Below are 922,746 nucleotides of genomic sequence, written 5' to 3' on the forward strand. Positions count from 1 at the left end.
GAGCATGCCGCAGGCGGCGCACGTGAAACAGCGTTCGCCGCGCGTGCGCTGCATGGGCGTGGCGCACACGCCGCAATGGCGGTGCGTGCGCGCCCACTCGGCCAGCTGCACGGCGCGGCTGGCCAGGCCCAGGAAGGCGTCGTCGACGGCATTGAACAGGGTGCGCATGCCGTGCCAGGCCAGGCCGGCGCCGGCGGGCAATTCCTCGTCGGCCCAGACCGTCTGGCAATAGCGGCCTTGCCACAAGCCCACGGGCTGGGCGCGGCCGAGGTCGATATCGAGCGCTGCCACCTCGGCGGCAGTGGGCAGGGCCAGCTCGGGCGTACGCAACAACAGACGCCCGCGGTGAAAGACAAAGGTCAGCGTCTGGTCTGCGGCCGGGGCCGGTTCGGGCGCATCGATCAGGGGGACAAAGGCATCGGGAGTCTGCAGCATGCTCGGTGGAATTTGTAAAGGTTGCTCATCATACTCCCGCTGCCGGACGCTTGCGCGCATAGCAGCGCCGCAGCGGCAAAGCAAGCATTCATCCGCCATGGCCGGTTTTTTTTTGCGTCAAGCCCAATCCGTTGCGTAAACGATACTGATAACGATTCTCATTTACGAAATAGCGCCCAGTTATTACAATACCGCCTACTCCGTCTCCATCGCCAGCCACTTGCCCGCGTGCCCAAGCACAGCGGCGCAGAGCCAGCCAGGAACCACTACCCTGACCTTTTCGAAAGAGCAAGATGGCAATCAAGAGCCGCAAACACGCACCTACCCGTTTCAACCAGCACATCGGCGCCGCCCTGGCCGTGATGCTGCTGCCCGTCGCCGCCCAGGCGGCAGACCCGGCCGGCCAAAGCGCCCCGGCATCGCAGCAAACCCTGAACGAAATCAAGGTCGTGGGCTCCAAGGAAAATGATTTCAAGGCCGAAAAAGCCTCGTCGCCGAAATACACGGAAGACCTGGTCAACACGGCGCAAACCATCGTCGTGATCAAGAAGGAATTGATCGAGCAGCAAGGCGCGCTGACCCTGACGGATGCGCTGCGCAACACGCCCGGCGTCGGCACCTTCTTCCTCGGCGAGAACGGCAACACGAACACGGGCGACGCCGTCTACATGCGCGGCTTCGATGCCTCGGGCAGCATCTATGTCGATGGCGTGCGCGACGTGGGTTCCATCTCGCGCGACGTCTTCAACATCGAACAGATCGACGTGTTGAAGGGCCCGGCGGGCACGGACAGCGGCCGCGGTTCGCCGACCGGTTCGATCAACCTGGTCAGCAAGACGGCCACCATGGAAAACAAATTCAATTCCCTGCTGACGGCGGGCAGCGGCAAGCAGAAACGCGCCACGGCCGACTGGAACCGCATCATCGACGCCGATTCCGGCACGGCCTTCCGTCTGAACCTGATGACGCAGGACAGCGGCAACCCGGCGCGCGACGAAGTCAAGAACAAGCGCTGGGCCTTCGCGCCCACCGTCACCTTCGGCATCGGCAAACCGACGCGCATCACGGCCAGCTACCTGCACGTGGATCAAAACAACGTGCCCGACGGCTTTGTGCCGACCATCGGCTTGCCAGGCTACTCGACGCCGGACACCATCACGCCGACGAACAAGGTGATCCGTACCTTCCTGAACGGCGCCGCCAAGGTCGATCCGAAGAATTTCTACGGTTCCACCGCGGATCACGACAAGGTCAAGGCCGACATGGGCACCTTGCGCATCGACCATGATTTCTCGCCGACCGTGCAGTTCCAGAACACCACGCGCTACGGCAAGACCAAACAGGATTACCTGCTGACGGCCTTCATGGGCAGCACCGCCAACCTGAAGACGCCGGTCGCCACTGATCCGTCGACCTGGACCCTGGCGCGCTCGCTGCGCACCGTGAAGGACCAGGAAAACACGATTCTGACCAACCAGACCGTGGTCAGCGCGCAATTCGACACGGGCGTGCTGAAACACTCGATGGTGGCCGGCGCCGAATTCACCAGCGAAAAACAGACCAACTACAGCTATGTGCCTGCCAGCCTGGGTACCATGCCGGACGCCAATCTGTACCATCCAAATCCGCGCGACCCCGTCACCGGCTACCAGCCCGTGCGCAACGGCGCGTTCACCGAAGGCGAAGTCAACACGCAAAGCCTGTATGTGTTCGACACCGTCAAGTTCGGCGACAAGTGGATCTTCAACGGCGGCGTGCGCTTCGACCATTTCAACACCACGTATGACGCCGTCACCCTGCAAACGGCCGTGACCGCACCGGCAGTACAGCCATTGCCAGTGGGCACGCCGATTCCTACCCACTTGACCCTGAGCGACACCTTGGCCAACGGCAAGATTTCGGCCATGTACAAGCCGACGCCGGACAGCAGCGTGTATGCCTTGCTGGCCACGTCGAAAGCGCCACCCGGCGTCAACTTCGCCCTGAGCACGGGCGCCAGCAGCGCGCAAAACCCGAAATATGACCCGCAGGAAACCATTACCAAGGAAATCGGCACCAAGTGGGACTTCCTGAAGCAAAAGCTGTCGCTGTCGGCCGCCGTCTACCAGACCACCGTCAAGAATGAAGTGGAACAAGATCCTGTGATCCCGACCATTTATTACCAGACAGGCAAGAAGCGCGTGGAAGGCATCGAAATCGGCGTGGTGGGCGAGATCATGCCGAACTGGCTCGTCAGCGCAGGCTACACCCGCATGAACACCAAGGTCGAGTCGGGCAAGGTCGTCACGGCCAGCGGCGTCAACAACCTCAGCTACACGCCTAAACAGGCGTTTACGGGCTGGACCTCGTACACCCTGCCCTTCGGCCTGAAGATCGGTGGCGGCGCGCGTTACGTGGGTGAAATGCTGCGCGGCACCGATGGCGCCGTCGGCACGCCGGCCCGCGTGGATGCCTACTGGGTCTTCGACGCCATGGCAACCTACACCGTCAACAAGAACCTCGACCTGCAGCTGAACGCCTACAACCTGGCCGACAAGACCTATGTGGCGGCCATCAACAAGTCCGGCTTCCGCTACACCCCGAGCCAGCCACGTTCGTTCAGCCTGACGGCCAATATCAAGTTCTGACGTCAATAGAACACGACTGCGCCACATCAAGCCCCTCTTCGGAGGGGCTTTTTTATTGTCCTGATAATCTTGCCTTTTTGGCGTACCGCCACCGTGCCGCGACCAGCGTATGAAAAGTCATACAGCGATGGCCCGCCGCGTCCAATATTTCGCGCAAGCAGGCCAAATTGCGACATCCTGACAACAAAAAAAGCTTCCTTAAATCAACAACTTAAGAAGTTATGCGCCAAATGCCGATTTCAGGCATATCCTTTGCTATGTACAGGTTTTGCTGCAAATAATCGCTGGCACGCAAGGGCTTGTTTTTGAGAAATATTGACTCCAAGCTTGAGTTGCTCGCAATCAATAATCCGCTCACAGCGGCGCTTCATTTGGAGGAGTCAAAATGAAAAAGAAACGGCCATTAACCCTGTACATCCTGATTGCCATGGTCCTCGGCATTATTGTCGGCTATGGATGCAATACCGCCTTCCCTGATGCCAAGCTCAGCGCTCAGATCGCTGGCAATATTTCCATCGTCACCGACGTTTTCCTGCGCCTGATCAAAATGATCATTGCGCTGCTCGTATTCTCCACCCTGACGGTCGGCATCGCCCACATGGGCGACGGCAAGACGGCGGGCCGCATCGGCCTGAAAGCCATGTGCTGGTTCGTCGTTGCCTCGCTCGTGTCGCTGGCGCTGGGCATGGTGCTGTCGAACCTGATGCAGCTGGGAACCAACCTGGGCTTGCCATTGCCGGACGTCCACGCTTCGACGAATTTGAAAACGGCCGCCTTCACCTTGAAAGATTTCTTCACGCACCTGGTGCCGAAGTCGCCGATCGAGGCCATGGCCAACAATGAAATCCTGCAAGTACTGGTGTTCTCGATCTTCTTCGGCGGCGCACTGGCCGGCCTGGGCGAATCGGGCAAGACCCTGACGGCCGTCGTCGACCAGCTGGCGCAAGTCATGCTGCGCATCACCGGCACCATCATGAACTTGGCCCCACTGGCCGTGTTCGCCGCAATGGCTTCCGTCATCACCACGCACGGCCTGGGCGTGCTGGTCACGTTTGCCAAGTTCATGGGCGGCTTCTACCTGGGCCTGCTGTGCCTGTGGGCACTGCTGATCGGCGCCGGCTTCGTCGTCATCGGCCCGCGCGTCTTCAAACTGGTTGGCCTGATCCGTGAACCATTCCTGCTGGCATTCTCGACGGCCAGCTCGGAAGCGGCCTATCCAAAACTGCTGACGGCGCTCGACCAGTTCGGCGTGGACCGCAAGATTTCCAGCTTCGTGTTGCCGATGGGCTACTCCTTCAACCTCGATGGCTCGATGATGTACTGCACCTTCGCCGTGCTGTTCATCGCGCAAGCCTACGGTATCGACCTGTCGATCGGCACGCAGATCACCATGCTGCTGCTGCTGATGCTGACCTCGAAAGGCATGGCCGGCGTGCCGCGCGCCTCGCTGGTGGTGATTGCCGCGACCCTGAACCAGTTCAATATTCCAGAAGCGGGCTTGCTGCTGCTGATGGGCGTCGACCAATTCCTCGACATGGGCCGTTCGGCCACCAACGCGGTTGGCAATGCCGTCGCCACGGCCGTCGTCGCCAAGTGGGAAGGTGGCCTGGCCACCGAGGAAGAAGCAGCCGCAGCCAACGCGGCCAGCCAGAACACGGAAAGCCATTGGGGCGAAGCGGATCACGCTAGCAAAGCCTGATAGCGCCATGGCCCGCCACAAGCGGGCTATTTATTTGTTGTCCATGTTGAGTAACAAGCAGTCAGGTAGTGCGATCAGTAGTCATTCCAACCTATTAGAGAGATTTTCATGAAAAAAGTCCTGTTTACCCTGCTGACCCTCGGCGCAGCCTCCACCGGCGCCCTGGCCCAATCGAACGTGACCATGTATGGCGTGGCGGACGCCGGCCTGGTGTTCGACAAGGATGCGGCTGGAGACCGCCTGAACCGCGTCGCTTCCGGCGTCGCCTCGGGCTCGCGCATCGGCTTCAAAGGCAAGGAAGACCTGGGCGGCGGCCTGGCCGCCACCTTCGTGCTGGAAAGCGGTTTCAATATCGACACCGGCACCTCGGGCCAGGGCGGCCGGCTGTTCGGCCGCCAGGCGTATGTGGGCCTGACCGGCAGCGCCGGCGCCCTCACCCTGGGCCGCCAATATACGCCGTACTACCTGGCCCTGCGCGACGTGGCCGATCCGTTTGTCATCGGCCTGGCCGGCACGGCATCGAACATTATGGCGACGAATTACCGCGTCGATAATATGGTGCAATACAGCTCGCCGACCTATAGCCACCTGTCGGCCGACCTGGCGTATGGTTTTGGCGAAGTGGCCGGCGACAATGCGAAAAACCGCAGCATGGGCGGCGCCGTGCATTACATCGATGGCCCGCTGAACGTGACCCTGACGCATCACCACCAGGAAAATGCGCTGGCGACCCAGCAAAGCCGCAACACCTTGCTGGCCACGCGCTACGACTTTGGCGTAGTACAAGGTAACTTCGGCTACGCCGACAACCGCGCCCTCGACGACAGCAAGAGCAACGATATCCTCGTTGGCTTCAGCGCACCGTTCGGCGCCACCAAGCTGGTCGCGTCGTACATCCGTCACAACGACAAGAGCAACGCCAACCGTGACGCCCAGCAGTGGGCCATTGGCGCCTTCTATGCGCTGTCCAAGCGCAGCGACCTGTACACAGGTTACGGCCACATCAGCAACAAGAACGGCGCGACCTACAAGGTTGGCAATGCCACCGACGATGGCACCGGCACCAGCGGTTTCAACTTGGGTATGCGCCACACGTTCTAAGGACGTCGAGCTGTCCGTAAAATAGAAGTGTGGGCCGCCGGATGCATATCCGGCGGCTTTTTTATTTCCGCGATTACTTAAATGCGATACTGTGGGTTCTTGCAAGTTGGCAGCTGATTTTATGAATAGCAGTAGTAAACCCTCCCTTTCCTGGCGCCAGCGCCTGTCGCAACGGTCGGGCCGCGAAACGCTGGCCTGGGGCGTGGTGCTGGCCGCCTGCCTGGCCACCGTCTGGCTCGTGTATTTCTGGACCGAACGCATCGCCATCGGCAAGCTGCAGGCCAGTGGCGCGCAGCGCCTGGAGGTGTATGTCAGCAGTCTTGAAAATGCGCTGGAGAAATACGACTTCCTGCCCAAGACCCTGGAGCTGAACCGCGACGTGATCCGCCTGCTGCAGCACCCGGAAGATCCGGTGCTGGTCGATACGGTCAACCATTACCTCGAGCAGATGAATGCCCAGGCGAAATCGTCGACCATTTTCATCAGCAACCTCGACGGCAACACGCGGGCCGCCAGCAACTGGCAACAGCCCGATAGTTTTATTGGCGACAATATCTCGTTCCGCCCCTACGCCCAGGATGCGCTGCGCGGCACGCCGGGCCGCTTCTATGGCGTGGGCACGACGCGCCTGGAACCCGGTTACTTCTTTGCCCACGGCATCTACCAGAATGGCCACATGCTGGGCCTGGCAACGGTGAAGGTGAATCTGGAAACCCTGGAAAAACGCTGGGTGCAAGGCGCCGACAAGGTGATGCTGGCCGACGAGCACGGCGTGATCTTCCTCAGCTCCATGGCGGACTGGAAGTACAAGACCCTGGCGCCGCTGTCGCCCGCCATCGTCGAGGAACTCAACCGCACGCGCCAGTACTATTCGAAGCAGCTCGCTGCCATCCCCTTCGTTTCCGACCGCCAGCTGGGCAATGGCGCGCGCGTGATCAGCGTGCGCGAGCATGAACATGCCGATGCCCCGCCGAAGACCAGCTCGAGCGTCATGACGCAGATCAAGCTCAAATCGCCGCAAGGCTGGACTTTTATTTACCTGTCCGACCTGGCGCAAGCCAAGGCCAGCGCGCGCGCGGCGGCCGCCTTCTCTTGCGTGCTGCTGGGCTTTTTCATGCTGCTGTTCTTTTACCTGCGCCAGCGCCGCGCGGCCGTGGCGCAAAAATTGCGCGCCCGCGAAGATCTGCAGCACGCCTACGACAACCTGGAAGCCATGGTCGAGGAACGCACGTCGGAACTGAACGCGATGACGCAAAGCCTGAGCCAGGAAATCGAGGTGCGCAGCAAGGCCGAGCAAAAGCTGCACATCACGCAAAACGAACTTTTTCAGGCCGGCAAGATGGCCGTGCTGGGGCAAATGTCGGCCAGCATCACGCATGAACTGAACCAGCCACTGACGGCGCTGCGCACCATGTCCGACAATGCCGTCATCCTGCTCGAGCGGGGGCGGCTCGACGATGCACGGCGCAACCTGGCGAAGATATCGCAAATTGCGGCCAGGATGGGGACCATTACGGGACAATTGAAGATTTTTGCGCGCAAATCGACAACCAGCCTGACCTCCGTCTCGATTCCCACGGCGATCAGCAACGCCCTGTTCCTCGTCGAACGGCGGCTGCAGGTGGAAAATGTGCGTTTTACCCTGCAATTGCCGCCCGAAGACATCTTCGCCATGTGCGAAAGCAACCGCCTCGAGCAGGTGCTGGTGAACCTGTACGCCAATGCGCTCGATGCCATGAACGGCAGCGACGTGCGCAGCCTGCGCGTGTCCGTCGAATCCACGCCCGGGCACGTGCTGATCCACGTGGCCGACACGGGCCCGGGCCTGTCGACGGAAGTGTATGAACACCTGTTCGAACCGTTCTTCACGACCAAACCGCAAGGCCTGGGACTGGGCCTGGGCTTGGCCATTTCCGAACAGATCACGCGCCAGTTCGGCGGCGTGCTGCGCGCCGAGAACGCCCCCGGCGGCGGCGCCATCTTCACCATCGAACTACAGATAGCAACGCAGGAGGAAAAACATGTTTGACGGCTTGAAGGTCTTGCTGGTCGAAGACGACCCCACCGTACGCGAAGGCAGCGAGCAGGCATTGCAGCTGGCCGGCCTGGATGTGCTGGCCTTCCACTCGGCCGAGCTGGCCTATAAACTGCTGACGCCGGATTTCCCCGGCATCGTCGTCAGCGACGTGCGCCTGCCCGGCATGAGCGGCCTGGAATTGCTGCAAGCGGTCAAGACGCTCGATGCCAACCTGCCCGTGATCCTCGTCACGGGCCACGGCGACATCACCATGGCCGTGCACGCCATGCGCACGGGCGCCTACGATTTCATCGAAAAGCCGTATTCGTCCGACCAGCTGGTCGACGTCATCCTGCGCGCGCTGGAAACCCGGCGCCTGACCCTGGAAGTGCACAGCCTGCGCCGCCAGCTCGAGGACGGCGGCGGCATCGAAGCGCGTTTATTGGGCAATTCCGTGGCGATGCGCGACATACGGCGCCTGATACTCGACGTAGCAGACGAACCGGCCGATGTGCTGATCTATGGCGACACGGGCACGGGCAAGGAAATGGTGGCCCGCTGCCTGCACGACTTCAGCCACCGCCGCAAGCACAACTTTGTCGCCGTCAACTGCGGCGCGATTCCCGAAAGCATATTCGAGAGCGAAGTCTTTGGCCACGAACCGGGCGCGTTTACGGGCGCGGCCAAGCGGCAGGTGGGCAAGATCGAACACGCGGACCAGGGCACTTTCTTCCTCGACGAAATCGAATCGCTGCCCCTGTCGCTGCAAGTGAAATTGCTGCGCGTGCTGCAGGAACGCTATATCGAACGGCTCGGCTCGAACGTGCCCACGCCCGTCGACGTGCGCGTCATCGCGGCGGCCAAGCTGGACCTGGAAGACTTGTCGCAGCAGCAAAAGTTCCGCAGCGACCTGTACTACCGATTGAATTTGATCGTGCTGCACCTGCCGCCGCTGCGCGAACGGCGCGAAGACATCCCCATCCTCTTCGAGCACTTCGTGCTGGCCGCCGCCGCCCGCTACAACCGCGCCGCGCCCGTCGTTTCCAGCGCGCAGATGCGCAACCTGATGGCCCACTCCTGGCCCGGCAATGTACGCGAACTGCGCAATATCGCCGACCGCTTCGTGCTGGGCATCGCCGGGGGCGCCTCGAGCTTGCTGGCGGCCGGACTGGCCAGTCCATTGTCGTTGGCGGAACAGGTCAACGGCTTCGAACGTTCGTTGATCGAGCAGGAACTGCGCGCATATGCGGGCAACGTCAGCGAAGTGAGCGCGGTGCTCGGCTTGCCGAAACAGACCTTGTATCACAAGATGCAAAAGTACAACCTGGTGGCGGAAGAGTTCAGGTAGGCACGCCGACCCGGCCCGTGCGCAAGGGCACGACCCAGTCGGGCCGGCCGCTGGCCAGCGCCAGCCGGGCCGCCTTTTCCCAGTCATATTTCACCGCGTGCAACTGCGCCGTCCAGCTGCCATCGGCTCCCTGTTCGGCAATCGCATAGCGCGCGTGCGGCGTGCCGTTTTCCATCACGTGCGGATAACCATGGTCGTCGTCGTAGGCTTGCAAGCCCACGCTGCCCGGGTTGACGATCAGCCGGCCATCGGCTAGGCGCACCTGGCGCGGCATGTGCGTATGGCCGCACAGTATCAAGGCCGCGTCGGCCCCGCCGGCACGTTCCGCCACTTCCCGCAGCGTGGCGGCACGGCTGCCTTGCGGCGTGACGCTGTCGAGAAAATACACGAGGTCGCTGCTGGGCGTGCCATGCACGAGCAGCACGTCATGCCGCAGGCGCAAGGTGGCGGGCAGCGCATCTATCCACGCGAGTTGCTCCGGCAACAGTTGCGCGCGCGCATAGGCGTCGGACACGCCCATGCGGGCCGGATCGCCCAGCAGCTGGCGCTCGTGGTTGCCGCGGATGGTGGGCAGATTGATACCCATCAGGCGCGCCGCCGTGGCGCGCGGCTGCAGATGGCCCGAGACGATATCGCCGAGGTTGACGGTCACGTCCACGCCACGCCGGGCGATGTCGGCCAGCACGGCGTCAAGCGCGTCCAGGTTGCCGTGGATATCGGATATGGCAGCGATTCTCATGCGATGTCTCCTGTTCTTGCGCGCCATTCTGCGCGCCTCCCCTGTTGCAGGCAATACCGCGCACCAGCAATGACATGCGGTAGGACAAATCCGACGGTAATTTGCGCCGTGCGGCTACGTGATCTAAATGTAACAGTTGCTACCATTTCCTCATTGCATTAGACCTGTCGGCCGCCCTAGCGTCGCGGCCCACCCATTACTTTTCAGAGGAGTAGTTCCATGTTTGTCACGCCCGTCCCCGCCCGCCTTTCCCCACTCCGTTTGCAGCCTCTCGCCTTGCGCGGCGCCCTGATGCTGGGCGTGCTGGGCATTGCCACGGCGGCGGCCACGGCGCGGGCCGAGCCATCGCCCACCCTGGACCGTGTCAGCATCTCGGTGGGGGCGTTTTCCGCCGATCCGCGCATCAATATCGGCGCCGACACGCAGTTTGGCCGCATCGACGCGCCCGAATCGAAGCCAAGCCACACCACGATTCCCCGCGTCAAGGCGGACTTGCTGATCGGCGACCGCCATGGCCTGGCGTTCGACTACTACCGCTATGATAAATCCTACACGCCCACCTTGACGGGCGAAACCATCATCAATGGCCAGCCCGTGACGGGCACAGCCACGGCGAATGCCGACCTGAAACTGGACCTGGCCAAGCTGGCCTATAAATGGTGGCTGGGCAGCGGCAACGACACTTTCGGCATCGGCCTGGGCGCCGCCTACTACCATGCCAACCTGAATGGCACGGCGACCGGCATCGTCAATGGCGAAACGGCCACGGCGCGCGATTCCATCAGCGAGCACGCCTTTGCTCCGCTGCTGGAAGTGGGCTGGCGCCACGCCTTCACACCGGACTTGCGCATGTATGCGGAAGCGTCGGGCATCAAGAAAAACGGCGGGCGCATCAATGGACACATCTACGGTGGCAATATCGGCGTGGAATGGTTCCCGTTCAAGAACATCGGTTTCGTGGCCGATTACGGCATCTCGAAAATCAAGCTGCACCGCGACAGCGAACGTGATGCCGACCTGAACATTCGTCTGACGGGACCGTCGGCATATGTGAAAGTACGCTTCTAAACCAGCTCAGGCCGCCGGTTTCAGCAACGTCAGCTGGAACTGCGGCAAGTCCGGATCGTCGTACGCCTCGACCCTGGCAAACGGCAGGCGCGCAAATGCCTGCCGCCAGAACGCGCAGGCAGCGGCATCGGCGCGGAACGTCGCCACCATCCACGTCTGCTCGCTGCCCAGCAGCACGCGGCGCACCACTTCCAGCGCCAGCCCCCGACGCCGGTATTTGCGCAAGATGAAAAAGTCGCTGAACTCCTGCACCGGCAGCTTGCCGGCCATGCCAGGCTCCGTAATGAAAAATCCCGCCAGCGCGCCATCGACCTCGATCCAGGCGGCCGTATGCCCGGGCGCATGCACGTACTCGGCCAGCCCGGCATCGCATACATCGTAACGGCCATCGGCCAGCACGTCCTCCCCGCTCCAGGCGGCATTGTCGTAGCAATACAGCTGGAACAGCTGCGCCAGCGCCCCTTCTTCGCCCGGGGCTACGGCGCGCAATGTCATGTTCTGTGCTACCGGCATGGTCCGCCTTTCCGCCACCTGGCGTTGCTGAGATGGCGAGTGTAGCACCACGTCGCTCATCCCTTCCCGTACGGTTCAGGCCAGCAAGTACATCTGCCGCAATGCGCATCCCACCTGCACCACACAAAACAACATGGCAACGAGCAATAGCCCCAGATGGATTTTTAAAATCAGAGCGGATGCATGGAAAGAAGCGCAATCTGTACCAGAGGTGGCACAGCGGTACAGGCAAAACGCTCGATATCGGCATGCGCGACTAAACAAGGGAGCTGCCCACACGGTCGATACGGCCCGCATAACAGCCCCGCTTGGCATTGTGGACGTGAATATAACTGACGTCCGCATCGGCGAATAATCGCGCAATGACGGCTTCCATGGCGCTGCCATCGACCACCTCGGCATCGAGCATCATGCCGTCGGCGGCATAGGCGCGCAGCGACAATAGACGCAGCCGCATCGATTCCGGCACCTCGTTGACGGCATCGTAGGCTTGCGTGGCGCCCTCGCGGACAAAAATGGCATGGCAAGCCCGGTAAGGCGTCATGGCGGGCTGGCAGACATGATTCAATAGCAGCACGGTCTCGCCCAGTTCGGCCTCCGCCAGCGTTATACGGTCAGGAAATCCAGGTTTTTGGTCGACCACATGGCGCCGCATGCCGAGCGCCATCAATTCGGCATCGGACAGGGAAAAAAAGGGAATAAAAGGTTCGGGCGACAAACCCGTAATGTGAAAATCCATGCTGTTCTCCGGTGTCGTCAAAACCACCATCAGACCAGCATCGGGACAGCGCCGCCATCCGCTTCTTGCTGTGGAATGTGACCATGCCCCCGGATCGCCCACTACCGCCCGCGCGCATAAAAAAGCCTGCTTCACGGATGAAGCAGGCTCTTTATCGGCAGTAGCTGGCGACAGGCGTCAGAACGGCGTGCTTAGAACGGGATGTCGTCATCCATATCCGAGAAGTTCGGTGCTGGCTTCGGTGCCGGGCGTGGTGCTGGCGCCGGGGCTGGGCGCGGAGCCGGTGCCTGGCGCGGGGCCGGGGCTTCGTAGCCACCGCCGCCACCGTAGCTGTCATCGCCACCGCCGGCGTCGCCGCCCATGCCGGAACGGCCGCCCAGCATTTGCATCTGTTCCGCGATGATGTCGGTTGCGTACTTCTCGACGCCGTCCTTGTCCGTGTATTTACGGGTTTGCAGACGGCCTTCGACGTAGACGGACGAGCCTTTTTTCAGGTATTGGCCGACGATTTCCGCCAGGCGGCCGAAGAACGAGATACGGTGCCACTCTGTCAATTCTTTTTGTTCGCCCGTGTTGCGGTCCTTCGATTTGTACGAAGTGGCCACGGCGATGTTGGCGATCGCGTCGCCGCTAGGCATGTAGCGGATTTCCGGGTCACGGCCCAGATTGCCGACGATGATGACTTTGTTGACTGATGCCATGAATAACTCCTGATGAACTGCAGCGGGAGCCGGTGTCCCGCGCGTTAGTTTAGTGTACTAAACGAGGATTATAAGCGACCACGCGGCGCAAAGCACCCGCTTTCTAACGGACGCCAGCTACCGTGCGGCAGCACGTTTTTTTCACAGCAAGAGAAAACAAGAAACTTGAATACTGGTATTATATACAGTGTTTAAACGTCTGCACGCATCTGTATCAAACTTTGTCGGGGCACGTTCGCCTGGCGGCGCAATCCGCCCATGGACGCCTCAGGCATGCAGAGCAAAACCCGGCTATAGTTACAGGTTGACCCGTTGTGGCCTCTCATCCGCACCCTGGCCCGATGCGCCGGCCGCACCACTCACTGAAAGCAAGGCAATCACATGGAACAGATCCGCATTCGCGGCGCTCGCACGCATAACCTCAAGAATATCAATCTCGATTTGCCGCGCAATAAGCTGATCGTGATTACCGGCTTGTCCGGCTCCGGCAAGTCGTCGCTGGCCTTCGACACCTTGTACGCGGAAGGCCAGCGCCGCTACGTCGAATCGCTGTCGGCCTACGCGCGCCAGTTCCTGCAACTGATGGAAAAGCCCGACGTCGACCTGATCGAAGGTTTATCGCCCGCCATCTCCATCGAACAGAAGGCAACGTCGCACAACCCCCGTTCCACAGTCGGCACCGTGACGGAAATCCACGATTATCTGCGCCTGCTGTATGCGCGCGTGGGCACGCCCTACTGCCCCGACCATCCGGAAAACGCGCTGGCTGCCCAGTCCGTGTCGCAAATGGTCGACGCCGTGCTGGCCATGCCGGAAGACACCAAGCTGATGATACTGGCGCCCGTCGTCGCCAACCGCAAGGGCGAACACGTGGACTTGTTCGAGCAGATGCAGGCGCAGGGCTTCGTGCGCTTCCGCGTGCAGAGCGGCACGCATGCGGCCAAAATCTACGAAGTCGATGACCTCCCGAAATTAAAAAAGACGGAAAAACACACAATCGACGTCGTCATCGATCGGGTGAAGGTGAACCAGGACATCAAGCAGCGCCTGGCGGAAAGTTTCGAGACGGCTTTGCGCCTGGCCGATGGCCGCGCCATTGCCTACGAAATGGATACCGCCCAGGAGCATGTGTACTCCAACAAATTCGCCTGCAATGTGTGCGGCTATTCCCTGCAGGAACTGGAACCGCGTCTGTTCTCGTTCAACAACCCCATGGGCGCCTGCCCGGAATGCGACGGCCTGGGCCACATTGAATTCTTTGACCCGAAACGCATCGTCGCGTTCCCCAACCTGTCGCTGGCTTCGGGCGCCGTCAAAGGCTGGGACCGCCGCAACCAGTTTTATTTCCAGATGCTGACGAACCTGGCCGCCTTCTATGAATTCGACCTGGACATGCCGTTCGAGCAGCTGGACTTGAATTCACAGCAAGCCGTGCTGTACGGTTCCGGCAAGCAAGTGATTCCGTTCAGCTATGTGAACGAACGGGGCCGCACCGTCATCAAGGAACACACGTTCGAAGGCGTGGTCAACAATCTGCAGCGCCGCTACCGCGAGACGGACTCGATGGCCGTCAAGGAAGAATTGGCCAAGTTCATCAATGAAAAATGCTGCCCTTCATGCGATGGCGCGCGCCTGCGCGTGGAAGCGCGCTTCGTCAAGGTCGGCACGGGCAAGCAGCAGCGCGCCATTTATGAAGTGGCGGAAAAACCGCTGCGCGAAACCCTGGAATTCTTTGAAAAGCTGAAACTGACGGGCGCCAAGAAAGAGATCGCCGACAGGGTTGTGAAAGAAATCATTTCGCGCCTGAAATTCCTCAACAACGTGGGCCTCGACTACCTATCGCTGGACCGCAGCGCCGACACGCTCTCCGGCGGCGAAGCACAGCGCATCCGCCTCGCATCGCAAATCGGCTCCGGTTTGACGGGCGTCATGTACGTGCTCGATGAACCGTCGATCGGCTTGCACCAGCGCGATAATGACCGCCTGATCGAAACCTTGAAACACTTGCGCGACATCGGTAACAGCGTGCTGGTGGTCGAGCATGACGAAGACGCCATCCGCACGGCCGACTACATCGTCGACATGGGCATCGGCGCGGGCGTGCACGGCGGCGAGATCATCGCCGAAGGCACCCTGCCCGACATTTTAAAAAACAAGAAATCGCTGACGGCGCAGTACCTGAACGGCAAGCTGAAAATCGCCGTGCCGGCCAAGCGCCACGCCAGCAATCCGGAAAAGCAGCTGGTCATTACTGGCGCGACGGGCAACAACTTGAAAAAAGTGTCGCTGAGCTTGCCGGTGGGCTTGATGACGTGCGTGACGGGCGTGTCCGGCTCGGGCAAGTCGTCGCTCGTCAACGATACCTTGTACCCTGCCCTGTCGCGCCATCTGTATGGTTCGCAGACGGAACCGGCGCCGCACGACTCGATCAGCGGCCTGGAGCACTTCGACAAGGTCATTTCCGTCGACCAGGCGCCGATCGGCCGCACGCCGCGCTCGAATCCCGCGACCTACACGGGCTTGTTCACGCCGATCCGCGATTTGTTCTCCACCGTGCCGACGGCCAAGGAACGCGGCTACAGCGCGGGCCGCTTCTCGTTCAACGTGAAGGGCGGACGCTGCGAAGCGTGCCAGGGCGATGGCGTGATCAAGGTCGAGATGCACTTCTTGCCCGACGTCTATGTGCCGTGCGACGTGTGCCACGGCAAGCGCTACAACCGCGAAACCCTGGAAGTGCAATACAAGGGCAAGAACATCACGGAAGTGCTGGGCATGACGGTGGAAGAGGCACATGAATTCTTCAAGCCCGTGCCCTTGATCGCGCGCAAGCTGCAAACCCTGCTCGACGTGGGCCTCGGCTACATCAAGCTGGGGCAAAGCGCCACGACCTTGTCCGGCGGCGAGGCGCAGCGCGTGAAATTGTCGCTGGAATTGTCCAAGCGCGACACGGGCCGCACCCTGTACATCCTCGATGAACCGACGACGGGCTTGCATTTCCACGACATCGATTTGTTATTAAAAGTCATCCACCGCCTGCGCGACCAGGGCAACACCCTCGTCATCATCGAGCACAACCTGGACGTCATCAAGACGGCCGACTGGATCGTCGACCTGGGTCCGGAAGGTGGCGCCGGCGGCGGCCAGATCATCGCCACGGGCACGCCGGAAGACGTGTCACTGAACCCGGCCAGCGTGACGGGTAAATACCTGGGGCCGCTGCTCAAGCAATAAGGACGGCAGCGCAATAAAAAACGGCGCGGATTGCTCATGCAATCCGCGCCGTTTCTCTTTTGATAGCACCCCAGTCATTGCCGGCGTGTCATTTATCGCACGCCAGTCTTTGCCGGCGCGTTTCTCCCCCACTACAACTCTCAACACCTGACAAGCTACTGCGCTAGTCAGGTGCCGCTTTACGCTAACTTAGTTACGCACTCAGCCGCTTTTCCAGCGCAGCCTTGTTATCTGCCAATTCTTGCGGCAGATGATACGCGAGTTTTTCAAACAACTGCGTATGCAATTTCAATTCTTCCACCCACGCGGCCTTGTCGATCGAGGTGATGGTGTCGAACTGTTGCTGCGTGAATGGCAAGCCATCCCAGTTCAGGTCGCCATACTGCGGCGTCGTGCCGAACAGGTTTTCCACGCCGCCCGCCTTGCCTTCTATGCGGTCCAGCATCCATTTCAGCACGCGCATATTGTCGCCAAAGCCAGGCCAGACGAACTTGCCCGCCTCGTCCGTACGGAACCAGTTGACGCAATAGATCTTCGGCAGGGCAGCCGGGTTGACCTTGCCCACCTTGACGCCCATGTCCAGCCAATGCTGGAAGTAATCGCTCATGTTATAGCCGATAAACGGCAACATGGCAAATGGATCGCGGCGCACGACGCCCATCTGGCCCACGGCCGCAGCCGTCGTTTCCGAGCCCATGGTGGCGGCCATGTACACACCTTCGACCCAGTTGCGCGCTTCCGTGACCAATGGCACGGTGGTCGAGCGGCGGCCGCCGAAGATGAAGGCCGAGATCGGCACGCCGGCCGGATCGTCCCAGGCCGAGTCGATCACGGGGTTTTGCGTTGCCGCAACAGTAAAGCGCGCGTTCGGGTGCGCGGCCTTGGTACCGGACGCCGGCGTCCAGTCCTTGCCTTGCCAGTCGATCAGGTGGCTAGGTGCTTCCTTGGTCAAGCCTTCCCACCACACGTCGCCGTCGTCCGTCAGCGCCACGTTGGTGAAAATCGTGTTGTCGCGCATGGACGCCATGCAGTTGTAATTGGTTTTTTCGTTCGTGCCCGGCGCCACGCCGAAGTAGCCCGCTTCCGGGTTGATCGCATACAGGCGGCCATCGGCGCCAGGCTTGATCCAGGCGATATCGTCGCCGATGGTGGTCACTTTCCAGCCATTAAAACTTGCCGGCGGGATCAGCATGGCGAAGTTGGTCTTGCCGCAAGCCGATGGGAACGCTGCCGCGACATAATGCTTCTTGCCTTCCGGCGATTCCACGCCGAGGATCAGCATGTGTTCGGCCAGCCAGCCCGGATTGTTGTCGGCAGCTTGCGCCTCCTGGTAGCCCATGTTCGAGGCGATGCGCAGGGCGAAGCACTTCTTGCCCAGCAAGGCGTTGCCGCCGTAGCCCGAACCGAAAGACCAGATTTCGCGTGTTTCCGGGAAATGCACGATGTACTTGGTGCTGTTGCACGGCCATTTCACGTCGGCCTGGCCGGCGGCCAGCGGGGCGCCCACGCTGTGCACGCACGGCACGAACTCGCCATCGGTACCGAGCACGTCGTACACGGCACGGCCCATGCGGGTCATGATCTTCATGTTGACGGCGACATACGGCGAATCGGACAGTTCCACGCCGATGTGCGCGATTGGCGAACCCAGCGGGCCCATCGAGAATGGCACGACGTACATGGTGCGGCCACGCATGCAGCCATCGAACAGGCCGTTCAGGGTGTGACGCATTTCGCCAGGTTCGGTCCAGTTATTCGTCGGGCCGGCCGCTTCTTTCGTTGCCGAGCAGATATATGTGCGGTCTTCGACGCGGGCCACGTCGCTCGGGTCCGAGCAGGCCAGGTAGGAATTCGGGCGCTTTTCCGCATTCAGTTTTTTCATGGTGCCGCTGGCAACCATTTCAGCGCACAGGCGCTCGTACTCTTCTTGCGAGCCATCGCACCAGTAGATGCGGTCCGGCTTGGTCAGCGCGGCAATGTCGGCCACCCAGTTGATCAGTTTCTGTTGTTTAATATAAGCTGGGACGTTGAGTGCGGCGACGCCACCCATGACGGGCTGATTCATATTACCTCCAATACCAATAAAAGAAATTCTGGTCATTCCGCAAGACAGGCAGCATCGTTGAGAGGTGGCTGCGGCTCACTGCGGGCGGCGTGCTCACGCGGGCAGGGCTCTGGTGTCGTTTACCTGGATCATGCACCCAGGCTGCGGGAACAGTTTGCGCTATCACTATAATCAGGAAGCTTCAAAAGTGCCGGCGATTGTACACCCGCCAAACGGCTATTCTCGCAAAAATGTAGGAGAATAGCCTGACTAATGTAGTAGGCTATTCAGCATTTCCCGTATCCTGTTATTTCCCTACCAAATCCTTACTAAAATCGGCCATCCACCATGAAAATTGCCATACTCGATGATTACCAGGATGCCGTGCGCGGCCTCGATTGTTTCCAGTTGCTCGATGGCCACGAGGTCAAAGTGTTCAGCAATACAACACGAGGCCTGGGCCAGCTGGCGATCCGCCTGGCGCCGTTCGACGCGCTGGTGCTGATCCGCGAACGCAGCAGTTTCAACCGGGCATTGCTGTCGAAACTGCCGAACCTGAAACTGATTTCGCAAACGGGCAAGGTCAGCGGGCACATCGACGTGGCTGCCGCCACCGAGCTGGGCATCGCCATCGCGGAAGGCATCGGTTCGCCCACGGCGCCGGCCGAACTGACGTGGGCGCTGATCATGGCAGCGCAGCGCAAGATCGTGCCGTACGCGCAACATTTACAGGAAGGGCTGTGGCAGACGTCGTCGCTGGAGCCACAGCGCAATACGCTGGGCACCGTATTGAAAGGGCGCACCCTGGCGATCTGGGGCTATGGCAAGATCGGTCAATTGATCGCCGGCTATGGCCGCGCCTTCGGCATGACCATCCTCGTGTGGGGCAGCGAAGCGAGCCGCGCGGCGGCCGTGGCGGCCGGCGATACGGCGGCGGCATCGCGTGCAGCCTTCTTCGAGCAGGCCGACGTGCTGAGCTTGCACTTGCGCCTGTCCGACAAGACGCGCGGCCTGGTAACGGCAGAGGACCTGGCGCGCATGAAGCCGACGTCCCTGTTCGTCAACACCAGCCGCGCCGAGCTGGTCGCCGAGGGCGCGCTGGAAGCGGCGTTGCCGCTGGGACGCCCGGGCGCCGCGGCGCTGGACGTGTTTGCGGATGAACCCTTGCCGCCAGGTTCGCCGCTCTTGCAGCTGCCGAACGTGCTGGCCACGCCGCACCTGGGCTACGTCGAGCGTGACAGCTATGAACTGTATTTCCGCTACGCCTTGCAAAACATCGTCGATTTTGAACGTGGCCAATGCACGCGCCTGCTCAACCCCGAGGTGTTGACGCATGCGCGGCAAAGCCCTCAGGAGCGCTGAAATCCCTTGATGAGATCGGGCTCGCCCGTGATGCGGATGGCGGGCGCCGGCAGCGCGTGCCGGCCGCGCCACAGGCCGGCCCAGCCGGGCGGCCAGGCGATATCCGGCCCGCTGTACGGCGCCACGCCGGCGCGCACGGCCACCACCGGCACGGGCGGCATGTCTTGCAAGGGTTCGCCTGCGGTGCGCTGCATGTCCAGGCTGTACATGTAGTGGGGTAATAAAGCGTCGCAGACGCGGCCAAACCACTCCGTGTGGTCGTCGTCGCGTCCCAGCGCCTGCGCCAGCCCCTGCGGGTCGAACCGGGCCAGCGCATCGATCAACTCGCCGGTGGAGGCGCCGGGCGTATCGCCCCAGCCCATCACGGGGTTGACGTTGTAATCGGCGCCCGAGCCATACCAGCCTTCGCGCCAGGGCCGCTGCATCCAGTCGCGCGGCCCTGTAAACAAATGCCAGCGCCAGTGCAGGCCGGAAGGCTTGGGCCAGGAATACAGATACAGCTTTTGATAGCCGGCCTGGTGCAGCTCGCGCACCATGGCCATCAGGCGCGCGTGCGGCATGCGGTCCGGCGGCGCGCGGCGAAACAGGATTGCTTCGCCATCGGCGAACTGCACGTCGTCCGTCGACAGGTTCAAATCCAGGGTCCGCGCCTCGCTGCCGAATCGGGCGGCGATCCAGCCCGTCAGCAAATTGACGGACGTGATCACCCCGTAGCCGCGGTGGCGGTGAAAAATGACGGTGCCGGGAGCGAGCGCTTTCATACGGAGTCGGGGGTGGCAGGCAAACAAAGAAACCAGTGTACTCACAGATGACCAAATTTTCCAGATGCGGCGCCATTCACGCAAGGGCGCCAATCCACGATATCATGCGCGTCATTCTCCACTGACATCGTGACCACATCATGACTTTGCGCATACTCGCCACTGGCGGCACTTTCGACAAACACTACAACGAATTGAACGGTACCCTGGGCTTTTCCGACAGTCATTTGCCGGCAGCGATTGCCCGCGCGCGCATGACGGCGCCCGTGGCACTGGAGCAATTACCCCTGCTGGACTCGCTCGACATGCAGGATGCGGACCGCCAGCGCGTGCTGGCCTCGTGCCGCGCGGCGCAGGAGAAAGCCATCGTCATCATCCACGGCACCGACACCATGCGCGAAACGGCGCAAGTGCTGGGCGCGGCGAACCTGCAGCAAACGGTGATTTTGACGGGCGCCATGATTCCCTACGAAATCGACAACTCCGACGCCCTGTTCAACCTGGGCTTTGCCTGCGGCGTGGCACAAACCTTGCCGGCAGGCGTGTACGTGGCCATGAATGGCCAGATCTTCGCCTGGGACAATGTGCAAAAGAACCGCGCCGCCGGCGTATTCCAGCCCTTGTAAGCCGATGGCCCGACAGGGCAAAAAAACAGACCGGCACACGGCCTGACCGACACTCTGTCACAATTCGACCAGCCCGCTTTTAGCGGGCTTTTTTACATATTTTCACCTGGCATAAATTCTGCAATTCCTTAGTTTTCATCAAATTATTGCAGGCAGAACATCAAATTGCCAATACAATAATTTAATGTTGTATAAAAACGCCATTGATCATTTTTTAAAACAACGATATTTATAAATATAAACTTTATATTTAACATTTAAATCAAATATTCTTCAGTATCTCGAATTTATTGCCAAATCCGACACGGTTAACCTGCATTTTTTCTTGCTGAGACGACATAATGTTCGCCTCGACAAGTTAAAAGTGCATTTATAACAATATTGCGCTAAGTAGTCTTCCACTTCCCACCGACGTGGTTCCGCCTACCGTACACGCCTCCGCTGGCCATCTACCCGATGGCTTGAGCGGTGCTCGTGTACTGCTTGTCGTTATTAAAACTACTACGGAGTAATTGTTACAATGGCATTTAAAGAAAAAATCGGCGTACGCAGCGTGCGCCTGGCCCTGACCGTTCTGGCAGGTAGCGTCTTGTTCTCCGGCCAATCCATGGCGGACGAAGCAATCCAAAAAGTTGAAATTACCGGTTCGAGCATCAAGCGTATCGCCGTCGAAGGCGCATTGCCTGTGCAGCGCCTGTCGCAAGAAGCGATCGCCAAATCGGGCGCCACGTCGGTTGCCGACCTGATCCAGGCCCTGCCAGCCATGCAAGGCTTCACCATCGGCGCAGTTGCTGCCGGTTCTGATTCGGGCGGCAATACCAGTGCATCGCTGCACGGTATCGGCGAGTCCTACACCCTGGTGTTGTTGAACGGCCGCCGCATCGCGCCACAAGGTTCCGGCACCACGGTCAACCTGAACGCCATCCCGATGAGCGCCGTTGAGCGCGTCGAAATCCTGACCGACGGCGCTTCGGCCCTGTACGGCTCGGACGCCATCGCCGGCGTACTGAACTTCATCCTGAAGAAAAACCAGCAAGGCGCCACCCTGGAAGCCACCTATGGCGGCCCGGAAGACAAGGGCGGCAACGCCTGGAATACCAGCGTCACCTACGGTTTCGGCGACCTGGACGAAGACCGTTTCAACGTGCTGCTGTCCTACCGCCACGACGAGCAGTCGAAACTGGTAGCGACCGATCGCAAATTCGCCGATACCTCGTTCGTGAAATTCAACCGCGGCGGCAAGAACTACATCTGGGACCGCACCAGCACATCGGCTTCGCCAGCAGGCGCCACTGTTGCCTACAAAACGAAGAACAGCGCATCGACTTCCTTCACGCCTTACTTGCGGCAAAACGGAAATTGCCCTGACGACTCCTTCGTCACGACCGGCAATGCACGCGCTTGCGGCTTCGACACGGGTTCCACCGTGGAAATCGTGCCGCAATCGAAACGCGACAGCCTGTTTTCCAAAGCAACGTACAAGCTCAATGACAGCCTAAACGCGTTCGCCGAACTGGCCTACTCGCGCTACGACCTGACGGCGCGTATCGCCGCCAACCCGATCCCCATCTCGATCGCGCAAACGGTAAAAAACCCTAAAACCAACGTTGACGAGCTGGTGTTCAATAATCCAGCTGCCTACGCGACATACGTGCAACCTTACCTGACGCCAGCGCAACAGGCTGATATCAAATCGGTCACGGCCAACTACCGCAGCACCGACTTCGGTTTGCGTGCAAGCCAGACCGTTACCCAAACCAAGCACATGGTGGTTGGCGTGGAAGGCGAACTGGGCGCGTGGAACTTCGAAAGCGGCCTGACCTGGTCGCAAAACTCGATCGACGAGCGTTACACCGGCGGCTACGCGACAAATCAGGGCTTCAATGCGATCCTGGCCAATCCGGATTTCGATGCGTTCGCGTTGGGCCAAAAGCCATCCGTGCAAGCGCAAGTCGCCGGCGCGCAGTTCGTCGGCTCCGTGCGTACCGCATCGACCACGATGCGCGGCATCGACACGCACGGTTCGCGTGAATTGTTCTCCTTGCCAGGCGGCAAGGCCAGCCTGGGTATCGGCGGCGACTACCGCACCTACCGCTATGAGCAGTCGCCAGGCGCCACCGGTGACGACATCTACAGCTTCAACACGAAAGCTGCCTACGACATGAGCCGCGACACCTACGGCGCGTTTGTCGAGTTGCTGGCACCGTTGACCAAGTCATTCGAAATGACCGTCGGTGGCCGTTACGATGCCGTCAAGGCGATCGATGACAAACTGAACAGCAAAACTGTCGGTAAAAAAGACAGCGCCAATACCTACAAGGTATCGGCACGCTGGCAGCCGGTACAAACCGTGCTGATCCGCGGCTCCTACGGCACGGGCTTCAAGGCGCCAAGCATGCTGGACATCGCTCAGCCACTGGTCAATGCTGGCTTTACCGCCAAGAAATTTACCTGCCCATATCCAGGTACCGAGTTCTGCCGCGGCGAACCAATTCAATACAACGCCGTATCGGAAGGCAATCCAGAACTGCAATCGGAAAAATCGAAACAGTTCACCCTGGGCTTCCGTGTTGAGCCTAGCTCTGCCTTCTCGTTCGGCGCCGACCTGTGGGATGTGAAACTGCGCAATGCCGTCTCGGAAATCACCGAAGATCAGGCATTTGCCGATCCGGTCAAGTATGCGACGAGCTTCGATTACTACAAGGAGCCATCGACCGGCAATACCTACTACGCGTTCAAGAAACTGTCGGTCAACGTCGGCAAGAAGGAATACCGTGGTATCGACTGGGATCTGTCGGCCAACCACAAGTTCTCCTTCGGCAAGCTGACCGCCCAATTGAGCGGTACGCACATGTTGCACGCGAACTACACCAAGGCGGGCAGCAACAACGTGTTCACCAGCAACATGAACTTCTTCGGCGACACCAACGAAGTCACGTTCCGCAACCTGATGAAGCTGACGACGACCCTGGATACGGGCCGCCTGAGCAACACGGTCACGGTCAACTACCGTAACGGCTACACCGATGCGGCAGCAAGCGTATACAACGAGGACACCAAAACCAAAATAGACGATTTCCGCCTGCAAGTACCGTCGTACACGACGTTCGACTGGCAAGCACGTTTCGCCTTTGACAAGCAAACCACGATCCGCGCAGGCATCAAAAACCTGTTCGACCGTGCGCCACCGCTGTCGCTGCGCGCTTCGTCGGGCCACCAGGTTGGTTTCGACCCACGCTACGCCGATCCAATGATGCGTTCGTTCTACATCACCGGCAACTACAAGTTCTAATGTGACGTTTTGAATTAGCTTGTCCGAAAGCGCCTTGCACTTCACCGTGCAAGGCGCTTTTTTTTATGCCGAAACATATTACGCAGACGAAAAAAAGGAGCCGCAGCTCCTTTTTTGTACCGGCATGACTGCTGTTACGCCGTCGCTTCGCCACCCAATGCTACCACCACGTCGGCCATCAGCTTGGAGAGCTCGCCCGTCATCAGCATCACGTCGCCGTCGAAACGCTCTTCGTCGTTCTTCGTGCTCGATTCCGTTTCCTTGATCACGTCCAGCGGCTTGACGCTCTTGATGGCCAGGGACTCCGTCAGCACGAACGAGATCTTGTCGTTCCACGTCATGGCCAGGCGCGTGCACTGCTTGCCGGCCGCGATGTGGCGGCGCACGTCGTCCGCTTCCAAGGTGTGGCGCACATAGCGCACGGTGGCCTTGCTTTCACCCGTGGCGCGCAATTCCGTATCCATGTCGACCGTGAAGCCGGCCGGCGCATCGTCGGCCTGCAGCCATTCCGTCATCACCGCCACGGGCGAGCGCTGCACGCGCAGGCTTTCCAGCGGCAGTTTGTCGACGGCTTTCAACAGCAGCTTGATGACTTCATCGGCTTTCGCCGGGCTGGCGGCATCGACCACCAGCCAGCCATTGACGGGGTCGATCCACGTCCAGACGTTGCTGCGGATGCTGAAGGCGCGCGGCAGCAGTTCGTCGGCCACGCGTTCCTTCAATTCCTTCATGGCCTTCTTGCCTGGGGCAAAGCCTTGCGCTTCTTCCATCTCGGCAGCGCGGGCCTTGGCCACCTGATTGATGACGGTCGCTGGCAGCAGTTTCTTTTCCGTGCCCAGCAGGATCAGCATCTGCTTGTTGACCACGTGGACCAGGCCGCCGTTCGGGCGTGGCGTATCCCAGCCCTGGCGCATCAGATCCATGCTGGTCGCCGGCGTAAATTTGTTCGAGGACAGCGCCTCTTCCAGTTGTTCTGGCGTGTAAGCCCACGGTGCGGGCAGGCGGTAAATCTGAAGATTCTTGAACCACATAGTTTTTGTCTTCCGTTTGTTTCAGTAGTGCCAGGGGAACGCCATTCTACACTTTCAACACGGAAATGCCGTCAAAAGCGCGGACTGGCGCGGTGTTGTTGCTGCGTGGGGAATGCCGCTACAGGGCGGGAAACAGCTCCGCCTGGGCCGGCGCCTGCCGCGTCACGAGGGCAGGGTCGGACAAGGTGGAGATGCGCACGCCCAGCAGGCGGATTTTTTTGTCAAATGGCACGCGCCGCAAGCAATCGCGGCTGGCGCGCAGGATGGCGGCGGCATCCGCCGTGGCACTGGGCAAGGTGACGTCGCGCGTGACGGTGCTGAAATCCTCGAAACGCAGCTTGATGCCCACCGTGCGCCCCGCCAGCGATTGTTTGTCGAGGTCGCCCGCCACGCGCGTGCACAGGCTTTCCAGCTTTTCCGACAGGGTGGCGCGGTCGCGCACCACCTGCAAGTCGCGCTCGAACGTCGTTTCACGACTGACGGACTTGGTTTCCCGGCTCGTCTGCACGGGCCGGTCATCGATGCCCAGCGCCGCCTGGCGCAGCCAGCCCGTGTACAGGTCGCCGAACTGCGTGCGCAGCATGGCCATGTCGGCCCGGGCCAGCTCGCCGATGGTGATGATGCCCAGTGCTTCCAGCTTGGCCGTCGCCTTGGGGCCGATGCCGTTGATCTTTTTCGCCGGCAAGGGCCACACGCGCGTGGCGACATCCTCCGGGTGCAGGATGGTCAGGCCGTCCGGTTTTTCCAGGTCGGAACAGATTTTCGCCAGCAATTTGTTGGGCGCCAGGCCGATCGAGCACGACAGGCCCGTGGCCTCAAACACGGCCGCCTTCAGGCGGGCCGCCATGGCCGGCGCCTGCTCGCCGTATTCCGTCAGGTCGACATAGATTTCATCGATACCCACGTTCTGGATGATGGGACACAGCTGGGCCACGGCCTGCTTGAAGCGGGCCGAATAGTCGCGGTAAGCTTCAAAATCGGCCGGCAACAGGATGCTGTCGGGCGCCAGCTTGGCCGCCTTCATGATGCCCATGGCGGAAAAGACGCCGAACACGCGCGCCGCATAGGTCGACGTGGTGACGACGCCGCGCCCCACGTAGTCGCGCATGCGCGCAAACTGCCGCGTGCCGTCTTCCTGCAGCACGGGCTGCTGCAAGCGCCCGCCGCCGATGACGACGGCTTCGCCGCGCAATTCCGGATATTTCAACAATTCCACGGAGGCAAAGAAGGCGTCCATGTCCAGGTGGGCTATCCAGCGGCGCGGTTCGGAGGGTACGGGGGCAGATGCGGTCAAGGACACCTCGCGGCGAAATACTGTAGTTATATACAGTATCGCTGGAAATGCCCGTGGATGCAAGCTGAAACGCACGCGCACGGCGGTTGCTTTTCTCAATAGCAAGATTACAATCCTGACACAACTATTCAAAGGAGTCGCCTTGTCCATCACCCATCACGCTGCGCGCCGCCGGTCCGCCTGGTTATCCATCCTGCCGGCCCTGCTGCTGTCCACGCTGGCGCCATCCGCGCTGGCCGCTGACGCCGCCACCATGTCGGCCCCCGTTGCCGCCAAGACGGCCTGGCAGGAAACGCGCCACGGCACCGTCGTCACGGACGACTACCGCTGGCTGCAAAAGAAAACCGATCCTGCCGTGATCGACTACCTGAATGCGGAAAACGCCTACACGGCCGCCGTCACGGCACCGATCCAGCCGCTGGCCGACAAGGTGTTTGCGGAGGTCAAGGGGCGCATGCAGGAAGTGGACTTGTCCGTGCCTGCGCGCCAGGGCAATTTCTACTATTACACGCGCATGGAAGCGGGCAAGCAATACCCGATTCACTGCCGCCGTCCCGTCGGCGCCAACGGCGCCTACGATGCGCAGGCGCTTGAGGAAATCCTGCTGGACCAGAATCAATTGGCCGAAGGCCACAAATTCTTTGCCGTGCGCGCATTTGCCATCAGCCCGAATGAACAACTGCTGGCCTACACCACCGACACGACGGGTTTCCGCCAGTACGAGCTGCACGTCAAGGATTTGAAGACAGGCAAGCTGCTCACGGACACCATGCCGCGCGTGACCTCGCTGGCGTGGGCGGCCAACAACGCCACCCTGATGCTGGCGCAGGAAGACGCCACCACCAAGCGCTCGGACCGCGTGTTCCGCCTGGCCCTGGGCGGCGCGCCGCAACAGGTTTACCACGAACCGGTGGAACAGTTCGCCATCCACGTGGACCGTACGCACGACAAGCAGTTCTTCGTGCTCACCTCGGGCAGCACGGATACGAGCGAAGTGCTGCTGCTGCCAACGAGCAAGCCGCAAGGCAGTTTCCAGAGCGTGCTGAAACGCGAAAAAGGCCACCGCTACATCGTCGAGCACCGCGACGGCCAGTTGTATATCGTCACCAATAAAGATGCGAAGAATTTCCGTGTCGTCAGCGCGCCGGTGACCGCCCCGCAGCCGAAGCACTGGAAGAGCGTCGTGCCGCATAACAAGGATGCCGTGATCCAGTCCATCGACGTCTTCCAGGGCTACCTGGTGGTGATGGAAAAGGCGCGCGCCCTGAACCGCGCGCGCATCTACGATTTCGCGCATAAAAACTGGAAGACGGTGCAGTTCGACGACCCTGTCTACCTGGCAACATCCGTCGGCACGCCGGAGTTTTCCGCCACGCAATTTCGCATGTCCTACCAGTCGCCCGTCACGCCGCCCACCGTCATCGACGTGGCGATGCAAGACGGCAAGCGCACGGTGCTGAAGCAACAGGAAATCGTCGGCGGCTTCGACGGCAGCCGCTACACGACGCAGCGCCTGTGGGTGACGGCGCGCGATGGCGTGCAAGTGCCGCTGTGGCTCGTCTACAAGAAAGGCGTGAAGCTCGACGGCTCGGCGCCGCTGCTGCTGTACTCGTATGGCTCGTATGGCATCTCGACGGAAGCCACTTTTTCCATCAGCCGCATCAGCCTGCTGGAACGGGGCGTCATCTATGCGCAGGCGCATATCCGCGGCGGCACGGACATGGGCGAAGCGTGGCATGAAGACGGCATGCTGATGAAGAAGAAAAACACCTTCAATGACTTCATCGACAGCGCCGACTACCTGGTGCGCGAAAAATGGACGAGTCCGAACCGCCTGATCATCCAGGGCGGCAGCGCCGGCGGCTTGCTGATGGGCGCCGTCGTCAACATGCGTCCCGAGCTGTTCCACGCCGTGCACGCGGCCGTACCGTTTGTCGACGTGATGAACACCATGATGGACGCCAGCCTGCCGCTGACGACGGGCGAGTACCTGGAATGGGGCGACCCGAACCAGAAGGCGGCCTACGACTACATGCTCAGCTACTCGCCATACGACAACATTGCGCGCAAGAATTACCCGGCCATGCTGGTGACGACGGGCCTGAACGACAGCCAGGTCATGTACTGGGAACCGGCGAAATACGTGGCCAAGCTGCGCGCGTATAAAACGGACGGCAATCCCCTGCTGCTGAAAACGAATATGGGTGCCGGCCACGGCGGCGCTTCGGGCCGCTATAACGCCATCGCCGAGAACGCATTCAATATGGCATGGATGCTGTCGCAGTGGAATATCACGGAATAATGTGAAAAAAGCGCTTGCACAAGGATTTTACCCGTCCTATAATAGCGCCTCTTCCAGACGTGGTGACAAACGTCGGGATGGTTTTCTGAGACAAGCATTGGGTGCTTAGCTCAGTTGGTAGAGCGGCGCCCTTACAAGGCGTAGGTCGGGAGTTCGAGCCTCTCAGCACCCACCAAATCAGAAAACTATCCAGTGCTTCATGGATCAGCAATACAGATCATACGAGCTTGGAGTGGTAGTTCAGTTGGTTAGAATACCGGCCTGTCACGTCGGGGGTCGCGGGTTCGAGTCCCGTCCGCTCCGCCAATAAAAGAAAAGCCCTTTGGTTCTCTGAACCGAAGGGCTTTTCCCATTTCAGAACAAGAAAACACATCAACACTCCCTACCGTGAACATTTTTGCGCTTTTCAGCAAAAAAACTGCCGTTCGCCCTCAAGAATAGTTGCACAAGCACGAAAGCGCCCCCTATAATAGTGCCTCTTCCAGACGTGGTGACAAACGTCAGGATAGTTTTCTGGGTATGCGGGTGCTTAGCTCAGTTGGTAGAGCGGCGCCCTTACAAGGCGTAGGTCGGGAGTTCGAGCCTCTCAGCACCCACCACCAATACAGAAAATTATCCAGTGCTTCATGGATCAGCAACACAGATCATACGAGCTTGGAGTGGTAGTTCAGTTGGTTAGAATACCGGCCTGTCACGTCGGGGGTCGCGGGTTCGAGTCCCGTCCGCTCCGCCAATAAAAGAAAAGCCCTTTGGTTCTCTGAACCGAAGGGCTTTTCCCATTGTGGGGTCAGACCCACAACACCGCTAACACAGAGTGTTACGCCAACGCTCATGGGGGTCTGACCCCAGCTGTTAGAATCAGCGCTACCCCGACTCCGCTCCTGCCTGATGCGCCTGCCCCGCAGCCTTTCCCCCTATCTTGCCCTGCGCTTGCGCCTGGCCCATCATGCTTTGCTGCAATTTGCCGCCAGCCTGGCCAGTTCCATGGAAATTCTCGTGTTCCTGGCCGGCCCCGTCTTGCTGGGCTTGCTCAGCGTCATCGCCCTGCCCGGTTTTCTCGCCGTCACCCTGCCCTGGCCCGCCGCGCTTGGCCTGCTGGGTGCGCAAGTGCTGCTCACGTGCCTGCCCGCCTGGCTGCTGCGCAAGCGATTGTTGCCCGCCAACATAGCCGCCTGGCTGCGCCAGCTGCCCTTGCCGCCGCGCCTGCGCTGGCAAGCCGATATCGCCGTGGCCGGCCTGCTGATGCTGCCGCTGGGCGTCGCCTATGCCGTCTCGGCCAGCATCTGGCTGGTGCAGTCGCCGCCCTGGTTGCGCCCGGTCGCCGCGCCCGGCATGGCCGCCACCGTCGCCGTCTGGCTGCTGGCCTGGCTGCTGACGACGCTCATCGTGGCGCAGCGCCTGCGCCCGCCGCAGCCCGCACAAAAGGCGCGCCCGCCAACGATGACGGCATACGTGCCGCAACGGCCCCGCTGCGCTACCCTGTTCCTGTGGCGCCAGCTGTTCTGGCTGCCGTTCTGGCGCAACGAGAATGTGATCGGCCTGCAGCAAAGCCTGCTGCTGGCCACGGCTGGCGCCAGCATGCTGGGCTGGCTGCTGCGCACGCCCCTCGTGCCCGCACCGCTGCTCGGTTTGCTGGCCAGCGCCAGCCTCATCATTTTGACGGACCGGGGCGACAAGGCCGTGCGCGAGCAGATCGCCGTGCTGCGCCCTACGCTGAACGCCTGGCCCGTCGCCAGCACGGCCTTGACGCGCCTCGCTTGCGCGGCCAGCCTGCTGCCACCGTTTGCCGTGCTGCTGGCAGGCGCGGTCTTGTTGTACTGCATCGATCCCGCTGCCTTGCAGCAGCGCGTGACCCGGGTCTACGCCATCGCGGCCAGCCTGGCCCTGCTGGCCATCGTCGGCCTGCCCCGCCTGACGGCGCGCGGGCGCGTCGCCCTCGTCGTTTTCTCCATCCTTGCCTTGAGCGCCATCGGAAGCGAATTATGGAATTGAATGCCACCTCTCCCGTGCTGCACGTCGAGCACCTCGATTTTCACTTCCCCACGCACAGCGTCTTCCAAAGTTTTAGCCAGCAATTCGGTCCCGGCGTCACCTGGCTGCGCGGCGCGAACGGGGCCGGCAAGACGACCCTGCTGAAGCTGGCGGGCGGCGCCCTGCTGCCCGCGCGCGGCGCCATCCGCCTCGATGACGTCGACAGCGGCTTCATGCCGCTGGCCTACCGCGCGCAAGCGTTCTATTGCGGCGGCGATGCGCCCGCCCTGCCCTGGCTGCAAGTGCACGAGTTTCTCGACCTGCACCTGGCCCTGTATCCGGGCAGCAACGAGTCCCTGCTGAACGACGAGCTGAGCGCGTTTTCCTTGCTGCAGACCTTGCAGCAAAGCATCACCGCGCTCTCGCTGGGCCAGCACAAAAAGCTGCAACTGGCGCTGGCCCTGGCCTTGCCCGTGCGCCTGCTGCTGATCGATGAGCCGTTCAACGGCCTCGACGCGGCCGCCATGGCGCATCTGCGCGCGCGCCTGTCCGAGCCATCCCGCCTGGCGCGCCAGTGCATCGTGCTGACCAGCCATTTGGCACCGGACGTGCCGCTGGCGGCGACAGTGCAATTGTGAAATAGGCCTTTGCAGATCAGACAAGAAACGCTTAGGATGCCGTGTTGCAAAAACCGGCGATCCCGGTGCAGCCACAACGACAACACGGCGCGGCTACTCGCTGCGCCTGGCTTATTCTTGGAGATGACTATGTTGAACACCCACCGCAGCGCCCTGGCGATACTGTGCGCCACCCTCGCCACCTCGGCCATCGCAGCTGGGCCCACGGGCACGGCCGCCGACTATGGCAGCAGCGCCTCGCACGCCGCCGCCCAGCGCAGCATCGAGCTGCAGCCCGACACCCGCCACATCAACGTCACGCGCGGCGAAACCGTCACCATCGCGCGCGCCGGCCAGCGTTTTACGTGGCACGTGCAAACTTTTAACCATCAAACGACATTCGCCCTGGCCGAGATCGCGCCGAAGGACATGGCCGTCGATGGCGTGCAAGTGTATGTGGCCGCCAATCCCCTGTACGCGGGCAGTTGAGTTTCTTCTACACGTAAAAAAACCGGAGCAGCCTCGCGGCCGCTCCGGTTTTTTTTCGGCGTGCAGATTTACGCCGTCAATGCTTCTTTTGCCGCCGATTCATCAACCACTTCCTCGTCGTCCGAGCGGATCAGGTGGTCAAAGGCGGACAGGGCTGCCTTGGCGCCTTCGCCGGTGGCGATGATGATCTGCTTGTACGGCACCGTGGTGACGTCGCCGGCCGCAAACACGCCGGGGATCGAGGTCTGGCCGCGGGCATCCACTTCGATTTCGCCGTGGCGCGACAGCGCTACCGTGCCTTTGAGCCATTCCGTGTTCGGCACCAGGCCGATTTGCACGAAGACGCCTTCCAGCTCGACCTTTTTCGACTCGCCGCTGACGCGGTCCGTGTAGGAGAGGCCATTGACGATCTTGCCGTCGCCGTGGATCTCGGTCGTTTGCGCCGAGGTGATCACGGTCACGTTGGGCAAGCTGTGCAGCTTGCGTTGCAACACCGCATCGGCACGCAGTTCCGCGCCGAACTCGATCAGGGTCACGTGTTTCACGAGGCCGGCCAGGTCGATCGCCGCTTCCACGCCCGAGTTGCCGCCGCCGATCACGGCCACGCGCTTGCCCTTGAACAGCGGGCCATCGCAGTGCGGGCAGTAGGCGACACCGTGGTTGCGGTATTCCTTCTCGCCCGGCACGTTGATTTCGCGCCAGCGGGCGCCGGTGGCCAGGATGACGGTCTTGGCTTTCAGCACGGCGCCATTGGCCGTTTCAATCTGCACCAATCTGCCCGGCGTCAGTTTCGCGGCGCGCTGGGTGTTCATGATGTCGACTTCGTATTCCTTGACGTGCTGTTCCAGCGCCACGGCGAACTTCGGACCATCGGTTTCCTTGACGGAAATAAAGTTCTCGATGGCGAGGGTGTCGAGCACCTGGCCGCCGAAACGCTCGGCCAGCACACCCGTCTTGATGCCTTTGCGGGCCGCGTAGATGGCCGCTGCCGCGCCGGCAGGACCGCCGCCGACGATCAGTACGTCAAACACATCTTTCTTGTTCAACGCTGCCGCCTGGCGGGCGCCGGCGTTGGTGTCGAGCTTGGCGAGGATTTCCTCGACATTCGTGCGTCCCTGGCCAAAGTGTTCGCCATTGAGGAACATCATCGGCACGGCCATGATTTGCCGCTCTTCCACTTCTTGCGGGAACACGCCGCCATCGATGGTGGTGACCTTGATGCGCGGGTTGATCACCGCCATGGCATTCAAGGCTTGCACCACTTCCGGGCAGTTATGGCAGGAGAGCGAAATAAACGTTTCAAATTCGTAGTCGCCGTCGAGGTTGCGGATCTGCTCGATCACGGCCTCGTCGAACTTGATGGTGTGGCCGCCCACTTGCAGCAGCGCCAGCACCAGGGAGGTAAATTCGTGGCCCAGCGGTACGCCGGCGAAACGCACGCCGATGTCCGAGCCTGCACGGTTGATGCTGAACGACGGGGCCCGTACGCCAGCGTCAAGGCGCTCGACCAGCGTGATCTTGTCGCTCAACAGGACTATCTCCTGGAGCAATTCCTTCATCTCGCGGGCTTTTGCGCTGTCATCGAGAGAAGCGACCAGCTCAAGCGGATACACCACTTTTTCCAGGTAGGATTTCAGTTGGGTTTTGAGGGTTGCATCTAACATGATTTTTTCTTCCTTTACAAATATTTAGGCGAATGCCGGGCCGGACGCCCGGTCCGGCATCGCGGTAACTACTTGTTTGCTACGTGTTGCATCGAGACTTAGATCTTGCCGACCAGGTCCAGCGATGGGGTCAGGGTTGCTGCGCCTTCCGTCCATTTGGCTGGGCAAACTTCGCCTGGGTGAGCGGCAACGTATTGGGCTGCCTTAACTTTGCGCAACAGTTCCGATGCGTCACGGCCGATACCGTTGTCATGCACTTCCAGCACTTTGATGAAGCCGTCCGGATTGATGACGAAGGTACCGCGCAGTGCCATGCCTTCTTCTTCGATCATGACTTCGAAATTGCGCGACAGGGCGCCGGTTGGGTCGCCGATCAGTGCGTATTGCACTTTCTTGATGGCGTCCGAGGTGTCGTGCCATGCTTTGTGCGCGAAGTGCGAGTCGGTCGAGATGCCGTAGACATCGACGCCCAGCTTCTGGAATTCAGCGTGGTGATCGGCCAGATCTTCCAGTTCGGTTGGGCAAACGAAGGTGAAGTCGGCTGGGTAGAAGACGAATACCGACCACTTGCCTTTCAGCGACGCTTCCGTCAGGTCGACGAATTTGCCATTGTGGTATGCGGTTGCCTTGAATGGTTTAACTTGGGTATTGATCAGCGACATTTCATTTCCTCTCGTGTGGTGAATCAGTAAGACTCTAGTGTAAGGGGTTTTAACCCATATGCAAAATTGATTGTCACAATAGTTTCAATTGGTTTTAGCTATCATGACATGATGAGAACTCCATGATAGGCAGTTCCCACGCGATTGGATAGCGGCGGCAGTGGATACCCCTGCCGCCACCAGGCATTTAGTTCTTCAGTTCTTCCGGTACCTTGCCGCCGTTTTCCGCCAGCTTGATCATCACCTGGCGGTGCAGCCAGATATTCATGCTGGCCGAATCGTTGGTGTCGCCCGTGAAATGCAGTTCTTGCGCCAGTTCCTTGCGCGCGGCCAGGCTGCTGTCGAGTTGAAGCAGTTTCATCAGGTCGACGATGGACGTGCGCCAATTGAGTTTTTCCGCGTTCTTGCTGGCCAGGTCGACCAGCACCACTTCCACGTCCACCACGGGCGCGGCAGCCGCTGGTGCAGGCGCTGCCGCTGGTGCGGCCGCTGGCGCATCGGTAGCGGCCGCCGGCGTGGCTGCCGGGGCGGCGTCGGACGAATGGTGGAAGATTTTATTGTAGATGTTGCTGAAAATGCCCATGAGGTCACCTCGAGTTGAGTGAATGGAAGAAGTTTGCCTGCGCACCCGGTGTAGGTACCGGTGACAGCAAAGCCGGGCGCAGGCGCCAGCCCATCGAGTATAAGCCCGTTCACGCCGGAAGCCCTGTCCCGCAGGCTTGCGTCAGATCTGGTGGCAGGCCAAGGCTGTTTCAAGGGTGCAAGGGCTGCCGGGCGCGCAGCAGCGCGTCGAACGCGTCGATGACCAGCGGCGGGGCAAACAGCTCGCCTTGCGCAAAATCGCAGCCGGTCTCCAGCAGCAGCGCGCGCTGTTCTTGCGTCTCCACGCCTTCGGCAATGACCTGCAAGCCCAACTTGTGCGCCATGGTGACGACGGCTTCGCACAGCGCCAGTTCGCTGGCGCCGGGGACCAGCTTGCGCACCAGCACGCCGTCGAGCTTCAGGTAATCGACGCCGCACTGCTGCAGCTGCGTCAGCGAGGCATGGCCGCTGCCGAAGTCGTCGAGGGCGATCTGCAGGCCCGCCTCGCGCAGGTGCTGCAGACGCGGCGCCATGCTATTGCCATTGGGTAAAAGCACATCTTCGCGCATGTCGAGCACAATGGCCGAGGCCGGCACATCGAGCGCCATCAGCTGGCGCAGCCAGGTGCCGGGCGCCTCCACTTCGCGCTGCAGCTCCAGCGACGACTGGTTCAGGCACAGTTGCAGCCCCGGCAAGCCGATGGCGTGACCTTGCGCGCGCCAGTCCAGCAGTTGCGCGGCCGCCGTGCGCAGCACCCAGTCGCCGATCTCCACGATTAGGCCGCTGCTTTCGGCCAGCGCCAGGAAATCCGGCGGGCATACCACACCCCGCTGCGGATGCTGCCAGCGCAGCAAGGCTTCCGCTTTGACAAGTTTGCCGCTGTGCAACTCGACGATGGGCTGGTAATACAGCCGCATCTGCTGTTCGCGCAGGGCCGTGCGCAAGTCCGCCGCCAGGCGCATGCGGTTGACGGCCGCCACCTGCATGGCGGGCGTGAAGTAGCTGTAGCGGTTGCGCCCCGCCCCTTTCGACACATACATGGCCTGGTCCGCCTGCTTGAGCAAGTCCTCGATATTGTCCGCATCATCGGGATACAGGGTGATGCCGATCGAGGCCGAGACGAAGGCCTGCTCCTGCCCCAGCACGAATGGCGCCAGCAAGCCGTCGAGTATCTGCCGCGCGATGCGGTCGACTTGCTGCAAATCATCGAGGTCGGACAGGATCACCGTGAATTCATCGCCGCCCAGGCGCGCCACCGTGTCCGTCTCGCGCACGCCTACGCGGATGCGCCGCGCCGCTTCGATCAGCAAGATGTCGCCCTGGTGGTGGCCCAGGGTGTCGTTGACTTCCTTGAAGTGGTCGAGATCGATGAACAGGATGGCCACGCGGCTCGCATCGCGCCGTCCCTGGGCCAGCGCCAGGCGCAGGCGCTCGTGGAACATGCGGCGGTTCGGCAATTGCGTCAGGGTATCGAAGTTGGCTTGCTGCCAGATCAGCGCTTCCGTTTGCCGCTTGTCCGTCACGTCTTCCAGCATGCACAGGTGGTGCGGGCCGCCATGGCGCGCCGTGGCGATGGCCGTCACCGAGGCATCGACCCACACGACGCCGCCATCGGGACGCACGATGCGCTTGGCGTGGCGGAAACCCTGCATGCGCTGCGCCAGCAGCTGCGCCATGTGCGCCTGCTCGCCGGCCACGTCGTCGGGATGGCTGATCTCCATCCAGCTCGACCGCTTCATCTGCTCCAGGGTGCGCCCGGCGATGGCCAGGTAGCGCGGATTAATATCGAGAAACTGCCCGCTCACGGTATCGATCAGGGCGATGCCCATGGGCGCTTCCTCGAACATGGTGCGAAAGCGCAATTCGCCTTGCCGGATGGTTTCCTCCGTGCGGCGGCGCTCGCGCGCCAGATTGCTGAAGTGGAACGCCGCCGACACGGCCAACAGGCTGCCCGCCACGCCCAGCGACAGGTATAGCCAGCCCAGGTCGGCGCCGGGCACGGGGCGGTACAAAAAACCCTGGTAGGCGCGGCTGGCCGTGGCCTTGGGCGGCAGCACGCCCATGGCCGCATAGGTGTCGGCGATGTGCTGCCAGCGCTGCGGATTCATGTAGCCGGGCTCCACCAGCACGGGCTGCAGCAGCAATTCCATCTGCTGCGCCTCGTACAGCAGATGGGCGCGGTCGTGGCGCTGGCTGTACTTGGCGTGTATCAGTCGCGCCATTTCCTCGCGGTGCGCCATCGCGTATTGCCAGCCGCGCAGGCTGGCGGCGCGGAACGCTTTCACGCGCTCGGGATGGCGGCGCAGTTCCTGTTCGCTGGTAAACAGGTTGTCGCCGTAGAAATCGATGCCGGCCGTGCGCGGCGTGAATTGATAGTAGGGAAAGCCCGCCCGGTCCAGGTAGTCCGGTTCGTTGGTGGAATACGCGGCAATGGCATCGACCTTGCCGTCGATAAAATCCTCGAGGCGGTAGCTGGGCGGCAAGTGGCGCATCTGCTGCGGCGCGACACCCATTTTTCCCAGGAACAGCGACACTTCATCGGAAGCGGCCGCCACATTGACGGCCGCGCCGATCATCACGGGCGCCCCCACCAGCTTGCGCACGTCGGGCGCGCCGCCATGCTGGCGCATCAGCAGCACGCTGGGCGAATGCTGGAATACCACGGCCAGCACCACCACGGGTTTGCCCGCCAGGCGGCTGAGCAACAAGGTGCTGTTGCCCACGCCATACTGGGCCTGGCCCGCCAGCACGGCCGCCTCGGCAGGGGGCACGCCGCTGCCTTCGACCAGTTTCACTTCCAGCCCCGCCTCGCGGTAATAGCCTTGCTCGATGGCAGCGTAATAGCCGGCGAACTGGAACTGATGCGTGAAATTGAGGTGCAGGGAGACGGTTTCCAGCGCCCGGGCGGGCGTGGCCAGGCACAGCAGCAGAATGAAACAGCAGCGGAAAGCGTCGTGTGCTTGCATCGGCATGGCGTGACACCGCAGGAAGCTGCCGCATTGGCAGGGGTAAGGCTATTGTAGCCGCCCCTTTTGCCAATAGATAATTATTTCTGCCGGAGCAATAGCGTTGATGTTTTTGGCAAACAACCGCGCCATTGCTTGCGTTAGAACACGACGCCGGCCACCAGAATGATGTTGGCATACGGGCTGCACTCGCCCGTGCGCACGATGGCGCGCGCGCCCTTGCTCAATTGCTTGAACTCCTCGTGCGTCACCTGGCGCGCATCGGGCAAGGCCAGGGCCGCCACCTGGGCCGCCATGGCCGGATTATGCTGGGGCAATTCGCTGGCGAGCAAATGGTATTCCACCTGCATTTCGCTGAGCACGGTATTCACGGTATCGATGAAACCGGGAATGCCGCGCGTCAGGGCCAGGTCGATCAGGGGCACGCCCGGCTGCGACGGCAAGCCCGCGTCGCCGATGACGAGCATGTCGCCATGGCCGAGCGAGGCGATCAGTTGCGACAGTGCGATATTGAGCAGCGGTGATTTTTTCATGGGTTCAGAACAGCTCGTGCAAGTGGGGGATCGACGTTTGCGCGCCGGGCTTGGTGACGCTCCAGGCGGCCGCGCGCTGGCCTTGGCCGATCGCTTCCGCCTCGTCCATGCCGGACGCCAGGCCCGCCACAAAACCGCCGATAAAGGTGTCGCCGGCGGCCGTCGTGTCGACGGCTTTTACCGCTTCGGCCGGGAACGTGTAATCGCCGCCATACAGGGCCGCGTGCACGCCCTTGGAACCCAAGGTGATGATGACGTTGTCGCTGCCCAGCTTTTGCAGCGCGGCGGCCAGCGCCTTGACGTCCGCGCCTTCCGGGCTGACGCCGGCCAGCATGGCCGCTTCGATTTCATTCGGAATCAGGTAGTCGACCAGTTCCAGCACGCCTTCCGGCAAGCTGGCGGCCGGAGCCGGGTTCAGCACGACGGTCTTGCCCAGCGAACGGGCCAATTTGATCGCGTGCACGACGGTCGCCATCGGCGTTTCCAGCTGCAGCACGACGATGTCGGCCTGTTCGATCAGCGCCTTCGCCGCGTCGATGTGCGCGGGGCTGAGCAGATCGTTGGCGCCGCCGGCGATCACGATGCTGTTCTGGCCGTTGTCATCGACAAGGATGGAAGCGATGCCGGACGCGACGCCAGGCAAGGTGGTGATGTGGCTGTCGATGATGCCGTCGCCGACCAGCGCGGAGCGCAACGTCGCGCCAAACGCATCGTCGCCCACGCAGCCGACCATGGCCACTTGCTGGGCGCCCGCCACTTTGCCGCTCAGACGCGCGCAGGCCACGGCCTGGTTGGCGCCCTTGCCGCCAGGAATGGTTCTAAACGCGCCGCCCGTCAGGGTTTCGCCGGGAAGGGGCATGCGCGGCACGCGCAAGACCAGGTCCATATTGATGCTGCCGATAACCACGATCATGATGTCATTCCCATCAGTTCAGTTGCAGGTAAAGAAGTAGGTACAGAAGAAGGCACTGCGACGGCGGCACTGGAACCGCGCACGTGCAGCTCGGGCGCGATGCTGCGCTGCTGGCGCGGCAAGGCGGGGTCCGCGATGCGGGCCAGCAGGCAGGCGGCCGTGATGTGGCCCAGCTCGCGCGTATTTTGCGCCACGCTGGTCAAGGCCGGGTGCACGAAGCTGGCCAGGTCGATATCGTCGAAGCCGACGACGGCCAGGTCCACGGGCACGGCAATGCCCCGCTCGGCGGCGGCGCGCAGGGCGCCAAAGGCCATCAAGTCATTGCAGCAGAACAAGGCGTCGGGGCGTTGGCCTGGCGGCAGCGCCAGCAGATCCAGCGCGGCCGCATAGCCGCCCGCGCTCGTGAAATCGCCATGGCGGCACAGCGCATCGTCCATGACCACGCCCGCGTCCGCCATGGCATCGCGCGCGCCGGCTATGCGCTCGTTGGAAATGCTCACTTCGCGCGGACCGGCGATGCAGGCGAGACGCCGGCGTCCCAGGCCCAGCAAATGGCGCGCGGCCAAGGCACCGCCAGCGCGGTTGTCGACGGCCACGGCATCGATGGACAGGTCGCTGGGCGCGCGGTCGAGCAGCACGGCCGGCACCTTCATCTTGCGCAGCAATTCGCCATCGCTGTCGGCCAGCGCGGACAGAATCAAGCCGTCGCAGCGCTTGGTCAGCAGCACATTTAAATAGTCGCGCTGCTTGACGGGGTCGTCATCGGAATTGCACAGGATCACGCTGTAGCCGGCCGCGTAGCAGCTGTCCTCGATGCCGCGCGCTACTTCCGAAAAATACGGGTTCGTATTGTTGGGGATGATGAGGCCGATGGTGCCCGTGCTGCGGCTGCGCAAGGAACGCGCCAAGGCGCTGGGCACGTAATGCAATTGTTCCACGGCCGCCAGCACGGCGCGGCGCGCCTCGTCGCTGACTGGGCGGGTATTATTGAGGACGTGCGATACGGTGGTAAACGACACCCCCGCCGCCTGCGCCACTTGTTTGATGGTTGCCATGGGCCAGTATTATGAACGCTCGCCGCGACGGCGGTAGGTGTCGAGCACCACGGCCGCGACGATCACCAGGCCCGTGACGATGCGTTTCACGGGTTCGGACACGCCCACTTGCGCCAGGCCCGCTTCCAGCACGGAAATAATCAACACGCCGATAAAGGTGCTGATGACGGAGCCGCGTCCGCCCATCAGGCTCGTGCCGCCGATCACGACGGCGGCGATCACTTGCAATTCCATGCCCACGCCGCCGTTCGGGTCGGCCGCTTCCAGGCGCGACACCTGGAACAGCGCGCCCACGCCGGCGAGCAAACCCATCAAGGCAAACACCAGCACTTTCGACGGTTTCGTGTTGATGCCGGACAAACGCACGGCTTCTTCATTCGTGCCGATGCCGATCCAGTGGCGTCCCAGCACCGTGCGCGTGAGCACCAGATGACCGACGACAACGATGGCGATCGAGGCGATGAAAGCGGGCGACAGGCCGAAGGCGATCGGCGAGCTGATGCCGTCAACGGCGCTGCCGATGTATTCCGTGCGCGAGTTCGTCACCTGATACGCCATGCCGCGCGCCATTTCCAGCACGCCCAGGGACACGATGAACGAGGGAATGCGCCAGCCGACGGAAATCAAGCCCGTGGTGGCGCCGCACAGGGCGGCGACGAACATGCCCAGCAGGGCTGCGCTCCACACGGGCCAGCCCCAGTGCACGACGGCCAAGGACAGCACGGAGGCGGCCAGCGCCATCACGGAGCCGACCGACAAATCGATGCCGCCGATGATCAGCACGAAGGTCATGCCGACAGCCATCACGACCAGGGTCGGGATGTTGTTCGACAGGGTGCTCAAGGTGGCCAAGGTAAAGAAGTTTTCGCTGGCGAACGAGAACAGCACGCACATGGCCAGCAGGGCGCCGATCAGGCCCGCATAGTTTTTCAGGTCGGCCAGGCTGCGCTGCAGATACGAAGGAGAGGAATTGGTGGTCATGGGAATCTTTCCGGCGGATCAGGCCGCAGCTGGAGTGGAAGTGGGGGTCAAATAGCCGGAGAAGGCGGCCGACAGCAGCGCGTCCTGGCTCCAGGCGCCGCGCTCGAAGGTCTCGACGATGCTGCCGGCGCTCATGACGGCGATGCGGTCGCAGATCAGCATCAGTTCGCGCAAGTCGCTCGAGACGATGACGAGGCCCTTGCCCTGGCGCGCCTGTTCGGCCAGCACCTGATAAATATCAAACTTGGCGCCGATATCGATGCCACGCGTGGGCTCGTCGAACAGCATCACGGGGCAGTCGCGGTACAGCCAGCGGGCGATCACCACCTTTTGCTGGTTGCCGCCGGACAGTTCCGCCACCGTTTGCGCGCTGTTGCGCGAGCGGATGCCCAGGCGCTCGATGTAATCGTCAGCCACCGACGCTTCGGACGCATCGTTGAGCCAGCCTGCGCCGCTGACGGTGTCGAGCGAGGCGAGGGTCGTATTGACGGCGATGGACTGGCGCAACAACAAGCCTTGTCCCTTGCGGTCTTCCGTGATCATGGCGATGCCCGCTTTCACCGCTGCCTGCGGCGAGGCCAGGGCGGCCGGCGTTTCGCTGTCGCCAAGGAACACGTCACCGGCGTCGGCACGGTCGGCGCCGAAGATCAGGCGCAGCAATTCCGTGCGGCCCGAGCCGATCAGGCCGGCGATGCCGAGGATTTCACCGGCGCGCAAGTCGAACGAGGTCGGGTTGACGACCTTGCCGCGCGCCAGTCCCCGCACGCGCAGCAGCGGCGCGCCTATGGTGCGCCCGCTCAAGTCCACCGCATCGTCGGCCGAACGGCCCACCATCAGGCTGACCAGGTCGGCGGCGGAGTGGCCCGCGATATCGTCGTCGCACACGAGCTGGCCGTCGCGCAGCACGACGATGCGGTCGGCCACGCGCTTGAGTTCTTCCAGGCGGTGGGAAATATAGATGATGCACACGCCTTCGGCTTTCAGGCGTTCAATTTGCAGGAACAGCAACTCCACTTCGCGGTGCGTCAGCATGGCCGTCGGCTCGTCGAGCACCAGCAGGCGGCAGGCGCCAATCAGATTGCGCGCGATTTCGATCATTTGCTGGTGGCCGATGCCCAGTTCGCCCACGAGGGTCCACGGGTCGAGTCCGCCCAGGCCCACTTTTTCCATCTGTTCGCGCGCGTCGCGCTCGAGACGGGCGCGGTCGATGAAGCCGAAACGCTGCGGCAGGTTTTTCAGGTACAGGTTTTCCGCGATCGACAGGGTAGGAATCAGATTGAGTTCCTGCATTACCATGCGGATGCCCAGCGCTTCGGCCGCGCCGCGCGAGGCGGGCTGGTAAGGCTTGCCGTCGAGCAGCATCGTGCCCGTGGTGGCTTGCTCCAGGCCGCAGATGATCTTCGACAAGGTGCTCTTGCCAGCACCATTTTCACCCGTCAGCGCCATGACCTGGCCAGGGGCGAAGCGCAGGCCCACGCCGCCCAGCACGGGGCCGACATAGGACTTGCCGATGTTATCCAGGGTCAATAGAGGGGGGGCGGCTGATGGCGCCGGGGGGATGTCGGTAGGCATGATAAAACTCCGCGGAAAAAGACGGCGGGGCCGGCGCCAGCAATGTTGCTATGGCGCTGGCCCCGGCGGGATCAAACGATCAGGACTTGGCGCCCTTGGCAACCAGTTCGACCTTGGTTTCGATGACGCCACCCAGATCGGCCTGTTTCTTCTTCTGCGCCAGCGCTTTGAGCACGGTGTCGATGCCGAACACGGCTTGCTGCGAACCGAACTGGTCGGCGGTAGCCAGCACGCGGCCATCGGCCAGCATCGGCTTGATGGCGTTGATGTTGTCGTAACCGACGACGAGCACTTTGCCCGTCTTGCCGGCCGCCTTGATGGCCGACACGGCGCCGATGGCCATGTTGTCGTTACCGCACAGCAAAGCCTTGATGTTCGGGTTGGCGTTCAGCATGGCGGCCGCCACCGTGTTGGCAGGGGCGATTTCCCACTGGCCCGACTGCACGCTGACAACCTTGGCGCCGGCCGCGTTCATGGCGTCCTGGAAGCCCAGGGTGCGCTGCTGCGCGTTGTAGGTCGTCGACACGCCTTCGATGATGCCGACCGGGTCACCCTTCTTGATCTGCTTGGCCAGGAAGTCGCCGACCACCTTGGCGCCCTTGCGGTTGTCCGGGCCGACGAACGGCACGGTGATGCCCTTCTCTTTCAGGGCGCCTTCGTCGAGCTTGTTGTCGATATTGACGACGATGATGCCCGCGTCGATGGCTTTTTTCAGCACCGGCACCAGCGCTTTCGAATCGGCCGGGGCGATCACCAGCGCGTTGACGCGCGAGACGATCATTTGCTCGACCAGCTTGATCTGGCTCGACGTATCCGTCTCATCCTTGATGCCGTTCGACAGCAGGTCGTACTTGGCGGCATTGGCCTTCTGATGCGCCTTGGCGCCATTTTCCATGGTCAGGAAAAATTCATTGGCGAGCGACTTCATCACCAGCGCCACCTTCGGTTTGGCAGGTGTCTGCGCCATCGCCGGTACGGCGGGCAAGGCACACACCAGGACAGCGGCGGCAATCATTTTCAGGCGAATACGGGATGTCATGAGCGTCTCCAGAGTTGTTGGTCAAGCACGTGTGGATCATGCTTTTATGGAATTTTACGATGCGCAAACGTTTGCGCGAAGCGAATAGTGCCTCAATGCCCTATTCCAGTGCAAGCAAAACTGTATGTGCGGTGCAGCAAAAAGGCGGCGCCCAGAGGGAAAGGGGCAGGCCGATGCGATCAGCCTGCCGAGGGGAAATGCGCGGAAGTCAGGCGTTTGTTGCGGGACGGGCGCTGGCCCACTGCACGGCCAGCACGCTGGCCAGCACCAGCAGCAAGCCCAGCATCGACCAGCCCGTCATGGCCTGGCCCAGCAAGGCCCAGCCCAGCACGACGGCCATCAGGGGGCTGAGCAGCCCCAGCGAGGAAACGGCCACGGGCGACAGCCTGGCGATGCCGCGAAACCACAGCGCATATGCCAGCAGGGCGCCGGCCAGGCACAGGTAGGCGTAGGCCAGGACTTGCTGCCAGGACAGCGCCGGCAAGGGCGCATCGGCCAGCCAGGCGACGGGCGCCAGCATCAGGCCGCCCAGCAGCAATTGCCAGCCCGTCAGCGCCAGCACGGGCAAGTCCGGCTTCCAGCGCCGCGTCAGATAGGTACCGGCCGCCATGCAGGCCGTGCCGCCCAGCGCGGCGGCAATGCCGATCGGTTCCCACACCGTACGCGGCGACAACAGCAACACGGCCATACCCGCCACGCCCAGCACGCTGGCCCCCAAGGCCAGGCGGGCCGGACGGCGCCCTTCCACGCCCCAGGCCAGGCCCATCACCAGCAGCGGCTGGATGGCGCCCACCACGGCCGCCAAGCCGCCGGGCAAGCGGTAGGCCGCGACGAACAGCAGGGCCTGGAACACGCCGATATTCAACGCCGACAGGATCAGCACGCGGCCCCAGTCGCGCCGCGCGGGCAAGCGACGCATCACAAGCAGCAACAGCAAGCCGGCCGGCAGTACGCGGATCAGGGCCGCCGTGAACGGCCGCTCCGGCGGCAGCAGTTCGGACGTGACGATATACGTGGAACCCCAGATCAGGGGCGCCAGCGCCGTGAGCACGATATCGCCCCAGGCGGGGCGGACAGGAGAGGCAGGCATGGACTATCTCGACATCAAGATAAAAAGCCAGTGTGGGCGCGAACTATCTTGATGTCAAGATAAATTGACGTTGGGTCGCCGCCAGACGGGCGTAAAAAAGCCCGGCATGGCCGGGCTCCGGGATGATGCGAGACAGCAAGCTGCGCCGTCTGGAGAAGGGGCTAGTCGCGCACCCGCTGCAGGACCGCGATCCGCAAGCCGCCAAGCATGAGCGTGGCCGTATTGTTGCTGTTGCTCAGACTGACCTGCATGGGCATGCCGCCCCGCTCTTCCGAGAGGATCGTCACGACATTGCCCTCGGCGGTAAACGTGGCCTTGCTTGCCTTGCCATGTTCATCGATCATGCTATCCCGCGTAAATTCCAGGACTTCGCCCGCCGAGGTCTTCCATTTGCCCACCAGCGGATGAGCGCCAAAGCGGAACAGGCTTTTCAGCTTGTCCAGCATGCCCGCTCCTTGCGCGCCGGACGCGTTGCGCATGGCGCCCGCCATGGCCATGGCGGCCTCGTGCATTTGCGCGCGGTCGGTGACTTGCCATTGCTTGTCGACCAGCGCCAGCGGCAGTTGCACTTCCAGGTCGCCATGTGGCAAACGCTGCAGGATCAGCGCACGGTCCGGCGATTTGGCGAGCCATGCCGCTTCATCGGTCAGCGCCAGCTTGGCTGTCGCCATCGCCACCTGCTGACCGCCCATGTCGCGCACCTGCTCGTAGCCGCTGACACTGGCCACTTTCACGCCCTTGGCCACGCACAGCTTGTCGCCGCGCAAGGCGGCCTTGCCCGGTGCGGCCAGCGCGTAGACAAATTGCGATTGCGCGATCCAGCCACCGCTGCTTTGCTCGACGGGAGCGTTGTACAGGCCGCCACGCACGAGGATATCGAGCCATTGCCGAGTGGAACTGTCATACGACGCCACGCGGATTTCTTCCTTCTGGTACGGCAAGTTGGACAAGCACAGCAGCTTGTCGCGCGCCGCCTCGTCGGCCGCCAGGTGGGCATCGATGGCGCGGCTGAAACTGCCGGCCGAGGCCGCCTCGGGCGCCAGCAACCACGCCAGTGCACCACCGGCCACGATGACCACCGCCAGCACGCCGCCGGCGATCATGACGTGGCGCCGCTGCACGCCGGCGCCCGCCGGCTTGGCGGGCGCGGCGGGTGCCGGTGCCGGTGAAGGCGACGACGCGGCGTTGACGGCCTTGCCGCACTCGTCGCAGAAACGCGCGTCCGGCGTGTGGGCGGTGCCGCACTGTTTACAGAATTGCGCCATGGTCTGCCTTACTTGAGTTTATGCGCGCATTCGCCGCAGAACACGTCATCGGACGCGACCGGTGCCTTGCAGCTTGGGCAGTGCAGGCTGTCAACGGGCGCGGCAGCCGGCGTGGCCGGTGCGGCGGGAGCAGCCGCCTGCTCGGCCAGGGCGCGCGCGCGTTCACGCGCTTCCTCGGCTTTTTTCTTGACCGTGGCCAGGCCGTCGTTCAGGCTCGCTTCCGAGGCGCTGAAATCGACGTTGCGCGTGGCGTTCAGGTAAATGATGCACACACCCTTGGTGAAGATCAGGCCCGGTACCACGGCCGCGGCCGCCATCAGCAAGCCGCCCCCCAGACCGGCTGCGATGATGTAGCCGGAACCGCCATTCAATCCCGAAGCCAGGGAATACATGTTCATCTGGCCGCCCAGGCCCAGGATGCCGGCCGACATGCCGCTCGTCAGCGACACGCCGGTACCGACCACGCCAAAGATCAGCAGCGCCACAAACGTCGTGATCAGGAACAGCAGTACTTCCAGCAAGATCACGGACACCAGCTTGGTGCGCACGATCAGGTTCAGGCGGGCAATGATCTGGAACACGGTGGCGCCCGACCAGGCGGCAGGGCCGGCCAGCGGCAGCATCACGTAGAACAGGGCAAACACCAGCACGCCCAGCACGATGGCCGACAGCGGGAAGACGACCGTGTACAGCACGGGGCCGAGCACGGGAATCTTGCAGACGAACAAGATGATGGCGATGGCGATCATGGCCGCCAGCACGATCAGAAATTCCAGGAACACGACCGCGATCAGGCGATGGCTCGTGTACAGCGAGACGAGCACGGCATTGACCAGGCTCATGCCTGGCTGGCCTTGCGCATCGCGCATCAGCAGGATGCCCACGGCGTTGGAGCCGTAAAACATCACGAGGAAGGCCATCAGGCCGCCCAGGAAGCCCAGCAGCACGCTGCTCATGCTGCCGGCAAGCATCGTCAACAGGCCGCCGACGAGCACGGCGCCGATGAAGGTCAGGGCCAGCAGGGCAATCGCGCGGAAGTTCTTGATGGCGTCGGTCGCTTCGATCAGCGAGCCGAGCGCGGAGGAAAAGGGAAGAGGTTTAGTTGCTTCTGTGGAAATGGTCATGTGTGGCCTGGAAGGGTCAATCGGGGAAAAGGGCAGCCTGCCTGGCCGCCCCGGGATATGGATGGGTTAGTAGGCGCGGGCCAGTTGCAGCTCGCTCGCGGGCGCCAGGCGCTGGACGATCTGCAGCTTGACGTCCTGGCCACCGACGCGCTTGCTATTCAGGTACAGGGCCGTGCGTACCGGGTAAATGCCTTGCGGCACGCCTTCCGGCATGGGAATCGAGAAGCCGCCCTTGTAGGCGCCGCTGCCGTTGTTGCTGCTGACCACCTTGCGCACGGTTTTGATCAACTCGCCATTGGGCTTGTACAGGCTCAACTCTTCTTCGACCAGCGGGTTCGGATCGCGCGTGCCGGCCGCCACTTCGATATACGAATTGGTCTGCGCCTTCTGGCCAGGACGCACGGATGATGGCGTAAAGCCCGTCTCGTATTTCACCAGGGTCGATTGCTCGGGCAGCTTGCCCTTGTTCGCCACCTTGTAGTCGGTCTGCACTTGCTGCGCCGTCTTGACTTGCTGGCTTTGATAATTGAGGGCCACGCAGGCGAGCGCGCCCAGGCTGGCGCCCAGTGCCGCGCCGCGCACGGTGTTGGTGCCACCGCCCAGCAAGCCGCCCACGACGGCGCCGATGCCGGCCAGCATGGCCGTATTGCATTCGCCGCTGGCCGCTTCCGTGCCTGCGGCGGTGGTGTTGCCGGTGGCGCCAGGGCCGCCCGGCGCGGCGCAGCCGGCCAGCATCGAGGACACGACCAGCAGCGCCACCATGGGCTTGGCAATTTGTTTCAAGTTTTTCACGTTATTCTCCGGAAAGATCAAAATAGGAATGGGAGGCAAGCGGCGCCGCTTACTCGATCTGGATTTGCGACAGCGCCTTGTCTTGCGCTTCTTTCGCCTTGCGCTTGATATCGAGCGCATGGCGGTTGCCCGCATCCATGCGCAACACGGCATTCGCGTTGGCAATGGCACAGTCGTATTTGCGCTGGCTCATGCAGTGGCTCGCTTCGGACAGGCTGTCCGTGATCACGCTTTCCAGGCCGCTGGACTGTTTGACAGGCGCCGGCGGCGGTGTCGCCTTGACGGGCTTGGCCGGCTTTTCCGCGACGGGGGCCGGTGCTGGGGCCGGCGCTGGCTCGGGAGCAGCGACAGGAGCCGGTGCAGGCTCGGCTGCGGCCGCAGCGGGCTCGGGCGCCGTGGCGCCATCGAGCGCCGGGTCGCTGATGGCCAGCGGCTGCTCGGCGGCAGGTGCAGGGTCCGCCTGCGCTGGCAAGGCTGGAACAGCTTCCGGCACCGCGGCAGCCGGCTTGCCTGACATGAAATAGTAAGCGCCCGCACCGCCCAGCAGCACCACCGCTGCGACGGCGGCGGCGATCAGTTTCGTGCGCTTGGCAGCTGGTGGACTGTCCGCGGGCACGTCGGCGGCGAGAACAGCTTCGGGCGCTGGCTCGGGTGCAGCTTCGGGCACCGGATCGGCACGGCGCTTTTCCAGCACGGGCGGCGGCGGCGCGACCGGTTCCGGCACTGGCGCCGGGGCGGGCTCGACGGCGGGCTCAACGGCGGACTCAATCACGGCTTCAAGCACAGGTTCAATCACCCCCGCAATCGCTGGCGCAATGACGGGCTCCGGCAGCGGCGGCGGCACGGGCGCGGCAACGGGCGCCACGGCAAAGCTGAACGCGCACTTGGGGCAGAACTTGGCGTCCGGCTTGCAGTCATGGCCGCACTGGCCACAGGATTTGCCTGGCACCGGGGCGGCGGCAGGCGCAACGGCAAACGTGGTGCCGCAGGAAGAACAGAATTTGGCACCCGGTTTATTCTCGGCCTGGCAGGAAAGGCATTTCAATTGGCATCTCTTTTCATATCAACGCTGGAAGTCGCGTACGCTGGCGCTTGCCAGAATGGCAGCTTTGTTGCCGTACGGCTAAATATCCAAGGAGTATATTTTCAAACACCAAGTTGCCACAAGGGAAAATTGCCTTTTGCTCTATTCAATTTTTAAATATTGGTAAAAATCCTGCCGCGCCCGCATTTTGTGCCCCATCCTGGTGCGCAGATAACAAAAAACCCGGCAACGCTGTACGCGTTGCCGGGTTTCAGTCAATGCCCGAGGGGGAAGAACCGCTTACTTGCGTCCGCCCCGCGCCGGCGCCCCATGGCCGCCCTTGGCTGGCGGCTTGCCGCCACGCCCCATCGGCACGGCGGCCGGCTTGGCCTTGGTTTTGATGGTCGACAAGATCGATGGGCGCACTTTCGACTCGACGGCCGTCGCCTTCGGCGCGGCAGCCGTGCCGCCCAGGGCGATGCGGTTCTTGCCCGGCGTCACCTTGAACTTGTCCGGCGTGCCGGCGCCATGCGTCTGGCGGCTGCGTTCGCCTGCGGCCAGGCCGCCCGATTCCGACGACGTCCAGGCGGGTATCAAATGCTTGTCGCCATTGCCGATCAAGTCGCCACGGCCCATGTTGACCAGCGCTTCGCGCAGGATAGGCCAGTTGGCCGGGTCCTGGTAGCGCAGGAAAGCCTTGTGCGTGCGGCGGATCTTGCCGCTGCGGGCCGTTTCCACCACTTCCGAGTCCGCCGTGACCTTGCGCAAAGGATTCTTGCGCGTGTGATACATCGTCGTGGCCATGGCCATCGGCGTGGGCATGAAGGTTTGCACCTGGTCCAGCTTGAAATTGTTTTTCTTCAGCCACAGGGCCAGGTTCAGCATGTCCACGTCCGTCGTGCCCGGATGGGCGGCGATGAAGTACGGGATCAGATACTGCTTCTTGCCCGCTTCCAAGGAGAAACGGTCGAACATTTCCTTGAATTCGTCATACGCGCCGATGCCGGGCTTCATCATCTTCGACAAGGTGCCCTCTTCCGTGTGCTCAGGGGCAATCTTCAGCAAGCCGCCGACGTGGTGCGTGACCAGTTCCTTCACGTACTCGGGCGAACGCACGGCCAGGTCATAGCGCAGACCCGAGCTGATCAAGACTTTCTTGATGCCAGGAATGGCGCGCGCCTTGCGGTACAGGGAAATGAGCTTGCTGTGGTCGGTGCCCAGGTTCACGCAGATGGATGGGTAGACGCACGACAGGCGGCGGCACGACACTTCGATCTCTTTTTCCTTGCACGCCAGGCGGTACATATTCGCCGTCGGGCCGCCCATATCGGAAATGGTGCCCGTAAAACCTTTGGTTTTATCGCGGATATGCTCGATTTCGCGCAGGATCGACGGTTCCGAACGGCTCTGGATGATGCGGCCTTCATGCTCGGTAATCGAGCAGAAAGTACAGCCGCCGAAGCAGCCGCGCATGATGTTGACGGAAAAGCGGATCATTTCCCAGGCCGGGATATGCGCCTTGCCATAGCTCGGGTGTGGGGCGCGCGCGTAATTCATGTCGTACACGCCATCCATCTCGTCCATGGCCAGCGGCAGCGGCGGCGGGTTGAGCCACACGTCGCGTTCGCCGTGCGCCTGCACCATGGCGCGCGCATTGCCGGGATTCGATTCCAGGTGGAACACGCGCGACGCATGCGCGTACATGACGGGGTCATCCTTGACGACGTCGTACGATGGCAGGCGCACGACCGTCTTGTCGTGCTTTTCCTTGGCCATGGCCAGGCGCTCTTCGCGGCTCATGATGCGGATAGGCTTGATGACTTCGGCCGATTTCGATGCATTTTCCGTGGCGCAGGCGGTCTTGTCTTCCTGCACCATCTCGTAGGGGCTGTAGTGCGGATCGATCTTGCCGGGCACGTCGACGCGGGTGGAATTGTGCACGCCCCAGTCGTCGCCGGGCAGCCAGCCGGACGGCACCATGAAGGCCGTGCCGCGCAGGTTGCGGATATCCTTGATCGATTCGCCGGCGGCCAGACGGTGCGTCAGGTCGACCAGCGCCCGCTCGGCATTGCCGAAGATCAGCAAATCGGCCTTGGAATCGGGCAAAACGGAACGGCGGACCTTGTCCGACCAGTAATCGTAATGGGCGATGCGGCGCAACGATGCTTCGATACTGCCGATGACGATGGGCACGTCGGGATACGCTTCGCGCGCGCGCTGGGCGTACACGGTGACGGCGCGATCCGGGCGCTTGTTCGGTTCGGCATTCGCCGTGTAGGCGTCGTCGGAGCGGATCTTGCGGTCGGCCGTGTACTGGTTGACCATGGAATCCATGTTGCCGGCGGTAATGCCGTAGTACAAACGCGGCTTGCCGAGGATGCGGAACGCGTCGGCCGACAGCCAGTCCGGCTGGCTGATGATGCCAACGCGGTAACCTTGCGCTTCAAGCAGGCGGCCGACGAGGGCCATGCCGAAACTCGGATGGTCGATGTAGGCGTCGCCCGTGACGAGGATGACGTCGCACTGGTCCCAGCCCAGCGCGTCCATCTCGGCACGCGACATCGGCAGGAAAGGCGCCACGGCAGCGCGGGCAGACCGCTTGGGAACGGTCGCAAATAAATTGGTAGGGGAGCTCATAGGGTACGGATTGTACCGGAATTGGCCATTTCCAACCTGACGGCCTGCTTTTTACTGTTGGATTTCAGTACAAAAAACGTTTATTTTTCAAACACTTGGGGAAATGTGGCCCTTGGGGTCAGACCCTTCAGGGGTCTGACCCCAGCTTTTCCCCGGCTTACATCAGATCCCCATATTCGCCAGAATCTCACCAAGTTCCCGCAGCGCCGGCTCCAGTTTCGGATGCTTGACCGCAAACTTGGCCGACAATTCCTGGCTGCGCTCGGCCAGTCCGTAGGTGGTCGACTCTTCTTCCTGTTCCTGCGCGGCGCGCTTTTCCAGCAGCTGCTGAATATCGCCATTGAGCTGTTGCAGCAAACCATGCGTTTCTTCATCCACAGGATCGCCAGATGCGATGGTCGATTGCAGCTGTTGCAACGATTCCTTGAGTTTGCTATCCATGTTTTTTCCTGTCAGTCGGTAAATTGTGTGTCCAGGAACAATTGTTCCACCTTGCTTCTGGCCCACGGGGTCTTGCGCAAAAACTTCAGGCTCGACTTAATGCTGGGATCGCTGATGAAGCAATTGATATCGATGTGCTTGGCCAGGCCATCCCAACCGTAATGGGCTTGCAGGCGCGTCACAATCGCTTCCAGGGTAATGCCATTCAAATCTTGCTGACTCATAAACTCTTTCGACTGCCTTCTTGTTTACATCTTACTCAATTCTACGCCACCGGCACGGAAAGCTTGCGTGCGCCAGGTCAACGCAACGCAAGCTTCTGATGAGGACGGTCTTACTTGGCGTTCAAGCCGCGGCGTTCCAGCAATGGTTCCACGGTGGCATCACGGCCGCGGAAGTCACGGAACAGTTGCAGCGCATCGACGCTGCCGCCGCGCGACAATAACTTGCTGCGGAACCAGTCGCCATTCTTGCGCGTCAGGCCGCCGTTTTCCTTGAACCAGTTGACCGATTCCGCATCCAGCTTTTCCGACCACAGGTAGGCGTAATACGCGGCCGAGTAGCCGCCCGAGAAGCTGTGCGAGAAATACGTGGTGCGGTAGCGCGGCGGCACGGGCGCGTAATCGACGCCCGCGTCTTTCAGCGATGCCGCTTCAAAGGCCAGCACGTCGGTCGGGATCTGGCTTGGCGCCAGCTGGTGCCAGCGCTGGTCCAGCAGGGCCGCCGACAGGTATTCCGTCGTCATGAAACCCTGGTTGAATTTCTTCGCCGCCGTCACCTTGTCGAGCAATTCCTGCGGCATGGCCGCGCCGCTCTGATAGTGCTTGGCATAGTTTTGCAGCACTTCCGGCCAGACGGCCCACATTTCATTGACTTGCGATGGATACTCGACGAAGTCGCTCGGCACGCTGGTGCCGGCAAAGCGCGGGTACTTCACGTTCGAAAACATGCCGTGCAGCGCATGGCCGAATTCATGGAACATGGTCGTCACTTCATCGAACGTCAGCAAGGTCGGCTGGCCGGCCGGCGGCTTCGGAATGTTCAGCTGGTTGGCCACGACCGGATGCGTGCCCATCAGCATTGACTGCGACACGTATTCATTCATCCACGCGCCGCCATGCTTGTTGCCGCGCGCATAGAAATCGGCGATGAACAGGGCCAGCGGCTTGCCGTTGGCGTCCGTCACGTCGTAGACGCGCACGTCCGGGTTGTACACCGGTAGATCAGTACGCTGCTTGAAGCTGATGCCGTACAGTTTATTGGCGGCAAAGAAGACGCCGTTGTTCAGCACGCTGTTCAATTCCAGGTACGGTTTCAGCTCGTTTTCATCGAAATTGAACCGTTGCTTGCGCAGCTTGTCCGTGTAGATGGCCCAGTCGGCCGCCGCCACCTGGAAACCGCCTTTTTCCGCATCGACCACTTGTTGCAGGTCGGCCGCTTCGCGGCGCGCGTTGGCGACGGCTGGTTTCGCCAGTTCCGACAGCAGGGTGTTGACGGCCGTCGTCGTCTTGGCCGTCTGGTCCTCCAGCGAATACGCGGCGTAGTTGGCGTAACCGAGCAAGGTGGCCCGTTCGGCGCGCAGTTTCGCCAGTTTCAATACGATGGCGCGGTTGTCGAACTCGCCGCCCTGGCTGCCCCGGTTCAGCGACGCATCCATCAGGCGCTGGCGTGTCTTACGATCCGTCAATACGGCCAGCGGCGGCTGGCCGCTGGTGTTCACCAGAGCAATGACAAACTTGCCCGTCAGGCCGCGTTCCTTGGCGGCGGCGGCGGCCGTGTCGATATCGCTGTCCGTCATGCCGGCCAGTTCGGCACGGGTGTCGACGACGATGCTCTTGGCATTCGTTTCCTTCAGCACGTTTTGCGCGAAGGCCGTTTCCAGGCCCGCCTGTTCGGCGTTGTAGGCTTTCAATTTTTCCTTGTCCGCATCGGACAGCTTGGCGCCGGCGCGCACGAAATCCGTGTGATAGCGTTCCAGCAGGCGCAAGGATTCGGCATCGAGGCCCAGCTTGTCGCGCTTGGCGTACAGGGTGTCGATGCGGGTAAACAGCTTCGGATTCAAGGTGATCGCATCGCCATGCGCGGCCAGTTTCGGCGACACGTCCACTTCCACCGCTTCCAGCACGGCATTGGTATTGGTCGACGTCATGTTGCTGAAGATGCTCTGCACGCGGTGCAGCAACTGCCCCGTACGCTCGAGCGCCACGATGGTGTTCTCGAAGGTCGGCGCCTGGCGGTTGTTGGCAATGGCGTTGACTTCGGCCAGCTGGCGTTTCATGCCTTCGGCAAACGCCGGCGCGTAGTGTTCGTCCTTGATCAGGCCGAACTGCGGCATCTGGAATGGCAGCGGACTGGCTTTCAGCAAGGGGTTCTGGGCGCTGACGGCGGCGGCAGGCGCGGATTTTGCGGTGGCGGCAGCCATGGCGGATGGGGCGGCGTGGGCCAGCATGACGCTGGCGGCGATGACGAGCAGTTGTGGACGGATCATGACATCTTTCTGAAAGCGCGGGGAAGAGCCGCGATCGCGTCGCGGGCCAGTGGCAGATCATAGCAGCCTGTCACACAGGCGTCATCCAACATGGGCGATCCTGTGGTGCATCACGCCAAATGCCCGGTTTACCACGGTTTGCAATCGAAATCTCCAAATAAAAATGGCCGCCAATTGCTTGGCGGCCTTTTTCATTGACCCGGCTTTCACACCGGAATCATCCGACTTGCTTGCCGGTTTATTTGCCGTTCAGGCCACGGCGTTCCAGCAGCGGTTCGATCTTCGCATCGCGGCCGCGGAAGTTGCGGTAGATGTCGAGCGCATCGGCGCTGCCGCCGCGCGACAGCAGTTTATTGCGGAACCAGTCGCCGTTCTTGCGCGTCAGGCCACCGTTTTCCTTGAACCATTCGACCGTATCGGCATCGAGCTTTTCCGACCACAGATACGCGTAGTAGCCGGCCGAGTAGCCGCCCGCGAACGCGTGCGAGAAATACGTGGTGCGGTAGCGCGGCGGCGCCGGGGCGAAATCGACGCCCGCATCCGTCAAGGCGGCTTTTTCAAAGGCCAGCACGTCGGTGGGGATTTGCGCCGGGGTCAGCTGGTGCCAGCGCTGGTCCAGCAGGGCCGACGCCAGGTATTCCGTGGTTTTGTAGCCCTGGTTGAAATTGTCGGCCGCCGTCACTTTCGCCAGCAGCTCGGCGGGAATCGCCGCGCCCGTCTGATAGTGCTTGGCATAGTTTTGCAGCACTTCCGGCCACAGCGCCCACATTTCATTGACTTGCGACGGGTATTCGACGAAGTCGCGCGGCACGCTGGTGCCGGCGAAGCGCGGATATTTCACGTTCGAAAACATGCCGTGCAGCGCATGGCCGAATTCGTGGAACATGGTGTTGACTTCGTCAAACGTCATCAGGGTCGGCTGGCCCGCTTCCGGCTTTGGAATGTTCAGGTTATTCGCGATCACCGGCTTGCGGCCCAGCAAGGTCGACTGGCCCACATAGGCATTCGCCCAGGCGCCGCCGCGCTTGTTGCTGCGCGCGTAAGGGTCGAGGGTGAAGATGGCCAGCTGCGTGCCGTCTTCATTGAAGACGTCGTACACCAGCATGTCGGCGTTGTAGACGGGCAAATCGGTGCGCTGCTTGAAGGTCAAGCCGTACAGCTTGCCGGCGGCAAAGAACACGCCCTTGGTCAGCACGCTGTGCATTTCAAAGTACGGTTTCAATTGCGTTTCATCGAAGTTGTAGCGTTCGGCGCGCACCTTGTCGCTATAGAAGGCCCAGTCGGCGGCGCCCACCTTGAAGCCGCCTTTGCCTGCATCAATGACCTTCTGGATATCGTCCGCTTCACGGCGCGCATTGACGACGGCCGGCTTCGCCAGCTCGCCCAGCAGGGCGTTCACGGCGGTGGTGTCGTGCGCCGTCTGGTCTTCCAGCGAATACGCCGCATAGTTCGGGTAACCCATCAGCGCGGCACGTTCGGCGCGCAGTTTCGCCAGTTCCAGCACTTCCTGGGTGTTGTCGAACTCGCCGCCACGGCTGCCGCGCGCTTGCGAGGCGGCCATGATGCGTTCGCGCAAGGCGCGGTTGGTCAGCAGCGACAGCGGCGCCTGGCCCGTCGTGTTGACGAGGGCGATCACGTATTTGCCGTCCAGGCCGCGTTTCTTGGCCAGGCCGGCGGTCACTTCGATGGCGGCGGGCGACAGGCCGTCCAGTTCTTCGCGCGTGTCGACGACGACGGCCGAAGCGTTCAATTCTTTCAAGACGTTCTGGGCGAACTTGGTCGACAGGGCAGCGAGCTGGCCGTTGTAGGCGCGCAGTTTTTCCTTGTCCGCCGCCGACAGCTTGGCGCCGGCGCGCACGAAGTCCGTGTGGTAGCGTTCCAGCAGGCGTTTCGATTCGGCATCCAGACCCAGCTTGTCGCGCTTGGCGTACAGGGTGTCGATGCGCTTGAAGAGTTTGTCGTTGAGCATGACCGCGTCGCTGTGGGCCGCCATTTTCGGTGCCAGTTCGCGTTCCAGGCCCTGGATCGTGTCATTCGTATTCGAGCCGGACATCACGGAAAACACAGTGCGCACGCGGCCCAGCAACTGGCCCGAGCGTTCCATGGCGACGATGGTGTTGTCGAACGTGGCCGGCTTCTTGTTGTTCGCAATCGCACTGATTTCCGCCAGGTTGGCGGCCATGCCTGCCGCAAAGGCGGGCGCGTAGTCGGCGTCCTGCACCTTGTCGAACGGCGGATAGTTGAACGGCAGGCTGCTCGCTTGCGCAAACGGGTTCGAGGCGGGCAAGGCTGCCGCCGCGGTAGCGGTGGCGGCAAAAGCGGCGGCGGCAGGCGCCAGCACCAGGCTGGCGGCGATGACGAGCATAGTTGGACGGGTCATGTCTTCTTTCAAGAAACGCAAGAGAGCCGCGATTGTGTCGCGGGCCAGCCTGAAATAATAACAGTCTGAAACACTTGCGTCACCAGCAACTACCGATGGTATCGCGCCAGGCGGTGATGAACGGTTTTCATGCCTTGCGCATGAAAATGTCTTTTAATAGTGCGGCGGACGCTCGTTGACCAGCCCGCCATTGGCCTGCTGCGCCCCGTCGCGCACGTGTTCGCCCAACTTGTGCAGCATCGCCTCGAGCTGGTCGATGCGCTTGCCCTGCTGGTACACCATCTGGTTCAGCGACTCGACCAGGTCTTCCTGCTGCGCCAGCTTGATTTCGATATCGACGAAACGTACTTCCATCTGTTCTGCATTGTCCATGGTGCTCTCGGTGATTCCTGACTGAAAGGGAGCATTTTAACGCGTGCCTTCACACAGACCGCATCGTGCCGGTAGACAACGATGCGGAGCGTGACCAGGTTCTATTTCGCGGATAGGTCGGCAGGCAGGCCACGCAGCGCCAGGGCAGCCGCCATACTGGACAGGCCCAACAGGTAAAACACCACCATGGCCAATAACACGGTGCCATACAAAACCACCTGCATGGCGCTGGCGCTCCCCGTAGACGCCCAGCACACCGCAGCGACCGCTATCATGCCGGCAAAGACCGCGATGATACGTGTGAGCGTGGCTTGCGCATAACGCCAGAGATTGTCAAAGTCATTGTAGGCAAACCGCGCCAGCCTACCCTTGCATTTGATGGCCATCACGCTAAGCAGCAGCATGGCCAGGACTGTGAGCAAGACCGGATAGCCGAAGCCGGACAACAGCTGGAACGCCAGGGCGGGCCAGCGCGAGTCGCCGCGCCACCAGCCCAAACCGGCGACGGCACTGCTCAAGGTGAACAGTAGCGCGGGACGGGTCAGCGAAGACAAGGTCAGCGGAGCTTCAAATGGATGGGTCATGGCAGTCTCAAAAAAGTGGAAGATACTCCGTATAGCACCGCCGTACCATTTGCGGGCAAAACGGTGGTGGCAGCACCCGCCGCCGGCACGCGACACTAGCCTTTCGGCGCGGCCAGCAAGGCCTTCATGCGCGCCAGACGCTCTTTTGGCGAAATCACTTCCGCCTCCGTCGGCACGGCGTCGCCCACGTCGAGTTCCATTTCCTTGATGAAGCGCGACGGGTCGCAATGGACTTGCTCGCCGGCCCGCTTGCGTTTCTTGCACCAGGTGATGTGCAAGGTGCGCTGGGCCCGCGTGATGCCCACGTACATCAAGCGCCGCTCTTCCTGGATGCGCGCGGCGATGGTTTCGGCCGGCGCATCGGCGTCGCCCTTGTGCGGCAAGATGCCCTCTTCCACGCCCACCAGAAACACGTGCGGAAACTCCAGGCCTTTCGACGCGTGCAGGGTCGACATGCGCACGGCGTCCTGCTCCTCGTCCTTGCCCTCGAGCATCGTCATCAGGGCCACCATCTGCGTCAGTTCCAGCACGTTCTTTTCTTCGCCGTCGCGGTCCTTGCCGCCCCGGCCCCGTTCCTTGAGCCAGTTGACGAATTCCAGCACGTTCTGCCACTTGCTTTGCGCTTGGCGTTCCTCGAAGGCATCGTACAGATACGATTCGTAGTGGATTTCCTTCATCATGTCATCGAGCACTTCGGCCGCGTTGTCGCCGCTGCCGGCCGCGCCCGGACGGCTGGCGCGCGATTCCAGGTCGTTGATGAAGTTGCAGAAGTCGCGCAACGGCCCCAGTTGGCGGTCCGTCAGCTTGGCCTCGATACCGCCCTTGAAGACGGCCTGGAACAGCGAGCACTGCCACTGCCCCGAGAACGCGCCCAGCACTTCCAGGGTCGACTGGCCCACGCCACGGCGCGGCGTCGTCACGGCGCGAATGAAGGCCGGATCGTCGTCTTCGTTGGCCAGCAAGCGCAGGTAGCTGATGATGTCCTTGATCTCGGCCTTGTCGAAGAAGCTCTGGCCGCCGGAAATCGTGTACGGGATACGTTCCTTGCGCAAGCACTGCTCGATGATGCGCGCCTGGTGGTTGCCCCGGTACAAAATCGCATAATCGGAAAATTTGTTCTTGCGTTCAAAATGGTCGGCCGAAATCATGATGGCGACCTGCTCCGCCTCCTGCTCGTCCGTCTGCATGCCCAGCACCTTGATCGGCTCGCCCAGGCCGTGCTCGGACCACAGCGACTTTTCAAACAGTTTCGGGTTGTTGCCGATGACGGCATTGGCCGCGTTCAACACGCGCATGGTGGAGCGGTAATTCTGCTCGAGCTTGATCACGCGCAGATCGGGAAAATCCGTCTCCAGGGTCTTCAGGTTTTCCACGGTGGCGCCGCGCCACGCGTAAATGGCCTGGTCGTCGTCGCCCACGGCCGTAAACATCGGCTTCTTGCCGATGCCCGTCACCATCAGTTTCACCAGTTCGTACTGGCAAGTATTCGTGTCCTGGTATTCATCGACGAGCAGATAGCGCAGGCGGCGCTGCCACTTGTCGCGCACGGCGCCGTTGTTGCGGAACAGTTCCACGGGCAGGCGGATCAAATCGTCGAAATCGACGGCCTGGTAGGCGGAGAGCGTTGCCACATAGCTGCGGTAGATGCGCGCCGCGTTCGCCTCGTCCTCATCCTTGGCTTGCGCCAGGGCCATGTCCGGATCGATCAGGCCATTTTTCCACAAAGACATGGCATTCTGGATGCCACGAATGATTTGTTTATCGGTGGTAATGGCGAGGTCTTGCACAAGCGAAAAACAGTCGTCGCTGTCCATGATGGAAAAGCGGTCCTTGAGCCCCACGCCATTGGCTTCTTGGCGCAGGATTTTCACGCCCAGCGAGTGGAAGGTCGACACCGTCAACTGCTTGGCCTGGCGCGGCTGTTTCAGCAGCTTGGCGATGCGTTCCTGCATTTCCAGCGCCGCCTTGTTGGTAAAGGTCAGGGCGGCGATGGTGCGCGGATCGTAGCCCCGGTCTTCGATCAGATGGGCGATCTTTTGCGTGATCACGCGCGTCTTGCCCGAGCCGGCGCCCGCCAGCACGAGGCAAGGGCCGTCGAGGTAGGTAACCGCTTCGCTTTGGGGCGCATTCAGACCGAACTGTGGTGCTTTGGACATCAGGGTATTTCCGCAGGGAACAGCGGCCCATTGTACCAGCGTCGCGCAGGCTATTTGCATGGCGGGCCCTGCCTGAAAAACAGGCAATGGCATTGATATATCGCCATCTGACGCCATCTTGGGCCATGCAATGCGTGCGGCACGGCCACGCCTGGAGTACCATTCCGCCTATATCGCCCGTGCGCGCCCACTTACCGAATGGCAGTCCCATGAAATTTGAACACCTGATTGAAATCAACGATCCCTTGAACCCGCTGATCGACACCTTGACCCTGGAGCAAGTGTGGCGCGGCCTCGTCTTGCGCGCAGAGTCGCCCAAGCTGTTCGTGCCGCACCTCGATGAATGCCATATCAGCGAGCGCAGCGACACCGGTTTCGCGCGCAGCCTGCGCTACGGCGAACTGGTCATCAACGACAAAGTGGTGCTGGTGCCGCAACTGCAGGTGCGCTATGAAGTGCCGGCGCAACAGGATATCAGCGCCTCTTCGCTGGTGATGACCATCGAAATGCCCGACGAAGCGAGCCTGTGGGTACGTTTCCAGTACGACGACGGCCACGACGCGGCCACCGACGAGGCCAACGCCCTGTACGACGACTTCCGCCGTTCCGCCTACCAGGAATCCGATATCGACACGGTGCGCGTCATGCGCGAGCTGGCGCTCGAGGGACGGCTGGATGCAGGCTTGCTGAACTAAATCAAACTCTGGCGCTGCTGCCCCACAGCTGGTCGGGGCGAAACTGCAGTCCCGCCTGCTCGGCGCTGAGCACTTCGCGAATCGCATGCAAGTCCACGCGCGTATCGCGCCGCAGCGGCACGTCCAGGCGCGCGCCGCGGGGGCCGATCAGCGATTGCACGTGGGGCGTGGCCGCATTCAAGCCCTTGCGCGTGACGACGCCGATTTCTCCATTGAGCAGTTTGACGAAGGTGCCGACCGGGTAGATGCCCAGTTCGCGCACCAGCAGGGACGCCAGCGGCGCATCGAGCGAGGCTTTTTCCGCCGACAGCATTTCGCGCAGGGCCACGTTCGGCAACAAGGGCTGGCGGTAGCTGCGCGCCGAAACCCTGGCGCAATAGCGGTCGGCCAGCATGATCAGGCGGGCGCCAACGCCGATCTGCTCGCCCGTGATACCCAGCGGATAGCCGCTGCCATCGATATTTTCATGGTGCTGCAGCACGGCTTGCAGCCAGACGGCGTCCGTCACGCCGGCCGCGCGCAGCAAGTCGACACCGGCTTGCGGATGGGCACGCAAATAGACGCGCTCCTGCGCGTCCAGCGGCCCCGCCTTGTGCTGGAAATGGGCATGGCGTTCCAGCATGCCCACGTTCATGCTCAGCGCGGCCAGCAGCACGCTGCGGATCAGGCCATCGTCGAGCTTCAGGGCGCGCGCCAGCAAGGCCGTGATGACGGCCGTGTCGACGCTGTGGCGCACGGCAAAGTCGCCCGCCCCCTGGTTGTGCAGGATGCAGGCCAGCGCCACGTCGGCGTCGAGGGCGACGGCCTCTTCCACCAGCTGCGCCAGCGGCGCCAGTTGTGCCTGCGCCACCATTTGTCCGGCGGCGATGGCCGGCAAGACGAGGGCCAGGCCAGCCGTGACGAGATTGAGCATGCGCAGGGCCGACGGCGCTTCCGTGGCCGTGCGCGGCACGTCGGCGCTGGTATCGGCGATGACGCCGCGCGCCAGCAGCAATGCGATCTGGTTCTCGCTGCTGATGACATGGCCCAGCCTGGCCAGCAAGCTGCCCGTTTCGCCGTGCACGTCCCAGGGCAGGGCCACGCCCAGGGCGAGTTCTCCCGCGTAAATGCGCCGAATCTTCACATCGTCTCCGTCATCGCTAGCCGCTCCCCCTTTTACCATTGCGGCATGGGTGGCGTGCATCAATTGAAATGTTTTTTGCTTTTAATCAATATTCCAATGTGACAGCGATGATCGCGCAATCATGTGAGCTTGTCTACAAAATGATGTAAATCATAAAGTTGCATTCAGGGACCGGGCGTGCAATCGGCGCAGCCGGGCGCGTGTTCCGGGTCTGTTTCCAGGTGCAGCGCCAGTTCGCGCAAGGCCGTGCGCACGCCTTCCTCGATGACGGGGTGGTAAAACGGCATGTCGAGCATGGCCGGCACCGTCAGCTGCGCCTGGCATGCCCAGGCCAGCAAGTGGCCCAGGTGTTCCGCCCGCGGGCCGATCAGCTCGGCGCCAAGAAAGCGCTTGCTGCCAAATTCCGCATACACGCGCAGCAAGCCCTGGTTTTGCAGCATGACACGGCTGCGGCCCTGGTTGCCGAACGACACGGCGCCAACGGCGAAGCGGCCCACGTGGCTCACGCACAATTGCTGGTACGTGGCGCCCACGGTGGCGATCTGCGGCTCCGTGAAGGCGATCGTCAACGGCGTGCGGCGCAAGCCCGGCTTGACGTCGGGAAAGCGCGCCGCGTTCTCGCCGGCGATGCGCCCCTCGTCGGCCGCCTCGGGCAGCAGCGGTAGTTCGTTGTCGGCATCGCCGGCGATGAAGATGGCGCTCTTGCCGCACTGCATGGTGTGCCGGTCATGCAGCGGAATGCCATGGCGGTCGAGCTCGATTTGCGCCGTTTCCAGGCCGATCTTGTCCACGTTCGGCGCACGGCCGATGGCGGCCAGCACATACTCGAACTGCTCGGTTTTTTCCACGCCGGCGTCGTCGCGACTGGTCAGCAGGATGCCGCTGCCGTTAGGCGTTTTTGCCATGTGCGCGACCTTGGTCATGAAACGGATATCGAGTTCGCGCGCCAGCACGGCGTCCGCCTCGCGCAGCACCAGCGGGTCCGTCAGTTGCGCCACCTTGTTGCCGCGCGCAAACAGGGTCACGCGCACGCCCAAGCGTGCCAGCGCCTGGCCCAGCTCCAGCCCGATGACGCCGCTGCCGATCACGGCCACGGAGCCGGGCAAATCCGTCCAGTCGAACACGGCGTCGCTGGTGATGAGGCGCTCGCCCGCCGCCTGCCACTCGGGCGGCACGATGGGCGTGGACCCGGTGGCGATGACCACGCTGGCGGCCTCGACGATCGTATGCTCATCGACCTGCAATTTGCCGGGAGAAATAAAACGCGCATGGCCGCGCAGCTTTTCTTCCTCGGGGATGGCGTTGACGCCGTCGAGCACGAAGCCGACAAAACGGTCGCGCTCGCTGCGCACCCGGGCCATCACTTGCCGGCCGTCGATGCGCACGGGACCCGGATACACGCCAAAGCCGGGCGCGGCAGCCACGGCATGGGCCGCTTCGGCCGCCGCGATCAGGAGTTTGCTGGGCATGCAGCCGACTCTGGCGCAGGTCGTGCCGTACGGCCCGCTTTCGATCATCAGCACGCGCTTGCCCTGCATGCGCGCCGCCCTGTGCGCCGTCATGCCGGCCGTGCCGCCGCCGATCACGGCCACATCCACTTGTATCGTCTTCATCATGCTGTCCATCCCACCGAGGTTTGCTCACAGCGTTCGATGTTACCCGTTTGCCGAAAATAAGGTTTTACTTTGCTGCAATATATGCATTAGTATAACTAATCATTTTCAAAATTTATAAGCTGAGCTAATGGGATCACTCGATTATCGCGCGCTGGCCGTGCTGGACGCCGTGGCCAGCCATGGCAGTTTCGACAAGGCCGCCCTGGCGCTGGGCATCACCCAGTCGGCCGTCTCGCAGCGCATCAAGGCGCTGGAAGACGCCAGCGGGCGGTTGCTGATCATCCGTGGCCAGCCAGCCGTGCCGACGGGACTGGGCCAGCGCCTGATCGTGCATCACCGTAACGTCAAGCTGATGGAAGCGTCGCTCGACATCGACCTGGGCAACAGCGTCAGCATGCCGGAAATCGCCATCGCCATCGATGCCGACAGCCTGGCCACGTGGTTCCCCGACACCTTGCCGGCCCTGCTGGCGCCGCCGCGCTGCCAGCTCGACGTGCGCCTGGCCGACAGCGACAGCGCCTTGCAGATGGTGCGCGACGGTTCCGTGTTTGGCTGCGTGGCGGCCGAATCCGGCGTGGCCATCGACGCGGCGGCCGCCACCAGCGTCACGCCGCTGGGCGCGATGCGTTATGTCTGCGTGGCAACACCCGTGTTCGCGGGCCACTGGTTCGGCGATGGTTTTATTGCCGAGGCGGTGCAACTGGCGCCCGCCGTCGTGGGCCAGCACGGCTTGCTGGCGCGTTTCCTCGCTGAACAATTGAACATGCGTGAACCATTCCCCCACCACACCTTGCCGGTGGAAGCGGCGCGCCGCAGCTGCGTCCTGGATGGCCTCGCCTACGGCCTGATGCCGCAGCGCCTGGCCGCGCCAGCGCTGGCGACGGACAGACTGGTCGATCTGATGCCGGGCAGCACCCTGGACGTGCCGCTGAGCTGGCATGCGTGGGCCTTGGACACGCCATTTACCAAGCTGCTGTCCGAGCAGGTCGTCCGGGCCGGACGCGCTTATCTGGATTAAATATCGAGCGGGTCCACTTCCAGCGACCATTTCACGCGCGTCTTCATGGCGCGCAATTCAGTGAGCCATTCTTTTAAAAACGCCTGCAGCGCGGGCCGCGAGGGCGATTCCAGCAGCAGCTGGGCGCGGTCCACGTTGTAGACGCGCGTCATGCTCATGGGAATCGGGTCATTGATGGTCACCTGCGGGTGTTCCATGCACTCTTTCGCCGCCTGCAGGAATTCGATGGCCGTGGCCAGCTCGGGCGCTTCGGCGCGCAGCAGGGCCTGGAACAGGTAGGGCGGCAGCGCCGCCTGCGCCCGCTCTTCCAGCAAGGTGGTGGCGAAATGGTCGTAATCGTGGTTGACGACGGCGTCGTACAGCGGATGGCGCGCATAGCGCGTCTGGATCAGCACTTCACTGACGCTGCCCCCTTCCGTCTGCGCGGCGCGGCCGGCGCGGCCCGCCACCTGCATCAGCTGGGCGAACAGCCGTTCGCTGGCCCGGTAATCCTGCGAAAACAGGGCCGTATCCGGATTCAAAATGCCGACCAGGGTCAGCTTTTTGAAATCGTGGCCCTTGGCCACCATCTGCGTGCCGATCAGAATATCGACTTCGCCCCGGTGCACGGTGTCGAATGCTTCCTGCGCGCTGCCCTTCTTGCGCGTGGAATCGGCGTCGATGCGCAAGATGCGCGCTTCAGGAAACAATTGCTGCAAGCCCTCTTCCACGCGCTGCGTACCGCGTCCCAGCGGCTGCAAGTCGACGTTGCCGCACGTGGGACAATGGCGGGGGATGCGCAATTCCAGGCTGCAATGGTGGCAACGCAAGCGGTGTTCGGGCTTGTGCAGCACCATAAACGAGGTGCAGCGCGTGCAATTGCTGATCCAGCCGCACGATTCGCAGCAGATCACCGGCGAATAGCCGCGCCGGTTCAGGAACAGCAGCGATTGCTCACCGCGCTCCATGCGCAGTTTCAGTGCGGCTACCAGATGCGAAGTCAGGCCATCTTTCGGCTTGTCGCGCTCCATGTCCAGGATCTTGACGCGCGGTAACACCGCATTCCTGACGGCCCGCTCGCGCAATTCCAGCTTGCGGTAGCGCCCCGTCTGTGCATGGTGCCAGCTTTCCAGCGAGGGCGTGGCCGAACCGAGCACGATGGGGATCTGCAATTGCCAGGCGCGCCATACGGCCAGGTCGCGCGCGGAATAGCGCAAGCCTTCCTGCTGCTTGTAGGAAGGGTCGTGCTCCTCGTCGATGACGATCAGTTTGAGTTTCGGCAAGGACGCCAGGATAGCCAGCCGCGTGCCAAGCACGATGCGCGCCTGGCCCTGGTGAGCGGCCAGCCAGTGCAGCATGCGCTCGCCCTCGGACAGGCTGCTGTGCAAAGTCGCCAGCATGACGCCCGGAAAGCGCGCACGGATATTGCCTTCCAGCTGGGGCGTGAGGTTGATCTCCGGCACCAGAATGAGGATTTGTGCATCGTCCTCGCGCGCCAGCACCTGGGCGCAGGCTTGCAGATACACTTCCGTCTTGCCGCTGCCCGTCACCCCGTACAGCAGGGTCGGCTTGAAACCTTGCGCGCCGCCGATGGCGTCCGCCGCTTCCTGCTGGGCGGCATTCAGGGCCGGCATGTTCAGCGGCGTGCCGTCGTGCGCGTCGGCCAGCTTGCCCAGCTTCTTGATGGCGCGGTCGAGCGCCACGGTGGTGAGCACGCGCAAGTTCTTCGGCAAACCCGGCAGCGCCACTTCACCGAGCGGACGCTGGTAGTAATCGGCGGCAAAGGCGGCCAGCGCCAGCCACTGTTCCGACAGGGGCGCCAGCTGGCTGCGTACGGCCAGCACGTCCTTCAATTTCGCGACGGGCACGTCGGTGCTGTCGGACACGCCGACGATCAGCCCCATCACTTCACGCCGGCCAAATGGCACCAGCGCCAGCTGCCCCACTTGCGGCAATGGCGCGGCAGCGTCCGCACCGGCATCGGCCGCCGCGTTCCAGCGGTAGTCGAACAGGGCGTTCAAGGGCGTGTCGAGCGCGATTTTCAGGATGCACGACGTCAAAATGCACTGCGACATGGAGGGTGGGCCTATCTCAATAAAAAAGCGCGCCGTACGGTAGAGGACGCTGCGGGATGTCAGGCATCGAGCCAGCGGGCCATGATACTTGTTTCGCCCGTCAAACGCCTAACGGCGGACAGGACAGCGTGCCATCGTGCCTGAAGAAAATTCTGTGGATAACTTTGTGGACAAAGCAAAATTAACTTTCACAAAAATGTGGACAGAAAATTTTGATCGCCGTCAAGAGCGGCACGCAAGAAAAATTAACGCATTAAAATCAATGACTTAAAAATTGATGCCCGGGAAGCCATAAATCCACAGGGCATTTCCGCCGCTGTGCATAACTGAACCATTTGTAATGTATTTATACAGAAATCAGCACCGTTTTGATGCATCCGCTCCGGGAAAACACAGGAGGCATGAAGCAAAGTTGACAATTGCCGGGCAAGCGTTCGGTTTTAGCTGTCGAGCGGCGAAACATTGTTCAATTATCATGCACTGCAACATGCACTTCAGGTGAAACTTGAACATCGGCGCTAAGTATCGGTTAACAAAATACTTTTCAATTTTATCCACAGAATCTGTTGATAACTTTGTGGACAATGAAGGAATAAGGCAAGCGAACGAAAGAATAACCTTATCAAATGCAATAAAGTCCGCCGAACAATGGATTTTTTATCTCTTAATAATCAAGTACTTGCAAAGCCTTCCCGGGCATGGCTTGTATACTGCCTCTTATTTCCGCAGCAAAAAAAATTGTGCATAAGTCGGTATTTTTTGCTAAGGGGCAGCAAAGAAAAAGGCAGGCTTCCGCTGGAAAGCCTGCCTTGGGCGCCTTGGCGCCGGGGAAAACGGGAACTTACTGGCCGTTGCGCATGGCGCGGCTCATGCTGTGCACGGCTTCCACCATGGCTGCCACGGATTCCGGCGGCGTGAACTGGGAAATGCCGTGGCCAAGGTTGAACACGTGGCCCGCGCCTGCCGACGGCGCGCCAAAGGCGTTGAGCACTTTTGCCACTTCGGCGCGGATCTGCTCGGGGCTGGCGAACAGGATGGCCGGGTCGAGATTGCCCTGCAAGCCCACTTTATGACCGACCAGCTGGCGCGCACGCGTCAGGTTGACGGTCCAGTCCAGGCCCACGGCATCGGCGCCGATGTCGGCGATCTGCTCGATCCACTGGCCGCCGCCCTTGGTAAACACGATGGCGGGAATCTTCACGCCATCCTTGTCGCGTTTCAGCTGCGCCACCACTTGCTGCATGTAGGCCAGCGAAAATTCCTGGTAGGCGCCATCGGCCAGCGCACCGCCCCAGGAATCGAAAATCATCACGGCTTGCGCGCCGGCATCGATTTGCGCATTCAGGTATTGCGCCACGGACGTGGCGTTGATGGCCAGGATGTGGTGCATCAGGTCCGGGCGGTTGTACAGCATCTTCTTGATGGTGTGGAACTCTTTCGAACCGCCGCCTTCCACCATATAGCACGCCAGGGTCCACGGGCTGCCGGAAAAACCGATCAGCGGCACGCGGCCATTCAATTCCGTGCGAATTTGCGTGACGGCCTTGAAAACGTAGTCGAGCGATTCCAGGTCCGGCACTTGCAGCGCCTTCACGTCCTGTTCCGTGCGCAGCGGGCGCTCGAACTTCGGACCTTCGCCATCGGCGAAGTACAAGCCCAGGCCCATGGCGTCCGGCACCGTCAGGATGTCGGAAAACAGAATCGCCGCGTCGAGCGGGAAACGCTCGAGGGGCTGCAAGGTCACTTCCGTCGCGTAATCGGGATTCTTTGCCAGGCCCAGGAAGGAGCCGGCCCGCTCGCGCGTGGCGCGGTATTCGGGCAGGTAGCGGCCCGCCTGGCGCATCAGCCAGACAGGGGTATGCTCGGTCGGCTGGCGCAGCAGGGCGCGCAGGAAATTGTCATTCTGGAGCGGAGCAAATTGTGGCATGGAAGGCAATCAATAGCTGGGAGAAGCGGTATTATCGCATCCAATCGCCGCCAAATCATTGATTCCGGTGCCGCTTTGCAGCATTTGCCGCGCGGCGCGCCGCTTTCGTTGTGCCTGCCCTTCCATTATGATGATGAACGCCGCCGCGCGCCCTGACCCTGCCTGGCGGCCCTTGATCCCCCTCACTACACGGAGCCCGCATGACCTCGACCGCATCCAGCATCCCTTATGGCGTTTGGCCATCGCCGATCAGCGCAGCCATCGTCGCCGCCGGCGCCTCGCCGCTGACGCAGTTGGCCCTGGGGGGGGCGGATGGCGCCGACGTGTACTGGCTGGCCGGACGCGCCAGCGAGGCGGGCCGCAATACCCTGCTGCGCCAGCGCGGCGCGCGTGTCGATGAACTGACGCCGGCACCGTTCAATGTGCGCACCCGCGTGCATGAATATGGCGGCGGCGCGTATGCCGTGGCCGGCGATACCGTGTATTTCTCGCATTTCGCCGACAATTGCCTGTACCGCGTCGCCGGCGGCGGCGCGCCTGAAGCGTTCACCACGGGCGGCAACACGCGCCATGCGGACTTCGTTGTCGATGCGGCCCGTTCCCGCCTGATCGCCGTACGCGAACAGCATCCGGCGGCAGGTCACGCCCATCCGGAAAACAGCCTGGCCGCCGTCGGCTTCGACGGGCGCGAAACCGTGCTGGCGCGCGGCCACGATTTTTATGCGGCGCCGCGTTTGTCGCCGGACGGCAGCCAGCTGGCCTGGATCAGCTGGGACCACCCGCGCCTGCCGTGGCAAGGCACGGAACTGTGGCTGGCCGACGTGCAGGCGGACGGCAGCCTCGGCTCGCCACGCCTGATCGCCGGCGGCGCGCGCGAGTCGATTTGCCAGCCGGAATGGTCGCCGAACGGCTTGCTGCACTTCGTTTCCGACAGCAGCGGCTGGTGGAATCTGTACCGCCTGCACGGCGCCGACATCGAGGCGCTGTGCCCGATGGAAGCGGAATTTGCCACGCCGCACTGGACCTTCGGCGGCAGCATGTACGGTTTTCTGTCCGACGACGAAATCGTCTGCACGTATATCCAGGCCGGCGTCAGCTACCTGGCGCAATTGAACGTGGCGGCGGCCAAGCTCGAGCCGATACCGCATCCGTACCAGGAAATCCGCGAACTGCGCGTGGGCCCCGGCTTCGTCGCGCTCTTGGGCGGCAGCCCGACCATCGCGCTGGAACTGGCGCGCATCGATTTGGCGAACCATGAGCTGGAAGTGCTGGCCCAGTCGATCGCACAATTGCCCGCGCTCGATTATTTGTCCGTACCGCGCAGCTTGAGTTTCCCTAGTAGCAATGGCCGCACGGCCTACGCCTTCTTTTATGCGCCCACCAATGGCGACGTGCAGGCGCCGGCGGGTACTCTGCCGCCCGTCATCGTCATCAGCCATGGCGGCCCCACCAGCATGGCCAGCAATACCCTGAAACTGGCGACGCAGTACTGGACCAGCCGCGGCATCGGCGTGCTCGACGTCAACTATGGCGGCAGCAGCGGCTTCGGCCGCGAATACCGCGACGCGCTGCGCGGGCAATGGGGCATCGTCGACGTGGAAGACTGCATCGCCGGCGCGCGCTACCTGGCCGCCAACGGCCTGGCCGATCCGGAACGCCTGATCATCCGCGGCGGCAGCGCGGGCGGCCTGACGACCCTGTGCGCATTGACGTTCCACGACGTCTTCAAGGCCGGCGCCAGCTACTATGGCGTATCCGACCTGAAGGGCCTGGATGACGATTCGCACAAGTTCGAATCGCGCTACACCGATTACCTGATCGCTTCGCAGCCGCAAGCCGAGGCGCTGTACCGCGAGCGCTCGCCCATCCACCACACGGATAAACTGTCGCGCCCGATGATTTTCTTCCAGGGCCTGGACGACAAGGTCGTGCCGCCGCAGCAGTCGCAGCTGATGGTCGACGCCCTGCAGGCGCGCGGCGTGCCCGTCGCGTACGTGCCGCTCGAAGGCGAGGGACACGGCTTCCGCAAGGCGGAAAACATCGTGCGCACCCTGGATGCGGAATTGTATTTCTACCAGCGCGTGTTCGGCCTGCCCGTGGCGGCCGGCGAGCCGCCCGTGCATATCGATAATCTGCCCGCATGAGTGAAGACCATTTGCTGGACGAGTTCGCCGCACTGGAGCAGCACGAACAGATGATCCTGGCCTTGCTGGCCATCACGGGCGAACCGGTCGGCAAGCACGCCGTGTATGAACACTTGCAGCGGGCCAATGTCGTCGAACCGGACGGCACGCCGTTTTCCCTGCTGGTCGTGACGAACATGCTGCAGCGGCTGACGCGTCTGGCGCTGGCCAGCGAGGTGGTGGGACGCGGCTTTGCCTGCGAAGCGAAGCTGCGCTGGCCCGCCATGCGCGCGGCCATCGAGCACCTGGTGTTTCGCGACCTGTGCCAGGCCATCGAGCTGATCAATCCCGTGCGCCGCAACTGGGATGGCTATGTGGAATTGCGCAGCTACCGGCAAGGCGTGGCGCGCCTGCGCATCGCCCTGTTGCGCAACGACGAGGTACGTCACGTGGCCGCCATCCTGGCCGCCTGCATGGCCTGCTATGAAGCGCAGCAACTGCATCCGCTGATCGAAATTTTCGGCCGCCCGTTCGAGCCGGAAATGCTGTCCTTCGTCATGCCGCAATTGCAGGATGACATACTCGCCGTGCTGCTGGGCAACGCCCCGCGCGAACCGGCCACGGCGCACGCCATCCGCACCTACGCGCGCGCCCACCATGCGCGCCAGACGGCCGCCGGCGACCATATCGGCGCCGCCCTGCCGCTGGCCTTGGCCGAAGATGCCCTGCTGTGCGGCGAACTCGACGCGGCCGCCCGCTACCTGGCGGGCCAGCAGGGGCCGCAGGCGCTGTTTGTCGACAGCAGCATCGCCCTGTTGCGCGGCGAACATGCGCACGCCGTGGCGGGCTTCGAAACGGCCTTGAAAGGGCTGCGCAAGGAGGCGGGCAAGCGCAAGCTGTGCTTCACGGGCATCGGCGGCCATTTGTACGTGCTGGCGCTATTGCGCGGCAACGATGCCAAGCTGCTGAAAAACGCGGAAACCTATCTCGATATCGCGCTGCACGCGCAGCCGAACCACGACAGCATCGTCTACCAGCAACTCAACACCTTGCGCCTCGTGCGCGCCGGCGTGCAGCAGGCGGAAAGCATTTCCACCCGCAGCTGGGAAACGGGACTGCAGCCGCAATTGTTCCAGGCCCTGCTGTACTACTGGCTGGCCCTGCCGCAACTGGCCGAACGCAAGGACCAGTTGCGAGCGCTGGTGCAGCAGGCGGACGCGGCCGGCTACGATCTGATCGCGGCCCAGGCGGCCGGCTTGCTGGGCTTGATGGGCGAACCGCAGCAGGAACGCTACGCCACGGCCAAGCGGGCGCAGCATGGATTGACGGACATGGCGCCGTGGTTCGAGCGCCAGGAATCGTGGCAGCGCCAGCTGAGCGCGCTCATCAACCTGCAGCAGAACGCGCCCGCCGAAGCGCTGGGCGGGGTGTCGCGCCTCGTGTGGCTGGTGGCGTTCGACCCGCGCTTTGGCCTGACGGCCGTGGAAGTGCGCGAACAGAAACGCGACGCGCGCGGCGGCTGGAGCAAGGGCCGCGCCATGGGTCTCAAACGCCTGGCCGAGGAAGCGGGCGGCATCGATTTCCTCACGCCGCAAGACGCCCGCGCGGCCGGCAGCATCGCCCCTTTCAAACAATATTATTCGTCGGCGCCGCGCTATGAAGTCGAGCTGGACAAGGCTGCCGTCTTGCTCGTCGGCCACCCGCTCGTGTTCTGGCTCGACAACCCCGACACGCGCGTGGAACTGATCGCCGGCGCGCCCGAACTCCTGATCAAGTCGCACGAGGGGCAGCTGTGGCTGGGCATGCAGCCGCCACTGCCCGACAGCGGCAGCCATGTCGTGGTGCAGCGCGAGACGCCGACGCGCCTGCGCGTCGTGCACATCCTCGACGAGCACCGGCGCATCGGCGCCATCGTGGGCCTGGGCCTGTCCGTGCCCCTGCATGCCGAGAAACAGGTGATGCAGGCGATCGGCGCCATCTCGTCCATGGTCACCGTGCAATCGGACATCGGCGGCGGTGGCGGCGACGCGGAAGCGATCACGGCCGACCATCGCCTGCACGTGCACCTGCTGCCCTACCAGCAGGGCCTGAAAATGCAGATCCTGGTGCGCCCGTTGCTCGACAACGGCGCCTATTACGCGCCGGGCAGCGGCGCCGAAAGCGTGTTTGCCGACATGGCGGGCCGGGCCGTGCAGGCGCGGCGCGACCTGAACGCGGAACGCGAAGCGCAGCGCCAGCTCATTGGTAAATGCCTGGTGCTGGAAGAGGCGGAAGAAGAGCATGGCGAGTGGCTGCTGGGCCAGCCTGCGCTGGGCTTGCAACTGCTGGTGGAATTGCAGGCGCTCGACCCCGCTGGCATCGTGCTGGCCTGGCCCGAAGGCGAAACCATGCGCGTGTCGAAACGCATCGACAGCGGCCAGATGCGCTTGAACATCAAGAGCGAAAAGGACTGGTTTGCGGCCAGCGGCGAAGTGCAGATCGATGAAGACAAGGTGATGGATTTGCGCGCCCTGCTCGACTTGATGCAGAACAATAAAAGCCGCTTCGTGGCCTTGGGCGACAACCAGTTCCTGGCCCTCAGCGACGAGCTGCACCGGCGCCTGTCGGAACTGGCCGCGTATGGCGAGGCGCATGCCGACGGCGTGCACATCCACCCGCTGGCCGCCTTCGCGCTGGAAGAGCTGGCCAACGATGCGGGCGGCGTGAAGGCCGATAAATTGTGGCGCGAACACTTGCTGCGCCTGCGCGCCCTCGACGACTATCAACCGCAGCTGCCCAGCACCCTGCAGGCGGACCTGCGCGACTACCAGCTGGCCGGCTACGAATGGCTGGCGCGCCTGGCGCACTGGGGCGTGGGCGCCTGCCTGGCCGACGACATGGGACTCGGCAAGACCTTACAGGCGCTGGCCCTGATCCTGGCGCGCGCGCCGAACGGCCCCACCCTGGTGGTCGCCCCCACGTCCGTGTGCATGAACTGGATCAGCGAAGCGCAGCGCTTCGCGCCCACCTTGAACATCAAACTGTTCGGCAGCGGCGACCGCGCCGACATGCTGGACACATTGCAGCCCTTCGACGTGGTGGTAGCCAGCTATGGCTTGCTGCAGCAGGAAGCGGCCATGTTTGCCGGCGTGCGCTGGCATACGATCGTGCTCGACGAAGCGCAGGCGATCAAGAATGGCGCGACCAAACGCTCGCAAGCCGTGATGGCCCTGCAAGGCGATTTCCGCATGGTGGCCAGCGGCACGCCGCTGGAAAACCACCTGGGCGAACTGTGGAACCTGTTCCGCTTCATCAACCCCGGTTTGCTGGGCACCCTGGACCAGTTCAACCTGCGCTTCGCCGGTCCCATCGAAAAGGACCAGGATAAACGAGCGGCGGCCGGCGCGCGCCTGCGCTTGCGCCGCCTGATCGCGCCTTTCATCCTGCGCCGGACCAAGACGCAAGTGCTGTCGGAATTGCCGTCGCGTACGGAAATCGTGCTGGAAGTGGAATTGTCGCCGCAGGAAACGGCGCTGTACGAATCGTTGCGCCGCGAAGCGCTGGAAAAGCTGGCCATGGTGGAAGGGCCGGCATCCAAGAAAGCCATCCAGATCCTGGCCGAAATCATGAAGCTGCGCCGCGCCTGCTGCAATCCGCAACTGGTGGCGCCGGAACTGGGCCTGGCCAGCAGCAAGCTGGCGGCCTTCGCCCAATTGCTGTCGGGCTTGCTGGAAAACCGCCACAAGGTACTCGTCTTCAGCCAGTTCGTCGACCATCTGACCCTGATCCGCCAGCACCTGGAGCAGCATGGCGTGCGCTACCAGTATCTCGACGGCAGCACGCCGATGCAGGAGCGCAAGCGCCGCGTCGATGCCTTCCAGGCGGGCGACGGCGACGTTTTCCTGATCAGCCTGAAGGCGGGCGGCATGGGCATCAATTTGACGGCGGCCGATTACGTGATCCACATGGACCCGTGGTGGAACCCGGCCGTGGAAGACCAGGCCTCGGACCGCGCCCACCGCATGGGGCAATTGCGTCCCGTCACCATCTACCGCCTGGTGGCCAAGCACACGATCGAGGAAGGCATCGTCGAATTGCACCAGCACAAGCGCGACCTGGCCGACAGTCTGCTGGAAGGCAGCGACGCGGCCGCGCGCATGTCGGCCCATGACATGCTGGCCATGCTGCAGGACGGGTTGAAGCCATGAGCTTGAAAAAATGCACGGGCAAGCCGCGTTCCATGCGATGATCGTTTTTCCCTGTTTTGATGCCACGCCATGACCGACTACATCGCCACCAGCGCCGGCCAGCGCGCCACCTTTTTGTGCGGCAAATCCTGGACCGCCTACGTCAGCACTTTCATGATTGCCGTGCTGCTGTTCTTTGCCGCACTGCCGCTGGCCTTCAAGTACAACACGCGCGCCGCCTTCGTCGTGCTGCTCGGCTCGGCCCTGATCGTCGGCTACCGCCTGCTGACGATACGCAGCTACCAGCTGTACATTGATGAGGCGGGCGTGTGGCTGGCCTCCGGCATCTTGCCGTGGAAAAAGAAACTGACGGGCGTCAAATGGCGCGACATGGATGAAGCCGTCTATGAAACAAACTTCTGGAGCTGGCTGTTCCAGTCCTATACGGTGCGCGTCAGCCAGCGCTATACGCAAGACATCGAAATCCACGCCACCGGCATGGCGCGCGGCAAGGATGCCGTGGCGGCCATCAATGCGCGCCACCAGGAACTGCTGCACGGCAGCGCCATCATCGTCTAGCGCCGCAGGGGCAATTAGTGCTAACCTTTGGGCCGCCCAGGCAAGCAAGGCCAACCTTTCAATAGTTGTTTGTTAGCCATATTATCAGTTTATTATTTTCTGATAATAACAAACAACAAAATATTCAAGAGATAAACTATGCTGATAAAAAATAAAGTTGCGCTCGCCGCATTGATGATGGCTTTTACCCTGACACCGGCCAGCGCCGCCAAGAAGCCGCAGAAAAGCGGCAAGACCGGCACCAGCAGCAGCAAGAAGAAAACCGTCGCCAAGAAAGCGGCCGTCGTCACGGCTGCCACGGCAGCCACGGTCGCTGCCGTCGCCAGCGAGAACAGCAGCGACCGTTCCATGAATAACCTGAGCGGCCAGTTCCTCACGGCCCTGTGGCGCCTGGACCCGGAAAGCGCGATTTCCGTCGGCAAGTACGATGGCGCCGCCAACCTGAGCATTCCCGACGCGGCCAGCCGCCAGAAGCAACTGGCCTTCATCGAAGAATGGCTGGGCAAGTTCGGCAAGCTCAATGCCGGCAAAATGTCGGACAAGCAACGTACCGACCTGGCCTTGCTGACGAATAAACTGCAATCGGACCGCTGGTATCTGACCACCTTCCGCGAATTCGAATGGAATCCCGCCCAGTACAACGTGGCCGGCTCCATCGACTTCATCCTGAACACGGAATACGCGGCCCAGCCGCAGCGCCTGCGCACCTTGCTCAAGCGCATCGCCACCGTGCCGCAATACTACGCGGCCGCGCGCGCCAGCATCGTCAACCCCACGCGCGAACACACGCAGCTGGCCATCGCCCAGAGCGCCGGCGTGCTCAGCGTGCTTGACGACCTGAACAAGACGGCACAGGGCTCCATCCTGACGCCGACGGAAAAGCAGCTGTACAACGCGCGCATCGCCGCCGCCCGCACGGCCGTGCAAGGCTATGCGGCCTGGCTGACGGAGCAGGATGCGGCGCTGGCGCAGAACGGCAATGCGCGCTCCTTCCGCATCGGCAAGGATTTGTATGAGCAGAAATTTGCCTACGATATCCAGGCCAGCGTGAGCGCCGAGCAGATGTACCAGAAGGCCCTGGCCGCGCGCGAAAAGCTGCTCGAGCACATGGATAGCCTGTCCGACGAGCTGTGGGTGAAAACCATGGGCAGCACGGCCAAGCCGGCGGACCGCACGGCGAAGATCGGCATGGTGATCGACAAGCTGTCGAGCAACCACGTGGCGGCCGCCGATTTCGTGCCGGAAATCCGCCGCCAGATCCCGGAACTGCAGGAATGGGTGAGCAGCCACAACCTGCTGACGATGGACCCGAAAAAGCCGCTCGTCGTGCGTGAAACTCCCGCTTACCAGCGCGGCGTGGCCGGCGCCAGCATCGAGGCGCCCGGCCCCTACCGCCCGCAGGACCGCACCTATTACAACGTGACGCCGCTCGATGGCGAAACGCCGGAACAGGCGGAAAGCAGCTTGCGCGAATACAACCACTGGATCTTGCAGATCCTGAATATCCACGAAGCCATTCCCGGCCACTACACGCAGCTCGTGTATGCGAACAAATCGCCATCCTTGGTCAAATCGATCTTCGGCAACGGCGCCATGATCGAAGGCTGGGCCGTGTATGGCGAGCGCATGATGCTCGAATCGGGCTATGGCAACAACGCGCCGGAAATGTGGCTGATGTATTCGAAGTGGAATTTGCGCAGCGTCACCAACACCATCCTCGACTACAGCGTGCACGTGCTGGGCATGACGGAAGCGCAAGCGCTCGACCTGCTGACGCGCCAGGCCTTCCAGACCCAGCGTGAAGCGAAGGAAAAATGGCGCCGCGTGCAGCTGAGCTCGGTGCAACTGACCAGCTATTTCAGCGGCTACAGCGAAATCATGGATTTGCGCGAACAGCGCAAGCAAGCGCTGGGCAACAAATTCGTGCTGAAGGATTTCCATGAGCAATTCCTCAGCTACGGCAGCGCACCCGTGAAAGTCATCAAGGAACTGATGAATTAACTCGTACGCATCCTCTGCTTGCAAAGGGCGCCGCGGCGCCCTTTTTGCATGCGTTTGCGCCGCCGCAAACCAGCGGCGTGCCTGTCCATTAAGCTGACGGGAAGGCAGGCGCCACAGCACTCCTCACTGGCAATTGCCGATTTTCCTGCTAGGCTGGATATCAGGAGCGTCCATGCATATGCCCATCCAGTTCGACACCCTCGATTACGCCAAGCGCCTTGCCTCGGCCGGCGTGCCCACGCAGCAGGCAGAGGCCCATGCCACGGCCTTGGGCGACGTGCTGGGCTCGGCTGTCGTCGTACATGGCGAACTGGCGGCGCTGGAGCGCAATCTGCTGGGGGAAATCAAGCTGGTGTCGCACAACATCGATACCAAGGTCGGCGCCCTGGAATTGAAGATCGATGCGCTGGAGCTCAGGCTCGATACCCGGATCGATGCGCTGGACCTGAAACTCGATACGAGGATAGATGCGCTGGAGCACAAATTCGATACCAAATTAGATGCCTTGGAACACACATTCGACGCCCGCCTGGAACGTCTGGACTTGCGCCATGGCGCGGACATGAAACACGTCTATTGGATGATGAGCACCCTGATCCTGCTCAACCTGGGCATCCTCAGCAAACTGATGCTGCAGTAAGTACTACCAACTTTCCTGCTAATAAAAAAGCCGCTGCTCCCGAGGAAGTCAGCGGCTTTCGTTTGCGAATATAACAGGCCGTCTAGGACGCTTCTTCCGGCGCCTGGGTGGCCTTGACGAAGATGGGCGCCACCAGCAGGCCCAGCTCGAACAGCAAACACATCGGGATGGCCAGCGAGAACTGGCTGACGACGTCCGGCGGCGTGACGATGGCGGCAATGACGAAAGCGCCGACGATGACGTAGGGACGCACCTCCTTGAGTTTCGCGATGGAAACCAGGCCCATGCGCACGAGGATGACCACCACCACGGGCACTTCGAAGGTGGCACCAAAGGCCAGGCACATCGACATGACGAAATCGAGGTAGTTTTCGATATCGGGCGTGACGGCGATCGACGACGGCGAAAAGTCGCTGATGAAGTGGAAGACGCGGCCAAACACGAAGAAATAACAGAAGGCCACGCCAGCCATGAACAGCAGGGAAGACGAGATGACGAGCGGCGCGATCAAGCGCTTTTCATGCGTGTACAGGCCGGGCGCGATGAACGCCCACATCTGGTACAGCACCCACGGCAAGGCGACGATGAAGGCGATGACCAGGGTCACTTTCATCGGCACGAGGAACGGTGAAATCACGCCGGTGGCGATCATTTTCGAGCCGGCCGGCAGCGAGGCGATCATTGGGGCAGCGATGAAATCGTAGATATGCGAAGGGCCGGGCCAGTAAAACAGGATGGCGCAGACGACGGCGATGCCGATCGAGGCCTTGACCAGGCGGTTGCGCAGCTCGACCAGATGCGAGATAAAAGTTTCTTCCACCGGGGATTTGCTACTCATGAGTAAAAGGAGGAGGAACTGGCGCGCGGACGGAAGCGCGCCACGCGGGCCGCCGCCGACTGCACGTGCAGCTTGCCGCCGTGGCGCTGCTTGTACCAGCCAGGGATGGCGGAATTGCGCACCAGCTTCTTGCGGCGGAATTCGCGCGCCTTGCGGGCCAGGTCATCGTTGGTGGCGCGCAGCATGGCTTCATGTTCGTCGTGATGCCCGTCATACGCACTGGCATCGCCGCGCCAGGCGTTTTCCACTTCGGCCAGGTTGCCGGAGATCGAATTTTCCACGCCATGCATGGATTTCTCCACGCTTTGCTTGACGGAATGGGCCGCATCCTGCACTTCCTTCTGCAGGTTTTTCAGCTCTTCCAGTTCAATTTCGCGCGTGACTTCGGACTTCACCTGGTTCAGATAGCGTTGCGCGCGGCCATACAGGGTACCGGCCATGCGCGCCACTCTCGGCAACTTTTCAGGGCCGATGACTATCAACGCAACGACGCCGATGATGGCGATTTTAGAGAGACCGAGATCGATCATAAGCGGACAAGGGCTGTTACCGGACGAGGCAAGCGCCCCGCCACGCTATCAGAACTTGCTTTTCTCTTTCGTCTCGACGTCGATGGTGCTTTTGTCGGCCACTTGCGATGGCGCAGCAGGAGGGGTATTGGCTGCCGGGGCGTCATCTTCGCCCTTGACGCCATCCTTGAAGCCTTTGACGGCCTTGCCGATATCACCGCCGATATTGCCCAGTTTCTTGGTGCCGAAGACCAGCATCACAATGACCAGAACGATCAGCCAGTGCCAAATACTCAATGAACCCATCACATTCTCCTTGCGGGACGGTGCCCGAATAGCGTCAACCAATGCCGGTAGTATACACGCGAACCCGGCGCACGGCGAAATCAGTGCTGGCCGCGCCAGGGGCGGGGACCGCCGTACACGTGCATGTGCAGGTGATACACTTCCTGCCCCCCGTTCGGGCCGCTGTTGATCATGGTCTTGAAGCCGCCGGCAGGCGCGCCATCGGCGTCATAGCTGACGGCGCAGCCGAACTCGGCAGCGAGTTTCGGCGCCAGGCGCAGCAGCTTGCCCAGCACTTCCGTATGGCTGTCGTCGCAGTCGGACAGGCTGGCCACGTGGCGCTTCGGAATCAAGAGCAGGTGCACGGGGGCGGCCGGGTTGATGTCCTTGAAGGCCAGCAAGTCCTCGTCTTCATACACGATGGTCGAGGGAATTTGTTTTGCAGCAATTTTGCAGAAAATACAGTTATCCACGCACGCTCCAATAGGTCAGTGTTTGTCTGTTTCGCCGACGTCGCGCAGTTCATCCTTGCGGGCCGCCTTTTCCTCGAGGCCGGACAAGCCTTCGCGGCGCGCCAGCTCGTCAAGCACCTGCTGCGGCGTCAGGTCGAACTGCGCCAGCATCACCAGACTGTGAAACCACAGGTCGGCGCACTCGTACAGGACCTTCGACGGGTCGTTGTCGCGGCGCGCATCCTTGGCCGCCATCACGGTTTCCGTCGCTTCCTCGCCGATTTTTTTCAAAATCGCATCATCGCCCTTGGCAAACAGGCGCGCGACATACGAGGTGGCGGGGTCGCCGCCGTTGGCCAGCTTGCGCGATTCGATCACGGCGGCCAGGCGTTTTAAAGTTTCGCTCATTTGCTCTTGCTTTCCGCGTAAATCGTCTCCGGGTCTTTCAGGACGGGGTCGGTGATTTGCCATTCGCCCGTTTTTTCATCGCCTTCGAACTTCTGGAAGAAGCAGGAATGGCGGCCCGTATGGCAGGCGATGCCGCCGGCTTGCTCGATTTTCAGCAAGACCACGTCTTCGTCGCAATCGAGGCGGATTTCCAGCACCTTTTGCGTGTGGCCCGACTCCTCGCCCTTGTGCCACAGTTTCTTGCGCGAACGACTCCAGTACACGGCTTCGCCCAGCTCCACCGTGCGCGCCAGCGCGTCGCGGTTCATCCAGGCGAACATCAGCACGTCATTGCTGCCCGCTTCCTGCGCGATCACGGGCACGAGGCCGTGCTCGTCCCATTTGACCTTTTTCAGCCACTTGGCATTGCTTGCTACGATGGTTCCGTTTTGCATGTTCTTCTATCCTGCTGATTTTACGCGAGGCGCATGGGGATGCCCTGCTGCGCCATGAAACGCTTGGCTTCCTGCACCGTGTGCTGGCCATAGTGGAAGATGCTGGCGGCCAGCACGGCATCCGCGCGGCCCACCTTGATGCCATCGACCAGGTCCTGCAAGCCGCCCACACCGCCCGAGGCGATCACGGGAATGCTGACGGCGTCAGACACGCCGCGCGTCAGGCCCAGGTCGAAGCCGACTTTGGTGCCATCGCGGTCCATGCTGGTGAGCAAGATCTCTCCGGCGCCCAGGCTTTCCATTTTACGCGCCCATTCGAACGCGTCCAGGCCAGTGGCGGTGCGCCCGCCATGGGTAAACACTTCCCACTTGCCGGGCGACACTTGCTTGGCGTCGATGGCGACGACGATGCATTGCGAGCCGTGCTTTTGCGATGCCTCGTACACCAGCTGGGGATTCGTCACGGCCGAGGTGTTGATGCTGACCTTGTCGGCACCCGCGTTGAGCAGCCGGCGCACGTCTTCCACCACGCGCACGCCGCCGCCCACGGTCAGCGGAATGAACACTTGCGACGCGACGGCTTCGATGATGTCGAAGATCAGGCCGCGGTTGTCGCTGGAAGCGGTAATGTCGAGGAAAGTGATTTCATCGGCGCCCTGCTCGTCATAGCGGCGGGCGATTTCCACCGGGTCGCCGGCGTCGCGCAATTCCGTGAAATTGACGCCTTTGACGACGCGGCCATTGGTCACGTCGAGGCAGGGGATGATACGTTTTGCAAGCATGATGGTATCCAGATTGTCGCCAGGCCGGGCGTGCGCAGGCACGCTCCCGGCCGGGCAGGCTTAAACGGCGGCGTCGGTCAGTTCGTCGGCGCGTTCCTGCGCCTGCGCCAGGTCGATCGTGCCTTCATAGATGGAACGACCGCAGATCACGCCTTCGATGCCTTCGGCCTGGACCGCGCACAACGCTTCCACGTCGCCGATGTTGTGCAGGCCGCCCGAGGCGATGACGGGGATCTTGACGGCTTGCGCCAGCTTGACGGTGGCGTCGATATTGATGCCGCCCATCATGCCGTCGCGGCCGATGTCCGTGTAGATGATCGATTCGACGCCGTAGGCTTCGAATTTTTTCGCCAGGTCGATCACTTCGTGGCCCGACATCTTGCTCCAGCCATCCGTTGCCACCTTGCCATCCTTGGCATCGAGGCCGACGATGATGTGGCCCGGGAAGGCGCTGCAGGCATCGTGCAGGAAGCCGGGGCTTTTCACGGCCGCCGTGCCGATGATGATGTAGGTGATGCCGGCGTCGAGGTAGCGCTCGATGGTGTCGAGGTCGCGGATGCCGCCGCCCAGCTGCACGGGGATTTCCTCGATGTCGTTTTCCACGGCAAAGTCCTGCACGGCCTTCAGGATGGCTTTCACGGCGCCTTCGTTCTTCGGCTTGCCGGCAAAAGCGCCGTTCAGGTCGACCAGGTGCAGCCGGCGCGCGCCTTGCATCAGCCAATGGCGGGCCATGTCGGCCGGGTCTTCGGAAAATACGGTGGCAAGTTCCATATCGCCTTGTTTCAGGCGTACGCAGTGACCGTCTTTCAGGTCGATGGCGGGAATGAGCAGCATGGTCAGTGTGGTTTAAAAGTGAGTGAGAAGCGAAAAAAAGCCGGAGAGCTAACGTTAAGGTTGCCAGTGAACGAAGTTCTTGTACAGCTGCAGGCCAGCGGCAGCACTTTTTTCAGGGTGGAACTGTGTCGCGAAAATATTATCACGGGCGACGGCGCAAGCGAACGGCGCGCCATAGACAGTCTCGCCCACCGTGTGCAACGCCTCTTGAGGTTGAGCAAAATAGCTGTGCACAAAGTAAAAATAGGCGTTGTCGGCAATGCCATCCCACATGACATGGGACGCCGTTTGTCGCACTTGGTTCCAGCCCATTTGCGGCACCTTGAAGCGCGAGCCGTCTTCCTGCACCTGGCCGTCGAGCTGGAAGCGCACGACTTTGCCTGGCAACAAGCCCAGACCGGCCGCGTCGCCCTCTTCGCTGCCGTCGAACAGCATTTGCTCGCCGATGCACACGCCCAGCACGGGTTTGCTGTCGGCGGCGCGCAGCAGCGCTTCGAGCACGCCCGATTCGCGCAGGCTGCGCATGCAGTCGGGCATGGCGCCCTGGCCCGGCAAGACGATGCGGTCGGCGCTGTCGATGTCGGCGGCTACGCCGGAAATGCGCACGTCGGCTTCGGGCGCCACGGCACGCAAGGCCTGCGCCACCGAGCGCAAATTGCCCATGCCGTAATCCACCACCACAATTTTATTCATGTTTAATCTCGGAATCTACAGTGATCCGCAGGCGCTTACAGGCTGCCCTTGGTCGATGGAATGATGCCGGCCGCGCGCTCGTCGAGCTCGGCAGCCATGCGCAGCGCGCGGCCAAAGGCCTTGAACACGGTTTCGCATTGATGGTGGGCATTCGTGCCGCGCAGATTGTCGATATGCAAGGTCACGCCCGCATGGTTGACGAAGCCGCGGAAAAATTCCAGGGTCAGATCGACGTCGAAGCCGGCGATCATGGCGCGCGTAAACGGGATGTGGTATTCGATGCCCGGGCGGCCCGAGAAATCGAGCACCACGCGCGACAGCGCCTCGTCCAGCGGCACGTACGCATGGCCGTAGCGGCGGATGCCCTTCTTGTCGCCGATGGCCTTGGCCACCGCCATGCCCAGCGTGATGCCCACGTCTTCCACCGTATGGTGGTTGTCGATATGCACGTCGCCCGTCGCTTCGATATCGAGATCGATCAAGCCGTGGCGGGCGATCTGGTCCAGCATATGGTCGAGGAAGGGCACGCCAGTGTTCAGCTTTTGCTGGCCGGTGCCATCGAGGTTGAGGGCGACGCGAACTTGCGTCTCATTGGTGTTGCGCGTGATTTCTGCGGTGCGGTTCATGGGAGGCTCTGGCGATAGGCTAAACGAGGGATGCCTTGAAGGCATCGTAAAAAAGGGAATTTTCTTCCGGGGTGCTGACGCTGATGCGCAGGCAATTGGCCAGCGCAGCATGCATTTTACTCATATTTTTAATTAAAACCCGGCGGGCAAGCAGTTTTGCGCAAACATCGTCGGAATCAGCCACACGAATCAAAAGAAAATTTGCCTTCGAGGGAAACACGGTTACGCCCGGCAGTTCCGCCAGGCGCCGCGCCAGGTCGTCGCGCGCGCTGTTGAGCAGGTCCGCCTGCGCATTGAGCACATCGAGGTGCTCGAGCGCGAATTCGGCCGCCGCCTGCGTCAGCACGTTCACGTTATACGGCGGGCGCACTTTCTCGAATTGCGCCAGCAGGGCCGGCGCAGCCGACATGTAGCCGAGGCGGATGCCGGCCAGGCCCAGTTTCGACACGGTGCGCATCACCACCAGGTTCTCGAACTCGGGCAGGCGGCCCATGAAACTGTGCTGCGCGAACGGCTCGTACGCTTCGTCGACGACGGCGATGCCCGTGTCGCCCAGCGCCGCGAGGATGCGCTCGATGTCGGCGCTGGCAAACAGGTTGCCCGTCGGGTTGTTCGGGTACGCGAGGTAGACCAGCGCCGGGCGGTGCTCTTCGATGGCCGCCAGCATGGCCGGCATGTTCAGGCTGAAGTCGGCCTGCAGGGGCACGCCGACGAAATCCATGCCGGCAAACTGCGCCGAGCGCGCATACATGACGAAGGCGGGCACGGGCGCCAGCAGCACGGCGCGCTTGCCCGGCGCCTGCGTGGCGCAGGCCATGGCCAGGATGGAAATCAGTTCATCGGAGCCGTTGCCCAGCATGACGTCGTAACCGGCCGGCACGCCGAGCTTGGCGCAGATCGCCGCCTGCAGGCTGGCGTAGGACGGCGGGTAGCGGTTCAGCGCCACGCCGGCCAGGCGCGCGCCCAGTTCCTCGCGCAGATGCGGCGGCAGCGGATACGGGTTTTCCATCGCATCGAGTTTGATGTAACCGCTGGCATCGGCTACCTGGTAGCTTTTGACGGCCCGCACATCGGACCGCACGGTGTTGCTGATTAACTGATCGAGGAAAGACATGCTGCAAACACTCCTGATGGAATTAAATGGATACGTCTTCCGGCACGGCGGCGCTGCGCGCCTTGCGGGCCGGCGCTTTTTTCGCGGCGGGCGGTTTCTTCACGGCGGCCGGCTTTTTCGCTGCCGCCGGTTTTTTCGCCGCCGCCCTGGCGGGCTTGGTCGCGGCCAATGTGGCCGGTTCGGCCAGCTCCTGCGTCAATGCCGCCAGGCGCTGTTCGATGATGGCGCAATAGTCGGGGTTCAATTCGAAGCCGACGAAATCGCGCCCGCAGCGCTTGGCGGCCAGCGCCGTGGTGCCGCTGCCCATGAACAGGTCGAGCACCACGCCACCGGGCGGGCACGACGCCTTGACCATGCGCTCGATGATTTCGAGCGGCTTTTGCGTCGGGTGGTCGGCCCGTTCCGGGTGTTCCTTGTGCAGGCGCGATACGCTCCACAAGTCTTTCGGGTTGTAACCCACTTCCAGCCATTTGGCGCCGATGAAGATCGAGCGCGAACGGGCTTTCTTGGTGGCCGCGTCGTAGGCGATGCGCACCGCGTCAAGGTCGAAGTAGTAATCCTTGCGCTTGACGAAGAAGCCGATGGTGTCATGCACCGATGAAAAGCTGCGCACGCTGCCGCCCATGGACGGCACGCGGCGGTCCCAGATGATTTCGTTCATCATCGCCATGCGCTGCTTCAGCATGACGAAGATCTCCGGCGAATAACGCCAGGTGAGAAAGATATACAGGCTGCCGTTGGCTTTGAGCTTGGGCAGCGCCGCATCGATCCACTGTTCCGTCCAGCGCAGGTAGTCTGCCACCGACTGCTGGTCCGAGGCATTGCCGTAATCCTTGCCCAGGTTGTACGGCGGATCCGTCAGGATCAGGTCCACCGAGCCATCGGGAATGCGCGCCAGCCCCGCCAGCGCATCTTCGCAATAGACCCGGTTGACCCAGTCAGGGCGATCCGCCAACTTCGTCATGGCTGCGGCTTCAGGCGCAGTTCGGCGCTGCGCGCGTGCGCCTGCAAGCCTTCGCCATACGCCAGCGTGGCGGCGACACGGCCCAGGGTTTGCGCGCCCGCTTCACTGACGTGAATGATGGACGAGCGCTTCTGGAAGTCGTACACGCCCAGCGGCGACGAAAAGCGCGCCGTGCGCGACGTCGGCAGCACGTGATTGGGGCCGCAGCAATAGTCGCCCAGCGATTCGGACGAGAAGCGGCCCAGGAACATGGCGCCCGCGTGGCGGATCTGCTCGGCCCACTGCTGCGGGTTTTCCGCCGAGATTTCCAGGTGTTCGGCCGCGATGGCATTGGCGATCTCGCACGCCTCTTCCATGCTGCGCACCTTGATCAGGGCGCCGCGGTCGGCCAGCGAGGTGCTGATGGTGGCCTGGCGCGGCATCGTCGGCAGCAGCTTGGCGATGCTCTCTTCGACTTTCGCGATGTAATCGGCGTCAGGACACAGCAGAATCGCCTGCGCCAGTTCGTCGTGCTCGGCCTGCGAAAACAGGTCCATGGCGACCCAGTCCGGGTCCGTCGTGCCGTCGCACAGCACGAGGATTTCGGAAGGCCCCGCGATCATGTCGATCCCGACGATGCCGAATACGCGGCGCTTGGCGGCGGCCACGTAGGCGTTGCCGGGGCCGACGATTTTATCCACGGCGGCAATCGTCTGCGTGCCATACGCCAGTGCGCCGACGGCTTGCGCGCCGCCGATGGTGATCACGCGCGTCACGCCCGCGATCGCGGCGGCGGCCAGCACCATCTGGTTTTTCACGCCATCGGGCGTCGGCACCACCATGATGATCTCGCTCACGCCCGCCACGTGCGCGGGAATGGCGTTCATCAGCACGGACGACGGATACGCGGCCTTGCCGCCCGGGACGTAGATGCCGACCCGGTCCAGCGGCGTGATCTTCTGGCCCAGCACCGTGCCATCGGGTTCGGTGTAGGTGAAGCCGCGCAGTTCCTCGCGCTGGCGTTCGTGGAAGGCGCGGATGCGCTGGGCGGCGATCTGCAGCGCTTCGCGCTGGGCCGACGGCAAGCCGTTCAGGGCAGCCTGCAATTCGGCCTGCGAAATATCGAAGGCCGCCATTTCCGCCGCGCCACCATGCGGGATGCGGTCGAAACGGTTGGTGTATTCCAGCACGGCGGCGTCGCCGCGCGTTTTCACATCGGCCAGGATTTTTGCGACCGACGTTTCAATCGCCGCATCGGTCCCCTCCTCGAACGCCAGCAGCGTATCGAGCGATTGTTGGAAACCATCCTGGCTTGAATCGAGCTTGCGTATCTGTATCGGCATAATCGGCTTTCTGCTACTGAATAAGTCTAGGCTTGCGAGGCGGTTTGCGAGGCGCGTTCAAACGCCTCGATGATCGGCTGCAAGCGCTCGCGCTTGAGTTTTAACGCCGCCTGGTTCACCACCAGGCGCGACGAAATTTCCATGATGTGCTCGACCTCGACGAGGTTGTTCGCACGCAGGGTGCTGCCCGTGCTGACCAGGTCGACGATGGCGTCGGACAAACCGACCAAAGGCGCCAGCTCCATCGATCCATACAGCTTGATCAGGTCGACGTGCACGCCCTTGGCGGCGAAGTGCTCGCGCGCCGTGTGCACGAACTTGGTGGCCACGCGCAATCGCGCACCCTGGTGCACGGCTTTTTCGTAGTCAAAACCGGCCTGCACCGCCACCGACATGCGGCAAGCGGCGATATTCAGGTCGATCGGCTGGTACAGGCCTTCGCCGCCGTGTTCGAGCAGGACATCCTTGCCCGCCACGCCGAAATCGGCCGCGCCGTACTGCACGTAGGTCGGCACGTCGCTGGCGCGCACGATGATGACGCGCACGTTCGGATCGTTGGTGGCCAAAATCAGCTTGCGCGAGGTCTCCGGGTTTTCCAGCACACGGATGCCGGCCGCTTCCAGCAGCGGCATGGTGTCCTCAAAAATGCGGCCTTTCGACAGCGCCAGAATCAGCTGGGAGCTGTCACCGTTGTTCGATCCGTTCATGCTCGTTCCTTGTTATTTGATGCGTACGATATTGGCGCCGACGGCGGACAGCTTCACTTCCATGCGGTCATAGCCGCGGTCGAGGTGATAGATGCGGTCGATCAGCGTTTCGCCATCAGCGGCCAGGGCCGCGATCACCAGCGACGCCGACGCGCGCAGGTCGGTCGCCATCACGGGTGCGCCGCGCAGCTGCTTGACGCCGGCGATGATGGCCGTGTTGCCCTCGATGGTGATGTCGGCGCCCAGGCGGTTCATTTCCTGCACGTGCATGAAGCGGTTCTCGAAGATTGTCTCGGTGACGCGGCTGGCGCCATTGGCGATGGTGTTTACGGCCATGAACTGCGCCTGCATGTCGGTCGGGAAGCCCGGGTATTCCGTCGTGCGGAAGCTGACGGGGTTCGGGCGGGCCGACATCTCGGCGCGAATCCAGTCGGCGCCGAAGGTCATCGTCAGGCCCATGGCGCGCAGCTTGTCGAGCGCCGCGTCGAGGATGTCGGTGCGCACGTTGCGCAGGGTGATGTCGCCGCCCGTGGCCGCCACGGCGCACAGGAAGGTACCCGTCTCGATACGGTCGGGTATCACCGCATGCGAGGCGCCGTGCAGGGCGTCCACGCCCTGGATCACCAGGCGGCTGGTGCCGATGCCGTCGATCTTCGCGCCCATGGCCACCAGCAGGTGGGCCAGGTCCGTTACTTCCGGTTCGCAGGCGGCGTTTTCCAGGATGGTTTCGCCTTCGGCCAGGGTCGCTGCCATCAGCAGATTCTCGGTGCCGGTGACGGTGATCATGTCGGTGACGATGCGCGCGCCTTTCAGCTTGGCGCACTTGGCGTAGATGTAGCCCGCCTCGATGCGGATCTCGGCGCCCAAGGCTTCCAGACCCTTGATGTGCTGGTCGACGGGGCGCGAACCGATGGCGCAGCCGCCCGGCAGCGACACCTTGGCTTCGCCGAAGCGCGCCAGCATGGGGCCGAGCACGAGGATCGAGGCGCGCATGGTTTTCACCAGTTCATACGGCGCTTCCAGGGTGTCGATGGCGCTGCCGTTGAGCACCACGCGGTCGCCGTCCTGCCGCACTTTCAGGCCAGTCTGGCCCAGCAGTTTCAACATCGTGGCCACGTCGTGCAGATGCGGCACGTTGGTCAGGTTCAGGTCGCCCGCGGTCAGGAGACCCGCGCACAGGATGGGCAAGGCGGCGTTTTTCGCGCCGGAGATGGCGATGTCGCCGTTCAGGCGGTTGCCGCCGTTGATGAGGAGCTTGTCCATGTGCTTATCCTTGGAATTCTTCAGGTGTCAGGGTTTTCATCGACAGCGCGTGGATTTCCTCGCGCATGCGGTCGCCCAGCGCCGCGTAGACGATCTGGTGGCGGGCAATCAGACGCTTGCCGGCAAACGCGGGCGAGACGATCACGGCCTGGAAGTGCTGGCCATCGCCCTCCACTTCGAGGTGCGTGCATTCGAGGCCGGCCGACAGATAGCCGTGGATCAGTTCTGGAGTGGTGGTCACGATAAGTCCTTGATATTGAATAATGTAGTGATGTGAGGTGCCGCAGTTAGTGGCGCAATCTGTAACCGCTTTTCAGCAGGCGGATCGACGCCAGCGCCAGGATCACGAGGAAGCCGGCGACGATGGAAAGACTGAGCCACGGGCTGACGTCGGACACGCCGAAGAAGCCGTAGCGGAAGCCGTCGATCATGTAGAAGAAGGGGTTCAGATGCGATACCGTCTGCCAGAAGGCGGGGAGCGAATGGATCGAGTAGAACACGCCCGACAGGAAGGTGGCAGGCATGATCAGGAAGTTCTGGAAGGCGGCCAGCTGGTCGAATTTCTCGGCCCAGATGCCGGCGATCAGGCCCATGGTGCCCAGCATGGCGGCGCCGAGAAACGCGAAGATCACGATCCACAGCGGCGCGACGAACGACAAATTAGCGAACCAGCACGTGATGGCGAACACGCCAAAGCCCACGGCCAGACCGCGCGCGACGGAAGCGAGCACGTACGCCGAGAAGATTTCCCAGTGCGACAGGGGCGTCAGCAGCACGAACACCAGGTTGCCCGTGATCTTGGACTGGATCAGCGAGGACGAGGAATTGGCGAACGCGTTTTGCAGCACGCTCATCATCACCAGGCCGGGAATCAGAAAGGCCGTGTAGCTGACGCCGGGACTCGGCTCGACGCGGCCATCGAGTACATGGCCGAACACCAGCAGGTACAGCATCGACGTGAGCACGGGCGCGGCCACGGTTTGCGTCGCCACTTTCCAGAAGCGCAGCGTCTCTTTGTAGACGAGGGTGCGAAATCCTGTCGAAATCATACGGTACCTTTATCCATGATCTGCAAGAAGATATCTTCCAGGTCGGCTTGTTGCAATTGCATTTCATCGATCTCGACGCCCGCTACGCGCAGGCGCGCGAGGATTTTCTCGACTTCGCTGTATTCGTTGACGCGCAGGCTGAACTTGTTCGGCGCCTGCTGTTCTTCCGCATGCAGCACCAGGTGCCGCAGGTCGTCCGGCAGGCTGCCGTTTTTGAGGTGCAGCTGCAGCTGCGAGCCGGCGATGCGGCGGATCAGGGCCGACATGGTGTCGAGCGCCACCACCTTGCCGGTTTTCAGCATGGCCACGCGCTGGCACATGGCTTGCGCCTCTTCCAGGTAGTGGGTGGTCAGCACGACCGTGTGGCCGCCTTCGCGGTTCAGGCGCGAGATGAACTTCCACAAGGTCTGGCGCAGTTCCACGTCGACGCCGGCCGTCGGCTCATCGAGCACGATGACGGGTGGCTTGTGCACCAGCGCCTGTGCCACGAGCACGCGGCGCTTCATGCCGCCGGACAGCGCGCGCATATTCGTGTCGGCCTTGCCGGTCAGGTCGAGGTTTTCCATGACCTCGTCGATCCACTTGTCGTTGTTCGGCAGGCCAAAGTAGCCTGACTGCAGGCGCAGGGTTTCGCGCACGGTGAAGAACGGGTCGAACACCAGTTCCTGCGGCACCACGCCCAGGTTGCGGCGCGCGTTGCGGAAGTCCTTGACCACGTCGTGGCCGTGGATCTTGACGGTGCCCGCGTCAGGGCGGATCAGGCCGGCGATGATGGAAATGAGGGTGGTCTTGCCGGCGCCATTCGGGCCGAGCAGGCCGAAAAACTCGCCTTCCTCGATGGCCAGCGACACGCCGCCCAGCGCCTTGAGCGATTTATAGCTCTTTTCTACATTCGTAATTTGAATTGCGGTCATGTGCTTGTTTCAAGTGTAATGCGTCTGGTGTGATGCGCCAGTTGCCGCAGACATGGAGGCCGGCAGGCTGGTGCAGGGCGCCCCTTCCGCAGAGGGTGGCGCAACAGTCAATTATAGTTGGAAACTTCGTGGAACACTTGGAGATCAATCCGGCGGCGCTGCTGGCCTGCCGGCTTGAAAGCTACTGCTGATGCGGGGAGTGGGACAGGATCAATGATGATGCAGGTCGGACGGGCTGCGTTCGGCGAGGCCGCCGGCGCTGGCGCAGTCGTCGTCCGTCAAGGTGCTCGACACGAGCGAGCAGACGCCATACAGCTTGGTCAGGTTTTTCAGGTTGTTCGGCAGATTTTTCAGCTCCAGCACGGCGCCGGCATCCTGCGCGGCGCGCTGCCACGTCAGCATGACGGAAACGGCGGCCGAATCGACGGCCTTGACGTTGCGCAAGTCAAACTTCGTCTGACCCGAGCGGATGGCGTCCAGACCCTGCTCCAATGCCGAAGTGGCATTGTGCACGGTCAGGGAAGTCAGGGACTGCAAGGTGTCGAGAGAGTCGGGCATGGCGTCGGGCTGCGCTGGTCTGGAGCTGGGTCAGGAGCTATATGATAGCCGATTATTTGGCTTTGGCAGCGGGACGGCTGGCCAGGGCCTTGTTTTTTGCCTGCAAGGTCTTGATCAGGCCATCGATGCCGCCCTTGCTGATCTCGCTAGCAAAGCTGCTTTTGTACGTTTCCACCAGCCACGCGCCCAGCACGTTGATGTCATAGATCTTCCAGCCAGCTGGGGTTTTCGCCACGCGGTAGTTCAGGGGCACGGGTTCGCCGCGCGCCACGTTCACCTGCGAGCGCACTTCCACTTCCGTGTCGGCCGGGTCGGCGCGCAGCGGCTTGAATTCCACGGTTTCATTCTTGATCTGTGACAGGGCGCCCGAATACGTGTAGATCAGCAAGGTGCGAAATTCCGCAGCCAGCTGCTTTTGCTGGTCCGGCGTGGCGTCACGCCAGTAGCGGCCGGCGGCCAGGGCCGTCATGCGCTGGAAATCCACGTACGGCAAGATTTTGCTTTCCACCAATTCAGTGACGCGCTTGATATCGCCAGCCTGGATGGCCTTGTCGTTCTTGGCCGTGTCGATCACGTCCTGGCTGATGCGTTTGACCAGGACGTCCGGCGCTTCCACGGCGGGAGCGGCCTGGGCGGCGGTGGCAAAAGCGATGGTGGCCATCGCCAGCAGTTGTTTCATCAATTTCATGGTTCTACCTTTCATGGTGTTGCTGTGCACCGGCTGGCGTTGATCGCAGCCGTGGTGTTCTTGCGTCCAGTTTACTCCTGAGGCCTGGCCTCGGAAGCAACGGTATTGCTACCAGATGTTACGAGGTCCGCCGGCGCCACCACGGCGGCGGCCGTTGCCGCAGGCGCGTCATTGGCCGGCTGCGGTTTTGCCTCGTACTCCGGCTCGTAATCGCTGGTGTCGTTTTTTGGCACTTTGCGGTCGCGGCGGTCCGTATCGCCATCGAATACCTTGCTTTCGCGCGCCTGCAGGAAGCCATCGCGGATGAATTCATAGCGGTCCAGCGCGGCCGCTTCCATCAGGTTGGTCGCGTCGAGCAGCGCGGCGCGTTTGTCGACCACGCGCGTCACCGTGCCGATATTGCGCACATTGACGGGATCCTTGTAGCGCCATGGATCGCCCGTGATGTCGAGCGGCAGGGCCACCGTGTCGCGCACGGTCGATGGGCCCAGCAGCGGCAGCATCACGTACGGACCGGGCTGGACGCCATACCAGCCCAGGGTCTGGCCAAAGTCTTCGTTATGCTTGGGAATGCCGGCCTGCGAAGCGATGTCGATCAGGCCAAGAAGTCCGAAGGTCGAGTTCATGCTGACGCGCACGACGTCTTGCAAGCCCGCTTCGCCCTTGCCTTGCAGCAAGTTGTTCACGGCGCTCCACACATCGGCCAGGTTGCCGAAGAAGTTGCCCACGCCCGTTTGCACGAACGATGGCGTCACCGTCTTGTAGGCCGTGGCGACCGGCTTCAAGGCCACCTGGTCGACGGTATCGTTGAACTTGAACATGGCGCGGTTATACCCTTCCAGCGGGTCGCGCGGATTGGTGCCGGTGGCGCAAGCGCTCACGCTGGCGGCGATGGCCAGGGCCAGGCCGATACGCGCCAGGCTGCCTTGGGATTGTTTGGTCGACTCGCTCATTTGCTGTCCTTTCCTTCCGCTGCCTTGCTGTAGATGAACTGATTGATCAGGTCTTCCAGCACTGTGGCCGATTGAGTACGGGCGATCTTGTCGCCCTCTGCCAGGTTCGCCAGATCGCCGCCTGCTTCCAGACCGATATATTGCTCACCCAGCAAACCGGCCGTCAAAATCTTGGCCGAGCTGTCTTTCGGAAATTTGTAGCCATCTTCGATGTCCAGTTTCACCAGCGCCTGGTAGGTCTTGTCGTCAAATCGGATCTCCGCCACGCGCCCCACCACCACGCCCGCGCCCTTGACGGGCGCCTGCGGCTTGAGGCCGCCAATATTGTCGAACTTGGCACTAATGGTATACGTCTTGCTGAAAGACAGCGAGCTCATATTGCCGGCCTTGAGCGCCAGAAACATCAATGCCGCCACACCCAGCAAGACGAACAAGCCGACCCAGACATCCAAAGATTTACGTTGCATAAACAATCCTAAATAATTTTTACTTGCTGCCGCCTGCGCAACATCTTGCCCAGGCCCGCTGTTTGTAGCTGATCGGCAATTACTTGCTAAACATCAAAGCCGTCATCATGAAATCGAGCCACCACACCATCAACGACGAAATCACCACCGTGCGCGTGGTAGCGCCGGACACATCTTCCGGCGTCGGCTGTGCCTGGTAACCCTGGAACAGCGCGATGAAGGTCACCGCGATACCGAACACCAGGCTCTTGATGGTGCCATTGCCCACTTCTTTCCAGACATCGACGCCGCCTTGCATCTGCGACCAGAACGAGCCTTCATCGACGCCGATCAGCACCACGCCGACCAGGTAGCTGCCGATAATGCCGACCGCCGTGAAGATCGCGCCCAGAATCGGCATGGCGATCACGCCGGCCCAGAAACGGGGCGCCAGCACGCGCTGGATCGGGTTGACGGCCATCATTTCCATGGCCGACAGTTGCTCGCCCGCCTTCATCAGGCCGATTTCCGCCGTCAGCGACGTGCCGGCACGGCCGGCGAACAGCAGCGCCGTCACGACGGGGCCCAGTTCACGCGTCAACGACAGCGCCACCAGCAAGCCCAGCGACTGCTCGGCGCCATACGTGGTCAAGGTGTAATAGCCTTGCAAACCCAGCACCATGCCGACGAACAGGCCGGAAACGGCCGTAATCACCAGCGAGCGGTTACCGATAAAAAACAGTTGCTCAATCACCAGGCGCGGACGGCGCCACAGGCCGCCCGACGAGGCGATGATGATGAAAAACGAACGCACGGCAAAGCCGAGGTCTTGTACCGAACGACGCAACCACGCTCCGATCGACGCCAGGAAACGCGCGATCATCGGCCGCCCCCCGCCTGCAGACCCAGGTCGTCGGCCAGAGACTTGCCCGGATAATGGAAGGGCACGGGCCCATCGGCCTCGGCATTGACGAACTGCTTGACGTAGGGATGCGTCGACACGGCCATCTCGGCCGGCGTGCCGTGCGCCACGATCTTGCCCGATGACAGAAAATAGACGTAATCAGCGATGGCGAAACACTCCTTCACATCGTGCGATACCAGGATAGACGTGGAGCCCAGCGCATCGTTCAAATTGCGGATCAAATTGGCCGTCACGCCCATGGAAATCGGGTCCAGGCCGGCGAACGGCTCGTCGTACATGATCAGTTCGGGATCGAGCGCGATGGCGCGCGCCAGCGCGACGCGGCGGCCCATGCCGCCCGAGATCTCGGCCGGCTTCAATTGCGCCGCATTGCGCAGTCCCACGGCGTGCAGCTTCATCAGCACCAGGGTACGGATCAGCTCTTCATTCAAGTCCGTGTGTTCGCGCAGGGGGAAGGCCACGTTTTCGAAGGCCGTCAAATCCGTAAACAGCGCGCCGTGCTGGAACAGCATGCCCATCTTGCGGCGCAGCTGGTATAACTCGTCGGTCTCGAGCGTATGGACGATCTGGCCGTCCACGTTCACGGAGCCGGAACTGGGACGCAGCTGCCCGCCGATCAGGCGCAGTACGGTCGTCTTGCCACTGCCGGAGCCACCCATGACGGCCACAACTTTTCCACGTGGGAAATCCATTTGAAGGCCCGATAAAATCGAACGTTCTCCATAGGCAAAGTGTAAATCACGGATCTCAACAAGATTTGGCACGACGAAGCTCACTATTTTAATGGCGTATTGTAGTGCAGAAACGCCAACCTCTGCTGAGACACCCCTGCTTACAGCCCGGGACAGGGGAAGAATACAACACTAATGAATCGAAAGTCAGATATTGTAGTGGAAATTCGGCCGCCGCATCGCGTCCCAGCCCGATGACATTCGCGGCTGTTGACTTGACCAGTAAAATAACAAAAGCCACGTCGCGATCCGCGCCGTGGCTCTGTCAAAAAACGAACAATTGCTCGTTTTTTAACGTGGCAGCAGGGAGGCACCCATCAGGAACTCATCGACGGCGCGCGCGCACTGGCGCCCTTCGCGGATGGCCCACACGACCAGCGACTGGCCGCGGCGCATGTCGCCTGCCGCAAACACCTTGGCCACCGACGTCTGGTAGCAGCCGGCACCATCCGTTGTTGCCTTGACATTGCCGCGCGCATCCGTATCGACGCCGAACGCTTCCAGCACTTGTTGCACAGGTGAAACAAAACCCATGGCCAGGAAGACCAGATCGGCCTTCATCTCGAATTCCGAGTTCGGCACTTCGCTCATCTTGCCGTCTTTCCATTCGACACGGCAGGCGATCAGCTTTTCCACCTTGCCGCCCTTGCCTTCGAAACGCTTGGTGGCCACGGCCCAGTCGCGCTCGCAGCCTTCCTCGTGCGAGGACGAGGTGCGCAGCTTGGTCGGCCAGTACGGCCAGACAAGCGGCTTGTTTTCCTGTTCCGGCGGCTGCGGCATCAGTTCGAACTGGGCCACCGAGGCGGCGCCATGGCGGTTCGAGGTGCCCACGCAGTCGGAACCCGTGTCGCCGCCGCCGATCACCACCACGTGCTTGCCCGTGGCCTTGATCTGGTCCTTGAGCTTGTCGCCCGCGTTGACCTTGTTTTGCAGCGGCAGGAAATCCATGGCGAAGTGCACGCCTTTCAGCTCGCGGCCCGGCACGGGCAAGTCGCGCGGCTGCTCGGCGCCGCCGGCCATGATGACGGCGTCAAATTCTTTTTCCAGGTCTTCCGGGAAAATGGTTTCCTTGGCCCAGTTATTCACATGGGCAGGGAAATCCTTGCCGACCAGCACGCTGGTGCGGAACACGACGCCTTCGGCTTCCATCTGTTTGACGCGCAGGTCGATGTGCGACTTTTCCATCTTGAAGTCGGGGATGCCGTAACGCAACAAGCCACCGACCCGGTCGCTCTTTTCAAACACGGTGACGGCATGGCCGGCGCGCGCCAGCTGCTGCGCCGCCGCCAGGCCGGCGGGGCCGGAACCGACGATGGCTACTTTCTTGCCCGTACTGAAACCCGCCGGCTGCGGCGTGACCCAGCCGTGCTCCCAGCCCATGTCGATGATTTTATGCTCGATCGACTTGATGCCGACCGGGTCTTCATGGATGCCCAGGGTGCAGGCCGACTCGCACGGCGCCGGGCAGATGCGGCCCGTAAATTCCGGGAAGTTATTTGTCGAATGCAAGACGTCGAGCGCTTCGCGGTAGTTACCGCGGTACACGAGGTCATTCCAGTCAGGAATGATGTTGTTCACGGGGCAGCCCGTGGTGCAGAAGGGAATGCCGCAATCCATGCAGCGCGCGCCCTGCACGGTCGCTTGCGCATCCGACAGGTGCAGCACGAATTCCTTGTAGTTCTTCAGGCGCGCGGCAGGCTCCAGATAGTGTTCGTCCTGGCGCTTGAATTCCATGAAGCCGGTAATTTTACCCACGATAGTTCCTTTGTATTTGGCTGGCGGGGAGCGGCCTGGCCGCTCCCGTATCATTTAGCTTGGCTGGCTCAGGCGGCGACGGCTTGGACTTCCATGGCGGCGTCGGCTGCCATTTCAATCAGCGCGCGCTTGTATTCGTTCGGGAAGACCTTCACGAACTTGCCGCGCGCCACGGCCCAGTCGTCGAGCAAGACGCGGGCGCGGGTGCTGCCCGTATGCTTGAAGTGACGCTCGATCAGGCGCTTGAGGATGACCTCGTCCGCTTCCGGCACGCCATCGCGGTGCTGCGTATGCCAGGCATCGCGGTCAACGTGCTGTTCCGCTGCCGACACGACCTTGTCCAGGCTGACCATGGCCGTGTTGCACTTGCTGGCAAAGTCGCCGGCCGGGTCATACACATAGGCGATGCCGCCCGACATGCCGGCCGCGAAGTTGCGTCCCGTGTTGCCCAGCACCACCACCGTGCCGCCCGTCATGTATTCGCAGCCATGGTCGCCCAGGCCCTCGACCACCGTGGTGGCGCCCGAGTTGCGCACGGCAAAGCGTTCGCCAGCCACGCCATTGAAGAAGGCTTCACCGGCGATGGCGCCGTACAACACCGTGTTGCCGATGATGATGTTGTCCACGGCCCAGCCGCGGAACTCGGTATTGGGCCGCACGATGATGCGTCCGCCCGACAAGCCCTTGCCCACGTAATCGTTGCCCTCGCCCACCAGGTCGATCGTGATGCCGTGCGCCAGGAAGGCGCAGGCCGACTGCCCCGCCGTGCCTTGCAGCTGGATGTGGATGGTGTCGTCCGGCAAGCCGGCATGGCCATATTTCTTCGCCACTTCGCCTGACAGCATGGTACCCACCGTGCGGTTCAGGTTGCGTACGGGCGAGATGAAGGAGACGCGCTCGCCCTTTTCCAGCGCCGCGCGCGCTTGCGCGATCAGCTTGTGGTCGAGCGCTTTCTCCAGCGCATGGTCCTGGAACTCCACATGGCGGCAGGCTTGGCCATCCGGTGTTTCCGGCTTGTGGAAGATGGCCGAGAAGTCCAGGCCCTGCGCCTTCCAGTGCGAAATCGCCTTCGATTTATCGAGCAGGTCGACACGGCCGATCAGCTCGTCATACGTGCGGATGCCCAGCTGCGCCATCAATTGACGGGCTTCTTCGGCCACGAAGAAGAAGTAATTGACGACATACTCGGGTTTGCCCGAGAACTTGGCGCGCAGCACCGGATCTTGCGTGGCCACGCCCACCGGGCACGTATTCAGATGGCATTTGCGCATCATGATGCAGCCTTCGACCACCAGCGGCGCCGTGGCGAAACCGATCTCGTCGGCGCCCAGCAGGGCGGCGATGACTACGTCGCGGCCCGTCTTCATCTGGCCGTCGGCCTGCACGCGGATGCGGCTGCGCAAGCCGTTCAAGACCAGGGTTTGTTGCGTTTCAGCCAGGCCCAGCTCCCACGGCGTGCCCGCATGTTTCACGGACGACAGTGGCGACGCGCCCGTGCCGCCGTCGTGGCCGGCAACGACCACGTGGTCGGCTTTCGCCTTGGTGACGCCGGCGGCGACCGTGCCGATACCCACTTCCGACACCAGTTTCACGGAAATCGAGGCGCGCGGATTGGCATTTTTCAAGTCATGGATCAGCTGCGCCAGGTCTTCGATGGAATAAATGTCATGGTGCGGCGGCGGCGAAATCAGGCCCACGCCCGGCACGGAAAAGCGCAGGCTGGCGATGTATTCCGACACCTTATGGCCTGGCAACTGGCCGCCTTCGCCCGGTTTCGCGCCTTGCGCCATCTTGATCTGGATCTGGTCGGCCGAGTTCAGGTAGGCGGCCGTGACGCCGAAACGTCCCGATGCCACCTGCTTGATGCGCGAACGCATGGAATCGCCTTCCTGCAGCGGAATGTCGACGACGATCTGCTCGGCGCCCACGACGGAGGCCATGGTGTCGCCCTGGCGGATCGGGATGCCCTTCAATTCCTGCGTGTAGCGGTTCGGATCTTCGCCGCCCTCGCCCGTGTTCGACTTGCCGCCGATGCGGTTCATGGCGACCGCAAGCGTCGCGTGCGCTTCCGTGCTGATGGAACCGAGCGACATGGCGCCCGTGGCGAAACGCTTGACGATTTCCTTGGCCGGTTCCACTTCATCGAGCGGGATCGCCTTGGTCGGATCGAGCTTGAACTCGAACAGGCCGCGCAGGGTCAGGTGGCGACGGCTCTGGTCATTGATGATTTGCGCGTACTCTTTATAGCTGGAGAAATTGTTGCTGCGCGTGGAATGCTGCAGTTTCGCAATCGCATCCGGTGTCCACATATGGTCTTCACCACGCACGCGGAATGCGTATTCGCCGCCCGCATCGAGCTTGTCCACCAGCACAGGATCGTTGCCGAAAGCCAGTGCATGCAGGCGCAGCGCTTCTTCCGCCACTTCAAACACGCCGATGCCTTCCACGTTCGAAGCCGTGCCCTTGAAGTATTTGTCGACCAGCGATTTGTTCAGGCCGATGGCTTCGAAGATTTGCGCGCCGCAGTAGGACATGTAGGTCGAAATACCCATCTTCGACATGACCTTCATCAAGCCCTTGCCGACAGCCTTGGTGTAGTTATAGATGGCTTTGTCGCCCGACAGGTCGCCCGGCAAGCCGTGCGCCATCTCGGCCAGGGTTTCCATGGCCAGGTACGGGTGGACGGCTTCCGCACCATAGCCAGCGAGCAAGGCGAAGTGATGCGTTTCGCGGGCCGAGCCCGTTTCCACGACGAGACCGGTGGAGGCGCGCAAGCCCTTGCTCACCAGGTGCTGGTGCACGGTGGACGTGGCCAAGAGCGCAGGGATCGCCACCTGGTCGGCGCAAATGGCACGGTCCGAGACGATCAGGATGTTGTGGCCGGATTTCACAGCGTCGACGGCTTCCGCGCACAGCGAGGCCAGGCAGGCTTCCACACCTTCCTTGCCCCAGGCCAGCGGGTAGCAGATATCCAGTTCATACGACTTGAACTTGCCACCCGTGTGGGCGCTGATGTTGCGCAGACGGGCCATGTCGTCAAAGCCCAGCACGGGCTGCGCCACTTCCAGGCGCATCGGCGGGTTGACGTTGTTGGTATCCAGCAAGTTCGGTTTCGGGCCGATGAAGGACACGAGCGACATCACCATCGCTTCGCGGATCGGGTCGATCGGCGGGTTCGTCACTTGCGCGAACAGCTGCTTGAAGTAGTTATACAGCGGCTTCAATTTGTTCGACATGACGGCCAGCGGCGAGTCATTGCCCATCGAGCCCGTCGCCTCTTCGCCGGCCACGGCCATCGGCGCCATGAGGAATTTCAAGTCTTCCTGCGTGTAGCCGAATGCCTGCTGGCGGTCCAGCAGCGACGGCTGGGCTTTTTCGCCCTGCGCGCGGTCCAGCTTTGCTTGGCCTTCGGCCAGCTTGATCTCGTCGAGCTTGATGCGCACGGAATTGATCCACGCTTTATACGGCTTGGCGTTGGCGTAGGTGTTTTTCAATTCCTGGTCGTCGATGATGCGGCCCGCTTCCAGGTCGATCAGGAACATTTTGCCAGGCTGCAAGCGCCATTTCTGGATGATTTTCGATTCCGGAATCGGCAGCACGCCCGATTCCGACGCCATCACCACCAGGTCGTCGTCCGTGACGATATAACGCGCCGGACGCAAGCCATTGCGGTCCAGGGTGCCGCCGATATGGCGGCCATCCGTAAACGCCATGGCGGCGGGGCCGTCCCACGGTTCCATCATGGCCGCGTGGTATTCATAGAAGGCGCGGCGGTTGTCATCCATGGTCGTGTGGTTTTCCCACGCTTCCGGAATCATCATCATCATCGCCTGGGCGATCGGATAGCCTGCCATCAACAGCAGTTCCAGCGCATTGTCGAAGCAGGCCGTGTCGGACTGGCCTTCATAGATCAGCGGAAAGAGTTTCTGCAGGTCGTCGCCCAGCACGGCCGACTTCATGACGCCTTCGCGCGCGCGCATCCAGTTGAAGTTGCCTTTGACCGTGTTGATCTCGCCGTTGTGCGCGATCAAACGGTAGGGGTGGGCCAGCGGCCATTCAGGGAAGGTATTCGTCGAGAAACGCTGGTGGACGAGGGCCAGGGCCGAGATGCAGCGCGCATCCTGCAAGTCCTTGTAGTACACGCCGACTTGGTCGGCCAGCAGCAAGCCCTTGTACACAATAGTACGGGCCGACATCGACGGCACGAAGAATTCCTTGCCGTGCAGCAGCTTCAAGGCCTGGATGGCGTGGCCCGACGATTTGCGGATCACATACAGTTTGCGCTCGAGCGCGTCGGTGACCATGATGTCCGGGCCGCGGCCGATGAAAATCTGGCGGATGACGGGTTCCTTGGCGCGCACGGTGGGCGACATCGGCATGTCCGTATCGATGGGCACGTTGCGCCAGCCCAGCACGACTTGTCCCTCGATGCGCACAGCGCGTTCGATTTCCTGTTCGCAGGCGATGCGCGATGCGTGTTCCTTCGGCAGGAAGACCATGCCCACGCCGTATTCGCCAGGCGGCGGCAGTTCCACGCCCTGCTTGGCCATTTCTTCGCGGTAGTACTGGTCGGGAATCTGAATCAGGATGCCGGCGCCATCGCCCATCAGCGCATCGGCGCCCACGGCGCCCCGATGATCGAGGTTTTTCAGTATCAGCAAACCCTGTTCGACGATCGAATGGGTCTTGTTGCCCTTGATATGGGCGACGAAACCGACGCCGCAGGCATCGTGTTCATTGGCTGGGTCGTACAGGCCTTGCGCTTTCATGGGCTTCTCCGCTGCATATGACTATCGAAAAACTAGAGTAGTGCAACGCAACAAAAAACTCAACTACAACAATTAGGGTCGGAGTCGAATTAAATTCGATTCTGTCGCGCTAAAAATTTAATAGGGACATAGTCGAGGCCATTTCAATAAAACGTCAGAAAGGACTCATTTTTTGTTTTAAATACGAATGCTTTTTAATTAGCGTCCGCGGCGGCCGCGATTTTGCGGGGACGGCCCCGCTTGGCAGGCAGCACTTGCCGCTGCATTTTCTGCTCCAGCGCCTGCTTGAACGGCTCGGAACCCAGCGGCCAGCCCTTCAATACAGCCTCTTCCACCACTTTCACCTGGCTGCTGCCCAGGCCTTGCTCGAACAGGCGCAGATAGGCCGCCTCGCGGTCGAACGGCGTGTTGCCCAGCGCCCAGTACAGCGCGTGGTCGGTGATGACGGGGTCGGGTCGCACACCGGCATGGTGGGCATAGCTGGACCACGCATGGTCGAGCGCCTGGACTGCCACGCCCGTTTGCACAGGCACACATTCGAGGTAGCGGCAGCATGTGAGGAAGAAATTGTCGGGGTCGATGACGGAAGTTTTGTAGCGTCCCTGCCACAATGCCCCTTCGCGGCCGTATTTTTGGTTGAAATACGGCACGTAATAGCGTCCCAGCCACTGCATCAGCTGCCCCAGGCCGGTCGCATCGCTGGGCGTGGCCAACAAATGTAGCTGATCAGGCAATAAAACGTAGGCGTGGATGGCCACCTTGAACATTTTCGCCCCCGTTTTCAGCCACGAGAGAAATTGCGTATAGTCGGCCGCATCCTGGAACACGGGCTGGCGGTTGCTGCCGCGCTGTATCACGTAATGGGGCAGTGCTGGAATGATGAGACGGGGCAAACGGGCCATGGCAAGAGTCGGCAAATAAAGGCTAAGGCCTTGATTTTACACACTTGTGCGCGCAAGACGCGACTCTGACCCTGTTTTATTTGACATACTGAAAAAAACGGCTGGCTCTGTCCCTTTTATTGCACCGGCCCCTTGCGAGCGGCGCGATACGGCAAATCAGGACAGATTAAAACTGGCCGACAGGCTGTAGCCCTCGCCATAGGCGCTGCGCAGCGGCAAGTCCTGGCCCAAGCCCGTCTTGGCTTTCTTGCGCAGGCGGTAGACGAGCATGTCGACCCGGCGGCCCGCATCGGGATCTTCGCCGCCCATGCCGGCCACGATGACGTCGCGCGGCACGGGGCGGGTGTTGATGGTGAGCAGGTGGAGGAAGTTGAATTCCTTTTCCGTCAGGGCGATGACGGCGCCCATCAGCTCAAGTTGGCGAGCGCTTACCTTCAAGGTCCACTTGCCCGGCTCGGGCACCGGATCTTGCGGACCGACGCGGCGGTCGAGCGCCTCGATATGGGCGGCCAGTTCGGGGAATTTGATCGGCTTGGTCAGATAGTGGTCGGCACCGAGGCGCAAGCCCAGAATGCGGCTGTCGAAGGCGACGCGCCCCGTCAGCACCAGTACGCCGATTTGCGGATACAGCTGGCGCATGCGGGGGATGACGTTGAAGCCATCCTCGTCGGGCAAGCCCAGGTCCAGCACGACCACGCCAACATTGCCATGGCTCAACGCCGTCCACATCCCGCCAGCGGAGCTGGTGATATGAACTTCGTGTTCGAGCTCAACGAGAAACTCCGCCATGTCTTCGGCGTAGTCCAGATTGTCTTCGACGATCAGTATTTTCGTCATTGCAACGCCATTCTTCCGTTAGTGAGCTACCGTGGGCAAACCATGCCATTCACTTCTGCACCATGATGGACGGCACAATAGGTTTACGTCAAGGAATTATCACGGTTGCCTTCAGCGGAAGCAAGACTTTTCCTGATCTAGACAGGAAGCGGCAGCCAAATCCGGAAAACGGCCCCACCTTCGGGCAGATTATGCCCCTGCAAACTCCCGCCATGGACGTCGACCACGGCGCGCGCCATGTACAGGCCCAGGCCTGCGCCCGGATGCCTCGCATGGCTTCCACGGCTGCCCTTTTCGAACATATGCGCCAGTTCTTCTTCCCGCAAGCCGTGGCCCGCATCGCGCACGCACAGCGCCACGCCGCCTTCGGGTACCAGCCTGGCCGACAAGCCAATGGGGCTGCCGGGCGGGCTGAACTTGACTGCGTTATCTAACAAGATTTTCAGGCACAGAGCCATGCCGGGCACGTCGCAACGCAGCTTGGCTGGCAAGTCCTCGTCGAGTTCCAGCTGCACCGGGTGGCTGGCGGGCACGGTGGCGGCCGCCTGCTGCAGCAAGGCCAGCGGCGCGATGCCGTCAGCGGCCCGCTCGCGGCCGATGGCCGCCATGCGTTCGGGCGACAGATAATCGTCGATCATGGACAACAAGCGGTCGACGGCCGTCTGGATTTTCACGTAGCGCTTGCGCGTGGCCTCGTCGGCATCTTTCGATGTCGAGACGAGGCGCTGGATGGCGCCATCGATGGTGGCCAGCGGCGTGCGGAATTCATGCGACAGCATCGAGGCGAAGCGCTTCTGCTCCTTTTCCCGTTCCGCTTCCTGCGCCTGGGCCGCGCTGACGTCGCGCACCGTGCCCGCCAAGGTCACGCCCCGCCCGGCCGCCGCGGGCACGATGGTCGAGCTGATTTCCAGCGCCAGCAGATGGCCGTCCGCGTGCGGCAGTTCCACTTCGCGCAGCAGGCTCAAGCGGCTGGTGTCGCCATCGCGCCAGCGTTGCAAGCGGGCCGGCACGTCGGCCGCCAGGCGCGCCGCATGCGCGCGCAAGGCAGCCGCGTCATGGCCCGTCAGGCGCTGCGCGGCGGGGCTGATGTAGAGCAATTCGAGGGTGGTGGCGTCGAGCAGGAAAGCCGCGTCGCGGCCGTGCTCGGCCAGCAGGCGGAACTGCGCTTCGCCCGCCCGCGCGCGCAGCAGGGCACGGCGCAACTGGACGAAACGCAGCGCCATGAGGATGGCGCCGGCAAGCAGCAGAAGGAAAATAGGCAGCATGCGTTATACCTGGCGAGAAAGAATCGCCAAGTATAAGCGTGCGGCAGCGTTAATCTTCCAGCGGGGCGAAAATCTGCTGCAAGTCTTCCTGCGTCAGGGCCATCTTCTGCGATTCGCCTTCGGCCAGGATCGATTGCGCCAATTCCGATTTCTTTTGCTGCAGCAGCTGGATTTTTTCTTCCAGCGTGCCCTTCGCGATCAGCTTGTAGACGAACACGGGCTTGTCCTGGCCGATGCGCCAGGCGCGGTCCGTGGCCTGGTTTTCCGCCGCCGGATTCCACCACGGATCGTAGTGGATGACCGTGTCGGCCGCCGTCAGGTTCAGACCCACGCCGCCCGCTTTCAGGCTGATCAGGAAGATCGGCACGGCGCCCTGCTGGAAGGCGGCCACTTGCGCGCCCCGGTCCTTCGTTTCGCCCGTCAGCAGCGCGTACGGGATGTCGCGCGATTCGAGTTCTTCCTCGATCAATTCCAGCATGCTGGTAAATTGCGAGAACACGAGGATCTTGCGCCCTTCGTCGAGCAAGTCTTCCACCATCTGCATCAGGTCGAGCAGCTTGGCCGAGCCGGCCGATTGCTTTTTCGCCGGCAAGGATTTGACGAGACGCGGGTCGCAGCAGACTTGCCGCAATTTCAGCAGCGCTTCGAGGATGACGATCTGGCTGCGCGCCACGCCCTTCTTGTCGATTTCCTCGCGTACCTTTTGATCCATCGCCAGACGCACGGTTTCATACAGGTCGCGCTGCGGGCCCGTCAATTCCACCTTGCGCACCATTTCCGTCTTCGGCGGCAGTTCCTTGGCCACATTGTCCTTCGTGCGGCGCAGCAGGAAAGGCTTGATGCGGCGGTTCAGCAGCATGCGACGCAGCGGGTCGTCCTGGCGTTCGATCGGATGGCGGAACTGGGTGTTGAAGGTCTTCTCGTCGCCCAGCAAGCCCGGCAGCAGGAAGTGGAATTGCGACCACAATTCGCCCAAATGATTTTCCAGCGGCGTGCCGGACAAACACAGGCGGTGGCGCGCGCGCAGCAGGCCCGCGCTTTGCGCCGCCTTGCTGCGCGTATTCTTGATGTAGTGCGATTCGTCGAGGATGACCAGGTGGAAATCATGCTCGCGCAAGGTTTCCTCGTCGCGCGGCAACAGGGCGTAGGTCGTCAGCACCAGGTCGCACTGATCGATCTGGTCGAATTGCTGGGCGCGGTCCTTGCCTTGCAGCAGCAGCACTTTCAGGGAAGGCGCGAACTTGGCCGCCTCGTCCTGCCAGTTGCCCATCAGACTCGTCGGTGCAATCACCAGCGCCGGATGCGTGAGACGGCCCGCTTCCTTTTCCACCAGGATATGCGCCAGAGTTTGCACGGTTTTACCCAGGCCCATGTCATCGGCCAGGATGCCCGCCAGGTCATGGTCGCGCAGGAATTGCATCCACGCCAGGCCATCGGCCTGATAGTCGCGCAGTGTCGCCTGCAAGCCGGCTGGCGCCGCCACTTTTTGCACGGAACCGAACTGGCTCAGCTTGCGGCCCATGGCGCGCAGCTGCTCGCCGCCCGTCCATTCCATCTCCAGGCCCCGTGCCAGCTCTTCCAGGCGCGCCGCATCCAGGGTCGACATGCGCACGGCATGTTTGATCTTGTCGCTGAAATACAGTTCGCCCAGGGTGTTCAGGATGGGGCGCACACGTCCCCACGGCAGCGCCACGCGCGTGCCGTCCGGCAAGGTTGCCAGCATCTGGTCATCGTCCGCATGCGCTTCGATGACTTTCGGATTGAAATCGTTGGGGGCGTTGCGGATCAGCTGCACCAGCACGGGCAAGAGCGGCACGCGCTCGTGGTTGACGACGATGCCCAGTTCCAGTTCGAACCAGGCGTTGCCGCTGTCCGGGTCCTGGTCGTCGATTTCCGCGTACCAGTCGCCCACGTCGCTCACGTCGTAGCGGTACTTGGCCGTCTTTTCCACGATCCAGCCCTGCTCCAGCAAGGCGTCGATGCCGGACTCGGCAAAACGCAGCCATTCCGCCTGGGACGGCAGTTGCAAGGCGCCCTTCAAGCCGCTCAAGGGGGCAGAGCCCGGTTTCTTGAATTGCAGCTCGGCCAGGGTGGCCAGGGCGCGCGCTTCGTCGACCGTGTTTCTCTGGATGATTTCCGTCACGTCGCCCACTTGCCGCACCACGCGCTGCGACGGATCGAACGAGACGCGCTCGCCATCGTAGTCGTAGGACAGCACGGCGAAATCGCTCCAGCGCTGGATGCTGCCATCGGCCAGCATGGCGCTATCGAGCAGCAAGACCGGTTGCGCCGGCACGTCCTTGCGCAAACGCTGCGGCAACGGCTGCGGCAGCGGCATCAAGTGCTGCAAGCCTTGCGCCAGCAACAGTTGCGACACGCGCACCTTGTCGTTCGCGTTCAGGGGCGGCGCCTGCGCCACCAGCGCCTGCAAGTCGGCCAGGGAAATGTCGGAGCCGCCCTGGTTCAGTTCCAGCACGCCGCACGACAGATTGTCGATGTACCACGGCGGGTCGGTGGGCAGCATGTAGTCGATCTGGTCGGCGCCATGGTGCTTCGCGCCTTCCGGCGGGTCCACTTGCCAGCCCAGGCGCATGGTCTTGCCCTCGTCGCGCCAGAACAGGCGCGCGGGACGCACGGGACCTTCCTTCAACGGATACACGAGGCCATTGCCGACGTCGGCCCAGGAATTGGCCCACAACAATTTATCCTGCTCGGCCAGCATTTTCAGCAGGGCCGCGCCCACCTTGCCCTTGGGCTCCGTGGCGCTGCCCGTCTGCGAATTCTGCCCGCTGCGCATGGCCACGAAGAAACGCACGAGGTCTTCATCGGCCGGCGTCAAAAACGTGGGCGGCGCCGACAGCAGCGAGAAGATTTCGCTGATGGGCGACGCCGCGGCCACGTCGCCGTTCGGCCGCAGCCGCGCCTTGTACAGGCACAGGGCCACGTGGCGGCCGCCGCTGGTGGGCGCCAGCACGTAGATCAATCGATGCGCGTTGAGTTTCGGATCGGGCTCGGCAATCGTCAGCACGGCCTTCGGATGGGCGGCTGCCTCCACCCGCTGCAGCCAGGTGGCGACGGCATACGGCAAAGGCGCTCCCGGCGCGCTGGCCGGGGCAACTGGGGTTTCACTGGTTTCGTCGCGGGTAAAATCCATGGGGCGCATTTTTGTGTAAAGGTCGTATCCAAATCGGCAACAGGCAATATTATCCGCCATACAGGCGTTGCTGGCTTGATTCACACACGCTCTTTGAGCAGTTTTAATGCGCGATGCCTAAAAAATAAGTATTTAATACGACACTTGGGACCCGCTGGCGGCAAAAAAGGCCCGTCCAGGGCCTTTTTTAGCGCCGCTGGACGATTTATCAGGCCGGCACGGTGTCTTCTTCTGCCACGCTGGCGGCCTCGACTACCGGTGCTGTGCTCGTATCGGCTGGCGTAAAGTTGCGCAAAAACAAGAAGAACTGGCCCATCATCTGCGTCCACAGTTGCAGATTGATATTCAGGTACTCCGTGCTGACGCCACCGGCGACCAGCACATCCATTTCCAGCACGACGAAATCGCCATGCTGGGCCACGCGGGCGAAACGCTTGCTGCGGTGCCATTCGGCCAGCAAGCCGGCCGGCAAGTCGCCGCCCTGCACGCGCAGCGGGCAGCTCAGGGTCAGATCCGCGTACTGGCCAGGCGCCGCTTCATTACCCCACAGCACCTGGAATCCGATGCCATGGCTGGCACTGTGCAGGCGCACGACGCCATCGTGTTCGATGCTGGTCACGGCGCAGCCAGCCGCCTTGATGGCGTCGGCCGTTTGTTCCGCGTTCAGGGTGGTCAGCAAGTTGGTATTCGTGTTTTCCATCGTCATTCCATTCATTTCAAGAAAAATTATTGGGGGGCCGGCGTTTCTGTTTGACGCGCATCAAAGCGGCCCTGATACAGCTGGTCGCCATACTGCTGCGCGATTTGCTCGAGTTTCACCCGGCTTTGCGCGGCAAACGGCTGGCGCGCCTTCATGACGTCCAGCACATCGAGGCCCTCATACGCTTGCAGGATGTCCTGTCCGACCGCATACAGCTGGGCATTCTTGCTTTCGCAGCGCGCCAGGGCGCCCCGCTGGGCCGTCACTTCGCCGTCCAGGCGTGCACGCTCCGCTTCCAGCCGCTTGCCCGTGGCAGTCAATTGCTCGCTGGCCTGGCGGTACTGCGCCAGGCTGGCGGCCGCCTCTTGCGCGGCGGCGGCGCTGCGCTGTTGCTGCTCGCCCAGTTTTTCCCGCTGCGCGCGCTCTTGCGCCAGTTGCGACTGGCTGCGCGCCAGCTCCTTTTTCAAGCCGTCGCTGGCGGGCGCGGCGGCAGCGGGCGCCGCCTTGGCCACAGGCACGCCCTTGGCTTTGAGCACTTCCAGCTCGCCGCGCGTCTGCTGCAATTGCGCCGTCACGTTACGCAACTCGGCCCGCAAGCGCTCTTCCATGCTTTGCCCCTTCTGTCCCTGCGCCTGGGCCGTGCCGGCGGCCAGCAAGCTCAGCAACAGCAAAGGCAGGCGCATTTTGTTGGATATCAACATCGTGGCTCCTTAGAAACGCGCGTTCAATTCGATTTGCAGGGTGTCGATCGACAGCGCCGAACCGAACACTTCGCGGCTCGACGTCCAGCGGCCGTTCAGCCACGTATTCTTGTCGAGTGCATACGCGCCGCCCAGGTAGTAGCCGCGCGCATTCGTGCCGCCCAGGTGGAAAGTGGAATCGTTGTAGGCGTCAGGCAAGGCGTCCGGTTCGATACGCTTATAGCCAAGCAAGACGTTCCAGTCGCCGCGCGCGGCCGGGCTGGCCTTGCCCAGGGTCGCCTGCAACATGTAGGCATTGCCGCCGCTCTTGAAATCGGCTTGCGAGACGCCACCCGTGCCGCCGAAATTGTTCATGATGCCGCCCTTGGCGCGCGCCCACATTGCGTTCTTGTCGTAAGCCATGTTGCGCACATAGTCGCCTTCGATGCGCAAGTCCGTGCCACCCGCGACCCTGCTATCCCAGCGCGCATTCAGGTTGGCCAGGCGGAATTTCGAGGCCAGGCCCACGAATTGCGGCTGCGGCGTATTGGCCGGGTCCAGCGGGTTCAAGGCGATATTGCGCAGCAACATCAGGCTATTACCCTTTTGCATGCTCGATGGACGCGACCAGTCCGTGCTGCAGCCATCGGCGCCCGCGTACAGCGCGCACGGCTGCGAGTATTCTCCGCTGATGTTGCGGAAGTTGTAGTAGGCCAAGGCGCCGCGCAATTGATGGTCGCTATTGATCTTCCACGAGGCGCCCATTTGCGCGCCCAGCAGCCATTTGTTTTCGCTCGACATTTTTGCCTGGCTGCGGCTAGGCGCATTGTCGGACGAATACTCGAGCGGAATCAGGCCCAGGGTACCGAAGACGGTGACGTCCTTGCTCTCGCCCACCGGTTGCTGCACCTTGGCGGCGATGCCGTCGAAATTGAGTTCGCTGGAAAACAGTTCGTCGCCAGACACGAATGGATTGTCGAAGCGGCCCGCCGTCAGTTTCAGCCAGGAAGCGGGCTGGTACGACAGCCAGGCCTGGTCCAGCCAGATGTTTTTCTTGCCCAGGCCGCCACCGAGGGTTTGCGTGGTGGACACCGGGCTGTCGTCGTTGCCGCTGGCCAGGCGGATGCCTGCTTGCGTGGTCTCGGAAATGTCGGCCAGGATACCCAGGCGGGCACGCGCGCGCAGCAAGTGCTTGCGGTCTTCGCGCGTGTTCAGCAACGCCGGCAGGGCCAGGTTGGTGTTCGAATTGACGTCGTAGCCGCTGCCGCTGTTGAGCGAGCGCCAGTCGATCTCGATATTGCTGTTGGCCATGTCGTAATAGCGCGATTCGTAGCGCGCGCGCACATCGCCTTCCAGGCGGATGCGCTTGGTCCAGGCCGGCGTTTCATTCGGCGCCGCCCAGCCGCCCGCTTTTGCCTCGGCCATGACCTGGCCCTTGATCTCGTCGCGGATCTGTTCGCGCACGGTTTGCGAAATATACGGCACACGCACGTCGCCCGGCTGCACCTGCGCCAGGGCGGCCGGCGCCGCAGCCGGACGGGCTTGCACCGCGGCCAGCGCTTCGCTCTGCGCCTGCGCCAGCAGCGCTTCGCCGGCATCCTTGTTCAGTGCGCCGCTCTGGATCAGGCCGCGGATCAGTTTGACCATGGTGCTGTCGGCCGGTGCGGCAGCCTGGGCTTGCACCGTGCCTGCCGCCACGCTCAGGGCCAGGGCGGCCAGCGCCAGCGGGAGGCGGCGCGCACGCTGTGGGGAAGAAAATAAGGAATTCATCGCTTCTTTCGGTAAATGAGGAATTAGTTCATGCGCTTACGGGCGCCGACCTTTAATGGAAACGCGGGCCGGGAAACGCAGGGACGCCGGCGGCCGTTCATCGGCGCGGAAATCGCGCACCATGGCCAGCACTTGCTCATCCGTCTGCGCATTGCCCGTGCCTTGCACCAGCTGCACTTTCGTCGTCTTGCCTTCCGCATCGAGCCACAGGTCGACGCGGATGTCGGCAAAGGCCAGCTGGCGCGTGCGCGGGTCGCGGGCGAACGCCAGTTGCAGCGCATTGGCCACATAGCGGCCATACGATGCCGCGCCGAGGCCGCCGCCACCGCCGCCGCCCGTCATGCCGCCGCCACGCCCGGCCTGGATGCCGAAGGCGTCGCTGCCAGCCTGCGCCGCGCCATCGATCGTGACGGGGTCGCCCTTGTCCGGCGACGGGCTTTCCGGCGCGTCATCCATGGGCTTGTCGGCCGGCGTCGGTTCCGGCTCCGACACTTCCGGCACCACCTTGTCCGGTGTCGGTTCCGGCAGTTTTTCCGGTTCCGGCGGTGGTGGTGGCGGCGGTGGCAGCATCAGCATCGGCGGCGCCGCCACTTCGCGCTTGGTGGCGGCCGTGTCCGACAGCAAATACCAGACCAGCGCGGCCAGCGCAGCGGCCAGCAGCACGCCGCCGGCCACGCCGCCCCAGCGGCGCCACCACTGCGCCGCGCCCGACGATTCCGGGCCGGCCATCTTCATCATGTCGTCACGCTTCACCTTGTGCTCCTCATGCCGGCTTGCCGGTCACCAGGCCCACCTGGTTCAGGTCGATGCGGCGCAGCAAATCGAGCACTTCGACCACTTTCGCGTACTGCACGGCGGCATCGCCGCGCACGATCACGGGGAAGTCGGGCGTGAGCGCTTTTTCCGTGCGCAAGCGCTCTTCCAGCTCGGGCAGGGTGACGGGATAGGCATCGAGGAAGACCTGGCCCGCGTTGTCGATGGTGATGGCCTTGGTCTTCGGTTTTTCCAGCGCCATGGCCGAGCTGGCCTTGGGCAGGTTGACCTTGATGCCGGGAATGCTGGCGTTGCTGGTCAAAATGAAGATCACCAGCACCACCAGCAGCACGTCGACGAAGGGCGTGATGTTGATGCCGCCGCTACGCTTGCGGGGGGTAAACTTGGCGGAGGTGGCCATGGTTATGCGCCCCTCACGCCTGCTGCAGCACGGGACGCATCTGGCGTCCGTCGCCCTGCTCTTCCGCCAGTCGCGTGGCGAATTCGTCGACGAAGACGGCCATGTCGGCAACGATGGCGTCCGAACGCGAGGACAGCCAGTTGTAGCCGAACAGGGCGGGAATGGCCACGCCCAGGCCGGCGGCCGTACACAGCAGCGCTGCCGCCATGCCCGGCGCCACCGAATTGATGTCCACGGCGCCGGCCATGGCCGCCACGACGAACACCAGCATGATGCCGATCACGGTGCCGAACAGGCCGACGTAGGGCGCGCCTTCGATGGTGGTCGACAGCCAGATCATGCGTTTGGACATGCGTTCGCTTTCGCGCACCATCACGCCATCCATGGCGGCGCGGATGGCGCCGATGGTCGCGTTCGAGACGGCGTTCAAGTCGTAGCCGCGGTCGTGGCGGCGGCGCATCTCGTCGATGGCCACGTCATACAGACGCCACAGCGAGGAATCCATCTTCACGGTTGTGTTCAGCTTGCCGCTGCGTGCCAGCTGGTCCAGCGGCGCGCCCGCGCCTTCGTGGAATGCTTGCATGAATTGCGCATTGGCGCGCGCAATGGCGCCATAGCTGCGGCCCTTGCCGATCATGATGATCCACGACAGGACCATCATCAGGCCCAGCACGCCGACGACGATCCACGCGTCGAGCGGCATGGCGGCGATGATGAAGCCGAAATGGCTTTTGCCCGCCTGCTGTTCATCGGCGCCAAACACGGCCAGCCGCGATTCGGAGCCTTGCGAGACGGCGTCGGCCAGCAGCAGCGCGTCGGGACGGGCCGTGCGCGACAGGCGCAGCTCGTCGATGGCGCCCGTGAAGTTGGCCAGGGTGGCGGCGCCGGCAGCGACCGGCGGCGCATCGGCACCCACCGAGGCGGCCGTCGTAAAGGCTGGCAAGGCGGTGGCCAGCGACACGGCCGGACGGCCGCCCACGTACAGGGCGACGTTGTTCTTGTCGGCCTTGACGGCCAGGTGCGACCATTGCCCGGCCTGGATAGGCTGGCCCGGCTTGCTGCGCTGGCCATTGACCTGCACGAAGGGCACGCCCTGGTCCACGCCGATCAGCAATTCATTGGCGCCGTCGCGGCGCGCATACAGCACTTGCTGGGCGCCCAGGCTGTCCGGGCGCACCCAGGCGGAAAACGTGAACGGCGCGCCGGCGGCCAGCGCCAGCGATGGCGAGGCGGGCAGCATCAGCGGCGTGCTGCCCAGGCGGGCGCCGGCGCCGATGACGGAACCGTCGAGCGATGGCACGGCCGTCTGGGCATGGTTGCCGTAGGCGGTGCTGTCGCGCGAAGGCACGCCAGGCTCGGTGAAGTGATACACAAGGCTGTAGTCGGGATCGAAAGTACGCTGGCCATTGCCGGAAGCGGGCGCTTTCGGATTGCCGTAGTACATCCACAGCTGCTGCGGCGTACCGGCCGTCAGTGCCGGCACGTCGACCCAGATCAGGGCGATGCCCAGCAGCGGATTGAATTGCTCGATCTGGTGGTTCAGCACCGTTTTATCGTCGCCCGCCACGAAACGCAGGTCGGCGCCATTGTCGCTGACGCCTTCGAAATTGAAATTACCTGAATGCAAGCGCAGCAGCACGGGAATGCGGCCGGGATCGCCGCCCACGGCGCCCGCCTTCGGGCCGGCGTCGACGGTGACGGGTTTGCGGTAAGCCCAGTCGGGCTGCCACCAGGCATGCGCCAGGCCGGGAACGAGCGTGCCCAGGATCGTGAGCAGGAAAAAAAGACGTTGCATGACAGTGATTCTCCGAAGAAAAGTCTAAAAAAGTGCGGTGCTGGTGAGCTGGCCCGTCAGTAGCTGGCCGACAGGTTGAAATTGATGTGGCGCACGTGCTTGTGCGTGCGCGGGCCATCGCGCAGCGGGTAGGCGAAATCGATGCGGCCATTCAGGTAGCGCAGGAACTGGAAGCTGCTGCCCACGCCCACCGAAGCCAGGCCGAACAGGTCTTTCTGTTCCGGCAGCGGGTCGCGCAGGCGCAGGCGCGCGCCATCGGCAAAGGCGAACAGACGCCAGTTTTCCAGACGGCTGAAATACGTCAGCTGGGGCGTGCGCCACTCGACGGTGCCCGAGACGCCGTAGTCGCCCGTCGCTTCGGCCGACAGGTAGCCGCGCACGGAATTGGCGCCGCCGGCGGCCATCTGTTCGCCCGACACGAGCGCCGCGTCGGCCAGCTGGCCCGACATGCGACCATGCAGCTGCGCGCCGCTGCCCAGGGTGTAAGTGGCGTTGGCGTCGCCCTTCAGGACGAGGAAGCTGGGCGAGGCCTTGTAGCGCTTGTCGTCGTAGGCCGCGCTATTGCTGCCGTAGCCGAACGAGGCGCGCGTGCCGGCCACCAGCGACAGGCCCAGGCCATACGTCGTCGCCTCCGTCTGCGCAAAGCCGTTGTAGGCCACGCTCAGGGGCACGTATTTCAAGGGCACGCGGGTGCCGCTGCCGTTCAACTGCAGCGCTTCCTGGTTATCCTTGAAATCGATGCCGGCGCTAAAGCTGTGCCACCAGATGCCGCTGTTGGGCACCGTGTAATTGAGCTTCATGCCCAGCGCGTGCCCCTTGCCCAGCACGCTGGTGCCGCCCGTGCTGGCCACGTTGCTGTTCGACTGGTAGCCGGTCGCTTCCACGCTCCAGCCCTGCGTGCCGATCGGCGCCACGTACGAGGCGGACCACACCTTGGTCTGGTTCAGGTCGCCCGGCGTGCCGAAAAAGCTGATGGTGGCGCTATGCCCCATCTGCCACAGGTTGTCGTGGCCGACCGACACGCTCGTGCGCAATTTTTTCGTATCGGCGCTGTAATCGTTGTTCAAGCCCACGCTGGCGCGCCACGGGCTGCTGTCTTCCACTTTCAAATCCACGTCCATGGTGCCGGGCAGGCTGCCCTGCTTGACCAAGGGCATCACCTGGCGCTTGAGCCCCCGGTTCAAGGCCGTCAATTCCACCTGCGCCTGCGTAAAGTCCGGTACCTTGCCTTCCGTCAGGGCCGGCACTTGCTGGCGCACGTCGAGCGGCGAGTTGTATTGCGCACCGACCACGCGCAAGCGTCCCACCTTCGTTTCGCTCACCTGCAGCACCACCACGCCCTGCTCCACCTGCTGCTCGGGCAAGTCCACGTAGACGGACTGGTAGCCGCGCGCCTGATAGGCAGCGACGAGGGCGTCGCGCGCCCCTTCCACGTCCTTCAGGGTACGGCCCGGTCCCAGGAAGGGCGTGACCGCCTCTTCGATGGCGCGCGCATCGAGCACGGTATTGCCGCGCACCAGGTATTCCTCGATCGTCAGCTGCCGTTCCGGCGCGGCGACGGGAGCGGCGGCCGGCACCGCGTCCTGCGCGCGCGCCATGCCGGGCAGCGCCAGCATGGCCAGGCACAGCATCGTCAAGGCCCTTGCAGGCGCCGCTGGCGGCACGCCCCTGCCCTTGGTTGTCATTTCACGCATCTTCCATTCACCTTAAAATCAAACGGTTGCCCTGTGTTGCGGCGCTGGGCCGGCGTTTTTTTTGTTGCTAATGCTGATCTACTGATGCCTAGACAGCCGCCGCGCGCGACGACTGCCGAATGTCATCAAATGTTCATAAAACTCCGCTCAAGGCTGCAAACCGCGCCGCTCGTTCGGCGTGAGCGCCTGCAGCTGCGGCGCCGTCAACGGTCCCGCACCCAGCACCTGCACCACGCCGGCCGGCTGGTAGCTGGACGCCTGCGGCTCGCCGCCCTGGTGCTTGCCGGCACCGGCTTCGTCCGACTGCTCGTTGCCAAAGCCCAGCACCTTCACCGTGAACAGCGAAGGCAGCGCCTGGCGCGTGGCGGCCCGTTCCCGCTGCAGCACGTCTTGCGCCGCCGTGACGGCTTGCGTGGCGGCCGCGCTGGCATTGCTGAGCGCACCCACGTTCACGCTGGCGACCACGGGCAGGCCCGCCGACTTGCCCTGCACCTGGACGTTTTCCGCATTGATCACCTGCAAGGCCGCCAGGTTGACGTTGCCCGAGACGCGGATGCCCGCCTCGCCCGCGTCGATGCTGCCCAGCGGGGCGATCAGGTCGATGTCGCCGGGCGGCACCTCCGGGATCGGGTTCAGGGTGGCGATGCCGGCGCCCGTGGCCGGCGTGCTCGGCGACAGGCTGACGAGGCCGATGCTGTCGTAGGTACGGCGCTGCGGCGTGTAGACGACGGTGGACTTGGTGCCGCGGCCCGCATTGATGTCGCCCGTGGCCGACCAGGCCAGGATGTTGCCGCCGAAGGTGGTGAAGATGCGGCTCTGGCCCAGCAGGATGCTGTCCTTCGCGTACATCTGGATCTCGCCCGCGCCCTGCGTCAGCACGCCCGAACCTTCGCCCGGCGCATAGCCGCCATCGACGCCGATCAGCGCCCGTCCGCCCGGCACCGTGATGCCGATATCGCCGCCGACATCCGTGTGGATGCCCGCGTCGTTGACGATCACGTGCGGCACGTTGACCGTCGGACGGCCCGCCTCGGCCCACTCCTGCGGGCTCAGGTAGCGCACGCCCGCGACCGGCCGCTTGGTGTACACGCCCTCGTAGTCGTTGAGCGTGTACAGCGCGCTGCTGAACATCGTCAGGTCGCCCTTGTACTCGATCTTCTGGCCCGCCTTGTCCTGCGCCGGGAACAGGGTGGCGATGGCTTCGCGGCCGCGCAGGTAGCTGCCGCGGCGCATGCCGTCCGGATCGTTGTACTCGCGCCCGGCCGCCTTCAGTTCGGCAAAGTAGACATTGCTCAGGTAGACCTGCTGCTGTTCCTTCGGCAGGGCGGCAAAGAAGCTGCGCGCATCGGTGGTCGGGTCGTAGCGGATGCCCAGGCCGCTGTCGCCGCCAAAGCGCGTCGTCAGCCAGTTCACCAGGTGCAGGTGGCTGACCTGCGCATACTCGCGCGCCAGGTCGCGCCGCACGGCGCCCGATGCCTGGCCGGCCTTTTCCAGTTCCGCCTGCTTCGTGCCGAGGAAGGCGGACGCGCCCGCCTCGTCGCCGCTGTAGGCGAACTGGCCGCGCAGCCAGTCGGCCAAGGTCAGCTTGCCGCCGTAGACGTACACGGCGCTGCCGGCCTGGTCGGCCAGCGGCTTGGCCGGATCGGCCAGCTTGGCCGGGTCCATGTAGCGCGCCGCGAAAGCCGCATAGTCGGGACCATTGCGGCCCACGCCGGCCGCCACGCTGATGCCGGCGCCATTGCCGCGCTCGCCGGGGCCCGTGTTGACGATGGAGCCGATGCTGCGCAGTTCCGCCTTGTCGGCCATGTACAGGTCGCGCCCGGCGCTCACGTTCAGCTGGCCCGGTCCCGCCACATAGAAGGTGCTGTAGCGGATGTCGCGCCCGGCGCTGACGACGGAAACGTCGTCAGCATTGCGGTGCACGAACAGATTGCCGCGCGCGGACGAGACGCCGGAGACGACCGGCTTGTCCGGAAAATCGGGCCGGCCGACAAAGCCCTGGCTGGTCCATCCGGCCGCGCCTTCCGGCACGCCTTCGACGCTGCCGAGCGGCGTGCCGGAATTGACGATGTCGCGTCCAGCCCGCACGGCCACGGCGCCGCCGCCTTCGTACCACACGCCCAGCGGGCCCGTTTCGCCCTTCAGTGTTCCCCGGTACACGATGCCACCCGTGCGCAAGCCGACGATGTCGCCGCTGTTGGCATAGAAATGCGCGGGCTGCTGACCCACCGGCACGTAATCCGACACCGTCGGCGCCGTCATGCTGAACAGCGGATACAGTTGCTGCGAGGCATCGCTTGCGCCATTCGACGACGAACCGAACCATTTCAGCGCGCCGGGCGCCAGCCCGTTGGCGCTGACGTTATGCAAGGGCAGCAGGCCGAACCAGACCGGGTCCAGGGCGCCGACGAAGCCCGGGTTGAATGGACTTGGCAACAGGCGCGGATCGGCGCCCGATGCGGTGATCGGATAGCCGGCCGCATGGATGGAGTCGGCCGCCAGCATTTCCAGCTGGCCCGTGCGCGTCTTGACAAATTGCGGCGCCACCGGCGACGGCGCCAGGATCACGCCGTTTTGCGGCATGTCGACCTTGCCGCCCTCGCCCAGCCTGCCCAGGCTGGCATTGCCGTAATACAGGCTGCCGCTGGCGGCCACGGCGCGCAACACGGATGGCATGACGAAACGTGCATCCGTTGGCGCGTGGTTATCGCCCATGTCCGATTGTATCCAGGCGGACGTCGGCGTCAGATTGCCGCCCGCGCTGAACAGGTCGATGGCGGTGGCCGGCGTCCACAGCGAGAACCAGCTCCAGCCCTCGCCCTGGCGCTCGACGCCCTGGTAGTTGAACGGCGAACCATTGCCCAACTGCTTGACGCGGCCCGCATCGGCCGTACCGCCCAGCACCAGGTCGCCGCGCGCATCGATGCGCACGCCGCTGTCGCCCGGCACGAGGATGGGCCCGCCGCTGGCAATGGCCGTGCCCGCCGCATAGGTTTCATACGGCCGCGATTCCTTCGGATCGGCGCGGTCGAAGCGCAGTTCGACGCCGCCCACGGCGCCCGCCTCCATGCGCAGCGCGCCGCGCAGATTGGTGAAGGTGCTGTTGAGTGTCGGATACTGGCGCTCGAAGCGCGTGTCGGCATTCGGGGCATCGCTGTTCGCATCGAAGCTGCGCACCTCGGCGACAGGGTTGAGCCCGCCGCCGATGCGGATATCGAGGTCGCCACCGCCCGTCAGCAGCAGCTTGCCGTCCGGCGTCACCCTGCCCGTGCTGCCCACGGCCACGTTCAGGCCCTGGCTGCGCGGCGCGAACACGCCGCCCGGATCGGCGCGCGAGGTCAGCATGCCGGCGTTGCCGCCCGCCTGCAGCAGCACATTGCCGCCGCCGAGGGTGCCGATGCCCGTAAAGCCCGACACGACCGGCAGACCCGCAAACAGGTCGCCGCCTTCGGGACGCGCGACATAGGTGCCGAAATTGATCCACCATGCCGTCGGCACGCCCGCCCCCGTGCTGCCGCTGCCCTGGCGCCACAACCAGGCGCCGATGTCGCTGGTATCCTGCTGCGCGCTCAGGGTGCCGATGGCATCCTCGCGGCGCTGCAGGGCGGTGCCTACGGTGTCGCCCTTGACGTCGCCCTGGGCGCGCAGCAGCAGGTTGCCGCCGTGCTCGGGATACCAGGCGCGGTACAGGCTCTCGCTGCCGCCATCGACGAAACGCGTCAACTTGTCGTCGCCCAGCGCGCCGAGCAGCTTGCCCTTGGCGTTCAGGCCGCGCGGCAGGTTGAACAGATCCTTGCCATCGACCAGCGGCGAGGCCGACTGCGTGCCCGCCGTGTAGACGCCATACAGCGAACGCATGTCGAAATCGCCGGCGGCGAGCAAATCGAGGTCGCCCATGCCCGTGCGCAGCACGCTGAACAGAAGCTGGCGCGCCGGCTCATCCTTGGTCACCTCCTCAGGCGGCGTGCCATCGGCAATCTTGATCACCCAGTTGGAATAGTTTTCCAGCAGGGCTGCCTCGCCGCCCCAGTCAGCAAGATTGACCTCGCCTTCCGGCAGGCCCGCCGCGATGCCTTCTTCGCTGTAGATATATTTGCCCGGTAACCCCGTGCCCGGCTTGACCGACGTCCGTTCTTCCATGCCGTAATGCGTATCGGCCAGCATCAGATGGGCGTCCTTCGCATGCGGCCGCAGCGCGCGTGTATCGGCGGCGGCCGTATCGGCGCCGCCCACCAGGCGCAGCGACCACGCTTGCGAACCCTGGGCCAGCATGGGCGCCAGCGCCAGGTTGCGGCCCTGCTTGCCCGCGCCGTCCTCGGCGCGCAGCGCCACCACCGTCGCGTCGCCAGGCAGCTTGACCAGCGTGCCGGCCGGCAGCACGCTGCCCTTGTCCAGCGCCAGCGCCGCCGCCAGCACCACGCCGTTGACGGGATTGACGCTATCGCCCGTGTCCCGCGGCTTGCCTTCCGGGAAAGGCAAAGCCACATTCGCCGGCCACAGCATGGCCGCCACGCTGGCCGCGCCGGGCAGACGCAGGCCGGGATCGAGCTGCATGCCGCTCGACAAGGCCAGCGCCTTCGGCAAGACCGTGCCGGCCGCGTACAGCACCTTGCCGTCGGCATCGCGCACGGCGCCGCCCAGCACACTACCGGCAGGCAAGTTCAACTCCGCCGTCAAGGTGGCGCGCGCCGCCAGCAAGGTGCCGCCGCGCAGCTGCATGGCTTTCATCGGCACGGCGAAATTGACGCTCGTTCCCGATTGGAAATACGTGTCTTCGGCCAGGGTCACGAGGCCCGCTTGCGGTACGACGACGTCGCCGCCCCACGGCAAGCGGCCCTTCACCAGTTGCCAGCCCTTGTCGTCCGGCGTGACGGGCAAGGTGCGGGTATCGAAGCCATCCGTGATACTGCCAAAGACGCTGAGCTTGCCACCGGCGCGCACGACCAGCGCGCCCGCCTCGCCCGAGCCGTACACGCCGCTCAGGCGCGCCAGCGGATTGACGCCATCGTAGCGGTGGCCGGACAGGTCGATGTCGCCATCGATGTGCAAGTCGCCGCCCGGCGTGGCGCTGACGATCTCGACGCCAGGGCGCAGGTGGAAAGCGTTGGCGTCGCCGCGCAAGCCGCGCAATTTGTTGTTCATCAAGTTGCCGTTGGCCAGCGCGTGGGCCATGAAGAGCTGGCTGTCCCCGTGTTTCTCGTCCAGATAGGCCTGGTTGATGCCCTGGTAGCTGCGGCCGTCCGCATCCTTGCCGGTACCGGCCGGGGCATCCTTGTATTGCCAGAAAGCGTTGACGTTGATGGTGCGCGCGCCGGCGACGTTCAGCGCGCCAGCCGCATCGATATCGACATCGTCGCCCGTGGCGCCACCGAGGCGCCGCGCGTTCAGGTCGATGCTGCCGTAGTTGCCGCCCTTGTCTCCGCTGCGCAAGTCGAACCGCGCGCCATTTTCCAGGCTCAGGCGTCCACTAGGCGCGGCCAGTTCGATGACGGCGCGGTTCGGCGCCTCGATCGCTTGCCCGTAGCTGTCCGTGCGCAGCACCGTGCCATGCGCGTCGAGCACGGCGCCCGATTGGATGGTGACGCCATCGCGCCCGGCCAGACGGATGCTGCCCACCTGCTCGCCGCTGGCGTCGATGCGGCCACTCACGCTCAAGCTGCCGCCATCGACGGAGACGCTCACTTCGCGCGCCTTGACCTCGTCGCCGATGGTCAGATCGCCCTGCTTGAGCTGGAAGCTGCGGCTGCCGAACACCTTGCCCGTATTCAGGCGCTGGTTCAGGCCGGCGAAGTCGCCGATCTGCTGGGCGCGCACCTCCACGCCGCCGGCCGCGTACGGCACCAGGGTGCCGCCTGCGTCATAATGGCCGCTGGCGCCGCCCAGCAAGCTGCCGCGCAAGTCGGCCGTGCCCGCCGCGTCGCCCGTGGCGATCACGCTCAGCTTGCCGGCGCGGTTATTCACGGCCGACAGGTCGATCACGGAAGCGCCCGCCTGGCGCACGTCGCCTGCGCGGCTGTCGAGGATCACGTCGCCGCCCCAGCTGTACTTGCTGGTGTCGTAGAAATCGATCTTGCGGCCCGCCAGGTCCAGCTTGGCCTTGTCGCCCAACAATACATCGCGCTCGGCCGACAGGGTCAGCTTTCCGCTTGGTAGAACCATGGATGTATCCACGCTGACACTATTGCCGTTCAGCGCCACTTCGGCGCCCAAGGCGCCGGCCAGCGCCGCGTTCGTCGGTGTGGCGGGGGTAGCGCCGGCCGGCGCGCTCACCTTGAGGTCGCCGCCCGCCGTGATGCGGTTGACGGAACCGGCCGCGCCCGTCAGCAGCGGCGTGTTGATCAGCAGATCGCCGCCGCTGTAGCGGTAGCCATTGGTGGCCGTGTCCCACGCGCTTTGCGACTGGTAGACGGACAGGCTGCCCTTGTTGTTGGCGGTCAGCTGCTCGCTGGCATTGAGCGCCACCTGGCCGAAGCCCAGTATCAAACGGTCGAGGTTGTGGATGGTGTCGGGACGGCTGTCCGGCGTGAAGCCGAACTCGATGCGCTTGGCGTCGATCTGCAAGCGGCCGCTGCCCGTGCCGGGGCCGTTGGCAACGACGGCGCCGGGCGCATTCGTCGCGCCCTGCCACACGAGGGTGTCCGTGTGGATGCGCGCCAGCGCGTCCGTGCCGCCATAGCCGTAGATGGCGGGCGTGTTGAGCACCAGGCGCGACAGCGACGACTTGCCCGTCGCCGCATCGATGGTCGACAGCTGCGACGAGTCATAGAAATTGAAGGAATTACGCGCCGTCAAGCCCAGGCTTTCCAGTGCCGGTGCGCCCGTGCTGGTATCGCCGCGCAGCAGGCGGTCGAGCACGTCCTGGTTCAGCGCCAGGCCGTCCGGCAAGGCGCCGCGGGCGCTGGCATCGGCCAGCGAGGCTGCGCTGCCGATATTGATCGAACCCATCCCCAGCACCAGATTGCGCGTGCCGTAGCGCACGTTGTCGCGCAGGGTGAATGCGCGCTCCGTCACGGCGGCGATGGTGCCCTCCGAATACAGCGAGGTGGTGCCCGCGCAGGCGCCGCCCGCCTTGGCGCACGTGCCGATGTCGATGATGCCGGGGCCACCCGAATCGGACGGCGTGCGCACGGCTGGCAGCATGTCCAGCCAGCCGTTCGAGACGGCCAGCACGCTGCCCATCGGCTGGTACACAAAGCCGTCGCGCGAATCCCAGGCCGCCTTGCCGCGGCCCAGCGTATTGATGCCGGAACCTTGCTCGAGGAAGATGCCGTCGTCGGTTTTCGTGGTCACCAGGAACACTTCGGCCGCCTTCAGCACGGCGCCCTCGCGCAGCACGATGCCGCCCGCCGATTCGTTGATGGCGGCGATATTGGCGCGCTGATTGGTACCCGTGGCGAAATCGCTGTAGGTGACGCGCGGCAAGCCGCCGATGCCCAGGCGCTGGGCGCCGAAGGCGTTGATCTGCGAAGCGTGCACGGAGACGCCATCGAAGTCCGCCTGCGCTGCCGTACCGTCGGCCAGTACTTGATAGCGGGTCGCCGCATGGTTGCCCGAGCCCAGCAGCAGGGAGCCGCCGAAGCCGCCCTCGGCCGGCGCGTACAGGGCGCTGCCATCCATCATCAATGGCGTGTGGTTATTCTCGATGCTGTGCAGCGACGGGGCGATCAGCTGCACCCGCACGCCCTTGGCGTCGCGTTCCAGCGTGGCGCGCGGCACGCCGTCGCGCGTGGCTTGCGCCACGGCAAAGGCGGCATAGCCCGTTTCATTGTATTGCGAGTAGGTACGCAGCACGTCGGCCGGCGTCAGGATGGCCTGGCTCGGCACGGCGTCGCGGATGGCCGTGCCGGCGATGCCCGTCTGCGCCGCCGTCGCATACGAACCATTGCGCATGGCCACCGTGCCGCCCGCCTCGACGGCGCCGGCCAGACCATTCAGTTCCACGCGGAAGGCGCCCGGCAGCAAGGCGAAATTCGATGGCAGCAGGGTATAGGTGCCGGCCGCCAGGCCGGGCACGCCCGCGGCTATGGTGATCTGGCGTCCCACGGCCGGCTTGCCCGCGCCCTGCTCGGCCGCCAACGGCGCCACGTCCGGCTGCACGCCGGGAATGATGGCGTACACGGGGTTGGTATTCAGGCCGGGCAAGGTAAAACCGCCATTCGGCTTCATCTGCACCAGCGGATTGAGGCGCGCGTCCGTGGAGCCGCCCCGTCCGGCCAGGAAGGCCGCGCCCGTCAGGGTACCGCCGCCCGACAGGTCGAGCACGGCGCCGGCTTGCACGTCGACGGCGGCGCCGACCAAGGCGATCTCGGGACCGTTGCCCACGCCCTTGAACACGACGTCGTTGCCGTCATACAGATAGCTGAGGCCATCGAGCGTGCCGCCGTACGGCATCGTCAAGCCTTTCGCGCTGACGGACGTCAGGCTGCCCGGCAGCAAATTGACATGGCCCGTATTGGCTTCAAAGCCTTCCGCGCCCAGGGTGATCTGGCCCAGCGGCGCGCGCAGCACGCCGTGCTGGTTGATGGTGGGAGCAATCAGGCTCAAGCTGCCGAACACGGAAAACGGCTGGTTCGGCGTGGCGCTGCCGGCGCTGCGCCCGATATTGAGCGTGCGCAAGGGATCGAGCGTGACGCGGATATTGCCGTATTCATCGACCCGGCTGCTCTGGCCCACCGTGACCATGCCGCTGTCGCCCGTGGCCGGGTAGATTTGCGCGGCGACCAGGGTGGCATTGCCCGGCTGGTACAGGGCGGCGTTGTTCGACATGCGCAAGTCGCCGCGGCTGTTCAGGGTCAGCTGTTCGAAGGCATCGCGTTCGACGGCCAGCGGCGTGCCGCCATTCTGCACGATCTCGCCGCGTGTGCCCATGTTGACCTCGCCCGCGAGGTCGAGCATGCCCGCATCGATCTGCAGCAGGGAACCATCGGCCACCAGCGGCACGCCCAGCATGCCGCGCCCCTTGCCCGAGTTTTTCGAGCCTTTCACGGCATTGGGCACGATGTAATTGTCTTTCTGCGCGCGCGCAGCCGTTCCCAGGCGCACATATGGCGCCGCCAGGTGTACCTGGCTGGCAAGGCTTGGCAATTTATCCTGGCCTTCCCCATCCAGCTGTGGCAGCGGCTGTTGCTGCTGCGCCAGACCCAGCGAACTGGCGCTCAGGCGCAGGCTCTGGCCCAGCGCCAGGTTGACGTCACCATCGACGCTGAGCATGCCGTTCACATGCATGGCCAGGTTATCGAAGCCGCCGGCCTTCACGCGGTCGGCGCCCAGGCGCGCACTGCCGTAGCGCAAAGCCTCATCCTGCTGGCCGGCGCGCAAACCGGCCGGCAGGACGCTGTCGCCCTGCACTTGCGCCAGCACGAATTCGCGCGGCACCCGCACCGCATTGTCGACGCCATCGTCTTCCAGCGTCAGGCGGTTCACCTGGCCGTAATTGGGCGTGTCGAGCGCCATCGCCAGGGTGCCGCCGGCCACCGCGCGCAGCGTGCCATCGGCAAAAATGCCGTTGTACGAACTGAGCGAAATCAAACCGCCGCTGCCGGCCACGTTGACGGCGCCCTGGTTCGGCAAGTCCAGCGTGGCTTGCGCGCCGCTGGCATCGAGCAGCGCGCCCGGGCGCACGACGACAAAAGCGTCGGCCGCGTCGACGCTGGCCGCATCGGCCTTGTAGCGGGCGCCGATCTCGATGCTGCCGCCCTTGTCGGCGCGGCCATAACGGCCACCGCGCATGTCGGTGGCGACGGTGGCGCGGCCGGCCACGTCAAGCACCGCGTGTTCGCCGATCCAGATCGACGTGGCTTGTCCCTTGCCGTTCGGCACATCGGCATCGCTGCCCGTGCCCAAGGTGCCGGGCAGCACGGCGATCTTGCCGCCCCAGGCATCGAGGCGGCCATCGATGCTGACCTGGCCATTGCTCGTCATGCTGATCTGGCGGCCCGGATCGACCGTGACGACGGCGCCTTGCGCCACCGCCAGTGCGCCCTTCACGTACGGGCTGCCGGCCGTCAGCGTCAGGTCGGCGCCGGCGCGCTGCGTCAAGCGGCCCTTGCGCGCATCTTCCTGGTACAGCTCCGGCGTCCACACTTCCAGCGCGGCAGCCGGATCGGTACCACTCGCCACCGCGTGGCCGGTGGCGGGATTGAAGCGCAGCACGGGCATCTTCACATCGATATGCGCATCCTTGACCACCACGACGCCGTCGCGGCCCGTGACGGCGTAGTCGGCAAAGCCGCTCTGGAACAGGCTGGCGTCCAGCGACAGCATGGGCTGCACGGCAACGTCGCGCCCCAGCATGGTGCCGGTCGGCAGCAGCACGCCGCGCGGCGCGCGCACGTCATCGGCGGCGATGCTGCCGGCCGCATACTGCGTCGTTACCGGCACGATGGGCAAGCCATTCGGAAAAGCCGCCGCCGAAACCTCAAAGCCCGTAGCGAGGCCATTGATGGCCGTCACCACGCTGCCGGCCGGCGCGATGGAGCCGCTCCAGACATACGTCGTGCCGTTGATGAAGAAGCTCGCGCCCGGCGGCACCAGCAAATCACTCCCCAGCACCAACGGTTTCTGCGTTGACACGTCCACCGTCACGGGCATGCTCAAGGTCTGGCCCGGCTTGATCACGCTGGTGCTGAGCGCGAAATCGAAGGGAATCTTCTCGCCCTTGGCAATCAAAAACTCATCGGCCAGGCGCAGGCCGACGGGGGCGCTGCTTCCTCCTGGCAGCACGTCGCCGTCCTGCAGCTTGCCGCCGATGCTGACGGCCGTGCCGCTGTCGATCATCAGGCGTCCGCCGCCCTTCACGCCGTGGCCGCGCAACTCGCCGTCAAGCTTGAGCACGGCGCCCGTCGGCGTTTTTTCGCGCGGCAAGTCGACGGCCAGGGCGATGTCGCCGCCGCGCCCACCCTGCAGGCTGCCATTGCTCATCAAAGCAGCGCCCGACGAAACGTCGATCACGCTGCCGCCGGCCAGCTCGATGCCGCCCGAACTCTTCAACGTGACCTTGCCGCCATTCACGTACGGCAGGCCGGCGACCGCGCCCGGGTCCAGTTCCAGGTTGCTCCACAGACCGCGCGCATCGAGACGCACGCCGGGCGCCACGCGCACGCCTGCCGGGCTCGTGGCGCGCCCTTCCGGCGACACGGGCCCATCGATCCACACGGCGCCCATGTTCGCCTGGTAGCGCGAGACCATATTGCCGACGGCGATGCTGCCGCTGCGCGCGCTCACGTTCGCCTTGATAGCCACGTCGGTGGCGTGCAGGGCGATGTCGCCGCCATCGGCCACGCGCACGTCGGCGTTGACGTCGAGCTTGTCGTAGGCATAGATATTCAGGGCGCCCAGCTCCAGGCCGTTGAGCCAGTCCGCATCGAGCTGCAGGGTCTTGGCGCGCGCGGCCGGCAAAGCTGCACTGAGCAGCTGGCCATCGGCGACGGACGCCACCTTGCCGATCTCGACGTTTTCCAGCACGGCTTGCGGGCTGTCGCGCAACTGGCCCGCCTTCGGGTCGAAGACGGGCGTCATTTTGCCGACGATCAATTGACCGGCGCGCGCGGCCGAGGTCTGCGCCTGCTTGTAGCCATCGACGCCGTCGTCGCGCTTGCGCTGCTGGCGCTCGCCCTGGAACACGGACGTGTCGACATCGCCTTCCAGCACGGCGGCGCCCGTGGAGACGACCAGGCGGCCCGCATCGCGGCCCACCGTGTAGCCGTTTTCCAGGCGCTCGCGCGGACCGATCAAGGCATTCGCATGGGTTTCCGTCGTGTTCGCGCCCCAGCGCGCATGCGTGCTTTCATAACCGCGGTACAAGCCCGTGTACAGATTGTCGCCGGGGGCAGTGCTCAGCTTGTACATCGCGCCATCGGCGCCTTTCAGCCACGTCTGCTTGACCATGCCCGTCTGCACGTCCAGCGAACCGCCGGCGATGTTGATGCGCGAACCGGCCTGCGTCACCACTTCGCCGCCGCCAAAGCCGACGGTGCCGCCCTGGGCCGCCCATTCGCCGATGCCGTGGCCGCTGGTGTTCAGGTAGCCGCTCACTTCCAGCAGGCCGCCGGCCGTGTACCAGCGGTCCGTGGCGTAGCCGTTGGTGCCGGCCGGCACCAGCACCAAGTCGCGGCGGTCGACCCACACGTCGCTGTTGTTCAGGTATTTGGCGTCGCGGCTGCCCGGCGCGTCGCGCTGTTCGTTGCCCTGCACGTTGATCAGCACATTGTTGCTGCTCATGTCGACCTTCACGCCGACGGCGCCAGACACATCGATGGCGGCGTCGCGCGCCACGTGGCTGCGGCGGGCCGCATCGGCCAGCACCTGGCCGCCCGTGGCCAAGGTCAGCGAATCGCCTTCGAACTCGATGTTGCCGGCGGAGACGATGCGCACCAGCGACTGGTCGCGCCGGTCCTGCGGCGTGTCCGTGCCCTTGCCCGTGTCTTTCAGCAAGGTGTCGCGCTGCACGTCGAGCGCCGTGGCGCCGTTGTCGTCGATGACAATGGCGCTGACGCTGCCGCGCGCCAGGGTGACGGCGGCGTTCTCGCCCGCCGCCGCCAGGTGGATCGTGCCGCGGCCATCGACGGTCGTGCTCGACAACAGCACGCCATCTTGGCGCACGCTGTTGCCGCTGAGCGTGATGTCGCCCGTGGCCGCCTGGATCAGGCCGTTATTCACGACGCTGCCGGCTCCGCTGTCGGCCACGCGAAGCATCTCGACTTCATTGCCGCGCGTGCTCGAATACGGGTTCTTGTCCGTGCCCATGCCCTGGCGCACGGCGATGGCGTCGCCGGCCGCCAAGGTGGTCTGGCCATTCGGCGTGGTGATGGCGCCCGCATTCTCGACGGCGCGGCCGGCCAGCAGCACATAGCCGCCGCCTTCCGTCACCGTCTGCGGCTTGCGCGTGTCGATGCGCGCGCCGGCGGCGACGACGACGTCCGCCTCGGCCGCCGCATGCGTAAAGGTATTCTGGCCCAGCAGCAAATCGTTCGCGAAGGTCGGCACGGCGCCCGTGCCCTGCGTCTTGCCGTACAAGCCGCTCTTGAACTGGCTGTCGCTCATGCCCATGGCGGCGGCGGCCAGGTTGCGCGTATCGACCTGGCTGCTGCCCGCAAACACGATGCCGTTGCGGTTGACGATCATCACCGTGCCGTCGGCCTTGATCTGGCCCTGGATCTGGCTGGGGCGCGCCAGCGGATCGTTGACGCGGTTCAACACGGACCAGTGCGATTTCTGGTCGAACTGCAAGGTGGTGTTCTTGCCGACATTAAAACTTTCCCAGTTCAAAATCGCCTTGTCGTCCGTCTGCGCGACCTTCACGACGGTCTTGCCGTCGGCCTGGGTTTGCACGGGAGCCTGGGCGTTGAGCCAGCCCGCCGTCAGGCTGTTGCTGTCGACCTGCAAGCCGCCCTTGACGAGGCCGTCGGGCGCGCCGCCGGCCGCCAGCGCCGCCTGGCGCGCGGCCGCCTGCACCGCCTGTTCGGCGGCGATGCCGCGCGCGGTCAGCAACAAGTTGTTCAGCGATTGCTGCAGCTTGCCTTCGGCCTTTTGCTGCTGCAGCAAAGGGTTGTTCAGCGAGGTGGCCGGCTGGCCATTCGGCAAGCGTCCCGTAGCGGTGGCCGTGCCCTGCTGCGCTCCCTTGCCCGCAAACCAGGCGCCGCTGAACGGCTGCTGCGCCTGCGCGCCGCCTGCCTGCAGCAGCATGGCGATGGCCAGCGCCAGCGGTTTCAAGCGCACCGGGCGCCCGTTGTGGCTGCCCGCCATGGAGGAGGAGGATGCGTGTTTCGTGACCGACTTGCTTCGCTGCATGGCGACATTCCCTTTTCATGTTCCGTTGCTGACCGATATCGCGAAGGGCAAGCGGCACGCACGGGGGCGGGCGGCAAGCACTGATTCGCGGCTTCCAGCAGCATTGACAGGGAACAAGGTCCGGGACTGCAAAAGGTCATGAAAATGTCATAATTGGCTGAGCACCCCGGCGCGCCAAGGCGGGGCTCAGCCGAACAGCACGATGCCGCCCGGCAAACGCGTCACGCGCGCGCCATACGCGTCCTGGATCAGGGCGATCACGTCATCGAGGCGGTCGAGCGAAAAGCTCGCTTGCACGCGCGCGTGTTTCAAGGCGTCGCCATTGAGGATCAGCTTGCCGGGGCGGTAGCGGTTCACTTCATCCACCACCTCGGCCAAAGTGCTTTGCTTGAAGACCAGCAGGCGCTGGCGCCACGCGCTGACGTCGCTTTTCGCCACCGCGCGGGCGATGCCGAAATGCTCGGGCCGGTAGCGCAGCTGCTGGCCGGCCGCCAGTTCCGCATCGTTGCCGGCCTGCGCCACGCGCAAGCGGCCCGCCAGGCACGTCACGCACACTTCCTGGCCAAACAGGCGGATATTGAAACGCGCGTTGCCGGCCGACACCGTGCCGTCGCCCGCCTGCACGCGCACGCTTGCCGCGCCGCGCAAGCCAGCCTGGAATTCCGCTTCGCCGGCCAGCAGCACCAGCGACGCGGCGCCGTCCTGCACGGGCGCCGCGTCGAGCCGCGTCTGCGTATTCATCTGCACCAGCACGCCGCCATCGAGCGCCACTTCGCGCTGCTCGCCCGTGCCCGTGGCGTAGTCGGCGGCAAGCCCGGCCACAGCCGGCCACAGGTCCGTCGGCGGGCGCAGCACCAGCAAGCCCAGCGAGGCGGCGACGGCGACACCAAGCCAGGCGCGCCGCGCCACGTTGACAGGCGCCTGCGCCCGCTTGACGGCGCGCGCGGCCGGCGCCATGGCGTCCCACACGGCGCGCGCTTCGGCAAAGGCCGTCGCATGCCTGCGGCTGCGCGCGCACCAGTGGCGAAACACTTGCGCGTCGCGCTCGCTGACCTGGCCCGAGGCCAGACGCACGACCCACGCCTGCGCTTCCTTCTGGATGACACCCATATCGTCTTCCGCTTGTTCAGTCATGATGTTTAGACGTTTTTCCCGCGCCGGGACCGAAGCGCTGGATGAAATCGCGTCCCATGCGTTCGCAGCAATGTTCGAGTCCCGCGCGCAATTCCTTCTCCACGGTGCGGGCGGAAATGCCGAAGCGCTCGGCGATGTCGCGGTGCGGCAACTGGTCGACGCGGGCGGCGATGACGATGGCGCGCCGGCGTTTCGGCAACTCCTGCAAAGCCCGTTCCAGTTCCTCGAGTTCGGCGCGCGCGCTGAAGGTGCGGGCCGGGTCGGCCAGCTCATCGGCCATCTCGTACAGGTCGTCGATATCGGGCAGGCTGAGCAGACGCGCATTGTCGCGGCGTTGATCTTCCGCAATGTTGATGGCGATGCGCATCAGGTAGGCGGACGGGTAGCTGATCGCCTCGGGCGCCGTCATCTTTTCCACTCTTAAATAGGTTTCATGCAGCGCGTCATTGGCCAGGTCTTCCGAGCCCAGGCGGCGCTGCAGGTGGCGGCGAAACTGTCCGTAGCGTTCCAGGAACAGCTTGCGCAGGGTGGTTTTGAGCAATTCCGACATGGTCAGGGCGCCCCGGCCACGAGGTAGGGCGCGCAATCGGCGCCTGGGTCGGGCCGCGGCGTCAGTAAAATCGTCAGCGGCTGCGGCAAGCCGGCCGGCGGCGCGCCATCCATCAGCAGGCTGCGCAGGCGCTGCAGCACGGCGCGGTCGCGCTGTTCCACGCCGCTCGGCACGAGCACGTGCACGTCGCGCACCTTGCCCCGTTCGTCAAGCCACAACTGGAAGGCCAGGCGGTAGCGGCCGAAAGCGTCCGGATGCAAGCGGCACAGGGCGCGCGTGAGCGAGCGCTGCAGGACCGCCGCATAGCCTTGCAATGGTGCGCTGGCGGGAGCGGCTTCGGCCGGCACGGGCGGCGCCACAGGTGCATCGGCCAGCGCCAGCAAGGTAAACGCATTGCTGCCGCTGAAACGGGCGCCCAGCTGGGTTCCGACCAGCAAACGCTGCAACGCTTCGGCCGGCGTGTAGTCGCCGCGCACGGGCGCAGCCACTCTGCCGGCCGCCAGCTGGCTGCTGACGAGCACGGAATACCCGGTCACTTCGCCAAACGCCACCAGGGCCGCATCGAGCGGCTGGGCGGGCAAGTCGAAATGCATGCCCGCGTGCGCGCTGGCGTCAGCGCCGTCCGCACTGGCGGCCGGCCGCACGAATGTCATCAAGGTCATGAATGTCATCAGCAAGCAGGCGGACAGGGCATTGCCCGTTGCGGCGTGGCGGTGGCTTAGTGTCATTTTCCAGGGGAATCAACGAGAACCTGCGCATGAAGTGTCTTGTCTGCAATGTTGTCTGCAGAATGGCAAGATGGTAGCTTCATAAAATGACAACTGCATGACATGGCGCCAGCCCGCATTCCGGCCCGTGTCATCGCCGCGACACATGCCCCTGCTATGCTGGACGCTGATTCCACCGCTCCGGGAGCCGCCATGGCACGCCTGTTCTTGACTGTTTTACTTGCCTGCGCCGCCCTGCCCGCGCAGGCGGACGAGCACACCGTCGTCGTGCAAGCTCCCGCGCCGGAGAAGGGCTGCGTGGAGGTGGAAGTGCATGGCCAGCGCGCGCAATCGATATCTTGCTTGAGCGAAAAATTATTGCCAAATGGCAACACCATGAACCGGCAGCCGCCCGCCCTGTCCGGCGCGGAGGCGGTCATGCAACGCCCGTCGAACCAGCTGGGACTGTACAACCGCGCCGCCCTCGAACACCGCATGGGCAATGCCTTTGGCAAATCCGTCACGCCGCAGCGCCCGAGCACGCCGCCGCCCGCCAGCCCGCTGCTGCCGCCGCGCTGACCTTGTTGTCAACGCACAGTCCATTTGCGCTGTCAAGATTGCGCAATCGCGCCGATTGCGTATCATTCCAGGCTTGATCGCTCTGGAAACAACCATGCTGCCCACTATCGAACAACGCCTTGCCCTTGAACTTGCCGCCAAACCGGTGCAGGTTGCCGCCGCCATCGAACTGCTCGACGAAGGCGCCACCGTGCCCTTCATCGCCCGTTACCGCAAGGAAGCGACCGGCGGCCTCGACGATATCCAGCTGCGCCTGCTCGAAGAGCGCCTGCGCTATCTGCGCGAGCTGGAAGAGCGGCGCGCCGCCATCGTGGCGTCGATCACGGAACAGAACAAGATGACGCCCGAGCTGCTCGACGCCGTCATGCACGCGGAAGACAAGACGCGCCTGGAAGACTTGTATCTGCCGTACAAGCAAAAGCGCCGCACGAAGGCGCAGATCGCCATTGAAGCGGGCCTGATGCCGCTGGCCGACGGCTTGCTGGACAATCCGGAATTGACGCCGGAAACGGAAGCGGGCAAGTTTCTGCGCGACGCGTTTACTAGCGCCGACGGCAACAACCCGGGCGTGGCGGACACCAAGGCGGCCCTCGACGGCGCGCGCCAGATCCTGATGGAACGTTTCGCCGAAGACGCGACCCTGCTGCAAACCTTGCGCGAATACGTGCAGGAACACGGCATCGTCGAATCGAAAGTGGTGGAAGGCAAGCAGGACGAAGGCGAAAAATTCGCCGATTATTTCGATTACTCGGAAACCATTTCGACCGTCCCCTCGCACCGCGCGCTGGCCCTGCTGCGCGGCCGTCGCGAAGGCATCCTCGACGTCACCCTGCGCCTGGATACGGAAGCGGAAAAACCGAAATGGGATGCGCCGCACAACCCGTGCGAAGGCCGCATCGCCGCCCGCTTCGGCATCAAGCAACAAGGCCGCCCGGCCGACAAATGGCTGGCGGACACGGCACGCTGGACCTGGCGCGTGAAAAGCTTCATGCACCTGGAAACGGAACTGATGGGCGCGCTGCGCGAACGCTCCGAACTCGACGCGATCAACGTCTTCGCCACCAATCTGAAGGCGCTGCTGCTGGCCGCGCCGGCCGGCCAGCGCGCCACCATGGGCCTCGATCCCGGCTTGCGCACGGGCGTCAAGGTCGCCGTCGTCGATGCCACCGGTAAAGTCGTCGACACGGCCGTGATCTACCCGCACCAGCCGAAGAACGACTGGGACGGCTCGCTGCATACCTTGGGCCGCCTGGCCGCCAAGCACAATGTGTCGCTCATTTCCATTGGCAACGGCACGGCCTCGCGCGAGACGGACAAGTTGGCGCAGGACTTGATCAAGCAGCATCCGGAAGCGAAGATGACGAAGATCGTCGTCTCGGAAGCGGGCGCGTCGGTGTATTCGGCGTCCGAATTCGCGTCGAAAGAATTGCCGGACATGGATGTGTCGCTGCGCGGCGCCGTGTCGATCGCGCGCCGCCTGCAAGACCCGCTGGCCGAACTGGTGAAAATTGACCCGAAATCGATCGGCGTGGGCCAGTACCAGCACGACGTGAGCCAAAGCCAGCTGGCCCGCTCGCTCGATGCCGTCGTGGAAGATTGCGTGAATGCCGTCGGCGTGGACGTCAATACGGCGTCGGCTCCCCTGCTGGCGCGCGTGTCCGGCCTGTCGGCCAGCGTGGCGCAAAGCATCGTCACCTACCGCGACATGAAAGGCGCGTTCACTTCGCGCGCGGCCTTGAAAGCCGTGCCGCGCCTGGGCGATAAAACGTATGAGCAGGCAGCCGGCTTTTTGCGCGTGATGGGCGGCGAGAATCCGCTGGACGCCTCGGCCGTTCACCCGGAATCGTACCCGCTGGTGGAAAAGATCCTGGCGGACATCAAGAAGGACATCAAGGCCGTCATCGGTGAAACCGCCTTGCTGAAAACCTTGAGCCCGGCAAAGTATGCGGATGAAACGTTTGGCGTGCCGACCATTTCCGACATCCTGAAGGAACTGGAAAAGCCGGGCCGCGACCCGCGTCCGGAATTTACGACGGCCACCTTCAAGGAAGGCGTGGAAGAAATCCGCGACTTGCGCCCGGACATGATTTTAGAAGGCGTGGTCACCAACGTGGCCGCCTTTGGCGCCTTTGTCGACATCGGCGTGCACCAGGATGGCCTCGTGCACATTTCCGCCCTGTCGAACACGTTCGTGAAAGATCCGCACACGGTGGTGAAGGCTGGCCAGGTCGTGCGCGTGAAAGTGCTGGAAGTCGACGAGAAGCGCAAGCGCATCGCGCTGACCATGCGTTTGACGGACAGCGCGCCGCAGGCGGGCAGCAAGCCCGAGCAGCGTGGCGACCGCAACGACCGCCGCAGCATGGCGCAGCACCAGTCGCAGTCGCGCAACGCGCCGGAACCAGCGGGCAGCATGGCCGCCGCGTTCGCCAAGCTGCGGGGCTAAGTCCGTGGCCGCCAGGCATGATTTCGTCATCCTGGCGGTGGACGCCGCCAGCGCGGAGGCGCAGCTGCTGCTCGATGCATTGTCGGACGCGCTGCTGCGCATCAATGGCGACAGTGGCCGCTCTTCCTTCGATGTCGAAGCGGCAACGCCGCGCGGCGGCTTTTACCTGGCCCGCGATACGGCTGGAGAACTGCTGGGCTGCGCCGCCCTGCGCCCGCTAGGAGAAGCGGACAGCGCCGTAGGCGAACTCAAGCGCATGTATGCGCGCCCGGGTTCGGCTGGCGTGGGCGCGGCCCTGCTGGCCCATGTGGAGTCGCAGGCGCGCCGGCATGGCTACCAGGCCCTGCACCTGTCCACCCGCGTGATAAATACCCGCGCCGTGGCGTTTTATGCCAAACACGGCTATGCCCCCGTCATTGCCTGGGGCAAATACGTGGGCGCGGCACAATCGACCTGCCTGGGCAAGACCTTATAAGCGTCAACGTGGCTGACTTGCCCGATTTATGACTTGAGCGCATACCCGTGCCGGCGTTTTCTTATAAAATGACGGCATCTATTTATTTACCCCATCAGAGGCAGCTATGAGCGACGTACAAACCTGGATCAAAGAAACCGTGACGAACACGCCAGTCGTGCTGTTCATGAAGGGCACGGCCCAGTTCCCGCAGTGCGGCTTTTCCGGCCGCGCCATCCAGATCCTGAAAGCGTGCGGCGTGGAAAACATCGCAACCGTCAACGTGCTGGATGACCCGGAAGTTCGCCAGGGCATCAAGGATTACTCGAACTGGCCGACCATTCCACAGCTGTATGTCAAAGGCGAGTTCATCGGTGGTTCCGATATCATGAATGAAATGTTTGAATCGGGCGAACTGAAGTCCCTGCTGGATGCCTGATAGCCAAACGCAGCGGCCGCGCCGTATCGTCGTGGCCATCACGGGCGCCACGGGCGCCGTGTATGGCTTGCGGCTGCTGCAATTGCTGGGCGCCATCCCCGGCGTCGAGACGCATCTGGTCTTGTCGGATGCGGCCGTACTGACCCTGCACCAGGAAACGGGCGTGGGGCGCAAGGACATCGAAGCGCAGGCGCACGTGGTGCACAAGCTGCGCGACATCGGCGCCTCTATCGCCAGCGGCTCGTTTCAATCGGATGGCATGGTCGTCGCACCGTGCTCGATGAAGACCCTGGCGGCCGTGGCCCATGGCTTGTCCGATAATTTGATCACGCGGGCCGCCGACGTGGTGCTCAAGGAACGCCGCCGCCTGATTTTGATGGTGCGCGAAACGCCGTTCAACCTGGCGCACCTGCGCAATATGACGGCCGTGACGGAAATGGGCGGCATCATCTTCCCGCCCTTGCCGAGCTTTTATCACCACCCGCAAAGCATTGCGGAGATGGTCGACCATACGGTGGCGCGCGTCATCGACCTGCTCGGCATCGAGCACGGCCTGGCACCGCGGTGGAATGGTCTCAAGTCTGCAAGCGACACCCCTATCCTCTAATTGGCGTCACGATGTAACTCTGGCGTCACGATGCCTGACAAAAGCGTAGCGAGCGGAAGGAAGAGGTGGTCGAGAAGCGCAACCGTGCTCTAGCACGGTGAGCATCGCAGACCGCCTATGCCGACGCGCAGTAGCTTTGGTCAGGCATCCCTCACCTCTTGTCGAATTGATGGGCACTTGCCTGCTTCAAATCCCTGGCTTCTTCAACCATCCTGCGGTGGGCGATCCGTTTGCGCATCACTTCCGCATGTTGCGCGGCAGTCATGGGGGGCACGGTCATCAAGTCCTTCAGCTGCGCGGTATTGCTGTAGTTACTTTTCATAAGACGGCTCAAATGCTCGGCTCCGTAGTGGATGAACTGGCTGCTTCTGATGTGATTATGCGCTGGTATTGGCCGCTGCGCCGCTGCGTACGGGATTATTGTCAAATAATTCCGCTGCAGCGCAACATGCGAGGTCTTATTGTGCGGCAAAATCATGTCTCCAGTATGACCTTGCGCAAATAAAAGGACAGGGAAAGCAGCGCCAGCAAAAAGCGGACGGTGCCGGCCGGGGATGGCCTGAATGCTTACTTTTGGTAGTTGACGCGCACCAGCATGCGAATAAATTCTCGCGCGATTTGACGATGATGTTCATCTAATCTTTGCAAATCGGCAATTAATTTCACATCGGCGGACTCAAAACGCGACAAAGCGCTGCCCGCTTCACCATTCGGCGTGGCGCTTTCCGGGCCGCCAAAACGCAACCATTCCGCCGGAACGCCCAACCATTGGGCAATCATGCGCAATTTCTCTTGCGTCGGAATTGCTTCACCTACTAACCATTTCCTAGCTGCATGCACGGTAATCGGGCGCCCGTCGAAACGGATATTGAATTCCCGGGCCAGTCTGGTCGGGCTGTCTGGAGAGTAATGGGCGTTTTTGAGAGCCAACTGAAGTCGCTGGCTGAAGCTTTCGCGTTCGTTAGAAGAATTCATAGGTGTACTATTTCATGTTGTAACATGAAAGTCAGTTTCTTGAATGACCATACAGAATGTTACATTTGAAAAGAGCATCAATTAACAATTAACACTCCAGCCGGGCTTTTCAGGTCAAAAAGTGGGCCGAATTTTCTCTTGCGATTCTGCGTGGCTTCGGGTCAAATTCGCGGCTAGCCTTGATTTTCGCACTGCAGCACGATTCAAAGCCTCGGTTTGGCATTACAACGTACGGTATCGGATAATGCCCTCCTCTACCGATATACGCAATGCTCATGCCATACAATTTCTTGTAGACAAAGTTTTCAGAAGGGCCATTTTGTTTTCAATATAGAAACGGCATGAACAACGTGTTCAGAGTAAAACGTTGTTTTTCGACCGTAGCTGCTGAAAAGAATCTGCGCAAAAAAATTTTACTGCCATCGCAGCGAAAAGAATGTCGCCGTTATGCCAGGAAAGCTCTTTTTGGTGTCATCTTGGCCACCAACTCTCGATCTTAAGCGGGTTTGCGCAAGAAGAATCAATTTATTTTCAGTAATTGTTGCCTGATTCGCCAAATTCTGCCGGTCATGCCTTCTTTTTTCTTTGTTGCAGCACGGGCGGGGCAGGCTACAATAGTATTGACGTTGACGTAAACGGCACTTTGCCCCCCACAGCCTCGCAGCACCCATCCAGCGACCGACCACCCATGCAACCGACACCGCCCGCACCCACGACGACCTATACCATCACCGAACTGGCGCGGGAGTTCGACATCACGGCGCGCGCCATCCGTTTCTATGAAGACCAGGGTTTGCTCAGCCCGAAACGCGAAGGCGCTGGCGGACGCAGCCGTGTCTACACGCCGCGCGACCGCACCCGTTTGAAACTGACCCTGCGCGGCAAGCGCCTGGGCCTGGCGTTATCGGAGATCAAGAGCCTGGTGGACATGTACGAGTCGCCAAAGGATACGCGTGCGCAGATGGACCGCTTCCTGGGCGTGCTGGCGCAGCACCGGCAGACGCTGGAGCAGCAGCGCATCGATATCGAAATGGCGCTGGCGGAAATCAGTTCGCACGAAGAAGCGTGCGCGCGCATGCTGGCGGACTTGAACCTTGATGAGGCGCAAACAAACTAAAGGCGCAGGCAGCGGACAGCTGCCGCGCACAGCGCTTTACGTTTACGTAAACGTCACAACTGAGTATCATAGCTTCACTGACCCGGCATCCATGACCGCCACACTTATAACGACGACGAGGACGACATGCTCCATCTCCCAGGCTTGACCTTTGACCACGGCGACGACATCGCCTCTTTGCGCGAAGCGATCCAACAATTTGCCGCCGCCGAAATCGCGCCGCGCGCGGCTGAAATCGACCGCACGGACCAGTTCCCCATGGACCTGTGGCGCAAGATGGGCGACATGGGCTTGCTCGGCATCACCGTCAGCGAAGAATACGGCGGCGCCGGCATGGGTTACCTGGCGCACATCATCGCCATGGAAGAGATCTCGCGCGCCTCGGCCTCCGTCGGCCTCTCCTACGGCGCCCACTCGAACCTGTGCGTGAACCAGATCAAGCGCAACGGCACGGCCGAGCAAAAAGCCAAATACCTGCCGAAACTGATCACGGGCGAGCACATCGGCGCTCTGGCCATGTCGGAACCAAATGCAGGCTCGGACGTCGTCAGCATGAAGCTGCGCGCCGACTTCAAGGGCGACCGCTGGGTCTTGAACGGCACCAAGATGTGGATCACCAACGGCCCCGATGCGGACGTGCTGGTGGTGTATGCGAAAAACGACCTGGAAGCGGGTCCGCGCGGCATGACGGCTTTCCTGATCGAAAAGAATTTCAAGGGCTTTTCCATCGCGCAAAAGCTCGACAAGCTGGGCATGCGCGGCTCGCACACGGGCGAACTGGTGTTCCAGGATTGCGAAGTGCCGGCCGAAAACGTGCTGGGCGGCCTGGGCAAGGGCGTCAACGTGCTGATGTCGGGCCTCGATTTCGAACGCACCGTGCTGTCCGGCGGACCGCTGGGCATCATGCAGGCCTGCATGGACCTCGTCGTGCCCTACGTACATGACCGCAAGCAATTCGGCCAGCCCATCGGCGAATTCCAGTTGATGCAAGGCAAACTGGCCGATATGTATTCGACCATGATGGCATGCAAGGCCTATGTCTATGCCGTGGGCCAGGCCTGCGACCGCGCCACCACGCCGGAAGCCGTGCGTCAGTTGCGCAAGGATGCGGCCGGCGCCATTCTGTATAGTGCGGAGAAGGCGACCTGGATGGCGGGCGAAGCGATCCAGGCCCTGGGCGGCAATGGCTACATCAACGAGTATCCGGCCGGCCGCCTGTGGCGCGATGCCAAGCTGTACGAGATCGGCGCCGGGACCAGCGAAATCCGCCGCATGCTGATAGGCCGCGAACTGTTTGCGGAAACCAAGTAAGCACGGGCGCGCGATTATCGACTGGGTGATGAGCTTTCAATGCGAGCACAGATATGACGCACATTGCCTTCCCCAAATTGCTCTCTTCCCAGATTGCATTCGATATCGCGCGCACCATCCGCGACGGCTTTGACAAGCATTACCGTTTGTTCCGCGCCACCAGCCAGCAAGCCAAGCAGTATTTCGAGCAAGGCGCCTGGGCCGCGGCGCAAACGGCGGCCCGCGAACGCATCGACTTTTATGACAAGCGCGTGCAGGAATGCGTGCAAATGCTCGAAGATGAGTATGAAGAGTCGGAGTTGAGCGACGAAGTGTGGCGCGAACTGAAGCTGCACTACATCGGTATGCTGACGGAACACAAGCAGCCGGAACTGGCGGAAACCTTCTTCAATTCCGTCTGCTGCAACATCCTGCACCGCACGTATTTCAATAACGACTATATTTTCGTGCGTCCCGTCGTGTCCACGGAATACATCGAAACGCAAGACCCCATCCCCACCTACCGCGTGTATTACCCCGGCAAGGATGGCTTGCGCCATACCCTGCAAGGCATGGTGACGGACTTCCAGCTCGGTTGCGCCTTTGCCAACCTCGAGCGCGACGTGGCCCAGGTGGAAGCGCGCCTGCGGCAGCTGTTCGGCAGCGAGCGGATCGAACCTAACCACCAGATCCAGGTCTTGACCAGCTTGTTTTACCGCAACAAGGGCGCCTACCTGGTCGGCAAGGGCATCAACGGCAACCGCGAATATCCATTCGTCGTGCCCATCCTGCACAACCGCCACGGCAAGCTGGTGCTCGACACGGTGCTGTTCGAGCACCAGCAGATCGCCGTGCTGTTTTCGTTTACGCGCGCGTATTTCCTGGTCGATATGGAAGTGCCGTCGGCCTATGTGCAATTTCTCCGAAGTTTGCTGCCGCGCAAACCGCGCAGCGAAATCTATACGATATTGGGCCTGCAAAAACAGGGCAAGACCTTGTTTTACCGCGATTACCTGCAGCATCTGAAACACTCGTCGGACCACTTTGAAAGCGCGCCCGGCATCCGCGGCCTGGTCATGCTGGTGTTTGCCCTGCCCTCGTTTCCCTATGTTTTCAAGGTGATCAAGGATTTTTTCCCGCTGCCCAAGGAAACCACGCGCGCACAAGTCCAGCAAAAGTATTTGCTGGTGAAACACCACGACCGGGTGGGCCGCATGGCCGACACGCTCGAGTATTCCAACGTGGCCTTTCCCCGCGCCCGTTTTGCCGAGGAATTGCTGGCCGAACTGAAGCAGTTCGCCCCCTCGCTGATCGAAGAAGACGGGGAGCAGATCATCATCCGCCACCTGTACATCGAACGGCGCATGGTGCCGCTGAACATGTGGCTGAGCAATGCCGAGAAGGAAGGCCGCGACGACCTGGTCGAACACGCCATCGTCGAGTACGGCAACGCCATCAAGGAATTGGTGGCGGCGAATATTTTCCCGGGCGACATGCTGTATAAAAACTTTGGCGTGACCCGTCATCAGCGCGTCGTTTTTTACGATTACGATGAAATCGAGTACATCACCGATTGCCAGTTCCGCGTCATTCCCGAGGCGCGCACGGAGGAGGAAGAAATGTCGGCCGAACCTTGGTATCCCATCGGCAAGCACGATGTGTTTCCCGAACAATTCGGCACCTTCCTGCTAGGCAATCCCCGCATCCGCCGCCATTTCATGCAGCACCATGCCGACCTGCTGACGGCGCAATACTGGCAGGCGCGCAAGCAGCGCATCGAAGACGGCCATATCGAGGACGTCTTCCCCTATCCGCAGCACCTGCGTTTTTGTATGCAGTCACCCTCCCCACCCTTAACCGGAGATCCAACATGAATGATCCAGTCGTAATCGTCGGTGCCGCGCGCACCCCCATGGGCGCCTTCCAGGGCGACTTTGCCAACGTCACCGCCAGCGACCTGGGCGCCGTGGCCATCCGCGCCGCCGTCGAACGGGCCGGCGTGGCGCCGGACGCCGTTGAACATGTGTATTTCGGCAATTGCCTGATGGCTGGCCAGGGCCAGGCGCCCGCGCGCCAAGCCTTGCGCAAGGCGGGCTTGCCCGATTCCACGGGCGCCGTGACCCTGTCGAAAATGTGCGGCTCGGCCATGCAAACGACCATGTTCGCGCATGACACCTTGCTCGCAGGCAGCGCCGAGGTGGTGGTGGCGGGCGGCATGGAATCGATGACCAACGCCCCCTATCTGGTGCCGAAGGCGCGCGGCGGCTACCGCATCGGCCACGGCATGATCTATGACCACATGATGATGGATGGCCTGGAAGACGCCTACAGCCGCGATGAAAAGGGCAATGCCCGCTCGATGGGCACGTTTGCCGAAGAGTGCGCCAGCCAGTACCACTTCACGCGAGAAGCGCAGGACGCGTTTGCCATCGAATCCGTGAAGCGCGCGCAAGCGGCCACCAAGGATGGCAGTTTTGAGTGGGAAATCGCGCCCGTCACCGTTTCCGGCCGCGGCGGCGACACCGTCGTCAGCATCGATGAAGGCCCGCAAAAAGCCCGCCTGGAAAAAATCCCGACCTTGAAGGCGGCGTTCAAGAAGGATGGCACGATCACGGCCGCTTCGTCCTCGTCCATCAACGACGGCGCGGCGGCGCTCGTGCTGATGCGCGAATCGACGGCGAAAAAGCTCGGCTGCACCGTCATCGCGAAAATCCACGGCCACGCCACGCACGCGCAGGCGCCCAACGAATTCACGACCGCCCCCATCGGCGCCGTCAAAAAGCTGTACGCCAAGACGGGCTGGAGCAGCGGGAATGTGGACTTGTTCGAGATCAATGAAGCGTTCGCGGCCGTGCCGATGGCCGCCATGCACGACCTCGATATTCCACACAGCAAGATCAACATCCACGGCGGCGCGTGCGCGCTGGGCCACCCGATCGGCGCCTCGGGTGCGCGCATCATCGTCACCCTGCTGGGCGCCTTGAAAAAGACGGGCGGCAAGCGCGGCGTGGCAGCCCTGTGCATCGGCGGCGGCGAAGCGACGGCAATGGCGATCGAACTGGTATAAGCTCTTCCTGAGCACGGGCGCGCACCGCAGTTCACGGTGCGCGCTTTCATTTTATTTTCAGGGAGAAAAGATATGCCTACCGCATTGATCATCGGCGCCTCGCGCGGCATCGGCCACGAAATCGTCCGTCAATACCGCCACGATGGCTGGCGCGTCATCGCCACGGCCCGTACCGCCGACGCTTGCGACGCCCTCCGGCAACTGGGCGCCGAAGCGCACCAGCTCGACGTGACGGACGTGGAAGGCTGTGCCGGCCTGGGCTGGAAGCTCGACGATGAAAAGCTCGACGTGGCCATCCTCAACGCGGGTGTGTATGGCCCGCGCCACGACGGTTTCCCCGCGCAAGCCGATTTCGACCTCGTCATGCACACGAACGTGCTGGCGGCCATGCGCTTGCTGCCGATCCTGGCGCCGCTGGCGGCGAATGCAAAAGGCAAGCTGGCCGTGCTGTCCTCGCACATGGGTTCCCTCAGCGAACGCGGCAACCCCAGCGGTTCGCTGTACCGCGCCAGCAAGGCCGCCCTGAATTCCGTGCTGATCGACACGTCCCTCGTGTACGGCCCGCAAGGCGTCAGCTGCGTCGCCTTCCACCCGGGCTGGGTACGCACGGACATGGGCGGCGCCGGCGCCGATATTTCGCCCGAGGAAAGCGCTGCCGGCATCCGCGCCACCCTGGCCAGCCTGCCGGCCACGGACAAGGCCGTGTTCCGCAACTACGACGGCAAGCCCATAGGCTGGTAATGCCAGCTCACCTATAAAAACAAACGAGACGACGTCCCATGATACTCAATGAAGAACAATCGATGATCCAGGAAGCGCTGCGCAGTTTTTCGCGCGAGCGCCTGGCGCCCAACGCTGCCCGCTGGGACAAGGAACATCATTTCCCGAAAGAAGAATTGCAGGAATTGGCCGCGCTGGGCGCCTTTGGCGTGGCCGTGCCGGAAGCGCTCGGTGGCGCCGGCCTCGACTACGTGTCGCTGGCCCTGGTGCTGGAAGAAATCGCCGCCGGCGATGGCGGCACGTCGACCATCATTTCCGTCAACAATTGCCCCGTGTGCAGCATCGCCATGATGTATGCAAACGACGCGCAAAAGGAACAATGGCTGCGCCCGCTGGCACAAGGCACGATGCTCGGTGCGTTTTGCCTGACGGAACCACACACGGGCAGCGACGCCTCGGCCCTGCGCACGACGGCCACCCGCGATGGCAATGAGTATGTCATCAACGGCACCAAGCAATTCATTACCAGCGGCAAATATGCGGATGTGGCCATCGTCATGGCCGTGACCGACAAGGCGGCCGGCAAGCGCGGCATCAGCGCCTTCTGGGTGCCGACGAATACGCCGGGCTACATCGTGGCGGGCCTGGAACAGAAGATGGGCCAGCACTCGTCGGACACGGCGCAAATCCTGTTCGACAACTGCCGCATCCCTGCAGAAAACATGATTGGCGAAGAAGGGCAAGGCTACAAGATCGCCCTGTCCGGCCTGGAAGGCGGACGCATCGGCATCGCCTCGCAAGCCGTCGGCATGGCGCGCGCCGCGTATGAAGCGGCCTTGAGCTATGCGCGCGAGCGCGAGAGTTTCGGCAAGCCCATCTATGAACACCAGGCTGTGCAGTTCCGCCTGGCCGACATGGCCACGCAGATCGAAGCGGCGCGCCAGCTGATCCGCCACGCGGCGGCCATGAAGGATGCGGGCCTGCCCTGCCTGAAGGAAGCGGCGATGGCCAAGCTGTTTGCGTCGGAAATGGCGGAAAAAGTGTGCTCGGACGCCATCCAGGTGCACGGCGGCTATGGCTATGTGTCCGACTTCCCCGTCGAGCGCATCTACCGCGACGTGCGCGTGTGCCAGATTTATGAGGGAACCAGCGATATTCAGAAGATTTTGATTGCGCGGGCCCTATAAACCCCAAGGCAGATGCTGGGGTCGTACCCTGCAGGGTACGACCCCGGGGTTACGCCGTTGGGTTTTCAATAGACGAAAAAAAAGCCCGCTAGCGCGGGCTTCGTTCCAATGTATTACCAATGCTTTAATCGTGTCATGGACGCCAGTGCTATCTGCAAAGTGCCTCCTGATTTTCGGACTCCCATGCTATCTGCATGGTGACCCCAAGTGTAAATCGACCATCGTATCCGGAATTACAAAATCCATTTCTTCGCACTGTCACGCCATCGACATTACACCTGTCGGTCGCCGCGCTGAAACTGGATGGTGAGATGATTTGCTGCCAAATCTCAATCACTGAACCGAGTATAGCACAGCTTTTTGTGCAGTGCAATAATGAATTGAAGCCATACCTTAAATCAAGTCCTTAGGGCCAGCGGCTTGTCCTCTTCGCCGCCACGGGCCACTCTTTCGTATTCGGATATCACTTGCGCGCCCAGCAGCAGCAAGGTGGCGCCGATTTCCAGGCTGAACATGACGACGATGGCCGTCGTCATCGAGCCGTAGACAATGTTCACCTGCGACAAGGTGGAAAAATACCAGACCAGCACGTGTCGCGCGATTTCCCACAACAGGGCCGCCGTCACGCCGCCGATCAACGCATGCGTGATCGATAATCGCCCCACCGGCATGACCAGGTAGATCGAGCTGAGCACGAGGATTTCGCCCGCCAGCCCCAGCAAGTACAGCAGCACGCCCGATACCCCCTCCAGGCCCCAGTCGTGGCGCAAGAAACGCACGCTTTCCTCCCCCATCACTTGCAAGCTGCCGGCCACGAGGGTGATCAGCAAGATGCCCACGCCCAGACACAGGATGTAGCAGTACGGCAGCACGGCGGAAATGAGAAAATGGCGGCGGCGGATGGCGACGCGGTGGATGAAGATCACACTCATCGCGTTTTCCAGCACGGTAAACGCCAAGGAACTGAAAAACAGCATGGTCAGCAGCAGCAGCCAGCCGATCACGCCCCGGTTGTTGAGGAAATGCGCCACTTCCGCCACGATGGCTTTCGATTGCCCGGGCACCAGCCACTCCAGGTAATGGCCTATGGTTTGCAGCAATTCGTCCTGCGCGATCACATGCGACAGGGCCACCACCACCAGCATCAGCAGGGGCACGATGGAGAGCAGCGAGTAATACGCGACGGCGCCCGCCAGCAGCAAGCCCTGATTGGCGCGGAAACCCTTCAGCACCTGCAGCGTGAAGGCCAGCGGGTGGCTGAGAATGTAGGTACTGGCGTGGCGGTTGATCATGTCGGGTGCGGTGAAGAAGGCGGCGCGGCCTCGTGCCACGCCTGCATTCACACTAACATACTGACAATCGCCCCGCTGCACCGTACGCTAGCAGACGGCCGGCTCCAATAAGGTCAAGGTTTGCCGGTCCGCATCGAGAGTGGCGAGGATGCCCATCGGTATCGTGAACTGGTGGCGGATGTGGCCAAACGAGTAGCCGCTGACGGCCGGCACGCGCAAGGGCTGCAAATGCTGGTCCACGGTATCGTTCAAGGTCAGCGCGGTGTCGCCCTCGGCCGCCTCGCAATGCTCGAAGATGCCCAGCATCAAGGCCGCCGCCTTGTTGAACCCCACGGACAGGTCGAGCTGGCACAGCATGCGGTCGATGCGGTACGGCACTTCGTTGATTTCTTCGAGGAACAAAATATGCTCGCGGAAATCGGCAGCATACGGCGTGCCGGCCAGCGCGCTGACCATGCACAGATTGCCACCCGTCAGGCGCCCCGTCGCCTGGCCGCCATGCACGGTGCGGATGGCGAAGTTCGGCTGCGTCTGCGCGCGGCGGTGGTTGTCTTGCGCCATCGGGATCGTGTACTGCTCTTGCGGCGTCATCAGCACGTTTTGCAGCTGCGTCACCGTGTAGTCGGAAAACGTGGACGAGGCCACGGGGCCGTGGAAGGTCACCAGGCCCGTCTGACCGAGGATGGCCAGGTGCAGGGCAGTGATGTCGGAATAGCCGATCAGCACTTTCGGGTTCGCGCGGATCAAGGCGTAATCGAGTAGCGCCAGCAGCGAAATGCAGCCGGAACCGCCCCGTATCGCCCACACGGCCTTGACGTCCGGGTCGCGGAACGCGGCGTGCAAGTCGTCCAGGCGCTGCTGCACCGTGCCCGCATAGTTGCCGTGCACGGCGCGGATGTTGGCGCCCAGGCTGGCGCGCAAGCCCAGCGATTCGATATTGCGCACAGCCTTGGCGATGGCGTCTTCATCCGTAAAACCGCCCGGTGCGATGATGGCGACCAGGTCGCCCTGGCGCAAACGCGCCGGCTTGATCAATGCGTGTTGCTGCTGCATGCGTTTGCCCTTCCCTTGCGCGGCCGCAGCCAACACCGGTGTGCCTGCCGCCCCCACAGTGGCGGCCAGCAAGCCGCCGAAGCGGCGCCGGCTGAGATTGGTCTGACTGGACATGCGGCCCTTTCCTGGAATAAAAACGGCGACGCCAGGCGCCGCCGCACGAGGTTAGCACGCCAGCGGGATCGCCGCCGGCATGGCTGCCTTACATGAACTTGTACTTCAGCTGGAACGACAGCGAACGGCCGCGCGGGTCGGCCACGCGCGGGTCCCAGCCGGCGCCCACCACTTCATCCACGTTGTGCGCGGTGAATGGCGGATCGCGGTCGAACAGGTTCTGGATACCCACGGTAATCGTCGTATTTTTGAAGCCCGTGTACGTGCCCGACAGGTTATACGTGGTGTAGCTGGACACGTCCGGCTTGAAGCCCGGCGGCGGCGCACCCTTGCCGCCATTGGGCACTTGGTCCTTGTAGCCCGACGAAAAACTCTGGACCAGCAAGCCGCTCCAGTCGCCGCGCGACACGCCGAAGCTGGCATTGTGTTTCCAGCGCAGGTACAGATCGCGCGTATAAAACTTGCCGACCAGTTCCTGGTATTCCTGGCCCTGGTATTCCGCAAACTTGAAGCTGTCCATATACGTGCCGTCCAGGGTCGCCGTCCATTTCGCGTCCCGGATCTTGCCTTCGCCGCGCAAGCCCACGTCGAGGCCACGCACGCGGCTGCCTGCCGCATTGATCCAGCCCGCCTGCACGTACTCGATGGTGCCGTCCGGATTGCGGTGGATGTACTGGTTCAGCGCCTGGTAGTTGGCCAGCACGATTTGCGGCGTGCGGTTCAGGATGCGGTCCTTGGTATTGATGGCCCAGTAATCGAACGAGGCAGAATAGCCCTTGAATGGCTCGATGACAAAACCGACGCTGCCCTGCTTTGACGTTTCCGGTTTCAAATTCGTGTTGCCGCCCGTCTTGTAGTCGAGGCGGTCGATGGCGCAGTATTCGGGCACGCCCGGATGCTTGGCGCAACCTTCCTGGTCGACAACACCATTCGGCAATTCCTGGCTCAGCGAACCGGAATACAGCTGCTGGAAGCTTGGCGCGAGGAAGCCCTTGCTGGCCGAACCACGGAACAGCAGGAAGTCGGTCGGCTGGTAGCGGAAGGCCACTTTCGGATTCGTCGTCGCACCCACCAGGCTGTAATCGTCGCGGCGGATGGCCAGCTGCATTTCCAGGTCCTTCGTGACCGGCACCAGCAATTCGGCATACACGGCCTTGACGGTACGGCTGGCATCTTTTAATGCGGCATTGCCTGGCGCCAGCAGGATCTGGATGGCGTCGACGTCTTGCCCGAAGCTGTAACCTTCGCGGCGCAAGTCAAAACCGGCCGCCATGGCCAGCGCACCGGCCGGCAACTGGAACAGCTCGCCCGAAACGGAACCGTCGATCTGCGTCAGGGTCGTCTTGCCATGCTGGAAGTCGCCACGGAACTTGGTCGATTCGATCAATTGCTTGGCCGCTTCCGTCTGGCTCTGGCCGGCGCCCACCCATGGATTGATGATGCCGCTGGCCAATGCCGCGTACAGCTTGTCCGTGTAGGAATAGCCATCCGTCAGCTTGGTCTTGGTGCTGCTTTCGGCGCGCGAAATGCCGGCCTTGTAATCCCACTTGCCAAAGTTACCTTCAAAGCCCACCAGCACGCGGGCATTGTCTGTCGTGTTTTCCTGCGTGCGGTTGCCCACGTCATTGGCGCGCCACTTGTAGGAAATCGGCTTGGTCTTGTCGAACGAGGGGATGTAGGCCGACAGGTCCTGGTAATACGCGCCACCCACAGGGTACAGATTCTTGTTGGCAACGGTCGCCTGCACCTGCATCGGCGTCAAAATGGCCGTGGCCTTGGTGCGCGAACCGAGCACTTCGACAAACATGCGGTGGTCGGGCGCCAGCTGGAACGTACCGCGCGACAACAGATTGGCCCGTTCAACGGGGAATTGCAGCACATAGTCGGCGCCATAGTCGTAGGCGCAGGAATGCGTGGTGCGCAGCGGCGACGTCACGTCTTTCCACAGTGCCGTCTGGTATTGCGACATACCGGCGATGCTGTCGCACTTGCCCTGGAAACTCAGCGGATTGGCTTGCAGGTATTTGTTCGGATCGCCAGGCAGCTGGAACGAGGTGCCCAGCGCCGTTCCGGTACCCGCCATCTGGTTGGCAAACGGCGTGCCCGTCGTATCGGGCGACAATCCGCGGCCCGGCTGGAAACCGTTGACGAAGGAGCGGTCGCTGCCGTTGAGGCGCTGCGCCTTGTCGACGGTCAGGCTGGCCATGATGTTGTAGCGGTCGCTTTCCAGCGAACCCGTACCGGCCAGGAGCGAGGCGCGCCGGGTGGCGCCACCACCGGCCTGCGTGTCGTTGGTGGAGACGGATGCTTCCACGCCGCTGTAATTGGTTTTCAGAATGAAATTGATCACGCCGCCGATGGCGTCCGTGCCGTAGATGGCCGAGGCGCCATCCTTGAGAATTTCCACGCGCGAAATCGCGCCCAGCGGGATCGAGTTCAAGTCGACCGACTTGCCGCTGGCGCCGTGCGTGGCGATGCGGCGGCCATTCAACAGCACCAGGGTGCTCGACGGGCCCAGGCCGCGCAGCGAGGCGAACGAGGCGCCGCCGCTGACCCTGTCGGCATCGGCGCCAAACACGTTATTGCCCGAAGTCATGTTATCGGCGCCCGTGCCATTCGCCGACAGGGTGCGCACCAGTTGCTCGGTCGTCGTGATGCCCTGTTTTTCGATCTGGTCAAAGGTGATGACTTGCACCGGCAGCGCGCCTTCCTTGGCCACCCGCTTGATACTGCTGCCCGTCACTTCGACCCGTTGCATTGCTGGCGGCGCCGCTTCCTGTGCGACGACCGGCCCCACCACCCCCATCAATGCCACCAACTGCGCTAGCTTTTTCAATTTCACAGGTCTTCTCCTTGTTGGGCAATCGAAACTTGAGTCATCAAGTCAGGCTGTATAGATATGTCGCAACGTCTGTCTCGCAGTACATTTTTTTATGACAATTGCGCATGACTTTATTTGTTTTCATTTTCAGAGTAGCGCGATGCATCCGCGGCCAGCCAATGAAAAATGCTTTCCTAACCATAACTTTTTGGAATGAATGCCCTTTTCAGTGACATGGTCACTTGTCTGCGGGGCTACCCTTGGCTTTATCCACGTCCAGATAGCGCCAGGACGTGAATTCCACGGGGTGGCGCCTGTAGTTTTTTAGCCACGGTTGTTGCAGGTCGGCAGAGATGGGATGCGTCAGCAGCACCCACGGCGTGTAGGCGTGGATCAGCTGAAACAGGTCGAAGTACAGACTGCGTCGGCGCGGCGTATCGGATAGCAGGCGCGCCTCCTCATAGCGTTTATTGTAATCGGGCAAGTTGAAGCGGGCATAGTTGGCGCGGCCACTGTTGGGACCGTACAACAATTGCATAAAGTTATCGCCATCGGGGAAGTCGGCGATCCAGTTGGTCTCGAACATCTGCACCTTGCCCAGGCGCGAGGCCTTGATGATTTCCGTCTTCTTGTCGCTTTTAAACTCCACGCGCACGCCGATGGCGTTCAGGTTGCGGCGCCACAATTCATCGCGCAAACGCCCCACCGTGCTCGGCTCCGTATGCATGGTGAGCAGCAAAGGTGTGCCGTCCGGCTGGGTGCGGAAACCATCTGGCCCCGTCTTGTAGCCGAAGCGGTCCAGCAGGGCGCGCGCCAGGGCCGGATCGTAGCCGACGGGGCTGCGGTAATTCTTGTCGTAACCGAGCACATTCGGCGGCAGCGGCGACTGCGCCGGCAAGGCCAAGCCCTTTTTTAGCAGCGCGATATCTTCGCGGCTGTTGTAGCTGAGGGCGATGGCGCGCCGCAGGGCCAGCTTGTCCTTGCTCGTGCCGCCCAGCACGGGGTCGTCCATATTCATCCACATGTAATACGTCTGCAGCACGGGAAAGCGTGTCAGCTGCATGCCCTTGGCGGCCAAGGCAGGTTTCAGCGCGCCATTGACCAGCACCATGTCCGTCATCGATTCGGGCACTTGCTCCAGGTAATCGAACTCACCTTTCAGGAAACCCAGCATGCGCGATTGATATTCCTCGACGATGCGTACCTCGATGCGCTCGACCAGCGGCAATTGCTTGCCTTCCAGCCCAGTGGCGATGGCGCGCGCGTCGACCGGCAAGGCGGCCAGCGCCTTGGCATCCGTATGGAACACGGTGGGGCGGAAAGTCGGGTTGGCCTGCAGCACGATCTTGTCGCTGCGTTTCCATTCCTTCACCAGGAACGGCCCCGTGCCCACGGGGTGATTACCGATCTGCCCCGGCGCCGGGTACGCTTCGGCCACTTCGCGCGCCACCACGGCGGTCGCCGGCATGGCCAGGTAAAACAGGAAGTTCGGGTCGACGCCATTGAGGCGGATGCGCAAGGTGTATTTGTCCAGCGCCTGCAGGCCGGCGATCGGCGTGTCATAGCTGAACTTTGTTTTCAGGGCCGCATCGCCCACCAGCTTGTCTTCCAGCAAGAACAGCCACGGCGACTTCAGGCTGGGGTCATACAGCCGCGTCAGGCTGTACACATAATCCTGCGCCGTCACTTCGCGCGGCTTGCCCTTGAAGGCGGGATCGGGCGTAAAGAAAATACCGGGCTGCAAGTGAAAGATATACGTGCGCCCGCCATCTTCCACGGTTGGCATCGCGCGCGCCGTATTGCCCTGCAGTTGCACCGGGCGGGCCAGGTAGTCATAGCGCAGCAAGGGATCGAAAATGTTTTCCATCAAATTCAGGCTGGCCAGGTCGGACGCCACGGCCGGGTCCAGGCCCGTCTCGCTGGTGCTGAGGAACAGGTGCAAGGTCTTGTTCGCGCGGGCATCGGCGGCGGCATGGGCCGGTACGGTAAAAAGCGTCAGCAGGGCCAGGCTGGCGGCGCAGGCGGTTTTGCGTAAAAACATCATCAATAATCCAGTGCAGACAAGGTAAGGAACAGCGGCAAGCGGCAGGCATCCCCCACACTACGCGGGCACGCTGCGGGGCGCCAATGAAAACAGGCTGCCAGCTTATAACTTTTTGGCATGCGATTGCTGCATTCTTTCATCAACTCGTATCGGGCTGCCCCTATACTTTGTTTGCAGACATTTTTCACACCCGACACACAAAACTGATCGCATATGGCACTTAATTACATCTGGTCCGGCTTTTTCCTCGTAGGCTTCCTGGCCGCAGTGCTGCAGTGGCTGTTTCTCGGTGATACCGATATCTTCAAGCGCATCATCGACGGCACGTTCGAGACGGCGCGCATGGGCGTGATGGACATTGCCCTGCCGCTGGCGGGCGTGATGACCTTGTGGCTCGGCATCATGAACATCGGCGAAAAGGCGGGCATCGTCGGCTGGCTGGCCAAAGTCATCGCACCGTTCTTTTCGCGCATCTTCCCGGAAATTCCCAAGGACCATCCTGCCACCGGCCACATGGTGATGAATTTCTCGGCCAACCTGCTGGGCCTGGACAATGCGGCCACGCCGTTCGGCTTGAAGGCCATGGAAAGCCTGCAGACCTTGAACCCGAACAAGGAAGAGGCGACAAATGCGCAGATCATGTTTCTGGTGCTGCACACCTCGGGCCTGACCCTGATTCCGCTGGCCATCATGGCGCAGCGCTCCATCCTCGGCGCCGCCGACCCGTCCGACATCTTTATTCCCTGCATGATCGCCACCTATGTGGCCACCATGGTCGGCATCATCACGGTGTCCATCAAGCAGCGCATCAACTTGCTCAACCGTGTCGTGCTGGGCTGGATGGGCGGCATGACGAGCGCCATCGTCGCCATGATCTGGTACTTCACGCAATACCTGACGAAACAGGAAATCGAGCTGGTCTCGAAAGTGGTCAGCAACCTGGTCTTGATCAGCGTGATCGCCATATTTATTATTGGCGCGTTGCGCAAGAAAGTGAACGTGTACGACGCCTTCATCGAGGGCGCCAAAGGCGGCATCCAGACGTCGATCACCGTGATTCCCTACCTGGTCGGCATGCTGGTGGCCATCAGCGTCATCCGCAACGCCGGCGTATTCAATTTCCTGATGAGCGGCATGAACTGGTTCTTCGCCAACCTGGGCATCAATACGGATTTCGTGCCCGCCCTGCCGACGGCCATGATGAAGCCGCTCAGCGGCTCCGGCTCGAAAGCCATGATGATTGACGCCATGAATACCTACGGCGTCGACTCCTTCGTCGGCCGCCTGGCTTGCGTCTTCCAGGGCTCGGCCGACACTACCTTCTATATTGTGGCCCTGTACTTCGGCTCGGTGGGCATCCGCAAGACGCGCTATGCCATCACGGCCGGCCTGATCGCGGATCTGGCTGGCGTGATTACCGCCGTCTTCGTTGCCTACGTCTTTTTCCATTGAGGAGCACCATGTTACGTCCTGTCCTGATGGCTGCGCTGTTGGCGGGCCTTGGCCTGTCGACTGCCCACGCGCAATTGCCCGAATCCGTCAGCCTGCTGCTGCGCAGCGCAAATATCCCCGAAGACGCCATGGGCGCCATCGTCTTGCGCGGCAACACCACGGTGCTGTCGCATGGGGCCGAGCGCAGCATGCAGCCGGCCTCCACCATGAAGCTCGTGACGACGGCCGTGGGCCTGGAGCAGCTTGGGCCCATCTTTCGCGGCCGCACGGAGTTGCGCACCAGCGCCGACGTCATCAATGGCGTACTGAAGGGCGACTTGATCCTGCGCGGCGGTGCCGATACGGATTTCAATGCGGACGTGCTGGAGCACATGCTGCAAACCTTGCGCACGCAAGGCATCGTGAAAATCAAGGGCGATTTGATCCTCGACCGCCAGCTGTTCCAGCCGGCCCGGCCCGATATCGGTGCGCCGCCCTTCGACGAATCGGCCGAATTCCGCTACAACGTCATCCCCGATGCCTTGCTGCTGAACACCAATCTGCTCGATATCAATATGAACTCGACGGAGCGGCAATTGAGCATCCTGATGCAGCCGGCGCTCGAGAACGTCAGCATCACGAGCGACATGAAACTCATCAAGGGCAGTTGCGCCAGATGGGAAGACGGCTGGCGCCCGCCCGAATACCGGCGCGATGCGAGCGGCAAGCTGCAAGTAATCCTGCACGGCACCTTCCCGCAAAATTGCAGCAAGGCCACCAGCATCAATGTGCTCGACCGCAACGATTACGCGGACCGCTTGTTCCGTGCGACCTGGAAACGCCTGGGCGGCACGATCACAGGCACGGTGCGCGAAGCGCCGGCAACCGGCTTGCCGCCAACGGCCGAACCGGTCGGCACGCGCATGCTGGCCGACCATGTGGCCCGTGCCTTGCCAGAAGTGCTGCGCGATATCAACAAGACCTCCGACAACACCCTGGCCCGCACCCTGTTCCTGAGCCTGGGCAGCCTGCAAAGCGATGGCTGGCTGGGTAGCCGTCCCGTCGCCATGGCGGCGCCGGAAGACACGGCCACGCGTGCGCGGCAAGTGATCCAGGAATGGTTCCAGCGGCACAATATCAATACCCAGGGCATGCTGGTCGACAACGGTTCAGGCTTGTCGCGCACGGGACGCATTGCGCCTGCGCAAATGGCCGGTGTCTTGCAAGCGATGCAGCAAAGCCCGTGGGCGCCCGAGTTCCAGTCCAGCCTGCCCATCGTCGCGCTCGACGGCACCATGCGCAAGCGCCTGCTGAACAGCCCGGCCGCCGCGCGAGCCCGCATCAAGACGGGAACGTTGAAGAATGTGGTGGCCATCGCCGGCTATGTCCCCGACGCCAACAACCAGCTGTGCGTGGTGGTCGCCATGATCAATAGCGACCTGGTGGGCAACGGTAACGGCCGCGCCGCCGTCGATTCCTTGATCGAGTGGGTCGCCAAAAGCGGCGCGACGCCGGTAGTGGCCGGCCAATAAAGGGAAGTAGTGATAGAAAGGCAGCGCGCAGCGCTGCCTTTTTTTCGTTTGTCACTTGGCTGCCAACTTGTCGGATTACGCTACGCTAATCCGACCTACCGGACTTTACATGACCGTAGGTCGGCTTAGCGCTGCGCGCGTAAGCCGACACCACCACCGGCGCCCGACAAAACCACCAGACGAAAAAAAACCCGCCAATTGCTTGACGGGTTTTTCTCTACTGCGAATAACAAGCCTGACGATAACCTACTTTCACACTGGTTGCAGCACTATCATCGGCGCAAAGTTGTTTCACGGTCCTGTTCGGGATGGGAAGGGGTGGGACCAACTTGCTATGGTCATCAGGCATAACTTGTACTGACGCTTGTTCTCTGTTGAGCAACAAGGCCATGAATCTGGAAGAAGCAAAGATTGGGGTAATGACTGGTAGTATCAACAAACTCACAACGTTGTACCGTCTTATCCTCTGTACCTGCTAAGGTTATAGGGACAAGCCGTACGGGCAATTAGTACTGGTTAGCTTAATGCATTACTGCACTTCCACACCCAGCCTATCAACGTCCTGGTCTCGAACGACCCTTCAAAGAGCTCAAGGCTCTGGGAAATCTCATCTCAAGGCAAGTTTCCCGCTTAGATGCTTTCAGCGGTTATCTCTTCCGAACTTAGCTACCCGGCAATGCCACTGGCGTGACAACCGGTACACCAGAGGTTCGTCCACTCCGGTCCTCTCGTACTAGGAGCAGCCCCCTTCAAATTTCCAACGCCCACGGCAGATAGGGACCAAACTGTCTCACGACGTTTTAAACCCAGCTCACGTACCACTTTAAATGGCGAACAGCCATACCCTTGGGACCGGCTACAGCCCCAGGATGTGATGAGCCGACATCGAGGTGCCAAACTCCCCCGTCGATATGAACTCTTGGGAGGAATCAGCCTGTTATCCCCAGAGTACCTTTTATCCGTTGAGCGATGGCCCTTCCATACAGAACCACCGGATCACTATGTCCTACTTTCGTACCTGCTCGACTTGTCAGTCTCGCAGTTAAGCACGCTTATGCCATTGCACTATCAACACGATGTCCGACCGTATCTAGCGTACCTTCGAACTCCTCCGTTACACTTTAGGAGGAGACCGCCCCAGTCAAACTGCCTACCATGCACTGTCCCCGATCCGGATAACGGACCAAGGTTAGAACCTCAAACAAACCAGGGTGGTATTTCAAGGTTGGCTCCACGAGAACTAGCGTCCCCGCTTCAAAGCCTCCCACCTATCCTACACAGATTGGTTCAAAGTCCAATGCAAAGCTACAGTAAAGGTTCATGGGGTCTTTCCGTCTAGCCGCGGGTAGATTGCATCATCACAAACATTTCAACTTCGCTGAGTCTCGGGAGGAGACAGTGTGGCCATCGTTACGCCATTCGTGCAGGTCGGAACTTACCCGACAAGGAATTTCGCTACCTTAGGACCGTTATAGTTACGGCCGCCGTTTACTGGGACTTCAATCAAGAGCTTGCACCCCATCATTTAATCTTCCAGCACCGGGCAGGCGTCACACCCTATACGTCCACTTTCGTGTTTGCAGAGTGCTGTGTTTTTATTAAACAGTCGCAGCCACCAGTTTATTGCAACCCTTTCACCCTCATGGAGTAAACCAATCAAGCTACCGGGGCGTACCTTTTCCCGAAGTTACGGTACCAATTTGCCGAGTTCCTTCTCCCGAGTTCTCTCAAGCGCCTTAGAATACTCATCTCGCCCACCTGTGTCGGTTTGCGGTACGGTCTCGTATGACTGAAGCTTAGAGGCTTTTCTTGGAACCACTTCCGATTGCTTCGTGAATAAATTCACTCGTCCCATCCCCTTGAATTGCGCGCCCGGATTTGCCTAAGCGCCTTCTATGAGACAGAAACTGACTATTCCAACAGTCAGACAACCTTCCGCGATCCGTCCCCCCATCGCATCATACGACGGTGCAGGAATATTAACCTGCTTCCCATCAGCTACGCATCTCTGCCTCGCCTTAGGGGCCGACTCACCCTGCTCCGATGAACGTTGAACAGGAAACCTTGGGCTTACGGCGTGGAGGCTTTTCACCCCCATTATCGCTACTCATGTCAGCATTCGCACTTCTGATACCTCCAGCATCCTTTACAAGACACCTTCGCAGGCTTACAGAACGCTCTCCTACCATATCCAATAAAGGATATCCGCAGCTTCGGTGACTGGCTTAGCCCCGTTACATCTTCCGCGCAGGACGACTCGATCAGTGAGCTATTACGCTTTCTTTAAATGATGGCTGCTTCTAAGCCAACATCCTGACTGTTTTAGCCTTCCCACTTCGTTTTCCACTTAGCCAATCTTTGGGACCTTAGCTGGCGGTCTGGGTTGTTTCCCTCTTGACGCCGGACGTTAGCACCCGACGTCTGTCTCCCAAGCTCGCACTCATCGGTATTCGGAGTTTGCAATGGTTTGGTAAGTCGCAATGACCCCCTAGCCATAACAGTGCTCTACCCCCGATGGTGATACTTGAGGCACTACCTAAATAGTTTTCGGAGAGAACCAGCTATTTCCAAGTTTGTTTAGCCTTTCACCCCTACCCACAGCTCATCCCCTAATTTTTCAACATTAGTGGGTTCGGACCTCCAGGGCGTGTTACCGCACCTTCATCCTGGCCATGAGTAGATCACTTGGTTTCGGGTCTACACCCAGCGACTGATCGCCCTATTCGGACTCGATTTCTCTACGGCTTCCCTATTCGGTTAACCTTGCCACTGAATGTAAGTCGCTGACCCATTATACAAAAGGTACGCAGTCACGGAACAAGTCCGCTCCTACTGTTTGTATGCACACGGTTTCAGGATCTATTTCACTCCCCTTCCGGGGTTCTTTTCGCCTTTCCCTCACGGTACTGGTTCACTATCGGTCGATTACGAGTATTTAGCCTTGGAGGATGGTCCCCCCATATTCAGACAGGATGTCACGTGTCCCGCCCTACTTGTCGTACGCTTAGTACCACCGGTCCGATTTCACATACGGGGCTATCACCCACTATGGCTCCTATTTCCAGAGGATTCTGTTATCGGTCCGACTATCACGTACAGGCTCTTCCCATTTCGCTCGCCGCTACTTTGGGAATCTCGGTTGATTTCTTTTCCTGCAGCTACTTAGATGTTTCAGTTCGCCGCGTTCGCCTTGCAACCCTATGTATTCAGGTTGCAATACCCTAAAAGGGTGGGTTGCCCCATTCGGAAATCTGCGGATCAAAGTGTGTTTGCTCACTCCCCGCAGCTTATCGCAAGCTACTACGTCCTTCATCGCCTGTAATCGCCAAGGCATCCACCATGTGCACTTATTCGCTTGTCCCTATAACGTTAGCCTCTGAAGACCGAAGTCATCAAAGAGCGCTACAGGGATAAGAAAGTACAACGTTGTTGCTTGTTTGTTGATACATACAATCATTACCCATCAAGTCGCCTCATGCATTGCTGCACGCATAGACTTGATCAATAAATAATCTTTACTTCTTCCAGATTGTTAAAGAACGAAACAGCTTTGATCGCTAAAAGATCAAACCTAAACCTGAGTCACTGACCGGCTTACGTTTGCACTTTCGAGTAAAACTTTGGTGGAGGATGACGGGATCGAACCGACGACCCCCTGCTTGCAAAGCAGGTGCTCTCCCAGCTGAGCTAATCCCCCTGGGTAATGACTGGTAGGGCTGGTTGGACTCGAACCAACGACCCCCGCGTTATCAACACGGTGCTCTAACCAGCTGAGCTACAGCCCCAACGCGGAACTACTACGACTACTGTTTCTTCTTAATTAAACAGCCGATAAGTGTGAACATTTGATGCGTGAATCATTACTGATTCGTGCAAACTCTAGAAAGGAGGTGATCCAGCCGCACCTTCCGATACGGCTACCTTGTTACGACTTCACCCCAGTCACGAATCCTACCGTGGTAAGCGCCCTCCTTACGGTTAAGCTACCTACTTCTGGTAAAACCCGCTCCCATGGTGTGACGGGCGGTGTGTACAAGACCCGGGAACGTATTCACCGCGACATGCTGATCCGCGATTACTAGCGATTCCAACTTCATGCAGTCGAGTTGCAGACTACAATCCGGACTACGATACACTTTCTGCGATTAGCTCCCCCTCGCGGGTTGGCGGCGCTCTGTATGTACCATTGTATGACGTGTGAAGCCCTACCCATAAGGGCCATGAGGACTTGACGTCATCCCCACCTTCCTCCGGTTTGTCACCGGCAGTCTCATTAGAGTGCCCTTTCGTAGCAACTAATGACAAGGGTTGCGCTCGTTGCGGGACTTAACCCAACATCTCACGACACGAGCTGACGACAGCCATGCAGCACCTGTGTACTGGTTCTCTTTCGAGCACTCCCCAATCTCTCGGGGATTCCAGCCATGTCAAGGGTAGGTAAGGTTTTTCGCGTTGCATCGAATTAATCCACATCATCCACCGCTTGTGCGGGTCCCCGTCAATTCCTTTGAGTTTTAATCTTGCGACCGTACTCCCCAGGCGGTCTACTTCACGCGTTAGCTGCGTTACCAAGTCAATTAAGACCCGACAACTAGTAGACATCGTTTAGGGCGTGGACTACCAGGGTATCTAATCCTGTTTGCTCCCCACGCTTTCGTGCATGAGCGTCAATCTTGACCCAGGGGGCTGCCTTCGCCATCGGTGTTCCTCCACATATCTACGCATTTCACTGCTACACGTGGAATTCTACCCCCCTCTGCCAGATTCTAGCCTTGCAGTCTCCAATGCAATTCCCAGGTTGAGCCCGGGGATTTCACATCAGACTTACAAAACCGCCTGCGCACGCTTTACGCCCAGTAATTCCGATTAACGCTTGCACCCTACGTATTACCGCGGCTGCTGGCACGTAGTTAGCCGGTGCTTATTCTTCAGGTACCGTCATTAGCAAAAGATATTAGCTCTCACCGTTTCTTCCCTGACAAAAGAGCTTTACAACCCGAAGGCCTTCTTCACTCACGCGGCATTGCTGGATCAGGCTTTCGCCCATTGTCCAAAATTCCCCACTGCTGCCTCCCGTAGGAGTCTGGACCGTGTCTCAGTTCCAGTGTGGCTGGTCGTCCTCTCAGACCAGCTACTGATCGATGCCTTGGTAGGCTTTTACCCTACCAACTAGCTAATCAGATATCGGCCGCTCCACGAGCATGAGGTCTTGCGATCCCCCACTTTCATCCTTAGATCGTATGCGGTATTAGCGTAACTTTCGCTACGTTATCCCCCACTCCAGGGTACGTTCCGATATATTACTCACCCGTTCGCCACTCGCCACCAGAGCAAGCTCCGTGCTGCCGTTCGACTTGCATGTGTAAGGCATGCCGCCAGCGTTCAATCTGAGCCAGGATCAAACTCTTCAGTTTAATCTCTGTTACTTTGCCGTTTTACCGGCATGGTCGAACTATTTAACTAGTTCAAACCCCTCGCATTGCGAGGTGTTTGCTCACTCAAAAAACTGACAGGCTACTTCCGAAGAAGTATCCTATTTCATTATTTCTTGTGAACATTTGATATTTTAAGTATTACGACAATCCGAAGATCATCGCTGCACTACATCAAATGCCCACACTTATCGACTGTTAATTGTTAAAGAACTGTATTCGGTACTGCTTTCGCGCTATCGACAAAGCGTTGTGTTTGTCAGCTGCGAAGAAGGAAGAGTATGAAGCATTTCGCTAAATCCGTCAACTCCTTCTTTTACGACTCATCGCCGTTTCCGGTGATCCTCAAGTGCCGCATTGACTGCGTCTCATTGGGGAGGCGAACTATAGCAAAGCCCCGCCAGTCTTGGCAAGGGCTTTCATTCGCCATCCATGTTTTTGTTCAGGCAGCCAGCAGAGCTTTGACCAGGTCTTTCTTGTCGACGGACTCCGTGGCATCGACATGCAGCGCTTTGAGCACATGGTCGAGATGATGCAACATGATGTCGACTGCAGCGTCGGCATTGCCTGCCTTGGCCGCCTCGATGAACAGCGCATGCTCATCCGATGAACAACTGGCGTCTTCGCTGGACTGCTGGTGCATGGCGATCAGCGAGGTCCGCGCCGTCAGTTTGCGCAAGATTTCCTTCAACACCAGATTACCAACGATATCGGCCAGCAAGGTGTGAAAGTCACCCAGCAACCTGGCGCGCAGCGGCAGATCGTTTTGTGCCAGGGCCTGGCGTTCCAGCGCAAGGTGGGCATCGATGCGGCGATAATCATCGGCCTTGGCGATGGTCACGAAATCACGCGCCAGGCCGGCCTCAAGCGTGCGGCGCACGGCAAAGATTTCGCGCGCCTCGCGTTCACTGAGCTTGCACACACAAGCGCCCTTTTCCGGAACGATCTCGATGAGCTCATCCTTCGACAGCATCAGCAAGGCCGCACGGATCTTGGTACGACTGACCGAATACACGCGGGCCAGGGCCTCTTCCTTGAGCTTGGTGCCAGAGGGCAAGCGGCGTTCGATAATCGCCGCCGCAATATCCGCGGCGATCTCCTCGGACGAGTTGGTAACAGCTGGTGTGGTGGGGTCAAGCATGCGGGATCTGGCGTTGGCAAAGACGATCAGGAAACCGAACTGATGAAACTGGCCAGTTCAGGCGTCGACGGTGCGGCAAACAGCGTCTTCGGATCACCTTGCTCATGGATTTTCCCCTGGTGCATGAACACCAGCTGGTCCCCCACCTCGCGTGCGAAGCGCATTTCATGCGTGACCATGATCAAGGTCATGCCATCCTCGGCCAGCTTGCGCACCACGGCCAGCACTTCGTTTACCAGTTCCGGATCGAGTGCCGAGGTAATTTCATCGCACAACAGTATTTTCGGCTGCATCGCCAGCGCCCGGGCAATTGCCACACGCTGCTGCTGGCCGCCCGACAGCTGGTCTGGAAACGCGTCAAAGCGATCGGCAAGGCCGACTTTTGCCAGCGCATCGCGCGCCAGCGCCTCTGCTTGCTGCTTGCCGATTTTTTTGACCACGGTCGGCGCCAGCATCACATTCTGTCCGGCCGTCAGATGCGGGTACAGATTGAACTGCTGGAACACCATGCCGACTTTCAGGCGCAACTGGCGCAAATCGGTCTGGCCGACGGTGACCCTCACGCCATCGACGTCGAGCGAGCCTTCGTCGAAACTTTCCAGTCCATTGATCGAGCGCAGCAAGGTACTCTTGCCCGAACCGCTGCGTCCGATCACTGCCGTCACTTGCCCTTCCTTGACGCGCAAGTCGATGCCCTTGAGAACGTGGTGCGCACCAAAGCGCTTGTGCAAACCATTGATGCTAACGAGAGACATTGATTTTCCTTTCCAGGCGGCGGGCATACAGCGAAAGCGGGAAACACAAGCAAAAATACATCAGGGCGATCAGGCCATACACGGTGAAGGGCGCAAACGTGGCGTTGCTGATCATCGAGCCGGCCTTGGTCAGCTCGACAAAACCAATAATGGACGTGACCGCCGTCGCTTTCACGACCTGCACGGAAAAACCGACTGTCGGTGCAACGGCGATGCGCAGCGCCTGCGGCAAGATCACATGGCGCATCTGCTCCATATACGTCATTGCCGTGCTGGCAGACGCTTCCCACTGGCCACGGGGAATCGCCTCGACGCAACCGCGCCAGATTTCCGCCAGGTAGGCGCTGGTAAACAAGGTCAGGGCCACGCTGGCGGCAATCCAGGGCGACACTTGCATGCCGCTCAGCGACAGGCCAAAGAACAGCAGGAACAATTGCATCAGCAGCGGCGTGCCCTGGAACAACTCGATGTACATGACGGCAAACCGGCGCAGCAGCCGCGCGCTCGAGGTGCGCATCATCAGGATCGCGATGCCAACCAGGCCGCCACAAACAAAGGCGATCAAGGACAGCAATACCGTCCAGCGCCCCGCCAGCAGCAAGTTGCGAATGATGTCCCACAGCGAAAAATCGCTCATGTCGCTCTCCTCGCCAGTACGTAGCGGCCAAACAGATCCAACGCGCGGCGCACGCCGACCGCCAGCAAAAAGTACATGATGGTGACGACGAAATACACTTCGAAGGAGCGGAAGTTACGCGAGGTAATGAAGCCGGCGCCAAAAGTCAGCTCTTCGGCCGAAATTTGCGAACATACGGACGATCCCAGCATCACGATCACGATCTGGCTCGACAAGGCTGGCCACATCTTGAGCAAGGCCTGGCGCAGAATCACGCAGCGAAAAATCTGGAAGCGCGACATCGCCAGCGCCGACGCGGCCTCGATATGGCCTTTCGGCACAGACTCCACGCCAGCGCGGATGATCTCGGTGCTATAGGCGCCCAGGTTGAGCACCATCGCAATCGTTGCCGCCTGCCACTCGCTCAAATGAATGCCGAGGCTGGGCAAGCCGAAGAAGACAAAGAACAGCTGCACAATGAACGGCGTGTTGCGGATCAGCTCCACATACACGGTGTAGACCGGGAACAGCACGGGCAGTTTCCAGGCGCGCGAAATGGCGCCAAGAATACCGATGGCAACCCCGAGCACGGTGCCAACGAGTGTCAGGCGCAAGGTACCGATTACGCCGTTGTACAGATACTCGCGGTATTCCCAAATACTGCTGAAATCAAAAGTGTATGCCATCGCGCGCTTGACCGCTTACAGCAGGGCTGTGACAGGGCGCGTTGTTTTCATCCATTTCTGGGCGATGGTATTGAGGCTGCCGTCTTCTTTCGACTTGGCCAGGATGGCATTGATTTGCGCCAGCAACTTCGGTTCGCTTTTATTGATGCCGACGTAGCAGGGAGAATTCTTGATAAAGAATTTAAATTCGAGTTTTTTGGCAGGCTGTTTTTCGACAATGGCGCCAGCCACCACGTTGCCAGTGGCAATCAAGGGCACCTGGCCGGACAGGAAAGCGGAAATGGTCGCATTATTATCTTCAAAACGCTTGATGGTGGTATTGGCCGGCGCAATCTTGCTCAGCTCAAGATCTTCCACGGCGCCGCGGGTGACGCCCACGGTTTTCCCTGCCAGTTGTTCCGCCTTGCCAATCGCCTGATCTGCGGTCCCGAACACGCCGCTGAAGAATGGCGCATACGCTGCGCTGAAATCGATGACTTTTTCACGCTCCGGGTTTTTACCGAGACTGGAAATGACCAGGTCGACTTTTTTGGTATTGAGGTAAGGAATGCGATTGGCGCTGGTCACGGGCACCAGTTCCAGCTTGACCCCCAGGCCTTTGGCCAGCAGTGCGGCCACGTCAATGTCGTAGCCAACGGGTTTCATGTCAGGGCCGACCGATCCGAAAGGCGGGAAATCCTGGGGCACGGCCACGCGCAAGACCTTGGCTTTGAGAATATCGTCGAGCGCCTCGGCATGGGTCAGCGGCGCGGCAAGTGCGGTGGCGGACAAGATCAGCGACAACAGGATCGAGCGACGGTTCATGGACAACTCCTCAAGGTGGGATGGAGCGTGCTATCCCGTGATGAACAGCGCGCCATAATCCTTGAGCAGTTTCCGTGCCTGCATACAAAGCCTGCATACGATCTGCAAAGCCCCTATTTCTGCATGATTTTTGAGCAGTGCCTGACTTTCTGCACCACAGCATGCACGAATCGGGTGCGCCGAGACAAATTGCCAGACGTAAAAAAACCCCAACCGGATCACCGGAAGGGGTTTTTTCGAATAACAAGCCTGACGATAACCTACTTTCACACTGGTTGCAGCACTATCATCGGCGCAAAGTTGTTTCACGGTCCTGTTCGGGATGGGAAGGGGTGGGACCAACTTGCTATGGTCATCAGGCATAACTTGTACTGGCATTTGTCCTCGATGGAGCGACAAAGCCTGAATCGGGAAGAAGCAAAGATTGGGGTAATGACTGGTAGTATCAACACACACGCAACGTTGTACCGTCTTATCCTCTGTACCTGCTAAGGTTATAGGGACAAGCCGTACGGGCAATTAGTACTGGTTAGCTTAATGCATTACTGCACTTCCACACCCAGCCTATCAACGTCCTGGTCTCGAACGACCCTTCAAAGAGCTCAAGGCTCTGGGAAATCTCATCTCAAGGCAAGTTTCCCGCTTAGATGCTTTCAGCGGTTATCTCTTCCGAACTTAGCTACCCGGCAATGCCACTGGCGTGACAACCGGTACACCAGAGGTTCGTCCACTCCGGTCCTCTCGTACTAGGAGCAGCCCCCTTCAAATTTCCAACGCCCACGGCAGATAGGGACCAAACTGTCTCACGACGTTTTAAACCCAGCTCACGTACCACTTTAAATGGCGAACAGCCATACCCTTGGGACCGGCTACAGCCCCAGGATGTGATGAGCCGACATCGAGGTGCCAAACTCCCCCGTCGATATGAACTCTTGGGAGGAATCAGCCTGTTATCCCCAGAGTACCTTTTATCCGTTGAGCGATGGCCCTTCCATACAGAACCACCGGATCACTATGTCCTACTTTCGTACCTGCTCGACTTGTCAGTCTCGCAGTTAAGCACGCTTATGCCATTGCACTATCAACACGATGTCCGACCGTATCTAGCGTACCTTCGAACTCCTCCGTTACACTTTAGGAGGAGACCGCCCCAGTCAAACTGCCTACCATGCACTGTCCCCGATCCGGATAACGGACCAAGGTTAGAACCTCAAACAAACCAGGGTGGTATTTCAAGGTTGGCTCCACGAGAACTAGCGTCCCCGCTTCAAAGCCTCCCACCTATCCTACACAGATTGGTTCAAAGTCCAATGCAAAGCTACAGTAAAGGTTCATGGGGTCTTTCCGTCTAGCCGCGGGTAGATTGCATCATCACAAACATTTCAACTTCGCTGAGTCTCGGGAGGAGACAGTGTGGCCATCGTTACGCCATTCGTGCAGGTCGGAACTTACCCGACAAGGAATTTCGCTACCTTAGGACCGTTATAGTTACGGCCGCCGTTTACTGGGACTTCAATCAAGAGCTTGCACCCCATCATTTAATCTTCCAGCACCGGGCAGGCGTCACACCCTATACGTCCACTTTCGTGTTTGCAGAGTGCTGTGTTTTTATTAAACAGTCGCAGCCACCAGTTTATTGCAACCCTTTCACCCTCATGGAGTAAACCAATCAAGCTACCGGGGCGTACCTTTTCCCGAAGTTACGGTACCAATTTGCCGAGTTCCTTCTCCCGAGTTCTCTCAAGCGCCTTAGAATACTCATCTCGCCCACCTGTGTCGGTTTGCGGTACGGTCTCGTATGACTGAAGCTTAGAGGCTTTTCTTGGAACCACTTCCGATTGCTTCGTGAACAAGTTCACTCGTCCCATCCCCTTGAATTCCGCGCCCGGATTTGCCTAAGCGCCTTCTATGAGACAGAAACTGACTATTCCAACAGTCAGACAACCTTCCGCGATCCGTCCCCCCATCGCATCATACGACGGTGCAGGAATATTAACCTGCTTCCCATCAGCTACGCATCTCTGCCTCGCCTTAGGGGCCGACTCACCCTGCTCCGATGAACGTTGAACAGGAAACCTTGGGCTTACGGCGTGGAGGCTTTTCACCCCCATTATCGCTACTCATGTCAGCATTCGCACTTCTGATACCTCCAGCATCCTTTACAAGACACCTTCGCAGGCTTACAGAACGCTCTCCTACCATATCCAATAAAGGATATCCGCAGCTTCGGTGACTGGCTTAGCCCCGTTACATCTTCCGCGCAGGACGACTCGATCAGTGAGCTATTACGCTTTCTTTAAATGATGGCTGCTTCTAAGCCAACATCCTGACTGTTTTAGCCTTCCCACTTCGTTTTCCACTTAGCCAATCTTTGGGACCTTAGCTGGCGGTCTGGGTTGTTTCCCTCTTGACGCCGGACGTTAGCACCCGACGTCTGTCTCCCAAGCTCGCACTCATCGGTATTCGGAGTTTGCAATGGTTTGGTAAGTCGCAATGACCCCCTAGCCATAACAGTGCTCTACCCCCGATGGTGATACTTGAGGCACTACCTAAATAGTTTTCGGAGAGAACCAGCTATTTCCAAGTTTGTTTAGCCTTTCACCCCTACCCACAGCTCATCCCCTAATTTTTCAACATTAGTGGGTTCGGACCTCCAGGGCGTGTTACCGCACCTTCATCCTGGCCATGAGTAGATCACTTGGTTTCGGGTCTACACCCAGCGACTGATCGCCCTATTCGGACTCGATTTCTCTACGGCTTCCCTATTCGGTTAACCTTGCCACTGAATGTAAGTCGCTGACCCATTATACAAAAGGTACGCAGTCACGGAACAAGTCCGCTCCTACTGTTTGTATGCACACGGTTTCAGGATCTATTTCACTCCCCTTCCGGGGTTCTTTTCGCCTTTCCCTCACGGTACTGGTTCACTATCGGTCGATTACGAGTATTTAGCCTTGGAGGATGGTCCCCCCATATTCAGACAGGATGTCACGTGTCCCGCCCTACTTGTCGTACGCTTAGTACCACCGGTCCGATTTCACATACGGGGCTATCACCCACTATGGCTCCTATTTCCAGAGGATTCTGTTATCGGTCCGACTATCACGTACAGGCTCTTCCCATTTCGCTCGCCGCTACTTTGGGAATCTCGGTTGATTTCTTTTCCTGCAGCTACTTAGATGTTTCAGTTCGCCGCGTTCGCCTTGCAACCCTATGTATTCAGGTTGCAATACCCTAAAAGGGTGGGTTGCCCCATTCGGAAATCTGCGGATCAAAGTGTGTTTGCTCACTCCCCGCAGCTTATCGCAAGCTACTACGTCCTTCATCGCCTGTAATCGCCAAGGCATCCACCATGTGCACTTATTCGCTTGTCCCTATAACGTTAGCCTCTGAAGACCGAAGTCATCAAAGAGCGCTACAGGGATAAGAAAGTACAACGTTGTTGCTTGTTTGTTGATACATACAATCATTACCCATCAAGTCGCCTCATGCATTGCTGCACGCATAGACTTGATCAATAAATAATCTTTACTTCTTCCAGATTGTTAAAGAACGAAACAGCTTTGATCGCTAAAAGATCAAACCTAAACCTGAGTCACTGACCGGCTTACGTTTGCACTTTCGAGTAAAACTTTGGTGGAGGATGACGGGATCGAACCGACGACCCCCTGCTTGCAAAGCAGGTGCTCTCCCAGCTGAGCTAATCCCCCTGGGTAATGACTGGTAGGGCTGGTTGGACTCGAACCAACGACCCCCGCGTTATCAACACGGTGCTCTAACCAGCTGAGCTACAGCCCCAACGCGGAACTACTACGACTACTGTTTCTTCTTAATTAAACAGCCGATAAGTGTGAACATTTGATGCGTGAATCATTACTGATTCGTGCAAACTCTAGAAAGGAGGTGATCCAGCCGCACCTTCCGATACGGCTACCTTGTTACGACTTCACCCCAGTCACGAATCCTACCGTGGTAAGCGCCCTCCTTACGGTTAAGCTACCTACTTCTGGTAAAACCCGCTCCCATGGTGTGACGGGCGGTGTGTACAAGACCCGGGAACGTATTCACCGCGACATGCTGATCCGCGATTACTAGCGATTCCAACTTCATGCAGTCGAGTTGCAGACTACAATCCGGACTACGATACACTTTCTGCGATTAGCTCCCCCTCGCGGGTTGGCGGCGCTCTGTATGTACCATTGTATGACGTGTGAAGCCCTACCCATAAGGGCCATGAGGACTTGACGTCATCCCCACCTTCCTCCGGTTTGTCACCGGCAGTCTCATTAGAGTGCCCTTTCGTAGCAACTAATGACAAGGGTTGCGCTCGTTGCGGGACTTAACCCAACATCTCACGACACGAGCTGACGACAGCCATGCAGCACCTGTGTACTGGTTCTCTTTCGAGCACTCCCCAATCTCTCGGGGATTCCAGCCATGTCAAGGGTAGGTAAGGTTTTTCGCGTTGCATCGAATTAATCCACATCATCCACCGCTTGTGCGGGTCCCCGTCAATTCCTTTGAGTTTTAATCTTGCGACCGTACTCCCCAGGCGGTCTACTTCACGCGTTAGCTGCGTTACCAAGTCAATTAAGACCCGACAACTAGTAGACATCGTTTAGGGCGTGGACTACCAGGGTATCTAATCCTGTTTGCTCCCCACGCTTTCGTGCATGAGCGTCAATCTTGACCCAGGGGGCTGCCTTCGCCATCGGTGTTCCTCCACATATCTACGCATTTCACTGCTACACGTGGAATTCTACCCCCCTCTGCCAGATTCTAGCCTTGCAGTCTCCAATGCAATTCCCAGGTTGAGCCCGGGGATTTCACATCAGACTTACAAAACCGCCTGCGCACGCTTTACGCCCAGTAATTCCGATTAACGCTTGCACCCTACGTATTACCGCGGCTGCTGGCACGTAGTTAGCCGGTGCTTATTCTTCAGGTACCGTCATTAGCAAAAGATATTAGCTCTCACCGTTTCTTCCCTGACAAAAGAGCTTTACAACCCGAAGGCCTTCTTCACTCACGCGGCATTGCTGGATCAGGCTTTCGCCCATTGTCCAAAATTCCCCACTGCTGCCTCCCGTAGGAGTCTGGACCGTGTCTCAGTTCCAGTGTGGCTGGTCGTCCTCTCAGACCAGCTACTGATCGATGCCTTGGTAGGCTTTTACCCTACCAACTAGCTAATCAGATATCGGCCGCTCCACGAGCATGAGGTCTTGCGATCCCCCACTTTCATCCTTAGATCGTATGCGGTATTAGCGTAACTTTCGCTACGTTATCCCCCACTCCAGGGTACGTTCCGATATATTACTCACCCGTTCGCCACTCGCCACCAGAGCAAGCTCCGTGCTGCCGTTCGACTTGCATGTGTAAGGCATGCCGCCAGCGTTCAATCTGAGCCAGGATCAAACTCTTCAGTTTAATCTCTGTTACTTTGCCGTTTTACCGGCACCGTCATTGCTGACGGGTCGCTCACTCAAAAAACTGACAGGCCACTACTTTCGTAGCGCCTATTTCATTATTTCTTGTGAACATTTGATATTTTAAGTTTTACAGCGATCCGAAGATCACTGCTGCACTTACATCAAATGCCCACACTTATCGACTGTTAATTGTTAAAGAACTGTATTCGGTTACTGCTTTCGCGCTATCGACAAAGCGTTGTGTTTGTCAGCTGCGAAGAAGGAAGAGTATGAAGCAATTTGCTACGTCCGTCAACTCCTTCTTTTTTACTACCCAGCCCCTGAAGGCTGTTCCTTTTGTGTCGCAAACTAGTGCGTCTCATTGGGGAGGCGAACTATAGCAAAGCGCCCCGGGAGTAGCAAGGCTTTTCCCGGGTATTTGCGGCCAACTGCTACAATTTCGCCCCCTCAGCGCAAATTCGCGCCCCACCATAGAAGATTCACCATGAAACAACAAGCTCAAGGATCAGGCCTGACCCTGAAACGGGCTGGCTTTACCACTGGCTTCGGCGTCCTCGCCGCCACCCTCGGTTCCGCAGTCGGTCTCGGCAACATCTGGAAGTTCCCCTATCTGACAGGCGCCAATGGCGGCGCCGGCTTCCTGCTCATCTATCTGCTCGCTACCTTATTAGTGGGACTGCCCGTGATGATCGCGGAAATCACCTTGGGACGCCGGGCCAAGGTCAATCCCATTTCGACCATGGAACAGCTGGCACCGAAGGGCAAGCCCTGGTGGCTGGTCGGCTTCATCGGCATGGTGGCCGCCTTCCTGATCGTCGCGTTCTATTCGGAAGTGGTGGGCTGGGTGTTCGCCTATATCGCCAAGGCCATCGATGGCTCCATTCTCAGCAGCGACAAACTGGTGACGGAAGCGGCCTTCGCTTCGCTGATCGCCAATCCCCTCCAATCGCTGTTGTGGCAATGGGGCGTGCTGCTGTTTATCGGCGGCATATTGATGCTGGGCGTAACCAAGGGCATCGAGGCGATCGCCAAGAAACTCATGCCGCTGCTGTTCCTGTTACTCCTGCTGCTCTGCGCGGTCAGCCTGTCGCTCGATAAAGCGGGCGAAGGCCTGGCATTCCTGTTCCGTCCCGATTTTTCCAAGCTGACGGCTTCCGTCGTGCTGACAGCCATGGGCCTGGCCTTCTTTAAATTGTCCGTCGGCATGGGCACGATGATGACCTACGGCAGCTATTTCCGCGATGACCAGAATATCCCCGTCACGACCTTGCGCGTGATGGCGGCCGACCTCGGTGTATCGATGCTGGCGGGCATTGCCATCTTTCCCGCCGTGTTCACGTTCGGCTTCGCGCCCAGCGCGGGACCATCGCTGGTGTTCATCACCATTCCCGCCGTGTTTTCGCAGATTCCCATGGGACAAGTGCTGATGGTGGTGTTCTTTATCCTCGCCGCCGTGGCCGCCACAGGGGCGATGCTGTCGCTGATGGAAGTGCCCGTGGTGATTTTCCATGAACGCTTCGGCTGGACCCGCACCAAGGCCACCATCGTGACCATGCTGCTGCTGGCCGTGCTCGGTTCCGTATGCGCGCTGAGCAACAGCACCCTGGCGGACTTCAAGCTGTTTGATTTGAATATGTTTGATCTGTTCGACTTCGTCTCGTCGAATATCTTCCTGCCCGTGGGCGGCATTGCGATTGCCTTGTTTACCGGCTGGGCCTGGGGCAAAGACCATTTCATCGATGCGATCAGCAATCATGGCCAGTTGCAAAATAGAAAGCTGGCGCATGTGCTGCTGTTCCTGCTGCGCTTTGTCTCGCCCGTCTTGATCCTGATCGTCATGCTGAAAGGCCTGAAAGTCTTCTAGTCAGAGAACCCGGGTGTAGGTCTGGCGCACCAGCACCCGGTCACCGCAATCGAAATGCCACCATTCGCTGTTGATGCCAAAGAAGCCCGCCTGGAACATCGCCTCGCGCAAAAGGCGGCGATTGTCCACTTGCTGCTCCGTAATTTCTCCCCTTTCCAGCATCACCAGTTCCAGTGCCGGATGCGAGCGCTCACTCAAGTCGTCAAAACCGGTACCCATATCCAGTTCCTGCCCGTCCGGCCCGACGATGGTGATGTCGAGCGCCATGCCGAACGAGTGAATCGAGCCGCGCGACGGTTCCGCAATATAGCCGAGCAACTCCGTTCCCTGCAGCGCATCCCATAGTTGCTGCTGCACCCGCTGCGGGCGCAGGGCGTCGAGCACCAGCAAATGATGATTGGGCCGCCGCTCGGCCAGCCACGCCACGGCTTTCTCCAGCGCCACTGCCGCATCGCGGTGCAGCCAGGCGCAATCGATGGGGCTGTATAAGTCGCGGCCGACGAAATTGTCGGGCGTGGCATAGCGCAAGTCGATGGCAATGCCGGCGATGCTGCTCAGGTGGCGAAATTGCGGATCGCTGCCGACCGCTTCCAATTGCAAACTTGCAACAGACATCAGACTCCTCTTTCCAGGCAATTGCGCGCCGCTACGCCGATGCTGTCGGCCAGGCGCCGCGCGCCATGCGACAGCGGCGAGTGGCTCGCCGTCAATAAATACAGTTGGATCGGTATCGTCGGCGCCCAAGGACGGCGCTGCAGCCGCTCGGGCGAGCCGGACGCGGCCGTAAACGGGTCGACGACGGCCATGCCGGCGCCCGCTTCCACCAGCGAGCGGGCGATTTGATAGGTCTGCACCACGGTAGAAAACACGGGGTGGATATCCTGCGCCTCGCAAGCGGCGATCACCAGTTCACCCAGCGGATCATTATCCGTATGGCCGATCAGCTCGCCATTCAGGCCATGCGCCGTCAATGGTGTGCCGCAATCGGCCGCGCGCCAGGTGCCGGCTGGCGCGATGACCGTCATGACGCCCTGCGCGATCGGTTCGGCCACGATGCCTGGATGGCGCGGGTCTTGCAGCGACACGGCCAGGTCCGCTTCACCGAGGCGCAGGGTATTGACGATCTCGCCCGTGTGGTGGGTAGCCAGCTGGCAACGCGTGTGGGGAAAGTCGCGCCGCCACTCCGTCATGGCGAACGGCAAGACGCTGATGGCAATCGTCGGCGTGGAGACCAGGCGGATGGTTTCCACCGCATGGCCCTTCAGGCTGGCCGCCAGGCGGCGGATACCCAATAAATCGCGGTTGAGCTTTTCTGTCTCGACAAACAAACGGTGCGCCTCGGGTTTCGGGTACAGCTTGCCCCGCACGCGCTCGAACAGCGGCATGCCCAGTTGCAGCTCGCAATGCTGCAAGACCTTGGTCACGGCCGGTTGCGAGATATGCAGCACTTGCGCGGCGCCGCTGATGGTGCCAACTTGCATGATGGCGTGAAATACTTCGATATGACGCAGCCGCATGAGCTATTCCTTTACCTTGCCGTGGCCGCCTGGGCCGTCAACGTTCAGCATATAAGAAAAAGTCATGGGCTGGAACGGCTATGCTATTTTGCAACAACAGCCGGGGCCGGCGTCGTCAGCACTTCCAGCAGGGCCGCCGTTTCGCCGTCGGGCGTGCCGTCAAACAAGGTGTTGCGGTATTTCATCTGGAAGGCGATCAGCACATTGCGCGTCGCTTCGTCGAAAACGCCCGTATTCGGCGTCGCATAACCGTGCTGGGCCAGCTTTTTCTGGAACCAGACGGCGTCCGGTACTTGCTGCTCAAAAATGATTCGCTGCGCGGCAACGCGGTTCGCATCGGGCCAAACGATCAGGCCCGCATCGGCCAGCTGGCGCCATGGGAACAGCGGGCCCGGGTCCTGCTTGCGCTGCGGGGCGATTTCGTTATGGCCGAGGATATTTTCCGGCGCGATGTTGTAGCGGGCCTGGATATCTTTCAGCAGTGGAATCAGCTCATCGATCTGCGCCTGGGGAAACGGATACCAGAGGCGGCCTTCCGGCGTGTCCTTGTAGCCGGGGTTGACGATCTCGATGCCGATCGAGCTGACATTCAACTGTGTATAAGTCTTCCAGTTACTCACGCCCGCGTGGTTGGCCTGGCGCGATTCGTCGACCAGCACGTAAAACTTCGGCTTGTCCGTGTCCGTCAGCAAATAATGGCTGCTCACTACTTGTTCCGTCAGGATCTTGATCGAGCGTGGCAGGTCGCTGACCGTGTAATGGATGACGATGAATTTGACGCGCGGGCTCTGACTGCGTGCATTCAAACTGTGGTCGAGGTGCGGCGCGGGCGTGGTACAGGCGGAAAGCAGGGCCACCAGCAGGGCGAGGGCGATTTTTTTCATGAAAGATCCATGTTCGGGTTAATAAAATGTTCAGTGTTGGCCTGTTTCCTGACCGCCGTCTTGACGGCTATCCTGGCCGCCGCGTCATGTGGACGGGCAACTTTCTGTTCCATCGTCAACGATACAGGCAAAGCGGCGCGCATGGCTGACGCGATGGCCGGGTGCAATTGCGCCGCGCGGCCCGCCAGCACCACGGGACGCGGACCATGGCGCGATACCAATGCCAGGGCCAGACGGGCCAGTTCCTGTCCCGCGCGCTGCAAGATGTCCAGCGCCAGCGGGTCGGCATCGGCACTGGCGGCCACGGCCAGCGCCAGCCGGCCGATGGCGCCCCGGTCCTGGCCATACATGAAGGCGCGCGACAGCGACCAGTCACTGCCGCCCAGTTGCGCAAACACGGCCTCGGCCATGGGCGAGGCTTGCCAGCTGCCGGGCGCCTCGTCTTCGCGGCGCCAGATGTGGCGCAAGGCTTCGCGCGCGATCCAGTAGCCGCCGCCGCCATCGTCGAGCAGCACGCCGCGCCCGCCTGCGCGGTGAAAGCCGCCATCCGTGTCGATCCAGGCGGCAATCGAGCCCGTGCCAGCGTAGACCAGGTAACCTTCGCCTGGTTCAAAACTGTCGCGATAGGCGATATCGATATCGTTGCCCAAGCGGACGTCGCCGGCGTCCAGCGCCAGCAAGTCGGCCAGCATGTGCGCCAGCGTCACATCGTCGCCGCCAAAGCCCGTCAAGCCCGCCACCACGGCGCGCGGCTGGCCGATGGCCAGCACAGCCCGAGACAGTTTCGCAAACGTGGCGTGCACGGCTGCGCGGCCCGCATCGCTGCTCATTTGCAAGGCAGACAAGCCTTCCACGGCACCGTCCGCCACAATGGCGCCATCCGCGCCGGCCAAAGCCCAGCGTGTTTGCGTGCCGCCCGCGTCGATGCCCAGCCCGAGCACGGCAGTGTCAGTATTGATTGCAGGGAAGGAAATCATGGCATGAGTGTAAAGCCAAGCGGAGCTTGCAGGCATGAAAGCTTGCGCATGTTTCATGCCTGCAGGTTATGGATTGCCGGTAAACCGGCAAAATTACTTGGTGGCGACCGTAAACGGTGCGCGCACGGTAACGCGGGGGCTTTCATTGCCGAGGCGGTCCACGGCGCTGACCACCACCGCATTGACTTTACCAATGGCATCGTCGACCAGGGTCAGCTCGCCTTGCACGCCCGTAACCACGGTAAAACGCCAGTCTTCGCCGTAGCGGGCCCAGACGGCGTATTGCGCCACGGGCTTGCCGCCGCCCGCCGTCAATTTGAGGTTCAGGCTGCTGGAATCGCGGCGCAACGCCAGCACGGGCGTACCGGGCGCTTCCTTGCCCAGCCACGGCGTGGCGGGAACCAGGGCAGGGCTTTGATACACGGCCGCCTTGAGTTGCTCGCTGACACCCTTGCGATTCTGCATCAGGGGCACCATGCTGAAATGCACTTGTCCATTCGCGCCGGGACGCGTGCGCGTCACTTCGATCTGCTTGATGATCTCTTGCGGCGTGAAGGACTTGGCGGAATTGTCGATGCGGCTCGTATATAAACCCGGCCACACGTGGCGGCCATACGGATTTTGCGCCAGCCAGTAGTCGAGCAGCACGCCAAACGCTTGCGGCGCCTGCGCCACGGGCCAGTACAGCTGCGGCGACAGGTAATCGAGCCAGCCCTTGGCCAGCCACAGTTCCGCGTCCGCATACAATTTATCGTACTGGCTGAAGCCGACGATGCCGGCAGGGCGGCGGTCCGGGCGGCCGATGCCGAACGGGCTGATGCCGAAGCGCACCCAGCTCTTTTCGCGGTGGATGCCTGTATACAAAGCCTCGATCAGCTGGTTGACGTTCTGGCGGCGCCAGGAAGCGCGGTCCAGCTGGCCACCGGCCAGCAGATATTGCTGCCAGGAAGGCTCATCGGGAAACGGCAATTCGCGCTTGGCGCCGCCATTGCCCGCGTCCAGCGCGGCTGTTTCGGCCCCCGCACCGGCGCCGGGCGCGTCGATCGGGTACGGGTAAAAGTAATCGTCGATGTGCACGCCATCGATATCGTAGCGGCGCACCACGTCCAGCACCACGTCCGTCGTGTGCTTGGAGGCGGCGGCGTCGCCCGGGTCCATCCACAGGTAGCGGCCGTATTGTTTGACGGACGCCGGATTGGTGGACGCGAAACTGTCGCGCGCCAGCGGCGACTTGGCCGTCGCGTGACGGGCCCGGTAGGGGTTGAACCAGGCATGCAATTCCAGGCCGCGCGCATGCGCTTGTGCCACCCAGAAAGCCAGCGGGTCATACATCGGTAATGGCGGCTGGCCTTGCTTGCCGGTCAGGTATTCCGACCACGGCTCCAGTTGCGATGGGTAAATCGTGTCGGCGCTGGGCCGCACTTGCAGCACAATCGCATTCAGATTCAAGGACTTGGCACGGTCGAGGATGGCCAGCGCTTCCGCTTGCTGCTTGGCGACAGGCAAATTGCTGCGGCTGGGCCAGTCGATATTGGCGACCGTCGAGACCCAGGCGGCGCGGAATTCGCGCGGCGCCGGCGGCGGCACTTCGCCCGTGATGTGCTGCACGGGCGGCACGGCAGGCAAACCCGCTTCGCCCGGTGTCACTGTCGATGGCAGCTTGGTGCTGGTACAGCTGCTGAGCAATGTGGCGGTGGCCAGCGCGGCCAATACGCCGGCGCTGGCGCCCAGGCGTTTTTTGAAAGTAGACAACAAAACAATTCCTTGCAGTGGTGGAGCGCAGGTCTATCGGTGCGGGCATTTTACTGTGCGCCCGCCATCCATGCGGGCGCACGCTTCAAAAGAATCAGGCCTCGGCCTTCTTGCCGAATTCGGGATCGATCTTGACTAGCGCAGCCATGATGAAAGCAGGAATGGTGGCGATGCAGACCCAGATGAAGAAATGCTGGTAACCGAGCATTTGCTGTATCCAGCCGCTGGCCATGCCCGGCAACATCATGCCCAGGGCCATGAAACCCGTGCAGATGGCGTAATGGGCCGTTTTATGCGCGCCATCGGAGACCATGATCATGTACAACATGTAGGAGGCGAAACCGAAGCCATAGCCAAATTGCTCCAGCGCAATGCCACCGGCGATCACATAGATGCTGCTGGGCAAGGCGCTGGCCAGGTAGACGAAGACCAGGTCGGGCAAGTGGACGGACAGCACCATGATCCACAGGCAGCGTTTCAAGCCGAAGCGGGAAATGATGAATCCGCCCAGCAAGCCACCGAGGGTGAGGGCGATCACGCCGATGGTGCCGTAGACGAGGCCCACCTGTTCCGTGCTGAGGCCCAGGCCGCCCTTGGCGACCGGATCGAGCAGGAAGGGCGCGGCCAATTTGAGCAGTTGCGCTTCGCCGAGACGGAACAGCAGCAAGAAGCCCAAGATGACGAAAATATCCTTCTTCTTGAAAAAAGAAGCAAAGGTGGCGACGAATTCTTGCAGCGGAGAAACGCCGGCGCCCTGGATGCTGGGGCGGTCGTCCTTCGGTTTCGGCAAGACAAAATAGTGGTACAGGAAGAGGGTGATGAACAGGCCCGCCAGGATGGCGAACACGACGGACCAGGCCAGCTGCACATTGCCCGTCGCATGCGTCAAATAGCCGGCCAGATACACGAGGCCGCCTTGGCCGGCGATCATGGCCAGGCGATAGAAAGTGCTGCGCACGCCGACGAAGGCTGCCTGCTGATGCTCTTCCAGGCCCAGCATATAAAAGCCGTCGGCGGCAATGTCATGCGTGGCGGAACTGAAGGCCATCAGCCAGAAAATGGCCAGGCTGATCTGGAAAAAGTGCGGCAAGGACGTCGTCAGGGCCACCAGCGCCAGCGCGGCGCCGATCACCAGCTGCAAGCCGACGATCCAGAAACGCTTGGTGCGGTACATATCGATGAAGGGCGACCACAGGGGCTTGATCACCCACGGCAAGTACAGCCAACTGGTATACAGGGCGATATCGGTATTGCTGAAACCGTAGTTCTTGTACATGATCACGGACAAGGTCATGACCACTACATAGGGGATGCCCTGGCCGAAATACAGGGAAGGGATCCACAGCCACGGCTTATTTGACGGCTTATTCGCGCGCGCCGAAGCGATTTGTTTCACAAGCTCCATACATCCTTCTTTGTCTCCCAGACAGAAGAATGCCGCGCCATCGGATCACGCCGCCAGTGCCGCCCGCACACTGCCGTCCGCGCCGGCCAACAATGCCTGTGCCTGGTTTGTGTTGATTTTTTTGATCAAGGCAACAATCGCCACCTTGACGTGATAGTGGCATTGCTCCAGCACGGTCCTGGCCTGCGCCTCGCTGGCGCCGGTGGCATGCATGGTCAGACGCACCGCCCGCCAGATCAGCTTGGCGTTGGTCGGCTTCAAGTCTACCATCAAGTTTCCGTAAGTCTTGTGCAAACCCACCATCAGGGCGCTGGAAATCGTGTTCAGGGTGATTTTTTGCGCCGTGCCCGCTTTCAAGCGCGTGCTGCCGGAAATGACTTCCGTGCCCGTGTCGAGCACGATGCCGCATTGCGCCTCGTGCGCCACGGGGGCATCCACATTGTTGGCGATGCCTATCGTCAAGGCACCCGCCTGGCGCGCGGCCAGCAAGGCGCCCAGCACATATGGCGTGGCGCCAGAAGCGGCCAGCAGGATCACGACATCATTTGTTTGCGGCTGCAAGGCCAGTAAATCCGCCTCGCCTTGCTGCAAATCGTCTTCCGCGCCTTCCACAGCCGTAAACATGGCGCCCGTTCCGCCGGCCAGGATGGCGACGGCCCGTTCAGGGGGCCAGGAAAACGTGGGATGCAATTCAACGCTGTCGAGTACGCCCAGGCGGCCCGACGTGCCCGCGCCCACATACAGCAGCCGTCCGCCGGCCGCGATGCGGGGCAGGGCGGCCGTGATGGCGGCAGCGATGTCGGGCGACGCCAGCCGCACGGCCTCGACGGCCCAGAACTGGTCATCGACCAGCGCCGCCACCAGTTGCTCCACCGGATACAGGTCCAGATCCGGATGCCGCCGGCTCGGGGTTTCAGTTTTCAACATGATTTCAGAACATGGTTGAAGGTGAAACCAGTTTAATACCAACGAGCAAGATCAGCCATGAAAGGTTGGCGGGCGGGCATAACGGGCGTTTATGGCTGGCGCAGGAACCTGGTGTACCACTTGTACTTCGATACGCTCCCGTTTGTGTCTATACTTGGCTTCGACGCCAATATCAACGACATCCCCATGATCGCTCGCCAATTGCTGTTCCTGTTTAGCGCCCTTGGCGCCATCAACGGCATTTTCCTGGCCGTCTATTTTTTCAGCCGCCGGCCTCGCTGCCTCGCCGACTGCATGCTCGGGGCATTGCTGCTGGCCGTCGGGGTGCGCACCGCCAAATCCGCCTTTCTCTACTTTAACCCGGCGATCGCCATCGAATTCCGCCAGCTGGGCCTGTCGGCCTGCCTGCTGATCGGTCCCTTGACCTATCTCTATGCGCGCGCTTTCCTGGCCGGGCTCGGGCAACAACCTGCCGGACAACAATGGCGCTGGCATCTGGGCTTGTCCTTCCTGCTCATTGGCATTGGCGTTGCCTTTCCGTATTCCGCCTATCGTCCCGTGTGGGACCGTTCGAGCCATGCCATTCATGTGTTCTGGCTAGGCTATCTGCTGGCGACCGCCAGGCTGCTCTGGCAAACCCGCCGTGCATGGTGGAACGACGGACAGCGGATGGCGACCAGCAGCGTGCTCCTCTTGAGCGTCTTCGCAGGCAGCAGTGTCATGCTGGCGGCGTACGCAAGCACGCCGTTCACGTCCTATATCGTCGGCGCCTTGTCGTTCACCTTCTCGCTGCACGTCGCGGTCATGGTCTTTCTGCTGAGAAAAGAAACCTCGACGCCTGCCGAGCCGAAGCCGAAGTACCAGCATAACCGCCTGGCGCACGACGATGCGCTTGCCGTGCTCACTGCCCTGGAACAACAGATGACCGGGCAAAAATCCTATCTGAACCCGAACCTGACCCTGGCCCAACTGGCCAAGCGGGCGGGACGCACGCAGGCGCAGATATCGCAGGTACTCAATGACAAGCTGAGCAAGAGTTTCAACACCTACGTCAACGAATACCGTATCGCCGAAGCGAAACAGGTGTTGATGGGCGAACCGCAACTGAACATGGATCTCGTTGCCGAGCGCTGCGGCTTCAATTCCAGTTCCACCTTCTACTCGACCTTCAAGAAAGTGGCTGGGCAGACGCCCGCCAGCTTCCGCGCCCAATCCAGCCAGGCCATCAGGGCCGTTTCCGCGTAAAACCACTCCGGAATCGCCATTCCGGAGTCTGACATCCTGTTTGGCGACATCCATTCCCCTGCATTTGGCTAAATTATCGACCACCAGCGACCTGAAATGGTCGTTGCTCCGATAAACGACATTCTTCATGCAGGGTAAAACCATGATCCAGTTTTTAGTGCGAACGTTACTCGCCTGTTGCTTTTTTTGCTTCACCGCTGTCGGCACCGCCGCCACCGCGGACCAGGACGAACATGCCATTCGGGAAACCGTGCGCTTGTATCTGCATGGCACCAGTTTCAACGTGCAGGACGAGATCAAGCAGGCCTTCGATGCCAACGCCCGCCTTTACCTGGACGGTAAAGACGATGCGCAATGGCAGTTGAGCGGTCCCGAATACGCCAAACTCTTTTCCGATGAGAAAAAAGGGCAATTCAATGGACGCCACGGGCGGCTGATCAAGGTGGAGGTGAGCGGCAAGGTAGCCACCGCCAAGGCCGATATCCACATTCCCCAGCAAGGGATCCGCTATGTGGATGTCTTTCTGTTGAAAAAGATCGCCGGCAACTGGAAGATCGTCAGCAAGTCGGCCCATCGCGAGCCAGCAGCTGCGCGTCAGGCACGCAAGGTGCTGCTGGTCGTGTCGAACGTGCATCAATATCCTGGTACAAAAATCAACGCCGGCAATAATTTTCCGGAGCTGGCCTATACCTATGATGCCTTTCGCAAAGCAGGGTACGCGGTCGACTTCGTCAGTCCCGAGGGCGGCGCCGTTCCCCTGGAAATGATCGTCACGTCGGACGAGCTGCTCAAGAAGCATCTGTACGACAGTGACTTCATGTGGGCACTGGCCCATACCAGGCCCGTGGCCGAGGTCAGGGCGGACGAGTATGCGGGCATGGCTTTCGTCGGCGGCGGCGCGGCCATCGTCGGCGTCCCGGACAACAAGCCGCTGCAGAACATCGCCTTGCGTATCTACGAACAACAGGGCGGGGTGATCGCGGCCATCTGCCATGGCACCGAGGGCATCAAGAACCTGAAGCTCAGCGACGGCACTTTCCTCATCCAGGGCAAGGTGCTTACCTCGTTCCCCGATGCGTTTCTCAACAGGGAATCGCCGATCTACAAGGCCTATCCCTTTTCGGCGGAAGGCAGCATCAAGGGCCATGGCGGCATATTCAGGCACGGCGCCAACGGCAAGAGCCACGTCGAGGTCGATGGCCGGCTGGTGACCGGCATGAGCTGGGAGTCGTCCGTCGGCGTGGCGGAATCCATGATCCGCCTGATCGAGCAGTAGTTTTATGGCGCGCGGCGCATTTCCGCCACGAAATCGTAATGGTCGCTGCGGCAATACGAATGCGTGAGTTCCACCGCTTCGCCCGTCTCCAGGTAGGCGATGCGCGTGATGAACAGCACGGCCTGGCCATCGGGGATGCCCAGTTGCTTGGCCAGCACGTCCGTCGCATTCATGGCGCGGATGTGCTGCAAGGCGCGCACGGGGGCCTTCTTGATGCTGCTCAAGTATTCATACAGCGAGTCGCCCATGGCGTCCGGGTCAGGCACCACGCTGAACGGCAGCACGCTCACTTCATACGCCATCACCACGTCGTCGGCCAGGCGCAAACGCTCGAGGCGCGCCACTTTCGTGTTCTGCGCCAGGCCCAGGCTCAGCTGTTCATCGCTGCTGGCGATAACGACTTCACGCTTGAGCCAGCGCGAGCCGGGGCGGTAGCCGCGCTGCTGCAGCTGCTCGGAAAAGCTCGACAGGTTCGACAGCGGCTGTTCGATGCGCGGGGCAATATAGTTGCCCGAACCACGGCGGCGCACGACGAGGCCTTGCTCGACGAGCTGGTCGATGGCCTTGCGGGCGGTCACGCGCGATACGTCGAGCAGTTCGGACAGGGTACGTTCAGATGGCAGGGCCTGGTCTACCTGGTAGCGGCCGTTGCGTACGTCATCGCTCAGCTTGCGGGCGATCTGCATATATAAAGGCGAATTGTCATTTAAATCGACCTTGAGTTCTACGCTGGTCTGGCTCATACAGTTCTCCTTGTCCTCCTAGTGTAATAGCGATGGCGCTTGTGCGTAGCCCGTCCACCCATGAATAAATGGAAAATGACCATAAATAACGGTTATACACTTAAAAAAACAATGTTTTACCGTACGTATAGCTTTGCATTATAGATAAATATGCAATTTTCATTGGCGTCGTGAAGCATCCCGCCCTATGCTGGCGATGCCTCCACTACGCCGTGAAACAGGGAAACATGCACAATAAAATGACGGGTTTGCTGGGCTTGCTGCTGCTGGGCACGACCTGGAGCGCACTGGCCGCCCCGCCCGGTGGCGGCAACGACCAGCAGCGCGCGCTCGACGCCGCGCTATCGACCATCGTTGATGACCCGCTCCACCCGCTGGCCAGCCTGTCCGTGCTGGCCATACGCCACGGTAAGGTGTCGTATGAGCAACAATTTGGCTACCGGCACATTGGCGCCACGCCAGCGGACAGCTTGCCCGTGACGCCGGCCACCCTGTTCCGCACCGCCTCCGTTTCGAAGATGATGACCACACTGGGGTTGATGCGGCTGGTCGAGCAGGGCAAGCTGAGCCTGGACCAGGACGTGGGCATCTACCTGGGCTTTTCCCTGCGCAACCCGCATTTCCCCCAGCAAGCGTTGACCTTGCGCAGCCTGCTCAGCCACACCTCCTCGCTACGCGACGCGGGCGGTTACGCATGGGGCCCTGAGCACAGCCTGCGCGACGTGTTTACGGCCGGCGGCGACAGCATGTGGGACAAGCAAACGGCGCCGGGCCGCTATTTTACGTATGCCAACCTGAACTGGGGCGTGATCGGCACCGTGATGGAAAAAGTCACGGGCGAGCGCTTCGACCTGCTGATGCGGCGCTTGCTGCTCGATCCCCTCGACGTGCGCGGCGGCTATCACCCGGCCGCATTTTCGGCGGAAGACGTGGCGAACACGGCCACCCTGTACCGCAAGCGCACCCTGGACACGGAAACCTGGCAGCCGCAAGGGCCGTGGATCGCCCAGGCCGACGATTTTTACCAACGTCCACCGACTGCCCTGGCCAACTATGTGATCGGCAGCAACGCCACCGTCTTCAGCCCCACGGGCGGCTTGCGCATTTCCGCTGCGGAACTGGGCAAGGTCATGCAGATGCTGCTCGACGGCGGCCGCTACCAACATCAGCAGCTATTGCAGCCGGCCAGCATCGCGCTGATGTTTGGCCGGCAATGGCAGCTGGCGCCCGATGCCAGCAATGGCGACAGCGAGCGGGGCCTGTACCGCGCCTGGGGCCTGGGCAACCAGCAGTTCGATGCGGTGGCGGGGCAGGGCAACCGTCTGGTCGAGGGCGCCAGCTTCACGGCCGTGGGCCACCTGGGTGACGCGTATGGCCTCGTCTCCGCCTTCGTGCTCGATTTCAAGAACAGGAACGGCATGGTGATGCTGGTGGGCGGCACGGGCAGCGACCCCGAACAGTACCCTGGCACGTATTCCGCCATGGGGCGCAGCGGGGAATTGATACTCACCGCGCTATACCGTGGTGCGATTGCCAACAATCCATCCTTGCATTGAAATGGTGCATTCCTGAAAGTTATGGCTGCACCATGATGTTTCATTGGCTGCGTTGGCGGCCAGCCTCTAAGCTCTTTCCGAATGCTCCCGCACCATGGGAGCGCAACGCAGCGAGGCTACATGCAGCAACAAGTCATCATCATCGGCGGCGGCGTCGTCGGTCTGACATCGGCCTGGTGGCTGGCCGAGGCCGGCTACAAGGTCACCTTACTGGAACGCAATGAACAAGTGGCGATCGCCGCCAGCTACCGCAATGGCGGCCAGCTCAGCTATCGCTATGTGGCGCCCTTGGCGGACGCGGGCGTGCCCTTCAAGGCCCTGCAATGGCTGCTGCAGAAAGACGGTCCGCTGCGTTTCCGTCCCGAGGCCGACTGGCGCCAGTGGCGCTGGCTGGCCAGTTTCCTGCGCAATTGCAACAGCGCCAGCAATGCCCGCACGACGGCCAAGCTGCTGCAACTGGGAGAGTGGAGCCGCGCCGGCATGGCCCAGCTGGAATTGACGGTGCCGCCCGAAGCGTATGCCCGGCGCGATGCGGGCAAGCTCATCGTCTACCGCTCGCCCGCCATCTTTCAGCGCGCCGTGGCGCGGCCCGAATCGGAAGAGGCACGCATCGTCCTGTCGCCGCAGGAAGCCGTACAGCGCGAACCGGCGCTGGCGGCCTTGCAGGGTTCCCTGGCAGGCGGCATTTTTACGCAGGGCGAAGCGGTGGCCGATTGCCACGCCTTTTGCCTGGCGCTGGAAGCGCGCCTGTTGCAGCATCCGAATTGTTCGCTCTTGTTAAAAGGCGAGGCGCGCCGTCTCGTCACGCACAAGGGCAGGATCACGGGCGTCGACACCAGCCTGGGCCTGTTGCAAGCGGATCACTATGTGCTGGCGGCCGGCATCCAGAGCCGCGACCTGGCCGCCACGGCGGGCATCTACCTGCCCCTGTACCCGCTGAAGGGCTACAGCCTGACGGCGCCCATCCGCGCCCAGCACCGGGCGCCCGAGATCAGCATCACGGATTTCGAACGCAAGGTGCTGTATGCGCGCATCGGTGGCGACCTGCGCGTGGCCGCCATGGTCGACATGGTGGGCGCCGACAACAGCATAGCCTGGGGCCGCATCGCCGGCCTGACGCGGCTGGCCCGCGAAGCCATGCCGCACGGCGCCGACTACGACCAGGCCACGGCCTGGGCCGGCCTGCGCCCCGCCACGCCGAACAGCGCGCCGCTGGTGGGCGCCAGCAAAGTTGGCAATCTGTGGCTGAACGTGGGCCATGGCCCGCTGGGCTTTACCTTCGCCGCCGGCACGGCGCGCATCCTGGCCGACCTGATGGCTGGCAAGGCGCCGCCGTTCGCGCTGGACTTCCTCGCGCCTCAAAAATAGGCGAACCGGCGGCTGCGGCGACCGGCGCCGCCGTTATGGCGGATAATTGCGGAACTTTTCAGTTCCCCTATTTGCCAGCGCATGCCCACACTCTCGACATCTGCCGCCTGCCCCTGTGGCGGCGCCTCCTACGCCAGCTGCTGCGGCCCGTATATCGCAGGCGAGGCCTTGCCGCCGACGGCCGAAACCCTGATGCGTTCGCGCTACACGGCGTTCACCCTGCGCGACGAGTCGTATCTGCTTGCCACCTGGCATGCCAGCACCCGTCCCACCGATGCTTTATTTGCCGAAGAAGAAAAAGTCCATTGGCTGGGACTTGAGGTAAAATCTGCTTTACGTTTACGTCAACGTAAAGCAACATCAGCAGATCAAGCCGAAGAGATACACCGTGACAGCGTCGAATTCGTGGCCCGCTACAAGGTCAACGGCCGCGCGCACCGCCTGCATGAAGTGAGCCGCTTCGTGCGTGAAGCTGGTGACGGTGGCATGCGCTGGTTTTATCTCGACGGCAGTTTTCCCGAATAGCGCGACCCGAGAGACCGGGCGATAATAAAAAGGAACCGCAATGCCGCACATCGAAAGCAAACTCAATCCGCGCAGTGAAGATTTCAAGGCCAATGCCGCGGCCATGCAAGCCATCGTCGACGATTTGCGTGACAAGGTGGAAAAGATCGCGGCCGGCGGCGGCGAAGCGGCTGCCGCCAAGCACCTGGCGCGCGGCAAGCTGCTGCCGCGCGACCGTGTGCAGATGCTGCTCGATCCCGGCACGCCCTTCCTCGAGTTTTCCCAGATGGCGGCCTACGCCATGTACCAGGACGCCAAGGGCGTCGATGCGGCGCCCGCCGCCGGCATCATCACCGGCATCGGCCGGGTCTCGGGCCAGGAATGCGTCATCGTCTGCAACGACGCCACCGTCAAGGGCGGCACGTATTATCCGATGACGGTGAAAAAACATTTGCGCGCCCAGGAAATCGCCGACCAGAACAACCTGCCGTGCATCTACCTGGTCGACTCGGGCGGCGCCAACCTGCCGAACCAGGACGACGTCTTCCCCGACCGCGACCATTTCGGGCGCATCTTCTACAACCAGGCGAATCTGTCGGCCAAGGGCATTCCGCAAATCGCCGTCGTGATGGGTTCTTGCACGGCCGGCGGCGCCTACGTGCCGGCCATGAGCGACGAATCGATCATCGTCAAGGAGCAAGGCACGATTTTCCTCGGCGGCCCGCCGCTGGTGAAAGCGGCGACAGGCGAAGTGGTGACGGCCGAAGACCTGGGCGGCGGCGACGTGCACACGCGCTTGTCCGGCGTGGTCGACCACCTGGCGCAGAACGATCTGCATGCGCTGTCGCTGGCGCGCACCATCGTCTCGAACCTGAACCGTAAAAAACCGCAGCAGATGGACTTGCGCGCATCGGTCGAACCGAAATACCCGACGCAGGAACTGTATGGCGTGATCCCCGTCGATACGCGCAAACCGTTCGACGTGCGCGAAGTGATCGCGCGCATCGTCGACGGCAGCGATTTCGACGAATTCAAGGCCCGCTACGGCACCACCCTGATCTGCGGCTTTGCGCACATCTATGGCGTCAAGGTGGGCATCATCGCCAACAACGGCATCCTGTTCTCCGAATCGGCGCTGAAAGGCACGCACTTCATTGAATTGTGCTGCCAGCGCAAGATCCCGCTCGTGTTTTTGCAAAATATCACGGGCTTCATGGTGGGCCGCAAATACGAAAACGAAGGCATCGCCCGCAATGGCGCCAAGATGGTCACGGCCGTCGCCACGGCCGCCGTGCCGAAATTCACGGTGATCATCGGCGGCAGCTTCGGCGCCGGCAATTACGGCATGTGCGGCCGCGCCTTTTCTCCCCGCTTCATGTGGATGTGGCCCAATGCGCGCATCTCCGTCATGGGCGGCGACCAGGCCGCTTCCGTGCTGGCGACCGTCAAGCGCGACGGCATCGAGGGCAAGGGCGGCGCATGGAGCGCGGACGAGGAAGCGGCTTTCAAGCAGCCGATCAAGGATCAATACGAACACCAGGGCCACCCCTACTACGCCACCGCGCGCCTGTGGGACGATGGCGTGATCGACCCGGCCGACACCCGCATGGTGCTGGGCCTGGGCCTGTCGGCGGCGCTCAACGCCGAAATCCCGGACACGAAGTTCGGCGTATTCCGCATGTAAGGGGGAGAAGACCATGGAATTTGAAACCTTAAAGCTGGTCATCGAGGGCAATGTCGCCACCGTGACCCTGAACCGCCCCGACGTGCGCAATGCCTTCAACGAGACGACGATCGCCGAACTGGCGCGCGCCTTCGAGGGCCTGGGACGCAGCGACATGGTGCGCGCCATCGTGCTGGCGGCGAATGGCGCGGCCTTCTGCGCCGGTGCGGACCTGAACTGGATGAAGAAGATGGCAGGCTACACGCATGCCGAAAATCAGGCCGACGCGCTGCAGCTGGCGCAGATGCTGCGCACGATTTACCTGTGTCCCAAGCCCGTCGTGGCGAAGATCCAGGGCGACTGTTATGCGGGCGGCATGGGCCTCGTCGCCGCATGCGATATCATTCTGGCTGCGGAAGACGTGCATTTCTGCCTGAGCGAGGTGCGCCTGGGACTGATCCCGGCCACTATTTCACCGTATGTCATCAAGGCCATGGGCGAAAACGCGGCACGCCGCTATTTCCTGACCGCGGAGCGATTCTCCGCCCAGGAAGCGCTACGCATCGGCTTTGCCCACGAGGTAGTCGCAGCGAACGCACTGGACGCGAAAACCTTTGACGTGCTCAAGGCGTTGACGGGCAACAGCCCGCACGCCGTGGCGCAAGCGAAAACGCTGGTGCGCGAGATCGTCGGCCAGCCGGTCGATGACGCGCTGCTGGCGGATACCGCCGAGCGCATCGCGCAGATCCGCGCCTCGGAGCAGGGACGCGAAGGCGTGCAGTCCTTCCTCGACAAGCGCAAGCCGAGTTGGCTCATGGGTTAGCGCATGGTCTAAGAAATATCATTGGAGCAGTTTTGAAAGCAGAAAAACAATCGGGCTGGGTCGAACGCAGTCTGCGCAGCGTGTGGCATCCGTGCACGCAAATGCAGCATCACGAGACTGTACCGCTCATCCCCGTCAGCCATGGCCGCGGCGCCTGGCTGTACGACCACGAAGGCCGACGCTACCTGGACGCCATCAGCTCCTGGTGGGTGAACCTGTTCGGCCATGCGAATCCGCGCATCAATGCGGAACTCAAGGACCAGCTGGACCGCCTGGAACACGCCATGCTGGCCGGCTTCACGCATGAACCGGTGATCGAGCTGTCGGAAAAACTCTCCGCATTAACCGGCGGCGTGCTCGGTCACAGCTTTTACGCGTCCGACGGGGCATCGGCCGTGGAAATCGCTCTGAAGATGAGTTTTCACGCCTGGCGCAACAGCGGCAAGAGCGAGAAACAGGAATTCGTCTGCCTGAAGGGCAGCTACCACGGCGAAACCATCGGCGCCCTGGCCGTCACGGACGTGGCCCTGTTCAAGGATGCCTACGGCCCCCTGCTGCGCGCCACGCAGACGGTGATGTCGCCCGACTTCCGCCAGGCAGCCGAGGGCGAGACCGCCGAGGACGTGGCGCGCCGCGCGGCCGCCGAAGTCGAGCAGCTGTTCCAGCAAAAAGCGGACAAGATCGCCGCCATCATCATCGAGCCGCTGGTGCAGTGCGCCACCGGCATGGCCATGCACGATCCGCTGTATTTGTCCCTGGTGCGCGCCTTGTGCGACCGCTATCAAGTCCATTTGATACTCGATGAAATCGCCGTCGGCTGCGGCCGCACGGGCACCTTCTTTGCGTGCGAGCAGGCCGGCATCTGGCCCGATTTCGTCTGCCTGTCGAAGGGCATCAGCGGCGGCTATCTGCCTTTATCTCTGGTGATGACGCGCGAAGACATCTACCAGGCGTTCTACAGCACCGACGTGCGCCGCGGCTTTTTGCATTCGCATTCGTACACGGGCAACCCGCTGGCCTGCCGCGCGGCGCTGGCCACCCTGTCAATTTTCGAGGAAGACGATGTGCTGGTGGCCAACCGCGTGCGCGCCGAAAAAATCACGCGCGCCCTGGCACCGCTGGCGCAGCACGAGCGCGTAAAACACTTCCGCCAGCAGGGCATGATCTGGGCCTTCGATGCGGTGGACGCGGCACCCGATTTTTCGCGCCGCTTCTTCAGCACGGCGCTGGAACACGAACTGTTGATGCGCCCCATCGGCTCCACCGTCTACCTGATGCCGCCGTACATCCTCGACGACGAGGAAATCGCGGGACTGGGCCAGCAGACCCTGGCCGTCTTCAATCATGTGATCGGAGCCTGAGATGGAACTGATCGCGCGATTACAACAGCAGCTGCAAGGGCTGGAAGAGCGTAGCCTGATCCGCCGCCGCCGCACCGTCGACACGCCGTGCGCGCCGCGCCTGACGGTCGATGGCCGCGAGATGCTGGCCTTTTGCAGCAACGACTACCTGGGCCTGGCCGCGCATCCGCGCATCGTCGCCGCGCTGAAAGAGGGCGCCGACCTGTATGGCGCCGGCAGCGGCGCTTCGCACCTGATCAGTGGTCACAGCCGCGCGCACGCACAGCTGGAAGAACGGCTGGCCGCTTTCGTGGGCGCCAACCTGGAAAACGCCCGCGCCCTGTATTTTTGCACCGGCTACATGGCCAACCTGGCCGTGCTGACGGCCCTGTCGGCGGGCGATGCGGATACCGAGATTTTTTCGGAAGCGCTGAACCACTCCTCGCTGATCGACGGCACGCGCCTGGCCCGCGTCAAGACGCGCGTGTATCCGCATGCCGACCTCGATGCCCTGGCGATCCTGCTGGCGGCCAGCACGGCACAGACGAAAATCGTCGTCACCGACAGCGTCTTCAGCATGGATGGCGACCTGGCGCCGCTGCCCGCGCTGCTGGCCCTGTGCGAACGATATGGCGCCTGGCTGGTGGTCGACGACGCGCACGGCTTCGGCGCGCTGGGAGCCGATGGCCGCGGCGCGCTCGAACACTTCGACCTGCATTCGCCCTACCTCGTATATGTGGGCACGCTGGGAAAATCGGCTGGCGTGGGTGGCGCTTTTGTGTGCGCGCACGAAGCCGTGATCGACACCCTGATCCAGAAGGCGCGCCCCTACATCTTCACGACGGCGGCCCCGCCCGCGCTCGCGCATGCACTGCTGGCCAGCCTGGATATCATCGCCGGGGAAGAAGGAAAACAACGCCGGGCTCACCTGGCCGCGCTGGTGGCGCAATGGAACGAGGGCTTGCAGCTGCGGCGCTGGCAAGCCTTGCCATCGGTGACCGCCATCCAGCCCGTCATCATCGGCGAGAATGCGGACATGCTGGCCGTCGCCGCCCAACTGTACGAACAGGGACTGTGGGTCGGCGCCATCCGCCCGCCCACCGTGCCGGCCGGGTCGGCGCGCCTGCGCGTGACCCTGTCGGCCGGCCACACGGCGCAGGAAGTGGCGCAATTGATCAACGCAGTTAACACCCTGGAAAGGACACGCCATGAGCCTTGATGATCCTATCGTGGCGGACGTGCTGGCGGACCTGGCGCCGGCCGTGCAAACGGCGCCGGCAACCACCGGCCTGCCATCGCGCTTTGCCTGTTTCGTCACCGGCACCGACACGGAAATCGGCAAGACCCTGACCTCGTCGGCCCTGCTGCACGCGCTGGTCGCGCGCGGCGTGCGCGCCTGCGGCATGAAGCCAGTGGCCGCCGGCGCCGAAATGCGCGACGGCGAACTGCATAATGAAGACGCCGACAGCCTGATCGCCGCCGGCAACGTCACCATGCTGCGCAGCCTGACGACGCCCTATATGCTGAAGGAACCGGCTGCGCCGCACATCGCCGCCGCGCTCGAAGGCGTGAGCATTGAGTCCGTGCCGATCCTGGCCGCCTACCTGGAAATCGCCGCCGCCTCGGACGCCGTCGTGGTCGAAGGCGTGGGCGGTTTCCGCGTGCCGCTGTCCAGCGATTTCGATTCGGCCGACCTGGCGCAGCAACTCGATCTGCCCGTGATCCTCGTCGTCGGCATGCGTCTGGGCTGCATCAGCCAGGCCTTGCTGACAGTGGAAGCCGTCGAAGCGCGCGGCTTGACGGTGATCGGCTGGGTCGCCAACACCCTGGAAGTGGAAATGCGCTTCCTCGACGAAAATATCGATGCGCTGATCGAGCGCATCCCGGCGCCGCTGCTGGGCAGGGTGCCGCGCCTGGCGCAGCCGAGCGCGGAAGCGGCGGCCGCGTATCTCGATTTCACCGGCTTGCCCAACTGGCCGGCGCAACAGTCGAACACTTAAACCAAACAATTAATCGTATCCAAAAATAGAAGCGAAGGAATCACCATGTCCGTAGTCCAAGAAGCAGCAAAAACCGTCGAACTGCACCGTCCGACAGCGCGCATCACCCTGCCCGAAGCGGCCACCTGGCCCATCGATGATGTGCTGGCCCTGTTCGACCTGCCATTCAATGACCTAATGTTCCAGGCCCAGCAAACGCACCGCGCCAACTTCCCCGACGGCGACGTGGAACTGGCGACCCTGTTGTCGATCAAGACGGGCGGCTGCGAGGAAGATTGCGGCTACTGCCCGCAGGCGGCCCGCTACGACACGGGCGTGGAAGCGAAAAAAATTCTCGACATCGACACGGTGCTCGACGCGGCCCGCCAGGCGAAAGCCAATGGCGCCACGCGCTTCTGCATGGGCGCCGCCTGGCGCGGCCCGAAAGACCGCGACATGGACAAGGTCGAAGAGATGGTCAGCAAAGTCAAAGCGCTGGGCCTGGAAACCTGCGCCACCCTGGGCATGCTGGAAGAGGGACAAGCGGACCGCCTGAAAAACGCGGGCCTGGACTTCTACAACCACAACCTCGATACGGCGCCCGAGTTCTACGACAACGTCATCTCGACGCGCGAATACCAGGACCGCCTGGACACCCTGGGCCGCGTGCGTGAAGCGGGCTTGAAGGTGTGCTGCGGCGGCATCGTCGGCATGGGCGAGACGCGCCTGCAACGCGCGGGCCTGATCGCCCAGCTGGCCAATTTGAATCCATATCCGGAATCGGTGCCCGTCAACCACCTGGTGCAGGTGGAAGGCACGCCCTTGTTTGGCCTGGAAGCGCTGGACCCGTTCGAATTCGTGCGCACGATCGCCGTGGCCCGCATCACCATGCCGAAAGCGCGCGTACGCTTGTCGGCCGGCCGCCGCCAGATGGGCGAAGCCGTGCAGGCGATGTGCTTCCTGGCTGGCGCCAATTCCATCTTCTACGGCGACAAGCTGCTCACCACCGACAACCCGGAAGCGGAAGACGACCGCGTCTTGCTCGGCAAACTGGGCTTGCAGACGCGCGGCGCCATGCTCGAATCGGTGCAGAAAGAAAAGTGCGGCTGCTGATGACAGCCTTGTCGGGTTACGCCGTGCCGGCTAACCCGACCTACGATATCCAGCCTCACCATGCGTAGGTCGGTTTAGCGCGTAGCGCGTAAACCGACAAACCAGCAGACAAGGTCCGCCAAGAGACAGCTGCCCCTTTTTGAGAGAATAGAGAGAGACCATGTTCACTAAAATCCTGATCGCCAACCGCGGCGAAATCGCTTGCCGTGTCGCCGCTACCGCGCGCCGCATGGGCATCCAGACCGTCGCCGTGTATTCGGAAGCGGACGCCAACGCCAAGCACGTCGCCGTCTGCGACGAAGCCGTCTTGATCGGCCCCGCGCCGGCCAAGGAAAGCTATCTGTGCGGCGACAAGATCATCGCCGTGGCGCTGGCGACAGGGGCGCAGGCGATCCATCCCGGCTATGGCTTTTTGTCCGAGAACGCCGACTTCGCCGACGCCTGCCACGCTGCGGGCCTGGTCTTCATCGGCCCGCCGGCATCGGCCATGCGCGCCATGGGCTCGAAATCGGCGGCCAAGTCGCTGATGGAAAAAGCCAACGTCCCCCTGGTGCCCGGCTACCACGGCGAGGAACAGGATGCTGACTTTTTGCACGGCCAAGCCGACAAGATCGGCTACCCCGTGCTGCTGAAGGCGTCGGCCGGCGGCGGCGGCAAGGGCATGAGAGTCATCGAGCATTCCGATGATTTCAAGGCCGCGCTGGCCTCGTGCAAGCGCGAAGCGATCAGCTCTTTCGGCGACGACAAGGTGCTGGCCGAAAAATACCTGTCGCGCCCGCGGCATATCGAAATCCAGGTGTTTGCCGATACCTTGGGCAACTGCATCTACCTGTTCGAGCGCGATTGCTCGGTGCAGCGCCGTCACCAAAAGGTGCTGGAAGAAGCGCCGGCGCCTGGCATGCCAGCCGAACGCCGCGCGGCCATGGGCGAAGCGGCCGTCGCCGCCGCCAAGGCCGTCGGCTATGTCGGTGCGGGCACGGTGGAATTCATCGCCAACCAGGATGGCTCGTTCTACTTCATGGAGATGAACACGCGCCTGCAGGTCGAACACCCGGTGACGGAAATGATCACCGGCACGGACCTCGTGGAATGGCAGCTGCGCGTCGCCTTTGGCGAGCCGCTGCCGAAAAAACAGAATGAACTGGCCATCCACGGCCACGCCATCGAAGCGCGCATCTACGCGGAAAATCCGGAGAAGGGTTTCCTGCCATCGATCGGCACCCTGCGCCACATGCAGTCGCCATCGGCCGTCACGTTCGAACTCGGTGGCACGGTGGTGCCGGCCGCCGTGCGCATCGATTCGGGCGTGCGCGAAGGCGATGCGATCTCGCCATTCTACGACCCGATGATCGCCAAGCTGATCGTCTGGGGCGCGAACCGCCGCGAGGCGCTGGCGCGCATGGCGCAGGCGCTGTCCGACTACCAGATCGTCGGCCTGGCCAGCAATATCGCCTTCTTGAAACGCCTCGTCGAAGGCCAGGCATTTGCCAGCGCGGACCTCGATACGGGCCTCATCGAGCGCAATCAGGCGTCGCTGTTCCCCGCCTTGCAGGCGGCGCCCGACACGGCCCTGGCGCTGGCGTCCGTCGCCCTGCTGCTGGAAGAAAAAGCGGCGGCCGAAACGCAATCGGCCAACCGCGCCGACCCGTGGGGCAATGCCCTGGGCTGGCGTTTGAACAGCACGCTGGGACGCAGCCTGTCGTTTGCCGATGAATTCGCATTGGCCAGCGACAGCAAGGCCTACGCGGCGCGCATTGCCTACAAGACGGATGGCTGGCTGTTCAACGGCCAGCCGCTCTCCCTGACGGCGCACACAGGCAACGAGCTGCATATCAAGCTCGGTGAGCGTGCCGTGCACGGCACCGTGCTGCGCGACGGCGAACAGTTCCACGTATTTACCAACGGCTTGCACTACACCTTGCACTACAACGACCCGATGGCGCATGCGGGCGAAGTGGAAGCGGAGGGCGGGCGTCTGACGGCGCCGATGCCGGGCAAGGTCGTCGCCGTGCTGGTGAACAAGGGCCAGGACGTCAAGAAGGGCGAGCCTCTGGTCATCATGGAAGCGATGAAGATGGAGCACACGATCGCCGCGCCGCACGACGGCCTGGTGGAAGACGTGCTGTATGCGGTCGGCGACCAGGTGGCCGATGGCGCGCCGCTGCTGGCCTTCAAGGCCGCCGCATAAAGGTAAGCACATGCGCATCCTGTTACAACGTTCGGACGGCAAGGAAGCGGCGTGGATCAGCGACTTGCGCGACTTGCTGCCCGAGGCAGAAATCCACTTCTGGCGCGAAGGCGAAGCGGTTGAACCATGCGACTACGCCGTCGTGTGGCAGCCGCCCGCCGCCATGCTGCCCGAGCTGGCGAACGTCAAGGCCATCTTCAACACGGGCGCCGGCGTCGACGCGCTGCTGAAATTTGGCGACGCGCTGCCGGCCCACGTGCCGCTGATCCGTCTCGATGACGCGGGCATGGGCGTGCAGATGGCCGAATATGTAAGCCATGCCGTGCTGCGCCACTTCCGCCGTTTCGACGATTACGAGGCGCAGGGCCGCGCAGGCATCTGGCAGCCGCTGCCTGCGTTCGACAAGGCGGACTTTCCCGTCGGCGTGCTGGGCATGGGCGTGCTGGGCACGCGCGTGCTCGAGGCGCTGGCGCAGTTCGAGTTCCCGCTGCGTGGATGGAGCCGCAGTCCAAAACATGCCGATGGCGTGGCGTGTTTTGCGGGCGACGAAGGACTCGAAGCGTTTTTGCGCGGCACGCGCGTGCTCGTGTGCATGCTGCCGCTCACGCCGGAGACGCACAACCTGCTCGACCGCGCGCGCCTGTCGATGCTGCTGCCGGGCGCCTACGTCATCAACGTGGCGCGCGGCGCGCATATCGCCGAACCGGATCTGCTGACCCTGATCCGCTCCGGCCATATCGCCGGCGCGACACTTGACGTGTTCCGCAACGAGCCGCTGCCACAGCAGCACCCGTTCTGGCAAGAACCCCGCATCACCATCACGCCGCATATTTCGGCCGCCACCCTGCGCCGCGAAAGCGTGGCGCAGATCGCCGCAAAGATGCGCCGCCTGCAAGCCGGAGACTCCGTCGCCGGCATCGTCAACCGTTTGCAAGGATATTGAGATGAACCCTACTACCAGTTTGCCCAAGCAGGTCAAGATCGTCGAAGTGGGACCGCGCGACGGCCTGCAAAACGAGAAGGAAACCATCAGCGCCGCCGTCAAGATCGAGCTGGTCGACCGCCTGACGCAGGCCGGCTTCGCCAATATCGAGGCGGCGTCCTTCGTCTCGCCGAAATGGGTGCCGCAGATGGCCACCAGCGCGGAAGTGATGGAAAAAATCGCGCGCCGCGCCGGCACCATCTATTCCGCGCTGACGCCGAACATGCAGGGCTTTGATGCGGCGCTGGCGGCGAAGGCCGATGAAGTGGTGATCTTCGGTTCCGCGTCGGAGGCGTTCTCGCAAAAGAACATCAACTGCTCGATCGCCGAATCGATCGCCCGCTTCGAAGGCGTGGCGAAGGCGGCCAAGGAACACGGCCTGCGCCTGCGCGGCAGCATCAGCTGCGCCTTCGGCTGCCCCTACCAGGGAGACGTGCCGCTGGACGCCGTGGCCGACGTGGTGGGCCGCATGCGCGACCTCGGTTGCGACGAGATCGACATCGCCGACACCATCGGCGTGGCCACGCCGCGCAAGACGCAGGCGGTGATGGAGCGCGCGATTGCCGCCTTCCACGTGGGCGGCCTGTCCGGCCACTTCCACGATACCTATGGCCAGGCGCTGGCAAATATCTACGCCAGCCTGGAAACGGGCATCGCGATCTATCACTCGTCCGTCTCCGGCCTGGGCGGCTGCCCGTACGCCAAGGGCGCCACCGGCAACGTGGCCACCGAGGAAGTGCTGTACATGATGCAAGGGCTGGGCATCGCCACCGGCATCGACCTGGACCTGGTGGTGGACGCGGGGCAGTTCATCTCGCAGCAGCTGGGGCGCAAGGGATCGAGCCGCGCCGGCAACGCCATTGCGGCGAAGCGCGCCGCTGTGTAGGTCGGATTAGCGTGGCGACGCCACGCGTAATCCGACAATATTGTTGGCATTGCGGTGTTGTCGGGTTACGCGCTTTGCGCTAACCCGACCTACCCCGACCGACCCCGACGTACGTGAACCGTACGGACGAAAAAAAACCCAAGAGCCGAAACTCTTGGGTTTTTTTCTACAAATTTGGTCGGAGTACAAGGATTCGAACCTTGGACCCCCTGGTCCCAAACCAGGTGCGCTACCGGGCTGCGCCACACTCCGAAGACCAAGATAATACAGGCCGTATCGACTTCGGTCAAGGGTCAGGTGAAACTCTGTGTAAATTATTTACGCGCGGCACTCGAATGCATGTATTTTTCAAAACGATTGAAGTATGCGACACTGGCTTGGCAAGTTTTCCCGATCAGACATGAAGGCGACGACGGCAATGGAATTCAGGATGGAAAGAAGCGGCGGTGGCCGGCCCGCGCCGAGCCGCCGCGGCATCGTGCTGGGCATCGCCGTGTCCTTGCTGCTGCATGGCGCCTTGATCACTCTGTGGCGCCATGTGCAGCCGGCAGCGCCACCGGACACGGTCCCGCGCGTGGAGTCGATCGCCGTATGGATACGTCCACTGGCCGCCAAGCCGCCCCCGCCGCCCGTCGAAGTCGTCAAGCCGAAGCGCGAACCCAAGCCCATCAGCAAGCCGACACGCGCTACGGCCCGGGAAACGCCGGCGGCAGCCACGGCGCCGACATCGAGCCCGCAAGCCATCACGGTCGTCCCGGCGTCACCGGCCACGCCGGCGGCCAGTCCCGATACCCTCACGCAAGAGACGCCGAAATTCGACATGGAAGCGGCCAGGAGGACGGCGCGCAAGATGGCCGGCGAGCGCGACCCGTCCAAGGTAGGCACGGCCGTGGGGCAAATCCCAGACAAGCCGCTGCAAACGGAAACCCAGCTGGCGCGCGACATCGCGCAGGGCAAGCGCGGCGATTGCCGCACCGCCTACTCAGGCGCAGGCCTGCTGGCGCCCGTATTGATGTTGCTGGACAAGAAGGATAGCGGCTGCAAGTGGTGATAGTTTAACAACACACCCATCAGGGGCAGGCCGCTATCAAATTATTCCTGCCCCTTCAACTGCAAGGCCCGCTCATACAACGCATTCTTCTTGCGTCCCGTGATTTGCGCCGTCAGATTCGCTGCCTGCTTGACGCTGCATTCGGCCAGCAGGATATTGAGGATGCGCTCCGCTTCCACGTCTTCCGCGTCCTGCGCTTCCGTGGCGCCTTCCAGCAGGACGACGAATTCTCCCTTTTCGCGGTGCGCGTCGGCGCGTATCCAGCTTTCCGCCTCGGACAGGGGGCAGCGGTGGATTTCCTCGAACAGTTTCGTCAGCTCGCGCGCGAACACCACCTGGCGCGTCGGTTCGAACGCTTCCGCCAGGGCCGTGGCGCAATCGAGGATGCGGTGCGGCGCTTCATAAAACACCATCGTGGCCGTCACGCCGCGCAGGCTGTGCAGCATGTTTTCGCGCTGCTTGGCTTTTGCCGGCAGGAAGCCGACAAAGTAGAACTGGTCATTCAACAGGCCGCTGGCGGAAATGGCGGTAATCGCCGCCGACGGGCCGGGCAGGGGCAGCACGCGCAGGCCGGCCGCGCGCACGGCGTCGACGATGCGCGCGCCGGGGTCGGACACGGCGGGCGTACCGGCGTCGGAAACGAGGGCGATGCGTTCGCCGGCGTGCAGGCGGGCGATCAGGGTTTGCGCCACTTCGCGCTCGTTATGTTGATGCGCCGCAATCAATGGCTTGTTCAAGCCAAAGCGCGTCAGCAGGTGCGCCGTGTTGCGCGTATCTTCACAGGCGACGGCGTCGGCAAGGCTCAGCAAGTGCAGCGCGCGCAGGCTGATATCGGTCACATTACCGATGGGCGTGGCCACTATATACAATGTTGCGATAGGATAGACCTGGTGCGCCGCCTCTGTCATGATGGGCAGGCTGGCGATGGAACTGATTTCTTGTACGGTCATTTTGGAGGTTAAATGCTTGCTAATAGTGTGAAGTTACTGCTTGTTTGTGCCGCGACCGGCATGCTGAGCGCTTGCAGCACGCCTTGCGACGCGCCCGGGCAATTGTGCGCGCCTATTGAATCTAACACAAGGGCGCTGCCGCCACCGAAGCCGCTGCCACCGCCCGTGCCGCCCAAGCCGCCCGCGCCCGAACCGGTGACGTTTGCCGTGGCCGTGCCCGATATTACCGCCTACGACGGCAACGGCGCCCCGTTGGCACCCATCGATACCAAGCCGGCCACCGGCACGCCGCAGGACATGCCGGCCGCCACGGCGCCGGCGCCGTCCGACGGCAATGTCCATCACATCGGCCTGCTGCTGCCGCTGCGCTCCGCTTCCCTGGGACCGGCCGCCGAATTGCTGCGCGCCGGCTTCATGGCCGCGTACGAGCGCGACCGCAGCGGCTTTGAAGTGACGGTGATCGACACGGGCGACGGCAGTACGGACGTGCTGAACAAGTTTGCCCAAGCGCAGGAGGAACAGGACATCGTCGTCGGTCCTTTGTCGCGCTCGGCCGTGACGGCCGTGGCGAACAGCAACCTGGTGCGCAAGCCGACGATCGCCCTGAACCACCCGGACAACCGCGGCGAAGCGCGCCTGCCGGCCAAGCTGCTGGTGATGGGCCTGTCGATCGAAGCGGAAGCGCGCCAGGTCGCCGCCTGGGCCGCCAGCGAACAGCCTGGCGCCAGCGCGCTGATCCTGTCGGCCAGTTCGCCCTCGCAGCGCCGCATCAGCGCCGCCTTCAAGCAGGAATGGCTGCGCCAGGGAGGCAAGATCGAGACGATGGACTTGACGGCCACGAATGGCTACCTGAGCGATGCGGAACTGGTGCAGCTGCGCGCGCGCCTGGCCGCCACGCCGCCGGGCCTGCTGTTTGCCGCGCTCGACGCCGACCAGGCACGCCAGCTGCGCGTGGCCATCGGCAGCGATCTGCCCCTGTATGGCACTTCGTCCTTGAATCCCGGCGCCGGACGCGGCGCCAGCGGTCCCGAACTCGACGGCGCGCGCCTGCTGGACTTGCCATGGCAAGTGCAGCGCGACCATCCGCAAGTGATGGTGTATCCGCAGCCGCCGCAACCGGCCGATGCCCGCCTGACGGGCGACATGGAACGCCTGTACGCGCTGGGCATCGATGCCTTCCGCGTGGCGCGCGAAGTGGCGCTGCGGCCGAACGCGCCGTTCACGCTCGATGGCGTGACGGGCCGCCTGGCCGTGCGCTTCGACGATGATCAAAGCGTGTTCGAACGCACGGAACAGGCCGCCACCTATCAGCAGGGCGTGCTGGGCACCTGGCCACCGGCCGCGCCGGCGCCTGTCTCTGTGCCGCCGGCCCAATAAGGACATGCCATGCCACCCCTGCCTTTCCAGAATAAACAGGCACGGGGACGGCAAGGGGAGGACGATGCGCTCGCGTATCTGCTGCTGCAAGGCCTGGTGCTGCTGGAACGCAATTATCTGTGCAAGGGGGGCGAGCTGGACCTGATCATGCGCGATGGCGCTTCGGTCGTCTTCGTCGAAGTGCGGCTACGCAGCAGTGCAGCCTTCGGCGGCGCCCTGGCCAGCATCACGCCAGCCAAGCAGCGGCGCATGACGGTGGCGGCGCAAACCTGGCTGCTGGGGCAGAAAACCATGCCGCCGTGCCGCTTCGACGCGCTGGCCATCGATGGCGGACGCATCAGCTGGCTGAAGAACATTCTCGATATGTAAGCATTTTTAACAGTGCTTGTCCGCCATGCCGCGCGCCTGCACTATAATCGGCAGACTATGAATAATCAACGCATCCTCTCGCACTTCCACGAAAGTGCCGAACTCAAGATCCAGGCCGCCACCGTACTGGCGCAACCCATTGCGCAGGCGATCGACCTGATGTTTTATGCATTGTCGAACGGCAACAAGATCCTCGCCTGCGGCAACGGCGGTTCCGCCGCCGACTGCCAGCATTTCGCGGCCGAGCTGGTCGGGCGCTTCGAACGCGAGCGCTTTCCGCTGCCGGCCCTGGCGCTGACGACGGATACGTCGATCCTGACGGCCGTGGCCAACGACTACAGTTACCGCGACATCTTCTCGAAGCAGGTGCAGGCTTTCGGCCAGGCTGGCGACATCCTGCTGGCCATCTCCACGTCGGGCAATTCGGCCAACGTGATGGCCGCCGTGGAAGCGGCGCTCGAGCGCGAAATGCGCGTCGTGGCGCTGACGGGCAAGGACGGCGGCGCCATCGGCAAGATGCTGACGGACGCCGACGTGCATATCTGCGTGCCGGCCGAGCGCACGGCGCGCATCCAGGAAGTCCACCTGACCACCATACATTGCATCTGCGACGGCATCGATGTCGCCCTATTCGGAGGAGACGTGAATGACTAAATTCGGTACTGGCCCAGGCTGGAAACGCGTACAACGCCCATTGGCCACCGCACTGCTGTGCGGCGCCATGCTCACTTCGCTCACCGGCTGCATCGAATTGATGGTCGGCGGCGCGGTGATGGGCGGCGTCGCCGCGGCGGACCGCCGCACCCTGGGCGCCCAGACCGAAGACAAGTCGATCGCCCTGAAAGGCGAATCGCGCATCCCCTCCGTCGTCGGCGACGTGGGACACGTGAACGTCACCAGCTTCAACCGCCGCGTCCTGCTGACGGGCGAAGTGCGCGACGAGGCGATGAAAAATGCCGTCGAGCGCGAAGTGCGCAATATCGAAGGCGTGGAATCGGTGGCCAATGAATTGATCATCGCCGGTCCGGCCAGCTACACCTCGCGCTCGAACGACGCGCTGATCACCACCAAGGTCAAGGCCAGCCTGGTCGACATGAAAACCATCTCGGCCGCCTCGTTCAAGGTCGTCACGGAAAACGCCACCGTCTTCCTGATGGGCCGGGTCACCCAGCGCGAAGGCACGGTCGCGGCCGACGTGGCGCGCGGCGTGGGCGGCGTGCAGAAAGTGGTCAAGCTGTTCGACTACATTTCGGAAGCGGAACTGAAGCAATTGCAACCCGATCCGCCGCAGCAGCAGCGCACGACGAGCACCGTCAGCGACACGGTGCAGCAATAAGCGCCTCCTCCGTTTGACCTACGGCTTTGATGCGGCGATACGGATATAATGGCCGCATCGTCGCGCTTTTCAAGTGAAAACCATGTCAACTTCGCCATCCGCAAGCAAGTCCTGGATCAAGCCAGCCCTCGTCGCCGTCCTCGTGGCGGGCGTGGCGGCGGCCGGCTATCTGTCGCTCAATGACAAGCAAAGCGCGCCGGACGTCACCTTCCACGGCATCCATGGCGAAAAGATTTCCTCGGCGAGCCTGCGCGGCAAGGTCGTGATGGTCAATTTCTGGGCCACCTCGTGCACCACCTGCGTGGCGGAAATGCCGGACATGGTCGACACCTACAACAAGTACAAGGGGCAGGGCCTGGAATTCGTGGCCGTGGCCATGAAATACGATCCGGCCAACTACGTGCTGAACTTTGCCGAAACGCGCCAGCTGCCGTTCAAGGTGGCGCTCGACGTCACGGGCGAGGCGGCCAAGGCCTACGGCGACGTGGCCCTCACGCCCACCACCTTCGTGCTCGACAAGCAGGGCAAGATCCTGAAACGCTACGTGGGCAAGCCGGAATTCGCCGAACTGCACAAGCTGCTCGAAACGGCCATCGCAGGATAACGCCGCACAAAACCTTGTTGCCAAGTGTTATCAACCTGTTATAACCTTCCCAGGCGTGATCCCACTCACCTTGTGAAGGCCAGCCGTGCCCCTAGCCGCCCAATCGCTCGACCCGCAGCAACTGAAAACCTGGCTGCTCGCCACCGGCAACAAGGACGCCACCGCGTTCCGCCAGCTCTATCACTCCACCTCATCGAAACTGTTTGGCTTCGCGCTGCGTATATTGCATAAGCAAGAGCTCGCTGAAGAAGCCTTGCAAGAGGGTTTCGTCGCCATCTGGAACAACGCCGCCACGTATCAAAGCCATCTGGCGGCGCCGATGACCTGGATGGCCACCATCGTGCGCAACAAGGCGTTCGATGTGCTGCGGCGCAGCGACGATACCGTGGAAATCGATGCCGAACAGTTTGATAGCGAAGTCATGAATGCACTCCGAGACCCCCAGGCCACGCCGATCGAGTCACTGCAGCTGAGCGGTGACGCCAAGGCGCTGGCGTTTTGCATGTCCGCCCTGGAAGGGCTGCACCGGCAGGTGGTCGCCCTGGCGTTCTATCATGACCTGTCGCACAGCGAAGTGGCGCAGCAGATGTCGCTGCCGATCGGCACCGTGAAGACCTGGATACGCCGCAGCCTGGAACGGCTGCGCACGTGTCTGGCGAAACGGGAGGCATCATGAATATCCGCGGCAATGACGTGCTGCGCCAGAAACTGGCGTCCGAATACGTGCTGGGCACGCTGAAAGGGGGCGCGCGGCGGCGTTTCGAAGGCTGGCTGCACAACGACGCCGACTTGCGCAATATCACGGCCGAATGGCGCCAGCGCCTGGAACCGATGGCGGAATTCGCCACGCCCGTGGCGCCGCCCAAGCGCGTGTGGCAGCAGATCGAACAGCGCTTGCACCTGGCGCCGCAAGGCGGCTGGTCGTGGTTGCGCGATTCGCTGTCGTTCTGGCGTGGTCTGGGCATGGCCTCGAGCGCCATCGCCGCCTTGCTGGTCATCGTCGTGGCCACCCGCGTGATGGACGCGCCGCAGATCAGCTATGTCGCCAGCCTGACGGACGAGAAAGCGCAAACGGCCCTGTTGCTGACGGCCGACAGCCGCCACGGCGCGCTCGAGGTGCGCATGGTGGGCAACGCACCCGTGCCGAGCGACAAGGATCTGGAACTGTGGGCCGTGCCAAAGAGCGGCAACCCGCGCTCCCTGGGTTTATTGGCCGACAAGGGCAATGTAAAACTGGCCTTGTCCCAGCGCGCCATCGGCAACGACGTGGCCCTGCTGGCCGTCACACTGGAGCCGAAAGGCGGTTCGCCGAATCCGAATGGACCGACGGGGCCGATTTTGTATAAAGGTAACTGGGTGAAAATCTAGCGAACCCAAAAGCAAGGGCTGGGGTCGTACCCTGCAGGGTACGACCCCGGATTTTGCCCTTGGGTTATTTAGGATACAGAATCATCTGCGTACAGCGGAACAAGGCTATCGTCTTGCCCGTGTCCTTGCTTTTCACCACGGCATCCCACACTTGCGTGTTGCGGCCCTTGTGCTCGACTTTGGCCGTGCAGGTGAGCGTGCCTTCGCGGGCCGTGCCCAGGTGGTTCGATTTGAGTTCGATGGTCGTAAAATTGCTCGCGCCCTCGGGCAGGTTGACGATGCAGCCATAGCCGGAAGCCGTGTCGGCCAGGGTCACCACGCTGCCCGCGTGCAGGTAGCCGTTCGGCGCCAGCAAATGCGGCAGCACGGGCAATTCCGCCGTCAGCTGGCCGTCGCCCACTTCCGTGATGACGATGCCCAGGTGGCCGGGCAGGCGGCCCGTGCCGCGTTCATTCAACATTGCTACGGTGATGTCGGGATTGCTCATGCTGGTCCTTGTGCGGGTGAGTCCGTGATACGCCGGAAAATACTATGATGATAGCAACTTTCCCCGCATCGGTCTGACGGCCGCTTATTTCCGGCCGCGCCGCCGTTTCCACCACACCAATGTCCCCGTCAGCAGGAACAGCAGCGGCATCAGGCCGAAGGCGGTAATAAAACCGCGCCCGGCCACGCCAAACGCCTGGCCCGAATGCAGGGGGAATTGCCAGCCCAGGAAGACGTCGCCGGCCGGTGCCCGCAAGGGATCGCGTATGCGCAGGGGCAAGCCGCTGCGCGCGTCCAGCGTGATGCGCGTGGCACCGTCGCCCTGGGCGATTTCGCCGGGCTGGCGCACGCGCACGTCGTAGGGCTGGTCTTTTTTCGCCGGCAGCACGATGCGCGACACGCGTGCCTGCGGATACAGCTGCTGCGCGGCGGCCATGGCCTGGCCCGCATCGAGCAGGTCGCCGTCCTGCCGCAGATTTTTCAGCTTGGCCTTGTCCGGCGCCGTCGACACGAGTTCCACCAGCGGCACGACCAATTGCGGCAAATTGAAATAAATGCCGGAAAAGGCGAGCACGGCCAGTACGGGCGCGGCAAAAAAGCCGGCCGCCTTGTGAAACGTGTAATTGAAGCGGGGCCAGGAACCGCCATGCGACACCGTCAGCGCGCGCTTGACCGCCGTCCACTGCAGGCGCGGCCACCACAGATAGATGCCGCTCAAGGCCATCAGCAGCAGCATTACGCCCGAGATGCCCGTGATGGTCTTGCCTACTTCGCCCGACAATAAATAGCGGTGCAGATGAAACATGCCCGACATCAGCAGCGGGCGCGTGAGGCCGAAACGCCCCCAGTCGCGCTCGCCTTTGACTTGCAGGGTGTAGGGGTCGACCATCACCTGGCGCACGATGGCCTGGCTGAAGGGGGACGGCTTGTCCGCCTGGCGGTACGAGGCCACGTACACGTCGCGCGCATCGGCGGGCGGATTGAGCTGGGCCGGCTTACCGTAGGCGGGGTCGGCCGCAAGCCCATCGACCACCGCTTGCACCGTGCGCGGCGTCACCTGGAACACCTGGCCGGGCGCGGGCGTACTCGCCTGGAGCAGGGTCGGATTCAGATACGCGTCGAGCTCCGGCATCCAGGCGATGGCCGATCCCGTCAAGCCCAGCAGGACGAACAGGGCGCCGAACCACAGGCCCGCATACAGGTGCAGTTTGCTGATCAACCACTTGCTCGGGCGTTTGGACATGGGAGGCGACTCGGGAATTTTGGGCTGCAGAACGATAGCATGAAAGCCCCGCAGTGAAAATCATGCGCAGGCAGGAAACGGCAAACGCAACAACATGCTCATGAGAACATTGAAATCAGGTAAAAACGAGCGTTTCGGCACCATCATCGAGCGCATCGGCATCGCCAGTCAATGTTGCACGACATACACTTTCGCCTATACTTCATCGAAAGGAAAACCATGACCACCTCCCGTTTGCTCGCCGTCACGCTGGGTCTCGCTCTGCACCTGGGCGCCCACGCCGCCGATTTCACAGTCACCAGCAGCGACATCGCACCGGGCCAGACCCTGGCGCCGGCGCAAGTATTCCAGGGCTTCGGCTGCACGGGCGGCAACCTGTCGCCGCAATTGTCATGGCAGGGCGCGCCGGCCGGCACCAAAAGCTACGCCGTCACCCTATACGACCCGGACGCGCCCACGGGCAGCGGCTGGTGGCACTGGAGCGTGTTCAATGTGCCCGCCAGCACCACGTCCTTGCCGGGCGCCGCAACGGCCAGCACCCTGCCTGCGGGCGCCATACAAGGGCGCAACGATTACGGCGACAGCAGCTACGGCGGCGCCTGCCCGCCACCGGGCGACAAGGCGCACCGTTACCAGATCACCGTGTGGGCGCTGAAAACGGACAAGTTGCCGCTGGACCGGCACGCCAGCGGCGCCATGCTCGGCTACATGCTCAACGCCAACGCGCTGGGCAAGGCCCAACTGACGGGACTGTATGGCAGATGAGATGGAAGCGGTCGCCCTGAGCGAACTGCGCATCGCCCATGGCACCATCGAGGCGCGCCGCGCGCAAACCCTGCGCCGCGTGCCCGTCTTCCAGAGCGCCCTGTGCCGCGTGCGACAGGGAACGAAGCTGCTGGAATGGGGCGCTCGCCAGGCGCGCGCCGGCACGCACGACGTGGTGCTGATGCCGGCGGGACAGGAATTGGGCGTGGCCAACCTGCCCGACGCGCAAGGCTACCGGGCCGAAGTGCTGAGTTTTTCACCGGCCCTGATCGCCCGTTTTCGCGCGCGCCATGGCGGCCTCGTCGATGCCCAGCTGCGCCATGCGGCCACGGCCAGCCTGTGCGTGCCGCTCGATGCCCACGCGGCGCATGCCTGGGACCAGTTGATGGCCAGCCTGGCGAGTGGCGCACCGCCCGCACTGCTGGCGCACCAGGCGGAAGGCTTGCTGCTGGCCCTGGCCCTGGGCGGCCATTGCGGCCCGCTGCTGCTGGACCGCCGCGATCCGCTGGCCGCGCGCGTGCAGCAAGTGCTGCTGCTGGACCCGGCCGCCGACTGGAGTGTTGCCAAGGTGGCGTCGAAACTCCATGTGGGCGCGTCCACCCTGCGCCGCCAGCTGGCCCTGGAACAGCGCCACTTCCGCGCCATCCTCGAAGATGTACGGCTGGGACTGGCCTTGCAGGAATTGCAATCTGGCATCTTACCCATCAGCGACATCGCGGCCGCCTGCGGCTACGCCTCGCCCTCGCGCTTCGCGGCCCGTTTCCGCCAGCACTACGGCCTGTCGCCACGCGAACTGCGCGCTACCCTGTAATGTTCGTCCAGCGCAATTGAATTGCAACAAGCGCTGACAGCGGGGCGATTTTCTTGCTACTATGCGCCCATGTCTTCCCGCCAGCCCACCCGCAAGCTTGCTCATCACGGTGCCGCCGCCTTCGCGCGCACGCCGTGGCAGTTGTGCGTGGCACTGTTCAGTGCGCTGGCCCTCGTGTTCCTGCTGTCGACGGCCGCCTCGCACCTGCACAAAACCACCCTCGACGCGGAAGAGTGCGCGCTGTGCGCCACGGTCATCGACAAGGTGGCCGACATCGCCGTGCCGCCGGCCATCGCCGAGCCGCCCGCCCAGTTACTGCCGTACCGCTTGCTGGCCATCGCGCCCGCCCCCCTGGCGCCCGTCGCCGCCCTCATCCTGCCGCCCGTGCGCGGCCCGCCTGCCGCCTCACTGTAGTTCCCACGCTGTTTTTCCTTTTTTTCAGGCTGCCCCTAGTCGCGCGTTCATGCGCGCCGGGCCGCCTGGCGTTGACTATTTTGAGGCTTACCATGCAATACACTCCCCGCCTGAGCGCGCTGTCGCTCGCCCTTGCCAGCCTGTTTACGAGTTCCGCGCATGCCGCCGAAGCCACCGCAGCGGCAGATGCCGCACCACAAGAGATGCAAAAGGTCGAAGTCACGTCCGCCCACCTGAAAAGCGCCCGCATCGAGCTGTCGCCAAAAGTCGGCACCACCATCTACAGCATCGACAGCCACATGGTCGACATGCTGGGCCAGGGCGACAACACGCCATTCAATGAAGTGCTGCTGCGTTTGCCGGGCGTATCGCAGGACTCGAAGGGTTCCGGTGCCCTGCACGTGCGCGACGACCATGCCAACGTGCAATACCGCATCAATGGCGTGCAACTGCCGGAAAGCATCACCGGCTTTGGCCAATCGATCGACACGCGATTGATCGACAAGACGGATTTCATGACGGGCGCCTTGCCGGCCCAGTTCGGCCTGCGCACGGCAGGCATCGTCGATATTGAAACGAAGGAGGGTGGCATGACGCCAGGCGGGCGCATCGGCATCATGGTCGGCAGCCACGACCACGTGGAGCCGAGTGCCGAATTTTTCGGCAGCGTGGGCAAGTTCAATTACTACCTGTCCGGCAGCTACCTCGGTAATTCCCTGGGCGTGGAAAACCCGCAAGACACGCGCAGCGCCCTGCACGACAAGACGCGCCAGAACAAATCGTTCGGCAGCTTGTCGTATTTCCTCGATGACAACACGCGCCTGGGTGCCATGTTCGGCACGTATAACGGCCGCTTCCAGATCCCGAACAACCCGAACCAGGCGCCCGCCTTCTCGCTGGCTGGCCACAGCGATGCGCAGGCGGGCACGTCCACGTTACCGTCGTCGCAGCTCAATGAAAACCAGCGCGAGGTGAACCGCTTCCTCGTGCTGTCGCTGCAAAAAAGCCTGGGCGACGTCAATTACCAGGTGTCGGCTTTCCACCAGTATTCGGAGCTGCACTTCACGCCCGACTCCATCGGCGACCTGATCTACAACGGCGTGGCCTCGGACTCGCGCCGCGCGAACAGCGCCTCCGGTGCCCAGTTCGACATCAGCTACAAATGGCACCAGGACCACACCGTGCGCGCCGGCCTGGCCTATACGCGCCAGAAGACGACGAGCGACAACACGGTGGCCGTCTTCCCCGCCATGGACGGCGCGCAAACGTCCACCACGCCCATCTCGATACTCGACAACAGCGGCAAGACGGGCACCCTGGCCAGTTTTTACCTGCAGGATGAATGGCACATCAGCAAGCCCCTGACCCTGAACTATGGCGCCCGCTTCGACAAGGTCTCGGCCTACACGAGCGAACAGCAATGGAGCCCGCGCGTCAATCTGGCCTACCAGATCGCGCCGGGCACGGCCCTGCACGCCGGCTATTCGCGCTACTTCACGCCGCCGCCGCAGGAACTGGCGGCCCAGGGCAGCATCGACCTGTACGCGAACACGACGAATGCGCCGGAAATCGGCCAGTCCGACAACGTCAAGGCCGAGCGCACGCATTACTACGACGTGGGCATCAGCCACCAGGTGAATGCGAAACTGACCGTGACGGCCGATGTGTACTACAAAAAGATCAACAACCTGCTCGACGAAGGCCAGTTCGGCCAGGCATTGATTTTGACGCCATTCAACTATGCGGACGGCTACGCCAAGGGCCTGGAGTTATCCGCCATCTACAGCGAGAAAAACTGGGGCCTGTTCCTCAACGCCAGCACGCAAAAGGCGCAGGGCCGCAACATCAATTCGGGCCAGGCCCTGTTTGGCGCCGATGAGTTGAACTACATCAGCAAGCACTATGTCTACCTCGATCATGACCAGAAATACACCTTGTCGGGCGGCGGCCATTATCACTTTGGCGATTCGCAAGTGAGCGCTGACTTCCTCTACGGCAGCGGCCTGCGCATGACCCCGGACGGCGGCGCGCCCAATTCCGGCCATCTGCCGAGCTACTTCACCGTCAACACGGCGCTCACGCACACGTGGAAGCACACGCCGGTCGGCAGAATCGAGGGGCGATTGGCCCTGATCAACCTGTTCGACAAATCATATCTGCTGCGCGACGGTTCCGGCGTGGGCGTGGGGGCGCCGCAGTACGGCGCCCGCCGCAGCATCTACGCCGGCCTGTCCACCAGTTTTTAACACCTGACAGTACCTACTGCGCGGCGTGGGGCGCGGCCTCCGATGCTCACTGTGCTAAAGCACAGCTGCGCTTCTCGGCCACGCCGCACATCCGCTCGCTACGGTTCTGTCCAGGTGTTGTAAGTCGCGCGAAGACAGCGGCAGGGAGCAACGCCTGCCGCTGTCGGTTGCCGTGCCGTATCTGATTTAGGCCCAGGCGATGGGCGCCTGGCCATGCGCCTGCAAATAGGCGTTGGCCTGGCTGAACGGCTTGCTGCCAAAGAAACCTTTGCTGGCCGACAAGGGGGATGGATGCGGCGCCGCCAGCACCAGGTGCTTGCCGGGATCGATCAGGGTGCGCTTGGCTTGCGCATAGCCGCCCCACAGGATGAACACGAGATTGTTGCGCTCGGCGGACAGGTGGCGGATGGCGCTGTCCGTCAGTTTTTCCCAGCCCTTGCCCGCATGCAAACCGGCCGCGCCCGCGCGCACCGTCAGCACGCTGTTGAGCAGGAACACGCCTTGTTCGGCCCAGTCCGACAAATCCGTGCGCGTGCGCGCCACGCCCAGGTCACTCTGCAATTCCTTGAAGATATTTTGCAAGCTCGGCTGCGGCGGCGTGCCTTCGGGAATCGAAAAACACAGGCCCATGGCCGCGCCCGGCGTGTGATACGGGTCCTGCCCCAGGATCACGACCTTGACTTGCTCGAACGGCGTCAGGTCGAACGCGCGGAAGATGGTTTTACCCGGCGGAAAACACGGCCCCGCCGCATACTCTTGCTTCACGAAAGCGGCCAGGCGTTCCCAGTAGGGCTGGGCAAACTCGCCTTCCAGCCGCGCCTTCCACGATGCGTCGATGCGTACGTCCATGCGTCACCTCGTAGCTTATCCGTCAACCATGCTTTTTCAGCATGCCAGTATAGGACGCTCAGCCGCATGAGGTGGGCACGATACGAACAGGCAAAAAAAAGCCGCCCGGCTTTGCAGCGGGCGGCTTGATGCGGCACAAGTGGCTTAGAAATTCAGCGCCGATTCCACGCCGGCGCTGTGCGCCTGTTCATCCGCGTGGTAGGAGCTGCGCACCATGGCGCCCACGGCGGCGTGGGTGAAGCCCATCTTGTACGCTTCCTCTTCGAACATTTTAAAGACGTCCGGGTGCACGTAGCGGCGCACGGGCAGGTGGCTGTTCGATGGCGCCAGGTACTGGCCGATGGTCAGCATGTCGATGTCGTGCTCGCGCATGTCGCGCATGACTTGCAGGATTTCCTCGTCCGTCTCGCCCAGGCCCACCATGATGCCGGACTTGGTTTTCACGTCCGGGTACATGGCCTTGAAGTCTTTCAGCAGCTTCAGCGAGTGCATGTAATCGGAACCGGGACGCGCTTCCTTGTACAGGCGCGGCGCCGTTTCCAGGTTGTGGTTCATGACGTCAGGCAAGCCATCCTTGAACAACAGCAACGCTTTTTCCAGGCGGCCACGGAAGTCGGGCACCAGCACTTCGATGCGGGTGTTCGGCGACAGGGCGCGCGTTTGCTGGATGCACTCGACGAAATGGCCGGCGCCGCCGTCGCGCAAGTCATCGCGGTCGACGGAGGTGATGACGACGTAGTTCAGGCGCAGCTTGGCGATGGTTTTCGACAGATTCGACGGTTCGTCCTTGTCCAGCGGGTCCGGGCGGCCGTGGCCGACGTCGCAGAACGGGCAGCGGCGCGTGCACTTGTCGCCCATGATCATGAAGGTGGCCGTGCCCTTGCCGAAGCATTCGCCGATGTTCGGGCAGCTGGCTTCCTCGCACACCGTGACGAGTTTGTTTTCGCGCAGGATGTCCTTGATTTCATAGAAACGGGTCGATGCCGACGCGGCCTTGACGCGGATCCAGTCCGGCTTTTTCAGGCGCTCGATCTGCTCGATCGGGACGATCTTGATCGGGATGCGCGACGTCTTGCTGGCGCCTTTTTGCTTTTCGCTCGGGTTGTAGGCGGGAGCGGCGGGTGCGGTGCTGGAAATGGTCTCAGAAGTCATGGCTGCGAGCCCTTGACGGGCATGTTGGTTTGTTTGCTCAGGCATCCGCTGCCTGAGGCGCGCCTGCGGCGCTGTTTACTTCGCTTACATCGAGTAATACGGTCAATTCATGGGCCAGGGCCCGCTGCACGTCGGCCAGCGGCGCCAACACGCCCATGCTGCGCATGTCCACCGTCTTCAGGCCGGAATAGCCGCAAGGGTTAATCCAGGAAAACGGCGCCAGGTCCATCGCCACGTTGAGCGATACGCCATGGTAGGTGCAGCCGTTGCCGCGCACTTTCAAGCCCAGCGCGGCGATCTTCGCACCCTTGCTTGGCCCGCCGGCGATATAGATGCCAGGCGCGCCATCGATGCGCTCGCCAGCGAGATTATACGCCGCCAGCACGTTGATGATGGCTTGCTCGATTTTATGCACGAACTGGCGCGCGTACAGCTTGCCGCCCGGCTTGTTGCGGCGCAAGTCCATCAGCAGGTAAATCACCACCTGGCCGGGGCCGTGGAACGTCACTTCGCCGCCCCGGTCCGTCTGCACCACGGGCACGTTTTCGGCGCCGGCCAGCAGATGGCCGCGGTCGGCCGCCAGGCCCAACGTAAATACGGGCGGATGCTCGACGATCCACAGTTCGTCGCGCGTGTCCGTCGTGCGCGCATCGGTAAAGGCGCGCATGGCGGCAAAGGTGGGCTCGTAATCGACGCGGCCCAGCTCGCGGATCAGCGCCTTTTCGGTGCGGGTGGTGGTCATGACGGATTCGGTAATCAGCTGCCGGCGCCCTGCGGACGCTGCGGCGAAGCCGTGATTATAAGCCAGGCGGCCGTTTCATTCCGGGGCGGACTCTGGCAACAGCAGCAACCTGCCCAATTTTTGTGCAGCATGGCGTACCTGGGCCAGGCTCAAGGCCGTGTAGCCGAGCAGCACGGCCGGCGCCAGCCTGGCGCTGTGGCAAAAGTCGCCGAGCGGCTGCAGCGCCAGCCCGTCCTGCGCCGCGCGCGCGCAAAACGCCCGCTCGTCGCTGTCCGGCGGCAGCCACAGCACGCAATGGAAACCCGCCTGCTGTCCCGTGACCGTGTAGCGCCCGGGGGCGGTCTGCTCGAGGCAGGCCAGCAACAGGTCGCGCCGCTCCTTGTAGGCCAGGCGCGCCTGGCGCAAATGGCGCACGAAGGCGCCTTCCTCCATCCAGGCGGCCAGCGCCAGCTGTTCCGTCACGCCTACGGAGCGGCCCGTCAATTGCACGATGCCCAGCAACTGCGGGCGCAAGGCAGGCGGCAGCACCATGAAGCCCACGCGCAGGCCCGCAAACAGAGTCTTGTTGAAACTGCCACAGTAAATCACGCGCTGGTACTGGTCCAGCGCCTTCAGGGCCGCCAGCGGGGCGCTGTGGTAATTGAATTCGCTGTCGTAATCGTCTTCCACCACCCAGGCGCCGTGGTCGTTCGCCCATTCCAATAACGCCAGGCGGCGCGTGACGGACATGGTCACGCCCAGCGGCGACTGGTGCGCCGGCGTCACATACGCGAGGCAGGCATCCGCGTGTCCGGCCAGCGCGGCGCAATCGATGCCCTCGGCGTCGACGGCAATGTCCACCGGCACGGCGCCGGCCAGAGCGAACAGGGCGCGCGCGGCCGGGTAGCCAGGTTCTTCCAGGCAGACTTTTTCGCCATCGCGCACGATGCCGCGCGCCAGCAAGTCGATCGCGTGACGGATGCCGGTCGTGACGATGATGTCTTGCGGGTCACAGCGGATGCCGCGGTACTTGGCGAGGAAATCGGCGATCTGCTGGCGCAGCTGGAGCAGGCCGGCCGGATCGGCGCTGCACAGCTGCTCCGGCGTGGCGGCGGCCAGCGCCCGCGTGGCGCACTTGGACCAGGCGGCCATGGGAAACAGGCTGGCGTCGGCGCGCCGCGCAACAAACGGCAAGCCGTCGCGCACGCCCGTGTCCGAAGCGGGCAGGGGCACGGCGGCCGGTACGGCCGGGGCGGCATCGGCAAAGCCTGCCATCAAAAAACGTTCCGGCACGACGGCGCACACGCGCGTGCCGGAACCGGGTACGCGCGTCACGTACGCTTCCGCATGCAGACGGTCGAACACGGTTTCGATGGTGCCGCGCGACAATTCCCACCGTTCGGCCAGGGTGCGGCTGGACGGCAAGCGGCTGCCCGCCGGCAGCATCTTCGTCAGGATGGCCGAGCGCAGCGCTTCATACGCGCCATCCTGCTTGTTGACGCCCGCCTTGTCGAGCCAGCTGGTCGGGCGAGGCAAGTCCAGGGTGTGCGGTGATTTTCCTCGCGGCATGATAATCGTCCAAGTGGTCCAATGAGTTTTCTGATGACTGGCACTTCGCATTACACCACAACCATCCTATTCTCACCGTTCCGGTGCGTCTGTCATCTCTTGCATACCAAAAAACATGAATCAACGAACAACACCTCCCCTGTGGGCCTGGGGCGGCATCGTGCTGCTGCTGGTCTGCCTGTCGCGCATCAGCATCGACATCTATTTGCCTTCGCTGCCGGCCATGGCCGACGCCCTGCATGCCAGCGATGCCCAGTTGCAACTGACCCTGAGCCTGTTCATGGCCGGCTCGGCCGCCTCGATGCTCGCTTGCGGGCCGCTGGCCGACCGCTACGGACGCCGCCCCGTGCTGCTGGCCGGCACGGGCATTTTTGTGCTCGCCAGCATCGTCTGCACCGTGACCAGCGACGTGTACGTGCTCATCGGTGCGCGCGTGCTGCAGGCGTTCGGCGGCTGCAGCGGCACCATCATCGGCCGGGTCATGGTACGCGACCGCTTCGATCCCGCCACGCAGGCGCGCATGCTGGGGAAAATCTCGATGGCGATGGGCTTGTCGCCGATCGTGGCACCGCTGGCGGGCAGCGTGCTCGATGCGGCATTCGGCTGGCGCGCCGTGTTTGGCGTGCTGTGCGCACTGGGCGCGCTGTCGCTGGGGCTGATCGCCGCGTATGTGCCGGAAACCAGGCCGGCCAGCGTCGTGCCACAGGGCAATACCCTCGCGCTGTACCGCCGCCTGCTGGGCGACAGGTATTTCCTGCGCTATGCGCTGGCCATCGGCTGCGTGTATTGCACATATTTCCCCTTCATTGCGGAATCGTCCGTGCTGTTGCAAAGGGGTATGCATCTGTCGCCGCACGCATATGCGCTGGTATTCGCGCTGACGGTCAGCGGCTATATCGCGGGATCGAGCCTGTTTCGCGCCCTGGGACCGCGCCTGGGCGCCGATTACATGCTGGGCGTGGCGGTGCTGGTCAATGTGGCGGGCGCGGCCAGCCTGTTGCTGGCGGGGACGTTGGCGCCGCGGCACGTGGCCTCGCTGGTGGCGCCCATGTTGCTGGTGATGGTGTCGGTGGGCACGGCCATTCCCGCCTGCCAGCTGGCCGTGCTGCAGCCGTATGGCGCCCAGGCGGGCAGCGCCTCGGGCCTGTTCTTCTTCGTGCAGATGCTCATCACGGCCGTGTGCGGCGCCGTCATCGCCGCCATCACGGACGGCAGCGAAAAGCCGCTGCTGTGGGTGACGGCGGCGGCCAGCGCGGCCTTTGCCCTCGTGTGGGGGCTGACTAAGCCGGTTGCGGCGACGGCACCTGCGCCAGCCACTGCCGCACGGCAGGGCGCTGCCACTGGGCCAGCGCATAGTCGCGCAGGACAGGCGGCACGGGCTCGCCGCTCTTGATCAAACGCAACAGCATCAGGGCCAGGTCCGTGTCGGCGATGCTCCAGGCGCCAGCCAGGTAGTCACCGTGCACCAGCTCGCCCGCGATATGCAACAGCTTGGCGGCCGCGGCCTGCGCCGCCGGCGACAGCGGCGCATGGTCCGCGCGGGGCGGATGGAACACGACGGTGGAATCGCGCTCGTTGCGCAGCGCCAGCAGGTCGCTGCGCAGCCACGCCTGCACTTGCCTCGCCCGCGCCCGCTGCCGCACGTCGCGTGGCAGCACGGAAGGATGGTCAGGCACGGCAAAGACGTCGTCGAGGTAGTCGGCGATGGCGTTCGATTCCGTCAGGACAAAGCCGTCATGCTCGATGGCGGGCACGCGCTGCGTCAGGCTGACGTTGCTGAACGGCGGCCGGCGCGCCGCGCCCGCGTCCAGGTCGACGTCCTGCACGGTGAAGGGAAGCCGCTTTTCGCTCAGGGCGACAAAGGCGGACAGGGCATACGGGCTGATGCGGTTGCGGTCGACATACAAAACGAGGGACATGGCGGGCTTCCTGTGGATAAGTGAACAGGATTCATCATAAAGCGCCGTGCACTGCCATCAAAACGAGTTATATTCAGCGTTCTGGTTACTTCTATTCACATCAAACGCCATGTCCCGACTGCCCAATTTTTCAGCATTGCGCGCCTTCGAGGCGGCCGCCCGCCATGGCAATTTTTCGCGCGCGGCCGAGGATCTGCACCTGACGCACGGCGCCATCAGCCACCAGGTGCGCAAGCTGGAAGAAGAGCTGGGCGTGCTGCTGTTCCAGCGCAACGGCCGCCATGTGACGGTCACGCCGCAGGGGCGGCAATTTGCGCTGGTGCTGGGCAAGGCTTTCACGGAGATCGCCACGGCGGCGCAAGCGCTGCGGCCGGCGCCCGCCAATACGCGGCTGACGATCACGGCGATTCCCTCGTTTGCGGCGCGCTGGCTGGCGCCGCGCCTCGGGCATTTCATCGAACGCCATCCCGGCATCGAAGTGGTGCTGCAAACGAGCGGCGCCTTGCAGGACCTGGAAAGCGAAGGCATCGACGTGGGCATCCGCTTTGGCCGCGGCCATTATCCGGGCCTGCTGGTGCAGCCGCTGATGGGCGACGTGTATTACCCCGTCTGCAGTCCCCATTACCGGGGCGGCAACTTGCCGGCCACGCCGGGCGAACTGGCGCAGGCGACCTTGCTGCGCTCGCTCGAACCGTGGCGGCCATGGCTGGCGGCGGCCGGCTTGCCGCTGGCCGAGCCCGTGGGCGGCGTACTGTACGAGGATTTGTCGATGCTGATACGCTCGGCCATCGATGGCGACGGCGTGGCGCTGGTGCGCCATGTGGTGGCGCTGCAGGAGGTGGCGGCGGGGCGGCTGGTGCGCCTGTTCGATATGGCCGTGCCCTGCGCCGACGCGTATTACCTGGTCAGCCCGCCCGCCGCGGCGCAGCGCGAGCCAGTGCGGGCCTTCCGTACCTGGCTGGGCGAAGAAATTGCCGCCTTCCAGGCACGCGAAGCGCCCACCTTGCTTACATGACGATCTTCACCATCGGGTGGCCCGACAGCGCCGTGTACAGGGCGTCGAGCTGCTCGCGGCTGATGGCGCGCACGGTGACGGTCAGGCCCGTGTAGTTGCCCTTGCCCGATGGACGCTCTTCCATGCGGCCCGCGTGGAAGGTCGGATCGTGGCTGATGACCAGTTCCAGCATGGTCGGGGCGAAGTCGACATGCGTCGGGCCCATGATCTTGATGGGAAAGTCGCTCGGATATTCGATCAGCGATTCGCTGGGAGGAATAATGTGTTCGGTGGGAGGCGTCGTTTGCATGGGAAATCCAATCAGTGCAGGTCAGAACAGGCAACGCTTATCGCGCGGCGGCTGCATAAAAGCGTATTGTAGCCAACTTTGAGGGCGGGCGCGCCCGCCGCCATGGCGCAGACGGCAAGGCAAAAAAAAGCCAGCTGGGTAAGCTGGCGGAAAACTATTTCGTTGAGACAAAATAGCCGGAAAAGTCGCTGCTGTGACTTGGAGGAAAAGCAGTAGTCGTACTGTAGCCAAACGACGGCCGCCTTACCTCCGGTATGTGACGAACTGCGCATTTTGCGGCGTGAACGCCGATACGGCGCGACAGACGGCACGCCCGTCAGCGCTCCACTTCCTGCATCCGGCCGTTGCGGCCGGGATTGCCGCGCTCATGGTTGCGCTCCCGGGGCGGATTGGGGCGCTCGGCACTGCGCGCTTCCTGGGGCGGCCGTGCGGCAGGGGCCGCAGGGGCCGGTGGAGGCGGCGGCGCGGGGCGCGGCACGGCCACGGGCGGCGAAGCAGGCAAGGATGGCGGCGGCGCCGTCTGCAACGCTTCGCGGCGGGGGCCACGCTCGGCGCGGTGCCAGTCGGCGCGGGGTCGCTCCTCGCCATGCCACCCGGGGTGACCCACATGATCTTGCACGGGCGGCAAGGCCGGCATGGCCGGCATCCGGGGCTGTGCCGGCACCGGCGGCTGTTGCGGCTGGGCCGGCACGGGCGGCCGGTTCGGCTGCATGGGACGGGGCGCCATGTGCGTCTGGCCATCGTCCGTCTGCAAGCGGCCGGGACGGTTGACCCAGTCGCGCCGGGGCTCCCTCGGCTCGGCGGGACGCTGCCAGTTGCCGGCCGGCGCAGGGGCCGTGCTCAAGGGCAAACTTTGCATGATGGGTGGCGGCATGGTGGTGCGGTTACGGCGCGGCACGTCGACCGTGCGCGCGCCGCCAAAACGCTCGCCGGGCAGCATCGTCATGCCTTCGCGCCGTTCGCGCTCGCCCGCCACGGGGCGGCGCCCTTCGGCCACGCGGTTGATGCGGCGTTCATACTCGGCGCTGGCGCGGTAGCCGGGCACGTAGCGCTCGTGCGGCGACAGGGGGAACCAGCCGACACCCGGGTGCTGGCCATGCTGCTGCCAGTGGTTGCCGCCGACCCAGCCCACCAGGGCCGGCGCCCAGGGCACGCGGCCACGTTCGCGTCCCGGCGCCCAGCCCCAGCGGTGGCCCAGCAGCACCCAGCGGCCGTAGTGCGAGGGGGCATAACCCCACGGCGCATTGTCGACCCAGGTCCAGCCCCACGGCGCGATCCACGTCCAGCGCCCGTCGCTGTACGGCGCCCAGCCGGCCGGCACGGCGCTGGGCAGCCACAAGGGGCCGTATTCCGCGTGGTCCTGCCAGGCGCCATAGCGGTCCAGCTCTTCATAGCCGGTGGTATCGTCCGTGACATAGCGCAAGGCCGGCGCGGCGGCGGGCAAGGCTTCGGGCCAGTTGTCGAAGGCGATCCGCTGCAAGGCGCCCGTGCGCAATTCCTCGTCCGTCAGCTCGGCACGCTTGCCAGCGCGCAAGGTGACGCTGCCCGTCGCGCCATCCACGTCGGCCGCGCCGTCGAGCACGCTGACGACGCTGGTGCCGGGCTGGTGCCCCGCCTCGATGCGCACCCAGCCCGGCTGCGTCAGGATCACGCGGGCCTGGGCGGTGGTCAGCTCGAAGCCGCGCAGCGCGTCGGGATTGCGCACGCGCACGCTGACCGTGCCATAGCTGAGGTGCAATTTGAAACTGTCGTCATCGAGCTCGCTCACTTCCAGCTCGGAATCGCCATCGAGACGCACGGCCGCCGCACCCACGCGAAACTCCGCCAGCGCGCCGCGCATGGTGCTCAAGCGGTTATCCGTCGTGACGGGCCAGTTCAGCAGGGCGTTTTGCGCGTCGCCGTCGCCGGCGCGCACCAGCACCTGTCCTTCGACGGTGGAAATACGGCCCACGCGGGCGGGCGGATCCTCGGCCAGCGCCAGCGAGCACGCCGACGACAACAGCACGGCGCACACGGCGTTCAGAAAGGGGAAAGACAGGGTCGGACGCATGGCAGCGCTCCAGGCAGGACTTACAATGACGACATGTATCGATTACATCCGCTTCAGGCGGGCATCGCAAGCGGGCTTACAAATGTTTGCATCTTGACTTCGGTCAGGATGCCGCCTGGCCGCCGCGCTTGACGAAGAACAGGGCCGCGCCGACAGCCATCAGCAAGCCGCCAAAGAAGCGGTTCTGCTTTTTCACGGCCTTGGCGTCGCGGAAAAAGCGCTGCATCGACGAGGCGAGGAAGGCATAGCTGTGCATGACGATCTGGTCGATCGTGCACATGGTGACGGCCAGGATCAGCAGTTGCGGCAGCAGGGGCGCAGTCGGGCTGATGAATTGCGGCAACACCGCCACCATGAAGATGATGCCTTTCGGATTCGTCACGTTCGTCAAAAAGCCCGTCAGCACGCGCCGGCGCCAGGACGGCACGACGGCGTCGGCGTGCAGGTCGCCGGCCACCGCTACCTTGGCGCGCCACTGCGACAGGCCCAGGTAGATCAGGTACAGGGCGCCCACCGTCTTGACGATATTGAACGCCACTTCGGAGGCCAGCAGCAGGGAACCCACCCCGGCGCCCGCGATGCCCAGCACCACCAGCAAGCCCAGTTGCAGGCCGAGAATCGTGGCGCTGGCCTTTTTCACCCCGTACGACAGGCCGTGCGACATCGACAGCACGGCGCCCGAGCCGGGCGAGACGGCGATGATGGAGGCGGCGATGACAAAGGTGATCCAGGTGGCGAATGGCATGCGGTTTCCCAAAAAATGGTAATGAAGAGCAATTTTACCCCGGTCAGTGCGGCCCTGCCGGCCATCCCTGGGGTAAGATCGCGGTCGTGTCTTACCGACCTCACTCCTTGCCGTACAACCAAGAATAACATCATGAAAAACAACACTTTCCTCGCTCCACGATTCCCTGCCACCGCCATGGGAGCGCGCTGAGATGGCCGGCTCCAGCCTGCTGGCCCTGCTCGACGACATCGCCAGCATTCTCGACGACGTTTCCCTGATGACCAAGGTGGCCGCCAAGAAGACGGCCGGCGTGCTCGGTGACGACCTGGCCCTGAACGCGCAGCAAGTGGCCGGCGTGCGCGCCGAGCGCGAACTGCCGGTCGTCTGGGCCGTCGCCGTCGGTTCGCTGAAGAACAAGGCCATCCTCGTGCCCGCAGCGCTGGCCATCAGCGCGTTTGCGCCGTGGGCCATCACGCCGCTCCTGATGGTGGGCGGCGCCTACCTGTGCTTCGAAGGCTTCGAGAAGATCGCGCACAAATACCTGCACCCGGACGACAGCCACAAGGCCGAGCTGGCCCAGGCGCTGCGCGACCCGCAGGTCGACCTCGTCGCCCTGGAAAAGGACAAGATCAAGGGCGCCATCCGCACCGATTTCATTTTGTCGGCGGAAATCATCGTCATCGCGCTGGGCACGGTGGCTGCGGCCACCTTCGCCGAGCAGGTGGCCGTCGTCGTCGGCATCGCCATCATCATGACGGTGGGCGTGTACGGCCTGGTGGCGGGCATCGTCAAGCTCGACGACGCGGGCTTTTACCTGGCGGCGCGCAAGGGCGCGGGCGCGCTGATGGACGGCGTGCGCGGCTTTGGCCGCATGCTCGTCTCGGCGGCGCCGAAACTGATGAAATTTCTGTCCGTCGTGGGTACCCTGGCCATGTTCATGGTGGGCGGCGGCATTCTGACGCACGGCTGGCCGTGGGCCAGCGGCATGCTGCACCACGCGGAAGAAGCCGTCGGCAGCGTGGCCGGCATCGGCCCCGTGCTGGCAGCCGTCACGCCCAGCCTGATCAACGCGGTGGCCGGCGTCATCGCCGGGGGCCTGGTGCTGGCCGGTGTCACGGCCGTGTCGGCTTTGTTGCGCATGGTCAAGCCAGCCAAATAAACTTTCTGGTCTGATGGGGCGGCAGGCGCATCCGTGCCTGCCGCCCCGGCCATGCCGCGGCGCCAGCCCGTCCATGGAGACCCTATGCAGACTTCCCCCATCCAACGTCCCAGCAGCGCCTTCATCGGCGCCTCCTGGGCGGCCCTGCTGATCGGCGCCATCACCTACCTGTCCGGCCTGTGGAACGCCAGCATGGCGCTCAACGAGAAGGGCTATTACTTCACCATCCTCATGTACGGCCTGTTCGCCGCCATCTCGCTGCAAAAATCCGTGCGCGACCGCGCCGAAGGCATCGCCGTGACGGGCATTTATTTTGGCCTGTGCTGGATTTCCGTGCTGCTGGCCTTGCTGCTGCTGACGGTCGGCCTGTGGAACGCCACCCTGCAGAACAGCGAAAAGGGTTTCTACGCCATGGCATTCCTGCTCAGCCTGTTTGCCGCCGTGGCCGTGCAAAAGAATGTGCGCGACGTGGCGCGCGCCTCGGCCGCGACGCCTGCCGAAGTACCGGGAACCTAAATCGCGCCAGCGCGTCTAGCTGTATATCCACATGAGGGGGCGGCGATGAGCGACCAGCAAAAACGTTTGCAGATGGCACTGGATGCGGCGCACATGGCGATCTGGGATTCGCGCATCGTCGATGGCCAGATCATCGACGGCACGGTCAGCTGGTCGGCCAACGGCGCGGCCCTGCTGGGCCTGGAAGAGCGGCCGCTGACGCAGCCGTTCCGTGCCTTTCTCGGCTTCGTCCACGTCGATGACCAGAGCAAGGTACTCGAGGTGATGCAGGAAGCCGTGCGCCAGCACGACGGCTATGAATTGCAGTACCGCGTCGTCTGGCCCGACGGCAGCGAACGCTGGCTGGCGGCCAAGGCGCAAGTGTTCACGAATGCCGACGGTCTCCCCGACCGCACCCTGGGCATCATCTGGGATATCACCGAGCACACCTTGCGCGATCTGATGATCGCCGAAAGCAAGGAGCTGGCGGAAGTGACGCTCAGCTCCATCGGCGACGGCGTGATCACCACCGATCCGCAAGGCAAGACACGCTACCTGAACCGGGTGGCCGAGCAATTGACGGGCTGGAGCAACGAACTGGCCCAGGGTCTCGACATCTGGCAAACCCTGAACCTCATCGATGAACACACGGGCGAGCCGCTCGAACACGTGGCCATCAAGTGTCTGCGCCAGCGCCAGGCCATCGGCATTTCCACGCATGCGCAGCTGGTCACGCGCGACGGGCGGCGCATTGCCGTCGAGGAGTCGGCCGCGCCCATCTGGTCGCACGACGGAAACATCCTCGGCGCCGTCGTCGTGTTCCGCGACGTCAGCCACGAGCGCAAGCTGAGCCAGCAACTGTCGTGGCACGCCACGCACGACACCCTGACGGGCCTGATCAACCGGCGCGAATTCGAACACCTGGTGGCCGGCGCCCTGCACACGGCCAAGGAAGAGGGCCACGTGCATGCGCTGCTGTACCTGGACCTGGACCAGTTCAAGGTCATCAACGACACCTGCGGCCACGGCGCAGGCGACGTGCTGCTGCAACTGCTGGCGAAAATGCTGCAGGCGCAAATGCGCGACAGCGACATCCTGGCGCGCCTCGGTGGCGACGAACTGGGCGTGCTGCTGCCGCATTGCCCGCTCGATCACGCGCGCGTGATCGGCGAACAGCTGCGCCAGTCCATCCGCGATTTCCGCTTCGCCTGGGATAGCCGCAACTTCGAGCTGGGCGTGAGCATCGGCATGGTGGAAATCAGCCAGGACAGCAAGTCCATGAGCGAGCTGCTGAGCGCGGCCGACCAGGCCTGCTACCTGGCCAAGGAGCAGGGCCGCAACCGCATCCATGTCTACCAGGAGTCCGACGTCATGCTGGCGCAGCGGCATGGCGAAATGCTGTGGATTTCGCGTCTGAACGAAGCGTTCGCCCACGATTATTTCCGCTTGTACGCCATGCCCATCGTGCACCTGCACGACGGCCCGGAACACCACGACGAAGTGCTGATCCGCATCCGCAACAGCAAGGGCGACCTGATCTTGCCGGGCGCCTTCATCCCGGCCGCCGAACGCTACGACATGATGCTGTCCATCGACCGCTGGGTCATCCGCGCCGTCTGCGCGCATATCGAGAGCGTGCGCGACAGCCTGCCGCCGATGGAAGCGATGGCGGAAAGCCGGCGCCGCGCCCCAGCCCTGTATTCCGTCAACCTGTCGGGCATGTCGCTGGCCGACGCGGGCTTGCACGACTACATCACCGAACAGTTCGTGCAATTTGCCGTTGCGCCCGAGCAAATCTGCTTTGAAATCACGGAAACGGCCGTCATCGCCAACCTGCCCAAGGCGCAAGTATTCATGCGCCAGCTCAAGGCCATGGGTTGTCGCTTCTCGCTCGACGACTTCGGCAGCGGCTTTTCCTCGTTCGGCTACCTGAAGGCGCTACCCGTCGACTATCTGAAGATCGACGGCGTCTTCGTGCGCGACATCGCCAGCAACGCCATCAACCGCGCCATGGTCAAGGCCATCAATGAAGTGGGCCACGTGATGGGCTTGAAAACGGTGGCCGAATACGTGGAAGACGATGCCACCCTGGCCGTCATCCGCGAGCTGGGCATCGACTACGCGCAAGGCTACGCCGTGGGCAGTTTGCGGCCGCTGACGGCGGGCGTGGATTAGCCGCCGCTGGCAACCAGTAGCGTTACAACAATGCCGCATTGCTATCGCTAAATGCGTACAAGCACGACCAATCTGGAGGATTTTGATCTACATCAATAAATTTGCGCAGGCGACTCCTTACACTGATCTCCATTCTTGCAATCGTGCAAGTCTTACTCACCAATTAGCTATTCAACTGATCAGGAAGCCGCGACCATGCGACAAAATTTGCCAGTGACTAACCGTGAAGTCCTCGTCCTGGACGACCAGGCCATCGTGTCGAAAACGGATATGAACGGCAATATCGTGTATGTGAATCCGTACTTCAGCCAGGTCAGCGGCTTCAGCGAGGCCGAGCTGCTCGGTTCGCCCCAGAACATCGTGCGCCACCCGGACATGCCGGCCGAAGCGTTCGCCGACCTGTGGGCCTCGGTCCAGGCCGGCACACCGTGGACGGGCCTGGTCAAGAACCGCTGCAAGAACGGCGATTTCTACTGGGTGCGCGCCAACGTCACGCCGATCCGCGAAGCGGGCAAGACCATCGGCTACATGTCCGTGCGCGTGAAAGCGGACAAGGACCAGGTAAAAGCGGCCGAGGAAGCCTACGCGGCCATCCGCAACAAGGAAGGCGGCAACATCGTCATCAAGCACGGCCAGATCGTGCGCCCGGGCCTGGCGCACCTGCTGCACAACCTGACGCACATGTCGCTCAACCTGCGCATCTGGGCCGCCACCTCCATCGTCAACTGCTTGCAGCTGCTGGTGTGCGTCATCAGCCTGTTCGCCAGCGGCGGCAAGATCACCAATTACGCCATCTTCGGCGCCACCCTGTTCGGCTTCCTGATCAACGTTTTCCTCTGGTACACCTTGCGCATGTCCGTGCTCAAGCCGCTGGGCAAGGCCCTGAACGGCGCGCGGGCCATTGCCGCCGGCGACCTGTCGGGCAGTTTCGAAACGGACAGCACGGATGAAATGGGGCAATTGCTGCGCGCGCTGCAACAGATGAACAGCAACCTGATCGCCACCATCCGCGACGTGCGCATCAACGTGGAAACCATGGCCGTGGCCACCAAGCAGATCGCCGTCGGCAATATGGACCTCTCGGGCCGCACGGAATCGCAGGCGGCCAGCCTGGAAGAGACGGCTTCGAGCATCGAGGAATTCTCGTCGACCGTGAAACAGAACGCGGACAATTCCGTGCAGGCGAACGAGCTGGCCGTGGCCGCCTCGAAAGTGGCCGTGCAGGGCGGCGAGATCGTCTCCGAAGTGATCACCACCATGGACGACATCAACACCTCGTCGAAGAAAATCGTCGACATCATCGGCCTGATCGAAGGCATCGCCTTCCAGACCAACATCCTGGCCCTGAACGCGGCCGTGGAAGCGGCGCGCGCCGGCGAGCAGGGCAGGGGCTTTGCCGTCGTGGCGGGCGAAGTGCGCAACCTGGCGCAGCGCTCGTCCGTGGCGGCCAAGGACATCAAGCAACTGATTGAAATTTCCGTCGGCAAGGTGGGCGCCGGCATGCTGCAGGTGAACCGCGCCGGCGCCACCATGGAGCAGGTGGTCAGCTCCGTCAAGCAGGTGACGGCCATCATGCAGGAAATCTCGATCGCCTCGCGCGAACAGAGCATCGGCGTCGACCAGGTCAACCAGGCCATCGCCCACATGGACCAGGTGACGCAGCAGAACGCGGCCCTGGTAGAAGAAGCCGCCGCGGCGGCCACCCGCCTGGCGGAAGAAGCTGCCAGCCTGTCGCAAGCCGTGAGCCTGTTCAATTTCGGCAAGATGCCGCCACCGCGCCGCGTCGCCATGCCCGGCGGCAAGGGCGGCGCCGCGAACGCCGGCAAGCCCACCGCCCTGAAACGCCTGGCCGCCTAAACCTTTCAAGACTTCATACACATCATGCCTACACTACTCAGCAGTGCTTCCGCCGAACTGGATGCGGTCGTCGAATTCGACCCGGTCATCATCGGCAAGATGAGCCAGTCCGGCCCGCGCTACACGTCCTATCCGACCGCCGACCGTTTCAACGGGGAATTTGGCTACGGCAATTTCCTCGAAGCGCTGGCCGCCCTGCGCATGCGCGGCGGCCGCCGTCCGCTGTCGCTGTACGTGCACGTGCCGTTCTGCGACACCCTGTGCTACTACTGCGCCTGCAACAAGATCATCACGAAAGACCGCAGCAAGGCCGCCACCTATCTCAGCTATCTGAAGCAGGAAATCGCCATGCAGGGCAAGCTGTTTGCCGGCATGAACCAGATCGAGCAATTGCACTTCGGCGGCGGCACGCCCACTTACCTGAGCGAAAAGCAGATGGACGAACTGATGGCGCATCTGCGCCAGCATTTCGAGTTCGCGTCCGATGAAGACGGTGAGTATTCGATCGAGATCGACCCGCGCACAGTGTCGCGCGAACGCGTGTTTTCCCTGCGCGCCCAAGGTTTCAACCGCATCAGCCTGGGCGTGCAGGATTTCGACGCCGACGTGCAAAAAGCCGTCAACCGCATCCAGCCGGAAGCGGAAACGGTGGCCATCATGCAGGCGGCGCGCGACGCCGGTTTCCGCTCGATCAGCATCGACCTGATCTACGGCTTGCCGAAGCAAAACCTGGAAACGATGACGGAAACGCTGCGCAAGGTGATCAACGCCAGCCCGGACCGCATCGCCCTGTACCACTACGCGCACATGCCGCACCTGTTCAAGCCGCAGCGCCGCATCCTCGACGCCGACATGCCCGACAGCGCCACCAAGCTGGCCATGCTGGGCCTGTGCATCGCGCGCCTGACGGCCGCCGGCTACGTCTACATCGGCATGGACCATTTCGCCAAGCCGACGGACGACCTGGCCGTGGCGCAGCGCCAGGGCCGTTTGCACCGCAACTTCCAGGGCTATTCCACGCGCGCGGAAGCGGACCTGATCGCCTGCGGCGTGTCGGCCATCAGTTCTGTCGGCGCCGTCTACAGCCAGAATGAAAAGACGCTCGACGCGTACTACGAAAAGCTCGACGAAGGCGTGCTGCCGATCGCGCGCGGCATCAAGCTCGACACGGACGATTTGCTGCGCCGTATCATCATCCAGATGCTGATGTGCAATTTCGAATTGTCGATCGCCAGCATCGAGCAGGCGCATCCCGTGAAATTCCGTAGCTACTTCGCCAGCGAGCTGGAAAAGCTGCGCGAACTGGCGCGCGACGGCTTGCTCGTCATCGAGGAAGACTGGTTGACGGTCACGCCGAAAGGACGCTTGCTGATCCGCAATATCTGCATGGTCTTCGACCGCTACCTGACCATGGCGCGCGCCAATGCCGCGCCGGACGCGGTGCAGCCGCTGCGCTACTCGAAAACGGTGTAGCGCCACGCGATGAACGCCCTCAGCCTCGTGCCCATGTTCCTCGTCGGCCTGGCCGGCAGCGTGCACTGCATCGGCATGTGCGGCGGCATCGTGGGCGCGTTGTCGCTGGGCGCAGGCGCACCGGCGGCGCCTGCCCGCCCGGTGATCGCCATCGCCGTGGCACGGCCCGCGCTGCGGACAAGCCTGCAATCGAACGTGCTGCGCGTGCTGGCCTACAACGGCGGGCGCATAGTCAGCTACATGCTGGCCGGCGCCCTGGCGGGCAGCCTGGCGGGCGCGGGCATGCTGCACCTGGCTTCCCTGCAAGTGGCCGGCTACTGGCTGGCCAACCTGATGCTCGTCGCTTTGGGCCTGTACCTGATGGATGCCTGGCGCGGCCTGGCCCATCTGGAAGCGGCCGGCAACGTCGTCTGGCGCCGCGTGCGCCCCCTGCTGAAACCGTTGATGCCGATGGATACGCCGTTCAAGGCGCTGGCCGTGGGCGGGTTGTGGGGCTGGGTGCCGTGCGGCATGGTCTACAGCGCGCTGCTGACGGCCATGATGCAAGGTTCGGCCCTGAACGGCGCGGCCACGATGGCCGCCTTCGGCCTGGGCACCCTGCCCACTTTGCTGGGCATGGGTTTGCTGGGCACGCGGCTGCGCGCGCAGATGCAGCGCCGTCCCGTGCGCATCGCCAGCGGCTTGCTGGTGCTGGGCTTTGGCTTGCTGGGCCTGCTGCGCGCCGTCAATGGCGTCTCGCTGGGCTGGCTCGACGCCCTGTGCGTCACGGGCCATCCATGAAAAGACGCTTGAAAACAAACCTATGAATGCTGTTTTACAACCATCCGCCTGCTTCCATTGCGGCTTGCCCGTGCCAAGCGGTTCCAGCTGGAACGTCACCATCGACGACGTGCCGCGCGCCATGTGCTGTCCCGGCTGCGAAGCGGTGGCGCAAACCATCGTCGACATCGGCCAGAGCGCCTACTACCGCGACCGCGACGAATATGCCGTCAATGCGGCCGATGCGACCATGGTGCCGCCCGAACTGCGCCTGTACAGCAATGACGATGCGCAATTCGCGCGCGACGCCAGCAGCTGCGAAGCGACCCTGTCCGTCGAAGGCATCCGCTGCGCCGCCTGCGTCTGGCTGATCGAGCGCCAGCTGACGCGCCTGCCCGGCGTGCAGGCGGCCAGCCTGAACGTCGCCACGGAGCGCCTGTACGTGCGCTGGAGCCGCGCGCAATGCGAACCGGGCGACATTCTGCAAGCCGTGCGGCAAGTCGGCTACACCGCCTATCCGTATGACGCCGTGCGCCATGGCGAACGCCTGCAAAAAGCCAGCAAGACCCTGGGCCGCCAGCTGTTCGTGGCCGGCCTGTCGATGATGCAGGTGATGATGTACGTGGCGCCCGCCTACCTGGCCGCCGAGGATGGCACCCTGGACGACAATATGGCCAGCCTGATGCGCTGGGCCAGTTTGCTGCTGACCCTGCCTGCCATCTGTTACTCCGCCATGCCCTTCTTCCAGGGCGCCTGGGCCAGCCTGCGCGCGCGCACCCTGGGCATGGACGTACCCGTCGCGCTGGGCATCCTGGCGGCCTTCTTCGGTAGCGTGGTGGCGACCTTCACGGGCCGCGGCGAGGTGTATTACGACTCGGCCACGATGTTCATCTTCCTGCTGCTGTGCAGCCGCTATTTCGAGCTGCAGGCGCGCCGCAAGGCCGCTTCCGCGCTGGAACGGCTGCAGCACGCCTTGCCCGCGTCCGCGTCCTTGATGGCGGGCTTCCCCGACAGCCGCGCCACCACCCTGGTGCCGGCCGGCAGCCTGGCCGTGGGCGACGTCATTCTCGTCAAGCCGGGCGAAGCGATCGCCGCCGACAGCGTCATCATCGAGGGTACGAGCGCGCTCGATTTGTCCTTGCTGACGGGCGAGAGCGCGGCACAGCGCCGCAAAACGGGCGAGCGCGTGCCAGGCGGGGCCATCAACGCCAGCGCGGCGATCATCCTGCGCGTGCTGAAGCCGGCGCGCGAAAGCACGCTTTCCGATTTATTGAAACTGATCGAGCGGGCCGGCAGCGGCAAGCCGCAGATCGCGCAATGGGCCGACAAGGTGGCCGCCTGGTTCGTCCTGGGCCTGCTGCTGTTCGCCGTCGCCGTGTTCGCCTTCTGGATCTGGCACGACGCGTCGCAGGCCTGGCCCGTGGCCATCGCCGTGCTGGTTGTCTCTTGCCCGTGCGCGCTGTCGCTGGCCACGCCGACGGCGCTGGCGGCCGCCACCGACAGCCTGCTGCGGCGCGGCGTGCTGATCGTCCAGCCGCACGTGCTGGAAACCCTGCACCGCGCCACCCACATCGTCTTCGACAAGACGGGCACCCTGACGCTGGGCCGGCCCGTGCTGAAGCAGATCGAGGGCCTGGACGGCATGACGGAAGACGACTGCCTGCAGGTGGCCGCCGCGCTGGAAGCGGGCAGCGCCCATCCGCTGGCGCAGGCGATCCTGGCCGCCGCGGGAGAAACGCCGCGCACGCATGCGGAACAGCTGCAGGAAGTGCAGGGCCAGGGCCTCGAAGGCATCGTCGGCGGCGTGCGCTATCGCCTGGGCAATGCGGCCTTCGTTGCCGCCATCGCCGGTCCGCCGTTGGGCGACACGGCCGTCGGCATGCAGGGCATGACGCCGCTGTACCTGGGCACGCAGGGGCGCTGGCTGACGCGCTTTTTACTCAGCGACGCGCTGCGCCCGGAAGCGCGCGACGTGGTCGCGTATTTCCAGCGGCGCGGCAAGCAGGTCGTGCTGCTCAGCGGCGACCAGGAAGCGCTGACGCAAAGCGTGGCGACGGAACTGGGCATCAACACGGCCTGCGGCGAATGCCTGCCCGATGAAAAGCTCGATTTCGTGCAGCAATTGCAGGCGACGGGCGCCGTCGTGGCGATGGTGGGCGACGGCATCAACGACGCGGCCGTGCTGAGCGGCGCCGACGTTTCCTTCGCCATGGGTTCCGGCGCCGCCCTGGCGCAGGCCCATGCGGACACGGTACTGCTCTCAAACCAACTGGTATCCGTGCTCGACACGGCCAAGACGGCCGCGCGCAGCATGCGCATCATCCGCGAAAACCTGGGCTGGGCCACCCTGTACAATCTGACGGCCATCCCGGCCGCCGCGCTGGGTTTCTTGAACCCCTGGCTGTCCGGCGTCGGCATGGCTGCCAGCTCGGCCGTCGTCATCGCCAACGCCCTGCGCCTGCGGAAAGCCTGAACATGGAAGCACTGTATCTCCTTATCCCCTTGAGCGTCGTGGTCGTCTTCATCGCCCTGTGGGTGTATTTCACGGCCTCGGACGGCGGCCAGTTCGACGACCTCGTCGGACCGGGCCTGCGCGTGCTGCAGGACGACGATACGACAACGACGCCGGCGCCCGGCGAACCGCATCCCTGAGCTCCCGGCCCGGCCGGCGCCTGCCCCGCAATCCGCCCGGATTGCAGGGATCTTGTATGGCTTTTTTGAGCGGAATTTGACCGAAATACCGCTTTATTTCGATGCCAGTTCGCTACGCTTATTTCATCCGGGGAATTTTGATCCACATCAAAGTTTTTTCGCGGTCAAACACTTACTCTCTGGCCACCATCATAAATAGTAATTCCAGGGAGAGTCTTTGTGGATCAATCGCTGAACTATAACTACAAGATCGTGAAGCAATTCGCGGTCGCTACTGTGGTATGGGGCATCATCGGCATGCTGGTTGGCGTTATCATCGCCGCTCAGCTGGCCTGGCCTGCCCTGAACCTCGACATACCATGGCTGACATACGGACGCTTGCGTCCGCTGCACACGAATGCGGTGATTTTCGCCTTCGGCATCTGCGGCTTGTTCGCCACCTCGTACTACGTCGTGCAACGCACCTGCCAGGTGCGGCTGTTTTCCGACAAGCTGGCCGCCTTCACCTTCTGGGGCTGGCAAGCCGTGATCCTGTGCGCCGTCGTCACCCTGCCCATGGGCATGACGCGCGGCAAGGAATACGCGGAACTGGAATGGCCTATCGCCATCCTCATCGCCGTCGTCTGGATCGCCTACGCCATCGTGTTCTTCGGTACCTTGATCAAGCGCAAGGTCAAGCACATCTACGTGGCCAACTGGTTCTTCGGCGCCTATATCCTGGCCGTCACGATTCTGCACGTGGTCAATGGCGCCGTCATGCCAGCCTCGTTCACCAAGTCGTATTCCGCCTATGCGGGCGTGCAGGACGCCATGATCCAGTGGTGGTACGGCCATAACGCGGTGGGTTTCATCCTGACCGCCGGCTACCTGGGCATGGTCTACTACTTCATCCCGAAACAGGCCGAGCGCCCCGTGTACTCGTACCGTCTGTCGATCGTCCACTTCTGGGCGCTGATCTTCACCTACATGTGGGCGGGTCCGCATCACCTGCACTACACGGCATTGCCTGACTGGACGCAATCGATCGGCATGGTCTTCTCGCTGGTCCTGCTGGCACCAAGCTGGGGCGGCATGATCAACGGCATCATGACCCTGTCGGGCGCCTGGCACAAGCTGCGCACCGATCCGATCCTGAAATTCATGATCGTCTCGCTGTCGTTCTACGGCATCGCCACCTTCGAAGGTCCGATGATGTCGATCAAGACCATCAACTCGCTGTCGCACTACACCGACTGGACCGTTGCCCACGTGCATGCGGGCGCCCTGGGCTGGGTGGGCTTCATCACCATGGGTTCGATCTACTACCTGCTGCCGCGCCTGGCTGGCCGCACGCAGATGCACAGCACGCGCCTGGTCGACGTGCACTTCTGGGTGGCCACCATCGGCATCGTGCTGTACATCGCCGCCATGTGGATCGCCGGCGTGATGCAGGGCCTGATGTGGCGCGCGGTCAATCCGGACGGCACCCTGACCTACACCTTTGTCGAGAGCGTGAAAGCAACGTATCCGTACTACGTGGTGCGCGTGGCCGGTGGCCTGCTGTACCTGTCGGGTATGTGCATCATGGGCTACAACACCTGGATGACCCTGCGCGGCAGCAAACTCCCCGTCGCCCGCATTCCGGAACTGAACGCGGCGCACGCCTGATAGGAGCAAAAGCAAATGAAATTTTCACATGCATGGATTGAGAAAAACCCCTGGCTGCTGATCGCCCTGGTCACGGTGGTGATCAGCATCGGCGGCGCCGTCGAGATCGTCCCCCTGTTCTTCCAGAAGAGCACGACGGAGCCGGTCGCCGGCCTGAAGCCGTATTCGCCGCTGCGCCTGGCGGGCCGCGACATCTACGTGCGCGAAGGCTGCTACAACTGCCACTCGCAGATGGTGCGTCCGCTGCGCGCGGAAACGGAACGCTATGGCCACTATTCGGTCGCCGGCGAGTTCGTCTACGACCGTCCGTTCCAGTGGGGTTCCAAGCGCACGGGCCCCGACCTGGCCCGCGTGGGCGCCCGCTACAGCGATGAATGGCACCGCACGCACTTGAACAACCCGCGCGACGTGGTGCCCGAGTCGAACATGCCGGCCTATCCATGGCTGGCGAAGACCAAACTGGTGCCCGACGAGATCATGCCGAAGATGCGCGCCCTGAAACGCCTGGGCCAGCCGTACAGCGATGAAGAGATCGCCGCCGGCCCCGCACAGCTGCAGGACAAGACGGAAGAAGACGCCCTGGTCGCCTATCTGCAAGGCCTCGGTACATTAATCAAAACAAGGAATTAGCATGGCAATCGAAAACCTGTTTGACAGCGCCAGCAGCGTCATGACGGTGGTTTCCTTTATGACGTTCGTGGGCATCCTGTGGTGGACTTTCAGCCGCAGCAATGGCGACTTCGACGCGGCGGCACGCCTGCCGTTCGCCGACGAGGCGCTCGACTATCCGGCCGATGCCGCGCCGGCACAAGGGGAGCGCAACCATGGCTGACTTTACCAACGGCTTCTGGAATATCTACATCGTCGTGCTGTCCCTGCTGGGCATCATCGGCTGCGGCGTGCTGCTGTACTCGCAGTCGAAAGTGAAAGTGGCCGCCGGCGCCCCCGCCGACGGCACCACGGGCCACGTCTGGGACGAGGACTTGAAGGAACTCAATACGCCGATGCCGCGCTGGTGGATGTGGCTGTTCTACATCACCATCGTCTTCGCGCTGGCTTACCTGTTCCTGTATCCGGGCCTGGGCACCTATGCCGGCAGCCTGGGCTGGAAATCGACGGGCCAGTACGAGGAAGAACTGAAGAAGGCGGAAGCCGACTACGGTCCTTTGTTCAACAAGTACCTGAGCCAGGACATCAAGACGGTGGCGGCCGATCCGCAGGCACTGGCCATCGGCCAGCGTCTGTTCCTGACCTACTGCGCGCAATGCCACGGTTCGGATGCGCGCGGCAACAAGGGCTTCCCCAACCTGACGGACAAGGACTGGCTGTATGGCGGCGAACCCGACATCATCAAGACCACCATCCTGCACGGCCGCAATGGCCAGATGCCGCCGATGGGCGCCGCCCTGGGCTCCGAAGCGGATGTCGAGAACGTGGCCCATTATGTGCTGAGCCTGTCCGGTTCCACCTCGGACCCCGTCAAGTCCGTGCTGGGCAAGGCCAAGTTCGGCGCCTGCATGGCCTGTCACGGCGCCGATGCGAAGGGCAACCAGATGCTGGGCGCACCGAACCTGACGGACAAGACCTGGCTGTACGGCGGCAGCGCCGATACCATCATGGAAACCGTACGCAAGGGACGCAACAACACCATGCCGGCCTTCAGCGATTTCCTCGGCGAATCCAAGGTACACGTGCTGTCGGCGTATGTCTGGAGCCTGTCGAATTCCCCGACGCCCGTGAAATGATGTAATGGAACCTCAAGTCATCAAGATGTATGCGGCCCGCGAGCAGATCTACCCTCGCGAGGCCAAAGGACGCTACGCTACCTGGCGATGGGTATGCGTATGGCTTACCCAGCTGGCGTTCTACGGCTTGCCGTGGTTGACCTGGAACGGCAGGCAAGCCCTGCTGTTCGACTTGACCACGCGCAAGTTCTACATTTTCGGCGTCGTGCTGTGGCCCCAGGATTTCATCTATCTGGCGGCCCTGCTGATCATCTGTGCGTATTTGTTGTTCCTCGTCACGGCCATTGCCGGGCGGGTGTGGTGCGGGTTTTCTTGCCCGCAAACGGTATACACGGAAATCTTTCTGTGGGTCGAACGCCGCATCGAGGGCACGCGCAGCGCGCGCATGGCCCTCGACAGGCAGGGCCCGTCCGTGCGCAAGGCCTTCAAGAAGACGGCCAAGCACCTGGTATGGGGCGCCATCGCCCTGTGGACGGGCTTTACCTTTGTCGGCTACTTCACGCCGATCAAGGAACTGGCGCGCGAGGTGACCACCCTCAATTTCGGTCCCTGGGAATGGTTCTGGGTCTTGTTCTACAGCCTGGCAACTTACGGCAACGCGGGCTGGCTGCGCGAACAGGTGTGCAAATACATGTGCCCCTACGCGCGCTTCCAGAGCGCCATGTTCGACCAGGACACCCTGATCATCACCTACGATGCCAAGCGCGGCGAACCACGCGGCGCCATGAGCAAGAAGGCCGGCAACAACGACAAGCTGGGCGACTGCATCGATTGCACCCTGTGCGTGCAGGTGTGTCCGACCGGCATCGATATCCGCAACGGCCTGCAGTATGAATGCATCGGCTGCGCCGCCTGTGTCGATGCCTGCAACAGCGTGATGGACAAGGTCGAGCGGCCGCGTGGCCTGATACGCTACAGCACCGACCATGCGATGGAAAACAACTTCAATTCGAAGCAGATCCGCCAGCGCGCCATGCGCCCGCGCGTGCTGATCTACACGTCCATCCTGGCCCTGATCATCATCGCCGTATGTACCTCGCTGGCCCTGCGCACGCCCCTGAAAATGGACGTGATCCGCGACCGCGGTTCGATGGGACGCGAAGTGGAAGACGGCATGATCGAAAACGTCTACCGCCTGCAGATCATGAACACGTCCGAGCAAAGCCAGCATTTCAAGATCAGCGCTTCCGGCTTGCCGGGCCTGACCTTGCTGACGCGCGAAGAAGTGACCTTGCAGCCGACGGAAACGCTGGGCTGGCCGATCCGCCTGCGCGTGCCGCACGGCGTGGGCGAGAAGGGCTCGAACAAGATTGCGATCGAATTGCAATCGCTGGACGACCCGTCGCTGCACGTGCGCGAAAGCGCGGTCTTCATCGTGCCGCGGTGATGTTGATTCGGGGTCGGCCCCTCTGGGTCCGACCCCGGTATTTCGCCGTAGGGGTAGCATTCAACATGCGGTAGGTTTACTGTATTTTCAACCCAGAAGCAAAAGCTGGGGTCAGACCCAAAGGGTCTGCCCCCAAGGAGAACAAAATGTCCGACAGTCTGAAACTGCAAGCCCCCGTTGCCCCGTGGTACAAGCACCGCTGGCCATGGCTGCTGATGATCGGCCCCGGCCTGTCCGTGGTCGTCGGCAGCTTCATGGGCTATATCGCGTTTACGCAGCCCGACGCGCTGGTGGTGGGCGATTATTACAAGCAAGGCAAGGCGATCAACCAGGATTTGAAGCGCGACACGATCGCCAGCGACCTGGCCATGGATACGAGCCTGTCATACGACGTGGCGCAGGCGCGCCTGAGCGGTTCCGTGCACAGCTTCGGCAAGGCCTATCAGGCTCCTTTGCTGCTGCACCTGGCGCATGCGACCCTGCCGGAAAAGGATATCAAGCTGCTGGTGCAGCCCGATGCGGCCGGCAATTTCTCGGTCGCCCTGCCGATGCTCGAACGCAGCCGCTGGCAGGTGCTGGTGGAAAACGACAAGCGCGAGTGGCGCCTGTCCGGCATATGGACCTGGCCCGTGCAACGCAGCATCGCGCTGCGCGCGGATGAAGAGCTATAAAGCTTATTTACAGACGTCCGTGCCTGCCGTAATGGCTTTCAGCTTGGCAGGCTGCAAGATCTCGATCTCGCGGTTCGACACGCGCAGCCAGCCTTCCTTCTTGAATTTCGACAATAAACGGCTGACGCTCTCGATGGTCAGGCCCAGGTAGTTGCCGATTTCCTCGCGCGACATGCGCAGCTGGAAATTGCTGCCCGAATAGCCGCGCGCCTCGTAGCGCGACGCCAGGTTGACGATGAAGGCGGCAAAACGCTGCGTCGCCTGCATATTGCCAAGCAACAGCATGACACTTTGCTCGCGCGTGATTTCCTGGCTCATCATGCGGTGGAAATGACGCAGCAGGGTCGGCATATTGCCCAGCAATTGTTCCAGGCTGGAAAACGGGATTTCACACACTTCGCTGTCTTCCAGCGCCACCGCATTACAGTGGTGGCGGTCGGCGCTGATGGCGTCCATGCCCAGCAGTTCGCCGGCCATCTGGAAACCCGTCACCTGCTCTTCGCCACCGGGATTGATCTGATAGGTCTTGAAGTGTCCCAGGCGGATCGCGTACAGGTTCTGGAACGAGTCGCCGATGCGGAACAGCGAGGCGCCGCGCACGATCTTGCGGCGGCGGCCGATGATCTGGTCCAGCCTGTCCATGTCGCCCACATCGAGGCCCATCGGCAGGCACAATTGATGCATGCTGCAGGTCGAGCATCGCGCACGCAACGCTTCCACGGTTACTGTGGGCAAGGTTGGAGTGAGTAGCGCTTCAGTCATGTCGGTACCTTTTAGAAAATGCAACAACAAGTTTACTGCATACAGGGTTGCCGTGTGCCAATTTCACGGTAATTTCGGCGAATAAACGACGTCCAGCCTTTAATTATATGGCAACATCGTCACAAGCCCATGCGAGGAGGGGCATTTGCGCGGTGCCGCTTGCCAAGTTGATGTATTGATAGGAAAATTCCTAACAGCATTATCTGCCGCCTGTGCCGCCCGGTACTGAAAAGGAAATCATGAAGCCTCTCGGCATCAAAGCAAAAGTCGCGCTGGCCACCAGCCTGACCTCGATCGCCATGATCGCGCTGGTCACCATGATCCAGGTGCGGCACATGCGCGACGACTTCACGCGAGTACTGCTGAGCCAGCAGTCTTCCCTGATCAGCCGCACCGCAGCCGAGCTCGACGACAAACTGGGCATGCTGCTGCAGATCGTCACCCTGACGGCCAGGCAGCAGCCGCCGGAATTGATCGCCCAGCCGGCCCAATTACGCGAATACTATTCGCGCCGCTCGATGCTGGTGCTGTTCGACGACGTGCTGGTGCTCGATGCGCAGGGCGCTGTCGTGGCCGACATGCCGGAAGTGGCGGGGCGCGCCGGCATCAACGTCGCCGAACGCGAGTATTTCCAGACCGTCCTGCGCACGCGCCAGCCCATGATCACGGAACCCATGCTGGGCAAGTCGAGCGGCATGCCCATCGTGCAGATGGTGGCGCCCGTGCTGGCCGCCGATGGCCAGGTGGCCGGCGTGGTGATCGGCGTGCTGCGCCTGTACAAGGACAATCTGCTGGGACGTCTGCGCACGGAAAAGATCGGCAAGAGCGGCTATTACTTCATCCTCACGCGCGGCGCCGTGCCGCGCTACGTGCTGTACCCCGATACCAGCCGCTTGTTGCAGCCGCGCCAACCGAACGCCAACCCGACCACCACCCAGCTATTGAAGGAAGATGGCGAAGGCAGCATGGTCAGCACCAACAGCCGCGGCGTCACGGCCGTCAACAGCTTCAAGCGCCTGAAATCGGTGAACTGGCTGCTGGCCGCCTCGCTGCCCGTCGACGACGCCTTCGAACCGTTCGACGGCGTGCTGTACCGGCTGGTGCTGTGGAGCATCCTCGCCTCGCTGCTGGCCGCTGCCGTTCTGGGCTGGGTCACCGTGCGCCTGCTGTCGCCGCTGGTGCGTTTGCGCGACACCTTGCTGGCCCTGCGCACCAGCGGCAGCCGTTTCACCCCCGTGCCGGTGCGGCAGCGCGACGAGATCGGCGAACTGACGGAAGCGTTCAACGGCCTGATGAGCGAACGCGACCGCCTGCAGCAGGAACTCGAATCGCGCGCGGCCGAGCTGGAGCAGGAGCGCGACCGGGCCGAGGCGGCCAACCGCGCGAAGAGCGATTTCGTGGCCAACATGAGCCATGAAATCCGCACGCCCCTCAATGCCGTGCTGGGCATGGTGTATTTGCTGGGCAATACCAAGCTCGATACGGAACAGCGCAAGTATCTGACCATGGTGCGCGTGGCGGGCCAGTCGCTGCTGGGCATCCTCAATGACGTGCTCGACTATTCGAAGATCGAGGCGCGCCGCATGGAATTGTCGCCCGTCGAATTCGACCTCGACGAAGTCATGAATACCCTGGCCACGACGATGACGATGAACGCGGGCGAAAAGGAGCTGGAACTGGCCATCGCCGTCGAGCCCGACGTGCCGCGGCGCCTCGTGGGCGACGCCCAGCGCCTGCAGCAGATTCTCGTCAACCTGGCCGGCAACGCCATCAAATTTACCGAGAACGGCGAAGTGGTGGTGGCCGTCAGCCTGGCCGAAAGCGAAAACGGCCGCGCCTGGCTGCGCTTCGAAGTGCGCGACACGGGCATCGGCATGACGGAATTGCAGCAACAGCAGCTGTTTGCCGCGTTTTCGCAGGGCGACCAGAGCATCACGCGGCGCTTCGGCGGCACGGGCCTGGGCCTGGCCATCAGCAAGCAGCTGATCCACATGATGGGCGGCGACATCGCCGTCGCCAGCAGCGAAGGCAAGGGCAGCCGCTTCTGGTTCAGCGTGCCCTTCGAGATGCTGGCGCAACCGGCCGAAACGCGGCGCACGCCGGCGCTGGGACAGCTGCGCCTGCTGGTGGCCGACGACAACCGCACCACGCGCGAACTGATCGTGAAACTGATCGAGGCGTGGGGCTGGCTGGCCGACGAAGTGGACTCCGGCTTTGCCGCCATCGAACTGTACCGCGAGCGCCTGGCGCAGCAGCAACCGTACGACGTCGTGCTGGCCGACTGGCACATGCCCGTCATGGACGGCCTGGCCACGGCCAAGGCCATCCGCCAGGCGGCCAGCGGCCAGCGCCAGCCCATCGTGGTGATGGTCAACGCCTTCGCCCGCAATCACCTCGAGGAAATCTCCAGCGCGGCCGAGGCCGACGTCGTGCTGATGAAACCGATCACGGGATCGAGCCTGTTCGACGCCCTGCACCAGGCGCTGATCACGAAGAACGACGGCGGCGAGCAGCGCATCCTGCACCAGCCGCTGGGCACGGAACTGGCCGGCGTGCATTTCCTGCTGGTGGAAGACAATCATTTGAACCAGGCCGTGGCGCGCGGCATCCTCGAACACATGGGCGCCACCCTGGACGTGGTGGGCGACGGCTTGCAGGCCGTGGAGCGGCTGCGCACGGAAGCGCTGCGCTACGACATCGTGCTGATGGACATGCAGATGCCCGTCATGGACGGCTTCAGCGCCACCCACATCATCCGCACGGAACTGCGCTTGAGCCTGCCCGTGATCGCCATGACGGCCGGCGTGCTGGCGTCCGAACGCGAGCGCTGCATGACGGCCGGCATCAGCGATTTCATCGCCAAGCCCGTCGTGGTGGAAGAGATGATGGAAGTCATCCTGCGCCACCTGCCCAAGCGCCCGCCGGTGCAGGCGGCCGAGCCGGCGCGCGTCGCCGATGAGGAAGTGTTTTCCATGGCGCCGCTGATGCGCGTGATGGGACGCGACGCGAAGGGACGCGGCGTGCTGCGGCGCATGGTCGAAGACGCGCTGAACAAGGGCATGACGCCCGTGCGCGACGCTGAAGCGGCGTTGCAGTCGGGCCGCCACAGCGACGTGGCGCGCATCCTGCACAGCGTGCGCGGCTCCGTGGGCACCCTGGGCACGAAACGCCTGATCCGCGCCGCGTTCGCCACCGAGGAAGCCATCGATGCGGGGCGCCTGGACGAGGTGCCGGCGCTGCTGGCGCACGCGGCGCAGGAACTGGAACTGGCGCTGGCGGCGGCGGCGGATTGGTTGTCGAGGCTGAAGGATTAAAAGGGTAGGTCGGATTAGCGCCACGCGCGTAATCCGACAGGACGCGGCAACAATGTTGTCGGATTACGCTGCGCTAATCCGACCTACGCACTTATGCGGGCACACCGAGTATCACGCTGGACGCTTTAAATATCGCCGTCACGCTGCTGCCGATGACGATACCCAGGTCGGTGCAGCTCTGGTTGGTGATGATGGCGGCAATCGTGCCGCCGCGCGGCAAGTCCAGCACCACTTCCGTGTTGACGGCGCCCGTCTGCACGCGCGTGACCGTGCCGGCCAGCTGGTTGCGCGCGGAAAAGCGCGCGCCTTCGCTGTCGGTCACGAGGATGATGGACGAGGCCTTGATCAGCGCAAACGCTTCCGCGCCCGGCACCAGGCCCAGGCTTGCGCTGCTGCCCTGGGTGACGATGGCCACGATGTGCTGGCCACCGGGCAACTCCAGGGTGACTTCGTCGTTGACGGCGCCCTGTTTCAGTTCAACCACCTTGCCCAGGAATTGATTGCGTGCCGTCGTTTTCATGGCCATTCTCCGTATGAGTAAAAGATCGTCGGCGATGCCTTCGGCCTGGCTGCCCAGCTGGCGCAGGTAGCGTGCATGCTCGCGCTCGATGATGCGGAAATTGTCGACCAGCTGGCGCCCCCGCTGCGTCAGCCGCGTGCCGCCGCCGCCCTTGCCGCCCGTCAGGCGCTCGACCAGCGGTTCGCCGGCCAGGTTGTTCATCGCGTCGATGGCGTCCCAGGCCGCCTTGTAGCTCATCTTCACAAGCTTGGCCGCCTGCGTGATGGAGCCGCATTCGGCGATGGCGCCCAGCAACTCCACCCTGCCGGCGCCACCGAGGTTTTCTCCGCCCACCGTCATCCATACCGAGCCTTCCAGGCCGATTTCCGCTGCCGCTGATTTATCCAATGCGTTCCCCCAATGCCATGTGGTCTTCCCTGTTATCGATCTGTCCGTCGCGCAAGTACAGCACGTGTTCGCCCAGGATGCGCGCATCTTCCGGATCGTGCGTGATCAGGATCATGGGCACGTCCAGGCGCTGCTGCCACTGGCTCAATTCCAGCCGCATTTTGACACGCAGGGCCGGATCGAGGGCGGCAAACGGCTCGTCGAGCAGCAGCGCGCTCGGTTCGGCCACGAGCGCCCTCGCCAGCGCCACCCGCTGGCGCTGGCCTCCGGACAACTCGTCGGGGAACTGGTGCGCCAGTTCCTGCAAGTGGAAGGCATCGAGCCAATGCTCGACCTTCTGCAATTTTTCGCGCGCACGCGGATTGAACCAGCCGCGGCTCAGGCCAAAGCCCACGTTCTGGCGCACCGTCAGGTGCGGGAACAGCGCGTAATCCTGGAACAGGTAGGCGACGTTGCGCTGCTGCGGCGGCAGGTTGATGCCGGCGGCCGAGTCGAACAGGGTGCGGCCATTCAGGCGGATATGGCCTTCGTCCGGCGTGAAGAGACCGGCAATGGCTTTCAGGGTCATGCTCTTGCCGGCGCCGGACGGGCCATACATGGCGATGCGCTGGCTGCTGGACGTGCATTGCACCTGCAGGTCGAAGCGGCGTTTGCCGGAGCGCAAGGTGGCGCGGAGGTCGAGGTCGAGTTGCATGGGCGTCATCCTCAGCGTCATTTATGCGCGACGCGCCCGGGCGCCAGGCGGCCAGCCGACAGCAGCACCACGATGCAGACCAGGGAGGTGATCAGCACCAGCGTATTGGCCACGTCGTCCTGGCCCGCCTGCACGGCTTCGTACACGGCCACCGACAGGGTCTGCGTCTTGCCGGGGATGCTGCCGGCCACCATCAGGGTGGCGCCGAATTCGCCCAGCGCGCGCACGAATCCCAGCAGCACGCCGGCCAGGATGCCGCGCCAGGCCAGCGGTAACGTGACGCGAAAGAAAATCGCCATTTCGGAAATGCCCAGCACGCGGGCCGCCTGCTCGAGCTGGCCGTCGACGGCCTCGAAGGCGGCGCGCGCCGGCTTGAAGACGAGGGGAAAGGCGACCACGGTGGAAGCGATCACGGCGCCCTGCCACGTAAAAATCAGGTTGATGCCGAAGTTGTCCTGCAACCAGATGCCCAGGGTGCCGCGCCGGCCCAGCAGCACCAGCAGGTAATAGCCGAGCACGGTCGGCGGCATCACCATCGGCAGGGTCAACAGGGCGTCGAGCAACTCTCGCCCGGGAAAACGCGTGCGCGCCAGCAGATAGCCCGTGCCGATGCCGAGCAACAAATTGAGCGCCGTGGCCCATGCCGCCACTTTGAGCGACAGGGCCAGCGCGGTCCAGGCGATATCCATGTGCAGTCGTTTGCCTTATGGCTTCTTGAAACCGTACTTGGCGAGGATGGCTTGCGCCGACGCCGTCTGCAGGTAGCTGACGAAGCGCTTCGCTTCGGCCGCGTTGCCGCTGCCCTTGATGGTGGCGATCGGGTACAGCACGGGCGAGGCCAAAGGCACCTCCAGCACCACGTTTACCTTGTCTTTCATGATGGCCGCGTCCGTGGCGTAGACAAAGCCCGCATCGACTTCGCCGCGCGCCACATAGTCGAGCGACTGGCGCACGTTCTGCGTGCCGATGGCCTTCGCTTGCACGGCGTCCCACAGCTTGGCCTTCTTCAGCGCGCCTTCCGAGTAACGGCCGACGGGCACGCTGGCCGGATTGGCGATTGCCACGCGGGTCACGTCCTTGTGCGTCAGGTCGCTCAAGCTCTTGATGCCCAGCTTGCTGTCGTGCGGCACGATCAGCACCAGGCTGTTGCCGACGAAGTCCATGCGGTCGGCCGGCAGCACCAGGCCCTGCTTTTGCGCCGCATCCATGGTTTCCTGGTCGGCTGAGGCAAACACGTCCACGGGCGCGCCCTTGACGATCTGCTGCAGCAGCACGCCCGAGGCGGCGAAGTTCAGGGACACCTTGCTGCCCGGATACTGCGCCTCATAGCCCTGCGCCGCCTCCTTGAACGCATTCGTCAGGCTGGCTGCGGCCGACACGACCACTTCGCCGGCAAGGGCGGACGAGGCGGCGGTGGCAAAGAGGGCGGCGCCGAGCAGTGTGGCGAGGGAGGTGAGGCGCATGATCGTATCCTTGATGAGAAGAGAACCAGGCTCGTAATATACACCGATATATAGCGTTCTGCCATTGCGTGGGTCAAGACTATGCCAATGGCATTGACAGATGCGGATAGTCGGACTATTTTTAAAAATAGAAGAATATCAACTACTTTCCAGGGTTAAACGATGGGATACGCAGCGGTACTGCTTGGCCCCTTGATACTGCTGGCGGTCATTCTTCTGGCATTGGCCATCGAGAGGCGCCATCCCCTGGAACAGCAGCCCGCTGGCGCGTCGCGCTTCAATCTGGCGTATATGATCATCTATGCCGCCAGTGGCGCGATGCTTGCCCCGCTCACGGCCATCGTCACGGTACGGCTGGTCAATGCGGCCGGCGGCGGGCTCATCGATCTCGACGCTTCAGGCTGGATGCTGGTACCGGCATTCGTCGTGTATGCGCTCTCCATGGATTTTCTGGAATACGTCTTTCATCGGGTGCAACATCGCGTGCCCGCCATGTGGGCCATGCATTCCTTCCATCACAGCGATGCGGCCATGAATGCCAGCACAACGACCAGGCATTATTGGGCCGAAGCGGGCATCAAGGCGCTCAGTATCTACCTGCTTGCCGGTATCTTGTTCAAGACCAACTTGGCGATATTGGGAATGTACGGGGTTCTGGGCCTGTATCACGTTTTCCCGCACATGAATGTCCGGGCCGGCTTTGGCCCTTGCTGGATGTTGTTCAATTCACCGCAGTACCATCGCATTCATCACTCTGCGCAAGCGGAACATTTCGACCGTAATTTCGCAGGGCTGTTCCCCGTCTTCGACTGGCTATTCGGCACCCACCATATTCCCCGCGCGGGAGAATATCCCCCCACGGGTCTGGACACGGGCAAGGCGCCGGCAAGCTTGCTCGACACGCTGACGTGGCCAGTGCGCAAGTAAGGCCAGCCTCCCTAGGCGCGCGCCACGGCCTCCTCGTCGCGCCGCGCATAGCGTTGCGCGATCACGGCGCAAATCATCAGCTGAATCTGGTGGAACAGCATCAGCGGCAAGATCACCATGCCCAGCGAACGCGTGGAAAACAGTACCTTGGCCATCGGCACGCCGCTGGCCAGGCTTTTCTTCGAGGCGCAAAAGACGATGGCGATTTCATCTTCCTTGTTGAACCCCAGGCGGCGGCTGACAAAGGTCGAGATGCCCAGCACCAGCGCCAGCAGCAGCAGACTGATCAGGCCCAGCGCCACCAGCGTTTCCACCGAGATCGTATGCCACAGGCCTTCGCTGACGGCTTCGCTGAAGGCCGTGTAGACCACCAGCAAGATCGAACCCTGGTCAACGTATTTCAGGGTGGCTTTGTGGCGGTCGACCCAGCGGCCGATCCAGCGGCGCAGGAACTGGCCGGCCAAAAACGGCAGCAGCAGCTGCATGACGATGGACAGCACGGCGTCCACGGACGACTTGCTTTCCGCGCCCTTGGCCACCAGCAGGCCGACGAGGATGGGGGCGAGGAAAATGCCGATGAAGTTCGAGGCCGAGGCGCTGCAGATGGCGGCCGGCACGTTGCCGCGCGCCATGGCCGTCATGGCGATCGAGGACTGCACGGTAGACGGCAGCGCGCACAGGAACAAGATGCCCATGTACAGGTCGGGCGTGAGGAAGGTCAGCGCCAGCGGGCGCAAGGCCAGGCCCAGCAGCGGAAACAGGACAAAAGTGCTGGCCAGCACCAGCAAGTGCAAGCGCCAGTGCATGGCGCCGGCCACCACGGCTTCGCGCGACAGCTTGGCGCCGTGCAGGAAGAACAGGGCGCCGATGGCGACCGTGGTGATGTTGCCGAAGACCACGGCCGTCTGGCCCGTGCAGGGCAGGAAAGTGGCCAGCGCCACGGTGACGAGCAGGGCGATGGTGAAATTATCGGGTTTCAGATTGCGCAGCAGGGCAGCGGGAGAAAAAGAAGACATGCGGTAGCCTGGTAACGGCGCAGCCTTGCAACAGAACGCTGTGCCGGGGATGACAAACGGCGCCGGGAGCGGCGCCAGTGCCAGCCATTCTACCTGCTTCCAGGCAGCTTGCCTGGAAGCAGCAATGCTCCTCTTGCGACCGCGCCTTACACGATGCCGCTGCTGCTGGCTCCTGCCCTCGGTGGCCGCGCCACGCCGCGCTGCTCCCGATAGCCGCTGCCGCGGTAGCAAACGACGGGATCGATGGCGGCGCCCGAGCGCTGGCGCGCCATGGCCAGGATGGCGCTGACATCGGTGCGGAACGCCTGCTTCAGCGTCTGCGCCGAGGCGTGCACGTCGTTGGCTTCCTGGTGGTGGCGCAGGGCGGCGCGGTCGACCAGCGCGGACTGAATGAAGGCGCGCTGCACCTCGACTGCGCTGCTCATCAGGCTTTCGATGGGGTCCGTCACGTTGTGCGACTGGTCCAGCATGTAAGCGGGATGGAAGGCGGCGCCGTCGCGCGCGGCCGCATCGGCCAGCTCATTGAATACAAGGAACAGCTGGAACGGGTTGATGCTGCCCGAATCGAGGTCGTCGTCGCCGTATTTGCTGTCGTTGAAATGGAAGCCGCCCAGTTTGCCGAACTGCGCCAGGCGCGCGACGATCATTTCGATGTTCGTGTTCGGCGCATGGTGGCCCAGGTCGACCAGGCATTTGGCCTTCGGTCCCAGCGCGCTGGCGCAGGCAAAGCTGGTGCCCCAGTCGGCGATCGTGGTGGCATAGAACGCGGGCTCGAACAGCTTGTGTTCGATAAAGATGTTCCAGTCGGCGGGCAGGGCGCCGTAGATGTCGCGCATGCTGTCGAGATAACGCTCCAGCGCGCCGCGCAGGTTGTGCTGGCCGGGAAAGTTGGCGCCATCGCCCACCCACACCGTCAGCGCCTTCGAACCCAAGGCACGCCCCAGTTCGATGCATTCGATGTTGTGCTCGATGGCTTGCGCACGCACGGCCGCGCTGTGCGACGTCAGGCTGCCGTATTTGTACGACTGCGCCTGTCCGGCCTGGTCCTGGAAAGTGTTCGAATTGACGGCGTCGAAGCCCAGGCCGTGGCTCGCGGCGATGTCGCGCAGGGCCGCCGTGTCGCTGACCTTGTCCCACGGAAAATGCAGCGAGACGGCGGGCGTGGCGCGCGTCAATTGATGGATCACGGCGCAGTCTTCCAGTTTTTCAAATACATTGCGCGGTTCGCCCAGGCCGGGGAAGCGGGCAAAGCGCGTGCCGCCCGTGCCTGCGCCCCAGCTGGGCACGGCCACGGCAAACGTCTGCGCCAGCGCCGTCAATTGCTCGATGTCCTGGCCGCGCCGTTCCAGCACGCCGCCCAGGGCCGCATAGTCGGCCTCCAGGTTGGCTTGCAGCTTGGCATTGTGGTCGGCCACGCGGCCGCTATCGATCATGGTATGCATCTTGTCTCCTTGCGCGCAGCGGCGCCATGGCCGGCTGCGTCGTTTTTTAGATTAACGTGTAAATGCGGCCGCGTTGCCCGCGTCGACATTGATGATATTGCCCGTGCTCTTGGCGGCCTTGTCGCTGGAGAGGAAATATACGGCTTCGGCGATGTCTTCCGGCAGCACGCTGCGTTTGAGCATGCTGCGCTGGCGATAGAATTCCTCGATATCGTCCGTATCGATCTTGTTCGAGGCGGCCCGCTCTTCCTTCCACTTGCCGTCCCAGATGCGCGAACCGCGAATGACGGCATCGGGATTGACGACGTTGACGCGGATGCCGTGCGGCGCGCCTTCGAGCGCGATGCAGCGGGCCAGATGGATTTCCGCCGCCTTGGCGGTGCAATAGGCCGAGGCGCCGGCCGATGCCACCAGACCGTTCTTGCTGGCGACAAACACCATGCTGCCACCGAGCTTTTGCTGCTGCATGATGCGGAAAGCGGCGCGGCTGACGAGGAAATAGCCGGTCACCAGGATGGACTGGTTGCGTTCCCACATGGCCAGGGTCGTCTCTTCCAGCGGCGCCGACGAGGCGATGCCCGCGTTCGAGACCAGCAGGTCGATGCCGCCAAAGCGCAGCGCGGCCGCGTTCAGGATGGCCTCGACGTCGTCTTCGGCCGTGATGTTTGCGCGCACCGTGGCGATATTGTCGCGGCCCGCCACCTTCAGCAGATTCTGCTCCGCCGCTTCCAGCGCGGCGCCATCGATATCGGTGAGCATCACGCACGCGCCTTCCTGCAGCAGCTGGCGCGCGACGGCCTGGCCGATACCGCCGCCGCCGCCCGTCACCAGCGCGATGCGTCCGGCCAGGCTCTTGGGTTTCGGCATGCGCTGCAGCTTGGCTTCTTCCAGCAGCCAGTATTCGATATCGAACGCTTCCTGTTCCGGCAAGCCCACATAGGTGTCGACGCCATTGGCGCCGCGCATCACGTTGATGGCGTTGACGTAGAACTCGCCGGCGATGCGCGCCGTGGCCTTGTCCTTGGCGAACGACAGCATGCCCACGCCGGGGATCAGATAAATGATGGGGTTGGCGTCGCGCACGGCGGGGCTGTTGTCGCGCTTGCAGCGTGTGTAATAGGCGAGGTAGTCAGCGCGGTAGGCGGCCAGCGCCTCGTCGAGGCCCGCCACCAGCTTGTCGAAGTCGGGGCTGGCCGGATCGAAGTCGATGACGAAGGGACGGATTTTCGTGCGCAGGAAGTGGTCGGGACACGAGGTACCGAGCGCGGCCAGCGGCAGCAGGTCGGCGCTGCAGACGAATTCGAGCACGTTGGCGCTGTCGTCGAAGTGGCCAAGCTTGTACTCGTCCTGGCTGATCTTGCCGCGCAGCAGCGGCATCAAGCGCTGTGCCAGGGCCGCGCGCTCGCGCGCCGGCAAGGGTGCGGACTTGGCGCCGCCGAACGCCGGCTGCGTCGTGTTGGCCGCCAGCCAGTCTTCCGCGCGCTTGATGATAGCCAAGGTGGTTTCATAGCAGGACTTGGCCGTGTCGCCCCACGTAAACAAGCCGTGGCCTTCGAGGATGATGCCCTTCAAATGCGGCTGGGCCTGCGACAGCGCTTCAAGTTTCAGGCCCAGGTCGTAGCCGGGACGCTGCCACGGCAGCCAGCCCAGTTCGCCCTCGAAGATCTTTTGCGTGAGCGCACGGCTATTGGCGCAGGCGGCAATGGCGATCACGGCGTCCGGGTGCATGTGGTCGACGTGCTTGCGGGCGATGTAGGCGTGCAGGGGCGTGTCGATGCTGGCCGCGCGCGGATTCAGGTTGAAGGTGCAATGGGGCAGGTAGGCGACCATTTCATCTTCCAGCGCCAGGCCGCGGTAGCGGCCTTTGAGGGCGCGCAGCTTGTCCATGTACAGGGTGGAAAAGCCGTCGAGCTTGATGCTGCCCAGGTCGCCGCCGGAGCCTTTCACCCACAGCACGTCGACTTGCTCGCCCGTCAGGTGATCCGTCATGGCGATCTTGGCCGAGGTATTGCCGCCGCCAAAATTGGTAATGCGCATGTCCGAACCGAGCAGGTTGGAACGGTACAGCAGAAGCTCCGGTTCGCTCAAGGTCGCGGCGTGCGCATCGTCCCATAGCGAGGCCATTGGCGCAGGTGGTGTGGTGTCCATCGTGGCGGTCATACAGTGTCTCCATTCTTGGTTGTGCGTGCGGATTGCCATGGCCGCATCTGTGTGCGGGACGCCATGACGGCAACGCCCAGTAGAAGCCAGCGGCCTGATCATGTCAATCAACAAGCAATCAAAAACGTGAGGGAAACGCAAATAATCATCATGTTGATCGGAACTCCAATCACGCATTTGCGCGCTCGCGAAATAATCACCATGTTGATTGATTGAATGTTGACATGCACTGCTCAACTGCTTAGGCTGGCTCACCGATAAAGAAGTCGTCCCCGGGCAGCTGGTACGGGAGAGGACTCAAAAAGGAGACAACGTGGTTAATCACAAACGCCGCAAAGGGCTGTTGAAGTTACTCGCCGAGCATGGCGTGGCAAGCGTCGACCAATTGGTCGGCTGGCTCAATTCGTCGCCGGCAACGGTGCGGCGCGACATCGCGTGGCTGGCCGAACGCAGCCTGCTGGTGCGCACGCGTGGCGGCGCCGAAAGCCTGCCGCAGAAGAAACAGCGCACGTTTGCCCTGTCGGGCGACACCTTCCATAACAATATCGACCGCTGCGCCGCGCAAAAACGGGCGATCGCCCGGCATGCCTGCGGCCTGTGCAGCGATGGCGACACCATCATCATCAATGGCGGTACCACCACCTACCGCATGGTGGAATTCCTCGTCGACAAACGGCTGAAAATCCTCACCAATTCCTTTCTCATGGCCGAGCAATTATTGCGCAGCAGCGAGAATGAAATCATCCTGCCCGGCGGCAAGGTGTACCGCGAGCAAAACGTCATCCTGAGCCCCTTCGACAACGACATCAGCCAGCACCATTACGCCGGCAAGATGTTCATGGGCATCTACGGCTTGTCGATGCTGGGCTTGATGGAAGCCGATCCCTTGCTGATCCAGGCGGAAAAACGCCTGATCAGCCAGGCCGAAGAGCTGATCGTGCTGGCCGACAGTTCCAAGTTCGCCCGCAAGGCAGGCCTGATCCTGTGCGGCCTGAACCGCGTGTCCTGCGTCATCACGGACACCGGCGCATCGGATGCGGCCGTGCAGATGCTGGAGCAGTCGGGCGTCAAGGTCGTGGCCGTGGCGCCCGAGGCGCTGGCGGTAGCGGCGGCCATGCCGCTGTCGCCAGCGGAACACGAGTGGCAAGAGCAATAGGCAAGTCAGTGGCAAAAGCAGAGGGTTGGAGACATGGTGTCTACCGCCCCGGCAGCAACAATAAAAAAGGAGACGTGGCATGAAACTGAACAAGATGATGGTGACGGCATTGAGCATGTGCATGATCGGCTGCCTGGCCAGCAGCGCCCAGGCGGCGGAAAAAATGAAGATCGCCATGGTCGTCAAGAGCCTGGGCAACGGCTTTTTCGACGCCGCCCACGAAGGCGCGAACGAGGCGGCCAAGCAGCTGGGCGACGTGGAAATCATTTACACGGGCCCCACCACGGCAACGGCGGAAGGGCAGATCGAAATCATCAGCTCGCTGATCAGCCAGAAGGTCAATGCCATCGTCATTTCCGCCAACGACGCCAATGCGTTGGTGCCGATCACCAGGAAAGCCATGCAGCGCGGCATCAAGGTCATCTCGTTCGACAGCGGCCTGGCCAAGGACGGGCGTTTGATGCAATTGAATCCGTCCAGCCCCGCGCTGATCGGCCAGAAGCAGATTGAAATGGCGGCCGACGCCATCGGCGGCGCGGGCGACATCGCCATCCTGTCGGCCACGGCGCAGGCGACGAACCAAAACATCTGGATCGGCGAAATGAAAAAGACGCTGGCCCAGCCTGCGTACGCCAAGATCAAGCTGGTGGCCACCGTGTATGGCGACGACCAGTCCGACAAGAGCTACCGCGAAGCCATCGGCTTGTTGCGCAGCAACCCGAACCTGAAAGCCATCATCGCGCCAACCACGGTGGGCATCAATGCGGCCGGCAAGGCCGTGGCCGATGAAAAGCTCGTCGGTAAAGTGTATGTGACGGGCCTGGGCTTGCCGTCGGAAATGGCTGGCCACGTGAAGAGCGGCGCCGTGAAAAGCTTTGCCATCTGGAACCCGATCGACCTCGGCTACGCGGCCACGTATGCCGCCCATCAATATGTCACCGGCAAGGCCGGCAGCAAGCCCGGCGACACCATCGCCGTGGGCCGCATGGGCAAGCTGACCCTCGACGCCAGCGGCGAAGCGGCGCTGGCGCCACCGTTCACCTACAACAAGGATAACGTCGACAAGTTCTCGAAAATATTCTGATTTGTTTGTGTACCGATGGCCGTAATCCGACGTCACCGGTAAAGCCAACCATGTTGTCGGGTTACGCGCTTGCGCTAACCCGACCTGCGAATATCTCTCAAGTGTGAATGGCTATGTCACAGAATCCCCCTATTTCCGTGCCGGCGGAGGCGCCGGTGCTGCGCCTGTCCGGCATCTGCAAGCATTTCGCCGGCGTTGTCGCGCTGCACGACGTCGGCCTCTGCGTGCGCGCCGGTGAAGTCATGGCGCTGATCGGCGAAAACGGCGCCGGCAAGTCGACCCTGGTCAAGACGTTGACGGGCATCTATCAACCGGACGCGGGCAGCATGCAGCTGGGCGGCGAAACCGTCTCTTTTTCCAGCCCACAAGATGCGATGGATGCCGGCATTACCGCCGTGCACCAGGAAACCATGATGTTCGAAGAACTCACGGTGGCCGAGAATATCTATATCGGACGCCAGCCGCAAACGGGCTTTCCCGCGCGCATAGATTGGCCGCGCATGGCGGCCGAGGCGGAGAAAATCTTCGCGCGCCTGGAAGTGCAGCTGCCCGTCTTGGCCAAGGTCAAGGAACTGAGCGTGGCACAGCGCCACTTCGTGGAAATCGCCCGCGCCCTGTCGCAGGAAGCGCGCGTGGTGATCATGGATGAACCGACGGCATCCCTGTCGCAGCGCGAAATCCACGAGTTGTACCGCATCATCGCCCAGCTGCGCGCGGCGGGCACGGCGGTGATTTTCATTTCGCACAAATTCGATGAAATCTTTACCGTCGCCGATACCTACACGGTGCTGCGCGACGGCCATTTCGTCGCCGCCGGCGCGCTGGCCGACATCACGGAAGCGCAGCTGGTGTCGCTGATGGTCGGACGCACCATCGAGCAAGTGTTTCCCAAGGTGGACGTGCCGCTCGGCCCCACCGTGCTGGAAGTGGCGCAACTGTGCCACCCGACGGAATTTCATGACGTCAGTTTCTCCGTGCGGCAAGGCGAAATCGTCGGCTTCTACGGCCTCGTGGGCGCCGGCCGCTCGGAAGTGATGCAGGCGCTGTTCGGCCTCACGCCAGGCGTGAACGGCAGCATTGCCATTGGCGGGCAGCAAGTGGCCATCGGCTGCGCCAGCGACGCCATCGGCCACGGCATTGCCTACGTGCCGGAAGATCGCCAGCACCAGGGCGCGCACCTGTCGATGTCCATCGTGCAAAACATCACCTTGCCGATTCTGGACAGCATCGGCTTTTTCCTGCGGCCACGGCGTTCCCAGGAAACGGCCATCGCGCGCCACCTGAGCGAGCAGCTGGAATTAAAGGCCAGCCACTTTACGCAGATGGTGTCGGAACTGTCGGGCGGCAACCAGCAAAAAGTCGTGCTGGCCAAGTGGCTGGCCACCAAGCCCCGCGTGATCATTCTCGATGAGCCCACCAAGGGCATCGATATCGGCTCGAAGGCGGCCGTGCACCGCTTCATCAGCGAGCTCGTCACGCAAGGCCTGTCCGTGATCCTCGTCTCGTCCGAGCTGCCCGAAGTGCTGGGCATGGCGGACCGCATCGTCGTCATGCACCAGGGCCATATCCACCGCGTCTTTGCACGCGCCCAGGCGACGCCTGAAAACGTCGTCGCCGCCGCGTCCGGCAGCGGCCATCCGCACGAGGAGCTCGCATGCGCTATCTGAAACAACGCGAAGTCCAACTGGCCCTGCTGATCGTGCTGCTGGTGCTGCTGGTGGGCCTGCGTTCGCCCGTCTTCCTGACCCTGGGCAGCCTGTCCAGCCTGCTTACCGACAGCACCTTGCTGATCATGCTGGCGCTGACGCAAATGTTCGTCATCATCACGCGCGGCATCGACCTGTCCGTGGCGTCCAACCTGGCCCTGTCGGGCATGCTGTCGGCCCTGCTGGCCGTGCACCATCCGCAGTTGCCGCTGGCGCTGGTGATCCTGGCGGCGCTGGGCATCGGCCTGCTGCTGGGGCTGCTCAACGGCTACCTGATCGGCTACCTGGACTTGCCGCCCATCGTCGTGACTCTGGGCACCATGAGCGTGTACCGGGGCCTCGTATTCGTGCTGTCGGGCGGCGCCTGGGTGTCCTCGCACCAGATGCCGGCCGCCTTCATCGATTTCCCATTGACACGGCTGCTGGGCGTGACCCACCTCGTGTGGATCGCCGCCGCCGCCATCGTGCTGACCTGCTACCTGGCCCGCTACACGCGCTTCGGGCGCGACCTGTATGCGATCGGCAACCAGCCGCAGGCGGCCCGCTATGTCGGCATCGCCACGGCGCGGCGCCTGCTGTGGACGTATGGACTGTCGGGCCTGATGGCCGGCCTGTGCGGCTATCTGTGGGTGGCGCGCTATGCCGTCGCGTATTCGGAAATCGCCTACGGCTTTGAATTTACCGTGATCGCCGCCTGCGTGATCGGCGGCATCAGCATCGCCGGCGGCGCCGGCACGGTGGGCGGCGCGGTGCTCGGCTCGCTGTTCCTGGCCGTCATCAACAACGCCTTGCCCATCGTCAAAGTCTCGCCGTTCTGGCAAAGCGCGCTGACGGGCATCGTGATCCTCACGGCCGTGCTGCTCAATGCGCGCGGCAACAAGAACACGGGCCGCCAGATCCTGCCGCTGGCGCGGCTCACCCCTACGACCCACAGGAGCGCCACGTGAACGCCACTGTCCCCACCTTGCACGGCAGCACGCCGGAGACGGCGCCCGTGCGCTCGCGCTACACCATCCTCGACCGCAAGGCGCACCGTCTGGGCCAGTATCTTGCCCACTGGGAAGCGTTATTGGCGCTGCTGCTGGTCGCCGTCTTCGCCGCCAACAGCGTGCTGCTGCCGCATTTCCTCGACGCCTACAACCTGGCCGACAGCACTTTCAATTTCAGCGAGAAAGCGCTGATCGCGCTGCCGATGGCCTTGCTGATCATTTGCCGCGAAATCGACATTTCCGTCTCCGGCATCCTGGCCCTGTCGTCCGTGGCCATGGGCCTGGCGCACCACGCGGGTTTGCCGCCGGCAAGCCTGCTGTTTGTCGCGCTGGCCACCGGCGCCGCCTGCGGCTGCCTGAATGGCGTGCTGGTGACGCGCTTCGCCCTGCCATCGATCGTCGTGACGATCGGCACCGTGGCCCTGTTCCGCGGCCTGGCCAGCGTGATCCTGGGCGACCAGGCCTACACGGGCTATCCGCAACTGCTGATCGACTGGGGGCAAGGCTATTTCTTCGACATCGTGCCGCGCCCCTTCGTCATCCTGCTGGTCTTCACCGCCCTGTTCGCCGTGCTGCTGCATGCCACCAGCTGGGGCAGGCGCATCTACGCCATCGGCTGCAATCCTGGCGCGGCGCGCTTTTCCGGCGTGGCCGTGGACCGCTACCGCTTCGCCCTGTTCATGGCCACCGGCGCCATGGCGGGCCTGGCCGCCTGGCTGCTGACGGGACGCATCGGCAGCACGCGCCCGAACATCGCCATGGGCTGGGAACTCGAAGTGATCACCATGGTCATCCTGGGCGGCGTGAGCATCGCCGGCGGCAAGGGCAGCATCGGCGGCGTGCTGCTGGCCGTGCTGTTGCTGGGCATGGTGACGTATGGCCTGGCGCTGCTGAATATTCCCGGCGTCATCATGACCATCGTCGTCGGCATCTTGCTGCTGATCACGATTGCGCTGCCGCGCCTGCTGAACCGCAAACACACACGAAAATAAACCATGCAACAGATCGCTTTCAAGATGCAGCTGAAACCCGGCCATGCCGCCGAATATCAACGCCGCCACGACGCCATCTGGCCCGAGCTGGCCAGCCTGCTGCAGGAGTCCGGCGTGCGCGACTACAGCATCTTTCTCGATGAGGAGACGGGCGCGCTGTTCGCCGTGCTGCGCCGGGTGGACGGCCACGCGATGGAGGTGCTGCCGCAACATCCCGTGATGCGCCGCTGGTGGGCGCATATGGCCGACCTGATGGAAACGCAGGCCGATGCCTCGCCCGTCGCCGTGCCCTTGCTCCCCGTGTTCCATCTCGCATAAGGACCACCGTGACCATCGACGCCACCGTAGTACTCGATATCGGCAAGACCAATGCCAAGCTGACCTTGCTGGACGCCACGGGCGCCATCCTGGCCGAGCAGCGCCGCCCGAACCGCATCATTCAAACAGGACCGTACCCGCACCACGATACGGAAGGGCTGTGGGACTGGCTGCAAACGGGCCTGGCCGCCTTTTCTCGCCTGGCGCACGTCACCGCCATCGTGCCCGTCACGCATGGCGCCACGGCGGCGCTGGTCGACGCTGACGGCCTGGTGCTGCCCATCCTCGACTATGAATCGACCTTGCCGCAGGCACTGGCGGCAGAGTATGCCAGCTTGCGGCCGGCCTTTGCCGACAGCCTGTCGCCGCAATTGCCCTGTGGCCTGAACCTGGGCTTGCAACTGTTCTGGCTCGCCAAAACCTACCCGCAAGAATTTGCCCGCGCACGCCATATCCTGACCTATCCGCAATACTGGGCCTGGCGGCTATCGGGCGTGGCCGCCAGCGAAGTGACCTCGCTCGGTTGCCATACGGATTTGTGGCAGCCGCAGCAAGGGGCCTATTCGTCGCTGGTGGAGACGATGGCTTGGGCGCCGTTGTTTCCCCCGTTGCATGCGGCATGGACGGCGTTGGGACCCGTGCTGCCGCAGTGGCGCGAAAGCAATGGCTTGCTGCCCGATTGCCAGGTGCTGTGCGGCATCCACGACAGCAATGCCTCGCTGCTGCGCTACCTGGATGCGCAAGAGCAAGCCCAGCCGCGCACGGTCTTGTCGACCGGCACCTGGGTGATCGCCGCCGCCTTGGGCGCCCCCCTCGACCGGCTCGATGAAACGGCCGACATGCTGGCCAATGTGCATGCGCTGGGCCAGCCCGTGGCCTGCATGCGCTTCATGGGCGGGCGCGAATTTGCCGTGCTGGCGGGCAGCGCGCCGCAAGTGTGCGGCATCGATGATATCGCCCGCCTGGTCAGCCAGGGTACGCTGGCGCTGCCCTGCTTTGCCGAGTCCGGCGGCCCCTTCGTCGGACAGGCGGGGCGCATTGCCGGACCGGCGCCACGTACGGCCCAGGAACGCTATGCGCTGGCCACCCTGTATTGCGCGCTGATGAGCGATTATTGCCTCGATGCCCTTGGCGCCCAGGGACCCGTGACGGTGGAAGGCAGCTTCACGGACAACCCGCATTTCGCCCCCTTGCTGGCGGCCTTGCGGCCAGGCCAGGAGGTTGCCGTCTCGCAGGATGCCAGCGGCACCACCTGCGGCGGCTGGATGCTGCACCGCTGGGGCGAAGTACCGGCGATGGCGGCGACGGTGCTGCCCATGATGGAAGTGGAAGGTTTGAACGCGTACCGGGCGCAATGGAGGGCGATTTGCAGGTCGGATTAGGTCCGCAGGACCGTCATCCGACAACGCCACCAGCGCCGGCCAACAATGTTGTCGGGTAAAACTGTGCGGGCAAAAAAAATGCCCTGTCCGCAGACAGGGCAACCCGGAGTAAAGTACAGCGCGAGCGGGATTAACCGGCGGCTTTGACTTTCAGCTCGTTCTTGATTTCTTTCACGCCGCTCACGGAAGCGACGATCTGCACGACGCGGTCACCCGCTTCGGCGCTCGGTACCTCGCCCGACAGGACGACGACACCTTGCTGGGTTGCTACCTTGACTGGCAGGGCGGCGGCTTGCGCATCAGCGCTCAGGGCGGCCTTGGCCGAGGAAGTGATGGTTTCATCAGGGACGGCTGCGGCAGCGTTGGCGGCCACGACGGTGTCAGCAGGAGCTTGTGCTTTTGGTGCGGAGTCAGCGGCATGCGAAGCGGTGATCGAGGCGCCCGACAGTACGATAGCGGCAACCAGGGTATTGAACAGTTTCGATGTTTGCATGGTAGTTCCTCTCAATGAAGTTAAAAGCTTCTTACTTGGATAAAGCAACACTTTGAAGCGTCACACCTACCCATACAGCAAGCGCCGTGCCAGCTTTTAAATTCCATTCAAAATCAACGACTTAGCTTTACACTCGATTTTTTCAGCCCGTTTCCCGGCGATCTGGCCCGAAAAACGGGGCTTTTTGTCGCCTGGCAGCGACAGCTTGTGGCAGGAACGTCAATGTTCCACACCAAGCCACTGATTTATAACGCTTTATTTTTGTCGCTATTCAGCGACAGGGTCGCCATCGCCCCGAAACAGGGCCGGCGTCAGCTCGTATTTCTGCAATAAACGGTAGAACTCCGTGCGGTTGCGGTCGGCCAGGCGGGCCGCGTCGGCCACGTTGCCGTCCGTCAGGCGCAGCAGCTGAATCAGGTAGTCGCGCTCGAAGCGCTGCTTGGCTTCGTTGTAGCTGAGCGCTTCCAGGGACGGCACGCGCAGGGCGCGCTGCACCAGGCTCAAGGGCACCAGCGGCGCCGTGGCCAGCGCGCACACTTGCTCGACGACATTGACCAGCTGGCGCACATTGCCGGGCCATGGCGCGGCCACCAGCGCCGTCAAGGCGTCGGGCGCAAAACCGTTCAGCGGTTTTTGATACTTGGCCGCCAGCTTCTGCAGGAAATGGTTGGCCAGCAGGGCGATATCTTCGCGGCGCTCGGCCAGCGGCGGCAGGGTCAAGGTCACGACGTTGAGGCGGTAATACAGGTCTTCGCGGAATTGCCCCTCGGTCATCGCCACGTCGAGGTCGCGGTGCGTGGCCGACAACAGGCGCACGTCCACCGGACGCGTCTGGTCGGCGCCGACGGGGCGCACGGCACGCTCCTGCAGCACGCGCAGCAGTTTCACCTGCAGCGGCAAGGGCATGTCGCCGATCTCATCCAAAAACAGGGTGCCGCCATCGGCCGCCTGGAACAAGCCTTCGCGGTTGCCGACGGCGCCCGTAAACGATCCCTTCACGTGACCGAACAGTTCCGATTCCAGCAGCTGCTCGGGAATGGCGCCGCAGTTGACGGCGATAAACGGCGCCTTGGCGCGGCGGCTGGCGTTGTGCAGCGCGCGCGCCAGCAATTCCTTGCCCGTTCCGCTGGGGCCGCGGATCAAGATGCTGGCGTCGGACCCCGCCACCAGCTTGGCTTCGGCCAGCAGCTCGGCCATCTGCGAACTGCGGCTGATCAGCTCGGCACGCCAGCTCTCGTCGCCGGACGCTTGCGCCGGCATGACGGTGGACAAGTTGATGGCATACGCCACTTTTTCCATCAAGAGCTTGCCGTCGAACGGTTTCGTCAGGTAGGCAAACGCGCCGCGCGCCGTCGCGTCGACGGCGTCGGGAATCGTGCCGTGCGCCGTCAAGAGAATCACGGGCAGGGCCGCATGCTGGCGGCGGATTTCATCGAACAGGGCCAGGCCGTCGCGGCCCGGCAATTGCACGTCGGTAATGACCAGGGCCGGCAATTCCACGGCCAGGCGCGCCAGCGCCGCTTCCGCGCTGCCCACGGCCGTCACGCGATAGTTGCCCGCCTTCAAGCGGATGGTCAGCAAACGCAGCAGGTCTGGATCGTCGTCGACCAATAAAATGTGGGGGTGTTCGCTCATTTCGGCGCTCCCGCGGCAGGGCGCACGGACAGGCTGCGCTCGATGTTTTTCAGCGCTTCGAGTTTTTCATTGAGCAAGTCGTTGCGGCGCTGGGCGTCGCGCAGCTGCGTGTTGAGCTTGTCGATGCTCTCTTCCTGGCGGCGCAGTTCCGCATACTGGCTGCCCAGCAATTGGGCCAGCGGCGCCAGCAGTTGCGCATCCTTGCCCGTGGCCGTAGCCAGCGGTTCCAACAGCGCCTGCGCGCGGGCCAGGTCGCCGGACCCGCGCAAGGCCGCTTGCAGCATGGCGCGGCGTATCGTGTTCTGCGGCGCATGGTCCGCTTTCGCCAGGTCCAGCTGCGCTTTCGCCAGCTCCGACGGCGTCATCAGGCGCAAGGCGCTTTGATACGCAAGCAGTTCGGTGAGCTGGGGATCGGCCACCACCAGCACGCGCGGCGGCGTTTGCACCAGCACGGGCGTCTGGATGGGGGGCTTGGCGGCACAAGCGACCAACAGCAGCGCGCAGGCGGCCATGGCGGCCAGGGAAATTCTCGTCATCATAAGGGCAGTTCTATCCGAAAATGCGCGCCGGCGGGGCGCGGTAAAAGAGTGACGCTGCCATCGTGGGCGGCGATATATTCGCGCACGATGGACAGGCCGATGCCATTGCCGTTGCGCGCGCCGGCCGCCTGGCGCACTCCCTGGTAAAACGGTTCAAAAATACGCGCGGCATCCTCGGGCGCCACGCCGGCGCCCTCGTCGATGCAGTCGATGCGCACGCGGCCGCCTTCGCAAGACAAGCTAAAGCGCACGGTGCCGCCTTCCGGGCTGAAGCGCACGGCATTCGACAGCAAATTCGCCAGCGCCGTCGCCAGCTTGTCGCGGTCGGCCTGCACGATCAGGGACTCGCCCAGCACCTCGACCGTCAAACGGCGCGCCAGCCATTGCAGGCGCTGCCCGGCCACCACATCTTGCAGCAAGACGAGCAAGTCGACCTTGCTGTGCGCCAGATGCTGGGCGTCAAAAGCGGCGGTATTGTAGCGCAGCAAGTCCTCGATCTGGGTTTGCAAGGACGCCGTGTTTTGCTGCAGGATGCCGGCGATTTCGCGCTGGCTGTCGCTGAGCTTGCCGGCCACCTCGTCTTCCAGCAAGGCCACGCCTTCGCGCAGGGCCGCCAGCGGGGTCTTCAGCTCATGCGAAATGTGGCGCAGAAAACGTTCCTTGTCGGCATCGAGGTCGGCCAGGCGCTGGCGCAGCCAGTCCAGCTGCTGGCCCAGGCGGCGCGTGTCGGCCGGGCCGCCGACAACGATGGGCTGATCGTAGCGCTTGTCACCGAGGCGCTCGATGGCCGTCTTGATGCGGCGCAGCGGGCGCGACAACAGAAAGCCGAAGCAGGTGGCCAGCACGGCCGCCAGCAGCACGGCGCCGCCCACCAGCACGCCCAGCAGGCGGCGCTGGCGTTCCAGCTCGGCCAGCAGGGCGTCGTTGCGGCTGCCGATTTCCGTCTTGCTTTCACGCGCCAGGCTGTCATTGATTTGCGCCATGCGGGCGAACGCGCGGTACACGACGGCGTGACCATCGCGCTTGCGGCGCTTGCCCGCCTGTAAGACTTCCCACGCCGATTGCGCCTGCACCGTCCATTCGTCGGCCAGCTGGGGAGCGAACTCGGGCGTGGCGCGGTTCAGCACTTGCAGCGCCGCCGCCGCTTCGTCGCGGGCCGCCGCGAAACGCTCGCGGAACACGGGATCATCGAGCACGAGAAACTGGCGCGCGCTGCGCTCCATGGCCAGGGTGCGCTCGGACAGGCGCTGCGACTGTTCCGTCAGGGTAATCGCCTGCGCCGCCGTCTCGCGCCCCAGCCGCGCCAGATGTTCCAGGGTCAGCAGGGCTTGCACGGAGGTGGCCGTCAAAATGCCCGTCGTCAAAATGAAGGCGGCAAATAACAGTTGGCGAAAGGAAAGTCGAGACAAGGTAGGCGCCTTCGGTTCAGTCTGGAGAGAGTAAAAGGCGCATGGTACGCTAAGCCTTCATCGCGGGGCGCCAGCTGTCAAAAATGGCCAACCTGACAACATTGTTGCTTTTGCGTCCCACAAGCAAGCCTCGGCGGCGGCGCGCAGATACTCCTAGTACAATAGGGAAAAACTTCATACAGGCATCAAAGTGGCCCCGGCCCTGGCATTACGCCGCTTTGCCCCCACATGTGATGCAGCCCCACCGACACTCCGAATCACCTACCGCAGAGATCCCATACCGCATGAGCACATTTGAAAAAGTCAGCAGCAACTTCATTCCAGTCTTGCAGGCAACCATCGAGCAATATGTCGAGCCAGCAACGGGCATGCGCCATATCCACATGCATACCGAGCAGGCTGAGATGGTGTTCCTGGTGGCCTTTCCCACTGTGCCCGAAGTAAGCGACGGGCGCGCCCACATCCTGGAACACCTGGCCTTGTGCGGCTCGTCGCGCTACCCGGTGCGCGACCCGTTCTTCTCGATGCTGCGCCGCTCGACGGCCACGTTCATGAATGCGATGACCTATCCGGACCGCACCGTGTACCCGTTCGCCAGCACCGACCGCAAGGATTTCTTCAACTTGCTCGACGTCTACCTCGACGCGGCCTTCTTCCCGAACCTCGATTACCTGAACTTCCGCCAGGAAGGCTGGCGCCATGCATTCGAAGGCGACAAGCTCGTGTACCAGGGCATCGTCTTCAATGAAATGAAGGGCGCTTTCAACAGCCCCATGCGCGCGCTCGACAGCGGCATCGCCAGCGCCTTGCTCAAGGGCACGACGTATGAAGTGGAATCGGGTGGCGATCCGCTCGACATCCCCGAACTGACGCATGACATGCTGAAAGAATTCCACGCCAGCCACTATCATCCTTCGCAAGCCGTGATCATGACGTCCGGCAATATCGAAGCGTCGGCCGTGCAGGAGCAAGTGGCGCAGCGCGTGCTGTCCAAGCTCAGCGGCTTCAGCCCGCGCCGCCTGCCGCAACTGGCGCCCGCGTGGACGGCGCCGCAGGAAAACGTGGTAAAAATTCCGTCGCAGGAAGCGCGCGACGATGAATTCGGCCTGCAATTCGCCTGGCTGATGGGCGAGTCGAGCGACCCCATCGCCTACTACCACGCGCATCTGCTGTCGCACGGCTTGCTCGGTGAATCGTCGGCGCCCGTCATGCGCGCCATGGAATCGGCCGGCTATGGCCGCCCATCGGACATGAATGGCCGCGATGCGGGCATCCGCCAGATGGTGTTCCACATCGGCATGGAAGGGTTGACCCAGGAACAGATCGCCGATGCGCACCAGCGCATCTGGACGGCACTGGAAGAAACGGCGCAAGAAGGCATCCCGGCCGCCGTGCTGCACGCGGCCTTGCGCGACATCAAGTACAGCCAGCGCGAGATCAGCAGCGGCCGCATGCCTTACGGCCTGGGCCGCTTGCTGCACGCCTTGCCGCTGGCCATGTACGATGGCAACGTCATGGATGCCTTCGACAATGCGGCGATTCTGGAAACCCTGGAACAGCAAATCGAGGACCCGGAATTCTTCAAGCGGCTGGTGCGCGAACTGATCGCCAACCCGACCCGTTTGACGACGCACGTGGTGCCCGACAGCGCCTACTTCACGGACCGCGCCGCCCAGGAAGACGCCAAGCTGGCGGCCCTGCAGGCGAAGCTGACGGATGCCGAGCGCGAGCACATCGTCGCCGAGTCCGCCGCACTGGAAGCGCATCAGCAACTGCCATCGAATTCCGAAGTCTTGCCGCGCATCCGCCCTGGCGACGTCAGCGCCTTGCCGCGCCCGGCCCTGCCGATTCCGGCCGCCGTCGACGGCGCCGTGGCGTTCAGCATCGCCTCGAACGGCATCAGCTATGCCAACGTGCTGTACGACGTGTCGGGCTTGCCGGAAGCGTCGTGGCCATGGCTGCGTCTGTACACGGACCTGGCGCCGGAACTGGGCGTGGGCGACATGTCGTTCGACGACGCCAGCGCCTGGCGCCAGAGCATGGTGCCCTCGTTCCACATCGGCCTGGAAGCCATTCCTCGCCCGCAACAGGCGATGCGCGTGGAACTGTCGTTCTCGGCCAGCGGTTTGCGCGAAGAACACGCGGCGATTGCCGCCGTGCTGTCGGCCTGGATCGCCAAGCCCCGCTTCGATGAAGAAGATCGCCTGGCCTTCCTGATCGAAAGCCTGGTGCAAGACAAACTCTCCAGCCTGGCCGAGTCCGGCAACCGCTACGCCATGCTGGCCTCGGCAGCACCGCTGTCGCCCACGCGCCGCTTCGACGACATCGTCGGCGGCCCGGCCGCTTTGCCGTTCTACCGCCGTTTGCAGCAGCTGAGCAAGACGTCGGCAGGCTTGCAGGAAATCGCACGCGAACTCGACACCCTGCACGCGCACATCATCGCCCAGCAGCCGACCGTGCTGTGCGCGGGCCTGGAGCAGGATGGCATCACCCTGGCCCGTTTGCTGGAATTGCCGGTAGCCAGCACAGATTCTGTTGCACCGGCGGAAACCATCGCTCCCGCAGCTTTGCCGCTGGCCAACACGGCCCTGCATGCGACAAGCCAGATCAACCATTGCTTCGTTTCCTGGGCCGTGCCGGGCGTGCACAATCCGGACGCTGCGGCCCTGGCGGTCGCCGCCGAGCTGATGACCAATCAGGTACTGCATACGGCCCTGCGCGAAAAAGGCGGCGCGTATGGCGGCAGCGCCAGCTACGCGGCCGGCGCCGGCACGTTCACCCTGAGTTCCTACCGCGATCCGCGCCTGGCCGGCACGTTTGCCGATTTCGGCACGACGCTCGATCAAATCCTCGACGGCGATTTCTCGCAGGAGCAAGTGGAAGAAGCCATCATCTGCGTCATCAAGGGCCTCGACAAGCCGCATTCGCCGTACGCGGAAGCGCTGACGGCGTGGAACATGCAGCAGCGCGGCACGACGGAAGCCGTGCGCCAGCAGTTCCGCACCGGCGTCTTGAATTGCACCCTGGCGCAGATCAAGATGGTGACGCGCACATGGCTGAAAAACGGCCAGCCGAGCCGAGCCGCGTTTGCAGGCAATACGACGCAAGATCTGGCCGGGCTGGAAGTGGTGGATTTGCTGGCGCTGGCTTCTTAAGCTGGGCAGGCGGATCGTGTCGGATTACGCGGCGTACCGCCGCTAATCCGACCTTGTATTATTCCCTTCATGCCGTTCGTGATATTGCGAACGGTATCGACCGCTGTCAAAATCTTGGTAGGCATATCAAGACCGGGTAACTGGATGCCGTATCCGCCCTTAGGCTCCGAGCCAGTTTCGTAGATCTCGCACCAGTTACCCATCCTCAATGTCAAGATCGGACAGTATCTTTGGCACCGGCATGCCGGTTAGCCCGCATTCACAAGGTAGATCGCAAGAGGAGCACAGCATGTTTAATCTGGGAATCGACGTTGCCAAGGCAAAGCTCGACTGCGCGCTGCGCCTGCCCAATGGCAAGCATCGTAACAAGGTAGTAGACAACAATGACAAAGGATACGCCGAGCTGCACGCATGGCTACTCAAGCATGAGGCCGGCAGCCCGCGTGTGTGTATGGAAGCGACCGGCACCTACTGGGAAAGGGTGGCCGAATATCTGGCGGGACGGGGCATGCTGGTCAGTGTCATCAATCCGGCGCAGATCAAGGCCTTCGGCGCTTCGCGCCTGGTGCGCACGAAAACGGACAAAGTCGACGCGCAGCTGATCGCCGACTTCGCCCATGAACGCCAGCCCGAGCCATGGCTGGCGCCGTCGCCGGCCGAACAGGCACTGCGCGCCATGGTACTGCGCCTGGAAGCCTTGCAAGCCATGCGCCAGCAGGAAAGCAATCGGCTCGATGTGGCGCGTGCAGCGGTACGCCAGGGCATCGTCGATCACATCACCTGGCTCGATGGCCAGATCAAGGAACTGATCCGAGCCATCAGACGGCATATCGATGACGACCCGGATTTGCGCGGCAAGCGTGAGCTGCTCGACACCATTCCTGGCCTCGGAGAGCGGACGATTCCGGTGCTGCTGTCCTACTATGCCAATCCCGAGCGCTTCGACAGCGCCAAGCAAGCCGTGGCGTTTGCGGGACTCGACCCGCGCCAGCACGAGTCTGGTTCCAGCGTACGTGGCAAGCCACGCATGTCGAAGGTCGGCCACAGCTTCCTGCGCAAAGCGCTGTACATGCCCGCCATGGTGACCGTGTACCGGACAGCCTGGGGCAAGCGCTTTGGTCAGCGCCTGCGTGCTGCTGGCAAGGCAAAGAAACTGATCATCGGCGCCATGATGCGCAAGCTGGTGCACGTGGCATTCGGCGTGCTCAGGTCGGGAAAAATATTTGATCCGACCTTGCACGCCGCTTGACGGGGATAACAGTATCTACGCTACGGATCGGGTAGGTCGGATTAGCGTGGCGTAGCCGCGCGTAATCCGACACCACCACGGGCCAACAATGTTGTCGGATTACGTGCGGCCCTGCCGCACTAATCCGACCTACGATGCTATTGGGGGACAGAATTAGGTTCCATATACATTAATTCCCACTGATGCCCATCCGGATCCTGGAAACTGTGTCCATACATGAAGCCGTAATCCATCGGCTCCTTGTAGATGCTGCCGCCCGCCTGGACGGCCTTCGCCACCAGCGCATCGACTTCGCCGCGGCTCTCGGCCGACAGGCACACGAGCACTTCCGTCGCCACGGTGGTGTCGCACAGCTGCTTGGGCGTAAATTGCTTGAACTTGTCGTGCGTCAACAGCATGACAAAAATGTCGTCGGTGACGATCATGCACGTCGCCGTTTCATCCGTGAAATGGGCATTGAAACTGAAGCCCAGCGCCGTGAAAAACGCCACGGAGCGTTCCAGCGACTGGACGGGCAGATTGACAAAGATTTTGCGGGCCATCATGTCTCCTTGTGGGTCGTATGAGTAGGTGCTGCCCGCCGATTCTACACCGGCTATTCAGCCCTTCGCGCGCGCCACGGTCTTCGGCGCGTAGCCGAAATAGCGGCTGAAGGCGGCGCTGAAATTGGCCGGGTGGCGATAGCCCGTTTGCCAGCCCGCCTGCGCCACCTGGCAACCATTTTCCAGCAATAACTTTGCCCGCTGCATGCGCAGCGCCAGCAGGGTGCGCTGCGGGCTGTCGTTGTAGCGGTAGCGCCATCCCTGCTTGAGCTTGAACAAGCTCAAGCCCACCTGCGCGCACAAGTAATCGAGCGTGAGTTCCTGCGCCATCTGTTCCTGCATCAGCGCATGCACGCGTTCCAGTTTGACGATATCGGCCTCGGACCAGCGCGGCACGGCAGAGGGCGCCGGCCGCAGTGCCCGCAATTGCTCCGCAAGCAGGCTGAGTACGCCGATATGCACGGCCAGCGGGTCCGTCGCGCGCAGCAGCGCGCGCGCGTGCAGGGCGGAGGCGGCCGTCGTGGCCGCATGCGCCAGCTGGCGCGCGCCGCCGTTGGGCAACAGGTAAGCCAGGCCCTCCGGCCAGTAGCGCGCCAGCGCCTCTTCCCCGACCAGCACGCGCAATTGCGCCGCCCGTTGATTCGCCTCGAAACGGCGCTCGCCGCTCGTGTGGCGAAACGCCGTCACCGTCGTATGGCCGCCCTGGAAACGCAGTTGTTCGCCATCGCGCGTGACGTAGCCGGACGCGCCTTCCAGGCCGATGGTGATCACCATGCCGCCCGCGTCGTCATGCTTCGATTGCTCGACGATCGCCAGGCGCGGACGGTAATCGGAATGCACGAGCAGCAAGCCCTGGTCGACCTGGCGCTGCTCGGCGCGGCACTCTTTCAACCCCGGGTCCAGCTGGCGCCGTGTCCAGCCTGCCGCTTCCCAGTTCTGTCCCATCATCGCTCCCCCTGTTTTCCCGCGCGCCGACACGCATACGAAATGCGCCGTGCCGCATACAAATGCAAATGATAATTATTCTCATTGTTGCATAAAATAGGCATCCATGCCCATCACGCCGAAAGGAAGCGCCATGCCAATACCTTCGCAACACGCCTTGCAACCCGACCGTTACCTGGCCATCGCGCCCTTCCAGGCGGACGGGCTGGCCGCCGCCCTGGAACTGGGTATTTTCGATGCGCTGGCCACGCCGCATACGCCGGCGCAACTGGCCGCAGCCCTGTCGCTGCATGCGCCGCATACGGCCATGCTGCTGGAACTGCTCTGGAGCATGCAGATGCTGGAACGCGACGGGACCGATGACGGCATGCGGCGCTACCGCTGCACGGCCACTACCTTGCAGTATTTCTGCCGCAACTCTGTTGCCTTTTGCGGCGACGCCTGGCTGTCCCGGCTGCATGCGCTGGCGCCCGCGCAAGTAGCGATTGAACGCGCCTAACAATTACCATTTAGTAATTATGTTTTTTATAGCAAAAATGGGAGCAAATGCGCTAAGCTGTGCCGGCATTGATCGATGTCATCCGCAGCACTCCGCTGCCTCCACAGGGAATCCATCATGAGTCTGAATATCGCAGGGAAAGTCGTCGTCATCACCGGTGCCAGCAGCGGCCTGGGCGAAGCCACCGCGCGCCATCTGGCGGCGCTGGGCGCTTCCGTCGTGCTCGGCGCGCGCCGCATGGACTTGCTCACTACCATTGCCGAGGAAATCACGGCCGCCGGCGGTCAGGCCGCCATCGCCCAGACCGATGTCACCCAGGCGGGCGACCTGACGCGGTTGGTTGACACGGCCCTGGCCGTGTTCGGCAAGGTCGACGTGCTGATCAACAATGCGGGGCTGATGGCCATCGCACCGATGAGCGCCTTGAAGGTCGACGAGTGGAACAACATGATCGATATCAACATCAAGGGCGTACTCAACGGCATCGCCGCCGTGCTGCCGCATTTCCTGGCGCAAAACAGCGGCCACTTCATCAATATTTCGTCGGTGGCGGGACAAAAAGTCTTCAGCCCGGGCGGCACCGTCTACAGCGGCACCAAGTTTGCCGTCAGCGCCATTTCGGAAGGCTTGCGCCATGAGCTGGCGGCCAGCGGCGGCGCCATCCGCACGACGGTCATTGCGCCGGGCGCCGTGGACACGCCATTGAGCGAGGGCAGCAGCCATGCCGAGAGCGCCAAGGCCGTCAAGGAGTTCTACCAGATTGCCATTCCCGCCGCCTCGGTGGCGCGCGCCATCGCGTATGCGATCGAGCAGCCGGCCGACGTGGATATCAACGAGATCGTGCTGCGCCCGACGGCGCAGGCGTTTTAAGCCGCATCGTGTTGCAGCGACTCGATGATCAGGTCCGCCAGCCGCTCGACGGGCGGCCTGCTCACCGGTGACGCACGCAACAGTTCCAGCGACAGCGGGGGCAGGGCGGGCAAGCCAGCCGCCACGTGATCGAGCACGCACACGGAAGACGGCAAGCCCAGGCCCGTGCGCACCGTCACGCCCAGCCCTGCCGCGGCGGCTGCCCACAGGCCGGCCAGGCTGGGACTGGTAAACGCCGTGCGCCAGGCGATGCCGGCCCGGTCCAGCGCCTGCGTGGCGCAGCGCTGGAACAGGCATTCGCGGTCGAACGCAATGAGCGGCAAAGGCTCGCCCGATTCGGGCCGCCAGGCCAGGCTCGACGAGGCGATCCAGCGCATGGCCGGTTCGGCGATATGCTGGCGCTGCTGCGGCGGATACTCGGCCACGTCGGCGATGCCCGCGCCGCCCCACAGCAGGGCCAGGTCCAGCTGGCCCATGACCAGGCCTTCCATCAAGGCCGTGTTGCGCGCCACGTGCGCCTCGATGCGCACTTTCGGATGCGCGCGCGCAAAGCGTCCCAGCACGTCCGGCAGCAAGGCTTCGCCGAAATCCTCTTGCAGACCCAGCCTGATCCAGCCTTCCAGTTCCGCGCCCCGCAAGGCGACGGCCGCCTCGTCGTTGAGTTCCAGCAGGCGGCGCGCATAGCCGAGCAAGACTTCGCCGGCCGGCGTCAGCGCCAGGCCCCGTCCATCCTTGCGAAACAGGGGCATGCCCGCCTGCTCCTCGAGTTTTTTCAGCTGCGCGCTGACGGCCGAGGTGGAGCGGCCCACCTTGTCCGCCGCGCGGGCAAAGCTGCCCAGCTCGATGCCAGCCACATAGCTGCGCAGGAAGGCGATGTCGAAATTAAGCAAGCTCATGGCATCAATACAATCGTCCTGTTTTATGGGATGGTTTAACGTAAATTATCTGATATTCAGAATGATCGTACTGCGCAACACTGTCAGGGTCAACCACTTACTTTCCTTGCCATGAGCACCAATTGCCAAGCTGTTCCTGTTCCTGCCTCCGCCACCGTGCCTGCGGGCGACGCTCACCGCTGGAAAGTGCTGGCCGTCGGCGTGGCGGCCAATGCCAGCTTTTCCGCCGCCGCCAACGGCATGCCCACCACGGCCATCTGGCTGCGCAGCGGCTATCACCTGAGCAATACGGACCTGGGGGTGGCGCTGGGTGCCATGGGCCTGGGCGTGGCCTTGAGCGAATTGCCATGGGGTATGGCCACCGACCGCTGGGGCGACCGCCCCGTGCTGCTGACCGGCTTGCTGGGCACCATGCTGGCACTATTGACCTTGCTGCTGTGGATCACGCCGGCTGACGGTTCCGTGCCGCCGTTGTGGGCGCTGGCGGCCGGGCTGGCCCTGGTCGGCGTGCTGGGCGGCAGCGTGAATGGCGCCAGCGGCCGCGCCGTGATGCGCTGGTTCGGCGCCGGCGAACGGGGTTTCGCCATGAGCATCCGCCAGACGGCCGTGCCGCTGGGCGGCGGCCTCGGCGCCCTCATCCTGCCCAGCCTGGCCTCGCGCCATGGCTTCATGCCCGTGTTTGGCGCCCTGGCCCTCGTATGCGGCCTGTCGGCGTTTTTTACGTGGCGCTGGATGCATGAGCCCGATTTTTCTGCCGAGGCCGCCACAGGCCCGCAAAACGCGCCCAAAGGCCCATTGAAAGACCAGGCAACGTTGCCCCTGAAGAATCGCAAAGTCTGGCGCATGGTGGCCGCCATCGGCTTGCTGTGCGTGCCCCAGTTTGCCGTGCTCAGCTTTGCCACCGTGTTCCTGCACGATGACGGCCACCTGGGCCTGGCGGGCATCACGTCCGTGATGGTGGTCCTGCAGGGGGGCGCCATGGTGATGCGCATCTGGAGCGGGCGCTACACGGACCGCCACGCGAACCGGCCCGCCTGGCTGCGCGGCGCGGCCCTGGTGGCGCTGGCCACATTCGTGCTGCTGGGCATGGCCGCCGCAGGCGATGCGCCGGGCTGGGTCTTGATGAGTGCCGTGGTGGTGGCCGGCATCGCCGTGTCCGCCTGGCATGGCGTGGCCTACACGGAACTGGCCACGGAAGCGGGCGCCGCCAACGCGGGCACGGCCTTGGGCATGGCGAACACGGCCGTGTACGTGGGCCTGTTCCTCACGCCGATTGCCATCCCACATTTGCTGGCGGCCAGCAACTGGCCCGTCGTGTGGTGGCTGGCGGGGCTGGTGGCGCTGCTGGCCCGCCCGCTGTTTCCGAAAGCCTAGGGCAGCGCCCTGATCCGGTACACGCAGCGCATGGCGTTGGCCAGCACGTGCTGCTCGCGCACGATGCTGGCGTTCGGTCCCACCACTTCCTGGAACAGCTGCAATTCCGAGCGGCAAAAACCCTGGCAGGTGCGCGCGGCGGCGCAGATGGGGCAGTGGTCTTCGATCAGCAGCCAGTCGTCGCCGTCTTCTTCCACGCGCGCCATATAGCCCTCTTCATCGCGCACGGCCGCCAGTTGCCGCAGTCGCGTGGGCAAGTCCGGCGCCGAGCACGCCTGCGCATACGCGCCGCGGCTTTCCTCTTCGCGCTGCGTGATGAGTTTATCCAGGCCCGCCTCGCCGAACAGCTGGCGCACGGAACCGATCAGCTTGATCGTCAGCTGCGCATGCGTGTCGGGAAAGCGCGCATTGCCCGCTTCCGTCAAGACCCAGTTCTGGCGCGGCCGGCCCGCGCCCGCCTGCGCTTCCTGGCGTCCCTCGATCAAGCCCGCCGCCACCAGCTTTTGCACTTGCTGGCGCGCCGCCTCGCCCGTCATGTCCAGGGTCTTGGCCAGGGTCGCCGTGGAGACGGGTCCCTTGGTCTTGATGAAATACAGGATGCGCTCCGTCGTTTGCGGCACCTCGCTATTATCCAAACGTTTACTTGTGTAATTCATTTCACTCAACTATCATGGGGCCAGTTAACCAACTAATTGCTTGCATAATAGGCCGGTAGCTCCCCGCTGTCGAGGAGTTTCCACGTCCGCGTGCCGGCAAGACACTTTTTGGACGGGAATCCCATGCAGCTGCAGCACTCGATCTGGCTGTTTCACGCCATCCTCGCTACCGGCCTGGCCATCTGGCTGACCTTGGCCGCCATCAACAACATGCACGCCTTCCACGGCGCCGTCTGGGCCATCGGCAACACCATGCGCATGGACCCGCTGCGCCAGGACCCGACCATCCAGACACCGCTGCTGCGCCGCGCGCTCACGTCCTTGCGCTTACACCGGCTGGCGCTGGGCGTGGTGCTGGCCTTGCAATTGCTGGCCGCCATCGCCGCCTGGACGGGCGTGGCGCTGTTTGCCGGCGACGGCCTGACCGCTGCCTTGCCCTGGCTGAACCTGGCCTTGTGCGCCATGGCCGCCTTTTTGCTGCTGATGCACCTGGGCGGCCTGTGGTTCGGCTACTGGATCGCGCAGGAAGGCTTGCAGACGACGCACCTGGTGCTGCTGCTGTGGACCCTGGCGCTGTTTTTCACCTTCAACGCGCAGCGGACCTGACCAGCCTTCGCTGCGCCTCTTCTTCCCAGTTGTAAAGGACTTCATCATGCATACGAAACTCGTCGGCGCCTCCGCGCTGGCCATCACCCTGGCCGTCGCGGGCGCCGCGCTCTATCCGCGTGCCGACTCGCATGCGGCCGATGCCGCCGCCTACCCCGCCACCAAGGTGGCGCTCGTGCCCGTCGTGCTGGGCACGCAGGAACGCTACTTTGCCGGCGTAGGCGAACTGGAAGCGGCGCGCCAGGTGCAGGTGGCGGCCGAAACGGGCGGGCGCATCACGCAGATCCGCTTCGCATCGGGGCAAAGCGTGGCGGCCGGCGCCGTGCTGGTGCAGCTCAATGATGCGCCGGAACAGGCGGCCCTGCTGCGCCAGCGCGCGCAGCTGAAAAACGCGGAAAGCAGCCACGCCCGCACGGCGCAGATGGTGAAGGAAAAGGCGGCCACGCAGGAGCAGCTCGATAGTGCCCTGGCCGCGCGCGATGCGGCCTTGGGCGACGTGCGCCAGACGCAGGCGCTGATCGCGCAAAAGACCATCCGCGCGCCGTTCGCCGGACAACTGGGCATCCGCAAGGTCCACGCGGGCCAGTACCTGAACGCGGCCGACACGGTGGCCAGCCTGATCGACACGCAGTCGCTGATGGTGAACTTCGCCCTCGATGAACAGAGCAGCGCGAAGCTGGCGCCGGGACAGGCCGTGCAAGTGCTGGTGGACGCCTATCCCGGCGACGTCTTCACGGCCAAAATCAACGCCATCGACCCGCTGATCTCTCGTTCGCGCATGGTGCAGGTGCAGGCGGCGCTGACCAATCCGCGCGGCGCGCTCAAAGCGGGCATGTACGCGAATGTGCGCGTGGCGCGCGAAGCGGGCCGGCAGCTGACGGTGCCGGAAACGGCAGTGACCTACAGCGCATATGGCGACACGGTCTTCGTCGCGCAGCAGGAAGGAAAACAGCCGCTCACCGTCAAGCGCGTGGGCGTGAAACTGGGCGAGCGGGCAGGGGGCCGGGTGGCCATTCTTGACGGCTTGCGCGAAGGCCAGCGCGTGGTCGCTTCGGGCCAGCTGAAACTGGCCGATGGCATGGCCGTGCAAGCGGTCGCCAATACCTTGGACGAAGTAAAACGCGCCGCGCCCAAAGCCGGCTCGTAAAGGAAAGACATCACCATGAAATTTACCGATTTATTCGTACGCCGCCCCGTGCTGGCGCTGGTGATCAGCACATTGATTTTGATGCTGGGCGTGGTCGCCCTCCTGCAGCTGCCGATCCGCCAGTATCCGATGCTCGAATCGTCCACCATCACCGTCAAAACCACGTATCCGGGCGCCTCGGCGGAACTGATGCAGGGCTTTGTCACCCAGCCGATCGCGCAAGCCGTGTCGTCAGTGGAAGGCATCGATTACCTGACGTCGTCGTCGGTGCAGGGCAGCAGCACGGTCACCGTGCGCATGGAACTGAACCGCGATTCCACGCAAGCGTTGACGGAAGTGATGGCCAAGGTCAACCAGGTGCGCTACAAGCTGCCCGAAGGCGCCTTTGATCCCGTCATCGAGCGCTCGGCCGGCGATTCCTCGGCCGTCGCCTATGTCGGCTTTGCCAGCGAGAGCGTGTCCGCGCCCGCGCTGACGGATTATCTGGCGCGCGTCGTGCAACCGATGTTCGCCACCATCGACGGCGTGGCCAAAGTCGACGTGTATGGCGGCCAGCAGCTGGCCATGCGCCTGTGGATAGACCCGGCGAAACTGGCCGCGCGCGGATTGACGGCGGCCGACGTGGCAGATGCCGTGCGGCGCAATAACTACCAGGCGGCGCCCGGCAAAGTGAAGGGACAATTCGTCGTGTCTAATATCAGCGTCAACACGGATCTGACCAGCGTGGAGCAGTTCCGCGACATGGTCATACGCAAGGGCGGCGATGACAGCGCGTCGCTCGTGCGTCTGAAAGACGTGGGCACGGTGGAACTGGGCGCGGCCGCCACGGAGACGAGCGGCATCATGGACGGCGTGCCGGCCGTGTACCTGGGCCTGTCGCCCACCCCTGGCGGCAACCCGCTGGTGATCGTCGACGGCATCAGGAAGCTGCTGCCCGAAATCCAGAAAACCCTGCCGCCGGGCGTGAAAGTCGAACTGGCGTTCGAGACGGCGCGCTTCATCCAGTCGTCCATCGACGAGGTGGCGCATACCCTGCTCGAAGCGCTGCTGATCGTCGTCATCGTCATCTACCTGTGCATGGGTTCCTTGCGCTCGGTGCTGATACCCGTCGTGACGATCCCGTTGTCGATGCTGGGCGCGGCGGCGCTGATGCTGGCCTTCGGCTTCAGCATCAATTTATTGACCTTGCTGGCGATGGTGCTGGCCGTGGGCCTGGTGGTCGATGACGCCATCGTCGTGGTGGAAAACGTGCATAGGCATATCGAGGAAGGCAAGACGCCCGTGGCGGCCGCCCTCGTCGGTGCGCGCGAAGTGGCCGGCCCCGTGATCGCCATGACGATCACGCTGGCCGCCGTGTATGCGCCGATCGGCATGATGGGGGGACTCACGGGCGCGCTGTTCAAGGAATTCGCGCTGACCCTGGCCGGCGCCGTGGTGGTCTCGGGCGTGGTGGCCTTGACCCTGTCGCCCGTGATGAGCTCCTTGCTGCTGCAGCCCAAACAATCGGAAGGGCGCATGGCGCGCGCCGCCGAGCATTTCTTCGAGGGCTTGACCAGCCGCTATGCGCGCCTGCTGGACCGCTCCTTGCACCACCGCTGGCTCAGTGCCGGTTTCGCCGCGCTGGTGATGGTCAGTCTGCCGTTTTTGTACCTGCTGCCGCAGCGCGAACTGGCGCCGGCGGAAGACCAGGCCAGCGTGCTGACGGCGATCAAGGCGCCGCAGCACGCCAACCTCGATTACGTCGAGCGCTTTTCCTACAAGCTCGATGCCATCTACAAGAATATCCCTGAAACGGACTCGCGCTGGATCATCAACGGCGGCGAAGGGCCGGCATCGAGCATCGGCGGCATCAACCTGACGCCGTGGGCCGAACGGGCGCGCAATGCGGCCGTCATCCAGGCCGAATTGCAGCATGCCGTGGGCGACGTGGAAGGCACGAGCATCTTCGCCTTCCAGCTGGCGCCCTTGCCCGGATCGAGCGGCGGCTTGCCCGTGCAGATGGTCTTGCGCAGCGCGCAGGATTACGCCACCCTGTTTCACACCATGGAAGACGTCAAGCAGCGTGCGCGCGCAAGCGGCCTGTTTGCCGTCGTCGACAGCGACCTCGATTACAACAACCCGGTGGTCAAAGTGCGCGTGGACCGTTCCAAGGCGAACAGCCTGGGCATCCGCATGCAGGATATCGGCGAATCGCTGGCCGTGCTGGTGGGCGAAAATTATCTGAACCGCTTCGGCATGGATGGCCGCGCCTATGACGTCATCGCGCAAAGCCCGCGCGAGCAGCGCTTGACGGCGCAAGCCCTGACGCAGCAGTACGTGCGCGCCGACGATGGCAGCCTGCTGCCCCTGTCCGCCGTCGTGTCGGTGACGGAACAGATCGAGCCGAACATGCTGACCCAGTTCAACCAGCAAAACGCGGCCACCTTCCAGGGCGTGCCCGCGCCGGGCGTGACCCTCGGCGACGCCGTCGCCTTCCTCGATGGCGTGGCGAAAACCCTGCCGCCGGGCTTCAGCTACGACTGGCAATCGGACGCGCGCCAGTTCGCCACGGAAGGCAATGCGCTGCTGCTGGCCTTCCTCGCGGCCGTCGTCGTCATCTACCTGGTGCTGGCGGCGCAGTATGAAAGCCTGACGGACCCGCTGATCATTCTGATCACCGTGCCGCTGTCGATCTGCGGCGCGCTGATTCCGCTGGCCCTCGGCTACGCCACCGTCAACATCTATACGCAGATCGGCCTCGTGACCCTGATCGGCTTGATCAGCAAGCACGGCATCCTGATGGTGGAATTTGCCAACGAATTGCAGGTGCATGAACAGCTCGACCGCATCACGGCCATCCGCAAGGCGGCGCAGATCCGCTTGCGCCCGATTTTGATGACGACGGCGGCCATGGTGGTGGGCCTGGTGCCGCTGCTGTTCGCCTCGGGCGCGGGCGCCAACAGCCGTTTCGGCCTCGGTGTGGTAATCGTCTCGGGCATGTTGATCGGCACCTTCTTTACCCTGTTCGTGCTGCCCACCGTGTACACCTTTCTGGCGCGCCGCCACACGGCCGACCATGCCACGCCGCGTGCGCGCGATTTGTCGCAGGCGCTGAAGGAATCCCCATGAAAAATTACCGCTATCTAGCCTCCCTTTTTGCTGCCCTTTTCCCCGTGCTGGCCGGCTGCGCCGTCAGCCCCGCCTACGTCACGCCGGGCACGCCCGACATCGCCCTGGCCAGCCCGCAGCAAGCGCAATTCGCACCCGGCGCGAGCGCCGTCAGCGAGGCCGCCTGGTGGACGTTTTTCGACGATGCGCGCCTGTCGCGGCTGATCGCCAGCGCGCTCGAACACAACCTCGATATCGCCCAGGCGCAGGCGAACCTGCTGGCCGCGCGTGCCGTCTTCGACGAACGCCGCCTCGATGAACTGCCCACCGTCACAGGACAGGCGGGCTGGCGGCGCACCGTGCAGCAAGACACGCCCGACAGCCGCGCCGCCAGCGCCAGCACGCGCGTGGGTTTCGACGCGCAATGGGAGATCGACCTGTTCGGCCGCCTCGCGCATATCAGCCGCTCGGCACAGGCGCGCGCCGACGCGGCGCAGGCCGATTTGCGGCAGGTGCGGCTGACGATTGCCGCCGAGGTGGCGCGCAATTACTACGAGGCGCTGGGCTACCAGCAAAACCTGGCGCTGACGCAGGCGCAGGTGCACAGCTGGCGCGATACGGTGGCATTGGTCGACGCGCGCATCCGCGCCGGCAGCGGCTTGCCGGAAGAGCGCCACAACGCGCTGGCCAACCTGGCGCGCAGCGAGGCGATGCTGCCGCCCTTGCAGGCGGGCTTGCGCCAGGCGCAGTACCGGCTCGACGTGTTGAGCGGACAAGCGCCAGGAGCCATCGCGCTGGCCACCACACCCCGGCAACAGGCGCCGCTGGCGGGCCAGCTGCCGCTCGGCGACGTGAACCGCCTGATCAAGCAGCGTCCCGACGTGGTGCGCGCCGAACGCTTGCTGGCCGCCTCCAGCGAAGACGTGGGGGCCGCCACGGCCGACCTGTATCCGCGCCTGAGCCTGGGCGGCTTCCTGGGCTTTTTCGCGCTGCGCGGCAGCGGCGTGTTCGACGGCGGCGCGCGCGCCTTCGAGGTGGCGCCATCGGTCAGCTATCCGGCCTTCCGCCTGGGCAGCGTCAAGGCACGCTTGCGCGGCACGCAGGCCGAGGCGCAAGGCGCGCTGGCGCGCTATGCGCAGGCCTTGTTAATCGCGCAGGAAGACGTGGAAAACGCCGTCACGCAACTGGCGGAAAACCAGACGCGATTGGCGTCATTATTGCAGTCGGCGCGCCACGGCAACGCGGCCCTCGGCATCGCCAGCACGCGCTATCACGGCGGTTCCGGCAGCTACCAGGCCGTGCTGGAAAACCAACGGGCCTTGTACGATATCCGGCGCGAAGCGCTGCTGGCGGAAACGGCGTCCTACATCGATGCGATTGCCCTGTACAAGGCGCTGGGATGGGGGCAAACTATGTAGTATTTTCGATCAAAAGGAGAGACGATGTTCACGCAAGGCAGCTGGCTCAATGCACCGGAAAACTGGTCCGCCGACGGCGCGCAATTGCGCGTGACAACGGACGCCAACACGGATTTCTGGCGCAAGACTTCGTATGGTTTTATCCGCGACAGCGGCCACTTTTTCGGCACCGAAGTCGATGGCGATTTCACGGCGCAGCTGCATGTGTCGGCGCAGTACGCAGCGCTGTACGACCAGGCCGGCATGATGGTGCGCATCGATGCGGAAAACTGGATCAAGTGCGGTGTCGAATTTTCCGACGGCCAGCTCTTATTGAGCACCGTGCTGACGGCCGATACATCCGACTGGGCCGTCAGCATCGCGCCCGCCATGCCGGACGGTTTCTGGCTGCGCGTGACGGTGGAGCAGGGCGCGATCCGCGTGCAGTATTCGACGGATGGCAAGCTGTGCCCGCTGCTGCGCCTGGCGCCGTTTCCCGTGGCATCGCGCTACCTCGTCGGCCCCATGTGCTGCACGCCGGAACGGGCCGGACTTGAAGTCGTGTTTTCGCAGTTTTCCACCGGACCGGCGCTGCAAAAGGATTTGCACGATCTCACTTAGAACGCCACTGCGCCTTGCTTAGCTGAGCGCCGTATCGAGCACCATCATCAGGAGAAAACCGAACACCAGCGCGATACTGGCAAAACCACCATTACCGCTGCGCTGCGCCTCGGGAATGGCGTCGTGCACGATGACGAACAGCATGGCGCCGGCGGCCGCCGCCAGGCCCCACGGCAGCAGGACGGACGAGAGGCCGATCACGGCCAGCCCCGCCAGCGCCGCCACCGGTTCGACCAGTCCCGAAATGGCGCCCATGGCCACCGACAGACGCCGGCCATAGCCCACGCTGCGCAGCGCCAGCGCCACCACCATGCCTTCGGGCACGTCCTGGATGGCAATGCCGGCCGCCAGCGCATTGGCCTTGTCCAGGTCGATGCCCGCATAGCCGACGCCGATCGCCAATCCCTCGGGCAGGTTGTGCAAGGTAATGGCGAAGACAAAAATCCACGCCCGTTTCAAACTGCTGGCCGCGGCGGCATCGGGCGCGCCGGGCGGCACGCGCGCACGCACGGCCAGGTTGAGCGCGATGATCAGCACCACGCCCGCCGCCATGGCCAGCGCCACCAGCAGGCTGGCCGCCAGCGGCGTGGCCGCATGCAGGCGCGCCGCACCCAAGGCCGGCAACACGAGGGAAAACGCCGTCGCCGCCAGCATCACGCCGGCGCCGAAGCCAAGAAATGCATCGTAGCTGCGCTGCGAAAATGTGTGCGACAGCAGCACCGGCACGGTCCCGAGTGCCGTGGCACCGGCCGCCATGCCGCCACCGATCAGGGCCGGCGCCAGATGGGCATGGCGCAGCGCCAGCTGGGCCGTCAGTGCGTACAGCAAGCACAGCGCGCCGCCGCCGCACAGGGCAAAGCCCACTGCATGGGGCCAGGACCAGTGTCTGGCCAGGGCCTGCAGCGCGCGCGGCGTGTTCACGCTGGTGGTGCCCGGCCAGCCGCGCTACAAGGGCATGGACGAGGTGCCGCCATCGCGCCCGTTCGGCCGCATGCCCAGTTCCGCGCCCGTCAGGGGGTCGGCGTCCGGATTCGATGCCGTGCGCGCGGCCATCTGCCGCACCGTCGCCAGTTCGTCCTGCGGCAGCTTCACTTCCGCCTCGCCCGTGCCGCCATCGACGGCCATCTGCTGGCGCGGGTCGGAAATGTACTGCCACTTGCCGCCCTGGTTCCACGGCCCTCGCTCCTCGCCCGGCCCCTGCGACATGTTGAAGTACACGTCCGCATACTGCGGGTCGCCCGGCAGTTTGCCCGGCGGGAAGTTGGGCTCGATCGAATACAGGGCTTTTTCAAACGACTTCTGGTGCGCCACTTCACGCGTCATCAGGAAGCCCAGCGCTTCCTTCACGCCCGGGTCGTCCGTCAGGTTGATCAGGCGCTCGTAGACGATCTTGGCGCGCGCCTCGGCGGCGATATTCGAGCGCAGGTCCGCCGTCGGTTCGCCGATGGTGTCGATGTAGGCGGCCGTCCACGGCACGCCGGCCGAATTGACCAGCGGGGCGCCACCGCCGTACAGCACCTGCGTCACGTGGCTGTCGTTGCCCGCGCCCGTGATATTGCGGTACAGCTCAGCCGCCTGGTCGACGCCCTCGGCCAGCCGCCCCTTGGCGCCCTTGTTGAGCATGACGACGATGTTGCCGATCACTTCCAGGTGGCTCAGTTCTTCCGTGGCGATATCGAACAGCATGTCCTTGCGGCCCGGATCGTCCTCGGACAAGGCTTGCGTGAAATAGCGGCAGGCGGCGGCCAGCTCGCCCTGCGGGCCGCCGAATTGTTCCAGCATCAGGTTGGCCAGCCCGGGATTGGGCTGCTCCACCCTGACCGTGTATTGCAGTCGCTTGTTGTGTGCAAACATGGTGCTCTCCTCGTTCACAGCACGCCGGCCTACTCGTGCTGATTCAGTGATCTGTGGATGTCCTTCGACTCGTTGCGGCCCGGCCGGTCGTCGGCCAGCTTGCCCGCTTCGCTCTGCGGCCGCTGCGCTGCGCCCTTGACGTGGGCGTTGTCGTCAGTTTGCGTCAGGGTGGCCAGGTTTTCCTGCTCCACCGGATCAGGCCCGCCCTGCGGCGTAATGACGTCATTGGCCCAGTGGCCGCTGTTAGCATTGCCGCTGGCCAGCTTGCCGCCGCCCTGGTTGGCATATGCATCGCCCTTCGACTTATAGGCGTCGGTCTTGTCCATGCGCGTGTTGCGGCCCTGGTCGGCGGGGTGCTGCGGGGTATTGCCGTGTTCGTCCTGCATGCGTTTCTCCTCGGTTGGTGGATGAAGACCCATGCTACTGGCGCGCGACCGCCGGCAAGATAGGAGCGCGGCGTGACGTCATGTAGGAAAGCGTCGCGTGCATCAGCGCCGCCGCAGCCACAGCGCGCCGGCGGCCAGGCCGACGCCGAAGGCGCCGTAGACGAGCAGCAGCGAGGGGCGCGACAGGCGCATCTCGTAGCCGGGCTGCAAACGGTGCGGCGTCAGCTGGTAATCCGTGAAGCAGGCCACGGCCGTGGCGCCGGCCGCCGCCGCGACGGTGGACGCCACGCGGCGCCGGTCGAGGATGCGCGCCGCATAGCGCTCGAACAGCACGCCCCAGAACATGGCGCTGCAATGGTGGATGACGTAGCCGACCAGGGTGTGCCTGAGCGAGGCCTCGTCGCGGCGCGCCGCCTGGTCGCCCCACAGCCAGTGGCTGACGGCATTCACGGCGGCGAACACGCTGCCCGTTTCGCGCCGCCCACACAGGGCCAGGGCGGCGGCGGACAAAAGGGAGGCAAGGCTGCCCGACAGGGCGCCATGACGCAGAGAGGGGGGTAGGGCGGGCATGGTTTTTCTCCAGTGGTGTAATCGCACAGTGAACTGAAACGCAAAAGACCTATCCAATCCCGACAAGAGGAGGCATGCATGCGCATACTGCTGACGGGAGCGAGCGGTTTCATCGGAACGCATGTTTCGACCGCGCTGCTGGCCGAAGGTTTCCAGCTCACGTGCACGACGCGCCGCGCGCCGTCCCACGCCCGCATCGGCGATGCGCCGCGCGTGCGCCTGATCGAGGCCGATTTTGCGCGCGACACGGCCAAGGCCGCGTGGCTGCCGCGCCTGGCCGGCATCGACGTCGTCATCAACTGCGTCGGCATCATCGCCGAGCATGGCGCGCAGACGTTCGCGGCCCTGCACACGCAGGCGCCGCGCGCCCTGTTCGCCGCCTGCGCCGAGAGCGAGGTGCAGCTGGTGATACAACTGTCGGCCCTGGGCGCGGACGATGGCGCCGTCTCGCCCTACCACCTGAGCAAGAAGGCGGCCGACGATTTTCTCGCCAGCCTGCCGCTGCGCGCCGTCATCGTGCAGCCGTCGCTCGTGTATGGCGACGACGGCGGGAGCGCGCGCCTGTTCCGCATGCTGGCCAGCCTGCCCGTGTATCCCCGCTTCGGCCGCGCGCCGCAGCTGGTGCAGCCCGTGCACGTGAACGACCTGACCGATGTCATCGTCGCGCTGGTGCGCGGCGCGGGTGCGCTGGGCGGCCAGAAGACGCGCCGCGTGCCCGTCGTGGGGCCGCAGGCGCTGCCGTTTACGGCCTACCTGGCGGCGTTGCGCGCGGCCATGGGGCTGGGACGGCTGCGCGCCGTGCCGCTGCCCAGGTGGCTGATGCCGCCCGTGCTGCTGCTGGCCAGGCTGCTGGGCTTTGCCATGCCGGACCGCGCCACCCTGGGCATGCTCGAACGGGGCAATACCGCCGATGCGGGGCTCACGCGGCGCCTGCTGGGGCGCGCGCCGCGTCCCGTGGCGCAGTTCATCAGCGACGCGCGCGGCGCGGCCGTGCGCGCCCGGCTGGACTGGCTGCTGCCCGTGCTGCGCCTGTCGATGGCCATCGTGTGGATCGCCACGGCCATCGTCTCGGCCGGCATCTATCCAGTCGAAGACAGCTATCGCCTGCTCGAACGCAGCGGCGTGCCGCCAGATTGGGCGCCGCCGCTGCTGGCCGGCGCCTGCCTGTTCGACCTGCTGCTGGGCATGGCCACCCTGGCGCTGCGTCCGCCGTGGCGGCGCTGGCTATGGCCGCTGCAAGCCGCACTCATCGTGTTCTATACCGTCTGGATCGCCGTATTCCTGCCGGAATTCCTGTGGCATCCGTATGGCCCCCTGACGAAAAACCTGCCCATGCTGGCGGCCCTGTGGCTGCTGTACCAACTGGAGGAAACACAATGGAATACCTGATCGTCAAATGGCTGCACATCGTCTCGTCGACCCTGCTGTTCGGCACCGGCATCGGCTCGGCCTTCTACCTGCTGTTCGCGAGCCTGAGCCGCGACGTGCGCGCCATCGCCGTCGTCAGCCGCCACGTGGTGCGCGCCGACTGGCTGTTTACGACCACGACGGTGGTGTTCCAGCCGCTGAGCGGCTTTTACCTGGCCCACCTGGCCGGTTATCCCTTGAGCAGCCGCTGGATCGTCTGGTCCGTGGTGCTGTACCTGGTGGCGGGCGCCTGCTGGCTGCCCGTCGTGTGGCTGCAGATGCGCCTGCGCGACATGGCGCAAACGAGCGCGCGCGACGGCGTCGCCTTGCCGGCGCTGTACTGGCGCTATCTGCGCATCTGGACGGCGCTGGGCGTGCCCGCCTTCTTCGCCCTCATCGTCGTGTTTTACCTGATGACGGCCAAGCCGGCCTGAGCGCGCCGGCGCCTCTCAGTGTTTGCGGCCCTGCTTCTTGCCGCCGCCGGCACCCTTGCCGGAACCGGCCTTGGTATGGCTGGCCGCATCCTTGCCGCGCTTGCCAACGTCATTGTCGGTGCCGCTTTTGTCTTCCAGGGGGGCGGCCGATTGGCGGTTTTGGCCGGCCCGCGATTTTTGCTTGGGCATGACGCGCTCCTGATGAACGAGGGGACCTTGTCAGCCTAGCCGGCATGGCGCCATTGTCCATCGGCGCGCCAGCCGCCACGCTGTAGGATCAAGCCGCCCGCGCGGCCCACGTTTCATGCAGGTGGCGCCACAGCAAGGCGCCATCGGGCGTTTTCTCATACACGACGGTGGACCAGCGCTCGGTGTCTTCCGCGCCCGGCAGCGACTGGAATTCGCGGTAGGAGACGGTGGCGCCGGTGGCGCTTTCCTGGATCAATTGCAAGTCCGTGATGCGCATGGCGAGGCCCGGGCGGCTACCGCCGGCGCCCTGGAAAAACCCGGTCAATCCGGCATGGTCGAGCCGCATCCCGCCCGGCGCCACCATCGTAAAGTCGGGCGAAAAACGCGCCAGCAATTGCGCGCAGTTTTCCGCTGCCGCCTCGCCGGAAAGCCACTCGCGGATCAGCACATGCGTGGATAGAACGTCGTCAAAATACGGATTCGTGGCAGTCATTTTTTTGCTACTCCATGGTGATGTAAAAGGTCGAGAACGGCGCGGTTGTCGATGCGCAGGCACAGTGCCAAAGGCAGCAGGCACGCGCTAGCCGCCAGCGCAAAGCACCAGTGGAACACCTGCGCCGCGCGCAGATGCTGGGCGGGGTCGTCCAGCGATGCGATGCCCTGGGCCGCCAGCAAGCCATTGAGCAGTACGCTGAGCAGCGCGACACCGAGGCAAAAGCCCAGCTGGCGGTTGATATTCCACACGGCGCTGGCCTGGCTCAACTGCGCGTCCTGTGTGCGCAAGAAGGCCGTGCTTTGCGCCGTGCTGCTGCACAAGCCGCCGCCAAAGCCCATCACGGCATACGCGCCGGCAAGCCAGAACAGCTGGTCGGCCGCATTCACGCACAGCAGCATCAGCATGCCCGCCGCCTGCAGCAGGGCGCCAGCGATGAACAGCGGCTGCGGACCCACGCGGCGGTAGCTTTTGCCGGTCAGTGAAATGGCCGCAAACGAGGCCAGCGCCCACGGCAGCATCAGCGCGCCCGCCGTCGACGCCGACATGCCCAGCACGCCCTGCAGGTACAGCATGGCCAGCAGGCTCACGCCCATGAAGACGCCCGGCACCAGCAGATACATCAGCATGGCGATGCGCAGCAGCGGCTCACTGGCCAGGCGCAGGTTGAGCAGCGGCGTCGATTTGCGCAGGGCGCCGCGCACGTAGCCCCAGGCGCAGGCGGCGCCCAGCGCCAGCACGCCAGCGCCGGCCAGCAGCTCGTCCGGCGTGCCCAGCATGGTCAAGCCCAGCAACAGCAGCAAAATCGCCGTGCTGCCGGCCAGCAGGCCGCTCACGTCGAGACGGGGAACGGCCCCGCGCGGCGGGTCGGGACGCAGCCAGCAGGCGGCCAGCAGCAGCGCCAGCGCGGCAAACGGCACGTTCAAATAAAAGATCCAGCGCCACGACAGGCTGTCGACGATAACGCCGCCCAGCGCGGGCGACAGGGCCGGCGCCAGCAAGCCCACCAGCATGATGACGGACGACAGGCCGGGGCGCTCGGCAGGCTGGTACAGCTGGTAGGTCATGCTTTGCCCCAGCGGAATGAGCAAGCCGCCGCCCAGGCCCTGCACGCAGCGCCAGGCGATCAGCGCCTCGATCGACGGCGCCAGGCCGGCGCCGATGCTGGCGCATAAAAAAGTTAGCAACGATGCCATGAACACGGTTTTGCTGCCATAATAGGCAGCCAGCCAGGCGCTGGCCGGGATGACGATGGTCAGGCCGAGGATGTAGGCGGTGCTGATCCAGGCCAGCTGCGCCACCGAAGCGTGCAGGGCATGGCCGATGTCGGGGTAGGCGACGCTGGTGATGAACATGTTGATCAGGTCGACGAAAAACCCCAGCAGATAGATGGCCGCGACTTTTTTGCGATAGTCCATGGTGCTCCGAATGGCAAACGGCCAGCTTAAGCTTGCATCGCCATTTGCGTAACGGGCCAGCCCCGATTACACTGTCAAAGAAATTTTGACAAATCTCGAAACCCGCATGTTTACTCATCCTTACCATGATCAGTCTTGACCGCCTGGGTATTTTCATCGCCATCGTCGACGCCGGTTCGCTGACGGCGGCCGCCGCCGTGCTGGGCCAGAGCAAGGCCGTCGTCAGCTTTAATTTGAAACAGCTGGAAGCGGAGCTGGGCGTGTCGCTGCTCACGCGCAGCACGCGCAGCCTGGCGCTGACCGACGTGGGGCGACGCTTTTATGAAGACTGCCAGCGCGTGCTCAGCGAAGCGCAGGGCGCCATCGAAACGGCGCGCCAGGGCCACCAGGGCTTGCGCGGCACCCTGCGCCTGACCACCACCGTCGAATACGGCAGCCGCACGGTGATTCCCGCGCTGATCGCCTTTGCCGCCGCCCACCCGCAGCTGCAGATCCAGCACTCGTCGTCATCCTCGCATGAAGACCTGATCTCGGGCCGCTACGACCTGGCCATCCGCATGGGTTCCCTCAACGATTCGAGCTACCGCGCCGCGCTGATCGAACCGTACGCGATCTGGCCCGTCGCCTCGCCCGCCTACCTGGCCAGCCTGCCTGCCAAGGGCGTCGCCAGCCTGGACGACTTGCAGCGCGCGCGCTGGCTGGCGCACAGCCGCCTGGCCGCGCCCTTGCGCTGGGACGTGCAGACACAAGACGGCCCCGCCGCCTTCACGGCGCAGGACGACGCGGCCATCCATTCCGACTCCGCCTCGGCCCTGCTGGGCTTTGCCCTGGGCGGCTGCGGCGTGGCCTTGCTGCCGCAATGGCAGGTGGAGGCGGAAGTGCGCGCGGGACGCCTGCGCCGCCTGCTGCCCGACGTCGTCTTCCCGCAGCAGGGCGTGTATGCCGTGTATCCGAACACCCAGCATATCGCGGAAAAAGTGCGCGCCTTTATCGATTTTTTGCGCGCCTTCGTGGGCACGCCGGAATGAGATTTCACGTCCTCAATATTTGACAAGGACAATGGTTTCCAAAGGGCAAACGAGCGCCCTTTTCGATTTGCACGGCCTACACTGACAGGACGTTGTTCACCGATTGGAGACCATCATGGCACATACATTGGCAGCAGTTTTCGCCGTGCGCGATATGGCCGAGCGCGCCCGGCACGACCTGATCACGGCAGGCTTTCCCGGCGCCAGCATCCGCCTGCACGATGCGGGCACCGACGATACTTCCGCCACGGAAAACATCCGCCGCGACGACAGCGACGGCCTGCTCGACAGCGTCAAGCATTTCTTCACCGACCTGTTCGGCAGCCACGCCGACCGCCACATCTATGCGGAAGCCGTGCGGCGCGGGCATGTCGTGCTGACCCTGGAAGAGGCCAGCGACGCCGATATCCAGCGCGCCACCGACATCGTCGAACGCTACGCGCCGCTCGACATCGATGCGCATGCCGAGCACTGGCGCGCCGGCGGCTGGCAAGGCGCGCCGCAAGACGCCAGCGCCATGCGCCAGGGCGCCAGCATGCAGTCGGATACGTCATCGCAGCAGGGCAGCATGAACGAGGCGCCAGGGTCGCAGCAATTTGCCAGCGACATGGCCCCGCCGCCGTCCGGCGCGGGCGCCAACGTGCGCCGCTATCCCAGCGCCGACAACCTGCCCGGCACCAGCTACGACGACGAGCAGTACTACCGCAGCCACTGGAGCACCACCTATGTCGCCACGGGCGCGCGTTTCGAGGACTACGATCCCGCCTACCGCTATGGCCATTCGATGGCGAATAGCGACAGCTACCGGGGCCGCCCGTGGGACGAAGTGGAAGCGGACCTGCGTTCCACGTGGGAGCACACGTATCCGCAATCGGCATGGGACAACTTCAAGGCGGCCATCAAACATGGCTGGGAACGCGTGACGTCCTGACGCGCGAAGAGGGGGAGTGCTCCCTCTCAGCGCCCCTCGTGCGTGAGCTTGAGGAAGTGGTTCAGGATGTGGAAGTGGTCTTCGAAGAATTGCTCTTCCATGGCCGGCAGCGCGGCCACGGGCACCCATTGCGCCAGCGCCGCATCGTCGGCCGCCGTCACGGCCGGCAGCTGGCGCGTCTTCAAGTCAAAGTAATGCGCATGCGTGATGGTGCGCCCGCGCTGGCTGCGGTCCGGGTGGTCGAATACGGCCACGCCGACCAGCGCCTCGACGAGGGTGGGCGCCAGCACGCCCAGCTGGGTTTCTTCCGCCAGCTCGCGCAAGGCGCCCTGCAGCAGGCGTTCGCGCGGTTCCAGGAAGCCGCCCGGCAGCGCCCACAAACCCTTGCCCGGATAGCCGCCGCGGCGCACGAGCAGCACGTGGCCGCCCGTCTGCACCAGCGCGTCGACGGTGGTGAAGATGGGCGGATACGGCGCCATCCGCCAGCGCGCTTTATAGGCTTCGATGGCGCGGTATTCCTGCACCAGCGGCGCGTACCACGGCAACAAGGTCCACGCTTTTACATACTGGCCGATGGCCGCCGGCAGCAGCTGGGCCACGGCGCTCAGCGACACGTCCACGTCTTCCGCCTCGAACAGCACGTTGCGAATCGCCGTCGCACCGATGGGCGCGCCCGCATCGATCTCGAGGTTGAATAACTGCCAGTGCGGGAAGTGGTGCAGGTAGTAACTGGTGGCGTCCTTGAAGCAGGCCACCAGCATCACACGCTGCGCCTTCGGCACGGCGCCCGCCACGGCGCGCCGCACGGCGTCGGCCCACAGGCCGTCATCGTAGTAATCGCGCACGGCCACGTAATGCACGCGCGCGCGCTGCGCCTCGGGTAAGGTCGCGGCAATCATGGCGGCCCGTTCCTGCCACGTAAACGGGTTCTTCGGACTGCGCGCATGGAAGGCCGAGCCGAGCACCACCACCACTTGCGCGGCCGTCGTCAGGGCCTTTTGCAGCAAGCCCGCATGGCCATTGTGAAAAGGCTGGAAGCGGCCGATCAGGATGGCCGCGTCGGCAGGATAGGATGGGGTCATGCGTCGTCTCCGGTGGGGTAGTGGGCGGCGATCGGCAATTGACGGCCGCTGCCAAAGGCGCGCGAACGCACGCGGATGATGGGCGCCGCCTGGCGCCGTTTGTATTCGTTGCGGGCGACCATGCCGAGGATGCGCGTCACCAGAATCCGTCCCTCATCCGTCTCGCGCAGCTGGTCGACCAGGGTCAACGCCTGCGCGCTTTCGGCCGCCGGCAAACGGCGTCCCTCGATATGCCATTTGAGGACTTCATCGAGCACGGGATACGGCGGCAAACTATCCGTGTCGCGCTGGCCCGGCGCCAGTTCCGCCGACGGCGGTTTATCGAGCACGGCGACGGGGATCAGTTCGCGCCCAGCGCTGGCGTTGACGTGGCGCGACAGGGCGAACACCTCGGTTTTATACAGGTCGCCGATCAAGCCCAGGCCCCCATTCGTATCGCCGTACAGGGTGCAGTAGCCAACCGAGATTTCGCTCTTGTTGCCGGTGGTGAGCAGCAGGGCGCCGAACGCGTTCGAGTATTCCATCAGGATCGTGCCGCGCACGCGCGCCTGCAGGTTTTCCAGCGGCAGTCCCTGCAGCTTGCCATCGAAGGCCTGGGCGTAGCCGGTTTCATATTGCGCCACGATGTCGCGGATCGGATGCGTGTAGAGGGCGATGCCCAGGTTGGCGCACAGGGCGACGGAATCGGTGACGGAGCCGGCGCTGGAAAACACGGATGGCATGGTGATGCCCACGACGTTGTCGGCGCCCAGCGCTTCGACGGCCAGGGCCAGGGTCAGCGCCGAATCGATGCCGCCCGAGCAGCCGACGACGACTTGCGTAAAGCGGCAGCGGCGCGCGTAGTCGCGCAAACCGAGCACGATCTGGCGCCGCGCAAATTCCACGGCGGGGATGCCGTCCGGGTCGGGCACGGGAAACGCGGCACCGTCGGTACGCGTAAAACGGCCGTCGGCAAAGCGCAGCAATGGAAAATCCTCGACGAAGCGGGCCGCTTCAAATGCCACGCCGTCGGTCGGTGACATGGCGAACGAGGCGCCGTCGAACACGAGCTGGTCCTGGCCGCCCACCTGGTTGACGAACAGCAGGGGCAGATTGACGCGCTTGCAGGCGGCGCCAAACACGGCGTGGCGCTGCGCGCGCTTGCCGATGTCGGACGGGCTGGCGTTGATGCTGACGATCAGGTCGGGCCGCGCCGCGTGCAGGGCGTCGAAGGGGTTGACGGCGTAGGCGCGGCCGTCGTCATTCCAGCCATCCTCGCAAATCATGAAGCCGACCTTGCAGCCGGCGATAGTCAAGGTGCAGGCGCCGGCCGGACCCGGTTCGAAATGGCGGCCTTCGTCGAAGATGCCGTAGGTGGGCAGCAGCTGCTTGTAGTATTCGGCCACGATGCGCCCGTCGCGCATCGCCAGCAAGGCGTTGTACAGGGGCTTGCCGACACCGGAGTTCGGCCGCGCCGTGCCGATGACGGTAACCAGTTGCGGCCAGCGCGTGGACGCCTGCAACACGGTATCGAGCGCCTGCTGCATGCCGCGCAGGAAGGCGGCGTCTTCGAACAGGTCGCCCGGGTAATACGCGCACAGCGACAGTTCGGGACAGACGAGCAGATCGGCGCCTTCCTCGCTGGCGCGCTGCATGCGCGCGACGATGGCGGCGACATTGGCGTCGAAGTCGCCCACGGTGGGATTCATCTGGGCGAGGGCGATGGTCAGCATGGTGATCCTTCAATCGGTTGCGCTTGAAACCACTATCCTGCCTGAAAAGTTTTCCGAGCGTACTGATGCAATCGTGCAAGCCTGCCGCTGCGGGTACTACAAAGTCTTGAGCCAGGCCCGCAAGCGCGTGCGCGCGTTCGCATATGGCGACGCCGTGTTGAACTGGATCATGCGTCCCATCGTGTAATGCGTGTACCAGGACTGGCCATACAATTGCGCGTCATCATGGCTTTCGACCAGCGCCAGCAACTGGTTTTTCGCCTGTTCCAGGCGCTGCAGCAAGTCGTCCATGCCCAGTTCAGCATAGTCGGCATAGAAGCGCTGCGCCAGTTTTCCCAGAGCGTTCCACGTGAAACCTTCGGCGGGAAAGGCAATGTCCTCGATGCGTTTGCCATCGCGCAGCTGCGCGTGCCAGTGCAAAACCAGCTCATTCCAGCCGACCAGATAGGCGAGCAGATCGCACACGCTCATGCGTGTGCCCGCCACTTGTCCTTCCAGCACGGGCTCCCGCGCCAGCGCCGGCGGCACGCGCGCCAGCTCCTGCGCCAGTTTCGCATACGTGCTGTTGATGGCGTCGAGCAGTTCCTGCTTGCTGTTGGGGACCGCCATCACGCCGCCTTGACGACAGGCAAGCCGGCCGCCTGCCAGTCGTCGTAGCCGCTGCCCAGACGGCGCGCCTGCAAGCCGTGCTGGCGCAGGGCCGCCACGGCCTGCACGGACAGCACGCAATACGGACCGCGGCAGTAGGCGGCGATCTCTGCGTTCGCGGGCAATTCGCCGAGGCGGCGCTGCAAGTCATCAAACGGAATATTGAGCGCACCGGGCAAGTGGCCGGCGGCAAATTCCTGCGCGGGCCGCACGTCGAGCACGGTGATGCTGGCTTCGCGCATGCGCTCCTGCAGCTCGTCGCCCGTGATCGCCTCCACGTGATCGCCCCGGCCCAGCGCCTGCAACTCGCTGCGCTGATGCTGCGCATACACGTCCAGCGCGGCCAGCAATTGCACGATGGGGCCGCTGCCGAGCCGGTACAGCACGCGCTTGCCGTCGCGCCGCGCCTGCACGAAACCGGCGCGCCGCAACTGCTGCAAATGCTGGGACGTGTTGGCCACGGACAGGCCCGTCAACTCCACCAGCTGCTCCACCGCGTACTCGCCATGCACGATCTGCTCGAGCAGGCGCAAACGCGGCGCGCTGCCTAAAACATGGGCAAAGCCGGCAGAACCGGTGAGGAATTCAATATCGGCATTTTTCATTGACACGATGCTAGCACCCTTATAACATTCAATCAATCAATTGAATGTTAGGGGCGGCAATGCAGATACTTTGGCTCGATGCGCTGGCGATCGGCGTGGGCGCGACGGCGGTGATGGATGTGTGGGCAGTGGCCTTGAAACGCTTCTGGTGCATCCCCTCGCTGAACTTTGCGATGGTGGGGCGCTGGCTCGGCCATCTGCCGCGCGGTACCTTCAGCCACGTCAACATCGCCCAGGCGGCGCCCGTACGCGATGAAGCCATCCTGGGCTGGACGGCCCATTACCTGATCGGCGTGCTGTTTGCGGCCGTGCTGCTGGCGCTGGTGGGACAGGAGTGGGTGCAAGGGCCGACGTTCGCGCCGGCCCTGCTGGCGGGTGTGTTGAGCGTGGCCGCGCCATTTTGCATCTTGCAGCCGGGCATGGGTGCCGGCCTGGCCGCCAGCAAGACGCCGCACCCAAACGCCGCGCGCCTGCGCAGCCTGATGGCGCACACGGCGTTCGGCATCGGCCTGTACCTGGCGGCCCTGCTGTGGTCGACCGTGCGCTGACTTGCCGACTAGCTCGTCAGCGGCGGCACGGGGGCGGGCGCCGGTGCAACGGCTGACATGGCCGGCGCCTCGGGCTGCGCCGGCACAGTGCTCAGCACCATCGTGCTGGGCTTGGCGATGGCAATGTGCGCCTCGTCCAGGCGCTTGAGCAGTTCGAACAGCAGCGCGCTGCGGATGCCCGACGTCAGGCGCGGCGACGAGGCAAAGCCGGTGGCGTTGAACAACAACAGGCCATTGTCGATACCGTCGAGCTGCACATTCGGCGCCGGCGTGTCGAGCACGTCGGGATTGTCGACAAAGACGGACAGGATCAGCGCGCGCGCCGCCTGCGCATCCGTGCCCAGCGGCAGCGGCAGCTTGACCTGCACCAGGCCCAGCGGATTGGCCAGGGTCACGTTGCGTACCGTCTTGGTGATGAATTCCGAGTTCGGCACGATCACCGTCGAACGGTCGCCCAGCTGAATTTCCGTGGCGCGCACATTGATGCGGCGAATGTCGCCTTCCACGCCGCCCAACGACACCCAGTCGCCCACCTTGACGGGACGCTCGGCCAGCAGGATCAGGCCGGACACGAAGTTCTGCACCACGGCCTGCAAGCCAAAACCGATACCCACCGACAAGGCCGACGCCACCCACGCGATGCGTTCGAGGCCGATGCCGGCCGCCGACAGCGCCAGCGCCACGGCCAGCACGCCGCCGATGTAGCCGAACAGGGTGATGAACGACACTTGCATACCCGTATCGAGATTGGTAGTCGGCAAATAACTGTTTTGCAGCCAGCGCTTGAACAGGCCCAGCGCGATAAAGCCGACGACCAGCACCAGCAGCGCCTGGATCATGGCGGCCGGGCGGATCGCTACCTCGCCGATGGCCAGGCCATCCTGCAGCTTGCCGATCCGCTGGAACAGCTCGCCAGGCCCTTCGCCGAACGGCGCCAAGAGCAGCATCAGGGCCAGCAGCACGACGATGGCGCGGCCGATGCCCGACAGCAGCACGGCCGCCTGGTCACGCGCCTTGGGCGTGGCCAGCACGGGATGGGCCGCGTCCGGCGGTGGCGGCGTCGAGGCCAGCAACATGCAGATATCGTCGACCAGCACCGTCAGCAGATACGTGCTGCACAGCACGACGATGACCCAGGCGATTTGCTTGGCAATAAAACTGCCGAACGCCACATAGCCGACCAGCAAGCTGATGACGCTCGACGCCAGCGCCAGCCACAGCAGCACCGTGACGCAGCGCAGCCACAGTGGCGTCACCAGGGTGGCGGGATCGGCCTCGCGCAACTGGCGCCAGCAGCGCTCGGCCCGCATCAGGCCATAGGCGATGGTCGTGCTCATCACGAGCGCGACGATGCAATTGACGGCCACGGCCGTCGACAGGCCCGCATTGATGACGATGGTGACCCGTTCCGTCGCCCACACGAGCACGACGATGAAGGAAAACATCGATGGAAAATTGCGCATGCGATGCGCCAGCGCATCGGGCAGGGGCAGCAAACGCCACGACACGCGGCGCGGCGACAGCAGTGCGTGACCGAGTCCCGCCGTAAAACCGGCAAAACAGATGATGCCGATCAGGCTGCTGAGGAAAGTCGACGTCTTTTCGGACAGGCCGCCCTCCCAGCGCAGGCCCATGGCCAGCAATTCCGCCACCAGGCCCGGCGTGGCCAGCGCCAGCACGAGCACGGCCAGCGCATGCAGGGAGCGGCGCAAGCGGCCATGCGGCACGCGCGTGGACGTGACCAACAGCAAATAGCGCGACGTCCAGATGCTGGCGCCGATCACGGCCACGATACCGGCCAGCAAGCCGCCCCAGGCCGACCACGGCGTGGCGCTTGCCGCATTCGCCAACTCTTGCTCCAGCGCCCTCAGGCGCTGCAGGTTCTGCGGCAATTCGCCATGCAGCTGCTTCCAGAACGAGCCGGCGAGTATCGAGGCCGTACGCTCGCCCAGGCGCGCCTGCAACTGCGCGCGGCGCGCCGTCGACACCTGTTCCGACGCCTGCGTCGCTTCCACGGCCAGCAAGCGCGCCAACTTCACCTGCGCATCGAGCGCGCTGCTGGTGCGGTCGAGCTGGCTGCGCTGCGCCGCCACGTCAGGGGCGTCTTTGGTCCCCGCCGCCGGCTTGCCCAGCTCGGCCAGCCGCGCCTGCACGCTGGCGAGCGTGGGCGCGAGCGCCTCGGCCACCTTGTCCGCCTCGGCGCTGGCCGCCAGCGCATCGGCGCGCATCTGCGACAGGGTCGCATCATCGAGGTCGGCGTCGCCATCGAGCGCCTTCTGGATGGTGGTAATCTGCTTGCGCAAGCCATCGAGACGCTGGTCGGCCGTGGCCGCATCGTCGACGGGCTGCGACCAGGCCGGTGGCGCAGATAGCGAGCAGGCCAGCAACAGGGTCAACAGCAGCGGCAGCAGCCAGCCGCGCCAAGGCTGGCGCGCGGAAAAGAAATGGGGGGTACGGAATGAAATCATGCGGTCCTATCGGCCAGGTCAATACGGGTGAAAGCAAGACGGCATCGCGCCGGCAGGCGCAGCGGCCGGCGGCGGGGCGATGGGTGTTACGGGAGTTGCTGAACTGTACGGCAAACAGCGACAGCCTAGCGCACTCCTGCGATAGATGGCGGAAATTTTCGTGCGGCAAGAAGATGGAGGATTTTGATGAACATAAAATTGAATTTAATGTCATTAAATTTAATTTTATGTTCACCTATATGAAGCGATAGCAAACATATTCTTGCAGTTAAGGACTAGAATATAAAGAATATGTTCACTTCCATGTTCACTTCCTTATCATGACAAAACGTGCCCGCCCGGAAGATGCCATGCCGACGCTCGTCAACGAGCGGCTCAGGATATGGGGCCAGTGCGTGCGCAAGCAGCGGGTGCAGCAAAACATCACGGCACGCGACCTGTGCGCACGCCTCGACATTTCGCACCCCACCCTGCAGCGCATGGAAAGGGGCGAGGCGTCCGTCAACGTGGGCCTGTTCCTGGCCGCCTTCCACGTGCTCGGCATTCTTGCCATCACGGCGCCGGAACCCGACGCGGCGCTGTGGCAAATGGACAGCGCCAACATCCGCAGCCGCCCCACCGTGAACGAGGGCGACGATGGCTATTTCTAGCCGCCCTTTGTTTGTCTATCTGCAGCGGCCCGACAACGGCGAATGGGTCGTGGCCGGCCGCCATGCGTTCGATGCGCGCACCGGCATCGGCAGCTTTCTGTACGCGCCCAGCTATGTCGATGCAGGCTTGTCCTGGGCCATCGATCCCGTCAATCTGCCCTTTATTCCCGGCATGGAACACCTGGCGCGCCGCTATGACGGCCTGCATGACGTGCTGCGCGACGCCAGTCCGGATTCCTGGGGACAGATGCTGATACGCCGCGAACACCAGCTGAGCGAAAAAGCCACGGCGATCCAGTTCTTGCGCCTGTCGGGCAACGGCGACCGCTGGGGTGCGCTGGCCGTGGGGGACACGCCCAAACCGAACATTGCGCAACTGGCCAGCCCCAGACTGCACCACCTGGATGCGCTGGTGCAGGAAGTGCTTGCGATTGCTGAAAGCCGGCCAGCCGTCCATGCGCCCCTGCGCAAACGCCTGTTCGCCACCCCCAGCATGGGCGGCGCGCGCCCCAAGGCAACGGTGCGGGACGGCGAAGACTATTGGCTGGTGAAACCGGGATTGATGACCGATACGGTCGACCTGGCGCTGCTGGAACACGCGACGATGCAATGGGGCAGGGCGGCCGGCCTGCGTTTCGCCGACACGCGCCACCATGCATTGACGGCCGAACGCAGCGTGGCGCGCATCTTGCGCTACGACCGGCGCGGCGCGCGGCGCATCATGACGGCCAGCGCCGCATCGCTGCTGCAAGTGCAATATCCGCCGGTGGAAGCGGCCGACAGCGATGGCGCCAGCTATCCCCGCCTGGCGGAAGAACTGCGGCGCATCGGCGCGCCGCCGGAAGACGGCATCGAACTGTTCGGCCGCATGGTCTTCAATGGCGTCGTCGGCAACAACGACGACCATCCGCGCAACCACGCCGTGCTGTTCGACCTGGACGAACAACGCTGGCGCCTCTCGCCCGCCTTCGATGTCGTGCCGGATACGGAAGACGACCCGCAAGCGCTGGTCATGCAAGTGAGCGCCGGCCGCCGCGACATCACGCGCGACGCCATGCTGCGCGATGTGACCCGTTTCGGCTTCTCCACGCGACAGCAGGCGGAAGATTATATCGATGCCCTGCTGGCGCGCATCGACAAAGCTTTTGCGCAGGTGGCGCCGCTGCTGAACGCAGCCTTGCGGGCACGGATGGCGGAGCGCTTGCGGACGATGCTGCTGCGCCTGGCTTAGGCGCAGGCGTAACTTCACCAGTCGGCTAGGAAAGCTCTCCCCGGATGATTTCCGCGCCGGCACTGAGCGCATTCAGCTTGCCTCTTGCCACCCGGCGAGCCAGGGGCGCCATGCCGCAGTTGGTGCTCGGGTAGAGCTTGTCGGCATCGACAAAGCGCAGCGCTTTGCGCAGGGTGTTGGCCACTTCCTCCGGCGTTTCAATGGTGTTACTGGCCACGTCGATGGCGCCGACCATCACTTTTTTGCCACGAATGAGTTCAATCAGGTCGATGGGCACACGCGAGTTGTGGCATTCGAGCGAAATGATGTCGATATTCGATTTCTGCAGCTTCGGGAAAGACTCTTCATATTGGCGCCACTCGGAGCCCAGCGTATTTTTCCAGTCCGTATTGGCCTTGATGCCGTAGCCATAGCAAATATGCACGGCCGTTTCGCACTTGAGTCCTTCGATCGCCCTTTCCAAGGTGGCAATCCCCCAATCATTGACCTCGTCAAAGAAGACATTGAATGCGGGTTCGTCAAACTGGATGATGTCGACGCCGGCCGCCTCCAATTCCCTCGCTTCCTGGTTGAGGATCTTGGCAAATTCCCAGGCCAGTTTTTCACGGCTCTTGTAATGGCTGTCATACAGCGTATCGATCATCGTCATCGGACCTGGCAGCGCCCATTTGATCGGCTGCGTGGTTTGCTGGCGTAAAAATTTGGCGTCGTCCACAAACACCGGCTTAGTGCGGCTCACGGCGCCAACCACCGTCGGCACGCTCGCATCGTAGCGGTCACGGATCCTGACGGTTTCGCGTTTGTCGAAATCCACGCCGCTCAGATGCTCGATAAACGTGGTGACGAAATGCTGGCGGGTTTGCTCGCCATCGCTGACGATATCGATGCCCGCCTGCTGCTGTTCCTGCAGCGACAACAGCAAGGCATCCTGTTTGCCCTCGATCAATTCCTCGTCCTGCAATTTCCACGGCGACCACAGTTTTTCAGGCTGCGCCAGCCAGGAAGGTTTGGGCAAGCTGCCGGCAGTGGAAGTAGGCAATAATTTTTTCATGATGAATGCTTTCGTTTATTTTTTAATCAGCGCGCGTAGTTCGCAGACCATTGTTCAAGAATATTCTTGTAGGGCTTGATGAAGTGCTCTTCCGTATATTTGCCCTGCTTGACAGCCAGCTGGCTGCGCTCTTCCCGGTCATAGACAATTTGCGTCAACGAGTAATCCTGATTCTTCAGGCTGGGCTGATACAACTTCCCTGCCGCGGAATTGGCGTTGTAAATTTCGGGCCGGTAGATCTTTTGGAACGTTTCCATCGTGCTGATGGTGCCGATCAGCTCAAGATTGCTGTAGTCGGCCAGCAGGTCGCCGATAAAGTAGAAAGCCAGCGGCGCGGAGCTGTTCGGCGGCATGAAATAGCGCACCTGCATCCCCATTTTTTCGAAATATTCATCCGTCGACGAGAACTCATTTTGCTGGTACTCGACACCCAGGATGGGATGCTGGTTTTCCGTGCGTTGATAGGTCTTGCTGCTCGAGGCGCTGATGCAGATCACCGGCGGCTTGCTGAAGTGCGCTTTATAGGTGTCTGACCTGACAAAGTGCTTGAACAGCTTGCCATGGAAATCGCCGAAATTGTCCGGCGTGCCAAACGTGGATTTATTATTGTTGTGCTCTGGCAGCAGCACGCTGAAGTCGTAATCGCGCACGTAGGACGAGAAGTTATTCCCGGCGATGCCATCGATGCGCGCATTGGTTTTTTTATCCAGGATATTCGGCTTCAATATCTCGATCAAGGGAATATTGTCGCCTTCGGCATCGATATTCAACGCGACGGAAATGATTTCAAGCTCGACGGAATAGCGGTCTGCCTTCGGGTTGTCCCAATGCGCCAGGCTGTTGAAGCGGCTGTCGATCATCTTCAAGGTATTGCGCAAATTCTCCTGGCGACGCTCTCCCCTGGCCAGATTGGCAAAGTTGGTCGTCAAGCGCGTGTTGTCCGATGGGTGATAGTTTTCATCGAAGATAATGCTCTTGATGCTGAATACAAAATCTTTGCTCATGGTGATCTGTCCTGATGTCTGCGAAAAGGTGAATATGTTGATTGACCGTAGTAATGCGTATCAGGCCGCGACCAGCTCTGCAGCGGTGGCGGATCTCGCATGGCGCGTCAAGCCGATCAAGGGCAATGCCCGTTGCACCGCCAAGGTGGCGCGCTGGAGCAGGGCCTCATCCTGCAGGCGGTAGTCGGTAAAGTCCTTGTCGGTCGCGTAGACGCCCAGCGGCAATGTGCGTGCCTGGAAAAAGCTGAACAGCGGCCGCAACTGGTGGTCGATCATCAGGGCATGGCGCTCGCTGCCGCCGGTAGCCGCCAGCAAGACGGGCTTGTCGATCAAGGCGTCCTGGTCAATGAAGTCGAAGAAGTGCTTGAACAGACCCGTGTACGCGCCACGGAAGACCGGTGTCGCCACCACCAGGATGTCCGCTTGCTCGACCGCCGCCAATTCCCGCTCCACCGTCTCGGGCAGGTGGGAGCGCCAGGTTGCGCCGGCCAGCTGCGGCGCGAGCTGCCCCAGTTCGACCAGGCGTTGTTCGCACAGCACTTCCTCGGCGATCAGGTCCATCAGGTGCTCGGCCAGGGCGGCAGCCTTGGAAGGGCGTTGCAGCCCGCCGGAAACGGCGACTAAGCGAAGTGGACGTGTCATGTTTGCTTTCATAGGGAGTGATGCGCGAGGGCTAAGAATGCCAACAGCAAGAGGACGGATGATAACGGGGGGAATCGATGAAGTATAATGGTCTTATTTCATACATCCATGAATATGGCTCATTTCAATGCTTGAACGCATCCACCTCAGCATCGTCCAGCAAGTCGAGAAACAAGGGTCGTTGACGGCCGCCGCAGGCGTGCTGAACCTGACCCAGTCGGCCTTGAGCCACAGCATGAAGAAGCTGGAGCAGCAACTGGGCACCGACGTCTGGCTGCGCGAAGGGCGCAACCTGCGCCTGACGCAGGCCGGCCAGTACTTGCTGGCGGTGGCGAACCGGGTGCTGCCGCAACTGGATCTGGCCGAAGAACGCCTGGGCCAGTTCGCGCAGGGCGAGCGCGGCGCGCTGCGCATCGGCATGGAATGCCATCCTTGCTACCAGTGGCTGCTCAAGGTAGTGTCGCCCTATCTGGCCGCATGGCCCGACGTGGATGTGGACGTTAAGCAGAAGTTCCAGTTCGGCGGGATCGGCGCGCTCTTCGGCTACGAGATCGACTTGCTGGTCACGCCCGACCCGCTGTACAAGCCGGGGCTGACATTCGAACCCGTGTTCGACTACGAGCAGGTGCTCGTCGTGGCCAAGGGCCATGCCCTGGCGTCGGCAGCCTATGTGAAGCCGCAGCAGCTGACGCAGGAAGTGCTGATCAGCTACCCCGTCGACATCGAGCGCCTGGACATCTACAACCAGTTCCTGCTGCCGGCCGGTGTCACGCCCAAGCGCCACAAAGCCATCGAAACCACGGACATCATGCTGCAGATGGTGGCCAGCGGCCGCGGCGTAGCCGCCCTGCCGCGGTGGCTGGTCGAGGAATACGCGGCCAAGATGGACGTGGTGCCTGTGCGGCTGGGCCCGCGCGGCATCGCCAAGCAGATCTTCCTGGGGGCACGCGAGACGGACACCGCCATCGACTATGTGCGCGCCTTCATCGCACTGGCGCGCCAGCCTGCCATCGCTCATGCGCAGTGAAGCTATGGTCAATCCCGCTCAGCCCTGGCCCGCCAGCGACATCACGCACGCCTATTCCCTGGAAGCCAGTACGAAGGACATTGCTGCTTTGAGCGCGGCGGCGCCGCGGATATTGTCCGGGTCCACCATTGCCATTCCCTACCTGCCACGCGAGAACGACGACGCTCGGCTTGCCGCGGCGCGGGCCGTGCGCAGGCTGGGCTTTGAGCCCATGCCGCACTTGTCTGCGCGCCGTATCGCTTCGCTCGCCGGATTCGAGTCCTTCGTGCAGCGCGCGGCCGCTGAAGCGGGCGTCGAGCGCTGCTTCGTCATCGCTGGCGATCCACACACACCGATGGGGCCGTTTGCCGACAGTGCCGCGCTGATCGACACAGGCGTTTTCGAGCGCGCGGGCATGCAAGTGATCGGCGTGGGTGGCCACCCGGAAGGCCATCCGGTCATGAGCAAGGCTGAACAGTGGGAGGTGCTTGAACGCAAGTGCCATAGCATTGAAATGCGCGGCATGGCGCCATTGATCGTCACGCAATTCGCCTTTGATGCCGACATCGTGTTGACGTGGCTGGAAGCGCTGCGCGCGCGCGGCATCAACCATCCCGTGCGCGTGGGCGTGCCGGGTCCCGCGAGCATCGCCGTGCTGGCGCGCTATGCCGCACTGTGCGGCGTGGGCGCATGCGCATCGATGTGGTCCAAGTACGGTGTCTCGATCGGCAAGCTGTTCGGCACAGCGGGGCCGGATCTGTTTGTCGAGCGCCTGGCCACGGGACTGACAGCAGCGCATGGCAAGGTCAGCCTGCATTTCTTTCCATTTGGCGGCATCGCACAGTCGGTGAAGTGGATAGAACAGTACCGTACACGCACCGACCCGGGCCCTTGAGCATCCTGTGCGACGACCGCCTCTCTGGTGACATTGCGCCACCAGAGAAAAGCACAATCCGCCCTGCTTATTCCACCGTCACCGACTTGGCCAGATTGCGTGGCTTGTCCACATCCGTGCCGCGCGCCAGCGCCGTGTGATACGCCAGCAATTGCAGCGCGACCACGTGCAGGATCGGTGACAAATCGCCATAGTGCTCGGGCAGGCGGATGACGTGCAGGCCTTCGCCGGAGCTGATGCGCGAATCCACGTCGGCGAAAACGTACAGCTGGCCGCCGCGGGCGCGCACTTCCTGCATGTTCGATTTGAGCTTTTCGATCAGGGCGTCGTTTGGCGCGATGGTGACGACCGGCATTTCATTCGTCACCAGGGCCAGCGGGCCGTGCTTCAGCTCGCCGGCTGGATACGCTTCCGCGTGGATGTACGAGATTTCCTTCAGTTTCAAGGCGCCTTCCAGGGCGATCGGATAGTGCATGCCGCGGCCCAGGAAGAGGGCGTTTTCCTTGCGCGCGAATTCTTCGGACCAGGCGATGATTTGCGGTTCCAGCGCCAGCACGGACGCGATGGCGACGGGCAAGTGGCGCATGGCTTTCAGGTGCGCCGCTTCTTGCTCTTCGGACAGGTGACCATTGACTTGCGCCAGGCACAGGGTCAGCAGGAACAAGCCGGCCAGCTGCGTCGTGAAGGCCTTGGTGGATGCCACGCCCACTTCCACGCCGGCGCGCGTGATGTAGGCCAGCGCGCATTCGCGCACCATGGCGCTGGTGGCCACGTTGCAGATGGTCAAGGTGTGCAGCATGCCCAGGCTGCGCGCATGTTTCAAGGCAGCCAGGGTGTCGGCCGTTTCGCCGCTTTGCGAAATGGTGACGACCAGCGTGTTCGGGTGCGGCACGCTGTCGCGGTAGCGGTATTCGCTGGCCACTTCCACGCTGACGGGCACCTTGGCGATCGACTCGATCCAGTATTTCGCCGTCATGCCCGCATACGAGCTGGTGCCGCAGGCCAGGATCAGCACGCGGTCGATCTGCTTGAAGATTTTATAGGCGTCGTCGCCGAACAGTTCCGGCATGATGCCCGTCACGCCTTCCAAGGTGTCGCCGATGGCGCGCGGCTGTTCGAAGATTTCCTTCTGCATGTAGTGGCGGTACGGGCCCAGCTCGGCCGCGCCAGTGTGCGCGTGCACGGTTTTCACTTCGCGCTCGACAGGCTTGCCATCGACGTCGACGATCCAGCAGCGCGACAGTTGCAGGTCGACCACGTCGCCTTCTTCCAAGTAGATGATCTGGTCCGTCGTGCCGGCCAGCGCCATGGCGTCGGACGCGACAAAGTTTTCACCATTGCCCAGGCCGACGATCAGGGGCGAACCCTGGCGCGCGGCGACCACGCGATGCGGCTCGTCGCGGCAGAACACGGCGATCGCATACGCGCCGTCCAGGCGTTTGACAGCTTGCTGCACGGTCTCGAACAGGTCGCCGTTATACATGTGCTCGACCAGATGGGCGATCACTTCCGTGTCCGTCTGGCTCTGGAAGACGTAACCCAAGGCCGTCAGTTCGGCGCGCAGTTCGTCATGGTTTTCGATGATGCCGTTATGCACCAGCGCCACGCGGGCGTTCTCTTCCGTTGGAGAAAAGTGCGGGTGGGCATTGAAGGAGACAGGGGCGCCATGCGTGGCCCAGCGCGTGTGGGCGATGCCCGTGAAACCGCTCAAGCCTTCTTCGCCGATCTGCTTTTCCAGCTCGGCCACACGCGAGGTGGAGCGCGAACGCTGCAAGCGGCCGTCCGCATGCAGGGCGATGCCGCAGGAATCGTAGCCGCGGTATTCCAGGCGCTTCAAGCCTTCGACCAGGATGGGAGTGATATTACGTTGCGCTACCGCGCCGACGATGCCGCACATGGAAACCTCTGTCTAAAATTTAATCAATGCACGCATGCTAATGCAGAGTGCGTGAAATATGCTTTCTAAATCTATCTATTTTTGACTGAATATTTCACGTCTATTTTGCGATGAAATATTATTTCATTTAAACTCGATATATTCTCCAATTCATCAATACCATGAGCGAAGACAACATTACCTTGGACGAAATCGATCGTCGCATCCTGAACGCCTTGCAAATTGATGCATCGCAAACCAACAGTGAACTGGCGCAAGCGGTGCACGTCTCGGCGCCCACGTGCTTGCGGCGGGTCAAGCATTTACGCGAAAGCGGCGTCATCGAACGCCAAGTGGCCATCGTCGCGCCGCAACTGGTGGGCGCGCGCCTGACGGCCATCGTGGAAATCACGCTCGACGTACAGGCGACGGAGCGCATGGCGGAGTTCGAACAACTCGTGGCGGACGAACCCGCCGTGCTGCAATGCTACCGCGTCTCGCCCGGACCCGATTTCGTGCTGATGGTGCAGGTGGCCGACATGCCCGCCTACCATGCACTGGCGCATCGCCTGTTCGCCGCGCACGCGAATGTGCGCAACGTGAAAAGCTATTTTTCCACGTTTCGCAGCAAATTCGAAACGCGCATCGCGGTGTGAAGCAAGCGGACAGAACATTTATCCCTGCTTATCCTCACTTTTCTGCATGCTTATACACAAGTTTATCCACAGTATAAAAATCACGGATTTTCACGGCTGCCACATCTGGCCTCGCAGGAGGCCTCTGAATAAATGCACATCGGCTGCCGGGCAAAACTTATCCCGACTTATCCATCGTTTGCCCACGCTTTAATCACAGGCTTTTGCACAGCTTTACCCACAGCCAGCATTGAAGAATAACTCTTGAATATCCTTACAATACAATGACTTATAAGTTATTCATCACTTATCCGTAGATTGCACACAAGCTTATCCACAGTCCAGGCAAGCAAAAAGTCGGCGATGCTTTTCAGTCTGCCCAGATTGGCTTGTACGCTGGAACGGTAAGCTGGGCCAGAAAACTTATCCCGTCTTTTCCACAGGTTCTTTACCGTTTATACGCAGCTTATACCGGGCTTATCCATCGCTTGTCCGCATGCTTGTTCACATGTTTATCCACACTCGACAATAGGGAGAAAATACGGGATGGGAAAAATGGCGCGACTTATCCCGGGTTGCCAGCCAATGCTCCACAGGATTATCCACAGGCATAAAAAAACGCCGCCAGCCCGGACAGGCTGACGGCGTCATGCGTACCGAGGGCGGTGCGCTTATTTCTTGATTTTCACGGGACGCGTCCAGCCGTCAATCGTCACTTGCCGCGCGCGGGAGACGGTCAGCTTGCCGGCCGGCGCATCTTTCGACAAGGTCGTGCCGGCGCCCAAGGTGGCGCCCTTGCCGACGGTGACGGGCGCGATCAGCTGGCTGTCGCTGCCAATGAAAGCATCGTCCTCAATCACCGTGCGGAACTTGTTCACGCCATCGTAGTTGCAGGTAATCGTGCCGGCGCCGATGTTGACCTTGGAGCCGATGGTGGCATCGCCGATGTAGGCCAGGTGATTGGCCTTGCTGTGCGCGGCGATCTGGCTGTTTTTCACTTCGACGAAGTTACCGATGTGCACGTCTTCCGCCAGGACCGTGCCCGGGCGCAGGCGCGCATACGGGCCGATGATGGAGGCGGCGCCGACGATGGCGTCCTCGATATGGCAGAAGGGCTTGATGTGCGCGCCGGCCGCCACCGTGGCGTTGATGAAGACGTTGTTGGCGCCCACGCGCACGCCGTCGCCCAGTTCGACTCTGCCTTCGAACACGCAGCCGACGTCGATGGTGACATCGCGGCCGCAAATGAGTTCGCCGCGCACGTCGATGCGGGCTGGATCAAACAGGGTCACGCCCCGCTCGAGCAGCGCTTGCGCGATATTGTTCTGGTGGATGCGTTCCAGCTGGGCCAGCTGCACCTTGCTGTTGACGCCCGCCACTTCCCACACGGCGCTTGGATGCGCCGAGGTGACGGCCACGCCATCGGTGACGGCCTGGGCGACGATATCGGTCAGATAGTATTCCCCTTGCGCATTGTCATTCGACAAGGCCGACAGCCACTGCTTCAGGGCCACGGTGGGCGCGACCATGATGCCGCTGTTGATTTCCTTGATGGCGCGCTCTGCTGGCGTGGCATCCTTTTCCTCGACGATGCGCACGATGGCGCCGTGCTCGCGCACGATGCGGCCCAGGCCGAAGGGATCGTCCTGTTCCACGGTCAGGATGGCCAGTTTATCGTTGCCGGCCGCCTGCACCAGCTGCTGCAGGGAGGCGGCGCTGGTCAGCGGCACGTCGCCGTAGAGGATCAGGGTCGGCACATTGTCGTCCAGCAAAGGCAGCGCTTGTTGCACGGCGTGGCCAGTGCCCAGCTGCTGCGCCTGCTCAGCGGCGTCGATCTGCACGGCATGGTTCACTTTATAGCCGTCGAGCAACTTCAGCACCGCTGCGCCCCCATGCCCGTAAATCACGCATAATCGGGACGGCGCCAGGCTACGCGCCGTGTCGATGACGTGCGACAACAGCGGCTTGCCCGCCAACGGGTGCAATACCTTGGGCAGTGCCGACTGCATGCGTTTGCCCATACCGGCAGCGAGAATGACAACGTTCATAGACTGTAGTTTTTATAAGTTAAGAATATGAAAAATTTTAACACGCAGGCCCCGTTCTCCAGTCGCTTTCGTTACGCCGTGCTGGCCATGCTTTTCATTATCGTGGCCGGCTGCAGCGGCTTGCGCCTGGCCTACAACAATGGCGATACCGTGCTGTACTGGTGGCTGAACGCGTATGTCGACCTGGACCGCGACCAGAAGGGCTGGGTGCGCGAAGATATCGACAAGCTGTTCGACTGGCACCGCAAGACGCAATTGAAGGATTACGTGGAAATCCTGCGCACGGGCCAGAAGCAGTTGCAAGGCAATATCACGCAGGCGGACCTGATGATGGATTACGCCGAGATCAAGCAGCGCACCCAGGCACTGCTGCTGAAGGCGGCGCCCGAGCTGGCCGATCTGGCCCGTTCGCTCAAGCCCGAGCAGATCGCGCAGATGGAAAAGAAGTTCAAGTCGAACAATGATGATTACCGCAAGAAATACCTGAGCGGCGATCAGGAGAAGCGCCAGAAACTGCGCTACAAGAAAGCCATGGAACAATTCGAATTGTGGTTCGGCAGCTTCAGCAGCGAGCAGGAAGCCATCATCCGCAAGGCGTCGGACGCGCGTCCGCTGAACAATGAGATCTGGCTCGATGAGCGCATGCGGCGCCAGCAGAATGTGTTGAACCTGGTCAAGAAGGTCCACCAGGAAAAACTCGGCAAGGACGCCACCATAAGCTTGATCACGACCCTGATCAAGGACAGTTTCGAGCGCCTCGAACATTCGGAGCGCAAGGCTTTCTTCGATGCCTACGAAAGCAGCACGGCACAGATGGTCTTGACGGTGATCAAGATCGCCACGCCGGCGCAAAAGGCCCACGCCGTCAAGCGCATGCAGGGCTGGATCGACGATTTCAATTCCCTGGCCACGCAAGCCAAATAGCGGGGCAGCGCCAGCAGGGGGGAGGGGGCCATATGCTATAGTGGCCGCCACCGAATTGAAGAAATCCCCATGCAAAAGAAGATTAAAAAACCCGCCAAAGTCCCCGTCCACCACGCGCCGCCACCGAACCAGGTGCGCATCATCGGCGGCCAGTGGAAGCGCTCCGTGCTGCCTGTTTTACAGGCACTGGGCTTGCGCCCGACACCGGACCGCGTGCGCGAAACCGTATTTAACTGGATCAATCACTTGCGCGACGGCGACTGGGCCAACGCCCAGGTGCTGGACCTGTTCGCCGGCAGCGGCGCACTGGGTTTTGAAGCGGCCAGCCGCGGCGCCGCGTCCGTCACCATGGTCGACACGCACACGCCCGTGATCCGCCAGCTGGAAGAGAACAAGACGAAATTGCGCGCCGACAACGTGCAACTGCTGCGCGGCGACGCCCTGCTGACGGCGCAAGGCCTGGCGGCGCGCGGCCAGCGTTTCGACCTGATCTTCCTCGATCCACCCTACCAGCAGGATTTCCTGGCGAAAGTGTTGCCGCTGTGCGCCAACCTGCTCAAGGAAGGCGGCATCGTGTACGCGGAATCAGGCTTGCCGCTGGTCTTCGATGAAAACAGTGCGCTGGAAAAGCCGGAATGGCTGGCGCCGTGGGAAGTCATCCGCGCCGACAAGGCGGGCACCGTTTATTATCATTTGCTAACTTACAACAAAGTGCCGGCAACTGCCTGAATCTGCCTATAAATGAGGCAAAAACGCTCCCTGGCCCGAGGCGCAGCACCAATTTCAGGCATAATGCGCGTCTATATTGGTGCATCGTCAGGGAGCCGCAATGGTTGTAGCCGTTTATCCAGGAACATTCGATCCGCTCACGCGTGGTCATGAAGATTTGGTGCGCCGCGCATCGGGTCTGTTTGACAAGCTGATCGTCGGTGTGGCCGACAGCAAGAACAAGCAACCGTTTTTCTCGCTCGACGAACGCCTGGAAATCGCCAACGAAGTGCTTGGCCACTACCCGAACGTGCAAGTGGAAAGCTTTTCCGGCTTGCTCAAGGATTTCGTGCGCAAGCATGAAGCGCGGGTCATCGTGCGCGGCTTGCGCGCCGTCTCCGACTTCGAATACGAATTCCAGATGGCGGGCATGAACCGCTACCTGCTGCCCGATGTCGAAACCATGTTCCTGACGCCGTCCGACCAGTACCAGTTCATTTCGGGCACCATCGTGCGCGAAATCGCGGCGCTGGGCGGCGACGTGTCCAAGTTTGTCTTCCCCTCGGTGAACCGCTGGCTGCAAAACAAGATTGCCGCCAACGCTGCCTCATCGCAATAAGTAAGAGTGAAATCATGGCATTACTGATCACCGACGAATGCATCAATTGCGACATTTGCGAGCCCGAGTGTCCGAATGACGCGATCTACATGGGCGCGGAAATCTACGAAATCGATCCCAACAAGTGCACCGAATGCGTGGGTCACTTTGACGAGCCGCAATGCCAGCAAGTGTGCCCCGTCAGCTGCATCCCCTTCAATCCTGCCTGGCGCGAAAGCCCGGAGCAATTGATGGCCAAGTACGAACGCCTGCAGGCTGAACTGCCCGCCAAGCCTTAAGCTTTTCTCCCGCACCACTTCTGCGTGGCGCCAGCTTCTGCCAACTGTTCTACACTGTGTGCTGACTTATCCACAGCCCATGGTTTCCACGGAGGTAGAAGATGCAAATACGCACATCCCGTTTCGGCCGTTCCCTCGCAGCCGCCTGCCTGTGCGCCTGCCTGGCACAAGCAGCGCTGGCCGTCGAGGTGGGCGGCGTCAAGCTGGACGACACGGTGCAGCTGGCCAGCCGCGAGCTGAAACTCAACGGCGCCGGTGTACGCTACAAGGTCATCTTCAAGGTCTACACGATCGCGCTATACCTGCCGGAAAAGAAAACCCAGCTGGCCGACATCCTGCCCCTGCCAGGACCGCGCCGCCTGGAAATCGTCATGCTGCGCGACATCACTTCCGACGAATTGGGACAAGCCTTCATGCAAGGCTTGAAGCGCATCTCCGACCAGGCCGACCGCACGCGCCTGCTGAGCCAGACGATGCAGTTCGGCGCCATGTTCGAAATGGTGCCCGGCCTGAAAAAGGGCGACATTCTCACCGTGGACTGGTTGCCGGAAGAGGGCACGTTGTGCAAGCTGAACGGCAAGCAGGTGGGCGACATGGTGCCGGACCTGGCCTTTTACAATGCGCTGCTGAAAATCTGGATCGGCGCCCATCCGGCCGACACCCTGTTGCGCGCGCATTTGCTGGGTGACATGGCCTGAAGCACAACGCGGGCGTAAAAAAAGCCGGCGCATGCCGGCTTGTCTTTCTGCAACAGCGAGCTTATGCGCGTGTCGACAGGGCGCGCAATTCGGCGGCGTTGCTTGGCGACACGCCATCCATCTTGCCCAAGGTGCGTTTCAAGGCTTGCGCTTCACGCATCTGCTGGCGCGCCAAACGCTCTTCACGGCTCAGCTTGGGACGCACCACCAGCATCATGGCGCGCGCGATGCCCACCAGCAAAGGCTTGAACAGCAGGGCAAACGCGCCCACGGCGACGATCACCAGCACGAGTTGCAGGGCGTTCAGCAGGGAAATCTCCAGCACGGGTGCGGATACTGCGTACAGGGCGGAGGCGAAGGTAGACATAGTGTTCCAGTGCATTATAGAATTTGCCAGTACTATAGTGCAGTGCAACATATAAATCTAATTCCATTTCTTGATACCAATTATATGAATCGTGAATGGAAAACTGTAATATTTTTTAACGAGTGAAAATATTCGTGCCCGGCGCGGTTTACACTCCTAAGTAATCAATTTTAAGTAATCAATTCAACTTTTATCTTGGGCTTTCCATGAGTTTTCTGACGCTGGATCTGAACTTGCTGCGTGTTTTCGACGCCGTCATGACGGAACAAAACCTGACGCGCGCAGCCGGCCACCTGGCGATGACGCAGCCGGCGGTATCAAACGCCATCAAACGCCTGCGCGAGAGCCTCGGTGACGAATTGCTGATCCGCACGGCGTACGGCGTGAAACCCACGCCCCGCGCCGAAGCACTATGGCCATCCGTGCGCTCGGCCCTGGCCAGCCTGGAAGCGGCCGTCACGCCGGAAACCTTCGACGTGTCGAAAACGCACGCCACCTTCCGCATGGCGATGGCCGATGCGACGGCCGCCTTCTGGCTGCCCTCGCTGATGCGTTCGATCGAACGGGAAGCGCCCGGCGTCAACGTGCGCATGATGCCGCTGACCACGCGCGAACCGCGGCCCATGCTGCTGCGCGGCGACATCGACCTGGCCGTGGGCTTCTTTCCCGGCGTGGCGGCGCAATTGTCCAGCGAAACGGGTTCGCCCATCCGCCACGAGCGCCTGTATTCCGGCAAGTATGTGTGCGTGATGCGGCGCGGCCATCCGCTGGCCGACAAGGAATTGACCCTGGATAACTACTGCGCTGCGAACCATTTATTGGTGAGCTTTTCCGGCCGTGCGCATGGCTTGATTGACGAAGCGCTGTCGCAGATCCACCGTGAACGGCGCATCTTGCTGACGGTCAACCAGTTCTTCACGGCAGGCCGAGTGGTCGCCAATTCCGACCTGATCACGGTCTTGCCGCGCCATTTGATCGCCTCGACGGGCATGACGGAGTCCCTGCTGTACAAGGATTTGCCGCTGACCTTGCCGGCCGTCCACCTGGACATGCTGTGGCACGAGCGCGACGCCCGCAGCCCCGCCCACAAATGGCTGCGTAATCATCTGGAAAGCATGAACACGCCCACTTTACGGACGGCCACGGCGGCCGGCGGCGGCGTGGCGCCCAAGCCCCATATCGAATAAGCGTCGCCTGCAGAAGAAAAAACGCCTGATGATCTCTCATCAGGCGTTTTGCTATGTGTGACTGCTGGAGCGGTAACCGATCCGAAAGCCGCCCCAGTGCTTGCCCTCGACGTGGATGGGCACGGACAAATCGTGCATGACCTCGCCCGTGTCGCGTTTATACGTCTGCAACAGGAAGGCCTTGGTGTTGCTGCCGCAGCGCTTGCCCGTGCGGTCGCTGAAGATGCGCTTGGTGCGGTTATTGACCATATCGGTGGCGTAGTCGCCCGTCAGCGGCTGCGAAAACTTCTTGTTATGCGTTGGGAAATAGCCATTGTTGTCGACGGCGCCCGCATACGCCAAATGGGGCAGGGCGGCCAGCACGCCTTCCTGCAGGTCGGGCAGCACCTTGTCCGTAAACGCGTCGAACTTCGTGTTGTGCTTGGGCGGATTCGTGTTCGGAATGGGCCGGTAATGGCGGTCGAACAGGGCTTCGCGCGTGATGCGGCCCGACGCGATCGCTTGTTCGAACAATTTTCCCACGTCGCGCGCGGCGCGCTGGGCCGCCTCGCGGATCTCGTCGTGCGGCGTCGCCACGCTCGATTCGCCGAGGGCGCCGGCGATCACTTCGGCCCGCTCGGCCAGGGCCATGGCCGACTGCGTGGCGCGCGGCAATTCGGCATTGGTCGACAGCATGCTGTCGCGGATTTGCAGGATGGCGTCGGCGATCACTTGGGTCGTATCGACGTGTTCGCGCGAGGCTTGGGCGATTTGCCCGATCTCGTCTTCCGATTCGCCCGACGATTGCTCGATATGGCTCAGTGAGGCATGTACGCTTTCCACATTGCGCGCCGCTTCCGTGACGCCGGCCGCCAGCGAACTCATGCCCCGCGCGGCCTTTTCCGACTGTTCATTGATTTCGCGCACCATCACGCTGATTTCATCGGAAGCCTCCTTGGTGCGCTGCGCCAATTGCCGCACTTCACCGGCCACGACGGCAAAACCGCGGCCGTGTTCGCCGGCACGGGCCGCTTCAATGGCGGCGTTCAGCGCCAGCAAGTTGGTACGCGCGGAAATATCGGAAATGGCTTCCGTAAAGCCCGTGATGCGTTTGGATTTTTCCTGCAGGCTCAGCATGGTGCTGGACGCGCCTTGCGCCTCCTCGCGGGCATGATTGATGCGGCGCAAGCCCTGGTCCACTTCGGCGCGCGCCGCCACGCTTTCCACGCGCACGCCGGCCGCCACCTTGGCGGCCCGCTCCGCATTGGCGGCGATCTTTTCCGTCATTGCGGCATTTTGTACGGAACTGTCGGCAATGTCGCTGGCCGTGCGCACGTCGAGTTCCACCTTCTGTTTGACGGAATCGACAAAATACGAGGTTTCCGCCGCGCCGATCATGATGGCGTCGATGGCATTGCCCACCGTGTCGGCGAACTGGTGCAAACCCGGTTCGCCGCGTGGACGGCCGGCAAACGCCAGCAGCGCGGCGCCGATGGCGGCGGCCACGCAGGCAATCAAATAAGGATGGTCGCCGCCCGACAGCAGCAACAGATAAGCCAGGCAACAGGCCACGGCCATCGCCAGGATCGTGAATACAAAGAAACGCACCAGCTGATGCTGCAACTGCTTCATTTGTCCCCCGCTGCGCGAACCCGTCACGTCCCGGGAGGGACGTGCTGTGGCCGTATGCGGGTGGGCACGATTGCCCACCTTGCACCCTGAACACAACGTCTGCGCGTGTTTTCAGGCCGGCTACCGGATAGCAGAATTGTAGTTCTACCCTACAACATTTGTTCCGATAGCTCAATCAGAAAAACGGGGCCGCTACACCAGGGTCACTTAATTGGCAATTTGGTGGTGTTTTTGACCTCTTCCATGACAGCATAAGTGTGGGTTTCCCGCACACCTTTCTGCAGCAAGGTCTTGCCCAGGAATTCGCGGTAGGCGGCCATATCCTTGACGCGCGCCTTGACCAGGTAATCGAAACCGCCGGCAACCATATGACATTCCAGTACCTCTGGAATGATTTGTACGCTATGCTTGAAGGCGTCGAACACTTCCGGTGTCGTGCGATCGAGCACCACTTCGATGAACACCAGCAACGATACGTCGAGCAGCTGCGGGTTCAACTGGGCCGTATAGCCCATGATGTAACCGGATTCGTGCAACTTGCGCACGCGCTCCAGACAGGCCGCCGGCGACAGGTTCACGCGCGCGGCCAGCTCCACATTGCTGATGCGTCCATCGCTCTGCAATTCCATCAAGATTTTCTTACTGATCTTGTCCAGCATTACCATCACCCCCAAATTAATATTATTTGGTTAAATTGTCGCATCAAAAACTATCTATTGCTAGTCCCCTGTATTACCAGAATTAATCCATAAGAATCCCCTTTACAATCGAATCATCTTAACGTCCGACTTTCTGTATTTTTTTGCACCAAAAAAGAGCAAGAATTACGGCAGTTTTCGTCCCCATTTTCCTTGTAAAGAGCACTTATGCACCCTGCAGGCCCCTCGGCTTTTACCCCGATTCCTTTTGCTGCGTTCCAGGCAGAAATCCTGCCCGAAGCGACTCCACAACGCGCCGCCATCACCGCCGCCTATAGGCGCGACGAGGTTTCCGCGGTGCAGTGGCTGTTGCAACAAGTGCGCCCCAGCAGCACCGAAACGACGGCCGAAGGACAAGCGCTGGCGCACCGCCTGGTCTCGAACGTGCGCCAAAAACGCACACGCGCGTCCGGCGTCGATGCACTGATGCACGAGTTCTCACTATCGTCGGAAGAGGGTGTTGCATTAATGTGTCTGGCTGAAGCGCTGTTGCGTATACCCGACAGTCAGACGGCCGACCGTTTGATCGCCGACAAAATCAGCAAGGGCGACTGGAAGAAACACCTGGGCGAATCGCCATCGCTGTTCGTCAACGCGGCCACCTGGGGCTTGCTGATTACGGGCAAACTGGTCAGTACCAGCAGCGAATCGGGCCTCGGTTCGGCCATGACCAAGCTCATCGCCAAAGGCGGCGAACCGCTGATCCGCAAGGGCGTCGACCTGGCCATGCGCATGCTGGGCAACCAGTTTGTTACAGGTCAAACCATCGAAGAAGCGTTGAAAAACAGCCGCGAGAATGAAACGCGCGGCTACCGTTACTCGTACGACATGCTGGGCGAGGCGGCCCTGACGCAGCAGGACGCGGCCAACTACTACGCCTCGTACGAAACGGCGATCCACGCGATCGGCAAGGCATCGAACGGCCGCGGCATCCGCAACGGTCCCGGCATTTCCGTGAAACTGTCGGCCCTGCACGCGCGCTACAGCCGCGCCCAGCGCACCCGCGTCATGGAAGAATTGCTGCCGAAAGTCAAAGCGCTGCTGTTGCTGGCCAAACAGTACAACATCGGCTTCAACATCGATGCGGAAGAAACGGACCGCCTGGAACTGTCGCTCGATTTGATGGAAGCATTGGCCTTTGATGCGGATCTGGCCGGCTTCGACGGCATCGGCTACGTGGTGCAGGCGTATCAAAAACGCTGCCCGTTCGCCATCGATTTCCTGATCGACCTGGCGCACCGCAGCGGCCGCAAGTTCATGGTGCGCCTGGTCAAGGGCGCGTATTGGGATGCGGAAATCAAACGCGCCCAAGTCGATGGCCAGGAAGGCTATCCCGTCTACACGCGCAAGGTCTACACGGACGTCTCTTACCTCGTGTGCGCGCAAAAACTGCTGGCAGCGAGCAGCCTGATCTATCCACAATTTGCCACGCACAACGCGCAAACCCTGTCGACCATTTATACCTGGGCGAAACGCGACGGCATCACCGATTACGAATTCCAGTGCCTGCACGGCATGGGCGAGACCCTGTACGACCAGGTCGTCGGTCCTGACAAACTGAATAAGCCGTGCCGCATCTACGCGCCCGTCGGCTCGCATGAAACCCTGCTGGCCTACCTGGTGCGCCGCCTGCTGGAAAACGGCGCCAACTCGTCGTTCGTCAATCAGATCGTCGACGAAAGCGTGGCCATCGATAGCCTGATCCGCGATCCACTCGAGCAGGCGCGCCTGCAGGGCGGCTTGCCGCACCCGTCGATTCCGCTGCCGCTGGACATGTTTGGCAGCGAACGCAAGAACTCGGCCGGCCTGGACCTGTCGAATGAAGACACCTTGCGCACCCTGGCCACGGGCCTGGCGCAGCAGCAGACCTGGCAGGCGGCGCCGCTGATCGATGGCGCCGTCAGCCTGAATACGCCCATGCAAATCATCCACAATCCGGCCCAGCACGACGATGTCGTGGGCAAGGTCATGGAAGCGGGCCCGGCCGACGTGGAAACGGCGCTGGCCAGCGCCAGCGCGTATGCCATGGATTGGCAAACCACGGAACCGTCGGTCCGCGCGCAAGCCTTGCAGCGCGCCGCCGACCTGTTCGAGGAACACCACATCGAGCTGATGGCCCTGGCCGTGCGCGAAGCGGGCAAGTCCCTGCCGAACGCGATCGCGGAAATCCGCGAAGCCGTCGACTTCCTGCGCTACTACGCGGCGCAGGTGGAACACGCGCCAAATACCCTGGCGCTCGGTCCCGTCACCTGCATCAGCCCGTGGAACTTCCCGCTGGCCATCTTTACGGGCCAGCTGGCCGCCGCCCTGGCAGCAGGCAACGTGGTACTGGCCAAGCCTGCCGAGCAGACGCCGCTGATCGCCCACCGCGCCGTGCAATTGCTGCACATGGCGGGCGTGCCGCGCGGTGCGCTGCAATTTTTGCCCGGCAGCGGAGAAGTCGTTGGCGCCGGCCTGTGCAATGACGCGCGCGTCAGAGGCGTGATTTTCACGGGCTCGACGGAAGTGGCGCAATTGATCAACCGCAACCTGGCCGCGCGCGCCGTGGCTGAGGGCATCGATATTCCCCTGATCGCCGAAACGGGTGGCCAGAATGCCCTGATCGTCGATTCGTCCGCCTTGCCGGAGCAAGTGGTGCAGGACGTGATGTCGTCCGCTTTCGACAGCGCCGGCCAGCGCTGCTCGGCCTTGCGCGTGCTGTTCCTGCAAGCGGAAATCGCCGACAAGACCATCCACATGCTCAAGGGCGCCATGCAGGAATTGCGCGTGGGTAATCCTGACCGCCTGGCCACCGATATCGGTCCCGTCATCGATGCGGAAGCGCAAGGTAACTTGCTAGCCCACATCAACAAGATGAAGACCGTGGCCCTCGACCATTATTCGCTCGATTTGCCGACCGTCAAAGGCACGTTTGTCGCCCCGACCGTGCTGGAAATCAAGTCGCTGGAACAATTGACGCAGGAAGTCTTCGGCCCCGTGCTGCACGTGATCCGCTACAAGCGCTCCGAACTGCCGCAACTGGTGCAATCGATCAACGACAGCGGTTACGGTCTGACTCTGGGCATCCATACGCGCATCGATGAAACCATAGCTTTCATCACCAAGCGCGCGCATGTGGGCAATATTTATGTGAACCGCAACATCGTTGGCGCCGTTGTCGGCGTGCAGCCGTTCGGCGGCGAAGGCAAATCCGGAACCGGCCCCAAGGCGGGCGGCCCCCTGTACCTGAAGCGCCTGCAGCGCAATGCGCCGGCCGGCGCGCAGCACCAGCGCCAGGCGCCGCCAGCGCTCGACGCGCTGACCGTGTGGGCAAAGATGCATGGCCACGACAAGGTAGAGCAACTGGCGCAGGAATACGCGCGCACGACCTTGCTGGGCAGCACCACCGTCTTGCCAGGCCCGACCGGCGAACGCAATACCCTGAGCTTTGCCTCGCGCGGCACGATTTTGTGCGCAGCGGCGACCTCGGGAACGCTGATGAACCAGCTGGCGGCCGTCCTGGCCACCGGTAACCAGGCCCTCGTGCTGGCGCAGGCACCGGATCTGATCCCGGGCGACTTGCCGGCCGCGCTGAAGGACCGCATCCAGATCATTACGAGTCTGGAGTCGGTCAAGCATGATTTCCAGATCGCCATGATCGAGCCTGGCCTCGATGTGCAGCTCAAACCGCTGCTGGCGGCACGGGACGGGGCCTTGGTGGCCACGATTGCGACCACGCAGGACGGGGCCATCCCCCTGTGGCGTCTGGTTGCTGAGCGGGCGCTGTGCGTGAATACGACGGCGGCAGGCGGTAACGCGAGTTTAATGATGCTCAGTGTCTAACATTTAAGCAGGCAGTCAACGTAAAAGGGCAGAACCAGTGGTTCTGCCCTTTTTTATACACGCTGGCTGAAAAATCAGCCAGCCAGGCGCTGGCACAATTGCTGGATCACCGTCAACGCGTACGGCGAGGCGACGGTTTGCACGAAGCGCATGAAGTCGACGGCCGCCTCTTCGTTGGCATTGTCGGAAATGGTGCGCATGACCGTAAACGGCACGCCCAGTTCAAAACACACTTGCGCCACGGCAGCGCCTTCCATTTCGACGGCCAGCAGGTCGGGGATATCAACTTTCAGCTGGTGCAGATGCGCGGCGCTGTTGATGAACTGGTCGCCGCTGGCGATCAGGCCGCGGTGCACTCGCGCATGCTGCAAGCCAAATGCCGCGATATCTGCCGCCTTGAGCACGCTCGACACATCGTCACGCAGGAAATCTTCCGCGGCGCCAGCCAGCTGCGTGCTCAGTTCCAGGTCCGTGGCAAAGCGCTGCAAGCCCGTCAGAGGCACTTCGAAGCGGGGAAACAGGGGGCGCGCGTCCATATCGTGCTGCAACAGCGCTTCGGCCACGACGATATCGCCGACTTTCACGCGCTTATCCCCACTGCCGGCTACGCCGGTGAAGACGATGTGGGTAACTCCGTACTTTTCCACAAGGATAGAAGCTGTCATGGCAGCGGCAACCTTGCCCAGACGCGACAGGACGCACACAGCGTCGATATTCCACAGGGTTCCCAGGGTGTAGTCGCGCATGCCGTGCGAACGCCTCTGGGGGCCCTGCATGGCTTCTACCAGCCCTTGCTGTTCTTCGTGCAAGGCACTGATGATGCCTAAACGCATTTTTTTGTGTGAATTCATGCTGTTTTTACAGGTTTTTTGAATTGCAAAACGGTTTACACGGTGAAAACAGCCGTTTCGACGACTTTTCCACCGTTCGCGTTTGTCTCTGTGTTTTAAATAAAGATGTATACATAAAAATAGTAGTGATAGTAAACGGCCATTTTTTTGTGGATAAGTCGGTATACCATCGAAAAATCATCGACTTAGCCCACAAAAAAGTAGGCGCACAAGCATTGTATCTACGGAGGACTTGTTTGGGATAAAAATTGGGCTGTGGACAAAGATCGACTTTTCCCACATCTCATCCTGTGGATATGCAGGCACTTATCCACACCGCGAAGCAAAAATCATGGCTTTTCTTGCTGTAGTGGCATGTTTGACGTGTTTCGTCAGCATGGGATCTTGTCTGGCAATGAACGTTGAGCGACCACGAGCACTGTTCTTTCACGGAGGCTGGCATCGAGGTGATTCCTGGAAGACGGTTTGGCAGTGGGTCGCGATGTCGCCGTTGGGCTTTTTTTTTGACGCTTTTTGCATGCTTTTTGGAAATATCCCCGGACTGTCGCTTTTTTTGTCGGTTTACAATAGATCTATATATAAAAATAGTAGTAATAGTAAACGGGTTTTTTTCTGTGGATAAGTCGCTTTTTTTCAACAGGATCAACTGTTTACGCGCAAAATAAAGCGTGCATAATCGCTGTATCACGCGAGGAGCAAAATTGTATAAAATGCGGACCTGTGCAAAAGTTCGTGTTTACGCACAAGTCATCCTGTGGATATCAAGTGACTTATCCACAATCGTTTCAAATTCCCCTTTTTTCGACATCGAACCGCCTGCTGGCACTGTGCCTGCTCAGGTCTGTTGACGTTTCCATTTTGCAAAACGGTTTGGCAGTGCTGTGTGCGTGATGTTGGCCGCGCCGGTTTTCGTCGCGCAGTTGTTGGCGCGATTTTTTTTGTCGGCCAAAGCCGCTGCCCGGGTTTTTTTTGAAGACAGGCTTGCGAACGTTCTTCAAGGCGTATGGCAGGCATAGCGCGCGTTGTCGGGTTTACCTTAACAAGTTCGTATACAAGAATAGTAATAGTAGTTAACGGACACATCTTCTGTGGATAAGTGCCGATTTATCCTTGTAAACAATCGCTTGGCGTACGGATAAGCGCTGAGTAAGCGTTGTATCTGCCTGGGATGGTTTCTGGACAAAAAAAAGCCGCCGAAAAAAATTTTCGTTTACGCACATATCGTACCTGTGGATATCCATATGGTTATCCACAGTCCGCAAGCCCCTGGCTTGATGCTTTTTTTACCTTGCCGTGACGCTTGTTCGTATCCCAGGCAACGATTAATGTCGCCCTGGCACGGCACTGGTGGTAATCTCAAGGCGGCTCAGCAGCCATGCATGCATGAAAAAAGACAGACTCTGGTAGCGGAGCGCGGTGGGGAGACACGCCGCGCGACAGCTTGATGGCATACCGAAAGGAGCTTCATTGGAATCGGCAGGCGAATACGACTACATCATCGTGGGCGGCGGCACGGCAGGTTGCGTGCTGGCCAACCGGCTCACACGCGACAAGGATGCCAACGTTTTGCTCGTGGAAGCGGGCGGCAAGGACGACTACGTGTGGATCCACATCCCCGTCGGCTACTTGCATTGCATCGGCAACCCCCGCACGGACTGGCTGTATTCCACGCAGGCGGACGCGGGACTGGGCGGGCGCAGCCTGATCTATCCGCGCGGCAAAGTGCTCGGCGGCAGCTCTTCCATCAACGGCATGATCTATATGCGGGGCCAGGCCGGCGATTACGACCACTGGGCCGACTTGACGGACGACGCTTCCTGGCGCTGGGACAAGGTCTTGCCGCTGTTTAAGCAAAGCGAGGATTATTACGGCGGCGCGTCGGAAAACCATGGCGTGGGCGGCGAGTGGCGCGTGGAAAAACAGCGGCTGTCGTGGGATATCCTGAACGCGTTTCGCGATGCGGCGCAGCAAGTCGGCATCCCGAAAACCAGCGATTTCAACGGTGGCGACAATAGCGGCAGCGCGTATTTCGACGTCAACCAGCGCCGCGGCATCCGCTGGAATACCTCGAAGGCGTTCTTGAAACCGGCGTCGCGCCGCCCGAACCTGACCATCATGACGGGCTGCCACGTGGAACGTCTGTTGATTGAGACTTCGGAGTCGGGGCCCCGTTGCACGGGCATCGTGTTTACGGGCGGCGGCACGCAGTGGCAGGCGACGGCCAGGCGGGAAACCTTGCTGACGGCGGGCGCCATCGGTTCGCCCCAATTGCTGCAATTGTCGGGCATCGGCCCGGCCGCCTTGCTGCAGCAGCATGGCATTGTGCCCGTGTTGGACTCCGCTGACGTGGGCGGCAATTTGCAGGATCATTTGCAGCTGCGCATGGTCTTTAAAGTGCAGGGCGTGAAAACCTTGAACATCATGGCGGGCAATATGCTGGGCAAGATGCAGATCGGCTTGCAATATGCGCTGTTCCAGAGCGGACCCATGTCGATGGCGCCGTCGCAGCTGGGGGCGTTCGCCAAGTCCGATCCACTGCAAGCCACGCCGAACCTGCAATACCACGTGCAACCCTTGTCCTTGGACAAATTCGGCGAACCCTTGCATGCGTTTCCCGCGTTTACGGCCAGCGTGTGCAATCTGCGTCCCACCTCGCGCGGCCATGTGCACATCGCATCGGCCGACAGCTATGCGGCGCCGCACATCGTGCCCAATTACCTGAGTACGGAGCAGGACCGCAGCGTGGCGGCCGACGCCTTGCGCCTGACGCGGGCCATTGCCGCCGCGCCGGCCCTGAAAAAATTCGCGCCGCAGGAATACAAACCCGGCGTGCAATTCCAGAGCCAGGAAGAACTGGCGCAGGCGGCCAGCCAGATCGGCACCACCATTTTTCATCCCGTGGGCACTTGCCGCATGGGCCTGGCCAGCGATGCCTCTAGCGTGGTCGACAGCACCTTGCGCGTGATCGGCGTGGCAGGCTTGCGCGTCGTTGACGCGTCGATCATGCCGTACATTACTTCTGGTAACACGAACTCGCCCACCGTGATGATCGCGGAAAAAGCGGCGCAAATGATACACGCGGCCTGGAAATAGCGGGGCAAGCATGGGAGTTTGCGCCATTCGGGCTGGCGAAAAATCCCCGTAGTTATACTGTATTGTGCGTTAAATTTAAGTTGTGTATTATAAAAATGACTAAGTAGTACAAAAAGTACAACTAGGAGACACGATGTCAAACGTAATCTTGGAAACAAGAAATTTGACCAAGGAATTCAAGGGTTTCACCGCTGTGAGCGAGGTGAACCTGAAGGTAGAGCGCGGCCATATCCACGCCTTGATCGGTCCTAACGGCGCCGGCAAGACCACGTGTTTTAACTTGCTCACCAAATTCCTGGTCCCTACTTCCGGACAGATCCTGTTCAATGGGAAAGATATCACGGCCGCCAAACCGGCCCAGATCGCGCGCATGGGCGTGATCCGTTCCTTCCAGATTTCCGCCGTCTTCCCCCATTTATCCGTGCTGCAAAATGTGCGCATCGGCTTGCAGCGCCAGCTCGGTACCTCGTTCCACTTCTGGCAAAGCGAACGGGCATTGAACCAGCTCAACGACCGCGCCATGGCCTTGCTGGCCGAAGTCGACCTGACGGAGTTTGCCGACACGATTACGGTCGATATGCCCTACGGGCGCAAGCGGGCGCTGGAAATTGCCACCACCCTGGCGATGGAACCGGAAATGATGCTGCTCGACGAACCGACGCAAGGCATGGGCCACGAAGACGTGCACCGCGTGACGGAACTGATCAAAAAAGTGTCGGCCGGCCGCACCATTTTGATGGTGGAACACAATATGAGCGTGGTCTCTGGCATCTGCGACAAAATTTCCGTTCTGCAGCGCGGCGCCATGCTGGCCGAAGGCAGTTATGCGGAAGTGTCGCGCAATCCGCAAGTGATGGAAGCGTACATGGGCACCACCCACGCGGAACTGGAAGGGGCGCATTGATGGCGACACAAGTGAATGGCGGCGCACCCGCGCTGGAAATTACACAGCTGCACACCTGGTATGGCGAATCGCACATCCTGCACGACGTGAACCTGAAAGTGCAGCAGGGCGAAGTGGTGACTTTGCTGGGCCGCAACGGCGCCGGCCGCACCACCACCCTGCGCGCCATCATGGGGCTGACGGGCGCGCGCACGGGTTCCATCAAAGTCAATGGCGCCGAAGCGATAGGTTTGGCCACGCACAAAATCGCCCACCTGGGCATCGGGTATTGTCCCGAAGAGCGCGGCATTTTTTCCTCGCTGTCGACGGAGGAAAACCTGCTGCTGCCGCCGACCCTGGCCAGCGGCGAGAAGGGCATGTCGGTGGAGGAAATCTACGCCATGTTCCCGAACTTGCAGGAACGCCGGCACAGCCAGGGCACGCGCCTGTCGGGCGGGGAACAGCAGATGCTGGCCGTGGCGCGCATTCTGCGCACGGGCGCGCGCCTGCTGCTGCTCGATGAAATATCCGAAGGCCTGGCGCCCGTCATCGTGCAAGGGCTGGCGCGCATGATCACCACCCTGAAAGCGAAGGGCTACACCATTGTCATGGTGGAACAGAATTTCCGGTTTGCCGCGCCGCTGGCGGACCGGTTTTATGTGATGGAGCACGGTCAGATCGTCGAGACTTTTGCTGCATCCGAACTGGAGGCCAAGATGCCGGTATTGACCGAGCTGCTTGGCGTGTAGTCCCCATGTAGTAAGCGTCCATCGTCAGCAATCGACTGAATAGCAAACAATAATCCCAACGGAGACACTATGAAACGTAACGCTATCGCCATTGCCACCGCCACTCTTTGCGCATTGGGCTTGTCCGCTGCCGCGCACGCCCAGGTATCGGGCGACACCATCAAGATCGGTTTTATTTCCGACATGTCGGGCGTGTATTCCGACGTCGACGGCCTCGGCGGCGCGGAAGCCATCAAGATGGCGATCGCCGATGCCGGCGTGGTACTGGCCGGCAAAAAGGTGGAATTCATTTCCGCCGACCATCAAAACAAGGCCGACATCGCCGCTTCGAAGGCGCGCGAATGGTTCGACCAGCAGGGCGTCGACATGCTGATCGGCGGCACCAATTCCGGCGCCAGCCTGGCCATGGCCAAGGTCGCGGCGGAAAAGAAAAAAATCTTCATCGCCATCGGCGCCGGCTCCTCGCGCCTGACGAATGAAGAGTGCACGCCGTACACCGTGCATTACGCCTACGACACGGTGGCATTGGCGCGCGGCACGGGCGGCACCATCGTCAAGCAGGGCGGCAAGAACTGGTATTTCATGACGGCCGACTACGCGTTTGGCCATTCGCTGGAAAAAGACACGGCCGAGGTCGTCAAGGCGGCCGGCGGCAAGGTACTGGGCAGCGTCAAGCATCCGCTGGGCGCCTCGGATTTCTCGTCCTTCCTGTTGCAGGCGCAAGCTGCCAAGCCGCAAATTCTGGGCCTGGCCAATGCCGGCGGCGACGCCATCAACAGCATCAAGGCGGCCAACGAGTTCGGCTTGACGAAATCGATGAAACTGGCCGGTTTGTTGATCTTCATCAACGACATCCATTCGCTGGGCCTGAACCTGACGCAAGGCATGTACCTGACGGATGGCTGGTACTGGGACTTGAATCCTGAAACGCGCGCCTGGTCGAAACGCTATTTCGCCAAGATGAAGAAGGAACCGTCGATGCTGCAGGCGGCTGACTATTCGGCCGCGGCGAACTACCTGAAAGCCGTCAAGGCGATCGGTACGGATGACACCGAGAAGGTCATGGCCTACCTGAAAAAGACCAAGATCAACGACATGTTTACCCAGAATGGCGAAGTGCGTCCCGATGGCCGCATGGTGCACGATATGTACCTGATGGAAGTGAAGAAACCGTCCGAGTCGAAGTACCCATGGGATTACTACAAGGTGGTCGCCACCGTGCCCGGTGCGCAAGCGTATGTGACCAAGGCCGAATCGAAGTGTTCGCTGTGGAAGTAACGCTGTAGCAATCCCTGCGGATTGCCCGCCTGCGCGCGGGTGGTCTGTCCTGCGCGCCATCAGCCCGGCGCGCAGGGTGCGCCTTGCGCCGCCGCCTCCGTTGGCGGTGGCGCGTTTCCCTTGATACCACACCGCTACCCGGCGGTGCTTTTTATACTGTGATGCCATGGAAATTTTCGGCGTTCCATTACCAGCAATGATGAGCCAGCTGCTGCTGGGTCTCGTCAACGGCTCGTTCTATGCCATGTTGTCCCTCGGTCTGGCCGTCATCTTCGGCTTGCTCAACGTTATTAATTTCTCGCACGGCGCCATGTACATGATGGGCGCCTTCCTGGCCTGGATGGGTCTCAGCTATTTCGACATCAGTTACTGGGCCATGCTGGTCATCGCCCCGATTCTCGTCGGCCTGGTCGGCATCCTGATCGAAAAGACCATGCTGCGCTGGCTGTATAAACTCGACCACCTGTACGGCTTGCTGCTGACCTTCGGCATCACCCTGATCATGGAAGGCGTGTTCCGCTCCTTCTATGGCGTCTCGGGACAGCCGTATGCCGTGCCCGAAGCGCTGGCCGGCGCGACGGACCTCGGTTTCATGATCCTGCCGAACTACCGCGCCTGGGTCGTGATCGTGTCGCTCACCGTCTGCCTGGCCACCTGGTTCGTCATCGAAAAAACCAAGTTGGGCGCCTACCTGCGGGCCGGCACGGAAAACCCGAAACTGGTGGAAGCGTTCGGCATCAACGTGCCGCTGATGGTCACCCTGACGTTCGGCTTCGGCGTGGCCCTGGCCGGTTTCGCTGGCGTGCTGGCCGCGCCCATCATCCAGGTCTCGCCGCTGATGGGCTCGAACCTGATCATCGTCGTGTTTGCCGTGGTGGTGATCGGCGGCATGGGTTCCATCATGGGCTCCATCCTGACGGGCCTGGGCCTGGGCGTGATCGAGGGCCTGACCCGCGTGTTCTACCCGGAAGGCTCGGCCACCGTGGTGTTCGTGGTGATGGTCATCGTGCTGCTGCTGCGTCCCGCCGGCCTGTTCGGCAAAGAAAAGTAATCCTCATCAGTCATGTATTGGAGCTACCACGATGAATAAGAATGTAGGCTACGCCATTGCCTTGCTGCTGGCGTTGGCGGCCCCGTTTTACGGCTATCCCGTCTTCCTGATGAAGTTGCTGTGCTTTGCCCTGTTTGCCTGCGCGTTCAACTTGCTGATCGGCTATACGGGCTTGCTGTCGTTCGGCCATGCGGCCTTCTTTGGCGGCGCCGGCTATGTCACCGGCTATGCGCTGCGCACCTGGGGCTGGCCGACGGAACTGGGCTTGCTGGCCGGCGTCGTCACGGGCGCCTTGCTGGGCCTCGTGATCGGCGGGCTGGCGATCCGCCGCCAGGGCATCTACTTTACGATGATCACCCTGGCGCTGGCGCAGATGGTGTACTTCCTGGCCTTGCGCCTGCCCTTTACGGGCGGCGAGGATGGCTTGCAGGGTGTTCCACGTGGAACCTTGCTGGGTACGATAGACCTGGGCAATGACACCGTCCTGTACTACGTCGTGCTGGCCATCTTCATCGCCGGCTTCGCCCTGATCGTGCGCACCATCCACTCGCCGTTCGGCCAAGTGCTCAAGGCGATCAAGGAAAACGAACCGCGCGCCATCTCGCTCGGCTACGACGTCAACAAGTACAAGCTGATGGCCATCGTGCTGTCCGCTTCTCTGGCCGCACTGGCTGGCGCCACCAAGACGCTGGTGCTGGGCTTTGAAACCCTCACCGATGTGTATTGGGGCATGTCGGGCCTGGTCGTGCTGATGACCCTGGTGGGCGGCATGGGGACCTTGGCCGGCCCCATCCTTGGCGCCGTGCTGATCATCGCGCTGGAAAACAAGCTGGGCGACGTCGGCACCTATCTGGCCACGCACACGGGCATCGAGTGGTTCGGCACCCTGGGCGAGTCGGTGGGCATGGTCACGGGCGTGATCTTCGTCATCTGCGTGCTGCTGTTCCGGCGCGGCATCGTCGGCGAAGCCATCGCGCGCTTCGGTGGCAGGGCTGCCAAAGCCGCTGTCTGATTTTCAAGCAACGCCGGACGGATCGTCCGGCGTTTTTCATTGTGCGTCCACTGTTACTTCAACGGAGAGTACCACCATGCAAATGACGATCACGCGCGCGGGGAGCAGTCTGTGCACCTTGCTGGCATTGGCAGCCTGCGGCAGCAACCATGCGCCGGAAGAACTGAACCAGATGCCCGGCTATCTGGGTACCATCACGCGCGCCGACTACGACGGCAAGACGAACGATCTGCTGACGGCCGGCCTGGGCAAGACGGGGCTGGCCGGCGCCGCGCCCGCGTATGCAAACGCGGAGCAGCCGACGCCGCTCGAACTGCGCCGCAACGCCATCTATGCCAATTACCGCGCCGTGCTCGACATTGCCGCCAACAGCGGCTACGGCACCTTGTACGGACCGAACGTGGATGCGTCCGGGAACGTGGGCACGGGCGAGGGCCTCGTCGCGGGCAGCGAATACATCGCCTATGCCGACGATGGCACGGGCAAGAAGAACGTCACCCTGATGGTGCAGGTGCCGGCCAGCTTCGACCCCGACCGCGCATGCATCGTCACGGGCACGTCGAGCGGCTCGCGCGGCATCTACGGCGCCATCGGCAGCTCGGGTGAATGGGGCCTCAAAAAGGGTTGCGCCGTGGCGTATGCGGACAAGGGTTCCGGCACGGGCCTGTACGTGTTCGAGGACGACAGCGTCAACCTGCAAAATGGCGTGCGTGCGGGCAGGGTAGCCGCCGGTAAAAACGCCATTTTCGCGCCGGACCTGAGCGACGCCGAGCGGCTGGCCTGGGCGGGCAGCAATCCGAACCGCATTGCTTTCAAGCATGCGCACTCGCAGCAAAATCCCGAGAAGGACTGGGGCAAGGTCACCTTGCAGGCCGTCGAGATGGCGTATTACGTGTTGAACGAGCGCTACGGCGTGCTGGCCCGCGACGGCAGTTCGCGCGTCGTGCGGCTGACGCCGAAGAACACCATCACGATCGCTTCGAGCATTTCCAATGGCGCCGGCTCGGCCTTGCTGGCGGCGGAACAGGATAGCAAGGGCTTGATCAGCGGCGTGGCGGCCAGCGAGCCGCAAATCCAGCCGGCGGCGTCGGGCGCCTACACCGTGCGCCAGGGCGGGGCGGTGGTGGCCAATCCCGGCCGTGCGCTGTTCGACTACGCCACCTATGCGGCCCTGTATCAGCCGTGCATCGCTTCCGTGGCAGGCAATGCGGGACGCTGCACGGCGCTGGTGGCCAAGGGCTTGTTGAACGGCGCCGACCTGGCCGCGCAGCAGGCGGACGCGAAGCAGCGCTTGCGCGCGTATGGCTGGTTGCCCGACTCCGATCCCTTGCAGGCGGCGCACGCGGGCACGAACATCCTCGTGGCCGTCACCTATGCGTATGCCTACGGAAAATTTTCCGTGACCGATAAAGTGTGCGGTTTCACGTTTGCGCAGACGGATGCCGGCGGCAATCCGATCGCGTTTACCTCGACGCAGAAGGCGGCCAGCTTTGCCGCGCAGAACGGTATCCTCGGCAATGTCGTGTACGAGAACAGCGTGGGTGGCGCCAAGGTCTACACGGCCGGCGTGTCGCCGTCGAGCAGCCTGGCGGACCAGTCGCTCGACGGCTTCCTGTGTTTGCGCAGCCTGGCGACGGGACGCGACACCGTCAGCGGCGCCAACTTGCAGGGGACATTGGCGGCGCAAAGCGTGCGCGTGCGGGCAGGCGTGGCCGAGGTCGCGGCCAGCGGCAAACTGAACGGCAAGCCGGCCATCATCCTGCACGGGCGCAGCGACACCCTGATTCCCGTCAATCACGCTTCGCGCGCCTATCTGGGCCTGAACGCCGCCGTGGAAGGGAACAGCCAGTTGCGCTATATCGAGGTGACGAACGCCAACCACTTCGATTCCTTCAGCAACGCCTTGCCGACCTTGATCGTGCCGCTGCACGTGTACCTGAACCGGGCGCTGGACGCCATGTATGCGCACTTGAATGCCAAGCAAGCCTTGCCGCCATCGCAAGTGGTGCGCACGGTGACGCGCGCCGATGCTTCGACCCTGATCACGAACGTCAATGTGCCGGCGATCGCCACGGCGCCCGCGCCCGGCAATGTCATCAGCGTGACGGGCACTGTCGTCGATATTCCCAACTAGGCTGTCTTGCCTGTGGATGCTGCGGCCACGTTTTACGTGGCCGTTTTTATTCCCAGGCCGACTCGGCGATGCAGCCCAGTCCCTGGAACACGGGCCTGGAAAACCAGTAGCCTTGCATCAGCGAGATGCCGCAGCTGGCAAGAAAGTCGCGCTCGGCGCTTGTCTCGATGCCTTCGGCCAGCACGCGGATACCGAGTTCATGGCACAGGCTGGCGATGGCCCGCACGATGGCCTGGCGCGGCGTGTGCGTATCGATGCCGCGCACCAGGTCCATGTCGATCTTGATGATGTCGGGCTGGTATTCGGCCAGCAAGTTCAAACCCGCATAGCCGGCGCCGAAATCATCGATGGCCGTCTGGAAACCGAAGCGCCGGTAGGCGCGGAAGATTTCGACCAGGTGGGGCCGGTCTTGCACCCGTTCGCCTTCCGTCACTTCAAAGATGATTTTATCGGTGGGGAAGTGATGCAGCCTGGCCGCTTCCAGGGTGCTGCGGATGCACACTTCGGGACGGTAGACGGCGTTGGGCAGGAAGTTGATCGATAGAAAGCCCTGCATGCCCAGCCTGGCGGCGCCGGCCACGGCCTTGACGCGGCAAGCCTGGTCGAAGCGGTAGCGGTTGTCGTCGTTGACTTGCGCCAGCACGCTGGCCGCGCTTTCGCCGTTGGGGCCGCGCACCAGCGCCTCGTGCGCATAGATGCTGCGGGTGGCCAGGTCGACAATGGGCTGATAGGCATACTCGAAGGCAAACGGCAACGGCGCGCTGTCGTGGCAGCCGGCACAGGCACCGTGCGGAAAGTGGGTGCTGTCAGGATGGATGGGGATGTCGGGAGGCGTCATGGCGGCAGTGTAGCAGGGTGGGGTGGCGGACTCCGTCTGCTGGCTCACAGTGCGGCCGCATAGATGGCGCGCGCATCGCTGCGCGTGACGGGACGGGGATTGTTTCCCAGCAAGCGCGTCTGCAGCATGGCTTCGTCGGCCAGCCGGTCCAGGTCGCTGGCCACGATACCCACTTCGCGCAAGGTGCGCGCGATGCCGGTGGCCACGGCAATCTCCTGCATAGCCTCGATCAGGGCCATGGCCCGCGCTTCCTCGCTGCCCGCGATGCCGGGCTGCAGGATGGTCGCCAGTTGCGCATACAGGGGCGCCGCATGGGACAGATTAAAACGCAGTACGTGCGGCAGCACCAGCGCATTCGACAAGCCGTGTGGCACGTGGAACAGTCCACCGATGGGATAGGCGAGCGCGTGCACGGCGGCCACGGGCGCGTTGGCAAAGGCCTGGCCGGCCAGCATGGCGCCCAGCAGCATGGCTTGGCGCGCCGACACGTTGGCGCCATCGCGGCAGGCCGTGACCAGGTTGCTCGACAGCAGCGACAACGCCTGCGTGGCCAGCATGTCGGACAAGGGATTTTTCAGCAGGCGGCTGGTGTACGCTTCGATCGCATGCACCATGGCGTCGATGCCCGTGGCGGCCGTCACGGCGGGAGGCAAGCCCAGGGTCAGGCTGGCGTCGAGGATGGCCAGGTCCGCATACAGTTGCGGCGCGACCACGCCCATCTTGTTGGTGGCGCCCGTGGTGACGATGGCGATGTGCGTCACCTCCGAGCCCGTGCCGGCCGTGGTCGGCAATTGCACGAGGGGCAGGCGCTGACCGTGGACGTTGCCGATGCCATACAGTTGCGCCAGTTCCTGGTGGCCTGGCGCCAGCACGGCGATCAGTTTGGCCACGTCCAGCGAGCTGCCACCACCGAGGCCGATCACCAGTTCCACGTGAAACATCTGCGCCTGGGCCACGCCGGTCAGCACGACGGCTTCGGGCGGATCGGCTTGCACGTCGGAAAAGACGTGGACCTCGATGCCGGCAGCCTGCAAGCTGTGCAAGGGAGCATCGGCCAGGCCCGTGCGTAAAAAACCCGCGTCGGTGACGAGCAGGGCGCGGCGGACGGTGGGGAAGTGGTGGGCGATGTGCGTGCCCAGTTGGGCGGCGGCGCCCGGTTCGACGATCAGATGCGGCACGGTGCGGAACTGGAAGGCGGACATGCGTACTCCTGACGAGAAGGACAGAAGCCAAGCTTACTCCGCTTTCCAGCCCCGCGCCTGTTTCACGTGAAACCAGATGCGTCGCTTACTCCCAGTCCAGCGCGCCTTTTTTCCACTCATAGACGAGTCCGATTGTCAGCACGGCGAGAAAGCCCATGACGGCCCAGAAACCGGGCAAGCCCAGTGCATGGACATTGGCCGCCCACGGCATCAGAAAGATGACTTCAATATCGAACAGGATGAACAGGATGGCGACCAGATAGAAGCGGACGTCGAACTTCATGCGCGCGTCGCCAAATGCTTCGAAGCCGCATTCGTACGGCGACAGTTTTTGTGGGTCCGGTTTGTGCGGCCCGAGCGCGCGGCCCAGCAGCATGGGCACGATGCCGACGAGGATGCCGATCAGAATGAACAGGAGAACGGGAAAATAGTTTTCGAGGAGCATGGGGATTCCTCTCAGTGGCTGGACGACAGTTTCATCAGCACGATGCCGCACACGATGAGGACGGCGGCGCACACGCGCAGGGTGTTGACTTGCTCGCCCAGAAAAACGATGCCGACGATAAAGGCGCCGACGGCGCCGATGCCGGTCCAGATCGTGTAGGCCGTGCCCAAGGGCAGGGTGCGCATGGCCAGTGACAGCAAGCCGAAGCTGGCGATCATCATGACGATGGTAATGACGGAGGGAGTAAGTTTGGTGAAACCCTCGGAGAGTTTCATCGAGTATGCCCACACGACTTCAAGCATGCCGGCAATGAGTAATAGTATCCAGGCCATGGCGGCTCCATATACAGAGCGGGCCGTCCCGGTGTGTTCCCATGATGGGGGAGGCCGTCCTCCTGGATGATCGTCACGATGGCCACAGGCGTGGCCACGGATGCGGACGATGCGGCAATTGTAGCAAACATTGCAGGACGCCGCAGCCCCGTCGCGGGCGCTTTGCTGGCACTGCTGCGTGTTCCACGTGAAACAAAAATCGTCGTTGACTGGCCCATGCTGAGTAAAAATTAAGCAAAAATTGGCCCGTGGAAGGTTGCGCTTGCAAAAAGACTCTATAATCGGAGCTCTCTTCCCGCATTTTTACTTGCACTGTTACCTATTTATCATGTTATTTCCTACAGAATTCGACGTCATCGTTGTCGGCGGTGGTCACGCCGGCACCGAGGCGGCCCTCGCTTCCGCCCGCATGGGGCAGAAGACGCTATTGCTCACGCATAATATTGAGACGCTGGGCCAGATGTCGTGCAACCCCTCCATCGGTGGCATCGGCAAGGGCCACCTGGTCAAGGAAGTCGATGCCATGGGCGGCGCGATGGCGATTGCCACCGACGAGTCCGGCATCCAGTTTCGCATCCTGAACTCCTCGAAAGGCCCGGCAGTCCGCGCCACGCGCGCCCAGGCCGACCGTATTTTGTACAAGGCCGCCATCCGCACGCGCCTGGAAAACCAGCCGAATCTGTGGCTGTTCCAGCAAGCCGTCGATGATTTGATCGTCGAAGGCGACCGCGTGGTTGGCGCCGTAACGCAGATCGGCTTGAAGTTTCTTGCGCGCGCCGTCGTGCTGACGGCCGGTACCTTCCTCGACGGCAAGATCCATGTCGGCCTGAACAATTACTCGGCTGGCCGCGCCGGCGACCCTCCCGCCATCTCGCTGTCGGCCCGATTGAAAGAGCTGAAGCTGCCGCAAGGCCGCTTGAAAACGGGCACGCCGCCGCGCATCGATGGCCGCACGATCGACTTTTCCGTCATGCAGGAACAACCGGGCGACCTCGATCCCGTGCCTGTATTCTCCGTGATGGGCAACACGGCCATGCACCCGCGCCAGGTGCCGTGCTGGGTCACGCACACGAATAGCCAGACGCATGACATCATCCGTGCCGGCCTGGACCGCAGCCCCATGTACACGGGCGTCATCGAAGGCGTGGGCCCCCGTTATTGCCCCTCCATCGAAGACAAGATCCACCGTTTCTCGGGCAAGGAATCGCACCAGATCTTCCTCGAGCCGGAAGGCTTGACGACGCACGAGTTCTATCCGAACGGCATCTCCACGAGCTTGCCATTCGACGTGCAGATCGCGCTGGTGCAGTCGATGAAGGGCATGGAAAACGCCCACATCCTGCGCCCTGGCTACGCCATCGAATACGATTATTTCGACCCGCGCGGCTTGAAAGCCTCGCTGGAAACGAAGGCCGTCGCAGGCCTGTTCTTCGCCGGCCAGATCAACGGCACCACGGGCTACGAAGAAGCGGCCGCGCAAGGCATGCTGGCGGGCCTGAATGCGGCCTTGCTGACGCAGGACAAGGAAGCCTGGGTACCGGGCCGCTCCGAGGCCTATCTGGGCGTGCTGGTCGACGATCTGATCACCCAGGGCGTGCAGGAACCGTACCGCATGTTCACCAGCCGCGCCGAGTACCGCTTGAGCCTGCGCGAAGACAATGCCGACATGCGCCTGACGGAAATCGGCCGCGCTCTGGGCTGCGTGGGCGACGCCCAGTGGCAAGCGTTCGAGACCAAGCGTGAAGCGGTGGCGCTGGAACTCGAGCGCCTGCGTTCCACGTGGGTCAACCCGCGCATCCTGGCGGCCGCCGAATCGGAACGCATCGTTGGCCAGGCCATCGAGCGCGAATACTCGCTGGCGGACTTGCTGCGCCGCCCGAACGTCGCCTACGACACCCTGATGAGCATGACGGGCATCGAAGGCCAGCCCCTGGCCGGTCCCGGCGTGGAGGATGCGGCCGTGCGCGAACAGGTGGAAATCCAGCTCAAATACGCGGGCTACATCGAGCGCCAGAGCAAGGAAATCGAGCGTCACGAACACTATGAAAACCTGGCCTTGCCCGAAGGTTTCAACTACCTCGATATCGGCGCACTGTCGGTCGAAGTACGGCAAAAACTCGACAAGCAGCGCCCGGAAACCCTGGGCCAGGCATCGCGCATTTCCGGCGTGACACCGGCGGCGATTTCGCTGCTGCTGGTGCACCTGAAAAAGCGCGGTTTTGGCGCCGCGCACACCACCACTTTAAAGGACGAGGTTGTTGAATGAAGCAGTTTGACCGGGCCGCACTGGCCCCCATTTTGAATGAAGGCATCGCCGCGCTGGGGCTCGATCTGAGCGCGGATCAGACGGAAAAACTGCTCGATTACCTGGCCTTGCTGGCCAAATGGAATAGCGTGTACAACCTGACGTCGGTGCGCGATCCGATGCAGATGCTGACCCTACACGTGCTCGATTCGCTGGCCGCCGTGCCGGCGTTCGCGCAGGCGAAAAACGTGCTCGACGTGGGCGCCGGCGGCGGCTTGCCGGGCATGGTCCTGGCCATCGCGCGGCCCGACGTGAAGGTGTCGATGATCGACACCGTGCATAAAAAGACGGCTTTTTTGACGCAAGTGAAGGCTGAACTGGGCTTGAGCAACGTCACCGTGTACACGAAACGGGTGGAACAGCTGGAAGTGCAGCAGAAATTCGACGTGATCACCTCGCGCGCCTTTGCCGACCTGTCCGACTTCGTCAACTGGTCGAACCATGTGCTGGCCGAGGGCGGGCAATATATCGCCTTGAAAGGGGTGGCGCCGCCAGACGAGAGAGAGCGACTGCCGGCAGACTGGAAAGTGACGGAATTACGCGCAATTCAGGTACCAGGGCTAAATGCAGAGCGTCATCTGGTCTTTATAGCAAGAATTTAAAAGCCGAAAAATTAAACGGTATAAATGAAATAAACAGTTTATACGGTATAAATTATATAAACCGTATAAACGATTTATATCGTATAAATGAAATAAACAGTATAAATCGTTTCGGCATGATGCCGGGGCGCATGATGAAGTTTGCATCTCTTTACAACTAGAAGATACATGGCCAAAATTTTTTGTGTAGCAAATCAAAAGGGTGGTGTTGGTAAAACCACAACAAGCGTCAACCTCTCCGCCGGTCTGGCCAAGTTGAACCAGCGCGTGCTGCTGGTCGACCTCGACCCGCAGGGCAATGCGACCATGGGCGCCGGCATCAACAAGGCCGGCCTGAAGGCATCGACCTATGAAGTCATGCTGGGCGAGTCCGATGTCAAAACGGCACGCCAGCGTTCGGAAGCGGGGCGCTTCGATGTCTTGCCGTCGAACCGCGAGCTGGCCGGCGCGGAAGTGGAGATGGTCGAGCTGGACAACCGCGAACGCCGCCTCAAGGATGCGCTGGCCGAAGTGGATGGCGAATACGACTTCATCCTGGTAGATTGCCCACCGGCATTATCGATGCTGACCCTGAACGGCCTGTGCGCCGCGCATGGCGTGATCATCCCGATGCAGTGCGAGTACTACGCGCTGGAAGGCTTGTCCGACCTGGTCAACACCATCAAGAAGGTGCATGCCAATCTGAACCCGGACTTGAAGATCATCGGCTTGCTGCGCGTGATGTTCGACCCGCGCATGACATTATCGCAACAAGTGTCGGCGCAGCTGGAACAGCACTTCGGCGACAAGGTGTTCAATACCATCATCCCGCGCAATGTGCGCCTGGCCGAAGCGCCGTCGTACGGCTTGCCCGGCGTGACCTTCGACCCGAGTTCGAAAGGCGCCCAGGCGTATATCGCTTTCGGCGCCGAGATGGTCGAACGCATCAAACATATGTAAACAGCAGTATCGGGGTCGGACCCTTTGGGTCTGACCCCGGCTTTAGCGGTTGGGCTGAAAAACTGCCAACCCCAAGAAAAATACTGGGGTCGGACCCGGAGGGTCTGACCCCTTAGTTAATTAGGACAGCATGGCTACGAAAAAATTAAAAGGACTGGGTCGCGGACTCGACGCCCTGTTGGGCGGCGGCGGTGGCGACTTCGCCAGTCCGGACACGAATCAACCGTCGAACTTGCCCGTGTCACAAATGCAAGCGGGCAAATACCAGCCGCGCACGCGCATGGACGAGGGGGCCTTGAATGAACTGGCCGCCTCGATCAAGGCGCAAGGGCTGATGCAGCCGATCCTGGTGCGCCCGATCGGGCAAGACACCTTGAGCGGACTTGTCAAATATGAAATCATCGCCGGCGAACGCCGTTTCCGCGCTTCGCAACTGGCCGGCCTGACGGAAGTGCCGGTGCTGGTGCGCGACGTCGACGACCTGGCCGCCGCGGCCATGGCGCTGATCGAGAACATCCAGCGCGAAGACCTGAACCCGCTGGAAGAAGCGCAGGGCATCCATCGCCTGATCGCCGACTTCAGTTTTACGCATGAGCAAGCGGCCACTGCGCTGGGACGCTCGCGCAGCGCCGTGTCGAACCTGTTGCGTTTGATGAACCTGGCAGCTCCCGTGCAAACCATGCTGATGGCCGGCGATATCGACATGGGCCACGCGCGCGCGCTGCTGGCCGTCGATGCGGCCAGCCAGATTACCCTGGCGAACCAGGTCGTGGCCAAGCGCCTGTCCGTGCGCGAAACGGAAAAGCTCGTCACCCGCACGCTCGAGGAAGCGGCCAACCCGGTCGAACCGCGGCAAAAGGAAAAGTCCGGCGACATCGCGCGCCTGGAAGAAGAGCTGTCCGATGCGCTGGCCACGCCCGTGGTGTTCAAGATGGGCAACAAGGGCCGTGGTCAATTGGTGATCGATTTTGCCGATCTTGACGTATTGGATGGTTTGTTGACCCGCTTGCGTGGTTAAATAGCAAGCTGCAAAGGCAGGGGCCATGCGGGTGTGGACAACCGGGCCATGCTTTCCGGATGCACCACGTGATTCCTTGATAACATGGCTGGGAGCGGCCAGACAAGCGGCTTTGCCATATAGTGGTGCAAATGGCGGCGAATAGTCGGTAAAGCGTCAGTTTCACGCAGCAATTGCCCTGCTGCGGTGCAGCAACGTTTGACTCTATAGATCAAAGCCAACTATAATCCCGTGTCTTTGCGTGTGTAGATTTTTCTGGGAACTTGGCAATTGAGTGATTCACAACAAAGTATTGCCAAGCCAGTCTACAAAGTAGTTGCCTTGCAGCTAGCAATCGCTATCAGTTTTGCCACGATCACCCTGTTTTTCGGTGGCAGTGTGAAAGGCTGGTCCGCCGCATACGGCGGCGCTATCGCAGTCATCGGTAGCCTGGTGTATGCCCTGTTGGTAGTTCGCGGTTCTAGCGACGCCAATAAGGCATTCCGGGCGCATTTGCGCGCAGAAGTGGTGAAAATATTTATCACAGCGGTGCTGTTTATATTGGCACTGGTGTTGTTTCAGTCGGCCGCCTGGTTATGGCTGATCTTGGGTTTCGCGGTGGCAACCTTAGCATACTGGTTTTCATTGCTCGCTGTTTAATCATTGGTTTTGGGGCCTGTTGAGCTCTGAAACGACAAATCTAAATTCATTATGACCACAGAACACGCTATCGAAGCGGGCCATGCTGCCCCGGCCAACGCCACAGAATACATCAGTCACCATCTGGCCCACCTGAGAAGTGCCGACGGCATGATCAATCTGGATACGTTCTGGATTTCGGCCATTCTGGGCTTTGTTTTCCTGGCTGTTTTCTATATGGCGTCGCGCCGCGCGACGGCTGGTGTCCCTGGCAAGTTGCAAAACTTCGTCGAAATGGTCATGGAAATCGTCAATGACACTATTAATGGGGCCTTCCACGCGAAAAGCAAGGTCATCGCGCCGCTGGCCATCACTATTTTTGTGTGGGTCTGGTTGCTGAACGCGATGGACTTCCTGCCGGTTGACCTGTTGCCGAAGATTCTGAGCTGGTTTGGCGTGCATAAACTGCGCGCCGTGCCGACCGCCGACGTCAACCATACCTTCGCCATGTCGCTGTCGGTCGTGCTGTGCGTGATCGCCTTCTCGATCAAGGCCAAGGGCCTGGGCGGCTGGATCAAGGAACTGTTCACGGCACCGTTCCATGCGAGCGGCCTGATCGGCACGATCGCCCTGGCACCTGTCAATTTCCTGCTGCAAATGGTTGAGCTGGTTGCAAAACTGATCTCCCTGTCGCTGCGACTGTTCGGCAATATGTATGCCGGCGAACTGATTTTCATCTTGATCGCGTTGTTGCCTTGGTGGGCACAGTGGGCGTTGGGTGGTCCATGGGCAATTTTCCATATCTTGATTGTAACTTTGCAAGCTTTTGTGTTTATGGCGTTGACGGTTGTGTATCTGAGCCTCGCGGTTGAGAAACATTAATCATTAACTTTATATTTTGTTTTTTTAGTATCTTTCGTTTTTAAATTTAGGAGAATTTTATGCAAGCTCTGATCGCACAAGTACAAAGCATGACCGTTCTGGCAGCAGCAATCATCATCGGCCTGGCCGCAATCGGCACCGCTCTGGGCTTCGCTATCTTGGGTGGCAAATTCCTGGAAGCTTCGGCACGTCAACCAGAACTGATGCCACAACTGCAAACCAAACTGTTCGTTATCGCTGGTCTGCTGGATGCTATCTCGATGATCGGCGTTGGTGTTGCTCTGCTGTACACGTTCGCTAACCCGTTCCTGTCCGCTCTGACGGCTGTTGCTCAGTAATTCGCTCCAACCCTAGGAGAAACTTTTAGTTAGGAGCAAAGGTATGGACATCAATATGTCGCTCATCGGCCAGATGATCACCTTCGCGGTGTTGGTCTGGTTCTCGATGAAGTTCGTATTTCCAGCGCTGAACAACGCGCTGGATGAGCGTGCCAAACGAATCGCGGATGGATTGGCTGCGGCCGATCAAGGTCAGGCTTCGATGGCAGTCGCTGAAAAGCGTGCGCAAGAGGCATTGAACAGTGCACGTGAAGAAGCGTCGCAACGCGTTGCTGACGCTGAAAAGCGCGCGCAGCTGGTTGCTGAAGAGATCAAGCAAAATGCACAAGCTGAAGCTGCGCGTATCATTGCGCAAGCCCAGTCGGACGCCGAACAGCAACTGTCGAAAGCACGCGAACAATTGCGCGCTCAGGTGGCTGACCTGGCTGTCAAGGGTGCCGAGCAGATCTTGAAGCGTGAAGTAAACCCAACGGCTCACGCCGAAATGTTGCAGCGTCTTGCTGTCGAGCTGTAATCATGGCAGAACTCGCAACCGTCGCCCGTCCCTACGCGGAAGCTTTGTTCCGCGTAGCCCAAGCTGGTAAGGAGTCAAGCAACCTCGCGGCGTGGTCCGAACTGGTGTCCGAACTGGCACAGATCGGTAGCCACCCCGAGGTACAGGCGTACGCGCGCAATCCGAAAGTTTCGGAAAGCGACGTCGCCGCCACCATCCTGTCGTTGTTGAAATCGCCGCTCAATGAGGAAGTGAAAAACTTCGTCACGATGTTGATCGAAAATGGCCGCATCAGCCTGCTGCCGGAAATCGGCGCGCAATTCCATGCCTTGAAAAATGGCCTGGAAGGTGCGGCTGACGCCGAGATCACGAGCGCTTTCGATCTGAGCGAAGGCCAAACGGCCGAGCTGGTCGCAACGCTGGAAAAGAAATTCAGTCGTAAGCTCAACCCTGCCGTCACAGTGGATCCATCGCTGCTCGGCGGCGTGCGCGTGGTCGTTGGCGACCAGGTGCTCGATACCTCGGTGCGCGCCAAGTTGCAGCAACTGCACGCTGCACTGGTGTCGTAAGACACGCGCTTCGGCAGGCCAGCTTAGACAGACCCTTACCCCTCGCGCAAGCTGAGAGAAACACTTTTAGGAGTTAGTATGCAACTCAACCCATCTGAAATCAGCGAGTTGATCAAGAGCCGGATCCAAGGTCTTGACGGCGGCGCTGAAGTGCGTAATCAAGGCACGGTTATTTCCGTCGCCGACGGTATCTGCCGCATCCACGGTTTGTCGGACGTGATGCAAGGCGAGATGCTGGAATTCCCAGGCAACACGTTTGGCCTGGCAATGAATCTGGAACGCGACTCCGTCGGTTCCGTGATTCTGGGTGCCTACGAGCACATCTCCGAAGGCGACACGGTGAAATGCACCGGCCGCATTCTGGAAGTGCCAGTCGGTCCTGAGCTGCTTGGCCGCGTTGTCAACGCGCTGGGCCAGCCGATCGACGGCAAAGGCGCCATCGAAACCAAACTGACGGCCGCGATTGAAAAAATCGCCCCGGGCGTGATCGCCCGTGAATCCGTTTCGCAACCGATGCAAACCGGCCTGAAGTCGATCGATGCGATGGTTCCAGTTGGCCGCGGCCAGCGCGAACTGATCATCGGCGACCGTCAAACCGGCAAGTCGGCTGTGGCGATTGATGCGATCATCAATCAAAAAGGCCAGGGCATGAAATGTATCTACGTCGCGATTGGCCAAAAAGCCTCGTCGATCAAGAACATCGTGCGCTCGCTGGAACAGCACGGCGCGATGGAATACACCATCGTCGTCGCCGCGTCCGCTTCGGAATCGGCCGCCATGCAATACATCTCGCCGTACTCCGGTTGCGCCATGGGCGAATACTTCCGTGACCGCGGTGAAGATGCACTGATCGTCTACGATGATCTGTCCAAACAAGCTGTTGCATACCGTCAAATCTCGCTGCTGCTGCGCCGTCCACCAGGTCGCGAAGCGTACCCAGGCGACGTGTTCTACCTGCACAGCCGCCTGCTGGAACGCGCAGCACGCGTGAACGCCGACTACGTCGAGAAGTTCACCGACGGCGCCGTCAAAGGCAAGACCGGTTCCCTGACGGCACTGCCGATCATTGAAACGCAAGCTGGCGACGTGTCCGCATTCGTTCCAACCAACGTGATTTCGATTACCGACGGTCAGATCTTCCTGGAAACCTCGCTGTTCAACGCCGGTATCCGTCCTGCAATTAACGCCGGTATTTCCGTATCGCGCGTCGGTGGCGCCGCCCAGACCAAGGTCATCAAAAACCTGTCCGGCGGTATCCGTACCGACTTGGCGCAGTACCGTGAACTGGCCGCGTTTGCGCAGTTCGCTTCGGACCTCGATGAGTCGACCCGCAAGCAGCTGGACCGTGGTGCCCGCGTAACGGAATTGCTCAAGCAAGCCCAATACTCGCCACTGTCGATCTCGCTGATGGCCGTATCGCTGTTCTCGGTGAACAAAGGCTTCATGGACGACGTGCCAGTCAAGCAAGTGCTGTCGTTCGAAGCTGGTGTCCACGCTTACATGAAGACCAAGCAAGCTGCTCTGCTGGCCAAGATCGAAGAAACCAAGCAACTCGACAAAGACAGCGAAGCAACTCTGTCGGCGGCCATTGCTGATTTCAAGAAATCCGGCGCATATTAAGCGGCCAGGCGGCGCCCACCTCGAGTGAGGCGCCGCCCTACGCGCAGAAGGAGTAAGGACTCATGGCATCAAGCAAAGAGATACGAGGCAAGATCAAGAGCGTAGAGAATACGAAGAAGATCACCAAGGCGATGGAAATGGTCGCCGCGTCCAAAATGCGCAAGGCGCAAGACCGGATGCGGGCCGCCCGTCCCTACAGTGACAAGATTCGGAATATCGCCGCCAATCTGGCGACCGCCAATCCGGAATACACGCACCCGTTCCTGGCAGCTGCCCAGGGTACGCAAGCGAAGGCAGTGGGTTTCATCGTTGTCACGACCGACAAGGGTCTGTGCGGCGGCATGAACACCAACATCCTGCGCCAGGTGACGTCGAAGTCGCGCGAGCTGGAAGCAGCTGGCAACCGGGTTGAAGCAGTTGCCATCGGTAACAAGGGTTTGGGTTTTTTGAATCGCATCGGCGTCAAGATCGTCGCCTCTGCCATTCAAACTGGTGATACGCCCCACCTGGACAAATTGATCGGACCTGTCAAGGTCATGCTCGAAGAGTTCCAGGCTGGCAAGCTCGACGCAGTGTACCTGTGCTACACCAAATTCATCAACACGATGAAGCAGGAACCAGTGGTCGAACAGTTGCTGCCATTGACGGCCGACAAGATGGTCGTCGACAAGAGCGCTCACTCGTGGGATTACATCTACGAGCCGGATGCACAAAGCATCATCGACGAATTGCTGGAGCGCTATGTAGAAGCGCTGGTGTACCAGGCAGTCGCGGAGAATCTGGCGTCCGAGCAATCGGCACGGATGGTCGCGATGAAAGCTGCAAGCGACAACGCGGGTAGTGTGATCGGCGAATTGAAGCTGATCTACAACAAGACCCGCCAAGCTGCGATTACCAAAGAACTCTCCGAAATCGTCGCCGGTGCGGCTGCGGTTTAAACGAATTTAACTATATTGAAGGAACGAACATGGCTGATGGCAAAATCGTTCAGTGTATCGGCGCTGTGGTGGACGTTGAGTTTCCCCGCAACGCGATGCCTAAGGTATTTGATGCCTTGAAGATGGCAGGCTCGGAACTGACCCTGGAAGTACAACAGCAGTTGGGCGACGGCATTGTCCGTACCATTGCACTCGGTTCGTCCGATGGCCTGCGTCGCGGCATGATGATCCAGAACACCGGCAAACCTATCATGGTGCCAGTCGGTAAAGCAACCCTGGGTCGCATCATGGACGTGCTGGGCAACCCGATCGACGAATGCGGCCCCGTGTCGCACGAGCAGATCGCGTCGATCCACCGCACCGCTCCTGCATACGACGAACTGTCGCCATCGCAAGAACTGCTGGAAACCGGCATCAAGGTGATCGACTTGGTTTGCCCGTTTGCAAAAGGCGGTAAAGTGGGTCTGTTCGGCGGCGCTGGCGTAGGCAAGACCGTGAACATGATGGAACTGATTAACAACATCGCCAAAGCGCACAGCGGCGTGTCCGTGTTCGCCGGTGTTGGTGAGCGTACTCGTGAAGGTAACGACTTCTACCACGAGATGGCTGACGCGAAAGTGGTCGATCTGGAAAATCCGGAGAACTCCAAAGTCGCGATGGTCTACGGTCAGATGAATGAACCGCCAGGTAACCGTCTGCGCGTTGCGCTGACCGGCCTGACGATCGCTGAATCGTTCCGTGATGAAGGCAAGGACGTTCTGTTCTTCGTCGACAACATCTACCGCTTTACCCTGGCTGGTACCGAAGTATCGGCACTGCTGGGTCGTATGCCGTCGGCTGTGGGTTACCAACCGACCCTGGCTGAAGAAATGGGCCGTCTGCAAGAGCGTATTACGTCGACCAAGACCGGTTCGATCACCTCGATCCAGGCCGTCTACGTTCCAGCCGATGATTACACCGATCCGTCGCCTGCTACCACGTTTGCTCACTTGGATTCGACCGTTGCGCTGTCGCGTGACATCGCTTCCCTGGGTATCTACCCAGCCGTGGACCCACTGGATTCGACCTCGCGTCAGCTGGATCCGTTGATCGTTGGTCAAGAGCACTATGACACCGCGCGTGCCGTGCAAACGACCCTGCAACGCTACAAGGAATTGCGCGACATTATCGCGATTCTGGGTATGGACGAGCTGGCACCGGAAGACAAACTGCTGGTCGCCCGCGCACGTAAGATGCAGCGTTTCCTGTCGCAGCCTTTCCACGTCGCTGAAGTCTTTACCGGCGCGCCTGGTAAATACGTTTCGCTCAAAGACACGATCAAGGGCTTCAAAATGATCGCTTCGGGCGAACTCGATCACCTGCCGGAACAAGCGTTCTACATGGTCGGCACGATCGAAGAAGCAATCGAAAAAGCCAAGAAACTTAACTAAGTTAAGTCTGGGCCTAACCCCGCCCCTCAGAAGGCGGGGTTCTTCAACCCGATAGGACACACATGGCACACACAATTCACGTTGACGTGGTTTCCGCTGAAGAACTGATTTTTTCAGGTGAAGCAGAATTCGTCGCGTTGCCGGGTGAACAGGGCGAGCTGGGTATCTACCCACGCCACACGCCTTTGATTACCCGCATCCGTCCGGGCGCGGTCCGCATCAAGGTAGTCGGCCAGGCAGAAGAAGAGTTCGTCTTCGTCGCCGGCGGCCTGCTGGAAGTGCAACCGGATACCGTGACCGTCCTGGCCGATACCGCGATCCGCGGTCACGACCTCGACGAAGCGAAAGCGCTGGAAGCGAAGAAGTTGGCGGAAGAAAATATCCACAACAAGGATTCGGGCATCGACTACGCGCAAGCGCAAGCCGAGCTGGCCAGCGCGATTGCGCAGCTGGCAGCGATCCAGAAGCTGCGCAAGCTGTAATCAGCGAACCAGCATCAAGAAAGGCAGCCCTCGGGCTGCCTTTTTTTCAGCAAAACGTATTTCAGTAAAAATTAGCGGCGCTTGTCCTTGCCCCTTTCCAGTCCCGCCTTCAATATCGTCTTCCACTTGGCGCGCGCGGCGATGCGCTCGAGCGGCGTTTCCTCGCCGCGCCGCGCATCGCGCAGCAGCTTGTGATAATTGCGCAGGCGGTCCCCATCGACGGCGCCACGCACGGCGCAACCAGGTTCGCTCGCATGCCGGCAATCGCGGAACTGGCACGCCGCCGCCAGCGCCGCGATATCGTCAAAGGTAGCGGCCAAGGTTTGCGCATCGGCATCGGCCTGCCAACTGCGCAGCCCCGGCGTGTCGATGATGCACGCACCGCTGGCGCACAGGTGCAGCGAGCGGGCCGTCGTCGTGTGGCGGCCGCGTCCGTCGCCATGGCGCACGCCCTTGGTTGCCTGCTCCGTCGCGCATAAAGTATTGGTCAGGCTGGACTTGCCGGCGCCCGATGAACCGAGCAGCACCAGGGTCTGGCCGGCGTCCAGCCACGGTTCCAGGATGGCCACGTCATACGCATGGCGCGTATCGATGGCAAACAGCGGCACGTGGGGCGGCAGGCGCTGTCTGAGCTGCGCCAGCTTGCCCGGCACGTCGTCGGCCACGTCGGCCTTGCTCAGCACGACCACGGGCGCCACTTGCGCCGCCAGCACGATGGCCAGATAGCGTTCCAGCCGGCGCGGATTAAAATCGTCGTCCAGTCCCATCACCAGCAGGGCCGTATAGACATTGCTGGCAAGCAGTTGGCGCCGGCCGTCATTGCCGCGCCGCGCGATCTGCGTGACTGGGGATAAGTGCGCCGTTATCCACAGCATGGCGTGACCGTCGGCGTCGGCGGCGACCCAGTCGCCCACCGTGAGGATGGTGTCGCGTTCCTGCAGCTCGTGCAGCAGGCGCGGCAGGATCTGCGCTGGCTGTTCCAGGAGGCCATCGTGCACGATGATGCTGTCGCGGTGCACGGCGCAAACGCGCATCAGCTGCGCGGTTGGGGAAGAGATGTCGAGCTGGGTGGCTGCGCTGGCGATGGCCTGCTGCAGCCCGATAAGGCGTAGTTGCGCAAAATCGAATGCGATCATGGTAGCGTGATTCCGTATTCTGTCGTCCGCGTGCGGACGTGTCGCCTGCGCGTGCAGGCACCGCCAGTCGTTATGACTGGCACGAGAGAGGCGGGAAGTCGGCTACGCGATCAGCGTATGGGAACTGCGGGCTAAAAACCTTAGCGGGGAAAAACGGTGATCAGGCAGCCGACAGCACGGCAGTATCCGAATGGCGCATGTTGTCTACTCCTGTTGTGTGATGGAAAACACCAGTGTGCCAGCGGTCTGCGCCGCCGTCAACGGGATGTGTGGCTCAGCTGCACATGCCGTAAGCCTGGCGCTCGGGGAAATAGCGGTAGGTAAACGTGCGCACCGGATAGCGCTTGCCGCCGACGAGCATGTCGGGCATCGACAGATCGAAGCGCTGCGGCAGCTGGCGCGGCAGTTGCAAACGCAGGCGCCATTGCGTTTCCTTGCTGTTGCCGACGGCGGAAAACATGATGGGCAGCTGCTCGATGACGTCGACGATCTCCGCCTTCTGGTTCATGCCGCGCTGGTAAATGGTCAGCACCTTGGCCTCGGCGAAGGGCGGCTTTTTCGGTTCTTCCAGCAGGAAGGACAGGCGCGTAAAACTGGCTTGCGTACCGACGGGCAAGGTAAAGATCAGCGCCAGTTCCGTGCCGCCTTCTTTTAAGGTGACGGGCGGCGTGGCGTAGATGCTGATACCGCGCGGCAGCTCGAAGCGCGAGCCCTCCGTCCACGTCTTGCACTCGGGCGTGGTGGCCTGGTACAGGCTGGGCGCCGTGTAGTCATCGCAGGCGGAAACCAGCAGCAGCAGGGGCAGGGCAAGTAGGGCGGAACGGCGCATGGGAGTCACGGTTGGGATATGAGCCGACAGTGTAAGCGATCCCTACGCGATCCACCAGCGGCGCTAGGAATGCCCGGGCGGCGCGCGCCGCACGGACTGCAGCTGGCAATGCGCGGCCTGCAGCGCATCCTTGAGGATGTCGAGCGCCAGCTGCGGCCGCGCCGCGCCGCACATGAAGATGTCGACGGCGGCAAAGCCGCATTCCGGCCACGTGTGGATGGAAATGTGCGATTCGGCCAGCAGCAGCACGCCCGTGATGCCCTGGCCCGGGCCAAAGCTGTGGAAATGGCCGTGCAGCACTTGCGCGCCGGCCGCGATGGCGGCGTCGCGTAGCAGGCGCTCGAGCGCGGCGCCGTCGCGCAGGCGTTCCGGCGCGATGCCCGACAAATCGGCCAGCAGATGGATGCCCAGGGGCAGATGCGGTGTGGACGCCATGCCTATTTGTGGCTGCCGCCGCTGGAGCCGCCGCCATAGCTGCCGCCGCCGCCGCCCGTGCGCGAACTCCAGCTGCTGCCGCCGCTGCTGCCGCTGCCGGCCACCTTGAACATGCGCACCCAGTTGGCGGCCGTGACGGAAAACGTCACCATCAGGGCATAGATCACGTATTTACTCATCGGGGATTCTTTGCATTCTTGTCGAGAAAAGCGGCGGGCAGGAACAGCGCCAGGCAGCCCAGCACACTCCACATCAAGGTGCTGGAGAACGAGACGAACATGGGGATCGCATTGAGGACCAGCACGATGACCATGAAGACCTTGGCGATGCCGCGGTGACTGAGTTCGATATTGTGCACCTGGTCGCCGCCGCGAAAGGCGGCGCCGAACCAGGCGCTCATCTGGTCATAGGCGACGGGCACGGAGCGCGACCAGGTCATTTCCTCACCCGTGATCTCGGCTGCCAGCTTGGTCTGTCCCTGCTCGAATTCATGCACGTGCGTGCTGTCGCCGACGGCCACCTTCCAGTTGAAGGCGCCCGCCGCATACACGACTTGCGAGCCGTAGTCATACAGCTTGCGGTAGGTGGCGCCATCGAGCGTGCAGGTATCGGCGTCCAGCGACGCCCAGCTGGGCCAGTTCGGCAGCACGTTCGAGCGCGACCAGCCATCGTCCGTCTCCACCAGCCAGAAGAAGCCGGCGCGCGCGCCGTACAGCAGGTATTCGTTCCACTCGCTGCCTTCGTCGTCGGCGCGGCGCATCATGCCGATCACCGTGAAGTTCACATTGCTGATCTTTGCGCTGGCGCCCAGCTCCAGGGAGATGTCGGCGTTCTCGTGCACCTGCTTGCCGATGGCCAGCACCTGCGCTTCCGGGCCGCTGGCGTCGAGCTGCGCGTGGCAGGCGGGGCACACGAGCTGCGCCGCCGCGCCAGGCACGTACTTGATGCCGCTGCCGCAGGAGGGGCAGTCGAGCGCATCGAGCTTGCCGCGGTACTTGCCGGCGCTCTTGGCGATCGCATCGTCGTCGCGCAGCAGCTGGCACTTCAAACTGTCCAGGGTGACGGCCACGCCCTGGTAGACGACCGGTTGCGGGCCATCCGTGTAATCGAGCGTGACAAAGCTGGCGTAGTTGCGCAAGTCCGCCACCTGGATGCGCCAGCCGGCGCCCACCTTGAACGGCAGTTCTCCCTGCCCGGCGATGCATTCGGCGCTGCGGATCTCGGCCGCCGTGTACGGCTCGCCGCAAATCGTGTAGCGCCTGCCCGGCACCAGCTCGCCAAAGGCGGGCAGGGCGTCCTGCGTCTTGCGTTCGCGCGTCAGGGTGTACAGGCCGGACGAGTCGCCCAGCCAGGCGGTGCTCGTGTCGTCGAACAGCAGATACCACTCGTTCCACGTGCCGGCGCTGTAGCGCTGCTGGATGCGCCCGACGACGGTGAAGTGCACGCCATCGTGCACGCCGGCCGTGCCGATCTGGATCGGCGTATAGTCTTCCAGGACGGCCGACATCTTGCCCAGGTCCCTGACGGAATCGGCGTCCTTGAGGATGGTGCTGTGGCAGTACTCGCACACGGCGAGCACGGAAGCGTGCGAGCGGAAATGGACTTCCGCGCCGCAGCTGGGACAGGAAACAGTTTGCATGCAGTCGCGCTTAGCCGATCAGTTTTTTCAGCAGTTCAGCCTTGGCGCCGTCGTAGTCGGCCGGCGAGATGAGACCCTTGTCCAGCAGGCCCTTGAGCTTTTCCAGGCGTGCCTCGATCGGTTCTTCCGCGGGGGCAGGCGGCGGCGCCGGTGCCGGCTGCTGCAGCGCGCCGCCCATGCTTTGCGCCATCACCTGGCCGATCGACAGTCCGGCGCCCAGTCCCGCACCGATGCCGGCCATGCCGCCTTCGTTTTGCGCCGCCAGCGGGATCGCGTTGGCCACCTGGAATTTCGTGTAGCCGCTCATCTTGTCGGCGCCCAGGCCGCCCTTCATGCCGGCCGAGATGCGTTCGTCGAGCGCCGCCTGCAATTCCTCTGGCAGGCTGATGCTGGCCACGTTGAATTCATCGAGGCCCACGCCGTAGCGGGAAAACGCCTGCGCCAGGCCATCCTTGACTTCCTGCGCCATCAGCGCCTGGTTGGCCGCCATGTCGAGGAAGGGGACATTCGCGCCGCCCAGCGAGCTGGCCATGCTCGACATCAGAATGCCGCGCAACTGGTCTTCCACCTCGTCGCGCGTATAGATTTCGCGCGTGCCGCTGATCTCGGTGAAGAAGGTGCGGGCGTCGGCGATGCGGTACGAGTACATGCCGAAGGCGCGCACGCGGATCATGTCGAAATCCTTGTCGCGGATGGTGATCGGCTGCGGCGTGCCCCACTTGCGGCCAGTCTGCACGCGGGTGCTGAAGTAATACACGTCCGACTTGAAGGGCGAGTCGAACAGCTTGTCCCAGTTTTTCAGGTTGGTCAGCAGCGGCAGGGTTTGCGTCGTCAGCTTGTGCGTGCCGGGACCGAAGACGTCGGCGATCTTGCCTTCATTGACGAAGACGGCGACCTGCGATTCGCGCACGTTGAGGATGGCGCCGTTCTGGATCTCGAAATCCTGCATGGGAAAACGCCAGGCCAGCACGCCTTCCGTCTCTTCGTTCCACTGCAGTACGTCGATAAACTGCTTCTTGATAAAGCTGCCGAGGCTCATGATGGATGTCCTTGAAAAAGATAAAGCGGTGTCAGGAAATGCAGGCGGCGTTGATGGCGCCGATCGACAGCGAGATGGTGCCCAGCAGGCCGCCGAAAGCGCTGTTGTTCGATTCGATCTGGTCCTTCGACATGCGCAGCAAGCGCGTGGTCACCACATAGACGAGCAGCTGCACCACCATGGCGCCGAAGGCCCAGGCGAAGAATTGCTGGTAGCCGGCCGTGTGCATCAGGGACGAGGCGATGGTAGCGGAAAAGCCCAGCAGCGCGCCGCTCAGCGACAGGGCCGCCGCGTGGTTGCCCTGGCGGATCAGCAGCACTTCGTTATATGGCGTGACGCGCGTGTAGATGATAAAAAAGGCAATCAGCAGCGCGGCGGCCAGTATAAGATGGATCAGATAGTTTAGGATGTCGGGCACGGCATTCCTCGCAATGAGCATTTGATAACGTCAACGCATATTAGAACAAAAAAAGTCCAATGAACAAAAAGATTCTGATTTTGTCCGTCTTCGTGGTCGCCTCCTGCGGCCTCGCGTATGAACTGATCGCCGGCGCCATGTCTAGCTATCTGCTCGGCGACTCCATCCTGCAGTTTTCCACCATCATCGGCTGCTACCTGTTTGCCATGGGTGTGGGCGCTCACTTTTCAAAGTATGTAAAGGACGACGACGTGCTCTCGCGCTTCGTCGACATCGAGCTGGCCGTGGGCCTGATCGGCGGCCTGTCGGCCGCCATCCTGTTCATGACGTTTTCGTGGATGGCCGCGCCATTTCGCACCTTATTGTATGTGATGGTGTTCCTGATCGGCGCACTGGTCGGCATGGAAGTGCCGCTGGTGATGCGCGCCCTGAACTCGCGCCAGACGGAATTTTCCGAGCTGGTCAGCCGCGTGCTGACCTTCGATTACCTGGGCGCGCTGGCCGTCTCCCTGCTGTTCCCGCTGGTGCTGTCGCCGTACCTGGGCCTGGTGCGCACGGGCTTTCTGTTCGGCATGCTCAACGTGGGCGTGGGCCTGTGGACGATCTGGGTATTCCGCGCGGAGCTGAAGAACCTCACGGGGCGTTTGCTGCGCGCCTGCGCCGTGATGCTGCTGCTGATCGCCGGCTTTGCCATGTCGGACCGCATGGTGGCCTGGGGAGAACACGGCCTGTTCGGCGACGAGATCGTCTATTCCACCACCACGCCCTACCAGCGCCTGGTGATTACGCGCTGGAAGGACGATACGCGGCTGTACATCAACGGCAATTTGCAGTTTTCTTCGCGCGACGAGTACCGCTATCACGAAGCGCTCGTGCACCCCGTGCTCGAGGCCTTGCCGTGGGCGCGCCGCGTGCTGGTGCTGGGTGGCGGCGATGGCCTGGCGCTGCGCGAAATCCTCCGTTATCCACAGATCGAACACGTCACCGTGGTCGACCTCGACCCGGCCATTACGGCCGCGTTCACCACGCGCCCGGAACTGGCAAAGCTGAATAAGGGCTCGTTCTCGGACAAGCGCGTCACCGTCGTCAATGCCGATGCGGCCGTCTGGCTGCGCAACAGCGGCGACATGTTCGACGCGGCCATCGTCGACTTCCCCGATCCCTCCAGCTTCGCGCTCGGCAAACTGTACTCGGTGCCGTTCTACGACCTGGTGAAAAAGCACCTGGCCGCCAAGGGCCTGATGGTGGTGCAATCGACGTCGCCGTTCTTTGCCCCGCACGCCTACTGGACCATCAATTCGACCCTGCGCGAAGTGGGCATGCGCACCTGGCCCTACCACGCCTACGTACCCTCGTTCGGCGAATGGGGTTTTATTCTCGCTTCGCCCCAGCTCGACTACACACCGCCGACGAAATACCGCCTGCCGATGCGCTACCTGAATGCGGACACCACGCGCGAGATGTTCATCTTCCCGCCCGACATGCAGCCGCTGCCGATGGCGCCGAATCGCCTGAATACCCAGTCGCTCGTGCATGAATTCGAGCAGGACTGGCGCCAGGTGATCCGCTGATGCAGCGCCGCTCTTTCATGCTGTGGGCCGCCGGCGGCACCGCGGCGGCGGCCGTGGGCATCGGCAGCATCGCCGCGTATCTGCGCTGGCAGGAAATCACGCCGAAGGTGCTGTACCCGGGCCGCAGCGAGGGGCATTTTTTGCGCAAGCTGCTGCGCGAGCGCACGGCGCTGCCGGCGCCTTCGGCAACCGTCACGACGGACGTGGCCATCCTCGGCTCGGGTATCGCCGGCCTGACGGCCGCCTGGCGCCTGAACAAGCTGGGGCACAAGGATTTCCTCATGATCGATGGCCCGCAGCCGTATGGCAACGCGGCCGGCGGGCAGTTCGGCGACCTGGCTTATCCCACGGGTGGCCACTACCTGCCGCTGCCGTCGCCCGAATCGACCCATGTGCGCGAAATCCTGTTCGACCTGGGGATCATCGAGCGCGATCCGCAGGCGGAAAAACCATACTACGACGAGCGCTACATCCTGCACGCGCCGGAAGAGCGCTTGCTGTTCAACGGCCACTGGCAGGATGGCTTCATTCCCACCGAAGGCGTGCCGCCTGCGGAACTGGCGCAGCACGAGCGCTTCTTTGCCGAGGTGCGGCGTTTGCGCCAGGCGCATGGCAACGACGGCAAGCGTGTCTTCGTTTTTCCCACCCTGGAATCGTCGCAAGACCCGGCCTGGCAGGCGCTCGACACCATCACGTTAAAACAGTGGATGGAGCGTGAAGGCTATACCTCGCCCACCCTGCACTGGTATCTGAATTACTGCTGCCGCGACGACTACGGCACGCGCTACGACCAGGTCTCGGCCTGGGCCGGCCTGCATTACTATTGCAGCCGCTGGGGACAGGCGGCGAACGCGGGCAACGGCGCCTGGCTGACCTGGCCGGGCGGCATGCAGCCGGTGGCCACGGCGATGGAGCAGGCGTCGGGCGTGCGGCGCAAGAGCGGCACGGTGGTCTCCGTGCGGACGACGGAGCAGGGCGTCGAAGCGCTGTGCCTGGAACTGGTCGATGGCCAGCCGCGCACCTACCTGGTCAAGGCGCGCAAGGCCATCTGCGCCATGCCGCTGTATGTCGCGGCGCGCGTGGTGGAGAATATCGCCAGCTATGGCTTTGATGCGAAGCGCGATACGCCCGCGTATGCGCCGTGGATGGTGGCCAATTTCCTGCTTAAACGCTTTCCCGACGAATTGCCGCACGCGCCCCTGTGCTGGGACAACGTCGTGTACCAGGAACCGGGCCTGGGCTATGTCGTCTCGACCCACCAGGACATCCGCGTGCGCCCGCCCGAGAAAACCGTCTTCAGCGCCTACGTGGCCCTGTCCGACCGCACGCCGCAGCAAGCGCGCAAATGGCTTGACACAGCCACGCCCGAAGAATTGCTGGCGCTGGCCAGCGTCGATTTGAAGACGGCGTACGGGCGCGATTTCGCCCGCTGCGTCGAGCGCGTCGACATCACCGTGCGAGGCCACGCCATGGCCGCACCGTTACCGGGATTTCGCAGCAATGCGGGACTCAAAGCCTTGCGCGAGCACGACGGCGCGATTCTGTTCGCGCATGCCGATCTGTCGGGCTTTTCCGTATTTGAAGAGGCCGCGTGGTGGGGCGACAGGGCGGCGCGCCTGGCGATCACATAAATGAAAAAGGCCGGCGCAAGCGCCGGCCAGAGCCCCCTAAGGCTCGAACCTGTACTTCCTTGTTCTTCTCATTTATTTTTATTAATGACGTCGATGAAGACGGCCGCCAGCAGCACCAGGCCCTTGATCACTTGCTGATAGTCGATGCCGATGCCCATGATGGACATGCCGTTGTTCATCACGCCCATGATGAAGGCGCCGATGACGGCTCCCATCACCTTGCCCACGCCGCCCGACGCCGAGGCGCCGCCGATGAAGCAGGCGGCGATCACGTCCAGCTCGAAACCCGTACCGGCCTTCGGCGTGGCCGTGTTCAGGCGCGCCGCGAAGATCAGGCCGGCCAGCGCGGCCAGCATGCCCATGTTGACGAAGGTGTAGAAGCTGACCCGTTCCGTCTTGATGCCGGACAGCCGCGCCGCCTTCTCGTTGCCGCCCACGGCATACACGCGGCGGCCCAGCACGGTGCGGTTGGTAATGAAGGTGTAGGCGACGATGAGCAGCGACATCACGGCCAGCACGTTGGGGAAGCCGCGGTACGACGCCAGCAGATAGCTGAAATACACCATCACGGCGGCGAAGACCGCGTTTTTCAGCAGGAAGAAGGCGCGCGGCTCGTTTTCCATGCCGTGCTTCAGTTGCTTGGCGCGGCTGCGCAGCGAGGTGAAGATCAGCGCCGCGGCGGCGATCACGCCCAACAGCAGCGAAAAGCCGCGCAGGTTTTCGCCGCCGAACGGGTCGGGCAGGAAGCCCGAGCTGAGCATCTGGAAGCCTTCAGGGAAGGGGCCGACCGACTGGCCTGCCAGCAGCGCCAGGGTCAGGCCCTTGAAGACCAGCATGCCGGCCAGGGTGACGATGAAGGACGGGATTTTGAAGAAGGCGACGAAATAGCCTTGCGCGCCGCCGATGACGGCGCCGGCCAGCAGGCAGAGGATGCTGGCGGCGACAAAATTCATGTTGTAGTTGACGATCAGGACGGCCGCCAGCGCGCCGACGAAGCCGACCACCGAGCCGACGGACAAATCGATATGGCCGGCCACGATCACCATCAGCATGCCCAGCGCCATGATGACGATGTAGCTGTTTTGCAGCACCAGGTTGGTCAGGTTCAGCGGCTGCATCAGGGTGCCGTCGGTCATGTACTGGAAAAAGCCCATGATGACGATCAGCGAGAGCAGCATGCCGTAGTCGCGCATATTGTTCTTCAAAAAGCCGGCATAGCTTTTCGCTTGCGGCGCGGCCGCTGGCGCTGCTGCTGCCGGCGCGCCTGCTGTCAGTTTATTGTCCATTGTTTTCTCCGTGTGTAACGATCGCGCGCATGATTCGCTCCTGCGATGCTTCTGCCGCGCTCAGTTCTGCCGCGAAGCGGCCTTCGTTCATGACATAGATCCGGTCGCACATGCCCAGCAATTCCGGCATTTCCGACGAGATCATGATGATGCATTTGCCTTCGGCGGCCAGGTCGCTGATGATGCTGTAGATCTCGTATTTGGCGCCCACGTCGATGCCGCGGCTCGGTTCATCGAGGATCAGCACGTCGGGGCGCGAAAACAGCCACTTCGCCAGCACCACTTTCTGCTGGTTGCCGCCCGACAGATTGACCACCTTCTGCGCCACGCTCGAGCAGCGGGTCTTGAGCTTGCGGCGGAAATCCTCGGCCACGCTGAATTCACGCTGCTCGTCGATTACCATGTGCCTGGAAATCGCATCGAGGTTGGCCAGGCTGGTGTTCTTCTGGATGTCTTCCTCGAGGATCAGGCCCAGGCCCTTGCGGTCTTCCGTCACGTACGCGAGGCCATGGGCGATCGCCTTGCCGATGGTGCTGACGTCGATCTCCTGGCCATTCTTGAGTACCGTGCCGCTGATGCGCTGGCCGTAGGCGCGGCCGAAAATGCTCATCGCCAGTTCCGTGCGTCCGGAGCCCATCAAACCGGCGATGCCGATGATCTCTCCCTTTTTGGCATGCATGTTGATGCCCTTGATGACGGGGCGGTCGGCATGCTCGGGATGGAAGACGCGCCAGTCGCGCACTTCGAAAATGGTCTCGCCGATGGTGGGCGTGCGCGGCGGATAGCGGTCGGCCATTTCGCGTCCGACCATTTTTTCGATGATGCGGTCTTCGCTGACGGGTTCCACGCGGCAGTCGAAACTGTCGACCGTGTTCCCGTCGCGCAGCACCGTGATGGCATCGGCGACTCTTGAAATTTCATTGAGCTTGTGCGAAATCAGGATCGAAGCGATGCCCTGCGCTTTCAGGCCCAGCAGCAGGTCGAGCAGGGCCGCGCTGTCGCTTTCGTTCAAGCTGGCCGTCGGCTCGTCGAGGATCAGCAGCTTGACGTCCTTGCACAGCGCCTTGGCGATCTCGATCAGCTGCTGCTTGCCCACGCCCAGGTTGGTGATCAGGGTGTCCGGGGACTCTTTCAGGCCGACTTTGTGCAGCAGTTCGCGCGTCTTGCTTTGCGCGTATTCCCAGTCGATGACGCCCATGCTGGACGGTTCGTTGCCGAGAAAGATATTCTCGGCGATCGACAGCTGGGGCACGAGTGCCAGTTCCTGGTGGATGATGATGATGCCGATTTCTTCGCTGTCCTTGATGCCGCGGAAGTGCCGCGTCTGGCCCAGGTAATCGATGTCGCCCGTATAGCTGCCATGGCCGTAGACGCCGCTGAGCACTTTCATCAGGGTCGATTTGCCGGCGCCGTTTTCGCCCACGATGGCGTGGATCTCGCCGCTGCGTACCCGCAGGTTGACATTGTCGAGCGCAACGACGCCCGGGAATGTTTTGCGTATCCCGCGCATTTCCAGGATAGTGTTCGTCATATAACCTCTCTGGCACGGCCGCGCTGGTCGGCATCGGTCGTGCGGCAGTCTTGTTCTTGATCGTGCGTGAAGCGAAAGGCCCGGTAGCGCCGGGCCTTCAGTACCGTGGATGCTTATTTCACTTGCGCTTCCGTGTAGTAGCCGCTGCCGGTGACGAGCACCTGCTTCCAGTTCGCCTTGTCGACGGTGACCGGTTTCAACAGGTAGGACGGCACGACTTTCACGCCGTTGTTATAGGTCTTGGTATCGTTGACGGTCGGCGTCTTGCCGCTCATCATCGCGTCGACCATGTTGGCCGTGACCTTGGCCAGTTCGCGCGTGTCCTTGAACACGGTCGATGCCTGTTCGCCGCGGATGATCGATTTCACCGACGGGATTTCCGCATCCTGGCCCGTCACGACGGGGAACGGCTGCTTCGGCGTGCCGTAGCCGACGCCCTTGAGCGAGGACAGGATGCCGATGCTCAAGCCGTCATATGGCGACAGCACGGCGTCGACGCGCGCATTGCCGTAGTAGGCGCTGAGCAGGTTGTCCATGCGGGCTTGCGCCACGGCGCCATCCCAGCGCAGGGTGGCGACCTTTTCCATGCCCATCTGCTTCGAGCGCACCACCAGCTTGCCGCTGTCGATGTAGGGTTTCAGCACCGACAGCGCGCCGTTGTAGAAGAAGTGCGCATTGTTGTCGTCGGCCGAGCCGCCGAACAGTTCGATATTGAACGGGCCTTTGCCTTCTTTCAGCTTCAGCGCCGATTCGATATAGCCCGCCTGCAGTACGCCGACCTGGAAGTTGTCGAAGGTGGCGTAGTAATCGATGTTCTTCGTGCCGCGGATCAGACGGTCATACGAAATGACCTTGATGCCCTTGTCGGCCGCCTTTTGCAGCACGTTCGACAAGGTGGTGCCGTCGATGGCGGCGATCACCAGCACCTTGGCGCCCTTGGTGATCATGTTTTCCACCTGCGCCAGCTGGTTCGGGATATCGTCGTCGGCAAACTGCAAGTCCGTCTTGTAGCCGCGCTCCTTGAATACCTTGACCATGTTGTCGCCGTCGGCGATCCAGCGCATGGACGATTTGGTTGGCATCGAGATGCCGATCGCGCCCTTGTCTGCGGCGCTTGCCACGGGCATTACCGCCATGCCGGAGATGGCCAGCGCCAGGCTCGCGGTCAGCATTTTCATTGTTGTTTTCATTTCAGGTCTCCACCGTCTTCGATAGTTGAATGTGCCAGGGCCGTCGTCCAGTGGGCGGGCTCCGTGCGAATGGCCGATTGCAGGCCACGGCTGATACTAGTTTGTCCATCCATCCCTCACCAATCACTTTTTTCGCATTGGTGATATCCAAAACGATATCGATGGGTCAATTGATGCAATGCGCCATGGCGCGCCTTGCCGCCTGCGCACAGAGCGGAAACGGGGGCCCGGCGGCGGCTTTTTTTGGTGCGCTGCAATACCAATAATCATCATTCAATTTGGTGATTTTCGTAATTGCGGCGATACAGGGCGGCGCGCAGAATCGGTCCGAACTTGAAGACCCGCCATCCCGTCACGATCTTTTGAAAGCTTGCCATGCAGCCGATTTCCCCCACTTCCCTGTTGCCCGCCGACCTGGCGCAGGCCCTTCTTGTCGGCCGCATCTGGCGTGACGGCCCCTGCGTCGTCGCCGTGCGCGGCGGCGAAGTGGTCGACATCACGCAGACGGTAGCGACGGTGGCCGAGCTGTTCGAGCGCAGCGATGCGCTCGAGATCGTCCGCCATGCGCCCGGCATTGCGCTCGGCCCCGTGCAAACGCTGCTGGAGCAGGCGCTGGCCGCGCCGGCCGGCGAGCCGCTGCTGCTGGCGCCGTGCGACCTGCAGGCCGTCAAGGCCTGCGGCGTGACTTTCGCCGTCAGCCTGCTCGAACGGGTGATCGAGGAACAGGCGGGTGGCGACGCGGCGCGCGCGGCCAGCCTGCGCACCGCCCTGCAAATGACCCTGGGCGGCGACTTGTCGGCATTGAAGCCGGGCTCGGACGCGGCGCAGCGCCTGAAACAGCAGTTGCAGCAGCGCGGCGCCTGGTCGCAATACATGGAAGTGGGCATCGGCCCCGATGCGGAAGTGTTTACCAAGGCGCAGCCGATGTCGTCGGTGGGCTGCGGCGCGCAAGTGGGCTTGTTGCCATCGTCCGCCTGGAACAACCCGGAGCCCGAGATCGTCCTGGCCGTCAACAGCCGCGGCGAAGTGCTGGGGGCGACCCTGGGCAACGACGTCAACCTGCGCGACATCGAAGGGCGCAGCGCCCTCTTGCTGGGCAAGGCCAAGGACAACAACGGCTCCTGCGCCATCGGCCCCTTCATCCGCCTGTTCGACGAGCACTTCACGCTCGACACCGTGCGCGAGGCGGAAGTGTCGCTGCTGATCGAAGGCGCGGACGACGATTTCGTGCTCGAAGGCGCCAGCTTCATGCGTGAAATCAGCCGCGACCCGCTCGACCTGGTGCGCCAGACTGCCGGCCAGTACCACCAGTATCCGGACGGCTTCATGCTGTTCCTGGGGACCATGTTCTCGCCCGTGAAGGACCGCGGCGCGCAGGGCGGCGGTTTTACGCACCACCTGGGCGACAGGGTGACGATTGCCAGCGCCGCGCTGGGCGCGCTGGTCAACGAAGTACAGCGCTGCGATGCGATTGCCCCCTGGACGTTCGGCGTGCGCGCGCTGTACCAGAACCTGGCGCAACGCGGCTTGCTTTGATCCGATTATTTTAAAAAGAGAGACACCATGCAGCATGCAACTTACCCTAGCCTGGCCGGCAAGCGCGTCGTCATCACGGGCGGCGGCACCGGCATCGGCGTAGCCATCGTCGAGGCGTTCGCGCGCCAGGGCGCCCACGTCACCTTTCTCGACATCGCCCGCGAGGCGTCGCTGGCGCTGCAGGACAAGCTGGCCCACCTGCCGCAGCCGCCCGTTTTCCGCTATTGCGACCTGACGGACCTGGCCGCCCTGGCCGCCACCTTCGCCGAGATCGCACACAGCGCGGGCGCCACGGATATCCTCATCAACAATGCGGCCAATGACGACCGCCACGAACTGCAGGACGTCACGCCCGCCTACTGGGACGAGCGCATGGCCGTCAACCTGCGCCACCAGTATTTCTGCGCCCAGGCCGTGGCGCCCGCCATGCGCGCCAAGGGCAGCGGCGTGATCCTCAACCTGGGGTCGATTTCCTGGCACCTGGCGCAAGCGCGCCTGTCGATCTACATGACGGCCAAAGCCGGCATCGAGGGCCTGACCCGCGGCCTGGCGCGCGACCTGGGCGTCGACGGCATCCGCGTCAACTGCATCATTCCCGGCGCCGTGCGCACGCCGCGCCAGGAAAAACTGTGGCATACGCCGGAAGCGGAAGCCGTAATCCTGCAGGGCCAATGCCTGCAGCTGCGCGTGGAGCCGGAAGACGTGGCGGCGCTGGCGCTGTTCCTCGCGTCGGACAACGCGGCCAAGTGCGCGGGACGCGAATACTACGTCGACGCAGGCTGGTACGGCGCATGAGCACCGCAGGCAACCGCCAGGCGCGGCGCTTCCGTTCGCAGGACTGGTTCGACAATCCCGACCACATCGACATGACGGCGCTGTACCTCGAGCGCTTCATGAACTATGGCATCACGGCCGAGGAACTGCGTTCGGGCCGGCCCATCATCGGCATTGCGCAAAGCGGCAGCGACATCAGTCCCTGCAACCGCATCCACCTGGAGCTGGCGCAGCGCGTGCGCGACGGCATCCGCGACGCGGGCGGCATCCCGATGGAATTCCCGCTGCACCCGATTTTTGAAAATTGCCGCCGTCCCACGGCCGCGCTGGACCGCAACCTCGCGTATCTGGGCCTGGTGGAAATCCTGCATGGCTACCCGATCGACGCCGTGGTGCTGACGACGGGCTGCGACAAGACGACGCCGGCGCAATTGATGGCCGCCGCCACGGTGGACATTCCCGCCATCGTGCTGTCGGGCGGCCCCATGCTCGACGGCTGGATGGACGGCGAACTGGTGGGTTCCGGCGCGGCCATCTGGAAGGGCCGCCGCCAGCTGTCCGCCGGCTTGATCGACAATGACAAATTCCTGCAGATCGCCGCCGCCTCCGCGCCGTCGGCCGGTCATTGCAACACCATGGGCACGGCATCGACCATGAATGCGCTGGCGGAAGCCTTGGGCATGTCGCTGACGGGCTGCTCGGCGATTCCCGCGCCATACCGCGAACGGGGCCAGATCGCCTATGAAACGGGACGCCGCATCGTCGCCATGGCGCATGACGACGTGCGCCCGTCGAGCATTCTCACGCGCGAGGCGTTTTTGGACGCCATCATCGTCAACGCGGCCATCGGCGGCTCGACCAACGCCCAGCCGCACCTGATGGCCATGGCGCGCCATGCGGGCGTGGAATTGCATTCGAGCGACTGGATGGAACACGGCTACGACGTGCCGCTGCTGTTGAACATGCAGCCGGCCGGGAAGTATTTGGGCGAGCGCTTCCACCGCGCCGGTGGCGTGCCGGCCGTCATGTGGGAGCTGCAGCAGGCGGGCTTGCTGCATGCGGACCGGTTGACGGTCACGGGCCAGAGCATGGCGGCGAACCTGGCCGGACGCGAAAGTACTGATCGCGAGATGATCCGCCCGTTTGCCGCTCCGCTGAAGGAAAAGGCCGGTTTCATGGCCTTGCAGGGCAACCTGTTCGACTTCGCCATCATGAAGACCAGCGTGATTTCGCCCGCTTTCCGCGAGCGCTACCTGTCGCGTCCCGGCAGCGAAGGCGTGTTCGAGGCGCGCGCCATCGTCTTTGACGGTTCTGCCGACTACCACGCGCGCATCAACGACCCGGCGCTCAACATCGACGACAGCTGCATGCTGGTCATGCGCGGCGCAGGTCCCGTGGGCTGGCCCGGTTCGGCCGAAGTGGTCAACATGCAGCCGCCCGACGCCTTGCTCAAAGCCGGCATTCTGAACCTGCCGACCCTGGGCGACGGGCGCCAGTCGGGCACCTCGGACAGCCCGTCGATCCTGAACGCGTCGCCGGAAAGCGCCGTGGGCGGCGGCCTGGCGCTGTTGCGCACGGGCGACATCATCCGCGTGGACTTGAACGGGGGCCAGTGCGACATGCTGGTCGATGCTGGCGAACTGGCGCGCCGCGCGCAGGAGCTGCCGCCGCCCGTCAACGACAGCGCCACGCCGTGGCAGGAAATCTACCGCGCCAGCGTGGGCCAGCTGGAAACGGGCGCCTGCATGGAGTTGGCCCTGAAATACCGTGCCGTGGGCCAGACCCTGCCGCGCCATAACCATTAGCAGGCAGATAGGTGTAGGCCGGCTTAGCGCTCCGCGCGCAAGCCGACAACACCAGCATCACCAGATTTTCAGCAGTACCCGCAGTTAAAAAACGTTGTTAATAAAATCCACAAGGAGACACACAATGAACAAGATCATCAGTGCAGCCATCATGACCGCCATGCTGGCATTGAGCAGCAGCGCCGCCCTGGCCGATGCGAAAAACCCGAAAATCGGCTTCTCCATCGACGATTTGCGCGTGGAACGCTGGACGCGCGACCGCGACTTCTTCATCGCCGCCGCCGAAAAGCAGGGTGCCAAGGTCTTCGTGCAGTCGGCCGACGCCAGCGAGCAGCGCCAGATTTCGCAGATCGAAAACCTGATCTCGCGCGGCGTGGACGTGCTGGTGATCGTGCCGTTCAACGCGACGGTGCTCAATAACACCGTCAAGGAAGCGAAAAAGGCCGGCATCAAGGTGCTGTCGTATGACCGCCTGATCCTGAACGCCGATATCGACGCGTATATCTCGTTCGACAACGAGAAAGTGGGCGAGATGCAGGCCGAAGGCGTGACCAAGCTGCAACCGAAGGGCAATTACTACCTGCTGGGCGGCTCGCCGACCGACAACAACGCCAAGATGCTGCGCGAAGGCCAGATGAAGGTATTGAAACCGTTCATCGACAAGGGCGACATCAAGATCGTCGGCCAGCAATGGGTGAAGGACTGGAGCGCCACCGAAGCGCTGTCCATCGTGGAAAACGCGCTGACGGCCAACGGCAACAAGATCGACGCCATCGTCGCCTCGAACGACGGCACGGCCGGCGGCGCCATCCAGGCTTTGGCTGCGCAAAAACTGGCCGGCAAGGTGCCGGTCTCGGGCCAGGACGCCGATCTGGCGGCCGTGAAACGCGTCATCGCCGGCACGCAATCGATGACCGTCTACAAACCGTTGAAAACCATCGCATCGGAAGCGGCCAAGCTGGCCGTGCAACTGGCGCGCAATGAAAAGCCGGCCTACAACTCCAGCTATGAAAACGGCCTGAAAAAGGTCAGCACGGTGCTGCTGAAGCCAACGCCGCTGACCAAGGCGAATGTGAACATTCTCGTTGATGACGGTTTTTATACCAAGGCGCAGCTGGGTAATTGATCACCCGCTTGATGTCGGCTTGCGCGCTGCGCGCTAAGCCGACCTACGATTGCCCGCATCGGCCGGTATCCGACAATCGCCGGCTCCGGAAACGCCGGTGATGGTGTCGGCCGTCCGCATCGGCTGTAGGTCGGATTAGCGGCGCCATGGGCGTCGCGTAATCCGACATTTCCCCCGTATCCGCAACGAGAGTGAGCATGTCCGACTATCTGCTTGAAATGAAAGGCATCGTCAAACAGTTTGGCGGTGTCCGCGCGCTTGACGGCATCGACCTGCAGGTGCGGGCCGGCGAGTGCATCGGCCTGTGCGGCGAGAATGGCGCCGGCAAGTCGACCCTGATGAAGGTGCTGTCCGGCGTGTACCCGCACGGCACCTGGGATGGCGAGATCCTGTGGGAGGGCCAGCCCCTGCGCGCGCAATCGATCCGCGACACGGAAGACGCGGGCATCATCATCATTCACCAGGAGCTGATGCTGGTGCCGCAGCTGTCCGTGGCCGAGAATATCTTCATGGGCCGCGAGCTGACCCTGCCCGGCGGGCGCATGCATTACGCGGCCATGTACAAGCGCGCCGACGAACTGCTGCGCGAACTGAAAATTCCCGAACTGAACGTGGCGCAGCCCGTGATGAATTACGGCGGCGGCCACCAGCAGCTGGTGGAAATCGCCAAGGCGCTCAACAAGAATGCGCGCCTGCTGATCCTCGACGAGCCGTCGTCGTCGCTGACGGCGTCGGAAATCGCCGTGCTGCTCGATATCCTGCGCGCGCTGAAAGCCAAGGGCGTCACCTGCATCTACATTTCGCACAAGCTCGATGAAGTGGCGGCCATCTGCGACACCATCGTCGTCATCCGCGACGGCAAGCATATCGCCACCACGCCGATGGCGCAGATGAACGTCGAGCGCATCATCGCGCAGATGGTGGGCCGCGAAATGAGCCAGCTGTATCCGCAGCGCGTGCAGCCGGCGGCCATCGGCGAAGTGCTGTTCGAGGCGCGCCACGTGACCTGCATCGACGCCGACAACCCGCAGCGCAAGCGGGTCGACGATGTGTCGTTCACCCTGCGCAAGGGCGAGATCCTCGGCATCGCCGGCCTGGTGGGGGCGGGGCGCACGGAGCTCGTCTCGGCCCTGTTCGGCGCCTACCAGGGGCCGTGCCAGGCCGAAGTGTGGCTCGATGGCCGCCGCATCGATACGGGCTCGCCGCAAAAGGCCATTGCCATGGGCCTGGCCATGGTGCCGGAAGACCGCAAGCACCACGGCATCGTGCCCGACCTCGACGTGGGGCAGAACATCACGCTGGCCGTGCTGGAGGAATTCGCGCGCGCCACGCGCATCGATGGCGAGGCGGAATTGACGGCCGTGCGCGGCGAGATCGCCCAGCTGGAACTGAAGGCGGCCAGCCCGTCACTGCCCATCACGAGCCTGTCGGGCGGCAACCAGCAAAAGGCCGTGCTGGCCAAGATGCTGCTGACGCGCCCGCGCGTGCTGATCCTCGACGAGCCCACGCGCGGCGTCGACGTGGGCGCCAAATATGAAATTTACAAACTGATGCTGGCGCTGGCCGACCGTGGCGTGGCCATCATCATGGTCTCGTCGGAACTGGCCGAAGTGCTGGGCGTGTCCGACCGCGTTCTGGTGATGGGCGAAGGCCGCCTGCGCGGCGACTTTATCAACGATGGCCTGAGCCAGGAAACCGTGCTGGCGGCCGCGCTCGACCAGCGCCCGGCACCCGCCGCCAACACCGCAAACAAGGAACCCGCAGCATGAAACCGCACAGTATCAAACAGCTGTTCACCCAATACAAGATGCTGGCCCTCCTGATCGCCGTGGCGCTGATCTGGGCCTTCTTTTCGTGGAAGACGGAGGGCAGTTTCCTCACGCCGCGCAACCTGTCGAACCTGCTGCGCCAGATGTCCGTCACCGGCATCCTCGCCTGCGGCATGGTGCTGGTGATTATCGCCGGCGAGATCGACCTGTCGATCGGCTCCCTGCTGGGGCTGCTCGGCGGCATCGCCGCCGTGCTGGACGTCACGCAGCACTGGCCGCTGGCGCTGAACCTGGCGGCCGTACTCGGCTGCGGCCTGGTGATCGGCCTCTTGAATGGCTACCTGACTGCCTACCGGGGTATCCCCTCCTTTATCGTGGGCCTGGGCGGCATGCTCGCGTATCGTGGCGTCCTGCTGGGCATCACGGGCGGCATCACGATCGCACCCGTCTCCGAGCCGATGGTTTACCTGGGGCAGGGCTATCTGCCCGCAGTGCCCGGCATCGTGCTGGGCATCGGCCTGTTCCTGCTGGCCGCCTTTTTGACGTGGCGCGCGCGCGCCAGCCGCGCGCAGCATGGCTTGCCGCAGACGGCGCCCTGGGCCGACGGCTTGCGCCTGGCCGTCATCGGCGCCGTGCTGTATGCCTTCGTGCAAACCCTGAACGGCTATGAAGGCATCCCGCTGCCCGTGCTGTTGCTGCTGGCCTTGCTGGGACTGTTCAGCTACATCACGAGCCAGACCGTGTTCGGCCGGCGCATCTACGCCGTCGGCAGCAATATGGAAGCGACGCGCCTGTCCGGCATCAACGTGAAAGCCGTCAAGTTGTGGATCTTCGGCATCATGGGCCTGATGTGTGCGCTGGCGGGCCTGATCAATACGGGCCGCCTGGCCGCCGGTTCGCCCTCGGCCGGCACCTTCAGCGAACTCGATGCGATTGCCGCCTGCTTCATCGGCGGCACCTCGATGCGCGGCGGCTCGGGCACCGTGTACGGCGCCCTGATCGGCGCGCTGGTCATGGCCAGCCTCGATAACGGCATGTCCATGCTGGACGTGGACACCTACTGGCAGATGATCGTGAAAGGCAGTATCCTCACTTTGGCCGTGTGGGTCGATGTCAGCACGCGAGCAGGGCGTCGTTAGCCGTGAAACGATCTGGCACGGGAGGAGACACCATGAAGATGCCGACCGCGCACCGGATCGCGCTGCTGTTTAACGGGAACAAGATCTACGACCGCGACATCATCGCGGGCATCGCCGCCTACCTGAACACGACGCGCGTGTCGTGGGACCTGTTCCTGGAAGAGGATTTTCGCTGCCGCCTGCCCGGCATCGAACGCTGGCAGGGCGACGGCATCATCGCCGATTTCGACGATCCCGCCGTCTGCGAAGCACTGGCCCATAGCCGCCTGCCCGTGGTGGCCGTGGGCGGCTCGTATGCGCGCGCCGAGGATTACCCGGCCGGCATCCCGTATGTGGCGACCGATAATTTCAAGATCGTCAAGCTGGCCTATGAACACCTGGTGGAAGCGGGCCTGACGCGTTTCGCCTGTTTCAGCCTGCCCGAGGCCGACGTCAACCGCTGGGCGCAGGAGCGCGAAACGGCGTTTTGCGCCCTGATGGAGCGCGACCACATGCGCGCCGACGTGTACCGGGGCGTCGCCACCAGCGCGCCCTCGTGGGACGAGGCGGTGGAGCAGCAGATCGCCTGGCTCAACAGCCTGGAAAAACCCGTCGGCATCATCGCCGTCAGTGACGCGCGCGCGCGCCAGCTGCTGCAAGCGTGCATGCATGCGGGGATCGCCGTGCCGGAGCAAGTGGCCCTGATCGGCATCGACAACGACCCGCTGGCGCGCATGCTCACGCGCATTCCCTTGAGTTCCGTAATCCAGGGCACGGAGGAAATGGGCCGCACGGCCGCGCATCTGCTGCACCAGATGTTGAATGGCGCGCGCCTGTCCGGCACGCGCATCCTCGTGCCGCCGGCCGGCCTGAACGTGCTCGCTTCCACGCGCCACCAGCCTTTCCAGCATCCGCAGGTGATGCAGGCGCGCCATTTCATCCGCCAGTACGCTTGCCAGGGCATCAAGACGGAGCAGGTGGCCGATTACGTGGGCGTGTCGCGCTCCTCGCTCGAGGCGCACTTCCGCCACGAGCTGGGGCGCAGCGTGCACGACGAAATCCTGCATTTCAAGCTCGATGCGGCCAAGACCCTGCTGGCGCGGGGGCCCGGGCAGGTGGCCGAGGTGGCCGTGCGTTGCGGCTTTACCACGGTGCAATACATGCATGCCGTCTTCAAGCGCGAACTCGGTTGCACGCCGCGCGAATTCCAGCAGCGCAGCCGGCCGCCGCCTGCCCCCGGGCAGGCGCCATGATGCATCTGCTGCGCAACGCGCGCGGCATGCGCGTGGCCATCGACGCGCACGATGCCAGCGTGCGGGCCTGGTGGGCGCCCGACCGCTATGGCCGCCTGGCCGACGTGCTGGGCGCGGCGCCCCCTGCAGCGCGTGCGTCCACGGCCTGGCAGTGCGCGCCGCCGGACGACGGCCACTTGCTGCTGCACTTGGCGCACGACGGCCTGTCCGTGCGCCTGGCCTACCGGCTTGACGAGGATGGCAGCTTGCACCTCGACTGTGATGCCACGGCCGAGACGGTTTCCCGTTTTGCGCTGGCCGCGCCCCTGTTCAATCTGCAGGGCCGCCGTGCCGCCGTGGGCGATCATGTGCTGCGCCTGGCCGCCGACCGCTACTGGCCTGGCGGCCATTCTTGCAGCGCTCCGCTCGACGTGGCGGGCAGCGCGTTTGATTTTCGCCAGCCGGCGCCGCTCGCTACACGCCTGGCCTGGCCCGCGCTCGTGCACTTGCCGGGCTTCCGGCATGACTTTTACTGGACGGGCAGCGGCCAGCTGCGCGAGGCGGCGCGGGTTGCCGACCCCGCTTCGGGCCGGGTCCTGCGTTTTTCCAGCACCCAGGACAGTTGCCGTTTGTATTCCGATGCGCGCTGTTTTTCCCTGCTGGCGCAGGGCGTGCAATTGCAGCCGGGACAGGTGAGGCGCTTCAGCCTTGCCTACCGTTTGGGCGTGCAGGATATTGACGCATTTGACATATCCGAACCGGTATCAATGATGTCAAATAAGTGATTGGTCAGATATGCGGGGCAGTTCTACCATGGGGTAGTTTTTCCCTCATTCATTTTTGTCCTGACCGACGCTGCGAACCTGCCCATGAACATACTCACCATCGATGCCGGCACCACCAATACGCGTACCTTGCTGTGGCGCGCAGGCGCCGTCGTCGCCCAGGCGCAGCTGGAAACGGGCGTGCGCAATACCGCCATCGATGGCCATAACGGCGCGCTGAAACAGGCGCTGCGCGACACCATCGCCAGCGTGCTGGCCAGCGCGGGGCTCGCGCCATCCGACGTGGACCTGGCAGTGGCCTCGGGCATGATCACTTCGCCCATGGGCGTGCGGGAAGTGCCGCACTTGCCGGCGCCCGCCGGCCTGGCCCAGCTGGCGCAAGGCATGCAGGCGGTGGACTTGCCCGACGTGCTGGCGCAGCCCCTGTGGCTGATTCCCGGCGTGCGCAACCAGCATGGCGCCGTCGGCCTGCACAACGTCGAGGCGATGGACATGATGCGCGGCGAAGAGACGGAAGTCGTCGCACTGCTCGAGCGCCTGCAGTTGCGGGGCGCGGCGACCCTGATCATGCCCGGCTCGCATACCAAATTGATCAGCGTGGACGAGCAGCGCCGCATCCTCGGCTGCAGCACCACCATCGCGGGCGAATTGCTGCAGGCGATCACGCAGCACACCCTGATCAAGCAATCGGTCGATGGCGGTTTTGCGCAAACCCTGGTGCCGAAAATGCTGCTGGCCGGCGCGGCCGCGGCGCAAAAAACGGGACTGGCGCGCGCCTGCTTCAGCGTGCGCACCCTGGGCCAGTTCAGCGCCATCGAATGCAATGAGCGGGCCAATTTCCTGATGGGCGCCGTCCTTAGCGGCGACCTGCTGGCGCTGCGCAACAGCACGGCCATCCAGATGCGGCCCGATAGCCCGCTCGTCATTACCGGCAAGCCCATGCTGCGCCAGGCGCTCGGGCTGCTGATCGAAGAACACGGATTTTTTTATGGCAAGCGCATCATCGTCGACGACCAGCAGCAAGACTATCTGGCCGGTCACGGTGCGCTGCTGATCGCCGCCGCGCGCGGCTTGATTTCCCCGCAGGAGACAGTATGAGCAGCAACAAGAACAAGCGTCCCTTGCGTTCGCAATCGTGGTTTGGTGGCGACGACAAGGACAGTTTTATACACCGCAGCTGGATGAAGAACCAGGGCTATCCCAGCGACGCCTTCGATGGCCGCCCCGTCATCGGCATCTGCAATACCTGGTCCGAACTGACGCCCTGCAATGGCCATTTCCGCGACCTGGCCGAGATGGTCAAGCGCGGCGTGCTCGAGGCGGGCGGCTTTCCCGTCGAATTCCCCGTCATGTCGCTGGGCGAGACGAATCTGCGCCCGACGGCCATGCTGTTCCGTAACCTGGCCAGCATGGATGTCGAGGAATCGATACGCGCCAACCCGATCGACGGCGTGGTGCTGCTGACGGGCTGCGACAAGACCACGCCAGCCCTGCTGATGGGCGCGGCCAGCGTGGACTTGCCCACCATCGTGCTGTCGGGTGGCCCCATGCTGAACGGGAATTACCGTGGCAAGCCGATCGGTTCGGGCACGGACGTGTGGAAATTTTCCGAAGACGTGCGCGCCGGGCGCATGACGTCAGCCGAATTCAAGCAGGCCGAATCGTGCATGTCGCGTTCGGCCGGCCACTGCATGACCATGGGCACGGCCTCGACCATGGCCAGCATGGTCGAAGCGCTGGGCGTGACCCTGCCCGGCAACGCGGCCATTCCCGCCGTCGATGCGCGCCGCAAGCTGCAGGCGCAGCTGACGGGGCGGCGCATCGTCGACATGGTGCATGAAGACCTGAAACTGTCGCAGATCCTCACGCGCGAAGCGTTTGAAAACGCCATCATGGTCAACGGCGCCATCGGCGGCTCGACCAATGCCGTGATCCATCTGCTGGCCATTGCCGGGCGCATCGGCGTGGACATGCGCCTGGGCGACTGGGACCGCCTGGGCCGCGACATTCCCTGCCTGCTGAACCTGATGCCGTCGGGCCAGTACCTGATGGAAGATTTTTACTACGCGGGCGGCCTGCCCGTGATCATCCGCGACCTGCTGGGCAAATTGCATGGCGAGGCGCTCACCGTCACGGGCGCCACCATGGCCGTCAACGTGGCCGAAGCGGAAAATTTCAATCCCGAGGTGATCACGCCGCTGGCGCAGCCATTCAAGGACGAGGGCGGCATCGCCGTCCTGCATGGCAACCTGGCCCCGCGCGGCGCCGTCATCAAGCCCTCGGCCGCCTCGCCCGAGCTGATGCAGCACCGTGGCCGCGCCGTTGTCTTCAACAGCATCGAGCACTATAAAAAGCGCGTCGACGATCCCGCCCTCGATATCGACGCCAGCTGCGTGATGGTGCTGCAAAATTGCGGCCCGCAGGGCTATCCGGGCATGGCCGAAGTGGGCAATATGGGACTGCCGAAAAAACTGCTGGAGCAGGGCGTGCGCGACATGGTGCGCATCTCGGACGCGCGCATGAGCGGCACGGCCTACGGCACGGTGGTGCTGCACGTGGCGCCGGAAGCGGCCGTGGGCGGGCCGCTGGCCCTGGTGCGCGATGGCGACATGATCGAACTGGACGTGGCGGGACGCCGCTTGCACCTGGACGTCGACGAGGCCGAGCTGGCGCGCCGGCGTGCCGAGTGGAGCGCGCCGCCGCCGGCCATGAAGGGCGGTTATCAGGCCATGTACATCAAGCACGTGACGCAGGCCGACGAAGGCGCGGATCTGGACTTCCTCGTCGGTTGCCGGGGTTCGGCCGTTCCGCGCGAGTCTCATTGAAGGGAAGGAAAAAAATGATGGGGACACAGGCGCAATTACTGGTCGATGCGCAGAATTTCCTGGGCGAGGGCGTGCGCTGGTGCGAACGCAGCGGCCGCGTCTTCTGGACGAATATCGAAGGCTGCCAGCTGCATGCGCTGGTGCTGGCCACGGGCGAGCGCCAGAGCTGGGCCATGCCCGAGCGCCTGGCCTGCTTTGCGCTGACGGATAGCGACGACGTGCTGCTGCTGGGCCTGGCCTCGGGCCTGGCCTGGTTTGACGCGCGCAGCGGGGCCGTCACGCGCTTGCACACGGTGGAGGCGGACTTGCCCATGACGCGCCTGAACGATGGCCGCTGCGACCGCCAGGGACGCTTTGTCTTCGGCACGCTCGATGAGCGCCCGTGCCGCGATGCCATCGGCAGCTTTTACCGCCTCAACCTGGACTTGAGCCTGGAGCGCTTGCCGCTGCCGCAGATCGCCATCTCGAACAGCATCTGCTTCAGCGTCGATGGCACGGCCATGTATTTCTGCGACTCGATGAAAAAGGCCATCTACCGCTGGGACGATTACCTGGGGGGCGACGCCAGCCGGGTGCGCGTGTTTGCCGTGCTCGACCCGGGACCGGGCGCCGCCGATGGCGCCATCATCGATGCGGATGACCACCTGTGGAGCGCGCAGTGGGGCGCGGGCAGGGTCTTGCGCTTTGCGCCGGACGGCAGCGTCGAGCGCAAGGTCAGCCTGCCCGTCTCGCAGCCCAGCTGCGTGAGTTTGGGCGGCCCGCACTACGACGAATTGTTCGTCACGACGGCGCAGGAAAGCTTGAGCCCGGCCCAGCTGGCGGACGAGCCGCTCGCCGGCGGATTGTTTCATGCGCGCCAGGTGGGCGTGCGCGGTTTGCCGGAAGTGCGCTTTGGCGCCCTGCCGGCCTGACAGGAGAGAGCATATGCAAAAACACGTGGTTTTCAATGGCATCCTCGAACGGGGCATGGTCGGCATCGTGCGCGCCGATACGCCCGATGCGGCGCTGCGGATCGCCGAGGCGTGCATCGCCGGCGGCATCACGGCGCTGGAAGTGGCATTCACCACGCCCGATACCCTGGGCGTGCTGCGCACCTTGCGCGAACGTCATGGCCCTGACGTGCTGCTGGGCGCGGGCACCGTGCTCGATACGGAGACGGCGCGCGCCGCCATCCTGGCTGGCGCCCAGTTCATCATTTCGCCCAGCGTCAACGTGGACACCATCGCGCTGTGCCAGCGCTACCAGGTGCTGTCCATGCCGGGCGCGATGACGCCGACGGAAATCGTCACGGCCCTGCAGGCGGGCGCCGACATCGTCAAGGTCTTCCCCGCCGAGATGTTCGGCCCCGCCTACATCAAGGCCCTGCGCGCGCCCCTGCCGCAAGCGCCATTGATGCCGACGGGCGGCGTGACGGTGGAGAATCTCAATGAATGGTTTGCCAGCGGCGCCGTGGCCGTGGGAATCGGCAGCAGCCTCAGTGGCCCGGGCGCCACGGGTGATTACGGGGCCGTGACGGCGCGCGCACAGGCTTTCGTGGCGAAGATGGCGGCCGTGCGTTCTCAGTAACGTCCTGCTGAGAAAACCGTAGCGAGCGGATGTGAGTTGTGGCTGAGAAGCGGAGCTGTGCGAAGCACGGGGCCGCCAAGGCAGTGAGCATCGGAGGCCGCAAATCGCGCCGCGCAGTAGGTTTTTTCTGCTACGCTAGGCGGGCAATGTCGCACGCCTCATAGACCAGAATATGTCCAACATCGCCCGCATCCTGCAAGACAGCCGCATCATCGCCATCGTCGGCATGTCCGACAAGCCCGAACGCGCCAGCCATGAAGTGGCCGACTACCTGCTGCGCCATGGCTACCGCGTCTTGCCCGTCAATCCGGCCCTGGCCGGGCGCGACGTGCTGGGGCAGCGCGCCTACGCCAATCTGACGGAGGCGGCCGCTGCCGTCGCGCCGGCGCGCATCGACATCGTCGACTGCTTCCGCAAATCCGCAGACATCGTGCCCATCGCCGAGGAGGCCATCGCCGTCAAGGCCGGCTGCCTGTGGCTGCAGCTCGAGGTCGTCAATGAGCAGGCGGCACAGCTGGCGCGGGCCGCAGGGCTGGACGTGGTGATGGATCACTGCACAAAAATCGAGCACCGCAAGCTGGCGGTGGCGGCATGAAGGCGCGCACGCAATTTCGCGCCGGCAAGGACTTCGAGCTGAACGAGGATTTCGCCGGCAAGCGTCTGCTGGGCGCGGCCACCAAGGCGGCGAACAAGAAGCTGACGCCAGCCCAATGCAAGGCCATGGACCGCGAGGAAACCGTGGCCCTGACGGCGCAGATCGCCGAGTGCCAGAGCATGCTGTACGCGCAGCACAAAAAGAAGGTGCTGCTGGTCCTGCAGGGCATGGATACGTCGGGCAAGGATGGCACGGTCAAGGCCATCTTCAGCAACATCAACCCGATGGGCATCCGCGCCATCGCGTTCAAGGGGCCGACCGACATCGAACTGGCGCACGATTATTTGTGGCGCGTGCACCAGCACGTGCCCGTGAAGGGCGAGATCGCCATCTTCAACCGCAGCCATTACGAAGATGTGCTGATCACGCGCGTGCAGGACATGATCGACAAGGCCGAATGCCAGCGCCGCTACGCGCAGATCCGCGATTTCGAACGCATGCTGAGCGAAACGGGCACCGTCATCCTGAAAATCTTCCTCCATATCTCGAAGGACGAGCAGCGGGGACGGTTGCAGGAGCGGCTTGACGATCCCGACCGCCAGTGGAAGTTCGACCCCAACGATATCGCCCAGCGCAAGAAGTGGGATGGCTACCAGCGCGCCTATGAAACGGCGATCCGCGAGACGGATGCCGACCACGCGCCGTGGTATGTGGTGCCATCGAACTCCAAGACCCAGCGCAACCTGGTGGTCGCCTCCCTGCTGCTGGAAACCCTGCAGGGCATGAAGCTGGAATACCCGGCGCCGGACCCGAAACTGTCGTCTTTCAAGGTCGAGTAAATCCGTTCCGTGCCTGCGGAATCGGCCGCGCTGTGGCATAGTATCCCTCGTCGATAATTCAAACCAGACCGGAGATCCATATGCTGCAGTTGAAAGATCCTACCTTGTTGCGTCACCAGGCTTACGTGAATGGAGCCTGGGTCGATGCCGATGGTGGCCAGACGATTAACGTGAACAATCCCGCCACGGGCGAGCATATCGGCACCGTGCCCCTGATGGGCGCAGCCGAGACGCGCCGCGCCATCGAGGCGGCCAATGCCGCCTGGCCCGCCTGGCGCAAGAAGACGGCCAAGGAGCGCGCGGCCGTGCTGCGCCGCTGGCATGACTTGATCCTGGAAAACGCCGACGACCTGGCGCTGATCATGACCACCGAGCAGGGCAAGCCCCTGCCGGAAGCGAAGGGCGAAGTGCAGTTCGGCGCTTCGTTCATCGAGTGGTTCGCCGAAGAAGGCAAGCGGGTGGCGGGCGAGACCCTGCAGTCGCCATGGCCTGACCGCCGCCTCGTCGTCACCAAGGAGCCGATCGGCGTATGCGCCGCCATCACGCCATGGAATTTCCCCGCCGCCATGATCACCCGCAAGGTCGGCCCGGCCCTGGCCGCCGGCTGCCCGATGGTATTGAAACCGGCGGAAGCGACACCGTTTTCCGCGCTGGCGCTGGCCGTGCTGGCCGAGCGCGCGGGCGTGCCTGCGGGCGTGTTCAGCATCGTCACGGGTGCGCCGAAAGACATCGGCGGCGAAATGACGTCGAACCCCATCGTGCGCAAGCTGACGTTTACGGGCTCGACCCAGGTGGGCCGCCTGCTGGCGGAACAGTGCGCGCCGACGATCAAGAAACTGTCGCTGGAACTGGGCGGCAATGCGCCGTTCATCGTCTTCGACGACGCCGACCTGGATGCGGCAGTGGAAGGCGCCATCGCCTCGAAATACCGCAACGCGGGCCAGACCTGCGTCTGCGCCAACCGCCTGTATGTGCAGGACAGCGTGTATGACGCGTTTGCCGACAAGCTGGTGGCGGCAGTGGCCAAGCTGAAGGTGGGCAATGGCATCGAGGCCGGTGTCACGCAAGGCCCGCTGATCGACGCCAAGGCCGTGGCCAAGGTGGAAGAACACGTGGCCGACGCGCTGGGCAAGGGCGGCCGCCTGCTCGCTGGCGGCAAGCGCCATGCGCTGGGCAACGGCTTCTTCGAGCCGACCATCATCGCCGACGTGACGAACGACATGCGCGTGGCCACCGAGGAAACCTTCGGCCCGCTGGCACCGCTGTTCCGCTTCAAGACGGACGATGAAGTGATCGCCCTGGCGAACAACACGGAATTCGGCCTGGCCGCCTACTTCTATTCGCGCGACATCGGCCGCATCTGGCGTGTGGCCGAAGGCCTGGAAACGGGCATGGTCGGCGTGAACACGGGCCTGATCTCGAACGAGATCGCCCCCTTCGGCGGGGTCAAGCAATCGGGCCTGGGCCGTGAAGGGTCGACCTACGGTATCGAAGATTACTTGGTCATCAAGTACATCTGCATGGGCGGGATCTAGAATGCTTGATTAAATCTACTGCGCGGCGCGCTTTCCGGCCTGCGATGCTCGCTGCCTCGGCGGCCCCGTACTCAGTACAGCTGCGCTTCTTAGCCAGAAATCGTTGCCGCTCGCTACGATTTTCTCAAGCATCCGTTACGTCCGTTATCGATGGCTGTTGCGAGCCGATCCTAACCGGTCCAGCATGCCCTTGACCGCTTCCATCTGCGTGCCGCTCTTGCGGTAGAAATCCGGATCGATCGGATTGATGCTGGTGTAGCCCCAGAAATCCCAGCAGCCTTTCGGGTTGTACGGGTAGACGGGGCTCGGTTCGGCCTGCGGATACAGCACGATGATCTTGTTGGCGTCCGCCACCTGGTTGTAGCCGGTGCTCGTATAGAAACGGTCGCCGATGGCCTGCGTCGTTTGCAGGCAGCCGTGGAACACCACGTGCACGCGGCAGCTCTCGCTGTCGCAGGCTTTCGGAATGTAGGCGTAACCCGTATTGCTCATGCTCGAGTACGAATTCTGGATGAAGCTGCGCTGGTTGAAGGCGATCAGCTTGCCCGTCAGGGTGGTCGCCGACGGTTGCAGGTCCGGGTACAGGTGCTGCAGGATGTCGCGCGCCTGCACGTAGTCGCAATCGTTGATGAACGGCGATTCCGTCACGGCGCAAGGCTTGTCGGCATTGCTGTCGGTGAGGATGGCGTGGCCCGCGCCCAGCGTGTCGACGAAGCGGATCTGCGCCGCCGGCGTGCCCGCCAGTTGATAGAATTTTCCCACCTGTTCCACCACCGGCCGCGTCACGGTCTGGTCTTTCGTTCCGCTGAACAGATACACGCGCTGGCGCTTCAGATTGGCCGTGTCGTCGATGAGATGGTCGCGCGCAAAATCGTTCGCCGCGCGCAGCAATTCGCTGGCGACGGGCGGCGCCACCTGCGCGCTGCCGGGATTCATGCAAGTGCTCAAGGCATTCGTCAGGTAGGGAATGTAGGGGAAGCGGCCCGGCTGGCCCGAGCAGAAATACGGGCCGCCCGCGATGATGCCGGCGCCGGCCACCGTGGCCGAGTAGGCGACGGCAAACTGCGCCGCCATGAAGCCGCCCGAGGACAGGCCGGATACCGTGGTCTGGCGCAGGTCCGCCTGGTAGCCGGGCAGGGCGGGGGCGTCTTTGGTCGCGGCGGGCTTGGCGGCTTTGGCGGCCGTGGCGGCGTGCGCGCCTGGCGCCAGGATGAACAGGCTGGCGGCCAGGAGGGCGGTGGTTAGTGTGGTCAGGTGCGCGGTCAGGTGCGGGAAGGGCATGGCGGCTCCACAGGGCAAGGGCAGGAAGGCCGAGCATAGGTAAAAAAACTGTGCGCTGGGCAAGTACTGCACCGTCGTTGATGTCGCTCAAGCAATTGTCATTGTTGTCCGTCTTGTACGCGCGCGCGGCGTTTGACATAGAATGGTTTTTTTCCGTTCAACCATGGTGCCCTTCATGTCCAAGACCCTTGCCCAGCTGTTTGCACTGACCACCCTTGCCGCCGGCGCCGGCCTGGCCATGCCGGCCCATGCGGCCGACGCTGCCCCTGCTGCTGCTGCTGCTGCTGCTGCTGCTGCCGCTGCCGCTGCCGCTGCCGCTGCCGCGCCAGCCGCTTGCCCCGCCATCCTCAAGCAGACCTTCAACCGCCTGCAGGATGAAGCGCCGCAAAACCTGTGCCAGTATGCGGGCAAGGTCGTGCTGGTGGTGAATACGGCCAGCTATTGCGGTTTTACCAATCAGTATGAAGGACTCGAGGCGCTGTACGCCAAGTACGGCAGCAAGGGCCTGGTGGTGCTGGGCTTCCCGTCGAACGATTTCGGCAAGCAGGAGCCCGGTAACAGCAAGGAAATCGCCGATTTCTGCTACAACACCTATGGCGTGAAGTTCCCCATGTTCTCCAAATCGGTCGTTTCCGGCCCTGCGCCGAATCCGCTGTACGTGGACCTGATCAAACAGACGGGCAAGACCCCGGCCTGGAATTTCCATAAATACCTGATCGACCGCCACGGCAAAGTGGTGGAAAGCTTCCCCAGCAAGGTGACGCCGGACGACAAGAAACTCGTTGGCGCGGTGGAAAAAGCGCTGGCGCTGTAAGGCGCGCAGAGACACAAGCAGGCTTGATCGCCTGCTTTTTTTTTAATGCCGCGCTTGTCGTCTTGCCATCATTGTCCTAAGCTGGTTGTTCGCGTTTGTCACAACAAAGGAGAACATCATGGCGTATGTCGATGGATTTGTCGTGCCCGTACCGAAAGCCAAGCTCGATGCCTACCTGGCCATGTCGCGCAGTTGCGGCGCCGTGTGGCGAGAGTACGGCGCGCTGGAATTTCGCGAATGCGTGGGCGACGATGTCAAGCCGGGCAAGCTGACTTCGTTCCCGCAAGCGGTGGACTTGCAGGATGGCGAAGTGGTGGTGTTTTCATGGATCGTGTATGAGTCGCGCGCCAAGCGCGATGAAATCAACGACAAGGTCATGAAAGACCCGCGCCTGGCCGAGATGATGGACCCGGCCAAGCTGCCGTTCGATGGCAAGCGGATGATCTATGGCGGCTATGAAATGCAGGTGGATATCTAGCGGCTGAAACAGTCCATGGCGGCGTTGCAGTGCCTCGTCGTGCGTTCGCACTGCCTTCGGCAATGCGCCTTGCCCTGAACGGTTTCAGGCGCTAGCGATAATCTGTGCCGGCATCGCCCCGCGCAGCGCATTGCACACGATGATCGCTTCGGCCCGCGCCAGCATGGCGCGCGTGATGACGGTTTCCTGCGCATTCCAGGCGGGATCGGCCAGCATGGCCGCGCGTTGCACGCCGGGTAGCAGGCCGCAGGACAGGGGCGGCGTATGCCAGCGGCCGTCCAGCTGCACGAAGACATTGCTGCGCCCGCCCTCCGTCAGCTCGCCCCGTTCGTTAAAGAACAGCATGTCGAAGCCGCCTTGTGCCTCGGCCGCGCGCCAGGCCGCGTCATAGCGCGCGCGCACGCTGCTCTTGTGGCGCAGGAACAGGTCGCCGGCAGTCGTTGTGTCGGGCGCCAGCATGACGTTGACCGTCTCCGGCAAGGCGGTGAGAACGCCGCTTTGCACCGTGAACCGGCCGTCGTGGCGCAGCGCCAGACGCAGTCGGAAAGGGACATCGTCGGGGCGCGCCGTGCAAGCCGCCTGCAGCGCGGCGCGGGCAGCGTCGGCATCCCAGCTAAAACCGAAGTAGGCGCAGGAGGCGGCCAGGCGCGCCAGGTGGCGCTCCTGCTGGCGGCAACCGTCGGCACGGCTCGCGTGCAGGGTTTCGAACAGTTCGAATTCATTCGTGAGGCCCGTGAGGAAGCGGGCCTTGAGCTGGCATTCCGCAAATTCTTCCTGCGGGTCGCTGTCGAGCACGATGCCGGCGCCCACGCCCATTTCGCCGCGCCGGATGCCGCCAGGGCCAGCCGGCTGCAAGGCCAGGGTGCGGATCGGCACGGACATGCAAAAGTCGCCGACGGCCTGACTGGAAGATGGCGGATCGAACCAGCCGATGGCGCCCGTGTAGATGCCGCGTGGCGCCGGTTCCAGTTCGGCGATGATTTCCATGGTGCGGCGTTTCGGTGCGCCCGTGATCGAGCCGCACGGATACAAGGCCGCGAAGATGTCGGCCAGGCTGGCGTCGTCGCGCAGGCGCGCCTGTACGGTGGACGTCATTTGCAGCACGCTGCTGTAGCGCGTCACCTCGAACAGTGCGGGCACCTTGACGGAACCCGTGGCGGCGATGCGGCCGATGTCGTTGCGCAGCAGGTCGACGATCATCAGGTTTTCCGCGCGGTTTTTTGGGTCGTTGGCCAGGGCGGTGGCGCGGCGCGCGTTTTCTGACGTTTGATCCGCAGGGGCGGCCGGCGCCGTGCCTTTCATGGGACGCGCCGTCAGCTCGCCTTGCGCATGGCGCACGAACAGCTCCGGCGACAGCGACAGCAGGGCGCCGCCATCGGGCAGCATCACCAGCGCACCATACGGCACGGGCTGGCGCGCGCGCAGCCGCGCATACAGGGCCAGGGGCGAGCCGAAGGCGTCGAAGCGCAAACGATACGTGTAGTTGACCTGGTAGGTGTCGCCGGCCACGATGTAGTCGTGGATGCGGTGCAGCGCGCGCGTAAATTCGGCCTGGTCGACATTGGCTTCGATGCCGGCCACGCCGGCAGGCGCGGCGTCCGTGTCGACGCGCGCGTCCAGCCACTGCGCCACCTCGTCCTGCGACAGCTGCGTGCAATGCTCGAAGACGAGCACCTGCGCCAGCGGCGGCGCGTCAGGCCTGGCCGCGCGCGGCGGCATGGCCAGCAAGTGGGCGCCCAGTTCGTAGCTGCACACGCTGACGGCGTGCTGGCCGCGCTGCAAGGCCTCTTGCAGCCCTTCCAGCAGGGCCGGCCACTGTTGCCCCTCGCTGCATCGCAAGACCGCCGCCAGGCCCGTGTACAGGCGCGAACCGGCGCCCGGGGTGCTGGCGTCGTCGAGCAGGGCGAAACAGTCGGTATGCATGGGGACAGCCGCGGCGGTGACTTACCCCAGCAGCATGGCGATTTGCAGCGCCGCTTCCTGGGATGGATTGATCTTGAAGCCGCTCTTGGCGTAGCGGTGCCAGCGCCCGATGACGAAGCTGACGATCAGGGTGGCGCGCGCCGCCACTTCGCTTTCCTTGCCATGGCCTTCGGCGGCGGCCACGCGCAAGGCCTGCTTGAGCGCCAGTTCCACGCGGTCGTAGAACTGGTTCATGCGCATTTGCAGGCGCTCGTCCTCATTGACCAGCGCGTCGCCGATCAGCACGCGCGTCATGCCAGGATTGCTGATGGCGAAATTGAGCAGCATGCCGATGATGTCGCGCGTCTGCGTCATGCCGTCGCTGTGTTTTTCCGCGATCTGGTTGATCAGGCCGAAGACGCTCGACTCGATGAATTCGATCAGCCCTTCGAACATTTGCGCCTTGCTGGCGAAATGGCGGTACAGGGCCGCTTCCGATACGGTCAGTCTGGCCGCCAGTGCGGCGGTGGTGATCTTTTCGCCTTTCGGCTGCTCCAGCATTGCGGCGAGGGCCTGAAGAATTTGTAGCCTGCGTTGGCCCGGCGGTGTGCTTGCCATATTTTCTCTTGTCGTTAAAAAAAATGCTGCCTTGATGGGGAGGTCCGTCACCGCCGCTAGCGGTGCGGCTTCCAGTGTCAACCGGAAGCCCAGGAATCCCCTTCAACGCAGACGGTGAAGGCGGCGTGCCAAATGCCGGACAGATTTTACTTTGACATCGACGTAAGCGGGGCGATTTAACGCCTTGGGCAACTTCGCCACGCCGATCGGATCGGCCATTTTCAGGTATTGCGTGATCCAGGCCGTGCGCAGACCCAGTTTTTTCGCACCCTTGAGGTTGGCCAGGGTGTCTTCCACCAGGATGCAGCGGCCGGGGCGAATCTGGTGCTTGCGCATCAGTTTGCGCAGCATCAGGGTCGAAGGCTTGGGCCGCAACTGGCGGTGCACGTGCATGGCCTCGATGGAGACGTGGTGTGAAAAATGCTGGCGCAAGCCCAGGTGGCGCATCACGTCGCTCGAATAGCGCAGCGGCGCGTTGGTGAGTAAAATTTTACGGCCAGGCAGGCGTTTGAGTAAAGCCCCCAGCCCCCGCTCGGCGCGTATCATGGCGCGCAAATCGTCGAAGGCATGCGTCTCGTGCAGAAAATGCGCGGCCTGCACCTGATGGTGCTTGACCATGCCCAGCAAGGTGGCGCCATAGCGGCGCCAGTAGGCCGCGCGCGCCGCATTGACGATGGCGTCGTCGGCCGGCGTCACGCCGTCGCCCAGTACGCGGGCAATATAGGTATTCATATTGGCCTTGATGGTGGGGAAGATGGCGTGCGAGGCATTGTGCAGCGTGTTGTCGAGGTCAAACAGCCAGACCGGCGACGAGCGGTTAAGATGGGACACAGGCACAGGAGTCTTTGCTAGCGAGAGAAGATGAACAATTCAACAATCAGGAAAACCATGCGACGCCAGATTATAGTGATGTTTTGCGGATTATTCTTGCTGCCGTTGCAGTCGGCCTTGGCGGAAGCGCCGGCCGTGGCGCAAAACCGGGGCGCGCTGTTCAAGGTGCAGGACGCCAGCCACACCCTGTATCTGTTCGGTACCATCCACGTCGGCGCACCCGACTTTTATCCGCTCGAGCCGACCGTGACGCGGGCATTGGACGGCGCTGGCGCGCTGGCGCTGGAGATCGATCCCGGCGCCGATCCGCGCAAGGCCGTCAGCGCCGTGCTGAAATACGGCATGGAGGCGCCGGGCAGCAAAGTGCCTGTCGACTGCCGCCAGACCCTGGCCCCGCGCCTGGCGCCGCTGTTGCAAAAATACGGCATCGCGCCCGAAGCGGTGGCGCCGATGAAGCCGTGGATGCTGGCCAGCGTGCTGGCCATCGGCGAATTTTCCACGCTTGGCTACCGCTCGGACCTGGCGGTGGACAATTACCTGTCGCAGCAAGCCAAGGCGCGCAAGATCCCCGTGGTGGAACTCGAGTCGATGGAAGGCCAGATGGCGCTGTTCGGCGCCATGTCGCCGGTCGACCAGTGCCGCTTCCTGGAAGACGGCGTTGCCTCGATCGAGGACCAGGAACAAAGCCAGGAAGCGCGCGAGATCGCCAACGCCTGGCGCAACGCCGACGCAGCCGCCTTCGACAAGCTGGCGGCGAAGGCGGCCACAGACCCCTCGTTCGCCGCGCAGTTCGTGCAAAAGGTGTTGCTGGACGGCCGCAACCCGGCCCTGGCCGACGGCATCGCCAAGTTGCTTGCGCGCGAAAAGTCCAGCCTGGCCGCCATCGGCGTGCTGCATCTGGTGGGCGACAAGAGCGTGCCGGATTTACTGCGTAAACGCGGATTGAAGGTCGAGCGGGTGTATTGAGTTTTGACGACAGAAGGCAGAAGAGATAGCGCTAGCTCAGCCGCGCAAGACACGCGGCAGAGCAGATGGAAAAGTGTTCAGGGCAAGACGGACTGACGAAGACAGTACGAATGTACGGCGAGGAAGGACAACGCCGCCATGGACAGTTTTTCAGCTGCGGGGAAAGGATACTGGTGCCCTTGACGTGGATCGAACACGTGGCCTCTCCCTTACCAAGGGAGTGCTCTACCACTGAGCTACAAGGGCATAAAAAATCGGCGCTGGGTGAATTGCGCCGAATTATTTTTTAGTGCGAACGGATCATAGTACCAAAAGCCTGCTCGGTCAACACTTCCAGCAATAATGAGTGTTCGATGCGGCCGTCGATGATGTGCACCGTGTTCACGCCGGACTTGGCGGCATCGAGCGCGGACGAGATCTTCGGCAGCATGCCGCCCGAGATCGTGCCATCGGCGAACATCTCGTCGATTTCACGCGCCGACAGGTCGGTCACTAGGTTGCCCTGCTTGTCCTGGACGCCGGCGATGTTGGTCATCATGATCAGCTTTTCCGCTTTCAGGATTTCCGCGATCTTGCCCGCCACGACGTCGGCGTTGATGTTGTAGGCCTGGCCGTCCTGGCCGAAACCGATCGGCGAGATGATGGGGATGAAGGCGTCGTCCTGCAGCGCCTTGACGACGGCCGGGTTGATCGCGTCGATCTCGCCGACGAAGCCGATGTCGAGGAATTCGCCCGGATGTTCGCGGTCCGGCATCTGCATCTTGCGCGCGCGGATCAAGCCGCCATCCTTGCCCGTCAGACCCACGGCCTGGCCGCCGTAATGGTTGATCAGCATGACGATATCCTGCTGCACTTCGCCGCCCAGCACCCACTCCACCACTTCCATGGTTTCTTCATCGGTGATGCGCATGCCTTGCACGAAGGTGCCTTGCTTGCCGATTTTTTTCAGCGCGTTGTCGATCTGCGGTCCGCCGCCGTGCACGACGACGGGGTTCATGCCGACCAGCTTGAGCAGGATGACGTCGCGCGCGAAGCCGTGCTTCAGGCGTTCGTCCGTCATGGCGTTGCCACCGTATTTGATGACGATGGTCTTGCCGTGGAAATTGCGGATGTAGGGGAGGGCCTCGGCCAGAATCTGCGCCTTGATTTGCGGCGACACCGCCGTCAAGTCGTCATTCATGTCCAGGTTCAAGTTAGCTAGTTGATTCATGGCGAGTCCGGAAAATAGATTTGTGCGATTTTACAGGGAAGAAGAAAATCTTGGAGGCATTATAGGGCGATCTTGTTGTATTTTCCCTGATGATCCTATAGTCTGGCCCGATATGTCCCCCAGCCAGCCCTTTTACTGCCCGTTACATCTGCGTCGCCTCCCGGCGCGGCATGACACACACTTGCCAATTCAAACACAGCCATGAGCCAGTGCAGCCTGTGCGGCGCCACCTTCCAGTGCGGCCAGCTTGACCCGGACGCCAACGAACCGTGCTGGTGCCTGGCCCTGCCGCCCGCCGTTCCCTTGCCCGGCGGCGCTGCCGCGGGCTGCTGGTGCCCCGCCTGCCTGCAAACGCATATCGCTACCTTGACGCCGCCTGCAAAAGTCCCGACAGCAGCCAAATAAGCGCATCGGCACGCTTTTTCCTTTGCAAAAGACCTTGCATTTTGTAGGGGAATACGGTCAGACTTCGACTTTCAAGAATTTCTTATAGGAAAGTTATGCGCTTCAGGGATATCAGTATCGGCGTGCGCATCAATGCCGGTTATGCCATGTTGATCGTGCTGATGCTGGTCGTCATCGTGCTGTCCGGCAGCCGCATCTATGCCATCCGTGCCGAGACCGACGATATCCTGCAGCGCGACTGGGTCGCCGCCAAGGCCACCAGCAAGATCCACGGGCTGGCGCGCGAGGCGGCCACGCGCATCGGCAACCTGCCGAACCAGCACGAGCTGGCGCTACGCCAGGCGAACCAGGCGCGCCTGGAAGCGATCAAGCAAGGCATCGATGAGCAGGTGCGCATCCTCGACGGTCTCGATGCGCGGCCCGAGGAGCGGCGCCTGCTGGAACAGATGCACCTGGCACGCGCCGATTACTATGTGTCGCTCAAGGCGATGTTCGAACTGGTCGAACACGGCGAGCATGCCCGCGCCGAGCAGGCCATGCAGACGCAGACCTTGCCGGTGCTGGAAAAAGTGCTGCTGTACGTGGGCCAGCTCGATGACCTGCAGCAGCGGCAGATCCGCGACAGCGCGGCCAGGATACGCAACGACATCGATACCTCGCTGCTGCTGATGGGCGGCATCGGCCTGGCGGCCTTGCTGACAGGTCTCGCCTTTGCGTGGTCGGCGCGCTCGATCACGCGGCCGCTGGGCGAGGCGGTGGCGATCGCCACGCGCGTGGCCAATGGCGACCTCAGTTCCGTCATCGAAGTGACGTCGCGCGACGAGACGGGCGAACTGCTGCAGGCGCTCAAGGACATGAGCACCAGCCTGGCCGTCGAGCAGGACCTGCGCCACGCCGTCGAAGTGGCAGAAGATGCGACCAAGATGAAGTCGGACTTCCTGGCCAATATGTCGCACGAGATCCGTACGCCGATGAACGGCATCATCGGCATGACCCACCTGGCGCTGCAGACGGAACTGACGTCGACCCAGCGCAACTACCTGGAAAAGGTGGAATCGGCGTCGAAGAACCTGCTGGCCATCATCGACGACATCCTCGATTTCTCGAAGATCGAGGCGGGCAAGATGGCTTTTGAAAAAGTCGATTTCTTCCTCGAGGACGTGCTGGCGCAGATCGCCGACCTGTCCGTGATGCGGGCGCAGGACAAGGGACTCGAACTGCTGTTCGACGTCGCCCCCGACGTGCCGAACGCCCTGCAGGGCGATCCGCTGCGCCTGGGCCAGGTGCTGATCAACCTGACCAACAACGCCATCAAATTTACGGACAAGGGCGAGATCGTCGTTACCATCCGCCTGCAGCAGCTGGAGGAGCATGCGGCCGTCTTGCGCGTGGACGTGCGCGACACGGGCATCGGCCTCACGCCGCCCCAGCGCAGCAAATTGTTCCAGGCCTTTACCCAGGCCGACACGTCCACCACGCGCCACCATGGCGGCACGGGCCTGGGACTGACCATCAGCAAGCGGCTGGTGGAAATGATGGAAGGCGAGATCGACCTGGTCAGCGAAGCGGGCGTGGGCAGCACCTTTTTCTTCACGGCCCGCTTTGGCCTGGCCGCCGTGCCGCGCGATACTTTGCTATTGCCACAGCAATTCCATGGCCTGCGCGTGCTGGTGGTCGACGACAACCCCAGCGCGCGTGAAATCTTCGTCAGCATGCTCACGGCGCTGGGCTTCGAGGCGCGTGCCGTGTTCGGCGGCGTGCAGGCCATCGGCGCCGTGGCGCAGGCGCGCGCCGAGGGGCGGCCGTACGGGCTGGTGCTGATGGACTGGAAAATGCCGGGCATGAACGGCCTCGATACCCTGGCCGGCATCCGCGCCGATGCCGCCGGCATCGATGCGACGCCGGCCTGCATCATGGTCACGGCCTTCCATCGCGAAGCGCTGCTGGAGGCGGCGCGCCAGCGCGACTTGCCGCTCGACGGCGTATTGAACAAGCCGATCAGCGCCTCGACCCTGCTCGACCAGATTGCGTTCGTGTTTGGCGGCGTGACGGGGCAGAGCCGCAAGACGCAGCGCCAGAGCAGCTACCGCGACGACGAGCGCGCCTTGCGCGGCGCCTGGCTGCTGCTGGTCGAGGACAATGAAGTCAACCAGGAAGTGGCGCAGCATATCCTCAACGACGCCGGCATCCGCGTCGACATCGCGGGCAATGGCGCCATCGCGCTGGCGAAGATCGCGGAAAACGCCTATGACGGCGTGCTGATGGATTGCCAGATGCCGGTGATGGATGGCTACCAGGCGACGCGCAAGCTGCGCCAGGATCCCCGTTATTCGAACTTGCCCGTGATCGCCATGACGGCCAACGCCATGGTGGGCGACAAGGAAAAATGCCTGGACGCCGGCATGAACGATTTCATCGCCAAGCCGATCGACGTGGCGCAGCTGTTCGGCACCCTGGCGCGCTGGATCGCGCCGGCCACGCCGCAGGAAATGGCGGCGGTGGTGGCGCAGCCGGAAGCGGAGCTGCCCGTGATCGCCGGCCTGAAAATGGCGGAGGCCATGCGCCGCGTGGGCGGCAATGCCGCTTTGATGCGAAAATTGCTGGACCGCTTCGTGGAAACCCAGTTCGACGCCATGCAGCGCATCGTTGCCGCCATCGAGAACAACCAGCTGGAAACGGCGATCCGCGAAGCGCATACCCTGAAAGGCCTGGCCGGCAATATCGGCGCCGGCGGCCTGGCCGACAGCGCCGCGCGGGTCGAGCACTTGCTCAGCCTGGGCTCGCACGACGGCTTGCCGCAGGCGCTGGCCGCCTGCACCCTGGCGCTCGACGAGCTGGTGCCGAAGATCGTGCTGGCCATGCAGTCGCGCGGCCATGCGGCCGAGGCGGGCGGCGCGGCGCTGGCGCACGTGGCGCCGGTGGACCGGGCGCGCCTGGAAGCGGGCTTGCGCGAACTGTCGCAGCTGCTGCAGCAGGACGATGCGCAGGCCGTCAGGCACCTCGACGGCATCGGCCCCGTGCTGGTCGCGGCGGGGCAGGCGGAACATGCGCGCCAGTTGAAGCGCATGCTGGGACAATACGATTTCGAAGGTGCGCTGGCGCAGCTGGGCGAAGTGGCCGATGCGCTGGAGCTGACACTGTGAGAAGGATAATGATGCAGAACGAAGGACGGGCATGAGAGCGCCGGCAAGCAAGCCAACCATCCTGGTGGTCGACGACACGCCAGACAATATCGACCTGCTGCGCGCGGTGCTGGAAGACGATTACCGCACCAAGATCGCCGTCAATGGCGAGCGCGCCCTGAAGATCGCCGCCGGCAGCGACCAGCCCGATCTGATCCTGCTCGACATCATGATGCCGGGCATGAGCGGCTACGACGTGTGCCGCGCGCTGAAGGCCGATCCCGCCACGGCCGGCATCCCCGTGATTTTCGTCACCGCCATGAGCGAAGTGGCGGACGAGCAGCTGGGCCTGGCCCTGGGCGCCGTCGACTACATCACCAAGCCGATCTCGGCGCCCATCGTGCTGGCGCGCATCAGGACGCAGCTGGCGATGAAGCAGATGCAGGATTTCCTGCGCGACCAGAACCAGTACCTGGAAACGGAAGTGGAGCGCCGCGTGCAGGAAGTGGCGGCGCTGCAGGACGTCACCATCCACGCCATGGCCTCGCTGGCCGAGACGCGCGACAGCGAGACGGGCAACCATATCCGCCGCACCTCGCACTACCTGAAGGCGCTGGCCGAGAAGGTGCGCGACTTGCCGCGTTTCCGCGATTTTTTGACGGACAAGAATATCGAACTGCTGTTCAAGACGGCGCCGCTGCACGACATCGGCAAGGTGGGCATCCCCGACCATATCCTGCTCAAGCCGGGACGTTTCGAGCCGCACGAAATGGCCATCATGAAGACGCACACTACCCTGGGGCGCGACGCCATCCTGGCGGCCGAGCACGAGCTGGGCATCGAAGTCGATTTCCTCAAATACGCGAAAGAGATCGCCTACAGCCACCACGAGAAATGGGATGGCAGCGGCTACCCGCAAGGCCTGGCCGGCGAAGACATCCCGATTTCGGCCCGCCTGATGGCGCTGGCCGACGTGTACGATGCCCTGATCAGCCGGCGCATCTACAAGCAGGGCATGGACCATGCGCAAGCCGTGCGGATCATCGTCGAGGGACGCGGCTCGCACTTCGACGCCGAGATCGTCGATGCCTTTTTGCAGATACAGGACCAGTTCATCGCCATCTCCCACCGCTATGCGGACGGCGTGTGCGAGATCGCCGACAAGCAGCGGCAAATCGCGCCCTACACCGACAACGTCAGCTGACGGTCTTGAAGAAGCGCAGCATCTCGCGGCTGGCGTCCGGGCCTTTTCCATCCGTATAGCTGCCGCTGTCGCTGCCGCCGGACCACGCGTGGCCCGCGCCGTGGATGACCCAGTACTCTCCGAGCGGCGAGCCGTCGGCCTGGCTGTGCGTGGTGCGCGTGTAGCGGTGGCCATTGGGCACGCTGCCGTCGATGGATGCGGCTTTGGCCGCCTTGCCGCCCGCCTGGCTGCGCACGCCCTGGGCGATCAGTTCATCGCCATTGCGCAGGTTGACGGTGGTGTCGCGGTCGCCGTGGAAAACGATGATGGGCACGCCGCCGGCCGGCGCCTTGCGCTGGGCATTGGGCATGGCGCCGCCCTTCATGGCCGCCAGCGCGGACGGCAAGTCCTGCGCCGAGGCGAAAGGCAAGCCCGAATGCACGCCGACGGCGGCAAACAAATCCGGGTACAAGGTGCCGACGATGACGGCCATGGCGCCGCCCGCCGACAGGCCGGCGACGAACACTTCGCGTTCATTCACAGGATATTCGTCGATCACTTGCTGGGCGATGCCGGCGATCAGCGAAGGTTCGCCCTGGTCGCGTTGCTGGTCGATGGCATTGAACCAGTTCCAGCAGCGCGAACTGTTGGCGCCCTGCGTCTGCGCCGGGTAGACGACAAAACATTCCTTTTCTTCGGCCAGCGCATTCATCTGCGTGCCGGCCGCGAAATCGTCGGGATTTTGCGTACAGCCGTGCAGCATCACGATCAGCGGCATGGCCTGGCCGTGGTAGCTGCTGGGGATGTACAACTTGTACGAACGCGTGCCCGCATGGTTGCGGTACACGCCGTCGATGAATTGGGCACCGGCCGGCACATCGACCGGCGTGGCGGCCGGCGCGTTGAAACCGGGCGGGTGGAAATTCGGCAGCTCGAAGCTGGGCATGTCGAAGCTGTGCTGGCCCAGGCCGGCCGGCACGCCCAGGCGCGCCATGAAATCCTGCGCGAAGTCCTGCGCCGCCTGTGCGGGCGTGGGCGGTACCGATGCCGCTTCCGGCTGCTCGGCTCGGGCTTGCGCAGGTGGCGGCGCAGGTGGCGGATTAATGTCGCGCATCGGCTGCGGTGGCGGCGTTTGCGTGGCGGCCGCTTGCGGCGCCAGGCCGGCGGCGGACAGCGCCTGCTGGATCGCTTCGGTGGCGGCGGCGGGACCGCTGCCCATCAGGTTGCGGGTTGCGGCGCGCATCTGCGCCAGCATGTTGAGAGGTAGTTTCATGACCATCCTTAACGGTGCAGCGTATCGGCCGGGTCATCGCCGCGAACCAATACGCTAGTGAATTCGCCCTGCGAGCGCCGTCTTGACGACGGTGCTGGCGTGCAGGGCACCTAATACGAAGATCGACTCGATGGTGGCCAGTGCCAGTTCCACGGAGACGTCGCTGGCGATGCTGGCCAGTCCCAGCACCTGTATCTGCAGGCGCTGGCCGGCTGCCTGGATCGCTTCCAGATCGGCGCGCGAGTAATGCTGCATGCCCAATACCAGGCTTTTGCGGGCGACGGTTTGTTTCACCACGTCGGCGTGGGTACCCAGCTGGTTGCGTATGGCCGTACGGATCAGATCCGTGCGGTTGGAATAAAATCCCTCCTGGACCAGCAGATCGATCTGCCCCAGGTCGATCAAGCCGAGGTTGATCGTGATTTTCTCGGATTCCCCAATTTTGGGCTTGCTGTCTTGCTTGGCCATAAGTCTCCAGAACTCCATGTGGCATCCATTTGCCATCTGTATGGATGGTAGTATAGTTGTGTAGTATCTCAAGTCAAGCAGGATCTGGCCTGATCCGGCTGTAGGACGGCCACCCGCAGAGTGAAAACCGGGCATAAAATAAATATGCGACAGATAACTCTTTGACCATGTTTCGCGCTAAAAAATGTAGCGATAGAAACATTGCATGGCCATGCCATCGCCTCGCCGGCGCCGTTTCGCGGCATAATGAAAGCCTTCACGTTTACCGATGCCGCTCCATGATGGTCGCTCCCCCACCTCCGCCAGCCGTTCCGCTTCCCTTGCCGTCGCCGGTACCGTCGCCCTGCGTCAGCCTGTGCAAGATGAACCGCAATAGCGGCTTGTGCGAAGGCTGCTTGCGCACGCTCGACGAGATCATCGCCTGGAGCAAGGCCGACGACGATTTCAAGCGCGCCGTGTGGGCCGAATTGCCAGGACGCGAATCCCTGCTCGACTTCGAGCCCGACTACTGAGGAAGCCCATGCCGCGATCGCCAGCGCTGTTCCCCGATGCCATGCAGGTGTTCGAACGCGGCTGGCTGTCGTCGAATAACATCCTGTTCCAGAGCCGGGACGAGACGGCGCTGATCGACAGCGGCTATGTCACGCACGCGCCGCAAACCCTGGCCCTGCTGCGCCATAGCCTGGCCGGGCGTCCCCTGGACCGTCTGTTCAATACGCACCTGCATTCCGACCATTGCGGCGGCAACGCGCTGCTGCAAGAGGAATACGGCTGCCATACGGCCATTCCCGTGTCGGAAGCGGACAAGGTGCGCGCGTGGGATGTCGACGCCCTGAGTTTTCAGGCCACGGGCCAGCAATGCCCGCGCTTCGGTTTTGACGCCACCGTCTCGCCAGGCGACACGTTGACCTTGGCCGGCATGGGCTGGCAAGCGCTGGGCGCACCGGGCCACGATCCGCACTCCTTGATTTTTTACTGCGCCGGCGAGGGCATCCTGATCTCCGCCGACGCCCTGTGGGAAAACGGCTTTGGCGTGATCTTCCCCGAACTCGATGGCGGCTCCGGTTTTGCCGAGGCGCGCGCCACCCTGGACCTGATCGCCGGCCTGGACGTGCGCGTGGTGATCCCCGGCCACGGGCGGCCATTCACGGATGCCGCCGGCGCCCTGCAGCGCGCCTATTCTCGCCTCGATTACCTGTCGTCCGACCCCGTGCGCAATGCGCAGAACGCCGTGAAAGTGCTGCTGAAATTCCTGCTGCTGGAACGCCAGCGCATCGCCCTCGCCGACATACCGGCCCTGCTGCGCGGCATGCCCGTCTTTGAAGAGGCGAACCGGCGCTTTCTACGCCAGGAAGCGGCCGCGCTGGCCGAGTGGGCCGTTTCCCAGTTGATGCGGGCCACGGCGGCACGGGTTGAGGGTGAGTACTTGCTTAACGAGGCTTGAAACGCCGGCGCGATAAATTCAGCACGATCGTACTTTTTCTGAACTATAATCAAGCTCAGTGTGGTTCTCATCCCGATCAACTTTCCAGCGAGTCCGCCATGGCATTGCCTGTTGCGTTGCAAAACCTCTCCTTACCCGTTATCGCTTCGCCGATGTTCATCGCCAGCGGCCCGGCCCTCGTCGCGGCGCAGTGCAAGGCCGGCATCGTCGGTTCCTTCCCGGCCCTGAACGCGCGTCCCGCCGAATTGCTCGACACTTGGCTCACGGAGCTGCAGGCCGAACTGGCCGCCTTCCAGGCCGCCAATCCGGACAAGAAAGTGGGACCGATCGCCGTCAACCAGATCGTGCACCAGTCGAACGACCGCCTCGCGCACGACGTGGAAGTGTGCGTGAAACACCAGATCCCCATCATTATTTCCTCGCTGCGCGCGCCGCCCAAGGAAATGCTCGATGCCATCCATGGCTATGGCGGTATCGTGCTGCATGACGTGATCTCGATCCGCCACGCGAAAAAGGCGCTGGAAGCCGGTGTCGATGGCTTGATCCTGGTGGCCAGTGGCGCCGGCGGCCACGCGGGCACCCTGTCGCCGTTCGCCCTGGTGGGCGAGGTGCGCAAATTCTTCGACGGCCCGCTGGCGCTGTCGGGCTCCATCGCCACGGGCGACGCCGTGCTGGCCGCGCAAGCGATGGGCGCCGACTTTGCCTATATCGGCTCGCGCTGGCTGGCGACCAAGGAATCGAACGTCAGCGACGGCTACCGCGACGCCATCGTCGATTCCAGCGCGGCCGACATCGTCTACACGAACCTGTTTACTGGCGTGCACGGCAATTACCTGAAAAAATCGATTGTAGCGGCGGGACTCGATCCGGAAGCCTTGCCCGAAGCGGACAAGAGCGCGATGAATTTCGGCTCCGGCAGCGCCAAGGCCTGGCGCGACATCTGGGGCGCGGGCCAGGGTGTGGGCTTGATGGACGACGTGCCGAGCGTGGAAGAAATGGTGGCGCGCCTGAAAGCCGAATACGATGCGGCGCGCGCGCGGTTGAAGCTGTAATCGTTGTTGCGATGGTGGTGGTGTCGGATTACGCGGCGTGCCGCCGCTAATCCGACCTACGACCTATGATGACGGTGTCGGATTACGCCACCGGGCACTGGTAGGTCGGATTAGCGCGCAGCGCGTAATCCGACAACACCACAATCACTCCTGCTTCAAATCTTCAGGCTTGATGGCCCACAGCCCCGGCAGGTTTCGCCAGTAGCCATACGCATCCATGCCGAAGCCGACGACGAAGCGGTTCGGGATCACCAGGCCGACGATGTCGGCTTGTACGGGCTTCTTCTTGCCGATGGCCTTGTCGGCGAACACGGCCAGGATGACTTCCGAAGCGCCCATGTCCAGCAAGCGCTGCTTGACGTGCGCCAGGGTTTCGCCTTCGTCGAGAATATCGTCGAGCACGATGACGGTGCGGCCCGCCACGTTCGAGCGGGGGATGACTTTCCACACCACTTCGCCACCCTTGTCGTCGTCGCCGTAGCGGCTCACGTGGATGTAGTCGAATTCGAGCGGGAAGCTCAGTTGCGGCAGCAGGCTGCCCGTAAATACGACGGCGCCGCCCATCACGCCCAGCACCAGCGGGAATTCTTTCGAATCCTCGGCGTTGAAGCGCGTGTTGAGCACATCGGCCATGCGCGTGATCGACGCCTGCACGGCGTCTTGGTCGAACAGCAGTTCCGCGTTCTTGATCAGGTCACGGGCACGATTGTGATGAAATTCTTGCATGGACTCTTGCATGGCGATGAATGGGGCTGATGATGAATGCGGGTATTATCCCGCAAATCGGCCTTATTTGTAATCGCGCATGTCGTCGATTATTTTTCCATCCTGCGCCAGGCTGCCCACGGCCACCAGCAGCACCTCGCCGCGCAGCTTGGTCAGTTCGCGGATCGAGCCGATGATGGCCTCGGTGCCGCTGGCGTCAAGAGGATTATCGACTTCGCAATGCAAAGTCATTTCGTCATTGGCCATGCGGCCCGATACCACCAGCCGCGCCTTTTTGATCTGCGGGTGGCGGCGCGCGATTTCATGCACCTGCGACGGATGCACGAACATGGCGCGCACCTTGGTGGTTTGATCGGCGCGCCCCATCCAGCCCTTGATGCGCGTATTCGTGCGCCCGCACGGCGACTCCGGCGCGTCCATCAGCACGGCCGACAGGTCGCCCGTGGCGAAGCGGATCAGCGGATAGTCGGCATTGAAGACGGTGACGACGACTTCGCCTACTTCGCCCGGCGCGACGGGAATGCCGCTGCCCGGGTGGACGATCTCGAGCAGCACGTTTTCATCGACCACCATGCCGGGATTGAGTTTGCCATTGCTGGCCGTCTCATAGGCGATGCTGCCGATATCGGCCGAGGCATAGGTCTGGAACACGTGCGGCACGCCGTTTGCGGCAAACCAGCTGCGCAGGGATTCAGGCAAGGCTTCGGCACCCATCACGGCCTTGGTGACGCTGCTGATGTCGGCGCCCATTTCGCGCGCCTTCTCGATGATCAGTTTCAGGAACGACGGCGTGCCGATATACGTGTCCGGCTTCAGGTCGACCATCGCCTGCACCTGCATTTCCGTCTGGCCGATGCCGGCCGGGATGACGGTGCAGCCCAGGCGCGCGGCGCCCCCTTCGACCATGAAGGCGGCCGGCGTGAAGTGATACGAAAAGCAGTTCTGCAGCAAGCCGCCGGCGCGCACGCCGGCAGCGTACATGGGCCGCGCGAAGCGCCACCAGTCGGGTCCGCGCCCTTCCGGGTCGAAGATGGGGCCGGGCGAGACGAACACGCGCGACAGGGCGTTTTTCGGCGTCGTGTTCAAGCCGCCGAACGGCAGCGCGCCGTGCTGCAATTGCTTGAGGTCGGACTTGCGCGTCACGGGCAGTTGCGCCAGCGCGGCGCGGCTGGTGATGTCGGCCGCGTTGACGCCATCGAGGATGCGGGCCCAGCCCGGCGCCTGCTGCGCGCGCGCGATCAGCTGCGGCAGGCCGGCCATCAATTCGCGTTCGCGCGCTTCGGGGGCGCGTGCTTCCAGACTGTCGAGCGTATCGGTCATGTTGCTGATTCTCCAATGTCACGTTGCATTTTTTTCGTCAGCCCCGCAACAATCAGGCTGTATGAGCGGTGCAGCAGGGCGGCCATTTCATCGTCGTCGAGGGCGTCGGGGCTGGCGACGAGCACCCATCTGGCCCGCGCCAGGTAGGGTGCAGGGCGAAAGCCGGGGCGATCCGTCAATTCCAGGAAGCGCTCCGCATCGACCTTGAAGCTCATGCCGCGCGTGCTGTGCGCTTCCGCGCCGCACAGGGCGAACATCTTGCCGCCGACGCAAAACGCCAGCACGTTGCTCCACTTGATGTCTTCGGTCGCGCCGGGAAAGCCGCGGCACACTTGCTTCGCCCGTTCCAGGTCCATGACGGCAGCTCCGATATCAGGCCAGCCAGCGCTTGCGGCGGCGGTAGAACTTCATGTCGCGGAAGCTCTTGCGTCCGGCGCCCGACACGCCCAGGTAAAACTCCTTGACGTCTTCGTTGCTGGCCAGTTCCTGGGCTTGCCCTTCCATCACGACTCTGCCGTTTTCCAGGATGTAGCCGAAGTCGGCGTAGCGCAGGGCCACGTTGGTGTTCTGCTCGGCCAGCAGGAAAGAGACGTTTTCCTTGTGGTTCAAATCCTTGACGATGCCGAAGATCTCTTCGACGATCTGCGGCGCGATGCCCATCGAGGGCTCGTCCAGTAAAATCATCGACGGCTTGGCCATCAGCGCGCGGCCGATGGCGCACATCTGCTGTTCGCCGCCCGAGGTATAGCCGGCCTGGCTGCTGCGCCGCGTTTTCAGGCGCGGGAAGTAGTGGTAGACCTTGTCCAGCGCGTCCTTCAATTCGCCGCGCGACAGGCTGCGCGTGTAGGCGCCCGTCAAGAGGTTTTCCTCGATGGTCAGGTGGCCGAAGCAGTGGCGCCCTTCCATCACTTGCGACAGGCCCCGCTTGACCAGTTCATTCGGCGTCAATTGATCCACGCGCTCGCCCTTGAACTGGACTTCGCCCTTGGTGACGTCGCCGCGTTCACCGCGCAGCAGGGTCGAGATGGTTTTCAGGGTGGTCGACTTGCCGGCGCCGTTGGCGCCCAGCAGGGCCACGATCTTGCCCTGCGGGACTTGCAGCGACACGCCTTTCAAGACCAGGATCACGTGGTCGTAGATGACTTCGATGTTGTTGACCGACAGGTAGGGCGGCGCGGTGTCCGGTGTTTGCGTGGCAGTGGGTGTCATGGCTGCTTCGTTTTCATGTGATGTTGGTGCTTGTCGGATTACGCTACGCTAATCCGACCTACGTGGATGCGGCGTAGGTCGGATTAGGCCGCAGGCCGTAATCCGACACCACCCCGAAAGCCGCTTACTTCATGCACGCCGGCGTGATCTTTTTCTCTTCGGCGTACTTGCCCGACGATTCCTCGACCAGCTTGCGCACCAGAGCCTTGTCGCCGACGATCCACTTCGGCGTGATGGCGGTCCATTTCTTGCCATCCCACTGCTGCACCTTCACGGCGCCCGAGCCTTCATGGTCGTCGCAGCTGGTTTTCACGGTCGGGAACATGCCCAGCGCGCCGACGGCCTTCTGGCGCGCATCGTCGACGTTCAGGTTTTCCAGGCCCCAGCGCATCTGCTCGCCCGTGATCGGTTTGCCCTTGCCGAATTTTTCCTGCGCCACGCGGATCGCTTCCACCCACAGGATGCCGGCCGTCACGCCGCGCATGTGGTAGACGGAGCCGATGCGCGACTGGTCGGACAGGTTGCCCTTGCCGGCCGCGTAGAGCTTCTTGCGGATGTCGTCGAGCACGGGGTAGTTGCCTGGCGTGTTGAACGTCATCGCCGTGTAGCCCTTGGCCGCGTCGCCCGATGGAATGGTGTCTTCCTCGGAACCGGCCCACCAGACGCCCAGCATCTTGTCGCGCGGGAAGCCATTGCGCTGCGCCGTCTTGATCGCAACGGAGTTCATGACGCCCCAGCCCCACAGGATCACGTGGTCCGGCTTGGCCTGGCGGATCTGCAGCCATTGCGACTGCTGTTCGCTGCCTGGCGGCGCGACGGGGATCTTGATCAGTTCAAAGCCGTACTGTTTCGACAGCGCTTCGAGTACGGGCAGCGGCTCCTTGCCGAAGGCCGAATCGTGGTACAGGTGGACGATTTTTTTGCCTTTCAGCTTGTCCATGCCGCCATCCTTGTCGCCCAGGTACTTGATCATGGCGGCGGCCTGGCTCCAGTAGCTGGAGATCAGCGGATACACATACGGGAAGACCTTGCCGTTGGCGGCGTCCGAGCGGCCGTAGCCGATCATGGTCATGGGGATCTTGTCTTGCGCCACGCGGTCGAGGATGCCGTAGGCGACGCCCGTGGACAGGGTTTCGACCAGGGTGGCGCCGCCCTGCTTGGTTTTCAGGCGTTCATAGCATTCCACGCCGCGCGACGGGTTGTATTCGGTTTCGCATTCTTCCCAGCTGATTTTCACGCCATTGACGCCGCCGGCCTGGTTGACCAGGTTGAAGTAATCGATGATGCCGCCGTAGAAACCGGAGCCGCCGGCCGCGTACGGACCCACGCGGTAGGACGGCAGGGCGATATATTGTTCCTTGTCCTGCGCTTGCGCGCTGCCGGCCATGGTGAGTGCGGCACTGGCGATGGCGGCGGCCAGCATGAGCGATTTGATGTGTTTCATTGTGTGTCTCCTCTTGTTTTATTTGGTATTCAAGTGAACCGACATCGACTGCAAAAACTTAGTGGGGGAAGGGCCAGAGTCTCAGCTTTTCCTTCGCGATCTGCCACAGCCTGGCCAGGCCGTGCGGCTCGACGATCAGGAAGAAGATGATCAGCGCGCCGAACACCATCAGTTCCAGGTTCGAGGCCACGCTGGTCGGCAATGCCAGGCCATGCGCGATGGTGTTCAGGAAGACGGGCAGCAGCACGATGAAGGCCGCGCCGAGGAAGGAACCGAGAATCGAACCGACGCCGCCGATGATGATCATGAACAGGATGCGGAAGGACAGGTCCAGGTTGTACGCTTCCGGTTCCACCGTGCCCAGGTAGGCATATGCATACAGGGCGCCGGCCACGCCGCAGTAGAAGGAGCTGACGGCAAACGCCAGCAGCTTGGTGCGCATCAGCCTGAAGCCGATCACTTCGGCCGCCATGTCCATGTCGCGCACGGCCATCCACGAGCGCCCCACGTTGGAGCGGATCATGTTCTTGGCCAGCAGCGCCATGCCGGCGACGATGGCCAGCACCAGCAGGTATTTGCTTTGCGGCGTGTCGAACTGGTAGCCGAGGATGGTCATCTTCTGCACCGTGATCACGCCCGAGGAGCTGTAGTTGGTCAGATACGGAATCTTGGTCAGGCACCAGACGACGAAGAACTGCGTCGCCAGGGTGGAGGCGGCCAGGTAAAAGCCGCGGATGCGCAAGGAGGGCAGGCCGAAGGCGATGCCCACCATGGCCGCGCACAGGCCGCCCAGGATGAAGGACACGAGCAGCGGCAAGCCAGGCAGGCGGGCCATGAAGTTATACGAGGCAAAGGCGCCCACGGCCATGAAGGCGGCCGTGCCCAGCGACAGCTGGCCCGCGTAACCGGTCAGGATGTTCAGGCCCAGCGCCGCCAGCGCGAAGATCAGGAAGGGGATCAGGATCGCCGACAGCATGTAGGGCGAGGCGACATACGGCAGGAGGAAGACGGCGACGAGCAGCGTGGCCGTCAGCGCCAGGCGGTCTTGCCGGATCGGGAAAATCTGGTTGTCAGCCTGGTAGCTGGTCTTGAATTGTCCTGCTTCACGGTAAATCATGGCGTGTCCTTTACTGGCTGTTGGGGTGTTTGTCGGATTACGCCTTCGGCTAATCCGACCTACGATGCGCTTTGGGCCTTATATTCGCCGGATGATCTTCTCGCCGAACAGGCCTTCCGGACGCACCAGCAGGAACAGCAGGGCCAGCACATACGGGAACCAGCCTTCGATGCCGCCACCCACCATGGGGCCGAGGTAGACCTCCGCCAGTTTTTCCGACGCGCCGATGATCAGGCCACCGACGATGGCGCCGGGCACCGATGTAAAGCCGCCCAGGATCAGCACCGGCAGCGCTTTCAAGGCGATGAAGGTGAGGGCGAATTGCACGCCGTTGCGCGCCCCCCACAGCAGGCCGGCCACCATCGCGACCAGGCCCGCCACGCCCCACACCACGGCCCAGATGCGCTGCAGCGGAATGCCGACCGCCAGCGCCGCCTGATGGTCGTCGGCGACGGCGCGCAGGGCGCGGCCCACCTTGGTTTTCGAGAACAGCAAGGCCAGGCAGATCACCAGCAAGGCGCAGATGCCGGCCGCCATCAGGTCGAACTGCGAGATGTTGATGTCGAAGCGGTCCATCAGGAACTGCATCGGTACGTCTTCGATGGGCAGGTCCAGCTTGTGCACCTGCGAGCCCCACATCAGCTGCGCCAGGCCTTCGATGAAAAAGGTCAGGCCGATGGTGGCCATGAACAGCGTGATTTCCGGCTGGTTGACGAGGGACCGCAAGACCACCCTTTCAATCGCCATGCCCAGGACGATCATGGTGAGCATCGTCAGCGGAATGGCCAGCCACAGCGACAGGCCGAACTTGTCCATGATGCCGACGCAGGTGAGGGCGGCGAAAAACACCATCGCTCCCTGCGCAAAATTGAACACGCCCGAGGCCTTGTAGATCAGCACGAAGCCGATCGCCACCAGCGCATACATGACGCCCGACAGCAGGCCGCCGATCAGCACTTCAAAGAAAAAATTGATATTCATTGTTATCCCTGGTCTGGTGCTAGTGGGCTACACCCAAGTACGCGTTGATGACATCCTGGTTGCTGCGCACCTCGTCGGGCGTGCCGTCGCCGATCTTCTTGCCGTAGTCGAGCACCACCACGCGGTCGGAGATATCCATCACCACGCCCATGTCGTGCTCGATCAGCACGATGGTCGTGCCCAGCTGGTCGTTGACGTCGAGGATGAAGCGGCACATGTCCTGCTTTTCTTCCACGTTCATGCCGGCCATCGGTTCGTCCAGCAGCAGGATTTCCGGTTCTGCCACCAGCGCGCGGCCCAGTTCCACCCGCTTTTGCAGGCCGTAGGGCAAACGTCCCACGGGCGTCTTGCGGATGGCCTGGATTTCCAGGAAGTCGATGATCTCTTCTGCTTTCTTGCGGTGTTCGATTTCCTCGCGCCGCGCCGGCCCCCAGTACAGGGCTTGCAGCAGGAAATTCGACTTCATCTTGAGGTTACGCCCCGTCATGATGTTATCTAACACCGTCATGCCCTTGAACAGGGCGATGTTCTGGAAGGTGCGGGCGATGCCGGACTTGGCGGCCGCATAGCAATCCATGCCGCGCCGGTGCTCGCCCCGGTAGATGATTTCGCCCTGCTGCGGGCGGTACACGCCATTGATCACGTTGAGCATCGAGCTTTTGCCCGCGCCGTTCGGGCCGATGATGGCGCGGATTTCATGCTGCTTCACGTCGAACGAGATGTCGGTCAGCGCTTTCACGCCGCCGAACGACAGCGAGATGTTCTTCAGGTCGAGGATCACGGGGCCCGTCTTGCGGGCCGTGCCGAAATGGGCGTCGGGTTCGTTCATTTGCATCGTGCTGTGCTCCATCATGCGGCCAGGCCCTGGGGCCGGTACGTTTTGCTGTCCCAGATCTGCAGGTCGGCGCTGGTCGAACCGGTGCGGCCATCCTCGAATTTCACCTGGGTCTCGATGTATTGCGTTGCCTTGCCTTCATACAGGGCGGAGATCAGCACCGCGTATTTTTCGGCGATGAATTTGCGGCGCACCTTGCGCGTGCGCGTCAGCTCGTCGTCGTCCGGATCGAGTTCCTTGTGCAGCACGAGGAAGCGGTGCACCTGCGTGCGGTCCATCAGCGGATCGGCCGCCAGTTCCGCGTTGACTTGCTCGATGCAGTCGCGGATCAGGCCATAGGTCTCGGCGCGCGCCGCCAGGTCCGTGTAGCCGGAGTAGGCGATGCCGCGCCGCTCTGACCAGTTGCCCACCGCTTCGATGTCGATGTTGATGAAGGCGCACACATGGTCGCGCGCATGGCCGAAGGCCACCACTTCCTTGATGAAGGGGAAGAACTTGAGCTTGTTTTCAATGTAGTTGGGGGCGAACATGGCGCCGCAATTCATCTTGCCCACGTCGGCCGCGCGGTCGATGATCTTCAGATGGCCTTCGCTGTCGAACACGCCCGCGTCGCCCGTATGGAAGTAGCCGTGGTCGTCGATCACTTCGGCCGTGGCGTCGGGGCGCTTGAAGTAGCCGCTCATGGTGGCGGGCGACCTGACCAGCACTTCGCCATTGGCCGCCAGCTTGACTTCCACGCCCGGCGCCGGCAATCCCACGCTGTCGAACTTGATATTGCCGTCCGGTTGCAGACACACATAGGCGCAGGTTTCGGTCGAGCCGTACAGCTGCTTGAGGTTGACGCCGATGGAGCGGTAGAAGCGGAACAGGTCGGGGCCGATGGCGGCGCCGGCCGTGTAGGCGACGCGCACGCGCGACAGTCCCAGCACGTTTTTCAGCGGGCCGTAGACGAGCAGTTCGCCCAGCTTGTAGCTGATGCGGTCCGCCAGCGAGACGGGCTTGCCGTCGAGGATCTGCGCGCCGCAGCGCTTGGCCACGTCCATGAAATGGCTGAACATGTGGCGCTTGATGCTGCTCGCGTCTTCCATGCGTATCATCACGCTGGTGAGCATGTTCTCGAACACGCGCGGCGGCGCGAAGTAGCAGGTGGGGCCGATTTCGCGCATGTCGATCATCACCGTGTCGCCCGATTCGGGGCAGTTGACGGTGAAACCTGCCACCATGGCTTGCGCCAGCGAGAACAGGCAGTCGCCCACCCACGCCATGGGCAGGTAGGACAGGATGTCTTCATTGTCGGTGAGCTTGTCGAAGGCGACGCCGCCTTCGCCGGCCGCCAGCAGCGCCGCGTGGCTCTGGCACACGCCCTTCGGTTTGCCCGTGGTCCCCGAGGTGTACAGCATGACGGCGGAATCCTGGGCCTTGCCCTGTTCCACGGCAGCGTCGAAAAAGCCCGGATGCTCGCGGTCGTAGGTGCGGCCCAGCGCCTGCAGGCCCGCGAAGGAAATCAGCTCCGGCTGGCGGTAGTGCCGCATGCCCCGTTCATCGTCGTAGGCGATGTGGGCGATGTGCGGATACAGGGCCTTGAGTTCGAGCAGCTTGTCGACCTGCTCCTGGTCTTCGACGATGGCGTAATGGACTTCCGCGTCCTGCAGCACGTAGGCCATGTCGGCGGCCGGCGCATCCTGGTACAGCGGCACGGGCACGCCGCCCAGGCTTTGCGCGGCCAGCATGGCCCAGTACAGGCGGGGACGGTTGTCGCCGATGATGGCCAGATTCATGCCGCGCTGGAAGCCGATGGCGGCCAGGCCGCAGGCCAGCGCGCGCACCTCGTCGTTGACCTGGGACCAGGTCCAGGTTTGCCAGATGCCCAGGTGTTTTTCACGAAAGGCGGGCTTGTCGGATCGTACTGTCCCGTGTTGCAATAAGCGCCGCGGAAAAGTCGGCATTGCTGCTGTGGTATTCGTTTGCACCAGTGTCTCCCTGTTGCTTGTCTCAGGCCCCACCTCGTTGGATGGCGCTCCGTGTTTTTTATGTGTAAGGCGTTTGTGCAATGATAGTAGCTTGCGTTAGTTTGCCAAGTTGTCTTTTCGGGGACATTTACCCACTTTTCGATGGTGCATCGCACAATGACCTACCCTGATATCACCCTCAAGGATGCCGTGCGCGCGGCCCACTGGGCGCAACTGCTCGACCCCGTGCAAATGGCCCGGGTCGAGGCCGATGTGTTCGAGACTTTCGTGCCGAAAGGCGGCTTTGTCTGCCGCAAGGGCGAGCCGGTGGACTACTGGATTGGCGTCATCAGCGGCATGGTCAAGATGAATAATTTTTCCGCTTCCGGCAAGGCCATGACGTTTACGGGCTTGTCACCGGGCAGCTGGTTTGGCGAAGGGTCGCTGCTCAAGCGCGAGATACGCAAATACGACACCATCGCCGTGCGCGATACGCGCGTGGCGCGCCTGCCCGCCGCCACCTTCCACTGGCTGCTGGAAACGAGCCTGCCATTCACGCGCTTCCTGCTGATGCAGCTCAACGAGCGCCTGGGCCAGTTCATCGGCATGATGGAAAACGAACGCCTGCTCGACCTGAACACGCGCGTGGCGCGCTGCCTGGCCTCGATGTTCCACTCGCACCTGTACCCGAGCGTGGACACCCTGGTGCAGCTGTCGCAGGAAGAAATCGGCCTGCTGTCCGGTTCCTCGCGCCAGCGCGCCAACCAGGCCTTGCAGGTGCTGGAAAAAAAGGGTTTGTTGCGCCTCGATTACGGCGGCATCCGCGTGCTGGACCTGGAAGGCTTGCGCCGCTACGAGGCCGATGACGGCGAATGAGGCTGCGCTGCCGGAACGCTCTGCAAGTGCCCGGCTAATCGCGGTATCATAGGCACTTCCCAGCACCGCACTTTTTCGCCGCCATGCAGACATCCGTTCAGAGTCACCCCGCCTCCCGTTTATCGCAACTGCGCGCCGCCATGCGCGCGCAGCAGATCGATGCGCTGATCGTGCCATCGGCCGACCCGCATTTGTCCGAGTACCTGCCGGCCCGCTGGCAGGGCCGCGAATGGCTGTCGGGCTTTACGGGTTCCGTCGGCACCCTGGTCGTCACGCAGGATGTTGCCGGCGTGTGGACCGATGGCCGCTACTGGGAGCAGGCGGAAGACGAACTGGCCGGCAGCGGCATCGTCCTGAAAAAAATCCCGTCCGGCGCCAGCGTGCTGTATATCGACTGGCTGGGCGAGACCATGCGGCCGGGGCAGACGGTAGCCGTCGACGGCGCCGTGCTGGGCCTGGCCAATGCGCGATTGCTGCAGCAGGCGCTGGGCGCGCAAGTGACCCTGCGCACGGACACCGACGTGCTGCAAGCCGTGTGGCCCGATCGCCCGGCCATGCCGGCCGCGCCCGTGGTTGAACATGCGGCCGCGTATCCATCGCTGTCGCGCACGCAGAAGCTGGCGGCCCTGCGCGCCGGCATGGCGGCGCACGGCGCCAGCCACCACGTCATTTCCACGCTCGACGATATCGCCTACCTGTTCAACCTGCGCGGCGCCGACGTCAATTACAACCCCGTTTTCCTCGCCCATGCGCTGGTGGGACCGGAGCGCGCCACCCTGTTCGTCGCCGACGGCAAGGTAGCCTCCGCCCTGCGCGCCACCCTGGAGAGCGAGGGCGTGGACGTGGCCGCATACGACCGCACGGCGGCCGCGCTGGCCGCCTTGCCGGCCGATGCCAGCTTGCTGCTGGACCCGCGCCGCATCACCTTTGGCACGCGCCAGGCCGTGGCCGACGGCGTGCGCGTGGTGGAAGCCATCAATCCCACCACGCTTGCCAAGTCGCGCAAGACGGACAGCGAAGCGGCGCACGTGCGCGCCGCCATGGAACAGGACGGCGCCGCCCTGTGCGAGTTTTTCAGCTGGCTGGATGCCACCCTGGCCGACCCGCAGCGCGCGCCGCTGACGGAAATCGGCGTCGACGAACACCTGACGGCCGCGCGCGCCCGCCGCGCCGGTTTTGTCAGCCCCAGTTTCGGCACCATCGCCGGCTTCAATGCGCATGGCGCCATCATGCATTACCACGCGCACGCGGATACGGCGGCGACCATCGAAGGCGATGGCTTGCTGCTGATCGACTCGGGCGGCCAGTATTGGGGCGGCACGACGGACATCACGCGCGTCGTTCCCGTCGGCACGATCACGGCCGGGCACAAGCGCGATTTCACCCTCGTCTTGCGCAGCATGATGGCCCTGTCGCGCGCGCAGTTCCCGCGCGGCGTGAAGTCGCCCATGCTGGACTCCATCGCCCGCGCGCCGCTGTGGGCCGAAGGCATCGACTTTGGCCACGGCACGGGCCACGGCGTGGGCTTTTTCCTCAACGTCCATGAAGGACCGCAATCGATTTCCCAGTCCGCCATGCCGGAGCCGCAGACGGCCATGGAGCCGGGCATGATCACCTCCATCGAACCGGGCATTTATCGTCCCGGCCAGTGGGGCATCCGCATCGAGAACCTGGTACTCAACGTTCCTGCGGAAACGACGCAGTTCGGCGAATTCCTGCGCTTCGAGACCCTGACCTTGTGCCCGATCGACACGCGCTGCGTCGAGCGCTCGCTGTTGCGCGACGACGAGGCGGCCTGGCTCAACGACTATCACGCCACCGTGCGCGCGCGCCTCGCGCCGCTGTTGTCCGGCGATGCGCTGGCGTGGCTGGAACAGCGCACGGGAGCCATCTGATGCGCTCGACCCGCGCCACGTCCGCCATCGAGCGGCTCAAGGAACGCACCGGCAACCGCCTCTACACGATGGCGCGCACGGGCGATGAACTGTTTTTCCTGACCGAAGGCCCCGGCTTGCCGCCTCTGTGCCCGCCGCTGGAACTCGATGCCTTTGTCGCCTTTGTCAATGGCCTGGGACCGCAAAAGGCGCGCCGCGTCAGCAAGCTTGACGTGGCGTTTGAAAAGCAGCTGACGAAAAAGCCCTAAATGCCGACCATCGACTTCCTGCGCGCCTACTGGTCGCCGGCCGAGCTGGCGACGAATGGCGTGATCCTGCTGAACCTGCTGGGCGCGCTCTTGCTGGGCTTGCTGGTGGGTTACGAGCGTTCGTATCACGGGCGCGCGGCGGGCATGCGCACCTACAGCCTCGTCTGCATGGCCTCGGCCGCGCTGACGGTACTGGGCGGTTACCCGGAATTCTGGTACGGCGGCCATGGCGCCATCGTCGGCAGCGACCCCACGCGCGTGATCCAGGGCATCGTCACGGGCGTGGGTTTTCTCGGCGCCGGCGTCATCATGCGCGAGGGTTTCAATATCAGCGGCCTGACGACGGCCGCCTCGATCTGGGCCTCGTCCGTGATCGGCATCATGGTCGGCATCGGCTTTTATCTGTCGGCCATGGGCCTGGCTTTCCTGTGCGCGATGGCGATGATTTTTCTGTCAAAATTGGAGAACTGGCTGCCGTCGCGCCACGCGGTGGCCATCACCATGCGCTTCAAGCAGGGCTTTATTCCGCGCGAAGATGCGCTGCGGCGCATGGCTGCCAAGCGCGGCTACGACATCGCCGGCGGCTCGCTGACCATCGGCAGCAACGACGGCATGCAGGAATGGCGCTTTGTCGCCATCGCGCATGGCAAGAACACGGGCGCCAGCCTGTCGGCCATGTCGGCCGAACTGGCCGCCTTCGAAGGCATCGCCGGCTTCCAGCTGTCGCATGCCCGCAATTGATACGGATGCCGAGAGGATGGACATGGATGCACAGGCGCAAGCGGTACTCGACTTCTGGTTTTTGCCGCCGGATCACCCTGGCCATGGCCAGTCGCGCATGGAATGGTTCCGCAAGGATGACGCTTTCGACGCGCAGATACGCGCGCGTTTCGGCGCGCTGATCGATGCCGCCATCGACGGCGGCTTGCGCGCATGGGATGCGACGCCGCACGGCGCGCTGGCGCGCCTCGTCGTGCTCGACCAGTTTACGCGCAATGTGTATCGGGGCACGCCGCGCGCCTTTGCCGGCGACGCTCAGGCGCTGGCGCTGGCCCTCGCCTTGACGCAAGCGGGGCAGGACCGCCAGCTGCCACCGATGCTGCGCGCTTTTGCCTACCTGCCGTTCGAACACGCGGAAGACCTGGCCATGCAGGCGCGCGCCGTCGAGCTGTTCCAGCTGCTGTCGCAGGCGCAGCCCGGCTTTGACGGCATGCTCGACTACGCCGAGCGCCACCAGGAAGTGATCGCCCGCTTTGGCCGCTTCCCGCACCGCAACGCCATCCTCGGCCGCACTTCCACGCCGCAAGAGCTGGAATTCCTGCGCCAGCCGGGATCGAGCTTTTAGAAAATCATCATGAACGTCACACTCAATATCATCGGCGCCGGCCACGTGGGCCGCGTGCTGGGCCGTTTGTTTGCGCAAACCGAGGGGGCGCATGGTGGAAAAATCCTGGTGCAGGATGTGCTGACACGGTCGATGGCCTCGGCGCAAGCGGCCGTCGCTTTCATCGGCGCCGGCACGCCCGTCGACAGCTATGCGGCCTTGCGCCACGCCGACGTCACCATGCTGGCCGTCTCGGACGACCAGATCGGCCCGGCCTGCGCGGCCCTGGTGGCCGAAGGGCGCCAGGCGGGCGCCATCGTGTTCCACTGCAGCGGCGCGCTGGCCTCGAACGTGCTGCTGGCCGCCACGCAGGCGGGCGCCTTTGTCGCCAGCGCGCATCCGATCCGCAGCTTTGCCGACCCCGCACAAGTGGCCGCCACCTTCGACGGCACGTTTTGCGGCGTGGAAGGCGATCCGCTGGCGCTGGCCTTTTTGACGCCGGCCTTGATCGCCATCGGCGCGCGCCCCGTGCCCATCGATCCGGCCGCCAAGACCCTGTATCACGCTGCCGCCGTCTTCGCCAGCAATTACCTGGTGACGGTGCTCGACGCGGCCCTGCGCGCCTACCAGGCGGCCGGCATTCCCGAGCCGGTGGCGCGCGAACTGGCCCAGCCCCTGGTGACGGAAGCGGTGGCCAATGTATTCCGCCTGGGCGCCGCGCCCGCGCTCTCCGGCCCCATCGCGCGGGGCGACTCGGCCACCGTGCAACGCCAGCAGCAGGCGGTGCAGCAATGGGATGCCGCCACGGGCGAGTTGTACCGGGCGCTGGTGGCGCCCACGCAGGAGCTGGCCCGGCGCAAGCGCGGCGGGTGACTCAGGCGGCGTGCACGCCGTTGCGGCCGTGATGCTTGGCTTGATACAGCGCGCTGTCGGCGCGTGAAAAGAAGGCCGATTCGCTTTCCTCTGACCGGTATTCGGCCACACCCAGGCTGATCGTCACCGGTACGCGCGGCGCGGGCAGGCCGAAATCGTGGCCTTCGATGGCGGCGCGCAGGTTTTCCGCCACTTCCATCGCTTGGGCCAGGCTGCAGTTATTCAGCAGTACCAGATATTCCTCGCCGCCCCAGCGCGTGATGACGTCGCTTTCGCGCACGGTGGCGCGCGCCACGTCGGCCACGCCACGGATGACCTTGTCTCCCCACAGGTGGCCGTGCGTATCGTTGACGCGCTTGAAGAAGTCGATGTCGAACAGGATGGCCGACATCGGTTGCTCGTTGCGTCTGGACAGGAGCATGGCGCGCTGGAACAGCAATTCCAGCGATTGGCGGTTCAATAGCCCCGTCAGCGCATCCGTCGAGGCGATGCGCTCGATGCGGCGCTGGTAGCGGTTTACCGTCAGCAGGGTCAAGCCCAGGACCAGCACGGTCACGCCAAAGCTGATGGCCAGGTTGAAGATGAACACGCGCTGCAGCGACTGCACTTCGTCGCTGACGTTCTGCTCGACCACCAGGTACCAGCCCAGTTCGGGAATGAAGCGCGAGTTGACGAGGATTTGCGCGCTGCCCAGCTGGTACGACAGATGCGTTGGCTGGCTCTCGTGGTTGATGATTTTATCGGCAATGGCGTTCACGCCGGGCAGGCTGCGGATATTGCCGTGCCCGTTGCGCATGGTCTTGCCCGTCAACACCAGGGTGCCGGCGGCATCGACAAAATAGATGTTGCGGTGGAAGCGCGCCTGGTAGCGGTCGATGATGTGGTTCATGGTGGCCAGGGTCAGGCCAATGCCGGTGGCGCCGATGAACTGGCCGTCGTAGTCATAGACGCGGTGGTTGATGAAGATGGTCATGCTGTCGCGGTTGGCCATGTCCACGTCGACATTTGTTTCATAGTCGGTCTTGTCCATGGCCCGCACGCGGTAGTACCAGATGTCGCGCGTTTCCTGCGGGCTGACGGATTTCAAGGTGCCTTCCGCGTAATAATATTTGCTGCTCTTGTCCGAGACGAGAAAGCTGGTGATGGCGCCGTACTTCTTCTTCACCTCGGCCAGGTAGCGCACGATCTGTTCCGGCTTGTTTTCGCCCGCCAGTATCCAGTCGCGCACGAAGGTGTCATGCGCCATCAGCGACGAGATGAACACGGGGCGCAGCATGTCCTTCTGGATTTCCGAGTAAATATTGTCGCCCGTCAGGGGCAGGGTCTGGTCGGCGATGCCGTGCTCGATGGCTTTGCGCGAAGCCAGGTAACTGGCCAGGCTGGTGGCCATGAAGCCCGCGCCCAGGATCAGGGTGAGAAGAATGAGCAGGCGGTATTTGATCGACAGAAGACGCATGGAGACGGGGAATGGCCGGCGGGAAGGCTATCGTGACGCAAGCCAAAAGTATGCAGCAGGGCGGATATTAGCGCAATGATAACTGGCTTTATTGATAATTTACGCTGGCGAACACGACAAGATAACCACGACTTACCAAATAAAAGTGCCGATTTGTCGACAAAGATTCCAATTAGCAATAAGATTTGACGAGGGGAATCATTGCGCACCGCCCCTGTCTTGTTGCCCGTTTTCGGCACGGGACATTACGCGCAGGGAGTGTTGCATGTTATTTTTAAAGAGTACGTCCGTCAGCAAGGCCCCCGGTATTTACGAGGTCGACATCGCCGCCAAACCACCGGGCAAGACCTTCGGCATTTTTCTTGCCACCGATCCCGACCACCCGCCACTGGCCTTGCTGGGGCAATTGAAGGCGCTTGGATTCGAGAACACCTATAGTTCGCCCTACCTGCACAAGGATGGGGGCAAAGTGCTGGACCTGCATTTCCAGAAGGATGGCACGGACATCTTCAAGGGCTGGAAGACCGAGGAGTGCACGCAGAACGTGGCGGCCATCACGGCCTTGTTCGAGGAGCATGGCATTACCATCGCTCCACGCGTCATGTCGATGGCCGAAGCCTACGCTTAATCTGCCTCAACCGCTTCAACCCGCCTCGACGCCGATGTGATACAGCGCCCACGGGCAGCTGGAAAAACGTTCGGCCAGGGGCATGGCCGCCACGGCCGCGATGCGGTCCGCATCGTGGATCGCCCAGAGCGGTCCCAGGCCGCCCAGCGCCATCGCCTGGCCATCCAGGTGGGTGGCGACAATGAAACGCTGTGTGCGCGCCTGCGCCATGGTCAGCGCCGCCGCGTAGCCATCGACGGCGCGCAGCAACAGCCGCACGGCATCTTCCTCGGGCGCGCCCGCCGCCTTCAATACATCGACCAGCAATGGCCCGCGCAGGGCATGGACCTTGCCGTCGTATTCCAGGGTGGGGTGGATGGTGCGTGCCGGCAAATTCGCCAGCGCCGCAAAGTCGAAAGCCCGCGCCCGTTCAAAACTGATCTTTTGCTTGTGCATCATCTGGTCGCGCACGGCGTCGAAGGGACCCCGGTTGGGCTTGTCGATGCTGCCCGTGACGGTCAGCAGTGCCGGCCCGCGCAAGCCTGTGGGCGCCGCGCGGCCTATGGCGGGCAGGGCGGTGGCGGCCATGGCGGCGGCAAGAAACTGGCGTTTATGCATGCATTTCTCCTGGTGACTGAAAATCGATAATGTTCTTAAGTCTATCTTAAGTTCGCTCAACGGTGCGCATTTTACGGTTATTGTCAGTTTGCAATGTCGACTTACATCTTGTCACAGTTCTTACGGAATGATGAAAGACGTAGCTTTTTTCGGCTGTTATTGTGTCTTCATCGCACTTCGCTGAACTGCGAATCCAGGCACCATTCACTAATTGAGAGAGAGAACATGATGAAGAAGAAAATCCTGTTTGCAATGATCGCTTCCGTTACCGCACTGACCGGCATGAGCGCAGCACACGCCGAAGGCGCCTATGTGGGTGCTGGCGTCACGGGCAACCGTTATAACTTCGATATTCCTGGCGCCACCAGCGCCGACAATCACAGCGGCTACAAGGCTGGCGCCAAGATCTTCGCCGGTTACGATTTCGACAAAACCTGGGCAATCGAAGGTGGCTATGCCGATTTCGGCAGCAAGGATTACAGCTATGTCACGGGTGCAGGCAACGGTTCCGTGAAAAGCGATTCGCATGGCTACTACCTGGCCGGCAAGGCCACCATGCCTGTGAGCGATAAAGTCGGCGTGTTCGGCAAGCTCGGCGTGGCCAAGGTCAAGAACAGCCTGAGCGGCACGGGCCTGTCGACCGGCATCAGCGGCAACGACAAGACGGGCGTGTACGCTTCCGTCGGCGCCCAGTACGCGATCAACGAGAAAGTCTCGCTGACGGCGGAAGTGGAACACTTCGGCAAGAGCGCCGACCAGGGCCGCAAGGCTACGGGCCTCGCTCTGGGCGCACGCTACAACTTCTAAGTCACCGGAAGTTTGCTGAAAAAAAAGGCAGTTACCGCGAGGTAACTGCCTTTTTGCATGGCCGGACCGAAATTACGTGGTCAGCGGCTTGTAGCGGATACGTTTTGGCTTCGCGCCTTCTTCACCCAGGCGTTTCTTCTTGTCGGCTTCGTACTCTTGATAGTTGCCGTCGAAGAAGGTGACTTGCGAATTGCCTTCGAAGGCCAGGATGTGCGTGGCGATACGGTCGAGGAACCAGCGGTCATGGGAAATGACCATGACGCTGCCGGCAAATTCCAGCAGGGCGTCTTCCAGCGCGCGCAAGGTTTCCACATCCAGATCGTTCGACGGTTCATCGAGCAGCAGGACGTTGCCGCCCATCAGCAGAGTTTTTGCCAGGTGCAGACGGCCGCGTTCACCGCCGGACAGGTTGCCCACTTGCTTTTGCTGGTCCGAGCCCTTGAAGTTGAAGCGGCCCAGGTAGGCGCGCGACGGCATTTCGAAGCGGCCGACCGTCAGCATGTCGGCGCCGCCGGACACGTCTTCGAACACGGATTTGTTGTCAGCGAGACTATCACGGTTCTGGTCGACGATGGACACGCGCGCCGTCTGGCCGATGGCCACTTCGCCGCTGTCCGGCGTTTCCTTGCCGGTGATCATCTTGAACAGGGTCGACTTGCCAGCGCCGTTGGGACCGATGATGCCGACGATGGCGCCTGGCGGCACGGTAAAACTCAGGTTGTCGATCAGAAAACGGTCGCCGAACGCTTTCGACACGTTCTTGAACTCGATGACTTCATTGCCCAGGCGCTCTGCCACGGGAATGAAGATCTCCTGCGTCTCGTTGCGCTTCTGGTATTCGTGCTCGGACAGTTCGTTGAAGCGGGCCAGGCGGGCTTTCGACTTGGCCTGGCGCGCTTTCGGGTTCTGGCGCGACCATTCCAATTCCTTCTGCAGCGCTTTCTGGCGCGCCGATTCCGTCGCTTCTTCCTGCTTCAAACGGGCTTGCTTCTGGTCCAGCCAGGTCGAGTAGTTGCCCTTCCATGGAATGCCGTGGCCGCGGTCCAGCTCCAGGATCCACTCTGCCGCGTTGTCGAGGAAGTAGCGGTCATGGGTGATGGCCACGACGGTGCCGGGGAAGCGCAGCAGGAATTGTTCCAGCCAGTCGACCGATTCCGCATCCAGATGGTTGGTCGGCTCGTCGAGCAGCAGCATGTCGGGCTTGGACAGCAGCAGCTTGCACAGCGCCACGCGGCGCTTTTCACCGCCGGACAGCACGCCGATGGTGGCGTCCCATGGCGGCAGGCGCAGCGCGTCGGCGGCCATTTCCAGCTGCAGATTCAGATTGCCGCCGTCGGAAGTCGAGATGATCGCTTCCAGGCGTGCCTGTTCCGTGGCCAGGGCGTCGAAATCGGCGTCTTCCTCGGCATAGGCGGCGTACACGGCTTCCAGCTTGGCTTGCGCTTCAAACACTTCGCCCAGGCCGGATTCCACTTCCTGGCGCACGGTTTTTGCCGGATCGAGCTGCGGTTCCTGCGGCAGGTAGCCGATGTTCAGGCCCGGCATCGGCACGGCTTCGCCCTGGATGTCGGTGTCGATGCCTGCCATGATTTTCAGCAGGGTCGATTTGCCGGAGCCGTTCAGGCCCAGCACGCCGATCTTCGCGCCTGGGAAGAAGGAGAGGGAAATATCTTTCAGAATCTGGCGCTTGGGCGGGACGATTTTGCCCACGCGATTCATGGTGTAGACGTAATTTGCCATTAGAAATCTCGGGTGATATACAAAGACGGACAGGATACGGTAAACGCCCGCTTCCGGCCAGCGCTGTGCGCTGCCGGAACGGGCCGGTCAGGCGGCCAGACGCGCGCGGCGGCTGCTCCACAGGCCCTCGGCCGCATACAGGCCCAGCGCCGTCCAGATGACGAGGAAGCCCAGCATGCGCTCGGGCGTGAACGATTCGTGGAAGACCCATACGCCGATCAGGAGCTGGCCCGTGGGCGCGATGTATTGCAACAGTCCCAGCACGGCCAGCGGCAGGCGGCGCGCGCCAGCGGCGAACAGCAGCAGGGGAATGGCCGTGATGGGGCCGGACGCCAGCAGCAGCGCGCGCGTGGCGGTGGAGTCGGTATTGACGAAGCCGCTCTGGCCATGCCAGGCCAGCCACAGCATGTAGGCCAGCGCCAGGGGAAAAAGAATCAATGTTTCAAACGACAAGCCTTCCAGCGCGCCCAGCGCGGCCGTCTTGCGCAGCAGGCCATAGCCGCCGAAGGTGGCCGCCAGCAGCAGGGCGATCCACGGTATCTGCCCCGCCTGCCAGGTGAGCCAGGCCACGCCGCAGCCGGCCAGGCCGATGGCCAGCCACTGCAGGCGGCGCAAGCGCTCGTGCAGCAGCAAAAAGCCCAGCATGACATTGATCAGGGGCGTAATGAAGTAGCCGAGGCTGGCGTCGACCACGTGGCCGTTGTTGACGGCCCAGATATAGATGAACCAGTTGGCGGACAGCAAAAACGCGCTGGCCACGAAGCTGGCCACCACTTTCGGCTGGCTGCGCAAGGCGCCCAGCCAGCTCCACTGGCGGCGCACGGTCAGCACGATACCGAGGAACAATAGCGACCAGACCATGCGGTTGGCCAGGATTTCCTGCGGCGCGATGGCGTCGATGGCATGGAAATACAGGGGGAACAGGCCCCAGCACAGGAAGGCGAGGGAGGCGTAGAGCATGCCTGGATTCATGATGGGGGCACTGGAGAGTAGACAGTCTGTCATTATCGCTGAAAACACACGGGGCTGCCCGGCGCCGCTGGCGAGGCGTAGAATGGCAACAAATCAACGGCCGCCCGTTCGCGCAAGCGGGCGCGGCGGCATAAAACAACGACCTTGGGGCAGCCCGGAACCATGCAAAAATACTCTTGCTATTTGCTAATACCTATCATATTGTGCGATGCAACAAAACAAAAACGGGTGCAATCTTGACGTCGGAACATAAAAAAAGCAGCCTGGTCGGCTTGACGCTGGCTGCCGTCGGCATCGTCTATGGCGATATCGGCACCAGTCCGCTGTACACCCTGAAAACGGTCTTCGACCCGACCCATGGCCTGTCCGTCACGCATAACAACCTGCTGGGCATCGTCTCGCTGATCTTCTGGGGCCTGACCCTGATCGTCTCGCTCAAGTACGTGACCCTGGTGCTGCGCGCCGACAACCGCGGCGAGGGCGGCATCATGGCCCTGATGGCGCTGGTGCTGTCGTCCGTCAGCAAGTCGTCGCGCTGGCACGTGCCGCTGATGGTGATCGGCGTCTTCGGCGCCACCCTGTTCTACGGCGACAGCGTGATCACGCCGGCCATTTCCGTGCTGTCGGCCATCGAAGGCCTGGAAGTGGCCACGCCCGCCTTCAGCCCGTACGTGGTGTGGCTGACGATCGCCGTGCTGGTGGGCCTGTATTCCGTGCAGTCGCACGGCACGGCCGGCATCGGCCGCTTCTTCGCTCCCATCATGCTGATCTGGTTTGTCGCGCTGGCCTGCATGGGCGTGGTCAACATCATCAAGTCGCCGGCCATCCTGGCCGCCGTCAACCCGCTGCATGCGGTGGCTTTCTTGCTGGAAAATGGCCGCATCGCCTTCCTGTCGCTGGGCGCCGTGGTGCTGGCGCTGACGGGCGCCGAGGCGCTGTACGCCGACATGGGCCACTTCGGCAAGAAGCCGATCCGCATGGCCTGGTTTCTGATCGCCTTCCCCGCGCTGGCATTGAATTACCTGGGCCAGGGCGGCCTGCTGCTCGCGCACCCTGAAGCCATTTCCAATCCCTTCTACCAGCAGCTGGGCGCCTGGAGCGTGTATCCGCTGGTGATCCTGTCGACCATGGCCACCGTGATCGCTTCGCAGGCAACCATTTCCGGCACCTTCTCGATGACCAAGCAAGCCATCGCGCTGGGCTTTTTGCCGCGCATGCGCGTGCGCCACACGTCGGAAAGCGAAATCGGCCAGATTTACATCCCGGCCGTCAACTGGCTGCAACTGGCCGTGGTGCTGCTGGCCGTAGTCGGCTTCGGCTCCTCGGAAAAGCTGGCCGCCGCCTACGGCATCGCCGTCACGGCCACCATGCTGGCCACCACCATCCTGACCTTCTTCGTCATCCGCTACCGCTGGAAGATGAATTTGCTGCTGTGCTGGGCCGCCACGGGTTTCTTCCTGATCATCGACGTCAACCTGTTCTCGGCCAGCGCCCTGAAACTGTTCCACGGCGGCTGGTTCCCGCTGCTGCTGGGCGCCATCCTGTTCATCGTCATGCTGACCTGGAAGCGGGGCCGCCAGCTGGTGTTCGAGAACCTGGAAAAGCATGCGATCCCGCTCGACGATTTCCTCTCGTCGCTGTTCATCGCCCCGCCGCTGCGCGTGCCCGGCACGGCCATTTTCCTGCGCGGCGAAACGGATGGCGTGCCGCATGCGCTGCTGCATAACTTGCTGCACAACAAGGTGTTGCATGAAAGAGTCATTTTCCTTACCGTTTTCATGCATGAAGAACCGTGGGTGGCGCCGTCCGAGCGCGTGCGCGTGGTGGACCTGGGCCACCAGTGCTACCAGGTCAATGTGCATTACGGCTTCAAGGATGAGCCGGACATTCCCGATGCGCTGGCGCAATGCGCGCAGCAGGGACTGGATTTCGAGATGATGGAAACATCGTTCTTCATCGCGCGCCAGACCATCATTTCGACGCCGGGCGCCGGCATGATGCCGTGGCGCGAGCACCTGTTCGTCACCATGTCGCGCAACGCGCGCACGGCGGCCGACTACTATCAGATCCCGAGCAACCGGGTGATCGAACTGGGTACGCAGGTGGAAATCTAGACGTGGCAGTGCGGCGGAATGGTTGTTGTGACAATGTTGTATTGTTGCGCAATCTTCCGCCGTGCTTACGTCTGCTTACAAATTGGCCGCGCGACTCCTGTTAAACTGCTGCTCGCACCGGCCCGCACCGTACGGGCTGAGCCACACACCAATATTTAAAGGGAAACCATGAAATCGGTATTTCAAATGATCGCCACCCTCGCTTGCGCCGTGGCCCTGACCGCCTGCGGTGCTGCTGCCAACACCGAGAAGCCGGTCGTGCTCGACCCGAATACGCAAGTGAAAGAACTGACCATTACCGATACGGTGGTCGGCACCGGCACGGCAGCGGCGGCGGGCGACACCCTGCTGGTGACCTACACGGGCTGGCTGTATGACGCGAGCAAACCGGGCAACAAGGGCACGCAGTTCGATGCGAGCCCGGCCGGCTCCGGTTTTACTTTCCCGCTGGGTATCGGCCGTGTCATCCTGGGCTGGGACCGCGGCCTGGTCGGCATGCAGGTCGGCGGCACGCGCACCCTGGCCATTCCGTATGACCTGGGCTACGGCAAGGCAGGCAGCGCGCCGAAGATTCCCGGCTACGCCGGCTTGCTGTTCGAGATCAAGCTGGTGAGCGTGACGAAAAAGTAAGCACGCGCAAGGCAGCGGACAAAGGGCGATTCCACGGAATCGCCCTTTTTGCTTGGGCGGCCCCTTTACGCCTCGGGCGGGGCCAGTTCCTGGAAGTAATAGGTGGCGCCGCCCAGGTTGGCAGGCGCGTCATATTGCAGCACTTGCGTGCGGCGCAGCGCCACCGGTGTGCTGAAGGCGGGACCGTCGTAGACGAAGGTGTGGAATTCGCCGTTTTCGCCGCAGGCGTCGACGCCGGGCGGCAGGTCGGCCAGGAAGGCGGCATCGAATTCGCGCCCGCAAAATGTCCGTGGCAAGTGCTGGCCATTGATGCACACGACGATGGCCTTGAAGCCGGCGGCGAGAAATTCGTCGACCAGCGCGCGGCGGTCCCCGCCCCACAGGGGCAGGTGGGCCGTCAGGCCGGCCGCGGCGCAGACTTTTTCTTCCCAGTCGCGGTGCGGCTGCAGGTCGATGTCGCCAAACAGCGCATGATCGATGCCCTCGGCCTTGGCCGCGCGCAGCATGGCGATGAATTGCTCTTCATAGCTGGCCCAGCTGGCGTGATAGCGCTGCAGGCGCGCGCCCAGGCTGGCCGCCTGCGCCGCGAGCAGCTCGGGCGGCACGCCGTGCGAGCGCGACTTGCGGCCATCTTCATCCATGGCCGTGATCAGCAGCGGCACGTCCATGCCCGCGTTGCGTGCGCGCCACAGGGCCAGGCAGGAATCCTTGCCGCCGCTCCAGGAAATCAGGGCCGTCGTCATGCCGCAGCTTCCGGCGCCACCGCGCGCAGCATGTCGACGTGCTGTATGCCGTCTTCGTCGTACGGCGCGCTGACGGTGACAAAGCCGAACGACTGGTAGAAGCGCTCCAGGTAGTGCTGCGCGCCGATGCGGATGGCGTGGCCAGGATGCCGGCGTTCGGCACGCGCGATACCTTCCGTTAATAGCTGCTTGCCGGCGCCCGTGGTGCGCGCCTCGGGCGCCGTCAGCACGCGGCCCAGCGACATTTCCACATACTTGGCGCCCGGTGCCAGCACGCGCAGGTAGGCGGACAGACGGCGCTGGCCATCGACCGTTTGCCAGCCCAGCAAATGCATGGCTTGCTGGTCATGGCCGTCCAGGTCCGGGTAAATGCACTGCTGTTCGATGACGAACACGCGCTGGCGCAAGGCCAGCACCTGGTACAAATCGTGGGGGCCGAGTTCGTCGAACGTGTTCCATTGCCAGCTGATCATGGGTCATCCTTGATTGAGAGTGGCGTGATTTTACCGGCTTCACGCGGCCGGCGTGGGATAGCGCTGCGCATACCACTGCTTCAGGTGCTCGATGCAGCGCGTCACGCGGGGCGCCACCAGCTGGCGCGACGGATAGATGGCGAACAGCGCCAGGCTGGGCCGCTCGATGTCCGGAAACAGCTCGACCAGGGCGCCGCTGGCCAGTTCCTCGCGGCAGACAAAGGTGGGCAGGATGCCGATGCCCAGGCCGCGCAGGATCAGGCTGCGCATGAACAGGGTGTTGTTCGTGCGGACCCAGTTCGGTACTTCGATGTCGCTGTGCGGCCCCGCATGGCGCAGCGGCCAGCGGCTGCCGAACAGCGCGTGGCTGTAGATGAAGCAGCGCTGGCGCGTCAAGTCCGTGGCTTCCCGCAGGGGACCGTGGCGTTCCAGGTAGGCGGGCGCGCAGCAGATGTGCAGGCGGTAGTCGTGGATGTGGCGCGCCACGTAGCTCGAATCGTTGAGTGCGGTGGTGACGCGAAATCCCAGGTCGTAGTTGGCGGCCGCCAGGTCGACGTATTCATCCTTCAGGTCGACGTCCAGGCGCAGCGCGGGCCAGTCGGCCATGAAATCGGCCAGGCCTTCGGCCAGCTCGCCCACGCCCAAGGTCAGCGGCGCGTTGATGCGCAGGCGGCCCGTCACGTGCGCCGCCCTATGTGCCACCATGTCTTCCGCCTGCGCCAGCTCGTCGAGCAGCTTGCGGCAGTGCTCGAGGTAGGCGGCGCCCGTTTCCGTCAGGGCCAGCTGGCGCGTGGTGCGCGTCATCAGTCGCCCGCCCAGCTCCTGCTCCAGCTGGCCGACGCGCCGGCTCACATATGACGCCGACAGGTCCAGTTCATCGGCGGCGCGGCGAAAGCTGCCCAGCTCGGCCACGCGGCGAAACAGCTGCATTGCCTGCAATTTATCCATTTCATTCCTATTCGGCGCTTCTATTCGGTCTTATTCTGCATCAGTGCTGTGCATTATTCATCATTTTTCTCGATTTTGATTCGGAATATGCTGGTGACCTCTCTACAGAAAGGCGACACCATGAAAAAATTATTGATCAGCAGCCTGTTGCTCGCTGCCTTTTCCACCGCCCAGGCGGCCGAGGTCCTCGTCGTGCTGTCGGACGCCAATCACCTCGAGCTGCGCGACGGCAAGGTCTTCCCGACGGGTTTTTATCTGAATGAATTGATGCAGCCCGTGAAAAAGCTGCTCGACGCGGGCCACATGGTGACGTTCGCCACGCCGCAGGGCCAGGCGCCCACCCTGGATGCCAGCTCGGATACGGATGCCTATTTTGGCGGCGACGCGGCCGCGCACGCGGCGCACAAGGCGCTGCTGGACCAACTGGCGCTGACGGTGCCGGGCCGCTCGCCCGTGATCAGCCTGAAGCGCGTGGAACAGATCGGTTATGGCCACTACGCGGCCGTGCTGGTGCCGGGCGGCCACGCGCCGATGCAGGATCTGTTGAAGGATGCCGGCCTGGGCGCCTTGCTGCGCCAGTTCCATGCGGATGGCAAGCCGACGGCGCTGCTGTGCCATGGCCCCATCGCCCTGCTGTCGGCCTTGCCGCAGGCGACAGCGTTTGCGGCCGCGCTGGAAGCGGGACGCACGCCGCCCAAGCCGGCGGGCTGGATCTACAGCGGCTACCGCATGACGGTGATCAGCAATCAGGAAGAACTGGCGGCGCAAGGCGCGCTGAAGGGCGGGACGATGAAGTTCTATCCGCAGTCGGGCTTGCAGGCGGCCGGCGCGCAGTATGTGCAGAACCAGACGCCGTGGACCAGCAACGTGGTGGTCGACCGCGAACTGATCACGGGACAGAATCCCGCCTCGGCGCCGGCCCTGGCGGACAGGCTGCTGCAGGCGCTGCGCTAAAGCAAACATCCCCGGCGGCGCCAGGGCGCATCCGGGGAGGTAGAGTGCATGCAGCGGGGATTAGACGATCGTCAGGGTGACGTCGATGTTGCCGCGCGTGGCGTTCGAGTACGGGCAGACGATGTGGGCGGCGGCGACCAGCGCTTCGGCGGCGGCGCGGTCCATGCCTGGCAGCGAGATTTTCAGTTCCACTTCGATGCCGAAGCCCGTTTCGATGGCGCCGATGCCGACGTTGCCTTCGATGGACAGGTCCGCTGGCAGGGCGATCTTGTCGCGGCCGCCAACGAATTTCATGGCGCCGATGAAGCAGGCCGAGTAGCCGGCGGCGAACAGCTGTTCCGGATTGGTGCCGACGGCGCCATTGCCGCCCAGTTCTTTTGGCGTGGTCAGCTTGACGTCCAGCACATTGTCGGACGACACGGCACGGCCTTCGCGGCCTCCGGTGGCGGTGGCTTGAGCGCGGTACAGGACTTGTTTGATCGACATGATGGTTTCCTTTAGGTAGATAAATAGGTGGCTACTAAATAGTGTGCTACTTGCTTCATGGGCTGTCGCCCCAGGATCTCCGTCTGCAGAAGCACTTGCCGGCGTCCATGTACACAATATATATCGCGCACTATTTAATTGCAAGCGATTTTATTTCGGGCGGCGCGGATTGATGCTTTATTTTGCAGCCTTTGTCGCCACTACGGGCCTTCCATCGCATAATGGCCACCGCCGCGCGCACCGATGGTTATGCTTGGCCCACTTCACACCCCAAGGAAAAATCATGACTAGCCTCTTCTTTATCCTGCGCATCACCTTGGCCACGATGGTCACGTACATCATCGCCACGGCGATCCTGGTGGAGAATTTCCTGCGCCATATCTTCGGGCATACGGAAGGCTTCTTTGTCATCGTCGGCGCGCTGCTGGCCAGCGCCGTCATCACGAATGCGTTTTCGCACGTGCGGCGCGTGCGCCTGATCGCCGGCGCCGTCAATGCCGGCACCCTATCGAGCCGTCAGCGGCGCCAGATCGAGATTCCGTTCGAGGCGGGCGAGGCGTTCGACATGATCGACGCGGCCATCCGCGAATTGCCGGGCAGCGAAGTAGTCGAAAGCGCGCGTGACAGCCTGCAGGTGCAGGCTAGAGTGCGCCGTGCCGCGCCGTACACGCACACGGGCTTGCCCCGCATGCGCGTGCTCGGTTTCCTCGAGCCGCGGCCGAACCAGATCCTCGCCACCGTCACGCCGAATGGCGAGGCGGGCAGCGTGACCCTGATCTGCGAGCCGGCGCGCAATGCCTGGACCGACTGGTTCCTCGTCGACCATGGCAGCAACCTGGAAAACGCGGAAGCGGTGACGCGGGCGATGACGCGCCGCGTGGCGCAGCGCCGGCGCGGCGAGCAGGCCGAGGCGCGCCAGACGGTGACGGAAAAGGAACTCACGGTGGCCAAACTGAGCCTGCTGCATGCGCAGGTCGAGCCGCACTTCCTGTACAACACCCTGGCCAGCGCGCAGCTGCTCACGCGCAGCGACCCCGTGCGCGCCGACGAGATGCTGGGCAACCTGATTTTGTACCTGCGTCACTCGCTGCCGCGCACGGAGCAAGCCATGTCGACCCTGGGCACGGAACTGGAACGGGCGCGCGCCTATCTCGATATTTTGAAAATCCGCATGGGCGGGCGTTTGAACCTGCAGATCGAAGTGCCGCAATACCTGCGCCAGGTGGAACTGCCGCCGATGATGCTGCAAACCCTGGTGGAAAACGCCATCAAGCATGGCCTGGAGCCGAAAAGCGGCGGCGGCACCATCTGGATCATGGCGCGCAGCGGCGACGGCACGGTGATCGTCACGGTGGCCGACGACGGCAAGGGCTTCAGCGACGATGGCGCCGGCACGGGCATCGGCCTGCGCAATGTGCGCGAACGCCTGCGCCTGACCTACGGCAATGCCGCCGCGTTTGCCATTGTCGCCAATTTCCCCGATGGCGTGACAGCCACCATCACGGTACCGGACAGCACGGCGCAAGGAGTATCGTATGCATCAGCCTGAGATGACTTGCGTCATCGCCGAAGATGAAACCCTGCTGCGCGATGCGCTCGTGGCCCTGCTGGCCGAAGAGTGGCCCTACTTGCGCATCGTCGCCGCCTGCGACGACGGCGGCACGGCGCTCGAGGCCATCGCCACGCACAAGCCCGACGTCGCCTTCCTCGACATCCGCATGCCGGGCCTGACGGGGCTGGAAGTGGCGGCCGGCGCGCTCGAAGCGAGTCCCGCCACGCAGGTGGTGTTCGTCACGGCCTACGACCAGTACGCGATCGATGCCTTCGACAAGGGCGCCGTCGATTATGTATTGAAACCGATCGCCCGCGAGCGCCTGCAAGCGACCTTGCAGCGCGTGCGGGCGCGGGCCGGCAAGGCCCGGGCGGGCGATGGCGCGCTGGCCGGCCTGCTGCAGCAATTGAGCAGTGCTTTGCCGGCCGCCGCCAAGTCGCCGCCGCTGGTGTGGCTGACGGCCAGCAGCGGCAAGGATACGCGGCTGATCATGGTGGAAGACATCGCCTATTTTCAATCCGACACCAAGTACACGGCCGTCATGACGGCGGACGGCGAGGCGCTGCTGCGCAAGCCGATCCGCGAACTGCTCGACGTGCTCGACCCGGCCATCTTCAAGCAGATCCACCGCTCCACCATCGTCAACATGAAGATGGTGGCGTCCGTGACGCGCGACGAGGTGGGACGCGGTGTCTTGCGCCTGAAGACGCGGCCGGAAACCCTGGCCGTGAGCCAGCCGTTTATGAGTTTGTTCCGGAATATGTAGCGCTGCTAAAGCCGGGGTCAGACCCTCAACACTGCTAACGCCAGGCTCACCGTCAACGTGGACGGGGGGCTGACCCCAGAATTATTCCGCCGTCTCGAAGCCTTCCAGCACATTGACGACATTGATGCCGATTTCCTTCACCGCATAGCCGCCTTCGAGGATGAAGGCGGTGGGCAAATTCAAATGTGCGAGGCGCTCGCCCACGCGCAGGTAGTCGCCGCTTTGCAGGGCGAAGTGCGACAGCGGGTCGCCGGCGAAGGTGTCGACACCGAGCGAGACCACCAGCGCGTCGGGTGCGTACATATTGATGCGCAGGCAGGCCGTTTCCAGCGCCGCGAACCAGCTGGCCGTGGTGCTGCCGGCCGGCAGCGGCAGGTTGACGTTGTAGCCGAGTCCCGCGCCGCTGCCCGTTTCATCCGCATGGCCCAGGTAAAACGGATATTCATTGCGCGGGTCGGCGTGGATCGAGGCGAACAGCACGTCATCGCGCTGGTAAAAGATGCTTTGCGTGCCGTTGCCGTGGTGGTAATCGATATCGAGGATGGCGACCTTGCGGGCGCCGTCGTCGAGCAGATGCTGCGCGGCCAGGGCCGCGTTGTTCAGAAAACAGTAGCCGCCAAAGAAATCGCTGCCCGCGTGGTGGCCGGGCGGGCGCGTCAGGGCAAACGTGGCCCGTTCACCCAGGCGCAGCGCGTGGGCCGCGTTGACGGCGCAGTCGGCGCCCGTCTTGGCCGCCGTCCACGTGCCGGCCGTCAGCGGCGTGCCGTTGTCCATCGAGTACAGGCCCAGCTTGGCCGTGAAGTCGTCCGGTTCGATATCGCTGCGCAGGGTGCGCACGGGCCACACGGAGGGCAGCGCGTCCTTGCCCGCATTATCCGGATCGAGCGCCAGCCAGTCGTGCCAGGCGTGGCGCAGGAAATGCAGGTAGCGGGGCGTGTGGATGCGCTCCAATGACGTCAGCGGCACGCCGTGCGGCGTGACGATGCGGCCCAGGTTGCGCCGCCCCAGCTCGGCCACCACCATGTCGGCCCGCTCGGGCGTTTCGAAGCAGGGCACCATGGTCCCGCGAAACATCTCGAAGCGGCCCCGGTGCTGGCCGTGCAATTCATTGTAGAAGGTCAGCATGGGGCGCCAGGCGGAAAGTCGGGCAGGATCAGGTGTGCGAGCACAGGGTGCTGGCGCGGTAGGCGGCGACGAAATCGTCGAAGCTGCCGGCTGGCGCCGCTTCCATGGCGCGCTGCTCGGCCAGCGAGCTGGCGGCCATCGCGTCGAAATACGCGCTTTGCTCGGGTGTGGGCGGATGCGCGCGGAAAAACGCCGCATGGCGTTCGCTTTGCCGCAGGCCGAAGGCGGCAAACGAGCCGCCGTTGGCGCGCAGCTCGGCCAATACCTTTGCCGACGGCGTCGCGTCCGGGTTGGCCAGTTTGACGGCTTGGGCCGCCAGGCTGTCCGCGTGCTGCGTGCCGCCATGGCGAGAGTCGAGCAGGGCTGCCACGGGGGCGATGCGCGCGAGCAGTTCCTCGCCCCACGCCTGCAAGCCGATGTCTTCGCCATCGCGGCGCAGGGTTAGGCCCGGCTTGCGGCCTTCCTTGACGGTGCGCGCGAAATTGTTCGTGTAGCAGGCGCTTTGCTCGGCCGAGATGGGACCGCTGTCGTCGAGCGCGCAGAACAGCAAAAATGCGTCGAGGAAGCGGCCCGTTTCCAGGCTGATGCCGACCGGTTCGAACGGGTCGACGTCCATGCAGCGCACTTCGATGTATTGCACGCCGCGCAGGCACAGGGCTTGTATCGGACGCTCGCCCGTGCGGATCACGCGCTTCGGGCGGATGGTCGAATAGTATTCATTTTCGATCTGCAGCACGTTGGTGGACAATTGTATCCACTCGCCATCCTTCTTCGTGCCCAGCGCCGCATACGGCGGATACGGGTCGTTGACGGCGTGCGTGAGCGCGTTGACGTAATCTTCCAGGCTGTTTTCGTGCGGGCGCAGGCCCGACTGGGCGTCGTTCTGGTAGCCGAGGTCGCTCATGCGCAGGCTGGTGGCGTAAGGCAGGAACAGCGTGTCGTCGGACAAGGTGTCGAGCTTGTGCGCGCGGCCGCGCAGGAAACCGGCGGACAGGGCCGGCGAAGCGCCAAACAGGTACATCAAGAGCCAGCTGTAGCGGCGGAAATTGCGGATCGTCGCCAGATAGCTTTCCGACTGCACGTCTTTCGGCGTGGCTGCCGCCTGCGTGGCGCTGGCGCTGGTGTCCGGATTGCTGGCCAACACTTGCCACAACCGCTCGTCGAGCGAATAGTTGTAATGGATGCCGGCGATGCATTGCATGGCTTTGCCATAGCGCAAGGCCAGGCCGCGCCGGTAGACGTGCTTGAGCATGCCCATGTTCGAGCTGCCGTAGTTGGCGATCTCGATGTCCGCTTCGGGCGGCAGCTGGCACGGCATCGACTGGCTCCACAGCAACTCGTCGCCGAGGCGGCTGTAGGCGTGGCGGTGCACGGTGTCGAGCTTGTCGAGCGTGACGCCGATGTCGGCTTCGGCCGGCGTGATGAATTCGAGCAGCGCTTCGGCGTAGTCGGTGGTGATTTCAGGGTGCGTCAGCGCCGAGCCCAGGGCGGCGGGATGGGGCGTGGAAGCCAGATGGCCGGCGTGGTCGACGCGCAGGGTTTCACGCTCGATGCCGCGCAAGCCGCCCAGCAGCGCGCGGTTGGCATCTTCGGTCAGCAATGCCAGGCGGCGAGTCAACAGGTTGGGCAATTTGAGCTTCCTTTCTTGTGCAGCATATAAATAATTTGTGCTGAGATTAACCGAATTTTGGCAAATGCGTCGGCGCCGGCCCAAAAAACGCCGCGTCGCCAGCGTCCGCCCCGAGCAACGGGGACGGCGCTTCGGTCAGGAATTCGCTTGATAGTTTAACAAACTGCGGGGGGATCTGGCGCGCTGCCGGGTCAAGCTTTGCGCACGTGGCGGCCGTTAGCCCAGGCGGGCGCCGCTGACCCGTTCGATGCCGGCCAGGTCGCGCCAGCTTTGCACTTTGTTGTAGCCGGCGTCGGCCAGCAAGGCGCGCACGGATGCCGCCTGGTCGTAGCCGTGCTCCATCAGCAGCCAGGCGCCTGAGGCCAGGTGGCGCGCGGCGCCGGAAACGATGGTGCGCAGGGCCGACAAGCCGTCCGCGTGGTCGGTCAGCGCGCCCGCCGGTTCGAAGCGCAGATCGCCTTCGGCCAGGTGGCGGTCGCCGCTGGCGATGTAGGGGGGATTCGAGACGATCAGGTCGAACTTTTCCGTGCCCAGCGCTTCGAACCAGTCGCTGGCCATGAAGGTGATGTTGACGCCGTTGGCGCTGGCGTTGCGGCGCGCCACGGCCAGCGCCGCGCTGCTCACGTCCAGGGCCGTGACGACGGCGTCGGGCCGCGTGTGCGCGAGCGCAACGGCGATGGCGCCGCTGCCCGTGCCCATGTCGAGCACCCGTCCGCCCGGTGGCAGGCGCTCGAGCGCCAGTTCCACCAGCACTTCCGTGTCGGGGCGGGGGATCAGCACGGCGTCGTTCACTTCGAACGGCAGGCCGAAAAATTCGCGCTGGCCGACGATGTAGGCGACCGGTTCGCCCTGCAGGCGACGCGCCAGCAAGCCCGACAGGCGTTCGGCTTCATCGGCAGTGAGCACACGCTCCGATTGCGTGATCAGGCTCACGCGCGACAGGCCCAGCGCGTGGCCCAGCAGGATGCGGTTATCGAGCGGATCGAGCAGCGGACGGATTTGCAGGGCGCCGACAGTGCTGCCGGCGGGAATCAAGATTTCTGGCATGGTGCTTTCAATTATTTCTGACGGCGCAGCAAGGTCCACAGCATGGCGATGGCGATGATGGCGAACCAGGCGAATGCCCATTGCGGGATCGACAGGCCGAAAAACGGTTCGCCGGCACTTTCGCAGGCGCCGTACGATTCAAACATGAAGGGCATGAGTTGGGCCGTGAAGACCTTGTTCAGCGCCGTTTCCACCGGGTCGATGCCGCACGAGAAGCCGGGGTTGGCCAGCACGTACAAATGCTTGGCGCCCACGCCCAGGCCGCCCAAGGCCGCCAGCAAGCCGACGCCCGCGCCGATCTTTGGACGGTGGGCTGCCGCGCCAGCCAGGCAGGCGATGCCGATGGCGAGGAACAGGTAGCGCTGGATCACGCACAGCGGGCACGGCGCCATGTTCATGGCATGCTGCAAATACATGGCCACACCCAGCATCAGGAAACACAGGGCGGCGATCGACAGGAGGACGGTGCGTGAATTTTTCATGGGCGACACGGTGAGGTGGATGGAATCGAGCAGGTCATTTTCGCACAAGGCTAGATTTTTATTGCTTAGCCGCTACTTAAAGCTGTCGGCTTACGCGCTGCGCGCCAAGCCGGCCTACAACTGCGGGGTGGTCGGCGTAGGTCGGCTTAGCGCAGCGTAAGTCGACGCAATGGCGTCAGCGTTTAGTCACCGAGCGCCGCTAAAAGCTCAGCCTGGTGCTCCGCCGCCAGCGCATTCGTCAACTCCGTCAAATCCCCATCCATGATGAAGTCGAGCTTGTACAAGGTCAGATTGATGCGGTGGTCCGTCAGGCGACCTTGCGGGAAATTGTAAGTGCGGATGCGCTCGCTGCGGTCGCCCGAACCGATCAGGCTCTTGCGCGTGGCCGCTTCCTTTGACTGCTGTTCGCGCAGCTGCACGTCCTTGATGCGCGCGGCCAGCACTTTCATCGCCTGCGCCTTGTTCTTGTGCTGGCTGCGGTCATCCTGGCATTCGACCACGATGCCGGTCGGCAAGTGGGTGATGCGCACGGCGGAATCCGTCTTGTTGATGTGCTGGCCACCGGCGCCCGAGGCGCGGTAGGTATCGATGCGCAGGTCGGCCGGATTGATGTTGACGTCTTCGACCTCGTCCGCTTCCGGCATCACGGCCACCGTGCAGGCCGAGGTATGGATGCGCCCTTGCGTTTCCGTGGCCGGCACGCGCTGCACGCGGTGGCCGCCCGATTCGAATTTCAGCTTCGAATACGCGCCATTGCCCACCACGCGCACGATCACTTCGCGGTAGCCGCCCAGGTCGGAATCGGACGAGGACACGAGTTCCACCTGCCAGCGGTTGCGCTCGGCAAAGCGCGTGTACATGCGCAGCAGGTCGCCGGCGAACAGGGCCGATTCGTCGCCGCCCGTGCCGGCGCGAATTTCCAGGAAGATGTTGCGCTCGTCATTGACGTCCTTCGGCAACAGCATGGTCTGCAGTTCGCGTTCCAGCCGCGTCATGGTGGCTTTCGCCGCCTCGATTTCTTCCTGGGCGAATTCCTTCATGTCCGGGTCGCCCAGCATCTCTTGCGCCGTGGCGATGTCGTTGCCCGCTTCCTGGTAGGAACGGTACAGGGCCACGAGCGGGCCCAGTTCGGCGTGCTCGCGCGTCATCTTGCGGTAGCTGTCCATGTTCGACGTGGCGTCCGGGTGCATCAGCAGTTCGTCGAGTTCGACCAGGCGGTTCGCCAGTTGATCGAGTTTGGCCAGCATGGATGGTTTCATAGCGATTCGCGGTAAAAGAGTGTGGGGATGAAGCAGGCCCGGCAGGCGGGCAGGGGGCGGCCGCGCGGGCGGCCAGCGGGCTGCGCTAACGGCGGGGGCGGAACAGTTTTGGCAGCAGGGTGACCAGCTGCTTGCGCTCGTCGCCTTGCGCATGGTGCAGCGCCTGCTGCGGGCCGTGCAGGAACTTGGCCGTCAAGCCTTTCGACAGCGCTTCGAGGACGGCGTCGATGTCGGCGCCCTTGGCCAGCATCTTGCGTGCCCGTTCCACTTCCATCAGGCGCAACGATTCGCTGTTTTCATGCAAATGCTGGATGACGGGCACCATGGCGCGGTCGTCGACCCAGCTCATGAACGATTGCACGCGCGTCTCGATGATGGATTCGGCTTGCGCCACGGCCGCTTGCCGGCTTTCCAGGCCCGTCTGCACGACCTTGCCCAGGTCGTCGACTGTGTACAGGAAGACGTCGTTCAAACGGCCCACTTCGGCCTCGATGTCGCGCGGTACGGCCAGGTCGACCATGAACATGGGCTTGTGGCGGCGTGCCTTGATGGCGCGCTCGACCAGGCCCAGGCCCAGCAGCGGCAACGATGACGCCGTGCACGAGATGACGATGTCGAACTGGTGCAGCTGCTCCGGCAAGTCGGCCAGGCGGATGGCCTTGCCGTTGAAGCGGTGCGCCAGTTCCTCGCCCCGCTCCATGGTGCGGTTGGCAATGGTGATGCTTTTCGGGTTTTGCGCCGCAAAGTGCGTGGCGCACAATTCAATCATTTCGCCGGCGCCGATGAACAGCACGTTCTGCTCGGCAATCTTGTCGAAGATGCGCTGCGACAGGCGCACGGCGGCCGCCGCCATGGACACGCTGTGGGCGCCGATTTCCGTGCTGCTGCGCACTTCCTTGGCGACGGAAAAGCTGCGCTGGAACAACTGGTGCAGATACGTGCCCAGGCCGCCCGCCTCGTCGGCCGTGCGGATCGCGTCCTTGATCTGCCCCAGGATCTGCGTTTCGCCCAGCACCATCGAGTCGAGCCCGGAGGCGACGCGGAAGGTGTGGCGCACGGCATCGTGCTGCGGCAGCATATATAAGTGCGGGCGCAGCTCGCTGTAATTGAGCTGGTGGTAGTCGGCCAGGAAATGCGCGCCCGCGTCGAGCGGATTGGGCACGTGGCTGGCCGCATACAGCTCGGTGCGGTTGCACGTCGACAGGATGGCCGCTTCGTCGTTGTCGCGCAAGTCGATGCGCTGGAACCAGGTGCGCGCCGCCATCACCGCCGAACCCAAGTGCTCAGGCGCAAACGCCAGCTGTTCGCGGAGCGACACTGGGGCGGTGGTATGGTTGAGGCCGACGGCGAGCAGTTGCATTTCAGGGCAGTTGGGATGACTTATGCCGACATTATAACGCTTTGTGCCCGCGCTTTGAGCAGGTCAGCCTTTTTGCCGCCGTTCAGCCGCCCAGTTTTTCCAGGCGATAACCGTAGCTGTAGACGGGCACGAGCCTGTAGCCGTGTTCCGGTTTCAGCTGCAACTTGTTGCGCACGCGCGAGACGTGGGTATCCATGGTGCGCGAGGGCAGGGCTGTGTCGCGCTGCCACACGGCTTCGTGGATGTAGGCACGCGACAGGGGCCGCCCCAGGTTGCGGAAAAACAGCAGCGCCAGGGCGAATTCCTTGTGCGTCACGTCCAGCACTTCGCCATCGCGCAGCAGGCGGCCGGGGCGGGTTTCAAATGTGTAATGACCGAATTGCAAGTACTCGGCGCCATTCTGGGCAGGATAGGCCACGCGCAGCAGCGCCTGGGTGCGCAAGGTCAGTTCGCTGCGCCGCAGGGGCTTGATCATGTAGTCGTCGGCGCCGGCCGTCATGCCCGCCACCACATCGTCTTCGCCGGAACTGTTGGTCATAAACAACACGGGCGCCTTCGGCGCCAGTTTTTCGCGGGCACGGCGCAAGACTTCCGCACCGTCCAGATCGCTCACATGCCAGTCGAGGATGAGCATGTCGCAACTGTCCTTGCGCAGTTGCCCCAGCATTTCCTTACCACTCTGAAACTCGTGGCAAGCGTGGCCGGCGGCGGTGAGCACCTGGCAGATCAGTTCTGCCTGGCTATGGTCGCTATCGAGTACGGCAATTCGCATAATTGGCTGGAGTGTGTAGCAACAAACAGACGGTCTGCTCTGCTTATCGTAATGTTAAGGAATGCTCAAGTGAAATATAACAGAGATTGCAACTGTGTCCAGTGAAATCGGAGGGCAGAGCCTTTACGTTACACTTGTTCATCTACCCCTACCAGTGGAGAAGCGGCCATGTCAGACAAGAGCACTACCGATTGGACATTGATACCGGCCAGTCGTGCGGAAATCGAGCAAGTGCGCGAGCGTTGCCGGCGCCTGGTGCAGCGGCGCGCCATGATGTCGGCGGGCGCCTCGGCCATTCCCATTCCCGGCGTCGACCTGATGTCCGACGTGGGCCTGTTTTCCATGCTGATCAACGATATCAACCACGAATTCGGCCTCACGCCCGAGCAGATCGAGCGCCTGAATCCGCAGTTCAAGATGATGGCCTACCGCGCGGCGGTGGGCATGGGGGGCATGCTGGTAGGAAAGCTGGTGTCGCGCGAACTGATACTCCACCTGCTCAAGCGCAGTGGGGTCAAGATAGCCACCAAGCAGGTGGCGCGCTTCGTGCCGTTTGCCGGCCAGGCGGTGGCGGCAGCCATCGGCTACGCCGTTTTCCGCCAGATCGGCAACCAGCACGTGAACGCCTGCGCCGCGGTGGCGCAGGAATTGCTCACAGTGAGGCCGGATTAACTATTACGCGTCCGGCAGCACCACGTTGACGTCGAGCACCTCCAGGTTGCCCTGGCGGTCCAGCGAAATCTTGATGTCGTCGGCATTGACCTTGGTGTACTTGGAAATGACGGCGATCAATTCCTTGTGCAGGGCGGGCAGGAAGTCCGGACCATCGCGTCCGCTGCGTTCGCGGGCGATGATGATCTGCAGGCGTTCCTTGGCCGCGGTGGCCGTCTTCGGCTTGGGGGGGAAGAGGAAAGAAAGCAAGGCCATATCACTTCGCCCCAAAAATGCGCTGGAGTAATCCAGGCTTTTCATAGTTGGTAAAGCGCAGCTCGACTTCTTCGCCGAGGAAACGCGAGACCACGTCTTCATAGGCTTGCGCCACGTCCGTGCCCGTGAAATGGATGGCCGGGTTGCCCTGGTTCGAGGCGGCTAGCACTTGCTCCGATTCCGGAATGATGCCCACCAGCGGGATGCGCAGGATTTCCTGCACGTCCTGGTAGGACAGCATTTCATCCGATTCCACGCGTTTCGGCGAGTAGCGGGTAATCAAGAGATGTTCCTTGACCGGCTCGCCGCCCGTCTGCGCGCGGCGCGACTTGGCTTGCAGGATGCCGAGGATGCGGTCCGAATCGCGCACCGACGACACTTCCGGGTTGGTGACGATGATGGCTTCGTCGGCGAACGTCAGCGCCATCAGCGCGCCATGCTCGATGCCGGCCGGCGAATCGCAGATGATGAACTCGAAACCCATGTTGATCAGGTCGTTCAACACGCGTTCCACGCCTTCTTCCGACAAGGCATCCTTGTCGCGCGTCTGCGACGCGGGCAGGATGAACAGGTTGTCGCAGTGCTTGTCCTTGATCAGGGCCTGGTTCAGGGTGGCCTCTTTATTGATCACATTGATCAGGTCGTAGACGACGCGGCGCTCGCAACCCATGATCAGGTCGAGGTTACGCAGGCCCACGTCGAAGTCGAGCACGGCTGTCTTGTGACCGCGCATGGCCAGGCCAGTGGAAAAACTGGCGCTAGAGGTCGTCTTGCCGACACCGCCCTTGCCGGACGTCACAACAATAATTCTTGCCACAAATAATCCTTTTCAGATATCTCTTGAATTGTGCAGCTTAAGAGCGGTTCACGGGAGTGACCGGATTGACAGAGTGTATATCGATTCTGTCTCCAGCCAAACGAATTTGCGCGGGTCCGCGCGCCATTTCTGCGGGGAAACCATCCTCGAACGTGCGGTACACGCCGGCGATCGAGACCAGTTCCGGTTCCATGGCCAGCGCGAAGATGCGCGCCTGGGGATTGCCCGAGGCGCCGGCCAGCGCGCGGCCGTACAGCGAGGAATACACGTGGATGCTGCCATCGGCGATGATTTCGGCGCCATTGTTGACGACAGCGGTAATGATCAGGTCGCAGCCGCGCGCGTAAATGCGCTGGCCGGCCCGCACGGGCGTGTCGATCACCATCACCTGGGCGTCGGCGCCGGCCTGGGCCGCCGCCGTGGGCGTATCCTTGGGGCCATCCTTGGGCGGCGCATCGTCGCGCGTCTTGCCGCTGTCGAGGCTCAAGCCCTGGGCCAGGATGGCGTCATGCATGTCGGCCGGCGCATTGCGCACGGCCACGGCATTCAAACGGTATTTTTTCAGCAGGGCGACCAAAGCGGCCCAGTCGATGGGCACGCTGCCGGGCGGCAAGGCTGCCACGTCCAGCACGGCCAGGTCGTCCTCGAAAAAGTCGGCCACGCCTCCCGTCATGTCGCGCAAGGCGGCATCGAGGGCCTGCGTATCGGCGCTATGCATGATGGCGGAGACAGCAACGACGGTGGAAATCTTGATTTCGATAGGCTTCTGCGACGGGCTTTTGGACATAAACATTTATCAAAGTGAAACTGCGGCAGGCCAGATGTTCCGTACGGCAACAATGGGAGCAGTAAATTTCTTGCATTCTACTGCAAAAAAATCGGCGTCAGGGGCCTGGCGCATGCTATTCCGCAGGGCAACACCTACTTCATGTCAAAAAAAACGGGCGGCGCCCCGAACGCAGCCGAGAATGCGCCCTGACGGCGCTGTTCCAGGATCAAGCGGCGCGCATCTGCTGCGCCGTCTCCGCCCTAAAGTACTTGTGATAACATTAATAATGGAACAAATGCAGCTTATCTGGTGGGTGGAAGTCCTCGCAAGAAATCATCGCCTGAAATGGAGGGTTTGCCTTCCGCAGGCACAACAATAAAAATGCATGGCTTTGCAAGATGAAAAAGAATATTTTCGGGTTCTTATTTGTTTTAGTTTTAATGACTCTACTTTTATTCGAAGAGAAATATAGAGCGCCATCGACGAAAAATTTATATCTTTCGCTCAAAATACAGGGAACGTCACTGCAAAAATATATTGTTGACTGTGGAAGCGCAAGTGGTGGGGTGATTGCGGAGACGTGCCTGCTAAGTGAAGAACCAGATGTCGGAGAAATCGACGAGGCGTTAAAAAATACCCAATGGACGGATTTTTCGGATAACCGGGATGCCCTGTCTTCTTACCGGGGATGGTGCAAGGAGCATGCCCGAATATATATCGGCCAAGGAAAAAAAGGCTGGCAAATCACATACTTATTTGACATGGCTTTTCAATGTCCTGGCTGAGGCCGGTATAAGAACAGTCTTTTCATGTGAGAAAGCGGGAATGGCGGCAGCACCGCAGTCGCCTCCGCTTCCCCATGGCGCTATGGGCGCAGCAGACAGGACGGTAGTGTTGCGCTTATCCGGCACGCATCTGCCGCGCCGCCGCGACCATATTCTTTAACGCCGCTTCCGTTTCCACCCAGCCCCGCGTCTTGAGGCCGCAGTCGGGGTTGACCCATAAATGGGCCGGCGGAATCACGGCGCTGGCTTTTTGCAGCAATGTCACCATGTCGACGGTCGAGGGGATGCGCGGCGAGTGGATGTCGTACACGCCGGGGCCGATTTCGTTCGGATACCGGAACTGCCCAAAGCCCGTCAGCAACTCCATGCCGGAGCGGCTCGTCTCTATCGTGATGACGTCCGCGTCCATGGCGGCGATCTGCGGCAGGATGTCGTTGAACTCCGCATAACACATGTGCGTATGGATCTGCGTCGCGTCATGGACCACGGACGCGGCGATGCGGAAGGCGCGCGTGGCCCAGTCCAGGTAAGTATTCCATTGGCCGCGGCGCAGCGGCAAGCCTTCGCGGATGGCCGGCTCGTCGATCTGGATGATGCCGATGCCGGCCGTTTCCAGGTCTGCCACTTCGTCGCGGATGGCCAGGGCCAGCTGCAGTGTCGTTGTGGCGCGCGGCTGGTCGTCGCGCACGAACGACCATTGCAAGATGGTCACCGGCCCCGTCAGCATACCCTTCATCGGTTTGTTCGTCAGGCTTTGCGCATGGACCGTCCATTTGACGGTCATGGCGGCCGGGCGTTGCACGTCGCCGTAGATGATGGGCGGCTTGACGCAGCGCGAGCCGTACGATTGCACCCAGCCGTGGCGCGTGAAGATAAAACCGTCGAGCTGTTCTCCGAAGTATTCGACCATGTCGTTGCGTTCCGCTTCGCCATGGACGAGCACGTCCAGGCCCAGCGCTTCCTGGCGGCGCACGGCGTGGGCGATTTCGGCGCGCATCTGCCGTTCGTAGTCGGCGATGGCCAGTTCGCCCCGTTTATGGCTGGCGCGCGCGGCGCGGATGGCCGTCGTCTGCGGGAAGGAGCCGATGGTCGTCGTGGGGAAATCGGGCAGCTGGAAACGCGCGCGCTGCACGGCCTGGCGCAGCGGGAAGCTGGAATCGCGGCGGTCCACGGTGGGCGTCAGCGCCTGCAGGCGCTGCGCCACTTGCGGCCGGTGCACGCGGGCGCTGGCGCGGCGGCCGGCGATGGCCAGGCGAGACGCGGCCAATGCGGCCAGCGCTGTGTCATCAGGATGGCCTGCCAGCGCGTCCTTGAGCAGCGCAATTTCCGTCAGTTTTTCCGTGGCAAACGCCAGCCAGGTCCGGATTTCACCGTCGAGTTCCGTTTCCGCTTCCAGGCTGAACGGCACGTGCAGCAGCGAACACGACGGCGCCAGCCACAGCTGGCCGTTGCGCTTGGCCGCCAGCGGCTGCAGTACGGCCAGGGCCGCGTCAAGGTCGGTGCGCCAGATATTGCGGCCATCGACGATGCCGATCGACAAGGTTTTATGTGCGGGCAACCAGTCCGCCACGCCGGTCAATTCATGCGGCGCGCGGATGCCGTCCACGTGCAGGCCGGCCACGGGCAGGCGGCACGTCAGGCTGAGGTTTTCTTCCAGCGGCGAGAAATACGTGGCCAGCAGGATGTTCACGCCTACCTGGTTCAGCTGCCAGTAGGCGCTCTCGAAAGCGCTGCGCCACGCGCCGGGCAAGTCCAGGCCCAGGATCGGTTCGTCGACCTGCACCCACGTCACGCCTTGCTGCTTGAGGCGGTCGAGCAGGGCGCCGTACACGGGCAGCAATTGTTCCAGCAGGGCCAGGCGGTCGAAGCCTGGTGTCTTTTCCTTGCCCAGCCAGAGGAAGGTGAGGGGGCCGATCAGGGCCGCCTTGACCTGGTGGCCCAGCGCCTGCGCCTCGGCCACTTCCGCCAGCAGGCGCTCGCAAGCGAGGGAAAACTGGGTCTGCGGCGACAATTCGGGCACCAGATAATGGTAATTGGTGTCAAACCACTTGGTCATTTCCAGCGCGTGCTGACCGGCCTCGTGTTCCGCGTGACCGTGGCAGCAGCCCGCGTGCTCCGCGTGCGTTTCCTCACCGCGCGCCATCGTGAAATAGCGCGACAGGGGCGATTGCTCCGGCGTGAAGTTGAAACGGGACGGTTCGCAGCCGAGCAGCTGGATATGGCTGGCGACCTGGTCATAAAAGGCGAAGTCGCCCACGGTGACGTAGTCGAGTCCGGCATCGCGTTGCAGCGCCCAGTGGCGTGCGCGCAATTGCCGGCCCGTCGCTTCCAGGGCCGCCTCGGACAGCTCGCCGCGCCAGTGGCTTTCCAGCGCCAATTTCAGTTCGCGCGCGGCGCCGATACGGGGAAAGCCAAGGATGTGGGTACGAATGGTCATGATGTCATCGAGATTTAATGTGAATGCGCTAGAGTGTGCGGCAACTTGGTCTATAATCAAAACGAAACATTTTGACGAATAACATGAAAATAATTCACGTACATCATTCCCTTTCCCGATGCTAGAAATTCGCCACCTGCGCACCTTGAGTGCCCTGCGTTCGTCCGGCAGCCTGGTGCGCGCCGCGCAGCTGCTCAACCTGACCCAGTCGGCCCTGTCGCACCAGATCCGTTTGCTCGAAGAGCGCTACAAGGCGCCCCTGTTCGAGCGCAAGTCGATGCCGATCGCGTTTACGGCCACGGGCAGCCGGCTGCTGGAGCTGGCCGACAAGCTGTTGCCCGAGATCGAACTGGCCGAGCGCGACGTGGCGCGCCTGTCGCAGGGCGACCAAGGGCAGTTGCGCGTGGCGCTCGAATGTCATACCTGTTTCGACTGGCTCATGCCCGTGATGGATGCGTTCCGCCAGCGCTGGCCGGAAGTGGAGATCGATCTTGTCTCCGGCTTTCATAGCGAACCGGCGGACTTGCTGCGTTCGGGCGAGGCGGATCTCGTGATCGGCTCGCCGTATGGCCCCGATTTCACCGTATTCTCCCTGTTCCGCTTTGAAATGCTGGTGGTGATGGCGCAGAAACACCGTCTGCAGGCGCAGCGCCGGCTCATGGCGGCCGACTTTGCGGGCGAGACCCTGATCACTTATCCCGTGCCGGAAGAGCGCATCGACCTGATCCGCGAAGTGCTCAAGCCCGCCGGCATCCAGTTTGAGCGCCGCACGGCCGAATTGACGGTGGCCGTGCTGCAGCTGGTGGCGAGCCGGCGCGGCATCGCCGCTTTGCCGAACTGGGCCATCAAGAATTACGTCGATTACGATTATGTGGTGGCGCGCCCGGTGGGCGAGCACGGCCTGTGGAGCGATTTGTACGTGTCCGTGCCCGAGCATCTGCAGGACAAGGCGTACGTGCGCGATTTCGTCAGCGTGATACGCGAGCAGTGCGCGGCCTCGCTCGACGGTATCAAGTTGTTGTCCTGATCAACGTTGAGTTGGAAACAAACCAACAGGAAAGCTTGATAAATATCAAGGTTCAGCAATGAACCACCGCTTACAGTTGAGTACTGTGCGGCGCAACATGGCGCTGCCTACTCTTTGGGGAGGAACGACATGTTTTCATTTTCCGAACAATGGGCACTGGCCGGCAAGGCCGTGATGGAAGCGCAATTGATCAGCGCACAAGCGTATGCTCAGGCCGCCGTCGACAGCGGCGCCAGCGTGCTGGACTTGCAACTCGACGCGGCCCGCACGGCGCTGGCCGCCGCTACGGTGGCGGGCAATCAGCTGCTGTCCGTGAAGGACCCGCAAGCGCTGCTGCAACTGTCGCGCACGCAGTCGCAACTGGCCATCGAACGCATCGGTGCATATGGCCGCCAGGCAAAGGATGTTGCTCAAGAAACCCAGGAGAAATTCGACACTGTGACAAAGGGTGAGTTTGCTGCATCGCGTCAAAAATTTGGCGAGCTGTTGCAAGTGGTAAAGCAAACCCCCGTGCCCCTGATTATTCCCTTCAATAATTTTCTAAAAACCACTTTCGGCGGCGCCGATGAAGGGTATGATAAAAATAAAAACACGCGCCCTGCTCGCCAGGCGTAAGCGTGTTGCGGCCCGGCAGCGGCTATCCGCCGCGCCAGGCTGCCCGCCAGTACCGCAAGCAGGCTGTCATCGCCGCCGCCTGCGGTGCGGCGCTGGAACTGCGGCGCATGCCGCGCTAGAATGAAACGCAGCTTGCTGTGTCTTCCCGGATTCTCATTGGATTCTATTAACACCTTGACCTTGGCCCTCGTGGCCTGCATATCGGAGAAATAAATGGATGATGTCGTAATCGTGGCCGCTGGCCGTACCGCAGTCGGCAAATTCGGTGGCAGCCTGGCCAAGATTCCTGCGTCCGAACTGGGTGCGCATGTAATCAAGGGCTTGCTGGCACAAACCGGCATCGACCCGAACCTGATCGGCGAAGCGATCCTGGGCCAGGTGCTGACGGCCGCCGTCGGCCAGAACGCCGCGCGCCAGGCCGTCATCAAGGCTGGCCTGCCGAGCAGCATTCCCGCTTTCACCATCAATAAAGTCTGCGGCAGCGGCCTGAAGGCCACGCACCTGGCGGCGCAAGCGATCAAGTGCGGCGACGCCAACATCATCATCGCCGGCGGCCAGGAAAACATGAGCGCTTCGCCGCACGCGATGAACGGCTCGCGCGACGGTTTCCGCATGGGCGACTTCAAGATGATCGATACCATGATCGTCGACGGCCTGTGGGACGTGTACAACCAGTACCACATGGGCATCACGGCGGAAAACGTCGCCAAGAAATACGAAGTGACGCGCGCCGAGCAGGATGAATTCGCGCTGCAGTCGCAACTGAAGGCCGAAGCGGCGCAAAAAGCGGGCAAGTTCAAGGATGAAATCCTGCCGCTGGAAATCGCCAACAAAAAAGGCACCGTCGTCTTCGACAGCGACGAATACATCAAGCCCGGTTCGACCCTGGAATCGCTGTCCGGCCTGCGCCCCGCGTTCGCCAAGGACGGTACTGTTACCGCCGGCAATGCATCGGGCCTGAACGACGGCGCCGCCGCCGTCATCATGATGTCCGCTTCGCAAGCGAAAGAACTGGGCTTGAAGCCGCTGGCACGCATCAAGGCCTACGCTTCGTCGGGCCTGGACCCGGCCGTCATGGGCATGGGCCCCGTCTCCGCATCGCGTCTGTGCTTGAAAAAAGCCGGCTGGACGCATGAAGAGCTGGACCTGATGGAAATTAACGAAGCGTTTGCCGCGCAAGCGATTGCCGTCAACAAGGAAATGGGCTGGGATACCAGCAAGATCAACGTGAACGGCGGCGCGATCGCCATCGGCCACCCGATCGGCGCGTCCGGCGCGCGCATCCTGGTCACCCTGATCCACGAAATGATACGCCGCGACGCCAAGAAAGGTTTGGCAGCACTGTGCATCGGCGGCGGCATGGGTGTAGCTCTCGCAATCGAGCGCGATTAAGTAGCTGGCACCGCACCCAAGCTACTGCGCGGCGCGCTTTGCGGCCTGCGATGCTCACCGTGCTAGAGCACGGTTGCGCTTCTTAGCCACAAATCATCGCCGCTCGCTACGCTTGGCTGCGATGCGGTACGCCGCCGTCATGTAGCGGTTTTGGACTGCTATAAATAAATAATTAACTTTTTAGCAATAGAACGACACTGAGGGGATGAAAATGGCAAGAGTTGCATTGGTAACTGGTGGCATGGGCGGTCTGGGCGAAGCGGTGTGTTTCAAGCTGGCGGCCCTCGGCTATCGCGTGGTGACCACATATTCCCCAGGCAATCCGAAGGTCGCTGACTGGCTGGCGACGACGAAGGACATGGGTTACGACTTCAAGGCCTATCCTTGCGACGTGGCCGACTACGATTCGGCGGCTGCCTGCGTGGCGGCCGTGGAAAAGGACATCGGTCCCGTCGACGTGCTGGTGAATAATGCCGGCATCACGCGCGACATGACGTTCAAGAAGATGGACAAGCCGAACTGGGATGCCGTGATGAGCACCAACCTCGATTCCGTGTTCAACATGACCAAGCCCGTCTGCGATGGCATGGTGGAACGCGGCTGGGGCCGTATCATCAATATCTCGTCCGTGAACGGCCAGAAGGGCGCTTTCGGCCAGACCAACTATTCGGCCGCGAAAGCCGGCATGCATGGTTTCACCAAGTCGCTGGCGCTGGAAGTGGCGCGCAAGAACGTCACCGTCAACACCATCTCGCCAGGCTACATCGGCACCAAGATGGTCATGGCGATCCCACAGGAAGTGCTCGACAGCAAAATCATCCCGCAAATTCCGATGGCGCGCCTGGGCAAGCCGGAAGAAGTGGCCGGCCTGGTGGCCTACCTGGCTTCCGACGAAGCGGCGTTCGTCACGGGCGCCAACATCTCCATCAACGGCGGCCAGCACATGTCGTAATCGTTGTTGAGGTAAAACAAAAAAGACAGCTGCGGCTGTCTTTTTTTATGCTTGCCAGCAAAACAAGGGGATGGCCGGATTTGCCTTAGAATCAGCATTTCTCCACTACATCATCTCCATGATCCTCGTTCCCGCCTTGCGCCGCGCCAGCGTGGCCGCCATCCTTTTCCTGGGCGCCGGCGCGGCCCAGGCCAGCGTCGCGTTCCACGTCACGGTCACGACCGAGCGCGTCAACCAGCCCGGCGTGAAAACCAGCCTGCCCGCGCACACTACGCAGGAAAGCGATGTCGTGCTGGGCGAACATTACCTGAGCGTGCGCGATGGCAAGGCCTTGGCCGTGCTGGACTTTGCCACGCGCCGCCGCTACGTGATCGATACGGCGGCGTCCACCTACGACACGTATTCGCTGTTCGACGTGGCGGGTTTTCGCCGCATCGAGATAGAGCACCGTCAGGGTATGGCCGGCGCGCTCAAGGCTGGCGGCTTGCAAGCCCACGTCACGCCGCCCGTGTATGAAGAGCAAGCGTTGTCCGTGCCGGCGGCAAGGCGGCGCAATGCGCTCGTGCCCCAGATACTCGATGGCGCCGTGCTGTGGTCGCTCGATGAGCAGCCCCTGCTGCGCCTGGGCATTGCCGGCAGCCCCGTCAGTAACGACGATGCGACGGCGTTTGCCCAGTATTTGCGCTACACCTGGGGCGGCCATCCGCTGGTGCTGAAGATGCTGGCCGACGGCAAGCGCATTCCCGCCGCATTCACCTTGCACTACGAGGAGGTGGGCGGCAAGGTCGCGCGCCATTTCCGCATCAGCGCCATGACGGCGGGGGCGCCCGCCACGTATACCCTGGCCGCCTACCGGCCACGCCCGCTGGGGGCCGATGCACCGCCGCTCGAAAGCGTGCTGGCGCAGGCGGCGTCGCTGCCACCGCCGGGACCGCAGGTGCATCCGGCGCTGCGGGCCGAAGCGGAAAAGCTCTTTGCCGAAGAAAAGCCCTTCGAAGCTTTCTTGACCATGCTGGAAGACCATTTTTCCACGGGCGCGCTGGTCGAAAAACTCTCGCCGGAGCAACGGCAGGCCATGCAGGAATGCCAGCCCATCCATGACTTGACGCGGGGATTGCTGGCCAAGGACAAGGAGGGCATCGCGGCCGCGCTGGCCGGCGTGCAGGAATTGAGGAAGCAAATGGGGGCGGATCAGGCCGTATTGGCGCTGTTCGAGGGGAATTTGCGCGCCAAGCTGGGGCAATGGCCGCAAGCGACGGCCTTGTATCTGCAAGTGCTGCAGGCAAAGCCGCAGATGGCGGCCGTATACCAGGATCTGGGCGACGCCTTGTTGGCGCAGTTCGATGCGCCGAACGCCTGGCGCACCTGGGATGCGGGCCGGGCCATGGCGCCGTCGCTGCGGCAATTTCGCAAGGTCAACGATCGTGAGCGCGGCTTGTTGAACGACTACCCCGCCTTCTTTGCCGACGCTAAAGCAGGTCAGCCCAGCACCAGCCGCCCGGCCAGCAAGACGAATACGGTGGGCAGCACGAACTTGCCGTAAGGCGAGGGTTTGCCGCGCAGGCGGCGCGCCAGGCGCGCGGCCAGCACGGCGTACAGGGCGTCGAACAGCAGGCCCATCAGCACCAGGACGGCGCCCAGGCGCAGGTATTGCATGCCGACCTGCTCGCTGCCGGCGACGAATTGCGGCAGGAACATGCTGCAAAACAGCAGTGCCTTCGGATTGAGCAGATTCGTCAGGAAGCCGCGCACCAGGCTGGCGCGGGCGCCATGCGCCGTGGCGGGGGCGGTTTCTTCCTGCGCCGTTTTGCTCGACAGGGCCGACTGCAGCAGGCGCAGCGCCAGGTACAGCAGGTAGGCGGCGCCGGCCCATTTGACCCACTGCAAGGCTTGCGGATGCGTCACCATCAGCGCCGCCAGGCCCGCGCCAGACAGCGCCACGTGGACGGCGCGCGCGCCGGCGATGCCCACGGCCGTCACCAGCGCCGTGGCCACGCCGCGCGCGGCGCCCGTCGCCAGCACCAGCGCCATGTCGGGGCCCGGTAATAAAAACGCGCCGGCCAGTGCCAGCAGGTACATCAGGAAGGTAGAATCGGACATGGGCCAGTCGAAAAGAAAAGCGGGAGCATGCGCACGGTGCAGCCTGCTCGCCGGGTCCCATTATGTTCCCGCTGCGATGAAATGTGCTTGCTTTTCCTTCCCTGCATGCCCTAGTATTCGGGTAGATTCCACTCGTATAAAAACAAAAATTAGATGAAAATTTCAGAAGTTAGCCTCGACGCCACCGATTTGCAGATACTCAGGCTGTTGCAGGATGAAGGAAGGCTGTCGAATGCGCGCCTGGCCGAGCGCTTGAAACTCAGTGAAACCCCCGTCTGGCGCCGCTTGCGCCGCCTGGAAGACGAAGGTTTTATCACGGGCTACCAGGCTTTGCTCAACCGTAAGAAGCTGGGCATCGGCCTCGTCGCGTTCGTGCGGGTCGTGTTTGCCAACCACGGCGGCGAGCAGCCGTCGCAGTTCGAGCAGGCCATCGCGACGATTCCAGAAATTTTGTCGTGCCACAACGTGGCGGGCGAAGCCGATTATTTCCTGCAAGTGGTGGCGCGCGACCTGGAAGCGTATGGCGAATTCGTCTCGACCGTGCTGCGCCGCCTGCCTGGCGTGGCGGAAATCCAGTCCAGCCTGTCGATGCGTGAAATCAAGTCGTCGAACCGCCTGCCTTTGCTGCTGGCCTGAGGCACCGGGCGCGCACTATAATTGGAACAGTTGCCAGGACTCGCGCCTGGCGCCCTGATCGCCATTCCAAGGACCGCCATGCCCGATTCCCTGACACCTTTGTTTCCCGTCCTGTCGCCGAACCGGCACGGCATGCTGGCGGTCGATGACATCCACACCATTTACTGGGAAGAGTGCGGCAACCCCGACGGCATCCCCGTGCTGTTCCTGCATGGCGGCCCCGGCGCGGGCCTGTCGCCGCAGCACCGCCGCTTCTTCGATCCGCAGCGCTACCGCGTGATCCTGTTCGACCAGCGCGGCGCCGGCAAGTCCACGCCGCTGGGCGAATGGCGCAACAACACGACGCAGCTGCTGATCGAAGACATCGAACGCCTGCGCGCCCAGTTCGGCATTGCCCAATGGCTGGTGTTTGGCGGCTCCTGGGGCTCGACCCTGGCGCTGGCGTATGGCCAGGCGCATCCCGCGGCTTGCCTCGGTTTCGTGCTGCGCGGCATTTTCCTGTGCACGCAGGCGGAAATCGACTGGTTCATCGAAGGCGTGCGCTGGTTCTATCCGGAACTGTACGCGGAATTCGCCGCGCCGATTCCGCCGGAAGAACGGGGCGACTTGCTGGCGGCCTACGTGCAACGCATCCTCAGCAGCGATCCCGCCGTGTACTGGCCGGCCGCGCGTGCCTGGAGCCGCTTCGAAGGCCGCCGCGTCTACCTGATGCCGCAGCCCGAGGACGTGCCGAACGATGCGCTGGACCTGGGCGTGGGCCGGCTCGAATCGCATTACATGGCCAATCTCGGTTTCTTCGAGGAAGACCAGCTGATCCGCAACATGGGACGCATCGCGCATTTGCCGGCGGTCATCGTGCAGGGCCGTTACGACGCCATCTGCCCGCCGCTGTCGGCTTACCGGCTGCAGCAGGCCTGGCCCGGCGCGCAGCTGGAAATGATACCGGATGCGGGCCATGGCGCGCTCGAGCACGGCATCGCTTCGGCGCTGGTGCGCGCCACCGAGCGCTTCGTGCCGGGACGCGGCTTCGCATGACCATGCGACACGCCGGTTGGCAAAGCGGCCAGCCGGCGTGCGCCACCTGCTACACTATGGCCTGTGCTGGCGCCACGGTCGGGCGCCGGTGTGAACCCACGACTTTTTATCCATGAACATACAGATCGGCGACATCGGCCATATCATCCAGCTGGCGATTGCGCCGGTTTTCCTGTTGACCGGTATTGGCACCATGCTGGTGGTGCTGACCAACCGCCTGGGCCGCATCATCGACCGCACGCGCGTGCTGGAAGACCGGCTCGATATCGGCTACAACGATTTCTATATGGATGAGCTAGATACCCTGTATCGGCGTACCCATCTGATCAATTACTCGATTTCGCTGAGCACGGCGTGCGGTTTCTTCGTCTGCGTCATCATCGCCATGCTGTTTTTGGGCGATATTCTGAACCTGACCCTGGACAAATACATCGCGGCCTTCTTTGTGCTGGCCGTGCTTTGCCTGATCGGCTGTTTTATTTATTTACTGCGCGAAATTTACCTGGCCGCGACGGCCCAGCGCATCCGGCGCCATATCCGCCCGCCACGTTAAGCGGCGCGCCGGTTCACCCTACTATTGAAGAACGAGTCCAGCATGCACGATTACAAACGTCCCCCCACCCTGCACCGCTACGGCCAGCGCAGCGAACTCGAGCAGGCGCTGAGCCTGGGCCAGTTCCGCCTGACCCCTGCGGGCAATTGTCTGACCCTGAGTTTTTCGCAAGTGTGGGACAAGCAATTGTTCGACCTGTTCGCCCCGGCCGACGCTTGCCTGATCATCCACAATACGGAAGAATTCGGCGAACGCCTGCACCGCGCCGTACAGCGCACCTTGCCCAGCTGGGCAGGCATCGATGGCCTGGTCGAATATGGCCAGCGCGCGGCCCTGGGCGCCGCCTTCACCAAGACGCGCGCCGAGGCCGTTGAGCAGGAATGGCTGTTCGCCTGGCGTTCGATGCAGCCGCAAGCCAGCCTGAACCCCGTTACGGTCAAATTGGGCAGCCTGGAAAACTTCGCGGAAATCCGCGACCGCGATACCTATCTGGCGTAATTCAGCCTGACTTTTCCATGTGCTGGCTGTCGATGCGGGCCAGCACGGCCGCCATCATGCGCTCGATATCGCCGCGTATCATGGTCGTGCCCAGCATGCCGGGCACATAGAAGCCCGGCATCAGCCGGCTGGAAAAGACGATGCGCGTGCCGCCCGTCTCGGGCACGGGATACAGATTCCAGCGCGATTCATAATGCCGCATGTCGCCGGAGATCAGGGCGATGTCGATGGACGTGAACGGCGTTTCCGTGGCCCGCACCACCAGGTGGATGGCGTGGTTCATGAACAGGAAGCGCGCCATACCCTGCTGCTCGATGATGACTTCATTGCCGTTGCGCGACAGCACGCGGCAGGAACTGAGGTCGGGCACGAATTCATTCATGCGCTCGTAGGTGGTCAGGGTCTTCCACACGGACGCCGACGGCGCCTGCACGCTGGCGCTGGCATCGACTTCATACATGCGCTGCCCGTCGACCTCGATGCGCTTGACCTCGACCTTGAGCTTGTCCAGGCGTATCGCCTGCGCCAGCGCGGTAGCGGGGACGGCGCACAGCATCAGCAGGCAAAGGAAGAATCGCGTCATGCACCTAGCCTACGGGAAAGTACCGGCCGGCACAAGCCGTAAGCGTCGCCGGCCGCTGCGCCGGGCGATTTAGAACTCCCGGTCTAGAGAAAGTCGCTGCGGCGATCGGCAATGCTTGCTACCGTACGGCCTGCAACCACTACTACCGGACCGATCACCATGACTGCCTATCCCCATCTGCTGGCCCCGCTCGACCTGGGTTTTACCACCTTGCGCAACCGAGTCATCATGGGGTCCATGCACACGGGCCTGGAAGACCGCTTTTATCATTATGGCAAGCTCGCCGCGTTTTACCGCGAACGGGCGCGCGGCGGCGTGGGGCTGATCGTCACGGGCGGCATTTCGCCGAACCGCCAGGGCTGGCTGCTGCCGTTCGGCGGGACCTTGAATTTCCTCGGCGACGTGCCCAACCACCGCAAGGTGACGCGCGCCGTGCACGAGGAGGGCGGCAAGATCGTCATGCAGATCCTGCATGCGGGCCGCTATGGCTATCAGCCGTTCGTCGTCTCGGCGTCGGCAAAAAAGTCGCCGATTTCCCCGTTCCGTCCCCGTCCCTTGAGCGAACGCGGCATCGAACGCACGATCTGCGACTACGTGCGCTGCGCGCGCCTGGCGCAAAAGGCGGGATACGACGGCATCGAAGTGATGGGCAGCGAGGGCTATCTGTTGAACCAGTTCCTGTGTGCGCGCACGAATCTGCGCCAGGACCGCTGGGGCGGCAGCATCGAGAACCGCATGCGCCTGCCCGTGGACATCGTGCGCCGCATCCGCGCCGCCGTCGGCCCCAACTTCATCATCATGTACCGCCATTCCCTGCTCGACCTGGTCGAGGGCGGCAATACCTGGGATGACGTGGTGGCGGTGGCCAAGGCCCTGGAGCAGGCGGGCGTGACGATTTTGAATACCGGCTTCGGCTGGCATGAGGCGCGGGTGCCCACCATCGTCACCTCGGTGCCGCGCGCGGCCTTCGCTTCCGTGGCGGGCCGGCTGCGCCGCGAAGTGACGATCCCCGTGGTGGCCTCGAACCGCATCAACATGCCGCATGAGGCCAACGCCATCCTCGAGCGGGGCGACTGCGACCTCGTGTCGATGGCGCGCCCCTTCCTGGCCGATCCTGACTTTGTCGCCAAGGCCGCCTCGGGCCGCGCCGACGAGATCAACACCTGCATCGGCTGCAACCAGGCCTGCCTTGATCACACGTTTGCCAACAAGCGCGCCAGCTGCCTCGTCAATCCGCGCGCCTGCCATGAAACGGAACTCGTGTACGCGAAAAAGGCCGTGCCGCGCCGTGTGGCCGTCGTCGGCGCCGGGCCGGCCGGACTGTCTGCCGCCTGCGTGGCCGCCGAATGCGGACATCACGTGACCCTGTTCGACAGCAGCGACAGCGTGGGAGGCCAGTTCAAGGTAGCCATGCAAATTCCCGGCAAGGAAGAATTCACGGAAACCATCCGCTACTTTAGCCGTCGGCTGGCGCTGCTGGACGTCAGGCTGCGCCTGGGCCAGCGCGTCACGCGCGAGCAATTGCTGGCCGGCGGCTATGACGACGTCATCGTCGCCACCGGCATCAAGGTGCGCCTGCCGGCCATTCCCGGCATCGATCACCCGAAAGTGCTGTCCTACCTTGATGTGCTGCAAAGCAAGAAGCCCGTGGGCGCGCGCGTGGCCATCATCGGCGCGGGCGGCATCGGCTTCGACGTGGGAGAGTATTTGCTGCACGACCCGGCGCATCCGCTGCCGCAACCCGTGGCGACCTGGGCGGGCGAGTGGGGCGTGGACCTGAACGCGGCGACCGGCGGCGGCCTGGTGCCGCCCGCGGCACCGCATCCCGTGCGGCAAATCTTCCTGTTGCAGCGCAAGACGTCGAAAGTGGGCGCCGGACTGGGCAAGACGTCGGGCTGGGTGCACCGGGCGGCCTTGGCGAGAAACGGCGTGGCCATGCTGGCCGGCGTGGCGTATGACAAGATCGACGAACAGGGCTTGCACATCACCGTGGGCGGCGAGCAGCGCCTGCTGGTGGTGGACAACGTGGTCATCTGCGCGGGCCAGGACAGCTTGACGGAACTCATGCCGCCCGTCGACAAGGATGGCAAGCCCTTGCAGGCTGGCGGCCCCCGTTTCCACAAGATCGGCGGCGCCGCGCTGGCGGCGGAACTCGATGCCAAGCGGGCGATACGCGAAGGGGCGGAGCTGGCGGCGAGTTTATAACCCGGAAAAAAAACTGGGGTCGGACCCTCAGGATCCGACCCCGGCACTTGCATGGGCTAGAGGTTCGGCATCAAAGAACCTTAATGGCCATGCCCCTTCTTCGCTGTCTCAAAACTTTGCAGCACGTGCTCGGCCATGCCATTGGCCAGCTCGTGCTCGCCTATGAAGACCTTGCCCGCGTTTTCCGCGCGCAGCAATTCCGCCTCTTCTTCGCTGTGCGTGCGCACCACCGTCAGGATGGCGGGGTTCAGCGCGCGCGCCGTCTCGATCATGGCGCGCACGTGGAAGGTGTCCGGCGTGGCGATGACGAGCATGGTGGCATGCGTGATGTGCGCCTGGATCAGCACGGCCGGTTCGCCTGCATTGCCGGCCACGGCTGGAATGCCCTGCTTGCGCAGCTGGTCGACGATTTCGCGGTTTTCCTCTGCCACGACGAAGTGGATGCCCCGCTCCATCAGGGCGGCGGCGATGCGCCGGCCCACGCGGCCATAGCCGACGAGGACGATCTGGCCCGACAGTTTTTCCTGCGGCACCGTCATCGGCAGCTCGGCCAGCGGATCCGTCGTGCGTTCGAACTTGCGAGCGAAATCGCTGTTGCCGATCACGCGCAGCAGCGGCTTGGCCATGCTGAAGACGAGCGGGTTGAGGGCGATCGACAGGATGGCGCCGGCCAGGATCAGGCTTTGGCCTTCCTGCGGCATCAGGCCCAGGGACAGGCCCAGCGCGGCCAGGATGAACGAGAACTCGCCGATCTGCGCCAGGCTGGCCGAGACGATGATGGCCGTCTTCGGCGGATAGCGCAGCGCCATCACGAGCAGGAAGGCGGCGATCGACTTGCCGAAGATAATGATGGCGCACACGGCCAGCACTTGCAAAGGCTTGTCGATGAGGATGTTCGGCTCGAACAGCATGCCGACGGAAACGAAGAACAGCACGGCGAACGCATCGCGCAGGGGCAGGGATTCTTCCGCGGCGCGGTGACTGAGTTCGGACTCGCGCAGCACCATGCCGGCGAAGAAGGCGCCCAGCGCGAACGACACGCCGAACAGCTTGGTGGAAGCGTAGGCGATGCCGACGGCGGCGGCGATCACGCACAGGGTGAACAGCTCGCGCGAACCGGTGCGCGCCACTTGCCACAGTATCCACGGGAACAGCTTGCGGCCGACGACCAGCATGAAGAGAATGAAGCCGGCCACTTGCCCCAGGGTCATGGCCAGGGTTTGCCACAGGCTGACGGCTTCGGCGCCAGGGGCGACCTTGCCGCCCAGCGCGCCGGCAAACGCCGGCAGCAGCACGAGGACCAGCACGGTGACGAGGTCTTCCACTACCAGCCAGCCGACGGCGATGCGGCCATTGAGGGAATCGAGGATGCCCCGTTCTTCCAGCGCGCGCAGCAGCACCACGGTACTGGCCACGGACAGGGCCAGGCCGAAGATCAGCCCGCCACCGAGGGTCCAGCCCCACCAGTGGGCCAGGCCCATGCCCATCGCCGTGGCGACGCCGATCTGCAGGATGGCGCCGGGCAGCGCGATCTTGCGCACGTCCCATAAATCTTCGATGGAAAAGTGCAGGCCGACACCGAACATCATCAGCATCACCCCGATTTCCGCCAATTGTCCCGCTATTTCCGCATCCGCCACGAAACCGGGCGTGGCCGGTCCGATGATGATGCCGGCGGCCAGATAGCCGACCAGTGCCGGCAGTTTCAGACGCGCGGCAATGAAGCCGAAGATGAGGCCGAACCCGAGGGCGGCGGCGATGGTGGTGATCAGGCTGATGTCATGGGGCATGCGTGTGGGGTTCCTTATGGAGGATGTGCGGATGGAAAAGATGTTGCTCAGCGGCTAAGTATAAACGCATCAAAGCCGCTGCCGGAAAATTTCCTGCGGCTTTATCGCAAAAAACCAGTGCTATATCTTCGTCCAGGTGGCCGCGAACGCATGCCTATCCACCCCGAACATCGCCTAATTCAAGGAATCAAGCGATGTTACACCCATGCGCTCAGACCTTGCGCACGACCACGCAGCCGATGGAATAGCCGGCGCCGAACGAGCAGATGACGCCGGTGCTGCCCGCCGCCATGTCATCCTGATATTTATGGAAGGCGATGATGGAACCGGCCGACGAGGTGTTGGCGTAGGTGTCGAGGATCACGGGCGCTTCGTTCTCTTGTGCGTCGCGGCCCAGGATCAGGCGCGCGATCAGCAAGTTCATGTTCAGGTTGGCCTGGTGCAGCCAGTAGCGGGAGACTTGCGCCACTTCCACGCCGGCCTTGGCCAGGGTCGCCTTGATCATCTCGGCGGCCATCGGGCACACTTCCTTGAAGACCTTGCGGCCTTGCTGGCGGAACAGTTTATCGGCCTGGCCCACGCCTGACTCGTCAAAACGGTTGAGGAAGCCGAAATTGTTGCGGATGGCATTCGAGAAGCGCGTTTTGAGTTCCGTGCCGATGATCTCGAACTGGTGCCGGGACACGGCCGTGTCTTTCGCTTCGACGATGATGGCGGTGCAGGCGTCGCCGAAAATGAAATGGCTGTCGCGGTCGCGCCAGTTCAGGTGGCCGCTGGTGATTTCGGGATTCAAGACCAGCACGGCGCGCGCCTGGCCGCTTTGCACGGCGGCCACGGCTTGCTGGATGCCGAAGGTGGCCGACGAGCACGCCACGTTCATGTCAAAACCATAACCATCGATGCCCAGCGCATCCTGCACTTCCACGGCCATGGCCGGGTAGGCGCGTTGCATGTTGCTGCAGGCCACCAGCACCATGTCGATGTCGGCCGACGTGCGGCCGGCGCGGGCCAGCGCGTCGCGCGCGGCGGCGACCGCCATTTCCGCCTGCAGGGACAGTTCGTCATCGCCCCGTTCCGGGATGCGCGAGACCATGCGCGCCGGGTCGAGGATGCCTTCCTTTTCCATCACGAAGCGCGACTTGATGCCGGACGCCTTTTCGATGAAGGCCACGCTCGACAGGTCCAGCGCCGTCACCGTGCCCGCGGCGATCGCGTCGGCGTTGTCGGCATTGAACTTTTCCGCGTAGGCATTGAAGCAGGTGACCAGTTCTTCGTTGGAGATCGAAAATGGCGGCGTGTACAGTCCGGTACCGCTGATGACGACTTGTTTCATGGTTAAACTTTCAAATTTGACAATCGACGTGGCGCCGATAAGTGAAGCAAATTTTACACAAACGTGCTCGACTGTAGAGAGTTTCGTGTTGCGGGGCAGGGCGATGTGTGGCGGAAGATTGATTTTTGTCGCGTGGAGCGGTGCTGGGGGTATTGCGTGTGATGGGGTCAGACCCGCCGGGTCTGACCCCAAACTGCTTACTTCTTCTGTTCTTTCTTGACGTCGGCCTGCACCACCACCGGTTCGGCCTTGGCCAGTTGCACCGGCAAGCCCTTCAGGTGATTGAGCGCCTGGTGCAATTGGAAATCGTCCTTGCTGCCAAATTCCAGCGGCTTGCGGGTCTTTTCCAGGGCGATGATGCGCAATTGCTCTTCCATCTCGTCGTTGACGGGGGCCGCTTTGGCGCTTTCTTGGTCGCGGTCGTTGCTCAGGTGCTTGGTCAGGTCCGCTTCGCGGATGCGCAAGCCGTTCAAGCCGTCGCCGTCCGCATTTTCATCGACCAGCAGGTCGGGCACGATGCCCTTGGCCTGGATCGAGCGGCCGTTCGGCGTGTAGTAGCGGGCCGTCGTCAGCTTGACGGCCGTGTCGGCCGTCAATTGACGGATGGTTTGCACGGAACCCTTGCCGAAGGTTTGCGTGCCGATGATGGTGGCGCGCTTGTAATCCTGCAGGGCGCCGGCGACGATTTCCGAGGCCGAGGCCGAACCCGTGTTGACGAGCACTACCAGCGGTACTTTCTTGATGGCGGGCGGCAATTTCGCCAGCGCGTCGCCTTCCGAGCGGAAGTTATAGTATTCGGCGCGGCCATAAAATACCTGTTTCGAGTCCGGTAATTGGCCGTTGGTCGAGACGATGGGCGCGTCCTTCGGCAGGAAGGCGGCCGAGACGCCGATGGCGCCCTGCAGCACGCCGCCCGGATCGTTGCGCAGGTCCAGCACCATGCCCTTGATGTTCGGATCCTGTTGATATAGCGCCGTGATCTGCGCGGCCATGTCGTCGACGGTCGGTTCCTGGAATTGCGACACGCGCAGCCAGGCGTAGCCCGGCTCGACCATCTTCGCCTTCACGCTTTTTTGATGGATTTCCTCGCGCGTGATGGTGAAGGCCAGTGGCTGCGGTTCATCCTTGCGGGCAATGGTCAGCGACACCTTGGTGCCCGGTTCACCGCGCATGCGCTTGACGTTATCGTCGAGGCTGACGCCCTTCACGGGCTGGCCGTCGAGGCGGGTGATCAAGTCGCCGGCCTTGATGCCGGCGCGGTAGGCGGGCGAATCCTCGATGGGCGAGACGATCTTGATGTAGCCGTCTTCGCTGAGGCCGATTTCAATGCCCAGGCCGACGAACTTGCCTTCGGAGCCTTCGCGCAGCTCGGCGTAGGCTTTCTTGTCCAGGTAGGCGGAATGGGGGTCGAGCGAGGCGACCATGCCGGAAATGGCGTCTTCCAGCAGTTTCTTGTCTTCCACCGGCTCGACGTAATCGGACTTGATCAGGCCAAACACGTCGGCCAGCTGGCGCAGCTCTTCCAGCGGCAGGGGCGGTTCGACGGTCTTTTGCGCCATGGCGGAAAATTGCAGCGACACGGCGACGCCGGCCACCACGCCCAGGCCGATCAAGCCAGTATTTTTGAGTTTGCCCATCTTTGCACCTTTGCAGCTAGCGTGTCTTGCACAAGCGCCAGTCCCCGTGGAGCGGCGCTTTGTTGAAAGTATAGACCTGAATCTCTGCCGGCGTGGGCCGGCCGTGGAAAAAGCGTGCCTGGAGCCAGTCTACGCGCGAAAACGGGGCTGCCAGCTTGCCATATGTTGCGGTTTTGTATGCGATGTATAGTGAGTCTTGAGGGGAGTAAGCATTTGTAAGAGTCGAAAAAAAGCGTGTGCGGCGGCCCTATAGTGGATTCGCATTCTCGACCCGAAGTGGTTTTGCCTGCGTCCGCGGACGCAGGCTTTTTTTTATCCGGAGCCCCCATGATCTCGCTGACCTTTTCCAACGCCGTGCGCCGTCTCGGCCTGGCCTTGCTGCTGGGCACAACCGCCTTGACCGCCTCGGCCGTGCCGATTGCCGAGATGCGCCTGGAAGACTTGTTGCCGATGGCGCCCGATTTCAAGGCGGAATTGAAACTCAATGCGAATCAAAGCACCTTGTGGCAACAGGTGGAAGGGAAATCCCGCCAACTCTTGCGCGAACGTAAGGCGCGCCGCGAACGCTTGCAAGCAGGCGTGACGCAGGGCTTGCAGGTGCCCCGGCTGGAGCTGCGCGACTTGCTCGCCGGCCTGGACACGGAAAGCTCGCTGAGCCTGGCCGAAGAAAAGCAGCTGCGCGAATGGTGGCTGAGCGTCAACGATGCCCTGGACGAGAACCAGCGCCAGATGGTGACCCAGTTCATCGCCGGCCAGATGGCGCGCGTGATGGACGCCGCCATGCCCCGCAGCGAATCGCGTGGCGTTCCCGGTGGCGAGCACGGTGGCCGCAAGGGCGGCAAGGGCGGAATGGGGGGCGTGACTATGGGCAGTGGAGGCGCCGGCATGACGATACCGGACAACTAAGGGCAAGCAAGGAGGCAGTCCCGGGGGGCAAGGATGGTCAAATGGCATGCTCGCGTGCTACATTCCTGCAGCGCCTGGCGCGGCAGGCTATCCGCCCTAAGCCATCCGCCCGGTCTTTTTGACATGCCCCATAAGGACAATCCGTGAATCGCTATCTCTTGAGCAGTCTGACCCTGACCCTGTTGGCTGCGTTTGCCCATGCCGCCGAACCCGTATCCGCCGTTGCCGCTCCGACCGTGGCCCCAAGTGTCGCACCTGCCGCACCTGCCGCCGCTGGCGTCGTTTCCGGCATCGATGTGCAGTACATTGACCCTGCCGTGCGCGTGCAGGACGATTTCTTTACCCATTTGAACGGCAAGTGGCTGGCCACGGCCGAGATTCCCGCCGACAAGTCGAGCTGGGGTTCATTCGCCAAGCTGCGCGACGATACGACGCCGCAATTGCGCGGCATCATCGTCGCTACGCAGCAGGACAAAACCAAGAAAGCCGGTTCCGAAGCGCAGAAAATCGCCGACCTGTACGCGAGCTACATGGATGAAGCCAAGCTCGAAGCGCTGGGCACGAAGCCGCTGGCCGGCGAACTGAACCGTATCCGCTCGCTGCGCGACAAGAAGGGCGTGCCGGCCCTGATCGCCCACCTGAGCCAGACGGGCGTGTCGACCCCGTACGCCGTCTACGTGGGCCAGGATGCGCGCGCCTCGACGAAATATGCGGCTTACGTGAGTCAAAGCGGCCTGGGCATGCCCGACCGCGACTATTACCTGGAAGCCAAGCAGGCTGGCGTGAAGGAAAAATACCAGGCGCACGTGGAAAAAATGCTGGCCATGGCTGGCGACAAGAACGCCGCCGCGCGCGCCAAGGCTGTCGTTGCGCTGGAAACGGCCCTGGCTGAAGTGCAATGGACCAAGGTCGAGAACCGCGACCCCGTCAAACGCTACAACAAGACCGACATCAATCAACTCAACGACCTGACCCCGGGCTACGACCTGAAGTCGGGCCTGGCTGCCCTCGGTATCGCCAACAAGGTCGATTACGTCATCGTCAACCAGCCAAGCTACCTGGCCGGCTACAACAAGGTGCTCGCGTCCGCCGACCTGGACACCGTGAAAGCGTATTTCGAATGGCAGTTGCTGCGCAGCTATGCCAGCTACCTGTCGAAAAACTTCGTCGATGAAAGCTTTGCCTTCTACGGCACGGTACTGAGCGGCGTGAAGGAAAACCAGCCGCGCTGGAAGCGTGGCGTGGGCGCCGTCGAAGGCGTGCTGGGCGAAGCCGTCGGCAAACTGTATGTCGCGCAATATTTCCCGGCAGAGCGCAAGGCGCACATGCAGGAACTGGTGAAAAACGTGCTGGCCGCCTACAAGGACAGCATCGACACCTTGGACTGGATGAGCCCGGAGACCAAGAAGGAAGCGCAAGCTAAGCTGGCCAAGTTCACGCCGAAGATCGCATATCCGAACAAATGGCGCGATTACACGAAGCTGCAAATCGTCCAGGGTGATCTGGTGGGCAACATGATGCGCGCCGCCAACTTCGGCTCCGCCCGTCAGGTGGCCAAGCTGGGCAAACCGATCGACCGCGAAGAGTGGGGCATGACGCCGCAAACGGTGAACGCCTATTACAGCTCGACGATGAATGAAATCGTCTTCCCGGCGTCCATCCTGCAGCCGCCGTTCTTTGACGCCAACGCGGACGACGCCGTCAACTATGGCGCCATCGGCGCCGTCATCGGCCATGAAATCAGCCACGGCTTCGACGACAAGGGCAGCCAGTCCGATGGCGACGGCAACCTGCGCGACTGGTGGACCCCGGCCGACCGCAAGAACTTCGCGGCCAAGGCCGACGCGCTGACCAGGCAATATGACGGCTACAGCCCATTGCCGGGCTACCACGTCAACGGCGCGCTGACCCTGGGCGAGAACATCGCCGACAACTCGGGCGTGGCGATCGCCTATAAAGCCTATAAAATCTCGCTGGGCGGCAAGCCGGCGCCCGTGCTCGATGGCTTGACGGGCGACCAGCGCTTCTACATGGGCTTTGGCCAGGTGTGGCGCAGCAAGATGCGCGAAGCGCAGCAGATCGTGCAGATCAAGACCGATCCCCATTCGCCGGGCCAGTACCGCGCCAATGGCACTATGGTCAACCAGCCTGGCTTCTATGAAGCGTTTGGCGTGAAACCGGGCGACAAGATGTATGTTGCTCCGGAAAACCGCGTGATCATCTGGTAAACGTCATCCGACACACCGATGGCGCTCACAATGTTGTCGGCCTACGCCCTCTGGGCTAAGCCGACCTACGCCATGTAAACGTTATCTTGTCACAACAAAAAAGACCACGTGCGTGGTCTTTTTTGCATTCTGGCCAAAGTTCTTTCTGTCATTTCAGCCGGTATGCTACAGTCAAAAACCGGGCCAGAAGCCCTGGGCCTTCTGACCCTTATATTCCACACAATACAATATAGAGGACAACCGTGAATCGTTATTTGTTAAGTGCATTGACCCTGAGTTTGCTGGCCGGCGTGTCCGGCATGGCTGGTGCCGCTGATAGCGCCAAGAAAGCCGCCGCCGCTCCCTCCACGGCCGTCGCCGCCGCGGCGCTGACGTCCGGCATCGCCGTCGAATACGTCGACCCTGCCGTGCGCGCGCAGGACGATCTGTTCCAGCACCTGAATGGCAAATGGCTGGCGGAAACCGTGATTCCTGCCGACAAGTCGAGCTGGGGCAGCTTTGCCAAGCTGGCCGACGATACGCAAACGCAGCTGCGCGGCATCGTCGAAGGCGCTGCCGCCGACAAGGCCCGCGCCGCTGGTTCGAATGCCCAGAAGATCGGTGATTTTTATAACAGCTTCATGGACGAAGCCAAGCTGGAAAGCCTGGGCCTGACCCCCTTGAATGCGGAGCTGGCGAAGATCGCCGCGCTGCAGGACAAGGCGGAATTGCCGGCCGTGATCGCCCACTTCAGCAAGCTGGGCGTGACTTCGCCTTACGACTTCGGCATCCACCAGGACGCCAAGGACTCCACCAAATACGTGGCCGACATCGTGCAAAGCGGCCTGGGCTTGCCTGACCGCGATTACTACCTGGAAGAAGGCAAGGCCGATACGCGCGCCAAATACCTGGCCCACGTGGAAAAAATGCTGAGCCTGGCTGGCGACGCGAACGCTGCCGCCAATGCCAAGGCCATCCTGGCGCTGGAAACGGAACTGGCCAAGGCGCAATGGAGCAATGTGCAGAACCGCGACCCCGTCAAAACCTACAACAAGGTGGAACTGGCGAAACTGGCTGCCGTGGCGCCAGGTTACGACTGGGCCCGCTACCTGACGGACACGGGCATCGCCGGCAAGGTCAATTATGTGATCGTCAGCCAGCCCAGCTACCTGAAAGGCTTTGCCGAGATCGCCAACAAGACGCCACTGGAAACGTGGAAAGCATATTTCCAGTGGCACTTGCTGCACGCCAACGCCGGTTACCTGCCGAAAGCGTATGTCGATGAAAACTTCGCGTTTTATGGCACCACCCTGACGGGCGTGACGGAAATGCGTCCGCGCTGGAAACGCGGCGTGGGCGCCGTCGAAGGCGCGCTGGGCGAAGCCGTGGGCCAGCTGTACGTCGAGCAATATTTCCCGGCCGAGCGCAAGGTGCGCATGGAAGCGCTGGTGAAAAACCTGATGACGGCCTACAAGCAAAGCATCGACAAGCTCGACTGGATGAGTCCTGTCACCAAGAAACAGGCGCAAATCAAGCTGGCCAAATTCACCACCAAGATCGGTTATCCGAACAAATGGCGCGACTACTCGGGCCTGGAAGTGAAGCCGGACGACCTGGTCGGTAACATCCAGCGTTCGCACTTGCTGAACTACAACCGCGAGCTGAACAAGCTGGGCCAGCCGATCGACCGCGACGAGTGGGGCATGACGCCGCAGACCGTGAACGCTTATTACAATCCTGAGCTGAACGAAATCGTCTTCCCGGCCGCCATCCTGCAAGCGCCGTTCTTCGACGCCAACGCGGACGACGCCGTCAATTATGGCGCCATCGGCGCCGTCATCGGCCATGAAATCAGCCACGGCTTTGACGACCAGGGCGCCCAGTACGACGGCGACGGCAATCTGCGCGACTGGTGGACCAAGGCCGACCATAAAAACTTCGCCAAGAAAACCAAGCAGCTGGTGGCGCAGTACAACGGCTTCAGCCCCGTGAAGGGCCACTTCGTCAACGGCGAACTGACCCTGGGCGAGAACATCGCCGACAATTCCGGCGTGGCGATCGCGTACAAAGCATACAAATTGTCGCTCAATGGCAAGAAAGCCCCCGTCATCGACGGTTTCACGGGCGAGCAGCGCTTCTACGCGGGCTTTGCCCAAGTCTGGCGCATGAAGATGCGTGAAGCGCAGCAACTGGTCTTGCTGAAAACGGACCCGCATTCGCCAGGCCAGTTCCGCGCCAACGGCACCATGCGCAACCAGCCCGGCTTCTATCAGGCCTTCGACGTGAAACCGGGCGACAAGATGTATCTGCCACCGAAAGACCGCGTCATCATGTGGTAACACCAGTGCTGACGCGCTAGTATCGAGCCGCCCCGCTATCAAGCCGGGCGGCTTTTTCATGTCCGTCGCGAACGTCGCATAGGTCGGATTGGCGGCACGCGTAATCCGACAAATCGCTCGCTTATGCGCAGGCGAAAAAAAACCGCCCATCCGGGCGGTTCCTGGTTCAGCGCGCTGGCTGAATTATTTGGCAGGCTCGGCTGCAGGAGCAGCGCCATCGGCGGCAGCGGCCGGTGCCGGCACTTCCGGTTCCTTGAACTTGCCGCCCGACGCATTGGCCATGTAGACGACGGCGCGCGCCACTTCCACATCGTCGAGGTCGGGATTGCCGCCCTTGGCCGGCATCGCGCGCAAGCCTTCGACGGCGTGTTTCAGGACCGTATCGTAGCCTTGGGCCAGGCGGGCCGACCAGCTGCCCGCGTCGCCAAATTTCGGTGCACCGGCCACGCCGGCGCCATGGCAAGCCACGCAGGTGGCCGTGTAGACGGCTTCGCCGCTTTGCAGCACTTTCGGACCGCTGGCATCCTTGAAGGTAAAGCCGGCGTTGGCAACTGGACTCAAGCGCTCGGCAATGGCTTCCGGCGACTGGCTGTCCGTACCGGCGCCCGTCAGTTTTTGCGACGTGACGAACTGCACCAGCAGGATGATGCCGATGACGGTGATGAGGAAGAAGCCAGCTACGGCGGCAAGCAATTGTTTAGGCGTTTTGATCGCTGATTGTTGTTCGTTATGTGCGTCGCTCATGATGTCCTTAGTCCAGATTTGAAACTGATGGCCGTGTAAGGTAGCATTTTTACATGCTTGGATGTAAACCTTTATGAAACCCACAATTATAGGCACAAAAATTGAGCAGTGACATGCAATTGCCAGCGATACGACAGTTTCCGTAGACGTAGGTAAAGAAAAACGGTATCCTTCGCATCACTTCAGAAATTCCCCCTACGCGGCTGTAGCTCAGTGGATAGAGTATTGGCCTCCGAAGCCAAGGGTCGTGGGTTCGATCCCCGCCAGCCGCACCAAGATTCTCAATAGACTTCCACTGTTATTGCGGATTTCGCGTTGTTTATCTTCATTTGATTATCTCAATTCAATTCCACGCAAGCGATACGTAAGCATTTTTCAAACGAACAGTCTTACCTATACCAATGCTTGTTGAGCAGAAGCATGCCTGTGTAGACGCCTAGTCCCCCAGTCATTCTTGTTATACGCCCTAATGTTTATGGCACGGTGTAATGTGTTTCCTCAAATCCTGCGGTGTGCATCCGAATCTCATCGCCAGATGCAAATTGGATGCCTTCAAGGTAGCCAATTTCTAACTTTGCTCCTGGGGCTATCTGTATTGACTTCCTGGAGACGGCTTTTGTGGTTGGATTAAGTGTTCCCATCACAACCGACAGTTGCAAGGCTGACGTGTTCGTGAATATAGCGACAAGTCCACGGCCCATCGCGGAACGTCGCATCTCGATACGCACTGGGAGGACGGGGAGGCGCGATTTTTCTTGGTCGAGCGCCATTTGCGCGGACTCGGCTTTAGATTTCTCCGCTTCGACATTTTCTCTTTCCACTGCAAGAGCCTGTTCCTTACTATTCACTTCCGACGATAGCTGAGCTGACTTCGCAGCTAAGGTCTGAGCATCGGTACGGGAAGAATTGAGGTCTGACTTCAATTCCGCCGAGCGTGCGACTTCCTTCGCAATCTCCAACTGCAAAGCAGCGACGGTGATTTTCTGCGCTTCAAGGTCGCGAGTCGCTTGGTAGTACAGGGCTGCAAGAATGATAGAAGCGATGGCTAGCGCAGCCAAGACGCCCCACAATACGACAGAAGTTCGCTGGGCTGTTGGTGATGACTCAGAATGCATAGATTCTTTCGGGAGGTGAGGGGGACCAAAGCTAGTGTAACGGTTGGTACTTGGAGTGTCCAATTGACAATATAGAGGTATGCGGGTCATTGACTTGGCGCATGTGTCACTTTTCCCCCATTTGGTTGAGATTGCCGTGTCAAGAAATCCTGGGCGCCGCATTGCCACGCGATGCTGCCGGCATCTCCCCTCCGCTTCAACAATCCCAGCAAAACCTGCGCTGCCGCCTTTGAAAAGGCAGGATGCTGGCCTTTAGTCAACATCCCATCCGTCAATGTCATCCGGTCAGCGCCTTGCGCGCTGGCCTGCCCCGCTTTTCATGCTGTACGCCAACGCTGCCACTTTTTTGTGCAGTCACTTCTGGGGAACATCCCTGACGCCCCTGCCGTTGTCTGTTTGCAACCTCCAAAGTCCCTCAGCCGCTGATATCAATATTGATATCGAAACAGTGGAAAAATTGATTGGAGAGATTATCGCCCAGCCCCTAAGATAAACGCCGAGCATGCGAACGACATGCAAGCGATACAAAAAATATCAATACAATATCTGGAGATTCATGATGCGCAATGCCACCGGCCCGCTCGCGGCCACTTCCCCTCGTCCATTCATTTTGAAGGCAGCCGTTGCGGCACTGGCCGGTATCGGTCTGCTGAGCACGGCTTCGGTGTGGGCGCAGGATGCGGTGGTGGCCGATGCCGGTGCCGAGCCGGCGGCGGAAGTGTCCGTCGTGACCGTCAGCGGCGTGCGCCGTTCGGCGCAAAATTCGCAGCAGATCAAGATGCGCTCGGACCAGGTCATCGACTCCATCGTGGCCGACGACATCGGAAAATTCCCTGACAACAACGTGGCCGAAACCCTGGCGCGCATTTCCGGCATCCAGATCCGCCGCGATTCGGGCGAAGCGAGCGCCGTCATGATCCGCGGCTTGCGCGATGTCACGACCCTGCTCAACGGCCGCGAACTGTTCACCACCACCGGCCGCTACGTCAACCTGGCCGACATTCCCGCCACCATGCTGCAGCGCGTTGACGTCTATAAGTCGCAGGGCGCGGACCAGGTCGAGGGCGGCGTGGCCGGCATCATCGACGTGCGCACCAACCGCCCGTTCGATTTCAAGGACTTCACGGCCAGCGTGAATACGCGCGCCGTCTACAGCGACAAATCCAAGGCCACCGACCCGAACATCAGCGGCATGGTGGCTAACCGCTGGAAAACGGGCATCGGCGAAGTGGGCGCGCTGCTGGGCTTGTCGCAGCAGCAGCACCGTTATCACGAGGAACGCGCTTTCAGTACCGCGCCCGTGGATAAAAGCTTCCTGTCGCCCGGTTTGACGGGGCCGGACCAGGTGGGCTTGCTGCCAATCAAGGGCGACCGCCGCCGCACGACGGCCAATGCCGTGCTGCAATGGCGCCCGAACGCCGACGTCGAACTGTACGCGGAAGGCATGGCCACGCGCTTCCTGCTCGATGCCGAGTCCGATTACTTTGTCGGCTTGCCATGGTGGGGCACGCCTGTTTCGGCCACCAAAATTCCCGGCACCGACCAGCTGCAAACGCTCACGTCCACCAACGTCAACACCATCATGTCGACGCAGGCGAACAAGAACCAGACGAAGACGCATCAATTTGCCGTGGGCGGCTTGTGGGATATCAATCCTGAATGGCGTTTCACGTCGGAAGTGGCCAGCACCCGGAGCACGTATGACTGGCGCAACCCGATCCTCGATGCCATCACCGTCGTGCCGAATGCCCGTATCAATACCAATCAGAACGGCACCTTGCACGTGGACTACACGGGCAGCGATTTGCAAGACCCGTCGAATTACTATCTGAAGGGCTTTTTCGACCGCTACGGCCGTGACCAGGGCAGCTCGAACGACGTGCGTGCCGACCTGGCGTACACGCCGAGCGCGGGCGGCATCTTCAAGGAAATCAGCGTCGGCCTGCGCGGCGTCAAGCGCGAAGCCGAATCGATCAAGAGTTTCGAGGGCAATGCGGAAGCACCGGACGTGTCCGGCGCCGCGTTCCCGTTCAGCCGCCAGAGCGTGACGTCGATTCCCGGTTTGAATTGCCTGTCGGAACCGATGTCCAGCGGCGGCCCCGACTATGGCTTGAAGCAGTGGTACACGCCATGCGCCAATTTCCTGCTCAATAACACGGGCACCATCCGCCAAGCCGTCACGGGCAGCGGCGCGGCGCGCGCCATGGACCCGGGCTCGTTCTTCAAGGATACGGAAAAAACGTACTCGATCTATACCAAGGCCAAGGTCGCCTTCAAGCTGGGCGCCTACCCCGTCGACGGCACCCTGGGCGTGCGCGTCGTGCGTACCGAACAAAGCTTGCAAGGCAACAGTTCGCAAGATGGCGTCTACACGCCCGTCATCAGCGACACGGCCAGCACCGACGTGCTGCCGAGCGTGGCCCTGAAAATCAAGCTGCGCTCGGACCTGGTCGGCCGCTTCGCTGCGGGCCGCACCATCAGCCGCCCGGGCTTTTCCCAGCTGAACCCGGGCGTGGCCCTCGTCAACTCGACGGAAACGGTGAAGGCCACGGGCGCCGGCGGCAATCCGAATTTGAAACCAGTCACGGGCGACAATGTCGATGCCGCGCTGGAATGGTATTTCGCGCCAGCCGGTTCCGTCACGGCCACCGTCTTCCACCACAAGTTCGACGGCTATATCCAGCAACGTATTTCCAGCGAAACCATCGCCGGCAAGACCTATGACGTGGACCGCCCGTACAACACGGCCGCCGGCAAGCTGCAAGGCCTGGAAATTGGCTACCAGCAGTTTTATGACGGCTTGCCTGGCCTGTTGAGCGGCCTGGGCTTGCAAGCGAACGGCACCTACATGAGCGGCACCACGGACGACGAGACGGGCAGCCATGCCATCACGGGCGTGTCGCGCTATGCCTACAACCTGGTCGTGCTGTACGAAAAAGACGCGTGGTCGGGCCGCCTGGCCTACAACTGGCGCTCGAAATTCATCGACAGCTACAACCAGGGCGGCCCCGGCCTGGACTTGAAAGTGGCGCCGACGGCCCAGCTCGACGGTTCGCTGTCGTACAAGATCAACGACCAGTTCACCGTGACTCTCGATGGGAATAACTTGCTCGACACCAAGTTCAAGGATTATTGGAACACTGCGGGCGTGTATCCGCGCGATACGCGCCGTTATGACCGGACAGTCGGTTTATCTCTGCGCTGGAAAATGTAACTTGGTCGCACAGTAAAAAATCAAGGGCGTTGCCATGGTTTCGGCCGGCAACGCCCCTGTCAGTTGAGCAGTCACGCACGATTCATCATAAAAAGAATGGACGGAAAGCATGGAGACGCAAAAATTATCTACCGTTGAAAAGGTCGGCTTCGGCGCCGGCGACATGGCGCTCAATGTCGTCATCTCGTCGATGATGTTGATCATCACCTTTTTCTATACCGATATCTATGGCTTGAAAACCACCGACCTGGCGCTGCTGTTCGTGGCCGTGAAAGTCATCGGCGCCATCGCCGACCTGGTCATGGGCCAGATCACCGACCGCTACAGCTTTGCTTCGGGACGTTACCGCCCATACCTGCTGTGGCTGGCCGTGCCGTATGGCGTCAGCGTCTTTTTTGTCTTCAGCACGCCCGAGTGGCAATATGACGCCAAGCTGATCTGGGCATATTCGACGTATATCCTGATGACCATCATGACGGCCGGCGTGGGCATCCCGTATATCTCCTTGATCAGCGGCCTGACGAGCGACCCGCAGGATCGCCTGTCGGCCAACGGCTACCGCCTGTTCTTCGCCAAGATCGGCGCCTTCATGGTGACCATCGTCGTGCCGATCCTGTCGCAGCGCTGGGGCGGCGGCAACCCGGCCGTCGGCTACCAGGCGGCCATGGCCGTGATGGCCGTCATGGGCGTGGCCCTGTTCCTGTTCTGCTATTTCTCCACCACCGAGCGTGTCGTGCACGTGGTGGAAAAGCAGTCGTTGCTCGCGCAATTGAAAGTGCTGCTGCAAAACGACCAGTGGCTGGTGCTGTGCGGCGTGTGCGTCACGGGCACCATCGGCTACGTGGTGCGCGGCTCCGTCGCCATTTATTACGCGAAATACTATCTGGGTGGCAGCACGGAAACCGTGGCCGCCTTCCTCACGACGGGCGTGGTGGCCGCCATCCTGGCCATGATCGCCTCGACCTGGATCACCAAGTTCTATTGCAAGGTAAAACTGTTCCGCTATACGCAGATCGGCGTCGCCCTGATCAGCCTGGCGATCTATTTCTTTGTAAAGCCGAGCGATACCGTGCTGGCCTTCGCCCTGTATTTCCTGCTGTCCTTTGTCGTGGACTTGCACGCGCCCGTGTTCTGGTCGGCCATCGCGGAAACCATCGATTATGGTCAAGTGAAAACGGGCAAGCGCGTCTCCGGCTTCGCCTTTGGCGGCATTTCCGTGTGCCAGAAGGCGGGCATGGCGGTGGCGGGCGGCCTGGTCGGCGTGCTGCTCGCGTATTTTGACTACCAACCCAACCATGAGCAAACGCAATTCGCCCTGAACGGCATCGCCCTGATGCTGTCGATCATCCCCGGCTTCTTCCACTTGCTGATGGGCTTGCTGATGTTCAAGTACCGCATCAGCGATGACTATTACCGTGGCGTCAAGGTAGAGATGCACAAGCGCGGTTTTGTCGCCGCGTAAGAATAACTGAATGGAGCAAGCAACATGGCAGACATCTTGAAACCGCTGATCGAACAGCGCGCCGACCCGCATATCTACCGCCACAGCGACGGCTATTATTACTTTACGGCCTCCGTGCCCCAGTACGATCGCATCGAACTGCGCCGCGCCGACAGCATCGCCGGCCTGGCCGGCGCGCAAACGGTCGACGTGTGGCACAAGCCGGAAACAGGGCCGTACAGCGAGCTGGTATGGGCGCCCGAGCTGCACTTCAACCAGGGTGCGTGGTATGTGTATTTCGCCGCCGCGCCGAGCCGCGAGATCAAACATAAGTTGTTCCAGCACCGCATGTACGCGATCCGCAACACGAACGCCAATCCGCTTGAGGGCGAATGGGAATTCATGGGCCAGATCGACACGGGCATCGACACCTTCTGCCTGGACGCCACCACGTTCGAGCACGACGGCGTGCTGTACTACCTGTGGGCGCAGAAAGATGTCGCCATCGAGGGCAATTCGAACCTGTACATCGCGCCGATGGCCACGCCGTGGCAGCTGGCCGGGCCGCCCGTGATGCTGAGCAAACCGGAATTCGACTGGGAAATCCGCGGCTTCTGGGTCAACGAGGGGCCGTCCGTGCTGAAGCGCAACGGCAAGATTTTCATCAGCTATTCGGCCAGCGCCACCGATGAAAACTATGCGATGGGCTTGCTGTGGGCCGATGATACGTCCGACCTGCTCGATCCGTTCTCGTGGAGCAAGTCGCCCGAGCCCGTGTTTGCCACCTGCTACGAGCATGGCATCTACGGTCCCGGCCACAACAGCTTCACGACGGCCGCCGATGGCGACGGTGTGTTGCTGGTGTACCATGCCCGCACCTACACGGAAATTGTCGGCGACCCGCTGTGGAACCCGGACCGCCATACCTTTGTCAAACCGCTGCGCTGGGATGCGCAGGGCATGCCCGTGTTTGGCCGTTCATCGACCCTGTAAACCCTGGACCCGACGCCATGACCCCAGTTGATTCTGTTTCAGTGACGCAAGCGCCATTCGGCGTCTTGCCAGACGGCGACCACGTCAGTGTCTTTACCCTGACGAACCGCCACGGCATGCAAGTCAAGGTGCTCGACTTTGGCGCCATCATCAGTGAAATCCACGTGCCGGACCGCAATGGCAGTTTTGCCGACGTGGTACTGGGATTCGAGCGCATCGAACCGTATCTGCACAACAGCGCCTTCCTGGGCGCCTTGATCGGGCGCTTCGGCAACCGCATCGCCGGGGGACGTTTCAGTCTGGATGGCAAGGATTACCAGCTGGCCGTCAACAATGCACCGAATCATTTGCATGGCGGCAACCAGGGTTTTCACCAGGTCATGTGGCAAGCCGAGCCGTTCACGAAAGACGACGCCGTCGGCGTCACCTTCACGCGCAGCAGCCCGGATGGGGAAGATGGCTATCCGGGCAAGCTCGACGTTACCGTCGTGTACGAACTGGACAACGACAATGCGCTGCACCTGCGCTACCATGCCGTGACGGACCAGGCCACACCGATCAACTTGACCAACCACAGCTATTTTAATCTGGCGGGGCAGGGCAATATCCTCGGTCATGAGCTGTCCATCAACGCAGACCGCTACTTGCCCGTCGACGCGGGGTCGATACCCACGGGTGAACTGGCGGACGTTGCCGGCACGCCCTTCGACTTGCGCCAGGCCACCGTCATCGGCAACAGCATCGACCTGCCGCATGAGCAGATCCGCATCGGCCGCGGCTACGATCACAATTTCGTGCTGAATCAAAAAACAGGTCAGGGGCTGAACTTGGCAGCCACCGTGCGCGATCCGCAATCGGGCCGGGTGATGCAGGTGTACACGCAGGAGCCGGGCATTCAGTTCTATTCCGGCAATTTCCTCGACAGCAGCCAATACGGCAAGCTGCGCGCCATCAGCTATCGCAGCGCGCTATGCCTGGAAACCCAGCATTTCCCGGATTCGCCGAACCAGCCTCACTTCCCCGGCACCATCTTGCGCCCGGGTGAAGAATACCGGACGGAAACTGTGTACCGCTTTTCCACCGAGTAAGCACCGCAGCCAAAACAGCCCACGCCCTGCCGCCACGCGCCCGCAGGGCGTTTTCATTGGTGCCGATGGATATCGTTTTCGATATCGGAACGCATTAAAAATTGATTGGAAAGGCATGGCAGGATTCTTTAGTATTCCAACATCGCTGCCCGGGCCGACCACCTTAGATCCGGCATGGCACAACCAGGAGAATGGCATGTCTGAGACAAAAAAGAAGGTAGCCCTGCGCTCGGCCGAGTGGTTCGGCTCGCAGGACAAGAACGGCTTCATGTACCGCAGCTGGATGAAAAACCAGGGCATACCTGACCACGAATTTCACGGCAAGCCCATCATCGGCATCTGCAATACCTGGTCCGAACTGACCCCTTGCAACGCGCATTTCCGCCAGCTGGCCGAACACGTCAAGCGCGGCATCCTTGAAGCGGGCGGTTTTCCAGTTGAATTCCCCGTGTTTTCGAATGGCGAATCGAATTTGCGCCCGACCGCCATGCTGACGCGCAACCTGGCGTCGATGGACGTGGAAGAATCGATTCGCGGCAACCCGATGGACGCCGTCGTGCTGCTGGTCGGCTGCGACAAGACGACACCGGCATTGCTGATGGGCGCGGCCAGCGTCGACATTCCCACCATCGTCGTCAGCGGCGGCCCCATGCTGAACGGCAAGCTCAATGGCAAGGACATCGGTTCCGGCACGGCCGTATGGCAGTTGCACGAGCAGATGAAGGCCGGTTCCATCACTCTGCACCAGTTCATGTCGGCCGAATCGGGCATGTCGCGCTCGGCCGGTACCTGCAACACCATGGGCACGGCCTCGACGATGGCCAGCATGGCCGAAGCGCTGGGCACGTCCCTGCCGCACAACGCGGCCATTCCTGCCGTCGATTCGCGCCGCTACGTGCTGGCGCACATGTCGGGCATCCGCATCGTCGAAATGGTGCACGAAGATCTGCGCCTGTCGAAAGTGCTGACGCGCGAAGCATTTGAAAACGCTATCAAGGTCAACGCCGCCATCGGCGGTTCGACCAATGCCGTGATCCACCTGAAAGCGATTGCCGGGCGCATCGGCGTGCCTTTGGAGCTGGAAGACTGGACCAAGGTAGGCCGCGGCACGCCGACCATCGTCGACTTGCTGCCGTCGGGGCGTTTCCTGATGGAAGAGTTTTATTATGCGGGCGGCTTGCCGGCCGTCATCCGCCGCCTGGGCGAGGGCGATCTGCTGCCGCACAAGAATGCGCTGACCGTCAACGGCAAGTCGCTGTGGGACAACTGCGTCGAAGCGCCGATCTACAACGATGAAGTGGTGCGCACCTTGGACAACCCTTTGCTGGCCGATGGCGGCATCTGCGTGTTGCGCGGCAACCTGGCGCCACGCGGCGCCGTGCTGAAACCGTCGGCCGCCTCGCCGCACCTGATGCAACACCGTGGCAAGGCCGTTGTGTTCGAGGATTTTGAACATTACAAGGCGCGCATCGTTGATCCGGATCTGGATGTCGACGCGAACTCCGTGCTGGTCATGAAGAACTGCGGCCCGAAAGGCTATCCTGGCATGGCGGAAGTGGGCAACATGGGCTTGCCGCCGAAACTGCTGGCGCAAGGCATCACCGACATGGTGCGCATCTCGGATGCGCGCATGAGCGGCACGGCCTACGGCACCGTCGTCTTGCACGTGGCGCCGGAAGCGATGGCGGGCGGTCCGCTGGGCATCGTCAGGGATGGCGACATGATCGCCCTCGACTGCCACAACGGCAGCCTGAACATCGACATCAGCGCTGCGGAAATCGCCGAGCGCCTGGCGGCCCGCGAACTGGGCAGCGCGCCCGGGCCGAAGAGCGGTTACCAGCAGCTGTACATCGATCACGTGTTGCAGGCCGATGAAGGCTGCGATTTCGACTTCCTGGTCGGCAATCGCGGTTCCGCCGTGCCGCGCCACTCACACTAAGCGGAGAATCCCATGCTGTTGCTGCAATTTACGAATGAACACGGCGGCCGCCTCGTCGGCCTGCTGCAAGACGACGTCATCCGCGTCATCGAAGGCTACAACACGACGTATGCGCTGGCGCAAGACGCCATCCGCAAAAAGGTGAGTCTGACGGACCTGGTCAACGCCACGGTCGGCAACACCACGCATTCCTATGCGGCCGTGGCTGCCAGCGGTCGCCTGCTGGCGCCGCTCGACCACGCCGACGAGGCGCACTGCTACGTGACGGGCACGGGCCTGACCCACCTGGGCAGCGCCGGTGCGCGCGACGCCATGCACAAGAAGATCGGCGGCGATGCGGAGTCCCTGAGCGACTCCATGAAAATGTTCCGCCTGGGCGTGGAAGGCGGCAAGCCGGCCGACGGCACGGCCGGCGCCCAGCCCGAATGGTTCTATAAAGGCGACGGCTCCATCATGCGCCCAAGCGGCCAGCCGCTGCGCATGCCGGACTTTGCCCTCGATGGCGGCGAAGAGCCGGAAATCGCCGGCCTGTACGTGATCGGCGACGACGGCCAGCCCTACCGGGTCGGCTACGCCATCGGCAATGAATTCTCCGACCACGTGACGGAACGCCAGAACTATCTGTACCTGGCCCACTCGAAACTGCGCGCCTGCAGCGTGGGCCCGGCCCTGCTGGTGGGCGAATTGCCCGCGCATATCGCCGGCGCCTCGCGCGTGCTCGACGCGGCTGGCAATGTGCGCTGGGAAAAAGCGTTCGTCAGCGGCGAAGAGAATATGTCGCACACGATTGCCAACCTGGAACACCATCACTTCAAGTATCCGCTGTTCAAGCGCCCTGGCGACGTGCACGTGCATTTCTTTGGCACGGCCACCTTGAGCTTTGCCGATGGCGTGAGCGTGGCGCCGGGCGAAACCTTTGAAATCGAAGCGCCGGCCTTTGGCCCTGCCTTGCGCAACCGCCTCGACGTCTTCCCAACCGAATTTGCGAAAGTGAGCACATTATGAGTTTCAATATCACCGGTGATGCATTGATCGGCGGCGTCGCCGTCAAGGGTAATGGCGGCTCCTTCGAAGCGTGGGACCCGGCCGCGCGCGCCCACATCGCGCCCGCCTTCCACATGGTGGACGTCGCACAAATCGACGCGGCGTGTCGTCTGGCGCAGGCCGCGTTCGACCCGTTCCGCGCCACCAGCGATGCGCAACGCGCCGATTTTCTGGACACCATCGCCGCGCAAATCCTCGAGCTGGGCGACGACCTGATCGTGCGCGCCATGACGGAAAGCGGCTTGCCGCGCGCGCGCCTGGAAGGCGAACGCGGCCGCACGGTGGGGCAATTGAAACTGTTCGCCGGCTTGCTGCGCGAGGGTTCGTGGACCGATGCGCGCATCGATTCGGCTTTGCCGGAACGCACGCCGCCGCGTCCTGACTTGCGCTTGCGCATGATCGGCCTGGGCCCCGTCGCCGTGTTTGCGGCCAGTAATTTCCCGCTGGCCTTCTCGGTGGCTGGCGGCGATACGGCCTCGGCCCTGGCAGCCGGCTGCCCTGTCGTGCTGAAAGCCCACTCGGCCCATCCGGGTACGTCGGAACTGGTGGCGCGCGCCATCGTGAAAGCGATTACCCTGTGCAAGCTGCCGGCCGGCGTGTTCGCCTTGCTGACGGGCACGGGCAATGGCATCGGCCAGACCCTGGTGGCGCATCCCGCCATCCAGGCCGTCGGCTTTACGGGTTCGCGTTCGGGCGGCATCGCCCTGATGAAGGTGGCGGCGGAACGTCCACAGCCGATCCCCGTGTATGCGGAAATGAGCAGCATCAACCCCGTCTTCGTGCTGCCGCAAGCGCTGGCCACCCGTGGCGCGGCGATCGCCAGCGGCTTTGCCGCCTCGCTGACCATGGGCGTGGGCCAGTTCTGCACCAATCCCGGCCTCGTGCTGGGCCTGGAAGGCCCCGACTTTACGGCGTTTGCCGCCGCTGCCGCCGAAGCGCTGGCGCCGGCGCCGGCCGCCACCATGTTGACGGCTGGTATAGCCAGCAGCTATGCCAAGGGCGTGGCCGCCCTGGCGCAGCACGCCGACGTGACGTCGCTGGTGCAAAACACGGGCGAGGTAGGCAAGGGCGCCGCCGCCCTGTTCGTCACCTCGGGCGAAGCGTTTTTGGCCAAGCACGACTTGCGCGACGAAGTCTTCGGCCCGGCTTCCCTGCTGGTCGCTTGCCGCGACATCGAGCAATTGCTGGCGATCACGGAAAGCCTGGAAGGCCAGCTGACGGCCACCCTGCAAATCGATGCCGGCGACGTGGCAGATGCGCGCCGCCTGCTGCCCGTGCTGGAACGCCGCGTGGGCCGCATCCTGGCCAACGGTTTCCCGACGGGCGTGGAAGTGTCGACGGCCATGGTGCACGGCGGCCCGTTCCCGGCCACGTCGGACGGCCGCAGCACGTCGGTCGGCACGGCAGCCATCAACCGTTTCTTGCGTCCCGTGTCGTACCAGAACCTGCCGCAGGACTTGCTGCCGGAGTCGCTGCGCGACGATAATCCGCTGGGCATCTGGCGCCGTCACGATGGCGTGCTGGGCAAACTTTAATCATAAAAAATAAAAATACACAGCGGAGACAAGATGAAGCAATTGGCGAAATATGGCAGCTTGCAGGGCAAGCGCGTGTTCATCACGGGTGGCGGCAGCGGCATCGGCGAATCCCTGGTGGCGGAATTTGCCGCCCAGGGCGCGGTGGTGGCGTTTGTCGATATCGCCGTGGAAGCGAGCGAGGCCCTGTGCCGCCGCCTGGCTGAAGCGGGCCTGACGGCGCCGTTGTTCCGCCATTGCGACATCACGGATATTCCATCGTTGCAAGCCGTCATGGCCGAACTGGCCGACAAGCTGGGCGACTTCGATATCCTCGTCAACAATGCCGCCAACGACCAGCGCCACCAGGCGCAGGACGTCACCCTGGAATACTGGAACGAGCGCATTGCGATCAATCAGCGTCCCATGTTCTTCACCTGCCAGGCCGTCTTCGAGGGCATGAAGCGCAAGGGCGGCGGTTCCATCATCAACGTCAGCTCGATTTCCTGGCACATGAAGTCGGGCGGCTACCCTGTGTACGCCACCACCAAGGCGGCCGTCGTGGGTCTCACGCGGGGCCTGGCGCGCGATTATGGCGCCCACAATATCCGCGTCAATACCGTCACGCCCGGCTGGGTCATGACGCAGCGCCAGATCGACCTGTGGGTCGACGACGCGGCGGAAGTGGAAATCAAGAAAAGCCAATGCTTGCCAAGCAAGCTGATGCCACAGGACATCGCCGCCATGGTGCTGTTCCTTGCTTCCGATGACGGCGCGATGTGCTCCAGTCAGGAGTTCATCGTGGATGCCGGCTGGGTCTAAGCCTTAGCGCATCGTTCAATCCGCGCCGGTGCTGACCGGCCCTCCAATCTTGAAACACCCTCTTGCCGCCCCAACCCCGCGGCAGGAGAGGCATCGCCATTCCATCGCCGGGTTGATCCCGGCCCTTGCTTTTCACTAAAAAACAGGAGACAGCATGAAATTCATCCATACCAGCATCGTGGCCCTCAGCCTGGCCATAGCCGGCGGCAGCGCTTTTGCCGCGCCCGTCAAGGTCACCATCGACGTGGCCAAGCCCGGTGCCGTGATCAACAAGAACGTGTACGGCCAGTTCGCCGAACATCTGGGTACCGGTATCTATGAAGGCATGTGGGTGGGGCCGGAGTCTTCCATTCCTAACACCAAAGGCTGGCGCAACGACGTGCTGGGTGCGCTGAAACAGTTGCACGTGCCCCTGGTGCGCTGGCCGGGCGGCTGTTTTGCCGATGAATACCACTGGAAGGACGGCATCGGCGCGCGTGACAAGCGCCCGACCAAGGTCAACACCAACTGGGGCGGCGTGGAAGAATCGAACGCCGTCGGCACGCATGAATTCTTCGACCTGGCCGAGCTGCTGGGCGCGCAGACCTACATCAACGGCAATCTCGGTTCCGGCACGCCGCAGGAAATGTCCGAATGGCTCGAATACATGACGTCGGACAGCAAATCGACCCTGGCTGAGCTGCGCCGCAAGAATGGCCGCGCCCAGCCGTATAAAGTCGATTACTTTGGCATCGGCAATGAAGCCTGGGGTTGCGGCGGCAATATGCGCCCGCAGTACTATGCCGACCTGTACAAGCACTATCACAGCTTCATGAAGACGCCGGAAAGCGCGCGCCCGAAATTCATCGCCAGCGGCGGCAATGACGACGACATCAGCTGGTCCGGTACCCTGAGCCGCGAAATCAGGCCGAACATGATGGACGCCATCAGTTTCCACTACTACACGGTGCCGACCGGCGTCTGGGAAAAGAAGGGCGCCGCCACGGGCTTTGGCGAAAATGAGTGGATTTCCACCCTGACCCGTACCCTGCGCATCGATAGCTTGATCAAGAACAATATCGCCGCCATCGACAAGAACGACCCCTCGAAAAAGACGGGCTTGTACGTCGATGAATGGGGCACCTGGTACGACGTGGAGCCGGGCACCAATACGGGCTTTTTGTTCCAGCAAAACAGCTTGCGCGATGCGCTCGTCGCCGCCTTGAACTTCAATATTTTCCACGCCCACGCGGACCGCGTGCGCATGACGAATATCGCCCAAATGGTCAACGTGCTGCAGGCGATGATCATCACGGACAAGGACAAATATTTCCTCACGCCTACGTATCATGCGTTTGAAATGTACGTGCCGTTCCAGGATGCCACTTCGCTGCCGGTCGCCATCCAGGGCAATGGCAAGTACAGCCTGGGCAAGGTCAGCATTCCGGAAGTGAGCGCCTCGGCCGCGCGCGGCAAGGATGGCAAGGTGTATCTGTCGCTGGTCAACACGAACCCGCACAAGGCCGTCGACGTGAACGTGGCGCTGGCCGGCAAGCAAGTGGCCAGCGTGACGGGCCGCGTGCTGACCGCCGGCAAGATGGATGCCGTCAACAGCTTTGCGCAACCGCAAGCCGTGCAACCGGTGGCGTTTAATGCCAAGGCGCAAGGCGGCAAGCTGACCGTGTCGGTGCCAGCCAAGGCCGTCGTGGTGGTGGCCGTCGACTAAGCTGTCGCTCACCTGTCATTCATCAGGCCGGCCCGCATGACGGGCCGGCTGACCATTTTGGAGAAGACGATGCACATATTGACACGCGGCATGGCCGCCATCCTGAGCACCCTGGCGATCATGGCCGCCGCGCACGCGGCCCAGGTCAGCGTGCACGACCCCGTGATGGCCAAGGAAGGCGACACGTATTATTTGTACAGCACGGGTCCCGGCATTACCTTTTACAGTTCGAAAAATATGCTCGACTGGCAGCCGGAAGGGCGCGTCTTCGCCGGCCAGCCTACGTGGGCCAAGACGGCCGCGCCATCATTTGACGACCATATCTGGGCGCCCGACGTGCAATTCCACGACGGAAAATATTATCTGTACTACTCCGTGTCCGGCTTCGGCAAGAACACGTCCGGCATCGGCGTGACCGTCAACACGACCTTGAATCCCCGTTCGCCCGACTACCGCTGGGTCGACCAGGGCATGCTGCTGCAATCGGTGCCCGAGCGCGACGAGTGGAACGCCATCGATTCGAACATCATCACCGATGCCAAGGGCACGCCGTGGATGTCGTTCGGCTCGTTCTGGAATGGCATCAAGCTGGTGAAACTCAACAAAGACTGGACCCGCATTGCGGAACCGCAAGAGTGGCACTCGCTGGCCCGACGCGTACCCCTGCCGCCACGCGCAGGCGAATTCAAGCCCGCGCCCGAGGAAATCGAGGCACCCTTCATCTTCCGGCGCGGCAACGACTACTTCCTCTTCGTTTCCTGGGGCCTGTGCTGCCAGAAAGAAAAAAGCACCTATCACCTGGCCGTGGGACGCTCAAAAAGCGTGACGGGACCCTACCTGGACAAGGAGGGCCGCGACATGGCGCAGGGCGGCGGCACGGTGCTGCTGAAAGGCGACAAGGATTGGCAAGGCCTCGGCCACAACAGTGCCTATACGTTTGACGGCAAGGATTACCTGGTGCTGCACGCCTATGAAACGGCGGACAATTATTTGCAGAAGCTCAAGATCCTGCCCATGACGTGGGACCAGGATGGCTGGCCGCAAGTCGACGCGCGCGACTTGAACCGCTATCACAGCCGCGAATTGCCGGCCGCCAAACGGTAAGCAGGGAAGGGGATGGGCGGCAGGTGATACGCAAATCGGTATCGCAAGCGAAAAAGAATTGATTGGATGGCTATGTTGCTTTCTCCTACCATGGGTTCATAAAAAACCGCCCATCCGGCATCCGGCTGTGATGGTATTCCAAAAAAAACTGGAGACAAGAATGACATTGACACGCCGAACCCTCCTCGCCAGCGCCATGTTGCTGGCACTGTCCGCAACCTCTTCCGCCTTCGCCGCCAAGCCCCTCGTCATGGGCTTTTCGCAGGTAGGCGCCGAAAGCGAATGGCGCACCGCCAATACCGTCTCCATCAAGGATGCGGCCAAGAAAGATGGCGTCACCCTGAAATTTGCCGACGCGCAGCAAAAGCAGGAAAACCAGGTCAAGGCGCTGCGCTCGTTCATCGCGCAAAAAGTCGACGTGATCGCCTTCTCGCCCGTCGTTGAGTCCGGCTGGGATACGGTCTTGCGCGAAGCCAAGGCCGCCAAGATTCCCGTCATCCTGACGGACCGCGCCGTCAACGTGGCCGACAAATCGCTGTACGTGACCTTCATCGGTTCCGATTTCGTGGAAGAGGGCCGCCGCGCCGGCCAATGGCTGCTGGACTATGCCAAGAAAACCCCGGACGCCACCCTGAACATCGTCGAGCTGCAAGGCACGGTCGGCTCCGCGCCGGCCATCGACCGCAAGGAAGGCTTCCAGGAAGTCATCGGCAAGAATCCGAAGCTGAAGATCATCCGTTCGCAAACGGGCGACTTTACGCGCGCCAAGGGCAAGGAAGTGATGGAAGCGTTCCTGAAGGCCGAGGGCAAGAAGATCAACGTGCTGTACGCGCACAATGACGACATGGCCATCGGCGCCATCCAGGCCATCGAAGAAGCGGGCATGAAACCGGGCAAGGACATCATCATCATCTCGATCGATGGCGTCAAAGGCGCGTTCGAGGCCATGATCGCCGGCAAGCTGAACGTCACTGTGGAATGCAGCCCGCTGCTGGGCCCGCAACTGATGTCGATCGCCCGCGACGTGGTGGCCGGCAAGCCCGTGCCAGCGCGCATCACGACGGTGGAAGGCGTGTTCCCTGCCGAGGTGGCCGCCAAGGAATTCCCGAACCGTAAGTACTAAGCTTGCCGCATGATGAATACGCAAGCGCAACACAACGCCGCGCCAGCTCCCTTGCTGGAGTTGCGCGGCATCAGCAAGTCCTTTCCCGGCGTCAAAGCCCTCAGCGACGTTGCCCTGCGCCTGTATCCGGGTGAAGTGCACACCCTGATGGGACAGAATGGCGCCGGGAAATCGACGCTGATCAAGGTGCTGACGGGCGTCTACACGCCCGACAGCGGCCAGATTCTGCTCGATGGCAAGCCCATCGCCCCCGCGTCCACGTCGGACGCCCAGGGATTGGGCATCAGCACCGTGTACCAGGAAGTTAATCTGTGCCCGAACCTGTCGGTAGCGGAAAACATCTTTATCGGCCGCTATCCGCGCCGCTTCGGCGCCATCGATTGGCGTTCCATGCAGCAACAGGCGCGTGCCTTGCTGCAGCAATTGCAGATCGATATCGATGTCACCGCGCAATTGTCCAGCTTTCCGCTGGCCATCCAGCAAATGGTGGCCATTTCGCGCGCGCTGAATATTTCGGCCCGCGTGCTGATCCTCGACGAACCCACGTCCAGCCTGGACGAAGCGGAAGTCAATCTGCTGTTTTCCGTGCTGCGCCGCCTGCGCGAGCAGGGCATGGCGATTCTGTTTGTCACTCACTTCCTCGACCAGACCTACGCCATTTCCGACCGCATCACCGTCATGCGCAATGGCGAGCGCGAGGGAGAATACGCGTGCAGCGAGCTGTCGCGCCTGGCACTGGTCAATAAAATGATCGGCGTGGCGGCCGACACCCAGCCGCAAGAACTGGAACTGGCGCAAGAAGCGGGCGCCGCCAGTTTCGGGCCGAATGTGCTCGAAGCGCAGGGACTGGGCCGCAAAGGCGCCTTGCTGCCCATGGATTTCCACATCCGCCAGGGTGAATTGCTGGGCCTGGCCGGCTTGCTCGGTTCGGGCCGCACGGAACTGGCGCGTTTGCTGTTCGGCGCCGACAAGGCCGATTCCGGCAGCATCGTCATGCAGGACAAGATACGCCAGTTCAACGTGCCGCGCGACGCGATCGCCCGGGATATCGGCTTTTGCTCGGAAGACCGCAAGCACGAGGGGGCGATCCTGTCGCTGTCCGTGCGCGAAAACATCATCCTGGCCTTGCAGGCCCGCACGGGCTTGCTGCGCGCGATTCCCTTCAAACGCCAGCAGGCGCTGGCCGACGAGTACGTCAAGGCGCTCGGCATCAAGACGGCCAGCATCGAAACGCCGATCGGCAGCCTGTCGGGCGGCAATCAGCAGAAAGCCTTGCTGGCGCGCTGGCTGGTGACGTCGCCCGCCATGCTGATTCTCGATGAACCGACGCGCGGCATCGACGTGCGCGCCAAGCAGGAAATCATGAGTTATGTGAGCAAGCTGTGCCGCAAGGGCATGGCCATCCTGTTCATCTCGTCGGAGTTGCCGGAAGTGCTGCGCTGCAGCGACCGTATCCTGGTCATGCGCGACCGCAAGGCTTGCGGCGACTATGCGCGCGGCGAGCTCGACGACAGTTCCGTGCTGCAAGTGATCGCCGGAGACGCCACATGAGTTTATCCACGCCATCGAGCGCGCCACTGGCGCGTCCGGCTTCCACTACGGGTACGTCCGCCTTGCATACCGTTCTGCATCATCCCCTGAGCCGGCCACTGGCCGCGCTGTTGCTGCTGTTGCTGGTGGCCTTCTTTGCCATCCCCGGCTTTTTCCACCTGGAAGTGCGCGACGGCCATCTGTACGGCAGCGTGATCGACATCGTCAACCGCGCCGCGCCACTGATGCTGGCCGCGCTGGGCATGACCCTCGTCATCGCCACGCGCGGTATCGACATTTCCGTGGGCGCCGTCGTGGCCCTGTCCGGCACCGTGGCCGCCATGCTGATCGGCGGCACCATGGTGATGGACAACGGCGTGCCGACCTACGTGAGCAACATCCCCATGGGCTGGGCCCTGGCGGCCGCCCTGGGCGCGGCCCTGCTGTGCGGCGCCTGGAATGGCGTGCTGGTGGCGGGACTCGGCTTGCAGCCCATCGTCGCGACCCTGATCCTGATGGTGGCGGGACGTGGCCTGGCGCAATTGCTGACGGATGGGCAGATCGTCACCGTCTATTATCAGCCGTTCTTTTTCATCGGCAGCGGTTACCTGTTCGGCTTGCCGTTTTCCCTGTTCCTCGTCGCTGCCGTGTTCATCATCACGGCCGTGCTGATGCGCAAGACGGCCCTGGGCCTGTTCATCCAGGCCGTCGGCATCAACCCCGTCGCCGCGCGCCTGGCCGGCATCAAGACGGCGACCTTGATCTTTTTCGTCTACGTCTTTTGCGCCGCCTGCGCGGGCCTGTCGGGCCTGATGATCAGCTCGAACATCAAGAGCGCCGACGCCAATAACGCGGGCCTGATGCTGGAACTCGACGCCATCCTGGCCGTGACCCTGGGCGGCACTTCGCTGGCCGGCGGCAAGTTCAGCTTAGTTGGCAGCATGATAGGCGCGCTCATCATCCAGACCCTGACCTACACGATCTATTCGCTGGGCGTGCCGCCGGAAGTGAACATGGTCGTCAAGTCGGTCGTCGTCTTCCTCGTCTGCCTGTCGCAATCGTCGGAATTCAAGCAATTGCTGCATCGGAGAAAAGCATGAAGGGCTTGCTGCACACCCCGTATTTCACCTCGCTCGTCACGGTCTTGCTGCTGGTGGTGATGCTGGGCCTCGGTGGCGCCGCCTATCCGGGCCTGCTGTCGACGCAAGTGATCTTTAACCTGTTGATCGATAACGCCTTTTTGCTGGTGATCGCCGTCGGCATGACCTTCGTCATCGTCTCCGGCGGCATCGATTTGTCCGTCGGGTCCGTGCTGGCCCTGTCGACCATGATCGCCGCCTGGCTGCTGAACGTGGCGCACTGGCCGCCGCTCCTGGTGATCGTCACCGTGCTGGCGCTGGGCACCGTCTTTGGCGCCGGCATGGGCGCGCTGATCCATTACTTCAAGTTGCAGCCCTTCATCGTCACCCTGGCCGGCATGTTTCTGGCGCGCGGGCTGTGCTATCTGATCAGCATCAACTCGATTACCATCGATGATCCGCTATTCGTCGCCATGTCGCAGACGCAATTGCAATTTCTCGGCGGCTTCGTTTCGCCCGGTGTCGTGATTGCCGTGATCACGTTGCTCTTGGCCATCTGGCTGGCGCACGCCACGCCGTTCGGCCGCGCCGTGTATGCGATCGGCGGCAATGAGCAGTCGGCCCTGATGATGGGCTTGCCTGTGGGCCGCACCAAGGTCTTCATTTATGCCTTCAGCGGCTTTTGCGCCTCCCTGGGTGGCGTGCTATTTTCGTTCTACATGCTGTCCGGCTATGGCTTGCATGCGCAAGGCACGGAACTGGACGCGATTGCCGCCGTCGTCATCGGCGGCACCCTGCTCAGCGGCGGCTATGGCTACGTGGCGGGCGCTTTGTCCGGCGTGCTGGTGCTGGGCACCATCCAGACCCTGATCGCCTTCGACGGCACGCTCAGCTCGTGGTGGACCAAGATCGTCATCGGCGGCTTGCTGTTCGTCTTTTGCGTCGTGCAAAGACTGATGGCCATGGGCCAGAAAAATACCAATCGGAGTTAATAGCATGTTTCAAAAGAATAAACTTGCCGCAGCCACCGGCATGGCGGTAGCGCTCGCCTGCGCCTCATTCGGTGCACACGCAGCCAACCCCATCGTGAAAAACATCTACACGGGCGACCCGGCCGCGCTGGTCGACAATGGCAGGGTCTACCTGTACGTGGGCCACGATGAAGCGAGCGCCTCGGATACGGATTACCGCATGCACGAGTGGCGCGTGTATTCCTCATGCGACATGGCGAACTGGACGGATCACGGCTCGCCCGTGCGCTTTTCCACCTTCGCGTGGGCCGGCAAGGATGCGTGGGCCGGCGACATCGTCAAGCGCGGCAGCAAGTATTATTTTTACTCCACAGTCGACCATAAAACCATCCCCGGCAAGGCCATCGGCGTGGCCGTGTCCGACAGCCCGACGGGCCCCTTCGTCGACGCGCGCGGCAGCGCCCTGATCACGAACGACATGACGAAACAGACGGCGATTCCCTGGGACGATATCGACCCGGCCGTCTTCATCGATACGGATGGTCAGGCCTACATTTACTGGGGCAACACGGTGTTGAAATACGCCAAGCTCAAGTCCAATATGACGGAGCTGGACGGCCCGATCCTGACCTTCGGCATGGATGCGTTCACGGAGGCGGCCTATATGCACAAGCATGGAGGCAGCTATTATTTGTCCTACTCGCGCAATTTCCCCGAGGAAACGGCGTATTCGACGGGGCCGACGCCGACGGGTCCGTGGCATTTCCGCGGCACCATCATGGACAAGAATGCCGTCGTGAAAACCATTCACCAGGCCATCATCGAGTTCAATGGCAAGTCGTATATTTTCTATCACAACGACAAGTTGCCCGGCGGCGGAGAATACCGGCGTTCCGTGGCCGTGGAAGAGCTGAAATACAAGCCGGACGGCAGCATCGAATTCATCCGGCAGACGGCTGGCCCGGCCGCCAACCCGAGCGCCGCCTGCAAGCCATTGTGAACGCTTGCTGACCACACAAAAAGGAGACACGGCGATATCTATAATATCGATATTGAGTTAAAACCGATATCGATCATGATATGATTTATTCATGGATACCCTCAACCCCAACTGGTTCTTGCGAGCCCGCCTGAAGACGCGGCAATTGCTGCTGTTGATCGCCCTTGACGAGCAGCGCAACATCCATCGCGCGGCGGAAGAATTGCACATGACGCAACCGGCCGCGTCCAAGCAAATCAAGGATCTGGAAGAGATGCTCGACGTGCGCCTGTTTGACAGGCTGCCGCGCGGCATGGAGCCGACGATCTTCGGCGAGACGATGATACGCCACGCGCGCATGGCCCTGACGAGCCTGTCCTTGGCGCATGACGACATCGTTGCCCTGAAGTCGGGCTTGACGGGCCAGGTGGAAGTGGGCGTCATCATGACGCCGGCCATGGCCTTGCTGCCGCGCGCGATTGCCCGCATCAAGCAGCAGGCGCCCTTGATGCGCATCGGCGTGCACCTGGAGCACAGCAATACCCTGATGGACATGCTGCAGCACGGCACGCTGGACTTCATGATCGGGCGCATCCTGGAAAAGGAAAGCAGCGCGGGCCTCATCTACGAGGAATTGACGGAAGAGCCGGCCAGCGCCGTGGCGCGCAATGGCCATCCGCTGCTGTCGCGCAAGAATCTGCAATTGAAGGATTTGGCGGCCCAGCCGTGGATCTTGCCGCCGCAAGGCAGCATCCTGCGCCACCGCTTCGACATGATGTTCCGCCGCGCGGGCCAGGAACCGCCCGTCGACGTCGTCGACACGACCGCCTTGCTCTTGATCACATCCTTGCTGCAACAGACGGACTCGCTGCACGTGATGCCGACGGAAGTGGCGCACTACTATGAATCGTTGAACGTGCTGAGCATCTTGCCCATCGAATTGCCGTGCAAGATGGATGCGTTCGGCATCATCCGCCAGCAGGATCATTTGCTGTCGCCGGGGGCGGATATGCTGCTCAAGGCGGTGCGGGCGACGGCGGCGGATATGTATTGAGTGCTGTGCTGGTGTTGTCGGATTACGCGCTTGCGCGCTCATCCGACCTACGCCTACGCCACATGGTAGATACTGTTATCCCCGTCAAGCGGCGTGCAAGGTCGGATCAAATATTTTTCCCGACCTGAGCACGCCGAATGCCACGTGCACCAGCTTGCGCATCATGGCGCCGATGATCAGTTTCTTTGCCTTGCCAGCAGCACGCAGGCGCTGACCAAAGCGCTTGCCCCAGGCTGTCCGGTACACGGTCACCATGGCGGGCATGTACAGCGCTTTGCGCAGGAAGCTGTGGCCGACCTTCGACATGCGTGGCTTGCCACGTACGCTGGAACCAGACTCGTGCTGGCGCGGGTCGAGTCCCGCAAACGCCACGGCTTGCTTGGCGCTGTCGAAGCGCTCGGGATTGGCATAGTAGGACAGCAGCACCGGAATCGTCCGCTCTCCGAGGCCAGGAATGGTGTCGAGCAGCTCACGCTTGCCGCGCAAATCCGGGTCGTCATCGATATGCCGTCTGATGGCTCGGATCAGTTCCTTGATCTGGCCATCGAGCCAGGTGATGTGATCGACGATGCCCTGGCGTACCGCTGCACGCGCCACATCGAGCCGATTGCTTTCCTGCTGGCGCATGGCTTGCAAGGCTTCCAGGCGCAGTACCATGGCGCGCAGTGCCTGTTCGGCCGGCGACGGCGCCAGCCATGGCTCGGGCTGGCGTTCATGGGCGAAGTCGGCGATCAGCTGCGCGTCGACTTTGTCCGTTTTCGTGCGCACCAGGCGCGAAGCGCCGAAGGCCTTGATCTGCGCCGGATTGATGACACTGACCAGCATGCCCCGTCCCGCCAGATATTCGGCCACCCTTTCCCAGTAGGTGCCGGTCGCTTCCATACACACACGCGGGCTGCCGGCCTCATGCTTGAGTAGCCATGCGTGCAGCTCGGCGTATCCTTTGTCATTGTTGTCTACTACCTTGTTACGATGCTTGCCATTGGGCAGGCGCAGCGCGCAGTCGAGCTTTGCCTTGGCAACGTCGATTCCCAGATTAAACATGCTGTGCTCCTCTTGCGATCTACCTTGTGAATGCGGGCTAACCGGCATGCCGGTGCCAAAGATACTGTCCGATCTTGACATTGAGGATGGGTAACTGGTGCGAGATCTACGAAACTGGCTCGGAGCCTAAGGGCGGATACGGCATCCAGTTACCCGGTCTTGATATGCCTACCAAGATTTTGACAGCGGTCGATACCGTTCGCAATATCACGAACGGCATGAAGGGAATAATACAAGGTCGGATTAGCGGCACGCGTAATCCGACAATTGCCCCTTACACTCGATCCGGCACCTCAAAGAAAAACAGCTGCACCAGCCGCCCATTCTCCGGCGTGTCGCCAAACACATTGCTGATCGAGTGGAAATAGTGGCCCTTGTACACGATCAGGCGGTTGTGGCGCATCGGTACTTCCAGCAGGGCTTGCCAACTGTCGCGCTGTTCCTGCAAGTCGTTGAATTTCTGCACTTTGCTGTTCGGCAGCCAGCGTTTCTGGAAATCCTTGAAGCTGGCGTAGCCGCCCGCTTTCACGTCCGCTTCGGGTAATCGCCGGTACCAGCCGCTGGGCTGGTGGCGCCAGAAGGTGGTGCCGCCCTGACACTGCTCGGGCGGGTTCAGGTATAGCACGCCCGCATAGAAATTGAAATTATTGCCCGTCTCGTTGTCCACGTGGATATCGGTGCGCGCCATGGCGTCCGCATAGCTGAGGCGGTAGGAACCATTGTCGGGTGAAATGAAACGGATGGGGCGGCCCAGCGCCGTGGCGATGCGCTCCATGATGGCCTGGCTGGGCTGGCCCGCCGTCTGGCTGCCCGGATAATTCTGTCCCGCATAGCGCTGCTGCTCGAACGGCAGGGCCAGCGCCTGCGCGCGCCAGGCGGCGGGGTCGGGCAGGAAATCGTCGAGGATGTGCAAATCGGTTTCGCGCAGGAAATCGTGCAAGCTTGCCGGCACGTCGGGCGCCGTCAGCCGTTCCGTATTCTCCGTGCCGGGGCTGGCAAAGCCGATGCGGCACGTGTGCGCCAGCGCCGGATGCAGTGCCAGGCCTTGCGCGTAGCGTTCCAGCGCCAGTTCCTGCTGTCCCGTGCGGTAATACAGCTCGGCCAGTCCCTGCAGGGTTTGCCAACGCTGCGGGCGCAGGGCGTGGGCACGTTCCAGCTCGGCGATGGTCTCCATCAGCCGCTGTTTTCCCATCAGCAATTCCGCATGGCTGATGGCGAAATCATGCTCGTGCGGCGCCAGCCGCGCCGCCGTGGCGTAGCTGGCCAGCGCCGCGTCGCTGTCCGTACCGCGCAGCACGTTACCGAGGTTGTAATGGAACAGGGCGTTGTCTGGCTGCTGCTTGAGCGACAGTTTCAGCAAGCCCAGGCCGATGGCGCCCTGGCCCAGCTCCAGCATGGCCAGGCCCTGGAAATGCTGCGCTTCGGCCAGGGCCGGATTCAGCTTATAAGCGGCCTGGTAGGCGTTGATCGCCTCGATCAGCTTGCCCTGCTGCTGCAGCCCTTGCCCGTTTGCCAGATGTTGTTCCGCCAGTGTCTGTTCGCCCATATGTCCCGATCCCGATCCCGATGCAATGTGGCGAACAGTGTAACCGAGCCCGTTCTACCGTGCCTGGTTGACGGGAATTTCTTCCCCGTTCAGCTTGATCGCCACCTTGACGATCTGCGCCTTGACCTGGTTGCTGGCCAAGTCCGCTTCCTGGGCGTAGGCATACACGACGATGGCGAAGTCCTTGTAGCCGCTGCGCGCCGCCTCGATCTTGCGGGCCGCCTCCTGGTCCACTTTCAGCAAGGAATAACCGTCGCCATTCGTGAAGGCCAGCTTGTAGTCGCCGTTGTCGTACATGTAGTAATACGTGCCCGCGTCGGCGAACTTGGCGGGGAAGGCGGCCTTGTCCATGGCGTACGGCGACAGCGCACCCTGGCCATTGATCTGGTAGCGCAGGTAGCGCCTGGTTTTCGCTTCATTGACCTTGGCGTCGATCTGCGGTTTCAATGCGTCGAGCACTTCCTGCTTGCGGAAGGCATCGTTGCTGCCCGCATATTCGCGCGAGATGCGCTGCGCCACGGCCGCGTAGTCGGGCGGCACACCGGACAGGGCGAGGTAGCTGTACATCAACTGGTGGCCGCTCGTGATGTCGACATAGCTGGACGCTGGCGTGGCAGCGTCCGCTTGCGGCAGGCTGGCGGCGGCCGCCTTCACTTGGGCTTTCGCGGCCAGGTCGGCGACATTCGCGGCGACGGGGGCGGAGGCGGCCGGTGTGGTGTTCTCGGTCTTGCCGCAGGCGGACAGGATCACGGCGATGGCGAGCAGGGTAGGGAGATTACGTTGCATGATATTTCCTTTAGTAAATGTGTAAGAGGTGGCTTAGCCGATGGTTTTACGTTTGTATTCGCCGACGCCGTAAGCGGCCAGGACGATGGAAGACGCCAGCACCAGGTAAAAACCGATGCCAAACGAGAGGCCTTGCCACACTTGCCCCAGCATTTCGCTGGCCATCTGCTCGGCCATGCGGGCCGCGCGGGTGCCCATGATGCCGCCCATGGCGTTGCCCGCGTCGCTGACGGCGCCCTTGATCTTGATGAACAGCAAGCTGCTGTGGATGACGATGAACAGCAGCGGGGCGCACTTGCCCAGCGCCGCTTTCGGGTGGCGGCTAAGCATGGTGGCGCAGCATCCGGCAATGGCCAGCAGGAAGAAAAATTGTGCGGACGTAAAACCTCCGCCGCCATCGCGGGCAAAGCTTTCCAGGCTGTCTGCGGACAAGCCCAGCAATTGCCAATAGGTGCGCGAGACGGAAGCGAACAGACGGATGCCGATGGTGTTGAAGATAAAGGCCCCGGCGATCAAAACGCCCAGGCTGGCCAGCATCTTGATGCCCAGGGCGGACACGGCCTGGCCCCACAGTTGCTGGCTTTTTTCGCGCGCCAGTTTCGCCGCGCCGGCCATTTCTTCCTGCGCCAGCTGCTGTGTCGCCACGGCGCTGACGGTGGCGAGGCTGCCGGCCTCATCGAAGCGCACGTCGACGACGGCGTTGATGGCGGGTGCCACGTCCGAGCGCCAGTGCGTGGCCACGTCGAAAGCATGTTGAATGCCGGCCACGCTGACGGAACCCTGTCCGCTCGGTTGGTAGGCGAGGATGCGGCCACGCTGGCCGGTGGTGGTGAATGGTTGCATGAGATTTCCCTGGTCACTGTCATGCTCTATTGCATGTACCCACGGATAACGGGGGCAGTTCAGGGAAATCTAAAATTATTTTGAATTATTTTTTGGCGGCTGCATCATGTCCTTGGCGGCGCCCTGGTAATCCTTCATCAAGCCCATGAAAGCGTCCTGCAAATGCCGGGCCGCATCCTGCGGAGGCGCGCCCGTGCGCCGGGCCAGGTCGAATTTATACGCATGGGCGGGGCTGTAGCCAGCTTGCGAGGCCGCGTCCAGCAGTGCGCCCGCGCGTTTCAGCGAAGCGGGATCGCCCTTGACCATCAGCAATTCCGCCAGATAGGTCTGGGCAATCGGAAAGTCTTTCGCGGCCGCTTTTTCCAGCCACTGCATGCCCGCCTTCGGCTGTTTTATTCCAGCGTCGCCGCCGCCGATGCCATAGCCGAGGGCCGTCAGCGCCACCAGATCGCCGCCCCGTGCGCGCTTTTCCAGCTGCTGGCGGGGAAATGGACGGGCCGCGATCTGCATGCGGATTTCATAGTTGATGTCTTGCAGCACATTGCCCGGCCATACCTTGGCGCCGGCTACGGCTGGCTTCTCCACCGTTGGCGCAGGCGCGCGCACGCCACCTTGTCCACCGGCCAGCACGCCTGGCGTTGCCTGGCTGACGCCCTTGCCGCTGCCCATGTTCAGCACCAGGCGCGCCGACGTTTCGCCGAACGACACGCGGGGCTTTTGCACGTCGTGCGTCATGGCGGCAACCCTGGCCGCCACTTGCGAAAACACATCGCTCATCGGCAAACCCGGAGCATCGAGCGCATCGAGCAGGGCGCTCGTGTAGGGGCTGTTGCGTGAATCGGGCGACCAGAAATCGCGCGCCAGGGCGCCGGGACCGGCCGAATAGGCGATCACCACGCCGCGTGGCGCTTGCGTGTCGGCAAAGCCGTGGCTGGCCGCGTTGCCGCCGCCGGCAATCGCCACGGCGCCGCCGCGCGTATATTCCTGGCGGCAGGCGTCGAGGATCAGCACGGCGCCGCGCGCGCCCGTGCGCTGCAAGTCGCCGGCCAGGCTGGAAACGGACACGCCCTGCGCGGCGATGGCGGCCGCACTGAGCGCATTCATGTTCGCGCCCAGCGGCAGCACATAGTTCGCCTCGCCCGCCTGCGCGCCGTGGCCCGCGTAAAACACGAGGGCGATATCGGCGCCGCGCGCCTGTGTGGAAAACTCGGCCGACGCCTTTTGCAGCTGTTGCGCATTGATGTCCGTGCGCAACAGCACTTCAAAGCCCAGGCGGCGCAGGCGCTCGGCCATGGCGCGCGCATCGTTCACGGGATTCAACAGAGGCTGCGGATAGGCCGCGTTGCCGATCACGAGGGCGATGCGCTTGCCGGGGCCGCTGGCGGCTTGCGTGGCGTTGCTGTTCAGCAAAAACAAGGTGGTCAACAACAGGAGGAATAAGCGGCGCATCGGTGTCTGGTGGAATTGTCGTTGGAGTAACAAAAGTTAGCGATTTTTACTCTGATATGAGAAAATTGCTTAAATGCATTTTACCTTACTGACAAGTTTCTCTTGTCTGGCCAGCGCACGGCGTGCATCGTCGCCGGCCAGTGGCGCGTGCCGCCCAACACACGATCGGACCGGCTTTGCAATCGGAACAATTTGAACGGATTCATGCTTTCTGGACCCGCCGCCAGCAACTGACACAAGGCGAACTGGGCGAATTTTACCAGCGCGTCATCGCTGCGCTGACCCCATGCCGTCCGCGCGAGGCGGCGTCGCTGGGCGACTCGCTGGCCGACTTGCGCCACCAGTTCTTCATTGAAAAAGTCCTGCACGGTGACAGCGACGCGGTCCCCCACCACGTCGGTGCCTTGTTCCTGTACTTCAAGCGCTTCATCATCGACCAGTTGCGCAAGCAGCGCGATGACGAAGATACCGATGCGCAAGAAGGCTGCGACTTGCGCGCGCCCGATGCGTATGCGGAACCGCTGCGCGACTACCAGCTCACGCCGCAGCATGTGCGCGACGCGGCCGACGTGTTCATCACCACCTTGCCGCACGATTTGATCTTGCTGCTGCGCCATTGCGGCTGCGGCGGCATGCCCGTCAAGGAACTGGCCGAGCAGATCGCTTCCGCGCATTACCACGGCGGAAAATTGGGCCTGGTGCACAGGCAGAAGGGTGATCCCGCCAGCGCGGGCCGCCAGATCGTCGAGCCGGCCCACCGCGCCACCTTGCTGGGTAGCTGGGTCTTGAACCTGCTCAAGCTGCGCGTCGGGGACGCCTTGGCCGCGCGCGATATGCAGGCGGCGCAAATAGTTTTGGATATCTTGTGCGTGGCCGCGTTATCCCTGCACATGGACCCTGTGTCCCCCCACCCGAACCCTAATGAAAGGCCATCGGCATGACTGCATTGACGCCCTCGCTGGCCATCGTTGCCGCGCGCCTGCCGTCGCCCCCGTCTTCCGCCGAATTGCTGGACGCGGACGTGGCCGGCGATACGCCCGACTGGCGCGGCATCGCCGTGCCGGAACACCTGCTGCAGCGTTTCGAGCGCCGCAGCGACGCCGCGCCGCTGGCCGGGCGGCCCATCGCCGGTGGACAGATTCACCTGCTGGCGCGCCGTCCCGGCTTTGGCGCCGTGCTGCTCGACGCCTGGGACAGCACGCGGCAGCGCTGGCGCGGCTGGCTCGTCACGCCGGACACGGCGTATGCGGACGCCTGCGGCCTCGTGGTCGAGGAGCGCGACGCGCCGGCCGATCCGCGCGCGGGCCTGGTGCTATGCGACATGCCCGTGACCCTGGCCGTGACGGATCTGGGTGCCTGCCTGGGCGTGTTCAGCCAGGAGCGCCTGCAGGCGGCACGCTGGCTGGAGCTGCATGGCCGCGCGAATGCCGCCACGGCCGCGCCCGGCGTGATCGCCCGCGTGGCCTTGCCCGGCGGCGACTATGCGCTGACGGGCACGCCCTTGTCGAGCGAGCTGGGCAAGGATGGCCGCGTGGCCTACCGGCAACTGCTGCGCCAGGGGCTGCAGCAGTTGCAGATCGCTTCGGCCGATGCCGCCGCGCCTCAGGTGACGGCGCCGGTGCGGGCGGCCAATGCCAATCGCTGGCTGAAGATCGTCACGGCCGTGGCCGCCAGCGTGATGGTGGTGCAATCGGCGTGGCTGTTCCTGCCGAAAGAGAGCGCCGTCGTCGGCAATGGGGAATTCCGCAGCGGCGGCAGCGGCGTCGAGACGGGCGTGCGCACGCGCGTGCTGTTCCGCGCCGAGGCAACGGAGGCGGAAATCCGCACCTGGCTGCAGCGCGAGCAGCTGGAAATCGTCGCGGGACCGGACACCCTGGGCGCCTTCACCGTGCTGTCGCGTAACCGCCAGAAAGTCTTGCCGCCGCCAGGCCCGGGCAATCCGCTGGCCGTCATCAATCCCTGACCCAGAAATAAGAGAAAGTTATCGAGCATGACAACGTATAAGAATTTTGCATCCGCGCACTGGCGCACATTGATCGCCGGCGTGGCCGCCGGCGTCCTGTTGACGGGCTGTGCCATGACGCCGAATGGCCGTGGCGGCGTGTTGATGGGCCTCGATACGGCCGAGCTGTTCGGCACGCCGATTTCCACCTTCCGCCTGCGCGACGGCACGGAAGGGACCTTGCGCAAGGACCCGCAGGGCAAGTATTCGATCAAGCTGTCGCAGGCCTTTCGCGTCGTGCCGCTGGCCAATGCCATCACGGCCCGCGTGGCGCGCGTGGAAAACGTGGGCGAACGCACGGTGGTGATCGTCGAAACGCAGGAGCGCGGCTGCGCCTACCGCTATGAAGTGCTGGCTTTCCAGGGCACGGACGTGCTGCAGTGGACGGTCGGCAATTGCAAGGACCGCCCCCGCGTGGACGTGGCGGCCGATGGAAAATCGCTGAATATCGATTTCCCCAACTACAACCGCCTGTCGCGCATGATCTACACGGACAACCGCCTGCTCAACGCCAGCGTGGCCGTGCCGCCGGGCGTCGATACGCGCGCCCAGCCGTTTGCCGACGACGCCTTGCGCGGCACGGGTCCTGCCATCGCCACTATGCCGGCTGGCAACGACAGCGGCCGCGTGATCCCGGCGCCGCCGGCCCCGACATCGGCTCCGGCGCCTGCCGCCACGCCGAAAACGGGCAGCCGCGCCAGCGCCAGGCCGCGCCGCCAGGACACTGCGGCCAAGGCGGCAACGCCCGCCGCCATCAGCCTGCCCGCGCCGCGTGCCGCAGCGGCCGCTCCGGCGGCGCCGATGATCTTCCAGGCCGAAGAGATCAAGCCCGTCGTCATCGATTTGAGGAAATAAGATGGCCGCGAGCTTGCGCAGTCTGCAGATCCGGCAGACCTTGATCCTGATCGTCCTGACGATCATTTACCTGTGCTTCGAGCTGGGCTTCAATGCCCGCCTGCTCGACGTGGTGGGCGGCGACGTCAAGCCGCAGGACGTGGAAGGCGTGGAATTCTATGGCCGCAGCCTGTCGGGCATCGCCGCCGCGCTGGTGGTGCTGCAACTGATGTGGCGCCGCCGCCTGAAGAACAATGGCAGCGGCCCCAGCTGGAAAAAGATCCTCTTTTGCTGCGTCGCCACGGCGGCGGTCGTGTTCGGCATTCTGAAAACCACGGTCACGGTGCTGGTCGAAACGCGCGATGCGCAATTTCGCCGCCTGGCCTTCAACACGACCCTGATGCAGCGCTCGCTGGTGGGCGGCAGCCTGCAATTGCAGGGCCTGGTTGATGATGCCACCCTGTTTGCCAAGCCCGAAGGCAAGGCTTTTCTTGCGCTGTTTCCTTTCCTGGCCGTCTCGGTGGGCCACCTCGATGAGCGCATGGAGCCGGCCAAGGAGCAGTTGATCAATTTCAACGTGCGCAAGATCGCCGGTGGCGCTGCCGGTTACTATAAAAAATACCAGCAGGCGATTGACGAAGTGCGCGACAAGTGGAAACTGTATTCGGGCATCATTCCCGACGACGATGCGGGCTTGCGCCAGCAGCAGGAAACGGCGTGGAACGATTACCGGCAAAGCCTGTCGCGCCATGGCTGGCAACCGCATTCCGTGCCGGCGCGGCGCAAGGCGGCCGTCGTCAACAATGTGCGCAAGAAAGTGCCCGTATCGGCCAACTGGCACCCGGCCGACCAGTTATCGTTCCGCCTGGCCGTCAAGCGCCGCTATGCGTCGGAAGCGGCCAGCAAGGGCTTGCACATCAAGGGCGACCGCATTCCGCCCGGCTTGTCCTTTGCCGCCTTTGTGGCGCGCCCCGGCATCCAGGCTGTGCTGCGCGACGGGCCGGACGGCGGCGACGGCAGCGAAGCGAGCAAGGGTTTGCGTTTGCCCAAGGGCGCCGTGGTGCAGGATGCGTATGCGAGTCCGGCCGAGTTCAGCCGTCTGTTCGACCAGTTCGCCGCGCGCCAGACGGCGGAAAAGCTCGTGGAATACCGCGCCAGCCGCAACGACTTCGAAGTGGGCGGCAAGTACTTTGAAGAGGGCAAGGAAGCGGCGCGCGCGGCCATCGTGCCGCCCGTCGCCCTGTTTTTCTCCTTGCTGGGCGCCATCGGCCACTTCTCGAAACTGCTGTACCTGATCGCCACGGTGGGCTTGCTGGTGCTGGCGGCACGGCGCGGCGAGCAGGCGGGCGCCGATGGCCAGCTGAGCCGCCGTTCCGCCTGGATCGCCACGGGCGTGCTGGCCAGCGCCTTCCTGGGAATCTGGGGCATCTTTACTCTCTCGGACAATAATGTCACGAAGAGCGAGCTGTTCCGCCAGATGCTGGACTGGAACCGCCAGGCAGCCGATGACAGCACGCGCTGGCAAATCGCCGGCAAGGGCTTGCTGGCCAATATCACGCACGTCGTGGCGGTGGGGCAGGGTTACAGCTATCCCGTCAACGAAGCGATCCGCACCAACGTTTTGCAGGGAATTGAATATGGTTATCACCCAGAAAAAAAATAAGGCGGCCGCACTGGCCTTGCTGCTCAGCTTGGCCAGCACGGCCGTGCATGCGGACTGCTTGGGCATGAAGGTGCACGCCCACCGTGGCGCCGGCAATGCGCCGGAAAACTCGCTGAGCGCGCTGCGTAACACGTATTTCGGCACCTGGGACGGCGTCGAGACGGACTTGCAGCTGCTCGGCGACGGCAACTGGGTCGTCCACCACGACCTGCTGACGGGCAGGGTCGTCGACACGGGCTCGCCCCGCACCGTGAAGCAGTTGACGGCCGACGACTGGCGCGCCGCCAGCATGAAGAACCGTGGCGTGGCCACGCCGGAAACGCCGCCTTTTGTGACCGATATCGCCGACCTGGCCACGGCCTTTCCGGCTAAAACCCTGAACGCGGAAATCAAGGATGTCGTGTCGTCGTGCGCGCCGATCGCCACCCTGGTGGGGCAGTTGCGCGCGAACATCAAGCACGGCAACTGGTTCTTGACGTCGGGCGTGCCGAACAACCTCGCTTGCGCGCGCCGCGCCGATCCGCAGGGTTATCTGGGCCTGCTCGTGTTTGACGCGCGCAATGCGCAGGCGGCCGGTGCCAACCGGATCAGCCGCTACATCGCGAAAAACGCCCGCCCGCCCAAGCTGGACAAGCCGTGGCTGCAGCGCGTGCAGCAGCAGATCGGCATGCCCACGGGCGTGCACGTCGATGCGCGCAGCCTGGACGCCAATCCGAATTTGCTCAGCGATGCGGCCAGCCTGAGCATGCCCGTCTTCGTCTATGCCGTCGATGGCGACTCGGCCCTGGCCGCGTCCTTGCTGCGTGCCCAGCAGCGCAACCACAGGTTGCCCAGCGGCGTCATTCTTGATGGCGATCCCGAGACGTTTTGTGCGATGATGAAAAATTAATGGAAGGCGGTCTTGATGTTTATTGCACCGCTTTTTAAAAAAATAGCCAGATATTCTGTGGTTTATTCTCGGCAAATCACGGAACGTCGGAATTTACAACAAACGTAATAAGTTGGAAAAAATACTTTTGATTGCTTGATGAAAAATAAGTTACAATTTATGCTATTTCCATGAGGCAATAGGGGTTGGTTTGTGTGGTCGAAATCTAAGATATCTGCAGTTCTGTCATTTCAGCTGATTTTTTTCTTGCTTGCGATCCCAGCTTATGCAGCTGATATAGCGGTAGCCGGATTTGCATTTTCCGGTGATTCCGCCACGGCCGGCGTTCGTTTCCCATATTCCCATCAAGTATATATGCGTCTGCGTGCCGAGAATTCGGGCCAGAACCTTTCGCGTATTATTCACGACCGTAGTGGCAAAGTGGTCAATCCCGCCTTCAGCCTGTTGCCGCCATCCTCTCTCGTTAATCTCAAAAAAAGTGATCAGGCATTGATTACAGTACTGGTGCTGACCGGTGAAACGGTGTTGACGGAGAATTTTGGTAGTTATTACAAAACCTTTGTCAATTTGCGTGGCGATGCCCTGATATTCGATTACAAGAGCAAGACCGTGGTGCGCAGCTATCCCGTCAATGCCGCCCTGTTTGATGCCACGCCGGACGCACCCGATGCGGCACGTATTCGCGGATTCATCGAACAGTTATTGTTGAAGGAAGAGGGCAAGGGCTTGGTGACGCAATATCTGGATCGCCTGTCGCACGCGACCTTGCCGACCCCAGGCCAGCGCACGATCCAGATCCGGCGTGCCAAGGTGGCACCTGAAGCGCTGGCGGTCATGCCAGAGGTACTTCGCACTCAGCCACAACTCATGGAAAGCATGGTGGTCGATGCTTTTGCTTCGGTGCTGTCCGCCAAGGCAGGCGTACCGCTACTGCCCACCAAGGCGGGTGATGCCTTGGGACGCATGTCTCTGCGGCTCGAGAATGGTGATGACGTCGATTTGCGCGTGGGGGAGGGTGATTATGTTTTTGATATCACTCTGAATAAGTTCGCCAAGATTAAAGCGGCGGAAACGGCTGTCGCTATATCGTATGTTTACGGTGCATATGCGCACGTTCAGTTTTCCGAACCGTTGCTCAATTCAGATTTTCTGAATACTGACTTGAAAAATGGCGAAACAGCAATTGTTCCTGCCGGCCGCATCGGTTCCGATGATTTTGCGGCCTATCAGGATGCCTTGCGTGGTCTGTTTTTAAAGTTGACCGCCGCATTTGAAGGTGGCGACATGAAATGGATACAGACCGCGGCAGGAGCCAAGGATATTGGAAAACAACTCGAGGCAACTCGGGTGATATTAAAGGCGAGTAAATAGATGAAAAAATTAATGTTGTTTTGCCTGGGCTTGTTTTTGGTCGGCCCATGCTTTTCCCAGGTTATTCAGATAAAAGGCGCGGCGACGGTGAAATATGCGGCCATGCTGACGGATGCTGACAAGGAAATGGCTTATCAGAAGGCGCAAATGGCGGCGATAGAACGTTATTTCGCTGAAAGCGGCGAAGCGGAATCGGAAAATTTTGAAGCGATCCAGGGGAAAATTGAAGCCAATCTGGATAAATTCTTGCTCAGTACTGTTGTCCTGAATGAGCAGGATCAGACCAGCCTGCGCAAATATTCCGTGGCAGTGCGTGCGGAACTCAATGTGGCGAAACTGAGAAATACCCTGAAAGGCGCCAGTGCCACTGGTCGGGTATCGAACGGGGAAAAATCGCAGATGGTGTATGTCTTTGTCGGCCGCGAAGTGGCCAGCGTCAAGGCATTTGATGAACGTGTCGTCAAGCGTGCCGAGTTGACCCTTGACGGCAGCGCGAAAACGACCGGCAGCGTGAACGGCCGCGAAGGCGAATCGCTGAGCGGCGGCGCCGTCGCCACCAGTGCCACCGTGCGCCGGAATGAAAACGTTGCCCTCAAGCAGACTATCAAGGTCGAAACGGGTGGCAGCACCGTACGCAAGGCTGATGAAACCGATTACCGCGTGTTTTCGCTGGCCAATCAGAAGACGGCCGTGACGAGCGTGTTTTCGCAAGCAGGGTATCTGGTCGCCGATCCTGACTTCGTACTCGGTGACAAGGACATTCCGTCAGTGAATAAAGATTTCTCCAAAGGTAATGATTTGGCACCCGCGACCATGCGTTCCATCGTTGCCGCCTTGCGCAAAGCGAATGTGCCTCTGCTGGCATTGGCCACTTTTGACGTCAATCCTGCCGCGACCGATGAAGCGACCGGCTTGCAGCGCGTCGTGGTATCGGTCACCGGCCGTGTACTCGATTTGCGTGGCGCATTGCCGCGTGAAGTGGCGGCCGTGCCACCGGTGCAGTATTTTGGCCTTGGTGCGGACAATGCGACAGCCCAGACCAAAGCTTTGAAGGACGCATCTGCACTGGCGGCCAAGGAAATTATCAGCCGCTTGAGCGCTGCTGGCGTGTATTGACATACCGGTGCGGGCGGCAGGTCGAACGCCCGCATCTTCCATTTCCTCGACTGTTTCCCATTCTTCTTATAAAAAGGCAAGTCATGAAGCATATCCGTATTTCCGCATTGTTGGGTGCGACCCTGTTGGCAGTTTCGAGCCTGGCATCGGCTCAATTCGGTGGCCTGTCCGGTGCGCTGGGCGGCGGCAAGGGAGTTACAGCCGAGCAGATCGTCAAGAAATATGTCGGCGGTACGCAAAGCGTCATGAAAGCCGATGCCACCATGCTGGCCGCGTTTGGTTTGAAGGAACAGTCGGACAAGGCCGCCTTGGAAGCGCAGAACCTGACCGAGGGCGCCACCAAGGATAGCCTCCAAGGTGCGAGCAAGATGCAAAGCGAAAACAGCAAACTGCTGGAAGAACAAATGAAGGGCAAGAAAGTAGCCATGGATGATGCGAGCAAGCAGCGCTTCACGGAAGGACTGATTGATCTGTCGAAAGGCGTGATCCAGTACGTCGGCATGAGCAAGGATGTCGGCAGCTTCAAGCCATCGGTCACCGCACTGGGCGCGTCGGCCAATTCGGCCCTGTTTATCGCGCAAAACCTGCCGTCGTCGATCAAGGCCGTCGGCAGCACCTTGAAAGTGGCGATTGATTTTGCCAAGAACAATAATATTCCGCTGCCAAAAGAAGCCAGCGACGCGACGGCATTGCTGTAAGTCAAGAACGGGATAGGAAAGATAGCAGGGCGACTGGTTCGCCCTTTTTTTTGGACAATGGAATTGCCTATGAAGATCACAATGAAATCCGGTATGCCGGCCATACTGCTGAGTATCGCCCTGGGCTTGGCTGGCTGCGGCGAGAAAGCTGCGCAGCCGTCTGTTGCGTCAAGCGCGCCTAAGCTGACGCAGACACCTGACGTCGGACAGGTTGAGCAAGTCATTACAACGGCAACCGGCAGCGGCATTTCGCCCGGTGCCGCGCTCAATGACGCGCTCAAGCTGGCCATCATGCAAGTCAATGGTGCCGCGGTGCAAGCCAATTCAAGCAATGCGAGTATGTTTGAGCAAGTGACGGCAACGCTCGATGTCGATTCGACGGCCGGTTCGGGGAGCGCCAGTATGAAAGCGACCATGCAGGGCCAGGCATTTGCCGAGCAGATCATCAGTCAATCGAAGGGCGTGGTGTCCTCGTTCAAGGTGGTTGACGTGGCATCGCCGTTTTCCAAAGGCGGTCTTTACAAGGTGGAGATCGAAGCGCGCATTGCCAAATTCAAGGCGCCAGCCGATAGTGGCAAGATTAAGATCGTCGTGGCGCCGCTGCGCAGCGAGCAAGTCAGCTTCAACATTGGCGGACGCGCGGTGCCGGCGCAGGAAGTACTGGCGCCGATCCGCCAGCAGATCATTGACGCCTTGTCGCAAACGGGCCGCTTTACCGTGCTAGATCGCCAGTTTGAGGGCGAGTTGCAGGATGAATTGAATATGATTACCTCGGGTAATTCCCCGAGTACCGACCTTGCCAAGCTGGGACAGGCGCTGAGCGCGGATCTGGTGTGGGTTGGCGTGGTCAATGAATTCGCTTACCAGCGTCATGCACGCAAGCTGCAGACCTCGGACCGCGAACTGGTGTCCTATGCCGGTGCCTGGTCGGTCTCGCAACGCATGATCAATCTGGCTACGCGACAGATCCTGCAATCGACCACCCTGCGTGGTGAGCCGCCAGCGATTGCCGCCACGACCCTGGGCAGTAACTTCAATGAGAGCCAGACGCTGAAGAACATGCAGGCCGCGATCGTCAAACAGGCTACCGAGGCTATCCTGCTGCGCACTTTTCCCATTTCCATCGTTGAGCGCGATGGCGACAACGTTGTGTTGAGCCAGGGTGGTAACGCCGTGGTGGAAAACGGCCGCTATCGTGTGTATCAGCAAGGCAAGGAGATCAAGGATCCGCAAACCGGCCAGTCACTGGGCAATATGGAAAAACTGTGCTGCGAGGTCCGTATCGAGCGCGTGGCGCCGAACTTGTCGTATGGCGTCCTGGAAAACGTCAAAATCAAACTCGATGGCATCGCCGCAGGCGCGCTGCAGGTGCGGGAAGCGGCACCGGTAGAGAAGGCCATCGTCAAGACTGAGCCTGTAGTGGCGCCAGTGAAAACCGAAGTGAAACGCAGTACATCCGCCGCTGCCGCCAAAAATGCCACTGCGGTTGGTGGCGACAAGGACTGGTAAGTCCCTACGGCCCAGCGGATCCAGGCAAGTTACCCCTGATCTATGTCGTTGGGTCATGGCTTGGGTACCGAGCAGATATTGTCGGTGCCCATTTCTCCCCTGATAAGCCATTTTGCCCCGCAGCACTGACGCTCCAGCCCCGAAAATATGTATTGATGGTGGCCAGCACAGGGCCTTTTTTTGCGCATCGCAGCATCGATAATGTTTGCATCGCGCGGCGCGCTGGCTTATAAATGTAATCGATTACATTTGCTTGAAAAGCGCCATGCCTGCAACCCTTCCTTCTCCTTTGCCGACAGAAACCGTCTCCATCAGCGCCGTCGCCGCGCATGCGGGCGTGTCGGTGGCCACCGTCTCGCGCGTGATGAACGAGCAGGCGGGCGTGCGGGCGCCCACGCGCGACAAGGTACTGGCGTCGGTTGCCGCGCTCGGCTACCGCATGAACCACCTGGCGCGCAGCCTGCGCACGGCCGAGAGCCGCATGCTCTTGACCATGGTGCCCGACGTGGGCAACCCCTTCTATGCGCAGATCGTGCGCGGCATCGATACGGTGGCGCGCGAACACGGTTACTTCGTGCTGCTGTGCGATACGGGCGCCGATGCCGGCCGCGAGCGCTCGTATTTCGACTTGCTGCGCATGCACCGCGCCGACGGCGCCATCTGCCTTGACCCGGACACGGTGCAACATGCCTTGTCGCATGAATCCGTCAGCCTGCCATGGGTGGCCTGCTGCGAATTCGACCCCGCCGTGGCCGTGCCCTATGTCGGCATCGACAACCACCGGGCCGCCTCGGACGCCGTCGCGCATCTGCTGGCGCGCGGCCACACGCGCATCGGGTTGATCAACTCCGATGAACGCTATCTGTACGCGCGGCAACGCCAGCAAGGCTATCTGGATACCCTGGCGGCGGCCGGCCTGCCCGTGCAGCCGCAGTGGGTGCACACGGTGCAAAGCCTCGATTACGAAGCGGGCACGGCTGCTACCCTGAAGATGATGGCGCAGCCCGACGCACCGACGGCCATCTTTGCCGTGTCCGACACCCTGGCCATTGGCGTCTTGAGCGCGCTGCGCCAGCTGAACAAACGCGTGCCCGAAGACGTGGCCGTCATCGGTTTCGACGATATCGCCATCGCCGCGCAGATCGACCCCGGCTTGACCACGATCGCCCAGCCGATGCGCGAGCTGGGCGAGACGGCGGCGCGATTATTGCTGCAACGCCTGGCGGACCCGGCGGCCCAAGTGCCGGGCGTGCTGCTGCAACACCAATTAATTCTGCGAGGGAGTGCATAGTGAGCGTTGCCGTCGGTTTCGAGGGGGTCTGCAAGGATTTCGGCCCCGTGCGCGTCTTGCATGGCGTCAGTTTTACCTTGTCGCCGGGGCGCGTGTATGGCTTGCTGGGTGAAAATGGCGCCGGCAAGTCGACCCTGATGAAAATCCTCGCCGGCTACGAAGGCGTGAGCGAAGGCCAGCTGCTGATCGATGGCCAGCCCCAGCGTTTCATGAATTCGCGCGCGGCGGAGTCCGCCGGCATCGTGCTGATCCACCAGGAATTCAACCTGGCCGAACACCTGACGGTGGCGCAGAACATGTTCCTCGGCCACGAAAAGACGCGCGGCTGGCTGCTGGACGAGGCCGCCATGCGCGAGGAAGCGTCGCGCTATCTGAAACAGGTGGGCCTGGACGTGTCGCCCGACACGAAGATCCGCGACCTCATCGTCGCCGAGAAGCAGCTGGTGGAAATCGCCAAGGCCCTGTCGCGCCGCGCCCGCTTTTTGATCATGGATGAGCCGACCGCCACCCTGACGTCGTCGGAAACCCAGCGTCTGTTTGCCGTCATGGCCCAGCTGAAAGCGGACGGCGTTACCATCCTCTACATTTCCCACAAGCTCGATGAAGTGGAGCGCAACACGGACGAGGTCATCGTCATGCGCGACGGGCGTTTCGTCACGCGCGAGCCGACGTCCAGCCTCACGCGCCAGCAGATGGCGAACCTGATGGTGGGACGCGAATTGTCGGACATGTTCCCGGTCAAGGTGGCGCTGGCGAAAGACGCTCCTGTGTTGCTGAAAGTGGAGGGCTTGTGCGTGCCCGGCTGGGCCAAGGAGCTGTCGTTCGAGGTGCGCGCCGGCGAAGTGCTGGGCTTTGCGGGCCTGGTGGGCGCGGGGCGCACGGAATCGTTCGAGGCCTTGTTGGGCTTGCGTCCGCGCAGCGCGGGCACGATCGAACTCAATGGCCGGCCGGTGGATATCCGTACCCCCAAGCAAGCCATGCAGCACGGCATGACCTATCTGAGCGAAGACCGCAAGGGCAAGGGCTTGCACGTCAACCTGGGCTTGCGCGAAAACCTCACGATGATGACGATGGAGCGCTATGCGCGGCCCTGGCTCGATGTGGCAGGGGAAAAGGCGGCGCTGGCCAAGGCCGTCGAGGATTTCAATATTCGCACGGGCGACCTGGACAGCCGCGCGCGCATGCTGTCCGGCGGCAACCAGCAAAAGCTGGCGCTGGCGAAATACCTGCATTCGGACCCGCGTGTCGTCGTGCTCGATGAACCGAGCCGCGGCGTGGACGTGGGCGCCAAGCGCGACATTTACTTTTTGATCCACCGCCTGGCCGCCGAAGGGCGCGCCGTGATCGTGATTTCATCCGAACTGATCGAATTGATTGGCCTGTGCCACCGGGTCGCCGTGATGCGCGCCGGCACCTTGCAAGCCACCCTGTCTGCTGACCACCTGACCGAAGAGGAGTTGATTGCCCATGCAACCGGCACGCACTGATACGAGCGTATCCCCCCTGGCCCAATTTGGCGCGCGCATCAAGGGCTTTGGCCCCGTGTTGGGCCTGTTATCTCTGTGCATCGCGGGCACCTTGCTCAACGGCGACTTCGCCACCCTCGACAACCTGATGAACGTGCTCACGCGCACGGCTTTCATCGGTATCATCGCCGTCGGCATGACTTTCGTGATTATCTCGGGCGGCATCGATTTATCGGTCGGCTCCATGGCGGCCCTGATCGCCGGCTGCATGATCTATTTCATGAATGCGCTGGCGCAAGGCGCGGGCGGCGACCTGGCGCCGATCACCATGCTGGTGCTGGGCATCGCCATGGCCCTCGTCCTGGGCGCCGGTTTTGGCCTGATGCATGGCTTGTTGATCAGCAAGGGCAATATCGAACCGTTCATCGTGACCCTGGGCACGCTGGGCATCTTCCGCGCCGTACTCACCTACTTGGCCGATGGCGGCGCGCTGACCCTGGACGCCACCCTGTCCGAGCTGTACAGCCCCGTCTACTACACGAGCGTGCTGGGCGCGCCGATACCGATCTGGATCTTTTTATTCGTCGCCGCGGCCGGCGCCATCATCCTCAACCGCACGACGTTTGGCCGTCACGTGCAGGCGATTGGTTCCAACGAACAAGTGGCGCGCTATGCGGCCATCAATGTCGATAGAGTCAAGATCGCCACCTACATGCTCTTGGGCGTGTGCGTGGGCATCGCCACGGTGCTGTACGTGCCGCGCCTGGGCTCGGCTACGCCGACGACGGGCTTGCTGTGGGAACTCGAAGCCATTGCCGCCGTCGTCGTGGGCGGCACGGCGCTGAAAGGAGGAGAAGGGCGCATCGTCGGCACCGTGATCGGCGCCATCCTCTTGTCCGTGATCAGCAATATCCTGAATTTGACCAGCATCATCAGTGTCTACCTGAATGCCGCAGTGCAAGGCGTGGTGATCATCGCCGTCGCCTTCCTGCAGCGAGGCCGCAAATAAAAACACAGCGGCGTTCTGAAAGGGCAGCCAACGGGCGCCCACAACCTTGGAGGAGAGCAGCATGAAGAGCTTTATACGGGTAGCAGGGATGGCAGTGCTGGTGATGCAGGCGTGGGCGATGGGGCCGGCGCAGGCGGCCGAGAAATTGGTGGTGGGCGTGGCCATCCCCACGGCCACGCACAGCTTTACTTCCGGCATCGTCTGGTGGGCGAACCAGGCCAAGGCGGAACTGGAAAAAGCCCATCCGGGCGTGAAAATCATCGTCAAGACGGCCGCCACGGCGCCCGAGCAGGCGAACCAGTTGCAGGACATGTTGACGGTCAACAAGATCAACACCCTGGTGATCTTCCCCATCGAATCGGCCTCGCTGACGCAGCCCGTGGCGCAAGTGAAAAACAAGGGCGTCTACGTCACCGTGGTCGACCGTGGCTTGACGAACACGCAGTCGCAGGATGCCTACATCGCCGGCGACAACACGGCCTTCGGCAAGCTGCCGGCCGAATACCTGGCGAAAAGCCTGAATGGCAAGGGCAATATCGTCGTGCTGCGCGGCATGCCGACCACCCTGGACAACGAGCGCTACGATGCCTTCAGTGCCGTGATGAAGGGCCATCCCGACATCAAGGTGCTGGACGCCAAGTATGGCAACTGGAACCGCGACGACGCGTTCAAGGTCATGCAGGATTACCTGACGCGCTTCAAGCAGATCGACGCCGTCTGGGCCGCCGATGACGACATGGCCATCGGCGTACAGAAAGCCATCGCGCAAGCGAAGCGCACGGACATCAAGCAAGTGTTCGGCGGCGCGGGCGCGAAGGGCGCCGTGAAAAAGATCATGGACGGTTCCGACCCGCTGATCGTGGCCGACGTGTCGTACTCGCCCAAGTTCATGTACGACGCCATCAAGCTGACGACGGAAGCGCGCCTGAAAGGTGATAAATTGCCAGCCAATACGATCATCCCCTCGGTGCTGATCACGCGCGAGAACGCCAAGCAGTTCTACTTTCCGAACTCGCCTTTTTAACGACACCCCAAAACAAGGGCTGGGGTCGTACCCTCAGGGTACGACCCCGGGTTTCGGTTTGGGTTAACAGGACATAGACATGAAAACCATCCAGGGCCCGGCCATTTTCCTGGCCCAGTTTCTCGGCGACGAGCCGCCGTTCGACTCGCTCGAGCACCTGGCGCAATGGGCGGCCGGCCTCGGTTACAAGGGCTTGCAGCTGCCCACGGCGCCGCGCCTGTTCGACCTGGAACAGGCGGCGGCCAGCCAGCAGTACTGCGACGACGTGGTCGCCCTGCTGGCACGCCACGGCTTGCAGGTGACGGAATTGTCGACGCATTTGCAGGGCCAGCTGATCGCCGTGCATCCCGCCTATGACGCGCTGTTCGACGGCTTTGCTCCGGAACACGTGCGTGGCGATCCGGCTGCGCGCACGGCCTGGGCCACGCAGCAACTGCTGTGGGCGGCTACCGCTTCGCAGCGCCTGGGCCTCAAGGCGCATGTGACGTTTTCCGGCGCGCTGGCCTGGCCGTATCTGTACCCGTGGCCGCAGCGCCCGGCCGGCCTGGTGGAGACGGCGTTCGCGGAACTGGCAAAGCGCTGGCTGCCCATCCTCGACGCCTTCGATGCCGCTGGCGTGGACGTCTGCTATGAACTGCATCCGGGCGAGGACTTGCACGACGGCGTGACCTTCGAGCGCTTTCTGGCCGCCGTCAACGACCACCCGCGCGCGTCGATTCTGTATGACCCCAGCCACTTCGTGCTGCAGCAGCTCGATTACCTGGCATTCATCGACATCTATCACGCGCGCATCAAGGCCTTCCATGTCAAGGATGCGGAATTCAGGCCGAACGGGCGCCAGGGCGCGTATGGCGGCTATGCTGACTGGCAAGACCGCGCCGGGCGCTTCCGTTCGCTGGGCGACGGGCAGATCGATTTCAAGGCGATCTTTTCGAAGATGGCGCAGTACGACTTTCCCGGCTGGGCCGTGCTGGAATGGGAATGCTGCCTGAAGCATCCCGAGGACGGGGCGGCCGAAGGGGCGCGTTTCATTCGCGAACACATCATCCACGTGGCCGAACGCGCGTTCGACGATTTCGCCGGCAGCGCGGTGGATCAACATCAGATCAATCATTTGCTCGGCTTGAGCTAAGGAAACGACATGCAGCGACGCTTACGGCTGGGCATGGTAGGGGGCGGGCAGGGCGCATTCATCGGCGCCGTGCACCGCATCGCGGCGCGCATCGACGACCAGTACGAACTGGTGGCCGGTGCCCTGTCGTCCGACCCGCAGCGCGCGCGCGACAGCGGCGCCGCGCTGCATCTGTCGCCGGAGCGCTGCTACAGCGATTACCGCGCCATGGCGCAGGCGGAGGCCGCCAGGGCGGACGGCATCGAGGCCGTGGCCATCGTCACGCCGAATCACTTGCATGCGCCCGTCGCCACGGCGTTCATGGAAGCGGGCATCCACGTGATCTGCGACAAGCCGCTGGGCATCTCTCTGGCGGAGGGGCAGGCGCTGGCGGCGCTGGCGCAACGCAAAAATTTGCTGTTTGCGCTCACGCATACCTACAGCGGCTACCCGCTGCTGCGCCATGCGAAAGCCATGGTCGAGGCGGGCGAGATTGGAGAGCTGCGCCTCGTGCAAGTCGAGTATTCGCAGGACTGGCTGGCCGATGCCATCGCGGCTGGCGGCATGAGCGAAGGCAACTGGCATAACGATCCGCACAAGGCCGGTCCCGGCGGCACCCTGCTTGACGTGGGGCTGCACGCGTATCACCTGGCGCAGTTCGTCAGCGGATTGACGCCGCAATCCGTGCTGGCGGAACTGTCGACGTTTGTACCGAACCGTACCCTGGACGACCACGTGCAGGTGATGTTGCGCTACGCGAATGGGGCCAAGGGAACCTTGTGGGCCAGCCAGGTGGCGACCGGTTGCGAAAACACGGTGCGCCTGCGCCTGTTCGGCAGCAAGGCGCAGCTCGATTTCGACCAGGAACAGCCGAATGAACTGTGGTGTACGCCGCAGGGCGGCAACCGCCAGCTGTTGCGCCCGGGGCGCGTCGACAGCGCGGCCGCGCGCCACGCCACGCGCGTGCCGGCCGGCCATCCGGAAGGCTATCTGGAAGCGTTCGCCCAGCTGTATCTGGATGCGGCCCTGGCCATCCGCGCCCTGCAAGCGGGCTTGCCCGTGCCCAGGGAAGCGAGCTGGCTGCCGACGGTCACCGATGGCGTGGCGGGCCTGGCCTTTGCCGAAGCCGTGCTGCGCAGCCATGCGGCGGGCGCGAGCTGGACGGCGCTGGCGGACTGTTAAACTGGGCGCATGAGCGCGCCCCTGACCACCTTTACCATCACCATCGTCCCGCAAGGCTGGCAATTCCCGGCCGAAGCGGGTACGACCATCCTGGCCGCCGCCGAGCTGGCCGGCATCCGCCTGCTCAGTTCCTGCCGCAATGGCACTTGCCGCACGTGCCTCTGTCACATGCCAGAGGGAAAAGTGCGCTACACGGTGGACTGGCCCGGCATCAGCCCCGATGAACGGCTCGACGGCTATATCCTGCCTTGCGTGGCCGTGGCCGAAAGCGATCTCACCGTGCAGGCGCGGGCCGTGCGCACGGGCACCTGATTCACGTTGGCTTGCCGCCCTTGAGACGCTGCAGCAGCGCATCCACGCTGTCGCTCACGGGTAAACCGTGGCGGCGCAGCAGTTGCACGTGCAAGACGAGGTTTTCCAGCACCAGCTTGGCCGCCACGGCCAGCAAGGCCAGGTTGCGGTCTTCCGGCGTAAAACTTTCCATGGCGTCGGCCATCTCGCACAGGTGGTTGGCGATCAGGCCGCGCAATTCCTGCTCGTTGAAGGGCAGGTCGGCAAAATCGATGGGGTCGGCCACTTCCACTTCCTGCATCAGCACCGCTAATTCTTCCGGGGTAATCGTCATGCCTGGCCTCCTTGTGTGCTTGCCTGTATTTTAGGACATACGCCATTGTATCGTCCGCGAATCGGACTAGAATGAGCACCAGGTCGATGATGTCGAAGGGCAGCATGGCGCACTTGCATTTTACCCAACAGCTGGCACGTTTCCTCGACGTCCCCACGGTGGACGTGGCCGCGCCACGGCTGCGCGCCGCCCTCGATGCCGCGTTCGTCCAGCATCCGCGCCTGCGCGGCTACGTGCTCGACGAGCAGGGCGCGTTGCGCGCCAACGTCGTGATCTTCATCGACGGGGTGCGCTGCAGCGAGCGGCGCGCACTGGACGACGCCTTGCTGCCCGACAGTCAGGTGTATATCTTGCAGGCACTTTCTGGAGGTTAAGCATGGGACAAGGCATGGCGCAACGCGCGTATCTCGGCACCCGCAAGGGGCTGTTCCAGTTCGACGTCGATGCGGCCGGCGCCTGGCAGCTGGCGCTGGTGCAGTTTGCCGGCGATCCCGTCTCCATGCTGCTGCACGATGGCCGCGACGGCGCCTTGTACGCGGCCCTGAACCTGGGTCACTTCGGCGCCAAGCTGCACCGCCTTGACGCGGGCGCCAGCGCGTGGCAGGAAGTTGCCGTGCCCGCCTATCCCGCCAAGCCGGAAGGCAGCACGGATACCGTCGACTGGACCTTGCGGCAGATATGGTCGCTGGCGGCCGCTGGCGCGGACCAGCCCGGCGTGCTGTGGGCGGGGACTTTGCCTGGCGGCCTGTTCCGTTCCAACGACCGCGGCGAGAGCTGGCAGCTGGTGGAGTCCTTGTGGAACGTGCCGCAGCGGGCGCAGTGGTTTGGCGGCGGCTACGACGTGCCTGGCATCCACAGCATCTGCGTCGACCCGCGCGACAGCAACAAAGTGCTGGTCGGCGTGTCCTGCGGCGGCGTGTGGCAAACGCTCGATGGCGGCGCCAGCTGGGCCTTGAGCGCGACGGGCATGCGCGCCGACTACATGCCGCCCGAGCTCGATGAAAACGAAGCCGTGCAAGACCCGCACCGCATCGTGCGCAGCGCCGGCACGCCGGACGCGCTGTGGTGCCAGCACCATAACGGCATCTGGCGTTCGGACGATGCCGGCTGGCACTGGCAGGAAGTGACGACTGCGCCGCTGTCGCATTTCGGCTTTGCCGTGGCCGTGCATCCGCGCGATGGCGATACGGCCTGGTTCGTGCCGGCGCAGGCGGACGTGCTGCGCATCCCGCAGGATGGCGCGCTGGCCGTCACGCGCACGCGCGATGGCGGGAAGACGTTCGAGGTGTTGCGCGCGGGCTTGCCGCAGCAGTATTGCTATGACCTCGTCTACCGCCACGGGCTGGCGCTGGCCGACGATGGGCGCAGTTTATTGATGGCGTCGACGACGGGCGGCGCCTGGTATTCCGGCGACGAGGGCGAACACTGGCAGACGCTGTCCGCCCATTTGCCGCCCGTTTATACCGTCTGTTTTGCCACGCCGTAGTAGCACAGGAAGATATCGACGGCCAGTTCCGTCACTTCGCGCCGGCGCGCCGGGCCCAGCAGAGGCTCGCCCAGGGTGATCTGCGGCCAGAAGGCAAAGGTCTTCAGCGGCGCCATCAGCAAATGCCCCACTTCCAGGGTCTCGCCCGCCTTGATGCGCCCGTCTTGCTGCGCCGCGCGGATCCAGATATTCAAGCCCGTTTCCTTCTCATTCAGGCGCGCCACCATGGCTTGCGCGCGCTCGGGCGAGTGGATGGTTTCGCCAAAGATCACGCGTGCCAGGTCGATGAAGGCCGGATCGCACAGCAATTCCATTTTCTGCTCGACCAGGGCCAGCACTTGCGGCCGCAGCGGCTGGTCGGCAACATAGGGCACGGCTGGCTGGGCCACGCTGCTTTCCCACATGCGCTGCAGGATTTCCGCGAACAACTCATCCTTGCTGGGGAAATGGTTGTACACGGTGCGCTTGGAAACGGCGGCCGTGGCAGCGATCCTGTCCATGCTGGTCGCATCAAAACCGTGGTCGCGAAACTCGGCGATGGCGGCATCGACGATGGCTACGCGCTTGCGGTCGGTGAGGCGTTGCAGAGAGACCATGGCGAAAACTCCTTTCAAAACAATATTTTACACCTCCTGGTTTACTTTGCTTGAAACAGGAACTACACTGTGTAGTGTAATTTAATCCTTGTTAATTCCTTGCCGGACCACATATGCACTTGCACCGAGCCGCACGTCGTTTCTTCTTTCTGGGAGTCCTGATCATCATGAGTTCTTGCACCTTGCGCGCCGCGCCTGCCGCGCCCGCTGAATCCCCACAACGCCACGAAGGCAAGTTCCGCAATCCCGTGGAAATGTACAAGCTGGGCACGGCGGCCACGCTCAAATTGCTGTGGACGTTTGTCTTTGACAAGCCGGACAGCACGGTGCCGGCCGCTGCCGTGCCCGTGCAAGCCTTGACCCGGGCGCAGCTGCTGGCCGCGCCCGACAACAGCCTGTTTCGCCTCGGCCATTCGACCCTGCTGCTGAAACTGAACAATGAATTCTTCCTCACCGACCCCGTGTTTTCGGAACGGGCCTCGCCGGTGCAGTGGGCGGGACCGAAGCGTTTCCACCAGCCGCCCATCAGCATTGCCGACTTGCCGCCGATCAAGGCCATCATCCTGTCGCACAACCATTACGACCACCTCGACTATGCCGCCGTGCTGCAACTGGCCGCCAAGACGGAACATTTCGTCGCGCCGCTGGGCGTGGGCGATACCCTCGTCGAATGGGGCGTACCGAAGGAAAAGGTGCAGCAATTCGACTGGTGGCAAGGCACGACGATTGCCGGCGTGAAACTCGTCGCCACGCCGTCGCAGCATTTCTCGGGGCGCGGCCTGCTTGACGGCAATCAAACCTTGTGGGCCTCGTGGGTCATCGATGCGCCCCAGGTGCGCGTGTTTTTCAGCGGCGACTCCGGCTATTTCGGCGGTTTCAAGCAGATCGGTGACAAGTACGGCCCCTTCGACGTGACCATGATCGAGACGGGCGCCTACGACAAGCTGTGGCCAGACGTGCACATGCAGCCCGAGGAAACCCTGCAAGCCCACCTGGACTTGCGCGGAAAGTGGCTCATGCCCGTGCACAACGGCACGTTTGACCTGGGTCTGCACGCCTGGCACGAACCGTTCGACCGCATCACGGGGCTGGCGGCCAAGCAGGGCGTGAACCTGGCCACGCCGCAGATGGGCGAAGCGGTCGACCTGGCGCAGCCGAAAAAAGGCGAAAAATGGTGGCTGGCGATGCTGGAAGAAGAGATGGCGCGGTAACGCTGGCTCAGGCCGTCACGTCGATCAGGCGTCCCAGGGTCTGGCCATAGCCGTTCAGCTGGGGCGTGCTTTTCGGTGCGGCCGGGGCCGCTTGTTGCGGCACGGCCACCTTGATCGCCTGGTCCAGCTGCGGCGCCTTGATGGCGGCCGGGGCATCGGCCTGCGCTTGCTGGCTGCTGCGTTGCGTCTGGCTCAGCGATTCCTGTTCCCGCGCCAGCAACTGGCGGCTTTGCGCCAGCTGTTCGCTGTCGCGCTGCACCTGGTTCTGGCCTTGTTCGACCCTGCGCTGCGCCGTGGCCAGCGAGGCTTGCAAGTTTTTGACGGACGTTAGCGATACCACATTGTTCACCTTTGAAAGTATGTCCAGGCGTACAGGGAAGGGGGAAGGCCCAGGCCATGTGCCGCACCAGACGCAACATGCCTGGCGGTAACCTTTACCTGAATCAAGAGTAGGACAAATTCTCGCACAGTTCCAGTCATTATGTTTTCTTGATAAGGCTATCGCGCGCGCCCTATGTTGCCGAAGCGGCATGCCGAAGGTGAGCAAGTGATTGTCGAAGTGAGCACATGCTGTCGCCTGAGAGCATTGTTTCTCTGCCATCGGTGACGCCGTGCTGTAGAGAGGCACAAGTGCTCACATTTAAAACGTTGCTTTTTAGATAGTCAATGTATTGTTGTTTTTATACCATGTCTGTGCCCGCTAATGCGCGGCCTGTTTGGCGCTCTCGGCTATAATGGACGGTCAGAGTTGGTTTCTTTTGCCACACAGACAGGTAGTTAACATGAATCTCAAGAGCCTCGCAATTGCCCTCGGCATGTCGAAAACGACAGTCAGCAGGGCGTTGAACGGCTATCCGGAAGTCAATTCCCGCACCCGTGAAATCGTCCTGGCCGCCGCCAAGAAAGTCGGCTACCGGCCCAATCCGCTCGCGCGCAGCCTGGCCGTCGGCCGCACCAATGTGCTCGGCATGATCTATCCGCTGCTGCCCAGCGACCTGGGCGACAGCGTCTTTCTTTCCGTGGTCAATGGCATGTCCGACGCCGTCGAAGCGTCGAAGATGAGCTTGATCATCGCTCCCGTGTCGCCGCAGAACGAACAGCCTTCGTATGAAAACATGGTGCGCGGACGCCAGGTCGATGGCCTGGTGGTGGGCCGCACCAAGGTGGTCGACGAGCGCATCGCCTACCTGACGAAAGTGGGTTTTCCCTTTGTGGCGAATGGCCGCACGCGCATCAATGCGCCGTATGCCTATTTTGACTACGACAACGACACGGGCATCGACCTGGCCGTGTCTTTCCTGGCGGCGCACGGCCACCAGCGCATCGCCTTGCTGAGCGCGCCGCTGGATCTGCATTTTGCGTATGAGCGCAAGGAAAGCTTTATCCGCTGTATGGCGCAAGCGGGCTTGCCGGTCGATCCCGCCTATCTGCTCGACAATACCTTTGATCGCCGCAGCGGCTACCAGGCGATGCAGCAATTGCTCGCCTGCTCGCCCCGTCCCACGGCCGTCATCGTCGACAACCATCTGTCCGGCGTGGGCGTGGTGCGCGCGCTGATGGATGCCGGCATCGAGATCGGCAAGGAAATCTCCGTCATCGTCTGGGGCAATGTGGAAGACACCCTGATCGGCATCAACGTCACCACCATCGACCAGCCCGACCTGCGCCGCGCCGGCGCCAAGATGGTCGAAATGCTGCAGTCCCTGCTGGCCGGCTCGCCGCCGGAACGGCTGCAGGAAATCTGGCAACCGGTGCTGTTGCCGGGAGCGACGGTGGGGCGCTGCCCTGAATAAAAAAAACGCAGAGCCGAGGCTCTGCGTTGTCTTTTATGCCGCGTGCTTGCTGCCATCCGCGAGCACCGCCAGCAATCTGGCCTTATCCTTGCGATACGTGTCGACTGCCGCTTCCTTGACGTGGCCGAAGCCGCGGATTTTCTCGGGCAGCGATGCCAGTTCCACGCAGGTCGCCAGCTTGTCCGCCGTCAGGTTGACCAGCAGGCCGGCCAGCAGTTCGCGGTATTCGACGATCAGCGCGCGTTCCATCTTGCGCTCGGCCGTGTAGCCGAAGAGGTCGAAGGTGCCGCCCCGCAGTCCTTTGGCTTTCGCCAGCAGCTTGAAGGCACGCCACATCCAGGAGCCGAACTCCGCTTTCACGAGGTGGCCCTTGGCATCTTTCTTGGCGAACAGCGGCGGCGCCAAGTTGAATTTGACGGAGAAGTTGCCCTCGAATTGCTGCTGCAATTGCTCGACGAAACGGCCATCCGTGTACAGGCGCGCCACTTCGTATTCATCCTTGTAGGCCAGCAATTTGAAGTAGCTCTTGGCGACAGCCATCGACAGTTTCTGGCCCAGTCCCAGGGTGTTTTCGCGGTCGCGCACCTGTCTCACCAAGGTCGCATAGCCATCCGCATACGCGGCGTTCTGGTAGGCCGTGAGGAACTCCACGCGCTTCTTGAGCACGCTGTCGAGGCTTTGCGGCATTTGCACGATGATCGCTTGCGACGGCGTGGCGATTTGCGTCACCTTGCGTACGTCGACGGCGGCACGGCGGCCCCACAGGAAACTTTTCTTGTTCGATTCGATGCCCACGCCATTCAATTCGATGGCGCGCAGCAGGGCCGCTTCCGTCAGCGGGATACGGCCCTTTTGCCAGGCGTAGCCGAGCATGAACAGGTTGGCGGCAATCGAGTCGCCCATCAGCGCGGTGGCCAGTTTTGTGGCGTCGATAAAGTCGGCCGCGTCGGCGCCGCCGACGGATTCCTCGATCAGCTGGCGCACTTCGGCCGCCGGATATTGCCAGTCCGCATTCTGTGCAAACGTGCCCGGCGGTTGTTCGTGCAGGTTGACGACGGCCAGGCTGCGGCCCGGACGCATTTTCGACACGGCATCTTGCGCCCCGGCCGTCAGCATGTCGCAGCCCAGGATCAGGTCCGCTTCGCCCGTGGCGATGCGCTGGGCGCGGATGTGCGCGGGAGATTTGGCGATTTTCACGTGCGAAGTGACGGAACCGTTTTTTTGCGACATGCCCGTCATGTCCAGCACGGACGCGCCCTTGCCTTCCAGGTGCGCCGCCATGCCCATCAGGGCGCCGACGGTGATGACGCCCGTGCCGCCGATGCCGTTGATCAGGATGTTGTACGGCGCGTCGCAAGCGGGCAGGACGGGTTCCGGCAGGGGGCCGAAATTGTCCGTCTCGCCTGCTTTGCTCGCGCCCGTCTTGGTCTTCTTCAGGCTGCCGCCCTCGACGGTGACGAAGCTGGGGCAGAAACCCTTGGCGCACGAGTAATCCTTGTTGCACGAGGATTGGTCGATGGTGCGCTTGCGGCCAAATTCCGTTTCTTTCGGCAAGATCGACACGCAGTTCGATTGCACGCCGCAGTCGCCGCAGCCTTCGCAGACGGCGTCGTTGATGACCATGCGTTTGGCTATGTCCGGATACTCGCCTTTCTTGCGGCGCCGGCGTTTCTCGGCCGCGCAGGTCTGGTCGTAGATCAGCACGGACACGCCCGGTACTTCGCGCAATTCGCGCTGCACGGCATCCATGTCCTTGCGGTCGTGCAAGGTCAGGTGGGCGGGCAGGTTGCTGCGGTCGCTATAGCGCGATAAATCTTCCGTCACCAGCGCGATGCGGGCGATGCCTTCGGCCGCCACCTGTTGCGCCATCATCGGGACGGTGATGAGGCCGTCCACGGGCTGGCCGCCCGTCATGGCGACGGCATCGTTGTAGAGGATTTTATAAGTGATGTTGACCTTGGCCGCCTGCGCGGCGCGGATGGCCAGATAGCCGGAATGAAAGTAGGTGCCGTCGCCCAGGTTCTGGAACACGTGCGGCAGCTCGGAAAACGCGGCTTGCCCGATCCACGGCGCGCCTTCGCCGCCCATGTGCGTGGTCAGCTTGTTCATTTCCGGGTAGATCGACGTTGCCATCACGTGGCAGCCGATGCCGGCCAGCGCCAGGCTGCCGTCCGGCACCTTGGTCGACGTGTTGTGCGGGCAGCCGGAGCAGTAAAAGGCGGGACGGAACGGCGTGTTTACGGCTTTCTTCAAGACCGCATCCTTGGCGTCGAGGAAACTTAATCTCGCCTTGATCAGGTCGCACGTGACGGGATCGGAAATCAGGCGCGCGATGCGGCTGGCGATGACCCGCGCCACTTGCGAGACGGAAAAATCCGCCTTCGAGGTCAGCAGCCATTCGCCGCGCGGCGCCACCCATTCGCCTTTTTCGTCGAATTTGCCGATCACGCGCGGGCGCACGTCGTCGCGCCAGTTGTACAGCTGCTCTTTTAACTGGTATTCGACGATCTGGCGTTTTTCTTCGACAACGAGGATTTCATCGAGGCCTTGCGCGAACTCGCGCACGCTGTCCGGTTCCAGCGGCCACGGCATGGCGACCTTGAACAGCCGCATGCCGACGTCGGCCGCCATTTGCTCGTCGATGCCCAGCTCTTCCAGCGCCTCGAGCACGTCCTGGTAGGACTTGCCGGACGCGATGATGCCCAGCTTGGCGTTCGGGCTGTCGATGGTGGTGTGGTTGAGCTTGTTTTCGCGCGCGTAAGCGAGGGCTGCATAGATCTTGTAATCCTGCATCAGCGCTTCCTGGTTGCGCGCCTGCTGGCCCAGCGGGATGCTCGACAGGCGCGCGTTCAGGCCGCCTTCGGGCATCTGGAAATCCTGCGGAATTTTTACTTCCACGCGGAACGGGTCGGCATCGATGGAGGCCGACGATTCGACCGTGTCGGCCAGGGCCTTGAAGGCCACCGTGCAGCCGGAAAAGCGCGACATGGCCCAGCCGTGGATGCCCAGGTCCAGGTATTCCTGCACATTGCATGGATACAGGACGGGGATCATCGAGGCGGAGAACAAATGATCAGACTGGTGCGGCAGGGTCGATGAATACGCGCCGTGATCGTCGCCGGCCACCAGCAGCACGCCGCCCAGCTTGGCCGTTCCCGCATGGTTCATGTGCTTGAAGACATCGCCGCAGCGGTCCACGCCAGGGCCCTTGCCGTACCACATGGCAAATACGCCGTCGTACTTGGCCGGGCCGATCAGGTCGACCTGCTGCGAACCCCAGACGGCGGTCGCGGCCAGGTCTTCGTTGACGCCGGGCACGAACTGCACGTGGTGCGCTTCCAGCTGTTTCTTGGCTTTCCACAGGTTTTCATCGAGGCCGCCCAGGGGCGAGCCGCGGTAGCCGGAAATGAAGCCGGCCGTGTTCAATCCTGCGGCCTGGTCGCGCAGGCGCTGCATCATCGGCAGGCGCACGAGGGCCTGGGTGCCGGACAGGAAGATGGCGCCGGTGGTGGCCGTGTATTTGTCGTCGAGGCTGACGGTGGTCAAACGGGAAGGCTCAAGAGGGGTAGATGGCGCGGCACCGGCGTTTCTAGCGAACGCTGCGGAGCCGTTTTCCGTGGTCACGGACATGGCTGTCTCCAAAAGGGTGTTTCAGATGACGGCTGTACAAGGAACGCGCCCGGTAAGGCGCGCGCTGTGCAGACGGGATGGCCGCGTGTGGGCGGCACATAACTATTTTAAATTTAAAATAGTTAATGTGGTCAGTGTAGAACGAGCGGGGAAGAGGGGCAAATATGGTTTGCCGATGGGGGTATAAGAAATACTTATGCCATGGGCGAGAGCACGTGCGCGCCCACCCAGCGCCCGCTGCCGCACAGCTCGGCGGCCACTTGCAGCACCAGATTTTTCACGGCGTTGCCTGCGTTCGTCAGGGGAATGTTTTTCGAGGCGCACAGGGCCACCGTGCGCGACAGGACGGGGCTGTGGATGGCGTAGCTGCGCATGGCGCCGCTGTCGAGTTCGGCCAGCAGCGGCGCGGCGGGCAGGATGGTGGCACCCATGCCGGCCAGGATGGCCGATTTCAGGATAGCGATCGAGTTGATTTCGATCACGTTCGCCGTCTCGAGGCCCAGTTCGCGGGCGCGGCTGTCGATGCGCGGGCGCACGCCATGCTGCAGGCCCGGCAAGATCAGCGTGGCGCTCAATGCTTGCGGGAACGACAGCGCCGAGCCCGTGGGCGCGAACGGCGAATCGCTGCGGCAGATGAAACGCATCTCTTCTTCCACCAGGGGACAGCAGGCAAACGGCGTCAGCTGGCCATCGTCGAACAGCACGGCCAGGTTGATGCGGCCCGATTTCAGTTGTTCATTGAGGTTGCCCGTGATTTCTTCCGTCAGTTGCAAGGTGATTTCGGGGTAGCGTTCGCGCGCGGCCAGCAGCAGGGGCAGGGCCAGCGCGCCCGATATGCTGTGCGGCAATCCCAGGGTGACATTGCCGGATGGCCGCGTGGCGCTTTGCGTGACGGCCGAGCGGGCGTCGGCCACCTGTTTCAAAATCGCTTGCGCATGTTCGTAAAACACCTTGCCCGCGTCCGTGCTGAGCACGCCCTGGGCCGAGCGGTGCAGCAGCTGCACGCCCAGTTCCTCTTCCAGCTGGCGCAGCTGCTGCGTCAGGGCCGGCTGCGCCACGTGCAGGATCAGGGCCGCGCGCGACAGCGAGCCGTGGTCGACGATGGCAACAAAGTAGCGTAATTGGCGCAGTTCCATGGGTCCCAAGAGCGGTGCGTTGAGCGGAAAAAACAGGGTGTTGCGCCGCAGCGCCGAACGCGGCCAGCAGAATAACAATTTTGTTATACTCATTCTAGCGCCTTCGGTGCTCCAGCCGCGTATTTGTGGGATGACAGCATGCTCAAGAAAGTTGATTCGTCTCAATTAAAAGTGGGCATGTACATTCATGACCTCAGCTGCGACTGGATGACGCATCCATTCGTGCGCAACCGTTTCCTGTTGCGCAGCGACGATGAAATCCGCAAGATCATGCAGGCCGGCATCCACGACGTGGTGATCGACAGCGGCAAGGGCCTCGACGTGCAGGACGCGCCCACCGTGGCGCAGGCCCAGGCTGACACGGAACGCGAGCTGGTGCAGATCGCCGCGGCGCCGCAAGTGGTCACGCGCGTGTCGCTGGGCATGGAACTGGCGCGCGCCACGCAGGTGCGGCGTCAGGCGGCGAGCCTGGTGCGCACGGTGATGGCCGACGTGCGCCTGGGCAAGGCTGTCGAGCTCGACCGCGTGCAGCACACGGTGCAGGATATTACCGAATCGATCCTGCGCAATCCCGGCGCCCTCGTCGGCTTGTTGCGCATCAAGAGCAAGGATGACTACACCTTTTTGCATTCCGTCAGCGTGTGCGCGCTGCTGGTGGCGTTTTGCCGCTCGCGCGGCATCGATGCGGCCACCACGCACCAGGCCGGCCTCGGCGGCTTGCTGCACGATACGGGCAAGGCCCTGGTGCCCGACAGCGTGCTGAACAAGCCAGGCCCCCTGAGTTCGGAAGAATTTGCCCAGATCAAGCGCCATCCGCGCGACGGCTATGACATCCTGCGCCAGTCGCCCGAAGTGGGAGCGATTCCCCTCGACATCACCTTGCACCACCACGAACGGCGCGACGGCAGCGGCTACCCGGACCAGCTGGCCGGCGACGCCATCAGCGAACTGGCGCAGATGGCGGCCATTGTCGACGTGTATGACGCGCTGACGTCGGACCGCAGCTATCACAAGGGCATTCCCGCCGCCGAAGCCTTGCGCAAGATCTATGAATGGAGCAAATTCCACTTCAACCCCGTGTTCGCGCAGGACTTCATGCGCTGCGTGGGTATCTATCCGGTAGGCACCATGGTGATGCTGGAATCGGGCCGCCTGGCCGTCGTCATCGAGGCGCACGAAAGCAATCTGCTGGCGCCCAAAGTGAATGTGTTTTTCAGTACGAAGAGCAAGACCTACATCAAGCCGGAAACGGTCGATTTGTCGCGCGGCTTCGGCTTTGGCGGCGCCGACAAGATCGTCGGCCATGAGTCGGCCGCCAAGTGGCAGGTCGATCCCATGCGTTTTTTATCGCTGGCGGATGCCTGAATGGTGTGCGCCTTTGACAAAGAGCGCCTGAAAACCGTTCAGGGCAAGGCGCTGGCGCGAAGACAGTACGACTAGTACGGCGAGCGCCTGCAACGCCGCCATGGACGTTTTCTCAGGTGATCAGAAAAATTCCGCCGTATCGTTCGAGGTAATAGTCGTTAACAAGCCCTTGGCGACGAGTTCGTCGTAGTGGCACGCCAGGTTGCGGCCATGGCTCTTGGCGTAATACAGGGCCTGGTCGGCGCGGCCGAGGATGATGACGGGCGCCTCGTAGGCGTTGATGCTGACGAAGCCCACGCTGACGGTCACTCTGCCCACTTGCGGGAAGTCGTGCGCCTCGACGTTGGTGCGGAAGCGGTCGATGATTTTCTGCGCATTTTCCAGGGTGATCGAGCGCAGCAGCACGACGAATTCCTCGCCGCCGAAGCGGAAGATGCGGTCTTGCGAGCGGAACGACGATTGCAGCTGGTTGGCGATCAGGATCAGCACCTCATCGCCGTACAGGTGGCCAAACTTATCGTTGACCAGTTTGAAATGATCGACGTCGATCACGGCCAGCCATTGGCGTTCCGTGTCCGTGTGGTGGCGCCGTTCTTCATCGACGGGACGCGGCCTTTCCGCTTCCGGTTCGCCGCGGCTGTGCAGGATTTTCGCCAGCTGGTCGTCGAAGGTCTTGCGGTTCAACAAGCCGGTAAGCGAATCGCGTTCGCTGTAGTCGAGCAGGTTCTGGAAATTGCGGTACACGCTGACGATGCCGCCGATCACCTGGATCGTGGCGCCCGTGTAGGGCGTGGGATTGGTGATTTCCAGGCAGGTGGTGACCTGGTCGCCGATCCAGATGGGCAGCCACAGCAGGTGGCGGCCGTCCGCGCACAGGGTGTCGGCGCTCGCTTCATGGCGCTTGATGCAGGCGGCCAGTGCCGGGTAGTCGGACAGCGGTTCACCCGGCAGGGTAGGATCGCTATGCTCTTCCATGCGGGCCACGCTGCCCGCCACGATGATGGCCCGCGACCGCACGAACACCTGGCCACGCACGGTGGTCAGGGCCAGCACACGGGTCTGCGACGCGGCAGCGAGTTCCTGGACGGCCGAGATCACGGAGATGTCGAGCATCGTGTGGTCGCGATGCCCGGTCATGTCCACCATGTGTTTCAGTAGGGAATCCATTGTCGATCTCTGGAAAGTGGTCACACAAGTGTCGTCATACCAGCATTGCATCAAGCAAGAGCATGTTCGCGTCCGTCTACAAGAAGCCAAGATTTATTTGGTGGCATGACGCTCTGTACCGCCGGGCGAGAGGCCTTTCCAAAGAAGAGCTAAGCAGGATAATGTCTTTTTGCCTAATAGGCAATTAACGTATGCAATATTTCATGTAAATACATGAGATTCATGCACTACATTGCAAAAAACTTGCCCTGACGCAGGCTTTCAATCCTGATCGCAACATTTGTTTGCGTCAGCCGCCATTTCACCAAGGTTTGATAATTTCCATGTGGAAACTTGTGGCGCGTCAATTTGCCAAAACGTGGACGCTTTATAGTCAATGTAATGGCGCAGAAATTTACGGCAGGAAACATATTAGCAGGAAAGGGCAATGTTTCACACCCGATTGCGCCAGGGACTTGTGATTCACTTTTGGGAGCTTGTCATGCATACCTTCCTGTCGGCAGTACAGCAGTTTGTCAAGGATGAGGATGGCATTACGGCAATCGAATACGGCCTGATTGCGGCCTTGATGGCTACCGCCATCACGGCCGGTTTCTTGCTGATCAAGACCAACTTGCTGGCCGTCCTCACCGATATTTCGTCGAACCTGGTGTTGACGCCCTAAGCGGGTGCCCGCCATCGGCCGGCCGGTGGCGGGTTTTTTTCGGGAGGTGTGCCATGCCTGCAACTGCCTTGTGCGACCTGCTGTTGCTGTGCTTCGTGACGGGGGCCGCCGTCAGTGATTTGATCCGCCGCAAGATTCCGAATGGTCTGGTGTTGTCCGGCATTCTCGCCGCCCTGGCCTTGCACCTGTGGCTGTGGCCGCAAAGCGTGCTGCCGTCGTGGCTGGGCGGCATGGCCACGGGTTTCTTCCTGTTTCTACCGTTGTACGCGCTGCGCGGCATGGCCGCCGGCGACGTCAAATTGATCGCCATGGTGGGCGCCTTTGCCGGTCCCTGGCCCGTGCTGCAGATCTGTTTCGCCACGTTTGTCCTGGGCGGCGTGATGGCCGTGCTGATGATCACCTGGCAGGGCAAGTGGCGCGCCTGCCTGGCCAATCTGCGCCAGTTGCTGTGGCCGATGATCGCGCGCATGGCCGGCATTTCCCTGGCGCCCAACGCGCTCGGCAGCGGCGCCAGCGTGGGCAATATGCCGTATGGACTGGCCATTGCCCTGGGCTGTCTGGTGGTGCAAGGGCGGCAGTATTTCTGATTGGCATTTATTGCTCTGAATCAATGGACGCCAGTGTCCGCTCGCTAGAATGAATTTTGTTGAATGCCCTCTTAACCGGCTTGGAGACGCAGCATGACCGAGGTCGACTATTCCATGAGCACCGACAGCACGCCGCGCCCCGCCGACGCGAACCTGATGCCGCCCTTGCCGCCGCAGCCGAAGAGCTTGCGTGAAACGGGGCTCGAGCGCTCGCTGGTGGTCGAATTGATCGCCAAGCTGATGTTTGTCGGCGGCAAGACGCACCTGTCCGCGCTGACGACGCGCCTGCGCCTGTCGATCAACGTCTTGCGCGAAGTGCTCGATTTCATGGTGACGGAGCAGATGGCCGAAGTGGCCTGGCGCGGCGAATCCGATATCGATGTGCAATACCAGCTGACGGGTGCTGGCAAGCAGCGCGCCGGCGCCTTCCTCGAGCGTTGCGCCTACGTCGGCGCCGCGCCCGTCACCCTGGACGCCTACCGCGCCATGGTGGCGCGCCAGTCGTGGCTGGCGCAGGAACAGCGCGTCGGCAGCGACGACCTGGCCGCCGTGCTCGGTGGCGCCCACGCGGGTCCCGGCATGCTCGACGTGGTCGGCGCGGCCCTGCATTCGGGACGCTCGCTGCTGCTGTACGGTCCGCCCGGCAGCGGCAAGTCGACCCTGGCGCTGCAACTGGGGCAATTGCTGCACGGTCTCGTCGCCGTGCCGCACGCCATCGTCGTCGGCCACGACATCATCCAGCTGTACGATCCGGCCCAGCACCTGCCGCCTGCGCCGCAGCACGTCAGCCATGCGCGCCAGGCGCTGGAACGGCGCAGCACGGATATCCGCTGGGTGCTGTGCCAGCGTCCCGTGATCCACGTGGGCGCCGAGCTCGATGCCGGCATGCTGGAGCTGCGCCATGACGCCAGCGGCGGCTGCTACCAGGCGCCGCCCCATGTGCGGGCGAATAACGGCATGCTGATCATCGACGACCTGGGCCGCCAGCGCCTGGGTGCGCAAGAACTGCTGACGCGGCTGATGCAGCCGCTGGCGCGCGGCAGCGACCAGCTGGCCTTGCCCGGCGGCGTGCAGATCAGCGTGCCGTTCGACAATGCCCTCGTGCTGGCCACGAACGTGCCGCCGGGCGAGCTGTTTGACGCCGCCTTGCTGCGTCGCATCGGCTACAAGGTGCGGGTGGGGCCGCTGGCCGAGAACGCCTATCGCGCGCTGTTCCGCCAGCAATGCCGGCTGGCCGGCATGAGCATCGATGAGCTGGCCATGAATCATTTGCTGCAGCTGCATGGCGCGCAGGGACGGCCCTTGCTGGCCAGCTATCCGCAGGAATTGCTGGCGCGCATAGGCGACTTCGCCGGCTTTGCCGGCTGCGAAGCGCGCCTGACGGTGGCCGCCCTGGAGCAGGCCTGGAGCAGCCTGTTTGCCAGCTGCGACATGCCGTCCGCCAGCCTGTGCGAGCGTATCGCATGAAAAACCGGCGCGCCCTCATGATGATGGCCCTGGCTGTGGTGCTGGGTCTGCTGGCCGTGCTGCTGGCCTCGCACTGGCTGCTGCGCCAGACGCCGGCCGGCAAGGGCAAGATCGTCGTTGCCTCCACCGATGTCAACCTGGGCCAGCGCCTGACGCCCGAGATGCTGCGCCTGGCCGAGTGGCCGGCGGAAAGCTTGCCGCAAGGCGCGCTGCAAGACCCGGCAAAACTGGCGGGACGGGTGCTGAAAACCAGCGTGCTGCGCGGCGAACCGCTGAGCGAAGCGAAGCTGGCGCCGGCCGGCACCCTGGGCGGCTTGTCGGCCCTGATCACGGAAGGGCGGCGCGCCATCACCGTGCGCGTCAACGACGTGATCGGCGTGGCCGGCTTCGCCTTGCCGGGCAACTATGTCGACATCATCGTCAGTACCCAGCACGATGCCGGCGACCGTGCGTTTCCGCAAAGCCGCAATATTTCCAAGATCGTGCTCGAACGCATCCTCGTGCTGGCCGTGGCGCAGGAAGTGGGACGCGACGAGACCAAGCCGCGCGTGGTCAACGCCGTGACCCTGGAAGTGACGCCGGAACAGGCGGAAAACCTGGACCTGGCGCGCAGCGTGGGCAGCCTGTCGCTGGTGCTGCGCAACCAGGTCGACCCGCAGCCCGGGGTGACGGCGGGCGCCACCAAGCTGACCCTGCTGGGCGGGCCGCACGAAGCCGAGCCCGCTACCGCGCCTGCCGCCGCACCCGTGCTGGCCGCCGCGCCGCGTCCGGTGCGTGTGGCGAAGGCGCCGCCGGAACCAAAGCGCCAGTGCAGCGCCGTCATCGATGGGACGCGCCAGTCGCGCGAATGTTTTTAGCTCAACCATGGACACGCTCATGAACCGCGCTCTGCTGACACTGTGCTGCCTGCTGTTGCCGCTTGCCGGCGCGGCAGCCGATCCTGGCCCCCGCTGCGGCGGCGAAGCGGCGACACCGGGCAACTTGCAGCTGCAAGTGGGTAAGTCGAGCATGCTGCGCCTGCCCGAGGCCGTGCTGGCCCGCAGCGTCGGCAATCCCGCCATGCTGCAAGCCATGCTGGTGGCGCCCGACACCTTATATGTGGTCGGCGTCGACGTGGGCAGCACGAACATGATCATCCAGGGACGCAGCGGCGTGTGCAGCGTGGTGAACGTCAGCGTCAGCATGGATCCGTCCGGCCTGCAAACGACCCTGGCGGCCCTGATGCCGGAAGAAAAAGCCATTCGCGTGACGGCCGTGGCCGATACCCTGGTGCTGTCGGGCACGGTACAGGATGCGGGCGCCGTGCTGCGCGCCGCCGAACTGGCCCACGCCTATTTGCGCCGCGCAACTGTACCGCTGGCGCTGCCCAAGCCTGCCGATGGCGCCGCCATGCCGCTTGTTGCCACGGCGCCCGCTGGCGGCGCGAACAGCCGCATCATCAATATGCTCGACGTCAGCGCGCCGCAGCAGGTGATGCTGGCCGTGCAGATCGCCGAAGTATCGAAGTCGCTGCTGGAGCGGCTGGAAGTGGGCGCCACCCTGCGTTTTGCTTCCGGCAGCTGGGCCACCACCTTGCTGTCGAATTTCCTGAGCGGCACGGCCAATGGCTTGCTCGACGTGCGCAAGTCGAATGGCCAGCAGCTGACCATCGAGGCGCAGAAGCAGGATGGCCTGGTGCGCATCCTGGCCGAGCCGACGGTGATGGCGATCAGTGGGCAGGAGGGCAGTTTTCTGGCCGGCGGCAAGATTTTCATTCCCGTCGGCCAGGACAACAACAAGATCACCCTGGAAGAGCGCGAGTATGGCGTCGGCCTGCGTTTTACGCCCACCGTGCTGTCGGGCGGGCGCATCAATCTGAAGGTGGCGCCGGAAGTGTCGGAACTGTCGCGCGAAGGCGTCGGCATTTCCGCCGCCGGCGTCAGCGGACGCTCGATTTTGCCCGTAATTACCACGCGGCGCGCCTCGACCACGGTGCAGCTGTACGACGGCCAGAGCTATGCCATCGGCGGCTTGATCAAGAACAACCAGGTAAGCAACATCACGGGCGTGCCCTGGCTCAGCGAACTGCCGATTCTCGGCGCGCTGTTTCGCAGCACGGACTTCCAGCATGACCGCACGGAATTGTTGTTCGTCATTACTGCGCACCTCGTGAAACCCTTGCCGGCCGATGCCGCACTGCCGACGGCGCAACTGGCGCCGCCCTCGCGCACGGACTTGATGTTGCGCGGCAAGATGGAAGGCAGTTTGCCGCTGGCGCCGCCGTCCGTGCCGCCACCGCGCGCGGCCAACGGCTTCGAGTTGAAATGAGATGGGGAGATACGCCATGCCGAACTCGTTCCTGACATCGCTGCGGCGCCTGGCCGCCCTGGTCCTTGCCCTGCAAATGGCCGCCTGCGCGCACAGCAGCACGCCGCAGCTGGACCCGCGCTTCGGCGACGCCGTGCGCCTGGCCATGGCGCAGCAGGTCCGTTACCCGGCCAGCGCGGGCAATCGCCAGCTTGCCGACGGGCTGGACGGGCCCAGCGCGCACGCCGTCATGCAGCGCTACCGTGCCTCGTTCGTCGAACCGAACGGCCAGGCGCCGCAGCCGGTGCAATTCATGCTGGGAGGCGGCAATGGCAAATAGACGCCAGGGCCAGCGTCAGCGCGGGGCGATGCTGATCGCCTTTTCCATCCTGCTCATCCTGGTGCTGGGTTTTATCGGCCTGGCGCTCGACGTGGGCCAGGTCATCGGCCGCAAGACGGAATTGCAGAACCTGGCCGACAACGCGGCGCTGGCGGCGGCCGCGGAACTGGTGGGCACGCCCGAAGGGCTGGACAGCGCCGTGACGAAGGCCAAGAGCAGCGCGGCCGACAAGAGCGCGTGGCGCCGCCGCATGCAAGGCGCCATCCTGTCGGACGCCAGCATCCGTTTCGCCAGCGCGCCAGATGCGCCCGCCAGTGCCTGGCATGCGGCGGGCGCCGTGCCCGATCCCGCCACGGCCCTGTTCGTGCGCGTCGATACGCAGGCCAATACACCGTCGCTGGGGCGGGTGACGACGGCGTTCCTGGGCGCCTGGTCGCCGGCGCTGCGCACCCTGGACACGGGCGCGCGCGCCGTGGCGGGGCGTACCAGCCTGAACCTGACACCGCTGGCCATCTGCGCGCTGTCTGCCAGCGCGGCCAGCCCGCGCACGAATGCGGCGCTGCTGCCGGCCGTCGAGTTGCTGGAATATGGCTTTCGCCGTGGCGTGGCGTACAACTTGTTGAAGCTCAATCCGAACGGCCCGGCGGCCGAACATTTCGTGCTCAATCCACTGGGCCCGCCGGGCGTGGTGGGACCGTCGCAGCAGGTCGGCGAATCGAGCGTGCTGCCGTTTGTGTGCAGCGGCACGGTGCTGTATCCGCGCATCGGCAGCGCCCAGGTGCACGTGCACCGGCCCTTTCCCGCCACCTTGTGGCCGGCTTTCAACGCGCGCTTCAACCAGCATGCGGGCAGCGGCTGCCATACGATCACGGCGCCGCCCGACACGAATATCCGCGCCTATCCGAATACGGCCACGAACTGGTGGATGACGAACACGCCCGACGCGCCGAGCGCCCTGAGCACAGGCAATCCGCTGCTGTCCGTGGCCGATCCGGAAGCGAACGCGACGCCGCCCGCGGTTGGCGGTTATGGCCCGTTGTGGTCGTTTGCCAAGGCGGCCAAATACAGCAGCGTGAAGCCGGCCGGCGGCTATTTGCCGTTCGCCACCAGCGACTGGCCCAAGCTGTATCCGGCCAGCCCTGCCGCGCCGGCCGCCAAGTCCGGCTATCCGGCCACGCCGCCATACCAGACGCTGGCGTACCAGACGGCGCCGACCGGCAACACGGGCGTGGCGCAGCGGCGCCTGCTGCATATTCCCCTGCTGGCTTGTCCGCTGCCGGCCGGCAGCGACGTGCTGGCGCAGGTCCGCGGTATCGGCCGCTTCTTCATGACGGCGCCGGCCAGCAATGGCGTGCTGAGCGCCGAATTTGACGGCCTGGTGGCCGAGGGCGCGCTGGTGGGCCCCGCGGAGCTGCTGCAATGAGGCCGGCCTGCCGCGCGCCACGCCGCCAGGAGGGTGTCGCCGCCATCGAGCTGGCGCTCATCATGCTGTTTTTCATGGGCCTGTTGCCTTTCGTGCTGCTGTTCGGCCGCGCGCTGCTGGCGTACACGGCCCTGCAGAAAAGCGCGCACGATGCGGCGCGCTACCTGGCGACCATGCCGCTGCCGCAGATGGTCAATGCCGATGCGGCGGAGCAGGGCGCCGTGTTTGCCCGGCAGATGGTGCGCCAGGCGATGCTGGAATCCTGGCCAGGCATGAGCAGCAGCAAGGTCGTCGTGGAATGCGTGTATGCCGACGATGCCTATAACTGCGGCAATTCTGCGACGGCGCCGCTGCAGGTGCGCATCAAGTTGTCCGTGGAGATGCCTGTCGATATCTTGCCCGAGCTGACGCGCAAGTGGCTGCCGCAACTGGCGCCGATCTCGCTGCGTGCCAATGCGACATTGCGCTATGTTCATTAATCCGCACCCCCGGCGGCAGCGGCAGGACGGCGTATTCGCTGTCGAGTTCGCCATGCTGGCGCTGCTGTTCTTTCTGTTCCTGTTTGCCCTGCTGGAAGTGGCGCGCGCCGTGTATTTATGGAATATGGTGCATGAAATCACGCGGCGTGCCGCGCGCGGTGCGGCCGTTGCCGATTTCAGCAACGCAAGTGCGCTGCAGGACGTGCGCACGCACGCCGTGCTGCGGGCCGCGCCGGGCGTGCTGCCGCTCGGCGGCGGCATCAGCGACGCGTATGTGCGCATCGATTATCTGTCGCAGGCCGGCGGCGCCGCGCTGGCGGCCGTTCCGGTGACGGTGATGCCCGGTTGCCCGCAGCGTAACCGCATCAATTGTCTGGACGATCCGCACGGCGCCAGCTGCATCCGTTTCGTGCGCGCACGCCTGTGCGTGCCCGGCGATGGCGGGCGCTGCGAGAGCGTGCCGTACAGGCCCATCCTGCCGCTGCTGGGGATGATGTTCCCGTCCGGCGCAAGCGCCGTGCGCCTGCCCAGCGGCGCCACCATGGCGGTGGCCGAGTCGCTGGGGTATCCGGACAATCCCGGCTTTTGTCCTTGAGCGCCACTTGGCGGCGCAGCCGAATGTGTAGACCTGAAAGAAGCGAGGAAGTGCGATGAAAGCCTTGATGATTAGCCGTGACGCCAGCTTGCACGATGAAATTGCCGCACAGGGGGCGGCCCGCATGCCCGTGCTGCGCCTGCTGGAACGGCGCAGCGGCCTGCGCGACGCCGTCGAGCGCATGCTGCCCGAAGCGCCGGAACTGGTGATCGTCGACGCCAGCGGCATCGATGCCGATGAAGCCGACCTGCTGGAACGGCTGGCGCGCCAGTATCCGCTGGCGGTCCTGATGCTGCTCACGCGCGGCCAGCAGCAGGATGTCCTGATACGCGCCATGCGCGCCGGCATGCGCGAAGTGCTGCAGCTGCCGCTGGTGCACAAGGCCTTTCACGAGGCGATGGACAGGGTCGATATCCAGGCGGGCGTGACGCAGATGCGCGATGGCAAAGTGCTCGCCTTCATCTCGTGCAAGGGCGGCAGCGGCGCCACTTTTTTGTCGACGAATTTTTCCTACGCGCTGGCCAGCCTGGCCGGCTGCAAGGTGCTGCTGATCGACCTGCACGGCCAGTTCGGCGACGCCACCTTATATGTCTCGGACCAGAAGCCGGCCATGACCCTGTCCGACATCTGCGCCCAGATCGCGCGCATGGATGGCGCCTTCCTCGCTTCGTGCCTGGTGCACGTGACGCCGAACTTCGGCGTGCTGGCGGCGGCCGACGACCCGTCGCACAAGGTCGACATGCAGCCCGAGCACATGGACCGCATCCTGGCCGTGGCGCGCCAGCATTACGACTACATCGTGCTCGACGTGGGACGCCAGATCGATGCGCTGTCGCTGCGCGCGCTCGACAACGCCGACGCCATCTATCCGGTGCTGCAGCTGGCCTTGCCCGACATCCGCGACGGGCGCCGCCTGCTTGATATTTTCCGCTCGCTCGGCTATCCGGGCGAACGCCTGCGCCTGATCGTCAACCGCTATGAGAAGGGCGGGCGGTTGCGCCTGGCGGACCTGGAGCAGGCGCTGGGCGCGGAAGTGGTGCATACGGTGCCCAACGATTACATCGCCGCCACCGATTCCGTCAACCAGGGCATTCCGCTGCTGCAGCTGTCGCGCACCAGCGCCGTGGCGCGCAGCCTGGCCGAACTGGTGGAACTGGTGACGGCGCGCCGCGTGACGGAAAGCCGCGGCCTGTTCGACCGCTTGTTCAGCCGCAGCGAGGCTTGACGCGGTCGCCGATGAACGATGTCAAGGCTCCCGCCGGGAGCCATCATGGGAGCCGAGATGACTTTACGCGAACGCCTGGCGGCAAATGAAACGGCGCGTCCCGCCAGCAATGGACAAGGCGCGCTGGCGCTGCACGCCTACCAGGAACTGAAAAAGACCATGCACCAGACGATACTCGACCGTATCGACCTGGAACGCTTGAAACGCCTGACGGCCGAGCAGTTCAAGCACGAGCTGGCGCTGCTGGTGCAGCGCGTGATCGAGGAAGAACGCATCGTGCTGAACCAGCACGAGCGCCACAGCCTGGTGCTCGACATCCAGCACGAGATGCTGGGCTTTGGCCCGCTCGAACCCTTGCTGGCCGACGCCAGCGTGTCCGACATCCTCGTCAATACCTGCGACAAGGTGTACGTGGAGCGGGGCGGGCGGCTGCAGCTGACGGACGTGACCTTCCACGACAATGCGCACCTGATGAAGATCATCGAAAAGATCGTCTCGCGCGTGGGGCGGCGCGTCGATGAATCGAGCCCGATGGTCGACGCGCGCCTGCCCGATGGTTCGCGCGTGAACGCCATCATTCCGCCGCTGGCCGTCGATGGCCCCATTTTATCGATCCGGCGCTTCGCCGTGCAGCCTTTGACGATCGCCAATCTGCTCGACTACAAGAGCCTGACGCCGCCCATGGTGCAGGTGCTGCAGGCGCTGGGCCAGGCCAAGGTCAACATCCTGATCTCGGGCGGCACGGGCAGCGGCAAGACGACCCTGCTCAACGTGCTGTCCGGCTTCATTCCCGGCAGCGAGCGCATCGTCACCATCGAGGATGCGGCCGAACTGGCGCTGCGCCAGCCGCACGTGGTACGCCTGGAAACGCGCCCGCCCAACATCGAGGGCAAGGGCGAAGTGAGCCAGCGCGCGCTGGTGCGCAATGCGCTGCGCATGCGGCCCGACCGCATCATCCTGGGCGAGGTGCGCGGCGCCGAGGCGCTCGACATGCTGCAGGCGATGAACACGGGCCATGAAGGTTCGCTGGCGACCATTCACTCGAACACGGCGCGCGACGCGCTGGCGCGGCTGGAAAATATGGTCGGCATGGCCAACGTGAACCTGACGCCGCGCGCCACGCGCCAGCAGATCTGTTCGGCCGTGACGGTGGTGATGCAAGTGTCGCGCCTGACGGACGGCGCGCGCAAGCTGGTCAGCCTGCAGGAAGTGACGGGCATGGAAGGCGACATCATCGCCATGCATGAAATCTTCCGCTTCGAGCAGACGGGCGTCGATGCCGATGGCAAGGTGCAGGGCCACTTCTGCGCCACGGGCGTGCGGCCCCGTTTCACGGAGCGCTTGCGCATGTTCGGCGCGCCCGTGCCCGATACGGTCTTCGATCCCGACCGCATCTACGAGTAAAAACGAGGGAGGAATCATGGACCTGGTCTTCTATGGCTTTGCCGTGCTGCTGTTCGCCGCCTGCATCCTGATGGTGGAAGGCGTCTGGCTGTGGTGGTCGGGCACGCATGGCAGCGCGGCGCGGCGCATCAACCGGCGCCTGCGGCTGATGGCGGCGCGCGGCGAAGGGGGCGGCGAACGGGTCTCCATCCTCAAGCAGCGTCGCTATGCGCGTTCGCCCGGCCTGGAACGCTGGCTGCGGCGCTTGCCGCAGGCCGCAAAGCTCGACCAGCTGCTGCTGCAATCGGGCTTGTCCTGGTCGGTGGCGCAATTCCTGGGCGGCACGGGCGTCTTGCTGCTGGCGGCCTTGCTGCTGTTGGCGGCCTGGTCGATGCCCTTGCCCGGCGCCTTGCTGCTGCTGTCCTGCGCCGCGAGCGCGCCGTGTTTGTGCGTGCTGCGCGCGCGCGCGGCGCGGCTGAAAAAGATCGAGGCGCAACTGCCGGAAGCGGCCGATTTCCTGGCCCGCGCGCTGCGCGCCGGGCACTCGTTTTCGAACGTGCTGCAGATGGTGGGCGATGAACTCAATGAGCCGATCAGCGGCGAATTCAAGATGGCGCATGAAGAGATCAATTACGGCGTGCCGATGAACGAGGCGCTGCAAAACCTGGCCGCGCGCATACCGCTGACGGACTTGCGCTACCTCGTCATCGCCGTGCTGGTGCAGCGCGAATCGGGCGGCAACCTGGCCGAGGTGCTGGTCAGCATCGCGCGCATCATCCGCGCCCGGTTAAAACTGCTGGGGCAAGTGCGCGTGCTGTCGGCCGAGGGTCGCATGTCGGCCTGGGTGCTGGGGCTGATGCCTGTGGTGATGATCGGCGTCATGGCGCTGGTCAACCCGCAATACATCAGCCTGCTGTGGACCGATCCCAGCGGCATTAAACTGCTGTGGTACGCGGCCGGCATGGTGGCGCTGGGTGTAGTGTGGATGCGCAACGTCATCCGTATCCGGATATAAAACAGGAGGTGGCATGAGCGGCGCACAACTGCTGTTTCTGTTGATCGTCTTCGCCGTGGTGGTGGCGCTGGCCCTGCTGGCGTGGCTGATCTTCTTTCCCGGCGCCTTGCGCCAGCGCCTGTTCGGTTCCATGACGCCGGCCGCCAGCGATGTGGTGGTGGAAAACGGCTGGGTGGAGCGCGTGGCGCGCGTGGCGCAGCCGTTCAGCAAGCTGTCGCTGCCTGAAGAGGGCTGGGAACGCTCGCCGCTGCGCACGCGCTTCATGAACGCGGGCTGGCGCCAAGCCAGCGCACCGGCCCTGTACTTCGCGGCGAAAACCGTGCTGGCCCTGCTGTTTCCCACCGTCCTGGGCCTGTATGCGGCCAGCGCCATGGCGGCGCAGTTGCGCAGCGTGCTGCTGTTGCTGCTGTGCGTCAGCGCCACCGTCGGCTATTACCTGCCCAATCTGGTGCTGGCCAGCACGGCCAAGCGGCGCCAGCGCGACATCTTTGAAAACATCCCCGACGCGCTCGATTTGCTGACCGTGTGCGTGGAAGCGGGCCTGAGCCTGGAGCGCGCGCTGGTGAAGGTGTCGGGCGAAATCCATATCAAGAGCGTGGTGCTGGCGCAGGAATTGCAGCTGGTGCTGATGGAAATGCGCGCCGGCTTTTCCAAGGAAAAGGCGCTGCGCAACCTGGCCCTGCGCAGCGGCGTGGAAGACGTCGACACCTTGGTCGCCATGCTGATTCAATCGGAGCGCTTCGGTACCAGCATGGGCGATTCGCTGCGCGTGCATTCGGAAAACCTGCGCGGCAAGCGCAGCCTGCTTGCAGAAGAGGCAGCAGCGAAGATCGCCCTGAAACTGCTGTTCCCGCTGATCTTTTGCGTCTTTCCCACCCTGATGCTGGTGCTCATGGGGCCGGCCGTGATCGAAGTCTATCGCGTGCTCGTGCCGGCCATGGCCAGCCGCTGAAAGGAGCTACCATGCGCTTGATGATTTCCCGCCTGGCCGCCGCCTGCGCCTGCCTGGGCCTGGCCGCCTGTACCACGCAACTGGCCCACGCGCCGTTGCCAGCGTGGCCCGACGCCGATGCCGCCTATGCGGCGGGGCGCCAGCATTTCGAGCGGGGCGATTTGCCGGCGGCGCAAGCGGCCTATGAACAAGCCTTGCGCGCCGCACCGCGCCACGTGAACGCGCGCAACGGTCTGGCCGTGCTGCATGCGCAGCGGGGCGACCACGACGCGGCGATCGTCCATTGGCTGGCCTTGACGCAGGAGGCGGGCACGCCGCAGCCACGGCAGGCCTACCTGTTCAGCAATCTCGGTCATGCCTATTATTTAAGCGGGCGCGATGCGCAGGCGTTGACTGCGCTGGAACAGGCCTGTCTGCTCGACCCGCTCAATGCGCTGGCCTGGCGGCATCTGGCGCAGGTGCTGGAACGGCTGGGGCAGCACGCGCGCGCCGCCGTCATGCGGCGCCAGGCGAGCAGCTTGCAGGAACACGATGTGCGGCGCGACATGGCGTTATTGCACGGCGAGCAGTCGCCACAGCCCGTGCCGGCGGAGGCGCAGACACGGGATGTGCCCGCCATGGCGCGCGTGGAGATCACGCAGAGCGATGGCCTGGCCCGCCTGCGCCGCGTGCCGCCGGCCATCGTGCGCAGCGTGCCCGCTGCCGCGTCGCAATCTGTGGCGCTTGCACCGGCAGCCAGCGTGCCGCATCCGCGCCTGGAAATCGTGAATGGCAACGGCGTGCCCGGTCTGGCCGCCGCGCTGGCGCGCAGCCTGGCCGGTGCGCCCGTGCAGGTGGTGCGCCTGGCCAATGAAACCCGCTTCCAGGTGGCGCGCACGCGCGTCGAATACCGGCCCGCGCAAGAACAGGCGGCGCGCCAGCTGGCCCGCCAGCTGGGTGCTCAAGTACAGACCCAGGCCGCCGACTGCCCTGCCAGCGAACTGCGCCTGGTATTGGGGCGCGACCTCACCGATCCCGCCATGCTGCACCGCTATTATCTGCAGCAATTGCAGATGGCGCGCCGGGCGCTGGCACGGCTCGGTTAACACGTTTTGAGCGGCACAAAAAAAACGCGGCGCCTTGACGGGCGCCGCGTTTTTTTCAAGCTGCTGATTATGTCGGCTGCCGGCGGCGCGTAAAGGCCAGGGCCGCCAATCCCGTGCCCAGCAGGAACAGGGTGCCTGGCTCCGGTACCTGCAGGGGGTCGATGACGACGATATCGGTGCGCGTGGACTTCGAAAAGTTCATGGTGTAGCTGCCGGCGGGCAGGGCGAAATTCGACGTCAGCGAAAACATCGCAAAGCCATTCGTGAAGGTGCGCCCCGTGGCCGGGTCGTTGGTACCGGCCGTCATGTTCAGGCTGAAGGGATCGAGGCTGCCGACCGTATGGTTGCCGTTGATGTCGCTGCCATTGCTGGCGTCGCCATCGGGCGCGAACTGGAAGATCACGCCATCGGCGTTCGCGCGCGACAGGCAGCCCACGGGACTGGAAGTATTGCACGAGATATTGAAGATATCCATGATCGACACGTTCGACTTGTCGCCCATCGTCGTCACGCTGGTGCGCAGGTCGCGCCGCGCCATGAAGTTGAAGGTGATGAAGCCGGCGCTCGACAGGGTCAGGTTGACGGAGCCGGTGAGCGTGTCACCCGCCGTGGCCGTGGCGGCACCGACCGTGTCGCGCTGTGCTTCCGCAACGGCGCGCACGGTGGAGCCGGCGGCCGTGAGCATATTGCCGAAGGCATGCGCGTCGCCGCGGGCGAACTCCAGGGTGGAGCTGGGGCTGGGTGCGTAATTATTTTGCGGCAAGCCGCTGCAGCCGCCGCCCGAACATACTTGCAGCACGTCGGCGTTGGCGGCCGGGCCCGTATTGACGGCGCGCGGATTGACGGCCACGCCACCCTCGAAGAAGGCGCTGTCGCTGGCATTGCGGTTGGCGCCGGCCAGCGACAGCGCGCCGGCGCTGGTGGTGATGCGGAAAGTGTTCAACTCGTTGACGGCCAGGCCGTACGCGCCGGCCTGCGCCTGGCCGCTGGCAAGCAAGCTTGCCGCCGCCAGTGCGCCCAGCCAGCCCAAGGTCTTGCTTCGTGTGTGATCGATGTTCATCGCAGCCTCTTATCGTAGTCAGTCTCGGAAAATCCGGGGGATGAAAAATCCAGAATGACCTGCCTGGATTCATCTCGTAGACAGTGATAAGCAGCTTGCGTGCCACACAAAAAAATCACATGGAATCAAGTACTTGTGCAAAGCGGACTGAGCCGGTTGAAGCAAAGTGTAAGAAAGGCCGACGGCGCCTGGCGGGTGGTGCCGGCGCCGGCGTCACTGCGCGCTAGGGACCGCCGCGCCCGCCGACGGCGCCATACACCTGGCCAGTGGCGTAACTCGATTCCGGCGATGCCAGCAACACATACACGGCCGCCAGTTCCGCCGGCTGCCCCGGGCGTCCCATGGGCGTGTCCTGGCCGAACGCGGGAATCTTGTCCGGTGATTGCCCTCCCGTCACCTGCAATGCCGTCCAGAAGGGGCCGGGCGCGACGGCATTGACGCGGATGTTCTGCTTCGCCAACTGCTTGGCCAGCCCTTTGGTAAAGATCATGATCGCGCCCTTGGTGGCGGCGTAATCGATGATGTTCTCGCCGGGATCGTAGGCATTCACGGAGGCGGTATTGATGATGCTGGCGCCGGCTGGCAGCAGGGGCACGGCCGCTTTCGTGATCCAGAACATGGCGTAGACATTGGTCTTGAAGGTGTCGTCAAACTGCGCCGTGCTGATGTCGAGGATGGAGTCGCGCGAGAATTGCCGTCCCGCATTGTTGACCAGAATATCCAGGCCACCCAGCTGGCGGGCCGCTTCGCTGACCAGGCGCTGGCAAAACGCCTCGCTTTTGATGTCGCCAGGGATGGCCACGGCCTTGCGCCCCGCCGCGCGGATCAGCTGCAGCACTTCCTGCGCATCGGGCTCTTCGGCCGGCAGGTAGTTGATGGCCACGTCGGCGCCTTCGCGCGCAAAGGCGATGGCCGCCGCCCGCCCGATGCCGGAATCGCCGCCCGTGATCAAGGCCTTGCGCCCCAGCAGGCGCCCCGATCCCTTGTAACTGGTTTCGCCATGGTCGGGCCGGGGCTGCATGCGGCTGGCCAGGCCCGGCCACGGCTGCTGCTGGACGGGAAAAGGCGGGCGCGGATAGCCGGGTGCCAGCGGCCTGGGTCCGGCGGGCACCGGCGCCTCCGCCGGCTGTGCCGCCGTGGGCACGGCGAAGGCGGCCAGTGCGCCGCCGGCCATGCCTTCGACAAAGCTGCGGCGTGACTTGCTGAGTTTGGGATCATCCATGGCAGGACCTTTCAAGGGCGCGGCAATTGGCAGGTTCAGGTACCGCGGTGATAGCCGAGGTGGCCACCCGAATTGCGCGCGCAGCCGCAACCGATGCGCGCCACTTCCTCGTCTTCCGTCAATTTCCAGTTGGTAATCGTCGTGTGCTGCCAGTCGATGTCGCTTTTCTTGACAGGCTTTACCGTCAGGGTGCGTGCTTCCGCATCCGTGTACTCCATCAATTCCTCGTCGTCGGCGATGTCGAAATGGCGGTGGATCAGGGAAATGCCAAAGCGATCGAGCGCGCCATAACGTTGCAGCACGTCGCGCAGTTCGCGAAAGCAGGCGAGGTCGTCGGGCAGCAGCGGATTGACGGCGGAAATATCGGCGACGGGCTGCCATTGCATGGCTTGGATGTTCAGGCTGTGCATGATAGGCTCCTGTGCCCCATGATGACAGGTCCAGGCTGCCAGAGGGGCACTGGCAGCCTGTCGAAACGTCCATCGTGGCCGCAAAGCCGATGCGGCGTTTGCGCCAGATCAAAGGTGCGGCACATCGCCTCTCGCCGATAAGTGCCCGGTAAAATAGGCCATGGCAAACAAAACCCCCACCTTCCCCGGCGCGCGCACGGGCCGCGGCCAGGTCCTGGCCGTCCTGCTGTCGAACCGCGACCAGTCCGGCGCCGAACCGCTGCAGGGTCGCGTCTCGCTGGCCGCCATCGTCAAGGCGCTGAAACGCAAATACCACTGGCCGATCGAAACGCACAGCTTCCCCGCCAACACGCAGGACGGCCGCGCCAGCTGGGCGACCGTCTACAGCTTGCCGGAAAAGGTCATAGAGACCGCGCTGGACAACGGCGGCCGGGAGTGGCTGGAGAGCCGGGGAGTACCTGGGCGGCGGTGAACGCGCCGCCCGCCTTGCTCGGTCCCTTTATTCGAGCCGGAAGCCGACCTTGAGCGTGACCTGGAAATGCGCCACCTTGCCATCGACGATATGGCCGCGCGACTCCGTCACTTCATACCAGTCCATATGCTTGACCGTCAGCGCCGCCTTGGCAATGGCATCGCGTATCGCCTGATCGCTGCTCTCGGTCGAAGTTCCCACCAGTTCGATCAGCTTGTAAGTGTGTGCGGACATGATATTTCCCCAGGTAGGCAAGCCAGACATCGGGAGCCTGCTTTGCGCAAGCACGTGCTCATCTTGCGCCTAAACGTGCAGATAGTCATTGCGCGGTGCAGCAATGCGCTACGTCAGTGGTTTGCTTCGACGGCGATGGGTTGCAATGGTTGCGGTAGTGTCCCGCAGGCCGAGGAAAAGAAAAAAGGGCTACCAGCCGAAGCGGGTAACCCTTTGATTTTCCTGCTGAATTCTGGTGCCGACTGCCGGTTTCGAACTGGCCACCTGATGATTACAAATCACGCTCTGGACATCACTTAACCTGACTTTGTATTACAAATCAAGAACTTGCAGTGATTGACCTAACAGTATCGCCTTGTTGATCTAACAGTGTCGTTGACGGTTTGTTGACACTAGCTGTCTTGCGAGCGCGATGTTTTGCGCTTGCTATTCGAAGCGCCATGACACGGCCCCAATCGACAGCATATCGCTTCAAGACATCCTGGCGTGCAGTACGGTACTTCGCATCGATCTGTTCTGCTTCCGACAACCGGCCCACAAGGCTCGCTAACAACTTTTCTCGTATTTGGCCACCGACAGAACACTCTAGTGCCTCGGCGTATTGACGAATTTTCTGACACCTGGCATGCGGTAGGATAAGGCGCCCTTCCGTCACAATCAGCCCTGTGACCATTGCTGGTACGGCGTGATAAGTCTTGATTTTGTGATATCCGTAGCCGTTCTTATGAATTTCCATCGCAATTCTGGTTAGCAAGGCTCGTGTTGCGTTAGGACCAGAAATCGTAACATCATCGACATATAACGTGAATGTACAATCCGCCTCTATACAAAGTTTCTCAATACGGTCAAATAAATCGCGATTTGCTAAAAATGAAAGAATGGGGCTAATGCAACTTCCGGTAGGGAGATGTACGCCATGCTTTTTGGTTCGAACAGTACACAGCTTGGCAAGAATGGTCGCGAGGTCAGGCGAGCATTTCAACGTATTGGCAAAAAAATTGTGGACGTAACAAAATCGTACTGAGGGAAAAAACTTCTTAATATCGATCTTAAGAATATTCTGATTGCCAATGTGCTTCTCGGCATTAGTCTTATATGACCTTTTTTTTGTGGCCGAGTGAATATAATCCCTTGGCACAACTCGTGAAAAAAGGCTCAATAGCCGCTTGTGGACAGGAATTAGCGTACCTACAGGTTCCGTAATAAATCGCCCTGTCTCACAGTGAACAAAAATCCTATAATTGGATGTTAACTTTGCAAGTTCCGTAACTCCCAAAGTAACTAAGTCGACCTGTAATAGTTCCGCTAACTTGCGTTTGCTTGACAGTTTGTAAAGTGGAGATTGTTCAAGCTCGTATTGCTTTGGCTTCCTTGGACTTGGCTTCATCAGTATCTGCAATCCATTCAAGTACTTTTAACATTTTTTTCGAAATGAAAGCCCGTGCTTTGCTAGCGCTTTGAGTCCCGTCCAGAGTTTCCGAAAAAACAACAAGAGACGAAAGCGGAACACCAAATACTTGTGAGTACCTATGCAATATTTCTAAGCTTGGTTCTTTCTTTCCGGATTCTAGTTCTGACAAATAAGATGTAGAAATAGAGAGCTTTCCAGCAAGATTTGTTTGTGTGAGATTATGATACTGGCGTATGACCTTAAGCGCATTACTGATCATTATATGAACTCCTCAAAAATGGAAGGGTGCTCGGCTTAGAACAAATCAATGAAGAAAGAGAGTACATCCTTTCCCCACGACTCCACTTTTGCAAACACTTCAGGCACATGCACCTGAAGGAAGCGCCAAGTCGCAGGCCGTAAAAGAATAAATCGTAAGACTGCCTTAGCAATCTTGACGAGAACCCCTCTAGTTTTCGGCGCCGGAGCGGAATCAGAAGATTTGTGTTTACCTTGCGTTGGTCGTTTTGTAGTTCGTAATTGCATAAATTTTCCTTTGAAAAACACTGATCAGGAATTGATCAGTGCCGGGCCTAAGCCCGCCCTCGCTCTTTCAAAGGACAGAGAAAACGACCAAACTCCCCTTCACCCATTAGTGACTGGTTGCGCACCCTCGCGCAACCAGGTATGCACAGTCGTCGTCGAGCGTGACGCGTCCCGACGTGGAGACCGAAGCATGGTTTTGGCAAGCAAAAAGCAAGCCGCGAGCTAGCGCTCAACACTACTTTCGAGGATTCTCTGTTTTCCAAACTACGGATGAACTCTACCAAGAAACCTGAGAAGGTGCAAGAATTATTTCGCTGGTAGCGAATATTTTTCGCAAAATTTGATTGTTATTTTGATTACTTATTCTTGGATTTACCTGTGCTCGTCGAGCATCGTTGATGGCAGGGATGGCAGGCTATATCACCTTGAAGCGAAGTAGGGCCGTCATGGACAGCGAATTGTGACGAGCTTATGGCATCCAATACAAAGTCGACATGGAAGGAAGGCTGATATACCTAAAGGGTCAGTTTGGGTGGGCCGTCAGGATACTGTTGGGCAAACTTGTCAGCTTCATCGGTGAACCAATAGAATAAAGACCAATGCTCTCTAGCCGGATTGATGCCGTTAACAAAATTTTTGCCGTAACGGGCGCATCGTGCGTAGTAGCCAAACATGTTCATTGCCACATCTTTATTGATCTGTTCAGAGCATACCAGTAAGGCTATTTCCTCAATAAATGCCAAAAACTTACGTTTAGCGTCCCACATTTCTTCCTTGGCGAGTTCAGTCTTATCAGCATCTAGTAAACACAGCACAGAATACAGAATCTCGTCATCGAATAGGCGTCGATGTTGGTTTAGAAAGAACTCTGTCCGTTTTAGCTTTGCGCTAGTTTCTTTGTCATGCTGGTCTTTCGAACGTTGCTCGTTCAGACGCTTCAATTCATGATAAATCTTATAGAGACCAAACACGCCAAAGAGTACCGCCGCTACTACTCCAAGTGCTTGCCAATAGACTGCCCACTCGGCCATTGTCCGACAAGAGCCGCTGAATGGAACACAATAGAGTTGGGCTGCCACTGGGGTTAAGACTGGCATGGTTAAGTAGCTTTCAAAATGTCATGAACAATGTACCTCTTCACGACACCTTGCGCACTGACTACCTTCGAGACCTTAAAGTGTAATTTCCCTGCTTCGCCATCAACTTTTGAGCGCATTGAGTCAATTGCGAGACCTTTTAGTCGAGACTCTTCAGAGTCGGCGAACCTAAAAGAAATAATTCTATTATCGTTATCTGAGTACAATCGGCCAAGGTCGCTGATCACACTGTAGCGTGTTACGTTGCCGAGAATGTAGCCAGTTTCCACTTGCTCTTCGCGCGTCGTAACATAGTCCAAACTCGTTGCGTCAAGCTTAAGTACATCACCTACTCTAGGGCGGCTTAAGTACATCACCATGCTTCGATCACGAGCAATCGATTTATGAAGTCCCTGCATTGCGGTCTCTAGCGCATCACCCATTTCAAAAACAAAATCTTCGTCTTTTTGCTTGATTTTTTTAACAAACGATGTTGTTGGATCGTATTCTTGGCCTGCCGCAATCGCCCAACACCAAGTAAGGTAATCCCAAAAATTGTTAGCTATGACACTATGGCCGATTTTTACTACGGTCTTTGCATCGAAAACCACATCGATTCTTTCCTCAAAGCAGCCTTTTATTGAGGAGTGAAGAAATGAGTGCGACCCATGTGCAGCTTGTGCTTGCTTTCGAATATGCTCATCATTGGCAAAAGCATGAGTAACAATGTTGATGGACCTCGCCAAACCGTTGATGAACCCAGCAGCATCATAGATGTCAATTTTCCCTTCATCAGCGATTCCACCTTCGATGCGAATCAACGCACTGATATCTTTTTCTGCCACATTTTCCTCACAGATAGCCATGCTCATGGATAACCTATTGTTCGATGCAGAGTCGGAAGCAATAGGTTTAAATTTGATAATTTTTCTCCAGTGTAATGTGCATTGCATCACATTGTCTATTGATGGAGGAATTTTTGAGACTTGCACGCTCATGTGGCGCGTGTGTGAAAACACGAACCTTTATGACATCCGAGCCAAAAAATAGCATCGACAATAGAAAATTCTTGGAAAATTGCGTTTTTAACAGGGTTTCTATCGTTAATGAACGAAAAAATTGGTGGTTCAAGGGAATCTGGTGACACTCGTGTTTTCACACACGCGACGGTGGTTCGCTCAAATATATTGCAGCAGCTTGCCTCCCGTGAGCATTTGTTCGCACTCGTCTTCCGGCACGGGACGGCTGAAACAGTAGCCCTGTATTTTCAAAAATTATAGCGAAGCTGCAAATTTAGCAACGAGCAGCGAATGGCTGACAGTACGAACGGATGGTATCGTCGCTGGCCGGGACGGCCGGCCAAGACGCTCCTACATACTCCCGTGATGCAGAAGGGTTCCGCTTCGCTCCAGTCCTAGCGGGCCTCAAATCGCCCTTCTTCGGGAATACAACGACCAAAACGGCCGTCAGGTTCCGGTTCAACAAGGTGTGTGTGAAAACACGTGTAGCGACTAGTATCCTTGGCCCGAATACGCACCAGCTGATCGGCACTAGTAGGGAACATGTTGAGTTTCGTTGACGTGGTATCTATTATCGTTCTTGAACTGGCGTGCCGACGATTGAGGGTGATTGCTGCAAAAACTCAATTAAATCGATCTCTCCTCTAATGAAACGCTGTGCTTGTTCCATGCAAACTACACTAGGAGTCATTCCTTCTAGGCCCACGGAAGCACGTGCGAACGCCACTGCCCGTCTCCGACGCTCACGCTCTTCGTGTGAAATACTATTCATTTTAAGAAAACTCCTATTTCCCTGTTACCAGTATCAGTCGTAAGATCGATGTCAATATATTGTTCTTCCTGGCGTACTAAACGCCATTCTTGCAGACTTCGTGTTTTCACACACGCGATTGTAATTGGCTGCAACCCAACACAAAAATTCTTGGTAATACCAAGAAAATTCTCATGTAGATATGCATGCACGCTAGTTGTTGGTCCGGGCAGATAACACTAGGACGAGTTCTGTTTGAGTGCTGTTATTAGATGTGACCGCCCACGATGAAGGGAGGAATGGAAGCCCCGAGGAGGTGTCCGAAGACTGGCTGTCGTTCAGGCCACCGAGTAACAGCACCTCACCATCGGATACCGTAATCGTCGTTTTCACTTGGCGTTTAATCAGCGTAGGCGACCCGCTTACCCCGGTCGACGTTGCCTTGAAGCTGCTGATCTGGCCGTCAATGGCGATCTTGACCTTGCCACTGCCGAGCACCTTGGCTACGACATCTACTATCACGCCCGAAGGACGATAGACGACGTTTTGCACTGGGTTGCCAACATTGTCCTTGCCGGTGCTTGATACCGTCGGCGTCTCGTCACCGAAGGTGATATTCATTGGCTCATAGTCGTCCCCAGACACGCGGCTATTCGATACCTGTTTAAAGCGGCCGTCAGTCTTCAGAGCATCGATCACCAACTCGAAATTGGCGTTCTTGATACTGACGGCCGAGCCAGAATTCACACTACCGAGCGCAACCCCCAACTTGGCACCTAAGACGTTTGCGAGCAGAGAAATGCCACGGCCACTCGTATCGTTGCGTGACACCTCGATCCAGGACGCCGATACGGTTAATCCCTTGGGTGTAGTGTCGGCGGTATCGAGCAGGACGTGCAGTTTTTCGAGCGTCGCTTTCGAGCCAGTTAATACCAGATGTGGGCCAGCCCGGACAGCAGATCGAGGGCCAAACGCCGCGTTGGCGATAGCCACCATGAAATCTGCATCTCGGTTCTGCGGTGTGAAGACGACTGATTCGTCGTCGTCCTTGCGGCTGGCGGCGGCATGATCAACTGCTAGCGGATCGGAGGGATGGGTAGCAGAATTGCCCTCTGACGCACTGGGACGGTCCGTAGTCGATGTGAATGAACCGAGGCTATTCGGTGGCGGACCTTGTGGCTCGTTCACGGCTGCTTGACGGTTCAACGAAAGGTAGTAGATACCTCCTTTGAGCGTCGTGGCGATCCCTTCGCGCAGCAGCAAATCCTCAACGAAGCGGGGCAGCTCGGCGGCGTCGATGTTCTTTACTTTGATCGTAATTCGTTTGTCGATTCCGATAACGTCGGGGGATACCACGAAGTCCCGGTGCATGATCGCCTTAAACATAGCTTCGCCGAACGCCATCAGCGGCGTCGCATCGAAGCTCAATGAAACCGGAGCCGGGGCAGGTGCGGCAAACGCCAAGACAGGGGCGAGGATCAGGGCCGACAGAAAGCGTCTCATTGTGCGCCTCCTCTGACCCATAGGCCTGTTTCGATTTCGGCCTCCCAGCCACTGGCGCCCGACTTGAAGCGCAGCGGCGAGACAACACGGCCGTCGGATAGAACCACGCTCACCGAACCAGAGTTAGTGAGGAAGCCCTTGCCGGTAACAGTCTCAGAGAACTTGATCGGCTTGGCAGCATTAGCTACAGCGGGAGGCGGAGTGAAAAACATCGGTCCGAGAACATGGGAGCCGACGCCTCCGAGTACGAGACCGAACATCAGAGCGATTGCGAGAAACTTAGTCATGTGCTTGTGTGGTGGTTTTGGAGGAATTGGACGAGCGGTGAGCAGCTCATAGTCCTGGGGAATTCGTACAGGGCCGACGAAGCCAGGACGTATGCCTGTGCGGGCCTGCAAGTGCCAACTAGGAAGCAAGCAGTGGATAGCGTGGGGGTAGCTGTCGGAGAATACCTGCGTCGTGTTGTACGCCCGGTTTAGGTCATCGCCCCTGAAGTGCCAGCGGTCGGCGACGACCCCTTCCGGGGAGCAGCCGAGGCGGACCACGCCGATGTGCATGCGGGGCAGTGAGCCATCGCTGAAGCCTGCGGTGACCAGCTTGAAAGCAGCTGAGACGAACGGTACTTTCATCCGGTCGAGACGGCTCATACGCACCACGTACTCGAACAGGCTGTCGCGCAATTGCTTGTCAATCTGGCTGATGTTCTGGCAGATGAAGTACACATCCCATCCGTATTTACGCGCATGAATCGCCCATTCCAGCAGTTCCTTGCGTCCGCCAGCTTGAAAGTCCCGTGTATTGAGCCAGGACGCGCATTCGTCGAGGAAAAGTGCTCCGTTATACGATTCATCGAAACCAGGAAGCAGCCGCGGAGCAGGCGGCGTGTACTCAAACCCTTTAGCTGTGTGCTTTACGAGTGGCTCGAAGTCGATAAAGCGGTTGCCTGAACCGATGGCATATAGGTCCGCCGATGTGGGCTTGTCCGGCACCCGAATGACGGTCTGCCTCGACTGCCCCGGCATCATGTGCTCCATGAAAATGTCGCAGTTGGTGGCCACCCGCTTACCAGTGCGGAGGTAGTCGCGCAACAGCTTCATTGCACCTTTGCCTTTGCCCGATCCGAGCTTACCGGTGATTGCATAGACCGCCATATCACACCAGTTTGTCGAGGATGGTCTTCTTGTACGTGTAGAGCGCGCAGGCGGCCCACACGCTGCAATACACGCTGGCGAGCGTATACGTGACCGGATTGAAGCCCAGCGACAGGCCGACGGCAAACATCGGATGCGACTGGCTGATCGACTGGATCACCGGGCCGCAGACAACGTTTGCACATACCTGACCCGCAGCCCACAGTGCAGCGACCATCGCGGTCAGGGTGGTGACGGCCCAAACGCGCATGCCGATTTTCGAGGTGTTCTCGAAGCCGAAATATCCAATGAGAGTTGCCCACATGATGAAGCTCCTAGTTGACGGCCAGTGCGGCCCGGATTTGCTGGACGCAGCCCAGCAGACAGAAGAAAGCCAGTACGCCGTTGATGAACGTCTGGAAGGTGTTGAACGATGAGCAGACATCCATCATCACAGCCCCGTTGCCGTTGGGGCTGTCAATCATGGGATTGACGCACGCGGTGGTCGGTATCTTCGGTATGAACGACCAGTAAAAGCGATTCGATGCGATGCTTGCCTGCGACTGCGAATAGGTGTTCCATGCGGCGATGTTGTCCGTCCACGACTTGGTCTGATCGGTGGTGACTTGATCTGCAGGGGTAGTGATCTGGCAGCGTGGTTGCGATGTGCCACCGCATGCTGTGCTGGCAGTCTGAGCATTGGCCGGTGCTGTCAGTGCAGCGCACGCGGCTGCCAAGGTCAACAGGCGGTCGATAAGCCGTTTCATAATCAGTCCCGGATGGCAGATTGAATTTGGTGAACGCAGCCGTAGACACACATCACGGCTAACACGGCGTTGATAAAGAAGGACAGTCGGTCGAACCAGACGCAGATATCCATATCCACTGTTACATGGCCTATAGGGCTTTTCAACGAAGGATTTTTGCAAGATGCAGTGGGAATTGACGGGATAAACGACCAGTCGAACATGCTCGAATTGATGCCATCCATCTTGCCCTTCATGTCCGTGTCAGCGGCACGGTTGGCCACCTGGGTCTCGTTTGACTTGATCGATGTAGCATTGTCACCTGGCTCGGTGACAGCGCACATTCCTTGGCCGGGACCGCCGCAGCCCAAGCCGTTGTCTGGCTTCGGTGGCGGTGTGATGTTCACGTGGACGATGACATAGCCCCCCGTACCGGGATCGTACACGCCTGTGTCCAGGCCAGTCTTGCTGCCATCCGATTTCGTAATGTTGATGTCGAAACCGTTACCGGCGTTGGCGCCGACCTCCACCGACTGCGAGCCGTCGGCCGCCGAGATTGCTAGCTTTGTGGTATCCGTCAGCCCGTCGCAGGCCGTATTCGCCTTGTCTATATTAAAGCCCTTGGTGGCCGGGTCGAACAGGATTTCGCAGGTGGTGTCCGCCGGTTTCTTGACCTTGGTGGCATCGGTCAGGCTGCACTGATAGTTACCCCCAGCGTCCTTGCCGCTACCCTCGTACCCCGCGTCGCAGGTGAGCGTCACGTTGGAGGCTTGGTCGTATAGATAAGCGACACTGACATACTTGAAATACTCCCCCATGCAGCATTCAATAACCGCTGTATTGATGAATTTTCCACCGTTGTACTTCATGAGGGCTTGCTCCGAGGCGCGAACCTGCATGGTGCAATCAGGACCGGGACCGGGGGTTGAGGGGCAGACCGTGGCAAGTGCAATAAAGGGAATGGCTTTGGGCTGGGCCGGTGCCTTCTGAGGAATCACCTCAATGCCGGTTATAACGCCACCGTGCGACACAGAGCCGTTGTACTGCGCGATCTGAACGGCTGGATCAACGCCGGCAGCACCGATGTTCGTCTCTCTCGGTGCCTGCGTAAGAACTCCGATGTCGCCGGGACCAACCGGCACGCCGGGTATTCCTTGCGCAGCCGGTGGCGGACCTTTACCAGAGGCCGCTATGGTCTGTTTTGGCGTCACGTCGCGCTTACCGGCAGCGGGGTCGTTAAACTTCTTGGGATCGGGATTTTCGCGCTTACTATCCGGCTTAAGGCTTACCGTGATGGCAGGCTTAGGCTGAGCTGTGGACGGGATGGGGGTCTTTGAAGTGCAGGGGGCGTTGAGGGCGAACTTGTTGCAATCCCACCAGAGGATCGCGCTAATAATGCCAGCCTGACCGGCGACCAGGTCGCCAATGAGGATGGAGCCACCCGTCAGTTCGAGCAGCCAAGCCGCGATAATGGGGACAATCGCCTTCGAGTCGCGCACGGGAGCGAAAACGAGCGCGAGAGCCACAATCGAGACCGCAAATTTTTTTTTGTACGAAGTCATAGGACCGCCATGAAAAACGGCCAGGGTATTAAAACGCTGGCCGAGAGTGGAACCGGGAAGGTGGATTAGCCGGCTTTGCTGAACGCTTTCTTCATCATCTTGATGCCCCAGAAGCCGCCAGCTACCAACACCGCGACGGCAAACGCAGCAGTGATGTAGGTTTGCGCTTGGGTGGACAGCGCGGTGATGGCATCAACGCCTGGGTCGCCAGCGGCGAAGGCTGCACCGGTAGCCGCCATTGCGGAAGTAGCGACCAGGGCTTTTTTGATAATTGCTTTCATATGTATCTTTCTGAAAAATGCCGTTGATAAAACCCCGGTTTGGCGATGCCGGGGAGTACTGCAAAATTTTTTCTCGACCGCTTACCTATTCCAAAGCCTCAATAGCCTGTCGGGCAATACGCCGAATCGCGCCGCCTGCATAGCCGAGTCCGAAAGCGCTGAGGCAGTAGCCAATTACCTGATAGATGCTCATTTGTGATCCACAATTCGATGGATGATGTATTTGATGAGATAAACCACTGCCACAAACAGCCCGGTCAGAAACAGGATTGGGCCTAGCGACTTAAGTAAAGCAATCATCGTTGGCCCCCCGCGATCCATCCGAGAGCGAAGAGCACCGCGACAGCAATGCAGATCACTAGTTCTGGAGTTACTGCATCCATGCACTTACCTCCTATTGCAGGACTTCGGTGACAAAGTAGCCTTCATGGCAATTCAATGCAGCTGTGTCAGTAGCCTCAGCAAAACCATCAAATCGTCCGGCTTCATGCGCCCAAGGGGTAAAGCCCACATCCCCTTCGCAAGGCATTAAAAACAATGCAGATTCCTTGTCCTGGACGATGAACTTGACTTCCAGCCTATGCGGCCACATTTTTGACACCCTGGCCGGAAGGCTTTGCAGGCTCAATCGGCTTCAAAGCATGAATGATGGTCTTTTGCGTTTTCCCGTTCGTGACAATCTCCATGTCGGCGATGGCCATGAACGGAAGTGCATCGGCAAGGTGTTTGTATTTCTGGTATTCGTCGGCCTTACCCAGCCCGTATTCGGCGCACGCGGTGCCCATGGCGGTGTCTTTGCTCGTGTCCAGCTCGGTCTCGACATACACCTTGGTGCTGTCAAATTCTGTGCCGTTATCCATCTTGCCTTTGGAGAACTTCATGCCTGTTACTTTGATAGTTGAGCTAAATTTCATTGGATACCCTTACGTTTTTCATGGCCTACGCAAAACCGTGTTCCCCATTGAGGCCGAAAGATGGGACGGTGTTAATAAAATGAAAAAATGATGGGACATACGGAGGCGGCTCGACGTGAACGGGAGCTGGTCCGGTATCTGCAAAACTGAGGAACGGTTTGAGCCGCTTTGGAAAAGCGTTTTCGTCTTCATTGGTGATCAGATCGAGCGTTTCCTTGTCGCCAAACAACGCGCGAAAGACACGGATATATTTGCCGTACTGGCGCTTCGTTACAGCGATAGAGTCATCCACGGTGATGTGCTGGGCACGTGCCTTCACTTCCATCCGGGCGGGAGTTTCGACAGTGGCGAACTTTGCCAAGCACGGATAGGCACCGACAAAAAAGGAGCTTGGATCAAGCAATACATCTGGACGAATAATCGTGTTCGTACTTTTAAATTCAATCTCGCAACGGCACCACAGCGACAACTTGTCTCCCTCTTTTTTGCCCTTCTCATAAAAGCGGCAATACTTGCTGGAGCTCCTCTGTCCAATGGTCAAAGTGCGACCCTTGCCACTTGGACGATCCCAATTTCCAACCTTTTGAATTTCAGGCGGACGACCGCCTTTCTTGAAGCTAAAGCAGGAATCCCACCATTGCTGATATGCCCAATCTACGGATAAGTACGCGCCGGCCAGATCATCATGGGCTAAGTCGATGCGTGAAATTGTTGGCCTGATTGCTGTTTTAGAAAGAAAGTCATACAGGCGTTTTTCCCAACCAGCCACTGCGTTCAAGCACCCCTGACCAGTCAGCGTAATAAGCATTGTCGAGCGCTGACCACCGAAACAGACGAAGCCCATATCGTCTCCAAGCACCCATGAGTCACGGTAAAAATTCATGCCCTTACCGCGATTGGACGTTATCCCAAAGCCGAAGATTTTTTCCAGTTGCCGGCTGGCTTCAACGATGATTTGGTCATCAGTGATCAGGTGTTCGCGCGCAGTTCTGAACCAGGTATCTTCCAATACCGAAAAATTGATCCAGTCGATCACGCAGGTTTGAGCAGCTGATGGACGACGAACCATCACCGACTTGATTTTTCCGCTATCGGTCATCACCAGTTCGACTTCACCCAAGTCTTCATCACAGATGCTCGACCAAGTTTCAGATTCGGCGCTTTCTAAGTTTTCCCCCATGTTATTAATGGGGGGGCATTCGCTTGCGCTTACATGCGCTATTTGCGGCACTAACTCCGTTTTTTGGACCGTCGAGACGACTCGCACCGGCAGCGCTGGCGCGCTGTCGGCACGGTCGCCATCGCCGGCAGGCGACTTGCCTAAGCCATACAACTTGGCTTTCAGCGTGCGCGCCGAAGACCGCCCGGTTGCGACGAAATATGCGTCAGTAGTTTTGGCTGTAGGCTTCATGAGGCTTTTGTACTCGTTAGGTTCCGCCGCGCCCTGCGCAGCTCTTTGAAATTGCAAATGCAAAAACGCTTTAAGAATGAAAAACGTGCGCCCCTGGCGCATTGGAGCTGGATCAAAGTGCAAACTCGCGACGGCCCAGTTCACGCTGAAGTGCAATTACGTTGATGAGGCGGCGACGGCCAAGCGTTACCGTTGGCAGCATCCCCCGGTTCAGATGGCCAAGTACCACCCCAGGAGGCAGGCCTACAGCTTCTGCAAATTTCTCCAAAGTCATCAACCCTACTGGCGCAGTGAACTGAGCAGGATTGGCCACTTGGCTGACAGCATCAATTTCTTGTACCCTACTTAACATGTGTACTCCGTGCACGTTGCTGTGTATATTTGACCGATTCACGGCAATATAAACACACAAATACACTATGTCAATCATTTTTAGTTTGATGTTGTGTATTTTTGTTACGATACGAGATATATTTAACTGAGGATGAGCCAATGGATACGATTCAAGAACGACTCAAAGCTGTGATTGAGCGGACGACTGATGAGAGAGGCCGTTTCGCTGAACTGGAAAAACTGACGCAGATTTCTGCAAATAGCTGGAAGAGTTTTTGGCATGGGCGACAGCGGCCGACTTGCGACATGATCGCGGCCGTGTGTACGCGCTGGCCAAAATTCGCTTTCTGGCTCTCGACTGGCATTACTGACGCGAAGCATGGTCATGTAGATAGTGAGGGGGCGGCGAGCTTTCCTGAAAGAAGGCGTGCGCGCCGAAAAGCTGCGGAAGGGTATTGGGAGATGGCCACGATAATGCTGGCTTGGCAGCAACGTGTGATGGAAAGTAAGGAGAGTGCTGACGAGGATGTTGAATATGGGATTTCGCATGCGCAAAAAATCCAACTTCTCGAGCTGGAGATCGGACGCAACGCTGAGCAACACGCGCTTGCCGGAGTGGAGGATGCCGAGCTTGTCGCGGAGCTGGTGAAACTTAAAACACCGTCATATCTCGACGATAGCGAGTAGTAAAAATATGACCATCAAAAAATCAGAGGCCGGCTGGCTTGTTGATATTCAGCCTGGTGGACGTGGCCACAAGCGTATTCGAAAGACGTTGCCTACGAAGGCTGAGGCTTTACAGTTCGAGGCTTGGGCGAAGACGCAGGTTGTACAGAATGACGGTTGGATAAAGCCCAAGAAAAACGTTACCAAATTGTCGGAGCTTATCGAGCTATGGCAGTCGCATCATGGCGTCCAGTTACGCCACACGCGTACTTATGGAACGCTGCTTCGAGTTTGTGAGGCGCTTGGCAATCCAATTGCCGAGCATCTGAAATCCGAGCATTTCGCCGCGTATCGTTCGGCGCGGCTAGCTGAAGGGGTAACAGCCAATACAATCAATCGGGAGCATGCATACCTGCGCGCAGTGTTCAACGAGCTGATCCGTCTGGGATTCTGGACAGAGAATAATCCCTTGGCGAGACTTCGCCAGTTTAAGATCGCGGAGCGCGAGCTGTCTTATTTAAACGACGATGAGATTCGTGCACTGTTGACCGCGCTGGAGGCTCGCAAGGATCGAGATGCGCTTCTGATTACGAAACTTTGCCTGGCATCGGCAGCACGTTGGAACGAAGGCGAATCGCTGCGTATCTCTCAGCTCCACAGCGGAATGATTCATTTCACTCAAACAAAGACGGACAAGAACAGATCGGTTCCCATCGACGATGCGCTTGCCGACGAGATTAGGGAATTTCACAAGGTTGGGAGTAGGGATGCGTCCGGCAGAATATTCAAAAGCTCGGTTGGCGCCTTCCGGATGGCCATAAAGGAATCGGGCGTTGAGCTGCTATCCGGCCAGCTCACACACGTTTTGCGGCATACGTTCGCGAGCCACTTCATGATGAATGGCGGGAACATTCTGACCCTGCAAAAAGTTCTGGGTCACTCCAGTCTGCAAACCACTATGATTTATGCCCACCTCAGCCCTGGGCATCTTCAAGAAGCCAAGATGTTGAACCCGTTGACGCGGTTGACAGTTGGTTGACACTTGACCAAAAGAAAAGGGCTTACATCTCTGTAAGCCCTTGATATTCTTGGTGCCGACTGCCGGTTTCGAACTGGCCACCTGATGATTACAAATCAACTGCTCTACCAAATGAGCTAAGTCGGCAAAAACTGCGCGTTGCGAATTATACGCTATTTAATGCGTGTCAGGGTCGGGCGGCCGCCTTTTTTTGGTGGCTCGTCGTCGCCTGGCGTGGCGTTGTCGCGTTGTTCGGGGGAGCTGGCCGGCACGGACGACAGGGTCGGGGCGCTGGCGGTCGGGGCGAGCACTGGCGGCGGGACGTCGGCGGAGGCGGGGCTGTCCGTCGGTTGCGCGTCGGGGTCATCGTTGCCCAGCACGGGCTCGAAGGCCATGCCCTGGCCGTTTTCGTTGGCGTAGATGGCCATCACATTATCGACCGGCACGTAGATTTCGCGCGAGACGCCGCCGAAGCGGGCGTGGAAGCGGATGGCGTCGTTGTCCATCTTCAGGCCGCTGGTGGCGCCGAAGCTGATGTTGAGCACGATTTCGCCCTTTTTCACGTATTCCATCGGTACCGTGGTGCGCGAATCGACTTTGACCGCGAGGTAAGGCGTGTAGCCGCTGTCGGTGCACCACTCGTAGATGGCGCGCAGCATATAAGGTTTGGTTGAGATTTCAGACATGGTAGGCACTGTGAGGCGGGAGCGCCCCCGCAAGGCGGGCGCACCGGTATTTCAAAAGACTTGGCTCGCGCAAAAAACGGCTTTAACACGTGGCCCAAGATGTCCCGGCAAGCGTGGCTTGCCGGGAATATCTTAACGACGCATGACCTTCTCCGATGGCGTCAGCGCTTCGATATACGCTGGACGCGAGAAGATGCGTTCGGCGTATTTCATCAGCGGTGCAGCCGTCTTCGACAGTTCGATGCCGTAGTGGTCCAGGCGCCACAGCAGCGGCGCGACAGCCACGTCGAGCATCGAGAATTCGTCGCCCAGCATGTACTTGTTTTTCAGGAACAGCGGCGCCAGGGTCGTCAGGCGGTCGCGGATTTCCGCGCGTGCCTTGTCGTGGGCCTTGTCGTTGCTCTTGGCGCGTTCACTTTCCAGCACGTGCACGTGCACGAACAGTTCTTTTTCGAAATTGAACAGCATCAGGCGCGCGCGGGCACGCATCAGCGGATCGGCCGGCATCAGTTGCGGATGCGGGAAGCGCTCATCGATGTACTCGTTGATGATGTTCGATTCATACAGGATCAGTTCGCGTTCGACCAGGATAGGCACCTGGCCGTACGGGTTCATGGTCGAAATGTCTTCCGGTTTGTTGAACAGGTCGACGTCGCGCACTTCGAAGTCCATGCCTTTTTCAAACAGAACCAGGCGGCAGCGTTGCGAAAATGGGCAGGTTGTACCCGAATAGAGAACCATCATTTTTTATAGTTCCTTAGAAACAAAGGGGGTGAAGCCGCGAACGGCTCACCCCAGGTCGCTTGTCCACTCATGCGGACAACGCAGAAACAGGCATAAACCGGCCTAAGGCCGGCGCCTCACTTATTTGACTTCCTTCCAGAACGACGCGTTAAGGCGCCATGCCAGCAGAGCGAAGACCGACAGGAACAGCAGCACCCAGACGCCCAGGCGCTTGCGTGTCTGCTGTGCCGGTTCGGCCATCCACTCCATGTAGCCGACCAGGTCGGCTACCGCATTGTCATACTCGATCTTGTTCAACGTACCTGGCTTGACCTGCTCGAAGCCGGTAAATTTGTGGATCTTCTTGCCAGCTTCGTGCGGATCATTCTCTTCCACGAACTTGGCAGTCTGGACACCTTGCAATTCCCATAATACATGCGGCATGGCAACATTCGGCACGACCATGTTGTTCCAGCCGGTCGGACGAGTGTCGTCTTTATAGAACGTACGCAGGTAAGTATACAGGTAGTCGCCGCCTGTGCCAGCGGAAGATGATTTCGCGCGCGAAATTACCGACAAATCGGGCGGTACGACGCCAAAGAAGGCCTTGGCGTCCTGCGCTGCCAGGCTAGTCGTCATCAGGTCGCCGACTTTATCACCCGAGAACAACAGATTCTGCTTGATCTGGTCTTCCGTCAAGCCCAGGTCGCGCAGGCGGTTGTAGCGCATCGACACGGCGGCGTGGCAATTCAAGCAATAGTTGACGAACAATTTGGCGCCATGCTGCAGCGCTGCCATGTTGGTCTGGCGGTCGGGCGCCTTGTCGAGCGGAAAGCCGCCTTCGCTGGCGAGAGCCATGGCGGGCACGAGTGCCAGGATGGCGAGCAGTTTTTTTGCAATCTTCATATGATGTATGTCCTTTGAGCGTGGCGTGAGAGCGGCTTAGTGCGGGTGGAACGTCACACGCGACGGCACGGTCTTGAACTTGCCCATGGCACTCCACCATGGCATCAGCAGGAAGAAGCTGAAGTAAATCAGGGTGCACACTTGCGACACGATGGTCTTGGTATCCGTTGGCGCCTGGGTGCCGAGGTAGCCCAGCACCAGGAACGACAGGCCGAAGATGGCATAGATGTATTTGTGCCAGGTCGGACGGTAGCGGATCGATTTCACTGGCGAATGGTCGAGCCATGGCAGGAAGGCCAGGATCACGACGGAACCGCCGAAGAACACCACGCCCCAGAATTTCGCGTCCAGCACCTGCGGCAGCATGCCGATGATGGCGACGATGGCGATGCCGGCGATGGCCGACTTGATGGTCGTCGACAGGCGCGACTTGAGCCAGATGAACACGACATAGGCGGCCACGGCACCCATCAGCACGTACATGAAGTCGGCCGTGGTGGCGCGCAGCACCGAGTAGAACGGCGTGAAGTACCAGGTTGGCGCGATGTGCAGCGGGGTCTTCAGCGAATCGCCCGGCAGGAAGTTGTTGTATTCCAGGAAATAACCGCCCATTTCCGGCGCAAAGAACACGACGGCGCTGAAAATGACGAGGAAGATCGATACGCCGAACAGGTCATGCACGGTGTAGTACGGGTGCGAAGGAATCGAATCGACCGGGTGGCCATCGGCGCCCAGGTTTTCCTTCACTTCGATGCCGTCCGGATTGCTCGAGCCGACTTCATGCAGGGCGATCAGGTGCGCTGCAACCAGACCCAGCAGGACCAGCGGGATGGCGATCACGTGGAAGGCGAAGAAGCGGTTCAGGGTCGCGTCGGAGACGACGTAGTCGCCGCGGATCCACAGCGACAGGTCTGGGCCGATGAAGGGAATCGCGCCAAACAGGTTGACGATCACTTGTGCGCCCCAGTACGACATCTGGCCCCATGGCAGCAGGTAGCCGAAGAACGCTTCGGCCATCAGGCACAGGAAGATGGCGAAACCGAACAGCCAGATCAGTTCACGTGGCTTGCGGTACGAGCCGTACAGCAGGCCGCGCGTCATGTGCAGGTAGACGATGATGAAGAAGGCCGAGGCGCCCGTCGAGTGCATGTAGCGCACCAGCCAGCCCCACGGTACTTCGCGCATGATGTACTCGACGGAATTGAAGGCCAGGGCCGCATCCGGTTTGTAGTGCATGGTCAGGAAGATGCCGGTGACGATCTGCAGCACCAGTACCAGCATGGCCAGCGAGCCGAAGATGTACCAGAAATTGAAGTTTTTCGGGGCGTAGTACTTGCCCCATTGGTCGTTCCACAGCTTGGTCAGGGGAAAGCGGTCATCGACCCAGCCCAGCGCTTTTTCGGCGACGGGGGCGTCTGCCGGGAATTTCGTCTCTTTGAAAGCAGCCATGATCAAGCCTCGCCTTTCTCGTCTTTACCTATCAGCAATTTGGTGTCGCTCAGATACATATGACGCGGCACTTGCAGGTTGTCCGGCGCCGGCTTGTTCTTGAACACGCGGCCTGCCATGTCGAAGGTGGAGCCGTGGCAAGGGCACAGGAAGCCGCCTTCCCAGTCATCGGGTAGCGACGGTTGCGGGCCGGGGGCAAATTTCGAGGAAGGGGAGCAGCCCAGGTGGGTGCAGATGCCGACGGCGACGAGAATTTCAGGCTTGATCGAGCGTGCCTCGTTCATGCAGTACGGTGGCGTGAATTCGGCGGGGTTGCGTTGGGAATTGGCATCGGCGACTTTGCCATCGGTCTTTTTCAGGGACGCGATCATTTCCGGCGTGCGCTTCAGGATCCAGACCGGCTTGCCGCGCCATTCGACGGTGCGCATTTCGCCGGGTTGCAAGGTGGTGATGTCTACTTCGACCGGCGCGCCAGCCGCTTTCGCGCGCTCCGACGGCTGGAAGGTGCTTACCAAGGCTCCCGCGGTTGCCAATCCAACTACACTGCCCGCCGCGCACGTGGCGACGAGCAAGCCGCGACGGCCTGAATCGACCTGCTTTTCGTTACTCATGCAAACCCCAATCAGTCAAAATGCGAATCTTTATTATGAGTGGCAGCCGCGAAAAACCCGTCGCCGAAGCTCTATCCCTCTGATTGCCGCGATCCGCATCTTTGTACGGTAACGTGGCAACATCCCTGCGGAACTTCGGCCAATGGCGCAGCCCGTGCCAGTTTCTTGTTGATTATCCGGAAGTGAAAAAGCCACTTCTGGCAACCGCAAATTATAAGTGAAGCAAACAACGAATAAAACAAAAACGTTGCTTGTACCATAATTTATATACTTTTGCAGGAGGTGGCTAGTTCTTTCGAACTAGATGCGCATGGCTGTACCGGAATTGGTCCTGCCAACAACCACAAGTTGGTGTCCTCGGGAATCAATAGTATGATCGGCATGTTTTTTATACATATCCGAAGGAGAAATTCATGGCAATGATGCAAGAATTTAAAGAATTTGCAATGAAGGGTAACGTCGTCGATCTGGCGGTCGGTGTCATTATCGGTGGCGCCTTCGGCAAGATTGTCGATTCCCTGGTGCAAGACGTGATCATGCCGCCCATCGGCCGCATTTTCGGCGGCCTCGATTTCGCCAATTACTACCTGCCCTTGAACGGGCAAGCCACGACGCTGACCCTGGTCGAAGCGAAAAAGGCGGGCGCCGTACTGGCCTACGGTAACTTCCTCACCATTTTGCTCAACTTCATCATTTTGGCTTTCATCATCTTCCAGATGGTACGCCTGATGAACAAGGCACGCCGTAGCGAACCTGTCGCGCCGGCACCGGCACCGGCGACGCCGGAAGACATCGTCCTGCTGCGTGAAATCCGCGACTCCCTGCAGCAGAACGCACGCAACGGCGGCGATCTGGCAAAATAAGCCGTTCCGGCACCGGCCGGCTGACCTGGGCAGAGAACTGTATGCGACGATTCTGGTTGTTGTTTGCGCAAACCGTGACCATCGCGTTGGCGCTGTATTTTGTGTACGGCGCGCTGCGCCCGGCCAGCCGGGTACAGCAACTGGGCTCTCCCGCCAAGCCGGTGCCCGTGGTGGAAACGGCGTCAAGCAGCCTGGCGCCCGGTTCCTACCGCGACGCGGCGGCGCGCGCCATGCCCGCCGTCGTCAACATCCTCACCCTGCAAGTGCCCAAGCGTGGCGCCCATCCGCTGGCGCGCGATCCCTTCTTCAAACGTTTCTTCGGCGACCGCGATCCGGACGACGGGGATGACGACGACTTGAAAAACAGTCTCGGCTCCGGTGTCATCGTCAGCCATGAAGGCTATGTGCTGACCAACAACCACGTGGTCGAAGGCGCCGACGAAATCGAAGTGGTGCTCACCGATGGCCGCAAGGCACCGGCCAAGGTGGTGGGCCTGGACCCGGAAACGGACCTGGCCGTCATCAAGATCGACCTCGACAAGCTGCCCGTCATCGTGCTGGGCCAGTCGGAACTGGCGCGCGTGGGCGACGTGGTGCTGGCCATCGGCAACCCCTTCGGCGTGGGCCAGACGGTGACCATGGGCATCATCTCCGCCCTGGGCCGCAACAACCTGCACATCAACAGCTTTGAAAACTTCATCCAGACGGATGCGGCCATCAACTTCGGCAACTCGGGCGGCGCCCTGGTCGATACGCGCGGCAATCTGATCGGCATCAATACGGCGATCTACTCGCAAAGCGGCGGCTCCGTCGGCATCGGCTTCGCCATTCCCGTCTCGACGGCCAAGACGGTGATGGAAGCCATCATCAAGGATGGCCACGTGGTGCGCGGCTGGATCGGCGTGGAGACGCAGGACATCACGCCCGAGCTGGCGCAAAGCTTCAACTTGCAGCGCACCAGCGGCGCCATCATCGCCGGCGTCGTGCGCAACGGCCCGGCCGACAAGGCGGGCATCGTGCCCGGCGACATCCTGCTGACGGTGCAAGGCAAGCCCGTGGGCGACACGACGGAAATGCTGAACCTGATCGCCCAACTGCCGCCCGGCGAAAAAGCTAAAATGACGGTGCTGCGCAAGAATCGCGAAGCGGCACTCGACGTGATGGTGGGCAAGCGCCCCATCCCGAAAGAGCTTTCCAAATAGTTGCTGATCGGAATTTGACACATGCATGTGCGTGATTTGACCCAATTTTTACGTGAACTGAGCGACAACAACAACCGTCCCTGGTTTGTGATGAACAAGCCCCGCTACGACATCCTGCGCGAAGAATTTCTCGCCCTGGTCACGAGCCTGATCGGTGAACTGGGCAAGTTCGACCCGGCCGTGAAATACTGCAATCCGAAGAAGGCGATGTTCCGCATCAACCGCGACGTGCGCTTTGCCCATGATAAAAGCCCGTATAAGACGCGTTTTTCGGCCGCCATCGCGCCGAACGACATGCGCCGTCCCAGCAAGGCGGGCGGTCCCACGTATTATCTGCAGATCGATGGCCAGGGCAACTTGCTGTTTGGCGCCGGCGAATACATGCCGCCGCCGGGCCGCCTGAAGGCGCTGCGCGAGCACATGGTCAACGATGCGCCAGGTTTTTCCAAAGTGCTGAAAAATAAGCGCTTGAAGGCCCGCTTCGGCACCATCCAGAACGAGGGCAAGCTGCAGCGCCCGCCCAAGGGTTTCGAGGCGGACGCCGAACATATCGAATTCATCAAGCTGAAAAGCTTTTTCGTCTGGACCGAAGTGCCGCTGCCCGTCAACGAGCCCGAGAAACTGTTGCCGACCCTGGCGGAAGGCTTGAAGGATGCGTGGCCGCTGGTCGAGTGGATGCGCGGCGCGAAAGAGCCGGAGGAAGTTGCCGAGTAATTGCCGAAGGAGCAGATGATGGCACTGGAGCACGCAAGTTCAGGACAGGTGATCGAGGTGCTGCGCAGGGACGGCGACGACCTGTCGCAGTTTTCCGCCATCGCGCTGGCCAAGACGGATGAGCTGGAATTGATCCGCATGTGCATGCCCAAGGGCAAGACCATGCCCGAGCATCATGTGCTCGGCGAGATCACCTTGCTGTGCCTGCAAGGCCAGGTGGCGGTGGAGGCGCATGGCGGCGTGCACCTGCTGGGGCCGGGGCAGATGCTGTACCTGCTCGGCGGCCAGGCGCACGCCCTGGAAGCGCGCGAAGACAGTCTGGTGCTGCTGACGATCTTGATGGCCAAGGCGGGGCGCTAGGTTTCCCTGGCGGGTCACACGTCGCCTTGGTCGCCTTAAGCCGCCTCGGCGCGCGGATCGCGCGACAGCAACTGCTGCACCATCACGTGCGGCAAATCCCCATCGAACAGCACGCCGGCCACCGCGTTGGTGATCGGCATGTCGACGCCCATGCGGCTCGCCAGTTCGCGCACGGCCTTGGCGCAGGGCACGCCTTCGGCCACGTGACCGAGTTCGGCCACGATGGTGTCGAGCGCCTTGCCTTGCGCCAGGCCCAGGCCGACCCTGCGGTTGCGCGACAGGTCGCCCGTGCACGTCAAAATCAGATCGCCCATGCCCGTCAGACCCATGAACGTTTCCGTCTGGCCACCGAGGGCCGTGCCCAGGCGCGTGATTTCCGCCAGGCCGCGCGTGATCAGCGCGGCGCGCGCATTCAGGCCCAGGCCCAGGCCGTCGGCCACGCCCGTGGCGATGGCCAGCACGTTCTTGACGGCGCCGCCCACTTCCACGCCCACCAGGTCGTCGCTCGCATACACGCGGATGGTGCCGCCATGCAAGGCCGAGACGACCTTGGCGCGCAAGGCGGGGCAGTGCGAGGCGATGGTCAGCGCGCACGGCAAGCCGCGCGCCACTTCCTGCGCGAACGAAGGGCCGGACAGGGCGCCGCCGGGGATCTTGTCACCAAGCACTTCCTGCACGATTTGGTGCGGCAGCATGCCCGTGCCGCCTTCAAAACCCTTGCAGAGCCACACGAGGTTGCCGATGGCCTTGTCTTTCAGCTGATGCAGCATGGGCCGCAAGCCCGCCACGGGGCAGGCGGCGATCAGGAGGCCCTGTTCGCCAGCGGCGTGCGCGACGGCGGCGTCGAAATCGGCACCGATGCGCAGTTGCGGCGGCAAAGGGAAGCCCGGCAAATAACTGTTTTCGCCGCTGGCGGCCATGGCGGCCATGGCCTCGCCGTTGCGGCCCCACAGCAGCACGTCGTGGCGGCCGGCCAGGGCCATGGCCACGGCCGTGCCCCAGGCGCCGGCGCCCAGGATGGTGATCTTGCGGGCGGCGGGAATGCTATCGGGAGTGACTTCGGGAGAAACTTGCATGCAACCTCAACGGGGCAGGGGGAAGGGACGCGGTGCTTACAGGCCCCACACTTCGCTGGTCTTGACGTAGCCGCTCTGGCCATCCTTGTGGCGCACCTTGACCCAGCCGGAGCTCGGCTGTTCGCTCATTTCCAGCAGCACGCCCTTGTCGACGAGGATGATGGGCGAGGCGGTGTCGTCGGGGCTGGCGCGAACCTTGAGGTTCGCGGCGCGCGCCACGACGTTGCGCTTGGCCGACAGACCCTTGGCTTCCGTCCAGGCCATTTCGCCGCTGGCGTCGCGTACCTTGACCCATTCGCCGTAGCTGAGCACGACTTCCAGCGGCATGCCGCGTGGCGCCACGTACAGTTTGCCGCCCTTGGCGGACGGCGCGTCGTACAGGATCACGGGGGCGGCGCCCACCGTTTTGAAATCGACGGCGTGGCTGGCGGCGGTCGCCAGCAGCAGCACGGCGCCGGCCATCCAGCGGAACTTGCTCAAGAGCGCACTTTTCAACATGATATTTTTGAACCTTAACGAAACACGGCGGCCAGGCCGCCGTGTCAGGCCAGCCTTGACGGCCAGCGGGGTCTTGCAAAAGCTTAGTGCGTTTCGCTGGCTGCTGGTGCTGCTGCAGCGGCGTCAGCAATAGCTTGCAGACGTTGTTGGTAGAACACTTCGAAGTTGATCTCGGCCAGGTGCACTGGCGGGAAGCCGGCACGGGTGATCACGTCGGCGATGTTGGCGCGCAGGTAAGGGTAGATGATGTTCGGGCAGCCGATTCCCAGCAGCGGATCGAGTTGATCGGCAGGAATGTTGCGTGCTTCGAAGATACCGGCTTGCTTGCCTTCAACCAGGAATGCAACTTTGTCGCCCACTTTGGCGGTGACGGTGATGGTCACGGTGGCTTCGAAAATGCCATCGGCCAGAGGCGCAGCGCCCACGTCCAGAGCCACTTCGATCGCTGGTGCTTCTTGTTCCAGGAAAATAGCTGGGGAATTTGGTTGTTCCAGCGACATGTCTTTCAGGTAGACGCGTTGGATTTGGAAGACTGGTTGCAGATTTTCGTCAGACATGGAACGCTTTCGTTGTAAGGGACAAGAACGGCACACCGTTCAAATATGGTGCTTGCGGTATTCAAAACCGCGCCGGGTAGGCGCGGCCAGATCAGGTGCGAGGGCAATTGTATCAAAACAATACGACAAAAAACCAAGCAATTTCTCGAACCCGCTTTATATCAGGCTGCCGTGCCGTTTAACAAGGGGTCGAGCTTGCCAGCTTGATCGAGCGCATACAAATCGTCGAATCCGCCCACGTGGGTGTCGCCCACATAGATTTGCGGGACCGTGCGGCGGCCCGTGCGTTCCATCATCTTGATGCGCTCTTCCGGGTCGAGGTCGACGCGGATCTTTTGCACGGCGACGCCCTTCGATTCCAACAGGCGCTCGGCGCGCACGCAATACGGGCACACTGCGGTGCTATAAACAATAACGGGTACGGTCATGATCATTCCTTCAGTTAAAAACACCGAACCAAACCTACTGCGCGTCGTGATTTGCGGTCTGCGATGCTCACTGTGCCTTCGCACAGTTGCGCTTCTCAACCACAACTCCCATCCGCTCGCTACGGTTTTGTCGGGTGTTGCAATACGGACTTATTTGGCCAGCGACAAGGTTTTCAATGGCAAACCTTGCTTTTTCCATTCGTCGAGGCCGCCTTCCAGGCTCGTTGCCTCAGCGAAACCGGCGTTTGTCAGCAGGCCGACGGCGGTTGCCGAACGCGAACCTTTCTGGCAAACCACTACAATGGGGCGCGTTTTGAATTTTTCCAGCTCGCCCAGGCGTTTTGCCAGTTCCGGCAGCGGAATATTTTTTGCTTCAGGCAAGTGGCCCGTGGCGAATTCTTCCGCGCTGCGCACGTCGACGATGATGGTCTTGCCACGGTTGATCAGTTGCGTGACTTCCAGCACGGTCGCGCGCTTGCCGCGCATCGACAGCAGTGGCCAGAGGAGGGCGCCGCCGGAAATAATGACGATGGCAAACAGAAAAATGTGGTCGATAATGAATTTCACGTAGGGTCCAATGGTTTAAGTCAATCCGCGCATTATAAAATAGAAGCTGGACGAGGTCTTTTTACGTTTTGCTTTTTTGATTTGAACCCCTTGAGAAGATAGAACTATGTACAAAATCGTTTTCATGCGTCACGGCGAGTCCACCTGGAACCTCGATAACCGCTTCACCGGCTGGACCGACGTCGATCTGACGGAAAAGGGCGTCAACGAAGCCAAGGCCGCCGGCCAGATCCTCAAGCAGGAAGGTTTTACGTTCGACGTGGCCTACACTTCCGTCCTGAAGCGCGCCATCCGCACCCTGTGGCTGGCGCTCGACGAGATGGACATGATGTATTTACCTATCAAGAACGACTGGCGCCTGAACGAGCGCCACTACGGCGCCCTGCAAGGCCTGGACAAGGGCGAGACGGCCGCCAAGTATGGCGACGAGCAAGTATTGGTGTGGCGCCGCAGCTACGACACGCCGCCGCCGCCGCTGGCGGAAGACGACGACCGCGCCTCGTTCAACGATCCGCGCTACGCCGGCTTGCCGAAAGCGGCCATCCCGCTGACCGAATGCCTGAAAGATACCGTGGCGCGCGTGATGCCGGCCTGGGATGAAGAAATCGCCCCGGCCATCCGCGCTGGCAAGAAGATCATCATTTCAGCCCACGGCAACAGCCTGCGCGCGCTGATCAAGATGCTCGACGGCATCAGCGACAGCGACATCGTCGGCCTGAACATCCCGAACGGCCAGCCGCTCGTGTATGAACTGGACGCCGACCTGAAACCGATCCGTCATTACTACCTGGGCGACCCGGCAGCGATTGCGGCAGCCCAGGCTGCCGTGGCGAACCAAGGGAAGGCCAAGTAACTTGTCGTCTTTCTTCCGCGGCACAGCCATCGCCCCCTCTGCTGAACGACCCCTGCCGGCGTGGCGCGCCGGTGCCATGCTGTGCCTGGCGCTGCTGCTTTCCAGCGGTGCCGCGCAGGGCGCCAAGCCCACCGAACGCAGCAAGCAGAAGGCGGCCGCGGAAGCACAACGTGCTGGATTGCAACAAAAACTGACGGCGCTCAAGCGCGACATCAGCCTGACGGAAAGCGCCAAGGATGACGCGGCCGATACCCTGGCCGAGTCGGAAGAAGCCATTTCCAACGCCAACCGCGCCTTGCGCGACCTGGCGCGGGAGCAAAGCGAGACGGGCGTGAAACTCAATGCGCTGGGGCAAGAGCACCAGCAGTTGACGGCTACCGTCGAGAAACAAAAGACGCAGCTGTCGAAGTTGCTGCGTGAACAATATGTCGCCGGCAACGAAGACCGCATCAAGCTGCTCTTGTCGGGAGATAACCCCAACCGCATCAACCGCGACCTGCAATTGATGGCGTATGTGTCGCAGGCGCAGGCACGCCTGCTGGAAGCCTTGCGCGCCAACTTGCTGGCCGTGGAGAAAAACCAGGCGGACGTGCAAAACGCCAAGGATGAACTGGAAGAAATCGCGCAGGAAGAGCGCGACCAGAAAGCCCTGCTGGTGCAGGAGAAGGCGCGCCGCGCCGCCTTGCTGACGAGCTTGTCGCAACGCCTGGTGGCGCAGCGCAAGGAAGTGGGCAATGTCGAGCGCGACGAACAGCGCATGGGCAACCTGGTCGACAAGCTGGCGAAACTGATCGAAGAGCAGGCCGCCGCCGCCGCGGCCGAAAAGAAACGCCAGCAATTGCTGGCCGAGCAACGGGCCGCCGCGAAAGCGGCTGCTGACGCCAAGGCCGCGGCGGAAAAACGCGAACGCTTGCTGGCCGCGCGCGCCAAGGCGCAGGCGGAACGGGAGCGCATTGCCAAAGAGCAGCAGAATAAATCGGGCAAGATCAAGCCGCAAACGCCTGTGCCGCCCGTCAAGCTCGATCCTATCGACGACGACGAGCCGCCGCAAGTGGCCAAGGTGACACCGAAACCCGAACCGAAGCCGGAACCGGAGCCGGAACGCCCGAGCCTGGGCCCGGCCGCGCCGGCCGGCGCCTTTGCCAGCCTGAAAGGGCAGCTGCGCGCGCCCGTGGCCGGCAAGATCGCCGCCCGCTTTGGCAGCAAGCGCGGTGACGGCCCCAGCTGGAAGGGCGTGTTCATCCGCACGGGCGAGGGCAGCGAGATCCACGCCATCGCCGGCGGCCGTGTCGTGTTTTCCGACTGGCTGCGCGGTTTCGGCAATTTGATCATCGTCGACCATGGCGGCCAGTACATGAGTATTTATGGCAATAACCAATCCTTGCTGAAACGGGTGGGCGACGCCGTCAAGGGCGGCGAGACCATCGCCAGCGCGGGCAACAGCGGCGGCAACGAGGAATCAGGGCTATACTTTGAATTGCGTCATCAGGGCCGCGCCTTCGATCCAGCCACCTGGGTGAAGTTTTAAGTTCCCACCATTGCTGCGGCAGCGAATTTGTAGATTGCGAAGAATACATGGGTATCAAAGTCAAAAGTATCGGCCTGATCGGTCTGGGCGTACTGGCCGGCATCGGCATGTCGCTGCAGTTCCCGGCCGTGGCGCAGAAGATCACGAATGCCCCGCTGCCGCTCGACGAGCTGCGCCAGCTGTCCGACGTCTTTGGCCTGATCAAGTCCGATTACGTCGAGAAGGTGGAAGACAAGAAACTCTTGACGGAAGCCATTTCCGGCATGGTGTCGTCGCTGGACCCGCACTCCGTCTACCTCGATAAAAATGCCTTCAAGGAAATGCGCGAAAGCGTGCAGGGCAAGTTCGTCGGCATCGGCATCGAAGTGAGCATGGAAGACGGCTACGTGAAAGTCGTCTCGCCCATCGAGGATAGCCCGGCCGCCAAGGCCGGCATCCTGGCGGGCGACCTGATCACCCGCCTCGACAACATCCCGCTGAAAGGCTTGCAGCTGGAAGAAGTCATCAAGAAGATGCGCGGCCAGCCGGGCAGCAAGCTGGTGCTGACGATGTCGCGCAAGGGCGAAAGCAAGCCGCTGGTCTTCCCCATCGTGCGCGAGGAAATCCGCGTGCAAAGCGTGAAGGCCAAGATGGTCGCGCCCGGCTATGCCTGGCTGCGCATCGCCCAGTTCCAGGAACCGACCGTCGATGACATGGTCAAAAAGATCAACGCGCTGTATGCGCAAGACCCCAAGCTCAAGGGCCTGGTGCTGGATTTGCGCAACGATCCCGGTGGCGTCGTGCCGGGCGCCATCGGCGTGGCCACGGCTTTCCTTCCGGGTAACTCCGTGATCGTCTCGACCAAGGGCCAGTTGCCCGAGTCGAAACAGGTGTTTTATGGCCGTCGCGAATTCTATGCGCCGCCGGGCGCCAAGGCCGACCCGCTGGCCAAGCTGCCGGCCGCGCTGAAAACCGTGCCGCTGGTGGTACTGGTCAATGCCGGTTCCGCGTCCGCCTCGGAAATCGTCGCCGGCGCCTTGCAGGATTACCAGCGCGCCACCGTCATCGGCACGCAGACCTTCGGCAAGGGTTCCGTGCAAACCTTGCGCCAGATCACGGCCGACACGGCCGTCAAGCTGACGACGGCCCGCTACTACACGCCGAAAGGCCGGGCCATCCAGGCGCGCGGCATCGTGCCCGACTTGCTGGTCGATGAAACGGCCGAAGGCGATGGCTGGAACAGCCTGCGCATCCGCGAGGCGGACCTGGAAAAGCACTTGAGCAGCAACGACGGCAAGCCGGAAGCGGCCAAGCCGACGATGGAAGGCATGCAGGATCAATTGGAAGAAGAGCAGCGCCTGATCGCCACGGCGAAAAAGCGCAAGCCGCTCGAATACGGGGCCAAGGACGATTTCCAGCTGCAACAAGCCTTGAACCATTTCCAGGGCTTGCCGGTGCAGCTGGCCAAGGTGGACGCCAAGGTCGACAAGATCGGCGCCAAGCCGGAAATCGCTTCCGACATCAAGGCCGATGACAAGAAGATTCCTGTGCGGAAGCCTTGATGCTTAACCCAATGCAAGTGCCGGGGTCGGACCCTGAGGGTCCGACCCCAGGGTGTGATCTGGGTTTGCAGTAGACGTAAAACCATGAACGACAATCAACTGCTGCGCTACTCGCGCCACATCCTGCTTGATCAGATCGGCATCGAAGGCCAGCAAGCCTTGCTCGATGCGCACGTGCTGGTGATCGGCGCGGGCGGGCTCGGCTCGCCAGCGGCCATGTACCTGGCCGCCAGCGGCGTCGGCAAGCTGACCCTCGTCGATGACGACACGGTCGATCTCACCAATCTGCAGCGCCAGATCGCCCACACGACGGCCCGCGTGGGTCAGCCGAAAGTGCTGTCGGCGCGCGAAACCCTGACCGGTATCAATCCCGAGATTGAAATAGTGGCCTTGCAGGAGCGCCTCGACGACGCGCGCCTGGCCGAACTGGTCTTGTCCGCCACGGTGGTGCTCGACTGCACCGACAACTTCGCCACGCGCCACGCCGTCAACCGCGCCTGCGTGGCGCACAGGGTGCCGCTGGTGTCGGGCGCCGTGATTCGTTTCGACGGGCAAGTGAGCGTGTTCGACCCGCGCACGGGCACGCAACCGTGCTATTCCTGCCTGTTTCCGCAGGAGCAGCAGTTCACGGACGAGGCCTGCTCGACCATGGGCGTGTTCGCGCCGCTGGTCGGCGTGGTCGGCGCCATGCAGGCGGCCGAAGCGCTGAAACTGATCATGGGTGCGGGCGAATCGCTGGCCGGGCGGCTGCTGCTGCTCGACGGCTTGCACATGGAATGGAACAGCATGCGCGTCGCGCGCGACCCCGGCTGCGCCGTTTGCGGCAAAGTGGTCTTGCCGGGCTGACAGCCCCCCGTACAAATTTTTCCCTATATGACAGGCTTTGTCATATTTCCGCTTTATACTCTGCTCTCATTACTCACCTTCTTCTCTCTTTCTTATGCAAAACGCAGCAAACCATCCGACACGCCAGCGCCGCGCGCGCGGCTTCACTTTGATCGAAATCATGGTCGTGGTGGTGATCATGGGCATCCTCGCGTCGCTGGTGGTGCCCAAGCTGATCGCCCGCACGGGCGAGTCGAAAGTGGCGGCGGCGAAAGTCGACATCGCCACCGTGATGCAAGCGTTGAAACTGTATCGCCTGGATAACCAGCGCTACCCGACCACCGAGCAGGGCTTGCAGGCGCTGATCGAAAAACCGACCACGGGACCGGCCGCGAATGGCTGGAAAGCGGGCGGCTACCTGGAAAAGATGCCGAAGGACCCATGGGGCAACCCGTACCAGTTCCTGTCGCCGGGCGTGAAGGGTGAAGTCGATATCATCTCGCTGGGCGCCGACGGCCAGCCTGGCGGTAGCGGCGACGACGCCGATATCGGTTCCTGGGAACTGTAAGTTTTCCATTGCATGCCTGCCATGAGCACCGGTCGCGCACTGCCCCGGCCACGCGCCAGCGGCTTCACGCTGATCGAATTGCTGGTGGTGATGGTCATCATCGGCGTCACCCTGGGCCTGGTCTCGCTGAACGCCATGCCGAATGGCCAGCAAGCGCTGCAGAAGGAAGCCGAGCGCATCGCGCTGCTGCTGCAGCTGGCGCGCGATGAAGCCATCGTGCGCAGCCGGCAGGTGGCGTTCGAGGCGGACGAAAATCAATACCGTTTCCTGGTCCTCAATGAAAAGCTGTGGCAACCCGTGACGCAGGACGATTTGCTGCGCGAGCGGGCGTTTGCCAACACGCCCATGCTGCTCAGCGTGCAGCCATCGAACAGCGTGGCCCAGCCGCTGCGCATCGTCTTCGGCCGCGAACCGGTCGACAAGCCTTTCGTGCTGACCCTGGCCAGCGGCGAGCGCAGCGTGGCCATCCGCGCCGACGGCATCGGCCACTTCACGGTCGAGCAATGATGCGGTTCTCATTGCGCCGCCATCAGCGCGGCTTCACTTTGCTGGAAGTCCTGGTCGCCCTCGTCATCGTCGGCACGGCCCTGGGCGCCTCCCTGCGCGCCGTGGGCAGCCTGACGCAAAACAGCGACGGCTTGCGCAGCGCCATGATGGCCACCTGGTCGGCGGAAAACCACCTGGTGCGATTGCGCCTGGCCAAGACCTTCCCGCAGACGGGCAAGCGCACGGTCGACTGCCCGCAGGGCGACTTGAAACTGATCTGTGAAGAGGAAGTGGTGGCCACGCCGAATCCCCGCATCCGGCAAGTGCGCGTGAACGTGTACGACGCGCAATATCCGGCCCGGCGCATCGTGCGCCTGGTGTTATTGGCGTTCAACGACTGATGGCGCGCCGCACTGTCCCTGCCGGCGGTTTCACCCTGATCGAGCTGCTCGTGGCGATCGGCATCCTGGCCATGGTCGCCGTGCTGGGCTGGCGTGGCCTGGACAGCATCATGCGTTCGCGCGAAGTGCTGACCAGCCAGCTGGAGCAGGCGCGCGGCATGCAGCTGGCGTTTGCCCAGATGCAGAGCGATTGCGACCACCTGGCCGGCGCCGGCCTGAATACCAGCCTGCTCAATGGCCGCACCAACCTGACGGCCGAGACCGACCGTTTGACCCTGGTGCGCCTGGCCGCGTCGGAACAGGAGCCGCAGCAGTTGCAAGTGGTCACTTACCGCCTGCGCGGCGGCGTGCTGACGCGGCGCGAGTCGAACGGCACGCGCGACCTGGCCGTGCTCGACACGCTGTGGCAGGCGGCGCGCGACGATACCGATACCTCGAGCGCCGACGTGACCCTGATGCGCGGCGTCGACAGCATGGTCATGCGCGGCTGGAGCAATGGCGCCTGGAACGTGCTGACGGCGGGCGCCACCATCTCCACGCAAGTGCCGGGCCTGGAAGTGACCCTGCAGATGCCGGGCCAGGACGCGGGCTTGTCCAAAGTCTTTTTGCTGGGGCCGGGATGAAGCGTCTTTCCTCTCCCGTCCGCCAGCGCGGCGTGGCCGTCATCACGGCCTTGCTGCTGACGGCGTTGGCGATTACCGTCGTTGCCAGCCTGTTCTGGCAGCAGCAGGTGCAGGTGCGCTCGATGGAAAACCAGCGTTTGCGCCTGCAGACGCAGTGGGCCATGCGCGGCATGGTCGACTTCGCCCGCTTCTGGCTGCGCCAGGACAATGTCATGCTGACGGCGCTTGACGGCGTCTGGGCCACGCCCATCGAGGAAGCGCGGCTTGACGATTATGTGGACCGCGAAAAGGTCGACACGGAAAAATTCGACGCCACCGTGTCGGGCCGCGCGCTCGATGCGCAGGCGCGGTTTAACATTACCAACCTGGCCACCGCCACGGGCATCGTCAGCCAGCCCTATGTGCAGGCCTACCAGCGGCTGCTGTCCAACTTGCAGCTCGATAGTTCTTTGGCGCAGGCGACGGCTGACGCCGTGCTGCGCGCGCGGCCGAAACCACGCGCCGCCGACAGCGGCGCCGACGGCAAGACGCCCGCCGCCAAGCCCGCCACGGGCGGCAGCAGCGAACCGGTGGCGTTCACGCAGGTCGAGGATTTGCTGGCCGTCCCCGGCTATACGCCGCAGATGATCGAGAAACTGCGCGACTTCATCATCGTGCTGCCGAAAACGACCGCGGTGAACGTGAATACGGCGCCGGCCGAGGTGCTGTCGGCCGTGACCGACATGTCCGTGTCCGAGGCCAGCGCCCTGACCTTGAGCAACCCGCGTAAAAAGTTTGTCGATAGGCTAAATTTCCAGAATAATATCAACGGCAAGAAACCGATCGACGGCGTGGAGATCGATGTGAAAAGTCAGTACTTCCTCACCGTGATCCGCGTGCGCCTGGACCGCGCCGCGCTCGATGCGCAGGCACTGGTGTGGCGCGAGCCGAATCCGCAGCGCACCACCAGCCTGGTCTGGTTGCGGGAAAATTAACAGCTGAAAGCGAGTCACTTTGACAATATTGTATATCCGTCACCCAGCCAAGGCATCCACCGACAGCGCGCCTGCCTGCTCCTTCGTGCTGGCCGGCGACGGCGGCGCCCTGTTGCAGCAGGGCAGCGCGCCGCTGGGTAGCCTGGGCCAGCTGATCGCCGGCGCGAAGCAGGTGGTGCTGCTGCTGGCGGCGGCCGACGTGACCCTGCTGCGCCTGAAAACCCCGCCGCTGGCCGGCGCCCGCTTGCGTGCGGCCCTGCCGGGCCTGGTGGAAGAACACATTTTGGGCGACGCCCAGGATTGCCTGCTGGCCGCCGGCGCGCCTGATGCAAACGGCATGCGCACGGTGGCCGTGGCGCAGCGTGCTTGGGCCGAGGTCCTCGTGAAAGCCTTGCTGGCGCAGGGCGCGCGCAAGGTCGTCTTGCTGCCATCGCAGCTGTGCCTGCCCTTGCAGCCGGGCAGCGTGACGGCCGCCCTGCAGGCTAGCGGCGATGGCCTGGAACTGGCCTTGCGCCAGGCGCCGCAAGAGGGCCTGGGCCTCGTGCTGCCGCCCCAGCCGCAGCAGGCGCTGCTGACGACGCGCGCGTTTGCCGGCGATGTGCCGCTGACGGTCTACGTGGCGCAGGCCGAGCTGGCGCAATATCAACAGCTGGCTGCCGGCATGGATGGCGTGACGGTCGAGCCCGACCATTGGGCGCACTGGATCGCCGGCGCCAAGGGCGCTGGGCTGGACCTGGCCGGTGCCCTGGGCACGGCGACGGGATCGGCCACCGAATGGCGCCGCTGGCGCTGGCCGCTGCGCCTGGCGTTGCTGGCCGTGGTCGTCAACCTGGCCGGCATGAATATCGAATGGATGCGCCTGAAGCGCGAAGCGGCCACCGTGCGTACCTCGATGCAGCAAACCTTCAAGGCCGCGTATCCGAACGAAGCGCCCGTGTATGGCCTGGAAGCGGAACAGATGCGGCGCAATATCACTGCCGCCCGCCTGCAAAGCGGGCAGGCCAGCATGGATGATTTCACGAGCATGAGCGCGGCCCTGGGCGAGGCGCTGGGCGGCCTGGCCGGGCGCGGCGTGGTGGCCTCGCTGGAATACCGCGAGCGCAGCCTGATCGTCAAGCTGAAACCTGACATGGTCGACGCCAGCGCCCAGGCGCAGGTGCGCGACGGCCTGGCCGCGCGCAAGCTGACCTTGAATGAAACGGCGCCGGGCGTGTGGAAGATCACGCCGGCCACGGGAGCAAAAGCATGAGTGCAGCAGTCAACAAGGCACGCGCCGCGCTGGCGGGACAACAGCAAAATGTGCAGGCCTTCTGGGCCGAGCGCACGCCACAGGAACGCAAGCTCTTGACCATCGGCGGCGTCGTGGCGGGGCTGGCCCTCGTCTACGCCGTCTTCTTCGAGCCTGCCTGGACGGGCCGCATCGCCTTGCAAAAGAGCTTGCCCGAGCTGCGCCAGAACGCGGCCCAGCTGCAGGCGCTGGCCCGTGAAGCGGGCGAGCTGGCGCGCCAGGCGCCCGTGCAGGTGGCCCCCATGAGCCGTGACAGCCTCGACGCCTCGCTGAAAGCGCGCGGCCTGGCGCCGCAATCGCTGTCGCTGACGGGGGAATATGCGCGCGTGCAGCTGAACGGCGTGCCGTTCGCCAGCGTCATGCTGTGGCTGGACGGCTTGCGCCGCGAAGGCCGCGTGGCCGTGCAGGAAGCGAAGATCACGGCGCAGGGCAAGGCGGGGCTGGTCGACGCCAGCCTGACCCTGCACCAGAGCCCTGGCGCGGCACGATGATGCGCCTGCTTGGCTGGCTGCTGGCCATCATCGTCAGCGTGTGCGTCACCCTGCTGGTGTTTTTCCCGGCCGGCTGGGTGGCCAGTATCGTGGAAAAACAGACGGGCGGACGTTTGACCTTGGGCGACGCGCAAGGTACCCTGTGGCGCGGCTCGGCCTTTATCGGCGGAGCATCCAGCGCGAATGGCGCCGTGACGCCGCTGCTGCCGGGGCGTTTCAGCTGGCGCATTTCGCCCTCGGTGCTGTGGGGATCGGCGGACGTGGAACTGCAAAACCCGCAGGCCCTGTCGCAGCCGGTGAACCTGCGCGGCTCGTGGTCGCACTGGCAAGTGAGCCCGGCGGCCCTGCTGCTGCCGGCCGATGGCCTCGGCGGCTTGGGCGCGCCTTTGAATACCGTGGCGCCGACGGGCAGCATGCGCCTGTCGTGGAGCACCCTGGAGCTGGCCCTGGAGAAGCAGCAGTTTTCCGCCGTTGGCCGCACCACCTTGCAGATGACGGACATGGCGTCGCGCCTGTCGTCCCTGCGTCCGCTGGGCAGCTACGAGCTCGATTTCGATTGGCAGGGGCAGCAGGCGACGTTGACACTGCGCTCCATCAAGGGACCGCTGCTGCTCGATGGCAGCGGCAGCCTGCAACAGGGGCGCATGCAGTTTTCCGGCCAGGCCCAGGCCGCAGCAGGATATGAAGAGACCTTGGCGAGTTTGTTGAATTTGCTGGGACAGCGCCGTAGCAATAGCGAAAAAAACATCATCGCCTTAGAGTTCAGACAATGAAAAAACCATCCGTGAGTCCCATTACCTCCTCCTTCTCGCTGCGCCGCCTGTCGGCCGCCGCCTTGCTGTGCTGTTCCGTGGCCGGCATGCCGGCGCCCGTCTGGGCCGCGCCCGGCGATGAAGCGGCGCTCAATTTCGTCGGCGCCGACATCGAATCGGTGATCAAGGCGGTGGGCCATTACACCAACATCAATTTCGTCATCGACCCGCGCGTCAAGGGCACGATCACCCTGGTGTCGGAAAAGTCGATCAGCAAGACGCAGGCCTTCGGGCTGCTGGCCTCGGCCTTGCGCCTGCAGGGCTATGCGGTGGTCTCCGGCGACGGCTATGCGAAAGTGGTGCCGGAGGCGGACGCCAAGCTGCAATCCGTGCCGACCCAGGTGGGCAATGGCAGCAGCCAGGTGAAGGGCGACCAGATCGCCACCCAGGTGTTTTACCTGAACTACGAATCGTCGGCCAACCTGCTGGCCGTGCTGCGGCCCTTGATTTCGCCGAACAACACGATCAACGCCAACCCGGGCAACAACTCGCTGGTGATCACCGATTATGCGGATAACCTCAAGCGCCTGGCGAAGATCATCGCCGCGCTCGACGTGCCCGCGTCGACGGACCTGGACGTGATCCCCGTGCGCTATGCCATCGCTTCCGACCTGGCCTCGATGGTGAACAAGTTGATGGAAGGCGGGAATGCGGGCGGCGCCGCAGGGGCCGATGCGGGCAAGGTGTCCGTGCTGGCCGACCCGCGCACCAATTCGCTGGTGCTGCGCGCGCCATCGGCGGCGCGCGCCAATTTGGCCAAGTCGCTGATCTCGAAGCTGGACCAGCCCACCACGCAACTGGGCAACGTGCACGTGGTGTACCTGAAAAATGCGGACGCCACCAAGCTGGCGCAGACCCTGCGCTCGGTCGTGACGTCGGACGGCACGGCCGCGTCGGCGCAGCAGGGCACGAGCAACCTCGCCACGAACAACCAGATCAGCCAGAATAACAGCGGCATGAACAGCACTGGCCTGGGCGGCAATACGCAAAGCGGCACCACGGGCGGCGCGTCGCTGAACAACGGGCCGCAACAGCTGTCGTCGGGCGGCGCGGCCGGTTTCATCCAGGCCGATGCATCGACGAATACCCTGATCCTGACCTGCAACGAAGCCGTCTACCGCAACCTGCGCGCCGTGATCGACCAGCTCGACGTGCGCCGCGCCCAGGTCTACATCGAGGCGCTGATCGTCGAAGTGACGTCGGCCAAGGCCTCGGAATTCGGCGTGCAGTGGCTGGGCCTTTCCGGCGACAGCACCAGCAACTATCGCGTGGGCGCGCTGCAGTCGTTCGCTTCGGGCACCAGCAACAACATCGCCGCCATCGCCACGGGCGGCGGCAAGGTCTTGCCGACGGGCGGCCTGACGGTCGGCATCTTCAAGCAGATCAACGGCGCGCTGGGCCTGGGCGCCGTGGCGCATGCGCTGGAATCGGACGGCAACGCCAACATTCTGTCGACGCCGAACCTGATCACCCTGGACAATGAACTGGCGACCATCAAGGTGGGCCAGAACGTGCCTATCCTGACGGGCCAGTACACGAGCACGGCCGGTACCAACACGAACCCGTTTCAGACCATCGACCGCAAGGAAGTGGGCCTGACCCTGAAGGTGCGTCCGCAGATTTCCGAAGGCGGCACCATCAAGCTGGGCATCTATCACGAGACGTCGAGCGTGGACAAATCCACGGCGTCGGCCGTCAGCGGCATCACCATCAACAACCGCGTCATCGAAAACAATGTGCTGGCCGACGATGGCCAGATCATCGTGCTCGGCGGCCTGATCGAGGACAGCACGGGCGACAACGCGGAAAAAGTGCGCGGCCTGGGCGACATCCCCCTGATCGGCAACCTGTTCAAGTACCAGACGCGCGAGCGCAAGAAAACCAATCTGATGATCTTCCTGCGCCCCGTCATCGTGCGCAACAAGGAGCAGAGCGGCAGCCTAGCGGCCGACCGCTACGACTACATGCGTTCGGCCGAGACGGCCGCCGTGCCGGCCACGGGCAACCTGATGCTGAAAGACCTGGGCACGCCGGTGCTGCCGGCCCTGCAGGATGGCCAGCCGGTGGGCGGCAGCATGGTGACGCGTCCCGTGCCGCCGGCGCCGACGCCGCCGCCAGGCGCGCCGGCCAACGCGGCCACGCCGCCGCAGTCGATGCTGCAGCAATACCAGCAGCAGCAACAGCCACAGAAGTGATCGGGTCGCCATGAGTAATCTGCTTCCCTACGCCTACGCGCGCGATTTCGGTCTGCTGGCTCGGCCCGGCGCCATCGACGGCGCCCCCGTCGAAGTGCTGGTGGCCGCATCGACGGCGCCGGCGGCGATTGCCGAAGTGTCGCGCCGTTTCGGCCAGATCCAGCTGACGGTCTTGCCGCGCGGCGAACTCGATGCGGCCATCGCCGGCGCCTATGCGGGCGGTGGCGGCGACGCCTCGCAGATGGCCGATGAATTCGACGCCGACCTCGATCTGACCAAGCTGCTGCAGGACGTGCCGGCCATCGAGGACTTGCTCGAATCGTCCGACGACGCGCCCGTCATCCGCATGATCAACGCGCTGCTCACGCAGGCGCTGCGCGAAGGCGCGTCCGATATCCACATCGAGCCGTTCGAGCAGACGTCCGTCGTGCGCTTTCGCATCGACGGCAGCCTGCGCGACGTCGTGCGCCCCCGCAAGGCCATCCACGGTTCGCTGATTTCGCGTATCAAGATCATGGCGCAGCTCGACATCGCCGAGAAACGCTTGCCGCAGGACGGCCGCATTACCCTGCGCGTGGGCGGCAAACCCGTCGACGTGCGCGTCTCGACCCTGCCCACGGGGCATGGCGAACGGGCCGTATTGCGTTTGCTGGACAAGGAAGCGGGCCGCCTCGACCTGCAGCACCTGGGCATGAGCGCGCCCATGCTGGCGCAGTTCGATGGCCTGATCACGCAGCCGCACGGCATCGTGCTCGTCACGGGCCCCACCGGTTCTGGCAAGACGACCACCTTGTACGCGGCGCTGTCGATGCTCAACGCCACGACCACGAACATCCTGACGGTGGAAGACCCGATCGAGTACGACCTGGCCGGCGTGGGCCAGACGCAAGTCAATCCGCGCATCGACATGACGTTTGCCAAGGCGCTGCGAGCGATTCTGCGGCAGGATCCGGACGTGATCATGATCGGCGAGATCCGCGACCTGGAAACGGCGCAGATCGCCGTGCAGGCGTCTCTGACGGGCCACCTGGTGCTGGCGACCCTGCACACGAACGACGCATCGGCGGCAGTCACGCGCTTGCTCGACATGGGCATCGAACCGTTCCTGCTGTCGTCGTCCCTGCTCGGCGTGCTGGCGCAGCGCCTGGTGCGCAAATTGTGCGGTTCCTGCAAGACCTTCGATGGCCAGTACTGGCAGGCCGTCGGCTGCGAGCATTGCGGCCAGACGGGCTACCAGGGCCGCGTGGGCGTGTACGAGCTGCTGCGCACGACGGAGCAGATCCGCGCGCAGATCCACAACCGCGCGTCGGAAGCGGAAGTGCGCACGGTGGCTCTGCAGGACGGCATGCTGAGCATGCGCGACGACGGCGAACGCTGGCTGCGCGACGGCACCACCACGCAGGCTGAATTGCTGCGCGTGACCAAAGACTAGGCCCGCCACCATGCCCGCATTCCGCTATGAAGCCGTCGACGCGCAAGGCGTCACCCGCAAGGGCGTGCTCAATGCCGACAGTCCCCGTTCCGCGCGCGCCGAGCTGCGCGTGCAAGGCCTGGTGCCGCTGGCCGTCGAACTGATCGCCGCGCAGGTGGACGCCGCCGGCGTGACCAAACGGCGCGGCTTCGGCGAGCGCCTGTCGAGCACCGAACTGGCCCTGTTTACGCGCCAGCTGGCCAGCTTGCTCGAAGCGGGCCTGCCGCTGGAGCAGGCGTTTTCCGCGCTGCTGGAACAGGCCGAGCGGCCATATCTGCGCGACCTGATCGCCTCGATCCGCTCGGAAGTGATCGGCGGCGCCGCGTTTTCCGACGTGCTGGCGCGCCATCCGCGCGACTTCGCCGAAATTTACCGCGCCTTGGTGGCGTCGGGCGAGCAGATCGGCCATCTGTCGCGCGTGCTCTCGCGCCTGGCCGACTATATCGAACGGCGCAATGCGCTGGTGCAGAAGGTCAAGCTGGCGTTTACCTATCCGGCCATCGTCACGGTGGTGGCGTTTTCCATCGTGATTTTCCTGCTCACCTACGTGGTGCCGCAGATCGTCTCCGTGTTCGCCAATACCAAGCAGAAGCTGCCCATGCTCACCGTGATCATGCTGGCGTTGTCGGACTTCGTGCGCAACTATGGCCTCATCGTGGCCGTGATCCTGGCCGGCGCCTGGTTCGCCTGGCGCCGCGCGCTGCAGCAGCCGGCCCTGAAGCGGCGTTGGCATACCTGGCTGCTGACGGCGCCCTTGTACGGCAAATTCGAACGCAGCCTGAATACGGCGCGCTTTGCCAGCACCCTGGCCATTACCACGGGGTCCGGCGTGCCGATTTTGCGCGCGCTCGACACGAGCCGCGATACGCTCACCAACGTGGCGATGCAGGAACTGGTGACTGACGCCAGCGGCGCCGTGCGCGAAGGCGTCAGCCTGGCGCGCGCGCTGTCGGCGCAAAAGCATTTTCCGCCCATGCTGATCCACATGATACGCGCGGGCGAAATCACGGGCGAGCTGCCGGCCATGCTGGAACGCGCGGCCAGCGCGCAGGAGCAGGACCTGGAACGCCGCACGCTCACCATCGCCGGCCTGCTGGAGCCGGCCCTGATCCTGGCCATGGGCGTGGTGGTGCTGCTGATCGTGCTGGCCGTGCTGATGCCGATTATCGAAATCAATCAGCTCGTCAGATAAGAAACCCAAGGAAGCCATGAAGCGTTTGCCTCAATTTACAAGTTTGCTCGCCGTCGTGGCGCTGTCCGTGTCGCTGGCCTACTGGGCCATGCAGCTGTTCAAGGCGCAGCAGCGCCCCATCAATCCACCCGCCGTACCGGTGGTGCAGGATGCCAGCGTGGAGGCGGGCGCCTCGCTGTTCGGCGGCCAGGTCAGCGTGGCCACGGCCAGCAACTACCAGCTCAAGGGCGTGGTCGCCGCCGGCAATGGCCGCGGCAGCGTGGCCATCATCTCGACCGATGGCAAGCCGTCCGTGGCCTTGCCGGAAGGCGCCGAGGTGGTGCCTGGCGTGACGGTGCTGGAAGTGCATGCGCGCCACGTGCTGCTGCGCGATGGCGGCGTGAGCAAGCGCATCGACCTGGTGGCCGACGACAAGGCGCTGGCCTTGCCGGGGCCCGTGTCCGCCACCCCCACGCCAGCGCCGGCCCCGGCGCCGGCAACGAACCTGGTACCGCCGCCGCTGCCGATGGAGCAGCAGCGTCCGGCGACCGTGATGCCGGCGCCGCCGCAGGTGACCACCACCAGCACGCCGCCGTCGAATTAACGCTCATTAACGCTGATTAACGCCGTTCTTATCGTATTTTGCCGATGGCGCCATGCCGTCATCGCGACAGGAGTCTTCATGTTCTCGATCCGTGCCGTCCTGGCGGGCTGCGTGGCGGCGCTGTGCGTCTTGCCGCAAGCCGCCGCAGCCGCCGACGCTCCCGCCGTCACGCCTTCCCTCGTTTCTACCGTTGCCGTCCCCGCGCCCGTGCCGGCGCGCCCCCGCATCGCCCTCGTCCTGTCGGGTGGCGGCGCGCGCGGCCTCGCGCATATCGGCGTATTGAAAGTGCTGCAGGAGTTGCACGTGCCCATCGACATGGTGGTCGGCACCAGCATGGGCGGCGTGGTGGGCGGCGCGTATGCGGCCGGCGCTTCCGTGGCGGACCTGGAAAAGATGGCGCGCGAGACCAACTGGGCGCGCGTGGTGGCCGACCGTCCGCCGCGCGACGAGCTGACGTTCCGCCGCCGCGAGGAAGATTTATTGCTGCCGTCGCGCATCGAGTTCGGCACCAGCCGCAACGGCATTTCCACGCCGCCGGCGGCGGCCAGCAATGCGGCGCTGGAAACGGCCTTGAACCGCCTGCTGCCGGCCGGTATGCGCGACCGTCCCGCCAGCCAGTTGCCCCTGCCTTTCCGTTCGGTGGCGTCGGACCTGGTCAACGGCGAACTGGTGGAGCTGGTCGATACGCCCCTGTTCCTGTCGATGCGCGCCTCGCTGGCCGTGCCCGGCGTGTTCGCCCCCGTGCGCGTGAACAACCGCCTGGTGGTCGACGGGGGGCTGGTGCGCAACCTGCCCGTCGACATGGCACGCGCCATGGGTGCCGACATCATCATCGCCGTTAACGTGGGCACGCCGCTGGCGCCGGAAAAAGAGCTGGGCAGCGCCATCGGCGTGGCGCAGCAGATGCTGCAAATTCTCACGGAGCAGAACGTGCAGCGCTCGCTCAAGGAGCTGCAGCCGCAGGATATCCTGGTGGCGCCGGACCTGACGGGTGTCAGTTTCCTCGACTTTGAAAACTATGCGCGCGCCATGCGCGCCGGCGAACAGGCGGCGCAGGCGCTGGCCGCCCGCCTGGCGCCGCTGGCCCTGCCGCCGGAACAGTATGCGGCGCGCGAGCAGCTGCGCCTGGCGGCGCCGGCTCTGCTGGACGTGGCCCTGCCGCTCACGCGCCTGGCCGTCGAGAGCGAAGGCGCGATCAACCCGCGCATCCTGCAGGCGCAATCGGGCCTGGTGGAAGGGCAGTCGGTCAGCCAGGAGGATGTGCTCAAGGCGGCTGCAAAACTGTATGGCCGCGGCGACGTGGCGCGCGTGGAGACGGAAGTGGTCGATGCGGGCGACCAGCGCACGGTGAACATCAAGGCGGTCGAAGCGCCATGGGCCAGCAACCGCCTGCGCGTGGGCCTGGAACTGGCCAGCGATTTCAGGGACAGCAATAATTTCGCCCTGAAGCTGCTGCATGCGCGCTCGAACCTGAACAGCTGGGGCGGCGAGTTGCGCAGCACGGCGCAGATCGGTAATGCGCGCGGCTATGGCCTGCAGTTCTGGCAGCCGCTGGGGGCCGGCAACCCGTGGTATATCGCGCCGCAGCTGCAATACACATCGTCGGCGATAGATTTGTTCGACAATGGCCGGCGCAGCGCCCGCCTGGCATATAACGGCCAGACAGCCGCACTGGTGCTGGGACGCCAGTTCGGTAACTGGGGCGATCTGCAGTTCGGCGTCGCGCGTACGGAACTCAAGGGCAAGCTGGCGATTCCGGCCGATCCTACGCAGCCGGAGTCGCGCGCGCTGGGCAGCACGCAGTTCGTGCGGTTCCGTGCCGATACGCTCGATTCGCCGGGTTTTCCCACGCGTGGCGTGCTGCTTGAGGCCACCTGGGCGCGCGATACGACCACGGGCTCGGGCGAGGCGGCCTTGGGCCAATCCTCGATCACGGGCTTGAAGGCTTTTAACCACGGCAACTGGGCCGGTCACGTGTATGGCGAATGGGCGCGCTCGCAGCGTGACGAAGCGCCGCTCAACCTCGGTGGTTTCCTGCGCTTGTCCGGCACGGAATTTGAATCGGTGAGAGGACGCAGTATCGCCTTCGCGCGCTTCGTGATGGCGCGCCGCATCGGTTCCCTGCCCAGCACCCTGGGTGGCGTCGTGCGGGCTGGCTTTTCGCTGGAGATGGGCGGCGGCTTCGACCAGAGCGAGCGCTGGAAAAGCAGCAAATTCACTCAGGCGAGCAGCGCCTTTGTCTCCGTCGACACGCGCTTCGGTCCCGTGTATGTGGCGGCGGGCGCGACCAAGGGAGGCGAGAGCACCCTTTATCTGTTCCTGGGACCGGTCTGGTAGGACGCCGCCGGGGCGGTGGACGCCGTGCTGCGGCGCAGGGCCGTGAAGGCGGCAAATTCCCATGAGCGAAAGCCCAGCAGCAGGGTAAAACCATCGCGCTCGGCGGGGGCCAGGCGCCGGTCGTTCTGGTGCAGGCGCGCCAGTTCCTCGGCCAGCTGGCGGATCTTCTGCACCAGTTCCTGCGCGCTCGACAGCGACAGGCGCGCCGGGATGCACATCAGGGTTTCGCCGGCGCCATCGAAATGCCCGCTGAAATAATCGGCCACCACGTGTTCGCGGAAGTATTGCTGCACCGGGCCGTCGGCCAGCCAGTGGAAGGCGTTCGAGACGCGCAGGCTGTAGCGGTTCAGCGGCTTGAGTTCGATCAAGCCCAGGCGGTCCAGTTCGGCCAGGCAGCCGATGCATTCGGCCTGCGTCAGCGCATACGTTTCCACCACCTGCTCCAGGCTCCAGTGACCGAGGCAGCAGATGGCCACCAGCAGCAGGCGCGGATGCGCGACCAGCGACTTTTCCTGCACCAGGGTGAGCGTGTCGGCATGCGGCGTGATGTCGGCGGCGCCGCGCAGCACGTCTTCCATGGCGATGCCCGATGCCTTGCAGATCAGGGCCAGGCGGGACAGTGACATGTCGTGCTGGCCAAACATGCGCTTGACGCTCGATTCGCTCATGCCGATGCGTTCGGCCAGCACTTTATAGGTGATGCCGGCGGCGCGCAGTTGCGTGCGCAGCACGCGCAATACCAGTTCAGGTGAACTCACGAGATATCCTTTTTTACAAGTTTGGTAGCGGGTAACGGTACCGAATGTAGCCGTTAATGGCACTTTGCACAAGGTGATAGTACTTTTCCACAAAAGCGATGACACTCCCGCTTGTGGCCCGCACAGCGCGCTACAACCAGGCAATCCATTCACTTGTAGAGGTTATCCATGTTCCCATCTTTCCGTTTCTCCGCAGCGTTGCTGGCGCTGGCCGCCATCGCTCCCTTGCACGCCGTCGCAGCCGAGCCTGCACCAGGTCCCTTCTATGCGGGCGCCAGCTATGGCTTTCGCGCCAGCACCGGTCTCGATTGCACCACCGGCCAAAGCAATTGCGACAAAAGCAGCAAGCGCAACGGCAAGGCCTACGTGGGTTACAGTTTCGACGCGCTGCCGTTTCAGGGCGGCGTGGCCGTGCCTTCGATTGAGCTGGTGGGGTACATGGGCGGCGAGGTCAAGTCCGGCTTCGACACGGACGCGGGCAAGCGCGCTGGCCGCGGCAAGTTCACGGGCCTCGGCATGCAAGGCGTGCTCGGCTACAAGCTCGACGCATTTACCCTGAGCGGTCGCGCCGGCGCAGCCTATACGCGGGGCAAGGTCGATTATCTGGATGGCGGTTCGGACAGGAAGGACAAGATCGGCCTGACCTACGGCATCGGCGCGGCGTATGCGCTGAACAATAACTGGTCGCTGCACCTCGACTGGGACCGCGTGCCAGTCAAGTACAACAGCAAGCAAACGACCAAGGTCGACATGTTTTCGCTGGGCGCGTCCTACCATTTCTGAGGGATGATGCCGCGGCACAGAGTGGCCTGATGGCGGACGCCCCAGAACGGGGTGTCCGCGGGCGGCCAAAAATGACCATGGCGGCGTTGCATGTCCTCGCCGTATTATTCATACTGTCTTCGTCCATGCGCCTTGCCATGGACATTTTGAGATCAGTCTTTGACGTCCACTTTCAACAGCAGTTTCGCCAGCAGGCGTTTTTCCTGCTGGCGCTGGCCCGACACGGTTTTCACGTGCGCCCCGGCGGCGCGCTGCAGGGCGGCGGTGGCGACCGGATTGCGCGGTTTTTGCGAGGGCTCGACGCGGAACTGCATTTTCTGCCGCGTCGCCAAGGCCTTGTTTGCCATCGCTTTCCCCCTTCCTTCTTACAGCACGTAGCGCGACAGGTCCTCGTTGACCGACAGCGCTTCCAGGCGTTCATTGACGTAGGCCGCATCGATCACCAGCAGGTTTTCCGTGCTGCTGCTGCCTTCGCTGGCCGTAAACGACACTTCTTCCAGCAGTTTTTCCATCACCGTGTGCAGGCGGCGCGCGCCGATGTTTTCCGTGCGCTCGTTGACCGAATAGGCGATTTCCGCCAGGCGCGTGATGCCTTCCGGCGCGAATTGCAGTTTCAGGTTTTCCGTCGCCAGCAAGGCTTCGTACTGCATCGTCAGGCAGGCGTCGGTGCTCGTCAAGATACGCTCGAAGTCCGCAATCGACAGCGATTCCAGCTCCACGCGGATGGGGAAGCGCCCCTGCAGTTCCGGGATCAGGTCCGACGGCTTCGACAGGTGGAACGCGCCCGAGGCGATGAACAGGATGTGGTCCGTGCGTATCATGCCGTACTTGGTGTTGACGGTCGTGCCTTCGACCAGCGGCAGCAGGTCGCGCTGCACGCCGGCGCGCGAAACGTCGGCGCCGCCCGATTCCGAGCGCGAGGCGATCTTGTCGATCTCGTCCAGGAAGACGATGCCGTTCTGCTCGACGTTCTGGATGGCCTTCTGTTTCAGCTCATCTTCGTTGAGCAGCTTGGCCGCTTCTTCCTCGACCAGCAGTTTCAAGGCTTCGCGGATCTTGACCTTGCGCGCCTTCTTGCGCTGCCCGCCCACGCCCGAGAACATGGACTTGATCTGCTCCGTCATTTCTTCCATGCCCGGCGGCGCCATGATTTCCATCTGCGGGCCAGCCTCGGCCAGCTCGATCTCGATTTCCTTGTCATCGAGCTCGCCCTGGCGCAATCGCTTGCGGAAGGTCTGGCGCGTGCTGTCGCCGCTGCCCGTGTCCACGGCCGCCGCCGTATTCGGCGTGAAGCCGAAGTCGCGCGCCGGCGGCACGAGGATGTCGATGACGCGGTCTTCGGCCGCATCTTCGGCGCGAGCGCGCACTTTCTTCATTTCCAGCGCGCGCGTCTGCTTGATGCCGATGTCGATCAGGTCGCGGATGATGGTGTCGACGTCGCGGCCCACATAACCGACTTCCGTGAATTTGGTTGCTTCGATCTTGATGAACGGCGCCTCGGCCAGCTTGGCCAGGCGGCGCGCGATTTCCGTCTTGCCGACGCCCGTGGGGCCGATCATGAGGATATTTTTTGGCGTGATTTCATGGCGCAGGGGCTCGGCCACCTGCTGGCGGCGCCAGCGGTTGCGCAGGGCGATGGCGACGGCGCGCTTGGCCTTGGCCTGGCCCACCACGTGCTTGTCGAGTTCGGTAACGATTTCCGACGGGGTCATGTTCATGATCATAGTTGGCTTTCTGTATTCTGTGCTCGGGGACGCTTAGTCCAAGGTCTCGATGATGTGCGACATGTTCGTGTAGATGCAGAGTTCCGCGGCGATGGTCAGCGATTTCTTGACCACGTCGGCCGGCGACAAATCCGTGTTTTCCTGCAGCGCCTTGGCGGCGGACTGGGCGTAGGTGCCGCCCGAGCCGATGGCGCCGATGCCGTCTTCCGGTTCCAGCACGTCGCCATTGCCCGTGATGACGAGGGTCGACTCGCTGTCGGCCACCAGCAGCATCGCTTCCAGGCGGCGCAGCACGCGGTCGGTGCGCCAGTCCTTGGCCAGTTCGACGGAGGCGCGCAGCAGATTGCCCTGGTGTTTTTCCAGCTTGCCTTCAAAGCGGTCGAGCAAGGTAAAAGCGTCGGCGGTGCCGCCGGCAAAGCCGACCAGGACTTTGCCCTGATACAACTTACGCACTTTGCGGGCCGTGCCCTTCATGACGATGTTGCCGAGCGTTACCTGGCCGTCGCCGCCCAGGGCGACTTGCTTGCCGCGCCGGACGCAGAGGATGGTGGTGCCGTGAAATTGTTCCATAGTGACCTCAAAAGATTCGTGCGTATGCGTGCAAGAGCATGCGATTGCGCGCCCATGCTTCAAAAGTGGGGATGGAAAAGGCAATTGCAAGCGGCACTTGCCGCTGCCGTGCCTGCTTCAGTGTAGTCGGCGCGGGACGAAAAAAAAGCACGCAACCGAAGGTTGTGTGCTTTTTTATCGCCATCGCGCAGCCGCCGAAGCGGCCACGCAAGGGGAGGGCGATCAGTCGCCGTACAGCTTTTGCTTCAGTTCGCGCCGTTGCTGGGCTTCCAGCGACAGGGTGGCGGTAGGACGGGCGATCAGGCGCGGGATGCCGATAGGCTCGCCCGTTTCTTCGCACCAGCCATAGTCGCCGGCGTCGATGCTGGCGATCGATTGCTGCACTTTCTTCAGCAATTTGCGCTCGCGGTCGCGCGTGCGCAGTTCCAGCGCATGCTCTTCCTCGATGGTGGCGCGGTCGGCAGGGTCCGGTACGAGTACGGTTTCACGCAAGTGTTCCGTGGTTTCGCCGGCGTTTTTCAGCAGGTCTTTTTCGAGCTGCTGCAGGCGCGCCTTGAAGAATGCCAGTTGTGCCGGATTCATGTAGTCATCTTCGCTCATGGCGCGAATTTGCTCTTCGCTGATGAGAGGGATGTCTTGGTTGGCGGCCGGGGTCGATTTATTAGTTTTGGTCATAACTTCGCTTACCTTCGATACGACAGAGTTTTCAAATTGATCAGTTGATGCGGCGATACCGAGCAACTGTACAGGTTCCGCTTGGCATTGCTGTCCCGCTGTACTGCGTGCGACCTTGGCTTGCCGGCGTAAGTCAGGATTGCCGGCCGGCCATGGTGCCATGTTGATAACTTTTTACCGCTCTATGCCAGTCGCGCTATGCGCGCGTCAACGGGCGTGTTGGGTGGATCGGTTGCATGCCTGGCATGCGGCCAGCGGCAGTTTGCCAGCATTTCATGACAGGCGAACGACATGGGCCGTTTTCGTCGCTGATTTTGGCACGCTTTGCTTTATATTGCCATCCCGATTTGTTGACTAGCCGATCAGAGACGGCGACTTGTTGGTTTATACCAGCAAGATGGGTGTCGGACAGCGGGAAAGCGTGCTTAACTTTCCCTTTTGTTTCTGCTTTGCAACGGGTACTTTGCAGAACCCGGCTAGTTTATACCAAACATTGTTCGAGTCCGCGAATAAAAATGTCTTTTGGTAGATTTTTGCCAATAAAGACCATTTTGCTGCCGCGCACTTCGTTTTCGCCCCATTTGGCGCCCAAGTCGCTGCCCATCAGCTGGTGCACGCCCTGGAATACCACCTTGCGCTCGGCGCCCTGCATCAGCAGCACGCCCTTGTAGCGCAGCATGCGCGGACCATACACTTGCACCAGGCCGCCGAGGAACTCGTCGAGCTTGGCGCTGTCGAACGGTTGCGTGCTCTTGAAAACAAAGGCGGCGATATCGTCGCTGTGCTGCGCATGGTGGTGGTCGGCATGGCCGCAATCGGTGGCGCAGGCTTCAGTGTGCTTGTGCTCGTGCTTGTGCTCATGTGCGTGCTCATGTGCATGGTCATGATCGTGGACGTGCGCCGTTTCCGTGGCCAGGAAATCCGGGTCCAGTTCCAGCTTTTCGTTCAGGTTGAAGCCGCGGATGTCGAGTACTTCAGCCAGCGGGGCGCGGCCGAAATCGACCTTGGCGATCGGTGCGCGGGGATTGATGCGCTTCAGGCGGCGCGTCAGGACGGCCACGTCTTCTTCACTGACGAGGTCGGTTTTCGACAGCAGCAGCTTGTCGGCAAAGCCCACTTGCCGCTGGGCTTCTTCGTATTCATCAAGTTGCTTCATCGCATGGCGGGCGTCGACCACCGTGAGGATGGCGTCGAGCATGTAGTGGCTGCCCACTTCCTCGTCGACAAAGAAGGTTTGCGCCACGGGGCCGGGATTGGCCAGGCCCGTCGTTTCGATGACGACGCGGTCGAACGCCAGCAGGCCGGCGTCGCGCTTGCGCGCCAGTTCCGTCAAGCCCACGATCAGGTCGCCGCGCACGGTACAGCAGATGCAGCCGTTGTTCATTTCGATGATGTGCTCGTTGCTATCTTGCACCAGGATTTCATTGTCGATGTTTTCCTGGCCAAACTCGTTTTCGATCACGGCGATGCGCATGCCATGGTCTTCCTGCAGTATGCGGTTGAGCAAGGTGGTTTTGCCGGCGCCCAGGAAACCGGTGAGGATGGTGGTTGGAATCAGTGCCATGAAGGAGCCTATGCTGTAATCGGTGGTGCCGCCGCGCAAGCGGACGAATCCGGACGATTATGCCGGAATTTTGCAAAAGCTTGCAAATGCGCGCCGATCCGCTTGATATGGATCAGGCTAGCCCAGGGGCGCGGCTATCTACTTGACCTTGGCGCGCGGGTGGGCCTGGTCGTAGACGTGCGCCAGGTGCTGGAAATCGAGCGCCGTGTAGACCTGGGTCGAGGTGATGCTGGAATGGCCCAGCATTTCCTGCACGGCGCGCAAGTCGCCCGACGACTGCAGCACGTGCGAAGCGAACGAGTGGCGCAGCACGTGCGGGTGCACATTCGCGGGAATCTCGGCGGCCAGACCATGCGCCTTCAGGCGCAGCTGCAGCACGCGGGGCGAGATGCGTGTGCCACGCGTGCTTAAAAACAAGGCAGCGCTGCCATCGGCCGCCGGCGGGCGCACGGCCAGCCAGGCAGTCAGGGCCACGAGGGCCGCCTTGCCGACCGGCACCTTGCGCATCTTGTTGCCCTTGCCCGTGACGATGACTTCGAAGCTGGCCATGTCGAGCCATCCCAGCGAGGCGGGCTGGCCGCCATCGGCCTTGCAGTAATGGGTGTCCAGGCTGGTCAGTTCGGAGACGCGCAAGCCGCTCGAATACAGCAGCTCGAACATGGCGCGGTTGCACAGTTGCTCGGGCTCGGCGGCGCTTTGCTGGTGTTGCGCGGGCGCCACGAGGCGCACGGCATCGTCCACAGACAGGGCTTTGGGTAAGGTTTTGGCCCGCTTGGGCGCGCGGATGCCGTCGACGGGATTGGCGTCGAGCTGGGTCTCGCCGCTGAGCCAGTTGAAAAAGCCCCGCCACGACGACAGCTTGCGGGCGATCGAGCGCGGGTCGAGTCCACCGGCGTGCAGCTTGGCCGTGTAGCGGCGTACTTCGTTGTGCGCCAGCGCCGTCCATGGCGTGTTGCCGCTCAGTTCCAGCAAGGCGCGCAGGTCGCGCCCGTAGGCGTTCAGCGTATGCGGCGACAGCTTGCGCTGCGTGGCCAGCTGCGCCAGGTAGGCGTCGAGCCACTCGGCCTTGCCGCGCGCGTCACCCACGGCGTTCTCAGGCTGGCGAGCCGGCGCGCAGCGCGGCCAGGGCGGCGCTGGCCGTGGCGCCGATATGCACGAGGAAGTCCGTTCCCATGCTCGACGTAAAGCGTTCGCTGTCGGGCGAGCCGAGCACCAGCAAGCCGAAGGTGCCCGTGGTGTTCGGGGCGCGCAGGGCGATCATGACGGTCGATTCGATTTTATCCGCCTGCAACCAGTGCACGGCTTCGAAATCGCGGTTGCTGCCGCAATACGGCGTTTGCAGGCTGTTGGCGAACATGCGCACGTCGGCCGTGACATCTTCCGTGAACCAGCCGTCGGCGTGTTCCGGCAGCACTTGCCACAGCCGCAGGCTGACGTAGGGCACGTCGAAATTGCTTTGCAGCGCGTCGACCAGCACGCGCGGCATGTCCGCATCGTTGCGCACTTGCAGCATGGCCTGGTTCCAGCCGTGGAATTTGCTGGCGATATCGCCATTTTCCTCGGCCACGCGGCTCAGCTTGGACATGCGCAGTTCCAGCGCCTTGTACTTGTCGCGCATCACTTCCATCTGCCGCTCCTGCAGCGAGATGGTGCGTCCCGTCAGCGGGCTGCTCAGCTTGACCTCGCCGAGCAGGGCGGTATGCTCTTCGAAGAAATTCGGATGCTCGCTCAGGTACTGGGCGACGGTGCTGGAATCGAGTGTGGCGGTCATTGAGAATATCTGTCAGTGAAAGTTGAACGCTTCATTCTAACCGAGAGTACGGCGGCATAGGCGCAAAGGGCGAGGCGCCCGTGCATTTTCCGTGTGCCCATGAAAAAAGCGGCATGGTTGCCCATGCCGCTTTGCCTTCCTTGCTCAGCAATCACCCGCAGAGGGTGATTGCGGGGCATTAGAAGTTGTGATGTAAGCCCAGGCCGATGTAGGTCCGCGAAACATCTGCCTTGCGGTTCGAAATGTCCGCGTACAGGTAGGTGCGCTTCGACAGGTTGTAGTCGTAGCCCAGCGATGCCTGCTTGGTTTTGGTCACGCCGTCTGGCGTTTTTTGACCGTAGCCAGCGCGGATTTTGCCCGGGCCGACGTCGTAGTTGGCGCCGACCAGCCATGCTTTGGTGTCCGTATTGACGAGCTTGAAGTTGCTGTCATCCTGATGCTGGTACGACGCCATCAGTTTCAGTTCCGTGATCGGATTGAACGATGCGGCAACCGACCACAGCTTGGCTTCCAGCGCATTGCGCTCGTAGGCGGCCATGGCGGCGAATTGTGTGCTGTTGTACGTGGCCGAAACCGAGTACGGGTTCACTTCTGGCACGGCATTGAGCGGTACGGCGCGGTTGGCTGCTGTGGCAGTGATGGCGGCGTTGCCATTGGCTTCCTTGGCGGCGACGGTGGCATTGATCTGGAAGCCGCTAAATACTGGCGAGTTGTAGAACACGGCGTTCGAGAAGCGGTTACGCGAGTTGCCTGGTGCACTCAGCGGATCGCTGGTGTAGGCAGCCACCGTGATGTCGGTCTGGAAGCCGGCGGTCGTCGGCATGCCCGACCATGGTTCGAACGCAGTGCTCGCTTCCTGGAAAGCGGTCAGGCCACGGCCCAGACGCACGGTACCGAAGTCGCCTTGCAGACCGACGCGGCTTTGACCCTGGAACAGCGGACGGGAGTTGCTTTCCAGCGTACCCGTGTCGGATTCATAGCGAATTTCCAGTTGGAAAATGGCTTTCAAGCCATTGCCCAGATCTTCCGTACCCTTGAAACCCAGCTTGTTGTTGTCGCGTTTCGTCACGACAGTGCTCGAACCGGTCGTTTTGCCCAGGCCCGCATCGATCGTGCCGTAGATTTGGACGGACGACTGCGCTTGTGCGGTTGCGGCAAAGGCGCCGAAGAGTGCGAGGGCAACGAGTGATTTTTTCATGTCTTATTCCCTATTAAAAAGTGAGTTCCGTCCGAGATCCGAGCAGATTGAAATGCGCCAACTGCCGCGTTTCGATGAATGAACCTTAATTCGTCGGCGCGCAAGTCGTGTGGGATTGGTCAAATATGCGTGAAAAGATTGGTGAAAAGCGGCATAACTGCATGCCCCTGTTGTATTTTTGTAACGCGCGGTTTCTGTCGCTCCTGCGCCGATGAGCAACGTTCTCCCATCGCCACGCTCGCGGCGCCTTGCCATATTGACGTGTCCAGGCCACGACATTGTTGCGTTGAATCAAGTTCTTAAGCCGGCTTTGGCGGATTTATGACACAAGGACGTTACACTAAGGGACGGCCTGCATCGATGGGCCTGGAGACGGCTCACCATTATTAGAATCATTGACTCAATATCGAGAATCGATGGCAAATCGCGAAACATTAGGATTGATCAAGGGCGCACGTGCTGGCGATGTCGCTTGCCAGCTGGCGTTGGGACGGGTGTATCTGTTTGGGCAGGGTGTGCCGCAAAGCTTGCCGACCGCCTTGCACTGGCTGGCGCGGGCGGCCCAGGAGGATAGCGAGGAAGCGTGTTTGCTGATAGGCATGCACGTGCCTTTCGAAGTGGCGCAACCGGCGGCCAAGGCGCTGATTCCCTATTACGCGCAGGCCTTCGATACCGGCCTCGTGCAGGCAGGGCTGGTGCTGGCGCAACTGGTGCTGGCCAATGCCGCCAGCAGCAGTGAAGCCTTGCGCGCCAAGGCGCGCGTGGCGCTGGACGCCGCCGTGCGCGCCGGCTTGCCCGATGCGCAATGGTTGCTCTCCATGCACGAAGGATCGCTTGCAGCGTCCGGGCCGGACAAGGGCCTTGCTGTCGAGCCCGTTTTCGATGGCGACGCGCCGCTGCACGCCTGGCTGGAGCAGGCTTGGAACCAGGGCAATCATGCGGGCTTTTTGTCGCAAGGCCTGCCGCTGGCGCGTGAGTTGCTTCAGCGCCAGGCGGCGGCTGGCGCGCGCACGATCGCCCTCGACGCGCAGCAGGTGCTGTTGCTGTCGCGTTGCGCCCAGGCATTGGCGCCCGGCGGCGATGCGGAAGGCTGGCAGTGCTGCGAACTGGCCGCGCATGGTGGCGACCGCACGGCGCAGCTGGAGCTGGGGCTCGGCTATGCGCGCATGGATGCGCACGGCCAGCGCCAGGCCACGCGCAATGGCGCGGCCAATTTCAAGCGTGCCGTGCGCTGGCTGACGCAGGCGGGCGAGCAGGGACTGGCTGAAGCCTGGTTCGTGCTGTCGCGTATCTATACAAAACCGGAATTTTCCCAGCGCAATGTGGTGGAAGCCCATTTCTGCCTGGAGCGTGCCGCCGACCTGGGGCATGGCCCGGCCCAGCTCGAGTGCGGCATGCATGCGTGGCGTAACCGCCGCGACGGCGTCAACAACGATGTGCGGGCCGCGTACTGGCTGCTGCAGGCGCAGGCGCAAGGCAGCCGTGAAGCGGAAGCGGCGCTGGCGAAAATCGCGCCGCGAGGCGAGCCCGGCGACTGGGGCCAGGGTGCCGCCATGCACGCGGATGGGCATTTGCGCCAGCTGAGTCAGAGCCACCCTCTGCTGGCGGCGCGCCTGGAACTGGCGCGCTGCTTTCATCTGTCGCGTGCCGAGGCGCTGCTGCTCGACATCCATGCGGCCGACCAAGGGCATTGTTTGCTGATCGATATCAGCGCCACGCATGGACGCGGCAAGCGGCGCCTCGTGCTGATCCGCACGGCGCTGGAGCGTCAGTTGCTCGACCAGGTGGTGCGCCTGTTCGAGCGCGTCGATTGCGGCATCGATGGTCCGGAAGGCAATTACCGGCAGCGCCTGTACCGCCTGAAGTGCTATCTGGCCGAGCTCGATGCCGCGCAGGAACAGCAGTTCCTGGCGGCATGATGCAGCGTTGATTACAGCTCGATCGTGCCTTCGAACACGGTCACGGCCGGGCCCGTCATCAGGACGGGGTGGCCGGGGCCCTGCCAGGCGATCGACAGCTCGCCGCCGCGCGCGCTGATGTGCACCGGGGAATCGAGCAAGCCGCGACGGATGCCGGCCACGGCGGCCGCGCAGGCGCCCGTGCCGCACGCCAGGGTTTCGCCCGCGCCCCGTTCGAACACGCGCAGTTTCACGTGCTGGCGGTTGACGACCTGCATGTAGCCGGCGTTGACCCGGCGTGGGAAACGCGGATGGTGCTCGATCAGCGGGCCCGATCGTTCCAGGTCTTGCGCGTCGACATCGTCGACCACTTGCACGGCGTGCGGATTGCCCATCGACACGACGGACACCAGCACGGGAGCCGCGTGGCCCGGCAGTGCCAGGTCCAGCGGCCACAACAGATCGGTGCCTTGCTCCACACCGGCGAGGCCCGCCGCATCGAACGGCACCAGCGCCGGCTCGAGCACGGGCGCGCCCATGTCGACCGTGATGCTGCCGTCGAGTTCCAGGCGCGGCGCGATGACGCCGGCCATGGTTTCCACGCGGATGCTCGCCTTGCTTGACAATCCTTTTTCGCTGACGAACTTGACGAAGGCGCGCGCGCCGTTGCCACATTGCTCGACTTCGCCGCCATCGTTGTTATAGATGCGGTAGCGGAAGTCGCAGCCGGGCAGGCGCGGTTTTTCCACCACGAGGATCTGGTCGGCGCCGATGCCGAAACGGCGGTCGGCCAAACGCTGCCACTGGGCCGGCGTGAAATCGATATTCTGGTTGATGGCGTCGATGACGATGAAGTCATTGCCGGCGCCATGCATTTTCGTAAAGTGGAGTTTCATGTTCTGCCGTATCACTGGTGCTGGTTATAGAACGACGCTTCGCCTTCCGGACGCGTCTTGAAGCGTTTATGGGTCCAGAAATACTCGGCCGGCGCTTCGCGCACGCGCTCCTCGATGAACTCGTTCATGCGGCGCGTGGCGGCCGTGATGTCGTCGCCCGGATAATCGTCCCACGCCGGATAGTATGTCACTTGCCAGCCCTGGTAGTTGGGCAGGAAGGTGGCGATGACGGGAATCACCTGCGCCTTGGCGGCCAGCGCCAGGCGCGCCGTGGCCGTCAGGGTGGCGGCGGGCACGCCGAAGAAGGGCACGAATTCCGCATCCTTCTCGCCGAAATCCATGTCCGGCAGCATGAAGTACGGCAAGCCGTCGCGCAGCGCGCGCAAAATCGTCTTGATGCCGTCCTGGCGCGTAAACAGCTTGGGCGGCTTGAAGCGGGAACGGCCGTTGCGCAAGGCCTGGTCGAAGGCGGCATTCTTTTGCTGCACGTACATCGACGAAGCGGAAATTTCCATGGCCGTGGCGGCGCCCGCCACGTCGAGGCAGACGAAATGCGGACACAGCAAAATCGTGGGCTTGGCCGCGATCTGCTGGCCCGGGAAGGCCGGCACTTTTTTGATCAGGCGGTTCAGGCGCGCTTCCGACGACCACCACAGGATGCTGCGCTCCCACACGCTGCGTGAATACGCCTGGAAATGCTGGCGCGCCAGCGCCACGCGCTGGGCTTCCGTCAGTTCCGGCATGCACAGGCGCAGATTCGTCAGGGCGATTCTGCGCCGCGTGGGCATGGCGATGAACAGCACGCTGCCGACGGCCACGCCGAAGCGGCCGAGGATGGGTAAGGGCAGCCAGTGCAGCAGCCACATGAAGGCGATCAGCAGTCTCATGCCGGCTCCTTGGCGGCATCGGCGCCGGCGGATGTCGGCGGCGGTGCGCCGCGCGGCACTTTATAGCGGTTGTAGCTCCACAAATATTGCGCGGGGCTGCGCGCGATCAATTGCTCCATGGCCGCATTGATGGTGCGCGCCTGCTCGGCCGAAGTGCTGTCGAGCGACTCGGTAAACGGCACGAAATGCACGACGTAGCCGCGCCCGCCAGGCAGGCGTTCCGCGTAGGTGATGATGACTTCGGCGCCGCCCATCTGCGCCAGCTTGGCGGGCAGGGTCATGGTGTAGGCGGGACGGCCGAAGAAATCGGCCCACACGCCTTCACCCTCTTGCGGCACCTGGTCGGGCAGCAGGCCGATCGGTTGTCCCTTTTTCAGGCATTTGGCAAAGATGCGCACGCCCGACATGTTCGCTGGCGCCAGCATCAGGTTTTCGCGCGCGCGCGCTCCTTCGATCAGCGGTTTGAGGGCGGCGCGCTTGGGCGGGCGGTACATCACGGTGAGCGGCGTGCGCAGCGCGATCTGCTGGGCGACGATTTCAAAGCAGCCCAGGTGCGGTGTCAGGAAGACAATACCGCGGCCATGCTGCAGCGCTTTTTCCACCAGTTCCCAGTTTTCCACCGTTGCATGGCGCGCCACGCGCTCGGCCGGCGCGCACCAGATGAAGGGCAACTCCAGCACGCTCTTGCCCGCTTCGGCCACGGCCGTGTGCAAGTGTTGCGAAAACCCCGCACCTTGCATGTTCTCGCGCATGCGGCGGCGGTAGGACGGCGAAATGGCGTAAATCACCCAGCCGAGCACAGCGCCCAGGCCATGCAGGACGGGCAGGGGAAAGATCGATAAGAAGCGGAAAATTGGGACTAACATGTATAAGCGGTTTCCAGGAATGGCGTGTTGCCGTGCCAAAATTTTTTAAGAAGCGTAAAATACCACGTATGCAGTAACCGCTGAGTTAATAGACAACTTGCGATGCGGAATATAAATCTCGCTAAAGCGTCGCAGGCAAAATCCTCTTTACTGCGACAGAACATTCACATAGTAAACAGGAGCTTGCAATGTCAAACGACTATCTCTTCACTTCCGAATCCGTTTCGGAAGGCCATCCCGACAAGGTTGCCGATCAAATTTCCGACGCCATCCTTGACGCCATCCTGACCCAGGATCCAGCCGCCCGCGTGGCTGCCGAAACCCTGTGCAACACGGGTCTGGTGGTGCTGGCTGGCGAGATTACCACCCACGCCAATGTGGATTATATTCAAGTTGCGCGCGAAACCATCAAACGCATCGGCTACGACAACACGGAATACGGCATCGACTACAAGGGTTGCGCCGTGCTGGTGGCCTACGACAAGCAGTCGCCGGACATCGCGCAAGGCGTCGATGAAGGTGCGGGTATTGACCTGGATCAAGGCGCTGGCGACCAGGGCCTGATGTTCGGCTACGCTTGCGATGAAACGGCCGAGCTGATGCCTGCCGCCATCCACTACGCGCACCGCCTGGTCGAGCGCCAGTCGCAGCTGCGCAAGGATGGCCGTTTGCCATGGCTGCGTCCGGATGCGAAATCGCAAGTGACCCTGCGCTACGTCGATGGCCGCCCCGTCGGCGTGCACACGGTCGTGCTGTCGACCCAGCATGCGCCGGAAATCTCGCATTCGCAGATCGAAGAAGCCGTCATCGAAGAAATCATCAAGCCCATCCTGCCGCGCGAATGGCTGACCGAGACCAAATTCCTCGTCAACCCGACGGGCCGTTTCGTCATCGGCGGTCCGCAAGGCGATTGCGGCTTGACCGGCCGCAAGATCATCGTCGACACCTACGGCGGCGCAGCCCCGCACGGCGGCGGCGCGTTCTCGGGCAAGGACCCGTCGAAAGTCGACCGTTCGGCAGCCTATGCGGCCCGTTACGTGGCGAAAAACATCGTCGCGGCCGGTCTGGCGCGCCAATGCCAGGTGCAGGTCAGCTACGCCATCGGCGTGGCCAAGCCGATCAACATCACCGTCTACACGGAAGGCACGGGCGTGATTCCGGATACGGAAATCGCCAAGCTGGTGCTGGCGCACTTCGACTTGCGTCCAAAAGGCATCGTGCAAATGCTCGACCTGCTGCGCCCGATCTACCAGAAGAGCGCCGCCTACGGTCATTTCGGCCGCGAAGAGCCGGAATTCACGTGGGAGCGTACGGACAAGGTCGCCCTGCTGCGCGACGCCGCCGGCCTGAAGTAATCTAGTTCGACTTGCAAGAAAAGCGCCCCGGCCTGCTGGCTGCGGGCGCTTTTTTTATGTGTTGTTACATGGCAATGTATGGCGAACAAGCTGGCGCACCGGCCTTGACAATGTTAAAATCCCCCGTCCGAGGAGCGTTGCGACGAAGAAATTCGCCAGGCTCGGAATATCCTGCAACCGCGCTCACGTACCTTTTTCAACTGAAAGGAGGGCGTGATGAACGCCGTACTCAAATCGCAACACGACTACACCATCGCCGATATCACCTTGGCCGCATGGGGCGACAAAGAAATCAAGATTGCTGAAACGGAAATGCCTGGCCTGATGGCCATCCGCGAAGAATTCGCGGCAGCGCAGCCTCTGAAAGGCGCGCGCATCACCGGTTCCATCCACATGACCATCCAGACCGCCGTGCTGATCCAGACCCTGGAAGCACTGGGCGCGCAAGTGCGTTGGGCATCGTGCAACATTTACTCGACGCAAGACCACGCCGCCGCCGCCATCGCTGCGGCCGGTACGCCTGTGTTCGCCGTCAAGGGCGAGTCCTTGGACGACTACTGGGAATACACGCACCGCATCTTCGAATGGCCGAACGTGGACGGCAAGGCTGTCTACTCGAACATGATCCTCGACGATGGCGGCGACGCTACCCTGCTGCTGCACCTGGGCGTGCGCGCGGAAACCGACCTGTCGGTGCTGGCCAATCCGGGTTCGGACGAAGAAATCTGCCTGTTCAATTCGATCAAGAAACACTTGCTGGCCGATCCGACCTGGTATTCGAAGCGTCTGCCGGAAATCCTGGGCGTGACCGAAGAAACGACGACCGGCGTGCACCGTCTGTATCAGATGCACAAGGAAGGCAAGCTGGCTTTCCCTGCGATCAACGTGAACGATTCCGTCACGAAATCGAAGTTCGACAACCTGTATGGCTGCCGCGAATCCTTGGTCGACGGCATCAAGCGCGCCACCGACGTGATGATCGCCGGCAAAGTGGCCGTCATCGCCGGTTACGGTGATGTCGGCAAGGGTTCGGCCCAAGCCATGCGCGCCCTGTCGGCGCAAGTGTGGGTGACGGAAGTCGATCCGATCTGCGCACTGCAGGCGGCGATGGAAGGCTACCGCGTGGTGACCATGGATTACGCCTGCGAACACGGCGACATCTTTGTCACTTGCACGGGCAACTATCACATCCTCACGCACGATCACCTGACGCGCATGAAAGACCAGGCCATCGTCTGCAACATTGGTCACTTCGACAATGAAATCGACGTCGCTTCGCTGAAGCAATACGAGTGGGAAAACATCAAGCCGCAAGTCGACCACATCATCTTCCCGTCGGGCCGCCGCATCATCCTGCTGGCCGAAGGCCGCCTGGTCAACCTCGGTTGCGGCACGGGCCACCCGTCGTACGTGATGAGCTCGTCGTTCGCCAACCAGACGATCGCCCAGATCGAACTGTACGCAAACACGGCCAACTACCCGGTCGGCGTGTACACCCTGCCTAAACACCTGGACGAAAAAGTCGCCCGTTTGCAACTCAAAAAGTTGAATGCGCAGCTGACGGAACTGACGCAAGAGCAAGCCGACTACATCGGCGTGCGCACGGAAGGTCCATACAAGCCAGAGCACTACCGCTATTAAGATGGTTGCCTCATGAACCTACTGCGCGGCGCGGGGCGCAGCCGGCGATGCTCGCTGTACCTTCGTACAGCTGCGCTTCTCGGCCACGCCGCGCATCCGCTCGCTACGGTTCCTGAGGCAACAAGACTGATCGGTATATCTTTTGTGCCGGCTATTGCCGGCCTGACTTTCTTTGACAGGCTAGAGAAATGCGCTTGCTACTGATTTGGTTTATCAATGCGGCAGCCCTGTTTGCCGTCCCCTACCTGATGCATTCGGTGACGATGAGCAGCGGCTGGACCGCGCTGCTGGCCGCTGCCGTGCTGGGGCTGGTCAATGCGCTGATCCGTCCTTTGCTGATCTTGCTGACCCTGCCCGTGACGTTCTTGTCGCTGGGCCTGTTCATTCTGATCATCAACGGCTTCATGTTCTGGCTGGTGGCGCAAATAATCGATGGTTTCCATGTCGCCAGTTTCTGGTCGGCCGTGGGTGGTGCATTGCTGTACAGCGTCATTTCCTGGGCCCTGTCGACCTTACTTTTGAGTAATGACGATGGAAAAGCATAATTTCAGTATTGAGTTTTTCCCGCCGAAAACCCCGGAAGGGGCGGAAAAGCTGCGCGCCACGCGTGTCAAGTTGTCTGAGTTGCATCCAAAGTATTTCTCGGTGACCTTTGGCGCCGGCGGCACCACGCAGCAGGGTACCCTGGACACCGTACGCGAGATCCTGGCGGCCGGCGAACAGGCCGCACCGCATCTGTCTTGCGTCGGCGGTTCGCGCGAATCGATCCGCGCCGTGCTGGCCGACTTCAAGGCGGCCGGCGTGCAGCGTATCGTGGCTTTGCGCGGCGATTTGCCCAGCGGCTATGGCGCTTCGGGCGAGTTCCGTTACGCCAACGAGCTGGTGGAATTCATCCGCGCCGAGACGGGCGACCATTTCCATATCGAAGTGGCCGCCTATCCGGAAGTGCACCCGCAAGCCCGTTCGCCGCAGGACGACCTGAATGCGTTCGCGCGCAAGGTGCAGGCTGGCGCGAATGCCGCCATCACCCAGTACTTCTACAATGCCGACGCGTATTTCCAGTTTGTCGAGCAGACGCAGAAGATGGGCATCAACGTGCCCATCGTGGCCGGCATCATGCCGATCACGAACTACACGCAGCTGATGCGCTTTTCGGACATGTGCGGCGCGGAAATTCCACGCTGGGTGCGTCTGAAACTGGCCAGCTTCGGCGACGACAGCGCATCCATCAAGGCCTTCGGCCTCGACGTGGTGACGGGCTTGTGCGAACGCCTGCTGGAAGGCGGCGCGCCAGGTTTGCATTTCTATAGCATGAACCAGGCGGCCGCCACGACGGCCCTGTGGCAGCGCCTGGTGAAATAAACCGTCCTGACTCGTCAGTACAGATCGCCCTCGGTCACGACGTGATCGAGGGCGATGTCGTATTCGCCATTGGGAAAGCTGGCCGCCAGGCAGGCGTAGGCGATCCCGAGCGTGCGCGGACGCGGCGTGGCAGCCAGGGTACGGTCGTAATACCCGCCGCCATAGCCGAGCCGGAAGCGTTCCTCATTGAATCCCAGGCAGGGCACGAGCAGGGTGGCGGGCGCCGGACGCAGGCGCAAACGGGCCGGCACGGCCACGCCCATGCCATCCTTGACCATGGGCTCGCCCGGCGTCCAGGCGGAAAAGGCCAGCGGCGCATGCTTTTCCAGCACCACGGGCAGGCTTAATTGCACGCCGCGCGCGGCCAGTTGGGCATAGGCATCGTGCAAGTCCGGCTCGCCATGCAGGGGCCAGTACACGCCCAGTTCCTTGACGTTTTCCTGCGCGCACCAGTCCAGCAGGCGCTGCGCGATGGCCGCATCCCACCCCGCGCGCGTGGCGTCGGGCAGGGCGCGCCGGGCCGCCAGCAGGGCTTTGCGCAAGCCGGCTTTTTCCTGTGGCGCAATGGGTGGCCGTGTAGCCGGATCGCATGTTATTCTAGGGTCGCTATTCATATCACCATCAAGTTAAGATTGAGAGTCGTACATTGATTTCCCCACTGAAATGGATTGCCGGCACGATGCTGTGTGTTGCATCGGCCTTGTCTCCTCTGGCCGCCCTGGCCCAGGTTTCCACCACCATATCCCCAGCCGCTCCCGACACGCGCAGCGAGGACGATGCCTTCCTGCTGCTGCGCGACGCCGCGCGCAAGGATGACGTCGAAAAAGCCGACTTTTATGCGGGGCGCCTGACGAATTACCAGATTCCATCATATGTTGACTATTATCGGCTGAAACCGCGCATCAAACTGCTGACCGAGGCGCAATTTCGCGATTACCTGAACCGCTACAAGGGCAGCGCCATCGCCGACCGTTTCCGCAACGACTGGCTGCTGGAACTGGGCCGCAAGCGCGACTGGGTCGTGTTTGATGAGCAATATCCGCAATTCGCCCTCGACGACGATACCCAGCTCAAGTGCTACGCGCTGATGTCGCGCGCGGCCAAGGGCCAGAACGTGGCCGCCGAGGCGCGCAACCTGCTGGTGTCGCCGCCCGGCTATGGCGAAGCGTGTGGCAGCCTGATCGCGACATTGGCGCAAAACGGCCAGTTCGACACGAACGACCTGTGGGCGCAGATCCGCCTGGCGGGCCAGACCAACGCCACGGGCCCGGCGCGCCGCATCGCGCTGCTGCTGGGCGCCTCCGACGCGAAGATGGCGCAAGCGATCGACTTGCCGGCGCTGGTGCTGGCCAAGGGCGCGGGCGCCAGCCGTGCCGACCACGAGATGTATCTGGTGGCCGTTGGCCGCATGGCGAAAAGCACCTTGAAACTGGGCGTCGTCGCCTTGCAAAAGGCCAGTGCGCAGCTGACGGCGCAGGAACAGGCCATCGGCTGGGCCAGCCTGGCGCTGCAAGCGTCGTATGCGCTGGCGCCGGAAGCGTTCGAATATTGGCAAAAGACTAATGGTGCGCCGCTGACCCTGGAACAGATGCAATGGAAGGCGCGTATCGCCTTGCGCGAAGGTAACTGGCCTGTGGTGAAGTCCAGCATCCAGGCCATGCCGGCCTCCCTGCGCACCGATCCTACCTGGGTGTACTGGCTGGCGCGCGCGCAGCAGGCGGAAACGCCGGGCCGTCCGAACGCGCAGGCGGACGCCCTGTACCGCACGATCAGCGATCAATCGAATTTCTATGGTTTGCTGGCCAATGAAGAACTGGGCAACCACCTGGTGCTGCCGCCGCCGGGCCAGCCCATCACGCCGGCGGAAATCGCCGCCATGGCCGCCAATCCGGGTCTGCAGCGGGCCTTGAAATTTTTTAACATGCGCTTGCGCTTCGAAGGCACGCGCGAATGGAACTGGGAATTGCGTTCGATGACGGACCGCCAGCATCTGGCGGCCGCGGAATTTGCGCGCCAGAACAATGTGCTCGACCGCATGGTCAACACCTCGGACCGCACGCGCCTGGAAGTGGACTATACGCAGCGCTACCCGACGCCGCACGACGACGTCATGCACCCGGCCACGCAAACCCTGGGTCTCGACAAAGCCTGGGTGTATGGCCTGATCCGCCAGGAATCGCGCTTCATCATGGATGCCCAGTCGCACGTGGGCGCGTCCGGCCTGATGCAGGTGATGCCGTCGACGGCCCGTTATGTCGCCAAGAAGATCGGCCTCACCGATTTCGTCACGGAAACCTTAAGCGACGTGCGCACCAACGTCTTGCTGGGCACGAACTACCTGAACATGGTGCTTGGCGGCCTTGACGGTTCGCAAGTGCTGGCCAGCGCCGCCTACAACGCGGGACCGGGGCGCTTGCGCATCTGGCGCGCCACCATGACCCGTCCGCTGGAAGGCGCCGTCTTCGCTGAAACGATTCCATATACGGAAACGCGCGGCTACGTGAAAAACGTGATGGCCAACGCCACGTATTACGCGGCCCTGTTCGAGAAGAGCCCGCAGTCGCTGAAGGCGCGCCTGGGTACCGTGGGACCGAAAAACAGCGCTGTTTCTGCCGATTTGCCATCATCCAACTAAAGCTACCCGACCATGCAAACGACCATCCTTGATCCCAGCCTGACGCAAACCCTGGCCGCCGCCCGCGAGCCGGGCCTGACCCTCATCATTGGCAACAAGAATTACTCGTCGTGGTCGATGCGTCCATGGGTGGCCATGACGGCCTTCGGTATCCCGTTCCAGGAAGTGCGCGTGCTGCTCGACCAGGGCGACACGGCCACCAAAATTGCCGCGTATTCGGCCAGCGGCCGCGTGCCCGTGCTGCTGGCGGGCGAGATCACGATCTGGGACAGCCTGGCCATCTGCGAATACCTGGCCGAGCAGTTTCCCGATAAGCACATGTGGCCGCAAGACGTGGCCGCGCGCGCCATGGCGCGCTGTGTCTGCGCGGAAATGCATTCCGGTTTCACGGGCTTGCGCACGGACATGTCGATGAACATCAAGGCGAAATTGCCGGGCCGGGGCCGCACGGCCGCCGCGCAGGCCGACATCGGCCGCATCAGCGAAATCTGGGAAGAGTGTTTATCGCGCTTTGGCCACCACCAGTTCCTGTTTGGCGACTTTTCCATCGCCGACGCGTATTTCGCCCCCGTCGTCATGCGTTTCCGCACCTATGGCGTGAGCCTGGCGCCGGCGCTGAACGCGTATTGCGAGCGCGTGCAGGCGCACCCGGCCGTCGCCCGCTGGATCGCGGAAGCGCTGGCGGAAACGGAAACGGCGCCCAAGCACGACGCGGAACTGCCTGACTAAGAAAAGAGTGTTATGAAGATATACACGGTCGGTGGCGCGGTGCGCGACCAACTGCTGGGCCTGCCCGTGAAAGACCACGACCACGTCGTCGTCGGCGCCACGCCGGAAGACATGCTGCGCCGGGGCTTCCGGCCCGTCGGCAAGGATTTCCCCGTCTTCCTGCACCCGAAGACGCAGGAAGAGTACGCGCTGGCCCGCACGGAGCGCAAGACGGCCCCCGGCTACCGGGGCTTTGTCTTCCACACGGCGCCCGACGTCACCCTCGAAGAAGACCTGGTGCGCCGCGATCTGACCATCAACGCCATCGCGCAAGCCGAGGACGGCAGCCTGACGGACCCGTTCGGCGGCATCGAGGATATCCGGAACAAAATCTTCCGCCACGTTTCCGACGCGTTCGGCGAAGACCCCGTGCGCATCCTGCGCCTGGCCCGCTTTGCCGCCCGCTTCGATACTTTTACGGTGGCGCCCGCCACCATGGCCCTCATGCGTCAAATGGTGCTGGACGGCGAAGTCGACGCCCTGGTGGCCGAGCGCGTGTGGCAGGAAGTGGCCAAGGGGCTGATGGAGGCGCGTCCGTCGCGCATGCTGACGGTGCTGCAGGAATGCGGCGCGCTGGAACGCATCCTGCCGGAACTGACAGTCAACGAACATTTGCTGCAGGTGATCGATCATGCCGCCAGTGCCGGTCATGACCTGTGCGTGCGCTTTGCCGTGCTGATGCTGGCCGTGCCGCTTGGGCAGATCAACGCGCTCAGCGAGCGCCTGCGCGTGCCCAACGATTGCCGCGAGCTGGCCGTGATGGCGGCGCGCGAGCAGGTCGCCGTTGCCGGTGCGCTGGCCTTGAGCGCCGAGGAACTGGTGCGCTTGTGCGAACGCTGCGACGGACTGCGCAAGCCGCAGCGCTTCGTGCAGATGCTGGACGCCATCGCCTGCGACGTGCATGCCCAGGATACTGCGTTCCCGCAGTCGGCCTGGCTGCAAGCGATGCTGGCCGCCGTGCGCGGCGTCGATGCGGGCGCGCTGGCACAAGCTTGCGCACACGAACCGAAGCGCATTCCCGAGCTCATCCACGTGGCGCGGGTCGAGGCCGTCACGAATGCGATCAGCGGCACGGAGCTGCCATGACCCTGCCCAAATTATTCCAGAACCCGTTTCGCCGCTGGCTCAGCCGTAGCGGCGGGCGCCCGACCGTGCTCGTCAAGCAATTGCATGAGCGCGACCGGCGCCGCATGATGAAGCACTTCCTGTCGCTCGAGAAAAGCGACCGCCTGCTGCGCTTCGGCAGCGCCTTGCCCGATGAGCTCGTCGCCCAGTACGTGCACAAGATGGATTTTTCGCGCGACATGGTCTACGGCGTCTATAACAGCCTGTTCAAGCTGGTGGGCGTGGGGCATCTGGCGTTCGCGCCGAAGGACAAGTCGCCGGCGAAAAGCGTCGTGACGGACAAGGAGCAGGTGGCCGAGTTTGGCGTATCCGTGTCGAAATCCATGCGCGGCATGGGCGTGGGCTCGAAATTGTTCGAGCGGGCGGCAATTCACTGCCGTAACAACGACGTCGATACCCTGTACATGCATTGCTTGTCGTCCAACAAGACGATGATGCATATCGCCAAGAAGGCGGGCATGGAAATCCAGCGCGACTATGGCGAAGCCGATGCTTATTTGAAATTGTTGCCGCCGAATCCGGGCAGCATGCTGCAGGAAGCCGTGCAGGAGCAGTTCGCCATGTTCGACTACACGTTCAAGGCGAATGCGCGCGCCGCCAGCAAGTTGTTCGAGCGCTTGCCGGGCCGCAAGAAGAAGCCCGGGCCGCCGTCACCGCCGTCACAATAAGGGCAGGGCCGTCGTATCCTTGATGCGCTGCAAGGCAAAGCTCGATTTCACGTCCAGCACGGCCGGGTGGCGCAGCAGGGTCGCCATCATGAAGCGTGAAAAGTGCTCCATGTCTTCCACGTGCACGCGCAGCAGATAATCCATCTCGCCCGTCATCGCATAACAGGCCACCACTTCCGGCCATTGCGCCACCGCCACGGCGAAGTCGGCGCGCGGCGACGTGTTCGTCACCAGATTCGGCGCCAGTACTCTTGCCGTGCTGTGGGCATGGGCGGTGGCGTCGCTGTGCTTTTCCAGCCGCACGTTGACGTAGGCGAGCAAGCCCAGGCCGATCTTTTCCGGGTCCAGCAGGGCCACGTACTGGCGGATCACGCCCGCTTCTTCCAGCCGTTTGACGCGGCGCAAGCATGGCGACGGCGACAGGCTGACCTGCTCGGCCACGTCCTGATTCGACAGGCGGCCATCGGCCTGCAGGACGGAGAGGATCTTGCGATCCGTTTTATCCAGCGTAATTTTGCTCATGCTTCCTCCGGTGGTTCGTGTTTCACGCAATATTATTGCGCAAATCATGATTGTTCGGGAGATCTTTGGCATTTAATGCCCGTGACCCGCGCCTATACTGTGCGCTACTTCTTGGAGGAGACATCATGCAATTTCAGCCTTGGGATAACCCGATGGGTACCGATGGTTTCGAGTTCGTCGAGTATGCAGCACCAGACCCAAAAGCATTGGGCAAGCTGTTCGAGAACATGGGATTCACGGCCATCGCGCGCCACCGCCACAAGGATGTGACCCTGTACCGTCAGGGCGACATCAATTTCATCATCAATGCCGAACAAGATTCGTTCGCGCAGCGTTTTGCCCGCCATCACGGCCCGTCCGTGTGCGCCATCGCCATCCGTGTCGATGACGCCGCCTTCGTCTACCGCCGCGCGCTGGAACTGGGCGCCTGGGGTTTCGACAATAAAACGGGCCCGATGGAGCTGAACATTCCCGCCATCAAGGGCGTGGGCGATTCCTTGCTGTACTTCGTCGACCGCTGGCGCGGCAAGGGCGCCGACAAGCCGGACGCGGCCGCACCCGGCGGCATCGGCGACATCAGCATCTATGACGTCGATTTCGTCGCCATTCCCGGCGCCGTCGCCAACCCCGTTGGCCATGGCCTGACCTATATCGACCACCTGACGCACAATGTGCACCGTGGCCGCATGAAGGAATGGGCAAGCTTCTATGAAAACCTGTTCAACTTCCGCGAAGTGCGCTACTTCGACATCGAAGGCAAGCTGACGGGCCTCAAGTCGAAGGCCATGACTTCGCCGTGCGGCAAGATCCGCATCCCGATCAATGAATCGTCGGACGACAAGTCGCAGATCGCCGAATACCTGGACCAGTACCATGGCGAAGGCATCCAGCACATCGCCCTGGGCACGGACAATATCTACGCGTCCGTGCAAGGCATGCGCGATACGGGTATCGATTTCCAGGATACGATTGAAACCTACTATGAGCTGGTCAACCGCCGCCTGCCGAACCATGGCGAGCAACTGGAAGAACTGCGCCGCTTGCGCATCCTGATCGATGGCCACAGCACGGAAAACGAACGCGAACTGCTGCTGCAAATCTTCACGCAGACGGTAATCGGCCCGATCTTCTTCGAGATCATCCAGCGCAAGGGCGACCAGGGCTTCGGCGAAGGCAATTTCCGCGCCCTGTTCGAGTCGATCGAGCTGGACCAGATCAAGCGCGGCGTGCTGAAAGATACGAACGCGGCGTAAGCTGGTGGTGTTTGTCGGCTTACGCCGTTCCGGCTAAGCCGACCTACGGCTGGGGCCAGTAATGTAGGTCGGGTTAGCCAGGATGGCGTAAGCCGACATGCCCGCAAAAAGAAGCACTAAAAAGCAGCAAAAAGCACAAACACGGGAGTGCAGTGCAGCAAAGAACTGCGCGCCTTCCTGTGGTAGTCTACGACAAACAAGTCATTTTTCCGCACCGGCATTGCTCACAAAGCGCGGCCGGTACGTGTGAGTTCAACCGACTTTGCACGCGTAGCACAGAGAATAATGGAGACAAGTAATGAATGCAGCTATCAAGGGCTCGAGTCTTGAGCCGGGCGCGCACGCGTCCGAGATTTCCCTGAACGACAAATACACGCTCGAGCGTGGCCGCGCCTTCATGACGGGCACGCAAGCGCTGATCCGCCTGCCCATGCTGCAGCGCGAGCGCGACCTGAAGGCTGGCCTGAATACGGCCGGCTACATCACCGGCTACCGCGGTTCGCCTGTGACGTCCGTCGACATGACGGCGATCAAGGCAAAAAAATATCTCGATGAACACCATGTCAAATTCCATCCGGGCCTGAACGAAGACCTGGCCGCCACGGCCGTCTGGGGCACGCAGCAAACGAACTTGTTCGAAGACGCGAAATACGACGGCGTGTTCGGCATGTGGTACGGCAAGGGCCCCGGCGTCGACCGCTGCGGCGATGTGTTCAAGCACGCCAATAACGCCGGTTCCGCCAAGCACGGCGGCGTGCTGGTGCTGGCCGGCGACGACCATGCGGCCAAATCGTCGTCCACGGCGCACCAGTCCGACCATATCCTGAACGCCTGCGGCATTCCCGTGCTGTATCCGTCGTCGGTGCAGGAATACATCGACTACGGCTTGCATGCGTGGGCCATGAGCCGCTACACGGGCCTGTGGGTGTCGATGAAATGCGTGACCGACATCATCGAGTCGGGCGCCGCCGTCGACTTCGACCCGGACCGCGTGCAGATCACCTTGCCGACCGACTTCGAGATGCCGGCCGGTGGCTTGAACATCCGCTGGCCCGACACGGTGCTGGAACAAGAAGTACGCATGAACAGCTACAAATGGTATGCGGCGCTGGCCTATGCGCGTGCCAACAAGCTCAATAAAATCATCTGGGATAGCCCGAAGGCGCGCATCGGCATCATCACGGCCGGCAAATCGTACCTGGACACGCGCCAGGCGCTGGCCGACCTGGGCATCGACGAGCAGACGGCGTCCGACATCGGCATCCGCCTGTACAAGATCGGCATGACCTGGCCGCTGGAAGCGGACGGCGTGCATGAATTTGCCAAGGGCCTCGACGAAATCCTCGTGGTGGAAGAAAAGCGCCAGATCCTCGAATACGCGCTGAAGGAAGAACTGTACAACCTGAAGGATGGCGAGCGTCCGCGCGTGGTCGGCAAGTTCGACGACACGGGCGAATGGAGCAACCAGAAGGGCACCGGCCACGGCGACTGGCTGCTGCCGGCCACGTACGAGCTGAACCCGGCCATGATCGCGCGCGCCATTGCCAGCCGCATTTCGCGCTACTACGCGGGCCACCCCGTCGAGCAGCGCGTGAAGGAACGCATCGCCTACCTGGAAGCGAAGGAAAACGTCCTCAAGGCCATCAGCGTGAAGCCCGATCCGCAGAAAGACCGCACGCCGTTCTTCTGCTCCGGCTGCCCGCACAACAGTTCCACCAAAGTGCCGGAAGGCTCGCGCGCGCTGGCCGGCATCGGCTGCCACTACATGGTGCTCTGGATGGACCGCGAAACGTCGACGTTTACCCACATGGGCGCCGAAGGCGTCACCTGGGTGGGGCAGGCGCCGTTCACGAATGAAAAGCACGTGTTTACCAACCTGGGCGACGGCACGTATTTCCACTCGGGCATCCTGGCCATCCGCGCGGCCGTCTCGGCCAAGGTGAACATCACTTATAAAATCCTGTTCAACGATGCGGTGGCCATGACGGGCGGCCAGGAATTCGACGGTCCGCTATCGCCAGCCATTATCTCTCGCCAGATCGCCGCCGAAGGCGTCGGTCCCATCATCGTCGTCACCGACGAACCGGAAAAATACCCGGACGATTACGCCTGGGCGGAGGGCGTCACCGTGCGCCACCGTTCGGAACTGATGGACGTGCAGCGCGAACTGCGCGACATGCCGGGCGTGTCGGCCATGATCTACGACCAGACCTGCGCCTCGGAAAAACGCCGCCGCCGGAAACGCAATGAATACCCGGACCCGGCCAAGCGCGCCGTCATCAACGAAGCCGTCTGCGAAGGCTGCGGCGACTGCTCCGTGCAATCGAACTGCCTGTCGGTGGAACCGCTGGAAACGGAACTGGGACGCAAGCGCCAGATCAACCAGTCGTCCTGCAACAAGGATTTTTCGTGCACGACGGGTTTCTGCCCCAGTTTCGTGACGGTGGAAGGCGGCGGCTTGAAAAAGCCGAAAAAGGCTGCTGCCGCCGACAAGGATGCGCCAGCCGCGCCAGCCTTGCCGACGCCGCAGATTCCTTCGACGGCGGAGCCGTTCGGCATTTTAGTGACCGGCATCGGCGGCACGGGTGTCGTCACCGTCGGCCAGATCCTGGCCATGGCGGCCCACGTGGAAGGCAAGGGCTGTTCCGTGCTGGACATGAGCGGCCTGGCGCAAAAGGGCGGCCCCGTGATGTCGCACGTGCGCCTGGCGGACCGCCAGGAAGATATCCACTCGACGCGCGTCGGCACGGGTGCGGCCGATCTCGTGATCGGCTGCGACCTGATCGTCACGGCCAGCCGCGACGCCCTCTCGCGCATGGGAGAAGGCCGCAGCTGGGCCATGATCAACTCGACCAGCTCGTCGACGGCGGCCTTCGTGAAAAACCCGGACTGGCAATTCCCAGGGGCTTCCGCGCGCATGGAAATCGAAAAGGCCTGCGGCAGCGACCACGTGGACTTCATCGACGCGGGCCAGATCGCCACGGCGCTGATGGGCGACTCGATCGCGACGAACATGTTCATGCTCGGCTACGCCTGGCAAAAGGGCAGAGTGCCGCTGTCGGAAGCTGCCATCATGAAGGCCATCGACTTGAACAACGTCTCGGTGGCGTTCAACAAGGCGGCCTTCAACTGGGGCCGCGCCGGTGCGCATGACGCGGCCAGCCTGGTACGCATGACCACTCCCGCCAAGGTAGTGGAATTCAAGCGCATCGACACGCTCGACGACATCATCGAAAAACGGGTGGCCCTGCTGACGGCTTACCAGGACCGCGCGTATGCGCAGCAGTACATCGATTTCGTCGGCCAGGTGCGCGCCGCCGAAAGCGCCCTGAATGGCCCGCACCTGCGCCTGACGGAAGCCGTGGCCCGCTACTTCTACAAGCTGATGGCCTACAAGGACGAGTACGAAGTGGCGCGCCTGTACACGGACGGCGCCTTCCAGGCGAAGATCGCGTCCATGTTCGAAGGCGACATCAAGCTCAAGTTCCACCTGGCGCCGCCCATCATGGCGAAAACGGATGCCCAGGGCCATCTGATCAAGAAGGAATACGGCCCGTGGATGCTGAAGGCGTTCGGCGTGCTGGCCAAGTTCAAGGGCTTGCGCGGCACCGCGTTTGACGTGTTCGGCCATACGGCCGAGCGCAAGATGGAGCGCGCGCTGATTCTTGAGTACCGCGCGACGGTGGGCGGCTTGCTGCCAAAACTGACGACGGCCAAGCTGGCGCAAGCCGTGGCCATCGCCAGCATCCCGGAAGACATCCGCGGCTATGGCCACGTGAAGGAGCGGCATTTGAAGGCGGCGAAAGAGAAGGAAGCGAGTCTGCTGATCGCCTTCAACGCGCCGACGCCGCTGCCGCCCCTCGTGGCGGCGCCCGTGGCGGCCACCGTGGCGTGATGGGCTGAACTCCACGCTGTAGCAATGGCGCCTGCGGGCGCCATTTTTTTGTGTCAGAGAAAACAACGCTTGCCTGCAAAACGCATTATAATTTTTCGATAATTTCTTTATGGAAAGTTTCTCATGCATTCCCTGCGCCTTTGTTCCCTCGCCGTTCCCCTCGTCTTGATGTTGAGTGCCTGCGGTGGCGGCGGCAGCAGCGACAGCGCGCCCGTCGTGACGCCCGTGACGCCAACCGGGCCGACCGGACCCACGACGCTGGTCGCTTCGTCCACGGTCGCGAACCGTTGCGAGGCGCCGCGCAGCGGCAGCAGCATCGACAAGCCGGGTACCCTGCTCGATGAGCAGACGTGGGTGCGCAGCTGGGTCGATGAAACGTATCTGTGGTACCGCGAAGTGCCGACCACCTACCTGCCGCAAAGCTTTGCCACGGCCAAGGCGTATTTCGATGTGCTCAAAACAACGGCCACGACGGCGTCCGGCAAGCCGAAGGACCAGTTTCATTTCACCTACACGACGGCCGAATGGGAAGCCTCGCTCAATGGCGTGGAGCTGGGCTACGGCATGCTGCTGGCGCTGACGCGCACCACGCCGCCGCGCAAGGCCGTGGTCACGATCGTCGAGCCGGGCTCGCCGGCGGCACTGGCGGGCTTGCGGCGCGGCGACGAGCTGCAAGCGGTCGATGGCGTCGATTTCGTCAATGCCCCTGACGCTGCCAGCGTGAATATCATCAACGATGGCTTGTTCCCGCAAGCGCAAGGCACGCACACGCTGGCGTTCAGCCGCAACGGGACACCCATCTCCGTGCGCCTGCAGGCGGTGGAAGTGAACACCAGCGCCGTGCAAAACGAGCGCATCATCGACACGCCCACGGGCAAGGTGGGCTACCTGACCTTCAACACGCACAACAATGTGGCCGAACGCCAGCTGGTCGAGACCATGCGCCGCTTCCAGGCGGCCGGCATCAGCGATCTGGTGCTCGACGTGCGCTACAACGGCGGCGGCTACCTCGACGTCGCCAGCGAGCTCGCCTACATGATTGCTGGTCCGCAAATTACTGCCGGCAAGACCTTCGAGCAGGTGCTGGCCAATGACAAGACGCGGCCGGAAGCGCCCGTGCCATTCCATGCGCAAAGCCAGGGCTTTGCCGGGCCGAATCCCCTGCCCAAGGGGACGCTGTTGCCCTCGCTGGGCCTCAAGCGCGTGACTTTGCTGACCACGGGTAATACCTGCTCGGCCAGCGAAGCCATCATCAACGGCTTGCGCGGCGTGGACGTGCAGGTCAACCTGATCGGCGGCACGACGTGCGGCAAGCCCTATGGTTTCTATCCCACGCCGAACTGCGGCACCACGTATTTCGCCGTGCAGTTCCAGGGCGTCAATGCCAAGGGCTACGGCGACTTTGCCGATGGCATGGCGCCGACCTGCGACGTGACGGACGATTACCAGCACCAGCTGGGCGATCCGGCCGAAGGCAAGCTGGCCGCGGCGCTGCGCTACCGCAGCAGCGGCAGCTGCGCGCCCGCGACGGGGGCGATCAGGCTGTTGAGTTCGATGGAGAGTCCGGCCGACACGGCCGCGCGGCTGCTGCGCCCGGCCTACAAGGAAATTGCCATCATTCATCCGTAAAGCGCATGCTTCTGCCATGGGCCTGTCCATGCCCATGGCGTTTTCCTGCTCAAAAATCTTTCTATATAACAATTTTGGTATATAGAAAGATGAATCCATTCGTTCTGTAATTGCTGGCATCTTGATATCTTTCGCCTTCTCCCTAACCTTGAGAAGCGCAAAGATGCCTATACAATTCAAGTTACCACCGCTCACCATAGCCGTACTGGCCATCCTGGGCGGTTCCGCATGGCAGGCGCACGCGCAAACGCAAGCGCCCGCAGCGGATCAGCAGCCGGCGGCCACCCCGCCAGCCGTCGTGGTCACCGGTTCGCGGATTCCCCGCGCCAGCCTGGAGGGACCGTCGCCCGTGACCATCCTGACCGGCGATGAAATCACCAAGCAAGGCTACAAGAATGTCTATGATGCCCTGAGCAACCAAGTGCAGAACAGCGGTTTTACGCAAGGCGAAGACTTTGGCAACACGTTTACGCCATCGGCCAATACCATCAGCCTGCGCGGCCTGGGCCCGAACCACACCTTGATCCTGTTGAACGGCCGCCGCCTGGCCGACTTCCCCGTCGCCTATGAAGGCACGGTGAACTTCACCAACCTGGCGAATATCCCGTCGAGCATCGTCGACCGCATCGAAATTCTCAACGGCGGCGCTTCGGCCATCTATGGCTCCGACGCGATCGCCGGCGTGATCAACGTCATCCTGAAAAAACAGACGGAAGGCTTTGACGTCAACGTCAAGGCGGGCACCACCACGCGTGGTGGTGGCGGCAACCAGCGCGTGCAACTGACGGGCGGCGGCAATTTCGACAAGCTGCATACCCTGTTCAGCGTGGAACTGAGCCAGCGCGATCCGCTGTCGAGCCTGGAGCGTAACTTCATGTCCACCCGTTCGGGTACGCCGACGAACATCGCCTCGCGCCGCGCGGTGCAGGCGGGCACCTCCGGCACCTACGTGGACCTGGGTGACACTTGCAGCCAGTTCGGCGACCTGTTCGGCGGCAGCGTCGTCAAATACCAGGCGAAGAACGGCAGCTATTGCGCCAGCCCGAAAGTGGGCCCGACCTACTGGACCACGCAAACGAAGAACCGCAGCCAGAATGTGTTTGGCAGCGCCAATTACGAGCTGTCGCCGGAAACGACCCTGTTCGCCGACTTCCTGATCGGCAAGAACTCGACAGAGAACAATACGCGTGGCCCGACGTGGACGTCGTCGTCGACGGGCAGCAGCTATTTCAAGAACCAGAACACGGGCAAGTACGAGGCATGGACGCGCTATATCTCGCCCGAGGAAATGGGCGGCGTATCGCGCTACAACCGCAAGTGGGACGACCTGGCCACGGCCATCTCGCTGGGCGCCAAGGGCCGCATTCCCGGCACGTCGTCGTGGCAGTATGAAGCGAACTACAACGCGTCGCTGTACAAGAGCGAAAGCCATACGCCGCGCGCGCTGGCCAATATCGACAGCTTCTTCCTGGGCCCGAAACTGGGCGCGGACGCGAGTGGCGTACCCATTTATGCACCGGACCCCGCGCGCCTGTCGCGCCGCTTGAGCGCCGCCGAGTTCGACAGCATCACGGGCAATTCGGACAGCGACGACAAGGCCTGGACGAATACCCTGAGCCTGGCCACCAACGGCGACCTGTTCCAGCTGCCGGCCGGCGTGGCGAAGATCGCCACCATCGCCGAGGCGGGTAAGCAGGGCTTCAGCAACGTGCCCGATGCGCGCCTGAACGACGGTTATTTCAACGTCGCCACCAGGTCCGACGTCACGGCCGGCACGCGCACGCGCTACGCGCTGGGCGCCGAGATCAACCTGCCGCTGCACGAGAAGCTGACCGGTACCCTGGCCGGCCGTTATGACCGCTATAACTTTGCCGGCCGCAGCGATGGCAAGTTCACCTACAACGGCGGCCTGGAACTGCGTCCGACGCGCGAACTGCTGTTCCGCGCCAATTACGCCACCAGCTTCCGCGCGCCGGACATGAACTACATCTACAAGGCGCGCGGCACGGGCTACTATTCGAGCACCACCGACTACTACCGCTGCGGCGTCGCCGGACAGGCCATCGAGGACTGCGACTACGCGAACAAATCGCCGGGCGCCGACTATGTGCAGAACGGCAGCAAGGATCTGCAGTCGGAGAAGGGCAAGTCGTTCGGCGTGGGCGCCGTCTGGTCGCCAAGTTCCAATTTCGACGTTTCCGTTGATTACTGGAACATCAAGATCGACGACCTGGTGACCAACCTGAGCGCCGACAAGATATTGCGCGACGAAGCCGATTGCCGTCTGGGCAAGACCGACATCAACTCGCCGACCTGCGTCGACACCCTGAACCGCGTGGAACGCTTTGCGGCCAATGCGCTGAACCGTGCCGGCGAAATCAAGACCATTACGGTCAACCCGATCAACGCGGCCAAGAAAAGCACCAGCGGCGTCGATGTCAGCCTGAAATATCTGCTGCGCACGACGGACTACGGCCGCTTCGCCTTCAAGGCCAACTACGCCAAGGTGCTGAGCAAGAAATCGCAGCAGTTCGCGGGCGACGAAGAGATCGACGAGCTGAAGGACCTGAGCAGCACGGACTGGCCCGACAAGCTGAACCTGAGCGTCAACTGGAGCGCAGGCGACTGGTCGAATACCCTGCTGGTGACCCGTTACGGCAAGATCCCGAACGCTGCCGGCACGGCCTACCTGACGCCGACGGCCCTGGCCAACATCAGTACCGTGTACCGCATCAACGACCGCGCCACCCTGTCGCTGATCATCAACAACGTCCTCGATACGGTCAAGCGCGACAACAGCGGTGGCTGGCCGTACTACCCGGTCGGTAATTACAGCCCGCAAGGCCGCCAGGGCTGGGTCGAATTTAACTACCATTTCGGCTCGTAATTCACGTTTGCCGAAGCACAGCCGGGACAGCCAACGCTGTCCCGGCTTTTTTATTTTCCGGTGCGGTTTTACGCGCGCCACCGCCCTATAATTGCCCGCTTGTTCTCTCTCGATGGAGTTTGACCCATGCTACGCCACGCCCTGCTGTCCGCCACCTTGTTGTCCACCATTGCCTTGCCTGCGTACGCCGCCTCGCCGTTGAGCACGGTGGCCGAACGCTCCGGCTTTTTGCAGACGGGCCGTTATGCGGAAGTGGAAGCCTTGTGCCGCCAGTTCCAATCGCGCTATCCGAAGCAGGTGCGCTGCGTGGAATTCGGCCGTACGCCGGAAAACCGTCCCATGCTGGCGCTGGCCGTGTCCAATACGGGTGCCCTGACGCCGGCCGAAGCGGCGCGCCGCAAGCTGCCCGTGCTGCTGATACAGGGCGGCATCCATGCGGGCGAAATCGATGGCAAGGATGCGGGCTTCCTCGCGCTGCGCGAAGTATTGGAGGGCAAGGCGGCGCCCGGTGCGCTCGACAAGCAGGTGCTGCTGTTCGTGCCCGTGTTTAACGTCGACGGCCACGAACGCTTCGGCCAGTGGAACCGTCCGAACCAGCGCGGTCCCGTAGAAATGGGCTGGCGCAGCACGGCGCAAAACTACAATCTGAACCGTGAATACATGAAGGCCGATACGCCCGAGATGCAGCACATGCTGGCGCTGGTGAACGCCTGGGATCCGCTGGCCTATGTCGACCTGCACGTCACCGATGGCGCCCAGTTCGAACCCGATATCTCGATCCAGGTTGAACCCGTGCATGCGGGCGACGCGGCCTTGCGCGTGGCTGGCACGGCGCTGCGCGATCAGGTCCTGGCCGACCTGGCCAAGCAGGGTTCGGACCCGAAGCCGTTCTATATTTCGTTTGCCGAGAACGACAATCCGCAATCGGGCTTCGTCGATTCGGCGCCGAATCCGCGCTTCTCGCACGGCTATTTCCAGCTGCGCAACCGCTTCGGCATGCTGGTGGAAACCCATTCGTGGAAAGACTATCCGACCCGCGTGCGCATCACGCGCAACACCATCGTCTCGCTGCTGTCGCAGGTGGCGCAGCATGGCGCCCAGTGGCGGCAAACGGCGCTCGAGGCGGACGCGCGCGCCGCGCAGCTGGCCGGCACCACCTTGCCGCTCACGTATAAAACGACGGACAAGAGCCGCATGATCGCGTTTCGCGGCTATGCCTACACGCGCACGCCGTCCGAGGTGTCGGGCGCGCTGATGACGCGCTACGACGAAACCACCCCACAGATCTGGAACGTACCCCTGCGCGACGAGATCGTGCCCGACCTGCAGCAGGCCGCGCCCAAGGCCGGCTACCTGGTGCCGGCCGCGCAGGCGCAGATGGTGGCGGCCAAGCTGCGCCAGCATGGCGTGTCCTACCAGGTATTAGCTACCGCGCCGGGCAGGCTGCCGGTCGAAACCTTCCGCGCCACGGCCGTGAAATTCGGCGCGCAGTCGTTCGAGGGACGCCAGACGGCGGCCGTGCAGGGCGAGTGGCAGAAAGAGGAGCGCGTGGTCGCTGCGGGCGCGCTGTACGTGCCCATCAACCAGGCCAAGGCGCGCCTCGTCGTGGCCCTGCTCGAGCCGCGCGCGCCCGATTCCCTGCTGGCCTGGGGCAGTTTCAATACGGCCTTCGAGCGCAAGGAGTACATGGAAGAATACGTGGCCGAAGACGTGGCGCGCGCACAGCTGGCGGCCGACCCGGCGCTGGCGGCGCAGTTCCACGAAAAGCTGGCCAGCGATCCCGCGTTCGCCAGAGACCCGGCCGCGCGCCTGGAATTCTTCGCCCGCCGCCACGCTTCCTGGGATGAGCGCCTGAACCTGTATCCGGTGCTGCGCACGGATGTCGCGCCGGTACTGAAGTAAGACAAGCCGCGCGGCCTTGTGCATTTGTAAAGTGCGCGGTGCGGCACAATGATATTGTGCCAGCTTCCCCAACCCGGCTTCCATTGGAGCACCAGCGCATGCCGCAGCAAACACCGAAAAAAATTCTCCTCCTGAGCGTCTCGGCCGGCGCCGGCCACATGCGCGCGGCGCAAGCCATCGAGGCGCATGCGGCGCGCGATGACGGCGCAGGTCCTGCGGCGCTGGCCCTGCATCTCGACGTGATGGATTTTGTGACGCCCGCCTTCCGCAAGCTGTACACGGATTTTTATATCAAGCTGGTCAACAAGGCGCCCGCGCTGTGGGGCTATCTGTACCATGCCACCCATGACGCGCCCAAGGATAGCTCGATGCAGCGATTGCGCCGCGGCGTCGAGCGCCTCAACACGCGCGCGCTGATGACGCGGATCGCCGCCTTCCAGCCGGACGCCATCATCTGCACGCATTTCCTGCCGGCCGAACTGCTGTCGCGCGCACTGCGCCAGCGGCAATTGGCTTGCCCCGTGTGGGTGCAGGTCACCGATTTCGACCTGCATCGCATGTGGGTGCACGAACACATGCAAGGCTATTTCGCCGCCACCGACGAAGTGGCATTCCGCATGCGCCACGAAGGCATCCCCGCCGAGCGTATCCACGTGACGGGCATTCCCATCATGCCCGCGTTCGCGCAAGCGCCCGGACGCGTGCAAAGCGCGCAGGCGTTTGGCCTCGACCCGCGGCGCACGACGATCTTGCTGATGGGCGGCGGAGCGGGCCTGGGCAGCCTCGAGACGGTGGCCGCGCGCCTGCTGGCGCTGCCAGGCGACTTCCAGCTGATCGTGCTGGCGGGGAAAAACGCCGCCGCGCTGGCGGCGCTGCAGGCGCTGGCCGGCCAGTATCCGGGCCGCCTGCTGGCGCAAGGCTTTACCGGCGAAGTCGAGCGCCTGATGGCGTGCGCCGATCTGGTGATCACCAAGCCCGGTGGCCTGACCACGTCCGAATGCCTGGCCCTGGGCTTGCCGATGATCGTCAACTCGCCGATACCCGGCCAGGAAGAGCGCAATGCCGACTACCTGCTGGAGCAGGGCGTGGCCCTGAAGGCATTCGATGCCGTCACCCTGGAATACCGCGTGCGCCTGTTGCTCGATCATCCCGGGCAGTTGCAAGCCATGCGCGCCAAGGCGCTGGCCCTGGGCCGCCCACGCGCCGCCCTGGACGTACTGGGACAGGTGCTGCGCACTGGTGCCGTTCTTCGTTAACAAGGAAGCCATGATGCTGCATGAAGTACTTTTGATTCTTGCCCTGGGGCTGGCCGCCGCGCCAGCCGGCGCGCAGACGGCGGCAACGCCGGAACGCCACGCGGACTGGGCCACGCCGCTGCCGCAGGTGTCGAACCTGCACCAGGTCACCCCCCTCCTGTACCGCAGCGCCAGGCTCGATAGTCGCGACGTGGCCCAGCTGCAGGCGCTGGGCGTGAAGACGGTGATCAGCCTGCGCTCCTTCCATTCCGACACGCAGGTACTCGAAGGCAGCGGCATCCGCGCCGTGCGCATCCCCATCAATACCTGGGCCATCCGCGACAAGCACGTGATCGACACCATGCGCAGCATCCGCGCGGCAGAGCAGCAGGGACCCGTGCTGCTGCATTGCCTGCACGGCGCCGATCGCACGGGCATGATGGCCGCCATGTACCGCATGCTGTACCAGGGCTGGCCGCGCGAGAAGGCGATCGACGAACTGAAAAATGGCGGATACGGCTATCACGCCGTGTGGAAAAATATCGAAAGCTACCTCAAACGCGTAAATGTCGACGAGATACGTGCGCGCATCGACGCTCCGCAGACCTGATCCCCGCTGGCGCGCCACTTCAGGCATGATTGCGATTCCAATCACGTTTTTCCGGAATCCGCATGGAACACCACAGCTTTCTCATCAACATACTGTTTTACCTGGTCGCCGCCATCATCATGGTGCCGCTGGCCAAGCGCCTGGGCATGGGCGCCGTGCTGGGCTACCTGGTGGCCGGCGTCGTCATCGGACCGTGGGGCCTGGGCCTGATCAAGAATGTCGAGGTGATCCTCAGCTTTTCCGAATTCGGCGTGGTGCTGCTGCTGTTCCTGATCGGCCTGGAGCTCGAACCGAAGCGATTGTGGCTGCTGCGCCGGCCCATCTTCGGCTGGGGCGGGGCGCAGGTGGGCGTCGTCAGCGCGGGACTGTGCGCCGTGGCCATGGCCTTCGGCGTGGACTGGCGCACGGCGCTGGTGGGGGCGCTGGGGCTGTCGCTGTCGTCGACGGCCATCGTGCTGGCCACCCTGGGTGAACGAAAATTGATGAGCACGCCGGCCGGTTCCGCCGGCTTTTCGATTCTGCTGTTCCAGGATATCGCCGCCATTCCCATGATCGCGCTGGTGCCGCTGCTGGGCGGCCTCGTCACGCACAGCGGCGAGCCGGGCTGGCTGCGCGTAGCCAAGCTGGCCGCCGTGCTGGCGGCGCTGGTGATCGGCGGGCGTTTCCTCGTGAACCCCATCCTGCGTTTCATCGCCAGGACGGATTTGCGCGAAATCTTCACGGCCTTCGCCCTGCTGCTGGTGATCGCCATCTGCGTGCTGATGGAATCGGTGGGCCTGTCGATGGCGCTGGGTACCTTCATGGCGGGCGTGCTGCTGGCCGATTCCGAATACCGGCATGAGCTGATCAGCGATCTGGAACCGTTCAAGGGCCTGTTATTGGGCCTGTTCTTCATCGCCGTGGGCATGTCCGTCGATTTCGGCGTGCTGCGCGCCCAGCCCTTGCTGATCCTGGCCCTGGTGGCGGGGCTGCTGGTGGTGAAAATCGCCTTGCTGTACCTGCTGTCGAAGTTCGTCGACATTCCCCGCGGCCAGCAGCTGTTCTTTGCGCTGCTGCTGTCGCAGGGCGGCGAATTCGCCTTCGTCGTGTTTGCCGCCGCCGAGGCCGCGCACGTGTTTGCGCCGGAGACGGCCGCGCTGCTCGTCGTGGTGGTGACCCTGTCGATGGTGGCCACGCCCTTGCTGCTGCTGGCGCATGACAAATTTGTCGCGCCGCGCCTGCAAGGCGAAAAGAAGCGCCGTCCCGACGATCATATCGAGGCGCAGGACAATCCCATCGTCATCGCCGGCTTCGGCCGTTTCGGCCAGATCATCGGCCGCCTGCTGGCGGCCAACAAGATCGGCGTGACGGTGCTCGACCACGACCCGGACCAGATCGAGCTGCTGCGCAAGTTCGGTTTTAAAGTGTTTTATGGCGACGCCACGCGCGTGGATTTATTGGTGGCGGCCGGCATCGAAAAGGCGAAGGCGCTGGTGATCGCCATCGACAACGTGGACGACAGCCTGGCGCTGGTCGACGCCGTGCGCCTGCGCCTGCCCGAACTGACGATACTGGCGCGCGCGCGCAACGTCACGCATTACTATGAACTGATGAAGCGGGGCGTGACCCTGATCGAGCGCGAGACGTTTGCGGCGGCCCTGCTGCTGGGCGAACAGACCTTGCAGCAGGTGGGCTTCAGCGCGGAGCGGGCGCAGCGCGCGGCCGGCATCTTTGGCCGGCATAACCTGAAGACCTTGCTGGAAGTGGCGCCGCACTTCCAGGACCAGCAAAAAGTCATGTCCCTCACGCGCCAGGCGCGCGAGGAGCTGGAAGACATGTTCGAGAGCGATGCGGCGGCGTTTGCGGCGGCGGAAGTGGAAAACGGTAGGTCGGATTAGCGGTGAATCCGCGTAATCCGACACCTTGTTGGCGTTATTGGTGGTGTCGGCTTACGCGCTTTGCGCTAAGCCGACCTACGGTTGGCCTCAGCTTTATTTACCCCGGCGACTCTCAATCGCCTCGATCTGGTCCATGATGCCGTTCATGCGGGCTACCAGCGCCTGGTACGGTTTCGGCGAGGCCAGGTCGACGCCGGCCGCCTTCACGAGATCGTACGGGTAGGCCGAGCCGCCCGCACCGAGCATCTTCAGGTAGGCGGCCAGCGCGCCCGGTTCCTTGTCGAGGATGCGCTGCGCGAAATCCTGCGCCGCCGCGATCGAGGTGGCGTACTGGAACACATAAAAGCCGTGATAGAAATGCGGCACGTAGGCCCATTCCAGCGCGTAGGCGGGATCGATGGTCATGACGCCTTGCGCTTCGCCGTGGTAGCGCTTGAGGATGCCGGCATAGATGGCCGTGATCTCTTCGCCCGTCAGCGATTCTCCCTGGTCCACCTTGCCGTGGATGGCCGCCTCGAATTCGGCGAACATGGCCTGGCGGAAGAAGGTGCCGCGCAGGTTTTCCAGCGCCGCGCCCAGGTACAGCAGGCGTTCGTCGTCATCCTTGGCCTGCTTCAGGCGCGCGTCGAGCAGCAGCGCCTCGTTCGTCGTCGAGGCGATTTCCGCGACGAAGATGCTGTATGGCGCATAGATCGACGGCTGCGCCTTGTTGGCCAGCACCGAGTGCATGGCGTGGCCCCATTCGTGCGTCAGGGTGCTGACGGCTTCGTAATTGTCCGTGTAATTGAGCAGCACGAACGGATGCACGTCGTACGCGTCGCCATTCATGTAGGCGCCCGCCACCTTGCGCGGGCGCGGATACACATCCATCCAGCGCGCGTCCACCGCGGCGCTCAATGTCTTGACGTAGTCGGGGCCCAGCGGCGCGGCGGAGTCGAGCATCATCTGCTTGCCTTCGGCCAGCGGAAACGTGCGATCGCTTTTGAGCAGCGGCGCATAGATGTCGTAGTAGGCCAGGTCCTTGACGCCCAGCATGCGCGCGCGCAGCTTGAAGTAGCGGTGCAGGGTGGGCAGGTTGGCGTTGGTCTGGGCGATCAGGGTCTGGTAGACGGCCGGCGGCAAATGGTCGGCGTCGAGCGCGGCGCTTTGCGAGTCGGGATAGCGGCGCACTTTTGCATACGCGGCGTCCGTCTTCAGCTGGCCGTACAGGGTTTCGCCGAACGTGCGTTCATATTCCTTCCACTTGCCGAAGAAGGCGTCGAATACCAGCTTGCGGTCCGCGCGATTGTCGTCGTCGCGGTACTTGGTATAGGCCGCCTGGTCGAGGCGTACTTCCTTGCCGTCCGATAATTTGACTGTTGGCCACGGGATTTCCGCATTGGCCAGGGTGCGGTAGACGCTGGCGGCCGAGCCAGCCGCCAGGCCGAACTGCGCCACCAGCTGTTCGCCGGCCGCGTCGAGCGTATGCGGCGCGCTGCGCAGCATGTTACTCAGTTGAAAGCGGTACAGTTGCAAGCCCTTGTCCTTCGCCAGCATGGCGTCGATGCGCCTGCTGCCCAGGGCGAGGATTTCGGGCTGCAGAAAGGTCGTCGCCTGGGCGAAGTCGTTGCCCAGCAGGGCGGCGCGCTGGTTCAGCTGGTTGCCCTTGCTGTCGCCCGTATCCTGGTCGTAATACTGCGCCGCATAGGTGGTCAGCGTGTTGACGCGCTTGCGCGCATCGGCGTACAGGTCCAGGCAGCCTTTCAGGCGGGTGCCCAATTGCCCCTTGCAGGCGCCCAGTTGCTGCAGCTGGGCCGCCAGCTTTTTCGCGTCGGCGTCAAACGCGGCGTCGTTTTGATACAGCGCCGTCAAATCCCAGCGGTCGGGCTGGCGGTCGGTGGGCGCAGGGGCGGCAGAGGCGGTGGCAAGGCTGAAGACCAGCAGGGAGAACAGCAGGGGGCGCTTGAGCGCGGATGGCGTCATGGTTCATTCCAGTGAGGTTGTCGGAAGAATGCGTGCTGACCGCCGGGCAGGAATGCGCGCGTGACACATCGCGTACCGGCAGAGCTGACTACGGTACATCAAATGGACGCTGGGGGAAAGAGAGGGATGCCGCCACCTGGGCGGTGGCGGCGAAACAACAGGAGCTTGCAACAGGAGGATTACAGCGGCTGCAGCGGAATCGTGCCGAACGTGGTCGGCGTCGAGCATGGCTCTTCGTCGAAGGCGATGTCGCCCATGGGGTTGGCCACGCCATCGGCCTTCAAGTCCTTGAAGCCGAACAGTTTCGGGTCCATCAAATGCGACGGCGCCACGTTCGACAGGGCCGAGAAGATGCTTTCCACGCGGCCGGGGAATTTCTTGTCCCATTCGCGCATCAGGCCCTTGATCTGCTTGCGCTGCAGGTTTTCCTGCGAACCGCACAGGTCGCACGGGATGATGGGGAAGCCCTTCACTTCCGCATAGCGCTGCGTGTCCTCTTCCTTCACGTAGGCCATCGGACGGATGACGATGTGCTTGCCGTCGTCCGATTGCAGCTTGGCCGGCATGCCTTTCAGTTTGCCGCCGAAGAACATATTCAGGAAGAACGTTTCCAGGATGTCGTCGCGGTGGTGGCCCAGGGCGATCTTGTTGGCGCCCAGCTCGTCGGCCACGCGGTACAGGATGCCGCGGCGCAGGCGCGAGCACAGCGAACACGTCGTCTTGCCTTCCGGGATCAAACGCTTGACGATGCTGTAGGTATCCTGGTTTTCGATGTGGAAAGCCACGCCCAATTCCGTCAGGTAGGCGGGCAGGATTTCCGGCGGGAAGTTCGGCTGCTTCTGGTCCAGGTTGACGGCGACGATATCGAAGTGAATCGGCGCGCGTTCGCGCAAGGTCATCAAAATGTCCAGCAGCGCATAGCTATCCTTGCCGCCCGACAGGCACACCATCACCTTGTCGCCGTCTTCGATCATGTTGAAGTCGCCGATGGCCTGGCCCACCAGGCGGCACAGGCGCTTGTGCAGCTTGTTGTTTTCCAGGGCGATCTTTTCCGCCTTCTTGCGCGCCAGTTTCTGCGCTTCCACGTTGGCCGGAATTTCCACGGCGGTTTCCATGACTGCGGTATCGTTCATATTGCTCATACTTCATCCTTGATCTTGAATACTTCCACGCCCACGCCTTCGCAGTCGGGATACACGTCCGGTTTCATCGACGACACGCGCGCGGCGCGCACGCGCGGGTGCGCCAGCATGGCGGCGAGCACGTCGTCGACGAGGCTTTCCTGCAGCTGCACATGGCCTAGGGCCATGCGCCTGGCGATGGTTTCGCGCATGAAGTCGTAGTCGACCACCTCTTCCAGCTGGTCATCCTTCGGCGTCGACAGGGCCAGGGGAATGTACAGGTCGACGTTGATGAGGACGCGCTGCTCGCCCTTTTTCTCGAAGTCGTAGACACCGATGTTGATGAGGACTTCGTAATTGCGCAGGAACAGCCGGCGGCAATCGGCCAGGCGAGGGTGGGACAGGGCGGACGACATAGTTTTACCTTTTAGGGGATGCTGGAATGCTGGTTGTTTGGTGTGGCTGCTGATTATTTGGTCAAAAACATGACGTCGCGCGGCAAACCGATCAGATGCTGGCCGCCATCGACCAGCAGGGTCGTGCCCGTCAGCGCGCGCGCGCCGGCCACGTAACAGACGCTGTCGGCCACATCCTCGGGCGTGCTGGAGCGGCCCAGCGGCGTGTTTTCATGCGCCTTGGCAAAGTTCGCTTCCGTCTGCTCGCCGGAAACCATGGTGATGCCGGGGGCGATGCCCACCACGCGCACTTTCGGCGCCAGCGCCTGGGCCAGCATGGTGGTCGCCGACAGCAGCGCCGCCTTGGACAGGGTGTACGACAAAAAATCAGGATTGAGATTGTACAGTTTTTGATCCAGCAAGTTGATGACCACGGCCTGGCCGCCTGCCGGGGTGGCCTGGTACAGCGCTTGCGCCAGCAGGATGGGGGCGGCCAGGTTGGCGTGCATGTGGGCGTCGAGCGCGGCGACGGAAAAATCGCCGGCATTGTCGTATGCAAACAACGATGCGTTGTTGACGACACAAGTCACTGGCCCCAGCGCCGCCTGCACCTGCGGCAGCAACTGGCGCACGGCCGCTTCCTGCGCCAGGTCGCAGGGGAACGCTTGCGCGCGGCGGCCCAGCGCCGTGATTTCCGCCACCAGGCTCTGCGCTTCCTCGCGCGAGTCGCGGTAATGGACGGCGATATCCCAGCCGTCGCGCGCCAGGCCCAGCGCGATGGCGCGGCCGATGCGGCGCGCCGCGCCCGTGACGAGGGCGACGCGGGGAGTGCTGTCGAATGGCGTTGTCGTTGCTTCTGTCATGTCTTTGCTATGGTTGAGATATTCGGTGGACGCCACACTGGCGGCATGCGCCGCCGATTCGCTACAATGCGGGAATGTCTCTTCCCGCACCCGATAGCGACGCGCTGGCCGCGTCCCATGCCTTGCAGCACCAGATTGCCGCCGAAATCGCGCGCAATGACGGCGCCATTCCCTTTGTCCGCTTCATGGAGCTGGCGCTGTATGCGCCTGACCTCGGCTATTACAGCGGCGGCGCCGCCAAGCTGGGCAAAGATGGCGATTTTACAACCGCGCCGGAGATTTCGCCCCTGTTCGGCGCCACCCTGGCCCATGTGGCAGCCGCTATTATGGCGCAAACGGCCCCGCGCATCCTCGAATTCGGCGCCGGCACGGGCAAGCTGGCCTTCGATATCCTGACGGAAGCGGCGCAGGCCGGCATCGCGATCGAACAGTATGCGATCGTCGAATTGTCCGGCGAATTGCGCGCGCGCCAGGAGCGGGCGCTGGCCGCCTTCCCGCAGGTGGTGTGGCTCGACGGTTTTCCCGACAGTTTCGACGGCGCCGTGTTCGGCAATGAAGTGCTCGACGCCATGCCCGTCAACCTGATCAGCAAGACGCCGGCCGGCTGGTGCGAACTCGACGTCAGTATTGCCGACGGCCAGTTCGTGTTCATCGAGCGCCCGGCCGGCGCCGACGTGGCCGCGCAGATCGCCGCCCAGGTGCCCGGCGCGGACGACTTGCCGGTCGGCTATGTCAGCGAAATTCATGGCGTCGCCTGCGGCTTCATGCGCTCGCTGGCGCAGATGCTGACCAATGGCCAGGGCGGCGCGGCCGTGCTGTTCGATTACGGTTTTCCGGCGCACGAGTATTACCTGGACTTGCGCGCCACGGGCACCCTGATGTGCCATTACCGCCATCACGCCCACGCGGAACCGTTTTATCTGCCCGGCTTGCAGGACATCACGGCCCATGTGGATTTTACGGCCATGGCGGTGGCGGCGCAGGATGCGGGCCTCGACGTGCTCGCCTATATGAACCAGGCGTCCTTCCTGCTGGGTTCCGGTATCGGCGACCTGCTGCTGCGCACCGATCCGCAGCAGGTCAAGACTTACCTGCCGCAGGCCAGCGCCGTGCAAAAGCTGGTGTCGCCGGCCGAGATGGGGGAATTGTTCAAGGTGCTGGTGGTGGGGCATCAGGTGGCGTTGCCGCAAGCGCTGTTGTCGAGTGACCGCAGTCACCGCCTGTAAGCGCCGGCAATATCAAGGCAGGGCAGTTCCGCCCTGCAATTTCCTGTCCGCCGGTGGTTATTATCTTGTCATATCGTATATGATGACCGACACAGCACGGTTCCATCCTGCAAGAACCCGTCGCCGCGCACCGATTTCAAGATAGAACGATGGGAAAGATACATACACACTATGACAACCTGAAAGTGGCGCGCCTGGCGCCGCAGGAAGTCATACGTGCCGCGTACAAAGCCCTCAGCCAGAAATACCATCCAGACAAGAATCCCGGCGACGAAAAGGCGGCCCGCATCATGGCCATCCTCAACAGCGCCTACGGCACCTTGTCCGACCCGCAACGCCGCAAGGAGCACGACGAGTGGATCGCCGCCGAGGAATGGGAAATCGAATGGCTGGAAAGCACCCACCAGGAAGAAGGCAAGAGCCGCGATGGCCGCGCGAAAGGTCATGCCCAGCCGCATGAGCACACGTGGGCGCAGGATGTGCCGCCGCCGAAGGGCAAGCCGCGGCGCGGCATGCAGCCCATCTGGCGCAACTGGCGCTGGTGGCTGAGTCTGCTTGTCTGCCTGCTGCTGGGCTGGCTGGGCGCCTTGCTGATGCTCGATACCTCGCAGCCCATGCCTGCCGCGCTGGCCTCGGCCTGGAGCGGCCTGGCCCGCGATGGCGCTGCTCCCCCTGCGCCGGAGGCCGCGCCGGCGCCATCGAAAGGCGAGGCCGTGGCAGTCGATAGCTGGGCCGTGGGCAAGCCGTATGCGGCCGAACCCGCGCAAGCGAAGGCACCCGAGATCCGCGTGCTGGCTGTGGCGCAGCTGAGCCTGAAAGCGAGCCGGCCCGCCTGCGATGGCGTGGGCCAGGCCGATTCGGCGGCGCTGGTGGCGCCGAATGGCGAGCCATGGCCAGCGCGGTCCGGTTATGTCGATGGCTTCCCGATCGGTAACAAGGGCGATGAACTGGTGTTGACCATCGATAACAGCGGCAATGCCGCGCCCGTCTTCGTCAAGCTGTATGACCAGGAGCGGCGCTCGAATGTGCGCTACCTGTACATCCTGGCCAATGACAAGCTGACGGTGGAACAGCTCAGCGCGGGCAAATACGAAGTGCGCTACCAGGCCGTCGGGCCTGGCCAGGACAATTGCGGCGGCAACACGCGCAGCGGCGCCTCGATACCGGCGCCAGCGCCCGCCGCGGGAGAGGGCGGTACGCAGAATCCTGTTGTAAGCAGCATCTAATCTGATTATGCTTGATATGCGTCAACGCAGCGTCCACATCGAACTTATCCCTTAGGAGTATTCATGACCGACCTCAAAGCCGATGCAGATGATAACTGGCTGCTCGACGAAGATGAGCCGGTGGCCAGTCCCTCCGGGCTGGCCGCGCCCGACCAGCGCCTGTGGCGTGTCCTGATCGTCGATGACGACGTCGATGTGCATGCGGTCACGCGGCTGGCGTTGCGCAATGTCAGTTTCAAGGGCCGCGAACTGGAACTGTTTTCCGCCTACAGCGGCCGCGAAGGGTACGAGATCCTGCGCGACACGCCCGATATCGCGCTGGTGCTGCTCGACGTGGTGATGGAAACGGATGACGCCGGCCTGATCCTCGCCAAGCGCATTCGCGCCGACCTGAACAACTCCATCGTCCGCGTCGTGCTGCGCACGGGCCAGCCGGGCCAGGCGCCCGAGCAGCGCGTCATCATCGAATACGACATCAACGATTACAAGGCGAAGACGGAGCTGACGACGCAAAAGCTGTTTACGACCGTCATTTCGGCCCTGCGCGCCTACGAGAGCCTGATGATGCTCGAGCGCAGCCGCATCGGCCTGGGCAAGATCCTCGCCGGCGCCACCAATCTGTACCAGATTCATTCCCTGCGCGAATTCGCTTCCGGCGTGCTCAACCAGGTCAGCGCCATCCTCGACGTGGGCGCCGATGGCGTGCTGTGCTTGATGCAGGGCGGCGCCGGGCGGCCCGAGGTGGTGGCGGCCACGGGCACGTATGCCGTGCTGGCCGAGTCCGAAGCGATGCCGGCCGATCACGCGCTCACGCCCACCATCGACAAGGCCTTCGCGGAAAAGCGCAGCCAGTTCGAGCATCCGGCCAACGTGCTGTTCATCCATACGGAAGGCAACCGCGAACTGGCCATCTCCGTCACGCCGCCGTGGCCGCTGGCGCAGATCCAGCGCGACTTGCTGGAAGTGTTTTGCCAGCGCATCGCCGCCGCCTTCGACAACCTGTACATGTTCGGCCAGCTGCGCAAGGCGCAGGAAGCGACCGTCGTGGCGCTGGCCGACCTGGCCGAGTTCCGCGACAGCGACACGGGCGGCCACGTGCGGCGCGTGCAGCAATTGTCCGACGCCATCGCCCAGCGCATGCAGCAGCGCGGCGCGTATGCCGACGAGCTCAGCCCGCAGCTGCTCGACATGATCGGCCTGGCCAGCATCCTGCATGACGTGGGCAAGGTGGCCACGCCGGACGCCGTGCTATTGAAACCGGGCAGGCATACGGACGAGGAACGCACGCAGATGCAGCTGCACGCCAGCGTCGGGCGCACCATCCTCGAGCGGGCCGCCAACATGGTCGACGGCGTCAGCTACCTGACGTACGGCGCGCAGATTGCCGGCGGCCACCACGAACACTTCGATGGCGCCGGCTATCCGAACGGCCTGAAGGGGCGCGACATTCCCGTGGCCGCGCGCATCGTGGCCGTGGTCGACGTCTTCGATGCCTTGCTGCACGAGCGGCCCTACAAGGAGCCGTGGCCGTATCCGCAGGTGCGCGAATACATCGAACAGCGCAGCGGCAGCCAGTTCGATCCGGAAGTGGTGGCGGCGCTGCTGGACCTGATCGACAACGAGCCGCAACTGTGGCATCCGGAGCACGCCACCGCTTGAGCCGCAACCGCGTTGGCGCTTTTCGGCACGCCGCCATTCCCTTGCGCGCGGCGCCGTCATATACTCGGCAGCCTCATGCTGGCCGGCGCCACGCACCAGTGTGGCGCGCCGCGGAGTTTTCGGACATTACGACATGAAAGAACTCAAGGGCCTCAGCGCACTGATCATCGAACCGCATCCGGGCATGCGCGCCAGCCTGCACAATATGCTCAACCTGTGCGGCCTGGCGAAGATCGACGACGCGGCCAGCTCGGGCCAGGCGATCCGCATGCTGGGCAGCAAATCGTATGATCTGATCCTGTGCGAATACGACCTCGACGGCGGGCAGGATGGCCAGCAGATGCTGGAAGACTTGCGCCACCACAAATTGATGCACGCTTCGACCATGTTTTTCATGGTCACGGGCGAAGGCAGCTTCGCCAAGGTGGTCAGCGCCGTCGAGCTGTTGCCCACCGATTACATCCTCAAGCCATTCACTGCTGACAACATGCTCGAGCGCATCGGCCGCGCGCTCGACAAGCGCAATGCCTTCGTACCCGTGTATGCACTGATCGACGTGGGCAATGAACGCGCGGCGATCGCCGCCTGCGCCGAGGGCGCCAGCCTGTATCCGCGCTACGCCACGGATTTCCTGCGCTTGCGCGCGGAACTGCATCTGCTGCTGGGCGAGGCGACCGACGCCGAGCCGATCTACGCGGCCTTGTACGAGAGCAAGTCCATCGGCTGGGCGCGCCTGGGACAGGCCAAGACACAGTTCCTGCTGGGCGAGTACGAAGCGGCGCAGGGCATGCTGGAAGGGCTGCTGGACAACAACAAGCGTTTTCTCGATGCGTATGACTGGCTGGCGCGCACGCATCTGGCGCAAGGTAAACCGGAACTGGCACAGGCCGCCCTGAGCGAAGCGGTGGCCCTGTCGCCGCACGCCGTGCGCCGCTTGCGCCGCCTGGGCGAGGCGGCCCTGGCGGCCGATGATATCGACATGGCGGAAAAAGCCCTGAAGCTGGTGGTCAGCAAGGCCAAGTATTCGGAATTCCGCGATCCGGAAGACCATGTGCGCCTGGTGCAGACCCTGGTGCGCAAGGGTGACCCGCTGCAGGCGGGCGCCGTGATCCGCGATCTCGACAAGTCGATGGGCGGGCAAAAGAATGCGGAACTGTGCAGCGCCCTGTGCAGCGCCATGCTGCATGCGCAGACGGGCAACGAGGAGCGTCTGCAGCAATCGTTGGACGCGGCCCTGGCCGCCAACCGCCACAGCGTGGGCGGCTCGAACATGCTGAAAACCGAGCTGGCGCGCCACTGCCTGGCGCACGGCCGCGAAGATGGCGCGGCCGAGGTGATGCGCGAAGTCATGCGCAACGCGCCCGACAGCGCCGCCATGACGCGCGCCATGGCCGTGTTCGAACAGGCGGGACGCGAAGAGCTGGCCAAGGCGCTGGCGCGGCAAAGCCGCCAGGAAGTGGCCGATATGGTGGCGGCCGGCGCCGCCCGGGCGGGCGAGGGCGATTTCCGCGGCGCCGTCGATCTGATGGGCGAGGCCGTCACGCGCCTGCCCGACAATCCGCAAGTGGTCTTCAATGCGGCCGTTGCCGTGCTGAAATGCCTGGAGCACGAGGGCTGGGATGAGCGCATGGGGCAGCAGGCGCTGACGTTTATCGCCGGTGTGCGCCGCCTGGACCCGCGCAACCCCAAATTGCCGGTGCTGTCGGGCCTGCATCAGCAGTTGTTGCGTAAATATAAGCCCTTGGGCAACACCTGGATGCATCCGCCTGACGCACGGTGAACGGGAGAAAACGGGGCGAATGACGGGAAAATGCGGCTTGCGGGCAGGGAAGATAAAAAAAATGCGAAAAAAGCCGACTTTTTCGCGCCAACCCTTGCACATTCTCAAATCGGGAGCTTATAATCACGCCCCGAAGCAGCCAACTTCTTCTTTATACGCAAATGCAGCAGTCAGGCATCAGTAAATAAGGTTGACAGTTGTGAGTAGATGCTTCATACTCTGCGGTTCCCGCGGAGGGGTGGCCGAGTGGTTAAAGGCGACAGACTGTAAATCTGTTCTCTATGAGTACGCTGGTTCGAATCCAGCCCCCTCCACCAAGTTTTTGCAAGGAAAACTGGGTAGTAGCAAAAAGCAAGTGAAGAAAAGTGAACGATACCTCGCGGGTGTAGCTCAATGGTAGAGCAGAAGCCTTCCAAGCTTACGACGAGGGTTCGATTCCCTTCACCCGCTCCAGTTTCCGTTCAGATGCTTGATGCATCGCATGCAACAAATTACAGCCCTTGTAGCTCAGTGGTAGAGCACTCCCTTGGTAAGGGAGAGGCCACGTGTTCGATCCACGTCAAGGGCACCAGAATTCGCAGCAGGCAGCACAGAAGCAATTCAAACCAGACCGTCGGGCGTGTGCCTGAGCAATCTAATCAAATCATTAGGAGTTCAAAATGGCAAAAGGTAAATTCGAACGGACCAAGCCGCACGTCAACGTCGGCACCATCGGCCACGTCGACCACGGTAAAACCACGCTGACCGCTGCAATCGCAACGGTTCTGTCGAAGAAATTCGGCGGCGAAGCTAAAGCATACGACCAGATCGATGCGGCTCCAGAAGAAAAAGCGCGCGGTATCACGATCAACACCGCCCACGTCGAGTACGAAACGGAAACGCGTCACTACGCGCACGTTGACTGCCCAGGCCACGCCGACTACATCAAAAACATGATTACCGGTGCGGCGCAGATGGACGGCGCGATCCTGGTGTGCTCCGCAGCTGACGGCCCAATGCCACAGACCCGCGAACACATCCTGCTGGCCCGCCAAGTTGGCGTTCCATACATCATCGTGTTCCTGAACAAGTGCGACCTGGTCGACGACGCAGAGCTGCTGGAACTGGTTGAAATGGAAGTGCGCGAGCTGTTGTCGAAGTACGAATTCCCAGGCGACGACCTGCCTATCATCAAAGGTTCGGCACGTATGGCGCTGGAAGGCAAAGAAGGCGAAATGGGCGTTGACGCAGTGCTGCGTCTGGCCGATGCGCTGGATGCCTACATCCCAACGCCAGAGCGCGCTGTTGACGGTGCGTTCCTGATGCCAGTGGAAGACGTGTTCTCGATCTCGGGTCGCGGTACCGTTGTGACCGGTCGTATCGAGCGCGGCATCATCAAAGTCGGCGAAGAGATCGAAATCGTCGGCATCACCGATACCGTCAAAACGACTTGCACCGGCGTGGAAATGTTCCGCAAACTGCTGGACCAAGGTCAAGCAGGCGACAACGTTGGTCTGCTGCTGCGCGGCACCAAGCGTGAAGACGTGCAACGTGGTCAAGTTCTGGCCAAGCCAGGCTCGATCAAGCCGCACGCCCACTTCACCGGCGAGATCTATGTTCTGTCGAAAGACGAAGGCGGCCGTCATACGCCATTCTTCAACAACTATCGTCCACAGTTCTACTTCCGTACGACGGACGTGACCGGTTCGATCGAGTTGCCAGCAGACAAAGAAATGGTCATGCCAGGCGATAACGTGTCGATCACCGTCAAGCTGATCAACCCGATCGCGATGGAAGAAGGTCTGCGCTTCGCTATCCGTGAAGGCGGCCGTACCGTCGGCGCCGGCGTGGTTGCAAAAATCCTCGCATAAGGAAATGTTATGCTTCCACCCGGGGCGTCCTGGGTGGTAGAATAGCACTCCTCGAAAGTTTTACGTAGGGACGTAGCTCAATTGGCAGAGCGTCGGTCTCCAAAACCGAAGGTTGGGGGTTCGATGCCCTCCGTCCCTGCCACCGTCAAGGTGCAGGGCACCGAAAGTAGAAAAATGTCAAATCAATCCGTGCAAACCGTTAGCACGTCGAGTGACAAGATAAAAGTCGCGCTGGCAATAGTGGCTGCGATTGCAGGAGTAGTCGGGTTTTATTACCTGGCAGGCCAACCAGCTCTGGTGCGTGCAAGCGCGCTTGTGGCTGGTTTGGTTATTGCTGTTGCGCTCTTGTATGTCTCGACGACCGGCCGTGAATTTCTCAATTTCGCCAAAGAAGCAGTGCGCGAAACCAAGAAAGTCGTTTGGCCGACCCGCAAAGAAGCCACGCAGATCACTGCGATCGTGTTTGCCTTTGTGCTGGTCATGGCGATTTTCCTGTGGGGTACGGATAAATTGCTCGAGTTTTTGTTGTATGACGTAATTCTTGGTTGGAAAAAATAATGAGCGAAAATGTGCATGATGAAGCGGCGGACGAATCCGTTCCGGGCGACGCTCCGGCAGCGGATACTGGTGCAGCGCTGAGCGTGCCAGTGAGCAGCAAGCGCTGGTATGTCGTGCATGCTTATTCCGGCATGGAAAAAAGCGTCATGCGCGCACTGACCGAGCGCATTGAGCGCGCGGGCATGCAAGACCAGTTCGGCCAGATCCTCGTGCCGATCGAAGAAGTGGTTGAAGTCAAGAATGGTGTGAAGTCGGTCACCGAACGTCGTTTCTATCCTGGCTATGTGCTGGTTGAAATGGAAATGACGGACGAGAGCTGGCACTTGGTCAAGAACACCAGCAAGGTTACCGGTTTCATCGGTGGCAAATCGAACAAGCCGACGCCGATCTCCGCGCGCGAAATCGATGCCATCATGCGCCAGATGCAGGAAGGTGTTGAAAAGCCCCGTCCGAAGACCTTGTACGAAGTGGGCGAGCAAGTCCGCATCAAGGATGGTCCGTTCACCGATTTCAACGGCAATGTCGAAGAAGTCAATTACGAGAAATCCAAAGTGCGCGTTTCTGTCACCATCTTCGGCCGCGCTACTCCGGTAGAGCTCGAATTCGGCCAGGTCGAAAAAGTTTAAATCTGTATCAAGCGCCACCAGGAGCGTCCCGGTTTTATCAGGGAAATCCGGTCAGAGGAGCCCCGCCAGGGTAGGATCGGCGGGGCGCTACTACTCAATCCAAGATAGGAGCCATCATGGCAAAGAAAATCATTGGTTTTATCAAGCTGCAAGTGCCAGCTGGTAAAGCAAACCCATCCCCACCAATCGGTCCAGCTCTGGGTCAACGTGGTCTGAACATCATGGAATTCTGCAAGGCCTTCAATGCACAGACCCAAGGTCTGGAGCCAGGCATGCCGATTCCAGTCGTGATCACCGCGTTTGCGGACAAGTCCTTCACGTTCGTGATGAAGACGCCTCCAGCAACCTACCTGATCAAAAAAGCTGCTGCGATCACCAAAGGTTCGCCGAAGCCACATACCGACAAAGTCGGTACGCTGACCCGCGCACAAGCTGAAGAAATCGCTAAATTGAAAACCCCTGATCTGACCGCTGCCGACATGGATGCTGCTGTGCGCACCATCGCTGGTTCCGCTCGTTCGATTGGTATCACGGTGGAAGGTGTTGTATAATGGCTAAGTTATCCAAACGTATCAAGGCTTTGAAAGCCAAAGTCGACCGTACCAAAGTGTACGCTTTCGACAACGCTGTCGCTCTGATCAAAGAGTGCGCAACGGCCAAGTTCAATGAATCGATCGACGTATCGGTACAACTGGGCGTAGATCCTAAGAAATCCGACCAAGTGGTGCGCGGCTCCGTCGTGCTGCCAGCTGGTACCGGCAAAACCGTGCGCGTGGCAGTCTTCGCGTCGGGCGAAAAAGCGGAAGCGGCTAAAGCTGCTGGCGCCGACATCGTTGGTATGGAAGACCTGGCCGAGCAGATCAAAGCCGGCGACATGCCTTTCGACATCGTTATCGCTTCGCCAGATACCATGCGTATCGTTGGTACCCTGGGTCAGATCCTGGGCCCACGCGGCATGATGCCTAACCCGAAAGTTGGCACTGTTACTCCTGACGTCGCTACCGCCGTGAAAAACGCGAAAGCCGGTCAAGTTCAGTACCGTACCGACAAATCCGGTATCATCCACGCTACCATCGGCCGTAAATCGTTCGCTGACGCAGATCTGAAGTCGAATCTGGTCGCACTGATCGACGCACTGAACAAAGCCAAGCCAGCATCGAGCAAAGGCGTGTACCTGCGCAAAGTTTCGCTGTCGTCGACCATGGGCGCTGGCGTCCGTGTTGACCAGGCTAGCCTGGCAGCTTAAGTAACAGAATCAAGTCCTGTAGCGCCTTCGGGCGCTGCGGGCGCATCTTTGGGCTGTCTGCCCGGTGTTCGCACCAGGCAGGCAGACAATCAAAGACCGTTGGGCCGACTGCGATCGCACATGCAGAAGGTTAATAGGCTGGCCGGCAACGGCCAGTGCCCAACGCAGATGGTGTACCCGAACAAGTTTTGTAGTCCTCATGCTGCGTGAATCCATCCGCTCAGTTTAGTACTTCTTGACTTCGGACGCCGTGTTCGAACCGATGCAAGGCGCTCAACCACTCGGTTGTGATTGCCGAACATCATTTAAGGAGGTTGACCGTGAGTCTCAATCTGAATGACAAAAAGGCCGTCGTCGCCGAAGTTTCCGCACAAGTAGCAAATGCGCAAACGATCGTCGTGGCCGAATATCGTGGCATCCAGGTTGGTCACTTGACGCAACTGCGTGCTAAAGCGCGTGCCCAAGGCGTGTACCTGCGTGTGTTGAAAAACACTCTGGCTCGTCGCTCCGTTGAAGGTACCGCATTCGCCAGCCTGGCAGATGCCATGACCGGCCCGTTGATCTACTCGATCTCGGCCGATGCCGTTGCAGCAGCTAAAGTCATCGCTGACTTCGCTAAAACCAACGACAAACTGGTCATCAAAGCAGGTAACTACGCAGGCAAGCCGCTGGATACAGCTGCTGTCACCGCGTTGGCGAGCATTCCTAGCCGTGAAGTCCTCATTTCGCAGTTGTTGGGCGTTATGCTGGCTCCGGTTTCGGGCTTTGCACGTGGTCTGGCTGCCCTGGCAGCGAAAAAAGGCGAAGGCGCCGAAGCTCCTGCAGAAGCAGCAGCAGAAGAAGCCCCAGCAGCCGCTTAATTGCGCGCGCTTTTTTCTCTCAGTACCAATCTGATGTAACTAACGTAATAAATTTAGGAGTTTCAAAATGGCAATTAGCAAAGACGATATCCTGGAAGCAGTTAGCGCCATGTCCGTAATGGACCTGAACGACCTGGTTAAAGCATTCGAAGAAAAATTCGGCGTGTCCGCAGCAGCAATGGCTTCGGCCGGTCCTGCAGCAGGCCCAGCAGCAGCTGCTGAAGAGCAAACCGAGTTCAACGTTGTTCTGGACACCTTCGGCGCAAACAAAGTTGGCGTCATTAAAGCAGTTCGCGAAATCACCGGCCTGGGCTTGAAAGAAGCTAAAGACCTGGTCGATGGCGCACCAAAAACTGTGAAAGAAGCAGTGTCGAAAGCTGACGCTGAAGCTGCAGTGAAGAAACTGGTTGAAGCCGGCGCAACCGCTTCGATGAAGTAATATCTGTACCGGCGGCAGTTAGCGCCCGAGTCAAAGTCTGAGGTTTCCCCTCGCAAGGGGGGAAATCCGACTTTGGCTCCTTTGTCGTCTGCATCGTATTTGTCACGTAGTTGTAGCAGCAGTTTTTATTCGATTCAAGCCGGAAAGCAGAGCCTTGAGGTTTCGTCTGTGTCACACGCAGCGGTGCAAACGAACACTTGCAAAACCTGAATTTTCTATCCTTTCTGTCACTCACGGAGTGTCCATGCACTACTCATTTACTGAGAAGAAACGCATTCGCAAATCATTCGCGAAGCGCGCCAACGTTCACCACGTTCCGTTCCTGCTGGCGACCCAGCTCGAGTCTTATCATAGCTTCTTGCAAGAGGACATAGCACCGTCCGGCCGCAAGAATGATGGCCTGCAGTCGGCTTTCACCTCGATTTTCCCTATCGTTTCGCACAATGGTTTTGCGCGTCTCGAATTCTTGTCGTACGTTCTGGGCGATCCTGCCTTCGACGTCAAAGAATGTCAACAACGTGGCCTGACGTTCGCGTCGCCGCTGCGCGCGAAAGTGCGTCTGGTGATCCTGGACAAGGAATCGCCAACCAAGCCCGTCGTCAAAGAGATGAAGGAACAGGAAGTCTACATGGGCGAATTGCCGCTCATGACGACCACCGGTTCGTTCGTGATCAACGGCACGGAGCGCGTTATCGTTTCCCAGTTGCACCGTTCGCCTGGCGTGTTCTTCGAGCACGACCGCGGCAAGACCCACTCGTCCGGTAAGCTGCTGTTCTCCGCGCGTATCATTCCTTACCGCGGTTCGTGGCTGGACTTCGAGTTCGATCCGAAAGACATCCTGTTCTTCCGCGTCGACCGCCGCCGCAAGATGCCGGTAACGATCCTGCTCAAAGCCATCGGCATGTCGCACGAGCAAATCCTGGCCAATTTCTTCGTCTTCGACAATTTCAACCTGCGCTCCGAAGGCGCGGAGATGGAATTCGTCGCCGAGCGTCTGCGCGGCGAAGTGGCGCGTTTCGACATCGTCGACAAGTCGGGCAAGACCCTGGTGCTGAAAGACAAGCGTATCAACGCGAAACACGTGCGTGATATCGAAGCTGCCGGCATCAAGCACATTTCCGTACCGGAAGACTACCTGCTGGGCCGCGTATTGGCGAAGAATATCGTCGATGGCGACACCGGTGAAGTCGTCGCTTCCGCGAACGATGAGCTGACCGAAGATCTGCTGGGTCGCTTGCGCGACGCCAACATTTCCGAAATCCAGACCTTGTACACGAACGACCTGGATCAGGGCGCCTACATCTCGCAAACCCTGCGTATCGACGACACCGCCGACCAGATGGCTGCGAAAGTGGCGATCTACCGCATGATGCGTCCAGGCGAACCGCCAACGGAAGACTCCGTTGAAGCGCTGTTCAACGGCCTGTTCTACAACTCGGACCGCTACGACCTGTCGGCCGTGGGCCGCATGAAGTTCAACCGCCGCATCGGCCGCGATGAACTGACGGGCGCCATGACCCTGTCGAACGAAGACGTGCTGGCCGTGATCAAGATCCTGGTGGAACTGCGCAATGGCCGCGGCGAAGTCGACGATATCGATCACCTGGGTAACCGTCGCGTACGTTGCGTGGGCGAACTGGCCGAGAATCAATTCCGCGCCGGCCTGGTGCGCGTTGAGCGCGCCGTCAAGGAACGCCTCGGCCAAGCCGAAGCGGACAACCTGATGCCGCACGACCTGATCAACTCGAAGCCGATTTCGGCCGCGATTCGCGAGTTCTTCGGTTCGTCCCAGCTGTCGCAGTTTATGGACCAAACCAATCCTCTGTCGGAAATTACCCACAAGCGCCGCGTATCGGCTCTGGGACCCGGCGGTCTGACACGCGAACGCGCCGGCTTTGAAGTGCGCGACGTGCATCCGACCCACTACGGCCGCGTCTGCCCGATCGAGACACCGGAAGGTCCGAACATTGGTCTGATCAACTCGCTGGCGTTGTATGCCCGCCTGAATGAATACGGCTTCCTGGAAACCCCGTACCGCAAGGTCGAAGGCTCCAAGATTACCGATCAGATCGACTACCTGTCCGCCATCGAAGAAGGCCGCTACATCATCGCTCAGGCGAATGCGACCATCAACGACGAAGGCATGCTGTCCGATGAACTGGTCTCGGCCCGTGAAGCCGGCGAAACCATCCTGGTATCCCCAGAGCGCATCCAATACATGGACGTGGCGCCGGGCCAGATCGTTTCCGTCGCTGCCTCGCTGATTCCGTTCCTCGAACACGATGATGCGAACCGTGCATTGATGGGCGCCAACATGCAACGCCAGGCTGTGCCTTGCTTGCGTCCGGAAAAAGCGCTGGTCGGTACCGGTATCGAACGCACCGTTGCGGTCGACTCGGGCACCACCGTGCAAGCGCTGCGTGGCGGTATCGTCGATTACATCGATGCGGGCCGTGTCGTGATTCGCGTCAACGATGACGAAGCGACCGCTGGTGAAGTGGGCGTCGACATCTACAACCTGATCAAGTACACCCGTTCGAACCAGAACACCAACATCAACCAGCGTCCTATCGTGCAAGTGGGCGACCGTGTTGCCAAGCGCGACGTGATCGCCGACGGCGCATCGACCGACCTGGGTGAATTGGCGCTGGGCCAGAACATGACCGTGGCCTTCATGCCATGGAATGGTCTGAACTTCGAAGATTCGATCCTGATCTCGGAAAACGTCGTCAAGGACGACCGCTACACCTCGATTCACATCGAAGAGTTGTCGGTGGTGGCCCGTGACACGAAACTGGGTGCGGAAGAAATTACGCGCGACATCTCGAACCTGGCTGAAAATCAGCTGGCACGTCTGGATGAATCCGGTATCGTCTACATCGGCGCTGAAGTGCAAGCCGGCGACACCCTGGTCGGTAAAGTGACGCCTAAAGGCGAAACCCAGCTGACCCCGGAAGAGAAGCTGCTGCGCGCGATCTTCGGCGAAAAAGCCTCGGACGTGAAAGATACGTCGCTGCGCGTGCCTTCGGGCATGATCGGTACCGTGATCGACGTGCAAGTCTTCACCCGTGAAGGCATCGTGCGCGACAAACGTGCCCAGCAAATTATCGATGACGAACTGAAACGTTTCCGTCTGGATTTGAACGACCAGATGCGTATCGTTGAAGGCGATGCCTTCCAGCGTCTGGAAAAAATGCTGATCGGCAAAGTTGTCAACGGCGGCCCTAAAAAGCTGGCCAAAGGCGCCAAGATCACCAAGGAATACCTGGCCGATCTGGACAAATACCACTGGTTCGACATCCGCCCTGCGGACGACGATGCGGCGGTAGCGCTGGAAGCGATCAAGGAATCGATCAACGAGAAGCGTCACCAGTTCGATCTGGCCTTCGAAGAGAAGCGCAAGAAACTGACGCAAGGCGATGAGCTGCAACCAGGCGTGCAAAAAATGGTCAAGGTGTACCTGGCCGTGAAACGCCGCCTGCAGTCGGGCGACAAGATGGCAGGTCGCCACGGTAACAAGGGTGTGGTTTCCCGTATTGTTCCTGTGGAAGACATGCCATACATGGCCGACGGCACGCCAGCCGACGTTGTGCTGAACCCGCTGGGCGTTCCTTCGCGGATGAACGTTGGTCAGATTCTCGAGACTCACCTGGGCTGGGCTGCCAAGGGTCTGGGTATCCGCATCGGCGAAATGCTGAAGGCGCAAACCAAGGTCGAGCAAGTGCGCAAGTACCTGACGACGATCTACAACGACAACGGCCGTGCCGAAGACTTGAACGACTTCGACGACGAAGAGATCATGAAGCTGGCGGAAAACCTGAAAAAAGGTGTTCCATTCGCCACGCCAGTGTTCGACGGCGCCAATGAAGCCGAGATCCGCCGCATGCTGGACCTGGCGTATCCGGACGACATCGCCAAGAACCTGGGCATGACCGCGTCGAAAAACCAGGTGACCATGTATGACGGTCGCACCGGTGAAGCGTTCGAGCGCAAGGTTACTGTCGGCGTCATGCACATGCTGAAACTGCATCACTTGGTCGATGACAAGATGCATGCGCGTTCGACCGGTCCTTACTCGCTGGTGACGCAACAGCCACTGGGCGGTAAAGCCCAGTTCGGTGGTCAGCGTTTCGGTGAGATGGAAGTCTGGGCACTGGAAGCGTATGGCGCGTCGTATGTCTTGCAAGAGATGTTGACCGTCAAGTCCGATGACGTGAATGGCCGTACCAAAGTGTACGAGAACCTCGTCAAGGGCGATCACGTGATCGACGCCGGCATGCCGGAATCGTTCAACGTGCTGGTCAAGGAAATCCGTTCGCTGGGTATCGATATCGACCTCGAACGCAACTAAAAGACAGCCATCTGTCATTTGGTGTGAGTAGTACAAAGCCCGGCTGGGAAACCACGCCGGGCAATGTAGTCTCAGGAATATAGAAATTTAATCACCTCTGGAGTGATACATGAAAGCACTGCTCGATCTATTCAAGCAAGTACAGACCAACGAGACCTTCGATGCAATCAAGATCGGTCTCGCTTCGCCTGAGAAAATCCGTTCGTGGTCCTACGGCGAAGTCAAAAAGCCGGAAACCATCAACTACCGTACCTTCAAGCCTGAGCGCGACGGCCTGTTCTGCGCCAAGATCTTTGGCCCGATCAAGGATTACGAATGCCTGTGCGGCAAGTACAAGCGCCTGAAACACCGCGGCGTGATCTGCGAAAAGTGCGGCGTCGAAGTCACCCTGGCCAAAGTGCGCCGCGAGCGCATGGGCCACATCGAGCTGGCCTCGCCGACCGCGCACATCTGGTTCCTGAAGTCCTTGCCGTCGCGTCTGGGCATGGTCCTGGACATGACCCTGCGGGACATCGAACGCGTGCTGTACTTTGAAGCATACGTCGTGACCGATCCAGGCATGACCCCGCTGAAAAAGTGCCAGATCATGTCGGAAGACGACTACGCCGCCAAGTACGAAGAGTACGGCGACGACTTCACCGCCTTCATGGGCGCCGAAGGTATCCGTGAACTGCTGCGCTCGATCGACATCCACCGCGATGCCGAAACCCTGCGCGTGGAACTGAAGGAATCGAAATCCGAAGCCAAGATCAAGAAATACGCGAAGCGCCTGAAAGTGCTGGAAGCGTTCCAACGTTCGGGCATCAAGCCTGACTGGATGATCATGGAAGTGCTGCCAGTGCTGCCGCCGGAACTGCGTCCGCTGGTACCGCTGGATGGCGGCCGTTTCGCGACCTCGGATCTGAACGATCTGTATCGCCGCGTCATCAACCGTAACAACCGTCTGAAACGCCTGATGGAGCTGCGCGCTCCAGAGATCATCACGCGCAACGAAAAGCGCATGCTGCAAGAAGCGGTCGATTCGCTGCTGGACAACGGCCGTCGCGGCAAAGCGATGACCGGCGCCAACAAGCGTCCGCTGAAATCGCTGGCAGAGATGATCAAGGGCAAGGGCGGCCGTTTCCGTCAAAACTTGCTGGGCAAACGCGTCGATTACTCCGGTCGTTCGGTCATCGTCGTGGGCCCGCAATTGAAACTGCATCAGTGCGGCTTGCCGAAACTGATGGCGCTGGAACTGTTCAAGCCATTCATTTTCAATAAACTGGAACTGATGGGTCTGGCTACCACGATCAAGGCCGCCAAAAAGCTGGTCGAGATCCAGGAGCCGGTCGTGTGGGACATCCTGGAAGACGTGATCCGTGAACATCCGATCATGTTGAACCGCGCACCTACGCTGCACCGTCTGGGTATTCAGGCGTTCGAGCCAGTCCTGATTGAAGGCAAGGCCATCCAACTGCACCCGCTCGTCTGCGCCGCATTCAACGCCGACTTTGACGGTGACCAAATGGCGGTCCACGTTCCTCTGTCGATCGAAGCGCAGATGGAAGCACGCACCCTGATGCTGGCATCGAACAACATCCTGTTCCCATCGAACGGCGAACCGTCGATCGTGCCGTCGCAGGATATCGTGCTCGGTCTGTACTACGCGACCCGCGAAGCGATCAATGCGAAGAACGAAGGGATGATGTTCCCTGACGTGTCGGAAGTGATCCGCGCCTACGACAACAAGGAAGTCGAACTGACGACCCGCGTCACCGTGCGTATTACCGAATACCCGAAAAACGCCGAAACGGGCGAATTCGAGAAGACGGTTACCCGCTACGAAACGACGATCGGCCGTGCGATCCTGTCGGAAATTCTGCCGAAAGGCCTGCCGTTCTCCGTCTTGAACCGCGCGCTGAAAAAGAAAGAAATTTCCAAGCTGATCAACACGTCGTTCCGCAAGTGCGGCCTGCGCGCCACCGTGGTGTTCGCAGACAAACTGATGCAATCGGGTTTCCGCCTGGCGACACGCGCCGGTATCTCGATCTGCGTCGACGACATGCTGGTACCGCCTCAAAAAGTCACCTTGATCGCGACGGCCGAATCGGAAGTCAAGCAGATCGAACAGCAATACGCTTCGGGTCTCGTGACCGCCGGCGAGCGTTACAACAAGGTCGTCGATATCTGGGGCAAGACCTCCGATGAAGTCGGCAAGGCCATGATGGACCAGCTGAAAGTCGAAGACGTGATCCGCCGCGACGGTACGCAGTCGACGCAAGAATCGTTCAACGCCATTTACATGATGGCCGACTCCGGTGCGCGTGGTTCCGCAGCCCAGATTCGCCAGTTGGCCGGTATGCGTGGTCTGATGGCCAAACCGGATGGTTCGATTATCGAAACGCCGATTACCGCGAACTTCCGCGAAGGTCTGAACGTTTTGCAGTACTTCATTTCGACCCACGGCGCTCGTAAAGGTCTGGCCGATACGGCGCTGAAAACGGCAAACTCGGGTTACCTGACCCGTCGTCTGGTCGACGTGACGCAAGACTTGGTGGTGATCGAGGACGATTGCGGCACCATGAACGGTACCGTCATGAAGGCCCTGGTTGAAGGTGGTGAAGTCATCGAACCGTTGCGCGACCGTATCCTCGGCCGCGTGGTGGTGCATGACGTCGTCAATCCTGAAACCCAGGAAACCCTGTATGACGCCGGCACCCTGATGGACGAAGACATGGTCGAAGAGATCGAGCGTCTGTCCATCGATGAAGTCAAGGTTCGTACGCCACTGACTTGCGACACGCGCTTCGGCCTGTGCGCCAAGTGCTATGGCCGCGACCTGGGCCGCGGCATGCTGGTCAACGCCGGCGAAGCCGTCGGTGTGGTGGCAGCGCAGTCGATTGGTGAGCCTGGTACCCAGCTGACCATGCGTACGTTCCACATTGGTGGTGCGGCATCGCGTGCGGCAGTGGCATCGTCGGTGGAAGCGAAATCGAACGGCACCATCCGCTTCACGGCAACCATGCGTTACGTGACGAACGGCAAGGGCGCGCAAATCGTCATTTCCCGTTCCGGCGAAGTGCTGATCACCGACGACCATGGCCGTGAGCGTGAGCGTCATAAAGTACCGTACGGCGCGACCCTGATCGTCAAGGACGGCATGGTCATCAAGGCCGGTACGGCCCTGGCAACGTGGGATCCGCTGACCCGTCCGATCATTACCGAATACGCCGGTCAAGTGCGTTTCGAGAACGTCGAAGAAGGCGTCACCGTAGCCCGTCAGGTCGACGAAGTGACCGGTCTGTCCACCCTGGTGGCGATCGATGCGAAACGTCGCGGTTCGCTGACCAAGACCCTGCGTCCGCAAGTCAAGCTGATCAACGACGCGAACGAAGAAGTCAAGATCGCCGGCACCGAACACTCGGTGGCGATCGGCTTCCAGGTCGGCGCGCTGATCATGGTCAAGGACGGTCAACAGGTATCGGTGGGTGAAGTGCTGGCACGTATCCCGACCGAATCGCAAAAAACGCGCGATATTACCGGTGGTCTGCCACGCGTTGCGGAACTGTTCGAAGCCCGTTCCCCGAAAGATGCCGGTATGCTGGCGGAAGTCACGGGTACGGTTGCGTTCGGTAAAGAAACCAAGGGCAAGCAGCGTCTGGAAATCACGGACATGGACGGCAACAAGCACGAGTTCCTGATTACCAAGGACAAGCAAGTGCTGGTGCATGACGGCCAAGTCGTGAACAAGGGCGAGATGATCGTGGACGGCCCGGCCGATCCGCAAGACATCCTGCGCCTGCTGGGTATCGAAGCGCTGGCACGTTACATCGTTGACGAAGTGCAAGACGTGTACCGTCTGCAAGGCGTGAAGATCAATGACAAGCACATCGAAGTGATCGTGCGTCAGATGCTGCGCCGTGTTCAGATCGTCAATGCCGGCGACACCAACTACATCGTTGGCGAGCAGGTAGAGCGTTCGGAACTGCTGGACGAGAACGATCGCGTGACGTCGGAGAACAAGATCCCTGCGACCTACGAGAACGTCTTGCTGGGTATTACCAAGGCTTCGCTGTCGACCGATTCGTTCATCTCGGCCGCATCGTTCCAGGAAACCACCCGCGTGCTGACCGAAGCGGCGATCATGGGCAAGCGCGATGGTCTGCGCGGCCTGAAAGAGAACGTCATCGTCGGCCGCCTGATTCCTGGCGGTACGGGCCTGGCCTTCCACCGCGCACGCAAAGAGAAAGAAGCGTGGGAAGTGGAAGAGCGTCAAGCACTGCTGCTGGCCGAGAAAGCCTCGATGGCTGGCGAAGCTGCCGAAGCGCTGCAGGACATCGAAACTCAGCAACACCACGGCGACGAAGCGTAATCTGCGCTGCTAGCTGACAAGAACGGCACCTTCGGGTGCCGTTTTTTTATGTACAAGTGGAAGCTGCACAGGAAATGAAAGCACTGTCGAACCTCGCTGCCGGCCGATAAAGCCACCCTGGCCGGTGAAGCCACCGAAGTTTTGCTGGCTATCGAAGCCCGGCGACACCACGGCTACGAAGCGTAATCTGCGCTGCCAGCTGACAAGAACGGCACCTTCGGGTGCCGTTTTTTTATGTACAAGTGGAAGCTGCACAGGAAATGAAAGCACTGTCGAACCTCGCTGCCGGTCGATAAAACCACCCTGGCCGGTGAAGCCACCGAAGTTTTGCTGGCTATCGAAGCCCGGCGACACCACGGCGACGAAGCGTAATCTGCGCTGCCAGCTGACAAGAACGGCACCTTCGGGTGCCGTTTTTTTATGTACAAGTGGAAGCTGCACAGGAAATGAAAGCACTGTCGAACCTCGCTGCCGGCCGATAAAACCTCCCTGGCCGGTGAAGCCACCGAAGTTTTGCTGGCTATCGAGACCCGGCAACACCACGGCGACGAAGCGTAATCTGCGCTGCTAGCTGACAAGAACGGCACCTTCGGGTGCCGTTTTTTTATGCCTGCGTGCATTAACTCGTGCATCCATAAAAACAGCCTGAAATGCGGAAGTACCTGACGGCTCATTTATATCCGCCAGTATTACTATCGTCAATTGTTATTGATATGATGCATTGAAAAGAAACGTGAGCATCCGATGTCGCTTATTCATGCGTGGTATGTTTTATTGACAGTATGCGTCAATGGAGCGCAAGTCGGATATTAAAAATCTAGCTGAGCCACGCTGTTATTAATGGCTGAGATTGCGAATCAAATTGATCTATCCACATTCATCCCGGTTGCTTAATACATCAAATATCGCCGAGTTACTCTTAAGTCGAGCATGCTTGAATTGATGGGCTAAACCAGGCTGATGCTGATGCCGGCCGAGATTTCTACCCGACGTACCGAGGAATCTGAAGTGAGCGCTCACAAGGATGGCGGATTGCCAGCTAGCCGCCACTGTGCCAGTGTGCCTTGCCGCGCAAGGGCCCGCCCAATTGCTGGCAACTGCGCATGACAGCGTTGTTGCGGCGTCACGCCCTATTGCCTGCGCCACGCCAGTTTCCAGTTCATTCATGCTAAGATTTGGCGCATGATTGCCCAAGCCCTGTTTACTCCAGCCCAGCAAAAACTGCTGGGTTTGCTCTTTGTCCGCGTGAATGAAGGCTTTCATTTGAACGAGATCATGCGCCTGACGGGATTGGGCAGCGCGTCGGCGCAGCGGGAACTGCGTCGGCTGCATGACTCTGGCCTGATCACTTCCGAGCGTATCGGCAACGTGCGGCGCTTCTGGCCCAACAAGGAAAGCCTCGTGTATCCCGAGTTGAGCGGACTGGTGCAGAAAACCTTTGGCATCGTCGGCGTGCTCAGCATGACCCTGGCGCCCTTGCGTGATCAGCTCCACCTGGCCTTCGTGTCTGGCGCCACGGCGAAGGGGCAGGACATGCCTGGCAGCGCCATCGATTTGCTGCTGGTGGGCGAAGAAGCCAATTATGGTGATTTGTTGACCGGATTGGCCCCGGCCGAGCGAACCTTAAGGCGTAAAATCAATCCCAACCTATATACGCTGGCCGATTATCGCCGGCGACTGCGTGAAGGCCAGCCATTTCTGCTGCAGGTATTACAGCAGCCGAAGCTGTTTGTTATTGGCGATGAAGCGCTATTGCAGGCGCTGACATTGCCGGATTCTCCAATGCAGACGAATGACATGCCATCTGTATTCTAAAGCCGGGCCTGGAAAACAATTTCTGCTATAAAGTGAAATTGTTTGCTGGAATAATATCTGAGGCGGATAGATCGTATGATGAACAAATTGCAGGCTTTTGGTTTGATTGTTTCCCAGGCGGTGCGCGGCGAATTAACGTTTCCCACGAGTGTTAATTCCGCATTGCAATTGCAATTGGCCCTGGCGGAACCGGACTGCCATATCGACCATGCCATCAAGCTGGTCCTGGCCGAACCCTTGCTGGCGGCGCGCACGGTCGCGTTGGCCAACTCGGCCGTGTACAGCCGCGGCGAGGCGGCGCCCGTGACCAGCGTGCGCGCCGCCGTCATGCGCATGGGCTACCGCAATCTGTACGCACTGGTGGCGGCCATGGTGGTACGCCAGTTCGGCAGCAAGATCATCGACCCCGTCCTGCGCCAGAAGGCGACCCAGCTGTGGGAGCACACTGCCCACGTGGCGGCGCTGGCGCACGTGCTTGCCCGCCGCGTCACGCACGTCGATGCCGACACGGCGCTGTTCGCCGGCATCGTGCATGAGGTGGGCGGTTTTTACCTGTTGTCGCGTGCCGACGAATTTCCTGGTTTGCTCGACGACGATGCGGATCACTGGATGGAGTCCGCTGAAGAAATCATTTCCCGCGAAGTCATGAAGAAACTCTTGATCCCGCTGGCAGTGAGCGAAGCCATCGAAGGCTTGCGCGATGGCTTGCTGTCGATCCCGCCTGATTCCCTGCTCGATACCTTATTGTTGGCGAAGCAACTGTCGCCCGTGTCCTCACCTTTGCAGGTGACGTACGTGGAAATGCTCACCCCTTCCGATTCCGTCATCGATTTCATCATCGACAACGACACCTTGCAAAGCATCCTGGCCGAGTCAAACGAGGAAGTGCGCTCGATGAGCGCCGCGCTGCTCGTCTGAGATAAGCACTGCCCGTCGGGCAGGGCGGCGAGGTTTGCCTGTCAGCGCCGCTCAGGGGCCGGGATGCAGCACCACCTTGATGCATTGCTCCTGTTTCTTCTGGAAGATATCGTAGCCGTGCGGCGCTTCATCCAGGCGCAGGTGGTGGGAAATGATGGCACCTGGGTCGAGTTCGCCCTGCTGGATGCGTTCCAGCAGCGGCTGCATGTAGCGCTGCACGTGTGTCTGCCCCGTCTTGATGGTCAATGAACGGTTCATGATGGAGCCAAACGGAATCTTGTCGCTGAAGCCGCCATACACCCCCGGCACCGAGACGACACCGCCGTTGCGGCACGCCATCAAGGCTTCGCGCAGGGCCGTGGGCCGGTCCGACTCCAGTTTCATCGTCTGCTTGAGGCGGTCATAGATATAGCTGACGCCGGAGCCGTGGGCCTCCATGCCGACGGCATCGATGCAGGCATCGGGGCCCCGTCCTCCCGTCATTTCCCGCAGAGCATCGGGTACGTCCACGGCATCGAAATGCAGGGTTTCCGCGCCGGACAGTTCGCGCGCCATGCGCAGGCGTTCCGGGTAATGGTCGATGGCGATGACGCGCTCGGCGCCGAGCAGGAAGGCGCTCTGGATGGCGAACTGCCCCACGGGGCCGCAACCCCACACGGCCACCACCTGGCCCGGCGCGATGCCGCAGGCTTCGGCCGCCATGTAGCCGGTCGGCAGTATGTCCGAGAGAAACAGGACCTGTTCATCCTTGAGCTCGTCCGGCACCTTGATGGGACCGACGTCGGCAAACGGCACGCGCACATATTCGGCCTGGCCGCCCGCATAGCCGCCCGTCAGGTGGGAATAGCCAAAGATGCCCGCGCCCGAATGGCCCCACATTTTTTCTGCCATGTAGGCGTTGGGATTGGAATTCTCGCACACCGAGTACAGCTGTTGTTCGCAAAAGAAGCAGCGTCCGCAGGCAATGGGAAACGGCACCACCACCCTGTCTCCCACCTTGAGTTTGCGCACCGCGGAGCCCGTTTCCACCACTTCGCCCATGAACTCATGGCCGAGGATATCGCCTTGCTCCATGCTGGGCACGACGCCATTGTAGAGGTGCAGGTCGGAGCCGCAGATGGCCGTGGAACTGACTTTGATGATGGCGTCGCCGGGATTGAGGATGGCGGGATCAGGTACCTGTTCGACCCGTACGTCGCGCTTGCCATGCCAGCAATTGGCTTTCATGACACACCTCCGTTTGATTGCGGTCGAGGGGCAGGCGCCGTGCCGCTGGCCTTGTGCAGCAGGCGCGTCTTGAAGCTGCGCTTGCCCGATGGCTGGCCCTCGGTGGTGCTGACCTCGCCCGTTTCCATCCACTGCTTGAAGCGGCGCAAGGTGGTCTCGATCTTGTAGGCGGGGGCCTGGCTGAACAGGCCAGCCACGGCCGTGCCCACCTTGCCGGCCGGCGCCTGCATGTGCAGTTGCATCGTCACCACGGTGCCGCGCCCACCGGGGGCGGGCGACAGTTCCAGCGCCCCCGTTTCCGCATGGTTTTCCGCCGCGCGCCAGCGCATGCCCTGGCCCGGGCGTTCGTCTGTCAGTTCGCCTATCCACTCGCCTTCGACGCTGTTCCAGCGCGAGCGCCGCGCATCGATCACCTGCACCGATTGCAAGCCCGGCATGAAGCGGGGCAGGTTTTCCAGGTCGCGCCAGGCGCGGTAGCAATCGTCGGCGGAACGGTTGACGATGACGCTCTTTTGCAGCGCCAGTCCCTCTTCGCCGGGCGCGGGCAATTCGCTCAGCTTGCGCGGCGCCAGTTGTGCGCTGGCGATATAGTCGATGGCCGTCATGCCTGCCACGACGGCGGCCGTTGCCGCCAGGCGCGTGCGCGCATGGCGCCGGCTGGCCATGGCCGCGCCCAGCAGCGACAGGTCCATGGCGTCGCCGGCGATGCGCGACCAGCGCCATGCCGGCCGGGTTTCTCCCCGCAGCAAGCCTACGCCGCACGCCATTTCGCGCAGGCCGATGGCGCGTATCCAGAAAGGCGAAACGCCGCGCAAGCCGCTGGCCCGCGCCAGGCCGCGCGGCGCCACCAGCTGGGCCAGGCCCAGGCAGATGCTGAGCCAGCCAAGTGCCGTGATCAGGGCATGGTTGCCGCGCGGGGTATCGTCGGGAATACGCCGCCGCGACCGCATATCGGCCTCGCCGCGCGCGCTCGTGTAATGAAGAATGGCGTCGTGCCCATTCCCGGACGAAGCGGATGTTTCCGCTGGTAGTTCTGACTGCTGCTGCCATGTTGACGGACGCGCCGTAGCGCCATCGCTGATGTCTTCGCTTTGCATGCTGCCTCCCTTCAGTGTATGGGAATTAGGCAGCATGGTCTGGCACGCGTTCCGGCAGGCGTGCACGAGATACGCTGGATCTGCGCCAGATCAAGCATCGGCGCGAAAAAAAACGGCAGCCCGGACTGGCGCTGCCGCAGTTGCGGAGGGGTTTAATTTACTTCTGCTGCGCGATCCACCGGTCGACCTTGGCTTCCAGCAGTTTCAGGGGCAGGGTGCCGTCGCCGAGCACCACTTCGTGGAACTTCGGCAGGCTGAACTTGTCGCCGAGCGCCTGCTGCGCGCGCTGGCGCAGTTCGACGATTTTCAGCGCGCCGATCTTGTAGCCCAGGGCCTGGCCAGGCCACGCCATGTAGCGTTCCGTCTCGCTCCTCGCCACGGCGTCATAGCCGAGCGTGTCGCGCATGTATTTGATCGTCTGCTCGCGCGTCCAGCCCTTGGTGTGCAAGCCAGTGTCGACCACCAGGCGCACGGCGCGCAGCATCTCGTCGTTCAAGTGGCCGAAATACTGGGCCGGGTCCTCGAACAGGCCCATTTCCTTCCCCAGGGTTTCCGCATACAGGGCCCAGCCTTCCGTGAAGGCATTGTTGCCGCCGAAGCGGCGGAAGTTCGGCAAGTCCATCTCTTGCACCAGCGCCAGGTGGAAATGGTGGCCGGGCTTGCCTTCGTGCAGGAACAGGGTGGTCATGCCCGTGTCGCCATACAGTTTCGGATCCGTGACGACGGACCAGAACACGCCGGGGCGCGAGCCGTCGGCGGCCGGTGCCGTGTAGTGGTCGGCGGCCGTGTCGCGGCTCAGTTCAGGTTCCAGGCGCAAGTCCAGCGGCGCTTTCGGCACCAGGGTGAACAGGGCGGGCAATTTGCTGTCCAGCAGCACGTTCAGTTTGCGGTAGACGTCGAGCACTTCCTGTTCCGTCTTGAACGGGCGGTATTTCGCCTGTTCCGACACCCACACGGGCAAGCCGGCGGCCGGGCCGTTGTAGCCCATCTTCGGACCCACGATCGCGTATTGTTCCTGGATGCGCGCCACTTCCTTCAAGCCGATGGCGTGGATCTGCTCCGGTTTCAGATCCGTCGTGGTGCTGCTGGCCACGCGTGCCTGGTACCAGGCCGCGCCATCGGGCAGGGCGCTCCAGCCGCTGCTGGTGCGGCCGGCCGGCAGGTAGTCGCGTTCCATGAAGGTGGACAGGCGCTGCAGCGCAGGCATCAGCTTGGCTTCGATGATGACGGTGTAGGTTTGCGTCAGGCGCGCCTTGTCCGCCTCGGAAAAGCTGGCCGGCAAGTTCTTGATGGGCGTGTAATAGACGCTGTCCTGCGGCGTGGCGCTGACGAGTTTCTTGAATTGCGGCAGCGCCGACTCCGTCAGCGCCTTCGGCAGCACGATGCCTTTTTGCATGCCGACTTTCATGTTGGCGATGGCCTGGTCTATCCAGCCCGGCAACTGGCCGATACGGCTCAGGTAAGCGTCATACTCCTTGACCGTCGTCAAAGGCTGCGATGCCTCGCCGCCCGCATAATTGGCCAGGGTGACGGGCATGCTGTCCATCTGGTTCAAAGGCAACAGGTATTCGGGGAAGCGCTCGAAACTGAGCGCCGTCGCCAGTTCATAGTCGAGAATGTCGTAGTTGATCTGGTCCTGGTGCGACAGCTGTGCACGGGCAATCCCGCGCAGGGTCTTCTGGTACTGGTGGTACAGGGCGAACTGTTTTGCGCGCGCGGCGGGCACGATGGCTGAACCGAGCTGGTCGTCAAAACGGTTGTCGCCGCTCTCGGTGGCATTGATCGGCTCGAAACGGGCCAGCGCATCGTAATATTTGTCGGCCAGCACTTGCAGCTGCTGCTTTGCTTTCGGCGCGCTGACGGCCACGCTTTTGGCCGCGGGCTGGGCCGCTTGCGTCATGGGCGCGTAGGCGAGCAACAGGGAGATGGTCAGGGTGCCGAGGGTGCCGGCGGCAAAACGATGCTTCATGCGCGATGTCCTTTGTAAGGAGGGTATGAACGGAGGCGTAGCGGGGTCGGGGTGGCCGGTCGCGATGGAGCAGCCGGGGCGTAAGCATACGCCATTGCCCAGTGCGTTTGGATAAATTGTGCGGGAGGAATGTTGCTATTTTGCCGTAGGCCGCAGGGCTGCTTTCATGCCTTGCCAGTGGCTGCTGGTCAAGGGAAGGCAGGCAGGGCAGGGCGTGGCGGCGATCAGGCTGCGGATCTGCTGCGCGCGTGCCGCCGTTTGCGGGTGTGAAGAAATCCAGTCCGGCACCTTGGCCTCGTTCTTGTCATCGAGCTGCTGGAAAAAGCGCAGCATGCCATCGGGACGGATGTGCGCGCGCTGCAAGGCGAGCAAACCGAGGCGGTCCGCCTCTTCCTCCATGTCGCGGCTGAAATACAAAGTGCCGGCCTGGTGCGCCAGCATGGCGGCCACGGCGCTGATGTCGCCGATGGTCACGCCCACGAGGGCGCCCCAGCCCAGGCTGCTGATCATTTGCCGCAGCGAATGGCGCTGCTCCACATGCTGCACTTCATGCGCAAGTACGCCGGCCAGCTCGCCCGGGTCGGCTGCCTGGCGCAGCAAGCCCGTATGCACGACGATAATGCCGCCCGGCATGGCGAATGCGTTGACCGTGTCGTCGTTCTTGACGAGCCAGCGGTACTCGTAGCGCGAAGCGGCCGTCAGCTTGCGGCCGATCTCCTGCACCGTTTGCTGGGCCACGCCGTTTTCGCTGATGCCGCCCTGCGCGCGCACTTGCGCCAGGGCCAGTTCGCCCAGCTGTTTTTCCGTCGACAGGGGAATCCATCCCGCCAGCGCGCCGATGGCATTGCCGCCTTGCCACCACAGCAGGCTGGCTGCGACGACGGCCGCGCCCGTCAAACCTGCCAGCCAGCCCGACACTTGCCGCCGGTTGCGCTGGCGCTCGCCCCACAGGCGCTGCAGTTGCGGCTGCAGCGCGGCCGGCGCTTCGCGCAAGACGATGGCGATGTCGCTAGCCGTCAGCGGTTTCAGCGAGGCTTGCCGTCCTTGTGCGTCGAGCCAGTTCAGGAACAGTTCCGGGCCATCGACGCCACCTACGCTGACGACCAGCTGCGCCACGTCGACAGCATGGCCGGGCGCATCGATGGCCAGCTGGCTGCCGAAAAAATGAGCGCTGACGGGCGTGCCGGCGGAGCCGCCGTCGGGCACTGTCAACAGTGCCTGGAATGGCGTCATGCGGCGGCCTCGGCAAAGCGGCTTTCGTACAGGGCCGCCATCAGGTCGGACTGGCTGATGATGCCGGCCAGACGCTCTTCATCGTCGAGGATGGGAATATGGTGATAGCCGGCGTCGGCCATCAGGGGGACCAGATCAATGATGGGCGTGCCCAGGCGGGCCGTGTGCGGCGATGGCGTCATCAGCTGACCCACCACTTCCGGCTTGTCGCTGTGGGACAGGCCGCTGCGTTGCAGCAAGCCGCGCAGGCGCTGGCGCATGCCCTGGTAATCGTCGAGGCCGCCGTGGCGCAGGAAATCCGTCTGCGTGATGATGCCGATGACGCGGCGCGCCCGGTTCAGCACGGGCAGGGCGCCCACCTGGTGTTCGCGCATGGTGCGCCAGGCCACGTCGAGCGGGGTGCCGAATTCCACGCTGAGCACGTCTTTCGACATGATGTCGGCGCAGGTGACGACGCCGAAGCGGCGCTGGTAGGCGCGCATTTCCGTTTGCAGGAAGATCGCTTGCAAATCGTCGCGGCTGATATCGAGCACTTCGCTGTGCTGGCGCAGCACTGCGTCGAGATCGTCCGGCGAAAAGCCCAGGCGGTTGCTGGGCACGTCATCCTTGGTATCGTGCGGATGCGGCGCGACCAGTTGCTGGATGTGCGGGTAGCGGCGTCCCGTCAGGTTGTTGTACAGCACGGCGCAAGCGACCAGCACGGCGGAATTGAACAGCACGGTGATGAAGACGAATTCAAAGCCGGCCGCGTGCACGCTGGCACCGCCGACGACGGTGGTGAGCGCCACGGCGCCGCCCGGCGGATGCAGGCAGCGCAGGGCAAACATGGCGCCGATGGCCAGGCAGGCGGCCAGCGCCGCCACGCCCACGCTGGGACCCAGCCATTTCACGCACGCCATGCCCATCAGGCCGGACACCACGTTGCCGCCCACCACGGACCACGGTTGGGCCAGCGGACTGGCCGGCAGGCAGAACAGCAGTACGGCCGAGGCGCCCATGGGGGCGATCAGGTAGACGCTGGCGCTGTCGGGGGCCAGCAGGAAATGGCAAATCAGGCCCGTCAGCAGCAAGCCGCAGATGGCGCCCGCGCAGGCGCGCAATTGTTCGCGGCGGCTGCCGTTGTTCGGTTGCGGCAGCCAGCGTGCCAGGAAAGAAGTCGTCATGGAGGAGGGCGCGTTCGGGTCGCGTTGCTCAGTGTCAGCCCGATATTATCCCATGCGTTCTATTTCGCTGCCTGCGGGCATCAATCTTCGGCACAGACCGCTTGCAAGTTCCTGGCGGCCGCGACGGTGGCAGGCTCTCCTTTGGTGTTGCTTATACGTTTTCCGCATAAGCACAGTGCAATTAAATGGTGGATATTTCCCACAAGCAGGCATATTCTAGACAATCACACTAGCTGGCAGCTGTTCAGCTGGTCCCCATGATTGATCTCAGGAGCCCGCATGCGTCTTTCTCTTTTCCTTGCCAGCCTGCTGCTTGCCGGCACCGCCGTGGCCGCCGCGCCGACACCGGCCAACCCCGTCGCCACGCCGCACTTGCCGTACAACGCGGCGGCCGACGCCAAGGCCGACGTGGCCCGCGCGCTGGCCGAAGCCAAGGCGGCGCACGTGCCCGTCTTGCTGATCTTTGGAGCCAACTGGTGCGAGGATTGCCGCGCGCTCGACAAGGCATTGAAGGAAGGCAAGAACGCGGAGTTGATGCAACAGCAGTTCAAGGTCGTCAAGGTCGACGTGGGTAACTTCGACCATAACCTCGACGTGGCGCAAGCCTATGGCAATCCGCTCAAGAAAGGCATACCGGCTGCCGTGCTCGTATCGAGCGACAACAACCAGGTGCTGTATGCCACCAAGGGCGGCGAACTGGCGAATGCCCGCCGCATGAGCGAGAGCGGCATCTACGATTTTTTCAAGCAAGCGGCCAGCGTGAAAGCGCCGGCGATTTAAGCGTTTTCACCCCCCCTTAAACCCCTTTAAAACTCTTCCCACGCATCGCTGGCTGGCGCTGCCGGGCGCGATGGCGTGGGCAGCGCCGGCTTGTGCGCCGGCTGCCGGGGCTGCGCCGCCTGCCCGGCCTCTTCCAGCTTGAACACGCTGACCACCTGTGCCAGCCGGGCCGCCTGATCCTGCAACGATTGGGCTGCCGCCGCCGCTTCTTCCACCAGCGCTGCGTTTTGCTGGGTGGCGTCATCCATTTGCGTCACGGTGGCGTTGACTTGCGCGATGCCCTGGCTTTGCTCCTGGCTGGCCGAGGCGATTTCTCCCATCAGGTCGGCCACTCGCTGCACGGAAACGACGATGTCCTGCATGGTGGCGCCGGCCGAGTCGACCAGCTTGCTGCCCGCTTCCACCTTGCTGCCCGAGTCGACGATCAAGTCCTTGATTTCCTTGGCCGCCTGGCTTGACCGCTGCGCCAGGTTGCGCACCTCGGTGGCCACCACGGCAAAGCCGCGGCCCTGTTCGCCCGCGCGGGCCGCCTCGACGGCGGCGTTCAGGGCGAGGATATTGGTTTGAAAGGCAATACCGTCGATCACGCCGATAATATCCGCGATCTTGCGTGAACTGTCTGTAATTGCGCCCATCGTCTGCACCACTTGTCCCACCACTTCTCCGCCCTTGAGGGCGTGGCTCGAGGCCGACACCACTAGCTGATTGGCCTGGCGCGCGTTGTCCGCGTTCTGTTTCACGGTCGACGTCAGTTCTTCCATGGCCGCCGCCGTCTCTTCCAGGCTCGACGCCTGGGCTTCCGTACGCGCCGACAAGTCCAGGTTGCCCGATGCAATCTGGCTCGATGCGCTGGCAATGGACCCGGTACTGTCGCGAACTTCGCGTATCGTCACGTTCAGCGATGCGACGAAGCGGTTGAAGGCGGCCGCCAGCGCGCCGACCTCGTCTTCCGATTCGACGGGCATACGGCGGCTCAGGTCGCCATTGCCGCTGGCGATTTCGCTGAGCATGTCGGCCGCCCGCGCGACGGGAGCGGCGATGGCGCGGCTGATGACATAGATGATGAGCAAGGCGATGCCGCCGCCGACGAGGCCGGCGACCAGGGCGGCGATCAGGGCCGAGCGCGTGACATTGCCCAGCACTTCCGCTTCCGGCACTTCGGCCATCACGTACAAATTCAATTCCGGCACGAAGGAGGCGGCGACGAACTGGCGTCCCGCAGGCGCATCGTAGATGGCATACGCGTATTTTTTGCCAGTGAGCAGACTCTGGCTCAGGGTATCGCTAAAGCCCGGCAGATCCTTGAGTGCATGCTTGCCGTCGGCCAAGGACGTGTCGCGGTGCACCAGCAGCATGCCGTTGGCGCGCGCCAGGTAGACATGGCCCGTCTGGCCGATCTTGTAGCTGCGGATGGTGTCGGCCAGCGCATTGATGGACAGGCCCAGGCCGGCCGCGATCTGCTTGCCGCCCGCCGTCTGGCCGCGCGCATTCAAGTACAGCATCAGGTCGCTGGAGTTTTGCGCCTTGTCGATGTCGAGCGTGTAGGCCTTGTCGCCGGCCAGCAAGCCATAAAACCACTGGTCTGCCGCCTGGTTCTTGTCCAGGGTGCGCAACAAGCCTTCCGTGGTGAAATATTTGCCCGTGCTGGCCGAGGCCCAGTTGATCGAGGCCGCCTTGTTCTTTTCCTTGACCACGCTGGCATAGCGCTGGAAGGTGGCGATGCCGCTGTCGGGCAAGCCCGCGTCTTCCCAGTCTTGCAGGTAGACATCGTTGGCCATGGTCTGCACGACGGACAGGGGCTGGCTGATCTGGCGCAGCACGTCGTTGCGGATCTCGCCCACTTGCGCTGGCAACTCCTGGCTGACGACGCGCTCGCGCACGTAATCGCTGCTCATGCGCACGCTGAGGAAAGACGAGATCGCCATGAAGAGCAGCAGGCACAAGCCCATGCTGAACAGGAGTTTTTTCTGGATGGAGAGGCGGCGGAGCAGAGACATGGAAGACCTTGGAGGATGGCCTGCAGAATGAGCAGAAAAGCGCGCAGGCGAGCAGACAGTATACCGGCCGCACTGCGCCTTCCATCGCACCATTGCTGCTTTTCGTTCATTGATGTTGCAATGCAGCAACTTGCTTTTGCTTCAGGCAGGCAAGCCGTGGGCGATCAATTCCAGCGGCAATTCCGTGCTGCACTTGATTTGTTCCATGGAAAAGGCGGACGACACGCCCGTCAATTGCACGGCTTTGATGAGCTTTTTATAGAAGGTGTCATACCCCTTGATGTCGGTGGTGACGACTTTCAGCAGGTAATCGATGTCGCCGCTCATGCGGTGAAATTCCTGTACCTCGGGCAAGACGATGACGGCGGCGGCAAAGCGGCGCAGCCATTTTTCATCGTGCTGGCCCGTGCGCACGCTGACGAAGACGGTCACGGGCAGTCCCACTTTTTGCCGGTTCACGATGGCCACGCGGCTCTCGATATAGCCGTCTTCCTCCAGGCGCTTGACCCGCTTCCAGCACGGCGTGCTGGACAGGCCGATCTTCTCGCTGAGGGCGGCGATCGACAGGGTGCCGTCCTGCTGCAGGGCGGCCAGGATGGCGCAGTCGAATTTGTCGAGTGCGGTGTTCGGTGAATTCATTTTCACTATTCCAGTTTTTATGGCATGAACATGCTGCATGGTACAGCGTTTGCAGCATTTTTTGGCATATCTTCACGGGAGCAGGCCGGTAGACTATCCATATGTCCCAGCCGTTTGCGTTGCTCCTTTTTAGCAGCGCCCTTTTTATAGAATACTCAGACTGCCATCATGAAAGAAATCTACCTCGACAGCAATGCCACCACCTGCGTGCTGCCCGCCGCCGTCGCCGCCGCCAAGCGGGCGATGGAGCAGGGCTATGGCAACCCCAGCAGCACCCACGCGACGGGATTGCAGGCCAAGGCCATGATGGATGGCGTGCGCCAGCGCGCCTCCCGCTTGCTGGGCGTGGGCGACGGCCGCCTGATGTTCAACAGCGGCGCCACCGAAGGCATCCAGACGGCCGTCTTGTCCGCCCTGTGCGCGCTGCGCGAACGGCGCGATGCGGGCAAGCGCATCGGCAGCCTGCTGCTGTATGGCGCGACCGAGCACAAGGCCGTGCCGGAAAGCCTGGCACACTGGAACCGTTTGCTTGGCCTGAACCTGGAAGTGCGCAAGCTGCCCGTCGATGCGCAGGGGCGCCACGATCTGCAGGCGCTCGGTGCGCTGATCGGCGACGTGGCCATGCTGTGTACGATGGCGGCGAACAATGAAACGGGCGTCGTCAGCGATTTGTCCGGCATCGCGCAACTGCTGCAGGAGCGGGGTGCAGACGCTTACTGGATGGTCGATTGCGTGCAGGCGCTGGGCAAGCTGAAACTGAACCTGGCCGCCACGCGCATCGATTACGCGCCGTTTTCCGGCCACAAGCTGTATGCGCCCAAGGGTATCGGCATGCTGTACGTGCGTGCCGGCGCGCCCTTTACGCCCCTGATGATGGGCGGCGGCCAGGAAACGGGCTTGCGCTCGGGTACGGAAAACATGGCTGGCATCGCCGCCCTGGGCGCCGTGCTGGGCGCGCTCGACGATGGCAAGACCTTCCGCAGCCACGCCGACCTGGCCGCGTTCCGCGAGCAGCTGGTGGCCAGCCTGGAACGCGCTTTCCCCGGCATCGTGTTTAATATGCCGTTCGACTTGTCCTTGCCGACGACGCTCAATTTTTCCGTGCCGGGTTTGTCGTCGAAAGAGTTGCTCGACCTGTTCGACGCGGCGCGCGTACGCGTCAGTTCGGGCAGCGCCTGTTCCGCCGCCAAGGCCCTTCCCAGCTACGTGCTGGAAGCGATGCACGTGCCGCAATGGCGTGCCAGCTCGGCCATCCGTCTGTCGTTCGGCCCCCTGACCGACGCGGCGACCATTGCGGCCGCCTGCGCGCGCATCGAGCGCTGCGGCGAAGCGCTGCGCAGCAGCTGTTTGCTGCCGTCGGCGCTGGCGCCATCGCCGCAGGACGGCGCGCAGGACGGCGTAGTCCAGTTGAGCGTCGATGGCCAGTGCACCTGGCTGCTCAGCGACCTTGCCAGCGCCAGTTGCGTCGTCATCGATCCCGTCGCCGCGCTCGTGCCGCGCCTGGCCGCCTTCATCCGCTGCCAGCACCTGGCCTTGCGCGCTATCGTGCACACGGCGGCGCCAGCCGACCATGGCGTGGCGCGCCTGGCCTTGCTGCAGGAGCTCGGGATGGAGCAAGTCGGCCACGTCGATATCGACGGCGAGCTGGCTTTGGGCCAGCAGCGCTTGCGCCGCATCGAGTGTGGCGAAACCCATGTGTACCTGCTGGAGCAGCGCTTCGCCTTCATCGGTAATCTGGCGTCCGAGGCGCTGACACCTTTGCTGGAGGCGGCGCTGCTGACGCCGGATACCGTGCTGTGCGCGTCAGGCGACGATGGCAGCATTTGCGGCACCGTGCGCACCGTGCAGGACGGTAGCGTGCCGGTCGCCGAACTGCAGCTCGATGCGGCCGCCTTGCCCGCCTTCCTGCGCCAGCACCCCGACGCCATCCTCGTCGACGTGCGCGAAGCGTATGAACACGCGGCCTGCGCCGGCACGGTGTTCGAGGGCTGCGAAGTGCGCAGCGTACCGCTGAGCCGTCTGGCAGGGCAAGTGGCCGCGTGGCTGCAACAGCCGCAGCGTCCGCTGGTGTTTTTCTGCCGCAGCGGCAACCGCAGCGCGCGCGCCAGCGCTTGCCTGCGCCGCCTCGGCCACGGCGCGGCATGGCAGCTGAACGGCGGCATGGCGATGGCGGAAGCGACGCGCCACCCGCTGGCCATCGCGGCCTGAACCGCCTGAACTTTCTTTCTTGAAGTATTGCACCGTGCCATCCTCGGCACGGTGCCCGTCACGCATTTTCTTGCATTCATTTCCTGACGGCATTTTTCTGCCGCTCAACAGGCTAATTTCTTTGCCGAAACGTCCCTAAAACGTGATGTATGTACGCTAGCGCACGGTCTTGCGCAGATGGCGCACCTACGATGAAGTTCAGAAAATCTCCCTATACCCTGAGATTCGTCGCAACGCTCCGGCGCTTCGCTTTCCGTCTTCGCCAGTGTCCGATCGTGTTCTTCCAGACTGGGCCAGCGTGACGGTGGCCGCTGGCTGTGTGCGCGCACCTAGCGAGGCCCAAGTTGAAAGAGTACACAGCAGTTGTCACGCAGCAGATCAAGGAACAGATTTCCAAAGTCAAAGAAATCTTCCGCGACCATTCCCTTGCACCGGACACCTTCGACGCCGCGCGCGACGATGCCTTGCCCCTGCGTTCCGAATTATTCAGCGCCATGCAGATGGCCGCTCACGGCAAGCACGTGGCCGCCGGCCATGCGGTGGGCAAGCATCACGGCCGCGACCGCCTGCTGGCACGCCTGGCCGACAATGCGGCCCTGATCACGGCCACCGTCAACGAGCTGACGGCGACCGTCAAAAGCGGACGCCAGGTCACGCCCGCCTCGGAATGGCTGCTCGATAATTTCTACCTGATCGAAGAGCAGATCCGCACCACGCGGCGCCATTTGCCGAAGAACTACAGCAAGGAGCTGCCGCGCTTGACGTCAGGCCCCGACGCCGGCTGCCCGCGCGTCTATAAAATCGCGCTGGAAATCATCTCGCACGGCGACGGCCGGGTCGACCTGGAAAACCTGTGTCACTTCGTCGAGGCTTACCAGGACGTGGCCACGCTCACGCTCGGTGAACTGTGGGCCGTGCCCATCATGCTGCGCCTGGCCCTGATCGAGAACCTGCGCCGCGTGGCCGTGCGCGTGGCCGACGACCGCATGCAGCGCGACCTGGCCAATACCTGGGCCGACCAGATGACGGAGATCGCCGAGCGCAATCCCAGCGGCTTGATCCTGCTCGTGGCCGACATGGCCCGCTCGAACCCGCCGATGACCAGCGCCTTCGTGGCCGAATTGTCGCGCCGCCTGCAGGGGCAAAGTTCCTCGCTGACCCTGGCCTTGTCGTGGCTGACGCACAAGCTGGCCGAGTCGGGCCTCACCATCGAGCAGCAGATCCAGTCCGAGATCGGGCAGCAGGCGGCCGACCAGCTGTCGATCGCCAACAGCATTGGCAGCCTGCGTTTTCTCGGCACCATGGATTGGCAGGAATTCGTCGAAACGATGAGCGTGGTCGAGCAGACCTTGCGCCTGGACCCGGCCGGCACCTATGGCTTGATGGATTTCGCCACGCGCGACAGCTACCGCCACGCCATCGAACGCATCGCCAAGCGCAGCGGGCGCAGCGAAGTGGACGTGGCCGAGATGGTGGTGCAGCTGGCGCACACGCACGGTAACGGCAATGACGCGCGCCGCAGCCATATCGGCTTTTACCTCGTGGGGCGCGGCGTGCTGGTGCTGGAAAAGCAGGCCGGCGCCAAGCTGCCCTTCGTCGAGGCGCTGCAGCATACGGCGCGCGCCGCGCCGCTGGCCGTGTACCTGGGCGCCATCTGCTTCCTGAGCCTGGCGACGAGCGCCTTGCTGCTCGAGCGCGCCGTGCGCCACGGCGTGCAGGGCTGGCCACTGGCGGCGCTGGGCGTGCTGGCGCTGTTGGGCAGCAGCCAGCTGGCCGTGGCCGTGGTGAACTGGCTGGCGACCCTGATGACGTCGCCGCACCCGCTGCCGCGCATGGATTACCAGGCCGGCATTCCGTCGGACGCGCGCGGTATCGTTGTCGTGCCGACCCTGATCTACAGCCAGCAGAACGTGGCGGCCCTGTGCGAGGCGCTGGAAGTGCGGTATCTCGCCAACCGCGACCCGAACCTGCGTTTCTGCCTGCTGACGGACTTCGTCGACGCGGAGACGCAAACGATGCCGGGCGACGAAGCCCTGCTGCGCCAGGCGCAGGAGACCATCCGCGCCCTGAACGAGAAGTACCGCGTGGAAGGCGTCGAATTCAAGGACAACGGCGACCCGGCCGATCCCGAGGAACTGGGCCACGTGGGACCGTTCCTGTTGCTGCACCGTCCCCGCCTGTGGAATTCGCAGCAAAATGCATGGATGGGGCAGGAGCGCAAGCGCGGCAAATTGTCCGACCTGCACGCGTTCCTGCGCGGCGGCGCGCGCGACAGATTCTCGCTGGTGGAAGGCGAGTTGCGCGGCTTGCGCACGATCAAATACGTGATCACGCTCGACACCGATACGCAGCTGCCGCGCGACGCGGCGCGCGAATTCATCGCCACCATGATGCACCCGCTGAACCGTCCCGTGCTCGACGCGGCGGGCACGCGCGTGGTGGCCGGCTACGGCATCCTGCAGCCGCGCGTGGCCGTGGCGCTGCCCAGTGCGAACGCGTCGCGCTACGAGCTGCTGTGCGGCGGCGAACCGGGCATCGACCCGTACACGCGCACCGTCTCCGACCTGTACCAGGACGTGTTTTATGAAGGCTCGTTCATCGGCAAGGGCATCTATGACCTCGACATGTTCGAGCGCGTGCTGGGCCAGCGCCTGCCCGACAATAAAATCCTCAGTCACGATCTGCTGGAAGGCTGTTATCTGCGCGCGGGCCTCTTGAGCGACTCGCAGCTGTACGAGGAATATCCGGCCCGCTACGACGCCGACGTGAGCCGCCGCCAGCGCTGGATCCGTGGCGACTGGCAGTTGATCGGCTGGCTGCTGGGCCGTGTGCCGGGCCGCGCCGGCAAACGCGAGCGCAATCCATTGTCGATGCTGTCGCGCTGGAAGCTGTTCGACAATCTGCGCCGCAGCGTCGTCGCGCCCGCCACCACCGTGTCGCTGCTGCTGGTGTGGGGCTTCCTGCCGCACGTGGCCTTCTGGAGCGCGGCCGTGCTGGCCATCATCTTCCTGCCGCCCGTCTTTTCGGCCCTGTACGATTTGCTGCGCAAGCCGCGCGATACCCTGTGGCGCCAGCACCTGGCCGCGTTCGAGCGGCGCTGCGGCGTGCAGTTTTCGCATGCCATGCTGACCCTCGTCTTCCTGCCGTACGAAGCGTGGATCAGTCTCGATGCCATCGTCCGCACCCTGTGGCGCCTGGGCGTGTCGCACAAGCACTTGCTCGACTGGCGCGCCTCGAACCTGCACGTATCGTCAGGTTCGCAGGCCGACAGCTGGCGCGCCATGTGGTGCTCGCCCGCGCTGGCGCTGGCCACTTTCGGCGCCTTGCTCCACTGGCGTCCGGCCGCCTTGCCCGCCGCCGCCGTGGTGCTGTTGCTGTGGCTGGCCGCACCCGCCATCGCCTGGTGGATCAGCCGTCCGATCGAGCGGGCCGTGGCGCGCCTGTCGGCCGAGCAGGGACGTTTTTTGCATGGCGTGGCGCGCAAGACCTGGGCGTATTTCGACACCTTCGTCGGACCGGACGACCACTGGCTGCCGCCCGATAACATGCAGGAACACCCGAACCTGGTGGTGGCGCACCGCACCTCGCCGACGAATATCGGCCTGGCGCTGCTGGCCAACCTGACGGCCTACGATTTCGGCTACATCACCCTGGGGCAGCTGATCGAACGCAGCCGCGCCACACTGCAGACCATGGGGGAGCTGGAACGCTTCCAGGGCCATTTCTATAACTGGTACGACACGCAGACCCTGAAGGCGCTGCAGCCCATGTACATCTCGACGGTCGACAGCGGCAACCTGGCCGGCCATCTGCTGACCTTGCAGCCGGGACTGGTCGAGCTGTATGACGCCCCGATCATCGGCGCGCAAGTGGTGCAGGGCATCCGCACGACGGCGCAGGTGCTGCAGGAATTCATCGCCGCCGAAGGCGAGGGCAAGGCCATGCGCGACGGCATGACCCTGCTGCAGGCGCAGGCGGCACCGGCCAGCCTGGACGAATGGCATGCTTATCTCTCCGCCGCGAATGGCGCGGCCGATGCGCTGCTGTCGCTCACCCTGCAAAGCGAGGATGGCGAGCTGTCCATGTGGGCGGGCGCGCTGGCGCGCCAGTGCCGCGCGGCGCTGGCCGAGCTGCTGCAACTGGCGCCGTGGGCGGCGCAGGCGGGTGTCGATGCGGCGCTGATGCGCGTGCCGACCCTGCGCGAACTGGCCAACCTGGAAGCGCCGCAAGGCACGCCTTCCGAACTGCTCGCCTTGCTGGCGCAGGGCCGCGAACAGGCGGGCCGCCACATGCGCGACATTGCTCACGCGGCGGGCCAGGCGCGCGATTTCGCACAGATCGAATACGGCTTCCTGTACAACCCGTCGACGAAACTGCTGGCCATCGGCTACAACGTCAGCGAACGGCGTCTGGACCCCAGCTACTACGATTTGCTCGCTTCCGAAGTGCGCCTGGCCAGCTTCATCGCCATCGCCCAGGGCCAGCTGCCGCAGGAGCACTGGTTCGCCCTGGGCCGCCAGCTGTGCATGGTGGCCGGCCAGCCCGTGCTGCTGTCCTGGAGCGGCTCGATGTTCGAGTACCTGATGCCGCTCCTGGTGATGCCGAACTACCCGAACACCTTGCTCGACCAGACCTACCACTCCGTCATCGAGGCGCAGATCGATTACGGGCGCCAGCGCGACGTGCCATGGGGAATTTCCGAGTCCGGCTACAACACGGTCGACGCCAGTTTGAACTACCAATACCGTGCCTTCGGCGTGCCGGGGCTGGGCTTGAAGCGGGGCCTGGCCGACGACCTGGTGGTGGCGCCGTACGCCAGCATGATGGGCCTGATGGTGCAGCCGGAAGCGTCGTGCCAGAACCTGCAGCGCATGCAGGCGGCCGGCTACATGGGCCGCTACGGCTTTTTTGAAGCCATCGATTTCACCACGGCGCGACTGCCGCGCGGGCAGGGCAGCGCCGTCATCCGCTCCTTCATGGTGCACCACCAGGGCATGGGCTTTCTGGCCCTCAGCTATTTGCTGCACGACCGTCCGATGCAGCGCCGTTTCGAGTCCGATCCGCTGCTGCAATCGGCCTTGCTGGTGCTGCAGGAACGCACGCCGCAGGCAGGCGCGTTTTACTCGAACACGGCCGAACTGGCGGTGCTGCGCAGCGGCGCGCCCGAGCAGGCCATGCCGATGCGCATCCTCACGCAAGCCAACAGCGCCGTGCCGGAAACGCAGCTGCTGTCGAACGGCCGCTACCACGTCATGGTGAGCAATGCGGGGGGCAGCTACAGCCGCTGGAAAGACCTGTCCGTGACGCGCTGGCGCGAAGACAGCACGCGCGATAACTGGGGCAATTTCTGCTATCTGCGCGACCTTGACGACGGCGCCGTCTGGTCCACCATGTACCAGCCGACCCTGGCCGAACCGAAGAAGTACGAAGTGATTTTTTCCGAGGGACGGGCCGAGTTCCGCCGCGCCGACCATGGCCTGGAACTGTACACGGAAATCGTCGTCTCGCCCGAGGATGACATCGAGATGCGCCGCACGCGCATCAGCAATAATTCGAACCGCCAGCGGCGCATCGAGATCACCAGCTTTGCCGAAGTGGTGATGGCGCCGGCGGCGGCCGATGCGGCCCATCCCGCGTTCAGCAAGCTGTTCGTGCAGACGGAAATCCTCGCGCATGAAAAGGCGATTTTGTGTACGCGCCGGCCCCGCTCGAAAGAGGAGCAGATGCCCTGGCTGCTGCATGTGATGACCGTGCACGATATCGAGCGCTATGAAGTGTCGTTCGAGACGGACCGCGCGCGCTTCATCGGCCGCGGCAATACGCCGCAGCTGCCGCAGGCGCTGCAGGACGATGGCCCGTTGAGTGGCGGCCACGGTTCCGTGCTCGACCCCATCGTGGCCATCCGCTACGTCATCACGCTCGAACCCGACCAGGCCGTCACGGTCGACAGCGTGACCGGCATGGCCGAACAGCGCGAGGCGGCCCTGCACCTGATCGACAAATACCAGGACCGCCATCTGGCCGACCGCGTGTTCGAACTGGCCTGGACGCACAGCCAGGTGGTGCTGCGCCAATTGAATGCCAGCGAAGCCGATGCGCAGCTGTATGCGCGCCTGGCCAACGCCGTGATCTATCCGAATGCGGCCTTGCGCGCGGAAGCCAGCATCCTGATCAAGAACCAGCGCGGCCAGTCCGGCCTGTGGGCATATGCCATTTCCGGCGACTTGCCCATCGTGCTGCTGCAGATACGCGACGCGGCCAATATCGAGCTGGCGCGCCAGATGGTGCAGGCGCATGCCTATTGGCGCCTGAAGGGGCTGATCGTCGACTTGGTGATCTGGTACGAAGAGCAGTCGGGCTACCGCCAGCTGCTGCACGACCAGATCATGGGCCTGATCGCCTCGGGCATCGATGCGCAGGCGATCGACCGCCCGGGCGGCATCTTCGTGCGCCTGGCCGAGCAGATCGCCAACGAAGACCGCATTTTGCTGCAATCGGTGGCGCGCGCCATCATCAGCGACCTGCGCGGCACCCTGGCCGAGCAGGTCAAGCGCCCGCCGAGTCCCGTGCTGCGCATGCCGCCGCTGCTGCAGGACCCTGCCCGCGAACAGGGCGGCGTGCCGCACCGGGCGCCGGCGCGCGAGCTGATCTTGGAAAATGGCCTCGGTGGCTTTACGCCCGACGGGCGTGAATACGTGATTACCACGGCAGAAGGCAAGCAGACGCCGGCGCCCTGGTCCAACGTGCTGGCCAATGCGCAATTCGGCACGGTGGTGTCGGAAGCGGGCCAGGCGTATACGTGGAGCGAGAATGCGCATGAATTCCGCCTCACGCCGTGGCAGAACGATCCTGTCTCGGACCTGTCCGGCGAAGCGTTCTATGTGCGCGACGAGCAAAGCGGGCAGTTCTGGTCGCCCACTTCGCTGCCAGCGCGCGGCAGCGGCGACTACGTGACGCGCCACGGTTTCGGCTATAGTATTTTTGAGCACAGCGAGGCGGGCATCGCCACGGAATTGTGCACCTACGTGGCGCTGGACGCGGCAGTCAAATACTCGGTGATCAAGGTGCGCAACGACAGCGGCGTGCCGCGCCGCCTGTCCGTCACAGGCTACGTGGAATGGGTGATGGCCGACCTGCGCGCCAAGTCCGGCATGCACGTGAACACCGAGGTCGACACGATCAGCGGCGCCCTGTTTGCGCGCAATAACTACAACACGGAATTTTCGGGCCGCGTCGGCTTTTTCAATACGGACGCCAGCATCCGTTCCATCACCTGCGACCGTAATGAATTCATCGGTCGCAATGGCAGCCTGGCGCAGCCGGCGGCGCTGCGCCGCGTGCGCCTGTCGGGCAAGGCGGGCACGGGACTGGACCAGTGCGCCGCCATCCAGGTGCCGTTCGAGCTGCAGCCGGGGCAGGAGCGCGACATTGTCTTCATCCTCGGCGTGGGCGGGCGCCGCAATGCCGACGCCAGCACCATGGTGCAGCGCCATGCGGGCAAGGAAGCGGCCCGCGCCACGCTCGACGCCGTGCGCGCGCACTGGGAAAATACCCTGGGCGCCGTGCGCATCGAGACGCCCGACCCGTCGCTCGACGTCATCGCCAACGGCTGGCTGATGTACCAGACCATCGCCTGCCGCCTGTGGGCGCGCAGCGGCTATTACCAGTCGGGCGGCGCCTACGGTTTCCGCGACCAGCTGCAAGACGCGATGGCGATGATACACACGGCGCCGCAGCTGCTGCGCAAGCATCTGCTGCTGTGCGCGGCGCACCAGTTTGTCGAAGGCGACGTGCAGCACTGGTGGCATCCGCCGTCGGACCGGGGCGTGCGCACGCACTGCTCCGACGATTACCTGTGGCTGCCGCTGGCCGCCTGCCGCTACGTGATCGCCACGGGCGACGTCAATGTGCTGTCGGAAGTGGCGCCCTTCATCGAGGGCCGCGCCGTCAAGCCGGAAGAGGATTCGTATTACGACTTGCCCGTGCGCTCGGGCGAATCGGCGGACCTGTACGAGCACTGCGTGCGCGCCATCCGCCATGGCCTGCGCCTGGGCGTGCACGGCTTGCCGCTGATCGGGTCCTGCGACTGGAATGACGGCATGGACAAGGTGGGCGAGCATGGCAAGGGCGAGAGCGTGTGGCTGGCCTTCTTCCTGTATGAAGTGCTGCAGCGCTTTGCCGAAGTGGCCATGCTGCGCGGCGACGCCGCGTTCGCCCAGTTCTGCCGCGACGAAGCCGTGAAACTGGCCGCCAACGTCGAGGAGCATGCGTGGGACGGCGAATGGTACCGGCGCGCGTATTTCGACGACGGCACGCCATTGGGTTCGCACACGAACGAGGAATGCCAGATCGATTCGATTTCGCAAAGCTGGGGCGTGCTGTCGGGCGCCGCCAACAAGGAGCGGGTCGTCGGCGCCATGCGCCAGGTCGATGCGCGCCTGGTGCGCCGCGATTCGGGCGTGATCCAGCTGCTCGATCCGCCGTTCGACAAGGCCGACCTCAATCCCGGCTACATCCGCGGCTATGTGCCGGGCGTGCGCGAGAACGGCGGCCAGTACACGCATGCGGCCATCTGGACGGCGATGGCGTTTGCCCGCATGGGCGACGGCGAAAAGGCGTGGGAATTGCTGCGCATGATCAGTCCCGTGCGCCATGGCGCCGACGCGCAGGCGGTGGCGCGCTACAAGGTGGAACCGTATGTGGTGACGGCCGACGTGTATGCGGTGGCGCCGCACGTGGGACGCGGCGGCTGGAGCTGGTACACGGGGTCGTCGGGCTGGCTGTATCGGCTGATCGTCGAATCCCTGCTCGGTTTGACGCGCGAAGCGAACGTGCTGCGCGTGACGCCCACCATGCCGGCCGAGTGGCGCGGCTTCAAGCTGCATTACCGTTTCGGCGCCAGCAGTTACGCCATCACGGTGGAGCAGGCGCAGGGGCGGCCTGCGGGACTGTCGCTCGATGGCGTGGCGCAGGGCGGCAACAGCATCACCCTGCGCGACGAGGGCCGCGAGTATGCGGTGCTATTGCTGGTTTAGTCTTGCCCACGTACTTGCCACGCATCGTGTTCGGGCCGACGCCGGCCGGCCAGCAGGATCAGGCCGGCGCCGAACAGCAGCAGGTCGCGCGTGCGTACTTCGGGCGCGGACTGCATTGCCGTCTGCTGGTGATAGTTCAAGGGTGCCGCCGTGGCGGCAACAGGCTGGCTTGCGCAAGCGGCCAGGCACAGCGCCGCCACTTTTCCATTTAACTGCATAGATTCCTCAAGAAAGCGCGCCGGCCGTTCGGGATCGGCGCGCCGGTATTCATGTCGACGACATTGTAATTATGAACATGAATATTGTAAATGAGAAATTATCCATGGCTGTGTCAAAATCCCAGTGCCGCGCCCGCACCGAGCAGGGTGGCCACGCCCAGCACGGCAAAGACCAGCGCCGCGATGCCGTGCACGAGGCGCAGCGACACGCGGTTGGCGATCCTGTCGCCCAGGTAGACGGCCGGCACGTTGGCCAGCATCATGCCGAACGTGGTGCCCAGCACGACCGAAACAATATCGTGGTAGCGCGCCGCCAGCGCCACGGTCGCCACCTGCGTCTTGTCGCCCATTTCCGCCATGAAGAAGGCGATCAGGGTGGTCAGGAAGACGCCGTATTTGGCCAGCTTCGTCTCGTCTTCATCGAGCTTGTCGGGGATCAGGGTCCAGGCGGCCATGGCGAGGAACGACACGCCCAGCACCCAGCGCAGCACGTCGGGTCCCAGCATGCTGGTGATCCAGGCGCCGACGGCGGCGGCAAACGCGTGATTGGCGATGGTGGCGACGAAAATGGCCAGCACGATGGGTAGCGGTTTGCGGAATTTGGCAGCCAGCAGAAAGGCCAGGAGTTGGGTTTTGTCGCCGATTTCAGCGAGACCGACGATGCCGGTGGAGATGAGGAATGCTTCCATGGGATTGCGAGAGGTACGTGGGCCGGACGAATTAACCAATGATCCACGGGCGACTCCGGCCCATGCGGCCGCCCTGGATCAATGGTCTCGTCAAGTCTTGCAACCACCTGCACCATGGCCTGCGGGCCAATCATGTTGATACAGGTTCCCGCGGCAGGACCGCAGGACGACTACTCCCCAATGTTCGAGGCGCATCATACGCCAATGCCCGCGCCGGCGCCAGTGCCGCCGGCGCGCGGCGCGGCCATGCGTGTGGGACTTCGACAACAATGACCGGTTTGCAAACAGACTCGACTTAGAATGCAGTTCTGTCCACGACTCCCAGATGGAATGCGCCATGCCGGTCCTTGTCCGCTTGCTTGCCTTGTGTTTGACCTTGTTTTCCCCCTTGTCCGCCCTGTGCGCCGCCGCGCCCTTCGACGACAAGTTCCGCCAGCTGGAAGAACTGCTGCCCACGCCGAACAGCTACCGCACGGCGTCCGGCGCGCCGGGCCACGCCTACTGGCAGCAGCGCGCCGACTACGTGATCCGCGCCACGCTCGATGAGGAACGGCGCGCCATCACGGCCAGCGAACAGATCACCTATCACAACCGCTCGCCCGACAGCCTCGCGTATCTGTGGCTGCAGCTGGACCAGAACGGCTTGCGCCAGGATGCCGACCAGCGCCGCGTACTGAGCGCGCCCTCGCGCCAGGCCTGGCTGAGTAACAGCGAGGACGAAGCGCTGAAATTCGAGGACTTGCGCGCCATCCATGCGGGCCGCGAATTCGACGGCGGCTTCAAGCTCACCGCCGTGAAAGCGGCCAGCGGCAAGCCGCTGCCGCATGTGGTCAACCAGACCATGTTGCGCATCGACCTGCCGGTGGCGCTGGCGCCCGGCCAGAGCATCACGTTCAGCATCGACTGGTCGTATCGGATCAATGACCAGAAGGTGCTCGTCGAGCGCTCCGGCTATGAGTATTTTGAGGACGACAAGAACACGATCTTCCAGATCGCGCAGTGGTTCCCGCGCATGGCCGCGTATTACGACGCCGTCGGCTGGCAGCACAAGCAATTCCTCGGTTCCGGCGAGTTCACCCTGGAGTTTGGCGACTACGAACTGTATCTGACGGTGCCGTCCGATCACGTGGTGGCCGCCACCGGGGAACTGCAAAATCCCGCCGCCGTGCTGAGCGCGGCGCAGCGCGAGCGCCTGGCGCGGGCAAAAAACAGCAATACGCCGCTGCTGGTGATTACGCCGCAGGAAGCGCTGGCGGCGGAAAAGGGCAAGCCGGCCGGCACGAAAACCTGGCACTTCAAGGCCGCCAATGTGCGCGACGTGGCGTGGGCGTCGAGCCGCAAGTTCATCTGGGATGCGCAGGGCCTCGACAGCGGCGGCAAGCGCGTGATGGCCATGTCGTATTACCCGAACGAGGGCAACCCGCTGTGGCAGCAGTACAGCACGCGCGCCGTCGTGCACGCGATCGAGCAGTACAACAAATACAGTTTCGACTATCCCTATCCGAACGCGATTTCCGTCAACGGCGCCGTGGGCGGCATGGAGTATCCGATGATTGCGTTCAATGGCGGGCGCCCCGTGAAGGACAAGAAGACGGGCGAGCGCACGTACTCGAAGACGACGAAATACGACCTGATCGGCGTGATCATCCACGAAGTGGGGCATAACTATTTTCCCATGGTCGTCAACTCGGACGAGCGCCAGTGGACGTGGATGGACGAGGGCTTGAATTCCTTCCTGCAGTACCTGGCCGAGCAGGCGTGGGAAGAGCATTTCCCGTCCTGGAATGGCGAGCCGCGCAAGATCGTCGACTACATGCGCAGCCAGAACCAGGTACCCATCATGACCAATTCCGAGTCCTTGCTGCAGTTCACGGCGAACGCCTACGACAAGCCGGCCACGGCCCTCAACATCCTGCGCGAGACCATCCTCGGGCGCGAACTGTTCGACTTCGCCTTCAAGCAGTACGCCGTGCGCTGGAAGTTCAAGCGCCCGACGCCGGCCGACTTTTTCCGCACCATGGAAGACGCTTCCGGCACGGACCTGGACTGGTTCTGGCGCGGCTGGTTCTATACCACCGATGCGGTCGACATCAGCATCGACGGCATCAGCGAATATGGCGTGAGCACGAAGAATCCCGAAGTCGAGAAAGCGTGGAAGAAGGCGCAGAAGGCGGCGCAGCCGATATCGATCTCGGACCAGCGCAACAAGGCGCTGCCGAAGAAGGTTGACATCGATCCCGCGCTGAAGGATTTCTACAACCAGCATGATGAATTCACGGTCACCAACAAGGACCGCAACAGCTATTCGGAAGAGCAGGAAGCGCTGGAACCGTGGGAGAGGAAGCTGCTGGAACAGCGCAACATGGGCAAGCATCTGTACCTGGTCGATTTTTCGAATCTCGGCGGCCTGGTGATGCCTTTGATCCTGGAAATCGAACTGAAAAGCGGCAAGAAGATCATCGAGCGCGTGCCGGCCGAAGTGTGGCGCTATGCGCCGCACAAGATCAGCAAGGTGATCGTCACGGACGAACCGATGGTGGGCCTGGTGCAAGACCCGTACTGGGAGACGGCCGACATCGACACCAGCAACAATAGCTGGCCGAGAAAAATCACGCCATCGCGCCTCGAGCTGTTCAAGCTCGATCGCGACAAGAACAACCTGATGAAGGATTTTAATACGCCGCTCAAGGCGCCCGAGGCAAAGCCGGAAGCCAAGGCCGAGACGAAATAGGGAAACAGCGCCGGCCGGTCCGGCGCTTTTTTCTGCCGGCCTGCGCCGGAAGTGCTATTCTGCGCGACGCCCCGGCGTACACGGACCGGGGCTTTCGCAAATCATTCAAAAGACGACCATGCAAACTTTGACCTTCCTGCGCGCGCTGGGCTGTGCGCTACTTTGCCAGCTAACCCTGGCCGCGCACGCCGACCCCCTCAGCTATGCGCGCTACGACCAGGTGCGCACGCGCGACCTGCAGCTGGACCTGAAAGCGGACTTCAAGCAAAAGACCCTGTCGGGCTATGCCGAGCTGTCCTTGAACTGGATCGATCCGGCGGCGCGCACCCTGGTGCTCGACACGCGCGATTTGTCGATCGCGAAGGTGCAGGTACAGGACAAGCGCGGCGCCTGGCAGATGGCGCCGTACCAGCTGGACAAGGCCGATCCGGAAAAGGGCCAGGCGCTGCGCATCACCACCACGGGCCAGCCGGGCAAGGTGCGCGTCTACTATCACACGGCGCCGAACGCCATCGCGCTGCAGTGGCTCACGCCGCAGCAGACCATGTCGGGCAAGCTGCCTTTCATGTTCAGCCAGTCGCAAAGCATCAACGCCCGCTCGTGGGTGCCGTCGCAGGATACGCCGGCCGTGCGTTTTACGTATAGCGCGCGCATCGATGCGCCGGCGGGCATGCGCGTCGTCATGAGCGCCGAGAACGACGAAAAGGCGACGGGCAAGGGCGGCTGGAAATTCAGGATGCCGCAGCCGATTCCATCGTATTTGCTGGCCATTGCCATCGGCGAACTGGAAGTGCGCAAGCTCGGTCCCCGCTCCGCCGTGTATGCGGAACCGCCACGCATCAAGGCCGCCGAATACGAGCTGGCCGACACGGAAAAGATGATACAGGCCGCCGAAGCGCTGTACGGCCCGTATGGCTGGGGACGCTACGACATGATCGTGCTGCCGCCATCGTTCCCTTACGGCGGCATGGAAAACCCGCGCCTGACCTTCCTCACGCCGACCATGATCGCGGGCGACCGCAGCCTGGTCGACCTGATCGCGCATGAACTGGCCCACTCGTGGTCGGGCAACCTGGTCACCAACGCCTCGTGGAAGCACATGTGGCTCAACGAGGGCTTCACCACCTACGTCACCACGCGCATCGTCGAGCAGCTGTATGGCAGTGACGTGGCGCAGATGGGCGTGCAGGTCGACCAGGAAGAACTGGCCGCCTCGATCCGCGAACTGCCTGCCGCGAAAACGGCGCTGATCACGCGCGATGCGGACGCCAACCCGGCCGAAACGTACACGGACGACGGCATCATCTACCCGAAAGGCGCCTGGTTCCTGGCCACCATGGAGCGCCGTGCCGGCCGCGCCGTATTCGATCCTTTCCTGCGCGGCTGGTTCGACCAGCACGCGTTCCAGAGCGTGACGACGGAGCAGTTCGTCGCCTATCTGCGCAAGAACCTGCTGGCGCAGCATCCGGACGTGATGCCCGAAGCGGAGCTCGATGAGTGGCTGTATGGCACCGGCGTGCCGGCCAGCGCGCAGCGCGTCGTCTCGCCGCGCCTGGCGCTGCTCGACCAGCACCGCGACGCCTGGTTGAAAGGCACATTGCCGACGAAAGACCTGGGCATGGACAAGTGGATCGCCATCGAATCGATGCACTTCCTGAACGACATCAACAACAAGGCCAGCGCGGCGCAATTGCGTGAGCTGGACCAGGCCTACGGCGTGGGCAAGAGCGGCAACAATGAAGTGGCGTACCGCTTCTACCTGGCCTCCGTGAACGCCGGTTACGACGTGCAGCAGCCCTTGCAGACGTTCCTCATGAGCGTGGGCCGCCAGAAGTTCGTCGTGCCCCTCTACAGCGCCTTGATGAAGACGCCGCAGGGCCATGCCTGGGCCAAGGACGTGTATGCGCAGGCGCGCGAACGCTACCACCCGGTGACGCAGGAAAGCGTCGACAAATTGATGGCCGCGCAAGCGCATTGAACCTTCTTTGGACATCCTGACCATGCATACCATGAACCGTCTTTCCACCGCCATCGTGCTGGCGTTTTCCGGCATCGCCGTGCCGGCGCTGGCTGTTGACGCGGCCCCCGTCGTTGCCGCCGCTTTGGCCCCCGCGCCGGCCTTCGATCTCGAGCGCGACGTCGCCACCGCCCTGAAAGTGTTCGACGTGCCCGGCATGGCGATCGCCATCGTCAAGGATGGCAAGGTCATCACCGCCAGGGGTTTCGGCGTGCGCAAGCTGGGCGAACCGGCCGCCGTCGATGCGAAGACCGTCTTCGAGGTGGCATCGAACTCGAAAGGCTTCACGGCCGCCGCGCTGGCCATGCTGGTCGACGAGGGCAAGCTGGCCTGGGACGATCCCGTCACCAAGCACCTGCCCGGCTTCCAGATGCACGATTCCTACGTGACGGGCGCCATGACCATCCGCGATTTGCTGACGCACCGCAGTGGCCTGGGCCTGGGCGCGGGCGACTTGCTGTGGTGGCCGACGACGACCTTCAGCACCGACGAGATCATCGAGAAGCTGCGCTACATCCGTCCGGCCACGAGTTTTCGCAACAGCTATGCCTACGATAACCTGCTGTACATCGTGGCCGGCAAGATCATCGCCGACAAGGCGGGAAAAAGCTGGGGCGAGGCCATGCATGAGCGCATCCTGGCGCCGCTGGGCATGACGGGCACCACCACCAGCCTGGCGGAGAACGCGGGCAATCCCGACGTCGCCAATGCGCACAGCAAGATCGACGGCAAGATCGCCGCCGTCAAGTCGATGCCCGTGCCGAACGCCGTGGGCGCCGTCGGCATCAACACGAACGCGGAAGATATCGCCAAGTGGATGATGGTGCTGCTCGACGGCGGCAAGATCGCCGGCGTGAAGGACAAGGATGGCAAGGACGCGCGCCTGTTCAGCGAAAAGCAGGGCCGCGAAATGTGGGCGGCGCAAACGCCGATCAGGATCCCCGAGCCGAAACCGGCATTGGCCGCGACCAAACCGAACTTCAGCGCGTATGGCCTGGGTTTCCAGCTGCGCGACTACAAGGGCATGAAGGTGGCCATGCACGGCGGCGCGCTGCAGGGCTTTTATTCGCGCGTGGTGATGGTGCCGGAAGCGAAGCTGGGCGTGGCCATCCTCACCAATGCGGAAAATGGCGGTTCGATGACGGCACTGCAATGGCGCATCCTCGACCATTACCTGCAGGCGGCGCCGTCGGACTGGCTGGCGCTGGTGGCCAAGGTGGAGCAGGACCAGCATGCCGAGGAAGTGAAAAAGCAGGGCAAGGCGTCGAGCGCGCGCGCGGCCAGATCGCAGCCGTCGCTGCCGCTGGCGGCGTACGACGGCGAGTACGAGGATGCCTGGTACGGCAAGGTCATCATCAAGCCGGAAGGGAAAAAACATATCCTCAGCTTCACGCGCACACCGGACCTGACGGGCGAGCTGGAACACTGGCAGCACGACACCTTCATCGTGCGCTGGAAAGAGCGCAACTTCAACGCCGACGCCTACGTGACGTTCTCGCTCAATCCCGATGGCAGCATCGATCGGGTAAAGATGGCGCCCGTGTCGGCCGAGACGGATTTCAGCTACGACTTTCAGGACCTGAACCTGGTGCCGCTGAAACCGAAGGAAGCGAAGAAATAAGATGATAGGTCGGGTTAGCGCGCAGCGCGTAACCCGAGACGCTCACTTTATGGTTTGACGAACTTGAGTGTCATGCGGTCGCTCTCGCCGATGGCCGTGTACTTGGCCCGCTCCACATCCTTGTTGGCGTAGGTGGGCGGCAGCGCCCAGACGCCGCCCTGGTGGTCGGCCGTGTCTTTCGGATTGGCGTTGATCTCCGACTTGGCCGCCAGTTTGAAACCCGCGCCTTCGGCCAGCTTGATCACATACGCTTCGTGCATGTAGCCGCTGCTGGCCGTGGCGTCCTGCGCCTTGCTCGCCGGCAGGCGGTGCTCGACGACGCCGAATACGCCGCCCGGCTTCAGGCTGTCATAGACTTCCTTGAACAGGGTTTGCATGCCCGCTTCGCCGATCGGTATCCAGTTGTGGATATTGCGGAAGGTGAGCACCATGTCGGCCGTGCCCTTGGGCGCGATGCGGTAGGTGGTGGGTGGCGCGAAGGCGCCGATGTCCACCTTGCCGAAGGCGGCTGGATTGGCGTCGAGCTTTTGCTGGAAGCGCGCCGCGCCACGGCGCGCGCCTTCGCTGCTTGACTGCGGGTCGTTGCCGGCCGCGATCAGCTTGCCGTTGTCGCGCAGGTAGGGCGCCAGGATCTCCGTGTACCAGCCGCCGCCGGGCGCCAGTTCCACCACCGTCATGTTCGGCTTGATGCCGAAGAACGTCAGCGTTTCATACGGGTGGCGGGCGCCGTCGCGCAGCGCGTTGGCCGGCGTGCGCGCGCTGCCGGCGATGGCCGCTTTCAGGGCCGCGTCGCCCGTGTCGGCGGCCAGTGCCGCGCCGCTGCCGCCACAGGCCAGCATGACCGTCAGGGCCGCAGCCAGGGATACTCGCTTCATCATCATTTGCTCCATGCGTGATTGGATCGGTTGGTGAATTGGTGGCGATCGCCATCAACGCCGATCATCGGTCAAGCACGCTGGCCGGTCAAGCGGATTCCGTCCCCCATGCGGCGGCATACGCGGGCATGTCGCAGGTGTTGAGCGCATCGGCGACGGCCGCGCCACGGCCGTGCGTGAACGGCAATTCGCCCGTCCAGACGGCATGCGCCATGTCGCCCGCATCGTCGAGCGGGCCGCCCTTGCGCTGCTTGACGGCGTATTCGTCGAGCGCGATGCGCAGCACGGTGGTGGCCGCGTATTCCTTGGCGCTGCCGCCGCGCACGTGCGCCAGGCGTCCCGGCATCAGCTTTTCCATCAGCGCGTCCATGGCCGCGTGCTGCTGGTCGATGTCGCTCACTTTTTCAAACCGCCCGTACACCATCGCCGAACGGTAGTTCATCGTGTGGTTGAAGGCGGAGCGCGCCAGTACCAGGCCGTCGAGATGGGTGACCGTCACGCACACGTCGCTGTCTTGCAAGAGTTTGAGCATGCGGCTGCCGTTCGAGCCGTGGATATACAAGTGGCCATCGATGCGCCAGCAGGCGGTCGGGATGCAATGGCTGCCCTTGTCGTCGTGGAAGGCGATATGGCACAGGTAGGCGGCATCGAGGATGGCGTGCAAGGTGGTTTGCTCGTAGCTGGCCAGTTCGGCGACGCGGCGCACGCGGGTACGGGGGCTGGGTGGCAGGGCGGTAGCGGTCATGGCGGAAGTCCCGTTGGTTGAAGAGGAAGGCCGCACTATAATCGGCATCTGGCCCTGAAAAAAGATCCAGAAGTGAGAAATAATGTAGAGCCACAGTTGAGGGAGGCACATGGATTTTGCTTTGCTGCTGAACGCATTCGAGCGCACGCACCGCGAGCGGGGCTGGCCGCGCCAGCGCCTGCTGCATGAATGCCTGCGCGCGGCGATCCGCGGCGGCCAGCTGGCGCCCGGCACGCGCCTGGCCGCCACGCGCGTGCTGGCGGCCGAACTGGGACTGGCGCGCAATACCGTGCTGTACGCCTACGAGCAATTGGCCAGCGAAGGGTTTGTCTTGCCGGACCGGCGCGGCACCGTCGTCGCCGGCAGCGTGGGCGTGCCGACCGCCCCGCCAGTGAGCGCAGCCCAGGATGGCTTGTCGCGCCGCGCCCGGCGTTTGCGCGGCGTGGCGGGACAGGATGCCAGCGCGGCGGTGGTGTTTCCCGCCGACGCCATGGGCGCGTTCGCGCCAGGCGTGCCGGCGCTCGACGAATTCCCGCTGGCGCAGTGGCGGCGCATGCTGGACCGCGCGTGGCGCGCGTTGACGCCGCGCCAGCTCAATTACGGCGACCCTGCCGGCGAGCCGCAGCTGCGCATGGCCATCGCCGAGCATTTGCGCGCCGCGCGCGGCGTCGTCTGCGATGCGGGCCAGGTGTTCATCACGGACGGCACGCAGAGCAGCCTCGATGTGTGCCTGCGCGCCTTTGCCGACCAGGGAGATACCTTGTGGATCGAGCATCCCGGCTATGGCGGCGCGCTGGCGGCGGGCCGTGGCGCCGGCTTGCAGGTGACGGGTATCGCCGTCGACATGGATGGCATCGCGCCGACGGACGACGACTGGCGCGTGACGCCGCCGCGCCTGATCTACACGACGCCGTCGCACCAGTATCCGACGGGCAGCGTGCTCAGTCCCGCGCGCCGCATGGCGCTGCTCGAACGCGCGCGTGCGGCTGGCGCCCTGATCATCGAAGACGATTACGACAGCGAATTTCGCCATGGCGGCCCGCCGCTGGCGGCCATGCAGGGACTGGTGGCCGACGCGCCCATCGTATATCTGGGCACCTTCAGCAAGACCATGTTTCCCGCCTTGCGCCTGGCTTTTATCGTCGTGCCGGCCGCGCTGGCAGGGGCCTTCGCGCAGATGCAGGCGCAGGGCGCCGCGCGCGGACGCGTGGCCGAACAGCTGGCGCTGGCCGAGTTCCTGCGCAGCGGCCTGTTTGCGCGCCACGTGCGCCGCATGCGCCGCCTGTACCGCCAGCGGCGCGACGCCTTGAGCGAGGCACTGCAGCGCCATGCGTGTGCGGGCGCGGCCATCCATGGCGGCACGGCCGGCATGCACCTGGCGCTGCGCTTTCACGATACGGCATGGGATGACCTGGCGCTGAGCCGCCGTGCCGCGCAGGACGGCATCGTGGCGCTGGCGCTGTCCGCGCATGGCACGGGAGAAGGGCCGGGTTGGAACGGTTTCCTGCTCGGTTATGCGCAGGTGCCGGCCGAGAACATGGATGGCCTGGCGCGCCGCCTGGGTGGGCTGCTGCCAGCGTGAGATTCCGACTTTACTGCTGATCCAGCATCCACTGCTTCAAGCCGTTGACCCAGTTCTTGGCAGGCAGGTTGAATTGCTTCTTGATGGTGGCGGCGCGCTCGTACAGCTCGCTGAAGTCGAGCGAGGGCGATTTTTTGAACGCCAGCACGACGATGTTTTCATCTTCCACTTCCGGCACCCACACGACGGCATCGAAGACCAGTTCCATCGCCTGCAAATTCTTGTCGTAGTTGGGGAAGTCGCCGAAGACATTCGTGCACATGATGCCGTCGTCCGTCAGACAGTCGAAGCAGGCCTGGTAGAACTCGGGCGTGTCGAGCACGGGTCCGCGCGCGTCTTCGTCGTACAGGTCCACTTGCAGCGCGTCAACGGTGCCATGGTTGGCCGGGTCGAGCACGAAGTCGAGCGCATTCATTTCGCGTACGTCGAGGCGTGCGTCGTTCGGCGGCAGCGCGAACTGGGCGCCGCAGATGGCGATCACGTTCGGATTGAGTTCGATGGCCGTGACCGTGGCGTCGGGGAAGCGGCGGTAGCTGAACTTGGTCAGCGCGGCGCTGCCCAGGCCCAGCTGCACGATGCGTTTGGGCTGCGTCTTGAACAGCATCCACATCATCATCATCTGCACGTATTCGAGCTCGATGGCGTCGGGTTTGTCCAGACGCATGGCGCCCTGCACCCACTTGGTCCCCAGGTGCAGGTAGCGGATGCCGCGGTGTTCGGTGGTGGTGGCGGGCGGGTGGCCCGGGTGGCTGAAAGCGGTATGGCTGGTGGAGGTAAAGTCGGTCGTCATGGCGTCAGTTTAGCAGCCGCCAAAGAAAAAGACGCCGTGGCGTCTTTGGGGGGGGAGCGCTCAAGATTGTTTGCGGCGCCGCGCCAGGAAGCCGAGTATGCCCAGGCCGGCCAGCAGCATGCCATAGGTTTCCGGTTCAGGAACGGGAGCCAGGTTCAGGTTGAAGACGCCGCCATAGCTGCCGCCCTTGGTGTTGCCGATGACGGTGAGGACCAGCGGGCCATTGAACAGGAGGTTCGTAGGCGCCAGGACTTCGCCCTGGGCATAGCCAAAGACGGTGGGGCCGCCAAAGCCGGTCAGTCCTATGCCGTTCAGGTCGGCACTGGTGAAGTGGATGGAGGAGCTGTCCGTGCCCGTGACGGACAGGTTGGCCAGGAAGGCTTGCGCGGTGGAACCGAAGGTCGCGTTGGGTGTGAACGTGAAGGTATCGGTGAAGTCGCCGAGCGGACTGGGCACCGCGCTGAAGCCGCTGGTCCACAGATTGCCCGTGGTATTGACGAGGTTGACCGTGTAGGCGGTGGCGCTGGCGCTGCCGATGGAAGCAGCGCTCAGGACCGCCGCTGCGATGAGTGATTTTAGTTTCATGTTGATCCCCGCGAAAAGACGATTGATGTTTCAAAAAAACCGTACCGCGCTGATAAATTATCGCTGAGACATCACGTTGTCAATTAGTTATTTCAATAGCATTATACAAACTCAAATAGCTTATTTCTAATACACGGGCATGGGATGCTTGAGATTGCCGTATTGGCAATTCAATTATCAATATTTTACTCAAAAATCGTTCGAGATTTTGTGGTCTAAAAATCGTTATACGAGGAACTAATTTCTGTCCAGCAAAGGCAGAATCAAGGTCACCGCCAGGCCGCCGCCCTCGCGGTTGGCCAGGGTGATGCGCCCGCCATGGGCTTCGGCGATTTCGCGCGCCAGGGCCAGGCCCAGCCCCGTGCCGCTGCGTTTGGTGGAGTAAAACGGCACCAGTGCGTTTTCCAGCACGGCGCTGCTCATGCCCGGACCGCGGTCGCGCACTTCGATGCGCAGCTGGCCATGCGCCTGGCTGACGTGCAGGCCGATATGCTCTTCCCTCGAGCCTGATTCCAGCGCATTCTTGAGCAGGTTCAGCAGTGCTTGCTGCATTTGCGCCGCATCGAACAAGGCCGCCTGCGCGGGTGGCGGGCCGTCGAGCGTGAAGGCCGCCTGCGAGGCGAGGCTGTCGAGGAAGGGGGGCCATTCGCATGGCGCCAGGCGCGGCGCGGGCAGCTTGGCAAAGCGCGCATAGCCGAGGATGAAGCTTTCCAGGTGGCGCGTGCGCTCCTCGATGGTGGCGAGGATTTGCGGCAGGCGTTCCGTCTGGCCGCGGCGCACCAGCTCGGCGCCGGAGTGTGCCAGCGAGGCCAGTGGCGCCAGCGAGTTGTTGAGTTCATGGCTGATGACGCGGATGACTTTTTTCCAGGTCTGCACTTCCTGGCGCCGCAGTTCCAGGGTCAGCTGGCGCAACAGCAGCAGTTCGTGCTTGCGTCCGTTCAGGCTGAAGCTGCGCCGCGCCAGGTGATAGACCTCTTCCTGTTCCCCTTCGCCGCTGGTAAACAGGCCGTCGTTGCGGCGCGCCAGCGCTTCGGCCAGTGCCGGCGCCGCCTCGCGCACGATGTCGGCCAGGTGGCGTCCTTCGAGTCGGCGGCCGTGATGCAGCAGCTGGCGCGCGGCCAGGTTGGCATAGACGATGGCGCTGCCCTCGGCCACCAGCAGCATGGCCACCGGCGTGTTCTGCACCATGGTGTCGAGCAGCAGTTCGCGCTGCACCAGGTCCAGGCGCTGCTTGCGCAGCACGTCGCCCAGCGCATTGTGGGCCGCCACCAGGTCGGCCAGTTCATCGTTCTGCGGCCAGCGCAAGCTGAAGCCGAAGTCGCCGTCCTGGTAGCTGGCGACCGTGCCGCTCAAGGCGCGAAACAGCGACAGCATCGATTGCAGTTGCGCGCGGATGGTAATGACGGCCACCGGCAGCACGCACAGCAGGGTGCCCGCCAGTACCAGCAGCGGCTGGCCTGGCAAAAAATGCGCGAGCAGCAGGGCGATGACGATGCCCAGCACGAGCAAGGTGACGATCAGCGCCGTCCAGCGCGTGAGCAGGGAGAGGCGCATGGGACGCAATGCCATCAGCCGCGCGCGATGCCCAGGCGCTCCATGCGCCGGTACAGCGCCTGGCGCGACAGCCCCAGTTCCTGCGCCGCCTGCGCCACCACGCCGTGTGCGCGCGCAAGAGCGGCCGTGACGCTGTCGCGGTCCGGTTCCGTCGCGGCGCCATCTTGCGGTGCGCGCGGCGACGCTACGCCGGCCAGCGGCAAGCCCGTTTCCTGCGCGCCGATCACGGGACCGGGCGTCAGCAGGCTGGCGCGCTGCATGACGTTTTTCAGTTCGCGCACATTGCCCGGCCAGCCGTGCGCCAGCAAGGTCGCCTGCGCCTGCGCGTCCAGCGTCTTTTCGCCGCCCAGGAAATACCGCGCCAGTACCAGGATGTCCAGCAGGCGCTGGGCCAGCGGCGGCAATCGCAGTTCGATCACGTTCAGGCGGTAGAACAGGTCTTCGCGAAACGTGCCGGCCTTGATCATCGCCGGCAGGTCGGCGTTGCTGGCGCTGATGACGCGCACTTTCACTTGCCGCTCGCGGTTCGAGCCGAGGCGCTCGAAGCGTCCCGTTTCCAGCACGCGCAGCAGTTTCATTTGTCCGGCCAGCGGCAGGTTGCCGATCTCGTCGAGGAACAGGGTGCCGCCGTCGGCTGCGTCGAACTTGCCGTCGCGCGCGCGCGTGATGCCCGTATAGGCGCCCGCTTCCGCGCCGAACAGTTCCGCCTCGATCAGCTCCACAGGAACGGCGCCGCAATTGAGCACGACGAAAGGACCGCCGGCGACCTGGGAATTGGCTTGCACGATGGCGGCGATGCGTTCCTTGCCGCTGCCGTTCGGCCCCGAGATGAGCACGGGCACGTCGGCGCGCGCCACCTGGCACGCCAGGTGCACGACTCGTTCCGTGGCCGGGTCTTGCCATACCATGCCGCGCAGGTCGAAGTCGTGTTCCAGGGCGTGGCGCTGGCGCTGCTCGGCCACCACGCGCTGGCGCAGCGCGCGGTTGGCCTGTCCCAGCTCCAGCAGGTTCTGCACGCTGGCGATCAGGCGCCGGTCATCCCATGGCTTGGCCAGGTAGTCGGCCGCGCCGGACTTGATCAGGTCGACGGCCGCGTCGAGCTGGGTCCATGCCGTCAGCAGGATCACGGGCAGGTCCGGGTAGCGCGCACGGATCGCATGAAATAGTGCGCCGCCTTCCTCGCCCGACGTGGTGTCGGCCGTGAAGTTCATGTCCTGCACCACCAGGTCGATGGCGTGGCGTTCGAGCAGCTGCAAGCCCTCCTCGGGCGAGGCGGCGCGCACGGCGTCGATCTCGTGCAGCGAGAACAGCACGTCGAGCGCGATGGCCACGGCGGCATTGTCGTCAATAATCAGTACGGTAGGCATGCGCGCAGCATATCACTGAGGTGCCGGCTCAGGTACTGCGGGTGGCAGTGGCCGGCGAAATGCTGGCCGCGCGCCAGGCCGGGCCGTACACCGCGCCCACGCCCAGCAGCCAGAATACGAGCGCGCCAGCCAGCAGATAGACGGGTGGCAGGCGCGCCATTTCCAGCTGGCTTACCAGCAGCTGGTTCAAGCCCAGGGCCAGCAGCACGCCGCACGCCACGCCAACGCTGGTGATCATGAAATTCTCCGTCAAAAAATAGCGCAGGATGTCGATGCGGCGGGCGCCCAGTGCGCGCCGCACGCCGATCTGCTTCCTGCGTTGCGCCACCCACAGGCTGGCGATGCCGACGATGCCGCTGGCCGTCACCAGCAGCAGCAGGGTCGACACGGCGATCAGCATCCATGACAGGCCCTGATCGGCCCGGTAGCGCGCCTTGCGATGCTGTTCCAGGGTGTCGGTGGTGACCAGCAGCCGGTCCGTGCTGGCAGTGCGGATGGCCTGTTGCGCCTCCTGCATCAGACGGTCACGCTGGCCCGGTTCGGCTCGCACGGCGTATATCAGCAGGCCGCGCCCGCCCGTCAGGCGCGCCGGCAGCAGCGACGAATACTCGCCGCGCGGCTTGGTCTGCGCGCTCTGGGTCTGCAGCCGCTCGACGATGCCCACCACGCGCAGTTCCGGGTCGTCCGAGCCGGTGCCCTGGTACAAGGTCTTGCCGACAAAGCTGGTCTCGCCGGGCCAGATTTTCTGCGCCGCCGCCCGTGTCAGTATCAGAACCTTGGGCGAGCTCTCGTCGACGTCTTCGTTGATTTCGGGCGCTTCGTCGGACCGGAAATCGCGTCCTTCGACCAATTGCAAGCCATACGTTTTGATCAGCGAATCGGGACTGACATAGGTGGATACTTCGGCGCTGGCCGCAGCCTGGTCGCGCTTGGCGGACATGCTGGTGAAGTGGCCAGAGCGCGACAGCACCGCCTGTGACGTTTGCGCCACCGACATCACGCCTGGCAGCGCGCGCAGCAGTGCCGCCTGGCGCTTCTGCTCGGCCAGCTGGCGCTCATGGCTGCCTCGGTTGAGGTTCTGGATATTGACGTAAAAAACGTCGTTTTCAGCGGCCACGCCGCTGGGACGCGCGGCGACGGCCTGGCGCACGTTGACGATATGCAGGGCGTTGGCCAGGATGGCCAGGCTGATCGCGACCTGCACGGCCACCAGGACGGCGCCGGTTTTGCTGCGCATCAGCGCCGACAGGATGGGACGGATTTCCATGCTGGACCTCATGTTGGGTAAAGGATGTTCATTGGGACTTGAGCTGGATGGCCGGCGTCACCTGGCAGGCGCGCCAGGTCGGCAGCAAGCCTGCCAGCAGGGCCGCCAGCACCGACATGGCAAACGTCAGCAGCAGCATCGGTACGTCCATGTGCGCGACGGTGCCCAGATCTTCCGACTGCTTGCTGACCACGGCCAGCGCGCCGAACGCCAGCAGCAGGCCCAGCACGCCGCCAGCGAGGCCGATGACGCCCGTCTCGATCAGGAACTGGCGGAAGATGTCGCGCCGCGTGGCGCCCAGCGCACGGCGGATGCCCACCTCGCTGGCGCGCACGGAAAACTTCGCCAGCAGCAGGCCGATGGTGTTGACCAGGCATAGCAGCAGGAAACCGAAGGCCAGCCAGGCCGCCAGCTTGTTGTCGTTGTCGACTACCTGCAAAAAGCTCATCCATTCGTTCAGGTCGTACAGGCGGTTCGGCGCGTTGCGCTTCATGCGCCCCAGCTTGCGCTGCTCGCCCGCATAGGCGTCCAGGTACTGCTGCAACTGGCCGCGTTCGCCGCTGCTGGCCATTTCGAACCAGAACTGCAGCCAGGTGCAGCCCGAGGCGAGCCTGCCCTGGTAGCCGGGTGCGTTATTGTCGCCGTTGCAGCTCATGCCGCCGTCGTGCTCGGTTTCGTGGCGGATCGCGCTGGCAAATGGAATGAAGAATTCGTCCTCCGGACCGAACGCCCCCTTGCTGCCGATAATGTGATGGGCGCGCGGCACCACGTCCCAGGTCGCCAGCACGCCCGTCACCATGTAGGGCCGGCCCAGCACCGTGACGCGCTGGCCGACCGGGTTGTTCGTGCCCACCAGTTTTTCAGCCAGCGCGCGGCTGAGCACGATCACGTCCGCGCCGCTGGCGTCATCGGCTTCGCTCCATGGCTGGCCGTACAGAAAGGGGGCTTCGAACATGCTGAAAAAGTCGCGCGTGGGCGCCATGCCCTGGGCCTGGAAGGAACCGATATCCTTGCGCGCCGGTTCGACTGGCCCTGCCACGCCATACATGACGGTGCGGCGCACGCCCACCTTGCTGGCCATGAAATTGCGCGCATCGATGTAGCTCATCTGGCTTTGCGCGAAGCCGGGCTTTTCGCCGGGGACATAGCCCTTGACGGGCAGGATGTCGATCATCGGCACGAACAGGCGGTCGCTCTTGTGCGGCAGCGGATCGCCCGACATGGCGTGCAGGATGGTGACGGTGGACACGCTGGCGGCCACGCCGACGGCCAGGGTCAGTACCATCAGCGCCGTCAGGGCGCGGTTGCGGCGCAGGCTGCGCAGACCCAAGGTGAAATAGTAGCGGAACATGTGCTCTCCTTACGCTGTCGCGGCGTGCTGCGGCCTGGCCGACAGCGAGGCGCGGTGCTGCACCAGGTCCGACACCTGGCCGTCGATGATGTGCACATTGCGCTGGCTGCGCAGCGCCAGTTCCGGATCGTGCGTGACCATCAGGATGGTGGTGCCTTGCGCATTGATTTCTTCCAGCAGTTCCATCACGCCGCGCGCCATCTGCGTATCGAGGTTGCCCGTCGGTTCATCGGCCAGCAGCAGCTTGGGCGAGCCGGCCAGCGCGCGCGCGATCGCCACGCGCTGCTGCTGGCCACCCGACAATTCGGCCGGATAATGCTTCATGCGCGATGCCAGGCCGACCTTGGCCAGCGCTTCCTCGATGCGCTCCTTGCGCTCGGCGCGGTTGAAGCCCCGGTAGCGCAGCGGCACGTCGACGTTGTCGAACAGCGACAGGTCGGGAATCAGATTAAAACCCTGAAAGATGAAGCCCAGTTTTTCATTGCGCAGGCGCGAGCGGGCATTGTCGTCCATGCCCCTGACGTTGACGCCGTCGAGGATGTATTCGCCATCCGTGAATTCCTCGAGCAGGCCGGCGATGTTCAGGAAGCTCGTCTTGCCCGAGCCGGACGGCCCCGTGACGGTGACGAATTCACCTTGTTGCACGTGGATGTCGAAGCCGCGCAGCGCGTGGGTTTCGATCATGTGGGTACGGTAGACTTTGCTCAGGTTTTGCATGCGCAGCATGGAGGGCCTCTCAGGATATAAGTTGAATGATGTGTCAGTTGAGCGAGACGCGGGCGGCGTTCTCGAAGTTTTCCGTGCCGGCGACGACCACCTTGTCGCCCAGCTTCAGGCCGTCGAGGATTTCCACGGCCGACACGCTGGTCGCGCCCAGCTTGATCGGCGTGCGCATCGCCACGCCATCGCGCACGACGTAGGCGAAACGGCCGCCTTCGGCCTCGACGAAGGAGCCGCGCGCCAGCATCAGCACATTCGGTTTTTCATCGATCAGCAGGCGTGCCGCCACGCGCTGGTTCTGGCGCAGGCCGGCCGGCTGCGCGCCATCGAAACGCACGCGCGCCAGCACCTGGTTTTTCACCACTTCCGGCGACAGCGCCGACAATTTTCCGGTTGCCTTGACGGCGCCCGTTTCGATCTCGGCGCGCATGCCCAGGCCCATGTCGGCCACGTACGTTTCCGGCACCTCGAGCTCGACTTCCAGCTGCGACAGGTCGACCAGGGTCATCAGGGCCGTATTGGCTTGCACCACGCTGCGGTTGGCCACCGACAGGGTGCCGATGAAGCCGCTGACGGGCGCGCGCACGGTCAGCTCGTCGACCCGGCGCTGGGCATTGTCGCGGACGAGGCGCTGGCGTTCCAGTTCGCTGACCTTGGTCTTGAGCGCCAGGGTCACGTCTTCGCTTTCCAGGCCCGCCGCCTGGGAGGCGTGCTTGCTGCGGATATCGGCCGAATTCAAGGCATCCTTGGCCTTCTGGTAATCGATCTTGGCGATGATGCCCACCTGCGCCACGCTTTCATAGCGCTCCAGGGTGCGCTGCGCGGACAGGCGCTCGATCTCGGCCGTATCGGCTTCGCGCCGCGCCAGCAGTTTCTGCTTCTTGGCCAGGATCTGCTGGCGCGCCACTTCCGCCTCCAGCTGCTGCACGCTCGATTGTTCGCGCTTGAGCGCGTCGGACAGGTCCGGCGACTCCAGCACGGCCAGGATGTCGCCCTTTTTCACCGTGTCGCCCGCCTTCGCTTTCAGCGTGACGGTGGCCACGGTGGTCGAATATAGGGTGGGGCTGATGGCGGCAACGATGCGGCCAGTGACGGCCGCGTCGCGTATCAGGGTGCCGCGCGTGACCTCGGCGATGCGCAGGCGGCTGCCGTTGACGGAATGTTCGCTGTTGCGCCAGCCGGCAACGACAGCGATGGCGCCGCCAATGATGACGACGGCGCCAGCGAGCAGCAGGGCACGTCGCTTGTGGCGCTGGCCCGGTGGGGCGGACAGTACGGCGTCTTGGGAAGAGGTATCGCGGATCATGGTCAGGTCTCGTGAAGGATGCTTTTTCCAATGCACGATCCATGCCAGTGATTAAGTCATTGATTTGAATGGAGAAAAATTCTGACGTCCGGCTGTCCGCCGTGTCCGCGCCGTCCAGCGTGTCCGGCGGCACAGCATGCACTTGATAAATTGGCAATCGCCTGCATCTGCTGTGGCGTTCCCTTCATTGACTCCTCCACAGGCGCCATGCATCCGTTCATCCAGCAACTTTTCCCTGCCCGCGCCTTTGCTCCGGCACTCGATTATCCTTTCGCCCGCAGCGACGTGGCGATGCTGCAGCGGCTGACGGGCGAGGCGCCATCGCTCGATGGCCAGACCTGGGACGAGCTGCTGCTCGACCAGTATGCGGCGCAGCTGGCGCGCGAGACCAGCATCGTCGGCCAGCAGGAGCTGCACCGGCGCCTGAGCGGTGGCCAGGCCGATCCGGCCTCCATTGCGCGCGTCCAGCAGTTGCTGGATGACCCGGCCCAGGCGGCCGGCCTGCAGCGTGCCTGCCTGCCCTTGCGCCAGGCCGATACGGAAGTGAGCGAGACCCTGTTCGGCGCGGCGCTGCCGCCGGCACCATGGTGGCGCGCCTGGCTATGGCTGGTGCCGCTGGCCTTGGTGCTGGCCATCGCCGCCACTTGGCTGGTGGGCTGGCCAGCGCTGTTTGGCGTGCTGGCCGCCTGTGCCGCACTGATGGCTGTGCAGGTGCGTTTTTACGAAAGTGCGAAGGCGTGGGAGCGCACGCTCGACACCTTGCGCTATCTGCTGAAAACCCGTACCGCGCTGGCGCGGCTCGATGTGCCGGCAGTCTTGCCATTGGCTGCCGGCAGCGCGCAGGCGCCCAGGCTGACGCGCGCCATCGAACGCTCGCTGCTGCATTACGTGCCCTTCCTCGATACGGTACTGGTCGAATATGGCGACTGGCTCCTGCTGAAAAACGTTCAGCGTTATTTCCGCACGCGCCAACTGGTGCGGCAGCAGTTGCCCTTCCTGCGCGACAGTTTTACCCAGGTAGCGCAACTGGAGGCGGACCTGGCGCTGGCGCGGCACCTGCGTGCGGTGCCCGTGTTTTGCTGGGCGGGCGCCGCGTCGCCACGTGCGCTGGCCTTGCAGGGCATGCGGCATCCCTTGCTGGAAAACGCCGCGCCGCTGTCGTTCGGCGTGCGGGGCAAGGGCGGTTTCATCTCCGGCCAGAACGGTATCGGCAAGAGCACCTTGCTGCGATGTATAGGCTTGAACCTGGTCTGCGCGCGTGCCTTCGGCTTTTGTTATGCGCATGGCGCCGATGTGCCTCGCCTGGCCGTATATGCGAGCATGCAGAATGAAGATTCGCTCGATGGCGGCGAAAGTTTATATATTGCCGAACTGCGGCGCGCGCGTGAATTGCTGGCGCTGGCCGAGGAGGGCGCGCCGGCCCTGTTCCTGATCGACGAAATCTTCCGTGGCACGAATCACCTCGAATCGGTGGCGGCGGCGGCCGCCGTGCTGCACAGCCTGGCCGCGCAGCACCTGGTGATCGTTTCCTCGCACAACCTGGTGCTGGGGCCGCTGCTGGAAGACTGCCTGGCGCCGTGGTGCGTGCGCCGCGATGAGGCGGGCGTGCTATTGCTGGCGCCCGGCGTGCTGCAGGCAACGAATGGCATCGCCCTGCTGGCGCAGCGCGGTTTTGACGCCGGTATCGCGGACAAGGCGGGACGCGTCTTCGACTGGCTCAGCACGCACATGGCGCAGCCGGCCGATTGCACGGGAGTGCTGGAACGGGCGTGATGAGCGCTCTTATTTGTCCTGCTTTTCCGGCGTGCTCTTGTCGATCACTTCGCGGCAGTCGCCGCGGATGATGGCGTTGTCGTAGTTGGTCCAGCCGTAGCTGTCAACGTAGCGCTTGTGCTGCTTGAAGCGGGGGCTGGCGATGCTCCATTCGGGCTGTTCGCCGGCGAAGCGGATGTCGCCCAGGTCGAGCAGCGTATGGAACATGTTTTCCGTCGACAGGCGCGCCTTTTGATGGCGCTGCAGCTGCGTCACCTTGTCCGGATAGTGCTGCTTGAATTGCGGCGAATACCACACGAAGGCGGGCACGTGGAATTCGAACTGCGTGTTGTGGCCATGGAAGGCCAGGCGGCAGGTGCCGTCGTACAGGGTCTGGCCATGGTCGGCCACGTAGACGAGCGAGCTGCGCAGGGCGGTGCGCTGGCCGTCGTCCTTCAGCAGGCCGATCACGTTCGACAGGAACCAGTCCGTATACAGGATGGAGCTGTCGTAGCTGTTATTGAGCTGCGGCTTGATGGCCGTATCCGTGTAGACGGGCTTGTCGACGCCGAACAGCGACGGCTGCCACTTGTCGAACGATTTCGGATAGCGCTGGCTGTAGTTCCAGTGGCTGCCCAGGGTGTGCAGCACGATGAGTTTTTTCGGCGCCGGGTCGGCCAGCGCGTTCTTGAACGGATCGAACAGGATCTGGTCGAAGTTCGAACTGTTGGTAAAGCCGCCCAGGTTCAGGAATTGCACCACGTCCGCTTCCTTGGCAAACACGGACACGGGCGTGTCGAACTGGCCGAACGAGATCTGGTTCGACAGCCAGTAAGTCTTGAAGCCCGCTTCCTTGTAGGCGGTGAGGAAGGATTTTTCCGAGAAGCCGTCCTTGAGGCTTTGCGTGGCCGGCTTGCGCGAGATGATCACGGGCACGGACAGGCGCGTGGCGGAAACGGCCGTGATGACGTCGGCCAGCGGCACGAGGTTGCTTTCCTGTTTCAGCAGGGGATTGGTGTCGCGTTCGTAGCCGTTCAGGCTCCAGCGGTCGTAGCGCGACGATTCGCCGATCACCATGACCACCACTTCCGGGTTGGTATCGGGCTGTTGCTGGTGCGCGCCGAAACGGAAGCGGCTGCTTTTTTGTCCCAGCTCGGCCAGGTACCGACGCTCCTTGTAGAAATCGAAACCGCGCGCGGCCAGGCCGAAGGGCCAGGAATTGCTGATGGTGTCGAAGGCGTAGGGCAGGCGCGCCCAGTGGGGCAGGCTGGGCCAGCCCAGGCCCGTTTCGTCGGCGCCGGCGATGCTGGCGTTTTCCGGTTTGCTGCTTTCCTCGTCTTCCTCGGCCGTTTCGTCGTCGGCCGAGCTGACGTCGCCGAAGCCGGAGGCGCCCGCCTTGCCGCTGGCCGCCGGCACGCTGGCCTTGGCGGATGCGGGGGCGCTGTGCACGACCTTGGCGTTGAAACCGAATTCGTAGCCATACCACCAGAAGCCGCCCAGCAGGATCAGCAGCAAGAAGGCGGCCGGGCGTGTCTTGCCGCGCCAGTCGAGGTCGCGCGTGCGCGCGGCCGCAAACCAGCTGGCGGCGCACCAGGCGATCACGCCCAGCATGACGGCGCCCATCAGCCACACTTTTTGCCCGAGGAATTCCATCGCTTCCTTGGGGCTGGTTTCGAAGATGATGCCCAGGTGGTGCGTGGAAATGCCCTGGCCGTAGAAGATGAACAGGTAGATTTCCGTCGGCAGGGCGAGGAAGGCGGGCACCAGCAGCCAGTGGAAGTAGGCGGGGCGCTTGAACACGCTCCAGACGGCCAGCCAGGCCAGCAGTTCGAACGTGAGCATCTGCCAGGGATGCTCGAGCGCACGCCCCAGCAGTGCGGGGATGAAGGGCACGGCCGTCAGCAAGGCATACGTCAGGAGCAGGAACAGATTGGCGGGGCGAAGCAAGGAGCGCATAAAGGAAGGCAGCGAAAAATGTTCGCTATTATCAATCCTTTTGTTGCCTTGCGGTCGTACAAGAATGCGCGCATCCGATGCTTGGCCGCAGGGAAAGAATGCCAAATCATCAAGTGCCGCGCGGTGCCGGCGTTCGCGCGCTGCGGCTAAAGATTAGTCAAAATGCCACAAAAGTGCCGCTCTTTTGCCTTTTTTTATAGCAAAAAGCGGTAAACTGATTGACCCCCTGTAACACAAGGTCTAAACTAGCGAGTTCTCGATTTTATTCTGCTCATCGTTTACGTATTGCTTGGCATTTCATGGCCGCTCCTCATCGAGTGGCTGCGGGCGCCTCCGGTGCGCAGTAGATGGAAGCGGGACGAGGTTTTAGTCGCCGGGCATCTTGCCCGGGTTATTAATCGTAGTTTTTTGTTGGATTTATAACGATGCCAACCATCAATCAATTGATTCGCAATCCACGCGTCGCCTTGACCGTGAAGAGCAAATCGCCGGCGCTGGAAAACAGCCCGCAAAAACGTGGCGTCTGCACACGTGTTTACACCACGACTCCAAAGAAGCCTAACTCGGCTCTGCGTAAAGTCGCTAAAGTTCGCCTGACCAATGGTTTCGAAGTCATTTCGTACATTGGCGGTGAAGGCCATAACCTGCAAGAGCATAGTGTTGTGCTGTTGCGCGGCGGCCGCGTCAAGGATTTGCCGGGTGTGCGTTACCACATGGTTCGCGGTGCCCTGGATACCCAAGGCGTCAAAGACCGTAAGCAATCGCGTTCGAAGTACGGTACCAAGCGCGCTAAAGCTGGCAAGAAGTAATAAGTTGTACGCAGCAAACCCAAGTTTCGCTCAGTGGCAACTAGCTAAGTGAATGTAGTCGACCGCATCTGGTCGAGTAAGTGGAGGACTATGATGGTCGTCCGCGAGTGTGCGAAGAACGCGCGCTCAACTGAAGATTGAAAGGAATTGATATGCCACGTCGTCGTGAAGTACCCAAGCGCGAAATTTTGCCAGATCCAAAATTCGGCAACACTGATGTCGCTAAATTTGTAAACGTGCTGATGCTGTCCGGTAAGAAATCGGTTGCAGAAAACATCATCTACGGTGCTTTCGAGCACATCGCAGCAAAATCGGGCAAAGATCCGCTCGAAGTTTTTGCTACCGCAATCAACAACGCCAAGCCGCTGGTTGAGGTGAAATCCCGTCGCGTCGGTGGTGCAAACTACCAGGTGCCGGTCGAAGTTCGCCCAGTCCGTCGTATGGCTCTGTCCATGCGTTGGTTGCGTGAAGCTGCTAACAAGCGCAGCGAAAAATCGATGCCACAACGCCTCGGCGGTGAGCTGATGGAAGCGGCTGAAAGCCGCGGCGGCGCGATGAAAAAACGCGACGAAGTCCATCGTATGGCTGAAGCGAACAAAGCGTTCTCGCATTTCCGCTTCTAATATAAAGCCAGCTACCGCAAGGCGGCTGTCAAGCATCTGTTGTTCGAGGCCGGGCTCATTTTTGCAAAAAAATGCTGCTCGGTTTTGTCCATTCATTTAGGATTAATTATGGCCCGCAAGACCCCCATTGAGCGCTACCGCAATATCGGTATTTCCGCTCACATCGATGCAGGTAAGACGACCACGACCGAGCGCGTCCTGTTCTACACAGGCGTGAACCACAAGCTGGGCGAAGTCCATGATGGCGCTGCCACCACCGACTGGATGGCACAAGAGCAAGAGCGCGGTATCACGATTACCTCGGCTGCTGTTACGTGCTTCTGGAAAGGCATGGCAAACAACTTCCCAGCTCACCACATCAACATCATCGACACCCCAGGCCACGTTGACTTCACGATTGAAGTGGAACGTTCGATGCGCGTGCTGGATGGCGCTTGCATGGTTTACTGTGCAGTCGGCGGCGTGCAGCCACAATCGGAAACGGTATGGCGTCAGGCTAACAAGTACAAAGTGCCACGTCTGGCCTTCGTGAACAAGATGGACCGTACCGGCGCCAACTTCTTCAAGGTTTACGATCAGATGCGTTCGCGTCTGAAAGCCAACCCGGTGCCTATTCAGATGCCTATCGGCGCTGAAGACGTCTTCACCGGCGTGATCGATCTGGTCAAGATGAAAGCGGTTATCTGGGACGACGCTTCGCAAGGCATGAAGTTCGAATACGAAGACATTCCTGCACACCTGGCCGCTGATGCTGCCAAGTGGCGCGAGAACATGGTTGAAGCCGCTGCTGAAGCGTCGGAAGACCTGATGAACAAGTACCTGGAAGAAGGCGACCTGTCGGAAGCCGAGATCAAGGCTGCCCTGCGTCAGCGTACGATCGCCAGCGAAATCGTTCCAATGTTGTGCGGTACCGCCTTTAAAAACAAGGGCGTACAGGCCATGCTGGACGCGGTCATCGAGTACCTGCCATCGCCACTGGACATTCCGCCAGTCCCAGGTCTGGACGAAGATGAACAGCCAGTCGAGCGTAAAGCTGACGACAACGAGAAATTCTCGGCGCTGGCATTCAAGATCGCAACCGATCCGTTCGTCGGTCAGCTGTGCTTCATCCGTTGCTACTCGGGTACCCTGAATTCGGGCGACTCGGTGTTGAACTCCGTGAAGCAGAAGAAAGAGCGTATCGGCCGTATCGTGCAGATGCAAGCGAACGAACGCGAAGAAATCAAGGAAATGCGCGCTGGCGACATCGCCGCTGTCGTGGGTCTGAAAGACACCACCACCGGCGATACGCTTTGCGACGACAAGGCAAGCGTGGTTCTGGAGCGCATGGTCTTCCCTGAGCCAGTGATTTCGCAAGCGGTTGAGCCAAAAACCAAGGCCGACCAGGAAAAAATGGGCCTGGCGCTGAACCGTCTGGCTGCAGAAGATCCATCGTTCCGCGTGCGTACCGATGAAGAGTCGGGCCAGACCATCATCGCCGGTATGGGCGAGTTGCATCTGGACATCATCGTTGACCGCATGAAGCGCGAATTCAACGTTGAAGCCACCGTCGGCAAGCCACAAGTGGCTTACCGCGAAACGATCCGTAAAGTGTGCGAAGAGTCGGAAGGCAAATTCGTCAAGCAATCGGGTGGTCGTGGTCAATACGGTCACGTGGTTCTGAAGATCGAGCCGCAAGAACCGGGCAAGGGCTTCGAATTCGTTGACGCGATCAAGGGCGGTACCGTTCCTCGCGAATACATCCCTGCAGTTGAAAAAGGTGTGCGCGACACGCTGACTTCGGGCGTGATGGCTGGCTACCCAGTCGTTGACGTAAAAGTCACGCTGTTCTTCGGTTCGTACCATGATGTTGACTCGAACGAAAATGCATTCCGCATGGCCGCTTCGATGGCATTCAAAGATGGCTGCCGCAAAGCATCGCCAGTCATCCTGGAGCCGATGATGGCCGTGGAAGTGGAAACGCCGGAAGACTACGCCGGTACCGTGATGGGCGATCTGTCGTCGCGTCGCGGCATGGTGCAAGGTATGGATGAAATTGCTGGCGGTGGCGGCAAGATCATCAAGGCCGAAGTGCCTCTGTCGGAAATGTTCGGTTACGCTACGTCGTTGCGTTCGTCGACCCAAGGTCGTGCGACTTACACGATGGAATTCAAGCACTATGCTGAAGCACCTAAGCATGTGACTGAAGCAATCGTAAGCTCGAAAGCTAAGTAATAGAAGTTCCGGGCCGGCTTTCACGAGAATGCCGGTCCCTACATTTAAATCATTGTTCTAAGGAAGAATAAAATGGCAAAAGGTAAATTCGAACGGACCAAGCCGCACGTCAACGTCGGCACCATCGGCCACGTCGACCACGGTAAAACCACGCTGACCGCTGCAATCGCAACGGTTCTGTCGAAGAAATTCGGCGGCGAAGCTAAAGCATACGACCAGATCGATGCGGCTCCAGAAGAAAAAGCGCGCGGTATCACGATCAACACCGCCCACGTCGAGTACGAAACGGAAACGCGTCACTACGCGCACGTTGACTGCCCAGGCCACGCCGACTACATCAAAAACATGATTACCGGTGCGGCGCAGATGGACGGCGCGATCCTGGTGTGCTCCGCAGCTGACGGCCCAATGCCACAGACCCGCGAACACATCCTGCTGGCCCGCCAAGTTGGCGTTCCATACATCATCGTGTTCCTGAACAAGTGCGACCTGGTCGACGACGCAGAGCTGCTGGAACTGGTTGAAATGGAAGTGCGCGAGCTGTTGTCGAAGTACGAATTCCCAGGCGACGACCTGCCTATCATCAAAGGTTCGGCACGTATGGCGCTGGAAGGCAAAGAAGGCGAAATGGGCGTTGACGCAGTGCTGCGTCTGGCCGATGCGCTGGATGCTTACATCCCAACGCCAGAGCGCGCTGTTGACGGTGCGTTCCTGATGCCAGTGGAAGACGTGTTCTCGATCTCGGGTCGCGGTACCGTTGTGACCGGTCGTATCGAGCGCGGCATCATCAAAGTCGGCGAAGAGATCGAAATCGTCGGTATCACCGATACCGTCAAAACGACTTGCACCGGCGTGGAAATGTTCCGCAAACTGCTGGACCAAGGTCAAGCTGGCGACAACGTTGGTCTGCTGCTGCGCGGCACCAAGCGTGAAGACGTGCAACGTGGTCAAGTTCTGGCCAAGCCAGGCTCGATCAAGCCGCATGCACACTTCACCGGCGAGATCTATGTTCTGTCGAAAGACGAAGGCGGCCGTCATACGCCATTCTTCAACAACTATCGTCCACAGTTCTACTTCCGTACGACGGACGTGACCGGTTCGATCGAGTTGCCAGCAGACAAAGAAATGGTCATGCCAGGCGATAACGTGTCGATCACCGTCAAGCTGATCAACCCGATCGCGATGGAAGAAGGTCTGCGCTTCGCTATCCGCGAAGGCGGCCGTACCGTCGGCGCTGGTGTTGTTGCAAAAATCCTGGCTTAATTCTTAAGCCCGCATAAAAGAAGACGCGTCGTCGCCCGGCGCCCTTCTTTTTATTCAACTGCCGGGGTTGGCAAGCATTTTGGTGCTATCATGTCGACCCTGACAGTTGTTGCGTCAGAAATTCCCGTATGACCTCATTGCCGTGCAAACCGCGCGGTTCGTTCTTTTAAGGAAATATCATGTCGGCACCAAACCAAAAAATCCGTATCCGCCTGAAGGCTTTCGATTACAAACTGATCGACCAGTCCGCTCTGGAAATCGTTGAAACCGCGAAGCGCACCGGCGCTGTCGTCAAAGGCCCAGTACCACTGCCTACCCGTATTCAACGTTTCGACGTGCTGCGTTCCCCGCACGTCAACAAAACTTCGCGCGATCAGTTCGAGATCCGTACGCACCAACGCCTGATGGACATCGTTGACCCAACGGACAAAACCGTTGACGCGCTGATGAAGCTGGACCTGCCAGCTGGTGTTGATGTTGAAATCAAACTGCAATAATCGTATTTAAGGCTGGCGGGGTGTCCCGCTGCCTGATGATGGGGCCGGGCCTGCTCACGATCGTGAGTGCGCCCGGCCCCATTGCTATTGGTGGCGCCCAACCTTGGCGGCAACGGCGCACCTCTGCAAAATCGCTTTACAGTGCCGCGGCCGGCCGATAAAGTTGCTGCATGCTTAACGCCCTCGATACCCATCTGTTAAATGCCACTCCCCGTGAGCGCCTGCGCGGCTGGCCGCGCTTCCTGACCGAATTCCTGTATTTCGGCATCAAGGAGGCGAGGTCGTGCCTGTTCGTGGGCCTGTTTTTCGCCGCCGTGTTCCTGGTGCCGCGCGCCGGCCTGTTCGGCCTGCCGCGCTATGACGTGCTGCTGCTGGCGGCGCTGGCGATCCAGGGCGCGATGGTCTGGAGCGGGCTGGAAACGTGGGATGAATTGAAAGCCATCTGCCTGTTTCACCTGGTTGGCTTCGCGCTGGAAGTGTTCAAGGTATCGGGAGCTATCCAGTCGTGGAGCTATCCCGACTTCGCCTACACCAAGGTGTTCGGCGTGCCCCTGTTTTCCGGCTTCATGTATGCGGCCGTCGGCAGCTACATCATCCAGACCTGGCGCCTGCTCGACATGCGGATACGCCACCATCCGCCGTACTGGATGGCGGTGCTGATCGCGCTGCTGATCTACGCCAACTTCTTCACCCATCACTACATCGGCGACTACCGCTGGTACCTGGCCGCGTGCGCGCTGGGCTTGTATGCGCGCACCACCGTCGTGTTCCGCCCGCTTGACCGCGACCGCAGCATGCCCTTGCTGCTCGGTTTCGTGCTGGTCGGCTTCTTCATCTGGCTGGCCGAAAACATCAGCACCTTCTGGGGCGTGTGGCGCTACCCGAACCAGCTTGGCGCGTGGTCGGCCGTGCACGTCAGCAAATGGAGTTCATGGTCGCTGCTGGTGGTGATGACGTTCACCATCGTGGCCCACCTCAAGCATATCAAGGCCAGCATCCACGTCGCCCGGCATTAGCCGGGCGCCGGGACGATGTATTACAAGCTTGCCGCCACCACCTCGAAGCGGTTGCCGAGCGCCGCTTGCGGGCCGCCTTGCAAGTGCTTGGCGTACTGGCGCAGCACTTCCGCCGAATAGGTGCGCGAGGCGGGCGACAGCTTCGGCAGCAGCGGCAGCACTTTTTCCAGGTATTCCGTGCCTTCCTGCCACTTGCCTTGCGCGGCCAGTGCCGACGCCAGTTCCACCATGCGGCGGCCGACGCGCGCATCGCTGCGCGGCTGCGCCGCTTCTTCCGTGGCCAGCGCTTGCCGGTACAGCTGCTCGGCTTCCGCATTCTTGCCCTGCAAGCGCTTGATGCGGCCCAGGTTGTACTGGCGCTGCGAGAGGATGTCCGCGCTGGCCCCGGCCTGCTCGGCGCTGCGCAGCGCCTGTACGCAAGCCAGTTCCGCTTCGCCAAACTGGCCTTTGAGTTCGGCCGCGTTGCAGGCATCGTGCTGTTCATTGGAGGTGGTGAGCGTCGCTGGCGCCGCGCAGGCGGCCAGCAGGCTGACGGCGCATAGCAGGCTGATGGTATGGGTCTTCATAGTCTCCTCGGACGGGTGTCAAACACGGTGTATCGGTGGAGTCATGCCGTAATAAATATACTATAAGTTTTTTTGAGCGGGTGGCTTTTTGCCAGCCCGCACAATTGACGTTGCTTGCGTGCTTCAGGGATACTCCGGGCTTGTCCATTAATGCGTGCCGCCGCCATGTCCAAGACTGTCCTGATCGTGGAAGATGAACAGGCGATTGCCGACAGCATCGCCTATGCCTTGCGCACGGACGGCTTTACGCCGCGCCATGTGATGCTGGGCGAGCAAGCGCTGGACGCGCTGCGTCCCATCCCCGGCGAAGCCGCGCCGATGCCCGTTCTCGTGGTGCTCGACGTGGGCTTGCCCGATATGAGCGGGCTGGAAGTGTGCCGCCGGCTGCGCCAGTTTTCCGAGATTCCGGTGATCTTCCTGACGGCCCGCAGCGACGAGATCGACCGTATCGTCGGCCTGGAAATCGGCGCCGACGATTACGTCACCAAGCCGTTTTCGCCGCGCGAACTGGTGGCGCGCATCCGCGTCATCCTGCGCCGCGCGGGTGTCGCTCAGGCGCCGCGCGAGACTGGCATGACGATAGCCGCACCCGTCGCTCCGGCCGCGCCGGCGCGCTTTGAATTGCGCGCGCTGGAAGCCAAGGTACTGTTCCACGGCCGGCCGCTGGACCTGACCCGCTATGAATACCTGTTGCTGAAAACCCTGCTCGAGCATCCGGGCCACGTGCTGTCGCGCGCGCAGCTGATGGAGCGCGTGTGGAGCGGCGCGCCCGACACGCTCGAGCGCACCGTCGACGCGCACGTCAAGTCGCTGCGCGCCAAGCTGCGCGCCGTCGATGCGCAGGCCGACCCCATCCACACCCACCGTGGCCTCGGCTACAGCCTGGCTGGCGCATGAAGATCGGCCTGCGCATCCTGCTCGGCTATTTCCTCGTCGTCGGCCTGGCCGCATGGTTCCTGCTGAACGTCTTCATGGAGCAGGTCAAGCCGGGCGTGCGCTCGACCCTGGAAGATACCCTCGTCGATACCTCGCAGCTGCTGGCCAGCCTGGTGGCGCCCGACGTGAAGGCGGGCACGCTGGCGCAGTCGCCCGTGGCCGAACGCATGCAGGATTACGCGCGCCATGGCGTGGACGTCAATATCAATGGCGTGCGCAAGCGCACGCTCGATTACCGCATCACCATCACGGACCGGCGCGGCATCGTGCTGTTCGATTCCAGCGGGCGCGACGTGGGGCGCGACTATTCGCGCTGGAATGATGTGTACCTGACCCTGCAGGGCAAGTATGGCGCGCGCAGCACGCGCAGCCGGCCGGACGACGAGATGTCGACGGTGATGCACGTGGCCGCGCCGATTCGCGACGGCAACGAGGTGATCGGCGTGCTGACGGTGGCCAAGCCGAATGCCAGCGTGCAGGCGTTTGTCGAGCGCAGCCAGCGCAAGATATTGCAGCGCGGCGCCATCCTGTTGCTGCTGTCGCTGCTGATCGGCCTGGCGTTCGCCTGGTGGCTGCACCAGGCGCTGGGCAAGCTGATGGACTATATCGGCGACGTGGAAGCGGGGCGCAAGGTGGCGCTGCCGGCGCTGGGCACGAACGAGATCGGTACGCTGGGCAGGGCGCTGGAGGCGATGCGTACGCGCCTCGAGGGCAAGGAATACGTGGAGCAGCTGATGCACACCCTGGCGCACGAATTGAAAAGCCCGATCGCCGCCATCCAGGCTTCGGCCGAGCTGCTGCAGGAAGACATGCCGCCGGCCGAGCGCCGCCGGTTCCTTGCCAGCATCCTGGAGCAGAACGCGCGCCAGCGGCAGCTGATCGACAAGCTGCTGGCTTTGGTCCGCGTGGAAAAGCAGCAGCGCCTGGATCACCCCGAGCGCATCGCGCTGGGACCCCTGCTGGCGCAAGTGGCACAGGATGGGGCCGCCACCCTGGCGGCGCGCGGCGTGCGTCTGCAGGTGCAGGCGGAAGAGGCGAGCGTGGCGGGTGACCCTCTGCTGCTGCGTCAGGCGCTGGGCAATTTGCTCGACAACGCTGCCGGCTTTGCGCCGCCCGGCAGCTGCATCGACCTGACGGCGCGGCGCCAGGGCAGTCAGGTGGAAATTGCCGTGCGCGACCGCGGCGCGGGCATCCCCGCGTATGCGCAGGAACGCGTCTTCGAGCGCTTTTATTCCCTGCCGCGCCCGAGCGCCGGCAAGAGCACGGGCCTGGGCTTGCCCTTCGTGCGCGAGGTGGCCTCGCTGCATGGCGGCACGGTCGAAGTGCTCAACCATGCGGAGGGCGGCGCTTGCGCGCGCCTGTGCCTGCCACTAGCCTAGCGCACTTTATTCTCCCGCTTCACACAGACTGCATCGTCAGCGCACACAGCTTTTTTACACTGGCCGCCTTACTTCAAGGATGCGCCATGCAAAAAACTCTGTTAGTCAAAGCGTTGATCGTGTTCGGCCTGATGCTGCTGATCGGCCTGCCTTTGCTGATGATTCAGGAAACGATCAAGGAGCGGATGGAATTCCGCCAGGAAGCCGTCAACAGCATCGCCGCCGATTCGGTGCGCGAACAAACCATCATCGGCCCCATCCTCGTGATTCCCTACACGGAACAGTACGAAGAGCGCGTGGAAGTGGCCAAGGGTGATGACAAGGAAGTGAAAGCGCCCGTACGCACGGAGTTGCTGCGCCGCACGGTGCAGCGCCGCTTTCTCGTCTACCCGAACAACCTGCTGGTCAACGGCAGCATCGACGCGGACCGCCGCTACCGCGGCATTCACCAGGTGCTGGTCTACAGCGGCCAGCATGCGTTCCAGGGCGATTTCACGGTGCCGGCCGGCAGCCAGCTGCCGCGCAAGTCGCCGGACTCGCGCGTGACCCTGGGCGCGCCTTTCGTCGCCCTGTCCATCGAGGACGTGCGCGGCATCCGCAATATCCCGAAAATCGACTGGGGCGGCCAGAAGATCGAGTTCGAGCAGGGCACCGACCTGTTTGCCTTCCGCAGCGGCCTTCACGCGCCGCTGGGTGCCATGGCGCTGGCGCAAGCACAACAGGTGAAATTCAGCTTTGACCTGGGTCTCGACGGCATCGAACGCCAGCATTTCGTGCCGGTGGCGAAAAACAGCCAGATCAGCATCAAGTCGAACTGGCCCCATCCGCAGTTTGGCGGCCGCTTCCTGCCGTCGCCGAAACACCGCCAGATCAACGCCGACGGCTTTCAGGTCGAGTGGAGCATCTCCTCGCTGGCCACGAATGCGCAAACGCAGTTGAGCACGATCGAGGGCGAGTTCAAGGTGCCCGACAGCGCGCCGCTGGGCCAGGTGGACCGCTTCAGCGTGGGCTTCATCGAGCCGGTGAATGTGTATTCGCAGTCGGACCGGGCCACCAAATATGGCTTGCTGTTCGTGGCGCTGACCTTTGCCGCCTTCTTCATCTTTGAAATCCTGAAAAGCCTGCCGATCCACCCGGTGCAGTATCTGCTGGTGGGTCTGTCGCTGGTGATCTTCTTCCTGCTGCTGGTGGGCCTGGCCGAGCACATCGCCTTCCTCACCGCCTACCTGGTCGCCAGCGCCGCCTGTATCGTGCTGACCAGCTTTTACCTGGTGCACGTGCTGCACAACGCCTGGCGCGGCATCGGCTTCGGCGTGGCGCTGACGATGCTGTATGGCGCCCTGTACGGCTTGCTCAATTCTGAAAACAATGCGCTGGTGATGGGCAGCATCCTGCTGTTTGCCGTGCTGGCCGCCATCATGGTGGCGACGCGCAAGGTGGACTGGTATCAGATTGGCAAAGGAGCGCCGCAGGAATAGGAGCGGCCCGGGCGCCATGCGCCGTAACGCTTGCAGCCAGCCCGGACGGTGATCTGTCCGGGCTGGCTTTTTGTTTGGCGGCGGCATTAATTGGTAGTTGGTTGGTATTGTTTACGGTATTCTATTGGCATTGCTTTTTAAGTAATGGCGGGCGCCGCGGCGCCTGCCCGGGGCGGTGCGAGGATGGCGTGTCGTCCTGGTTGTTCTTCCATCTGATAAACGGAGATGAAATATGATCAAGAAGTCGATGGCTTTCCTGTTTGCGCTGGGCCTGAGCGCCTCGTATGCGTTTGCCGCTGGCGATGTCACGCAGTGCTATAGCGAGTGCGGGCAAAAAGTGGCCAATTGCCGGGCGCACCTCGGCGGCAGCCCCATCTGCGAAGATCTGTACCAGCATTGCCTGATCAACTGCCAGCAATAAGCTTTTCCGGGCGCCAGGCCCGGGAAGTGCAGGACAGGGCGCGCAAGCCATTGCGCGCTCTGTGTGTTTCTGCCATTGCCCGCCAGGGCGCATGGCGCCGTGCTTTGCGCCCGTCAAGTTGGCTTGCGGCGGCATTTTTCCGGCGCGCCGACAACTCCCGCAGGGGCGTCGCGCAACACTTTGACATACCTCGTGTTAACTTGTTGCGTCAAGGGTTTTTGTGCTATATACTAGCCGGCTTCGGTATGGATTCGTCTTTTTTGAGTCCTACGTTACTTTGTAGTTAAACAAGCCCCGCCCAATCGCAGGTGGGAATGGAGAAAAAATGAGCCTAGGCCTTCTCGGTCGCAAGGTTGGTATGATGCGCATTTTCACGGATGAAGGGGATTCGATTCCTGTCACCGTGTTGGACGTATCGAACAACCGTGTTGCGCAAATCAAAACCCCTGAAACAGATGGTTACTCCGCTGTTCAGGTCGCATTCGGTCAACGTCGCGCTTCCCGCGTGACCAAAGCTGTTGCTGGTCATCACGCTAAAGCTGGTGTTGAAGCCGGTACTCTGTTGAAAGAGTTCCGTGTCGACGCTGCCAAAGCCGCTGAACTGAAAGCTGGCGATGTTGTCGCTGCTTCCCTGTTCGAAGTCGGTCAAAAGATCGACGTGCAAGGCGTTACCATCGGTAAAGGCTATGCAGGCGTTATCAAACGTTACCACTTCGCTTCTGGCCGTGCAACGCACGGTAACTCGCGTTCGCATAACGTTCCAGGTTCCATCGGTATGGCACAAGATCCAGGTCGCGTTTTCCCTGGTAAGCGCATGACCGGTCATCTGGGTGACGTTAACCGTACGATCCAGAACCTCGTGATCGCCCGTATCGATGCCGACCGTCAGCTGTTGCTGGTCAAAGGCGCGATTCCAGGTGCGAAAAATGGCCAGGTAGTTGTCTCGCCAGCCATCAAAACCAAAGCCAAGAAGGGAGCTTAAACGATGGAACTCAAGCTTCTGAATGCGCAAGGTCAAGCCGCCTCGAACGTTGCTGCAGCCGATACGATTTTCGGCCGTGACTACAATGAAGCGCTGATCCACCAAGTCGTCATCGCTTATCAAGCGAATGCACGTAGTGGTAACCGCAAGCAAAAAGACCGTGAAGAAGTTCACCACACGACGAAAAAGCCATGGCGCCAAAAAGGTACCGGCCGCGCTCGTGCTGGTATGTCGTCGTCGCCACTGTGGCGCGGCGGTGGTCGGATTTTCCCGAACTCGCCTGACGAAAACTTCACCCACAAAGTGAACAAAAAAATGTATCGCGCAGGTATCTGCTCGATCCTGTCGCAGCTGGCTCGCGAAGAGCGCCTGATCGTCATCGACGATCTGACGATCGACGCGCCAAAAACCAAGCTGCTGTCGCAAAAATTGAACGGCCTGGGCTTTGATTCGGTTCTGATCATCACCGACGTTCTGAACGAAAACCTGGAACTGGCATCGCGCAACCTGCCTAACGTACTCGTCGTTGAGCCACGTCACGCTGACCCGATGTCCCTGGTGTTCTACAAGAAGATCCTGGTCACCAAAGCTGCATTGGCCAAGATTGAGGAGATGCTGGCATGAGCGCGATTTTGAAACATAGCGAAGAACGCTTGATGAAGGTGCTGTTGGCGCCCGTGATTTCCGAAAAGGCCACCATGGTCGCGGAAAAGAACGAGCAAATTGTATTCCGCGTACTGCCGGATGCAACCAAGCCTGAAATCAAGGCAGCGGTCGAACTGCTGTTCAAGGTTGAAGTTCTGTCCGTGCAAACTGCAAACCGCGAAGGTAAGCAAAAGCGCACCGGCAAGTTCAACGGTCGTCGTAACCATACCAAGCGTGCTTTCGTGTGCCTGAAGCCTGGCCAGGAAATCAACTTCTCCGAGGAGGCTGCATAATGGCACTCGTTAAGATGAAACCAACCTCGCCAGGCCGTCGCGGCATGGTGAAGGTGGTGAATGCCGACCTGTACAAGGGTCGTCCATTCGCTGCTCTGGTTGAAAAGAAATCCAAGACCGCTGGTCGTAACAACAACGGTCACATCACCACCCGTCATATCGGTGGTGGTCACAAGCAACACTACCGCCTGATCGACTTCAAGCGCACCAAAGATGGTATTCCAGCGAAAGTGGAACGTATCGAATACGATCCAAACCGCACCGCGAATATCGCTCTGCTGTGCTACGCCGACGGCGAACGTCACTACATCATCGCAACCAAAGGCATGGCCGTTGGCGACAGCGTGATGAACGGTTCGGAAGCACCGATCAAATCGGGTAACTGCTTGCCAATCCGTAACATCCCAGTCGGTACCGTGATGCATTGCGTTGAAATGCTGCCAGGTAAAGGTGCCCAAATGGCACGTACCGCCGGCGCTGGCGTTGTGCTGATGGCCCGTGAAGGTACCTACGCTCAAGTGCGTCTGCGCTCGGGTGAAGTACGTCGCGTGCACATCGAGTGCCGTGCAACCGTTGGTGAAGTCGGCAATGCCGAGCACAGCCTGCGTAAAATCGGTAAAGCTGGTGCGATGCGCTGGCGCGGTGTTCGTCCTACCGTTCGCGGTGTGGTCATGAACCCGGTCGATCACCCGCACGGTGGTGGTGAAGGTAAAACAGCAGCTGGTCGTCATCCAGTTTCGCCTTGGGGCCAACAGACTAAGGGTAAGAAGACACGCAGCAACAAGCGTACTACTTCCATGATCGTCTCGCGCCGCGGCAAGAAATAAGGGGTAGCACATGACACGTTCATTGAAAAAAGGGCCGTTCTGTGACGCCCACCTGGTGAAAAAAGTTGAAGCTGCGCAAGCTGCCAAAGACAAAAAGCCAATCAAAACCTGGTCGCGTCGTTCGACAATCATGCCTGACTTTATCGGCCTGACGATCGCGGTTCATAACGGCAAGCTGCACGTGCCGGTTTATGTTTCCGAAAACATGGTTGGTCACAAGCTCGGCGAATTCGCACTGACCCGTACGTTCAAGGGCCATGCAGCTGACAAAAAGGCTAAGAAATAATGGAAACTAAAGCTATCCTCAAAGGTGTGCGCCTGTCGGACCAAAAGGGCCGCCTGGTTGCTGACCTGATCCGTGGCAAGAAAGTTGACGCTGCACTCAACATCTTGCAATTCAGCCCGAAAAAAGGTGCTGCGATCATCAAACGCGTTCTGGAATCCGCTATTGCGAATGCCGAGCACAATGATGGCGCGGACATCGACGAATTGTTCGTGAAAACGATCTACGTCGAAAAGGGCCCCGTCCTGAAGCGCTTCACCGCGCGTGCAAAAGGCCGTGGCGACCGTATTTCGAAACAATCCTGTCACGTTTACGTGACTGTCGGTAACTAAGGAGCCACGATGGGTCAGAAAATTCATCCAACCGGTTTCCGTCTGGCGGTCACCCGTAACTGGGCTTCGCGCTGGTATGCAGGCAACGGTAATTTCGCTGCCATGCTGAACGAAGACTTGAAAGCACGTGCTTACCTGAAAAAGAAACTGAAGAACGCTTCCGTTGGCCGCATCGTTATCGAGCGCCCAGCCAAGAACGCGCGCTTCACGATCTACAGCTCGCGCCCAGGCGTGGTCATTGGTAAAAAAGGCGAAGACATCGAAGTACTGAAGTCCGCTTTGACCAAGATCATGGGCGTGCCTGTTCACGTGAACATCGAAGAAATTCGCAAGCCGGAAATCGACTCGCAACTGATCGCCGATTCGATCTCGCAGCAGCTGGAAAAACGGATCATGTTCCGCCGCGCCATGAAGCGTGCAATGCAAAATGCAATGCGCCTGGGTGCTCTCGGTATCAAGATCATGTCGTCCGGCCGTCTGAACGGTATCGAAATCGCACGTAAAGAATGGTACCGCGAAGGCCGCGTGCCTCTGCATACCCTGCGCGCAGATATCGACTACGGTACCAGCGAAGCGTCGACCACCTACGGCATCATCGGTGTCAAGGTGTGGGTATACAAAGGTGACCGCGCGCCTAACGGCGATGCACCAGTCATCGATACCCCAGCTGACGAGAAGAAAAGCCGCGGCCCACGCCGTGACGATGGCAAGCCAGCTGGCCGTCCACGTCCAGCCGGTGCCGGTGCGAAACCATCCACAGCACCAGGTGCACGTGTGCGTACCGCCGCTAAACCGGCCGCCGCAGCAGCACCAGCTGAGAAAGCAGGAGAATAATCATGCTGCAACCAGCACGCAGAAAGTATCGTAAAGAGCAGAAAGGCCGTAATACCGGTATTTCGCACAGCCGCGGCACCGCCGTGTCGTTTGGCGAATTCGGTCTGAAGGCAGTTGCGCGCGGTCGTATCACTGCGCGTCAAATTGAAGCGGCGCGTCGTGCAATGACGCGTCACATCAAGCGCGGTGGCCGTATCTGGATCCGTATTTTCCCGGACAAACCGATTTCGAACAAACCGGCTGAAGTCCGTATGGGTAACGGTAAAGGTAATCCTGAGTACTACGTCGCTGAAATTCAGCCAGGCAAAGTACTGTACGAAATGGATGGCGTTGATGAAGCGCTGGCACGGGAAGCATTCCGTCTTGCCGCCGCTAAACTGCCACTGGCTACGACGTTTGTCGTGCGCCAAGTCGGCCAATAATTGGAGTTGTATATGAAAGCATCTGAACTCCGCGGCAAGGACCAGCCAGCTCTGCAAAAAGAGCTGAATGACCTGTTGAAGGCACAGTTCGGCCTGCGTATGCAAATCGCTACGCAGCAGCTGAGCAACACTTCGCAGCTCAAGAAGGTACGCCGCGATATCGCGCGTGTGAAGACGGTAATGAATCTGAAGGAAGCCAAATGAACGAACCAGTGAAACAGTCGCTCAAGCGCACGCTGATCGGTAAAGTGGTTTCGGACAAGATGGACAAGACCGTTACCGTTCTGATCGAGCGCCACGTAAAACATCCTTTGTATGGCAAGATCATCATGCGTTCGAACAAGTATCACGCGCATGACGAGACCAACCAAGTCAAGGCCGGTGACACGGTCGAGATCCAGGAAGGTCGCCCGATCTCCAAAACGAAGGCATGGACGGTGACACGTGTGGTTCAAGCCGCACCAACCGTTTAAATAAAAACCACCGTTTCGGCGGTGGGTTTTAATTAGTACTTGCAGGCCCGCAAATTGTATGTAATACTTGCGGGCTTCGTTCATGTAACGCCGCAAAGTGTCTGGCCACAGACAGTAGCATTCGCGGTCAGTTGATGTATGAAGGTCATGCACCCAAACAGTGAAGCCCAGCAGGGCGGCTCTGGCGGGACCAAGACTGACCGTGGGTCTACATTGTGTGGATTCTTCGGCTTAAGTTGGGAAAGAGAATACTATGATTCAAACTGAAAGCCGGCTCGAAGTGGCTGACAATACCGGTGCCAAAGAAGTAATGTGCATCAAGGTATTGGGCGGCTCCAAGCGCCGTTATGCTGGCATTGGCGATGTGATCAAGGTAACCGTTAAGGTTGCTGCGCCACGTGGCCGTGTCAAAAAAGGTGAAATTTATAACGCCGTGGTTGTGCGCACCGCTAAAGGTGTTCGCCGCCAAGACGGTTCCCTGGTGAAGTTCGACGGCAACGCCGCCGTTCTGTTGAACGCCAAGCTGGAACCGATCGGTACCCGTATTTTTGGACCTGTCACGCGCGAACTGCGCACTGAGAAGTTCATGAAAATCGTGTCCCTGGCACCGGAAGTCCTGTAAGGAGTCGTAATGGATAAGATTCGTAAAAACGACGAAGTCATCGTTCTGACCGGGAAAGACAAGGGCAAACGTGGTGTGGTACAGCAGCGTATCGATGCTGAACATATCGTGGTTGACGGCATTAACATCGCTAAAAAAGCGACTAAGCCAAACCCGATGACTGGCGTAACTGGTGGTATCGTCGATAAGACCATGCCAATTCACGTGTCCAACGTTGCATTGTTCAATGCAGCGACTGGCAAGGCAGATCGCGTGGGTTTCAAAGAAGTGGACGGCAAGAAAGTTCGCATCTTTAAATCCTCCGGCGAAGTAGTGAAGGCTTAAGAAATCATGGCACGTCTCCAAGAATTCTATAAAGAAAAAGTCGTTGCCGACCTGACCAGCAAGTTTGGTTACAAGTCGGTAATGGAAGTTCCACGCCTGACCAAGATCACCCTGAACATGGGTGTTGGTGAGGCTATCGCGGATAAAAAAGTTCTCGAGCACGCAGTTGCTGACTTGACCAAGATCGCCGGCCAGAAGCCAGTGACCACCAAGTCCCGCAAAGCGATCGCAGGCTTCAAAATCCGTGAAGGTTACCCGATCGGTACGATGGTCACCCTGCGCGGCGCTCGCATGTACGAGTTCCTGGATCGCTTCATTACCGTGGCTCTGCCGCGCGTACGCGATTTCCGTGGTGTGAACGGCCGTGCATTTGATGGTCGTGGCAACTACAACATCGGTGTCAAGGAACAGATCATTTTCCCTGAAATCGAATACGACAAGATTGACGCGTTGCGCGGTATGAATATCAGCATCACGACAACCGCTAAGACCGATGACGAAGCCAAAGCTTTGCTCGCCGCCTTTAAATTCCCTTTCAGGAACTGATCATGGCCAAACTGTCACTGATTAATCGTGAGATCAAGCGTGCTGACCTGGTGGCGAAATTCGCCCCTAAGCGCGAAGCTCTCAAGGCCATCGTCGATGACCAATCGAAATCGGAAGAAGAGCGCTACGAAGCTCGCCTGAAACTGCAGGCGCTGCCACGTAACTCGAACCCGACGCGTCAACGTAACCGTTGCGCCATCACTGGTCGTCCGCGCGGCACATTCCGTAAATTCGGTCTGGGTCGTATCAAGCTCCGTGAATTCGCCATGCGTGGTGAAATTCCGGGTATGACAAAAGCAAGCTGGTAATAGGAGAATATGCAATGAGTATGAGCGATCCTATCGCCGATATGCTGACCCGCATTCGCAATGCACAAGGCGTGCAAAAGACGACCGTGGCCATGCCATCGTCGAAAGTCAAAATTGCGATTGCCAGCGTCCTGAAGGACGAGGGTTACATTGAAGATTTCGCTGTTGCCGAAGCTGGTGGCAAGGCGGAACTGAAAATCGGTTTGAAGTATTATGTTGGCCGTCCCGTCATTGAGCGCTTGGAGCGCGTGTCCCGTCCGGGTCTGCGCGTCTACAAGGGTAAAGACGAGATCCCTGTTGTGATGAATGGCTTGGGTGTGGCGATCGTGTCGACTCCGCAAGGCGTCATGACTGACCGCAAAGCACGCGCTACCGGTGTCGGCGGCGAAGTTATTTGCTACGTGGCTTAAGGAGTTACACATGTCTCGAGTAGCTAAAATGCCTATCGTAGTGCCAGCTGGCGCCGAAGTCGCCATCTCCGCACAAGCGATCACCGTAAAAGGCCCGCTGGGCGTACTTTCCCAGGCCCTCACCGGCCAGGTCAAAGTGGAAAACAATGCAGGAACCCTGAGTTTCGACGTGGCGAACGACAGCCGCGAAGCCAATGCCATGTCCGGCACGCTGCGCGCACTGGTCAACAACATGGTTGTTGGCGTCACCAAGGGTTTCGAGAAAAAGCTGAACCTGGTAGGCGTGGGTTACAAGGCGCAAGCTCAAGGCGACAAGTTGAATCTGTCCCTGGGTTTCTCGCACCCTGTAGTGCATGACATGCCAGCTGGCGTTACCTGCGCAACACCAACCCCGACCGAGATCCTGATCAAAGGTATCGACCGTCAACAGGTTGGCCAGGTAGCCGCTGAAGTTCGTGCTTACCGCTCCCCTGAGCCGTATAAAGGCAAGGGCGTTCGCTATGCGGACGAAGTGGTTAAGCTTAAAGAAACCAAGAAGAAGTAATTAGGGGCTGACGATGGATAAGAAAGAATCACGGCTTCGCCGCGGACGCCAAACCCGCATCAAGATTGCGGAATTGAAAGTAAATCGCTTGTCGGTGCACCGCACCAACCTGCACATTTACGCCAACCTGATCAGCCCGGACGCTAAAGTCCTGGTTTCGGCCTCGACGGCTGAAGCGGAAGTTCGCGCTGAACTGGCAGGCCAATCCGGCAAAGGCGGCAATGCCGCTGCTGCAGCCTTGATCGGCAAGCGCGTCGCTGAAAAAGCGTTGAAAGCAGGGATTACCGAAGTTGCGTTTGACCGCTCCGGTTTCCGTTACCACGGCCGTGTGAAAGCGTTGGCAGAAGCCGCACGCGAAGCCGGTCTGAAGTTCTAAGGATCAATCATGGCAAAAATGCAAGCAAAAATGCAAAGCGACAAGCCGGATGATGGCATGCGCGAAAAAATGATCGCGATCAACCGCGTGACCAAAGTGGTCAAGGGTGGTCGTATCATGGGTTTCGCCGCGCTGACCGTAGTTGGTGATGGCGATGGCCGCGTCGGCATGGGCAAGGGCAAATCGAAAGAAGTGCCAGTTGGCGTGCAGAAGGCAATGGAAGAAGCCCGTCGCAACCTGATCAAAGTACCGCTCAAAAACGGTACCTTGCATCACACGGTTGTTGGTCGTCACGGCGCCTCCAAGGTCCTGATGAACCCAGCTAAGCCTGGTACTGGCGTTATCGCTGGTGGCGCAATGCGCGCTATCTTCGAAGTGATGGGCGTGACGGACGTGGTGGCGAAATCCACCGGTTCGAACAACCCGTACAACCTGGTACGCGCTACGCTGGACGGCCTGTCGAAAATGAGCACTGCTTCCGATATCGCTGCCAAGCGCGGCAAGTCGGTCGAAGACATTCTGGCTTAAGGTGGACAAAATGACAAACACAGTCAAAGTGCAATTGGTCAAGGGCTTGATCGGTACGCGCGAATCGCATCGCGCTACCGTGCGCGGTCTGGGTCTGCGTCGTGTAAATTCGGTTTCCGAATTGCAAGACACCCCATCCGTACGCGGCATGATCAATAAAGTATCGTATCTCGTTAAAGTTGTCGGGTAAGCCTTCGGGCTTACACGAACGGAGCAAATCATGGAATTGAATACTATTGCACCAGCCGAAGGCGCTAAGCACTACAAGCGTCGCGTCGGCCGCGGTATCGGCTCCGGCCTGGGTAAAACCTCGGGTCGTGGTCACAAAGGTCAGAAATCGCGTTCGGGCGGCTTTCATAAAGTCGGTTTCGAAGGCGGTCAGATGCCTCTGCAACGCCGTCTGCCTAAGCGCGGTTTCAAATCGATGCACGCCACCTTCAAAGCTGAAGTGCGCCTGTCCGATCTGAACAACCTGGCTGTTGGCGATGTCGACATTCTGGTCTTGAAGCAAGCTGGCGTTCTGGGCGTGTTGGCCCGTGACGTGCGCGTGATCTTGTCCGGCGAAATCACCAAAGCGGTGAATTTGAAGGGCTTGAAAGTGTCCGCTGGCGCGAAAGCCGCCATCGAAGCAGCCGGCGGCTCGGTAGCCTGAGTTGACCGCTAACAGCTTGATCGGAGCGAAAATTGGCGACTAATCCACAACTTGCTAAAAGTGCAGCGGCCGGTTTCCCTTGGGGACGGCTCTGGTTTTTGCTTGGCGCATTGGTGGTTTATCGTATCGGTGCTCACGTCCCGGTTCCCGGGATTGACCCGACACAATTAGCCTCGCTGTTCAAGGAGCACGAAGGCGGCGTCCTGGGCATGTTCAACATGTTCTCGGGCGGTGCCTTGTCTCGTTTTACAGTGTTTGCGCTGGGTATCATGCCTTATATCTCGGCCTCGATCATCATGCAATTGCTGTCGATCGTGTCACCGCAGATGGAAGCGTTGAAAAAAGAAGGCGAAGCAGGTCGTCGCAAGATCACCCAGTACACCCGGTATTTCACGGTTGCCCTGGCACTGTTCCAAGCGTTAGGCATTGCAGTCGCACTGGAGTCGCAAGCTGGTCTGGTGTTGGAGCCTGGTCTTGCATTCCGCTTCGTGACGGTCGTCACTTTGTTGACCGGAACAATGTTTTTGATGTGGTTGGGTGAGCAAATTACCGAGCGTGGCTTGGGGAATGGCATCTCGATCATCATTTTTGCCGGGATTGCAGCAGGTCTGCCGTCGGCGTTGGGTGGCTTGTTCACTCAGGTGTCGAATGGTTCGATCGGCAGCTTCAGCGCGATTTTCATCGTGATCCTGGTAGCACTGGTAACGTACTTCGTTGTATTCGTCGAACGTGGTCAGCGCAAAATATTGGTCAACTACGCGAAGCGCCAGGTAGGCAACAAGATTTATGGCGGTCAAACCAGCCATTTGCCGTTGAAGCTGAACATGGCCGGCGTGATCCCGCCGATCTTTGCTTCTTCGATCATCTTGTTCCCGGCCACTATCGTGGACTGGTTTTCAAAGGGCGCCGACAACGCTAACCCTGCGGTGCGGTTCTTGAAAGATTTGGCAGCATCGATGGGGCCTGGTGAGCCTATCCATGCGCTGTTGTACGCAGTGGCGATCGTGTTTTTCTGTTTCTTCTATACAGCGCTGGTCTTTAACAGCAAGGAAACAGCGGATAACTTGAAGAAAAGCGGTGCGTTCATTCCCGGGATTCGTCCAGGCGAGCAGACAGCCCGTTACATCGACAAGATCCTGACACGCTTGACACTTGCCGGCGCAGTCTACATCACCCTGGTGTGTTTATTGCCGGAATTTATGCAAGCCCAGTGGAAAGTACCATTCTATTTCGGCGGTACTTCTTTATTGATTATTGTAGTTGTCACCATGGATTTCATGGCGCAAGTACAGAACTACGTGATGTCGCAGCAATATGATTCGCTGCTGCGCAAAGCAAATTTCAAGGGCGGAATTCCGACGCGTTAAGCGCGGTAAACATACCGAATGGCAAAAGACGACGTCATACAGATGCAGGGCGAGATTCTTGAGAATCTCCCAAATGCAACATTTCGAGTGAAGCTGGAGAACGGACACGTGGTGCTCGGGCATATTTCAGGTAAAATGCGGATGAATTATATTCGCATTCTCCCTGGAGACAAGGTGACGGTGGAGTTGACGCCGTACGACCTGAGCCGAGCCCGCATTGTGTTCCGTACCAAGTAACACACTGAATCAAACCAAAGAAGCGAAAGAAAGAGCCCAAAAATGAAAGTTCTCGCATCAGTCAAGCGGATCTGCCGCAACTGCAAGATCATCAAGCGCAAAGGCGTAGTCCGCGTTATCTGCGTGGAACCACGTCACAAGCAGCGTCAAGGTTAATCGAGGAATAACAAATGGCACGTATTGCAGGGGTTAATATCCCAAATCATCAGCATACCGTTATCGGCCTGACGGCCATCTACGGTGTGGGCCGTCCACGCGCAGAGAAAATCTGTGCATCGACCGGTGTAGCAACCAACAAAAAGATCAAAGATCTGGATGACAGCGAACTGGAAAAACTGCGCGATGAAGTAGGTAAATTCATCGTCGAAGGCGATCTGCGTCGTGAACTGTCCATGAACATCAAGCGTTTGATGGATCTGGGTTGCTACCGCGGCATGCGTCATCGTAAGGGTCTGCCTTGCCGTGGCCAGCGTACGCGTACGAACGCACGTACCCGCAAGGGACCGCGTAAAGCCGCTCAATCGCTGAAAAAATAATCCGCTAGGGAATAATTATGGCTAAGTCGCAAAATAACGCCGCATCAGCACGCGTGCGTAAAAAAGTTAAAAAGAACGTCGCTGAAGGCATCGCACATGTCCACGCATCGTTCAATAACACCATCATTACCATCACCGATCGTCAAGGCAATGCCTTGTCGTGGGCTACCTCCGGCGGTGCAGGCTTCAAGGGTTCGCGTAAATCGACCCCGTTCGCAGCGCAGGTCGCCGCGGAAGCCGCTGGTAAAGTGGCTGTTGAGTGTGGCGTCAAGAACCTGGAAGTACGTATCAAGGGCCCAGGTCCTGGTCGTGAATCCGCCGTTCGCGCGCTGAACAACCTGGGCATCAAGATCACCGAGATCCAGGACGTGACGCCGGTACCGCACAACGGTTGCCGTCCACCGAAACGTCGTCGTATCTAAGATAGTGTTGCAGAGGGCGCTTCGGCGCCAGCTGCTTTGCTGTCTGTTGTAACTCAGTACAGTTGTGTGAAAACGCTGGAGCAGGGAGCCGGAAACGGTTATACTGCCCGGCTGTTCTTGCCTGTCAAATTTGATTTGACGGGTTTTTCGTTTTCAGCCACCGTCTGATTGAAACCAAATCAGACTAGCGCCTAACCGCATCAGTGTGTTTGATCATGCATGTGGCTGGGGCGTTATCATTTAAAAAAAGGAAGTATCGTGGCACGTTATATCGGACCTAAAGCAAAACTTTCCCGCCGTGAAGGTACAGACCTGTTCCTGAAGAGCGCACGTCGCTCGCTGGACAGCAAGTGCAAACTGGACGTCAAGCCAGGCCAGCACGGTGTCAAATCCGGCGCCCGCACCTCGGACTACGGTAACCAACTGCGCGAAAAGCAAAAAGTCAAGCGCATGTACGGCGTGCTGGAACGTCAATTCCGCCGCTACTTCGCTGAAGCAGACCGTCGTAAAGGCAACACCGGCGAAACGCTGTTGAAGTTGCTGGAAACGCGTCTGGACAACGTTTGCTACCGCATGGGCTTTGGCTCGACCCGCGCTGAAGCGCGTCAATTGGTCAGCCACAAAGCGTTCACCGTGAACGGTATCGTTGTGAACATCGCTTCGTACTCGGTCAAAGTTGGCGACATCATCGCTGTTCGTGAAAAATCGAAAAAGCAAGTGCGTATCGTTGAAGCACTGTCGCTGGCCGAACAAGTTGGCATGCCTAGCTGGGTTTCGGTTGATGCCAAGAAAATGGAAGGTACTTTCAAGTCCCTGCCAGAGCGTAACGAAATCGCTAACGACGTCAACGAATCGCTGATCGTCGAGCTGTACTCGCGTTAATAGCAGTTCAAGAGGGGCGCTTGCAAAATGAGCGCAGCAAGGCATGGCGACGAAGACAGTGCATGTGCACGGCTAGGAGTCATAACGTAGCTGCGGTCGTTTTTAAGCGTTCCGCCCGCCCGCTCAGCTGAGTGGGCGTTTTATTAATGCCATCAGCCTTATCGGTGTAATGAGCCGAGGGTATTGAAAAGGACATTTCATGCAAAACAGTTTGTTGAAGCCACGTATTATCGATGTTGAAGCTCTCGGTGCAGGTCACGCCAAGGTCGTGATGGAACCGTTCGAGCGCGGCTATGGCCACACATTGGGTAACGCGTTGCGCCGCGTTCTGCTGTCGTCGATGGTAGGCTACGCGCCGACCGAAGTGACGATCGCTGGCGTCGTCCACGAATATTCCTCCCTCGATGGCGTGCAAGAAGACGTCGTCGATCTGTTGCTGAACTTGAAGGGTGTGGTTTTCAAAGTCCACAACCGCGATTCGGTAACGCTGACCCTGAAAAAAGAAGGCGAAGGCGCGATCCTGGCCTCCGACATCGACCTGCCGCACGACGTCGAACTGATCAATCCTGACCACGTGATCGCCCACCTGACCGCCGGTGGCAAGCTGGACATGCAGATCAAGGTTGAAAAAGGCCGCGGCTACGTTCCTGGTAACGTGCGTCGCCTGTCGGAAGACACGAACAAGACCATCGGCCGCATCATTCTGGATGCGTCGTTCTCGCCAGTGCGCCGTGTATCGTACTTCGTTGAATCGGCCCGCGTCGAACAGCGTACCGACCTGGACAAGCTGATCATCAACATCGAAACCAACGGCGTGATCTCGCCGGAAGAAGCGATCCGCCAGTCGGCCCGCGTCCTGGTGGACCAGTTGAATGTGTTCGCCGCCCTGGAAGGCACGGAAGCCGCCGCCGAGGCGCCATCGCGCGCTCCGCTGGTCGATCCTATCCTGTTGCGTCCAGTCGACGACCTGGAGTTGACCGTGCGTTCGGCGAACTGCCTGAAAGCGGAAAACATCTACTACATCGGCGACCTGATCCAACGTTCGGAAAACGAACTGCTGAAAACGCCAAATCTGGGCCGCAAGTCCCTGAACGAAATCAAGGAAGTGCTGGCATCGCGCGGCTTGACCTTGGGCATGAAGCTGGAAAACTGGCCGCCTGCAGGCCTGGAAAAGTAATTCGAAGTTGTAGCAAACTGCCTGGGACAGGTGTCCCAGGCTTTTATTTTTGAAGTACCAAACCGGTCCGCGATGAAACCCTGGTTTCATTGATCGAAGAACTGGATTTAAACTCACTACCGAAAGGATTTACCATGCGTCACGGTCACGGCCTCCGTAAACTGAATCGTACCTCGTCCCACCGTCTGGCAATGCTGCGCAACATGACAGTATCGCTGCTGCGTCACGAAGCGATCAAAACCACCCTGCCAAAAGCAAAAGAACTGCGCCGCGTTGTCGAGCCAATTCTGACCCTGGGCAAAACCGACTCCCTGGCAAACAAGCGTCTGGCCTTCAACCGCCTGCGCGACCGTGAAATGGTCGTCAAGCTGTTCGCTGAACTGGGCCCGCGTTTCGCCAACCGTAACGGTGGTTATGTGCGTATCCTGAAAATGGGTTTCCGCGTCGGCGATAACGCTCCTATGGCGTTCGTTGAACTGATGGATCGTCCAGATACGACCGAAGCAGTTGAAGTTGCTGGCGAGTAATCCCAGTAATTGCATCTGAAAAAGCCAGGCCTAGCCTGGCTTTTTTGTTTTCTGCTGCAGCTATCCTTGCTGCGGTGTACTATTCTTCTTTCGCGCCGGCCCGGCACAAGCGCTGCCTGCTCCGCGCGTCCTCTGTCGAATGGTCGAAAAGGTAGTTCATGTCCCGTTTCCCCTCCAGCGCCACCGCGCGCGCCGCTCCCTTGCATCAACTGCTGCTCTGGTTTACCACCTGTCTGCTGCTGGCGATGGCCGTCTTTGGCGCCAGTCATGCCCGTGCCGACGATGAATTCCTCGATCCCGAGCTGGCCTTCAAGTTTTCCGCCCGCATGCAGGACCCGTCCACCATCGCCGTCACCTACGTGATCGCCGATGGCTACTATATGTACCACGAGCGCTTCAAGTTCGAGGCCGTGGGCGCCAGGCTGGGTACGCCCGTGTATCCAGCCGGCAAGGTCAAGTTCGACGAGACTTTCCAGAAGAACGTGGAAACCTTCCGCAAGACCCTCACCATCACGATACCCGTGGAAGCGGCCGGCGCGTTCACCCTGAAGGCGACGGGCCAGGGCTGCTCCGACAAGGGCCTGTGCTATGCGCCGCAGGACGCGACGGCGCAGCTGGTGGGCGGTGGCGGCGGCCAAAGCAAGGCGCCCGGCGCCGGCCTGCCGTCGAAATTCGCCTTGCCGGCAGCGCCCGCAGTCGACACGGCGGCCGTCAACGGTCCGCAGGCACAGGCGTCGCCCGGCGTGTCCGTGATGAGCATTCCCCAGGCCGACATCACCAGCACGCCCGAGCCGGTAGCGGCGGCCCCCGTGGCGGCCAGCGCCGCGCCCGCGCAAAGCGAAATGGGCAAGATCGAAGCGGCCCTGAAGGGCGGCAAGCTGCTCGTCATCGTGCCCCTGTTCATGCTGCTGGGCCTGGGCCTGGCATTTACGCCGTGCGTGCTGCCCATGGTGCCGATTTTGTCGTCGATCATCATCGGCGATGGCGCCAAGGTCAGCCGCTCGCGCGGCTTGCTGCTTTCGCTGACGTACGCGCTGGGCATGGCCATCGTGTATACGGTGCTGGGCGTGGCGGCCGGCCTGGCGGGCGAAGGCCTGGCGGCCCAGCTGCAAAACCCGTGGGTGCTCGGTTTCTTTGCCTTGCTGATGGCGGGCCTGGCCCTGTCGATGTTCGGTTTTTATGAGTTGCAAGTGCCGGCTTTCCTGCAAGGCAAGCTGACGTCCGTGTCGAACCAGCAAGCGTCGGGCCGCCTGGCGGGCGTGTTCGTCATGGGCGCCATTTCCGCCCTGATCGTGGGGCCATGCGTGGCCGCGCCGCTGGCCGGCGCCTTGCTGTACATCAGCCAGACGCGCGACGTCGTCATCGGCGGCAGCGCCCTGTTTGCGATGGCCGTGGGCATGAGCGTGCCTCTGCTGCTGGTGGGCGTGTCGGCCGGCACCTTGCTGCCCCGCGCCGGCGCGTGGATGGATGCCGTCAAGCGCTTCTTTGGCGTGCTGCAGCTGGGCGTGGCCTGGTGGCTGGTCTCGCCAGTGCTACCGGGCGCGGTGCAGATGCTGGGCTGGATGGTGCTGTTCGTCGGCTACGGCATGTATCTGCTGGTAGGCAAGAGCAGTGCGAAAAACGCCTGGGTCGCCAGGGCCTTCGGCCTCGTCTTCGCCGTGCTGGGCGTGCTGCAACTGGTCGGCGTGGCCAGCGGTGGCCGCGACCCGCTGGCGCCGCTGGCGCACCTGGGTGGTGGCCAAGTGCATGCGCAGCCGTTTACGCGGGTAAAAACCGTGGCGCAGCTCGATGCGGCGCTGGCCCAGTTGAACGGCAAGCCGGCCTTGCTGGACTTTTATGCGGACTGGTGCGTGTCCTGCATCGAGATGGAAAAACTGACCTTCGTCGACCCCGCCGTGCGCGAGAAGATGGGACAGGCCGTGCTGCTGCAGGTGGACGTGACGGCCAATGATGCGGACGACAAGGCCATGCTGAAACGTTTTCAGCTATTCGGCCCGCCGGGCATCATCATGTTCAACCCGCAAGGGCAGGAAATCGCCCAGTCGCGCGTGATCGGCTTCCAGAACGCGCAAACCTTCCTGACCTCGTTGCGCAAGCTCGACGAGTAGGACGGTAGGCCGGGTAGGTCGGGTTAGCCCGCCAGGGCGTAAGCCGACACCACCGCACCCGTCAACAAGGTTGTCGGATTGCGCGGCGTTCCGCCGCCAATCCGACCTACGCTCAGCCTGCTTTATGGTGGCCACCGCGATGGCCGCCATGCTTGCCGCCAGGCACGCTGTCGTCAAACACCTTCTTTTGCTCCGGCGTCAGCACGGCATAAAAAGTCTTCAGCGAGGCCAATCGGCTTTCCTGGTCGGCGATGCGTTCCTTCGACATGGCGATCCACTGTTCCATGCGTTCCGGCGCGGACAGCTTGGCCATCGCTTCATGCCTGGCTTTCCAGTCGCCCATCGGTTTTTTCGGTGCGTTGGCGGCCGTGAACGCGGCCCAGGCCGGTTCCTGGGCGGCCGTCAGCTTCAGCTTGTCGTGCAGGCGGGCCTGGTATTTGGCCATGCGTTCGGCAGGGTTGCCGCCGCGGTGGCCTTCATGTTGCATTCTGGCGCTGGCGGCAGGCGCGCTGGCGGCCGCTTCCTGGGCGTGGACGGTCAGCGATGCCGCACCCATGCCGAGTACGCTCATGGCGATGATCAAATTCTTGCGCAAGGTTGTCATTGAGGCGTTCATCTGGATTCCTTTGTAAAAGTGAGGGATGTACATGTTGCTGCACATGAAGCCATGTTGGACTCTCCATGTTTCCCCGAAGTGTCCGCTGCCAGACAGTTTGTATCGATATGTTTCTTCGCGTCTTCTATATACAAGACGATACAAATGCGCTGTGCAAGGCCTGGGGAAGTGGGGATAATTCGTACCATGGAACCTACTTCTACAATTCTCATCGTCGACGACGACCGCGATATCCGCAGCTTGTTGGCGGATTACCTGGAAACGAACGCCTACCGTACCCTGGGCGCGGCGGACGGCACGGCCATGTGGAAAATCCTCGATGAAACGCGGCCCGATCTGATCGTGCTCGACTTGAACCTGCCGGGCGACGACGGCCTGACCCTGTGCCGCAAGCTGCGCGCGCAATCGACGGTGCCGGTGATCATGTTGACGGCGCGCAATGAGCCGCTGGACCGCATCCTGGGCCTGGAAATGGGCGCCGACGATTATTTGCCGAAACCGTTCGAACCCCGTGAATTGCTGGCGCGCATACGCAGCGTGCTGCGCCGCAGCCATGCGATGCCGTCGAACGTGCCGTCGGACAAGGCGCAGCAGATCCGCTTTTCCGGCTGGACGCTGGACTTGACGGCACGCCATTTGCTCAATCCCAGCGGCCTCGTGATCATGCTGTCGGGCGCGGAATTCCGCCTGCTGCGCGTCTTCCTCGAGCACCCGAACCGCGTGCTCAACCGCGACCAGCTGCTGAACCTGACGCAGGGGCGCGACGCCGATCCGTTCGACCGCTCGATCGATATCCAGATCAGCCGCCTGCGGCAAAAGCTCGGTGAAGACGCGCGCTTGCCGCAAATCATCAAGACCGTGCGCAACGGCGGCTACGTGCTGGCCGGCCAGGTCAATGTGGAGCCGCACGCGTGAAGGCCTTCCTGGGCTCGATGACGGGCCGGGTCTTCATGTTTTTGCTGATCGGCATCGTCGCTTCGGCCGCGCTGACGCAGTGGCTGGCCGTGGGTGAACGCCAGCGCGCGATCGAACAGTACCGCGACTACCACGCCGTCGAGCGGGCCGAGCAGCTGGTGATGGCGGCCGACGTGGTGCCGCTGGCCTCGCGCGCCGCCTACCTGAAAGTGGCCAACAAGGGCAGCGTGCGCCTGGAATTGCGTCCCGACGTCGAACATGTTCCGGGCAAGCCGACGGAGTTTTCCACCGCCCTGCAAGCGAAACTGGGCGAAGGCTTCAAGGTCAGTGCGCTGGCCGAACGTCCGGCCGCCTGCATCGAGCCGCGCAAGTCACCGGGCATGTTTTCCGCCAAGCCATGGGGTGGCACTTGCGAAAACCTCGATGTGCGCATGCAGGACGGTCACGTGCTGCGCCTGATGGTCTTGCCGCCGCGCCAGCAGCCGCCGTTCAACGAACATAACGACTGGATGACCCTGCTGCCTTTCCTGATCAGCATCGCCATCCTCGCCTATCTGGTCACGCGCATGACCATGCGCCCGCTCAAGCAGCTGGCGCAGGCGGCGAAAGACCTGGGCAACGACATCAACCATCCGCCGCTGACCTTGTCGGGCGCCAGCGAAATCCGCCAGGCCAGCGCCGCCTTCAACGCCATGCAGGCGCGCATCCGCCAGCACATTTCCCAGCGTACACAAATGCTGGCCGCTATCACGCACGACTTGCAGACGCCGCTGACGCGTTTGCGCCTGCGCCTGGAAAAGGTGGCCGATACGGAATTGTATGACCGCCTGGTGGGCGATTTGTCGGCCATGCAAAGCATGGTCAAGGAAGGGCTGGACCTGGCCCGCTCGATGGACAGCACGGAAGCGATGCAGGCGCTCGACCTCGATTCCCTGCTCGACAGTGTCTGTTCCGACGCAGCTGATGCCGGCCAGAAAGTGACCCTCAGTGGACAGGCGGGCATGGCCTTGATGGCGCGTCCGATCGCCATGCGGCGCTGCCTGGTGAACCTGATCGACAATGCCGTCAAATATGGCCAGTATGCGCAGGTGAATGTCGAGCGCATCGCCGGCGCGGCACGCATCCGTATCCGCGACGGCGGCCCCGGTATTGCGCCCGATCAGCTGGCCAAGGTGTTCGAACCGTTTTACCGCATCGAGACCTCGCGTTCGCGCGAATCGGGCGGCACGGGCCTGGGCCTGACCATCGCACGCAACATCGCCGAGCAGCATGGCGCCACGGTCTTGCTGGCCAATCACGTCGACGGTGGACTGGAAGTCACCCTCATCGTGCCAGAGTATTACGCAGGAAAGTAAGCATTTCCATGCGACAATATTGCGCGTTAAGCCCTCTGGTAACCACTTTCAACCTGCAGCCTTGCGCTGCGACAGCGTGACAGAATAATGAAAAAGACTAGCCTGGCAATCCTGGTGGGTGCGGCCCTGTGTATCGGTGGCGGCATCTGGTATTTCAATCATCAGCCGGGTGACGCGGCCAAAGGCAAGGGCGGCAAGAATGGGGCGCAGGCGCCGACGACTGTCAGCGTGGTGGCGCCCGTGCGCCAGGATGTGCCGATGGTGCTGCAAGCCAATGGTAGCGTGATGCCGATCAGCAGCGTCGACTTGCACCCGCAGACGACGAGCACGATTACCAAGGTACACATCCGCGAAGGCCAGTTCGTCAAGCAAGGCGAGCTGATGTTCACGCTGGACGCGCGCAGCGAACACGCGAATGTCGACAAGGCGCAGGCGCAGGTCTTGCGCGACCGCGCTTCGGTGGCTGACCTCGAGCGCCAGCTCAAGCGCAGCCAGGATTTGCTGAGCAAGAATTTTATTGCCCAGGGTGCCGTCGACACCCTGCAAAGCCAGCTCGACGCGGCACGCGCCTTGCTGGCTGCCGACCAGGCCGCCTTGCGCGCCGCCCAGGTCGACTCCAGCTACACCGTCCTGCGCGCCCCACAGGGGGGGCGGGTGGGCGCCATCAATGTGTACGCGGGCAGCCTGGTGCAGCCGGCCACGTCGCTGACCAGCATCACCCAGCTCGACCCGATCGACGTGTCCTTCACCTTGCCGGAAAGCAGCCTGTCGGGCTTGCTGGCGGCGCAAAAGGCGGGCGAAGTGGCGGTCAAGGCGCTGCTGTCGGACGCGGGCGGCAAGCAGATGGAGGGCAAACTCAGCTTCATCGACAATGCCGTCGATCCCGCCACGGGCGTGATCAAGGTCAAGGCGCGTTTCAACAATGGCGCAACCGATTTGTGGCCCGGCCAGTATGTGAATACGCAGCTGACGGTGCGCACGCTCAAGGATGCGCTCGTCATTCCGCAAAACGCCATCATCACCAATACCACGGGCGTCTTCGTGTATTCGATGGAGCCTGATAACACGGCCAAGGTGCGCAAGATTGCCCGCGTGTATGCGTTCGGTCCGAATGCCGTCGTGACCGGCTTGAATGGCGATGAACAAGTCATCGTCGATGGCAAGCAGAACCTGCGTCCGGGCGGCAAGGTGCGCCTGGCGGAAAAACACAAGGCTGCCGATGGCGCCGCCGCACCGCAGGGCAAGCCAGCATGAACCTGTCCGAACTGAGCATCCGCCGCCCCGTCATGGTGGTGCTGCTGTCCCTCTCCATCATCCTCGCCGGCGTGCTGGCGTATGGCCACATTCCCGTGGCCGCCTTGCCAAGCTACAACACGCCCGTCATCAACGTCAGCGCCGACCTGGCCGGCGCCAGCCCCGATACCATGGCGTCGTCCGTTGCCTTGCCGCTGGAAAAGCAATTTTCCACCATCGCCGGCCTGAGCCTGATCACGTCCACGAGTACCCTGGGCAATACCTCGCTGACCCTGGAGTTTGACGCCAGCATCAATGTCAACGAGGCCGCCGTCGACGTGCAGGCGGCCCTGCTGCGCGCGCAGCGCCAGTTGCCGACGGAAATGACGGACTTGCCTTCCTACCGCAAGGTCAATCCGGCCGACGCGCCCGTGCTGTTCATCCAGATGACGTCGCCATCGCTGAACTTGTCGGACCTGAACGATTATGCGGAAAACCTGATCGCGCCCAGCCTGTCGACCTTGCCTGGCGTGGCCCAGGTCAGCGTGAATGGCCAGAAACGCTTTGCCGTGCGCGTGCGCGCCCGTGCCGACCTGATGAACGCGCGCAACCTGACGATGGACGAGCTGGCCACGGCGCTGCGCGCTTCGAACACGAATTCGCCGCTGGGCATCCTCGACGGACCCAGCCAGACCCTGACCATCCAGGGCAACCCGCAAATGATGAAGGCGGCCGATTTTGCCGAACTCATCGTCGCCACGCGCAATGGCCAGCCCGTGCGGCTGAAGGAAGTGGCCGAAGTGGAAGACAGTTTCCAGTCGACCAAGACGGCCGGCAGTTTCAATGGCGAGCGCTCGATCACCTTGCTGGTGCAGCGCCAGCCGGATGCGAACACGGTGCAGGTGGTCGATGCCGTGCGCAAACTCTTGCCCGGTTTCAAGGCGCAACTGCCTGCCTCCATCCAGATCAGCCTGGTCAACGACCGGTCCGTCTCGATCCGCGAAGCCATCCACGACGTCAACCTGACCCTGGCCCTGACGGTGATCCTCGTGGTGCTGGTGATCTTCCTCTTCCTGCACCGCGCGGCGGCCACCTTCATTCCGGCCGTCACCATGCCGATCTCGCTGCTGGGCGCGCTGGCCCTGCTGTACTGGCTCGGCTACAGCCTCGACAACGTTTCCCTGCTGGGCATTACGCTGGCCGTGGGCCTGGTGGTCGACGATGCCATCGTGGTGCTGGAAAACATCGTGCGCCATATCGAGATGGGCAAGAAACCGATCCAGGCGGCCCTCGTGGGCGCCAAGGAGATGGGTTTCACCATCATCTCGATTTCCGTCTCGCTGGTGGCCGTGTTCATCCCCATCTTCTTCATGCCGGGCGTGATCGGTTTGCTTTTCCACGAGTTTGCCGTCGTCGTCTCGCTGTCCATCCTCGTGTCGGCCATCGTGTCGCTGACCCTGGTACCGATGCTGGCCAGCCGCTTCCTGCCGGCCGACTCGCGCGAGCACAATGACAACGACCCCACGCATGGCGAAAAGTCCTTCATCGGCCGCCACTTCGAAGCGGGTTTCACGAAATTGCGCAACGGTTACGTGCATCTGCTCGACAAGGCCCTGGCGCACCGCAACGTGGTGCTGTTCATTGCCGTGTGCACTTTTGCGCTGACGGTGCTGCTGTACGCGACCATTCCGAAAGGTTTCTTTCCCGAGGAAGACCTGGGCCAGATCCAGGTGAATACGGAAGCGTCGGAAGATATCTCTTCAGCCGCACTGCAGGACTTGCAAGGCCGCGTGGCGGCCGTGCTCAAGGCGGACCCCAGCGTGCAGGATGTGACGTCGTTCGTCGGCGGCGGCAACACGGGCCGCATGTTCATGGTCTTGAAACCGCGCAGCGAACGGCCGAAAATGCCCGTGGTCCTGGAAAACCTGCGCCGCGCGACGAGCGCCGTGCCGGGCATGGCCGTCTATTTCCGTCCCGTGCAAAACTTGCAGTTGGGCGGGCGCCAGAGCAAGAGCCGCTACCAGTACACCCTGCAAAGCGTCAGTCCCGACGCCTTGAATGACTGGGCGGAAAAGTTTATTGCGGGCATGCGCGCCGATCCCGCCTTCCGCGACGTCACCAGCGATTCGCAGATCAAGGGCTTGCAGGCTTCCCTGCGGATCGACCGCGACAAGGCCAACCTGCTGGGCGTGCAAATGTCCGATATCCGCACGGCCCTGTACAGCGCCTTTGGCGAGCGGCAAGTGTCGACCATCTATTCGTCGGCCGCCAGCTATTACGTGATCCTGGAAGCGGCCACGGCGGACCGCCAGTATGACGATGCGCTCACGCGCGTGTCCGTGCGCAGCAAGTCGGGCGAGCTGGTCAAGCTGTCGAGCATCGCCTACGTGGAACGCACGATAGGCCCCACCTCCGTCAATCACCAGGGGCAGTTGCAAGCCGTCACGATCGCCTTCAACCTGGCGCCGGACGTTCCGCTGGGCGTGGCCACGGGCAAGATCGACGTGATGGGCAAGGACATGAGCTTGCCGGCGTCCATCATCACGCGCTATGGCGGCGATGCGGCCGTGTTCCAGGATTCGCAATCGAGCCAGATCATCCTCATCATCGCCGCGCTGGCCGTGATCTATGTGCTGCTCGGCGTGCTGTACGAAAGCTACATCCATCCGCTGACCATCCTGGCCGGCTTGCCGTCGGCGGCCGTGGGCGCGCTGTTGACCTTGCGCCTGTTCGGCATGGATCTGACCATGATCGCCATCATCGGTATCCTGATGTTGATCGGCATCGTCAAGAAAAACGCCATCATGATGATCGACTTTGCCCTGCATGCGCAGCGCAATGAAGGCATGAGCCCGCCCGAAGCCATCCGCCAGGCGTGCATCCTGCGTTTCCGCCCCATCATGATGACGTCGGCGGCGGCCCTGATGGGGGCCTTGCCCATCGCCCTGGGCCTCGGTGCGGGCGCCGAGCTGCGCCAGCCGCTGGGCCTGGCCGTGGTCGGCGGATTGCTGTTTTCGCAAGTAATTACCCTGTTCATCACCCCAGTCATCTATCTGTTCCTGGACAAGTACAGCGGCACGGGACCTGTGACGGACGAGCAACTGGTGGCGCTCGACAACAAGGCTTGAGCGCTTGCGTGAGCTGTGCCCCGTGACCGGCGCCCCTTTCCTGAGTGAATGGGGCGCCGGTTTTGTATGGGCAGTGATACATACGGTAACAACCGTCAAGGGACGGCTCGGGTACTCTGGTCAGCGCTGCAAGGAATGCCGCTATCCTGTACGCTTCGGGTTGGAAATGCCGAGGAAGTGTTCCCAAAAGCAAGGGACTCTGGCACTATGGCTGCCCTGTAATGTTATTTCTTCGCTACACAGAAAGCACGATTCATTTTGCATGACACGACCCATTTGTTGGCTGCCGATTCCGATGTTTGCCCCACCTGCGGGCAAGTGATCCAGCCACCACCGGCCTACGGGTCCAGGACCAGCACCACGCGCAAGGTTGCGCTCGGCGTGTCCGTGTTGCTGCACGTGCTGCTGGCCGCGTACGTCCTGTTGCGCAGCGACAAGATCGAAAAGATCCCGCCGCCGAAGAAGGAAAGCGCGATGGTCTACATCGCGCCGCTGAAGGACAAGCCGCAACCGAAGCCGCAACCGAAACCCACGCCCAAGCCGAAGGACACGAAAGTGGCCAAGGTGAAACCGCCGCCGGCACCGAGCAAGCGCGTGGTGACAAAAGACGTGCCGCGCGACAAGCCGAAACTGGAAACCTACACGCCGCCGCTGGTGTCGAAAGTGCCGTTGCCACCGCCGCCCGCCGAAGACATGAGCTCGATGATCGAGCAGCGGCGCAAGCAGCGCGAGGCGCAAAATCCCACGCCGCCGGCCGAGGAAAGCGAAAACGACCGCGCCATGCGTGTGGCCAAGGCGAATATCGCCGGTGCCCAGGGGCGCAATTCCGGTAGCGATCGCGAGGATTCGGGGGGCGTGTTTTCCATCGTCAACCAGACTTCGTTCAGCGCGGAAGTCAAGTTCAAGGGCTGGAATGGCAACTTCAAGCGCAACTGGCTGAAGCAGGAAAAAGTGGAGCTGGGCAATGAGCCCGATATCGAGACGGCCATCATCAAGAAGATGATCCAGCTGATCCGTGCCGAAAAACCGGGCGACTTCGTGTGGGAATCGCGGCGCCTGGGGCGCAACGTCAACCTCAGCGCCAGGGTGGAGGACACGGCCGAGCTGACCGCCTTCCTGCGCCAGGAATTCTTTTCGGAAAAGCGGCCAGGGCCGGGACGGCGCTAGGCGCTCGCTGCAATAAAAAAGGCTGCACCGTGCGAACGGGCAGCCTTTTTTACGCAGCGTTGATCTCGATCAAGCCGGTTTGTCGGTACCCGCTTCCGGCTCGACGTCGTCTTCCATCTCGATCAGTTCGACCATCTGGGCCGCGCCGTCTTCGCTGATGCCGGCCAGTTCCATGATCTTGTCGTTGGCTTCGTCGATGCCGACGCGCTTCAGGGCCGAGAACAGTTGCACGGTGAACGGGAAGCCGACGCCGTCTTCATCCACGTAGCTGTCGAGCTTGGCTTTTGCCTGGCGCAGTGCGTTGACGGACTCATTGCGGTTCAGCTTATCGACTTTCGTCAGGATGCAGTGGATCGGTTTGCCTGTGGGAGCGAACCATTCCAGCATCTGGATGTCCAGGTCGGTGAAGGGGCGGCGCGAATCCATGATCAGGATCAAGCCGGCCAATTGCTCGCGGCGCTGCACGTAGTCGCCCAGCAGGCGCTGCCAGTGCAATTTGGCCGAGCCCGATACTTCCGCGTAGCCGTAGCCCGGCAAGTCGACCAGCAGGCATTCGATCTCTTCGACGATAGTGGCATCCTTGCGGTGCTGCGCCACGTGGGCGCCGCCGATGGAGAAGTAGTTGATGTGCTGGGTACGGCCAGGTGTCTTGGAGGCGAACGCCAAGCCTTTCTGATTACACAAGATGTTGATGGCGGTCGATTTACCGGCATTGGAGCGGCCGGCAAAGGCGATTTCCGGCACCGTGGTATCGGGCAGGTCACGCAATTGGTTGACGGTCGTAAAGAAGCGGGCTTGCCAGAGTTTTGACATGGGAGTAGTAAAGCAACAAAAGGGAGCGATAAGGGAGCGATAACGCCAAGAAGCTATTGTACAATAAGGGGTTGTTTATTGTTGCCGGCGTAGCAGCGATGCGGCTTGCGGCCCTGAAAATAAAGCAAAAATCCCCAGGGCGCGGCAATGTCCACCACTAATTTCTCACTGTCTCAGGGTGCCTGAATGAATCGTGCGTTTTCACCGTTGTTCAAATCCATGCTGCTCGCTTTGCTGGCTGTATCGGCAACTGCCTCCGCGGTCGAAGCACCACAACCGGCCGCCAAGGCCGACGCTGCCAAGGGCGCTACCCTGTACGCCGATGGCGATGCGGCGCGCGGTCTGCCTGCCTGCGTATCCTGCCATGGCGCGGCCGGCAATTCGACCATCACGGTCAATCCGAAGCTGGCTGGCCAGCACGAAAGCTATATCTACAAGCAACTGGTCGACTTCACGACGCCGGAGCGCAACCAGCCCGTCATGACGACCTACGCGAAGATGCTCAGCGACGCCGACAAGAAGAATATCGCCGCCTACCTGGGGGCGCAGGTCTCCAAGCCGGGTGCCGCGAAAAACAAGAATACCATCGACCTGGGCAAGAAAATCTACCGTGGTGGCATTGCTTCCAAGCAAGTTGCCGCCTGCGCCAGCTGTCATGGCGCGACGGGCAATGGCATTCCCGTCCAGTATCCGCGCATCGCCGGCCAGCACCAGGATTACACGGTGGCCCAGCTGACGATGTTCCGCAGCACCAAGGCCGATGCCCGCAAGAACAGTGCGCAAATGCACACCATCGCCGCCCGCATGTCGGATGACGAGATTGCCGCCGTGGCCGATTACATCGCCGGCCTGAAGTAAGTTTTCATAGTGGCAAGAGATTGCCAGACGCATCAGTGCGCATGAAGAAGGGCGGCCGTCTCGACAGGCCGCCCTTTTTTATGGCCAGGGCCAAACAGGAGTATGCTGCCGCCTTGCGCGGAGAAACACTCTGCTCCATGCCTACATTTTCTTGAAGATTGCATATCCCGTATGAGTATCCACGTATGAGCACTGGCACGACCGGAATCGAGTTAAAAACCCAACGCCGCAGCCTGGCTGAATTTGTCGAGCTGGTCTCGTCGATGCGCTTTGCCATCAGCCTGCTGACCCTGATCGCCATCGCTTCCATCATCGGCACCGTGCTCAAGCAGAACGAGCCCATGCCCAATTATGTGAACCAGTTCGGGCCGTTCTGGTTTGCCGTCTTTGACAAGCTGAGCCTGTACTCCGTGTATTCGGCCTGGTGGTTCCTCGTGATCATGGGTTTCCTCGTCGCCTCGACCTCGCTGTGCATCGTGCGCAATGCGCCGAAAATGCTCAAGGACATGCGCAGCTGGCGCGAAACTGTGCGCGAGCAATCCTTGCGCAATTTCCACCACAAGACGGAATGGCAGGCGCCGCTGCCGCGCGCCGTGCTGGCGCAGCAGATGGTGATGCGCCTGAAGGACGCCGGCTACCAGGCCAAGGTGGTCGAGAAGGACAATGCCACCCTGGTGGCCGCCAAGCGGGGCGCGGCCAATAAGTGGGGCTATATCTTTGCCCACGGCGCCATCGTCATCATCTGCGTGGGCGGCTTGCTCGATTCGGAAATGCCGATCCGCGTACAACAGTGGCTCTTTGGCAAGACGCCATTTGCGGGCAGCGGCGTGATCGCCGACATTCCCGCCCAGCACCGTTTGAGCCTGTCGAACCCTACTTTCCGCGGCAATACCATGATCCCGGAAGGCTCGTCGAGCAACACGGCCATCATTCCCCAGGCCGATGGCGTGCTGATCCAGGATTTGCCCATCACCATCCTGCTGAAAAAATTCCACATCGATTTCTACAGCACGGGCATGCCCAAGCTGTTCGCCAGCGATGTCGTCATTACCGATCATGAAACAGGGAAAAGTTTCCCAGCGACGATCAAAGTCAACCAGCCGTTGCTCTACAAGGGCCTGGCCCTGTACCAGTCCAGCTTTGAAGATGGCGGCAGCAAACTCAAGTTGACTGGCTACCCGATGGCGGGCAAGACGACGAAACGCTTCGATATCGGCGGCGAAGTGGGCGGCAGCACGCCGCTAGAGCGCAGCGATGGCAATTCCTACACGGTGGAATGGTCGGGTTTCCGTCCGTTTAACGTGGAAAACCTCAGCGCGGGCCAGGACGTGCGCGCCGTCAGCAAGGCGGAAAGTTTCAACGATAAATTTGCCGTTGGCCTCGATAAACGCCTCGGTTCGGCCGCAAAGAACGCGCATAACAAGGATCTCAAGAATGTCGGTCCTTCGGTGCAATACAAATTGCGCGACAAGACGGGCCAGGCGCGCGAATACCAGAACTACATGCAGCCCGTCACGGTCGACGGCGCCACGGTGTTCCTGGCCGGCATGCGCATCAACCCCAGCGACCCGTTCAGCTATCTGCGCATTCCCGCCGATGACAATTACAGCGTGAACGAATGGATGCGCTTGCGTGCCGCGCTGCAAGATCCCGCACTGCGCCAGCAGGCGGCCGCCCGCTATGCGGCGCGCGCCATGCCGCAGGCGGGCGCGGAAGCCTTGCGCGGCCAGTTGCAGGAGTCGGCGGCGAAAAGCCTGGGCATCTTTGCCGGCAATGGACAAGAGGGCGGTTTCCTCGCCATTTCGCGTTTCTTGGAGAAAATTCCTGCCGCCGAGCAAGAAAAAGCGGCCGATATCTTCATGAAAATCCTCAACGGCAGCCTGTGGGACTTGTGGCAGGCGGCACGCGCCCAGGATGGCTTGAAAGCCATCGAGGCCGATGACAAGCATGGCCGCTTTCTGCAACTGGCCACGAATGCGCTGTCCGACAGCTTCTTCTATGGCGCGCCCGTGTACCTGCAGCTCGATGACTTCACGGAAATCAAGGCGTCCGTGCTGCAGGTGACGCGTTCGCCGGGCAAGAGCGTGGTCTACCTCGGTTGCCTGTTCCTCGTGATCGGCGTATTTTCCATGTTCTATATCCGCGAGCGCCGCCTGTGGGTTTGGATCAAGGATGGCGAGGGGGCGAGCGAGGCCTTGATGGCCATGAGCACGCAGCGCAAGACGCTGGATTTTGAAAAAGAATTTGAGACTTTGAAGGCAAAGCTGCCGCAATCGGCGTAAGCTGCGCTGAGTTGGATTGGCTGAGTTTCGGGGCGCTGCAGCGCCGCCGGGAATGGAGAAAATGATGGAATTGGCAAACAAGCAAATATATACGCAGGAACCAGGATTTTTCAAGCGCCTGAGCCTGATCGATTGGCTGTACGGCGCCGGCTTGCTGGCCGCTTCCCTGTTCGGCCTGATGCGCTTTGGCGCCTTCATGGATATCTATGAAAAAGCCATTCTGCTGGCCGCGGCGCCCACGTTCGCGTGGCTGGGCTGGCACTGGAAGCCCGTGCGCTGGCTGCTCCCGCTGGCCGCCGTGCTGTCGCTGTTCGCCATCGAGCTGTACAGCGGCCACCTGGACATGGCGAACCAGAAATTTTTCCTGAAATACATGTTGTCGAGCCAGTCCGCCATCCTGTGGATGGGCACCTTGTTCGTGCTGTCGACCCTGTTCTACTGGATCGGCCTCGTGGCGCGCTCGGAATTCGGTTCGTCCGTCGGCTCCCTGTTGTGCTGGGCCGGCGTCGTGCTGGGCCTGACTGGCATGCTGGTACGCTGGTACGAGTCTTACCTGATCGGCGCCGACGTTGGCCATATTCCCGTGTCGAACCTGTATGAAGTGTTCATCCTGTTTTCCCTGATCACGGCCATGTTCTACCTGTATTACGAGCAGCGTTACGCGACGCGCCAGCTGGGCGCCTTCGTCATGCTGGTCATCTCGGCGGCCGTCGTGTTCCTGATGTGGTACACGGTCACGCGCGACGCGGCCGAAATCCAGCCGCTGGTGCCGGCCCTGCAAAGCTGGTGGATGAAGATCCACGTGCCAGCCAACTTCATCGGTTACGGCACGTTCGCCCTGTCGGCCATGGTGGCGGCCGCCTACCTGCTCAAGTCAAGCGGCTACCTGGTCGACCGTTTGCCGTCGCTGGAAGTGCTTGACGACGTCATGTACAAGGCCATTTCCGTGGGCTTTGCTTTCTTCACGGTAGCGACCATCCTGGGCGCCCTGTGGGCGGCTGAAGCGTGGGGCGGCTATTGGTCGTGGGATCCGAAAGAGACGTGGGCGCTGATCGTCTGGCTCAACTATGCAGCCTGGCTGCACATGCGCCTGATGACGGGCTTGCGCGGCCGCGTCGCCTCGTGGTGGGCGCTGGTGGGCTTGCTGGTGACGACGTTCGCCTTCCTCGGCGTGAATATGTTCCTTTCAGGCCTGCATTCTTACGGCAAACTTTAATGACAGAAGCGTCATGAACGGCCCGGAAAAACTGGTGTAAGGTATATCCAATCACCTTTTTCCGGAGCCGCCATGTTGATCAAGCGCAGTCCCAACGGCATCGAGTTGCCGTTTTCTTCCGAAATCACGCCGCGCGCCGTATTCGAATCGCGCCGCAGCTTCATCAGGCAAGTGGCGCTGGGGTCGATCTCCGGCGCGGCCTTGCTGGAAATGGCCAGCCGCGAAGCGTTCGCGCAAGGCACCAATCCCAAGCTGGCAGCCAAGCTCAATCCCGCCTATTCCGCGCTGGACAAGCAGACGGCGTATAAAGACGCCACCAGCTACAACAATTTCTACGAATTCGGCACGGACAAGAGCGACCCGGCGCAAAACGCGGGCACCCTGCGCACGCGGCCGTGGACGGTCAACATCGAAGGCGAAGTGAAAAAGCCGATGACCCTGGACCTCGACGCGCTGCTGAAGCTGGCGCCGCTGGAAGAGCGCGTCTACCGCTTGCGCTGCGTGGAAGGCTGGTCGATGGTCATCCCGTGGGTCGGTTATTCCTTCTCGGAAATCATCAAGAAGGTCGAGCCGACGGGCAATGCCAAGTACGTGGAATTCATCACCCTGGCCGACAAGAAGCAGATGCCGGGCGTGGGCAGCCGCGTGTTGCAGTGGCCCTATACGGAAGGCTTGCGCATCGATGAGGCGAACCATCCGCTGGCGCTGCTGACCCTGGGCATGTATGGCGAAACCTTGCCTAACCAGAACGGCGCGCCCGTGCGCATGGTCTTGCCGTGGAAATACGGTTTCAAGTCAGCCAAATCCATCGTCAAGATCCGTTTCGTCAAGGAACAGCCGCGTACCTCGTGGAACCTGTCGGCGCCGTCCGAATATGGTTTTTACTCGAACGTGAACCCGAACGTCGACCATCCGCGCTGGTCGCAAGCTTCCGAGCGGCGCATCGGCGAAGACGGTTTTCTGGCGCGCAAGCGCAAGACCCTGATGTTCAATGGCTACAACGATGTCGCATCCTTGTACGCGGGCATGGATCTGAAGAAGTTCTTTTAAGGAAAGACCATGGTCCTCAATCCCACAGCCAGGCAGTTGTCGCTGCTGAAAAGCCTGATCTTCTTGCTGGCGCTGCTGCCGTTCGCACGCATGGTCTGGCTGACGTACACGGGGCAACTGGTGGAGCCGCTGGAATTCATCACGCGCGGCACGGGCGACTGGACCCTGTATTTCCTGTGCATCAGCCTGGCGGTCACGCCCTTGCGGCGACTCACTCAGTGGAATTGGCTGATCAAGCTGCGACGCATGCTGGGCCTGTTCGCGTTTTTCTACGCGGCGCTGCACTTCACGACCTTTTTATGGTTCGATCACTTTTTCGATGTGCAGGAAATGTGGAAGGATGTGCTCAAGCGGCCGTTCATCACGGTGGGCTTTATCGCTTTCGTGCTGCTGATTCCGCTGGCCGTGACGAGCACGAACGGCATGGTAAAACGCCTGGGCGGCAAGCGCTGGCAATGGCTGCACCGGCTGATCTACATCATCGCGCCGCTGGGCATCTTGCACTTCTGGTGGATGAAGGCGGGCAAGAATAATTTTGCGCAACCGATCCTGTTCGGCAGCATCGTCGCGCTATTGCTGCTAATACGCGTTTATTTCGCCTGGAGCAAGCGCGAGAAAAGCGCCAGGGCGGCCAAGGCTGCCACCCCGGTACGCTCGACTTAGGTTGCCGGCACGATCACCGGTGGCGGCGGCACGGGCGCCGGTTCGACGGGGCCTTTGGCTGGCGCGCCCTTGGCCGCTGGCGGCTTGGGCAGGTACAAAGGACCGGGCTGGCCGCAGCCGGCCAGGATGCTAGAAACCACAATGGCGGTGCCGATATAAAACGCTGAGGATGACTTCACGATTAGAATCACGGTTTGATTAAGATCTTTGGAGTGTAGCATGAGCGAATCGGAATTCCTGGCCCTGGCCGAAGCCACCCTGACCCAGATCGAGGCGGCGCTGGACCGGCTGAACGATGAAGACGTGCTCGACGTCGAATGCAGCCGCAGCGGCAATGTGCTGGAAATCGAATTCATCGATAACGGCACGAAAATCATCGTCAACAGCCAAGCCCCCATGCGCGAAATGTGGGTGGCCGCCCGTTCCGGCGGTTTCCATTACAAGCGCGTGGACGACGAATGGCGCAACACACGCGACGGCTCGGAACTGTTTGCGGCCCTGTCGGCCATGGCCAGCGAGCAGGCGGGCGCGACTGTGGTGTTGAAATAATCCTGTCAGCCGCATGCAATAAAAAAGGGCAGCCCGCATGGGCTGCCCTTTTTTATTGCTGAAACGTAGGTCGGATTAGCGCGCGAGCGCGTAATCCGACAACATTGTTAGCGCCGGGGTGGTGTCGGATTACGCGGCTTCGCCGCTAATCCGAGCTACCCGATCCCCGAAATTGCCGTCAGAACAGCTCGTTCTTCACGGCTTCTTTCGCCTTTTCTTCCTCCGGTGTGCCGCGCGCCGCGCCTTCCAGGCTGCCTACGCCCGTGCCCGGTGGATTTTCAGCATAGTAATACTCGTCGCCGACGTGGATCAGGCCTTCCGGCACGGCACGTTCCTCGACGGGGATGCTCTTCAATGCTTTCGCCATGTAGTTGATCCAGATCGGCAAGGCCAGGCCGCCGCCCGTTTCCCGGTTGCCCAGGTTGCGCGGCTGGTCGTAGCCGATCCAGGCGATGCCGACCAATTTGGCTTGGTAGCCCGCGAACCACGCATCGATGGAATCGTTGGTCGTGCCCGTCTTGCCGGCCAGGTCAGGGCGCTTCAAGGCCATGGCCTTGTTCGCCGTGCCGAAGCGCACGACGTCGTTGAGCATGCTGTTCATCATGAAAGCGTTGCGCTCGTCGATGACCCGGTTGGCTTCCTCGCCCGCCAGGTCCGGCTTGGCTTGCGACAAGACGTTGCCATCGCTATCGGTCACCTTGGCGATCAGGTACGGGTTGATCTTGTAGCCGCCATTGGCGAACACGGCATACGCACCCGCCATCTGCAGCGGCGTCACGTTGCCGGCGCCCAGGGCCAGGGTCAGGTACGGTGGATTCTTGTCCGCGTCAAAGCCGAAGCGTGTCGCGTATTCCTGGCCATATTTGGCGCCGATCTTGTGCAGGATGCGGATGGAAATCATGTTCTTCGATTTCATCAAGCCCTTGCGCATGGTCATCGGACCGTCGTATTTGCTGTCGTAGTTCTTCGGTTCCCACGCCTGGCCGCCCGTCTGGCCCGCGTCGAACGAGATGGGCGCATCGTTGATGATGGTGGCCGGCGACAGGCCCCGTTCCAGCGAAGCGGAATAGATGAAGGGCTTGAAGGCGGAACCGGGCTGGCGCCACGCCTGCGTGACGTGGTTGAACTTGTTGCGGTTGTAATCGAAGCCGCCCACCATGGCGCGGATGGCGCCGTCGGTCGTGCTGGCCGAGACGAACGCCGATTGCACTTCCGGCATCTGCGTGAGGACCCACGCGTTGCCTTCTTGCATGACGCGGATGACGGCGCCGCGCTTGATGCGGCGGTTCGGCGCCGCTTTTTCCGACAGCCAGGCCGCGCCGAAGGTCAGGGCGGGACCCGTGATCGTGATTTCCTCGCCGGCCGAGGTGACGGCCTGGATGGACTTGGGCGATGCCTGCAGCACCATGGCGGCGATGATGTCGTCGCTGTCCGGATGGTCGGCCAGTTCCGTCTCGATCGCATCGTCCGCTTCAGCCTTGGTTTTCGGAATCTCGATATACGCTTCCGGACCGCGGTAGCCGTGGCGTTTCTCGTAATCCATCACGCCCTTGCGCAAGGCGATGTAGGCGGCGTCCTGGTCGGCCTTGGTGATGGTCGTGTAGACGTTCAGGCCGCGCGTATAGGTGTCTTCCTTGAATTGCTCGTAGACGAGCTGGCGCGCCATTTCCGACACGTATTCCGCGTGCACGCCAAAGGCGCTGCTGTCGGTTTTCACTTTCAGCTCTTCATTTTTTGCTTCTTCGTATTGCGCCGGCGTGATGTAGCCCAGTTGCGCCATGCGCTGCAGGATGTATTGCTGGCGCATGCGCGCGCGTTTCGGATTGACGACGGGGTTGTAGGCTGACGGCGCTTTCGGCAAGCCGGCCAGCATGGCCGCTTCGGCCACGGTGAGGTCCTGGATATTCTTGCCAAAATAGATTTGCGCGGCCGAGGCGAAGCCGTAGGCGCGCTGACCCAGATAGATCTGGTTCATATAGACTTCGAGAATCTGGTCCTTGCTGAGGTTTTTCTCGATCTTCCAGGCCAGCAAGACTTCATACGCCTTGCGTTTCAAGGTCTGTTCGCTGGACAGGAAGAAATTGCGCGCCACCTGCTGCGTGATGGTCGAGGCGCCTTGCTTGGCGCCGCCCGTCAGGTTGTGCAGGGCCGCGCGCGTGATGCCCAGGTAATCGACGCCGCCATGTTCATAGAAGCGGTCATCTTCGATGGCCAGCACGGCTTTTTTCATGACATCGGGAATATCCTTGATGTGCACCATGTTGCGTCGCTCTTCGCCGAACTCGCCGATCAGCACGCTGTCGGAGGTGAAAATCCGCAGCGGCATTTTCGGCTTGTAATCGGTCAGGGTATCGAGCGCCGGCAGGTTCGGATACGCCATGGCCAGGCCGAATACCACCAGCAGCACGCCGACGACGCCCAGGCCCAGGAACGATACCAGGGCCATCAGCAGAAAGCGTTTGGGTTTGCTGCCCTTCTGGGGCGGTTTCGAGCCAGCGTTGCCGGCGGAGGATGAAGATGTCATGCGTGTCATGTCTTTCAGTAAATTTATGCCGGTCAATTATAAGCGAGCTTGCCGGGGTGGCAGCGCGCCGTGGCGCTTGCCGGGGAAGAGTGTCGAAACTTGCCGTTACTCTATATAAGCGTGTATTGGCCCGCTGGCAACCAGGATTTGGTAACAATTATTCTGTGCCAGATCACGGCCTCGCCAGATAGGCGCCACGCGCCGCAGACACCAGCGTGAAATCCGTTTACAAGCCGGCGCCGCCGGGACTAGGCTTTCTGGTGACAGGTCCCCCTTCCACGCTGACGTTTCTCTATGAAAAACATGTCTATCAGCAGTTTTCTTGGCACCGGCTTGCTGGGCGTTGACATGGCGGACGATGCCGTGCGCGTGGTCGAGTTGATACGGAGGCGGGGCAAACTGTCGTGCCGGCATTGCGGCAGCGCCGCGCTGCCCGCAGGCGTGATGCTTGAAGGCAATATCGAAGATATGCAGAGCCTGGCCGATGTCGTGCGCCAGGTTCATCGCGACAGTGGCAGCGGCTGCACCCGCGTGGCGCTGGCCATGCCGGCCACGGCCCTCATCACGCATGCGATCCGCCTGCCCGCCGGATTGCCGGAGGAACAGCTGGAAATCCTCGTGGAGCTGGAAGCGGCGCAATACATGCCGTTTGCGCTGGAAGACGCCAGCCTCGATTTTGTCATGCTCGGCCCCGCGCCGCCGCTTGCAGGCCAGACAGGCAGCGAGATCGACGTGCTGCTGGTGGCGGCGCGGCGCGCCAGCGTGCAGCGCCGTCTCGATGCGGCCAGGGCGGCCGGGCTGACGCCTGTTGTCATGGATAGCGAGGCGCTGGCCTTGCAGGCGGCGCTCGCGCAGAGCGGCTGGCAAGCCTTGCCCGACGGCGGCCTGAGCTACCAATTGGCCTGGGGCCTGGCCTTGCACCGGTACGCCCGATGAAGGCCGTGGCGGAAGTGCGGCGCATCAACCTTTTGCCCTATCGCCAGGCGGCACGCCGCAGGCATATTGAGCTGCTGCTGTGGCAACTGGCCGGCGGGGCGCTATTGGGATTGCTGCTGGCCCTGGCGTCGGGCGCCTGGCTGCAACGGCAGCTCGACGCGCAACTGCGCCGCCAGGAAGGCTGGCGTAATGCCATGCAGCACGTCAATGTCGTCCTCGCCTCTGGCAAGCGGGTGCGGGGCGAGACGGCGGCGCTGCTGCTGCGCCAGCAGGCCATTGCTAGTTTGCAAGAGCAACGCAACGCCTGGGTACGCATGCTGGCGCTGCTGGCCCGCGCGACGCCGGCCGGCGTGGCCTTGCACAGTGTGCGCCAGGAAACGGCAATGGTGCGCCTGCAAGGGCAGGCCGTGTCGCAGGACAAGGTCGCGGCATTGCTGCTGGCGCTCGAGCAGGCCGCACCCTGGTCCCGTCCGGAGGTGCTGGAAGTGCGCGGCGCGGCCGATGGCGCCGTGGAATGGACGATACGGCTGGCCTTGGCACCCGCTGGGCAATCTTAGTCGTGGAGGTTGATCATGCTGAGCTTGAAAACCGCGTCGCTGTGGCCGCTCCCGGCGCGCCTCGCTTGCGCCGCCCTGGCCGGCATGCTGGCGGCCGCGTTGCTGCACGTCGTGTGGCTGGCTGGATTGATGGCTGCCGTGCAGCTGGCGCAAGGCGAGGAGGCCCGTCTGCGTGCCGATTATCTGGTGGCGCAGGCCAGGGCGAGCCAGTTGCCCCAGTGGCGCGCGCAGCAGCGCCAGGCGGGCGCCGAGCTGGCCCTGCTGGAACAGCAACTGCCCGACCAGCAAGCGATGGCGGCACTGTTGACGGACATTAACGCCGCAGGCCAGTCGCGCGGCCTGCAATTTTCACTGTTCAAGCCAGGCGCGGCCCGGCCGCAAGTGCCGTACGTCGCCTTGCCGATCACCATACAGTTGCGCGGCGGCTATCACGCCATGGGCGCGCTGCTGGCGGACCTGGCGCGCCTGCCGCGCATCGTCACCGTGCATGCACTGGCCCTGACCCTCGGCAAGGACCGCTTGCTGACCCTCGATGCCGTGCTGCAAGCGTATCGCTTGCCCGAAGCGGGGGAGCTGGCGGCGCAAGCGGCATTGGCGCCCAAGGCGGGCGCGCCCGCAGTGACACCAATTTGGCGTCCGCTTGCCGCTGTCGCGCCGTATCCCTACGAGGCCGTCGCCCTGGCCGATCCATTTAATGCCTTGCCGCCAGCGCCTGCGCCCGGTCCGCGGGGAAGCGTGGCGGGGCCCGACCCGCGCCGCATGCGCGAAGCGCTGGAAAGCGTGGCCTTGCCTGCCATCAGCATGGTCGGCAGCGTGCAGCAGGACGGGCGCCTGAGCGCATTGTTGCTGGCGGGCCAGCGCGTGTACCGGGTGGCGGTGGGGCAGTACTTGGGGCAAGACCACGGTGTGGTGACGGACATCAGTGAACAGGCAGTGCAGTATCGCGAACTGTTGCGCGAGGCGGATGGTCCCTGGCGCGAGCGGCGCGGCAGCCTGGCCTTGCAGGTGGCGGGGGCGAGTCCGAAGACCAGCCTGCCCGAGGCGGCGCCATGAGGCCGCGCCGCATGCTTTTGGCCGCCATGCTGTGCCTGCACGCCAGCGGCCTGGCCCAGGAAGCCGTGGTGAACGTGACGGCGCCACGGCTGTATGCGGGCGACAAAATCTCCGTCGATTTCCAGAACGTGGGCGTGCGTGCGGCCCTGCACATCTTGGCCGACGCATCGGGGCAAAACATCATCGCCAGCGACAGCGTGGCGGGCAATGTCACCGTGCGCCTGCGCGACTTGCCGTGGGACCAGGCGCTCGACGTGCTGCTGCAGGCCAAGGGCCTGGACATGCGGCGCAACGGCAGCGTGCTGTGGATCGCGCCGCGCGAAGAAATCCTCGCGCGCGAAAAGCTGGAGCTGGAACAGCGCGCGCAGATCGCGGAACTGGAACCGTTACAGTCTGCCATCTTCCAGCTCAATTACCAGAAGGCCGAAGCGTTTCGCACCGTGTTCGGCCTCGATGCGGGGGAAGGGCGCAGCCGGCTGCTGTCGCGCCGTGGCAGCGTGCTGATCGAGCCGCGCACGAATCAACTGTTCATCACCGACGTGCCGGCGCGCCTGGAACAGATCCGCCAGCTGATCGCCAGGACGGATATTCCAACGCGCCAAGTGATGATCGAGGCGCGCATCGTCGAGGCGAACGACAGCTTCAGCCGCAATCTGGGCGCGCGCCTGGGTTTTACGGACCAGCGCCTGGCGGCAGGCCAGCAGCCCGGTTTTTCCCTGGGCGGCAGCGGACGCCGCGCGGCCGTCGGCGGCAGTTACCAAGGCGTGGGCGAGGCGACGGGGCAAGCCGTGGCCGGCAGCGGCGCCTTCGTGCCGAACACGCAATTCGTCAACTTGCCGGCCGCCAGCATCAATGGCCTGCAGCCGGCCAGCTTCGCCCTGAGCCTGTTTTCGGCGGCCGCCAACCGTTTCCTGAACCTGGAATTGTCCGCGCTGGAAGCCGATGGCAGGGGCAAGATCATTTCCAGCCCCCGCGTGGTGACGGCCGACAAGGTGCTGGCACTGATCGAGCAGGGCATCGAGCTGCCCTACCAGGTGGCCACCAGCAGCGGCGCCACGTCGATCACGTTTCGCAAGGCGAATCTGCGCCTGGAAGTGACGCCGCAGATCACGCCGGACGGCAACGTGGTGCTGGAAGTGGACGTCAACAAGGATAGCGTGGGCCAGGAAACCCGTTCCGGTTTCGCCATCGACACCAAGCACGTGCGCACGCAAGTGATGGTGGAAGATGGCGGCACGGTGGTGCTGGGTGGCATTTATCAGCAATCCGAACGGGGCACGGATAGCAAGGTTCCTCTACTTGGCGACATCCCCGTGCTCGGTGTTTTTTTCCGCAGCACGGGCCGCAGTCAAGAAAAAACGGAACTGATGGTGTTTATTACGCCGAAAATAGTGGCAGATCGGCCAGCAACACGTTAATGTCACATCTTTACGTTTAAGTAACAATGCACACGAAAGCGGACTGATGGCGACTATGCGGAATGTATCTTGGGGCAACACTTATTGGAGCCGGGTATCGAATTGGCTGGTCTTGCTGGCGCTGGGCGCCTTGCTGGCCGCGTGTGGCGGCGGTGGCGGCGACCCGACCCTGGGTGTCAAGGATGGCGCGAATGCAGGCGTCGGCAGCGTGGTACTGGTTGCTGGCGCAACAACGATTGTGGCATCGGGCGCGGACGGCACGGAAGTCGTGCTGACGGCAGTGGTGAAAAATGCCGGCAATAATGCCATGACAGGCCAGACGGTGACCTTCACCGCCAGTTCCGGCACCATCAGCAATACCAACCGCGTGACGGACGCGAATGGCACGGTGACGGAAAAACTCAGCGTGAAAGGCGATGCGAGCTTGCGCGACATCACCATCAAGGCCAGCAGCGGCGGCGTCGAATCGGCCCCCGTGGTGGTGAAAGTGGTGCCCGTCACCTCCGGCATTGCCAGCTTGCTGCTGACGTCTTCCGGTGGCACCCTGGCGTCGTCGGGTGGTACCGCCGTCAACGTGATCGCCTTTGTCAAAGACGCCAACAATGCCGTCGTGCCCAATGCCAGCGTGACATTCAGCGCCGATTCGGGTGCGCTGGGCGCCACGAGCGTCACGACCAATACACAGGGCCAGGCGCTGGTCAGCCTGAATACGGGCGGCGACGCCAGCTTGCGCACGATCAAGGTGACGGCCAGCGCAGGCGCGCAGACGGCCAGCACGGACATTGGCGTCAGCGGCACCCGGCTGGTCATCAGTGCCTTTTCGACGGTGAACCTCAAGACGAACACCGACATGGTGGTCAAGCTGGTCGATTCGAGCGGCAATCCCCTCGTTGGCAAGCCGGTGACCTTCAGCGCCCGCAGCAATGCCATCACGGTCAAGGGCGGCGGCACCAGTCCCGCGCTGACCGATAACAACGGCCAACTGGTGTTGAGCTACAACGCCCAGGCGGGCAGCAGCGACAGCATCAGCGTCAAGGCGCAGGGTGACAGCGTCGTGTTGCCAATCGCAATAAATGCATCGAATTTCACAATCAATGCCGTATCGGGTGGCAATGTGGCGTTGGCTACCTTGAACACGAACACCTGCTATGCGGTGACGGTCCATAGCGATGTGGCTGGCGTGCCACAAACGGGCAATGTGCGTTTCAGTACGTCGCGCGGCGCCATTTACCAGGATGCCGCTTGCGGCACGCCATTGCAGGCGCCGCTGGCGCTGGTGGGCGGCAATGCCATTGCCTACGTACAAGCCAGCGGCGCCGGCCCGACCGCCCTCACGGCGAAGTACGAAGACAGCGGCGTCTCGGTGCAGTCGGAAGTGGAGTTCGTTGCGCCATTGACGGCCCAGGCCGCGATCAGCCTGCAAGCCGACCCGGCCGTCATCGGTGCCAATACGGCCGGCAGCACCGCGCAGCGCAGCGCCTTGCGCGCCATCGTGCGCGATGGCACGGCGGAAAACAATCTGGTCAAGAATGCACAGGTGAGCTTCTCGATCCAGGCCGACGCCAGCAATGGCTCCCTGAGTTCGCCTTCGCTGGTCGCCACCGACAGCGATGGCGTGGCCACGGTCAGCTACATCGCGGGACAGGGCACCACCGGTGTCGATGGTGTCGTTGTCAAAGCGCAACTGCAGGGTGTGTCGAGCAATGCGGCCACGGTCAAGCTGACGGTGACGAAAAAATCGCTGTTCATCAGTGCCGGCAGCGGCAATACGCTCGACGCCACCGACAGCAGCACCTACCGCAAGACGTATAGCGTGTTTGTGACGGATGCCGCCGGCAATCCCGTACCTGACGTGATCATCACGGCCGCGGCCTGGCCCCGCTATTATTACAAGGGTTATCTGCAGTATTCCCCGGCTGCCGAGTCGTGGATAGCCGTGAGGACGGCGAATGCCTGTGACAATGAGGACAGGGATCGCAGCGGCACCTTTAATCTGAACAACGACTTCAACCATAATGGCCGTCTCGACCCCGGCATTCCGCTCAATTTGTCGACCGGCGGCAAGACCGACAGCTCGGGAACGGCGATCATCACCCTGACTTATCCGCGCGACAGGGCCAACTGGCTGGACGTCGAATTGACGATTCGTGGCAACAGTTCCGGGACGGAGGCAACTTATGTCGGTTACACTTTGCTTCCGGGGCTGGCCACGGACTTTAACCGCGTGGGTGTTTCACCTCCAGGCATCATTAGTCCGTATGGGCAAGCCACTGATTGTCGCAATCCAAATTAACTGTCGCAGCACATGCAAAATCTGTTTTTAGTAGGCCTCATGGGCGCAGGCAAAACCACGATCGGGCGCATCCTGGCCCGCAAGCTGGGCCTGCGCTTTGTCGATTCCGACCACGAAATCGAGGCGCGCACGGGAGCGACCATCCCGTGGATCTTCGAAATCGAGGGGGAGGCCAGCTTTCGCCGGCGCGAGGCCGAGGTCATCCGCGACCTGAGCGCCCAGGAAGGCATCGTCATGGCCACGGGCGGCGGCGCCATCCTCAATGCCGACAGCCGCGCCTACCTGAAGGAGCGGGGCACGGTCGTGTATCTGCGCGCCAGCGTCAGCAACATCCTCGCGCGCACCAGCCACGACAAGAACCGCCCCCTGCTGCAGACGGCCGACCCGCGCAGGAAGCTCGAAGAGCTGACGGCGCAGCGCGAGCCCCATTACATGGAAGTGGCCGACATTGTGATCGACACGGGCCGTCCTAACGTACAATCGATGGTCCAGACCATCCTGATGCAGCTGGCCAGCCTCGAATGCGAGGCTTCGCCCAACTGCGTCATTCATGCAGAGCCTTCGATGAACGAGCAATCCAAAATGTTGTTGAGCGTAGACCTCGACGAACGCAGTTATCCGATCGCCATCGGTCCTGGCCTCTTGGCCGACGCCGACGCGCTGCTGCGCCATATCAGCGGCCACAAGGTGGCCATCGTCACCAATACCACCGTCGCGCCGCTGTACCTGGGCCGCCTGCAGGCGGCGCTGGCCAGCGATGGCCGCGAAGTGATCAGCATCGTCCTGCCGGACGGTGAGGAATACAAAAACTGGGCCAGCCTGATGCAGATCTTCGACGCGCTGCTGGCCAACAAATGCGACCGCAAGACCACCCTGGTGGCGCTGGGCGGCGGCGTGATCGGCGACCTGACCGGTTATGCGGCCGCGAGCTACATGCGCGGCATCGGCTTCGTGCAGGTGCCGACCACCCTGCTGGCGCAGGTCGATTCCTCCGTCGGCGGCAAGACGGGCATCAACCACCCGCTGGGCAAGAACATGATCGGCGCCTTCTACCAGCCGCGCGCCGTGATCGCCGACACCTCGACCCTGGAAACCCTGCCGGCGCGCGAGCTGTCGGCCGGCCTGGCCGAAGTGATCAAGCATGGCGCCATCATCGATGCGGCTTTCTTCGACTGGATCGAGGCGAACATGGCCAAGCTGATGGCGCGCGACAAGGGCGCCCTCGCGTATGCGATCGCCCGCTCGTGCGAAATCAAGGCCGACGTGGTGCGCCAGGACGAGCGCGAAGGCGGCTTGCGCGCCATCCTGAATTTCGGCCACACCTTCGGCCATGCCATCGAGGCGGGCCTGGGCTACGGTCACTGGCTGCATGGCGAAGCCGTCGGCTGCGGCATGGTCATGGCGGCCGACCTGTCGTGCCGCATGGGTTATATCGACCAGGCAGCCGTCGAGCGCGTGCGCAAGCTCGTCGCCGCCGCCGGCCTGCCCGTCAAGGCGCCGGACCTCGGTGTCGACCGCTGGCTGGAATTGATGGAGGTCGACAAGAAGAACGAGGGCGGCGCCATCAAGTTCATCCTCTTGCAACCGCTGGGCAGCCCGAACATCACGTCCGCGCCCCACGAACTGGTGCTGGCCACCCTGGCCGCCGGAGTGCAATAACATGCTGCCGGAAGACTTCCTTGCCCCCTATGCGGCCCATTCGGCACAGGGCCAGGGACGTCGCTTTGCCGAGGCGCCGCACGCCTCGCGCAGCCAGTTCCAGCGCGACCGCGACCGCATCATTCACTCCTCGGCCTTCCGCCGCCTCGAATACAAGACCCAGGTTTTCCTCAACCACGAAGGAGACCTGTTCCGCACGCGCCTGACGCACAGCCTGGAAGTGGCGCAAGTGGGGCGTTCGATTGCGCGCAACCTGCGCCTGAACGAAGACCTGGTCGAAGCCATCGCGCTCGCGCACGACCTGGGCCACACGCCGTTCGGCCACGTGGGCCAGGACGTGCTCAATGAATGCATGCAGGAGCACGGCGGCTTCGAGCACAATCTGCAAAGCCTGCGCGTGGTTGACACGCTGGAAGAGCACTACGGCGCCTTCGATGGCTTGAACCTGATGTTCGAGACGCGCGAAGGCATCCTGAAACACTGCTCGCTGACGCATGCGCGCGAACTCGGTCCCGTTGCCCAGCGCTTCATCGATCGCACGCAACCGACCCTGGAAGCGCAGCTGACCAATCTGGCCGATGAAATCGCCTACAACAGCCACGATATCGACGACGGCCTGCGTTCCGGCCTGATCACCATCGCCCAGCTGGAAGAGGTGGAATTCTTCGGCCGCCTGTGGCGCGACGTGCAGCAGGCGTTCCCGGGCCTGTCGGGCCGGCGCGCCATCTATGAAACGCTGCGCCGCCTGATCACGGCCCTGGCCGACGATCTGATCGTCACCTCGACCGGCCTGATTGCCGATGCCGCGCCGCGTGATGTGAACGAAGTGCGCGCCAGTGCCCCGCTGATCCGTTTTTCGGACGCCATGCGCAAGGACGCGACGGAGCTGAAACGCTTCTTGCGGGCGAACCTGTATCGTCACTACCAGGTCAACCGCATGCGCGTGAAAGCGAGCCGCATCGTGCGCGAACTGTACGACAGCTTCATGGCCGAGCCGGCCCTGCTACCGCCCGACTACCAGCTCAAGGATGGCGACGTCACGCAGCAGGCGCGCAAGATCGCCGACTACATCGCCGGCATGACGGACCGCTACGCGATCCGCGAGCACCGCCGGTTGTATTCGCTCGACGAGCTGTAACGGTCACTGCGGGCACCGATCTACCCCTTGGGATGAATTGTCAACGTAGGTCGGATTAGGCCGCAGGCCGTAATCCGACAACATTGTTGGCGCGGCCCCATTACTCCGCATTGCCGATCCTGTCAATCGGCATGATCATCTAGGTCCCCACCTGATCACCCCAATACCCCCGCGGCACCTTCTTTTCTATCATGGCAGCAAGTCAACAAGGGCTTGCCGCCCATCGTCAAGGAGAGTGTCATGATTGAATCGCGCCGCAGTTTCTTGCGCGCCTTGCCAGCCGTAACCATCGGGGCGGCCATCGCGCCGCTGCCCAGCAAGGCGGCCACCAAGGGCGAAGGCGGCCAGCGCTGGGCGATGGTGGTCGACGTGCAGAAGTGCATCGGCTGCCAGGCTTGCACGGTCTCCTGCATCATGGAAAACGCCGTGCCGGAAAACAGCTTCCGCACCGTCGTCTCCACCTATGAAGTCAAGGAAGAGAACCGCTGCGGCACCTACATGCTGCCGCGCCTGTGCAACCACTGCGCCAATCCGCCCTGTATTCCCGTCTGTCCCGTGGGCGCCACCTTCCAGCGCAAGGATGGCGTCGTCGTCGTCGATGGCGACCGCTGCGTGGGCTGCGCCTACTGCGTGCAGGCGTGTCCGTACGACGCGCGCTTCATCAACCACGAAACGGGCAAGGCCGACAAATGCACGTTCTGCGCACACCGCGTCGACGAAGGCTTGCTGCCGGCCTGCGTGGAAACCTGCGTGGGCGGCGCGCGCATCTTCGGCGACCTCAATGATCGGGAAAGCCTGGTCCATCAGCTGCTGACCGAGAACAAGGTGAAGGTGCTCAAACCCGAGCAGGGCACCCAGCCCCATGTGTTCTACCTGGGACTGGACACGCGCTTCGCCGGCCACGTCGAGGGCGAAGCGACTCTTTGGCAACCGAGCAAACACGGGAAATAAACCATGGACAGCCACATCACCGAAATTGTCAACGTCACGCGCGAAGCGGCATGGCTGCCGTGGGCGGTGCAGTATTTTTTCCTCATCGGCCTCAGTTACGGCAGCTTCATGCTGACCCTGCCGTACTTCGTTTTCGGCCGCAAGGCGTATGAACGCCTGGGGCGCATCGCGCTGCTGGCGTCGCTCGTGTGCGGCATGACCGCGCCCGTGGCGCTGCTGGCCGACTTGCACGGGCCGGGCCGCTTCTACCACTTCTACATTTACTTCCAGCCGCAGTCGTGGATGTCGTGGGGCTCGTTCTTCATTCCCCTCTACCTGGGCTGTCTGATGCTGTACGCGTGGCTGGCGCTGCGCGTGGACTTCGCCACGCGGGGACAGGGCCAGGACCGCCTGGCCTTTGCCTATCGCCTGCTGGGGCGCGGCGGCGCCGCATCGCGCAAGGCCATCGTCAGCGCCGCCGCCTTCACCTTGCTGGCCGCCTTCGTTGTGGGCCTGTACACGGGCATGGAAGTGATGGTGGTGCGCGCTCGTCCCCTGTGGTTTACGCCCTTCCTGCCGGCGCAATTTGCGGCCACGGCCTTTGTCGGCGCGGTGGGCCTGGCGTTGCTGTTCAACCGTTTCCTGCCTGGCCGCGACCAGGCCCTGGAAGTGTCCTTGAACCGCGCGCTGGCCCTGTCGCTGGCGCTGGTGCTGGCCCTGGGCGGCGGCTGGCTGTTCGTCAGCCTGTCCGGCGTGAGCGCCAGCCACAGCATGGCGTTCACCCAGGTGGCCGGCATGCCGCAATGGCAGTTCACGGCCGTCTGGGCCGTGCTGTCGGCCATCGTGCCGATGGCGCTGGCCATCTGGCGTCCGGCCACGAGTGGCCTGGTCAACGGCCTGATCGCGCTGCATAGCGCCTGGATGATGCGCTGGACGATATTCATCGGCGGCCAGACGATCCCGAAAACGGGCGCGGGCCTGTATGACTACCACCTGCCGATGGGGAACGACGGCTTGATGGGGATTATCGGCACGGCCGGCCTGTGGATCGCGCTGCTGTTGCTGATGCTGGAATTTTTGCCATGGGCCGGACGCGTCGTCGCTGCACGCAACCGTTCCGCCATGGCCACGCACTGAGGAGTCAAAAATGAACGATCAAACACACAATGGCGTCCCCGAAGACGACAATGAAAAACGCCGCAAGCTGCTGCGCTATGGCGCCATCGGCGGTGGCCTGGCCGCGTTTGCCGCCAGCTTTTCCACCACGGCCGGCCGCATGGTCGACCACGCGCTGGGCAAAGACAAGCCTGTGCAGAAACTGCACGGCAATTCGCTGCCGCCCGAGTTTTCCGTCGACACGGCCACGGGCAAGCTGACGGTCAATCCGGACCAGCAAGTGAGCTACACCATGTGCATGGGCTGCACCACGTTTTGCGGCGTGCGCGTGCGCCTCGATAAAAAAAGCGGCAAGGTCTTGCGCGTGGCGGGCAATCCGTACAGCCCCCTGTCGGCCGATCCGGCGCTGCCATACCAGACCTCGATACGCGACAGCTTCGTCTCCCTGTCGCGCTTCCAGGAAAAGGGCTTGAAGGGCCGCTCGACGGCTTGCGGCCGCGGCAACGGCGTGCTGGAACAGATGGAGTCGCCGTTCCGCGTGCTGGCGCCCATGAAGCGCGTGGGCCCGCGCGGCGGCGGCCAGTGGGAGCCGATCGCTTTCGATCAACTGGTCAAGGAAGTGACGGAAGGCGGCGACCTGTTCGGCGAAGGCCACGTGCAGGGCTTGCGCGCCTTGCGCGAGCTGGAAAAACCGATCGATCCGGCGCAGCCGGAACTGGGCCCGCAAGTCAATCAGGTGGGCCTGATGTGCAGCACCGACGATGGCCGCCTGGCGTTCGGCACGCGTTTTTTCAAGCAGTCGTACGGCAGTCTGAACCTGGTCAACCACGGCTCGTATTGCGGCGGCGCCTATCGCAGCGGTTCGGGCGCCATGTTCGGCGACATGAAGAAAATGCCGCACGCGAAAGTGGACCTGGAAAACACGGAGTTCTGCATTTTCGTCGGCACGGCGCCGGGCAATGCGGGCAACCCGTTCAAGCGCCAGGGCACCCTGATCGCCAAGGCCCGCTCGGGCAAGCGCGAATTCAGCTACGTCGTCGTCGATCCCGTGCTGACGAACGCGGACAGCCTGGCCGCGGGCGACCGCAGCCGCTGGGTGCCGATCAAGCCGGGCACGGACGGCGCGCTGGCCATGGCCATGATACGCTGGATCATCGAGCACGAACGCTATGACCGCAACTTCCTCGTGCAGCCGAACCTGAAGGTGGCGGAAGCTGCGGGCGAGGCCGCCTGGTGCAACGCCACGCATCTGATCATCAACGAAAAGGGCCATCCGCGCGATGGCCGCTACCTGCGCGCATCCGATATCGGCGCGGTGGAACTGGCGGAAGAAGAGCGCTACAAGGATGGCGACGCCTTCTGTGTGATCGACGCCGCCACGCAAGCGATCGTGCCGCACAATGCGGCCAAGGGCGAGGCGCGCCTGTTCTTCGATGGCCCGCTCGACGTGGCCGGCGCGCCGCTGCACCTGAAGACGGCGATGACGATGCTCAACGAGGAAGCGCAGCGCCACAGCATGGAGGAATACGCAAGCGCCTGCGGCATCGGGCTCGACATCATCGAAGGCCTGGCGCAGGAACTGACCAGTCACGGCAAGCGCGCCGCCGTCAATGCGCACGGCGGCATGATGTCGGGCGCGGGATTTTATAACGCGTACGCGCTGGTCATGCTCAATACCCTGATCGGCAATTTGAACCGCAAGGGCGGTACCCTCGTCAATGGCGGCAGCTTCAAGGATGCGGGACCCGGTCCGCGCTACAACCTCGAGAGTTTCGACGGCGAGATCAAGGCGGCCGGCATGCCGATCGGACGCAATGTGCCGTATGAAAAAACCTCGGAATTCAAGCTGAAGAAAGAAGCGGGCAAGGCCTATCCGGCCAGGGCGCCGTGGTATCCGAACGCGCCCGCGCTGGCCACCGAATGGCTGACCAGCGCCATGAACGGCTACCCGTACACCTTGAAGGCGCTGATACTGTGGAGCTGCAATCCCGTGTACGGCATCACGGGATTGCGCGCGCAGATCGGCAAGGAACTGGCCGATCCGAAGAAGATACCCCTGATCGTCGCCATCGACCCCTTCATCAATGAAAGCTCGGCCTTTGCCGATTATCTGCTGCCCGATACCTTGCTGTATGAAAGCTGGGGCTGGGCCGGCGCCTGGGGCGGCATGCCCGTCAAAATGAGCACGGCGCGCTGGCCCGTGGTCGAGCCGCGCGTGCAAAAAACGCCGGACGGCCAGACCATCTGCATGGAATCGTTCTTCATCGCGCTGGCCAAAACGATGGACTTGCCCGGCTTTGGCCCGGAAGCCCTGCAAGACATGGATGGCCAGCGCTTCCCCCTGCAGCGAGTGGAAGACTGGTATCTGCGCGGCGGCGCCAACATCGCGTGGCAGGGAAAAACGTCCGTGCCTGACGCCAGCGACGACGACATCGAGCTGTCCGGCGTGGCGCGCATCCGCCCCGAACTGGAACGCACCTTGAAGCCGGAAGAGTGGCGCAAGGTGGCCTTCATGCTGGCGCGGGGAGGGCGCTACCAGAGCTATGGCGAGATGTTCGGCCTGCGCCTGCCGCCGCCCGCGAACCCCAAGGCGCCGGCAGCTCCCGCACCGGTGGCCGATGAAACGCCATATCCGCAGGACTGGTCCACGCACCGTTATTTAAAACCCATGATGCTGTACAACGAGGGCCTGGGCGTGAGCAAGAACAGCTTGAGCGGCAAGCGTTTTCCCGGTACGCCCGCGTGGAGAGTGGCGGCGTTTGCCGACGGTACGCCCGTACGTAAAACCTATCCGGCCAGCGAATGGCCGTTCGAACTGATCAGTTTTAAATCGGCGCTGCAAAACTCGTACAGCATCGGCGCGCGGCGCTTGCGCGGCATCCATCCGGACAACCCCGTCGCCGTGCACCCCGACGATGCGGCCCGCTTGAAGCTGAAAAATGGCGACGTGATTTACCTGGAAACGCCGGGCGGCAAGGCCAGGGCGACGGTGATGCTGCGCCACGGCGTGCAGCGCGGCGTGATCGCCGTCGAGCACGGTTTCGGCCACAAGGAGCACGGTGCGCGCGCCCACCGCATCGGCAAGCTGCGCCAGCCCGACGAACCGGCCATCGGCGCGGGCATCAACCTGAACGACCTGGGGCTGACGGACCCGAGCCGCGGCGACAAGAACGTGTTTGTCGATCCCGTCTCGGGCACGTCGGTGCGGCAGGGACTGCCGGCGCGGATCGTGCGGACTTAGATTTGTCCACTAGTTGGTAGGTCGGATTAGCGTAGCGTAATCCGACAGACAGCCTAAATCGCCCCACCCGCCATCAGCAGCCGGGCCACCTCGGCTGCCGAATGCAGGCCCAGTTTTTCCATCGTGTTATGGCGGTGCACCTGCACCGTCTTGTCGCTGATGCCCAGTTCGCGGGCGATGACTTTCGACGCTTTGCCTTCGGCCATCAAGAGCGCCACTTCGCGTTCGCGCGCCGTCAATGTCGCCAATGCTGCCTGTGCCGTATTTGTGCTGGCGGCGCTGCGGCCCTCTTCCACGCTGCGGGCCACGGCGCGCGAGACGGCGTCCAGCAGCACCTGGTCCTTGCACGGCTTTTCCAGAAAGTCGCAGGCGCCCGCCTTCATCGTTTGCACGGCCATGGCCAGGTCGCCGTGACCGCTGAGAAAAATCACGGGCAGCGCAATCGCGTGGCGCGCCAGCTCCTGCTGCAGTTCCAGTCCGCTCATCAAGGGCATGCGCACGTCGAGCAACAAACAGCCCGGGGCATGGCCGTCGTAGCGCTGCAGGAAATTGCGCGCCGATTCAAACGTCTGCACTTGCCAGCCGGCCGAATCGAACAGATAGGCCAGCGAGCGGCGCATGGCGGCATCGTCGTCGACGACAAAGATGATCGCATCGCTTTCATTCATGGTGTTTCCTTGTTTGCTTCCATGCCGCTATCTTCGGGCAGGCGGAACCAGACCGTCAAGCCAGGCGCATCGGCGTTGGCGTGCGCCGACAGGCTGCCGCCGAACGATTCGATGATGCTTTTGCTGAGCGACATGCCCAGGCCCAGGCCTTCGGCCTTGGTGGTAAAGAACGGTTCGAACAATCGCGCCATCTGCGCTGCCGGCAGGCCGCATCCTGCATCGCGCACGGCCACCGTGCAGGCGCCGTTTTCGCGGTGCAGCAGCACGCCGATCGGCTGCTGCGGATTGCCGTTTTCCACCTGCGCATCGAGCGAATTTTTCAGCAGATTGAGCAGCACCTGCTGCACTTGCTGCGGGTCGGCCAGCACGCGCGGCGCAAACCTGGCGCCGTCGTGGTTCCAGCTGATATGGGCGTGTGGGTGGGCCGCGCGGAACAGCGATACGGCTTGCTCCACGGCGCCGGCCAGGGCGAAGGCCGTGCTGTGCGCGGGGCGCTTTTGCGCCATCGCGCGGATGTGGCGGATGATGGCGCCTGCGCGCTCGCTTTGCGTGGCGATTTCCTGCGCGCCGTCGAGCAGCGGCGCCGCGTCGAGGCGGCCCGCCGTGATGCGGCGCGCCATGCCGCGCGCGAAATTGCCGATGGCCGCCAGCGGCTGGTTCAATTCGTGCGCGATGGCGCTGGCCATCTCGCCCAGGATGGCCAGGCGCGCCGTGTGGTCGAGCGTGGCCTGGCGCTGGCGCGCCTGTTCTTCCAGCGCGCGCTGCTGGTGCTGGGCCGCGCGCAATTGCTCCGTGCGCCGGCTGACCAGGTATTCCACGCGCACCGTATGCACGGCCCAGGCGACCAGCAGGGACAGCACCAGCAGCATCCAGCCCCAGTTGCGGCGCAGCGCCGTCTCGAACGTCAGCTTGTCCAGATAGGCGTAGGGACCGATGCGCAGGTCGCGGAACAATTCATCGACGATCTGGTAATCGCTGGGCACCGTCCAGCTGTAGCCTTCGCTGGTGCGCGGCATGGCCAGCAGGGCTTGCGCCACTTTTTTCGCCAGCGCGGGCGGCGTCTGGCGCAGTGCCACGAAGGGCCAGTCCGGATACAGCCGCGACGAACTGGCGCAGCGAAAGCCGGGAATCGGGCGCGTGGTGATCACGCGCAGTTCCTCGGCGCGCACTTCGCCGCGCGCCACCATCTGTTCGAGCAGGCAAGTGCGCACGATGCCCGCATCCATGCGTCCGGCCCGTACGGCGTCGACGATCTGCTGCGAGGGAAAACCGCTGTAGCGCAGGCTGGCAAAATCGTGCGCGGGATCGACACCCGCTTCGCGCAGTTCGCGCGCGGCGATCTGGTAGCCGCCAAAGGCGTCGGGCGCCACGGCCATCACATTCTTGCCCGCCAGGTCGGCCAGGTCATGCAAGGGCGACGCGCTGCGCACGACGATGGCCGAACCGATGGCCTGGCGCGGCGAGTCCGTCCACGGCGATTCCAGGGTGGCGATGCGGCTGGCGCCGTCGCTGTGTTCGAGCGCCACGTAATGACCGCTGCTGGTGATGGCGAAGGTGATCGTTTGCGACTGCACGGCGCGCGTCAGGCCCGCCTGGTCGTAGTCGGCCAGGATGAAACGGATGCCGGGTATGCTGGCCTGCAGGTGGCGCGTCACGTAAGACCAGTCCTGCTGCACGGCGTCGCCGCCCTTGTAGGCCAGCACGCCAATGCGGACCTCTGGCAGTGCGTCATCCGCTTGCGCGCCGTGCAGACACAGCGCCGCCAGCGCGAACAGTAAAAAACGCACTAGAACATGCTGCGCTGTGCCGAACGCGCATCGCCGAACAGGTCCAGCAGCAGTTTCTTGATCGGTGCGGGCAGTGGCGCATCCGCGATTTTCGCGCCGTCGTACCAGACGTGCGTCGCTTCCCCGGCCAGTGCCAGACGGCGCGCCAGCGTGATGCGGCAGGGGACGATGTGCAGCTTGTAGTGAGTGAAGACGTGCGCGATGGGCAGCAGCCGTTCCTGCGATTCGATCTCGCCGAACGGCGCCACGGCGCGCGCCAGCGCATCCTGGTCGATGGCACGGGGAGAGTCTGCATCGGCCAGCACGTGGCCATCGAGTTCGGGCAGGGACAGCAAGCCGCCCCAGATGCCCGAGCCGGGACGCTGTTCCAGCAGCACCTGGCCATCGTCGATGATGACGAGCATGACGGCGTGTTTTTCCGGGCTGGTTTTCTTCGGTTTGCGCACAGGCAGATCCTTGGTGCGGCCGGTGGCGTAGGCCACGCAGCGCGGCTGCAAGGGGCAGCGGCCGCAATCGGGGCTGCTGCGCGTGCACAGGGTGGCGCCGAAGTCCATCAGGCCCTGCGTGTAGGCTTCGATGCCGGTTTCCGGCAGCAGTGCTTCGGCGCGGCGCCACATGGCTTCCTCGATCCGTTTTTCGCCGGGATAGGCATCGATGCCGAAGGTGCGCGCGAATACGCGCTTGACGTTGCCGTCCATGATGGCCGCGCGCGTGCCGCTGGAAAACGCTGAGATGGCGGCCGCCGTCGAACGGCCGATGCCGGGCAGCTCGGCCAGCAGGGCCGGATCGCTGGGGAACACGCCGTCGTATTCGGCTACCACGCGCTGCGCGCACTTGTGCAGGTTGCGCGCCCGCGTGTAGTAACCGAGGCCGCTCCACTGCGCCATCACGTCTTCCACCGGGGCTGCCGCCAGATCGCGCAGGGTGGGGAAGCGTTCGAGAAAGCGCGCGTAGTAGCCGAGTACGGCCGTGACCTGCGTTTGCTGCAGCATGATTTCGGACAGCCAGATCAGGTAGGCGTCGCGCGTGTTTTGCCATGGCAGCGCGTGGCGGCCGTGCTGCTTTTGCCAGGCGATGACGGTGGCGGAAAAAGTCGGGTCGACGTAATCTTCAGGAGGTGCCGCGCCCGTGGCGGGCGAGAGCGGATGCAGCAAACGTTTCATGCAGGGTTCCAGTGTTCTGTTGTCTATGTTGCGCTGGCCGCGCGCAAGGTGGCCAGCAATTGCGCCAGCCGCGCCTTGTCGCGTTCGAGCGCCGCCAGGCTGGCCTCGAAGCCGGCGATTTTCTGTTCCAGGCTGCCCGTGGCGTCGTGGATGCGCTGGATCGAGGCAAAGCGCAGTTTCAGCTGTTCCTTGTACTCGACGATCTGCGCTTCGAGCGGCGCCATGATGACTTTCAGCCAGGCGCTGGCGTCGTCGTTGGCGTTGGTGAAACTGCGGCGCACGCGCGAGGCGATAGTGTCGAAGAATTTTTCCATCAGCACGACGCGGCTGGTGGTGAGCAGGGTCGCCGTGCCGAACTGCTTATGGTAGACGGCTTCGATGTCGGCGATCTCCTGGCGGTAGCGGGCCAGCGAGAACGGCATCGGCAAGGCCAGCGCCAGGCCGTGTTCCGAGGCGAATTTGCGGTACATCACGTTCATCATTTCCGTGATCTCGGCCGTCTTGCCTTCCGAGCGGTCCAGGTTGCTGGCGATGCGCTCGAAATACTGGCGCACGGCTTCGCGCAGGCCCGTGAAGAAGCGGCTGCGCTGCATGGCGGCGCGCACGCCATCGATATCGTCGCGCACGATGTCCATGCCCAGGCTTGTGTACAGCTCCGTGGACAGACGGGTAAACACGGCGCGCGTCGCCTGCAGCTTGAACAGGCTGCTGTCGAATTCCTTCTTCTCGATATCGACGCGGCGCATCATGTGCGCGATCACGCTCTGGTTCTTGCCGCGCAGGCTGTGCAGCTCATGCAGCTGCTCGGCGATGCCGCGCGCGCGGGCCGCCGCCTGCACCTGCTGCGCCGCTTCGATGGCGTCCAAGTCGAACGCCAGCTGGCGCCGGATGATCTCCTTGCGCGCCGGGATCAGCTCCTCGAACAGGGCCGTTTCCAGCGCCTGCAGGCGGCTCTTTTCCAGCAGCGCCGCATCGTCGTTGATCTTGCCCACCAGGGCCTTTTGCGCCGAGACGGGAAACACCTGGCCCGCATCCAGCGTCAACAGATGCGCGACGCTGGCCTGCTGGCGTTCGATCGCTTGCGCCACCTCGGCATCGCCGCGCAATTCGTCCCACATGCTGTCGATCTTGTTGAGCACCACCAGGCGCCCCGCGCCGGCGCCGATGTGGTTGCGCCATACCTCGATATCGCTGCGCGTGACGCCCGTGTCGGCCGCCAGGATGAACAGCACCGCGTGCGCATTCGGGATCAGGTTCAGGGTCAGTTCCGGTTCCGTGCCGATGGCGTTCAGACCCGGCGTGTCGAGGATGACCAGGCCCTGTTTCAGCAGCGGATGGGGGAAGTTGATGATGGCGTGGCGCCACATGGAGATTTCCACCTGGCCGTCCTCGTCCAGCATGGCGTGGGCGTCCGCGTCGCCAGCGTCGTACAGGCCGTAGCGCGCCGCTTCCTCGACGCTGACTTTTTTCGTCAGGCTGACCTGGCGGATCGCTTCCTGCATGTCGCCGCCCGCTTCGATGTTCAGGGGCAGGACGGTCCAGGCGGCGGGCAGGTCGCGGTAGTCGCTGGTTGACAGGTTCTGCGCGCGCGTCTCGATGGGCAGCAGCCGGATCGAGGGCGGGCAGGCCGCGTCGTACAGCAGCTCGGTGGGGCACATGGTGGTGCGGCCCGCGCCCGAAGGCAGGATGCGCTGGCCGTAGCCGGCAAAGAAGATGGCGTTGATCAGCTCGGATTTGCCGCGCGAAAATTCCGCCACGAAGGCAACGGATAAACGGTCGTCGAGCAGGCGGGAGCCACAGCGCGCCAGGCGCAGCGCGGACGCGCCGTCAACCAGGCCCGCCGCGCTGGCGGCTTGCCGGTATGCCTGCAAGGCGGCCTGCACGTCCTGCCGCCATGCGCTGTATTGTTCCAAATCTCTGACCATCAGGTCCCCTTTACTTTTGACAGTTCACGCAGTAGAACGTGGAACGCTGTCCCTGCACGATCTGGCGGATAGGCGCGCCGCAGACGCGGCATGGCTTGCCCGCGCGGTTGTACGTGAAATACGTCTGCTGGAAGTAGCCGGACTGGCCGTTCACGCCGATGAAGTCGCGCAAGGTGCTGCCGCCTTGCACGATGGCTTCGGCCAGCACGTCGCGGATCGCTTGCGCCAGTTTTTCGTAGCGGGCCAGGCCGATGCGCCGGGCCGGCGTCTTCGGGTTGATCCCCGCGCGGAACAGGCTTTCGGAACAATAGATATTGCCCACGCCGACGACGATGTCGCCCGCCATCAGCACCTGCTTGATATTGGTGCCCTTGTTGCGCGTTTTTTCGAACAGCAGCTGGCCCGTGAAGCCGCCTTCCAGCGGTTCCGTGCCCAGGCCGCGCAGCAGCGCGTGGCCGTCGAGCGGACCGTCGGCCTCGTCGTGCCACAGCACGGCGCCGAAGCGGCGCGGGTCCGTCATGCGCAGCACCTGGCTGCCCCCTTGCGCGTCTTCCACGACGAGGTCGAAATGGTCGTGCTTCTGCGCTTCCGTCCCCGTTGGCAGCACGCGCAAATGGCCCGACATGCCCAGGTGGATGATCAGGGTGCCGTGGCGGAAGTGGATCAGCAGGTATTTGCCGCGGCGCCCCGTCAGGCCGATGGTTTGCCCCGATAATTGGTCGCCCAGGGCAGGGGGGAAGGGCCAGCGCAGGCCGTCGCGGCGCAGCACGACGGAGCGCACGGCGCGCCCTTCGAGGTGGGGCGCGACACCGCGCCGTGTGACTTCGACTTCTGGCAATTCTGGCATAGGGCTCGAATGGTTGAAAACCGGGTAAAAAACAGGCGGCTTGCTGGCCGAGGGCAGGCCCGGGCAAGTGACGCCGCCACGATGTATATATTTCGTTACATACGTGAAGTACGCGATAGCCGCGTTGGGCGTAGAATCAAACTTTGCCGTTTAGCCAGGATCAGCCTTTGAAAAACGCTTTCGCCATTGTAACCTTGTCCGCCCTGATGGCCACGCATGCCATGGCACAGACGCCTGTCGCCCCTGTCGAGGGGGCGGCCAGCCCCGCTGCGGCCGCGTCCGCAGCGCCGCAGGAAGAGGGCGTCGAGTCCAAGGCAGACGGCTTGCCCAAGGTCGAGTTGAGCAGCGACCTGCTGTACAAGCTGACCAAGGCAGAAATGGAATTCAAGAGCGGCCAGTGGCAAGGGCCTTACGTGACGATGATGGTGGCGGCGCAGCAGACGCGTGATCCCCGCCTGGCGCGCCGCGCGTCCGAAATGGCGCTGGCCGCCAAGCAGGGACCCGAAGCGCTGGCGGCCATCCGCCTGTGGCGCGAACTGGCGCCCGAATCGGACGAGGCAACGCAATTCTTCCTCGGCTTTGTCGTGTTGACGGACAAGATCGAGGAAGCGGAGCCGATCTTCGCCGAACGCCTGGCCAATGCGCCACCGGGTGCGCGTGGCGTGGCCCTGTTCCAGATGCAGCAGATTTTGTCGCGCTCGAATGACAAGCTGTATGCGTATTCGATGGTGACGCGCCTGGTGGAGCCTTACCTCGACATGTTCGAAGCGCACCTGGTGCTGGCGCAGGGCGCCTTGTCGATCGGCGAGCGTGAGCGCGCCATCCGTGAGGCGAACAAGGCGCTGGCCATCAAGCCGAACTCGGAACTGGCCGCGCTGACCCTGGCGCAGGTGACGGGCGAACCCGAGGCGGCAAACAAGGTGCTGGCCGCTTTCCTGCAAAAGAACCCGGACGCCGTCGAGGTGCGCGGCGCGTATGCGCGCCTGCTGGTCGAGCAGAAGCAGCTGGAGCCGGCGCGCGAGCAGTTCCTGCTGCTGCTGAAAAGCCAGCCCGATAACGTGGGCGGCCTGTATGCGCTCGGCATCGTGGCGCTGCAGCTGGAAGACACCAAGGGCGCCGAGCAGTACTTCAAGCGCTTCCTGGCCGTGCTGGAGAAAAATCCCGGCGACACGCGCGATCCGTTCAAGGCCCTGATGATACTGTCGCAGATCGCCGAGACGCGCGGCGACACGGCGGGCGCCATCGCCTGGCTGGACAAGGTCGACAACAGCGCGTCGGCCGGCTATGTCGAGGCGCGCTTGCGCCGCGCCCAGCTGATCGCCCGCGGCGGCAATCTCGATGCGGCACGCAAGGCGCTGACGGAAATTGAAACGGACGATCCGGCCAGCCAGGCGCAGGTACTGCTGGTCGACGCGCAATTCCTGCGCGATGCCGGCTACGTGCAAAGCGCGTACACGGTGCTGGAAAACGCCTTGCTGCGCTTCCCCGACAATCCGGAACTGCTGTACGACTACGCCTTGCTGGCCGAGCGCCTGGACAAATTCGAGCTGATGGAAGCGAGCCTGCGCCGCGTGATGGCGCTGGCGCCGGACAATCAGCACGCGTACAACGCGCTCGGTTATTCGCTGGCCGAGCGGGGCCTGCGCCTGGAGGAAGCCCATGCGCTGATCGAGAAAGCCTTGCAGATGGCGCCGGGCGACCCCTTCATCATGGACAGCATGGGCTGGGTGCAATTCCGCATGGGTAACCTGGCCGCGGCGGAAAACGCGCTGCGCCGCGCCTATGCCGTGCGCAGCGATCCGGAAATCGCCGTCCACCTGGGCGAAGTGCTGTGGCAGAAGGGCGACAAGGCCGAAGCGCAAAAGCTGTGGCGCGAAGCGCAAGGCAAGGACCCGAAAAACGATGCGCTGAAAAGTACCCTGGCGCGCTTGAATGTCAGTTTGTGATTATTGACCCCAAGGACAAATGCCGGGGTCAGACCTTCGGAGTCTGACCTCGGGTTTTGCACTTGGGGTGGACTCAAAAAATTTCCCATGTCAAAAAACCTCTTTGCTCTCACCGCCCTTTGCCTGTCCCTCTCGGCCTGCTCGACCCTGACCTCCCCCTTTTCGTCCGGCGCCGCGCCATCGGCTGCGGCCGTCGCCCCCTACCGCGAGCAGGTCGAACTGACGGGCCGCCTGAACGTCGTGTACCAGAAGGATGACAAGCCGGAATCGGCCACCGTCAATTTCAACTGGCAGCAGACGGCGCAGCGCACGGACGTGACCTTGTATTCGCCCGTCGGCAGCACCCTGGCGACGATCGCCGTCACGCCGCAGCAGGCCGTGCTGACGCAAAGCGGCAAGGCGCCGCGCAGCGCGCCCGATGTCGATACATTGAGCGCGCAGATGCTGGGCTGGTCCTTGCCCGTGTCGGGCTTGCGCGACTGGCTGCAGGGCTATGCCGTGGGCGCCGATGGCAAGCGCTTCGCCGCTTCGCCGGCCAACGACAGCGTGACGACGAAAGACGGCTGGCGCCTGCGCTATGTGTCGTGGCAAGAAGTAGGGCAAAATGCGTCCGACAATACACCGGGCGCCTTGCCCCAACCGCGGCGTATCGATGCCGAACGCAATGCCAGCGCGCAGGCCGATGCCGTGTCGCTGCGCATCGTGCTCGATCCCGCCCCATCCGCTCAAGCACAATGACGTTGACGACCCTGAATAACTGCCCCGCGCCGGCCAAGCTGAACCTCTTTTTGCACGTCAACGGCCGCCGCGCCGACGGCTACCATCTGCTGCAGACGGTGTTCCAGTTGCTCGACCATGGCGACACCCTGCACTTCGCGTTGCGCGACGATACGCTGATCCGCCGCGTGACGGCGCTCGCTGGCGTGCCGCAGGAGCAGGACCTGATCATCCGCGCCGCCAGGCTGCTGCAGGCCGAAGTGCTGCGCCGCACGGGCGCCTTGCCGCGCGGCGTCGATATCGCCATCGACAAGGTGTTGCCGATGGGCGGCGGGCTGGGCGGAGGGTCGTCCGACGCGGCCACGGCCTTGATGGCCTTGAACCGCCTGTGGCAGGCCGGTTTGACGCGCGAGGAATTGATGGCGCTGGGCTTGCCGCTGGGCGCCGATATCCCGTTTTTCATCTTTGGCGAGAATGCCTTTGCCGAAGGCGTGGGCGAGGCCCTGCAGCCCGTCGCCACGCCCGAATGCTGGTATGTGGTGATCGAGCCTGGCGTGCAAGTGCCGACCGCCGCAATTTTTTGTGCGGAAGGCTTGACGAGAAATACCGAACCCGTCACAATAGCGGACTTTTCCAGGCACCTCGCAGAAGAAAACGATGCGGGCGGGTTTGGTAAGAATGATTTACAGCAAGTAGCATGCAGTCTTTTCAAGCCGGTAGCAGATGCGGTAGAATGGCTGGGTGCTTACGGTGAGGCCAGGATGACTGGCTCCGGTGCTTGTGTGTTTGGTGCGTTTGGCAGTCAGGAAGAAGCGGATGCGGTGCTCAGCAATGTGCCATCAGTCTGGATCGCCTGGAAGGCAAAAGCGCTGAGCCGCCACCCGATGCTCACCATGTTGTAGAGAGCAAAAAAAGATTTTGCTTAGCGTCAAATAGTCGGTATAATACTGGCCAACATGACGGCAAGCAGTCAGTAACGTAGGGGAATCGCCAAGCTGGTTAAGGCACTGGATTTTGATTCCAGCATGCGAAGGTTCGAATCCTTCTTCCCCTGCCACCCTTTCACCGTAGTCTGTCGATGCGAAGTTGGCGTCCAGTGCGGGAAAAAGCAGATGTGTCGCCACGCGGCATATTCTAAACAATGACTGACCGGGCCTATGCCCGGTTAGTGCTTTTCAAGACTTCTATATCACCTCTTGGGACTCCCATGGCTTACGAAAACCTGATGGTTTTTACCGGCAACGCGAATCCAGCGTTGGCAGAGGGGGTCGCAAAAAACCTCGGCATCCCTCTCGGTAAAGCAAACGTTTCGAAATTCTCCGACGGCGAAGTAATGGTCGAGATTAACGAAAACGTACGCGGCAAGGATGTTTTTGTTTTGCAATCCACCTGTGCTCCAACCAACGACAGCCTGATGGAAATCATGCTGATGGTTGATGCCTTGAAACGTGCTTCCGCCGGCCGCATCACCGCCGCCATTCCTTACTTCGGCTACGCCCGCCAAGACCGTCGTCCACGCTCCGCGCGTGTGGCGATTTCGGCCAAGGTGGTGGCGAACATGCTGGAAGAAGCCGGTGTCGAGCGCGTCCTGATCATGGACTTGCACGCCGACCAGATTCAAGGTTTCTTCGATATCCCAGTCGACAATATTTACGCTTCGCCAATTTTGCTGGGCGACCTGCAAAAGAAAAACTACCAGGATCTGCTGGTGGTGTCGCCGGACGTCGGCGGTGTGGTACGTGCGCGTGCCCTGGCAAAACGCCTGGGCTGCGACCTGGCCATCATCGACAAGCGTCGTCCAAAAGCGAACGTGTCCGAAGTGATGAACATCATCGGTGAAGTCGAAGGTCGCAACTGCGTGATCATGGATGACATGGTCGACACGGCAGGCACCCTGACCAAGGCTGCCGAAGTGCTCAAAGAGCGTGGCGCGAAAAAGGTCGTGGCGTATTGCACGCACGCGGTGCTGTCGGGCCCGGCGATCGACCGTATTTCGGCTTCGCCACTCGACGAGCTGGTCGTGACCGACACGATTCCCCTGTCCGAAGCGGCCCTGGCCTGCGGCAAGATCCGTCAATTGACGTGCGCGCCGCTGCTGGCCGAGACGTTCAAACGCATCATCAAGGGTGACTCCGTCATCTCGCTGTTCATCGACTGATTCGATCAGCAGTAACAGACGTAATGCCTGCGGCGCGACCGGCTTTTTGCCTGTTGCGCCGCAGTGTTTTAATTTTCGGGGTGTTTTTGCACCCCATTTTCGAGGATTCCTGGTCGCGGGAATCTTCATAACACAAGGCGCAAGCCTTGTTCTTCTTGGAGTATCACATGAAAGTTATCGCATTCAAACGCGAATTGCAAGGTTCCGGAGCGAGCCGCCGCCTGCGCATTTCCGGCCAAACCCCTGGTATCGTTTACGGCGGCGCTGAAGCCCCGGTACTGATCTCGCTGGATCACAACGCCCTGTACCACGCGTTGAAAAAAGAAGTGTTCCACTCGTCGATCCTGGATCTGGAAATCGACGGCGTTTCCCAGCAAGTTCTGCTGCGCGACTTCCAAGTCCACGCATACAAACAACTGGTTCTGCACGCTGACTTCCAGCGCGTTGACGCATCGCAGCCTGTCCACGTGAAAGTTGCCCTGCACTTCACGAACGCTGACGTTTCCCCAGCAGTCAAACTGCACGGCGCGACCATCAGCCACGTTGCCAACGAAATCGAAGTCGCTTGCCTGCCAGGTCAGCTGCCAGAATTCATCAACGTTGACCTGTCGAACATCGACGTTGGTCACTCGCTGCACGTAGGCGACCTGGTCCTGCCAGCTGGCGTGACCGCTGTCACCCACGGCGCCAACCTGACCATCGCTACCGCTTCGGTACCGGCTGGCCACGTTGCTGCTGAAGCCGCTGCTGCTGAAGTTGTTGCTGACAAGAAGTAATTTTGCCGCCGCAGCAATGCGGTAGTCGCAAGGAAAAACCCGCCAGGTTCGCCGCGCGGGTTTTTTTCTGCCTGTTTTCACCGATAATGCTTTCTTTTACATTGCAGACACAGCCATGCCCATACGCCTGATCGTCGGCCTCGGCAATCCGGGACCCGAATACGAACAAACCCGCCACAATGCCGGCTTCTGGCTGGTGGACAATCTTGCCAATAGCTTGCCCGGCACGCGTTTGCAGCGCGACTCACGCTATAACGCCATGCTGGCGAAAACGTCGATAGGCGGCAAGGAAGTCTGGCTGCTCGAACCGCTGACCTTCATGAACCGCTCGGGCCAGTCCGTGGGCGCGCTGGCGCGCTTCTTCAAGATCGCCGCCGATGAAGTGCTCGTCGTGCACGACGAACTCGACCTGATGCCCGGCATCGCGCGCCTGAAAAAGGGCGGCTCGGCCGGCGGCCACAATGGCTTGAAAGACATCACGGCCGCGCTGGGCACGCAGGATTACTGGCGCTTGCGCCTGGGCATCGGCCACCCGCGCACCCTGAGCCTGCAGCAGCAGGTGGCCGACTTCGTGCTGCACCGCCCGCGCCGCGAAGACCAGGAACTGATCGAGCAAGCGATCGAAAAATCCTTGCAGGTGATGCCGCAGATCGTCGAAGGCAAGTTCGAGGCGGCGACCATGAAACTGCATACGGCCTGAGAACAGGGCCTGATGGCGTCACGATGCGGCTGTTTTGGCGCCATTTGCCCATCATCGGGCTTTTGAAGCGCGCGGGACACGGGTACAATTGACCCCTTGAAACGCAGCACACGCACTATCCCCGGAAAAGGGCGAACCATCGCCCGTTTTCCCTAACAGCACGGCAAGCACGCCGATAGACGGCGCCATGTGCTTTGATTATTAAAGGTTTTCCATGAGTCTCCAATGCGGTATCGTCGGCTTGCCGAACGTCGGCAAGTCCACCCTGTTCAATGCACTGACGAAAGCCGGCATCCCGGCTGAAAACTATCCGTTCTGCACCATCGAGCCGAACGTCGGCGTCGTCGAAGTGCCGGATCCGCGCATGGATGCGCTGGCCGCCATCGTCAAGCCGGAACGCATGGTCAACGCCATCGTGGAATTCGTCGACATCGCCGGCCTGGTGGCAGGCGCATCGAAGGGCGAGGGCCTGGGCAACCAGTTCCTGTCGCACATTCGCGAAACGGACGCCATCGTCAACGTCGTGCGCTGCTTCGAAGATGACAACGTCATCCACGTGGCCGGCAAGATCAACCCGCTCGACGATATCGAAGTCATCCAGACCGAACTGGCGCTGGCCGACATGGGCACCGTCGAAAAAGCCATCCACCGCGAAAACAAGAAAGCCCGCTCGGGCGACAAGGACGCGGCCAAGCTGCTGGCCATCATGGAACGCATGATGCCTTACCTGAACGACGCCAAACCCGTGCGCGCGATGGGCCTGGATGCCGACGAAATGGAACTGATCAAGCCGCTGTGCCTGATCACGGCCAAGCCGGCCATGTTCGTGGCCAACGTGTCCGATTCGGGCTTCACGGACAACCCGCTGCTGGACCAGCTGACGGCCTATGCGCAATCGCAAAACGCCCCCATCGTCGCCATCTGCGCCGCGCTGGAAGCGGAAATCGCCGACCTGGACGACGCCGACAAGGGTGCTTTCCTGGCCGACATGGGCATGGAAGAGCCAGGCCTGGACCGCTTGATCCGCGCCGGCTACAAGCTGCTGGGCCTGCAAACCTACTTCACGGCAGGCGTGAAGGAAGTGCGCGCGTGGACCGTTCCCGTGGGCGCCACGGCGCCGCAAGCGGCCGGCGTGATCCACACCGACTTCGAACGCGGCTTCATCCGCGCGCAAACCATCGCCTATGACGACTTCATCGCCTACAAGGGCGAAGCGGGCGCCAAGGAAGCGGGCAAGATGCGCGCCGAGGGCAAGGAATACGTGGTCAAGGATGGCGACGTGCTGAACTTCCTGTTCAACGTCTAACCCCGACGCGCTCCCGTATGGCGCCACCGAGAACCCTGCAAGTCATTGATTTGCAGGGTTTTTTATTGCCCGCATGGCCAGCATGTCTGCGCTGGGGCGATTCTCTAGTCTTCACGGCCCCGCGCCAGGCTCTCCGAGCGTCGCCACGTCCACATCAGCCCGATGCCGGCCGAGGTGCCGCTGTTCTGGCGCAGCAGGGGGCTGGCGCGGTTGGCGGCACCCGTGTAGTTGTCGTAGCGTACAAAGGCAAAGGCGCGCCAGTCCCGTTGTAGCCGGTACGAAGCACCGAGGCTCAGCCGTGTGAGCATCAGCCCGCTTTTTGCCGCATACGCGGGGCGCTGAGCGGTGGCAAACGCGGGGTCCACGCCATATAAGTAATCGTTGATGGCGGCATTGCCCAGCATGGCGCCCAGGCTGGCGTCGACATGCCAGGCCTGCTGTTCGCCTTGCAGCGCGTAGACGAGGCGCGGCTCGAACGTGGCGCCCTGGCGTCGCAGGCCGCCGCGCGCTTCGATGACGGCGCGCAAGGGCAGTTCCAGCCCCAGGCGGCTGTGCTGCGTGGGTTCGGCCAGCTTGATTTTCAGGCGCGGGCCAAATTCCACCAGGGTGCCCAGGTCCGGCATGCCGCGCCGGGCCGGCACGTCGCTGGAGCGGGCCGGCAAGGACAGGGCAAAACCGATATCGAAGTCGAGGCGCTCCGTGTCGAACAGGCGCGCGCCCACGCCGGAGCGGTCGGCGCGCAAGACTTTGCCGCGATAAATCAGATAGGGCAGGGCCAGGCTGCGCGTCGAGCGTTCGCTGGCGCCCGGATAGGCGGGCGTGACGGCCGTGCCGCCAAACACGCCCGCTTCCCATAATGGCAGCGGTGCTTCGGCGGCGCGGGCCGGCGCCATGGCGAAGCAGAAGGCCGATGCCGCCAGCAATGCGCGCGCGGCGTTCATCGGGGCACGGCGCAAGGTTTGCCGGCGAGCAGCGAGTCCAGCGCCTTGTCGCTGAGGGCGCTCGATTGGCCGCTTTTCTTTGCCAGCGCGATGGCGCTGCGGAAATGAAAGGCGGCCGCGTCGTCGCGGCAGGCGGCGCTGGCGGCCCGTCCCGCCTCGTGGTGCAGCCGCGCCTGCCAAGCGGGATCGCCATGGCCCAGTTCGACATTATCGGCGGCGTCCGCGTAGTTGCGCATGGCTTGCGTCCAGTCGCCCTGGCTGGCCGCTTCCCGCGCGAACTGCTCCTGTTGCGCCGCCGTGCGCAGTTCGATTTGCGTGGCGCAGGCGCCCAGCGCCATCAGGACGAACGGCAGGACGAGGCGAGACCGGATGTGCAGGAGTGTGGACATGGCGCCACTGTAGCGTATGGGAAGGGGCGCACGTTTGCGCAGAACGCGCGAATCGGGGCTTTTTTGTAGCACTGATGACATATAATTTGCACACGACTTTGTTATCTTTGACACATCACCGAACAGGAGCACCATGTTTTCACGTAAATTTCATTCTTGTGCACAGCTGATGCTGGCTACCTTGCTGATGGGTTTTGTCGCAGCCTCCCCTGCGCGCGCGCAACAGGCGGCTGTCAAGTTGCCGAACGTGGTGATCCTGGCAACAGGCGGCACCATCGCCGGCAGCGGCGCCGACAGCACGACCACCGTCGGCTACACCTCGGCCACCGTCGGCGTCGAGCGCCTGATCGCGGCCGTGCCGGAACTGAAGAAAGTGGCAAACGTAAAAGGCGAGCAAGTATTCCAGATCGCCAGTGAAAGCATGGGCAACAGCCACTGGCTGACCCTGGCCAAGCGCATCAACGTGCTGCTGGCCTCGAACGACGTCGACGGCGTGGTCGTCACGCACGGCACGGACACCATCGAAGAAACGGCGTATTTCCTGAACCTGACCGTGAAAAGCCACAAGCCGGTCGTCGTGGTGGGCGCCATGCGTCCATCAACGGCCATCTCGGCTGACGGTCCGATCAACCTGTACAACGCCGTGTTGCTGGCCGGTAGCAAGGAAGCCGTGGGCAAGGGCGTGCTGGTCGCCTTGAACGACCAGATCAACGCCGCGCGTGAAGTGAGCAAAACCAACACTTCGACGACCGACACCTTCAAGTCGCCGGAACTGGGCATGCTCGGTTACATCCAGGGCAGCAAGCCTTACTTCTACCGCCAGTCGACGCGCAAGCACACCCTGGAAACGGAATTTGACATCAGCAAGCTCGATGCCCTGCCGCAAGTGGACATCGTCTATGGCTACGCCAACATGAACCGTGTCGGCATGGACGCCTTCATCGCCGCTGGCGCCAAGGGCATCATCCACGCTGGCGTGGGCGATGGCAGCGTGGCCGCGCAAATGAAGCCGGCCCTGGTGGAAGCGCGCCAGAAGGGCGTGCTGATCGTGCGTTCGAGCCGCGTCGGCCAAGGTATCGTGGCGCGCAATGGCGAAGCGAACGACGATGAACTCGACAGCGTCGTCTCCGACACCCTGAACCCGCAAAAAGCCCGCATCCTGCTGATGCTGGCCCTGACCAAAACGAACAGCACGCAAGAAATCCAGCGTATTTTCTACACGTATTGATCCTTGCCGCGCCAGGCCAGCCTCATCGGCTGGGCCTGGCTGATTTACGCTTGCCCGCTTTGCTGCCATACTTCGCCTCTGAATAACTTCCTGACAGAAGCAGCAACACTGTCTCCGGTTCATGGCCATCCTGTCCGACATCATTCTGTATCCCATCAAATCGTGCGCCGGCATCCATTTGCGCGAGGCGGTCCTGACGCGTTCAGGGCTGATGAGCGAACACGTGTTCGACCGCGAATGGATGGTGGTCGATGAGCAGGGCCGCTTCCTGACCCAGCGCGAATATCCGCGCATGGCGCTGATCGTGCCGTCCATCAAGGCTACCACCCTGGAATTGCGCGCGCCGGGCATGCTGCGCCTGGAAATCGAGCTGGGCTTGCCGCATCCGCAACTGGCGCCCATGCTCGAGGTGCAGGTGTGGGACGATAGCGTGCGCGCCTACGATTGCGACGACGTCACGGCCACCTGGTTTTCCAATGCCATCGGCGTGCCGTGCCGCCTGGCGCGCTTTCACCCGGACGTGGTGCGCGCCACCAGCACCACATGGACCAATGGCGTGGCTGCCGAGACCATGTTTGCCGATGGTTATCCGGTGCTGATCGCGGGCAATGCCTCGCTCGATGACGTGAATGACAAGCTGCGCGCGGCTGGCCGGGAGGCATTGCCGATGAACCGTTTCCGCCCCAACCTCGTCATCGGCGATATTGGCGCCTTCGAGGAAGACTACGCCGACTTCCTGCAATTCGGCGCGACCACCTTGAAACCCGTCAAGCCGTGCTCGCGCTGCCCGATCCCGTCGGTGGACCAGGCCACGGGCGTGCCAGGCCCGGACCCGCTCGACGTCATGCATGGCTATCGCGCCAAGCCCGAGCTCGACGGCGCCATCTGCTTCGGCATGAACGCCATCGTCACCGAAGGCGGCGATGAGCGTATCGTGGTGGGGCAGGACATCGGTTTCGAACTGGCATTTTAAGCATGGCGCCCGCATACAAGGGTTTAAGGTTTCTATGAATCAAGCAATACCGCCGGACCCGCGCATTGCCAGCCTCGAAGCCGAAAACCAGGCCCTGCGCGCGCGCATGGCCTATCTGCTGGAACAGGTCGAGCGCAACCACGACATCATGTGCCGCCACCAGGCGTTCGACCTGGAAATCGTCAGCGCGTCCACGTTTCCCGAGTTGATCGGCACCATCTTCCGCACCTTGCCCGTGATTTCCGACCTCGACGGCGTGACCTTGAGCCTGCTCGACGAAGATGACGATATCTTGCTGGTGATGGAAAAGCTGGGCGTCGATTTCAGCGCCTTCCCGCAATTGCTGTTCGTGCATGCCGTGGCCGAGCTGGGCTTTGCCGCACCACAGCCCGTGGCCGAAGGCGAAGCAGCCTTGCCGCCGCTGCCGCTGCTGGGACAGTTTGACGCGGCCGTGCATGGCCCCCGCTTTCCCGGCATCGATGCGCTGCGCAGCGTGGCGCTGGTGCCCTTGCTGCGCAACAAGCGCCTGATCGGCAGCCTGAACCTGGCCAGCAGCGACGTGACGCGCTTTACGCCTGCGCTGGGCACGGACTTCATCAAGCACATGGCGTCCATCATCGCCATTTGCCTGGAAAACGTGATCAGCAATGAAATGCTCAAATACATCGGCCTGACCGATTCCCTGACGGGCGTCTACAACCGCCGCTATATCGACCGCCGGCTGCTGGAAGAAATCGCCCGCGCGCGGCGCCAGAATTATTGCATCTCATGCATGTATATCGACATCGACCATTTTAAATTGGTCAATGACACGCATGGCCACCAGGGCGGCGATGAGGTGCTGCGCGAAGTGGCCACGCGCATCCGCACGGAATTGCGCCGCTCCGATGCGCTGGGCCGTTTCGGCGGCGAGGAATTCGTCGTGCTGCTGATCGATGCCAGCCTCGACAGCGCAACCTTCGTTGCCGAGCGCATCCGCGCCAGCATTGCCGGCACCATGTTCGACTTGCCTGGCAGCGCGCAGGCGTGGGTCAGCGTGTCGATCGGCGTGGCCAGCCTGGAAGCGGACGCTGCCCTGCTACCGATCGAAACGGTGGCGCAGCAACTGGTGGCGCACGCGGACCAGGCCCTGTACCAGGCCAAGGCGGCCGGGCGCAACAAGGTCGTCAGCTGGCAGGCGCAGCGCAGTTAATTATTTTAAAAGTAAAGTTTCCGCTTTTGCCACGGCGTCGGCCGTGCCGCGCAGCACCACCACGTCGCCGCTGGCCAGCTGCGTTTCGGGCGTGACTTCGAGGCGGCCGCGGCCGCGGCGGATCGCCGTCACAAACGCGCCGCAGCCGGCCACGTCGATCGCACTCAAGGGCAAGTCCACGCAATGCGCGCCGTCGCTGACGGTGACCGTATGCAGGCGCTCCAGCTCGGCATCGTCGCCCGCATCGCTGGTGCCATGGAAATAACCGCGCAAGGAGGCATAGCGTTCCTCGCGCGCCGCCTGCACCCGGTGCACGACGCGGCGCAGGGGCACGCCCATCATGATCAGCGCGTGTGAAGCGAGCATCAGGCTGCCTTCCATCAATTCCGGCACCACTTCGGCCGCGCCCGCCTTTTTGAGTTGGTCGAGGTCGCTATCATCGTGGCTGCGCACGATGACGGGCAAGGTCGGCGCCATTTCATTGAGCAAATGCAATAACCGCAGCGCCGACGGCGTGTTGGCATACGTGATGACCACGGCGCTGGCCCGGTAGATGCCGGCCGCCACCAGGCTTTCGCGCCGGCCCGCGTCGCCATACGAGACGTTGGCGCCGGCCAGCTGCGCTTCCTGCACCCGTTCCGGGTCCAGGTCCAGCGCGTGGTATTCGATCTTTTCTTCCGCCAGCAGGGTGGCCAGGCTTTGCCCGCTGCGCCCGAAGCCGGCGATCAGCACGTGTTTCTGCGACGCCATGGTGCGCGTGGCAATCTTCGTCAGCGCCAGCGATTGCATCATCCAGTCGTTGGCCGCCAGTTTCATGACGATGGCGTCGGACTTGGCGATGAGGAAGGGCGCCACCAGCATCGACAGCACCATCGAGGCCAGCACCACCTGCACGACGAACGGGTCCATCAGCTTGATGCCGCCAGCCAGGTTCAGCAGCACGAAGCCGAACTCGCCCGCCTGCGCCAGCCCCAGACCCGTGCGCAGGGCCACGCCGTTGCTGGACCCGAACAGCCGGGCCAGCCCCGCGATCAGGGCAAATTTCAGCAGCACGGGGCCGCACAGCAGGAGCAGCACGAGCCACCAGTTCTCAAAGACGACGCGGATATTGAGCAGCATGCCGACGGTGATGAAGAACAGGCCCAGCAGCACGTCGCGGAACGGTTTGATGTCCTCTTCCACCTGGTGCTTGAATTCCGTCTCGGAAATGAGCATGCCGGCAACAAATGCGCCCAGGGCCAGCGACAGCCCGGCCCGCTCCGTGATCCACGCCGCGCCCAGGGTAATCAAGAGCAGGTTGAGCATGAACAATTCTTGCGAGCGGCGCTTGGCAACGATGGTCAGCCAGCCGCGCACCATCTTCTGGCCGATGAACAGCAGCAAGATCAGCACGACCAGGGCCTTGCCGCCGGCCCAGGCCAGGGTTTCGGCCAGGTTGTCCGAATCGCGCGTGAGGGCGGGAATCAGGATCAGCAGGGGCACGACGGCCAAGTCCTGGAACAGCAAGATGCCGATGATCTTGCGGCCGTGCTCGCTTTCGAGTTCCAGCCGTTCCGTGAGCATTTTCGACACGATGGCCGTCGACGACATGGCCAGCGCGCCACCCAGGGCGAACGCGGCTTGCCAGCTCAGGTGGACGTAGGCGGACAGGTAGCGTCCGACGAACCAGCCGAAGACGACGGTGGCGATGATGGTGGTGACCACCTGCGCCATGCCAAGGCCGAAGACGATGCGCCGCATGGCGAGGAACTTGGGCAGGGAAAATTCGAGTCCGATGGAAAACATCAGAAAGACGACGCCGAACTCGGCCAAGGTATGGCTGGCCTCGTTTTCGGCCGCCAGGCCCAGCGCGTGGGGGCCGATGACGATGCCAACGGCCAGGTAGCCCAGCATGGGCGGCAAATGCAACATTCTGAAAGCGACCACGCCCAGCACGGCGCTGCCGAGTAACATCAGGGTCAGTTCAAGCGAGGAAAACATGGGTTGCCCGGTGCGGTCAATGGAAATCGTTGTTTGTTGTGACTGGCAAGTTTTTTGCTTTCCTAATTCGTTTATACTTTGGGCATGAGTGTAACCCATGAAAAAACAATGCTGAAAGCTTTTGATCGAATTGACATGCAAGCGACGACCGAGCGCGCCGTTGCGCTAGCCCGCACCACCTTGCAGATCGAGTCCGACGCCATCGTTGCGCTGCACGCGCGCCTGGCCACGGACGACAGCGTGGGCCGCGCCGTGGCGCTGTTGCTCCAATGCAAAGGAAGAGTCGTCGTCTCCGGCATCGGCAAGTCCGGCCATATCGCGCGCAAGATTGCCGCCACCCTCGCGTCCACCGGTACGCCGGCCCTGTTCGTGCATCCGGCCGAAGCGGCCCATGGCGACCTGGGCATGGTCACCTCGGACGATGCTTTTATTGCCATATCGTACTCGGGCGAATCGTCCGAGCTGATGGCCATCATGCCCGTCGTCAAGCGCATGGGCGGCGTACTGATTTCCATGACGGGCAAGCCGAATTCCAGCCTGGCCCAGCTGGCCGACGTGCACCTGGATATTTCTGTTGAAAAAGAAGCCTGTCCGCTGAACCTGGCGCCGACGGCCAGCACTACCGTCACCCTGGCCCTGGGCGACGCCATCGCCGTGGCCTTGCTCGACTTGCGCGGCTTCAAGGAAGAAGATTTTGCCCGCTCGCACCCGGGCGGCGCCCTGGGCCGCCGCCTGCTCACGCACGTGCATGACGTCATGCGCAGCGGCGAACGCGTACCCAAGGTGCCCGTTGAGGCATCCCTGCTGCAGGCGCTGGAAGAAATGACGAAGAAGGGCATGGGCATGACGGCCATCGTCGATGCCGACAACCGTCCCGTGGGCGTGTTTACGGATGGCGACTTGCGCCGCATGTTCGAGCGCGTGCAGGACTTCACGCAAGTGGCGATCCGCGACGTCATGCATGCGCAGCCGCGCAGCATCGCGCCCGAACGCCTGGCCGTCGATGCCGTGGCCGTGATGGAGCAGTTCCGCATCAACCAGATGCTCGTCGTCGATGCCGACGGCAAGCTGGTGGGCGCGCTGCATATCCATGACCTGACGCAAGCGAAGGTGATCTGATGGACAGCGTGGCGGACAACCTGGCACGCGCGGCCAAGGTCAAACTGATGATCTTTGACGTCGATGGCGTGCTCACCGACGGCAGCCTGCATTTCGGCCCCGATGGCGAGATGATGAAAACGTTTAATGTGTATGATGGCCTGGGCATCAAGCTGCTGCAGGAATCGGGCGTGCAGACGGCCATCATCAGCGCGCGCCGCTCGGCCATCACGGCGCGCCGCGCGCAGGACCTGGGCATTACCCACGTGCACCAGGGCGGTCACGACAAGCTGACGCCGTTTCGTGAACTGCTGGCGCTTACGGGCTTGACGGAAGAGCAATGCGGCTATATCGGCGACGACGTCATCGATGCGCCCATCCTGAAACGCGTGGGCTTTGCCGTCAGCGTGCCGGGCGGGCGTCCGGAAGCGCAGGGCCTGGCGCACCATGTGACGCAGGCCGGCGGCGGCCGTGGCGCCGTGCGCGAGATCTGCGAATTCCTGCTGCGCGCGCAGGACAACTATACGCGCGTCATGGCGCCGTTCCTGGAGTGAGGCGCGCCGCCTCGCCAGTGACATTTGAAAGAGTAAAGTCCTATGCGTAAGCCAGGAGGCGCCCATCGCTGGCGCATCATTTTCACCGTGCTGGGCGCGGTTGTCGTCGCGCTGGGCAGCTTTTGGCTGCTCGAAGTGATGAACAAGAATGGCCAGGATGCCATGCCCAGCAAGCACTTGGATGAGCCCGACTATTTCATCACCAATTTCAGCCTGGTGCGCATGGACTTGACGGGTAAGCCCAGCTATATCGTGTCGGGCACCAAGCTCACGCATTATCCTGCCGACGATTCGTCCGACATCGACCAGCCCTTCGTGCGCAAGCTCACGCCGGGCATGCCGCCGTTGAACATGAACGCGGAACTGGCGCACATCGACCAGGACAATACCCGGCTGCAACTGCACCGCAATGTCGTGATCGACCGCGTGGCCAGTCCGAAGGCGCAGAACCTGACGATCAAGACGGAAGCGCTGACGGTGTTTCCGGACGAGGAAAGAATGGAAACGGACGTGCCTGTCGATATCCTGACGGGCACCTCGCGCCTCAATGGCATCGGCATGAAAGCCAATAACGCCACCGGCGAGGTGGAAGTGCAGAATGCGCTGCGCATGGTCCTCCCGCCGAAACCGCGCCCGGCCGCGGCGGCAAAATGACAGAATGAAACAAGGAAACCATACTATGAAGAACATCTTGCTGTTGACCGTATTTTCTCTGGGCATCATGGGCGCGGCGCATGCCGAGAAGGCCGATTCCGAGAAGGAAGCCGTCATCACGGCGCGTAGCGGCCACGTCGATGACGTCAAGCAGATCCGCACCCTGACGGGCGACGTCGTGCTGGTCAAGGGCACCCTGACCATGAAGGCGGGCCGGGCCCTGATCACGGAAGACCCGCAAGGCTACCAGTTCATCACCTTCTGGGCCGATCCCGGCAAGCTGGCCACCTTCCGCCAGAAGCGCGATGGCGCGGGCGACCTGTGGATCGAAGGCGAAGCGGAGCGCGTGGAATACGACAACAAGACGGAAGTGGTGAAACTGTTTTCCAAGGCCAAGGTAACGCGCCTGGAAGGCACGAAAGTGACCGACGTGGCCAACGGCGCGTTCATCTCGTATGACAGCCGCAAGGAAGTATTCCAGATGGAAAATACCAACAGCGGCACCAGCACGCCCGATGGCGGCAGCGTGCGCATGGTGATCCAGCCGAAGACCAAGGCGCCGGCGGCGGAGAAAGCGCCGGCCACGCCTGCGCCAGGAACGAAATAATGGACAATACTCGTTGCGGCAGCACCCTGATCGTTCGCGGTCTGCAAAAAACCTATGGCAAGCGGCAAGTCGTGCATGATGTTTCGCTGCAAGTCGAATGCGGTGAAGTGGTGGGGTTGCTGGGCCCGAACGGCGCCGGCAAGACTACCTCGTTCTACATGATCGTCGGCCTGGTGCCGTCGGACGGCGGCAGCATCGACATCAGCGGCGTGGACATTTCCAGCCTGCCGATCCATCGCCGCGCGCAGATGGGCCTGTCCTATCTGCCGCAGGAAGCGTCCGTGTTCCGCAAGCTGACGGTGGAAGACAATATCCGCGCCGTGCTGGAAATCCAGACCGTCGAAGGCCGCCCCCTGAAGAAGGCCGAGATCGAGGAACGTCTGGATAAATTGCTGGCCGACTTGCAGATTGAAAAGTTGCGCGAGAACCAGGCCTTGTCCCTGTCGGGCGGCGAGCGCCGCCGCGTGGAAATCGCCCGCGCGCTGGCCACCGATCCCCGTTTCGTGCTGCTTGACGAGCCGTTCGCCGGTGTCGATCCGATCGCCGTGATCGAGATCCAGCGCATCGTGCGCTTCTTGAAGGAGCGCAATATCGGCGTGCTCATCACCGATCATAATGTGCGCGAGACGCTGGGTATTTGCGACCGTGCCTACATCATCAACCAGGGCTCGGTGCTGGCGTCGGGACGCCCCGACGACATCATCGCGAACGAGTCGGTACGCCGGGTCTATCTGGGCGAACACTTCCGTATGTGAGCCAATGAAACAATCATTGCAGCTGCGCACCTCGCAGCACCTGGCACTGACGCCGCAGTTGCAGCAATCGATACGCCTGTTGCAATTGTCTACCCTGGAATTGCACCAGGAACTAGAGCAACTGCTGACGGACAATCCCCTGCTCGAACGGCTCGACGATCCGCTCGACCGTTCGCTGCGCCTGCTGTCCGATGGCGCCTTGAGTTCGACGGCCGCGCCGGCCGAAGCGCCGCCCCAGCCGCCAGGCCAGGAGGCGCCCGCGGCGCCGGCTGAAGCGGAAACCTTTGACGGCGAGGCGGGCGAGGGCCCGGCCGCCGTGGATGGCGGCGACAGCGACTGGAGCGAGGCGAGCCGGGGCAAGGCGCCCGACGACGAAGATTCCCGTCCGCAACTGGAAGCCCATCACTGCACCCTGCGCGAACACCTGATGGAGCAGATGCGCGTGACGGTGCTCGAATTGCGCGACCGCGCGCTGGTCGAGCTGATCATCGACGCGCTCGACGACAATGGCTACCTGGAAGAGTCGCTCGACGACATCCTGGCGCGCCTGCCGGAAGAGCTGGAAATCGACGCGGACGAGATGCGCACGGCCCTGGCGCTGCTGCAAAGTTTCGATCCGCCCGGCGTGGGCGCGCGCAATGCGTCCGAATGTCTGGCCCTGCAGATCAAGCGCTTGCCGCAGGTTGCCATGGTGACGCGGCGCATGGCCCTCGTCATCGTGGAAAAGCACCTGGCCTGGTTTGCCCAGCGTGATTTCAACAAGCTGAAAAAAGCCCTCGATTGCGACGATGAAGACTTGCGCGAAGCGCAGACGGTGATTCGCCAATGCAACCCGCATCCGGGTGCCGTGTTCGCCTCTGACGTGTCCGATTACGTGGTGCCCGACGTCGTCGTCAAGCGCGCGCGCAATGGCTGGCAAGTGACCCTGAACAACGACGTCATGCCGCGCCTGCGCGTGAACGCCATGTACGCCAACCTGCTCAAGCAGGGCAAGGGCGAAGGTGCCATGGGCGCACAGTTGCAGGAAGCCAAGTGGCTGATCAAGAATATGCGCCAGCGCTTCGACACCATCCTGCGCGTGGCACAGGCGATAGTAGAAAGACAAAAGAACTTTTTCTCGCATGGGGCCGTTGCCATGCGCCCCCTTGTGCTCCGTGAAATAGCTGATACACTGGGTTTACACGAGAGTACTATCTCGCGGGTAACAACTCAAAAGTACATGCTGACCCCGCACGGCATGTTCGAGTTGAAATATTTCTTTGGTAGCCACGTCGCCACCGAAGCGGGGGGCGAAGCGTCATCGACGGCGATACGGGCATTGATCGTGCAACTGACAGGAGCAGAAGACCCTAAAAATCCTTTATCCGACAGTAAGATTGCGGACATGCTGGGGGAACAAGGCATGGTGATTGCGCGACGTACTGTTGCCAAATACCGGGAAGCATTAAAAATTCCGCCAGTGAGCCTGCGTAAGTGTTTGTAAGTTTTTTTCGGTTCCTCTGCGGGCCGGATACGATGGACCGCACGAACCCGATCATCTTTAGGAGTGTGTATGAATCTCACCATCAGCGGACATCATCTCGAAGTGACACCAGCCATCCGTGAATACGTACAAACGAAGCTGGAGCGCGTGAAACGTCATTTCGATCAAGTCATCGATATCGCCGTGATTCTGACCGTGGATAACCTCAAAGAGAAAGAAAAACGTCAAAAGGCCGAAGTCAACCTGCGTCTGAGTGGCAAGACCGTCTATGTGGAAAGCCTGGCGCAAGACTTGTACGCCGCAATCGATGCCCTGATCGACAAGCTCGATAGGCAAGTGATGAAATACAAAACCAAAGTGCAAGGGCACGGTAAAGAGGCGATCAAGCATCTGCCAGACAGCTCGGAAGAAGAATTCGCCCCCGCCTAAGCGGCCTGCGACTTTCAACCGGTTGTGATCAACTAAGGGCGCACATTGCGCCCTTTTTTGCGCCCAGCGGAACGCAATGTTCCCCGCGCAGGCGCTAGAATGTTTGCACTTTCACTTCTTTCCTGCCTGCCATGAGCGACTTCGTCCAGACTGCCATCCGCAACCGCACGGGCCACATCGTGCTCGACCGTCCGAAAGCCTTGAATTCCCTGTCGCTGGACATGGTGCGCGCCCTGAGCGCGGCCCTGCTGGTCTGGCGCGATGATCCCCAGGTGGACGCCGTCGTGATCCGCTCCAGCAGCGAGAAGGGCCTGTGCGCCGGCGGCGACATCCGTTTCTTTTACGATGCGGGCCTGGCCACGCCGCAAGGCGGCAGTGCCTTGCTGGAAGATTTCTTTACGGAAGAATACGCTTTGAATCATTTGATTCATTTCTATCCGAAACCGTATATTGCCGTGATGGATGGCGTGGTGATGGGCGGGGGCATGGGCGTGGCGCAAGCTAGCCCCGGCAACTGCCTGCGCATCGTCACGGGCCGCACGCGCATGGCCATGCCGGAAGTCAATATCGGCCTGTTTCCGGACGTGGGCGGCAGCTATTTCCTGTCCCGCCTGGCTGGACAGCTGGGTCTGTACCTGGGCTTGACGGGCTTGACGATCAACGCGGCCGACGCCCTGTACACGGGCCTGGCCGATGTCTACCTGCCCGAAGCGCAGGTGGGGGCCCTGCTGGACCTGTTCGAATCGACGCCGGGCGAGGCCTTGCCGGTGGCGATCAAGGCCCTGGCGGCGCCGTTCCAGGCCAAGGCGGGCGTTTCGTCCCTGGCCACGGCGCGCGCGGCGCTGGATCGCCATTTCAGCGCTGGCTCCGTGGCAGCCATCATGGCCTCGCTGGCGCAGGACGACGGTGCGTTCGCCAGCAAGGCCTTGGCGGCCATGCGCCTGCGCTCGCCCCTGATGATGTCCGTGACGTTGGAATTGCTGCAGCGGGGCGCCCACCTGGGCGTGGCCGATTGCCTGCGCATGGAACGCACGGTGGTGCGCCACAATTTCGAACATGGCGAAGTGCTCGAGGGCGTGCGCGCGCTGGTGGTCGACAAGGATAATGCGCCGCGCTGGAATCCATCAAGCCTGGACGAGGTCGACGCGGCCATGGTGGCGCGCTTCTTCGCTCCCGTCTGGCCGGCGCAAGCGCATCCGCTGCGCCACCTGAATTAAACTAGGCGCGTTCGCGGTGGCGCAAGACGACGCGTTCGTTGGGCCCGAAGTATTGCGCCAGCCGTTCCGCCATGTACACGGAGCGGTGCTGGCCGCCCGTGCAGCCCAGGGCCACCGTCAGGTAGCTGCGGTTGTCGGACTTGAATGATGGCAACCATTTCTCGATGAAGGCGCGTATGTCGGCCAGCAATTCCAGCGCGCTCGGCTGCGCGTCGAGGAAGGCGATCACGGGCGCGTCGCGTCCGTCGAGGGGGCGCAGGGCCAGGTCGTAATAGGGGTTCGGCAAGGCCCGCACATCGAAGACGAAGTCGGCGTCCAGCGGCACGCCCAGCTTGAAGGCGAACGATTCGAAGAACAGGGTCAGCGGTGCACGCTCGGAGGCGACGATATCCTTGATCCAGGCGCGCAGCTTGTTGGCGCTCAGCTCCGACGTGTCGATCACGTGGCCCAGCTGTTCGATGGCCGACAGGCGCTCGCGTTCTTCCGAGATGCATTCGATCAGGGTGCGGCGGCTGGCCGGATTCTGGTTCGGACGCAGTTCGTGCGACAGCGGATGGCTGCGCCGCGTTTCCGAGAAGCGCGCCACCAGCGAATGCGTGGTAGCCGTCAAGAACATGACCTTGACGTCGTGCCCCTGGTCGCGCAGCAGGGCCACATTGTGCGGCAGGCTGACGAGCGACTCGGCGCTGCGCGCATCGACGGCGACGGCCAGTTGCGGTGTGCCTTCGTCGAGCAGGGTTTGCACCAGGCTGGGCAGCAAGGCCGGTGGCAGGTTGTCGACACAATAGTAGCCGGCATCTTCCAGCACATTGAGCGCGACGGATTTACCGGAGCCGGATATTCCGGTGATAAGGACGATATGCATAGCCCGATCATACAATAAAGACCGGTGCTCTGCTCCCAAGGCAATTATCTTTACAAACTATTGCAATTTCATATGTGTATTTCGTAGGTCGGCTTAGCGCAAAGCGGTGCAGCAGGGAATTCACGCAGCATGGCTGCGTGCCTGCGTAACGGTCCTCGCTTGCAAGCGAGGGCTCCTGCTGACACCCGCTAACAATGTCGTCGGATTACGCGGGGCCTTGCCCCGCTAGTCCGACCTACGTTGCTAATCCCCGCTCATGGCGAGTCGTTGGTGCAGCCGGGAATTCACGCAGCACGGCTGCATGCTTGCGTAACGGTTCGCCCTTGCAAGGGCGAACTCCTTGGCAACATTAATCGCCACTCATGGCGAGTCGTTGGTGCAGCAGGGAATTCACGCAGCGCTGCTGCGTGCCTGCGTAACGGTTCGCCCTTGCAAGGGCGAACTCCTTGGCAACATTAATCGCCACTCATGGCGAGTCGTTGGTGCAGCAGGGAATTCACGCAGCACGGCTGCGTGCCTGCGTAACGGTTCGCCCTTGCAAGGGCGAACTCCTTGGCAACATTAATCGCCACTCATGGCGAGTCGTTGCCGTTCCATGAACTCCTGCAAGGTATCGATGCCGCGCAGTTGCAGAATGGTATTGCGCACGGCCGCTTCCAGCAGCACGGCGATGTTGCGGCCGGCGGCGACGGGGATGACGACCTTGCGCACGGGCAGGCCCAGCACGTCTTCCGTGGGGAACAGGAAAGGCAGGCGCTCGACTTCCTCTTCCAGCGCGTTGCGGCGCACGAGGTGCACGATCAGTTTCAGGCGCATCTTGCGGCGCACGGCCGTTTCGCCAAAGATGGCCTTGATGTCGAGCAAGCCCAGGCCCCGTACTTCCAGCAGGTTCTGCAGCAGGGGCGGGCAGCGGCCTTCGATCATGTTCGGTGCGATGCGCGAGAATTCGACGGCGTCGTCGGCCACCAGGCCGTGGCTGCGCGAAATCAGCTCCAGCCCCAGTTCGCTCTTGCCCAGGCCCGAGTCGCCCGTGATCAGCACGCCTACGCCCAGCACGTCCATGAACACGCCATGCATGATGATGCGTTGCGCCAGTTTTTTCGACAGGTAGACGCGCAGGAAGTCGATCACTTGCGCGGCCGGCAGCGGAGTGGAGAACAGGGGAATGTTTTGCTCGTCGCAGATGGCGAGGATGTCGGGCGGCGTTTCCAGCCCTTGCGCGATGATCAGCGCGGGCGGGCCGCCGGCGATCAGTTCGCCGATCACGTGGGTGCGCGTGTTGACCTTCAGGCGCTGGTAGTAATTGATTTCCTGGTGGCCAAAGACCTGGATGCGGCCCGGATGGATCAGGTTCAAGTGGCCCACCTGGTCGGCGGCCGACGAGACGTCGCCCGAGATCAGGCGTTCGCCGCCGGGGAAGCCGGCGAACCAGCCCAGTTGCAGACTTTCACGATTATCGTCGTACAGGCGTTGTATCGTCAGTGGCGTTTGCAACATGGCGGTCTTCTTCAGGAGTGGAGGAATACCTGAAGTTTAACCTGCCGCTTGCAGACTGGGTTGCCAATTGACGATGCGCGAATGCACGGATTTCGGTTCCGGATCCGTGGCCAGCGCCGTGCGGAAGGCGTCATCGGAAAACATTTCGGCGATTTCCGACAGGATTTCCAGATGTTGCTGAGTGACATGATCGGGAATCAGCAGGAAAAACAACAGATTGACGGGCTTGCCATCGGGCGACTCGAAGGGAATCGGTTCGGCCAGGCGCACGAAGGCGCCCAGCGGCGATTTCAGGGTTTTGCTGCCCTTGACTCTGCCATGCGGCACGGCCACGCCATGGCCCAGACCGGTCGAGCCCAGGCGTTCGCGGGCAAACAGATTGTCCGAAACGGTAGAGCGGGCGATGCCGTAATTGTTTTCGAAGATCAGGCCGGCTTGCTCGAAGGCGCGCTTTTTACTGGAGACTTCCAGGTCCAGCAGGACGTTTTCGAGGGATAATATTTTGCTAAGATTAGTCATGACACTCAATGAAATGGTGCAATGCGCAGAGGGCTTGCGAGCCGAATTATAGGCCTGTTTCGGCGGCCTGTAACGCCAATTCTCAACAGTATACGCCCGCTGCGGGCGCAGTAGGCGCTACAGCCCACGTGGCCATCATTTTAGCAAAAAAATAACATCGGCGTGTATCGGCTATTTCTTGATTAAAAACACGCGGTGCGCCGGTTTTTCCGCCGCCGAATGCTGATTTTCCGATTTTTCAGCGTCTTTGACATGCACTGCGGCACTACGACAACGTTGTTTTAAAACACAGCCAACATTCCTGCTGGCATGGTTTTGCGGTGTTGCTCGGTTGTTACTGTCGCGCGTTGCGCAGATTGCCCGGCATCGTACCCGTGCTGTAGTTGCTGCGCCACGGATTGATATCGAGGCCGCCGCGGCGCGTATAGCGCGCATACACGGACAGTTTTTGCGGCTTGCACTGACGCAAGATATCGACAAAGATGCGCTCCACGCATTGCTCGTGGAATTCATTGTGCTCGCGGAAACCGATCAGGTAGCGCAACAGGCTTTCCTGGTCGATCTGCGGCCCCGCATACTCGATCTGCACGCTGCCCCAGTCGGGCTGGCCCGTCACCAGGCAATTCGACTTGAGCAAGTGCGAGACGAGTTTTTCTTCCACGGGCGCTTCATCCAGGGCAGCTTTCAGCAGCAGCGGCGAGGGCGTGTATTGCGTGATTTCCAGGTCCAGGCGGTCCAGCAGCACACCATCGAATTCGCCCATTTTCAGCTTGCCGAAATCGTCCTGCAAGGTCAGTTCGACTTGCACGGGGGCGCCGAAACCGTTCGACAAATCCTGCTTGAGCAGGGCCAGCAGCGCTTCGGGGCTGTCCAGTTTGGTCTGGTTGAACGAGTTCAGGTACAGCTTGAACGATTTCGATTCGATGATGTTCGGCGAATCGGCGGGCGCACTGACCTTGGCGATGGCCACCTGCGGCTTGCCGCGCTGGTTCAGCCACGACAGTTCATACGCATTCCAGATGTCAAGGCCGAAGAAGGGCAAGGTGCCGCGCAGTTCCAGCTCGTCGCGCTTGCCCTGGCGCGGAATCGGAAACAGCAATTCCGGCGCGTAATCGGTGCGGTAGGCGGAGCTTTTGCCCAGGGGGGATTGTTCGGCGAGGTCGTTGGTGGTGGTCATGGTCGTGTGGCTACAAATTCTGTGAAGGGTGAATGGTAGCTTATTTCAACCCAACGGCAAGGACCGGGGTCAGACCCGGCGGGGGAATGCGCCCCGGTGGGACGCATTCCGATCGTGAAGCGACTGACCTGTTATTACCCCAGGAATAATTTGTACACAGGATTGCTGCTCTCATCCCAATAGCGGTACCCCAAGGTATCGAGGAAGCGGGCGAATTCTCCCATCTCATCGGGCGGCACTTGCAGGCCGATCAGGATGCGGCCCACGTCGCCGCCCTGGCTGCGGTAGTGGCACAGGGAAATATTCCAGTTCGGCGCCATGCTGTCGAGAAAGCGCATCAGCGCGCCCGGGCGCTCGGGGAATTCGAAGCGGTACAGCAGCTCGTCCTGGGCCAGGCGGCTCTTGCCGCCCACCAGGTGGCGGATGTGCGACTTGGCCAGCTCGTCGTGGGTCAGGTCCAGGGTCTTGAATTCGTGTTCCTCGAAGGTCTTCGCCAGCACGCTCGATTCATGCCGGTCTGCAATCTGGATGCCGACGAACACGTGCGCGGCTTTTTCATCGCTGATGCGGTAATTAAATTCCGTCACGTTGCGCGCGCCGATGAGCGAGCAGAAGCGCTTGAAGCTGCCCCGCTGTTCGCGCATGGTGACGGCAAACACGGCTTCGCGGAATTCGCCCAGTTCAGCCCGTTCCGCCACGAAGCGCAAGCGGTCGAAATTCATGTTCGCGCCGCTGGCGATGGTGACCAGGGTTTCGTTGTTGACGGGGTGCTTGGTCAGGCTGGCCCGTTCCACATAGGCCTTGGCGCCGGCGATGGCCAGCGCGCCGGACGGTTCCAGGATGGAGCGTGTATCCGTAAACACATCCTTGATGGCGGCGCAGATGGCGTCCGTGTCGACGGTGATGATTTCATCGACATACGCCTGCACGAGGCGGAAGGTTTCCTCGCCGGCCAGGCGCACGGCCGTGCCGTCGGCAAACAGGCCCACGTCGTTCAGGGTCACGCGTTCGCCGGCCTTGAGCGAGCGGGCCATGGCGTTCGAATCGACGCTTTGCACGCCGATGATCTTGATGTCAGGGCGAATCTGTTTCACATAGGCGGCAATGCCGGCGATCAAGCCGCCGCCGCCGATGGGGGCGAAGATGGCGTGGATGGGGCCGGCGTGCTGGCGCAGGATTTCCATGCCGATCGTGCCCTGGCCAGCGATCACGTCCGGGTCGTCGAACGGGTGCACGAAGGTCAGCTTCTGTTCCTTTTCCAGGGTCAGCGCATGGTTGTAGGCATCCGTGTACGACTCGCCGTGCAGCACCACTTCCACGTTCACGCCGCCGCGTCCCTTGACCGCCTCGACCTTTACTAGCGGCGTGGTGGTCGGCATGACGATGACGGCACGGCACCCCATGCGCGCGGCCGACAGGGCCACGCCCTGAGCGTGGTTGCCGGCCGAGGCGCAAATCACGCCGCGCTTGCGTTCCGCTTCGCTCAGTTTGGACATCTTGTTGTAGGCGCCCCGAATCTTGAAGCTGAACACGCTTTGCATGTCTTCGCGCTTGAAGTAAATCTGGTTGTTCAGGCGCTGCGACAGGGCAGGGGCCAGTTCCAGCGGCGTTTCGGTGGCGACGTCATAGACGCGGGCGGTCAGGATTTTCTTGAGGTAGTCGATGTTCATAGTCTGCAAGCAAGTGATTCTGGGCCAGAAAGGGTCTGGAGCGTGTCTGTCGATAGCGGCGGCGCGGCGGCGGATAGCCTGGCGACAATAATGCTCTGTGGAACTGCGGGCGGGTATGCCTTTGCCTGCCGGCGCGGATTGTGCGGCGCCCAGGCTGCTCTTCATTATAATGGAGAGCCTTACCTCATCGTGTAGTGTTCCATGATCGAATCCGCAATCGCCTGGCTGCTGCAGCTGATCGCAGCACCGGAAGTCGGGCTGACATCGGTCTTTCTGATCAGCTTTATTTCCGCCACCTTGTTGCCGCTCGGCTCGGAGCCGGCCGTATTTGCCGTCATCAAGGCCAATCCCGCGCTGTTCTGGGCCGCCATCGGCGTCGCCACCCTGGGCAATACCTTGGGCGGCATCGTCGACTACTGGATGGGCTACCGGGCCAAGCAGGCGTTCGCCAAGGAGCGCGACACGCGCTGGTTCCGCTGGCTGGCCCGCTACGGCGCCAAGACCATGCTGCTGGCCTGGCTGCCCATCGTGGGCGACCCGCTGTGTACCCTGGCGGGCTGGCTCAAGCTGCCGTTCTGGCCCAGCGTCGCCTACATGGCCGTCGGCAAGTGCGCGCGCTACCTGACCATGACGGGCTTGCTGCTGTACGTGCCCGATGGCGTATGGCACCGGATCGGCCAGATGCTGGCCTAAATGGGGCTGCCTGCAACGCCAGTTTGCCCCATTTTTGGGCAGATCGATAGTTTGTAGTAGAGCTCAATTATTGGCATTTTTGCGTCAAAAAATCATGAAAACTGGTTTTTTGTTCATGTAAAGGAAAGCTTTTCCGTATTTGCTATGGCAGTCGATGAGGTGCTTAAACCTTGGGCGGCATAAGGCTGTTCCCGCATGGTGCGGCGCAATAAGATAAAATGTACCTTTAGGGTCCAGTCTACATCGTCACCACACTCCATGAACGCTCCCGCACAAATCCAAGCTTTACTGGCAGAAACGCCGAATGGTCCCGCAGCAAGCCGCCTGCGCGAAATCCCGTATAACTACACGTCGTTTTCCGATCGCGAGATCGTCATACGCCTGTTGGGGGAGGACTCCTGGCGCCTGCTCGACGAGTTGCGCGGCGCCCGCCAGACGGGCCGTTCGGCCCGCATGCTGTACGAGGTGCTGGGCGATATCTGGGTCGTGCGCCGCAATCCCTACCTGCAGGACGACTTGCTCGACAATCCGAAGCGCCGCCAGGGCTTGATCGATGCCTTGCATCACCGCCTGGCCGAAGTCGACAAGCGCCGCCTGTCCATCGATGCGGCCGGCGGCGACGCGCTGGCGGCCGGCGAAGCGCCAGAAGTGGCCAAGGCGCGCAGCGCCAACGTGGAGCTGCTGCTGAAAGCGGCCAGCAAGGCCGTGGCCGACTTTGGCGACGAATTCCGCAAGACCTACGACTTGCGCAAGCGCACGGTCAAGGTGCTGGGCCGCTACACGGAAAAACACAATGTGCGCTTCGACGGCATGACGCGCGTGTCGCACGTGACGGACGCCACCGACTGGCGCGTGGAATACCCGTTCGTCGTGCTCACGCCCGACACGGAAGAGGAAATGGCCGGCCTCGTCAAAGGCTGCATCGAGCTGGGGCTGACCATCATCCCGCGCGGCGGCGGCACCGGCTACACGGGCGGCGCGATTCCCCTGACGCCGATGTCGGCCGTCATCAACACGGAAAAACTCATCACCCTGGGTGCCGTGGAAATGACGGTCTTGCCGGGCCTCACGCACGAATACGCGACGATCAATTCGGGCGCGGGCGTGATCACGAATAAAGTGTCGGAAGCGGCCGAGAAGGCCGGTTTCGTGTTTGCCGTCGATCCGACGTCCGCCCATGCTTCGTGCATCGGCGGCAACGTCGCCATGAATGCGGGCGGCAAGAAGGCCGTGCTGTGGGGCACTGCGCTGGACAACCTGGCTTCGTGGCGCATGGTCGACCCGAACGGCGACTGGCTCGACGTCACGCGTCTCGACCATAACCTGGGCAAGATCCACGATATCGCCTTGGCACGCTTCCAGCTGGAATGGCGTCACCCGAGCACGCGCGACGCGACAAAACCGAACGCGCCGTTCAAGACGGAAATTTTGGAAATTCCTGGCCGCAAGTTCCGCAAGGAAGGCCTGGGCAAGGACGTGACCGATAAATTCCTCGCCGGCTTGCCGGGTATCCAGAAAGAAGGCTGCGACGGCCTGATCACGTCGGCGCGCTGGATTTTGCACAAGATGCCGAAGTTCGCCCGCACCGTCTGCCTGGAATTCTTTGGCCAGGCGCGCGACGCGATCCCGTCGATCGTGGAAATCAAGGATTACCTGGACGGCTTGCCGGCCAAGGGCGAGCAATACACGAGCATCCGCCTGGCGGGCCTGGAGCATCTGGACGAGCGCTACCTGCGCGCCGTCGGCTACGCCACGAAGTCGAAGCGGGGCGTGCTGCCGAAGATGGCCCTGTTTGGCGACATTGTCGGCGACGATGAAAATGCCGTCGCGCAAGCGGCGTCGGAAGTCGTGCGCATCGCCAACACCCGCGTGGGCGAAGGTTTTGTCGCCGTCAGCCCGGAAGCGCGCAAAAAGTTCTGGTTAGATCGTGCCCGCACGGCGGCGATCGCCAAGCACACGAATGCGTTCAAGATCAATGAAGACGTGGTGATTCCCCTGAACCGCATGGGCGAATACACGGATGGCATCGAGCGCATCAATATCGAGCTGTCGATCAAGAACAAGCTGCAACTGGCCGACGCCCTGAGCGAATTCTTTGGCAAGGGTAATTTGCCAGTAGGCAAGAGCGATGATGCGTCCGACGACCGTGTCGACGATGCGGAAATGCTGGGCGACCGTGCCGAGCAGGCGCAGCAGTTGCTGGCGCAAGTCACGGCGCGCTGGACCTATCTGCTGGCCCAGCTCGATCGTCCGCTGGCGGACGTGAAGGGCGAATTGGCCGAACTGGGCCTGGAGCGCTTGCTGCCCGTCTTCGATGCACGCCTGGAAACGCAGCCGGCCGCCACCCTGTTCGACGTGGTGCAGGACCGCACCGTGCGCATCACGTGGAAGCAGGAAATCCGCGCCCAGCTGCGCCAGATCTTCAATGGCGCCGCCTTCAAGCTGATCCTCGACGAAGCGACCGCGATTCACGCGCGCATCCTGCGTAGCCGCGTGTTCGTCGCGCTGCACATGCACGCGGGCGACGGCAACGTGCACACGAACTTGCCCGTCAACTCGGACAATTACGAAATGCTGCAAGACGCCCACGAAGCCGTGGGCCGCATCATGATTTTGGCCCGCTCGCTGAACGGCGTCATTTCCGGCGAGCACGGTATCGGCATTACCAAGCTGGAATTTTTGACGGAAGAAGAGATTGGCGACTTCCGCAGTTACAAGCAGCGCATCGATCCGGAAGGCCGTTTCAACAAGGGCAAACTGCTGAACCTGCCAGGCATGGGTGCCGACTTGCGCAATGCCTACACGCCGTCGTTCGGCCTGATGGGCCATGAATCCTTGATCATGCAGCAAAGCGATATCGGCGCCATCGCGGACAGCGTCAAGGATTGCTTGCGTTGCGGCAAGTGCAAACCCGTGTGCTCGACCCACGTGCCGCGTGCCAACTTGCTGTATTCGCCACGCGACAAGATCTTGGCGACCTCGTCCCTGATCGAAGCCTTCCTGTACGAAGAACAGACGCGCCGCGGTATCTCCATCAAGCATTGGGAAGAGTTCGAGGACGTGGCTGACCACTGCACGGTCTGCCATAAATGCGTGACGCCTTGCCCAGTGAACATCGATTTCGGCGACGTGTCGATGAACATGCGCAACTTGCTGCGCAAGATGGACAAGAAGAGCTTCAATCCGGGCACCAAGGCCACGATGATGTTCCTCAACGCCACCGATCCCGTGACCATCAACGCCACGCGCCAGGTCATGATCGGCTGGGGTTACAAGGCGCAGCGCCTGGGTCACGACTTGCTGAAGAAATTTGCCAAGAAGCAGACCAAGGCGCCGCCGCCATCGACGGGCAAGCCGCCCGTCAAGGCGCAGGTGATCCACTTCATCAACAAGAAAATGCCGGGCAACCTGCCGAAGAAATCGGCGCGCGCGCTGCTCGACATCGAAGACGACAAGGTCATCCCGATCATCCGCAATCCGAAGACGACGACGGCCGATACGGAAGCCGTGTTCTACTTCCCCGGTTGCGGTTCGGAACGTTTGTTCTCGCAAGTGGGCCTGGCCACGCAAGCGATGCTGTGGGAAGTGGGCGTGCAGACGGTCTTGCCGCCGGGCTACCTGTGCTGCGGTTATCCGCAACGCGGTGCTGGCGAGTTCGACAAGGCCGAGAAGATGATGACGGACAACCGCGTCCTGTTCCATCGGATGGCCAACACGCTCAATTACCTGGACATCAAGACGGTGCTCGTCTCGTGCGGCACCTGTTACGACCAGCTGGCAACGTACCAGTTCGAGAAGATTTTCCCCGGCTGCCGCATCATGGATATCCATGAGTATCTGCTGGAAAAACAGGTGAAGCTGGAAGGCGTCAACGGCACGCGCTATATGTACCACGAGCCATGCCACAATCCGATGAAGCTGCAGGAATCGGGCAAGACCATCAATTCCCTGATCAGCACGGTAGACAACGTGAAGATCGAGAAGAATGACCGTTGCTGCGGTGAATCGGGTTCGCTGGCCGTCACGCGTCCCGACATTTCCACGCAAGTGCGTTTCCGCAAGGAAGAAGAGATGGTCAAGGGCGCCGACAAGCTGCGCGGCGACGGTTTCACGGGTGACGTGAAAATCCTCACCAGCTGCCCATCGTGCCTGCAAGGCCTCTCGCGCTACAATGACGATTCGGGCACGACGGCCGACTACATCGTCGTCGAGATCGCGAAACACTTGCTGGGAGAGAACTGGATGCCGGATTACGTGAAACGCGCCAATGACGGCGGCATTGAACGGGTGCTGGTGTAATGTCCACGAATTGCGATCTGTGTCAGTTGCTGGACGGCTACGCCAACAAGCAGGGTCTGGAGACCTTGCTGTGGCGCAGCGAGCGCCTGTCCGTCGTGGCCGTCGATGACGCCGCCTATCCCGGCTTTTGCCGCGTGATCTGGAACAAGCACGTCAAGGAAATGACGGATTTGACGCCGGGCGAGCGCAACTACGTCATGGAAGTCGTGTGGCAAGTCGAGCTGGCCGTGCGTGAAGTGATGCAGCCGGAAAAGGTCAACGTGGCCAGTTTCGGCAACATGACGCCGCACGTGCACTGGCACGTGATTCCCCGCTACCGCGACGACGCGCATTTCCCGAACCCCAGCTGGGCCGTGGTCCAGCGCGAGACGGCGCCCGAGGTGCTGGCCGCGCGCCGCGCCCTGCTGCCGGCTCTGCGCGACGCCATCATTCAACGTTTATCCGCATAAAGTATCGTCATGACTGAAAAAGCAGCAACACCGCAACCGACCGGCTTGACCGTGCACAACCAGTCGCGCGTGCTCGACGTGGCTTTCGACGATGGCAGCGAATTTGCGCTGCCGTTCGAATACCTGCGCGTGTACTCGCCGTCGGCCGAAGTGCAGGGCCATGGCAAGGGCCAGGAAACCTTGCAACTGGGCAAACGTCTGGTCGGCATCACGGGCATCGAGCCGGTCGGCAACTACGCCGTGCAGCCCACCTTCAGCGATGGCCACAATTCCGGCCTCTACACCTGGGCCTATCTGTACAAGCTGGGCGCCGAGCAAGCGACTCTGTGGCAGGATTACCTGGACCGCCTGGCGGCAGCCGGCTACCCGGGCGACAGCGGCCGCGACGCCAAGGCGGACATGACGGTCAAGCAGTCGTCCGGCGGCCATGTGCACGGACCGAGCTGCGGGCATAAGCATTAAGCTGAAAAAATAATGCGGTAAGCTTGTCGGATTGCCGCATATCCATTCGTCGTATGAATGCCCGCGCTTGCGGGCATTTTTCTTTTGGAGAAGAGACTATGGAATACCTGATCCTGATCTATGCCGACGAGGCGCGCTATGCCGCCATGGAAGACGGGCAGATGGCCAGCCTGATGGCCGACTTTGCCAGCTATACGCAGGCGCTGGAGGCGGCCGGCGTGTTGCGCGGCGGGGCCGAGCTGGCGCCCGTGGCCAGCGCCACCAGCGTGCGGGTGCGCAATGGCAAGCCCGTCATCACGGATGGGCCGTTCGCGGAAACCAAGGAGCAGTTGGGCGGCTACTATCTGCTAGCCTGCGCCAACCTGGACGAGGCGCTGGCTTGGGCCGGGCGTTGCCCGGTGGCCTCCTTGGGCACCATCGAAGTGCGGCCCGTGACGGCTTGACGATGGCCGGCGACGCCATTGCGGCCGTCGAGCACGTCTTTCGCCAGGAAAGGGGCAGGGTGCTGGCCGGCCTGATGCGGCGTTTCGGCGACCTGGGCCTGGCGGAAGATGTGTTACAGGAAGCGTGCCGCAAGGCGCTGGAACTGTGGCCGCGCACGGGCATCCCCGATAATCCCGCCGCCTGGCTCAGTTCCGTGGCGCGCAATGCGGGCCTCGATCACGTGCGCCGGGCGGGCAAGAGCGTCGGCGAGGCCGAGGCCGTGTTCTCCGGCCTGCCTGCTCCCGTGATTGAAGAAGCGCAGGCCATCGTGGACGATCGCCTGCGCCTGCTGTTCATCTGCTGCCATCCCGCGCTGGCGCCCGAGGCGCAGGTGGCGCTGGCCCTGCGCACCCTGTGTGGCCTGTCTACGGGCGAGATCGCGCGCGCTTTCGGCGTGGCGGAAACGGCCCTGTCGCAGCGGCTGTTGCGCGCCAGGCGCAAGATCGCCGAAGCGCGCATCCCCTTCGAGTTGCCACCGGAGCAAGACTGGCCGCAACGGCTGGCGCAAGTGCTGCACGTGATTTACCTGGTGTTCAGCGAAGGCTATTGCGCCAGCGGCGGCGAGACCCTGCTGCGCGCCGACTTGTGCGCGGAAGCGCTGCGCCTGGGGCGGTTGCTGGACAGCCTGCAGCCGGGTCAGCCGGAAGTGCAGGGGCTATTGGCCCTGATGTTGCTGCAGGCGTCGCGCGGCCCGGCCCGTTTGTCGCCCGAGGGGCATTTGCTGACCCTGGAAGAGCAGGACCGCGGCCTGTGGCAGGGCGACCTGATTGCCGAGGGACTGGCCGTGCTGGAGCTGGCCTTGCCGGCGCGCGCGCCAGGGCCATATCAGCTGCAGGCAGCGATTGCCGCCTTGCACGCCAAAGCGCCCGTGGCCGGGCAGACGGACTGGCGCCAGATCAGCGCCCTGTACGGCGCCTTGTTGCGTCACAAGCCGGAACCGTTGATTTTGCTCAACGCCGTCATCGCCTGCGCCATGGCGCATGGGGCCGCACACGGCCTGGCGTGGCTCGATCGCCTGGAAGCCGTGCCCAGCCTGGCGCAATCGCATTATCTGCATGCGGCCCAGGCCGACTTGCTGCGCCGCCAGGGCGACCGGCAGGGGGCGCTGGCCGCGTATGCCCAGGCGGCCATGCAGGCTTCGAATGCAGTGGAAAGGCAATACCTTCTCCGGCGTCACGGGGAAATGCGCCTGCCGCTTGTATAATGCTCCCAAGTTCAAACAGACTGCCTACCATGACCAATACGACCCATTTCGGATACAAAACAGTTGCAGAAGACGACAAAGTGCGCGAAGTCGCCAAGGTGTTCCATTCCGTCGCTGCCAAATACGATGTGATGAACGACTTGATGTCGGGCGGGCTGCACCGTCTGTGGAAGACGTTCACCATTGCCAACGCGGGCGTGCGCCCCGGTTTCAAGGTGCTCGACATCGCCGGCGGCACGGGCGACCTGTCGAAGGCGTTTGCCAAGCAGGCGGGTCCTACCGGCGAAGTCTGGCTGACCGATATCAATGAATCGATGTTGCGCGTGGGCCGCGACCGCCTCTTGAATCGCGGCTTGCTCACCCCCACCATGTTGTGTGACGCGGAAAAACTGCCATTCCCCGACAATTATTTTGACCGTGTCAGCGTGGCCTTTGGCCTGCGCAACATGACGCACAAGGATGTGGCGCTGGCGGAAATGCGCCGCGTGCTGAAACCGGGCGGCAAGCTGCTGGTGCTGGAGTTTTCCAAGGTGGCCGCTCCCCTGCAAAAGCCGTACGACCTGTATTCGTTCTCGGTCTTGCCATGGTTCGGACAGAAAATCGCGGGCGACGCGGAAAGCTACCGCTACCTGGCTGAATCGATCCGCATGCATCCGGACCAGGAAACCCTGAAGACCATGATGGAAACGGCGGGCCTGGAACGCGTGCAGTACTACAATTTGACGGCAGGCATTGCCGCTTTGCACACCGGCATCAAAATGTAATGCATCAATGTTGGTGTTTTTAGGAGATGGAATGAAATTGAAGAAATTTATGGTCGGCATGATGCTGGCCGCGACCACGGTATCCATGCTGGGCGAGGCGCTGGCCCGTCCCATGGGCGGTGGCCGTTCGTTTGGCCGCCAGTCGCAAAACGTGGGTCGCCAGGCTCCCGCACCGGCCCCAGCGCCGGCACCGGCCGCCGCGCCACGCCAGGCGCAACCTGCGCCGGCTCCCGCGCCAGCCCCTGCCGCCAAGGCACCTAGCCGCTGGAAGGGTTTATTGGGCGGAGCACTGCTGGGCCTGGGCCTGGGCGCCTTGCTGTCGCATTTCGGCCTGGGCGGCGCCCTGGCCAGCATGATCAGCACCCTGCTGATGGTGGCCTTGCTGGCCGGCGTGGCCTTCTTTATCTACCGCATGGTACGTGGCAAGCGCGACAACAATACCGGCGGCAATGCGCCGTTCGCCGGTTTCGGCAACCAGCCTGCGCCGGCGGGCAACGTGCCTGACATCGGTTCGGCCATCCCGCCACTGCCGCCGCTGCAGCCCGTCTCGTCCGGCGTAGGCCTGGACAAGCCGGCCCCGGCTGCCGCGCCATGGGGCGTGCCAAGCGACTTCGACAAGGATGCCTTCCTGCGCCACGCGAAAAGCAATTTTATCCGCCTGCAAGCGGCCTGGGACAAGGCCGACGTCAACGACATCCGCGAATTCACGTCGCCGGAAGTGTATGCGGAACTGCGCATGCAAATCCAGGAGCGGGGCGCGCAGCCGGACTTTACCGATGTCGTCACCATCGATGCAGAACTGCTGGGCATCGAGACGAGCGTCAACGATTACCTGGCCAGCGTGAAGTTTACTGGCCTGATCCGTTCGGCGCCGGGCGCTGCGGCGGAACCGTTCGCGGAAGTGTGGAATATGTCGAAACCCGTCAGCGGCAATAGCGGCTGGGTATTGGCGGGCATCCAGCAATTGAATTAATTGCAAAAACTTGCTGAATATTGGCTTAAGTCCATGCGGAATGCATGATGCTTGACAGATATTTCCTGCTGAACTGGTAAGATCGAAACCGCCCGCGTTGTCATACGGGCGGTTTTTTCTTTTTGGGGGCGCGAAGCGCGCAACATGATGGCACCACTTTCCGATCTTTCTATGATGACGCCCGTCATCGCGACACTCAACCACCTGCTGGCGCAGGAGCCGTGGGCGCGCCAGCAGCTGGCCGTGCATGCGGGCAAGCTGGCCTGCATCGACACGGGTGCCGTGGCCTTGCGCCTGCGCGTCGACAGCGCCGGCATGCTGGAAACGGCGCCGGCCGACATGCCGGCCAGCGTCACCATCCGCGTGAAATTGTCCGACGTGCCGCTGATCCTGCAAAACCGCGAGCGGGCGTTTTCCTACGTCAAGATTGAAGGCGATGCCGAGTTTGCCAATGCGATTTCGCAATTGAGCAAGGGCTTGCGCTGGGAAGCGGAGCACGACCTGGAAAAGGTCGTCGGCCCCATGCTGGCCACGCGCCTCGTTGCCGGTGCGAAGGATGCGGCCGCCTTTGTGCGCACGGGCCAGCAAAAGCTGGCGGAAAACGTGGCCGAATATTTTCTCGACGAACAGCCCATGCTGATCCGTCCTTCTACCCTGCAAGAGTATTCCGCTGGCGTGACGCGCGTGCGCGATGACGTCGAACGCCTGGCCAAGCGCCTTGCCCGGCTGGAAAAGGCGGCCGCCGCCGTCCAGCCGCAGTCCTCCTCACCGGATTTGTCTACATGATATTGAAATTCCTGCGCCTGTTTAAAATCATCCGTGTTTCCATCAAGTACGGTTTGGATGAGATAGCGATTTCTGGTCTGCAAGTTCCCCGCACCGCCAAATTGATCGACACCCTGATTTTCTGGCGCGACCTGTCGTCGCCACGGGGCTTGCGCCTGCGCCTGGCGCTGGAAGAGCTGGGCCCGATCTTCGTCAAGTTCGGCCAGGTGCTGTCGACCCGGCGCGACCTGATGCCGCCCGACATCGCCGAAGAACTGGCGCGCCTGCAAGACCGGGTGCCGCCTTTCGATTCCGACCTGGCCATCGCGCAAATCACCCGGTCGCTCGGCGCCCACCCGGACCAGTTGTTTGCCCGCTTCGAGCGCGAACCGGTGGCGTCCGCTTCAATTGCCCAGGTGCACTTTGCCACCTTGAAGGATGGCAAGGAGGTGGCCGTGAAGGTCTTGCGCCCCGGCATGAAAAAGCTGATCGACGAAGACGTGGCCCTGATGCACATCGCCGCCGGCTGGATCAGCCGCCTGTGGGCCGACAGCAAGCGCTTGAAACCCAAGGAAGTGGTGGGCGAGTTCGACAAATACCTGCACGACGAGCTGGACCTGATGCGCGAGGCGGCCAATGCCAGCCAGCTGCGCCGCAACTTCGCCAACTCGAACTTGCTGCTGGTGCCGGAAATGCACTGGGATTACTGTTCCAGCAGCGTCATCGTGATGGAACGCATGTATGGGATTCCCGTGTCGCAGACCGAGCGCCTGGTGGCGGCCGGCGTGGATTTGCGCAAACTGTCCAGCGATGGCGTGGAAATTTTCTTCACGCAAGTGTTCCGCGATGGCTTTTTCCATGCGGACATGCACCCGGGCAATATTCTCGTGTCCATCGCCCCCGAGTCGTTCGGCCGCTACATCGCGCTCGACTTCGGCATCGTCGGCACGTTGAACGACTATGACAAGGATTATTTGTCGCAAAACTTCCTCGCCTTCTTCCGCCGCGACTACAAACGCGTGGCCGAGGCGCATATCGAATCGGGCTGGGCGCCGAAGGACACGCGCGTCGATGAGCTGGAAGCGGCCGTGCGCGCCTGCTGCGAGCCGATCTTCGACCGTCCGCTGAAAGATATTTCTTTTGGGCAAGTCTTGCTGCGCCTGTTCCAGACCTCGCGCCGCTTCAACGTGGAAGTGCAGCCGCAACTGGTGCTGCTGCAAAAGACCCTGCTCAATATCGAAGGCCTGGGCCGCCAGCTGGATCCGGAACTGGACCTGTGGCAAACGGCCAAGCCCTATCTGGAAAAATGGATGAGCAACCAGGTGGGCCCGCAAGGTTTCATGGAGCGTTTGCGCGCCGAGGCGCCCCGCTATGCGCACATCTTCCCGCAACTGCCGCGCTTGCTGCACCAGGCCTTGACCGTGCATGGCGAGCCGCGTGAAAACGATGTGGAACTGATGAAAACCTTGCTGGCGGAACAACGCCAGACGAACCGCCTGCTGAGCTTTATCGTGTACTTCGTGGGCGCCTTCGCCCTCGGCGCGCTGGGCTTGCAAGTGTTCATGCGCTGGCATCAACTGCCGTTTTAAAGGCTGAGGACGTAAGTGATGGCTGACTTTCACACCCGCGACCCCCTCTCGCCCGCCTTCTGGGACGAGCGTTTCGAAAAGCAATTCACGCCCTGGGACCACGGCGGCGTGCCGTCGCGCCTGCGCAGCTTCGTTGCCAGCAGTCCGGCGCCGCTGCGCTGCCTGATTCCCGGCTGCGGCTCGGCCTATGAGCTGGTCTTCATGCTCGATCACGGCTGGGATGCGACGGCCATCGACTTTTCGCCGGCTGCCGTGGCCGCCGCGCGCGCCGTGGTCGGCGAACGGGCAGGGCAGGTGGTGGAAGCGGATTTCTTTGCCTGGGAACCTGTCGCGCCGCTGGACCTGATCTATGAGCGTGCTTTCCTGTGCGCCATGCCGCGCGCCATGTGGCCGCAGGTGGCGGCCCGCTGGGCGCAGTTGCTGGCGCCGGGCGCCATGCTGGCAGGCTACTTTTTCTTTGATGACAATGCCAAGGGACCGCCGTTTGGCATTTCACGTGAGAAACTGCAGGAATTGCTGGCGCCGCATTTCGACTGCCTGGCCGATGAAGCCGTCGACGATTCCATCGCCGTCTTCGCGGGCAAGGAGCGCTGGATGAGCTGGCGCCGCCGGGCGGACTGAGGCTGGCAAGGAAAGCGGCGGGGCATTTTCCGCTGGGAATGGCGGAAAAGCTTTATAATTCAGGGTTTTTGATGATTTTCTCGGAGTAGAGATGCCGATTTACGCTTACCGTTGTGACGAGTGTGGTTTTGCCAAGGATGTCTTGCAAAAGATCTCCGATCCAGTACTGACGGTGTGCCTGTCGTGCGGCAAGCCCAGTTTCAAGAAACAATTGACGGCCGCCGGTTTCCAATTGAAAGGCACCGGCTGGTACGCGACCGATTTCCGCGGCGGCACGGCGCCCACCACGGCCATTCCGACGGGCCCGGCCGATAATGCCAAACCCGCCCCGGCCGCCGACAGCGCGCCTGCCGCCGCCCCGGCACCCGCCCCGGCTGCCGCTGCGCCAAAAGCGGACTGAGCGCACGCCGCGCCGATACGATCCCTTACCGAGAAACTGATGCGTAAATATTTTATTACCGGATTACTGATTTTGGTGCCTCTGGCCATTACGGCCTGGGTCCTGAATTTGGTCATCAGCACGATGGACCAGTCGCTGCTGCTGGTGCCCGGCAGTACGCAGCCCAGCGTCTGGTTCGGCCACAAGGTTCCCGCGCTGAGCACCATTCCCGGCCTGGGCACGGTATTGACGGTGCTGATCGTGTTCTTCACGGGCTTGCTGACGAATAACCTGGTCGGCAATTACGTGGTGAAACTGTGGGAAAAATTGCTGCAACGCATACCCATCGTCAATTCCCTGTATTCGAGCGTCAAGCAAGTGTCCGATACCCTGTTTTCCCCGTCGGGCAATGCCTTCCGCAAGGCCGTGCTGGTGCCGTATCCGCACCAGAACTCCTGGACCATCGCTTTCCTGACGGGCGTGCCGGGCGGCGATGCGGCGAACCACCTGGTGGGCGACTTTGTCAGCGTGTACGTGCCGACGACGCCGAACCCGACATCGGGCTTTTTCCTGATGATGAAGCGCAGCGACGTTGTCGAACTCGACATGAGCGTCGATGCGGCGCTCAAATATATCGTCTCGATGGGCGTGGTGGCGCCTGCGGAAGTTGTTGCTGTACCGGCCCCGGCAGCCAAAGAATAAAGGCAGGCGTCCCACGTGGGACGTGGCCGGATTGAACACTCACTAACCTGAACTGAGAATTTTATGTCTATGCGTACTGAATACTGCGGCCTCGTTACCGAAGCCATGCTGGGACAAACCGTCAGCCTGTGCGGCTGGGTACATCGCCGCCGCGACCACGGCAGCCTGATTTTCATTGACTTGCGCGACCGTGAAGGCCTGGTGCAAATCGTCTGCAACCCGGAACAAGCGGAAATGTTCAAGGTCGCCGAAGCCGTGCGCAATGAATTCTGCCTGCGCGTGACGGGTGTCGTGACCAACCGTATCGAAGGCACGATCAACAACAATCTGAAATCGGGCAAGATCGAAGTGGTCTGCTCGGAGCTGGAAGTGCTGAACCCTTCCGTGCCCGTGCCGTTCCAGCTGGACGACGACAACCTGTCGGAAACGACGCGTCTGACGCACCGCGTGCTGGACCTGCGCCGCCCGCAAATGCAGAACAACCTGCGCCTGCGCTACAAGGTGACGATGGAAGTGCGCAAGTACCTCGACGCGCTGGGCTTCATCGACATCGAAACGCCGATGCTGACCAAGTCCACGCCAGAAGGCGCGCGCGATTACCTGGTGCCGTCGCGTGTCAACGCGGGCAGCTTCTTCGCCTTGCCGCAATCGCCACAGTTGTTCAAGCAACTGTTGATGGTCGCCAACTTCGACCGTTACTACCAGATCACCAAGTGCTTCCGCGACGAAGACTTGCGCGCCGACCGCCAGCCTGAATTCACGCAGATCGACTGCGAAACCTCGTTCCTGACGGAACAGGAAATCCGCGACCTGTTCGAAGACATGATACGCGTCGTCTTCAAGAACACCCTGGACATCGACCTGCCGAACCCGTTCCCGGTGATGGATTTCGCCGAAGCGATGGGCTTGTACGGTTCCGACAAGCCGGACATGCGCGTCAAGCTGGCCTTCACGGATTTGACCGAAGTCATGAAGTCGGTCGAATTCAAGGTCTTCAACGGCGCCGCCAACATGAAAGGCGGCCGCGTGGTTGCCCTGCGCGTACCGCAAGGCGGCAGCATGCCCCGTTCGGAAATCGACGCCTACACCCAGTTCGTCGCCATCTACGGCGCCAAGGGCCTCGCTTACATCAAGGTCAACGAGAAAGCCAAGGGTCCTGAAGGCTTGCAGTCGCCGATCGTCAAGTTCCTGCCTGCCGACGTGCTGGCCACGATCCTCGAGCAGACGGGCGCGCAAGACGGCGACCTGATCTTCTTCGGCGCGGACAAGGCCAAGGTCGTCAACGACGCCATCGGCGCGCTGCGCGTGAAAATCGGTCACAGCGAATTCGGCAAGAAAGCCGGCCTGTTCGAAGACGTGTGGAAGCCATTGTGGGTGGTCGACTTCCCGATGTTCGAGCACGACGAAGAAGCGGACCGCTGGACGGCAACCCACCATCCATTCACGGCGCCGAAAGACGGCCATGAAGACATGCTGGAAAGCGATCCGGGCGCCTGCATCGCCAAGGCCTACGACATGGTCTTGAACGGCTGGGAACTGGGTGGCGGTTCGATCCGTATCCACCGCGAAGAAGTGCAGTCGAAAGTGTTCCGCGCGCTGAAGATCGACGCCGAAGAAGCGCAGCTGAAGTTCGGCTTCCTGCTCGACGCCCTGCAATACGGCGCGCCACCGCATGGCGGCCTGGCATTCGGCCTGGACCGTATCGTGACCATGATGACGGGTTCCGAATCGATCCGCGACGTGATCGCCTTCCCGAAAACCCAGCGTGCGCAAGACTTGCTGACCCATGCGCCGTCGGAAGTGGACGAGAAGCAATTGCGTGAACTGCACATCCGTTTGCGCAGCGCCGAGCCAAAAGTAGTGTAATGAAGCATGCGGCTGCCCCGGCGGCCGCTGTTTGATCCACTATGCAAAAAAAAGGCGCTGTCGTGGCGCCTTTTTCATTGTTGATATGACTCATAAAATCCCTGTTTCCGTGCTGGTCGTCATTCATACGGCTGACCTTGACGTCTTGCTGATCGAACGCGCGGGCCAGCCCGGTTTCTGGCAATCGGTGACGGGTTCCGTCGATGCCGTCGAAGAACCGCTGCTGCAGACGGCCGCGCGCGAACTGTGCGAGGAAACCGGCATCGTTGCCGATGGACGCGACATCGTGCTGCGCGACTGGAACTTGTCGAACGTGTACGAGATCTACCCGATCTGGCGCCACCGCTATGCGCCCGGGGTGACGCGCAACACGGAACACGTGTTCAGCGTGCAAGTGCCGCGCGACATCGCCATCACCCTGAGCCCGCGCGAACATCTGCAATACGCGTGGCTGCCTTACTTGGAGGCGGCTGACCGCTGTTTCTCGTCGTCCAACGCGGAAGCGATTCTGCAATTGCCGGCCATGACGGGCCTGGCGCGTCCCACCTGATAGAAAGCATTCCATGTTGAACTGGTTACATTTGACTGCGCAGCAAAAACTGCTGGGCACCCTGGGCATCGTTTTTTGCCTGTGCTTTATCTTCCTGCTGTTCAGCTCCACCGTGCCCGGCCGCACACCGCCGATCGGCATGCCGCTGATGGCGATCGGCTGGCTGCTGCACCCGGGCGCCTTTGCCAAGGGCAAGCGCACCGTGGCCTGGCGCGGCGCACCGTTGCTGGTCAAGATCGTCTGGGCGGCCGGCATCACGGCGCTGATCGTCAGCGTGACGGCGGGCGTGGGACGCATGCTGGCCTGATTGCGTTCTTGATTGCATTCGTGATTGTGTCCGTTTAGGTGCGCTCGCGCACCTACGCTGGCGCCGCGCGGGGCCCGTCTGGGAGTAGAATCAATGCATGAAAATCCGCGTAGCAACTTATAATATTCACAAGGGTGTCTCCTCCGTGCGAGGCTTGCCCCGCGTGCATGCTTTAAAACAGGCGATTGCCCTGTTTCATGCCGATGTCGTCTTTTTGCAGGAAGTGCAAGGCAAGCACGACCGCAATGCGGCCCGCTATGGCGCCGAGAACAACGGCCACAAGCATTGGCCGGAAGCGTCGCAGCACGAGTTCTTTGCCGGCGCCGAGCACCATTCCGCGTATGGCATGAATGCCGTGTACGACCATGGCCACCATGGCAATGCCTTGCTCAGCAAATTCCCCATCGCCTCGCAAACCAACCACGACGTGTCCGACCACGCTTATGAACAGCGCGGCATCCTGCATTGCGTGCTCAAGACGCCGCAGACCGACGTGCACTGTTATGTCGTCCACCTGGGTCTGTTCGAATCGGGGCGGGGGCGGCAGACGCAGGCGCTGATCGATGCCGTCATGGAATCGGCGCCGAATGGCGAACCGGTCATCATCGCGGGCGACTTCAACGACTGGCGCAACACGCTCAGCGACAAGCTGCGCAATGCGCTGGGCGTGGTGGAAGTATTCGACCAGCGCGCGTCGAACTCGGCCTTGGGCGACCTGGTGCGTACCCTGGCGCGGCGCCAGAGCAAGACCCCCACGCCCGTGCCGGCGCGCACCTTTCCCGCCGCCTTGCCATGGTTCCGCCTGGACCGCATCTATGTGCGCGGTTTCCACGTGGAAGGCGCGCAAGTGATGCATGGCACCCTGTGGGCAAAATTGTCGGACCATGCGCCGATAGTTGCTGCTTTGAAACTCGCGTAGACTGCCGGCATGCGCACAGTCAATTTCATCGCCCACAACGACATCCAGCTGCTGTATTGCGGCACCGATTACTTTCCCGCGCTGATAGCCGCCATCGACGGCGCGCGCTCGGAAGTCTATTTCGAAACGTATATCTTTGCCGACGACGCCACGGGCACCCTGGTGCTCGACGCCCTGAAGCGTGCCGCCGCGCGCGGCGTGCTCGTGTGCATGATCACGGACTGGTTCGGCACGGGCAACCGCCGGGTTAACGCCATGCATGCGGAGCTGGAAGCGGCCGGCGTGCACCACCGCATCTTCAATCCGTGGTTCCGGCGCGGCATCACGCGCACGCACCGCAAGATTTGCGTGGCCGATGGCGAGATCGCCCTGGTGGGCGGCATCAATATCAACGACGACATGTTTTGCGATTACGACCACAACATCAGCCTGGAAGCGCCGCGCTGGGATTTTGCCGTGCAGGTGAAGGGGCCGCTGGTCGACGCCATCCATGAAGAAGTGCAGGCGCAGTGGGCGCGTTTGGGCAAGATGAATCTGGTGCGGCGTATCAAGCTGTACCGCAAGATGCGCGTCGTCAGCAAGGAGCTGGCGAAGAACCCCGTCGTGGCCGGCTTTGTCGTGCGCGACAATCTGCGCAACCGCCGCACCATTCAGCGCGCCTACCTGCAGGCGCTGGGCCAGGCGCGCAAAAGCGTGATGCTGGCCAACCCGTATTTCGCGCCCGGGCACAAGCTGCGCCGCGCGCTGGCGCAGGCGGCCCAGCGGGGCGTCGACGTGGTGCTGCTGATCGGCGTGGGCGAGTTCCGCATGCAAGACGCCGTGGCGCACTCGTTTTATCCGAAACTGCTGGCCGCCGGCGTGAAAATCGTCGAATACCGCAAGACGCAGCTGCACGCCAAGGTGGCCGTCGTCGACGACGACTGGGCGACGGTCGGTTCCAGCAATATTGACGCGCTGAGCCTGTTCCTGAATCAGGAAGCGAACGTCGTGATCAAGGATGTGGCCTTCGCGCAAAGCCTGCGCCAGCATATCGAGCAGGGCGTGGCCGACGGCATCGTCATCCACCAGGACGATTTCAAGCACATCGGCCGTTTCCGCCGCCTCGGCTACGAAGCCGCCTTCCTCGCGTACCGGCTGGTGATGCGCATTTTTTCAGTAGGCAAATACGCATGAACGAGATGACCACGGTAAGGCTGGACAAATGGCTGTGGGCGGCGCGTTTCTTCAAGACGCGCTCGCTGGCCAGCGAAGCCGTCGACACGGGTAAGGTCAAGGTGGGCGGCGAGCGCGTGAAACCGGCGCGCAGCGTGCGCGTGGGCGACGAGCTGGCCATCGACAATGGCGCGGAGACGTGGGAAGTGGCCGTGCTGGGCCTGTCCGACAAGCGCGGCGCCGCGCCCGTGGCGCGCTTGCTGTATGCGGAAACGCCGGCCAGCATCGCCCGCCGCGAGCAGCTGGCCGAGGAACGCAAGCTGTTCCGCGAGCCGGGCACCACCATCAAGGGGCGACCGACCAAGCGCGACCGCCGTCAACTGAACAAGGCAGGCGGCCTCGACTGAGGCCATGCGGCAGGGGCGCGCGCCGCTTTTGCCCGCCTGAAATCGCTACAAACACGCGGCCAAGAAATGCTGCGCTGCACCAATAGAACACCGGCTCTAAAGTTCCCGTTTGACTTTTACGTGGTAGTGGATAATAGTACGAGCGTTCGGATTTTTTCGAAGCGTGCTTTTTTTTACCCTCGCTTCAGTCCGCCAAATCGGCAACATCACTTTGAGAACGGACATTTTGAATACTTCAGTCAAATTCATGCGCAAGGGCGAACTGACCCGTGCAGCCATCCTCGACGTGGCGCTGGACCTGTCCAGCCGCGACGGCCTGGAAGGCCTGACCATAGGGCTGCTTGCGGACAAAATGAACATGAGCAAGTCGGGCGTGTTTGCCCACTTTGGCTCGCGCGAAGACTTGCAGATGGAAGTGCTGAAGCTCTACCACTATCGTTTCGAGCAAGAAGTCTTTTTCCCCAGCATGAAAGAACCGCGCGGTATCCAGCGCCTGCAATCGATGTTTGCGCGCTGGGTCAAGCGGGTCAGCGTGGAAATCGCGTCCGGCTGCATCTATATCAGCGGCGCCGTCGAGTATGACGACCGTCCCGGTCCCATCCGCGAGGCCCTGGTGGCCATGGTGCGGGCCTGGCAGGGCGCGCTGCTGCGCAGTGTCGAGCAATCGATCGCCACGGGCGACCTGAAAGCGGACACGGACGCCCAGCAGCTGGTGTACGAGATGTATGGCCTGATCCTGGCCCTGCATCACGATGCGCGCTTCCTGCGCGTGCCGGGCAGCATCGAACGGGCGCAAGCGGGCTTTATCCGCCTGCTGGCGTCGTACCAGAATTGCGTCACAAGCAAATAAGCCGTCAGGCAGTATCCGCAACAACGCACACGCACTTACAAGTACAACACTTTAGCTAATCGCCTTCAGGAGAAAATTATGGGTCAATACGTCGCGCCAATCCGGGATATGCAATTCGTCCTGCATGAGTTCCTGCAAGTGGAAGAAGAACTGAAGCAAATGCCGTCGTACGCCGACGTCGACGCCGACATCATCAACCAGGTGCTGGAAGAGGGCGGCAAATTCACCTCCGAAGTACTGTTCCCGCTGAACCACTCCGGCGACCGCGAAGGCTGCCACCACGACCCGGTCACGAAAAGCGTGACCACGCCGAAAGGCTTCAAGGAAGCCTACAAGCAGTACGTCGAAGGCGGCTGGGCGGCTTTGGCCTGCGATCCGGAATACGGCGGCCAGGGCTTGCCGGTCGTGCTGAACAATTCGTTCTATGAAATGCTGAACTCGTCGAACCAGGCCTGGTCCATGTACCCTGGCCTGTCGCACGGCGCCTACGAGTGCCTGAAGGAACACGGCACCGACCACCAGAAGGAAGTGTATCTGCCGAAGCTGGTGTCGGGCGAATGGACGGGCACCATGTGCCTGACCGAACCGCACTGCGGCACCGACCTGGGCCTGCTGCGCTCGAAAGCGCTGCCTGAGGCGGACGGTTCCTGGACCATCACCGGCAACAAGATCTTCATCTCGGCCGGCGAGCACGACATGGCGGAAAACATCCTGCACCTGGTGCTGGCCCGCGTCCCGGACGCACCGGAAGGCTCGAAAGGCATCTCGCTGTTCCTGGTGCCGAAATTCCTGCCGAACGCGGACGGCACGGTCGGCGAACGCAACCCGATCACCTGCGGCGCCATCGAAGAAAAAATGGGCATCCACGGCAATTCGACCTGCCAGATGAACCTGGACGGCGCGAAAGGCTGGATCATCGGCCAGCCGAACAAGGGCTTGAACGCCATGTTCGTCTTCATGAACGCGGCCCGTCTGGGCGTGGGCATGCAGTCGCTGGGCCTGACGGAAATCGCCTACCAGAACGCGCTGATCTACGCCAAGGACCGCACGCAAATGCGTTCGCTGTCCGGCATCAAGAACCCGGAACTGCCGGCCGACCGCATCATCGTGCACCCTGACGTGCGCCGCATGCTGTTGACGGGCAAAGCCTACGCCGAAGGCGCGCGCGCTTTCACCTCGTACGTGGCGCTGCAGATCGACCGCGAACTGCACCACCCCGACGCCGACGTGCGCAAGGAAGCGGCCGACGAAGTGGCGCTGCTGACGCCCGTCATCAAGGCCTTCATCACCGATAACGCCTGGATCGCCACCTCGGACGCGATGCAAGTGTTCGGCGGTCATGGCTACATCTCGGAATGGGGCATGGAACAGTATGTGCGCGACGCGCGCATCAACATGATCTACGAAGGCACGAACACGATCCAGTCGCTGGACCTGCTGGGCCGCAAGATCCTCGGCGATAACGGCGCCAAGCTGCGCAAGTTCGGCGAAAAGATCAAGGCTTTCGTTGAAGACAACGGCACCGATGAAGCGATGAGCGAATTCGTCACCCCACTGGGCGACCTGGGCGACAAAGTCACCAAGCTGACCATGGAAATCGGCATGAAGGCCTTCCAGAATCCTGACGAAGTGGGCGCGGCATGCGTGCCTTACCTGCGCGTCGTCGGCCACATGATCTACAGCTACCTGTTCGCGCAGATGGCCAAGATCGCCCTCGAAAAAGAATCCAGCGGCGACAAGTTCTACACCGCCAAACTGGCTACCGCACGTTTCTACTTCGCCCGCTTGCAGCCTGAAACGGCAACCCTGATCCGTCAGGCGCGTTCCGGTTCGGCCAACCTGATGGCACTCGACGCAGACCTGTTCTAAGACTTGAGGAAAATATGACCAATTTCATCGTTAAAAAAGTAGCCGTCCTCGGCGCCGGCGTGATGGGCGCGCAGATCGCCGCCCATTGCATCAACGCGAAAGTGCCGGTCGTGCTGTTCGACCTGCCGGCAAAGGAAGGTCCAAAGAATGGCATCGTGCTGCGCGCCATCGAGAACCTGAAAAAGCTGTCGCCTGCCCCGCTGGGCAACAAGGATGACGCGTCGCTGATCCAGGTAGCCAACTACGAAGACAACCTGGACCTGCTGGCCGGTTGCGACCTGATCATCGAAGCCATCGCCGAGCGCATGGACTGGAAACACGACCTGTACCAGAAGGTGGCCCCGCACATCGGCCCGAACGCGATCTTCGCCTCGAACACCTCGGGCCTGTCGATCACCAAGCTGGCCGAAGGCTTCGATGCCGACCTGAAATCGCGCTACTGCGGCGTGCACTTCTTCAACCCGCCGCGCTATATGCACCTGGTCGAGATCATCCCGACCGAGTTCACCAAGCCTGAAATCAGCGACCAGCTGGAAGGTTTTTTGACCACCACCCTGGGCAAGGGCGTGGTCCGCGCCAAGGATACGCCGAACTTCATCGCCAACCGCGTGGGCGTGTTCGGCATCCTGGCCATCGTGCACGAAGCTGAAAAATTCGGCCTGTCCGTGGACGTCGTCGATGATTTGACGGGCGCCAAGCTGGGCCGCGCCAAGTCGGGCACCTTCCGCACGGCGGACGTGGTCGGCCTGGACACCATGGGCCATGTGATCAAGACCATGCAGGACTACCTGCCGAACGATCCGTTCGCCGCCGTCTACAAGACGCCGGAAGTGCTGGCCAAGCTGGTGGAAAAAGGCGCGCTGGGCCAGAAGAGCGGCGCAGGCTTCTACAAGAAGGTCGGCAAGGAAATTCAACGCCTGGACTTCGCCACCGGTGAATACGTGGCCGGCGGCGCCAAGGCTGCCGACATCATCGCCCGCATCCTGAAGGAAAAGGATCCGGTCAAGAAGATGAAGGCGCTGCGCGAATCGACGAACCCGCAAGGCCAGTTCCTGTGGGCGATCTTCCGCGACGCTTTCCACTACATCGCCATTCACCTCGACACCGTGGCCGACAATGCGCGCGACATCGACTTCGCCATGCGCTGGGGCTTCGGCTGGAACGTCGGTCCGTTTGAAACGTGGCAGGCATCGAACTGGCTGCAAGTGGCCAACTGGGTCAAGGAAGACATCGACGCCGGCCACGCGCTGTGCAACGCGCCGCTGCCAGCCTGGGTCTTCGAAGGCCCGGTCGCTGAAAAAGGCGGCGTGCACACGCCGGAAGGTTCCTACTCCGCCGTGTCGAACAGCTTCGTGCCACGCTCGACCCTGTCCGTGTATGACCGCCAGCCATTCCGCGCGCCAGTCCTGGGCAGCGGCGCCATCGACGGCAAGACCGCCGGCACCACCGTCTTCGAAGACGAATCCGTGCGCGTCTGGCATACGGGCGACGACGTCCTGATCATCTCGTTCAAGACCAAGATGCACGTGATCGGCGAAGGCGTGATCAACGGCCTGAAACTGGCCTTGGCAGAAGCCGAGAAGAACTTCAAGGGCCTGGTGATCTGGCACGCGGACGCAGCCGAAGGCGGCGCGTTCTCGGCCGGCGCCGACCTGCAATCGGCACTGCCGGCGTTCATGCAGGGCGGCGTGAAAGCCGTCGATCCGATCATCGCCGAACTGCAGAACACCTTCATGTCGCTGAAATACGCGAACGTGCCGGTGATCGCCGCGGTCGCTGGCCTGGCGCTGGGCGGCGGTTGCGAACTGGCCCTGCACGCATCCAAACGCGTGGCCTCGATCGAGTCGTATATCGGCCTGGTGGAAGTGGGCGTGGGCCTGATTCCAGCTGGCGGCGGCTTGAAGGAAGCGGCGCAGCGCGCCTACAAGGAAGCCAAGGGTAACGACATCCTGCAATTCCTGAAAACGGGCTTCACCAACGCAGCCACCGCCAACGTGTCGAAGTCGGCGCTGGAAGCCAAAAAAATGGGCTACCTGAAGGAAGACGACGTCATCGTGTTCAACGCCTACGAGCTGCTGCATGTGGCCAAGGTCGAAGCGCGCGCCATGTTCGATGCCGGCTTCCGTCCGCAACTGCCGTCGCTGATCCAGGTGACGGGCCGTTACGGCTGGGGCACCATCAAGGCGCAGCTGGTCAACATGCGCGACGGCGGCTTCATTTCGGCGCACGATTTCAAGCTGGGCGAGATGATCGCCGAGATCGTATCGGGCGGCGACGTGGACCAGGGTAGCTTCGTCAGCGAACAGTGGCTGCTGGATATGGAACGCAAGGCATTCCTGGAGCTGTTGAACCATCCGAAAACCCAGGAACGGATCATGGGCATGATGCAAACCGGTAAGCCGGTACGCAACTAAGCCTGACGTCGATGACGATCCTGTCCATTATTTTTAAAGTATTGCTGCGCGTGAGGCCAAGCATGGTGTATGACCGTATCAAACAACAGATGATGGACACCTTGCCCTTCGTGCGGCTGCTGGGGATCAGCATCGACGACATCGGCGCCGGCACCTCGAAGGTGTCGATGCCGGAAGATCCCAAACTGAATAATCACCTGGGCACGCAGCATGCGGGCGCCTTGTTTACCCTGGCCGAAACGGCTTCCGGCGCGGCCATGGCTGGCGGCTTCGCCGAGCTGATACTGGGCTTGCGCCCGGTGGCCAAGGAGTCGCGCATCCAGTACCAGAAGGTGGCCCGGGGCGCGACACGCGCCGAAGGCCGGGTACCGGGCGACCTGGCTGCCTTGAAGGCGCAGCTGGCGCAGGACGGCAAAGTGGCGTTTCCCGTGGAAGTCGACATTTTCGACTCCGAAGGCACGCTGGCGGCACAGGTGACGGTGGACTGGTATTTGTCGCAGAAGCGATAGGCCAGCATCCCGGACATTCGACAGAACACGAACCTCGTTCAACATCTTTGAAAGCATAAAATGAGCAAACAACTTCAAGACGCTTACATCGTCTCTGCAACCCGCACCCCGATCGGCAAGGCGCCGCGCGGCATGTTCAAGAACACCCGCCCGGACGACCTGCTGGTGCGCGTGCTGCAATCGGCCCTGGCGCAAGCGCCTGGCCTCGACCCGGCGCTGATCACCGACGCCATCATCGGCTGCTCGTTCCCGGAAGCGGAGCAGGGCTTCAACATCGCGCGTAACTCGGTGCTGCTGGCCGGCTTGCCGAAAACCGTGGGCGGCGTCACCGTCAACCGTTACTGCGCTTCGGGCATCACGGCCATCGCCATGGCCGCCGACCGCATCCGCGTGGGCGAAGCCGACGTTATGATCGCGGGCGGCATCGAATCGATGTCGATGGTGCCGATGATGGGCCACCACCCATCGATGAACCTGGACATGTTCAGCGACGAGAACATCGGCATGGCTTACGGCATGGGCCTGACGGCCGAGAAAGTGGCGCAGCAATGGAAAGTGTCGCGCGAACAGCAGGACGCGTTCTCCGTTGAATCGCACCGCCGCGCCATCGCCGCGCAGCAAGCCGGTTTCTTCAAGGCGGAAACGACGCCCGTGGAAATCATCACGCGCACGCCGAACCTGGCGACCGGCCAAGTCGATGTAACGCGCCGCACCGTCGACACGGACGAAGGCGCGCGCGCCGATTCGTCGATGGAGTCGCTGGCAAAATTGAAGCCTGTCTTCGCCGCCAAGGGTTCCGTCACGGCCGCCAACAGCTCGCAGATGTCCGACGGCGCCGGTGCGCTCTTGATCGTCAGCGAAAAAATCCTGCGCGAGCACAACCTGACTCCGCTGGCGAAATTCTCCTCGTTCGCCGTGCGCGGCGTGCCGCCGGAAATCATGGGCATCGGCCCTAAATTCGCGATTCCTGCAGCGTGCGCCGCCGCCGGCATCACGCAAGACCAGCTGGACTGGATCGAGCTGAACGAAGCGTTTGCCGCGCAAGCCCTGGCCGTCATCGGCGACCTGGGCCTGGACCCATCGAAGGTCAACCCGATGGGCGGCGCGATCGCCCTGGGCCACCCGCTGGGCGCGACCGGCGCCATCCGCGCCGCTACCGTGATCCACGCACTGCAGCGCACCAAGCAGAAGTACGGCATGGTCACGATGTGCGTGGGCGCAGGCATGGGCGCAGCCGGAATCTTTGAACGCGTTTAAGTTCGAGGGACTAAAGTAATAAAACAGGGCGCTGCGGGATTACCCCGGCGCCCTTTATCTTTTTGGAGACGACATGGATATTTTGTGCAGCAAGAGCGAGGGCATTCTGACCCTGGAATTCAACCGCCTGGAACGCAAGAATGCGATCACGGGCGCCATGTACCAGACCCTGGCCGATGCGCTGGTGGCGGCCGAGACGGACGATGCGGTGCGCGCCATCCTGATCTGCGGCAAGCGCGAGATTTTCACGGCCGGTAACGACCTCGATGACTTCATGAAGACGGCGCGCCCGAAGGACGGCTCGCTCGACCATGACCGTCCCGTGTTCCAGTTCATGCGCGCCCTGTACGGCAGCAGCAAGCCCGTGGTGGCGGCCGTTTCCGGCCCGGCCATCGGCATCGGCACGACCTTGCTGATGCACTGCGACCTCGTCTATGCGGCAGACAACGCCAGCTTCTCGATGCCGTTCACGCAGCTGGGTCTGTGCCCGGAATTCGGCTCCAGCCTGCTGCTTACGCAACTGGCCGGCTACCCGCGCGCGGCGGAAAAACTGATGCTGGGCGAAGCGTTCCCGGCCAGCGAAGCTTTGGAGATGGGCCTGGTCTCGAAAGTCGTGCCCCTGTACGACTTGATGACGTACGCGCAAGGCCAGGCCGCCAAGCTGGTGGCCCTGCCGGCCGCCTCGATCCGCGCCACCAAGCGATTGATGAAGCACAGCCGCATGGAGCCGATGAAGGCGGCCATCGCCGAGGAAAACAAACTGTTCAGCGCCATGCTGGGCGGCGCCGAAGCGAAGGAAGCGTTTACGGCCTTCTTTGAAAAGCGGAAGCCGGATTTCAAACAGTTTGCATAAGGCGGGGCCTGACATCTCGTCGGGCCCGGCACCATCTGATTTGGACATGACGATCGGCGATGAGAGTGCGGTGGCCGGTGCCGCCGCAACGCATTGAATGGATTTTTTCTCAGCCTCCGACCTGCGTAGGAGGATGTGCCTTCAGCGAGGGATGGAAGCGGCCAATTCCGAGCTCTCCAGGAAGAATGCGCGGTTATCAGCGAGTTTCTCGATCATGAAGTCAATAAAAGTCCTCACCCGCAGAGACTGTTCCGCCCGGTGCCCATAGTAGATATAGATGGCGCCGCACTGGCTGACATGCTGCATGAGCAAGGGCACGAGCCGGCCGCTACGGATATGCGGCATGGCCTCGAAACTCCCTAGCTGTCCGATGCCAAGACCCGACAACACCGCCCGTGTCTCCATCGCGGTGTCATTCACGCAAATGACGGCCGGTATGTCCCGATGCACAATCTCGTCGCCGATCTGGAACTGCCATTGGGCGACCTTGCCCGTATTTGCCCACCGATAGCCAGTGCAGCTGTGCTGGCTCAGTTCGTCTATCGTTTGAGGAGCGCCGTGGCGTTCGATGTAGTCCGGCGAAGCACAAACGATCAACTGAATGGGCACGAGCCGCCGCGCAATCGACCCTCCCGAGGGCGGCGGCCCACCCCGGAAACCGACATCGGCGCGTCCGCTCACCAGGTCGGTGAACTGGTCATCGAGCTCGATGTCGAGCTGCACTTTGGGATGGGACTGGTGGAATAATTCGAAAAATTGCCAAAGCACGGACAGCCCCAGCGACTGGGGAGCGTTGATGCGCAATATCCCGTTTACTTCTTCCTTGGACCGGCGCGCTTCGTCCAGAGACGACGACAGTATGGCCAGTGCCGGTTTCACGCTGTCGAACAGGCGCTGGCCTTCTTCCGTCAAACTCAGCTTGCGCGTGGTCCGGTGGAACAGGCGCACGCCAAGTGATTTTTCCAGCTGGATCACCGATTGGCTGGCCGCCTGGGGCGAGATGCCCTGGTCGATGGCCGCGCGCCGCAAACTGCCCAGCGTTGCCGTGCGGACGAAGACGGTAATGGCGCGGATATCGTTCATGGAACAATGATGATTAGCAAGTTTTAGTTGATTATCATTCTAGCATTTGACCACTAGTTCATGCCAATTTTTGCTTCTATCATTCGCCCTTTAAGCACCTCGGGAGCAGAATGATGAAGAACGTTCAACAGCACGAATTCAAGCGCGTCTGGTTGATCACCGGTGCATCCAGGGGCATCGGCGCATTGATTGCAGAGGCGGCACTGGCGGACGGCAATGCGGTGGTCGCAACCGGGCGTAACGCGGCAGCGGTCGTCGAGCGGCTCGGCACGTGCGCCGCGTTGCTGCCGCTTGCCCTCGACGTGACGAATGAGGAGCAAATCAGGCTGGGCGTGCGCGTTGCGCTGGAACATTTTGGGCGTATTGACGTGCTCGTCAATAATGCGGGCTTTGGTCTGCTGGCTGCCGTGGAAGAGTCTGGCGATGCGGATGTGAGACGGATGTTTGACACGAATGTCTTCGGCTTGCTGAACGTAACGCGCGCCGTGCTGCCCACAATGCGGGCGCAGCGTTCCGGTCACGTGATCAATATTTCATCGATCGGCGGCTATCAGGCCGCGGCAGGTTTCGGGGTGTATTCATCGACAAAATTTGCCGTCGAAGGCATCACGGAAGCCATGCATACCGAACTCAAGCCACTGGGCATTCACGCCACCGTCGTTGAACCAGGTTATTTCCGCACCGACTTCCTCGATGCCTCGTCGCTGCTCGTAGCGCCCGATGAAATTGGCGATTACGCGGCGACTTCGGGCGCCGTGCGCAGACAAGCGTTAGCGCTGAACCACAATCAGCCCGGTGATCCCCAAAAATTGGCGGCCGCGATGCTCCGCGTCGTAGACGCGCCCAATCCGCCACTGCGTCTTCCCATGGGCACTGACACGCTGGCTGCGATTGCCGCAAAAAACGCCTTTGTGGCACAGGAAATGGAGGCGTGGCGCGACCTCTCCGCATCGACGGATTTTCCCGCCTGACAGAGCCCGAGCGTGGGGGCCATGCCTGAATTTGCCCATATAAGCGATTCGCAGCTGCATCACCCCGATTCTTGAAACCATGATTGATATCGTTCGCTGGCAAGGAATAAAGCATGAGCGCACCTGATTCTGTTGGCAAAGTTCTGCACCATCACATACGGCGGATGTCAGGACGCGATCCGCACGAGCTGCACCGTGTCGCATCGTCCCTGGAATTGTTATTCGACCTGACTTTCGTCACATGCTTTGCGTTTGCCGCTGCACAGTTCGCACACGCAATCGCGGCAGGCCATTACGCCAGCGCGCTCATCGGATTTGGCTTTTCGAGCCTGTGTATCTGCTGGGCCTGGTTCAATTTCACGTGGTTTGCATCGGCCTACGACACTGACGACTGGATTTTTCGCATCACGACGATGGTACAGATGACGGGTGTGCTGGTGCTGGCGGTCGGTTTGCCGCGCCTGTTCTCCTCGCTCGAACAGGGCCAGCAGCTCGATAACTCGGTGATGGTACTTGGCTACGTGATCATGCGCGCGGCGATGATATGTCAATGGTTGCGGGCAGCGAGGCAAGACTTTGCACGGCGCCGCGCGTGCCTCACCTATGCCGCTGCCATTGCGATGGCACAGATAGGCTGGATAGCGATTATTCTTTTCCCTTTCTCGATGGGCGTGACCATTGTCCTCGTTGTCCTCTGGTTTCTCATCGAGTTCGCCGGCCCCGTGCTGGCGGAGCGCAAGGATGGCGGTACGCCCTGGCACGCGGAGCACATTGCCGAACGTTACAGCCTGTTCGCCATCCTTGCCTTGGGTGAGGGACTGGTCGGGACGGTCGCGACCTTGTCCGCCGAAATAGAGCACCAGGGCTGGACACTGGAAACGGCGCTCGCCTGTATTGCAGGCGTCGGACTGACCTTTGGCATGTGGTGGGTGTACTCCATTCTGCCGTCGGCGAATGTGCTGCACGTGCATCGCTCGCGCGCTTTCATCTGGAGCTATGGGCAGATACTGATCATTGCATCTATTGTGGCAACGGGGGCTGGCCTTGACGTCGCGGCGAACCTGATTGAAAACAAGGCCCATATCGGCACACTCCCGGCCCTGCTCGCCACTGCGATTCCCGTGGCCCTTTTCCTCGCCTTGATTTATGCGCTCCACTATTTTCTTGTGCGCCGCTACGACCAACTGCATATGTGGCTTTTGCTTGCAACAGCTGCCGTCATCGCGACGGCGGTCATGGCGGCGACCTTTGGCGCGAATATCGTTGAATGTCTCGGTATTCTGCTCTTTGCACCGGTCATCACGGTCGTCGGCTATGAGGTACTGGGACATCGTCACCAGAACGAAATGCTCACGCGCCGCTAATGCGCGACGCAGTGGGTGAAGCGATTGCAGGCTGTTGATACGGCTGCCGGCAAGCAAACCTGACATTTTTATCTTTTATGATACTTTTCTGAAGAATTTCATTTTTACGCTCATTCATTCATTGATTACGACAATTGTCATTCTCAAATGACGGGATAGTCCGTGGCCATACGCTTTCACAGCCATGACGGCCGGTCAATGCGTATTGTTCGAGTATTGCTGCTGCAGTTAAAACAGGAGGAGCACTCATGATTCGATTGGTGTTGCTGTTATTGGGCGTCGAATATCTACGCAAGCGCTGGCGCAGTATCCTGTTGATCGGATTGATCTGGCTGCTCGCAGGCCTGGTCATATTTATCGACGCACTCGATAACGCGCTGTACTTCCCGATCAATTTCTTTGCTTATCTGTTCCTGGCCGAAGGCCTGGCAACACTGGCGGTGGCATGGACCGGTGTCGGCGGCCAGCGCATCCTGCGATACGTGAAAGGCTGCGCCGTGGTGCTGGCGGCGATGCTGATTTTCGCCGGTCACCACCATGGCAATTTCCTGTTATCGATGATTTTTGGGACGCTGTTTCTCGCCGATGGCCTGATACAGTGCATTTCCGCCTACATGGTCCGCTATCGCCGCTGGCGCGTGGCCTTCTCCTGGGGCGTGGCCGAGATTGCGCTGGCAATTTTCTTTTATCAGCCCTACCCGACGCATTATGTCGGCACACTGCCGTATTGCCTGGGCTTGTTTTTGATGTTTGGCGGCGCCAACTTGATCGCCCTGGCCGCCCGTGTTCGCCGCATGAACGGCAATCCGGCCCTGTCGGAATCGCTGCAGCCCGACGTTCAGCCGGATGAGCACCGTGCTTCCGCATTCACGCAAGTGGAGTGGGAAGGCCCTCCCGCGGATCATGAACAGGCGCTGACGGTGCATGTCTGGACGCCTTCCGGTTCAGCCAAGTCGCCCACTCAGAATTATCCGATCGTCGACCGCTATATCGCCGCGGTCGATGTCAACGGCGTGATCTCCACCGGGCATGCGGCATTGGAGTCGCCGGAGGGTATTTATATCAGCCTGTATCCGAGTGTGGAGATCGACCGTTCGCCCGACGATTTCGGGCGCCTGCTGCGCGCCACCCGCGAGAATGACGTACCGGGCGTATTCCAGCCCGATTACGCGACAGAATCGAAGGCATGGTGCCCGTCCACCGTTCAGGTCCGTATCCGGAATTACGACCCGCGCCAGCTGCAGTCTTTCTGGCGGCAGTATCGCAAGGACGCGACTTACAATCTCACGCATCGTAATTGTTCCAGTACGGTCGCCCGGGCCCTGGAAGCGGCTATCGATGGCGCCGTTGGCCGTCTGTACGGGGAGCGCGCCGGCTGGAGAGTGTTTTTCCGCATCCTGGCGACGCCGGAACTGTGGGTCGCCGCCCAGATCCGCAAGCGTGCGGTGACGATGGCGTGGACGCCCGGGCTGACGCTCGATTATTCCCGAGCGCTCAGCATGCTGGCCGACCCGCGTCCGTTCGCCTGGTGGAAATTGGCGAGGACCGCCTTCAGCCGGATGGCGCAATTGCGCCGCGAATGGCGCGCCCAGGACCATGGCGCCACGGATCTTCGCGAGCAGCCCGAGGAAGGCGCCATGCGTGACAAGCGCGCGTAGTTCGCCGCCGCTGCATTGAAATAGATGGCCCTAGACGACTGGTCTAATTGTGCTACAATGCCTCGCATGAAAGCTGAATACACCGACGTGCGCCAGCACATTATCGACCAGGGCAAGGCCATCATCACGCGCAAGGGCTTTGCCGGCGTGGGGCTGAACGAGATTTTGTCGGCCGCCGACGTGCCCAAGGGTTCGTTCTACCATTACTTCAAGTCCAAGGAGTTGTTTGGCGAGGCAATGCTGGAAGATTACGTCACCGGCTACCTGGCCGAAATGGAAGGCGTGCTGGGCCAGCCTGGCAAGAACGCGGCGCAGTCGCTGATGGCGTATTGGTCCAGCTGGGCCAGCTGGACCAGCGAGAGCCTCGATGGCAGCGCTTGCGATTGCCGCTGCCTGGTGGTCAAGCTCAGCAGCGAAGTGGCGGACATGTCGGAACCGATGCGCGTGGCGCTGCTCGACGGCACCCACCGCATCATCGCCAGGCTGGCCCTGGCCATCGCGCGGGGCAGGGTGGACGATACCCTGCCATCGGTGGCCGATCCGGCGCAGATGGCCGCCACCTTGTACCAGCTGTGGCTGGGTGCGGCCATGCTGACCAAGCTGCGGCGCGACGCCAGCGCCTTGCAGACGGCCTGGCGTGCGACCCTGGCGATGTTGCAGCTGCCGCCGGACAGCGACACATAGGCAGAAAACCAAACAAACAAAGCAAACAAGCGGGCGCACCACGTCCGCGTTTTTTGAACCGCATTCTAGACGACCAGTCTAATAATAAAGGAGCAGCAGTATGAAGAATTTTGAATTCCATAACCCGACCAAGATCGTGTTCGGTGCTGATACCGTCGCCAAATTGTCCACCCTGGTGCCGCACGATGCGCGCGTGCTGATTTTGTACGGCGGCGCCAGCGCGGAAAAGACCGGTACCCTGGCCGAGGTGCGAGCTACTCTTGCGCAGGGCCAGCGCAGCGTGCAGGAGTTTGGCGGCATCGAACCCAATCCCAGCTACGAAACCCTGATGCGCGCCGTCGCCCAGGTACGCAATGAAAAGCTGGACTTCCTGCTGGCCGTCGGTGGCGGCTCCGTGATCGACGGCACCAAGTTCGTCGCCGCTGCCGCCCTGTACGAGGGTGAGCCGTGGGAAATCGCCGAGCGCGGCGGTGCCAATGTGCATTGCGCCCTGCCGTTCGGCACGGTGCTGACCTTGCCGGCCACGGGGTCGGAAATGAACAGCGGCGGCGTGGTGACGAAGAAAGCCACGCATGCCAAGCTGAGTTTTCGCAACCCGCTGCTGTATCCGCAGTTTTCCGTGCTCGACCCCAGCAAGACTTTCACCTTGCCGGCCACGCAGGTGGCCAATGGCCTGGTCGACGCCTTTGTCCACACGACGGAGCAGTATCTGACCTATCCGGTGCAGGCGAAGGTGCAGGACCGCTTTGCCGAAGGCTTGCTGCAAACCCTGGTCGAGATCGCGCCGCAGGCGGTCGCTTCGCCCGACGATTACGATACCCGCGCCAACCTGATGTGGACGGCCACCCTGGCCCTGAATGGCCTGATCGGCGCCGGCGTGCCGCAGGACTGGGCCACCCACATGATCGGCCACGAATTGACGGCCCTGTACGACATCGACCATGCGCGCACCCTGGCCCTGGTGTTGCCGGCCCTGCTGGACGTACAGCGCGAGCAGAAACGCGGCAAATTGCTACAGTATGGCGAACGTGTCTGGAACATCACGGAAGGCGGCGACGACGAGCGCATCGATGCCGCCATCGCCCGCACGCGCACCTTCTTTGAAGGCCTGGGCATCCCGACCCGTTTGTCGGCCTATCAACTGGGCCAGGAAGCGGTGGAAGCGGTACTGAAGCAGCTGGAAGCACATGGCATGACCTCACTCGGCGAACACCGCGATATCGACCTCGCGCGCAGCCGCCGTATCCTCGAAGCAGCACTGTAACCCTGACATAAAAGGACACAATATGAACATCCTGATGGTACTGACCTCGCACGACCAACTCGGTAACACCGGCAAGAAAACCGGCTTCTGGCTGGAAGAATTCGCCGCTCCCTACTACGTCTTGCAAGAAGCGGGCGCGAAGCTGACGGTAGTGTCGCCCAACGGCGGCCAGCCGCCGCTGGACCCGAAAAGCGACGAGCCGGAGTCGCAAACGGACGCCACGCGCCGCTTCAAGCAGGACGCCGCTGCGCAAGCCGTGCTGGCCAACACGGGCAAGCTGGCCGACGTGAAAGCGGCAGACTTTGACGCCGTGTTCTACCCGGGCGGCCATGGCCCGCTGTGGGACCTGGCAGAAGACCCGCACTCGATCGCGCTGATCGAGCAGATGATCGCCGCTGGCAAGCCCGTCGCCGCCGTCTGCCACGCGCCCGGCGTGCTGCGCCACGTGAAAGCGCTTGATGGCACGCCGCTGGTGCGCGGCAAGCAGGTGACGGGCTTTACGAATACCGAGGAAGATGCCGTCGGCTTGACGGCCATCGTGCCTTTCCTCGTCGAGGACATGCTCAAGGAAAACGGCGGCGTGTACTCGAAGCTGGGCGACTGGCAGCCGTACGCCGTCACCGACGGCTTGCTGGTCACGGGCCAGAATCCCGCATCGTCGGAAGCGGCCGCGCAGGCGCTGCTCAAGCTGCTGGGCTGATACCCCGGTAGCGCATCCGCCGCTGGTCGTCACGCCACAGTGCGTCCGGCGGCCATGCCCGCCAGGATCAGGCCGACCGAGGCGTGCCATTGCGTCTCGTTGGCGGGCCTGCCCGCCAGCGCATAGCCGTGCAGGAAATCGACGAGCGCATCGCGCCCGCGCAGCCGGGTTTTCTTGTCCAGCTCGAGACCGTCGACGGCCAGTTCGAACAGCGCCGTGAACCGCTGTGCCACGTCGGCTTGCTCCACCAGCCCGCGCGCCATCAGGCGCACGAAGTAGGGCGTGGCGCTGACCAGTTCCAGATACAGCGCGCACAGCGCCAGCAGGCGTCGTGGCGCTGTCTGGCGCCGCGTAAATGGCGGCTGCTGCGGATCGAGCGCGGCAAAGCGCTGTGCCATCAGGGCCAGCAATAATTCCTCTTTTCCCGCGTAGTAGTGATACACGGCCATGGCGTCGACGCCCAGGTGTTGCGCCAGCGCGCGCATGGAAAACGCCTCGCCTTTTTCTTCCAGCAGCGCCAGGGCCGCCTGCAGGATGCTGGCGCTGTCCAGTGCGGGCAGCGCGCGGCGCGGACGCCCGGCGCGGCGCACGGGAGATTCCTTGGCTTGAAGTTTTGGGGTTTTCATGGGCATAATTCTACACTGTAGAATTAAATCAAGGAAAACCCATGCAAAAACCTTTTGTCAGCGTTTTTCTCGGCATCAGCCTCGATGGCTGCATCGCGGGAGAAAATGGCGACCTGTCCTGGCTGGCCGAACTGGCGCCCGACTCGCCCGACGCCACCGGCTACACGGCATTGATGGAGCAGGTCGATACCTTGCTGATCGGCCGCACCACGTATGACGCCGTGCTGGGGTTCGAACCGTGGCCGTATGCGGGCAAGCGCGTGCAGGTATTGAGCCACCGCGGCTTCGCGCCGCGCCATGGTGAACAGCGCCGCGAAGGCAGCGTGCGGGACGTGCTGGAAGCGCTGGCGGAAGAGGGGCGCCGCCACGTGTATCTCGATGGCGGCGCCGTTATCCGCGCCGGTTTGCGCGAGGGCGTCATCGACAGCCTGACCTTGTCCGTGCTGCCCGTGGTGCTGGGCAAGGGCGTGCGCCTGTTCGAGGACGGCTTGCCGCGCAGCGACTGGCGCCTGGACGGCACGCGCCAGCTGCCTAGCGGCGTGGTGCAGCTGCGCTATCGGAAAAATTAACCCGCGCTGGCGATGTCGACGATGAAGCCGGGATCGTAGCGTTCATTTTCCGGCGTGCCGTCGGGCCGCTTGTAGCCGCAAGGGTTGCACACGACGCGGCAATCCTGCACGCGATAGTCGAGCGAGGCGTGCATGTGGCCATGCACCCACAGGTCCGCCTGCGCCACCAGTTCATCGAGCTGCGAGGCAAACGCCGGCGAGCCGAGATTGGTCGCGTATTGCGCTTCCACCGACAGCATCGAGGGCGCCATGTGCGTAATGACGACCGTCTTGCCCTCGAAGGGTTGCGCCAGCTGCCGCTCCAGCCAGGCGCGGTGCTGCGCGTGCAGCTGCGCCGTGTCGGCGGCGCACAAGAGACGCGGCGTGTCGCCGCCCGTGCTGATGCGCTTGTAGTCGGGCATGTAGGCTTGCGCCGCGCTCAATGCTTCGTCCCGGCGCTCCTCGCCGAACAGCAGGAAATCCGTCCACAGCGTAATGCCGAGAAAACGCACGCCGCCGAGCGTCACCGCGTCGCCGTCGAGCAGGCTGATGTTCGCGCCGTGCGCATTGGCGCTGGCGCAGGCGTCGCGCACGGCATCCTGCATGTGCTCGAGCTGGTGGCCATAGCCCTCGTGATTGCCGTGCACGTACAGCACGGGCAGGGCGCCGAAAGTGCGCGCGGCCCAGGCGATGGCGTTGCTGCCCGTGTCGATGTCGCCGGCCAGGATCACCGCGTCGGGGCGGCAGGCGGCAAGGTCGATGGCGGGCGTGTCGTCACCCCAGACTTCCAGGTGCAGGTCGGACAGGATCAGCAGACGCATGGCGATAGGAGAGCAGTGAATGGGCCTCTATCGTAGCGCAAACGGCTTGCCTTGCGGCGGCGTGCTTGACCGCGCACCGCAGGCGACGTTACCCTGTGGCATCGATTACCGCAACTTACCCTGGAGCCGCATGCCGCCTTTCTTCCTTCCCAAGACCTTGCTCAGTATCGCGCTGGCCGCCATGGCGCTGCCGTTGACGGCGCACGGCGCCACGCCCGCCGCCGATCCATTGACGCAGCCGATCGCCTCGCCGTATGCGGCGCAGTGGAACCGTCCGCAGCAGCCTGCGCGCATCCACGGGGACACGTATTACGTGGGTGTGGGTGGCTTGAGCGTGGTGCTGATCGATACGCGCGACGGCTTGATCCTGATCGACGGCGCGCTGCCGCAATCGGTGGCCGCCATCAAGGAGCATATCCTCGAGCTGGGCTTTCGTCTGGAAGACATCAAGTTCATCCTGAATACGGAAGCGCATTTCGACCATTCGGGCGGCATCGCCGCCCTGGCCCGCGACAGTGGCGCGCAAGTGGTCGCCAGTCCGCTGGGAGCGCAGGCGCTGCGCGCGGGATCGGTGCTCGCTGCGGATCCGCAGGCGGGCGAAATCGAGCCCATGCCGGCCGTGGAAAATGTGCGTGAGATCGCCGACGGCGAAACCCTGCAGCTGGGTGACGTGACCGTCACGGCGCGCTACACGCCCGGTCATACGCCGGGCAGCACCAGCTGGACCTGGGTGTCGTGCGAGGATGCGGAGCGCACGGACTGCCTGAACGTGGTGTTTGGCGCCAGCCTCACGCCGGTGGGTGCCGACGATTTTCACTTCATCGGCGATGCGGGCCATGCCGACCTGACGCCGGCCTTCCGCCGTACCATGCGGGACTTCGCCAAGCTGCCGTGCGACATCCTGATCTCGGCCCACCCCGACCATTCCGGCGGCGACCGCAAGCTGACGCAATTGCTGGAAGGCGTCACGCCGAATCCCTTCATCGATGCGCAGGCGTGCGGCAGTTACGCAGCCAAGAATGAAGCGAAGCTCGATGCCCGCATCGCCAAGGAAAAAGCCATGGCTGGCGAGACTGCGACAAAATAACAACGTTGTCGCCTTCACCATGAAAAGCGGTTGACGCACTGCAGCATCCGGTGCAGAATCAGCGTTCGCAATTCAGATTAACCAACAAAAGAAAGGAACCCCATGTTCGAGCAGGCTGGCAGCAAGTCGTACCTCCACTAGCCCCGCGCATGACGCTCGGGGCCATCGGCATCTTGCCGATCCCGAGCCGGTGTCCTTGAAAACCCCGGTGAGGAAACTCGCCGGGGTTTTTTGGTTTACCAGTACCCCGGCATAACGCAGACATCAGGAACACCGTTATGCCCATTCATCAGACACTGCGCGGCGCCCATGTGCCCGTGCATATTTTTACCGACGATATCGACGCGCAGGCATTGCGCCAGCTGCACAATATCGCCAGCCTGCCCATCGTCCATCCGTATGTGGCGGCCATGCCCGATGTCCATGCCGGCATCGGCGCCACCGTCGGCAGCGTGATTCCCACGCGCGGCGCCGTCATTCCGGCCGCCGTGGGCGTGGACATCGGCTGCGGCATGAACGCCGTGCGTACCACCCTGACGGCCAGCGACTTGCCCGACAACCTGGCGCGCCTGCGCAGCGCCATCGAAGCGGAGGTGCCCGTCGGCTTCGAGCAGCACGACTGGAGCCGCGTGCAGGGTTCGCGCCATGCGCGCGCCGTGCGCCCCCTCGCCGGCCGCCTGGAGCACATCGTCGAGCGCCACCGCGGCATCGCCAAGATGCTGCGCCAGTGCGAACGCACGTGGATCTGCCAGGCCGGCACCCTCGGCGGCGGCAACCATTTCATCGAGATCTGCCTCGACGAGGAACAGCGCGTGTGGATCATGCTGCATTCGGGCTCGCGCGGCATCGGCAACGCCATCGGCCGCTACTTCATCGCTGCCGCGCAGAAGGACATGCGTCGCCACCAGCTGCAGCTGCCGGACGCGGACCTGGCCTATCTGAGTGCAGGCTCCACGGTGTTCGACGACTATGTGGAAGCGGTGGACTGGGCGCAGGATTACGCGCTGCTCAACCGCAGCGAGATGATGCGCCGCGTGCTCGACGTGCTGGCGAAGTTCGCGCCGCCGTTCCAGCTCGACGGGGAAGCGATCAACTGCCACCACAACTACATCGCGCGCGAAACGCATGGCAATGCCGATTTGTACGTGACGCGCAAGGGCGCCATTTCGGCGCGGCAGGGAGAGCTGGGCATCATCCCCGGCAGCATGGGCGCGCGCAGCTTCATCGTGCGCGGCAAGGGCAATCCGCAGTCGTTGTGTTCCTGCTCGCACGGAGCGGGGCGCAGCATGAGCCGCAGCGAGGCGAAGCGCCGCTATGATCGCTTCGACCTGGCCGAGCAGACTGCCGGCATCGAATGCCGCAAGGATGGCGGCGTGGTCGACGAGATTCCGACCGCCTATAAAAATATCGACGCCGTGATGGCGCACCAGAGCGACCTGGTGGAAATGGTGCATACCTTGCGCCAGGTCGTCTGCATCAAGGGTTGAAGGGAGAGCATATGAAAATCAAAGTGAAAGCCACGTCCAAGCCGCGCAATCCGCTGGTGGCGGCAGCGAAACTGCGCGGCGGCGCCGGTGCGCACCAGTCGGAAGTGTCGCCGCGCGCGGCGCGCAGGGCCGGCAAGCACCGCCTGCAGCAAATGCTTGCGGGCCGCCTCAAAGCTGACGATTAGCGCGCCGGATTAACGCGACGGCAGCTCGATGATGAAGTTCGGATCAAAAGCGGGATTTTGCGGCGCGCCGCTGCGCGCCTTGTAGCCGCAGGGGTTCGATACGACGCGGCAGTGGCCGATGCGGTAGTCGCGCGAGACGTGCAGGTGGCCATGCACCCACAGGTCCGCCTGCGCTGCCAGGTCGTCCAGGCGCGAAGCGTAGCCGGGCGAACACCCTTCGCTGCCGTAGGCATCGTCGACCGACTGCAAGGAGGGCGCCATGTGGCTGATGACCACCGTGCGGCCATCGAAGGGCTGCGCCAGCTCGCGCGCCAGCCACGCTTTTTGCTGCGCGTGGAACATGGCCGTGTCGGCCGCGCGCAGCTTGCGAAAGCCCATGCCGGCCAGACGGATGCGCTTGTAGTCGTTCATGACGGGCATGGCCGCTTGCCGCGTGTCGTCGCCCAGCAGGCGGAAATCCGTCCACAGGGTGGCGCCCAGGAAGCGCACGGCGTTGCCTGCCTGGTCGGTGATGACGTGGGTGTCGGCGTCGAGAAAATGCACGTTGGGCGTGGCGGCGCAGGCCGCGCGCAGCTCCTGGCGCACCTTGTCCAGATGGTGGCCATAGCCTTCGTGGTTGCCGTGCACGTACAGCACGGGCAGGCCCGCAAACGTGGTGGCGGCCCAGGCGACGGCGCGGGTGCCCGTGTCGATATCGCCGGCCAGGATGACGGCGTCGGGACAGCTGAGCGCGAGGTCGCCCTGCGGCGCTTCGTCGCGCCACAGCTCGTGGTGCAGGTCCGACAGTACCAATATACGCATGCTGTTTTCATGCCTGTTGAAAGGGCGCCATCGTACCTGAAGACCTTCACTCTTCCGGCAGCGCGGCGAAGCTGTGCGCCAGGTAGTCGATCAGCGCGCGCACGGCCGGCAGCAGGCCGCGTCGCGACGGAAACACGGCGTGGATGATTTCGCGCTGCGGCCGCCATTGCTCCATCAGCGGCAGCAGGCTGCCATTGGCCACCTGTTCGGTGATCATCATGGTTGGCAGCTGCACCACGCCCACGCCGGCCACGGCCGCGTCGCGCAAGGTCAGCATGTCGCCCGTGACGAAGCGCGGCGTATGGCGCAGCTGGGCGCGCGCGCCATTGGGACCATGCAAATCCCACTGGTAGTGCTGTTGCGGCATGCCCAGGGCCAGGCTGGGCCAGTCTGCCAGGTCGGCTGGCGCCTTCGGCATGGGCGCGCCGGCAAACAGCAAGGGGCTGCCCACCATGCACTGGCCCCGTTCGGCCAGCACGCGCAGCACCAGGTCGCTGTCGGGCAGTGGCGGCGGGCGCACGCGGATGGCCACGTCGATACCTTCGGCCACCAGGTCGACGCGGCGGTTGCTCGCTTCGAGCAGCAGGGTCACTTGCGGATGCGCGCGCATGAAACCGGCCAGCATGGGCGCGACCAGCGACTGCAGCAGGGCGATGGGGCAGGACAGGCGCACCGTGCCGCGTGGCGCGGCCCGCGTCAGTTCGATCGCTTCCTGCGCCGCTTCCGCTTCCACCAGCATCGCCTTGCAATGCTCGTAAAACGTCTGCCCCACGTCGGTGACGGAGAAATGCCGCGTCGTGCGCTGCAGCAGGCGCGCGCCGAGGCGCTCTTCCAGCAGCGCGATGCGCCGGCTCAGTTTGGATTTCGGCATGCCCAGCGCGCGCCCGGCCGGCGCGAAGCCGCCATGGTCGACCACCTGCACGAAGTAATACAAGTCATTCAAATCCTGCATGCCGCCTCCTGGATTGTTCTATTTTCGGAACGCTGATGGCCTATTTTACCGTCTACCGGCTTCATCGTTGCAAGCGTATTCTGTCTCCATCGTAATGCAAACCCCCAACAGGAGATCGAGATGAACAAAGTCACAGGTATCTACAGCGCACCGCGCCAGCACTGGGTAGGCGATGGTTTTCCCGTGCGCTCGATGTTTTCGTACGGTAGCCATGGCAAGCAGCTGAGCCCCTTCCTGCTGCTCGACTATGCCGGCCCCGCCGAGTTTGCGCCCGGCACGCGTCCGCCCGGCGTCGGCTCGCACCCGCACCGCGGCTTTGAAACGGTGACCATCGTCTACAAGGGCGAAGTGGCGCACCGCGATTCGACGGGCCAGGGCGGCGTGATCGGCCCCGGCGACGTGCAATGGATGACGGCCGGCGCCGGCATCCTGCATGAAGAGTTTCACTCGCCTGCCTTCACGCAGTCGGGCGGCACCCTGGAAATGGTGCAGCTGTGGGTGAACCTGCCGGCGAAAAACAAGATGACGGCGCCCGGCTACCAGGCCATCACCAGCGACACGATTCCCACGGTGGCGCTGCCGGACGGCGGCGGCTCGGTGCGCGTGATCGCGGGCGACTTCGCTGGTCAGCATGGCCCGGCCCGCACGTTCTCGCCGATGCAGGTGTGGGACGTGCGCCTGGCCCAGGGCAAGCTGACGGAGCTGCCCGTGGCCAAGGGCTGGAGCACGGCGCTGATCGTGCTGCATGGCACGGTGCTGGTCAATGGCGAGAGCGTGGTGCGCGAAGCGCAGATGGCGCTGTTCGAGCGCGATGGCGACAGCATCACCGTCGAGGCGAACAACGACGCCGTGGTGCTGCTGCTGAGCGGCGAGCCGATCGACGAGCCCATCGTCGGCCATGGCCCCTTCGTCATGAACACCGAAGCGGAAATCGCGCAGGCGTTCGAGGATTTCAACAGCGGCCGCTTCGCCCGCATCGCAAAATAATTTGTGCAGTCAATTTGTGTAGTACCTGTGCCGCATTCCGCGGCACGGTTTTTCAGGAGACCACCATGAGCACCCCCGCCAATTTCCAAGGTTTGCCACCGATGATCGATCCCGACGACGCCGTCATGCTGCTGATCGACCACCAGAGCGGCTTGTTCCAGCTGGTGCGCGACATCGAGCAGCACGTGCTGCGCGGCCACGTCACGGCGCTGGCCAAGCTGTCGCGCCTGGCCAAGATGCCGACGTTTACCACCGCTTCCGTGCCCGACGGCCCGAACGGCCCCTTGATCCCGGAAATCCACCATTTCAATCCGGAAGCCGTCTACATCCCGCGCACGGGCCAGATCAATGCCTGGGACAATCCGGCCTGGGTCGAGGCCATCGAAAAGACGGGCCGCAAGACCCTGCTGATCGCCGGCACGCTCACCAGCGTATGCATGGCCTTTCCCACCATCAGCGCGCTGGCGGCCGGTTATAAAGTGTTTGCCATCATCGACGCCTCGGGCAACTGGTCGAAGATGGCCACCGACATCACCATGGCGCGCGTGACGCAGGCGGGCGCCGTGCCGATCGACACGTATGCCGTGCTGGCTGAAGTGATGAGCACCTGGAACCGCGCCGATGCGATGGAATTTGCCGCCATCATGACCGACCACATCGTGCCGCCATACCGCGCGCTGATCGAAAGCTACGACAAGGCGCAGGGCGTGCAAAAGAATGGCCGCGAAACCAAGCTGGAAATCCTCGAGGCGGCATCCAAGGGCTGATTGCCGCTACGGCGTTTCGTAGCTGTTGCGTATCGCCGCCAGCACGCCGCGCTGTTCCAGGCGCGTGATGGCGGCGTTCAGGCGCGCCAGGTCGGCGGCGCTGGTCGTGCGGGCATTGAGCATCAGGTGCACGGGCGCGCGCAAGGCGAGGAAGGGCAGGGCGGCCAGGGCCACGCCCTGCTGGCGCGCTTCGTGGCGCACGGCCAGCACGTCACCCAGCAGCAGGTCGGCGCGGCCCGCGTCGAGCATGAGGATGCCTTGCCGGAAGCTGCCGAAGGTATTCAGGCGGCCATCCTTTTCCAGCGCCGGACGGGTCGCCGCATAGTCTGCCCCGTACCAGCCCACCTTGGGCGCCAGCAGGCTGGCCTTGCCGCGCGCGAGCTGCGCGAAGCTGGCGACCTGGCGCTGCACGACGGGCGCGCCGGCCTTGCCGAAGATGCCCACGGTTTCATCGCGGTAGCTGACGCTGAAACGCGCATACGCGTGGCGTTCCGACGTGTCGGAGGCGGCAGGCATCAGGTCCAGTCCCCCTTTCTGGAACAGCAACTGGCGCCGCGCCGTCGGCAGTTCCGGCAAGGTCACCAGGATGCAGTGCGCTTCCCTGAAGATGGCGCGCAGCAGTTCCAGGTCCAGGCCCGTATAGCTGCCCTGCGCATCGCGGTAGACATATGGCGGCCATTGCTCGAGCGCCATCGTCATGCGGCAGGCCTGGGTGGGCAGGACGCTGCCGGACAGCGTTGCCGCAAGCAGCACGTGGCGCAAGCGCATGGAACATCTCCGCAGTGGTTCAAGGGTAGTACTGAGCAATTTGCCAGAATGGCCACGGAAGTCAAGCGGTGCATGGCCGGTTGCGGATATCAAATGGGCTATAGTGGCGGCTGTCTTCATCCAAAGGAAATCCGCTTGACTCCCCCGCTCGAGATCGCCGCCAACGTGCTGATGACCGTTTCCATTGTCCTGGCCGGACGCAACAACATTCATTCCTGGTGGATCGGCATCGTCGGCTGCGTGCTGTTTGCCGTGCTGTTTTTCCAGGTCAACCTGTACGCCGACGTGATGCTGCAGCTGTTTTTCATCGTCACCTGCGTCATCGGCTGGCTGCAATGGCGGCGCGGCGCCGGTGGCAAGCCCTTGCCGATCACGCGCACGGGCTGGCGCAGCCTGGCTTGGGTGGTGCCGGCCGGCATCGCTTCCGTGGTGATCTACGGCATGCTGCTGCACCGCTTTACGAATGCCTACGCGCCTTTCATCGATTCGGCGGTGTTGGTATTTAGCATCATCGCGCAATTCCTGTTGATGAGCCGGCGCATCGAAACGTGGGCCTTCTGGCTGCTCGTCAACACCGTGGCCGTGCCGCTCTACTACAGCCGTGGCCTGTACCTGACGGCCGTCCTGTATGCGGCCTACTGGGTCAACGCCCTCATTTCCTGGTACTGGTGGAGCGTGCAGGCACGCCGCGCGGCGGCCGTGCCGCAGGAGATGGCCGACGCCTGATATTTCCATATACCAAGTCCTTAGATTCAAATCATATATACAATCAATTTTTAATTCGTTCACGCGCTAAAGACACCGGGATATAGTGGCCTTTCCCCGCTTACCGGTGTTTTTTATGTTGCGTTTTACCCTTTCTGCCTGTTTTTACGCCGCCCGGCACCAGCTGACCATGCAATGCATGGCGCAGTGGATGCCGGTGCGTGCCCGTCCACGCATCCCCTGAGTCACCCATCCGTTTCATTGCCGTTTGCCCGCTGGCCCACCCGGTCCGCGTGCCCCTGCTCGGCCTTTTTTACTGAAAAAGGCTGCAATCCCAATAAGAGGAAACCATGTTCAAACCACTCGCCATCAGTCTTGCCATCGCCGCCGCCTTTCCCGCCGTCTCCACCATCGCCCATGCCGAAGAGGACATGCTGCGCGTCAACGTCACCGGATCGAATATCCGCGTCAGCGAAAAAGAGGGCGCCAGCGCCGTGCAAGTCATCACGGCCAAGGAATTGAAAGCCAGCGGCAAGACCAGCGTGTCGGACGTGCTGCGCTCGATTTCCGCCAACAGCGGCAACAGCTACAACGAGCAATATACGGGCAGTTTCTCGGCCGGCACGTCGGGCCTGTCGCTGCGCGGCATCGGCCAGAAAAATACCCTGATCCTGGTGAACGGCAAGCGCGTGGCCAGCTATGCGACGGCGCAAAACCTGCAGGAAACCTTTGTCGACCTGAACAGCCTGCCGATGGCGGCCGTGCAGCGCATCGAGGTGCTCAAGGATGGCGCCTCGTCCATCTACGGTTCCGACGCCGTGGCCGGCGTCGTCAACATCATCCTGTACAAGGAATTCACGGGCACGGACATCACGGCGCAGTGGGGCGGCTCGACGGAAGGCACGGGCCAGCATGAAAAGAGCGCGGCGCTGCAGACGGGTTTCGGCAAGCTCGAGGAAGACGGCTACAGCCTGGTCTTCTCGATCGACACGCAGCAGCGCGACAAGCTGCAGCAAAGCGACGTGGCGTGGATGCGTGATGCGGATTTCCGCAAGCAGCAGCGTGGCGCGCTGGGCTGGGTCGCCACCAATTATGCTGGCAGCGATCCCACGCGGAGCCTGGGCGGCGTGCGCAGCCCGTTGCAACTGGTCAATTATGGCGACATCTCGCCGGGCAAGACGGGGCAAGTGCTCGCGTATAACCCGTCGCCATATAAAACCCTGATTCCCGGCATCCAGCGCGTGCACACGGCCGCGCGCGCCACCTTCAAGCTGAACGCGGACACGGAAGCGTACGTCGACCTGCTGCACAGTTATTCGCGCGCCGACCAGACCTTCAGCGCGCCGCTCACCGTCAACAATGCCACGCGCGTGTGGAACAACGCGACCCAGGCGCTCGACACGATCCCCGTCGTGCTGCCTGTCGGCCACCCGAACAATCCGGGCGCCACGCCCCTGCCGTTCACGGCCACCCTGTTCGACCTGGGACCGCGCCTGAAGCAGGACCGGGTCACCTTCTACCGCGCGCTGGCGGGCGTCAAGGGGACGCTGGCGGGCTGGGACTGGGATGCGGCCGTGGGCCACTCGAGCAGCAAGCTGGAAGAAACCGTGCAGAACTTCGTCAACCGCTACGAATTCCAGCAGGTGCTGGCCGACGGCAGCTATAACTTCTTCGACCAGTCGCAAAACAGCGAAGCGGTGCGCAACCGCCTGCGCCTGTCGACCCTGCGTCCGGCCGAATCGACTCTCGACACCGTCGATTTCTCGGCTTCGAAAGACCTGTGGCAATTGCCGGCCGGTCCGCTGGGCTTTGCCGCCGGTGCCCAGTGGCGCCGCGAAAAGATGGATTCGCAAACCTCGACGGCCGTGCTGTCGGGCACCGAGCTGCGCCCGGCCATCAACATCATCAACGGCTCGCGCAGCGTGTCGGCCCTGTTTGCCGAATTCAACGTGCCCGTCGTGAAAGACCTGTCCGTCAACCTGGCGGGCCGCGCCGACCATTACAGCGATTTCGGCAACGCGTTTTCGCCGAAAGCCAGCGCGCGCTACCAGGCGGCGCCATGGCTGCTGGTACGCGGCACCGTGTCGCGCGGCTTCCGCGCGCCGTCGCTGCCGGAAATCACGCAAAGCACGGCCGTCAGCTATGTCAGCGTGCTTGATCCGCGCGACCCGATCACGCCCACGCAGACGCGCGGCGTGACGGCCATTACCATCGCCAATACGGCGCTGCGTCCGGAACGGTCGAACAACCTGAACCTGGGCGTGGTGGTGTCGCCGACCAGCAGTTCGAGCATCGGCCTCGATTACTACCGCATCAAGCAAGATGGCGTGATCGGCACGGAAAGCGCCACCACCACGCTCGCCAACGAAGCGTCGGCGCCGCAGAAGATCACGCGCGATGCCGATGGCCGCATCACGACCCTGTACCGCCAGTACCGTAACCAGGGACAGCGCGAAGTGTCGGGCATCGACCTCGACCTGCGCCAGCGCTTCGTCGACAGGGACTGGGGCAAGCTGACCCTGGCCGGCCAGCTGAGCCGCGTGCTGCGCTTTGCCGAACCGCTGTCCGACGGCGCGCCGCTCACGGACGGCGCCGGCACCAATTACTTCGGTTCGATCCCGAAATGGCGCGGCGTCACGTCGGCCACCTGGGAGCAGGGCAAGTGGTCGTCCACGCTCACCTGGAATTACGTGGGCAGCTATGCGCAAAACACGCACCTCGATGAATCCGTGGCCGCCTTCAGCACCTTCGACGTGACCACCAGCTGGCAGGTGACGCCAGCGGCGAACGTCACCTTCATCGTGCAAAACCTGGCCAACAAGCGCGCGCCGTGGGATTACTCGGCATCAGGCTTCGACTATACGCAAGCGGACCCGCGCGGCCGCTTCGCGTCGTTAAAACTGAACTACAAGTTCTAGTGACCGTTTGACACCTGCCGCCCCGTCTGCTCGTGCAGGCGCTGGCGGTAGGCGCTGGGCGTGACGCCCATGCGTTCGCGAAAGGCCGTGGCGAAGTTGCCCGCGTTGTGAAAACCGATCAGCAGGGCGATATCCTGCACGTCGATGTCGGTCTGCTGCAGCAATTCCACGCCGCGGGCGATGCGCGCTTCGCGGATGAAGGCGAAGACCGTCATGCCAGTCTGCTCGCGGAACATCAGGGTCAGCTTTTCGCGGTAGGTGCCCACGCTGCGGGCGATGTCGGACAAGTTGGGCAAGCTGCCCAGGTTGTCGAGGATCAGCTGCTTGACGGCATTGACGAAGACGAGGTCCGGATGATGCTGCCGCTCGCTGATCGGCGCCGCTGCCGGCAGGGTACTGTTGCTTCTACGCATCAATCCCAGGTGGATATGGATGCGCGCGGCCAGTTCTTCCGGCAGGAAGGGCTTGGAAATGTAGTCGACGCCGCCCACCTGCAAGCCCATGATGCGCTCCTTGGCGGCATCGGCGCCGCTGAGAAAGATCACGGGTATCGGTTCCGTCTCGGGATTGGCCTTGAGCAAACGACACGCCGTGTAGCCATCCATTTCGGGCATGCGCACGTCGAGCAGGATCAGGTCGGGATGCGTGGCCAATGCCAGCTGGTAGCCCTGGTAGCCATTGAAGGCAATGCTGAAACGGTAGGGCTGCTCGCTGAGCAGCTCCATCAGCATGCGCTGCTCGAACGCGGAATCGTCCACGATCAGGATATTCTTTTTGATGGTTTCGCTGGTCAATGGCATGGCATGGATGACTTAACCAAATAGCAAGTTGTAGCTTATTATGCCTCGCTTTTTCTTTTTTTTCTGCTTTTCTCTTGTTTCAAAAGATGTTTCTCCGCCAGAAGAAGCGCGGATTTCCCAGATCGCCAATAATTCAATCATGCATTGATTTTAAGCAATGTCGCTTGCCAAAAAATCTGTTTTGCACATGCTGCAAACAATGCCGGAGTCCCCGGGTTCCTGACTCTCGGCACCAGTATGTTGTCGTCCTGGTTTGCGTGCCCAAGAAAACGCCGGCAATACCGTGACTATCCTCGATGCCCCTCATATTGGTGGGCTCATTAATGATGTTCCATCATCAGGAGGTATCATGTTGCGAGTTATTTCCCCCCGCCTTATCGTTGCCGCCAGCGTGGCCGTGGCCGCCGCAGCCCTCCTGCCTCGCGATGCGGACGCCGCCGTGTATCTGAATGGCAGCGCCACCATCAACTTTGACGTCACCCTGAAAATCATCGCCAATTGCACCATCGGCGCGGCCAATCTCGACTTTGGTCAAAGTCAGGGTGTACTGGCTACTGCCGTTAACGTCAATACGACCGTGAACGTCACCTGCACCAATACCACGTTGTACAACGTGGGCTTGACGGCCGGCACGGGCGCGGGCTCGAGCGGCACCACGCGCTATATGAGCGGCACGGGCGGCAATACGGGGACGGTGCAGTTCAACCTGTACCAGACGGCTGGCAGCACCTTGTGGGGCGATACGCAGGGCACGAATACCGTCGGCGGCACCGGCAATGGCTCATCGCAGCCGATCACCGTGTACGGCAATATTCCGCCGCAGGCGACACCGGCGCCCGATACCTACAAGTCGACCATCACGGCCACCGTTTACTTTTAAGCCAGGCGCTGCGTGAAGGCCGCCGCCGCCTCCCTGATGAAAAGCGTGCTGGCGCTGCTGGCCTGTTGCGCCGCGGGCGCACATGGCGCCAATCTGCAGATTTCGCCGGTGACGCTCAATTTGCGCGCCGCACAGAATGCAGCGGGCATCAACCTGCAAAACCTCGGCGACCAGCCCATCTACGGGCAGGTGCGGGTGTTCGCCTGGGAACAGCGCGATGGCGAGGAAACCCTGGCGCCCACGCAGGAACTGGTGGCCAGTCCGCCCATCGTCGAAATCGCCGCCAACAGCCGGCAAACCATCCGCCTCGTGCGTGCCCAGGCTGGCCCCGTCGCGCAGGAAAAGACGTATCGCGTGCTCATCGATGAAGTCAGCCGCGAGGATGATGGCGGGCGCAGCGGCGTCGATATCCGCCTGCGCTACTCGGTGCCCGTGTTCGTGCTGCCGGCCGGTGCGCCGGGCAAGGAAATACTCGACTGGCAAGTCTTTCGTGAGCGGGGCGAGTGGATGTTGCGCGTCAAGAACAGCGGCAATTTCCATGCGCAGATCGGCGCGATGACGTTGACGAACCAGGCGGGCAAGGAATTTGTCATCAGCAAGGGCCTGTTTGGCTATGTCCTGGCGGCACGCATGCGCGTATGGCGCCTGCCCGTCGCCAGGGAGGCCGAACTGGATGGACCGTTGAGTATTGCGGTGAACGTGAATGCAAAGGCGCTCGTTGCCACGAATTCGACACCTTGAACCGGGCCGCCATGGCGCGCAGGCATCCTTGCTGTTGCTGCTGCTGGCCATGGTACCGGTGGCCAGGGCCGATGGATCGACCGGCGAGACGGGCGCCGATCCGGGACCGGCCAGCTTGCCCAGCGACCCGATGGCGCCGAATGAACTGTATCTGGAGGTGATTGTGAATGCTGAATCAACCGGGCTGATCTTGCGCTTTACCCAGGTGGGCAAAGGCTTGCGCAGCAGTGTCGCGAACTTGCAGCAGCTGGGGCTGGACCCGGCGCGCCTGTCCGCACCCGGTCAGACCGAGGTGGCGCTCGATGCGATTCCCGGACTCAGCTATGAATATGATGCGGCGCGCCAGAGCGTGTCGCTGCAGGTGGCGGACGACTTGCGCTCGCCGTACCGCATCGATGCGCGCCTGGCCCCGCAGACGCCGCCGTCGCGCGTCACGCCCGGCGCCGTCCTCAATTACGAAGCCTATGCGGAATTGGGCCGGACGCGGCGCGCCGCCATCTTCAACGACTTGCGCTATTTCAATGACAGCGGCGTGTTCAGCAATACCGGCACCGTGAACCTGGGCTCGGACCAGCGCAAGTACATGCGCTTTGACACCTTCTGGAGCCACGCCTATCCCGACACCCTGCAAACGTGGCAAGTGGGCGACCTGATTTCCTCGTCGCTGAGCTGGAGCCGCGCCGTGCGCGTGGGCGGCGTGCAGTGGCGCAAGAATTTCCAGCTGCGTCCCGACTTGCTGACCTTTCCCGTCGCCTCCGTCGATGGCACGGCGCTCGTGCCCTCGTCGCTGAGCCTGTACGTCAATGGCGTGCAGCAATATGCTGCCAGCGTGCCCAGCGGTCCGTTCGTGCTGAACCAGGTGGCCGGCATCAATGGCGCAGGGCAAGCCACCCTCATCACGCGCGACGCCCTGGGACGCAGCGTGACGACCGTGCTGCCCCTGTACGTCGATACGCGCATGCTCGCTGGCGGCTTGAGCGATTATTCGGTCGAGGCGGGCGCCGTGCGGCGCGACTATGGCCGCCGTCTGTTCGGCTATGCGCGGCAGTTCGTGGCCAGCGCTTCCGTCCGCCATGGCGTCAGCGACAGCCTCACCATCGAGGGCCATGCGGAACTGGCCGCCGGCCTGTACCAGGCGGGGGCGGGCGCGCTGGTGCGGCTGGGCCAGGCGGGCGTGCTCAGCGGTTCGCTGTCGGCCAGCGCGGGGCACAGCCGTGGCGCGCAGCTGGGCGCCGGCTATCAGTACGTGGGCCCGCGCTTCAGCGTCGATGCGCAAAGCGTGCGCGCCAGCGCCGGGTTTGGCGACCTGGCCTCGCGCGACGGCAGTCCCGTGGTGCGCGCGGCGGACCGCGTCACCGTCAGCCTGCCTTTGCCGGCAGGAAGCAGCATCAGCAGCAGCTACATCAGCTACCGCACACCGGGCGCGCCGTCCTCGAAGCTGGCCACCCTGGGCTATTCAGCCACCCTGTTTCACGGCCTGTTCCTGAACGCCAGCCTGTTCCAGGACTTGCGGCAACGCGAGAAGCGGGGGTTTTATATCGGCCTGAGCATGGCCTTCGACAACAACCTGGCCGTCAGCACGAGCGTCAGCCGGCAAAACGGCGAGAGCGGCCGCAGCGTCAGCGCGCAGCGTGCGGCGGACTTTGGCGGCGGCTTCGGCTGGAATTTGCAGGCCGGCACCGTGGGCGGCAATACCTACCGGCAGGCGCAAGTGGAATACCTGGGCAATGACGGCCGCGTGAGCGCGCGCACGCAAAGCGGTGGCATGGGCAATGCCTCGTCGCTGGGCGCGTCCGGCGCACTGGTGCTGATGGATGGCCATGTCGAGACGACGCGCCAGGTGGGCAACGGTTTTGCGCTCGTGTCCACGGGCGGCGTGAGTGATATTCCTGTGCTGCATGAAAACCGCCGGATCGGCGTGACGGGCAGGAACGGCTATCTGCTGGTGCCGAATTTGAATCCCTATGGCAATAACCAGATCAGCATCTCCACGGATGAACTCGACGTCGACGCGCGCGTGCCCGTGACCAATATGACGGTCGTGCCGCAACAGCTGGCTGGCGTGCTGGCGGCCTTTCCCGTCGAACGCTACAGCGCCGCCACCGTCATCGTGCAAGGCGCCGACGGCAAGCCGCTGGCCACGGGCTTGCCCGTGCTGCATGTGCAAAGCGGCAAGCAGACGGTCGTGGGCTTTGACGGCATCATTTTCGTCGACGACCTGCGCGAGCAGAATCAGTTGCAAGTGGGCGAGGGCGACAGCGCGTGCACGGTCGGCTTTGCGTACGTGCGTCCTGCCGCGGGCGGCTTGCCCGTGATCGGCCCGCTGCGCTGCGTTGTCACTGCCTCCGCCGGAGGAGGCCGCTGATGCGCCGCCTGCTGTTATGGCTGACCCTGCTGCTGGGCTGCGCCTGGGGCAGCGTGGCGCAGGCTGCCGATACCTGCACGGTCAGCATGACGAATATCGATTTCGGTTCCGTCAGCCCGATTTCCGGCACCGATTACGTGGCGCAGGCCACGGGCACCTTCAGTTGCCTGTTTTCATCGCTGAACCTGGGACAGTTGCTCACGCCCAATGCGCAAGTGTGCATTTCGCTGGGGCTGGGCACGAATTCCACGTCGGCCCTGCCGCGCAAGCTGGGCAATGGCAGCAACCGCATGGATTACAACGTGTACGTGGACAACTCGTATGCGACGGCGAAGATATGGGGAGGTGCCGGCGTGGCGGGCGCACCGTCGACCTTTGGCATGACCCTGTCAGCCGGCTTGCTGGCCCCGCCCGGCACGTATTCCACCACCTTTACCGTGTACGCCAAGATTCCTGCCGGCGCGGCCCTGGCCGCCGTGCCCACGGTCGCCAACGCCAATACCGTCTATACGTCGAGTTTTGCGGGCGCGGGCACCTACACCTACACCACGTATGGCCTCGTCAACCTGCAAGGGTGCACGGCCACCAGCGGCAGTTTCGGCTTCACGGTCAATGCCACGGCCATCAACGATTGCACCATCGCGGCCACGCCGATGGCGTTCGCGAACGCCTCCATTCTGACGGGCAACTTGCGCAGCACCAGCACCTTGTCCGTGCGCTGCGTGAATAACAACGCCTACCAGATTGCCCTGAACGGCGGCAGCGTGGCGGCCAATGTGGCCAACCGGCAAATGAAAAATCTCTTAACGACGGACAAGGTCAGCTACCTGCTGTCGTCCACCCTCGATGGCCCGCTCTGGGGCGATGGCACGGCGGGCACGAGCATGGTGACGGGCACGGGGACGGGCTCCAGCGTGCCGCTGACGATATACGGCCGCGTGCCGGCGCAGGTGTCGCCGCGTCCCGGCGACTACAAGGACACAGTGACGGCAACGATTTATTTTTAGAACGTGACGGTGACGAGGCCGGCGCCCGATGGCGTCGCCTGCTGGTGCAGCAGGTAGGGCGTGTTGTGCTGGCAGCGTACCTGGGTGCTGTTGCGTTGCGAGACGACAGTGCACGCTTCCTGCACGACGAAGGTAGCCTGCAGCGTCGCGGAAGCGGTGGTACCGGCGGTGGTGGTCTGGCAGAGGGACAGGGCGAGCAGGGCAGGCAGTACGGCAAGCTTCAAAGGGGTCATCGTGAACGCATCGAGTGAAAAACGGGCGTGGACAGCAGCGCCGCAAGGCGTGGCTGGTACCGTTTTCGCACCGGGATTGGGGGAGCAGAACCAGCCATGATTGTACTTGAACAAGGAAAGTGTGAGTTTTCGTGTATTTTCAGCCCGTCGCAAGGGCAAGCACCTCACTTTCAAAATGATAGTAACTAAGTTTCCGTGTTGCAACTGAAATTTTTTTCGATTGTTGTGTTGGATCAATGTGAGGAGATGGCCATGAAACATACCAACTTTAATAATTTGCCTTGCCCGATTGCGCGCAGCCTGGGCAAGGTGGGCGAATGGTGGAGCATCCTCATCCTGCGCGAAGCGTTTTATGGCAAGACGCGCTTCGACGAATTTGAAAAAAGCCTCAAGATCGCGCCCACCATCCTGACGCGCCGCCTGGCCGACCTGGTGGAGGGCGGCTTGATGACGCGCCGCCTGTATTGCGCCAAGCCGCCCCGCTACGACTATGTGCTGACCAAGTCCGGGCGCGCCTTCAAGCCCGTCCTGCTGGCGTTTATCGCCTGGGGCAATGAAAACTTCGCGCCGGAAGGCGCCAGCCTCGTCATCGCCAGCCGCGACACGGGCCTGGCCGCCGATCCTGTGCTGGTCGACGCGACGACGGGCTTGCCCATCAATGACGAGTATTACGCGTTCGCGCCAGGGCCTGCCGCCAGCGACAGCATGCGCAGCATCATCCTCGATGCGGAAAAAAGCAGCGGCATTGCGCCCAAGCCGAAGGCGCCGGCGGCCAACCGTGGCTGGGTGGCGGAAGGGCATCTGGCCTGAGGACGCGCTGGCGGAGGTGCGCAGAGTTTGGCGCAAAGCAAGACGGACTGCACGGCATGGCCTTACCGTCGCACTATGCAATGCAAGTGCGGCGCAGGCCCGGTTGTGCAGGGCATGGCGCCATCCGTGACCCGATGTCCGTTGAAGGAGTATTCCGATGAGCACACTGCAACAACATGCCTGCCGCGCCGCCACCGTGCTGGCGCTGGCCGCCCTGCTGGGCGCCTGTAGCCATGGCCCGCATCACCCGGGCGGCCATGACGTCACCTTGACGGGCGCGCAGGAAGTGCCGGCCAACACCAGCACGGCCAGCGGCAGCAGCTCCATCCGCGTCGACCGCGACCGCAGCGTCAGCGGCGGCGTGCGCTATACGGGCATGGTGGCCACCGTCGCGCATATCCATGAAGCGCCGGCGGGCGCCAACGGCCCCGTCATCGTGCCGCTTGTGAAAACGGCCGAAGGCATGTTTGCCGTGCCGCCGAACACCATGCTCACGCCGCCCCAGTACGCGAGCTACCAGGCCGGCAACCTGTACGTGAACGTGCACAGCGCCGCCTACCCGGCCGGCGAGATCCGCGCCCAGCTCAAGCCCTAGCCGACGGCGCTTTTCAGAAACCTCCTTGGGCCGCGCGAGCGGCCTTTTTTTGCGCCAGGCGGCCAGCCGGTAACGCGCGCTACAATGGCGTTTCATGCTGACCATCCTCGCCATCACCTTTCCCTTCTTCGCCCTGGTGCTGTGCGGCTACCTGGCCGTGCGGCGCACGCTGCTGCCGCTGGCCGCCATCGGCGGCTTGAACAGTTTTGTCCTGTACTTCGCGCTTCCCTGCATGCTGTACCGCTTCGGCGCCGCCACGCCCATCGCGCAGCTGCTTAATGCCAGCGTGTTCGGCGTGTATCTGCTGTGCGCCCTGATCATGGTCGGCGTCACCACGGCCATGACCCTGAGCCACCGCATCGACTGGAACAACGCCGCCTTCGGTGCGCTGGTGGCGGCCTTCCCGAACACGGGCTTCATGGGCGTGCCCCTGCTATTGACCTTGCTCGGGCCCCGTTCTTCCGGCCCCGTCATCGTCACCATCGTCGTCGACATGTTGATTACCAGCTCGCTGTGCATCGCGCTGTCGCGTATCGGCAGCGGCGGCGCGCACGGCAGCCGCGCCGCCATCGTCAACGCCATGAAAGGCATGGCCGGCAACCCGATGCCGTGGGCGATCGTGCTGGGCGCGCTGTCGTCGTGGCTGGAGCTGGCCTTGCCCAAGCCGTTGATGCAGACGGTGGGCTTGCTGGCCGACGCCGCCTCGCCGGTTGCCCTGTTTACCATCGGCGCCGTGCTGGCCCGTTCGCAAATGAGTACGGCCGACCCGGCGCCGCCGGGAGAATATGTGCCCGTGGCGCTGAAAAAACTGCTGCTGCATCCGCTGCTGGTGTGGGGCACCGGCCACGCGGCCATCGCGCTGGGCGTGCCGCTCGATCCGTTCGCGCTGACCTGCATGGTGCTGGTGGCTTGCCTGCCCAGCGCCAGCAACGTCTCGCTGCTGTCGGAACGCTTCGGCGCGAACACGGCGCGCATCGCCCGCATTATTTTAGTCTCGACGGCGCTGTCTTTTTTGACGTTTTCGGCGGCCGTCAGCTGGCTGGCGTGACGTTGGCGGCGATCAGCGCGCCGAGCGCCTGCGCCGCTCCCGGCTGCGTGTCCAGCGCCAGGCCGTGCGCCATGGTGGCCTGGTCCTGCATGCTGCGGTTCTGTCCCAGCTTCCATTTGCCCGTGATGCGCGTGAGGGGAATCTCGATGCCGACGATGGCTTTGAGCATCTTGTCGATATAGTCGGCCGGGGCATCGCTCACCTGCCACGGCGCGGCGAGCCCCGCCTCATGGCGCGCCGTCAGCCGCGTTACCAGTCCCAGCAGCCACGCCGCGTCGTCGATGGCGCGCAGGGGGCCGTGGGCGTGCACCACCGCGTAATTAAAGGTCGGCACTTCCTTGCCGCTGCGCTGCTTTTCCGCATACCAGGCGGGCGTGATGTAGGCGTGCGGGCCCTGGAAGATCACCATGCAGTCGGTACCTGCGGCGCGCCACAGCGGGTTGGCGCGCGCCACGTGGGCGCGCAGGGTGCCGAACGGAGCGTCAGACGTGGGCGCGGCGATCTCGAACGGCAGGTGGTCGGCGCACAAGCCATCGGCACCGTGGCGCACCAGCGCCCCCAGCGGATGCGCGGCCATCAAGCCACGCAGCACGTCGAGGCGTTCTTCGCGAAAGCTGGCAGGCGAGTACATTTATTCGGCTCCTTCCACGACCACGTCGGCCGTCAGCGAATTGGCGATGTAGCAGCGCTCGTGCGCGTCGTGGTGCAGGGCCGCCAGCGCCTCGGGCGATGGCGGCGTTCCCGCAAAGACGATGCGCGGACGCAGCACGATGCGCGTCATGGCCAGGCGGCCTGCCGCATTTTTTCCCAGGTCGCCGACGGCGGCGTCGCGGTAGCCGTCGATGACGTAGCCGCGCTGCGCTGCCAGCGACAGGAAGAACAGCATGTGGCAGCTCGACGTGGCCGCCACCAGCGCTTCTTCCGGATCGATGTTTGCTTCCACCGACATGGGCAGCGGCACGGACAGGGGCGACGACGAGGCGGCTACGGTCAGGCCGCCGTCGAACTGCCATTCATGGCCACGGCTGTAGCGCTGGCCGGCAAAATCCTGGCCGTCGCGCTGCCAGGCCACGGTGGCGAAAAACTGATGCATGGATGCTCCGCAAGAGTAAAGGGGATGCGCCATCTTAGCGCCAGTTTTGGCTATTTAAAATATCCAATAAGTGCTATCTTGAAGCTACCAATTCAAGAGCCCTCCACCATGCCAGCTTCCCATTTGCACCAGATCATCGCCGCCTTGCCGCTGCAGCGCGACGCCAGCGAGCCGCTGTTTCGCCAGCTGTATGCGGTCATCAAGGCGGCCATCCTCGACGGCCGCATAAGTCCCGGCATGCAGCTACCGCCCACGCGCGATTTTTGCCGCCTGCTGGACGTGTCGCGCCAGACGGTGCTCAATGCGTATGCGTTGTTGACGGCGGAAGGTTATCTCGATGGCGCCGTGGGGCGCGGCACCTTCGTCAGCCGCGACGTTCCGCTGCCGGCGCCTGTCCCTGCCGCGGCGCCCGGCCTGCTGCGCCCCCTGTCGGCGCGCGGCCAGGGCGTGGTGGCGGCCATGCGCCAGGTGGCGGTGCACCGTGGCCCGCTGCGCGCCTTCCGCGTCGGCATGCCGCGCATCGACCATTTTCCGTTCGACGTATGGAACCGCCTGGAAGCGCGGCGCTGGCGCCGGCCCGACCACCATTTCGGCTACAGCGACCCGGCCGGCTATCTGCCGCTGCGCGAGCTGCTGTGCGTGTATCTGAAGGCGTCGCGCGGAGTCCAGTGCACGCCGCAGCAAATTGTGATTACCTCCGGTTCGCAGCAGGCGCTGTTCTTGCTGTCGACCATTTTGCTGGCGCAGGGCGATGCGGCCTGGATGGAGTCGCCCGGCTACCGGGGCGCCAGTGGTCCCTTGCGCGCGGCCGGCGCGCGGGTCTTTCCCGTCCCCGTCGATGCGCAGGGGCTGGATGTGGCGTATGGCGTGGCGCACTGTCCGCAGGCGAAGCTGGCGTACGTGACGCCATCGCACCAGATGCCGCTGGGCGTGAGCATGAGCTTGCCCCGCCGGCTGGCCTTGCTGGCCTGGGCCGCGCACAATAAAGCGTGGCTGGTGGAAGACGATTACGACAGCGAATACCGCTACACGGGTGCGCCGCTCGCTTCCCTGCAAAGTCTGGACCGGGCCGGCTGCGTGGTCTACGTCGGCACCCTGTCGAAGGTGCTGTTTCCCGGGCTGCGCTTGGGCTATATGGTGGCGCCGCCCGCGCTGGCCGACGCGCTGATGCAGGCCAAGGCCGTGATGGACCGGCACACGGCCATTGTGCCGCAGATGGCGCTGGCCGACTTCATCGCCGAGGGCCACTTTGGCCGCCATATCCGCCGCACGCGCGACAGCAATGCCGAACGGCGCGACCTGCTGGTGCGCGGCATCGCGCGCGAACTGGACGACCAGCTGGCGTGCGGTCCGACCGACAGCGGCCTGGAACTGTGCGCGTATTTTCGCGCCGGCCACGATGAAGAAACGGTCTCGCGCACGGGGCTGGCACGGGGTATCGAACTGCGTCCGCTGGGCCACTATGCCGATCCGGCGGCCGGGCCCGAGTGCGCCACGCCGCCCGGGCTGCTGCTGGGCTTTGCGGCCATCCCCCCGGACGAGATGGCGCACGGCTTGCAGGAACTGGGGCGCATCCTGCGCGGCCGATAAACTATACTGGCACTTGCCTGCACACGAAGAACACGACCATGAATATTACCCGCTGCGCCTGGGCCAACCCGGCCAATCCCCGCTATCTCGACTACCACGACACGGAGTGGGGCGTGCCCTGCCACGACGAGCGCCGGCTGTTCGAAATGCTGAACCTGGAAGGCGCGCAGGCTGGCCTGAGCTGGGAAACCATCCTCAACAAACGCGACACCTACCGCGCCGCGTTCGATGACTGGGACGCGGAAAAGATCGCCGCGTATGGCCCGGACAAGGTGGCGCAGCTGCTGGCGGACCCGGGCATCGTGCGCAACCGCCTGAAGGTGGCGGCCGCCATCACGAATGCGCAAGCCTATCTGCGCCTGCGCGCGCAAGGGCAGACCCTCGACAGCTTCCTGTGGGCCTACGTCGATGGCCAGCCCATCGTCAACAGCTGGCAGCCGGGCGAGTTTCCCGCCAAGACGGCCCTGTCCGACAAATTGTCGAAAGACTTGCTCAAGCTGGGCTTCAAGTTCGTCGGTTCGACCATCATCTACGCCTACATGCAGGGCATCGGCATGGTCAACGATCATGCGCCCGCCTGCTTTTGCCGCGCGGGGCGCTGATGCGCCGCGCGCTCGTCGTGCTCGACACGGATTTTGACGGCGCCCGCCTGCATGCCGCCTGCGTGGCGCATGGCGGGCGTGGCCTGCATTACATCGCGCTGGCACCGCGTCCCGTCGATGCGCGTCACTTGCCCGAAGAGTGGCGCGCGCAGTGGCCCCTTTGCGTGCCGGGCCTGCACCGCATGGTCTCGCACGATGGTCTCGTCACGCTCGACGTGCTGATCGGCGAGCCCGATGCCTGCCTGGCGCAATTGTCGGCGCGCGTCGATGCAGTCCACCTGGCCTGGGTGCCGGCGGCCACGCCGGTGCTGGCCCGTCTGATGATGGACGGCGCCCGCCTGCAGGCCGTGCACCTGGACGAAGCGCAGCGCGCGGCACTGCAAAAGAACGGCTTTGTTTTTGACGAGAGCCGGCTGCGCGCCGTGTTTTATGCGCGGCGGGCGGAGCACACGGCCGTCACCGCGCCCGAGAGGCGCGCCATCGTCATCGGCGCGGGCGTGGCCGGTGCGGCCGCCTGCGAACGGCTGGCCGCGCGCGGCTGGAAAGTGACCCTGGTTGAACGCCACACGCAGCCGGCCAGCGAGGCGTCGGGCAACCTGGCCGGCATCTTCATGCCGCAGCTGTCGAAGGACGACAACATCGCCACGCGCCTCGTGCGCGCCGCCTACCTGTACGCGCTGCGCTACTGGCAAGACCTGGGCGGTATCGGCAATGCTTTTGACGGCGCACAATGCGGCGTGTTGCAGCTGGCGCGCGATGCCGAACACGCGTTCGTGCAGCGGCAGATCGCCGCCAGTGGCCTGTATCCGCGCCAATTTGCCCATTGGCTGGAAGCGCCGGAAGCTGCCGCCATGCTGGGCGCGCCGGCGCCCGATGGCGCCTGGTGGTTCGAACAGGGCGGCTGGGCGCGCCCGTCCTCCGTCTGCGCGGCCATGCTGGACGCCTGCGGCAGTTTGCTCACGCGGCGCTTTTCCAGCAGCGCCCTGCGCCTGGAGCGTGGCGATCAGGAATGGCTGGTGCGCGATGCGGACGGCACCCTGGTCGCGGCCGCGCCCACGGTGATTCTGGCCGCCGGCACGGGCGCCGTGCGGTTCGAGCAGGCGGCGGGCTTGCCGCTGGACGCCGTGCGTGGCCAGGTCACGCACCTGGCCGAGGGCAGCTTGCCCTCCTTGCCCTTCGTCGTCTGCCGCGAAGCCTACATGACGCCGGCGCACGAGGGCGTCGTGTGCGTGGGCGCCAGCTACGATGCGGACGCGGACGCCAGCTTGCGCCCATCGAGCCAGGAAGACAATATCGCGAAGATCGCCGACATCCTCGGCATGGCCCCGTTCGACGCGCCGCTGGCGGGCCGCACGGGCTTTCGCTGCGTGGCGCCGGACCGCCTGCCGCTGGCCGGCGCCTTGCCCGACCCCGGCGCGCCGGGCCGCTGCGAACGCCTGCGCGACGTGCCGCGCTGGCCCGGCCTGCATGGCTTGCTCGGATACGCCTCGCGCGGCCTGATCTGGGCGCCGCTGGCGGCCGAACTGCTGGCTTGCCAGCTGGAGGGGGAGCCGCTGCCGCTGGAACGTCAGTTGGCAGAGGCGCTTGATCCTGCGCGTTTTCTACTTCGCGAACGCCGCCGCGTTTCCTGATGACACCCAAAGGCAAATTCCGGGGTCGGACCCTCAGGGTCCGACCCCGGCGTCTGCTCTTGGGTTAACAATCAAGAGATGGCGCCAACGCGCGTGAACGTTTGACCCCATATACGTTTTTCAGCTTTCCAAACTCTTTTTAATTTGTTTTCCGAACAACATAAGTTCGCTACAGTGGACTCGTGCTGGTTTTTGACGATGGAATAAAGAGGTGGAAAGATGGCTGCTGCAGAACTGATTTTCGATCCCCGCGCCGCGCACGGCGAGGCGGCTTTTGACGAAGTGCTCAATCTCGCGCGCACCCAGGCGCAGGCACAGGGCTTGCCGTATGCGGGCATCGTCAGCGCGCAGGATGCGTGGCAGCTGGTGCAGGCCGGCAAAGCCGTGCTGGTCGACGTGCGCACGAATGAAGAGCGCACTTTCGTCGGCTACGTGCCCGCCTCGCTGCACGTGGCGTGGGCCACCGGCACGGCCATGAACCGCAATCCCCGCTTTGTGCGCGAACTGGAAGCGAAGGTGGGCGGCAAGGATGCCGTCGTGGTGCTGCTGTGCCGCAGCGGCAAGCGCTCGGCCGCGGCTGCCGAAGCGGCGGCCAAGGCCGGTTTCACGCACGTCTTCAATATCGCGCAAGGCTTCGAGGGTGACCTCGACGAGCAGCAGCAGCGCGGCCACAGCGGTGGCTGGCGCTGGCATGCGCTGCCCTGGCTGCAAGATTAATTCTCTTCCGGGACCACCATGAACCAGCGAGCCATTCCCCCTGCCTCCCTTGCCGCGCAGCCGCAATGGGAGCTGCACCAGATCGTCGATGAATTGCGCGCCGTGCGCGAGCAGTGGCGCGAAGGACTGGCCAGCAACCAGGAGTGCGGCGCGCGCGAATTCCCGTCGCGCCAGCATTTGCACGACATCATCAAAGCCCTGTGTGCGGCCCTGTTCCCCATGCGCCTGGGCCCCCTCGACCTGCAGCAGGAGAGCGAGGATTTCTTCGTCGGCCACACGCTCGACACGACCCTGACGGGCTTGCACGAACAGGTGCGGCGCGAACTCAGTTACCACGCGCGCCAGCACGGCTTGCAGCAGACGGTGCCCATCGAACAGCAGGCGCTGGCCATCGTGCAGCGCTTCGCCCGCGCGCTGCCGCGCATCCGCGCCCAGCTCGACACGGACGTGGCGGCCGCCTTCCATGGCGACCCGGCCGCGCACAGCGTCGATGAAGTGCTGCTGTGCTATCCGGGCATCCTGGCCGTCATCCATTACCGCTTGGCGCACACCCTGTATGCACTGGGCGCGCCGCTGGTGGCGCGCATCATCGCCGAAGTGGCCCATTCGCAGACGGGCATCGACATCCACCCGGGCGCCATCATCGGCAGCAGTTTTTTCATCGACCATGGCACGGGCGTGGTGATCGGCGAGACGGCCATCATCGGCGAAAGGGTGCGCATTTACCAGGCCGTCACGCTGGGCGCCAAGCGCTTTCCCGCCGGCTTTGACGGCGTGCTGAAAAAGGGCCTGGCGCGCCACCCCATCGTGCAGGACGACGTGGTCATTTATGCGGGCGCGACGATTCTCGGGCGCGTGACCATCGGCCAGGGTTCCGTCATCGGCGGCAATGTCTGGCTGACCCGCAGCGTGGCGCCCGGCAGCCATGTCACGCAAGCGCACAACCAGCAGGAAGCACAGGAGTTGCCGGAGTCGCCGGCGCCACAGCCCGCTTTTGCCCACCACCCATGAGGACAGCATGTTGATCAAACAGTTTGGACTGGCCGTGCGCCAGTTGCGCGAAGGGCATGGCTGGTCGCAGGAGCGGCTGGCCGAAGCGGCCGACTTGAACCGCTCGTTCATCGGCGAAATCGAACGGGGCGCCGCCACGCCGTCGCTGCTGACGGTGGAAAAACTGGCCGTCGCGCTGGGCATCGGCCTGGCCGGATTGATGGCCCGCTGCGAACCGGAGCTGGTGGATTAGCGCCAGCACTGATGGCGATAGCATGTTGAGTAAAAGAGAGGGGCGCTCGATACTTTATTCGTTTTTCAGATAAGCATATTCACTTTTCTCATCAGGAGTAGTCATGACAGTAGCAACAGAGAGCCAGTTCGCGCTGGGCGATAACGCCGCGCGCCAGCTGGCCAATGCAAGCAAGAGCGTCCCCCAGTTATCCACGATCACGCCGCGCTGGCTCGTGCACCTGCTGCAATGGCTGCCCGTGGAAGCGGGTATCTACCGCCTCAACCGCGTAAAAAATCCGAAGGACGTGCGCGTGGCCTGCTCGCAGCGCGACGAGTCGGAACTGCCGCAAACCTTCGTCGACTACGACGAGCAGCCGCGCGAATATTTTCTCAACGCCGTCAGCACGGTGCTCGACGTGCACACGCGCGTGTCGGACCTGTACAGCAGCCCGCACGACCAGATCAAGGAGCAGCTGCGCCTGACCATCGAGACGATCAAGGAGCGCCAGGAAAGCGAGTTGATCAACAATCCCGATTACGGCCTGCTGGCCAGCGTGCACGATGACCAGCGCATCTTTACCCTGACGGGCGCGCCTACGCCGGACGACCTCGACGAACTGCTGACGAAAGTGTGGAAGGAGCCGGGCTTTTTCCTCGCCCATCCGCTGGCCATTGCCGCCTTTGGCCGCGAATGCACGCGCCGTGGCGTGCCGCCGCCGACGGTCAGCCTGTTCGGTTCTCAGTTCCTCACGTGGCGCGGCGTGCCGCTGGTGCCGTCCGACAAACTGCCGATCGAAGACGGCAAGACGAAGATCATTCTGCTGCGCGCGGGCGAGCAGCGCCAGGGCGTGATCGGCCTGTTCCAGCCTGGCCTGGCGGGCGAGCAAAGCCCCGGCCTGTCCGTGCGCTTCATGGGCATCAACCGCCACGCGATTTCGTCCTATCTGATTTCGCTGTATTGCTCGCTGGCCGTGCTGACCGACGATGCGCTGGCCGTACTGGAAGACGTGGAGATCGGTAAATACCATGACTACCCAGACACCTACAAGTGATGGCGCGGCGGGCTTGCCTGCCGTCCCGTTCTTGCCCGACGAAGCGACCTTGAACCGCCTGGCGGGCGAGTTTTTTGCGCGTCTGCCCGGGTTAGATAAATCGCCCAGCCTCGGCGGTTCCGGCAGCGTGCTCGATGCGGCGCCCCGCTATGCGAACCGCCCGCCGCCGCAGCCCGGCCCTTCCTTCGCCGCCATCGCTCCCGGCGTGGCGACGGCGCAAGTGCCGCCCGTGACGGCGCCGCCGGAGGCACCGATTGCGCCGGCGCCGGCTTCCGTGCCGACGCCGCGTGCATCAAGCATTGGTGTGCCGTCACCTTATTATTTTGTCGGCGGCGCGCATGGCTATCCGGCGTCGGACGGCAAGCTCGATGGCCTGGCGCAGCAGGGGCTGGGGCAGGCGGCGCCCGATGATCTGCGAGGGCTGTTTGCCACGCCGCAGCGTTCGCCCGCGCGCCAGCTGCCCGTATCGCCGGCCAACAGCCAGCCCGCGTTCTATTTCCAGACCGAGCTGCCAGCGCGGCAGCAAGGGCAAACGCCGGCGCCATTCGACGTGCACGCCGTGCGGCGCGACTTTCCCGTGCTGGCCGAACGGGTCAACGGCAAGCCGCTGGCCTGGTTCGACAATGCGGCCACCACGCACAAGCCGCAATCGGTGATCGACCGCGTGTCGTATTTCTATGCGCACGAGAATTCGAACATCCACCGCGCGGCGCACGCATTGGCGGCGCGCGCCAGCGATGCCTATGAAGCGGCGCGCGCCAAGGTGGCCAATTTCCTCGGCGCCGCCTCGGCCAATGAAATCATTTTCGTGCGTGGCGCCACGGAAGGCATCAACCTGATCGCCAACACGTTCGGGCGCAAGTACATCGGCAGCGGCGACGAGATCATCGTCTCGCAGCTCGAGCACCACGCCAATATCGTGCCGTGGCAGCAGCTGGCGGCGGAGAAGGGCGCGACCTTGCGCGTGATTCCCGTCGACGACAGCGGGCAGATCATCCTCGATGAATTCCGCAAGCTGCTCAACGGGCGCACGAAACTGGTGTCCGTGACGCAGGTGTCGAATGCATTGGGTACCGTGACGCCCGTGGCGCAGATCATCGCGCTGGCGCATGCGGCCGGCGTGCGCGTGCTGGTCGACGGCGCGCAAGCCGTGTCGCATCTGCGCGTGGACGTGCAGGCGCTCGGTGCCGATTTCTATGTCTTCTCGGGCCACAAGGTATTTGGCCCGACGGGCATCGGCGCCGTGTATGGCAAGGCCGACTTGCTCGAGCAACTGCCGCCATGGCAGGGCGGCGGCAACATGATCGCCGACGTCACGTTCGAGCGCACCGTCTACCAGGGCGTGCCGAACCGTTTCGAGGCGGGCACGGGCAATATCGCCGATGCCGTGGGGCTCGGTGCGGCCATCGATTACGTGCAGCGCATCGGCCTGGAAAACATCGCCGCCTACGAGCACGCGCTGCTCGAATATGCGACGCACCAGCTGCAGGCGATTCCCGGCGTGCGCCTGATCGGCACGGCGGTTGAAAAGGCGAGCGTGGCGTCGTTCGTGCTGGCCGGTTACGAGCCGGCGGAAGTGGGGCGCGCCCTGAACGACGAGGGCATCGCTGTGCGCTCGGGCCACCATTGCGCCCAGCCGATCCTGCGCCGTTTCGGCGTGGAAGCGACCGTGCGTCCCTCGTTCGCCTTCTACAACACGTACGAGGAAATCGACCGCATGATCGTCGTGGTCAAGCGCCTGGCGGGCGCGCGCCGCTGACCGTGCCAGTTTGTCAGCCTGATGCCGCCCCTGCGCCAGCGGGGGCGGCATTGTTGCATCATGTCACGGACTTTGCGCGCGGCTGGCTGGCGTCCGCAGGCTGGCGGTATAATTTATCCTTGGCAATACTCAAGCTGCGGCCCCAAGGAGATATCGCGTGGAAGATCAACACAGCTCGCCCGAGCTTTTCCTGTTCCTGGCGTCGACCGTGCACGACATGAAAAACTCGATCAGCGTGGTCAGCGGTACTTTGGAGTCGCTGCTGGCGGCCGAGCAGGCGAAAACAGCTCCTCAGGCCGATCCCGCCTATCTGCAGATGGCGCAGATGCTGTACCAGACCAAGCGCCTCAACGATAACCTGATCCAGCTGCTGGCCCTGTACAAGGAAGTGGGCAAGCCCGGCTACCCCTTTGACGTGCAGCCGCAGCTGGTCAGCCAGGTGATCGACCAGGTGGTGGACCAGGAAAAGATCCTGCTGGCCTCGAAAGGCATCCGGCTCGAGACGGCTTGTGCGCCGGAACTGATCTGGACCCTCGATGAAGACCTGGTCATCGGCGTGCTTGCGCATGCGATCAACAACGCCATCCGCTACACGAAGGACACGATACGCCTGTCCGTGCGCGAGCACGGCGGCATGCTCGAGCTGCGCGTGGAAGACAATGGCGACGGCTACACGCAGGCCTTGCTCGACGCGGGCAGCGCGGCCATGGACGGCATGGCGGCGGGCGTGAACTTTTCCACCAACAGCACGGGACTGGGCCTGTATTTTTCCAGCGAAGTGGCAAAGATGCACAAGCACCGGGGCAGCAGCGGCAGCATCGCCCTGGAAAACGGCGGCGCCCTGGGCGGCGGCTGTTTCATCCTGCGCCTGCCCTGAACGAGGATGCCATGACGACAGACAGCCACGCCACCGCCGCCGAAGCGGGCAGCACCGACTGGGCCGACAAGCATTATCTGCTGGTCGACGATTTCATCGGCATCCGCATCCTGCTGCGCGAATCGCTGCGCAACCTGGGCGCGCGCCATATCGACCAGGCGGCCAGCGGCGGCGAAGCCATGAAGCTGCTGGCCAAGACGCGCTACGACGTGGTGCTGTGCGATTACAACCTGGGCGAAGGCAAGAATGGCCAGCAAGTGCTGGAAGAGACGCGCGTGCGCAACCTGACGGCGCCGTCCAGCGTATGGCTGATGGTGTCGGCCGAGAAAAGCGTGGAATCCGTGATGGGCGCGGCCGAGCACCAGCCCGACGCCTACCTGATCAAGCCGATCACGGAAGGCGTGCTGCTGACGCGCCTGAACCGCGTGTGGCACAAGAAGCAGGTGTTCCGCGAAATCGACCAGGCCTGCATGGAAAAAGACTACTTGCGTGCGGCCAAATTGTGCGACGCGCAGATCGAGCTCAACAAGCTGCACGAGCTGGAACTGCTGCGCATGAAAGCCACTTTGCTGCTGAAAAGCGGCGAGCCGGAAAAGGCCCGCGCCGTGTACGAAAAAGTGCTGGCCGACCGCGATTACAGCTGGGCGAGGGCGGGCCTGGGCAAGATCCGCATGAATAACGGCGAACACGAGGCGGCGCGGCAGATCTTCCAGGGCGTGATCGTCGAAAACAAGTACTACATCGACGCCTACGACCAGATGGCCGTCGCCTACCAGCTGATGGGCCAGCACGAGGAAGCGTGCGGCGTGCTGGAAAAGGCGGCGCGCCTGTCGCCCAATTCCGTGCCGCGCCAGCGCAACCTGGGATTGGCGGCCCTGAAGGTCGGCAATGTCAGCATGGCGGAAAAAGCGTTTCGCAAGTGTATTTCCATCGGCGAGTTTTCCGTCATGAAGACGCCGGACGCTTACCTGGGCCTGGCGCGCGTGTGCGGCCTCAAAAAGGATGCCAAGGAGGCGCTGCAATGGCTGCTGCTGGCGCAGCGCGAATTCTCGCCCGAGCAGATCGGGCTGCGCGCGAAGATCACGGAAGGCATGGTGCACCACGAAACGGGCGACTACCGGCGTGCGCGCAAGTGCGGCGACGAACTCGAAGCCATGCTGCTTGACGACCCGGCGCGGCCCGAGAAAAGCATTTGCATGGAACTGGCGACCCTGCTGTTCGCAGTCGGCGTCAAGGATGCGCCGGCCGGCCTGCTGTGCTACGTGGTCAAGAACAACCACGACAACCAGGTGGTGCAGGACGAAGTGCAAAAGATATTCGACAAGGCGAAGATGGGCGACGAGGGCACCAGCCTGATCATCGCTTCGCGCAAGGAAGCGTCGGACCTGATGAACAAAGGCGTGCTGCTGTGGAAGACGGACAAGCTCAACGAAGCGGTGGCCTGGATGCGCACGGCGCGCGAAAAGCTGCCGAACAACCTGCGCATCCTGTTCAACTCCGCGCAAATCATCGTGTCCTTCCTGGAACAGCGGGGCTACCAGGCGGAATTGGCGGCCGAGGCCATGGAAGTGTTGTTGTATGTGGACAAAATTGCACCGGGGCAGCAGCGCTTCGCGCAATTGATGGAGCAGCTGGTGCAACTGACGCCGCCGCCCGGGCCGGAAGAGGCCGTCGAGACGCCGGAAAAAACGCCGCCGGCAGCGGAAAAAGGGGGAAAAGCCGTGCGTGAGCGTGCCGGATGATAAACTAGGGGCCAGCGTGGGTTCGCCTGCGCTTGAGTTGCTCTACAACAATAAGGAAGAAACTATGCGTGATGTGGTCAATGAAGTATACAAAAAGATGAAAGTCGGCGCCGTTGCCTGGGTACGCCCGGTGGCCGCCAAGGGAGACACGCTGGAAACATTCCAGTCTTCGTACGAGCACGCCAAGGCGCTGGCCGACGAAGGCCTGATCACGATCGGTGACGTAAAACGCCAGGCCGACAACATGATCGAGGCGATCCGCATTCATCGTATCGCCTGATCATATCGTTGACTTGCAGTGCTAGGCCTTGCCTGGCGCTTTGGCCTTGGGGGCCGCGCGTTTCGCGGGCGCCTTGCGCAGCGGGGCCTTGGCTGCCGTGCCTGCCTCCGCCGGCTTGGCGGATTTGCCGGCAGCCGGCTTGGCGCTGGCGCCACCGCCGAAACTGGCGGCCGCCGCATCGGGCGACATGGCCGTCGACACGGCTTGCTTGAACTGATCTTGTAACAAATTCCACCAGGCACTTGGATTGGCCAGCTGGGCTGCGGCCTGGCTGCCGGCATCGCTTGGCGTCGCCGCGGCCGGTTCCGGCGCGGGCGCAGGCGCCGGTTTCGGTGCAGGCGCTGGCGCCGCAGCTGCGGGTGCCGCTTGCTGGAAAAACGCGGAAGCGTAGGGCACGGATTCAAACACGGATTTCTCGCTGGCGCCGGGCTGGGTGATGGCTGCCGCCAGCGAGGCGCCCATCGATTTCAGGGTGGCGATGGTGCCGCGCTGCACTTCCAGCGCCTGGATACTGCCGCGCAGCATGCTGGTATTGAGGTTCAGCCACGCTTCGACGGCTTTCAAGTCATTGATTTTCTTGTCCAGCTCTTCCACCGACATGGTGGGCGCCGTGATGCCGGGCACGCCCATGCCGGGCACGCTCATGCTGCCCCACAGGTTCTTGACGAAGTCGAGGGTGTCGGTCACAACTGCTGCGCCCGGCATTTGGGGCATTTGCGGGTTTGCCATGCGAAATCTCCTGGTAGGTGGATGTGCCTAGCGTAGCAGATATCAGCTTGCAACTGACGCAAAGCCGCCAACATTTTCTTACATAAAACAGCAAGAGTTGAGTACGGGCAAGAAGCAGGAAGTGGGGGGAAGGCGGTACACTACGGCCTATGATGCCTGACTCCTTCTTTTCGCCACCGCGCCGCCGCACCGTCATTTTTGTCGCGGTCATTGGCGCACTGCATTACGTGGCATTGGAATGGCTCACCTCGCGCGCCAGCATGGTGCCGCTGCGGCAGGATCATGCGCAGGTGGTCAGCATGGCGCTGATCGCCGAGCCGCCCAAACCCGTGCTGGTGGCGCCGCCGCCGCCACCACCGAAGCTGCGGCCCCTGCCCGAACCCCGCTTGCCGCCACCGCCGCCGCCGACGGACCTGCCGTCGAGCGACACGGCCCAGTTCACGGCGCCCGCCAGCGACGCGCCGGAAGGGCCGGTAACGCCGGCGGCCCCGGCGGCCAGCGCGCCAGCCATCACGGCGCCCGCCCCGGCCGTGACGGAGGCGGCGGCGCCGCCCAGCCCGCCGCCGCCGCCCGTCGAGCAGGCACGGCGCTACAAGACGAATGCGCCTGCCTCGGCCCAGTTCGACCTGCACGTGGACCGGCGCGACGCCGACGGCACCAAGTGGCAGGGCGTGGCTTCCATGGCGTGGGACAACCGCGGCGACACCTACCAGCTGAAACTGGAAGTGGGCTTGAGCATGCTGATCACGCGCATCAACCTGCTGGTGCTGACCAGCGAAGGTGTGATCGATGGCAGCGGCATCGTGCCCGTCACGGCGACGGAAAAGCGCAAGGGCCGCGCGCAAACGGCCACGCATTTCAACCGCGACGCCAAGGCCATCACGTTTTCGGCCACGACGGCCACGGTGCCATGGCAGGAGGGGGCGCAGGACAAGGCGACGGTGCCGTTCCAGCTGGCCGCCATCGGCCGCGCCGACGTCAACCAGCTGGCGGGCAATATCGACATCCTCGTCGGCGAGGAAAAGGAAGCGACCGTGTTCCGTTTCCAGCTGGTGGGCGAGGAAGAACTGGAGACCAAAATGGGCCGCCTGGTGACCTGGCATTTGCGCCGGCCGCCGAAGCCCGGCACGTATTCGTCGCAGCTCGATATCTGGCTGGCGCCGTCCATGCAATGGTATCCGGTACAAATACGCAATACAGAAGCGAACGGGGCGCTGACCACGCAAACCGTGACCCAAATTCGCGTCAATGACGCTACAGGAAAATAAATGATGACTCTGACTACTTTGAAACATTTGCTGGCCGCCGGCATGCTGGCGGCCACCTTCGCTCCCGCCATGGCGGACGCGCCCGTGGGCCATCCCGTGATCAAGCGGCCGTACAAACTGGCGCCGTCGGCCGATCTCGTCTATTCGATCAAGGCGAAACAGCGCGGCATTGCGCTGTCCGGCGAATCGGTCAGCAACTGGCGCGTGGGCGACGGCAAGTATTCGCTGCTGGCCGAAACCAAGGCTGCCCTGTTCGGCAAGATCCTCGAGCAGCGCAGCGAAGGCACGGTCGACGACTACGGCCTGGCGCCAGCGCAGTTCGTGGAAAAGCGCTTCCGCAAGGAAGCGGCCACGACCACCTTCAAGCGCGACAGCAAGACCATCGTCTTCAGCGAAGGCGACGACAGCTATCCGCTGAAAGGCGGCGAGCAGGACCGTAACAGCACCGTCTGGCAACTGGTCAGCATAGCGCGCGCCACGCCCGAGAAATTCACGCCCGGCTCGGAATGGAGCTTCTTCGTTGCCGGCCGCCACGACGCCGAGCCGTGGACCTTCAAGGTCGTCAAGCAGGAAACCGTCGCCACCGGCCAGGGTCTGGTCGAAGCCGTGCACCTGGTCAAGGCGCCGCCGCCGGACAAGAAGGGCCAGCAAGTGGACCTGTGGCTGGCGCCGTCGCTGGAATGGTATCCGGTGAAGGTGACGTTCGCCGATGAAGACGGTGATTACGTGGAGCAAACCTTGCAAAAGGTCGTGCAGAAGTAAGTGCTTGCTGTTGTTGTGGGGTCAGACCCGCCGGGGGGAGGTGCCCAATGGGCGCATCCCGATTCCAAAGGAACTGACCCTTGTCCGCCCGTTTTCGCCATCAGGAGTCTTGATAAGCAGGCGCCAGCGTTGCGCCGTGTCCGCACCTCCCCCTCCCACGCGCTAAATTGCATGTCAGAACTGATATACTGACGCCCCCGCCCCGCAGCGCTGCGTTAGCCCGCTGCGCCGCCCGCTGAACACTCATCCGGAAAAGAATGATTGATATAATGGCAAGTGCAGCCGTGGCTACGGATGCAAATCAGACAGAGCAAGAGCATCACGATTCCTTGCAGGCGCATTTTCAGCCCAATATTTCGGCCGATGAAATAGAGCAAGTTTTTCACTTGAAGCGGGCGCAGCCTCTGCTGCAAGTGTTTACGGCCCTGTTCCACGGCGGTTTCGACGGCGTGCTGGTGCGTCTGCTCGTGTTGCGCGAACTCGCGTCCGATGCGGCCACGTCCGCCTATACGCGCGCCGATATCAACACGAAACTCGCCTACTTGTTGCCGGAAAGCCTGGAAACGGTCTTGCTGCGCCTGCGCTCGAACCAGTTGCTGGCCTGGGATGCGCAGCAGGGCGTGTACCGCGTCACGCCCATGGCGCGCAACGTGCTGTCGGCCATCGACAGCTTGCTGGGCCTGGGCCAGACGGAAGACGAAGCGGAAATGGGTTTTCTGTTGTCGCAGGTAGCGGGCGCGCAAGCCGTCGGCGGCGTATCGGTCGAGCAATTGCAGCACTTGCTGGGCCGCCTGGTGGACTTGACGGAGGAATTTTCCGACGCGATTGCCTCCGGTTCCGAATTCCGGCTGCGCACGGCGCAGGCGAAGTGGAACATGGCCTGCGACTGGGTGGAAAAGGGGTCCGAGATTCTCGTGGCGATTACTTCCGATGAAAACGCGGACAGCGCCACGCACAAGGCGGCGCAGGCGATCGGCCGCGCGCAAAGTAAATTGCTCAACATGCAAGGCATGTTTTCGCGCGCCCTGAACCAGATCGAGCGCCAGCGCGTGCACCTGGGCCAGTCGGGCCTGTCGACTACGGACATCAAGCGCTGGCTCTTGCTGCATGAAGACCTGGCCAGCCTGGCCGAAGGCGCCATCGACCAGCCCGTCGTGCCGCTGTTCTCCACGCCGGCCGAAATGATCGACGTGGCCGAAACGGAACTGCTGTCCGAACGGGCGGCAGGCGTGACCAATACGGGCCTGCCCAGCGGAGAGGATGCGCCCACCACCATCAGCGACGGACCCGCCATGCAGCTTGAACTCGATGACCTGTTGGACCGCCTGTCGAACTTCGCCAGCCTGGGCAATTTCCCCAGCATAGTCGAGGAAGGGCCGAAGTCCGTGCCCGTGCAGGATTCCTTGCTGCCGGCCAGCTTTGCCGTGGCGTCGTACCGCGCCTCGATGCTGCCGCTCTTGGGCGACGTCTCCGAAGCGAGCTTGCAAGGCTCGACGGCCGAACTGGCCCGCTTGCCGATTACCTTTACACCGACCGACGAGATGGTCCAACTAACCGACCCCCACGTGGCGGCCATGTCGATCGCCTCGCTTTCACTGAATGTTTCACTTGATTTAGATGGCGCCACCTTTGATGAATGACGATTCCCAAATCCTGATTGCGCGCCTGCTCACGCATCAAACCCTGCGCCGCGACGACAAGCTCGTCAAGCGCGTGCTGTCCGACGAGCTGTTCCGCGCCGAGATCGATGCGCGATTGCTGGCCTGCGGCTTGAAGCTGCTCGACAACGTGTATGCCGACCACGTGACTTTGGCCCTGACGCGCACCATCGAGCCGAAGATTTTCGGCGCGCGCGACGTGTGGCAAAACAATAATTTCGGCCTGGCGCGCGATGGCGTGGCCTTGCTGGTGGTGCTGTGGGCGCAGATCATCCTGCCCAAGCGCGAACGCCAGGAAACGCACCAGCACGCGGACGACGACCAGAACGACATGTTCGGCACGGAAAAGCCGCTGCCGCGCGCGGAAGACGCGTCGATCGGCATTTCCTACAAGGCGCTGCTGTCGGACTTCGGCGACAAGCTGGGCAAGAAGACGCGCATGGACATGAACCTGGGCACCCTGGCCAAGCTGGGCTTCATCGAGCGGCGCGGCGATTTCATCCTGGAAGGCCCGCTGCTGGACCTGATGATGGATACCGACGTGCTCAAGGAACGCATCATCAACGGCGCCCTGGCCGACGTGTTCAAGCGGGCGCCGGCGCGCCTGGTGGCCGTCAGCGATGATCCACTGCTTGACGCCGACCTGGCAGACGACTTGTCCGCCGATATCGGCGACCTGCCTGACGCTGGCGACGAGCCCGCGTCCGACCTTCCTCACTGAAAGCGCCCATGTTTCATATCAAATCACTTGAACTGGTGCACTGGGATTACTGGCAGCGCATCAAGAACATCCCGCTCGACGCGAAGATCATCACCATCGCGGGGCAGAACGGTTCCGGCAAGACCACCTTGCTCGACGCCTTGCGCACCCTGTTCGGCCTCGACTGCTCGATGGGCCGCACGTACAAGCACTATGCGCGCCATTCGGGCCAGCAGACGGCCTGGTTGCGCGCCGTGGTCGACAACAAGAACGTGGGCAAGCAGCTGTCGAACCGCCCGTTCCGCAGTTCCGGCTTCTTCAGCGACGATGAAGTGACCCTGTTTTGCCAGATCCAGAAAAATGGCGGCGACTGGAAGCGCCAGTATCTGATGCGTCCGGGCAATGTGCAGATCGAAGACATCACGGATGCCAACGACTGGCTCGGTGTGGAAAACTACCGCAAGCGCCTGGCCAATGCGGGCTTGTCGCCAGCCATGTCGAAAGTGCTGGCGCTGGAGCAGGGCGAGACGGACAAATTGTGCGAATATGCGCCGCGCCAGCTGCTCGACCTCGTGTTCCAGGTGTTTGGCGACAAGGAAGTGCTGGACGCCTACGACGAAGCCAAGCGCCACCAGCGCGACACGGAAGTGGAACTGAAACGCTTCGAGACGGAACTCGAGGCGTCGAAGACCAACCTGGAAGGCTTGCGCCTGCGCGTGGCCAATTACCACCAGTGGGAAGGCTTGCACAAGGAACGCCGCAACCTGCTGGAAGAAGTGCTGCCCAGCCTGCAGTACCACGAGGCGCGCGAAAAAGCCGCCATCGCCAGCCGGCAATTGCGCGATGCGCGCAAACCGATGGCGCAGGCGGACCAGCAACTGACGGATAAACGCAACGCGCTGGCGGCACAGGCAAAGGCCCTGTCCGACGCGCAGATGAACGAAACCCTGCTGGAGCAGGAATCGATCGGCCTGCAGAGCCGCCTTTCCCTGATCAATGCCAAGCTGAAACCGCTGGACAGCCTGCTGGAACAGAAGGAGCGTCTGCACAAGCTGGCGGCCGATTCGGGCAGCGACATCGCCGAAGTGGCGGCCCAGCTGGAACAGAAGGAAGCGGAACTGCTGCGCCAGCGCCAGCAGCGCGATGCCTTGTCGGCCCGTATCGCGGGCGAGCAGGCGACGATTGCCGCGCTGCAAGGCAAGACGGCCATGCCGGAGCCGGACAATGTGCGCGGCATGCGCCGTGCATTGCGCGACGCAGGCATTCCCCACGCGATGCTGTCGGACATCGTCGAAGTGACGGACAGCCGCTGGCAGGGCGCCGTCGAAGGCGTGCTGGGCGGTTACGCCTCGGTCGTCCTGCTCGACAAGGCCAAGGATGCGGCCGCCGCCTACCGCCTGGCCGAGAAGGAGCGCTACCGCCACTTCATCGTGCCCGACCTCGTCACGGCGCCCGTGGCGAAAGACGAGAGCTTGCTGGCCGTGGTGAAGTTTTCTGCGCCCGTGCCCAGCTGGCTGATCGAGCAGCTGTCGCGCATTGCGCGCGTCGATTCCGTCGAAGCGGGCTTTAAATTGGGCAATCACGAAGAGTGGATCACGCCCGAGGCCTACCACCGTGAACGCCGCGGCGGACGCTCGCTGTTCGTCGAAGCATCGCGCTACCGCTTCGGCCAGGCTGGCCGCAGCGGCCGCCTGGAAGCGCTGCTGCGCTCCTTGCCGGGCCTGGAAGGCCAGGAAGACACCTTGACCCTGGCGATCTCGAAGCTGGCGGCGGAAGTGGGTGCTTTAAAAGCGCGCATCGCCGGCGTCGACGCGGCCAAGGAACTCAGTGCACGCCAGGAAGAATTCGCCGAAGCGCTGCGCAATTCGAAGCCGCTCAAGGAAGAGCGCCTGGAAGTGGGCGGCCGTCTGGGCGAGCTGCAAAACCTGACGAAGAACGCCACCGTGGCGCGCACGCGTGCCGATACGGTGTGGCAAAACGCGCGCCTGGCCTTGTCGGAAGCGGAAGCCGGTTCGCGCCTCGGCTACAAGAAGCAGATTGAACAGCGCGCCGAGCATGCGCGCGCCTTGCTGGCTCTGCGCCATGCGTGGCGCCACCTGCCGAAAAGCTGGCGCCGTCCCGCGCGCCGCGCGGCGCTCGTGGCCGAGCACCAGAATGCGCACCAGGTCGATCTGCGCGTGGCCAGCCTGCAAAACAGCCTGGCGCGCGACGACTGGGAACTGGACGCGACCGTCATCGACCAGCACCACCGCCTGTCGGAGCAGCTGCACGGCCGCCAGTCGGAAACGGACGAGCGCCGCTACCAGAACAACCGCGCCATCGAAGCGACGGGCAATGCCCGCGGCGCCTACATGGAGCGCTTGCGCTACACCATCAAGACCTACAGCAAGAACATCAAGGAACTGGGCGAATTGGCCGGCATCGAAGTCCATGCCGACCCCGTGCGCCTGGAAAACGACGACGTGCAGCTGTCGCAGGCGGGCTTGCACGTGCGCTTCAAGTTCGACGGCAAGGGCGTCATCGGCATGAACGATGGCGAAGCGTCGGGCGGCCAGCAGGTGATGAAGTCGCTGGTGCTGCTGATCGGCTTGCTGAAATCGGAAGACGGTTCCGGCGGCTTCGTCTTCATCGACGAACCGTTTGCCCACCTCGATATCCGCAACATTCAACTGGTTGGCGAATTCCTGAAAAACACGGAAGCGCAATACCTGATGACGACGCCGTTGACGCACAACACGGACGTCTACGATCCGTCGGAACTCACTTTGATCACCAGCAAGAAGAAAAAGGATACCCAATGGGCGCAACCGATTTTCGTGCTGCAGCGCCGGGTCGATCCCGTATCGGGCAAGGCGGCATGATGATCGCGCGCAAGCTCCTTCTGGCCGCGGCCCTGTCGCTGTCGTTGGCAGGCACGGCCGTGGCCAACGACGGCATCGGTTCCGTCAGCGCGGGCGGCATCCTGTTCGGCAAGACGGATGCCGTGGCCATGAAAAAGGAAGTGCTCAGCGTGAGCACGGACTTGATCAAGGTCGAGTATGAATTCCTCAACGAGTCGGCCAGGGATGTGGAAGAGACGATCTTCTTCCCCTTGCCCGAATACTCGGCCGGCTACCATGGCTCGCCCACATATTACGGCCAGCCGCAGCAGTTTACCGTCGACGTCGATGGCCGGCGCAAGGACTATAAAACCACCTTCGTCGCCAAGCTCGATAGCGCCGACGTGACGGCCCGCTTGCGCCAGCTGGGCTTGTCCGACGCGCAAATTGCGTATTTCCCTTCGCACACGCCGTTCGACAAGAAGGTGGCGCCGCTGACGGCCGCGCAAAGCAAGATCATGATACGCGAAGGCTTGCTGGCCCAGCTGTACGACGAGGAATGGGTGCCGGCCTGGACCGTCAAAGTCATCTACCTGTGGCAGCAGAAATTCCCCGCCGGCAAAGTCGTGCGCGTGCGCCATCAATATGCGCCATTCGTCGCGGCCGGCCCGGGTGCGTCCTACCTGGGCGATGGCAATACATTTGAAAAGAAATACTGCGGCGACAAGGCCTTCTACAAGACGTGGAACCGCCTGGCGGCCCAGCAGGGCGAAAGCGGCTTCGTCAATGCCGTGTGGGTGTCGTACATTTTGACGACCGGTAACACCTGGAAGAATGGCATCGAAGACTTTACCTTGAACCTGATCAAGGGCAAGCCGGACGAACTGGTCAGCCTGTGCTTCCCCGGCACGTTCACCAAGATCAACCCCACCACCTTGCAAGTCAAGCTGCGCAACTTCCATCCGAAGCAGGACTTGGACGTGTACTTCGGCAATGTCGAAGGCATGGTGAGCAACGACGGTGTGGCGCCGCAGATACGGCCATAGGAACGAGCACGCAGGACGCGCTGGCCGCGCGTCACCATCATTGCTTAGGTGATATTGCTGTAAGAGCAATTAAATACACTATGGATACAAATTGCCTATAATTGCCAATTATCCAATAGTGTTCTGCCGATTCCATGTCCCTGTCCATTTCCATGCCGCTGCGCCGCCTCGGCCGTTTGTTCTGCCTTTCCTCCTCCCTCGTGGCGCCCGCCGCCTTCGCCGATAGCTACAGCGATTTCCAGCAAGCCAGCGGCCAGCTGGAAGCGCTGATGGCCAAGGCGACGCCGCAAGGCGGCTTGCCGCGCTTGGGCGATCCTGCCGTGGCGCAGCTGTTTGCCCATATCGCCGACGGCCCGCGCCTGTTCCAGGCGCCTGTCGCGGCGCTGCAGGACGTCAACCAGAGCGTGGCCGTGTGCGAGCAGGCCATGCGGCTGGGAAAAACATACTATGCGTTTGGCCTCGAACGGCCCTTGCCCATGTCCGGCACCGAATTGCAGCTGGCGCGCAGGGAACAAATGACGCAGAACTTGGCCAGCTACGGCGATGAAATGAGCACCTTGTTTGCTTTCAGCATGCATTGCCATGGCCATTTGATTGGGCTGATGGAGCAGGAATTCAGCGCCCGGCCGGCCGATGCGGTGAGCGGACCCGAGCGTCTGCGCGCGCGGGCGTTCAGCAAGAATACGGCCATTGTTTACACTGGCGTGTTGCAGTTCATGCAGGTGCCGCTGTGGAGCATGGCGCAAAAGAAAAGGATGCTGGAAGCGGCCGCGCAGCACGCCACGGCGAATGCAAATCTGATGGCGCCGCCCTTGCGCGAGCGCCTGCTGAGCAGTCTGGCCGGTGCGGACAAGGACCTCGATCCTGCCCTGGCGCCGGCCTTGGCGACGATACGCCAGGCGCTGTCGGTGACGACGTGTACGGGCCTGTGCCAGTACTACTGATTTACTCTGCTGCCTGCAGCGGCTTGTTGCGCTGGCGCCAGCGCAGCAGGCCCCACGCATACACGGCGTAGTAGCCGATGACGAGGCCGTAGGCGGCCATGGTCAGCGGGCTCTGGCCGAACGGGGGCGGCGGCACGGGCACGTCCAGGCGCGTGTTCATATAGATTTGCATGCCGCGGTACAGCAGGCGGGCGATGAACAGCATCGTGATGGTTAAGCCCAGGTAGCGGTGCTGGGTAAAGAAGAAATCCTTGCCGACCTGCTCGAAGCGCGTCAGCTTCAATCCCAGCACGCCGAGCCAGCCGCCGGCCAGTGCACCCGCGCCCAGGCTGGACAGGGGCAGGAGCTCGAATTTCGTCGTCGTCGCCAGGAACAGCAGCAGCGCGGGAAACGCGATGGCCACCAGCCAGTGGCGCCACAGCTGCGACTTCTGGCGCGCCACCAGTTTCTTCAGGCGCGAATAAATGCGCCAGACCAGCAGCGGGACCAGGAACAGCAGGGCGAGGGTAGTGGTTTCCATGTAGACATTCGGGTGCGGGTAAAACAGCGATTGTAAGCCAGATGGGGATGGGCGGCGATGCTTGTCAAACGGTAAAAGTTGCTTGTTGACATTTACATGGCATGAACGCACTATGCCCTGTCACACAGCGCCGCCATGAGCGGTGCGGTGCGCCCGCTTGTTGTCGCCACCTTCATACACTGGAGTTTCATGTCTACTCGTTTGCCTTTGCTGCCCATCACTGTCGGCCTGATGGCCTCGTCTTCCCTGGCCATGGCGCAAGATGGCGCGTATCAAGCCCCGCCCGCGCCCCTGCAAGCCATCGTCGATGCGCCGCGCGCGCCAACCCTGAGCCTGAGCCCGAAACGCAACCTGGCCGCCGTGCTGCCCACGCCATCCCTGCCCAGCATCAGCGAAGTGGCGCAGCCGGAACTGAAGCTGGCGGGCTTGCGCATCAACCCGCGCACGTATTCGGCCAGCCGTTTCAGTTTTCACACGGGACTGGGTTTGCTCGACATCGATACGCAGAAGGAAATCAAGGTCAGCGGCCTGCCCGCATCGCCCCGCATCGCCGACCTGGCCTGGTCGCCGGACCAGCGCTACCTGGCGTTTACGCACATCGCCTTCGCCGATCCCGCCAGGGGCGTGAAGGAATCGGGCGTGGAACTGTGGCTGCTCGACGTGCAGACCAAAGCGGCGCGCAAGCTGGGCAATCAATCCTTGTCGACCGTGTATGGCCGCGGCTTTTCCTGGCTGCCAGACAGCAAGACCTTGCTGGTGCAACTGAAACCGGCCAAGCTGGGCGCGGCACCCGTGGCCAGCGGCATCCCGACGGGCCCGTCCATCCAGGACAGCGTGCCGGGCGGCGGCGTCAAGCAATTGCGCACCTATCCCGACCTGCTGAAAAACGAACAGGATGCGCAGCTGTTCGAACACTACATCACCGTGCAGCTGGCCTTGCTGGACGTGGCGGGCAAGCAGCGCCTCGTCGGCCAGCCGGGCCAGTTCTCGCGCGTATCGGCCTCGCCCGATGGCAAGCACCTGCTGACGACCAGCATCGTGCGTCCATATTCGTACATCGTGCCGGCGCACGACTTTGCCCACAAGATCGACGTGCGCGACCTGAATGGCAAGGTGGTGCATGCGGTGGCGGCCTTGCCGCTGGAGGAAGGGCTGCCGCCAGGCAATGATGCCGTCTCGGCCGGCGTGCGTTCCGTCAGCTGGCGCGTTGACGCGCCCGCGACGTTGGTGTGGGCCGAGGCGCAGGATGGCGGCGATCCGGCCAAGGCGGCGGAGATCCGCGACATCGTCTACACGCAGGCGGCGCCGTTTAGCAGCAAGCCGGCCGTGCTGGCCAAGCTCGGTTCGCGCTATGCCGGCATCGCATGGGGCCGTGGCGACCTGGCCCTGCTCGGCGAAGCGTGGTACAAGACGCGCGCCGTCAAGCAGTGGAAGATTTCACCGGATCAACCTTCCGCGCCGGCCGACCTCGTGTATGCGGGATCGTTCGAAGACCGCTACAACGACCCGGGCCAGCCCGTCATGCGCGCGGACGCTGCCGGCTTGCCGCGCCTGCTGATCGCCGCGGACGGTTCCATCCTGCTCGACGGCCAGGGCGCCTCGAAGGACGGCGACCGTCCCTTCATCGACCGCCTGAACCTGGCGACGAAACAGAAGGAGCGCCTGTTCCAGAGCGCCGCGCCGTATTATGAAAACGTGGTGGCCGTGCTGGACGAGGATGGCAGCCGCTTGCTGTCCACGCGCGAATCGCCGACCGAGCAGCCGAACTACTATGTGCGCAACCTGAAGCAGCAGGGCGCGGCGCAACTGACGGCCCTCACGCATTTCCCCCATCCGCTGCCGCAATTGAAGGACGTGCAGAAAGAGCTGATCCGCTACAAGCGCGCGGACGGCGTGGACTTGACGGCGACATTGATGCTGCCGCCGAACTACGACGTGAAACGCGACGGTCCGCTGCCGACCCTGATGTGGGCGTACCCGCAGGAGTTCAAGACGGCCAGCGCCGCCAGCCAGACCAAGGGCTCGCCGTACAAATTCAATGCCGTCAGCTACTGGGGGCCGGCCGCCTTCCTGTCCATGGGTTATGCCGTGCTCGACAATCCATCGTTCCCCATCGTCGGCAATGGCGAGCAGGAACCGAACGACACCTATCTGCCGCAGCTGGTGGCCGATGCCGAGGCGGCCGTCGATGAAGTGGTGCGCCGTGGCGTGAGCGACCGCAACCGCATCGCCATCGGCGGCCACTCGTATGGCGCTTTCATGACGGGCAATCTGCTGGCGCACACGCGTCTGTTCCGTGCCGGCATCGCCCGCAGCGGCGCCTACAACCGCACCTTGACGCCGTTCGGCTTCCAGGCGGAGGAGCGCTCGTTCTGGCAGGCGCCGGCCGTCTACCAGGCCATGTCGCCGTTTAATTACGCGGACAAGATCAAGGATGCGCTGCTGATGATCCATGGCGAGCAGGACAACAACTCGGGTACCTTCCCCATCCAGAGCGAGCGCATGTTCCAGGCCGTCAAGGGACTGGGCGGCACGGCGCGCCTGGTGATGCTGCCGAACGAGAGCCACGGCTATCGCGCGCGTGAATCGATCATGCAGATGCTGTATGAAAGCAACAACTGGCTGGAGAAATATGTGAAGAACGCGGCGCCGCCCGCCGCCGACGCCAAGCCGGCAAGCAAATAAGAGCAGCGGCGCGCATCTCGTGGTATGGTCTTCCTTTGCCCGCAGGGAGGCCAGCCATGCAAGTCATCCATGCCCACCGCGCGCCCGACCCGGCGCCCGTCGATGAACCCATGCCGGCGCCGGAGCCGCAAGAAGCGCCCGGGCGCCACCCGGGGCCCGTGCACCCGGTGCCGCAGGACGACCCCGTGCCGCACCCGCATCCCAGTTAATCTCGTCAAGAAAGGCTGTTTTAGATGGCAATTGTCAAGGAAGTCTACACACGCAAGGTCAGCGGAGAATCGTTCGACTATGAACTCGACTACACCCAGGGCGCGGACGTGGCCTGGATTGCGCGCGTGTACCACGACGGCGTGCTGAAAGGCTCGCCGCACGGCGCGCTGACGGCCAACGTGCTGTCCGGCCCCGCGCTGGAACAGTATCTGCGCGCCTACGTCGAAGGCATGATCGAGCGGGGGCTCGACGTGGCCGAGTAAGCTGTTTGCAGCAGTCAAACAAAAGGGCGCCGTGGCGCCCTTTGTTGTTTCTGGTGGTGGTGTCGGATTACGCGGCTGCGCCGCTAATCCGACCTACGCGCATGCACATGGAGCGTAGGTCGGATTAGCGGGGCAACGCCCCGCGTAATCCGACAACAGTGTTGGCCGCCAATCTAATCAAACGCCCACGTGTACAGCACGTCCAAGGCATTGTTCGTGCCCGTCTGGAATTGCAGGGTGATGCGGCGGTTCAGCTTATAACGCAGCTTGACCAGGCTCGTCGCCGTGCTCGTGCCTTGCTCGAACGTCAGGTAGGCGCGCGAGGATAGCCGTTTGCCGACGGTGACGACCGTGCTTTCCAGCCCCTTCGCCTGCGACAGTCCCACTTCGTCCAGGCCCAGCGAATTGGCCAGCTTGCCTTGCAAGCCGCCGCCGGAGCCGCCGAAGAGGGCGCCGGCCGCCGTCGTCAAGAGGGCCATTTCATCGCCGGCCGCCGTTTCCGCGCCGTGGCCGAGGATCAGCCAGGCCAGCTTGTCGCTGTCCGACACGCTCGGCGTGGACACGAGCTTGGCCGTGGGCGCCTGCGCCGTGCCGCGCACTTCCACGCCCGCCTCCACGTTCGTTTCCGACAAGGCTTCGCCTTCGGGACGCTTGCGCACGGCCAGGATATTCAGGGACGGATTGTCGTAGGCGCCCGTGAAGGCGATCAAGCCCCGTTCGATCGACAGCTTCTGCCCGTAGGCCGCGTACTGGCCGCTGGTGACCTTGATGCTGCCCGTCACGCGCGGCGCGGCGCGGTTGATGACCCTGGCGCGCACATTGCCCGCCAGGTCCGCGTCGATGCCCATGCCGCGCAGGTGGAAGGCGTTGCCCAGGTCGAACTCGAGGTCGATATTCAGGGGTAGTGCAGGCGCGTCCTTGCCGCCCTTGACTTCCTTGCCCAGCACCACGACGTCGCTGCTTTGCGTCGGCGTGTCTTGCGGCGCCAGTTCGATCAGCGCGCGGTTGGCCTTGAACTTGCCCTCGAAGCTGAAGCGCTTGTCGTTGCGCACGAGGGTGCTGTTACCCGACAGGATCAAGGTGCGGTCGGGGCGCGACAGCGCTTGCAGGCGGTCGGCCATCAATTTCAGTTCCAGGCTCGCCTCGCCATTCGCAAAGCGTACCCAGCCATCGGCCTGCACCTTGCCATCGCCGCCGTCAAAGCTCAGGCGCTGCAGTTGCAATTGGTCGCCGGCCAGCTTGGCTTGCAGTACGCCGTTGCGCAATTTCAAGCCCTGGTCGGCCCAGTTCACGAGCAGCTTGCTGCCGTTGATGTCGCCATTCAATTGCGGCGCGCCGATGGTGCCGCTGCCAGCCAGCGCGATTTTCAGGGCGCCGCCCAGTTCCAGGCCCGGCTGGCCCGTCAGCGGCGCCAGCCACGCCAGTGTATCGATATTGGTGGTGCCCGTCAGCGAGAGGGCGCTGTCGTTGCTGATGCGCCCGCCCAGCATTTGCACGGTGGCATTGATGTCGCTCTGGCCCGCGCGCGCACCGTCGAGTTTCACGGCCAGGCGCAATTGCTGGTTGGCCACGTCGATGCGTGCATCGAGGGTGCGCAAGCCCAGCGCCAGCGGCTGTTCCACGCCGACCGTCACGTCGCCTTTTTCTCGGTAGATGTGCAGCATGCCGGCCAAAGACGGGTCTTTCTGTTTGGCCGTCGGCACCTGCATGTCGAGCGACCATTGCGCGCCCAGGGTCAGGTCGCTGCGCGCATTGGCTTGCAGCGCGGGGACCACTTGCGCCAGATACGTCAGCGCCACGCCGGCCGCCTGGCCGGAACTGGTCCAGCGGGGACCGTTCTTGACGAGGCTTTGCATGGTGATGCTGCCCGCCGGCAGCTTGATGACGGTATTGCCCACACTGATCTGCTCGGGCTGGCCCAGGCCCGCCACGCCGCTGCCGGCAGGACCGGCCACTTTCACGGGCACGGGCGCTTGCAGCACGAGCGCATAGCGGCCCTTGTTTTGCAGGCTGTCGATGGTGCCCGTCCAGCTGGCGCCGCTCTGGCTGCCGCGCACTTGCACGGTGGCGTCGAAATCGTCATTGCGCGCCGCCAGGCTCACCGTATGGCTGCCGCGCGTGCCCGTCGTGCCCAGGCGGGCGCTGGCCAGTTTGAAGGTGGGCGTGCTGTAGCCCGTGATCTCCAGGCTGCTGACCATGGGGTCGAGCGTGCCCTGGCCGGCGCCCACGCTGGCGCTGCCTTTGACGGCTTTCAATTGCTGGTCGCCAAAGAAGGTCAAGTCCTTGCCATCCAGGGTCAGCTGCGCGGCGGGCGCGTCCATCTTGCCCGAGACGGAACCGGCCGCATGCAGCACGCCGGCAAAGCGGGGGCCCAGGGTCGACAGTTGCGGCGCATCGAGTTTCCACGTCAGCTGGTCCGTGGCGCCACCGAGCGCGCCCTTTGCCAGCAGGCTGTTCGGCCCCAGGCGCAATTCCGTATCCACGCTGTCGATGCGTTTCGCGTTGGCCGACAGCTTGGCGTAGCCGGCCAGCGGCGCGTTTTGCAAGGTCGATTCGCTCAGGGCAAGGTTCAGGGCCACTTGCCAGTCGCTCGTCAGGCGACCGCTGCCGTTGAAATCCGCATTGACGTTGCCGTTGGGCAGCGATGCGCCAAACGCGGCCGGGTTGATCTTTTGCAGGGACCCCGTCATTTTCAATTCCGCTTGCTGCTTCGGCCCCGTCAAGCCCACTTCGCCGCTGGCGTGGATGGCGCTGTCCGGCGCGGGACGCTTGCCGCTGGTGAGGCCTAATCCTTTTGCATCGGCAACAAAGCTCGTGCGCGGCTGCTGCATGGTGCCTTGCACCACGCCGCTGGCCAGTACCGTGCCCAGCAAGTCGCCTTGCAAGGCGGAAAGTTGCCTTGCATCGACGTTCCAGTTCAGCTTTTCGCCGGCGCCGCCGAAGTTGCCCTTGGCCGTCACGTTGTTCTTGCCCAGCGCCAGCTGCACGTCGATGCCGCTGAAATGGGCCGCATCGGCCGTCAGCTTGCCCTTGCCGGACAAGGGCTGGTCGAGCAGCTTGCTGGGGCGCACGGTGAAGTCCGCATTCGCCAGCCACTGGGGTGCCACGTGGCCATACGCGCGCACGTCGAGATTCAGGTCGGCCACGGGGAAGGCGCCGAAGTCGGCGGGATTGAGACGGCTGGTGCTGGCCACGGCCTTGAACGGTTGCTCGTCCTTCAGGCTGATCTGGCCCGTCGCATTGACGCTGCTTTTGCCCGCTTGCAAGGTCGCCTTGCGCAATTGCACGAGCGAGTCGGCCAGGGTCGCTTCCACGTCCAGGCGCAGCTTGGCTTCGCCGAGCTTGGCGCGCAGCGTTTGCGTCTTGCCGTCGCTGTCGAGCACGATGTCGCCGACGATCTTGGTACTGTTGATGCTGCTGTATATGTGCTGCAAGTCGATCTTGTCGGTATGCAAGGTCAGTTGCGCATTGCCGATGGGCGCGTCGGCCGCGTCACGGTTGAGCTTGCCGCTACCCGTGAATTTGCCCGCATTGCCGAAATCGATGATGGCCGATTCGAGCGTCGTGGCCGTCAGGGTGCCGCCCAGGCGCGCCTCGAACTGGCGCAGCGGCAGCTTTTGCTGGTCGATGGGACCCGGTGTGGCGTGGTTGAGGATGGCCAGCTTGCCCGACACGGTTTGCGCGTTGGGACGCGTGTCGATGGCGGCGTCGAGTTCCAGGCTCAGGTCCGCCTGCGGCAAGGTGGCGTCGAACTTGCCCGGATTGATGTTGCGACCTTGGATGCTGGCTGAGCGCAGGATGATGACGGGATCAAACGGCGCCAGAGCCAGCCGGGCATCGGCCGTGGCCGCGCCCGCGCTGCCCTTGGCCGTCACGTTCAGCACGTTCAAGTCGCCGCCCAGCTGCAAGGCGAGGGCTGCGGGCTTTTCGCCGGCGGCGGCGGTGAGCTGCGTCAAGCCGGCCTTGCCCGACAGTTTGAATGGCTGCGTGGCGGCTATCGTCGCGCTGGCCGTCGCCTGGCCGAACGGCGTCACGCCCGACGCGTCTTCCAGCTGCCATTGCGACTTGTCGCCCGACAAGGTGAAATGGATTTTTTCAAACACCGTGTTGCCGCTCGGGCTCACCAGGGTCACCTTGTCCAGGCGTGCGTCGGCAATGCCGATCTTGAACGGCGGGGCCAGGCTGGCGGGCATGGTCGACGGTTCCTCGGACGGCGCCGTGCTTTCCACGGACAGGCTGGCCACGTGCAGTTCGCTGATGGCGATGCCTTCCGAGAAGAACTGGAACGGCGACCAGTTGATGTCGATATTGTCGGCCGTGATGTGCTGCGTCTTGCTGCGGTAGCTGACGTGGCCCAGGTGCATGCGCTTGTACAGCGAGCCGGACACGCCCGACACTTCGATTTCGCCGCCGCTGGCGCTGGCCACTTTTTGCACCAGCATCTGCAAGGTCGATTCGCGGCCCAGGAACCAGAAGGCGCCGCCCAGCAGCACGGCCAGGCTGGCGACGGCGATCAGGAGGTAGCGTAACCAGCGGCGCGGTTTTTTCGCCGGCGGTGGCGGTGCGGCGTCGTGGGACTCGGTAATAATATCGGACATCAGAAAGTGAATCCCAGAGAGAAGTGCAAACGGTAGGCGTGGACGGCGTGGCCATACGCCACGTCGACATTGATGGGGCCGACGGGACTCTTGTAGCGCCCGCCCAGGCCATAGCCCGATTTCGGCGTCATGGCCGCTTTCACGGTGTCGGCCGCGTTACCGGCGTCATAGAAGGCGGCGACGGCCCACTTCGGCTTGAACCAGTACTGGTATTCGGCGCTGCCGGTGAGCATGTAGCGCCCGCCGACGGTGGCTTCGCCTTCCTTCACGCCCAGTTCCTGGTAGGCATAGCCGCGCACGGACTGGTCGCCACCCGCGCGGAACAGGTAGACGGCCGGCACGCCGCGCTTTTCCTTCGAGCCCAGCGCGCCCATTTCGCCGCGCACGATCAGCTCGCCTTTTTCACCGAGCGGACGGTAATACACGGCCTTGCCGGCCACGCGCACGAAGCGTTCGTCCGTCAGCAGGGGCAGCAGGGCGCCGCCCACCTGGGCATTGATGACGTAGCCCTTGGTGGGGAACAGCAGGCTGTCAAGGCTGCGCTTGGTGATGGCATAGGTCAGCGGCAAGCTCTTGCTGCGCGTCTGTTCCAGGCCCACGACGGTCTTGTTTTCGCTGAGGAACTCGAACGTCAGGCTGCGCTCGAGGTTGGTGCCGCCCCAGTTGCGCTTGGCCGAAATCGTGGTGACGGCCGTGATTTCGTTGGAAATATCGCTGCGCTCGAACGAGGCGCCCGCGCTGTCGTTGTAGCCGCGCTCGGTCGTTGGAAAGTAGAAATTGGCGTGCGCCGCCTGTTTCTTCGTTTCCATCGTGAGGGCGCTCTTGAAGCGCGTGCCCCACACGTTCAGGTTGTCATAGTTGAGCTGGGCGCGGTTACCCGTATTCGTACTGAAACCGAGACCGGCACTGACGTTCTGCTGCTTGTTTTCCGTCACGCGCACGACCAGCGGCAGCTGCGGCGCGGGGCCGCGGTTGGCGGGCTTGGCCTCGGGCGCGGCGCCGGCGGCCTCGGCTTGCTGGTTTTCCTGGCCCGCTTCGATCTGTTCGTTGAGGATGCTGCTCATGTCGGCGCTCACTTCCACGCTGGCAAAGTAGCCCGTGTCCTGCAGGCGCGCCTGGAACGATTGCAGCGCCGATTCGCTGTAATAGTCGCCGGGACGTATCTTGTCGAGGTTGCGGATGATGCTGGCGTCGTAGCGTTTCAAGCCTTCGATGCGCAGCTCGCCGAAGCGCAGTTCGGGGCCGCTGTCGAGCACCACCAGCAGGGAGACCTTGTGCGTTTCCGGGTCGACCACGGCTTGCGTGTCGACCAGCTGGGCGCGCGGGTAGCGCGTCTGCACCACTTCGCGCAGCAGCGCGCGCTTGGCCGCTTCCCAGTCGGACTGGCGAAACACGCTGCCCGTCTTCAGAGCCCAACTGCGCTTCAGCGCTTCGGTATCGTAAGGCTCGCTGGCGGCCAGCGGCGGCGTGGGATCGAAGCCGCGCAATTCCAGCTCGACCTTGTCGATGGTCGCGGGCGGGCCCGGGTCGACGTCGACGATGACGACGGGTTTGGCGCCCGTCGTATCGACGCGCACCGTGACGACGGGCGTGTAGTAGCCGGCCGTGGCGATGAGGTTTTTGGCCTCCTCGGGCGTAGCGCGCACGAGGCGCCGCAATTGCTCGCGGTCCATGCGCGGGTTGCCGCGGAAGCGTTCCAGGTCCAGGTTTTTTTCAAGCAACTCATCGAGGTCGCCGGGTGCGTTGACCTTGACCTCGTACTGCAGCGGGGCGGGCGCCGCTTCGGTGGTGCTGGCGCTCTCTGGAGCAGCATCTTGCGTGGCCTCCTGTGCGGCGGCATGGGCGGCAGGAAATAGCAAGATGGCACCGCCGGCGGCCGCCAGTGTCAGTTGCCCCATTACTTTTGCCACTACTTGTGCCAAAATTCGTGGTCGTATCGCCTTGCCGGCAGCCGTATGCCGTATGGGTCGTGCAGAAAACATGGTGCTCCAGATAAGTAAATGCTGACTGCATGTTACCGGAATAGGTAAACTGATGGCGGACGAATAAGTATTTTTTGCACAGGGAATCATGTTTCCCCGCGCGCTTGGACAGAATAAAACTGAAAAGAAAGAAATTATGTTAGCAACGGACTCCGCACTGGTGCTCTTTAGCGGTGGACAAGATTCCACCACCTGCCTGGCCTGGGCCCTCAAGCACTATAGCCGCGTCGAAACCATCGGCTTTGACTATGGCCAGCGCCACGCGATCGAACTGACCGTGCGTCCCGGCGTACTGGAACAGATGCGCCAGCAGTCGCCCGAGTGGGACAGCCGCCTGGGCCAGGACCACATGATCGACCTGTCGCTCATTTCCGCCATTTCCGATACGGCCATGACGCAGAACGTCGAGATCGTCATGCAGGAAAACGGCTTGCCGAACACCTTCGTGCCTGGACGTAATTTGCTGTTCATGACGGTGGCCGCCACCGTGGCCTACCGCCGCGGTTTGACGGTGCTGGTGGGCGGCATGTGCGAGACGGATTTCTCAGGCTACCCGGATTGCCGCGACGACACGATGAAGGCGCTGCAAGTGGCGCTGAACCTGGGCATGGACACGCGCTTGAAACTGGAAACGCCGCTGATGTGGCTGGACAAGGCGCAAAGCTGGGACCTGGCGGAAGACCTGGGCGGCCAGCCGCTGGTCGACCTGATCCGCAGCGGCACGCATACCTGCTACCTGGGCGAGCGGGGCCAGCTGCACGACTGGGGCTATGGCTGCGGCACTTGCCCCGCCTGCGCCCTGCGCGCGAATGGCTACCAGCAATACGCTGCGAGAAAAGCGGCAAAGCTGGCTGTCAAGTAAGCAGGTTGCGCCGTTTCTTCAAGCGGCGCGGCGGGGAGGCCAGCCATGCTGTGGTTTTTGCCACAGGAGCGTCTTGCCATGAAATCCCTCTTTGCCGCGCTCTACGGCCCCGTGTTCTGGGCCGGCTTCATCGGCGCCGCCGCTTGCCTGATCGCGGCGTGCGACCATTCTCTGTGGGTCTTGCCGCCCTTGCTGCTGCTGGCCCTGCTCACTTCCTTTCTTGCCGAACGTTATCTGCCGTACGACGGCGCGTGGAACGACGGTCACGGCGACGGCTGGCGCGACAGCCTGCATGCGCTCGTCAATGAAGCCCTGTACCTGCTGGGACTGGCTGCTTTTCCCCTGCTGGCCGGACACCTGGCGCTGGGCGCATTCTGGCCAGCCCAATTACCGTTCTGGGCGCAGCTGCTGCTGGCCATCCTCATCGCCGATTGCGGCATCACCCTCGTGCATTACCTGAGCCACCGCTATTACTTTCTGTGGAAACTGCATGCCGTGCACCACAGCGTGCGGCGCATGTACGGTTTCAACGGCTGGATGAAACATCCGCTGCATCTGCTGCTGGAAGCGACGGGCGGCATGCTGCCCTTGCTGCTGCTCGGCGTACCGGAGAAGGTCATGGCCGTGCTGGCGTTTGCCGTGGCGATCCAGCTGTTGCTGCAGCACGCGAATGTCGACATGCGCATGGGGCCGCTGCGCCACGTGTTTGCCTGGGCGCCCTTGCACCGCTTTCATCACATGAAGTACGGCACGGCCGGCGACGTGAATTTCGGCCTGTTCTTTACGTGCTGGGACCGCTTGCTGGGCACGGCGTTTGAGGCGCCCGGCTACCGCATGCGGGGCGAAGACCTGGGCATCGGCAGCCGTCCCGATTATCCCGTCGCTTATGGACCGCAGCTGCTGGAACCGTTCCGCGCGGAAGAGGGCGTGCGCGCGCCCGAGCTGCCGGCCGGCTTGCGGCAGGCGCTCAACCGTGCCATCAATCGAGCAGCTTGACGTCGAGCTGGCGCAAGCTGCGGTCGGCGCGCACGCCGAACAGGCTGCGCATGGTGCGCGAAAAATGCGCGGCATCGGCAAAGCCGGCGCCGTGAGCCGCCTGCGTCAGGGTACTGCCGAGCAAGATGAAACGGATGGCCAGGCGCAAGCGGCGCCACAGCACCAGGCGTCGCACGGGCAAGCCCAGCTGGGCACTGAACAGGCGTTCCAGCTGGCTCAGCGACAAATGCGCGGCCTCGGCCACGGCCGCCGCGCTGACCTTGCCCGACAGCAGCGCATCGACCTTGTCCAGCGCCCGCCGCAAGCGGGCATCGGGCAGGTGTACGCGCGGCTGCGCCTGCAGCGCGGCGGCCAGGCTATCGAGGCTGGGTACGCCTGCGCTGGCGGCCGCCGCCAGCAGGGCCGCGCCGCCCAGGCGCTGCGGCTCCGCATAGATGGTCAGCATGGGCGCCGGCGCGGCCACGATGGCGTGCGGACGCAGGCTGTCGACCAGCAGATGCCGCACCGTGTGGACGATGCCGTCGAGTTTGGCCGTGAAGGGCGCGCCCGTGCTCAGCATCAGCTGGTGCGCATAATGGGCGTGACTGTCCGTGGCGCCCGCTGCGCCATGCAAGATGGCAAAGTCCGGCGCCAGCCATAGTGTTCCCTGCCAGCTATCGTGCTGCAAACGCGGCTCCCTGATGATGGATTGCGGGGCGATCATACCAGCGTCGGACGATGGTTTTCATGGCATCGAATTTTCCTGGAGTACACGTCGTTGCACTCACGAAATATATGCTTTTTTTAATGCAATATTCAGCATTGCAAGGGCGCCTGCTGTAACGTACTATCATTCACATCGACTACCGATGGTAATCGTACAGCCCGCTGCCAGCCATATTGCTGGGCGTGTAGCGGTTGGATGTCAGTTCTGTCTGTCAGCCTGTCATGCCTACAAGCGCGTCTTCGTCGTGGTTTGCCCGGCCAGTGTCGCACTGGGTGGGACCGCGCGTGCTGGCCGCGCTGGTGCTGGCGCTGTGCCTGGGATTGACGTATGGCGCCTGGCGCAATGCCCACGACGCCAGCGAACAGCAGGTGCGGGCCGATTTCGATTTCCGCGTGCGCGAACTGGTGGGCAACATCGCCGGCCGCATGCAGACCTACATCCAAGTGCTGCACGGGGTGCAGGGACTGTATGCCAGTTCGCAGGAAGTCACGCGCCGCGAATTCCACGCCTATCTGGCGGTGCAGCAGGTGGACCGCCACTTTCCCGGCATCCACGGCATCGGCTACCTGCCGCTGGTACCCGGCGCGGCCCTGGCGCGGCACGAGGCCAGCGTGCGCGCGGACGGTTATCCCGGCTATGCCGTGCGTCCGGCCGGCCAGCGCGCCTGGCACGCGCCCATTACCTATCTGGAGCCTTTAAGCGAGAGCAACCTGCTGGCCTTCGGCTATGACATCTGGTCCGAACCCGTGCGTCGCGCCGCGCTCGAGCAGGCGCGCGACACGGGGCAAGCCGCCATGACGGGCAAGATCCACCTCGTGCAAGATGGCGGCAGCGCCCAGGCGCATGGCTTCCTCGTCTTGCTGCCCGTGTATGACAACGGCTTGCTGCATGGTACCGTGGCGCAGCGGCGCGCCGCCCTGCGCGCCTGGGTGTTTGCGCCGTTCCGCATGGGCGACCTGATGGCGGGCGTGGGCGGCGAGAGCGCGTACCAGCTGGACCTGGAAATCTATGATGGCGCGCAAATGGCCGAGGCGGCCCTGATGTACGACAGCTTGCCTGGCGGCATGTCGTCCGCCGCGTCGGACAGCCTGGTGTCGCTGCAAGTGATCACCATCGCCGGCCGCCCCTGGACCTTGCGCGTGCGCGCCATGCCGGGCTTCGATGGCGAACTGCTGGCGCGGCCGCGCCTGGTGGCCTGGACGGGCTTGCTGGCCAGCATCGTGCTGGCGCTGGCGGCCTGGCTGCTGGCGGCGGGCCGTGCCCGCGCCCAGGCGGCGCTGGCGCGCTCGAGCGAGCTGACCGGCCAGCTCGAGCAGGGGCAAGCGAGCGTGCTGGCGATGGCCGAGGCGGCGCAGCGCAGCCAGGCCATGCTGCGCAGCATCCTCGATTCGACCATCGACGGTATTCTGGTCGACAACGTCGATGGCCGCATCTTCACGTCGAACCGGCGCTTCCGCGACCTGTGGCAAGTGCCTGACGCGCTCGACTGGCAAGCCGATGGCGCGGCGCTCGTGCGCCATGTGGAAAGCCAGCTGGAGCAGGCGGCGCCTTTCCTCGGGGCACGCGCCCACGCGCCGCACGGCCACCGCGAGCGGCGCGACGTGCTGCACCTGCGCGATGGGCGGGTGGTCGAGCAATACGTGCGCAGCATGCAGCTGGGTAATGAACAGGCGCGCTTGTGGACCTTCCGCGATATCAGCGAGCGCAGCCAGATGGAGCGGCGCGAACACACGCGGCGGCAAGTGCTGGAAATGCTGGCCACGGGCGCGCCGCTGGAACGGGTGCTGGAAAGCGTGGTGCTGAGCGTGCAGGCCGACCATCCCGCCATGCTGTGCAGCATCTTGCTGCTCGATGAAAGCCGCCACCGCCTGGTGCTGGGCGCGGCGCCCAGCCTGCCCGCGTTTTTCAACCTGTCCAGCCATGGCCATGACCTCGACACCTTGCAGGGCGTGCACGGCATCGCCGCGCAAGCCGTGCGCGACGGCCAGCGCGTGATCGTGGGCGACCTGCATGCCGGTGCGCAGGAAACGATGGAGCTGGCATACCGGGCCCAGCTGCAATCGTGCTGGGCCGAGCCCGTGCGTGGTGGCTCGGGCAAGCTGCTGGGCGTGCTGATGGCGTATCACCGCCAGCCGACCTTGCCGGGCGCGGCGCATCTGGCGCGGCTGAGCGAGGCGGCCCACCTGGCCGGCATGGCCATCGAACAGGCGCAGGTGGCGCTGGCCCTGCGCGCCGGCGAAGCGCGTTTCCGCAGCCTGTACGACCATGCGCCTGTGGCCCTGTGGGAACAGGACTGGTCGGCCGTGCGCGCCGCGCTCGATGCCCTTGAGCAAGCGGGCGTGCGCGACTTGGGCGCCCACTTCCAAGCCAATCCGGACGCGCTGCAGAAGCTGGCCGGGCTGGTGCGCATCATCGATGCGAATGGCGCCGCGCTGGCGCAGGTGCGCGCCAACGAGGATGACCAGCGCCGCGGCGCCTTGAGCCTGGCGCAGAATTTCGACGACAGCGCCTTGCCCCGTTTCGGCGATGCGCTGCTGGCGCTGGCGGGCGGCGCCCACCTGTTCGAGTGCGAAAGCAGCTTCGTGCGTCTCGATGGCGCGGCGCGGCAAAATGAATTGAGCCTGCTGGTGATGCCCGGCCATGCGGACAGCCTCGATTTCGTCATGGTGTCTTCGCTCGATATTACCGAGCGCAAGCGCATGAACGCGGAACTGCTGCAACTGGCCACCACGGATTTCCTGACCGGCTTGCCGAACCGGCGCCACTTCATGGCGTCGCTGGAAAACGAGCATGCCCGCTTGCAGCGCGAACTGGCCAGCTCCGCCAGCGTGCTGATGCTCGACATCGATCACTTCAAGCGCGTCAACGACGAGTATGGCCACGCCGTGGGCGATGCCGTGCTGCGCCACCTGGGCGCGCTGATGTGCCAGGCGCTGCGCAAGGTCGACGTGCCGGGGCGCGTGGGCGGCGAGGAATTCGCCATCTTGCTGCCGGGGACGGATCTGAGCGCCGCCGCCGTGTTTGCCGAGCGCTTGCGCCGGCGCGTGGCGGAAAGCTCGCTGACCACCGATGGCGGCACGGTGATCACCATCACGGTAAGCATCGGCATGGCCGCCATGGCGGGCACCGATGCCGATTGCGACGCCGTGCTGGCGCGCGCCGACGAGGCGCTGTACCGGGCCAAGCGGGGCGGGCGCAACCGCATCGAACAGAATGATGGCGGCGGCGACGGCGTGCTCAGCAAGTTCATGGCCCAGTGATTACAGGCTGTGCTGACGCGCTTGCGTCTGCTTGCGGTTGCGGCTGACGATCAGCCAGATGATGGCCACGGGTATCAGCAGCGGCAGCAGCACGGGCGTGCTCAGCGCGAGCGCCAGCACGACGCACAGGGCCACCACCGCAATCAGCACGACACCCACGCCGGCCAGCACCACGCCCGCCACGACGGCGGCGCACACGACGGCAATGGCCGCGACCAGCAAGCCGCCGCCGGCAAACACGAGACCGAACAGCCACTCGAGCGGACCGTCGACATCGTCGCCGTTGAACTGCATGTGCATGTCGCTGCCGGCTATCTTGTCGAGGAACAGGCAGGCCAGCATGACGATGAGGACGAAGGTGAGCAGTTTTTTCATGGTAAGCCTCGCAGTGTGGGGATCGGGTGTTGCATGGTCACACTGTAGGGGCGCGCCCGGCTTGCCGCCAGCGGCGTGCGACAGGCCGTCATTTTTGCGGTATGGAAGGCGCCGGGGGCCACGCTGATGGATAACAAGATTTCTTTTCTTGTAATGTGCGCAAGCCGTCCTATACTGAATACCTCACTCTCGCAAGGAGGGCAACATGCTTTTGTTTGCAGATACCGGGGATCAATCGCTATCCTCTCTCGACCATCAAATCACGCGCCAGCGTAGCGCCACGCAGTCCTGCGCCGAGCCCGTCGGTGCGCCATCGGCGATACCGCCGATCATCATCAACCCCTTCAATTACCATGCGCCGCTGCCGGCCATCGACCCGCGCTGGGTACCGCCCGGTCCGCCGCTGACCTGGCCCAACCGGCCTGCCATGTCCATGTGCTGACGGCTGCCTTGGCGGCAGGCCGGCTGGTACCGTATGACGTGCCGTTTCGCTGTCGGCGATGCGGCACGGGCGGGCGTTTTCGACTATCATGCTAGCCCCGACCTTCCATCACGAGCACCGCCATGAGTACCGATTTCCCCGACTTTTCCGACGAAGCAGCCGAGCAGGACAATGACGCCCCGATCCAGGAGCCGCGCCTGTGGGTAGGCAATGGCTGGACGGCGAGGGTGATCAAGAACGAGGAAGATGAAGGCTGGGCCGTGGCCATGATCAAGGATGGCGAACCGGAGCCGGCGCTGGTGGGTCCGTGGACCATGGGCCGCGACAAGAAAAACCCGAAGCCGCTCGACGTCAACGCCTTCAACACGCTGGTCAAGACGGCCTCGGAAGTGCTGCGCCGCCATGAGCAGCAGCTGCATGCGCAATTGCACAAGAACCTGTTCGTTGCCACCGACGAGGGGCAGATCAAGGTGATGTTCGACATCGTCCCCGACGAAGACCACCCGTACGCGGAACTGAGCGCCTACGACGCCGACGGCGAACAGATCGCCAAGGTGCGCACCTCGGCCGCGTTCAAGTTCAATGCGACGTCCGCCGCGAACTGGATCGAGGGCGGCTACCGCCGCCCGTAATCCGGCGCCACCAGAGCCAACAATGTGTCGGATTACGCGCTTGCGCGCTAATCCGACCTACCTCTTGCGGCATACGCCAGCCGGTACAGCAGCGGCAGGGCGTAATCCGACGCCTCCGGTACCAACAATGTGTCGGATTAAGAGTGCCCTGTGGCCACGCTCATCCGACCTGCCTCTTGCGGCATACGCCAGCCGGTACAGCAGCGGCAGGGCGTAGGTCGGATTAGGCCTGAAAGGCCGTAATCCGACGCCACCAGCGCCAACAATGTGTCGGATTAAGAGTGCCCTTCGGCCACGCTCATCCGACCTGCCTCCTCTTCTTTCCTGCGATACGCGAGCCGGTATAACAGCGGCAGCACCAGCAAGGTCAACGCCGTCGACGACAGGATGCCGCCGATCACCACGGTGGCCAGCGGACGCTGCACTTCGGCGCCCGTGCCCGTGGCGATCGCCATCGGCACGAAACCGAGCGAGGCCACCAGCGCCGTCATCAGGACGGGCCGCAAGCGCGTGATCGCGCCTTCGCGTATCGCATCGTGCAAGGGCATGCCCTGTTCGCGCAGTTGGCGGATGTAGGCGATCATCACGAGGCCGTTCAGCACGGCCACGCCGGACAGGGCGATGAAGCCGACCGCCGCCGAGATCGACATGGGGATGTCGCGCAGCCACAGGGCGACGATGCCGCCCGTCAAGGCGAACGGGATGCCGCTGAACACCAATACGCCATCCTTCACGTTGCCGAACATGGCGAACAGCAAGACGAAGACGAGGGCCAAGGCTACGGGCACTACCAGTTCCAGGCGTTTCGTGGCCGATTGCAGCTGCTCGAACTGGCCGCCCCAGCTGGTCCAGTAGCCGGCGGGAATGGCCACTTGCGCTTGCAGCTGTTGCGTTGCTTCCGCAACAAACGAGCCGATATCGCGCCCGCGCACGTTGGCGCTGATGACGATGCGGCGCTTGCCGTCTTCGCGGCTGATCTGGTTCGGTCCCGGCGCCACTTGCAGGCTGGCCACTTCACCGAGCGGGATGAAGCGCGCGCGGCCTTCCGCCGCCGCACCCAGGGGCAGGGCGATGGGCAGGCGTTTCAGTTGCTCGAGGTCGCTGCGCAGGCTGTCGGGCAGGCGCACGACGATGTCGAAGCGGCGGTCGCCCTGGAACAGGGTGCCGGCCTCTTGCCCGCCGATGGCCGTGGCGATCGCCGACTGCACGTCGGCGATGTTGAGGCCGTAGCGGGCCGTCTGCTCGCGGTCGATCTGCACCGTCAGCATCGGTAAACCCGTCGTCTGCTCGACCTTCACTTCCGTCGCACCGGGAATCTTGCCCAGCACGCCGGCGATCTTCGCCGCCGTACTGTCGAGGACAAGCATGTCATCGCCGAACAGTTTCACGGCCACGTCGCTGCGCACGCCGGAAATCAGTTCATTGAAGCGCAGCTGGATCGGCTGGGAAAACTCGTAGTTGTTGCCCGGTAAACTGGTGGCCGTCGCTTCGATTTCCGCCAGCAAGCGCTCGCGCGATTTTCCCGGTTCCGGCCATGCATTGCGGGGCTTGAGCATGATGTAGCCATCGGAAATATTCGGCGGCATGGGGTCGGACGCGATCTCGGCCGTCCCCGTGCGGGCGAACACGCGCGCGATTTCCTGGTGGTTTGCCATGAGCTTGCTTTCCAGCTGCTGCTGCATGGCCAGCGACTGGCTCAAGCTGGTGCCGGGAATGCGCAGGGCCTGGATGGCGATGTCGCCCTCGTTCAGGCTGGGCACGAATTCGCTGCCCATGCGCGTTGCCAGCAAGCCCGACAGCACGACAGCCACGGCCGCACCCGTCAACACGACGGGCGTGTTGCGCATGACCTTGTCCAGCAGCGGCGCATACCAGCGCTTGGCGGCGCGCATGATGGTATTTTCCTTTTCCGCCACCTTGTCGCCGATGAACAGCGCCACGGCGGCCGGGATGAAGGTGATCGACAGCAGCATGGCGCCCAGCAAGGCAATGACGACCGTCAAGGCCATCGGCGTAAACATCCGTCCTTCCACGCCCGTCAGCGCAAAGATGGGCAGGTACACGACCATGATGATCAACTGGCCGTACAACAGGGGGCGGCGTGCTTCTTGCGATGCGGCAAACACTTCGTGTAAGCGTTCCTGCAAGGTGAGCGGCCGTCCCAGTTTCTGCTGCGCATGGGCCAGGCGGCGTACGCAGTTTTCCACGATCACGACGGCGCCATCGATGATGATGCCGAAGTCCAGCGCCCCCAGACTCATCAGGTTGGCGCTGACATGGTATTGCACCATGCCCGTAAACGTGAACAGCATGGCCAGCGGAATCACCATGGCCGTGATGACGGCCGCGCGGATATTGCCGAGGAAGAGGAACAGGATGGCGATCACCAACACCGCGCCTTCGAGCAGGTTTTTCTTTACCGTATTGATGGCCTTGTCGACGAGTACCGTGCGGTCATACACGGTGACGGCGTGCACGCCTTTGGGCAGGCTGCGGTTGATCTCCACCATCTTTTTATCGACGGCCTGCGAGACGGCGCGGCTGTTCTGCCCGATCAGCATGAAGACCGTGCCGAGCACCACTTCGCGGCCGTTTTCCGTGGCCGCGCCCGTGCGCAGCTCGCGCCCCAGCACGACGTCGGCCACGTCGCGGATGCGGATCGCCACGCCCTGCACGTTGGCGACGACGATGTTGCCGATGTCGCTTTTCGACGCCACCTGGCCCGGCGCGCGTATCAGCAATTGCTCGCCCTGCTTTTCGATGTAGCCGGCGCCCACGTTGCTGTTGTTGCGCTCGAGCGCCGTCACCACGTCTTGCAGGCTGATGCCGTAGGCGGCCAGTTTTTCCGGATACGGCGCCACCTGGTATTGCTTGGCGTAGCCGCCGATGGCATTGATTTCCGTCACGCCCGTGACGTTGCGCAACTGCGGCTTGATGATCCAGTCCTGGATTTCGCGCAAGTCCGTCGGCGTGTACGGCGTGCCGTCCGGCTTTTTCGCCCCAGGTTCCGTTTCCACCGTCCACAGGTAGATTTCGCCGAGGCCCGTGGAAACCGGGCCCATCTTCGGCGTGACGCCGGCAGGCAGGCTTTCCTTGGCTTCCTGCAAGCGCTCGTTGATCATCTGGCGCGCGAAATAAATGTCCGTGCCATCCTTGAAGATCACGGTCACTTGCGACAGGCCATAGCGCGACAGCGAGCGCGTCTGTTCCAGATTCGGCAAGCCGGCCATTGCCGTCTCGATGGGGAAGGTGACGCGCTGCTCGGTTTCCAGCGGCGAATAGCCGGCGGACTGGGTATTGATTTGCACCTGCACATTGGTGATGTCGGGCACGGCATCGATGGGCAGCTTTTGATAGCTGTAGATGCCCAGGCCCGCCATGGCGGCGACGGCCAGCATCACCAGCCAGCGCTGGTCGATGGCGAAGCGGATCAAGCGTTCAAACATGATGGTTTCCTTAGCTTTGACGTGATCAGTGTTCGTGGCCGGCGGAGTCCTTGCCCAGCTCGGACTTCAGGACAAAACTGCCTTGCGCCGCATACGGCGTGCCGGCGGCCAGGCCCTGCTTGATGTGCGTCAATGTGCCATCGCTGCGGCCCGGCACCACGGGCGTGGCCTGGTAGCCATCTTTCACCTGCACGAAGACGACGGGCTTGTCTTCCACCGTCTGGATGGCCGTGCTGTGCACGGTGACGGGCGCGTCCGCTTCGCCGGACACCACTTCCACCGTGACGAACAGGCCCGGGCGCCAGGCCATGTCGGGGTTTAACAAGCTGATGCGCGCCTTGGCCGTGCGCGTCTGCTCGCCCAGCAGCGCGCCCACGTAGGTGATCGTGCCTTGCGCGCTGGCGTCGAAAGCGCTGGCTTTCACTTCCGCCTTGCCATTCACGCGCACGGTGGCCAGGTCCTTGGCCGGCACGGCGATTTCCGCCCACACCGTCGACAGGTCGGAAATGACGAAGATGTTCGCGTCTTCCTTGACGGCTTCGCCCAGGGTGATGTGTTTTTCCAGCACCATGCCGTCGAACGGCGCGCGGATCTCATAGCGGTTCAGCGGACCTTTGCTGGTACTCGTGGCGCCCAGTGCGCTGAGCTTTTGCTGCGCATTCTGCACGGCGATTTCCGCTTCGCGCCACGCCTGCTGGGCCTGCAGATAATCCTGTTCGGCCGAAATTTTCTCGCGCCACAGTTTTTCCTCGCGCTCATACGTGGAGCGGGCCAGCGACAGGCGCCGCTGCGCGGAAAGCAATGCGCTGCGCTGTTCCGACAATTCCGTGCTGGCGATGACGGCCAGCACCTGTCCCTTTTTCACCAACTGGCCCAGGTCCGCCTGCACCGTTTCGACCACACCGGCCAGGCGCGGCACGACATGGGCCGTGCGGTCTTCATTGAACCGGATTTCACCGGGCAGGGCGACCGTCGTCTTGATGCGGCCAGGCGCAGCCGTGGCGATGACGACGCCGGCTGCCTTGCTTTGCGCCGCGGTCAATTCCAGCTTGCCTTCCACTTCTTCGTGGCCGTGTTCGCCTTTCTTTTCCGCATGTGCTTCCGCCTTGGCGGCAGGGACCGAAGGGGCGCTGGACTTGCCGGTGCCGAGGATGAGGATTGCCAGCACGATGCCGGCGGCCGCGATGGAAGCGATGGCGATTGTCTGTTTTTTGTCGAGTGTGATATTCATGTTGGATTCCTTACAGGGAGGCGGGGGCGCCCAGCAGGCGCTCGATGTCGGCGGCGGCGTGCTGCGCTTCCGTCAGCGCGCGCAGGTATTGGTTTTTGGCTTGCAGCAAGGTGCGCTGGGCATCGAGCACGTCGAGGAAGGCGAACTTGCCGAACTCGAAGCCCTTGCTGGCCGCGTCGTAGGCGCTCTGCGCGCCGGGCAAAATATCCTGGCGCAAGCTTTCCACGTCGAGCCGGGCCGTGGCCAGGCGTTCGGTGGCGGCGGCCACGTCCGTTTGCACGGCGATGCGCGCGGCGGCCAGCTCGTCGCTGGCCTTGTCGCTGCGGCGCAGAGCGTCGAGTTTGTTGCCCGCATTGCGGTCGAACAGGGGCAGCGGCAGGGCCAGGCCGATGATGGCCTGGTTGCGGCCCAGCTCTTCCGAACGCTTCATGCCGATGCTGACGGTGACGTCGGGCGTGGCGCGCCGCTGTTCCACGTCCAGCATGGCTTGCCGCTGGGCCAGCGCGCTTTGCGCCTGGCGCACGGCCGGCGCCTGGGCCACGCGCGCGGCCAGTTCGCTGGCCGGGGGTAGCTCCGGCAAGGTTTCCAGGCGTCCCTCGGCGACACTGAAGCGTGGCGTGGCGTTGCCCCACAGGGCGGCCAGGCGCTTGCGCGCGCTGGCCAGGGTGCTGCGGGCCAGGTTCAGCTCCAGCCGCACGCTCGCTTCGGCGACCCTGGCGCGGGTTTCCTCGACGGGCGAAGCCTTGCCGGCCGTCACTCTACGGGCCGTGATGTCGCTGGCGCGCGCGGCCAGGGCTTGCGCGCTGTCGGCCAGGCGCAAGCCTTCCTGCGCGGCCAGCACGTCGACAAAGGCACTCGTGACGGCGGCGCGCGTGTCGGCTTGCTGCATTGACAGGCCCGCCTGCGCCAGGTCTGCGCCGCGCTGGGCGACGGCGGCGCGCGCCCCCCGTTTGCCGCCCAGTTCGATGAGCTGGTTCAGTTGCACGGTGGTGCTGCGCGTGGCGCGCCGCGTGTCTTCCAGCACGGTTTGCAGTTCCGGATTGGGCAGGGCGCGCGCCTGTTGCAGGGCGCCGCCTTGCGCCGCCAGTTCGTGGCGGGCGGCGGACAGGTTGGCGTTGCCGCCTTCTGCCAGGGCCAGCGCGGCGGGCAGGGTCAGGGGCGCGGCGGCTTCCAGGCTGGATTGCGCGTGGGCGAAGTTGCCGGACAACAGGCCAGCGGAAAGCAAGAAAATGAATCGGTGCATCGAATTCTCCAAAAACATGGAAAAAAATTCGACGGGACGCGCAGGCTCTCGCCTGGCTTACTGCGAAAAGTGATTGAAACGTCCCGTCGGCCTAGATGGCCGACGACCAGTCAGGGCGCTTGGGAGCGTCCGGGATGTGGGAAGCGTAAAAGAAGGGGGAGGTGTCCGCGTTCACGGAGGCCGTGTCGCCGACGGGCAGGCTGGAGCCGGCCGGCAGCCACGCGTGGCCGATGCCGTGGCAGACGTTGCAATCGCTGTGCGGCTGGCCTTTTTTCTGCTGGTCCGCCACTTTTTTGTCGCCGGCAGGCTGCTTGTCCGCATCCGCCTTGTGCTGGTGGCTGTGGTGGCCCAGGTGCTGCGCCGCCTTGCCTTCCTCGTGCAGGCAATACGCGCTCGCCGCTGCCCAGGACATCTGGAGCGGAAGCACGAACAGCAGCAAAATGAGGAAGAATCGGCGCATGGTGACGGCTATTGTACAGAAAGAAAGAAGGCCGTGTCGTGCTTAACGCGGCTGGGCGCGCCACGCCTTCAGCTGTGCGGCGATGGCCTTGCCCTGGAACAGCTGCGGCTCGGAATGCTCTTCCGTCTCCATGCCGCCTTCGCGGAAATCGGCCGCTTCGCGCGCCTGCACCAGCACCTTGGCCTTGTCGAAGGCTTCCGCAAAGCCGGCGCTCTTGGGCAAGGCTTCCTTGAAATACGCTTCGCTGAAGTAGGTAAAATCGTTCTGGTCGTCGCAGCCGAACGAGGTGCGGTCGCTGCGCGCGGCCGTGATGATGAGGGTATTGTCGTCTTTTAATGGCGCAATGAAGCCGCCCGCATAGCAGGCCGAGATCACGATGACTTTCCAGCGGATGCCGCTGTGCTTGAGCATGGTGGCCAGCTCCTGCGCGGGCAGGCTGTGCAAGTCCATGCCGTTTTGCGCCAGCGCCAGTTCGTGCTCGGGCGAGCCGTGGCTGGTGAGGAACAGGAACAGGATGTCGTTCTGCGTGTCCATCTTCGCGCCCAGGGCGTCGAGGCTGGCGGCGATGCTCGTGCGCGTGGCCATCGGCTGCTGCGCCACCGTGTTGCGGCTGTTGACGAGCATCAATGAGCGGCCCGTGGTGCCGTAATCGCGGTCGAACTGGCGCTGCACGAAGGCCGTTTCGCGGTGGAACACTTCCTGCGCGCCATCGCCGGCCACGCCCAGCAGATACAGATTGATTTTCTTTGCCGCATCGCGCGGCGCGATGCGGGCCAGGGCGCCGTCGAGCAGGGTGCGCTGGTTGTACAGGGCCAGCTCGATATTGTCGCGCGTGAGCTTGTCCAGGGCCGGGTCGTCCAGCTGGCCTTCCGTCCAGTTGCCGCTGTCTTCGCGCCGGCCATCGGCCTGCGCCACGGCGTAGCGCAGCACGCCCTTGCCGTCGAACTGGCCATTCTTGAAGCCGCCCCGGTATTCGTCGCCGTCGGCCGTGCGCAGCACGCCTTCGCCTTCGAATTTCCAGTCTTTCAGCTCGCCTTCGTAGTGGATGCCGTCGCTGGTGGTGACCCTGGCCTTGCCCTGCACCTGGCCCTGAACGAAGTCGCCTTCGAAGACGGTGCCGTCCGTGTCGGTCAGCTTGCCGGCGCCGTGCGGGCGCCAGTGCTTGAAATGGCCTTCGAACGTGGCGCCGTCGGCGCCCTGGAAGCGGCCTTGTCCCTCGAAGCTGCCCTTGACGAAGCTGCCCGCATAGATTTCTCCCTTGGGCGAGGTGTAGCGGCCGATGCCGTTGAAGGCGCCCTGGCGGAAGGCGCCCGTGTATTCGACGCCCGAAGCCTGGCGCAGCTTGCCCTGGCCGGAAAACACGCCGCGCGCGAAGCCCCCTTCGTAAAACGCGCCGCTCGCGTATTCGAGCCGGCCCTGGCCGTGCATCTTGCCATCGACGAGAGGGCCGAAATAGCGCCCGCCATCGGCCGTTTCCGCCGCCGGCGCCTTGGCTGGCGCGGCGCACAGCGGCGGCATGCCCAGCGCGGCAAAGGCCAGCAGGCCGGCGAGGGTGTAGGGGCGAAGCGAGGCGCGTAGCGTGGCGGTCATGAGGACGGTCTGGTCTGTAGGAAGGGGCCTAGTCTGCCACTGTATCGCCAAGGTGGCAAATGCGCGCGTAGTGTGTGTTGCTCTGCCTCAAGGCAAGATTCTGCGTTTTATGCCGTGCCAAGGCGGGGCTGAACTGATAATATTGATTTTCAGAACATATACTTGCACAAGGTACATAGCCACCCATGGAAAGCCGTCTCAGCCGCCTGGAAGCCGTTCAAACCGTGTTGCTGGAAATCGGGCAGCGCTCGAGCACCTGCAGCGATATCAGCGAATTCCTGCAGGCGGTGCATGCGGCGCTGGGGCGCATCATGTATGCGGCGAACTTTTACGTGGCGCTCAGCGACCATGACGACGGCCTCGTGCGCTTTCCCTACTTTGTCGACGAATTCGACGCCGCGCCCGACCCGGACGTGGGCGTGCGCCTGGCCAGCGCCGCGCAGTCGCCCACGGCATGGGTCATCGTCAACCGCAAGCAGCTGGTGATGACGGCCGATGACGACGCCATGCGCGCCATCGGCGGCGGCGCCTGGGGCGGCGGCACGGCGGCCGAGCACTGGATAGGCTGCCCGCTGCTGGACCAGCAGCACCAGGTGCTGGGCGCCATCGTCATCCAGAGCTATGACGCGCAGCACCGCTTCAGCCTGGAAGACCAGGCCCTGTTCGCGCTGATCGCCACGCACGTGTCGAGCGCCCTGCAAGGCATGCAAAGCATGGACCGGCTGGAAAAGGCGGTGCAGGAGCGCACGGCCCTGCTGGCGCACGAGGTGGCCGAGCGGCGCCGCGCGGAAAACCTCCAGCATGCGCTGTATGAAATCGCCAACCTGTCGGCGCAGGCGGCCGACGCGACGACCCTGTACGCGCGCCTGCACGCCATCATCAGCGAACTGGTGACGGCCAAGAATTTCCTCATCGCCCTGTACCACCCGGACAACAAGGACATCACGATCCCGTATTTCGTCGACGAGAAGGATGCGCAGGCGCCCGTCAAGCGCTTTCATTACGGCATCGGCATGAGCTCGTACGTGCTGGCGCGCCGCAAGGCTTGCCTGCTGGACGCCAGCAGCTATGCGGCGCTGGTGGCCAGCGGCGAGATGGACGAGCCGCTGGGCAATGTCGGCATCGCCAGCTGGATGGGCGCGCCCATGCTGCTGGGCGAGCGCAAATATGGCGTGATCATCGTGCAAAGCTACGACGAATCCGTCGTGTATGGCCAGGCGGAACTGGACGTGCTGGCCTTCATGGCCAGCCACGTGGCCGTGGCGATGGCCCGCATCCAGGCCGACAGCGCCATGCGCCAGGCCAAGGAAGCGCTGGAAGAACAGAACGCGGCCCTGAACAGCGCCCTGAGCGCCTTGCAGGAAGCGCAGTCGGAACTGGTGCGCCAGGAAAAGCTGGCGTCCCTGGGGCGCCTGGTGGCGGGCGTGGCGCATGAAATCAATACGCCGCTGGGTATCTGCGTGACGGCCACCAGCCACCTGGTACAGGAATTGAAACTCACGCGCGAAGACCTGGAAGGCGGCCAGCTCGACGAGGACGGCTTGCGGCAATTCTTCGACATCATCGACCAGACCCTGCGCATCATGACGACGAACACGCAGCGCGCCGCGGCGCTGGTGCGCAGCTTCAAGCAGGTGGCCGTGGACCAGTCGTCGGACGAATTGCGCAGCTTTAACTTGCGCAAATACCTCGATGAAATCCTGCTGTCCTTGCAGCCCAAGCTGAAAGGCAAACCGGTGAATGTGGAGATCGATTGCGCGCCCGAGGTGCAGCTGCGCAGCTATCCGGGCGCCGTCTCGCAGATCGTCACGAACATGGTGGTCAATTCACTGGTGCACGGCTTTGCCGAAGGCGAACCGGGCAAGATCAAGCTGTCCGCCAGGACGGTGGGCGAGATGCTGGAACTTGACTACAGCGACGACGGCATGGGCATGGACAGCGCCACCCTGGGCCAGCTGTTCGACCCCTTCTTCACGACGAAGCGGGGCTCGGGCGGCAGCGGACTTGGTGCGCACATCCTGTACAACCTGGTGACGGGACCGCTGGGCGGGACGGTGAAGGTGGTCAGCGCGCCGGGGATGGGATTGCATTACAAGATACGTTTTCCGCTGGAGCCACGTAGGTCGGATTAGCGCTTGCGCGTAATCCGACGCCGGCGGCGGTTTCAATGATGTGTCCTTGAAAACCTAAAAACGGCGGGCCGGATTGGCCCGGAGTGCCCGTGCTGGGGGCTTGGGCCGAAGCCACGTAGGTCGGATTAGCGGCGCAGCCGCGTAATCCGACGTACGCATGCTAATCCGGGAAACGCTGATTCAACGCCAGCGCCTCATCCAGATTCGCAATCAGCAACTCGACATACTGCGGATCGAGGTGGCTGCCGCTCACTTCGCGCAGGTAGCTGACGACGCGCTCGAGTGGCCAGGCGTCCTTGTAGCAGCGCTTGTGCATGAGGGCGTCGAAAACGTCGGCGACGGCGGCGATGCGCGCGTATTTGTGGATGTTTTCTCCCACCAGGCCTTGCGGGTAGCCGCTGCCGTCGTATTTTTCATGGTGCTGGTGGGCGATCACGGCGGCCGCCTTCAACAGCGGACGCTGCGAGCCGTCGAGGATGGACATGCCCACCGTCGGATGCTGCTTCATGATTTCCCACTCTGCCGCATCGAGCTTGCCCGGTTTCAACAGCACGGCGTCGGGCGTGGAAATCTTGCCAATGTCGTGCATGGGCGCCGCGTGGCGCAGCACCATCGTTTCCTCTTCCGACATGCCGGACGCCTGCGCCAGCAGCTGGCACACTTCGGCCATGCGGCGCACGTGGTTGCCGCCTTCGTGCGAGCGCGATTCGACCACGTCGCCCAGGCGCAGGATCAGCTCGGCCTGGGTATCGGTGATTTCCTGCGTCAGCAGGATGTTGTCGAAGGCGATCGCCACGCCCGAGCAGAATACTTCCAGCAATTGCGCGTCGAGGTCGGAGATTTCTTCCACGCCTTTCAAGACCAGCAGCGAGGCCTTGCCGCTGCTGTTGGGGAAATAGCCGACATAGGTGTCGCCGTGCAAGCGCGAGATCTTGTTGCTCTTCGCGTCGTCCAGCTGCGACAGCAGGGACGGGCTGAGGATGCCGCCATCGGCTTCATGGTCGCCGATCTGCGCGAGGATTTCATAGTCCTGCTCGCCCGTGATGGCGCTGGCGCCGCGCAGGCGCAGCAGCATGCTCGTTTCCAGGCGCAGCAGGGCGACGACTTGCTGCAGCAGGCCGCTGGCGAAGTCGCGCAGGTTGCGCTGCTTGAAAATGTGCGCCGAGGCGGCGATGACCCGTTCCAGGCCTTCGCGGTAATGGAGCTGTGCCTGGCGCGCTTCTTCCACCTTCATGATGTCGCGGTAGGCGCGCAGGGCGGCAAAGGTGGTGGTGAACAGCTTGGTGCGGTCCAGTTCCGTCTTTTCCTTGTAATCGTTGATGTCGTAGTTGACGATCACCCGCTCTTCCGGCGCCTGGCCCGGCTGGCCCGTGCGCAGCACGATGCGCGTAAACTGGTTGCCCAAGTCTTCGCGCATCCAGCGCGCCACTTCCAGGCCGCTGTCTTCACGCTCCATCACCACGTCGAGGAAGACCAGCGCGATGCCTTCTTCGCGCGCCAGCACCTGCTTGGCTTCGGCGCCGCTGTAGGCGTGCACGAAGCTCAGCGCGCGCCCTTCGAGGCGGAAACGGCTCAGCGTCAGTTTGGTGATGTCGTGAATGTCGGGTTCATCGTCGACGAGCAGGACTTTCCAGGGAGGTAACTTGGGCGATGCTGAAGACAAAAATGACATAAGGACGAGTTCCGCTAAAAGGCATAACTGACGCAATGCTGAGACGCCCGCGCCAGGAATTCCTGTGCGCTCATACCGGCGTTGCGCGTTTTTCGGGCGCATTTTGTCGATTGTAGACTGACAGCTAAGTATTAACAATAAGCAAGAACAATTGACTAAAATCATGCAACACGCGTGCCAAAAAAGCACTTTAAATGCATGCTGCCGACACTATCTATACTTTATCGCTTAGGCAACTATATTTTCAAGACAATACTTTGTTTTAGTTAATATTGCCATGGAATCCGCAAAAAAATACGCTGCTCCGCCTTTCCGACGGCCAGCCGAAAAAGTAACAAGGTATGAATTGAGCGTCACAATCGGCTGGAGCGCGCTATATTGGACAGGCATAAGAAGTGGCGCCATGCCACCCATATCTCCTGAAAGGGTACATCATGCAAAAGCAAACGACGCGCGCCTTGATCGCCGGCCTGGCCTTGCTGGCCAGCAGCGCGGCCTGGGCAGGAACCGAAGTGCATTTCAGCAAGCCGGATCAATTCACGGATGTGCCGTTCGATCCGCACGAGCGGGAAGACGTGCTCAAGGAGCTGACCCGGCATTTCGAGAAGCTGGGCGCGGCGCTGCCGCCAGGGCGCACCTTGAAAATCGACGTCACGGACGTGGATCTGGCGGGACGTGAAAATCCTTCCCTGCGTGCGGGCCAGGATATCCGTGTCATGAATGGCCGGGTCGACTGGCCGCGCATGCGCCTGCATTATGTGCTGGAACAGGATGGCAAGGTCATCAGCAGCGGCGACGCGGCCCTGTCCGACATGTCGTACCTGAGCCGTATCAATCCTTACTTCAGCACTGAAAAGTTGCGCTATGAAAAGCTGATGATCGATGACTGGTTTTCCGATACCTTTGGCGTCAAGGTAAAGCGTCATACGCGCAAATAAGCGCCGCTGCGCGGCGTTCAGTGCAGGTAAGCGCCTTCGATGCGCGCCAGCTCGCCGTTCTGCCGCATGGCGAGCAGGGCGGCATTCATCTTCTCGATGAAATCGGCCTTGTAGACGGGTGTGTTGCGCGCGCTGTAGGCGATGTAGGTGGCTTCGGACGACAGTTCCAGCACTTCGTGTAGTTGAAAGCCGTAGCGGGCCAGTTCGCCTTGCAGCTGGCGCGCCGTATGGCGTGCCGCGCCGCGGTCGCTGGCGTAGCAATCGATGCGCCGCAGCGCCAGTTTCTTCAGGTTCGCTTCATTGCCCTTGGCCGCCTCCAGGCGCAGCAGTCCCTGGCGGGCGGGTGCCATCAGCTTTTCCGACAATAAAAACCCTGTGTTGACGCCGATGGTCAGGCCCGCAAAGTCGGCGGGGAAATGCGTGCGCGGCGTGCGCATGACGGCGTCATGACAGAACAGCACCACCGATTCGCGGTGCAGCATGGCCGAATACGGCTCCACGTACGAGCGTTCCGCCTTGCGCCCCGGTGGAAACAGGCCGAAAACCTGGCCCTTTTCCAGCGCGTCGAGTCCCCGTTTCCAGGGGCGCGGCTGCAATTCCAGCCGGTAGCCGGGCATCGCGTCGGCCGCCTGGCGCAGGATGTCGATATACATGCCCTTGAACACGCCGCTTTCCACATAACTGTACGGCGCGTAGTCGTCGTCGCCGTACAGGATGACGGTCTGCGGCGTGGCCAGGGCGGGCGGCAAGGTGCCCAGCAGCGCCAGGGCCAGGGCCAGGCATCGTCTTGCCGTAATTACTGATTGCATGCCGCTCCACATTCAATGTCTTCCTGGCAAGCATACAGCATCGCGGCATGGCGAGCTAATCGATCCAGTTCACCTGTGGGAACTTGCTGCCAAATTCTTCCGGCATGGGCACGACCTGGCTGCGCTTGTAGTTGAAAAAGACAAAGCCGGACTTGGCCATCGCGATCAGGGTGTTGTCGCGCGGACGCGTGATGCGGAAAGTGATGTCGCCGCCATATTTATTGAAATCCATCACGCCCACTTCGAACAGCAGCTGGTCGCGCGCATGGGCTTCGGCGCGGTAGGTGGTGGCCAGGTCGGTGACGATGATGCCGGTGCCGTCCGCTTCGATGTCGCGCACGCCATATTCGAACAGGAAGCGGGCGCGCGCCTCGGAAATCATGGAAATCATGGAATCGTTGCCGAGATGGTTGCCGGCATTGATGTCCGTCGTGCGTACCGTCAGTTGCGAGGAATAGCAGTACTGGTCTTCGGGAAATTCAAGTTTCAAACGGGCCATGGTGTTCTCTTGAGCTGGGCGCAGGGCGCGACGGAAAAAACCAATTCTAGCCGGTTCCCCGCGCCCCGTCGAAAAACACCCTCTGCCGCGTGCGCGGGTCCGCTGCACTGACGCATGTCTGGTTGCGTACGCTTATTGACGGACAATGCGGTACACCTTGCCCGTGCCGCTCAGCATGTACAGCTCGTTTTGCGCATCCTGGCCGAACGACAGGATATTGCCCACGTTTGCGATGCCCCAGTCTTTCACGGCCGATGCCGTGCCATTGCTGTAGCTGAAGCTTTTCAGCCAGGCGCTGCAGTAGTCGGAGAACAGGTACTGCCCCGCCAGTTCCGGCATGGCCGTGCCGCGGTACACATAGCCGCCCGTGATCGAGCAGCCGCCGGCCGTATCGTGGCCGTATTCGATGGCCGGCAAGACCAGTCCCGCCTGGCTGCAACCTGGGCTGTTGTAGCACTGCGTGCCTTCCATGATGTTCCAGCCATAGTTGTTGCCCGCCTGCCCCACGGGGCGCACGTCGATTTCTTCCAGGTTGGCCTGGCCCACGTCGGCGATGTACAGCAACTGGGCCGGCACGTCGAAGGCGTAGCGCCACGGGTTGCGCAAGCCGTAGGCCCAGATTTCAGGGCGGCCGCCCGCCGTGGTAAACGGGTTGCCGGATGGGATGGCGTACGGCTGGGCCACCGTGCTGGCGCTGACGTCCAGGCGCAGCAGCTTTCCTAACAGCACATTCGTGTTTTGCGCATTGCGGGGCGGGTCGCCCGCGCCGCCGCCGTCGCCCGTGCCCGCATACAGATAGCCGTCCGGGCCAAAGCTGAGCAGGCCGCCGTAGTGGTTGCTGAACGTGGGGTGGGGAATCGTGAGGATGGTCAGCGCGGACAGGGGATCGGCCACGTTGGCGTTGCCGGCCGACACTTGGCGGCGCTCGATGACGATATTGCCGGCCAGGTCGGTGTAATACAGGAAGAAATAGCCATTGCTGGCGTATTGCGGATGGAAGGCCATCGACAGCAAACCCCGTTCGCCGCTGGTGCTGGTGAGCGTACTGATGTCGAGGAAAGGTGCGGCCAGCAGATTGCCGTTCTGCACCACGCGGATGCGGCCGGCCCGTTCGAGGATGAACAAACGGCTGTCGCCGGGCGGCGCCGTGAGGAAGATGGGCACGCTCAAGCCGCTGGCTACTTCCTGCAGGCCCAGGGCCAGCGGCGTGGCTGCCGCATACAGGACGCTGGCGCTGGCCGTCGCTCCCGCATTGACTTGCACCTGCTGCGTGACGGGCGTGGGCGCCAAGGTCCCCGTGCCTTGCGCCACGCTGGCCGCGCTGATCGTGTAGGCGCCGGGCGCCAGGTCCGTCAAGGTGGTGCTTGCCGTCAATGTCTTGCTGTACGACGCAGGTCCCGTGACCGTGACGGCGCCCGCCACGCCGGCCGGCAAGCCGCCGATGGCGAGCGCCAGGCTGCCGGTGGTGGTACCGGGCGCTGGATCGTCGTCGCCGCCGCCACAGGCGGACAGCAGGGCCAAACAGCATGCCAGCAGCAGGGCCAGCCAGGCTCGGGGAGAGCGGGAAAGGATATGGCGCATGTCAGTCTCCTGCGGGAACGGCGCAACGGCGACTCGAGGGAGCCTGTGCCAAGAATGCGCGTCTTGCTGCCTGCAGGTTTGTGCTGGCGCAAACGTGCGGCGCCATCGGACAAATGCGCCGCGTTTTCAGACAAGCGCGGAGCCAGCTGCGCCACCGCATTCGTAGCGGCCCGATAATGGCGCATCTGAAACCCAGCAGGAATGATACCCATGAAAACCAAAGCCGCGATTGCCTGGAAGGCGGGCGCCCCGCTGACCATCGAAGAAGTCGACCTGGCCGGCCCGCGCGCCGGCGAAGTGCTGGTCGAGCTGAAAGCCACGGGCATTTGCCATACCGATTACTACACCCTGTCCGGCGCCGATCCGGAAGGCATTTTTCCTGCCATCCTCGGCCATGAAGGGGCCGGCGTCGTCGTCGACGTGGGCCCGGGCGTGACGACCCTGAAAAAGGACGACCACGTCATCCCGCTGTACACGCCGGAATGCCGCCAGTGCAAGTTCTGCCTGTCGCAAAAGACGAATCTGTGCCAGGCCATCCGGTCCACGCAGGGCCGCGGCCTGATGCCGGATGCGACCTCGCGTTTTTCCCTGAACGGCCAGCCGCTGTTCCACTACATGGGCACTTCCACGTTCTCGAACTACATCGTCGTGCCGGAAATTGCCCTGGCGAAGATCCGAGAAGACGCGCCGTTCGACAAGGTCTGCTACATCGGCTGCGGCGTCACCACCGGCGTGGGCGCCGTCCTGTTCTCGGCCAAGGTGGAAGCGGGCGCCAACGTGGCCGTGTTCGGCTTGGGCGGCATCGGCCTGAACGTGATCCAGGCGGCCAAGATGGTCGGCGCCGACAAGATCATCGGCATCGACATCAACCCGGCGCGCCAGGCCATCGCCCGCAAGTTCGGCATGACCCACTTTATCAATCCGAACGAAGTGGAAAACGTCGTCGACGCCATCGTGCAGCTGACGGACGGCGGCGCCGATTATTCGTTCGAATGCGTGGGCAACACGACCCTGATGCGCCAGGCGCTCGAGTGCACGCACAAGGGCTGGGGCAAATCGTTCATCATCGGCGTGGCGGCGGCCGGGCAGGAAATTTCCACCCGCCCATTCCAGCTGGTGACGGGGCGCGAATGGCGCGGTTCGGCCTTCGGCGGCGCGCGGGGGCGCACGGACGTGCCGAAGATCGTCGACTGGTATATGGAAGGCAAGCTCAATATCGACGACCTGATCACGCACCGCTTGCCGCTCGAACGCATCAATGAGGGCTTCGACCTGATGAAGAGCGGCGAATCGATCCGTTCCGTGGTCCTGTATTAATCGTATTGTATTAATCCTATCGGACTGTACTCATTGCGCAACACATGACGGACGGGGCAGGGCGGCAGGCTGTACTTCGCCGCCTGCCCCTGCTAGGGTGTAGACATCACTGCCTTGCTTTGGGAGCCGTTCATGTTTGCCACTGCCTATCTCGCGACCTTGCGCCGCATGCTGCCCGTCTTCCTTGGCGCGGCCCTGTCTTCCCTGCTCGCCTTGTGGTGGAGCAATGCCGCCATCCTTGCCACGCCCGCCATCTGGCTGGCGCTGCTGGCCACCTATCTGCTGTGCGCGCTGATGTTTACGCCGCTGGCCTGGCACCGCCAGCAGCTGGCCACGCGCCACGTGCGCACCAACAAGTCGCGCTGAGCTTCCCTGCGCCTAGCGCGCCGTGCTGGAAAAGCGCTCGCGATAATCGCGCGGCGTGATGGCGAGCTTCTTTTGAAACAGGCGGCGCAGCCTGTCCTCGCTATGCAAGCCCGCCTGTACGGCCACCTGTTTTAAGGAAGACACATTGTCCTCCAGTAAACGGCGCGCCACTTCGAAGCGGGCCGTGTCGATGAATTCCGTGGGGCTGGTCCCCGTTTCGCGCTGGAACACGCGCGTAAAATTGCGCTCGCTCATGGCCAGCCTGGCCGCCAGCAGCGGCACGGTGAGTTCTTCGGCAAGATGCTCCATGATCCAGCCCTGCAACTGGCGGATGGTCGGATGCGTCGTCATCTGGCTCGACAGGTGCACGGAAAACTGCGACTGGCCGCCGGGCCGCTTCAAATACACGACCAGGTCGCGCGCCACTTCCAGCGCGATATCGCGGCTGAAATCGTCTTCCACCAGGGCCAGCGCCAGGTCGATGCCGGCCGTCACGCCGGCGGATGTCCAGAATTTCCCTTCCCGCACGAAAATCGCATCGGCATTGACCTGTATCAAGGGGTACCGCTGGCGCAGGCTGTCCACGGCACTCCAGTGCGTGGCGGCGCTCTTGCCGTCGAGTACGCCGGCTTCGGCCAGGAAGAAGCAGCCCGTGCACAGGGCCGCCAGCGTGTCGATGCGCGGCGCCGCCTCAGCCACCCAGGCGGCGAGGGCGGGAATGTCCTGCAAGACTTGCTCGACATGGTGGCAGCCGACGATGACGGCCAGGTCCGGCAGGCGGCTGGCATCGAGCGCCTTGCTCGCGTGCAGCGACATCAGCGTGTCGGACTCGACCGGGCCGATGGCCGTCGAGGCGATGCGCACGTCGTAGCCGCCGGGCAAGTTGCGCAGGCGCAAATGGGTGTTGGCGTAGTCAAACACCTTCATGGCGCCGATGGCTTCGAGCGCCTTGAAGCCGGGATAGACGATGATGTCGACGGTGCGCAAGGGGAATTCTTTGGGGCTGTGCTTGATCATGCGATATGCGCGAGGGTGAAAAATACTGCCATAATGCAATAACAGCGAGGACATAGATTAGCATGGAATAAGCCACGCGCCCGCTGTCTTCCCATTCATCGAATTCCTGGATATCGTGCGCTTACTTCCCTTTTTTGCCTCCCTGACACTGTTGCTATGCTCAACTTTTGCCCAGGCGGCCACGCTCAATTTCAACGGCGGCGCCGTCAGCGGCTGTAGCCTGGGCCAGGACGGCTTGCAATACACATGCGTCTCGCTGGCGCTGGGTTCTACGGACGTCATCGTCATTGGCGGCGCATATGGCGTGACGGTCAACAGTTCCCTGGCGATGAGCTATAACCAGGGCTTGACGATGAGCGGCAATGCCGCGCTGACGGTCAAGGGCAATCTCGATATCAAGGACATCAATCCGTCGAACCTGAAGGTGACGGGCGGAAGTTTGAGCGCCGAGGGCGGCACTTTCCTCATGGGCGCGCAGGAACAGACGATCACGGCGAATATCTTCGCCACGACCATCAAGATGGGCTCGAACAACGTCACGGTGACGGGCAGGATCAGCGCCAAGGGGCCGGTGGAAATCGCCTCGGGTTCGCTCATCAACGGGCCGATCAGCGGCACCATCGTCAATATCCTTGCCGCCAATACCCGCATCCAGGGCGATATCACGGCGACCACTTCGCTGACCATCGGTTCCGGCAGCCAGGTGACGGGCAACCTGAAGTCGCCGACGATCGACTTGAAGGCGTCCGGCCTGCTCGTCACGGGCGACGTGGAGGCAAGCAATTCCCTGTCGATCGCCTCCGGCAATGGCATCAAGGGCAACGTGGACGCCGGCGAGGTGACCCTCGACTCGTCCAACGCCTATATCACGGGCAACGCCAAGGTCGACCACATCACTCTGGGCTGGCAGGGCCGGGTGCAGCAAACCATCACCTGCAAAGCCTATACGCCATCGAACCCGTGCAGCTGCGTGACCAACAACAGCGGCTGGGCCTTCAATGAACCGATGGGCCCGAAATGCGGCCCCGCCACCCCGACCGGGCCTCATCATTTCCAGATCGATCATTCGGGCAATGCCCTGACGTGCGCACCGCAGACGGTAACGGTGACGGCATGCGCGGATGCCGCCTGCAGCGCCAGGTACACAGGCGGCGCGAGTGTCACTGTCAGTCCTGGCGGCGCGACGACGCAGATCGGCAGTAGCGGCGTGGCGACGGCCAGCGTGCGCCAGTACACTGTCGGTACGGCCGCCCTGGGCCTGACGAGCGTGCCCGTCGCCACGGACCCGCTCGTATGCAAGCGCGCGTCGGACAACAGCCGCAGCTGCGACATGAGCTTTGCGGCGACAGGCTTGACGGTTACTCCCGTCAATCACAATTCCGCCGTGGCCACAGCATTCAAAATCAGCGCCTTGCAAGACAAACCGAACGAGCAAGCCTGCGTGCCTCTGTTTGCGAATGCCAGCAAGGATCTGACCCTCAGTTGCAGCTACAGCAATCCCTCCACCGGCACCTTGCCGGTCCTGGTCAAAGGGACGGGGACCTTCGTTCCATTGGCCGCGAGCACCGGCAGCGCGTGCAGTGCGACGGGCCAGTCCGTCAACCTGGCATTCGATAACGCTGGCGTTGCCACGGCAACCATGTCTTATGCCGACGTGGGCAAGCTGACGTTGACGGCGAAATATGAATCGGCCAGCGGCGATGACAAGGGCTTGAAGATGCAAGGCAGCGGCACCGTGGTGGTCGCCCCATACAATTTTGTTTTCAGTGCGATCGCCACGCCACAGCGTGCGGGCCTGGCCGTGACGGGCGTGCCGTCGGCAACGGCGGTTAACGTATCTGCACGGAACTTTTTGAATGCAGTCGCACCCAACTTTGGCCGGGAATCGACGCCGCCAACCGTGCTGCTGGGACGTACTGTCGTCGAACCCACGTTTGCCGGCCACGCCGAGCCGTCGGCCGATGGCAGCCTGGACTTCAACGGGGGTGTCCTGAGCGCTACGGGCATGAGCTGGAAGGAAGTGGGATCTGTTCAATTTACGGCCAGTCTGATCAACTACCTGGGATGGCAGCTGCCTGCCGTTAACGGTGTCGTTCCACCGCTGGCAAGCGGCACGAGTGGCCAGGTGCGGTTCATCCCGCATCACTTCATCACGGAACTGATCAAAAAGGATGACGGTGACAAGCCGGCCGCCGCCAACGGCATCGCCACGCCGTGCGCTGCACCGCTCACCTGCGCCAATGACGGGGAAAAAGGCCGCTACGCTTACTCGGGGCAGGCGATAGGCGTGCGCGTGACGGCGCGCGCCTTTGGCGAGACGACGACCCAAAATTATGACGAGCTCAATCCGAGCGTCCTGGCGCCCGTGCTGCTCGAAGGCCTGGATGCGGCCACGGGCACGATTTCCTTTCCGCCGAGCACCTCCGATGGCAGCAGCCGCCTCACCGATGGCAGCAAGGCACAAGTCACCATCACCAGCGTGGCGCCCGCGAAATTCACCCTCGGCGTTGCCTCGCCCATGGTCGCCTACCGTTTTCCAGGCAAGGCAGGCGTACCCGTGAAGGTGGCGCCCACCGACGTGCGCTTGCGCGCCAGCAGCACCTATCCCGGCGGCGCCGTCGTCAGCTCAATCTCGCCATTGATACAGAACGAGGCACGGATGACTGTGCTGTCGGGGCAATGGCAGGTAGCCCACGGCTATGGCTCCGAATTGCTGCCCCTTAAACTGGCCGTGCAAGTGCAGTACTGGAATGGCAAGAAATGGACCACGAATCTGCTCGACAGTATCAGCGCGTTCAACAAGTCGGACATGGTGTTGGCCAATTGCAAGAAGACGCTGGACTGCAGCAAGCTGGCCGTTGATGACCGGACCTATACCGTCGCTCAAGGGGCGCTGCCGCAAATCAATCTCCTGACCTTGCTGGCGCCCGGCGCCGGCAAGGCCGGCAGCGTGGACGTTTCCGTTGGCAACCATCCCTACCTGGGCAGCACGGTGGGCGTCGCCGTCTTTGGCATCCTCAGATCGGGCCCCGTGATTTACCTGCGCGAGATCTATTAGCCTGGACCAAGGGCAGGCGCAGAAAGGCGGAAAAACCAGTAACATGGCTGGCTGTGGCATTCCCCCCAACCTCAGACTGGAGTTTTCTATGAGCACAACTTCGCAGTGGATCGATATCGCCGGCCCGGACGGCACCTTCCAGGCTTACCTGGCCGTGCCGCACGTGGGCAAGGGCCCCGCCATCATCCTGTTGCAGGAAATTTTCGGCGTAAACGAGCACATCCGCGCCGTGGCCGACCAGTACGCGGCCGATGGCTACGTGGTGCTGGTGCCCGACCTGTTCTGGCGCGCCGGCGCGCATATCGAACTGGGCTATGACGCGGACGGCTGGAAGCGCGCCGTCGAACTGATGCAGGCCACCGACAACCCGCATGCCGACGCCGATATCGCCGCCACCGTCGCCGTCCTGCGTGCGCGCCCTGAAGTGACGGGCAAGCTGGCCTCCGTCGGCTATTGCTTCGGCGGCCGTCTGTCGTACCAGGCGGCCGCGGCCGGCCTGGTTGACGTGGCCATCGCGTATTACGGCGGCGGCATCCAGAACAAGCTGGACCTGGCCGACCAGATCAAGGTGCCGCTGCTCATGCATTTCGGCGGCCAGGACAGCCATATCCCGCCGGAAGCCGTGCAAAAGATCGCCGAGCGCTTCGAAGACCGGCAAGATGTGGAAATCCATATCTACCCGGGTGCCGAGCACGGTTTCAACTGCACCCATCGCGACAGCTACCAGCAGCGCGCCGCCGCCCAGGCACATGGCAATTCGCTGATTTTCCTGGCAGAAAATCTGTAAGACTGCCTCGCCAGACTGGCCGGCCGCCAATGCCGAATCCAATACGCGCCCAGCAGCAATGCCGCATGGGCGCTAAAATAGCGGCTGTGCCGGGCAACTCCGGCCGGCCGGGCGCCGCGCCCGGCAAACCTGGATGAGGAACCGAATTAAAGATGGCCCAAGTAATTGTTTCTGTAACGTTGGCGGCAAGCGCCGAACGAGTGTGGGATTTTATCGGCGGCTTCCAGTCGCTGGCTGAATGGTCGAGCTCGATCAAGACCAGCTTGTCCGAGCACGGCGGCCGCGTGCGCCGCCTGAAAACCACGGACGGCGCCGTCATCGCCGAACGCCTGCAAAGCTACAGCGAAGCGGACAAGAGCTACAGCTACACCATCGTCTCGGGCCCGATCCCCGTCAAGAACTACCGTTCCACCCTGCGCGTGACGGGCGAGCCGGGCGCGAACGAGTGCGTGGCGCAATGGTCGAGCGAGTTCGACGCGGCCGAAGGCGTGGAAGAGGTCATGGTGGGCGCGTTTCAGCATCTGTATGAGACGGCGTTTGTCGACCTGAAACGTATCATGGCCATCTGAAGCCGCGTATCCGGCATTCCCACCGGCGCTAACAATGTTGTCGGATTACGCGGCTGCGCCGCTAATCCGACCTACGGGACTCAAGCACATGTCCACGTTGGCAAATGCCTGTCATCCGCCACTTCATCGCCGCGTAGGTCGGATTAGCGAGGCCTCGCCTCGCGTAATCCGACAACATTGTTGACAAGGCTGCGGTGTCGGATTACGCGGCTGTGCCGCTAATCCGACCTACGGGATTGTGGCCGGCACGCTGGTAAAAACACCGGCCAAGGCCGGTGTTTTTCATGCAGCCTAGCGTTTTACTTTTCCAAACGCCTCGCCCTTGTTCCATGTCGGCAACTGCTTGTCATTCGCTATTTCATAGCCGAGGTTCAGGGTGAACTGTGCCTGCTGCGCCATGCCCGACAGATCCCACGACGGCTTGTACTCATCGGTGACCTGGTGGTAATCCTTCTTGAATGCCACCAGGCGCTCGCCCGACGCTTTCGGCTCCTGGACGAAGTCGAACGAGCCGTCTCCCGAGAACACGGCCGAGCCCACGTTGAAGGCGGGCACGCCGGCCTTGGCAAACGCAAAATGGTCGGCACGGTAAAACGCGCCGGACAGGTCGGGGATCGTCGGCGCCAGGCGCAAGCCCATGCGCTTGGCCACCTTGGCGGCGCTCGCGTACAGGCTGCTGCGCTCGGCGCCGGCCACGCCGATGTCGTGCGTCTTGCCGACGAAATTCATGCTGTCGAGGTTCAGGTCGGCGGCCGTCTTCGCCAGTGGCCACAGCGGCGCGCGCGTGTAGGCGGTGCTGCCCAGCATGCCCGTTTCCTCGCCGGCCGGCCACAGAAAGATCTGCGTGCGGCGCGCCGGCTGTTTCACGGCCACTTGCGCCATGGCCAGCAGGGCGGCCGCGCCCGAGGCGTTGTCGATGGCGCCGTTGTAGATGTGGTCGCTCTGGCCCGGTTTCGCACCTTGGGCGCTGCCTTCGTCATCCTTGCCCAGGTGGTCCCAGTGCGCCGAGTAGATCACCGCCTCGTCCTTCAATTTCGGGTCCGTGCCCGGCACGATGCCGGCCACGTTGAATTGTTCGATGCTGCGCACCTGGCTATCGAGCGCCACCTTGACCGTCGCGTTCAGGGCCACGGGGCGGAATGCGCGCGTTTCCGCCTGTGCGCGCAAGGCGTCCAGGTCTTGCCCGCCCGCCTGGAACAGGGCGCGCGCCATGTCTTCCTGCAGCCAGCCTTCCATCGCATTGCCCGCGCCCGCCAGGTTGAAGCGTTCATGGCCGAAACCGTTGGCCGGCACCGACCACGGATACGAAGCCGATGCGGTCGTGTGTATCAGCAGCACGCCGGCCGCGCCCTGGCGCAGCGCTTCCTCGTACTTGTAGACCCAGCGGCCGTAATACGTGAGCGACTTGCCGGCGAAGCGCTGCGGTTCGGCGCTGGTCGGCTGCGGGTCGTTGACCATCATGATGACGAGCTTGCCCTTCAGGTCGACGCCCTTGAAATCGTCCCAGTTTTCTTCTGGCGCGCGGATGCCGTAGCCGGCGAACACGACGGGCGCGTCGAACGCCACTGCCTGCTGGCCATTCGCCGCGCCAAAGACGATGTCCTTGCCGAAGGCGGGAGACAAGGTCTTGCCGCCCGCGCTGAAGGTGACTTTGCTTGATGGCAAGGCCTTGCTGCCGACGATGGTCAGCGCCTGGCGGTAGCTGCCATCCTTCAACGGTTGCAGGCCGGCCACGGCCGCTTGCGTTTCCAGGTAGCGCACGGCCAGGTCGCCGCCGCGCTGGCCCGTGCCGCGTCCTTCGAGCAAATCATCGGCCAGGAAGGACAGGTGGGCGCGCAGGGGCGCTTCGGCTACGAGCGGTTGGGCGAGGGCGGCCGTGCTGAACAGGCTGGCGGCGAGGACGAAGGGAAAGCGCATGACAACTCCAAAAGTGAATACGGGAAAGCAAAGCAGCGGCAATCTTACTCTACCGCAATGCGCCAGCGTAGCGCGCGGCGTGCGTGCGCCATTGCGGCCACAATGGCTGCTCGTTCACCGACAAGGAGCGTTCCATGACCAGCCCTAACTTGCAATCGAGCAATACCCTGCTTACGGCCGACGGCACATTGATCTACTACAAGGACTGGGGCAGCGGCCCGCCCGTCGTCTTCAGCCACGGCTGGCCGCTGTCGGCCGACGCGTGGGAAGACCAGATGTTTTACCTGGCCTCGCGCGGCTACCGCGTCATCGCGCACGACCGGCGCGGCCATGGCCGCTCGAGCCAGCCGTTCGACGGCAACGACATGGATACCTATGCCGACGACCTGGCCGCCCTGATCGACGCGCTGGACTTGACGGGCGCCACCCTCGTCGGCCACTCGACGGGCGGCGGCGAAGTGGCGCGCTATATCGGCAGCCATGGCACCGGGCGTCTGGCTGGCGCGGTGCTCGTGGGCGCCGTGCCGCCGCTGATGCTGCAAACCACGGAAAACCCGCTGGGCTTGCCGCTATCTACGTTTGACGCCATCCGCGCCGGCGTGCAGGCCGACCGCAGCCAGTTTTTCCAGGACTTGAGCGTGGCCTTCTATGGCTACAACCGGCCCGGTGCGCAGCCGTCGCAGGGCGTGCGCGACGGTTTCTGGCGGCAGGGCATGCAGGCGGGCATGCCGGCTTCCTACCTGTGCATCAAGCAATTTTCCGAGACAGATTTTACGGCCGACCTGGCCAAATTCGACGTGCCGACCCTGGTGATCCATGGCGACGACGACCAGATCGTGCCGATTGCCGCCTCGGCGCGGCGCACGGCCGAGCTCATCATCGGCAGCAAGCTGCTCGTGTATGCGGGCGCGCCGCACGGCCTGGCGACGACGCACAAGGACAGGCTGAACGAGGACTTGCTGGAATTTTTGCGCCACTCAGTCGATGCGGCAAGCAATATCGAGGCGCATCTGTAAAGTAATCGAATCTATTGCAAAACATATAATATTGCTTGGTTTTTGCACCAATTGCGTGCGGATCGCCGATTTTTCTGCGTTTTAGACTGCAAAAAATGGCGTTCTGCCGCCCCGTTCCACCCGGTAAGGTCCAGTAAAGAGTAAACTAGCGGATACACTCTTTCGCATTGGGCGATTCGAGCGAACTTGTGAGTGATTTCATGTCTGATACACCAATTTCCTTATTTTCCGACCTTAACCTGAGCGAGCCGCTGATTCGCGCGCTCAAGGATGTCGGTTACGAAACACCGTCGCCTATCCAGGCGGCCACGATTCCATTATTGCTCGCGAACCGCGACGTGTTGGGCCAGGCGCAAACAGGTACGGGTAAGACCGCCGCCTTCGCCTTGCCTATCCTGTCGCGCATCGATCTGAAACAAAGCTCACCCCAAGCCCTGGTCCTGGCACCGACGCGCGAACTGGCCATCCAGGTCGCCGAAGCATTCCAGGTGTACGCCGCGCACATTCCCGGCTTCCACGTGCTGCCGATCTACGGCGGCCAAAGCTACGGCCCGCAGCTGTCGGCCCTGCGCCGCGGCGTGCACGTCATCGTCGGCACCCCAGGCCGCGTCATCGATCACCTGGACAAGGGTTCGCTCGACCTGTCCAAGCTGAAAACCCTGGTGCTCGACGAAGCCGATGAAATGCTGCGCATGGGCTTTATCGACGACGTCGAACGTATCTTGAAAGAAACCCCGGAAGGCCATCAAACGGCGTTGTTCTCGGCCACCATGCCTTCCGTCATCAAGCGCATCGCCACGACCTACCTGGTGAACCCGGCCGAAGTGACGGTCGCCGCCAAGACGGGCACGGCCGACAACATCCGCCAGCGCTACTGGCTGGTGTCGGGCATGCACAAGCTCGACGCGCTGACCCGCATCCTGGAAGCGGAAGCGTTTGACGGCATGATCATCTTCGCCCGCACCAAGCTGGGCACGGAAGAGCTGGCCGGCAAGCTGCAAGCCCGCGGTTTCTCGGCTGCCGCCATCAATGGCGACATCCAGCAAGCCCAGCGCGAGCGCACGATCCAGCAGTTGAAAGACGGCAAGATCGACATCCTCGTGGCAACCGACGTGGCCGCCCGCGGCCTGGACGTCGAGCGCATCAGCCACGTCGTCAACTACGACGTGCCGCACGATCCGGAAAGCTATACCCACCGCATCGGCCGCACGGGCCGCGCCGGCCGCAGCGGCGAAGCGATTCTGTTCATCACCCCGCGTGAAAAGAACTTGTTGAAAGCCATCGAACGCTCGACCCGCCAACCGATCGGCATGCTGGAACTGCCAACGATCCAGGCCGTCAACGACGTGCGTATCGCCAAGTTCAAGGAACAGATCAGCGAAACCCTGGCCCTGGGCGAACTGGAGCAGTTCCAGTCGCTGATCGAAGATTTCGAACGCGAGCAAAACATTCCCGCCATCGAAATCGCCGCCGCCCTGGCGAAGATGGCGCGTGGCAATGTACCTCTGCTGCTGGACAAGAACAAGGCGCGCGAACAAGCCACGTGGCAAGACGACCGTCCTGCGCGCCAGGACCGTTTTGACCGCCCTGAGCGCAATGACCGCTTCGAGCGCAATGACCGTTTCGATCGCAACGAGCGCAGCGAACGTCCGGCCTTCCCGAAAAAAGAACGCATCCAGCGTCCTGCCGACGCCGGCATGCAGACCTTCCGCATTGAAGTCGGTCATCAGCATGGCGTGAAACCGGGCAATATCGTGGGCGCCATCGCCAACGAAGCGGGCATCGATTCGAAAAACATCGGCCGCATCGAAATCTATGACGACTACAGCGTCCTGGACTTGCCGGACAGCATGCCGAAAGAATTGCTGGACCAGCTGAAAACCGTGTGGGTCGCGGGCCAGCAGCTGCGCATCAGCCGCGACGGCGACGCGCCGGACCTGGCGCCGCCTGCCGCGCCGCGCAAGCCGTTCGCCGCCAAGTCCGCGCCAGCGTTCAAGGATACGCCAGCGGATGCGGGCGACGCAGCCCCCGCGCCGCGCGCGCCGAAGAAGGAACGTCCACGCCCTGGCGTGACGGCCTACCGCATCGAAGTGGGCCGCGAACACGCCGTGACGCCAAGCAACATCGTCGGCGCCATCGCCAACGAAGCGAACCTGGAAGCCAAGCATATCGGCCGTATCGATATCTTCGACAACTTCAGCGTGCTGGACCTGCCGGAAGGCATGCCGCCGGAAATCCTCGACCACCTGAAATCGGTCGTGGTCTCGGGCCAGAAGCTGCGCATCAGCCTCGATGACGGCACGACGGAGCGCAAGCCGGCACCGCCGCGTCCGAAGTCTCCTCCCCGTAAGACTTACAAGTAAGCCATCCCCACGGGCGCTCCGGCGCCTGTGTCGCGGATTGGAGACATATCTTCCACTGGCGCGTTCGCGCCAGTTTTTATTTTCCCTCAAGAAATGAATATTGTTGCCGCGTTATGGTTGGCGGCAGGCGTCGCCATGCTCCGGCCATTGCGCCAGTTTCCTTGCGCCTTTTTATCGGCGCATGCGCCGTATTTATTAGCTGTCGCGCCAACAAATAATTTTTTATTAATTATTGTATCTGTGTTCAATTTGAATTTTGCATTTCAATAAAATCAATCAAGTTGAATCAAAGTAAATTATAAAACATAAATGAATTAACTTTTATCAAATTGTTTGACCAGTGTCACTGTCACCTGGGCGATATGTCATGGGTGCTTGATGTGGTATATTGTTTTTATGTTTTTGTTATGCTAGTTGAAAAAAATAGAGGAGCGACGATGCGGGTCAATACGCCAATCACGCAAAATGAATACGTATTAAATGAAGGCATGACGATTGTTTCCACGACGGATTTACAGGGAAACATCAATTACGCCAATCAGTATTTCATTGAAGTCAGCGGCTTTTCGGAAATGGAATTGCTGGGTGCGCCACAGAATATCCTGCGTCATCCCGATATGCCGGCCGAAGCGTTTGCCGACCTGTGGGACACCATCAAGACGGGCATGCCATGGACCGGCATGGTCAAGAACCGCTGCAAGAATGGCGATTTCTACTGGGTCTTCGCCAATATCACGCCCGTCATCGAAAACGGCCGCCCGATCGGCTATATGTCCGTGCGCACCAAGCCCACGCGCGAGCAGATCAACGAAGCGGCAGCCCTGTATAAAAGTTTCAAGGACGGCAATTCCGCCAGACTGGCGATCCGCAATGGCCGCATCGTGCGCCAGGGCTGGGCCGCCAAGCTGGCCGAGTGGCGCAAGCTGAGCCTGTCGCAAGACCTGGCCCTGCATTGCATCGTCTTTGGCGTGGTGCTGGCCATCCTCGGCTGCGCCGTGTGGAATATTGATGGCGACACGAGCACGGCCACGCGCACTTGGCTCAGCGGCGCTGCCGCCGCGGCCGTGGCGCTGATGCTGTATTTCTGGGCCCACCTGCACAATTCCCTCGTCGCGCCGCTGGGCGACGCCATCACGGTGGCGCGCAAGATGGCCGGTGGCGACTTGACGGGCGTCATCGACAAGGTGCGCGACGACGACATGGGCCAATTGATGGCGGCCTTGCGCCAGACGAATATCAATTTGCACAGCATCATCGGCGACGTGCGCGCCAACTTCGAGGATATCCGCATCACCACGGCCGAGATCGCCACGGGCAATATGGACTTGTCCAGCCGCACGGAATCGCAGGCGTCCAGCCTCGAACAGACGGCGGCCAGCATGGAAGAGCTGACGTCGACGGTGCAAAACAGCGCCGACCATGTGGACACGGCCAACAAGCTGGCGGCGCAGGCGTCGACCGTCGCGGCCAAGGGCGGCACCATCGTCAGCGAAGTGGTCACCACGATGGATGAGATCAGCACCTCGTCGCGCAAGATTCTCGATATCATCGGCCTCATCGATGGCATCGCCTTCCAGACGAATATCCTCGCCTTGAACGCGGCCGTGGAAGCGGCGCGCGCGGGCGAGCACGGCCGCGGTTTCGCCGTCGTGGCCGGCGAAGTGCGCAGCCTGGCGCAGCGCTCGGCAACAGCGGCAAAAGAAGTGAAAAACCTGATCGACCATTCGATCGCCACCGTGAATGCGGGCAGCGTGCTGACCAGCAATGCGGGCGCCACCATGACGGAAGTGATCGCCTCGGTAGCCCGCGTGACGGAAGTGATGGACGAGATTTCCTCGACCACGCGCGAACAGAACCAGGGCATCGGGCAAGTCAACCAGGCCGTCATCCACATGGATGGCATCACGCAGCAGAATGCGGCGCTGGTGGAGCAGGCTGCGGCGGCCGCCACCAGCCTGGCGCAGCGCACCGACAGCGTGGCCCAGTCGATCGGCATCTTCAAACTGAAGGCCTCGCCCAAGCGCAAAACGGCTGGCGTGGGACGCAGCGTGGGGGCGGGCGTGGCGGCAAGGGCCTTGCTGAAGGCACGCTAATTACCCCAACGGCGAAAGGCCGGGGTCCGTCACTGCGTGACCGGAATGCTTCCCATTGGGAGCATTCCCCCCAGTTTGCTTTTGGGGTACTTTTACTGCTTCACCCGATACACCTCTCCGCTGCGCACCTTCTTCACTACCCCATCCCTGCCAAACAACATCACGTATTCTCCCTGCGCGCCCGAGGCGGCCGGGTAGGTGTACATCCACACTTCATTGCCGCTGTCGAAGCGGATGGACGTGCTCTCTCCCAGCGCCGCGCGCACCTGTTCGCGCGTGCTGCTGCCTGCTTGCACCGTCTGCTCGAGGGTAGCGTAAGGCACGTCTTTGCTTGCCTGCAAGGCGCGCGTGCCGGAGCAGGCGGCCAGCAGCGCCAGCGCGAAGACAGCGAGCCACTTCATGGCGCCACCTCGTCCATATAGTTAAATTCCAGCAGGGTGTCGTCGGGCCAGCTGCTATCCCACAGGGGCGCGTAATACGTGCGGTCGAGCAAGACCTGGCAATCGCAATAGGGCAGCGAGGCGGGCGTCTGCTCGCCGCCCGCGTACAGCATCCTGAACGGCAACGCCAGGCGGCGCTCGCCATGCACGAGAGTCACGCCGAACAGGGGACGCTCCGTGAAAAACAGATAATTGCCGTCCGGCTCGGAGCATGCTTTATCCGTGCTGTAGAGCATGCTGGACAGCCAGGCGATGATTTGCGGGTCGTTCGAGATCAGGCCCGAATCCATGCCGGCGCGGCATTCCAGGCGCAAGTCGCCCAGGCGCCGCGTGCCGGGCGGCAAGCCGGGCGTGATGACCTGCGCGCGCCAGCTCATGGTCGTCGCCTTGCGGTTGGCGATCAGCACGGCGTCTTCGCGCGCGGCTTGCGCATTGCGCACGGGGGCAAAGCTGTTGTCCTCGGCCAATGGTAACGGGATGCTGACGGTGTCGCCGGCGATGCGCAGCTGCACGCCCCTCATGTCCACGCCGGGCTGGCGCGGCAGCAGGCGGAAGCGCAGGCTCGCTTGCGGCGCCAGCGCACGGTCGCGCTCGAAGCGGTCCACGCCCTGCAGCATCTTGCGGTACGATTTATCGACGGGGTCGCGCGTGGCGTCCACCTTGACTTGCGGCACGGGCGCGGTTTGCGCGAGCGCAAAAGTTCCGGGAAGCAGCAATGCAAGCAGGAGGAAAAGGGTAGCCATGCGGCCATGCTACGCCGATTCCGCGATGCGCCACGCACGCGTGGTTGTCAGTATTGCGTGGATTTGCGCGCGTCGCCACGCACCTGCTGCGCCGGGTATTTCTGCGCGTTCAGTTCCATCTTTTCCAGCACGGCCGCGTGCAGGTCGACGCCGCTCTTGTCGGCCAGGCGCACCAGATACATCAGCACGTCGGCCAGCTCGTGGCGGATACCCGCGCGCTTCGCTTCGTCCAGTTCGGCATCCGCACCCGTGGGCAGCCACTGGTAGTGCTCGACCAGTTCCGCCACTTCCACGGACAGGGCCATGGCCAGGTTTTTCGGCGTGTGAAACTGGTCCCAGTCGCGCTCGGCGGCAAAGGCGCGCAGGCGCGCGCGGATGTCGAGCAGGCTGTCGGCTGGCGCGTTCATGCTGCCACCTGCAGCGATTTTTCCATGAAGACACTGAACGGATCGTCCGGATAGTCGCCGTAGGGTCCGCGCCGCTGATAACCGTGGCGCGCGTACAGGGCGATGGCCTCGGGCTGGTGGATGCCTGTTTCTAACGTCAGCAAGCGGCAGCCGCGCGCCAGCGCCTGTTCTTCCAGCAGGGCCAGCAGGCGCTTGGCCAGCCCCAGGCCGCGGCTGTCCGGGTGCACGTACATGCGCTTGACCTCGCCGAAATCGGGCGTGACGACGATGGCGCCGCAAGCGCGCGCCGCGCCGGCCGCATCGCGGGCGACGGCGAACAGCAAGGTATCGGACGGCACGGAGGCCAGGTCCAGCGCATACGCGCATTCGGCCGGATACAGCGTCTGTTGATAGGCATCAAGCTCGGCGATCAGGGTTTGCACGTCGGCTTGCTGTGGCGATTCCAGGCGGATGGTCATGGGGAAATCAAGTGGATGAGATATTCCCCATGGTATCACTGCGGCCGCGCCAGGCGCATCGTCAGGCCGATGGGCGACATCACAAAGCCCATCAGTTCCTGCGCCTCGCCGCCATCGGGCGTGTCGACGCCGGCGATGTCGAAGCTGCCCAGCAGCATGGCCATGGCGATCTTGATTTCCAGCAAGGCCAGGTAGCGGCCCGGGCATGTGCGCAGGCCGGCGCCGAAGGGCATCGAGGCGCGCTTGTTGTTCGTTTCGCCGCCTGCCAGCCAGCGCTCGGGCTGGAAGGCCTGCGCGTCGGGAAAGTGCGCATCGGACACCGTATCGTTGCGCATCACGCACCACACGAGGGTGCCGGCCGGCACGGCGATGTCGGCGATGACCGTATCGCGCAGCGCTTCGACGGGCAGGAAGGGCGCCACCGGTTTCAAGCGCATGGCTTCGCTGGCGCAGGCGCCCAGGTAGTCGAGGCTATCCATCTGTTCGATGGTGAAACCGGCCACGTCGGGCGCCAGGCGCCGCACTTCCTCGCGCGCCCGCGCCAGCGTGTGCGGATTGCATTGCAACAGATAGATCATCCAGGATACTGTGTTGGCCGTCGTGTCTTCGCCCGCCAGCAGCATGGTCAGCACGTTGCCGGCCACGTTGCGGTCCGTCACGCCGCTGCCTTCCAGGTCGGCGGCGGCGATCATCGCTTCGAGCAGGTTGGGCGGACGCTCGCGGCGCGCCGGGTCGCGCGCCATGCGCGTGCGCGCCTGCTGCACCAGGTCGGCCACGGCGGCGGACAGGGCCGCCACGTCGCGGTCCAGGCGCCGGTCGACGGGCAGCTTGACGTAGCGCCAGTACGGAAACATCGACAGGCTGCGCCGCGCCACGGCGGGCAGGATGTCGTCCATGTGGCGCTGGATCACGTCTTCGCCCGATTCGAGCGTGTTGACTTCCGTGCCGAAGGCCAGGCCGGCGATGATGTCGACCGTGTAGCGTTTCAGGTCGCCGTCCAGGTCGATGGCCTGGCCTTGCGTGGCGGCCAGATGCCAGCGCCGTTGCAGGCGCTGCGCCACCGTCACCAGGGCCGGAAAATACGCCTTGATGGCGCCGGGCGCCATGCCGGCCATGACCATGCGGCGCTGGTTGCGCCATTCCGTGCCCTCGGCCAGGAACAGGCCGGGGATGCCGCCCATTTCCTCGGAGACGAGGAAACTGCTCAGGGGCCGGCGAAAACCGTCGGGCCGGTCGCGCAGCACGGCACCGACGGCCTCGCTGTCGGCCACCACCAGCACCAGGGTGCGGCCGAACCAGGCGCGCATGTAGGGGCCGTAGCGCCGCACCCACTGTTCCACGTCGCGGTGGATGCGCGCGAGCTTGATTTGCAGGCTGTTGCCGACGATGGGCAGGGCGAATGGCCCCGGCAAGCGGCGGATCTGGCGCAGCGGCGCGGTGGTGGCGGGCGCGGCGGCATGGTCGAGTGGCGGCATGAACATCTCCTGTCGATACGGTGAAAGTACGCGGATTGCTTGCAATAATGGCCAGACTCTACGCGATCGCGGCCCGCTTGTATTGAATGAATACGACATCGCGTGCGGCCAGAAATTGCCGGTACAATCGTCGCCATGCCTGCCGCTCCTACGCCCTTGAGCCTCCTGATCGCGCCGCGCACCGTGCTGGCGTCCTGCGTGCGCGCCTTTCTCGTGCGCGACACCACGGGCTGCGCACCGTTGCCGCCGGCCCAGCGCCTGAACCGCTTTCCCGCCGCGCCCATGTGCAGCATCATCTGGACCGTCGCCGGCGACGTGGAAGCGGCCGCGCCGGGACTGTCGCTGCCGGACGTGCGCATGCCGCCCGCGCTGTTCGGCGGTCCCCGTTCGTACCCGCTGGTCAGCTACAACCCCGGCCCCGTACATTCGTTCATCGTGATGTTTTATCCGGCCGCCCTGCATGCGTTGACGGGCGTATCGATGGATGCCTTGCTGGACCAGTTTCGCCCGCTCGATGCGCTGTTCGATGCCGACTGGCTGGCCTTGTCGGACGCCGTGCTGGCCGCGCCCGATGACGCGGCGCGCATCGCGCTGGTGGAAGATTTTCTCGCGCCGCGCTGGCAGCTGGCGCGCAAGAACGGCGACCATCCTGCCGGCGCCATCCAGGACTGGGTACGCCGCCTGGGCGTGCAGGCGGCATCGACGGGCCTGGCCAGCGGCGCGCGCAATATCGAGCGCCGCATCAAGGCCTGGGCCGGCCAGCCCATGCGCACCTTGCGCCGCATGCGCCGCGCGGAACAGTCGTTTCTCGACGCGCGAGAGTCCATGCTGCAAGGCAACGCTGCATGGAGCGATATCGCCGCCGAGGGCGGCTACGCCGACCAGGCCCACCTGTGCCGCGAAGTGCGCGCCATCACGGGCCTGAGTCCCACCGAACTGGCACGCGCCAGCCGCGAAGATGAAAGTTACTGGATCTATAGGATATGGGCGTAATCCGGCCGGTGGTGATGTCGGATTACGCGGCGTACCGCCGCTAATCCGACCTTGTATTATTCCCTTCATGCCGTTCGTGATATTGCGAACGGTATCGACCGCTGTCAAAATCTTGGTAGGCATATCAAGACCGGGTAACTGGATGCCGTATCCGCCCTTAGGCTTCGAGCCAGTTTCGTAGATCTCGCACCAGTTACCCATCCTCAATGTCAAGATCGGACAGTATCTTTGGCACCGGCATGCCGGTTAGCCCGCATTCACAAGGTAGATCGCAAGAGGAGCACAGCATGTTTAATCTGGGAATCGACGTTGCCAAGGCAAAGCTCGACTGCGCGCTGCGCCTGCCCAATGGCAAGCATCGTAACAAGGTAGTAGACAACAATGACAAAGGATACACCGAGCTGCACGCATGGCTACTCAAGCATGAGGCCGGCAGCCCGCGTGTGTGTATGGAAGCGACCGGCACCTACTGGGAAAGGGTGGCCGAATATCTGGCGGGACGGGGCATGCTGGTCAGTGTCATCAATCCGGCGCAGATCAAGGCCTTCGGCGCTTCGCGCCTGGTGCGCACGAAAACGGACAAAGTCGACGCGCAGCTGATCGCCGACTTCGCCCATGAACGCCAGCCCGAGCCATGGCTGGCGCCGTCGCCGGCCGAACAGGCACTGCGCGCCATGGTGCTGCGCATGGAAGCCTTGCAAGCCATGCGCCAGCAGGAAAGCAATCGGCTCGATGTGGCGCGTGCAGCGGTACGCCAGGGCATCGTCGATCACATCACCTGGCTCGATGGCCAGATCAAGGAACTGATCCGAGCCATCAGACGGCATATCGATGACGACCCGGATTTGCGCGGCAAGCGTGAGCTGCTCGACACCATTCCTGGCCTCGGAGAGCGGACAATTCCGGTGCTGCTGTCCTACTATGCCAATCCCGAGCGCTTCGACAGCGCCAAGCAAGCCGTGGCGTTTGCGGGACTCGACCCGCGCCAGCACGAGTCTGGTTCCAGCGTACGTGGCAAGCCACGCATGTCGAAGGTCGGCCATAGCTTCCTGCGCAAAGCGCTGTACATGCCCGCCATGGTGACCGTGTACCGGACAGCCTGGGGCAAGCGCTTTGGTCAGCGCCTGCGTGCTGCTGGCAAGGCAAAGAAACTGATCATCGGCGCCATGATGCGCAAGCTGGTGCACGTGGCATTCGGCGTGCTCAGGTCGGGAAAAATATTTGATCCGACCTTGCACGCCGCTTGACGGGGATAACAGTATCTACCCGTGGTGGCGAGTGGTGATGTCTGCCGAATATGGGCGTAATCCGACAACATGGTTGGCGTGGCCCGGTGATGCCGGATTACCGCTCGCTGTACACCTTGCCCTTTGACAGGGTCACTTCATGGTGCCCCGCGCCGGGCGCCATCATGGGGAAGCAGTTTTCCTCGCCGTGCACGCGCACGTCGAGGAAGTAGGGGCCGCTTGATGCCAGGCAGGCCGCCAGCGCCGCGTCGAGCTCGTCGCGCCGGCTCACCGTGTGCGCCTGCCAGCCGAAGGCGCGGGCCAGGGCGACGAAGTCGGGCAGCGCTTCCGTGTAGCTGTGGCTGTAGCGCCCGCCATGGATGAGTTCCTGCCACTGGCGCACCATGCCCATGTAGCCATTGTTCGACAGCACGACCTTGACGGGCAGGCGGTGCTGCACGGCCGTGGCCAGTTCCTGGATATTCATCAAAATCGAGGCGTCGCCGCTGACGCACACGACGCACTTGCCCGGATGGGCGATCTGCGCGCCGATGGCGGCCGGCAAGCCATAGCCCATGGTGCCGGCGCCGCCCGAGGTGAGCCAGCGGCGCGGCTGCTCGAAGCGCAAGTGCTGCGCCGCCCACATCTGGTGCTGGCCCACGTCGGTGGACACGATGGCGTCCTGTCCATCCAGGGCCGCCTGCAGCCGTCGCATCAGCGCCTGCGGCGCGATCACGTCAAGCGTGTCGTCGAACGCCAGCGAGTCCTGCGCGCGCCAGCCATCGATGCGCTGCCACCACGGCTGGCGGTCCGCCAGCAAGCGCCCGCGCAGCTGCGCCAGCAGGGCGGTGAGCACGGGCGCGCAATCGCCGCGCAGGGCCACGTCGGCGCGCACCACCTTGCCGATCGACGCCGGGTCGATATCGACGTGGATGATTTTCGCGCCGGGACAGAAGGCGTCCAGCCTGCCAGTCACCCGGTCGTCGAAGCGGGCGCCCACGCAGACGATCAGGTCCGCATGGTGCATGGCCAGGTTCGCTTCCAGGGTGCCGTGCATGCCCAGCATGCCGAGGAAGGCCGGGTGCGAGGCGGGAAAGGCGCCCAGTCCCAGCAGGGTCAGGGTGCACGGCGCGGCGGCCAGCTTCACCAGCTGCTGGAAAGCGGCGCAGGCATCGAGGCCGGAATTGATGAGGCCTCCGCCGCCATAGAACACGGGCTGGCGCGCGTTGGCGATCAGGCTGGCGGCCCGTTCCAGGTCAGTGCTGTCGGGCAGGGGGACGGCCACTGCGGCGGCGGACGGCAGCGGCGTGTTGCCCGCGACAGGGGCCAGCTGCATATCCTTGGGAAAATCGATCAGCACGGGGCCGGGCCGGCCTTGCGTGGCCTGGATAAATGCTTCGTGCACGACGGCGGCCGTTTCCTCGGCCGCGCGGATTTGCCGGTTCCACTTGGTGACGGGGCGCGAAATGCCCAGCGCGTCGCATTCTTGGAAGGCGTTCGTGCCGATGCTGGTGGTGGCCATCTGGCCGCTGATGCAGATGACGGGCACCGAATCGCACAGGGCGTCGAGCAAGCCCGTGGTGGTGTTGCTCATGCCGGGGCCGGACGTGACGAAGACGACGCCGGGCCGGCCCGTGCTGCGCGCATAGCCTTCGGCCGCGTGCACGGCCGCCTGTTCGTGGCGCACCAGCACGTGGCGCAAGCGCGGTTGCGCGTGCAGCGCATCGTACAGGGGCAGCACGGCGCCGCCGGGATAGCCGAAGACGGTGTCGACGCCCAGGGCCAGCAGGGTGTCGATCAGGGTGCTGGCGCCGTTGCGCGGCGCAAGATCGTGGGCGGGGGCGAGGAGGGGAGCGGGATCGGGTTTCATGGCCTTATTTTCTGCCTGATGCGGCAGAAAAGGCTGCTGGTTTTCTCGTATAAAATGCCTTTATCAGCAAAATTTGCTGCAAATATGGAAGATTGCAAAATGAAGCTCGACAAATTCGACCTCGCCATCCTGACTGCCCTGCAGCAGGACGCCCGCATCAGCCTGCACGAGCTGAGCGCCAAGGTGGGCCTGACCTCGTCGCCATGCTGGGCGCGCATCAAGCGCATGGAAGACGATGGCGTCATCGAGGGCTATACGGTGAACGTCAACGCGGCCAAGGTGGGGCTGGCCGACACCGTCATCGTGCAAGTGATCCTGGACGACCATTCCGACCAGGCCCTGTTCGAATTCGGCCACGCGCTGGCCATGATCCCGGAAGTGCTGGAAGCATTCCTCGTGTCGGGCGACTACGATTACTATTTGCGCATCGCCGTCAGCGATACGCGCGACTATGAACGGTTGCTGCGCGAGCGTTTATACAAAATCCCCGGCATCCGCCACAGCAAATCGAGCTTCGTGCTGCGTCAATTGAAGCAGAGTTACTTGCCGCTGCAGCGCTAAGTTACCCTGCACGGCGGGAGTTTTTCCCTAGTCCATCAATGGTGCTTGCCTGATACTGGGCAGACATAAAAACCATGATAAAACCGGGGACCACCGTGAAACTGACTTTATTGGCCGCCGCCGCCATGGCGCTGTGCCAGGCGCAGGCCGCCGAGCCTGCTGCCGCCAGCCTGGCCGCGAACCTGGCCGCCTCGGGCGACTTGCCTACCGTTATCATCACGGGCAGCATGCCGCTGCCCACCGTGGAGCCGCCGCGCGATGCCCTGGCCGCACCCGTGCAGATGGCCAGCGCGCAGCAGATCGCCGCCAGCGGCGCGCTCGATATTTCCGCCTTCCTGCGCCGCAACCTGGGCAGCGTCTACGTGAACGAAGTGCAGAACAACCCCTTTCAGCCCGACGTCAGCTACCGCGGCTACACGGCCTCGCCGCTGCTGGGCACGCCGCAGGGCTTGTCCGTGTACCTGGACGGCATGCGGCTGAATCAGCCGTTTGGCGACGTCGTCAGCTGGGACTTGATACCGCGCATGGCGATCGCTTCGCTGACCTTGATGCCGGGCTCGAATCCCCTGTTCGGTCTGAACACCCTGGGTGGCGCGCTGGCCCTGCAAACCAAGGATGGCAAGACCAGCCCAGGCACCGCCATCGAGGCGCGCCTGGGCGCAAACAAGCGGCGTGCCGTTGAGGTCGAGCATGGCGGCAGCAATGCGCAGGGCTGGCATTGGTACGTGACGGGCAACCGCTTCAAGGAAAACGGCTGGCGCGACGATTCGCCGTCCGACGTGCGCCAGCTGTTTGGCAAGCTGGGCTGGAGCGATGCGCGCACCGATATCGCCGTCACCGTGGCGCACGCGGACAATGCGCTGACGGGCAACGGCTTGCAGGAACAGCGCATGCTGGCGCGCGACTACCGCAGCGTCTACACCAAGCCGGACTTGACGGAAAACAGGTCGACCCTGCTGAACCTGACGGGCAAGCACCAGGCCGGCGCCGCCTTGCTCTTGTCCGGCAATGTCTACTACCGCAAGATCGATACGCATACCTACAATGGCGACCTCAACGACGAGTCGTTGGACCAGTCCGTCTACCAGCCCGGCGCGGCCGAGCGCGCGGCTCTGACGGCGGCCGGCTACACGGGTTTTCCCGCCAGCGGGGCGAATGCGTCCAATACGCCTTTCCCGAAATGGCGCTGCATAGCCAACGTGCTGCTGAATGACGAGCCGGCCGAAAAATGCAATGGCATGATCAACCGCAGCCATACGCGGCAGGAAAACTATGGTTTTTCCGGCCAGTTCACCGCGCTGGCCGACGTGGCCAGCATGCGCCATGCCGTCACGGCTGGCGCCGCCTATGATACGAGCCACGCCACCTTCCGCCAGACGAGCCAGTTCGGCTACCTGAACCCGGACCGCGGCATCACGCCCGTCGACTTCTTTGCCGATGGGACGGAAATCGACGATGACGGTACGCCCGTCGACAATCGGGTCGACTTGAGCGGGCGCATGCGCACGTGGAGCGTGTATGCGAGCGACAGCATCGCGTTCAATCAAGACCTGACATTGACCGTCTCCGGCCGCTACAATCGCAGCACGGTGCGCAACCGCGACGCCATCACGCCCGGAGGCGGCAGCGGCTCGCTCGATGGCGACCACCGTTTCAGCCGCTTCAATCCCGCCATCGGCCTGGCCTACGCACCGGCTGGCGGTGCCAGCGCCTATCTCGGCTACAACGAAGGCAGCCGCACGCCGACGGCCATCGAGCTTGGTTGCGCCGACCCGGAAAACCCGTGCCGCCTGCCCAACGCCATGGCCGGCGACCCGCCCTTGAAACAGGTGGTGACGAAGACGTGGGAAGCGGGCGTGCGGGGCCAATGGGGCGAGCTGGCGCGCTGGAGCGCGGGCGTGTTCCGCGCGGAAAATCATGACGATATCCTGTTCGTGGCCGACAACCAGGCCGGTTTCGGCTACTTCAAGAATTTCGGCAAGACGCGTCACCAGGGCGTGGAGCTGGCGCTGGACGGCAAGGCGGGCGCGCTGGACTTCGGCGTCAACTACACGTGGCTGCAGGCGACGTATCAAAGCCGGGAAACCGTCAACGGCAGCGCCAACAGCAGCAGCGACGCCGAGGTGCCCGGCCTGGAAGGGAATATCGTCATCACCCCGGGCAAGCGCATTCCCCTCACGCCCAGCCATATCCTGAAGGCGCACGTGGAGGTTCAGGGCGGACGCGACTGGACGGTGGGCCTGGCCATGACGGCCGTGTCGAGTGCCTATGCGCGCGGCAATGAAAACAATGCGCACCAGGCGGGCGGGCCGTCGTACCTGGGCGCGGGCAAGAGCGGCGGCTACGCCGTGGTGGAACTGAACGGCAAATACCAGCTGACACCGCAGCTGAGCGTGTTCGCCCAGGTCAACAACCTGTTCGACCGACGCTATGCGACGGCGGCCCAGCTGGGCGCGACGGGTTTCGACGCCAACGGCAATTTTAGCCCCCGGCCGCTGCCGGCCGTGAACGGCGACTATCCGATGGTCAACGCGACCTTCCATGCGGCGGGCGCGCCGCGCAGCGTGAATGTGGGCTTGCGCTACGTGTTTTAAGGGTGGACGTGTTCGATGACCCCGTTGCGTAATGCAAGATGGACCAAGGCGGCGGGGCCGGGCACGTCAAGCTTTTCCTTGATGCAGGTCTGGTGGTTGGCCACCGTCTTGCTGCTCACGTGTAGCAGGCGGGCGCAGTCGGCGGCGCTGCGGCCTTCGGCCAGCAGGCGGAAGATTTCGAATTCGCGCTGGCTCAAACTGCTCAAGCGTTCCGCCTCCATGCGGGCCGTGCCTTGCAGCACACCGGGCGCGCTGTGCGGGTCCAGGTAGCGCCGGCCAATGTGCGCGGCGCGCACGGCGTCGACCAGGTGTTCCGGATCGGCCTGCTTGCTGACGAAGCCGCAAGCGCCGCCGTCAAACGCGCGCGCGATCAGCTGCGGCGTGTCGTGCATGCTGAAGACGAGCACCCGGGCGCCGGCATCGCGGGCGAGCAGCTTGCGCAGCAATTCCAGGCCGCCGATGCCGGGCATGGACAAATCCGTCACGCAGACGTCGGGCGCGTGTTCCTGGTACAAACCATACGCCGTCTCGCCATTGCCCGCCTCGGCCACGACGGCGATGTCGCCGCCTTGTTCCAGCAATCGCCGGTAACCGGTGCGCACCACCGGGTGGTCGTCCACCAGCATCACGCGGATCGGGGTCATGGCCGCGTTCATGCCGCACCGGCCGCCAGCGGCATCGCCACTTCGATGCGCAAGCCGTTGCCCAGCGCGCTGATCCAGCGGATATGGCCGCGCAAGCCGGCCACTCTTTCGCGCATGCCCAGCATGCCGAAGCCATCCGCCGGCGTTTTGTCCGGATGCAAACCCTGGCCATTGTCTTCGATGGCCAGGTGCAGCAAGCCGTGCGCATCGGCGCGCAATTCCACCGTGGCCCGGTCGGCGCCCGCGTGGCGCGCCACGTTCGTCAAGCCTTCCTGCACCAGGCGGTAGATGGCGGTGGCCGTGCCGTCGTCGAGGTCGGCGGGAATGGCATGCGGCGCGAAATGGCAGGCGATGCCGTGCTGCTGGGCCCAGCTGCCGCACAGCGCCTGCAGGGCAGCCTCCAGGCCCAGGCTGTCGAGCACGGGCGGGCGCAGCCGGCGCAGCATGGTGCGCACCATCGCATGCAGCGCTTCCGACGAGCGGGCGATGCTGGCCGCGCACGCCTGCACGTTCGCCTGATCGCCGTCGCGCGCGCGCAGGATGTAGCTGGCGGCGGCGCGGATGGCCGTGCAGTCTTGTCCCACTTCATCGTGCAGCTCGCGCGCCAAGGCGCAACGCTCCTCTTCCTGCGCGCGCAGCAGGCGCTGCGTGAGGGCGCGGTTTTGCGCCAGCAGCAATGCCACCTGGCGTCCGCGCCGTATGGCAAAGCCGGCCAGCGCCAGCGCCAGCAGCAGCAGGCTCAGGGCCAGTTCGTCGAGTTGCCAGTGTTCGTGGCGCCCGAGCGCGTAACTAACCCGTTCGGCCAGGTCCAGCCTGGCGGCCAGCAGGAAAAAAGCCAGCGCCAGCGCGCAGCACACGAGGATGCGCCGTGCCGGCCGCGTGCCTGAGCGGCCGTTGCCGGCCAGTTGATGGTGTTCCATTATGCGGCTCCCCGAGCACAGTCGATCCTCTTGTTGTGCAAGCTTCATGCCATCGGCGCAGGGGCCGTGGCTGGCGCGTGTCGGGAAAGACAAGTGTTCCAGGATGGAACAGGTGTACCGCGATGTGACGGGGATGACGGCACGGCAGGCGCGGTTTTCGAGCTTATCTGAAGTCGCGCCGGCGCGCTGGCGCACACGTCTGCGGTGCGAGGCATTGTTGTTCCTATGTAACGTTGAGATTGCTCAAGCTTTCATAGATAAAACAAAACAAAGTTTCGCAGAGTTAGATTAAAAATAAATAAATGATATTAAAAATATGATATTTGTTTTATGCGATTTGCTATATTTGTTGACACTTTTGTGAAAAAGCTGAAAGCGGGCGCCAGACCTGCCGACCTATCTATCCACAACAACCAAGGGAATAGAATGAATCGTCTATCACATGCGCGGGTATCGCCCGCCACCGCCAATCTGCCCGCTACCCGCGGCCGCACCACCGTCCTGGCCGCGCTGGCCACCTTGTCCGTGCTGGCCTCGGCACCGGCCTTGGCCGATGTCCTGACCTTCGACTCGCTGCGCCCCGACGTGTATGAAAGCGGCCAGACGCTCAATACGTCGAGCTACAACCTGCTGTTCCTGGCCGATCCGACGACGGCGGCCGGCGGCGGCGTCAGCGGCGTGGGCGCCATCCTCGATGGCCGCGTGGGTTCGTCGTGCGATATCGCCGCCTGCCCGCAGGGCGCCACCGGCAACTACCTGGCCATCCTCAACGATGGCGGTGTGAATTTCGCGCGTGCCGACCGCCAGGCGTTCAGCCTGGCCGGTTTCGACTATTCCTTCATCGCGCCCGTCTCCGGCTTGCCCAACATGCAGTGGGGCCAGCTGCAGCTGAGCGGCACCCTCAGCAACGGCCAGGTGGTCAGCACCTCGCTGGCGTTTCCGGGCCAGGGCAGCGACGGCAATTACCATTTCCAGAGCGCATCCCTGCTGGGCGGCTTCAGCAACTATTCCTTCACGGGCCTGACCTTCAACGCCTGCATTTTCAATGACACTGGCGCTTGCAGCAATTCCATCGACTTCCCCGCCTTTAACCAGGGCCAGTTCGCGCTCGACAATATCAACGTCAGCGCCGTGCCGGAACCGTCGACCTACATGCTGCTGCTGGCCGGCCTGGGCGCCATCGGCATGCTGTCGCGCCGCCGCGCCGTCAAGTTTGCCCCTTCCAACGTGCAAGGAGCGTGAGATGAAACTACGTCCCGTCTCTCTTGGCATCCTCCTGCTGGCCGCCAGCCTGGCGCAAGCGGCGCAGGCGCAGGAACGCCGCTCCTACATCGTGCAGCTGGTCGACAAGCCGGCCGCCACCTACACGGGCCAGGTCGACGGCCTGGCCGCCACCAAGCCGGCCCCGGGCACGCGCATCAACGTGGGCGCCGCCGATGTGCAGGCCTACCTGAGCTACCTCGACACCAGGCAGGCCGCCGTTGCCGGCACCGTCAGCGCGGCTGAAATCACGCACCAGTACAGCGTCGTCTTCAACGGCTTTTCCGCCTTGCTGACGGACGATGAAGTGCGGGCCCTGAAGAAAAACAGCGGCGTGGCCAGCATCAGCGCCGACTCCATCCTGCAGCTCGACACCAGCTACACGCCCACCTTCCTGGGCCTGGACAAGCCGGGCGGCCTGTGGGAACAACTGGGCGGCAAGGCGCACGCGGGCGAAGACATCATCATCGGCATCGTCGACAGCGGCATCTGGCCCGAGAACACGGCCTTTGCCGACCGTCTCGACGAGAACGGCGTGCCCAGCCACAGCGGCAGCAACGTCGTGTACGGCGCGCCACCGGCCAGCTGGCAAGGCACTTGCCAGACGGGCGAAGGTTTTAGCGCCGAGAATTGCAACAACAAGCTGATCGGCGCGCGCTACTACCGCGCCTCCACATCGGCGCTGCACTGGACGGAATTCCTGTCGCCGCGCGATTCCGTCGCCGGGCTGACGGGGCACGGCGGCCATGGCACGCACACGGCGTCCACGGCCGGCGGCAACAATGGCGCCCTGGCCACCTCGAACGGCGTGTCGCTGGGCAAGGCCTCGGGCATGGCGCCGCGCGCCCGCATCGCCGCCTATAAAGTATGCTGGACGGCCGCATCGACGGGCCGCAACGGTTGCGCCACGGCCGACAGCGTGGCCGCCATCGACCAGGCGGTCAAGGATGGCGTCAACGTCATCAACTTCTCCATCGGCCCGAACGCGGGCGGCGGCGCCTTCGACGAACCGACGGAAGTCGCCTTCCTCGGCGCGGCGGCGGCCGGCGTGTTTGTCGCCACGTCCGGCGGCAATTCCGGCCCATCCACGCCGGCGCCCGACGTGCCGGCGCCCGTCTCGCACATCAGCCCGTGGCTGGCGACGGTGGCCAATTCCACCCACAACCGCCTGTACGCAGGCAATGTCATCCTCAGCAACGGCACCAGGCTGGAAGGCGCATCGAGCAATGCGAAGACGCCGGCGCTGCCGCTGATCCGCTCGCGCGACGCGGGCCTGGCCGGCGTGTCGCCGACGGACCTCAATTTGCTGCGCTGCTTCGGCGGGGCCGATGCCACCTCCGCTTATCTGGACCCGGCGAAAGTGGCGGGCAAGATACTCGTGTGCGACCGTGGCGGCAACGTGCTGGTCAACAAGAGCGCGAATGCCAGGACGGCGGGCGCGGCGGGCGTGGTCATCGCCAACGTGGCCGGCGGCGCCAACACCATCATCAACCAGGCGCATACGCTGTCGACGGTCCACCTGGCGCAGGCGCAGGGCGACGCGCTGAAGGCTTTCATGGCGTCCAATCCGGACGGCACGGCGGCATTGGGCGAAATCCATACGATCGCCGACACGACGGTGCAGGCGCCTATCGTCAGCGACCGTTCCTCGCGCGGGCCGAACGTGGCCAACGCGAACATCCTCAAACCCGACCTGTCGGCGCCCGGCACCAACATCCTCGCCGGCGTGACGGCCGACCTGACCCCGGCGCAGCGCGATGCCGTGGCGGCCGGCGGCGTGGCGCCCGTGGCGGAGTGGGATTTCTATTCCGGCACCTCGATGGCTAGCCCGCACGTGGCCGGCGTGGCGGCCCTGCTCAAGCAGCAGCATCCGGGCTGGTCGCCCGCGGCCATCAAGTCGGCGCTGATGACGACGGCGTTCAGCACGTATCCCGATGGCTTGAACGGTTCCGTGTCGTGGGATGCCACGGCGAAGAATTCGGGCCAGCTGCCATGGGGCCAGGGCGCCGGCCACATCGCGCCGAACAGCGCGGCCGATCCCGGCCTCGTGTACGACGTGTCGGAAATCGACTATGCGCGCTTCCTGTGCGGCCTGAACCTGAAGGTCTACAGTCCCGCCACGTGCCAGGCCGTCGGCACCATTCCTGCCTACAACCTGAACCTGGCGTCGCTGACGGCGGCCAACGTGCTGGGCACGCAAGTGCTGACGCGCACGGTGACCAACGTGGGCGCCAGCAGCGCCGTCTACAACGTCTCGGCCAGCCTGCCCGGCTACACGGTGGCGGTGACGCCAACGAGCTTGAGCCTGGCGCCGGGCGCCAAGGGCCAGTACCAGGTCAAGCTGACGCGCACCACGGCGCCGGCCAATACCTGGACCTACGGCGCCCTGAGCTGGACGGATGGCACGCACACGGTGCGCAGCCCGCTGACGGCGCGCGGCACCTCGCTGGCCGCCATTCCGCTCGTCAGCAGCGAAGCGGCCACGGGCAGCAAGGTGCTGACCCTGGGCACGGGCTTCACGGGCGCGCTGGTCGGCGTCAAGTCGGGTCTCGTCGAAGCCGTGCGCCAGACGCGCACGATCGGCCAGGCGGTGACGGGCGCTGCCGCATCGGCTGCCTGCAAGGCGGGCGGCGCGACGGGCGTGAACGTGCACAACGTGGTGGTCCCGGCCGGCACCCTGGCGGCGCGCTTTGCCACCTACGACACGGAAACGACGGGCGGCGCGAATACCGACATGGACATGGAGGTCTACAACGCCGCCAATGTGCTCGTCGGCAGCAGCGGCAATGAAAGTTCCAATGAGCAGGTGGAACTGCGCCTGCCCGCCGCCGGCACCTATAAGGTGTGCGTGATCGGCTTTGCGCCGCAAAACGGCCAGGCCGACTACACCTTGTCGTCGTGGGTGCTGGCGCCGGGCTTGAACAACGGCAGCTTCAAGGCGCTGATGCCGGGCACGGCCTTCATGGGCGGCACGGCGTCCGTGTCGCTGAGCTGGTCCAACCTGGCCGAAGGCAAGCGCCACTTGGGCGCCGTCGGCTACCAGGTCGCTGGCGTGGTGCAGGGCGTGACGGTGGTCGAGGTCAATACCAATGATCCCGTGCCGCTGTTCCAGAACGCGCGCGGCGCCAAGCCGGTACTGGCTGAGTAAACCGTTCATTGGGTGAACACAAGGCGTGCCTCCGGGCACGCTTTTTTTTATTCAACCACCCCCGTTCGGGAGGAATAGCACTTGCATGGCGGTAAGGCCACCGGTATCTTGTCGGCTGGCCAAGGCTTTGTGGCCTGGCATACTTGGGGAGTCGCGCGTGACCAGTTTCCGCACCAATACCGACCGCCTGCTGGAAGTGCGCCTGCAGGATGAAAAAGTGCTGGCGATTGCCGGCGCGATGGTCGCCTATACGGGCAGCATCAAATTTGAAAAGTCCCTGCTCGGCGGCGAGGGCATCTTTGGCGCGCTCAAGCGCAAGGTGACGAACGAAGGCATGCAGCTGATGCAGGCTGGCGGCACGGGCACCGTGTTTTTCGCGCAGAATGCGGCCGAGATCACCGTCATGGCGCTGGCCGGCGAAAAGCTGACCATCGAAAGCAGCAGCCTGCTGGCCTACGACACGGGCCTGAAGACGGGCACCAGCTTTGCGGGCCTGCGCGGCGCCAGCTCGGGCCAGGGCCTGTTTTCCACCACCGTCGAAGGCCACGGCAACCTGGCCGTCATTTCGCGCGGCAACCTGATCATGCTGGAAGTGACGCCGGCGCACCCGCTGCGCGTGGATCCGGACGCCTTCGTCGGCTTCAAGGGCGATATCCGCCAGGAATTCGTTTTCGACGTCAACTGGCGCACGATGATCGGCCAGAGCTCGGGCGAATCGTACCAGCACAAATTCACAGGCCAGGGCGTGGTGTTCATCCAGCCCGCCGAACGTTAAGTTAGCGAGGACCCGCGATGCCTGTCTATCAGCAGATCAATGAAAAGATGCTTGAGGTCAAACTCGGCAATGAAGAAGTGTTCGCGCGCAGGGGCGCCATGGTGTCGTACCAGGGCGACGTGGCGTTCAGCCGCTCCTTCCTGGCCGGCCAGGGCGTGCAAAGCCTGGCCATGCGCGCCGTCACGAACGAAGGCTACGCCATGATGTCGGCGCGCGGTACGGGCAGCGTGTTTTACGCGCAGGGCGGCCTGTTCGTCACCATCGTCCCCGTGCGCGGCGACACGTTTTACGTGGAAAGCGATTCCCTGCTGGCCTTCGATGCGCGCCTGACGGCCGGCACCATGTTCCTCGGCAACCAGGGCGGCGTGCAGGGCGTGGTGCGCGGCATGGCCTCGGGCCAGGGCTTGTTTACCACCACTTTGCAAGGCACGGGCGAAGTGGCGATTTTGTCGGACGGCAACGCCATCGGCTTGCCCGTCACGCCGGACGTGCCCGTGTTTGTCGACCCGCAAGCGTATATCGGCCACACGGGGCAGTTGAGCTCGACCATCGTCACGGACTTGAACTGGAAAACTTTCGTCGGCCAGGCGTCCGGCGAATCGTACCAGGTGAAGTTCACGGGCCAGGGCACGGTCTACATCCAAGCGAGCGAAAGGTAAGCCATGACGATTTACAACCCCGATACCTTGCCGAAGAACGATAACCTGAACCGCTTTTCGTATGTCATCGACGTCAAGGAACAGATCTTCATTCGCAAGGGCAAGATGATCGCCTTCTATGGCGAGCTGCGCTTCGAAGCCATGGGCAGCAGCGTGCTCGACCTGATCGTGCGCAACGCCTTCAATGCGCCGAAATACGTGCACCACTTTGTCGTCGCGCAAGGGCAGGGGCAATTGATTTTGGGCGACAACGGCAACGACCTGGCGTGCTACGACCTGGACAACGCCAACATGACCATCCGGGCGAAAAACCTGCTGGGTTTCACGAAGGATGTGATTTGCCAGGAATCGACCTTGCCCGGCTACCTGACGATGATAGGCACCGGTAAAGTGATTGCCTCGTCGAACGGCCCCGTGCATTTCCTCGAGTTGCCGTGCCGCGTGGACGAGCAGGCCGTGCTGGGCTGGGCCGATTGCCCCAGCCCTTCGTATCACTACGATTACGCCCACGTGCAGGGTTGGGCCTCGGCCGCCGGCGCACTCACGGGCTTTACCCTGTCGGGCGAGGAAAAGCAGATCGACTTCACGGGCGCCGGCACGGTGCTGGTGCAGTCATCCGAGCTGGACGTGACGGACAGCTCCGCCCTGGCCAACCTGCTGGCGCAATTGCCGATGCTGGGCAAGGAAGATCTGGGTACCTTGAGCCTTTCCGTCCAGCAGCAGATGAAGGACAGTCGTTAAGCTATTTGACGGCCGCCCAGCTGGGCGGCCGCTTTTCCAGGAAGGCAGTCACGCCTTCTTCCGCATCCTCTTCCATCATATTGCGCGCCATCACGTCGCCCGCATACGCGTATGCATCGTCCAGCGGCAGCTGGCGCTGCCGGTAGAACATCTGCTTGCCGTAGCGGATGGCCGTCGGGCTTTTCGCCATGATCTGCTGCGCCAGGCGCGCCACGGCGTCGTCGAGCGCCGCGTCGGCCACCGTTTCATTGATCAGGCCCCAGTCGGCGGCCGTGTCGGCGTCGATGAAGCGGCCCGTCACCAGCATGTCGAAGGCCCGCTTGGGCGACACATTGCGCGACAGGGCGACCGATGGCGTGGCGCAGAACAGGCCCACGTTGATGCCGGACACGGCAAAGCGGGCGGAGGCGCCCGCCACGGCCAGGTCGCAGCTGGCGACCAATTGGCAGCCGGCCGCCGTGGCGATACCGTGCACGCGGGCAATCACGGGCACGGGCAAGGTTTGAATGGC

At 62.5% G+C, this 922,746-nt stretch carries 806 protein-coding genes, 17 tRNA genes, 6 rRNA genes, 1 pseudogene and 2 riboswitches (2 of these 832 only partly in view); of the genes and pseudogenes, 484 read left to right on the forward strand and 346 right to left on the reverse strand.

What is annotated here, in order from left to right; all coding sequences use genetic code 11:
• On the reverse strand, nt 1-435 hold the 5' portion of the coding sequence (gene nudC, locus CLU90_RS17455; RefSeq protein WP_100428521.1) for an NAD(+) diphosphatase. Its footprint begins 399 nt before the window's first position; the window shows 435 of its 834 coding nt (coding positions 1-435); its start codon is at nt 433-435; its stop codon lies beyond the left edge, outside the window.
• Between the two features lie 293 nt (nt 436-728).
• Between nudC and CLU90_RS17460 the strand changes: the two genes are divergently transcribed.
• From CLU90_RS17460 to CLU90_RS17480, 5 genes are all read left to right on the forward strand, one after another.
• Nucleotides 729-3,062 (forward strand): catecholate siderophore receptor Fiu, encoded by a 2,334-nt coding sequence (locus tag CLU90_RS17460; protein WP_100428522.1) that lies wholly within the window; start codon nt 729-731, stop codon nt 3,060-3,062.
• A 385-nt stretch (nt 3,063-3,447) separates the two neighbouring features.
• Nucleotides 3,448-4,761: a dicarboxylate/amino acid:cation symporter gene (locus CLU90_RS17465; protein ID WP_092717521.1), complete on the forward strand. Its 1,314-nt coding sequence runs from the start codon at nt 3,448-3,450 to the stop codon at nt 4,759-4,761.
• Nucleotides 4,762-4,869: 108 nt separating this feature from the next.
• Nucleotides 4,870-5,862, forward strand: coding sequence for a porin (locus CLU90_RS17470; protein WP_100428523.1), 993 nt, complete (start codon nt 4,870-4,872; stop codon nt 5,860-5,862).
• A 121-nt stretch (nt 5,863-5,983) separates the two neighbouring features.
• Entirely contained in the window at nt 5,984-7,891 is a 1,908-nt protein-coding gene (locus CLU90_RS17475; protein ID WP_100428524.1) for a sensor histidine kinase, read from the forward strand.
• The gene (locus tag CLU90_RS17480) at nt 7,884-9,227 is read left to right on the forward strand and encodes a sigma-54-dependent transcriptional regulator (protein ID WP_092717512.1); all 1,344 of its coding nucleotides are present in this window, start codon (nt 7,884-7,886) and stop codon (nt 9,225-9,227) included. The genes CLU90_RS17475 and CLU90_RS17480 overlap by 8 nt, the downstream gene beginning before the upstream one ends.
• On the opposite strand, the gene CLU90_RS17485 is transcribed toward CLU90_RS17480, so the two are convergent.
• Entirely contained in the window at nt 9,220-9,966 is a 747-nt protein-coding gene (locus tag CLU90_RS17485; RefSeq protein WP_100428525.1) for a metallophosphoesterase family protein, read from the reverse strand. The two genes, CLU90_RS17480 and CLU90_RS17485, sit on opposite strands and share 8 nt — an antisense overlap.
• Before the next feature lie 219 nt (nt 9,967-10,185).
• Between CLU90_RS17485 and CLU90_RS17490 the strand changes: the two genes are divergently transcribed.
• Nucleotides 10,186-11,034 carry a hypothetical protein gene (locus CLU90_RS17490; RefSeq protein ID WP_100428526.1) on the forward strand — a complete coding sequence of 283 codons (849 nt, stop codon included), beginning with the start codon at nt 10,186-10,188 and terminating at the stop codon, nt 11,032-11,034.
• A 6-nt stretch (nt 11,035-11,040) separates the two neighbouring features.
• Here the strand turns inward: CLU90_RS17490 and CLU90_RS17495 are convergent, their stop codons facing one another.
• From CLU90_RS17495 to ssb, 3 genes are all read right to left on the reverse strand, one after another.
• Nucleotides 11,041-11,547, reverse strand: a complete 507-nt coding sequence (locus CLU90_RS17495) for a GNAT family N-acetyltransferase (RefSeq protein ID WP_157808849.1) — start codon at nt 11,545-11,547, stop codon at nt 11,041-11,043.
• Nucleotides 11,548-11,803: 256 nt separating this feature from the next.
• The gene (locus CLU90_RS17500; RefSeq protein ID WP_198511232.1) at nt 11,804-12,316 is read right to left on the reverse strand and encodes a DUF1203 domain-containing protein; all 513 of its coding nucleotides are present in this window, start codon (nt 12,314-12,316) and stop codon (nt 11,804-11,806) included.
• Between the two features lie 161 nt (nt 12,317-12,477).
• Complete coding sequence (gene ssb / locus CLU90_RS17505; protein WP_034781209.1) at nt 12,478-12,987, reverse strand: single-stranded DNA-binding protein; 510 nt, start codon at nt 12,985-12,987, stop codon at nt 12,478-12,480.
• A gap of 381 nt (nt 12,988-13,368) precedes the next feature.
• On the opposite strand from ssb, the gene uvrA reads away from it, so the two are divergent.
• Nucleotides 13,369-16,218: an excinuclease ABC subunit UvrA gene (gene uvrA / locus CLU90_RS17510; RefSeq protein WP_100428529.1), complete on the forward strand. Its 2,850-nt coding sequence runs from the start codon at nt 13,369-13,371 to the stop codon at nt 16,216-16,218.
• Between the two features lie 193 nt (nt 16,219-16,411).
• Here the strand turns inward: uvrA and CLU90_RS17515 are convergent, their stop codons facing one another.
• The gene (locus tag CLU90_RS17515; RefSeq protein WP_100428530.1) at nt 16,412-18,283 is read right to left on the reverse strand and encodes a phosphoenolpyruvate carboxykinase (GTP); all 1,872 of its coding nucleotides are present in this window, start codon (nt 18,281-18,283) and stop codon (nt 16,412-16,414) included.
• A gap of 327 nt (nt 18,284-18,610) precedes the next feature.
• Between CLU90_RS17515 and CLU90_RS17520 the strand changes: the two genes are divergently transcribed.
• Nucleotides 18,611-19,624 carry a D-2-hydroxyacid dehydrogenase family protein gene (locus CLU90_RS17520; protein ID WP_100428531.1) on the forward strand — a complete coding sequence of 338 codons (1,014 nt, stop codon included), beginning with the start codon at nt 18,611-18,613 and terminating at the stop codon, nt 19,622-19,624.
• Here the strand turns inward: CLU90_RS17520 and CLU90_RS17525 are convergent.
• Nucleotides 19,612-20,385 (reverse strand): L-asparaginase, encoded by a 774-nt coding sequence (locus CLU90_RS17525; protein WP_092717488.1) that lies wholly within the window; start codon nt 20,383-20,385, stop codon nt 19,612-19,614. The two genes, CLU90_RS17520 and CLU90_RS17525, sit on opposite strands and share 13 nt — an antisense overlap.
• A gap of 140 nt (nt 20,386-20,525) precedes the next feature.
• Between CLU90_RS17525 and CLU90_RS17530 the strand changes: the two genes are divergently transcribed.
• Nucleotides 20,526-21,011: an asparaginase domain-containing protein gene (locus CLU90_RS17530; protein WP_034781194.1), complete on the forward strand. Its 486-nt coding sequence runs from the start codon at nt 20,526-20,528 to the stop codon at nt 21,009-21,011.
• A 520-nt stretch (nt 21,012-21,531) separates the two neighbouring features.
• A complete protein-coding gene (locus CLU90_RS17535) occupies nt 21,532-24,303 on the forward strand; it encodes a TonB-dependent receptor (RefSeq protein ID WP_092717485.1) in 2,772 nt (923 codons plus the stop codon).
• Nucleotides 24,304-24,437: 134 nt separating this feature from the next.
• On the opposite strand, the gene CLU90_RS17540 is transcribed toward CLU90_RS17535, so the two are convergent.
• Complete coding sequence (locus CLU90_RS17540) at nt 24,438-25,334, reverse strand: recombination-associated protein RdgC (RefSeq protein ID WP_092717482.1); 897 nt, start codon at nt 25,332-25,334, stop codon at nt 24,438-24,440.
• Nucleotides 25,335-25,452: 118 nt separating this feature from the next.
• Entirely contained in the window at nt 25,453-26,628 is a 1,176-nt protein-coding gene (dinB, locus tag CLU90_RS17545; RefSeq protein ID WP_100428532.1) for a DNA polymerase IV, read from the reverse strand.
• Between the two features lie 142 nt (nt 26,629-26,770).
• Here dinB and CLU90_RS17550 point away from each other — a divergent pair, with 142 nt between their 5' ends.
• The 8 genes from CLU90_RS17550 to CLU90_RS17585 all read left to right on the forward strand — a co-directional run bounded on the left by CLU90_RS17550 (nt 26,771) and on the right by CLU90_RS17585 (nt 32,007).
• Nucleotides 26,771-28,930 (forward strand): S9 family peptidase, encoded by a 2,160-nt coding sequence (locus CLU90_RS17550; protein ID WP_100428533.1) that lies wholly within the window; start codon nt 26,771-26,773, stop codon nt 28,928-28,930.
• 99 nt (nt 28,931-29,029) lie between these two features.
• Nucleotides 29,030-29,105: transfer RNA gene (locus tag CLU90_RS17555), tRNA-Val, on the forward strand.
• Between the two features lie 54 nt (nt 29,106-29,159).
• Nucleotides 29,160-29,236 (forward strand) — tRNA-Asp (locus CLU90_RS17560).
• A gap of 217 nt (nt 29,237-29,453) precedes the next feature.
• Nucleotides 29,454-29,529: transfer RNA gene (locus CLU90_RS17565), tRNA-Val, on the forward strand.
• A gap of 57 nt (nt 29,530-29,586) precedes the next feature.
• Nucleotides 29,587-29,663: transfer RNA gene (locus CLU90_RS17570), tRNA-Asp, on the forward strand.
• Between the two features lie 155 nt (nt 29,664-29,818).
• Nucleotides 29,819-30,922, forward strand: a complete 1,104-nt coding sequence (locus tag CLU90_RS17575) for a hypothetical protein (protein WP_100428534.1) — start codon at nt 29,819-29,821, stop codon at nt 30,920-30,922.
• A complete protein-coding gene (locus CLU90_RS17580; protein ID WP_092717470.1) occupies nt 30,913-31,539 on the forward strand; it encodes an ABC transporter ATP-binding protein in 627 nt (208 codons plus the stop codon). The genes CLU90_RS17575 and CLU90_RS17580 overlap by 10 nt, the downstream gene beginning before the upstream one ends.
• 129 nt (nt 31,540-31,668) lie before the next feature.
• A complete protein-coding gene (locus CLU90_RS17585; RefSeq protein ID WP_157808850.1) occupies nt 31,669-32,007 on the forward strand; it encodes a CzcE family metal-binding protein in 339 nt (112 codons plus the stop codon).
• A 68-nt stretch (nt 32,008-32,075) separates the two neighbouring features.
• On the opposite strand, the gene ahpF is transcribed toward CLU90_RS17585, so the two are convergent.
• The 23 genes from ahpF to CLU90_RS17700 form a co-directional block, all read right to left on the reverse strand.
• Nucleotides 32,076-33,671, reverse strand: coding sequence for an alkyl hydroperoxide reductase subunit F (gene ahpF, locus CLU90_RS17590; RefSeq protein WP_100428535.1), 1,596 nt, complete (start codon nt 33,669-33,671; stop codon nt 32,076-32,078).
• 98 nt (nt 33,672-33,769) lie between these two features.
• The gene (gene ahpC / locus CLU90_RS17595) at nt 33,770-34,333 is read right to left on the reverse strand and encodes an alkyl hydroperoxide reductase subunit C (protein WP_092717461.1); all 564 of its coding nucleotides are present in this window, start codon (nt 34,331-34,333) and stop codon (nt 33,770-33,772) included.
• Between the two features lie 187 nt (nt 34,334-34,520).
• Nucleotides 34,521-34,916: a DUF3597 domain-containing protein gene (locus CLU90_RS17600; RefSeq protein WP_092717459.1), complete on the reverse strand. Its 396-nt coding sequence runs from the start codon at nt 34,914-34,916 to the stop codon at nt 34,521-34,523.
• A gap of 169 nt (nt 34,917-35,085) precedes the next feature.
• Nucleotides 35,086-37,887: an EAL domain-containing protein gene (locus CLU90_RS17605; protein WP_232731242.1), complete on the reverse strand. Its 2,802-nt coding sequence runs from the start codon at nt 37,885-37,887 to the stop codon at nt 35,086-35,088.
• Between the two features lie 134 nt (nt 37,888-38,021).
• The gene (gene rbsD, locus CLU90_RS17610) at nt 38,022-38,414 is read right to left on the reverse strand and encodes a D-ribose pyranase (RefSeq protein ID WP_035823039.1); all 393 of its coding nucleotides are present in this window, start codon (nt 38,412-38,414) and stop codon (nt 38,022-38,024) included.
• 4 nt (nt 38,415-38,418) lie between these two features.
• Entirely contained in the window at nt 38,419-39,327 is a 909-nt protein-coding gene (gene rbsK, locus CLU90_RS17615; RefSeq protein ID WP_100428536.1) for a ribokinase, read from the reverse strand.
• Complete coding sequence (locus tag CLU90_RS17620) at nt 39,324-40,382, reverse strand: LacI family DNA-binding transcriptional regulator (protein WP_092717450.1); 1,059 nt, start codon at nt 40,380-40,382, stop codon at nt 39,324-39,326. Before CLU90_RS17620 ends, rbsK begins: the two co-directional genes overlap by 4 nt.
• 9 nt (nt 40,383-40,391) lie before the next feature.
• Entirely contained in the window at nt 40,392-41,363 is a 972-nt protein-coding gene (locus CLU90_RS17625; protein ID WP_092717447.1) for an ABC transporter permease, read from the reverse strand.
• Nucleotides 41,364-41,381: 18 nt separating this feature from the next.
• Entirely contained in the window at nt 41,382-42,935 is a 1,554-nt protein-coding gene (locus CLU90_RS17630; protein ID WP_100428537.1) for a sugar ABC transporter ATP-binding protein, read from the reverse strand.
• Nucleotides 42,936-43,014: 79 nt separating this feature from the next.
• The gene (locus CLU90_RS17635) at nt 43,015-43,974 is read right to left on the reverse strand and encodes a sugar ABC transporter substrate-binding protein (RefSeq protein ID WP_070219455.1); all 960 of its coding nucleotides are present in this window, start codon (nt 43,972-43,974) and stop codon (nt 43,015-43,017) included.
• A gap of 208 nt (nt 43,975-44,182) precedes the next feature.
• Complete coding sequence (locus CLU90_RS17640) at nt 44,183-45,064, reverse strand: EamA family transporter (protein ID WP_092717441.1); 882 nt, start codon at nt 45,062-45,064, stop codon at nt 44,183-44,185.
• A 161-nt stretch (nt 45,065-45,225) separates the two neighbouring features.
• Complete coding sequence (locus CLU90_RS17645; RefSeq protein WP_100428538.1) at nt 45,226-46,329, reverse strand: hypothetical protein; 1,104 nt, start codon at nt 46,327-46,329, stop codon at nt 45,226-45,228.
• Between the two features lie 8 nt (nt 46,330-46,337).
• Entirely contained in the window at nt 46,338-47,453 is a 1,116-nt protein-coding gene (locus CLU90_RS17650) for a zinc ribbon domain-containing protein (protein WP_100428539.1), read from the reverse strand.
• Between the two features lie 66 nt (nt 47,454-47,519).
• Complete coding sequence (locus CLU90_RS17655) at nt 47,520-48,245, reverse strand: hypothetical protein (RefSeq protein ID WP_157808851.1); 726 nt, start codon at nt 48,243-48,245, stop codon at nt 47,520-47,522.
• Between the two features lie 49 nt (nt 48,246-48,294).
• Nucleotides 48,295-49,290, reverse strand: a complete 996-nt coding sequence (locus CLU90_RS17660; protein WP_100428541.1) for a zinc ribbon domain-containing protein — start codon at nt 49,288-49,290, stop codon at nt 48,295-48,297.
• A gap of 279 nt (nt 49,291-49,569) precedes the next feature.
• Nucleotides 49,570-51,831: a YgiQ family radical SAM protein gene (locus CLU90_RS17665; protein WP_217635106.1), complete on the reverse strand. Its 2,262-nt coding sequence runs from the start codon at nt 51,829-51,831 to the stop codon at nt 49,570-49,572.
• A 237-nt stretch (nt 51,832-52,068) separates the two neighbouring features.
• Nucleotides 52,069-52,347: a DUF4404 family protein gene (locus tag CLU90_RS17670; RefSeq protein WP_092717421.1), complete on the reverse strand. Its 279-nt coding sequence runs from the start codon at nt 52,345-52,347 to the stop codon at nt 52,069-52,071.
• A gap of 11 nt (nt 52,348-52,358) precedes the next feature.
• Nucleotides 52,359-52,571: a VF530 family DNA-binding protein gene (locus CLU90_RS17675; RefSeq protein ID WP_092717418.1), complete on the reverse strand. Its 213-nt coding sequence runs from the start codon at nt 52,569-52,571 to the stop codon at nt 52,359-52,361.
• Nucleotides 52,572-52,681: 110 nt separating this feature from the next.
• A complete protein-coding gene (locus CLU90_RS17680) occupies nt 52,682-54,835 on the reverse strand; it encodes a M3 family metallopeptidase (protein ID WP_092717412.1) in 2,154 nt (717 codons plus the stop codon).
• 238 nt (nt 54,836-55,073) lie between these two features.
• Nucleotides 55,074-57,215 carry a M3 family metallopeptidase gene (locus CLU90_RS17685; protein ID WP_232731244.1) on the reverse strand — a complete coding sequence of 714 codons (2,142 nt, stop codon included), beginning with the start codon at nt 57,213-57,215 and terminating at the stop codon, nt 55,074-55,076.
• A gap of 153 nt (nt 57,216-57,368) precedes the next feature.
• Nucleotides 57,369-57,587: a SlyX family protein gene (locus CLU90_RS17690; RefSeq protein ID WP_034753936.1), complete on the reverse strand. Its 219-nt coding sequence runs from the start codon at nt 57,585-57,587 to the stop codon at nt 57,369-57,371.
• 101 nt (nt 57,588-57,688) lie between these two features.
• A complete protein-coding gene (locus tag CLU90_RS17695) occupies nt 57,689-58,171 on the reverse strand; it encodes a hypothetical protein (protein WP_100428543.1) in 483 nt (160 codons plus the stop codon).
• Between the two features lie 95 nt (nt 58,172-58,266).
• Nucleotides 58,267-60,327 (reverse strand): UvrD-helicase domain-containing protein, encoded by a 2,061-nt coding sequence (locus CLU90_RS17700; protein WP_100428544.1) that lies wholly within the window; start codon nt 60,325-60,327, stop codon nt 58,267-58,269.
• Nucleotides 60,328-60,536: 209 nt separating this feature from the next.
• Here CLU90_RS17700 and CLU90_RS17705 point away from each other — a divergent pair, with 209 nt between their 5' ends.
• The gene (locus CLU90_RS17705) at nt 60,537-61,022 is read left to right on the forward strand and encodes an SRPBCC family protein (protein ID WP_092717401.1); all 486 of its coding nucleotides are present in this window, start codon (nt 60,537-60,539) and stop codon (nt 61,020-61,022) included.
• Nucleotide 61,023: 1 nt separating this feature from the next.
• Here CLU90_RS17705 and CLU90_RS17710 read toward each other — a convergent pair whose 3' ends face one another.
• Together CLU90_RS17710 and CLU90_RS17715 are read right to left on the reverse strand one after the other, a co-directional pair.
• Entirely contained in the window at nt 61,024-62,145 is a 1,122-nt protein-coding gene (locus CLU90_RS17710) for an HD-GYP domain-containing protein (protein WP_232731245.1), read from the reverse strand.
• Nucleotides 62,146-62,309: 164 nt separating this feature from the next.
• The gene (locus CLU90_RS17715; RefSeq protein WP_100429502.1) at nt 62,310-63,758 is read right to left on the reverse strand and encodes a dihydrolipoyl dehydrogenase; all 1,449 of its coding nucleotides are present in this window, start codon (nt 63,756-63,758) and stop codon (nt 62,310-62,312) included.
• Between the two features lie 130 nt (nt 63,759-63,888).
• Between CLU90_RS17715 and CLU90_RS17720 the strand changes: the two genes are divergently transcribed.
• Entirely contained in the window at nt 63,889-64,779 is an 891-nt protein-coding gene (locus tag CLU90_RS17720) for an ArgP/LysG family DNA-binding transcriptional regulator (protein ID WP_092717398.1), read from the forward strand.
• Here CLU90_RS17720 and CLU90_RS17725 read toward each other — a convergent pair.
• Together CLU90_RS17725 and hemE are read right to left on the reverse strand one after the other, a co-directional pair.
• Nucleotides 64,776-66,833, reverse strand: coding sequence for a primosomal protein N' (locus CLU90_RS17725; protein ID WP_100428545.1), 2,058 nt, complete (start codon nt 66,831-66,833; stop codon nt 64,776-64,778). The genes CLU90_RS17720 and CLU90_RS17725 overlap by 4 nt on opposite strands.
• 841 nt (nt 66,834-67,674) lie before the next feature.
• A complete protein-coding gene (gene hemE, locus CLU90_RS17730; protein ID WP_092717392.1) occupies nt 67,675-68,760 on the reverse strand; it encodes a uroporphyrinogen decarboxylase in 1,086 nt (361 codons plus the stop codon).
• 200 nt (nt 68,761-68,960) lie between these two features.
• On the opposite strand from hemE, the gene CLU90_RS17735 reads away from it, so the two are divergent.
• The 5 genes from CLU90_RS17735 (at nt 68,961) to CLU90_RS17755 (ending at nt 78,269) form a co-directional block, all read left to right on the forward strand.
• The gene (locus CLU90_RS17735) at nt 68,961-70,904 is read left to right on the forward strand and encodes a dipeptidyl-peptidase 5 (RefSeq protein WP_100428546.1); all 1,944 of its coding nucleotides are present in this window, start codon (nt 68,961-68,963) and stop codon (nt 70,902-70,904) included.
• Nucleotides 70,901-75,070, forward strand: coding sequence for a DEAD/DEAH box helicase (locus tag CLU90_RS17740; RefSeq protein WP_100428547.1), 4,170 nt, complete (start codon nt 70,901-70,903; stop codon nt 75,068-75,070). Before CLU90_RS17735 ends, CLU90_RS17740 begins: the two co-directional genes overlap by 4 nt.
• A 69-nt stretch (nt 75,071-75,139) precedes the next feature.
• Nucleotides 75,140-75,628, forward strand: a complete 489-nt coding sequence (locus tag CLU90_RS17745) for a hypothetical protein (RefSeq protein WP_100428548.1) — start codon at nt 75,140-75,142, stop codon at nt 75,626-75,628.
• Between the two features lie 141 nt (nt 75,629-75,769).
• Nucleotides 75,770-77,629, forward strand: coding sequence for a DUF885 domain-containing protein (locus CLU90_RS17750; RefSeq protein WP_100429503.1), 1,860 nt, complete (start codon nt 75,770-75,772; stop codon nt 77,627-77,629).
• Nucleotides 77,630-77,801: 172 nt separating this feature from the next.
• Entirely contained in the window at nt 77,802-78,269 is a 468-nt protein-coding gene (locus CLU90_RS17755; RefSeq protein ID WP_100428549.1) for a hypothetical protein, read from the forward strand.
• A gap of 82 nt (nt 78,270-78,351) precedes the next feature.
• Here CLU90_RS17755 and tatC read toward each other — a convergent pair whose 3' ends face one another.
• The 41 genes from tatC to CLU90_RS17960 all read right to left on the reverse strand — a co-directional run bounded on the left by tatC (nt 78,352) and on the right by CLU90_RS17960 (nt 132,393).
• Nucleotides 78,352-79,107 (reverse strand): twin-arginine translocase subunit TatC, encoded by a 756-nt coding sequence (gene tatC / locus CLU90_RS17760; RefSeq protein WP_092717374.1) that lies wholly within the window; start codon nt 79,105-79,107, stop codon nt 78,352-78,354.
• Nucleotides 79,104-79,637 carry a Sec-independent protein translocase protein TatB gene (gene tatB, locus CLU90_RS17765; protein ID WP_092717371.1) on the reverse strand — a complete coding sequence of 178 codons (534 nt, stop codon included), beginning with the start codon at nt 79,635-79,637 and terminating at the stop codon, nt 79,104-79,106. The genes tatC and tatB overlap by 4 nt, the downstream gene beginning before the upstream one ends.
• 48 nt (nt 79,638-79,685) lie before the next feature.
• Complete coding sequence (tatA, locus tag CLU90_RS17770) at nt 79,686-79,922, reverse strand: Sec-independent protein translocase subunit TatA (RefSeq protein WP_092717368.1); 237 nt, start codon at nt 79,920-79,922, stop codon at nt 79,686-79,688.
• Between the two features lie 80 nt (nt 79,923-80,002).
• A complete protein-coding gene (locus CLU90_RS17775; RefSeq protein ID WP_100428550.1) occupies nt 80,003-80,374 on the reverse strand; it encodes a histidine triad nucleotide-binding protein in 372 nt (123 codons plus the stop codon).
• Nucleotides 80,375-80,389: 15 nt separating this feature from the next.
• The gene (locus tag CLU90_RS17780; RefSeq protein ID WP_100428551.1) at nt 80,390-80,761 is read right to left on the reverse strand and encodes a phosphoribosyl-ATP diphosphatase; all 372 of its coding nucleotides are present in this window, start codon (nt 80,759-80,761) and stop codon (nt 80,390-80,392) included.
• A complete protein-coding gene (gene hisI, locus CLU90_RS17785) occupies nt 80,758-81,195 on the reverse strand; it encodes a phosphoribosyl-AMP cyclohydrolase (RefSeq protein WP_070219635.1) in 438 nt (145 codons plus the stop codon). Before hisI ends, CLU90_RS17780 begins: the two co-directional genes overlap by 4 nt.
• A gap of 20 nt (nt 81,196-81,215) precedes the next feature.
• Nucleotides 81,216-81,977, reverse strand: coding sequence for an imidazole glycerol phosphate synthase subunit HisF (gene hisF / locus CLU90_RS17790; protein ID WP_034753845.1), 762 nt, complete (start codon nt 81,975-81,977; stop codon nt 81,216-81,218).
• Nucleotides 81,978-82,037: 60 nt separating this feature from the next.
• Entirely contained in the window at nt 82,038-82,811 is a 774-nt protein-coding gene (gene hisA, locus CLU90_RS17795; RefSeq protein ID WP_034753842.1) for a 1-(5-phosphoribosyl)-5-[(5-phosphoribosylamino)methylideneamino]imidazole-4-carboxamide isomerase, read from the reverse strand.
• 54 nt (nt 82,812-82,865) lie between these two features.
• On the reverse strand, nt 82,866-83,504 hold the full coding sequence (gene hisH / locus CLU90_RS17800) for an imidazole glycerol phosphate synthase subunit HisH (protein ID WP_092717362.1): 639 nt from the start codon (nt 83,502-83,504) through the stop codon (nt 82,866-82,868).
• A gap of 35 nt (nt 83,505-83,539) precedes the next feature.
• A complete protein-coding gene (hisB, locus tag CLU90_RS17805; protein ID WP_010402123.1) occupies nt 83,540-84,130 on the reverse strand; it encodes an imidazoleglycerol-phosphate dehydratase HisB in 591 nt (196 codons plus the stop codon).
• Nucleotides 84,131-84,149: 19 nt separating this feature from the next.
• Entirely contained in the window at nt 84,150-85,244 is a 1,095-nt protein-coding gene (gene hisC / locus CLU90_RS17810) for a histidinol-phosphate transaminase (RefSeq protein ID WP_100428552.1), read from the reverse strand.
• A gap of 22 nt (nt 85,245-85,266) precedes the next feature.
• Nucleotides 85,267-86,208, reverse strand: coding sequence for a DNA-methyltransferase (locus CLU90_RS17815; protein ID WP_092717357.1), 942 nt, complete (start codon nt 86,206-86,208; stop codon nt 85,267-85,269).
• Nucleotides 86,205-87,530 (reverse strand): histidinol dehydrogenase, encoded by a 1,326-nt coding sequence (gene hisD, locus CLU90_RS17820; protein ID WP_100428553.1) that lies wholly within the window; start codon nt 87,528-87,530, stop codon nt 86,205-86,207. Before hisD ends, CLU90_RS17815 begins: the two co-directional genes overlap by 4 nt.
• Nucleotides 87,531-87,556: 26 nt before the next feature.
• Nucleotides 87,557-88,237, reverse strand: coding sequence for an ATP phosphoribosyltransferase (gene hisG, locus CLU90_RS17825; protein ID WP_092717351.1), 681 nt, complete (start codon nt 88,235-88,237; stop codon nt 87,557-87,559).
• A 12-nt stretch (nt 88,238-88,249) separates the two neighbouring features.
• Nucleotides 88,250-89,500 (reverse strand): UDP-N-acetylglucosamine 1-carboxyvinyltransferase, encoded by a 1,251-nt coding sequence (gene murA, locus CLU90_RS17830; RefSeq protein WP_100428554.1) that lies wholly within the window; start codon nt 89,498-89,500, stop codon nt 88,250-88,252.
• A 4-nt stretch (nt 89,501-89,504) separates the two neighbouring features.
• Nucleotides 89,505-89,741: a BolA family protein gene (locus CLU90_RS17835; RefSeq protein ID WP_010402134.1), complete on the reverse strand. Its 237-nt coding sequence runs from the start codon at nt 89,739-89,741 to the stop codon at nt 89,505-89,507.
• A gap of 46 nt (nt 89,742-89,787) precedes the next feature.
• A complete protein-coding gene (locus CLU90_RS17840) occupies nt 89,788-90,549 on the reverse strand; it encodes an ABC transporter permease (protein WP_092717345.1) in 762 nt (253 codons plus the stop codon).
• On the reverse strand, nt 90,546-91,463 hold the full coding sequence (locus tag CLU90_RS17845; protein WP_092717342.1) for an ABC transporter ATP-binding protein: 918 nt from the start codon (nt 91,461-91,463) through the stop codon (nt 90,546-90,548). The genes CLU90_RS17840 and CLU90_RS17845 overlap by 4 nt, the downstream gene beginning before the upstream one ends.
• Before the next feature lie 210 nt (nt 91,464-91,673).
• Complete coding sequence (locus tag CLU90_RS17850; RefSeq protein WP_100428555.1) at nt 91,674-92,021, reverse strand: STAS domain-containing protein; 348 nt, start codon at nt 92,019-92,021, stop codon at nt 91,674-91,676.
• A 52-nt stretch (nt 92,022-92,073) separates the two neighbouring features.
• Nucleotides 92,074-92,709 carry an MlaC/ttg2D family ABC transporter substrate-binding protein gene (locus tag CLU90_RS17855; RefSeq protein WP_092717336.1) on the reverse strand — a complete coding sequence of 212 codons (636 nt, stop codon included), beginning with the start codon at nt 92,707-92,709 and terminating at the stop codon, nt 92,074-92,076.
• 71 nt (nt 92,710-92,780) lie between these two features.
• On the reverse strand, nt 92,781-93,662 hold the full coding sequence (locus CLU90_RS17860) for an MlaA family lipoprotein (protein WP_100428556.1): 882 nt from the start codon (nt 93,660-93,662) through the stop codon (nt 92,781-92,783).
• The gene (mlaD, locus tag CLU90_RS17865) at nt 93,659-94,129 is read right to left on the reverse strand and encodes an outer membrane lipid asymmetry maintenance protein MlaD (protein WP_070346035.1); all 471 of its coding nucleotides are present in this window, start codon (nt 94,127-94,129) and stop codon (nt 93,659-93,661) included. The genes CLU90_RS17860 and mlaD overlap by 4 nt, the downstream gene beginning before the upstream one ends.
• A gap of 79 nt (nt 94,130-94,208) precedes the next feature.
• Complete coding sequence (gene mlaE / locus CLU90_RS17870; RefSeq protein WP_046683187.1) at nt 94,209-94,991, reverse strand: lipid asymmetry maintenance ABC transporter permease subunit MlaE; 783 nt, start codon at nt 94,989-94,991, stop codon at nt 94,209-94,211.
• Complete coding sequence (locus CLU90_RS17875; RefSeq protein ID WP_092717686.1) at nt 94,988-95,797, reverse strand: ABC transporter ATP-binding protein; 810 nt, start codon at nt 95,795-95,797, stop codon at nt 94,988-94,990. Before CLU90_RS17875 ends, mlaE begins: the two co-directional genes overlap by 4 nt.
• A 258-nt stretch (nt 95,798-96,055) precedes the next feature.
• Nucleotides 96,056-97,519, reverse strand: coding sequence for a glutamate synthase subunit beta (locus CLU90_RS17880; RefSeq protein ID WP_034753804.1), 1,464 nt, complete (start codon nt 97,517-97,519; stop codon nt 96,056-96,058).
• A gap of 68 nt (nt 97,520-97,587) precedes the next feature.
• Nucleotides 97,588-102,288, reverse strand: a complete 4,701-nt coding sequence (locus tag CLU90_RS17885; protein ID WP_100428557.1) for a glutamate synthase-related protein — start codon at nt 102,286-102,288, stop codon at nt 97,588-97,590.
• A 194-nt stretch (nt 102,289-102,482) separates the two neighbouring features.
• The gene (locus CLU90_RS17890) at nt 102,483-103,190 is read right to left on the reverse strand and encodes a transposase (RefSeq protein WP_100428558.1); all 708 of its coding nucleotides are present in this window, start codon (nt 103,188-103,190) and stop codon (nt 102,483-102,485) included.
• Nucleotides 103,191-103,346: 156 nt separating this feature from the next.
• Nucleotides 103,347-104,027: a response regulator transcription factor gene (locus CLU90_RS17895; RefSeq protein WP_034753797.1), complete on the reverse strand. Its 681-nt coding sequence runs from the start codon at nt 104,025-104,027 to the stop codon at nt 103,347-103,349.
• Between the two features lie 137 nt (nt 104,028-104,164).
• Entirely contained in the window at nt 104,165-105,292 is a 1,128-nt protein-coding gene (locus tag CLU90_RS17900) for a PAS domain-containing sensor histidine kinase (RefSeq protein ID WP_100428559.1), read from the reverse strand.
• A 49-nt stretch (nt 105,293-105,341) separates the two neighbouring features.
• On the reverse strand, nt 105,342-108,446 hold the full coding sequence (locus tag CLU90_RS17905; protein ID WP_092717317.1) for a DEAD/DEAH box helicase: 3,105 nt from the start codon (nt 108,444-108,446) through the stop codon (nt 105,342-105,344).
• Nucleotides 108,447-108,654: 208 nt separating this feature from the next.
• Nucleotides 108,655-109,146, reverse strand: coding sequence for a YbjN domain-containing protein (locus CLU90_RS17910; RefSeq protein ID WP_232731246.1), 492 nt, complete (start codon nt 109,144-109,146; stop codon nt 108,655-108,657).
• Between the two features lie 26 nt (nt 109,147-109,172).
• Nucleotides 109,173-109,847: a hypothetical protein gene (locus CLU90_RS17915; protein WP_092717311.1), complete on the reverse strand. Its 675-nt coding sequence runs from the start codon at nt 109,845-109,847 to the stop codon at nt 109,173-109,175.
• 9 nt (nt 109,848-109,856) lie between these two features.
• Nucleotides 109,857-111,596, reverse strand: a complete 1,740-nt coding sequence (locus CLU90_RS17920; RefSeq protein ID WP_100428560.1) for a putative porin — start codon at nt 111,594-111,596, stop codon at nt 109,857-109,859.
• 36 nt (nt 111,597-111,632) lie between these two features.
• Nucleotides 111,633-112,349 (reverse strand): energy transducer TonB family protein, encoded by a 717-nt coding sequence (locus CLU90_RS17925; RefSeq protein WP_232731247.1) that lies wholly within the window; start codon nt 112,347-112,349, stop codon nt 111,633-111,635.
• Nucleotides 112,350-112,359: 10 nt separating this feature from the next.
• Entirely contained in the window at nt 112,360-112,770 is a 411-nt protein-coding gene (locus CLU90_RS17930; protein ID WP_100428561.1) for an ExbD/TolR family protein, read from the reverse strand.
• Nucleotides 112,771-112,783: 13 nt separating this feature from the next.
• On the reverse strand, nt 112,784-114,565 hold the full coding sequence (locus CLU90_RS17935; protein ID WP_100428562.1) for a DUF2341 domain-containing protein: 1,782 nt from the start codon (nt 114,563-114,565) through the stop codon (nt 112,784-112,786).
• Between the two features lie 56 nt (nt 114,566-114,621).
• On the reverse strand, nt 114,622-116,259 hold the full coding sequence (locus CLU90_RS17940) for a ShlB/FhaC/HecB family hemolysin secretion/activation protein (protein WP_198511234.1): 1,638 nt from the start codon (nt 116,257-116,259) through the stop codon (nt 114,622-114,624).
• A gap of 147 nt (nt 116,260-116,406) precedes the next feature.
• Nucleotides 116,407-130,047, reverse strand: coding sequence for a filamentous haemagglutinin family protein (locus CLU90_RS17945; protein WP_100428563.1), 13,641 nt, complete (start codon nt 130,045-130,047; stop codon nt 116,407-116,409).
• Nucleotides 130,048-130,233: 186 nt separating this feature from the next.
• Nucleotides 130,234-131,181, reverse strand: coding sequence for a FecR family protein (locus tag CLU90_RS17950; RefSeq protein ID WP_100428564.1), 948 nt, complete (start codon nt 131,179-131,181; stop codon nt 130,234-130,236).
• Nucleotides 131,174-131,731 carry an RNA polymerase sigma factor gene (locus CLU90_RS17955; RefSeq protein WP_092717296.1) on the reverse strand — a complete coding sequence of 186 codons (558 nt, stop codon included), beginning with the start codon at nt 131,729-131,731 and terminating at the stop codon, nt 131,174-131,176. Before CLU90_RS17955 ends, CLU90_RS17950 begins: the two co-directional genes overlap by 8 nt.
• Before the next feature lie 2 nt (nt 131,732-131,733).
• Entirely contained in the window at nt 131,734-132,393 is a 660-nt protein-coding gene (locus CLU90_RS17960) for a secretin and TonB N-terminal domain-containing protein (protein WP_157808852.1), read from the reverse strand.
• A 258-nt stretch (nt 132,394-132,651) separates the two neighbouring features.
• Between CLU90_RS17960 and CLU90_RS17965 the strand changes: the two genes are divergently transcribed.
• The 6 genes from CLU90_RS17965 (at nt 132,652) to CLU90_RS29715 (ending at nt 137,465) form a co-directional block, all read left to right on the forward strand.
• Nucleotides 132,652-133,017, forward strand: a complete 366-nt coding sequence (locus CLU90_RS17965) for a hypothetical protein (RefSeq protein ID WP_157808853.1) — start codon at nt 132,652-132,654, stop codon at nt 133,015-133,017.
• Nucleotides 133,018-133,111: 94 nt separating this feature from the next.
• A complete protein-coding gene (locus CLU90_RS17970; RefSeq protein ID WP_092717287.1) occupies nt 133,112-135,460 on the forward strand; it encodes a Tex family protein in 2,349 nt (782 codons plus the stop codon).
• Between the two features lie 4 nt (nt 135,461-135,464).
• Complete coding sequence (locus CLU90_RS17975) at nt 135,465-135,935, forward strand: GNAT family N-acetyltransferase (RefSeq protein WP_232731248.1); 471 nt, start codon at nt 135,465-135,467, stop codon at nt 135,933-135,935.
• 106 nt (nt 135,936-136,041) lie between these two features.
• A complete protein-coding gene (gene grxD / locus CLU90_RS17980) occupies nt 136,042-136,353 on the forward strand; it encodes a Grx4 family monothiol glutaredoxin (RefSeq protein WP_034753766.1) in 312 nt (103 codons plus the stop codon).
• Complete coding sequence (locus tag CLU90_RS17985; RefSeq protein WP_100428567.1) at nt 136,346-136,960, forward strand: UbiX family flavin prenyltransferase; 615 nt, start codon at nt 136,346-136,348, stop codon at nt 136,958-136,960. Before grxD ends, CLU90_RS17985 begins: the two co-directional genes overlap by 8 nt.
• Before the next feature lie 169 nt (nt 136,961-137,129).
• Entirely contained in the window at nt 137,130-137,465 is a 336-nt protein-coding gene (locus tag CLU90_RS29715; RefSeq protein WP_198511235.1) for a hypothetical protein, read from the forward strand.
• Between the two features lie 62 nt (nt 137,466-137,527).
• Here CLU90_RS29715 and CLU90_RS17995 read toward each other — a convergent pair whose 3' ends face one another.
• On the reverse strand, nt 137,528-137,935 hold the full coding sequence (locus CLU90_RS17995; RefSeq protein WP_034753756.1) for a hypothetical protein: 408 nt from the start codon (nt 137,933-137,935) through the stop codon (nt 137,528-137,530).
• A gap of 688 nt (nt 137,936-138,623) precedes the next feature.
• Between CLU90_RS17995 and CLU90_RS18000 the strand changes: the two genes are divergently transcribed.
• The 6 genes from CLU90_RS18000 to CLU90_RS18025 all read left to right on the forward strand — a co-directional run bounded on the left by CLU90_RS18000 (nt 138,624) and on the right by CLU90_RS18025 (nt 145,316).
• Nucleotides 138,624-139,052: a MerR family transcriptional regulator gene (locus CLU90_RS18000; RefSeq protein WP_092717280.1), complete on the forward strand. Its 429-nt coding sequence runs from the start codon at nt 138,624-138,626 to the stop codon at nt 139,050-139,052.
• A gap of 126 nt (nt 139,053-139,178) precedes the next feature.
• On the forward strand, nt 139,179-140,363 hold the full coding sequence (locus CLU90_RS18005; RefSeq protein WP_070260712.1) for an isovaleryl-CoA dehydrogenase: 1,185 nt from the start codon (nt 139,179-139,181) through the stop codon (nt 140,361-140,363).
• Nucleotides 140,364-140,416: 53 nt separating this feature from the next.
• Nucleotides 140,417-142,216 (forward strand): bifunctional isocitrate dehydrogenase kinase/phosphatase, encoded by a 1,800-nt coding sequence (aceK, locus tag CLU90_RS18010; protein ID WP_100428568.1) that lies wholly within the window; start codon nt 140,417-140,419, stop codon nt 142,214-142,216.
• A complete protein-coding gene (locus CLU90_RS18015) occupies nt 142,213-143,409 on the forward strand; it encodes an acetyl-CoA C-acyltransferase (RefSeq protein WP_092717274.1) in 1,197 nt (398 codons plus the stop codon). The genes aceK and CLU90_RS18015 overlap by 4 nt, the downstream gene beginning before the upstream one ends.
• Nucleotides 143,410-143,481: 72 nt before the next feature.
• Complete coding sequence (locus tag CLU90_RS18020; RefSeq protein WP_100428569.1) at nt 143,482-144,150, forward strand: SDR family oxidoreductase; 669 nt, start codon at nt 143,482-143,484, stop codon at nt 144,148-144,150.
• A gap of 38 nt (nt 144,151-144,188) precedes the next feature.
• Nucleotides 144,189-145,316: an acyl-CoA dehydrogenase family protein gene (locus tag CLU90_RS18025; protein ID WP_092717268.1), complete on the forward strand. Its 1,128-nt coding sequence runs from the start codon at nt 144,189-144,191 to the stop codon at nt 145,314-145,316.
• 398 nt (nt 145,317-145,714) lie between these two features.
• On the opposite strand, the gene CLU90_RS18030 is transcribed toward CLU90_RS18025, so the two are convergent.
• The 4 genes from CLU90_RS18030 to CLU90_RS18045 form a co-directional block, all read right to left on the reverse strand.
• Entirely contained in the window at nt 145,715-146,608 is an 894-nt protein-coding gene (locus CLU90_RS18030; RefSeq protein ID WP_100428570.1) for a YihY/virulence factor BrkB family protein, read from the reverse strand.
• Between the two features lie 87 nt (nt 146,609-146,695).
• Entirely contained in the window at nt 146,696-147,775 is a 1,080-nt protein-coding gene (locus tag CLU90_RS18035) for a S66 peptidase family protein (protein WP_100428571.1), read from the reverse strand.
• Between the two features lie 88 nt (nt 147,776-147,863).
• Entirely contained in the window at nt 147,864-150,617 is a 2,754-nt protein-coding gene (locus CLU90_RS18040; protein WP_232731249.1) for a TonB-dependent receptor, read from the reverse strand.
• A gap of 217 nt (nt 150,618-150,834) precedes the next feature.
• Nucleotides 150,835-152,640 (reverse strand): ABC transporter substrate-binding protein, encoded by a 1,806-nt coding sequence (locus CLU90_RS18045; RefSeq protein WP_198511236.1) that lies wholly within the window; start codon nt 152,638-152,640, stop codon nt 150,835-150,837.
• A 213-nt stretch (nt 152,641-152,853) separates the two neighbouring features.
• Here CLU90_RS18045 and CLU90_RS18050 point away from each other — a divergent pair, with 213 nt between their 5' ends.
• Both CLU90_RS18050 and dacB read left to right on the forward strand, forming a co-directional pair.
• Complete coding sequence (locus CLU90_RS18050) at nt 152,854-154,092, forward strand: nucleoside recognition domain-containing protein (protein ID WP_034753725.1); 1,239 nt, start codon at nt 152,854-152,856, stop codon at nt 154,090-154,092.
• Nucleotides 154,093-154,100: 8 nt separating this feature from the next.
• Nucleotides 154,101-155,603 (forward strand): D-alanyl-D-alanine carboxypeptidase/D-alanyl-D-alanine endopeptidase, encoded by a 1,503-nt coding sequence (dacB, locus tag CLU90_RS18055; RefSeq protein ID WP_100428573.1) that lies wholly within the window; start codon nt 154,101-154,103, stop codon nt 155,601-155,603.
• A gap of 233 nt (nt 155,604-155,836) precedes the next feature.
• Here dacB and rrf (CLU90_RS18060) read toward each other — a convergent pair.
• From rrf (CLU90_RS18060) to CLU90_RS18130, 15 genes are all read right to left on the reverse strand, one after another.
• Nucleotides 155,837-155,949, reverse strand: a 5S ribosomal RNA gene (gene rrf, locus CLU90_RS18060).
• A gap of 139 nt (nt 155,950-156,088) precedes the next feature.
• Nucleotides 156,089-158,964, reverse strand: a 23S ribosomal RNA gene (locus CLU90_RS18065).
• Between the two features lie 260 nt (nt 158,965-159,224).
• A tRNA-Ala gene (locus CLU90_RS18070) sits at nt 159,225-159,300 on the reverse strand.
• Nucleotides 159,301-159,311: 11 nt separating this feature from the next.
• Nucleotides 159,312-159,388 (reverse strand) — tRNA-Ile (locus tag CLU90_RS18075).
• Nucleotides 159,389-159,486: 98 nt separating this feature from the next.
• Nucleotides 159,487-161,017, reverse strand: a 16S ribosomal RNA gene (locus tag CLU90_RS18080).
• Together the 16S, 23S and 5S rRNA genes with 2 tRNA genes alongside form the textbook arrangement of a ribosomal RNA operon.
• A gap of 460 nt (nt 161,018-161,477) precedes the next feature.
• Nucleotides 161,478-162,176 carry a GntR family transcriptional regulator gene (locus tag CLU90_RS18085; protein ID WP_100428574.1) on the reverse strand — a complete coding sequence of 233 codons (699 nt, stop codon included), beginning with the start codon at nt 162,174-162,176 and terminating at the stop codon, nt 161,478-161,480.
• Between the two features lie 26 nt (nt 162,177-162,202).
• Nucleotides 162,203-162,931, reverse strand: coding sequence for an amino acid ABC transporter ATP-binding protein (locus CLU90_RS18090; RefSeq protein ID WP_100428575.1), 729 nt, complete (start codon nt 162,929-162,931; stop codon nt 162,203-162,205).
• Nucleotides 162,918-163,568 carry an amino acid ABC transporter permease gene (locus CLU90_RS18095; protein ID WP_092719744.1) on the reverse strand — a complete coding sequence of 217 codons (651 nt, stop codon included), beginning with the start codon at nt 163,566-163,568 and terminating at the stop codon, nt 162,918-162,920. The genes CLU90_RS18090 and CLU90_RS18095 overlap by 14 nt, the downstream gene beginning before the upstream one ends.
• Entirely contained in the window at nt 163,565-164,233 is a 669-nt protein-coding gene (locus tag CLU90_RS18100) for an amino acid ABC transporter permease (RefSeq protein ID WP_100428576.1), read from the reverse strand. The genes CLU90_RS18095 and CLU90_RS18100 overlap by 4 nt, the downstream gene beginning before the upstream one ends.
• A 15-nt stretch (nt 164,234-164,248) precedes the next feature.
• On the reverse strand, nt 164,249-165,037 hold the full coding sequence (locus tag CLU90_RS18105; RefSeq protein WP_100428577.1) for a transporter substrate-binding domain-containing protein: 789 nt from the start codon (nt 165,035-165,037) through the stop codon (nt 164,249-164,251).
• A gap of 247 nt (nt 165,038-165,284) precedes the next feature.
• Nucleotides 165,285-165,397: ribosomal RNA gene (gene rrf, locus CLU90_RS18110) — 5S ribosomal RNA — on the reverse strand.
• 138 nt (nt 165,398-165,535) lie between these two features.
• Nucleotides 165,536-168,411: ribosomal RNA gene (locus CLU90_RS18115) — 23S ribosomal RNA — on the reverse strand.
• Nucleotides 168,412-168,671: 260 nt separating this feature from the next.
• Nucleotides 168,672-168,747, reverse strand: a tRNA-Ala gene (locus CLU90_RS18120).
• An 11-nt stretch (nt 168,748-168,758) separates the two neighbouring features.
• Nucleotides 168,759-168,835 (reverse strand) — tRNA-Ile (locus tag CLU90_RS18125).
• 98 nt (nt 168,836-168,933) lie between these two features.
• Nucleotides 168,934-170,464: ribosomal RNA gene (locus CLU90_RS18130) — 16S ribosomal RNA — on the reverse strand.
• A 486-nt stretch (nt 170,465-170,950) separates the two neighbouring features.
• Here CLU90_RS18130 and CLU90_RS18135 point away from each other — a divergent pair.
• Complete coding sequence (locus CLU90_RS18135) at nt 170,951-172,330, forward strand: sodium-dependent transporter (RefSeq protein ID WP_100428578.1); 1,380 nt, start codon at nt 170,951-170,953, stop codon at nt 172,328-172,330.
• On the opposite strand, the gene CLU90_RS18140 is transcribed toward CLU90_RS18135, so the two are convergent.
• The 7 genes from CLU90_RS18140 to CLU90_RS18170 all read right to left on the reverse strand — a co-directional run bounded on the left by CLU90_RS18140 (nt 172,331) and on the right by CLU90_RS18170 (nt 179,792).
• Nucleotides 172,331-172,945 carry a M15 family metallopeptidase gene (locus CLU90_RS18140; RefSeq protein ID WP_100428579.1) on the reverse strand — a complete coding sequence of 205 codons (615 nt, stop codon included), beginning with the start codon at nt 172,943-172,945 and terminating at the stop codon, nt 172,331-172,333. It lies immediately after the preceding gene.
• Nucleotides 172,945-173,847, reverse strand: a complete 903-nt coding sequence (locus tag CLU90_RS18145; RefSeq protein ID WP_034752410.1) for a LysR family transcriptional regulator — start codon at nt 173,845-173,847, stop codon at nt 172,945-172,947. The genes CLU90_RS18140 and CLU90_RS18145 overlap by 1 nt, the downstream gene beginning before the upstream one ends.
• Before the next feature lie 83 nt (nt 173,848-173,930).
• A complete protein-coding gene (locus CLU90_RS18150) occupies nt 173,931-174,731 on the reverse strand; it encodes an N-acetylmuramoyl-L-alanine amidase (protein WP_092719063.1) in 801 nt (266 codons plus the stop codon).
• Complete coding sequence (locus tag CLU90_RS18155) at nt 174,728-175,708, reverse strand: N-acetylglucosamine kinase (RefSeq protein ID WP_232731250.1); 981 nt, start codon at nt 175,706-175,708, stop codon at nt 174,728-174,730. Before CLU90_RS18155 ends, CLU90_RS18150 begins: the two co-directional genes overlap by 4 nt.
• A gap of 93 nt (nt 175,709-175,801) precedes the next feature.
• Nucleotides 175,802-177,463 carry a glycoside hydrolase family 10 protein gene (locus CLU90_RS18160; protein WP_092719068.1) on the reverse strand — a complete coding sequence of 554 codons (1,662 nt, stop codon included), beginning with the start codon at nt 177,461-177,463 and terminating at the stop codon, nt 175,802-175,804.
• A gap of 91 nt (nt 177,464-177,554) precedes the next feature.
• Nucleotides 177,555-178,865 carry an MFS transporter gene (locus CLU90_RS18165; RefSeq protein WP_100428580.1) on the reverse strand — a complete coding sequence of 437 codons (1,311 nt, stop codon included), beginning with the start codon at nt 178,863-178,865 and terminating at the stop codon, nt 177,555-177,557.
• A gap of 45 nt (nt 178,866-178,910) precedes the next feature.
• Nucleotides 178,911-179,792, reverse strand: coding sequence for an N-acetylmuramic acid 6-phosphate etherase (locus tag CLU90_RS18170; RefSeq protein WP_092719073.1), 882 nt, complete (start codon nt 179,790-179,792; stop codon nt 178,911-178,913).
• Between the two features lie 57 nt (nt 179,793-179,849).
• Between CLU90_RS18170 and CLU90_RS18175 the strand changes: the two genes are divergently transcribed.
• Together CLU90_RS18175 and CLU90_RS18180 are read left to right on the forward strand one after the other, a co-directional pair.
• A complete protein-coding gene (locus tag CLU90_RS18175) occupies nt 179,850-181,037 on the forward strand; it encodes a helix-turn-helix transcriptional regulator (protein ID WP_100428581.1) in 1,188 nt (395 codons plus the stop codon).
• 127 nt (nt 181,038-181,164) lie between these two features.
• Nucleotides 181,165-182,313: a nuclear transport factor 2 family protein gene (locus CLU90_RS18180; RefSeq protein ID WP_100428582.1), complete on the forward strand. Its 1,149-nt coding sequence runs from the start codon at nt 181,165-181,167 to the stop codon at nt 182,311-182,313.
• Nucleotides 182,314-182,315: 2 nt separating this feature from the next.
• Here the strand turns inward: CLU90_RS18180 and CLU90_RS18185 are convergent, their stop codons facing one another.
• Nucleotides 182,316-183,056: a GntR family transcriptional regulator gene (locus CLU90_RS18185; RefSeq protein ID WP_034752424.1), complete on the reverse strand. Its 741-nt coding sequence runs from the start codon at nt 183,054-183,056 to the stop codon at nt 182,316-182,318.
• A gap of 227 nt (nt 183,057-183,283) precedes the next feature.
• Here CLU90_RS18185 and CLU90_RS18190 point away from each other — a divergent pair, with 227 nt between their 5' ends.
• The 12 genes from CLU90_RS18190 to CLU90_RS18245 all read left to right on the forward strand — a co-directional run bounded on the left by CLU90_RS18190 (nt 183,284) and on the right by CLU90_RS18245 (nt 197,458).
• Nucleotides 183,284-184,612, forward strand: coding sequence for a serine hydrolase domain-containing protein (locus tag CLU90_RS18190; protein ID WP_100428583.1), 1,329 nt, complete (start codon nt 183,284-183,286; stop codon nt 184,610-184,612).
• 81 nt (nt 184,613-184,693) lie between these two features.
• Nucleotides 184,694-185,980: a D-amino acid dehydrogenase gene (locus CLU90_RS18195; RefSeq protein ID WP_332870870.1), complete on the forward strand. Its 1,287-nt coding sequence runs from the start codon at nt 184,694-184,696 to the stop codon at nt 185,978-185,980.
• Nucleotides 185,981-186,061: 81 nt separating this feature from the next.
• Entirely contained in the window at nt 186,062-186,505 is a 444-nt protein-coding gene (locus CLU90_RS18200) for a YchJ family protein (protein ID WP_092719084.1), read from the forward strand.
• 40 nt (nt 186,506-186,545) lie between these two features.
• Nucleotides 186,546-188,168, forward strand: a complete 1,623-nt coding sequence (locus CLU90_RS18205) for a carboxyl transferase domain-containing protein (protein ID WP_099377598.1) — start codon at nt 186,546-186,548, stop codon at nt 188,166-188,168.
• A 13-nt stretch (nt 188,169-188,181) separates the two neighbouring features.
• Nucleotides 188,182-188,970, forward strand: coding sequence for an enoyl-CoA hydratase/isomerase family protein (locus CLU90_RS18210; protein WP_092719089.1), 789 nt, complete (start codon nt 188,182-188,184; stop codon nt 188,968-188,970).
• Nucleotides 188,971-189,002: 32 nt separating this feature from the next.
• Nucleotides 189,003-190,331: an adenosylmethionine--8-amino-7-oxononanoate transaminase gene (gene bioA / locus CLU90_RS18215; protein ID WP_100428585.1), complete on the forward strand. Its 1,329-nt coding sequence runs from the start codon at nt 189,003-189,005 to the stop codon at nt 190,329-190,331.
• A gap of 1 nt (nt 190,332) precedes the next feature.
• A complete protein-coding gene (gene bioF, locus CLU90_RS18220; RefSeq protein WP_100428586.1) occupies nt 190,333-191,529 on the forward strand; it encodes an 8-amino-7-oxononanoate synthase in 1,197 nt (398 codons plus the stop codon).
• Nucleotides 191,519-192,310 (forward strand): dethiobiotin synthase, encoded by a 792-nt coding sequence (gene bioD, locus CLU90_RS18225; RefSeq protein WP_092719096.1) that lies wholly within the window; start codon nt 191,519-191,521, stop codon nt 192,308-192,310. Before bioF ends, bioD begins: the two co-directional genes overlap by 11 nt.
• A 45-nt stretch (nt 192,311-192,355) precedes the next feature.
• Nucleotides 192,356-193,402: a biotin synthase BioB gene (bioB, locus tag CLU90_RS18230; protein ID WP_092719099.1), complete on the forward strand. Its 1,047-nt coding sequence runs from the start codon at nt 192,356-192,358 to the stop codon at nt 193,400-193,402.
• Nucleotides 193,403-193,562: 160 nt separating this feature from the next.
• Nucleotides 193,563-195,590: an acetyl/propionyl/methylcrotonyl-CoA carboxylase subunit alpha gene (locus CLU90_RS18235; protein ID WP_100428587.1), complete on the forward strand. Its 2,028-nt coding sequence runs from the start codon at nt 193,563-193,565 to the stop codon at nt 195,588-195,590.
• A 10-nt stretch (nt 195,591-195,600) separates the two neighbouring features.
• The gene (locus CLU90_RS18240; protein WP_100428588.1) at nt 195,601-196,533 is read left to right on the forward strand and encodes a 2-hydroxyacid dehydrogenase; all 933 of its coding nucleotides are present in this window, start codon (nt 195,601-195,603) and stop codon (nt 196,531-196,533) included.
• Nucleotide 196,534: 1 nt separating this feature from the next.
• Entirely contained in the window at nt 196,535-197,458 is a 924-nt protein-coding gene (locus CLU90_RS18245; RefSeq protein WP_100428589.1) for a hydroxymethylglutaryl-CoA lyase, read from the forward strand.
• A 175-nt stretch (nt 197,459-197,633) separates the two neighbouring features.
• Here CLU90_RS18245 and CLU90_RS18250 read toward each other — a convergent pair.
• Nucleotides 197,634-197,710 (reverse strand) — tRNA-Pro (locus tag CLU90_RS18250).
• Nucleotides 197,711-197,888: 178 nt separating this feature from the next.
• Here CLU90_RS18250 and CLU90_RS18255 point away from each other — a divergent pair.
• Nucleotides 197,889-198,509: a hypothetical protein gene (locus CLU90_RS18255; RefSeq protein ID WP_157808854.1), complete on the forward strand. Its 621-nt coding sequence runs from the start codon at nt 197,889-197,891 to the stop codon at nt 198,507-198,509.
• 41 nt (nt 198,510-198,550) lie between these two features.
• Here the strand turns inward: CLU90_RS18255 and rsmI are convergent, their stop codons facing one another.
• Nucleotides 198,551-199,459 carry a 16S rRNA (cytidine(1402)-2'-O)-methyltransferase gene (rsmI, locus tag CLU90_RS18260; protein WP_092719113.1) on the reverse strand — a complete coding sequence of 303 codons (909 nt, stop codon included), beginning with the start codon at nt 199,457-199,459 and terminating at the stop codon, nt 198,551-198,553.
• A gap of 60 nt (nt 199,460-199,519) precedes the next feature.
• Between rsmI and CLU90_RS18265 the strand changes: the two genes are divergently transcribed.
• From CLU90_RS18265 to CLU90_RS18295, 7 genes are all read left to right on the forward strand, one after another.
• Nucleotides 199,520-200,836 (forward strand): penicillin-binding protein activator, encoded by a 1,317-nt coding sequence (locus CLU90_RS18265; RefSeq protein ID WP_232731251.1) that lies wholly within the window; start codon nt 199,520-199,522, stop codon nt 200,834-200,836.
• A 9-nt stretch (nt 200,837-200,845) separates the two neighbouring features.
• The gene (locus CLU90_RS18270; RefSeq protein WP_092719119.1) at nt 200,846-201,205 is read left to right on the forward strand and encodes a YraN family protein; all 360 of its coding nucleotides are present in this window, start codon (nt 200,846-200,848) and stop codon (nt 201,203-201,205) included.
• Nucleotides 201,206-201,262: 57 nt separating this feature from the next.
• On the forward strand, nt 201,263-201,859 hold the full coding sequence (locus tag CLU90_RS18275) for a phosphoheptose isomerase (RefSeq protein WP_071325998.1): 597 nt from the start codon (nt 201,263-201,265) through the stop codon (nt 201,857-201,859).
• Nucleotides 201,852-202,541 (forward strand): BON domain-containing protein, encoded by a 690-nt coding sequence (locus CLU90_RS18280; protein ID WP_100428592.1) that lies wholly within the window; start codon nt 201,852-201,854, stop codon nt 202,539-202,541. The genes CLU90_RS18275 and CLU90_RS18280 overlap by 8 nt, the downstream gene beginning before the upstream one ends.
• Nucleotides 202,542-202,623: 82 nt before the next feature.
• Complete coding sequence (locus tag CLU90_RS18285) at nt 202,624-203,145, forward strand: peroxiredoxin family protein (protein WP_092719124.1); 522 nt, start codon at nt 202,624-202,626, stop codon at nt 203,143-203,145.
• Between the two features lie 85 nt (nt 203,146-203,230).
• Nucleotides 203,231-203,821 carry a sigma-70 family RNA polymerase sigma factor gene (locus tag CLU90_RS18290; RefSeq protein WP_100428593.1) on the forward strand — a complete coding sequence of 197 codons (591 nt, stop codon included), beginning with the start codon at nt 203,231-203,233 and terminating at the stop codon, nt 203,819-203,821.
• Nucleotides 203,818-204,513, forward strand: coding sequence for an anti-sigma factor (locus CLU90_RS18295; RefSeq protein ID WP_092719130.1), 696 nt, complete (start codon nt 203,818-203,820; stop codon nt 204,511-204,513). The genes CLU90_RS18290 and CLU90_RS18295 overlap by 4 nt, the downstream gene beginning before the upstream one ends.
• A 64-nt stretch (nt 204,514-204,577) precedes the next feature.
• Here the strand turns inward: CLU90_RS18295 and CLU90_RS18300 are convergent, their stop codons facing one another.
• A complete protein-coding gene (locus CLU90_RS18300) occupies nt 204,578-205,000 on the reverse strand; it encodes a PaaI family thioesterase (RefSeq protein ID WP_092719133.1) in 423 nt (140 codons plus the stop codon).
• An 84-nt stretch (nt 205,001-205,084) separates the two neighbouring features.
• Nucleotides 205,085-206,242: a PepSY-associated TM helix domain-containing protein gene (locus CLU90_RS18305; RefSeq protein WP_100428594.1), complete on the reverse strand. Its 1,158-nt coding sequence runs from the start codon at nt 206,240-206,242 to the stop codon at nt 205,085-205,087.
• A 219-nt stretch (nt 206,243-206,461) separates the two neighbouring features.
• Here CLU90_RS18305 and CLU90_RS18310 point away from each other — a divergent pair, with 219 nt between their 5' ends.
• The 4 genes from CLU90_RS18310 (at nt 206,462) to CLU90_RS18325 (ending at nt 210,478) form a co-directional block, all read left to right on the forward strand.
• Nucleotides 206,462-207,007, forward strand: a complete 546-nt coding sequence (locus tag CLU90_RS18310; protein WP_100428595.1) for a YbhB/YbcL family Raf kinase inhibitor-like protein — start codon at nt 206,462-206,464, stop codon at nt 207,005-207,007.
• Nucleotides 206,997-207,818 carry a helix-turn-helix transcriptional regulator gene (locus tag CLU90_RS18315; protein WP_198511237.1) on the forward strand — a complete coding sequence of 274 codons (822 nt, stop codon included), beginning with the start codon at nt 206,997-206,999 and terminating at the stop codon, nt 207,816-207,818. The genes CLU90_RS18310 and CLU90_RS18315 overlap by 11 nt, the downstream gene beginning before the upstream one ends.
• Nucleotides 207,819-207,887: 69 nt before the next feature.
• A complete protein-coding gene (locus CLU90_RS18320) occupies nt 207,888-208,232 on the forward strand; it encodes a hypothetical protein (RefSeq protein ID WP_092719140.1) in 345 nt (114 codons plus the stop codon).
• A gap of 92 nt (nt 208,233-208,324) precedes the next feature.
• Nucleotides 208,325-210,478 (forward strand): TonB-dependent receptor, encoded by a 2,154-nt coding sequence (locus CLU90_RS18325; protein WP_100428597.1) that lies wholly within the window; start codon nt 208,325-208,327, stop codon nt 210,476-210,478.
• A gap of 186 nt (nt 210,479-210,664) precedes the next feature.
• Here the strand turns inward: CLU90_RS18325 and ung are convergent, their stop codons facing one another.
• The 4 genes from ung to pdxR (CLU90_RS18345) all read right to left on the reverse strand — a co-directional run bounded on the left by ung (nt 210,665) and on the right by pdxR (CLU90_RS18345) (nt 214,769).
• Entirely contained in the window at nt 210,665-211,327 is a 663-nt protein-coding gene (gene ung, locus CLU90_RS18330) for a uracil-DNA glycosylase (RefSeq protein WP_100428598.1), read from the reverse strand.
• A gap of 144 nt (nt 211,328-211,471) precedes the next feature.
• The gene (gene lipA, locus CLU90_RS18335) at nt 211,472-212,479 is read right to left on the reverse strand and encodes a lipoyl synthase (protein WP_092719146.1); all 1,008 of its coding nucleotides are present in this window, start codon (nt 212,477-212,479) and stop codon (nt 211,472-211,474) included.
• Nucleotides 212,480-212,516: 37 nt separating this feature from the next.
• Complete coding sequence (gene lipB, locus CLU90_RS18340; protein WP_092719149.1) at nt 212,517-213,221, reverse strand: lipoyl(octanoyl) transferase LipB; 705 nt, start codon at nt 213,219-213,221, stop codon at nt 212,517-212,519.
• Nucleotides 213,222-213,296: 75 nt separating this feature from the next.
• Nucleotides 213,297-214,769 carry a MocR-like pyridoxine biosynthesis transcription factor PdxR gene (pdxR, locus tag CLU90_RS18345; RefSeq protein ID WP_100428599.1) on the reverse strand — a complete coding sequence of 491 codons (1,473 nt, stop codon included), beginning with the start codon at nt 214,767-214,769 and terminating at the stop codon, nt 213,297-213,299.
• 115 nt (nt 214,770-214,884) lie between these two features.
• Here pdxR (CLU90_RS18345) and CLU90_RS18350 point away from each other — a divergent pair, with 115 nt between their 5' ends.
• Nucleotides 214,885-216,162, forward strand: a complete 1,278-nt coding sequence (locus CLU90_RS18350) for a multidrug effflux MFS transporter (protein WP_100428600.1) — start codon at nt 214,885-214,887, stop codon at nt 216,160-216,162.
• On the opposite strand, the gene yfcF is transcribed toward CLU90_RS18350, so the two are convergent.
• Complete coding sequence (gene yfcF, locus CLU90_RS18355; protein ID WP_100428601.1) at nt 216,050-216,688, reverse strand: glutathione transferase; 639 nt, start codon at nt 216,686-216,688, stop codon at nt 216,050-216,052. The two genes, CLU90_RS18350 and yfcF, sit on opposite strands and share 113 nt — an antisense overlap.
• A gap of 109 nt (nt 216,689-216,797) precedes the next feature.
• Here yfcF and gcvA point away from each other — a divergent pair, with 109 nt between their 5' ends.
• The gene (gene gcvA, locus CLU90_RS18360) at nt 216,798-217,703 is read left to right on the forward strand and encodes a transcriptional regulator GcvA (RefSeq protein ID WP_100428602.1); all 906 of its coding nucleotides are present in this window, start codon (nt 216,798-216,800) and stop codon (nt 217,701-217,703) included.
• On the opposite strand, the gene CLU90_RS18365 is transcribed toward gcvA, so the two are convergent.
• From CLU90_RS18365 to CLU90_RS18375, 3 genes are all read right to left on the reverse strand, one after another.
• Nucleotides 217,696-217,992 (reverse strand): DUF493 family protein, encoded by a 297-nt coding sequence (locus CLU90_RS18365; protein WP_086140485.1) that lies wholly within the window; start codon nt 217,990-217,992, stop codon nt 217,696-217,698. The genes gcvA and CLU90_RS18365 overlap by 8 nt on opposite strands.
• A 316-nt stretch (nt 217,993-218,308) precedes the next feature.
• The gene (locus tag CLU90_RS18370) at nt 218,309-220,042 is read right to left on the reverse strand and encodes a DUF6600 domain-containing protein (protein ID WP_100428603.1); all 1,734 of its coding nucleotides are present in this window, start codon (nt 220,040-220,042) and stop codon (nt 218,309-218,311) included.
• A 103-nt stretch (nt 220,043-220,145) separates the two neighbouring features.
• Nucleotides 220,146-220,787, reverse strand: a complete 642-nt coding sequence (locus tag CLU90_RS18375) for a LysE family transporter (RefSeq protein WP_100428604.1) — start codon at nt 220,785-220,787, stop codon at nt 220,146-220,148.
• Nucleotides 220,788-220,980: 193 nt separating this feature from the next.
• On the opposite strand from CLU90_RS18375, the gene CLU90_RS18380 reads away from it, so the two are divergent.
• The 14 genes from CLU90_RS18380 to CLU90_RS18445 all read left to right on the forward strand — a co-directional run bounded on the left by CLU90_RS18380 (nt 220,981) and on the right by CLU90_RS18445 (nt 236,789).
• On the forward strand, nt 220,981-221,928 hold the full coding sequence (locus tag CLU90_RS18380) for a DUF808 domain-containing protein (protein ID WP_100428605.1): 948 nt from the start codon (nt 220,981-220,983) through the stop codon (nt 221,926-221,928).
• Between the two features lie 84 nt (nt 221,929-222,012).
• Nucleotides 222,013-222,444 carry an inner membrane protein YiaA gene (gene yiaA / locus CLU90_RS18385; protein WP_092719172.1) on the forward strand — a complete coding sequence of 144 codons (432 nt, stop codon included), beginning with the start codon at nt 222,013-222,015 and terminating at the stop codon, nt 222,442-222,444.
• A gap of 45 nt (nt 222,445-222,489) precedes the next feature.
• Complete coding sequence (locus CLU90_RS18390; RefSeq protein ID WP_100428606.1) at nt 222,490-224,598, forward strand: EAL domain-containing protein; 2,109 nt, start codon at nt 222,490-222,492, stop codon at nt 224,596-224,598.
• A gap of 195 nt (nt 224,599-224,793) precedes the next feature.
• Nucleotides 224,794-226,455 (forward strand): methyl-accepting chemotaxis protein, encoded by a 1,662-nt coding sequence (locus tag CLU90_RS18395; RefSeq protein WP_092719179.1) that lies wholly within the window; start codon nt 224,794-224,796, stop codon nt 226,453-226,455.
• Nucleotides 226,456-226,479: 24 nt separating this feature from the next.
• Nucleotides 226,480-227,928, forward strand: a complete 1,449-nt coding sequence (hemN, locus tag CLU90_RS18400) for an oxygen-independent coproporphyrinogen III oxidase (protein ID WP_100428607.1) — start codon at nt 226,480-226,482, stop codon at nt 227,926-227,928.
• 9 nt (nt 227,929-227,937) lie between these two features.
• Nucleotides 227,938-228,708 (forward strand): sulfite exporter TauE/SafE family protein, encoded by a 771-nt coding sequence (locus CLU90_RS18405; RefSeq protein WP_100428608.1) that lies wholly within the window; start codon nt 227,938-227,940, stop codon nt 228,706-228,708.
• 22 nt (nt 228,709-228,730) lie between these two features.
• A complete protein-coding gene (locus CLU90_RS18410; protein ID WP_092719186.1) occupies nt 228,731-231,160 on the forward strand; it encodes a heavy metal translocating P-type ATPase in 2,430 nt (809 codons plus the stop codon).
• A gap of 2 nt (nt 231,161-231,162) precedes the next feature.
• Nucleotides 231,163-231,339: a cbb3-type cytochrome oxidase assembly protein CcoS gene (gene ccoS, locus CLU90_RS18415; protein ID WP_092719189.1), complete on the forward strand. Its 177-nt coding sequence runs from the start codon at nt 231,163-231,165 to the stop codon at nt 231,337-231,339.
• Nucleotides 231,340-231,558: 219 nt separating this feature from the next.
• Nucleotides 231,559-232,986, forward strand: coding sequence for a cytochrome-c oxidase, cbb3-type subunit I (gene ccoN / locus CLU90_RS18420; RefSeq protein WP_034752511.1), 1,428 nt, complete (start codon nt 231,559-231,561; stop codon nt 232,984-232,986).
• Nucleotides 232,987-233,001: 15 nt separating this feature from the next.
• Nucleotides 233,002-233,616, forward strand: a complete 615-nt coding sequence (gene ccoO, locus CLU90_RS18425) for a cytochrome-c oxidase, cbb3-type subunit II (RefSeq protein WP_092719191.1) — start codon at nt 233,002-233,004, stop codon at nt 233,614-233,616.
• Between the two features lies 1 nt (nt 233,617).
• On the forward strand, nt 233,618-233,818 hold the full coding sequence (locus CLU90_RS18430) for a cbb3-type cytochrome oxidase subunit 3 (RefSeq protein ID WP_070223255.1): 201 nt from the start codon (nt 233,618-233,620) through the stop codon (nt 233,816-233,818).
• Nucleotides 233,811-234,731 (forward strand): cytochrome-c oxidase, cbb3-type subunit III, encoded by a 921-nt coding sequence (gene ccoP, locus CLU90_RS18435; protein WP_092719194.1) that lies wholly within the window; start codon nt 233,811-233,813, stop codon nt 234,729-234,731. The genes CLU90_RS18430 and ccoP overlap by 8 nt, the downstream gene beginning before the upstream one ends.
• 4 nt (nt 234,732-234,735) lie before the next feature.
• Nucleotides 234,736-236,118, forward strand: a complete 1,383-nt coding sequence (gene ccoG, locus CLU90_RS18440) for a cytochrome c oxidase accessory protein CcoG (protein ID WP_092719197.1) — start codon at nt 234,736-234,738, stop codon at nt 236,116-236,118.
• A gap of 146 nt (nt 236,119-236,264) precedes the next feature.
• A complete protein-coding gene (locus tag CLU90_RS18445; protein WP_100428609.1) occupies nt 236,265-236,789 on the forward strand; it encodes a FixH family protein in 525 nt (174 codons plus the stop codon).
• Between the two features lie 3 nt (nt 236,790-236,792).
• Here the strand turns inward: CLU90_RS18445 and fnr are convergent, their stop codons facing one another.
• On the reverse strand, nt 236,793-237,551 hold the full coding sequence (fnr, locus tag CLU90_RS18450) for a fumarate/nitrate reduction transcriptional regulator Fnr (protein WP_092719204.1): 759 nt from the start codon (nt 237,549-237,551) through the stop codon (nt 236,793-236,795).
• Between the two features lie 239 nt (nt 237,552-237,790).
• Here fnr and CLU90_RS18455 point away from each other — a divergent pair, with 239 nt between their 5' ends.
• Nucleotides 237,791-240,865 (forward strand): response regulator, encoded by a 3,075-nt coding sequence (locus CLU90_RS18455; protein ID WP_100428610.1) that lies wholly within the window; start codon nt 237,791-237,793, stop codon nt 240,863-240,865.
• Between the two features lie 91 nt (nt 240,866-240,956).
• Here CLU90_RS18455 and CLU90_RS18460 read toward each other — a convergent pair whose 3' ends face one another.
• From CLU90_RS18460 to modA, 4 genes are read right to left on the reverse strand one after another with little or no spacing between them, the layout of a single operon-like run.
• Nucleotides 240,957-241,724, reverse strand: a complete 768-nt coding sequence (locus CLU90_RS18460; RefSeq protein ID WP_100428611.1) for a TOBE domain-containing protein — start codon at nt 241,722-241,724, stop codon at nt 240,957-240,959.
• A gap of 40 nt (nt 241,725-241,764) precedes the next feature.
• Nucleotides 241,765-242,466: a sulfate/molybdate ABC transporter ATP-binding protein gene (locus CLU90_RS18465; protein WP_100429508.1), complete on the reverse strand. Its 702-nt coding sequence runs from the start codon at nt 242,464-242,466 to the stop codon at nt 241,765-241,767.
• A 17-nt stretch (nt 242,467-242,483) separates the two neighbouring features.
• Nucleotides 242,484-243,155, reverse strand: coding sequence for a molybdate ABC transporter permease subunit (gene modB / locus CLU90_RS18470; RefSeq protein ID WP_092713055.1), 672 nt, complete (start codon nt 243,153-243,155; stop codon nt 242,484-242,486).
• A 15-nt stretch (nt 243,156-243,170) separates the two neighbouring features.
• Nucleotides 243,171-243,929: a molybdate ABC transporter substrate-binding protein gene (gene modA / locus CLU90_RS18475; protein WP_092713057.1), complete on the reverse strand. Its 759-nt coding sequence runs from the start codon at nt 243,927-243,929 to the stop codon at nt 243,171-243,173.
• A 162-nt stretch (nt 243,930-244,091) separates the two neighbouring features.
• Here modA and CLU90_RS18480 point away from each other — a divergent pair, with 162 nt between their 5' ends.
• On the forward strand, nt 244,092-244,856 hold the full coding sequence (locus CLU90_RS18480) for a sterol desaturase family protein (protein ID WP_100428612.1): 765 nt from the start codon (nt 244,092-244,094) through the stop codon (nt 244,854-244,856).
• Nucleotides 244,857-244,867: 11 nt separating this feature from the next.
• On the opposite strand, the gene CLU90_RS18485 is transcribed toward CLU90_RS18480, so the two are convergent.
• The 3 genes from CLU90_RS18485 to CLU90_RS18495 all read right to left on the reverse strand — a co-directional run bounded on the left by CLU90_RS18485 (nt 244,868) and on the right by CLU90_RS18495 (nt 249,474).
• Nucleotides 244,868-245,872, reverse strand: coding sequence for a bile acid:sodium symporter family protein (locus tag CLU90_RS18485; protein WP_092713061.1), 1,005 nt, complete (start codon nt 245,870-245,872; stop codon nt 244,868-244,870).
• A gap of 146 nt (nt 245,873-246,018) precedes the next feature.
• Complete coding sequence (rhaI, locus tag CLU90_RS18490) at nt 246,019-247,314, reverse strand: L-rhamnose catabolism isomerase (protein ID WP_100428613.1); 1,296 nt, start codon at nt 247,312-247,314, stop codon at nt 246,019-246,021.
• Nucleotides 247,315-247,365: 51 nt separating this feature from the next.
• Complete coding sequence (locus CLU90_RS18495) at nt 247,366-249,474, reverse strand: bifunctional rhamnulose-1-phosphate aldolase/short-chain dehydrogenase (protein WP_232731252.1); 2,109 nt, start codon at nt 249,472-249,474, stop codon at nt 247,366-247,368.
• Between the two features lie 313 nt (nt 249,475-249,787).
• Here CLU90_RS18495 and CLU90_RS18500 point away from each other — a divergent pair, with 313 nt between their 5' ends.
• The 7 genes from CLU90_RS18500 to CLU90_RS18530 all read left to right on the forward strand — a co-directional run bounded on the left by CLU90_RS18500 (nt 249,788) and on the right by CLU90_RS18530 (nt 257,101).
• Nucleotides 249,788-250,630: a DeoR/GlpR family DNA-binding transcription regulator gene (locus tag CLU90_RS18500; RefSeq protein ID WP_100428614.1), complete on the forward strand. Its 843-nt coding sequence runs from the start codon at nt 249,788-249,790 to the stop codon at nt 250,628-250,630.
• 97 nt (nt 250,631-250,727) lie between these two features.
• Nucleotides 250,728-251,714, forward strand: coding sequence for a rhamnose ABC transporter substrate-binding protein (rhaS, locus tag CLU90_RS18505; protein ID WP_442906747.1), 987 nt, complete (start codon nt 250,728-250,730; stop codon nt 251,712-251,714).
• A 113-nt stretch (nt 251,715-251,827) separates the two neighbouring features.
• Entirely contained in the window at nt 251,828-253,381 is a 1,554-nt protein-coding gene (locus CLU90_RS18510; RefSeq protein WP_232731253.1) for a sugar ABC transporter ATP-binding protein, read from the forward strand.
• Nucleotides 253,369-254,367, forward strand: coding sequence for an ABC transporter permease (locus tag CLU90_RS18515; RefSeq protein ID WP_046681792.1), 999 nt, complete (start codon nt 253,369-253,371; stop codon nt 254,365-254,367). The genes CLU90_RS18510 and CLU90_RS18515 overlap by 13 nt, the downstream gene beginning before the upstream one ends.
• Nucleotides 254,364-255,401: an ABC transporter permease gene (locus CLU90_RS18520; RefSeq protein ID WP_232731254.1), complete on the forward strand. Its 1,038-nt coding sequence runs from the start codon at nt 254,364-254,366 to the stop codon at nt 255,399-255,401. The genes CLU90_RS18515 and CLU90_RS18520 overlap by 4 nt, the downstream gene beginning before the upstream one ends.
• Before the next feature lie 3 nt (nt 255,402-255,404).
• Nucleotides 255,405-255,719, forward strand: a complete 315-nt coding sequence (rhaM, locus tag CLU90_RS18525) for an L-rhamnose mutarotase (RefSeq protein ID WP_100428616.1) — start codon at nt 255,405-255,407, stop codon at nt 255,717-255,719.
• Between the two features lie 8 nt (nt 255,720-255,727).
• Nucleotides 255,728-257,101, forward strand: coding sequence for an FGGY-family carbohydrate kinase (locus CLU90_RS18530; protein ID WP_100428617.1), 1,374 nt, complete (start codon nt 255,728-255,730; stop codon nt 257,099-257,101).
• A gap of 130 nt (nt 257,102-257,231) precedes the next feature.
• Here CLU90_RS18530 and CLU90_RS18535 read toward each other — a convergent pair whose 3' ends face one another.
• The 4 genes from CLU90_RS18535 to CLU90_RS18550 form a co-directional block, all read right to left on the reverse strand.
• Nucleotides 257,232-257,594 carry a BON domain-containing protein gene (locus tag CLU90_RS18535; RefSeq protein ID WP_092713077.1) on the reverse strand — a complete coding sequence of 121 codons (363 nt, stop codon included), beginning with the start codon at nt 257,592-257,594 and terminating at the stop codon, nt 257,232-257,234.
• A gap of 267 nt (nt 257,595-257,861) precedes the next feature.
• Nucleotides 257,862-259,229, reverse strand: a complete 1,368-nt coding sequence (locus CLU90_RS18540) for a sigma 54-interacting transcriptional regulator (RefSeq protein ID WP_092713079.1) — start codon at nt 259,227-259,229, stop codon at nt 257,862-257,864.
• Complete coding sequence (locus CLU90_RS18545) at nt 259,226-259,768, reverse strand: hypothetical protein (RefSeq protein WP_232731255.1); 543 nt, start codon at nt 259,766-259,768, stop codon at nt 259,226-259,228. The genes CLU90_RS18540 and CLU90_RS18545 overlap by 4 nt, the downstream gene beginning before the upstream one ends.
• Nucleotides 259,765-261,177, reverse strand: coding sequence for a HAMP domain-containing sensor histidine kinase (locus tag CLU90_RS18550; protein ID WP_100428618.1), 1,413 nt, complete (start codon nt 261,175-261,177; stop codon nt 259,765-259,767). The genes CLU90_RS18545 and CLU90_RS18550 overlap by 4 nt, the downstream gene beginning before the upstream one ends.
• A gap of 284 nt (nt 261,178-261,461) precedes the next feature.
• Between CLU90_RS18550 and CLU90_RS18555 the strand changes: the two genes are divergently transcribed.
• Together CLU90_RS18555 and CLU90_RS18560 are read left to right on the forward strand one after the other, a co-directional pair.
• Complete coding sequence (locus CLU90_RS18555) at nt 261,462-264,332, forward strand: insulinase family protein (RefSeq protein WP_100428619.1); 2,871 nt, start codon at nt 261,462-261,464, stop codon at nt 264,330-264,332.
• Between the two features lie 289 nt (nt 264,333-264,621).
• Entirely contained in the window at nt 264,622-265,581 is a 960-nt protein-coding gene (locus CLU90_RS18560) for an IS110 family transposase (RefSeq protein WP_100428620.1), read from the forward strand.
• A 137-nt stretch (nt 265,582-265,718) separates the two neighbouring features.
• Here the strand turns inward: CLU90_RS18560 and CLU90_RS18565 are convergent, their stop codons facing one another.
• Nucleotides 265,719-266,123 (reverse strand): VOC family protein, encoded by a 405-nt coding sequence (locus CLU90_RS18565; protein ID WP_092713085.1) that lies wholly within the window; start codon nt 266,121-266,123, stop codon nt 265,719-265,721.
• Nucleotides 266,124-266,180: 57 nt separating this feature from the next.
• Nucleotides 266,181-267,071, reverse strand: coding sequence for a helix-turn-helix domain-containing protein (locus CLU90_RS18570; protein WP_100428621.1), 891 nt, complete (start codon nt 267,069-267,071; stop codon nt 266,181-266,183).
• A 130-nt stretch (nt 267,072-267,201) separates the two neighbouring features.
• Between CLU90_RS18570 and CLU90_RS18575 the strand changes: the two genes are divergently transcribed.
• Both CLU90_RS18575 and CLU90_RS18580 read left to right on the forward strand, forming a co-directional pair.
• The gene (locus CLU90_RS18575) at nt 267,202-267,567 is read left to right on the forward strand and encodes a methyltransferase family protein (protein ID WP_157808855.1); all 366 of its coding nucleotides are present in this window, start codon (nt 267,202-267,204) and stop codon (nt 267,565-267,567) included.
• Between the two features lie 117 nt (nt 267,568-267,684).
• Nucleotides 267,685-268,437: an SDR family oxidoreductase gene (locus tag CLU90_RS18580; RefSeq protein ID WP_100428623.1), complete on the forward strand. Its 753-nt coding sequence runs from the start codon at nt 267,685-267,687 to the stop codon at nt 268,435-268,437.
• Here the strand turns inward: CLU90_RS18580 and CLU90_RS18585 are convergent.
• Entirely contained in the window at nt 268,434-269,333 is a 900-nt protein-coding gene (locus CLU90_RS18585; protein ID WP_100428624.1) for a LysR substrate-binding domain-containing protein, read from the reverse strand. The genes CLU90_RS18580 and CLU90_RS18585 overlap by 4 nt on opposite strands.
• Before the next feature lie 111 nt (nt 269,334-269,444).
• On the opposite strand from CLU90_RS18585, the gene CLU90_RS18590 reads away from it, so the two are divergent.
• Nucleotides 269,445-270,707 carry an MFS transporter gene (locus CLU90_RS18590; protein WP_100428625.1) on the forward strand — a complete coding sequence of 421 codons (1,263 nt, stop codon included), beginning with the start codon at nt 269,445-269,447 and terminating at the stop codon, nt 270,705-270,707.
• Here the strand turns inward: CLU90_RS18590 and CLU90_RS18595 are convergent.
• A complete protein-coding gene (locus CLU90_RS18595) occupies nt 270,704-271,363 on the reverse strand; it encodes a helix-turn-helix transcriptional regulator (RefSeq protein WP_100428626.1) in 660 nt (219 codons plus the stop codon). The two genes, CLU90_RS18590 and CLU90_RS18595, sit on opposite strands and share 4 nt — an antisense overlap.
• A gap of 123 nt (nt 271,364-271,486) precedes the next feature.
• Here CLU90_RS18595 and CLU90_RS18600 point away from each other — a divergent pair, with 123 nt between their 5' ends.
• The 5 genes from CLU90_RS18600 to CLU90_RS18620 are packed head-to-tail and all read left to right on the forward strand — an operon-like array spanning nt 271,487 to nt 278,221.
• Entirely contained in the window at nt 271,487-271,969 is a 483-nt protein-coding gene (locus CLU90_RS18600; protein ID WP_100428627.1) for a DUF2165 family protein, read from the forward strand.
• A gap of 46 nt (nt 271,970-272,015) precedes the next feature.
• On the forward strand, nt 272,016-273,116 hold the full coding sequence (locus tag CLU90_RS18605; protein ID WP_100428628.1) for an efflux RND transporter periplasmic adaptor subunit: 1,101 nt from the start codon (nt 272,016-272,018) through the stop codon (nt 273,114-273,116).
• Nucleotides 273,117-273,131: 15 nt separating this feature from the next.
• Complete coding sequence (locus tag CLU90_RS18610; protein ID WP_100428629.1) at nt 273,132-276,224, forward strand: MexW/MexI family multidrug efflux RND transporter permease subunit; 3,093 nt, start codon at nt 273,132-273,134, stop codon at nt 276,222-276,224.
• A complete protein-coding gene (locus tag CLU90_RS18615) occupies nt 276,221-277,621 on the forward strand; it encodes an efflux transporter outer membrane subunit (RefSeq protein WP_100428630.1) in 1,401 nt (466 codons plus the stop codon). The genes CLU90_RS18610 and CLU90_RS18615 overlap by 4 nt, the downstream gene beginning before the upstream one ends.
• Before the next feature lie 24 nt (nt 277,622-277,645).
• Nucleotides 277,646-278,221 (forward strand): DUF1349 domain-containing protein, encoded by a 576-nt coding sequence (locus CLU90_RS18620; protein ID WP_100428631.1) that lies wholly within the window; start codon nt 277,646-277,648, stop codon nt 278,219-278,221.
• Nucleotides 278,222-278,239: 18 nt separating this feature from the next.
• On the opposite strand, the gene CLU90_RS18625 is transcribed toward CLU90_RS18620, so the two are convergent.
• The 4 genes from CLU90_RS18625 to CLU90_RS18640 all read right to left on the reverse strand — a co-directional run bounded on the left by CLU90_RS18625 (nt 278,240) and on the right by CLU90_RS18640 (nt 281,031).
• Nucleotides 278,240-279,142, reverse strand: a complete 903-nt coding sequence (locus tag CLU90_RS18625) for a ZIP family metal transporter (protein ID WP_100428632.1) — start codon at nt 279,140-279,142, stop codon at nt 278,240-278,242.
• 24 nt (nt 279,143-279,166) lie between these two features.
• Nucleotides 279,167-280,075, reverse strand: coding sequence for a manganese catalase family protein (locus tag CLU90_RS18630; RefSeq protein ID WP_092713109.1), 909 nt, complete (start codon nt 280,073-280,075; stop codon nt 279,167-279,169).
• Between the two features lie 29 nt (nt 280,076-280,104).
• Nucleotides 280,105-280,461, reverse strand: a complete 357-nt coding sequence (locus tag CLU90_RS18635) for a hypothetical protein (RefSeq protein WP_092713111.1) — start codon at nt 280,459-280,461, stop codon at nt 280,105-280,107.
• A 102-nt stretch (nt 280,462-280,563) separates the two neighbouring features.
• Nucleotides 280,564-281,031 (reverse strand): hypothetical protein, encoded by a 468-nt coding sequence (locus CLU90_RS18640; protein WP_100428633.1) that lies wholly within the window; start codon nt 281,029-281,031, stop codon nt 280,564-280,566.
• A 78-nt stretch (nt 281,032-281,109) separates the two neighbouring features.
• Here CLU90_RS18640 and CLU90_RS18645 point away from each other — a divergent pair, with 78 nt between their 5' ends.
• Together CLU90_RS18645 and CLU90_RS18650 are read left to right on the forward strand one after the other, a co-directional pair.
• On the forward strand, nt 281,110-282,420 hold the full coding sequence (locus tag CLU90_RS18645; protein ID WP_100428634.1) for an SDR family oxidoreductase: 1,311 nt from the start codon (nt 281,110-281,112) through the stop codon (nt 282,418-282,420).
• Complete coding sequence (locus CLU90_RS18650; protein WP_100428635.1) at nt 282,408-282,872, forward strand: DUF2269 family protein; 465 nt, start codon at nt 282,408-282,410, stop codon at nt 282,870-282,872. The genes CLU90_RS18645 and CLU90_RS18650 overlap by 13 nt, the downstream gene beginning before the upstream one ends.
• 15 nt (nt 282,873-282,887) lie before the next feature.
• Here the strand turns inward: CLU90_RS18650 and CLU90_RS29380 are convergent, their stop codons facing one another.
• The 3 genes from CLU90_RS29380 to CLU90_RS18660 all read right to left on the reverse strand — a co-directional run bounded on the left by CLU90_RS29380 (nt 282,888) and on the right by CLU90_RS18660 (nt 284,972).
• A complete protein-coding gene (locus tag CLU90_RS29380) occupies nt 282,888-283,061 on the reverse strand; it encodes a hypothetical protein (protein WP_157808856.1) in 174 nt (57 codons plus the stop codon).
• An 88-nt stretch (nt 283,062-283,149) separates the two neighbouring features.
• Nucleotides 283,150-283,554 carry a DUF4440 domain-containing protein gene (locus tag CLU90_RS18655; RefSeq protein WP_100428636.1) on the reverse strand — a complete coding sequence of 135 codons (405 nt, stop codon included), beginning with the start codon at nt 283,552-283,554 and terminating at the stop codon, nt 283,150-283,152.
• Nucleotides 283,551-284,972 (reverse strand): MFS transporter, encoded by a 1,422-nt coding sequence (locus CLU90_RS18660; RefSeq protein WP_100428637.1) that lies wholly within the window; start codon nt 284,970-284,972, stop codon nt 283,551-283,553. The genes CLU90_RS18655 and CLU90_RS18660 overlap by 4 nt, the downstream gene beginning before the upstream one ends.
• A 125-nt stretch (nt 284,973-285,097) precedes the next feature.
• Between CLU90_RS18660 and CLU90_RS18665 the strand changes: the two genes are divergently transcribed.
• Together CLU90_RS18665 and CLU90_RS18670 are read left to right on the forward strand one after the other, a co-directional pair.
• Nucleotides 285,098-286,000, forward strand: a complete 903-nt coding sequence (locus CLU90_RS18665; protein ID WP_100428638.1) for a LysR family transcriptional regulator — start codon at nt 285,098-285,100, stop codon at nt 285,998-286,000.
• A gap of 115 nt (nt 286,001-286,115) precedes the next feature.
• Complete coding sequence (locus tag CLU90_RS18670; RefSeq protein ID WP_100428639.1) at nt 286,116-286,931, forward strand: hypothetical protein; 816 nt, start codon at nt 286,116-286,118, stop codon at nt 286,929-286,931.
• Between the two features lie 26 nt (nt 286,932-286,957).
• Here CLU90_RS18670 and CLU90_RS18675 read toward each other — a convergent pair whose 3' ends face one another.
• The 4 genes from CLU90_RS18675 to CLU90_RS18690 all read right to left on the reverse strand — a co-directional run bounded on the left by CLU90_RS18675 (nt 286,958) and on the right by CLU90_RS18690 (nt 290,978).
• Nucleotides 286,958-288,013 carry a bifunctional nicotinamide-nucleotide adenylyltransferase/Nudix hydroxylase gene (locus CLU90_RS18675; protein WP_092713127.1) on the reverse strand — a complete coding sequence of 352 codons (1,056 nt, stop codon included), beginning with the start codon at nt 288,011-288,013 and terminating at the stop codon, nt 286,958-286,960.
• Entirely contained in the window at nt 288,010-289,725 is a 1,716-nt protein-coding gene (locus CLU90_RS18680) for an NAD+ synthase (protein ID WP_100428640.1), read from the reverse strand. The genes CLU90_RS18675 and CLU90_RS18680 overlap by 4 nt, the downstream gene beginning before the upstream one ends.
• A 96-nt stretch (nt 289,726-289,821) precedes the next feature.
• On the reverse strand, nt 289,822-290,334 hold the full coding sequence (locus CLU90_RS18685; protein WP_100428641.1) for a ClbS/DfsB family four-helix bundle protein: 513 nt from the start codon (nt 290,332-290,334) through the stop codon (nt 289,822-289,824).
• Entirely contained in the window at nt 290,334-290,978 is a 645-nt protein-coding gene (locus CLU90_RS18690) for an ArsR/SmtB family transcription factor (RefSeq protein WP_092713133.1), read from the reverse strand. Before CLU90_RS18690 ends, CLU90_RS18685 begins: the two co-directional genes overlap by 1 nt.
• A 59-nt stretch (nt 290,979-291,037) precedes the next feature.
• Here CLU90_RS18690 and CLU90_RS18695 point away from each other — a divergent pair, with 59 nt between their 5' ends.
• Nucleotides 291,038-291,526 carry a DUF2938 domain-containing protein gene (locus tag CLU90_RS18695; RefSeq protein ID WP_198511238.1) on the forward strand — a complete coding sequence of 163 codons (489 nt, stop codon included), beginning with the start codon at nt 291,038-291,040 and terminating at the stop codon, nt 291,524-291,526.
• Between the two features lie 8 nt (nt 291,527-291,534).
• Here the strand turns inward: CLU90_RS18695 and CLU90_RS18700 are convergent, their stop codons facing one another.
• The gene (locus CLU90_RS18700; RefSeq protein WP_232731256.1) at nt 291,535-293,994 is read right to left on the reverse strand and encodes a DUF3772 domain-containing protein; all 2,460 of its coding nucleotides are present in this window, start codon (nt 293,992-293,994) and stop codon (nt 291,535-291,537) included.
• Between the two features lie 320 nt (nt 293,995-294,314).
• Between CLU90_RS18700 and CLU90_RS18705 the strand changes: the two genes are divergently transcribed.
• A complete protein-coding gene (locus CLU90_RS18705) occupies nt 294,315-294,644 on the forward strand; it encodes a helix-turn-helix domain-containing protein (protein WP_100428643.1) in 330 nt (109 codons plus the stop codon).
• On the forward strand, nt 294,631-295,875 hold the full coding sequence (locus CLU90_RS18710; RefSeq protein ID WP_100428644.1) for a type II toxin-antitoxin system HipA family toxin: 1,245 nt from the start codon (nt 294,631-294,633) through the stop codon (nt 295,873-295,875). The genes CLU90_RS18705 and CLU90_RS18710 overlap by 14 nt, the downstream gene beginning before the upstream one ends.
• 25 nt (nt 295,876-295,900) lie before the next feature.
• On the opposite strand, the gene CLU90_RS18715 is transcribed toward CLU90_RS18710, so the two are convergent.
• From CLU90_RS18715 to msuE, 3 genes are read right to left on the reverse strand one after another with little or no spacing between them, the layout of a single operon-like run.
• On the reverse strand, nt 295,901-296,926 hold the full coding sequence (locus CLU90_RS18715; protein ID WP_100428645.1) for a methionine synthase: 1,026 nt from the start codon (nt 296,924-296,926) through the stop codon (nt 295,901-295,903).
• 26 nt (nt 296,927-296,952) lie between these two features.
• Nucleotides 296,953-297,930, reverse strand: coding sequence for a DUF1852 domain-containing protein (locus tag CLU90_RS18720; protein ID WP_100428646.1), 978 nt, complete (start codon nt 297,928-297,930; stop codon nt 296,953-296,955).
• A 60-nt stretch (nt 297,931-297,990) separates the two neighbouring features.
• On the reverse strand, nt 297,991-298,572 hold the full coding sequence (gene msuE, locus CLU90_RS18725; protein WP_100428647.1) for an FMN reductase: 582 nt from the start codon (nt 298,570-298,572) through the stop codon (nt 297,991-297,993).
• Nucleotides 298,573-298,699: 127 nt separating this feature from the next.
• Between msuE and CLU90_RS18730 the strand changes: the two genes are divergently transcribed.
• Entirely contained in the window at nt 298,700-299,599 is a 900-nt protein-coding gene (locus CLU90_RS18730) for a LysR family transcriptional regulator (protein WP_100428648.1), read from the forward strand.
• Nucleotides 299,589-300,473, forward strand: a complete 885-nt coding sequence (locus CLU90_RS18735) for a methylenetetrahydrofolate reductase (protein WP_232731257.1) — start codon at nt 299,589-299,591, stop codon at nt 300,471-300,473. The genes CLU90_RS18730 and CLU90_RS18735 overlap by 11 nt, the downstream gene beginning before the upstream one ends.
• A gap of 67 nt (nt 300,474-300,540) precedes the next feature.
• Here CLU90_RS18735 and glmS read toward each other — a convergent pair whose 3' ends face one another.
• Entirely contained in the window at nt 300,541-302,370 is a 1,830-nt protein-coding gene (gene glmS, locus CLU90_RS18740; RefSeq protein WP_100428650.1) for a glutamine--fructose-6-phosphate transaminase (isomerizing), read from the reverse strand.
• Nucleotides 302,371-302,531: 161 nt separating this feature from the next.
• Here glmS and CLU90_RS18745 point away from each other — a divergent pair, with 161 nt between their 5' ends.
• A complete protein-coding gene (locus CLU90_RS18745; RefSeq protein WP_092713153.1) occupies nt 302,532-303,005 on the forward strand; it encodes an Lrp/AsnC family transcriptional regulator in 474 nt (157 codons plus the stop codon).
• A gap of 650 nt (nt 303,006-303,655) precedes the next feature.
• On the opposite strand, the gene glmU is transcribed toward CLU90_RS18745, so the two are convergent.
• Nucleotides 303,656-305,032, reverse strand: a complete 1,377-nt coding sequence (gene glmU / locus CLU90_RS18750; RefSeq protein WP_100428651.1) for a bifunctional UDP-N-acetylglucosamine diphosphorylase/glucosamine-1-phosphate N-acetyltransferase GlmU — start codon at nt 305,030-305,032, stop codon at nt 303,656-303,658.
• Nucleotides 305,033-305,059: 27 nt separating this feature from the next.
• On the opposite strand from glmU, the gene CLU90_RS18755 reads away from it, so the two are divergent.
• From CLU90_RS18755 to CLU90_RS18775, 5 genes are all read left to right on the forward strand, one after another.
• Nucleotides 305,060-305,956 (forward strand): DUF6279 family lipoprotein, encoded by an 897-nt coding sequence (locus CLU90_RS18755; RefSeq protein ID WP_232731258.1) that lies wholly within the window; start codon nt 305,060-305,062, stop codon nt 305,954-305,956.
• A 69-nt stretch (nt 305,957-306,025) separates the two neighbouring features.
• Nucleotides 306,026-306,685 (forward strand): 16S rRNA (guanine(966)-N(2))-methyltransferase RsmD, encoded by a 660-nt coding sequence (rsmD, locus tag CLU90_RS18760; protein WP_100428652.1) that lies wholly within the window; start codon nt 306,026-306,028, stop codon nt 306,683-306,685.
• Nucleotides 306,686-306,785: 100 nt separating this feature from the next.
• Nucleotides 306,786-307,283 (forward strand): pantetheine-phosphate adenylyltransferase, encoded by a 498-nt coding sequence (coaD, locus tag CLU90_RS18765; RefSeq protein ID WP_034752633.1) that lies wholly within the window; start codon nt 306,786-306,788, stop codon nt 307,281-307,283.
• Nucleotides 307,284-307,297: 14 nt separating this feature from the next.
• On the forward strand, nt 307,298-307,561 hold the full coding sequence (locus tag CLU90_RS18770; RefSeq protein WP_070303217.1) for a YfhL family 4Fe-4S dicluster ferredoxin: 264 nt from the start codon (nt 307,298-307,300) through the stop codon (nt 307,559-307,561).
• Nucleotides 307,562-307,662: 101 nt separating this feature from the next.
• Complete coding sequence (locus CLU90_RS18775; protein ID WP_100428653.1) at nt 307,663-308,259, forward strand: chalcone isomerase family protein; 597 nt, start codon at nt 307,663-307,665, stop codon at nt 308,257-308,259.
• Nucleotides 308,260-308,320: 61 nt separating this feature from the next.
• Here the strand turns inward: CLU90_RS18775 and CLU90_RS18780 are convergent, their stop codons facing one another.
• Nucleotides 308,321-308,626 (reverse strand): hypothetical protein, encoded by a 306-nt coding sequence (locus CLU90_RS18780; protein WP_034752641.1) that lies wholly within the window; start codon nt 308,624-308,626, stop codon nt 308,321-308,323.
• Nucleotides 308,627-308,832: 206 nt separating this feature from the next.
• Between CLU90_RS18780 and CLU90_RS18785 the strand changes: the two genes are divergently transcribed.
• A complete protein-coding gene (locus tag CLU90_RS18785) occupies nt 308,833-309,813 on the forward strand; it encodes a LysR family transcriptional regulator (RefSeq protein ID WP_034752642.1) in 981 nt (326 codons plus the stop codon).
• Between the two features lie 51 nt (nt 309,814-309,864).
• Here CLU90_RS18785 and CLU90_RS18790 read toward each other — a convergent pair whose 3' ends face one another.
• Together CLU90_RS18790 and CLU90_RS18795 are read right to left on the reverse strand one after the other, a co-directional pair.
• A complete protein-coding gene (locus CLU90_RS18790; protein ID WP_100428654.1) occupies nt 309,865-311,424 on the reverse strand; it encodes a methyl-accepting chemotaxis protein in 1,560 nt (519 codons plus the stop codon).
• 203 nt (nt 311,425-311,627) lie between these two features.
• Complete coding sequence (locus CLU90_RS18795; protein WP_010393827.1) at nt 311,628-312,083, reverse strand: Lrp/AsnC ligand binding domain-containing protein; 456 nt, start codon at nt 312,081-312,083, stop codon at nt 311,628-311,630.
• A gap of 207 nt (nt 312,084-312,290) precedes the next feature.
• Between CLU90_RS18795 and putA the strand changes: the two genes are divergently transcribed.
• Entirely contained in the window at nt 312,291-315,944 is a 3,654-nt protein-coding gene (putA, locus tag CLU90_RS18800) for a trifunctional transcriptional regulator/proline dehydrogenase/L-glutamate gamma-semialdehyde dehydrogenase (protein WP_100428655.1), read from the forward strand.
• 74 nt (nt 315,945-316,018) lie between these two features.
• Here the strand turns inward: putA and CLU90_RS18805 are convergent, their stop codons facing one another.
• Nucleotides 316,019-316,795 (reverse strand): 5'-methylthioadenosine/adenosylhomocysteine nucleosidase, encoded by a 777-nt coding sequence (locus CLU90_RS18805; RefSeq protein WP_100428656.1) that lies wholly within the window; start codon nt 316,793-316,795, stop codon nt 316,019-316,021.
• A 1,467-nt stretch (nt 316,796-318,262) separates the two neighbouring features.
• Here CLU90_RS18805 and CLU90_RS18810 point away from each other — a divergent pair.
• From CLU90_RS18810 to CLU90_RS18840, 7 genes are all read left to right on the forward strand, one after another.
• The gene (locus tag CLU90_RS18810; protein WP_100428657.1) at nt 318,263-319,888 is read left to right on the forward strand and encodes a GMC family oxidoreductase; all 1,626 of its coding nucleotides are present in this window, start codon (nt 318,263-318,265) and stop codon (nt 319,886-319,888) included.
• Nucleotides 319,889-320,021: 133 nt separating this feature from the next.
• Entirely contained in the window at nt 320,022-320,792 is a 771-nt protein-coding gene (locus tag CLU90_RS18815; RefSeq protein ID WP_035823437.1) for an ABC transporter ATP-binding protein, read from the forward strand.
• Nucleotides 320,792-321,520, forward strand: a complete 729-nt coding sequence (locus tag CLU90_RS18820) for an ABC transporter ATP-binding protein (protein WP_092713169.1) — start codon at nt 320,792-320,794, stop codon at nt 321,518-321,520. Before CLU90_RS18815 ends, CLU90_RS18820 begins: the two co-directional genes overlap by 1 nt.
• Nucleotides 321,521-321,589: 69 nt before the next feature.
• Nucleotides 321,590-322,798: an ABC transporter substrate-binding protein gene (locus CLU90_RS18825; protein ID WP_092713171.1), complete on the forward strand. Its 1,209-nt coding sequence runs from the start codon at nt 321,590-321,592 to the stop codon at nt 322,796-322,798.
• Between the two features lie 166 nt (nt 322,799-322,964).
• Nucleotides 322,965-323,849: a branched-chain amino acid ABC transporter permease gene (locus CLU90_RS18830; RefSeq protein WP_092713173.1), complete on the forward strand. Its 885-nt coding sequence runs from the start codon at nt 322,965-322,967 to the stop codon at nt 323,847-323,849.
• A 31-nt stretch (nt 323,850-323,880) separates the two neighbouring features.
• Nucleotides 323,881-324,861, forward strand: coding sequence for a branched-chain amino acid ABC transporter permease (locus CLU90_RS18835; RefSeq protein WP_092713175.1), 981 nt, complete (start codon nt 323,881-323,883; stop codon nt 324,859-324,861).
• A gap of 76 nt (nt 324,862-324,937) precedes the next feature.
• The gene (locus tag CLU90_RS18840) at nt 324,938-326,995 is read left to right on the forward strand and encodes a 3-hydroxybutyrate oligomer hydrolase family protein (protein ID WP_100428658.1); all 2,058 of its coding nucleotides are present in this window, start codon (nt 324,938-324,940) and stop codon (nt 326,993-326,995) included.
• A 46-nt stretch (nt 326,996-327,041) separates the two neighbouring features.
• Here CLU90_RS18840 and CLU90_RS18845 read toward each other — a convergent pair whose 3' ends face one another.
• The 4 genes from CLU90_RS18845 to sugE all read right to left on the reverse strand — a co-directional run bounded on the left by CLU90_RS18845 (nt 327,042) and on the right by sugE (nt 329,812).
• Nucleotides 327,042-327,833, reverse strand: coding sequence for an EAL domain-containing protein (locus CLU90_RS18845; protein ID WP_100428659.1), 792 nt, complete (start codon nt 327,831-327,833; stop codon nt 327,042-327,044).
• 44 nt (nt 327,834-327,877) lie between these two features.
• Complete coding sequence (locus tag CLU90_RS18850; RefSeq protein WP_100428660.1) at nt 327,878-329,035, reverse strand: iron-containing alcohol dehydrogenase; 1,158 nt, start codon at nt 329,033-329,035, stop codon at nt 327,878-327,880.
• A gap of 85 nt (nt 329,036-329,120) precedes the next feature.
• A complete protein-coding gene (locus CLU90_RS18855) occupies nt 329,121-329,480 on the reverse strand; it encodes an NADH-quinone oxidoreductase subunit A (RefSeq protein WP_092713183.1) in 360 nt (119 codons plus the stop codon).
• 11 nt (nt 329,481-329,491) lie between these two features.
• The gene (gene sugE, locus CLU90_RS18860) at nt 329,492-329,812 is read right to left on the reverse strand and encodes a quaternary ammonium compound efflux SMR transporter SugE (RefSeq protein ID WP_100428661.1); all 321 of its coding nucleotides are present in this window, start codon (nt 329,810-329,812) and stop codon (nt 329,492-329,494) included.
• A gap of 66 nt (nt 329,813-329,878) precedes the next feature.
• On the opposite strand from sugE, the gene CLU90_RS29385 reads away from it, so the two are divergent.
• The 14 genes from CLU90_RS29385 (at nt 329,879) to CLU90_RS18925 (ending at nt 342,046) form a co-directional block, all read left to right on the forward strand.
• The gene (locus tag CLU90_RS29385; RefSeq protein WP_157808858.1) at nt 329,879-330,046 is read left to right on the forward strand and encodes a hypothetical protein; all 168 of its coding nucleotides are present in this window, start codon (nt 329,879-329,881) and stop codon (nt 330,044-330,046) included.
• Between the two features lie 94 nt (nt 330,047-330,140).
• A complete protein-coding gene (gene mnmG, locus CLU90_RS18865; RefSeq protein ID WP_100428662.1) occupies nt 330,141-332,078 on the forward strand; it encodes a tRNA uridine-5-carboxymethylaminomethyl(34) synthesis enzyme MnmG in 1,938 nt (645 codons plus the stop codon).
• Nucleotides 332,075-332,719, forward strand: coding sequence for a 16S rRNA (guanine(527)-N(7))-methyltransferase RsmG (gene rsmG, locus CLU90_RS18870; RefSeq protein WP_100428663.1), 645 nt, complete (start codon nt 332,075-332,077; stop codon nt 332,717-332,719). Before mnmG ends, rsmG begins: the two co-directional genes overlap by 4 nt.
• A gap of 168 nt (nt 332,720-332,887) precedes the next feature.
• Nucleotides 332,888-333,658 (forward strand): ParA family protein, encoded by a 771-nt coding sequence (locus CLU90_RS18875; protein ID WP_034752687.1) that lies wholly within the window; start codon nt 332,888-332,890, stop codon nt 333,656-333,658.
• A gap of 130 nt (nt 333,659-333,788) precedes the next feature.
• Entirely contained in the window at nt 333,789-334,676 is an 888-nt protein-coding gene (locus tag CLU90_RS18880) for a ParB/RepB/Spo0J family partition protein (protein WP_092713191.1), read from the forward strand.
• Between the two features lie 270 nt (nt 334,677-334,946).
• On the forward strand, nt 334,947-335,315 hold the full coding sequence (locus CLU90_RS18885) for an ATP synthase subunit I (protein WP_100428664.1): 369 nt from the start codon (nt 334,947-334,949) through the stop codon (nt 335,313-335,315).
• Between the two features lie 51 nt (nt 335,316-335,366).
• On the forward strand, nt 335,367-336,176 hold the full coding sequence (gene atpB / locus CLU90_RS18890) for a F0F1 ATP synthase subunit A (protein WP_046681851.1): 810 nt from the start codon (nt 335,367-335,369) through the stop codon (nt 336,174-336,176).
• Nucleotides 336,177-336,235: 59 nt separating this feature from the next.
• A complete protein-coding gene (gene atpE / locus CLU90_RS18895) occupies nt 336,236-336,514 on the forward strand; it encodes a F0F1 ATP synthase subunit C (RefSeq protein ID WP_034752695.1) in 279 nt (92 codons plus the stop codon).
• A gap of 43 nt (nt 336,515-336,557) precedes the next feature.
• Nucleotides 336,558-337,028 carry a F0F1 ATP synthase subunit B gene (locus CLU90_RS18900; protein ID WP_071325906.1) on the forward strand — a complete coding sequence of 157 codons (471 nt, stop codon included), beginning with the start codon at nt 336,558-336,560 and terminating at the stop codon, nt 337,026-337,028.
• A gap of 2 nt (nt 337,029-337,030) precedes the next feature.
• The gene (locus tag CLU90_RS18905) at nt 337,031-337,576 is read left to right on the forward strand and encodes a F0F1 ATP synthase subunit delta (protein ID WP_034752699.1); all 546 of its coding nucleotides are present in this window, start codon (nt 337,031-337,033) and stop codon (nt 337,574-337,576) included.
• Nucleotides 337,577-337,654: 78 nt separating this feature from the next.
• On the forward strand, nt 337,655-339,196 hold the full coding sequence (gene atpA, locus CLU90_RS18910) for a F0F1 ATP synthase subunit alpha (protein ID WP_034752701.1): 1,542 nt from the start codon (nt 337,655-337,657) through the stop codon (nt 339,194-339,196).
• A 62-nt stretch (nt 339,197-339,258) separates the two neighbouring features.
• A complete protein-coding gene (gene atpG, locus CLU90_RS18915; protein ID WP_100428665.1) occupies nt 339,259-340,134 on the forward strand; it encodes a F0F1 ATP synthase subunit gamma in 876 nt (291 codons plus the stop codon).
• Nucleotides 340,135-340,163: 29 nt separating this feature from the next.
• The gene (gene atpD, locus CLU90_RS18920; RefSeq protein ID WP_034752705.1) at nt 340,164-341,564 is read left to right on the forward strand and encodes a F0F1 ATP synthase subunit beta; all 1,401 of its coding nucleotides are present in this window, start codon (nt 340,164-340,166) and stop codon (nt 341,562-341,564) included.
• A gap of 62 nt (nt 341,565-341,626) precedes the next feature.
• Nucleotides 341,627-342,046 (forward strand): F0F1 ATP synthase subunit epsilon, encoded by a 420-nt coding sequence (locus CLU90_RS18925; RefSeq protein ID WP_077398374.1) that lies wholly within the window; start codon nt 341,627-341,629, stop codon nt 342,044-342,046.
• 71 nt (nt 342,047-342,117) lie between these two features.
• Here the strand turns inward: CLU90_RS18925 and rsgA are convergent, their stop codons facing one another.
• The 7 genes from rsgA to CLU90_RS18955 all read right to left on the reverse strand — a co-directional run bounded on the left by rsgA (nt 342,118) and on the right by CLU90_RS18955 (nt 347,542).
• Nucleotides 342,118-343,182, reverse strand: coding sequence for a ribosome small subunit-dependent GTPase A (rsgA, locus tag CLU90_RS18930; protein WP_100428666.1), 1,065 nt, complete (start codon nt 343,180-343,182; stop codon nt 342,118-342,120).
• A 274-nt stretch (nt 343,183-343,456) separates the two neighbouring features.
• On the reverse strand, nt 343,457-344,011 hold the full coding sequence (locus CLU90_RS18935) for a hypothetical protein (RefSeq protein WP_092713199.1): 555 nt from the start codon (nt 344,009-344,011) through the stop codon (nt 343,457-343,459).
• A 63-nt stretch (nt 344,012-344,074) separates the two neighbouring features.
• Nucleotides 344,075-344,446, reverse strand: a complete 372-nt coding sequence (gene speD / locus CLU90_RS18940) for an adenosylmethionine decarboxylase (protein WP_092713202.1) — start codon at nt 344,444-344,446, stop codon at nt 344,075-344,077.
• A 2-nt stretch (nt 344,447-344,448) separates the two neighbouring features.
• Nucleotides 344,449-344,625, reverse strand: a complete 177-nt coding sequence (locus CLU90_RS29720; protein WP_157792409.1) for a hypothetical protein — start codon at nt 344,623-344,625, stop codon at nt 344,449-344,451.
• Complete coding sequence (locus CLU90_RS18945) at nt 344,622-346,085, reverse strand: DUF4178 domain-containing protein (protein ID WP_100428667.1); 1,464 nt, start codon at nt 346,083-346,085, stop codon at nt 344,622-344,624. The genes CLU90_RS29720 and CLU90_RS18945 overlap by 4 nt, the downstream gene beginning before the upstream one ends.
• Nucleotides 346,086-346,095: 10 nt before the next feature.
• Nucleotides 346,096-347,124, reverse strand: a complete 1,029-nt coding sequence (locus CLU90_RS18950) for an SPFH domain-containing protein (protein ID WP_100428668.1) — start codon at nt 347,122-347,124, stop codon at nt 346,096-346,098.
• 31 nt (nt 347,125-347,155) lie between these two features.
• Nucleotides 347,156-347,542 carry a DUF350 domain-containing protein gene (locus CLU90_RS18955; RefSeq protein WP_092713630.1) on the reverse strand — a complete coding sequence of 129 codons (387 nt, stop codon included), beginning with the start codon at nt 347,540-347,542 and terminating at the stop codon, nt 347,156-347,158.
• A gap of 59 nt (nt 347,543-347,601) precedes the next feature.
• Here CLU90_RS18955 and CLU90_RS18960 point away from each other — a divergent pair, with 59 nt between their 5' ends.
• The gene (locus CLU90_RS18960) at nt 347,602-349,113 is read left to right on the forward strand and encodes a polyamine aminopropyltransferase (protein WP_100428669.1); all 1,512 of its coding nucleotides are present in this window, start codon (nt 347,602-347,604) and stop codon (nt 349,111-349,113) included.
• The gene (locus CLU90_RS18965; RefSeq protein ID WP_100428670.1) at nt 349,113-350,744 is read left to right on the forward strand and encodes an NAD(P)/FAD-dependent oxidoreductase; all 1,632 of its coding nucleotides are present in this window, start codon (nt 349,113-349,115) and stop codon (nt 350,742-350,744) included. The genes CLU90_RS18960 and CLU90_RS18965 overlap by 1 nt, the downstream gene beginning before the upstream one ends.
• A 68-nt stretch (nt 350,745-350,812) precedes the next feature.
• Here CLU90_RS18965 and mmsB read toward each other — a convergent pair whose 3' ends face one another.
• The 3 genes from mmsB to chvE form a co-directional block, all read right to left on the reverse strand.
• A complete protein-coding gene (gene mmsB, locus CLU90_RS18970) occupies nt 350,813-352,030 on the reverse strand; it encodes a multiple monosaccharide ABC transporter permease (protein ID WP_100428671.1) in 1,218 nt (405 codons plus the stop codon).
• A complete protein-coding gene (gene mmsA, locus CLU90_RS18975) occupies nt 352,020-353,561 on the reverse strand; it encodes a multiple monosaccharide ABC transporter ATP-binding protein (protein ID WP_092713214.1) in 1,542 nt (513 codons plus the stop codon). Before mmsA ends, mmsB begins: the two co-directional genes overlap by 11 nt.
• Before the next feature lie 113 nt (nt 353,562-353,674).
• Nucleotides 353,675-354,697, reverse strand: coding sequence for a multiple monosaccharide ABC transporter substrate-binding protein (gene chvE / locus CLU90_RS18980; RefSeq protein ID WP_223278970.1), 1,023 nt, complete (start codon nt 354,695-354,697; stop codon nt 353,675-353,677).
• Nucleotides 354,698-355,126: 429 nt separating this feature from the next.
• On the opposite strand from chvE, the gene CLU90_RS18985 reads away from it, so the two are divergent.
• The 15 genes from CLU90_RS18985 (at nt 355,127) to gabD (ending at nt 372,256) form a co-directional block, all read left to right on the forward strand.
• A complete protein-coding gene (locus CLU90_RS18985) occupies nt 355,127-356,287 on the forward strand; it encodes a fumarylacetoacetate hydrolase family protein (RefSeq protein WP_100428672.1) in 1,161 nt (386 codons plus the stop codon).
• A 27-nt stretch (nt 356,288-356,314) separates the two neighbouring features.
• On the forward strand, nt 356,315-357,082 hold the full coding sequence (locus CLU90_RS18990) for an SDR family NAD(P)-dependent oxidoreductase (RefSeq protein WP_100428673.1): 768 nt from the start codon (nt 356,315-356,317) through the stop codon (nt 357,080-357,082).
• Complete coding sequence (locus CLU90_RS18995) at nt 357,079-358,866, forward strand: IlvD/Edd family dehydratase (protein ID WP_100428674.1); 1,788 nt, start codon at nt 357,079-357,081, stop codon at nt 358,864-358,866. The genes CLU90_RS18990 and CLU90_RS18995 overlap by 4 nt, the downstream gene beginning before the upstream one ends.
• A gap of 151 nt (nt 358,867-359,017) precedes the next feature.
• On the forward strand, nt 359,018-359,992 hold the full coding sequence (xylF, locus tag CLU90_RS19000) for a D-xylose ABC transporter substrate-binding protein (protein ID WP_092713632.1): 975 nt from the start codon (nt 359,018-359,020) through the stop codon (nt 359,990-359,992).
• Nucleotides 359,993-360,189: 197 nt separating this feature from the next.
• Nucleotides 360,190-361,761: a D-xylose ABC transporter ATP-binding protein gene (xylG, locus tag CLU90_RS19005; RefSeq protein WP_100428675.1), complete on the forward strand. Its 1,572-nt coding sequence runs from the start codon at nt 360,190-360,192 to the stop codon at nt 361,759-361,761.
• Entirely contained in the window at nt 361,758-362,900 is a 1,143-nt protein-coding gene (locus tag CLU90_RS19010) for a sugar ABC transporter permease (protein ID WP_086137310.1), read from the forward strand. Before xylG ends, CLU90_RS19010 begins: the two co-directional genes overlap by 4 nt.
• Before the next feature lie 32 nt (nt 362,901-362,932).
• Nucleotides 362,933-364,132: a XylR family transcriptional regulator gene (locus tag CLU90_RS19015; protein WP_046681867.1), complete on the forward strand. Its 1,200-nt coding sequence runs from the start codon at nt 362,933-362,935 to the stop codon at nt 364,130-364,132.
• Nucleotides 364,129-364,896 carry an aldose epimerase family protein gene (locus tag CLU90_RS19020; protein ID WP_100428676.1) on the forward strand — a complete coding sequence of 256 codons (768 nt, stop codon included), beginning with the start codon at nt 364,129-364,131 and terminating at the stop codon, nt 364,894-364,896. The genes CLU90_RS19015 and CLU90_RS19020 overlap by 4 nt, the downstream gene beginning before the upstream one ends.
• A gap of 84 nt (nt 364,897-364,980) precedes the next feature.
• A complete protein-coding gene (locus CLU90_RS19025) occupies nt 364,981-365,994 on the forward strand; it encodes a 2-dehydro-3-deoxygalactonokinase (RefSeq protein ID WP_100428677.1) in 1,014 nt (337 codons plus the stop codon).
• Nucleotides 365,991-367,721, forward strand: a complete 1,731-nt coding sequence (araD, locus tag CLU90_RS19030) for an L-arabinonate dehydratase (protein ID WP_092713228.1) — start codon at nt 365,991-365,993, stop codon at nt 367,719-367,721. Before CLU90_RS19025 ends, araD begins: the two co-directional genes overlap by 4 nt.
• Nucleotides 367,722-367,735: 14 nt before the next feature.
• Nucleotides 367,736-368,632, forward strand: a complete 897-nt coding sequence (locus tag CLU90_RS19035; RefSeq protein ID WP_442906704.1) for an SMP-30/gluconolactonase/LRE family protein — start codon at nt 367,736-367,738, stop codon at nt 368,630-368,632.
• 13 nt (nt 368,633-368,645) lie between these two features.
• Entirely contained in the window at nt 368,646-369,287 is a 642-nt protein-coding gene (locus CLU90_RS19040; RefSeq protein ID WP_100428678.1) for a bifunctional 2-keto-4-hydroxyglutarate aldolase/2-keto-3-deoxy-6-phosphogluconate aldolase, read from the forward strand.
• Nucleotides 369,288-369,459: 172 nt separating this feature from the next.
• The gene (locus CLU90_RS19045; RefSeq protein WP_092713232.1) at nt 369,460-369,882 is read left to right on the forward strand and encodes a CoA-binding protein; all 423 of its coding nucleotides are present in this window, start codon (nt 369,460-369,462) and stop codon (nt 369,880-369,882) included.
• A complete protein-coding gene (locus CLU90_RS19050; protein ID WP_092713234.1) occupies nt 369,879-370,721 on the forward strand; it encodes a PPK2 family polyphosphate kinase in 843 nt (280 codons plus the stop codon). Before CLU90_RS19045 ends, CLU90_RS19050 begins: the two co-directional genes overlap by 4 nt.
• 80 nt (nt 370,722-370,801) lie before the next feature.
• Nucleotides 370,802-372,256, forward strand: coding sequence for an NADP-dependent succinate-semialdehyde dehydrogenase (gabD, locus tag CLU90_RS19055; protein ID WP_100428679.1), 1,455 nt, complete (start codon nt 370,802-370,804; stop codon nt 372,254-372,256).
• 144 nt (nt 372,257-372,400) lie between these two features.
• Here gabD and CLU90_RS19060 read toward each other — a convergent pair whose 3' ends face one another.
• Nucleotides 372,401-373,537, reverse strand: a complete 1,137-nt coding sequence (locus CLU90_RS19060; protein ID WP_100428680.1) for an extracellular catalytic domain type 2 short-chain-length polyhydroxyalkanoate depolymerase — start codon at nt 373,535-373,537, stop codon at nt 372,401-372,403.
• A gap of 175 nt (nt 373,538-373,712) precedes the next feature.
• Here CLU90_RS19060 and CLU90_RS19065 point away from each other — a divergent pair, with 175 nt between their 5' ends.
• Complete coding sequence (locus CLU90_RS19065; RefSeq protein WP_100429512.1) at nt 373,713-374,351, forward strand: glutathione peroxidase; 639 nt, start codon at nt 373,713-373,715, stop codon at nt 374,349-374,351.
• Between the two features lie 118 nt (nt 374,352-374,469).
• The gene (locus CLU90_RS19070; protein ID WP_092713240.1) at nt 374,470-374,829 is read left to right on the forward strand and encodes a DUF1428 domain-containing protein; all 360 of its coding nucleotides are present in this window, start codon (nt 374,470-374,472) and stop codon (nt 374,827-374,829) included.
• A gap of 84 nt (nt 374,830-374,913) precedes the next feature.
• Here CLU90_RS19070 and pabB read toward each other — a convergent pair whose 3' ends face one another.
• From pabB to CLU90_RS19085, 3 genes are all read right to left on the reverse strand, one after another.
• The gene (gene pabB / locus CLU90_RS19075; protein ID WP_100428681.1) at nt 374,914-376,752 is read right to left on the reverse strand and encodes an aminodeoxychorismate synthase component I; all 1,839 of its coding nucleotides are present in this window, start codon (nt 376,750-376,752) and stop codon (nt 374,914-374,916) included.
• A 21-nt stretch (nt 376,753-376,773) separates the two neighbouring features.
• A complete protein-coding gene (gene slmA, locus CLU90_RS19080) occupies nt 376,774-377,349 on the reverse strand; it encodes a nucleoid occlusion factor SlmA (RefSeq protein WP_100428682.1) in 576 nt (191 codons plus the stop codon).
• A 102-nt stretch (nt 377,350-377,451) separates the two neighbouring features.
• On the reverse strand, nt 377,452-378,186 hold the full coding sequence (locus tag CLU90_RS19085) for a pyrimidine 5'-nucleotidase (protein ID WP_100428683.1): 735 nt from the start codon (nt 378,184-378,186) through the stop codon (nt 377,452-377,454).
• A 90-nt stretch (nt 378,187-378,276) separates the two neighbouring features.
• On the opposite strand from CLU90_RS19085, the gene CLU90_RS19090 reads away from it, so the two are divergent.
• Entirely contained in the window at nt 378,277-379,146 is an 870-nt protein-coding gene (locus CLU90_RS19090; RefSeq protein ID WP_232731259.1) for a TraB/GumN family protein, read from the forward strand.
• Nucleotides 379,147-379,317: 171 nt separating this feature from the next.
• On the opposite strand, the gene CLU90_RS19095 is transcribed toward CLU90_RS19090, so the two are convergent.
• Nucleotides 379,318-379,392: transfer RNA gene (locus CLU90_RS19095), tRNA-Thr, on the reverse strand.
• Between the two features lie 40 nt (nt 379,393-379,432).
• Entirely contained in the window at nt 379,433-380,326 is an 894-nt protein-coding gene (argB, locus tag CLU90_RS19100; RefSeq protein WP_010393729.1) for an acetylglutamate kinase, read from the reverse strand.
• 231 nt (nt 380,327-380,557) lie between these two features.
• Here argB and CLU90_RS19105 point away from each other — a divergent pair, with 231 nt between their 5' ends.
• The 3 genes from CLU90_RS19105 (at nt 380,558) to CLU90_RS19115 (ending at nt 385,087) form a co-directional block, all read left to right on the forward strand.
• Nucleotides 380,558-380,761: a cysteine-rich CWC family protein gene (locus CLU90_RS19105; RefSeq protein WP_092713248.1), complete on the forward strand. Its 204-nt coding sequence runs from the start codon at nt 380,558-380,560 to the stop codon at nt 380,759-380,761.
• A gap of 95 nt (nt 380,762-380,856) precedes the next feature.
• Nucleotides 380,857-383,904 carry a response regulator gene (locus CLU90_RS19110; RefSeq protein WP_100428685.1) on the forward strand — a complete coding sequence of 1,016 codons (3,048 nt, stop codon included), beginning with the start codon at nt 380,857-380,859 and terminating at the stop codon, nt 383,902-383,904.
• A 31-nt stretch (nt 383,905-383,935) separates the two neighbouring features.
• Nucleotides 383,936-385,087 carry a response regulator gene (locus CLU90_RS19115; RefSeq protein WP_092713252.1) on the forward strand — a complete coding sequence of 384 codons (1,152 nt, stop codon included), beginning with the start codon at nt 383,936-383,938 and terminating at the stop codon, nt 385,085-385,087.
• On the opposite strand, the gene CLU90_RS19120 is transcribed toward CLU90_RS19115, so the two are convergent.
• Both CLU90_RS19120 and CLU90_RS19125 read right to left on the reverse strand, forming a co-directional pair.
• Nucleotides 385,080-386,339, reverse strand: a complete 1,260-nt coding sequence (locus tag CLU90_RS19120) for an extracellular catalytic domain type 1 short-chain-length polyhydroxyalkanoate depolymerase (RefSeq protein WP_232731260.1) — start codon at nt 386,337-386,339, stop codon at nt 385,080-385,082. The two genes, CLU90_RS19115 and CLU90_RS19120, sit on opposite strands and share 8 nt — an antisense overlap.
• A gap of 54 nt (nt 386,340-386,393) precedes the next feature.
• Nucleotides 386,394-386,807, reverse strand: a complete 414-nt coding sequence (locus CLU90_RS19125; protein WP_034752801.1) for a CopG family transcriptional regulator — start codon at nt 386,805-386,807, stop codon at nt 386,394-386,396.
• A gap of 278 nt (nt 386,808-387,085) precedes the next feature.
• Between CLU90_RS19125 and CLU90_RS19130 the strand changes: the two genes are divergently transcribed.
• The 3 genes from CLU90_RS19130 to CLU90_RS19140 all read left to right on the forward strand — a co-directional run bounded on the left by CLU90_RS19130 (nt 387,086) and on the right by CLU90_RS19140 (nt 389,303).
• A complete protein-coding gene (locus tag CLU90_RS19130; protein WP_232731261.1) occupies nt 387,086-387,319 on the forward strand; it encodes a DUF1289 domain-containing protein in 234 nt (77 codons plus the stop codon).
• Nucleotides 387,320-387,327: 8 nt separating this feature from the next.
• Nucleotides 387,328-388,251 carry an MBL fold metallo-hydrolase gene (locus CLU90_RS19135; RefSeq protein ID WP_100428687.1) on the forward strand — a complete coding sequence of 308 codons (924 nt, stop codon included), beginning with the start codon at nt 387,328-387,330 and terminating at the stop codon, nt 388,249-388,251.
• A gap of 98 nt (nt 388,252-388,349) precedes the next feature.
• Nucleotides 388,350-389,303: an NAD(P)H-dependent flavin oxidoreductase gene (locus CLU90_RS19140; protein WP_100428688.1), complete on the forward strand. Its 954-nt coding sequence runs from the start codon at nt 388,350-388,352 to the stop codon at nt 389,301-389,303.
• 144 nt (nt 389,304-389,447) lie between these two features.
• Here CLU90_RS19140 and CLU90_RS19145 read toward each other — a convergent pair whose 3' ends face one another.
• The 9 genes from CLU90_RS19145 to CLU90_RS19185 form a co-directional block, all read right to left on the reverse strand.
• Nucleotides 389,448-390,029 (reverse strand): hypoxanthine-guanine phosphoribosyltransferase, encoded by a 582-nt coding sequence (locus CLU90_RS19145; RefSeq protein WP_058049341.1) that lies wholly within the window; start codon nt 390,027-390,029, stop codon nt 389,448-389,450.
• A 63-nt stretch (nt 390,030-390,092) separates the two neighbouring features.
• Nucleotides 390,093-391,349 carry a phenylacetate--CoA ligase family protein gene (locus CLU90_RS19150; RefSeq protein ID WP_100428689.1) on the reverse strand — a complete coding sequence of 419 codons (1,257 nt, stop codon included), beginning with the start codon at nt 391,347-391,349 and terminating at the stop codon, nt 390,093-390,095.
• Complete coding sequence (locus tag CLU90_RS19155; RefSeq protein WP_100428690.1) at nt 391,346-391,705, reverse strand: MmcQ/YjbR family DNA-binding protein; 360 nt, start codon at nt 391,703-391,705, stop codon at nt 391,346-391,348. The genes CLU90_RS19150 and CLU90_RS19155 overlap by 4 nt, the downstream gene beginning before the upstream one ends.
• 16 nt (nt 391,706-391,721) lie before the next feature.
• Entirely contained in the window at nt 391,722-392,558 is an 837-nt protein-coding gene (locus tag CLU90_RS19160) for an ABC transporter ATP-binding protein (RefSeq protein WP_092713265.1), read from the reverse strand.
• A gap of 124 nt (nt 392,559-392,682) precedes the next feature.
• Nucleotides 392,683-394,002 carry an ABC transporter substrate-binding protein gene (locus CLU90_RS19165; protein WP_100428691.1) on the reverse strand — a complete coding sequence of 440 codons (1,320 nt, stop codon included), beginning with the start codon at nt 394,000-394,002 and terminating at the stop codon, nt 392,683-392,685.
• Nucleotides 394,003-394,060: 58 nt separating this feature from the next.
• Nucleotides 394,061-395,119: a branched-chain amino acid ABC transporter permease gene (locus CLU90_RS19170; RefSeq protein ID WP_100428692.1), complete on the reverse strand. Its 1,059-nt coding sequence runs from the start codon at nt 395,117-395,119 to the stop codon at nt 394,061-394,063.
• A 78-nt stretch (nt 395,120-395,197) separates the two neighbouring features.
• Nucleotides 395,198-396,094: a branched-chain amino acid ABC transporter permease gene (locus CLU90_RS19175; RefSeq protein ID WP_198511339.1), complete on the reverse strand. Its 897-nt coding sequence runs from the start codon at nt 396,092-396,094 to the stop codon at nt 395,198-395,200.
• A gap of 25 nt (nt 396,095-396,119) precedes the next feature.
• Nucleotides 396,120-396,935, reverse strand: a complete 816-nt coding sequence (locus CLU90_RS19180; RefSeq protein WP_029496076.1) for an ABC transporter ATP-binding protein — start codon at nt 396,933-396,935, stop codon at nt 396,120-396,122.
• Between the two features lie 14 nt (nt 396,936-396,949).
• A complete protein-coding gene (locus CLU90_RS19185; RefSeq protein WP_092713271.1) occupies nt 396,950-398,881 on the reverse strand; it encodes an AMP-binding protein in 1,932 nt (643 codons plus the stop codon).
• Between the two features lie 180 nt (nt 398,882-399,061).
• Between CLU90_RS19185 and CLU90_RS19190 the strand changes: the two genes are divergently transcribed.
• The 6 genes from CLU90_RS19190 to CLU90_RS19215 all read left to right on the forward strand — a co-directional run bounded on the left by CLU90_RS19190 (nt 399,062) and on the right by CLU90_RS19215 (nt 404,100).
• Nucleotides 399,062-399,760: a Crp/Fnr family transcriptional regulator gene (locus tag CLU90_RS19190; protein WP_092713273.1), complete on the forward strand. Its 699-nt coding sequence runs from the start codon at nt 399,062-399,064 to the stop codon at nt 399,758-399,760.
• An 83-nt stretch (nt 399,761-399,843) separates the two neighbouring features.
• A complete protein-coding gene (locus CLU90_RS19195) occupies nt 399,844-401,655 on the forward strand; it encodes an aminopeptidase P family protein (protein ID WP_100428694.1) in 1,812 nt (603 codons plus the stop codon).
• Nucleotides 401,655-401,903: a hypothetical protein gene (locus tag CLU90_RS19200; protein ID WP_034752831.1), complete on the forward strand. Its 249-nt coding sequence runs from the start codon at nt 401,655-401,657 to the stop codon at nt 401,901-401,903. The genes CLU90_RS19195 and CLU90_RS19200 overlap by 1 nt, the downstream gene beginning before the upstream one ends.
• Nucleotides 401,904-402,644, forward strand: a complete 741-nt coding sequence (locus CLU90_RS19205) for an MgtC/SapB family protein (RefSeq protein ID WP_092713279.1) — start codon at nt 401,904-401,906, stop codon at nt 402,642-402,644. It begins immediately after the preceding gene.
• A complete protein-coding gene (locus tag CLU90_RS19210; RefSeq protein ID WP_232731262.1) occupies nt 402,631-403,248 on the forward strand; it encodes a DUF924 family protein in 618 nt (205 codons plus the stop codon). Before CLU90_RS19205 ends, CLU90_RS19210 begins: the two co-directional genes overlap by 14 nt.
• 9 nt (nt 403,249-403,257) lie before the next feature.
• A complete protein-coding gene (locus tag CLU90_RS19215; RefSeq protein WP_100428696.1) occupies nt 403,258-404,100 on the forward strand; it encodes a Rossmann-like and DUF2520 domain-containing protein in 843 nt (280 codons plus the stop codon).
• A gap of 1 nt (nt 404,101) precedes the next feature.
• Here CLU90_RS19215 and CLU90_RS19220 read toward each other — a convergent pair whose 3' ends face one another.
• Nucleotides 404,102-405,556 carry a sensor domain-containing diguanylate cyclase gene (locus tag CLU90_RS19220; protein ID WP_100428697.1) on the reverse strand — a complete coding sequence of 485 codons (1,455 nt, stop codon included), beginning with the start codon at nt 405,554-405,556 and terminating at the stop codon, nt 404,102-404,104.
• A gap of 265 nt (nt 405,557-405,821) precedes the next feature.
• Between CLU90_RS19220 and CLU90_RS19225 the strand changes: the two genes are divergently transcribed.
• Nucleotides 405,822-406,184 (forward strand): hypothetical protein, encoded by a 363-nt coding sequence (locus tag CLU90_RS19225; RefSeq protein ID WP_092713287.1) that lies wholly within the window; start codon nt 405,822-405,824, stop codon nt 406,182-406,184.
• Between the two features lie 15 nt (nt 406,185-406,199).
• Here CLU90_RS19225 and CLU90_RS19230 read toward each other — a convergent pair whose 3' ends face one another.
• A complete protein-coding gene (locus CLU90_RS19230; RefSeq protein ID WP_092713289.1) occupies nt 406,200-406,781 on the reverse strand; it encodes a molybdopterin-dependent oxidoreductase in 582 nt (193 codons plus the stop codon).
• A 225-nt stretch (nt 406,782-407,006) separates the two neighbouring features.
• Between CLU90_RS19230 and CLU90_RS19235 the strand changes: the two genes are divergently transcribed.
• Nucleotides 407,007-407,588, forward strand: a complete 582-nt coding sequence (locus CLU90_RS19235) for a porin family protein (RefSeq protein ID WP_092713291.1) — start codon at nt 407,007-407,009, stop codon at nt 407,586-407,588.
• A 72-nt stretch (nt 407,589-407,660) separates the two neighbouring features.
• On the opposite strand, the gene ettA is transcribed toward CLU90_RS19235, so the two are convergent.
• Nucleotides 407,661-409,328: an energy-dependent translational throttle protein EttA gene (gene ettA, locus CLU90_RS19240; RefSeq protein WP_100428698.1), complete on the reverse strand. Its 1,668-nt coding sequence runs from the start codon at nt 409,326-409,328 to the stop codon at nt 407,661-407,663.
• An 87-nt stretch (nt 409,329-409,415) separates the two neighbouring features.
• On the reverse strand, nt 409,416-410,300 hold the full coding sequence (gene rarD / locus CLU90_RS19245) for an EamA family transporter RarD (RefSeq protein ID WP_092713293.1): 885 nt from the start codon (nt 410,298-410,300) through the stop codon (nt 409,416-409,418).
• A 236-nt stretch (nt 410,301-410,536) separates the two neighbouring features.
• On the opposite strand from rarD, the gene CLU90_RS19250 reads away from it, so the two are divergent.
• Nucleotides 410,537-412,414: a potassium transporter Kup gene (locus tag CLU90_RS19250; protein ID WP_092713295.1), complete on the forward strand. Its 1,878-nt coding sequence runs from the start codon at nt 410,537-410,539 to the stop codon at nt 412,412-412,414.
• 168 nt (nt 412,415-412,582) lie between these two features.
• On the forward strand, nt 412,583-413,044 hold the full coding sequence (locus CLU90_RS19255) for an FKBP-type peptidyl-prolyl cis-trans isomerase (protein WP_092713297.1): 462 nt from the start codon (nt 412,583-412,585) through the stop codon (nt 413,042-413,044).
• A gap of 65 nt (nt 413,045-413,109) precedes the next feature.
• On the opposite strand, the gene CLU90_RS19260 is transcribed toward CLU90_RS19255, so the two are convergent.
• The 3 genes from CLU90_RS19260 to CLU90_RS19270 are packed head-to-tail and all read right to left on the reverse strand — an operon-like array spanning nt 413,110 to nt 415,208.
• A complete protein-coding gene (locus CLU90_RS19260) occupies nt 413,110-413,787 on the reverse strand; it encodes a diphthine--ammonia ligase (RefSeq protein ID WP_100428699.1) in 678 nt (225 codons plus the stop codon).
• Nucleotides 413,784-414,260 carry a GNAT family N-acetyltransferase gene (locus CLU90_RS19265; RefSeq protein WP_100428700.1) on the reverse strand — a complete coding sequence of 159 codons (477 nt, stop codon included), beginning with the start codon at nt 414,258-414,260 and terminating at the stop codon, nt 413,784-413,786. Before CLU90_RS19265 ends, CLU90_RS19260 begins: the two co-directional genes overlap by 4 nt.
• Nucleotides 414,261-414,299: 39 nt before the next feature.
• Nucleotides 414,300-415,208, reverse strand: a complete 909-nt coding sequence (locus CLU90_RS19270; RefSeq protein WP_100428701.1) for a LysR family transcriptional regulator — start codon at nt 415,206-415,208, stop codon at nt 414,300-414,302.
• Nucleotides 415,209-415,328: 120 nt separating this feature from the next.
• On the opposite strand from CLU90_RS19270, the gene CLU90_RS19275 reads away from it, so the two are divergent.
• A complete protein-coding gene (locus tag CLU90_RS19275; RefSeq protein WP_100428702.1) occupies nt 415,329-416,162 on the forward strand; it encodes a type 1 glutamine amidotransferase domain-containing protein in 834 nt (277 codons plus the stop codon).
• A gap of 60 nt (nt 416,163-416,222) precedes the next feature.
• Here CLU90_RS19275 and CLU90_RS19280 read toward each other — a convergent pair whose 3' ends face one another.
• Nucleotides 416,223-416,648 (reverse strand): organic hydroperoxide resistance protein, encoded by a 426-nt coding sequence (locus CLU90_RS19280; RefSeq protein ID WP_100428703.1) that lies wholly within the window; start codon nt 416,646-416,648, stop codon nt 416,223-416,225.
• Nucleotides 416,649-416,931: 283 nt separating this feature from the next.
• Here CLU90_RS19280 and CLU90_RS19285 point away from each other — a divergent pair, with 283 nt between their 5' ends.
• Both CLU90_RS19285 and CLU90_RS19290 read left to right on the forward strand, forming a co-directional pair.
• Nucleotides 416,932-418,197 (forward strand): histidine kinase, encoded by a 1,266-nt coding sequence (locus CLU90_RS19285; protein ID WP_100428704.1) that lies wholly within the window; start codon nt 416,932-416,934, stop codon nt 418,195-418,197.
• Nucleotides 418,184-418,966 carry a LytR/AlgR family response regulator transcription factor gene (locus tag CLU90_RS19290; protein WP_100428705.1) on the forward strand — a complete coding sequence of 261 codons (783 nt, stop codon included), beginning with the start codon at nt 418,184-418,186 and terminating at the stop codon, nt 418,964-418,966. Before CLU90_RS19285 ends, CLU90_RS19290 begins: the two co-directional genes overlap by 14 nt.
• Nucleotides 418,967-419,047: 81 nt before the next feature.
• On the opposite strand, the gene CLU90_RS19295 is transcribed toward CLU90_RS19290, so the two are convergent.
• The 7 genes from CLU90_RS19295 to CLU90_RS19325 form a co-directional block, all read right to left on the reverse strand.
• Entirely contained in the window at nt 419,048-420,091 is a 1,044-nt protein-coding gene (locus CLU90_RS19295; protein WP_058049326.1) for a histone deacetylase family protein, read from the reverse strand.
• 28 nt (nt 420,092-420,119) lie between these two features.
• On the reverse strand, nt 420,120-421,721 hold the full coding sequence (gene gshA, locus CLU90_RS19300) for a glutamate--cysteine ligase (RefSeq protein WP_100428706.1): 1,602 nt from the start codon (nt 421,719-421,721) through the stop codon (nt 420,120-420,122).
• 216 nt (nt 421,722-421,937) lie between these two features.
• Entirely contained in the window at nt 421,938-422,768 is an 831-nt protein-coding gene (prmC, locus tag CLU90_RS19305; RefSeq protein WP_100428707.1) for a peptide chain release factor N(5)-glutamine methyltransferase, read from the reverse strand.
• An 11-nt stretch (nt 422,769-422,779) separates the two neighbouring features.
• Nucleotides 422,780-423,298, reverse strand: a complete 519-nt coding sequence (locus tag CLU90_RS19310; RefSeq protein ID WP_332870871.1) for a disulfide bond formation protein B — start codon at nt 423,296-423,298, stop codon at nt 422,780-422,782.
• Nucleotides 423,299-423,432: 134 nt separating this feature from the next.
• A complete protein-coding gene (gene prfA, locus CLU90_RS19315; RefSeq protein WP_092713316.1) occupies nt 423,433-424,509 on the reverse strand; it encodes a peptide chain release factor 1 in 1,077 nt (358 codons plus the stop codon).
• Nucleotides 424,510-424,594: 85 nt separating this feature from the next.
• Nucleotides 424,595-425,869: a glutamyl-tRNA reductase gene (hemA, locus tag CLU90_RS19320; RefSeq protein WP_100428708.1), complete on the reverse strand. Its 1,275-nt coding sequence runs from the start codon at nt 425,867-425,869 to the stop codon at nt 424,595-424,597.
• Between the two features lie 82 nt (nt 425,870-425,951).
• Entirely contained in the window at nt 425,952-426,641 is a 690-nt protein-coding gene (locus tag CLU90_RS19325) for a response regulator transcription factor (protein WP_046681910.1), read from the reverse strand.
• A gap of 168 nt (nt 426,642-426,809) precedes the next feature.
• Between CLU90_RS19325 and CLU90_RS19330 the strand changes: the two genes are divergently transcribed.
• Nucleotides 426,810-427,313 carry a hypothetical protein gene (locus tag CLU90_RS19330; RefSeq protein WP_092713320.1) on the forward strand — a complete coding sequence of 168 codons (504 nt, stop codon included), beginning with the start codon at nt 426,810-426,812 and terminating at the stop codon, nt 427,311-427,313.
• 3 nt (nt 427,314-427,316) lie between these two features.
• On the opposite strand, the gene minE is transcribed toward CLU90_RS19330, so the two are convergent.
• The 3 genes from minE to minC are packed head-to-tail and all read right to left on the reverse strand — an operon-like array spanning nt 427,317 to nt 429,172.
• On the reverse strand, nt 427,317-427,568 hold the full coding sequence (gene minE / locus CLU90_RS19335; RefSeq protein ID WP_034752886.1) for a cell division topological specificity factor MinE: 252 nt from the start codon (nt 427,566-427,568) through the stop codon (nt 427,317-427,319).
• Nucleotide 427,569: 1 nt separating this feature from the next.
• Nucleotides 427,570-428,385, reverse strand: a complete 816-nt coding sequence (minD, locus tag CLU90_RS19340) for a septum site-determining protein MinD (RefSeq protein ID WP_034752889.1) — start codon at nt 428,383-428,385, stop codon at nt 427,570-427,572.
• Nucleotides 428,386-428,422: 37 nt separating this feature from the next.
• Complete coding sequence (gene minC, locus CLU90_RS19345; RefSeq protein WP_092713322.1) at nt 428,423-429,172, reverse strand: septum site-determining protein MinC; 750 nt, start codon at nt 429,170-429,172, stop codon at nt 428,423-428,425.
• 380 nt (nt 429,173-429,552) lie between these two features.
• On the opposite strand from minC, the gene CLU90_RS29390 reads away from it, so the two are divergent.
• A complete protein-coding gene (locus CLU90_RS29390) occupies nt 429,553-429,939 on the forward strand; it encodes a hypothetical protein (RefSeq protein WP_157808859.1) in 387 nt (128 codons plus the stop codon).
• A 115-nt stretch (nt 429,940-430,054) separates the two neighbouring features.
• Here the strand turns inward: CLU90_RS29390 and metE are convergent, their stop codons facing one another.
• Complete coding sequence (gene metE, locus CLU90_RS19350) at nt 430,055-432,376, reverse strand: 5-methyltetrahydropteroyltriglutamate--homocysteine S-methyltransferase (protein ID WP_100428709.1); 2,322 nt, start codon at nt 432,374-432,376, stop codon at nt 430,055-430,057.
• A 118-nt stretch (nt 432,377-432,494) separates the two neighbouring features.
• On the opposite strand from metE, the gene CLU90_RS19355 reads away from it, so the two are divergent.
• The 5 genes from CLU90_RS19355 (at nt 432,495) to CLU90_RS19375 (ending at nt 437,905) form a co-directional block, all read left to right on the forward strand.
• A complete protein-coding gene (locus tag CLU90_RS19355; RefSeq protein WP_100428710.1) occupies nt 432,495-433,403 on the forward strand; it encodes a LysR family transcriptional regulator in 909 nt (302 codons plus the stop codon).
• 129 nt (nt 433,404-433,532) lie between these two features.
• A complete protein-coding gene (locus CLU90_RS19360; RefSeq protein ID WP_092713328.1) occupies nt 433,533-434,018 on the forward strand; it encodes a phasin family protein in 486 nt (161 codons plus the stop codon).
• Nucleotides 434,019-434,231: 213 nt separating this feature from the next.
• Nucleotides 434,232-435,410, forward strand: coding sequence for an acetyl-CoA C-acetyltransferase (locus CLU90_RS19365; protein WP_035823614.1), 1,179 nt, complete (start codon nt 434,232-434,234; stop codon nt 435,408-435,410).
• Nucleotides 435,411-435,621: 211 nt separating this feature from the next.
• Nucleotides 435,622-436,362 (forward strand): acetoacetyl-CoA reductase, encoded by a 741-nt coding sequence (gene phbB, locus CLU90_RS19370; protein WP_092713330.1) that lies wholly within the window; start codon nt 435,622-435,624, stop codon nt 436,360-436,362.
• Between the two features lie 118 nt (nt 436,363-436,480).
• Nucleotides 436,481-437,905, forward strand: coding sequence for a hypothetical protein (locus CLU90_RS19375; protein WP_157808860.1), 1,425 nt, complete (start codon nt 436,481-436,483; stop codon nt 437,903-437,905).
• Here the strand turns inward: CLU90_RS19375 and CLU90_RS19380 are convergent.
• Nucleotides 437,842-438,462, reverse strand: a complete 621-nt coding sequence (locus CLU90_RS19380; protein WP_232731263.1) for a LysE family translocator — start codon at nt 438,460-438,462, stop codon at nt 437,842-437,844. The two genes, CLU90_RS19375 and CLU90_RS19380, sit on opposite strands and share 64 nt — an antisense overlap.
• A 153-nt stretch (nt 438,463-438,615) precedes the next feature.
• Here CLU90_RS19380 and CLU90_RS19385 point away from each other — a divergent pair, with 153 nt between their 5' ends.
• The 4 genes from CLU90_RS19385 to CLU90_RS19400 all read left to right on the forward strand — a co-directional run bounded on the left by CLU90_RS19385 (nt 438,616) and on the right by CLU90_RS19400 (nt 441,184).
• A complete protein-coding gene (locus CLU90_RS19385; RefSeq protein ID WP_076564899.1) occupies nt 438,616-439,098 on the forward strand; it encodes an Lrp/AsnC family transcriptional regulator in 483 nt (160 codons plus the stop codon).
• A 78-nt stretch (nt 439,099-439,176) separates the two neighbouring features.
• Complete coding sequence (pip, locus tag CLU90_RS19390; protein WP_100428712.1) at nt 439,177-440,133, forward strand: prolyl aminopeptidase; 957 nt, start codon at nt 439,177-439,179, stop codon at nt 440,131-440,133.
• 112 nt (nt 440,134-440,245) lie between these two features.
• Nucleotides 440,246-440,686: a DUF2721 domain-containing protein gene (locus tag CLU90_RS19395; protein ID WP_092713338.1), complete on the forward strand. Its 441-nt coding sequence runs from the start codon at nt 440,246-440,248 to the stop codon at nt 440,684-440,686.
• Between the two features lie 42 nt (nt 440,687-440,728).
• Nucleotides 440,729-441,184: a hypothetical protein gene (locus tag CLU90_RS19400; protein WP_092713340.1), complete on the forward strand. Its 456-nt coding sequence runs from the start codon at nt 440,729-440,731 to the stop codon at nt 441,182-441,184.
• Between the two features lies 1 nt (nt 441,185).
• On the opposite strand, the gene CLU90_RS19405 is transcribed toward CLU90_RS19400, so the two are convergent.
• Complete coding sequence (locus CLU90_RS19405; protein WP_232731264.1) at nt 441,186-441,767, reverse strand: SRPBCC family protein; 582 nt, start codon at nt 441,765-441,767, stop codon at nt 441,186-441,188.
• Between the two features lie 159 nt (nt 441,768-441,926).
• Here CLU90_RS19405 and CLU90_RS19410 point away from each other — a divergent pair, with 159 nt between their 5' ends.
• Nucleotides 441,927-443,972 (forward strand): NADPH-dependent 2,4-dienoyl-CoA reductase, encoded by a 2,046-nt coding sequence (locus CLU90_RS19410; protein ID WP_100428713.1) that lies wholly within the window; start codon nt 441,927-441,929, stop codon nt 443,970-443,972.
• Nucleotides 443,973-444,052: 80 nt separating this feature from the next.
• On the opposite strand, the gene ybaL is transcribed toward CLU90_RS19410, so the two are convergent.
• From ybaL to CLU90_RS19425, 3 genes are all read right to left on the reverse strand, one after another.
• Nucleotides 444,053-445,762: a YbaL family putative K(+) efflux transporter gene (ybaL, locus tag CLU90_RS19415; protein WP_100428714.1), complete on the reverse strand. Its 1,710-nt coding sequence runs from the start codon at nt 445,760-445,762 to the stop codon at nt 444,053-444,055.
• A gap of 211 nt (nt 445,763-445,973) precedes the next feature.
• Nucleotides 445,974-447,095 (reverse strand): beta-ketoacyl-ACP synthase III, encoded by a 1,122-nt coding sequence (locus CLU90_RS19420; RefSeq protein ID WP_100428715.1) that lies wholly within the window; start codon nt 447,093-447,095, stop codon nt 445,974-445,976.
• Between the two features lie 197 nt (nt 447,096-447,292).
• The gene (locus CLU90_RS19425) at nt 447,293-448,732 is read right to left on the reverse strand and encodes a S41 family peptidase (protein WP_092713348.1); all 1,440 of its coding nucleotides are present in this window, start codon (nt 448,730-448,732) and stop codon (nt 447,293-447,295) included.
• 327 nt (nt 448,733-449,059) lie between these two features.
• Between CLU90_RS19425 and CLU90_RS19430 the strand changes: the two genes are divergently transcribed.
• The 3 genes from CLU90_RS19430 to CLU90_RS19440 all read left to right on the forward strand — a co-directional run bounded on the left by CLU90_RS19430 (nt 449,060) and on the right by CLU90_RS19440 (nt 454,184).
• Complete coding sequence (locus CLU90_RS19430; RefSeq protein ID WP_100428716.1) at nt 449,060-449,638, forward strand: hypothetical protein; 579 nt, start codon at nt 449,060-449,062, stop codon at nt 449,636-449,638.
• 143 nt (nt 449,639-449,781) lie between these two features.
• Entirely contained in the window at nt 449,782-451,866 is a 2,085-nt protein-coding gene (locus CLU90_RS19435) for a M13 family metallopeptidase (RefSeq protein ID WP_092713352.1), read from the forward strand.
• A 242-nt stretch (nt 451,867-452,108) separates the two neighbouring features.
• Nucleotides 452,109-454,184: a M13 family metallopeptidase gene (locus CLU90_RS19440; protein WP_100428717.1), complete on the forward strand. Its 2,076-nt coding sequence runs from the start codon at nt 452,109-452,111 to the stop codon at nt 454,182-454,184.
• 183 nt (nt 454,185-454,367) lie between these two features.
• Here the strand turns inward: CLU90_RS19440 and CLU90_RS19445 are convergent, their stop codons facing one another.
• A complete protein-coding gene (locus CLU90_RS19445; protein WP_092713356.1) occupies nt 454,368-454,928 on the reverse strand; it encodes a c-type cytochrome in 561 nt (186 codons plus the stop codon).
• Nucleotides 454,929-455,127: 199 nt separating this feature from the next.
• Here CLU90_RS19445 and CLU90_RS19450 point away from each other — a divergent pair.
• A tRNA-Arg gene (locus tag CLU90_RS19450) sits at nt 455,128-455,203 on the forward strand.
• A 198-nt stretch (nt 455,204-455,401) separates the two neighbouring features.
• On the opposite strand, the gene CLU90_RS19455 is transcribed toward CLU90_RS19450, so the two are convergent.
• Nucleotides 455,402-455,986 (reverse strand): hypothetical protein, encoded by a 585-nt coding sequence (locus CLU90_RS19455; RefSeq protein ID WP_139178241.1) that lies wholly within the window; start codon nt 455,984-455,986, stop codon nt 455,402-455,404.
• Between the two features lie 613 nt (nt 455,987-456,599).
• Between CLU90_RS19455 and CLU90_RS19460 the strand changes: the two genes are divergently transcribed.
• The 16 genes from CLU90_RS19460 to CLU90_RS19535 all read left to right on the forward strand — a co-directional run bounded on the left by CLU90_RS19460 (nt 456,600) and on the right by CLU90_RS19535 (nt 477,643).
• Nucleotides 456,600-459,257 (forward strand): TonB-dependent receptor, encoded by a 2,658-nt coding sequence (locus CLU90_RS19460; RefSeq protein WP_100428719.1) that lies wholly within the window; start codon nt 456,600-456,602, stop codon nt 459,255-459,257.
• A gap of 109 nt (nt 459,258-459,366) precedes the next feature.
• A complete protein-coding gene (locus CLU90_RS19465; protein WP_092713362.1) occupies nt 459,367-460,719 on the forward strand; it encodes an MFS transporter in 1,353 nt (450 codons plus the stop codon).
• 24 nt (nt 460,720-460,743) lie between these two features.
• Nucleotides 460,744-461,691 (forward strand): glycoside hydrolase family 43 protein, encoded by a 948-nt coding sequence (locus CLU90_RS19470; RefSeq protein ID WP_100428720.1) that lies wholly within the window; start codon nt 460,744-460,746, stop codon nt 461,689-461,691.
• A 17-nt stretch (nt 461,692-461,708) separates the two neighbouring features.
• Nucleotides 461,709-462,779 carry an aldose epimerase family protein gene (locus CLU90_RS19475; protein ID WP_100428721.1) on the forward strand — a complete coding sequence of 357 codons (1,071 nt, stop codon included), beginning with the start codon at nt 461,709-461,711 and terminating at the stop codon, nt 462,777-462,779.
• 196 nt (nt 462,780-462,975) lie between these two features.
• Nucleotides 462,976-464,718 carry an IlvD/Edd family dehydratase gene (locus CLU90_RS19480; protein ID WP_100428722.1) on the forward strand — a complete coding sequence of 581 codons (1,743 nt, stop codon included), beginning with the start codon at nt 462,976-462,978 and terminating at the stop codon, nt 464,716-464,718.
• A gap of 12 nt (nt 464,719-464,730) precedes the next feature.
• Nucleotides 464,731-465,723, forward strand: a complete 993-nt coding sequence (gene araD1, locus CLU90_RS19485; RefSeq protein ID WP_100428723.1) for an AraD1 family protein — start codon at nt 464,731-464,733, stop codon at nt 465,721-465,723.
• On the forward strand, nt 465,720-467,297 hold the full coding sequence (locus tag CLU90_RS19490) for an aldehyde dehydrogenase (NADP(+)) (RefSeq protein ID WP_100428724.1): 1,578 nt from the start codon (nt 465,720-465,722) through the stop codon (nt 467,295-467,297). Before araD1 ends, CLU90_RS19490 begins: the two co-directional genes overlap by 4 nt.
• 33 nt (nt 467,298-467,330) lie before the next feature.
• The gene (locus CLU90_RS19495) at nt 467,331-468,098 is read left to right on the forward strand and encodes an SDR family NAD(P)-dependent oxidoreductase (protein ID WP_100428725.1); all 768 of its coding nucleotides are present in this window, start codon (nt 467,331-467,333) and stop codon (nt 468,096-468,098) included.
• 154 nt (nt 468,099-468,252) lie between these two features.
• Nucleotides 468,253-469,803, forward strand: coding sequence for an alpha-N-arabinofuranosidase (locus CLU90_RS19500; RefSeq protein ID WP_100428726.1), 1,551 nt, complete (start codon nt 468,253-468,255; stop codon nt 469,801-469,803).
• Between the two features lie 69 nt (nt 469,804-469,872).
• Nucleotides 469,873-470,907, forward strand: a complete 1,035-nt coding sequence (locus CLU90_RS19505; RefSeq protein ID WP_232731265.1) for an arabinan endo-1,5-alpha-L-arabinosidase — start codon at nt 469,873-469,875, stop codon at nt 470,905-470,907.
• A gap of 160 nt (nt 470,908-471,067) precedes the next feature.
• Entirely contained in the window at nt 471,068-472,030 is a 963-nt protein-coding gene (locus CLU90_RS19510) for an ABC transporter substrate-binding protein (RefSeq protein ID WP_092713378.1), read from the forward strand.
• 9 nt (nt 472,031-472,039) lie between these two features.
• Nucleotides 472,040-473,581 (forward strand): sugar ABC transporter ATP-binding protein, encoded by a 1,542-nt coding sequence (locus tag CLU90_RS19515; RefSeq protein WP_100428727.1) that lies wholly within the window; start codon nt 472,040-472,042, stop codon nt 473,579-473,581.
• The gene (locus CLU90_RS19520) at nt 473,578-474,660 is read left to right on the forward strand and encodes an ABC transporter permease (RefSeq protein WP_092713382.1); all 1,083 of its coding nucleotides are present in this window, start codon (nt 473,578-473,580) and stop codon (nt 474,658-474,660) included. Before CLU90_RS19515 ends, CLU90_RS19520 begins: the two co-directional genes overlap by 4 nt.
• A complete protein-coding gene (gene yjfF / locus CLU90_RS19525) occupies nt 474,657-475,631 on the forward strand; it encodes a galactofuranose ABC transporter, permease protein YjfF (protein ID WP_100428728.1) in 975 nt (324 codons plus the stop codon). The genes CLU90_RS19520 and yjfF overlap by 4 nt, the downstream gene beginning before the upstream one ends.
• 4 nt (nt 475,632-475,635) lie before the next feature.
• The gene (locus tag CLU90_RS19530) at nt 475,636-476,610 is read left to right on the forward strand and encodes a glycoside hydrolase family 43 protein (protein WP_100428729.1); all 975 of its coding nucleotides are present in this window, start codon (nt 475,636-475,638) and stop codon (nt 476,608-476,610) included.
• A 91-nt stretch (nt 476,611-476,701) separates the two neighbouring features.
• Nucleotides 476,702-477,643, forward strand: a complete 942-nt coding sequence (locus CLU90_RS19535; protein ID WP_092713388.1) for a LysR family transcriptional regulator — start codon at nt 476,702-476,704, stop codon at nt 477,641-477,643.
• A gap of 84 nt (nt 477,644-477,727) precedes the next feature.
• Here CLU90_RS19535 and CLU90_RS19540 read toward each other — a convergent pair whose 3' ends face one another.
• From CLU90_RS19540 to CLU90_RS19560, 5 genes are all read right to left on the reverse strand, one after another.
• Nucleotides 477,728-478,687, reverse strand: a complete 960-nt coding sequence (locus CLU90_RS19540; RefSeq protein ID WP_100428620.1) for an IS110 family transposase — start codon at nt 478,685-478,687, stop codon at nt 477,728-477,730.
• A 274-nt stretch (nt 478,688-478,961) separates the two neighbouring features.
• On the reverse strand, nt 478,962-480,233 hold the full coding sequence (locus tag CLU90_RS19545) for a DUF6445 family protein (protein ID WP_100428730.1): 1,272 nt from the start codon (nt 480,231-480,233) through the stop codon (nt 478,962-478,964).
• Between the two features lie 54 nt (nt 480,234-480,287).
• Nucleotides 480,288-481,019: a hypothetical protein gene (locus CLU90_RS19550; protein WP_100428731.1), complete on the reverse strand. Its 732-nt coding sequence runs from the start codon at nt 481,017-481,019 to the stop codon at nt 480,288-480,290.
• Between the two features lie 33 nt (nt 481,020-481,052).
• Nucleotides 481,053-481,862, reverse strand: coding sequence for a hypothetical protein (locus CLU90_RS19555; protein WP_100428732.1), 810 nt, complete (start codon nt 481,860-481,862; stop codon nt 481,053-481,055).
• Nucleotides 481,863-481,937: 75 nt separating this feature from the next.
• The gene (locus CLU90_RS19560; protein WP_100428733.1) at nt 481,938-483,311 is read right to left on the reverse strand and encodes a caspase family protein; all 1,374 of its coding nucleotides are present in this window, start codon (nt 483,309-483,311) and stop codon (nt 481,938-481,940) included.
• Nucleotides 483,312-483,487: 176 nt separating this feature from the next.
• Here CLU90_RS19560 and CLU90_RS19565 point away from each other — a divergent pair, with 176 nt between their 5' ends.
• From CLU90_RS19565 to CLU90_RS19640, 16 genes are all read left to right on the forward strand, one after another.
• The gene (locus tag CLU90_RS19565) at nt 483,488-484,252 is read left to right on the forward strand and encodes a hypothetical protein (protein ID WP_157808861.1); all 765 of its coding nucleotides are present in this window, start codon (nt 483,488-483,490) and stop codon (nt 484,250-484,252) included.
• Complete coding sequence (locus CLU90_RS19570) at nt 484,249-485,274, forward strand: hypothetical protein (protein ID WP_100428735.1); 1,026 nt, start codon at nt 484,249-484,251, stop codon at nt 485,272-485,274. Before CLU90_RS19565 ends, CLU90_RS19570 begins: the two co-directional genes overlap by 4 nt.
• 27 nt (nt 485,275-485,301) lie before the next feature.
• Entirely contained in the window at nt 485,302-486,168 is an 867-nt protein-coding gene (locus tag CLU90_RS19575; protein ID WP_100428736.1) for a hypothetical protein, read from the forward strand.
• Nucleotide 486,169: 1 nt separating this feature from the next.
• Entirely contained in the window at nt 486,170-487,810 is a 1,641-nt protein-coding gene (locus CLU90_RS19580) for a hypothetical protein (protein WP_232731266.1), read from the forward strand.
• Nucleotides 487,785-488,699, forward strand: coding sequence for a glycerophosphodiester phosphodiesterase (locus CLU90_RS19585; RefSeq protein ID WP_100428737.1), 915 nt, complete (start codon nt 487,785-487,787; stop codon nt 488,697-488,699). Before CLU90_RS19580 ends, CLU90_RS19585 begins: the two co-directional genes overlap by 26 nt.
• Before the next feature lie 246 nt (nt 488,700-488,945).
• Complete coding sequence (locus CLU90_RS19590; protein WP_139178245.1) at nt 488,946-490,070, forward strand: hypothetical protein; 1,125 nt, start codon at nt 488,946-488,948, stop codon at nt 490,068-490,070.
• Entirely contained in the window at nt 490,071-491,186 is a 1,116-nt protein-coding gene (locus CLU90_RS19595; RefSeq protein ID WP_157808862.1) for a hypothetical protein, read from the forward strand.
• Nucleotides 491,187-491,269: 83 nt separating this feature from the next.
• Nucleotides 491,270-491,884 (forward strand): hypothetical protein, encoded by a 615-nt coding sequence (locus tag CLU90_RS19600; protein WP_092713410.1) that lies wholly within the window; start codon nt 491,270-491,272, stop codon nt 491,882-491,884.
• A 69-nt stretch (nt 491,885-491,953) separates the two neighbouring features.
• The gene (locus CLU90_RS19605; RefSeq protein ID WP_157808863.1) at nt 491,954-493,393 is read left to right on the forward strand and encodes a CsgG/HfaB family protein; all 1,440 of its coding nucleotides are present in this window, start codon (nt 491,954-491,956) and stop codon (nt 493,391-493,393) included.
• A gap of 265 nt (nt 493,394-493,658) precedes the next feature.
• Nucleotides 493,659-494,684 carry a LacI family DNA-binding transcriptional regulator gene (locus tag CLU90_RS19610; protein WP_100428740.1) on the forward strand — a complete coding sequence of 342 codons (1,026 nt, stop codon included), beginning with the start codon at nt 493,659-493,661 and terminating at the stop codon, nt 494,682-494,684.
• Entirely contained in the window at nt 494,684-496,171 is a 1,488-nt protein-coding gene (locus tag CLU90_RS19615; RefSeq protein ID WP_100428741.1) for a sugar ABC transporter ATP-binding protein, read from the forward strand. Before CLU90_RS19610 ends, CLU90_RS19615 begins: the two co-directional genes overlap by 1 nt.
• On the forward strand, nt 496,152-497,159 hold the full coding sequence (locus CLU90_RS19620) for an ABC transporter permease (RefSeq protein WP_034752947.1): 1,008 nt from the start codon (nt 496,152-496,154) through the stop codon (nt 497,157-497,159). The genes CLU90_RS19615 and CLU90_RS19620 overlap by 20 nt, the downstream gene beginning before the upstream one ends.
• A gap of 88 nt (nt 497,160-497,247) precedes the next feature.
• A complete protein-coding gene (locus tag CLU90_RS19625; protein ID WP_442906748.1) occupies nt 497,248-498,183 on the forward strand; it encodes a substrate-binding domain-containing protein in 936 nt (311 codons plus the stop codon).
• 79 nt (nt 498,184-498,262) lie between these two features.
• Nucleotides 498,263-499,315, forward strand: a complete 1,053-nt coding sequence (locus CLU90_RS19630) for a sugar phosphate isomerase/epimerase family protein (RefSeq protein ID WP_100428743.1) — start codon at nt 498,263-498,265, stop codon at nt 499,313-499,315.
• Nucleotides 499,316-499,324: 9 nt separating this feature from the next.
• Nucleotides 499,325-500,476 (forward strand): Gfo/Idh/MocA family protein, encoded by a 1,152-nt coding sequence (locus CLU90_RS19635; protein WP_232731267.1) that lies wholly within the window; start codon nt 499,325-499,327, stop codon nt 500,474-500,476.
• Nucleotides 500,477-500,485: 9 nt separating this feature from the next.
• Nucleotides 500,486-500,788, forward strand: coding sequence for a 2Fe-2S iron-sulfur cluster-binding protein (locus CLU90_RS19640; protein ID WP_100428745.1), 303 nt, complete (start codon nt 500,486-500,488; stop codon nt 500,786-500,788).
• A 1-nt stretch (nt 500,789) separates the two neighbouring features.
• Here the strand turns inward: CLU90_RS19640 and CLU90_RS19645 are convergent, their stop codons facing one another.
• Nucleotides 500,790-501,101, reverse strand: coding sequence for a hypothetical protein (locus CLU90_RS19645; RefSeq protein WP_092713426.1), 312 nt, complete (start codon nt 501,099-501,101; stop codon nt 500,790-500,792).
• Nucleotides 501,102-501,205: 104 nt separating this feature from the next.
• Here CLU90_RS19645 and CLU90_RS19650 point away from each other — a divergent pair, with 104 nt between their 5' ends.
• On the forward strand, nt 501,206-501,475 hold the full coding sequence (locus CLU90_RS19650; RefSeq protein ID WP_092713648.1) for a MoaD/ThiS family protein: 270 nt from the start codon (nt 501,206-501,208) through the stop codon (nt 501,473-501,475).
• A 14-nt stretch (nt 501,476-501,489) separates the two neighbouring features.
• Nucleotides 501,490-502,587: a sialidase gene (locus CLU90_RS19655; RefSeq protein ID WP_100429516.1), complete on the forward strand. Its 1,098-nt coding sequence runs from the start codon at nt 501,490-501,492 to the stop codon at nt 502,585-502,587.
• Here the strand turns inward: CLU90_RS19655 and CLU90_RS19660 are convergent.
• Entirely contained in the window at nt 502,560-503,183 is a 624-nt protein-coding gene (locus tag CLU90_RS19660) for a TetR/AcrR family transcriptional regulator (RefSeq protein WP_100428746.1), read from the reverse strand. The two genes, CLU90_RS19655 and CLU90_RS19660, sit on opposite strands and share 28 nt — an antisense overlap.
• Before the next feature lie 167 nt (nt 503,184-503,350).
• Here CLU90_RS19660 and CLU90_RS19665 point away from each other — a divergent pair, with 167 nt between their 5' ends.
• On the forward strand, nt 503,351-504,394 hold the full coding sequence (locus CLU90_RS19665; protein ID WP_100428747.1) for an MBL fold metallo-hydrolase: 1,044 nt from the start codon (nt 503,351-503,353) through the stop codon (nt 504,392-504,394).
• 7 nt (nt 504,395-504,401) lie between these two features.
• On the opposite strand, the gene CLU90_RS19670 is transcribed toward CLU90_RS19665, so the two are convergent.
• Nucleotides 504,402-504,734 (reverse strand): hypothetical protein, encoded by a 333-nt coding sequence (locus CLU90_RS19670; protein WP_157808864.1) that lies wholly within the window; start codon nt 504,732-504,734, stop codon nt 504,402-504,404.
• Nucleotides 504,735-505,176: 442 nt separating this feature from the next.
• On the opposite strand from CLU90_RS19670, the gene CLU90_RS19675 reads away from it, so the two are divergent.
• A complete protein-coding gene (locus CLU90_RS19675) occupies nt 505,177-506,187 on the forward strand; it encodes a substrate-binding domain-containing protein (protein WP_100428749.1) in 1,011 nt (336 codons plus the stop codon).
• Between the two features lie 33 nt (nt 506,188-506,220).
• On the opposite strand, the gene CLU90_RS19680 is transcribed toward CLU90_RS19675, so the two are convergent.
• Together CLU90_RS19680 and CLU90_RS19685 are read right to left on the reverse strand one after the other, a co-directional pair.
• Complete coding sequence (locus CLU90_RS19680) at nt 506,221-509,817, reverse strand: indolepyruvate ferredoxin oxidoreductase family protein (RefSeq protein WP_100428750.1); 3,597 nt, start codon at nt 509,815-509,817, stop codon at nt 506,221-506,223.
• 194 nt (nt 509,818-510,011) lie between these two features.
• The gene (locus CLU90_RS19685; protein ID WP_100429517.1) at nt 510,012-510,953 is read right to left on the reverse strand and encodes a LysR substrate-binding domain-containing protein; all 942 of its coding nucleotides are present in this window, start codon (nt 510,951-510,953) and stop codon (nt 510,012-510,014) included.
• Between the two features lie 138 nt (nt 510,954-511,091).
• Between CLU90_RS19685 and CLU90_RS19690 the strand changes: the two genes are divergently transcribed.
• A complete protein-coding gene (locus tag CLU90_RS19690; protein WP_092713437.1) occupies nt 511,092-512,318 on the forward strand; it encodes an HD-GYP domain-containing protein in 1,227 nt (408 codons plus the stop codon).
• Nucleotides 512,319-512,438: 120 nt separating this feature from the next.
• Here CLU90_RS19690 and CLU90_RS19695 read toward each other — a convergent pair whose 3' ends face one another.
• Nucleotides 512,439-513,485 (reverse strand): GGDEF domain-containing protein, encoded by a 1,047-nt coding sequence (locus tag CLU90_RS19695; protein WP_092713439.1) that lies wholly within the window; start codon nt 513,483-513,485, stop codon nt 512,439-512,441.
• 481 nt (nt 513,486-513,966) lie between these two features.
• Here CLU90_RS19695 and CLU90_RS19700 point away from each other — a divergent pair, with 481 nt between their 5' ends.
• The 14 genes from CLU90_RS19700 (at nt 513,967) to CLU90_RS19765 (ending at nt 526,986) form a co-directional block, all read left to right on the forward strand.
• The gene (locus CLU90_RS19700) at nt 513,967-514,149 is read left to right on the forward strand and encodes a Flp family type IVb pilin (protein WP_034752975.1); all 183 of its coding nucleotides are present in this window, start codon (nt 513,967-513,969) and stop codon (nt 514,147-514,149) included.
• A 53-nt stretch (nt 514,150-514,202) separates the two neighbouring features.
• The gene (locus CLU90_RS19705) at nt 514,203-514,736 is read left to right on the forward strand and encodes an A24 family peptidase (protein ID WP_100428751.1); all 534 of its coding nucleotides are present in this window, start codon (nt 514,203-514,205) and stop codon (nt 514,734-514,736) included.
• A 93-nt stretch (nt 514,737-514,829) separates the two neighbouring features.
• Nucleotides 514,830-516,203: an ATP-binding protein gene (locus tag CLU90_RS19710; RefSeq protein WP_100428752.1), complete on the forward strand. Its 1,374-nt coding sequence runs from the start codon at nt 514,830-514,832 to the stop codon at nt 516,201-516,203.
• Nucleotides 516,200-517,060: a Flp pilus assembly protein CpaB gene (gene cpaB / locus CLU90_RS19715; protein ID WP_100428753.1), complete on the forward strand. Its 861-nt coding sequence runs from the start codon at nt 516,200-516,202 to the stop codon at nt 517,058-517,060. Before CLU90_RS19710 ends, cpaB begins: the two co-directional genes overlap by 4 nt.
• Before the next feature lie 19 nt (nt 517,061-517,079).
• Nucleotides 517,080-518,510, forward strand: a complete 1,431-nt coding sequence (locus CLU90_RS19720; RefSeq protein ID WP_100428754.1) for a type II and III secretion system protein family protein — start codon at nt 517,080-517,082, stop codon at nt 518,508-518,510.
• 16 nt (nt 518,511-518,526) lie between these two features.
• Nucleotides 518,527-518,829 (forward strand): hypothetical protein, encoded by a 303-nt coding sequence (locus CLU90_RS19725; protein WP_100428755.1) that lies wholly within the window; start codon nt 518,527-518,529, stop codon nt 518,827-518,829.
• Nucleotides 518,819-520,252 (forward strand): pilus assembly protein TadG-related protein, encoded by a 1,434-nt coding sequence (locus CLU90_RS19730; RefSeq protein WP_100428756.1) that lies wholly within the window; start codon nt 518,819-518,821, stop codon nt 520,250-520,252. The genes CLU90_RS19725 and CLU90_RS19730 overlap by 11 nt, the downstream gene beginning before the upstream one ends.
• A complete protein-coding gene (locus tag CLU90_RS19735) occupies nt 520,249-520,731 on the forward strand; it encodes a TadE/TadG family type IV pilus assembly protein (protein ID WP_092713453.1) in 483 nt (160 codons plus the stop codon). The genes CLU90_RS19730 and CLU90_RS19735 overlap by 4 nt, the downstream gene beginning before the upstream one ends.
• The gene (locus tag CLU90_RS19740) at nt 520,721-521,326 is read left to right on the forward strand and encodes a TadE/TadG family type IV pilus assembly protein (protein WP_092713455.1); all 606 of its coding nucleotides are present in this window, start codon (nt 520,721-520,723) and stop codon (nt 521,324-521,326) included. The genes CLU90_RS19735 and CLU90_RS19740 overlap by 11 nt, the downstream gene beginning before the upstream one ends.
• A gap of 55 nt (nt 521,327-521,381) precedes the next feature.
• Nucleotides 521,382-522,551, forward strand: a complete 1,170-nt coding sequence (locus tag CLU90_RS19745; protein WP_034752983.1) for an AAA family ATPase — start codon at nt 521,382-521,384, stop codon at nt 522,549-522,551.
• A 57-nt stretch (nt 522,552-522,608) separates the two neighbouring features.
• A complete protein-coding gene (locus CLU90_RS19750) occupies nt 522,609-523,955 on the forward strand; it encodes a CpaF family protein (RefSeq protein ID WP_092713653.1) in 1,347 nt (448 codons plus the stop codon).
• A gap of 16 nt (nt 523,956-523,971) precedes the next feature.
• Complete coding sequence (locus tag CLU90_RS19755) at nt 523,972-524,949, forward strand: type II secretion system F family protein (RefSeq protein ID WP_100428757.1); 978 nt, start codon at nt 523,972-523,974, stop codon at nt 524,947-524,949.
• 13 nt (nt 524,950-524,962) lie between these two features.
• Nucleotides 524,963-525,901, forward strand: a complete 939-nt coding sequence (locus CLU90_RS19760) for a type II secretion system F family protein (RefSeq protein ID WP_092713461.1) — start codon at nt 524,963-524,965, stop codon at nt 525,899-525,901.
• An 11-nt stretch (nt 525,902-525,912) separates the two neighbouring features.
• Nucleotides 525,913-526,986, forward strand: coding sequence for a LytR C-terminal domain-containing protein (locus tag CLU90_RS19765; protein ID WP_100428758.1), 1,074 nt, complete (start codon nt 525,913-525,915; stop codon nt 526,984-526,986).
• Between the two features lie 67 nt (nt 526,987-527,053).
• Here the strand turns inward: CLU90_RS19765 and CLU90_RS19770 are convergent, their stop codons facing one another.
• From CLU90_RS19770 to CLU90_RS19780, 3 genes are all read right to left on the reverse strand, one after another.
• Nucleotides 527,054-528,046 carry an EDSAP-1 family PEP-CTERM protein gene (locus tag CLU90_RS19770; protein WP_100428759.1) on the reverse strand — a complete coding sequence of 331 codons (993 nt, stop codon included), beginning with the start codon at nt 528,044-528,046 and terminating at the stop codon, nt 527,054-527,056.
• 223 nt (nt 528,047-528,269) lie between these two features.
• On the reverse strand, nt 528,270-529,268 hold the full coding sequence (locus CLU90_RS19775) for an SDR family oxidoreductase (protein WP_100428760.1): 999 nt from the start codon (nt 529,266-529,268) through the stop codon (nt 528,270-528,272).
• Nucleotides 529,269-529,303: 35 nt separating this feature from the next.
• Nucleotides 529,304-529,678 carry a hypothetical protein gene (locus CLU90_RS19780; protein WP_092713470.1) on the reverse strand — a complete coding sequence of 125 codons (375 nt, stop codon included), beginning with the start codon at nt 529,676-529,678 and terminating at the stop codon, nt 529,304-529,306.
• 160 nt (nt 529,679-529,838) lie between these two features.
• Here CLU90_RS19780 and CLU90_RS19785 point away from each other — a divergent pair, with 160 nt between their 5' ends.
• A complete protein-coding gene (locus CLU90_RS19785) occupies nt 529,839-530,150 on the forward strand; it encodes a hypothetical protein (protein WP_100428761.1) in 312 nt (103 codons plus the stop codon).
• Nucleotides 530,151-530,177: 27 nt separating this feature from the next.
• Here CLU90_RS19785 and CLU90_RS19790 read toward each other — a convergent pair whose 3' ends face one another.
• The 15 genes from CLU90_RS19790 to CLU90_RS29730 form a co-directional block, all read right to left on the reverse strand.
• The gene (locus CLU90_RS19790) at nt 530,178-530,384 is read right to left on the reverse strand and encodes a dodecin (RefSeq protein WP_034753599.1); all 207 of its coding nucleotides are present in this window, start codon (nt 530,382-530,384) and stop codon (nt 530,178-530,180) included.
• A gap of 319 nt (nt 530,385-530,703) precedes the next feature.
• Nucleotides 530,704-531,771 (reverse strand): reverse transcriptase family protein, encoded by a 1,068-nt coding sequence (locus CLU90_RS19795; RefSeq protein ID WP_100428762.1) that lies wholly within the window; start codon nt 531,769-531,771, stop codon nt 530,704-530,706.
• Nucleotides 531,731-532,054, reverse strand: a complete 324-nt coding sequence (locus tag CLU90_RS19800; protein ID WP_100428763.1) for a helix-turn-helix transcriptional regulator — start codon at nt 532,052-532,054, stop codon at nt 531,731-531,733. Before CLU90_RS19800 ends, CLU90_RS19795 begins: the two co-directional genes overlap by 41 nt.
• Before the next feature lie 781 nt (nt 532,055-532,835).
• Complete coding sequence (locus CLU90_RS19805; protein ID WP_232731269.1) at nt 532,836-533,417, reverse strand: hypothetical protein; 582 nt, start codon at nt 533,415-533,417, stop codon at nt 532,836-532,838.
• Between the two features lie 2 nt (nt 533,418-533,419).
• Nucleotides 533,420-534,394, reverse strand: a complete 975-nt coding sequence (locus tag CLU90_RS19810) for a DUF7946 domain-containing protein (RefSeq protein ID WP_157808865.1) — start codon at nt 534,392-534,394, stop codon at nt 533,420-533,422.
• 592 nt (nt 534,395-534,986) lie between these two features.
• Nucleotides 534,987-535,187 carry an antitoxin VbhA family protein gene (locus tag CLU90_RS30135; protein WP_100428765.1) on the reverse strand — a complete coding sequence of 67 codons (201 nt, stop codon included), beginning with the start codon at nt 535,185-535,187 and terminating at the stop codon, nt 534,987-534,989.
• Between the two features lie 192 nt (nt 535,188-535,379).
• Nucleotides 535,380-536,669 carry a type II secretion system protein GspD gene (locus CLU90_RS19820; RefSeq protein WP_157808866.1) on the reverse strand — a complete coding sequence of 430 codons (1,290 nt, stop codon included), beginning with the start codon at nt 536,667-536,669 and terminating at the stop codon, nt 535,380-535,382.
• Nucleotides 536,666-537,820: a zonular occludens toxin domain-containing protein gene (locus CLU90_RS19825; protein WP_100428767.1), complete on the reverse strand. Its 1,155-nt coding sequence runs from the start codon at nt 537,818-537,820 to the stop codon at nt 536,666-536,668. The genes CLU90_RS19820 and CLU90_RS19825 overlap by 4 nt, the downstream gene beginning before the upstream one ends.
• A 1-nt stretch (nt 537,821) precedes the next feature.
• Nucleotides 537,822-538,124 (reverse strand): hypothetical protein, encoded by a 303-nt coding sequence (locus tag CLU90_RS19830; protein WP_100428768.1) that lies wholly within the window; start codon nt 538,122-538,124, stop codon nt 537,822-537,824.
• Nucleotides 538,125-538,134: 10 nt separating this feature from the next.
• Nucleotides 538,135-538,566: a hypothetical protein gene (locus tag CLU90_RS19835; RefSeq protein WP_100428769.1), complete on the reverse strand. Its 432-nt coding sequence runs from the start codon at nt 538,564-538,566 to the stop codon at nt 538,135-538,137.
• 2 nt (nt 538,567-538,568) lie between these two features.
• On the reverse strand, nt 538,569-540,107 hold the full coding sequence (locus tag CLU90_RS19840; RefSeq protein ID WP_100428770.1) for a hypothetical protein: 1,539 nt from the start codon (nt 540,105-540,107) through the stop codon (nt 538,569-538,571).
• Nucleotides 540,108-540,172: 65 nt separating this feature from the next.
• Nucleotides 540,173-540,388: a major coat protein gene (locus tag CLU90_RS29395; RefSeq protein WP_070346272.1), complete on the reverse strand. Its 216-nt coding sequence runs from the start codon at nt 540,386-540,388 to the stop codon at nt 540,173-540,175.
• 578 nt (nt 540,389-540,966) lie between these two features.
• On the reverse strand, nt 540,967-541,269 hold the full coding sequence (locus CLU90_RS19845) for a hypothetical protein (protein WP_332870872.1): 303 nt from the start codon (nt 541,267-541,269) through the stop codon (nt 540,967-540,969).
• Nucleotides 541,270-541,327: 58 nt separating this feature from the next.
• A complete protein-coding gene (locus CLU90_RS19850; RefSeq protein ID WP_232731270.1) occupies nt 541,328-542,857 on the reverse strand; it encodes a replication initiation factor domain-containing protein in 1,530 nt (509 codons plus the stop codon).
• A complete protein-coding gene (locus CLU90_RS29730; protein WP_232731271.1) occupies nt 542,826-543,143 on the reverse strand; it encodes a hypothetical protein in 318 nt (105 codons plus the stop codon). Before CLU90_RS29730 ends, CLU90_RS19850 begins: the two co-directional genes overlap by 32 nt.
• Before the next feature lie 62 nt (nt 543,144-543,205).
• Here CLU90_RS29730 and CLU90_RS19860 point away from each other — a divergent pair, with 62 nt between their 5' ends.
• The gene (locus tag CLU90_RS19860) at nt 543,206-543,733 is read left to right on the forward strand and encodes a hypothetical protein (RefSeq protein ID WP_100428772.1); all 528 of its coding nucleotides are present in this window, start codon (nt 543,206-543,208) and stop codon (nt 543,731-543,733) included.
• 7 nt (nt 543,734-543,740) lie between these two features.
• Entirely contained in the window at nt 543,741-544,751 is a 1,011-nt protein-coding gene (locus tag CLU90_RS19865) for a phage integrase (protein WP_232731272.1), read from the forward strand.
• A gap of 50 nt (nt 544,752-544,801) precedes the next feature.
• On the opposite strand, the gene CLU90_RS19870 is transcribed toward CLU90_RS19865, so the two are convergent.
• The 6 genes from CLU90_RS19870 to petA all read right to left on the reverse strand — a co-directional run bounded on the left by CLU90_RS19870 (nt 544,802) and on the right by petA (nt 549,105).
• Nucleotides 544,802-544,877: transfer RNA gene (locus CLU90_RS19870), tRNA-Thr, on the reverse strand.
• 26 nt (nt 544,878-544,903) lie between these two features.
• On the reverse strand, nt 544,904-545,416 hold the full coding sequence (locus CLU90_RS19875; protein WP_092713507.1) for a ClpXP protease specificity-enhancing factor: 513 nt from the start codon (nt 545,414-545,416) through the stop codon (nt 544,904-544,906).
• A 132-nt stretch (nt 545,417-545,548) separates the two neighbouring features.
• Nucleotides 545,549-546,160 carry a glutathione S-transferase N-terminal domain-containing protein gene (locus tag CLU90_RS19880; RefSeq protein ID WP_010394154.1) on the reverse strand — a complete coding sequence of 204 codons (612 nt, stop codon included), beginning with the start codon at nt 546,158-546,160 and terminating at the stop codon, nt 545,549-545,551.
• 120 nt (nt 546,161-546,280) lie between these two features.
• A complete protein-coding gene (locus tag CLU90_RS19885) occupies nt 546,281-547,045 on the reverse strand; it encodes a cytochrome c1 (protein ID WP_092713509.1) in 765 nt (254 codons plus the stop codon).
• 36 nt (nt 547,046-547,081) lie between these two features.
• Nucleotides 547,082-548,494, reverse strand: coding sequence for a cytochrome b (locus CLU90_RS19890; RefSeq protein WP_092713511.1), 1,413 nt, complete (start codon nt 548,492-548,494; stop codon nt 547,082-547,084).
• Nucleotides 548,495-548,496: 2 nt separating this feature from the next.
• Nucleotides 548,497-549,105 carry a ubiquinol-cytochrome c reductase iron-sulfur subunit gene (gene petA / locus CLU90_RS19895; RefSeq protein WP_086139939.1) on the reverse strand — a complete coding sequence of 203 codons (609 nt, stop codon included), beginning with the start codon at nt 549,103-549,105 and terminating at the stop codon, nt 548,497-548,499.
• A gap of 413 nt (nt 549,106-549,518) precedes the next feature.
• On the opposite strand from petA, the gene mscL reads away from it, so the two are divergent.
• From mscL to CLU90_RS19915, 4 genes are read left to right on the forward strand one after another with little or no spacing between them, the layout of a single operon-like run.
• A complete protein-coding gene (mscL, locus tag CLU90_RS19900) occupies nt 549,519-549,968 on the forward strand; it encodes a large conductance mechanosensitive channel protein MscL (protein WP_100428774.1) in 450 nt (149 codons plus the stop codon).
• A 41-nt stretch (nt 549,969-550,009) separates the two neighbouring features.
• A complete protein-coding gene (locus tag CLU90_RS19905; protein WP_072455825.1) occupies nt 550,010-551,170 on the forward strand; it encodes a Do family serine endopeptidase in 1,161 nt (386 codons plus the stop codon).
• Between the two features lie 21 nt (nt 551,171-551,191).
• Nucleotides 551,192-551,884, forward strand: coding sequence for a DUF2461 domain-containing protein (locus tag CLU90_RS19910; RefSeq protein WP_092713516.1), 693 nt, complete (start codon nt 551,192-551,194; stop codon nt 551,882-551,884).
• A gap of 15 nt (nt 551,885-551,899) precedes the next feature.
• Entirely contained in the window at nt 551,900-552,244 is a 345-nt protein-coding gene (locus tag CLU90_RS19915) for a hypothetical protein (protein WP_232731273.1), read from the forward strand.
• 35 nt (nt 552,245-552,279) lie between these two features.
• Here the strand turns inward: CLU90_RS19915 and CLU90_RS19920 are convergent, their stop codons facing one another.
• The 5 genes from CLU90_RS19920 to CLU90_RS19940 form a co-directional block, all read right to left on the reverse strand.
• Nucleotides 552,280-553,320: an NAD(P)H-dependent glycerol-3-phosphate dehydrogenase gene (locus CLU90_RS19920; protein ID WP_100428775.1), complete on the reverse strand. Its 1,041-nt coding sequence runs from the start codon at nt 553,318-553,320 to the stop codon at nt 552,280-552,282.
• A gap of 36 nt (nt 553,321-553,356) precedes the next feature.
• Nucleotides 553,357-553,818, reverse strand: a complete 462-nt coding sequence (locus tag CLU90_RS19925) for an SH3 domain-containing protein (protein ID WP_092713520.1) — start codon at nt 553,816-553,818, stop codon at nt 553,357-553,359.
• 83 nt (nt 553,819-553,901) lie between these two features.
• Nucleotides 553,902-554,375: a protein-export chaperone SecB gene (gene secB / locus CLU90_RS19930; protein ID WP_010394167.1), complete on the reverse strand. Its 474-nt coding sequence runs from the start codon at nt 554,373-554,375 to the stop codon at nt 553,902-553,904.
• A gap of 161 nt (nt 554,376-554,536) precedes the next feature.
• The gene (gene grxC / locus CLU90_RS19935; protein ID WP_034753025.1) at nt 554,537-554,803 is read right to left on the reverse strand and encodes a glutaredoxin 3; all 267 of its coding nucleotides are present in this window, start codon (nt 554,801-554,803) and stop codon (nt 554,537-554,539) included.
• 150 nt (nt 554,804-554,953) lie between these two features.
• Nucleotides 554,954-555,370 (reverse strand): rhodanese-like domain-containing protein, encoded by a 417-nt coding sequence (locus tag CLU90_RS19940; protein WP_092713522.1) that lies wholly within the window; start codon nt 555,368-555,370, stop codon nt 554,954-554,956.
• 106 nt (nt 555,371-555,476) lie between these two features.
• Between CLU90_RS19940 and gpmA the strand changes: the two genes are divergently transcribed.
• From gpmA to CLU90_RS20025, 17 genes are all read left to right on the forward strand, one after another.
• Nucleotides 555,477-556,223 (forward strand): 2,3-diphosphoglycerate-dependent phosphoglycerate mutase, encoded by a 747-nt coding sequence (gpmA, locus tag CLU90_RS19945; protein WP_092713524.1) that lies wholly within the window; start codon nt 555,477-555,479, stop codon nt 556,221-556,223.
• A gap of 76 nt (nt 556,224-556,299) precedes the next feature.
• Nucleotides 556,300-557,751: a murein hydrolase activator EnvC family protein gene (locus tag CLU90_RS19950; protein WP_092713526.1), complete on the forward strand. Its 1,452-nt coding sequence runs from the start codon at nt 556,300-556,302 to the stop codon at nt 557,749-557,751.
• Between the two features lie 47 nt (nt 557,752-557,798).
• Nucleotides 557,799-559,292: a S41 family peptidase gene (locus CLU90_RS19955; protein WP_092713528.1), complete on the forward strand. Its 1,494-nt coding sequence runs from the start codon at nt 557,799-557,801 to the stop codon at nt 559,290-559,292.
• 84 nt (nt 559,293-559,376) lie between these two features.
• Nucleotides 559,377-560,138: a HesA/MoeB/ThiF family protein gene (locus CLU90_RS19960; RefSeq protein WP_092713530.1), complete on the forward strand. Its 762-nt coding sequence runs from the start codon at nt 559,377-559,379 to the stop codon at nt 560,136-560,138.
• A 94-nt stretch (nt 560,139-560,232) separates the two neighbouring features.
• Entirely contained in the window at nt 560,233-560,685 is a 453-nt protein-coding gene (gene gspG, locus CLU90_RS19965) for a type II secretion system major pseudopilin GspG (protein WP_092713532.1), read from the forward strand.
• A gap of 12 nt (nt 560,686-560,697) precedes the next feature.
• The gene (locus tag CLU90_RS19970) at nt 560,698-561,192 is read left to right on the forward strand and encodes a GspH/FimT family pseudopilin (RefSeq protein ID WP_100428776.1); all 495 of its coding nucleotides are present in this window, start codon (nt 560,698-560,700) and stop codon (nt 561,190-561,192) included.
• The gene (gene gspI / locus CLU90_RS19975; protein ID WP_223278962.1) at nt 561,189-561,572 is read left to right on the forward strand and encodes a type II secretion system minor pseudopilin GspI; all 384 of its coding nucleotides are present in this window, start codon (nt 561,189-561,191) and stop codon (nt 561,570-561,572) included. The genes CLU90_RS19970 and gspI overlap by 4 nt, the downstream gene beginning before the upstream one ends.
• Nucleotides 561,572-562,195 (forward strand): PulJ/GspJ family protein, encoded by a 624-nt coding sequence (locus CLU90_RS19980; protein WP_092713536.1) that lies wholly within the window; start codon nt 561,572-561,574, stop codon nt 562,193-562,195. The genes gspI and CLU90_RS19980 overlap by 1 nt, the downstream gene beginning before the upstream one ends.
• On the forward strand, nt 562,192-563,169 hold the full coding sequence (gspK, locus tag CLU90_RS19985) for a type II secretion system minor pseudopilin GspK (RefSeq protein ID WP_100428777.1): 978 nt from the start codon (nt 562,192-562,194) through the stop codon (nt 563,167-563,169). The genes CLU90_RS19980 and gspK overlap by 4 nt, the downstream gene beginning before the upstream one ends.
• A 19-nt stretch (nt 563,170-563,188) precedes the next feature.
• Complete coding sequence (gspL, locus tag CLU90_RS19990; protein ID WP_232731274.1) at nt 563,189-564,418, forward strand: type II secretion system protein GspL; 1,230 nt, start codon at nt 563,189-563,191, stop codon at nt 564,416-564,418.
• Entirely contained in the window at nt 564,415-564,948 is a 534-nt protein-coding gene (gene gspM, locus CLU90_RS19995) for a type II secretion system protein GspM (RefSeq protein WP_100428778.1), read from the forward strand. Before gspL ends, gspM begins: the two co-directional genes overlap by 4 nt.
• The gene (locus tag CLU90_RS20000; protein ID WP_092713544.1) at nt 564,945-565,721 is read left to right on the forward strand and encodes a type II secretion system protein N; all 777 of its coding nucleotides are present in this window, start codon (nt 564,945-564,947) and stop codon (nt 565,719-565,721) included. Before gspM ends, CLU90_RS20000 begins: the two co-directional genes overlap by 4 nt.
• On the forward strand, nt 565,718-567,955 hold the full coding sequence (gspD, locus tag CLU90_RS20005; protein ID WP_092713546.1) for a type II secretion system secretin GspD: 2,238 nt from the start codon (nt 565,718-565,720) through the stop codon (nt 567,953-567,955). Before CLU90_RS20000 ends, gspD begins: the two co-directional genes overlap by 4 nt.
• A 10-nt stretch (nt 567,956-567,965) precedes the next feature.
• On the forward strand, nt 567,966-569,387 hold the full coding sequence (gene gspE, locus CLU90_RS20010; RefSeq protein WP_100428779.1) for a type II secretion system ATPase GspE: 1,422 nt from the start codon (nt 567,966-567,968) through the stop codon (nt 569,385-569,387).
• Nucleotides 569,388-569,397: 10 nt separating this feature from the next.
• Nucleotides 569,398-570,618 (forward strand): type II secretion system inner membrane protein GspF, encoded by a 1,221-nt coding sequence (gene gspF, locus CLU90_RS20015; RefSeq protein WP_100428780.1) that lies wholly within the window; start codon nt 569,398-569,400, stop codon nt 570,616-570,618.
• Between the two features lie 16 nt (nt 570,619-570,634).
• Complete coding sequence (locus CLU90_RS20020; protein ID WP_100428781.1) at nt 570,635-571,201, forward strand: type II secretion system protein N; 567 nt, start codon at nt 570,635-570,637, stop codon at nt 571,199-571,201.
• A gap of 78 nt (nt 571,202-571,279) precedes the next feature.
• On the forward strand, nt 571,280-573,538 hold the full coding sequence (locus CLU90_RS20025; protein ID WP_100428782.1) for a patatin-like phospholipase family protein: 2,259 nt from the start codon (nt 571,280-571,282) through the stop codon (nt 573,536-573,538).
• On the opposite strand, the gene CLU90_RS20030 is transcribed toward CLU90_RS20025, so the two are convergent.
• Nucleotides 573,511-574,296 carry a helix-turn-helix domain-containing protein gene (locus tag CLU90_RS20030; RefSeq protein ID WP_232731275.1) on the reverse strand — a complete coding sequence of 262 codons (786 nt, stop codon included), beginning with the start codon at nt 574,294-574,296 and terminating at the stop codon, nt 573,511-573,513. The two genes, CLU90_RS20025 and CLU90_RS20030, sit on opposite strands and share 28 nt — an antisense overlap.
• 168 nt (nt 574,297-574,464) lie before the next feature.
• On the opposite strand from CLU90_RS20030, the gene CLU90_RS20035 reads away from it, so the two are divergent.
• Nucleotides 574,465-575,079, forward strand: coding sequence for an outer membrane protein (locus CLU90_RS20035; protein WP_100428783.1), 615 nt, complete (start codon nt 574,465-574,467; stop codon nt 575,077-575,079).
• Between the two features lie 152 nt (nt 575,080-575,231).
• Here the strand turns inward: CLU90_RS20035 and CLU90_RS20040 are convergent, their stop codons facing one another.
• From CLU90_RS20040 to CLU90_RS20075, 8 genes are all read right to left on the reverse strand, one after another.
• Nucleotides 575,232-575,426, reverse strand: coding sequence for a hypothetical protein (locus tag CLU90_RS20040; protein WP_077398720.1), 195 nt, complete (start codon nt 575,424-575,426; stop codon nt 575,232-575,234).
• A gap of 18 nt (nt 575,427-575,444) precedes the next feature.
• The gene (hslU, locus tag CLU90_RS20045; protein ID WP_092713663.1) at nt 575,445-576,797 is read right to left on the reverse strand and encodes an ATP-dependent protease ATPase subunit HslU; all 1,353 of its coding nucleotides are present in this window, start codon (nt 576,795-576,797) and stop codon (nt 575,445-575,447) included.
• Between the two features lie 39 nt (nt 576,798-576,836).
• Nucleotides 576,837-577,373, reverse strand: coding sequence for an ATP-dependent protease subunit HslV (hslV, locus tag CLU90_RS20050; protein WP_034753065.1), 537 nt, complete (start codon nt 577,371-577,373; stop codon nt 576,837-576,839).
• A gap of 222 nt (nt 577,374-577,595) precedes the next feature.
• On the reverse strand, nt 577,596-578,048 hold the full coding sequence (dksA, locus tag CLU90_RS20055; RefSeq protein WP_076565074.1) for an RNA polymerase-binding protein DksA: 453 nt from the start codon (nt 578,046-578,048) through the stop codon (nt 577,596-577,598).
• 481 nt (nt 578,049-578,529) lie between these two features.
• Nucleotides 578,530-579,612 (reverse strand): CobW family GTP-binding protein, encoded by a 1,083-nt coding sequence (locus CLU90_RS20060; protein WP_100429521.1) that lies wholly within the window; start codon nt 579,610-579,612, stop codon nt 578,530-578,532.
• A gap of 138 nt (nt 579,613-579,750) precedes the next feature.
• Complete coding sequence (locus CLU90_RS20065) at nt 579,751-580,698, reverse strand: tyrosine recombinase XerC (RefSeq protein WP_100428784.1); 948 nt, start codon at nt 580,696-580,698, stop codon at nt 579,751-579,753.
• A gap of 7 nt (nt 580,699-580,705) precedes the next feature.
• The gene (locus CLU90_RS20070) at nt 580,706-581,383 is read right to left on the reverse strand and encodes a DUF484 family protein (protein WP_035823876.1); all 678 of its coding nucleotides are present in this window, start codon (nt 581,381-581,383) and stop codon (nt 580,706-580,708) included.
• Nucleotides 581,384-581,561: 178 nt separating this feature from the next.
• A complete protein-coding gene (locus tag CLU90_RS20075) occupies nt 581,562-582,581 on the reverse strand; it encodes a porin (RefSeq protein WP_092713558.1) in 1,020 nt (339 codons plus the stop codon).
• Between the two features lie 416 nt (nt 582,582-582,997).
• Between CLU90_RS20075 and CLU90_RS20080 the strand changes: the two genes are divergently transcribed.
• Nucleotides 582,998-584,500 (forward strand): tetratricopeptide repeat protein, encoded by a 1,503-nt coding sequence (locus CLU90_RS20080; protein ID WP_100428785.1) that lies wholly within the window; start codon nt 582,998-583,000, stop codon nt 584,498-584,500.
• An 11-nt stretch (nt 584,501-584,511) separates the two neighbouring features.
• On the opposite strand, the gene dapF is transcribed toward CLU90_RS20080, so the two are convergent.
• From dapF to CLU90_RS20095, 3 genes are read right to left on the reverse strand one after another with little or no spacing between them, the layout of a single operon-like run.
• Nucleotides 584,512-585,375: a diaminopimelate epimerase gene (dapF, locus tag CLU90_RS20085; RefSeq protein ID WP_092713562.1), complete on the reverse strand. Its 864-nt coding sequence runs from the start codon at nt 585,373-585,375 to the stop codon at nt 584,512-584,514.
• Nucleotides 585,376-585,386: 11 nt separating this feature from the next.
• Nucleotides 585,387-586,262 (reverse strand): LpxL/LpxP family acyltransferase, encoded by an 876-nt coding sequence (locus CLU90_RS20090; protein WP_092713564.1) that lies wholly within the window; start codon nt 586,260-586,262, stop codon nt 585,387-585,389.
• Entirely contained in the window at nt 586,259-587,128 is an 870-nt protein-coding gene (locus tag CLU90_RS20095) for a lysophospholipid acyltransferase family protein (protein ID WP_092713566.1), read from the reverse strand. Before CLU90_RS20095 ends, CLU90_RS20090 begins: the two co-directional genes overlap by 4 nt.
• 188 nt (nt 587,129-587,316) lie before the next feature.
• Between CLU90_RS20095 and metK the strand changes: the two genes are divergently transcribed.
• The 4 genes from metK (at nt 587,317) to metF (ending at nt 591,486) form a co-directional block, all read left to right on the forward strand.
• A complete protein-coding gene (gene metK / locus CLU90_RS20100; RefSeq protein ID WP_092713568.1) occupies nt 587,317-588,483 on the forward strand; it encodes a methionine adenosyltransferase in 1,167 nt (388 codons plus the stop codon).
• Between the two features lie 123 nt (nt 588,484-588,606).
• Nucleotides 588,607-588,675: riboswitch (S-adenosyl-L-homocysteine riboswitch) on the forward strand.
• A 24-nt stretch (nt 588,676-588,699) separates the two neighbouring features.
• A complete protein-coding gene (gene ahcY / locus CLU90_RS20105) occupies nt 588,700-590,124 on the forward strand; it encodes an adenosylhomocysteinase (protein WP_092713571.1) in 1,425 nt (474 codons plus the stop codon).
• Between the two features lie 188 nt (nt 590,125-590,312).
• Nucleotides 590,313-590,669, forward strand: coding sequence for a phage holin family protein (locus tag CLU90_RS20110; protein ID WP_092713573.1), 357 nt, complete (start codon nt 590,313-590,315; stop codon nt 590,667-590,669).
• Nucleotides 590,656-591,486: a methylenetetrahydrofolate reductase [NAD(P)H] gene (gene metF / locus CLU90_RS20115; RefSeq protein WP_092713575.1), complete on the forward strand. Its 831-nt coding sequence runs from the start codon at nt 590,656-590,658 to the stop codon at nt 591,484-591,486. The genes CLU90_RS20110 and metF overlap by 14 nt, the downstream gene beginning before the upstream one ends.
• Before the next feature lie 14 nt (nt 591,487-591,500).
• On the opposite strand, the gene CLU90_RS20120 is transcribed toward metF, so the two are convergent.
• Complete coding sequence (locus CLU90_RS20120) at nt 591,501-592,028, reverse strand: 5-formyltetrahydrofolate cyclo-ligase (RefSeq protein ID WP_100428786.1); 528 nt, start codon at nt 592,026-592,028, stop codon at nt 591,501-591,503.
• Between the two features lie 104 nt (nt 592,029-592,132).
• On the opposite strand from CLU90_RS20120, the gene CLU90_RS20125 reads away from it, so the two are divergent.
• The 4 genes from CLU90_RS20125 to CLU90_RS20140 are packed head-to-tail and all read left to right on the forward strand — an operon-like array spanning nt 592,133 to nt 596,682.
• The gene (locus CLU90_RS20125; protein ID WP_100428787.1) at nt 592,133-594,121 is read left to right on the forward strand and encodes a lytic transglycosylase domain-containing protein; all 1,989 of its coding nucleotides are present in this window, start codon (nt 592,133-592,135) and stop codon (nt 594,119-594,121) included.
• A 12-nt stretch (nt 594,122-594,133) separates the two neighbouring features.
• A complete protein-coding gene (locus tag CLU90_RS20130; protein ID WP_100428788.1) occupies nt 594,134-594,850 on the forward strand; it encodes a glutathione S-transferase family protein in 717 nt (238 codons plus the stop codon).
• A gap of 12 nt (nt 594,851-594,862) precedes the next feature.
• Nucleotides 594,863-595,975, forward strand: a complete 1,113-nt coding sequence (locus tag CLU90_RS20135; protein ID WP_100428789.1) for a multifunctional CCA tRNA nucleotidyl transferase/2'3'-cyclic phosphodiesterase/2'nucleotidase/phosphatase — start codon at nt 594,863-594,865, stop codon at nt 595,973-595,975.
• Nucleotides 595,972-596,682 (forward strand): GNAT family N-acetyltransferase, encoded by a 711-nt coding sequence (locus CLU90_RS20140; protein ID WP_092713585.1) that lies wholly within the window; start codon nt 595,972-595,974, stop codon nt 596,680-596,682. Before CLU90_RS20135 ends, CLU90_RS20140 begins: the two co-directional genes overlap by 4 nt.
• Here the strand turns inward: CLU90_RS20140 and CLU90_RS20145 are convergent.
• A complete protein-coding gene (locus tag CLU90_RS20145; RefSeq protein ID WP_092713587.1) occupies nt 596,674-597,204 on the reverse strand; it encodes an Lrp/AsnC family transcriptional regulator in 531 nt (176 codons plus the stop codon). The two genes, CLU90_RS20140 and CLU90_RS20145, sit on opposite strands and share 9 nt — an antisense overlap.
• 125 nt (nt 597,205-597,329) lie before the next feature.
• Between CLU90_RS20145 and hppD the strand changes: the two genes are divergently transcribed.
• The 8 genes from hppD to kefC all read left to right on the forward strand — a co-directional run bounded on the left by hppD (nt 597,330) and on the right by kefC (nt 612,492).
• Nucleotides 597,330-598,457, forward strand: coding sequence for a 4-hydroxyphenylpyruvate dioxygenase (gene hppD / locus CLU90_RS20150; RefSeq protein WP_070313026.1), 1,128 nt, complete (start codon nt 597,330-597,332; stop codon nt 598,455-598,457).
• 298 nt (nt 598,458-598,755) lie between these two features.
• The gene (locus CLU90_RS20155; protein WP_100428790.1) at nt 598,756-602,352 is read left to right on the forward strand and encodes an indolepyruvate ferredoxin oxidoreductase family protein; all 3,597 of its coding nucleotides are present in this window, start codon (nt 598,756-598,758) and stop codon (nt 602,350-602,352) included.
• 123 nt (nt 602,353-602,475) lie between these two features.
• The gene (locus CLU90_RS20160; protein WP_100428791.1) at nt 602,476-603,981 is read left to right on the forward strand and encodes a S41 family peptidase; all 1,506 of its coding nucleotides are present in this window, start codon (nt 602,476-602,478) and stop codon (nt 603,979-603,981) included.
• Between the two features lie 163 nt (nt 603,982-604,144).
• Nucleotides 604,145-606,868, forward strand: coding sequence for a TonB-dependent receptor plug domain-containing protein (locus CLU90_RS20165; protein WP_092713593.1), 2,724 nt, complete (start codon nt 604,145-604,147; stop codon nt 606,866-606,868).
• A gap of 126 nt (nt 606,869-606,994) precedes the next feature.
• Complete coding sequence (locus CLU90_RS20170; RefSeq protein WP_100428792.1) at nt 606,995-608,770, forward strand: M14 family metallopeptidase; 1,776 nt, start codon at nt 606,995-606,997, stop codon at nt 608,768-608,770.
• A gap of 98 nt (nt 608,771-608,868) precedes the next feature.
• Nucleotides 608,869-610,026, forward strand: coding sequence for an MGDG synthase family glycosyltransferase (locus CLU90_RS20175; protein WP_175539284.1), 1,158 nt, complete (start codon nt 608,869-608,871; stop codon nt 610,024-610,026).
• 10 nt (nt 610,027-610,036) lie between these two features.
• Complete coding sequence (locus CLU90_RS20180) at nt 610,037-610,615, forward strand: tyrosine-protein phosphatase (RefSeq protein WP_232731276.1); 579 nt, start codon at nt 610,037-610,039, stop codon at nt 610,613-610,615.
• Between the two features lie 62 nt (nt 610,616-610,677).
• On the forward strand, nt 610,678-612,492 hold the full coding sequence (gene kefC / locus CLU90_RS20185) for a glutathione-regulated potassium-efflux system protein KefC (RefSeq protein WP_100428793.1): 1,815 nt from the start codon (nt 610,678-610,680) through the stop codon (nt 612,490-612,492).
• A 93-nt stretch (nt 612,493-612,585) separates the two neighbouring features.
• Here kefC and pepF read toward each other — a convergent pair whose 3' ends face one another.
• From pepF to CLU90_RS20205, 4 genes are all read right to left on the reverse strand, one after another.
• Nucleotides 612,586-614,454, reverse strand: a complete 1,869-nt coding sequence (gene pepF / locus CLU90_RS20190; protein WP_100428794.1) for an oligoendopeptidase F — start codon at nt 614,452-614,454, stop codon at nt 612,586-612,588.
• 179 nt (nt 614,455-614,633) lie between these two features.
• Nucleotides 614,634-615,587 carry a tRNA 2-thiocytidine(32) synthetase TtcA gene (gene ttcA, locus CLU90_RS20195; protein ID WP_198511242.1) on the reverse strand — a complete coding sequence of 318 codons (954 nt, stop codon included), beginning with the start codon at nt 615,585-615,587 and terminating at the stop codon, nt 614,634-614,636.
• A 5-nt stretch (nt 615,588-615,592) separates the two neighbouring features.
• Nucleotides 615,593-615,991, reverse strand: a complete 399-nt coding sequence (locus tag CLU90_RS20200; RefSeq protein WP_100428795.1) for a dihydroneopterin aldolase — start codon at nt 615,989-615,991, stop codon at nt 615,593-615,595.
• Nucleotides 615,992-616,044: 53 nt separating this feature from the next.
• The gene (locus CLU90_RS20205) at nt 616,045-616,833 is read right to left on the reverse strand and encodes an SDR family oxidoreductase (protein WP_100428796.1); all 789 of its coding nucleotides are present in this window, start codon (nt 616,831-616,833) and stop codon (nt 616,045-616,047) included.
• A gap of 74 nt (nt 616,834-616,907) precedes the next feature.
• Here CLU90_RS20205 and CLU90_RS20210 point away from each other — a divergent pair, with 74 nt between their 5' ends.
• From CLU90_RS20210 to rpoC, 17 genes are all read left to right on the forward strand, one after another.
• Complete coding sequence (locus tag CLU90_RS20210) at nt 616,908-618,059, forward strand: class I SAM-dependent methyltransferase (RefSeq protein ID WP_100428797.1); 1,152 nt, start codon at nt 616,908-616,910, stop codon at nt 618,057-618,059.
• Nucleotides 618,060-618,208: 149 nt separating this feature from the next.
• The gene (locus tag CLU90_RS20215) at nt 618,209-619,285 is read left to right on the forward strand and encodes a J domain-containing protein (RefSeq protein WP_092713609.1); all 1,077 of its coding nucleotides are present in this window, start codon (nt 618,209-618,211) and stop codon (nt 619,283-619,285) included.
• A 63-nt stretch (nt 619,286-619,348) separates the two neighbouring features.
• Entirely contained in the window at nt 619,349-620,944 is a 1,596-nt protein-coding gene (locus tag CLU90_RS20220; protein ID WP_100428798.1) for a DUF3369 domain-containing protein, read from the forward strand.
• 133 nt (nt 620,945-621,077) lie between these two features.
• Nucleotides 621,078-622,724 carry a tetratricopeptide repeat-containing response regulator gene (locus CLU90_RS20225; RefSeq protein ID WP_100428799.1) on the forward strand — a complete coding sequence of 549 codons (1,647 nt, stop codon included), beginning with the start codon at nt 621,078-621,080 and terminating at the stop codon, nt 622,722-622,724.
• Between the two features lie 232 nt (nt 622,725-622,956).
• Nucleotides 622,957-623,041: transfer RNA gene (locus CLU90_RS20230), tRNA-Tyr, on the forward strand.
• 62 nt (nt 623,042-623,103) lie between these two features.
• A tRNA-Gly gene (locus CLU90_RS20235) sits at nt 623,104-623,177 on the forward strand.
• Between the two features lie 43 nt (nt 623,178-623,220).
• Nucleotides 623,221-623,295: transfer RNA gene (locus CLU90_RS20240), tRNA-Thr, on the forward strand.
• An 88-nt stretch (nt 623,296-623,383) separates the two neighbouring features.
• Nucleotides 623,384-624,574 carry an elongation factor Tu gene (tuf, locus tag CLU90_RS20245; protein ID WP_100428800.1) on the forward strand — a complete coding sequence of 397 codons (1,191 nt, stop codon included), beginning with the start codon at nt 623,384-623,386 and terminating at the stop codon, nt 624,572-624,574.
• A gap of 66 nt (nt 624,575-624,640) precedes the next feature.
• Nucleotides 624,641-624,716: transfer RNA gene (locus CLU90_RS20250), tRNA-Trp, on the forward strand.
• A 32-nt stretch (nt 624,717-624,748) separates the two neighbouring features.
• Complete coding sequence (gene secE, locus CLU90_RS20255; RefSeq protein WP_010394308.1) at nt 624,749-625,132, forward strand: preprotein translocase subunit SecE; 384 nt, start codon at nt 624,749-624,751, stop codon at nt 625,130-625,132.
• Nucleotides 625,132-625,758: a transcription termination/antitermination protein NusG gene (gene nusG, locus CLU90_RS20260; RefSeq protein WP_092719293.1), complete on the forward strand. Its 627-nt coding sequence runs from the start codon at nt 625,132-625,134 to the stop codon at nt 625,756-625,758. Before secE ends, nusG begins: the two co-directional genes overlap by 1 nt.
• A 116-nt stretch (nt 625,759-625,874) precedes the next feature.
• Nucleotides 625,875-626,309: a 50S ribosomal protein L11 gene (gene rplK, locus CLU90_RS20265; RefSeq protein ID WP_034753131.1), complete on the forward strand. Its 435-nt coding sequence runs from the start codon at nt 625,875-625,877 to the stop codon at nt 626,307-626,309.
• Nucleotides 626,309-627,004 (forward strand): 50S ribosomal protein L1, encoded by a 696-nt coding sequence (rplA, locus tag CLU90_RS20270; RefSeq protein WP_034753134.1) that lies wholly within the window; start codon nt 626,309-626,311, stop codon nt 627,002-627,004. Before rplK ends, rplA begins: the two co-directional genes overlap by 1 nt.
• 320 nt (nt 627,005-627,324) lie before the next feature.
• Nucleotides 627,325-627,864 (forward strand): 50S ribosomal protein L10, encoded by a 540-nt coding sequence (gene rplJ / locus CLU90_RS20275; protein WP_034753621.1) that lies wholly within the window; start codon nt 627,325-627,327, stop codon nt 627,862-627,864.
• Between the two features lie 67 nt (nt 627,865-627,931).
• Nucleotides 627,932-628,303, forward strand: coding sequence for a 50S ribosomal protein L7/L12 (rplL, locus tag CLU90_RS20280; RefSeq protein WP_070223390.1), 372 nt, complete (start codon nt 627,932-627,934; stop codon nt 628,301-628,303).
• A gap of 244 nt (nt 628,304-628,547) precedes the next feature.
• On the forward strand, nt 628,548-632,654 hold the full coding sequence (gene rpoB / locus CLU90_RS20285; protein ID WP_092719289.1) for a DNA-directed RNA polymerase subunit beta: 4,107 nt from the start codon (nt 628,548-628,550) through the stop codon (nt 632,652-632,654).
• Nucleotides 632,655-632,763: 109 nt separating this feature from the next.
• Nucleotides 632,764-637,005 (forward strand): DNA-directed RNA polymerase subunit beta', encoded by a 4,242-nt coding sequence (rpoC, locus tag CLU90_RS20290; RefSeq protein WP_086140053.1) that lies wholly within the window; start codon nt 632,764-632,766, stop codon nt 637,003-637,005.
• 9 nt (nt 637,006-637,014) lie between these two features.
• Here the strand turns inward: rpoC and CLU90_RS29405 are convergent, their stop codons facing one another.
• Nucleotides 637,015-637,542, reverse strand: a complete 528-nt coding sequence (locus CLU90_RS29405; RefSeq protein ID WP_157808868.1) for a hypothetical protein — start codon at nt 637,540-637,542, stop codon at nt 637,015-637,017.
• A gap of 645 nt (nt 637,543-638,187) precedes the next feature.
• Here CLU90_RS29405 and CLU90_RS20295 point away from each other — a divergent pair.
• Nucleotides 638,188-638,820: a transcriptional regulator gene (locus CLU90_RS20295; RefSeq protein WP_092719286.1), complete on the forward strand. Its 633-nt coding sequence runs from the start codon at nt 638,188-638,190 to the stop codon at nt 638,818-638,820.
• Between the two features lie 78 nt (nt 638,821-638,898).
• Nucleotides 638,899-639,738, forward strand: a complete 840-nt coding sequence (locus tag CLU90_RS20300) for an HDOD domain-containing protein (protein ID WP_092719308.1) — start codon at nt 638,899-638,901, stop codon at nt 639,736-639,738.
• A gap of 51 nt (nt 639,739-639,789) precedes the next feature.
• Here CLU90_RS20300 and CLU90_RS20305 read toward each other — a convergent pair whose 3' ends face one another.
• The 5 genes from CLU90_RS20305 to CLU90_RS20325 form a co-directional block, all read right to left on the reverse strand.
• A complete protein-coding gene (locus tag CLU90_RS20305; RefSeq protein WP_100428801.1) occupies nt 639,790-640,965 on the reverse strand; it encodes a zinc-dependent alcohol dehydrogenase in 1,176 nt (391 codons plus the stop codon).
• A complete protein-coding gene (locus CLU90_RS20310; protein ID WP_157808869.1) occupies nt 640,962-642,062 on the reverse strand; it encodes an SRPBCC family protein in 1,101 nt (366 codons plus the stop codon). The genes CLU90_RS20305 and CLU90_RS20310 overlap by 4 nt, the downstream gene beginning before the upstream one ends.
• 157 nt (nt 642,063-642,219) lie before the next feature.
• Complete coding sequence (locus tag CLU90_RS20315; RefSeq protein WP_100428803.1) at nt 642,220-644,031, reverse strand: DUF885 domain-containing protein; 1,812 nt, start codon at nt 644,029-644,031, stop codon at nt 642,220-642,222.
• Between the two features lie 135 nt (nt 644,032-644,166).
• The gene (locus CLU90_RS20320) at nt 644,167-645,264 is read right to left on the reverse strand and encodes a M48 family metallopeptidase (RefSeq protein WP_100428804.1); all 1,098 of its coding nucleotides are present in this window, start codon (nt 645,262-645,264) and stop codon (nt 644,167-644,169) included.
• Nucleotides 645,261-646,427 carry an HPP family protein gene (locus CLU90_RS20325; RefSeq protein ID WP_092719272.1) on the reverse strand — a complete coding sequence of 389 codons (1,167 nt, stop codon included), beginning with the start codon at nt 646,425-646,427 and terminating at the stop codon, nt 645,261-645,263. The genes CLU90_RS20320 and CLU90_RS20325 overlap by 4 nt, the downstream gene beginning before the upstream one ends.
• Before the next feature lie 279 nt (nt 646,428-646,706).
• Here CLU90_RS20325 and CLU90_RS20330 point away from each other — a divergent pair, with 279 nt between their 5' ends.
• Nucleotides 646,707-647,207, forward strand: coding sequence for a thioredoxin family protein (locus CLU90_RS20330; RefSeq protein WP_092719269.1), 501 nt, complete (start codon nt 646,707-646,709; stop codon nt 647,205-647,207).
• A 26-nt stretch (nt 647,208-647,233) separates the two neighbouring features.
• Here the strand turns inward: CLU90_RS20330 and CLU90_RS20335 are convergent, their stop codons facing one another.
• Both CLU90_RS20335 and CLU90_RS20340 read right to left on the reverse strand, forming a co-directional pair.
• On the reverse strand, nt 647,234-649,204 hold the full coding sequence (locus tag CLU90_RS20335; protein WP_100428805.1) for a methyl-accepting chemotaxis protein: 1,971 nt from the start codon (nt 649,202-649,204) through the stop codon (nt 647,234-647,236).
• 141 nt (nt 649,205-649,345) lie between these two features.
• Complete coding sequence (locus CLU90_RS20340; RefSeq protein WP_071325689.1) at nt 649,346-649,843, reverse strand: Lrp/AsnC family transcriptional regulator; 498 nt, start codon at nt 649,841-649,843, stop codon at nt 649,346-649,348.
• Nucleotides 649,844-650,011: 168 nt separating this feature from the next.
• On the opposite strand from CLU90_RS20340, the gene CLU90_RS20345 reads away from it, so the two are divergent.
• On the forward strand, nt 650,012-652,051 hold the full coding sequence (locus CLU90_RS20345) for an aminotransferase class V-fold PLP-dependent enzyme (RefSeq protein ID WP_100428806.1): 2,040 nt from the start codon (nt 650,012-650,014) through the stop codon (nt 652,049-652,051).
• Between the two features lie 407 nt (nt 652,052-652,458).
• Nucleotides 652,459-661,086, forward strand: coding sequence for a GH36-type glycosyl hydrolase domain-containing protein (locus tag CLU90_RS20350; protein WP_198511343.1), 8,628 nt, complete (start codon nt 652,459-652,461; stop codon nt 661,084-661,086).
• Here the strand turns inward: CLU90_RS20350 and CLU90_RS20355 are convergent.
• Complete coding sequence (locus CLU90_RS20355) at nt 661,083-661,304, reverse strand: hypothetical protein (RefSeq protein ID WP_092719260.1); 222 nt, start codon at nt 661,302-661,304, stop codon at nt 661,083-661,085. The two genes, CLU90_RS20350 and CLU90_RS20355, sit on opposite strands and share 4 nt — an antisense overlap.
• A 113-nt stretch (nt 661,305-661,417) precedes the next feature.
• Entirely contained in the window at nt 661,418-661,993 is a 576-nt protein-coding gene (locus tag CLU90_RS20360; RefSeq protein WP_058050181.1) for a TMEM165/GDT1 family protein, read from the reverse strand.
• A gap of 21 nt (nt 661,994-662,014) precedes the next feature.
• A riboswitch (yybP-ykoY riboswitch) is annotated at nt 662,015-662,184 on the reverse strand.
• Between the two features lie 146 nt (nt 662,185-662,330).
• Here CLU90_RS20360 and CLU90_RS20365 point away from each other — a divergent pair.
• The 3 genes from CLU90_RS20365 to CLU90_RS20375 all read left to right on the forward strand — a co-directional run bounded on the left by CLU90_RS20365 (nt 662,331) and on the right by CLU90_RS20375 (nt 668,362).
• Entirely contained in the window at nt 662,331-664,724 is a 2,394-nt protein-coding gene (locus CLU90_RS20365; protein ID WP_100428807.1) for a M1 family aminopeptidase, read from the forward strand.
• Between the two features lie 118 nt (nt 664,725-664,842).
• Nucleotides 664,843-666,702, forward strand: a complete 1,860-nt coding sequence (locus tag CLU90_RS20370) for a M1 family metallopeptidase (protein ID WP_100428808.1) — start codon at nt 664,843-664,845, stop codon at nt 666,700-666,702.
• Nucleotides 666,703-666,724: 22 nt separating this feature from the next.
• Nucleotides 666,725-668,362 (forward strand): serine hydrolase, encoded by a 1,638-nt coding sequence (locus tag CLU90_RS20375; protein ID WP_100429525.1) that lies wholly within the window; start codon nt 666,725-666,727, stop codon nt 668,360-668,362.
• A 47-nt stretch (nt 668,363-668,409) separates the two neighbouring features.
• Here the strand turns inward: CLU90_RS20375 and CLU90_RS20380 are convergent, their stop codons facing one another.
• Nucleotides 668,410-669,237, reverse strand: a complete 828-nt coding sequence (locus tag CLU90_RS20380) for a class I SAM-dependent methyltransferase (protein ID WP_198511243.1) — start codon at nt 669,235-669,237, stop codon at nt 668,410-668,412.
• An 88-nt stretch (nt 669,238-669,325) separates the two neighbouring features.
• The gene (locus CLU90_RS20385) at nt 669,326-669,982 is read right to left on the reverse strand and encodes a pyridoxamine 5'-phosphate oxidase family protein (RefSeq protein ID WP_100428809.1); all 657 of its coding nucleotides are present in this window, start codon (nt 669,980-669,982) and stop codon (nt 669,326-669,328) included.
• A 109-nt stretch (nt 669,983-670,091) separates the two neighbouring features.
• Here CLU90_RS20385 and pdxR (CLU90_RS20390) point away from each other — a divergent pair, with 109 nt between their 5' ends.
• Nucleotides 670,092-671,564, forward strand: a complete 1,473-nt coding sequence (pdxR, locus tag CLU90_RS20390; protein WP_100428810.1) for a MocR-like pyridoxine biosynthesis transcription factor PdxR — start codon at nt 670,092-670,094, stop codon at nt 671,562-671,564.
• A 10-nt stretch (nt 671,565-671,574) separates the two neighbouring features.
• Here pdxR (CLU90_RS20390) and CLU90_RS20395 read toward each other — a convergent pair whose 3' ends face one another.
• From CLU90_RS20395 to CLU90_RS20430, 8 genes are all read right to left on the reverse strand, one after another.
• The gene (locus tag CLU90_RS20395; protein WP_100428811.1) at nt 671,575-672,354 is read right to left on the reverse strand and encodes a spermidine synthase; all 780 of its coding nucleotides are present in this window, start codon (nt 672,352-672,354) and stop codon (nt 671,575-671,577) included.
• A gap of 60 nt (nt 672,355-672,414) precedes the next feature.
• Nucleotides 672,415-672,939, reverse strand: coding sequence for an FxDxF family PEP-CTERM protein (locus CLU90_RS20400; RefSeq protein WP_092719243.1), 525 nt, complete (start codon nt 672,937-672,939; stop codon nt 672,415-672,417).
• Between the two features lie 237 nt (nt 672,940-673,176).
• Entirely contained in the window at nt 673,177-674,493 is a 1,317-nt protein-coding gene (locus tag CLU90_RS20405) for a sensor histidine kinase (RefSeq protein WP_232731277.1), read from the reverse strand.
• 14 nt (nt 674,494-674,507) lie between these two features.
• Nucleotides 674,508-675,860, reverse strand: coding sequence for a sigma-54-dependent transcriptional regulator (locus CLU90_RS20410; RefSeq protein ID WP_100428812.1), 1,353 nt, complete (start codon nt 675,858-675,860; stop codon nt 674,508-674,510).
• A 28-nt stretch (nt 675,861-675,888) separates the two neighbouring features.
• Nucleotides 675,889-677,127: an ABC transporter permease gene (locus tag CLU90_RS20415; RefSeq protein ID WP_100428813.1), complete on the reverse strand. Its 1,239-nt coding sequence runs from the start codon at nt 677,125-677,127 to the stop codon at nt 675,889-675,891.
• Nucleotides 677,128-677,155: 28 nt separating this feature from the next.
• A complete protein-coding gene (locus CLU90_RS20420; RefSeq protein ID WP_092719231.1) occupies nt 677,156-678,478 on the reverse strand; it encodes an ABC transporter permease in 1,323 nt (440 codons plus the stop codon).
• A gap of 9 nt (nt 678,479-678,487) precedes the next feature.
• Nucleotides 678,488-679,204 (reverse strand): ABC transporter ATP-binding protein, encoded by a 717-nt coding sequence (locus CLU90_RS20425; RefSeq protein WP_100428814.1) that lies wholly within the window; start codon nt 679,202-679,204, stop codon nt 678,488-678,490.
• 34 nt (nt 679,205-679,238) lie between these two features.
• Entirely contained in the window at nt 679,239-680,504 is a 1,266-nt protein-coding gene (locus CLU90_RS20430; RefSeq protein ID WP_100428815.1) for an efflux RND transporter periplasmic adaptor subunit, read from the reverse strand.
• Nucleotides 680,505-680,711: 207 nt separating this feature from the next.
• Here CLU90_RS20430 and CLU90_RS20435 point away from each other — a divergent pair, with 207 nt between their 5' ends.
• Nucleotides 680,712-682,277 carry a MutS-related protein gene (locus CLU90_RS20435; RefSeq protein ID WP_100428816.1) on the forward strand — a complete coding sequence of 522 codons (1,566 nt, stop codon included), beginning with the start codon at nt 680,712-680,714 and terminating at the stop codon, nt 682,275-682,277.
• 9 nt (nt 682,278-682,286) lie between these two features.
• Here CLU90_RS20435 and CLU90_RS20440 read toward each other — a convergent pair whose 3' ends face one another.
• Nucleotides 682,287-684,212: a phosphoethanolamine transferase gene (locus CLU90_RS20440; protein WP_157808870.1), complete on the reverse strand. Its 1,926-nt coding sequence runs from the start codon at nt 684,210-684,212 to the stop codon at nt 682,287-682,289.
• Nucleotides 684,213-684,637: 425 nt separating this feature from the next.
• Between CLU90_RS20440 and rpsL the strand changes: the two genes are divergently transcribed.
• From rpsL to CLU90_RS20470, 6 genes are all read left to right on the forward strand, one after another.
• Nucleotides 684,638-685,021: a 30S ribosomal protein S12 gene (gene rpsL / locus CLU90_RS20445; protein WP_010394376.1), complete on the forward strand. Its 384-nt coding sequence runs from the start codon at nt 684,638-684,640 to the stop codon at nt 685,019-685,021.
• A 152-nt stretch (nt 685,022-685,173) separates the two neighbouring features.
• Complete coding sequence (gene rpsG, locus CLU90_RS20450; RefSeq protein ID WP_010394377.1) at nt 685,174-685,644, forward strand: 30S ribosomal protein S7; 471 nt, start codon at nt 685,174-685,176, stop codon at nt 685,642-685,644.
• A 108-nt stretch (nt 685,645-685,752) separates the two neighbouring features.
• Entirely contained in the window at nt 685,753-687,858 is a 2,106-nt protein-coding gene (gene fusA / locus CLU90_RS20455; RefSeq protein WP_092719218.1) for an elongation factor G, read from the forward strand.
• 72 nt (nt 687,859-687,930) lie between these two features.
• Nucleotides 687,931-689,121, forward strand: a complete 1,191-nt coding sequence (gene tuf / locus CLU90_RS20460; protein ID WP_100428800.1) for an elongation factor Tu — start codon at nt 687,931-687,933, stop codon at nt 689,119-689,121.
• A gap of 179 nt (nt 689,122-689,300) precedes the next feature.
• Complete coding sequence (gene rpsJ, locus CLU90_RS20465; protein WP_010394389.1) at nt 689,301-689,618, forward strand: 30S ribosomal protein S10; 318 nt, start codon at nt 689,301-689,303, stop codon at nt 689,616-689,618.
• 170 nt (nt 689,619-689,788) lie between these two features.
• Nucleotides 689,789-690,634 carry a DUF817 domain-containing protein gene (locus tag CLU90_RS20470; protein WP_092718250.1) on the forward strand — a complete coding sequence of 282 codons (846 nt, stop codon included), beginning with the start codon at nt 689,789-689,791 and terminating at the stop codon, nt 690,632-690,634.
• A gap of 20 nt (nt 690,635-690,654) precedes the next feature.
• Here CLU90_RS20470 and CLU90_RS20475 read toward each other — a convergent pair whose 3' ends face one another.
• On the reverse strand, nt 690,655-691,200 hold the full coding sequence (locus CLU90_RS20475) for a tetratricopeptide repeat protein (RefSeq protein WP_092718253.1): 546 nt from the start codon (nt 691,198-691,200) through the stop codon (nt 690,655-690,657).
• Nucleotides 691,201-691,365: 165 nt separating this feature from the next.
• Here CLU90_RS20475 and creB point away from each other — a divergent pair, with 165 nt between their 5' ends.
• The 33 genes from creB to dsbD all read left to right on the forward strand — a co-directional run bounded on the left by creB (nt 691,366) and on the right by dsbD (nt 712,071).
• Nucleotides 691,366-692,097 carry a two-component system response regulator CreB gene (gene creB, locus CLU90_RS20480; RefSeq protein WP_092718568.1) on the forward strand — a complete coding sequence of 244 codons (732 nt, stop codon included), beginning with the start codon at nt 691,366-691,368 and terminating at the stop codon, nt 692,095-692,097.
• Complete coding sequence (creC, locus tag CLU90_RS20485; protein WP_100428817.1) at nt 692,094-693,515, forward strand: two-component system sensor histidine kinase CreC; 1,422 nt, start codon at nt 692,094-692,096, stop codon at nt 693,513-693,515. Before creB ends, creC begins: the two co-directional genes overlap by 4 nt.
• Nucleotides 693,516-693,601: 86 nt before the next feature.
• Nucleotides 693,602-694,993, forward strand: a complete 1,392-nt coding sequence (gene creD, locus CLU90_RS20490) for a cell envelope integrity protein CreD (RefSeq protein ID WP_092718258.1) — start codon at nt 693,602-693,604, stop codon at nt 694,991-694,993.
• A 232-nt stretch (nt 694,994-695,225) separates the two neighbouring features.
• On the forward strand, nt 695,226-695,414 hold the full coding sequence (locus CLU90_RS20495; protein ID WP_034753196.1) for a hypothetical protein: 189 nt from the start codon (nt 695,226-695,228) through the stop codon (nt 695,412-695,414).
• Between the two features lie 325 nt (nt 695,415-695,739).
• On the forward strand, nt 695,740-696,396 hold the full coding sequence (rplC, locus tag CLU90_RS20500; protein ID WP_010394393.1) for a 50S ribosomal protein L3: 657 nt from the start codon (nt 695,740-695,742) through the stop codon (nt 696,394-696,396).
• Between the two features lie 3 nt (nt 696,397-696,399).
• Nucleotides 696,400-697,020 (forward strand): 50S ribosomal protein L4, encoded by a 621-nt coding sequence (rplD, locus tag CLU90_RS20505; RefSeq protein WP_034753197.1) that lies wholly within the window; start codon nt 696,400-696,402, stop codon nt 697,018-697,020.
• Nucleotides 697,017-697,334 (forward strand): 50S ribosomal protein L23, encoded by a 318-nt coding sequence (gene rplW, locus CLU90_RS20510; RefSeq protein ID WP_010394398.1) that lies wholly within the window; start codon nt 697,017-697,019, stop codon nt 697,332-697,334. The genes rplD and rplW overlap by 4 nt, the downstream gene beginning before the upstream one ends.
• The gene (gene rplB / locus CLU90_RS20515) at nt 697,334-698,161 is read left to right on the forward strand and encodes a 50S ribosomal protein L2 (RefSeq protein WP_034753198.1); all 828 of its coding nucleotides are present in this window, start codon (nt 697,334-697,336) and stop codon (nt 698,159-698,161) included. Before rplW ends, rplB begins: the two co-directional genes overlap by 1 nt.
• Nucleotides 698,162-698,171: 10 nt before the next feature.
• Nucleotides 698,172-698,447, forward strand: a complete 276-nt coding sequence (gene rpsS / locus CLU90_RS20520) for a 30S ribosomal protein S19 (protein ID WP_008444295.1) — start codon at nt 698,172-698,174, stop codon at nt 698,445-698,447.
• Nucleotides 698,444-698,776: a 50S ribosomal protein L22 gene (gene rplV / locus CLU90_RS20525; RefSeq protein ID WP_170840583.1), complete on the forward strand. Its 333-nt coding sequence runs from the start codon at nt 698,444-698,446 to the stop codon at nt 698,774-698,776. Before rpsS ends, rplV begins: the two co-directional genes overlap by 4 nt.
• 9 nt (nt 698,777-698,785) lie before the next feature.
• Complete coding sequence (rpsC, locus tag CLU90_RS20530) at nt 698,786-699,610, forward strand: 30S ribosomal protein S3 (RefSeq protein ID WP_092718261.1); 825 nt, start codon at nt 698,786-698,788, stop codon at nt 699,608-699,610.
• A 2-nt stretch (nt 699,611-699,612) separates the two neighbouring features.
• Nucleotides 699,613-700,032, forward strand: a complete 420-nt coding sequence (rplP, locus tag CLU90_RS20535) for a 50S ribosomal protein L16 (protein ID WP_038497037.1) — start codon at nt 699,613-699,615, stop codon at nt 700,030-700,032.
• Nucleotides 700,033-700,044: 12 nt separating this feature from the next.
• Nucleotides 700,045-700,236 (forward strand): 50S ribosomal protein L29, encoded by a 192-nt coding sequence (rpmC, locus tag CLU90_RS20540; protein ID WP_010394412.1) that lies wholly within the window; start codon nt 700,045-700,047, stop codon nt 700,234-700,236.
• Complete coding sequence (gene rpsQ / locus CLU90_RS20545; protein ID WP_010394415.1) at nt 700,233-700,505, forward strand: 30S ribosomal protein S17; 273 nt, start codon at nt 700,233-700,235, stop codon at nt 700,503-700,505. Before rpmC ends, rpsQ begins: the two co-directional genes overlap by 4 nt.
• Nucleotides 700,506-700,758: 253 nt before the next feature.
• The gene (rplN, locus tag CLU90_RS20550) at nt 700,759-701,127 is read left to right on the forward strand and encodes a 50S ribosomal protein L14 (RefSeq protein WP_008444317.1); all 369 of its coding nucleotides are present in this window, start codon (nt 700,759-700,761) and stop codon (nt 701,125-701,127) included.
• 9 nt (nt 701,128-701,136) lie between these two features.
• Nucleotides 701,137-701,451, forward strand: coding sequence for a 50S ribosomal protein L24 (gene rplX, locus CLU90_RS20555; RefSeq protein WP_034753204.1), 315 nt, complete (start codon nt 701,137-701,139; stop codon nt 701,449-701,451).
• Nucleotides 701,452-701,457: 6 nt separating this feature from the next.
• Nucleotides 701,458-701,997 carry a 50S ribosomal protein L5 gene (rplE, locus tag CLU90_RS20560; protein WP_010394421.1) on the forward strand — a complete coding sequence of 180 codons (540 nt, stop codon included), beginning with the start codon at nt 701,458-701,460 and terminating at the stop codon, nt 701,995-701,997.
• 2 nt (nt 701,998-701,999) lie between these two features.
• A complete protein-coding gene (gene rpsN, locus CLU90_RS20565; RefSeq protein ID WP_010394423.1) occupies nt 702,000-702,305 on the forward strand; it encodes a 30S ribosomal protein S14 in 306 nt (101 codons plus the stop codon).
• Between the two features lie 14 nt (nt 702,306-702,319).
• The gene (rpsH, locus tag CLU90_RS20570) at nt 702,320-702,715 is read left to right on the forward strand and encodes a 30S ribosomal protein S8 (RefSeq protein WP_034753208.1); all 396 of its coding nucleotides are present in this window, start codon (nt 702,320-702,322) and stop codon (nt 702,713-702,715) included.
• A gap of 10 nt (nt 702,716-702,725) precedes the next feature.
• Entirely contained in the window at nt 702,726-703,259 is a 534-nt protein-coding gene (gene rplF / locus CLU90_RS20575; RefSeq protein WP_065310145.1) for a 50S ribosomal protein L6, read from the forward strand.
• Nucleotides 703,260-703,272: 13 nt separating this feature from the next.
• Entirely contained in the window at nt 703,273-703,635 is a 363-nt protein-coding gene (gene rplR / locus CLU90_RS20580; RefSeq protein WP_010394431.1) for a 50S ribosomal protein L18, read from the forward strand.
• A gap of 9 nt (nt 703,636-703,644) precedes the next feature.
• Complete coding sequence (gene rpsE / locus CLU90_RS20585) at nt 703,645-704,163, forward strand: 30S ribosomal protein S5 (protein ID WP_010394433.1); 519 nt, start codon at nt 703,645-703,647, stop codon at nt 704,161-704,163.
• A gap of 10 nt (nt 704,164-704,173) precedes the next feature.
• Nucleotides 704,174-704,353: a 50S ribosomal protein L30 gene (gene rpmD, locus CLU90_RS20590; RefSeq protein ID WP_010394435.1), complete on the forward strand. Its 180-nt coding sequence runs from the start codon at nt 704,174-704,176 to the stop codon at nt 704,351-704,353.
• A gap of 30 nt (nt 704,354-704,383) precedes the next feature.
• Nucleotides 704,384-704,815: a 50S ribosomal protein L15 gene (gene rplO, locus CLU90_RS20595; RefSeq protein ID WP_034753211.1), complete on the forward strand. Its 432-nt coding sequence runs from the start codon at nt 704,384-704,386 to the stop codon at nt 704,813-704,815.
• Nucleotides 704,816-704,847: 32 nt separating this feature from the next.
• Nucleotides 704,848-706,182, forward strand: coding sequence for a preprotein translocase subunit SecY (gene secY / locus CLU90_RS20600; protein ID WP_010394438.1), 1,335 nt, complete (start codon nt 704,848-704,850; stop codon nt 706,180-706,182).
• Between the two features lie 18 nt (nt 706,183-706,200).
• On the forward strand, nt 706,201-706,419 hold the full coding sequence (infA, locus tag CLU90_RS20605; RefSeq protein WP_005663428.1) for a translation initiation factor IF-1: 219 nt from the start codon (nt 706,201-706,203) through the stop codon (nt 706,417-706,419).
• Nucleotides 706,420-706,461: 42 nt separating this feature from the next.
• A complete protein-coding gene (gene rpmJ / locus CLU90_RS20610; protein ID WP_010394471.1) occupies nt 706,462-706,575 on the forward strand; it encodes a 50S ribosomal protein L36 in 114 nt (37 codons plus the stop codon).
• Between the two features lie 14 nt (nt 706,576-706,589).
• Nucleotides 706,590-706,955, forward strand: a complete 366-nt coding sequence (gene rpsM, locus CLU90_RS20615) for a 30S ribosomal protein S13 (RefSeq protein ID WP_046681666.1) — start codon at nt 706,590-706,592, stop codon at nt 706,953-706,955.
• Between the two features lie 17 nt (nt 706,956-706,972).
• Nucleotides 706,973-707,377 carry a 30S ribosomal protein S11 gene (gene rpsK / locus CLU90_RS20620; protein ID WP_010394475.1) on the forward strand — a complete coding sequence of 135 codons (405 nt, stop codon included), beginning with the start codon at nt 706,973-706,975 and terminating at the stop codon, nt 707,375-707,377.
• Nucleotides 707,378-707,635: 258 nt separating this feature from the next.
• Complete coding sequence (gene rpsD, locus CLU90_RS20625; RefSeq protein WP_038496998.1) at nt 707,636-708,259, forward strand: 30S ribosomal protein S4; 624 nt, start codon at nt 707,636-707,638, stop codon at nt 708,257-708,259.
• A gap of 199 nt (nt 708,260-708,458) precedes the next feature.
• On the forward strand, nt 708,459-709,436 hold the full coding sequence (locus CLU90_RS20630; protein WP_008444343.1) for a DNA-directed RNA polymerase subunit alpha: 978 nt from the start codon (nt 708,459-708,461) through the stop codon (nt 709,434-709,436).
• A 134-nt stretch (nt 709,437-709,570) separates the two neighbouring features.
• Complete coding sequence (rplQ, locus tag CLU90_RS20635) at nt 709,571-709,963, forward strand: 50S ribosomal protein L17 (RefSeq protein WP_034753219.1); 393 nt, start codon at nt 709,571-709,573, stop codon at nt 709,961-709,963.
• 158 nt (nt 709,964-710,121) lie between these two features.
• The gene (gene dsbD, locus CLU90_RS20640) at nt 710,122-712,071 is read left to right on the forward strand and encodes a protein-disulfide reductase DsbD (RefSeq protein ID WP_092718264.1); all 1,950 of its coding nucleotides are present in this window, start codon (nt 710,122-710,124) and stop codon (nt 712,069-712,071) included.
• Between the two features lie 112 nt (nt 712,072-712,183).
• Here the strand turns inward: dsbD and CLU90_RS20645 are convergent, their stop codons facing one another.
• On the reverse strand, nt 712,184-712,687 hold the full coding sequence (locus tag CLU90_RS20645) for a Spy/CpxP family protein refolding chaperone (protein ID WP_157808871.1): 504 nt from the start codon (nt 712,685-712,687) through the stop codon (nt 712,184-712,186).
• Nucleotides 712,688-712,873: 186 nt separating this feature from the next.
• Between CLU90_RS20645 and CLU90_RS20650 the strand changes: the two genes are divergently transcribed.
• From CLU90_RS20650 to CLU90_RS20670, 5 genes are all read left to right on the forward strand, one after another.
• Nucleotides 712,874-713,602 (forward strand): response regulator, encoded by a 729-nt coding sequence (locus CLU90_RS20650; RefSeq protein WP_034753223.1) that lies wholly within the window; start codon nt 712,874-712,876, stop codon nt 713,600-713,602.
• Nucleotides 713,599-714,957: an ATP-binding protein gene (locus CLU90_RS20655; RefSeq protein ID WP_092718271.1), complete on the forward strand. Its 1,359-nt coding sequence runs from the start codon at nt 713,599-713,601 to the stop codon at nt 714,955-714,957. Before CLU90_RS20650 ends, CLU90_RS20655 begins: the two co-directional genes overlap by 4 nt.
• An 87-nt stretch (nt 714,958-715,044) precedes the next feature.
• A complete protein-coding gene (locus tag CLU90_RS20660; protein ID WP_092718274.1) occupies nt 715,045-716,211 on the forward strand; it encodes an efflux RND transporter periplasmic adaptor subunit in 1,167 nt (388 codons plus the stop codon).
• On the forward strand, nt 716,208-719,318 hold the full coding sequence (locus CLU90_RS20665) for an efflux RND transporter permease subunit (protein ID WP_092718277.1): 3,111 nt from the start codon (nt 716,208-716,210) through the stop codon (nt 719,316-719,318). The genes CLU90_RS20660 and CLU90_RS20665 overlap by 4 nt, the downstream gene beginning before the upstream one ends.
• 258 nt (nt 719,319-719,576) lie before the next feature.
• Nucleotides 719,577-720,485 carry a hypothetical protein gene (locus CLU90_RS20670; RefSeq protein ID WP_232731278.1) on the forward strand — a complete coding sequence of 303 codons (909 nt, stop codon included), beginning with the start codon at nt 719,577-719,579 and terminating at the stop codon, nt 720,483-720,485.
• A 69-nt stretch (nt 720,486-720,554) separates the two neighbouring features.
• Here the strand turns inward: CLU90_RS20670 and yihA are convergent, their stop codons facing one another.
• A complete protein-coding gene (gene yihA / locus CLU90_RS20675) occupies nt 720,555-721,298 on the reverse strand; it encodes a ribosome biogenesis GTP-binding protein YihA/YsxC (protein ID WP_034753234.1) in 744 nt (247 codons plus the stop codon).
• Nucleotides 721,299-721,484: 186 nt separating this feature from the next.
• Here yihA and CLU90_RS20680 point away from each other — a divergent pair, with 186 nt between their 5' ends.
• The 5 genes from CLU90_RS20680 to CLU90_RS20700 all read left to right on the forward strand — a co-directional run bounded on the left by CLU90_RS20680 (nt 721,485) and on the right by CLU90_RS20700 (nt 727,367).
• Nucleotides 721,485-722,156 carry a c-type cytochrome gene (locus CLU90_RS20680; RefSeq protein WP_100428818.1) on the forward strand — a complete coding sequence of 224 codons (672 nt, stop codon included), beginning with the start codon at nt 721,485-721,487 and terminating at the stop codon, nt 722,154-722,156.
• Nucleotides 722,157-722,341: 185 nt separating this feature from the next.
• Nucleotides 722,342-724,438 (forward strand): cytochrome c biogenesis protein ResB, encoded by a 2,097-nt coding sequence (locus tag CLU90_RS20685; protein WP_100428819.1) that lies wholly within the window; start codon nt 722,342-722,344, stop codon nt 724,436-724,438.
• A gap of 61 nt (nt 724,439-724,499) precedes the next feature.
• Nucleotides 724,500-725,654, forward strand: a complete 1,155-nt coding sequence (gene ccsB / locus CLU90_RS20690) for a c-type cytochrome biogenesis protein CcsB (protein ID WP_442906705.1) — start codon at nt 724,500-724,502, stop codon at nt 725,652-725,654.
• A 72-nt stretch (nt 725,655-725,726) separates the two neighbouring features.
• On the forward strand, nt 725,727-726,704 hold the full coding sequence (gene msrP, locus CLU90_RS20695) for a protein-methionine-sulfoxide reductase catalytic subunit MsrP (protein WP_100428820.1): 978 nt from the start codon (nt 725,727-725,729) through the stop codon (nt 726,702-726,704).
• 9 nt (nt 726,705-726,713) lie between these two features.
• Nucleotides 726,714-727,367 carry a sulfite oxidase heme-binding subunit YedZ gene (locus tag CLU90_RS20700; RefSeq protein WP_100428821.1) on the forward strand — a complete coding sequence of 218 codons (654 nt, stop codon included), beginning with the start codon at nt 726,714-726,716 and terminating at the stop codon, nt 727,365-727,367.
• Here the strand turns inward: CLU90_RS20700 and lptM are convergent.
• Entirely contained in the window at nt 727,364-727,546 is a 183-nt protein-coding gene (gene lptM, locus CLU90_RS20705) for an LPS translocon maturation chaperone LptM (RefSeq protein WP_092718293.1), read from the reverse strand. The genes CLU90_RS20700 and lptM overlap by 4 nt on opposite strands.
• Before the next feature lie 40 nt (nt 727,547-727,586).
• Between lptM and cyaY the strand changes: the two genes are divergently transcribed.
• Complete coding sequence (gene cyaY / locus CLU90_RS20710) at nt 727,587-727,916, forward strand: iron donor protein CyaY (protein WP_092718296.1); 330 nt, start codon at nt 727,587-727,589, stop codon at nt 727,914-727,916.
• Between the two features lie 178 nt (nt 727,917-728,094).
• On the opposite strand, the gene CLU90_RS20715 is transcribed toward cyaY, so the two are convergent.
• A complete protein-coding gene (locus CLU90_RS20715; RefSeq protein ID WP_092718298.1) occupies nt 728,095-730,440 on the reverse strand; it encodes a penicillin-binding protein 1A in 2,346 nt (781 codons plus the stop codon).
• Between the two features lie 303 nt (nt 730,441-730,743).
• Between CLU90_RS20715 and pilM the strand changes: the two genes are divergently transcribed.
• The 10 genes and pseudogenes from pilM (at nt 730,744) to CLU90_RS20765 (ending at nt 744,781) form a co-directional block, all read left to right on the forward strand.
• Nucleotides 730,744-731,376: a pilus assembly protein PilM gene (gene pilM / locus CLU90_RS20720; protein WP_157808872.1), complete on the forward strand. Its 633-nt coding sequence runs from the start codon at nt 730,744-730,746 to the stop codon at nt 731,374-731,376.
• The gene (locus CLU90_RS20725) at nt 731,373-731,933 is read left to right on the forward strand and encodes a PilN domain-containing protein (protein ID WP_100428823.1); all 561 of its coding nucleotides are present in this window, start codon (nt 731,373-731,375) and stop codon (nt 731,931-731,933) included. The genes pilM and CLU90_RS20725 overlap by 4 nt, the downstream gene beginning before the upstream one ends.
• 15 nt (nt 731,934-731,948) lie before the next feature.
• Nucleotides 731,949-732,986 carry a pilus assembly protein PilP gene (locus CLU90_RS20730; protein ID WP_100428824.1) on the forward strand — a complete coding sequence of 346 codons (1,038 nt, stop codon included), beginning with the start codon at nt 731,949-731,951 and terminating at the stop codon, nt 732,984-732,986.
• Nucleotides 732,987-733,078: 92 nt separating this feature from the next.
• A pseudogene (locus CLU90_RS20735) lies at nt 733,079-734,404 on the forward strand (type IV pilus secretin PilQ); the annotation flags it as partial.
• 55 nt (nt 734,405-734,459) lie between these two features.
• Nucleotides 734,460-736,697 carry a beta strand repeat-containing protein gene (locus CLU90_RS20740; RefSeq protein ID WP_232731279.1) on the forward strand — a complete coding sequence of 746 codons (2,238 nt, stop codon included), beginning with the start codon at nt 734,460-734,462 and terminating at the stop codon, nt 736,695-736,697.
• Between the two features lie 39 nt (nt 736,698-736,736).
• Nucleotides 736,737-738,356 carry a bifunctional shikimate kinase/3-dehydroquinate synthase AroKB gene (gene aroKB / locus CLU90_RS20745; protein ID WP_442906706.1) on the forward strand — a complete coding sequence of 540 codons (1,620 nt, stop codon included), beginning with the start codon at nt 736,737-736,739 and terminating at the stop codon, nt 738,354-738,356.
• A gap of 1 nt (nt 738,357) precedes the next feature.
• Nucleotides 738,358-739,494: a deoxyguanosinetriphosphate triphosphohydrolase gene (locus CLU90_RS20750; protein ID WP_100428826.1), complete on the forward strand. Its 1,137-nt coding sequence runs from the start codon at nt 738,358-738,360 to the stop codon at nt 739,492-739,494.
• A gap of 240 nt (nt 739,495-739,734) precedes the next feature.
• Nucleotides 739,735-740,445 (forward strand): sulfate reduction electron transfer complex DsrMKJOP subunit DsrO, encoded by a 711-nt coding sequence (dsrO, locus tag CLU90_RS20755; protein WP_100428827.1) that lies wholly within the window; start codon nt 739,735-739,737, stop codon nt 740,443-740,445.
• Nucleotides 740,446-740,448: 3 nt separating this feature from the next.
• Complete coding sequence (gene nrfD / locus CLU90_RS20760; protein WP_092718325.1) at nt 740,449-741,561, forward strand: NrfD/PsrC family molybdoenzyme membrane anchor subunit; 1,113 nt, start codon at nt 740,449-740,451, stop codon at nt 741,559-741,561.
• A 10-nt stretch (nt 741,562-741,571) separates the two neighbouring features.
• The gene (locus CLU90_RS20765; RefSeq protein WP_100428828.1) at nt 741,572-744,781 is read left to right on the forward strand and encodes a molybdopterin dinucleotide binding domain-containing protein; all 3,210 of its coding nucleotides are present in this window, start codon (nt 741,572-741,574) and stop codon (nt 744,779-744,781) included.
• A 53-nt stretch (nt 744,782-744,834) separates the two neighbouring features.
• Here the strand turns inward: CLU90_RS20765 and CLU90_RS20770 are convergent, their stop codons facing one another.
• Genes CLU90_RS20770 through mutM form a run of 5 tightly spaced genes read right to left on the reverse strand, consistent with a single transcriptional unit; the run spans nt 744,835 to nt 751,171 of the window.
• Nucleotides 744,835-745,449 carry a response regulator transcription factor gene (locus CLU90_RS20770; RefSeq protein ID WP_100428829.1) on the reverse strand — a complete coding sequence of 205 codons (615 nt, stop codon included), beginning with the start codon at nt 745,447-745,449 and terminating at the stop codon, nt 744,835-744,837.
• Nucleotides 745,446-747,236 carry a sensor histidine kinase gene (locus tag CLU90_RS20775; protein ID WP_198511244.1) on the reverse strand — a complete coding sequence of 597 codons (1,791 nt, stop codon included), beginning with the start codon at nt 747,234-747,236 and terminating at the stop codon, nt 745,446-745,448. The genes CLU90_RS20770 and CLU90_RS20775 overlap by 4 nt, the downstream gene beginning before the upstream one ends.
• Nucleotides 747,236-748,399, reverse strand: coding sequence for an A/G-specific adenine glycosylase (gene mutY, locus CLU90_RS20780; protein WP_100428831.1), 1,164 nt, complete (start codon nt 748,397-748,399; stop codon nt 747,236-747,238). Before mutY ends, CLU90_RS20775 begins: the two co-directional genes overlap by 1 nt.
• A 23-nt stretch (nt 748,400-748,422) precedes the next feature.
• Nucleotides 748,423-750,324, reverse strand: a complete 1,902-nt coding sequence (locus CLU90_RS20785) for a dynamin family protein (RefSeq protein ID WP_100428832.1) — start codon at nt 750,322-750,324, stop codon at nt 748,423-748,425.
• Nucleotides 750,325-750,334: 10 nt separating this feature from the next.
• A complete protein-coding gene (gene mutM, locus CLU90_RS20790; RefSeq protein WP_092718342.1) occupies nt 750,335-751,171 on the reverse strand; it encodes a bifunctional DNA-formamidopyrimidine glycosylase/DNA-(apurinic or apyrimidinic site) lyase in 837 nt (278 codons plus the stop codon).
• Between the two features lie 167 nt (nt 751,172-751,338).
• Between mutM and CLU90_RS20795 the strand changes: the two genes are divergently transcribed.
• The 8 genes from CLU90_RS20795 to ychF all read left to right on the forward strand — a co-directional run bounded on the left by CLU90_RS20795 (nt 751,339) and on the right by ychF (nt 758,774).
• Nucleotides 751,339-753,117: a tetratricopeptide repeat protein gene (locus tag CLU90_RS20795; RefSeq protein WP_092718345.1), complete on the forward strand. Its 1,779-nt coding sequence runs from the start codon at nt 751,339-751,341 to the stop codon at nt 753,115-753,117.
• Nucleotides 753,118-753,204: 87 nt separating this feature from the next.
• Nucleotides 753,205-753,855, forward strand: a complete 651-nt coding sequence (locus CLU90_RS20800; RefSeq protein ID WP_092718348.1) for an outer membrane lipoprotein LolB — start codon at nt 753,205-753,207, stop codon at nt 753,853-753,855.
• Entirely contained in the window at nt 753,852-754,736 is an 885-nt protein-coding gene (ispE, locus tag CLU90_RS20805) for a 4-(cytidine 5'-diphospho)-2-C-methyl-D-erythritol kinase (RefSeq protein ID WP_092718351.1), read from the forward strand. Before CLU90_RS20800 ends, ispE begins: the two co-directional genes overlap by 4 nt.
• Before the next feature lie 78 nt (nt 754,737-754,814).
• Nucleotides 754,815-754,891: transfer RNA gene (locus CLU90_RS20810), tRNA-Gln, on the forward strand.
• A gap of 150 nt (nt 754,892-755,041) precedes the next feature.
• The gene (locus CLU90_RS20815) at nt 755,042-755,992 is read left to right on the forward strand and encodes a ribose-phosphate pyrophosphokinase (RefSeq protein WP_034753270.1); all 951 of its coding nucleotides are present in this window, start codon (nt 755,042-755,044) and stop codon (nt 755,990-755,992) included.
• A gap of 167 nt (nt 755,993-756,159) precedes the next feature.
• Entirely contained in the window at nt 756,160-756,768 is a 609-nt protein-coding gene (locus tag CLU90_RS20820; RefSeq protein WP_100428833.1) for a 50S ribosomal protein L25/general stress protein Ctc, read from the forward strand.
• Nucleotides 756,769-756,883: 115 nt separating this feature from the next.
• Entirely contained in the window at nt 756,884-757,468 is a 585-nt protein-coding gene (pth, locus tag CLU90_RS20825; RefSeq protein WP_076565268.1) for an aminoacyl-tRNA hydrolase, read from the forward strand.
• Nucleotides 757,469-757,682: 214 nt separating this feature from the next.
• Nucleotides 757,683-758,774: a redox-regulated ATPase YchF gene (gene ychF / locus CLU90_RS20830; protein WP_034753282.1), complete on the forward strand. Its 1,092-nt coding sequence runs from the start codon at nt 757,683-757,685 to the stop codon at nt 758,772-758,774.
• 104 nt (nt 758,775-758,878) lie between these two features.
• On the opposite strand, the gene CLU90_RS20835 is transcribed toward ychF, so the two are convergent.
• Together CLU90_RS20835 and CLU90_RS20840 are read right to left on the reverse strand one after the other, a co-directional pair.
• Complete coding sequence (locus tag CLU90_RS20835) at nt 758,879-759,730, reverse strand: MipA/OmpV family protein (protein ID WP_232731280.1); 852 nt, start codon at nt 759,728-759,730, stop codon at nt 758,879-758,881.
• Nucleotides 759,712-760,104, reverse strand: coding sequence for a hypothetical protein (locus CLU90_RS20840; protein ID WP_139178482.1), 393 nt, complete (start codon nt 760,102-760,104; stop codon nt 759,712-759,714). Before CLU90_RS20840 ends, CLU90_RS20835 begins: the two co-directional genes overlap by 19 nt.
• A 133-nt stretch (nt 760,105-760,237) precedes the next feature.
• Here CLU90_RS20840 and CLU90_RS20845 point away from each other — a divergent pair, with 133 nt between their 5' ends.
• From CLU90_RS20845 to CLU90_RS20855, 3 genes are all read left to right on the forward strand, one after another.
• Nucleotides 760,238-761,332 (forward strand): type II asparaginase, encoded by a 1,095-nt coding sequence (locus tag CLU90_RS20845; RefSeq protein WP_092718362.1) that lies wholly within the window; start codon nt 760,238-760,240, stop codon nt 761,330-761,332.
• A 121-nt stretch (nt 761,333-761,453) separates the two neighbouring features.
• On the forward strand, nt 761,454-762,305 hold the full coding sequence (locus tag CLU90_RS20850) for an MOSC domain-containing protein (RefSeq protein ID WP_092718365.1): 852 nt from the start codon (nt 761,454-761,456) through the stop codon (nt 762,303-762,305).
• Nucleotides 762,306-762,339: 34 nt separating this feature from the next.
• Nucleotides 762,340-763,497 (forward strand): GGDEF domain-containing protein, encoded by a 1,158-nt coding sequence (locus tag CLU90_RS20855; RefSeq protein ID WP_100428834.1) that lies wholly within the window; start codon nt 762,340-762,342, stop codon nt 763,495-763,497.
• Here CLU90_RS20855 and CLU90_RS20860 read toward each other — a convergent pair whose 3' ends face one another.
• Nucleotides 763,498-765,477 carry a monovalent cation:proton antiporter family protein gene (locus CLU90_RS20860; protein WP_092718372.1) on the reverse strand — a complete coding sequence of 660 codons (1,980 nt, stop codon included), beginning with the start codon at nt 765,475-765,477 and terminating at the stop codon, nt 763,498-763,500. It lies immediately after the preceding gene.
• A gap of 84 nt (nt 765,478-765,561) precedes the next feature.
• Here CLU90_RS20860 and CLU90_RS20865 point away from each other — a divergent pair, with 84 nt between their 5' ends.
• The 8 genes from CLU90_RS20865 to CLU90_RS20900 all read left to right on the forward strand — a co-directional run bounded on the left by CLU90_RS20865 (nt 765,562) and on the right by CLU90_RS20900 (nt 772,274).
• Nucleotides 765,562-766,596 (forward strand): KpsF/GutQ family sugar-phosphate isomerase, encoded by a 1,035-nt coding sequence (locus CLU90_RS20865; RefSeq protein WP_374106893.1) that lies wholly within the window; start codon nt 765,562-765,564, stop codon nt 766,594-766,596.
• Nucleotides 766,596-767,129 (forward strand): KdsC family phosphatase, encoded by a 534-nt coding sequence (locus CLU90_RS20870; RefSeq protein ID WP_092718378.1) that lies wholly within the window; start codon nt 766,596-766,598, stop codon nt 767,127-767,129. The genes CLU90_RS20865 and CLU90_RS20870 overlap by 1 nt, the downstream gene beginning before the upstream one ends.
• A 42-nt stretch (nt 767,130-767,171) precedes the next feature.
• Nucleotides 767,172-767,783 carry an LPS export ABC transporter periplasmic protein LptC gene (lptC, locus tag CLU90_RS20875; protein WP_232731281.1) on the forward strand — a complete coding sequence of 204 codons (612 nt, stop codon included), beginning with the start codon at nt 767,172-767,174 and terminating at the stop codon, nt 767,781-767,783.
• A gap of 25 nt (nt 767,784-767,808) precedes the next feature.
• Entirely contained in the window at nt 767,809-768,390 is a 582-nt protein-coding gene (lptA, locus tag CLU90_RS20880; protein ID WP_092718380.1) for a lipopolysaccharide transport periplasmic protein LptA, read from the forward strand.
• Entirely contained in the window at nt 768,390-769,145 is a 756-nt protein-coding gene (lptB, locus tag CLU90_RS20885) for an LPS export ABC transporter ATP-binding protein (protein WP_034753325.1), read from the forward strand. Before lptA ends, lptB begins: the two co-directional genes overlap by 1 nt.
• A gap of 4 nt (nt 769,146-769,149) precedes the next feature.
• The gene (locus tag CLU90_RS20890; RefSeq protein ID WP_092718383.1) at nt 769,150-770,628 is read left to right on the forward strand and encodes an RNA polymerase factor sigma-54; all 1,479 of its coding nucleotides are present in this window, start codon (nt 769,150-769,152) and stop codon (nt 770,626-770,628) included.
• A gap of 69 nt (nt 770,629-770,697) precedes the next feature.
• Entirely contained in the window at nt 770,698-771,057 is a 360-nt protein-coding gene (hpf, locus tag CLU90_RS20895) for a ribosome hibernation-promoting factor, HPF/YfiA family (protein ID WP_086139003.1), read from the forward strand.
• 131 nt (nt 771,058-771,188) lie between these two features.
• Nucleotides 771,189-772,274 (forward strand): enoyl-CoA hydratase/isomerase family protein, encoded by a 1,086-nt coding sequence (locus CLU90_RS20900; protein WP_092718385.1) that lies wholly within the window; start codon nt 771,189-771,191, stop codon nt 772,272-772,274.
• A gap of 1 nt (nt 772,275) precedes the next feature.
• Here CLU90_RS20900 and rapZ read toward each other — a convergent pair whose 3' ends face one another.
• From rapZ to ilvA, 5 genes are all read right to left on the reverse strand, one after another.
• Nucleotides 772,276-773,139: an RNase adapter RapZ gene (gene rapZ, locus CLU90_RS20905; RefSeq protein WP_092718387.1), complete on the reverse strand. Its 864-nt coding sequence runs from the start codon at nt 773,137-773,139 to the stop codon at nt 772,276-772,278.
• Between the two features lie 561 nt (nt 773,140-773,700).
• A complete protein-coding gene (hprK, locus tag CLU90_RS20910) occupies nt 773,701-774,636 on the reverse strand; it encodes an HPr(Ser) kinase/phosphatase (protein ID WP_034753337.1) in 936 nt (311 codons plus the stop codon).
• A gap of 36 nt (nt 774,637-774,672) precedes the next feature.
• A complete protein-coding gene (locus tag CLU90_RS20915) occupies nt 774,673-775,155 on the reverse strand; it encodes a PTS sugar transporter subunit IIA (RefSeq protein ID WP_034753339.1) in 483 nt (160 codons plus the stop codon).
• A 334-nt stretch (nt 775,156-775,489) separates the two neighbouring features.
• Entirely contained in the window at nt 775,490-776,332 is an 843-nt protein-coding gene (queF, locus tag CLU90_RS20920; RefSeq protein WP_092718390.1) for an NADPH-dependent 7-cyano-7-deazaguanine reductase QueF, read from the reverse strand.
• Between the two features lie 134 nt (nt 776,333-776,466).
• Nucleotides 776,467-778,002, reverse strand: a complete 1,536-nt coding sequence (ilvA, locus tag CLU90_RS20925) for a threonine ammonia-lyase, biosynthetic (RefSeq protein WP_034753344.1) — start codon at nt 778,000-778,002, stop codon at nt 776,467-776,469.
• Between the two features lie 201 nt (nt 778,003-778,203).
• Here ilvA and CLU90_RS20930 point away from each other — a divergent pair, with 201 nt between their 5' ends.
• From CLU90_RS20930 to CLU90_RS21050, 25 genes are all read left to right on the forward strand, one after another.
• Nucleotides 778,204-778,695, forward strand: coding sequence for a YqaA family protein (locus CLU90_RS20930; RefSeq protein WP_092718393.1), 492 nt, complete (start codon nt 778,204-778,206; stop codon nt 778,693-778,695).
• Nucleotides 778,696-778,953: 258 nt separating this feature from the next.
• Nucleotides 778,954-782,994: a DUF3683 domain-containing protein gene (locus tag CLU90_RS20935; RefSeq protein WP_100428835.1), complete on the forward strand. Its 4,041-nt coding sequence runs from the start codon at nt 778,954-778,956 to the stop codon at nt 782,992-782,994.
• A complete protein-coding gene (locus CLU90_RS20940) occupies nt 782,994-783,443 on the forward strand; it encodes an HIT family protein (RefSeq protein WP_100428836.1) in 450 nt (149 codons plus the stop codon). The genes CLU90_RS20935 and CLU90_RS20940 overlap by 1 nt, the downstream gene beginning before the upstream one ends.
• Before the next feature lie 9 nt (nt 783,444-783,452).
• Nucleotides 783,453-783,905, forward strand: coding sequence for a gamma-butyrobetaine hydroxylase-like domain-containing protein (locus CLU90_RS20945; protein WP_092718401.1), 453 nt, complete (start codon nt 783,453-783,455; stop codon nt 783,903-783,905).
• A gap of 98 nt (nt 783,906-784,003) precedes the next feature.
• Nucleotides 784,004-784,348 (forward strand): YciI family protein, encoded by a 345-nt coding sequence (locus CLU90_RS20950; protein ID WP_092718403.1) that lies wholly within the window; start codon nt 784,004-784,006, stop codon nt 784,346-784,348.
• A 2-nt stretch (nt 784,349-784,350) separates the two neighbouring features.
• Nucleotides 784,351-785,592: an RNA polymerase sigma factor gene (locus CLU90_RS20955; protein ID WP_100428837.1), complete on the forward strand. Its 1,242-nt coding sequence runs from the start codon at nt 784,351-784,353 to the stop codon at nt 785,590-785,592.
• A gap of 29 nt (nt 785,593-785,621) precedes the next feature.
• On the forward strand, nt 785,622-786,356 hold the full coding sequence (gene ubiE, locus CLU90_RS20960; protein ID WP_034778407.1) for a bifunctional demethylmenaquinone methyltransferase/2-methoxy-6-polyprenyl-1,4-benzoquinol methylase UbiE: 735 nt from the start codon (nt 785,622-785,624) through the stop codon (nt 786,354-786,356).
• 31 nt (nt 786,357-786,387) lie between these two features.
• The gene (locus CLU90_RS20965; protein WP_100428838.1) at nt 786,388-787,329 is read left to right on the forward strand and encodes a Tim44 domain-containing protein; all 942 of its coding nucleotides are present in this window, start codon (nt 786,388-786,390) and stop codon (nt 787,327-787,329) included.
• 147 nt (nt 787,330-787,476) lie between these two features.
• On the forward strand, nt 787,477-788,115 hold the full coding sequence (locus CLU90_RS20970; RefSeq protein ID WP_232731399.1) for a ubiquinone biosynthesis accessory factor UbiJ: 639 nt from the start codon (nt 787,477-787,479) through the stop codon (nt 788,113-788,115).
• Nucleotides 788,112-789,683, forward strand: a complete 1,572-nt coding sequence (ubiB, locus tag CLU90_RS20975) for a ubiquinone biosynthesis regulatory protein kinase UbiB (protein WP_092718411.1) — start codon at nt 788,112-788,114, stop codon at nt 789,681-789,683. The genes CLU90_RS20970 and ubiB overlap by 4 nt, the downstream gene beginning before the upstream one ends.
• Before the next feature lie 18 nt (nt 789,684-789,701).
• Complete coding sequence (locus CLU90_RS20980; protein WP_092718413.1) at nt 789,702-790,304, forward strand: methyltransferase; 603 nt, start codon at nt 789,702-789,704, stop codon at nt 790,302-790,304.
• A gap of 91 nt (nt 790,305-790,395) precedes the next feature.
• A complete protein-coding gene (locus CLU90_RS20985; protein WP_092718415.1) occupies nt 790,396-790,704 on the forward strand; it encodes an FmdB family zinc ribbon protein in 309 nt (102 codons plus the stop codon).
• Nucleotides 790,705-790,743: 39 nt separating this feature from the next.
• Complete coding sequence (locus tag CLU90_RS20990; RefSeq protein WP_034753372.1) at nt 790,744-791,385, forward strand: DUF502 domain-containing protein; 642 nt, start codon at nt 790,744-790,746, stop codon at nt 791,383-791,385.
• Nucleotides 791,386-791,454: 69 nt separating this feature from the next.
• Nucleotides 791,455-793,251 (forward strand): aspartate--tRNA ligase, encoded by a 1,797-nt coding sequence (aspS, locus tag CLU90_RS20995; RefSeq protein WP_035824170.1) that lies wholly within the window; start codon nt 791,455-791,457, stop codon nt 793,249-793,251.
• Nucleotides 793,252-793,336: 85 nt separating this feature from the next.
• Nucleotides 793,337-793,801 (forward strand): dihydroneopterin triphosphate diphosphatase, encoded by a 465-nt coding sequence (nudB, locus tag CLU90_RS21000; protein ID WP_100428839.1) that lies wholly within the window; start codon nt 793,337-793,339, stop codon nt 793,799-793,801.
• A gap of 13 nt (nt 793,802-793,814) precedes the next feature.
• A complete protein-coding gene (locus tag CLU90_RS21005; RefSeq protein ID WP_046682130.1) occupies nt 793,815-794,108 on the forward strand; it encodes a hypothetical protein in 294 nt (97 codons plus the stop codon).
• A gap of 97 nt (nt 794,109-794,205) precedes the next feature.
• Nucleotides 794,206-795,027, forward strand: a complete 822-nt coding sequence (locus tag CLU90_RS21010) for an endonuclease/exonuclease/phosphatase family protein (protein WP_092718418.1) — start codon at nt 794,206-794,208, stop codon at nt 795,025-795,027.
• Nucleotides 795,028-795,036: 9 nt separating this feature from the next.
• The gene (gene clsB / locus CLU90_RS21015) at nt 795,037-796,200 is read left to right on the forward strand and encodes a cardiolipin synthase ClsB (protein ID WP_092718420.1); all 1,164 of its coding nucleotides are present in this window, start codon (nt 795,037-795,039) and stop codon (nt 796,198-796,200) included.
• Entirely contained in the window at nt 796,197-796,586 is a 390-nt protein-coding gene (locus CLU90_RS21020) for an RNA-binding S4 domain-containing protein (protein WP_100428840.1), read from the forward strand. The genes clsB and CLU90_RS21020 overlap by 4 nt, the downstream gene beginning before the upstream one ends.
• 247 nt (nt 796,587-796,833) lie before the next feature.
• Nucleotides 796,834-797,436 (forward strand): TetR/AcrR family transcriptional regulator, encoded by a 603-nt coding sequence (locus tag CLU90_RS21025; RefSeq protein ID WP_046682135.1) that lies wholly within the window; start codon nt 796,834-796,836, stop codon nt 797,434-797,436.
• A gap of 78 nt (nt 797,437-797,514) precedes the next feature.
• Entirely contained in the window at nt 797,515-799,305 is a 1,791-nt protein-coding gene (locus CLU90_RS21030; RefSeq protein ID WP_034753387.1) for an acyl-CoA dehydrogenase C-terminal domain-containing protein, read from the forward strand.
• Between the two features lie 14 nt (nt 799,306-799,319).
• Nucleotides 799,320-801,719 (forward strand): 3-hydroxyacyl-CoA dehydrogenase/enoyl-CoA hydratase family protein, encoded by a 2,400-nt coding sequence (locus CLU90_RS21035; protein WP_100428841.1) that lies wholly within the window; start codon nt 799,320-799,322, stop codon nt 801,717-801,719.
• Nucleotides 801,720-801,781: 62 nt separating this feature from the next.
• Nucleotides 801,782-802,228, forward strand: a complete 447-nt coding sequence (locus CLU90_RS21040) for a PaaI family thioesterase (RefSeq protein ID WP_035828560.1) — start codon at nt 801,782-801,784, stop codon at nt 802,226-802,228.
• Between the two features lie 60 nt (nt 802,229-802,288).
• On the forward strand, nt 802,289-803,485 hold the full coding sequence (locus CLU90_RS21045; RefSeq protein WP_034753391.1) for an acetyl-CoA C-acyltransferase: 1,197 nt from the start codon (nt 802,289-802,291) through the stop codon (nt 803,483-803,485).
• Between the two features lie 73 nt (nt 803,486-803,558).
• Nucleotides 803,559-804,338, forward strand: a complete 780-nt coding sequence (locus CLU90_RS21050) for an enoyl-CoA hydratase (RefSeq protein ID WP_100428842.1) — start codon at nt 803,559-803,561, stop codon at nt 804,336-804,338.
• A 141-nt stretch (nt 804,339-804,479) separates the two neighbouring features.
• Here the strand turns inward: CLU90_RS21050 and CLU90_RS21055 are convergent, their stop codons facing one another.
• Nucleotides 804,480-805,421, reverse strand: a complete 942-nt coding sequence (locus CLU90_RS21055) for a LysR family transcriptional regulator (RefSeq protein WP_100428843.1) — start codon at nt 805,419-805,421, stop codon at nt 804,480-804,482.
• Between the two features lie 113 nt (nt 805,422-805,534).
• On the opposite strand from CLU90_RS21055, the gene CLU90_RS21060 reads away from it, so the two are divergent.
• From CLU90_RS21060 to CLU90_RS21085, 6 genes are all read left to right on the forward strand, one after another.
• Nucleotides 805,535-806,392: an oxidoreductase gene (locus tag CLU90_RS21060; RefSeq protein WP_100428844.1), complete on the forward strand. Its 858-nt coding sequence runs from the start codon at nt 805,535-805,537 to the stop codon at nt 806,390-806,392.
• Nucleotides 806,393-806,505: 113 nt separating this feature from the next.
• Nucleotides 806,506-807,756: a low temperature requirement protein A gene (locus tag CLU90_RS21065; protein ID WP_198511245.1), complete on the forward strand. Its 1,251-nt coding sequence runs from the start codon at nt 806,506-806,508 to the stop codon at nt 807,754-807,756.
• Nucleotides 807,757-808,004: 248 nt separating this feature from the next.
• Entirely contained in the window at nt 808,005-809,414 is a 1,410-nt protein-coding gene (locus CLU90_RS21070) for an HdeD family acid-resistance protein (RefSeq protein WP_100428846.1), read from the forward strand.
• A 66-nt stretch (nt 809,415-809,480) separates the two neighbouring features.
• A complete protein-coding gene (locus CLU90_RS21075; RefSeq protein ID WP_092718439.1) occupies nt 809,481-810,098 on the forward strand; it encodes a TetR/AcrR family transcriptional regulator in 618 nt (205 codons plus the stop codon).
• 100 nt (nt 810,099-810,198) lie between these two features.
• The gene (locus CLU90_RS21080; protein ID WP_092718442.1) at nt 810,199-811,362 is read left to right on the forward strand and encodes an iron-containing alcohol dehydrogenase; all 1,164 of its coding nucleotides are present in this window, start codon (nt 810,199-810,201) and stop codon (nt 811,360-811,362) included.
• Nucleotides 811,363-811,384: 22 nt separating this feature from the next.
• Nucleotides 811,385-812,062 (forward strand): type 1 glutamine amidotransferase domain-containing protein, encoded by a 678-nt coding sequence (locus CLU90_RS21085; RefSeq protein ID WP_092718445.1) that lies wholly within the window; start codon nt 811,385-811,387, stop codon nt 812,060-812,062.
• 29 nt (nt 812,063-812,091) lie between these two features.
• Here CLU90_RS21085 and CLU90_RS21090 read toward each other — a convergent pair whose 3' ends face one another.
• Entirely contained in the window at nt 812,092-812,688 is a 597-nt protein-coding gene (locus CLU90_RS21090; protein WP_175539414.1) for a TetR/AcrR family transcriptional regulator, read from the reverse strand.
• A 41-nt stretch (nt 812,689-812,729) separates the two neighbouring features.
• Between CLU90_RS21090 and CLU90_RS21095 the strand changes: the two genes are divergently transcribed.
• Nucleotides 812,730-813,257: a dihydrofolate reductase family protein gene (locus CLU90_RS21095; RefSeq protein WP_092718452.1), complete on the forward strand. Its 528-nt coding sequence runs from the start codon at nt 812,730-812,732 to the stop codon at nt 813,255-813,257.
• On the opposite strand, the gene CLU90_RS21100 is transcribed toward CLU90_RS21095, so the two are convergent.
• Nucleotides 813,254-814,057 carry a metallophosphoesterase family protein gene (locus CLU90_RS21100; RefSeq protein WP_092718455.1) on the reverse strand — a complete coding sequence of 268 codons (804 nt, stop codon included), beginning with the start codon at nt 814,055-814,057 and terminating at the stop codon, nt 813,254-813,256. The genes CLU90_RS21095 and CLU90_RS21100 overlap by 4 nt on opposite strands.
• A gap of 19 nt (nt 814,058-814,076) precedes the next feature.
• Here CLU90_RS21100 and bla point away from each other — a divergent pair, with 19 nt between their 5' ends.
• The 3 genes from bla (at nt 814,077) to CLU90_RS29735 (ending at nt 816,816) form a co-directional block, all read left to right on the forward strand.
• Nucleotides 814,077-815,144: a subclass B3 metallo-beta-lactamase gene (gene bla / locus CLU90_RS21105; RefSeq protein WP_232731282.1), complete on the forward strand. Its 1,068-nt coding sequence runs from the start codon at nt 814,077-814,079 to the stop codon at nt 815,142-815,144.
• Between the two features lie 278 nt (nt 815,145-815,422).
• Nucleotides 815,423-816,631 carry an RtcB family protein gene (locus CLU90_RS21110; protein ID WP_100428847.1) on the forward strand — a complete coding sequence of 403 codons (1,209 nt, stop codon included), beginning with the start codon at nt 815,423-815,425 and terminating at the stop codon, nt 816,629-816,631.
• An 11-nt stretch (nt 816,632-816,642) separates the two neighbouring features.
• Nucleotides 816,643-816,816 (forward strand): hypothetical protein, encoded by a 174-nt coding sequence (locus CLU90_RS29735; RefSeq protein WP_175539415.1) that lies wholly within the window; start codon nt 816,643-816,645, stop codon nt 816,814-816,816.
• Nucleotides 816,817-816,825: 9 nt separating this feature from the next.
• Here CLU90_RS29735 and CLU90_RS21115 read toward each other — a convergent pair whose 3' ends face one another.
• Together CLU90_RS21115 and CLU90_RS21120 are read right to left on the reverse strand one after the other, a co-directional pair.
• Complete coding sequence (locus CLU90_RS21115; protein ID WP_100428848.1) at nt 816,826-817,617, reverse strand: metallophosphoesterase family protein; 792 nt, start codon at nt 817,615-817,617, stop codon at nt 816,826-816,828.
• 46 nt (nt 817,618-817,663) lie between these two features.
• Nucleotides 817,664-818,569: a LysR family transcriptional regulator gene (locus CLU90_RS21120; RefSeq protein ID WP_100428849.1), complete on the reverse strand. Its 906-nt coding sequence runs from the start codon at nt 818,567-818,569 to the stop codon at nt 817,664-817,666.
• A 120-nt stretch (nt 818,570-818,689) separates the two neighbouring features.
• Here CLU90_RS21120 and CLU90_RS21125 point away from each other — a divergent pair, with 120 nt between their 5' ends.
• Nucleotides 818,690-819,556, forward strand: coding sequence for a pirin family protein (locus tag CLU90_RS21125; RefSeq protein ID WP_100428850.1), 867 nt, complete (start codon nt 818,690-818,692; stop codon nt 819,554-819,556).
• Between the two features lie 65 nt (nt 819,557-819,621).
• Complete coding sequence (locus CLU90_RS21130; RefSeq protein WP_198511246.1) at nt 819,622-820,323, forward strand: isochorismatase family protein; 702 nt, start codon at nt 819,622-819,624, stop codon at nt 820,321-820,323.
• 6 nt (nt 820,324-820,329) lie between these two features.
• Here the strand turns inward: CLU90_RS21130 and CLU90_RS21135 are convergent, their stop codons facing one another.
• Nucleotides 820,330-821,091 carry a substrate-binding periplasmic protein gene (locus tag CLU90_RS21135; protein ID WP_100428851.1) on the reverse strand — a complete coding sequence of 254 codons (762 nt, stop codon included), beginning with the start codon at nt 821,089-821,091 and terminating at the stop codon, nt 820,330-820,332.
• Between the two features lie 135 nt (nt 821,092-821,226).
• On the opposite strand from CLU90_RS21135, the gene pnuC reads away from it, so the two are divergent.
• Both pnuC and CLU90_RS21145 read left to right on the forward strand, forming a co-directional pair.
• Nucleotides 821,227-821,817 carry a nicotinamide riboside transporter PnuC gene (pnuC, locus tag CLU90_RS21140; protein ID WP_092718472.1) on the forward strand — a complete coding sequence of 197 codons (591 nt, stop codon included), beginning with the start codon at nt 821,227-821,229 and terminating at the stop codon, nt 821,815-821,817.
• Between the two features lie 329 nt (nt 821,818-822,146).
• Entirely contained in the window at nt 822,147-824,714 is a 2,568-nt protein-coding gene (locus tag CLU90_RS21145) for a TonB-dependent receptor (RefSeq protein ID WP_100428852.1), read from the forward strand.
• Here the strand turns inward: CLU90_RS21145 and CLU90_RS21150 are convergent.
• Together CLU90_RS21150 and CLU90_RS30140 are read right to left on the reverse strand one after the other, a co-directional pair.
• On the reverse strand, nt 824,711-825,514 hold the full coding sequence (locus CLU90_RS21150) for a response regulator transcription factor (RefSeq protein ID WP_100428853.1): 804 nt from the start codon (nt 825,512-825,514) through the stop codon (nt 824,711-824,713). The genes CLU90_RS21145 and CLU90_RS21150 overlap by 4 nt on opposite strands.
• A gap of 12 nt (nt 825,515-825,526) precedes the next feature.
• Nucleotides 825,527-825,655, reverse strand: a complete 129-nt coding sequence (locus tag CLU90_RS30140; protein ID WP_269800035.1) for a hypothetical protein — start codon at nt 825,653-825,655, stop codon at nt 825,527-825,529.
• A 208-nt stretch (nt 825,656-825,863) separates the two neighbouring features.
• On the opposite strand from CLU90_RS30140, the gene CLU90_RS21155 reads away from it, so the two are divergent.
• The 4 genes from CLU90_RS21155 to CLU90_RS21170 are packed head-to-tail and all read left to right on the forward strand — an operon-like array spanning nt 825,864 to nt 830,507.
• Entirely contained in the window at nt 825,864-826,394 is a 531-nt protein-coding gene (locus tag CLU90_RS21155) for a Csu type fimbrial protein (RefSeq protein WP_100428854.1), read from the forward strand.
• A gap of 12 nt (nt 826,395-826,406) precedes the next feature.
• Entirely contained in the window at nt 826,407-827,135 is a 729-nt protein-coding gene (locus CLU90_RS21160) for a fimbrial biogenesis chaperone (protein WP_232731283.1), read from the forward strand.
• The gene (locus tag CLU90_RS21165; protein ID WP_232731284.1) at nt 827,113-829,500 is read left to right on the forward strand and encodes a fimbria/pilus outer membrane usher protein; all 2,388 of its coding nucleotides are present in this window, start codon (nt 827,113-827,115) and stop codon (nt 829,498-829,500) included. The genes CLU90_RS21160 and CLU90_RS21165 overlap by 23 nt, the downstream gene beginning before the upstream one ends.
• Nucleotides 829,500-830,507: a Csu type fimbrial protein gene (locus tag CLU90_RS21170; protein WP_092718484.1), complete on the forward strand. Its 1,008-nt coding sequence runs from the start codon at nt 829,500-829,502 to the stop codon at nt 830,505-830,507. Before CLU90_RS21165 ends, CLU90_RS21170 begins: the two co-directional genes overlap by 1 nt.
• Here CLU90_RS21170 and CLU90_RS21175 read toward each other — a convergent pair.
• Nucleotides 830,504-830,740 (reverse strand): hypothetical protein, encoded by a 237-nt coding sequence (locus CLU90_RS21175; protein WP_092718488.1) that lies wholly within the window; start codon nt 830,738-830,740, stop codon nt 830,504-830,506. The two genes, CLU90_RS21170 and CLU90_RS21175, sit on opposite strands and share 4 nt — an antisense overlap.
• 252 nt (nt 830,741-830,992) lie before the next feature.
• Here CLU90_RS21175 and CLU90_RS21180 point away from each other — a divergent pair, with 252 nt between their 5' ends.
• The 3 genes from CLU90_RS21180 to CLU90_RS21190 all read left to right on the forward strand — a co-directional run bounded on the left by CLU90_RS21180 (nt 830,993) and on the right by CLU90_RS21190 (nt 833,193).
• Nucleotides 830,993-831,550, forward strand: a complete 558-nt coding sequence (locus CLU90_RS21180) for a winged helix-turn-helix transcriptional regulator (protein WP_034753667.1) — start codon at nt 830,993-830,995, stop codon at nt 831,548-831,550.
• A gap of 157 nt (nt 831,551-831,707) precedes the next feature.
• Nucleotides 831,708-832,145, forward strand: a complete 438-nt coding sequence (locus CLU90_RS21185; RefSeq protein ID WP_100428856.1) for a CHRD domain-containing protein — start codon at nt 831,708-831,710, stop codon at nt 832,143-832,145.
• Nucleotides 832,146-832,239: 94 nt separating this feature from the next.
• Nucleotides 832,240-833,193 carry an AEC family transporter gene (locus tag CLU90_RS21190; protein ID WP_100428857.1) on the forward strand — a complete coding sequence of 318 codons (954 nt, stop codon included), beginning with the start codon at nt 832,240-832,242 and terminating at the stop codon, nt 833,191-833,193.
• Here the strand turns inward: CLU90_RS21190 and CLU90_RS21195 are convergent.
• Together CLU90_RS21195 and CLU90_RS21200 are read right to left on the reverse strand one after the other, a co-directional pair.
• Nucleotides 833,177-833,824 carry an FMN-binding negative transcriptional regulator gene (locus CLU90_RS21195; RefSeq protein WP_100428858.1) on the reverse strand — a complete coding sequence of 216 codons (648 nt, stop codon included), beginning with the start codon at nt 833,822-833,824 and terminating at the stop codon, nt 833,177-833,179. The two genes, CLU90_RS21190 and CLU90_RS21195, sit on opposite strands and share 17 nt — an antisense overlap.
• A complete protein-coding gene (locus CLU90_RS21200; protein ID WP_092718495.1) occupies nt 833,825-834,286 on the reverse strand; it encodes an OsmC family protein in 462 nt (153 codons plus the stop codon).
• Nucleotides 834,287-834,394: 108 nt separating this feature from the next.
• Between CLU90_RS21200 and pdxR (CLU90_RS21205) the strand changes: the two genes are divergently transcribed.
• From pdxR (CLU90_RS21205) to CLU90_RS21255, 11 genes are all read left to right on the forward strand, one after another.
• Nucleotides 834,395-835,876 carry a MocR-like pyridoxine biosynthesis transcription factor PdxR gene (gene pdxR / locus CLU90_RS21205; RefSeq protein WP_100428859.1) on the forward strand — a complete coding sequence of 494 codons (1,482 nt, stop codon included), beginning with the start codon at nt 834,395-834,397 and terminating at the stop codon, nt 835,874-835,876.
• Between the two features lie 38 nt (nt 835,877-835,914).
• On the forward strand, nt 835,915-836,478 hold the full coding sequence (locus CLU90_RS21210) for a DNA-3-methyladenine glycosylase I (RefSeq protein WP_100428860.1): 564 nt from the start codon (nt 835,915-835,917) through the stop codon (nt 836,476-836,478).
• Entirely contained in the window at nt 836,478-838,109 is a 1,632-nt protein-coding gene (mnmC, locus tag CLU90_RS21215) for an FAD-dependent 5-carboxymethylaminomethyl-2-thiouridine(34) oxidoreductase MnmC (protein WP_100429529.1), read from the forward strand. The genes CLU90_RS21210 and mnmC overlap by 1 nt, the downstream gene beginning before the upstream one ends.
• 219 nt (nt 838,110-838,328) lie before the next feature.
• Nucleotides 838,329-838,826, forward strand: coding sequence for a rhodanese-like domain-containing protein (locus CLU90_RS21220; protein ID WP_100428861.1), 498 nt, complete (start codon nt 838,329-838,331; stop codon nt 838,824-838,826).
• Between the two features lie 18 nt (nt 838,827-838,844).
• Nucleotides 838,845-839,837 carry a serine O-acetyltransferase EpsC gene (gene epsC, locus CLU90_RS21225; RefSeq protein WP_100428862.1) on the forward strand — a complete coding sequence of 331 codons (993 nt, stop codon included), beginning with the start codon at nt 838,845-838,847 and terminating at the stop codon, nt 839,835-839,837.
• A 7-nt stretch (nt 839,838-839,844) separates the two neighbouring features.
• On the forward strand, nt 839,845-840,069 hold the full coding sequence (locus tag CLU90_RS21230) for a helix-turn-helix domain-containing protein (RefSeq protein WP_092718511.1): 225 nt from the start codon (nt 839,845-839,847) through the stop codon (nt 840,067-840,069).
• 103 nt (nt 840,070-840,172) lie between these two features.
• On the forward strand, nt 840,173-841,102 hold the full coding sequence (locus CLU90_RS21235) for a family 2A encapsulin nanocompartment shell protein (RefSeq protein ID WP_092718515.1): 930 nt from the start codon (nt 840,173-840,175) through the stop codon (nt 841,100-841,102).
• Nucleotides 841,077-842,861 (forward strand): family 2A encapsulin nanocompartment cargo protein cysteine desulfurase, encoded by a 1,785-nt coding sequence (locus tag CLU90_RS21240; RefSeq protein ID WP_100428863.1) that lies wholly within the window; start codon nt 841,077-841,079, stop codon nt 842,859-842,861. Before CLU90_RS21235 ends, CLU90_RS21240 begins: the two co-directional genes overlap by 26 nt.
• Before the next feature lie 157 nt (nt 842,862-843,018).
• Nucleotides 843,019-843,738 carry a sensor histidine kinase gene (locus tag CLU90_RS21245; RefSeq protein WP_092718521.1) on the forward strand — a complete coding sequence of 240 codons (720 nt, stop codon included), beginning with the start codon at nt 843,019-843,021 and terminating at the stop codon, nt 843,736-843,738.
• A gap of 11 nt (nt 843,739-843,749) precedes the next feature.
• On the forward strand, nt 843,750-845,480 hold the full coding sequence (locus CLU90_RS21250; protein WP_092718524.1) for a response regulator: 1,731 nt from the start codon (nt 843,750-843,752) through the stop codon (nt 845,478-845,480).
• Nucleotides 845,464-845,760 (forward strand): hypothetical protein, encoded by a 297-nt coding sequence (locus tag CLU90_RS21255; RefSeq protein ID WP_232731285.1) that lies wholly within the window; start codon nt 845,464-845,466, stop codon nt 845,758-845,760. The genes CLU90_RS21250 and CLU90_RS21255 overlap by 17 nt, the downstream gene beginning before the upstream one ends.
• 21 nt (nt 845,761-845,781) lie before the next feature.
• Here the strand turns inward: CLU90_RS21255 and CLU90_RS21260 are convergent, their stop codons facing one another.
• Entirely contained in the window at nt 845,782-846,489 is a 708-nt protein-coding gene (locus CLU90_RS21260; protein WP_092718527.1) for a PhaM family polyhydroxyalkanoate granule multifunctional regulatory protein, read from the reverse strand.
• A gap of 149 nt (nt 846,490-846,638) precedes the next feature.
• Between CLU90_RS21260 and CLU90_RS21265 the strand changes: the two genes are divergently transcribed.
• From CLU90_RS21265 to CLU90_RS21295, 7 genes are all read left to right on the forward strand, one after another.
• On the forward strand, nt 846,639-847,757 hold the full coding sequence (locus tag CLU90_RS21265; protein WP_232731286.1) for a DUF3108 domain-containing protein: 1,119 nt from the start codon (nt 846,639-846,641) through the stop codon (nt 847,755-847,757).
• On the forward strand, nt 847,758-848,519 hold the full coding sequence (locus CLU90_RS21270; RefSeq protein WP_100428864.1) for a DUF3108 domain-containing protein: 762 nt from the start codon (nt 847,758-847,760) through the stop codon (nt 848,517-848,519).
• A gap of 269 nt (nt 848,520-848,788) precedes the next feature.
• Nucleotides 848,789-850,159, forward strand: coding sequence for a hypothetical protein (locus CLU90_RS21275; RefSeq protein WP_092718533.1), 1,371 nt, complete (start codon nt 848,789-848,791; stop codon nt 850,157-850,159).
• Nucleotides 850,152-850,898: a hypothetical protein gene (locus CLU90_RS21280; RefSeq protein WP_092718537.1), complete on the forward strand. Its 747-nt coding sequence runs from the start codon at nt 850,152-850,154 to the stop codon at nt 850,896-850,898. Before CLU90_RS21275 ends, CLU90_RS21280 begins: the two co-directional genes overlap by 8 nt.
• An 8-nt stretch (nt 850,899-850,906) precedes the next feature.
• Complete coding sequence (locus CLU90_RS21285) at nt 850,907-853,738, forward strand: ATP-binding protein (RefSeq protein ID WP_092718540.1); 2,832 nt, start codon at nt 850,907-850,909, stop codon at nt 853,736-853,738.
• The gene (locus CLU90_RS21290) at nt 853,735-854,742 is read left to right on the forward strand and encodes a DUF4424 family protein (RefSeq protein WP_157808873.1); all 1,008 of its coding nucleotides are present in this window, start codon (nt 853,735-853,737) and stop codon (nt 854,740-854,742) included. The genes CLU90_RS21285 and CLU90_RS21290 overlap by 4 nt, the downstream gene beginning before the upstream one ends.
• A 134-nt stretch (nt 854,743-854,876) precedes the next feature.
• Nucleotides 854,877-855,686 carry a hypothetical protein gene (locus tag CLU90_RS21295; protein WP_092718546.1) on the forward strand — a complete coding sequence of 270 codons (810 nt, stop codon included), beginning with the start codon at nt 854,877-854,879 and terminating at the stop codon, nt 855,684-855,686.
• 1 nt (nt 855,687) lies between these two features.
• Here CLU90_RS21295 and CLU90_RS21300 read toward each other — a convergent pair whose 3' ends face one another.
• The gene (locus CLU90_RS21300) at nt 855,688-856,206 is read right to left on the reverse strand and encodes a hypothetical protein (RefSeq protein ID WP_092718549.1); all 519 of its coding nucleotides are present in this window, start codon (nt 856,204-856,206) and stop codon (nt 855,688-855,690) included.
• 189 nt (nt 856,207-856,395) lie between these two features.
• On the opposite strand from CLU90_RS21300, the gene CLU90_RS21305 reads away from it, so the two are divergent.
• From CLU90_RS21305 to CLU90_RS21310, 3 genes are read left to right on the forward strand one after another with little or no spacing between them, the layout of a single operon-like run.
• Nucleotides 856,396-858,891 carry an alpha/beta hydrolase family protein gene (locus CLU90_RS21305; protein ID WP_175539416.1) on the forward strand — a complete coding sequence of 832 codons (2,496 nt, stop codon included), beginning with the start codon at nt 856,396-856,398 and terminating at the stop codon, nt 858,889-858,891.
• Nucleotides 858,892-858,947: 56 nt separating this feature from the next.
• Nucleotides 858,948-859,100: a hypothetical protein gene (locus CLU90_RS29740; RefSeq protein ID WP_175539417.1), complete on the forward strand. Its 153-nt coding sequence runs from the start codon at nt 858,948-858,950 to the stop codon at nt 859,098-859,100.
• 24 nt (nt 859,101-859,124) lie between these two features.
• Nucleotides 859,125-859,364 (forward strand): hypothetical protein, encoded by a 240-nt coding sequence (locus tag CLU90_RS21310; protein ID WP_034753464.1) that lies wholly within the window; start codon nt 859,125-859,127, stop codon nt 859,362-859,364.
• A gap of 173 nt (nt 859,365-859,537) precedes the next feature.
• Here CLU90_RS21310 and CLU90_RS21315 read toward each other — a convergent pair whose 3' ends face one another.
• Nucleotides 859,538-863,962, reverse strand: coding sequence for a translocation/assembly module TamB domain-containing protein (locus CLU90_RS21315; protein ID WP_100428865.1), 4,425 nt, complete (start codon nt 863,960-863,962; stop codon nt 859,538-859,540).
• Nucleotides 863,962-865,860: an autotransporter assembly complex protein TamA gene (locus CLU90_RS21320; protein ID WP_100428866.1), complete on the reverse strand. Its 1,899-nt coding sequence runs from the start codon at nt 865,858-865,860 to the stop codon at nt 863,962-863,964. The genes CLU90_RS21315 and CLU90_RS21320 overlap by 1 nt, the downstream gene beginning before the upstream one ends.
• 220 nt (nt 865,861-866,080) lie before the next feature.
• Between CLU90_RS21320 and queC the strand changes: the two genes are divergently transcribed.
• Both queC and CLU90_RS21330 read left to right on the forward strand, forming a co-directional pair.
• Entirely contained in the window at nt 866,081-866,806 is a 726-nt protein-coding gene (gene queC / locus CLU90_RS21325) for a 7-cyano-7-deazaguanine synthase QueC (RefSeq protein WP_100428867.1), read from the forward strand.
• A 78-nt stretch (nt 866,807-866,884) separates the two neighbouring features.
• Complete coding sequence (locus CLU90_RS21330) at nt 866,885-867,802, forward strand: sterol desaturase family protein (RefSeq protein WP_100428868.1); 918 nt, start codon at nt 866,885-866,887, stop codon at nt 867,800-867,802.
• Here the strand turns inward: CLU90_RS21330 and CLU90_RS21335 are convergent.
• On the reverse strand, nt 867,786-868,505 hold the full coding sequence (locus tag CLU90_RS21335) for a helix-turn-helix domain-containing protein (RefSeq protein WP_100428869.1): 720 nt from the start codon (nt 868,503-868,505) through the stop codon (nt 867,786-867,788). The two genes, CLU90_RS21330 and CLU90_RS21335, sit on opposite strands and share 17 nt — an antisense overlap.
• A 224-nt stretch (nt 868,506-868,729) precedes the next feature.
• Between CLU90_RS21335 and CLU90_RS21340 the strand changes: the two genes are divergently transcribed.
• A complete protein-coding gene (locus CLU90_RS21340) occupies nt 868,730-871,768 on the forward strand; it encodes a sensor domain-containing diguanylate cyclase (protein ID WP_232731287.1) in 3,039 nt (1,012 codons plus the stop codon).
• Here the strand turns inward: CLU90_RS21340 and CLU90_RS21345 are convergent, their stop codons facing one another.
• Entirely contained in the window at nt 871,769-872,143 is a 375-nt protein-coding gene (locus CLU90_RS21345) for a hypothetical protein (RefSeq protein WP_092718565.1), read from the reverse strand.
• A 205-nt stretch (nt 872,144-872,348) separates the two neighbouring features.
• Between CLU90_RS21345 and CLU90_RS29410 the strand changes: the two genes are divergently transcribed.
• Nucleotides 872,349-872,585, forward strand: a complete 237-nt coding sequence (locus CLU90_RS29410) for a hypothetical protein (protein WP_139178484.1) — start codon at nt 872,349-872,351, stop codon at nt 872,583-872,585.
• Nucleotides 872,586-872,707: 122 nt separating this feature from the next.
• A complete protein-coding gene (locus tag CLU90_RS21350; RefSeq protein WP_077399117.1) occupies nt 872,708-873,217 on the forward strand; it encodes a hypothetical protein in 510 nt (169 codons plus the stop codon).
• A 275-nt stretch (nt 873,218-873,492) separates the two neighbouring features.
• Here the strand turns inward: CLU90_RS21350 and CLU90_RS21355 are convergent, their stop codons facing one another.
• From CLU90_RS21355 to CLU90_RS21375, 5 genes are all read right to left on the reverse strand, one after another.
• Entirely contained in the window at nt 873,493-876,663 is a 3,171-nt protein-coding gene (locus CLU90_RS21355) for an efflux RND transporter permease subunit (protein WP_100428870.1), read from the reverse strand.
• A 25-nt stretch (nt 876,664-876,688) separates the two neighbouring features.
• Nucleotides 876,689-877,894, reverse strand: coding sequence for an efflux RND transporter periplasmic adaptor subunit (locus tag CLU90_RS21360; protein WP_100428871.1), 1,206 nt, complete (start codon nt 877,892-877,894; stop codon nt 876,689-876,691).
• A 10-nt stretch (nt 877,895-877,904) separates the two neighbouring features.
• On the reverse strand, nt 877,905-879,137 hold the full coding sequence (locus tag CLU90_RS21365) for a TolC family protein (RefSeq protein ID WP_157808874.1): 1,233 nt from the start codon (nt 879,135-879,137) through the stop codon (nt 877,905-877,907).
• A 91-nt stretch (nt 879,138-879,228) separates the two neighbouring features.
• Nucleotides 879,229-879,597, reverse strand: a complete 369-nt coding sequence (gene czcI / locus CLU90_RS21370; protein WP_092718872.1) for a cation efflux protein, CzcI family — start codon at nt 879,595-879,597, stop codon at nt 879,229-879,231.
• A 42-nt stretch (nt 879,598-879,639) separates the two neighbouring features.
• A complete protein-coding gene (locus CLU90_RS21375) occupies nt 879,640-881,187 on the reverse strand; it encodes a C13 family peptidase (protein ID WP_100428872.1) in 1,548 nt (515 codons plus the stop codon).
• A gap of 185 nt (nt 881,188-881,372) precedes the next feature.
• On the opposite strand from CLU90_RS21375, the gene CLU90_RS21380 reads away from it, so the two are divergent.
• Complete coding sequence (locus CLU90_RS21380) at nt 881,373-883,319, forward strand: GAF domain-containing sensor histidine kinase (protein ID WP_100428873.1); 1,947 nt, start codon at nt 881,373-881,375, stop codon at nt 883,317-883,319.
• A gap of 160 nt (nt 883,320-883,479) precedes the next feature.
• Here the strand turns inward: CLU90_RS21380 and CLU90_RS21385 are convergent, their stop codons facing one another.
• Nucleotides 883,480-884,991, reverse strand: coding sequence for a DUF3369 domain-containing protein (locus CLU90_RS21385; protein ID WP_092718880.1), 1,512 nt, complete (start codon nt 884,989-884,991; stop codon nt 883,480-883,482).
• A 434-nt stretch (nt 884,992-885,425) separates the two neighbouring features.
• On the opposite strand from CLU90_RS21385, the gene CLU90_RS21390 reads away from it, so the two are divergent.
• Nucleotides 885,426-885,929, forward strand: coding sequence for a DUF3016 domain-containing protein (locus CLU90_RS21390; RefSeq protein ID WP_092718883.1), 504 nt, complete (start codon nt 885,426-885,428; stop codon nt 885,927-885,929).
• 17 nt (nt 885,930-885,946) lie between these two features.
• Here CLU90_RS21390 and CLU90_RS21395 read toward each other — a convergent pair whose 3' ends face one another.
• The 3 genes from CLU90_RS21395 to CLU90_RS21405 form a co-directional block, all read right to left on the reverse strand.
• Nucleotides 885,947-886,738: a substrate-binding periplasmic protein gene (locus CLU90_RS21395; protein ID WP_157808875.1), complete on the reverse strand. Its 792-nt coding sequence runs from the start codon at nt 886,736-886,738 to the stop codon at nt 885,947-885,949.
• A gap of 55 nt (nt 886,739-886,793) precedes the next feature.
• Nucleotides 886,794-887,237 carry a thioesterase family protein gene (locus CLU90_RS21400; protein WP_034753479.1) on the reverse strand — a complete coding sequence of 148 codons (444 nt, stop codon included), beginning with the start codon at nt 887,235-887,237 and terminating at the stop codon, nt 886,794-886,796.
• Nucleotides 887,238-887,369: 132 nt separating this feature from the next.
• Nucleotides 887,370-888,818: a PQQ-dependent sugar dehydrogenase gene (locus CLU90_RS21405; protein WP_100428875.1), complete on the reverse strand. Its 1,449-nt coding sequence runs from the start codon at nt 888,816-888,818 to the stop codon at nt 887,370-887,372.
• Between the two features lie 210 nt (nt 888,819-889,028).
• On the opposite strand from CLU90_RS21405, the gene CLU90_RS21410 reads away from it, so the two are divergent.
• Complete coding sequence (locus tag CLU90_RS21410; RefSeq protein WP_035824324.1) at nt 889,029-890,135, forward strand: S-(hydroxymethyl)glutathione dehydrogenase/class III alcohol dehydrogenase; 1,107 nt, start codon at nt 889,029-889,031, stop codon at nt 890,133-890,135.
• A 132-nt stretch (nt 890,136-890,267) separates the two neighbouring features.
• Nucleotides 890,268-890,501: a hypothetical protein gene (locus CLU90_RS21415; RefSeq protein WP_046682190.1), complete on the forward strand. Its 234-nt coding sequence runs from the start codon at nt 890,268-890,270 to the stop codon at nt 890,499-890,501.
• Nucleotides 890,502-890,513: 12 nt separating this feature from the next.
• Here the strand turns inward: CLU90_RS21415 and CLU90_RS21420 are convergent, their stop codons facing one another.
• Nucleotides 890,514-891,518 (reverse strand): GlxA family transcriptional regulator, encoded by a 1,005-nt coding sequence (locus CLU90_RS21420; RefSeq protein WP_092718893.1) that lies wholly within the window; start codon nt 891,516-891,518, stop codon nt 890,514-890,516.
• A gap of 151 nt (nt 891,519-891,669) precedes the next feature.
• Here CLU90_RS21420 and CLU90_RS21425 point away from each other — a divergent pair, with 151 nt between their 5' ends.
• The 3 genes from CLU90_RS21425 to CLU90_RS21435 all read left to right on the forward strand — a co-directional run bounded on the left by CLU90_RS21425 (nt 891,670) and on the right by CLU90_RS21435 (nt 895,932).
• Complete coding sequence (locus CLU90_RS21425) at nt 891,670-894,576, forward strand: polymer-forming cytoskeletal protein (protein WP_100428876.1); 2,907 nt, start codon at nt 891,670-891,672, stop codon at nt 894,574-894,576.
• Between the two features lie 88 nt (nt 894,577-894,664).
• Nucleotides 894,665-895,363 (forward strand): dienelactone hydrolase family protein, encoded by a 699-nt coding sequence (locus tag CLU90_RS21430; RefSeq protein WP_092718900.1) that lies wholly within the window; start codon nt 894,665-894,667, stop codon nt 895,361-895,363.
• 152 nt (nt 895,364-895,515) lie between these two features.
• Nucleotides 895,516-895,932 (forward strand): SRPBCC family protein, encoded by a 417-nt coding sequence (locus CLU90_RS21435; protein WP_092718904.1) that lies wholly within the window; start codon nt 895,516-895,518, stop codon nt 895,930-895,932.
• A 291-nt stretch (nt 895,933-896,223) separates the two neighbouring features.
• Here the strand turns inward: CLU90_RS21435 and CLU90_RS21440 are convergent, their stop codons facing one another.
• A complete protein-coding gene (locus CLU90_RS21440; RefSeq protein ID WP_100428877.1) occupies nt 896,224-897,849 on the reverse strand; it encodes a M28 family peptidase in 1,626 nt (541 codons plus the stop codon).
• 134 nt (nt 897,850-897,983) lie between these two features.
• On the opposite strand from CLU90_RS21440, the gene CLU90_RS21445 reads away from it, so the two are divergent.
• On the forward strand, nt 897,984-898,865 hold the full coding sequence (locus CLU90_RS21445) for an alpha/beta fold hydrolase (protein ID WP_100428878.1): 882 nt from the start codon (nt 897,984-897,986) through the stop codon (nt 898,863-898,865).
• A gap of 200 nt (nt 898,866-899,065) precedes the next feature.
• The gene (locus CLU90_RS21450) at nt 899,066-901,228 is read left to right on the forward strand and encodes a DEAD/DEAH box helicase (RefSeq protein WP_100429533.1); all 2,163 of its coding nucleotides are present in this window, start codon (nt 899,066-899,068) and stop codon (nt 901,226-901,228) included.
• Between the two features lie 86 nt (nt 901,229-901,314).
• Here CLU90_RS21450 and CLU90_RS29415 read toward each other — a convergent pair whose 3' ends face one another.
• Nucleotides 901,315-901,476 carry a hypothetical protein gene (locus CLU90_RS29415; RefSeq protein ID WP_157808876.1) on the reverse strand — a complete coding sequence of 54 codons (162 nt, stop codon included), beginning with the start codon at nt 901,474-901,476 and terminating at the stop codon, nt 901,315-901,317.
• 189 nt (nt 901,477-901,665) lie between these two features.
• On the opposite strand from CLU90_RS29415, the gene CLU90_RS21455 reads away from it, so the two are divergent.
• Entirely contained in the window at nt 901,666-903,321 is a 1,656-nt protein-coding gene (locus CLU90_RS21455; RefSeq protein ID WP_100428879.1) for a methyl-accepting chemotaxis protein, read from the forward strand.
• A 92-nt stretch (nt 903,322-903,413) separates the two neighbouring features.
• On the opposite strand, the gene bamE is transcribed toward CLU90_RS21455, so the two are convergent.
• The 5 genes from bamE to CLU90_RS21480 are packed head-to-tail and all read right to left on the reverse strand — an operon-like array spanning nt 903,414 to nt 906,844.
• Complete coding sequence (gene bamE, locus CLU90_RS21460; RefSeq protein ID WP_100428880.1) at nt 903,414-903,722, reverse strand: outer membrane protein assembly factor BamE domain-containing protein; 309 nt, start codon at nt 903,720-903,722, stop codon at nt 903,414-903,416.
• Entirely contained in the window at nt 903,719-904,504 is a 786-nt protein-coding gene (locus tag CLU90_RS21465; RefSeq protein ID WP_100428881.1) for a hypothetical protein, read from the reverse strand. Before CLU90_RS21465 ends, bamE begins: the two co-directional genes overlap by 4 nt.
• A gap of 47 nt (nt 904,505-904,551) precedes the next feature.
• Nucleotides 904,552-904,911 carry a nucleotide pyrophosphohydrolase gene (locus tag CLU90_RS21470; protein ID WP_092718918.1) on the reverse strand — a complete coding sequence of 120 codons (360 nt, stop codon included), beginning with the start codon at nt 904,909-904,911 and terminating at the stop codon, nt 904,552-904,554.
• Complete coding sequence (locus CLU90_RS21475; RefSeq protein ID WP_100428882.1) at nt 904,908-905,369, reverse strand: GNAT family N-acetyltransferase; 462 nt, start codon at nt 905,367-905,369, stop codon at nt 904,908-904,910. The genes CLU90_RS21470 and CLU90_RS21475 overlap by 4 nt, the downstream gene beginning before the upstream one ends.
• A 35-nt stretch (nt 905,370-905,404) precedes the next feature.
• A complete protein-coding gene (locus tag CLU90_RS21480) occupies nt 905,405-906,844 on the reverse strand; it encodes a cytochrome P450 (protein ID WP_232731288.1) in 1,440 nt (479 codons plus the stop codon).
• Nucleotides 906,845-906,979: 135 nt separating this feature from the next.
• Between CLU90_RS21480 and CLU90_RS21485 the strand changes: the two genes are divergently transcribed.
• Both CLU90_RS21485 and CLU90_RS21490 read left to right on the forward strand, forming a co-directional pair.
• The gene (locus CLU90_RS21485) at nt 906,980-907,837 is read left to right on the forward strand and encodes a helix-turn-helix domain-containing protein (protein ID WP_232731289.1); all 858 of its coding nucleotides are present in this window, start codon (nt 906,980-906,982) and stop codon (nt 907,835-907,837) included.
• A gap of 287 nt (nt 907,838-908,124) precedes the next feature.
• Nucleotides 908,125-909,084, forward strand: a complete 960-nt coding sequence (locus CLU90_RS21490; RefSeq protein WP_100427598.1) for an IS110 family transposase — start codon at nt 908,125-908,127, stop codon at nt 909,082-909,084.
• Between the two features lie 97 nt (nt 909,085-909,181).
• Here the strand turns inward: CLU90_RS21490 and ilvB are convergent, their stop codons facing one another.
• Nucleotides 909,182-910,933: a biosynthetic-type acetolactate synthase large subunit gene (gene ilvB / locus CLU90_RS21495; RefSeq protein ID WP_100428885.1), complete on the reverse strand. Its 1,752-nt coding sequence runs from the start codon at nt 910,931-910,933 to the stop codon at nt 909,182-909,184.
• Between the two features lie 99 nt (nt 910,934-911,032).
• Between ilvB and CLU90_RS21500 the strand changes: the two genes are divergently transcribed.
• Both CLU90_RS21500 and CLU90_RS21505 read left to right on the forward strand, forming a co-directional pair.
• Entirely contained in the window at nt 911,033-911,494 is a 462-nt protein-coding gene (locus CLU90_RS21500) for an Lrp/AsnC family transcriptional regulator (RefSeq protein WP_100429534.1), read from the forward strand.
• A gap of 74 nt (nt 911,495-911,568) precedes the next feature.
• On the forward strand, nt 911,569-914,088 hold the full coding sequence (locus CLU90_RS21505) for a TonB-dependent receptor (RefSeq protein ID WP_100428886.1): 2,520 nt from the start codon (nt 911,569-911,571) through the stop codon (nt 914,086-914,088).
• On the opposite strand, the gene CLU90_RS21510 is transcribed toward CLU90_RS21505, so the two are convergent.
• Nucleotides 914,085-914,732: a response regulator transcription factor gene (locus tag CLU90_RS21510; RefSeq protein ID WP_092719032.1), complete on the reverse strand. Its 648-nt coding sequence runs from the start codon at nt 914,730-914,732 to the stop codon at nt 914,085-914,087. The two genes, CLU90_RS21505 and CLU90_RS21510, sit on opposite strands and share 4 nt — an antisense overlap.
• An 8-nt stretch (nt 914,733-914,740) precedes the next feature.
• Complete coding sequence (locus tag CLU90_RS21515; protein ID WP_198511247.1) at nt 914,741-915,652, reverse strand: histidine kinase; 912 nt, start codon at nt 915,650-915,652, stop codon at nt 914,741-914,743.
• Between the two features lie 426 nt (nt 915,653-916,078).
• On the opposite strand from CLU90_RS21515, the gene CLU90_RS29745 reads away from it, so the two are divergent.
• The 5 genes from CLU90_RS29745 to CLU90_RS21540 all read left to right on the forward strand — a co-directional run bounded on the left by CLU90_RS29745 (nt 916,079) and on the right by CLU90_RS21540 (nt 922,235).
• Nucleotides 916,079-916,894 carry an NF038120 family PEP-CTERM protein gene (locus tag CLU90_RS29745; protein WP_198511248.1) on the forward strand — a complete coding sequence of 272 codons (816 nt, stop codon included), beginning with the start codon at nt 916,079-916,081 and terminating at the stop codon, nt 916,892-916,894.
• A gap of 1 nt (nt 916,895) precedes the next feature.
• Nucleotides 916,896-920,060 carry a S8 family serine peptidase gene (locus CLU90_RS30145; RefSeq protein WP_100428888.1) on the forward strand — a complete coding sequence of 1,055 codons (3,165 nt, stop codon included), beginning with the start codon at nt 916,896-916,898 and terminating at the stop codon, nt 920,058-920,060.
• A 157-nt stretch (nt 920,061-920,217) separates the two neighbouring features.
• Nucleotides 920,218-920,835, forward strand: a complete 618-nt coding sequence (locus tag CLU90_RS21530) for an AIM24 family protein (RefSeq protein WP_198511249.1) — start codon at nt 920,218-920,220, stop codon at nt 920,833-920,835.
• 17 nt (nt 920,836-920,852) lie between these two features.
• Nucleotides 920,853-921,494, forward strand: coding sequence for an AIM24 family protein (locus CLU90_RS21535; RefSeq protein ID WP_100428890.1), 642 nt, complete (start codon nt 920,853-920,855; stop codon nt 921,492-921,494).
• A 3-nt stretch (nt 921,495-921,497) separates the two neighbouring features.
• A complete protein-coding gene (locus tag CLU90_RS21540; protein WP_100428891.1) occupies nt 921,498-922,235 on the forward strand; it encodes an AIM24 family protein in 738 nt (245 codons plus the stop codon).
• Between the two features lies 1 nt (nt 922,236).
• Here the strand turns inward: CLU90_RS21540 and CLU90_RS21545 are convergent, their stop codons facing one another.
• A protein-coding gene (locus tag CLU90_RS21545; RefSeq protein WP_100428892.1) for an enoyl-CoA hydratase crosses the window boundary here: on the reverse strand, nt 922,237-922,746 show its 3' portion. It continues 300 nt past the right edge of the window; the window shows 510 of its 810 coding nt (coding positions 301-810); the start codon falls outside the window, past its right edge — the gene reads right to left on this strand; it ends in the stop codon at nt 922,237-922,239.

Origin of the sequence: Janthinobacterium sp. 67 (assembly GCF_002797895.1) — a bacterium.
Classification (GTDB): domain Bacteria; phylum Pseudomonadota; class Gammaproteobacteria; order Burkholderiales; family Burkholderiaceae_D; genus Janthinobacterium.

Coding starts and splice junctions, on each gene's coding strand:
- CLU90_RS19215 (WP_100428696.1), top strand. CDS start 403,258: ATGAACGTCACACTCAATATCATCGGCGCCGGCCACGTGGGCCGCGTG.
- CLU90_RS19115 (WP_092713252.1), top strand. CDS start 383,936: ATGAGAGCGCCGGCAAGCAAGCCAACCATCCTGGTGGTCGACGACACG.
- CLU90_RS19805 (WP_232731269.1), bottom strand. CDS start 533,417: ATGCCAGTCTTAACCCCAGTGGCAGCCCAACTCTATTGTGTTCCATTC.
- CLU90_RS19740 (WP_092713455.1), top strand. CDS start 520,721: ATGTTCATTAATCCGCACCCCCGGCGGCAGCGGCAGGACGGCGTATTC.
- CLU90_RS18050 (WP_034753725.1), top strand. CDS start 152,854: ATGGCACTTAATTACATCTGGTCCGGCTTTTTCCTCGTAGGCTTCCTG.
- gpmA (WP_092713524.1), top strand. CDS start 555,477: ATGTACAAAATCGTTTTCATGCGTCACGGCGAGTCCACCTGGAACCTC.
- hprK (WP_034753337.1), bottom strand. CDS start 774,636: ATGTTGCAAACGCCACTGACGATACAACGCCTGTACGACGATAATCGT.
- bioF (WP_100428586.1), top strand. CDS start 190,333: ATGGAACTGATCGCGCGATTACAACAGCAGCTGCAAGGGCTGGAAGAG.
- CLU90_RS21200 (WP_092718495.1), bottom strand. CDS start 834,286: ATGCATCAGTTTTTCGCCACCGTGGCCTGGCAGCGCGACGGCCAGGAT.
- CLU90_RS21180 (WP_034753667.1), top strand. CDS start 830,993: ATGAAACATACCAACTTTAATAATTTGCCTTGCCCGATTGCGCGCAGC.
- CLU90_RS18175 (WP_100428581.1), top strand. CDS start 179,850: ATGAAAGGTTGGCGGGCGGGCATAACGGGCGTTTATGGCTGGCGCAGG.
- CLU90_RS19020 (WP_100428676.1), top strand. CDS start 364,129: ATGATGCATCTGCTGCGCAACGCGCGCGGCATGCGCGTGGCCATCGAC.
- CLU90_RS19605 (WP_157808863.1), top strand. CDS start 491,954: ATGAAGATCACAATGAAATCCGGTATGCCGGCCATACTGCTGAGTATC.
- CLU90_RS19620 (WP_034752947.1), top strand. CDS start 496,152: ATGCAACCGGCACGCACTGATACGAGCGTATCCCCCCTGGCCCAATTT.
- CLU90_RS17520 (WP_100428531.1), top strand. CDS start 18,611: ATGAAAATTGCCATACTCGATGATTACCAGGATGCCGTGCGCGGCCTC.
- CLU90_RS18395 (WP_092719179.1), top strand. CDS start 224,794: ATGCGACAAAATTTGCCAGTGACTAACCGTGAAGTCCTCGTCCTGGAC.
- CLU90_RS17920 (WP_100428560.1), bottom strand. CDS start 111,596: ATGAATTCCTTATTTTCTTCCCCACAGCGTGCGCGCCGCCTCCCGCTG.
- prmC (WP_100428707.1), bottom strand. CDS start 422,768: ATGCCAGAAATCTTGATTCCCGCCGGCAGCACTGTCGGCGCCCTGCAA.
- rpsN (WP_010394423.1), top strand. CDS start 702,000: ATGGCCAAACTGTCACTGATTAATCGTGAGATCAAGCGTGCTGACCTG.
- CLU90_RS19775 (WP_100428760.1), bottom strand. CDS start 529,268: ATGGATGATCCCAAACTCAGCAAGTCACGCCGCAGCTTTGTCGAAGGC.
- CLU90_RS17460 (WP_100428522.1), top strand. CDS start 729: ATGGCAATCAAGAGCCGCAAACACGCACCTACCCGTTTCAACCAGCAC.
- CLU90_RS20180 (WP_232731276.1), top strand. CDS start 610,037: ATGATGCTGCATGAAGTACTTTTGATTCTTGCCCTGGGGCTGGCCGCC.
- CLU90_RS19290 (WP_100428705.1), top strand. CDS start 418,184: ATGCATCAGCCTGAGATGACTTGCGTCATCGCCGAAGATGAAACCCTG.
- bioD (WP_092719096.1), top strand. CDS start 191,519: ATGAGCCTTGATGATCCTATCGTGGCGGACGTGCTGGCGGACCTGGCG.
- CLU90_RS20155 (WP_100428790.1), top strand. CDS start 598,756: ATGAATGCAGCTATCAAGGGCTCGAGTCTTGAGCCGGGCGCGCACGCG.
- CLU90_RS17905 (WP_092717317.1), bottom strand. CDS start 108,446: ATGGATTTTACCCGCGACGAAACCAGTGAAACCCCAGTTGCCCCGGCC.
- CLU90_RS20210 (WP_100428797.1), top strand. CDS start 616,908: ATGTCTCTTCCCGCACCCGATAGCGACGCGCTGGCCGCGTCCCATGCC.
- CLU90_RS17650 (WP_100428539.1), bottom strand. CDS start 47,453: ATGACCATTTCCACAGAAGCAACTAAACCTCTTCCCTTTTCCTCCGCG.
- rplX (WP_034753204.1), top strand. CDS start 701,137: ATGGATAAGATTCGTAAAAACGACGAAGTCATCGTTCTGACCGGGAAA.
- ccoO (WP_092719191.1), top strand. CDS start 233,002: ATGAAATTTTCACATGCATGGATTGAGAAAAACCCCTGGCTGCTGATC.
- CLU90_RS20970 (WP_232731399.1), top strand. CDS start 787,477: ATGGCACCACTTTCCGATCTTTCTATGATGACGCCCGTCATCGCGACA.
- CLU90_RS19045 (WP_092713232.1), top strand. CDS start 369,460: ATGTCCAACATCGCCCGCATCCTGCAAGACAGCCGCATCATCGCCATC.
- CLU90_RS20020 (WP_100428781.1), top strand. CDS start 570,635: ATGAAGCGTTTGCCTCAATTTACAAGTTTGCTCGCCGTCGTGGCGCTG.
- CLU90_RS20855 (WP_100428834.1), top strand. CDS start 762,340: ATGAATCAAGCAATACCGCCGGACCCGCGCATTGCCAGCCTCGAAGCC.
- CLU90_RS21430 (WP_092718900.1), top strand. CDS start 894,665: ATGAGCACAACTTCGCAGTGGATCGATATCGCCGGCCCGGACGGCACC.
- rhaI (WP_100428613.1), bottom strand. CDS start 247,314: ATGCATACCATGATCGATAGCGGCCGCGTGGCCGACCACAATGCCAAG.
- CLU90_RS18565 (WP_092713085.1), bottom strand. CDS start 266,123: ATGGCCCGCAAAATCTTTGTCAATCTGCCCGTCCAGTCGCTGGAACGC.
- CLU90_RS18100 (WP_100428576.1), bottom strand. CDS start 164,233: ATGGCATACACTTTTGATTTCAGCAGTATTTGGGAATACCGCGAGTAT.
- CLU90_RS19530 (WP_100428729.1), top strand. CDS start 475,636: ATGTTTCAAAAGAATAAACTTGCCGCAGCCACCGGCATGGCGGTAGCG.
- CLU90_RS21455 (WP_100428879.1), top strand. CDS start 901,666: ATGCGGGTCAATACGCCAATCACGCAAAATGAATACGTATTAAATGAA.
- CLU90_RS21440 (WP_100428877.1), bottom strand. CDS start 897,849: ATGCGCTTTCCCTTCGTCCTCGCCGCCAGCCTGTTCAGCACGGCCGCC.
- CLU90_RS18635 (WP_092713111.1), bottom strand. CDS start 280,461: ATGCAGGACGAACACGGCAATACCCCGCAGCACCCCGCCGACCAGGGC.
- rplR (WP_010394431.1), top strand. CDS start 703,273: ATGGATAAGAAAGAATCACGGCTTCGCCGCGGACGCCAAACCCGCATC.
- CLU90_RS20170 (WP_100428792.1), top strand. CDS start 606,995: ATGCTACGCCACGCCCTGCTGTCCGCCACCTTGTTGTCCACCATTGCC.
- CLU90_RS19645 (WP_092713426.1), bottom strand. CDS start 501,101: ATGACGATTACCCCGGAAGAATTAGCGGTGCTGATGCAGGAAGTGGAA.
- CLU90_RS19265 (WP_100428700.1), bottom strand. CDS start 414,260: ATGATCAGCTGGCAATGGAACACGTTCGACGAACTCGGCCCCCACGAT.
- CLU90_RS19405 (WP_232731264.1), bottom strand. CDS start 441,767: ATGACGCGATTCTTCCTTTGCCTGCTGATGCTGTGCGCCGTCCCCGCT.
- CLU90_RS21195 (WP_100428858.1), bottom strand. CDS start 833,824: ATGTACTCGCCTGCCAGCTTTCGCGAAGAACGCCTCGACGTGCTGCGT.
- CLU90_RS19355 (WP_100428710.1), top strand. CDS start 432,495: ATGCTAGAAATTCGCCACCTGCGCACCTTGAGTGCCCTGCGTTCGTCC.
- CLU90_RS19880 (WP_010394154.1), bottom strand. CDS start 546,160: ATGATGGTTCTCTATTCGGGTACAACCTGCCCATTTTCGCAACGCTGC.
- CLU90_RS21060 (WP_100428844.1), top strand. CDS start 805,535: ATGAAGAACGTTCAACAGCACGAATTCAAGCGCGTCTGGTTGATCACC.
- CLU90_RS19960 (WP_092713530.1), top strand. CDS start 559,377: ATGAACGACAATCAACTGCTGCGCTACTCGCGCCACATCCTGCTTGAT.
- pdxR (WP_100428599.1), bottom strand. CDS start 214,769: ATGCCGCGAGGAAAATCACCGCACACCCTGGACTTGCCTCGCCCGACC.
- CLU90_RS19800 (WP_100428763.1), bottom strand. CDS start 532,054: ATGATCAGTAATGCGCTTAAGGTCATACGCCAGTATCATAATCTCACA.
- kefC (WP_100428793.1), top strand. CDS start 610,678: ATGGAACACCACAGCTTTCTCATCAACATACTGTTTTACCTGGTCGCC.
- rhaM (WP_100428616.1), top strand. CDS start 255,405: ATGCAACAGATCGCTTTCAAGATGCAGCTGAAACCCGGCCATGCCGCC.
- CLU90_RS19120 (WP_232731260.1), bottom strand. CDS start 386,339: ATGAAACTACCTCTCAACATGCTGGCGCAGATGCGCGCCGCAACCCGC.
- CLU90_RS21285 (WP_092718540.1), top strand. CDS start 850,907: ATGTTTCATATCAAATCACTTGAACTGGTGCACTGGGATTACTGGCAG.
- uvrA (WP_100428529.1), top strand. CDS start 13,369: ATGGAACAGATCCGCATTCGCGGCGCTCGCACGCATAACCTCAAGAAT.
- CLU90_RS17580 (WP_092717470.1), top strand. CDS start 30,913: ATGGAATTGAATGCCACCTCTCCCGTGCTGCACGTCGAGCACCTCGAT.
- CLU90_RS19410 (WP_100428713.1), top strand. CDS start 441,927: ATGACTGCCTATCCCCATCTGCTGGCCCCGCTCGACCTGGGTTTTACC.
- CLU90_RS20475 (WP_092718253.1), bottom strand. CDS start 691,200: ATGAAGACCCATACCATCAGCCTGCTATGCGCCGTCAGCCTGCTGGCC.
- CLU90_RS29735 (WP_175539415.1), top strand. CDS start 816,643: ATGAAAATCAAAGTGAAAGCCACGTCCAAGCCGCGCAATCCGCTGGTG.
- CLU90_RS20935 (WP_100428835.1), top strand. CDS start 778,954: ATGAACGCTCCCGCACAAATCCAAGCTTTACTGGCAGAAACGCCGAAT.
- CLU90_RS19155 (WP_100428690.1), bottom strand. CDS start 391,705: ATGGACCTGGAACGGGCGAAGCAAGTGTGCCGCGGCTTTCCCGGCGCG.
- hemN (WP_100428607.1), top strand. CDS start 226,480: ATGCCTACACTACTCAGCAGTGCTTCCGCCGAACTGGATGCGGTCGTC.
- hisI (WP_070219635.1), bottom strand. CDS start 81,195: ATGCAAAACGGAACCATCGTAGCAAGCAATGCCAAGTGGCTGAAAAAG.
- CLU90_RS20950 (WP_092718403.1), top strand. CDS start 784,004: ATGGAATACCTGATCCTGATCTATGCCGACGAGGCGCGCTATGCCGCC.
- CLU90_RS17685 (WP_232731244.1), bottom strand. CDS start 57,215: ATGACCCGTCCAACTATGCTCGTCATCGCCGCCAGCCTGGTGCTGGCG.
- CLU90_RS19225 (WP_092713287.1), top strand. CDS start 405,822: ATGTTATTTTTAAAGAGTACGTCCGTCAGCAAGGCCCCCGGTATTTAC.
- CLU90_RS19720 (WP_100428754.1), top strand. CDS start 517,080: ATGAACCGCGCTCTGCTGACACTGTGCTGCCTGCTGTTGCCGCTTGCC.
- CLU90_RS19375 (WP_157808860.1), top strand. CDS start 436,481: ATGATCCTCGTTCCCGCCTTGCGCCGCGCCAGCGTGGCCGCCATCCTT.
- rplC (WP_010394393.1), top strand. CDS start 695,740: ATGAGCCTAGGCCTTCTCGGTCGCAAGGTTGGTATGATGCGCATTTTC.
- CLU90_RS21270 (WP_100428864.1), top strand. CDS start 847,758: ATGATGACTCTGACTACTTTGAAACATTTGCTGGCCGCCGGCATGCTG.
- CLU90_RS19145 (WP_058049341.1), bottom strand. CDS start 390,029: ATGCAAGAATTTCATCACAATCGTGCCCGTGACCTGATCAAGAACGCG.
- CLU90_RS20355 (WP_092719260.1), bottom strand. CDS start 661,304: ATGCAGTTAAATGGAAAAGTGGCGGCGCTGTGCCTGGCCGCTTGCGCA.
- CLU90_RS20140 (WP_092713585.1), top strand. CDS start 595,972: ATGACCCTGCCCAAATTATTCCAGAACCCGTTTCGCCGCTGGCTCAGC.
- CLU90_RS29390 (WP_157808859.1), top strand. CDS start 429,553: ATGAAAAAGAATATTTTCGGGTTCTTATTTGTTTTAGTTTTAATGACT.
- CLU90_RS19730 (WP_100428756.1), top strand. CDS start 518,819: ATGGCAAATAGACGCCAGGGCCAGCGTCAGCGCGGGGCGATGCTGATC.
- CLU90_RS19200 (WP_034752831.1), top strand. CDS start 401,655: ATGCGCTCGACCCGCGCCACGTCCGCCATCGAGCGGCTCAAGGAACGC.
- CLU90_RS18140 (WP_100428579.1), bottom strand. CDS start 172,945: ATGTCTGTTGCAAGTTTGCAATTGGAAGCGGTCGGCAGCGATCCGCAA.
- CLU90_RS18495 (WP_232731252.1), bottom strand. CDS start 249,474: ATGACCGCCACGATGGACACCACACCACCTGCGCCAATGGCCTCGCTA.
- epsC (WP_100428862.1), top strand. CDS start 838,845: ATGAACCAGCGAGCCATTCCCCCTGCCTCCCTTGCCGCGCAGCCGCAA.
- CLU90_RS18790 (WP_100428654.1), bottom strand. CDS start 311,424: ATGAAGCAGTTGCAGCATCAGCTGGTGCGTTTCTTTGTATTCACGATC.
- CLU90_RS21175 (WP_092718488.1), bottom strand. CDS start 830,740: ATGACCCCTTTGAAGCTTGCCGTACTGCCTGCCCTGCTCGCCCTGTCC.
- CLU90_RS17605 (WP_232731242.1), bottom strand. CDS start 37,887: ATGCCGATGCAAGCACACGACGCTTTCCGCTGCTGTTTCATTCTGCTG.
- CLU90_RS18390 (WP_100428606.1), top strand. CDS start 222,490: ATGAGCGACCAGCAAAAACGTTTGCAGATGGCACTGGATGCGGCGCAC.
- bamE (WP_100428880.1), bottom strand. CDS start 903,722: ATGAAGTGGCTCGCTGTCTTCGCGCTGGCGCTGCTGGCCGCCTGCTCC.
- CLU90_RS20435 (WP_100428816.1), top strand. CDS start 680,712: ATGCATCCGTTCATCCAGCAACTTTTCCCTGCCCGCGCCTTTGCTCCG.
- CLU90_RS21100 (WP_092718455.1), bottom strand. CDS start 814,057: ATGCGTCTGCTGATCCTGTCCGACCTGCACCTGGAAGTCTGGGGTGAC.
- CLU90_RS20000 (WP_092713544.1), top strand. CDS start 564,945: ATGATGCGCCTGCTTGGCTGGCTGCTGGCCATCATCGTCAGCGTGTGC.
- rplL (WP_070223390.1), top strand. CDS start 627,932: ATGGCAATTAGCAAAGACGATATCCTGGAAGCAGTTAGCGCCATGTCC.
- cyaY (WP_092718296.1), top strand. CDS start 727,587: ATGAGCGAATCGGAATTCCTGGCCCTGGCCGAAGCCACCCTGACCCAG.
- ubiE (WP_034778407.1), top strand. CDS start 785,622: ATGACCAATACGACCCATTTCGGATACAAAACAGTTGCAGAAGACGAC.
- CLU90_RS18770 (WP_070303217.1), top strand. CDS start 307,298: ATGGCATTACTGATCACCGACGAATGCATCAATTGCGACATTTGCGAG.
- CLU90_RS21210 (WP_100428860.1), top strand. CDS start 835,915: ATGAATATTACCCGCTGCGCCTGGGCCAACCCGGCCAATCCCCGCTAT.
- CLU90_RS20630 (WP_008444343.1), top strand. CDS start 708,459: ATGCAAAACAGTTTGTTGAAGCCACGTATTATCGATGTTGAAGCTCTC.
- CLU90_RS18325 (WP_100428597.1), top strand. CDS start 208,325: ATGCAATACACTCCCCGCCTGAGCGCGCTGTCGCTCGCCCTTGCCAGC.
- CLU90_RS20840 (WP_139178482.1), bottom strand. CDS start 760,104: ATGTCCACACTCCTGCACATCCGGTCTCGCCTCGTCCTGCCGTTCGTC.
- CLU90_RS19695 (WP_092713439.1), bottom strand. CDS start 513,485: ATGGATTCCCTACTGAAACACATGGTGGACATGACCGGGCATCGCGAC.
- CLU90_RS19585 (WP_100428737.1), top strand. CDS start 487,785: ATGGTTATCACCCAGAAAAAAAATAAGGCGGCCGCACTGGCCTTGCTG.
- CLU90_RS21415 (WP_046682190.1), top strand. CDS start 890,268: ATGTTTGCCACTGCCTATCTCGCGACCTTGCGCCGCATGCTGCCCGTC.
- CLU90_RS17525 (WP_092717488.1), bottom strand. CDS start 20,385: ATGAAAGCGCTCGCTCCCGGCACCGTCATTTTTCACCGCCACCGCGGC.
- CLU90_RS21265 (WP_232731286.1), top strand. CDS start 846,639: ATGATGCCTGACTCCTTCTTTTCGCCACCGCGCCGCCGCACCGTCATT.
- CLU90_RS18745 (WP_092713153.1), top strand. CDS start 302,532: ATGAGCGAAGACAACATTACCTTGGACGAAATCGATCGTCGCATCCTG.
- CLU90_RS19475 (WP_100428721.1), top strand. CDS start 461,709: ATGACCCCAGTTGATTCTGTTTCAGTGACGCAAGCGCCATTCGGCGTC.
- CLU90_RS17485 (WP_100428525.1), bottom strand. CDS start 9,966: ATGAGAATCGCTGCCATATCCGATATCCACGGCAACCTGGACGCGCTT.
- CLU90_RS20420 (WP_092719231.1), bottom strand. CDS start 678,478: ATGTTCCGCTACTATTTCACCTTGGGTCTGCGCAGCCTGCGCCGCAAC.
- rpmD (WP_010394435.1), top strand. CDS start 704,174: ATGACAAACACAGTCAAAGTGCAATTGGTCAAGGGCTTGATCGGTACG.
- CLU90_RS18105 (WP_100428577.1), bottom strand. CDS start 165,037: ATGAACCGTCGCTCGATCCTGTTGTCGCTGATCTTGTCCGCCACCGCA.
- CLU90_RS18280 (WP_100428592.1), top strand. CDS start 201,852: ATGACTAAATTCGGTACTGGCCCAGGCTGGAAACGCGTACAACGCCCA.
- CLU90_RS17635 (WP_070219455.1), bottom strand. CDS start 43,974: ATGACATCCCGTATTCGCCTGAAAATGATTGCCGCCGCTGTCCTGGTG.
- CLU90_RS17725 (WP_100428545.1), bottom strand. CDS start 66,833: ATGTCGCAGTGCATTTTGACGTCGTGCATCCTGAAAATCGCGCTCGAC.
- rplN (WP_008444317.1), top strand. CDS start 700,759: ATGATTCAAACTGAAAGCCGGCTCGAAGTGGCTGACAATACCGGTGCC.
- rpsM (WP_046681666.1), top strand. CDS start 706,590: ATGGCACGTATTGCAGGGGTTAATATCCCAAATCATCAGCATACCGTT.
- CLU90_RS19885 (WP_092713509.1), bottom strand. CDS start 547,045: ATGAAGATTGCAAAAAAACTGCTCGCCATCCTGGCACTCGTGCCCGCC.
- lptB (WP_034753325.1), top strand. CDS start 768,390: ATGGACAATACTCGTTGCGGCAGCACCCTGATCGTTCGCGGTCTGCAA.
- rpsJ (WP_010394389.1), top strand. CDS start 689,301: ATGTCGGCACCAAACCAAAAAATCCGTATCCGCCTGAAGGCTTTCGAT.
- atpG (WP_100428665.1), top strand. CDS start 339,259: ATGGCATCAAGCAAAGAGATACGAGGCAAGATCAAGAGCGTAGAGAAT.
- CLU90_RS18030 (WP_100428570.1), bottom strand. CDS start 146,608: ATGATCAACCGCCACGCCAGTACCTACATTCTCAGCCACCCGCTGGCC.
- CLU90_RS18670 (WP_100428639.1), top strand. CDS start 286,116: ATGGCACATACATTGGCAGCAGTTTTCGCCGTGCGCGATATGGCCGAG.
- ttcA (WP_198511242.1), bottom strand. CDS start 615,587: ATGAACGATACCGCAGTCATGGAAACCGCCGTGGAAATTCCGGCCAAC.
- hisF (WP_034753845.1), bottom strand. CDS start 81,977: ATGCTTGCAAAACGTATCATCCCCTGCCTCGACGTGACCAATGGCCGC.
- CLU90_RS18680 (WP_100428640.1), bottom strand. CDS start 289,725: ATGCTGACCATCGCCCTCGCCCAGATGAATCCCACCGTGGGCGACTTC.
- CLU90_RS20385 (WP_100428809.1), bottom strand. CDS start 669,982: ATGACCGCTACCGCCCTGCCACCCAGCCCCCGTACCCGCGTGCGCCGC.
- CLU90_RS20345 (WP_100428806.1), top strand. CDS start 650,012: ATGAAAGAAATCTACCTCGACAGCAATGCCACCACCTGCGTGCTGCCC.
- CLU90_RS18640 (WP_100428633.1), bottom strand. CDS start 281,031: ATGCCCGCCCTACCCCCCTCTCTGCGTCATGGCGCCCTGTCGGGCAGC.
- mutM (WP_092718342.1), bottom strand. CDS start 751,171: ATGCCAGAATTGCCAGAAGTCGAAGTCACACGGCGCGGTGTCGCGCCC.
- queC (WP_100428867.1), top strand. CDS start 866,081: ATGTTAGCAACGGACTCCGCACTGGTGCTCTTTAGCGGTGGACAAGAT.
- CLU90_RS18555 (WP_100428619.1), top strand. CDS start 261,462: ATGAGCACATTTGAAAAAGTCAGCAGCAACTTCATTCCAGTCTTGCAG.
- CLU90_RS20075 (WP_092713558.1), bottom strand. CDS start 582,581: ATGAAAAAATCACTCGTTGCCCTCGCACTCTTCGGCGCCTTTGCCGCA.
- coaD (WP_034752633.1), top strand. CDS start 306,786: ATGGTTGTAGCCGTTTATCCAGGAACATTCGATCCGCTCACGCGTGGT.
- CLU90_RS18655 (WP_100428636.1), bottom strand. CDS start 283,554: ATGACTGCCACGAATCCGTATTTTGACGACGTTCTATCCACGCATGTG.
- CLU90_RS17940 (WP_198511234.1), bottom strand. CDS start 116,259: ATGCGTGAAATGACAACCAAGGGCAGGGGCGTGCCGCCAGCGGCGCCT.
- CLU90_RS18460 (WP_100428611.1), bottom strand. CDS start 241,724: ATGACGGTGGGCGGAGAAAACCTCGGTGGCGCCGGCAGGGTGGAGTTG.
- modB (WP_092713055.1), bottom strand. CDS start 243,155: ATGGATATCGCCTGGACCGCGCTGGCCCTGTCGCTCAAAGTGGCGGCA.
- CLU90_RS20965 (WP_100428838.1), top strand. CDS start 786,388: ATGAAATTGAAGAAATTTATGGTCGGCATGATGCTGGCCGCGACCACG.
- CLU90_RS17475 (WP_100428524.1), top strand. CDS start 5,984: ATGAATAGCAGTAGTAAACCCTCCCTTTCCTGGCGCCAGCGCCTGTCG.
- CLU90_RS20160 (WP_100428791.1), top strand. CDS start 602,476: ATGCATTCCCTGCGCCTTTGTTCCCTCGCCGTTCCCCTCGTCTTGATG.
- CLU90_RS21535 (WP_100428890.1), top strand. CDS start 920,853: ATGCCTGTCTATCAGCAGATCAATGAAAAGATGCTTGAGGTCAAACTC.
- CLU90_RS17630 (WP_100428537.1), bottom strand. CDS start 42,935: ATGCCTACCGACATCCCCCCGGCGCCATCAGCCGCCCCCCCTCTATTG.
- pip (WP_100428712.1), top strand. CDS start 439,177: ATGCCCGATTCCCTGACACCTTTGTTTCCCGTCCTGTCGCCGAACCGG.
- bioB (WP_092719099.1), top strand. CDS start 192,356: ATGTCCGTAGTCCAAGAAGCAGCAAAAACCGTCGAACTGCACCGTCCG.
- CLU90_RS20470 (WP_092718250.1), top strand. CDS start 689,789: ATGCTTAACGCCCTCGATACCCATCTGTTAAATGCCACTCCCCGTGAG.
- CLU90_RS18805 (WP_100428656.1), bottom strand. CDS start 316,795: ATGAATTCACACAAAAAAATGCGTTTAGGCATCATCAGTGCCTTGCAC.
- gcvA (WP_100428602.1), top strand. CDS start 216,798: ATGTCCCGACTGCCCAATTTTTCAGCATTGCGCGCCTTCGAGGCGGCC.
- CLU90_RS18235 (WP_100428587.1), top strand. CDS start 193,563: ATGTTCACTAAAATCCTGATCGCCAACCGCGGCGAAATCGCTTGCCGT.
- gspD (WP_092713546.1), top strand. CDS start 565,718: ATGAAAAAACCATCCGTGAGTCCCATTACCTCCTCCTTCTCGCTGCGC.
- CLU90_RS20430 (WP_100428815.1), bottom strand. CDS start 680,504: ATGATCCGCGATACCTCTTCCCAAGACGCCGTACTGTCCGCCCCACCG.
- CLU90_RS21145 (WP_100428852.1), top strand. CDS start 822,147: ATGTTCAAACCACTCGCCATCAGTCTTGCCATCGCCGCCGCCTTTCCC.
- rpsQ (WP_010394415.1), top strand. CDS start 700,233: ATGAACGAACCAGTGAAACAGTCGCTCAAGCGCACGCTGATCGGTAAA.
- CLU90_RS19830 (WP_100428768.1), bottom strand. CDS start 538,124: ATGTGGGCAACTCTCATTGGATATTTCGGCTTCGAGAACACCTCGAAA.
- mscL (WP_100428774.1), top strand. CDS start 549,519: ATGGCAATGATGCAAGAATTTAAAGAATTTGCAATGAAGGGTAACGTC.
- CLU90_RS19630 (WP_100428743.1), top strand. CDS start 498,263: ATGAAAACCATCCAGGGCCCGGCCATTTTCCTGGCCCAGTTTCTCGGC.
- CLU90_RS20215 (WP_092713609.1), top strand. CDS start 618,209: ATGGGAAAGATACATACACACTATGACAACCTGAAAGTGGCGCGCCTG.
- CLU90_RS19660 (WP_100428746.1), bottom strand. CDS start 503,183: ATGGTCTCTCTGCAACGCCTCACCGACCGCAAGCGCGTAGCCATCGTC.
- CLU90_RS18905 (WP_034752699.1), top strand. CDS start 337,031: ATGGCAGAACTCGCAACCGTCGCCCGTCCCTACGCGGAAGCTTTGTTC.
- dapF (WP_092713562.1), bottom strand. CDS start 585,375: ATGAAACTCCACTTTACGAAAATGCATGGCGCCGGCAATGACTTCATC.
- rplO (WP_034753211.1), top strand. CDS start 704,384: ATGGAATTGAATACTATTGCACCAGCCGAAGGCGCTAAGCACTACAAG.
- CLU90_RS20980 (WP_092718413.1), top strand. CDS start 789,702: ATGGCTGACTTTCACACCCGCGACCCCCTCTCGCCCGCCTTCTGGGAC.
- CLU90_RS17845 (WP_092717342.1), bottom strand. CDS start 91,463: ATGACCGCAATTCAAATTACGAATGTAGAAAAGAGCTATAAATCGCTC.
- CLU90_RS18200 (WP_092719084.1), top strand. CDS start 186,062: ATGCCCACACTCTCGACATCTGCCGCCTGCCCCTGTGGCGGCGCCTCC.
- ssb (WP_034781209.1), bottom strand. CDS start 12,987: ATGGCATCAGTCAACAAAGTCATCATCGTCGGCAATCTGGGCCGTGAC.
- CLU90_RS18170 (WP_092719073.1), bottom strand. CDS start 179,792: ATGTTGAAAACTGAAACCCCGAGCCGGCGGCATCCGGATCTGGACCTG.
- CLU90_RS17740 (WP_100428547.1), top strand. CDS start 70,901: ATGAGTGAAGACCATTTGCTGGACGAGTTCGCCGCACTGGAGCAGCAC.
- CLU90_RS18995 (WP_100428674.1), top strand. CDS start 357,079: ATGAGCACCGCAGGCAACCGCCAGGCGCGGCGCTTCCGTTCGCAGGAC.
- rbsK (WP_100428536.1), bottom strand. CDS start 39,327: ATGATCGTGGTTATCGGCAGCATCAATATGGACCTGGTCTTGCGCGTG.
- creD (WP_092718258.1), top strand. CDS start 693,602: ATGCAAAAAACTCTGTTAGTCAAAGCGTTGATCGTGTTCGGCCTGATG.
- CLU90_RS19970 (WP_100428776.1), top strand. CDS start 560,698: ATGCCTGCCATGAGCACCGGTCGCGCACTGCCCCGGCCACGCGCCAGC.
- rplA (WP_034753134.1), top strand. CDS start 626,309: ATGGCTAAGTTATCCAAACGTATCAAGGCTTTGAAAGCCAAAGTCGAC.
- CLU90_RS21230 (WP_092718511.1), top strand. CDS start 839,845: ATGTTGATCAAACAGTTTGGACTGGCCGTGCGCCAGTTGCGCGAAGGG.
- CLU90_RS18185 (WP_034752424.1), bottom strand. CDS start 183,056: ATGAGCCAGACCAGCGTAGAACTCAAGGTCGATTTAAATGACAATTCG.
- CLU90_RS19105 (WP_092713248.1), top strand. CDS start 380,558: ATGAGCCAGTGCAGCCTGTGCGGCGCCACCTTCCAGTGCGGCCAGCTT.
- CLU90_RS21475 (WP_100428882.1), bottom strand. CDS start 905,369: ATGACCATCCGCCTGGAATCGCCACAGCAAGCCGACGTGCAAACCCTG.
- CLU90_RS17675 (WP_092717418.1), bottom strand. CDS start 52,571: ATGAGTCAGCAAGATTTGAATGGCATTACCCTGGAAGCGATTGTGACG.
- atpB (WP_046681851.1), top strand. CDS start 335,367: ATGACCACAGAACACGCTATCGAAGCGGGCCATGCTGCCCCGGCCAAC.
- CLU90_RS18535 (WP_092713077.1), bottom strand. CDS start 257,594: ATGCAAACATCGAAACTGTTCAATACCCTGGTTGCCGCTATCGTACTG.
- CLU90_RS21190 (WP_100428857.1), top strand. CDS start 832,240: ATGCTGACCATCCTCGCCATCACCTTTCCCTTCTTCGCCCTGGTGCTG.
- rpoC (WP_086140053.1), top strand. CDS start 632,764: ATGAAAGCACTGCTCGATCTATTCAAGCAAGTACAGACCAACGAGACC.
- CLU90_RS19065 (WP_100429512.1), top strand. CDS start 373,713: ATGTCCAAGACCCTTGCCCAGCTGTTTGCACTGACCACCCTTGCCGCC.
- CLU90_RS20310 (WP_157808869.1), bottom strand. CDS start 642,062: ATGCAAAGCGAAGACATCAGCGATGGCGCTACGGCGCGTCCGTCAACA.
- CLU90_RS21450 (WP_100429533.1), top strand. CDS start 899,066: ATGTCTGATACACCAATTTCCTTATTTTCCGACCTTAACCTGAGCGAG.
- rplW (WP_010394398.1), top strand. CDS start 697,017: ATGAGCGCGATTTTGAAACATAGCGAAGAACGCTTGATGAAGGTGCTG.
- CLU90_RS17690 (WP_034753936.1), bottom strand. CDS start 57,587: ATGGACAATGCAGAACAGATGGAAGTACGTTTCGTCGATATCGAAATC.
- CLU90_RS21075 (WP_092718439.1), top strand. CDS start 809,481: ATGAAAGCTGAATACACCGACGTGCGCCAGCACATTATCGACCAGGGC.
- CLU90_RS17640 (WP_092717441.1), bottom strand. CDS start 45,064: ATGCCTGCCTCTCCTGTCCGCCCCGCCTGGGGCGATATCGTGCTCACG.
- CLU90_RS20145 (WP_092713587.1), bottom strand. CDS start 597,204: ATGAGCAAAATTACGCTGGATAAAACGGATCGCAAGATCCTCTCCGTC.
- yfcF (WP_100428601.1), bottom strand. CDS start 216,688: ATGTCCCTCGTTTTGTATGTCGACCGCAACCGCATCAGCCCGTATGCC.
- CLU90_RS21480 (WP_232731288.1), bottom strand. CDS start 906,844: ATGCCGCCACTCGACCATGCCGCCGCGCCCGCCACCACCGCGCCGCTG.
- CLU90_RS19445 (WP_092713356.1), bottom strand. CDS start 454,928: ATGAGCGACGCACATAACGAACAACAATCAGCGATCAAAACGCCTAAA.
- CLU90_RS19575 (WP_100428736.1), top strand. CDS start 485,302: ATGACAACGTATAAGAATTTTGCATCCGCGCACTGGCGCACATTGATC.
- CLU90_RS18560 (WP_100428620.1), top strand. CDS start 264,622: ATGTTTAATCTGGGAATCGACGTTGCCAAGGCAAAGCTCGACTGCGCG.
- CLU90_RS20900 (WP_092718385.1), top strand. CDS start 771,189: ATGAGCGACTTCGTCCAGACTGCCATCCGCAACCGCACGGGCCACATC.
- CLU90_RS20940 (WP_100428836.1), top strand. CDS start 782,994: ATGTCCACGAATTGCGATCTGTGTCAGTTGCTGGACGGCTACGCCAAC.
- dsbD (WP_092718264.1), top strand. CDS start 710,122: ATGTCCCGTTTCCCCTCCAGCGCCACCGCGCGCGCCGCTCCCTTGCAT.
- CLU90_RS21085 (WP_092718445.1), top strand. CDS start 811,385: ATGAACATCCTGATGGTACTGACCTCGCACGACCAACTCGGTAACACC.
- CLU90_RS20725 (WP_100428823.1), top strand. CDS start 731,373: ATGAAGGCCGTGGCGGAAGTGCGGCGCATCAACCTTTTGCCCTATCGC.
- CLU90_RS18310 (WP_100428595.1), top strand. CDS start 206,462: ATGACCACCTCCCGTTTGCTCGCCGTCACGCTGGGTCTCGCTCTGCAC.
- CLU90_RS18675 (WP_092713127.1), bottom strand. CDS start 288,013: ATGACCCCATCCTATCCTGCCGACGCGGCCATCCTGATCGGCCGCTTC.
- CLU90_RS19510 (WP_092713378.1), top strand. CDS start 471,068: ATGACATTGACACGCCGAACCCTCCTCGCCAGCGCCATGTTGCTGGCA.
- CLU90_RS20320 (WP_100428804.1), bottom strand. CDS start 645,264: ATGACGCCATTCCAGGCACTGTTGACAGTGCCCGACGGCGGCTCCGCC.
- CLU90_RS20060 (WP_100429521.1), bottom strand. CDS start 579,612: ATGGCACTGATTCCAACCACCATCCTCACCGGTTTCCTGGGCGCCGGC.
- CLU90_RS19460 (WP_100428719.1), top strand. CDS start 456,600: ATGATGCGCAATGCCACCGGCCCGCTCGCGGCCACTTCCCCTCGTCCA.
- gspE (WP_100428779.1), top strand. CDS start 567,966: ATGAGTAATCTGCTTCCCTACGCCTACGCGCGCGATTTCGGTCTGCTG.
- araD1 (WP_100428723.1), top strand. CDS start 464,731: ATGCTGTTGCTGCAATTTACGAATGAACACGGCGGCCGCCTCGTCGGC.
- pabB (WP_100428681.1), bottom strand. CDS start 376,752: ATGCATACCGACTGTTTCGCCCTGCTCGACGACGCCAGCACCCCGGGC.
- CLU90_RS17970 (WP_092717287.1), top strand. CDS start 133,112: ATGCTGCCCACTATCGAACAACGCCTTGCCCTTGAACTTGCCGCCAAA.
- CLU90_RS17490 (WP_100428526.1), top strand. CDS start 10,186: ATGTTTGTCACGCCCGTCCCCGCCCGCCTTTCCCCACTCCGTTTGCAG.
- CLU90_RS20730 (WP_100428824.1), top strand. CDS start 731,949: ATGCTGAGCTTGAAAACCGCGTCGCTGTGGCCGCTCCCGGCGCGCCTC.
- ubiB (WP_092718411.1), top strand. CDS start 788,112: ATGATATTGAAATTCCTGCGCCTGTTTAAAATCATCCGTGTTTCCATC.
- bla (WP_232731282.1), top strand. CDS start 814,077: ATGGGCCTCTATCGTAGCGCAAACGGCTTGCCTTGCGGCGGCGTGCTT.
- tatC (WP_092717374.1), bottom strand. CDS start 79,107: ATGAGTAGCAAATCCCCGGTGGAAGAAACTTTTATCTCGCATCTGGTC.
- putA (WP_100428655.1), top strand. CDS start 312,291: ATGCACCCTGCAGGCCCCTCGGCTTTTACCCCGATTCCTTTTGCTGCG.
- pdxR (WP_100428810.1), top strand. CDS start 670,092: ATGGATTTTGCTTTGCTGCTGAACGCATTCGAGCGCACGCACCGCGAG.
- CLU90_RS18780 (WP_034752641.1), bottom strand. CDS start 308,626: ATGTCTACCTTCGCCTCCGCCCTGTACGCAGTATCCGCACCCGTGCTG.
- CLU90_RS20870 (WP_092718378.1), top strand. CDS start 766,596: ATGGACAGCGTGGCGGACAACCTGGCACGCGCGGCCAAGGTCAAACTG.
- CLU90_RS18965 (WP_100428670.1), top strand. CDS start 349,113: ATGCAGCGCCGCTCTTTCATGCTGTGGGCCGCCGGCGGCACCGCGGCG.
- msuE (WP_100428647.1), bottom strand. CDS start 298,572: ATGACACGTCCACTTCGCTTAGTCGCCGTTTCCGGCGGGCTGCAACGC.
- gspG (WP_092713532.1), top strand. CDS start 560,233: ATGCAAAACGCAGCAAACCATCCGACACGCCAGCGCCGCGCGCGCGGC.
- CLU90_RS18190 (WP_100428583.1), top strand. CDS start 183,284: ATGCACAATAAAATGACGGGTTTGCTGGGCTTGCTGCTGCTGGGCACG.
- hisG (WP_092717351.1), bottom strand. CDS start 88,237: ATGAACGGATCGAACAACGGTGACAGCTCCCAGCTGATTCTGGCGCTG.
- rpoB (WP_092719289.1), top strand. CDS start 628,548: ATGCACTACTCATTTACTGAGAAGAAACGCATTCGCAAATCATTCGCG.
- CLU90_RS21275 (WP_092718533.1), top strand. CDS start 848,789: ATGGCAAGTGCAGCCGTGGCTACGGATGCAAATCAGACAGAGCAAGAG.
- CLU90_RS19595 (WP_157808862.1), top strand. CDS start 490,071: ATGAAAAAATTAATGTTGTTTTGCCTGGGCTTGTTTTTGGTCGGCCCA.
- CLU90_RS21050 (WP_100428842.1), top strand. CDS start 803,559: ATGGATATTTTGTGCAGCAAGAGCGAGGGCATTCTGACCCTGGAATTC.
- CLU90_RS18320 (WP_092719140.1), top strand. CDS start 207,888: ATGTCTTCCCGCCAGCCCACCCGCAAGCTTGCTCATCACGGTGCCGCC.
- CLU90_RS19010 (WP_086137310.1), top strand. CDS start 361,758: ATGAAACCGCACAGTATCAAACAGCTGTTCACCCAATACAAGATGCTG.
- CLU90_RS18735 (WP_232731257.1), top strand. CDS start 299,589: ATGCGCAGTGAAGCTATGGTCAATCCCGCTCAGCCCTGGCCCGCCAGC.
- atpE (WP_034752695.1), top strand. CDS start 336,236: ATGCAAGCTCTGATCGCACAAGTACAAAGCATGACCGTTCTGGCAGCA.
- yihA (WP_034753234.1), bottom strand. CDS start 721,298: ATGTCAAAACTCTGGCAAGCCCGCTTCTTTACGACCGTCAACCAATTG.
- CLU90_RS20850 (WP_092718365.1), top strand. CDS start 761,454: ATGGCCATCCTGTCCGACATCATTCTGTATCCCATCAAATCGTGCGCC.
- CLU90_RS19235 (WP_092713291.1), top strand. CDS start 407,007: ATGATGAAGAAGAAAATCCTGTTTGCAATGATCGCTTCCGTTACCGCA.
- pepF (WP_100428794.1), bottom strand. CDS start 614,454: ATGACGCCATCCGCGCTCAAGCGCCCCCTGCTGTTCTCCCTGCTGGTC.
- CLU90_RS21185 (WP_100428856.1), top strand. CDS start 831,708: ATGAGCACACTGCAACAACATGCCTGCCGCGCCGCCACCGTGCTGGCG.
- CLU90_RS21300 (WP_092718549.1), bottom strand. CDS start 856,206: ATGGAAACCACTACCCTCGCCCTGCTGTTCCTGGTCCCGCTGCTGGTC.
- rplB (WP_034753198.1), top strand. CDS start 697,334: ATGGCACTCGTTAAGATGAAACCAACCTCGCCAGGCCGTCGCGGCATG.
- CLU90_RS21070 (WP_100428846.1), top strand. CDS start 808,005: ATGATTCGATTGGTGTTGCTGTTATTGGGCGTCGAATATCTACGCAAG.
- CLU90_RS19130 (WP_232731261.1), top strand. CDS start 387,086: ATGATGGTCGCTCCCCCACCTCCGCCAGCCGTTCCGCTTCCCTTGCCG.
- gspK (WP_100428777.1), top strand. CDS start 562,192: ATGAAGCGTCTTTCCTCTCCCGTCCGCCAGCGCGGCGTGGCCGTCATC.
- CLU90_RS21410 (WP_035824324.1), top strand. CDS start 889,029: ATGAAAACCAAAGCCGCGATTGCCTGGAAGGCGGGCGCCCCGCTGACC.
- CLU90_RS18900 (WP_071325906.1), top strand. CDS start 336,558: ATGGACATCAATATGTCGCTCATCGGCCAGATGATCACCTTCGCGGTG.
- CLU90_RS18090 (WP_100428575.1), bottom strand. CDS start 162,931: ATGTCTCTCGTTAGCATCAATGGTTTGCACAAGCGCTTTGGTGCGCAC.
- CLU90_RS17935 (WP_100428562.1), bottom strand. CDS start 114,565: ATGCAACGTCTTTTTTTCCTGCTCACGATCCTGGGCACGCTCGTTCCC.
- CLU90_RS30135 (WP_100428765.1), bottom strand. CDS start 535,187: ATGAATAGTATTTCACACGAAGAGCGTGAGCGTCGGAGACGGGCAGTG.
- CLU90_RS18845 (WP_100428659.1), bottom strand. CDS start 327,833: ATGACGCCTCCCGACATCCCCATCCATCCTGACAGCACCCACTTTCCG.
- grxC (WP_034753025.1), bottom strand. CDS start 554,803: ATGACCGTACCCGTTATTGTTTATAGCACCGCAGTGTGCCCGTATTGC.
- CLU90_RS18795 (WP_010393827.1), bottom strand. CDS start 312,083: ATGCTGGACAAGATCAGTAAGAAAATCTTGATGGAATTGCAGAGCGAT.
- rsgA (WP_100428666.1), bottom strand. CDS start 343,182: ATGATCGCATTCGATTTTGCGCAACTACGCCTTATCGGGCTGCAGCAG.
- CLU90_RS21360 (WP_100428871.1), bottom strand. CDS start 877,894: ATGAATATCACACTCGACAAAAAACAGACAATCGCCATCGCTTCCATC.
- CLU90_RS21030 (WP_034753387.1), top strand. CDS start 797,515: ATGGGTCAATACGTCGCGCCAATCCGGGATATGCAATTCGTCCTGCAT.
- CLU90_RS21470 (WP_092718918.1), bottom strand. CDS start 904,911: ATGAACGCGCCAGCCGACAGCCTGCTCGACATCCGCGCGCGCCTGCGC.
- CLU90_RS17600 (WP_092717459.1), bottom strand. CDS start 34,916: ATGGGCATTTTCAGCAACATCTACAATAAAATCTTCCACCATTCGTCC.
- CLU90_RS17670 (WP_092717421.1), bottom strand. CDS start 52,347: ATGGATAGCAAACTCAAGGAATCGTTGCAACAGCTGCAATCGACCATC.
- CLU90_RS21290 (WP_157808873.1), top strand. CDS start 853,735: ATGATGATCGCGCGCAAGCTCCTTCTGGCCGCGGCCCTGTCGCTGTCG.
- murA (WP_100428554.1), bottom strand. CDS start 89,500: ATGGACAAGCTCCTCATCAACGGCGGCAACCGCCTGAACGGCGACATC.
- CLU90_RS20665 (WP_092718277.1), top strand. CDS start 716,208: ATGAACCTGTCCGAACTGAGCATCCGCCGCCCCGTCATGGTGGTGCTG.
- CLU90_RS18410 (WP_092719186.1), top strand. CDS start 228,731: ATGAATGCTGTTTTACAACCATCCGCCTGCTTCCATTGCGGCTTGCCC.
- nrfD (WP_092718325.1), top strand. CDS start 740,449: ATGGACAGCCACATCACCGAAATTGTCAACGTCACGCGCGAAGCGGCA.
- CLU90_RS19325 (WP_046681910.1), bottom strand. CDS start 426,641: ATGCGAATTGCCGTACTCGATAGCGACCATAGCCAGGCAGAACTGATC.
- CLU90_RS19925 (WP_092713520.1), bottom strand. CDS start 553,818: ATGTTGAAAAGTGCGCTCTTGAGCAAGTTCCGCTGGATGGCCGGCGCC.
- CLU90_RS21120 (WP_100428849.1), bottom strand. CDS start 818,569: ATGCAGGATTTGAATGACTTGTATTACTTCGTGCAGGTGGTCGACCAT.
- CLU90_RS21435 (WP_092718904.1), top strand. CDS start 895,516: ATGGCCCAAGTAATTGTTTCTGTAACGTTGGCGGCAAGCGCCGAACGA.
- CLU90_RS21355 (WP_100428870.1), bottom strand. CDS start 876,663: ATGTTTGAACGCTTGATCCGCTTCGCCATCGACCAGCGCTGGCTGGTG.
- CLU90_RS20440 (WP_157808870.1), bottom strand. CDS start 684,212: ATGCGCTCCTTGCTTCGCCCCGCCAATCTGTTCCTGCTCCTGACGTAT.
- araD (WP_092713228.1), top strand. CDS start 365,991: ATGAGCAGCAACAAGAACAAGCGTCCCTTGCGTTCGCAATCGTGGTTT.
- CLU90_RS19545 (WP_100428730.1), bottom strand. CDS start 480,233: ATGGGCGAACAGACACTGGCGGAACAACATCTGGCAAACGGGCAAGGG.
- CLU90_RS19180 (WP_029496076.1), bottom strand. CDS start 396,935: ATGCAAATGAACGAACCCGACGCCCATTTCGGCACGGCCCGCAAGACG.
- ispE (WP_092718351.1), top strand. CDS start 753,852: ATGACGTTGACGACCCTGAATAACTGCCCCGCGCCGGCCAAGCTGAAC.
- CLU90_RS21170 (WP_092718484.1), top strand. CDS start 829,500: ATGCGCCGCCTGCTGTTATGGCTGACCCTGCTGCTGGGCTGCGCCTGG.
- atpA (WP_034752701.1), top strand. CDS start 337,655: ATGCAACTCAACCCATCTGAAATCAGCGAGTTGATCAAGAGCCGGATC.
- mmsA (WP_092713214.1), bottom strand. CDS start 353,561: ATGACGAACACTATCCTGGAAATGCGCGGGATACGCAAAACATTCCCG.
- CLU90_RS19905 (WP_072455825.1), top strand. CDS start 550,010: ATGCGACGATTCTGGTTGTTGTTTGCGCAAACCGTGACCATCGCGTTG.
- CLU90_RS17585 (WP_157808850.1), top strand. CDS start 31,669: ATGTTGAACACCCACCGCAGCGCCCTGGCGATACTGTGCGCCACCCTC.
- CLU90_RS20410 (WP_100428812.1), bottom strand. CDS start 675,860: ATGCCTACCGTACTGATTATTGACGACAATGCCGCCGTGGCCATCGCG.
- CLU90_RS21240 (WP_100428863.1), top strand. CDS start 841,077: ATGACTACCCAGACACCTACAAGTGATGGCGCGGCGGGCTTGCCTGCC.
- CLU90_RS20860 (WP_092718372.1), bottom strand. CDS start 765,477: ATGTTTTCCTCGCTTGAACTGACCCTGATGTTACTCGGCAGCGCCGTG.
- CLU90_RS21350 (WP_077399117.1), top strand. CDS start 872,708: ATGAGTACCGATTTCCCCGACTTTTCCGACGAAGCAGCCGAGCAGGAC.
- CLU90_RS19560 (WP_100428733.1), bottom strand. CDS start 483,311: ATGCGCCGCTTATTCCTCCTGTTGTTGACCACCTTGTTTTTGCTGAAC.
- rpsG (WP_010394377.1), top strand. CDS start 685,174: ATGCCACGTCGTCGTGAAGTACCCAAGCGCGAAATTTTGCCAGATCCA.
- ung (WP_100428598.1), bottom strand. CDS start 211,327: ATGGACGTACGCATCGACGCATCGTGGAAGGCGCGGCTGGAAGGCGAG.
- tuf (WP_100428800.1), top strand. CDS start 623,384: ATGGCAAAAGGTAAATTCGAACGGACCAAGCCGCACGTCAACGTCGGC.
- CLU90_RS19260 (WP_100428699.1), bottom strand. CDS start 413,787: ATGACGACGGCCCTGATTTCCTGGAGCGGCGGCAAGGATTCCTGCCTG.
- CLU90_RS18445 (WP_100428609.1), top strand. CDS start 236,265: ATGTCCGACAGTCTGAAACTGCAAGCCCCCGTTGCCCCGTGGTACAAG.
- CLU90_RS20770 (WP_100428829.1), bottom strand. CDS start 745,449: ATGAATGAAAGCGATGCGATCATCTTTGTCGTCGACGACGATGCCGCC.
- CLU90_RS29745 (WP_198511248.1), top strand. CDS start 916,079: ATGAATCGTCTATCACATGCGCGGGTATCGCCCGCCACCGCCAATCTG.
- CLU90_RS19520 (WP_092713382.1), top strand. CDS start 473,578: ATGAGTTTATCCACGCCATCGAGCGCGCCACTGGCGCGTCCGGCTTCC.
- CLU90_RS19640 (WP_100428745.1), top strand. CDS start 500,486: ATGAGCGCGCCCCTGACCACCTTTACCATCACCATCGTCCCGCAAGGC.
- CLU90_RS19915 (WP_232731273.1), top strand. CDS start 551,900: ATGATGGCACTGGAGCACGCAAGTTCAGGACAGGTGATCGAGGTGCTG.
- CLU90_RS19725 (WP_100428755.1), top strand. CDS start 518,527: ATGCCGAACTCGTTCCTGACATCGCTGCGGCGCCTGGCCGCCCTGGTC.
- CLU90_RS19810 (WP_157808865.1), bottom strand. CDS start 534,394: ATGAGCGTGCAAGTCTCAAAAATTCCTCCATCAATAGACAATGTGATG.
- CLU90_RS21320 (WP_100428866.1), bottom strand. CDS start 865,860: ATGGGGCAACTGACACTGGCGGCCGCCGGCGGTGCCATCTTGCTATTT.
- CLU90_RS20220 (WP_100428798.1), top strand. CDS start 619,349: ATGACCGACCTCAAAGCCGATGCAGATGATAACTGGCTGCTCGACGAA.
- CLU90_RS19220 (WP_100428697.1), bottom strand. CDS start 405,556: ATGCGTCTTCTGTCGATCAAATACCGCCTGCTCATTCTTCTCACCCTG.
- fnr (WP_092719204.1), bottom strand. CDS start 237,551: ATGACTGAAGCGCTACTCACTCCAACCTTGCCCACAGTAACCGTGGAA.
- CLU90_RS18540 (WP_092713079.1), bottom strand. CDS start 259,229: ATGAGCGAACACCCCCACATTTTATTGGTCGACGACGATCCAGACCTG.
- CLU90_RS18020 (WP_100428569.1), top strand. CDS start 143,482: ATGCCTACCGCATTGATCATCGGCGCCTCGCGCGGCATCGGCCACGAA.
- sugE (WP_100428661.1), bottom strand. CDS start 329,812: ATGGCCTGGATACTATTACTCATTGCCGGCATGCTTGAAGTCGTGTGG.
- CLU90_RS21345 (WP_092718565.1), bottom strand. CDS start 872,143: ATGAAAAAACTGCTCACCTTCGTCCTCATCGTCATGCTGGCCTGCCTG.
- CLU90_RS20700 (WP_100428821.1), top strand. CDS start 726,714: ATGGTCCTCAATCCCACAGCCAGGCAGTTGTCGCTGCTGAAAAGCCTG.
- CLU90_RS18285 (WP_092719124.1), top strand. CDS start 202,624: ATGTCAACTTCGCCATCCGCAAGCAAGTCCTGGATCAAGCCAGCCCTC.
- CLU90_RS17885 (WP_100428557.1), bottom strand. CDS start 102,288: ATGAAAGCGCAAGGCCTGTACGACCCAGCCAATGAACACGATGCCTGC.
- dsrO (WP_100428827.1), top strand. CDS start 739,735: ATGATTGAATCGCGCCGCAGTTTCTTGCGCGCCTTGCCAGCCGTAACC.
- CLU90_RS17995 (WP_034753756.1), bottom strand. CDS start 137,935: ATGAATTCTTCTAACGAACGCGAAAGCTTCAGCCAGCGACTTCAGTTG.
- CLU90_RS21465 (WP_100428881.1), bottom strand. CDS start 904,504: ATGGCTACCCTTTTCCTCCTGCTTGCATTGCTGCTTCCCGGAACTTTT.
- CLU90_RS21045 (WP_034753391.1), top strand. CDS start 802,289: ATGAGCAAACAACTTCAAGACGCTTACATCGTCTCTGCAACCCGCACC.
- CLU90_RS20765 (WP_100428828.1), top strand. CDS start 741,572: ATGAACGATCAAACACACAATGGCGTCCCCGAAGACGACAATGAAAAA.
- CLU90_RS17705 (WP_092717401.1), top strand. CDS start 60,537: ATGAAATTTGAACACCTGATTGAAATCAACGATCCCTTGAACCCGCTG.
- CLU90_RS18255 (WP_157808854.1), top strand. CDS start 197,889: ATGGAAAGAAGCGGCGGTGGCCGGCCCGCGCCGAGCCGCCGCGGCATC.
- CLU90_RS17470 (WP_100428523.1), top strand. CDS start 4,870: ATGAAAAAAGTCCTGTTTACCCTGCTGACCCTCGGCGCAGCCTCCACC.
- CLU90_RS20130 (WP_100428788.1), top strand. CDS start 594,134: ATGCAAACGACCATCCTTGATCCCAGCCTGACGCAAACCCTGGCCGCC.
- CLU90_RS19040 (WP_100428678.1), top strand. CDS start 368,646: ATGCAAAAACACGTGGTTTTCAATGGCATCCTCGAACGGGGCATGGTC.
- CLU90_RS19625 (WP_442906748.1), top strand. CDS start 497,248: ATGGCAGTGCTGGTGATGCAGGCGTGGGCGATGGGGCCGGCGCAGGCG.
- CLU90_RS18820 (WP_092713169.1), top strand. CDS start 320,792: ATGGCGACACAAGTGAATGGCGGCGCACCCGCGCTGGAAATTACACAG.
- CLU90_RS20095 (WP_092713566.1), bottom strand. CDS start 587,128: ATGTTAGTCCCAATTTTCCGCTTCTTATCGATCTTTCCCCTGCCCGTC.
- CLU90_RS21130 (WP_198511246.1), top strand. CDS start 819,622: ATGAGCACCCCCGCCAATTTCCAAGGTTTGCCACCGATGATCGATCCC.
- CLU90_RS19025 (WP_100428677.1), top strand. CDS start 364,981: ATGAACATACTCACCATCGATGCCGGCACCACCAATACGCGTACCTTG.
- CLU90_RS21385 (WP_092718880.1), bottom strand. CDS start 884,991: ATGTCATTTTTGTCTTCAGCATCGCCCAAGTTACCTCCCTGGAAAGTC.
- CLU90_RS18650 (WP_100428635.1), top strand. CDS start 282,408: ATGGAATACCTGATCGTCAAATGGCTGCACATCGTCTCGTCGACCCTG.
- CLU90_RS17575 (WP_100428534.1), top strand. CDS start 29,819: ATGCGCCTGCCCCGCAGCCTTTCCCCCTATCTTGCCCTGCGCTTGCGC.
- rplK (WP_034753131.1), top strand. CDS start 625,875: ATGGCAAAGAAAATCATTGGTTTTATCAAGCTGCAAGTGCCAGCTGGT.
- CLU90_RS17515 (WP_100428530.1), bottom strand. CDS start 18,283: ATGAATCAGCCCGTCATGGGTGGCGTCGCCGCACTCAACGTCCCAGCT.
- CLU90_RS21235 (WP_092718515.1), top strand. CDS start 840,173: ATGACAGTAGCAACAGAGAGCCAGTTCGCGCTGGGCGATAACGCCGCG.
- ettA (WP_100428698.1), bottom strand. CDS start 409,328: ATGGCAAATTACGTCTACACCATGAATCGCGTGGGCAAAATCGTCCCG.
- nusG (WP_092719293.1), top strand. CDS start 625,132: ATGAGCGAAAATGTGCATGATGAAGCGGCGGACGAATCCGTTCCGGGC.
- CLU90_RS21280 (WP_092718537.1), top strand. CDS start 850,152: ATGAATGACGATTCCCAAATCCTGATTGCGCGCCTGCTCACGCATCAA.
- CLU90_RS18840 (WP_100428658.1), top strand. CDS start 324,938: ATGCAAATGACGATCACGCGCGCGGGGAGCAGTCTGTGCACCTTGCTG.
- CLU90_RS19910 (WP_092713516.1), top strand. CDS start 551,192: ATGCATGTGCGTGATTTGACCCAATTTTTACGTGAACTGAGCGACAAC.
- CLU90_RS19425 (WP_092713348.1), bottom strand. CDS start 448,732: ATGGGCAAACTCAAAAATACTGGCTTGATCGGCCTGGGCGTGGTGGCC.
- CLU90_RS17665 (WP_217635106.1), bottom strand. CDS start 51,831: ATGTCGCGTGCCGAGATGGACGCGCTGGGCTGGGACCAGTGCGACGTC.
- CLU90_RS19950 (WP_092713526.1), top strand. CDS start 556,300: ATGCTGTGCCTGGCGCTGCTGCTTTCCAGCGGTGCCGCGCAGGGCGCC.
- CLU90_RS21365 (WP_157808874.1), bottom strand. CDS start 879,137: ATGCACCGATTCATTTTCTTGCTTTCCGCTGGCCTGTTGTCCGGCAAC.
- CLU90_RS20200 (WP_100428795.1), bottom strand. CDS start 615,991: ATGTCGTCCGCCCTGTCCCACCCTCGCCTGGCCGATTGCCGCCGGCTG.
- petA (WP_086139939.1), bottom strand. CDS start 549,105: ATGAGTAACGAAAAGCAGGTCGATTCAGGCCGTCGCGGCTTGCTCGTC.
- CLU90_RS18365 (WP_086140485.1), bottom strand. CDS start 217,992: ATGCAAACGACGCCTCCCACCGAACACATTATTCCTCCCAGCGAATCG.
- CLU90_RS18960 (WP_100428669.1), top strand. CDS start 347,602: ATGAACAAAAAGATTCTGATTTTGTCCGTCTTCGTGGTCGCCTCCTGC.
- CLU90_RS19505 (WP_232731265.1), top strand. CDS start 469,873: ATGCACATATTGACACGCGGCATGGCCGCCATCCTGAGCACCCTGGCG.
- CLU90_RS18835 (WP_092713175.1), top strand. CDS start 323,881: ATGAATAAGAATGTAGGCTACGCCATTGCCTTGCTGCTGGCGTTGGCG.
- CLU90_RS18580 (WP_100428623.1), top strand. CDS start 267,685: ATGAGTCTGAATATCGCAGGGAAAGTCGTCGTCATCACCGGTGCCAGC.
- CLU90_RS17680 (WP_092717412.1), bottom strand. CDS start 54,835: ATGATCCGTCCACAACTGCTCGTCATCGCCGCCAGCGTCATGCTGGCC.
- xylF (WP_092713632.1), top strand. CDS start 359,018: ATGACCGCCATGCTGGCATTGAGCAGCAGCGCCGCCCTGGCCGATGCG.
- CLU90_RS19570 (WP_100428735.1), top strand. CDS start 484,249: ATGACTGCATTGACGCCCTCGCTGGCCATCGTTGCCGCGCGCCTGCCG.
- CLU90_RS19665 (WP_100428747.1), top strand. CDS start 503,351: ATGAGTTCTTGCACCTTGCGCGCCGCGCCTGCCGCGCCCGCTGAATCC.
- CLU90_RS21005 (WP_046682130.1), top strand. CDS start 793,815: ATGTTGAACTGGTTACATTTGACTGCGCAGCAAAAACTGCTGGGCACC.
- CLU90_RS17945 (WP_100428563.1), bottom strand. CDS start 130,047: ATGCAGCGAAGCAAGTCGGTCACGAAACACGCATCCTCCTCCTCCATG.
- rhaS (WP_442906747.1), top strand. CDS start 250,728: ATGGTGACGGCATTGAGCATGTGCATGATCGGCTGCCTGGCCAGCAGC.
- CLU90_RS29380 (WP_157808856.1), bottom strand. CDS start 283,061: ATGCCCAAGCAAAAATCGCGGGCCGGCCAAAACCGCCAATCGGCCGCC.
- CLU90_RS21035 (WP_100428841.1), top strand. CDS start 799,320: ATGACCAATTTCATCGTTAAAAAAGTAGCCGTCCTCGGCGCCGGCGTG.
- CLU90_RS18005 (WP_070260712.1), top strand. CDS start 139,179: ATGCTCCATCTCCCAGGCTTGACCTTTGACCACGGCGACGACATCGCC.
- CLU90_RS21080 (WP_092718442.1), top strand. CDS start 810,199: ATGAAGAATTTTGAATTCCATAACCCGACCAAGATCGTGTTCGGTGCT.
- hpf (WP_086139003.1), top strand. CDS start 770,698: ATGAATCTCACCATCAGCGGACATCATCTCGAAGTGACACCAGCCATC.
- CLU90_RS19150 (WP_100428689.1), bottom strand. CDS start 391,349: ATGACCGATACGCTCGACAGTCTGGAAGCACGCGCCCCCGAAGCGCGC.
- CLU90_RS21330 (WP_100428868.1), top strand. CDS start 866,885: ATGAAATCCCTCTTTGCCGCGCTCTACGGCCCCGTGTTCTGGGCCGGC.
- CLU90_RS19330 (WP_092713320.1), top strand. CDS start 426,810: ATGTCAGACAAGAGCACTACCGATTGGACATTGATACCGGCCAGTCGT.
- CLU90_RS21040 (WP_035828560.1), top strand. CDS start 801,782: ATGGTGTATGACCGTATCAAACAACAGATGATGGACACCTTGCCCTTC.
- CLU90_RS18305 (WP_100428594.1), bottom strand. CDS start 206,242: ATGTCCAAACGCCCGAGCAAGTGGTTGATCAGCAAACTGCACCTGTAT.
- atpD (WP_034752705.1), top strand. CDS start 340,164: ATGGCTGATGGCAAAATCGTTCAGTGTATCGGCGCTGTGGTGGACGTT.
- lipA (WP_092719146.1), bottom strand. CDS start 212,479: ATGACTTCTGAGACCATTTCCAGCACCGCACCCGCCGCTCCCGCCTAC.
- CLU90_RS17735 (WP_100428546.1), top strand. CDS start 68,961: ATGACCTCGACCGCATCCAGCATCCCTTATGGCGTTTGGCCATCGCCG.
- CLU90_RS20315 (WP_100428803.1), bottom strand. CDS start 644,031: ATGAAGCATCGTTTTGCCGCCGGCACCCTCGGCACCCTGACCATCTCC.
- CLU90_RS17500 (WP_198511232.1), bottom strand. CDS start 12,316: ATGGTGGTTTTGACGACACCGGAGAACAGCATGGATTTTCACATTACG.
- CLU90_RS18685 (WP_100428641.1), bottom strand. CDS start 290,334: ATGGCGGTCCCCAACAGCAAGCAGGAACTGCTCGACGCCATCAACAGC.
- CLU90_RS18755 (WP_232731258.1), top strand. CDS start 305,060: ATGAAAAATTTTAACACGCAGGCCCCGTTCTCCAGTCGCTTTCGTTAC.
- CLU90_RS21110 (WP_100428847.1), top strand. CDS start 815,423: ATGCCCATTCATCAGACACTGCGCGGCGCCCATGTGCCCGTGCATATT.
- gspM (WP_100428778.1), top strand. CDS start 564,415: ATGAGTGCAGCAGTCAACAAGGCACGCGCCGCGCTGGCGGGACAACAG.
- CLU90_RS17890 (WP_100428558.1), bottom strand. CDS start 103,190: ATGGCCCGTTTGCCCCGTCTCATCATTCCAGCACTGCCCCATTACGTG.
- CLU90_RS21135 (WP_100428851.1), bottom strand. CDS start 821,091: ATGCGCTTGCGCCACGTGCTGCTTGCGGCAACGCTGTCCGGCAGCGTC.
- hslV (WP_034753065.1), bottom strand. CDS start 577,373: ATGGAACAATTTCACGGCACCACCATCCTCTGCGTCCGGCGCGGCAAG.
- CLU90_RS19035 (WP_442906704.1), top strand. CDS start 367,736: ATGATGGGGACACAGGCGCAATTACTGGTCGATGCGCAGAATTTCCTG.
- CLU90_RS21380 (WP_100428873.1), top strand. CDS start 881,373: ATGGAAAGCCGTCTCAGCCGCCTGGAAGCCGTTCAAACCGTGTTGCTG.
- CLU90_RS29740 (WP_175539417.1), top strand. CDS start 858,948: ATGCAAGTCATCCATGCCCACCGCGCGCCCGACCCGGCGCCCGTCGAT.
- glmS (WP_100428650.1), bottom strand. CDS start 302,370: ATGTGCGGCATCGTCGGCGCGGTAGCGCAACGTAATATCACTCCCATC.
- CLU90_RS17720 (WP_092717398.1), top strand. CDS start 63,889: ATGGGATCACTCGATTATCGCGCGCTGGCCGTGCTGGACGCCGTGGCC.
- CLU90_RS21305 (WP_175539416.1), top strand. CDS start 856,396: ATGTCTACTCGTTTGCCTTTGCTGCCCATCACTGTCGGCCTGATGGCC.
- CLU90_RS18705 (WP_100428643.1), top strand. CDS start 294,315: ATGACAAAACGTGCCCGCCCGGAAGATGCCATGCCGACGCTCGTCAAC.
- CLU90_RS20400 (WP_092719243.1), bottom strand. CDS start 672,939: ATGAAACTAAAATCACTCATCGCAGCGGCGGTCCTGAGCGCTGCTTCC.
- CLU90_RS19165 (WP_100428691.1), bottom strand. CDS start 394,002: ATGAAACACATCAAATCGCTCATGCTGGCCGCCGCCATCGCCAGTGCC.
- chvE (WP_223278970.1), bottom strand. CDS start 354,697: ATGGCGGTAATGCCCGTGGCAAGCGCCGCAGACAAGGGCGCGATCGGC.
- mnmG (WP_100428662.1), top strand. CDS start 330,141: ATGTTATTTCCTACAGAATTCGACGTCATCGTTGTCGGCGGTGGTCAC.
- CLU90_RS18630 (WP_092713109.1), bottom strand. CDS start 280,075: ATGTTTGCACACAACAAGCGACTGCAATACACGGTCAGGGTGGAGCAG.
- argB (WP_010393729.1), bottom strand. CDS start 380,326: ATGAATGACGACTTGACGGCGGTGTCGCCGCAAATCAAGGCGCAGATT.
- CLU90_RS21390 (WP_092718883.1), top strand. CDS start 885,426: ATGCAAAAGCAAACGACGCGCGCCTTGATCGCCGGCCTGGCCTTGCTG.
- CLU90_RS18595 (WP_100428626.1), bottom strand. CDS start 271,363: ATGAATTACACAAGTAAACGTTTGGATAATAGCGAGGTGCCGCAAACG.
- CLU90_RS20090 (WP_092713564.1), bottom strand. CDS start 586,262: ATGAGACTGCTGATCGCCTTCATGTGGCTGCTGCACTGGCTGCCCTTA.
- fusA (WP_092719218.1), top strand. CDS start 685,753: ATGGCCCGCAAGACCCCCATTGAGCGCTACCGCAATATCGGTATTTCC.
- CLU90_RS18155 (WP_232731250.1), bottom strand. CDS start 175,708: ATGATTTCCTTCCCTGCAATCAATACTGACACTGCCGTGCTCGGGCTG.
- CLU90_RS20815 (WP_034753270.1), top strand. CDS start 755,042: ATGGCTTACGAAAACCTGATGGTTTTTACCGGCAACGCGAATCCAGCG.
- CLU90_RS19655 (WP_100429516.1), top strand. CDS start 501,490: ATGGCGCAACGCGCGTATCTCGGCACCCGCAAGGGGCTGTTCCAGTTC.
- CLU90_RS18025 (WP_092717268.1), top strand. CDS start 144,189: ATGATACTCAATGAAGAACAATCGATGATCCAGGAAGCGCTGCGCAGT.
- CLU90_RS20340 (WP_071325689.1), bottom strand. CDS start 649,843: ATGAATTCACCGAACACCGCACTCGACAAATTCGACTGCGCCATCCTG.
- CLU90_RS18990 (WP_100428673.1), top strand. CDS start 356,315: ATGCAGCATGCAACTTACCCTAGCCTGGCCGGCAAGCGCGTCGTCATC.
- CLU90_RS20415 (WP_100428813.1), bottom strand. CDS start 677,127: ATGGAAATCCGTCCCATCCTGTCGGCGCTGATGCGCAGCAAAACCGGC.
- rsmD (WP_100428652.1), top strand. CDS start 306,026: ATGCAAAAGAAGATTAAAAAACCCGCCAAAGTCCCCGTCCACCACGCG.
- rplD (WP_034753197.1), top strand. CDS start 696,400: ATGGAACTCAAGCTTCTGAATGCGCAAGGTCAAGCCGCCTCGAACGTT.
- CLU90_RS19205 (WP_092713279.1), top strand. CDS start 401,904: ATGCCGACCATCGACTTCCTGCGCGCCTACTGGTCGCCGGCCGAGCTG.
- CLU90_RS17620 (WP_092717450.1), bottom strand. CDS start 40,382: ATGGCAACCATCAAACAAGTGGCGCAGGCGGCGGGGGTGTCGTTTACC.
- CLU90_RS18715 (WP_100428645.1), bottom strand. CDS start 296,926: ATGAAAAAATTATTGCCTACTTCCACTGCCGGCAGCTTGCCCAAACCT.
- CLU90_RS19580 (WP_232731266.1), top strand. CDS start 486,170: ATGGCCGCGAGCTTGCGCAGTCTGCAGATCCGGCAGACCTTGATCCTG.
- CLU90_RS19875 (WP_092713507.1), bottom strand. CDS start 545,416: ATGTCTGAAATCTCAACCAAACCTTATATGCTGCGCGCCATCTACGAG.
- CLU90_RS17960 (WP_157808852.1), bottom strand. CDS start 132,393: ATGACCTTGATGACATTCGTGCGGCCGGCCGCCAGTGCGGACGGCGCT.
- dksA (WP_076565074.1), bottom strand. CDS start 578,048: ATGACCAAAACTAATAAATCGACCCCGGCCGCCAACCAAGACATCCCT.
- creC (WP_100428817.1), top strand. CDS start 692,094: ATGAAGATCGGCCTGCGCATCCTGCTCGGCTATTTCCTCGTCGTCGGC.
- pdxR (WP_100428859.1), top strand. CDS start 834,395: ATGCCAGCTTCCCATTTGCACCAGATCATCGCCGCCTTGCCGCTGCAG.
- rpsC (WP_092718261.1), top strand. CDS start 698,786: ATGGGTCAGAAAATTCATCCAACCGGTTTCCGTCTGGCGGTCACCCGT.
- CLU90_RS30145 (WP_100428888.1), top strand. CDS start 916,896: ATGAAACTACGTCCCGTCTCTCTTGGCATCCTCCTGCTGGCCGCCAGC.
- CLU90_RS17900 (WP_100428559.1), bottom strand. CDS start 105,292: ATGCTGCCTATTTTCCTTCTGCTGCTTGCCGGCGCCATCCTCATGGCG.
- CLU90_RS20865 (WP_374106893.1), top strand. CDS start 765,562: ATGAGTGTAACCCATGAAAAAACAATGCTGAAAGCTTTTGATCGAATT.
- gspF (WP_100428780.1), top strand. CDS start 569,398: ATGCCCGCATTCCGCTATGAAGCCGTCGACGCGCAAGGCGTCACCCGC.
- CLU90_RS20380 (WP_198511243.1), bottom strand. CDS start 669,237: ATGAAGCGAGTATCCCTGGCTGCGGCCCTGACGGTCATGCTGGCCTGT.
- CLU90_RS19690 (WP_092713437.1), top strand. CDS start 511,092: ATGCTCAAGAAAGTTGATTCGTCTCAATTAAAAGTGGGCATGTACATT.
- CLU90_RS19860 (WP_100428772.1), top strand. CDS start 543,206: ATGGATACGATTCAAGAACGACTCAAAGCTGTGATTGAGCGGACGACT.
- rplP (WP_038497037.1), top strand. CDS start 699,613: ATGCTGCAACCAGCACGCAGAAAGTATCGTAAAGAGCAGAAAGGCCGT.
- glmU (WP_100428651.1), bottom strand. CDS start 305,032: ATGAACGTTGTCATTCTCGCTGCCGGTATGGGCAAACGCATGCAGTCG.
- CLU90_RS19835 (WP_100428769.1), bottom strand. CDS start 538,566: ATGAAACGGCTTATCGACCGCCTGTTGACCTTGGCAGCCGCGTGCGCT.
- CLU90_RS19755 (WP_100428757.1), top strand. CDS start 523,972: ATGGACCTGGTCTTCTATGGCTTTGCCGTGCTGCTGTTCGCCGCCTGC.
- CLU90_RS17715 (WP_100429502.1), bottom strand. CDS start 63,758: ATGAAGACGATACAAGTGGATGTGGCCGTGATCGGCGGCGGCACGGCC.
- CLU90_RS20990 (WP_034753372.1), top strand. CDS start 790,744: ATGCGTAAATATTTTATTACCGGATTACTGATTTTGGTGCCTCTGGCC.
- CLU90_RS20325 (WP_092719272.1), bottom strand. CDS start 646,427: ATGACGACTTCTTTCCTGGCACGCTGGCTGCCGCAACCGAACAACGGC.
- ccoG (WP_092719197.1), top strand. CDS start 234,736: ATGGAACCTCAAGTCATCAAGATGTATGCGGCCCGCGAGCAGATCTAC.
- CLU90_RS21375 (WP_100428872.1), bottom strand. CDS start 881,187: ATGACCGCCACGCTACGCGCCTCGCTTCGCCCCTACACCCTCGCCGGC.
- CLU90_RS19820 (WP_157808866.1), bottom strand. CDS start 536,669: ATGAGACGCTTTCTGTCGGCCCTGATCCTCGCCCCTGTCTTGGCGTTT.
- lipB (WP_092719149.1), bottom strand. CDS start 213,221: ATGACCACCACCCGCACCGAAAAGGCGCTGATCCGCGAGCTGGGCCGC.
- creB (WP_092718568.1), top strand. CDS start 691,366: ATGTCCAAGACTGTCCTGATCGTGGAAGATGAACAGGCGATTGCCGAC.
- CLU90_RS19050 (WP_092713234.1), top strand. CDS start 369,879: ATGAAGGCGCGCACGCAATTTCGCGCCGGCAAGGACTTCGAGCTGAAC.
- nudB (WP_100428839.1), top strand. CDS start 793,337: ATGACTCATAAAATCCCTGTTTCCGTGCTGGTCGTCATTCATACGGCT.
- CLU90_RS21445 (WP_100428878.1), top strand. CDS start 897,984: ATGACCAGCCCTAACTTGCAATCGAGCAATACCCTGCTTACGGCCGAC.
- aspS (WP_035824170.1), top strand. CDS start 791,455: ATGCGTACTGAATACTGCGGCCTCGTTACCGAAGCCATGCTGGGACAA.
- CLU90_RS30140 (WP_269800035.1), bottom strand. CDS start 825,655: ATGATTGAATTATTGGCGATCTGGGAAATCCGCGCTTCTTCTGGCGGA.
- CLU90_RS20025 (WP_100428782.1), top strand. CDS start 571,280: ATGTTCTCGATCCGTGCCGTCCTGGCGGGCTGCGTGGCGGCGCTGTGC.
- CLU90_RS19275 (WP_100428702.1), top strand. CDS start 415,329: ATGAAAAAATTATTGATCAGCAGCCTGTTGCTCGCTGCCTTTTCCACC.
- CLU90_RS21020 (WP_100428840.1), top strand. CDS start 796,197: ATGAACGAGATGACCACGGTAAGGCTGGACAAATGGCTGTGGGCGGCG.
- CLU90_RS21095 (WP_092718452.1), top strand. CDS start 812,730: ATGCAAAAACCTTTTGTCAGCGTTTTTCTCGGCATCAGCCTCGATGGC.
- CLU90_RS19760 (WP_092713461.1), top strand. CDS start 524,963: ATGAGCGGCGCACAACTGCTGTTTCTGTTGATCGTCTTCGCCGTGGTG.
- hisA (WP_034753842.1), bottom strand. CDS start 82,811: ATGCTGCTCATTCCCGCCATCGACCTGAAAGACGGTCACTGCGTACGC.
- mlaE (WP_046683187.1), bottom strand. CDS start 94,991: ATGATCGCGCGTTTCCTGGCGTCGATCGGAGCGTGGTTGCGTCGTTCG.
- rpmJ (WP_010394471.1), top strand. CDS start 706,462: ATGAAAGTTCTCGCATCAGTCAAGCGGATCTGCCGCAACTGCAAGATC.
- CLU90_RS19185 (WP_092713271.1), bottom strand. CDS start 398,881: ATGCCGACTTTTCCGCGGCGCTTATTGCAACACGGGACAGTACGATCC.
- CLU90_RS18710 (WP_100428644.1), top strand. CDS start 294,631: ATGGCTATTTCTAGCCGCCCTTTGTTTGTCTATCTGCAGCGGCCCGAC.
- queF (WP_092718390.1), bottom strand. CDS start 776,332: ATGACCACCACCAACGACCTCGCCGAACAATCCCCCCTGGGCAAAAGC.
- CLU90_RS18620 (WP_100428631.1), top strand. CDS start 277,646: ATGTTCACGCAAGGCAGCTGGCTCAATGCACCGGAAAACTGGTCCGCC.
- CLU90_RS19515 (WP_100428727.1), top strand. CDS start 472,040: ATGATGAATACGCAAGCGCAACACAACGCCGCGCCAGCTCCCTTGCTG.
- CLU90_RS19555 (WP_100428732.1), bottom strand. CDS start 481,862: ATGCAACCATTCACCACCACCGGCCAGCGTGGCCGCATCCTCGCCTAC.
- CLU90_RS17930 (WP_100428561.1), bottom strand. CDS start 112,770: ATGGCCACCTCCGCCAAGTTTACCCCCCGCAAGCGTAGCGGCGGCATC.
- CLU90_RS21485 (WP_232731289.1), top strand. CDS start 906,980: ATGCCTGCCGCTCCTACGCCCTTGAGCCTCCTGATCGCGCCGCGCACC.
- CLU90_RS21260 (WP_092718527.1), bottom strand. CDS start 846,489: ATGGCAAACCCGCAAATGCCCCAAATGCCGGGCGCAGCAGTTGTGACC.
- CLU90_RS20080 (WP_100428785.1), top strand. CDS start 582,998: ATGGCAAATCGCGAAACATTAGGATTGATCAAGGGCGCACGTGCTGGC.
- CLU90_RS19635 (WP_232731267.1), top strand. CDS start 499,325: ATGCAGCGACGCTTACGGCTGGGCATGGTAGGGGGCGGGCAGGGCGCA.
- CLU90_RS21540 (WP_100428891.1), top strand. CDS start 921,498: ATGACGATTTACAACCCCGATACCTTGCCGAAGAACGATAACCTGAAC.
- CLU90_RS19535 (WP_092713388.1), top strand. CDS start 476,702: ATGGATACCCTCAACCCCAACTGGTTCTTGCGAGCCCGCCTGAAGACG.
- CLU90_RS19920 (WP_100428775.1), bottom strand. CDS start 553,320: ATGCAAGTTTCTCCCGAAGTCACTCCCGATAGCATTCCCGCCGCCCGC.
- CLU90_RS21150 (WP_100428853.1), bottom strand. CDS start 825,514: ATGCCATTGACCAGCGAAACCATCAAAAAGAATATCCTGATCGTGGAC.
- CLU90_RS17480 (WP_092717512.1), top strand. CDS start 7,884: ATGTTTGACGGCTTGAAGGTCTTGCTGGTCGAAGACGACCCCACCGTA.
- xylG (WP_100428675.1), top strand. CDS start 360,190: ATGTCCGACTATCTGCTTGAAATGAAAGGCATCGTCAAACAGTTTGGC.
- CLU90_RS19650 (WP_092713648.1), top strand. CDS start 501,206: ATGGCGCACTTGCATTTTACCCAACAGCTGGCACGTTTCCTCGACGTC.
- rsmI (WP_092719113.1), bottom strand. CDS start 199,459: ATGACCGTACAAGAAATCAGTTCCATCGCCAGCCTGCCCATCATGACA.
- CLU90_RS18180 (WP_100428582.1), top strand. CDS start 181,165: ATGCAGGGTAAAACCATGATCCAGTTTTTAGTGCGAACGTTACTCGCC.
- CLU90_RS19395 (WP_092713338.1), top strand. CDS start 440,246: ATGAACATACAGATCGGCGACATCGGCCATATCATCCAGCTGGCGATT.
- CLU90_RS19285 (WP_100428704.1), top strand. CDS start 416,932: ATGACTAGCCTCTTCTTTATCCTGCGCATCACCTTGGCCACGATGGTC.
- CLU90_RS18205 (WP_099377598.1), top strand. CDS start 186,546: ATGCCGCACATCGAAAGCAAACTCAATCCGCGCAGTGAAGATTTCAAG.
- yiaA (WP_092719172.1), top strand. CDS start 222,013: ATGCAGACTTCCCCCATCCAACGTCCCAGCAGCGCCTTCATCGGCGCC.
- CLU90_RS19190 (WP_092713273.1), top strand. CDS start 399,062: ATGACCTACCCTGATATCACCCTCAAGGATGCCGTGCGCGCGGCCCAC.
- CLU90_RS19430 (WP_100428716.1), top strand. CDS start 449,060: ATGATCTCGCTGACCTTTTCCAACGCCGTGCGCCGTCTCGGCCTGGCC.
- CLU90_RS18610 (WP_100428629.1), top strand. CDS start 273,132: ATGAAATTTACCGATTTATTCGTACGCCGCCCCGTGCTGGCGCTGGTG.
- rpsE (WP_010394433.1), top strand. CDS start 703,645: ATGGCAAAAATGCAAGCAAAAATGCAAAGCGACAAGCCGGATGATGGC.
- CLU90_RS19955 (WP_092713528.1), top strand. CDS start 557,799: ATGGGTATCAAAGTCAAAAGTATCGGCCTGATCGGTCTGGGCGTACTG.
- CLU90_RS17850 (WP_100428555.1), bottom strand. CDS start 92,021: ATGCCCGACTCTCTCGACACCTTGCAGTCCCTGACTTCCCTGACCGTG.
- CLU90_RS21090 (WP_175539414.1), bottom strand. CDS start 812,688: ATGAAAACCCCAAAACTTCAAGCCAAGGAATCTCCCGTGCGCCGCGCC.
- CLU90_RS17915 (WP_092717311.1), bottom strand. CDS start 109,847: ATGTTGATATCCAACAAAATGCGCCTGCCTTTGCTGTTGCTGAGCTTG.
- CLU90_RS18380 (WP_100428605.1), top strand. CDS start 220,981: ATGGCCGGCTCCAGCCTGCTGGCCCTGCTCGACGACATCGCCAGCATT.
- CLU90_RS19705 (WP_100428751.1), top strand. CDS start 514,203: ATGCCTGCAACTGCCTTGTGCGACCTGCTGTTGCTGTGCTTCGTGACG.
- ahcY (WP_092713571.1), top strand. CDS start 588,700: ATGAACGCCGTACTCAAATCGCAACACGACTACACCATCGCCGATATC.
- CLU90_RS20165 (WP_092713593.1), top strand. CDS start 604,145: ATGCCTATACAATTCAAGTTACCACCGCTCACCATAGCCGTACTGGCC.
- CLU90_RS21295 (WP_092718546.1), top strand. CDS start 854,877: ATGTCCCTGTCCATTTCCATGCCGCTGCGCCGCCTCGGCCGTTTGTTC.
- gabD (WP_100428679.1), top strand. CDS start 370,802: ATGCTGCAGTTGAAAGATCCTACCTTGTTGCGTCACCAGGCTTACGTG.
- CLU90_RS19795 (WP_100428762.1), bottom strand. CDS start 531,771: ATGAAGCCAAGTCCAAGGAAGCCAAAGCAATACGAGCTTGAACAATCT.
- CLU90_RS19380 (WP_232731263.1), bottom strand. CDS start 438,462: ATGTCCGATTCTACCTTCCTGATGTACCTGCTGGCACTGGCCGGCGCG.
- CLU90_RS20680 (WP_100428818.1), top strand. CDS start 721,485: ATGAATCGTGCGTTTTCACCGTTGTTCAAATCCATGCTGCTCGCTTTG.
- CLU90_RS29395 (WP_070346272.1), bottom strand. CDS start 540,388: ATGAAAGCAATTATCAAAAAAGCCCTGGTCGCTACTTCCGCAATGGCG.
- CLU90_RS20405 (WP_232731277.1), bottom strand. CDS start 674,493: ATGCGCCTCTCCCTGCTCACGCGCTGGACGGCGCTGATCGTCACCTTG.
- CLU90_RS18455 (WP_100428610.1), top strand. CDS start 237,791: ATGAAGCCTCTCGGCATCAAAGCAAAAGTCGCGCTGGCCACCAGCCTG.
- CLU90_RS18485 (WP_092713061.1), bottom strand. CDS start 245,872: ATGTCTTCTTTTTCTCCCGCTGCCCTGCTGCGCAATCTGAAACCCGAT.
- rpsL (WP_010394376.1), top strand. CDS start 684,638: ATGCCAACCATCAATCAATTGATTCGCAATCCACGCGTCGCCTTGACC.
- CLU90_RS18575 (WP_157808855.1), top strand. CDS start 267,202: ATGCCAATACCTTCGCAACACGCCTTGCAACCCGACCGTTACCTGGCC.
- CLU90_RS20915 (WP_034753339.1), bottom strand. CDS start 775,155: ATGACTAATCTTAGCAAAATATTATCCCTCGAAAACGTCCTGCTGGAC.
- CLU90_RS19980 (WP_092713536.1), top strand. CDS start 561,572: ATGGCGCGCCGCACTGTCCCTGCCGGCGGTTTCACCCTGATCGAGCTG.
- CLU90_RS20375 (WP_100429525.1), top strand. CDS start 666,725: ATGCATACCATGAACCGTCTTTCCACCGCCATCGTGCTGGCGTTTTCC.
- CLU90_RS18600 (WP_100428627.1), top strand. CDS start 271,487: ATGCAGCTGCAGCACTCGATCTGGCTGTTTCACGCCATCCTCGCTACC.
- CLU90_RS19735 (WP_092713453.1), top strand. CDS start 520,249: ATGAGGCCGGCCTGCCGCGCGCCACGCCGCCAGGAGGGTGTCGCCGCC.
- czcI (WP_092718872.1), bottom strand. CDS start 879,597: ATGCGCCGATTCTTCCTCATTTTGCTGCTGTTCGTGCTTCCGCTCCAG.
- CLU90_RS20335 (WP_100428805.1), bottom strand. CDS start 649,204: ATGTCTCTGCTCCGCCGCCTCTCCATCCAGAAAAAACTCCTGTTCAGC.
- prfA (WP_092713316.1), bottom strand. CDS start 424,509: ATGAAACCATCCATGCTGGCCAAACTCGATCAACTGGCGAACCGCCTG.
- CLU90_RS20955 (WP_100428837.1), top strand. CDS start 784,351: ATGGCCGGCGACGCCATTGCGGCCGTCGAGCACGTCTTTCGCCAGGAA.
- CLU90_RS18875 (WP_034752687.1), top strand. CDS start 332,888: ATGGCCAAAATTTTTTGTGTAGCAAATCAAAAGGGTGGTGTTGGTAAA.
- CLU90_RS18300 (WP_092719133.1), bottom strand. CDS start 205,000: ATGAGCAATCCCGACATCACCGTAGCAATGTTGAATGAACGCGGCACG.
- CLU90_RS20330 (WP_092719269.1), top strand. CDS start 646,707: ATGCGTCTTTCTCTTTTCCTTGCCAGCCTGCTGCTTGCCGGCACCGCC.
- tatB (WP_092717371.1), bottom strand. CDS start 79,637: ATGATCGATCTCGGTCTCTCTAAAATCGCCATCATCGGCGTCGTTGCG.
- CLU90_RS21125 (WP_100428850.1), top strand. CDS start 818,690: ATGAACAAAGTCACAGGTATCTACAGCGCACCGCGCCAGCACTGGGTA.
- lptC (WP_232731281.1), top strand. CDS start 767,172: ATGCGTAAGCCAGGAGGCGCCCATCGCTGGCGCATCATTTTCACCGTG.
- CLU90_RS17745 (WP_100428548.1), top strand. CDS start 75,140: ATGACCGACTACATCGCCACCAGCGCCGGCCAGCGCGCCACCTTTTTG.
- CLU90_RS18570 (WP_100428621.1), bottom strand. CDS start 267,071: ATGATGGGACAGAACTGGGAAGCGGCAGGCTGGACACGGCGCCAGCTG.
- CLU90_RS19500 (WP_100428726.1), top strand. CDS start 468,253: ATGAAATTCATCCATACCAGCATCGTGGCCCTCAGCCTGGCCATAGCC.
- CLU90_RS18000 (WP_092717280.1), top strand. CDS start 138,624: ATGCAACCGACACCGCCCGCACCCACGACGACCTATACCATCACCGAA.
- CLU90_RS20295 (WP_092719286.1), top strand. CDS start 638,188: ATGATTGCCCAAGCCCTGTTTACTCCAGCCCAGCAAAAACTGCTGGGT.
- CLU90_RS21315 (WP_100428865.1), bottom strand. CDS start 863,962: ATGTCCGATATTATTACCGAGTCCCACGACGCCGCACCGCCACCGCCG.
- CLU90_RS19060 (WP_100428680.1), bottom strand. CDS start 373,537: ATGCCCTTCCCGCACCTGACCGCGCACCTGACCACACTAACCACCGCC.
- CLU90_RS19470 (WP_100428720.1), top strand. CDS start 460,744: ATGGCAGACATCTTGAAACCGCTGATCGAACAGCGCGCCGACCCGCAT.
- CLU90_RS18145 (WP_034752410.1), bottom strand. CDS start 173,847: ATGCGGCTGCGTCATATCGAAGTATTTCACGCCATCATGCAAGTTGGC.
- CLU90_RS18855 (WP_092713183.1), bottom strand. CDS start 329,480: ATGCTCCTCGAAAACTATTTTCCCGTTCTCCTGTTCATTCTGATCGGC.
- hisD (WP_100428553.1), bottom strand. CDS start 87,530: ATGCCGATACAGATACGCAAGCTCGATTCAAGCCAGGATGGTTTCCAA.
- rplF (WP_065310145.1), top strand. CDS start 702,726: ATGTCTCGAGTAGCTAAAATGCCTATCGTAGTGCCAGCTGGCGCCGAA.
- CLU90_RS18315 (WP_198511237.1), top strand. CDS start 206,997: ATGGCAGATGAGATGGAAGCGGTCGCCCTGAGCGAACTGCGCATCGCC.
- CLU90_RS17895 (WP_034753797.1), bottom strand. CDS start 104,027: ATGACGAAAATACTGATCGTCGAAGACAATCTGGACTACGCCGAAGAC.
- CLU90_RS19840 (WP_100428770.1), bottom strand. CDS start 540,107: ATGACTTCGTACAAAAAAAAATTTGCGGTCTCGATTGTGGCTCTCGCG.
- CLU90_RS17950 (WP_100428564.1), bottom strand. CDS start 131,181: ATGACTGAACAAGCGGAAGACGATATGGGTGTCATCCAGAAGGAAGCG.
- CLU90_RS18945 (WP_100428667.1), bottom strand. CDS start 346,085: ATGCAAACTGTTTCCTGTCCCAGCTGCGGCGCGGAAGTCCATTTCCGC.
- CLU90_RS18480 (WP_100428612.1), top strand. CDS start 244,092: ATGGGATACGCAGCGGTACTGCTTGGCCCCTTGATACTGCTGGCGGTC.
- hppD (WP_070313026.1), top strand. CDS start 597,330: ATGCAATTTCAGCCTTGGGATAACCCGATGGGTACCGATGGTTTCGAG.
- CLU90_RS19700 (WP_034752975.1), top strand. CDS start 513,967: ATGCATACCTTCCTGTCGGCAGTACAGCAGTTTGTCAAGGATGAGGAT.
- CLU90_RS19680 (WP_100428750.1), bottom strand. CDS start 509,817: ATGTCCGTGACCACGGAAAACGGCTCCGCAGCGTTCGCTAGAAACGCC.
- CLU90_RS29385 (WP_157808858.1), top strand. CDS start 329,879: ATGATCGTCACGATGGCCACAGGCGTGGCCACGGATGCGGACGATGCG.
- CLU90_RS20070 (WP_035823876.1), bottom strand. CDS start 581,383: ATGACCGCCACACTCGATTCCAGCACCGTCGCCCAGTACCTGAGCGAG.
- CLU90_RS20820 (WP_100428833.1), top strand. CDS start 756,160: ATGAAAGTTATCGCATTCAAACGCGAATTGCAAGGTTCCGGAGCGAGC.
- CLU90_RS18700 (WP_232731256.1), bottom strand. CDS start 293,994: ATGATTTCATTCCGTACCCCCCATTTCTTTTCCGCGCGCCAGCCTTGG.
- CLU90_RS18545 (WP_232731255.1), bottom strand. CDS start 259,768: ATGATGACGAGAATTTCCCTGGCCGCCATGGCCGCCTGCGCGCTGCTG.
- rpsH (WP_034753208.1), top strand. CDS start 702,320: ATGAGTATGAGCGATCCTATCGCCGATATGCTGACCCGCATTCGCAAT.
- rplQ (WP_034753219.1), top strand. CDS start 709,571: ATGCGTCACGGTCACGGCCTCCGTAAACTGAATCGTACCTCGTCCCAC.
- CLU90_RS18165 (WP_100428580.1), bottom strand. CDS start 178,865: ATGGAGCTTGTGAAACAAATCGCTTCGGCGCGCGCGAATAAGCCGTCA.
- CLU90_RS18275 (WP_071325998.1), top strand. CDS start 201,263: ATGAATAATCAACGCATCCTCTCGCACTTCCACGAAAGTGCCGAACTC.
- CLU90_RS19070 (WP_092713240.1), top strand. CDS start 374,470: ATGGCGTATGTCGATGGATTTGTCGTGCCCGTACCGAAAGCCAAGCTC.
- CLU90_RS17815 (WP_092717357.1), bottom strand. CDS start 86,208: ATGACGAAGTTGGCGGATCGCCCTGACTGGGTCAACCGGGTCTATTGC.
- CLU90_RS19765 (WP_100428758.1), top strand. CDS start 525,913: ATGCGCTTGATGATTTCCCGCCTGGCCGCCGCCTGCGCCTGCCTGGGC.
- mutY (WP_100428831.1), bottom strand. CDS start 748,399: ATGAAACGTTTGCTGCATCCGCTCTCGCCCGCCACGGGCGCGGCACCT.
- CLU90_RS17780 (WP_100428551.1), bottom strand. CDS start 80,761: ATGAGCGAAACTTTAAAACGCCTGGCCGCCGTGATCGAATCGCGCAAG.
- CLU90_RS19400 (WP_092713340.1), top strand. CDS start 440,729: ATGCACGATTACAAACGTCCCCCCACCCTGCACCGCTACGGCCAGCGC.
- CLU90_RS18935 (WP_092713199.1), bottom strand. CDS start 344,011: ATGCGCCGTTCCGCCCTACTTGCCCTGCCCCTGCTGCTGCTGGTTTCC.
- ccoP (WP_092719194.1), top strand. CDS start 233,811: ATGGCTGACTTTACCAACGGCTTCTGGAATATCTACATCGTCGTGCTG.
- CLU90_RS18350 (WP_100428600.1), top strand. CDS start 214,885: ATGAATCAACGAACAACACCTCCCCTGTGGGCCTGGGGCGGCATCGTG.
- CLU90_RS18695 (WP_198511238.1), top strand. CDS start 291,038: ATGCAGATACTTTGGCTCGATGCGCTGGCGATCGGCGTGGGCGCGACG.
- minE (WP_034752886.1), bottom strand. CDS start 427,568: ATGGCCTTGCTTTCTTTCCTCTTCCCCCCCAAGCCGAAGACGGCCACC.
- CLU90_RS21025 (WP_046682135.1), top strand. CDS start 796,834: ATGCGCAAGGGCGAACTGACCCGTGCAGCCATCCTCGACGTGGCGCTG.
- CLU90_RS20495 (WP_034753196.1), top strand. CDS start 695,226: ATGATCAAGAAGTCGATGGCTTTCCTGTTTGCGCTGGGCCTGAGCGCC.
- CLU90_RS19270 (WP_100428701.1), bottom strand. CDS start 415,208: ATGGATAAATTGCAGGCAATGCAGCTGTTTCGCCGCGTGGCCGAGCTG.
- phbB (WP_092713330.1), top strand. CDS start 435,622: ATGGCAAGAGTTGCATTGGTAACTGGTGGCATGGGCGGTCTGGGCGAA.
- CLU90_RS20945 (WP_092718401.1), top strand. CDS start 783,453: ATGACTGAAAAAGCAGCAACACCGCAACCGACCGGCTTGACCGTGCAC.
- CLU90_RS21055 (WP_100428843.1), bottom strand. CDS start 805,421: ATGAACGATATCCGCGCCATTACCGTCTTCGTCCGCACGGCAACGCTG.
- ilvB (WP_100428885.1), bottom strand. CDS start 910,933: ATGAAACCCGATCCCGCTCCCCTCCTCGCCCCCGCCCACGATCTTGCG.
- CLU90_RS20650 (WP_034753223.1), top strand. CDS start 712,874: ATGGAACCTACTTCTACAATTCTCATCGTCGACGACGACCGCGATATC.
- CLU90_RS20645 (WP_157808871.1), bottom strand. CDS start 712,687: ATGAACGCCTCAATGACAACCTTGCGCAAGAATTTGATCATCGCCATG.
- CLU90_RS18775 (WP_100428653.1), top strand. CDS start 307,663: ATGCAAATACGCACATCCCGTTTCGGCCGTTCCCTCGCAGCCGCCTGC.
- CLU90_RS21220 (WP_100428861.1), top strand. CDS start 838,329: ATGGCTGCTGCAGAACTGATTTTCGATCCCCGCGCCGCGCACGGCGAG.
- CLU90_RS20740 (WP_232731279.1), top strand. CDS start 734,460: ATGCGGAATGTATCTTGGGGCAACACTTATTGGAGCCGGGTATCGAAT.
- rplE (WP_010394421.1), top strand. CDS start 701,458: ATGGCACGTCTCCAAGAATTCTATAAAGAAAAAGTCGTTGCCGACCTG.
- CLU90_RS18085 (WP_100428574.1), bottom strand. CDS start 162,176: ATGCTTGACCCCACCACACCAGCTGTTACCAACTCGTCCGAGGAGATC.
- CLU90_RS19750 (WP_092713653.1), top strand. CDS start 522,609: ATGACTTTACGCGAACGCCTGGCGGCAAATGAAACGGCGCGTCCCGCC.
- CLU90_RS18245 (WP_100428589.1), top strand. CDS start 196,535: ATGAACCCTACTACCAGTTTGCCCAAGCAGGTCAAGATCGTCGAAGTG.
- CLU90_RS19790 (WP_034753599.1), bottom strand. CDS start 530,384: ATGTCCGCACACACTTACAAGCTGATCGAACTGGTGGGAACTTCGACC.
- CLU90_RS18830 (WP_092713173.1), top strand. CDS start 322,965: ATGGAAATTTTCGGCGTTCCATTACCAGCAATGATGAGCCAGCTGCTG.
- CLU90_RS17535 (WP_092717485.1), top strand. CDS start 21,532: ATGGCATTTAAAGAAAAAATCGGCGTACGCAGCGTGCGCCTGGCCCTG.
- CLU90_RS17985 (WP_100428567.1), top strand. CDS start 136,346: ATGCCTGATAGCCAAACGCAGCGGCCGCGCCGTATCGTCGTGGCCATC.
- aceK (WP_100428568.1), top strand. CDS start 140,417: ATGACGCACATTGCCTTCCCCAAATTGCTCTCTTCCCAGATTGCATTC.
- CLU90_RS19360 (WP_092713328.1), top strand. CDS start 433,533: ATGTTTTCATTTTCCGAACAATGGGCACTGGCCGGCAAGGCCGTGATG.
- rpsK (WP_010394475.1), top strand. CDS start 706,973: ATGGCTAAGTCGCAAAATAACGCCGCATCAGCACGCGTGCGTAAAAAA.
- speD (WP_092713202.1), bottom strand. CDS start 344,446: ATGGCGTCCACACCGCATCTGCCCCTGGGCATCCATCTGCTGGCCGAT.
- hslU (WP_092713663.1), bottom strand. CDS start 576,797: ATGAACATGACCCCGTCGGAAATCGTTACCGAACTCGACAAGCACGTG.
- CLU90_RS20985 (WP_092718415.1), top strand. CDS start 790,396: ATGCCGATTTACGCTTACCGTTGTGACGAGTGTGGTTTTGCCAAGGAT.
- CLU90_RS19140 (WP_100428688.1), top strand. CDS start 388,350: ATGGCATTGCCTGTTGCGTTGCAAAACCTCTCCTTACCCGTTATCGCT.
- CLU90_RS19610 (WP_100428740.1), top strand. CDS start 493,659: ATGCCTGCAACCCTTCCTTCTCCTTTGCCGACAGAAACCGTCTCCATC.
- CLU90_RS21400 (WP_034753479.1), bottom strand. CDS start 887,237: ATGGCCCGTTTGAAACTTGAATTTCCCGAAGACCAGTACTGCTATTCC.
- CLU90_RS19685 (WP_100429517.1), bottom strand. CDS start 510,953: ATGGAACTGCGCCAATTACGCTACTTTGTTGCCATCGTCGACCACGGC.
- CLU90_RS18095 (WP_092719744.1), bottom strand. CDS start 163,568: ATGAGCGATTTTTCGCTGTGGGACATCATTCGCAACTTGCTGCTGGCG.
- CLU90_RS19550 (WP_100428731.1), bottom strand. CDS start 481,019: ATGCAACGTAATCTCCCTACCCTGCTCGCCATCGCCGTGATCCTGTCC.
- CLU90_RS17860 (WP_100428556.1), bottom strand. CDS start 93,662: ATGAGCGAGTCGACCAAACAATCCCAAGGCAGCCTGGCGCGTATCGGC.
- CLU90_RS18015 (WP_092717274.1), top strand. CDS start 142,213: ATGAATGATCCAGTCGTAATCGTCGGTGCCGCGCGCACCCCCATGGGC.
- CLU90_RS20365 (WP_100428807.1), top strand. CDS start 662,331: ATGCCGGTCCTTGTCCGCTTGCTTGCCTTGTGTTTGACCTTGTTTTCC.
- CLU90_RS19845 (WP_332870872.1), bottom strand. CDS start 541,269: ATGAAGTTCTCCAAAGGCAAGATGGATAACGGCACAGAATTTGACAGC.
- CLU90_RS18660 (WP_100428637.1), bottom strand. CDS start 284,972: ATGGACTATCGCAAAAAAGTCGCGGCCATCTATCTGCTGGGGTTTTTC.
- CLU90_RS21010 (WP_092718418.1), top strand. CDS start 794,206: ATGAAAATCCGCGTAGCAACTTATAATATTCACAAGGGTGTCTCCTCC.
- lptA (WP_092718380.1), top strand. CDS start 767,809: ATGAAGAACATCTTGCTGTTGACCGTATTTTCTCTGGGCATCATGGGC.
- CLU90_RS18605 (WP_100428628.1), top strand. CDS start 272,016: ATGCATACGAAACTCGTCGGCGCCTCCGCGCTGGCCATCACCCTGGCC.
- CLU90_RS18515 (WP_046681792.1), top strand. CDS start 253,369: ATGCGCTATCTGAAACAACGCGAAGTCCAACTGGCCCTGCTGATCGTG.
- CLU90_RS18510 (WP_232731253.1), top strand. CDS start 251,828: ATGTCACAGAATCCCCCTATTTCCGTGCCGGCGGAGGCGCCGGTGCTG.
- CLU90_RS19110 (WP_100428685.1), top strand. CDS start 380,857: ATGCGCTTCAGGGATATCAGTATCGGCGTGCGCATCAATGCCGGTTAT.
- CLU90_RS21250 (WP_092718524.1), top strand. CDS start 843,750: ATGACGACAGACAGCCACGCCACCGCCGCCGAAGCGGGCAGCACCGAC.
- grxD (WP_034753766.1), top strand. CDS start 136,042: ATGAGCGACGTACAAACCTGGATCAAAGAAACCGTGACGAACACGCCA.
- CLU90_RS20300 (WP_092719308.1), top strand. CDS start 638,899: ATGAACAAATTGCAGGCTTTTGGTTTGATTGTTTCCCAGGCGGTGCGC.
- CLU90_RS21510 (WP_092719032.1), bottom strand. CDS start 914,732: ATGACCCCGATCCGCGTGATGCTGGTGGACGACCACCCGGTGGTGCGC.
- CLU90_RS18720 (WP_100428646.1), bottom strand. CDS start 297,930: ATGAGCAAAGATTTTGTATTCAGCATCAAGAGCATTATCTTCGATGAA.
- CLU90_RS19160 (WP_092713265.1), bottom strand. CDS start 392,558: ATGACACCCACTGCCACGCAAACACCGGACACCGCGCCGCCCTACCTG.
- CLU90_RS19365 (WP_035823614.1), top strand. CDS start 434,232: ATGGATGATGTCGTAATCGTGGCCGCTGGCCGTACCGCAGTCGGCAAA.
- CLU90_RS20135 (WP_100428789.1), top strand. CDS start 594,863: ATGAAGATATACACGGTCGGTGGCGCGGTGCGCGACCAACTGCTGGGC.
- CLU90_RS19015 (WP_046681867.1), top strand. CDS start 362,933: ATGAAGATGCCGACCGCGCACCGGATCGCGCTGCTGTTTAACGGGAAC.
- CLU90_RS20205 (WP_100428796.1), bottom strand. CDS start 616,833: ATGACAGAAGCAACGACAACGCCATTCGACAGCACTCCCCGCGTCGCC.
- hisB (WP_010402123.1), bottom strand. CDS start 84,130: ATGAACCGCACCGCAGAAATCACGCGCAACACCAATGAGACGCAAGTT.
- CLU90_RS18375 (WP_100428604.1), bottom strand. CDS start 220,787: ATGCCATTCGCCACCTGGATCACCTTTGTCATCGCCGCCTCCATCATC.
- CLU90_RS19255 (WP_092713297.1), top strand. CDS start 412,583: ATGAAATCGGTATTTCAAATGATCGCCACCCTCGCTTGCGCCGTGGCC.
- mlaD (WP_070346035.1), bottom strand. CDS start 94,129: ATGCAACGTAAATCTTTGGATGTCTGGGTCGGCTTGTTCGTCTTGCTG.
- CLU90_RS20360 (WP_058050181.1), bottom strand. CDS start 661,993: ATGGAAGCATTCCTCATCTCCACCGGCATCGTCGGTCTCGCTGAAATC.
- mmsB (WP_100428671.1), bottom strand. CDS start 352,030: ATGGACAATAAACTGACAGCAGGCGCGCCGGCAGCAGCAGCGCCAGCG.
- secE (WP_010394308.1), top strand. CDS start 624,749: ATGTCAAATCAATCCGTGCAAACCGTTAGCACGTCGAGTGACAAGATA.
- pth (WP_076565268.1), top strand. CDS start 756,884: ATGCCCATACGCCTGATCGTCGGCCTCGGCAATCCGGGACCCGAATAC.
- CLU90_RS18150 (WP_092719063.1), bottom strand. CDS start 174,731: ATGAAAAAAATCGCCCTCGCCCTGCTGGTGGCCCTGCTTTCCGCCTGT.
- CLU90_RS18785 (WP_034752642.1), top strand. CDS start 308,833: ATGAGTTTTCTGACGCTGGATCTGAACTTGCTGCGTGTTTTCGACGCC.
- CLU90_RS21395 (WP_157808875.1), bottom strand. CDS start 886,738: ATGCAATCAGTAATTACGGCAAGACGATGCCTGGCCCTGGCCCTGGCG.
- CLU90_RS18585 (WP_100428624.1), bottom strand. CDS start 269,333: ATGAGCTTGCTTAATTTCGACATCGCCTTCCTGCGCAGCTATGTGGCT.
- CLU90_RS17625 (WP_092717447.1), bottom strand. CDS start 41,363: ATGACCACCAATTCCTCTCCTTCGTATCTGCAGCGCAGCCTGGCCGAC.
- CLU90_RS20890 (WP_092718383.1), top strand. CDS start 769,150: ATGAAACAATCATTGCAGCTGCGCACCTCGCAGCACCTGGCACTGACG.
- CLU90_RS21115 (WP_100428848.1), bottom strand. CDS start 817,617: ATGCGTATATTGGTACTGTCGGACCTGCACCACGAGCTGTGGCGCGAC.
- CLU90_RS20040 (WP_077398720.1), bottom strand. CDS start 575,426: ATGGCAAACAAGGCCTTGGCGACGCGGCAGAAAATGCAGTTCCGCGTC.
- tatA (WP_092717368.1), bottom strand. CDS start 79,922: ATGGGTTCATTGAGTATTTGGCACTGGCTGATCGTTCTGGTCATTGTG.
- CLU90_RS19600 (WP_092713410.1), top strand. CDS start 491,270: ATGAAGCATATCCGTATTTCCGCATTGTTGGGTGCGACCCTGTTGGCA.
- CLU90_RS18135 (WP_100428578.1), top strand. CDS start 170,951: ATGAAACAACAAGCTCAAGGATCAGGCCTGACCCTGAAACGGGCTGGC.
- CLU90_RS20930 (WP_092718393.1), top strand. CDS start 778,204: ATGATCGAATCCGCAATCGCCTGGCTGCTGCAGCTGATCGCAGCACCG.
- CLU90_RS19780 (WP_092713470.1), bottom strand. CDS start 529,678: ATGCACAGCCTGAACATCCAAGCCATGCAATGGCAGCCCGTCGCCGAT.
- ahpC (WP_092717461.1), bottom strand. CDS start 34,333: ATGTCGCTGATCAATACCCAAGTTAAACCATTCAAGGCAACCGCATAC.
- minC (WP_092713322.1), bottom strand. CDS start 429,172: ATGTCCAAAAGCCCGTCGCAGAAGCCTATCGAAATCAAGATTTCCACC.
- CLU90_RS19865 (WP_232731272.1), top strand. CDS start 543,741: ATGACCATCAAAAAATCAGAGGCCGGCTGGCTTGTTGATATTCAGCCT.
- clsB (WP_092718420.1), top strand. CDS start 795,037: ATGCGCACAGTCAATTTCATCGCCCACAACGACATCCAGCTGCTGTAT.
- cpaB (WP_100428753.1), top strand. CDS start 516,200: ATGAAAAACCGGCGCGCCCTCATGATGATGGCCCTGGCTGTGGTGCTG.
- dacB (WP_100428573.1), top strand. CDS start 154,101: ATGTTACGTCCTGTCCTGATGGCTGCGCTGTTGGCGGGCCTTGGCCTG.
- rarD (WP_092713293.1), bottom strand. CDS start 410,300: ATGAATCCAGGCATGCTCTACGCCTCCCTCGCCTTCCTGTGCTGGGGC.
- CLU90_RS20425 (WP_100428814.1), bottom strand. CDS start 679,204: ATGCTGCGCATGCAAAACCTGAGCAAAGTCTACCGTACCCACATGATC.
- CLU90_RS18615 (WP_100428630.1), top strand. CDS start 276,221: ATGAAAAATTACCGCTATCTAGCCTCCCTTTTTGCTGCCCTTTTCCCC.
- CLU90_RS21490 (WP_100427598.1), top strand. CDS start 908,125: ATGTTTAATCTGGGAATCGACGTTGCCAAGGCAAAGCTCGACTGCGCG.
- slmA (WP_100428682.1), bottom strand. CDS start 377,349: ATGGCAAGCACACCGCCGGGCCAACGCAGGCTACAAATTCTTCAGGCC.
- CLU90_RS20660 (WP_092718274.1), top strand. CDS start 715,045: ATGAAAAAGACTAGCCTGGCAATCCTGGTGGGTGCGGCCCTGTGTATC.
- CLU90_RS19170 (WP_100428692.1), bottom strand. CDS start 395,119: ATGATTTACCGTGAAGCAGGACAATTCAAGACCAGCTACCAGGCTGAC.
- CLU90_RS17855 (WP_092717336.1), bottom strand. CDS start 92,709: ATGAAATTGATGAAACAACTGCTGGCGATGGCCACCATCGCTTTTGCC.
- CLU90_RS21505 (WP_100428886.1), top strand. CDS start 911,569: ATGATAAAACCGGGGACCACCGTGAAACTGACTTTATTGGCCGCCGCC.
- rapZ (WP_092718387.1), bottom strand. CDS start 773,139: ATGCATATCGTCCTTATCACCGGAATATCCGGCTCCGGTAAATCCGTC.
- CLU90_RS20800 (WP_092718348.1), top strand. CDS start 753,205: ATGTCAAAAAACCTCTTTGCTCTCACCGCCCTTTGCCTGTCCCTCTCG.
- mnmC (WP_100429529.1), top strand. CDS start 836,478: ATGCGCCGCGCGCTCGTCGTGCTCGACACGGATTTTGACGGCGCCCGC.
- CLU90_RS19540 (WP_100428620.1), bottom strand. CDS start 478,687: ATGTTTAATCTGGGAATCGACGTTGCCAAGGCAAAGCTCGACTGCGCG.
- CLU90_RS19745 (WP_034752983.1), top strand. CDS start 521,382: ATGAAAGCCTTGATGATTAGCCGTGACGCCAGCTTGCACGATGAAATT.
- CLU90_RS17965 (WP_157808853.1), top strand. CDS start 132,652: ATGGCACGCCTGTTCTTGACTGTTTTACTTGCCTGCGCCGCCCTGCCC.
- CLU90_RS21340 (WP_232731287.1), top strand. CDS start 868,730: ATGCCTACAAGCGCGTCTTCGTCGTGGTTTGCCCGGCCAGTGTCGCAC.
- CLU90_RS19890 (WP_092713511.1), bottom strand. CDS start 548,494: ATGGCTGCTTTCAAAGAGACGAAATTCCCGGCAGACGCCCCCGTCGCC.
- CLU90_RS19280 (WP_100428703.1), bottom strand. CDS start 416,648: ATGTCGATCAAACAAGTCCTGTACCGCGCTCAAGCCACCGCCACCGGA.
- gspI (WP_223278962.1), top strand. CDS start 561,189: ATGATGCGGTTCTCATTGCGCCGCCATCAGCGCGGCTTCACTTTGCTG.
- hemA (WP_100428708.1), bottom strand. CDS start 425,869: ATGCAACTGCTCGCCGTCGGCCTCAACCATACCACCGCCCCAGTGTCG.
- CLU90_RS18825 (WP_092713171.1), top strand. CDS start 321,590: ATGAAACGTAACGCTATCGCCATTGCCACCGCCACTCTTTGCGCATTG.
- CLU90_RS19295 (WP_058049326.1), bottom strand. CDS start 420,091: ATGCTGACCTTCTACAATGAATTGCACGGCCAGCACCGGGGCCGCTTC.
- CLU90_RS17645 (WP_100428538.1), bottom strand. CDS start 46,329: ATGGCGCAATTCTGTAAACAGTGCGGCACCGCCCACACGCCGGACGCG.
- CLU90_RS19770 (WP_100428759.1), bottom strand. CDS start 528,046: ATGAACATCGATCACACACGAAGCAAGACCTTGGGCTGGCTGGGCGCA.
- CLU90_RS17540 (WP_092717482.1), bottom strand. CDS start 25,334: ATGTGGTTCAAGAATCTTCAGATTTACCGCCTGCCCGCACCGTGGGCT.
- CLU90_RS21500 (WP_100429534.1), top strand. CDS start 911,033: ATGAAGCTCGACAAATTCGACCTCGCCATCCTGACTGCCCTGCAGCAG.
- rpmC (WP_010394412.1), top strand. CDS start 700,045: ATGAAAGCATCTGAACTCCGCGGCAAGGACCAGCCAGCTCTGCAAAAA.
- hemE (WP_092717392.1), bottom strand. CDS start 68,760: ATGCCACAATTTGCTCCGCTCCAGAATGACAATTTCCTGCGCGCCCTG.
- CLU90_RS18210 (WP_092719089.1), top strand. CDS start 188,182: ATGGAATTTGAAACCTTAAAGCTGGTCATCGAGGGCAATGTCGCCACC.
- CLU90_RS17530 (WP_034781194.1), top strand. CDS start 20,526: ATGACTTTGCGCATACTCGCCACTGGCGGCACTTTCGACAAACACTAC.
- metF (WP_092713575.1), top strand. CDS start 590,656: ATGGAAAAGCATAATTTCAGTATTGAGTTTTTCCCGCCGAAAACCCCG.
- CLU90_RS19385 (WP_076564899.1), top strand. CDS start 438,616: ATGAAAATTTCAGAAGTTAGCCTCGACGCCACCGATTTGCAGATACTC.
- CLU90_RS18925 (WP_077398374.1), top strand. CDS start 341,627: ATGGCACACACAATTCACGTTGACGTGGTTTCCGCTGAAGAACTGATT.
- CLU90_RS18265 (WP_232731251.1), top strand. CDS start 199,520: ATGCTGAGCGCTTGCAGCACGCCTTGCGACGCGCCCGGGCAATTGTGC.
- CLU90_RS20035 (WP_100428783.1), top strand. CDS start 574,465: ATGTTCCCATCTTTCCGTTTCTCCGCAGCGTTGCTGGCGCTGGCCGCC.
- hisC (WP_100428552.1), bottom strand. CDS start 85,244: ATGTCTTTCCTCGATCAGTTAATCAGCAACACCGTGCGGTCCGATGTG.
- CLU90_RS17465 (WP_092717521.1), top strand. CDS start 3,448: ATGAAAAAGAAACGGCCATTAACCCTGTACATCCTGATTGCCATGGTC.
- CLU90_RS19785 (WP_100428761.1), top strand. CDS start 529,839: ATGGCAAACAAAACCCCCACCTTCCCCGGCGCGCGCACGGGCCGCGGC.
- CLU90_RS18985 (WP_100428672.1), top strand. CDS start 355,127: ATGCAGCCGATTTCCCCCACTTCCCTGTTGCCCGCCGACCTGGCGCAG.
- CLU90_RS20225 (WP_100428799.1), top strand. CDS start 621,078: ATGAAAGAACTCAAGGGCCTCAGCGCACTGATCATCGAACCGCATCCG.
- CLU90_RS18815 (WP_035823437.1), top strand. CDS start 320,022: ATGTCAAACGTAATCTTGGAAACAAGAAATTTGACCAAGGAATTCAAG.
- CLU90_RS18880 (WP_092713191.1), top strand. CDS start 333,789: ATGGCTACGAAAAAATTAAAAGGACTGGGTCGCGGACTCGACGCCCTG.
- secB (WP_010394167.1), bottom strand. CDS start 554,375: ATGTCTGACGAAAATCTGCAACCAGTCTTCCAAATCCAACGCGTCTAC.
- CLU90_RS21335 (WP_100428869.1), bottom strand. CDS start 868,505: ATGATCGCCCCGCAATCCATCATCAGGGAGCCGCGTTTGCAGCACGAT.
- CLU90_RS21405 (WP_100428875.1), bottom strand. CDS start 888,818: ATGCGCCATATCCTTTCCCGCTCTCCCCGAGCCTGGCTGGCCCTGCTG.
- ychF (WP_034753282.1), top strand. CDS start 757,683: ATGAGTCTCCAATGCGGTATCGTCGGCTTGCCGAACGTCGGCAAGTCC.
- CLU90_RS18370 (WP_100428603.1), bottom strand. CDS start 220,042: ATGCGTCCGACCCTGTCTTTCCCCTTTCTGAACGCCGTGTGCGCCGTG.
- CLU90_RS20685 (WP_100428819.1), top strand. CDS start 722,342: ATGAGCACTGGCACGACCGGAATCGAGTTAAAAACCCAACGCCGCAGC.
- CLU90_RS17695 (WP_100428543.1), bottom strand. CDS start 58,171: ATGACCCATCCATTTGAAGCTCCGCTGACCTTGTCTTCGCTGACCCGT.
- infA (WP_005663428.1), top strand. CDS start 706,201: ATGGCAAAAGACGACGTCATACAGATGCAGGGCGAGATTCTTGAGAAT.
- CLU90_RS29720 (WP_157792409.1), bottom strand. CDS start 344,625: ATGAGTAAATACGTGATCTATGCCCTGATGGTGACGTTTTCCGTCACG.
- CLU90_RS19135 (WP_100428687.1), top strand. CDS start 387,328: ATGCCGCGATCGCCAGCGCTGTTCCCCGATGCCATGCAGGTGTTCGAA.
- CLU90_RS18645 (WP_100428634.1), top strand. CDS start 281,110: ATGCGCATACTGCTGACGGGAGCGAGCGGTTTCATCGGAACGCATGTT.
- CLU90_RS21310 (WP_034753464.1), top strand. CDS start 859,125: ATGGCAATTGTCAAGGAAGTCTACACACGCAAGGTCAGCGGAGAATCG.
- CLU90_RS17955 (WP_092717296.1), bottom strand. CDS start 131,731: ATGTCGGAATTGCTCAAAACCACCCTGCGCAAGCTGTTCCTGGAACGC.
- CLU90_RS17840 (WP_092717345.1), bottom strand. CDS start 90,549: ATGATTTCGACAGGATTTCGCACCCTCGTCTACAAAGAGACGCTGCGC.
- CLU90_RS29715 (WP_198511235.1), top strand. CDS start 137,130: ATGGGCACTTGCCTGCTTCAAATCCCTGGCTTCTTCAACCATCCTGCG.
- CLU90_RS20845 (WP_092718362.1), top strand. CDS start 760,238: ATGTTTTCACGTAAATTTCATTCTTGTGCACAGCTGATGCTGGCTACC.
- rpsS (WP_008444295.1), top strand. CDS start 698,172: ATGACACGTTCATTGAAAAAAGGGCCGTTCTGTGACGCCCACCTGGTG.
- msrP (WP_100428820.1), top strand. CDS start 725,727: ATGTTGATCAAGCGCAGTCCCAACGGCATCGAGTTGCCGTTTTCTTCC.
- CLU90_RS20750 (WP_100428826.1), top strand. CDS start 738,358: ATGCTGCCGGAAGACTTCCTTGCCCCCTATGCGGCCCATTCGGCACAG.
- CLU90_RS18405 (WP_100428608.1), top strand. CDS start 227,938: ATGAACGCCCTCAGCCTCGTGCCCATGTTCCTCGTCGGCCTGGCCGGC.
- CLU90_RS18730 (WP_100428648.1), top strand. CDS start 298,700: ATGCTTGAACGCATCCACCTCAGCATCGTCCAGCAAGTCGAGAAACAA.
- CLU90_RS18430 (WP_070223255.1), top strand. CDS start 233,618: ATGGCAATCGAAAACCTGTTTGACAGCGCCAGCAGCGTCATGACGGTG.
- CLU90_RS17755 (WP_100428549.1), top strand. CDS start 77,802: ATGCATATGCCCATCCAGTTCGACACCCTCGATTACGCCAAGCGCCTT.
- CLU90_RS19825 (WP_100428767.1), bottom strand. CDS start 537,820: ATGGCGGTCTATGCAATCACCGGTAAGCTCGGATCGGGCAAAGGCAAA.
- ahpF (WP_100428535.1), bottom strand. CDS start 33,671: ATGTTAGATGCAACCCTCAAAACCCAACTGAAATCCTACCTGGAAAAA.
- pilM (WP_157808872.1), top strand. CDS start 730,744: ATGTCTATCAGCAGTTTTCTTGGCACCGGCTTGCTGGGCGTTGACATG.
- CLU90_RS18035 (WP_100428571.1), bottom strand. CDS start 147,775: ATGTCCAGTCAGACCAATCTCAGCCGGCGCCGCTTCGGCGGCTTGCTG.
- CLU90_RS18195 (WP_332870870.1), top strand. CDS start 184,694: ATGCTCCCGCACCATGGGAGCGCAACGCAGCGAGGCTACATGCAGCAA.
- CLU90_RS19490 (WP_100428724.1), top strand. CDS start 465,720: ATGAGTTTCAATATCACCGGTGATGCATTGATCGGCGGCGTCGCCGTC.
- CLU90_RS19125 (WP_034752801.1), bottom strand. CDS start 386,807: ATGGCCAAGCAAGACAGCAAGCCCAAAATTGGGGAATCCGAGAAAATC.
- CLU90_RS17910 (WP_232731246.1), bottom strand. CDS start 109,146: ATGGAAAACACGAATACCAACTTGCTGACCACCCTGAACGCGGAACAA.
- CLU90_RS19210 (WP_232731262.1), top strand. CDS start 402,631: ATGCCCGCAATTGATACGGATGCCGAGAGGATGGACATGGATGCACAG.
- CLU90_RS19495 (WP_100428725.1), top strand. CDS start 467,331: ATGAAGCAATTGGCGAAATATGGCAGCTTGCAGGGCAAGCGCGTGTTC.
- rbsD (WP_035823039.1), bottom strand. CDS start 38,414: ATGAAAAAATCACCGCTGCTCAATATCGCACTGTCGCAACTGATCGCC.
- metK (WP_092713568.1), top strand. CDS start 587,317: ATGTCAAACGACTATCTCTTCACTTCCGAATCCGTTTCGGAAGGCCAT.
- CLU90_RS19675 (WP_100428749.1), top strand. CDS start 505,177: ATGAATCTCAAGAGCCTCGCAATTGCCCTCGGCATGTCGAAAACGACA.
- CLU90_RS18295 (WP_092719130.1), top strand. CDS start 203,818: ATGAATATCCGCGGCAATGACGTGCTGCGCCAGAAACTGGCGTCCGAA.
- CLU90_RS18465 (WP_100429508.1), bottom strand. CDS start 242,466: ATGCAACTCGACCTCGACCTCCGCGCCACCTTGCGCTCCGGCAAACGC.
- modA (WP_092713057.1), bottom strand. CDS start 243,929: ATGCGCCTCACCTCCCTCGCCACACTGCTCGGCGCCGCCCTCTTTGCC.
- CLU90_RS20785 (WP_100428832.1), bottom strand. CDS start 750,324: ATGGTCAGAGATTTGGAACAATACAGCGCATGGCGGCAGGACGTGCAG.
- ybaL (WP_100428714.1), bottom strand. CDS start 445,762: ATGCCCCATGACATCAGCCTGATCACCACCATCGCCGCCGCCCTCGGG.
- CLU90_RS20395 (WP_100428811.1), bottom strand. CDS start 672,354: ATGACGACCGACTTTACCTCCACCAGCCATACCGCTTTCAGCCACCCG.
- CLU90_RS18590 (WP_100428625.1), top strand. CDS start 269,445: ATGAGCACCAATTGCCAAGCTGTTCCTGTTCCTGCCTCCGCCACCGTG.
- CLU90_RS18690 (WP_092713133.1), bottom strand. CDS start 290,978: ATGAAAAATGCCGATATTGAATTCCTCACCGGTTCTGCCGGCTTTGCC.
- CLU90_RS20715 (WP_092718298.1), bottom strand. CDS start 730,440: ATGACATCTTCATCCTCCGCCGGCAACGCTGGCTCGAAACCGCCCCAG.
- CLU90_RS19480 (WP_100428722.1), top strand. CDS start 462,976: ATGTCTGAGACAAAAAAGAAGGTAGCCCTGCGCTCGGCCGAGTGGTTC.
- CLU90_RS21065 (WP_198511245.1), top strand. CDS start 806,506: ATGAGCGCACCTGATTCTGTTGGCAAAGTTCTGCACCATCACATACGG.
- CLU90_RS18850 (WP_100428660.1), bottom strand. CDS start 329,035: ATGTCCGCCTTCCAGTTCCGCACCGTGCCGCATCTGATCGTCGAACCG.
- CLU90_RS17495 (WP_157808849.1), bottom strand. CDS start 11,547: ATGCCGGTAGCACAGAACATGACATTGCGCGCCGTAGCCCCGGGCGAA.
- ccsB (WP_442906705.1), top strand. CDS start 724,500: ATGATGGAATTGGCAAACAAGCAAATATATACGCAGGAACCAGGATTT.
- rsmG (WP_100428663.1), top strand. CDS start 332,075: ATGAAGCAGTTTGACCGGGCCGCACTGGCCCCCATTTTGAATGAAGGC.
- CLU90_RS18270 (WP_092719119.1), top strand. CDS start 200,846: ATGCCACCCCTGCCTTTCCAGAATAAACAGGCACGGGGACGGCAAGGG.
- tuf (WP_100428800.1), top strand. CDS start 687,931: ATGGCAAAAGGTAAATTCGAACGGACCAAGCCGCACGTCAACGTCGGC.
- CLU90_RS19420 (WP_100428715.1), bottom strand. CDS start 447,095: ATGAAACAAGTCGTCATCAGCGGTACCGGACTGTACACGCCGCCATTT.
- CLU90_RS20370 (WP_100428808.1), top strand. CDS start 664,843: ATGCAAACTTTGACCTTCCTGCGCGCGCTGGGCTGTGCGCTACTTTGC.
- CLU90_RS21515 (WP_198511247.1), bottom strand. CDS start 915,652: ATGGAACACCATCAACTGGCCGGCAACGGCCGCTCAGGCACGCGGCCG.
- CLU90_RS18240 (WP_100428588.1), top strand. CDS start 195,601: ATGCGCATCCTGTTACAACGTTCGGACGGCAAGGAAGCGGCGTGGATC.
- CLU90_RS20175 (WP_175539284.1), top strand. CDS start 608,869: ATGCCGCAGCAAACACCGAAAAAAATTCTCCTCCTGAGCGTCTCGGCC.
- CLU90_RS19710 (WP_100428752.1), top strand. CDS start 514,830: ATGACCGAGGTCGACTATTCCATGAGCACCGACAGCACGCCGCGCCCC.
- aroKB (WP_442906706.1), top strand. CDS start 736,737: ATGGGCGCAGGCAAAACCACGATCGGGCGCATCCTGGCCCGCAAGCTG.
- CLU90_RS20305 (WP_100428801.1), bottom strand. CDS start 640,965: ATGAAAGCCAATTGCTGGCATGGCAAGCGCGACGTACGGGTCGAACAG.
- CLU90_RS18665 (WP_100428638.1), top strand. CDS start 285,098: ATGATCAGTCTTGACCGCCTGGGTATTTTCATCGCCATCGTCGACGCC.
- CLU90_RS21420 (WP_092718893.1), bottom strand. CDS start 891,518: ATGATCAAGCACAGCCCCAAAGAATTCCCCTTGCGCACCGTCGACATC.
- CLU90_RS17700 (WP_100428544.1), bottom strand. CDS start 60,327: ATGTCCAAAGCACCACAGTTCGGTCTGAATGCGCCCCAAAGCGAAGCG.
- CLU90_RS19465 (WP_092713362.1), top strand. CDS start 459,367: ATGGAGACGCAAAAATTATCTACCGTTGAAAAGGTCGGCTTCGGCGCC.
- metE (WP_100428709.1), bottom strand. CDS start 432,376: ATGACCATTCGTACCCACATCCTTGGCTTTCCCCGTATCGGCGCCGCG.
- CLU90_RS18950 (WP_100428668.1), bottom strand. CDS start 347,124: ATGAGCCTCGGCAGCTTTATCAAGAAGCAGTTTATCGACGTACTGCAG.
- hisH (WP_092717362.1), bottom strand. CDS start 83,504: ATGAATAAAATTGTGGTGGTGGATTACGGCATGGGCAATTTGCGCTCG.
- CLU90_RS18045 (WP_198511236.1), bottom strand. CDS start 152,640: ATGATGTTTTTACGCAAAACCGCCTGCGCCGCCAGCCTGGCCCTGCTG.
- CLU90_RS19195 (WP_100428694.1), top strand. CDS start 399,844: ATGCAGACATCCGTTCAGAGTCACCCCGCCTCCCGTTTATCGCAACTG.
- CLU90_RS20110 (WP_092713573.1), top strand. CDS start 590,313: ATGCGCTTGCTACTGATTTGGTTTATCAATGCGGCAGCCCTGTTTGCC.
- CLU90_RS29410 (WP_139178484.1), top strand. CDS start 872,349: ATGCTTTTGTTTGCAGATACCGGGGATCAATCGCTATCCTCTCTCGAC.
- CLU90_RS19230 (WP_092713289.1), bottom strand. CDS start 406,781: ATGCATAAACGCCAGTTTCTTGCCGCCGCCATGGCCGCCACCGCCCTG.
- yjfF (WP_100428728.1), top strand. CDS start 474,657: ATGAAGGGCTTGCTGCACACCCCGTATTTCACCTCGCTCGTCACGGTC.
- CLU90_RS21155 (WP_100428854.1), top strand. CDS start 825,864: ATGTTGCGAGTTATTTCCCCCCGCCTTATCGTTGCCGCCAGCGTGGCC.
- ilvA (WP_034753344.1), bottom strand. CDS start 778,002: ATGAACATCGACTACCTCAAGAAAATCCTGACCGCCCGCGTCTATGAC.
- ccoS (WP_092719189.1), top strand. CDS start 231,163: ATGGAAGCACTGTATCTCCTTATCCCCTTGAGCGTCGTGGTCGTCTTC.
- CLU90_RS29730 (WP_232731271.1), bottom strand. CDS start 543,143: ATGATTGACATAGTGTATTTGTGTGTTTATATTGCCGTGAATCGGTCA.